This window comes from Panacibacter microcysteis (assembly GCF_015831355.1).
GTDB lineage: Bacteria > Bacteroidota > Bacteroidia > Chitinophagales > Chitinophagaceae > Panacibacter > Panacibacter microcysteis.
In genome coordinates this window covers 865,070-1,787,815 of the sequence record NZ_JADWYR010000001.1, presented here as the reverse complement: position 1 = coordinate 1,787,815, position 922,746 = coordinate 865,070, and the positions used below count along the sequence as shown (strand labels likewise).

General features: G+C 42.6%; 732 protein-coding genes and 7 tRNA genes (1 of these 739 running past the window's edge). 409 read left to right on the top strand and 330 right to left on the bottom strand.

Annotated elements, in window-relative coordinates:
• The first annotated feature begins 173 nt into the window (after positions 1-173).
• Positions 174-473 carry a Crp/Fnr family transcriptional regulator gene (locus I5907_RS07240; protein ID WP_196990043.1) on the top strand — a complete coding sequence of 100 codons (300 nt, stop codon included), beginning with the start codon at positions 174-176 and terminating at the stop codon, positions 471-473.
• Between the two features lie 378 nt (positions 474-851).
• On the top strand, positions 852-1,661 hold the full coding sequence (locus I5907_RS07235; protein WP_231401991.1) for a class I SAM-dependent methyltransferase: 810 nt from the start codon (positions 852-854) through the stop codon (positions 1,659-1,661).
• 113 nt (positions 1,662-1,774) lie between these two features.
• On the opposite strand, the gene I5907_RS07230 is transcribed toward I5907_RS07235, so the two are convergent.
• From I5907_RS07230 to I5907_RS07220, 3 genes are all read right to left on the bottom strand, one after another.
• Positions 1,775-3,547 (bottom strand): SBBP repeat-containing protein, encoded by a 1,773-nt coding sequence (locus I5907_RS07230; RefSeq protein ID WP_196990041.1) that lies wholly within the window; start codon positions 3,545-3,547, stop codon positions 1,775-1,777.
• 198 nt (positions 3,548-3,745) lie between these two features.
• Positions 3,746-4,084 (bottom strand): sigma-70 family RNA polymerase sigma factor family protein, encoded by a 339-nt coding sequence (locus I5907_RS07225; protein WP_196990040.1) that lies wholly within the window; start codon positions 4,082-4,084, stop codon positions 3,746-3,748.
• Between the two features lie 24 nt (positions 4,085-4,108).
• Complete coding sequence (locus tag I5907_RS07220) at positions 4,109-4,300, bottom strand: hypothetical protein (protein WP_196990039.1); 192 nt, start codon at positions 4,298-4,300, stop codon at positions 4,109-4,111.
• Positions 4,301-4,535: 235 nt separating this feature from the next.
• Between I5907_RS07220 and I5907_RS07215 the strand changes: the two genes are divergently transcribed.
• Both I5907_RS07215 and I5907_RS07210 read left to right on the top strand, forming a co-directional pair.
• On the top strand, positions 4,536-4,757 hold the full coding sequence (locus I5907_RS07215; RefSeq protein WP_196990038.1) for a helix-turn-helix domain-containing protein: 222 nt from the start codon (positions 4,536-4,538) through the stop codon (positions 4,755-4,757).
• Positions 4,754-6,799 carry a DNA/RNA helicase domain-containing protein gene (locus tag I5907_RS07210; protein ID WP_196990037.1) on the top strand — a complete coding sequence of 682 codons (2,046 nt, stop codon included), beginning with the start codon at positions 4,754-4,756 and terminating at the stop codon, positions 6,797-6,799. The genes I5907_RS07215 and I5907_RS07210 overlap by 4 nt, the downstream gene beginning before the upstream one ends.
• Positions 6,800-7,032: 233 nt before the next feature.
• On the opposite strand, the gene I5907_RS07200 is transcribed toward I5907_RS07210, so the two are convergent.
• Positions 7,033-7,755 carry a DUF72 domain-containing protein gene (locus I5907_RS07200; RefSeq protein WP_196990036.1) on the bottom strand — a complete coding sequence of 241 codons (723 nt, stop codon included), beginning with the start codon at positions 7,753-7,755 and terminating at the stop codon, positions 7,033-7,035.
• A 104-nt stretch (positions 7,756-7,859) separates the two neighbouring features.
• On the opposite strand from I5907_RS07200, the gene I5907_RS07195 reads away from it, so the two are divergent.
• Positions 7,860-9,449 carry a M1 family metallopeptidase gene (locus I5907_RS07195; RefSeq protein WP_196990035.1) on the top strand — a complete coding sequence of 530 codons (1,590 nt, stop codon included), beginning with the start codon at positions 7,860-7,862 and terminating at the stop codon, positions 9,447-9,449.
• Positions 9,450-9,561: 112 nt separating this feature from the next.
• Here the strand turns inward: I5907_RS07195 and I5907_RS07190 are convergent, their stop codons facing one another.
• The 4 genes from I5907_RS07190 to I5907_RS07175 form a co-directional block, all read right to left on the bottom strand.
• Positions 9,562-10,221: a dioxygenase family protein gene (locus I5907_RS07190; protein ID WP_196990034.1), complete on the bottom strand. Its 660-nt coding sequence runs from the start codon at positions 10,219-10,221 to the stop codon at positions 9,562-9,564.
• 142 nt (positions 10,222-10,363) lie between these two features.
• Entirely contained in the window at positions 10,364-13,189 is a 2,826-nt protein-coding gene (locus I5907_RS07185; protein ID WP_196990033.1) for a DUF7948 domain-containing protein, read from the bottom strand.
• Positions 13,190-13,372: 183 nt separating this feature from the next.
• Positions 13,373-16,261 carry an outer membrane beta-barrel protein gene (locus I5907_RS07180; protein ID WP_196990032.1) on the bottom strand — a complete coding sequence of 963 codons (2,889 nt, stop codon included), beginning with the start codon at positions 16,259-16,261 and terminating at the stop codon, positions 13,373-13,375.
• A 260-nt stretch (positions 16,262-16,521) separates the two neighbouring features.
• On the bottom strand, positions 16,522-17,586 hold the full coding sequence (locus I5907_RS07175; RefSeq protein WP_196990031.1) for an NADH:flavin oxidoreductase/NADH oxidase: 1,065 nt from the start codon (positions 17,584-17,586) through the stop codon (positions 16,522-16,524).
• Positions 17,587-17,636: 50 nt separating this feature from the next.
• On the opposite strand from I5907_RS07175, the gene I5907_RS07170 reads away from it, so the two are divergent.
• Together I5907_RS07170 and I5907_RS07165 are read left to right on the top strand one after the other, a co-directional pair.
• On the top strand, positions 17,637-18,383 hold the full coding sequence (locus I5907_RS07170; protein ID WP_196990030.1) for a PI-PLC domain-containing protein: 747 nt from the start codon (positions 17,637-17,639) through the stop codon (positions 18,381-18,383).
• A 217-nt stretch (positions 18,384-18,600) separates the two neighbouring features.
• Positions 18,601-19,929 carry a glycosyltransferase gene (locus I5907_RS07165; RefSeq protein WP_196990029.1) on the top strand — a complete coding sequence of 443 codons (1,329 nt, stop codon included), beginning with the start codon at positions 18,601-18,603 and terminating at the stop codon, positions 19,927-19,929.
• On the opposite strand, the gene I5907_RS07160 is transcribed toward I5907_RS07165, so the two are convergent.
• The gene (locus I5907_RS07160) at positions 19,930-21,189 is read right to left on the bottom strand and encodes a flavin monoamine oxidase family protein (RefSeq protein ID WP_196990028.1); all 1,260 of its coding nucleotides are present in this window, start codon (positions 21,187-21,189) and stop codon (positions 19,930-19,932) included. It lies immediately after the preceding gene.
• Between the two features lie 233 nt (positions 21,190-21,422).
• Between I5907_RS07160 and I5907_RS07155 the strand changes: the two genes are divergently transcribed.
• Positions 21,423-21,686, top strand: coding sequence for a YtxH domain-containing protein (locus I5907_RS07155; RefSeq protein WP_196990027.1), 264 nt, complete (start codon positions 21,423-21,425; stop codon positions 21,684-21,686).
• A 17-nt stretch (positions 21,687-21,703) separates the two neighbouring features.
• Entirely contained in the window at positions 21,704-21,904 is a 201-nt protein-coding gene (locus I5907_RS07150) for a hypothetical protein (protein WP_196990026.1), read from the top strand.
• A 162-nt stretch (positions 21,905-22,066) separates the two neighbouring features.
• On the opposite strand, the gene I5907_RS07145 is transcribed toward I5907_RS07150, so the two are convergent.
• Complete coding sequence (locus I5907_RS07145) at positions 22,067-23,062, bottom strand: beta-ketoacyl-ACP synthase III (RefSeq protein WP_196990025.1); 996 nt, start codon at positions 23,060-23,062, stop codon at positions 22,067-22,069.
• A 363-nt stretch (positions 23,063-23,425) separates the two neighbouring features.
• Here I5907_RS07145 and paaZ point away from each other — a divergent pair, with 363 nt between their 5' ends.
• Positions 23,426-25,471, top strand: a complete 2,046-nt coding sequence (gene paaZ, locus I5907_RS07140) for a phenylacetic acid degradation bifunctional protein PaaZ (protein WP_196990024.1) — start codon at positions 23,426-23,428, stop codon at positions 25,469-25,471.
• A gap of 176 nt (positions 25,472-25,647) precedes the next feature.
• Here paaZ and I5907_RS07135 read toward each other — a convergent pair whose 3' ends face one another.
• Complete coding sequence (locus I5907_RS07135; RefSeq protein WP_196990023.1) at positions 25,648-26,817, bottom strand: AIR synthase related protein; 1,170 nt, start codon at positions 26,815-26,817, stop codon at positions 25,648-25,650.
• A gap of 144 nt (positions 26,818-26,961) precedes the next feature.
• On the opposite strand from I5907_RS07135, the gene I5907_RS07130 reads away from it, so the two are divergent.
• Positions 26,962-27,852, top strand: a complete 891-nt coding sequence (locus I5907_RS07130; protein ID WP_231401989.1) for a bifunctional riboflavin kinase/FAD synthetase — start codon at positions 26,962-26,964, stop codon at positions 27,850-27,852.
• A 207-nt stretch (positions 27,853-28,059) separates the two neighbouring features.
• Here the strand turns inward: I5907_RS07130 and I5907_RS07125 are convergent, their stop codons facing one another.
• Together I5907_RS07125 and I5907_RS07120 are read right to left on the bottom strand one after the other, a co-directional pair.
• A complete protein-coding gene (locus I5907_RS07125) occupies positions 28,060-29,328 on the bottom strand; it encodes an amidohydrolase family protein (RefSeq protein ID WP_196990021.1) in 1,269 nt (422 codons plus the stop codon).
• Between the two features lie 119 nt (positions 29,329-29,447).
• Positions 29,448-32,447: an amidohydrolase family protein gene (locus I5907_RS07120; RefSeq protein WP_196990020.1), complete on the bottom strand. Its 3,000-nt coding sequence runs from the start codon at positions 32,445-32,447 to the stop codon at positions 29,448-29,450.
• Positions 32,448-32,938: 491 nt separating this feature from the next.
• On the opposite strand from I5907_RS07120, the gene I5907_RS07115 reads away from it, so the two are divergent.
• From I5907_RS07115 to I5907_RS07100, 4 genes are read left to right on the top strand one after another with little or no spacing between them, the layout of a single operon-like run.
• A complete protein-coding gene (locus I5907_RS07115; RefSeq protein ID WP_283016266.1) occupies positions 32,939-34,105 on the top strand; it encodes a cystathionine gamma-synthase in 1,167 nt (388 codons plus the stop codon).
• A gap of 24 nt (positions 34,106-34,129) precedes the next feature.
• Positions 34,130-34,906, top strand: coding sequence for a TIGR02757 family protein (locus I5907_RS07110; protein WP_196990018.1), 777 nt, complete (start codon positions 34,130-34,132; stop codon positions 34,904-34,906).
• Positions 34,907-34,915: 9 nt separating this feature from the next.
• Positions 34,916-35,395 carry a DinB family protein gene (locus I5907_RS07105; protein ID WP_196990017.1) on the top strand — a complete coding sequence of 160 codons (480 nt, stop codon included), beginning with the start codon at positions 34,916-34,918 and terminating at the stop codon, positions 35,393-35,395.
• Between the two features lie 50 nt (positions 35,396-35,445).
• On the top strand, positions 35,446-35,766 hold the full coding sequence (locus I5907_RS07100; protein WP_196990016.1) for a hypothetical protein: 321 nt from the start codon (positions 35,446-35,448) through the stop codon (positions 35,764-35,766).
• Between the two features lie 54 nt (positions 35,767-35,820).
• On the opposite strand, the gene I5907_RS07095 is transcribed toward I5907_RS07100, so the two are convergent.
• Positions 35,821-36,657 (bottom strand): dienelactone hydrolase family protein, encoded by an 837-nt coding sequence (locus I5907_RS07095; protein WP_196990015.1) that lies wholly within the window; start codon positions 36,655-36,657, stop codon positions 35,821-35,823.
• Between the two features lie 400 nt (positions 36,658-37,057).
• Here I5907_RS07095 and pyrG point away from each other — a divergent pair, with 400 nt between their 5' ends.
• From pyrG to I5907_RS07080, 3 genes are all read left to right on the top strand, one after another.
• Positions 37,058-38,707 carry a CTP synthase gene (gene pyrG / locus I5907_RS07090; protein WP_196990014.1) on the top strand — a complete coding sequence of 550 codons (1,650 nt, stop codon included), beginning with the start codon at positions 37,058-37,060 and terminating at the stop codon, positions 38,705-38,707.
• A 297-nt stretch (positions 38,708-39,004) separates the two neighbouring features.
• Complete coding sequence (locus I5907_RS07085) at positions 39,005-40,486, top strand: FAD/NAD(P)-binding protein (protein ID WP_196990013.1); 1,482 nt, start codon at positions 39,005-39,007, stop codon at positions 40,484-40,486.
• An 81-nt stretch (positions 40,487-40,567) separates the two neighbouring features.
• Complete coding sequence (locus I5907_RS07080) at positions 40,568-42,739, top strand: S9 family peptidase (RefSeq protein ID WP_196990012.1); 2,172 nt, start codon at positions 40,568-40,570, stop codon at positions 42,737-42,739.
• A gap of 363 nt (positions 42,740-43,102) precedes the next feature.
• On the opposite strand, the gene I5907_RS07075 is transcribed toward I5907_RS07080, so the two are convergent.
• The 3 genes from I5907_RS07075 to I5907_RS07065 form a co-directional block, all read right to left on the bottom strand.
• A complete protein-coding gene (locus I5907_RS07075) occupies positions 43,103-44,467 on the bottom strand; it encodes a peptidylprolyl isomerase (RefSeq protein WP_196990011.1) in 1,365 nt (454 codons plus the stop codon).
• Between the two features lie 235 nt (positions 44,468-44,702).
• Positions 44,703-46,121: an Ig-like domain-containing domain gene (locus I5907_RS07070; protein ID WP_196990010.1), complete on the bottom strand. Its 1,419-nt coding sequence runs from the start codon at positions 46,119-46,121 to the stop codon at positions 44,703-44,705.
• A gap of 146 nt (positions 46,122-46,267) precedes the next feature.
• The gene (locus I5907_RS07065) at positions 46,268-49,417 is read right to left on the bottom strand and encodes an ATP-dependent helicase (RefSeq protein WP_196990009.1); all 3,150 of its coding nucleotides are present in this window, start codon (positions 49,415-49,417) and stop codon (positions 46,268-46,270) included.
• Between the two features lie 202 nt (positions 49,418-49,619).
• On the opposite strand from I5907_RS07065, the gene I5907_RS07060 reads away from it, so the two are divergent.
• Entirely contained in the window at positions 49,620-50,117 is a 498-nt protein-coding gene (locus I5907_RS07060; protein ID WP_196990008.1) for an SRPBCC family protein, read from the top strand.
• Between the two features lie 27 nt (positions 50,118-50,144).
• On the opposite strand, the gene I5907_RS07055 is transcribed toward I5907_RS07060, so the two are convergent.
• Together I5907_RS07055 and I5907_RS07050 are read right to left on the bottom strand one after the other, a co-directional pair.
• Positions 50,145-52,073 carry a peptidylprolyl isomerase gene (locus tag I5907_RS07055; RefSeq protein WP_196990007.1) on the bottom strand — a complete coding sequence of 643 codons (1,929 nt, stop codon included), beginning with the start codon at positions 52,071-52,073 and terminating at the stop codon, positions 50,145-50,147.
• A gap of 5 nt (positions 52,074-52,078) precedes the next feature.
• Positions 52,079-53,548, bottom strand: coding sequence for a redoxin domain-containing protein (locus I5907_RS07050; RefSeq protein WP_196990006.1), 1,470 nt, complete (start codon positions 53,546-53,548; stop codon positions 52,079-52,081).
• Positions 53,549-53,960: 412 nt separating this feature from the next.
• On the opposite strand from I5907_RS07050, the gene I5907_RS07045 reads away from it, so the two are divergent.
• Complete coding sequence (locus I5907_RS07045) at positions 53,961-55,295, top strand: APC family permease (protein ID WP_196990005.1); 1,335 nt, start codon at positions 53,961-53,963, stop codon at positions 55,293-55,295.
• Between the two features lie 71 nt (positions 55,296-55,366).
• Positions 55,367-59,182: an AsmA family protein gene (locus I5907_RS07040; protein WP_196990004.1), complete on the top strand. Its 3,816-nt coding sequence runs from the start codon at positions 55,367-55,369 to the stop codon at positions 59,180-59,182.
• 130 nt (positions 59,183-59,312) lie between these two features.
• Here I5907_RS07040 and I5907_RS07035 read toward each other — a convergent pair whose 3' ends face one another.
• A complete protein-coding gene (locus I5907_RS07035) occupies positions 59,313-60,740 on the bottom strand; it encodes a hypothetical protein (protein WP_196990003.1) in 1,428 nt (475 codons plus the stop codon).
• Between the two features lie 96 nt (positions 60,741-60,836).
• Here I5907_RS07035 and I5907_RS07030 point away from each other — a divergent pair, with 96 nt between their 5' ends.
• Positions 60,837-62,276 carry a hypothetical protein gene (locus tag I5907_RS07030; RefSeq protein WP_196990002.1) on the top strand — a complete coding sequence of 480 codons (1,440 nt, stop codon included), beginning with the start codon at positions 60,837-60,839 and terminating at the stop codon, positions 62,274-62,276.
• Positions 62,277-62,398: 122 nt separating this feature from the next.
• Here I5907_RS07030 and I5907_RS07025 read toward each other — a convergent pair whose 3' ends face one another.
• The 3 genes from I5907_RS07025 to I5907_RS07015 all read right to left on the bottom strand — a co-directional run bounded on the left by I5907_RS07025 (position 62,399) and on the right by I5907_RS07015 (position 65,697).
• On the bottom strand, positions 62,399-63,682 hold the full coding sequence (locus tag I5907_RS07025) for an anthranilate synthase component I family protein (protein ID WP_231401988.1): 1,284 nt from the start codon (positions 63,680-63,682) through the stop codon (positions 62,399-62,401).
• A 9-nt stretch (positions 63,683-63,691) separates the two neighbouring features.
• Complete coding sequence (locus tag I5907_RS07020; protein ID WP_196990001.1) at positions 63,692-64,129, bottom strand: hypothetical protein; 438 nt, start codon at positions 64,127-64,129, stop codon at positions 63,692-63,694.
• 305 nt (positions 64,130-64,434) lie between these two features.
• A complete protein-coding gene (locus I5907_RS07015; RefSeq protein ID WP_196990000.1) occupies positions 64,435-65,697 on the bottom strand; it encodes an adenylosuccinate synthase in 1,263 nt (420 codons plus the stop codon).
• 269 nt (positions 65,698-65,966) lie between these two features.
• Here I5907_RS07015 and I5907_RS07010 point away from each other — a divergent pair, with 269 nt between their 5' ends.
• Positions 65,967-67,379, top strand: coding sequence for an MBL fold metallo-hydrolase (locus I5907_RS07010; protein WP_196989999.1), 1,413 nt, complete (start codon positions 65,967-65,969; stop codon positions 67,377-67,379).
• 193 nt (positions 67,380-67,572) lie between these two features.
• Here I5907_RS07010 and I5907_RS07005 read toward each other — a convergent pair whose 3' ends face one another.
• Positions 67,573-68,742: a PepSY-associated TM helix domain-containing protein gene (locus tag I5907_RS07005; RefSeq protein ID WP_196989998.1), complete on the bottom strand. Its 1,170-nt coding sequence runs from the start codon at positions 68,740-68,742 to the stop codon at positions 67,573-67,575.
• Positions 68,743-69,228: 486 nt separating this feature from the next.
• Between I5907_RS07005 and paaA the strand changes: the two genes are divergently transcribed.
• Genes paaA through paaD form a run of 4 tightly spaced genes read left to right on the top strand, consistent with a single transcriptional unit; the run spans position 69,229 to position 71,882 of the window.
• The gene (gene paaA, locus I5907_RS07000) at positions 69,229-70,185 is read left to right on the top strand and encodes a 1,2-phenylacetyl-CoA epoxidase subunit PaaA (RefSeq protein ID WP_196989997.1); all 957 of its coding nucleotides are present in this window, start codon (positions 69,229-69,231) and stop codon (positions 70,183-70,185) included.
• A 9-nt stretch (positions 70,186-70,194) separates the two neighbouring features.
• Entirely contained in the window at positions 70,195-70,584 is a 390-nt protein-coding gene (paaB, locus tag I5907_RS06995; RefSeq protein ID WP_346266771.1) for a 1,2-phenylacetyl-CoA epoxidase subunit PaaB, read from the top strand.
• An 18-nt stretch (positions 70,585-70,602) separates the two neighbouring features.
• Positions 70,603-71,358, top strand: coding sequence for a 1,2-phenylacetyl-CoA epoxidase subunit PaaC (paaC, locus tag I5907_RS06990; RefSeq protein WP_196989996.1), 756 nt, complete (start codon positions 70,603-70,605; stop codon positions 71,356-71,358).
• Positions 71,359-71,378: 20 nt separating this feature from the next.
• A complete protein-coding gene (gene paaD, locus I5907_RS06985; protein WP_196989995.1) occupies positions 71,379-71,882 on the top strand; it encodes a 1,2-phenylacetyl-CoA epoxidase subunit PaaD in 504 nt (167 codons plus the stop codon).
• Positions 71,883-71,937: 55 nt separating this feature from the next.
• Here paaD and I5907_RS06980 read toward each other — a convergent pair whose 3' ends face one another.
• Entirely contained in the window at positions 71,938-72,516 is a 579-nt protein-coding gene (locus I5907_RS06980) for an adenylate kinase (RefSeq protein ID WP_196989994.1), read from the bottom strand.
• A 163-nt stretch (positions 72,517-72,679) separates the two neighbouring features.
• Here I5907_RS06980 and msrB point away from each other — a divergent pair, with 163 nt between their 5' ends.
• Positions 72,680-73,258 (top strand): peptide-methionine (R)-S-oxide reductase MsrB, encoded by a 579-nt coding sequence (gene msrB, locus I5907_RS06975; RefSeq protein ID WP_196989993.1) that lies wholly within the window; start codon positions 72,680-72,682, stop codon positions 73,256-73,258.
• 352 nt (positions 73,259-73,610) lie between these two features.
• On the opposite strand, the gene I5907_RS06970 is transcribed toward msrB, so the two are convergent.
• The gene (locus I5907_RS06970; protein WP_196989992.1) at positions 73,611-75,386 is read right to left on the bottom strand and encodes a BamA/TamA family outer membrane protein; all 1,776 of its coding nucleotides are present in this window, start codon (positions 75,384-75,386) and stop codon (positions 73,611-73,613) included.
• 32 nt (positions 75,387-75,418) lie between these two features.
• On the opposite strand from I5907_RS06970, the gene hemW reads away from it, so the two are divergent.
• Positions 75,419-76,540: a radical SAM family heme chaperone HemW gene (hemW, locus tag I5907_RS06965; protein ID WP_196989991.1), complete on the top strand. Its 1,122-nt coding sequence runs from the start codon at positions 75,419-75,421 to the stop codon at positions 76,538-76,540.
• Between the two features lie 21 nt (positions 76,541-76,561).
• Here hemW and I5907_RS06960 read toward each other — a convergent pair whose 3' ends face one another.
• Positions 76,562-77,560: an NAD(P)H-dependent glycerol-3-phosphate dehydrogenase gene (locus I5907_RS06960; protein WP_196989990.1), complete on the bottom strand. Its 999-nt coding sequence runs from the start codon at positions 77,558-77,560 to the stop codon at positions 76,562-76,564.
• Positions 77,561-77,794: 234 nt separating this feature from the next.
• Between I5907_RS06960 and I5907_RS06955 the strand changes: the two genes are divergently transcribed.
• Both I5907_RS06955 and I5907_RS06950 read left to right on the top strand, forming a co-directional pair.
• A complete protein-coding gene (locus I5907_RS06955; protein ID WP_196989989.1) occupies positions 77,795-78,493 on the top strand; it encodes an RsmE family RNA methyltransferase in 699 nt (232 codons plus the stop codon).
• A gap of 420 nt (positions 78,494-78,913) precedes the next feature.
• A complete protein-coding gene (locus I5907_RS06950; protein ID WP_196989988.1) occupies positions 78,914-79,528 on the top strand; it encodes an L-threonylcarbamoyladenylate synthase in 615 nt (204 codons plus the stop codon).
• On the opposite strand, the gene I5907_RS06945 is transcribed toward I5907_RS06950, so the two are convergent.
• Positions 79,525-80,124, bottom strand: a complete 600-nt coding sequence (locus I5907_RS06945; protein ID WP_196989987.1) for a ribonuclease HII — start codon at positions 80,122-80,124, stop codon at positions 79,525-79,527. The genes I5907_RS06950 and I5907_RS06945 overlap by 4 nt on opposite strands.
• A 197-nt stretch (positions 80,125-80,321) precedes the next feature.
• Here I5907_RS06945 and I5907_RS06940 point away from each other — a divergent pair, with 197 nt between their 5' ends.
• From I5907_RS06940 to hemH, 6 genes are all read left to right on the top strand, one after another.
• On the top strand, positions 80,322-81,377 hold the full coding sequence (locus I5907_RS06940) for a COX15/CtaA family protein (RefSeq protein ID WP_196989986.1): 1,056 nt from the start codon (positions 80,322-80,324) through the stop codon (positions 81,375-81,377).
• A 272-nt stretch (positions 81,378-81,649) separates the two neighbouring features.
• The gene (locus I5907_RS06935; RefSeq protein WP_196989985.1) at positions 81,650-83,884 is read left to right on the top strand and encodes a hypothetical protein; all 2,235 of its coding nucleotides are present in this window, start codon (positions 81,650-81,652) and stop codon (positions 83,882-83,884) included.
• A 223-nt stretch (positions 83,885-84,107) separates the two neighbouring features.
• Positions 84,108-85,973, top strand: coding sequence for an asparagine synthase (glutamine-hydrolyzing) (asnB, locus tag I5907_RS06930; RefSeq protein WP_196989984.1), 1,866 nt, complete (start codon positions 84,108-84,110; stop codon positions 85,971-85,973).
• A gap of 98 nt (positions 85,974-86,071) precedes the next feature.
• The gene (locus I5907_RS06925) at positions 86,072-87,121 is read left to right on the top strand and encodes a DUF4271 domain-containing protein (protein ID WP_196989983.1); all 1,050 of its coding nucleotides are present in this window, start codon (positions 86,072-86,074) and stop codon (positions 87,119-87,121) included.
• Positions 87,122-87,147: 26 nt separating this feature from the next.
• Complete coding sequence (locus tag I5907_RS06920) at positions 87,148-87,942, top strand: uroporphyrinogen-III synthase (protein ID WP_196989982.1); 795 nt, start codon at positions 87,148-87,150, stop codon at positions 87,940-87,942.
• Positions 87,943-88,224: 282 nt separating this feature from the next.
• Positions 88,225-89,265, top strand: a complete 1,041-nt coding sequence (hemH, locus tag I5907_RS06915) for a ferrochelatase (RefSeq protein ID WP_196989981.1) — start codon at positions 88,225-88,227, stop codon at positions 89,263-89,265.
• Positions 89,266-89,439: 174 nt separating this feature from the next.
• Here the strand turns inward: hemH and I5907_RS06910 are convergent, their stop codons facing one another.
• The 15 genes from I5907_RS06910 to I5907_RS06840 all read right to left on the bottom strand — a co-directional run bounded on the left by I5907_RS06910 (position 89,440) and on the right by I5907_RS06840 (position 106,844).
• Positions 89,440-90,354 carry a cupin-like domain-containing protein gene (locus I5907_RS06910; RefSeq protein ID WP_196989980.1) on the bottom strand — a complete coding sequence of 305 codons (915 nt, stop codon included), beginning with the start codon at positions 90,352-90,354 and terminating at the stop codon, positions 89,440-89,442.
• 55 nt (positions 90,355-90,409) lie between these two features.
• Positions 90,410-90,994 (bottom strand): DUF420 domain-containing protein, encoded by a 585-nt coding sequence (locus tag I5907_RS06905; RefSeq protein ID WP_196989979.1) that lies wholly within the window; start codon positions 90,992-90,994, stop codon positions 90,410-90,412.
• 1 nt (position 90,995) lies between these two features.
• Positions 90,996-91,811, bottom strand: a complete 816-nt coding sequence (locus I5907_RS06900) for an SCO family protein (protein WP_196989978.1) — start codon at positions 91,809-91,811, stop codon at positions 90,996-90,998.
• Between the two features lie 80 nt (positions 91,812-91,891).
• Positions 91,892-92,353: a cytochrome C oxidase subunit IV family protein gene (locus I5907_RS06895; protein ID WP_196989977.1), complete on the bottom strand. Its 462-nt coding sequence runs from the start codon at positions 92,351-92,353 to the stop codon at positions 91,892-91,894.
• Between the two features lie 22 nt (positions 92,354-92,375).
• Positions 92,376-93,050 (bottom strand): cytochrome c oxidase subunit 3, encoded by a 675-nt coding sequence (locus I5907_RS06890; RefSeq protein ID WP_196989976.1) that lies wholly within the window; start codon positions 93,048-93,050, stop codon positions 92,376-92,378.
• Between the two features lie 237 nt (positions 93,051-93,287).
• Positions 93,288-93,863, bottom strand: coding sequence for a cytochrome c oxidase subunit 3 (locus tag I5907_RS06885; protein ID WP_196991030.1), 576 nt, complete (start codon positions 93,861-93,863; stop codon positions 93,288-93,290).
• Between the two features lie 152 nt (positions 93,864-94,015).
• On the bottom strand, positions 94,016-94,960 hold the full coding sequence (gene cyoE, locus I5907_RS06880; protein ID WP_196989975.1) for a heme o synthase: 945 nt from the start codon (positions 94,958-94,960) through the stop codon (positions 94,016-94,018).
• 118 nt (positions 94,961-95,078) lie between these two features.
• A complete protein-coding gene (locus I5907_RS06875) occupies positions 95,079-96,899 on the bottom strand; it encodes a cytochrome c oxidase subunit I (RefSeq protein WP_196989974.1) in 1,821 nt (606 codons plus the stop codon).
• 61 nt (positions 96,900-96,960) lie between these two features.
• Entirely contained in the window at positions 96,961-98,067 is a 1,107-nt protein-coding gene (locus I5907_RS06870; protein ID WP_196989973.1) for a cytochrome c oxidase subunit II, read from the bottom strand.
• Positions 98,068-98,140: 73 nt separating this feature from the next.
• Positions 98,141-99,370 (bottom strand): quinol:cytochrome C oxidoreductase, encoded by a 1,230-nt coding sequence (locus I5907_RS06865; RefSeq protein WP_196989972.1) that lies wholly within the window; start codon positions 99,368-99,370, stop codon positions 98,141-98,143.
• A 29-nt stretch (positions 99,371-99,399) separates the two neighbouring features.
• A complete protein-coding gene (locus I5907_RS06860) occupies positions 99,400-100,059 on the bottom strand; it encodes a c-type cytochrome (RefSeq protein ID WP_196989971.1) in 660 nt (219 codons plus the stop codon).
• A 26-nt stretch (positions 100,060-100,085) separates the two neighbouring features.
• Positions 100,086-100,676, bottom strand: coding sequence for a DUF3341 domain-containing protein (locus I5907_RS06855; RefSeq protein ID WP_196989970.1), 591 nt, complete (start codon positions 100,674-100,676; stop codon positions 100,086-100,088).
• A gap of 144 nt (positions 100,677-100,820) precedes the next feature.
• Positions 100,821-102,266, bottom strand: a complete 1,446-nt coding sequence (gene nrfD, locus I5907_RS06850) for an NrfD/PsrC family molybdoenzyme membrane anchor subunit (RefSeq protein ID WP_196989969.1) — start codon at positions 102,264-102,266, stop codon at positions 100,821-100,823.
• A gap of 134 nt (positions 102,267-102,400) precedes the next feature.
• Positions 102,401-105,508: a TAT-variant-translocated molybdopterin oxidoreductase gene (locus I5907_RS06845; RefSeq protein WP_196989968.1), complete on the bottom strand. Its 3,108-nt coding sequence runs from the start codon at positions 105,506-105,508 to the stop codon at positions 102,401-102,403.
• Between the two features lie 79 nt (positions 105,509-105,587).
• Entirely contained in the window at positions 105,588-106,844 is a 1,257-nt protein-coding gene (locus I5907_RS06840; RefSeq protein WP_196989967.1) for a c-type cytochrome, read from the bottom strand.
• Positions 106,845-107,078: 234 nt separating this feature from the next.
• On the opposite strand from I5907_RS06840, the gene purN reads away from it, so the two are divergent.
• Entirely contained in the window at positions 107,079-107,678 is a 600-nt protein-coding gene (purN, locus tag I5907_RS06835) for a formyltransferase family protein (protein WP_196989966.1), read from the top strand.
• A 242-nt stretch (positions 107,679-107,920) separates the two neighbouring features.
• On the opposite strand, the gene I5907_RS06830 is transcribed toward purN, so the two are convergent.
• Positions 107,921-110,119 (bottom strand): hypothetical protein, encoded by a 2,199-nt coding sequence (locus I5907_RS06830; protein ID WP_196989965.1) that lies wholly within the window; start codon positions 110,117-110,119, stop codon positions 107,921-107,923.
• Between the two features lie 144 nt (positions 110,120-110,263).
• On the opposite strand from I5907_RS06830, the gene I5907_RS06825 reads away from it, so the two are divergent.
• Together I5907_RS06825 and I5907_RS06820 are read left to right on the top strand one after the other, a co-directional pair.
• On the top strand, positions 110,264-110,932 hold the full coding sequence (locus I5907_RS06825; protein ID WP_231401987.1) for a response regulator: 669 nt from the start codon (positions 110,264-110,266) through the stop codon (positions 110,930-110,932).
• 117 nt (positions 110,933-111,049) lie between these two features.
• The gene (locus tag I5907_RS06820; protein WP_196989963.1) at positions 111,050-112,099 is read left to right on the top strand and encodes a sensor histidine kinase; all 1,050 of its coding nucleotides are present in this window, start codon (positions 111,050-111,052) and stop codon (positions 112,097-112,099) included.
• A 192-nt stretch (positions 112,100-112,291) separates the two neighbouring features.
• Here I5907_RS06820 and I5907_RS06815 read toward each other — a convergent pair whose 3' ends face one another.
• Positions 112,292-113,956: a pyruvate dehydrogenase complex dihydrolipoamide acetyltransferase gene (locus I5907_RS06815; RefSeq protein WP_196989962.1), complete on the bottom strand. Its 1,665-nt coding sequence runs from the start codon at positions 113,954-113,956 to the stop codon at positions 112,292-112,294.
• Positions 113,957-114,324: 368 nt separating this feature from the next.
• Positions 114,325-115,227 (bottom strand): serine hydrolase, encoded by a 903-nt coding sequence (locus I5907_RS06810; RefSeq protein WP_196989961.1) that lies wholly within the window; start codon positions 115,225-115,227, stop codon positions 114,325-114,327.
• 146 nt (positions 115,228-115,373) lie between these two features.
• Here I5907_RS06810 and I5907_RS06805 point away from each other — a divergent pair, with 146 nt between their 5' ends.
• Positions 115,374-117,788, top strand: a complete 2,415-nt coding sequence (locus I5907_RS06805; protein WP_196989960.1) for a hypothetical protein — start codon at positions 115,374-115,376, stop codon at positions 117,786-117,788.
• Between the two features lie 484 nt (positions 117,789-118,272).
• On the opposite strand, the gene I5907_RS06800 is transcribed toward I5907_RS06805, so the two are convergent.
• The 3 genes from I5907_RS06800 to I5907_RS06790 form a co-directional block, all read right to left on the bottom strand.
• Positions 118,273-118,356, bottom strand: a tRNA-Leu gene (locus I5907_RS06800).
• 46 nt (positions 118,357-118,402) lie between these two features.
• Positions 118,403-119,560, bottom strand: a complete 1,158-nt coding sequence (locus I5907_RS06795; RefSeq protein WP_196989959.1) for a sensor histidine kinase — start codon at positions 119,558-119,560, stop codon at positions 118,403-118,405.
• A gap of 85 nt (positions 119,561-119,645) precedes the next feature.
• Positions 119,646-120,632, bottom strand: a complete 987-nt coding sequence (locus I5907_RS06790) for a hypothetical protein (RefSeq protein WP_196989958.1) — start codon at positions 120,630-120,632, stop codon at positions 119,646-119,648.
• A 25-nt stretch (positions 120,633-120,657) separates the two neighbouring features.
• Between I5907_RS06790 and I5907_RS06785 the strand changes: the two genes are divergently transcribed.
• From I5907_RS06785 to I5907_RS06750, 8 genes are all read left to right on the top strand, one after another.
• Positions 120,658-121,395 carry a 3'-5' exonuclease gene (locus I5907_RS06785; protein WP_196989957.1) on the top strand — a complete coding sequence of 246 codons (738 nt, stop codon included), beginning with the start codon at positions 120,658-120,660 and terminating at the stop codon, positions 121,393-121,395.
• 62 nt (positions 121,396-121,457) lie between these two features.
• On the top strand, positions 121,458-123,293 hold the full coding sequence (locus tag I5907_RS06780) for a DNA polymerase III subunit gamma/tau (RefSeq protein ID WP_196989956.1): 1,836 nt from the start codon (positions 121,458-121,460) through the stop codon (positions 123,291-123,293).
• Between the two features lie 385 nt (positions 123,294-123,678).
• Positions 123,679-124,437 (top strand): undecaprenyl pyrophosphate synthase, encoded by a 759-nt coding sequence (uppS, locus tag I5907_RS06775; protein ID WP_196989955.1) that lies wholly within the window; start codon positions 123,679-123,681, stop codon positions 124,435-124,437.
• Between the two features lie 140 nt (positions 124,438-124,577).
• Entirely contained in the window at positions 124,578-127,328 is a 2,751-nt protein-coding gene (locus I5907_RS06770) for a BamA/OMP85 family outer membrane protein (RefSeq protein WP_196989954.1), read from the top strand.
• 154 nt (positions 127,329-127,482) lie between these two features.
• Positions 127,483-127,995, top strand: coding sequence for an OmpH/Skp family outer membrane protein (locus I5907_RS06765; RefSeq protein WP_196989953.1), 513 nt, complete (start codon positions 127,483-127,485; stop codon positions 127,993-127,995).
• Between the two features lie 46 nt (positions 127,996-128,041).
• Entirely contained in the window at positions 128,042-128,665 is a 624-nt protein-coding gene (locus I5907_RS06760) for an OmpH/Skp family outer membrane protein (RefSeq protein ID WP_196989952.1), read from the top strand.
• Between the two features lie 149 nt (positions 128,666-128,814).
• A complete protein-coding gene (gene murI / locus I5907_RS06755) occupies positions 128,815-129,636 on the top strand; it encodes a glutamate racemase (RefSeq protein ID WP_196989951.1) in 822 nt (273 codons plus the stop codon).
• 306 nt (positions 129,637-129,942) lie between these two features.
• On the top strand, positions 129,943-130,443 hold the full coding sequence (locus I5907_RS06750; RefSeq protein ID WP_196989950.1) for an HD domain-containing protein: 501 nt from the start codon (positions 129,943-129,945) through the stop codon (positions 130,441-130,443).
• A gap of 407 nt (positions 130,444-130,850) precedes the next feature.
• On the opposite strand, the gene I5907_RS06745 is transcribed toward I5907_RS06750, so the two are convergent.
• Positions 130,851-132,683 (bottom strand): sodium:solute symporter family protein, encoded by a 1,833-nt coding sequence (locus I5907_RS06745; protein WP_196989949.1) that lies wholly within the window; start codon positions 132,681-132,683, stop codon positions 130,851-130,853.
• 737 nt (positions 132,684-133,420) lie between these two features.
• On the opposite strand from I5907_RS06745, the gene I5907_RS06740 reads away from it, so the two are divergent.
• Positions 133,421-134,308 (top strand): AraC family transcriptional regulator, encoded by an 888-nt coding sequence (locus I5907_RS06740; RefSeq protein WP_196989948.1) that lies wholly within the window; start codon positions 133,421-133,423, stop codon positions 134,306-134,308.
• Between the two features lie 28 nt (positions 134,309-134,336).
• On the opposite strand, the gene I5907_RS06735 is transcribed toward I5907_RS06740, so the two are convergent.
• The 4 genes from I5907_RS06735 to I5907_RS06720 form a co-directional block, all read right to left on the bottom strand.
• The gene (locus I5907_RS06735) at positions 134,337-136,061 is read right to left on the bottom strand and encodes an alpha-L-arabinofuranosidase (protein ID WP_196989947.1); all 1,725 of its coding nucleotides are present in this window, start codon (positions 136,059-136,061) and stop codon (positions 134,337-134,339) included.
• Between the two features lie 349 nt (positions 136,062-136,410).
• On the bottom strand, positions 136,411-137,463 hold the full coding sequence (locus I5907_RS06730; RefSeq protein ID WP_196989946.1) for an IPT/TIG domain-containing protein: 1,053 nt from the start codon (positions 137,461-137,463) through the stop codon (positions 136,411-136,413).
• 19 nt (positions 137,464-137,482) lie between these two features.
• Complete coding sequence (locus I5907_RS06725; protein ID WP_196989945.1) at positions 137,483-139,045, bottom strand: RagB/SusD family nutrient uptake outer membrane protein; 1,563 nt, start codon at positions 139,043-139,045, stop codon at positions 137,483-137,485.
• A gap of 177 nt (positions 139,046-139,222) precedes the next feature.
• Positions 139,223-142,381 carry a SusC/RagA family TonB-linked outer membrane protein gene (locus I5907_RS06720; protein WP_196989944.1) on the bottom strand — a complete coding sequence of 1,053 codons (3,159 nt, stop codon included), beginning with the start codon at positions 142,379-142,381 and terminating at the stop codon, positions 139,223-139,225.
• Between the two features lie 433 nt (positions 142,382-142,814).
• Here I5907_RS06720 and I5907_RS06715 point away from each other — a divergent pair, with 433 nt between their 5' ends.
• The gene (locus I5907_RS06715) at positions 142,815-143,312 is read left to right on the top strand and encodes a 2'-5' RNA ligase family protein (protein ID WP_196989943.1); all 498 of its coding nucleotides are present in this window, start codon (positions 142,815-142,817) and stop codon (positions 143,310-143,312) included.
• A gap of 177 nt (positions 143,313-143,489) precedes the next feature.
• On the opposite strand, the gene I5907_RS06710 is transcribed toward I5907_RS06715, so the two are convergent.
• From I5907_RS06710 to I5907_RS06650, 13 genes are all read right to left on the bottom strand, one after another.
• Positions 143,490-147,635 carry a hybrid sensor histidine kinase/response regulator transcription factor gene (locus I5907_RS06710; protein WP_196989942.1) on the bottom strand — a complete coding sequence of 1,382 codons (4,146 nt, stop codon included), beginning with the start codon at positions 147,633-147,635 and terminating at the stop codon, positions 143,490-143,492.
• 261 nt (positions 147,636-147,896) lie between these two features.
• Positions 147,897-148,589 (bottom strand): NUDIX hydrolase, encoded by a 693-nt coding sequence (locus I5907_RS06705; protein ID WP_196989941.1) that lies wholly within the window; start codon positions 148,587-148,589, stop codon positions 147,897-147,899.
• 131 nt (positions 148,590-148,720) lie between these two features.
• Positions 148,721-150,433, bottom strand: coding sequence for a sodium:solute symporter family transporter (locus I5907_RS06700; RefSeq protein ID WP_196989940.1), 1,713 nt, complete (start codon positions 150,431-150,433; stop codon positions 148,721-148,723).
• Positions 150,434-150,643: 210 nt separating this feature from the next.
• Positions 150,644-152,179 (bottom strand): L-arabinose isomerase, encoded by a 1,536-nt coding sequence (gene araA / locus I5907_RS06695; protein WP_196989939.1) that lies wholly within the window; start codon positions 152,177-152,179, stop codon positions 150,644-150,646.
• A gap of 79 nt (positions 152,180-152,258) precedes the next feature.
• On the bottom strand, positions 152,259-154,301 hold the full coding sequence (locus I5907_RS06690) for a glycoside hydrolase family 127 protein (protein WP_196989938.1): 2,043 nt from the start codon (positions 154,299-154,301) through the stop codon (positions 152,259-152,261).
• 143 nt (positions 154,302-154,444) lie between these two features.
• Positions 154,445-155,140, bottom strand: coding sequence for an L-ribulose-5-phosphate 4-epimerase (locus I5907_RS06685; RefSeq protein WP_196989937.1), 696 nt, complete (start codon positions 155,138-155,140; stop codon positions 154,445-154,447).
• A gap of 138 nt (positions 155,141-155,278) precedes the next feature.
• Positions 155,279-156,934: a ribulokinase gene (locus I5907_RS06680; RefSeq protein ID WP_196989936.1), complete on the bottom strand. Its 1,656-nt coding sequence runs from the start codon at positions 156,932-156,934 to the stop codon at positions 155,279-155,281.
• Positions 156,935-157,004: 70 nt separating this feature from the next.
• Positions 157,005-157,667: an HAD family hydrolase gene (locus I5907_RS06675; protein ID WP_196989935.1), complete on the bottom strand. Its 663-nt coding sequence runs from the start codon at positions 157,665-157,667 to the stop codon at positions 157,005-157,007.
• Positions 157,668-157,803: 136 nt separating this feature from the next.
• Positions 157,804-158,457: a fructose-6-phosphate aldolase gene (gene fsa, locus I5907_RS06670; RefSeq protein WP_196989934.1), complete on the bottom strand. Its 654-nt coding sequence runs from the start codon at positions 158,455-158,457 to the stop codon at positions 157,804-157,806.
• Positions 158,458-158,653: 196 nt separating this feature from the next.
• A complete protein-coding gene (locus I5907_RS06665) occupies positions 158,654-159,778 on the bottom strand; it encodes an aldose epimerase family protein (protein ID WP_196989933.1) in 1,125 nt (374 codons plus the stop codon).
• Between the two features lie 81 nt (positions 159,779-159,859).
• Positions 159,860-161,209, bottom strand: a complete 1,350-nt coding sequence (locus I5907_RS06660) for a glycoside hydrolase family 27 protein (RefSeq protein ID WP_196989932.1) — start codon at positions 161,207-161,209, stop codon at positions 159,860-159,862.
• Between the two features lie 4 nt (positions 161,210-161,213).
• On the bottom strand, positions 161,214-163,202 hold the full coding sequence (locus I5907_RS06655) for an alpha-L-arabinofuranosidase C-terminal domain-containing protein (RefSeq protein ID WP_196989931.1): 1,989 nt from the start codon (positions 163,200-163,202) through the stop codon (positions 161,214-161,216).
• Positions 163,203-163,474: 272 nt separating this feature from the next.
• Complete coding sequence (locus I5907_RS06650; RefSeq protein ID WP_196989930.1) at positions 163,475-165,019, bottom strand: alpha-N-arabinofuranosidase; 1,545 nt, start codon at positions 165,017-165,019, stop codon at positions 163,475-163,477.
• Between the two features lie 187 nt (positions 165,020-165,206).
• Between I5907_RS06650 and I5907_RS06645 the strand changes: the two genes are divergently transcribed.
• From I5907_RS06645 to I5907_RS06635, 3 genes are all read left to right on the top strand, one after another.
• Entirely contained in the window at positions 165,207-166,100 is an 894-nt protein-coding gene (locus I5907_RS06645; protein WP_196989929.1) for a flavin reductase family protein, read from the top strand.
• Positions 166,101-166,295: 195 nt separating this feature from the next.
• On the top strand, positions 166,296-167,207 hold the full coding sequence (locus tag I5907_RS06640) for a carboxypeptidase-like regulatory domain-containing protein (protein ID WP_196989928.1): 912 nt from the start codon (positions 166,296-166,298) through the stop codon (positions 167,205-167,207).
• A 97-nt stretch (positions 167,208-167,304) separates the two neighbouring features.
• Positions 167,305-167,991: a 3-keto-disaccharide hydrolase gene (locus I5907_RS06635; RefSeq protein WP_196989927.1), complete on the top strand. Its 687-nt coding sequence runs from the start codon at positions 167,305-167,307 to the stop codon at positions 167,989-167,991.
• Between the two features lie 89 nt (positions 167,992-168,080).
• Here I5907_RS06635 and I5907_RS06630 read toward each other — a convergent pair whose 3' ends face one another.
• From I5907_RS06630 to I5907_RS06600, 7 genes are all read right to left on the bottom strand, one after another.
• The gene (locus I5907_RS06630; protein ID WP_196989926.1) at positions 168,081-168,521 is read right to left on the bottom strand and encodes a hypothetical protein; all 441 of its coding nucleotides are present in this window, start codon (positions 168,519-168,521) and stop codon (positions 168,081-168,083) included.
• A gap of 12 nt (positions 168,522-168,533) precedes the next feature.
• A complete protein-coding gene (locus tag I5907_RS06625) occupies positions 168,534-169,280 on the bottom strand; it encodes a hypothetical protein (RefSeq protein WP_196989925.1) in 747 nt (248 codons plus the stop codon).
• Between the two features lie 37 nt (positions 169,281-169,317).
• Entirely contained in the window at positions 169,318-169,863 is a 546-nt protein-coding gene (locus I5907_RS06620) for an RNA polymerase sigma factor (RefSeq protein ID WP_196989924.1), read from the bottom strand.
• An 88-nt stretch (positions 169,864-169,951) separates the two neighbouring features.
• Positions 169,952-170,917, bottom strand: coding sequence for a transketolase family protein (locus I5907_RS06615; RefSeq protein WP_196989923.1), 966 nt, complete (start codon positions 170,915-170,917; stop codon positions 169,952-169,954).
• A 245-nt stretch (positions 170,918-171,162) separates the two neighbouring features.
• The gene (galE, locus tag I5907_RS06610) at positions 171,163-172,218 is read right to left on the bottom strand and encodes a UDP-glucose 4-epimerase GalE (RefSeq protein WP_196989922.1); all 1,056 of its coding nucleotides are present in this window, start codon (positions 172,216-172,218) and stop codon (positions 171,163-171,165) included.
• A 49-nt stretch (positions 172,219-172,267) separates the two neighbouring features.
• Entirely contained in the window at positions 172,268-173,404 is a 1,137-nt protein-coding gene (locus tag I5907_RS06605; RefSeq protein WP_196989921.1) for an inorganic phosphate transporter, read from the bottom strand.
• A 49-nt stretch (positions 173,405-173,453) separates the two neighbouring features.
• Positions 173,454-174,098, bottom strand: coding sequence for a DUF47 domain-containing protein (locus tag I5907_RS06600; RefSeq protein ID WP_196989920.1), 645 nt, complete (start codon positions 174,096-174,098; stop codon positions 173,454-173,456).
• A 120-nt stretch (positions 174,099-174,218) separates the two neighbouring features.
• On the opposite strand from I5907_RS06600, the gene I5907_RS06595 reads away from it, so the two are divergent.
• From I5907_RS06595 to I5907_RS06580, 4 genes are all read left to right on the top strand, one after another.
• Positions 174,219-175,514, top strand: a complete 1,296-nt coding sequence (locus tag I5907_RS06595) for a porin (protein WP_231401986.1) — start codon at positions 174,219-174,221, stop codon at positions 175,512-175,514.
• A gap of 179 nt (positions 175,515-175,693) precedes the next feature.
• A complete protein-coding gene (locus I5907_RS06590) occupies positions 175,694-176,083 on the top strand; it encodes an iron chaperone (protein WP_196989919.1) in 390 nt (129 codons plus the stop codon).
• Positions 176,084-176,278: 195 nt separating this feature from the next.
• Complete coding sequence (locus I5907_RS06585) at positions 176,279-177,139, top strand: UDP-2,3-diacylglucosamine diphosphatase (protein WP_196989918.1); 861 nt, start codon at positions 176,279-176,281, stop codon at positions 177,137-177,139.
• Positions 177,136-178,200: a glycosyltransferase family protein gene (locus I5907_RS06580; RefSeq protein WP_196989917.1), complete on the top strand. Its 1,065-nt coding sequence runs from the start codon at positions 177,136-177,138 to the stop codon at positions 178,198-178,200. Before I5907_RS06585 ends, I5907_RS06580 begins: the two co-directional genes overlap by 4 nt.
• Here I5907_RS06580 and I5907_RS06575 read toward each other — a convergent pair.
• Both I5907_RS06575 and I5907_RS06570 read right to left on the bottom strand, forming a co-directional pair.
• A complete protein-coding gene (locus tag I5907_RS06575; RefSeq protein ID WP_196989916.1) occupies positions 178,189-180,987 on the bottom strand; it encodes a TolB-like translocation protein in 2,799 nt (932 codons plus the stop codon). The two genes, I5907_RS06580 and I5907_RS06575, sit on opposite strands and share 12 nt — an antisense overlap.
• Positions 180,988-181,124: 137 nt before the next feature.
• Positions 181,125-181,532 carry a hypothetical protein gene (locus I5907_RS06570; RefSeq protein WP_196989915.1) on the bottom strand — a complete coding sequence of 136 codons (408 nt, stop codon included), beginning with the start codon at positions 181,530-181,532 and terminating at the stop codon, positions 181,125-181,127.
• Between the two features lie 541 nt (positions 181,533-182,073).
• On the opposite strand from I5907_RS06570, the gene I5907_RS06565 reads away from it, so the two are divergent.
• The 4 genes from I5907_RS06565 (at position 182,074) to I5907_RS06550 (ending at position 184,689) form a co-directional block, all read left to right on the top strand.
• Positions 182,074-183,084, top strand: a complete 1,011-nt coding sequence (locus I5907_RS06565) for an aspartate-semialdehyde dehydrogenase (protein WP_196989914.1) — start codon at positions 182,074-182,076, stop codon at positions 183,082-183,084.
• A 179-nt stretch (positions 183,085-183,263) separates the two neighbouring features.
• Positions 183,264-183,614: an MmcQ/YjbR family DNA-binding protein gene (locus tag I5907_RS06560; protein WP_196989913.1), complete on the top strand. Its 351-nt coding sequence runs from the start codon at positions 183,264-183,266 to the stop codon at positions 183,612-183,614.
• Positions 183,614-184,003, top strand: coding sequence for a group III truncated hemoglobin (locus I5907_RS06555; protein ID WP_196989912.1), 390 nt, complete (start codon positions 183,614-183,616; stop codon positions 184,001-184,003). The genes I5907_RS06560 and I5907_RS06555 overlap by 1 nt, the downstream gene beginning before the upstream one ends.
• Positions 184,004-184,074: 71 nt before the next feature.
• Positions 184,075-184,689, top strand: coding sequence for a hypothetical protein (locus I5907_RS06550; RefSeq protein WP_196989911.1), 615 nt, complete (start codon positions 184,075-184,077; stop codon positions 184,687-184,689).
• Here the strand turns inward: I5907_RS06550 and I5907_RS06545 are convergent, their stop codons facing one another.
• Positions 184,690-185,361 carry a DUF2461 domain-containing protein gene (locus I5907_RS06545; protein WP_196989910.1) on the bottom strand — a complete coding sequence of 224 codons (672 nt, stop codon included), beginning with the start codon at positions 185,359-185,361 and terminating at the stop codon, positions 184,690-184,692.
• Between the two features lie 119 nt (positions 185,362-185,480).
• On the opposite strand from I5907_RS06545, the gene I5907_RS06540 reads away from it, so the two are divergent.
• From I5907_RS06540 to I5907_RS06530, 3 genes are all read left to right on the top strand, one after another.
• On the top strand, positions 185,481-186,284 hold the full coding sequence (locus I5907_RS06540; protein ID WP_196989909.1) for a M48 family metallopeptidase: 804 nt from the start codon (positions 185,481-185,483) through the stop codon (positions 186,282-186,284).
• Between the two features lie 139 nt (positions 186,285-186,423).
• Positions 186,424-186,864, top strand: a complete 441-nt coding sequence (locus tag I5907_RS06535; protein WP_196989908.1) for a hypothetical protein — start codon at positions 186,424-186,426, stop codon at positions 186,862-186,864.
• A gap of 26 nt (positions 186,865-186,890) precedes the next feature.
• Entirely contained in the window at positions 186,891-187,412 is a 522-nt protein-coding gene (locus I5907_RS06530; protein ID WP_196989907.1) for a class IV adenylate cyclase, read from the top strand.
• 244 nt (positions 187,413-187,656) lie between these two features.
• On the opposite strand, the gene I5907_RS06525 is transcribed toward I5907_RS06530, so the two are convergent.
• Positions 187,657-187,733 (bottom strand) — tRNA-Asn (locus I5907_RS06525).
• Positions 187,734-187,895: 162 nt separating this feature from the next.
• On the opposite strand from I5907_RS06525, the gene I5907_RS06520 reads away from it, so the two are divergent.
• On the top strand, positions 187,896-189,479 hold the full coding sequence (locus I5907_RS06520; protein WP_196989906.1) for a hypothetical protein: 1,584 nt from the start codon (positions 187,896-187,898) through the stop codon (positions 189,477-189,479).
• Positions 189,480-189,734: 255 nt separating this feature from the next.
• Here the strand turns inward: I5907_RS06520 and I5907_RS06515 are convergent, their stop codons facing one another.
• The 5 genes from I5907_RS06515 to I5907_RS06495 all read right to left on the bottom strand — a co-directional run bounded on the left by I5907_RS06515 (position 189,735) and on the right by I5907_RS06495 (position 193,596).
• Positions 189,735-190,448 carry a response regulator gene (locus I5907_RS06515; protein ID WP_196989905.1) on the bottom strand — a complete coding sequence of 238 codons (714 nt, stop codon included), beginning with the start codon at positions 190,446-190,448 and terminating at the stop codon, positions 189,735-189,737.
• A gap of 38 nt (positions 190,449-190,486) precedes the next feature.
• Positions 190,487-191,293 (bottom strand): sensor histidine kinase, encoded by an 807-nt coding sequence (locus I5907_RS06510; RefSeq protein ID WP_196989904.1) that lies wholly within the window; start codon positions 191,291-191,293, stop codon positions 190,487-190,489.
• Positions 191,293-191,946, bottom strand: coding sequence for a hypothetical protein (locus tag I5907_RS06505; RefSeq protein ID WP_196989903.1), 654 nt, complete (start codon positions 191,944-191,946; stop codon positions 191,293-191,295). Before I5907_RS06505 ends, I5907_RS06510 begins: the two co-directional genes overlap by 1 nt.
• A gap of 216 nt (positions 191,947-192,162) precedes the next feature.
• Positions 192,163-192,612: a hypothetical protein gene (locus tag I5907_RS06500; protein ID WP_196989902.1), complete on the bottom strand. Its 450-nt coding sequence runs from the start codon at positions 192,610-192,612 to the stop codon at positions 192,163-192,165.
• Between the two features lie 369 nt (positions 192,613-192,981).
• On the bottom strand, positions 192,982-193,596 hold the full coding sequence (locus tag I5907_RS06495) for an HAD family hydrolase (protein WP_196989901.1): 615 nt from the start codon (positions 193,594-193,596) through the stop codon (positions 192,982-192,984).
• Between the two features lie 88 nt (positions 193,597-193,684).
• On the opposite strand from I5907_RS06495, the gene I5907_RS06490 reads away from it, so the two are divergent.
• A tRNA-Ile gene (locus I5907_RS06490) sits at positions 193,685-193,758 on the top strand.
• 693 nt (positions 193,759-194,451) lie between these two features.
• Here I5907_RS06490 and I5907_RS06485 read toward each other — a convergent pair.
• From I5907_RS06485 to I5907_RS06440, 10 genes are all read right to left on the bottom strand, one after another.
• A complete protein-coding gene (locus I5907_RS06485) occupies positions 194,452-195,108 on the bottom strand; it encodes a T9SS type A sorting domain-containing protein (protein WP_196989900.1) in 657 nt (218 codons plus the stop codon).
• Between the two features lie 493 nt (positions 195,109-195,601).
• Complete coding sequence (locus tag I5907_RS06480; RefSeq protein WP_196989899.1) at positions 195,602-196,786, bottom strand: DUF3179 domain-containing (seleno)protein; 1,185 nt, start codon at positions 196,784-196,786, stop codon at positions 195,602-195,604.
• Between the two features lie 250 nt (positions 196,787-197,036).
• A complete protein-coding gene (locus I5907_RS06475; protein ID WP_196989898.1) occupies positions 197,037-198,338 on the bottom strand; it encodes a RagB/SusD family nutrient uptake outer membrane protein in 1,302 nt (433 codons plus the stop codon).
• A gap of 12 nt (positions 198,339-198,350) precedes the next feature.
• Positions 198,351-201,293 carry a SusC/RagA family TonB-linked outer membrane protein gene (locus tag I5907_RS06470; RefSeq protein ID WP_196989897.1) on the bottom strand — a complete coding sequence of 981 codons (2,943 nt, stop codon included), beginning with the start codon at positions 201,291-201,293 and terminating at the stop codon, positions 198,351-198,353.
• A gap of 151 nt (positions 201,294-201,444) precedes the next feature.
• Complete coding sequence (locus I5907_RS06465; protein WP_196989896.1) at positions 201,445-202,017, bottom strand: carboxymuconolactone decarboxylase family protein; 573 nt, start codon at positions 202,015-202,017, stop codon at positions 201,445-201,447.
• 30 nt (positions 202,018-202,047) lie between these two features.
• Positions 202,048-202,599, bottom strand: coding sequence for a carboxymuconolactone decarboxylase family protein (locus I5907_RS06460; protein WP_196989895.1), 552 nt, complete (start codon positions 202,597-202,599; stop codon positions 202,048-202,050).
• A 22-nt stretch (positions 202,600-202,621) separates the two neighbouring features.
• Positions 202,622-203,164, bottom strand: coding sequence for a carboxymuconolactone decarboxylase family protein (locus tag I5907_RS06455; protein ID WP_196989894.1), 543 nt, complete (start codon positions 203,162-203,164; stop codon positions 202,622-202,624).
• 163 nt (positions 203,165-203,327) lie between these two features.
• Positions 203,328-204,566 carry an MFS transporter gene (locus I5907_RS06450; RefSeq protein ID WP_196989893.1) on the bottom strand — a complete coding sequence of 413 codons (1,239 nt, stop codon included), beginning with the start codon at positions 204,564-204,566 and terminating at the stop codon, positions 203,328-203,330.
• A gap of 17 nt (positions 204,567-204,583) precedes the next feature.
• Complete coding sequence (locus I5907_RS06445) at positions 204,584-205,156, bottom strand: carboxymuconolactone decarboxylase family protein (protein WP_196989892.1); 573 nt, start codon at positions 205,154-205,156, stop codon at positions 204,584-204,586.
• 133 nt (positions 205,157-205,289) lie between these two features.
• On the bottom strand, positions 205,290-205,841 hold the full coding sequence (locus I5907_RS06440) for a hypothetical protein (protein ID WP_196989891.1): 552 nt from the start codon (positions 205,839-205,841) through the stop codon (positions 205,290-205,292).
• 132 nt (positions 205,842-205,973) lie between these two features.
• On the opposite strand from I5907_RS06440, the gene I5907_RS06435 reads away from it, so the two are divergent.
• The 5 genes from I5907_RS06435 to I5907_RS06415 all read left to right on the top strand — a co-directional run bounded on the left by I5907_RS06435 (position 205,974) and on the right by I5907_RS06415 (position 209,806).
• On the top strand, positions 205,974-206,558 hold the full coding sequence (locus I5907_RS06435; protein WP_231401985.1) for a peptidylprolyl isomerase: 585 nt from the start codon (positions 205,974-205,976) through the stop codon (positions 206,556-206,558).
• Between the two features lie 69 nt (positions 206,559-206,627).
• A complete protein-coding gene (locus I5907_RS06430; protein ID WP_196989889.1) occupies positions 206,628-206,984 on the top strand; it encodes a Rieske (2Fe-2S) protein in 357 nt (118 codons plus the stop codon).
• Between the two features lie 45 nt (positions 206,985-207,029).
• Positions 207,030-207,224 (top strand): hypothetical protein, encoded by a 195-nt coding sequence (locus I5907_RS06425; RefSeq protein WP_196989888.1) that lies wholly within the window; start codon positions 207,030-207,032, stop codon positions 207,222-207,224.
• 409 nt (positions 207,225-207,633) lie between these two features.
• The gene (locus I5907_RS06420; protein ID WP_196989887.1) at positions 207,634-208,812 is read left to right on the top strand and encodes an acetyl-CoA C-acyltransferase; all 1,179 of its coding nucleotides are present in this window, start codon (positions 207,634-207,636) and stop codon (positions 208,810-208,812) included.
• A gap of 163 nt (positions 208,813-208,975) precedes the next feature.
• A complete protein-coding gene (locus I5907_RS06415) occupies positions 208,976-209,806 on the top strand; it encodes a universal stress protein (protein WP_196989886.1) in 831 nt (276 codons plus the stop codon).
• 46 nt (positions 209,807-209,852) lie between these two features.
• On the opposite strand, the gene I5907_RS06410 is transcribed toward I5907_RS06415, so the two are convergent.
• Positions 209,853-210,671, bottom strand: a complete 819-nt coding sequence (locus tag I5907_RS06410; RefSeq protein WP_196989885.1) for an alpha/beta hydrolase — start codon at positions 210,669-210,671, stop codon at positions 209,853-209,855.
• 115 nt (positions 210,672-210,786) lie between these two features.
• Between I5907_RS06410 and I5907_RS06405 the strand changes: the two genes are divergently transcribed.
• The 3 genes from I5907_RS06405 (at position 210,787) to I5907_RS06395 (ending at position 213,720) form a co-directional block, all read left to right on the top strand.
• A complete protein-coding gene (locus tag I5907_RS06405) occupies positions 210,787-211,740 on the top strand; it encodes an ATP-grasp domain-containing protein (protein WP_196989884.1) in 954 nt (317 codons plus the stop codon).
• 209 nt (positions 211,741-211,949) lie between these two features.
• The gene (locus tag I5907_RS06400) at positions 211,950-213,059 is read left to right on the top strand and encodes a carboxylate-amine ligase (protein ID WP_196989883.1); all 1,110 of its coding nucleotides are present in this window, start codon (positions 211,950-211,952) and stop codon (positions 213,057-213,059) included.
• 295 nt (positions 213,060-213,354) lie between these two features.
• The gene (locus I5907_RS06395; RefSeq protein ID WP_196989882.1) at positions 213,355-213,720 is read left to right on the top strand and encodes a CoA-binding protein; all 366 of its coding nucleotides are present in this window, start codon (positions 213,355-213,357) and stop codon (positions 213,718-213,720) included.
• Between the two features lie 15 nt (positions 213,721-213,735).
• Here I5907_RS06395 and I5907_RS06390 read toward each other — a convergent pair whose 3' ends face one another.
• Positions 213,736-214,383 carry an MBL fold metallo-hydrolase gene (locus I5907_RS06390; RefSeq protein ID WP_196989881.1) on the bottom strand — a complete coding sequence of 216 codons (648 nt, stop codon included), beginning with the start codon at positions 214,381-214,383 and terminating at the stop codon, positions 213,736-213,738.
• A gap of 61 nt (positions 214,384-214,444) precedes the next feature.
• Between I5907_RS06390 and I5907_RS06385 the strand changes: the two genes are divergently transcribed.
• The 6 genes from I5907_RS06385 to ctlX all read left to right on the top strand — a co-directional run bounded on the left by I5907_RS06385 (position 214,445) and on the right by ctlX (position 223,149).
• On the top strand, positions 214,445-217,861 hold the full coding sequence (locus tag I5907_RS06385; RefSeq protein WP_231401984.1) for a hypothetical protein: 3,417 nt from the start codon (positions 214,445-214,447) through the stop codon (positions 217,859-217,861).
• Between the two features lie 248 nt (positions 217,862-218,109).
• Entirely contained in the window at positions 218,110-219,756 is a 1,647-nt protein-coding gene (locus I5907_RS06380; protein ID WP_196989880.1) for a M28 family peptidase, read from the top strand.
• Complete coding sequence (locus tag I5907_RS06375) at positions 219,753-220,196, top strand: IPExxxVDY family protein (protein WP_196989879.1); 444 nt, start codon at positions 219,753-219,755, stop codon at positions 220,194-220,196. The genes I5907_RS06380 and I5907_RS06375 overlap by 4 nt, the downstream gene beginning before the upstream one ends.
• A gap of 68 nt (positions 220,197-220,264) precedes the next feature.
• Positions 220,265-220,498: a 4a-hydroxytetrahydrobiopterin dehydratase gene (locus I5907_RS06370; RefSeq protein ID WP_196989878.1), complete on the top strand. Its 234-nt coding sequence runs from the start codon at positions 220,265-220,267 to the stop codon at positions 220,496-220,498.
• A 209-nt stretch (positions 220,499-220,707) separates the two neighbouring features.
• On the top strand, positions 220,708-222,225 hold the full coding sequence (locus I5907_RS06365) for an arginine deiminase family protein (RefSeq protein WP_196989877.1): 1,518 nt from the start codon (positions 220,708-220,710) through the stop codon (positions 222,223-222,225).
• A 3-nt stretch (positions 222,226-222,228) separates the two neighbouring features.
• Positions 222,229-223,149 carry a citrulline utilization hydrolase CtlX gene (gene ctlX, locus I5907_RS06360; protein ID WP_196989876.1) on the top strand — a complete coding sequence of 307 codons (921 nt, stop codon included), beginning with the start codon at positions 222,229-222,231 and terminating at the stop codon, positions 223,147-223,149.
• A 190-nt stretch (positions 223,150-223,339) separates the two neighbouring features.
• Here ctlX and I5907_RS06355 read toward each other — a convergent pair whose 3' ends face one another.
• A complete protein-coding gene (locus I5907_RS06355; protein WP_196989875.1) occupies positions 223,340-224,776 on the bottom strand; it encodes a glycoside hydrolase family 125 protein in 1,437 nt (478 codons plus the stop codon).
• A gap of 120 nt (positions 224,777-224,896) precedes the next feature.
• On the opposite strand from I5907_RS06355, the gene I5907_RS06350 reads away from it, so the two are divergent.
• From I5907_RS06350 to I5907_RS06335, 4 genes are all read left to right on the top strand, one after another.
• On the top strand, positions 224,897-225,622 hold the full coding sequence (locus I5907_RS06350; protein ID WP_196989874.1) for a 2-phosphosulfolactate phosphatase: 726 nt from the start codon (positions 224,897-224,899) through the stop codon (positions 225,620-225,622).
• Between the two features lie 193 nt (positions 225,623-225,815).
• A complete protein-coding gene (locus I5907_RS06345) occupies positions 225,816-227,954 on the top strand; it encodes a S9 family peptidase (protein WP_196989873.1) in 2,139 nt (712 codons plus the stop codon).
• Positions 227,955-228,042: 88 nt separating this feature from the next.
• Entirely contained in the window at positions 228,043-228,918 is an 876-nt protein-coding gene (locus tag I5907_RS06340; RefSeq protein ID WP_196989872.1) for a YicC/YloC family endoribonuclease, read from the top strand.
• 18 nt (positions 228,919-228,936) lie between these two features.
• Complete coding sequence (locus tag I5907_RS06335; protein ID WP_196989871.1) at positions 228,937-229,398, top strand: gliding motility lipoprotein GldH; 462 nt, start codon at positions 228,937-228,939, stop codon at positions 229,396-229,398.
• Between the two features lie 352 nt (positions 229,399-229,750).
• Here the strand turns inward: I5907_RS06335 and I5907_RS06330 are convergent, their stop codons facing one another.
• The 5 genes from I5907_RS06330 to I5907_RS06310 all read right to left on the bottom strand — a co-directional run bounded on the left by I5907_RS06330 (position 229,751) and on the right by I5907_RS06310 (position 237,526).
• On the bottom strand, positions 229,751-232,222 hold the full coding sequence (locus I5907_RS06330; protein ID WP_196991027.1) for a bifunctional UDP-N-acetylmuramoyl-tripeptide:D-alanyl-D-alanine ligase/alanine racemase: 2,472 nt from the start codon (positions 232,220-232,222) through the stop codon (positions 229,751-229,753).
• Between the two features lie 11 nt (positions 232,223-232,233).
• Positions 232,234-233,205, bottom strand: coding sequence for a TerC/Alx family metal homeostasis membrane protein (locus tag I5907_RS06325; RefSeq protein WP_196989870.1), 972 nt, complete (start codon positions 233,203-233,205; stop codon positions 232,234-232,236).
• A 240-nt stretch (positions 233,206-233,445) separates the two neighbouring features.
• Positions 233,446-235,191 carry a gliding motility-associated ABC transporter substrate-binding protein GldG gene (gene gldG, locus I5907_RS06320; protein WP_196989869.1) on the bottom strand — a complete coding sequence of 582 codons (1,746 nt, stop codon included), beginning with the start codon at positions 235,189-235,191 and terminating at the stop codon, positions 233,446-233,448.
• A gap of 275 nt (positions 235,192-235,466) precedes the next feature.
• A complete protein-coding gene (locus I5907_RS06315) occupies positions 235,467-236,189 on the bottom strand; it encodes an ABC transporter permease subunit (RefSeq protein ID WP_196989868.1) in 723 nt (240 codons plus the stop codon).
• Positions 236,190-236,320: 131 nt separating this feature from the next.
• Positions 236,321-237,526: an IscS subfamily cysteine desulfurase gene (locus I5907_RS06310; RefSeq protein ID WP_196989867.1), complete on the bottom strand. Its 1,206-nt coding sequence runs from the start codon at positions 237,524-237,526 to the stop codon at positions 236,321-236,323.
• A 110-nt stretch (positions 237,527-237,636) separates the two neighbouring features.
• Between I5907_RS06310 and mce the strand changes: the two genes are divergently transcribed.
• A complete protein-coding gene (gene mce / locus I5907_RS06305; RefSeq protein WP_196989866.1) occupies positions 237,637-238,038 on the top strand; it encodes a methylmalonyl-CoA epimerase in 402 nt (133 codons plus the stop codon).
• Between the two features lie 3 nt (positions 238,039-238,041).
• Here mce and I5907_RS06300 read toward each other — a convergent pair whose 3' ends face one another.
• From I5907_RS06300 to I5907_RS06275, 6 genes are all read right to left on the bottom strand, one after another.
• Positions 238,042-238,338 (bottom strand): winged helix-turn-helix domain-containing protein, encoded by a 297-nt coding sequence (locus tag I5907_RS06300; RefSeq protein ID WP_196989865.1) that lies wholly within the window; start codon positions 238,336-238,338, stop codon positions 238,042-238,044.
• Positions 238,339-238,366: 28 nt separating this feature from the next.
• Entirely contained in the window at positions 238,367-238,966 is a 600-nt protein-coding gene (locus I5907_RS06295; protein ID WP_196989864.1) for a hypothetical protein, read from the bottom strand.
• A 2-nt stretch (positions 238,967-238,968) separates the two neighbouring features.
• Positions 238,969-239,577: a hypothetical protein gene (locus I5907_RS06290; protein ID WP_196989863.1), complete on the bottom strand. Its 609-nt coding sequence runs from the start codon at positions 239,575-239,577 to the stop codon at positions 238,969-238,971.
• A gap of 63 nt (positions 239,578-239,640) precedes the next feature.
• Entirely contained in the window at positions 239,641-240,267 is a 627-nt protein-coding gene (locus I5907_RS06285; protein ID WP_196989862.1) for a hypothetical protein, read from the bottom strand.
• Positions 240,268-240,500: 233 nt separating this feature from the next.
• On the bottom strand, positions 240,501-242,747 hold the full coding sequence (locus tag I5907_RS06280; RefSeq protein WP_196989861.1) for a TonB-dependent receptor: 2,247 nt from the start codon (positions 242,745-242,747) through the stop codon (positions 240,501-240,503).
• Positions 242,748-242,886: 139 nt separating this feature from the next.
• A complete protein-coding gene (locus I5907_RS06275; protein WP_196989860.1) occupies positions 242,887-243,183 on the bottom strand; it encodes a hypothetical protein in 297 nt (98 codons plus the stop codon).
• Positions 243,184-243,368: 185 nt separating this feature from the next.
• On the opposite strand from I5907_RS06275, the gene rpoN reads away from it, so the two are divergent.
• Both rpoN and I5907_RS06265 read left to right on the top strand, forming a co-directional pair.
• Positions 243,369-244,802, top strand: coding sequence for an RNA polymerase factor sigma-54 (rpoN, locus tag I5907_RS06270; protein WP_231401983.1), 1,434 nt, complete (start codon positions 243,369-243,371; stop codon positions 244,800-244,802).
• A gap of 16 nt (positions 244,803-244,818) precedes the next feature.
• Positions 244,819-245,469: a hypothetical protein gene (locus I5907_RS06265; RefSeq protein ID WP_196989858.1), complete on the top strand. Its 651-nt coding sequence runs from the start codon at positions 244,819-244,821 to the stop codon at positions 245,467-245,469.
• Between the two features lie 116 nt (positions 245,470-245,585).
• Here the strand turns inward: I5907_RS06265 and I5907_RS06260 are convergent, their stop codons facing one another.
• The 5 genes from I5907_RS06260 to I5907_RS06240 all read right to left on the bottom strand — a co-directional run bounded on the left by I5907_RS06260 (position 245,586) and on the right by I5907_RS06240 (position 249,560).
• Positions 245,586-246,266, bottom strand: a complete 681-nt coding sequence (locus tag I5907_RS06260; RefSeq protein ID WP_196989857.1) for a pirin family protein — start codon at positions 246,264-246,266, stop codon at positions 245,586-245,588.
• On the bottom strand, positions 246,263-246,778 hold the full coding sequence (locus tag I5907_RS06255; RefSeq protein WP_196989856.1) for a hypothetical protein: 516 nt from the start codon (positions 246,776-246,778) through the stop codon (positions 246,263-246,265). Before I5907_RS06255 ends, I5907_RS06260 begins: the two co-directional genes overlap by 4 nt.
• A gap of 111 nt (positions 246,779-246,889) precedes the next feature.
• Complete coding sequence (locus I5907_RS06250; RefSeq protein ID WP_196989855.1) at positions 246,890-247,612, bottom strand: dioxygenase family protein; 723 nt, start codon at positions 247,610-247,612, stop codon at positions 246,890-246,892.
• 146 nt (positions 247,613-247,758) lie between these two features.
• Positions 247,759-248,451 (bottom strand): LytR/AlgR family response regulator transcription factor, encoded by a 693-nt coding sequence (locus I5907_RS06245; RefSeq protein ID WP_196989854.1) that lies wholly within the window; start codon positions 248,449-248,451, stop codon positions 247,759-247,761.
• Positions 248,448-249,560, bottom strand: coding sequence for a sensor histidine kinase (locus I5907_RS06240; RefSeq protein ID WP_196989853.1), 1,113 nt, complete (start codon positions 249,558-249,560; stop codon positions 248,448-248,450). The genes I5907_RS06245 and I5907_RS06240 overlap by 4 nt, the downstream gene beginning before the upstream one ends.
• A gap of 164 nt (positions 249,561-249,724) precedes the next feature.
• Between I5907_RS06240 and I5907_RS06235 the strand changes: the two genes are divergently transcribed.
• Entirely contained in the window at positions 249,725-250,213 is a 489-nt protein-coding gene (locus I5907_RS06235; RefSeq protein ID WP_196989852.1) for a DinB family protein, read from the top strand.
• Between the two features lie 286 nt (positions 250,214-250,499).
• On the opposite strand, the gene I5907_RS06230 is transcribed toward I5907_RS06235, so the two are convergent.
• The 3 genes from I5907_RS06230 to I5907_RS06220 all read right to left on the bottom strand — a co-directional run bounded on the left by I5907_RS06230 (position 250,500) and on the right by I5907_RS06220 (position 252,622).
• The gene (locus tag I5907_RS06230) at positions 250,500-250,763 is read right to left on the bottom strand and encodes a DUF4834 family protein (protein WP_196989851.1); all 264 of its coding nucleotides are present in this window, start codon (positions 250,761-250,763) and stop codon (positions 250,500-250,502) included.
• A gap of 10 nt (positions 250,764-250,773) precedes the next feature.
• Positions 250,774-251,340, bottom strand: a complete 567-nt coding sequence (frr, locus tag I5907_RS06225) for a ribosome recycling factor (RefSeq protein WP_196989850.1) — start codon at positions 251,338-251,340, stop codon at positions 250,774-250,776.
• A gap of 97 nt (positions 251,341-251,437) precedes the next feature.
• The gene (locus I5907_RS06220; RefSeq protein ID WP_196989849.1) at positions 251,438-252,622 is read right to left on the bottom strand and encodes an MraY family glycosyltransferase; all 1,185 of its coding nucleotides are present in this window, start codon (positions 252,620-252,622) and stop codon (positions 251,438-251,440) included.
• 179 nt (positions 252,623-252,801) lie between these two features.
• On the opposite strand from I5907_RS06220, the gene I5907_RS06215 reads away from it, so the two are divergent.
• From I5907_RS06215 to I5907_RS06205, 3 genes are all read left to right on the top strand, one after another.
• The gene (locus I5907_RS06215; protein WP_196989848.1) at positions 252,802-253,644 is read left to right on the top strand and encodes a transketolase; all 843 of its coding nucleotides are present in this window, start codon (positions 252,802-252,804) and stop codon (positions 253,642-253,644) included.
• Positions 253,645-253,962: 318 nt separating this feature from the next.
• Positions 253,963-255,555 carry a Na+/H+ antiporter gene (locus tag I5907_RS06210; protein WP_196989847.1) on the top strand — a complete coding sequence of 531 codons (1,593 nt, stop codon included), beginning with the start codon at positions 253,963-253,965 and terminating at the stop codon, positions 255,553-255,555.
• A 45-nt stretch (positions 255,556-255,600) separates the two neighbouring features.
• Positions 255,601-256,077: an META domain-containing protein gene (locus I5907_RS06205; protein WP_196989846.1), complete on the top strand. Its 477-nt coding sequence runs from the start codon at positions 255,601-255,603 to the stop codon at positions 256,075-256,077.
• A gap of 3 nt (positions 256,078-256,080) precedes the next feature.
• On the opposite strand, the gene I5907_RS06200 is transcribed toward I5907_RS06205, so the two are convergent.
• A complete protein-coding gene (locus tag I5907_RS06200) occupies positions 256,081-256,569 on the bottom strand; it encodes an asparaginase domain-containing protein (RefSeq protein ID WP_196989845.1) in 489 nt (162 codons plus the stop codon).
• 179 nt (positions 256,570-256,748) lie between these two features.
• Complete coding sequence (locus I5907_RS06195; RefSeq protein WP_196989844.1) at positions 256,749-257,057, bottom strand: hypothetical protein; 309 nt, start codon at positions 257,055-257,057, stop codon at positions 256,749-256,751.
• 216 nt (positions 257,058-257,273) lie between these two features.
• On the opposite strand from I5907_RS06195, the gene I5907_RS06190 reads away from it, so the two are divergent.
• Positions 257,274-257,759: a YcxB family protein gene (locus I5907_RS06190; protein WP_196989843.1), complete on the top strand. Its 486-nt coding sequence runs from the start codon at positions 257,274-257,276 to the stop codon at positions 257,757-257,759.
• Positions 257,760-257,853: 94 nt separating this feature from the next.
• On the opposite strand, the gene I5907_RS06185 is transcribed toward I5907_RS06190, so the two are convergent.
• On the bottom strand, positions 257,854-258,282 hold the full coding sequence (locus tag I5907_RS06185; protein WP_196989842.1) for a GNAT family N-acetyltransferase: 429 nt from the start codon (positions 258,280-258,282) through the stop codon (positions 257,854-257,856).
• Positions 258,283-258,438: 156 nt separating this feature from the next.
• On the opposite strand from I5907_RS06185, the gene I5907_RS06180 reads away from it, so the two are divergent.
• The 6 genes from I5907_RS06180 to I5907_RS06155 all read left to right on the top strand — a co-directional run bounded on the left by I5907_RS06180 (position 258,439) and on the right by I5907_RS06155 (position 264,163).
• Positions 258,439-258,675 (top strand): acyl carrier protein, encoded by a 237-nt coding sequence (locus I5907_RS06180; protein ID WP_147189896.1) that lies wholly within the window; start codon positions 258,439-258,441, stop codon positions 258,673-258,675.
• A 98-nt stretch (positions 258,676-258,773) separates the two neighbouring features.
• Positions 258,774-260,027 carry a beta-ketoacyl-ACP synthase II gene (gene fabF / locus I5907_RS06175; protein WP_196989841.1) on the top strand — a complete coding sequence of 418 codons (1,254 nt, stop codon included), beginning with the start codon at positions 258,774-258,776 and terminating at the stop codon, positions 260,025-260,027.
• Complete coding sequence (gene rnc, locus I5907_RS06170) at positions 260,027-260,740, top strand: ribonuclease III (RefSeq protein ID WP_196991026.1); 714 nt, start codon at positions 260,027-260,029, stop codon at positions 260,738-260,740. The genes fabF and rnc overlap by 1 nt, the downstream gene beginning before the upstream one ends.
• A gap of 187 nt (positions 260,741-260,927) precedes the next feature.
• A complete protein-coding gene (locus I5907_RS06165; protein WP_196989840.1) occupies positions 260,928-261,461 on the top strand; it encodes an AAA family ATPase in 534 nt (177 codons plus the stop codon).
• A gap of 68 nt (positions 261,462-261,529) precedes the next feature.
• A complete protein-coding gene (gatB, locus tag I5907_RS06160; RefSeq protein ID WP_196989839.1) occupies positions 261,530-262,984 on the top strand; it encodes an Asp-tRNA(Asn)/Glu-tRNA(Gln) amidotransferase subunit GatB in 1,455 nt (484 codons plus the stop codon).
• Positions 262,985-262,996: 12 nt separating this feature from the next.
• The gene (locus I5907_RS06155; protein WP_196989838.1) at positions 262,997-264,163 is read left to right on the top strand and encodes a redoxin domain-containing protein; all 1,167 of its coding nucleotides are present in this window, start codon (positions 262,997-262,999) and stop codon (positions 264,161-264,163) included.
• Positions 264,164-264,258: 95 nt separating this feature from the next.
• Here the strand turns inward: I5907_RS06155 and I5907_RS06150 are convergent, their stop codons facing one another.
• The 3 genes from I5907_RS06150 to I5907_RS06140 all read right to left on the bottom strand — a co-directional run bounded on the left by I5907_RS06150 (position 264,259) and on the right by I5907_RS06140 (position 267,318).
• The gene (locus I5907_RS06150) at positions 264,259-265,380 is read right to left on the bottom strand and encodes a family 20 glycosylhydrolase (RefSeq protein WP_196989837.1); all 1,122 of its coding nucleotides are present in this window, start codon (positions 265,378-265,380) and stop codon (positions 264,259-264,261) included.
• Between the two features lie 184 nt (positions 265,381-265,564).
• Positions 265,565-266,494 (bottom strand): DUF3078 domain-containing protein, encoded by a 930-nt coding sequence (locus tag I5907_RS06145; protein ID WP_196989836.1) that lies wholly within the window; start codon positions 266,492-266,494, stop codon positions 265,565-265,567.
• Between the two features lie 146 nt (positions 266,495-266,640).
• The gene (locus I5907_RS06140) at positions 266,641-267,318 is read right to left on the bottom strand and encodes a fibrobacter succinogenes major paralogous domain-containing protein (RefSeq protein ID WP_196989835.1); all 678 of its coding nucleotides are present in this window, start codon (positions 267,316-267,318) and stop codon (positions 266,641-266,643) included.
• A 516-nt stretch (positions 267,319-267,834) separates the two neighbouring features.
• On the opposite strand from I5907_RS06140, the gene I5907_RS06135 reads away from it, so the two are divergent.
• The 4 genes from I5907_RS06135 to I5907_RS06120 all read left to right on the top strand — a co-directional run bounded on the left by I5907_RS06135 (position 267,835) and on the right by I5907_RS06120 (position 274,833).
• On the top strand, positions 267,835-268,305 hold the full coding sequence (locus tag I5907_RS06135) for an Lrp/AsnC ligand binding domain-containing protein (RefSeq protein WP_196989834.1): 471 nt from the start codon (positions 267,835-267,837) through the stop codon (positions 268,303-268,305).
• Between the two features lie 325 nt (positions 268,306-268,630).
• Complete coding sequence (locus I5907_RS06130; protein ID WP_196989833.1) at positions 268,631-271,168, top strand: zinc-dependent metalloprotease; 2,538 nt, start codon at positions 268,631-268,633, stop codon at positions 271,166-271,168.
• A gap of 168 nt (positions 271,169-271,336) precedes the next feature.
• Positions 271,337-272,371 (top strand): twin-arginine translocation signal domain-containing protein, encoded by a 1,035-nt coding sequence (locus I5907_RS06125; RefSeq protein ID WP_196989832.1) that lies wholly within the window; start codon positions 271,337-271,339, stop codon positions 272,369-272,371.
• A gap of 326 nt (positions 272,372-272,697) precedes the next feature.
• Positions 272,698-274,833: a c-type cytochrome domain-containing protein gene (locus tag I5907_RS06120; RefSeq protein ID WP_196989831.1), complete on the top strand. Its 2,136-nt coding sequence runs from the start codon at positions 272,698-272,700 to the stop codon at positions 274,831-274,833.
• Between the two features lie 55 nt (positions 274,834-274,888).
• On the opposite strand, the gene I5907_RS06115 is transcribed toward I5907_RS06120, so the two are convergent.
• Positions 274,889-275,896 (bottom strand): fumarylacetoacetate hydrolase family protein, encoded by a 1,008-nt coding sequence (locus tag I5907_RS06115; protein WP_196989830.1) that lies wholly within the window; start codon positions 275,894-275,896, stop codon positions 274,889-274,891.
• Between the two features lie 120 nt (positions 275,897-276,016).
• On the opposite strand from I5907_RS06115, the gene I5907_RS06110 reads away from it, so the two are divergent.
• The gene (locus I5907_RS06110) at positions 276,017-277,282 is read left to right on the top strand and encodes a serine hydrolase domain-containing protein (protein WP_196989829.1); all 1,266 of its coding nucleotides are present in this window, start codon (positions 276,017-276,019) and stop codon (positions 277,280-277,282) included.
• A gap of 10 nt (positions 277,283-277,292) precedes the next feature.
• Here the strand turns inward: I5907_RS06110 and I5907_RS06105 are convergent, their stop codons facing one another.
• Positions 277,293-277,499, bottom strand: coding sequence for a YgaP family membrane protein (locus I5907_RS06105; RefSeq protein ID WP_196989828.1), 207 nt, complete (start codon positions 277,497-277,499; stop codon positions 277,293-277,295).
• Between the two features lie 122 nt (positions 277,500-277,621).
• Here I5907_RS06105 and I5907_RS06100 point away from each other — a divergent pair, with 122 nt between their 5' ends.
• Positions 277,622-278,149 (top strand): 5' nucleotidase, NT5C type, encoded by a 528-nt coding sequence (locus tag I5907_RS06100; RefSeq protein ID WP_196989827.1) that lies wholly within the window; start codon positions 277,622-277,624, stop codon positions 278,147-278,149.
• Positions 278,150-278,409: 260 nt separating this feature from the next.
• Here the strand turns inward: I5907_RS06100 and mtgA are convergent, their stop codons facing one another.
• Complete coding sequence (gene mtgA / locus I5907_RS06095) at positions 278,410-279,120, bottom strand: monofunctional biosynthetic peptidoglycan transglycosylase (RefSeq protein ID WP_196989826.1); 711 nt, start codon at positions 279,118-279,120, stop codon at positions 278,410-278,412.
• Between the two features lie 35 nt (positions 279,121-279,155).
• Positions 279,156-279,536 carry a 30S ribosome-binding factor RbfA gene (gene rbfA, locus I5907_RS06090; protein WP_196989825.1) on the bottom strand — a complete coding sequence of 127 codons (381 nt, stop codon included), beginning with the start codon at positions 279,534-279,536 and terminating at the stop codon, positions 279,156-279,158.
• A 64-nt stretch (positions 279,537-279,600) separates the two neighbouring features.
• Between rbfA and I5907_RS06085 the strand changes: the two genes are divergently transcribed.
• The 5 genes from I5907_RS06085 to I5907_RS06065 all read left to right on the top strand — a co-directional run bounded on the left by I5907_RS06085 (position 279,601) and on the right by I5907_RS06065 (position 286,872).
• Positions 279,601-281,421, top strand: a complete 1,821-nt coding sequence (locus I5907_RS06085; protein ID WP_196989824.1) for an ABC transporter ATP-binding protein — start codon at positions 279,601-279,603, stop codon at positions 281,419-281,421.
• A 292-nt stretch (positions 281,422-281,713) separates the two neighbouring features.
• Entirely contained in the window at positions 281,714-282,931 is a 1,218-nt protein-coding gene (locus tag I5907_RS06080) for a PQQ-dependent sugar dehydrogenase (protein ID WP_196989823.1), read from the top strand.
• 159 nt (positions 282,932-283,090) lie between these two features.
• Positions 283,091-284,950 carry a sensor histidine kinase gene (locus I5907_RS06075; protein WP_196989822.1) on the top strand — a complete coding sequence of 620 codons (1,860 nt, stop codon included), beginning with the start codon at positions 283,091-283,093 and terminating at the stop codon, positions 284,948-284,950.
• Positions 284,943-285,596 carry a response regulator gene (locus I5907_RS06070; RefSeq protein WP_196989821.1) on the top strand — a complete coding sequence of 218 codons (654 nt, stop codon included), beginning with the start codon at positions 284,943-284,945 and terminating at the stop codon, positions 285,594-285,596. The genes I5907_RS06075 and I5907_RS06070 overlap by 8 nt, the downstream gene beginning before the upstream one ends.
• 169 nt (positions 285,597-285,765) lie before the next feature.
• The gene (locus tag I5907_RS06065; protein ID WP_196989820.1) at positions 285,766-286,872 is read left to right on the top strand and encodes a glycosyltransferase family 4 protein; all 1,107 of its coding nucleotides are present in this window, start codon (positions 285,766-285,768) and stop codon (positions 286,870-286,872) included.
• Positions 286,873-286,946: 74 nt separating this feature from the next.
• Here the strand turns inward: I5907_RS06065 and I5907_RS06060 are convergent, their stop codons facing one another.
• A complete protein-coding gene (locus I5907_RS06060; RefSeq protein ID WP_196989819.1) occupies positions 286,947-287,603 on the bottom strand; it encodes a phosphatidylserine decarboxylase family protein in 657 nt (218 codons plus the stop codon).
• An 86-nt stretch (positions 287,604-287,689) separates the two neighbouring features.
• Between I5907_RS06060 and I5907_RS06055 the strand changes: the two genes are divergently transcribed.
• Complete coding sequence (locus tag I5907_RS06055; RefSeq protein WP_196989818.1) at positions 287,690-288,397, top strand: peptidoglycan DD-metalloendopeptidase family protein; 708 nt, start codon at positions 287,690-287,692, stop codon at positions 288,395-288,397.
• A 58-nt stretch (positions 288,398-288,455) separates the two neighbouring features.
• Positions 288,456-289,130, top strand: a complete 675-nt coding sequence (locus tag I5907_RS06050) for an OmpA family protein (RefSeq protein ID WP_196989817.1) — start codon at positions 288,456-288,458, stop codon at positions 289,128-289,130.
• Between the two features lie 230 nt (positions 289,131-289,360).
• Here the strand turns inward: I5907_RS06050 and I5907_RS06045 are convergent, their stop codons facing one another.
• Both I5907_RS06045 and I5907_RS06040 read right to left on the bottom strand, forming a co-directional pair.
• Complete coding sequence (locus tag I5907_RS06045) at positions 289,361-291,550, bottom strand: glutamine synthetase III family protein (protein WP_196989816.1); 2,190 nt, start codon at positions 291,548-291,550, stop codon at positions 289,361-289,363.
• A gap of 302 nt (positions 291,551-291,852) precedes the next feature.
• Positions 291,853-292,866, bottom strand: coding sequence for a glutamine synthetase beta-grasp domain-containing protein (locus tag I5907_RS06040; RefSeq protein WP_196989815.1), 1,014 nt, complete (start codon positions 292,864-292,866; stop codon positions 291,853-291,855).
• Between the two features lie 425 nt (positions 292,867-293,291).
• On the opposite strand from I5907_RS06040, the gene I5907_RS06035 reads away from it, so the two are divergent.
• Positions 293,292-293,783 (top strand): DUF4442 domain-containing protein, encoded by a 492-nt coding sequence (locus I5907_RS06035; RefSeq protein WP_346266770.1) that lies wholly within the window; start codon positions 293,292-293,294, stop codon positions 293,781-293,783.
• 95 nt (positions 293,784-293,878) lie between these two features.
• Here the strand turns inward: I5907_RS06035 and I5907_RS06030 are convergent, their stop codons facing one another.
• Positions 293,879-294,259 carry a DoxX family protein gene (locus I5907_RS06030; protein ID WP_196989814.1) on the bottom strand — a complete coding sequence of 127 codons (381 nt, stop codon included), beginning with the start codon at positions 294,257-294,259 and terminating at the stop codon, positions 293,879-293,881.
• 181 nt (positions 294,260-294,440) lie between these two features.
• Between I5907_RS06030 and I5907_RS06025 the strand changes: the two genes are divergently transcribed.
• Positions 294,441-295,844, top strand: coding sequence for an MBL fold metallo-hydrolase RNA specificity domain-containing protein (locus I5907_RS06025; protein WP_196989813.1), 1,404 nt, complete (start codon positions 294,441-294,443; stop codon positions 295,842-295,844).
• A 348-nt stretch (positions 295,845-296,192) separates the two neighbouring features.
• Positions 296,193-297,095: an OmpA/MotB family protein gene (locus I5907_RS06020; RefSeq protein WP_196989812.1), complete on the top strand. Its 903-nt coding sequence runs from the start codon at positions 296,193-296,195 to the stop codon at positions 297,093-297,095.
• Positions 297,096-297,182: 87 nt separating this feature from the next.
• On the opposite strand, the gene I5907_RS06015 is transcribed toward I5907_RS06020, so the two are convergent.
• Positions 297,183-298,235, bottom strand: coding sequence for a 3-oxoacyl-ACP synthase III family protein (locus I5907_RS06015; protein ID WP_196989811.1), 1,053 nt, complete (start codon positions 298,233-298,235; stop codon positions 297,183-297,185).
• Between the two features lie 219 nt (positions 298,236-298,454).
• On the opposite strand from I5907_RS06015, the gene I5907_RS06010 reads away from it, so the two are divergent.
• The 4 genes from I5907_RS06010 (at position 298,455) to I5907_RS05995 (ending at position 302,653) form a co-directional block, all read left to right on the top strand.
• On the top strand, positions 298,455-299,579 hold the full coding sequence (locus I5907_RS06010) for an acyltransferase family protein (RefSeq protein ID WP_196989810.1): 1,125 nt from the start codon (positions 298,455-298,457) through the stop codon (positions 299,577-299,579).
• 213 nt (positions 299,580-299,792) lie between these two features.
• On the top strand, positions 299,793-301,025 hold the full coding sequence (locus I5907_RS06005; protein WP_196989809.1) for a multiheme c-type cytochrome: 1,233 nt from the start codon (positions 299,793-299,795) through the stop codon (positions 301,023-301,025).
• 192 nt (positions 301,026-301,217) lie between these two features.
• Entirely contained in the window at positions 301,218-302,000 is a 783-nt protein-coding gene (locus I5907_RS06000) for an enoyl-CoA hydratase/isomerase family protein (protein WP_196989808.1), read from the top strand.
• Between the two features lie 14 nt (positions 302,001-302,014).
• Complete coding sequence (locus I5907_RS05995; protein WP_231401982.1) at positions 302,015-302,653, top strand: DNA-3-methyladenine glycosylase family protein; 639 nt, start codon at positions 302,015-302,017, stop codon at positions 302,651-302,653.
• Between the two features lie 46 nt (positions 302,654-302,699).
• Here I5907_RS05995 and I5907_RS05990 read toward each other — a convergent pair whose 3' ends face one another.
• From I5907_RS05990 to mqnC, 5 genes are all read right to left on the bottom strand, one after another.
• Positions 302,700-303,335, bottom strand: coding sequence for a carbonic anhydrase (locus I5907_RS05990; RefSeq protein ID WP_196989807.1), 636 nt, complete (start codon positions 303,333-303,335; stop codon positions 302,700-302,702).
• 73 nt (positions 303,336-303,408) lie between these two features.
• Complete coding sequence (locus I5907_RS05985; RefSeq protein ID WP_196989806.1) at positions 303,409-304,971, bottom strand: SulP family inorganic anion transporter; 1,563 nt, start codon at positions 304,969-304,971, stop codon at positions 303,409-303,411.
• 79 nt (positions 304,972-305,050) lie between these two features.
• Complete coding sequence (locus tag I5907_RS05980; RefSeq protein ID WP_196989805.1) at positions 305,051-305,350, bottom strand: hypothetical protein; 300 nt, start codon at positions 305,348-305,350, stop codon at positions 305,051-305,053.
• 131 nt (positions 305,351-305,481) lie between these two features.
• The gene (gene fabG / locus I5907_RS05975) at positions 305,482-306,237 is read right to left on the bottom strand and encodes a 3-oxoacyl-[acyl-carrier-protein] reductase (protein WP_196989804.1); all 756 of its coding nucleotides are present in this window, start codon (positions 306,235-306,237) and stop codon (positions 305,482-305,484) included.
• 135 nt (positions 306,238-306,372) lie between these two features.
• Positions 306,373-307,497, bottom strand: coding sequence for a cyclic dehypoxanthinyl futalosine synthase (gene mqnC, locus I5907_RS05970; protein WP_196989803.1), 1,125 nt, complete (start codon positions 307,495-307,497; stop codon positions 306,373-306,375).
• A gap of 167 nt (positions 307,498-307,664) precedes the next feature.
• Between mqnC and I5907_RS05965 the strand changes: the two genes are divergently transcribed.
• The 4 genes from I5907_RS05965 to I5907_RS05950 all read left to right on the top strand — a co-directional run bounded on the left by I5907_RS05965 (position 307,665) and on the right by I5907_RS05950 (position 312,058).
• Positions 307,665-308,882 (top strand): aspartyl protease family protein, encoded by a 1,218-nt coding sequence (locus I5907_RS05965; RefSeq protein WP_346266769.1) that lies wholly within the window; start codon positions 307,665-307,667, stop codon positions 308,880-308,882.
• A gap of 224 nt (positions 308,883-309,106) precedes the next feature.
• Positions 309,107-310,345 (top strand): M16 family metallopeptidase, encoded by a 1,239-nt coding sequence (locus I5907_RS05960; protein WP_196989802.1) that lies wholly within the window; start codon positions 309,107-309,109, stop codon positions 310,343-310,345.
• A gap of 80 nt (positions 310,346-310,425) precedes the next feature.
• On the top strand, positions 310,426-311,523 hold the full coding sequence (gene corA, locus I5907_RS05955) for a magnesium/cobalt transporter CorA (RefSeq protein WP_196989801.1): 1,098 nt from the start codon (positions 310,426-310,428) through the stop codon (positions 311,521-311,523).
• Positions 311,524-311,689: 166 nt separating this feature from the next.
• Positions 311,690-312,058, top strand: coding sequence for a response regulator (locus tag I5907_RS05950; RefSeq protein WP_196989800.1), 369 nt, complete (start codon positions 311,690-311,692; stop codon positions 312,056-312,058).
• 1 nt (position 312,059) lies between these two features.
• On the opposite strand, the gene I5907_RS05945 is transcribed toward I5907_RS05950, so the two are convergent.
• The 7 genes from I5907_RS05945 to I5907_RS05915 form a co-directional block, all read right to left on the bottom strand.
• Positions 312,060-312,626 carry a chemotaxis protein CheB gene (locus I5907_RS05945; RefSeq protein ID WP_196989799.1) on the bottom strand — a complete coding sequence of 189 codons (567 nt, stop codon included), beginning with the start codon at positions 312,624-312,626 and terminating at the stop codon, positions 312,060-312,062.
• Complete coding sequence (locus tag I5907_RS05940) at positions 312,623-313,444, bottom strand: CheR family methyltransferase (RefSeq protein WP_231401981.1); 822 nt, start codon at positions 313,442-313,444, stop codon at positions 312,623-312,625. Before I5907_RS05940 ends, I5907_RS05945 begins: the two co-directional genes overlap by 4 nt.
• Before the next feature lie 6 nt (positions 313,445-313,450).
• Entirely contained in the window at positions 313,451-313,816 is a 366-nt protein-coding gene (locus tag I5907_RS05935) for a response regulator (RefSeq protein WP_231401980.1), read from the bottom strand.
• Positions 313,817-314,060: 244 nt separating this feature from the next.
• Positions 314,061-317,630 carry a response regulator gene (locus I5907_RS05930; protein WP_196989798.1) on the bottom strand — a complete coding sequence of 1,190 codons (3,570 nt, stop codon included), beginning with the start codon at positions 317,628-317,630 and terminating at the stop codon, positions 314,061-314,063.
• A gap of 24 nt (positions 317,631-317,654) precedes the next feature.
• Positions 317,655-319,127, bottom strand: coding sequence for a hybrid sensor histidine kinase/response regulator (locus I5907_RS05925; protein ID WP_196989797.1), 1,473 nt, complete (start codon positions 319,125-319,127; stop codon positions 317,655-317,657).
• A gap of 287 nt (positions 319,128-319,414) precedes the next feature.
• On the bottom strand, positions 319,415-319,921 hold the full coding sequence (locus I5907_RS05920) for a DUF2480 family protein (protein WP_196989796.1): 507 nt from the start codon (positions 319,919-319,921) through the stop codon (positions 319,415-319,417).
• A gap of 121 nt (positions 319,922-320,042) precedes the next feature.
• Entirely contained in the window at positions 320,043-322,145 is a 2,103-nt protein-coding gene (locus I5907_RS05915; RefSeq protein ID WP_196989795.1) for a peptidylprolyl isomerase, read from the bottom strand.
• Between the two features lie 652 nt (positions 322,146-322,797).
• Here I5907_RS05915 and nadA point away from each other — a divergent pair.
• Entirely contained in the window at positions 322,798-323,811 is a 1,014-nt protein-coding gene (gene nadA / locus I5907_RS05910; RefSeq protein ID WP_196989794.1) for a quinolinate synthase NadA, read from the top strand.
• A 75-nt stretch (positions 323,812-323,886) separates the two neighbouring features.
• Here nadA and I5907_RS05905 read toward each other — a convergent pair whose 3' ends face one another.
• The 3 genes from I5907_RS05905 to ybeY form a co-directional block, all read right to left on the bottom strand.
• Positions 323,887-324,657, bottom strand: a complete 771-nt coding sequence (locus I5907_RS05905; protein ID WP_196989793.1) for a hypothetical protein — start codon at positions 324,655-324,657, stop codon at positions 323,887-323,889.
• 150 nt (positions 324,658-324,807) lie between these two features.
• Positions 324,808-326,652, bottom strand: coding sequence for a tRNA uridine-5-carboxymethylaminomethyl(34) synthesis enzyme MnmG (mnmG, locus tag I5907_RS05900; protein WP_346266768.1), 1,845 nt, complete (start codon positions 326,650-326,652; stop codon positions 324,808-324,810).
• A gap of 87 nt (positions 326,653-326,739) precedes the next feature.
• Positions 326,740-327,183: an rRNA maturation RNase YbeY gene (gene ybeY / locus I5907_RS05895; protein ID WP_196989791.1), complete on the bottom strand. Its 444-nt coding sequence runs from the start codon at positions 327,181-327,183 to the stop codon at positions 326,740-326,742.
• Positions 327,184-327,249: 66 nt separating this feature from the next.
• On the opposite strand from ybeY, the gene I5907_RS05890 reads away from it, so the two are divergent.
• Together I5907_RS05890 and nadD are read left to right on the top strand one after the other, a co-directional pair.
• On the top strand, positions 327,250-327,477 hold the full coding sequence (locus I5907_RS05890) for a FeoA family protein (RefSeq protein WP_196989790.1): 228 nt from the start codon (positions 327,250-327,252) through the stop codon (positions 327,475-327,477).
• A gap of 20 nt (positions 327,478-327,497) precedes the next feature.
• Positions 327,498-328,070 carry a nicotinate (nicotinamide) nucleotide adenylyltransferase gene (gene nadD, locus I5907_RS05885; protein ID WP_196989789.1) on the top strand — a complete coding sequence of 191 codons (573 nt, stop codon included), beginning with the start codon at positions 327,498-327,500 and terminating at the stop codon, positions 328,068-328,070.
• Here nadD and chrA read toward each other — a convergent pair.
• Entirely contained in the window at positions 328,058-329,329 is a 1,272-nt protein-coding gene (chrA, locus tag I5907_RS05880) for a chromate efflux transporter (RefSeq protein ID WP_231401979.1), read from the bottom strand. The two genes, nadD and chrA, sit on opposite strands and share 13 nt — an antisense overlap.
• A gap of 452 nt (positions 329,330-329,781) precedes the next feature.
• Between chrA and I5907_RS05875 the strand changes: the two genes are divergently transcribed.
• Together I5907_RS05875 and I5907_RS05870 are read left to right on the top strand one after the other, a co-directional pair.
• Positions 329,782-331,254, top strand: a complete 1,473-nt coding sequence (locus tag I5907_RS05875; protein ID WP_196989788.1) for a glycine--tRNA ligase — start codon at positions 329,782-329,784, stop codon at positions 331,252-331,254.
• Between the two features lie 135 nt (positions 331,255-331,389).
• The gene (locus I5907_RS05870; protein WP_196989787.1) at positions 331,390-331,662 is read left to right on the top strand and encodes a hypothetical protein; all 273 of its coding nucleotides are present in this window, start codon (positions 331,390-331,392) and stop codon (positions 331,660-331,662) included.
• Here I5907_RS05870 and I5907_RS05865 read toward each other — a convergent pair.
• Together I5907_RS05865 and I5907_RS05860 are read right to left on the bottom strand one after the other, a co-directional pair.
• Positions 331,659-332,381, bottom strand: a complete 723-nt coding sequence (locus I5907_RS05865) for a ferredoxin--NADP reductase (RefSeq protein ID WP_196989786.1) — start codon at positions 332,379-332,381, stop codon at positions 331,659-331,661. The genes I5907_RS05870 and I5907_RS05865 overlap by 4 nt on opposite strands.
• A gap of 239 nt (positions 332,382-332,620) precedes the next feature.
• On the bottom strand, positions 332,621-333,013 hold the full coding sequence (locus I5907_RS05860; RefSeq protein ID WP_196989785.1) for a MerC domain-containing protein: 393 nt from the start codon (positions 333,011-333,013) through the stop codon (positions 332,621-332,623).
• A gap of 119 nt (positions 333,014-333,132) precedes the next feature.
• Between I5907_RS05860 and I5907_RS05855 the strand changes: the two genes are divergently transcribed.
• Together I5907_RS05855 and I5907_RS05850 are read left to right on the top strand one after the other, a co-directional pair.
• A complete protein-coding gene (locus I5907_RS05855) occupies positions 333,133-333,795 on the top strand; it encodes an SCO family protein (protein ID WP_196989784.1) in 663 nt (220 codons plus the stop codon).
• 3 nt (positions 333,796-333,798) lie between these two features.
• Positions 333,799-334,215, top strand: coding sequence for a Fur family transcriptional regulator (locus I5907_RS05850; protein WP_196989783.1), 417 nt, complete (start codon positions 333,799-333,801; stop codon positions 334,213-334,215).
• A gap of 128 nt (positions 334,216-334,343) precedes the next feature.
• Here the strand turns inward: I5907_RS05850 and I5907_RS05845 are convergent, their stop codons facing one another.
• Together I5907_RS05845 and I5907_RS05840 are read right to left on the bottom strand one after the other, a co-directional pair.
• Entirely contained in the window at positions 334,344-335,375 is a 1,032-nt protein-coding gene (locus I5907_RS05845) for an SPASM domain-containing protein (RefSeq protein ID WP_196989782.1), read from the bottom strand.
• 329 nt (positions 335,376-335,704) lie between these two features.
• Positions 335,705-336,883 (bottom strand): acyltransferase family protein, encoded by a 1,179-nt coding sequence (locus I5907_RS05840; RefSeq protein ID WP_196989781.1) that lies wholly within the window; start codon positions 336,881-336,883, stop codon positions 335,705-335,707.
• Between the two features lie 277 nt (positions 336,884-337,160).
• Between I5907_RS05840 and I5907_RS05835 the strand changes: the two genes are divergently transcribed.
• The 21 genes from I5907_RS05835 to rfbA all read left to right on the top strand — a co-directional run bounded on the left by I5907_RS05835 (position 337,161) and on the right by rfbA (position 361,407).
• A complete protein-coding gene (locus I5907_RS05835) occupies positions 337,161-339,587 on the top strand; it encodes an SLBB domain-containing protein (RefSeq protein WP_196989780.1) in 2,427 nt (808 codons plus the stop codon).
• Positions 339,588-339,661: 74 nt separating this feature from the next.
• Complete coding sequence (locus I5907_RS05830) at positions 339,662-340,702, top strand: Wzz/FepE/Etk N-terminal domain-containing protein (protein ID WP_196989779.1); 1,041 nt, start codon at positions 339,662-339,664, stop codon at positions 340,700-340,702.
• Positions 340,703-340,721: 19 nt separating this feature from the next.
• A complete protein-coding gene (gene pseB / locus I5907_RS05825) occupies positions 340,722-341,738 on the top strand; it encodes a UDP-N-acetylglucosamine 4,6-dehydratase (inverting) (protein ID WP_196989778.1) in 1,017 nt (338 codons plus the stop codon).
• 181 nt (positions 341,739-341,919) lie between these two features.
• Positions 341,920-342,813: an SDR family oxidoreductase gene (locus I5907_RS05820; protein ID WP_196989777.1), complete on the top strand. Its 894-nt coding sequence runs from the start codon at positions 341,920-341,922 to the stop codon at positions 342,811-342,813.
• Between the two features lie 194 nt (positions 342,814-343,007).
• Positions 343,008-344,075 (top strand): N-acetylneuraminate synthase family protein, encoded by a 1,068-nt coding sequence (locus tag I5907_RS05815; RefSeq protein WP_196989776.1) that lies wholly within the window; start codon positions 343,008-343,010, stop codon positions 344,073-344,075.
• The gene (locus tag I5907_RS05810) at positions 344,072-344,602 is read left to right on the top strand and encodes a GNAT family N-acetyltransferase (RefSeq protein ID WP_196989775.1); all 531 of its coding nucleotides are present in this window, start codon (positions 344,072-344,074) and stop codon (positions 344,600-344,602) included. The genes I5907_RS05815 and I5907_RS05810 overlap by 4 nt, the downstream gene beginning before the upstream one ends.
• Entirely contained in the window at positions 344,602-345,312 is a 711-nt protein-coding gene (gene pseF, locus I5907_RS05805; protein ID WP_196989774.1) for a pseudaminic acid cytidylyltransferase, read from the top strand. The genes I5907_RS05810 and pseF overlap by 1 nt, the downstream gene beginning before the upstream one ends.
• A 22-nt stretch (positions 345,313-345,334) precedes the next feature.
• A complete protein-coding gene (locus I5907_RS05800; RefSeq protein WP_196989773.1) occupies positions 345,335-346,318 on the top strand; it encodes a hypothetical protein in 984 nt (327 codons plus the stop codon).
• A 34-nt stretch (positions 346,319-346,352) separates the two neighbouring features.
• Entirely contained in the window at positions 346,353-347,813 is a 1,461-nt protein-coding gene (locus I5907_RS22020) for an oligosaccharide flippase family protein (protein ID WP_196989772.1), read from the top strand.
• The gene (locus I5907_RS05790) at positions 347,813-348,775 is read left to right on the top strand and encodes a hypothetical protein (protein ID WP_196989771.1); all 963 of its coding nucleotides are present in this window, start codon (positions 347,813-347,815) and stop codon (positions 348,773-348,775) included. Before I5907_RS22020 ends, I5907_RS05790 begins: the two co-directional genes overlap by 1 nt.
• Positions 348,776-348,977: 202 nt before the next feature.
• The gene (locus tag I5907_RS05785) at positions 348,978-350,726 is read left to right on the top strand and encodes a DUF4091 domain-containing protein (protein WP_196989770.1); all 1,749 of its coding nucleotides are present in this window, start codon (positions 348,978-348,980) and stop codon (positions 350,724-350,726) included.
• A 132-nt stretch (positions 350,727-350,858) separates the two neighbouring features.
• On the top strand, positions 350,859-351,923 hold the full coding sequence (locus I5907_RS05780; protein ID WP_196989769.1) for a glycosyltransferase family 4 protein: 1,065 nt from the start codon (positions 350,859-350,861) through the stop codon (positions 351,921-351,923).
• A gap of 4 nt (positions 351,924-351,927) precedes the next feature.
• The gene (locus I5907_RS05775; RefSeq protein WP_196989768.1) at positions 351,928-353,100 is read left to right on the top strand and encodes a hypothetical protein; all 1,173 of its coding nucleotides are present in this window, start codon (positions 351,928-351,930) and stop codon (positions 353,098-353,100) included.
• Positions 353,100-354,167 carry a DUF1972 domain-containing protein gene (locus I5907_RS05770; protein ID WP_196989767.1) on the top strand — a complete coding sequence of 356 codons (1,068 nt, stop codon included), beginning with the start codon at positions 353,100-353,102 and terminating at the stop codon, positions 354,165-354,167. Before I5907_RS05775 ends, I5907_RS05770 begins: the two co-directional genes overlap by 1 nt.
• A 39-nt stretch (positions 354,168-354,206) precedes the next feature.
• The gene (locus I5907_RS05765; protein ID WP_196989766.1) at positions 354,207-355,019 is read left to right on the top strand and encodes a glycosyltransferase family 2 protein; all 813 of its coding nucleotides are present in this window, start codon (positions 354,207-354,209) and stop codon (positions 355,017-355,019) included.
• A gap of 107 nt (positions 355,020-355,126) precedes the next feature.
• Entirely contained in the window at positions 355,127-356,281 is a 1,155-nt protein-coding gene (locus I5907_RS05760) for a glycosyltransferase (RefSeq protein WP_196989765.1), read from the top strand.
• 132 nt (positions 356,282-356,413) lie between these two features.
• Positions 356,414-357,607 carry a glycosyltransferase gene (locus I5907_RS21890; RefSeq protein WP_346266783.1) on the top strand — a complete coding sequence of 398 codons (1,194 nt, stop codon included), beginning with the start codon at positions 356,414-356,416 and terminating at the stop codon, positions 357,605-357,607.
• Positions 357,604-358,653, top strand: coding sequence for an NAD-dependent epimerase (locus tag I5907_RS05750; RefSeq protein ID WP_196989763.1), 1,050 nt, complete (start codon positions 357,604-357,606; stop codon positions 358,651-358,653). Before I5907_RS21890 ends, I5907_RS05750 begins: the two co-directional genes overlap by 4 nt.
• A gap of 130 nt (positions 358,654-358,783) precedes the next feature.
• Positions 358,784-359,839: a dTDP-glucose 4,6-dehydratase gene (gene rfbB / locus I5907_RS05745; protein ID WP_196989762.1), complete on the top strand. Its 1,056-nt coding sequence runs from the start codon at positions 358,784-358,786 to the stop codon at positions 359,837-359,839.
• A gap of 152 nt (positions 359,840-359,991) precedes the next feature.
• Positions 359,992-360,543 carry a dTDP-4-dehydrorhamnose 3,5-epimerase gene (rfbC, locus tag I5907_RS05740; RefSeq protein WP_196989761.1) on the top strand — a complete coding sequence of 184 codons (552 nt, stop codon included), beginning with the start codon at positions 359,992-359,994 and terminating at the stop codon, positions 360,541-360,543.
• 3 nt (positions 360,544-360,546) lie between these two features.
• Positions 360,547-361,407 carry a glucose-1-phosphate thymidylyltransferase RfbA gene (gene rfbA / locus I5907_RS05735; protein ID WP_196989760.1) on the top strand — a complete coding sequence of 287 codons (861 nt, stop codon included), beginning with the start codon at positions 360,547-360,549 and terminating at the stop codon, positions 361,405-361,407.
• Between the two features lie 65 nt (positions 361,408-361,472).
• On the opposite strand, the gene I5907_RS05730 is transcribed toward rfbA, so the two are convergent.
• From I5907_RS05730 to I5907_RS05720, 3 genes are all read right to left on the bottom strand, one after another.
• On the bottom strand, positions 361,473-361,826 hold the full coding sequence (locus tag I5907_RS05730) for a darcynin family protein (protein WP_196989759.1): 354 nt from the start codon (positions 361,824-361,826) through the stop codon (positions 361,473-361,475).
• Positions 361,827-362,051: 225 nt separating this feature from the next.
• The gene (locus I5907_RS05725; protein WP_196989758.1) at positions 362,052-362,552 is read right to left on the bottom strand and encodes a flavin reductase; all 501 of its coding nucleotides are present in this window, start codon (positions 362,550-362,552) and stop codon (positions 362,052-362,054) included.
• Positions 362,549-364,051 carry a cryptochrome/photolyase family protein gene (locus I5907_RS05720; protein ID WP_196989757.1) on the bottom strand — a complete coding sequence of 501 codons (1,503 nt, stop codon included), beginning with the start codon at positions 364,049-364,051 and terminating at the stop codon, positions 362,549-362,551. Before I5907_RS05720 ends, I5907_RS05725 begins: the two co-directional genes overlap by 4 nt.
• Before the next feature lie 187 nt (positions 364,052-364,238).
• Here I5907_RS05720 and modA point away from each other — a divergent pair, with 187 nt between their 5' ends.
• The 3 genes from modA to I5907_RS05705 all read left to right on the top strand — a co-directional run bounded on the left by modA (position 364,239) and on the right by I5907_RS05705 (position 366,590).
• Entirely contained in the window at positions 364,239-365,006 is a 768-nt protein-coding gene (modA, locus tag I5907_RS05715) for a molybdate ABC transporter substrate-binding protein (protein ID WP_196989756.1), read from the top strand.
• Between the two features lie 62 nt (positions 365,007-365,068).
• Positions 365,069-365,746, top strand: a complete 678-nt coding sequence (modB, locus tag I5907_RS05710) for a molybdate ABC transporter permease subunit (RefSeq protein ID WP_196989755.1) — start codon at positions 365,069-365,071, stop codon at positions 365,744-365,746.
• Positions 365,739-366,590: an ABC transporter ATP-binding protein gene (locus I5907_RS05705; protein ID WP_196989754.1), complete on the top strand. Its 852-nt coding sequence runs from the start codon at positions 365,739-365,741 to the stop codon at positions 366,588-366,590. The genes modB and I5907_RS05705 overlap by 8 nt, the downstream gene beginning before the upstream one ends.
• A 148-nt stretch (positions 366,591-366,738) precedes the next feature.
• On the opposite strand, the gene I5907_RS05700 is transcribed toward I5907_RS05705, so the two are convergent.
• Together I5907_RS05700 and I5907_RS05695 are read right to left on the bottom strand one after the other, a co-directional pair.
• Positions 366,739-367,884, bottom strand: coding sequence for a glycosyltransferase (locus I5907_RS05700; RefSeq protein ID WP_231402064.1), 1,146 nt, complete (start codon positions 367,882-367,884; stop codon positions 366,739-366,741).
• Between the two features lie 21 nt (positions 367,885-367,905).
• Positions 367,906-368,718, bottom strand: a complete 813-nt coding sequence (locus I5907_RS05695) for an alpha/beta fold hydrolase (RefSeq protein ID WP_196989752.1) — start codon at positions 368,716-368,718, stop codon at positions 367,906-367,908.
• A gap of 99 nt (positions 368,719-368,817) precedes the next feature.
• Between I5907_RS05695 and I5907_RS05690 the strand changes: the two genes are divergently transcribed.
• From I5907_RS05690 to hflX, 4 genes are all read left to right on the top strand, one after another.
• Positions 368,818-369,270: a MarR family winged helix-turn-helix transcriptional regulator gene (locus I5907_RS05690; RefSeq protein WP_196989751.1), complete on the top strand. Its 453-nt coding sequence runs from the start codon at positions 368,818-368,820 to the stop codon at positions 369,268-369,270.
• 198 nt (positions 369,271-369,468) lie between these two features.
• The gene (locus I5907_RS05685) at positions 369,469-371,244 is read left to right on the top strand and encodes an acyl-CoA dehydrogenase family protein (protein ID WP_196989750.1); all 1,776 of its coding nucleotides are present in this window, start codon (positions 369,469-369,471) and stop codon (positions 371,242-371,244) included.
• A gap of 181 nt (positions 371,245-371,425) precedes the next feature.
• Positions 371,426-373,213, top strand: a complete 1,788-nt coding sequence (locus I5907_RS05680; protein WP_196989749.1) for an acyl-CoA dehydrogenase family protein — start codon at positions 371,426-371,428, stop codon at positions 373,211-373,213.
• 385 nt (positions 373,214-373,598) lie between these two features.
• Entirely contained in the window at positions 373,599-374,789 is a 1,191-nt protein-coding gene (gene hflX / locus I5907_RS05675) for a GTPase HflX (RefSeq protein ID WP_196989748.1), read from the top strand.
• Here the strand turns inward: hflX and I5907_RS05670 are convergent.
• Positions 374,786-375,985, bottom strand: a complete 1,200-nt coding sequence (locus I5907_RS05670; protein WP_196989747.1) for a DUF4407 domain-containing protein — start codon at positions 375,983-375,985, stop codon at positions 374,786-374,788. The two genes, hflX and I5907_RS05670, sit on opposite strands and share 4 nt — an antisense overlap.
• A 491-nt stretch (positions 375,986-376,476) precedes the next feature.
• On the opposite strand from I5907_RS05670, the gene I5907_RS05665 reads away from it, so the two are divergent.
• Complete coding sequence (locus tag I5907_RS05665) at positions 376,477-376,950, top strand: ribonuclease H-like YkuK family protein (RefSeq protein WP_196989746.1); 474 nt, start codon at positions 376,477-376,479, stop codon at positions 376,948-376,950.
• A gap of 31 nt (positions 376,951-376,981) precedes the next feature.
• Here I5907_RS05665 and I5907_RS05660 read toward each other — a convergent pair whose 3' ends face one another.
• Entirely contained in the window at positions 376,982-377,368 is a 387-nt protein-coding gene (locus I5907_RS05660) for a hypothetical protein (RefSeq protein WP_196989745.1), read from the bottom strand.
• Between the two features lie 79 nt (positions 377,369-377,447).
• Between I5907_RS05660 and I5907_RS05655 the strand changes: the two genes are divergently transcribed.
• Complete coding sequence (locus I5907_RS05655) at positions 377,448-378,629, top strand: hypothetical protein (protein ID WP_196989744.1); 1,182 nt, start codon at positions 377,448-377,450, stop codon at positions 378,627-378,629.
• Position 378,630: 1 nt separating this feature from the next.
• On the opposite strand, the gene I5907_RS05650 is transcribed toward I5907_RS05655, so the two are convergent.
• Together I5907_RS05650 and I5907_RS05645 are read right to left on the bottom strand one after the other, a co-directional pair.
• Positions 378,631-379,563 carry an NAD-dependent epimerase/dehydratase family protein gene (locus I5907_RS05650; RefSeq protein WP_196989743.1) on the bottom strand — a complete coding sequence of 311 codons (933 nt, stop codon included), beginning with the start codon at positions 379,561-379,563 and terminating at the stop codon, positions 378,631-378,633.
• A 224-nt stretch (positions 379,564-379,787) separates the two neighbouring features.
• Positions 379,788-381,197 carry a chloride channel protein gene (locus I5907_RS05645; RefSeq protein WP_196989742.1) on the bottom strand — a complete coding sequence of 470 codons (1,410 nt, stop codon included), beginning with the start codon at positions 381,195-381,197 and terminating at the stop codon, positions 379,788-379,790.
• 267 nt (positions 381,198-381,464) lie between these two features.
• Between I5907_RS05645 and mfd the strand changes: the two genes are divergently transcribed.
• The 11 genes from mfd to I5907_RS05590 all read left to right on the top strand — a co-directional run bounded on the left by mfd (position 381,465) and on the right by I5907_RS05590 (position 396,953).
• Positions 381,465-384,875 carry a transcription-repair coupling factor gene (mfd, locus tag I5907_RS05640; protein ID WP_196989741.1) on the top strand — a complete coding sequence of 1,137 codons (3,411 nt, stop codon included), beginning with the start codon at positions 381,465-381,467 and terminating at the stop codon, positions 384,873-384,875.
• Positions 384,876-384,959: 84 nt separating this feature from the next.
• Complete coding sequence (locus I5907_RS05635; RefSeq protein ID WP_196989740.1) at positions 384,960-385,460, top strand: hypothetical protein; 501 nt, start codon at positions 384,960-384,962, stop codon at positions 385,458-385,460.
• A gap of 116 nt (positions 385,461-385,576) precedes the next feature.
• The gene (locus tag I5907_RS05630) at positions 385,577-385,936 is read left to right on the top strand and encodes a DUF4870 domain-containing protein (RefSeq protein ID WP_196989739.1); all 360 of its coding nucleotides are present in this window, start codon (positions 385,577-385,579) and stop codon (positions 385,934-385,936) included.
• 188 nt (positions 385,937-386,124) lie between these two features.
• Complete coding sequence (locus I5907_RS05625) at positions 386,125-387,171, top strand: nucleoid-associated protein (protein WP_196989738.1); 1,047 nt, start codon at positions 386,125-386,127, stop codon at positions 387,169-387,171.
• Between the two features lie 396 nt (positions 387,172-387,567).
• Positions 387,568-390,084 carry a helix-turn-helix domain-containing protein gene (locus I5907_RS05620; protein WP_196989737.1) on the top strand — a complete coding sequence of 839 codons (2,517 nt, stop codon included), beginning with the start codon at positions 387,568-387,570 and terminating at the stop codon, positions 390,082-390,084.
• A gap of 163 nt (positions 390,085-390,247) precedes the next feature.
• Positions 390,248-391,381 carry an ABC transporter ATP-binding protein gene (locus I5907_RS05615; RefSeq protein ID WP_196989736.1) on the top strand — a complete coding sequence of 378 codons (1,134 nt, stop codon included), beginning with the start codon at positions 390,248-390,250 and terminating at the stop codon, positions 391,379-391,381.
• A gap of 20 nt (positions 391,382-391,401) precedes the next feature.
• Positions 391,402-392,910: a hypothetical protein gene (locus tag I5907_RS05610; protein ID WP_196989735.1), complete on the top strand. Its 1,509-nt coding sequence runs from the start codon at positions 391,402-391,404 to the stop codon at positions 392,908-392,910.
• Between the two features lie 311 nt (positions 392,911-393,221).
• Positions 393,222-394,493, top strand: coding sequence for a DUF2130 domain-containing protein (locus I5907_RS05605; RefSeq protein ID WP_196989734.1), 1,272 nt, complete (start codon positions 393,222-393,224; stop codon positions 394,491-394,493).
• Positions 394,494-394,541: 48 nt separating this feature from the next.
• Positions 394,542-395,279 (top strand): zinc-dependent peptidase, encoded by a 738-nt coding sequence (locus tag I5907_RS05600; protein ID WP_196989733.1) that lies wholly within the window; start codon positions 394,542-394,544, stop codon positions 395,277-395,279.
• Between the two features lie 27 nt (positions 395,280-395,306).
• Complete coding sequence (locus I5907_RS05595) at positions 395,307-396,398, top strand: hypothetical protein (RefSeq protein WP_196989732.1); 1,092 nt, start codon at positions 395,307-395,309, stop codon at positions 396,396-396,398.
• 186 nt (positions 396,399-396,584) lie between these two features.
• Entirely contained in the window at positions 396,585-396,953 is a 369-nt protein-coding gene (locus I5907_RS05590; RefSeq protein WP_196989731.1) for a YccF domain-containing protein, read from the top strand.
• Here I5907_RS05590 and pyrF read toward each other — a convergent pair.
• From pyrF to I5907_RS05565, 5 genes are all read right to left on the bottom strand, one after another.
• Positions 396,950-397,756: an orotidine-5'-phosphate decarboxylase gene (gene pyrF, locus I5907_RS05585; RefSeq protein WP_196989730.1), complete on the bottom strand. Its 807-nt coding sequence runs from the start codon at positions 397,754-397,756 to the stop codon at positions 396,950-396,952. The genes I5907_RS05590 and pyrF overlap by 4 nt on opposite strands.
• A 161-nt stretch (positions 397,757-397,917) precedes the next feature.
• On the bottom strand, positions 397,918-399,183 hold the full coding sequence (gene kynU, locus I5907_RS05580; protein ID WP_196989729.1) for a kynureninase: 1,266 nt from the start codon (positions 399,181-399,183) through the stop codon (positions 397,918-397,920).
• A gap of 100 nt (positions 399,184-399,283) precedes the next feature.
• Positions 399,284-400,069 carry an SDR family oxidoreductase gene (locus I5907_RS05575; protein WP_196989728.1) on the bottom strand — a complete coding sequence of 262 codons (786 nt, stop codon included), beginning with the start codon at positions 400,067-400,069 and terminating at the stop codon, positions 399,284-399,286.
• Positions 400,070-400,078: 9 nt separating this feature from the next.
• Complete coding sequence (locus I5907_RS05570; protein ID WP_231401978.1) at positions 400,079-400,981, bottom strand: glycerophosphodiester phosphodiesterase; 903 nt, start codon at positions 400,979-400,981, stop codon at positions 400,079-400,081.
• Positions 400,978-401,652: an FMN-binding negative transcriptional regulator gene (locus I5907_RS05565; protein ID WP_196989727.1), complete on the bottom strand. Its 675-nt coding sequence runs from the start codon at positions 401,650-401,652 to the stop codon at positions 400,978-400,980. Before I5907_RS05565 ends, I5907_RS05570 begins: the two co-directional genes overlap by 4 nt.
• Before the next feature lie 193 nt (positions 401,653-401,845).
• Between I5907_RS05565 and I5907_RS05560 the strand changes: the two genes are divergently transcribed.
• The 3 genes from I5907_RS05560 (at position 401,846) to I5907_RS05550 (ending at position 405,629) form a co-directional block, all read left to right on the top strand.
• Complete coding sequence (locus I5907_RS05560) at positions 401,846-403,540, top strand: DUF4836 family protein (protein ID WP_196989726.1); 1,695 nt, start codon at positions 401,846-401,848, stop codon at positions 403,538-403,540.
• A gap of 246 nt (positions 403,541-403,786) precedes the next feature.
• Positions 403,787-404,434, top strand: a complete 648-nt coding sequence (locus I5907_RS05555; RefSeq protein WP_196989725.1) for an ATP-binding cassette domain-containing protein — start codon at positions 403,787-403,789, stop codon at positions 404,432-404,434.
• A gap of 10 nt (positions 404,435-404,444) precedes the next feature.
• Complete coding sequence (locus tag I5907_RS05550; protein ID WP_196989724.1) at positions 404,445-405,629, top strand: ABC transporter permease family protein; 1,185 nt, start codon at positions 404,445-404,447, stop codon at positions 405,627-405,629.
• Between the two features lie 94 nt (positions 405,630-405,723).
• Here the strand turns inward: I5907_RS05550 and I5907_RS05545 are convergent, their stop codons facing one another.
• The gene (locus tag I5907_RS05545; RefSeq protein WP_196989723.1) at positions 405,724-406,203 is read right to left on the bottom strand and encodes a hypothetical protein; all 480 of its coding nucleotides are present in this window, start codon (positions 406,201-406,203) and stop codon (positions 405,724-405,726) included.
• 263 nt (positions 406,204-406,466) lie between these two features.
• Here I5907_RS05545 and I5907_RS05540 point away from each other — a divergent pair, with 263 nt between their 5' ends.
• From I5907_RS05540 to xth, 6 genes are all read left to right on the top strand, one after another.
• Entirely contained in the window at positions 406,467-407,120 is a 654-nt protein-coding gene (locus tag I5907_RS05540; RefSeq protein WP_231401977.1) for an acyl carrier protein phosphodiesterase, read from the top strand.
• 219 nt (positions 407,121-407,339) lie between these two features.
• A complete protein-coding gene (locus tag I5907_RS05535) occupies positions 407,340-407,900 on the top strand; it encodes a DUF2911 domain-containing protein (protein ID WP_196989722.1) in 561 nt (186 codons plus the stop codon).
• 105 nt (positions 407,901-408,005) lie between these two features.
• Complete coding sequence (locus I5907_RS05530; RefSeq protein WP_196989721.1) at positions 408,006-408,941, top strand: ABC transporter ATP-binding protein; 936 nt, start codon at positions 408,006-408,008, stop codon at positions 408,939-408,941.
• A complete protein-coding gene (locus I5907_RS05525; RefSeq protein WP_196989720.1) occupies positions 408,919-409,794 on the top strand; it encodes an ABC transporter permease in 876 nt (291 codons plus the stop codon). The genes I5907_RS05530 and I5907_RS05525 overlap by 23 nt, the downstream gene beginning before the upstream one ends.
• A gap of 12 nt (positions 409,795-409,806) precedes the next feature.
• Positions 409,807-410,496, top strand: a complete 690-nt coding sequence (locus tag I5907_RS05520; protein WP_196989719.1) for a LolA family protein — start codon at positions 409,807-409,809, stop codon at positions 410,494-410,496.
• 139 nt (positions 410,497-410,635) lie between these two features.
• Positions 410,636-411,409 carry an exodeoxyribonuclease III gene (xth, locus tag I5907_RS05515; RefSeq protein ID WP_196989718.1) on the top strand — a complete coding sequence of 258 codons (774 nt, stop codon included), beginning with the start codon at positions 410,636-410,638 and terminating at the stop codon, positions 411,407-411,409.
• A gap of 160 nt (positions 411,410-411,569) precedes the next feature.
• Here the strand turns inward: xth and I5907_RS05510 are convergent, their stop codons facing one another.
• Positions 411,570-411,809 carry an anti-sigma factor family protein gene (locus I5907_RS05510; RefSeq protein WP_196989717.1) on the bottom strand — a complete coding sequence of 80 codons (240 nt, stop codon included), beginning with the start codon at positions 411,807-411,809 and terminating at the stop codon, positions 411,570-411,572.
• Positions 411,810-411,817: 8 nt separating this feature from the next.
• The gene (locus I5907_RS05505; RefSeq protein ID WP_196989716.1) at positions 411,818-412,378 is read right to left on the bottom strand and encodes a sigma-70 family RNA polymerase sigma factor; all 561 of its coding nucleotides are present in this window, start codon (positions 412,376-412,378) and stop codon (positions 411,818-411,820) included.
• A gap of 205 nt (positions 412,379-412,583) precedes the next feature.
• Between I5907_RS05505 and gyrB the strand changes: the two genes are divergently transcribed.
• From gyrB to I5907_RS05490, 3 genes are all read left to right on the top strand, one after another.
• Positions 412,584-414,560 carry a DNA topoisomerase (ATP-hydrolyzing) subunit B gene (gene gyrB / locus I5907_RS05500; protein WP_196989715.1) on the top strand — a complete coding sequence of 659 codons (1,977 nt, stop codon included), beginning with the start codon at positions 412,584-412,586 and terminating at the stop codon, positions 414,558-414,560.
• A gap of 344 nt (positions 414,561-414,904) precedes the next feature.
• The gene (locus I5907_RS05495) at positions 414,905-415,111 is read left to right on the top strand and encodes a hypothetical protein (protein WP_196989714.1); all 207 of its coding nucleotides are present in this window, start codon (positions 414,905-414,907) and stop codon (positions 415,109-415,111) included.
• A gap of 155 nt (positions 415,112-415,266) precedes the next feature.
• A complete protein-coding gene (locus I5907_RS05490; protein WP_196989713.1) occupies positions 415,267-417,162 on the top strand; it encodes a beta-N-acetylhexosaminidase in 1,896 nt (631 codons plus the stop codon).
• A 188-nt stretch (positions 417,163-417,350) separates the two neighbouring features.
• Here the strand turns inward: I5907_RS05490 and I5907_RS05485 are convergent, their stop codons facing one another.
• The 5 genes from I5907_RS05485 to I5907_RS05465 form a co-directional block, all read right to left on the bottom strand.
• Entirely contained in the window at positions 417,351-420,440 is a 3,090-nt protein-coding gene (locus I5907_RS05485) for an efflux RND transporter permease subunit (protein WP_196989712.1), read from the bottom strand.
• A gap of 181 nt (positions 420,441-420,621) precedes the next feature.
• Positions 420,622-421,680 (bottom strand): efflux RND transporter periplasmic adaptor subunit, encoded by a 1,059-nt coding sequence (locus tag I5907_RS05480; protein WP_196989711.1) that lies wholly within the window; start codon positions 421,678-421,680, stop codon positions 420,622-420,624.
• 16 nt (positions 421,681-421,696) lie between these two features.
• The gene (locus I5907_RS05475; protein ID WP_196989710.1) at positions 421,697-423,058 is read right to left on the bottom strand and encodes a TolC family protein; all 1,362 of its coding nucleotides are present in this window, start codon (positions 423,056-423,058) and stop codon (positions 421,697-421,699) included.
• Positions 423,059-423,125: 67 nt separating this feature from the next.
• Positions 423,126-423,770 carry a TetR/AcrR family transcriptional regulator gene (locus I5907_RS05470; RefSeq protein WP_196989709.1) on the bottom strand — a complete coding sequence of 215 codons (645 nt, stop codon included), beginning with the start codon at positions 423,768-423,770 and terminating at the stop codon, positions 423,126-423,128.
• A gap of 271 nt (positions 423,771-424,041) precedes the next feature.
• Positions 424,042-426,069 (bottom strand): kojibiose hydrolase, encoded by a 2,028-nt coding sequence (locus I5907_RS05465; RefSeq protein WP_231401976.1) that lies wholly within the window; start codon positions 426,067-426,069, stop codon positions 424,042-424,044.
• 154 nt (positions 426,070-426,223) lie between these two features.
• On the opposite strand from I5907_RS05465, the gene apaG reads away from it, so the two are divergent.
• A complete protein-coding gene (gene apaG, locus I5907_RS05460) occupies positions 426,224-426,610 on the top strand; it encodes a Co2+/Mg2+ efflux protein ApaG (protein ID WP_196989708.1) in 387 nt (128 codons plus the stop codon).
• Here apaG and I5907_RS05455 read toward each other — a convergent pair.
• Positions 426,607-427,386: an NYN domain-containing protein gene (locus tag I5907_RS05455; RefSeq protein WP_196989707.1), complete on the bottom strand. Its 780-nt coding sequence runs from the start codon at positions 427,384-427,386 to the stop codon at positions 426,607-426,609. The genes apaG and I5907_RS05455 overlap by 4 nt on opposite strands.
• Before the next feature lie 309 nt (positions 427,387-427,695).
• Here I5907_RS05455 and I5907_RS05450 point away from each other — a divergent pair, with 309 nt between their 5' ends.
• Positions 427,696-430,044, top strand: coding sequence for a TonB-dependent receptor (locus I5907_RS05450; RefSeq protein ID WP_196989706.1), 2,349 nt, complete (start codon positions 427,696-427,698; stop codon positions 430,042-430,044).
• A gap of 373 nt (positions 430,045-430,417) precedes the next feature.
• Complete coding sequence (locus I5907_RS05445; protein ID WP_196989705.1) at positions 430,418-431,095, top strand: uracil-DNA glycosylase family protein; 678 nt, start codon at positions 430,418-430,420, stop codon at positions 431,093-431,095.
• Positions 431,096-431,356: 261 nt separating this feature from the next.
• Here I5907_RS05445 and I5907_RS05440 read toward each other — a convergent pair whose 3' ends face one another.
• The 8 genes from I5907_RS05440 to I5907_RS05405 form a co-directional block, all read right to left on the bottom strand.
• A complete protein-coding gene (locus I5907_RS05440; protein WP_196989704.1) occupies positions 431,357-431,707 on the bottom strand; it encodes a hypothetical protein in 351 nt (116 codons plus the stop codon).
• A gap of 106 nt (positions 431,708-431,813) precedes the next feature.
• Positions 431,814-433,220 carry a sensor histidine kinase gene (locus I5907_RS05435; RefSeq protein WP_196989703.1) on the bottom strand — a complete coding sequence of 469 codons (1,407 nt, stop codon included), beginning with the start codon at positions 433,218-433,220 and terminating at the stop codon, positions 431,814-431,816.
• Between the two features lie 111 nt (positions 433,221-433,331).
• Entirely contained in the window at positions 433,332-434,816 is a 1,485-nt protein-coding gene (locus I5907_RS05430) for an alpha-amylase (RefSeq protein ID WP_283016265.1), read from the bottom strand.
• A 201-nt stretch (positions 434,817-435,017) separates the two neighbouring features.
• On the bottom strand, positions 435,018-435,587 hold the full coding sequence (locus I5907_RS05425) for a DUF4142 domain-containing protein (RefSeq protein WP_196989701.1): 570 nt from the start codon (positions 435,585-435,587) through the stop codon (positions 435,018-435,020).
• Positions 435,588-435,687: 100 nt separating this feature from the next.
• Entirely contained in the window at positions 435,688-436,182 is a 495-nt protein-coding gene (locus I5907_RS05420) for a hypothetical protein (RefSeq protein WP_196989700.1), read from the bottom strand.
• A 60-nt stretch (positions 436,183-436,242) separates the two neighbouring features.
• Complete coding sequence (locus I5907_RS05415; RefSeq protein WP_196989699.1) at positions 436,243-436,389, bottom strand: lmo0937 family membrane protein; 147 nt, start codon at positions 436,387-436,389, stop codon at positions 436,243-436,245.
• Between the two features lie 163 nt (positions 436,390-436,552).
• Entirely contained in the window at positions 436,553-437,323 is a 771-nt protein-coding gene (locus I5907_RS05410; RefSeq protein WP_231401975.1) for a TIGR03915 family putative DNA repair protein, read from the bottom strand.
• Between the two features lie 92 nt (positions 437,324-437,415).
• Positions 437,416-438,660: a putative DNA modification/repair radical SAM protein gene (locus I5907_RS05405; protein WP_196989698.1), complete on the bottom strand. Its 1,245-nt coding sequence runs from the start codon at positions 438,658-438,660 to the stop codon at positions 437,416-437,418.
• A 113-nt stretch (positions 438,661-438,773) separates the two neighbouring features.
• Here I5907_RS05405 and I5907_RS05400 point away from each other — a divergent pair, with 113 nt between their 5' ends.
• A complete protein-coding gene (locus I5907_RS05400) occupies positions 438,774-439,583 on the top strand; it encodes a carbon-nitrogen hydrolase family protein (protein WP_196989697.1) in 810 nt (269 codons plus the stop codon).
• Here the strand turns inward: I5907_RS05400 and I5907_RS05395 are convergent.
• Complete coding sequence (locus I5907_RS05395; protein ID WP_196989696.1) at positions 439,566-439,916, bottom strand: arsenate reductase family protein; 351 nt, start codon at positions 439,914-439,916, stop codon at positions 439,566-439,568. The genes I5907_RS05400 and I5907_RS05395 overlap by 18 nt on opposite strands.
• A gap of 310 nt (positions 439,917-440,226) precedes the next feature.
• Between I5907_RS05395 and I5907_RS05390 the strand changes: the two genes are divergently transcribed.
• Entirely contained in the window at positions 440,227-440,826 is a 600-nt protein-coding gene (locus tag I5907_RS05390; protein ID WP_196989695.1) for a NifU family protein, read from the top strand.
• A gap of 218 nt (positions 440,827-441,044) precedes the next feature.
• Here I5907_RS05390 and feoB read toward each other — a convergent pair whose 3' ends face one another.
• From feoB to I5907_RS05320, 14 genes are all read right to left on the bottom strand, one after another.
• Positions 441,045-443,162, bottom strand: coding sequence for a ferrous iron transport protein B (gene feoB, locus I5907_RS05385; RefSeq protein WP_196989694.1), 2,118 nt, complete (start codon positions 443,160-443,162; stop codon positions 441,045-441,047).
• Positions 443,163-443,405: 243 nt separating this feature from the next.
• Positions 443,406-444,908, bottom strand: coding sequence for a cysteine--tRNA ligase (gene cysS, locus I5907_RS05380; RefSeq protein ID WP_196989693.1), 1,503 nt, complete (start codon positions 444,906-444,908; stop codon positions 443,406-443,408).
• A 130-nt stretch (positions 444,909-445,038) separates the two neighbouring features.
• Positions 445,039-446,163, bottom strand: a complete 1,125-nt coding sequence (locus I5907_RS05375; RefSeq protein WP_196989692.1) for an endonuclease/exonuclease/phosphatase family protein — start codon at positions 446,161-446,163, stop codon at positions 445,039-445,041.
• Between the two features lie 229 nt (positions 446,164-446,392).
• A tRNA-Arg gene (locus I5907_RS05370) sits at positions 446,393-446,464 on the bottom strand.
• A gap of 200 nt (positions 446,465-446,664) precedes the next feature.
• Positions 446,665-447,183: a YceI family protein gene (locus I5907_RS05365; RefSeq protein WP_196989691.1), complete on the bottom strand. Its 519-nt coding sequence runs from the start codon at positions 447,181-447,183 to the stop codon at positions 446,665-446,667.
• Positions 447,184-447,196: 13 nt separating this feature from the next.
• Positions 447,197-448,396 (bottom strand): lycopene cyclase family protein, encoded by a 1,200-nt coding sequence (locus I5907_RS05360; protein ID WP_196989690.1) that lies wholly within the window; start codon positions 448,394-448,396, stop codon positions 447,197-447,199.
• A gap of 14 nt (positions 448,397-448,410) precedes the next feature.
• A complete protein-coding gene (locus tag I5907_RS05355; RefSeq protein WP_196989689.1) occupies positions 448,411-448,911 on the bottom strand; it encodes a sterol desaturase family protein in 501 nt (166 codons plus the stop codon).
• A complete protein-coding gene (locus I5907_RS05350; protein WP_196989688.1) occupies positions 448,908-449,600 on the bottom strand; it encodes a carotenoid biosynthesis protein in 693 nt (230 codons plus the stop codon). Before I5907_RS05350 ends, I5907_RS05355 begins: the two co-directional genes overlap by 4 nt.
• A gap of 135 nt (positions 449,601-449,735) precedes the next feature.
• On the bottom strand, positions 449,736-451,226 hold the full coding sequence (gene crtD / locus I5907_RS05345) for a 1-hydroxycarotenoid 3,4-desaturase CrtD (protein WP_196989687.1): 1,491 nt from the start codon (positions 451,224-451,226) through the stop codon (positions 449,736-449,738).
• A 38-nt stretch (positions 451,227-451,264) separates the two neighbouring features.
• A complete protein-coding gene (idi, locus tag I5907_RS05340) occupies positions 451,265-451,789 on the bottom strand; it encodes an isopentenyl-diphosphate Delta-isomerase (RefSeq protein WP_196989686.1) in 525 nt (174 codons plus the stop codon).
• Positions 451,790-451,880: 91 nt separating this feature from the next.
• On the bottom strand, positions 451,881-452,717 hold the full coding sequence (locus I5907_RS05335) for a phytoene/squalene synthase family protein (RefSeq protein WP_196989685.1): 837 nt from the start codon (positions 452,715-452,717) through the stop codon (positions 451,881-451,883).
• A 303-nt stretch (positions 452,718-453,020) separates the two neighbouring features.
• A complete protein-coding gene (locus I5907_RS05330; RefSeq protein ID WP_196989684.1) occupies positions 453,021-454,511 on the bottom strand; it encodes a phytoene desaturase family protein in 1,491 nt (496 codons plus the stop codon).
• A gap of 35 nt (positions 454,512-454,546) precedes the next feature.
• Complete coding sequence (locus I5907_RS05325) at positions 454,547-455,047, bottom strand: RNA polymerase sigma factor (RefSeq protein WP_196989683.1); 501 nt, start codon at positions 455,045-455,047, stop codon at positions 454,547-454,549.
• Positions 455,048-455,203: 156 nt separating this feature from the next.
• Entirely contained in the window at positions 455,204-456,085 is an 882-nt protein-coding gene (locus I5907_RS05320; protein ID WP_196989682.1) for a MerR family transcriptional regulator, read from the bottom strand.
• 442 nt (positions 456,086-456,527) lie between these two features.
• Here I5907_RS05320 and I5907_RS05315 point away from each other — a divergent pair, with 442 nt between their 5' ends.
• The 7 genes from I5907_RS05315 to I5907_RS05285 all read left to right on the top strand — a co-directional run bounded on the left by I5907_RS05315 (position 456,528) and on the right by I5907_RS05285 (position 469,238).
• Positions 456,528-460,301: an SNF2-related protein gene (locus tag I5907_RS05315; protein ID WP_196989681.1), complete on the top strand. Its 3,774-nt coding sequence runs from the start codon at positions 456,528-456,530 to the stop codon at positions 460,299-460,301.
• 395 nt (positions 460,302-460,696) lie between these two features.
• The gene (locus I5907_RS05310; RefSeq protein ID WP_196989680.1) at positions 460,697-463,639 is read left to right on the top strand and encodes a serine hydrolase domain-containing protein; all 2,943 of its coding nucleotides are present in this window, start codon (positions 460,697-460,699) and stop codon (positions 463,637-463,639) included.
• Between the two features lie 119 nt (positions 463,640-463,758).
• Positions 463,759-464,274 (top strand): hypothetical protein, encoded by a 516-nt coding sequence (locus tag I5907_RS05305; protein WP_196989679.1) that lies wholly within the window; start codon positions 463,759-463,761, stop codon positions 464,272-464,274.
• Positions 464,275-464,302: 28 nt separating this feature from the next.
• Positions 464,303-464,947: a hypothetical protein gene (locus tag I5907_RS05300; RefSeq protein ID WP_196989678.1), complete on the top strand. Its 645-nt coding sequence runs from the start codon at positions 464,303-464,305 to the stop codon at positions 464,945-464,947.
• A 36-nt stretch (positions 464,948-464,983) separates the two neighbouring features.
• Positions 464,984-465,838, top strand: coding sequence for an AAA family ATPase (locus I5907_RS05295; RefSeq protein ID WP_196989677.1), 855 nt, complete (start codon positions 464,984-464,986; stop codon positions 465,836-465,838).
• A 41-nt stretch (positions 465,839-465,879) separates the two neighbouring features.
• Complete coding sequence (locus I5907_RS05290) at positions 465,880-466,611, top strand: esterase family protein (protein WP_196989676.1); 732 nt, start codon at positions 465,880-465,882, stop codon at positions 466,609-466,611.
• Between the two features lie 173 nt (positions 466,612-466,784).
• Entirely contained in the window at positions 466,785-469,238 is a 2,454-nt protein-coding gene (locus I5907_RS05285) for an AsmA family protein (RefSeq protein ID WP_196989675.1), read from the top strand.
• Positions 469,239-469,243: 5 nt separating this feature from the next.
• On the opposite strand, the gene I5907_RS05280 is transcribed toward I5907_RS05285, so the two are convergent.
• Complete coding sequence (locus I5907_RS05280; RefSeq protein WP_231401974.1) at positions 469,244-470,359, bottom strand: ABC transporter permease; 1,116 nt, start codon at positions 470,357-470,359, stop codon at positions 469,244-469,246.
• A 197-nt stretch (positions 470,360-470,556) separates the two neighbouring features.
• Between I5907_RS05280 and I5907_RS05275 the strand changes: the two genes are divergently transcribed.
• From I5907_RS05275 to infB, 3 genes are all read left to right on the top strand, one after another.
• Entirely contained in the window at positions 470,557-471,114 is a 558-nt protein-coding gene (locus tag I5907_RS05275) for an LSm family protein (RefSeq protein ID WP_231401973.1), read from the top strand.
• A 47-nt stretch (positions 471,115-471,161) separates the two neighbouring features.
• A complete protein-coding gene (nusA, locus tag I5907_RS05270; protein WP_196989674.1) occupies positions 471,162-472,412 on the top strand; it encodes a transcription termination factor NusA in 1,251 nt (416 codons plus the stop codon).
• Positions 472,413-472,652: 240 nt separating this feature from the next.
• Complete coding sequence (gene infB / locus I5907_RS05265; RefSeq protein WP_196989673.1) at positions 472,653-475,685, top strand: translation initiation factor IF-2; 3,033 nt, start codon at positions 472,653-472,655, stop codon at positions 475,683-475,685.
• 76 nt (positions 475,686-475,761) lie between these two features.
• On the opposite strand, the gene I5907_RS05260 is transcribed toward infB, so the two are convergent.
• Positions 475,762-475,926 (bottom strand): hypothetical protein, encoded by a 165-nt coding sequence (locus I5907_RS05260; protein ID WP_196989672.1) that lies wholly within the window; start codon positions 475,924-475,926, stop codon positions 475,762-475,764.
• Positions 475,927-476,080: 154 nt separating this feature from the next.
• Between I5907_RS05260 and recR the strand changes: the two genes are divergently transcribed.
• The 12 genes from recR to metH all read left to right on the top strand — a co-directional run bounded on the left by recR (position 476,081) and on the right by metH (position 490,406).
• Positions 476,081-476,698, top strand: coding sequence for a recombination mediator RecR (recR, locus tag I5907_RS05255; RefSeq protein ID WP_196989671.1), 618 nt, complete (start codon positions 476,081-476,083; stop codon positions 476,696-476,698).
• A gap of 110 nt (positions 476,699-476,808) precedes the next feature.
• Positions 476,809-477,219 carry an OB-fold protein gene (locus I5907_RS05250; protein WP_196989670.1) on the top strand — a complete coding sequence of 137 codons (411 nt, stop codon included), beginning with the start codon at positions 476,809-476,811 and terminating at the stop codon, positions 477,217-477,219.
• Positions 477,220-477,239: 20 nt separating this feature from the next.
• Positions 477,240-477,932 (top strand): c-type cytochrome domain-containing protein, encoded by a 693-nt coding sequence (locus I5907_RS05245; RefSeq protein WP_196989669.1) that lies wholly within the window; start codon positions 477,240-477,242, stop codon positions 477,930-477,932.
• A gap of 27 nt (positions 477,933-477,959) precedes the next feature.
• The gene (locus I5907_RS05240) at positions 477,960-478,346 is read left to right on the top strand and encodes a hypothetical protein (protein ID WP_196989668.1); all 387 of its coding nucleotides are present in this window, start codon (positions 477,960-477,962) and stop codon (positions 478,344-478,346) included.
• 13 nt (positions 478,347-478,359) lie between these two features.
• Positions 478,360-478,905 (top strand): YceI family protein, encoded by a 546-nt coding sequence (locus I5907_RS05235; protein WP_196989667.1) that lies wholly within the window; start codon positions 478,360-478,362, stop codon positions 478,903-478,905.
• Positions 478,906-478,925: 20 nt separating this feature from the next.
• On the top strand, positions 478,926-480,698 hold the full coding sequence (locus I5907_RS05230; RefSeq protein ID WP_196989666.1) for a DUF5777 family beta-barrel protein: 1,773 nt from the start codon (positions 478,926-478,928) through the stop codon (positions 480,696-480,698).
• A 315-nt stretch (positions 480,699-481,013) separates the two neighbouring features.
• Positions 481,014-481,583, top strand: a complete 570-nt coding sequence (locus tag I5907_RS05225; protein ID WP_231401972.1) for a YceI family protein — start codon at positions 481,014-481,016, stop codon at positions 481,581-481,583.
• A complete protein-coding gene (locus tag I5907_RS05220; RefSeq protein ID WP_196989665.1) occupies positions 481,583-484,459 on the top strand; it encodes a sensor histidine kinase in 2,877 nt (958 codons plus the stop codon). Before I5907_RS05225 ends, I5907_RS05220 begins: the two co-directional genes overlap by 1 nt.
• A complete protein-coding gene (locus I5907_RS05215; RefSeq protein ID WP_196989664.1) occupies positions 484,456-485,223 on the top strand; it encodes a LytR/AlgR family response regulator transcription factor in 768 nt (255 codons plus the stop codon). The genes I5907_RS05220 and I5907_RS05215 overlap by 4 nt, the downstream gene beginning before the upstream one ends.
• Before the next feature lie 388 nt (positions 485,224-485,611).
• The gene (locus tag I5907_RS05210) at positions 485,612-486,628 is read left to right on the top strand and encodes a homocysteine S-methyltransferase family protein (RefSeq protein WP_196989663.1); all 1,017 of its coding nucleotides are present in this window, start codon (positions 485,612-485,614) and stop codon (positions 486,626-486,628) included.
• A gap of 5 nt (positions 486,629-486,633) precedes the next feature.
• Positions 486,634-487,719 carry a PDDEXK nuclease domain-containing protein gene (locus I5907_RS05205; RefSeq protein ID WP_196989662.1) on the top strand — a complete coding sequence of 362 codons (1,086 nt, stop codon included), beginning with the start codon at positions 486,634-486,636 and terminating at the stop codon, positions 487,717-487,719.
• Positions 487,716-490,406 carry a methionine synthase gene (gene metH / locus I5907_RS05200; protein WP_196989661.1) on the top strand — a complete coding sequence of 897 codons (2,691 nt, stop codon included), beginning with the start codon at positions 487,716-487,718 and terminating at the stop codon, positions 490,404-490,406. The genes I5907_RS05205 and metH overlap by 4 nt, the downstream gene beginning before the upstream one ends.
• A 244-nt stretch (positions 490,407-490,650) precedes the next feature.
• Here metH and I5907_RS05195 read toward each other — a convergent pair whose 3' ends face one another.
• Positions 490,651-491,844 (bottom strand): family 16 glycosylhydrolase, encoded by a 1,194-nt coding sequence (locus I5907_RS05195; RefSeq protein ID WP_196989660.1) that lies wholly within the window; start codon positions 491,842-491,844, stop codon positions 490,651-490,653.
• A 326-nt stretch (positions 491,845-492,170) separates the two neighbouring features.
• Here I5907_RS05195 and I5907_RS05190 point away from each other — a divergent pair, with 326 nt between their 5' ends.
• The gene (locus I5907_RS05190) at positions 492,171-497,093 is read left to right on the top strand and encodes a T9SS type A sorting domain-containing protein (protein WP_196989659.1); all 4,923 of its coding nucleotides are present in this window, start codon (positions 492,171-492,173) and stop codon (positions 497,091-497,093) included.
• Positions 497,094-497,819: 726 nt separating this feature from the next.
• Here I5907_RS05190 and I5907_RS05185 read toward each other — a convergent pair.
• Positions 497,820-498,611 (bottom strand): DUF3108 domain-containing protein, encoded by a 792-nt coding sequence (locus tag I5907_RS05185; protein ID WP_196989658.1) that lies wholly within the window; start codon positions 498,609-498,611, stop codon positions 497,820-497,822.
• 1 nt (position 498,612) lies between these two features.
• Positions 498,613-499,569, bottom strand: a complete 957-nt coding sequence (locus I5907_RS05180; protein ID WP_346266782.1) for a lysylphosphatidylglycerol synthase domain-containing protein — start codon at positions 499,567-499,569, stop codon at positions 498,613-498,615.
• Positions 499,570-499,866: 297 nt separating this feature from the next.
• Here I5907_RS05180 and I5907_RS05175 point away from each other — a divergent pair, with 297 nt between their 5' ends.
• The 4 genes from I5907_RS05175 (at position 499,867) to I5907_RS05160 (ending at position 503,471) form a co-directional block, all read left to right on the top strand.
• Positions 499,867-500,523, top strand: coding sequence for a hypothetical protein (locus I5907_RS05175; protein WP_196989656.1), 657 nt, complete (start codon positions 499,867-499,869; stop codon positions 500,521-500,523).
• Positions 500,524-500,651: 128 nt separating this feature from the next.
• A complete protein-coding gene (locus I5907_RS05170; protein WP_196989655.1) occupies positions 500,652-501,017 on the top strand; it encodes a carboxymuconolactone decarboxylase family protein in 366 nt (121 codons plus the stop codon).
• A gap of 63 nt (positions 501,018-501,080) precedes the next feature.
• On the top strand, positions 501,081-502,115 hold the full coding sequence (locus I5907_RS05165) for a 2-oxoacid:ferredoxin oxidoreductase subunit beta (RefSeq protein ID WP_196989654.1): 1,035 nt from the start codon (positions 501,081-501,083) through the stop codon (positions 502,113-502,115).
• 210 nt (positions 502,116-502,325) lie between these two features.
• Complete coding sequence (locus I5907_RS05160; RefSeq protein WP_196989653.1) at positions 502,326-503,471, top strand: hypothetical protein; 1,146 nt, start codon at positions 502,326-502,328, stop codon at positions 503,469-503,471.
• A gap of 4 nt (positions 503,472-503,475) precedes the next feature.
• Here I5907_RS05160 and I5907_RS05155 read toward each other — a convergent pair whose 3' ends face one another.
• Positions 503,476-504,237 carry a PIG-L deacetylase family protein gene (locus tag I5907_RS05155; protein ID WP_196989652.1) on the bottom strand — a complete coding sequence of 254 codons (762 nt, stop codon included), beginning with the start codon at positions 504,235-504,237 and terminating at the stop codon, positions 503,476-503,478.
• Positions 504,238-504,468: 231 nt separating this feature from the next.
• On the opposite strand from I5907_RS05155, the gene I5907_RS05150 reads away from it, so the two are divergent.
• Positions 504,469-505,569 (top strand): amidohydrolase family protein, encoded by a 1,101-nt coding sequence (locus tag I5907_RS05150; protein ID WP_196989651.1) that lies wholly within the window; start codon positions 504,469-504,471, stop codon positions 505,567-505,569.
• Positions 505,570-505,626: 57 nt separating this feature from the next.
• Here the strand turns inward: I5907_RS05150 and I5907_RS05145 are convergent, their stop codons facing one another.
• Positions 505,627-505,806 carry a hypothetical protein gene (locus tag I5907_RS05145; RefSeq protein WP_196989650.1) on the bottom strand — a complete coding sequence of 60 codons (180 nt, stop codon included), beginning with the start codon at positions 505,804-505,806 and terminating at the stop codon, positions 505,627-505,629.
• 61 nt (positions 505,807-505,867) lie between these two features.
• Positions 505,868-506,059: a hypothetical protein gene (locus I5907_RS05140; protein ID WP_196989649.1), complete on the bottom strand. Its 192-nt coding sequence runs from the start codon at positions 506,057-506,059 to the stop codon at positions 505,868-505,870.
• Between the two features lie 304 nt (positions 506,060-506,363).
• Here I5907_RS05140 and I5907_RS05135 point away from each other — a divergent pair, with 304 nt between their 5' ends.
• The 4 genes from I5907_RS05135 to I5907_RS05120 all read left to right on the top strand — a co-directional run bounded on the left by I5907_RS05135 (position 506,364) and on the right by I5907_RS05120 (position 509,362).
• Entirely contained in the window at positions 506,364-507,641 is a 1,278-nt protein-coding gene (locus I5907_RS05135) for a UDP-N-acetylmuramoyl-tripeptide--D-alanyl-D-alanine ligase (RefSeq protein ID WP_196989648.1), read from the top strand.
• A 127-nt stretch (positions 507,642-507,768) separates the two neighbouring features.
• Complete coding sequence (locus I5907_RS05130) at positions 507,769-508,401, top strand: Crp/Fnr family transcriptional regulator (protein ID WP_196989647.1); 633 nt, start codon at positions 507,769-507,771, stop codon at positions 508,399-508,401.
• A 124-nt stretch (positions 508,402-508,525) separates the two neighbouring features.
• Positions 508,526-508,846 (top strand): thioredoxin, encoded by a 321-nt coding sequence (trxA, locus tag I5907_RS05125; protein ID WP_196989646.1) that lies wholly within the window; start codon positions 508,526-508,528, stop codon positions 508,844-508,846.
• Positions 508,847-508,900: 54 nt separating this feature from the next.
• Positions 508,901-509,362: a DUF983 domain-containing protein gene (locus I5907_RS05120; RefSeq protein ID WP_196989645.1), complete on the top strand. Its 462-nt coding sequence runs from the start codon at positions 508,901-508,903 to the stop codon at positions 509,360-509,362.
• Between the two features lie 135 nt (positions 509,363-509,497).
• Here the strand turns inward: I5907_RS05120 and gldB are convergent, their stop codons facing one another.
• Positions 509,498-510,508 carry a gliding motility lipoprotein GldB gene (gene gldB, locus I5907_RS05115; RefSeq protein ID WP_196989644.1) on the bottom strand — a complete coding sequence of 337 codons (1,011 nt, stop codon included), beginning with the start codon at positions 510,506-510,508 and terminating at the stop codon, positions 509,498-509,500.
• A gap of 113 nt (positions 510,509-510,621) precedes the next feature.
• On the opposite strand from gldB, the gene I5907_RS05110 reads away from it, so the two are divergent.
• Entirely contained in the window at positions 510,622-512,304 is a 1,683-nt protein-coding gene (locus tag I5907_RS05110; protein WP_196989643.1) for an NAD+ synthase, read from the top strand.
• Between the two features lie 223 nt (positions 512,305-512,527).
• On the opposite strand, the gene I5907_RS05105 is transcribed toward I5907_RS05110, so the two are convergent.
• From I5907_RS05105 to nadC, 4 genes are read right to left on the bottom strand one after another with little or no spacing between them, the layout of a single operon-like run.
• On the bottom strand, positions 512,528-512,980 hold the full coding sequence (locus I5907_RS05105; protein ID WP_196989642.1) for a DUF1569 domain-containing protein: 453 nt from the start codon (positions 512,978-512,980) through the stop codon (positions 512,528-512,530).
• 25 nt (positions 512,981-513,005) lie between these two features.
• The gene (locus I5907_RS05100; RefSeq protein ID WP_196989641.1) at positions 513,006-513,233 is read right to left on the bottom strand and encodes a hypothetical protein; all 228 of its coding nucleotides are present in this window, start codon (positions 513,231-513,233) and stop codon (positions 513,006-513,008) included.
• A 6-nt stretch (positions 513,234-513,239) separates the two neighbouring features.
• Positions 513,240-513,584, bottom strand: a complete 345-nt coding sequence (locus I5907_RS05095; protein ID WP_196989640.1) for a translation initiation factor — start codon at positions 513,582-513,584, stop codon at positions 513,240-513,242.
• 9 nt (positions 513,585-513,593) lie between these two features.
• Positions 513,594-514,454 carry a carboxylating nicotinate-nucleotide diphosphorylase gene (gene nadC, locus I5907_RS05090; protein WP_196989639.1) on the bottom strand — a complete coding sequence of 287 codons (861 nt, stop codon included), beginning with the start codon at positions 514,452-514,454 and terminating at the stop codon, positions 513,594-513,596.
• A gap of 163 nt (positions 514,455-514,617) precedes the next feature.
• Between nadC and I5907_RS05085 the strand changes: the two genes are divergently transcribed.
• Positions 514,618-515,130: a methylglyoxal synthase gene (locus I5907_RS05085; RefSeq protein ID WP_231401971.1), complete on the top strand. Its 513-nt coding sequence runs from the start codon at positions 514,618-514,620 to the stop codon at positions 515,128-515,130.
• Positions 515,117-515,623, top strand: coding sequence for a GNAT family N-acetyltransferase (locus tag I5907_RS05080; RefSeq protein WP_196989638.1), 507 nt, complete (start codon positions 515,117-515,119; stop codon positions 515,621-515,623). The genes I5907_RS05085 and I5907_RS05080 overlap by 14 nt, the downstream gene beginning before the upstream one ends.
• Positions 515,624-515,786: 163 nt before the next feature.
• Here I5907_RS05080 and I5907_RS05075 read toward each other — a convergent pair whose 3' ends face one another.
• From I5907_RS05075 to I5907_RS21615, 5 genes are all read right to left on the bottom strand, one after another.
• Positions 515,787-518,630 (bottom strand): TonB-dependent receptor, encoded by a 2,844-nt coding sequence (locus tag I5907_RS05075; RefSeq protein ID WP_196989637.1) that lies wholly within the window; start codon positions 518,628-518,630, stop codon positions 515,787-515,789.
• Positions 518,631-518,845: 215 nt separating this feature from the next.
• Positions 518,846-519,376, bottom strand: a complete 531-nt coding sequence (locus I5907_RS05070) for a dihydrofolate reductase family protein (protein WP_196989636.1) — start codon at positions 519,374-519,376, stop codon at positions 518,846-518,848.
• 310 nt (positions 519,377-519,686) lie between these two features.
• On the bottom strand, positions 519,687-520,514 hold the full coding sequence (purU, locus tag I5907_RS05065) for a formyltetrahydrofolate deformylase (protein ID WP_196989635.1): 828 nt from the start codon (positions 520,512-520,514) through the stop codon (positions 519,687-519,689).
• Positions 520,515-520,542: 28 nt separating this feature from the next.
• The gene (gene polA / locus I5907_RS05060; RefSeq protein ID WP_196989634.1) at positions 520,543-523,383 is read right to left on the bottom strand and encodes a DNA polymerase I; all 2,841 of its coding nucleotides are present in this window, start codon (positions 523,381-523,383) and stop codon (positions 520,543-520,545) included.
• Positions 523,384-523,851: 468 nt separating this feature from the next.
• Entirely contained in the window at positions 523,852-524,190 is a 339-nt protein-coding gene (locus I5907_RS21615; protein ID WP_231401970.1) for a hypothetical protein, read from the bottom strand.
• Between I5907_RS21615 and I5907_RS05050 the strand changes: the two genes are divergently transcribed.
• From I5907_RS05050 to I5907_RS05040, 3 genes are all read left to right on the top strand, one after another.
• The gene (locus I5907_RS05050; protein WP_196989633.1) at positions 524,164-525,459 is read left to right on the top strand and encodes an aminotransferase class V-fold PLP-dependent enzyme; all 1,296 of its coding nucleotides are present in this window, start codon (positions 524,164-524,166) and stop codon (positions 525,457-525,459) included. The genes I5907_RS21615 and I5907_RS05050 overlap by 27 nt on opposite strands.
• A gap of 154 nt (positions 525,460-525,613) precedes the next feature.
• Positions 525,614-526,438: a tetratricopeptide repeat protein gene (locus I5907_RS05045; RefSeq protein WP_196989632.1), complete on the top strand. Its 825-nt coding sequence runs from the start codon at positions 525,614-525,616 to the stop codon at positions 526,436-526,438.
• Between the two features lie 17 nt (positions 526,439-526,455).
• Positions 526,456-527,112, top strand: coding sequence for a YiaD family glycine zipper/OmpA-like lipoprotein (locus tag I5907_RS05040; protein ID WP_196989631.1), 657 nt, complete (start codon positions 526,456-526,458; stop codon positions 527,110-527,112).
• Between the two features lie 286 nt (positions 527,113-527,398).
• Here the strand turns inward: I5907_RS05040 and I5907_RS05035 are convergent, their stop codons facing one another.
• A complete protein-coding gene (locus tag I5907_RS05035) occupies positions 527,399-529,246 on the bottom strand; it encodes a 2-oxoacid:acceptor oxidoreductase subunit alpha (protein WP_196989630.1) in 1,848 nt (615 codons plus the stop codon).
• Positions 529,247-529,328: 82 nt separating this feature from the next.
• Between I5907_RS05035 and I5907_RS05030 the strand changes: the two genes are divergently transcribed.
• From I5907_RS05030 to I5907_RS05020, 3 genes are all read left to right on the top strand, one after another.
• The gene (locus I5907_RS05030) at positions 529,329-530,312 is read left to right on the top strand and encodes a polysaccharide deacetylase family protein (RefSeq protein WP_196989629.1); all 984 of its coding nucleotides are present in this window, start codon (positions 529,329-529,331) and stop codon (positions 530,310-530,312) included.
• A 47-nt stretch (positions 530,313-530,359) separates the two neighbouring features.
• Positions 530,360-531,139, top strand: coding sequence for a Bax inhibitor-1/YccA family protein (locus tag I5907_RS05025; RefSeq protein WP_196989628.1), 780 nt, complete (start codon positions 530,360-530,362; stop codon positions 531,137-531,139).
• 246 nt (positions 531,140-531,385) lie between these two features.
• Positions 531,386-531,868, top strand: a complete 483-nt coding sequence (locus I5907_RS05020; protein WP_196989627.1) for a DUF1203 domain-containing protein — start codon at positions 531,386-531,388, stop codon at positions 531,866-531,868.
• A gap of 89 nt (positions 531,869-531,957) precedes the next feature.
• On the opposite strand, the gene I5907_RS05015 is transcribed toward I5907_RS05020, so the two are convergent.
• Together I5907_RS05015 and lptB are read right to left on the bottom strand one after the other, a co-directional pair.
• On the bottom strand, positions 531,958-533,439 hold the full coding sequence (locus I5907_RS05015) for a GH3 auxin-responsive promoter family protein (RefSeq protein ID WP_231401969.1): 1,482 nt from the start codon (positions 533,437-533,439) through the stop codon (positions 531,958-531,960).
• Between the two features lie 117 nt (positions 533,440-533,556).
• Positions 533,557-534,372: an LPS export ABC transporter ATP-binding protein gene (gene lptB / locus I5907_RS05010; protein WP_196989625.1), complete on the bottom strand. Its 816-nt coding sequence runs from the start codon at positions 534,370-534,372 to the stop codon at positions 533,557-533,559.
• A 336-nt stretch (positions 534,373-534,708) separates the two neighbouring features.
• On the opposite strand from lptB, the gene I5907_RS05005 reads away from it, so the two are divergent.
• Positions 534,709-535,662, top strand: coding sequence for a methylenetetrahydrofolate reductase (locus tag I5907_RS05005; RefSeq protein WP_196989624.1), 954 nt, complete (start codon positions 534,709-534,711; stop codon positions 535,660-535,662).
• A 543-nt stretch (positions 535,663-536,205) separates the two neighbouring features.
• On the opposite strand, the gene I5907_RS05000 is transcribed toward I5907_RS05005, so the two are convergent.
• Together I5907_RS05000 and I5907_RS04995 are read right to left on the bottom strand one after the other, a co-directional pair.
• Positions 536,206-536,856: a tetratricopeptide repeat protein gene (locus I5907_RS05000; RefSeq protein WP_196989623.1), complete on the bottom strand. Its 651-nt coding sequence runs from the start codon at positions 536,854-536,856 to the stop codon at positions 536,206-536,208.
• Between the two features lie 76 nt (positions 536,857-536,932).
• Positions 536,933-537,385 (bottom strand): VOC family protein, encoded by a 453-nt coding sequence (locus I5907_RS04995; protein ID WP_196989622.1) that lies wholly within the window; start codon positions 537,383-537,385, stop codon positions 536,933-536,935.
• Positions 537,386-537,471: 86 nt separating this feature from the next.
• Between I5907_RS04995 and I5907_RS04990 the strand changes: the two genes are divergently transcribed.
• Positions 537,472-537,543, top strand: a tRNA-Arg gene (locus I5907_RS04990).
• Positions 537,544-537,781: 238 nt separating this feature from the next.
• Here the strand turns inward: I5907_RS04990 and I5907_RS04985 are convergent.
• The 7 genes from I5907_RS04985 to I5907_RS04955 form a co-directional block, all read right to left on the bottom strand.
• Positions 537,782-538,720, bottom strand: coding sequence for a glycosyl hydrolase family 17 protein (locus I5907_RS04985; protein WP_196989621.1), 939 nt, complete (start codon positions 538,718-538,720; stop codon positions 537,782-537,784).
• Between the two features lie 311 nt (positions 538,721-539,031).
• Positions 539,032-539,928, bottom strand: coding sequence for a glycoside hydrolase family 17 protein (locus I5907_RS04980; RefSeq protein WP_196989620.1), 897 nt, complete (start codon positions 539,926-539,928; stop codon positions 539,032-539,034).
• 24 nt (positions 539,929-539,952) lie between these two features.
• Positions 539,953-541,392 (bottom strand): MFS transporter, encoded by a 1,440-nt coding sequence (locus I5907_RS04975; RefSeq protein WP_196989619.1) that lies wholly within the window; start codon positions 541,390-541,392, stop codon positions 539,953-539,955.
• A 154-nt stretch (positions 541,393-541,546) separates the two neighbouring features.
• Entirely contained in the window at positions 541,547-544,996 is a 3,450-nt protein-coding gene (locus tag I5907_RS04970; RefSeq protein WP_196989618.1) for a hypothetical protein, read from the bottom strand.
• A 277-nt stretch (positions 544,997-545,273) separates the two neighbouring features.
• On the bottom strand, positions 545,274-546,116 hold the full coding sequence (locus tag I5907_RS04965) for a glycoside hydrolase family 16 protein (RefSeq protein WP_196989617.1): 843 nt from the start codon (positions 546,114-546,116) through the stop codon (positions 545,274-545,276).
• A gap of 47 nt (positions 546,117-546,163) precedes the next feature.
• Entirely contained in the window at positions 546,164-548,497 is a 2,334-nt protein-coding gene (locus tag I5907_RS04960; protein WP_196989616.1) for a carbohydrate binding domain-containing protein, read from the bottom strand.
• An 8-nt stretch (positions 548,498-548,505) separates the two neighbouring features.
• Positions 548,506-551,640, bottom strand: coding sequence for a glycoside hydrolase family 2 TIM barrel-domain containing protein (locus I5907_RS04955; protein ID WP_196989615.1), 3,135 nt, complete (start codon positions 551,638-551,640; stop codon positions 548,506-548,508).
• Positions 551,641-551,930: 290 nt separating this feature from the next.
• Here I5907_RS04955 and I5907_RS04950 point away from each other — a divergent pair, with 290 nt between their 5' ends.
• Positions 551,931-554,783: a triple tyrosine motif-containing protein gene (locus I5907_RS04950; RefSeq protein ID WP_196989614.1), complete on the top strand. Its 2,853-nt coding sequence runs from the start codon at positions 551,931-551,933 to the stop codon at positions 554,781-554,783.
• 248 nt (positions 554,784-555,031) lie between these two features.
• On the opposite strand, the gene mnmC2 is transcribed toward I5907_RS04950, so the two are convergent.
• Positions 555,032-555,700, bottom strand: coding sequence for a tRNA (5-methylaminomethyl-2-thiouridine)(34)-methyltransferase MnmC2 (gene mnmC2, locus I5907_RS04945; RefSeq protein ID WP_196989613.1), 669 nt, complete (start codon positions 555,698-555,700; stop codon positions 555,032-555,034).
• A 251-nt stretch (positions 555,701-555,951) separates the two neighbouring features.
• Here mnmC2 and I5907_RS04940 point away from each other — a divergent pair, with 251 nt between their 5' ends.
• Entirely contained in the window at positions 555,952-557,406 is a 1,455-nt protein-coding gene (locus I5907_RS04940) for an isocitrate/isopropylmalate family dehydrogenase (protein ID WP_196989612.1), read from the top strand.
• 105 nt (positions 557,407-557,511) lie between these two features.
• Here the strand turns inward: I5907_RS04940 and I5907_RS04935 are convergent, their stop codons facing one another.
• The gene (locus I5907_RS04935) at positions 557,512-557,871 is read right to left on the bottom strand and encodes a response regulator transcription factor (RefSeq protein ID WP_196989611.1); all 360 of its coding nucleotides are present in this window, start codon (positions 557,869-557,871) and stop codon (positions 557,512-557,514) included.
• Positions 557,872-558,057: 186 nt separating this feature from the next.
• Between I5907_RS04935 and I5907_RS04930 the strand changes: the two genes are divergently transcribed.
• The 3 genes from I5907_RS04930 to I5907_RS04920 all read left to right on the top strand — a co-directional run bounded on the left by I5907_RS04930 (position 558,058) and on the right by I5907_RS04920 (position 561,561).
• On the top strand, positions 558,058-558,825 hold the full coding sequence (locus tag I5907_RS04930) for an outer membrane beta-barrel protein (RefSeq protein ID WP_196989610.1): 768 nt from the start codon (positions 558,058-558,060) through the stop codon (positions 558,823-558,825).
• Between the two features lie 398 nt (positions 558,826-559,223).
• Positions 559,224-561,035, top strand: coding sequence for a PAS domain-containing sensor histidine kinase (locus I5907_RS04925; protein ID WP_196989609.1), 1,812 nt, complete (start codon positions 559,224-559,226; stop codon positions 561,033-561,035).
• Positions 561,036-561,132: 97 nt separating this feature from the next.
• Positions 561,133-561,561 (top strand): response regulator, encoded by a 429-nt coding sequence (locus I5907_RS04920; RefSeq protein WP_196989608.1) that lies wholly within the window; start codon positions 561,133-561,135, stop codon positions 561,559-561,561.
• A gap of 33 nt (positions 561,562-561,594) precedes the next feature.
• Here I5907_RS04920 and I5907_RS04915 read toward each other — a convergent pair whose 3' ends face one another.
• The 4 genes from I5907_RS04915 to I5907_RS04900 all read right to left on the bottom strand — a co-directional run bounded on the left by I5907_RS04915 (position 561,595) and on the right by I5907_RS04900 (position 565,490).
• Positions 561,595-562,947, bottom strand: coding sequence for an aminotransferase class III-fold pyridoxal phosphate-dependent enzyme (locus tag I5907_RS04915; protein WP_196989607.1), 1,353 nt, complete (start codon positions 562,945-562,947; stop codon positions 561,595-561,597).
• A gap of 168 nt (positions 562,948-563,115) precedes the next feature.
• Positions 563,116-563,670: a 2'-5' RNA ligase family protein gene (locus I5907_RS04910; protein WP_196989606.1), complete on the bottom strand. Its 555-nt coding sequence runs from the start codon at positions 563,668-563,670 to the stop codon at positions 563,116-563,118.
• 24 nt (positions 563,671-563,694) lie between these two features.
• Positions 563,695-564,804 (bottom strand): PA0069 family radical SAM protein, encoded by a 1,110-nt coding sequence (locus I5907_RS04905; protein ID WP_196989605.1) that lies wholly within the window; start codon positions 564,802-564,804, stop codon positions 563,695-563,697.
• Between the two features lie 176 nt (positions 564,805-564,980).
• Positions 564,981-565,490 (bottom strand): LexA family protein, encoded by a 510-nt coding sequence (locus I5907_RS04900; RefSeq protein WP_196989604.1) that lies wholly within the window; start codon positions 565,488-565,490, stop codon positions 564,981-564,983.
• Between the two features lie 119 nt (positions 565,491-565,609).
• Between I5907_RS04900 and I5907_RS04895 the strand changes: the two genes are divergently transcribed.
• The 4 genes from I5907_RS04895 to I5907_RS04880 all read left to right on the top strand — a co-directional run bounded on the left by I5907_RS04895 (position 565,610) and on the right by I5907_RS04880 (position 568,867).
• Positions 565,610-566,200, top strand: coding sequence for a 2'-5' RNA ligase family protein (locus I5907_RS04895; RefSeq protein WP_196989603.1), 591 nt, complete (start codon positions 565,610-565,612; stop codon positions 566,198-566,200).
• Positions 566,201-566,498: 298 nt separating this feature from the next.
• On the top strand, positions 566,499-567,158 hold the full coding sequence (locus I5907_RS04890) for a 2'-5' RNA ligase family protein (protein ID WP_196989602.1): 660 nt from the start codon (positions 566,499-566,501) through the stop codon (positions 567,156-567,158).
• Positions 567,159-567,163: 5 nt separating this feature from the next.
• Positions 567,164-568,537, top strand: coding sequence for a Y-family DNA polymerase (locus tag I5907_RS04885; protein WP_196989601.1), 1,374 nt, complete (start codon positions 567,164-567,166; stop codon positions 568,535-568,537).
• Between the two features lie 15 nt (positions 568,538-568,552).
• Positions 568,553-568,867, top strand: a complete 315-nt coding sequence (locus I5907_RS04880) for an MmcQ/YjbR family DNA-binding protein (protein ID WP_196989600.1) — start codon at positions 568,553-568,555, stop codon at positions 568,865-568,867.
• A 134-nt stretch (positions 568,868-569,001) separates the two neighbouring features.
• Here the strand turns inward: I5907_RS04880 and I5907_RS04875 are convergent, their stop codons facing one another.
• A complete protein-coding gene (locus I5907_RS04875; protein ID WP_196989599.1) occupies positions 569,002-569,988 on the bottom strand; it encodes an NAD(P)H-quinone oxidoreductase in 987 nt (328 codons plus the stop codon).
• 296 nt (positions 569,989-570,284) lie between these two features.
• Here I5907_RS04875 and recO point away from each other — a divergent pair, with 296 nt between their 5' ends.
• On the top strand, positions 570,285-571,025 hold the full coding sequence (recO, locus tag I5907_RS04870) for a DNA repair protein RecO (protein ID WP_196989598.1): 741 nt from the start codon (positions 570,285-570,287) through the stop codon (positions 571,023-571,025).
• 34 nt (positions 571,026-571,059) lie between these two features.
• On the opposite strand, the gene I5907_RS04865 is transcribed toward recO, so the two are convergent.
• The 4 genes from I5907_RS04865 to I5907_RS04850 form a co-directional block, all read right to left on the bottom strand.
• Positions 571,060-571,698 (bottom strand): hypothetical protein, encoded by a 639-nt coding sequence (locus I5907_RS04865; RefSeq protein ID WP_196989597.1) that lies wholly within the window; start codon positions 571,696-571,698, stop codon positions 571,060-571,062.
• 169 nt (positions 571,699-571,867) lie between these two features.
• Positions 571,868-573,790, bottom strand: a complete 1,923-nt coding sequence (acs, locus tag I5907_RS04860) for an acetate--CoA ligase (RefSeq protein ID WP_196989596.1) — start codon at positions 573,788-573,790, stop codon at positions 571,868-571,870.
• Between the two features lie 301 nt (positions 573,791-574,091).
• A complete protein-coding gene (locus I5907_RS04855; RefSeq protein WP_196989595.1) occupies positions 574,092-577,313 on the bottom strand; it encodes a cyclic nucleotide-binding domain-containing protein in 3,222 nt (1,073 codons plus the stop codon).
• Positions 577,314-577,322: 9 nt separating this feature from the next.
• Entirely contained in the window at positions 577,323-577,925 is a 603-nt protein-coding gene (locus tag I5907_RS04850) for an HD domain-containing protein (RefSeq protein WP_196989594.1), read from the bottom strand.
• A 300-nt stretch (positions 577,926-578,225) separates the two neighbouring features.
• On the opposite strand from I5907_RS04850, the gene I5907_RS04845 reads away from it, so the two are divergent.
• The gene (locus I5907_RS04845) at positions 578,226-578,543 is read left to right on the top strand and encodes a DUF4157 domain-containing protein (protein ID WP_231401968.1); all 318 of its coding nucleotides are present in this window, start codon (positions 578,226-578,228) and stop codon (positions 578,541-578,543) included.
• Here the strand turns inward: I5907_RS04845 and I5907_RS04840 are convergent.
• Positions 578,536-579,291 carry a biotin--[acetyl-CoA-carboxylase] ligase gene (locus I5907_RS04840; protein WP_231401967.1) on the bottom strand — a complete coding sequence of 252 codons (756 nt, stop codon included), beginning with the start codon at positions 579,289-579,291 and terminating at the stop codon, positions 578,536-578,538. The two genes, I5907_RS04845 and I5907_RS04840, sit on opposite strands and share 8 nt — an antisense overlap.
• Positions 579,292-579,525: 234 nt before the next feature.
• Between I5907_RS04840 and rsfS the strand changes: the two genes are divergently transcribed.
• The 7 genes from rsfS (at position 579,526) to I5907_RS04805 (ending at position 586,052) form a co-directional block, all read left to right on the top strand.
• On the top strand, positions 579,526-579,915 hold the full coding sequence (gene rsfS, locus I5907_RS04835) for a ribosome silencing factor (RefSeq protein WP_231401966.1): 390 nt from the start codon (positions 579,526-579,528) through the stop codon (positions 579,913-579,915).
• Between the two features lie 68 nt (positions 579,916-579,983).
• Positions 579,984-582,062, top strand: a complete 2,079-nt coding sequence (ftsH, locus tag I5907_RS04830; protein WP_196989592.1) for an ATP-dependent zinc metalloprotease FtsH — start codon at positions 579,984-579,986, stop codon at positions 582,060-582,062.
• Positions 582,063-582,305: 243 nt separating this feature from the next.
• Positions 582,306-582,938: a LutC/YkgG family protein gene (locus I5907_RS04825; RefSeq protein ID WP_196989591.1), complete on the top strand. Its 633-nt coding sequence runs from the start codon at positions 582,306-582,308 to the stop codon at positions 582,936-582,938.
• A gap of 16 nt (positions 582,939-582,954) precedes the next feature.
• Positions 582,955-583,392, top strand: a complete 438-nt coding sequence (locus I5907_RS04820; protein ID WP_196989590.1) for a gamma-glutamylcyclotransferase family protein — start codon at positions 582,955-582,957, stop codon at positions 583,390-583,392.
• 2 nt (positions 583,393-583,394) lie between these two features.
• Positions 583,395-584,153 (top strand): UDP-2,3-diacylglucosamine diphosphatase, encoded by a 759-nt coding sequence (locus I5907_RS04815; protein ID WP_196989589.1) that lies wholly within the window; start codon positions 583,395-583,397, stop codon positions 584,151-584,153.
• Complete coding sequence (locus I5907_RS04810; protein ID WP_196989588.1) at positions 584,141-584,959, top strand: hypothetical protein; 819 nt, start codon at positions 584,141-584,143, stop codon at positions 584,957-584,959. Before I5907_RS04815 ends, I5907_RS04810 begins: the two co-directional genes overlap by 13 nt.
• Position 584,960: 1 nt before the next feature.
• Positions 584,961-586,052, top strand: a complete 1,092-nt coding sequence (locus I5907_RS04805) for a mechanosensitive ion channel family protein (RefSeq protein ID WP_196989587.1) — start codon at positions 584,961-584,963, stop codon at positions 586,050-586,052.
• Positions 586,053-586,054: 2 nt separating this feature from the next.
• Here I5907_RS04805 and I5907_RS04800 read toward each other — a convergent pair whose 3' ends face one another.
• Positions 586,055-586,585 (bottom strand): thioredoxin family protein, encoded by a 531-nt coding sequence (locus I5907_RS04800; RefSeq protein WP_196989586.1) that lies wholly within the window; start codon positions 586,583-586,585, stop codon positions 586,055-586,057.
• Positions 586,582-587,181 (bottom strand): MerR family transcriptional regulator, encoded by a 600-nt coding sequence (locus I5907_RS04795; RefSeq protein WP_196989585.1) that lies wholly within the window; start codon positions 587,179-587,181, stop codon positions 586,582-586,584. The genes I5907_RS04800 and I5907_RS04795 overlap by 4 nt, the downstream gene beginning before the upstream one ends.
• 344 nt (positions 587,182-587,525) lie before the next feature.
• On the opposite strand from I5907_RS04795, the gene I5907_RS04790 reads away from it, so the two are divergent.
• Positions 587,526-588,416, top strand: a complete 891-nt coding sequence (locus tag I5907_RS04790; protein ID WP_196989584.1) for a 3-hydroxyacyl-CoA dehydrogenase family protein — start codon at positions 587,526-587,528, stop codon at positions 588,414-588,416.
• A 124-nt stretch (positions 588,417-588,540) separates the two neighbouring features.
• On the opposite strand, the gene I5907_RS04785 is transcribed toward I5907_RS04790, so the two are convergent.
• Positions 588,541-589,188 carry a DUF502 domain-containing protein gene (locus I5907_RS04785; RefSeq protein WP_196989583.1) on the bottom strand — a complete coding sequence of 216 codons (648 nt, stop codon included), beginning with the start codon at positions 589,186-589,188 and terminating at the stop codon, positions 588,541-588,543.
• A gap of 169 nt (positions 589,189-589,357) precedes the next feature.
• On the opposite strand from I5907_RS04785, the gene I5907_RS04780 reads away from it, so the two are divergent.
• The 4 genes from I5907_RS04780 to I5907_RS04765 all read left to right on the top strand — a co-directional run bounded on the left by I5907_RS04780 (position 589,358) and on the right by I5907_RS04765 (position 596,426).
• Positions 589,358-589,987: a TetR/AcrR family transcriptional regulator gene (locus I5907_RS04780; RefSeq protein ID WP_196989582.1), complete on the top strand. Its 630-nt coding sequence runs from the start codon at positions 589,358-589,360 to the stop codon at positions 589,985-589,987.
• Positions 589,984-591,336, top strand: a complete 1,353-nt coding sequence (locus I5907_RS04775) for a TolC family protein (protein ID WP_196989581.1) — start codon at positions 589,984-589,986, stop codon at positions 591,334-591,336. The genes I5907_RS04780 and I5907_RS04775 overlap by 4 nt, the downstream gene beginning before the upstream one ends.
• A gap of 24 nt (positions 591,337-591,360) precedes the next feature.
• Positions 591,361-592,530, top strand: coding sequence for an efflux RND transporter periplasmic adaptor subunit (locus I5907_RS04770; protein WP_196989580.1), 1,170 nt, complete (start codon positions 591,361-591,363; stop codon positions 592,528-592,530).
• A gap of 308 nt (positions 592,531-592,838) precedes the next feature.
• Complete coding sequence (locus tag I5907_RS04765; RefSeq protein ID WP_196989579.1) at positions 592,839-596,426, top strand: efflux RND transporter permease subunit; 3,588 nt, start codon at positions 592,839-592,841, stop codon at positions 596,424-596,426.
• 142 nt (positions 596,427-596,568) lie between these two features.
• Here the strand turns inward: I5907_RS04765 and holA are convergent, their stop codons facing one another.
• On the bottom strand, positions 596,569-597,564 hold the full coding sequence (holA, locus tag I5907_RS04760; protein WP_196989578.1) for a DNA polymerase III subunit delta: 996 nt from the start codon (positions 597,562-597,564) through the stop codon (positions 596,569-596,571).
• A gap of 138 nt (positions 597,565-597,702) precedes the next feature.
• Here holA and I5907_RS04755 point away from each other — a divergent pair, with 138 nt between their 5' ends.
• Positions 597,703-598,296, top strand: a complete 594-nt coding sequence (locus tag I5907_RS04755; RefSeq protein WP_196989577.1) for a TIGR04282 family arsenosugar biosynthesis glycosyltransferase — start codon at positions 597,703-597,705, stop codon at positions 598,294-598,296.
• 55 nt (positions 598,297-598,351) lie between these two features.
• Here I5907_RS04755 and I5907_RS04750 read toward each other — a convergent pair whose 3' ends face one another.
• The 3 genes from I5907_RS04750 to trmB are packed head-to-tail and all read right to left on the bottom strand — an operon-like array spanning position 598,352 to position 599,643.
• Positions 598,352-598,732 (bottom strand): MGMT family protein, encoded by a 381-nt coding sequence (locus tag I5907_RS04750; protein WP_196989576.1) that lies wholly within the window; start codon positions 598,730-598,732, stop codon positions 598,352-598,354.
• 25 nt (positions 598,733-598,757) lie between these two features.
• Positions 598,758-598,958 carry a DUF5522 domain-containing protein gene (locus I5907_RS04745; protein ID WP_196989575.1) on the bottom strand — a complete coding sequence of 67 codons (201 nt, stop codon included), beginning with the start codon at positions 598,956-598,958 and terminating at the stop codon, positions 598,758-598,760.
• A complete protein-coding gene (trmB, locus tag I5907_RS04740; protein WP_196989574.1) occupies positions 598,939-599,643 on the bottom strand; it encodes a tRNA (guanosine(46)-N7)-methyltransferase TrmB in 705 nt (234 codons plus the stop codon). Before trmB ends, I5907_RS04745 begins: the two co-directional genes overlap by 20 nt.
• 562 nt (positions 599,644-600,205) lie before the next feature.
• Here trmB and yidC point away from each other — a divergent pair.
• The 13 genes from yidC (at position 600,206) to I5907_RS04675 (ending at position 619,292) form a co-directional block, all read left to right on the top strand.
• Positions 600,206-602,059, top strand: coding sequence for a membrane protein insertase YidC (yidC, locus tag I5907_RS04735; protein ID WP_196989573.1), 1,854 nt, complete (start codon positions 600,206-600,208; stop codon positions 602,057-602,059).
• Between the two features lie 423 nt (positions 602,060-602,482).
• A complete protein-coding gene (locus I5907_RS04730) occupies positions 602,483-603,805 on the top strand; it encodes a hypothetical protein (protein ID WP_196989572.1) in 1,323 nt (440 codons plus the stop codon).
• 3 nt (positions 603,806-603,808) lie between these two features.
• Positions 603,809-604,948 (top strand): hypothetical protein, encoded by a 1,140-nt coding sequence (locus I5907_RS04725; protein ID WP_196989571.1) that lies wholly within the window; start codon positions 603,809-603,811, stop codon positions 604,946-604,948.
• Positions 604,949-604,951: 3 nt separating this feature from the next.
• The gene (locus tag I5907_RS04720) at positions 604,952-607,246 is read left to right on the top strand and encodes a hypothetical protein (RefSeq protein WP_196989570.1); all 2,295 of its coding nucleotides are present in this window, start codon (positions 604,952-604,954) and stop codon (positions 607,244-607,246) included.
• Between the two features lie 182 nt (positions 607,247-607,428).
• Complete coding sequence (locus I5907_RS04715) at positions 607,429-608,289, top strand: GH25 family lysozyme (protein WP_196989569.1); 861 nt, start codon at positions 607,429-607,431, stop codon at positions 608,287-608,289.
• A gap of 87 nt (positions 608,290-608,376) precedes the next feature.
• A complete protein-coding gene (locus I5907_RS04710) occupies positions 608,377-608,805 on the top strand; it encodes a CBS domain-containing protein (RefSeq protein ID WP_196989568.1) in 429 nt (142 codons plus the stop codon).
• A gap of 217 nt (positions 608,806-609,022) precedes the next feature.
• Complete coding sequence (gene rpsA, locus I5907_RS04705; RefSeq protein ID WP_196989567.1) at positions 609,023-610,936, top strand: 30S ribosomal protein S1; 1,914 nt, start codon at positions 609,023-609,025, stop codon at positions 610,934-610,936.
• A 280-nt stretch (positions 610,937-611,216) separates the two neighbouring features.
• Positions 611,217-611,999: a glycoside hydrolase family 25 protein gene (locus tag I5907_RS04700; RefSeq protein ID WP_196989566.1), complete on the top strand. Its 783-nt coding sequence runs from the start codon at positions 611,217-611,219 to the stop codon at positions 611,997-611,999.
• 125 nt (positions 612,000-612,124) lie between these two features.
• A complete protein-coding gene (locus I5907_RS04695; protein WP_231401965.1) occupies positions 612,125-613,189 on the top strand; it encodes an efflux RND transporter periplasmic adaptor subunit in 1,065 nt (354 codons plus the stop codon).
• Between the two features lie 190 nt (positions 613,190-613,379).
• Positions 613,380-616,451, top strand: a complete 3,072-nt coding sequence (locus I5907_RS04690; protein WP_196989565.1) for an efflux RND transporter permease subunit — start codon at positions 613,380-613,382, stop codon at positions 616,449-616,451.
• A 279-nt stretch (positions 616,452-616,730) separates the two neighbouring features.
• Positions 616,731-618,029, top strand: coding sequence for a TolC family protein (locus tag I5907_RS04685; RefSeq protein WP_196989564.1), 1,299 nt, complete (start codon positions 616,731-616,733; stop codon positions 618,027-618,029).
• A 36-nt stretch (positions 618,030-618,065) separates the two neighbouring features.
• Positions 618,066-618,791: a 3-deoxy-manno-octulosonate cytidylyltransferase gene (kdsB, locus tag I5907_RS04680; protein ID WP_196989563.1), complete on the top strand. Its 726-nt coding sequence runs from the start codon at positions 618,066-618,068 to the stop codon at positions 618,789-618,791.
• 54 nt (positions 618,792-618,845) lie between these two features.
• Positions 618,846-619,292, top strand: coding sequence for a (4Fe-4S)-binding protein (locus I5907_RS04675; RefSeq protein ID WP_196989562.1), 447 nt, complete (start codon positions 618,846-618,848; stop codon positions 619,290-619,292).
• 14 nt (positions 619,293-619,306) lie between these two features.
• On the opposite strand, the gene I5907_RS04670 is transcribed toward I5907_RS04675, so the two are convergent.
• The 5 genes from I5907_RS04670 to I5907_RS04650 form a co-directional block, all read right to left on the bottom strand.
• A complete protein-coding gene (locus I5907_RS04670) occupies positions 619,307-619,726 on the bottom strand; it encodes a VOC family protein (RefSeq protein ID WP_196989561.1) in 420 nt (139 codons plus the stop codon).
• A 137-nt stretch (positions 619,727-619,863) separates the two neighbouring features.
• On the bottom strand, positions 619,864-622,602 hold the full coding sequence (locus I5907_RS04665; RefSeq protein WP_196989560.1) for a family 78 glycoside hydrolase catalytic domain: 2,739 nt from the start codon (positions 622,600-622,602) through the stop codon (positions 619,864-619,866).
• Between the two features lie 199 nt (positions 622,603-622,801).
• On the bottom strand, positions 622,802-623,935 hold the full coding sequence (locus I5907_RS04660) for a methionine aminotransferase (RefSeq protein ID WP_231401964.1): 1,134 nt from the start codon (positions 623,933-623,935) through the stop codon (positions 622,802-622,804).
• A gap of 215 nt (positions 623,936-624,150) precedes the next feature.
• A complete protein-coding gene (locus tag I5907_RS04655) occupies positions 624,151-624,867 on the bottom strand; it encodes a nucleotidyltransferase family protein (RefSeq protein ID WP_196989559.1) in 717 nt (238 codons plus the stop codon).
• Between the two features lie 150 nt (positions 624,868-625,017).
• Positions 625,018-626,463 (bottom strand): RapZ C-terminal domain-containing protein, encoded by a 1,446-nt coding sequence (locus I5907_RS04650; RefSeq protein ID WP_196989558.1) that lies wholly within the window; start codon positions 626,461-626,463, stop codon positions 625,018-625,020.
• Positions 626,464-626,566: 103 nt separating this feature from the next.
• Here I5907_RS04650 and I5907_RS04645 point away from each other — a divergent pair, with 103 nt between their 5' ends.
• From I5907_RS04645 to I5907_RS04630, 4 genes are all read left to right on the top strand, one after another.
• Complete coding sequence (locus I5907_RS04645; protein WP_196989557.1) at positions 626,567-627,490, top strand: helix-turn-helix domain-containing protein; 924 nt, start codon at positions 626,567-626,569, stop codon at positions 627,488-627,490.
• 109 nt (positions 627,491-627,599) lie between these two features.
• On the top strand, positions 627,600-627,995 hold the full coding sequence (locus tag I5907_RS04640) for a hypothetical protein (protein ID WP_196991070.1): 396 nt from the start codon (positions 627,600-627,602) through the stop codon (positions 627,993-627,995).
• Between the two features lie 245 nt (positions 627,996-628,240).
• The gene (locus tag I5907_RS04635; protein ID WP_196989556.1) at positions 628,241-628,747 is read left to right on the top strand and encodes a GbsR/MarR family transcriptional regulator; all 507 of its coding nucleotides are present in this window, start codon (positions 628,241-628,243) and stop codon (positions 628,745-628,747) included.
• 67 nt (positions 628,748-628,814) lie between these two features.
• Positions 628,815-629,186: a hypothetical protein gene (locus tag I5907_RS04630; RefSeq protein WP_196989555.1), complete on the top strand. Its 372-nt coding sequence runs from the start codon at positions 628,815-628,817 to the stop codon at positions 629,184-629,186.
• A 1-nt stretch (position 629,187) separates the two neighbouring features.
• On the opposite strand, the gene I5907_RS04625 is transcribed toward I5907_RS04630, so the two are convergent.
• The 5 genes from I5907_RS04625 to I5907_RS04605 form a co-directional block, all read right to left on the bottom strand.
• The gene (locus tag I5907_RS04625; RefSeq protein WP_196989554.1) at positions 629,188-629,853 is read right to left on the bottom strand and encodes a DUF1361 domain-containing protein; all 666 of its coding nucleotides are present in this window, start codon (positions 629,851-629,853) and stop codon (positions 629,188-629,190) included.
• Positions 629,850-630,251 carry a diacylglycerol kinase family protein gene (locus tag I5907_RS04620; protein ID WP_196989553.1) on the bottom strand — a complete coding sequence of 134 codons (402 nt, stop codon included), beginning with the start codon at positions 630,249-630,251 and terminating at the stop codon, positions 629,850-629,852. Before I5907_RS04620 ends, I5907_RS04625 begins: the two co-directional genes overlap by 4 nt.
• Positions 630,252-630,627: 376 nt before the next feature.
• Positions 630,628-630,705, bottom strand: a complete 78-nt coding sequence (locus tag I5907_RS21985; protein ID WP_428842556.1) for a hypothetical protein — start codon at positions 630,703-630,705, stop codon at positions 630,628-630,630.
• Between the two features lie 131 nt (positions 630,706-630,836).
• Positions 630,837-631,136 (bottom strand): winged helix-turn-helix domain-containing protein, encoded by a 300-nt coding sequence (locus I5907_RS04610; protein ID WP_196989551.1) that lies wholly within the window; start codon positions 631,134-631,136, stop codon positions 630,837-630,839.
• A 27-nt stretch (positions 631,137-631,163) separates the two neighbouring features.
• The gene (locus I5907_RS04605) at positions 631,164-631,820 is read right to left on the bottom strand and encodes a hypothetical protein (protein ID WP_196989550.1); all 657 of its coding nucleotides are present in this window, start codon (positions 631,818-631,820) and stop codon (positions 631,164-631,166) included.
• 284 nt (positions 631,821-632,104) lie between these two features.
• Between I5907_RS04605 and I5907_RS04600 the strand changes: the two genes are divergently transcribed.
• From I5907_RS04600 to I5907_RS04570, 7 genes are all read left to right on the top strand, one after another.
• A complete protein-coding gene (locus I5907_RS04600) occupies positions 632,105-633,379 on the top strand; it encodes an MFS transporter (protein ID WP_196989549.1) in 1,275 nt (424 codons plus the stop codon).
• Positions 633,380-633,558: 179 nt separating this feature from the next.
• On the top strand, positions 633,559-635,064 hold the full coding sequence (gene treF, locus I5907_RS04595) for an alpha,alpha-trehalase TreF (protein WP_196989548.1): 1,506 nt from the start codon (positions 633,559-633,561) through the stop codon (positions 635,062-635,064).
• A 52-nt stretch (positions 635,065-635,116) separates the two neighbouring features.
• Complete coding sequence (locus I5907_RS04590; protein WP_196989547.1) at positions 635,117-636,136, top strand: DUF3089 domain-containing protein; 1,020 nt, start codon at positions 635,117-635,119, stop codon at positions 636,134-636,136.
• Positions 636,137-636,230: 94 nt separating this feature from the next.
• Complete coding sequence (locus I5907_RS04585; RefSeq protein WP_196989546.1) at positions 636,231-637,769, top strand: glycosyltransferase family 39 protein; 1,539 nt, start codon at positions 636,231-636,233, stop codon at positions 637,767-637,769.
• A gap of 155 nt (positions 637,770-637,924) precedes the next feature.
• Entirely contained in the window at positions 637,925-638,344 is a 420-nt protein-coding gene (locus I5907_RS04580) for a cobalamin B12-binding domain-containing protein (protein ID WP_196989545.1), read from the top strand.
• Positions 638,345-638,594: 250 nt separating this feature from the next.
• Positions 638,595-641,357 carry a DUF1553 domain-containing protein gene (locus I5907_RS04575; protein ID WP_196989544.1) on the top strand — a complete coding sequence of 921 codons (2,763 nt, stop codon included), beginning with the start codon at positions 638,595-638,597 and terminating at the stop codon, positions 641,355-641,357.
• A 220-nt stretch (positions 641,358-641,577) separates the two neighbouring features.
• Positions 641,578-643,086, top strand: coding sequence for a DUF1501 domain-containing protein (locus I5907_RS04570; protein WP_231401962.1), 1,509 nt, complete (start codon positions 641,578-641,580; stop codon positions 643,084-643,086).
• An 11-nt stretch (positions 643,087-643,097) separates the two neighbouring features.
• On the opposite strand, the gene I5907_RS04565 is transcribed toward I5907_RS04570, so the two are convergent.
• Positions 643,098-643,763, bottom strand: a complete 666-nt coding sequence (locus I5907_RS04565; RefSeq protein WP_196989543.1) for a response regulator transcription factor — start codon at positions 643,761-643,763, stop codon at positions 643,098-643,100.
• Positions 643,764-643,871: 108 nt separating this feature from the next.
• On the bottom strand, positions 643,872-645,827 hold the full coding sequence (locus tag I5907_RS04560) for a sensor histidine kinase (protein ID WP_196989542.1): 1,956 nt from the start codon (positions 645,825-645,827) through the stop codon (positions 643,872-643,874).
• Between the two features lie 326 nt (positions 645,828-646,153).
• Here I5907_RS04560 and I5907_RS04555 point away from each other — a divergent pair, with 326 nt between their 5' ends.
• From I5907_RS04555 to I5907_RS04480, 16 genes are all read left to right on the top strand, one after another.
• Positions 646,154-648,922, top strand: a complete 2,769-nt coding sequence (locus tag I5907_RS04555; protein WP_196989541.1) for a T9SS type A sorting domain-containing protein — start codon at positions 646,154-646,156, stop codon at positions 648,920-648,922.
• A gap of 432 nt (positions 648,923-649,354) precedes the next feature.
• Positions 649,355-650,662, top strand: coding sequence for a sugar transferase (locus I5907_RS04550; RefSeq protein WP_196989540.1), 1,308 nt, complete (start codon positions 649,355-649,357; stop codon positions 650,660-650,662).
• Between the two features lie 115 nt (positions 650,663-650,777).
• Entirely contained in the window at positions 650,778-651,665 is an 888-nt protein-coding gene (locus I5907_RS04545; protein ID WP_196989539.1) for a polysaccharide biosynthesis/export family protein, read from the top strand.
• A gap of 34 nt (positions 651,666-651,699) precedes the next feature.
• Positions 651,700-654,075 (top strand): GumC family protein, encoded by a 2,376-nt coding sequence (locus tag I5907_RS04540; protein ID WP_196989538.1) that lies wholly within the window; start codon positions 651,700-651,702, stop codon positions 654,073-654,075.
• 228 nt (positions 654,076-654,303) lie between these two features.
• The gene (gene fcl, locus I5907_RS04535; protein WP_196989537.1) at positions 654,304-655,245 is read left to right on the top strand and encodes a GDP-L-fucose synthase; all 942 of its coding nucleotides are present in this window, start codon (positions 654,304-654,306) and stop codon (positions 655,243-655,245) included.
• Positions 655,246-655,374: 129 nt separating this feature from the next.
• Entirely contained in the window at positions 655,375-656,472 is a 1,098-nt protein-coding gene (gene gmd / locus I5907_RS04530; RefSeq protein WP_196989536.1) for a GDP-mannose 4,6-dehydratase, read from the top strand.
• Between the two features lie 46 nt (positions 656,473-656,518).
• Positions 656,519-657,730, top strand: a complete 1,212-nt coding sequence (locus I5907_RS04525) for a glycosyltransferase family 4 protein (RefSeq protein WP_196989535.1) — start codon at positions 656,519-656,521, stop codon at positions 657,728-657,730.
• Between the two features lie 77 nt (positions 657,731-657,807).
• A complete protein-coding gene (locus I5907_RS04520) occupies positions 657,808-659,094 on the top strand; it encodes an oligosaccharide flippase family protein (protein ID WP_196989534.1) in 1,287 nt (428 codons plus the stop codon).
• Positions 659,072-659,656 (top strand): acyltransferase, encoded by a 585-nt coding sequence (locus I5907_RS21750; RefSeq protein WP_196989533.1) that lies wholly within the window; start codon positions 659,072-659,074, stop codon positions 659,654-659,656. The genes I5907_RS04520 and I5907_RS21750 overlap by 23 nt, the downstream gene beginning before the upstream one ends.
• Positions 659,653-660,669 (top strand): sulfotransferase family protein, encoded by a 1,017-nt coding sequence (locus tag I5907_RS04510; protein ID WP_196989532.1) that lies wholly within the window; start codon positions 659,653-659,655, stop codon positions 660,667-660,669. Before I5907_RS21750 ends, I5907_RS04510 begins: the two co-directional genes overlap by 4 nt.
• A 309-nt stretch (positions 660,670-660,978) precedes the next feature.
• Positions 660,979-662,094 (top strand): hypothetical protein, encoded by a 1,116-nt coding sequence (locus tag I5907_RS04505; protein WP_196989531.1) that lies wholly within the window; start codon positions 660,979-660,981, stop codon positions 662,092-662,094.
• A gap of 58 nt (positions 662,095-662,152) precedes the next feature.
• Positions 662,153-663,043, top strand: a complete 891-nt coding sequence (locus I5907_RS04500) for a sulfotransferase domain-containing protein (RefSeq protein WP_196989530.1) — start codon at positions 662,153-662,155, stop codon at positions 663,041-663,043.
• Position 663,044: 1 nt separating this feature from the next.
• Positions 663,045-663,821 carry a sulfotransferase domain-containing protein gene (locus I5907_RS04495; RefSeq protein ID WP_196989529.1) on the top strand — a complete coding sequence of 259 codons (777 nt, stop codon included), beginning with the start codon at positions 663,045-663,047 and terminating at the stop codon, positions 663,819-663,821.
• A gap of 2 nt (positions 663,822-663,823) precedes the next feature.
• The gene (locus I5907_RS04490) at positions 663,824-664,366 is read left to right on the top strand and encodes a serine O-acetyltransferase (RefSeq protein ID WP_196989528.1); all 543 of its coding nucleotides are present in this window, start codon (positions 663,824-663,826) and stop codon (positions 664,364-664,366) included.
• Positions 664,366-665,490: a glycosyltransferase family 4 protein gene (locus I5907_RS04485; RefSeq protein ID WP_196989527.1), complete on the top strand. Its 1,125-nt coding sequence runs from the start codon at positions 664,366-664,368 to the stop codon at positions 665,488-665,490. The genes I5907_RS04490 and I5907_RS04485 overlap by 1 nt, the downstream gene beginning before the upstream one ends.
• Before the next feature lie 2 nt (positions 665,491-665,492).
• Positions 665,493-666,359: a sulfotransferase family protein gene (locus tag I5907_RS04480; RefSeq protein ID WP_196989526.1), complete on the top strand. Its 867-nt coding sequence runs from the start codon at positions 665,493-665,495 to the stop codon at positions 666,357-666,359.
• Between the two features lie 20 nt (positions 666,360-666,379).
• Here I5907_RS04480 and I5907_RS04475 read toward each other — a convergent pair whose 3' ends face one another.
• The 4 genes from I5907_RS04475 to I5907_RS04460 all read right to left on the bottom strand — a co-directional run bounded on the left by I5907_RS04475 (position 666,380) and on the right by I5907_RS04460 (position 668,979).
• Positions 666,380-666,856 (bottom strand): GAF domain-containing protein, encoded by a 477-nt coding sequence (locus tag I5907_RS04475; protein WP_196989525.1) that lies wholly within the window; start codon positions 666,854-666,856, stop codon positions 666,380-666,382.
• A gap of 262 nt (positions 666,857-667,118) precedes the next feature.
• Entirely contained in the window at positions 667,119-667,991 is an 873-nt protein-coding gene (locus I5907_RS04470) for an AraC family transcriptional regulator (RefSeq protein WP_196989524.1), read from the bottom strand.
• Positions 667,992-668,087: 96 nt separating this feature from the next.
• Positions 668,088-668,175, bottom strand: a tRNA-Ser gene (locus I5907_RS04465).
• 36 nt (positions 668,176-668,211) lie between these two features.
• Complete coding sequence (locus tag I5907_RS04460; RefSeq protein WP_196989523.1) at positions 668,212-668,979, bottom strand: TatD family hydrolase; 768 nt, start codon at positions 668,977-668,979, stop codon at positions 668,212-668,214.
• A gap of 137 nt (positions 668,980-669,116) precedes the next feature.
• Here I5907_RS04460 and I5907_RS04455 point away from each other — a divergent pair, with 137 nt between their 5' ends.
• Positions 669,117-670,004, top strand: coding sequence for a hypothetical protein (locus I5907_RS04455; RefSeq protein ID WP_196989522.1), 888 nt, complete (start codon positions 669,117-669,119; stop codon positions 670,002-670,004).
• 390 nt (positions 670,005-670,394) lie between these two features.
• Here I5907_RS04455 and I5907_RS04450 read toward each other — a convergent pair whose 3' ends face one another.
• Both I5907_RS04450 and I5907_RS04445 read right to left on the bottom strand, forming a co-directional pair.
• Complete coding sequence (locus I5907_RS04450; RefSeq protein WP_196989521.1) at positions 670,395-671,036, bottom strand: polysaccharide deacetylase family protein; 642 nt, start codon at positions 671,034-671,036, stop codon at positions 670,395-670,397.
• Positions 671,037-671,098: 62 nt separating this feature from the next.
• A complete protein-coding gene (locus I5907_RS04445; protein ID WP_196989520.1) occupies positions 671,099-672,430 on the bottom strand; it encodes an alpha-L-fucosidase in 1,332 nt (443 codons plus the stop codon).
• Between the two features lie 252 nt (positions 672,431-672,682).
• Between I5907_RS04445 and I5907_RS04440 the strand changes: the two genes are divergently transcribed.
• Together I5907_RS04440 and I5907_RS04435 are read left to right on the top strand one after the other, a co-directional pair.
• On the top strand, positions 672,683-674,488 hold the full coding sequence (locus I5907_RS04440) for an AMP-dependent synthetase/ligase (RefSeq protein ID WP_196989519.1): 1,806 nt from the start codon (positions 672,683-672,685) through the stop codon (positions 674,486-674,488).
• Positions 674,489-674,674: 186 nt separating this feature from the next.
• Positions 674,675-674,863, top strand: a complete 189-nt coding sequence (locus I5907_RS04435; protein ID WP_196989518.1) for a hypothetical protein — start codon at positions 674,675-674,677, stop codon at positions 674,861-674,863.
• 143 nt (positions 674,864-675,006) lie between these two features.
• Here the strand turns inward: I5907_RS04435 and I5907_RS04430 are convergent, their stop codons facing one another.
• Entirely contained in the window at positions 675,007-676,692 is a 1,686-nt protein-coding gene (locus I5907_RS04430; RefSeq protein WP_196989517.1) for a T9SS type A sorting domain-containing protein, read from the bottom strand.
• 286 nt (positions 676,693-676,978) lie between these two features.
• Here I5907_RS04430 and I5907_RS04425 point away from each other — a divergent pair, with 286 nt between their 5' ends.
• The 4 genes from I5907_RS04425 to I5907_RS04410 all read left to right on the top strand — a co-directional run bounded on the left by I5907_RS04425 (position 676,979) and on the right by I5907_RS04410 (position 684,962).
• Positions 676,979-679,813, top strand: a complete 2,835-nt coding sequence (locus I5907_RS04425) for a TonB-dependent receptor (protein ID WP_196989516.1) — start codon at positions 676,979-676,981, stop codon at positions 679,811-679,813.
• Positions 679,814-680,107: 294 nt separating this feature from the next.
• A complete protein-coding gene (locus I5907_RS04420) occupies positions 680,108-681,376 on the top strand; it encodes a T9SS type A sorting domain-containing protein (RefSeq protein ID WP_196989515.1) in 1,269 nt (422 codons plus the stop codon).
• A 199-nt stretch (positions 681,377-681,575) separates the two neighbouring features.
• On the top strand, positions 681,576-683,093 hold the full coding sequence (locus I5907_RS04415; protein WP_196989514.1) for a PhoX family protein: 1,518 nt from the start codon (positions 681,576-681,578) through the stop codon (positions 683,091-683,093).
• Positions 683,094-683,171: 78 nt separating this feature from the next.
• Positions 683,172-684,962, top strand: a complete 1,791-nt coding sequence (locus tag I5907_RS04410) for a cytochrome c peroxidase (protein WP_196989513.1) — start codon at positions 683,172-683,174, stop codon at positions 684,960-684,962.
• A gap of 38 nt (positions 684,963-685,000) precedes the next feature.
• On the opposite strand, the gene I5907_RS04405 is transcribed toward I5907_RS04410, so the two are convergent.
• Together I5907_RS04405 and gltX are read right to left on the bottom strand one after the other, a co-directional pair.
• Positions 685,001-685,672 carry a winged helix-turn-helix transcriptional regulator gene (locus I5907_RS04405; RefSeq protein ID WP_196989512.1) on the bottom strand — a complete coding sequence of 224 codons (672 nt, stop codon included), beginning with the start codon at positions 685,670-685,672 and terminating at the stop codon, positions 685,001-685,003.
• 179 nt (positions 685,673-685,851) lie between these two features.
• Complete coding sequence (gltX, locus tag I5907_RS04400; RefSeq protein ID WP_196989511.1) at positions 685,852-687,387, bottom strand: glutamate--tRNA ligase; 1,536 nt, start codon at positions 687,385-687,387, stop codon at positions 685,852-685,854.
• A gap of 211 nt (positions 687,388-687,598) precedes the next feature.
• Between gltX and I5907_RS04395 the strand changes: the two genes are divergently transcribed.
• Positions 687,599-688,543: an ARPP-1 family domain-containing protein gene (locus I5907_RS04395; RefSeq protein ID WP_196989510.1), complete on the top strand. Its 945-nt coding sequence runs from the start codon at positions 687,599-687,601 to the stop codon at positions 688,541-688,543.
• A 170-nt stretch (positions 688,544-688,713) separates the two neighbouring features.
• Here I5907_RS04395 and I5907_RS04390 read toward each other — a convergent pair whose 3' ends face one another.
• Together I5907_RS04390 and dnaB are read right to left on the bottom strand one after the other, a co-directional pair.
• Positions 688,714-690,465: a discoidin domain-containing protein gene (locus I5907_RS04390; protein ID WP_196989509.1), complete on the bottom strand. Its 1,752-nt coding sequence runs from the start codon at positions 690,463-690,465 to the stop codon at positions 688,714-688,716.
• A 305-nt stretch (positions 690,466-690,770) separates the two neighbouring features.
• A complete protein-coding gene (dnaB, locus tag I5907_RS04385) occupies positions 690,771-692,351 on the bottom strand; it encodes a replicative DNA helicase (RefSeq protein WP_196989508.1) in 1,581 nt (526 codons plus the stop codon).
• A gap of 631 nt (positions 692,352-692,982) precedes the next feature.
• Between dnaB and I5907_RS04380 the strand changes: the two genes are divergently transcribed.
• Both I5907_RS04380 and I5907_RS04375 read left to right on the top strand, forming a co-directional pair.
• Positions 692,983-695,328, top strand: coding sequence for an ATP-dependent helicase (locus I5907_RS04380; protein ID WP_196989507.1), 2,346 nt, complete (start codon positions 692,983-692,985; stop codon positions 695,326-695,328).
• A gap of 337 nt (positions 695,329-695,665) precedes the next feature.
• A complete protein-coding gene (locus tag I5907_RS04375) occupies positions 695,666-695,983 on the top strand; it encodes a hypothetical protein (protein ID WP_196989506.1) in 318 nt (105 codons plus the stop codon).
• Between the two features lie 118 nt (positions 695,984-696,101).
• On the opposite strand, the gene I5907_RS04370 is transcribed toward I5907_RS04375, so the two are convergent.
• A complete protein-coding gene (locus tag I5907_RS04370; protein WP_231401961.1) occupies positions 696,102-699,437 on the bottom strand; it encodes a VCBS repeat-containing protein in 3,336 nt (1,111 codons plus the stop codon).
• Positions 699,438-699,884: 447 nt separating this feature from the next.
• On the opposite strand from I5907_RS04370, the gene I5907_RS04365 reads away from it, so the two are divergent.
• The 7 genes from I5907_RS04365 (at position 699,885) to ygiD (ending at position 708,433) form a co-directional block, all read left to right on the top strand.
• The gene (locus tag I5907_RS04365; RefSeq protein ID WP_196989505.1) at positions 699,885-702,701 is read left to right on the top strand and encodes a carboxypeptidase regulatory-like domain-containing protein; all 2,817 of its coding nucleotides are present in this window, start codon (positions 699,885-699,887) and stop codon (positions 702,699-702,701) included.
• 53 nt (positions 702,702-702,754) lie between these two features.
• Positions 702,755-704,170 (top strand): hypothetical protein, encoded by a 1,416-nt coding sequence (locus I5907_RS04360; RefSeq protein WP_196989504.1) that lies wholly within the window; start codon positions 702,755-702,757, stop codon positions 704,168-704,170.
• Between the two features lie 269 nt (positions 704,171-704,439).
• Positions 704,440-705,126 carry a class I SAM-dependent methyltransferase gene (locus tag I5907_RS04355; protein ID WP_196989503.1) on the top strand — a complete coding sequence of 229 codons (687 nt, stop codon included), beginning with the start codon at positions 704,440-704,442 and terminating at the stop codon, positions 705,124-705,126.
• Positions 705,127-705,361: 235 nt separating this feature from the next.
• Positions 705,362-705,943, top strand: coding sequence for a Crp/Fnr family transcriptional regulator (locus tag I5907_RS04350; RefSeq protein WP_196989502.1), 582 nt, complete (start codon positions 705,362-705,364; stop codon positions 705,941-705,943).
• A 93-nt stretch (positions 705,944-706,036) separates the two neighbouring features.
• Positions 706,037-706,699: an NADPH-dependent F420 reductase gene (locus I5907_RS04345; protein WP_196989501.1), complete on the top strand. Its 663-nt coding sequence runs from the start codon at positions 706,037-706,039 to the stop codon at positions 706,697-706,699.
• A 43-nt stretch (positions 706,700-706,742) separates the two neighbouring features.
• A complete protein-coding gene (locus I5907_RS04340; protein ID WP_231401960.1) occupies positions 706,743-707,327 on the top strand; it encodes a YceI family protein in 585 nt (194 codons plus the stop codon).
• A gap of 266 nt (positions 707,328-707,593) precedes the next feature.
• Complete coding sequence (ygiD, locus tag I5907_RS04335; protein WP_196989499.1) at positions 707,594-708,433, top strand: 4,5-DOPA-extradiol-dioxygenase; 840 nt, start codon at positions 707,594-707,596, stop codon at positions 708,431-708,433.
• Between the two features lie 58 nt (positions 708,434-708,491).
• Here the strand turns inward: ygiD and I5907_RS04330 are convergent, their stop codons facing one another.
• Positions 708,492-709,958, bottom strand: a complete 1,467-nt coding sequence (locus I5907_RS04330; protein WP_196989498.1) for a sigma-54-dependent transcriptional regulator — start codon at positions 709,956-709,958, stop codon at positions 708,492-708,494.
• Between the two features lie 225 nt (positions 709,959-710,183).
• Between I5907_RS04330 and I5907_RS04325 the strand changes: the two genes are divergently transcribed.
• Positions 710,184-710,567, top strand: coding sequence for a response regulator (locus tag I5907_RS04325; protein ID WP_196989497.1), 384 nt, complete (start codon positions 710,184-710,186; stop codon positions 710,565-710,567).
• 107 nt (positions 710,568-710,674) lie between these two features.
• Here the strand turns inward: I5907_RS04325 and I5907_RS04320 are convergent, their stop codons facing one another.
• The gene (locus I5907_RS04320) at positions 710,675-711,370 is read right to left on the bottom strand and encodes a YjjG family noncanonical pyrimidine nucleotidase (RefSeq protein ID WP_196989496.1); all 696 of its coding nucleotides are present in this window, start codon (positions 711,368-711,370) and stop codon (positions 710,675-710,677) included.
• Positions 711,371-711,442: 72 nt separating this feature from the next.
• On the opposite strand from I5907_RS04320, the gene I5907_RS04315 reads away from it, so the two are divergent.
• Positions 711,443-712,141, top strand: coding sequence for an SDR family oxidoreductase (locus I5907_RS04315; protein ID WP_196989495.1), 699 nt, complete (start codon positions 711,443-711,445; stop codon positions 712,139-712,141).
• A 5-nt stretch (positions 712,142-712,146) separates the two neighbouring features.
• On the opposite strand, the gene I5907_RS04310 is transcribed toward I5907_RS04315, so the two are convergent.
• Together I5907_RS04310 and I5907_RS04305 are read right to left on the bottom strand one after the other, a co-directional pair.
• The gene (locus tag I5907_RS04310; RefSeq protein ID WP_196989494.1) at positions 712,147-712,986 is read right to left on the bottom strand and encodes a maleylpyruvate isomerase N-terminal domain-containing protein; all 840 of its coding nucleotides are present in this window, start codon (positions 712,984-712,986) and stop codon (positions 712,147-712,149) included.
• Positions 712,987-713,138: 152 nt separating this feature from the next.
• Positions 713,139-713,780 (bottom strand): LON peptidase substrate-binding domain-containing protein, encoded by a 642-nt coding sequence (locus I5907_RS04305; protein WP_196989493.1) that lies wholly within the window; start codon positions 713,778-713,780, stop codon positions 713,139-713,141.
• A 110-nt stretch (positions 713,781-713,890) separates the two neighbouring features.
• Here I5907_RS04305 and I5907_RS04300 point away from each other — a divergent pair, with 110 nt between their 5' ends.
• The 4 genes from I5907_RS04300 to I5907_RS04285 all read left to right on the top strand — a co-directional run bounded on the left by I5907_RS04300 (position 713,891) and on the right by I5907_RS04285 (position 717,869).
• Positions 713,891-714,763 (top strand): glycosyltransferase family 2 protein, encoded by an 873-nt coding sequence (locus tag I5907_RS04300; protein WP_196989492.1) that lies wholly within the window; start codon positions 713,891-713,893, stop codon positions 714,761-714,763.
• 5 nt (positions 714,764-714,768) lie between these two features.
• Complete coding sequence (locus tag I5907_RS04295; protein WP_196989491.1) at positions 714,769-715,779, top strand: glycosyltransferase family 9 protein; 1,011 nt, start codon at positions 714,769-714,771, stop codon at positions 715,777-715,779.
• A 137-nt stretch (positions 715,780-715,916) separates the two neighbouring features.
• Positions 715,917-716,798: a methylmalonyl Co-A mutase-associated GTPase MeaB gene (meaB, locus tag I5907_RS04290; RefSeq protein ID WP_196989490.1), complete on the top strand. Its 882-nt coding sequence runs from the start codon at positions 715,917-715,919 to the stop codon at positions 716,796-716,798.
• Between the two features lie 3 nt (positions 716,799-716,801).
• A complete protein-coding gene (locus I5907_RS04285; RefSeq protein WP_196989489.1) occupies positions 716,802-717,869 on the top strand; it encodes a glycosyltransferase family 4 protein in 1,068 nt (355 codons plus the stop codon).
• An 80-nt stretch (positions 717,870-717,949) separates the two neighbouring features.
• On the opposite strand, the gene I5907_RS04280 is transcribed toward I5907_RS04285, so the two are convergent.
• Positions 717,950-718,864 carry a glycosyltransferase family 2 protein gene (locus tag I5907_RS04280; RefSeq protein WP_196989488.1) on the bottom strand — a complete coding sequence of 305 codons (915 nt, stop codon included), beginning with the start codon at positions 718,862-718,864 and terminating at the stop codon, positions 717,950-717,952.
• 3 nt (positions 718,865-718,867) lie between these two features.
• Positions 718,868-719,854 carry a glycosyltransferase family 9 protein gene (locus I5907_RS04275; protein ID WP_196989487.1) on the bottom strand — a complete coding sequence of 329 codons (987 nt, stop codon included), beginning with the start codon at positions 719,852-719,854 and terminating at the stop codon, positions 718,868-718,870.
• 201 nt (positions 719,855-720,055) lie between these two features.
• On the opposite strand from I5907_RS04275, the gene I5907_RS04270 reads away from it, so the two are divergent.
• Positions 720,056-720,286, top strand: a complete 231-nt coding sequence (locus I5907_RS04270; RefSeq protein WP_196989486.1) for a hypothetical protein — start codon at positions 720,056-720,058, stop codon at positions 720,284-720,286.
• Here the strand turns inward: I5907_RS04270 and I5907_RS04265 are convergent.
• From I5907_RS04265 to I5907_RS04255, 3 genes are all read right to left on the bottom strand, one after another.
• Complete coding sequence (locus tag I5907_RS04265; RefSeq protein ID WP_231401959.1) at positions 720,283-720,723, bottom strand: YybH family protein; 441 nt, start codon at positions 720,721-720,723, stop codon at positions 720,283-720,285. The two genes, I5907_RS04270 and I5907_RS04265, sit on opposite strands and share 4 nt — an antisense overlap.
• Positions 720,724-720,939: 216 nt before the next feature.
• Positions 720,940-721,701: a LytR/AlgR family response regulator transcription factor gene (locus tag I5907_RS04260; protein ID WP_196989485.1), complete on the bottom strand. Its 762-nt coding sequence runs from the start codon at positions 721,699-721,701 to the stop codon at positions 720,940-720,942.
• 1 nt (position 721,702) lies between these two features.
• A complete protein-coding gene (locus I5907_RS04255; protein ID WP_196989484.1) occupies positions 721,703-722,719 on the bottom strand; it encodes a sensor histidine kinase in 1,017 nt (338 codons plus the stop codon).
• A 1,127-nt stretch (positions 722,720-723,846) separates the two neighbouring features.
• Between I5907_RS04255 and I5907_RS04250 the strand changes: the two genes are divergently transcribed.
• Positions 723,847-724,656 carry an amidohydrolase gene (locus I5907_RS04250; RefSeq protein ID WP_196989483.1) on the top strand — a complete coding sequence of 270 codons (810 nt, stop codon included), beginning with the start codon at positions 723,847-723,849 and terminating at the stop codon, positions 724,654-724,656.
• Complete coding sequence (nagA, locus tag I5907_RS04245) at positions 724,657-725,742, top strand: N-acetylglucosamine-6-phosphate deacetylase (RefSeq protein ID WP_196989482.1); 1,086 nt, start codon at positions 724,657-724,659, stop codon at positions 725,740-725,742.
• A 362-nt stretch (positions 725,743-726,104) separates the two neighbouring features.
• Here the strand turns inward: nagA and yihA are convergent, their stop codons facing one another.
• The 3 genes from yihA to gpmI form a co-directional block, all read right to left on the bottom strand.
• A complete protein-coding gene (gene yihA / locus I5907_RS04240; RefSeq protein WP_196989481.1) occupies positions 726,105-726,698 on the bottom strand; it encodes a ribosome biogenesis GTP-binding protein YihA/YsxC in 594 nt (197 codons plus the stop codon).
• Between the two features lie 24 nt (positions 726,699-726,722).
• The gene (locus tag I5907_RS04235) at positions 726,723-727,229 is read right to left on the bottom strand and encodes a heme-binding domain-containing protein (protein ID WP_196989480.1); all 507 of its coding nucleotides are present in this window, start codon (positions 727,227-727,229) and stop codon (positions 726,723-726,725) included.
• Between the two features lie 94 nt (positions 727,230-727,323).
• The gene (gpmI, locus tag I5907_RS04230) at positions 727,324-728,850 is read right to left on the bottom strand and encodes a 2,3-bisphosphoglycerate-independent phosphoglycerate mutase (protein ID WP_196989479.1); all 1,527 of its coding nucleotides are present in this window, start codon (positions 728,848-728,850) and stop codon (positions 727,324-727,326) included.
• A 129-nt stretch (positions 728,851-728,979) separates the two neighbouring features.
• Between gpmI and I5907_RS04225 the strand changes: the two genes are divergently transcribed.
• Positions 728,980-729,360 carry a DUF4783 domain-containing protein gene (locus I5907_RS04225; RefSeq protein WP_196989478.1) on the top strand — a complete coding sequence of 127 codons (381 nt, stop codon included), beginning with the start codon at positions 728,980-728,982 and terminating at the stop codon, positions 729,358-729,360.
• A 292-nt stretch (positions 729,361-729,652) separates the two neighbouring features.
• Here the strand turns inward: I5907_RS04225 and rho are convergent, their stop codons facing one another.
• Together rho and I5907_RS04215 are read right to left on the bottom strand one after the other, a co-directional pair.
• Positions 729,653-731,323 (bottom strand): transcription termination factor Rho, encoded by a 1,671-nt coding sequence (gene rho, locus I5907_RS04220; RefSeq protein ID WP_196989477.1) that lies wholly within the window; start codon positions 731,321-731,323, stop codon positions 729,653-729,655.
• A 302-nt stretch (positions 731,324-731,625) separates the two neighbouring features.
• Positions 731,626-732,684 carry a mechanosensitive ion channel family protein gene (locus I5907_RS04215; protein WP_196989476.1) on the bottom strand — a complete coding sequence of 353 codons (1,059 nt, stop codon included), beginning with the start codon at positions 732,682-732,684 and terminating at the stop codon, positions 731,626-731,628.
• A 215-nt stretch (positions 732,685-732,899) separates the two neighbouring features.
• Here I5907_RS04215 and asnS point away from each other — a divergent pair, with 215 nt between their 5' ends.
• The 6 genes from asnS to I5907_RS04185 all read left to right on the top strand — a co-directional run bounded on the left by asnS (position 732,900) and on the right by I5907_RS04185 (position 739,846).
• Positions 732,900-734,348: an asparagine--tRNA ligase gene (gene asnS / locus I5907_RS04210; RefSeq protein ID WP_196989475.1), complete on the top strand. Its 1,449-nt coding sequence runs from the start codon at positions 732,900-732,902 to the stop codon at positions 734,346-734,348.
• A 68-nt stretch (positions 734,349-734,416) separates the two neighbouring features.
• Positions 734,417-734,489, top strand: a tRNA-Phe gene (locus I5907_RS04205).
• A 172-nt stretch (positions 734,490-734,661) separates the two neighbouring features.
• Positions 734,662-735,624 (top strand): AAA family ATPase, encoded by a 963-nt coding sequence (locus I5907_RS04200; protein ID WP_196989474.1) that lies wholly within the window; start codon positions 734,662-734,664, stop codon positions 735,622-735,624.
• Positions 735,624-738,104 (top strand): S8 family peptidase, encoded by a 2,481-nt coding sequence (locus tag I5907_RS04195; RefSeq protein WP_196989473.1) that lies wholly within the window; start codon positions 735,624-735,626, stop codon positions 738,102-738,104. Before I5907_RS04200 ends, I5907_RS04195 begins: the two co-directional genes overlap by 1 nt.
• 9 nt (positions 738,105-738,113) lie before the next feature.
• Entirely contained in the window at positions 738,114-738,383 is a 270-nt protein-coding gene (locus tag I5907_RS04190; protein ID WP_196989472.1) for a helix-turn-helix domain-containing protein, read from the top strand.
• A 242-nt stretch (positions 738,384-738,625) separates the two neighbouring features.
• Positions 738,626-739,846, top strand: a complete 1,221-nt coding sequence (locus I5907_RS04185; protein WP_196989471.1) for a multiheme c-type cytochrome — start codon at positions 738,626-738,628, stop codon at positions 739,844-739,846.
• A gap of 499 nt (positions 739,847-740,345) precedes the next feature.
• Here I5907_RS04185 and I5907_RS04180 read toward each other — a convergent pair whose 3' ends face one another.
• From I5907_RS04180 to I5907_RS04170, 3 genes are all read right to left on the bottom strand, one after another.
• Entirely contained in the window at positions 740,346-741,977 is a 1,632-nt protein-coding gene (locus tag I5907_RS04180) for an amidohydrolase (protein ID WP_196989470.1), read from the bottom strand.
• Between the two features lie 17 nt (positions 741,978-741,994).
• Entirely contained in the window at positions 741,995-742,543 is a 549-nt protein-coding gene (locus I5907_RS04175; protein ID WP_196989469.1) for a CopD family protein, read from the bottom strand.
• 80 nt (positions 742,544-742,623) lie between these two features.
• Positions 742,624-744,954, bottom strand: a complete 2,331-nt coding sequence (locus tag I5907_RS04170) for an efflux RND transporter permease subunit (RefSeq protein WP_196989468.1) — start codon at positions 744,952-744,954, stop codon at positions 742,624-742,626.
• 664 nt (positions 744,955-745,618) lie between these two features.
• Between I5907_RS04170 and I5907_RS04165 the strand changes: the two genes are divergently transcribed.
• The gene (locus I5907_RS04165) at positions 745,619-746,836 is read left to right on the top strand and encodes a DegT/DnrJ/EryC1/StrS family aminotransferase (RefSeq protein ID WP_196989467.1); all 1,218 of its coding nucleotides are present in this window, start codon (positions 745,619-745,621) and stop codon (positions 746,834-746,836) included.
• A 71-nt stretch (positions 746,837-746,907) separates the two neighbouring features.
• On the opposite strand, the gene I5907_RS04160 is transcribed toward I5907_RS04165, so the two are convergent.
• Together I5907_RS04160 and I5907_RS04155 are read right to left on the bottom strand one after the other, a co-directional pair.
• Positions 746,908-748,941 (bottom strand): N-acetylmuramoyl-L-alanine amidase, encoded by a 2,034-nt coding sequence (locus tag I5907_RS04160; RefSeq protein WP_196989466.1) that lies wholly within the window; start codon positions 748,939-748,941, stop codon positions 746,908-746,910.
• A 1-nt stretch (position 748,942) separates the two neighbouring features.
• On the bottom strand, positions 748,943-749,299 hold the full coding sequence (locus I5907_RS04155) for a BlaI/MecI/CopY family transcriptional regulator (protein ID WP_196989465.1): 357 nt from the start codon (positions 749,297-749,299) through the stop codon (positions 748,943-748,945).
• A 506-nt stretch (positions 749,300-749,805) separates the two neighbouring features.
• Here I5907_RS04155 and I5907_RS04150 point away from each other — a divergent pair.
• Positions 749,806-750,492, top strand: a complete 687-nt coding sequence (locus tag I5907_RS04150) for a cell division ATP-binding protein FtsE (RefSeq protein ID WP_196989464.1) — start codon at positions 749,806-749,808, stop codon at positions 750,490-750,492.
• A 27-nt stretch (positions 750,493-750,519) separates the two neighbouring features.
• Here the strand turns inward: I5907_RS04150 and I5907_RS04145 are convergent, their stop codons facing one another.
• Both I5907_RS04145 and I5907_RS04140 read right to left on the bottom strand, forming a co-directional pair.
• Positions 750,520-751,656 carry a glycosyltransferase gene (locus tag I5907_RS04145; RefSeq protein WP_196989463.1) on the bottom strand — a complete coding sequence of 379 codons (1,137 nt, stop codon included), beginning with the start codon at positions 751,654-751,656 and terminating at the stop codon, positions 750,520-750,522.
• A 46-nt stretch (positions 751,657-751,702) separates the two neighbouring features.
• Positions 751,703-752,785, bottom strand: coding sequence for a glycosyltransferase (locus I5907_RS04140; RefSeq protein ID WP_231401958.1), 1,083 nt, complete (start codon positions 752,783-752,785; stop codon positions 751,703-751,705).
• Positions 752,786-752,920: 135 nt separating this feature from the next.
• On the opposite strand from I5907_RS04140, the gene I5907_RS04135 reads away from it, so the two are divergent.
• The 4 genes from I5907_RS04135 (at position 752,921) to I5907_RS04120 (ending at position 758,149) form a co-directional block, all read left to right on the top strand.
• Entirely contained in the window at positions 752,921-753,862 is a 942-nt protein-coding gene (locus I5907_RS04135; protein WP_196989462.1) for a formylglycine-generating enzyme family protein, read from the top strand.
• Positions 753,863-753,987: 125 nt separating this feature from the next.
• A complete protein-coding gene (locus tag I5907_RS04130; RefSeq protein WP_196989461.1) occupies positions 753,988-755,325 on the top strand; it encodes a Gfo/Idh/MocA family protein in 1,338 nt (445 codons plus the stop codon).
• 1,211 nt (positions 755,326-756,536) lie between these two features.
• Positions 756,537-757,196, top strand: coding sequence for a phosphoadenylyl-sulfate reductase (locus I5907_RS04125; RefSeq protein ID WP_196989460.1), 660 nt, complete (start codon positions 756,537-756,539; stop codon positions 757,194-757,196).
• A 5-nt stretch (positions 757,197-757,201) separates the two neighbouring features.
• Positions 757,202-758,149, top strand: a complete 948-nt coding sequence (locus I5907_RS04120; RefSeq protein WP_196989459.1) for an NAD-dependent epimerase/dehydratase family protein — start codon at positions 757,202-757,204, stop codon at positions 758,147-758,149.
• A 136-nt stretch (positions 758,150-758,285) separates the two neighbouring features.
• Here the strand turns inward: I5907_RS04120 and I5907_RS04115 are convergent, their stop codons facing one another.
• Positions 758,286-758,519, bottom strand: coding sequence for a YodC family protein (locus I5907_RS04115; RefSeq protein WP_196989458.1), 234 nt, complete (start codon positions 758,517-758,519; stop codon positions 758,286-758,288).
• A gap of 163 nt (positions 758,520-758,682) precedes the next feature.
• On the opposite strand from I5907_RS04115, the gene I5907_RS04110 reads away from it, so the two are divergent.
• The 8 genes from I5907_RS04110 to I5907_RS04075 all read left to right on the top strand — a co-directional run bounded on the left by I5907_RS04110 (position 758,683) and on the right by I5907_RS04075 (position 768,201).
• The gene (locus tag I5907_RS04110) at positions 758,683-759,045 is read left to right on the top strand and encodes a hypothetical protein (RefSeq protein WP_196989457.1); all 363 of its coding nucleotides are present in this window, start codon (positions 758,683-758,685) and stop codon (positions 759,043-759,045) included.
• A gap of 82 nt (positions 759,046-759,127) precedes the next feature.
• Entirely contained in the window at positions 759,128-759,673 is a 546-nt protein-coding gene (locus tag I5907_RS04105) for a hypothetical protein (protein ID WP_196989456.1), read from the top strand.
• A 135-nt stretch (positions 759,674-759,808) separates the two neighbouring features.
• Positions 759,809-761,134, top strand: a complete 1,326-nt coding sequence (locus I5907_RS04100; protein WP_196989455.1) for a vanadium-dependent haloperoxidase — start codon at positions 759,809-759,811, stop codon at positions 761,132-761,134.
• 314 nt (positions 761,135-761,448) lie between these two features.
• Positions 761,449-762,552, top strand: coding sequence for a porin family protein (locus tag I5907_RS04095; protein WP_196989454.1), 1,104 nt, complete (start codon positions 761,449-761,451; stop codon positions 762,550-762,552).
• Positions 762,553-762,668: 116 nt separating this feature from the next.
• Complete coding sequence (locus tag I5907_RS04090) at positions 762,669-763,637, top strand: hypothetical protein (RefSeq protein ID WP_196989453.1); 969 nt, start codon at positions 762,669-762,671, stop codon at positions 763,635-763,637.
• A gap of 33 nt (positions 763,638-763,670) precedes the next feature.
• Positions 763,671-765,230, top strand: coding sequence for a vanadium-dependent haloperoxidase (locus I5907_RS04085; protein ID WP_196989452.1), 1,560 nt, complete (start codon positions 763,671-763,673; stop codon positions 765,228-765,230).
• Between the two features lie 322 nt (positions 765,231-765,552).
• On the top strand, positions 765,553-765,993 hold the full coding sequence (locus tag I5907_RS04080) for a hypothetical protein (RefSeq protein WP_196989451.1): 441 nt from the start codon (positions 765,553-765,555) through the stop codon (positions 765,991-765,993).
• A 36-nt stretch (positions 765,994-766,029) separates the two neighbouring features.
• Positions 766,030-768,201, top strand: coding sequence for a TonB-dependent receptor family protein (locus tag I5907_RS04075; protein WP_196989450.1), 2,172 nt, complete (start codon positions 766,030-766,032; stop codon positions 768,199-768,201).
• Positions 768,202-768,635: 434 nt separating this feature from the next.
• Here I5907_RS04075 and I5907_RS04070 read toward each other — a convergent pair whose 3' ends face one another.
• Both I5907_RS04070 and I5907_RS04065 read right to left on the bottom strand, forming a co-directional pair.
• The gene (locus I5907_RS04070; protein ID WP_196989449.1) at positions 768,636-770,039 is read right to left on the bottom strand and encodes a c-type cytochrome domain-containing protein; all 1,404 of its coding nucleotides are present in this window, start codon (positions 770,037-770,039) and stop codon (positions 768,636-768,638) included.
• An 11-nt stretch (positions 770,040-770,050) separates the two neighbouring features.
• Positions 770,051-770,965, bottom strand: coding sequence for a sugar phosphate isomerase/epimerase family protein (locus I5907_RS04065; protein ID WP_196989448.1), 915 nt, complete (start codon positions 770,963-770,965; stop codon positions 770,051-770,053).
• A 125-nt stretch (positions 770,966-771,090) separates the two neighbouring features.
• Here I5907_RS04065 and I5907_RS04060 point away from each other — a divergent pair, with 125 nt between their 5' ends.
• The 3 genes from I5907_RS04060 (at position 771,091) to I5907_RS04050 (ending at position 775,339) form a co-directional block, all read left to right on the top strand.
• Positions 771,091-772,251, top strand: a complete 1,161-nt coding sequence (locus tag I5907_RS04060; RefSeq protein ID WP_196989447.1) for an FIST signal transduction protein — start codon at positions 771,091-771,093, stop codon at positions 772,249-772,251.
• Between the two features lie 4 nt (positions 772,252-772,255).
• Entirely contained in the window at positions 772,256-773,791 is a 1,536-nt protein-coding gene (locus I5907_RS04055; RefSeq protein WP_196989446.1) for an ATP-binding protein, read from the top strand.
• A gap of 210 nt (positions 773,792-774,001) precedes the next feature.
• Positions 774,002-775,339, top strand: coding sequence for a glycosyl hydrolase family 28 protein (locus tag I5907_RS04050; protein WP_196989445.1), 1,338 nt, complete (start codon positions 774,002-774,004; stop codon positions 775,337-775,339).
• 259 nt (positions 775,340-775,598) lie between these two features.
• Here the strand turns inward: I5907_RS04050 and I5907_RS04045 are convergent, their stop codons facing one another.
• The 6 genes from I5907_RS04045 to I5907_RS04020 form a co-directional block, all read right to left on the bottom strand.
• A complete protein-coding gene (locus I5907_RS04045) occupies positions 775,599-777,092 on the bottom strand; it encodes a RagB/SusD family nutrient uptake outer membrane protein (RefSeq protein ID WP_196989444.1) in 1,494 nt (497 codons plus the stop codon).
• An 18-nt stretch (positions 777,093-777,110) separates the two neighbouring features.
• Positions 777,111-780,413: a SusC/RagA family TonB-linked outer membrane protein gene (locus I5907_RS04040; protein ID WP_196989443.1), complete on the bottom strand. Its 3,303-nt coding sequence runs from the start codon at positions 780,411-780,413 to the stop codon at positions 777,111-777,113.
• A gap of 612 nt (positions 780,414-781,025) precedes the next feature.
• On the bottom strand, positions 781,026-781,781 hold the full coding sequence (locus I5907_RS04035) for a 3-keto-disaccharide hydrolase (RefSeq protein WP_196989442.1): 756 nt from the start codon (positions 781,779-781,781) through the stop codon (positions 781,026-781,028).
• A gap of 14 nt (positions 781,782-781,795) precedes the next feature.
• Positions 781,796-782,209 (bottom strand): c-type cytochrome, encoded by a 414-nt coding sequence (locus I5907_RS04030; protein ID WP_196989441.1) that lies wholly within the window; start codon positions 782,207-782,209, stop codon positions 781,796-781,798.
• 44 nt (positions 782,210-782,253) lie between these two features.
• Positions 782,254-783,309, bottom strand: a complete 1,056-nt coding sequence (locus I5907_RS04025; protein ID WP_196989440.1) for a sugar phosphate isomerase/epimerase family protein — start codon at positions 783,307-783,309, stop codon at positions 782,254-782,256.
• Positions 783,310-783,523: 214 nt separating this feature from the next.
• Positions 783,524-784,690, bottom strand: a complete 1,167-nt coding sequence (locus I5907_RS04020; protein WP_196989439.1) for a Gfo/Idh/MocA family protein — start codon at positions 784,688-784,690, stop codon at positions 783,524-783,526.
• Between the two features lie 254 nt (positions 784,691-784,944).
• Between I5907_RS04020 and I5907_RS04015 the strand changes: the two genes are divergently transcribed.
• The 10 genes from I5907_RS04015 to I5907_RS03970 all read left to right on the top strand — a co-directional run bounded on the left by I5907_RS04015 (position 784,945) and on the right by I5907_RS03970 (position 800,245).
• On the top strand, positions 784,945-786,225 hold the full coding sequence (locus I5907_RS04015) for an MFS transporter (RefSeq protein ID WP_196989438.1): 1,281 nt from the start codon (positions 784,945-784,947) through the stop codon (positions 786,223-786,225).
• Between the two features lie 20 nt (positions 786,226-786,245).
• On the top strand, positions 786,246-787,130 hold the full coding sequence (locus tag I5907_RS04010; protein ID WP_196989437.1) for a hydroxypyruvate isomerase family protein: 885 nt from the start codon (positions 786,246-786,248) through the stop codon (positions 787,128-787,130).
• 203 nt (positions 787,131-787,333) lie between these two features.
• Positions 787,334-789,016 (top strand): GMC oxidoreductase, encoded by a 1,683-nt coding sequence (locus I5907_RS04005; protein WP_196989436.1) that lies wholly within the window; start codon positions 787,334-787,336, stop codon positions 789,014-789,016.
• A 286-nt stretch (positions 789,017-789,302) separates the two neighbouring features.
• Positions 789,303-790,994, top strand: coding sequence for a GMC oxidoreductase (locus tag I5907_RS04000; protein WP_196989435.1), 1,692 nt, complete (start codon positions 789,303-789,305; stop codon positions 790,992-790,994).
• Positions 790,995-791,076: 82 nt separating this feature from the next.
• Positions 791,077-792,804, top strand: coding sequence for a GMC oxidoreductase (locus I5907_RS03995; RefSeq protein WP_196989434.1), 1,728 nt, complete (start codon positions 791,077-791,079; stop codon positions 792,802-792,804).
• Between the two features lie 61 nt (positions 792,805-792,865).
• Positions 792,866-794,593 carry a GMC oxidoreductase gene (locus tag I5907_RS03990; protein WP_196989433.1) on the top strand — a complete coding sequence of 576 codons (1,728 nt, stop codon included), beginning with the start codon at positions 792,866-792,868 and terminating at the stop codon, positions 794,591-794,593.
• A 267-nt stretch (positions 794,594-794,860) separates the two neighbouring features.
• Positions 794,861-796,576 (top strand): GMC oxidoreductase, encoded by a 1,716-nt coding sequence (locus I5907_RS03985; protein WP_196989432.1) that lies wholly within the window; start codon positions 794,861-794,863, stop codon positions 796,574-796,576.
• A gap of 55 nt (positions 796,577-796,631) precedes the next feature.
• Positions 796,632-798,344, top strand: coding sequence for a GMC oxidoreductase (locus tag I5907_RS03980; RefSeq protein WP_196989431.1), 1,713 nt, complete (start codon positions 796,632-796,634; stop codon positions 798,342-798,344).
• Positions 798,345-798,596: 252 nt separating this feature from the next.
• A complete protein-coding gene (locus I5907_RS03975; RefSeq protein WP_196989430.1) occupies positions 798,597-799,166 on the top strand; it encodes a gluconate 2-dehydrogenase subunit 3 family protein in 570 nt (189 codons plus the stop codon).
• 218 nt (positions 799,167-799,384) lie between these two features.
• On the top strand, positions 799,385-800,245 hold the full coding sequence (locus tag I5907_RS03970; RefSeq protein WP_196989429.1) for a sugar phosphate isomerase/epimerase family protein: 861 nt from the start codon (positions 799,385-799,387) through the stop codon (positions 800,243-800,245).
• Between the two features lie 45 nt (positions 800,246-800,290).
• Here the strand turns inward: I5907_RS03970 and I5907_RS03965 are convergent, their stop codons facing one another.
• Positions 800,291-800,863 carry a DUF1579 domain-containing protein gene (locus I5907_RS03965; RefSeq protein ID WP_196989428.1) on the bottom strand — a complete coding sequence of 191 codons (573 nt, stop codon included), beginning with the start codon at positions 800,861-800,863 and terminating at the stop codon, positions 800,291-800,293.
• 87 nt (positions 800,864-800,950) lie between these two features.
• A complete protein-coding gene (locus tag I5907_RS03960; RefSeq protein WP_196989427.1) occupies positions 800,951-801,418 on the bottom strand; it encodes a nucleoside deaminase in 468 nt (155 codons plus the stop codon).
• A gap of 149 nt (positions 801,419-801,567) precedes the next feature.
• Between I5907_RS03960 and I5907_RS03955 the strand changes: the two genes are divergently transcribed.
• Entirely contained in the window at positions 801,568-802,017 is a 450-nt protein-coding gene (locus tag I5907_RS03955; RefSeq protein WP_196989426.1) for a DUF1569 domain-containing protein, read from the top strand.
• A gap of 286 nt (positions 802,018-802,303) precedes the next feature.
• On the opposite strand, the gene I5907_RS03950 is transcribed toward I5907_RS03955, so the two are convergent.
• The 3 genes from I5907_RS03950 to ku form a co-directional block, all read right to left on the bottom strand.
• A complete protein-coding gene (locus tag I5907_RS03950) occupies positions 802,304-804,181 on the bottom strand; it encodes a M1 family metallopeptidase (protein ID WP_196989425.1) in 1,878 nt (625 codons plus the stop codon).
• A gap of 132 nt (positions 804,182-804,313) precedes the next feature.
• Entirely contained in the window at positions 804,314-806,743 is a 2,430-nt protein-coding gene (gene ligD, locus I5907_RS03945; RefSeq protein ID WP_196989424.1) for a DNA ligase D, read from the bottom strand.
• Entirely contained in the window at positions 806,740-807,549 is an 810-nt protein-coding gene (ku, locus tag I5907_RS03940) for a non-homologous end joining protein Ku (RefSeq protein ID WP_231401957.1), read from the bottom strand. The genes ligD and ku overlap by 4 nt, the downstream gene beginning before the upstream one ends.
• 191 nt (positions 807,550-807,740) lie before the next feature.
• Between ku and I5907_RS03935 the strand changes: the two genes are divergently transcribed.
• A complete protein-coding gene (locus I5907_RS03935; protein WP_196989423.1) occupies positions 807,741-808,721 on the top strand; it encodes a DUF1028 domain-containing protein in 981 nt (326 codons plus the stop codon).
• 284 nt (positions 808,722-809,005) lie between these two features.
• Positions 809,006-809,530, top strand: a complete 525-nt coding sequence (locus I5907_RS03930; protein WP_196989422.1) for a L,D-transpeptidase family protein — start codon at positions 809,006-809,008, stop codon at positions 809,528-809,530.
• Here I5907_RS03930 and I5907_RS03925 read toward each other — a convergent pair whose 3' ends face one another.
• The gene (locus I5907_RS03925) at positions 809,531-810,487 is read right to left on the bottom strand and encodes an alpha/beta hydrolase (RefSeq protein ID WP_196989421.1); all 957 of its coding nucleotides are present in this window, start codon (positions 810,485-810,487) and stop codon (positions 809,531-809,533) included.
• A 574-nt stretch (positions 810,488-811,061) separates the two neighbouring features.
• Here I5907_RS03925 and I5907_RS03920 point away from each other — a divergent pair.
• On the top strand, positions 811,062-811,919 hold the full coding sequence (locus tag I5907_RS03920) for a 3-hydroxyacyl-CoA dehydrogenase family protein (protein ID WP_196989420.1): 858 nt from the start codon (positions 811,062-811,064) through the stop codon (positions 811,917-811,919).
• A 12-nt stretch (positions 811,920-811,931) separates the two neighbouring features.
• Complete coding sequence (locus I5907_RS03915) at positions 811,932-812,927, top strand: NAD-dependent epimerase/dehydratase family protein (protein WP_196989419.1); 996 nt, start codon at positions 811,932-811,934, stop codon at positions 812,925-812,927.
• Positions 812,928-813,102: 175 nt separating this feature from the next.
• On the opposite strand, the gene I5907_RS03910 is transcribed toward I5907_RS03915, so the two are convergent.
• Positions 813,103-814,047 (bottom strand): UDP-3-O-(3-hydroxymyristoyl)glucosamine N-acyltransferase, encoded by a 945-nt coding sequence (locus tag I5907_RS03910; RefSeq protein WP_196989418.1) that lies wholly within the window; start codon positions 814,045-814,047, stop codon positions 813,103-813,105.
• 530 nt (positions 814,048-814,577) lie between these two features.
• Between I5907_RS03910 and I5907_RS03905 the strand changes: the two genes are divergently transcribed.
• The 5 genes from I5907_RS03905 (at position 814,578) to I5907_RS03885 (ending at position 820,649) form a co-directional block, all read left to right on the top strand.
• Positions 814,578-815,165, top strand: coding sequence for a pseudouridine synthase (locus tag I5907_RS03905; protein ID WP_196989417.1), 588 nt, complete (start codon positions 814,578-814,580; stop codon positions 815,163-815,165).
• Positions 815,158-815,628: a GNAT family N-acetyltransferase gene (locus I5907_RS03900; protein ID WP_196989416.1), complete on the top strand. Its 471-nt coding sequence runs from the start codon at positions 815,158-815,160 to the stop codon at positions 815,626-815,628. Before I5907_RS03905 ends, I5907_RS03900 begins: the two co-directional genes overlap by 8 nt.
• A 218-nt stretch (positions 815,629-815,846) precedes the next feature.
• Positions 815,847-816,878 carry a phenylalanine--tRNA ligase subunit alpha gene (gene pheS / locus I5907_RS03895; protein WP_196989415.1) on the top strand — a complete coding sequence of 344 codons (1,032 nt, stop codon included), beginning with the start codon at positions 815,847-815,849 and terminating at the stop codon, positions 816,876-816,878.
• Positions 816,879-817,082: 204 nt separating this feature from the next.
• Positions 817,083-817,514 (top strand): hypothetical protein, encoded by a 432-nt coding sequence (locus I5907_RS03890; protein ID WP_196989414.1) that lies wholly within the window; start codon positions 817,083-817,085, stop codon positions 817,512-817,514.
• Positions 817,515-817,538: 24 nt separating this feature from the next.
• Positions 817,539-820,649 (top strand): AsmA family protein, encoded by a 3,111-nt coding sequence (locus I5907_RS03885; protein WP_196989413.1) that lies wholly within the window; start codon positions 817,539-817,541, stop codon positions 820,647-820,649.
• A 175-nt stretch (positions 820,650-820,824) separates the two neighbouring features.
• Here I5907_RS03885 and I5907_RS03880 read toward each other — a convergent pair whose 3' ends face one another.
• Entirely contained in the window at positions 820,825-821,844 is a 1,020-nt protein-coding gene (locus I5907_RS03880; RefSeq protein WP_196989412.1) for a GntR family transcriptional regulator, read from the bottom strand.
• Between the two features lie 331 nt (positions 821,845-822,175).
• Between I5907_RS03880 and I5907_RS03875 the strand changes: the two genes are divergently transcribed.
• From I5907_RS03875 to I5907_RS03840, 8 genes are all read left to right on the top strand, one after another.
• Positions 822,176-824,803 carry a GH116 family glycosyl hydrolase gene (locus tag I5907_RS03875; RefSeq protein WP_196989411.1) on the top strand — a complete coding sequence of 876 codons (2,628 nt, stop codon included), beginning with the start codon at positions 822,176-822,178 and terminating at the stop codon, positions 824,801-824,803.
• 404 nt (positions 824,804-825,207) lie between these two features.
• Positions 825,208-828,768, top strand: coding sequence for a VCBS repeat-containing protein (locus I5907_RS03870; RefSeq protein WP_346266766.1), 3,561 nt, complete (start codon positions 825,208-825,210; stop codon positions 828,766-828,768).
• Between the two features lie 410 nt (positions 828,769-829,178).
• Positions 829,179-830,261, top strand: a complete 1,083-nt coding sequence (locus tag I5907_RS03865) for an aromatic ring-hydroxylating oxygenase subunit alpha (protein WP_196989409.1) — start codon at positions 829,179-829,181, stop codon at positions 830,259-830,261.
• Between the two features lie 9 nt (positions 830,262-830,270).
• Positions 830,271-831,710 carry an APC family permease gene (locus tag I5907_RS03860; RefSeq protein WP_196989408.1) on the top strand — a complete coding sequence of 480 codons (1,440 nt, stop codon included), beginning with the start codon at positions 830,271-830,273 and terminating at the stop codon, positions 831,708-831,710.
• Positions 831,711-832,623: 913 nt separating this feature from the next.
• Positions 832,624-834,051: a 23S rRNA (uracil(1939)-C(5))-methyltransferase RlmD gene (gene rlmD / locus I5907_RS03855; protein WP_196989407.1), complete on the top strand. Its 1,428-nt coding sequence runs from the start codon at positions 832,624-832,626 to the stop codon at positions 834,049-834,051.
• 24 nt (positions 834,052-834,075) lie between these two features.
• Positions 834,076-834,834, top strand: coding sequence for a rhomboid family intramembrane serine protease (locus tag I5907_RS03850; RefSeq protein WP_196989406.1), 759 nt, complete (start codon positions 834,076-834,078; stop codon positions 834,832-834,834).
• Positions 834,835-834,869: 35 nt separating this feature from the next.
• On the top strand, positions 834,870-835,799 hold the full coding sequence (locus tag I5907_RS03845) for a rhomboid family intramembrane serine protease (protein WP_196989405.1): 930 nt from the start codon (positions 834,870-834,872) through the stop codon (positions 835,797-835,799).
• An 18-nt stretch (positions 835,800-835,817) separates the two neighbouring features.
• Complete coding sequence (locus I5907_RS03840) at positions 835,818-836,948, top strand: endonuclease/exonuclease/phosphatase family protein (RefSeq protein ID WP_196989404.1); 1,131 nt, start codon at positions 835,818-835,820, stop codon at positions 836,946-836,948.
• Positions 836,949-836,963: 15 nt separating this feature from the next.
• Here I5907_RS03840 and I5907_RS03835 read toward each other — a convergent pair whose 3' ends face one another.
• The 6 genes from I5907_RS03835 to I5907_RS03810 form a co-directional block, all read right to left on the bottom strand.
• Positions 836,964-838,190, bottom strand: a complete 1,227-nt coding sequence (locus I5907_RS03835; RefSeq protein ID WP_196989403.1) for an RNA polymerase sigma factor — start codon at positions 838,188-838,190, stop codon at positions 836,964-836,966.
• Positions 838,191-838,231: 41 nt separating this feature from the next.
• Positions 838,232-838,591: a YciI family protein gene (locus tag I5907_RS03830; RefSeq protein ID WP_196989402.1), complete on the bottom strand. Its 360-nt coding sequence runs from the start codon at positions 838,589-838,591 to the stop codon at positions 838,232-838,234.
• Positions 838,592-839,048: 457 nt separating this feature from the next.
• A complete protein-coding gene (locus I5907_RS03825) occupies positions 839,049-840,665 on the bottom strand; it encodes a hypothetical protein (protein WP_196989401.1) in 1,617 nt (538 codons plus the stop codon).
• Between the two features lie 26 nt (positions 840,666-840,691).
• Positions 840,692-842,293 carry a hypothetical protein gene (locus I5907_RS03820; protein WP_196989400.1) on the bottom strand — a complete coding sequence of 534 codons (1,602 nt, stop codon included), beginning with the start codon at positions 842,291-842,293 and terminating at the stop codon, positions 840,692-840,694.
• Between the two features lie 323 nt (positions 842,294-842,616).
• Complete coding sequence (locus I5907_RS03815) at positions 842,617-844,011, bottom strand: undecaprenyl-phosphate glucose phosphotransferase (RefSeq protein ID WP_196989399.1); 1,395 nt, start codon at positions 844,009-844,011, stop codon at positions 842,617-842,619.
• Positions 844,012-844,154: 143 nt separating this feature from the next.
• Complete coding sequence (locus I5907_RS03810; protein WP_196989398.1) at positions 844,155-845,402, bottom strand: WcaI family glycosyltransferase; 1,248 nt, start codon at positions 845,400-845,402, stop codon at positions 844,155-844,157.
• A 140-nt stretch (positions 845,403-845,542) separates the two neighbouring features.
• Here I5907_RS03810 and I5907_RS03805 point away from each other — a divergent pair, with 140 nt between their 5' ends.
• Complete coding sequence (locus I5907_RS03805; RefSeq protein WP_196989397.1) at positions 845,543-847,471, top strand: alpha-amylase family protein; 1,929 nt, start codon at positions 845,543-845,545, stop codon at positions 847,469-847,471.
• A gap of 39 nt (positions 847,472-847,510) precedes the next feature.
• Here I5907_RS03805 and carB read toward each other — a convergent pair whose 3' ends face one another.
• Entirely contained in the window at positions 847,511-849,154 is a 1,644-nt protein-coding gene (carB, locus tag I5907_RS03800) for a carbamoyl-phosphate synthase large subunit (RefSeq protein ID WP_196989396.1), read from the bottom strand.
• A 228-nt stretch (positions 849,155-849,382) separates the two neighbouring features.
• Here carB and I5907_RS03795 point away from each other — a divergent pair, with 228 nt between their 5' ends.
• The 3 genes from I5907_RS03795 to bcp all read left to right on the top strand — a co-directional run bounded on the left by I5907_RS03795 (position 849,383) and on the right by bcp (position 853,053).
• A complete protein-coding gene (locus I5907_RS03795; protein ID WP_196989395.1) occupies positions 849,383-850,381 on the top strand; it encodes a hypothetical protein in 999 nt (332 codons plus the stop codon).
• 339 nt (positions 850,382-850,720) lie between these two features.
• On the top strand, positions 850,721-852,433 hold the full coding sequence (locus I5907_RS03790; RefSeq protein WP_196989394.1) for a peptidoglycan DD-metalloendopeptidase family protein: 1,713 nt from the start codon (positions 850,721-850,723) through the stop codon (positions 852,431-852,433).
• Between the two features lie 137 nt (positions 852,434-852,570).
• Positions 852,571-853,053, top strand: coding sequence for a thioredoxin-dependent thiol peroxidase (bcp, locus tag I5907_RS03785; RefSeq protein WP_196989393.1), 483 nt, complete (start codon positions 852,571-852,573; stop codon positions 853,051-853,053).
• A 30-nt stretch (positions 853,054-853,083) separates the two neighbouring features.
• Here the strand turns inward: bcp and I5907_RS03780 are convergent, their stop codons facing one another.
• Positions 853,084-854,469, bottom strand: a complete 1,386-nt coding sequence (locus I5907_RS03780; protein WP_196989392.1) for a sulfatase-like hydrolase/transferase — start codon at positions 854,467-854,469, stop codon at positions 853,084-853,086.
• Positions 854,470-854,633: 164 nt separating this feature from the next.
• Positions 854,634-855,041 (bottom strand): DUF1801 domain-containing protein, encoded by a 408-nt coding sequence (locus tag I5907_RS03775; protein WP_196989391.1) that lies wholly within the window; start codon positions 855,039-855,041, stop codon positions 854,634-854,636.
• Positions 855,042-855,223: 182 nt separating this feature from the next.
• Between I5907_RS03775 and I5907_RS03770 the strand changes: the two genes are divergently transcribed.
• Positions 855,224-857,668, top strand: a complete 2,445-nt coding sequence (locus tag I5907_RS03770) for a TonB-dependent receptor domain-containing protein (RefSeq protein ID WP_196989390.1) — start codon at positions 855,224-855,226, stop codon at positions 857,666-857,668.
• A 393-nt stretch (positions 857,669-858,061) separates the two neighbouring features.
• Positions 858,062-858,568: a hypothetical protein gene (locus I5907_RS03765; RefSeq protein ID WP_231401956.1), complete on the top strand. Its 507-nt coding sequence runs from the start codon at positions 858,062-858,064 to the stop codon at positions 858,566-858,568.
• Positions 858,569-858,617: 49 nt separating this feature from the next.
• Here the strand turns inward: I5907_RS03765 and I5907_RS03760 are convergent, their stop codons facing one another.
• Positions 858,618-859,082, bottom strand: coding sequence for a ferritin-like domain-containing protein (locus I5907_RS03760; RefSeq protein ID WP_196989389.1), 465 nt, complete (start codon positions 859,080-859,082; stop codon positions 858,618-858,620).
• A gap of 167 nt (positions 859,083-859,249) precedes the next feature.
• Positions 859,250-860,527 (bottom strand): alpha-amylase family glycosyl hydrolase, encoded by a 1,278-nt coding sequence (locus I5907_RS03755; RefSeq protein WP_196989388.1) that lies wholly within the window; start codon positions 860,525-860,527, stop codon positions 859,250-859,252.
• A gap of 330 nt (positions 860,528-860,857) precedes the next feature.
• On the opposite strand from I5907_RS03755, the gene I5907_RS03750 reads away from it, so the two are divergent.
• Positions 860,858-862,645 carry an ABC transporter ATP-binding protein gene (locus I5907_RS03750; RefSeq protein ID WP_196989387.1) on the top strand — a complete coding sequence of 596 codons (1,788 nt, stop codon included), beginning with the start codon at positions 860,858-860,860 and terminating at the stop codon, positions 862,643-862,645.
• A gap of 176 nt (positions 862,646-862,821) precedes the next feature.
• Here I5907_RS03750 and I5907_RS03745 read toward each other — a convergent pair whose 3' ends face one another.
• Both I5907_RS03745 and alaS read right to left on the bottom strand, forming a co-directional pair.
• The gene (locus I5907_RS03745) at positions 862,822-863,529 is read right to left on the bottom strand and encodes an OmpA family protein (protein WP_196989386.1); all 708 of its coding nucleotides are present in this window, start codon (positions 863,527-863,529) and stop codon (positions 862,822-862,824) included.
• Between the two features lie 84 nt (positions 863,530-863,613).
• The gene (alaS, locus tag I5907_RS03740; protein WP_196989385.1) at positions 863,614-866,232 is read right to left on the bottom strand and encodes an alanine--tRNA ligase; all 2,619 of its coding nucleotides are present in this window, start codon (positions 866,230-866,232) and stop codon (positions 863,614-863,616) included.
• 206 nt (positions 866,233-866,438) lie between these two features.
• Here alaS and I5907_RS03735 point away from each other — a divergent pair, with 206 nt between their 5' ends.
• Genes I5907_RS03735 through I5907_RS03725 form a run of 3 tightly spaced genes read left to right on the top strand, consistent with a single transcriptional unit; the run spans position 866,439 to position 868,119 of the window.
• Entirely contained in the window at positions 866,439-867,410 is a 972-nt protein-coding gene (locus I5907_RS03735) for a peptidoglycan DD-metalloendopeptidase family protein (protein WP_196989384.1), read from the top strand.
• A 54-nt stretch (positions 867,411-867,464) separates the two neighbouring features.
• The gene (locus I5907_RS03730) at positions 867,465-867,707 is read left to right on the top strand and encodes a DUF6364 family protein (protein ID WP_196989383.1); all 243 of its coding nucleotides are present in this window, start codon (positions 867,465-867,467) and stop codon (positions 867,705-867,707) included.
• The gene (locus I5907_RS03725) at positions 867,697-868,119 is read left to right on the top strand and encodes a type II toxin-antitoxin system VapC family toxin (RefSeq protein WP_196989382.1); all 423 of its coding nucleotides are present in this window, start codon (positions 867,697-867,699) and stop codon (positions 868,117-868,119) included. Before I5907_RS03730 ends, I5907_RS03725 begins: the two co-directional genes overlap by 11 nt.
• A 308-nt stretch (positions 868,120-868,427) precedes the next feature.
• Here I5907_RS03725 and I5907_RS03720 read toward each other — a convergent pair whose 3' ends face one another.
• The 3 genes from I5907_RS03720 to ggt all read right to left on the bottom strand — a co-directional run bounded on the left by I5907_RS03720 (position 868,428) and on the right by ggt (position 876,041).
• Positions 868,428-873,350: a translocation/assembly module TamB domain-containing protein gene (locus I5907_RS03720; protein WP_196989381.1), complete on the bottom strand. Its 4,923-nt coding sequence runs from the start codon at positions 873,348-873,350 to the stop codon at positions 868,428-868,430.
• 404 nt (positions 873,351-873,754) lie between these two features.
• Complete coding sequence (locus I5907_RS03715) at positions 873,755-874,291, bottom strand: DUF1572 family protein (RefSeq protein ID WP_196989380.1); 537 nt, start codon at positions 874,289-874,291, stop codon at positions 873,755-873,757.
• 25 nt (positions 874,292-874,316) lie between these two features.
• A complete protein-coding gene (gene ggt / locus I5907_RS03710; protein ID WP_231401955.1) occupies positions 874,317-876,041 on the bottom strand; it encodes a gamma-glutamyltransferase in 1,725 nt (574 codons plus the stop codon).
• A gap of 162 nt (positions 876,042-876,203) precedes the next feature.
• On the opposite strand from ggt, the gene I5907_RS03705 reads away from it, so the two are divergent.
• Entirely contained in the window at positions 876,204-878,969 is a 2,766-nt protein-coding gene (locus I5907_RS03705; RefSeq protein ID WP_196989379.1) for a CHAT domain-containing protein, read from the top strand.
• A gap of 29 nt (positions 878,970-878,998) precedes the next feature.
• On the opposite strand, the gene I5907_RS03700 is transcribed toward I5907_RS03705, so the two are convergent.
• Positions 878,999-879,772, bottom strand: coding sequence for a tetratricopeptide repeat protein (locus I5907_RS03700; protein WP_196989378.1), 774 nt, complete (start codon positions 879,770-879,772; stop codon positions 878,999-879,001).
• Positions 879,762-880,376, bottom strand: coding sequence for an RNA polymerase sigma factor (locus tag I5907_RS03695; protein WP_196989377.1), 615 nt, complete (start codon positions 880,374-880,376; stop codon positions 879,762-879,764). Before I5907_RS03695 ends, I5907_RS03700 begins: the two co-directional genes overlap by 11 nt.
• Before the next feature lie 478 nt (positions 880,377-880,854).
• On the opposite strand from I5907_RS03695, the gene I5907_RS03690 reads away from it, so the two are divergent.
• The 20 genes from I5907_RS03690 to I5907_RS03595 all read left to right on the top strand — a co-directional run bounded on the left by I5907_RS03690 (position 880,855) and on the right by I5907_RS03595 (position 911,364).
• Positions 880,855-881,427 carry a DUF5606 family protein gene (locus I5907_RS03690; RefSeq protein WP_196989376.1) on the top strand — a complete coding sequence of 191 codons (573 nt, stop codon included), beginning with the start codon at positions 880,855-880,857 and terminating at the stop codon, positions 881,425-881,427.
• A 292-nt stretch (positions 881,428-881,719) separates the two neighbouring features.
• Positions 881,720-883,441, top strand: coding sequence for a M3 family oligoendopeptidase (locus I5907_RS03685; protein ID WP_196989375.1), 1,722 nt, complete (start codon positions 881,720-881,722; stop codon positions 883,439-883,441).
• Between the two features lie 149 nt (positions 883,442-883,590).
• Positions 883,591-884,043: a MarR family winged helix-turn-helix transcriptional regulator gene (locus I5907_RS03680; protein ID WP_196989374.1), complete on the top strand. Its 453-nt coding sequence runs from the start codon at positions 883,591-883,593 to the stop codon at positions 884,041-884,043.
• Positions 884,044-884,072: 29 nt separating this feature from the next.
• Entirely contained in the window at positions 884,073-885,623 is a 1,551-nt protein-coding gene (locus I5907_RS03675) for a glycoside hydrolase family 10-like protein (RefSeq protein WP_196989373.1), read from the top strand.
• 309 nt (positions 885,624-885,932) lie between these two features.
• Positions 885,933-886,721: an FkbM family methyltransferase gene (locus I5907_RS03670; RefSeq protein ID WP_196989372.1), complete on the top strand. Its 789-nt coding sequence runs from the start codon at positions 885,933-885,935 to the stop codon at positions 886,719-886,721.
• 311 nt (positions 886,722-887,032) lie between these two features.
• Positions 887,033-887,632 (top strand): RNA polymerase sigma-70 factor, encoded by a 600-nt coding sequence (locus I5907_RS03665; RefSeq protein ID WP_196989371.1) that lies wholly within the window; start codon positions 887,033-887,035, stop codon positions 887,630-887,632.
• 87 nt (positions 887,633-887,719) lie between these two features.
• The gene (locus I5907_RS03660; protein ID WP_196989370.1) at positions 887,720-888,802 is read left to right on the top strand and encodes a FecR family protein; all 1,083 of its coding nucleotides are present in this window, start codon (positions 887,720-887,722) and stop codon (positions 888,800-888,802) included.
• A gap of 328 nt (positions 888,803-889,130) precedes the next feature.
• Complete coding sequence (locus I5907_RS03655) at positions 889,131-892,562, top strand: TonB-dependent receptor (RefSeq protein WP_196989369.1); 3,432 nt, start codon at positions 889,131-889,133, stop codon at positions 892,560-892,562.
• A gap of 17 nt (positions 892,563-892,579) precedes the next feature.
• Entirely contained in the window at positions 892,580-894,187 is a 1,608-nt protein-coding gene (locus I5907_RS03650; protein ID WP_196989368.1) for a RagB/SusD family nutrient uptake outer membrane protein, read from the top strand.
• A 24-nt stretch (positions 894,188-894,211) separates the two neighbouring features.
• The gene (locus I5907_RS03645) at positions 894,212-895,093 is read left to right on the top strand and encodes a LamG domain-containing protein (RefSeq protein ID WP_196989367.1); all 882 of its coding nucleotides are present in this window, start codon (positions 894,212-894,214) and stop codon (positions 895,091-895,093) included.
• A gap of 222 nt (positions 895,094-895,315) precedes the next feature.
• On the top strand, positions 895,316-896,584 hold the full coding sequence (locus I5907_RS03640; RefSeq protein WP_196989366.1) for a multiheme c-type cytochrome: 1,269 nt from the start codon (positions 895,316-895,318) through the stop codon (positions 896,582-896,584).
• Positions 896,585-896,592: 8 nt separating this feature from the next.
• Positions 896,593-899,877 carry a VCBS repeat-containing protein gene (locus tag I5907_RS03635; RefSeq protein ID WP_196989365.1) on the top strand — a complete coding sequence of 1,095 codons (3,285 nt, stop codon included), beginning with the start codon at positions 896,593-896,595 and terminating at the stop codon, positions 899,875-899,877.
• A 64-nt stretch (positions 899,878-899,941) separates the two neighbouring features.
• A complete protein-coding gene (locus I5907_RS03630) occupies positions 899,942-901,627 on the top strand; it encodes a glucoamylase family protein (RefSeq protein WP_196989364.1) in 1,686 nt (561 codons plus the stop codon).
• Positions 901,628-901,887: 260 nt separating this feature from the next.
• Positions 901,888-903,261: a glucoamylase family protein gene (locus tag I5907_RS03625; RefSeq protein ID WP_196989363.1), complete on the top strand. Its 1,374-nt coding sequence runs from the start codon at positions 901,888-901,890 to the stop codon at positions 903,259-903,261.
• Between the two features lie 15 nt (positions 903,262-903,276).
• A complete protein-coding gene (locus I5907_RS03620) occupies positions 903,277-903,690 on the top strand; it encodes a DoxX family protein (protein ID WP_196989362.1) in 414 nt (137 codons plus the stop codon).
• Between the two features lie 4 nt (positions 903,691-903,694).
• Positions 903,695-904,429, top strand: coding sequence for a PIG-L deacetylase family protein (locus I5907_RS03615; RefSeq protein ID WP_196989361.1), 735 nt, complete (start codon positions 903,695-903,697; stop codon positions 904,427-904,429).
• Between the two features lie 13 nt (positions 904,430-904,442).
• The gene (locus I5907_RS03610) at positions 904,443-906,929 is read left to right on the top strand and encodes a glycoside hydrolase family 31 protein (RefSeq protein WP_196989360.1); all 2,487 of its coding nucleotides are present in this window, start codon (positions 904,443-904,445) and stop codon (positions 906,927-906,929) included.
• Between the two features lie 68 nt (positions 906,930-906,997).
• Entirely contained in the window at positions 906,998-907,657 is a 660-nt protein-coding gene (locus I5907_RS03605; protein WP_196989359.1) for a GDSL-type esterase/lipase family protein, read from the top strand.
• A 281-nt stretch (positions 907,658-907,938) separates the two neighbouring features.
• The gene (gene bglX, locus I5907_RS03600) at positions 907,939-910,209 is read left to right on the top strand and encodes a beta-glucosidase BglX (RefSeq protein WP_196989358.1); all 2,271 of its coding nucleotides are present in this window, start codon (positions 907,939-907,941) and stop codon (positions 910,207-910,209) included.
• 171 nt (positions 910,210-910,380) lie between these two features.
• Positions 910,381-911,364, top strand: a complete 984-nt coding sequence (locus I5907_RS03595; protein ID WP_196989357.1) for a nucleoside hydrolase — start codon at positions 910,381-910,383, stop codon at positions 911,362-911,364.
• Between the two features lie 7 nt (positions 911,365-911,371).
• On the opposite strand, the gene I5907_RS03590 is transcribed toward I5907_RS03595, so the two are convergent.
• The 4 genes from I5907_RS03590 to I5907_RS03575 form a co-directional block, all read right to left on the bottom strand.
• Positions 911,372-912,166: an oxygenase MpaB family protein gene (locus tag I5907_RS03590; RefSeq protein WP_196989356.1), complete on the bottom strand. Its 795-nt coding sequence runs from the start codon at positions 912,164-912,166 to the stop codon at positions 911,372-911,374.
• 167 nt (positions 912,167-912,333) lie between these two features.
• On the bottom strand, positions 912,334-913,875 hold the full coding sequence (locus I5907_RS03585) for a S41 family peptidase (RefSeq protein WP_196989355.1): 1,542 nt from the start codon (positions 913,873-913,875) through the stop codon (positions 912,334-912,336).
• 56 nt (positions 913,876-913,931) lie between these two features.
• Complete coding sequence (gene thiL / locus I5907_RS03580; protein ID WP_196989354.1) at positions 913,932-914,963, bottom strand: thiamine-phosphate kinase; 1,032 nt, start codon at positions 914,961-914,963, stop codon at positions 913,932-913,934.
• A 144-nt stretch (positions 914,964-915,107) separates the two neighbouring features.
• A complete protein-coding gene (locus I5907_RS03575; protein ID WP_196989353.1) occupies positions 915,108-915,881 on the bottom strand; it encodes an inositol monophosphatase family protein in 774 nt (257 codons plus the stop codon).
• 118 nt (positions 915,882-915,999) lie between these two features.
• Here I5907_RS03575 and I5907_RS03570 point away from each other — a divergent pair, with 118 nt between their 5' ends.
• The 5 genes from I5907_RS03570 (at position 916,000) to I5907_RS03550 (ending at position 922,420) form a co-directional block, all read left to right on the top strand.
• On the top strand, positions 916,000-917,262 hold the full coding sequence (locus tag I5907_RS03570; RefSeq protein ID WP_196989352.1) for a glycosyltransferase: 1,263 nt from the start codon (positions 916,000-916,002) through the stop codon (positions 917,260-917,262).
• A gap of 113 nt (positions 917,263-917,375) precedes the next feature.
• A complete protein-coding gene (locus I5907_RS03565) occupies positions 917,376-918,902 on the top strand; it encodes a GH3 family acyl-acid amido synthetase (protein ID WP_196989351.1) in 1,527 nt (508 codons plus the stop codon).
• Positions 918,903-919,327: 425 nt separating this feature from the next.
• Positions 919,328-920,803: a Gfo/Idh/MocA family protein gene (locus tag I5907_RS03560; RefSeq protein WP_196989350.1), complete on the top strand. Its 1,476-nt coding sequence runs from the start codon at positions 919,328-919,330 to the stop codon at positions 920,801-920,803.
• 93 nt (positions 920,804-920,896) lie between these two features.
• Positions 920,897-921,805 (top strand): gliding motility-associated ABC transporter ATP-binding subunit GldA, encoded by a 909-nt coding sequence (gene gldA, locus I5907_RS03555; RefSeq protein WP_196989349.1) that lies wholly within the window; start codon positions 920,897-920,899, stop codon positions 921,803-921,805.
• Positions 921,806-921,841: 36 nt separating this feature from the next.
• Entirely contained in the window at positions 921,842-922,420 is a 579-nt protein-coding gene (locus tag I5907_RS03550) for an HNH endonuclease (protein ID WP_196989348.1), read from the top strand.
• A 14-nt stretch (positions 922,421-922,434) separates the two neighbouring features.
• Here I5907_RS03550 and plsY read toward each other — a convergent pair whose 3' ends face one another.
• On the bottom strand, positions 922,435-922,746 hold the final stretch of the coding sequence (plsY, locus tag I5907_RS03545; RefSeq protein WP_196989347.1) for a glycerol-3-phosphate 1-O-acyltransferase PlsY. 348 nt of this gene lie beyond the right edge of the window; the window shows 312 of its 660 coding nt (coding positions 349-660); its start codon lies off the right edge, out of view; it ends in the stop codon at positions 922,435-922,437.

Here is a 922,746-nt window from a genome sequence, read left to right as displayed (position 1 = left end):
GCAACGATACCGCGTGCAAAGCTCAACTGAAAATCGAATGGTGCTTAAAGAGGTAGGGTATATAAAATGCTGCCGTACCGCCCAATTTAACCCAACACCACATATAAGCCACCTGAAGTAACCCGATACAACAGGGTCTGCGGACCGCTGTACATGCATAGCAAGGTATGCACATGCAGCAGTTAATGCTAAGCGCAGAAAAAAGCATACGCGATCTTGCGCTGATGGATGTAAAAGGCCGCGTTGCAGACACCTTGTTTATGTTGTACAAAAAATTCGGGCAGGATGATGAAGGCTATAACAACATTACCCTTACAAGACAGGATATGGCCTCTTTTGCAGGCACCATTTATGAGACCTTCTTTAAAATAACCAATGAATTGGTAAAGCAGAAAATTATACGTTATGCAGGCAAACTTGTAAAACTGCTAAAGCCAATAAAACTGCAGGAATTTGCAAAGATGACGGTCTAACGTTTGCGCATTGTTGCAATCAATAGCTACCCGCATATCGTTTACATGAACTGCGTAAACATTTCAACACGTTATTATTGTTTTGCTACGGGCTGCAGTACATGCATGAAGCTGTTGTTGTGTCACTCACTTGTACGTTCTGTACATGGTGCAGCAAACGCGAAGCTTATAGCAAAGACCGCATAACACCTGCCCATGCTGCAGCAACAGCGCCGCACCCTTGCTGAATAGTATTACCATCCGTACAAGAGTGCGACGCAACCAATGCCTTATAGCAGCAATACAGCCCGGCCACAAAAAATACCCTTTTATCTTCTACCGGCACTTGCATTAGCCATTTAATCTTTTTACCTTTTAGGTCCTAAAATGAAAAACACCATGAATCCAAACAAAGCCTTATGGGAGAAAGGCGATTTTACAAAAATTGCCGAGACCATGCGACAAAGCGGCGAAGACCTTGCCGCCAAACTACACATTACACCCGGCATGCAGGTGCTTGATCTTGGTTGCGGTGATGGCAACACGGCACTGCCCGAAGCAAAACTCGGTGCGCATGTAACTGGTATAGACATTGCAGCCAACCTGGTAGCAGCCGGTAACAAACGCATTGCCGAAGCTGGCATTACCAACTGTACCATCAGGGAAGGCGATGCAGCTAACCTTACGGGGATTGATGATAACACTTTTGACCTGGTGGTAAGCATCTTCGGGGCTATGTTTGCACCCAAACCTTTTGATGTAGCCAAAGAAATGGTACGTGTAACCAAACCCGGCGGCCGCATAGTAATGGGCAACTGGATACCGGGAGACCCAACGCTTGTGGCACAGATACTCAAAATAAGCAGCGCCTATACACCGCCACCACCGGAAGGCTTTATAAGCCCGATGCTTTGGGGCGTGGAAAGCCATGTAACGGAACGTTTTGAACAGGCAGGCATACCTGCAGCAAATATTCATTTTGAAAAAGATACTTTCACCTTCAGGGCGGCTTTTTCGCCGGAAGTATACCTGGCCCGTTTTCGCAATTATTACGGCCCTACAATGAATGCTTTTGAAGCTGCCGCAGCCAATGGCAAAGAAGCAGCATTGCAGCAGGAATTGGAAGAGCTGTTTAAAGCACACAACCAAAGCACAGACGACACAACTTTTATTACGGCCACTTACCTGCGTGTAACGGTGGTGAAATAGCATTACCGGATAAAACAAACGTTGCAGCATATGCTGCAACGTTTGTTAAGGTTATATTCATGGGCAGCAGGCAACATGCTTACCGCCGCAACATGGCTTGATGTGCCCGCCTGTTATTGAACAACCAGCTTTTTTGTAAAGTATTCGTTACCTGCTGCCAGCCGCCAGATATAGATGCCGCTCTTAAGCCTGCCAACATTTACCTGCAAGGTATACAGGCCTTTTTGTTGCATGGCATTTTTTAGTACCATTACTTCTTTACCATTCATATCAACAAGTGATAAACGCACCTGTGCAGCAGTACCCAGGTTATAAGCAACAGTGGTGTACGATTGTGCCGGGTTGGGTATATTCTGGTGCAACATTGTTTGGCCGGCATTGCTGCTGTTACCTGCCATAAGATCTGTAGCAGTTGCCGCAGCCACTGCCGCGGTTTGTAAAGATTTTCTTTTGGCCTTCAGAAAATATACATCACCATTACCTGCACTGGTTAACGTGGTAATGGCGCCATTAATGGTAAACTGCGCAGCACCGGTGTAATAACCGGTAACATAGATAAAGCCTTTCGCATCCACTGCAATAGCAGATGCCCAGTCGTTGGTAATACCGCCTTCTTTAAAAATATTGAGTAGTGCGCCCGTTGATTTGTATACCGCAATAAAGATGTCTGTACCGCCGGCACTTGTTATAGAAGTTGCGGGGCTGAATGAAGTGGTACCACTAAAATAACCTGTAGCATAAACGTTTTGCTGTGCATCCAGCGACAGTGAAAGACCAACATTAAACTGGCCGCTGTAGATATTGTTTGCCCATTCAAACAGCCCGTCTTTATTAAGTTTCAGAAGATAACCGTTATAAGCACCAATACCGCTTGACATATTGAATATGCCTGCCCCGGGATCAAAATCAATCTCGTTGATATAATACCCGGTGGCGTATACATTACCTGCTTTATCAGCGATGATGGCTGTACCGCTTTCGTCGCCATTGCCACCCACCCTGGTGGCCCATACAAACTCGCCGCTGGCAGTATACTTTGCATAAAATGCATCTTTTGCATTGGTACCTGTTAACTCAAATACACCTGCGCCGGTATTGAAATCTGCAGTGCCATAAAAATTCCCGGTAAAATAAATAGCACCGGCAGAATCCACGTAAAGATGTTGCCCGGACGACTCCCCGCTACCGGTAATCGTTTTAGCCCACATATAGGTACCATCTGCGGTGTAGCGTGCAAAAAAAGGATCAGAGAAACCACCCGCGTTAAAAGCTGCTATACCCGCGGAAGGATCAAAATCTGCGGTACCATTGAAATACCCTGCAACGGTTAGTATACCTGCATTACTTACGGATAAACTGTTGCCCTCGCCCCAGGCACCGCTGCCGATGTTTGATGCCCAGAGATAATTACCCGAAGCAGTATATTTTGCAAGGAATATATTTTTACCGCCTGCCGCCACCAGGTTGCTGATGCCGGTACCAGGATCAAAATCAGCAGTGCTTTCAAATGAACCGGTAATGTATACATTCCCTGCGTCATCTACGCCAATACCACGGCCATAATCATAACCGCTGCCGCCTACCTGCCTGGCCCAGATCAAAGCGCCGTTCCTGGAGTATTTGGCAAAGAAGATATCAGGCAGCAAAGGGTTGCTTTCATCGCAGGGGCAACTGCTTTTGAGGTATAGCGTGCCCGGCCCGGGGTCAAAATCAGCCTTCCCCCTGAAATCTCCGATGATGTAAGTATTCCCGGCTGCATCGTAGGCTAAGGCCTGCCCGTTATCAGCATCGGTGCCACCTACACTTCGTGCAAACTGCGCAAACAACGATTGCTGCATACACAGCGACAGGACCAGGAAGGTTATGAAGCGTAAACATTTTGTCATGATGGTAAGTTTTGGTTGTGCGTGGTTCATTGCCGCTGAATAGTAGTTACTATGCAATAAAATGTAACCACTGCCAAAACTTACCTGTGTTCAATCAACCCGCAGCACAGCAGCAGCCTGGTCACATTGTCGCGGACTGCAATGATGTTGCGGAATGCAGCAATCCTGCCACCACCGTCTGTTACAACGGTGATATGGTCATGCAGCATCTGTTCCGGTTGCAACATATCTCCCTTTTGTATAGCTGAAAGCTATTTTTCCACGAGCCGCAGTTCTGTTGCAGGCTTTACCTTTTGCACCCGGCTGCTTCAGTTGTGCCTTTGCGCGGCTGGGCAGCTTACGTGAATGTTCACCCGTAATATCCGGCACAGCGGCGATCTCCGCATGTTCATAAGCAAATGCTTCTTTTAAGATGAACACGGCATGCTGTTTTGCATTGCTTTGCCCCGGCAATACCATGAGCGAAGAAGAAAGCATGTCTTTGCTGTCTACCAGGTTGTCTGCATGCCCGGTGGCCACGGGTTCCTGCAGCCACACACCCGGGTAAGCGTTATGATCCTTTTACTGTTTGTGTTTCCTGTTGCTGGCAATACTGATCACGCTGTGTGCGCCGCAGGCTTTTTCATTGTCCACTGTTTTGTGTTGCTGCATACGGCCGGGGTAAGCATCCTGCGCGGCATCGCATTCATCTTCATATGAGCCGGGAATATTATAGGCATATGTGGTTGGCAACCTTTCGTATTCGTGTCTCATCGGCGTTAATACCGAAAAGGTAGCAGGAAGATTTTTATGTACCCGGCTGTGGGATGGCTATTGGGCTTTGGTTGCGTCGCACACTTGTGCTGTGGGAGGTTGGGGGGAGCAGAAGCGGGAAAGGCTTTGTCCGTTGCTTGCTATCTCTTAATACTAATTCCTCTAACTATATAATAAATATGCATGACCCTTAAAGTCCGTTGACTTATAAGCCACATTAATTGACCTTTCAAGAATGGATATTAAATTGAAAGTTGGTCAACGGGTAAGAGAACTTAGGAAGCAACGAGAACTTTCTCAGGAAGGGTTGGCGTATAAAGCAGAAGTCGATAGGACCTATGTTACAGATATAGAAAATGGTCGAAGAAATGTTTCATTAGAAATTATGGAAAGACTTATCAATGCTCTTGATGTTTCAATTACTGAATTCTTTAACACCAAAGAATTCAGAAAATGAGACAAGCATATTTCCACAGTACTATTGATTCATTTTTAAAAGCAGATATAGACGCAATAGTTGGCAAACTTAATATAGAAGCAACAACTTTTACAAGTCAATGGACTATGACGACTACTTCTTGGAAGAACAGTCTTTTTCTTTTGACACAGTCATTCTCAGAAATAGTTAAGATAGATAAGTCAATAGAAGACTGGCATATTCTGCTTGAATATGAAATTCCTAGGTTGTCAAAAAGAATTGATGTCATTGTTATTGCTGAAGACCTAATTTTTGTCATTGAGTTTAAGTATGACCGTAAAAAATTTGACCAGCAAGATATAAGACAAGCGGAAGACTATGCACTTGATTTAAGAGATTTCCATTTAAAAAGTAGAGGAAGAACAATTTTTCCAATCCTCTTTGCGCCATTAGCCGAAAATCTATTTCAACAAACGCATGCAGTAAATGAGTCAGGAGTTTGCTCATGTCTGAAAGCAAACGCAAAAAACTTTGCAAGCATAATTTATAATACATATTTAAATTATCACAATAATTCAAACAATAAAATTAATCCTTACGAATGGGAGCAAAGTGAATACGAACCAACACCAACAATTGTTCAGGCAGCGAAAGCATTATTTGCTGGACAAGGAGTTGAAGATATTTCAAGATTTGGAGCTACTAATCTTTCGAAAACAAAAGAATACTTGATTAAAACAATCAAAGAATCAAAAAACAGGAATAAAAAAGTTATTTGCTTTGTTACGGGCGTTCCAGGAGCAGGGAAAACTTTGGTAGGATTAGATCTTGTTCACGAAAAAGAAGAATTTGGTGAAGATGATCTCAATATGGCATATTTTTCGGGGAATGGTCCGTTAATAAACGTTTTGAGGGAGGCATTGTGCAGGGATCATTTCGAGAAACAAAAATTCCTGTTTGAGTCGAAGAAATTGAAAGTACGACCCAAAAAGAAAGATTCTGAAAGAGAAATACAATCTAAAATTCAAAACCTCCACGTATTTATAAAAGATGGCTTAAGAAAAACCACACCTCCAATAGAGAAAATTGTTGTTTTTGACGAAGCTCAACGTTGCTGGAATGCAAAGCATTTCAGTAATAAAGCAAAACAAAATCAGAACAGAGAAAAAAATCCTTTATTAGTCGAAGAAAAATCAGAAGCTGAATTACTATTCGAATTTATGAGTCGTCATAAAGAGTGGGCTGTAATCATCGCATTAGTTGGAGGTGGACAAGAAATCAATACTGGGGAAGGGGGTATAAGTGAATGGGGGCAGGCTATTCAAAATAAATATTGGCAATGGGAGGTTCACATCTCACCCGAACTACTCCAAGGAGGTACTTCAATGGCTGAGAAAAAACTTTTTCCAAGTATTCCAATTAATGTAAAGTATAAGACTAGTGATCATTTACATTTAACTGTTAGTCAAAGATCTTTTAAAGCCAACAATCTGAATAAATGGGTTAACGCCGTGATTGATAACAATCAAGAAGAAGCTCTGAGATTATCTGACTCAATTAAATTATATTACCCTCTTTTTGTGACTAGAAATATTGAGACTGCAAAAGATTGGTTACGTCAAAAAATTTCCGGATCAAGACGAATTGGATTAATTGCAAGTTCAGGTGGATTGAGGCTCAAACCTTACGGCATCAATGTGAGGGAAGAAATAGATGAAACTCTTTGGTTTCTTAATCCTGAAAATGATGTTAGGTCATCTTATTATTTAGAGATGGTTGCTACAGAATACAAAATGCAAGGTTTAGAGCTAGATTGGGTCGGCATATGTTGGGATGCAGATTTGCGACGAGATTATAATTCTTGGGACTTTAAGAGTTTCTCTGGAACTAATTGGAAAAAAGTCAAGAGTATTGAAGAACAACAATTTCTTGTAAACACATATAGAGTATTGCTAACTAGAGCAAGAGAAGGAATTATTATATTCGTTCCTCGCGGAGATATCAAAGATGTAACAAGATTACCCGAATTCTATGCAAATATTTTCAACTATTTACAATCTTGTGGTATGGTTGAAATTTAAAATGCACCAGCATTTCCGGCTTCGTATTGATGCCCTTTATCTGAGACATATTATAACTTCTCGTTTCCCTGCTGTGCACATCTGCCATACTACGAAATTAATGGTTGAATGTTAAACAAACCCGGTACAGTGCATCGCTCCAGCCGCCATAAAAAACTACTGTACAAGTGTGCGACGCAACAGGCGATGCCACGACTACCCATGCCGGGTTCACACCAAAAAAACACCGCACACTAGCGGGTGATGTAATCTTTGAGCATGTTTGCATTATTAATGCCGGCCATGGTAGCGGTATTGTTGAACAATACAAAAGCCTGCCTGGTGCGTTTGCTGTGCAGCAGGCCGTCTGCCATACCCTTTACCATACTGTTATCATACTCGCTAAAATACAACCCGGGCACACCATGTAAACGATAATAAGCGATGTCGTTATTAATGATGATGGGCGTGGGCAGCGTTGGATGGTTGATACCGCAGAAAATGATACCGGCTTTCCCGAGTGCTGTATATACATCGGTACGCCACCAGCTCTCATGCCTGAACTCTATAACGTTTATGTAACTGCGCTGCATACTTTGTACCAGTGTTTCAAGAAAAGCTTCGCTGTAATGTACAGCTGCGGGCAACTGGAACAATACGGGCCCAAGCTTTTCCTGCAGCCCTTTGCTGCAGACAGTATAAAAATCATCGAGCAGGCTTTTGCAGTCGTTGAACTTTTTATAATGGGTAATGAGCCGCGGCGCTTTTACGGCAAACAAAAAACCTGCGGGGCTTTTTTTGTACCACTGCTGCAGGGTTTTTACCCGTGGAAAATGATAGAACGTTACATTCAGCTCAAGCGTATTGAAATGTTCCGCATAAAAATCAAACCAGCGGATGGACGGCATGTCCTGCGGGTAAAATGTACCTTTCCATTCTTTGTAACTAAAGCCCGAACAACCTATGCGCCATTCCATGGTATTGTTTTATGGTGTAGCATCAATTAGCATGCCTGCAACCATTCACCAAAAACTTTATGCACTGTGCCATGTCAAAAGTATCTTTAAGCAAACTGTTTTTTATGAGACCATTCTTGCTCCTGTGCCTGTTGCTGGCAGGCATTACCACTGGTGCGCAAAAACTTACATCGGGCGGTAAACTAAAACCTGAACAGGCTGTGATGGATGTAAAACACTACACCATTGCACTTACCGTTGATACCGCTGCACATAGCATCAGCGGTTATACAAACATTGATATTGTCTTGCAGGAGCCCGCTGCTGTGCTGCTGTTCGACCTGATGAACGAGCTGCAGGTAAGCCGCGTATGGATCAACAATAAACCGGCAGCCTTTTCCCATACCAATGCAATGGTGCGTATAACCCCTGCACAGCAACTGGCTGCGGGTCGCGCAGCCGTTAAAATACAGTATGCCGGCAAGCCGCATATTGCCGTAAACCCGCCGTGGGATGATGGCTTTACCTGGACACAAGACTCTACCGGGCATACATGGCTGGCCATTACTGCAGAAGGCACGGGCGGCAAGATCTACTACCCATGCAAAGACCACCCTTCTGATGAGCCGGATGAAGGCGCAGACCTGCTGATCACGGTACCAAAAAACCTGGTGGTGGCAGGGCCGGGTTTGCTGCAGGGTGTAAAACAAAAGGGCGGCAGCGCTACCTACCATTGGAAAACGACATATACCATCAACAACTACAGCATACTCTTTAACGTGGGCAATTATAAAGCTGTTACAAAAACATATACCACCGTAAACGGCACCAAAGTGCCCATGCAGTTTTATGTACTGGCAGGGCATGCGCAGTATGCAGACCACCACCTTGATATGCTGGCACAGATGGCACAGGTGCAGGAAAAATATTTTGGTGAGTACCCGTGGGCCAAAGAGAAGATCGGTATTGTTGAAACACCACATCTTGGTATGGAACACCAGACAATGAATGCTTACGGCAATAAGTTCAGGTATGTAAAAGTGGGCAATACAGATTTTGACTGGCTCATGTACCACGAGTTTGGCCATGAGTGGTGGGGTAATAAAGTAACGGCCATAGACTGGGCCGATTTCTGGATACATGAAGGCATCTGCAGTTTTGGCGACGCTTTGTACATCTATGATAAAGCCGGCGAACAGGCTTATACCGATCACTTTAAAAACAGCCTGTTGGGTATAGAAAACAAACTGCCCATCGTACAAGGCAAAGACCTCGATGAAGAAACCGCCTACATAGGGGATATTTATTCGAAGGGCGCATTTTTCATGCATACGCTGCGCTACGTATTGGGTGATGATATTTTCTTCCCCGCAATTAAAAAACTGGCCACAGACAGTGCATACACTTACAGCAATTTTGTAAACACAGATAAGGTAGAGCAACTGTTCTCGCAGGCTGCCGGCACAAGTGTGAAACCGTTATTTGATTTTTACCTGCGTACTACGCAGAAGCTTGATATAACCATCCGCCATACAGGAAAGAACACATACACCGTTACCATTCCCAATGCGCCCATGCAATTGCCGTTAGAAATCACCACAGATAAGGGCGTGCAGAAAATGCTGTTGGGTAAAGAAGCTGTAACAATAAAGAGTACGGTTACACCAACAGCAGATGAAAACTGCTACTACCTGAAACGCGTAATCTTAGAGTGATGAATATGTGCCCGGGCTGCATTGCTACTGGCATCGCCTGTTGTGTCACTCACTTGTACGGCAGCAAATGTGTCGGCAGGGTGTAGCCCGCTGCATATGTTTTAACCATTACCTATGCAAGCGCTATTGTACACTTGCCGGCAAGACTGCCATTGGCCTGCTTTGTAACCTGCATCACGAGGGCATCGCGGCGGCTGGTGTCTTTATCGTCATGCAGTTCAAAATCCTGCGCCTGTGTGGTAGGGTTTATGCCTTTCGGGTACAGCGTAGTACCAAACACTTCTTCTTCTATGGCTTTTGGAAAAAAGAAATTGGTGGTTAATACATCTTTACCAGCTATGTGTACTTTGGCATGTACATGTGTAAGCCTGCCGGTATACCACCCGGGAAAGATGGAAGTAAACATGCACTCACCTTTCTCATTGGTAACCTGGTAACCCCGCAGCCATGTTTGGCCAGCCGTATGTTCCTGCTCAAAATCAGAATAATGGCCGTCCGCATCGCACTGCCATATATCTACGATGGCGCCCTGTACAGGCCTGCATGCTTTATCTTCCACTTTTATATGGTAAGTTATTGCAGTGCCCTTTTTATGCTCTGCAATGGCTGCACGGTTAAGCTTTTCATCTTTGTAATAAGGCCCTATTGGTACGGCAGGTGTTATGGGGTCGTTGCATTCGGTAAGTAGCGGCGCATTTTTCCTGCTGCCACCAAAAAACATTGCGCCCAAAAAAGACAGGCCGGTAATGGAAAGAAATTTATCGCGGTTCATAATAAAGGAGATGAGCAATTAATAATAAATGAGGATTAAGCATGAATAAACAACCTGCATCAATATGATGATTTTCATACGCGTTCACGCATAACAAAAATCGTATTACTTTTTGCAAGGTCTTTTAATGTTTTATCAGTTACTACTGCTTTATAAAGGGAATATTTTCGATTTTACCGTTGTTTTGAAATTGTATAAAATAAGAACCGGAAGATAATGATCGAATGTCTGTTTCTTTTTGCTGAGAACCCGCCGCCAATAAAACACGTGTTACAATCTCTCCTTTAGAGCTAAGAATATTTACAAAAGTCTCTTTTACTAATGGCGGATAGTTAAGGGTAATGGAGGAGTGAGCAGGATTAGGAAAAAGTGTTACAACCAAACCTTCATTACCTGCAACTACAGTCACTATATTACTGTTAACAGCAGTTTCGTCTTTATCATGCAACTTTAAGCGGTAGTAATGTAAACCGATACCCGGATTTCTGTGAGCAAAAGAATAATCCTTTACTACATTGCTGTTACCTGAAGCATTTACTTTACCAATGCTGTTGAAGTTCTGAGCATCCACGCTATGCTCAATTTCAAAATAATTGCTGTTGATTTCCTGTAACGTTTTCCATTGTAAAAGCGACTGCTCATTTTTATACACCCCGGTGAAGACGCCGATTTTCACAGGCAGCACACAAGTTTGCAGGTTCATATTAATCTTTGTCGCAGTCATGCTACATTCAGCACCTGTTGTCGCCTGGTTTGTTGTACTCCATGCACCCGCTGTGGTTGGAAATGTTCCTGTTTTTAGACAATTACCACAAATGGCAAGGTAAAGGTTCCCATTACTATCAAAGCGGCTGTTTCCACCTTCTGTGTGGTCTCCGATATCATCAAAACCATTTGCTACATAATTTCCAAAAAAGGTACCGTACAGCTGGCTGCCGGCATTTTTCTCCAGCACAAAAACATAAGCATCGCTTCCGTCTGTGTTAGACCGGATAGCATTTGAAGTTACGGCAAGTCCTGTCGTATTGGCCGAATAGTAGCCCGAAAGGTTTAAACCACCGCCCCATCCTGAGATGTAAACGTTCTGACAGTTGTCTAAACCAAATGCGGTTGGAACTATATCAGGATATGATCTGCCTGTGCCGAAATTTGTTGAATAAATGACCTGGTTTAAAGACGGGCTGAATTTCGTAATAAATTGCTTTCCATTAGCGCCGGTTTTATATCCTGCATTAATAACGGGGAACGCTTCTGTTGCAGTACCTGTAACATATGGATAGCCTGCTTTATCAAGAGCAAGGAAATACACCATATCATCTTGTCTTGAGCCGACATAACTCATATTCATAATCGTGCTGCCGTCATTCGCAATTTCGGCGATATAACCATCCGTGGTTCCACCCCTGAAACTTTTATACAATATAGGACCGGCATTATTGCCTGTCGTTAATAAATTATTACTCGTAGTTGCGCCTGCCACATAAAGATGGTTGTTTAAAGGGCTTAATGCTATGGAAAAAACAGCATCATCTCCACTACCGCCCAGAAAAGAACTGAAATAAACAGAATCCAGATTGCTGCTCAATTTTACCACTATGCCATCCTGGAAACCCGAAAGTGCTTTTTGAAAAGCATTATTGGTAACAGGAAAATTTACAGACTGGGTACTTGCACCGAAATAAATATTATCACTGTTATCAGTAATGACCTCACTTCGACAATCATCTCCATAAGCTCTATTGGTAGCTGTTGCACCAGACAATTGCTCTTTCGTTTTTATATTTACTGCGTCATCACCAGATCCCCCGATCTTTCTTGAAGCAATGAGTGTTTGACCTGCTGCATCCAATTTTGCTATAAAAATATCGCGTGCTCCTGCTGTGCCATAAGGACTTAACGTTACAGGAAAATCAGAAGAATTTGTTGACCCTGCTATAACAAGCTCGCCGCTCTTATTTACCCAAAGATTATGCGGTTCTTCATTACCGCTGCCACCAAGATATGTTGCATAAATTCTGTTTGAACCAGTAGGATCAAATTTTATAATTCCGATATCAAACCCGCTAATCCCATTATCAATAAACCCGCCTGCAAAATCATGTTGCATTGCGCCATTATTTACAGGAAATCCCGTACCGAATACAGTGCCCGCCAGGTAAAAATTTCCCTGCGCGTCATACGCCGAACTGTAACCCCAATTATCTGCTGTGCTACCTGAAAAAGTCGAAAATGTCAATACTGGATCTATTATAAGCGGCTTACTTTTATCGTAATCATTTACATTAAAATAAACCCTGCTTCCTTCCACAACAAAATCAGTTGCAACTTCTATCTCACCCCCTGGTGTTACCTGGTAGGTGTAGGGTTTTAACTCAGAAAGATTTCCAAGTGATGTTTTTATGAGCAGATCATTTCCAAATTTAGATATACCGGATGTGCCCTTAAACTCAAGCAATATTTTTGTAACATCCGCGCCGGGATTAACAATAAGATCATACTTAAATTGATGGTCATTCATAAAATACCTTACGTCTATGCCCGGATAAATATTTTTGAAAGTAACTGTACTAAATGACTTGCAATTGAATTGCCATTTGCTCTGGTCATTACCGGAAAGATAATTACTGTATGTTGCGGAAGCTTCTCCCGTTATAACTTCAGCTAAGGGATTTGCATTTACAAAATTTACCTCGTAAGCATGCGAACGTAATAATAGTTTTTTATTGTTTCTTCTTTCCTTGTCAGGTTGGTGCCTACCCAGGTGCTCAGCTATGGTTTTAAGATCGCTTGCACTATTTATAGAAACTTTGTACCCTTTAGAAAGCAGGAAAATATTACTGCTACCATTGTTTACACTGAACTTTACTTTTTCATTCCATTGACCTTTATTCTGTATAAAGTGAGCGTCCTGTGCATTGACATAGTAGGCCAGGCAAAAAAAGGATGATAGGGTTAAAAGGAATTTCATGATTGCTTTTTAAATCAAACTACGCAAAAGGCTTTGATCTCAACCAACTGAAAACGCTTTTCTTTTAGAGCAGCATTTACAGCAACGTTCGCAAACCGGAACGCTGCAGCCGCCATATAAACCGAACGCACAAGTGAGTGAAACAACAGGCGATGCCACAAAGAACAATAGCCCGCAACATGATCATACTCCCGGTGGTGGCCCCGCCGGGGCGCCACCATCAGCACCGCCGGGCGGTGTACCGGGATTATCGCCTGGCGGTGTTGCTTCACCCTGCTTTTCAGGTGGTGGTGGCATAAACATATCTTTCTGCTTTTGCTGCTGCTGTTGTTTAAACGAACGCAGGTTATACGTAAACGTTAGCAGCGCATAGCGCGTTAATGTTTTTGTCTGTACATCTTTGGCGTAGTTATCTGTAATGGTTCTTGTAATACTTACATTCTGGTTAAGCAGGTCGTTGATGGAAAACTTAAGCTCTCCGCGTTTGCCGGCAAATAATTGCTTTGCCACAGATGCATTGAGCAAGGGCACGCTGGTATTGTAGCCGGCTGCGCGACCGCTATACATGGTGTAATTGAAATTGGCAGCCACAATCCAGCCACTTTTGGTATAATATGTTGGCTCTGCAGAAAGACTCATGGAAAAGTAGTTGGCATTCTGCAAAGGTTGTATGGAATAACGCGCAATATTGTACGACGGCGATGCAGAGAAATTCATATCGAAATTCTCTTTGAGGTTGGTTGTCCACCTGATGGTTTCGCCAAAGCTGTAACTGTTGGTAATATTCTCCTGTGCATTGCGTACGGCATTGGCATCTATCGTGGTAAGCATAGATGTACTCCTGCTACCCGTAATGCGTGTAATAAAATTGAGGTTCGATTTTGGGTTTTTTAACGGGAACCCGTAGTGAAACATGGCCGACATATTGTACGCGCCATTCATGTTGATGGGCATAATTGTATCTACACCTGTTGCAAGGTTAGTGATCGTTGCATTTACAATATTGTTACTGGTAACACTGGCATTCACCGTTGCAAAAATGGTCTTTGCGTTTGCACGGTCGAACGAGCCGTACAGCATACGGAATGAATTGGTGAATGACTGTTTCAATGCAGGATTACCGGTCGTAATGTTGAGCGGGTCGCTGTTATCAACCACTGGTTGCAACTGGCTTACAGAAGGCTGCCCGGTGCGGCCACTGTAATTGAAACGGAGGTTGGTTGTCTTGTTGATCTTATAGTTCAGGTTGGCGGTGGGATAAAAATTTGTAAAGTTTTGCCTGAGGTATAAACCTTTGCTTTCATTATCGCTTGTTAAAGTACTCCATTGTACACCGCTGCCTATACTAAAGTTAAGTTTATTGTTTTTATAGCGGTAACTGACTGTTGCCCTGTTGCTGGTATAATTGTTCTGGTAAAGATTGGTAAGCAGGCTATCAGGAATGGCATAAGCTTCTTTCGCGCTATCGTAAGCAAATGTTTTAATATCTGCATTGTTTTGTTTAAAAGCATAATTGTATTCCAGTTGAAGCAAACTTTTGCTACTCAGCGGTTCAGTGTAAGAAATGCCGCCGCCAAGGTTATAGCTGTTTGTATTACTGTAATAGCGCTGGTTGATAACCGCCACAGAATCGTTTGAAAAGTATTCGGTCAAAGAATAATTTGTGCCTTCTTTTTCATGCTTTGTTGCACCAAAATTTCCTGAAAAAGAAAGTGTGCGGCCAACCTTGCTAAACTTGTGCCTGTATACCACACTTGCGTTACCGTTATAACCTTTGGAAGCAGCATTTGTATTAGCCACCGAATTACTGATGGCGCCTGTTTTGCCTCTTGTATTCGACGTGGTGGAAGATGACGTATTATCTGACTGCTGCCAGCTGAAATCCGGACGTATGGTGAGTGTATTCGCAGAATCAAACCCTGTTTCTATATTCAAATTAAAACGGTTATTGATGCGTTGTGTAACACCGCTTGCATCCTGCCTGTTCAATAACGAAGAATCGCCGGCATAAAAATTCTCCGTAAGGGATTGTTGCGCTGTATTTGTGCGCAGGTTATTGTAAAAGTAGCTGCCGGACACTTCGGTTAACTTCCCCCACTGGTCTTTGTAATTGATGCCACCTGCTATCGTTCGCGTAAGCCCGGTTGTATTGGGCGACACATCGAATGCAGCGGCACCACCGGCCATGGCGACGCCACCGCCACGATTATTACCGCCGCCTAAAATATCCCGCATGGTAAAATTTTGTACGTTGATGTTGTTGGCCTGGCCTATCAGCATGATCTGCTGATCACCCTGCATACGGCTGAGATTGACGGCACTGTTGTACAACTGTTTGTTGCCTGCGGCAGCTACAACTTTTCCAAAGTAGCCGCTGCCGGTACTTTTCTTTGTAGTAATGTTGATCGTCTTTACGCGGTTGCCGTCATCAAAACCGCTGGCTTTGCTTTCATCACTCAGGTCATCAAACACCTGAATTTTATCTATTACATCCTGTGGCAAATTTTGCGTGGCAAGTTTGGGGTCATCTCCAAAAAATCTTTTGCCATTTACCAGCACACGTTGCACCGTCTCTCCCTGCGCTGTTACGCTGCCATCTTTGGATACTTCCACACCGGGTAATTTCTTCAGTACATCTTCCGCCGTGGCGTTGGGTTTTGTATGGTACATTCCTGCTGTATACTCCGTGGTATCGCCTTTAACCCGCATGGGTGCAGCCTGCACGGTTACATTACCAAGATCGTTTGCATGTACCGTAAGGTACACCCGGGGTACTGTTGTATCCTGCACCGCAGAAGCCAATTGCAGGTTTTTATACTGCAGGTCATACCCACTGAAACTAAACCGCAGTAAGTAATGCCCGGCTGCAATGTTGCCTATGATGTATAACCCTTTCGCGTCTGTTACGGCAAATGCTACCTCGCTGGTATCTGTATTATTACAAAGGGTAACAGTGGTACCCTGCAGCGCGCTGCTGTCTTTAATGTCGGCCACCGACCCACGTACCGCAGTTTGTGCCCGTAGTGAAATACCGGTTAGCAGCAACCATGTACAGAGTAAAATATATTTCACGGTCATGTATTTTATAACACGAAACTACTTTGCATCGGTACGGCATCTGTGCCAATTGCGATGAACTTGCGTTGTTTTGCGATGAAAAATTAAAATACCATGATTGAGTAGTATCGTATAAATACAATACCCGCCATTGGCATGGCAGGTATTGTATAATTTGGTTACCGGCTGCAGTACTGCTATGAAGCAACTGTTGCGTCGCACACTTGTACTGTATAACAATTTGCAACAGCTCCGGGTGCAGCCCGTTACAAAGATTACTTTTTCGCTCTTGTGTACTGGTCGGGCCAGTTAACATCATAACCAAGTGCTTTTGCAGCATGTAGCGGAAAATATGGATCGCGCAGGAATTCCCTTGCAAGCAACACCATGTCTGCTTTGTTTGCTGCAATAATATCATTGGCTTCTGCTGGTGTGGTAATAAGGCCCACAGCGCCCGTTAAAATACCTGTCTCTTTTTTGATGCGTTCTGCAAATGGCGTTTGGTACATGGGCGCTACAGGTATTTTTTGCAGCGGGCTGTTTCCGCCGCTTGATGTATCAATAAGATCTACGCCATGTCGTTTAAGCACGCCGGCCAATTGTACCGAGTCTTCGATGGTCCAGCCGCCATCTACCCAATCTGTGGCCGAAATGCGTACAAATAAAGGAAGGTCTGCAGGCATTGCTGTACGCACAGCCTCGCATATTTCAACCAGTATGCGTATCCTGTTTTCGAAGCTGCCGCCATAATCATCGGTCCTGTTATTGCTGAGTGGCGACAAAAATTCATTCAGCAGGTAGCCGTGTGCTGCGTGAATTTCAATAACCCTGAAACCTGCAGCCAGCGCCCGTTTTGCTGCTGCTTCAAAGTCCCTGGTGAGTTGCTGAATGTCTGAGATAGACATAACCCGCGAATCGGGATCAGTGTCTTTATACTTAAGTGCAGACGGTGCCAGGGTTTGCCATGCCGTATCATCCTGCAGGGGTTTGTTGCCTTTCCACGGAGATGCATGACTGGCCTTACGGCCTGCATGCGCAAGCTGCACGCCGGGTACAGCACCATGTGCGCTGATAAATGAAGTAATCCGCTGCAGGAAAGTAATATGTTCATCTTTCCAGATGCCCATATCATCAGGGGTTATACGGCCTTCAGGAGATACTGCAGTTGCCTCCATCATTACAAGGCCTGCGCCGCCAACCGCACGGCTACCCAAATGCACGAGGTGCCAGTCGTTGGCAAAACCATCTATGCTGGAATACTGGCACATGGGGGAAACTGCTATCCTGTTGCGAAAGGTGACACTGCGTATGGTGAGTGGTTCAAATAATGTTATGCTCATAGGTTTTCTTTCAATATTACAACATTCAATGTTATTCCGATCTTAGCAGTATGAAAAACTTACTGTTGCTGCTGTTATTATTGCTGACCACTGTTGAATCATTTACGCAAAGTGTACTCATCCATTCGCACAACGATTATGCTAAACCGCAGCCATTGGTGAATGCGTTAAAATATAAAGCATACATTATTGAAGCAGACGTGTACCCCGGTAAAGATCTTTTTGTAGCGCATGATAAAAAAGATATTGACAGCACTGCCACCTTACTGCAGCTATACATTCTGCCGGTTGTACAACTGTTCAATACACACAACAACCATATCAGCGATGACACAACCTATGCGCTATTGCTAATGATCGACATCAAAGAGAACAGCTCCTTAGTGCTAAACACGCTGGTACGATTGCTGGCGCCTTACCCGGCCGTATTTAACAGGCATGTAAACAAACATGCTATACAGGTGGTGATTAGTGGTGAGCGTGGAAACAGCAATGAATGGAATACATTGCCCCCGTATATAATGTTTGATGGCAGGCCATATGAACAATATGATACAAAAACGCTGGAACGGGTTGCATTGATCAGCGACAGCTATATGAATTATATGCGGCCCGCAGATAGTCTTGACAAAAACATCAGCAACCTGGTAACAGCAACACACGAACAGCATAAACTGCTCAGGTTATGGGCCATACCTGACAGCGAACGATACTGGCTAAAGTTGCATAACATGGGTGTTGACATCATCAACACAGATAAGGTTGCCGCATGCGCTGCCTTCTTTGGCAACAGGTAAACTAAACTATGCGCTGGCACACCCGGAGCTGCCGCGTACAGCTATACTGTACAAGTGTGCGACGCAACCAAAGCTGATTAAAGATCTGCTGCTGACCCCATAATTATTTCTCCTGTAATTGACGCAACTGAGTACCCAAAAAATACAACTGGCACACTTTTACATTTTTCACCACCCATAGCGGTTGTAGCATTGCCATGCAATTAATTCAACCAACATGAAAGCTTTAAACACGCATGGCAAAAGAATTTTGTTTGCCAATTTTCCTGCAGACGGACATTTTAACCCGCTTACATCGCTGGCAGTTCACCTGGTATCTTGTGGCTACGATGTAAGATGGTACACATCCAAAAGTTATACAAAGAAGTTAAGTGAACTGAATATATTCCATTACCCGTTTAAACATGCTGTAGATGTTAGTGATAATAATTTTGACGCTGCTTTCCCTGAAAGAAAAAACAAAAAAACAACAGTAGCCAAACTCAAATTTGATATTATCAATGCTTTTATTCTTCGCGGCCCGGAATACTATGCAGACATACAGGACATTTATGAAACATTTCCTTTTGATTTGTTGATAGCTGACAATGCGTTTACCGGTATTGCATTTGTAAAAGAGCTGATGCATGTTCCTGTTATAGCAGTGGGCGTATTGCCATTGTCTGAAACATCAAAAGATCTGCCGCCCTGCGGGCTGGGCATGGAACCCTCTGATACATGGATGGGGAAAATAAAACAGGCATTGTTAAGAGCAGTATCTGATAAATTGCTTTTCAGCGGGCCCAATAAAGTAATGCATGAAATGTTCGATGCCTATCAAATTCCGCACAACAACGAAAGCATTTTTGATCTTAAAAAGAGCGATCTGCTGCTGCAAAGCGGCACGCCGGGCTTTGAATACAAGCGCAGCGACATGAGCAGTTATATTCGCTTTATCGGGCCCCTGTACCCTTACAGTAAACCAGCACAACGAACACCCTGGTTTGATGAAAGACTTAAACAATACAAAAAGATTGTACTGGTTACACAGGGCACCGTTGAAAAAGATGTTCAGAAATTGATTGTGCCAACACTGGAAGCATTCAAAGGTTCGGATGTGCTGGTAATCTGTACTACAGGTGGCTCGCAAACACAGGCTTTGCGGGCTAAGTACCACCACAACAATATAATCATCGAAGATTTTATTCCGTTTAATGATGTTATGCCCTATGCGCATGTGTACATTACCAATGGCGGGTACGGCGGGGTAATGCTGGGTATTCAAAACAACCTGCCAATGGTAGTGGCTGGCGTACACGAAGGCAAAAATGAAATATGTGCAAGGGTTGGCTATTTTAAACTTGGTATTAACCTGAAGACAGAAAAGCCTGCACCAGGTAAGATTGAAGATGCAGTAAACAAAATATTAGCAGATAGTTCTTACCATAAGCATATAGCCACGTTAAGTAAAGAGTTTGACAGTTACAACACCCTTGAAATTTTCATCATGCATGTACAAAACTTACTGAACAATACTGCACATAAGCGCCTCAACGAAGCAGCCTGATCAGGCCAGTGCATTGATAAGCGTGGCCGCCTGCAAACCTGTTCGCAGTGCGGCTTCAACTGTACCCTGCGATTCGCCGCTGTAAAACGCTTCACCGGCGAAAAAGATGGTATTGTTTACCGGCTGCTGCAATATTTGCTTTGCAGCCACCGCTTCTGTAGTTACATAACTATAACCGCCTTTTACGTAAGGTTCATTTTGCCAGGAAATGATTGTATGCGCCACCAGTTGCTCCTGCAATTCAGCAATTGTTGTATGAAAGATGCCAGAGAGTGATTGTAAAGCCGTTTGCAGCAACACATCTTCCGTGCACAACGATAATGCCGCTGCCGGCGGGCCACCCAGCCATCCTGTAAGCATCGCACTTTTTTTTGGAGCCTGTGTCCACCACGTAGGTATTGCAGCGTTACTTAAAATAAAGCCTATATCATCTGCGTAATCTTCCCAGAAGCTGCGCGTAAACTGCAGCAGCACTTTAATAACGGCACCAAAGCCCAGTTGCTGAAGCGCATTTTCATAAGTAGCCGGCAAACCATTAAACGCAATTGCCTTGCTTTGTAATACACCCAGGGATACCGTAACAACAACCTTACTGCTATTGAAAACACCGCCATTGGCCGTATGAATAATCACATCGTCACTGGTATATGTGATACTGTTTACAACCCGGTTGTAAAAAAATGTGACGCTCTTTTGTAAACAGCCTGCTTCCAGGAAACCGACCAGCGCCCCATAACCACCGTTGATGCGATAATTTGGTTCTTCCTGGTGGGTCCATTCCCTGCGCACAAAAAGCGCAGAAACCCTGGAAATATCCGCAAGGTCGAAACCCTGTGCATAGTCTTTTACCTGTTGGTGTAAAGCAGCATACTTTTCTGCGGGAAAATGTTTTGCAAGCAGCGTTGCTACCGGCACATCTTTTTCCTGCTTTACAAGCTGCCGCATAAATGCGGCCCAGTCTTTTCCATCGTCTTCCGGGTTCCATTTTCCGTCTGTTACATTGATGAATGCGCCTGCTGTTTCCGTAGCGGTTAAGCCTGCTTCGTGCAACAACCTAAAGGTTAACGGCAGGTCTCCGTGTATAAATTCAGGGCCGGCTTCTGCCGGTGTATCAAAACCGGGAACGGTCAATGTTCGTATTCTGCCACCTGCAACTGGTGCTGCCTCCAGCACAGCAACAGATTTACCAGTGCGTGCCAGTTCCCGGGCTGCCAGGAGCCCGGCGGCGCCTGCGCCAATCACAATCACATCATATTTCATGGATTTAAACTTAAGCAGGAACTGCTGTTTTACAAATGTTAGCGTACAGGCATTGTTCAAACTGTATGCCGCCGCCTGTTTTACGGGTATAAATTACGCAATATCAAAACCATCGTGGAAATAATTGGTCAGCACAACTGTACTAATAAGCTAAAACAACCTGCTGCCAATTGTGGCAGGGTTTTAATGCTTTCCTTAATGGTACACATTTTTATCATTTTAAATTTAATCGTATGCATTTAGCAACATTCATAAGAGGTATTTCTATTGGCTTTATTGTAGGCGTATTGTTTGCACCAGACAGTGGTAAGGCTACAAGAAGAAAATTGTCGGGCGTTGCCACAGATATCAAAGAAGATTTTGAAGAAACTTATGATGATATCAGCAGCAACGTAAAACAAAAAGTAGACAAGGTTAAGCACAAAGCTGCAGATGTTGCAGACAGGGCCGGTTCAACCATAGAAGATATTGGCGCTTCAGTTGCGGGTAATCCATAATATAAAAACCTAACGATATGAAAAAACATCTTGTTACAGCCCTGCTTACAGCCGTAGGTACCGGGGTTGGCATAGCCGCATATATTTTGATCAGGCAGAGAAAATCCAATGCAGATGATGATACGCCTAGTATGGCAGCACCTGCAGGGCACACGAAATTACCGCACATGTTTGCTTATGCACGTGAAAGAAACGGGCATACAAATGATGGAAGATAACAGGCATTAACAGGTTTATTTGCGTAGCTACGCTGCAGTTGCCATAAGAGTGGAACGTTGAAACGAGCGTGGCAACATGCGATGCCATGAAAATATATTGCTGAAAAACACCAAAGAAAAAGCCGGTAACGTTACCGGCTTTACTTTTATAAATAATATGTGCTAATAAGCCCACTTCAGCAATGTGGCGCCCCATGTAAAACCGCCACCAAAAGATACGAGGATGATGTTGTCTCCCTTATTTAACCGCGGCTCCCACTCCCACAAACACAGCGGTATGGTGCCGGCAATGGTATTGCCATACTTTTCAATATTGAGCATGATCTTATCCATTGGCATGCCGGTCTCTTTTGCTACCGCTTCTATAATACGCAGGTTGGCCTGGTGTGGTACAATCCATGCAATATCTGCCGCGCTAAGATTATTTTTTTTCATTACAGCAGTAATAGACTCACTCATGCAGGTAACCGCATATTTAAACACTGCTTTGCCGTCCATATATGCATAATGTTCACGTGCATCAATGGTGGCATGCGAGGCAGGCTTCAAAGAACCACCGGCCTTCTGGTGCATAAGTTGTCTTCCATAGCCGTTGGTGCCAAACTTACTGTCTATTACACCCAGCCCTTCCGTGTTTGGTTCTACCAATACGGCCGCACCACCATCGCCAAAGAGTACGCAGGTGTTCCTGTCCTGGTAGTCAACAAATGCACTCATATTATCTACGCCCACCACGATCACTTTTTTGTAACGGCCACTTTCCACGTAACTGGCGGCCGTGGTAAGCCCGTATAAAAAACCACAGCAAGCTGCGGTAAAATCGTAACCCCAGGCATTTTCAGCGCCAATCTTCCACGCAATGTATGCGGCAGTTACGGTCAGCTGCATATCGGGCGTCATCGTACAACAGATAATGCATTCAATGTCTTTGGGATCAAGTTGTTTTTTGCGCAGTACTTCGCTGATGGCTTCAATAGCAAGATCGCTGGTGGCTTTTTCCGGGTCTTTTAAAATGCGGCGTTCTTTTATTCCTGTGCGGGTAACAATCCATTCGTCGCTGGTTTCTACAATGGATTCAAGTTCCTGGTTCGTCAAACGATATTCGGGAACGTAACCACCTACAGCCGTAATAGCTGCAGTAAGCTTTTGATCGGGCATAATTGAAAAAATTTTTATTAAAACGTATTCTTTTCACTTTCATTATCTGTCCTGCGCCTGTTAACTTTTTACAGCAACATTTTACTATGAAAAATACAGGTTATGATACCGGCAGCTGTTTTTCATGGCATCACCTGTTGCGTCGCAATCCGTTCATCTGCAGTGCATGTGGCAACTGTGCGATGCCCGGTAGCCGTTAACCTTAGAGAGCAAAAAAAGAAACAGTTCTTGTTCGTTGTATCACGTTGGTGCTCATAATGTTTTCCGGGTATGAACAAAACTGCCCGTGCAAGATACAACCGAAAATGTTATTACACAGCATTCCTATCATTTGTTAGCTTTGCTACCCTAAAAATCATGGCAATGGAAAAACTGGGTAACTATATCAATGGCAGTTGGGTAACCGGAGATGGCGAGGGACAACAATTACACCATGCCGTAACAGGAGAGGCAATTGCTGCGGCATCTACCAAAGGGCTGGACTTTAAATCTGTGCTTGATTATGGCCGTACCGTAGGCTCGCCTGCGCTGCGCAAACTTACGTTTCATGAACGCGGCGCTATGTTGAAAGCTTTGGCATTGCACCTGCGCCAACACCTGGAAAAGTTTTATGCCATCAGTTATAAAACCGGTGCCACCAAAGCAGATAGTTGGGTAGATATTGAAGGCGGTATCGGTAATCTTTTTGCCAATGCTTCATTGCGGCGCAAATTCCCGGATGAAAGTTTCTGTCTTGATGGAGAAGCACACAACCTGAGTAAGCACAACACCTTTATGGGGCATCATATACTGGTACCCAAAGAAGGTGTGGCCATACATATTAATGCATTCAATTTTCCTGTATGGGGCATGCTGGAAAAAATTGCGGTTAACCTGCTGGCAGGTATGCCGGCAGTAGTAAAACCAGCCACCATCACATCTTTTCTCACAGAGGCAGTGGTAAGAGAGATCATTGCTTCGGGCATATTGCCGGAGGGCGCATTGCAACTATTGTGCGGCTCTGCCGGCGATCTGCTGGACCATGTAACCTCCCAGGATGTGGTAACCTTTACGGGCTCTGCCACCACCGGGCTAATGCTTAAAAGCAATGCTGCCATCATGCGCGAAAATGTGCCTTTTACCATGGAGGCAGATTCGCTCAATTGTATTGTATTGGGTGATGATGTTGTGCCGGGCATGCCGGAATGGGAAATTTTTATTAAAGAAGTACGTAAAGAGATGACCACCAAAGCCGGTCAAAAATGTACGGCTATCCGCCGCATTTTTGTACCCGCCAATAAACTGGAAGATGTACATATTGCATTGGGTAACGCACTCTCTCAAACAACCATTGGCAATCCGCTGAATGAAAAAGTACGCATGGGCGCACTGGCGGGGCAAAGCCAGCGCGATGAAGTAAAAACGCAGGTGCAAAAATTACTGGCCTCTTCACAACTTATTTATGGCTCATTAGACAGTGTAACTGTGGTGGATGCTGATGCAGGCAAAGGTGCATTTCTAAGCCCGCTGCTTCTGTTGAATGAGAACCCGCTTTACACACCCGGCCCGCATGAAATAGAAGCCTTCGGGCCCGTCTCAACACTTATGCCTTACAACTCCATGGATGAAGCGATTCACCTGGCTAAAATGGGAAAAGGCTCTTTGTGTTCCTCTATTGTTACAGCAAACGATGCAATTGCAAAACGATATGTACTGGGTGCCGCAACACACCATGGCAGAATACTGGTACTGAATAACGATTGCGCCAAAGAAAGCACCGGGCATGGTTCACCATTACCGTTACTGGTACACGGCGGCCCGGGCCGTGCAGGCGGTGGCGAAGAGATGGGTGGCGTTCGTGGTGTAAAACACTACATGCAGCGCGTGGCCATCCAGGGCTCGCCTACAACCATTACGGCAATTACCAATGTTTACCAGCCACATGCAAAGGGGATTATTGATAATGTTCACCCTTTTCGTAAGCACTTCGAAGAAATTAAAATCGGCGAGCAGATCATTACCGGCAAACGCACCATTACAGACGCAGATATAAAAGCTTTTGCCAACCTTAGCTGGGACCATTTTTATGCACACACAGATCATACCTCGCTTGCAGGAACATTGTTTGAAAAACCGGTGGCGCATGGCTACCTTATTATGAGCGCCGCGGCAGGTTTGTTCGTGGAGAACAGCATGAAATGTCCTGTATTACTCAATTACGGGCTGGATGAACTCCGTTTTACCAAACCGGTTTATGCAGATACAACGATCTATGTACGCTTTACCTGCAAAGAAAAAATTCCACAGGATCTGAAAGATGAAAATGATATCCCGAAAGGGATTGTAAAGTGGTATGTAGAAATGTTCGACAGCAATGATGAGCATATTGGCATTGCCACGATTCTAACGATGGTGAAGCAAAAAGAGTAGTGGGTGTGGGCGATTTATTAAGTGCCTTACACAACGCGAGGTATGACCGCTTCAGCGAAAATAAAACAGTCTGGAAGATTGCAGAGCAGCACGCCGGAGCCGCCATACAAACGGGACGTACAAGTGAGTGACACAACAGGCGATGCCATGAAAACCTGTTGCCTGCACCAAAAAAATTAATAAATGATTTCTTTACCGTTTGCGTAGAGGTGCAACGACTGTTTATCTGCCGCTTCTGTATGGCCGGTAACCCGGGCATCTATGCCGAGTGCTTTTGCAGCATCGATCATTTTTGCGGCGGCCGTTTCATTGGTAAAGATCTCGAGGCGCTGCCCCATATTGAATACCTGGTACATTTCACGTTCGTCGGCGCCGGAGTTTTCCTGTATCAGTTTAAAAACAGGTGGCGGATCAAACAGGTTATCTTTTACCACCTTCAAAGGCTGTGGCAGGTACTTCATGCATTTGGTTTGCCCGCCGCCGCTGCAATGTATGACGCCATCTATGTCGTTGAAATGTGCCTCAAGCAACACTTTCATCAATGGTGCATACGTGCGTGTGGGCGATAGCAGCAGTTTACCAATGCTGATCTGCTCACCATCAATATGAATGGTATCAGTCATTTTACTCTTACCGATGTATACTACATCGTTGCTGAGTGCGGGTTCAAATGTTTCGGGGTAAGCGCTGGCATAGTGTTTACTCAATACATCGTGTCTTGCGCTGGTAAGCCCGTTACTGCCCAGCCCGCTGTTGTACGACGTTTCATAAGCGGTTTTACCAAAACTGGCAAAGCCTACGATTACATTGCCCGGTTTTATCTTATCGTTGGTAACCAGTTTTTCTTTGGGCCAGCGCGCCGTCATGGTGCCGTTTACGGCAATGGTGCGTACCACGTCGCCCACATCTGCTGTTTCGCCGCCGAGGTAGTGAATGTTTACACCAAATTGCCTGAGTTCATCAAAAAATTCCTGTGTGCCGTTGATCACCTGTTCGAGCACTTCGCCGGGTATAATGGTCTTATTGCGGTCTATGGTAGATGAGAAGAGCAGGTTATCATATACGCCCACACAGAGCAGGTCGTCCAGGTTCATGGCCACCGCATCCTGCGCTATACCTTTCCAGACGCTTACATCGCCGGTTTCTTTCCAGTAGAGGTATGCAAGAATGCTTTTGGTACCGGCACCATCTGCATGCATAATGTTTACAAAACCGGCATCGCCGCTGATAAAATCGGGGTACATTTTGCAGAAGGCATTTTTATACAGGCCCTGGTCGAGCTTTTGAATGGCTGCATGAACTTCTTCTTTCTGGGCAGAAACGCCGCGTTTTGTATATAAAGACATTATGCCGGTTTAAATTCTCAGTAATTATTTGCGTGCAAAAGTAAGCGTTGTACCGTTAAAGGCTTTCAATTTTGCATGCCGCTTTAAAAGCCGGCAACTTATATTTGCGCCACTTTTATGCAGGTACACACCAACATAAACCAATTGCCCATTTTTCGCAATGCAGTGATTACCATTGGTACTTTTGATGGTGTGCATACCGGCCACCAGCAGATTATTGCGCAACTGAAACGTGAGGCCGACGCCATAAACGGCGAAACGGTGATCATCACCTTTCACCCGCACCCACGCAAAGTGGTGGCACACAAAGAAGTTTTCATTCTTAATACGCTGGAAGAAAAAACAGAACTGCTGCGGCAGCGTGGTATAGACCACCTGGTAGTAGTGCCTTTTGACGAATCTTTTGCGCAGCAGACTGCAACGGAATACATTGAGCACTTCCTGTGGCAGAAACTGCACCCGCATACCGTTATCATTGGTTACGACCACCGCTTTGGCAAAAACCGGCAGGGCGATTATCACCTGCTGGAAGATTATGGCAAACAACTTGGCTTTATTGTAAAGGAAATACCCGAGCATGTGCTCAACGACATTACGGTTAGTTCTACCAAAATAAGAGAGGCACTGCTGAACAGTGATGTTGCTACCGCCAATAATTACCTGGGTTATGATTATTTTTTCGAAGGCCTGGTAGTTGAAGGTAATAAACTTGGCCGAACGCTTGGTTACCCAACGGCCAACCTGCAGGTGGGGCACGCAGAGAAACTGGTTCCCGGCAATGGCGTATATGCGGTAATTGCCGTGGCCGGACAAAGCTCTTACAAGGGTATGATGAATATTGGTGTGCGCCCTACGGTAGATGGTAAGAAAAGGGTGATCGAAGTAAATATTTTCGATTTTAACCACGATATATACGGCAGCAATTTACGCGTGTACATCAAATATTACCTGCGCGGAGAAGTAAAGTTCAACGGGCTTGATGAATTGAAAAACCAGCTTGCGCTCGATAGAATGTCTGCGCTTAAAGTATTGTGATTTTCAACAGCCATGTTGAGCCAGGCTGCATTACTACTATGAAGCACCTGTTGCGTCGCACACCTGTACTGCAACAATTACTGCAGCACAGCCTGCCATGTTCCTGCTTTCAAAAATATCTTCTGCGGCAAAAAAATATTATACATCATTACAGGCCTGCATAAAAACGGCTTCTCGTTTTTGAGAAGCCGTTTCCGCTTTTGGATGTCAGTTAATGTTGTACTTATGTTTATACTTTTCGTAGAGCTGTTTCTGTTTATCATCCAGCGTTAGCTGCCTGCCCTGTATAAATGCGTAAGTAATAATACTTGTTTTCATATCCAGTATATCGCCGTTGCTTACCACAATGTTGGCATCTTTTCCTTTTTCCACAGAGCCTGTGCGGTCGTCTATACCAAGAATTTTTGCAGCGTTTAATGTAATGGCCTGTAATGCCTGTTCTTTGGTAAGACCATAGCCGGCAGCAACGCCTGCATTAAAGGGCAAGTTCCTGTAGCGGTTTTGTTCATCCTGGTCTGAGATGCAGTAGCTAACACCCGCCTGTTGCAACAGGTAAGGCAGTTTATACGGCAGGTCCACATCATCATCCTGCATATTGGGCAATGTATGCATCTGGTTAACAATTATGGCTATGTTGTTTTCTTTCAGGTAGTCGGTTATCTTCCAGCTATCTGAGCCGCCTACAATTACCGTTTTAAACCCAAACTCTTTTGCAAATTCCACAGCCACCATCATTTCTTTCACCAGTTCGCAATGCACGAAAAATGTTTGTTGTTTACTGAAGAGACCTCTTACTGCTTCAAATTTGAGGTTGGTATGTTCGTGCCTTTGTTCTGCCATATAAGCTTTTGCCCCGCGGAAGAATAGGCGTACATCGTCTATTTTTTTCATGGCATCTTTTACAGGATCGTCGTTTTCTGAAAAACGTGCCAGGTAAGGCATACGGAAATGGATACCGCCATCCATTTTGTACACAGCATCTTCCCAGTTCCACGCATCGAGCTGCATTACAGAAGATGAGCCGCTGATGATGCCGCCATTGGGTATTACGTTGGCGAACAGGATGCCATTATCTTTTAAAGTGTTGATGATCTTTGAATCTGTATTGTATGCAATAGCTGAGCGTACATTGGGGTTAATGCTACCGAGCTCATACTCGTCTCTTGTAGCACGTACCGCGCCGATCTCGTTTAAACCAAGATTGGTGGCTGCAGAAATAAGGCCCGGGTAAATGTGTTTACCTGTGCAGTCGATCACTTTTGCGTCAGCAACGGGTGCTGTTTTACGTACGTCTATGATCTTACCATTGGAGAATAGCACCATTCCATCTTCTACAATTTCACCATTGCCTTTATGTATGGTAGCATGGGTTAGTGCAATGGTGCCTTGTTGTGGTGCCGCAGGGTAAACGGTTTCCTGCGCCTGCATTGTTTGTATGATGCTCATCAAACAAATGCTTAAGAAAATTTTTTTCATTGTATAATGGTTATACTGTTTGCAATTTAAACCTGCTTCGTGCTGCCACACCCGTTACAGTACAAGAGTGCGACGCAACAAAAGCTTCATTGAAAAACTTCTGCCGGGCTCATAAAAAATTATGGGCGCCAGATAGAGTGACTGTGCTGCATATCGATCTCGCACTCATTCACTACATCGAACGTAACGGTTGCAGGTGTTGTTTTGGAACCACCTTTTTTAGCAGCGATCATTTTTTGTATAAGCCTGTTTCTTTCTGCTGCAATTTGCTGTTGCATCTGTTTGTCTTTTTCAATATCGAAATACACAATACCATCGATAATTGTTTTTTCTGCTTTTGCGTAAACACTTACCGGGCTTTCGTTCCAGAGTACAACGTCTGCGTCTTTGCCTACTTTGATGCTGCCAACCCTGTCTGCCACATGCAGCATGATTGCCGGGTTAATGGTATTCATGTTCAATGCATCCGTTTCTGTTACATTGCCGTATTTAATGCTCTTGGCAGCTTCGCGGTTAAGGTGCCTGGCCATTTCAGCATCATCACTATTGATTGCAACGATAAGCCCCACTTTTTGCATAATGGCTGCGTTGTAGGCAATGGCATCCTGCACTTCCATTTTATATGCCCACCAATCGCTGAAGGTAGATGCGGCTGCACCATGTGCTTTCATTTTATCGGCTACTTTATAGCCTTCGAGAATATGTGTAAAGGTGTTTACTTTAAAACCAAAGGTATCTGCCACATGCATCAGCATGTTGATCTCGCTTTGTACATAGGAATGACAGGTAATGAAACGCTTTTTGTTGAGTATTTCCAGGAGTATTTCCAGTTCCAGGTCTTTGCGTTTGCCGGCACCCAGTTTTTCGTAGTCGCGTGCACGGGTAAAAGCATCGATCAATACCTGTTCCACACCCATACGTGTATCAGGAAAGCGATTGTTACGCTGGCCAAAAGAACGCTTTACATTTTCGCCCAATGCAAACTTGATAAAGCCATCCCAGTTGGCAAACTTCATGTCTTCTGCATTGCGGCCCCAGCGCAGTTTTAATAACTGTGTTTGCCCGCCGATGGTATTACAACTGCCATGCAGTATGTGAGCACTGGTAACACCACCCGCCAGTTGCCGGTAGATGTTGATATCATCCGGATTGATGACATCTGCAATTCTTACCTCTGCTGTTACAGATTGTGAGCATTCATTGATACCGCCTGTTGCAGCAATATGCGAGTGCTCGTCTATTATACCTGCAGATAAATGCTTGCCGGTGCCGTCTACCACTTTTGCATTGCCTGCATTCAGGTTTTTACCGATTGCAGCAATTTTACCGCCCTTAATGAGCACGTCTGTATTCTGCAGTACACCTTCTTGCTCACTTGTCCATACTGTTGTGTTTTTTATCAGCATATCTTCCTGTTTTGGCGCTTCTGCCCAGCCAAAACCCATGAAGGGGTACATTACTTTTGCAGTAACTACTTCTTTCTTTTCTTCTTTTTTAGCAGTGTCAGGTTTTTCGGTATACGCTGATACATACTGCATGTTCCAGCTTAGCGCATTACCATTGCCGCTATAGCCGTTTCCCAGCCATACTTTATCGCTGCTTATTAAACCTGTAAGGCTTGTAAGCTTACTGCTGTCTGCTTTCAGGCTCCAGTTAAGCTTTACCATTTTACCATTTACGGCAAACTTTATATCGTGTTTGACGGTATCGCCCAAAGGCTGCAGGGTGGCAGAAAGATCATCCGGTGTACCGTTTACTGCTACTGTATATGTTTTACTCTGGTTATTTTCTTTTACAGTAAGTGTATAGTTACCGCGGTAATCGTTCCATCCATTTTCATTCAGCACAAAACTTTTACCCTGTATCCAGTTTTGATACATGACTGTTTTCTCTTCAAATATTGGCCCGCTGGTAATTATAAAATTGGCCAGTTTGCCCGCCTCTATACTGCCTACTTTATCGTACGCGCCGATCATGGAAGCAGGCGCTTTGGTAAGCGCGTCGAGGGCTTTTGCCGGCGACAGACCGTTTTCTATTGCTTTACGGATGTTGGCCAGGAAATCTCCCGGGCTCTTTAAACCTGCCGCGGTAAATGCAAAGTTGATGTTGGCTTTTTCAAACATACCGGGTTGCAGCGGTGCCATTTCCCAATGTTTCATTACGCTGAGCGCAACTACACGGGCATCATTCGGGTCTTCCACGTCTACAGCCGCCGGGAAGTTTACAGGAATAATGTAAGCTGCTTTTGCAGCTTTGATCTCCTCCATACGCTGGTACTCGTTGCCACCGCCCTTTATGATGTATTGTACCCCAAATTCATTGGCAATTTTTATGGCACGCAGGTCATTCCATTTATCATCGGCCTCGAATATCTGTGGCAGCGACTGGTTATCGATCCATGCCTGCAGGCTTAAGTTGGTACCTTCTGTTACCGGGCGGCTTTTGTACCATTGCGCATCGAGATAGGTTTGACGGAGCAGTGTTATTGCACCCATGAGCGAGCCGGGATAATCCTGCGTGGAAGTACCTGTACTGAAGGAGTAAAATGCCGCTGCTTTATCTTTGAGCATGGCAAAATTTTCGCGCTCGTCTGTAAGTGTAACAAGCGTGCCGGTACCTCTTGCAATACCATCCTGGCGGTGAGAAAGTACTACGCCAAAACCTGCACCACGCAGGTCTTCTGCCTTGCCATTATCGGCTGCAAATATTTTTGACGCATCGGTCTCCGGCCTTAACGATTCGTTCCAGCCATACGCCCCTTTTACAGGACTTTCATTGATGTAATTAAAAAAATCGCCGCCGCCTGCTGACTTGTTTGCCGCAATACCGTAATTGCTGAACAGGTCGATAAAAGAAGGATAGATATACTTACCCTTACAATCAATTACTACAGCATCTTTAGGTACGGCGATGTTGGTACCTGCCGCAATAATTTTTCCGTGTTTAATGACGAGCGTGGCATTTTGCCAGGTCGTCTGCGCATCTTTTACAATGGTTGCATTGGTAAATGCATACTGGTCTGAACGTACATCAGACACCCCGTTGACCGGAAATGTTTCCTGTGCTGCTGCAATTGTATACATACAAAAGCAGAGCAACAACAAGCTTACATACTTCATAAATCTTAATTGGAGAATTGTGTTGACTAATAGGCAATAAAACTAAGTGATTATCACTTTAGTCTTTTAAAAAATCTATTAATGGTAAAGGAGTAAAAACAATGGGTTAGCCGGCAGCAGCACAAATGGCATCGCCTGTTGTGTCACTCACTTGTACGTTCTGCACGTTGGTCGACTGCAGCGTAGCAGTGTACCGGACTTTGGGTTTATAAGGTTGCAGACCTTACCCTGCATTCCGCTCCAAAGGAGCGGTCTGTTACAAAGCAACAGTTCGAGGTGCTTTGTAAAGATGAACCAGCCTGCATCATGCACAAATGCTTGTTGCAGTTGAAGTGAGTGACACAACAGGTGCCCGATAGTAGCAATGCAGCCGGTTACCACAAAAAAAATCTTATCGCATACTACCACATTGAGAAATTTCATTACCACCCAATAGGCTACCTGCCTCTGCCTCCTCGACTCATTCCCTCTTTGCCTAAAATGTTCTTAACTTGCCTTTTTCAAAAAAAATCAAACGTATGAAACCCGCCACAAAATTTATACATGCAGGTGTTGAGCCCGATCCATCCACAGGTGCTATAATGACGCCCATCTACCAGACGTCAACCTATGTGCAGGACGGACCGGGCAATAACAAAGGATATGAATATGCACGTTCGCAAAACCCTACCAGGTTTGCATTGGAAAACGCTATGGCCGCTATTGAAAACGGGAAACATGGCCTGGCATTCAGCAGTGGCGTGGCCGCCACAGACGCTGTAATAAAACTGCTTGAACCGGGCGATGAAGTGATTGCTGCCAATGATATGTACGGCGGCACATACCGTTTATTTACAAAAGTGTTCCAGAAGTTTGGTATTGTGTTTAAGTATGTGAACATGCAGAATGTAAAGAACATAAAGCCCATGATCAATAAAAAGACAAGGCTTATATGGACCGAGACACCTACCAACCCGCTGATGAATATTACAGACATTGCTGCCGTGGCTGACATAGCTAAAGAACATCATGTGTTGCTGTGTGTGGACAATACTTTCGCCTCTCCATACCTGCAAAACCCGCTGGACCTCGGTGCCGATATTGTAATGCATTCTTCTACCAAATACCTGGGCGGGCACAGCGATGTAATACAAGGCGCTCTTGTAATGAACGATACCGCTTTGCGTGACCAGTTGTATTTTATACAAAAAAGTTGTGGTGCAGTACCCGGCCCGCAGGATTGCTTTCTTGTACTGCGGGGAATTAAGACATTGCATGTGCGCATGCAACGCCACTGCGAAAACGGAGAAAAAATTGCCAGCTTCCTGCGCAACCATAAAAAAGTAGCAAAAGTTTACTGGCCGGGTTTTAAAGATCATCCTAACCACAAGATTGCCAAAAAGCAAATGCGTGGCTATGGAGGTATGATCAGTTTTGAATTGAAAGACGACAGTAAAAAAGAAACAAAACGAATATTATCTGCCACCAGTTTATTTGCGCTGGCAGAAAGCCTTGGTGGTGTTGAATCGCTGATCAACCACCCGGCAACAATGACACACGCATCTATACCACGCGAGGAACGTATAAAAAATGGACTGAAGGATTCGCTGATAAGACTGAGTGTAGGCATTGAAGACGCAGATGACCTTATTGAAGACCTGAAAAAAGCAATTGGATAAAGGTGTTGAACGTAAATGTGATTGATGAAAGAAAAAGACCTTAAAGCATTCTTTGACAGTAAGGTGGCTTTGTATAACCAACCCGGCTTTATAAAAGATGACCCGGTTTGCATTCCTCATCTTTTTACAAAGCAGCAGGATATAGAAATAGCAGCCTTTTTTGCAGCCGTATTTGCATGGGGCAACAGAACGACGATTATCAATAAGTCCAGAGCGCTGATGGAACTGATGCATATGCAGCCGCACGCATTTGTGTTGAGCTGCAGCGATGATGAACTAAAAAGTTTGCTGCAGTTTAAGCACAGAACATTCAATACTACAGACCTCCTGTATTTTGTAGCATTCCTGAAACATCATTACACCCACAACGCATCACTGGAAAATGCTTTTTCGCAATGGTTAACGGGAGAGGATGAAAATATTGAACAGGCCCTCATCGGTTTTCACCATTATTTCTTTTCGTTGCAGGATGTGCCACCCAGAACAAAAAAACATATTGCCACACCGGAAAAAAAATCGAATTGCAAGCGATTGAATATGTTTTTGCGGTGGATGGTAAGAACCGATCTTAACGGGGTGGATTTTGGCCTCTGGAAAAACATTCAGCCGTCACAACTCATTTGCCCCGTAGACTTACATGTGGCGAGGGTTGCAAAAAGGTTTGGATTACTGCACCGCAAACAAACAGACTGGTCTGCCGCGCTGGAGCTTACAGATTACCTTAGAACACTTGACCCCGCCGACCCGGTAAAATATGATTTTGCTTTGTTTGGCTTGGGTGTGATTGAGAAATATTCTTAAACGCAGCATATGAACATTACCACATGCATTGCCCGACATATCAGCGAAGTATTTGAAGGCAATAACTGGACAGAAGTTGACATTAAACAAACACTGAGTGATGTAACCTGGGAAGAAGCTACGACCATTACGGCAGCGTCGGTAAATACGATTGCGGCACTTCTTTTCCACCTGGATTTTTACAACGGGGTAATTATGAGCAGGCTGAATGGCATAAACCCGGTGATTGATGAGCACAACGGCATGAATGTACCACCCATTGAGAACGAAAGGCAATGGAAACAGTTGCAGCAAAAGGCTTTCGACTCTACTGCAAGACTGGCTGCTATGGTAGAAGATTTCCCGGAAGAAAGGTTGCAGGAACTTACACAGCGTGGTTTGCAAACGTATTATAAAACATTGCATGGCATAGCGGAACATTCACATTACCATCTCGGGCAGATGGTATTACTGAAAAACCTCGTACGCAACATGCCAAAAGCAGGGTAATATTTATTTGCAGGTAAAGAGGCGGGTTAGATACATCTAAAGGACTGTATATGACAAACGAGCTTTGGAAAGAAGAGATTATGAAGCTTACGGGCAAAGAACTTTCGCTGGCAGATGCGGAAGTTTTCAGCACACAGCTTGCGGCCCTGATCAATGAACTGGTGAATAAGGATTTTGATAAGCTGATCTCTATCTTATACCGGCTGGATGTAAGTGAACAGAAGTTGAAAACTATGCTGGCGCAGCATACTACTGAGGATGCGGGTGTATTGATTGCTGCAGCAATTATTGAAAGGCAGCAACAGAAAGCCGCCTCAAGACAGCAATTTTCAAAACCTGCTTCAGATATACCAGATGACGAAAAATGGTAAACAATAAGGGCGGCGCGCAGCGCTGCCCTTATTGTTTATATACAGTAACACGGGCTATTTCATTCTCGCCATTACAAATTCTTTCACTTTGGCATAAGCGTCGGCAGTAGCGTCTTTATCAAAATTTGGATTACTCGGGTTGGCAAATGCATGGGTGGCATCGTACCTGTTCACCATAAGTTTTACGCCGGCCGCTTTGGCGGTTTGTTCAAACTTGTCAACCATTGCGGGGCTGGGATGTGTGTCTTTGTTGCCAAAAAAACCAATAACATCACAGTTAATGGTTTTTAAACGGGCGGCATCTTCTTCCGGCTGGCCATAATACATAATACAGCCTACGGCCTGCTTTCCGCCTTCAATAGCAGTTTGTAAACTCCAGCCGCCACCAAAACACCAGCCGATCGTAAATACTTTGGCGTTGGCACCTGCATATTCGTATGCGCCTTTTATAATGGCCATTGCTCTCGCTGTTTTTACGGTCTGCATTATTTTGGCCGCATCCTGCGGGTTAGCAGCAACCTGCTTGTCGTACAGGTCAAGGGCAATGACGTTCACACCCAGGTCATTGGCAAATTTTTCTGCCTCTTTTTTAATATAATCATTTAAGCCCCACCATTCGTGAATAACAAACATGTAATAATCGGTTTGCTTGTCTGCTTTTATCATCCACGCATGTGCATCTGTACCATCGGTGGCTTTATAGGTAATATCGCTGCCGGCACCGGCATAAGTATATGGCAGCGGGGAAAGATGCGCAGCTACAAAATCTTTGTCGCTGGCATTGAGTGCATATTTTTCTGTAGCCGAAGGCAAACAGCAACTCATGTTCATTTGCGCATGAACGGCTGTAATACACGTTAATACCAGCAGTACGGACACAATCTTTTTCATAGTAAGCATAGTTTATAATGAATGATGTAGAATCAACATACTAAAGTTAAAACAGTTTACAGCATCCTAAATTTTTAGTGCCCGCAGATGGAAATTTTTTTGAGCCGGAAAATTGGGCTATGTTTGCACGACCTCTGAGGATTATTACTTTCTCCTAATAAGGTCGGGCCATTAAGCACTAATTTTTTGAAAACTGCAAGGAACAAACACTGTTTGTTTAGTGCATTTTTTTGTTTATGGGCTTTGCAAAGGAACGATTGCGGTTATAGTAAAGGCTGACGGTATCCGTGCTCAACAGCGAACAAAGCGTTGAAGAGTGCGACGCAACGGAAGCTGGGAAAAGGCCCAAAAAGCTGGGTTCATTAATAGCTTATAAAATATAAACTAATAACCATTTTATATGGCAAAGTATATTTTTGTTACAGGCGGTGTAACAAGCAGTTTAGGAAAAGGTATCATTGCGGCTTCTCTCGCAAAGCTGCTACAGTCCAGAGGTTTCAGTGTTACCATTCAAAAATTCGACCCCTACATTAACGTAGATCCCGGTACGCTTAACCCCTACGAACACGGTGAATGTTATGTTACGGAAGATGGTGCAGAAACCGATCTCGATCTCGGGCACTACGAACGCTTCCTGAACATCTTTACCTCGCAGGCCAATAATGTAACAACCGGAAGAATTTACCAGACTGTTATTAACCGTGAAAGAAACGGTGACTTCCTGGGCAAAACCGTACAGGTTATCCCACATATTACCGACGAGATCAAACGCCGCATGCTTAAACTGGGCAAAGAAGGCAAGTTTGATATAATCATTACTGAAATTGGTGGCACCGTGGGCGACATTGAAAGCCTTCCTTTTATTGAGGCTGTGCGCCAGTTGCAGTGGGAGTTACCGGAAGAAGATGTGCTGGTAATTCATCTTACATTAATACCTTATTTGCGTGCTGCCAAGGAGCTCAAAACAAAACCTACGCAACACAGTGTAAAAATGATGAGCGAAAATGGTGTGCATCCTGATATTATTGTTTGCAGAACTGAAGAACCGCTGGGCAACGACATCAAGCGAAAAATTGCACAATTCTGCAATGTAAAACCTGAGGCTGTAATTGAAGCAATGGATGCATCGACCATTTATGAAGTGCCATTGACCATGTTGCGTGAAAAGCTGGACGTTATAGCCATGAAAAAAATGGGTATCGGTATTTTTCCCGAGCCAAACCTCAACAACTGGAAAGCATTTCTCGATAAACTGAAATACCCGAAAAGCAAAGTAACCATAGGCCTTATTGGCAAGTATGTAGAGCTGCAGGATGCCTACAAATCAATACTGGAAAGCTTTGTACACGCCGGTGCCATCAACGAAGTAAAAATACAGGTAGTAAATGTGCACAGCGAATTTATTACCGAACAGAATGTTGCCGAAAAGCTGGATGGACTTGATGGTTTGCTTGTGGCCCCGGGTTTTGGACACCGCGGCATAGAAGGCAAAATAATTGCCGTACAGTATGCACGTGAAAATGGTTTACCATTTTTCGGAATTTGTCTTGGTATGCAAATGGCGGTAATAGAGTTTGCAAGAAATGTGCTGGGTCTTAAAAAAGCGCACTCAACAGAAATGGATGCAGACACGCAGGACCCTGTTATTAACATGATGGAAGAACAGAAGCAGATTAAAATGATGGGCGGAACAATGCGTTTGGGCGCTTACCCCTGCGATATTGTGGAGGGAAGCCTTGCATACAATATTTATGGTTCAACCAAAATAAGTGAGAGACACCGCCACCGCTACGAGTTTAACAACCAGTACCTTGAGCAGTTCGAAAGCAATGGTATGATTGCCAGCGGAACCAATCCTGATACGGGTTTGGTAGAGATCATGGAAATCCCGTCTCACCCGTTTTTTATCGGTGTACAGTATCACCCCGAATTAAAAAGTACGGTTGAAAAACCTGCACCGTTGTTTGTAAGTTTTATTGCCGCTGTAAAAAAATACAATGAGCAACGCAATGCCGTAAAAAATCCTTTGCTGCAAAGTGAAATGATTTAGTATCGGATTACAGGTAGCAGGGAGCATGCAATTTTTTTAGTATTGGACTGTAGTGCTGCTATCAGGCACCTGTTGTGTCACTCACTTGTACTGTATATCTTTACGCAACAACGATACTGCATATACAAACATCGTACACAGCAAATCCTGTGAGCCGTATGGCTTATACCTATACAGTTTGGCAGTAGCAACAAGTATTTAATTTTTTATCATATAGTAGAACGTCGCCTCAAACAGGCGACGTTCCTGTTTTTATAGTCTACCAATTTTATGAAGCATACATAAACACAAAATCGCATGAAAAACACACCCACAATCGCCATAATCGGCGGCGGCTTTTGCGGTATGATGACCGCAGTGCATTTAATGAAAATGCGTTTGCCTTTTCACATTGTGATTATTAACAGCGGCTATCCTTTTGGCCAGGGCGTGGCGTACAGTGCCCATACAGAAAAGTATTTGCTCAATGTACGCGCTGTAAACATGAGCGCATTTGATGAAGAACCACAGCATTTCCTCGACTGGCTGCATACGCAACACAACTATCGCCATATTGCCCGGAATATACTGGCCAACGTATATGTGCCCCGTAAAGTATATGGTAGCTACTTAAACGCGGTATGGCAGTATGCTACTACCCACAAGCGTGCAGAAACAGTTGTACAAATCATCAACGGGAAGGCAACAGACATACAGCAACAGCAACAGGAATATACCATTACGCTGGATAACAGCGCATCGCTGGCTGCTTCGTTTGTTATACTCGCAACAGGCAACACAGCACCACGCGAACTGCATACAGCAGGCAAAGACCTTCCGTTGTGCATGGAATATTTTGGCAATCCGTGGTGTGCAGATTGCGTAGCAAACGCACATCAGCTCCGGAACATTCTTATTGCAGGAAACGGTCTTACAATGATAGATACTTTGCAGGGCCTCAGAGAAAATCATTTTACCGGTACCGTGTATACTATTTCGCCCAACGGTTTTTCGCTGCTGCCACATAAATACAACCTGCTTGTATATGACAAACTGGTAGAGGCATTACCTGCAACGCCTACACTAAAAGAAGTTTTTTCACTTGTACACCAACATGCAAAAGCGCTGGAAAAAGTAGGTATTGGTGCTCACCTGGTTATTGATTCCCTCAGGCCGCATACACAGCAGTTGTGGCAAGCTTTCTCTTTAGAAGAAAAAAGAAAATTCCTGAAACGCCTCAGTCATAAATGGACCATCTTCCGGCATCGTTTGCCGCTGCATATTTTTGAAGAAGTACAGCAACTGCGCATTACACAAAAAATGATCACGCTTACCGGCAGGCTTACAAATGTGCAGGCCAGCAACGAAAAATTACAGGTAACTTTTTTTAATAATACGAGTAAAACCGAAGAACATCTTATCGTAGACCGGATCATTAATTGCACCGGCCCCGAAGCAAACATCTGCAGGTCTGCAAATGAACTGCTCCGCAATCTTTCTGCAAAAGGTATCATCAAACCAGACCCGCTTCAACTGGGTATAGCCGCCGATCCGCAAACCGGCGCAGTTATTAATTTGCACGGTGAAACAAACCCCGGAATATTTACAATTGGCGGCAACCTTAAAGGTGTGCTTTGGGAAAGCACCGCAATTCCAGATCTGCGGGTGCAGGCGCGGCGCCTGGCACAGCACCTGGCACATATTACCCACCTCGTTGAACAAACTGAAGAGCCGGCGGTTCCATTTGGAAAAAACAGCATACATGGTTCACAGGCTGCTATGGCAGTAACAATACTGTAATGGTATTAACAGTAATAATTTATGTGTTGATTAGCATGTATTATTTAATACCAGTATTTTCACCAGGTTAAACTTTTACGCATGAACAAACATGTTACATTATTGCTTTCCTGCCTGTTGTGCTGCTGCACAAGCTTCGCACAGCCGCCCCGCGGTATTCACTGGACAAAAGATGGCTCAGGGTATTATGAAGCCGACCAGCAGGGTATAACGCTGCATACATTGCCTGCAGACAGCAAAAAGATAATTGTTGATAATGCTGCACTTACACCTGCAGGCGCGTCGGCCGCGCTAAAAGTGCGCAACTTTTTTTTCTCGGAGGATGGGAAAAAAGTACTGATCTACACCAACTCAAAACGTGTATGGCGCTATGATACGAAGGGAGATTACTGGGTGCTGGATCCCGGTACTAAGAAACTATCGCAGGTGGGCAGGAACATGCCTTCATCTTCTTTAATGTTTGCAAAATTTTCGCCTGATGCAAGCAAAGTTGCTTATGTAAGCGGGCATAACATTTATGTAGAAGATGTAGTTACCGGTAAAACAATACAGCTTACCAAAGATGGAACAGACCGTATGATCAATGGCACATTCGATTGGGCGTACGAAGAAGAATTTGGCTGCAGGGATGGTTTTCGGTGGAGCTCTGATGGTAAAAGTATTGCTTACTGGCAGATAGATGCATCCAAAATCAGGAATTTCCTGATGATTGATAATACAGACAGCATTTACTCTTTTACAATCCCGGTAGAATATCCAAAGGTTGGGGAAAGCCCCTCTGCATGCAGGATAGGCGTGGCAGATATCACTACCGGCAAAACAACCTGGATGAACGTACCGGGGGGTCAGCAACAACACTATATTCCACGCATGGAGTGGGCAGCAAATGCCGGCGAAGTCATTCTCGAACAATTGAACCGCAAACAGAACGAAGCCAAAATATTTATTTGCGAAGCAAAAACAGGTGTTGCCAGGGAGATTTACAAAGAGTCTGACAAAGCATGGATAGACATTAAAGAAAGGTGGAATGATGGAGATCCATCCGGTTGGGAATGGTTGAATAATGGCAAACAATTCCTGTGGGTAAGCGAAAAAGATGGATGGCGCCATATTTATATCCTAAGCCGCGATGGAAAGAATGAACAACTGATTACCCGGGGCAATTACGATGTTATTACCATCAAAGCAATAGACGATAAAAGCGGGTATATTTATTTTACCGCGTCTCCGGATAATGCTACACAGGAATACCTGTACCGGACCAGGCTGGATGGTAGTTCAGAGAAAGAACTGCTATCCCGCTCTGCCGAAAAAGGTGTACATGAATATAAGATCTCACCAAACGGATCGTTTGCAGAACATAAATTCTCCAATGCCAACTTCGAAGGTTTTAAAGAATGGGTAAGTCTTCCTGGCCACAAAGCACTGGATGGTAACGACAGCAAATACACTGCAGATAAAAACCAGCGTGTGTCATTTTTTTCAGTGACAACAGACGACAATGTAACCCTTGACGGCTGGGTGGTAAAACCCGCAAATTTTGACAGTACGAAAAAGTACCCGGTATTATTTTACGTGTATACAGAACCCGCCGCGCAAACAGTAACAGATTCCTGGGGTGCCGGTTATAACTTTTTGTATACCGGCGACATGTCCGCAGACGGGTATATCTACATAAGCCTTGACGGACGTGGCACACCTGCACCAAAAGGTGCAGCATGGCGCAAAGCTATTTATAGGAATATTGGCCGCGTAAACATCCGTGACCAGGCAATGGCAGCCAAAAAGATATTGCAGGCTCCATACTACGACACCAGCCGCGTTGCGGTATGGGGCTGGAGTGGCGGTGCATCTACCACACTAAACCTGCTGTTTCAATACCCGCAAATCTATAAAACAGGTATTGCTGTGGCCGCTGTTGCAAACCAGCTTACCTACGACAATATTTACCAGGAACGCTACATGGGCCTGCCACAGGAAAATAAAGAGGATTTTATTAATGGTTCTCCTGTTACGCATGCAAAGAACCTGCAGGGTCACCTGCTTTATATACATGGCACCGGCGATGATAATGTGCATTATCAAAATGCTGAAATGCTGATTGATGAACTGGTAAAGTATAATAAGCAGTTCCAGTTGATGAGCTACCCTAACCGCTCACATGGCCTGAGCGAAGGAGAAGGCACCTTCACTCACCTGGCAACGTTGTTTACCACATTCCTTCAAACATGGTGTAAGCCTGGCGCCCGGTAAAAGAGATTGGTTGAAAAAAGCCACATCTGACCAGATGTGGCTTTTTTGTTGCGTGCGTATCAGACTTATGAATCAATCTTTACGCCTGACCATTTGTAATGAAAGGTGTTGCAATAAAAAGACCCGCTGTAGATACAACAGGTCCTCTAACGATTGCTTGCCATATAAATTCGTCAATGATTTTTGTATAGAATCAGGAAAATCGTATTATTATTTATAAAATATTTGCTTTTTTCTTAACTACACTACAAATTTAAAGACATTTTATAAATAAAAAACATATAATTATTTTTATTATTTATAAAAAGTGGTAAATAAAAAGGCTGTTTCCAGCCTGTTTATTTAAAATCGTTATGCGGTTTATCATCTGCTTGCGCTTGCGACATTTAACCAGTCTGATATACTTGCACAACCGGTATATTCTTTATCTACCGTTACGTAATAATTTGGTATGTGCTCTTTGAACCATTTTTCCAGGACAGTCTGTTTCTTTAGTTCGAGGGCCCTTTGTGATATCCTGTTATAATCATCTTTCATGTTTTCCCTGTGAGGCTCGGTCCTTGACTTAAGGAATAATATACGTACCGCTTTTCTTTGTCTTTCGTCAGTGTAAGATTGAGGCCTTGATATATCGCCGGGCTTAAGGCCTTTCAGGGCTACCACGGCATCTTTATCCAGCTTATCGATGGTAAGAAATGGAGAACCGTCATTGGCCAGTAGTGCACCATTGTTAAACTTGCTGTTTTCATCATCACTCAGCTTGGTTACAGCAGCCGCGAAAGTGATGTTGCCTTTAGTGATTTCGTTCCTGATACTATCGAGTTTTGTAATGGCAATTTTTACTTCCGCATCTGTAACCGGCGGTATTTTGAGAATATGTCTTACAACCGCATCATCACCTGCACGGCTAACCATCTGAATAATATGTAAACCAAATTTTGATTTGATCACCGGGGATATCTGTCCTTCCTTCAACTTAAATGCAGCGGCAACAAACGTAGGATCCCATGATTTATCGAGCCTGTTGATGCTGTACTGACCGCCGGTTTCTTTACTGCCTGGATCGTCTGTATACATTTTGGCAAGCTGATCGAATTTTTTCTGCCCGCTTTCTACCTGCCTTTTGTAATCGAGTAATTGTGCAGATACATACTCTTCCAGGTCTTTATTTGGTTTTGGATATACTACCAACTGGTTTACTTCAAGTTCACTCTCATAAAACAGCAGGCTGTCTTTTGGAATTTTATCAAAGTAATCTTTTACCTCGTTAGGTGTAATCTTTACATTTTCCAATATTTTACCCTGCATTTTTTCAGCCATCGTCTTTTCCTTGAATGGCTGGCGCAGGTCTTCTTTAATTTCATATACCGTACGGCCTGCAATCTGCTCCAGCATATCCTGCGAACCATATTGTGAAATAAAATAACGGATCCTGTTATCGAGCAGTGCTTCCAGCTCATCGTCTTCTACAAACAATGAATCTTTCTCAGCCTGTATAACAAGCGTTTTTTGTATAAGCTGGCCCTGCAGGAATGCACACTCTGCGTTGGGTGGCAGTTGCTCTTCCATACCCTGCCTTTTATAGTCCGCAATGGCATTGGTAAGGTCTGATCTTAATACTATTTTATCGCCGATTTGTGCAATGATCTTATCTGCCACCACTTTCTGTGCAAAGGAGTTATTGGCAAAAACAAAAGCTACCAGCAGTAGTAATGAATATTTCTTCATACAATTCAAATGGCACCAAAAATAGATATTCCATACTAAGTATTGGGGGTAGTGAGGGCTTTTAACAAAAAAATGCCGTTGCGCGGCATTTTACTGAGCATTTATTGTGTATAGTGCGTTAATCGCCTTGTAAAAAAGTCGGGTATGCAGTATCGTTGCTGCCACGGGCTATACAGTACAAGAGTGCGACGCAACGGAAGTTCAATACCTGTACTGCTGCCGGGTACCCAAAAGATTACATGGCAATGTCTACCTCGTTGTCCCAGTTTGCTTTTATGGTAACGGGCCTTTTTACTTTTTCAACAATCTCGGGTTGCGTTTTGGTTTCGAAAACACCGGGATCCCAAACGCCATTTTTATTGTTATCGTAAAGTATGCGTAAATCGTACTGCCCCGGTTTTATGAGGCGCTGATACCATTCTTTGCCGGTTAATACGACCGATTGTATTACGGTCTTATTCTGCACCACCTGTAGTACCGGATTTCGGGCAAGGTCGATATTTACGAACCGCAGGCGTATGCTGCCATACTGGCCTTCCCGTTTTGTTTTGAAACTTATGGTATCTGCTTTGGAAAGACTTACGCCGGCGCTGTCTGTAAACGCTTCTTTCTGTATGGTGAGTTTGTAAAATTCGTTCTCCTTCCATGGCCGTACGAGGGCAAATCTTAGCCCGGCAGTATCGGCATGTACAATGCTATAACCCGTTATTGGTTTAAAAGCAGTATCGGTAAGTTGAAGAAGTGTGGAGTCGAATTTGGCAATGGGGCGGTTAAATGTAAACTCCAGGCTATCGAGCAAATCCTGCTCGTTGTTTTCCATATTGGTGGTGTAACGCAATCTTTTGTCTTCTTCTTTCTGGTTGCCGCTGCTTCGGTTACCGGAAGATGGTGTAGCAGGCTTTACAACCAGCTTGTGTTCTTCAAACGCATAAAGCTGGATCTTTGATGGTGCCTGCGATGCCGTTACAACACTGTCGTAAAAAGCAAACATTTTGGTACTGTCATCATACTTTTTTGAGTAATCGTTTGGCACCACGTACAGCGCAAACTTTTCATTGGGCAAATACCGGAATGTAAAATTGCCGCTACTGTCAAGCCGGGTATAATAATCACTTTTAAGTTTTTTTACAGCGGTATCGTTCAGGTTGCGGTGCAGTACCACCAGCAACTGGGAATCCACATCGCCGGTTTCGGCGAGCTTTACATTGCCGGTGATCATGCCATCATCCAGCCTGCTGCCGGTAGAAAATACATAAGTAAAGTTCCTGTACGGGTTGTTTTCGTTTACATCTTTTATGGCATTGCCAAAGTTGATGGAATAGGTGGTGTTTGGCCTCAGCGAATCTTTTAGCCTGATGCTTACCACACGCAGTTTACCTTCTATCACAGGTATTTTTTCTGGATTGGGAGATACGATCAACTGGTCGTTGAGGTTATTATCGAGTTGTATGTATTCGTCGAATTCCAGGTTAATACGGTTACCGCTAAAGTTTACTGCCGAGTCTTTGGGCACAGCGCTGATCAATACCGGTGGCAGCGAATCTTTGGGGCCGCCGGTGGGCGGAATAATATTGGCGCACCCGGTGGTAATATTGATCAATGCAAGCCATAAAAGCCCTGCCAGTACTGCAACAGATGTAAAGGTTCTTTTCATAAAAGGACTGCAAACATAGCAGCTTTGTATTATTGATTTTGCTAATGATCCTGTAAATTATCTGGCTTATGTAACCGGCTGCATTACTACTATTGAGCTTTGGTTGTGTCACTCACTTGTACGCCTGGTACATTATTGGGCACAGTTTAATCTTCTTCCGCATCTTCAGCCTGCAGCTCATGCAGGGCAATCTGCAGGTTGTTCGTTTTTACAAAATTGCACCAGTGGCAATCTTCTTTGCCACAGCCGGTATAAAAATCCCGTTGCTGAATTTTGTCCCACACCATTTTTACCTGTTGTTTTACCGTGGTAATATCTTCCGGCATAATCACCACTTTTTCTTTACGGTAATGCTTCTTTTTATCAGGCTCTATAAAATCGAACTCTGTGCTTACCACGTTCCATTGTTTCGTTTCGTAATTGTCTACAAGTATTTTATAGAAAACTGCCTGCCGCCAGTAATCGCCGCCGTTGGGGTCTTTCTCATTTGGCGGTAATAATTTGGTCCGGGCTTTGTCAACATCACCGGTTTTATAATCCACCACGTTTACAGACCTGCCATCGAATTCCAGCTTATCCAGCTTACCTTTCAGTGGCACACCATTTACCACAACGTTCCTGATATTGCGCTCTACCGCCACAATTTTATTCCACGTACCAATATACTTATCGTAGTAGTTGGCCAGTACTTCCTGTCCGTATTCCATTCTGCGGTTAAACTGCTCCAGCGTAAAGCTTTCCCTGTGGCGCATCATGTACCACTCAAAGTCTTTGATAAACTGTTGTTTTGAATGAAAGATGCCCTTATTGTCCCTGACGTTTTTGAACAACTGTTCCAGCGCATAGTGCACAGATGAACCGAATTCGGTTGCTTCGTTTTTAGGTGAAGGAATGCGGATAAGGTTTTTATAATAAAACTCCAGCGGGCATTTCAGGTAATTGTTCAACGCGGTAACGTTCATGACAAACCTGTCCAGCAGCCTGCTGATATATTCTTCTTCTATGCGTGCAATCTCTGGTGCAAGTTCTGTAAACGCAAGCGTTTGAAATGCTACAAGATCATTTTCTTTAATAGCTACCGGTACGGCTTTAAATGCAGGATATTGGTCTTGTATTTCCGCAATAAACATAGATGGTTCTATTTCCTTTCCATCTGTTTTAAACCTGCTGTAAGAAACCTGTAAATGCTTCTCTGCCCGTGTTAGCGCCACATAAAACAAACGGCGCAATTCCTCTTCTTCCAGTTGTTTTGGCTGCGAGGTAAACATAGTATCGGGAAAACTGTAGCCGCCGCCAGGCTTGCGTTTCTTTTCCCACGACGAAGCATTACAACCGGCAAAAAATACATGTTCAAACTCCAGGCCTTTTGAACCATGTGCCGTTAACAGGTTTACACCTTTATCTGTGCCGCTTACGTGTACCAGTGGAATAGGCAGGTTTTCTTTCTCCATCAGGTCTATTATACCAATGAGGTCTGCCAGTTTCATCGAAGGTCTCCGGTGTGTTTCTTCCTTGATAAAATCGAAAAAACCTGTAAGCACCTGCAGCAGCCATATTTTCTCGTCACTGCTGATGATTGCTTTTAACACGCCAGCTTCGCGGATGATCTTTTCAACCAACACCTGTAACGTATGGTTGGGTACTGCTGCAATGAGTTTTTCGGTAATGAGCCCTGCCTGTTTAAGCTGTTCATTGATGCTTTGAGAAAAGAGGTCTTTCGGCGGCGTGTTGATCTTATCATTCAACAATCTCCTGATAGAAAGTGCCGGCTCGCTAAACTTTTTTTCTGCAACCTCAATGCTCAGTTTTGCAATTTCTATCGGCGGAATATGGAACCAGTCGAAATGCAGTAATTCAAACAGCATCTCATCGCCGCCATAAGGTGTATCATGTTCCGCTGCCAGGTATCTTAATAACAGGATGAGCTTTTGTGCCAGCGGAATTTCGAGTATGTTCATACTTCTTTTGCTGTACACCGGTATACCGCGCAACTTAAAATATTTTGTAAGCTCTTCTCCGTATTTGTTTTCCTTGTAGATAATACCGATTCTGCCCGGTTGAATGTTGTTTCGCAGCAGTTGCTCTACCTGCAGTGTTATATCAATCATTTCATGCCTTGGTGTTTCATATTCTTTTATTTCCGGCATGTGATCGAGCATATTTAACTGCAGGTTGCTGGAAAGCAATTCCTTGCTAAGCCCCTGTATTTGTTTTACCAGCCGCTCATTATTCCTGTCTATAAGAGATTTGGAAATGTTTAGTATGGGTTGGGTAGAACGGTAGTTGTTGGTAAGCACTACGGTCAGCAATTCATTTTTATAGCTGTCGGCAAATGCAAGCATGTTTTCTACATTGGCCCCCTGGAAGCGGTAGATACTCTGGTCATCATCGCCAACAACAAAAACATTTGGTTTGTCCCAGTAACTGATGAGTAGTTCTACCAACCGGTTTTGTGTACCGCTTGTATCCTGGTATTCATCTACGAGTATATATAAGAACTGTTCCTGGTAGCGTGCCAGCAGCTCTTTATTTTCTTCAAATGCCTTTATTACCCAGTTGATCATATCATCAAAATCATAACGATTTTGCTGGCGCATCATTTGCTGGAAGTGATCAAACTCATTTACGGCCGCTCTTAGCTTTTCTGCCTTTTCGGTCTCTTCAGCTATTTTATCTGTTCTTACATCGCCTTTCTTAAATTCTTTGGTGGCACGTTTGGCTATGTATTCATCCCTTGCAGGCAAAGAAGCAATGTATTCGTCAATGCGTGCATTGATGAATGCAGGCGTCCAGCCTTCCCTTTTCATGGTGCTGAATAACTGCTGCAGGTTATTGATCTCGAAATACACATCTCCCCGATAGCGTTTTAAAGGGTGATTTTTCGGAAACTGGTCTATGAGCTTTTTAAACAGGTCGATACGCTCAAGATCTGAAATGGGATCTAACGCGGTTTTTTCAAACAATGAAAGGTTCTCCTGTATGATATCGTTGCAGAAAGCATGAAATGTATAAATGTTTACTTTATATGCATCAGGCCCGATAAAACCAAGCAGGCGTTTGCGCATGGCTACTACACCGGCATCTGTATAGGTAAGACACAGGATGTTTGCCGGTTGCGTGTCTGTTTCAAGCAGTATTTTACCAATACGTGCAGAAAGGATTTGTGTTTTACCGGTGCCCGGCCCTGCAATAACCATTACCGGGCCTTCAATGGTATCTACAGCAAGTTTTTGCTGTGCATTAAGACCATCGTATATATCGTTGAATTTTGCTAACTGTTGGGTTTTTCCGCTCATACAAACCAAAGATAGTATATAGGAGTGCAAAGAAAACCGTATGACCGGGCAGTATGCTGCACCCGGAACTGCTGCACAAGGATATATAGTACAAGTGTGCGACGCAACAGGTGCTTAATAGTACCACAAGTGCCGGGTACATAATTTTCTTTACGCTAAACTAATTTGCGCTATTGCTGTTTAATGAACAGAAAATGATGCAATGAGTAAGGTTTATTCTTTAAAGACGATACAACTGATTCCTGCAGATATTGATGCGACCTGGGATTTTTTCAGCAGTCCTGCAAACCTGCAGGATATTACACCCGGCAATCTTGGTTTTAAGATCATCAGTAAACATCATGGCAGTAAAATGTATGCAGGGCAGATCATAGAATATAAGGTGAGCCCGGTACTGGGTATTCCGCTTTACTGGATGACGGAAATTACACACGTGGAAGACAAAAAATATTTTGTGGATGAGCAGCGCTACGGACCATATAGTTTGTGGCATCACCAGCATCACTTCAAAGAAACTGTCAGTGGTATTGAAATGACTGACATTGTACACTATAAAATGCCATTCTGGTTTGCCGGTGATGTAGCCAACGCGCTTTTTGTAAAGGCCCAGCTGAGAAAAATTTTTGAACACCGGTATACTGCCGTGGAAAAGCGTTTTGGCAAAGTGCCGCAGCCTGACGATTCTATTGTATTTAACTAAAAAGCGGCAGAAATTCTGCCGCTTTTTTTATAACGTATTGACTATTGCGTCATTCATTTTAACCGGGTATTTCTTTTTTAGTTCCGTTATCCATTTTTGCTCCAGCACCTGCTGGTAATCGTTGATGACCATGCCACGGGCTTCATCGAAGCTGCGCTGGCCGGGGTCTTTGAACACATCGAATACATATACCAGGGTGTATGTATCTCCTGTTTCATTTTGCTCAGGTTTTGAAAGATAACCTTTCTGCATAGGTACGGGCTGTTTTAGCGGTAGCTGGCCGTCTTCGAAACGGCTGCTGTCTGCAGTAGCCATTTCGCTGTAAGGCTCTGCAATGGCGCGCCAGTCTTTGGCATTCCTGGCCATTGCACCTGCAATACCATCAATTACTTCTTTTGATGAAGATGAAAAAATTACGGCACTTACGCCCGGCTGCCATTTATACTGGTCTTTATGCTGGTTGTAGTAATTCTTCAAACCCACTGAATCTTCTGCAGCCCTGCTCCATACATGTTTGTCCATAACAGAAAAAAGCAGGTTTGCTTCATTGAACTCTTTTAGTTGCGCTGCCACAGGCGGGTGAAACTCTTCTATATGTGCACGGTAATATTTGTCTGCAGATGTTTTTACAAACTGGTTCATCAATACATCGGGGTTATGCTGGTCGTATGGTGCCATCTCCCTGATATCTTTATTGTACTGGAACCATTTGTCTGCACTGATCCTTTCTTTTGCAAAACTAAAAAGAATGGTGTTTGGCGTAATTCCTTTAAACGCAGTAAGCGCTCTTCCTTTTTTTAAGGAACTATCAATGTACGCAGCAAGATCTTTTGCATTGTAGGTTGCCGGTGTATATTTTATTTGCTTTTTCCACTTTTCAATTAATGCATCTCTTGCTATTGACAGCCTGTTGTCTTGCTCTACCCTTTCCTGCAGCCTGGCACGGGCCATTACATCGCTCTCGTCTTTGTTAACAGGCATCGTTTCGAGCAGTTTGATAATATTGTAACCATATTCGTTCTCGAACGGTTCGCTGATATCACCAACATTTTTAAGCGCAAATACTTTGTCTTCAAAATCCTGGCTATACTGGCCAACCCCTACCTCGATAATATTTGAAGGATCATAATTGTTATTCGGTGCACTGAACTCCTGTACCATTTTGTCGAATGATGCACCACTCTTTAAAAGATGATACACAGAATCTTTTAATGCGGTGATCTTTGCTTTTTCCTCCGGCGTAAAAGACGCCGGTACCGCAAGAAGTATCTGCTGTACTTTTCTTTTACCTACTGCAGGTCTCTCTCCAAGGTTTTTAAAAATATGGAAACCCGCTTTGCTCCGGTAGATGTTTGAATAGGTATTTGGCGGCAGCGAATAAACAAGGTTTTCTATAGCATAGGGCAATGTAAAGACGGTAACATAACCTATAACGCCTTTTGCAGGGTCTACGGCGGCATTGGATGAATACTCAGCGCTTACCGCGCTGAAGTCTTTCCCGGCTTTTAAGGCATTGTAAGCTTCGCTGATCCTGTTATACCCTGGCAGCGTATCGCCTTCAGGCTTTACTTCAACAAACACGTGTGCCAGTAAAATGTCTTTCTGGCTGCGAAGGAATGCTTCTTTTACCAGCCCATTGATGTCTGCCTGCTCGTTGATGTAGTTTTCTGTAAGCTGCGTTCTGAAATTATCAGCTTCAGCTTTGTAAGCCGGGTCATTACTCAGCTTTTCATCTGTAGCGGCCTGCAGCTTTAATTTAAAGTTTACATACAGGTCGAGGTATTGCTTCAGCTTTTCAGAACGATCGCCTGTGGTATCGGGGTTTTTATTGAATGCTTTGATAAACTCGTCTTTACTTACAGTTTTGGCACCATAGGTAAAAAGTGTCTGGCTATAACCTGCTGCTGAAACAGCAAGTGCAGTAAGCAGCAGCAGCGGCAACTTGTGGATGCGCATATAAACTATTGAGTTGAGGTTTTGGTTTTTATTTTAGCTTCTATTACAGCGTCGTATTGTTCGAGGCTGAGTTTTTTTGCAATGATACGTTTGTTTTCATCAAGCAGGTACATGGTCGGTGTCTGGTAAATATCATATAACTGCCTGTAGTTAGCTACACCGGCACGTTCATCTGCCAGCCTGCCATCGCGGTTCTGCCATGCGTGGTGCCAGCCCTGCAGGTGGTGCTCGCCAATAAATTTTTTCCATTCATCAAACGTGTTTTCGTTTGTGTTTACAGAAAACACCTGCACGCCTAACGCTTTCCACTTTGCTTCGTACAACGAATCGAGCTTTGGCACTTCTTCTTTACAATGGCCGCACGTAGGGTCCCAGAAGACCAGGAAAGTAAAAAGTGCCTTTACATCGTATAACGATGCAGGCTTACCAAGTGTATCGTTTAAAACCAGTTCCGGCGCAGGCTCATTCAGTTGGTTGGCCATTAAACTGTATGCACGGTCGAAGATATATTTCCGCTGGCGCTCATTCAGCCATAAAGTATCGCCCTTTGAAAAGTAGTTGTTGAACAAAAAGAGAAACACTTTATCCTGCCCCATTATTTCAGGGTTAATGTATTTATCGGTAAACCTGCCAAGCAGGTATTGATGTATATCTTTTCCGCTGCGCGACATGAGCAGCATGTAATTCACTTCCCGGATAATAGAATCAGGATCTGATGAAACATAGAATTTATAATAGTCTTCCAGTTTGGGATCGAAGAATGGCGTTCTTACGAGAAAGTTATCATAGAAATTTACACCATCCCAGAAATGATCTTTCATATAGCGCCATGCGGCTGTTGAATCTGAAGAGCCATCCGCTTTTTTGGGCCACTCTTTTAGCTCCGGTGTTTTAATTGCCTGGAACATTGCCGCAACCATTGATGCCGGTTTTGTAGTAATGATGTTTTCCCGGTAATCGTTTAGTTCTTTGGATAACCTTTTTTGCTCCTGCTGTATGGCTGCAGAGTCAGCCGCACCGGCCGCTGTTTTTAAACGTTGCTGCAAAGCATTCAGTTTGGGTGCTATGCCGGTAAGATAACGGGAGTATGCAGCAAACAATTCATTATTGGCAGAACCGGTAACTGCAATATTTTCCAGGTGGGCGCTGTCTGCATTGATCGTGAACTGCTGGTCATCATCAACCAGTATTTCAAACAACAGGCTGCGTGCCGGGGTAACAAAGAAATAAATACCGTGGGGCAGTTTTTTTGCGCCTTTGAATATACCGTGGCTGTTGGCATCAAAAGCGGCGCTGTCTACCAAAACCTTATTCTTACCATAATAGCTGGCAAGGTACATAACACAATTCCTGTAAGGTTTAATGGTGGCGTCTATACGGTAGCCTTCGGGGCTGATATTTTTTTTGGGTGTTGTTTGCGCTTGTGCGGCCGCGCAACCAAGTAAGAGTATAAAAAACAGCAAACTATTTTTCATCAATGCAAGATATTGAAAAGTAAATATATTCAAATTGCGTGTGGTGGCTGTTAAGGCCGTGTAAAGAATATGCCTGTAAACGATGTGTAAGCACATTTTAATGTGTTGTAACGTGCAAATTTTTGCAGTTGGCTTTTGTGGCAGCCGGCTGCAGTACAGGTGGCATCGCCTGTTGTGTCACTCACTTGTACGGCAGATCAATAAGCAGCAGGCTGCAAACCATGCATGGCAACACTGTATTTACCAGCAACATTGCGCAGCCGCAACGAAAAGCTGATACCCGCATTGCAGTACAAGAGTGCGACGCAACCACAGCCCGGTGTGTGCACTACTGCCCGGTACATTATAAAAAAATCGAGCATAACAGCGAGTGTGATAAAGAATACCTATTTTCATTTCTTACCGGCAAATTATGAAGCAGAAACTGTCTCTTTTTGATTTTACGATGATCGTGGTAGGTCTTGTTATTGGTATGGGTATTTTCAGAACAGCATCTACATCTGCCAAAGCAGCCAATGACCCCACGGTTTTTTTTAGTGCGTGGGTTTTAGGTGGCATTATTGCTTTATGCGGTGCGCTTACCTATGCAGAAATAGGATCGAGATACCCGGTAACAGGCGGCTACTACCGCATCTTTTCTTATGCATACCATCCTTCCATAGCTTTCTCCATTAACTGTATCATTCTTGTTTCAAATGCGGCATCGCTGAGTGGAGTGGCACTGATTGGATCGGGCTATATAAGCCAGGTTATTTTTAATGAACCTGCGTCTGACGTGGTAAAAGCGTTGATTGCCGTAAGCGCTATCGTTATTTTTTATGGCGTAAACCTGCTTGGCCTGAAGATGAGTGCTAAAACACAAAACATTCTGATGGTGATTAAAATAAGTATGATCATTATGTTGATCGCTGCTTTGTTTATGCCATCAGTTCACTATGCCGGGCCTGCTGCAACAATTGTAAAGCCACAAACTTTTATGGATTGGATAAAAGCCTTTGGTGTGGCGCTTGTAGCCGTTTCATTCACTTATGGCGGGTACCAGCAAACCATCAACTTTGGTAATGAAGTTGAGCAGCCATCCAAAAATATTCCACGTGGCATTTTTATGGGTATTGCAATCATAATTGTATTGTACCTGCTGGTAAATTATGCTTACTACACCGTACTGGGCTTTGACGGATTAAAAGAGAACAATGAGATTGCCACACTTGTGGCAGCCAAGCTTTTTGGCGAAACAGCCGGCAATGCCTTTTCTGCTTTACTGTTTTTATCTGTGCTGGCCTATGTAAATGTTTTACTGATGAGTAACCCCCGGGTAATGTTTGCCATGAGTGAGGACGGTGTTTTACCAAAGCCGTTTCAAAAAAAGAGTGCGAAAAAAGATGTGTTGGTTGTATCGCTCTCTGTGTTTGCGGCGCTTTGTATTGTGATCCTGTTTTTTGCCAAAACATTTGACGAGATATTGGGGTTTACCATTTTTCTTGATTGCTTTGGTATGGCCACTTCTGCAGGGTCAATTTTTATGCTGCGCAAACGCACCCGGCATTTGGATGGTACCGGCATTTTCGCCATGAAATTATATCCTTTGCAACCCATCATTTTTATATTGGCGTACACCTTTGTTGGCATTAGCATAGCCATTGATAACTGGAAAACTGCAGCCACCGGCATTGGCGTACTACTGTTGTTTATGCTCATCTATTTTCTTACTCACCGTAACCCGGCAAAAAAATCAACCGTTTCTTAAACAGTATACGTTCTTTTTAAAATATGATCATTTGAAGTAGTATATTTAGGTGAGTGGCACCCTTCTCGCAAATGACAACAGGAAAAAGCAGGCATAGCATATTGAAGCGTATAACCATTGGTGTTACCGTTTTCTTGTTACTGTTGGTTACGGCTGCTTACATCCTTCTGAAATACCGCATTAAGAATGTGGTGGAATATGCGGTGCAGTCTGCATCTAAAGGAGCGTATAAGCTTACAATGCAAGATGTATCCTTTTCTTTTTCAGATGCCGTTATAGAAATCAAAGATGCTACACTGAGCAATGTAATTAAAAAGGATACCGGTACGGCATACGGCGCCACGATACCTTCATTATTCATCAGGCTGAAAGGCTGGATGCCACTTGTAAGCGATAAAAAGATAGCGCTGGACAGTCTCTATCTTGATAATGCTGTGTTACAGGTTTTTGAAGGCAGGAATCAACGTGCCCGCGATACTTCCAAAAGTTTTAGCTTTTCTTCTCTTGCCGGCGACCTCGATAAAGCACTTCTTAAGCTGGAGGTTAACAAACTGGCGGTGCAAAATGCACGCATTATTTACAGATTTAAAGATGCTACCAAAAACGACTTTGTTATTGATAAAATAAACTTCGCTATCCGGAATTTTACAAAAAGTACAGACCAAAAAAAACGTTTTCTTTCATCAGATGATATCGACCTTTCCCTGGGTAAACAATCATTCAAACTTCCAAACACTACGAATGAATTTCGATTTTCAAACCTGCATTTTTCCGGCAGGCAACAATATTTCGAGATCGATTCTTTCGGCCTGAAAACATATGATGATGCAAATAACAGCCCGGTAAATTTTGAAGCAGAGAGGTTATTGTTCAGTGCAACTGATTTGACAGCCCTGTACATGAAAGACCGGCTGCTGGTTGACACGCTTGTTTGTAAACATCCTGTGTTGCATCTGAGAACTACTGAAAAACAACACACCAAAGATTCGGTCCGGCCCTTATCTGTACTAAACAAACTTTTTGACAATATTCATTTCAACTATATTGCTGTAACGGAGGGCCAGTTGTCGCTCGAAGAACATCACCCCGACAAACAGCTTATTTACACGACCGAAAAAACAAACCTGCAGCTTTTTGATCTTGATCTGGCCGCAACCAACAAAAACTTCCTGAGCCTGGGCAATATAGCACTGGAGCTGGACACCATACAATTTTATACACCAGACAGTTTATACGTTTTAAATGTAGATGGTTTCTCCATTTTAAATAATGATCTTATTTGCACCAATGCATCTTTTGTACCCGGGAAAATGACAACAGCCAGTGGTGGTATGCAACTGTCATTGCCCCGTTTTATTTTAAAAAATATCGACGTTGCCGGACTGCTGCAAAAAAAGTTAAAAGCTGACTATGCGTTGTTTAACGCGCCGGACATCTATGTGCAGGGCAGTGGAAAAAAACAATTACCTGATTCCGTAAAAAAACCAAAGGGTATAGACGGCGTATATAAATCCCTGCACGGTTTCAATAATCTTATTGATGTGGATTCTATGTTTGTAACAAATGGCAATTTGCATTTTGCCGTAAACACGCAATCGGGCGTTTCTGTTGATGCAACAAATTTCAATGCTGCCATTAAACTCAAGGAACTTTTTGAAAGTGATTCTCTTATTGACATCAAACGTTCACTGTCAAACATAAGTTTCGGTAAACTACTGTTCAGCAGCACTTCAGTAAAAGCAATGTTCGATCAAATCTCTATACAGGGCGCTTTACAGGAAAACCATGTAAAAAAGGCGGGCATTAAACTTTCATCGGGCCTCAAATTGCAGCTCGATGGTGTTATATGGAAAAAACTCGACTGGGACAAACTGTACAATAACGGCGCAATAGATGCAGGCAGTATTAGCTTTAACAGCATCAAAGCACAATACAACCAGCTACAACAAAAAGCTGCAGGTAAAAAAATATTGCCGGTAAATATTAACGGGTTGAGTATTGGTAATCTTGATGCGACAATCCGGCTGTTGAATGGCAGCAACATTACAACGAAAGGAAAAGCCATAAGGCTTGATACAGTAACTACCGGCGGCAAAGGTCTTGCCTGGCACAACATTGTTGCTGCATTATACGAAACCGGTTATTCAAAAGATGAAACCCATGTTACTGCCAAAGAAATACGATTGGATAAAAAAAATGGTTCTGTACTAAAAGATATCAATGTACACACAGCGCAGGCAGTGGTAAGTGTGCCGGAAATAAAATTGCACACAGATATGTCGGGCTCCAATCTTTCACATCTTAATTTGCAATACCTCGTAATCAATAACCCGGCTGTTGAGTATACTGCGGGAGCTACAAGTAAGAGTAAACACAGGCGTACAGGTGTTCCGGTAAATATCAGTACCGGCGTTTTACAGGTCAACAATGCATCTTTTACATACAAAAGTTCTCCGCAGGATTCAGTTATCATACACGCATTTGTAAACATTAATATAGACTCGCTTGTAACGGATAAAGAATCTGCGCGGCCTATACAATATCATACACTGAAAGCCAGTGCTACCAATACCGTGGTATCAACAAAAAAATTACGCCTGCAAATACCTGCTTTAAACGCAGCACTTTCAAATACCATTATAGAAAAACAACATGACAGTAAACTTCGTATGAACACTGCCATAGCGCTGGAATGGAACAACTCATCTGTGGATTTAAAGCGATCTGCAGGAAGCGTTTTGGCTTTTGCAAATATCAGCGGTAACCTGGCTTACGACAATCTGCAACCAGGTAAAAAGTTAAAGCGTGACGATCTTGCAGCGCTGCTTCAATCATTGGAGCTATCCGGGGGCTCTATGGAATACAATACCAACACCACCAGGCTTTCTATAAACAATGTAGCGTGGAATGGCAAGCAAAGCTCTTTTAAGATTGAAGGACTGGGCATGACACCACTTACAACAAGAGATACGTTTTTTAACCAGTTGCAGTGGCAAAAAGATTATATGAGCTTAACGTGCGACACGATCACCCTCGCCAAAATAGATGTAAAAAAATATCTGAAAGACTCTGCTGTTAATATAGATCAAATCGCTTTTACACACCCTGTATTGGTTACGTCGAGAGACAAAAACATTCCGTTTCAGCATGGCATAGAAAAACTAATGCCCACAAAACTTATTCAAAAGATCAAAACACCTTTACAGGTTAATAAGTTGGTCATTAACGATGCTGCTATCACTGCCAATGAAATTTCTGCTACTACAAAAAAGGAAGGCAGTATAACGCTGGCGGAGATCAATGCAGAGATTAATCATATCACTAACCGCCCCGTTAACAATGACAGCCTGCATATATTAGCCAATGCCAATTTGCTCAATCATTACATCAGGCATCTTCAATACAAAGAATCTTATGCAGATTCGTTGTCGGGTTTTAGAATGACCATGAAAATGTCACCAATGGATCTCACTGTATTGAATAAAATAACTTACCCGTTAGCCGCCGTCAGTATTCACAAAGGCAAATCAGATACGTTATACGAGCGTATTGCAGGCAACAAATATGCCGCGTATGGCAAGATCAAATTCTATTACAAAGACCTCAATGTACAGATGATGAACAAAAAAGATTCATCACACAAAACTTTCCTCCTGTCACTTGAAAATTTTGTTGCCAACAAATTCGTGGTAAAAACAAAAAACAGGAAAGATGCGAAAATCTTTTTTATAAGAGATCCCGAAAAATTTGTCTTCAACTATTGGATAAAATCAACCTTCAGTGGCGTTATGTCGAGCGCCGGCATTAAGCGCAGCAAAAAATATGAAAAGAAGTACAAAAGCATACAGGCAAAATATACATTGCCCGCTATCGATATAAAAGAGTAAGATTTTACCGGCAGTAGAAACGCCTGGCACCGCCTGTTGTGTCACTCACTTCAACTGTAACAACATTATGGGGCTTTGGTTCCCGGTTACAGTCTTCACTACATTTGCGCTCAGTACTCCACGCAGCCTTCTACAAGTTGTGAATATAGGAAAGCATAACGCCTGCAGAAAAATGATTCGCTTTTACCGTCTTCACACTACCCTGCAAAAAATTGCTGTCTGTCGGGTTGTCGAAGTTGGCAACCTGGTCATAGTCACCGTTAAATCCGAGCGCTAAAAACAATCCTGCTTTTATGTTCACATTTTTTCGTTTGGTATTTACACCAACCTGCATATGGTAATTGTTCCAAGAACTGGTGTATGGTATAAAACCTTCTTTGTTGGCAAACAGGCTTTTGTCTATATAAGAAAAATTAGTGCGCAAAGACAAAAAAGCAGTGTACTGAGGGTTTATGTAAAAGCTGTTTCCCACGGCCACATTCAACACCGCTTTTCGCGCATCTTTCAATCTTAACAGGGAGTATGTATAATCCCTGTAATTACCTGTATCGGGCCTTATGAAAACATCATTATCAGGCGCTATAACATCGTATTCATTTATCTGCCCGAAATATTCAGCTGCCACATACAATTGATTTTTGTTATACCGGTATAAATAACCCAGGGCAATACTCAACGGCATTTTCCATTTTGCTTTAAGCTCTACCTGGCGTGCGTTGGCAAACAGGCTTAACGGACTTAAATCAGGATCTAGTTTAGCGTTAACAAGTGTTATATCGCTGGTTATATTGCCATCTCCTTTTAGATGCAATACCGGCGTTGTTATCGTTAGTCCCAGGTGATGGTTACCGTTATCGTAACCAATACCCACTTTTGCCCTTGCACCATAATTCTTATAATTGGCTATATACGATTCCCTGTTACTCGTAATATTAAAATCTGCAATACCCGGGTTAACAATAGCTGTTGCAGAGAAATCAGAAGAGAAATACCTGCTGTACAGGTTGGCCTCAAGGGTAAGACCTGCCGTAAAATGAGGTGCTAATTTTTTGCCCGTACTTATTTGCAATTGTGTCTCAGAAGCGCGGTTCTGTTCCACATACTGCCCAAGAAAATATTCGGCTCCGGGGCTGTAAGCATCGTTCAATACAGGCAACTGCTCATCCCTGCGCTGGTTGGCAGCAAAGTTTATCAGCGGGTTATGAATGATGGCATAAGCCAGTGGAAATTTATTTTTTCCCAGCGCAATTTTACCGGCCACCATCTGTGGTACAGACGACATGTTTTTTGATATCAGCTTCCTGCCTGTTCCGGCTCCATCAGCCATACTGATTGTTTGCATTTGGTAAAGAACCGCAGTAACAGAAATGGTTGTTTTGGGTGAATTAGCCAGTAGTGCGGGGTTGGTAAAATATACGCCACTGTCACCATTGTAAGCAATGACAGAACCGGGCAGAAAAAAACCGCCTGTACCATATGGCGAATGCCAGTAATTACCGTCCTGTGCACCGGCATAGAAAAAAGCGAACAGGCATAAAAGGGGAAGAAGTGTTCTCATGTTAACAGTTTTGACGCTACATATCAAAAGATGGTATTAAATATAACCATTATAAGTTTTTCTTAAAACATTTAAATTTAAAGTATCAAAACTACCATGAAGCGCATCATTCCCCTTCTGCTTATTATCGTAATCGCCTTACATGCAAATGCACAGGATCGGTTACATAGCGCCAACAATTCAATCCAAAAAAACATACATACACTTGAAACAGGTTTCGACCTTACACCTGTACAACAGGATCTGCAAAACATTGCAGGCAAGCTCAGGTTTGCTGATGCGTACATCAACACCACAGACCGGCACTTAAGTTACAGGCTGCTAAATGTTCATGCCATATTTCTTGAACAGGTAAAAACCAAACTGGACCAAAACAACACATTATTGCTGTCAAAAAATAAAAGTCTTCACGTCATCCATAAGAATATAGAAAAATTCAAACCGGCAGATGCTGCCCCCTCAGTTCTTGCACTCTATAACAATGCGGAAAACCTATACACAGGCAAGGCTTTGCAGCTCTCGGGTTTACAACACACATTAGACAGCAATATGGTTGTACTCGCAACACTCAGAAAAAACCTACTGCAGAAAATAAAAAACTTCAATGCATCGGTTTTACGCGCCACCGATGTACCACTGCTTAAAGAATCACACGCCGGCTATTCGAAAAACTTTATAGATGTTATAAAAGATTCAGCAGATACCGGTAGTAAAATAATGCTGTACTACCTGTCGGCGCACTTGTATGCAGTATCTGTTACGGTGCTGCTATGCTTACTCTTTACAACATGGCTCATTTTTATCCGCAAAGAATACAGTAAACACATCGTCACATACGTTCGAACCAATAAAATAAAATTGAAATATTTATCTGCCAACCCGCTTTTTGGAAGCCTGCTGCTTGCATTTTCCTTTGCGCCATTCTTCTTTCCTAACCCACCCGTTATTTTTATAGAGCTTGTATGGACCATACTGGGCTTGATTCTAACCGTATTATTTTTTAAGGATAAAAATATACCGCTTACTGTAAGAATTTTATGGGCCGCATTCTTTATCGCATTTCGTATAGTGGCATTTGTCAACCTGTTCCTGTATGCCACGTACGAAGAAAGATGGTTGCTCATCTTACTAAATGCTGTTTGCATTACACTCGATATACTCATTTTACGCGTTAACAAAAAAAGACAGATTTTCCATACCCGTACAACAGCATTCATCATTTGTACGTCGGCTTTGTTACATATAGCATCAATAGTTTGTAACCTCAACGGGTTGTTCAATCTGGCCAAAATATTTACAGCTACTGCAACCTTTGCAGTGTTCACCGCAGCCGTTTTGCATGTGTTTACAGCTACAGCGCAGGAAGCGCTTACTTTTCAACTGGCCATGTTCAAAAAATATTTTGCCAACAGGTATCAAACACAAACGGTAAAGGTTTACACAATATTTAGCAGGTCAATCGAAATACTGGCAGTGGCCGGGTGGTGTTTGATATTTATTTACAACCTCAACATCCCGGCTTTGTTGAGATATTGAAGGGAATAGTTTGGCACAAGCTGCAGTACTTAACCAGGCGCCTGTTGTGTCACTCACTTGTACTGTAGAATATTACTGAGCCAGGCGTTGCAATGACGGTCTGCCTGCTTTTTTATTGATGTCTAAGCCAACACTTTTTCTATGGCTTTTGCTTTGAGCAGGCATTCATCAAATTCATCTGCTGCATTGCTGTAAAAGGTAATGCCACCACCAACCTGGTAACTAAGGTATTCCGTTGAATCATTGTACATAATGCTCCTTATTACCACGTTAAAATCAAAATCTTTTGTGGGTGTTATATAACCAACAGCGCCTGAATAAATACCACGCTTTGTATGTTCATACTGTTCAATCAGTTTCATTACACTTAGTTTTGGCGCGCCGGTCATCGATCCCATTGGAAAAGTTGCAGCAATAACATCCGCCACATCCGCATCATCTTTCAATACTCCTTTAACAGTAGAGATCATCTGGTGCAATTGCGGAAATGTATAGATGCCAAACAGCTCTTCCACTTCTACCGAACCTTCTTTACAAACCCTGCTGAGGTCGTTTCTTACAAGGTCAACCACCATTACGTTTTCGCTGCGGTCTTTGCTGCTGTTATACAGTTGCTGTTTACTTTCTTCATCCTGCGGGTCGGTTGTATTTCTTTTAATTGTTCCTTTTATGGGCTGAGAAATAATGGCAGCTCCTGTCTTCTTTAAATATCGCTCTGGGCTTGCACACAGCAGGTATTTATCATGCAGTTTGTAAAATGCTGCAAAAGGGTTGGGCGAGACCTTAATCAATTGCTCATACACCAGCAGCGGGTTAATTATGGCATCTTCTGCAAAAAATTCTATGCAGTAATTGATCTCGTAACAGTCGCCGCGTACAATATGTTGTTGCAGTTTTTCAATCGTATCAATGTACTGCCAACGTGCTGTACGTAACTGCACATTTGGTTTGGCCATAAAAACCGGTGCCTTTACTATTGTTTGTTGTATCTGCATGAAAACTGTTTCCGGTGCAACATCCAGGCAGTGAATAGTAACACTCTCATTACAGCCCTGAATAACAATTTGCGGCTGAAAGAAAAAAAGGTCCGGAAAACCAATATAATCTGTGTGGGAAGACGACAGGCTTTCAATCTCGTTTTTCAGATCGTAAGCAAAATGGCCAAACAGCCAGTCGTGGGTTTGGGCAGTAAACGTTTTGAATTGTGCCAGCTTACCTGCATATGGCATGCATTGCGATACGGCACCAGCGGCCAGCAGCCATTCATGTGTATGGTGGTTGCCGGTATATTGGTTATTGTCTAAAAAGCAACAGATGTTGAACTGGTTTGCCCAATGCAACATCTGTTGTTTAAAAACTGTTTTATCGTGTACGGGAAAAGATGCGGAGATCCTTTGCACCATCATTTGTTCCAATTAAAAGTCGTCATCTTCTTCATCGAAGCCTGAGTCGTTGAACATGTCGAATTCTTTAAAATCCTCATCAAGCCCAAGATCATCATCACCGCTGCTTTTTTTGCTGCTGCCACCACCGGTGCTTTTCTTGCCTTTTGATTTTGGAATATCGAACTCTTCAAAATCCGGATCCCAGTTATCATCTTCTTCCGGTTTCTCCCAATCATCTACTTCTTCTGGCAGGTCTTCATCTTCATCGTCATCTTCTCCGCCTTTTTTCTTTGCTGCGCCCTTGGTAGATTTTGCTGATGATTTCACATCCATATCTTCATCATCTTCATCTAAATCATCATCATCTTCTTCCATTTGCTTTTTTGGTTTTGAAGACGGTTTTTCACTTTTTTTGGGTGCTTCCGGTTTTCCACCAGGCTTCTTATTGTCTTTTGCAGATTTTGCCATATCCTTTAAAGATTATGTCGTAAAATTTCAACGAGTTTTTGATTCAACAAAAAAAAATTTTTATACCCGAAATACAAAGACTTTACACATAATTCTTTAAAAAAATGTTGTGCCTTTTCAAACGTTCACTATGTATTGCCCGTTATTACAGGCCTGCAACATTGCCTGTAACTTCTAACAACGGTGCATATGCAGTATTGCTGATGCACAGCGCTATACAGTACAAGAGTGCGACGCAAGAAAAGCTGAAAAGAACTATTGTAGCCGGGTTCAAAAAAAATACTTACTAAAAATACAAAATACTTCTACAAATGAATGATCTGCTCTCTGCCTGGTCCGTTTGAAACATACTTTACCGGAGAGCCAATGTAATTGTTGATAAAATCGATATATGTTGACATTGGTGCCGGCAATTTTGCTGCATCTTTCAGCATGGTGCTGTCGGTATTCCAGCCGGCAAATGTTTTGTATACAGGATCCAGCTTTACGCGTGTAAGCTGGAAAGGCACTTCCTGCGTTTCTTTGCCGTCTACGTTGTATGAAGTGCAAACATTCAGTTCTTCAAAAGAATCGAGTACATCTGCTTTGGTCATTACCACTTTGGTTACGCCGTTGAGCATACAGGTATATTTCAACGCTACCAGGTCTATCCATCCACAGCGGCGCGGTCTGCCGGTTGTAGCGCCAAATTCGCTGCCTATTCTTCTCAGTTCTTCACCTGTTGCATCTTCGAGCTCGGTTGGGAAAGGACCGCCACCCACACGTGTACAATATGCTTTGGTTACACCCAATACATCCCTGATCTTTTGTGGTGCTACACCAAGTCCGCTGCAAACACCTGCAGAAATAGTACTGGATGAAGTAACAAAAGGAAATGTACCAAAATCTATATCAAGCATGCTGCCCTGCGCACCTTCTGCCAACACTTTTTTGCCTTCGCTTATTTTGTTGTTGATGAAGTATTCACCATTTACAATATTCAGTGAGCGCAGGAAATCTATTGCATCAAAAAACTCTTCTTCCCATGCGGAGATATCTTCAATGAAATGAAAATTATCCAGGAGCTTCTGGTGTTTTAACCGCAGCTTTATATAGTTGGTAGTAAAGCTTTTGTCCAGCAGGTCGCCCACACGCAATGCATTGCGGCCTGTTTTATCCATATAAGCCGGGCCAATACCTTTTAATGTGGAGCCGATTTTACTATCTCCTTTCTGCATTTCAGAAGCCTTATCCAAAGCCCTGTGTGTAGGCACAATAATATTGGTACGCTGGGAAATAAACAGGTTTTTGCGCACATCTATACCGAAAGAGGAAACCGTGTCGCATTCTCTTTTCAAGGTCACCGGATCGAGCACAACGCCATTGCCAATAATGTTCACAGTGTTCTGGTGAAAAATACCTGAAGGAATCTGGTGCAGTACAACTTTTTTATCGCCTACATATAATGTGTGGCCGGCGTTTGGACCGCCCTGGAAGCGTGCAATTACATCGTATTGCGGAGCAAAGTAGTCAACGATTTTCCCCTTGCCTTCATCGCCCCATTGCAGGCCTAAAATAACATCAACCATGAATAGTGTTTGTTGTTGAGCGGCAAAAATAAGCCGCGCTATCATTTTTTCAATTATTGTTTTTAAACGGCCATTTTTTGGGAGCCCGGCAGCAGGTTAAGCATGAAGCTTCTGTTGCGTCGCACACTTGTACGTTTGGTTGTTTGTGCAGCAAAGTGAAGATCGGAGCGTAATCCTTCAATACACTGCACCAGGCTGCTGCATGCCCTTCACCCACCCTGAAACTAACATCTGTAACCCTTCCTTATCTTTGCCGAAATTTTGCGTTTATGTACATAGAACAACTATACACCGGTTGCCTTAGTGAAGCGGCTTACTATATAGAAAGCAACGGTGAAGCAGCCATTGTAGACCCGCTGCGGGATATTGAAGATTACCTGAAAATGGCCAAAGAAAGAAACAGCACCATCAAATATATTTTTGAAACACACTTTCATGCAGATTTTGTAAGCGGCCATATAGACCTGGGTAAAGCAACCGGCGCGCCTATTATTTACGGACCCGATACTGTAGCCGGCTTCGACGTAACAGTAGCAACAGACGGCCAGGTTTTTAAACTGGGCAATATTTCCATAGAAGTTTTACATACACCCGGGCATACGCTGGAAAGTACCTGTTATTTATTAAAAGATGAAGCAGGCAAAGACCACGCAATATTTACAGGCGATACACTTTTTGTAGGAGATGTAGGCAGGCCGGATCTGGCACAAAAAGGCGCCGAAATAACCATGGAAGATCTTGCAGGCAAACTGTACGACAGCCTGCAAGCGAAAATAATGCCGCTGGCAGATCATGTTATTGTTTACCCTGCACACGGCCCGGGCAGCAGTTGTGGCAAAAACCTTGGCCCGCATACGCTTAGCACTATTGGTAATGAAAAGCAAACCAATTATGCACTGCAACCGCAAACAAAAGATGCCTTTATAAAAGCCGTTACAGACGGGCTTGCTGCGCCGCCACAATATTTTCCGGTAAATGCAAAGATCAACAAAGAAGGTTATGAAAGCCTCGACGCAGTAATGGAAAAAGCACTGCAACCATTAACATCAGACGCGTTTAAAACCATTGCAGCAGATGAGGATACAATTATAATAGATACAAGGCCGGCCAATATTTTTACACAGGGTTTTGTACCCGGCAGCATATTCATTGGCCTGGAAGGCCGTTTTGCTGAATGGGCAGGAAGCCTGTTACCATTTGATAAAACACTCCTGCTTGTTACAGAGCCAGGCAAAGAAAAAGAAACCGCGGTTCGCCTGGCGCGTGTTGGATTTGAGAAATTTGCCGGTTTCCTGGAAGGCGGTTTTGAAGCATGGCAACAAAGCGGTAACAGAACAGACCTGATCATTGAAGTGGAAGCAGACGAACTGGCAATGGATCTTCCTTTTGATAATAATCTTGTAGTGGTAGATGTACGCAAAGAGCCTGAATATGCAGAAGGGCATGTTAAAGACGCCATGAGCCTGCCGCTGAATAATCTTACCGACCCCGGTACTATGGCAGATTTTGATGACATACACAATCTTTATGTTCACTGTGCCGGCGGCTACCGCAGCGTAATTGCCTGCTCCATGTTAAAACGCCAGGGCATTCACAACCTGCGCAATGTTGCCGGGGGCTGGGCCAAAATAAAAGAACAGAAAGATATAAAAACAGAAAAGGAAAAGAGTGTATTGAATTAGTTTGGGAAGGCTATATTACCAGAAACAAAAATCACCTTGCATACCCACGTTGTAAACAATGACGTGGGTATTTTTTTAAGCTGCCGAATAAAGTTTTGGTGTACAAGAGTGCGACGCAACAAAAGCTTCATGCTTAGCCTGCAGCCGGCTACACCATTATTCCCCCATAAATTGCGCGGGTAAGGCATAGAGCCTACTGTGAAGCAGGAACAAGCTGCCTTTTTACAGCCTGCGGTGCAGCAATGATTTGCTTCTTTTTCTTTCTGCCTTTCCAGATAAAAAAACCGGTTATGGGTAAACTGGCGGCGATCAGGCTGGCAAAAAAGGCCATTATTTTTCCTGTTATACCAAGTATGGCCCCGGTATGCACATCGTAGTTCATGCGTATCATTTTATCTGCCACAGAACTGCCGGGAAAACGCCCGTAACTGTGCGTTACGTCAATTTCTTTCATTGTATATTGGTCGAAGTAACGGTAATCGGCCTTCCAGTAAGTTTTATCATCAGGGTTAGCAACGGCCTCAATGGCGGCTGAATCATTGGCGGGTACATGCACTTCTATAACAGCGGCATTTGTGTGTTCCAGTTTCATCTTTTGCCATACGCGGTCTATCATAGGTGTTCCTGCAGTGCTCATTACAGCAGGCTTTTCAGATTCAGCTTCATAAAACTGCACCATTTCTTTACCGCCTGATGCAGTCCAGTATACTGATTTTGCAAACCACTGAAAGCCCCATACGAGGCCCGTTACAGCTATAAAGATGGCAACCCATGTCATATAAAAACCAAGCACATTGTGCAGGTCGTAATTTTTACGTTTAAAGGTGGCATTCCATTTTACACTAAAGCGCTGTTTGCGGGCAGCTTTATTTTTAGGCCACCATAAAATGAGGCCGCTGATAAGCATTATCAAAAATATAAGCGTAGCGGTGGCAACAATGGGCTGGCCTACTGCAGGCGGTAACCACAAATAATAGTGCCCCATTACAACTATGCGAAAAAAATCTGCATTGGCATCTTTTACCTTTAATACCTGCCCGTTATAAGGGTTTACATACACGAGGTAATAATAGGCCGGGTCTATATTGTAAAAAGAAACCTGTACTGCTTTACCGGGGTTTGCGTAGTAGGCAATACCATGCGGCAGTTTACCCGGCAGTGCCGCAGTGGCAATTTGTTTTATTTTATCCGGCGCCAGTTGTGGTGTGTGTGCCGGTGTTACATAGCGATAGGTTTCTGTAATAGCCCTTACCTCCTGCTCAAATGCAAGTATACAACCTGTAATACCAAGGAAAACGACAATAACACCGGATGCAAGCCCAAGCCATAAATGAATTTTACCGATCGCTTTCCTGAAAGTCATAAATGAATATTACTGTTATTATGGGCCGGGCTGTTGTGCCTGTGGCATCTTCGTTGCGTCGCACTCTTGTACTGCACCGCATTAATCAACACTTCCGGGTGTATCAGTCTATGTTTTACAAAACGGTTAAAAAGCAAAGTACTGATGATGCTCTGTTTTTACAAGTCTTCCTTTTTGTAAACCGAATGGCAAAAGTGTTCTTAATGTAAAGCATTGATTTGCAGAATCGGGAAAAAAGTTTTACGAAATCAGAAAACACCGTGTATACAAAGCCAAATTCAGTAACATCACCCTAACACACGTTAGCGGAAAGCATAAAATGATTATTTTTGTAGCACTACCTGCGTTGTAGTAAGAATGAATCAGCTATACAGCAGTTTTGAATATTCAGTGTCTTTCATTTATTATACAACAGAAATGTTTACCGACTTGTAGTAAATACGACTTCATTTAGTTTCAATAAAAACCCGGTAATAGTAGAACCTTATGCAAATACACGATCTGGAACAACACTTTCTTTCCAAAATAGCGGAAGAAATAAAAATTGAGCCAAGAGACTGGATGCCTGACGCCTACCGCAAAACGCTTGTGCGGCAGATCAGCCAGCATGCACACAGTGAAATTGTTGGTATGCTGCCCGAAGGCAACTGGATAACAAGAGCCCCGTCGCTAAAAAGAAAAGCTATTCTTATTGCCAAAGTACAGGATGAGGCGGGGCATGGCCTCTATCTTTATGCTGCCACCGAAACACTGGGCACATCCAGGGAAGAAACGATCAACGATCTCCATACCGGTAAAGCCAAATACTCGTCTATTTTCAATTACCCCACACTTACCTGGGCAGATATGGGTGCCATTGGCTGGCTGGTAGATGGAGCGGCCATTATGAACCAGGTTATGCTTTGCAGAACTTCTTACGGGCCATATGCAAGGGCAATGGTGCGTATTTGCAAAGAAGAAAGTTTTCACCAGCGCCAGGGTTTTGATATTCTGCTTTCGCTATCAAAAGGCAGCCCCGAACAGCGTGCTATGTGCCAGGATGCTATAAACCGCTGGTGGTGGCCTTCCTTAATGATGTTTGGGCCAAAAGACAGCGATTCTACACACTCAGACCAAAGTATGAAGTGGAAAATAAAACGCATGAGTAACGATGAGTTGCGCCAGCGTTTTATTGATATGATTGCAGAACAGGTAAAAGTACTGGGTATGACATTGCCCGATCCTGATCTTAAATGGAACAGTGAAAGAAAACACTACGACTTTGGCGAGATCAACTGGAACGAATTCTGGAATGTTGTAAAAGGCAATGGCCCCTGCAATAAACAACGTATTGCGGCCCGTAAAAAGGCATGGGATGAAGGCGCGTGGGTACGCGAGGCAGCCGCGGCATATGCAGCAAAAAGGAAACGAAATACACAATCATCTACACTCGAAGCAGCTTAATAAACGACTATGTTTACCATTACAAAATATTATTACGGAGATTTCGGTGAAAGTGGCATGGCGGCTGACAATGCACCAGGGGAACACATCAGCCCCGGGGTACACCAGGCATCAGCGGGTCATGACTGGCCGCTGTGGGAGATTTTTATACGCAGCAAACAGGGGCTTGACCATAAACATGTTGGTAGCCTGCATGCTGCGGATGCGCAGATGGCGATAGAAAATGCCCGTGATGTTTATACACGCCGCCAGGAAGGTGTAAGCATCTGGGCCGTTGAAAGCATAGATATCCATGCCAGCAACCCTGATGAAGCAGAAAGTTTGTATGAACCTTCCAACGACAAAATTTACCGCCACCCAACTTTTTACAAACTACCGGATGAAGTGAATTATATGTAGTTCAACCAGCTTATTTCAATGAACAATCAACTTTTTAACTACCTCCTCCACCTGGCAGACAATACACTTATTCTTTCGCACCGTAACAGTGAATGGTGTGGTCATGGCCCCGTGCTGGAGCAGGATATAGCAATCACCAATATCTCGCTTGACCTGCTTGGGCAGGCAAGAAATTTTTACCAGTACGCTGCCATGCTCACAGGCAACAATGCTACAGAAGATTCACTTGCTTACCTGAGAACAGAAAGAGAATTTAAAAACCTGCTGCTCGTAGAACAGCCAAATGGCGACTGGGCTGCTACCATACTGCGGCAATTTTTTTTCAGCACCTACCAGGAGCTTTTGTATAAACAGTTAATACAATGCAATGATGCGCAGGTAGCAGCCATTGCCGAAAAAGGGCTTAAAGAAGTTACTTATCATGTACGGTGGAGCAGTGAATGGGTTATACGCCTTGGTGACGGCACAGAAGAAAGCCGCGACCGTATGATGGTTGCTGCTGATGAATTGTGGCGCTTTACAGGAGAAATGTTTATACCCGCCGATTATGAAAAAGAAGCCGGTATTTCAGGGTTTGGTGTAAATGTCGAAAGCATGCAACAAGACTGGTTGAAAAAAGTAGAGGCTATTTTTGAAGAGGCCACCCTTCCTATGCCCGGGGCCGCAGGTTACATGCAGCGTGGCGGTAAAGAAGGTACACATACAGAGCACCTTGGCTATATATTGGCCGCCATGCAATACCTGCAACGCACCTACCCCGGTTGCGAGTGGTAAGCAATCTTATAAACAAGACGATGACTTCAGCTAAAGAAACGACTATAGAAGCAACCTGGAAAATACTCCAAACCGTAAATGACCCGGAAGTGCCGGTCTTGTCGGTCGTTGATCTCGGCATTATACGAAAGGTTGAAGTAGATAATGACACAATTACTGTAACAGTAACACCCACTTATTCCGGGTGCCCGGCTACTGAAGTGATTAATATGTCTATCAGGCTGGCATTAATTGAAAATGGCTTTAATCATGTTACAATAAAAACTGCTTTATCACCCGCATGGACAACAGAATGGATGAGCAGTGCCGGTAAAGAAAAACTGAGAGCCTACGGTATAGCGCCGCCCAAACCTATGCAATCAGTTTGTACACCCGGCTTATTCCAGGAAGAAGAAGCCATCCAATGCCCGCATTGCAACAGTTACCACACAAGACCGGTAAGCAGGTTTGGTTCCACTGCCTGCAAAGCACTTTACCAGTGCGAAGACTGCCAGGAACCCTTTGATTATTTTAAATGTCACTGATAAAAAAAGCCCGTTCCTTTACAGAAACGGGCATACAGTTGGTTTTGTAAAGATATTAATGCATCCTGGCATCTATTTGTGTCTTAAGGCTTGCATAAATATCATCTATGCTTCCTTCACCGGGTACATTTACTACCTTATCAAATTGTTTATAGTAATCTGCTACTGCCGTTGTTTTGGCATTGTATTCAGTAATGCGTGCACGAATTACAGCTTCATCCGTATCATCGCTGCGGCCGCTTGTTAAACCACGACCCAGTAAACGTTTTACCAGTTCCTCTTCACTTACATCCAATGCCAGGAAAACGCCAATACCACTATTCTTAAGTTTTAACAATTTATCCAGTGCCTCTGCCTGCGCAACCGTGCGGGGAAAACCATCGAACAAAAAACCTTTTGCATCTGCGTGCGCATCCAGCTGGGAGCTTATCATACCTATTACCACTTCATCGGGTACCAACTGGCCCTTGTCCATTACACTCTTCGCTTCCAGGCCCAATGCTGTTTTATTTGCAATTTCACTGCGTAGCAGGTTGCCCGTACTAAGGTGAATTAAACCGTACTCTGCTATCAGTTTTTCACTTTGGGTACCTTTACCGCTGCCCGGAGGGCCGAATAAGATGATGTGAAACATGTTGCTTGCTTAAGTTTGGATTCTGGCAAATATAAGGGCTGCAACTTGAAAATCCTTTAACAAAACCTTCAATCATTTGAAATACGTACATAGTAAGGTGCTGCTTTACTGAACGTATTTACTGTAGCATTGTTATTGATATTAAACAACTGAAAACTATTTTATGAAACAAATTGTTCTTTTGCTAACGACCATGTTTGTACTGGTTATCACACAGGGTTGTTATTCGCAAAACTCATCAGCTCAAAAAAAATCAGCTATGGATACTTCAAACAATAAAAAGAACCCGGTTTATTCCAACACAGATTCTACCAAAGTTGTAATGACCGATGAAGAATGGAAAAAGCTACTCTCACCTGAAGTTTACCATGTGGCCAGGCAGAAAGGAACTGAAAGGCCTTTTACCAGCCCATACGAAACTTCTCATGAGATAGGAACGTACTATTGCGCCGTTTGTGGCAACGCTTTATTTAAAAGCGATACAAAATTTGAAAGTGGTTGCGGATGGCCCAGTTTTTATGAGCCCATCAGCAAAGGATCTATTATTTATGCGCCCGATAACACATATGGCATGCAACGTACAGAAGTAATGTGCGGCCGTTGTAAATCGCACCTGGGGCATGTATTTGAAGATGGCCCAAAACCAACCGGTTTACGCTATTGCATTAATGGCGTGGTGCTCGATTTTAAAAAGGCGCAGGATGCTGAAAAAGCATACAATGCCAAAGAAAAAGAGGAGTAGGTTTTCAGTGTGATTTGTTTTTTTGAAAAGCCGTTAGCCATAACGGCTTTTTTATTGTGGGTAACCGGCAGCAGTGTTGCATGGCAGCTTTGGTTGTGTCACTCACTTGTACGTTCAGCTCACGCATCAGCAACGATGTGTTTTGATTATGCCATGCAAATTACCGCGTTGTTATAAACGCCCGGGCCGGCATGCATTCGAGTACCCGCACTATTCCATCTTAAAAGCGCAATTGCACCTTTGCGCATCTTGTTTTTACGCAGCAAAACTGTGCACGTGCCGAATAAAGCTATACTGTACAAGAGTGCGACGCAACGAATGCTTAATGCATATTCTGCAGCCTGGCCCATCATTAAAAAAGACTTACAAACCCGATATGAATTTTTGATTGCCGCAAATCCAGGTTGAGGTCATTTCTTTTACCCAGCGCCCAGGAAATATTGAAAATGCCCGTGTTTGTTTCGAAGGCTATACCGCCGCCAAAACCAAAGTAGCTGTGCGAATAACTTGTATTGATGCTTTTGTAAGCCGCACCCCCGATATCTGTAAAAGCGAACAGCCATGAATTTCGTGCAAGCAGGTAACGGTACTCCAGCGTTGCTATAAGGAACCGGTTGGTGTAAATGCTTTCTTCATCGAAACCGCGCAATTTTTTAAAGCCGCCAATCTGGAACAATTCATTCTGAAAATAATTGGGCGATTGCAGCCAGCCTGCCTGCAACGCAGTCTTGAAAGTGGCCTGCTTTGCAACCGGGAAATAATGCGCGGCATTCAGGTATGTTCTTAAAACATAGGTATTTTGCTTTACTGTATCATACAAAGACGCATAGTTGAATGACGGATCTTTTATAGAAAGTATAGCATTGTTTTGCCTGATGTGCCTGGCACCAAAGCCAACATTGAATTGTACTTCGTTACCGCTTCTTGGGTTGAAGCGATAATTGGTATTGTTGTAATCGTACTGAAATGATAATGTAGTTGAGGTAAGATCTGCCATATCTGGTAAGCGCCTGGTTGCTTTAACGGTAACCGTATCTGCCGTAAGCAAATTTGTTTTATATAACTGCAACGCTACGGTGACCGACTTGCGGTTAGAGATATTGTACTGCGCACCAACAGTGCCGTGAATATTGAGAAAAAAAGAATCCCGCTTATACAATTCGAAACTGACGTTTACACCCAGCGGCGAATGAAAAAGATACGGCCGGTTAAACAGCAAATTCAATCTTGGTGATTTTGCCTGGAGTTGCTGCCAGTTGATGCCGATTGTCTCACCGTTTCCAAACGGGTTTTTCAGGTTAAGATTGGCCTCACCGGTTACCAGCAATTTTCCGCCTACCTGTGGGTTAGCGGGTAAAAAGCCTATAAGCACATTTACCTGGTTGCTTTTCCGGTTTTGCAGGTAAAAATCCAGTTGCGCCCCGGTATTCAACATCGTTATTTTGTTTGGCGCTGTTTGTGACAGGAAGGGCAACTCTGCCATACGCAGATCGATATTGTTTATGAGCTGCTGGTTGTACATGTCTTTTTCTCTTACACCTGTGTAAGCCATCAGGTAGCTTTTGTCGACCCTTGCCGTACCATTAATGATAACGGTATCGATAATATAACGGGTGCCTTTATTAACGATGAGCCTGGCTGTTATCTTCTCATCGTTCAGGGAAATGCTATCCAGCGCCACAGCTGCAAACGGGTAACCATTTTCGGCGTAGTAGTTAAGAAGCTTTTCATACACCGTTTCCACTTTTTGCTGGTCGAATGGTTTATTATTGAAGGCATTCCTGTTGTAACCAAGCTGATCCAGCACCGACCAGTCTTGTTCCTGAATGACAAGCTGCTCCCAAACATATTTTTTGCCGGTAAAAAGTGTGATAAAAACAGCAGAGGAGTCTTCTTTAATTTCATCTACAGAAGCGCTTATATAACCTTTTGCAGCAAGCAGGGCAGGTAATTGCTGTACATAGCCAATACAGGCACTTTTAGATGGAAAGTTATTGGTTAACTGTACAGGTGGCGCTGCATCTGCATATTTTACCACAAGGCTGCATGGCACCTGCGCTGTTGATGAGCTGCACCAACAACAAATGATTAAGAAAAGGCAAACAAAGTATTGTAGTAATTTTGCCATTTGCGTTGCGCAAGTTTACAAAACATAAAAGTATGGCAGGTATTTATATTCATGTTCCATTTTGCAGAAAAGCCTGCCACTACTGCAATTTTCATTTTTCGACATCTGTTAAGCAAACAGCAGCCATGACAAATGCTATCTGCAAAGAAGCACACCTGCGAAAACACTACATAAACGAAAGTGTTGCCACTATTTATTTTGGCGGTGGCACTCCTTCTTTATTGCGTGCAGAAGAACTGGCGCAACTACTGCAAACATTCAAAGCTCACTTTTTGATAGATGATAATGCCGAGATAACGCTTGAAACCAATCCTGATGATATAACTGCAGTAAAACTTGGTGCATGGAAAAATCTTGGCATAAACCGGTTAAGCATAGGCATACAATCTTTTTTTGAAGAAGACCTTCAGTGGATGAACAGGGCGCACAATGCGCAACAGGCCATGAATTGCATACTACTTGCTCAGCAGGCCGGTTTTTATAATATAACCATCGACCTGATTTATGGCACTCCCACACTTACAGATGAGAAATGGAAAGCAAATGTTGATACGGCAATTGGCTTAAACATTCCACATCTTTCATGTTATGCACTTACTGTAGAACCTAAAACTGCCCTTGAAAAACTGGTTGCCACACACCAGCTTGAGAATGTAGACCCGGAAAAACAAAGCAGGCATTTTGAATTATTGATGGAATGGGCAGGCGCGGCAGGCTACGAGCATTATGAAATCTCCAACTTTGCAAAACCGGGTTTCAGAAGCAGGCATAACAGCAGTTACTGGAGTGGCAGCCACTACCTCGGGTTGGGCCCTTCGGCGCATTCGTTTAATGGAACAAGCAGGCAGTGGAACATTGCCAACAATGCGCTCTACATAAAAAATATTGACGCATCGGTTTTGCCTTTTGAGATTGAGCATTTAACCCCGGTGCAACAATTGAACGAATATATTATGACTGCACTGCGAACAAGCGAAGGCATTGACCTGGCATTTATTGCAGGAAAATGGGGCGATGACAAAAAGGAACAGCTACAAAAAAATATAGCCGCCCTGGTTGAACCTGGTTTTATAAAAAACGGCAGTGCTACAGTTAAACTTACACCTCAGGGTAAACTTTTTGCTGACGGTATTGCCGCAGCACTGTTTTTTTAACACATCTGCAGGGTACGAAGTTTATACCAATAATGTTTCTATGTGTTCAAATCCTGAAGACGCCGGCACATGCTCCCAAAGGATATTATAAATAGTTGCCGCAATGGGAATATCGATATTCATTGCTGTTGCTGCGCGGTAAATACTACGGCTCGCATTATAACCTTCTGCAACCATATTAAGTTCCAGTTGAGCTGCTTTTACGGAATAGCCCTTGCCGATCATATTACCAAACATGCGGTTACGGCTATATAACGAGTAGCAGGTAACCAAAAGATCGCCAAGGTATGCGGAGGCTGCATAATTAAGCCCCGTTCCATCTTCGTCAATACGCATTTTACGAACAAACCGTACCATTTCACTGGCAGCATTGGCTATATAAACACTTAGAAAGTTATCACCGTACTCGAGCCCATGAGCAATACCCGCACCAAGTGCATAAATATTCTTTAGTACCGACGCATATTGTACACCCATGATATCATGGTTGACGATTGTATTGAGGTATTCATTGTTGAAATGACCGGCGATAACTTTGGCGGCCGCCTCATCTACACCGGAGAAGGTGAGGTACGAAAGTTTTTCAGCCGCCACTTCTTCTGCATGACAAGGCCCAACAATAGCAAAATAATCCTCCAGCCTGGTGTTGAATTGCTGCTGAAGGTATTCATTGAACAACTGGTTGGTACCTGGCAAAAGGCCTTTGATGGCAGAGACTATTTTCCGCTGCCCGAATACGTCTGTATTAAGGGTGCTGAATACGCTGTGTATGTAGGCACTGGGCACTGCCACAACCAACACATCTGACTGCTCAATGATGTAATTGAGGTTGCTGCTTAACTGCATTTTGCTATTATCGAAACGGGCATTGTGCAGGTAATGCGGATTGTGCCGGCGCTGTTGCAAATAACTGATTGTTTCATCATTCCTGATCCACCAGTAAATATGATTGTTATTGTCTGTAAGAATCTTTGCAAGCGCCGTAGCCCAGCTTCCGCTGCCGATAATACCAAACTGCATATTGTAATTAATTTGGAAAACAAACATACAAAACACTTGAGCGTATTGGCAAGTAATTAATGGTTGCTCAAGCAACATATGTGCAATTATGCAGGGAGACAGTTACCGCAGCCTGCAGCTCAAAAAAAGTTCTGTACGCTGAAGTGAGTGACACAACAGGTGATGCCACAGGGTGCTACTGCCGGTTTCATAATTGCTTTATCTTCACGGCACTTTTTACCAACACCTGATTTCATGCCGCTTCCTTATTTTTTTGTACCACATCTTAACATTGAAGAGCAACTCGTGCTACCTGAAGAAACGAGTAAACATTGTGTACAGGTTTTAAGAATGCAGCAGGGTGAACAACTGATATTGACCGATGGAAACGGCCACTTGGCGAAGGCTACGATTTTGAAGGCTGACAGGAAACATTGTGTGGTAAAAAAAGAAAAACTGCACAGTGCTGAGCCAAAAACCCGGCATATAACGATTGCAATATCGCTGCTGAAAAATACCGGCAGGTTTGAATGGTTCCTGGAAAAGGCTACGGAGATTGGTGTATCGGAAATTATTCCGCTTATTTGTAAGCGTACAGAAAAACAATATTTCCGTAAAGACAGGATGGAACAAATTGTTTTGTCTGCTATGCTGCAAAGCCAGCAGGCATGGCTGCCACACTTACATGAGCCTGCAAATTATAGGCATGTGGTGGATACTGCAACACATTCTACCAGGCTGATTGCACATTGCGAAGAAAACAGCAAACATGAAATATCGAAGCTGCAATTTTCCGAAAACGTTGTTATACTTATTGGACCTGAAGGAGATTTTACCGCGGAAGAAATCAAACAGGCAATGGAGCAAAAATTTCTACCTGTTTCACTTGGCCATACAAGGCTTAGAACAGAGACTGCCGGCCTCTTTGCTGCATCAATTATTGCAGCTTTATAACTGACTCCACATATTAATTAAATCCTTACTACGAAAGAGTTCTAACCGCTTTTTAATTTCTATCTCTGTAAATAATATATACTTTTATGTTGTACCCAAATGAAATTGTCATGTCCCGGAAAAACTACACCCTAATCTTGCTATCATTGAATGCCATTTTGAACGCTCTTTTGATTAACTGCAAGATACTGCACCTGGTAAATATTGATTGGTTGTATGTATTTACACCAACCTGGTTTAGTATTGCTATTGTTCTTGGAGGAGTACTCAGGTTTTCTTTGAAACATAAGCAAAGTGCTACTCATTGATGCATGTTACATACTTCAGGTTCTGATGCATAAGTATGTTACTTAATACCTGCACAACTTTTTATGCAGGTACGTGATTTTATCTTGCCGTTATTTATGGGTAACTTTACGGATGTTATTACATGTACACCCGGATAATCCTAATCCGCGACATATAAAAACAATTGTAGAGTGCCTGAGAGATGGCGGTGTAATTATCTACCCAACCGATACCATTTATGGTTTAGGCTGTGATATTTTTCAACATAAGGCAATCGAACGCATCAGCGCATTGAAAAAAGTACAGCCGGAAAAAGCGCAGCTTAGTTTTGTCTGTTATGATCTCAGTGACCTGGCCCAATACACCAAGAGTATATCCACACCATTGTACAGGGTACTGAAAAGTCATTTACCCGGTGCATATACATTTATTCTCCCCGCCAGTAAAGAAGTACCAAAGATTCTGAAAAGCAAAAAAAACACGATCGGGTTGCGTGTGCCTGATAATGACATAGCACGTACGATCGTAAAAGAACTTGGTCATCCGATTCTTTCGGCCTCCTTGCCCGGTGAAATGGTAGAAGAGTACACCGATCCCGAGCTGATGCATGAAAACTTTAAAAACCTGGTTGATATAGTGGTTGATGGCGGCGCAGGCAATACTGTACCTTCTACGGTAATTGATTGTACACAGGAACCCTATGAAATATTAAGAATGGGTGCCGGCGAGTGGGCTGAAACAGACTAGAAAGCCATTTCGATTTGTGATGGTAAAATATTAAAACTTCTGCGGTGGTATTTACAAAGACCGTGTTCATCAATTGCCTTGCGGTGCTCTAATGTGCCGTATCCTTTGTTACTTTTCCAGTTATAATGCGGAAAACTTTCGTGTAGCTGCTCCATATAGCTATCCCGGTAAGTTTTGGCGAGAATACTGGCGGCAGCAATACTGGCATAAATGCCGTCACCTTTTACAATACAATGGTGCGCAGTTTTACCGTAAGAAGTAAAACGGTTACCATCAATCAGCAATAATTCGGGCCTTATGAGCAAGCTGTCCAAAGCCGCGTGCATGGCTTTAAAAGACGCTTTTAAAATATTGATGGTATCGATCTCTTCATTATCGATCATGGCCACACTGTAAGCAATCGCTTTTTCTTCAATGTATACTTTTAGCGTAGCCCTTTGCTCATATGTAAGCTGTTTACTATCATTTAATACCGGGTGGTAAAAATCTTTTGGCAAAATAACGGCAGCAGCAAATACAGGGCCTGCATAGCAGCCACGCCCCGCCTCATCACAGCCGGCTTCCACAAACACATCCTGGTAAAATGGTTTAAGCATTGCTATGCGAATATCGAAAGATCGCAGAAAGTTTGCGCAAAAAAACTTGTAAAAAAACTTATGCCAATACCTTTGCGGTCAAACTAATGGCGGGGCCACTTGTTTATATACCTGTAAAAAACAAGTCCTTAAAACCGGGCATAAAGCGTTACGTTGTATCAATACCAATGCACTGCCTATAACGATAAACAATGACAATGACAGAAGAAAGATCCCGGCGTATAATAGCAAACTGGCTGTTTATTGGTGTAGGCATGTTACTGGTGCAGGTTTTGCTTGGTGGCATTACCAGGCTTACAGGTTCTGGTTTATCTATTACACAATGGGACCCCATAATGGGTGCTGTGCCACCAACATCTGAAGCTGCCTGGCAACAGGCTTTTGACAAATACCAGCAAATAGCGCAATACAAATTCATCAACAACCACTTTACACTTGCTGATTTTAAATTCATTTTTTTCTGGGAATGGTTTCACCGTTTATGGGCAAGATTTATGGGCCTGGTTTTTCTCTTCCCTTTTATCTTTTTTCTCATTAAAGGCTGGTTTAAAAAATGGATGATTGTACCGCTCGTAATGCTTTTCGTGCTGGGTGGTTTACAGGGTTTACTGGGTTGGGTAATGGTAAAAAGCGGTCTTAACGATGAAAATGTATACGTGAACCATTTCAGGCTTGCCATACATTTTATGGCAGCCATGATACTCATCGTTTATACGCTGGTCTTTGCATTATCGCTGCGCATTCCACAAAACCAGCGCTTATACAACAAAGAACTCAAAAGTTTTGCAGGGTGGATCACCGGGTTGATAACAATTCAGTTGATCTACGGCTGCTTCATGGCAGGCTTAAAAGCAGCAAGTGCGGCACCAACATGGCCCGATATAAATGGCGCAATCTTACCAACAGGCATGTTTGAAAAAGGTTTTACCGGGAGCGTGTTGCACAACCCTATTGCTATCCATTTTATACACCGTACGATTGCTTATATCATCTTCATTTTAACCATTGCATGGTGGTTCAGGGCTTTAAAACACAACACCACAGCAACATTTATACAGGCAAGAAAATGGCCGATGGTGCTCGTTATATTACAGGTTGTGCTTGGCATTGTTACTGTTGTAAGCAGCAACAACATCGTATTGGGGCAATTTGGCACTTTCGAATGGCTGGCAGAACTGCACCAGTTAACGGGTATGTTATTACTTCTTTCCTTTGCCGCCGTATTATATATTTTAAAGCCGTTCTCGAAATAAGGGGTATTTATGTACCCGGCTTTTGCAGTGCTATGAAGCACCTGTTGCGTCGCACTCTTGTACAACAATGCATACATCAGCAGCTCCGGGTGTAGCGCCGTCATTGTTACAAACAGCCTTGCTGATATTATCGTATTTTTAAACAACAGGAAGTATGCAGTCAGATAATTCAATATTATAATAAAGCTGCAACGGATACCGTTCAAGTAATGTTGTTTATTTTTATCCTGCACGTGAGAAACATATAAGACTATCAGTTCACCAATATTAACATGAAGAAATACCTGGTTGGCTTTTTTTATTCATTGCCTGTACAAATGGTGCTCCTGCACTTTCGCAGGTATCATGTATTGCTTATTTTCTGGTACATACTGTTTGCAACAGTAAGCGGTCATTTCCTGGAAGCTTACGGAGCCAATTCTCTTTACCTGGCCCCTGAATATCTTACCAAAGTAAGCGCATTAAGCGCCGCCATACTGGGTTTTGGAATAGGTGTATTTTTTATGAGCTGGAACATTACCACGTTTATTTTGCACGCAAGGCAAATTCGCTTCCTCGCAACAACAGAACAACCATTCCTCAAGTTTTGCGTAAACAATGCAGCCATTCCTGTTGTTTTCCTGCTAGTCTATTTTTTCAACCTTGTTTCTTACAATGCAGAACAGGAACTATTAAATACCTGGGAAATACTCGCACTTATCGGTGGTTTCCTTGGCGGTCTTATACTGGCACTGGTAATTTCCTTTGCTTATTTTTTTGGTGCAGACATCAGCATTTACAAAAGATTTGGCTCTCATATTATTGCTGAAAACCAGAAGTATGAACAGGCAGCAAAAAAGAATAATATCACCAGCGTTGGTGGTAAAACAGATATTCGTGTAGACTGGTTTTTAAGTGCAAAATTCGGTTTAAGAAAACCGCGTGATGTGCAACATTACACACAGGAATTTCTGGATATGATCTTTAAAAGACATCACTTTGCTGCTGTGCTGGCCATTTTAATTTCTTTTATTTTCCTGCTTACCATTGGCTTTTTTTCAGACAATAAAGTTTTCCAGGTGCCGGCCGGTGCCAGTATAACTGTTTTCTTTGCTATTCTCATTGCGGTGGCCGGTGCCATTTCGCTTTTTTTGGGTACATGGAGCCTGCCGGTATTACTCGTCATTTATCTCTGCCTTAACTGGATGTACCAGTCGAATATTATAGACCCACGTAATAAAGCCTACGGACTCAACTATACAAACCTAGATGAAAGACCTTCTTATTCGAGAGACACGATTATGCAACTGGTACGGGAAGAAAACCTTGAACAGGACAAAAAGGTTTTCCTTGGCATGCTGGATAACTGGAAAAAGAAACAAGGCACAGAAAAACCGGTGCTCTTTGTTATCAACACCAGTGGCGGTGGAACACGCAGTGCAACCTTTACCCTCAACGTACTGCAATACCTTGATAGTATTACCAATGGCAGGCTTATGCCTCATACATTTCTTATCAATGGGGCATCGGGTGGTATGTTGGGTGCTACTTACTTCCGTGAATTATACTGGGAAAAACAAAAAGGACATATTACATCTCTGCAGGACAACGCCTATTCAAAGAATATTGCAAGAGATTTGCTTAATCCCTTGTTCTCGTCTTTTATATCAAGAGATCTTGTGGGGCCGGTAAGAAAATTTGAAATAAACGGTTATTACTACACGAGGGACAGGGGGTATGCATTTGAACAAAAATTAAATGACAACACCAAAGGAATACTGGATAAAAAGCTTGCAGATTATAAAGAAGCAGAAGAGAACGGAGAAATACCGGTAGCGTTTTTTAATTCAATGATCACCAGAGATGCAAGGGAACTTGTTATAAGTACACACCCGGCAAGGTTTTTAATGCAGCCTTTTGCAGATTCGGTTATTGATACTCACCTGATAGACCCTGACGCCGTTGATTACACTTCTTTTTTTGCCAGGCAAGACCCATTGAATCTTCGTGTGCTCTCTGCACTGCGTATGAATGCCACCTTTCCCTATGTTTTACCAAATGTTATTTTACCAACCGATCCTGTAACAGATGTTATGGATGCAGGCCTGCGGGATAATTTTGGGCAGCAAACATCGCTGCGCTTTATTAACTACTTTAAAGACTGGCTAAAAGAAAATACCGGGAAAGTTGTTCTGATACAGATCAGAGACAGGCAGTTGGGAGACTGGGAAAGGCCATATGAACCAAACAGCATATTAAGTTTTGTAACCAAGCCTTTACTCTTGCTGCAAAACAACTGGTACCGTCTGCAGGACTTTTACCAGGGAGACCAGTTGAACTATTTATCGCAATCTTTTGGAGATGGTTTTGAAAGAATTTCTTTTCAATATGACCCCATAAACACCAACGCATCTGCAGCGCTCAGTTTTCACCTGACAGCCACAGAAAAAATAGATATTGAAGCATCGTTGACCAGTAAAACAAACCAGGCATCTTTTAAACAGGTGGCGGCATTACTGAAACAATAGTTTACAACGATTAATGATGTGCCGCGAAAGACAGATATCTGGCTATGACAGATATGATGAACGCCAAAGCTGCCATAAAAACAGAACGCCGAAGTGAGTGACACAACAGGCGATGCCATGAAAACTACCGCTGACCAACAAAAATTTGAAAACACGTCTTACGCAGGGCCTTTGAAAAACCGTACAACATAATTTAATGGAATACTGATTACTTTCGTTTACTATGTGCGGTATTGCGGGTATTATTTCTCCCAACAACAATAATGTGCAACAAAGCCTGTTGCAGACAATGGCTGATGTATTAAAGCATCGTGGGCCGGATGGCGAAGGCTTTTGGATTAATAATGATCATACAATAGGTTTAGCACACAGGCGGCTTGCTGTTATTGATCTTTCTGATGCGGGTGGCCAGCCAATGCATTACCTGCATTATACCATTGTCTTCAACGGCGAGATATATAACTACCGGGAACTGAAAGACACTTTGCATAGCAAAGGCTACAGGTTTACATCGCAGACAGATACAGAAGTGATCATGGCTGCATATGATTGCTGGGGCATAGAATGCCTTGATCAGTTCGATGGGATGTTTGCGTTTGCGCTTTGGAATGAACAGGCACAGCAGCTTATTATAGCAAGGGACAGGTTTGGAGAGAAACCTTTATATTATTACGCAGGTTATGCGCAGCGCGGCACCTTTGAAAAATTTTTATTCGCCAGCGAGATGAAAGCTTTGTGGGCCGCAGGAGTACCAAAAAACCTTGATGGCACCATGATGCTGAACTATCTTTCCCTGGGGTACACGCAAAACCCTTTGAAGAAGACGGCTACTTTTTTCAGTAATATTTTATCACTCCCGGCGGGCCATTACCTGCAGGTGTTTCCAAAAGATGGCCGGGTGCAAATGAAGAAGTGGTACACGCTAAAAGCTGAAACTCTTGTTGCCGGCAACGATGCCATTGAAAGTACATTCAGACAGCTTTTTTTTGAGTCTGTTGAAAGACGTTTACGCAGCGATGTAAATATTGGTACCAGCCTTAGTGGCGGAGTAGACAGTGCTGCTATTCTTGCAGCAATTGACCATACAAAAAACAAAAACAGTAACTGGAAAAACATTGCTTTTACCGCATCGTTCCCCGGATTTGAAAAAGATGAAACGGCTTATGCCAGGATTGTTGCCGGGCATTTCGGTATTAGACAACATATTATAGAGCCGGGCGCCAAAGACTGGGCGACTTACTTTGAAAAACTGATGTACCACCAGGAAGAACCCCTGCAAAGCAGCAGTGTATTGACACAGTTTCTCATTTATAAAACAGCCAAAGAAAACAACATTACAGTTTTGCTTGACGGGCAGGGTGCGGATGAAATGTTAGCCGGTTACAAAAAGTATGTACACTGGTATCTTCAACAACTTTTTATAAAAGACACATCGCTGTATTTTAAAGAAAGAAAGCTGCTGGAACAACATGACTTCCTGGAAACATGGGGCTGGAGGAACTACGCTGCTGCTATGTTCCCGGATAAAGCAGCCGGCGCTCTGCAAAGCAAAGCAGCCAAACACCAGGAAAATAATGCATACATCAACAGGGATTTTTATTATAACTACCGCAATATTGATACATTACAAAAACCGGTAACAAAGCAACTTGAAGACATCCTGTATTACAATACTTTCACCACCGGGCTACCGGAGCTTTTGCGCTATGCAGACAGAAACAGCATGGCAAACAGTGTAGAAGTACGCCTGCCGTTCTTAAGCAATGCGCTGGCAACATTTATTTTTTCGTTACCGGCGCGGTACAAAATACGCGACGGTTTTACAAAATGGATATTGCGTAAAAGCATAGATGGCTTTCTTCCCGATGCTGTGCTGTACAGAAAAGGAAAAACAGGTTTTGAACCACCACAACAACAGTGGATGCAGGATGATCATGTACAGCAAATGATTATTGCCGCAAGAGGAACCCTTGTTTCAAAAAAAGTTTTGCAACCTGCAATATTAGCAACGCCCGTAAAGCCCGGTGCTGCACATGATGCTGACAACTATGACTGGCGTTACCTTTGTGCGTCAGCCGTTTTTGCTTAATTGCAGGATAATGTACCACAAGTTTATTTCTTTACATTCTGCAACTTTTTTGATGCTCGTTTAACATTGTAAAAGTAATTTTGTCGCAATTGTTTTATTTGAAACCAATCTTAACTATATTTTTTCTCATCTTCTTTTTTTGTGGTTTCTCGCAGGATGACAGTATGCTGCAACGCTTACTGGATAGTGCAAGAACCGCTACCAGTGCGGCACAAAAAGCATTAGCCCCAAAGCGGGATACACTAAAAGCCAGAAGGGTTGCCCGAAAAGATTCTGCAACGTTACCAGTCATTATCAACGATTCTCTACGCATGGATTCTTTGCGTCTGATCTCCGCTGACACTAATTTACTGGTACCAGACTCGGTTGCAACGGTGTCTGCAATAATTCGTTTACCAATACCCTGGCTGCAGGATACTGCTTTTCGCAGCCTTCTTAAAATTCCTTTCATTCCAAAAAAAATAAAGCCAGCCACCTATGAAGGCACTTTACGAAATGTAACACCTAAGGATTTCCTGTTTTATGCACTGGTAGGTTTAGTCTTGCTTACCGCTATTATCAAGCAACTGTTTCCAAAATATTTTTCCAGCATTTTTGGTCTTCTTTTCCAGGCATCTTTCAGGCAAAAACAAAAAAGGGAGCAACTAATGCAGGAAACTTTACCCTCCCTGCTCCTGAATATTTTATTCATACTTGGTGGCGGCTTGTTTGCTGCGCTGCTGGCCGATTATTATGATCGGCTGCCCATCGATTTTTGGTGGCTGGTGCTTTATTCGGTTACCATACTTGCACTTGTATATATGTTCAAATACGGCGTTATCCAGTTTACAGGCTGGGTGTTCAATGCAAAAGATGCTGCATCTACATACAGCTTTATTGTATTCCTTATCAACAAGATCGTTGGTGTAATCCTTATTCCTGTAGTAGCGTTGCTGGCGTTTTCCACTGGGCAAATGTGGGATGTGATATTAACGATTGCCGGCAGCGTGGTTATATTGCTGTTAATATTCCGCTACATAATATCGCTGCGCGTTATAAGAGGAACGCTTGACATCAATCCTTTACATTTTTTTATCTATCTTTGCGCCGTTGAAATAATGCCTATGTTTATTATTTACAAGGTATTGTTAACAGTCATCAGGCACTAGCAATTAATAAAACTTTGAAAGAGAGCATGCTAAAGAATGGGGCCCCAAAATCCGGCAGTTCAAAACAAGCACGGAGTATATTAATTACTCAGCCGAAACCCGAAAGCGAAAAATCACCTTATTTTGAGCTTGCCAGGAAGTACAGTATTGAACTAACTTTTCATCCGTTTATTAAGCTGGAGCCAATTCCTGCAAGGGAATTTCGTCGCCAGAAAATAGATATTGCTTCTTTTTCAGCAGTAATATTTACCAGCCGCAATGCAATTGATCATTTCTTTCGCATGTGCGAGGAAATGAAAGTAGCAATCAGCCAGGATACCAAGTATTTCTGCATTACCGAAGCGGTTGCATTATATCTTCAAAAATTTATTCTCTACCGCAAACGCAAAGTCTTCTATGGTGCAGATGGCACAAACAAGAGCATGTTTGATGTTATCAATAAACACAAAGAAAACGAGCGCTTCCTGTATGTATGTAGCGAAAACCAGCAGGATAATGATATTGTTGGCTGGCTAAAGAATAACCGCTGCGAATACCAGCTGGCATTTATGTACCGCTCCGTAAGCAACAACGTAAAAGAGGTAATGGAAACAACTGCATTCGACATGATATGTTTTTTCACACCCAGTGGTGTACGCAGTCTTTTCGATAACTACCCTTCATTTTCTCAAAACAGCACTTTGATCGGTGCATTCGGTAATAATACCATTAAAGCAATCGAAGAAGCAGGCCTGCAGGTAGAAATTAAAGCACCAGCTCCACAGGCACCAAGTATGATTGCTGCGCTGGATATGTTTCTCTCAGACAAAGGAAAAAAATAATATCATTTATTTCATATAACCCAGATCCCGTTTTACAAAGACGGGATTTTTCTTTTTTGAACCAGGCTGCAGTATAAGCATGTGGCACCTGTTGCGTCGCACTCTTGTACTTTATAACATTATGCAGCAGTTTTCGACCCCCGCTAATGCTTTTGCGGGCAACAACAATTGCCATAAGCAATGTAAAACATGCGCCCGAAAACCAGGACAGACTTTTTTTACGTTTATAGATCTTTTTCCCGCGCAAAATGTTCTTATACATTTGTACAATCAATTTGAACCATGACAAAAAAAGGCATTGTATTAGTCAACCTCGGCTCGCCAGACAGTACATCCGTTAAAGACGTTAGAAAATACCTGAATGAATTTCTGATGGACGAGCGTGTTATAGACATGCCTTACATATTACGCATGTTGCTGGTAAGGGGTATCATCGTTCCGTTCAGGGCACCAAAGAGCGCAGAAGCATACAGGTCGATCTGGTGGAAAGAAGGTTCGCCGTTGATCGTGCTTAGTAAACAACTGCAGGCTGCAGTACAGCAAAACTTTTCAGCACCTGTAGAAATTGCAATGCGTTATGGTAATCCTTCGCCTAAAGATGCTTATGACAAACTAATGCGGCAGGTGCCCGGGCTTGAAGAAGTGATCATGCTCCCTTTATATCCGCATTATGCTATGAGTAGTTACGAAACCGCTGTTGTGTATATGGAAGAAGTTCATAAGAAATTTAATTATCCTTTCAGGCTTACCACTATAGCGCCTTACTATAATAATCCCGATTACATCCACGCATTGGCTGAAAGCATTAAGCCCTACCTGCAGCAGGACTTCGATAAGCTGTTATTCAGTTATCATGGTATTCCGGAAAGGCATATTTATAAAGGTGACATTACCGGATCGCATTGTTTAAAAGTGAACGATTGCTGCCATGTAGCATCGCCTGCACACCAAAAATGTTACCGGCATCAAACATTTGTTACCACGGAACTGACTACGGCCGCACTAGGCCTTTCGCATCAAAGGGTTGAACAGTCATTTCAATCAAGACTCGGCAGAGATCCATGGCTTACGCCTTATACCGCAAAGAGACTGGAAGAACTGCCAAAGGAAGGAGTAAAAAAATTGCTGGTAGCCTGCCCCGCATTTGTAAGCGACTGCCTTGAAACACTTGAAGAGATTGCAGAAGAAGGAAAGGAAATTTTCCTGCATGCAGGGGGAGAAAGTTTTACTATGATTCCATGTCTAAATATTCATCCATTGTGGGTACAGGCGGTTACCAAATGGATTAAAGAGCCGGTAAGTACTGCCAGCGTGGCCTTGTAAATAACTTTTCATCATTGCTTTGGCGTTATAAAACAAAGACCGCACTTTATGCCTTTCTCTTTATTGTGCGCAGTTATGCCCGGAAGGGCTGCTGAATGTTATGTAGTACAAGTGTGCGACGCAACAGTTGCTTAATGCTTGTACTGCAGCCTGGTACATAACATAAAAAACCGGCTATTTCGCCGGGTTCAAAGTATAGTGGAAGCTATCTGATTTCATTGCCGCTGCTGCTGATTCGAATATCTTTTTTTCTTTCCAGTTGTACCATTTTACAGGTGCCGTTTTCTTCATGAGCGTATCAATATTCCGCATGCCTACCAGGTTCCATACACCTTTAAATTTGGTGGCCATAGAGTTGTTCAATGCGCGTAAGCTCATGGCAAAACCGCTGTCGAGGTATTCCATATGGTGCCAGTAACCGCCGGGCATAAAAAGCGTATCTCCATGCTCCAGGGTAACTTCTAAACCCTGGGCGCTTTCAAGAGCAGGAAATTTGTTGTAATCAATTTTGCTCTTTTCTGCATCGTAATAATTACTGAAATCGGCCATGCTCAATACTTCGAAGGGCTTCCTGTAGAGCTTATGCTGCTCAGTATAAGGAAACAACAATACCTTCTTTCTACCAGCAAACTGTGTGTGCAGTATGTGGCTGAGGTCAATATCAAAGTGCATATGTGTAATAGAGCCCTGGCCGCCGGTAAAAAGCATGGGCACTCTTTTTACAAAGCCTTTCATCAGGTGATCGGGCCATGTAAAGTCTTTTACAAGTTGTGGTGCATGATTAAAAATGTTGAAAAGGAATATTCGCCACTGTGCCGGCCCGTTGCTGATCATATCAACATATTCGCCAAACGTGGTGTAAGCATCTGCTTTATTAATGGGCGTATAAGCATCACTCTTTGTGTTGTTATAGATGCCTATCTTTTTATCGCCTACAATTTTTTTAAAGTATTCCCAGTTCCATTTGGTATAAGCAGGCCACGCCTTTGCAAGGTCTTTTATAACAATGGGTTTACCGGGGTTATAGTAATGTTTCTTAAAATCGTCAGCGGTAATATTAGAAACGGTGTCTACCGGGCGCAACTGCATACAAGAAATTTTACGCAAAGGTAATATGAACGAATTGTTAAGACAAAGTTGAGATTTAATAGTAATACGGGCTTATAAAGTAATATATAACCGGGCCTGTAACTGCAACATAAAACCATAATGGCCATGTATAGCGCGCCAACTTTTTATGAGCAGGAAATTCAGCGATCATAGCCCTGTAAGCGGTAAATAAAATAAAGGGCAATATAACTGCAGCGAGGAATATATGCGTGGCTAGTATGATGTAATAAATATATCGCGTACTGCCAACGGCAAGCGCCTCAGCTTCTTCGACTATGCCATTATGATTTGCGTCTCCAAATTTTGCTTCGCCGGCCAGCAGATGATGTGCTATGTATGATACCAGGAAGATGATTGATAAGATTAATGCCGCAATCATAAGATTTTTATGCTGCCTGTACTTGCGGTTTTTTACTGAAAGCAATGCTGCGAGAAGTAAAAATGCAATTGTTGCATTAATATATGCATTGACCTTTGCGAATATGTGTATATCAAAGCCTGGATCTACATTTAATTTTACATTGCTCAACAGCACTACAGCAACAAACACTACTGTTGAAAATATCCAGATCAGCTGCTTTGCCTTTTTATCGTTTTTTTCTATAGAAGCCTCTAACATATTAAACGTTATTTGTAGTTTTCTTTTTAAATATTAACCGGATAACAACTATTACTATGATCAATGCCAGCACGAAAAACACACCCATTTGTAAAGGGTCGAATGGTAATGGTTCGGGGTTAGTGGCTTTTTCAAGCATCAGCAGGCCTACATCTCTCGACAATAATGCAAGTGAGGAAGAATCCAGTCCATTATAAAAACCCCGTACATTAAAATTTTTGTCGAGTAATACAAACCGTTGTGTGTGTGCAAAGTCGGGATCAAGCGGTCCGTCAGATTCAAACTTATCTACCTTAAGCTCTTCAAATATGAAATTATAGATAGCATCTTTAGAACCGGTTAATAACCACCAGTTTTCCGGGTTGACGCCGTATTTGTCGGCATAAGCTTTCAGGCGGGGCACCGAATCTCTTTCCGGGTCAATAGTAAACGAAAGAAACTGCACCACCGAAGTATCTATCTTCTTCATGGGGTCTCCACCCCTGATAAACGACTGTTGCATTTTTGCCATATTGGTCGTGAGCTTTGGACACACATAACCGCAGGTTGTAAAAATGAAATCTGCAACAATCACCTTGTTTTGTATATCGTATAAGTTTACCGTATCACCAAACTGGTTTTGCAACCTTATGTCTGCTACTCTATGCCATACTGTGTCGGTTTGCTTTTTGCCATCTTCAATGCTGCTTACAACAGAATCGGGCAAATAATGCCTCGGCATTACAACAGCAGAATCACCTGCATTCTTAACAAGCAAATAGCTGATCAGTGGAATCAGTATTGCCACACACAATGCCATTAACGCTTTTTTGTTCATATACTGCTTTAACAAAAAACCATCGCAGGCAGCGATGGTTTAAAGATTAAAAAATATAGTTCAACTGAATATACTTACTATTAATGTAAGGATTCAGGTTTATGTTCTTCTTTAGGCTCCTCCGCATGCTCACCTTCGCTATGGCCTTCTTTCTTTTCCATTTTCGTAGCACTTTTATCGTTGTAGAACGGTGTATATGTACGTCTCATATGATTATATGAACTTCCATCGTACAGGAACGCTATGATAAACCACACAAACAGTAACAAAGGCACTACGATAGTCATGATCAGGTTCCTGATTTCATGCCTGAGGTGCATAAAGTAACCAACGATGTAAAATGCTTTTGCCATCATAAGAATGATGATAGCACCTTTAATTGCCCAACGCAACCCTCCGTCGGGCATACCAATCATCCAGAAACCTAAAACAAGCTCTACAATAGTAAGAACAGAAAGGATGATGGTTACTTTCCATATCTCTTTCGTTCCACCGCCTACATGATGTTCTTCGTGCAATACCGCAGTTGAATGATGTTCCATTTATTTTTAGTTTTCCGGTTAATTAAATCAGGTAAAAACAGGTGAAAACAAATACCCAAACCAGGTCTACAAAGTGCCAGTATAGCCCGGCCTTTTCTATCATGAGGTAATGGCCACGCTTTTCAAATTTATCGTTCAACGTCATTATTAGCATAATAACGTTGATTACCACACCCGAGAAAACGTGGAAACCATGGAAACCGGTTATTGTAAAAAAGAAGTTTGTAAAGTTGGTAGTAGAAAGCGTGCCATCTGCATTTGGAAAAGGATTTTGACCCCACCATGCGCCTTCGTGGTGTAAGTGTGTCCACTCCCAGGCCTGGCAACTTAAGAAAGCCAGGCCACCGATAATCGTCCAGACAAGGTTTTTAACCACCCCTTTCTTATCCATGTTATGTCCTGCATGTACAGCAAGTACCATTGTAACCGAGCTAATGATGAGGATGAAGGTCATCAAACTCACAAAGAGCAGCGGATACCCCGAACCCAGTCCGGGGAAAGACTGGAATACTTCATTGGGATCGGGCCAGCCGGTAGTTGCAAATCTTGTTGTGCCATAAGCAATAAGAAATGCCCCGAATGTAAAGGCATCACTCATTAAAAAATACCACATCATTAATTTACCATACTCAACATTGAAGGGACTTTTACCGCCACTCCAGTATTTCGTTGGCGCAGTTGCAGTTGTTGTAGACATGTTACTGTTTAAATTTCGTTTGCAAATTTATTGGCTACCCGTTAAACGAGTATATAAAATAATAAGTTTTTTATTGACCCACTCATATATTTTTATCGTTATGACCCCGTTTATGTACTGAACATTGTCTTACCCTTGCGAACCCTGTTGATTAGTATTGTTGCAGTTGCAGTGTGCGACGCAACAGCAGTATCATACATATTGTAAAGCCGGGCTCATATCATTATTTCCTGCATGTTAATGCGTGATGCTGAAAAAGATAAAAAGATAAATCCATAGAATATCAACAAAGTGCCAGTACGTGCTTACAATCTCGATTGGTACGGCATTGTAGCTTTTTAACCGAGCACTGAATGCCCTTATAAAAATGACCAATATGGCAATTACTCCTCCTAAAACGTGCAGCACGTGCAGCCCTGTAATAATAGCCAGGAATGATGCTGCCGGGTTACTGCCCTCACCGATAAGTTTTACACCATGCGCACCAAGGTAAGTAAAGCCCTGGAATTGTAATGCTGCAAATAGCACACCTAATATGGCAGTAACTGTTATAAACTGCCTGTAGCGTTGCATTTGCCTTGCCTTAAATGATTTAAGCGCAAGATGCATGGTTAAGCTGCTTACCAATATTACTGCTGTAGAATACCAGAACACGGCGGGCAAAGAAAATTCCAGCCAGTTGGCCTGGTTTCTTCTAACAATGTAGGCACTGGTTAAGCCGGCAAACATCATTACAATGCTGCCCATTGCCACCCATAGCGTAAACTTGTGTGGGTGTATCCTGCTTCTTTGATTACTCACTGTTGTCATCATCACGATTTATTGTTTGTTTACAAGCTGTTATACAAGCATTTAGCGCCTGTTGTGTCACTCACTTGTACTGTATGATCACTACGCAGCAACGATACTGCATAGCCTAATTGTTTTTCAAAAACGTTCGTCTCTTCATGTAAAATTCTCTACCACTAACCTGAAACAGGAATTTTATCGGCCAGTAATGCAAGAAAAACCACCGGCAAATAAATATAACTGCTAAACATTACACGTCTTGCAGCTTTTACATCCATATCTATATACAAGCGCACACACTGTGCAACTATGAATACGTTTGCCGCAATAACGATCCACATACTGACCGTACCTGTTATACCAAAATAAAAAGGTAATAACCCTAGTGGAACCATCATAACCGCGTATGCAATTGCCTGTAATGCTGTGCTTCTTGTTGGTTCATTCCCACCTGGCAGCAATTTAAACCCGGCCCTGTCGTAATCATTATGCGCAACCCACGCAATTGCCCAGAAATGGGGAAACTGCCAAAGAAATTGTATACCAAACAATGCCCACCCCGCGGCATTAGAAATGGATGTGCCTTCGACAATGGCAAAAGGACTGAAAGCATTTGTTGCAGCAACCCAGCCAATTAAACAAGGGATAGCGCCGGGGAAAGCACCAACCAATACAGAAACAGAGCTAACTTTTTTCAGCGGGGTATAGATGTATGAGTATAAAAAAAGACTGAATGCTGATAATAGGGCGGATGCCGTATTAAAATATTGGTACATCAGGAAAACACCAACTATACCAGCTATAAGAGCAAATGTATATGCTTCTCTCTGGCTCATTCTGCCATTTGCTACAGGTCTCTTACCAGTGCGTTTCATTAAAGCGTCTGTATCTTTTTCAGAAGCCTGGTTTATGGCATTAGCACTTCCTGTTACAAGCATTCCGGCTACGAACAGCAGCACAATCATCTTTAAATCAAAATCTACAATATTTGGCGCCAACAGGTAGCATATAACGCATGAAAAAACCACTGTAAAGCTTAGTGTGAATTTAATAAGCTGAAAATAATCCTTCACCTTCGAGGCTAATGAGAAAGAGGTGGAAGATTTAAGCGATTTGTTCATTATATGTGAAGAGTGGAAGCTGTCCATTCATCTTTTAGTTAACTGATAAAAATGCCCTGAAATTCAGGGCATTTTCAATTATCATTAGTAATTCATTACTGTATAAAGAGCAGAGCTATTAATGTGAACTTTCATCAGCCCCAACAGGTGTAACCTGCGATATAAAATCTTTACCATCTTTACCATAGTCGTAAGCCCAGCGGTGCACTTCAGGAATTTCACCAACCCAGTTACCGTGACCCGGATTGATTGGTGTAGTCCATTCAAGTGTTGTTGAGCCCCATGGATTAGTTGTAGTAACTTTTCTTCCCTTGAAAATTGAGTAGAAGAAATTAAACAGAAACAACAACTGTACGGCAAATACGATCATAGCTACTGTACTGATAAACCTGTTCAGTTCGGCAAACTGCTTGAAACTTTCCCATACACTGTAGTCATAGTAACGACGCGGCATACCAGCTAATCCTTCATAGTGCATAGGCCAGAAGATCAGGTAAGCACCAATCATTGTAAGCCAAAAGTGTATGTAAGCAAGGTTATTGTTCAAATAGCGGCCATACATTTTCGGGAACCAATGGTATATGCCGGCAAACATACCAAACATACTTGCCACACCCATTACAATGTGAAAGTGAGCGATCACAAAATAAGTATCGTGAAGATGTATATCCAATGCTGAATTCCCCAGCCAGATACCCGTTAAACCACCTGAAATAAACAAGCTAACAAAACCAATTGCAAATAGCATACCCGGTGTAAACCTGATATTGCCCCGCCACAATGTAGTTAGCCAGTTGAATACTTTAATGGCTGACGGTACAGCAATCAACAGTGTAAGTAGTACGAATATTGATCCTAAGAATGGATTGAGCCCCGTTACAAACATGTGGTGCGCCCATACTAGAAATGCCAGGATGGTAATGGCAAACAATGATCCCACCATCGCCATATATCCGAAGATTGGCTTTCTTGAGTTTGTTGCCAATATTTCCGAAACCATTCCCATAGCCGGCAACAAGATAATATAAACCTCGGGGTGACCAAGAAACCAGAACAAGTGCTGGTAAAGAATGGCACTGCCGCCCTCGTTTGGCAAAGCACCAACGCCGTTTATAAATATATCAGATAAATAAAAGCTTGTACCGAAATTTCTGTCGAATATCAGCAGGATAAAACCAGAAAACAAAACAGGGAATGAAAGTACCCCTAATACTGCTGTAAAAAAGAGTGCCCAGATAGTAAGAGGCAATCGCGTCATACTCATGCCTTTTGTACGCATATTCAGAATGGTGGCAATATAGTTCAGGCCCCCCAGCAATGACGAAACAACGAACAAAGCCATCGCCATTATCCACAAATCCATACCGGTCTTAGATCCCGGCGATGCATCTCCCAATGCACTCAAAGGCGGGTATGCGGTCCAGCCACCGCTAAAAGGACCTGTCTCTACAAATATCGACGATAACATTACAACACTCGCTGCAAAGAAAAACCAGTAGCTAAGCATATTCATCATAGGCGATGCCATGTCTCTTGCGCCTACCTGCAATGGTATAAGCAGGTTTGCGAATGTTCCGCTAAGTCCGGCAGTCAATACAAAAAATACAAGTACAGTACCGTGTATGGTTACCAAAGCATAATATGCTTCCGGGGTTATATGACCGCCCTTTGCCCATTTACCCAGAATATCTTCTAACCATGGAAATGTGGCATCAGGATATCCTAATTGCAAACGAAACAGCACTGACATTAAGCCACCCATCACTCCCCAAAACATGCCGGTAATCAAAAATTGTTTACCGATCATTTTATGGTCCTGGCTAAACACATATTTTGTTATAAACGTCTCATGATGATGGTGTTCATGATGATCTCCATGATGAGTATCATGGTGAGTTACCGCTCCGTGGTGAGGATCTAGAACAACTTCAGTACTCATAATCTCAGTTCTTTATTCTTATTTGTGTAACAATCGCGTTAATTGAAAACTCCCTTACCCATTAACCTTTCTTTTCAGGAATAACTGTTGAAACTTTTGCTGCTGCAGCCTTTGTGCTGTCTGCAGGTGTAGTCGCAGGCTTAATATTAGAAGGATCTTGTTCGGGGAAAGCAGCATAGAAAGCAGGCTTTTGCTTGGCCATCCATTCGTCATACTCTGCCTGGCTAACAACCTCTATCACACCTTTCATAGAATAGTGCCCGTTTCCACACATCTGGTCACAGCTGATCTCATATTGGAAATCCGGGTTACCTGTCTTCTGTTTCATCTCTTTAGTCGTGTATTTTGGGGTGAACCAAAGTGTTGTCGGCGTTCCCGGAACAGCATCCATCTTTAGACGAAACTGAGGCAGGCCAACATCATGCACCACGTCCCTGGAGCCAATAATCAATTTTACAGGCTTGTTTTTTACAACGTACATGGTCTGCTCAGTAACAATATCGTCATGCGTACTTGGATCATCTTTAACGTTGATGCCTGTACTGTCATGCCAGTTCAAACCAAGCGAGTTGGTAGCCGGATCAATCATTCGAAAATATTTTTTACCAAAAACACCGTCATCACCTTTATACCTGAAAATCCAACCAAATTGCTTTCCTGTAACTTCAACTTCCATAGCATTTTTAGGTGCATCTCCTGTAAAAGAGAACCAGTTGCGAAGACCTATCACCACAAGAACAGTTAAAGCAATAGCCGGTACAACTGTCCAGACAATTTCCATTGTATTATTGTGCGGAAAAAAGAATGATTTTCTTTTATCACTTTCCTGGTACCTGTAAGCAAACCAGAACAATACGATCTGTGTAAGTACGAATACAATACCGGTGATAATTAAGGTAACCCAAAGCATCTCATCTACCTTCTCGCCCTGAACACTTGCAGACTCCTGCACTAGTAAAGTCTTGTCTACCAATATTTCATTACACCAGTAAACTCCTATCAGGCCAGCAATAAGAAACGCGATCATAAAAAAACCGTTGATCTTATTGTTTTCTTTTCTTGCGCGATCATCTCCTTTCAGTACAGCAACATACTCACTAGCCTTAGCTATCTGAAATATAATCAGGAACACAAAAACAATAACGGCTATTACAAAAATGAATGACATAGTTATTTTATTAAATCAATCGTGTAATATGGTCTCTTCGTATCCATTGCCTCTTAAAGGCAATTGTACAATATTATGTATGGTGTATGATGCTTTCTTTAAGAAAAGGATGATATTTTGAGAGTAGTGGCTTCTTAGCCAGCTCACCAGAGACAAGTAATATCACCAGGCCAACAAAGAAAGCAGCAATTCCAAAATCTAACCAGCTTAATGAAACATGATCTTTAGACACACTTCCCATTACCATCTGGAAGAAATCTACCCAGTGACCAAATATAATTAGCACCGCCATAAAGGTAACCAATGTATAATTGCGTTTAGTAGATCGCTTCATTAATATTAACAACGGACAAACGAAATTGATTATAAGATTAAGGAAAAATATTCCTTTGTACGGCCCCTGTACCCGATGTTTAAAATATACTGTTTCCTCAGAAATGTTGCCATACCAAATTAGCATGTATTGAGAAAACCACAGGTACGTCCAAAAAATAGAAAAAGCAAACATGAATTTACCAATATCATGCAGGTGCTCCTGATTTGTATACTCAAGGTATCCCTTGTTTTTTAGAAAAATAACCCAGAGCGCAATCAAAGCCATACCGCTTACAAAAGAGCTTGCGAATGTGTACCAGCTATACATAGTAGAATACCAGTGTGCATCAAGACTCATAAGCCATAACCATGGTATTGTAGACGCTACCGTAAGCGCAAACCAAACGATGAACAGGGAGCCTGTTACTGTATTTCTCCAGATATAACTTTTACCAGTTTCCGGATCCATAGGTCCTCCGTCAGCTTCACTGCTTAGTTTTCTCATTCTTGCACCCAACAGAATCCATAAGCCAATTGCAAGGGTTGTCCATATAAGGAAGAATGTGGGATTCAGAAATCCCAGTTTTCCTTTTAAAATCGGATCAACTTTCGCACTTTCATCCAGCCAGTGATAAATATGATGATTGTGATCAATTACAACAATGTAAAACAATACGAGCCATGTAATAGATCCCAAAACGATTACGGCTTTTGATATAGCTTCAGGAACTCTGCGAAACACCATTTGCCAGCCTCCCATTGCTAGAGTAGTTGCACATATGAAAAACATACTTGCATTACAAATAAGCGTAAAAAAGATGCTGTTATACATGAGTGTAGCCCAAAAAACCGATTTCTCATGCTCATCGCTGCTAAAACCCTTGGTAACCAGACCTGCTATCAACGCCACGGCACCGATTGCAATGAGTGCAAGCGACCAGGTTCTTGTTTTTGAAGGCAGTTCGAATTGTGCTCTAAATGAAGCCATTGTATTTCCTTTTATCTCAGGTTAAACTTTTATTTTTTTGCTGATACCGTACTGTCTGCAGCCGGTTTTGCAGCCGGTGCATTTTTTGCCTGTTTTGCCTTAATATAGTGTATGATGGCCCAGCGCTGATCCCTGTTTAACTGCGAAGCATAACTTCCCATCAGGTTTTTTCCATACGTTACTGAATAAAACATTTGTCCCTCAGGCATTGCCTCATATTTAGCATCTCCTACCAACGTTGCGGGTTTTGCAGGATAAGGACCAGCACCGTCTTTATACAGCGGTCCGTTACCGTCTAATTTGGCGCCATGGCAGATACCACAGTTAATCAGGTACTGACGCTCTGCCTCTTTCATCTGTGCATCATTCAAGGCAGGCAAAGGATTAGTTACAGCTTTTGAAGCAATATAATTTGTTGTATCGCCGGCTGCATCTTTTGCCAGTGAAAAAGGTATTTCTTCTCCTCTTGCTATAGTACCAGCTACAGGCTGGTTATTATAAAATATTTTATCGTCTGTACGTTTTTCATTGGTGGAAAAAATAGCGGAATCGCGTTCAGCGTAAGTTTCGTAGGCACGGCTATATGCCATATCAGGCATGTAAATCGTACCGGGATCACGCCTTACATCACTGCAAGCCGCTAAAACTATTCCTGATGTAACAAAAACTATAACAGATATTTTTTTCATCTTCAGGTATTTCAATGCGTTTCTAATTATGCGATGCTTACTTCTTTTTCTTTAATTAGCTGCTGGTCTTTATCGTATGTACCTAACCACCAACCTGCTTCTGCATCCTGCACACTTATTTCCTGTGCGCCTGCACTTGCAAGAAAACCTTTCAGATCTTCTACGTTTGTTTTTGCGGTGCACTCAATTACCATAACAAAAGTATCATCTGTGGCTCTTGCATGAAACGTATGCTTTTTCAGGAAAGGTGCTAACTGGCAGAGATAACAAAATGTAAGCACCATTCCAACAGCAGCGAAAAGAACGGTAAGTTCAAACATAATGGGTATCCAGGCGGGCAAAGCAAAATGGGGTTTACCACCAATATTCAACGGCCAGTCTTTTGCCAGAATCCAGCTTATGCAGCCAAGCGCTGTCGAAGTACCGGTAATACCATAAATAAATCCGGCTGTATGAAGACTTGTCTCTCTTAAACCCATTGCATGATCAAGGCCATGCACCGGGAAAGGTGTATAAACATCATGAATTTTATATCCCGCAACTCTTACTTTCTTTACCGCCGGGAATAAAACATCTTCATCTTTAAAACAACCTACTACAAATTTCTTTTGTGCCATAGTGGTTTTTGCTTTATGCTGCTTGTGCCAGCATTCGTTATTGCTACCCGGATCTGATCATCAATGTGCTGAACGATGAACGGATTGCGACGCAACAGGTGCCTCATCCGTGATTCAAATGCCGGTATTTAAAGAACAAATTTTTTAATGCGCATGCGCATATGTGTGCACGAACTCTTCCAGTGGTTTCTCTTCAACCGGTGTAACTGTGTCTTTATAACTTTCCCCGGTTGTTTTAAGAATTGATTTGATCTCAGCAATTGCGATAACCGGGAAATATTTTGAGAACAGGAAAAAACAGGTAAAGAACAAACCGAATGTACCCGCATAAAACCCGATCTCCCAAATAGTAGGGCTGTAGTAAACAGACCAGCTTGAAGGCAGGTAATCACGATAAAGTGATGTTACAATGATTACAAAACGCTCAAACCACATACCGATGTTTACAATAATACTCATGAAGAATGTTACGAACAGGTTTCTTCTCATTTTACGGAACCAGAATATCTGTGGGCTGATTACGTTACATGCCATCATACCCCAGTAACTCCATCCGTAGGGACTGAACAGATTTGCACGGCTGTACCAGAATGTATAACCTTCATATTTGTTCTGGCTGTACCAACCCATAAACAATTCGGTTAAATAAGCACATCCTACTATTGAGCCGGTTAGTACAATAACCTTGTTCATAGCTTCTATGTGCCCAAGGGTAATATAATCTTCGAGTGAGTATACTTTACGCAAGATGAGCATAAGGGTCTGCACCATCGCAAAGCCCGAGAAGATTGCACCGGCAACAAAGTAAGGAGGGAAGATAGTTGTGTGCCAACCCGGTATAACCGAAGTAGCAAAGTCAAAAGATACGATCGTGTGAACCGAAAGTACCAGTGGTGTACTCAAACCTGCAAGCACCAGTGAAAGTGACTCATGACGTTGCCAGTGTTTGGTAGAACCAGTCCAGCCAAAGGCTGCTATACCATATAATTTTTTACGAAGTTTTGTTTTGGCCCTGTCGCGTACGGTAGCAAAATCCGGCAACAGACCGCTGTACCAGAAAAGTAAGGAAACAGTGAAGTAGGTCGATATCGCAAATACGTCCCACAACAACGGCGAATTAAAGTTAACCCACAACGGACCGCGGGTATTAGGATAAGGCATTACAAAGAACGCCATCCAAACACGGCCCATGTGCCATATCGGGAACTGCCCGGCGCACATAACGGCAAAGATCGTCATCGCTTCCGCAGCACGGTTCACGCCCGTTCTCCAGCCCTGTCTCCAAAGCAGAAGGATAGCCGAGATCAGCGTACCGGCGTGACCAATACCAACCCACCAAACGAAGTTGGTAATATCCCAACCCCAGCCAACAGTCTTATTAAGGTTCCACTGACCAACACCGTAGGTAACCTCGCTGTAGATTGCATAAACACCAAATAAGAGCAATGCAACAGAGATAAAGAAACCTATATACCAAAGCTTACTTGGTTTTGCTTCAATAGGCCTGCAGATATCTTCTGTAACCTGGTGATAATCTTTAGTGCCATACACCAGCGGTTCCCTTAATTGCGATTCGTACTTAAGACTCATTTGATCTGGTTATTTTATTCTTTCTCTTTTTCAGGAAGAGAATTTTATGTAATCAACTAACTATCTCTTTTCAGCTTCCGTTGTGTCACTCACTGCAACGCTTTGTCCGCTACTCAGCAAACGATGCGCTTTCATTATCCTTCGTGATGTGCAGCTGCTTCTTCAGCTTTTTTATTACGAACTTTTGCCAGGTAGTTAACATTCGGTAAAGTATGTACCTGCTCAATTACGTAGAATGTACGCTTGGAATTTTCTTTTCTTGTTTTGGCTATCATACTCACGCCACTGTTCACATTACCAAAAACAATTGCATTGGTAGGGCAGCTTTGCTGGCAGGCAGTTTTTATGTCGCTGTCTTCCAGTGGCCTGCTCGCTTTTTTAGCTTTCAGTTTACCATCCTGCAAACGTTGTACGCAGAATGAGCATTTCTCAATCACACCGCGGCTGCGTACCGTCACATCCGGGTTAAGCACCATTCTTGTAAGATCATCATTCATTACATGAACAACATCATCAAGATGACCAACAATTTTTTGATCCTGGTTATTAGGGAAACTGTCAGCGCCGGTATAATCAGCCCAGTTAAAACGGCGTACTTTATAAGGACAGTTGTTGGCGCAATACCTTGTACCAATACAACGGTTATAAGTCATCTGGTTTAGACCTTCGCTGCTATGGTTGGTTGCTGCAACCGGGCAAACATTCTCGCATGGTGCATTGTCGCAGTGCTGGCAAAGCATTGGCTGAAACACCACATTTGGGTTTTCAAGGTCTCCGCTGTAGTACCGGTCAATACGCATCCAGTGCATATCATGAAAGCGTGCAACTTCACTCTTTCCAACTACAGGTATGTTGTTTTCAGCATTACATGCTACCACGCAGGCACCGCAACCGGTACAGGAGTTAAGATCAACACTCATCCCCCATTTTACACCTGGTTTTTCGTAGTAAGGGTATATCGTACCTTCCTTTTCAAAATTTTCAACACCGCCAAATGGTTTTAACTCTGCTTCACGCTCTTCGAGTATTTCATCCGGGTGCGCTTTAAATTCAGCCAGCGTAAGTTCTTTCATTACTTCCACACGTTTACCCTGGCTGGTATCGTAAGAACCATGTGTTTGTGTCTGCGCAATTTTATAAGTGTCTCCGGTAAGCTTAAGGTCTACCGCAGCGATGGTGTAGTTAACTGTACCATTTACAAGACTTGCAAAAGGAAATACATTCTGACCAACTTTATCAGAAGTTTTGCCCATTTCCGCATTTCTTCCATAACCAATTGCAATACCTACTGTTTCAGGATGTGTGCCAGGTATAATCAAAACGGGAAGGCTTACTGACTTGCCATTCGCACTAACTGTAACAACCTTTTTTTCAGGGTGAACTTCATACGAGTCTGACTGACCGCCATTATTAAGATCAATATCCAGTAAAGTCTTTGCTTTGGCCGGTGAAATTACCAGGTAGTTATCCCAGGTAGCCCTCGTTATCGGGTCAGGCATCTCCTGTAACCATGGGTTTGTTGCACCATTTACACCGATACCCACTTTTTCATAAAGCACGAGTTCAACACCGCCGCCTTTTTTATTACCGGCAGCGCCTATAGCTGCTGCTACTGGTGTGCTATTGAATGTGCCACCTGCTATTGCAGATTGAGAAGGGTTTACTACGCCATCCTGCAAAGCTTTATCCCAGGCAGTTTCACCACCAAGTTTTGTACCCCAGTAATTTTTTACATAGCCTGCGTAATCAACTGTGTTACCACTCCATTTCAAAAGGTTATCCTGCCACTGGCGTGTTTTGAATAACGGATGAATGGTAGGTTGCATAAAGGAAAAGTAACCTGTTTTAGGTTCTGCATCTCCCCAGCTTTCCAGGAAATGATTATCAGGAATAACATATTTACAAAGCAGGGTAGTTTCGTCCTGTTTAGGATTAAAAGAAACGGCCACCTTCACTTTTGCAATACCGCTTTTAACTTTTGCTGTATCAAACCATGTGTATGCCGGGTTGGCTCCGTGAATAAGCAACGCTCCTACGGCACCCGCATTCATGTCTTCAACAAGCTTTGCGAAGTCGGCATCAATTCCCGCTTTCGAATTGTTTGTAACAGACCAGTCGATTGTTGTACCGTTTGCGCCAATTGCTTCGTTAATGGCATTCACGATGATTTGCGTGTTTACGTCATTGCTTCCGCAAACAACCAGGGCTGAGCCTTTTCCTGCTGCCAACAATTTGCCGGCTTCTTCAATACCTGCCTTAAGTTTTGGATCACTTACAGCCGTTGCACCCTGACCATTTACTGCACTTAACAAAGCGGCAGCAACGGCAGCAGTTTCAGATGGCCTGTGCAAAAATCTTTCATCAGCATTTGAACCGGTAAGGCTGGCAACTGTTTCAAAATGAATATGTTTACTCATTTCAGGGCTTTTCTCGTTCAGTTTCTTGCCCTTAACATATTGATTAGAGAACTCAATAGGTGATAACCATGTACCTAAAAAGTCTGCTCCTATACTTACAATTGTCTTCGCATTATCAAAGCGATAAGCAGGTATGGCTCTCTTACCATAAGTTGCTTCGTTGGCGAGTAACATGCCACTGTAAGAAACAGCATCATATACGACATGCCTGCTTCCCGGATATTTTGCCAGGAATTCGCTGATAACAGCAAGCGTAGACGGTGAATTAATGGTACCTGTAAGTAACACCACCGGCGCTCCGCCCAATCCACCTATAGCACCTGCTAAAGCTTTGTCTATTGCTTCAAGCGTTACTTCCTTTTTATCAATGGTTGGAAATCTTAAACGTGCTGTATCATATAAATCAAGTACAGAGGCCTGCACCCGGGCAGATGTACCGCCATTTGTTATAGGGGAGAGATCATTACCTTCTACTTTGATCGGCCTGCCGTCTCTTACCTTGGCAAGAATACTTACCGCATCACCATCCTGCACATAAGTAGTAGCATAGTAGTTTGCTACACCCGGAATAATATCTTCAGGCTTATTGGCAAAAGGAATTGCTTTCTTTACCGGTATATCACAACTTGCAGCTAATGCAGCGGCAGCGGTGCTAAACCCTAAATATTTCAGGAAATCTCTTCGCGGAGCTTCAGCATGCATAAAAGATTTGCCTTCAGCGGCTTCAAAAGGAAGCTCTTCCTTGAATTCATCCTGTCCAGCCTTTTGATATGCTTCTGAATTATTGAACTCGCCGAAACTTTGCCAATACTTGTTGTTACTCATATGCCCTAAATCCCACAGTGGGACTTTTATATGATTGAATAAAAAAGTTTAGTTATTAACCGCCTGTGCGGGTTCTCCACTAATAGTGGCATTTCTGACACTCAGTTCCTCCGATGTTTTCTACAGTCACGCTATCCATTGTGCCATTTTTGATCGCATCATGATATTTTTCGTATATACTATAGAAACCATTATCAGCAAACTGAACTTTTGTAGAACGATGACAGTTAATACACCAGCCCATGCTCAATTCAGCAAACTGTTTAACTTCATCCATTTTGGTAATTTCTCCATGACAGGTCTGACATTGAACCTTGCCCACAGAAACGTGCTGGGAGTGATTGAAATAAACATGATCAGGCAAACTGTGGATCTTTACCCATTCAACAGGTTTTGCTTTGGAAGCATCCCATGGTTTACCGGGTTCATAACCCGCATATGAATACAGTTTTTTGATTTCTTCTGTTCCGTTTATTTCTTTGCCTTCAGCCGTGTATAACGGATCTCCGGCATACTCGTTAATGGCCATATGGCAATTCATACAAACATTTACAGACGGTATATTAGCGTGCTTGCTGTCCTGCGCACCGCCATGGCAGTATAAACAGTTGATCTGGTTTACGCCTGCGTGCACTTTATGAGAGTAAAATATAGGTTGTTCGGGCTCGTAGTTTTGCTGGCGACCAAGGCCGATTGCGCCTTTTACAGTAAAGTAACCACCCACCATGAATAATACGAGCGTACCGAACATGATGTAAGTTTTGCTTCTCCAAACAGGCACCGGCTCCAGCGCAGGCAGACCTTCTTTATCGCTTGCCAGTTTCTTAAGATTAGCGTTAACCTGCAATAATACAAATGATACGATTGCAAGAATCAACGTAAGTATGCCAAACAGTAAAGTGTTATCACCTTCCTCAGCCATTGCATCATTTGGATTTGCAGACGGAGTTCCTTCTTTTTGTGGGCCCGGAACAGGTGCACTCTTTATATAACCGAGTATCGCGTCAATATCCTGGTCAGAAAGACCGGGAAAAGAGTTCATCGCAATCTTATTGAATTGATTGAAAAGGTTATTGGCATAAGGATCTCCGGTTTTCAAAAAAGCCTGGCTGTTTTTGATCCATGCATGCAAATTCTCCTTGCTGCTCCAACGATCTTCCACACCACGTAATGCAGGACCAGTTAACTGCTTGTCTATAGCATGACAAGATGCACAATTTTGCGAAAAAAGCGCCTTACCATCCTGAGCGAATAAATTATTATTACTGAAAAGCACCGAAAAACAGAGAACCGCAACAAAAGTTAGTTTCGAAATAATGCTTCTATAGTGGGTCATATTCACAATTCTGTTGTCTAGATGTGGAAAAATGTACCTGAGTGCCCGCAAAAGTATGACAGGAATTTGACAAAACCCCACTGCTATAAAATTTTTTTTAAGCTCCTTTTTCATCACTTATAATATTGTAAAGCAAAACTATCAGCGCATAAATTTTATTATCCATTTTGTATAAACTTACCTGTTAATAAACGTCCTTTACATATCTCAAAACACAAATAACATCGTTTAAAAGTGTCATCCAACAAAGTTCACCTGGCCATCTTTGCATCAGGAGCAGGCAGCAACGCAAAAAAAATCATCGGGCATTTTAACCATCACCCAGGCATAACGGTAAGTCTTATAGTTTGTAATAAACCTGGTGCCGGTGTGCTAAAAATTGCTGCAGATCATAACATCCCATTCTTAACTATAGAAAAGGAAACTTTCTTCAGGGGTAATGCTTACATTGATGAACTCAGGGCTTACAATATTAATTTTATTGTGCTTGCAGGGTTCTTATGGAAGATCCCGGAAAAGCTTATAAAAGCATACCAGGGCAATATCATCAACATACATCCGGCATTACTGCCAAAGTATGGTGGCAAAGGAATGTATGGCTCATTTGTGCACGAAGCTGTAATAAGAGATAAAGAAACGCAAAGCGGTATTACCATTCATTTTGTAGATGAACTGTATGATCATGGAGATCATATTCTGCAGGTCACCTGCCCTGTATATCCATCAGATACGCCGGCATTGCTTGCACAAAGAATTCATGCACTGGAGCACGAGTATTTTCCTGCTACGGTAGAAAAGGTTGTAATGGAAAAAAAGAATGCCGGGGCACTATAATGTAACCGGCAGCAGTACTTTGGTCATCGCCTGTTGTGTCACTCACTTGTACTTTCTGTTCGTTATGCAGCTTTGCGAAGCATTGTATACGGCGTGTTGCTCTGCGGGCAACAAGGTTGACGTAGCCTTGATCGAAAGATAAAATTTTGCTCTGGTCTCCGCGTTTGTTCAGCATTGTTACAGGCGTACAAGAGTGCGACGCAACGAAAGTTACATGCATGTTTTGCAGCCGGGCTCATCATTTATTTCATTACCTGCCCTGACTGTATTTCTTTTCTTTCCTGTAATTTTTTATACGCCATAATAAACAAGGCGCCGAGGTTTTTGTGTGGTGGCACATAATCATCAAATAAACCATTACCACCCATTTTCTTAGAAAGCGTTGACCATAGTACCGGCCAGTTAAGGTCTTTGCCCTGCCGGAGCGTTTCTAAAATAAGCGCAATCATAGGGTCGTTTACATTTAAACTTCCTGTTTGTTTGGATGCAATGATCTGTGCACCGGGGCATATGCGCAATATTTTATCGAGGTTTTGGTAGGCACCACAACTACCCAATAGTACAATTTTGGCTGACTCTGGTAATTGCTCGAGTGTTGAAGGCAACCAATAGCTGTGGCCGCGATGTATAACAATTGTTGGCGAAAGATTTTTTTGATAGAGATAATCATTTAATGCAGCCTGTGCTTTTGCATCGAGCCCTTTTGTATCATCTAACGGACGGTTTGCATAAATAACAACCGGCACTCCTTTGGTAGATGCAACCGTAACCCATTCTGCACTTGGCGTAATTTTCCAGTTGGCGTTGCTGAAGTAATTCATAAAACCGGCAAAAGAAGCCTTACCATCCTTATCGCCATAAAAGAACTGCTGCACAATGATCTTTTTGGCACTATCCTGCAAGTCTTTGTATGGCATGTAATACACAGGCGGTATATCCAACTCTTTAGATACATCGATTTTATTTGTGGAGTCCATGGAAAGAAAAAGCGTATTTAAAATACCATAGATATCTGTGCGTCTTTCATCATTTGCTTTTTTGCCTTCCTGCCAGTTCCACTGTACCTGTGTAAGAATGAGGTTGCGTACATTGGCATCATCAATACTTGCGTAAGAGTTGGCTACATCAACAGCATCTTCCAGGCTTTCTGTTTTATGCAGGTTATTTACAAATGCTTTCATTAGTACCTGCGCATTGTTGTTATCCATGCGTTTCAGAAAATCATCAAGCGTGTTGTAGTTGGAGGCAATCTTTATCCATTTTTTAAAATGGTCGAAGCGCACATTCATCAGCAGGGAATCTGATTTTGGATTTTTCATTCTCTGCCATATTCTCGGGTAAACACCTTTTACATAGCTCGATGTATATATAATTTCTTCGCCTTCTACGGCCAGGTAGTACAGGTCCTGGGGGCTAAGGGGCTCAAGTATTTTAAACCTTACCCGCTCATCGTTTACATCGTGCAAACCGTTGATCTCGTTTATAAAAGGATCTGCGGCCTTGCCCTGCATTTTTGCACGCAGGCCATCTGCTGCCATAGGCGTGTCTTTTATGCGGGCAAGATCGGCGTAATCAATAGCCGTTTGCACCAGCAACTTGTAATATTTTACATCATTATCCATCACAGCCGTTACATCGTCAAACGATAACCTGCCACGATAGATATTATCAAGAAAAGGAAACAACTGCCTGCCTGTTTTCAACTGCGCCATGCGGCTAATAACTTTTACAAGCGAATCAGGGTTTTTCCTGATGTTGGAGGCAAGCTTATTATACGCCGCTGCATAAGTATAAATGCTTTCAGGATCACGTTTGGCAATTTGAGCTACCAGACTGTCTGCAAAAGGAAGATCAGGATTTTGTGTAAGCAAGGGGAGCGCCCTGTTGCGGTACTTGTCGCAATATTTAATCAATACAATATTGTTGGCTTTTTCATAACCCATATTATTATTGAATGCAATATTGTGAAGCAATATGTTGCCTAGCTCATAAGAGTAATTGTATACTTTTCCTTCTATTGATTCACCCTCTTTTTCAAGCGGCATGCATTCTTCAAAAGCATCGATAATAGCCGGTAAAAGTGAATACTTCACTGAATCAACCCTGGCTTTGTACATGTAGCTGTTAAGTATTTCATTCAGACCACGTAGAAATTTTATCTTCCCATTATTGTCGAGTGTTGAATCTGCCTCGATTGTTTTTCTGATATTATTTACACCCGTTGTTGCGGCAGCCGTTACGTCAGTGTTTACCTTTTCATTCGGGGTAAGTGTAAAAAGACTGTCTTCCTTGCCGTCCATGGCAAGAAGCTTCTTTTGGGTGCCGTCAAGGATTTCATGAAAGTAAAGACGGGATAACGGAATTTTGGTATCGGAAGAAGGTTGGCCATTAACCAGGTAAAACAAACCAAGTAAAACCGAAAGTATAAGGTATCTTTTCATTTATAAAAGTAGTGCTTCTCAAAATCTTATCTGACCTTGCAAAGGTAGCATAGTTTTCACTTAACAATTAGATAATGCGTTTACTATGCCAGAATGAATTTGTAAAATTATTTTTGTGTAAAGGAATTGTTAATGGAAAACAAGATGAAAAAGGTTTTGATAGCTGATGATGAAAAAGATATACTGGAGATCATTAGTTACAACCTGATGAGTGAAGGTTATGAGATCTATACTGCAAAAGACGGGAATGAAGCACTGGACATGGCAAAGAAAGTTCAACCGGACCTGATCATACTTGACATTATGATGCCGTATAAAACCGGGATCGAGGTTTGCCAGGTACTCAGAAGCAACGAAGCATTTAAAGAAACGCTGATCATATTTCTTACAGCATTAAACGACGAAACATCTCATATAAAAGGACTTGAATCCGGCGGCGATGACTACGTAAGCAAACCCATTAGCCCGAAAGTGTTGGTAAGCCGTGTAAATGCACTGTTCAGAAGAATACACAAAGACACAGACGATAAAGCCCTCACAATCGGCAATCTCACAATTGATCCTGTAAAGTTTGTGGTTACACTCAAAGGCAAAGACATCGTATTGGCAAAAAAAGAGTTTGAGTTACTGTACCTGCTGGCATCCAAACCGGGAAGGGTGTTCCTGAGAAACGAAATATTAAGCCAGGTGTGGGGACAGGAAGTAATCGTTGGCGACAGAACCATCGATGTACACATTCGCAAAATCCGGCAAAAACTCGATCTTGATTGTATTACCACCGTAAAAGGTGTGGGTTACAAGTTCAACATGTAATCCCGGGCATCTTCAGCAGCTGTGCACTCCGGAAACCATTTGCATATTTCTGATAACGCCTTACTGCTTTCATAATTCTATCCATACTAAATTGCACTTAGTTTAGCTTCGCCTGCAATGTTCAAAACAAAAAATCTTTCTCCAGTAAATTTATCCCTGTTAACAGCACTGGTATTATCGGTGCCTGTGAGTATTGCTTTCTATCTTGTAAGCGATAACATTTACGCAGGTATTATTGCGCTTGCCATTACACTTATTGGCAACTACCTGCTCATAAGATTTGTATTGGAGTCTTTTATCTACCGCAAAATAAAACTGATCTATAAGTTTATTTACCAGACCAAGGCCAGCAAAAAAGAAGAAATGTATTACAAGTACATTCTTCCCAACAAAAGTATAGACGAAGTGAGGCAGGATGTGGAAGACTGGGCCAAACAACGCAAGGCTGAAATAGAAGTGCTGCGCAGCAATGAGCAGTTCCGAAAAGAATTTCTTCAGAATCTTTCACATGAATTTAAAACACCCATTTTCAGCATACAAGGGTACGTAGACACACTTTTAAATGGTGCCCTTGAAAATCCAAATGTAAACCGCCGCTTCCTGGAAAATACTTATAAGAATGTAGAACGTATGGTAAATCTTGTAAGCGACCTTGATGAAATAACCAAACTTGAAAGCGGTGAGCAACCCCTTTATAAAGAAAATTTTATTATACAGGATCTTATCCGATATGTATTTGAAACACTCACCATAAAAATGGTTGAGCGAAATATCAGAGCTTCTATAAAAAAGGGTTGTGAACAACCTGTATATGTTTTCGCAGACAAAGAGAAAATAGGACGCGTACTTACCAACCTGGTTGAAAATGCCATCAAATACGGTGTGCACGGCGGCAATATTGTTGCCAGCATTTACAATACAGACGACCAGCATGTACTCATCGAGATAAGTGATGATGGAATAGGCATAGCAGAAGAACACCTCCTGCGTATATTCGAACGTTTCTACCGCACAGACACCGGCCGCAGCCGCAATGTAGGAGGCACCGGTCTCGGGCTTTCTATCTGCAAACATATTATAGAGGCCCATAACCAGACTATACATGTACGCAGCAAGCCAGACGTAGGTACCACCATAGGTTTTACACTCGAGTCACGGAAAAGTTAGCCATATAATGTTGCCGGCTGCAGTGCTTGTGGCATCACCTGTTGCGTCGCACTCCGTTCATCGTTCCCATCATTATTCAGCACTCCTGGCTAGTCCGCGTACACAATATATTTTTTACAAAAACCTTTTATTGTAGCAATAAAAAAGCGGGCTTTTACAAGCCCGCCATTTATAACAAAACAATTTTTACTGTTAAATCATCATTCTTAAAGGCTCTTCCAGCAGGCTTTTTACAGTTTGTAAAAATGCGGCTCCTGTAGCACCGTCTACCACACGGTGGTCGCAGCTTAGTGTAACCTTCATCACATTGCCTGGTACAATGGCTCCATTCTTGACTACCGGCTCCTGGGATATGCCGCCCACAGCCAATATACATGCATCCGGCGGATTAATAATGGCGGTAAACTGGTCTATGCCAAACATACCAAGGTTAGATATGGTAAATGTGCTTCCTTCCCAGTCAGAAGGCTGCAGTTTCTTGTCTTTTGCCTTCTTTGCATAGTCTTTTACTTCTGTAGCAATCTGGCTCAGAGATTTTGCATCCGCAAACCGTACCACCGGTACCAGCAAACCTTCATCCACGGCTACTGCCACCCCAATATTTACATGGTGGTTGATCCTTATCTTATCACCCAGCCAGCTGCTGTTTACTTTAGGGTGTTGCTTCAGTGCCACTGCCACCGCTTTCAGTACAAGGTCATTGAAACTTATTTTTACACTGCTTACTTCGTTCAGTTTCGCACGTGCAGCAACACAGGCATCCATATCAATACTCATGGTAAGATAAAAATGCGGTGCTGTAAACAGGCTTTCACTCAGGCGGCGTGCAATTGTTTTACGCATCTGCGATACCGGCACTTCTTCAAAGCTTTCCTGGCCTACAGGCGCAGTGGTGGCTTTAGATGCAGGAGCCGCAGCGGGTGCAGCGCTTGCAGCCGGCGCATCAGCAGGCTTATAATTATCAATATCAGTTTTGGTAATACGACCATTATCGCCACTACCTTTTACATATTTCAGGTCTATCCCTTTTTCAGAGGCAATTTTCTTAGCCAGGGGAGATGCAAAAATTCTGCCTTCATTCACTACCTGCTGTTCAGCTACAGGTGCGGCAGCCTGCGCAGAAGCGCTGCTTTCCGCCTTTGGCGTTTCCTTTGTTTCGGCCGGCGCCGTTGCTGCACCACCACCGTTTTTCATTGCTTCCAATACTTTATTCACATCGAACCCTTCTTTGCCAATGATACAAAGCAGGTCATTCACCTGTATTTTTTCGCCTGCTTTTGCACCCTGGTATAACAGAACTCCTTCTTTATAGCTTTCCAGTTCCATGGTGGCTTTGTCAGTCTCAATATCGGCCAGTACTTCGCCTTTTTTTACTGTATCTCCAACATTTTTGTGCCAGCCTGCAATTACACCTTCGGTCATAGTATCACTTAAACGTGGCATTAACACTACCTCTTCCATTGCAGCAACATCTATGCGGCCACCGCCCGAAGGTTGTGCAGGGGCTTCTTCTTTTTTAGGCTCTTCTTTCTTAGGCGCTTCTTCTGTTGCTTTAGGCGCAGCAGCACCATTACCTCCGTTGCCATTATGCTGTGCAACAAGTGCACTCACATCTTCACCCTGCTTACCAATAATGGCCAAAAGGTCGTTTACCTGCAGTTTACCTCCCTTATCAGCACCAACATGAAGCAGCGTACCCTCCTGGTAACTTTCCAGCTCCATTGTTGCCTTATCTGTTTCAATCTCAGCTAAAAGGTCGCCTTTCTTAACCGCGTCTCCTGGTTTTTTATGCCATGCCGCAATAACACCTTCTGTCATGGTATCACTCAAACGGGGCATTAAAATCACTTCTGCCATTGGTATGTAAGATTTAAATATTCAATTTTTGTACTTAGCTGCATAGCTGCTATTGAACTGTGGTTGTGTCACTCACTTGTACGCCATCACATTATTCGGCAGCGATACCTCGTTTGCAACATGCACTATGCTACTTTTTTTTCGAGCCGTGAAATTACAGTAAAATGCAATAGATTCAAGTTAGTGCTTTGATTTTTGTGAAAGACCTTACCCGGCAGTAAAAACATGCAGGCAGGCTGTCTGTAAAGTCTGCTCGTAAACGACTGTAAAAGTATACGCAGACTGTACCCTGCGTGCTGCACAGGGTACTGCAGTACAAGTGTGCGACGCAACAGAAGCTTCATAGTAATGCAACTGCCCGGCCCACCTTATTCTTCTTTAGATACCGGCGGCGCCTGCCAGTTGCTTTTGGGGTTATAGTATTTCCACAGCAAGGCAGACAATTTGCGTGTAAGCACCCACGCTTCGTTGTTATACTGCCAACTGGTGTCTTTGTTATTTTTGGTAAAAATGCTGAATATATAAGGGTTTACGGCGCTGTTTACATATACGATCTCATCGCGGCTGGCATCTACGGCACCATTTTTATCTGCTGTAAACACACCGGGTGGAATTTGCGACAAAGCTTCTTCGTCCCAGTACTGCCGGCCCAGCAGCCGCAACATTTGACCATCTGGCGCACCCAGTAAATGTCCCATTACAATACGCTCCATCATCTGAGCTATCTCTTTGGGGGTTGTTTGGCCCCAGCCATACAGGCTCCTGTTGGTTTCCCGGCCGGGTGTTCTGCTGTTTACACGCGTGTTTGTAAAGCCAAGACTGTCGAGTATGCTGTTGATTTGGGTGCCGCCACCGGCCAGGCCCTGCAACCACAGACTCGCTGTGTTATCGCTTGTGGTTAGCATAAGCATGATGACCTTGCTAAGTTCTATGGTAGCGCTGTCTTTAAAAGATGCAAGTATATCGTCTCCTTCATTGTAAAAAAGCGAGTCGGTATATGTAAGCCGCTGGTGGTACTGCAATTCTCTTTTTTGTATCCTGTTCATGATGCCCAGCAGAATAGGCATTTTTACAATACTCGCCGTTGGAAAAACCGTATCTGCGTTTATTGCAGCAATTTTATCGTGTTTAAGATCATGCACGTATACACCTATGTTGCCATTAAAGCCCTTTACCAGGGTGGCAATTGCTGCCTGCAGTTTTGCATCTGTTTGTTGTGCATGCGCCGCAGCAGCAATGAAAACCAGTAAGAATAAAAATGTACGATGCATAACAGGTATTAAAGAAATGAAGTTAGCTAATTTTGAAAATGCATCTAAAACGAGAACAGGTTTCTGTTGCCAAACTGTTAAGATATTAGGTGTTATTGTATTCTTGAATTACTTTGAGCAATCTTACTATGACCAAAAGAATTACTATGCAAAGGCTGCTTTGTTTATTGCTGATCGTGTACTGCCCTTCGCTTGCTTTTTCGCAGCAAATAAATAAAGAAACCTTTACGGCCAATCTTGAAAACCTTGGAACCGGTTTTCCGCAGGAAAAAGTGTACATACAGTTTGATAAACCGGTATATGCGCCGGGTGAAACGATCTGGTTTAAAGCGTACATTATGTCGGCAACTACGCCATCGCTGGTAAGTGCCAATATTTATATAGACCATACTGATGCAAACGGCAATGTGTTATCGCATGCTGTATTGCCCATGATTGCATCGTCTGCAAAAGGCAGCTATGTAATACCCAAAACATATAGTGGAAACAGCATTCATGTAAGGGCTTATACAAAGTGGATGCTCAATTTTGATTCTTCCTTTCTCTATAACAAAGACATCAGGATTTTACAGCAAAAACAAACAGCCGCAAAAGCACCGGCTGTAAACAAACCTGCCATTGATTTCTTCTCGGAAAGCGGCGACTGTATTGCAGGCATAAACTGCCGTATAGCATTTAAGTCAGTTTATGATAACGGCAAGCCATGCAATGCCAAAGGTACTATAGTAAACAGCAAAGGTGAGACGGTTGCCACTTTCACTTCGGTACACGATGGTATGGGCATCTTCCCGCTGGATGCAAAAGCCAACGAGAAGTATATTGCAAAATGGAAAGATGAACAGGGCAAACCATATGAAACACCACTGCCTGCTGTGAAGCCGGGTGGCATATCCCTGGAAGTGCGCCTTACCGAAGGCAAAAGAAGTTTTATTATAAAAAGAAGTACCACTGCTGCTGAAAATCTTGAACAGGTGCAAATTGTTGCCACCATGGACCAGCACCTTGTGTATATGGCCAATGTAAATCTTAAAGAAACCCCTGCGGTTGGCGGTGCTATTCCTGTGGATCAGTTGCCAAGCGGCATTCTGCAGCTAACCGTATTCGATGCAAACTGGGTGGCCGTTGCGGAGAGAATAACTTTTATCAACAACAATGATTACGTATTTGAGCCAGAAGTTGGCTTTGCTGCTTTGGGCACATCTAAACGCGGTAAAAATACGCTGGTAATAAATGTTCCTGATACACTGGAAGCAAACCTCTCGGTAGCAGTTACTGATGCCGGCATAGGTATAGACAGCAGCGATAACATTATCTCCCGCCTGTTACTTACCGGCGATCTGAAAGGAAATGTGTACAAACCCGGATATTATTTTGCCAATAGCAGCGATTCCTTACAACAACAGCTTGATCTCGTAATGCTCACAAACGGCTGGCGCCGCATAAAATGGAACGATCTTGTAGCCGGCAAAATGCCCGTGATAAAGTATTCCAACGATACCAGTTACCTCTCTCTGGCAGGAAAAGTATTTGGCACTTCTGCAATGGATATGCGCCAGTCGGGTTTCTTATTCCTTATTCTCGACAGGAAGAGTGACAGCACCAGAAACAGCATGCAGGTTTCGCTGGAGAAGGATGGCTCTTTTAAAGACCCCAACGTTATTTTGTTCGATACCACCAGGATCTATTACCAGTTTGCCGGAGCCAAAGACATGGCTAATTCCACTGAAGTTGTATTTAATAACGGCACACTACCATCACCGGGTAAGATCAATTTTGATAAAAACATGAACCGTTATTTCCTCGATAGCGCTGCCGAAAACCGCAACCTTTACTTTGCCAGTGAGCAGGCAAGACTTGCAAAATTCCTGGAAGGCACTACGCTGGAAGGTGTAACGGTAAAGGCTAAAACAAAAAGCCGGGAACAGATACTCGATGAGCAATATGCGTCGGGCTTGTTCAGCGGTGGCAATGCCCGTTCTTTCGACCTGGAAAATGACCCGTTTGCGAGGTCTTCTCTTGATATATTTAACTACCTGCGCGGAAAAGTTGCGGGGCTAAATATAACCGGCCAAACAGGGCCCGGCAGCCAGCCATCTGTACAATGGCGCGGTGGTACGCCTTCCTTTTATATCAATGAAATGCCGGTCGACATTAGCCAGATCGGCTCTACCAACCCCAGCGATGTTGCTTATATCAAAGTTTTTCCACCACCTTTTTTTGGCGCTTTTGGCGGCGGCGCCAATGGTGCAATAGCCATATATACCAAGAAAGGCGGCGCTGCACCTGTAACCAAAGGCAAAGGCATGCCCTCGAAACTGGTAATGGGTTATGCGCCAGAAAAAGAGTTTTACTCGCCCAACTACGGCACATTTGACCAACGCAATGAACAGGAAGACCTGCGCTCTACCCTTTACTGGAACCCTATGATCTTAACCAATGCAAGAAACAAAATGGTAAAACTTACTTTCTATAACAATGATATTACCAACAGCTTCAGGGTTATTGTAGAAGGTGTAACCAAAGATGGCCGTATAACACACATAGAAAAAGTGATAGAATAATTTTATGAGCCCGGCTGTATAACATGCATGAGGCTTTACTTGCGTCGCACTCTTGTACGGCTGAAGCAATATTCAACAAAACGCGAAGATTGAAGAATGATTGTCTTTGTGTAAAGCAATGCCTGCATACCTGGACCGATACCAATCAGTTACTACCAGCCTGTAACCATGCAATGTTTTGTTATACTGTGTAAACCGGTATATGGATATTTTACGGCATTTTTGGGCCTACCAAGGCAGAAAACGCACAAATAACAAAGACAGGTATAACGCCCATGCGGTTGATTTTGGTGACAGGCATTCGGTGTATAACGCCACTATTTTTTGGTACTTATAATACGCCCGGTGTAAAATAATGTTATGGTCGTCGCACTTGTTCAGTGTAGCTTCTGCAGTACAAGAGTGCGACGCAACGGCAGCTAAATAGTAGCAATGGAGTTGGGTACATAAAATAAAAAAGCCTCTTCATAAGAAGAAGCTTTTGTGCGGAAGAGGAGATTCGAACTCCCACGCCAGTTACGGCGCTACCACCTCAAAGTAGTGCGTCTACCAATTTCGCCACCTCCGCAACTTTGGGAATGCAAATGTAAGGGGATAGCATTATTTTTCAATCGCTATTTGTGCAATTCTATTCTGAAGGTAGTACCCTTGCCAATCTCGCTGTTTTTTACATAAATAGCACCTTTATGGTACTGCTCAATAATTCTTTTGGCAAGCGTTAAACCCAGCCCCCACCCACGTTTTTTGGTAGTAAACCCTGGTTCAAAAACATTTTTGAGGTTGGCTTTAGATATGCCCTTTCCGCTGTCTTTTACATCGATCTTTATTTGTGTATCCGTTTCCCTGATACGTATTTGTATAGAACCCTTGCCTTCCATTGCGTCGAGCCCGTTCTTAAGCAGATTTTCCATTACCCAGTCAAACAGGGGCGGCGAGATCATGGCATTTACAACACCGGCACCATTGGTATCTATGGAAAAATCTACATTGCGCCCCGACCGCTTTTTAATGTACTCTACCATGGTTTCTATTTGCTCAACCAGGTTCTTTTGTTCCAGGTTTGGCTTACTGCCGATCTTCCCAAAACGGTCGGTAATCAACTCCAGCCTTACCACATCTTTTTCAATTTCGGTTACGATCTTTTCATTGCCCGGTATATCTTTTAGTACTTCTATCCAGCCTTTTAAACTGGTGACAGGAGTACCTAACTGATGTGCTGTTTCTTTTGCCATGCCGGCCCATAACTGGTTTTGCGTGCTCATGTAGGCGGTACGCTGGGCAATAACGGTAATAATGATAAACAAGCCTACGATAACCAATTGTATAATGGGATAATAACGCACCTCTTTTTGCAAGATGCTTTCGCCATAATAATATTTGTTGGCTACATATGGGCTATCGCTTAAAACAAGTGTGATAGGATCATTTTGCTTTTTAAATTCGGCAAGCTTACGGCTGAGGTATTTGGGATCGCCGGCGATGGCGTTAGAATCCAGATTTATACAGTTGCCCGGGTTTATCCGGTCGTTTTCGTCTGTTTCTATAATGGGTATGTCTTTATTTTCAAGCGATATTTTAGAAGCCAGCGTAAGGCTTTGCGGATCGTTTACGATCATCATTGTTTTTAATGCCTGCACCCATGTATCTACCCTGTTCTTTTCGTCTGCGGCAATCTTCCTCGATAAATATTGAGAATAAAAAACAGTTCCGGTAACAATACTGATTGCTATTAAAAAAATAACCGTCTTACCGTTGATCCATTGTTTAATCATGCTTCTAAAGTATAGAATCTTTGATGCCTGAAAAATAAAAAACCCCGCAAAATGCGGGGGTTGGTAATATATAGAGAAACCTGAACTATCCAAATATGCCGCCTTTCTTCAATGCCTTTGTTCCTTCACCGATCTTAAAACCATTCTGGTAAATTTCTACCTTGTAATTTCCGGTCTGGTATTTACCAGCTTCGGGTTTCCAATCGAAGCTTACAGGTGTGCGTTTTCCCTGTTCGTATTCAACATTTACTTTACTGGTAAAAGTTTTATCTCCTTCTTCTCTTGTGGTAAATGTACCGCTCGATGAAGGCATTGTAATAGGTTTGCCATCGGGCCCGGTAACAGATACATACAATTCTTTTGAACCACTTGGAGAGATCCTGTTTTCATCAAGATCAAAAGATATTCTGAACACGTCTACACGTCTTGCTGTAGTGGTAGTTTTTTCTTTACCACTGTTCTTGATATCAATAGGTGTGATATTGATATTAGAAGCGTGTAGTGTTGAACCAATATCTTCAACATGTGCTTTTTCCTGTTGTGTGGAAGCAAGATTTTGCTCTACAACAGCTTTCTGTGCAGTTACAGTATCTCTTTCTGCGGTTACACGCTGGTTTGTTTCAGTAAGCTGCGTATTTTCAAGTTTCAACCTTTCAACTTCTGCAACCAGATCATTGATCTTACCATTGAGTTCGGCGATCATTGACTTAGCTTTTGAAAGGTCTGCATTCTTCTTACCAAGCTCTGACTTGATATTTGATTTTAGTTTTTCAATTTCTTTCTGGCGGTCAGTTAATTCTGAAGTTAACTGTGTATTGCTGCCGGTAAGAGAATCCATACGGGCCAGTGCATCATTGTATTCTTCCTGTATTTCATTGCGGGCAGAATCAACGTTTGAATATTGTGTTTGTAGTTGTGTAATTGTTTCTTTAGATTTACTCTTATCATACACAACATAACCCCAGGTACCAAGTAGTGCAGCTATTAATAAACCATAGATAAGTTTACGATTGTCTTTAGGTGGCTGCTGTTGCGGTGTAGAACCGGCAGATGGATAATTTGTATAGCTCATATTAATAAGAAATTTAAGTGTTTATATGACAAATGTTTATGGTGCTGATTCTATTTATAACTTATTGGTAATTGACATTGAAACTGTGCCTCAGTACCGGGATTATGCGCAACTCCCGGAAGCCTGGAAAAGTCTCTGGAGCGACAAGATTTCCAAAACCGTGCCAGAAAATGTTTCGCCTGAAAACGCTTACCAGCAAAGGGCTGGCATACTTGCAGAGTTTGGAAAAGTGATTTGTATAAGCACCGGATTCTTTCATAATAATGAAGAAAATAAGCCATCACTACGCTTAAAAAGTATTTCAGGAGACGATGAGGGATTGCTGCTTCGGTCATTTATTGAGATAACAGATAAGTGGCATAAACATAATAAAAATTTTCAATTTGCAGGACATAATATAAGAGAGTTCGATATTCCTTATTTGTGCAGGCGTATGCTCATCAATCATATACCGCTTCCTTCATATCTCAGCTTCCAGGGTGCAAAACCATGGGAAGTGAAGATGACAGATACGCTGCAGTGGTGGAAATTTGGCGATTACAAACATTATACATCACTTCACCTGCTGGCAAATGTATTGGATGTGCCTACTTCAAAAACAGATATTGATGGCAGCCAGGTGCAACATGTTTACTACGAGGAAAAAAACCTACCGAGGATTGTTGAATATTGCCAGCGGGACGTGATTGTTGTAGCCAACCTGATACTGCGGTTCAAAAACCTTCCGCTGCTTACTGATAACGACATAACCATTGTTTCCTGATGTGCACAACTAAATCTTAAACCACAGATCGAAAACAGTGAACATTATTATCTTGCAGTGTTATGGACAAATTTATTGTTTCGGCAAGAAAATACAGGCCACAAACCTTTGACACTGTTGTTGGCCAGGCCCACATTACCACCACGCTCAAAAACGCTATCAGGAATAACCAGCTTGCGCATGCTTTTCTGTTTTGTGGTCCGCGTGGCGTAGGTAAAACAACCTGTGCACGTATACTTGCCAAAACAATCAATTGCGAGAATCTTCAGCCGGATGGTGAAGCATGCAACGAATGTCATTCATGCAAAAGTTTTAACGATGGAATTTCTTTGAACATTCATGAACTGGATGCCGCTTCGAATAATTCTGTGGATGATATAAGATCTCTTGTAGAGCAGGTGCGCTTTGCACCACAGGCAGGTAAGTACAAAGTATATATTGTAGATGAGGTACACATGCTTAGCGCAAGCGCATTCAATGCATTCCTTAAAACACTGGAAGAACCGCCACCTTATGCTATATTCATTTTAGCTACTACAGAAAAGCACAAAATACTTCCTACCATTTTATCGCGTTGCCAGATCTTCGATTTTAAACGTATTACAGGAAATGATACCGTAGAGCACCTGCAGGAAATAGCCGATAAGGAAGAAATAAAAGCAGACAAAGCTGCATTGCAGGTAATAGCACAGAAAAGCGAGGGTTGCATGCGGGATGCACTAAGCATTCTGGACAAAATCGTAAGCTTTACCAACGGCGAAGTAACATACCAGAATACGCTGGAGCATTTAAATATTCTTGATCACGACTACTATTTCCGTTTATTGGAGCACCTGCTGCAACAGGATCTTGCAGCGGCTATGTTGCTGTATGATGAGATCAATAAAAAAGGTTTTGAAGGCGACATGGTGCTAAATGGCTTTGCAGAATTTATACGAAACATACTGGTATGTAAAGATGTAAAGGCCGCAGCATTACTGGATGTGGTAGAAGGTATGCAGGAAAAATACACTTCGGTAGCGAAAGCCACCGGCCTTTCCTTTTTGGTAAGTGCTTTGAACATTTTGAACGAAGCGGAAATTAACTACAAGATGGCCCGCAACAAAAGACTGCACGTGGAAATGGCGCTGATTAAACTCAACTTTTTGCAACAGGCCATTGAACTTTCCACAGATAATGGTACCGTAATTAAAAAAAAACGGCTTGACGGCCCTGTAGCTTATAAAATTAAAAACATCAATCCTTTGCAGGTAAAGGCAGCGGCTACAGATGCCAAACCCGCCACTCAGCAGTCGTCCAGGTTATACATACAGGAAGAAGTACAGCCGGAAACAAAACCAGCAACAAAGCCAAAAGCCAATACAGCCACGGCAACCGTGGCAGCAAAACTACCTGTTAATGGTGCACAATCTGCAGCGGCCGCAACCGCCCGGCCTGCGGTTGGCAAGGTAAGCCTGCTCGAAACTTTAAGGGCCAAAATTGGCGACCAGTACAATATTGAGGAGATCAAAGAAGCAGAAGCGCTGGAACTAAACAAACTGCAGGATACCTGGAACCAATATGGCTTAAAGATGGAAGAGCAACAAAAGCATTCTTCTGCCAATACGTTTAAGCTTGCAAAGCTTAATATAGAAACAGATAATTTCTTCACCGTGGTTGTGCATGCCATTACGCAACAGCGCTTTATAGAACAGGAAAAGATGTTGCTGGCAGATTTTGTACAGCAGGCTTTCAACAACCGCAGTATTACCTTTAAAGTACTTGTAGAGCAGGGAGAAGAGGAAGAAGTACCGGCAAACCTTGTACTCAACAGCCGGCAGCGCTTTGAGAAGATGGCCGAAAGGTATCCCTTGTTAAGAGACCTGAGAGATAAATTACGGCTGGAACTGGATTACTGATTTTTATGTACCCGGCACCTGTACACATATTGAACTTCCGTTGCGTCGCACTCTTGTACGGCAGGAACTTTGCCGGGCAATGCGAAGACTGAAGCGAAGTCATGGTCATGAATGGTTCCAGCAAAAGGGAGCAGTCTTTACCAGGCGCATGCAGGTTGCTGTTCTTTTCACCTTTGTCTTAGTGCGTACAGGCCGGCTAAACAGAACGCCACAGCTGCCATAAATGAGGAACCCTGAAGGGAGTGACACAACAGGCGATGCCATAGAAAACCATAGCCCGCTACATAAAAACCCGGCTTTACATAAGGTATATGCTACTTATTTTAAAAGTGCCCGCACATAACCCATCTATTTCATTAATTTTGCCATCCTTTAATGCCTAAGTATGCAGGATTTGCTGGAAAAAATAGATAAAACACGCCTTCCGAAACACGTGGCCATTATAATGGACGGTAACGGTCGCTGGGCCAGGGAAAAAGGCCAGGACAGGTTATACGGTCATTTCCATGGCGTGGAAAGTGTACGGAATATTGTTGAAGGCGCCGGCGAAATTGGCATTCAATACCTCACTTTATACGCTTTTAGTACCGAAAACTGGGACCGGCCGGCACAGGAAGTTACCGGTTTAATGGAGCTGCTTATTGAAACCATTAAGAAAGAAGCTGCCGATCTTAAAAAAAACAACATAAAGCTCCATGTTATTGGTGACATGAGCATGTTGCCGGACAGGGCACGGAAGGAACTGCAGGAAGTACTCGATGAAACCCACGACAACACCAGCATGCACCTGATTATGGCACTTAGCTATAGCAGCCGCTGGGAGCTGGTAAACGCCGTAAAAAATATTGCTGTTGATGTAAAAAATGGCAAAATTGAACCTGAAACCATCAACCAAGATACGTTGCAGCGTTATTTAACCACCAGCGAATTCCCCGATCCTGAACTAATGATAAGAACCAGCGGTGAATACCGGATCAGCAACTTTCTTTTATACCAGTTAGCTTATGCAGAATTGTATTTTACAAATGTCAGGTGGCCTGATTTCAGGAAAGAGAACCTGTACGAAGCAATTATTGATTATCAAAACAGGGAACGCAGATTTGGTAAAACAGGAGAGCAGGTAAAGACTGAACCGGTGCATTAAATTAAAATAAGCACCGTTTGTTTTAACAAACAGTTTTGACACAATTCTGAATAATCCTTTTAATTTGCCCAACTTAAAATCTTAAGCGTCTGCAATAACCATAAAACATAACTGCAGAAGCATTTTCAAACACGAACCGGATGCAGCGATTTTATAAGTCTTTATTAGCGCTATTTGTTTTTGGTTTATCAGGTCTTGCAGTTGAAGCCCAGGTTGCCGATACATCAATTACATCTTTAGATCCAGAACTGCTTAATATTTTAAACCAGACCACCCCTCAGAAATATAAAATTGCTGATATAAAGGTTACAGGCAACAAATATTTTGACCAGGCCCTGCTTACATCGGTAGCCGGTTTAAATGTTGGTGACGAAGTAACACTGCCCGGCGGTGATAATTTTGCAAAAGCGATCAACAAACTCTGGGCGCAGAATTACTTTAGCGATGTGGCCATTTATCTTACAAAACTGGACGGCAATAATATTTCGATAGAAATCAATGTAACAGAAAGGCCCCGCTTATCTAACTATTACCTGCGCAACGTAAATAAATCTGAGCAGGATGATCTTGGCCCTAAAACAGGGTTAGTAAAAGGACGTGTGGTTACGGAAAACATGAAGCGTACCGCTATTGACGCGATTGACAAATTTTATTTTGAAAAAGGTTTCCGTAACGTAAAAGTAAACATTGAGACCATAAGGGATACAACGCTTGAAAACTCGGTGGTTTTATACCTTTATATAAATAAAGGCAGTAAAGTAAAGATCAACCAGATCAACCTTATTGGCAATGAAACAGTGAATGAGCTTAAGCTGAAAAAGCAAATGAAGGGTACAAAAGAAATGACCCGCTTAACACTGTTTCCACCCAAAGACTCTGGCGGTATTGCCAATCCTTCCCGTTATACTTTCAGCGAATACCTGCACGACAAAGGATACCTTACTTTTACCAAAACACGCCGGGTACTTGACCCCTATGTACGCCTGAAGATTTTTTCCAACGCAAAATTCGATGAGAAGAAATACGAAGAAGACAAAGAAAAAATCATTGAATACTACAACTCGCTGGGTAACCGGGATGCAGCCATTGTTCAGGATAAAGTGTATTCAAATGCCAGGGGAAATATCAATATTGATCTTAAAGTTGATGAAGGGCACAAATACTATTTTGGCAATATTACCTGGAAAGGCAATTCTAAATATTCCGATTCTTTGCTTACCGTTATTCTTGGTGTGAAGAAAGGAGATATTTACAATGCCGAGTTACTGAATAAAAAACTTGGTAAAAGTATTTCTCCTGAGGGTGGAGACATTAGCGGGTTGTATATGGATGATGGCTATCTCTTCTTCCAGGTTAACCCGATTGAGACCGCTGTTTACAATGATACCATCGATTTTGAGATCAAGATACAGGAAGGCCCACAGGCCAGATGGAAAAATGTTCGTATTGCGGGCAATGACCGTACAAAGGAATATGTGATAAGGCGCGAACTTAGAACATTACCGGGTGAGAAATTCAGCCGTAGCGATGTGATCCGTTCTCAGCGTGAGATTGCCAACCTCAGCTTCTTCGACCAGGAAAAGATTTCTCCCAATATTGTTCCAAACCCGGAAGATGGTACAGTAGATGTTACCTGGAATGTGGTTGAAAAATCCAGCGACCAGCTTGAGCTTAGCGCAGGTTTTGGTGGCGGTATTGGTCTTACTGGTACGGTAGGTGTTTCGTTCAATAACTTTTCAATAAAAAACATCTGGAACAAAAAAGCATGGGATCCGTTACCCGTTGGTGATGGCCAGAAGTTAAGCCTGCGTGTACAAAGTAATGGCCGTGCTTACCGTTCTTACAACGTATCATTTACTGAACCATGGCTGGGTGGCAAAAAAAGAAACGCGTTCACCGTAAGTTTTTACGATACAAAATTTGCCAATGCTTACGATTACACAACCGGTACCTATACCAAGGCAGCGGCCGACACTTCTTTTTTCAAAACAACAGGTGCTTCTATTGGTTTACAAAAGCAGTTGAAATGGCCTGATGACTATTTCTCTTTTGGAGCCTCATTAAGCTTTGCACGTTATAAACTGAAGAACTATCCAATTTCACAAACATTGAAATTGCCCGATGGTAGTTTATTCAGGAACGGTTTTTCCAACAACCTTAGTCTGAGGTTGAACCTTACAAGGTATTCGCTCGATCAGCAGATATTCCCCCGCACAGGTTCCAATTTCAACCTGAGCCTTGCATTAACACCGCCTTACTCTTTGTTTAACAAGAATATCGTTAATTCATCTAATCCATATAGCTGGATCGAATACCACAAATGGCGCTTTACCGGCGAGTGGTATGTACCAATTGGTAAACCGGCAGGTGAAGAAAGAAACAGGCAGTTTGTACTTAAGCTTGCTGCCAAGTTTGGTTACCTTGGCCGCTACAACAAAGACCTCGAAATTTCTCCGTTTGAAAGGTTCCAGGTGGGTGATGCAGGCCTTAGTAACACTTACGCGCTGCTTGGTTACGATATCATTGCACAAAGAGGTTACCCGGTATACGAAACGTCAGATCCTCGTGTAAACCCTGATCAGCAGGGCGCATCACAATACTTTACCATGTTCAACAAATACACGCTGGAGTTGCGCTATCCGTTCAGCACCGCAGCAAGCAGCACTATTTACGGACTTACCTTCTTCGAAGCGGCAAATGGATGGTATTCGTTTAAAGATTACAACCCGTTCCAGTTGCGTCGTTCAGTAGGTGTAGGTGTAAGGTTCTTCCTGCCAATGTTTGGTTTGCTGGGCTTTGATTATGGTATTGGCCTGGACAGAATGAAGAATGGCGGTTCGCTTAAAGACGCATCAAGGTTTACCTTTATGCTGGGCTTTGAACCGGATTGATTTGGCAGAACAGTATGTATGAGCCCGGCTGCAGCCTATGCATGAAGCTTCTGTTGCGTCGCACGCTTGTACTGTTGAAACGCTTTGGAGCATGTGCGAAGATCGGGGCGAAATCTTACCAACATTTACTTTACAGATCTCTAAAACCTGTTATATGAAAAAAATATTTATCATAGTACTTAGTTGCTTCTTTCTTACCGCAACTTCCTATGCACAGCGCTACGCCGTAATCGATACAAAATATATCCTCAATAAAATGCCTGAGTATACAGATGCAGACAAAAAACTGCAGCTTATCAGCGAACAGTGGCAAAAAGAAATCGACAGCAGGCAAGCTGAACTCGACAAAATGTACAAAGATTACGAAGCAGAACAGTTTATGCTGAGCGATGATTTAAAGAAGAAAAGAGAAGATGAACTGTTCAATAAAGAAAAGGAATTACGCGATCTCCAGAAAAGACGCTTTGGCTACCAGGGAGACCTTTTCAAAGAAAGAGAAAAACTGGTAAAACCCTTACAGGATAAAGTTTATAACGCGGTGCAAAAAATTGCAGTAGCCCGCGGGTACGACTTTATACTTGACAAAAGTGAAGGAATTACTGTTATATTTGCCGACCCCAAACTTGACAAGAGCGATGATATCTTGCGCGAATTGGGCATAAAATAAACATTCAATCATCAAAAATCAATTGTTTAAATTCAACAGCACACTCATGAAAAAAGTCTTTTTATCAATGCTCGTTCTTTCTGCTGTATTGTTCGCAGGTGGAGAGGTTAAGGCACAGCAGTTTAAGGTCGCGGTATTTGATCTTGATGCAATGGTTACATACGGCATGCCCCAATATGCGGAAGTAGATAGCCTGTTGCAGATTTACCAACAGGATTCTTTAGCAACAGAATATAACATTTATCAAACAGAATACCAGCGTTTAGACAGCACATTTAAGGCTGACTCTACCGCAGGTAAATCAAAAGCTGTTCTTGACTACACTGATGGCAAGCGCAGAGAAATGGCAATGAATCTTGTTTACTGGCAGCAGATCGCTCAAAGAAAAGTAGAGATGAAAAGAGGCCAGCTTGCACAGCCCCTCTACACACAGGTAGTAAATGCTTACAAAAAAGTACTGGAAACCAAAAAGTATAATTTGATTCTTAAACCACAGACTTATGAACTGGGTTTTCCTATCGATAACCTGTTTATCTCTGTAGCAAAGGAATTGAAACTTACATCTCTGCCACAGGAATTGCTGCAGGTGGGTGATGATCCGGATGCATCGAAAACACCTCCGGCTACCAAGCCTGCAACAGGCGGTGCCACAAAGCCAAAAACAAATTAGTCCAACAATCTTGTTATAAAAAAACCACGCTTATGCGTGGTTTTTTTATTGGCCAACTCCAGTATTTTACTATATAGAAGTGAACTTGTTACAACACTGCATAACACATTGTTTAAACCTGTACTTTAGTAAAAGAAAAACAGCATAACATGCAAGGAAGTATCGGTGTTTTTGATTCAGGCTATGGCGGTCTTACGGTGCTCAAAGAAATAGTAGCCAAACTGCCGCAGTATGATTATATATACCTTGGCGATAACTCACGTTCACCTTATGGCAACCGTTCGTTCAATACTGTATACCATTATACCTTACAGTGCGTGGAATGGTTTTTCAGGCAAGGTTGCCCGCTTGTTATTCTTGCCTGTAATACAGCATCGGCAAAAGCTTTAAGAACAATACAGCAAAATGACCTGCCGCGAATGGCGCCGGATAAACGTGTGCTGGGCGTTATAAGACCAACAACTGAAGTCGTAGGCCAATATACGAAAAGCAAGAAAGTCGGTGTTCTCGCCACCAACGGTACCGTGCAATCAAACTCTTATGTTATCGAGATCAACAAGTTTTATCCTGACGTACAGGTAATACAGGAGGCCTGCCCTATGTGGGTTCCACTGGTGGAAAATAATGAGCATGAAGGCCATGGGGCAGACTTTTTCATTAAGAAAAACATTCACCAGCTATTGAAAAAAGAACCGCTCATAGATACCATTTTGCTGGCCTGCACGCATTACCCTTTGTTGATAAAAAAGATCACAGAATATACACCTGTTGATATTACCATTTTATCCCAGGGCAAGATTGTTGCAAACAGTCTTGCAGATTACCTGAAACGTCATAATGAGATGGAAACAAGGCTGTCCAAAAATGGCCAAAAGATATTTTACACTACAGATTCAACTGCAGACTTTGACAAGCATGCCGCTGCATTTTATGGGAGACCGGTGAGTGCCATACATACAGATCTTAGCTGACAAACACGCACCACACGATGTACGCAAGGCAGCATCGTGTGCCCCGTTAACGCTCTGCAGTACAAGTGAGTGACACAACCTAAGCTTCATAGTAGCAATACAGACCACCAACATTTTTTAAATTCGTTATAAAAAGAAAAAGCACATAAGTGCTTTTTTAATTCAATATTGAGCCATGCTGCAGCACTACTATTAAGCTTTGCTTGCGTCGCACTCTTCAACATTTGAATCTTTGCTGAGCATTTGCAACGCCCCGGCTGTTATACAGCATTGTTGACAATGAAGGTTCTGAAAATAAAATACGTAATGCTTAAAGAAATTTTCATCCATCTTCTTATGGCTTATAACAGCGATGATGCGTTGTGTAAAACATACTGGAATGAAGTGGAAAGCGCATATACAGGCAGGCAGCGCCATTATCATAACCTGCTACACCTGCAGCAGATGTACACGCAGCTCGAAGCATGCAGAGATTATATCGAAGACTGGCCAACAATCCTGTTTGCATTGTTTTATCATGACCTTATATACAAAGCAAGGCGGCGGGACAATGAAGCCCAAAGTGCATTAACTGCAGCCAGGAGATTAAAGGCCATCAATTACCCGCAGGCAAAAATTGCCTTGTGCAGCCAACATATACTTGCCACCAAAAGCCACGTACACAGTAAAAGCACAGATACCAATTATTTTACAGATGCAGACCTGTCTATACTTGGCAGCGACAGCGCAACGTACAATGCGTATGCACACCATGTAAGAAATGAATACAAGTTTTACCCGGGCTTTTTATATAAACCAAGCCGCTGAAAAGTGTTGCAATATTTTCTTGCGCAGGACCACATTTATAAAACACCGCATTTTTCAGCGTTGTTTGAAGCACAGGCAAAAGAGAATATGCAGGAAGAGCTGTATACGTTATAAACAAAAAAGCCATAGCTGATCTGCCATGACTTTTCTGTTCAAAAATGCATTGAAGCAATTAAGCGTTTAACGAATTCAGGAAACTGCATTTTGCACGTTCCTTTTGCTTAGTGCACTTGAAATCCATGCATATAAACGCGTATTTATATTTTCTATTGTTTCCGTCATTCAACACCCTTGATTAAATTTCCACAACATTTAGCATAATATTACGCGCAATATTTTTTATACACATGCCAAAGATCGTGTTGCCACACTATAATAAAACTACTTCTTTGTCGTTCAAAAGCGCCTTAATCTTCCAGTTTGTTCCACCATGTTTTTTTCAGTATCAGAATGATCACCAGGAGTATTACTGAAACTATTGCTACATGTAATTTCATCCAAAGCACAATATACATGGGTAACAGGGTTAGGGCGCATTGTGCTATTATACCCAATACAACATTCAACGCATCCAGCCTGAAACGGTTACCTGTGCTGAACGTAGGGTCTTCAGACAAAACAATAGCCTCCACTGGTTTCCAGAAGCCCCATGGCTTTACGGTGCGGTAAAAAGCTGTAAGCGTGTGCATATTTGTTGCGGGAGCAGCATACGTACCGGCAATGCAACCCGCAACAGATACCAGGAAAAGCAAGGGCCAGTTATACAATGGCAAACCATCAAAAACATAAGGGAATACCAGTGCTGCGGCCACCCCGCTTAACATACCCCAAAAGAAGCCATTTGCATTGAACCTCCACCAATACCACTTAAACATGTTGGCGGCAATGTAACCTCCATAAAGCGCGCCAACGATCCATTGCAACACGCTGTTGATGTCTTTTGCAATGAAGCCGAGCAGGATACCAATTACAACCACCAGCGTACCTACTACATAATTGGTGGTAATGATCATTCGTGTAGACGCTTTCGGGTTGATGTATTTAAGGTATATATCATTTACTATGTAAGCCTGTGCGGCATTCAGCGTACCGGAAAAAGTACCCATAAAAGCACCGAGCAGCCCGGTTAGTACAAGGCCCAGTATTCCCACCGGCAAAAAGCTGTTTACCGCAGAAGGAAGTATCTTTTCGAAATCTGTACCTGCGGGTGAAGAAAGATTCAGCTGATCGTAGTAGAGAAGCGCCAATACAGTTAACCCGATGATCAATGCATATCGGATTGGTAACAATACAATAGAAACAAAGCCCGTCATTTTCGATGCTTCTTTTGGCGACCTGGTTGAGAGTATCTTCTGCATGTCGTAATTAGGTGCCGGGCCTGCAAGACTGGCAAACACCCCTTTGAACAACATCATCATAAAAAAAACGGAGAACATGGAAAACCCATCATCGCTGATCTTCCGGTTTACATCTTCAATAATGCCAGACCAGTCAAGGTCATCTAATGTGCGGCCGAAAAAAGGCGTGTACCAGCCATGCGGTACATTGAGTGTATTGTTTTCTCCGTGCAGGTGTATCATGGCTATTGCAGCAACGGCTATACATGCAATTGTCATTACAATGTATTTGATCACATCACCAATAACAATGCTATGCATGCCCCCTACAACAGAATAAAAAGTGGCGAATATTGTAAAAATAATGCCATAAACGTGCGGTACATACTGAGGTGACACATTAAATGGTATATATGGTTCTATGTACCGCCAGGGAATAAATATCTCCGTAAATTTTCCCAGGCCGATAAAACCATATGCAAGAAAACCAAAGCAACTAAGCAGCGCAAAAGCAACCATTACATTGTGAGAACCTCTGCAGCCTGTGTCATCAGATCCAAACCTGGTAACCAGCCATTCTGCACCTGTGGTAGCATTGGATCTGCGTAACCATTTGGATAGAAACATCATCAAAAAAACCTGGTTGAATACCGGCCATAGCCATGGTATCCACATGCTCTTCATGCCATACACAAAACACAACGATACCATCCACATCGTTCCGCTGATATCAAACATATCTGACGCATCACTTAGCCCCAGCATATACCAGGGCAGGGATTTACCGCCCAGTAAATAATTGTCTTTATTCTTCCGTGCTTTTTTACGAAGCAGCCAGCCAATAACCAGCATCGAGATCAGGTAGGCAAAAACAATTGCTATATCAATCCATTGTAAGCGCATGCCGGTCTGTTGTTATTGGGGGTTCAATTTCGTTTATAAAACTGATTGAACCATGCAAAAGTTTGATGAGTAATGCTGCGATTACAGTGACAAATTTTCTACTGGCTTTGCTGCCTGCTGATGATATTATCTCAAACGTTTGTTGTACCCTGGAATGGCCGGGTTAATGATTGGAACGATGAAGTGAGTGACACAACAGGCGATGCCACACGTGCTGCAGCCGGTACCAAAAAAAACACGATTTAAAAATAAAAGCCCGTTGTAGAAACAACAGGCTTATTCTTTTAAAATTACTGCTTGAGAAAAAAATACTTAATATATTAAAACCCGTATGCGATGCAAGCTGCACCTCATTTACACTTGCTGTCGTTTGTGTCCCGTTTCCAAAAAACAGCGCAGCATAAAATGATATCAACACCTGATCGCACAGCGGGTTTCTTTTGAAATACCATCTTATTGCTGCTAATGACAATATCAATCTATATATATGAAAGACGTGATGAACCTGTAGCAGCAACCGGTTTTGAGCGGTATTGAAACGTTGTTGTAAATCTAATGTTTTCCGTAAAACACACAAGTACTTTTTTATCTTAAAATTTATAGAAAGAGGCGTCCCTATAGCTTAAATAGTTCTTAAATACTGCCGCACAATCATTTTTACGGATATCTGAATTTATCTGAGCTAATATTTTTTTAGCTTTACTGTTTAAATTTCATTATTTACTTTACTGATTGCCATGCCTGCAGAACTACTGAGAGAAATCATTCCATTAACAAAAAATGACTGCTTTACACTTTTTTCACGCAACAAATCCACGTTCGATTTCCCGCTGCATTATCATGAAGAATTTGAACTGAATTTTATATTAAATGCGCATGGCGCGCAAAGAATAATCGGCGATCATATCGGCGAACTGGACGATTTTGAACTGGTATTGGTAGGCCCTAATTTGCAACATGGCTGGTTTAATCATAACTGCGCATGTAAAGACATAAAAGAAATTACCATACAGTTTCACCGCGATTTGTTTGATGAGGCATTTTTAAACAGGAACCAGCTAAGTTTTATAAGGAGCATGTTTGAAAAATCTTTGCGTGGCATCTTGTTCTCAAAAGAAACCACGCAGGCCATCAAACCGAGGCTGGTTGAACTTACCAAAAAACATGGCTTTGATTCTGTGCTGGAGCTGATGTCTATCCTGCACGACCTGTCTGTAAGCCGTAACATGAAAACATTATCTGATGTTTCTTTTGTAGCTGCTGACAATTCATTTTCTTACAACAGCCGCCGCGTAGAAAAAGTGATGCATTACCTCAACGCCAATTTTAGTAAGGATATTACGCTGGCTGAAGCAGCAAAACTTGCCTTAATGACAGATGTGGCATTCAGTCGTTTCTTTAAAGCAAGAACCGGTAAAACGTTTATTGATACGCTTAACGAAATAAGGCTTGGCCATGCATCGCGGTTACTGATTGATACAACACAGAACATTACAGAGATTGCATACAATTGCGGCTTTAACAACATGAGCAACTTTAACCGCATTTTTAAAAAGAAGAAAAACTGCACACCCAAAGAGTTCAGGGATACCTATAATGCTTCGGGTGTAAGAACGTTTATATAAAAAAAACCGGGTGAAAACCCGGCTTTTACTATTTCTTATCAACCACTACAAAAATTACTGCCCTTGCGGGTATATCTATTTTAATACCGTTACCGGCAGATGCAGCATATGGTTTTATACCGGTATAGTTATCCGGGCCGCCGGCAACTCCTGATGGTCCTTCGCCGTTTACGATAACTTTCCTGGAAAACTCACCGCCATCTGTACCACCGGTAAGCGTATACCAGTAATACCTGTTGCCTGCATTGAAATTTTTAAATTTTACCTGTGCCGTTTGTGCCGTGGCAGATTGGTTTACGATCGTTAGCCCCAGCTGCCCCGAAGAATACGTTGATGCATAAACTGACAGGTTGGTACCTCCCGCTACTGATGCATTGATCAGCCGGTCGCCCAACATTTTCTGAAAAAAATACAGGTAGTAAAATGCGGGCCTGGGATTCCACTTTGCCACACCCGGCTCATCGCCGTTACTATACAAACCATGGTCATTGCCATCTTCCCATCCGTTGGCAAGATCCCAACGCGCAGCAAAACCGTATTTGTTCTTCATTAACTCGTTTAACACCAGCACTGCATGCATACCCGCCACATGAGAAACCATTTGCCTTGAGCCTGTAGAAAATATATTGTATTCTGTAAGTGCAAGTGGTTTATTGGTTGCGCCAATGGCTGTAAGCACACCGGTCATTTTGGTAGTGGCCGAAGCTGCAGAAGCCAGCACTTCACTGGCGGGTGCATTGGTCTGGTATGCCGTGTAATAATTGTGCACAATATGATAGTCTGTTGCAGCAGCAACCTGCGGCATTACCTGCTCGTTCCACGTTTTACTCAAAGCAGGTTCCCAGCTTTCGGCAACATGATCGAGTAATTGTGTACCGATGTAAATGGTTGCACCCACCTGCTGCGCGGCATTGCGCATAGAATCTATGAAAACCTTTGCATGTCTGGCATACAAGTCACCGGTTAAAATCTCCGGCTGGCCATCTTTGTTGTTGGCGGTGTTTATCCTGTAACCAGCTTCCCAACTGCCAAAATTTTCGTTGCCCACTTCCCAGTATTTTGTTCTGCCGTTATCGTAACGCACCCATTCTGCTGCAAGGTGTGCTGCATCTGCAACAGGGTTTGGCCCTGTTCCGTAGCGTGCATACCCATAGTTTACTGTAATCATCCCTTCATTCCCTGTTTGCTGCAGCATGCTGTAATAGTTATCTACAGAGCACGTCCAGCTTTCAGTGTTTTTGCCATACCAGAAATTTGATGCAGTACTTACGCCATCTGCATTAACCAGTGTTTCAGGCGCGGTAGAAGGCTTCGCATTATTGGGTGCATTCCAGAAAAAAACATCGCTGATGCTGCCACCGGGAAAACGTAATACACCCGGGTGCTGGTTGGTAATATGATTAAGCAAAACACCATCGGTAAAATTGCCCATCCACAGGTTGGCATTATTGGCAAATAACGTAGCAGGTATTTTAGAAACAATTACAGAAGCATCTGCCGTAATGGTGGCCGTTGTGGCAGCAGGTACCGTTCCTTCATTGTAAGCAGGCGGCGTAAATGTTTTAGGCTTCCAGTCGTTTAAAAAAAAGCCTGTTGTGGCTGCAGTTTCGGGGTCTTTCGGCGTAACCACAGTACCTGTTGAATCTGTGGGCGGGGTGGTACCTCCGCCATCATCTTTGGTTACAGATTTTTTACAAGCTGTTATTGCCAAAGCGCCTGCTGATAAGAGCAGTATTATTCTTGCGGTAAACATAACCGGTGGTTGTTTTAAGATTGTAATATTTATTGTTACCAGCACTGGTGCAGGTGGCATCGCCTGTTGTGTCACTCACTTGTACTTTCTGTACAGGTAGCAGCAGCTTACAGCACAGCCAACTTTATAAACAGCAGCGACGAATTATTGCGCAGCTGCGAAAAGCTCAGTTGTGCATTGCAGTACAAGAGTGCGACGCAAGTAAAGCCTGTTTTAGTACTGCAGGTGACCACCAAATAAAACTATTGGAAAAACTGTGCCTGCAAAATTTTGCAGGCAACAGTTTGCCTTCGACTAACTGCCCTTATGAGAGAAAAAGATGAAGATCTTTCCCGTTGAGCGCTTTTGCTTATTTGGTAAACATGATATTATCAAAATACAAGGTTTTGCCTGCATCGTGTATCTGGAATAAAATAACACTTACAGAACTTACACCCGGCATAAAGCTGCTGATCTCTTTTCTAAAGTATGTCCACTTGTTGGCGGGCACTGTAATAACTTCTGAATTATCGGTAGACCAGTAATTGCCTTTTACCTGGAAGGTTACATTTTTGTCTTCGTCTGCACCTCTTACCCAGAAAGAGATATACTTTGTACCGGATGGCAGCATAAGTTCAGAACCCATGCCTATCTGCAAGCCACCCCATGCACCTGCAGGATCGTATGCGGCTTTCAGGCTTTTAGCACCGGTTATAGCAACATCTGCAGATGGTGTATACTCTCCACCCCACGACCAGCTTTGTGCGGGGTTCACAAAATCTTCGGTAAACACTTGTGTGGCATTGGCTACATTGGTAAACTCCTGCGTTGTTACAACATCTCCGCTGGTATTGGTAATACGCAAAAAACCACGGTTAACTGTTGTTGCAGGCATTTGTATAACCAGTTGCTTTTTTGTTTGCGAAACAATGGCGGCTTCCTCAGTGGTGCCTTCAATAACTACCTTCGATACATCTGCAAGGTTATTGCCGGTAAGTGTAACGGTTGTGCCTTGCTCGAAGTCTGTAGGAAAAGCGGTGGTTACATTGGGGTAAGCCAATACTTTGAAAGGTACAATCAACGCCTTGCCGGCACTGTTTGTGAAGATAATGTTCTGTGCACCGCCTGATGCTGTATCGGGCACGCGAAATACAAGTGCTGTTTCTGTATTGAGCGTTGAGTAAAAAGAGGCCGGTACGCTGTCGTTGGAGAATACAATGCTGCGGATATCGCCCAGGCCTGAGCCGGTTAGTGTAAGTACCGCGCCACCGGCTGCAGAATCGGGGGCAATAGCGTTTGCTACGGGATCGCCCGGTTTTAGCTGCGGGCTGCCATCGGTATCTTTTGTACAGGCATTGAAGGTGAACATTGCCATAAGCACCAGGCCACCTGCAAGCATTTTTATATGGAAACTCTTTTTCATTTTGACTGATCGTTTAGAATTAATAATATGAGACAGGTTCTTTTGCCAGTTCAGGATCCTGCAGGATTTCACCGGCAGGTATTGGCAGGTACATGTATTGTTCTGAGAAGGTTACATGTTGTTCAAAATCGAATGTGCCCCTGTTCTGTGCTTCTATTATTTGTTTGGCTTTTGCAAAACCCTGCCGCTGTATATCAAACCAGTAATCACCTTCAAAAGCAAACTCTACGCGGCGTTCGTGCAGTACGTCATCCATTGTAATAGATGTTTTGGGCAACAGGCCGGCTCGTGTACGCACTTTATTGAAGGCATCGAGTGCGCCAGCATCTGAAGTGGAAGCCTGTGTACCCAGCACTGCTTCTGCGTAAATAAGCAGTACATCTGCGTACCTCAGCATCATGGTATTGATGCCGGTATTCATACCAAGCACTGTTTCGCCGCCATAAGATTTTCCCGGGCCTACCACGTACTTGGCAATGTTTGCGCGGGTTGTGTTTTTCTGGCCGCCTTCGCCTACAGGCTGAATGGTGTCGTATACATAACCGTTTGCCATAAATGCATTATACACGGGGTTTGAGTTTACGGGTTTCCATTCGGGTTTTGTCCAGCCATGCTGCATCATAGAACCTTTGCGACGGAGGTCTCCTGATTCGTAAGCTGCCTGTATATCCATAGACGGGGCATAGAGCTCCCACATGCTGGCCTCTGATGTTTGCATATTGCTTGGCCCGCGGTCTGGGTTTTTCTGGTTGCCCGAACCCCAGGGGTTGCTGGTTAACTGGTGCTGAATAGAAAAGAGTGACTCTACATTATTGTTATTGGCACTTGAGTTAAACATGGCGGCATAATCAGGGAACAGGCTATAGTGGCCTGAACTGATCACCTCACCTGCTTTGATCTTTGCATTTTCGTAGTCTTTGTTGTAGAGGTACAACTTTGCCATCATACCTTTTGCTGCATACCTGGTTACGCGGCCGGGTTCATCTGTTTCGGGCAAGCCTGCTTCTGCCATCTGGAGTTCTTCGAGAGCAAAACGTAACACATCTTCTTTAAAGTAACGTGGTATATTAAAGTTGCCTGCCAATGCTACTGCACCCGGGTCTGTTACAATGGGAGCCGGACCCCAGATACGGCCAATGTAGAAATAAACTGTACCGCGCAGGAAGTGGCATTCTGCAATAGCGGGATCGATAAAGGATGCATCACCGCCTTCGGCCTTCTTTTGCTCGAGTGCCTGTATGTAAGCGCTTGTCCACCCGCCTATTTTGTAAAATACCTTCCATGCATCTGCTATGCGCACAGAGGTTGAGGCAAAGGAGAAATTAAGGAATGGCGGATCATCATTTCCCCCGGTATATTCATTGCCGGCCATTACATCTCCAATGGCATCCATTGCGCGGTTTTCGTAACCACTCCAGGGCAGGCCGTAGAGTGTGCTGGTTAAGCTTCTTACTTCTTCTTTGGTATTGTAATAATTCTGTAAAGTAGTTGCATCGAGTGCGGGTCTGTCAATAAAACTTTTTTTACAGGATGCCAGCAAAGCGGTGCTTAGTAATATGGCATATATGCTTTTATGTTTCATTGTATAACGGTTTGTTGTTTACACTAAAGTTTTTTGCCCGGTTGACGTGTGTTGCAGTGGCGCCTGCTATTGGTACGCTGGTTGCATTGTTGCATCATGCGATACAGTACAAGTGTGCGACGCAACAGAAGCTTCATGCTTATTCATCTGCCCGGTTCATAAAACTTCTTTCTTTTTTTAAAATTCAACGTTTAAGCCTGCTGTGAATGTGCGTGGATTTGGATAGTGGCCCATATCTACGTTCATAAGTTTTATACTGTTGTTAAATGCGCCAATCTCAGGATCGTAACCGCTGTAGCTGGTAAATGTTTTAAGATTTTGAACAGACACATAAAATCTTGCATTGCTGATCTTTGCTTTGCTGATCAGGTTTTTGGGCAGCCTGTAACCCAATGTAACGTTCTGTATGCGCAGGTATGAGCCATCTTCTACGTAGCGGTCTGACATATACACGTTGTTCACGTTGAGATTGGTAAAGCGTGGCAGGCTTCCACCAGTATTATCTGCGGTATAGCGATCCATTACTGCCCTTGTCTGGTTATAGAAAGCATTATCCATTTTCTCTGTTTGCCAACGCAGGAAGTTGAAGATCTTTGCGCCCTGGCTACCCTGCAGGAAAACCGACAGGTCAAATTCTTTATAGCTGAATGTGTTGGTAAACCCGTAGGTGAATTTTGGCAGCGGGCTGCCGATAAACGTAATGTCGTTTGCATCAATCTTCTTATCTCCGTTGATGTCTTTGAAACGTACATCGCCCAGCCATGTATGCTGCTCGTCTACACTGTAACCAAACTGTGGCAGGCTGTTATCCAGGTCTTCCTGTGTGCGGAACAACCCGTCTGTAACAAGGCCGAAGAAAGAACCAACTGCATAGCCGGGCTGTGTATAGGTAATGGTATAATTATCGTAGTATACTTTACCGGTTAAGCCTGCTGTAGAGGCGGCCATATTGTCGAGCCTGTTTTTAAAGGTGGAAAAGATGAAGTTTGTCTTCCACGAAAAATTTTGTTTACGGATGTTGTTGGATGTAAGGCTGATATCAACACCGGAGTTGGTCATTTGTCCAACGTTTCCTACAGGCGCTTTCAGATCATCCCACTGGTCTCCAACACCGATGAGTCTTGGGCCGGTCAGGAACAGTAACATGTCTGACGTTGTTTTCCTGTACACATCTACATTAAGATCTATGGCACCTTTGAAGAAGGACAGATCTATACCAATGTTTTTGGTAATTACGGATTCCCAGCTAAGGTTTGGATTGGTAATACCGTTGAGGTAGCTTGACGTACCAAAACCAACAGGGCCGGGCCAGAAACCGATTACAGAGGTATACGGCGGATTCGGCGCACCGCCTGGCAGATTCTGATTGCCCACGGCACCATAACCTACCCTAATCTTCATAAAGTTTACAACAGATTTAATGTTTTCTGCAAACTTCTCGTTGGTAACTGTCCAGCCGAGTGAAGCACCCGGGAAATAACCCCATTTGTTGTTAGGACCAAAATTGGAAGAACCATCTGCACGAAAGCTTACAGAAAGCGAATAACGGTTGTCATACGTATAACTGCCACGCACAAAGTAAGATTCCATGGCCCAGTTGCTCTTGCCACCACCAAGTTCCCATGTGTCTTTATCACTGTTGCCCGCATTAAGGTCAATGATGTTATTGGCGAGGTCTACTTTTTTGCCGGAGATACCTTCATAATAAGAATACTGTATTTCGTGGCCGGCAGTAGCGCTTATAGCATGTTTGCCAAAGTATTTATTGTAGTTGAGGTAGTTTCTTACGGCATAATAATAACTGTTTCCACGGGCATCAAACATCTGGCTTTGCAATTGGGTGGGCCCTATGTTTCCTGAATACTGGTAAGCAAGATTATTATTTAAACCAAGCGTATAGGCCACCTCATTGCGCAAAGAGAGATTTTTTGAAAACTGCAGCTCTGCATAAATGTTACCAAATACCTGCGAGGTGGTTGATTTGTTACCACGGTAATTACTCCTGGCTATAGGGTTATCCTGGCCATATTGAAAACCTCCTATCGTGGTACCACCGCCCCATGTACCATCAAGGTTTTTAACGGGGATCAGCGGGCTTTGTACTGCACCCCACCAGATTGTTCCTTCGGCTGCATCTGCCAGCGTAACGTTCTGGATACTTCTGGAAGCGTTCATGCTTACGCCAATCTTCAGCCAGTTTTTCAACTGGTGATCGAGATTGAAACGGGTGGAGAAACGTTTAAAATCTGAGCCGATCAAAATGCCTTCCTGGTTAAAATAATTGAGCGACAGGTAATAGGTTGTTTTGTCCTTACCGCCGGAAAAACTCAGCTGGTGGTTCTGCATGTTTGCATGACGAAACATGGCTTCCTGCCAGTCTGTGCCCTCGCCCAGTACAGAAGGGTCTTTGAATTCTTCTGAGGGTGTAAGCCCTACAATGGGTGCCACTTCATTCTGGTATTGTGCAAACTCACGCAGGTTCATCAGGTCGAGCTTTTTTGCCACCTGTGACTGGCCCACATAACCATCGTAATTAATTTTTCCTTCTCCCACTTTTCCCTTCTTGGTAGTTATAATGATCACCCCGTTTGCAGCCTGCGAACCATAGATGGCTTGTGCAGATGCATCTTTTAATACATCGATCGTTTCAATATCGTTGGGGTTCAGTGTAGACATCACACTGTTCCCGGTCTGGCCGTCTGAGCCACCAAGGCCTGCATAGCCTGAACTGGTTTTTGTGTTCGACGGAAACAATACACCGTCTATCACAATCAGCGGGTCGTTGCTGTTAATGGTGGTTATACCACGCACCCGCAGCGCAACACCGCCACCCGGCTGGCCGCTGTTGTTCGTTACCGTTACACCGGCAACCTTGCCCTGCAGCGCCTGGTCTACACCCGCGACAGGCAGGTCTTTTATATCCTTCGCACTAACAGACGAAATTGAAGACGTAATACTTGCCCTTTTGGCGGTACCATAACCAATAACGATCACATCGTTGAGGTTTTGAGAAGTGGGCTGCAGCGCAACATCTACAACGGTCGTTTTACTAATGTCGACTTCCTGTTTTGCCATGCCCACGTAGCTTATTACCAGCGTGGTTGCATTGTCCGGCACAGTTAAAGAAAACACGCCGGATGCGTTGGTTACAGCAAAAAGTTTCGATTTCTTTACTTCGACGGTAACGCCGTTTAACGGAGCGCCCTTGTCGTCTTTTACAGTGCCGGTAATTTTCCGGGTAGCATTTTGTGCAGAAGTGGTAAATGCAAGTGCAAGGCAACACCAGCAAGTCCATAGCAGCACTTTTGTTGTTCGTGCCATTTTAGCTGCTCTCATAAGCAAACAATTAGTGTTTATTAGAAATTGTTAATCAAAGACAGTCGTTAAGATTTTTTGTAATACCGGCAGCAGTATTCTATGGCATCGCCGGTTGCGTCGCAATCACTTCATCGTTCAGAAATTTGTTCAGCAGTTCCAGGTTCTGTCGTTCTTAGCAGCTTACTTAGTCGTTGCAGTTTGATCCCGAAAAAAGCAATGCAATCAGTTATAAAAAATCTATGGTTCAATACAGGTTGAAATTAGCGGCAGCAGCAGCAAAACCGGGGAGTACAATGTTTATGTTTGGGTATCAAAATGTTAACCGACCGGTATAAAATGTTTATTTAAAAGGTATCTTTTGTTAACTGCCACCGCAAAATGGCGTTTCCAACTGTATAATTTGTTTCAAATACACCGCAATGGCGGTATTGGAGTATACCAACAGAAGATGATGAAAAGACAACAACTTACACTGTTCTTACAGCCCCGGCAAGCTGCCATTATTGAGAAAATAAGGCAACATTACAACCCGCTGCAGCACGCACTGATCAAAGCGCATATAACACTTTGCCGGGAGAACGAGATAGCGCAGCCGGACAAATTGTGGCACAACATGCTTTATGGTAACTACGCCGCATTTGAATTACAGTTTGGCCCGCCCGAAAGGTTTGACGCAGGCAGAGGTTTGTGGCTGGCGGCATTGCCAGGCCAGCAATCGTTTATAGCACTACGGGAGGGTATTCTCAAAAAGATAGTGCAAATACCGCACATACCAACAGCGCACATAACGCTTATACACCCGCGCAATGGTTTTTGTACCGATGAGATTTTTAAAGAGGTGGCGCAATACAATTTACCAGGCAGTTTTTATTTTGACGAAGTAAGCCTGATTGAGCAGGAAAACGGAGGGCCATGGAAGGTTTTACGACAGGCTTATTTGCGGAGTTGAATAGCGTACGTTATGTTTTGTACCCGGTATAAGCCACTACACCCGGAAACTACAGCCGCCATAAAACAGGAACCCTGAAGGGAGTGACACAACCGGCGATGCCATGAAAAACTACTGCTGAAAAACAAATAATACAATGACGCTTGCATAACGCTGGTTAAAGGGCCGGCTGGTAACTTATGCATTGTGTTCTGTTTGCCTGCCCGGCCCGGCATTGGTTGTTGCGGCCTTTTTTGAGGCAACATATGCGGAAGGCAATACGCCGTAGTGTACTTTGAAATATTTTGAGAAATACTTGGGGTTGTTGAAACCGGTTTCGTAGGCCACTTCTGCCACTGTCATATTAGATTGCTCCAGTAATTGTGCCGCCCGCTGCAGCCTTACAGCGCGAATAAATTCAATGGGTGTTTTACCGGTTAACGCAAAGAGGCGTTTGTAAACAGCCACGCGGCTCATGAGTAAGGCGCGGCTGAGCTCTTCAACAGAAAAATCTGCATTGGAGATGTTTTTTTCGGTAATGGCCAGTGCATCCTGCACAAATTTTTCATCGGGCGAACTGAGTTTTATATCGGTGGTTTTAACTTCTACCTGTTTGGCAAAGGTTTGTTTGAGCGATTCGTTTTGGGATAACAGGTTGCGGATACGCCTGAGCAGTATTTCGAAATTAAACGGCTTGGACATGTAATCTGCAGCGCCTGTTTCGAGACCGCGCAGTTGTTGTTCTTCGCCGGCAAGTGCTGTAAGCAGCACCACGGGTATATGTTTGGTACGTGCATCCTGCTTTATTTTTTTACAAAGCTCTATGCCGTCCATTACGGGCATGCTGATATCGCTAACGATAATATCCGGGTGTATGGCAAGTGCTTTTTGCCAACCCTCTTTACCATCGGAGGCCTCGGCAATATTGTAGTGCTCATTGAGGTTATCTTTCAGGTAAAAAAGAAAATCGTCGTTGTCTTCAACAATGAGCACAGTAGCCTTTTTTACGGTGCCGGGTATTGCCTGTCTTGGTGCGGCGGTAGCCTGGTGCAATAATTCCTGCCGGTTGTTTTTTGTTTGTGCTTCGGTTATGGGCTGCAGCGGAATAGTTACCGTAAAACAGGCGCCATTGTCTTCTTCGCTTTCTACAGTTATGGTGCCGTTGTGCAGCTTTACAAATTCTTTTGTAATGGCAAGGCCAATACCACTGCCCTGGTTTACCATAGAACCGGGCACTTCGTTCTGGAAAAATCTTTCGAAGATCTTTTGTTGCTTGGCTGGTGGAATACCGATACCTGTATCTTTTATTTTTATTTCAAGCATGGTATTATCTGTGGTTTTGGTAGCGTTCAACTCCACTGCCACACTCCCGTTTTCCGGTGTAAACTTAAAAGCGTTTGATAACAGGTTAAACAGTATGCGTTCGATTTTATCGTGGTCGAACTTTGTTTGCAGCGATTCTACTTCTGACTCATACGAAAACCGGATGTTCTTTTTTTCGGCTATGTCTGTAAACGAATAAGAAATGTTCCTGATAAACCTGGCAATATCGCCTTCAGTAGCGTGTAGCTTTAGCTCCTGCACTTCCATTTTGCGAAAATCGAGCAACTGGTTTACAAGGTTGAGCAATCTTCTTGCATTCCTGTTGATGAGCTGGTACTGTTGTTTTTGCAGCGGGTCTGCGGCAGAGCGTATGAGCTTATCCACGGGTGCCAGTATAAGAGAAAGCGGTGTTCTAAACTCGTGGCTCACATTTGTAAAGAACCGGATCTTCATCATATCGAGCTCGTGCATGCGCTGTGCTTCTTTCCTTTCCTGCTCGAGTGCAAAACGCATTTTTGCCCGCCGGATGGTTATTCGTCTTGCAAAAAACAGCACAGCTACTATAGCAAGCACATATAACACATAAGCCAGTGGTGTTTGCCAGAATGGTGGCAACACAATTATTTTTACCGCTATGCCCTCTTCGTTCCATACACCATCGTTGTTAGACGCTTTTACACGAAATGTATATTCACCGGGATCGAGGTTGGTATAGGTTACTTTTCTTGAATATCCATCTGTATAAACCCAGTCGGCATTAAAGCCTTCGAGTTTGTATGCGTATTTATTTTTTAATGTGTTGATGTAGCTTAATGCTGCAAATTCCAGCGAGAAAATATTTTCATTATACCTGAGCGTGATTGTCTTTGTTTGGGGTATTGCTTCATTAATGATCACCTGTTTATTTAATTTACCGCCTGCCTCTATATTCCTGTTAAACACCTGCAGGTTTGTAAAAGCAATAGCCGGTATACTGCTGTTGCTTTTTATATCTGAAGGCTTAAAAATATTGAAGCCATTGGCGCCACCGAATACCAGTTCTCCGCGGCTTGTTTTAAGCACTGCTTTCTGGTTGAACTCTTTGCCCTGCAGGCCATCGAGCTCATCGTAGTTTTTACAGTTAATGGTAATACCCGAAGCAACATTGCCGGATACTTCAATCCTCGAGATGCCGTTTGGCGTACTAGCCCAGAGGCTGCCGGCTTCATCTTCCAGCAAACTAAGTATGGTATTGTCTGCAAGGCCATCTGTTGTTCTGAATACCTGGAACCGGCGGTTTACGGGGTTCAATACATTCAAGCCATCTCTTGTACCGGCCCAAAGCAGCCCACGGCTATCGGAGAGTATAAAGATCACATTATCGTTACTGAGTTTGTTGCCTGCATTGTTGTAGTGTACAAACTCGTTTTTTTGCCTGTCGAGCCTGTCTATACCATAAGCAGTAGCAAGCCAGAGTTGTTGTTGTTTATCTTCGATTATTTGGGTAACATACCTGGCATGTACAGAACCCTGCTGCCCTGGCCTGTAATGCACAAATACATTTTTCTCCCTGTCGTACCGGTCCAGCCCATTCTCGAAAGTGCCAATCCAAAGATTTTTGTAAGAGTCTTCAAATATGTCCCAGACCCGGTCATCTGACAATGAGTTTGTGTCTGCATCGTTATGCCTGAAATGTTTGAAGGAAGTGCCATCAAAACAATCGAGGCCGCCGAAATAAGTGCCGATCCATAATTTGTTTGTATGGTCGATCCATAGGCTTACAATAACATCGTTTGCCAGACTGCTGTTGTCTGCGGCATTATGCCTGTATTGCTTATAGGTATTTGCAGACCTGTTATAATAAACAAGCCCTTCCCCGTTAGTGCCGATCCAGATATTGCCTTTATCGTCTTCCACAAATTTGTTGATGTCATCATATGGCAGGCTGGTGATATCTGAAGGTTTATGGCGGTAAAGGTGAAATTTGAAGATGGTTTCATGATAATAGCTAACGCCCTGTTTGTAAGTACCCAGCCATATTATACCGAGATCGTCTTTGTAAATGGTGTTTAGACTGTTTTGGGCAATACTGGTATTGTCATACAACTTATTTTCCAGTGTAAAGATTGTTCCCGACTGCTTGTCTATTATGTTTACACCACCATGGTCTGTTGCTATCCACAGCAGGCCTTTGTTATCCTGCACAACACCGGTAACGATATCGTTGTTGAGCGCGACCGGTGCAGATTTGCGTGAGTATTGCCTGACAGATCCGTTTTGCGGTTTGATGTGAAATATACCGGGCACAGAACCCCGGCTGTAAACCCATAGTTCATTGTCATTATCAATGAATAGTTTATAACCGGTATATGCGTTGACTGCAAGCGGCGGCAATACAGACAGGCGTTTGGTTATTGTTCCGTTACTGTCTGCCTGTTCAATTTCGCCGTTGAGTTTTGCGATCCATATATTTCCTTTGCTGTCTGCTTTTACATCTGTGATGGCTTGCGTATTGGGGTACGTGAGCCCGATACCTGTTTTAATCACCGCAGCCAGTTTTTGCCGGTTGATGTAAAACAGGCCACTATCTGCATAAGCAAACCAATAGCCGGTGCCAGACTTTACAATACTGAACAAACCGACGGAGGGAAGCTGATGTGTTTTAAAGTAAGCGCCTGTATTGTTATCGAATTTTTCTGTTTGCTGATCGTAGATGCTGAAGCCTGTGCCAGTCTGAATCCAGCGTTTGTTACCCGGGCCTTCGAAGATGCCGCCAATGAAATCGTCGTTGAGGGAAGTAGAGTCTTCGTCTTTATGGCGGAAGACTTTGATGTTGTAACCATCATAACGGTTGAGGCCACTCATGGTACCAAACCAAACAAAACCCTTTTTGTCTTTGTACACGCAGTTAACCTGGTTGTGCGACAAGCCTTGTGTAAAATTGAGGTGTGCAAACTGGTATATATTATGTTGCTGTGCGGTTAACAGGTTCGTATACAGCACAAGACAAAGCAACACTATCGTTTTCTTATTCAGCAACATAGTAGAAAAAGCAGGGCAATTAAAGCAATTTTAGCCATTAATGATGCTAATATGTTACAAAAGAGCGGGAAGAGATAAGAAAGTATGGACAGGGGGTGATTTGTGGGAGATGGGAAACGTGAGAGATTAAACGTGTAAAGGATATGGAGCGCTGCAGCTGCCATAAAAACGGAACGCTGAAACGAGCGTGGCAACAGGCGATGCCATAAAAGCCCACTGCTGGCTTAACGACAAAAAACCGTGCATAAACAACGGGTGATGCTAAATGAACTTGACGCCTTCTGTTTCGAGCTTTTTATACCGCTTTTCATCGAAGACAAAATAGTAAGAGCCTTTGCGGGAAGAGGCTTTTTCTTTCTCGTTTAGCTTGTGAAGTATATCGAGCGAAAGAATCTTTCTTGTGAAGTTTCTTTTGTCGAGCTCATTACCGTAAATGGCCTCGTACAAATTTTGTAGCTGGCGGAGTGTAAATTTTTCGGGCAGCAATTCAAACCCAATGGGGTGGTTAGCCACTTTTTGCTGCAGCCTTTCTTTTGCAAGCAATACCATTTTTTTATGGTCGAATACCAGTTGTGGAATTTTATCGATGGTGAACCATTTGGCATTGTGCTCCTGCATCATGTTTTCTGTGTAATCAGCAATGTTGATGAGGGCAAAATAAGCTACGGATATTACACGGCCACCGGGGTCTCTGTCAACATCGCCAAAGCAACCGATCTGTTCCATATAAATATTGTCAAGACCGGTTAGTTGTTGTAACACACGTGCAGCCGCGGCTTCCACGCTTTCCTGCCGGTTTACAAAACCACCCATCAAAGACCATTTTCCAATTTCGGGCTCGAAACCACGTTTGATAAAAAGTGCCTTTAAACGTTCGCCATCAAAACCAAAAATGATACAATCTACTGCCAGCAGAAAACGGTCGTGGTGCTTATATTGTATAATGCTTGACATTATGATGCTTGATCTTTTGGCGCCGAAAGTAGTGATTGTGCGGAATATGCAGCATGATTTAAGTTATGCCGCACATGAAATGTTACTTAAAAAAGAAGAAGCCGGCCGCAGCCAGCTTCTTTCATATTTTTTTACCAGAACCGCACATATAACATGGAGATAATAAGCAGTGTTATTACGATCATTGCCAGTGTGCCCGGCGATACTTTGAACATGCCTTTGTCTATCTCAAATGATTTTGGATTGATCTTAGGACCTGCTATGCTCATTACGATCATTACCAGCATGGTAAAACCAAACGCCAGCCCCATACAAATGTGGAAAGGAATTTCATATACACCTGCATTGTTCTTATAGGCAGTGTATAAGATCGTTTCAGGGCCAAACCATGATGGTGCAAATACGTTGAATACAACGCTGAGTATAAAACCTGTTAATACACCCGCCACAGCGGCAGCGCCGGTGGTTCTTTTCCAAAACATACCGAGTATGAACATGGCGAATACGCCCGGGCTTATAAAGCCGGTATATTTCTGTATAAAAGTAAAACCACCTTCACCACCAATACCCAAAATATCATCCCACGTAAAAATGATGGAGATAACCATAGCTGCAAGAATGGTGATGCGGCCAGTCCATACCATCTTCTTTTCAGACGCTTCTTTGTTGATGTACTTTTTATAAATATCCAGCGTGTAAATAGTTGAGATACTGTTGGCTTTACCTGCCAGGGAAGCTACGATAGCAGCTGTAAGTGCAGCGAGTGATAAACCGATAAGACCATGCGGCAGATAACCCAGGATTGCTGAGTAGGCATTGTCTGCTATTACAGCGCCATCTTTGCTGCCGGTAATCATTTCCTGTTGTAAAGACCCGTTTTTGTACAATACATAGGCAGCAATACCAGGCAGCATTACTATTACAGGCATCAATAATTTTATAAAGCCTGCAAACAATATACCCTTACGCGCTGTGTTGAGGTCTGCACCCAGCGCACGTTGTGTAATGTATTGGTTACAGCCCCAGTAGTTAAGGTTAACGATCCAGATACCGGCCACATAACTCAATAAACCCGGTATGGTTAAATAATTATTGATCTCCTGCTGCGTAGAGTTTGCATCAGGCTTTTTAAAGATCATGTGAAAGTGGTCTGGTGCATCTTCCAGCAGTTTATTAAAACCAGCAACAATGTCTTTGCCCAAACCAAATTTTTCACTTACAAGTGTAAGAGCAATATAGGTTGTTGCCAAACCGCCGATGATCAGTACTGTTACCTGTATCACATCGGTAAAACCAATCACCTTCATACCACCCAGTGTAATGAGTATGGCAAAAATACTCAATGCAATAACGATCATATGAAACTGGTCAGGGCTGCCGCCAACAAGGTTATTGATAGCAACCGCACCCAGGTACAGTATAGACGTAAGGTTTACAAAAATGTACAGGAACAACCAGAAGATAGCCATAATAAGACTTACCGTTTTATTATACCGGTTCTCGAGAAACTGCGGCATGGTAAAGATCTTGTTCTTCAGGTACACCGGTATAAACCAAACTGCAACAATGATCAGCGCTACAGCAGCAATCCATTCGTAGGCAGCCACCGCAATACCAATGCTGTAGCCATTACCGCTCATGCCAATAAACTGCTCTGCAGATATGTTCGATGCAATCAGTGATGCACCGATAGCCCACCAGGTAAGTGAGCCCTCTGCAAGAAAGAAGTCGTGCGTATCGGTAACAGCTTTTTTCTTTTTGCGGTAAATGTAGTAGCCGTAGCCAGCCACAATGAGAAAGTAGATAATAAATATCAGCTTGTCTTCAAAGAAAAGTTTCTCCATAACAAATCAATCGTTGATGTTTGAGGTATATTATTATGAACCGGGCTTTATTGCTGCTATTAAGCTTCGTTGCGTCGCACACTTGTACGTTCTGTCCTTCATTCGGCAAGTGATCAACCTTCTAAACAGCTAATTTGAGCAAACGATTGCACAAAATAATGATTTCTACATTCAAAATATCAAAAGCCATACTACGGGGCAAAAAATCATTTACTGCCTGTTAAGCTGGTAATAAACATCGCTCCACCTTAATTCATTTTTCAATGCACGCAGTGTTGTTGCCTCGTCTATGATCACATACTCAATGCCAGCCATGTCAGCAAAATCTTCCAGGTGTGCACCGGTAAGGTTCTGGCTGTAAGCCGTGTGGTGTGCGCCGCCGGCATAGATCCATGCAGCACAACCGTCTGCCATGTTTGGGTGTGGTTTCCATAAAACCCTGGCTACCGGCAGCTTTGGCAATGCATGTTGTGGCGCTGCTGCTTCCACCGTATTTACAATCAACCTGAAGCGGTTGCCCATATCCACCAGCGATGCATTGAGTGCCTGGCCGCCTGCAACATCAAATACAAGTCTCACAGGATCAGCTTTTCCACCAATACCCAGTGCATGTATTTCGCATTTGGGTTTATCTTTTGCTATGCTTTCGCATATTTCCAGCATATGAGACCCCAGTACCATTTCATTGCCTGGCTCAAAATGATAAGTGTAGTCTTCCATAAAAGAGTTACCCCCTTTCAGGCCTGCGGCCATCACTTTCATGGCTCTCACCAGCGCCGGCGTTTTCCAGTCGCCTTCCCCCGCAAAACCGTAACCCTCGTTCATCAGCCTTTGTACAGGCAAACCGGGAAGTTGTATCATGCCGTGCAGGTCTTCAAAAGAATCAGTAAAGCCTTTGTAGCCACCTGCCTCAAGAAAAGTACGCAGACCTATTTCAATCTTTGCGGCTTCTCTTAAAGATCCATGCTGTGCCCCTGATTTTTTTAAACTATCCTGTACTAGATATGCTGTTTCATAAACCTCGCACAATGCATCAATGTCTTTCTCCTCTACTGCGTTAATAACTTTTACAAGGTCTCCTATACCATGCGTATTTACCGCAAATCCAAACTTCAGCTCTGCTTCTACTTTATCGCCATCGGTAACTGCCACATAGCGCATATTGTCTCCAAAACGCACAAATTTGGCACCCTGCCAGTCGTACCACCCTGCTGCTGCACGGCTCCAAACTTCTATCTGCTCATGTACTGCAGTACTCTGCCAATGCCCCACCACTACTTTTCTCCTTATGCGCATACGGCTAACCATAAAACCAAATTCCCTGTCACCATGAGCACTCTGGTTCAGGTTCATGAAATCCATGTCAATATCATTCCATGGAATATCCCTGTTGTATTGTGTATGCAGGTGCAGCATAGGTTTCTGCAAAATCTTCAATCCGTTGATCCACATTTTTGCAGGCGAGAAAGTATGCATCCATGCAATCATTCCGATGCAGTTGGCGGCGGTGTTTGCCTCCTGGCAAATGGCATATATTTCCTCCGTGGATTTTACAGTGGGTTTATACACGATTGTAACCGGTATAACTGCAGCAGCATTCAAAGCTTCCGCAATTTCCTGCGAGTGGGCAGCAACCTGTTTCAATGTTTCTTCGCCATACAAATGCTGGCTTCCTGTAAAAAACCAAACTTCCAGTTTTCCAAGTGGCTTGCTTCCATCATTGGAAGCATAATTGAATTGCTTCATAATTCAGAGCATGCGATCCTCACAGAACGCTTTTATATATTGTTTTTACAAATTGGTATGGCACTTTTCCCGGCAACTGTTATTTGTCGGGTTCTGGTATATGGGGCTCACCTGCCAACAGGTCTACGGCCGTAACTTTTTCCGGAAACCAGATCATCATTTCGCCTTTACCCCTGTTTGCCCATGCATAATAAGGAATAGCCGTTAATGTTTTTTGTTCGGTTTGAATGGTTTGATTGTTTTTCACTTCTACAACCGGCACCTGTGCCTGCAATATTTCAATGCCATTCAACATATCCGCTTTAAATGATGCGGTAAAAGCTGCCGCATCGGGTATAATGATATTTGTTGCCTTCCCATTATTGTCTGCCCACTCCGCACAATAAATAATAGGGCCACGCTGCAAAGCAACTTTATTAATGTCATCTTTTACTTTATTGTTTGCCACTACACGTTCTACATCCATTGGCAGTTTTACTTCTACCACATCGTCTTTTTTCCATGTTCTTTTGATGACCGCATACCCGTTTTGCATTTCGTATTCTACCGGCTGCCCGTTTATTGTAATGGGTACCTGCACCTGTGTACGCATGTTGTTTTTAAAAGCGTAGAGGTCAGAAGGTATAGCCACACCTTTTGCCCAGCCTGGTATACGTACCAGCATAGCAAATGCAGCAGGTTTTTTAGGATTTACAATGAATTTCAGATCTCCGCTCCAGGGGTAGTTGTTCTGCTGTTCCACAGCAACATCTTTACCCATTATTTTCATCGTTGCATTGCCGTTAATAAAGAGGTTTACATACAACTGATCATCTTTCTGTGCATATACATAACCAGGTATAGATGGCAGTAACCTTAAGTCGTTGGTAGGGCAGCAGGAGCACACAAACCAGCCGGAACGGGCTGATTCCATATCCCGGTGATCGAATGTATTTTTGATCTGCATGGCATTCGTATAAAAAAACGATTTGCCATCGAGGCCAATACCCGAAATAAAACCGTTGTACAATATCTTCTCCAGTACGTCAATATATTTTGCATCGCCATGCAACTGGAACATACGCTCATTCCAGAAAATGTTTGATATGGCGGCACATGTTTCGTTGTAAGCTGTTTCGTTGGGTAATTCATAGTTTTCTCCGTAACGCTCACCATCGCCTATGGCACCGGTGCCGCCCTGCACGTACATTTTTTTGCTTACCACATTTGCCCAGATACTGTCTATTGCTGTAAGCAACGCTTTATCACCCGTAAGGGCAGCAATATCAGCCACACCTGAATACAGGTAGCCGGCCCGTACTGCGTGGCCAACAGCTTCCCGCTGTTGTGCAACCGGTACATCATCCTGCCAGTATTTGCCATTCTTCCATTGATCTTTGCTGGTAGAATCGTAACCGTTGTAGTGGCCACGGTATTCTACAAAATCTTTTGCTGTGGCAAGGTATTCGGGCTTTCCCGTTATGCGGTACAACTTTACCAGGCCCATTTCTACAATCTCATGGCCGGGTGCCACATGCCTTTTGCCGGGACCAAAAACGCTACAAACGAGGTCTGCATTTTTCAATGCAATATCAAGCAGGTTTTTTTTGCCGGTAGCAATATAGTGCGCGGCTGCAGCTTCGTACAAATGGCCAGCGTTGTATAATTCGTGACTTAGCTCTCTTTCTTTCTCCCATCTTTCCTTACCCAGCCACGGCCCGACATTTACCGGGTCTATGGTTCTTGCGGTATACAGGTAGCCATCCGGCTCCTGTGCTTTACCTACGATTGTAATGAGTGAATCGAGGTATTTATCCAATTTGGCATCGGGAAATAAACTGAGTGAGTAAGATGCGCCTTCAATGGTTTTGTAAATATCTGTATCGTCGAAAGGATACACTGTACAAAACTTACCGCTTTTGTTGGCTGCCATTACAAAATTCTTTACACGACCAGTGCTTTCACAACGTTCAAACGAAGCCGGAATGGTAACGGTGTGGTTCATTTTGATGCGTGGCATCCAAAAATTATCTGTAAGCTTTACACTGGTAAAAGGCACTGCCTGTATGGGATAATCTTTGTGCTGACCTGTGGCAACCAGGACTGCGCTTAGCAAGGAGAAAGAAAAAATAATCCGCTTCATAATCGTCAGGATTTTTATGGTCAACTATGTATTCTTCGAGTTAGCATCTTCAGTATCAAAAGCTGCAATTGGTACAACAGTACAAGAGTGCGACGCAACGAATGTTTCATGCTTATTCAATTGTCCGGCTCCAAAAAATTTCTTTATTGCCCGTAATAACTGTCTGGCCCGTGCTTGCGTTCAAAATGTTTTTTGATCAATGCATCTTTCAGCCGTGGTGCGTTGTTATTGATCTGTTCTGTGAACAAGGCCATTTGAGCTATCTGCTCCAGCACTGCACTGTTATACACTGCTTTTGCGGCATTCTTACCCCAGGTAAAAGGGGCGTGATTGCCTACCAGCATCATTTCGGTTTCTTTATAATCAAGCCTACGCTCATTGAAACAATTAATGATCTGGAAACCGGTTTCATATTCATAATTTCCTTTGATCATTTCATCATTCATTGGTGGTGCGCAGGGAATATCGGTCGTGTTATGATCTGCATGTGTTGTACCGAATATAGGAATATCTCTTTGTGCCTGCGCCCATGCGGTGGCATAAGTGGAATGCGTATGCACAATACCGCCGATACCATTCCAGTGTTTATATAAAACTGCGTGTGTTTTTGTATCGGAGGAAGGCCGTAAAGAACCTTCTGCAATATTGCCGTCGAAATCGACGATCACCATTTTATCCGGTGAAAGATCTGCGTACGGTACGCCGCTTGGTTTTATAGCAAACACGCCTAAGTTTTTGTCTGCAGCACTTACATTACCAAAGGTAAAAAGTACCAGCCCGAGTTTTGGTAACTGCATGTTTGCTTCGTATGCTTCCTGTTGTATGTGTTCGTACTTCATTATTTATGAAACAATAAAATGAATATGAGCAATAGCATGTAATGTACCTGTTTGCGCTGCATGAACCAATGCTTTCAACATTAGCTGTTGATAAGACTGATGCATTATTCATTGTGTATTATGCACGCTGGTTGCCGGCTAACTGATGCACTTACCCAATGCTTTATACCGCTCATAACGCTTTGCGTATATCGGAGCTGTAACGGGGTTAGGTTGATACTCCATATCGAACCCCTGACCCATTGCCGCCATTGCATCTTCTACCTTGTTGTATAAACCGGCTGCCGTTGCTGCAAACATTGCTGCACCTGCCGCACAGGTTTGCTCAGACCGGTGAATACGGATGGGCATGTTCATTACATCTGCCATTACCTGCATAATGTAGGGCGCTTTTCTTGCAACGCCACCCAAACCAATAAGCCCTTTTACAGGCACACCTTCTTCCACAAAGCGATCAACGATTGCCTTGGCACCGAAGCATGTTGCTTCTACGAGGGCCTTAAAAATACGCGGCGCATCTGTACCAAGATTTAACCCGCTGATCGCGGCTTTTACAACCTGGTTTGCATCAGGCGTGCGCCGGCCATTGAGCCAGTCGACCGCAATCTCATCTGTTTCTTTTAACGGCAGTTTTGCCGCCGCCTCAGAAAGTTCTTTGATAATCTTATTGCCCAGTTCTTCCTGCAGGGCTGCCGCCGTTGCTTCATCTATTACAGCAGACGCTGACAACAACTGCAAAGGCCACCGGAGGATTTGTTTAAACCATGCATAGGTATCTCCAAAAGCAGACTGACCGGCTTCCATACCCATCATGCCCGGTATTACAGAACCGGGCACCTGGCCGCAAATACCTTTTACAAGTGTGCCTTCTACTTCTTCCACCGGTGCTACCAGCATATCGCATGTGGAAGTACCCATAACCTTACTGAGGTGGTACGGTTCAATTTGCCCGCCAACAGCACCCATGTGCGCATCAAAGGCGCCTACGCCAATTACAACATCTGCAGGCAGGCCCAGGCGGGATGCCCATTCAGGTGCAATCTTTCCAGCGGCCTGGTCGGCCGTATATGTTTCAGTAAATAATTTCTCTGTAAAGCCATCTAACAACGGATCTAGTTCCTTAAAGAATGTTGCGGGCGGCAAACCATTGAATTCAGCTGCCCACAAAGCCTTGTGCCCCGCAGAACATACGCCGCGTTTCATTTGTTTTATATCTGTGCCACCTGTCAGGAGAAACGGAATCCAGTCGCAATGCTCTACCCATGAGCAGCAGGCAGCACGTACATTTTCATCTGTGCGCAATATCCTCAGCAATTTGGCCCAGAACCATTCTGATGAATAAATACCACCTACATACTGCAAATAATTAATGGGGTATCTGGTGGCATGTGCATTGATCTCTGCTGCCTCACCTGTTGCAGTATGATCTTTCCACAATACAAACATGGCATGCGGGTTTTCTTCAAAACCTGGTGTAAGCGCCAGGGGAGTGCCTGTTTTATCAACTGCCACCGGTGTGGAGCCTGTTGTATCTACCGATATTGCCGTTACGTTTGCGGCAATGTTTTTGCCGGCTTTGGCCAAACAATCTTTGATCGTTGTTTCAAGCCCTTCTATGTAATCGAGCGGGTGCTGCCTGAACTGATTTTCTGCAGGATTGCAATACAGGCCTTTCTTCCACCTGGGATAATAAAAAACGGCGGAAGCGATCTCGGTTCCGTTGGAAGCATCTACAATAATTGAACGGACAGAATCTGAACCGTAATCAACTCCTATAACGTATGATGATGACATAATGAAACAGCAAGCTTTATTGCAGCAAGATAAAGCTTTTTTGAATAAGTGTAAATACTACATTTATTTTTTAATCAACCAGGAAATCCTGCGGTTGGGATGCGGTATAATCGCTGATAAACGCAATGATATTGCTGTATGCCGAAAACTCTTCTTTGCCATGCATGGTTGTTAATACCACGGTTTTCATACCCGCATTTTGTGCAGCTTCCACACCTTTTGGGGCATCTTCAAACACAATACACTCATGCGGCAAAACATTTAGCTGTGCGGCGCACTTCAAAAAGGTTTCCGGGTGTGGCTTGCTTATGGCCACATCATCTGCACTTACAATGGCTTTAAAATAATCGCGTATATGCAAATTATCGAGCACAAAGTCTATATTGAAAGTAATGGCTGCAGAACCTATTGCCATTTTAATATTTTCCTGTTTTGCAGACGCAAGAAAATCGTTTAGGCCTGCAATGAGTTTCAGTTCAGGCAAAAATGCAGCCTGGTAGCGCCGTTCTTTTTCTACAGACAGTTCCTGCATACGCGAAGGCAGAAAATGATCTTTTCCAAAAATGCGTACCAGCAGCTCTTCATTTTTGCCATACATCTGCTCTTTGACCTGTGCATAGCTAAGGCCAGCCTGCAGATCATTGTTTAAAATATCGCTCCATGCACGCGCATGGTATTCCATATCGTCTACCATTGTTCCGTTAAGATCAAACAGAAATGCTTTTATACTCATGAGTAAAAGAGATCGATTATGTTAGTGCATGTACGGATTTATAAAAAAGGCATCGTTGCTGCGCACAGTAATGCAGTACAAGTGTGCGACGCAACGATGCTTCATGCTTATTCAAAAGCCTGTCTCATGTAAAAAACTAGCCCATCTTTTTAGCGTCTTCCAAAAACTTTTCAAGACCTAAGTCTGTTAACGGATGTTTTAATAAACCGAGTATGGGCTCAAGTGGTGATGTGATGACATCTGCACCTGCCTCTGCGCATTGTATAATGTGGTTCGCATTGCGTATAGAAGCGGCGAGTATCTGTGTTTCGAAACCCTGCAGCGTGTAAATATTGGCAATCTGGCTGATGAGTTGCATACCATCCCAACCGCTGTCGTCTATACGGCCAATAAACGGCGAAACGTATGTTGCGCCTGCTTTTGCAGCCAGTATGGCCTGGCCTGCAGAGAACACGAGTGTGCAGTTTGTTTTAATGCCATTGTCTGTAAACCATTTAATGGCTTTTACACCATCTTTAATCATAGGCACTTTAACCACGATGTTGGGGTGCAATGCAGCAAGCACTTTACCTTCTTCCACAATGGTGTTAAAATCTGTGCCCAGTACTTCTGCGCTAATGTCTCCGTCAACAATTTCGCAGATGGTCTTATAATGGTTGTTGATTGCTTCTGTGCCTTTGATACCTTCTTTTGCCATTAATGACGGGTTGGTGGTAACACCATCCAATATTCCTAATGCATGTGCCTCTCTTATATGATCGAGGTTTGCTGTGTCAATAAAAAACTTCATGATATTATTATGTTTTATTGTTGTTATGAGCCCGGCTTTCTGTTCCTTAACCGACTGTTGTTGCGTCGCACTCTTGTACTCCTTTGCAATAATCATCAACGATACTGCGTGGCGGCCGGCTTATACATGCAGGCCCCAAATGTAAAGAAGCTTTTTTACGCGGCATAGCGCTGCAGCCGGAAAGAACCAAAAGTTGCTATTTTACCACTTTGTAAATGGTGGTTGACTGGTACGTTGTACCAGGCTGTAAAATGGTAGAAGGGAACTCCGGTTTATTTGGCGAATCGGGAAAATGCTGTGTTTCCAGGCACAGCGCTGTTCTGTATTTTACCGGTGTACCGTTTACGGTAAACTTACCATCTAAAAAATTGCCGGTATAAAACTGCAAACCGGGTTCTGTTGTATATACCTCCAGCGTTCTGCCGCTTACTGAATCTGCCAGTACAGCCACTTTTTGCAGCGAGCCATCTTTATTGTTTAGTACAAAATTATGATCGTAACCGCCCGGCACTGAATCGATGTCCTTGCCTATTGGTTTGGCGGCCGTAAAGTCGAATGGTGTGCCTTTTACTGCTTTTATTTCTCCTGTGGGTATTAATGTTGTATCAACAGGTGTGTAATGGTCTGCAGCAATCATTAATGTATGCCCGAGAATAGTATTGTTTACATCGCCGGTAAGATTAAAGTAGCTGTGGTTGGTAAGATTTACAGGCGTGGCCTTATCTGTTGTTGCGCTATATTCAATTTTCAGTTCATCATCATTGGTAAGCGTATAATGAACCATCACTTTCAGGTTTCCGGGGTAGCCTTCTTCGCCATCTTTACTCATATAGCTAAGCATTAATGTAGGAATGGTATCGTTCATTACAGTTGGTGTCCACACAACTTTATCAAAACCTTTTAAACCGCCATGCAGCGCATTTTTACCATTGTTGGCAGCAAGCTTATACTCTTTGCCATCAAGCGTAAATGTTGCATCGCCTATCCGGTTACCATACCGGCCTATAAGTGCACCAAAATATGGTGGTTTCTCCAGGTAGCCTGCAAGACTATCGAAGCCTAATACAATGTTTGATTTATTGCCGGCTTTATCTTCCGTAACAAACGAAGTTACAATACCACCGTAGTTGGTAATCTTTACGACTGTCCCTTTTGCATTGGTAAGCGTATAGAGGTAAACACTGTCATTATCCACATTGCCCCAGCTTTCTTTGGAAATGCCTGCTTTCATGGTAGTTTCCCCTTCACTTTTTGTTTGCTGACCACAACCAGACATGATTGCTGCCATTGCAGTTGAAAAAATAAATGTGCCGAATTTCATATGTGCCTTTTGAAGTTTTAAAAGTACAGTAAAAAAATTGCCCGTTATAACCCGACGTTTAGATGAATTGTTGTTGCCCGCCTACTCAGCGTGCAATTTAATAACCATTGCCCCGTGTGCATTTATTCGCTGCGTGAAGGATTTTTTGAATACGCCTGCATCCTGCTTTTTCCACAGATCTCTTACGGCAACCTTACCTTTCAGACCTAGCTGTGCAAAATCTAAAGTAACTGCATGGGCACTGTCTGCAATATTGAATAAGGCCACATACAAATCTTTACTGCCCTGTACCTGCGAATACCAGGCCATGTTTCCATCCTTCTTATAAAGCTGTTTCGGGTTTTCACCCTGCTGGTTTACAGCAATGATTTCATCATTTGTAAAGAGTGTTCGTTCTATATTCCTGTTTTCGGGTAAGTTGCCGCCCAACATCAGCGGAGAACGGAATATACACCAGAAACTCATGTGTGTGTAAAGTTCATCTTCTGTAAACCTGCTATAACGTTCGGGCCCAACCGGCCCGCGTTTGGAGAGTTTACCAATCTGTATCATATCGCAATCCGGCCAGTGCCCTGCTCCGCCTGTTCCTTCCCAAGCCCGGGCATAGTCGAACATTTTCAGCATTTGGTCCCAGCTATCCCAAAAGTCGTCTGCCATGCGCCACATATTGGCGTTCGCCTGCACATGGGTTGCCTGTGCCACAGGTGTTTCGCCCGGAGAAATACTAAGTACCATTGGCCTGCCGCATTGCGCAATCGCCTTTTTATAGCCTTCGATTTCTGCGGCGCTGTATGGCCGTGCAATATCATCTACTTTAATAAAATCTACCCCCCACGATGCATACAGGTTAAGTATAGCATTGAGGTATTCCTGTGCACCAGGTTTACGCATATTTAACCCGTACATATGGTTCATCCAGGGGCAGGTAGATGATGTATCTGCTATCATGTCTGCGGTAATACCGTTTGCACCCAATACCTTCGATTTTGCCCATACAGCCTGGCGGGGTATGCCGCGCATTACATGTATGCCAAATTGCAAGCCGAGCGAATGTACGTAGTCGCCCAGTGGTTTAAAGCCTTTGCCGCCAAATGCAGAAGGAAATTTATTGGGTGTAGGCAATAGCCTGCCATAATCATCCATCGCAAGCCAGGGCACGTAAGAACCGTCATACAACTGTTGCTGAAATGGGTTGCCGATTTTACTGCCGGCCGGGTTGTCGTACGACCATAAGAAATCCACCACCACGTAGTTCCAGCCAAACTGCTTAAGGTTGGCTGCAACATAATCAGCATTGGCTTTTACTTCATCTTCATGAACAGCAGACCCGTAACAGTTATAACTGTTCCAACCCATAGGTGGTTTACCAGCAACCTGTGCCTGTATAACTGTTGAATAAAATAATGCTGCAGATATTAGTAATTTCTTCATACTGTTATTGCATACCGATCCTAAAAATGGTGAATGAATAAGGCGCAGCCTTTACACTGATCTTTTTTCCCTTAACATTCATTACTGAGGTTTTGGGAGATATATTGGTGGGTGATGTAAAAGAGTTTACCGCAAGCAGATCATTGCTTTGCATGCTGATGACTGTTGCCTGCGCTGCTGTTTTGCCGGCACCTTCCAATATTATTGTATTTTCCTGCGGCTTTGCGGAAGCGTTTACTACTTTAATAATCACTTCCCGTTTTACTGTGTCTATTGCGGCGGTTGCATACAGGCTGTCCTGCCCGGCCACAACTTCATTGTTAAGTGTAACGGGCACTACTTTATTGCCTTTATTCAGTGTATACATTTGTTGCACATAATAATCTGGTGTGCCATAAGATTCGAGGTTATTTACCCAAATAAGATCTGGTGTCCATTGCCAGCCATCCACATGCGCAAACAACGGCGCATAAGAGGCCATATTCACCACTGCTGCATTACGCTCCAGGCCGGTCATAAAGGCAGCTTCAGAGATAGCTGAGAGCCAACAGTTTTTCTGATCGCCTTTTGTACCGTCTACATGAGATGCATATTCACCGGCAAAGATTTTTGTGTTATTCCGCGGAAAAGTATCGTAGCGTTTTACATTGGCATAAAACCATTCGGGTGACCTGTAATAATGTTCATCTATAAAGTCTGCCTGCATGTTTCGCAGTTCTATATCCAGGTAATTGAATAATGCGCCATCCGGTGCAAAACCCGAACTGTTGATAAGTTTAATAGCAGGGTATTTCTCTTTGATGGCTTTTGTAAATGCCTTTAGTCTTTCCAAATATTGCGGCCCCCAGTTTTCGTTGCCAATACCCATCATGGTAAGATTGAATGGCGCCGGGTGCCCCATTGCTGCACGAACCTTGCCCCAGGTGCTTGCCACATCGCCATTTGCAAATTCTATAAGATCAAGCGCATCCTGTATGTAAGGTTGCAGATCATCCATAGGCACCACTTCTTTGGAATTGAACTGGCATGCCATACCACAGTTGATAATTGGTAATGGAGCGGCGCCAATATCTTCGGCCAACTGGAAATATTCAAAAAAGCCCAAACCAAAGGTCTGGAAATAATCCGGTGCCGGCCTGTGTGCAAACTCTGTGTTCCACCGGTTAATGATCAGTTGCCGTTCTTCTATGGGGCCGACAGTTTTCTTCCATTGGTAGCGGTGCTCCAGGTCGTAACCTTCTACTATGCAGCCGCCCGGAAAACGAATAAAACCTGGCTTAAGATCTGCGAGTTTTTGTACCATGTCTGCACGCATACCACCCGGCCGCCCTTTCCATGTGTCTGATGGAAATAAAGAAACCATATCCAGGTCTATTGCTCCGTTGCCCTCAAACCAAATATTCATCCTGCCCCTCATCACTGTTGCATTAGCGGTAAAAGCTGCTGTGGCTTTATGCCATCCAATACCCGTTTCTGCAGGCGTGATGGTTGTACTACCCAGCTCTTTACCCGCAGAGTCTGACAGTGCTATGTGCAACTTTACGCCAGCAGTTGCCTGGTGGTACATTACAGAAAAATCATAACGTATATCTTTCTTTATGCCCATACCCCTGAAACCCTCATTGGATAAGAGAAAATCTCCTTTTACTGCATTATCAACCGTAACATGAATATATCTTGGATTAGCGGTGTGTTCTTTCCTGTTCACCACAAGCACGGGCGGGTTCATACCTGCTACCTGCGGGTCTGTTTTGTCAGACATCTTTATGCTCCAGCCCATCAGGGGATTGTTGAATTCAAATGAACGGTTCTTCACCAGTTCTGCGTAAATGCCGCCGTCTGCACCAAGGTTGATGTCTTCAAAAAAAATTCCCCACATGGTTGGTGCAATGTCTGCTATAGGTTTGTTGGCCTTTACGGTAAATGTATGCTGGGGGTAAGCAATCGTTGCAATACACAGCAATACCGCGCCAAGCCAGTGTTTTATTTTCATATAAAAGCAGGTATTAGTATTTGTTAATCAGCTATGGATTACTATGGCATCGCCTGTTGTGTCACTCACTTGTGCGTTCCCATTCTATGGCGGCTGCAGCGTTCCGGTTCTATAAATACAATTGGTTTTAGCAGTGGTTACACAACACCGTACACGCAACTACATTTTGCAAACACACATCGTGTTGCCCATCATTGATCTGCGTGTACAAGAGTGCGACGCAACAGGCGATGCCACATGCACTGGTGCCGGGCACCAAAAATCTGCTCTTTTTATTTAAGTTCCAGTACCACTACGGAGAATGGTGGCAGTTTTAACGTTAAAGCATTGCCTTTTAAAGACGCGCCGTTAAATGCAGCGGGCTTTATTTTATCCGGCTCTTCAAATGAATTATAGTTCTGTAATTTGTTTGAAGTGAGGATACGGCCCGTTACTGATGTATATTGCCCGCCTTCGATATTGATGGTTATTACCTGCGTATTTTTTGTATCGATATTGGTAAGCGAAATATGTGTTTTACCACCCGCATCTTTTGATGCAGAAGCCGTAACGGCAGGTAATTTTTCTGTACCAACCACGTAATCGCTCGTTGCCAGTTGTATGGGCAGCAGCGTAGCGTCCTGGTGCACTTTGTACATTTCCATTACATGGTAAGTAGGTGTAAGGATCATTTTTTCTTTATCGGTAAGAATAACGGCCTGCAAAACATTTACGCATTGTGCCAGGTTGGCCATGCGTACGCGGTCTGCATGGTTATTGAAGGTGTTGAGTGTTATACCTGCAATCATTGCATCGCGCATTGTATTTTGTTGGTATAAAAAACCTGGATTTGTATTGGGTTCTACATCGTACCAGCCGCCCCACTCATCTACAATCATGGCTACTTTTTTCTGGGGGTCATATTTATCCATTACAGCGGCGTGTTTTGTTACAATTTCTTCCATTTTCCATGCTTCTTTCATGGTAAGGAAATATTGTGCTTCGCTGTAATCTGTTGCCGAACTTTTCTTGTTCCAGTCTATTACCGAATAGTGGTGCACACCAACACCTGAAAGCATCCAGTGCGGAATATTTTTCATGAGTGTTTCTGTCCAGTTGTAGTCTGCACCGCTTGCGCCAGAGGCTATGCGGTACAATGGCGCTTTGGCAGAATTGGGCATGAAAGTGGCAAACTTGCGGTATTCATTGGCATAATATTCTGCAGTCATATTTCCACCACAACCCCATGCTTCATTACCAATACCCCAGAATTTTACGTTCCATGGCTGGTCCTGGCCGTTTTGTCTGCGCCAGTCGCTCATAGGGCTTTTGTTTTCGAAATTGGTGTATTGAACCCAGTCTGCAAGTTCCTGTGCCGTACCGCTGCCTACGTTACCGGAAATGTAAGGATCTGCATTCAGCAATTTGCACATATTGAGAAAGTCGTGTGTACCGAAGCTGTTATCTTCTGTAACATTGCCCCAGTTGGTATTTACAATAGAAGGTCTTTTGTCTTTAGGGCCTACGCCGTCTTTCCAGTGGTATGTATCGGCAAAGCAGCCACCCGGCCAGCGCAGGTTTGGTATCTGCAGTTTTTTCAACGCTTCCACAATATCGTTACGCACACCTGCAGTATTGGGTATTTTACTGGTATCGCCTACATAAAACCCACCATATATACAACGGCCCAGGTGCTCTGCAAAATGGCCATAAATATGTTTGCTGATGGTAGTGGCGCTGCCTGGGCTGGCATTGACCATAACAGTAGCCTGCTGTGCATTAATTGCTGAGGTAGCATACAAACACAGGAGTAAGAGGGGCAATCGTAAATGCTTCATAATAACAGTAAGTTTTACCTAAGTTAAGATTAAGGAGGTTTAAAGATAAGTGTTATTTTGACATTTATTATTTCCACTTAATTATTTTTCGGGAACGCAGCTTTTTTTTAACCGCCCGGCATTAGTGAAGTTGATATGAGGTGTTTACGCAGTTTTGTTGTGTATTTTGTGCTATAAAAAAGCATTTATGCTAACACTCGAGCTGAAAGACCTTACAGTTGCAGCGCGGCAGCACTGGCTGCAGCATGCTATTGCCCCGCGGCCAATTGCATTTGCCAGTACAATAGATAAAAACGGGCATGTTAACCTTAGCCCTTTCAGTTTTTTCAACCTGTTTTCTAGCAACCCGCCGATTGTTGTATTCTCACCTGCCCGCAGGGTAAGGGATAATTCGACCAAACATACGCTGGAGAACCTGTATGAATTGCCTGAAGTGGCAATAAGCATTTGTGATTATGACATGGTACAACAGGTAAGCCTCGCCAGCTGCGAGTTTGCCAAAGGTGTAGATGAATTTGTGAAAGCTGGTTTTACAAAGACAAACGGCAAATACATACAACCTCCGCTGGTGAAAGAAGCTAAAGTAAACCTGGAATGCGCCGTAACAGAGATAAAGCCACTGGGAACAGCAGGCGGCGCAGGCAATCTTGTAATAGCAGAAGTGCTATGTATGCATGTAGCTGACGAAATTTTGAACGAAAACAAGGATATGATTGACCAGCGAAAACTGCAACATGTGGCGAGGCTTGGCGGTAACTGGTACTGCAGGGTAAACGAGACCAACCTGTTTGAAGTTCCCAAACCGAATACCAAGCTGGGCATTGGTATAGACGCGCTTCCCAAAAGTATTTTAAACAGCAGGGTACTTACCGGCAATAACCTGGGAATGCTGGCCAATGCTGATGAAATACCTGGGGTAGACGCTACATTTGAAGACACGCGCCTTAAAAATATTTTCCAGTATTATGCATTAACACCGGAAGAAATGGAGCATGAACTTCACCTGTATGCCCGGGAATTACTTGAATCAGGAAATGTTGCAGCTGCGTGGCAGGTATTGCTATCGGGTAGTATGGAATAGCAATTGTATAAGTTGCTCCTGTAACTGTTGTTCCTGCAGAGACTGTTCCATGTAAACACCGGAAACTACGCCCGGAACAGTTGCATTATGCAATGCAGTACAAGAGTGCGACGCAACAAAAGCTTCATACCTGTACAGCTGCCGGGCCCATAAAAAATATCATAAACATTCATGTGTGCATAATAACTTCGGTACATGAAAAGGCTCTTGCTGATCTTATTGACAGGCTGTGTTTTTAGTGCTTACGGACAGGTGAATTTACCGCGTGTTGTAGACTCGCTGAATAACAAACCTCTGGCTTATGCAATTGTGCTTTATCAAAACAAACAAAAAGTTACCTACACAGATGTAAACGGTTATTTCAATGTTTCGAAAGACTCACTGCCGCAGGATGATTCGATCATTATACAATACCTGGGATATGTGAGATATGTGCTTAGGAGCCGCGACCTGGCGAATACACTTGTTATTAAAATGGCGCGTGAAGACCAGGATCTGCAACCGGTGATTGTTTCGAACTGCCCGCGGTTTGAAGAATTTACACTGAACAAAAAAACGGGCCGCATTAAACAGTACGTAGGCCCGGGCCCGGAAACAAGGCTGGTGATCATGTCGCGCTATTACAATAATACCGGCCGTAATGCTTTTTTAAAAAAGGTAAGCCTGCTGCTTGATGAAAAGTCTTCGGCTGTGCAGATACCAGTGAGGCTTAGGTGGTATGAGTGGGACAATGAAGCCCGCATGCCCGGCAAAGAGCTTACCGATACCAGTATTGTTGTGTACCCCTACAAACAAGGCTGGAACGAATTTGAAATGCCTGACAAAACCATTCCTTTTCCGAAAGACTGGATTGTATTTGGTTTTGAATTTATATACCCGCCCGAATACGCGGAGCAATATAAAACGATTAAAACCGATGATGAACGTATTAAGTGGCTGAATGATCTCAACCATCGCTGGTCTTTGAGCATGCAGTATGTTGATAATGCTGATGAGGGTGCTTTTTACATTTTGAACAACAATGAAATAGCGCAATACAGCAAAAAGTTTGAACGCTATTATATGCGGCCTGCCGCCCGGTTTACAATTCTTTTTTGTAAAGAGTGAAGCAGTAGTAACATTCGGAACAACATAGCCATGCTGAAAAAACAGGTACAAATAACAAAAGGCTCACTAACTTTAATATGCTCCTAAAACTTTCCATATGAAAAAAAGTTTCTCACTGATTATACTCGCATTTACATGCCTTGCAGCTTTGGCGCAGCATGAACATGCCAGCCACCCTTCTACTTCTGGCGCAGGGTGGACAGACCTTTTTAAAACAGATCTTTCCAATGCAATATTTCCTGCCGACGTCTGGACGGTTACGGACGGTGTGTTTACTGCCAGTGCCGACGAGGCATTGTGGAGCGAAAAAGTATACAACAATTTTGTACTGGACCTTGAATTTAAAAATGCTGATGGTACCAATAGTGGTGTAGTAGTGCATGCAACCGATATGCAGGAGTGGATACCGCATTCTGTAGAAATACAAATTGCAGATGATTATTCTGCACAGTGGAGTAAGGCAAACCCTACCTGGCAATGTGCAGCTGTATTTGGCCACCAGGCAGCCAGCAAAAGAACAGTAAAGAAACCAGGCGAATGGAACCATTATACCATAACATGCATTGGCAGAAAAATCTGGATCGTGCTGAATGGTGAACTGGTAAACGAGTTTGACATGAGTTTGTATACTTCTGCTAAAAAGAACCCGGATGGTACAGATATACCTGCATGGCTAACAAACCCACTTGCTACTTTGCCACTGGAGGGCCGTATTGGATTGCAGGGCAAACACGCCGGTGCTCCCATATTTTTTAGAAATATCAAAATTAAAGAGCTGCCATAACACAGTTGTAACGGTAAAGGCCTGCAAAAAAATAGGCCCGCCCTGGAAAGAGCTGGCCGTTGCTAACCTATGAAAAACACCTATTTAAATTAATTTACTCTTCTTTGTCTTATTACACCACGCTGTGCTTTGGCACCGGGAAATTTTTTTCTTCTTTGCCTGTCCTGCCATTCTTTTCTAAACAGATCGCGGAGATTTTTTTCAGATACGAAAACCTTGTTGACTCTTTTGTCGGAGTTGAGTACGGATCTGAATTGCCCCTGGTACTTTTTGCGTATTTGCACTTTTCGCTCTTCAAATGCAACTTCATCATTACCAAAATGACTCTTTGCTTCTCTTATTTCTTTGAAATAATTGTTGTAAACGGGCCAGAATTTTTTGGATTCATCAGGAGTCAGGTTCAGTTCCTTCGTCATGTAGGCAACCGTTACGTCTTCAGCTTTGTTCGAATTATCGTTAGATTGTGTCTGAGCGACACAAATATAATTATGGAAACATAATAAAGAAATAATAATAAAAAATTTTTTCATCTTTAAGGCTATTTAAATACCGCTGGTATTTTCATCACTGTTTTCCTGCTCTGCATCAAGGTATCGTTCGATTTCAGCATCACTTGCATGAATAAGAAGATGATTTATATCAGGGTTCTCTTCCGAAAAATTTGTAGCATTAAAATCACCTTCTCCCACGTCATTTTTAAGATACCTGAGTATCTCTTCATCTTTTAAGGTAGCCAGTCTTTGCTCTACCGTTAGTGCATGTGCGGCATGTTTCATTCTGTGGTTTACATACAGGAAAGATGTGGTGGAAATGAAGAGCATAACTGCTGCTGCGGCGGCGTAACTGATCCATCTTTTAACATTGCCTGCTGCACCCATGGCTACAACTTTAGCCTGTTGTGGAGGGGCCGGCACTTTTGCAGGCAATACATCTTCAAAATATTGTGGCGGTACATGGTAGATATTTTCTTTACTTATTTTATTCAGCAAAGGCGCTACTTCCTGTAACTCATCATAAAATTCACCGCGGGAATTATTTTGTTGCTGAATTTTTTCCATGATCAGCCCGGCCAGGTTATCGAAGTAACCTGCAGGCACCTCATGTGCAGGGCCTGCTGCGAGCACTTTTGTTTGCCTTAGTATTTCGCCTTCCATTGCATGATCCAATGCCCGATCAGCCAACTGTTCAAAATAACCTGGCGGAACAACATAGGGGTATACCCTATCCATGTTGGCAATGGACGGGGCTATTTGTCTTAATTCTTCCTGTATGTGATTTGCGATAGCCATTTTAACAAATTGTTAGACCAGCAGGGGCAATATAAGTTTAATTGTTTTTTATGTACTCTTCAATCTTACGGGCTGCGTGATGGTAGCTTGCTTTTAAAGCTCCTTCACTTGTTTCCAACACCCTGCTCATTTCTTCGTAAGGCATTTCATCATAATACCGCAGGTTGAAAACAATACGTTGCTTCTCAGGCAACTGTTGTATGGCTATTTGTAATTTCCATTCCAGTTTGTTGGCATCGAAATTTTTATCTGCCACAATTTTATTTGCGAGGCCCGTTTCCACATCACTCAGGCTTATTGATGCCCGTTTTTTTGACTGCTCAATAAAAGTAAGCGACTCATTTGTTGCAATGCGGTACAACCATGTATACAACTGGCTGTCTTCCCTGAAATTATTTAGCCCGTTCCATACCTTTATAAACATATTCTGTAATACGTCATTTGCATCATCATGATCGATCACCATTCTGCGTATATGCCAGTAAAGCTTTTCCTGGTATTTTTTTATAATCGCCGTAAATGCCCGTTCCTTCGTTTCAGCGTGCCTGAAATCATTTAAAAGTTCCTTGTCATCAGCATGCATGCAGAGTTTGCTTTAGGCTATAAAAATAAAAAACTCACCCGTACAAAAGATGAGTTTTTCTTATGAAGGTTTAATATCAAAAGCTGTTTTATCCTTTTTTTCTGGCAATGGCCTTTTCTGCAGCGGCCACGATATCCGGTGTATCCAGCCCATATTTTTTTAACAGTTCTTCCGGCTTTCCGCTTTCGCCAAATGTGTCTTTGGTGCCAACCATTTCTATTGGTACGGGTTTGTTTGCACCCGCCACTCTTGCCACGCTTTCACCAAGGCCACCCAGTATGTTGTGCTCCTCGCAGGTAACTGCGCAACCCGTTTTAGTAATAGAAGCAATGATCGCAGCTTCGTCGAGCGGCTTTATGGTATGAATGTTTACCAGGTCTACCGTGTATCCTTTTTCTTCCAGTATACGCCCTGCTTCAATTGCTTTCCAAACCAGGTGCCCACAGGCAAAAATGCTAACATCGCTACCTTCCCCCACTACCTGTGCTTTACCAATTACAAAATCGCTGCCATCTTCTTTTGTAAAATTTGGCCATTTGGGACGGCCAAAACGCAGATAAACCGGGCCCTCGTAGTCTGCAATGGCTATGGTTGCAGCTTTTGTCTGGTTAAAATCGCAGGGTACAATAACCGTCATACCCGGCAGCATTTTCATTAACCCAATATCTTCCAGTATCTGGTGTGTGGCGCCATCTTCGCCCAATGTAAGGCCGGCATGGCTTGCACAAATTTTTACATTTTTACCGCTGTATGCAATGCTCTGACGAATCTGGTCGTACACCCTGCCGGTGCTGAAATTGGCAAACGTGGTAGTATAGGGTATGTGACCACCAATCGTTAAACCTGCCGCAATGCCCATCATGTTTGCTTCTGCTATACCGCATTGTACAAACCTGTTAGGAAAGTCTTTTATAAAAGGACCAAGTTTAAGTGATCCTGCAAGGTCTGCAGTAAGTACCACTACTTTGTCGTTTTTCTTACCTGCTTCGTATATACCTTCTCCAAAACCACCACGTGTTTCCTTTTCATTTAAAACCTGAATGTCTTTGAGCATGATTATATTGATTATAAGTGTTTATGCTTTTGTACCGGGCATTGGGATGGCTCCTCAGCATCGTTGCGTCGCACTCTTGTACTGCATAACACTGGTGAGCTTTGGGCTGCGGAGCCGGTCTGCTTCTGTTGCCTGAACAGTACGCCGGATTGTGTTCCCGGGGCTGTTCATTATTGTTCCTAAAGTACAAGTGAGTGACACAACAGGCGATGCCATAAGCACCGCTGCCGGCTACCCAATTTTATTTAATTCAGACTTGCGTTCTGCTTACTGATGAGTGCTTCGTCTTCCTTTACCCTTAGTTCCCATTGCCAGGCGGTGCGCATCATATCTTCGAGGTCGTACTGAATGTTCCAGCCGAGTGATTGTACCGCGAAATCATTGTTGGCATAAATAGCCACCACATCGCCCGGTCTGCGCGGCGCAATATTATAATTGAGTTTTACACCAGATACTTTCTCGAATGCTTTTATGGCTTCCAATACGGTAACGCCATTGCCTGTACCAAGATTGAACACGTCGCAAACCGTTTTGTTCTTATTGGCCATCAGGTACTGCAATGCCAGTGTGTGGGCATGAGCTATATCGCAAACATGCACATAATCTCTCACACAGCTTCCGTCTCTTGTATCATAATCACTGCCCCATACGCTCATTTGCGGAATTTTGCCAATGGCGGTTTGTGTAATAGCAGGTACCAGGTTTTGCGGTCTGCCTACGGGTAACTCGCCAATAAGTGTGGTTGGGTGTGCACCAACCGGGTTAAAGTACCGCAGTAAAATAGATTTTGAGTTGTGTGCCCTTGCAAATTCGCGGATAATATCTTCGCCCATTTGCTTGGTGGCGCCATAAGGAGATTCTGCTTTTTTTATCGGCGATTCTTCTGTAACCGGAATTGCATCAGGATTGCCATATACCGTACAGGAAGAGGAAAAAACAAAATTGGGTATTGAAAACTCTCTTACACATTTCAATAGGTTGATAAGGGAAAAGAGGTTGTTCTCGAAATATTCCAGTGGCTTTTCTACTGACTCACCTACAGCCTTGAAGGCTGCAAAATGAATTACGCCGGTTATATCTTCATTCTCCTGGAAAACGGCAAGCGTTTCATCAAAATTTTTGAGGTCTACTTTATAGTTCTTGAGTTTTTTGCCGGTAATTTTTTCGATGCCATCCAGCAGGTAGGTTGTTGAACGGGAATTATCGTCGATTGAAATAACGTCGAAACCATTTTCTATGAGGTCTACAACTGTATGAGAACCAATAAAACCGCAGCCACCCGTAACGAGAATTTTTTGCATATGCGTATTTTGGTGCTGCAAAATAAGTAAAACTTAACTACATAACCCGCTATACAAAAAGCTTAATGAGAGAATAAATGCCGGCAGCCAGTAAGCCGCTTACCGGAATGGTAAGCACCCAGGCCCACACAAGATTAACCGTAACACCCCAGCGTACAGCACTTAAACGCTTTGTAGCCCCCACACCCACGATAGAGCCTGTGATGGTATGTGTAGTACTTACGGGTGCACCAAGATTAGCTGCAGTAAATAAGGTAATAGCACCTGCTGTTTCTGCACAAACACCTTCCAGCGGGGTAACTTTGGTAATTTTAGTACCCATGGTTTTTACAATTTTCCAACCGCCACTCATAGTACCCAGGCCTATAGCAGAATAGCAGACAAAAGGCACCCAGGCGGGTATATCTGCAATAGATGGAATGTAATGCTCTGCAACCATAGCAGCACCGATAATACCCATTACTTTTTGCGCATCGCTACCACCATGGCCAATACTAAAGCTTGCCGAAGAAACCAGCTGCAGGCTTTTGTACATACCGGCGGTCTTGTAAGCGTTTTCGCCTTTAAGGTAGTTGTAGAAGTAAGACGCCACAAATATTACACCCAGCACAAGCAATGCCCAAAACTCAAATGGCTTTTTGAATTTGATGAATATAAGACAGCTTGATACTACGGCGATAATGATGGATATTTTTAACCAGAAGTTCTTTTGAATAGTTACCAGGGTAATAAACATGGAGATGATCATACCGATTATGGGTGCAAGCAGTATGAACAGCAGTGTAAGACTTATACCGCCGTCCAGGCTCCAGTTTACACCACTGAAGCCAGCGTGTGCAACCGCTGCACCGGCAAAACCTCCAATGAGTGTATGAGAAGAGGATGAAGGTATACCATACCACCAGGTAAGCAGGTTCCAGATAATGGCTGCAATTACACCGGCCAGTACCACGTATAAGTCGTAACTGCCTTCATGTACGGTTTTGGCAACAGTGTTGGCCACGCTGTGATCGCTGAATATAAAAAATGCCAGGAAGTTAAAAAATGCTGCCCAGACAACGGCCTGGAAGGGTGTTAGTACTTTGGTTGAAACGATTGTAGCAATTGAGTTGGCTGCATCATGAAACCCATTAATAAAATCAAAGCCAATTGCCAGTATAATAATGATTACTAATAATGTAGACATAATATCAGTTAAGCTGAGGAGGTTTGTAAAAAGCCGGTTAAATGCCTGGCTAAGCGTATTTAACGATGATTGATTCAATCACATTCCCGGCGTCCTCACATTTATCTGTAGCATTTTCCATAGCCTGGTAGATCTCTCTTTTCTTGATCACCTCTTTGGCATCAGGCTCTGTTTCAAACAGGCGGTCAATGCTCATGTCGTATACATCATCAGCCTGGTTTTCAATACTGTTAACTTTTACAAGAGCATCTGTTATCTGTCTCATATTGCGCATGTTACGCAGCTCCATAACTGCGCTCTTTACATGCTCAGAACTCATTTCAATAAGGTCGGCCATTTTTTGAATACCCGGATCATTTGGGTTAACACGGTAGAATCTTATTTTTTTGGCAGCATTGTATATATAGTCTGCGATATCATCAAGTGCACTTGCCAGGTAGTGGATATCTTCCCGGTCAAATGGCGTAATAAAATTGCGGCCTAATTCAGTAAAAACTTTATGGGTAAGTTCATCATTAATGTGTTCCATGGTTTCAAGCTGGGAAACCATTGCGTTACGCTTTTCAAGGTCAGTTTCGTAAACAAGCTGTTTAAGTACCGTACCCATTTTTGCAACCGTATTTGCTATTTCTTCAAACAATGAATAAAAGACTTTATCCTTTGGAGTAAAAAGTTTGAGGAGGTTTAACGCCATAAAAAAGTTTTGGCAAAATTATATTCCTTGTGCAGGCAAACCGGCAATGTTAAGTTTGGTAACAATTTCTTAATATAGGGTTTTCCCGGCAATTTTACTTTTGCCGAATATTATCATTTTATGAATAAATTGTTAAGAACCGCAATGTTTATTTCGGTTTTTTTGATATCCTCTTTTAGTTCCAACAGCCAGTTTTTAATGGATATGGTAGATACAACAAAAGATATGGGGAAAGGGATGCTTTCCATCTTTAAAAAATATGACCGTGTAAAAATCAGCGGTTATATGCAGCCACAGTTTCAGACTATTCAAACCAAGGGCGCTAAAAGCTATGCGGGTGGAGATTTTGCCCCCAATGTAAACAACCGCTTTAGCATGCGCCGGGGTCGCCTGCGCATAGATTATGTGCATTTCAGCGACACAAAAAAACCCTCTGTTCAATTTGTTTTCCAGTTCGACGGTTCAGAAAGAGGCTTTTTTACCCGCGATTTCTGGGGCAGAATCTTGGAAAATAATACTAAACTTTTCTCTTTTACTGCCGGTCTTTTTGCCAGGCCTTTCGGGTACGAACTTAACCTCGGCTCCGGTGACAGGGAATCGCCTGAGCGTGGTCGTATGTCTCAATCATTGATGAAAGTTGAACGCGACCTTGGTGCAATGATCTCATTTGAACCCCGCGGTAAAACAAACTGGCTCAGGTATGTAAAACTTGATGCCGGTGTATTCAACGGCCCAGGTTTAAATGCCACGGCAGACTACGATTCGTACAAAGATTTCATCAGCCGTGCCTCGCTAAAACCGGTTCCGGTACAAAAAAACCTGCTCCTTTCTGCAGGTCTTTCCTATTTCAACGGCGGTCTTATACAGGCAGATAAATACCTCTATACACTCGACAAATCCGGCCATTTTACTCCGGATTCAAGCCAGGCAAACATTGGCAGGAAACTGCCTCGCAAATACTATGGTGCAGATGCACAACTAAAATGGAAACATGGTAACGACGGCGCCACAGAGATACGCGGTGAATACTGGTGGGGTACACAAACAGCATCTGCAGCTTCAAACGAAACACCTGCGGCAATCTTTACCACAGATCCATATTACACAAGAAAATTCAACGGCGCCTTTTTTTACCTACTACATTCGTTTGATACACACAACCAGTTAGGCGTTAAATACGACTGGCTCGATCCAAATACCGGGCTTTCCGGCACCGGGATAAACACCGCCGCCAATGCACATCCTGCAGACATCAGGTATAATACAATTGGCGTAGGTTACATTCATTATTTTGATGACAATCTTAAATTGGTGGCCTGGTATGATGTGGTTAAAAACGAAAATTCGGCACTGGAAGGCTATACAACCGATATAAAAGACAATGTACTAACGCTCAGGTTACAGTTCAGGTTTTAAGTGTTGGTTACCAGCTTTAGTAATACTGTTAAGCTTCCGTTGTGTCACTCACTTGTACGTTCGGTTTTTATGGCATCTGCAGGCTGCGGTTACAGTCATGCCATATTTTAAAAATAAACTGGTGATATTGCAGGCATCAGGTTTTGTTAATAACTTTCGTCATAAACAATGCAAAAGATATGCCTGCCAAACCTGCAAACATAGATGAATACATCAATAGTTTTCCTGCCGTAACAAAAGCATATCTTCAGCAGGTACGGTCACTGATCAGGAAACTTGTACCGCAGGCAGCAGAAACCATCAGCTATGGAATGGCGGCTTATAACCTGCACGATACCTATCTGATCTATTTCGCAGGTTTTAAAAACCACATTAGCATGTATCCTTTTCCTTCGGGCAATCCGGTATTTGATAAAGCATTTGCAGATTATAAAACATCAGGCAAAGGCACCGTTCAGTTCCCGCTGAATAAACCGCTGCCCGCAGACCTGGTAACCAAACTGGTACTGTACAGGGTTGAAGCTGTTGCCAAAAAAAACACGGCAAAAAAAGCTGCCGGGAAAATATAAGGTTTGGTTGAACCTGCTGCAAAAAGCACTGCAGTACAAGAGTGCGACGCAACAAAAGCATCATAGCAGCAATACTGCCCGGCTACAAAAAATTCCTTTTCATAACACAACCTTCACAAACGCATTACAATTGCTTAATGATTGCGTAATAACTGCATAACATAAAGTTGGGATTTTTATAAAACCTCAAAATCTATGGAGCGCAGATACGTAGACGTTGTTGTAATGAGTGACCTGCACCTGGGCACTTACGGCTGCCATGCCGATGAAATTGTTACTTACCTTAAAAGCATAACGCCGCGCATTCTGGTGCTCAACGGAGATATTATTGACGGCTGGCAATTCAGCAAACGCTACTTTCCCGTATCACACATGCAGGTAATAAAAGAAATCATGAGCCTGCTTGGTAACGGCACCAGGGTTATTTATATAACCGGCAACCACGATGAGATGCTGCGCCGCTACACCGATCTTGAAATGGGAAATTTTCAGCTTACTGATAAAATGGTAATGGAGATCAATGGTAAAATGACATGGATCTTTCATGGCGATGTGTTTGATGCCACCACCAGGGGCAGTGCAAAAATGCTTGCGAGGCTGGGTGGTCACGGTTATGATTTGCTGATACTGCTGAACAGTTTTATAAACTGGGGCTTAAAGCTGGTGGGCAGAGAAAAAATGAGCTTTAGTAAAAAAGTAAAGAACAGCGTAAAAAAAGCCGTATCGTGGATTGCAGATTTTGAACAAACAGCGGCAGAGCTTGCTATTGAGAAAAAGTACGACTATGTTATCTGCGGCCATATACATCAGCCACAACACCGGGTTATTGAAACCAGGGAGGGCAAAGTAACCTACCTTAACAGTGGTGACTGGATAGAAAACCTAACCGCGCTGGAATACATCAACGACGAATGGAAGATCTTTCACTATAATGCAAAAGATTTTGAAGCACAGAAAGCCATGATTGTAAAAATGGAAAAAAAGCTGCCTGAACTAAACGTGCTTACCAATGAAATAAACATGTTTATTACTTCACTTAAATTAAAAGCAGATTGAAAATACTCTATGCAGTACAGGCCACAGGTAATGGCCATATAGCAAGAGCAACCGAATTATTACCTTACCTGCAACAATATGGCACCGTTGATATTTTCCTGAGTGGCAGTAACAGCAGTTTACAGGCTGCACTGCCCGTAACGTATACCAGTAACGGCCTGAGCCTGTTTTACCATAAAAATGGCGGGCTAGCTTACAGGCGCATGCTTTCTGATTTAGACTTTAAAAATGCATACAAAGAAGCAAAAGACCTGCCGGTTGAAAAGTACGATATAGTGATCAACGATTTTGAAAGTATTACAGCGCTGGCATGCAAAATTAAAAAAGTGGCATCGGTTGGGTTTGGCCACCAGGCCAGCTTTCAAAGTATGCAGGTACCTAGGCCGCCGGTAAAGCGCTTTATTGGCGAGCTCATTCTAAAAAGATATGCGCCGGCAACCACCTATGTAGGCCTGCATTTTGAACGGTATGATGATTTCATTTTTAGCCCGGTACTTAAAAAAAATATACTGCATGCACAACCAGCAGATAATGGCCATGTAACCGTTTACCTGCCACACTATGCAGATGAGGTGATTACTGCACACCTGCGGCAAATAAAAGATATGCGGTTTCAGGTTTTTTCAAAACAGGTAACACACCCGCAGCGTGAAGGCAATATCGATATTCTACCGGTAGACAATCACAATTTTACGAAAAGCATGATCAGCAGCACCGGCGTTATTACCGGTGCCGGTTTCGAAACACCTGCTGAGGCATTATACCTTGGAAAGAAACTGATGTGCATACCTATCAAAGGACAGTATGAACAGCTTTGCAATGCTGCAGCGCTTGAAAAAAATGCCTGTGCTCAGGTAGCATCGGTCAACAGATCGTTTACTGATGTTGTTTGCGCCTGGTTGAACAATGCAACTACTCAAAAACTGGTACTATACAACAGTACCGGGGAGGTGGTGGAGCAAGTAATAGCCAGGGCGGCAGCGTTGCGGGGCCGGGAAAAACATTGCAGGCAAAATCAATATACCACTGAAGATGCCACCTTCACAGCGTTAATTAATTAATGTTACAGGCAAAACAATCTCCCACCGGTTGGGTTGTTGACCCGCGATCGTGTAATCGATGAGCCTGCTGTAGCGTATACCGAATTGTAGCGGTTGCTGGTTCCACCAACGTGTATCAAAGAAAAGCTCTGCTCCAAATGATTTTAGCTGGTAGTTGCGGTTTTCACGCAGGCTTCTGAGATTGGTATAATCATAGAAAGCATTTGCCCTTATACGCGTAAAATAAATGATGTTGCCAAAGCCCCAATCGGGGTACACAATTGGAAAATGATAATTGACACCCAGTTTATACATATGGGGATAATTAAATGCGTTGTAACCCCTTGAATATGGAAAACTGTTGGTAAAAGCATATTGCTGCATTGTATCCCGTGCCTGATAAGCTGCATTGATTACGAGGCTGTGTGTGGCACCCAACCCTGGCAGGTAGAGGTTGCCGGTTGCCAATAATTGCTGAGCGGCAACTGCTGATGCACTTGCCCTGTATACTACAGACAGATTCTGTGCCCAGTGCGGATATATTTGTTTGGCTGCTTTTTGTACCTGCGCTGTATAAGTTATACCTGCCCTTATGTAGTTAATGTCTTTCAGCAACTGCTTTGTGTCGCTTTTCCAGTTGATGTTATTCACGTTATAAGATGCCGATAAGGTGAGGCTCCTGTACTGTTTACCACCACCCAGGTTAAGCGGTAAACGCAACCCTGCTGATGCCAGTAACTCATTCCAGCGTACGGGTATTGAATCATCCACTGTGCCACGCCGGTTAAATATATTGTTTACATCGAGAAAGGGCTGTACATACCAGCCACCAAAAGCAGTGGTAAAGCCAACACGATGATACTGCTCATTGGTATTGTAGGTGTAGTACAACTGGCTTTGCAAGGTATTCAATACATTTTCGCCATAAATCGTGTAAGAATAATCAGGATCGGTAAACGACGGAATCCAGCTATGAAAATTGAAAGGCTTGTAAAATTTAGGATACTTTGCTGTAGCAAATGTTCTTGCGGGCAGGTTAGCCAATAAGTTGTTATCCTGCACATTGAAGGGTGCTGTTACATACAGGGGCGTTATTGTATCTGACTGTACACCTGCCGGCTGCCAGCCTGGTTTGAATGCACCTAACCTGTAACCATCACTTGTAAATACGGCGGTTACAAGGTTGCCGCTGTTATCTGTGGTGGCCTGGTATAAACCTGTTTTATACGAGGCCAGCCTGTAATGTTTGTGCGTGGTGGTTATATAGGCAAATATTTCATCATGGCCATTGCTGGAGCATGTATAGAGTAACGTATCCCCTTTTACTACAGGAAAGCCCAGCAGCCGGTTGGCAAAAGGAATGATGGTAGAAATGGTATTTTTTTCGCTAAGTTGTTGTAAAGCCATTTCTCCTTTTGCATTACGTTCTATAAAAAAAATCGTTTTATCATCTGCAGAAAACTTGGGATAGGATATTACATGATTAGCGGGTGCTGCAAAACTGCTCACCGCTGTACCATCTACACGCAGTAATACAAGCTTTGATTGTTGCTCCGGCGTAAACGATGCAGCAGCAACAAAGGCTCCGCTGTGCGCTATATCCGGCGAAAAATATTTTGTATGATGTGTAATCTTCGTTTCAGTACAGGAGTTAATGTCCAGAATTTTTATAACGCTGTAGTTCCTGTTGCCCCATCGCACATCGGGTTGCAAAACTGAGTAAACGATCTTATTGTTGTTATAAGAAAAGTAGCCGTCGTATGCAATATCTCTTACTGCAAGTTTCCTCTCATTTTTTGCTTTATCGATAATATAGAATGCCGGAATCCTTTCCCGGCTTGTTTTTAGCACCACCAGGTTTCCATCTTCCGTGTAATAAGGATACTGGTAGTTGAGCACGTCGTTCTTTTTGATACCGGTTAGCCACTGTGGAGCCTGGTACCCGGTATCCTTTTCCCATTGTTGCCTGTAATAACTCATGGCATTGTGTACAAACGTGCGGTAACTAACGCCTGCATATTTTTTTACAGCACCCTGCATTGGGTAAAACAGTGGTTTAAATGCCGCGGCATCATGCGTTACTTTTTGCCAGAAATCCTCGCCGTATTTTTCTTTGCCGTAGGCGGTAAGTAAATAGCCGAGTTCGTAATGGCCGGGAATATAGTGCCTCAACGAACCGTTACGCATCTGCATGAATTTATAGTCTTTACCATCTGCATCCAGGCTTTTGTAAGTATTCAAAAACAACGGCAATCGCCCACGACCCTGTATACTGAATTTGGTTTCATTATATACTGCATCGCCTTCAAAAAACCAGTCAGGTACAGCACTGGCATTGGCTATTGATTGCCCGTATTGCCCAAACAAAACAGAAAATACTTTTGATAAACCAACATTAAAATTGCTGTATTGCTGCACGTGCCGGTATTCGTGTATAGAAAGGTTGTCTGCCCATCCCTGCGCACCAAGATCAAATACATCCTGCGGCGGCATCAGGTAATACTCGCTGCGGTACGGACCAAGCTGCACAAACGCATTAGAAATGGTAACATCTTTTTGCAATACAATATTTACCTTATTGATCTTTGCCCCGATACCTGTAGTATAATTTTTTTGAAGGGTGTGTGTAACATTTGCTACCCGTTGTGCAACAGAATCGAGACCCACAGGAAAAATAACACGCAGTGTGTCTGTGTTTACCTGCTTCCATTTTACGGAAGCAGGATTGCCGCCAAATTGCTGTGCATAGGTATAACAGTTGAACACCACAAAACAGGAAAGCAGCAGCGCAATACGCTTCTTGTACATCGATTCTTTTTTGCAATGAAGATAAAGGTTTATGTGCAGCGGGCTAAGAGTTTGCGGTAAACCCCGGCTATTGTAAGCCCAAACAAAAAACCACCATGCTTACCGCATGATGGTTTCTAAAAATTATACGCTGTTTGCTACGCAACTACCTCATCTGTAAGGTGCACCTTTGTCATTTGCAGGTAATGGTTTTGCAACTGGTGAATATAATGCACGTTTGGATGGTCTCTCCGGTCTTCCCTGTACCACATTTCCACCACAGAAAAATCTCCCTCCTTTGGTATAACCAGCCTGAAAGAACCTTTTTTATATTTCACCACACCATCGGGCAGTGTTTCTTTTCTAAAGTTTAGTTTCGTGAGTGCTTCATCACTCATTGGTATTGGGTAAAGATTGTCTGTCTCATACCAGAATTCCTGCACGTCCGTTTCTACACAAACCTGTTTTTCATCGCCATTCAGGCGCACTACTTCACCTTCACGCCTGCTGCCTTCGTATTCGGCAATTACGTAATCACCAATTTTCAGTTCGCTGAATTTTATCATAGTAGAATCGTTTTTAGAAACTTAATTTACAACTCTTATGCCACGTGTAAAAAACTTTTTCAGGAAGAATGGATGTACCGGTCATTTGTATTACAATGATGCTTCCGTTGCGTCGCACTCTTGTACTGTAAAGCATATGGCAGCATCGATACTGCATAATCCTATGCCGCAGTATTCTTTGCCATAAGGAATAAAAGTATGCACTCGGTAAACCATCATGCTAATACTAACACCTGTAAAAATCTTTTTGTATAATAATCTTTCATAATTACTTTCGCATGCGCAATGAAAAATATAATGAAGCATATAAAGGTTACGAAGAAGATCTACTCAAAAGAGGAAGGTGCGTAACACTGTTGTATGCAGGTAAAAGATAAACAACAAAAGCCTTCCTCTACACAGGAAGGCTTTTTGTTTAGCGGGCATTGCTGAATAGTATTACCAGCCGTACAAGTGAGTGACACAACAGGCGATGATAGTAGTACTACAGTTGAGTACAAAAAATATAAAACCATAAAACAACAACAAAAATTCCATTACAATGAAAGTAGCAGTAGTAGGCGCAACAGGTTTGGTAGGCACAAAAATGTTGCAGGTATTGGCAGAAAGAAATTTTCCTGTAACAGAACTTGTGCCTGTGGCATCTGAAAGGTCTGTTGGTAAAGAAGTAATATTTAAAGGCAAGTCCTACAAAGTAGTAAGTATGACAGATGGTATTGCCGCAAAACCAGCCGTGGCAATATTTTCAGCCGGCGGCAGCACTTCGCTGGAATGGGCACCAAAATTTGCTGAAGCCGGAATTACTGTAATTGACAACAGCAGCGCATGGCGCATGGACCCATCGAAGAAACTGGTGGTACCCGAAATAAATGCTGATGCACTTACGGCAGCAGACAAGATTATTGCCAACCCGAACTGCTCTACCATACAAATGGTGGTGGCATTAAACCCGCTGCATAAAAAATATACCATCAAAAGAATTGTGGTAAGCACTTACCAAAGCGTTACAGGCACCGGCAAGAAAGCCGTAGACCAGTTATTTGGTGAAAGGGCTAAACTGGAAAAAGGCAGCAGCGATGAATACCCTATGGCATACAAATACCCGATTGACCTGAATGTTATTCCGCAGATCGATGTGTTCCTTGATAATGGATATACCAAAGAAGAAATGAAAATGGTAAAGGAAACCTGCAAGATCATGCGCGATGACAATATACGTGTTACCGCTACTACGGTACGCATACCCGTAATAGGCGGGCACAGCGAAAGCGTGAATGTGGAATTTGAAAACGAGTTTGACCTGGAAGAAGTAAAGCAATTACTGGGCAGCGCACCCGGTGTTGTTTTGCAGGATGATACTGCCGCGCAGCTTTACCCGATGCCAATGTGGGCACATGACAAAGATGAAGTATTTGTAGGCCGCCTTCGCAGGGATGAAACGCAGGCTAAGACACTTAACATGTGGGTGGTAAGTGATAACCTGCGCAAAGGTGCCGCCACCAATGCGGTACAGATTGCTGAATATCTTGCATCGAAAAATATGTTGGGATAAACGTTTTGTGAGTGAGCAACTGAAAATGTGTGTAATGCTCCTGCTGCAAAAGCAGGAGCATTTGTTTTTAGGCATCCTGTTTCCTTGATGTTTGTTTTTACCTGCATATTGTTTGGTGACATGATCAGGATCATTGTTGGCCGTTGATAATTGTAGTCGTCTTTGGTTAATTTTACCGTATGGATGTAGAAACTTTACGCTCCTACTGCCTGGCGAAAAAAGCGGTAACAGAAGATTTTCCTTTTGGTGAGGATACGCTTGTCTTCAGGGTAATGCATAAGATATTTTTGCTGGTATCCCTTTCTTCCAGTCCTTTACAATTCAATGCCAAGTGCGATCCTGCCAAAGCCATTGAACTAAGGGAGCAATATGATGCTGTACAGCCCGGCTATCATATGAATAAAAAACACTGGAACACCATAGTGCTCGATGGAAGTTTACCGACAAAACTGGTGAAAGAAATGATCGATGATACTTACATGCTTATTGTAAAATCGTTGCCCAAAAAAGACCGGGAGGCTTTAACCTGATGTTGCCGGATATACATGACATAGATGACATAAAACTGCTCGTTGATACATTCTACGATAAGGTGAAGGCAGACGGATTGATTGGCTACATATTCAACGATATTGCAAGAGTTGACTGGCCCGCACACCTGCCTGTAATGTATAACTTCTGGGATAGCGTAATATTCAATAAGGGGAGTTACAAAGGCAATGCTATAGCTGCGCATAATGGCATACACGCAAAAGAGCCTTTCACAAAAGCTCATTTTGAACGATGGCTTCAGTTGTTTACAAAAACGGTGGATGAATTATTTGCAGGAGAAAAGGCAGAAACAGCTAAACAAAGAGCCGCCAGCATTGCAACAATTATGCAGTTGAAACTTATTTACCATCACCCGCTTACACATTAGCTGGTGCCTCATAAAAAGACTTGCATTTGCTGTTATATTCGATTATTTTACCGTACCCAAACAATACTGCTATGCGCTACCTCTTCTTTACCCTTTGCCTGTGTACAGTTTTTAGTTCCTGCAGGAAGACCATTTCAGAAACTTCCGCTTCAGCAGGCGAGTCGCCCGCAGAAAATGAATTTCTGATGGCCAAAAAGAGTAAAACGTATGTGATCTATAAAGGCAACCAGTCGTGTACACCCAATCCATTTGTATTGACATCTGCAGCAAAAATGGCGTTTACTGCAATCTTCGACAGCACCTGTACTTACCAAACAGTAAGCCCCGGCAACCAGGAAGATATTAATAAGTTGTATGGTTTTTCCGATTGCGGCTCTCATCACCTGGACAACAGCGCACGTATTGGCTGGCGCTGGTCTGATGATTCACTGCGGTTATTTGGCTTTGTACACAATGACGGCGTTATGGTATTTCGGGAGATTACAACGGCATCAATAGGTAGTACCGTTACCTGCAGAATAAATTGCCTGGCAGAAACATATTACTTTGAAGTAAATGGCAAGTCGGTTTCGTTGCCACGGCACTGTTCGGGCAAATATTCCCGTTATAAACTCTTTCCATATTTCGGTGGGGATGAAACAGCTCCGCATGATATAAAAATTATTATACAGGAAATTCCTTACTGATCAATCCTGTGTGGCGTGGTTCAAAAAATCTATCAGCGGCTGTAAAGTATCGAACGCAGCAGTGATTTTTTTTACGAGTCCTTTTTCCGTCAGATCTGCATCTGTGAGGGGCGCCATAGTAATAAAACTTTTAAGTTTTATGTACTCAATGGCAGGGTTATCTGCCATGTAATCTTTTGGCGGTCGGCTTAGCTTCATTTCGCCGCTATGGTCAAGGTCTTTATAAATGGCTACAAATTTTTTGTTCCCGATGATCTTTTTAAAATCATTGAAATTATAGTCTATTTCCTGCCTTACTTTTTTTAATACCTGTGCCTCGGGCATGTACAGACCACCCCCCATAAAGCTGCCGCCAGGTTCAAAGTGGAAATAGTAACCGGCAGTATTCCACGCCTTTTTGCCCCCCTTGTTGATACTGGCACCCATATTTGTTTTATAAGGAGATTTGTCTTTGCTGAAACGCACATCCCTGTTGATGCGGAAAACACATTCTTTGGCTTTTAAAGAAGCGATAGAAATTTCTTTTTTACCAAACTCATCAATAACCTGTTGAACAAGACCCAGGAAATCTTCCCTGGCGTTATCGTATAGTGTGCGGTTTTTATCAAACCATTCTTTGCTGTTATTCTTTTTAAGATCCTTCAAAAATTTTAGTGTTGCAACCTGTAGCATAACGGTGTTTTGAGTGCTCAAATTTAGCAGCTTTTTTGTGCCACAGCCCACTGGAACATATATTGATTTATTTTCATTTACTTTGGTACAGATATTGAAAAACTAAATAAAACTTTCTTATGCGCAACAAATTGTTGTTTTTCGTTTGTCTCTCATTTTTATTTGCCTGTACACGTAATGCCATTACCGGAAGAAACCAGTTGTCGCTTATTCCTGAAGAACAGGTAGAAAGTATGGCTGTTACTGAGTATAAGCAGTTTCTTTCTCAAAACAAGGTGGTAAACAGTGCCGGCAGCAAGGATGCAGAGATGGTAAAAAGGGTAGGTACCAGGATCGCAAATGCTATTACAGAATATTATAAGAACAAAGGCCTTTCTAATGAACTGGCCAATTATAAATGGGAATTCAACCTTGTGGACAGTAAAGAGATCAATGCCTGGTGTATGCCCGGCGGCAAAGTAGTTGTATACACCGGTATATTGCCGGTCACACAAAATGAGGCGGCATTAGCAGTAGTATTAGGGCATGAAATTACCCACGCAGTAGCAGGACATGGCCGTGAGAGAATGAGCCAGGGCTTGCTGGCGCAGGGCATCCAGGTTGCAGGCAATGTGGCGTTAGGCAAGAACGCCCAGGCAGTAAACATTTTTAATAACGTTTACGGACCGGCGGCGCAGGTGGGTGTATTATTACCAAACTCCAGGAACCAGGAGTATGAAGCTGATCATTACGGGTTGATATTTGCCGCTATGGCGGGTTATAATCCGCAGGAAGCTGTACCATTCTGGCAGCGCATGGCTAACCTTGGTGGTCAAAAACCACCGGTATTTCTTAGCAGCCACCCCGAGGATGCTGACAGAATAAAGAAATTGCAGGAACTTATGCCTGAAGCACTTACATACTACAAACCAGTCAGCAAATAATTCTACAAAAAAGCCAATAAGCTATTAAAAGAGGCCACATTTACAAAATAAATGTGGCCTTGTCAGTTATTGTACATTATATTGGCTACCTTTGCCTTCCGTTTTTTATACACATTAACCTTAAAAATTCTCTTTAAGGATGTCAACACAAAGTTTCTTTGAAAAATTGCAGTTAAAAGATGAGAAAAACTTACTAGTACAAGGGCTTCCATCTTCGATCGAGAAACAGTTTGCAAAGTTGTCCTACGCAAAAAACGTAACACCACTTTTGAAGAGCCGGAAAATTGATTTCGCACTGGTATTTGCGGTTAACCACAACCAGTTATGCAACATCTTGCACGAAATTTTCCCCGCACTTCATGGTGACAGCAAACTGTGGATCGCGTATCCGAAATCTACCAGTAAAATTGCAAGCGATCTTAACAGGGATTGCAGTTGGCAGATTTTGAGCGACAATGAGTTTGAAAGTATTGCGGAAGTAGCTCTCGACCATGTTTGGACCGCAATGCAGTTTAAAAGATTAGAAGTTTTGCCTGTAAAAGTAAAAGCAAAACAAAAACAGAAATTGGAAATGGCTTAGTTACCGTTTACATAAACGGTTATCAGATGAAACACATTAATATCGAAATCAAAGCGAAATGCTTCCATCCCGAAAAGGTGGAAGCATTTTTAGTTTCTGCGAAAGCAATTTTTAAGGGAACAGATAACCAGAAAGACACCTATTTCCATGTACCCGGCGGACGCTTAAAACTGCGGCAGGGTAATATTGAAAACAATCTTATTTTTTACCGGCGCAACAACCAGAAAGGGCCCAAACAGTCAGATTTTCAACTCGTGCCCGTGCCAAACCCCGCAGCTATGAATAGCCTCCTGGAAGAAGCACTGGGTATAAAAGTGATAGTAGAGAAAAAACGTAAAATCTTTTTTCTTGATAATATCAAGATTCACCTCGACGAAGTGCCGGGCCTTGGCAGTTTTGTAGAAATAGAAGCGGGCAACCTGTCTAACCCTGCGCTCTCTGTTGCAGCACTTCAGCAGCAATGCGCCTCGCTGATGCAGCATTTTGAAATAGAAGAACAAGACCTCATCGACAACAGTTATTCCGATATGTTACTGGATATAGTATAAAACTGTTTTGCCTGTTTCAAACAGCGATGCACGTAGAATGCAGCAATGACTGTTACAGTAAATCTGTATAAGCATTTTTAAGCCGTTCGCGAAAAAAATGTTTGTAAATTGAAAACAGTTTAAAAGACAAAAGTTCACTTTCCGTACCCTGCCATTCCTGGTAGGGTTTTTTATCGTTTGTCGTTAATAAGCAGGCTGGCAGTAAATAAAAAAGCAGTTACAAAGTATATTGTGTAACTGCTTTTGGCTCCCGAAACTGGACTTGAACCAGTGACCCTCTGATTAACAGTCAGATGCTCTAACCAACTGAGCTATTCGGGATTGTTTTCCCTTTTGGGGTTGCAAAAATAGGTTTTTTTTATTTCCGGCAAAGAATGAAACAAAAAATATTCTGATTGTTTTTCCTGCTTACATTGGTGATTATAACATATTGAATAATAATTAATTTATTTAATACGTTTTAGCACATATTCACTGAAAACCTTGGAAAAAGCAAAAAAAAGCACCTGGTTACTGGCTAGCTTAATTATACCGGCACTTCTCACACTTTTTATACTGGTACTCAATAATGCGGGCGCCTTATCAGATGAGCTTTTTCTCGTAAATAATTCACGGGCAATTAACGGCCAGCTACAAACACTGCAGCAATATAATACAGATGCGGGTTATGCTTTTACTAAATTCCTGGATACAAAGGACCTGCGTTCACGCATACACCTTACGCGCCTGCATGGCAAAATAAAAAACCAGCAGTTACAAATACGAAAGAGAAAACAATACATCGTTGTTCCCGATGAATATTCTGTACTGGAAATACTGCTGGCTAAAATGACAGAAATAGAAAATACCAGCCTGGTAAACGCTGCAGGAACAGACAGCAGTGATATTGGCGCATTGGCGGAGGACCTGCACGTTTCTATTCATGCTTCGCTCGATACACTGCTAAAACAACAAGACTCGTTATTGCAACAGCAGCTGCAGCGTACAGATGCGCTTAGAACACAAATAATATTTATTTCCTGTGGTATGGCCGTAGTAATCGTACTGCTGGCGTACCTGCTCTGGCGCAGGATAAAAACAACGAAGCAAACAATGCTGCAGCAGGAAGCTGATGTGTTAACCACAGAAGAAACCGATCTGCTTGTAGCATCTGAAAGCTACAGGGAAATTGATGAAATATTGAGTAGCGGCAGTATGAACCCCGAAGATAAATACGAACCCATTGAAAACAACAACATGGTAACAAATCTGACAACCAATGCGGCCACAGATCTTTCAAACGATAACGCTGAACCGGAACCCGTAGTTTCTGAACACATCCCCACTGCAGATCCCGCAGCCAACTACGATGTTGAATCCAATACCGATGCACCAACACAGAACGGCAGCAATGAAACATACAGCCGGGCCCAATCAAACATTGCCGAAGAGCGTCCGCAAACAAACATTGAGGAAACACCAAATCCCAACAATGTTTTGCCGGCTGATGAAGAAACCATAAGACAAGATAATTTTACTGCTGCTACCCATGAAGACGCATCGATTCATACAAACGAGACAAAGGGGTTGCAAAAAGATTTGAGTACACCGAAAGAAGCCGAAGCACAACCAGTCATAGTTGATGAACAATCGAACATTGCAGAAAATGCTGCTGAAGAGCAAATAATTCCTGCGGCCATCCCAACCGAAATGCCTGCTGACGCTTTGCAGCCGCAAGGTGCAGTGGCAATGTATTCCCTGCAGGACCTTGCGGTAAAAGATAGTGGCGCAACGATTGCCGCATTGGAACACTTTTTAAAAGATGCACCCATATGTTTCAGGTCTATGCAGTTGTGTGTTGCAACCGGCAACATGCTGGAGCTTTTCAAAACCATTCAAAAGTTTAAAGGTAGTTTAAGTACTTTTTATATGTACCCGTTGCTCGAATGCGTCAATAACCTGGAAGGCGAGGCGGCCGTTTTAAAACGAACATATACACTAAACGGTTACATTACTGCGGCAATGGAAGTCTTTGACAATATGAAACCCTTACTGGAAGCCGAAATTGCTCTGTTACAAAACAAATAGTGTTGTAGCCGGCTTTGGTACCGTAGCTCATCGCCTGTTGTGTCACTCACTTCAGGGTTCGGAACTTTTATGGGCAATGTGCCACGCTGTTGAAGAATACCAACGTGGTGCTGTGGTAAATGCATTTCATACAGGTAAAATAAGTGCTGCAAGCAACACCCGAAGCGCTGCAGCCGCCATGAAAAAGGAACCCTGAACCGAGCGTGGCAACAGGCGATGCCATATAAGCTGCTGCCGGCTACCAAAATATTCTCTTTACATTTTATTCAGGTTTACCAAACCATTTTTTACCGCGTACAAAGCAAGGCCTACCCGTGTTTTGATGTTAAGTTTATCAAACATGGAATCTCTGTAGCCATCTATTGTGCGTGGGCTTAAATACATTTTATCGGCAATTTCTTTATAGCTGAGTTCGGTACATACATACTGCAGAAACTCAATTTCACGGTCAGACAACAACAGTGTATTCTTTGTTTTAGGATCTTCATCAAATTTATTCAGTGTGTTGATGAGATGGCCGGTTACCAGCTCTGAATGATGATAGCCTTTGTGAATGAGTGAATCGAGCGCCATTTTTAGTTCAGAAGGCTCTGCTTCTTTTAAAACATAGCCGCGTGCACCGTTCTTAAGCATACGGATGATGTAGTTTTCATTATCGTACATGCTTAGCGCAAGAATTTTTACTTCCGGGTAGTGCTGTCTTATCCAGTTTGCTGTTTCATAACCGTCTTTTCTCGGCATGTTAATGTCAAGAATTGCTACATCGGGTGCAGTTGCGGCAGACATTTTATCAATAAAATCTTGCCCGTCTACCGCCTGGAATAATACCTGGTAATCGGGAAAACTGTTGATGAGCCCTGCGAGGCCATTGCGAATAAGTACATGATCGTCTGCAAGCGCTACAGTAAATGTCCGGTGTAGGTTGTTTTCGTGCGGGAAACGTTTAAAGTGATCGTTGTTGAAGAGCATCTCTGAGGGCGTTGGTTTTAATTCTTTTGAAGAAAGCCTTACAACAGGTGTGGTAACCTGGGCAGTTGCATTATTGCTTTGGTTCCATTGCCAGGATTGCTTTGTATGTCAATTGAACCCTGTATAAGCTTCATGCGGTTTGCCATGTTTCTTAAACCCAGCCCGCTGCCGCTGTCTGGTAAATTCAATGTTTTGGTGTTGAAGCCCCTGCCGTTATCCTCCACTGTAATAACCAGCTTATCTGTAAGATACATTATTTCTACATTAATGCGACTGGCATTTGCATGTTTTACAATGTTGTTGAGCAATTCCTGTACTATACGAAAAATCACCAGCTCTCTTTGAGATACATCTTTAAAAGCATCGCCTTCTACCGAAAAGTCTATGGCAAACAGCCCGGTTTTAGATAAGATCTGTAATTGCTGCCCGATGGCTTCAGGCAAACCTATATCGCTGATGAAATCAGTATTCAGGCTTTTGGCAAGGTCGCGCAGGTCCTGGATTGTTTTGGTAAGCAACGTGCGGGATTCAGAAAGCTTATCAATTACCACTGTGGCATCGTGCGGGTCTACCGTATTCAGGTTGAGCTTTACAAAACTCAAAGCCTGGCCAATATTGTCATGTATTTCCTGGCTTATGTTGCGAAAAGTTTCTTCCTGTATTTCGAGTCTTGTTTTCAGCAGCTCCTGTTGAAAATTAGAGCGCAGTTCCTGCTTTTCTTTGAGGTGATTGTAATACCGCTTTTGATACAAAAAGAGAAAGATGATAATAAAAATTACCAGTATGGAAAGAATAAATACTCCTCCAACAATAAGTGCGGTTTGTTCTATTTGCAAATAATACATCAGGTGAGTTTAAACTCGTTTTCTTTATTTACCCAAAAGCCGTATGCTATGGTGCAGTACATCATCGTATTTAATACGCTGTGTATGTTCCATAAATAACCAAGTGTAGAACCTTGTGCTTTTATTTCTTTTACAAACACAAATAAAAAATAGGTGGTAGGTGCGTATATAATGAGCGCCAGGCAAAACCAAAAAAGCGGCCGTGTCTCCAGTTTCAAAAATGCTTCGCTTTTAAACAATTCGTATAAAATAACAACGATCCATAACACCTGTATTACGCTGGTAAAGCAAATCATTTCTTTAAACAGTGATCGCTCAATATCTTTTGTAAAAAGCAGGTAGAGCCATAGCAAAACCTGCGCAACAGGTATAATGGCTACAATTCTTTTGAGCTTTTTATTCCTGATATTCTGAAAAAACAATATGCTCCATATAAGCGGATCTGCCAGTGCGTAGCAGTTGTATAAGATACTCGTATACGTGCCATATTTTTTCTCCGTAAATACCAGTGCCGCAGATTGCGGAATTAATGCCAGCAAGATCAGTACAAACATGATCTTAGAGTTCCTGTCAAACGATCTGTAGCAAAGTATTCCAATAAACAATGGTATCAGGACTGAACATGCCGATATAGATTTAAAAAGTTCATCCATTACCCGGTACGTTTTGGTGTTGGTAAAGGTTTATACAACGATCATTGTTGTGTATACCCAACTAAAATACACCAATTTGTTTTAAAGAACCGGTAGTAAAATTGGCCGTGTATAAAAAGATTGGCCATTATTCAAAAGCCTGTGTATACCAGCTTACGCAAATGCAGCCTGCTTCATGTGCAGGCTGCATGATACTTTTTCCTTTGACTTACAGACTTACAGCGTGTCGCCAATCAAATCAAAATTTGTCTGGTTGTAACCAGACTTAGGGTTTAGCGAACGCGGATACTGCTTGGCAGCCAATGCACCGGATGCTGTATTTGATTTATTTACAGCAGCGGTAACATTGCCCGAACCATCCTGTGTAATAGTGCATGCACTGATAATAACAGTAGGCTCAGGCGTGCCGGAATCAGACGTTAAACCAAAATAGATGCGTATCGCATTCGCATCTGTGTAAGTGCTGAACAACTGGTCTACCTGGTCCTTTTTAAAAATGAAAGACAGCTTGTCTGACTGGAAGAACTGCTTCATCTTTTCCATGTTGGAGCCAGGTGTCGGAGCCGGAAGATAATCGTCCAGCAGGTCTTTTACCTTGTCATGTACCAGAAGATAATCTTTGATTTCCTGAACAGCATTGGAGTACGAGATCGTGTTGCCTGCCATAGGGAATAGGTTTTACGTGATTAATAATTGAAGGTTTGTTACTGCCAAGGTATTATTAACTGCGGCGGCACGCAAGGAGAAAATGACTGTAAATATCCGGGCTTTTAACGGGTGTACGGCTACAGCAAAACCCTGCGGGAAAGCGTAAAGAGAAATATAAGGTTTTTTTTGTTACCACCCATGCGTATAATCCACCAAACATCATGTGAAAAATCACATCAAATTTCGTGAGAAACCACCTTGCCCGGCATTTCAGATAAATACACCTTTGTACTGCAGTTATGGTTCTCTCATGTGCAATTATAACTGAATCTCATTGGGGGTTATATGCTGACACAATCAACAGCGGCTTTCTAGCCGCTGTTCTTTTTACAGCGCCAGGTCCAGTACCGTTTTCGGCGGTACCAGGTGAATGGTTTGTAAACCCACACCTTTAGCGCCTTCAATGTTTTTCCATGTATCATCTATAAAAAGCGTTTCTGATGGCTGCAACTGTTGCTCCTGCAAGATGTATTCAAATGATGCAGGGTAAGGTTTGCGCAAACCAATATCATGAGAGTAGTAAGCTTTTATAAAATAGTCGTTGAAGTTTTTATGGCCTGCCTGTTTTGCAAAAATGTCCATAAATGCATCGTAATGAATTTTGTTGGTGTTGGAGAAAAGATACACGCTGTACCTTTTGCTTATGTCATCCAGCCATTCAAGCCTTTCTGAAGGAAAATCCATCAGCAGCGCATTCCAGGCAGCGGTGATCTCATTATCAGTAAGCGTTGTTTTTGTCTCTGACCTGAATAAGTCACAAAATGTTTCCTGGCTTATTTTTCCTGTTTCCAACAGTTCAAACAGGTCAGATGCATGGTGCTGCGTAAAATAATCGTTGAAGTTGGTAATGCCAAGGCTTATAAAAGCCTGCTCCGTCTTTTTAAAATCTATATTGATAAATATGCCACCGAGATCGAATATGATGTTTTTAATTTTTTGCATAAACAAACTATTCTTACTGATTAATTCTTGGAAAGTAGGCTAATTTTTCTATTTTTGCGCTCCCAAAGCATTGCCGGTTCCGGCATGCGGGCCTATAGCTCAGCTGGTTAGAGCACCTGACTCATAATCAGGGGGTCCTTGGTTCAAGCCCGAGTGGGCCCACTTGGTAAAAGCAGTTACAGTTTGTAGCTGCTTTTTTGTTTACACAAATGTTCACAGTAAGAAAATAAATACAGGCAGTAATACCAGCTTCAGTTTTCATGGCGGCATCGTTGCGTCGCAAGCACTTCACCTGTATATCTTTTGGCGACTGTAGTATGCTGCTATAAAATCGTATTAAAGTATAAGCGATAAAACGTGACCCGGTTGTAAAATAGAAAGAGGTTACCTGTTGCCCATAAAGAGCCGAACGTACAAGTGAGTGACACAACAAAAGCTCATAGTAGCATTGTTGCCGGTAACCCAATATTCTGCTTTCTATTGGTGTCCGTTCAAGCCATGAGAGCTAAAGCCATAAAAACAATAGCCGGTTTACGATTATAACATGGATCATCAAATGTGTGATTCAAAGTACGCGTTATTCGCAGTTTGATAGATTATTCTTTAAAACTTAAGCAGGCTATTTTGCCTGCTTAAGTCTGCACTATGCACAAAACATTCATGTTAGTATTTATGAAAACATAATACAACCGTGTAAAACATATACTACCAGCTTCAGTTTTCATGGCAGCATCGTTGCGTCGCAAGCGCTTCACCTGTATATCTTTTGGCTACTGCAGTCCGCGGCTCCGCCTTACGAATTGAATACAGTGCTGTTTATTGACTTAAAATGCGCAGATGTACATTTCCATCAGGCTATTGCTTGATAAAACTGTATCTGTAATTTTCTTTGCCATCACTGATGGTAACAAAATAAACTCCGTCTTCCCAGTTAGAAATATTTATTGGTAACCTTAAATGCTCACCCGTTACCAGGTGTAGTTGTTGATACCTGATATTACCCGACATACTGCTGATGGTAACTTTTGCTTTGCTCATACTGAGATTGATGCCTTCAAGAAGAATATTATCGGCTGCAGGATTAGGAATAATCTTAACATTAATATTTTTTCTAAAAATACTTGTATCACATTTTGTCGCAAATCTTTGCCCTGTTATCCAATTAGTATACGTTGTATCTCCATGTATACAAAGATTTCTCACCCTCCACTGATATTTTGTACACGAGGTTGCAGTGTCGCACTTTACTGCATATGTGGCGCTACCGCTATAGGTAACATTAACTCTCGTCCATACGGCCGCTCCAACAGCACGATATTGCAATTGCCCCAATTTTGGCGTATCACATCCTATCGTGTCTTTTATTTTCCACTTAACACAAAAAGAAGAATCTGTTACAGAAGTTACCATCAAACTATCGGGGGAAGGACAACAGCCAGTTTGTGCATTCGTATTTAAGGAAATGATACAAAATAGTACTGCCAGGCCGGGAATGAATGATTTGAGTCGCATGATCTTTGTTTTTTAGGTTTATGATTAATTTTTCTATTGCAAGATTTATTATGGAACCGCTATATCTAATCACGACTAAGCAGGAATATGAATGAAATCGTGATCCTTAAATATTTTACATAATTATATATGTTTATTCATATTACAAAAAAAGTGCAATTAAAATAAGGCTGCCAACTATTCTAACGTTAATTAGTTTATTCAGGTAAAATGCGGTTTGCCTTACCTGTAAACCTTAGCTGGTAAAGGTTTCAGAAGATTTAGGCGGGCTAAAAGAAAGTGGTTCTGATTGGGGGGAAAGTAAGCAGTTATTCGTGAAACGTTGCACTTATTACAAAAGCACCGGCACTTATTACAAAAAATAAAGCACCATTTAAATTTTACCATCCCGGCAAGTAAACACGGCAATGAATAAATCCTATTTATCTTAAATGATTAAGATAAATTGTTCACCAGCATAGAAGAAAATTGGCCGAATATTATTCATCCTGCATTACGGATAACGTTTCGTCTGCGGATGAAATGTTTGCCAGGAATGCCAGAACTCCTGGTATGATTGAACTCTGCGTAGTTTCGCATCTTTCAATAACCCTGCAGTACAAACACCTGCAATGGTCCATACTGAATTGGTATTGGTATCCCTTAGCACATTGGCTGTGGTATCTTTTATGAACGTTAACGTATTTCCTGCAACAGTCCGGTTCAGTACATAAAAAGAAGCAGTATCATTTGCGAGTGTAATCAGCAGCGGCAAGCCCGGCAAAGAATCCTGCAACAATCCTTTTGCTGTTAATGCATTCCAGTCATAAGCTTTTGCATTCCCCCCATGTACCACACCCACTACCCACGATTTAAATTTCCAGGATGCGCTGTCTCTTTTTTCCAGGCTGCTTTTCAACGTTCCTTTGTCGTATTCAGCCAGATCATCATAATCCTTTTTGTACAACGTATCAGGCTGCATTACCAGCGAGTTCGGGTGCTCGCCAAGCCATGAAGCAAGCGTCATCTGCTCCGAAGGTATTTCAGGCAGGCGCCGCCCTTTTAGTTTCCCGGTTATGGCAACGCCTGTGGCTTGCTGCCACCAGCTTTTGGTAGTGCCATCTTCAAACATCGCATTGAAGTGATCCATACCTACCAGCCTGAAATTTTCTGGTTGGCCGTTTACTACAGGACTAAATACCCTTCCAGTTCTGCATACGGTGCAATAAGTAACCATTACAGGGGTATTACCAATCGTATCTCTTACCTGGTGGTGGTAACCGATCAACTGTACAGGGTATGCTTTTGCTTCGCCATTGATTGTAACGCCAATTACCAGTTTTGACGCATTCACAGTATTTTCAGAAGCAGGTGCCATATTTTTTACAGAAGGCTGGTAAAACATTTTATCTGCCTCAAAGCGAAAGTTGAACATGAAAAATATTACACCATAGAGCAATAGTATTGCGCCGGTTGCAATCTTCTTCCATGGCTTTGCTTTCCTGAAAATGTTTGTCACCGGCAAAGCGATCATGAGTAAAGCAACAATTCTTATCCACGTAATATTGTTTGCAATCCAGTAGGCAAGATCAATAGTATTATTATACTGGCTGCCGGGAAAAGGCATAATAAAATACACACGCAAAATTTCAGCTGCAAAAAGAATAAGCAGCCCGGTAATCAGTAAAAATGTTTTCATAACACGTTGAGCATTTTAAATATTAATGGTATGAACCCGGCTGCATTGCTACTATTAAGCATCGTTGCGTCGCACTCTTGTGCGTTTGACAAATATTTCGGCATAGTGTAACATGCACATCTATGCTCACCAGCCTGCAAATCCTGGAATACTTATGCATCGCTTTTGTTCAACAGTGTTTCATGCGTTGAAGAGTGCGACGCAACAGGAGCTTCATGCTTATGCTGCAGCCGGGTTCATAATTATTCTATTAGCCCTCGCTTACGGGTAATGGAAATTTAGTCCATATATCATCAGCAGGCCTGTCTGTTGGCAATTCATCCAGTTTGTTATACCGGCGCATATCAATCCACCTGTGGCCCTCATAAAATAAAGAGTACCGGCGCTGAAGCAGCATTTCATCAACCAATGCATCAGTTGTAAGGGCTCCTGTATAATCGTTCAGGCCATGTGCATTTCGGATAACGTTAACAGCCTTCACTGCTTCACTAAAATTACCGGTTTGAATGTTAGCTTCCGCGTAAATAAGTATCAGTTCTTCATTGCGAATAATGGGAATGTTTGCAGTAGATGAGGTGTACACCCAAACATCGCGGTTGCTGCTTAGCCCATTTAGCGAGGCAGTTGCATTACGCAAAGTTGCCTTGTTTATTCTATCGTCTCCGTCTTCGATATCTGCAGCATAAGAAGGATGTGCCAGGCGTGTTTCACCTGTTTGATTCTGCGGAATAAACGCCGGGTTAAGCTGGTCGCCTGAACCTGTACGGAAGATGTGGTTAACGCCCCCATAAAGGTCTCCGCCAAGGTCAAAAAAAGATTCATCAAGATCTGCCAGGGCCTCGCTCCATTGGCTGCGATATATAGCAACCCTGCCTGCAATGGCACGGTTTACCTTCAGTAGACCGGCAGCATCGTTAAAACCGGCAAACCCTGCCAGCGGGAAAGCTATTGCTGCACCGGTAAGATCTGTTTTGGCAGAATCGAGCAATGCGGCAATGGCATTAAGTGCATCTGCCCTGCTCACAATGGGGCCCAGCGCATCAGGATTGGCAACATCTGTTCTGATGCCATTTGAATCGGTAAGATTAAGATTGAGTAATAACTGGTACGCCTTAATGGTTCTGGCAAAGCCAATGTAGCCGCTTTTTTCTGCTGCACTTACCTGCGAAGAATTTAGCGCCGCTTCTGCAAGTATGTTACAGTTCTTTACTACGCGGTACCTGGATGCCCACGGATTGGTAATGTAAAAATTACTGTTGCTGAGGCTGCCATCATTTGCACCAAGCAGGTCTGTTATGTAGCGTGGCTCTGAACCGGAAAACCGGTAGACCTCCCTGCCTATGGTGCCTACATCATCAAGGTACAAAGCAAGATTATTGCGCATGCCCGATTCTGCACCACTTACAAGGTTATTCAATTCACTTTTAGAAGCATTGTTTAAAAACTGTTCGGCAGTTGGTGTGTTCAGGTTGCCATAATCTTTTTTACAGGATACAAGGGCGGCCAACGCTGCAAACACAATGATTATTTGAATGCGATTATTTCTTTTCATGATTTGGTAAGTTTAGAAGTCAACAGCAATATGTAAATCTGCACGTTTGGTGGCAGGGTAAGGATCTACATCTACACCCTGTGAGAAACCTGTTCCAAAATTGGATACTTCGGGATCGTAAGAATTGTATTTGGTAAAGGTGAGATAGTTATTGAGCGATACGCCTATGCGTAAGCCTTTAACAAAATCGACCGGCATGGTAGTAAAAGAGTAATAAAGACCTATTTCTCTCAAACGCAGGTAGCTCGCATCTTTCACAAATTGTTCGGCGGTTACACCAACCTGTGTAATGCGGTAAATACCATCGGGCAGCCCGGTTTTATTGGTTACATTGTCGAAGTCTGCACTGGTGCCACCAAAATCGTTTTGCAAAGAAGTAAGGTTGATATTGTCTCCACCTTTTTTCCAGTGCATCAGGAAGCGAAGACTAAGGCGGTTGCGGAATGTTATCTCGTTGTAGGTATTCATCTGGAAGCGCGGTTCCGCATCACCCAATACACCAACACCAGCACCGTTTAGCCCAACGATCTGTGTGGCAGGTTTTCCTTCTTCTATCTGGAAAGAGCCCAGTACATAACCAAATGAACCCTGTGGCACCGGTGGCAATGTATACCTGGTAACCATAGACCGGTTGAACCAGAAGTTTACAGAACTTGTCCAGGTAATTATTTTTGAGACGATAGGTTTTGCATTCATACCTACTTCAATACCGCGGTTACGCAGGTCTCCTGCATTCAGCCATTGCGTGGAAAATCCTGATGATGCAGGCAAGTTTCCAAGCATGAGAAAGTCGTTGATCTTTTTGCTGTAATACGTTACTTCAAAACCCAATCTTCCTTTCAGCATACTAAAATCGATGCCTGTTTCAAACTCTTTCTGTCTTTCTGGCCTGATAGACGGATCGCCTTTTTGTATGTTAATAAGCGAGCCGGGGTTTCCTCCGATATTGGATACTACCGCAGAAGTAAACTTGCTGCCGTATGCAGGTACATTGGTGGCCTCGCCATATGCGGCACGCAGTTTAAGGTTATTCAAAAAACTGTTTTCAGGAATACCCAGTTTTGTAAGATTCCACGATATGGCCGCTTTCGGATAAGCGTAATACTTTGCCACATCACCATTATTGCTGGAACGGTCAAAACGTACACCACCTGTTACGGTAATAGCATCAGCAATCAGTATTTCCTCCTGGGCAAACACACCGTCATTCTGGTATTTTGCCCTGAACTGTGTGGCTGTTAATGCACCTGCCTGGTCTACATTCGATTGCCCGGCAATTACCTGTGTGGCTACATTAAGGATGTTGTTATAATCGCCGCGCTCCTGCGTAACACCTGCCGAAGTGGTAAGCGAAAGCCTGTTACTTACAGTCAGTGAATTGACAAGCGAAAGAATGTAATTGGTATTCAGGTTTTTTGTAGCGCCTTGTATGGAGGTGCCTTTGTTTACGGCCTGGAACTGTAGTATACCCGGGAATAATGCCGTCGTCTGCAGGTTATAGAAATCAACGCCGCCGCGGCCTACAAAACGGGTGGTACTTTTTGTACCCTTTTGCAAGATCGCCTCTACATTTATACCTGTAATAAACCTGTTTACAGATTCATTGTTTTTCATCAGTGCTATTGTCTGCAAAGGATTAGAAGCTGCAAACTGGTTGTTCGGGTAATTGCCCGATGCATCAGGATGAAGTTGTGCAAAGGAAGGTGTGGATGATAATGCAATACCCAAAGACACGCCTGCATTGTCATTGCCAGACAGGCCGCGGTCTGCAGATGAATTGATATAGTTCGTACTCAATCCTATTTTGATATTATCACTCAACCGGTGGTCTACATTCAATCTTAAAGAAGTGTTCTTGTAGCCCGTATTTTTTACTATGCCTTCTTCATCTTTTGTAGCGGCAGAAAAGTAAAAACCGGTTCTTTCCCCACCACCACTCATACTTAATACAGTGTTCCTGGCAAAACCTTTATTGCCATAAACTTCTTTCTCGTAGTTATATATTGCACCCGCGGCTTCAGCATCAAGATACTGTTGCCTGAGTGCTGCACTGGTGGCACTGTCAGATGAAAGACTTGCTGCGCGGTCTGCATTAAACTGCCTTACGCCCAGCAGTTTGCGTGCCTGTATCTGGCCAAGATCCTGCGATACAGAGATGCTGGTCTTTCCCTGCCTGCCTTTTTTTGTAGTAATGATAATTACACCGGCAGAGGCTTTTGATCCATATATGGCCGCAGCAGAAGCGCCTTTCAGTATTTCAATGTTGTCTATGTCTTCCGGTCTTATATCTGCAATACGGCTCGACGGGTTGTCCTGGTTAGAAGTAGGGCTTCCACCGGAACCTGCGCCGGTAACAGCATTAAGCCCGCCGGAGGTTGCCGTATTATCAATGAATACGCCATCCAACACGTATAACGGCTGCGTATTGCCGTACACAGAGGTTACGCCGCGTAATTTTACAGATGTTCCACCGCCGGGCGCCCCTGTATTCGCATTGATCAGTGCGCCGGGAATTTTACCTTCCAGGGCTCCGTCAAGCGTTTGTGCAGGTGCTATACCAGCCAGCTGCTTACTGCTGATGGTTACAACAGTATTGGCAAGATTGCGTCGTTTTACGTTGGTGGTAATACCGGTTACAACCACTTCATCAAGCTTTGCCACATCTTCTTCCAGCTTTATATTAAAGCTGAGGTTGCTGCCGATATCTATCGTCTGAGACCTGAAACCGGTAGCGCTGATAATGATGGCTGTTGCCGATGGAGATACCGACAACGTAAAATTTCCTGTGGCATCGGTGAGCGTGCCTGCGGTCGATTGTTTCACCATAATACTTGCACCTGCAATAGCATGGTCTGTTGCGTCGGTAACTTTACCTGTTAATGTTTTGTTTTGTGCCTTTAACATCAAAGGTGCATACAGGCACAGTAAGCACATCAATAATTTATATTTTCTCATAAACGTTTTTGAGAGGTTGTTTCAAAATAATGTTGTGTTGGTTTTGTGTACCGGCCAATCTTTTCATGGCATCGCCTGTTGCGTCGCAAGCACTTTATCTTTCAGATCAATGTGCAGCTGCAGCGCTCCGGCCCGGTCGGCCACAACACCGTTAATGTGTTCCCGGTACCGGCTGTGTAGCTGTAAAAATGTGTTTGCCATACCCGTTTTCTGCTACCTGTTTAGCCCTTGGTGCATACGTTGATAAATCATCCGGTGTATTGGCAGCAAGGCCATCCACGTAACGGTTAAATAAACAAAAGGCAGCAGCAATCAAAACGGTATCATGTATATCGTGGTCGGTTGCACCTGCGCTTTTTGCGGCAGCAACGTCGTTACTGGTCACATACTTACCACCTTTTTGCACTTTGCCGGCAATATTCAGCAAAGCCTTCAGTTTTGCAGAAACAGCAGCCTTCGAAAAGTCCTTCCTGATCTGTTCAACAATGTTGTTATCACCATTCATATAGTAACAGGCTATGGCGCCGTGCGACTGATCGCAATAGAAGCATTCATTAAGGTGAGATACATAGGTTGCAATAAGTTCCCTTTCTGCTTTTGACAAGCCTTCATCGCTGCGAAGGAGCAACTCTGCAAGCATACCCAGCGGCTCAGCCGTTAGCGGGCTAAAGGCCAGCAGGGAACGAATGCCCGGCAGTGCTTCATTTACTGTAATGTGTGCCATCGTTAGTGTTGATTGTAATGAGTAATGAGGTTAGTTTAAAATGTTGAAATCAATATAGCCTTCGGCTGCCCTGCGTGGGGCGCGGTCTGTATAAAACTGCCTGTCTGCAGGCGCAGTGGTACCAAGTCCGTCTACATACCTGTTAAACATGCAAAACGCTGCAGCTATCAACACTGTATCGTGTATTTCCTTCTCTGTAGCACCCTGCGCCTTTGCACTGGCAATGTCTGACGCATTTACAGCCTTACCACTTTGCTGCACCTTTGCGGCAATAGCAAGTAAGGATTTCATTTTGTCCGTCACTGCCGCATGGTTATAATCTGTTTTGATCTGATCAATTGTTTCCATATCGCAATGCAGGTAATGCCCGGCCAAAGCGCCATGAACGTGCTGGCAAAAAAAGCAATCGTTCAAAGCAGAAACATATGTACCGATTAATTCACGCTCACCACGGGATAATGTATTGTCATCACTGCGGAGTAATATTTCTGCGAGTGCATTCAAAGGCTTTGCCGTTCCGGGGCTGTATTGCATTAACCCGCGAATACCGGGCAGATCGTTCTGAAGGTCTATGTGTGCCATAATAAAAAGCATTAAAGGTTTATTACTGTTTTGGTGCGGAATAACCGTGTACTGCAAGCCGCTCACCCATTTCTTTATAAGCCGGGAGGTCTGTTGGCGTATAACTGTTAAGCCCGTCTACATACCTGTTAAACATGGAGAATGTAGCCGCTATCAGCACTGTGTCATGTATCTCTTCATCAGTGGCGCCGAATACTTTTGCAGCGTTTATATGCCCCCGGGTAACAGCTTTTCCTGATACGCGTACCTTTCCTGCCAGTGAGAGTAAGGCCTTCAGCTTATTACTGACTGCAGATTCTTTCATATCCTGTAATACATCATCAACGAAGTGTTGATCCTGCCCCAATAAACAGCGCGCTGCAGCAGCGTGGCTGTTTCTGCAGAATGTACAGTCATTCAGGTGAGATACATAAGTGGCTACTAGCTCCCGCTCGGCAGGTAAGAGGCCGGATGCACTGCGCAGCAATACCTGCGCCAGCATATACAGGGGTTCTGCCGTTTGCGGACTAAATAATGCAAGGCTCCTGATACCGGGAACATCTTCCGGTACGCTGATATGTGCCATAAAACAGGGATGTTGTGTTTTAATAATTGTTGTGCCTAAACCATTAGCGGCATGCGTAATTTTTTATGCTGCTACACCCGCAACTGCTGCATGATGTGCTGCAGTACAAGAGTGCGACGCAAGGAACGATGCCATAAAATACCATTGCCGGGCTCATACATTTCTACTCTTGTAATTTTTCTGTCTTGAACAGGATGACCGCCAGCAGGCCTATAAGAAATACAAAGGAGAAAGTGAATACCGCATTTCCGTAACCACCCAGGAAACCTTCGAGCGAACCGATAAAGAATACGACGGTAGCGGTGAAAAGCCTGCCGATATTAAAGCAAAAACCTGTGGCAGATGCAACAATATGCCTGGGAAATAATTGTGGAATATACACTGACAGTGCACCCTGGCTTATACCAAAGAAGATGGCCAGCAACGCTACCTGCACATATAACCACATTGAAATGGTATGTGTGATGCGAAATAATGTAAACGACAGCAGGAAGCATGCCGCAAGACACATGATCATTGTTTTTCTTACACCCACTGCATTTACTACCCAGCCGGAAATAAAACCACCCAGCAGGCCACCGCCACCCAGCAACATCATAGACATGCCGCGTTCTTCCTGTGCATCTGCAGTATTGGAGAGGCTTTGAATCCACGATGGCATCCACGCGAAGATTGCCCACAGGCCAATTAAGGTTGCACCAAAAATAACCGAGCCCGCCACAAGGTTTCTTACCGTTGCCTTATGGAATAACGCATGCTTTTTTGCTGTGCCTGCAATTTGGCTATCGTAATTGCTGCCAATAAGAAAGAACCCTGCCAATGCAACAAATACAGGAATAAGGCCTGCAGTAAAACCATAACGCCATGAGGTGATAAGGTAATTGATGAGCCCGGCAGAAAAAATACCGATTGGTATGGAAATAGACAGGATGCCAAGTGCTATTGCCCTTCGCTTTTGGTCGTATGCCTCTGATATGAGAATAGTTGTAGTAACCAGCACGCCACCCACACCAAAACCGGTAAGAAACCGAAAGATGACCACCATTAACCAGCCTGTGGAAAAGCCTGTAAGCACGGTAAAAATGCCGTAACACAATGTTGAATAAATGAATGCTTTTCTTCTGCCGGTGCGATCGCATAAAAACCCCCAGGTAAACCCACCCGCCATCCAACCATATATAAAGATGGCATTGATAGATGCCCCAATACTTTCGAAATGGGCATTGCTTTCATCCTGTAACAGGTCTTTTACTGCCACAGGCAGGTAAACCGACATAAGGGTAGATACCGTTCCGCCCAGCGTACTGCTGATAAAACAAAGTACGAAAAGGATGGCGGCATTTTTTCGAACGGCTGTGTGCCCGCCGCTGATTGCGTTAACGCTTAGTGCTGAAGTTTCCATAATACATAATGTTTGGTTCATTTATGCATGGATTCTCCGTTTGCCATAATAGCGTGCGGTGCCCGCACATAACCAACGCTTACGAGCCTGTTTGCCAGTTTTTCAAAGTACACAGGATCTTCAGGGCAATACGTGCCCAGGCCATCTACATAGCGGTTATAAAGGCAAAACAAGGCAGCTATCAATACGGTGTCGTGAATTTCCTTATCAGTTGCGCCGGCTGCTTTTGCCCGCTCAATATCTGCGGGCTTTACTTCTTTCCCAAGTTGCTGCACTTTGCCTGCAATATTCAGCAAGGCTTTCATTTTATCGCTTACGGGTGCACTATCTGCATCGCGAAATACAGCATTTAATAACTCATCGTTACCACCTAACGCTTTTACAGTTGCGCCATGGGCAGCGGTGCAAAATCGGCAACCGTTCCTGTAAGAAACAATGGTTGCAATTAATTCACGCTCCAGTTCTGTAAGTGTGTGCGGGCCGCGTAGCAGTATCTGCGTAAGCTGCCTGATAGGCTCAGCAGTATCGGGCCGGTTTTCCAGTAAGCCTGTAATACCCGGCAGGTTGTTGTTTAATTGAATGTATGGCATAACAAGCGGTTGTAGTAGCAGCAGGTGTTATACACAATGCATATAACTGCGCATACCGCTACACGTAAATAATCATTATGCACTGGTGCATAATATTTCCAAAATCTTCCTTTAAATCTTCAGGTATTGCCTGTTATGCGGGGTCGGGTGGGTTGTATGGTACACTTACGGGTAGAGAACTTATTCTTTCACTATACTGTGCCACAGACGTTGTTACCGGCGTGATTGCCGTGAGTAGTGCGTAGTCTGCTTTTTGTTCGAATTCGCTTTGCAGCATTTTTAGCACAGAGGTGGTAGTCTGATCGCTTTTGTTACCGGTTGCTCCAAAGCCGGCAGACTGGCGCCCAAGATTCATTTTTTGTGCAATGAACTGCATTTTATCATGATCGGGAATACACAGGAGTAACATCTTGCCGTCTGTTATCTTTCGTTTTACATACTTGTAAAGCACACCATCAAAAGATATTTCACCATTCACCCGTTCAAAGTCCGCCGTGCTTACCTGGTAAGGGTTTGAGAGCGGAACTTCTACCAAAACCAGCTCACGTTCTGTATAATGCCCGGCATCGAGTACCTGCTCAGTGCGGTCATCTGCCTGATCCTGTAAAACATACAACATGAGCTTGTAGCCGCAAAAATTAAAAAGCAGCAGGCACAGCAGCAATATTGCAGTTAGTTTTTTCACAATGGTGAACTAAAATAATCTATTTGCGGTAAAACGAAAAAAAAGATGGCACTGCAATGTTTTATGGCAGCGCAGAATGTACCAGGCCCCTGATGATTATTTATCTTCACGTGTAACTAACCAATGCGTGTTATGAAAAAACTCTTGTATGTATGCTGGGTGTTATTTATTGTCGCATGTTCCGAACAGCGGACGGCGAATCCGCATGTTATTATTGATACAAAATTTGGTGGCATTGAAATTGAACTTTATCCTGAACAGGCACCTAAAACTGTTGCAGCATTTTTAGGTTATGTAGATTCGGGCTTTTATAAACGGGCAAATTTTTACCGCGTACTCAATGATGAAAACCAGCCGTCCAATGCGCCTAAAGCAGAGCTGATACAGGGCGGTATATGGAAGACCAATTACCAGAAAGCTATTGCTGTAAGAGGTGTACCACATGAGCCGACTTCGCAAACAAAACTGCTGCATAAAAACGGCATTATTTCCCTGGCACGCGCAGAACCGGGCACTGCGGGCACAGAGTTTTTCATTTGCATTGGAGACCAGCCGGGTTTTGATTATGGCGGAGACAATAACCCTGACGGGCAGGGCTATGCACCATTTGGCAAAGTTGTAAAAGGGATGGATGCTGTGCTCAATATCTATAAGTCGAAGGAGTACGATCAGAAATTAGACCCCCCGATCGTTATCTATAACATTTCAAGACGGTAACAAAAAAACTGCTGAAGACATCATTTAAAACATATATAAACAAACCAAGGAAACGCAGCATATATTTCCATGAATCAACCAACAATCAACTGGTATAAGATTGCCGAATCTGTAAAAGAATTAGACTTCAACAGCAACAACCTGTTGTCTCTTTCTGTCAACAAAAAAAAGGTAACCATTGGCATACATAAAGAAAAACTTTTTGCCTGCGGGTACACGTGCCCGCATGCAGGCGGTGTTTTTGCAGATGGCCACATAGATGCCATGGGAAACATTGTTTGCCCATTGCACCATTACAAATTCAGTATGCAAACCGGCCGTAACGTAACGGGCGAAGGCTATGCGCTAAAAACATATGAAGTAGCTGTAAAAGAAGATGGCGTGTATATTGGCATGGAAGAAAAAAAACTGTTTGGCCTCTTCTAGCTTTACAGGCCTGATAATTGCAGCACTATACACAAAGCTACAATTATGAAACACCAGGATGCAGACCTTACCAAAAACAATGAAGAAAAACCGGTAAGAGAAAACAAACCAAATTCTATAGGAGATGGTTTAAAGCCGGGGGAAAAAACAGGTTACCCGTTTCCCGGCAAAGAAGACAAACAACATGACAGCCAGCCGGAGTTTATAGAACCCGCCAATAACAATTCAGTAAACGAATAAAGTGGCCCCGCCACTTTTTCTTTTGCCTGCCATTAATGTTGCCCGTTAAATGATGTATGTACCCGGCATTTGAATATATGGCAGCTTTGGTTGCGTCGCACACTTGTACTGCAGTATATATTTCAGCAGTGCGAAGACCATAGCGAAACTTTATAAAGGAATGACGTGTTAAAAGCACTTACAGCATACAGCTTTTGCCATTACCAAAATACGCCACACCTATAGGCAACCGGTTTACAAAAGGGCCGCGCAAAACGGAGCGCTGCAGTTGCCATAATAACCGAACCCCGAACCGAGCGTGGCAACAGGCGATGCCACAAGGAACTCCTGCCCGTCCCCAAAACTTAACTTTACCATTTAGTTGCATAAACAACTTTTTTGTTACATTTGGTTCTTCAAAATTCTTACTATGCAGGAAGCATATATTGTTGCAGGTTACCGTACAGCAGTAGGCAAAAGTAAAAAAGGCGGTTTGCGCTTTTTTCGGCCTGATGACCTGGCGGTAGAAGTTATCAAAGGTCTTGTGGCGGCTGTTCCCCAACTGGATGTTGCACGCATTGATGATGTTATTGTAGGCAATGCTGTACCGGAAGCGGAGCAAGGCTTGCAATTTGGCCGCATAATAGCTGCAAAGGCGCTGGGTACAGCAGTTGCCGGCATCACTATAAACCGGTATTGCGCCAGCGGACTAGAAAGTATTGCAATGGCAACGGCCAAAATACGCTCGGGCATGGCAGAATGTATTATTGCGGGTGGTACAGAAAGCATGAGCCTTGTACCTACTGCTGGTTGGAAAACTGTTCCTTCTTATGCCATTGCCAAAGATGAACCCGACTATTATTTAAGTATGGGGCTTACCGCAGAGGCTGTTGCAAAAGAGTTTAACGTAAGCAGGGAAGACCAGGATGCTTTTGCGCTGCACTCGCACCAAAAAGCTCTGCACGCTATACAAAACGGTTACTTCAAAAATGGCATTTTACCGGTAAATGTTGATGAAACCTATATAAACGAAAAAGGTAAAAAAGCAACACGCACCTACGTGGTAGATACTGATGAAGGTGTGCGTGCCGATACGACAATTGAGGCATTGGCAAAATTGAAACCTGCTTTTGCAATGGGTGGCAGTGTTACAGCGGGCAACTCTTCGCAAACAAGTGATGGTGCTGCTTTCGTTATAGTAATGAGCGAAAGAATGATCAATGAGCTGGGGTTGAAACCGATTGGCCGGCTGGTAAACAGTGCTGTTGCCGGCGTACATCCGCGTATTATGGGCATTGGGCCTGTAGCAGCGGTGCCAAAAGTTTTAAAGCAGGCAAATATGAACCTTGGCGATATTGATCTTATAGAACTCAATGAAGCCTTTGCGTCGCAATCGCTGGCGGTAATAAGAGAACTGGGGCTCGATCCTTCAATCGTAAATATCAATGGCGGCGCCATTGCATTAGGCCATCCGTTGGGTTGTACAGGTTGTAAATTAACGGTACAATTACTTGGCGATATGAAACGGCTGAACAAGAAATACGGTATGGTTACAGCCTGTGTTGGCGGCGGCCAGGGTATTGCAGGCATTATTGAGAACATAGATTAGCTATACAATTTTTTTATACACAATGGCGGTGCTGCGCACCGCCATTATTTTTTATACTTGTTGGGCGCATTTTCTAACTTTATAACTGTCAGTAATTATGCATGACTTTTGTCAGTCTTTTAGCTATACCGCCTTTATACATTTGTGTAGAAAAACAAACACCATGAATACCATTCTTGTTCCAACCGATTTTTCTGTAGCAGCAAAAAATGCTGCGATGTATGCAATAAATTTTGCCAAACAGGTTAAAGCAAATAAGATCGTACTGTATAATGCCTACCAAATGCCAATCGTTACAGATGCAAATATGGCTATGGTAGATGCGGTTGACATCAATGACCTGGAAGAAGCCAGCAAAAAAAACCTGGAAAATTTTAAACAATCATTGCTGGCGCATGCAGGCAACATAACGCTTGAAACCCTGAGTGAATACGGTGCTGTTACGCTTGATATAAATGATGTGTGCAAAGAAACGGCGGCTGATGTGGTTGTGATGGGTGTAACTGGTGTAGGCAAAGTAGCCGAAAGCCTGATCGGTAGTTTTGCAATAGATGTAGCCAGGAAATCGAAAGTGCCGGTTATTATAGTACCACCTGATGCCGGCTTTACAGAAATAAAGGAAATCATGCTGGCCTGCGATTTTTCTAAAGTGGTAGAAACAACACCGGTAGGCCCGGTTAAGAGCATCCTGGAAGAAACAAAAGCGAAACTATTTGTGGTAAACATTGACCACAGGAACAAACACTTTACCGCAGATACGCCTTTTGAAAGCCTGATGCTTGACACCCTGCTAAACGGCTATAACCCGGAATATCATTTCCTGGATGATGAAGATTTTGTTGCGGCTACAAACAGGTTCGCATTAGAAAAGGAAGTAGACATGATCATTACTATACCAAAAAAAATGGGCTGGTTCGATGCGCTTTTCCATAAGAGCCACACAAAGGCATTGGCCTTTCATAGCCACGTGCCGCTCATGGTTGTTCATGAATAAAGAAGGTTGTTAAGCGGAGTTACTGGTATGCAACAATCGTTACACGTTATTTTCTTATACCCCATCCCCATTTCAAAAAATCGGGAAATGCAATGCCCCAGGTTGGCACATCATGCCTGCCTTCCGGCAGTTCGAGGTAATGTAACGATTCGCCAGTATAACCTTTCAAGCGCAGTTCATTTATAAGATCCAGCGTGTCGTCTATTGAATCTATAATACCATTATTGTTGCGGTCTTTTGTTTCATCCATTGCACCACACTCAAAAAAGAAGTGCAGCCAATTGCTGTATTGGCCGTTCCTTATTTGCTTATGCATTATACGGTTTATGGCATCGTCATAGCCGTCATCATAGCTCTTATCGCGCCACCAGAAAGAACCGCTAAACATGCCCGCCCTGGTAAATTCGTGCGGGTGGTTCCATACAATATCCAGTGCACTAAGTGCGCCCAAAGAAAAGCCGGCAAAAGATTTTTCCCGAAAAGACGCCACGTTATACGTGTTCCTTATAAAAGGTAAAAGTTCTTCAAAAATAAAACTGGTGTATGCCGCTGCTTTTGCCCCGCGCCCAAGATAGTCTGCTTCATGCGCTGTGCCATATTCCATTTTCCGGTCGGGACCGCAGTGTATACCTATACAAACCACCGGCCTTATTTCGTTGCCTGCAATAAGCTTATCCAGTATTTCATCAAACGGCATTTTAGGAAGGTCCTGCCCGTCGTTGATCAGCAATAAACCCATTTCCTCAGGCTGTGCCACATTATTGGGCAGGTACGCATCAATCATCACATCTCTTTCAAGAAAAGCAGACGGTATAACATTTTGTTCGGTTATGATTGTAGCAGTCAACGTTTTCTCATCAGCCATATATTCAAAAATAAGGAATGTGCAACAAAAAGAATTTTGTGTAACCAACGCCTTGAATTCAGATTAGTTTTTATATATTGGCTTTCCAACAAATTTCTAATCAAACCTGTCGAATATGAAAAAGATCGGTATTCTCCACGGCCAGGAACGCACCTTCCCGCAAGCGTTTATAGAACGGGTAAACAGTAAAAGAATTGATGACATTTATGCAGAGCCGGTGCATATAGATAAAGTAATACAGGGAGACCCAACGGAGTATGCCGTTATCATAGACCGTATCAGCCAGGATGTTCCATTCTACAGGGCTTACTTAAAAAATGCAGCCATATGCGGCGCTGCGGTTATTAATAATCCCTTCTGGTGGAGTGCAGATGAAAAATTTTTCAATAACTGTCTCGCTACAAAAATCGATGTGCCCGTACCCAAAACTGTTATTCTTCCTTCACGCGATCTGCCTGCAGACACATCTGAAAATTCTTTTGCCAATCTTGCTTACCCGCTCGACTGGGAAAATATTTTCAAATACATCGGCTTTCCCGCATACATGAAACCATTTGCAGGCGGCGGGTGGAAAAATGTTTACCGCCTCAGCAGTGTAGAAGATTTTTTCGACAAACATGCAGAAACCGGGCAGCTCGTTATGCTGTTGCAGGAAGAAATTGTTTTTGAAGAATATTATCGCTGTTATTGCATAGGCGGCAAGTATGTACGTATTATGCCATATGAACCACGCAACCCGCACCACCTGCGTTATGTGGCAAGTTTTACACCAACACCCGAGCGCTTGCAGCAGATGGAAGAAATTGTATTGCGCATCAACAAATACCTTGGTTACGATTTTAATACCGTAGAACTGGCAGTACGCGATAATGTACCCTATGCCATTGATTTCTGTAATCCTGCCCCCGATGCAGACCGCAACAGTGTGGGCGAAGAGAACTTTGCATGGGTAGTAGAAACGGCAGCCAATTATGCCATAGAAAAAGCATTGTCTCACAAGGCGGGCATAGATAATCTTACCTGGGGCGAGTATGTAAAACGCAGTGCCAACAAAGAAAATTTATTTTGAGCCCGGCTGCAGTACATGCATTAAGCATCCGTTGCGTCGCACTCTTGTACGGTTGAAGCCATGCGGAGCAAACGCGGAGATGAAAGCGAGGCTTGTACCTGCCGGCTGCATGAAAAACGTGGAAAGTTCCCGGTACCGGCAAATGATTAATAGCGCCCGGAGATTGCTGTAACTGATATATTCAAAAAACAAACTGCGAAAGTTTCCTTATGGCTAATTTAAACTATAAACATTTCACCATTGGCGTAGAAGAAGAGTACATGGTACTCGATCCGCAAACACGTGAACTAAAAAGTCATGAACAGAAAATTGTTACCGAAGGGCACAAAGTAATCAAAGACAAAGTAAAGGCAGAAATGCACCAGGCCGTGGTGGAAGTTGGTACAGATATTTGCCAGAATATTGACGAAGCTTATAAAGATGTAGCCACCCTGCGTGGCACTATTTCGCAGATAGCCGGCGAGCTTGGCCTTTGGGTAGGCGCCTCCGGCACACACCCGTTCAGCCATTGGGAGAGCCAGCTTATAACAGACCATGTTCGTTATAACCAGATCGTAAACGAGTTACAGGAAGCCGCAAGAAGCAACCTCATTTTCGGGTTGCATGTACACGTAGGTATGGAAGACCGCAAAATGGCCATACACCTTGCAAACTCGGCAAGGTATTTTCTACCACACGTGTATGCATTAAGCACCAACTCTCCTTTTTGGGAAGCCAGAAAGACAGGCTACAAATCTTTCCGCACCAAAGTATTCGATAAGTTTCCGCGTACCGGTATTCCCGATTATTTTGAGAGCATAGAAGCATATGAAAATTATGTAAACCTGCTTATCAAAACCAATTGTATAGATAATGCCAAAAAGATCTGGTGGGATCTTCGTGTGCATCCTTTCTTCAACACCGTAGAGTTTCGCATTTGTGATGTACCCATGACCGTTAACGAAACGATTGCCATTGCAGCACTGTTCCAGGCCATTTGTGCAAAGCTGTACAAACTACGCAGCCAGAATATGAATTTTATGATGTACCAGCGTGCATTGCTCAATGAAAACAAATGGCGTGCAAGCCGCTATGGTATAGATGGTACATTGATCGACTTTGGTAAAGAAAGCGAGGTAAATACAAGGGTACTCATTTATGAACTGCTCGATTTTGTGGACGACGTGGTAGATGACCTTGGCAGCCGCCATGCCATTAACTATGTTCATAAAATTCTTGAGCATGGTACCGGTGCTGACAGGCAGCTTGCGGCCTATGAACAAAACAACAGCCTTATAGATGTAGTGGATTATATACACAGCCAGTTCCTGGTGCCATAATTCTTCTGCTCGTTTATGCCAGGCTGAAAACGATATAAAAAGTACGACATGTAGTAAATGCCTGCAGGGATTTGGATAACCCGAAACGCTGCAGTTGCCATAAAATGGGAACGTTGAACCGAGCGTGGCAACAGGCGTTGCCACAAAGAACAAAAGCCGGCTACAAAAAAAATGCAAGTACATAAAGCCATTATATTAGCCTTACATAACTATTAATAGCGGGGGCGTTTCACTAACCTGGAAGCATGAATGCGCTTTTGCTTAAATCAGGTACACCATTTGTACTTTTAGTTATATGAAAAAGAAAAAAACACTGGTACTTGGTGCTTCTGAAAATCCATCGCGGTACAGTTATCTTGCCATAAATAAACTAAGGGCAAACGGGCATCCTGTTGTGGCAATCGGAAAAAAGGCAGGGAAAGTAAACGATACTACAATAACCACGCTACAAGAGCCTGAAGAAGATATCGATACAGTTACGCTGTACCTTAATGAGCAAAACCAGAAACAGTATTACGATTATATCTTGTCGCTGCATCCCAAACGCATCATATTTAACCCCGGCACTGAGAACGAGGAGCTATCGGCAATAGCTGCTGAAAACGGCATTCAACCCATGGAAGCCTGCACATTGGTACTGCTGGGCACGGGGCAATATTGAACTGGTTCAACCGGTTCAGGCAATTTCTCTCAAAAAAGGATTATTTCTCTTTTCGCTGCCGATGGTTGTTTTAGGACCATGACCTGAGTAGACGACTGTTTCATCAGGCAACGTAAACAACCGCTCTTTTATGCTTTTCAATAATTGTGCATGGTTGCCGCCCGGTAAATCTGTTCGGCCAATACTTTGGAAAAAAAGTACATCGCCGCCAATGATCAGTTTGTGCTTTTCGCTATAGAAGCAAATACTTCCGGGTGAGTGGCCTGGTGCGTGAATTACGGTCAGAATCTCATCTCCTATACTGATGGTGTCACCATCATTTACATGTTCCACCGGTCCTTCATAGTTACTAAAGGGCATTCCCCAGCTTAAACCTGAAGACGGCGCAAATGACAATTCCTTTTCCGCAACCGGGTGCATATGGGGTATAAGATTGTATTGCTTTGCCGTCCATTTTAAACCAAAAACATGATCGAGGTGGCAATGCGTATTGAGTAATTGAACCGGTGTAAGCTGGTGTTCTTCCACAAATGATTGGAGTGCTTCTTCCTCGGCGGTAAAATAGCAACCTGGGTCTATAATAATCGCTTCCTTTTTTTCGTTCCACAGCAAATACGTATTCTCCTGCAGTGGACTGAACGTAAACATCTTGAGTCGCATCATAACACTATTTTTACAATCCGTTATCCTTAAATACCTAATTTTAGTACTTCAACGAATGGATATGCAAGTTAATCGCCTAAGGTTAGTTTTTTCGTTTTTAATCATTGCTGCCGCTTTACCAATATTTACACTTGCACAGGTTAATACTGTTGACTTTGGCAAAAACAGGTTACAGTATAAGAAGTTTGACTGGAAGTTTTACCAGAGCCCAAATTTCAATGTCTATTTTAATACCGGTGGGTTAGAGTTAGCGAAGTTTGTTACACAGGTTGCCGAAGAAGAATTACCACAAATACAATCTGCGGTAGAGTATTCTATGCAGCGAAGTGCCAACATTGTTTTGTATAACAATTACGATGATTACAAAACGAGCAATATAGGTTTGGGCATAGACTGGCAAAACTCGGGTGGTGTAACAAAACTCGTCAACAATAAACTGGTTATTTATTTCGATGGTAATAAAAATACGCTGCGGCTGAACATCAGAGAAGGCATTGCAAAAATACTTACAGATAATATCCTTTTCGGTGACGATATCGGCGAGTTTGCCAGCAACCAGGCTTTGTTGGATCTGCCGCAGTGGCTGACCGATGGTTATGTGGAATACGTAGCCGAGAACTGGAGCACAGAAAGAGATGAAGCATTGAGAAATGCGATCCTCAGTGGCGAATACAATAACTTTTACCAGTTTGCTTTTGAAAAACCTACCCTCGCCGGCCACAGTTTCTGGTATTACATTGCAGAAAAATACAAACCGGAAAACGTAACATACTTTTTATACCTCGCCAGGTTATACAAGAACCTCAATTCTGCGTCTGAACGCATATGCAAAAAGAAGTTCAAAGAAGTACTTGCCGATTTTATGATCTTCCAGCAACAACGCTATGTGGAAGACATCAAACAACGCCGCAATGCACCGCGTGGCAAACTGAGTGTAATAGAAGAACTCAAAAAAGGCGAAGATTTTTATCGGTTTGCAGCTAACCCCAATGCAAAGAATAATTCATATGCAGTAGTGCAGTTCAGGAAAGGCGTTTACAGCGTAAAGTTTGTTGACAACCTGTATGAGCCACATACCATATTAAAATACGGAACAAGAACCATTGTAGGAGACATCAATCCGAACTACCCTATTCTTGCATGGGATGGTAAAGGAAGCCGCCTGCTGGTAATCTATTCAAAGGAAGGCAAAACGTTTATGTTTGTGTATGATGTTATTGCTAACATTAAAAGATTTCAGCAGGAGATCGAAGGCTTTGAACAAATTGTTGACGCCGGGTTTATGTTCGACGCCAACACGCTTATTTTTAGTGCGGTAAAAAAAGGACAGACAGACATCTTTACTTACCGGATAGATAATGGCAAAAGCAAGCAGATCACAAATGATGTGTACGACGATCTTGACCCTACACCGGTTTCTTTTCCTAATCGCAGTGGTATCATCTTTGCCTCTAACCGGCCCGGCGTTGAAACAGTGAGTTCAGACACCGTTATACCAAGCCGCAATCACTTCAATATCTTCCTGGTTGATCTTTTGAACAACAGCGACTTTAAACAAATATCCCAGCTTACCAAAGTAAAATATGGCAATGCACGCTACCCCACGCAATATAACGTTAATCACTTTACGTATGTTAATGACGAGAATGGTGTGGCAAACCGGTGGGCAGGCTTCTTTTCCACACAAAGAGATGGATTAGATACACTGTACTATGTAGGGGAAGATATTGTGCGCAACCCTATTGACAAAGTACTCGATTCAACCCTGAATGCATGGCAAAAACAGGAGCCTGACAGTGTAAGCTATCTGTCTGTGTATAAAGATTCCACCTACACCTTTCCAATAACCAATTACCAGAGCAGTTTGCTCGAAAGCCGTATAGCTGGTAATAACGGGCAGGTAAGTGAAGTAAGAAGGGAGGGGGATTTAAAATTCCTCTATAAACTGCAGGTAGATTCTGTTGCATTGCGCAAACGGAATGTAAATGCAAGACCCACAGATTATGTGAAATCTTTGCTCAGGAAAGAAAGAGTAGAAGCTGGTGCTACACAGGTACAAAAAGAAGAAACACCGGAGAACCGGCAAAATAACAACAACGGTTTCCAAAACGAATTCGAAGATGACCGTAGAGATTCATCGGGTAATATCGTTCGCAGGCAACCCTCTTTACAGCCCGCATCAGATAATGTGCTTTCAAAAACATCGCTACACAACTACCGGCTGAAATTTAATGCAGACTATATTCTTGCCGGTATTACCAACAACATACTCGTAAACCGTTACCAGCCATACCAGCAGCGGGACCCCTCGGATCAATCTCCCGTACAGCTCAATAATTCCACGAACGTAAATTTCTCTTTCCGTGTAGGTGTCAGCGATCTTATGGAAGATGTGAAGTTTATTGGTGGTATACGCTTCGGAACATCACTGTCAGATAAAGATGTATTTCTCTCTTTCCAGAATTATCGCAAAAGGCTCGACTGGGGCCTTACCTTTTATAGAAGCAACGTAACAAACTACCCATATTTCTACAATTATCAAAACCCGTTGAGTTTTTATGACAATGTGGTGGTTACAAGCCTTTACCAGGCTAATGTGGCGTTCCCGCTCAGTGAGATCAACAGCTTTCGCCTAACGGCCGGTATCCGCCGGGATAATGGCATAATCAGGCCAATATTTTTTACCGGCACACCAGATCCTGCCGCACTTGGCATAGAAGATTCTGCAGCCCACACTGCTGTATCAAGGCTAGAGTTTGTGCACGATAATTCCATCAACCCGGCAAACAATATTTGGGTTGGCAGCCGCTGGAAAATATATTTCGATTACAATGTACCTGTCGGCGGTGGCTCATCAAGAGGCCGCAATACTTTTAACCTCGGTTTCGATGCCAGGCACTATGAGAGAATCTACCGCAACTTTATCTGGGCAGTACGCGGCGCAGGCGATATGTCTTTCGGAGATGCAAAACTGCTTTATTACCTTGGTGGCGTCGATGGTTGGTTCACACCAAAGTTTACACCAAACAACCTGCCCAAAAACAACAATTACGCATTCCAGTCATTAACGCTTAATATGCGTGGCTTTAACCAAAACATTGCAAATGGTAATAATGCTTTTGTAATAAACAGTGAATTAAGGCTGCCTGTATTCAGTACTTTTATCAATAAGCCTATTAATGCAGCATTCCTGCGCAATTTCCAGCTTGTTCAATTTATAGATCTCGGCACTGCATGGGAAGGAAGCATCAAAAATATCGCCAGGCCAACAATTGTTTACAGCATACAGGATGATCCCAATAATCCCGTAACTGTTAAGCAGCGTGCGGGTGGTATCGGGCCATTGGCCGGCGGTTACGGCTTTGGTGCACGCAGCACACTACTGGGCTATTTCCTGAAAATTGATGCAGCATGGCAAATGAATGGTCTCTTCCGCGATAAGCCAAGATGGTACTTCGCCATGGGCTTCGATTTCTAAGCAGTAAAACTTTTTTTATATAAAGACCGGTTAATAGCCGGTCTTTTTTATTTGGTAGCCAGCTGTAATTTTTCATGGCATCGCCTGTTGCCACGCTCGTTTCAACGTTCCGCTTTCATGGCAGCAATGGTACGGCCTGGTGCTGTCTCACACGGTTGTGCATCAAAAATTAACGCGGTCATTTTTATGCACACTACCACTGCTCTTAAACAACAGCTTACATTTGCACATCAAGTATATATTGAAATATGAAGAAATTTTTTGTTGCTGTTATGTTGCTGCCCTTACTGGTTACGGCGCAAACAAAGAAGCAGAAAAAAGCACAGGAGAAAGCCGATAAAATAACAATAGCAAATGTTGAGGCCCATGTAAAATATCTGGCAGACGATAAACTGGAAGGCCGCCGCACCGGCACTGCAGGAGAAACCCTCGCCATGCACTACATTGCAGACCAGTTTGCAAAAAATGGTTTACAGCCTAAAGGAACCAATGGTTTTATACAGGAATTTGATATAAATGAAGGCAAACAGTTCGATGAAAAAGAAAATAGTTTTTCCATCAACGATCATCAGCTACAACTAAAAGAAGATTATTTTCCGCTGCCGTTTTCAGGCAATACCGCCATAAGTGGTATAGCTTCTCCAGGCCTCAGAGAAAAAGGAGAGCCCTGGTTTTTTGATGTAAGAGACATTGTAGCCGAAAATAAAAGCAACCCGCATTTCGACATTTACGATGCATTGCTCAAAGAAGCAAAAATAACCGCAACGAAAGGTGGCACCGCGCTGATTGTTTACAACAGTTCTGCAGAAACAGATAATATACAGTTTAACAGGAACGATAATACAGCAGCACTTTCATTGCCGGTAATTTTTATACAACATAAAGCCGCGGAAAAATACTTGGAAGATTCAACCGGTACTTATGATCTTGCTATTAAAACAAGCCTTAAGCAACAAAGCCGCAAAGCACACAATGTTGTTGGCTACCTCAATTTTAATGCACCTACCACCGTCATCATCGGTGCACATTTCGATCACCTGGGGTACGGTGAAGATGCCAATAGCCTCGACGGCCAGGGACAAATACACAATGGCGCCGATGACAACGCAAGCGGCACAGCAGCCCTGATAGAAATGACCCGCCTGCTGCAACATACAAAAGCACGTAGTAACAATTACCTGTTTATAGCCTTTTCGGGTGAAGAACTTGGTTTGTTTGGTTCAAAATATTGGTTAGAAAAACCTTCTGTGAACATTGTACCAAACTATATGCTTAACATGGATATGATAGGCCGGTACAGCCCTGATAAAAAACTGACTATTGGTGGCTATGGCACATCACCGGTGTGGGGCCAGGTGTTTAGCAATACTTCATCTGCCGATCTTGTTGTAAAATTCGACAGCAGCGGGTCCGGCCCCAGTGATCATGCTTCGTTTTACAGGAAAGATATACCGGTGCTGTTCTTTTTTACCAACAGCCATCCCGATTATCACAAGGCAACAGACGACTGGGATAAGATCAATTACAAAGGCGAAGTAGCTATCATTGATTATATCAGCAACATTATAGAAGCAACAGACACCAAAGGAAAACTTGCCTTTACCAAAACAAGAGATGCAGAAATGAAATCTGTACCGCTGCCGGTAACATTGGGTGTAATTCCGGATTATGGCTTTAGTGGCACCGGTATGCGTATAGATGGTGTTAGCAAAGGCAAAACAGGTGAGCGTATAGGCCTGCAGGCGGGCGATGTACTGTTGCAACTGGGCGAGTATAAGTTTGTAGATGTAATGACCTACATGGGTGCATTGAAGAACTTTAAAAAGGGAGATAAAACAACACTTCGCATTAAACGCGGCGATAAAGAAATGACCTTTAATGTAGAATTTCAATGAGTACAATGAAGTTAAAGCTGAACATTGATGAACTGACAGACGACTTCTTTGAAGAAACACGTTTGCTGGGCATTACGGCTACCACAAAAAGTTATCGCTTTTGCTGGACGATCAACAATATGATTGGTTTCGATTTCCGGCTTAACCCGGATATAGAAATTCATTTGCAAAAAAAAGGACGGCAGTATTTTTTTCCCGTTTACCAGTTCAATGTTCCCAGCTCTTATCTTTCGCATTATATTTATCACAACCAGTATGATGGAGAATACCTGCTGCCTGAATTTAAACACATGGATTTTCTGTGGCTGATGAAGGGCGAAATGATGGCCGATGATGATTGCCACACACTCATACAAGCCATCAGGAAAATAAATGGTGTACAACTGGTGGCAGAACTTACCAATGAACATATCAAAAACAAAGGCAATCTTGTATTCTGATATTAAGCCGCTTATACAGCTTACATACCGTGGTATTATTATTGCGCAACTTTATTAAACATCATTTTATGTGGAAGGAAGAAAAAAATACACTTTACCAGAAGTTTGAGTTTAAAGATTTTGCTGAAGCCTTTTCTTTTATGACCAGGGTTGCTTTCGCTGCTGAAAAAATGGATCATCACCCAACATGGAAGAATACATACAATACCGTAGAAATATGGCTGAGTACACACGATGCGGGTGATGTGGTTACAGATAAAGACAGAAAACTTTCTGTAAAAATTGATGCACTGGCCAAATAATATTTTGCAGCGCATTTCTTGTATGCAGTTTACTTTTTCGCTTCGGTCTTCGCACTGCTGAACAACGGTTTAAACGTACAAGAGTGCGACGCAACAGGTGCTTCATGCATGTACAGATGCCGGGCCCATCATTCTCTTACCATACCTTTTAATGTTGCAGATTTACTTATGTGCACGAAGTTTCGTTGATTTGCACATTAATGTTCTTTATGCAAACAAGTGCTATTAATGTAAGTTCTGAAATAGGAACACTGAAACGATTGCTGATACATAGCCCGGATGGTGGCATTGGAAAAGTTGTTCCGGGAAAATTTAAAGAGTGGTTATATGACGATACAGTGCATCTTGCGCAAATGCGCAGGGAGTACAACGAGTATATAAAACTGCTGTTGTATTTTCTTGATCCTGAAAAAATACCATATATACTGGAATGCGAAAAAAAACAGGCGGGACAAAAACAGGCAGATTGCTACAAGCCTGATAACCCTGCATATTTTAACAGCGATAAAGTGCTGGAAACGCAATTCCTGTTAACAGAGATACTGAAAAAAGAATCGCTGCGCCAGCGCATTATTTCTGCGGTGTGCGCATGGGAAGGGTGCAGTTTTGCCACCGAACGTTTACTGCAAACTATTACAGATGCTGCCGAGCTGGCCAAAGTTTTAATAACAGGCGTACTGCACGATAAAGACAAAAGCATTAAAGAATTTGTGTTTGCGCCGGTACCCAATTTTATTTTTACAAGAGATATTGGTATTACCATCAACGATCATTTATTATTGAGCAATGCCGCCACTGCAGCAAGGGAAAGGGAAAACCTGTTGATGAAATTCATCTCTTTCTATTACATCTTTGAAGGCAATGAAGACAAGCTGATAGAAATATCTGAATCGAGCGATTTCTTTTTGCTGGATGAAAATGAACAGAAAGATTTTAAAACATCTGTTGAAGGCGGAGATGTAATGATGATTGCGCCCAACCATTTATTAATCGGCTGCAGTGAGCGTACTACGCCATCTGCCGTTGATGAAGTGATCCACAAAATACTATTCAACAACAAAACCGGTGTGGAGAAAATTACGGTAATAAAAATACCGCGCCACCGCTCTGTGATGCACATAGATACGGTGTTTACCCACGTAAGGAAAGATACATGGGTTTTGTTTGGAAAATTTTCTGAGCGCGTAGGGCAGGAAAGAAACGATAAACAATTTGGCTATTACCGCTACTACCTGGATAAAGATTATATACCCGAACACGATAGCATAGAAATATTTCGTGTATACAAACCTTTGAACGAAACTTACCAGCCCGGCAAAGATTACACCATTGACATTAGCAATAAAGTAAAAGGCCTGGAGTCTTTATTACGCAACATCAGCATAGAAGACTTTGGCGTAAAAGAAGAAAACGTAAAAATTATTTACAGCGGCAACAATGTTTTTCCACACGATGAGCGTGAACAATGGACAGACAGCTGCAACCTGCTGGCATTGAAAGATGGCGTGGTGGTTGGCTACGACAGGAATGATGAAACCTTCAAAGCCTTTGTGGCAAACGGTTTCAGCGTTATAAAAGCAAGCGAACTGTTTAAAAAATTCGAACAAAAAGAATTAACGCCCGCAGACGTGAAAGATACTTTGATCTTACTACCTTCCGCAGAATTATCAAGAGCAAGAGGCGGTGCACATTGCATGAGTATGCCCTTGCTGAGAGAAAAAATATAATCTATGAGTTACATTGCCTCTACCATTCTTATGGTACGCCCCGCAAGCTTTGGGTTTAATGCAGAAACCGCGCAGAACAATGTGTTTCAAAAAAAATTAGACGGAACACAAAAAGACATACAACAAAAAGCTGTGGCAGAGTTTGACAAATTTGTAGCCGCACTGCGCAAAAAAGAAATTGATGTGCTTGTTTTTGATGATACCAGTAAGCCTGTAAAGCCAGATGCAATATTTCCCAACAACTGGTTCTGTACGTTGAATGATGGCACACTCGCAGTGTTCCCCATGTATGCAGCCAACAGGCGTCTTGAAAAAAATGATGAACTGCTGAAGATGCTGGTTGAAAAATACAACGTAAGAGATGTGGAAGACTGGAGTGAATATGAAGCAGAAGGCCTTTACCTGGAAGGTACCGGCAGCATGATCATAGACCAGGAACATAAAATCATTTATGCATGCATTTCGCCGCGTACCAATAAAAGCGTGCTTGAAAAATTTGCACATGCACATGGCTATAAAGCAATGCTGTTCTTTTCAAGAGACGAAAACGGAACAGACATTTACCACACCAATGTAATCATGCACCTGGGAGAAACCTATGCGGTTATCTGTCTCGAATCAATACCGGGCGAAACGGAACGCATTGCTGTTTCACAATTGCTTATTGCAACAGGGCACGAAGTTATACCCATCACGCTTAAGCAGGTGCATGCATTTGCAGGCAATATGCTACAGGTAAAAAATGCAAAAGAAGAAAAATATACCATCCTCAGCAAGTCTGCCTATAATGCGCTTACCAAAGAGCAAAAAGAGATTTTGCAAACACACAGCAATCTTCTGCCTATGGATATAACCACTATTGAAACCATTGGTGGCGGAAGTACAAGATGTATGATGGCAGAAGTGTTCCTGGACAAAAAGTAATAATTGTTTACCGGCATTTGTTTGCTATGGCATCGCCTGTTGTGTCACTCACTTGTACTTTCTGTTTGTATGGCAACAGCAGCGATCTGTTTATTCAAACAACGCAGATAAAAAAAGCAGCATCATAACAATGCTGCTTTTTCATTTCTTTCTGCTGCTGCAAACAATGCTCACCAAAAAGGTTTACCTACTATGCAATGCCCTTCAGCAACCCGTTCTTTTTATCATGCAAATGCATGATCAGTTCGCCAAATAAAGTATTGGACCATGCAAACCATTTACGCGTAAACTTAGACGGGTCATCTTTATGAAAAGATTCATGCATAAAGCCCGTACCTGCATGCGTTTTTGTAAGCCACTGCACACATTGCTTAATCTCCGCATCGTTCACGCTGGTTAAAGCACGCATGGTAATGCTCAAAGGCCAAATCATGTTCATGCCTGCGTGCGGACCACCAATGCCTTCGGCCGCAGTGCCTTTAAAGAAAAAAGGATTATAAGAGGAATGCAGTAGTTTCCTCGTACTTTGATAAACAGGGTCTGCAGTACTTACGGCGCCAAGATATGGCAACGATAAAAGGCTGGGTACATTGGCATCATCCATTAAATTATAACTGCCAAAGCCATTTACCTCGTAAGCGTAAACCTTACCCATTTGTGCATGCTGCACAACAGCATATTGCTTCAGTGCATTGCTTACTTCATTGGCCAGTTGTGTACACTCATTCGCAAATTTGTTATCGCCGCTTATTTTACTGATCATTTCTGCAGCCTGCTTTAAAGATGCCACAGCAAAGAAGTTGGCAGGCACCAGGAACGGAAATATCGTTGCATCATCGCTCGGCCTGAACATAGAACAGATAAGCCCTACCGGTTTTACCGGGTACCCATAACCGCTAAGTGGTACACCGTCTGTAGCCCATGCGGTTTTGCGCTGGAAACTATATGGACCTTCGCCGGTCTTTCGTTGTTGCTCTTTAAACGTCTTTACAATAAGTTCTACGGCCTTTATCCATTCGGTATCAAAAGGAACATCATCGCCGGTTATTTTCCAGTACTGGTAAGAAAGCCTGATAGGGTAACACAATGAATCGATCTCCCACTTTCTCTCATGAATACCGGGTTTCATGTCTGTGATGTCCGTTTCTTTCCATTCGCTTACTTTGTTTTCATCTTTATAAAATGCATTGGCATAAGGATCTTTCAGTATGCATTTGGTTTGCCGGTTTATTACGCCTGCAATCAATTGCTGTAGCTTTTCATCGTTTTTCATTAATGCCAGGTAAGGCCATACCTGCGCGCTGCTGTCGCGTAACCACATGGCATCAATATCACCTGTAATTACATAGGTGTCTGGCTTTCCATCGATCATTTCAAAATCAACAGTAGTATCCAACGTGTTTGGAAAGCAATTTTCAAACAGCCAGCCAAGTTCCTGGCCGGGTATATCTTTTTTAATACGCTGAATAGCTTCTTCCACGGCTGTGCTTGTAAATTTGCGCTCTGCCACCGGCGGCCTTTTGCTGGTAAATTCAAAACGTTTGTTTGCAAAAAGTTTATGGCTGTTTAGTAATACACCTGTACCAACAATACCTGCAGACTGAATAAAATCCCTTCTTGTTTTCATATAAAAAATATAAAAAGTATAGTTTCAAATGTAAGTACAAACTGGTTGTGGTGTTATTTAAACTTTGTGCACGTTACGCAAAATTATCTCTGGTGCCGGCTTCGTATATTTGCGCCGCATATGGCAAATCAACCAACATTACATACCATTCTCTCTCCCGGTTTATTGAATTTATACGATGTAAAAGACAGTATTGTTGTAATTATTGATGTTTTCAGGGCAACTTCAACTATTGCTACAGCATTGTATAATGGTGCAGAAAAAATAATACCTGTTGCTGCGGTAGAAGATTGTATTGCCATTGGTAAAAAGCTACAGGCAATTACTGCGGGCGAAAGGGATGGAAAAATAATTGAAGGATTACAACACGGCAATTCTCCTGCAGAATACCCTGCATCATTTATAAAAGGTAAAACGCTGGTACTTACTACAACAAATGGTACCAAGCTTTTACACATGGCGCTCGAAAGTGGCGCCGCTGAAGTGATAACGGGTTCCTTTCCTAATCTTACGGCTGTAAGCAGGCATTTGATTGCCATGAAGAAAAATGTTTTTCTTGGATGCTCTGCCTGGAAAAACAGGTTTAACCTGGAAGACACCATGTTTGCCGGTGCAGTAATCAACCGGATAAAAGACCATTTCACCATTCGCTGCGACAGCAGCCTGATGGCTGAAGACATGTACAATATGCACAAACACGACATGAACAGCTTTATACGCAAAACTACCCACTGGCACAGGCTTGCTTCCTATGGTTTGGAAAAAGATCTTGAATATTGTGTAACGCCGGATGTGGCCAATGTTTTACCACAATATAAAGATGGCGCTTTGGTTGTTGGGCAATAACTATTTGCTGAAACTGCAGCATGACTAAACCCGGAAACTGCAGCCGCCATGAAAGTGGAACCCTGAACCGAGCGTGGCAACAGGCGATGCCACAGCGCCCTGCAGCTGACTTACAAAATGCTTTTATCCATCACATTTGCAGGCGCTTAATTCGATTTTCATTTATATTGCCAACTTCATCAAAAGTTAGCACATGAGATATTGTTCTGCACGTTTAATGCTTGCCGGCTTTGTTTTGCTGGCCTCTCAAAGTTTTGCGCAGCAAAAAGAACTTACCACAGATCAGATGCTGAAAGGCAACACAAAAGGTTTGCTGAACGAATTGCCAAAAGTGGGTGGCTGGAAAGACGATGCGCATTATATTTTGTTGAAACCTTTGGGCGACAGAAAGTATGATACAGTACTGGTTGATGCAAAAACGGGAAAAGAAACGCACTATATAGCAACACCCGAAAACAAACCTGTTGTGCTGTTAAAAGAAAACGATATTGTTTTTAAAGCCGCAGATGGGGCAGAGAAAAAACTAACTGCAACAAAGGAAGAAGAAAAAAATCCAACATTATCACCAGACGGTTCTAAAATAGCGTTTACGCGCAATAACGACCTGTACGTACTGGACGTTGCAAGTGGCAAAGAAGACAGGCTTACCACAGATGGTACCGACCTTGTTTACAATGGCTGGGCAAGCTGGGTATATTATGAAGAAATCCTGGGCAGGCCAACCAGGTACAAAGCTTTCTGGTGGAACCCCGACAGTAAACGCATTGCCTATATGCGTTTTGATGATAGCCAGGTTCCTTTGTTCCCGATTGTAGGTGCTGATGGACAACATGGCTACGTGGAAAATACAAGATACCCCAAAGCTGGTGATAAAAACCCCGAAGTAAAAGTGGGTATTGTAGACATTGTCTCAAAACAGACGGTGTGGAGTGATTTTAATGCCAAAGATGATCAATATTTCGGCACACCCTTCTGGACGCCTGATGGTTCAGCGCTCTGGCTGCAATGGATGAACAGGCACCAGAATCACCTGATTGTTTATGCAATTGATCCTGCGAGTGGCAGCAAGAAACCTGTGTATGATGAACAACAGCAAACATGGGTAGACTGGCTGGAAGACATTCATTTCCTGGGTGATAATAAGGGCTATATTATACAAAGCGACAAAAGTGGCTGGATGCACCTGTACAATTACGACATGCAGGGAAACCTGTTGAAACAAATTACTGACGGCAGCTGGACGGTAAAAGACATCGTGAAAATCGATGAAGCGAAAAAGACAATCTGGTTTACGGCGCGCAAAGACAATTCTGCACGCTATGACCTTTACAAAACAAAAATGGATGGTACCGGCCTGCAACGGTTGACTTTTGGAGATTATACACACACCACTAGCCTTTCGCCCAATGGTTCTTATTTCATTACCACTTATTCGAATGTTGCTACGCCTACCAAAATGGCGCTGGTAGACATAAAAGGAAACGTAAAACAAATTGCCGACAGCAAAAATGCCGCACTGGAAGATTATAATCTTGCAAAAACAGAATTGCTGCGTGTAAGAACGTCTGATGGCAAATATGAACTGCCTGTGCTGATTACATGGCCTGCCAATATGGACAGCAGCAAAAAATATCCCGTACTCATCAGCATTTATGGCGGCCCCAATGCCGGCACTGTATTCGATGGCTGGAAAGGAATTAACCAGGCGCAGTGGTGGGCCAAAGAGGGTCTGATACAGGTAGCCATCGATCACCGGGCATCCGGCCACTTTGGAAAAACGGGGCAGAATTATATTTACAAAGACCTCGGCAACTGGGAAATAAAAGACTACAGTGATGTGGTGAAATGGCTTGATGCAAAACCCTTCATTGATAAAAACAAGATCTGCATTACCGGCTTTAGCTATGGTGGCTACACTACCTGTATGGCTTTAACAAGAGGTGCTGAATTTTTTACGCATGGTATTGCGGGCGGCAGCGTTACAGACTGGGCCTTGTACGATTCTCATTATACAGAACGATACATGGGGCTGCCATCAGAAAATGTGGAAGGTTATAAGAGCAACTCTGTTCTTACCTATGTAAAGAATTACAAAGGCAACCTTTTTATCGTGCATGGCACTATGGATGATAATGTGCACATGCAAAACAGCCTTCAGCTGATCGGCGCAATGCAGGATGCCAAAAAGGATTTCTCCATGATGTTCTACCCCGGTGGCAGGCATGGATGGGGTAACCTGAAAGAAAGATGGCAACATTTCAACAACGAAAAAACAAAATACTACTACCAGTACCTGCTGGAAAAACCGGTACCAAAAGAGATATTACAATAAATAAAAACAAACCGCAAAACGCTCATTTTGCGGTTTGTTTTTTTATCTTGGATATTTGCCGTTAATTTACCAATATCAAATATCTCTTATGTTGTATTCAATGACAGGTTATGGACGTGCAGAGCAAACAATCAATGATAAGACCTTTCTTGTAGAGATCCGTTCGCTGAATGGTAAACAATATGATATTCGTCTTACACTGCCGGGTATTATGAAAAGCTTTGAGATGGACATCCGCAGTATGTTGAATGAAGGATTGCTACGTGGCAGCATTGAATGCATTATTACCTTAAAACAAAACGGCTCTTCCAAAGCCGTTGCTATTAATACAGCGTTATTAAAAGCGTACTACGCTACCATTTCTGAAACTGCCAAAGAACTTGGCTTAGGCACCGAAAATGTACTAAGTGCACTGCTTAAACTGCCGGATGTGGTAACGCCCACTACAGAAATACTTAACGATGCAGACTGGGCGGCATTTAAAAAAGTATTGCAACAGGCCATAGACCAGTTAAACGAACACCGCAGAGATGAAGGCAAAAGCATGGAAGATGACCTGCTGGCACGCATTGCCAACATAGAATACCAGCAAAAAATAATTGCCCCGCTGGAGCCTGCAAGAAGAGAAAAAATAAAAGACGGTTTAAAGAAAGTGCTCGAAGAAAACGTGGGCAAAGAAAATTACGACCCCAACAGGCTGGAACAGGAACTGATCTATTACATAGAAAAAATAGATATCAGCGAAGAGCAGGTAAGGCTTAGCAACCACTGCGATTATTTCAGGAACGTGCTGCTCGAAAAAGAAATAAGCAAAGGCAAAAAGCTTTCATTTATTTTGCAGGAAATTGGCAGAGAGATCAATACCACCGGGTCAAAAGCATATGACGCAGACATACAAAAAAGTGTGGTGCTTATGAAAGATGAACTCGAGAAAGCAAAAGAGCAGGTACTCAATATTCTTTAATACTATTGTTTGACGACTTTGAAAAAGCTATTACTCTTCTTACTTATAGCCGTTTGCTTTTCAGCGTGCGATACGATTAACATCTACGAGAAAACAAAAGCATTTCCAAAACACGCATGGAGCAGCAAAGAAAAACTCTCGTTCAATTTTACCATTACAGATACAACAGCGCCCTATAATATTTTCGCGGTGCTGCGCCATGAAGATGCTTACCATTTTAATAACATCTGGCTCAGTGTAACAACCATTAACCCTGAAAAAAAAACAGATAATCAACGCATCGAACTTAAACTGGGTGACAATAATAAATGGTTTGGCAATGCCATGGATGATATCATTGAACAGCGCATATTGCTTACCAAATTCCCGGTTAAGCTAAAGGCCGGGGAATATACCTTTACACTACAACAGATCATGCGGGAAGACCCGCTGCCCAACATGCTTAATGCAGGCATACGCGTAGAAAAAGCTGTGCAATAATTTTTTTGATACCGGCAACGGTTTTCATGGCATCGCCTGTTGTGTCACTCACTTGTACTTTCTGTTTTTAATGGCGGCTGCAGGATTAGATTTTACCAAACGGGCGGGTTTATTACAACGCAGGAAGATATCACTTTACAATAAAAAAGAAGCAGTAGTAATACAATCACAGTTTTATGCTGTCAACGCATAATACCGGAACAAAAATTTTTTGGGGTTATGTATAAAAGCAACATATGGTTGTAATGGGTATTCAGACTGTAGCAGTACATCGATAAGTCTGGTATTATTCATCAGCACAAGAGTGCGACGCAACAGGCGATGCCATAAAAAACTACTGCCCGGCCCATCATTATTCTTCTACGTAAATTCTTTTTACACGCTGGTTAATGCCGGTGAGTATCTCGTATGGAATAGTATTGCACCATTGCGCTACCTGCTGCACCGGAATATTTTTACCAAAGATCTCCACTTCATCTCCTTCTTTTACTCCAGGTATATCGGTAACATCTATCATGGTCATATCCATAGCCACGGTACCAATTACAGGCGCTGCTTTTCCGTGTACAAAAACTTTTCCTTTCCCATAACCGAGATGTCTTCTGAAGCCGTCTGCATAACCAATGCGTATGGTAGCAATTACGGATGCACGTTCAGTTTTTCCACGGCGGTTGTAACCAATGGTATCTCCCGCAGCTACATTGCGTAGCTGTGCAATGGTTGTTTTAAGTGTGGCCACAGTTTGCAGTGATAGCTGGTGCGCATTACTGCTGTCTACACCATACAAACCAATACCAAGGCGCACCATATTATACTGCAATTCCGGCCTTCTGAAAATGGCTGCAGAATTGGAAAGGTGCATGATAAAACGATAGCCAAGTGCCTCTTTTATTAGCACGCAGCAACGTTCGTATGCCTGCGACTGTTGCGTGGTAAATGCATCATCACCCGCATCTTCGCTGGATGCAAGATGGCTAAACACTGATTGTACAACTATACGGTTGTTAGCACGCAACAAAGGCAGCAAGGCCGGCATATCTTTTTCTTCGAACCCAAGCCTGTGCATACCACTGTCGATTTTTAAATGCACAGGGTATTGCTGCAAAGCGTTCCGTTCAAGAAATTGTAAGAACAGTTGTAGTATATTGAAAGAAAATAATTCCGGTTCCAGGTTGTGTTCGGCGATTGTTTCAAAGGCAGCTTCATCTACGTTCATTACCATAATGGGTAAGTGAATACCGGCCTTTCTGAGTTCTACTCCTTCATCTGCATACGCTACTGCCAGGTAATCAATTTTATGAAATTGTAACAGGCTGGCTACTTCTGCACTGCCGCTGCCATAAGCAAAGGCTTTCACCATGCCCATAACCTTTACGCCTTTCTGTAACCTTGCTTTGTATTCATTCAGGTTATGTACCACAGCATTCAGGTTTACCTCCATCACGGTCTGGTGTACTTTTTTCTCCAGTAATGCAACGATCTTCTCAAAACCAAAAACCCTTGCGCCTTTCAGCAGCAGGGCTTCATTCCTGAAATGGTTTGCACTGAACTGACGGATGAACGAGGCTGTATCCAAGTACTGCTGTGTTACGGCCACTTTTGCTGTAAGTACATTTTTATAAGTGAGCCATTGTGTACCTATGGTAATAATTTTTTCGATATTTCTTGCATAAAGCATATCTGCAATCTCCCTGTACATGGTGTCTCCTGAAGCGCCGGGTATATCTGACATTACCACTGTCTTGCGGGCATGTTGCTGTTGCTGCAAAAGAAAATCGAGCCCAACAGAAAGTGAGGTAATATCAAAACTATAACTGTCGTTGATGACCACACAGTTGTTGATGCCGTGGAGCAACTGCAAACGCATGTCTACGGGCTGCAGCTGCAGCATACGCCGTGCTATAGTTGCTGTACTTACGCCAAGTTGAAGCAACACACAGGCGCAGGTAATCGCATTTTCGACAGAAGCATGATCGGTAAAAGGAATGGTTACCGTAAGCCTTTCCGTTTTGTAAGCAAGAATAATAACTGTATCAAACTGGTTACGCTGTACCGACGCTACAACAAAAGTGTTTGAAGCTTTATTACCCCATGTAAGCAACTTAAGCGGCGAATTAATATACTTTGCAAAGCCAACATACGCGGCCACATCTATGTCTCTGGCTATAACAACCCCGCAGTGCCTGAACAGCAATAATTTCTCCTGCAACTTTTGCGTCTCATTTTCAAAACCTTCATTGTGTGCAGCACCAAGGTTGGTAAGCACGCCGATTGTTGGCTGAATTATTTTTTCCAGCTTATCCATCTCGCCGGTTGTAGAAATCCCTGCTTCGAAAATGGCCATGTTGTGCTGCATATTCATTTGCCACACACTCAATGGCACACCTACCTGCGAGTTGTAGCTACGTGGGCTTCTTACAATATTGTAATCTGTGTTGAGTAACTGGTAGAGCCACTCTTTTACAATGGTTTTTCCGTTGCTGCCCGTAATACCAATAACCGGGTAATTGAATTGCCGGCGATGATCGGCAGCAATCGATTGTAGCGCCGCCAGGGTATCATGTACAAAAAGAAAAGAAGCACCGGCATAGTTAGTAGCGTCAAAACCATTGCGCACTACAAAACACCGTACGCCTCTTTCATAAACTTCAGGTATAAATAGATGCCCATCCCGCCGGTTGGTCTCCAGTGCAAAAAATAATGATGCAGCAGGAAAAAATATACGCCTGCTGTCAGTTACCAGATGCTCAACCACAACACCTGTATCACCGGTAACTGCCTTTGCAGAAAGTATTGCCGCAATATGATTTAAAGAATAGCGCAGGAAGAAAAGTTTTAGTAAATGTCTTTACCGCCGCCCTCATCAATCTCCTTGTTTTTGCGGTCTACAAAAATGGAGTAGAAGATAGAGCCCGATATACAAACGAGGATTACGCCCAAAGAAATAAACACCTGTATTTCTTTGCTGATCCATTCATTGATCCAGTGTTCGCCCAGCATTTTTACGCCAATAAATACAAGTACTATGGCAATACCCTGTTGCAGATAATCAAATTTATTTACAGCCCCTCTTAATAAAAAGAATAGTGAGCGCAAACCAAGCACTGCAAAAATGTTGGACGTATAAATAACCAGCTTATCTCTCGAAATGCCCATTACCGCAGGTATGGAATCGAGCGCAAAAACAAGATCGATAGATGCAAGCAATATAACCACCACGAATAATGATGTGTACATCCTTTTGCCGTTTTCAGTAATAACATATTTACCGTCTCCGTCATGGTTGGTAAGGGGCAGTATGCGTTTGAGAAAACGATAGATTTTGGTATCATGCGGGTCAAACTCTTCATCTTCATCAGCAGTAAACATTTTGTATCCTGTATACACGAGGAATGCTCCAAACAACAGCAGCACCCATTCAAACTTTTCAACAATAGCAACACCAACCGTTATAAACAATACCCTGAAGATGATCGCCATCAGAATACCGATAAGCAATACCCTGGAGTAAAATTTTTCCTTTACCTGGAAGGAGTTAAAAATAAGTATGAAAACAAAAATGTTATCAATACTAAGGCTCCACTCCATAAGGTATGCACTAATGTATTCAAGTGCTGGCTTTTGCCCTTCCTGCCACCACATAAACACAAAAAAAAGCAGCGCAAGTGCTACCCAGAAAAAGGTTTGCATAAGTGCCGCCCTTAATGTTATCTTCTGATTTTTTTTACTTAGCAGCCCAAGATCAAATACCAGGGCCAGTAATAACACTCCTCCAAAAACCAAATACACCAACTGATCTGTCGTCATGAAATATTTTTTTACAAAGGCATTTTTGTTAGCGGGCTGCATTGCTACTATTCAGCTGCGGTTGTGTCACTCACTTGTACTGTTGAATATAAGTGAGCATGGTGCAAAAGCCTGCAACTGTAATAGCCATGTTGTATGCTGACTTCTGTAAAACTTCGCTTTGCTGACTTCTGTGGCAGACGTACAAGAGTGCGACGCAACGATGTTTAATAGCCTTACTTAAGCCGGGCCCATAAAAAACTACACACTATATTTTCGCTTTCTTTGCCATGCATAAACAGCGCCAAACAAAAGTATTACAACTATTGGTACGGCAATATTTATTATCTGCCACATACTGCGCTGTTCCTGCGTTTTTTTCTTATCCAGCAGGCGCAGTGTAAAGTCTTTGTTCCGCGACTGGAAAATGCCGTTGTTACTTACGAGATAATCTATGCAGTTGAGAAAAAATTCACGGTTAGCAAAACGATAGTTTTCAAAAGGTATTTCGCCCATGGCCAGCGGACCGGTTGACTGGCTTACTGAATTTGTTACTATATCGGCATCGCTCATTACAATCTGCTTTGTGGGGCTTACAGAAGCCTTTGCAAAATTATTGCCCGCCGCCCTTGTTACAGAATCCTGTATTTCTTTTGTAAGCCTGTTTGCGTACAGGGATGTAAAGTTGCCTTCGAGCAATACGGCAACCGGTATGTGGCTTTTATTAAAAGTTTGAAAATCTGCATCGTCTTTTATACTGTTTAGCGTAACCATTGCCGGCGATGTTAACCTGCGGCTGTTGGTATCACTGGCAAGTAATACTGTTTTGGTTACACCCGGCGCATCTACCGTGTCTATACTCGAAGGAAAGATGGGCAATACCCTGTCGAGATTTTTAGATACGGGGTTATTGTTTACAGCATTTACAAAAGGGTAATAAGGCCAGGGAAAGCGCTGCATCTGCGGGCTGCCATCGGGGTTCTGGCCTACCACAATCGGTATCTTTGCGCAGTTAAGATCCTGCAGCAGGTCTCCGTTTATGCGTACGCCATATTTAAACAATATGTCGTCTATATTAAGGTTGCGATCGAAGGCAACAAAATCGCTCTGGCTGCGCATCAGGCTGTCCAGTTCTGCATATAATTTGTCCACGCACCAGATCACCTTTCCGCCATTCATTACATACTGGTCGATCTTGAGTTTGTCTTCATCTGTAAAAGGCTGTGTAGGTTTTACAATAAGCAATGCATCTATTTGTTTAGCATTTGGATAACCCTGCTTTAGATCGAAGATGGCCAGGCGGTAATCGTTCCGCAGGTTCTCGCCCAGGTCGTTAATGCGGTAATCAACCGGTTCGCCATTGCCAACAGCATACGCCACAACAGGAATATACGTGCGGGTTAGTTTATCAATGGCGTTGGCAAACTTAAATTCGAGCAACGCTTCTGCTGCATTCAGCGTTGCTTCTTTATCTTCCTGTGGCAGGTCGTTTACCACATTAAAGTTTTTAAAAACTTTGCGGCTGCTGCGCAGGTCAACTGCAAACGGCTTGCGGTTACCGTACGTAACCAAAGCGGAAGGAATAATGAGCTGGTTGGTTGCTTTATCACTTGCGGCAGAAACATGCTGCGTTTGTTCAAAAACCACCCCAAGGCGCGAAAGGCTGTCGTACAGGTATGTTTTTGCGCTGTCATCAAGACCTTCTCCGGGGCTTATATAACTTACCTGCACACGGTTGTTGCTGAGGTCGCGAAACTCATTGAGTATATCCTGCGTGGCAATATTGAGTTTTTTATAATCTGCAGGAAGGTCTCCGGTAAGGTATACCTGTATATCAATAACAGAATCGAGGTTGCTGAGCAGTTTCTTTGTGGGCTCAGTAAGGCTGAATCTTTTTTCAGCCGTAAGGTCTATACGATAGCTGAATAAAGAAGATACATAGGTAATAACCGGGAAGAGTGCCAGTATAATGATCCACCAATACCTGTGTTGTAAAATCTTGCTCATTTCTTGTTGTACGCTTTATTGACCGGCTTTTGTTCGTTGCCCGGCTTTGGTTGTGTAACTCACTTGTACGTTCGGTTCGCTATTCATCTTTGCGAAGCGTTTTTGTTTCGTTACCTGCACAAATGTGGGTGCATTGTGTAATTGTTTAACAGGCCGCCACACACAAATCTTTGCACATTGCGGCGGAACTGTATACTGAGTGTTGATACATATTCAACAGTACAAGAGTGCGACGCAACGGCAGTTACATGCTTATTCAACTGCCTGGCTCACCATTATCTTCTTGCCACATTACGCTGTGTAATGAGCAGGAAAATCAATATTACACCTGCGAAGTACAATATATCTCTTATATCTATTACCCCTTTGCTGATACTATTGTAATGAAATTTTATGCCGAGCATTTCTATAAAATAGTCTGCACCTGCTGCAAAGACAGGCAATTTGCTTACTGCCTCAAAACCTGTGAAAAGCAGAAAGCAAACAAAAGCGCCGCTTACAAACGCAACAATGGTATTATTGGTAAAACTGCTGGTGCATATGCCCACCGCGGTAAATACCGCACCCAGCATAAGCAACCCTATGTAGCTGCCAATAGTGCTGCCTGCATCTAAACCACCAACAGCGCTGAGTACCTGCAGGGAAAATGCGTAGATAACTGTTGGTACAAGTGTAAGTGCAACAATAAGCAATGCGCCAAAGAATTTGCCCCAAACAATCTGCGATGGTTTTAATGGCATTGTTTTGAGTAGCTCAAAGGTGCCGCCTTTGTATTCATCTGACAGGCTGCGCATGGTTACGGTAGGTACAAGGAAAAGTAATATCCACGGGGCAATCTCAAAAAAACCGTTGAGTGAAGCATAGCCAAAATCGAGCAGGCTGGTATCGGGAAATACGAACAACATGAGCCCGCAGAGCAACAGGAATACGATCATTGCTATATAACCTGAAAGAGAACTGAAAAACTGTCGCCATTCTTTTGTGCAGATCATCCACATGCATCAAAGCTATAAGAAATACACATTCAAAGTGTTGCTAATACCATAAAAAAGCCGGAGGTTTCATACTCCGGCAGTTTTGTATGTTCACTTACAACCCTTGCTTGTTACAGACACCTGCGGTGTCATTTTTATTCCACGGAATTAAGCCTGGCACCTTCTTTATACATTTCCCATGTGGGGCTTAATTCGCGCTGCTTATTTACAGCTGCAGTTATTTGCTCTATGGCAAACGCTACCTCTTCTGCCGTGGTAAAACGGCCCAGCCCGAAACGTAAGGATGCATGTGCTGTTTCATCTGTATTACCCAACGCCTTTAATACATAGCTGGGTTCCATAGAGGCAGAGGTGCATGCAGAACCTGTTGACAACGCCATGTATTTGCTAAAACTCATGATCAGCGCTTCGCCTTCTATATACTTAAATGAAATGTTTGACAGGTGCGGCAGACGTTGTTCTTTGTGGCCATTTAACTGCGTGGCTTCCAGGCCGAGCAATGCATCTTCCAGATTATCCCTTAATGCTTTTAAGCGTTTACTTTCTTCACCCATTTCCAGCCTGCAGAGCTCACAGGCTTTACCAAGCCCTACAATACCCGGCACGTTGAGTGTACCACTGCGCATGCCCCGCTCGTGCCCGCCGCCATCCATTTGCGCAGTAAGCCTTACACGCGGGCTCTTCCTGCGCACATATAAGGCGCCAACACCTTTGGGCCCGTAAATCTTGTGTGCGGAAAAAGCCATTATGTCTATACCATCTTCCTGCACATTTACCGGAATTTTGCCCACAGCCTGTGTGGCATCTGTAAAAAATAGTACGCCATGTTTCCTGGCAATTGCACTTATTTCCTTTACGGGTTGCAATACACCAATCTCGTTGTTGGCATACATGATTGCAATAAGGATTGTTTCAGGCCTTATGGCGGCTTCCAGTTCTGCAGGGTCAATCAGTCCATCTTCGTGTACCGGCAGGCAGGTTACGGAAGCTCCAAGTTTTTCCAGGTGGTTACAGGTATCTAATACGGCCTTGTGTTCTGTAACGCAGGTAATAATGTGATTGCCTTTGCCGGCATACATTTCAAAGACACCCTTTATTGCAAGGTTGTCTGACTCGGTAGCGCCGCTGGTAAAAATGATTTCTTTCGTTTCTGCACCCACCAGTTTTGCCACCTGTTCACGTGCGTAGTCAACTGCTTCTTCCGCTTCCCACCCAAATGCATGGTTGCGACTGGCAGCATTACCAAAATGTTGCGTAAAGTATGGCAACATGGCCTCAAGCACCCTGGGATCGACAGGTGTGGTAGCATTATAATCCAGGTATACAGGCAACTTTAGCATGCGAAGAATTTGTTTGTACGTCTTGTAACAAATTTATGCCAAATGGTTCTACTTTTAGTTCCGGCAGGGTTTTACAAAACCTATTTACGTATATCGAAAACCACTTTAACATGTTAAGAGCAGAACACATTGGCATTGCAGTAAAAGACCTTTCTATATCTATTCCGTTGTTCGAAAAGTTGTTAAATACCCCCTGTTATAAAATGGAATCTGTGGAAAGTGAAAAAGTAAACACTGCTTTCTTTCAAAAAGGGGAGACAAAAATTGAACTATTGGAAAGCCCGGATGAGAACAGCGTAATTGCGAAATTTATTGAACGAAAGGGGGAAGGGATGCACCATATAGCTTTTGAAGTGGAAAACATAGAGAAGGAAATAAAACGCCTGATGGCCGAGGGTTTCCAGGTGCTGAATGAAGTACCCAGAAAGGGCGCAGACAATAAGCTTGTTTGCTTTCTGCACCCCAAAGGCACAAATGGTGTATTAATAGAACTTTGCCAGGGTATACAGTAACGTTTATTTTTTCTGGCCCAGTTGCAGGTATTGCTGCAGCGCTTTTACATATTCTTCAAAAGCAGTAATGCCCTGCGGCGTTATTTTACACGTGGTTTTAGGATAGTTATCCTTAAATTCTTTGATGACTTCAATATAGCCTGCTTCTTTTAATTTCTGCACCTGCACACTCAGGTTACCCGCTGTTGCATTCGTCTTTTCTTTAATGAATGTAAAGTCGGCCTCCTTTACGCTGATGAGTAAACTCATAACCGCCAGTCTTAGCTGAGAATGCAATATGGGATCCAGTTCTTTAAACATCCGCTTTAATTTTCATCTGCGATTAAACCTACGCCCGGGCAACCATCTTTTGTTGTTTTCTAAACATGCTATTTAAAATAAAACCCGGAATAACCCATACCAGCAGCGCGGCACCGCCAAGCAGCAGGTAAATATTGGCGTTTTGCACAAAGAATGAAAAAGCCGCCAACAGCCACGTAATGATCGCTGCCACTATGTGATACCGGAACTTCGACAAAGCACCGGTAAGAAAGGCCGCCAGGCCTGTAAGAATAAGTACAAAGGAAATTATTGCATAGTTATAGCCCGCAAAGGCCGCTGTAAAACTGGTAAACACTGCAAGAAAATAACCCACCCATACATAATCAATAGCCTCATCGGTAAAAGTTTTTGCCTGCTTCTTTTTTTCTTCCTTTACCTGTATAAAAGACTGCACAAAAAATACTGGTATAAGCATGTAAAAAGGATGAAACGGAAAGGTGATCATTTGCGCATCTCTCAGCCATGCCAGTATGCTGCAGGCAATAATACTGAAACCATAAACCAGTGCACCAATACCACTTTCATAAAAATAACCTTTGGCTTCATGTATCATACGATTGATAAGCTGCAGGCTTTCCTGGTTACTAAGTTGTTTTTCCTGTGCCATAGTTATGCATTTTGTTTATTGTACTTCGCTTTTAGTAAATAACCGGGAATGATCCACGCAACAAGCATGGCCACCGGCAACATTAAAAACTGGTAGTCGTAGATTTCTATGAAAGTCGTTACTACAGAAAGCACCCAACAGCTTACGGCACCAACAATAAGTGGTGTAAACCGCATGATAATACCTGTAAGAAACACGGGCATGCCATACAGTGCAAGCAAAATGGGATTGATATGATAAAAATAATCGCCGCCCAGTAACCTGCCCAGCAAAAAACCCAGCAGGAAAAGCATGATGATAAAGGTGATCCATACATAGCTGATGATGTAGTCTGTATATGTGCGGACTGTTTGTGTCCTTGCTTTTTTACGCATGTACAATACATGGTATGCCAGTACCAGCCAGGAGCACATCCATACCATATAATGTTTGGGGTACTGGTAAAAATGCAGCAACACAAATTGTACAAGACTTAGTATAAACACAGCCCAGCCCCAAACCAGGTACATAAAGCCACGTTCGGCAAAATTGTCTTTTGCACGGTTGATGATACTTTCAATCAGTTGCAGACTTTGTTGCGGAGTAAACTCCTGGTCACCTTGCGCCATCATAGAAATATGTATGTGTTGAAATGAAAACAGGAGCAATTGTAACAGTATTGCCCCTGCATGGTTTTACTGGCATTGTGCCAATGCCTGCACAGCCTGCTCTTTGCCCCAATGCGGGTACAATGGTTTTGGTTGTTCTGCATTATACAGGTCTACTGCTTTTTGCAATACAGGTTTTGCTTTTGCCTTACCACCGCCAAATTGCTCAGGTGTGTTAAAAATGCTCATACCCTGCAGGTAATAAAGTCTTGGGTTATTAGGGTCTAGCTGTATACCCTTGTCAAGTGCAGCCGAAGCTTCCTGGCCGTACGTCATCCAGCGGCTTTGCGGGTCTACAATCATTTGCTGTGTGGCAGCCATATTGCGCAGCGCATATATTTCCGCATTTTTCTCTATGGCTTCGGCCTTATCGCACAGTGTCTTTATTTTGGCGGCGTTTGCATCTTTATCTGCTGTTTGATCTACCCAGCCGAGTGTGGCATAAGCCAGGCCGGCATAATAAAAAGGCAGCCACTGTGTTTTTTCTGCATCGCCAATGCGCTCAAAAGATGCAGCGGCTGTTTGAAATTCCAGCGCGGTTTTGGCGCTGTCTAAAGCTGTAATGGATTTTTTCATAGCAGCTTCGTACTTGTCGCTTTGCGCCATTACCGATGCTGAAGCCAGCAGCAAAAAAGAAAAGATCATTTTTTTCATGGTGTAATAATTATAAGATGTATGTTTTTGTTTACAAACTTTTTGTTCTTTGGGCATCGCCTGTTGTGTCACTCCCTTGTACGTTCTGTTCATTGTGCAGCATTGCGAAGCGCTGCTGCCGACCTTACACTGGCGCCGGCAGCATCTCCGTGCTGATGTGCATTCGACAGTACAAGAGTGCGACGCAACGGAAGCCTCATAGTAATACAACTGCCGGGCCCATCATTTTTCTTTTACAGGTTATTGTTGATGGCATCCTGTGTTCTGTCTACACCCCAGCTAAAAAATGCACCCACAAAAAAGAACCTTTTGGCGGGCGGTGTAATGGGAACTTTGTTGGAGCCATCCAGCGAATAATTGTACCCGTAAACCTGGTTTGCACCAAGCACATTTGTAATACTGGCCACCAATACCCAAAAGACCTTTGGTTTTGTTTTACCAATACTGGGCACATAATTCATGCTAAAACCAAGGTTGTGATAATCTTTGGTTTTACCCTGGTCTGCAATGACAAACTTATTGCCGGCCGGGTTGTACTGAAAATTATAATATGGCCTGCCGGTGGCATAACTGTACGTAAAGTTGAAACCCGTTTTCCAGTCTATCACGAATCTTTTTACCACGAGCGATGCTGTATGGTTAGCCGCAAAATCTGGTTGCAATTGCTGCGGATACCTCATGAACTGGCGCTTTGTATCCAGGTAAGAATAACTTACCCAGTAGTCGAGGTTCTTTATGGTTTTTTTGTCGCGAAAGAAAAGTTCGATGCCCTTTGCATAACCATCGCCGACATTGGTGTACATATTGAAGAAATAAGAAACCGGCTGATATTTTACGAGGTTTGCGTATTGTTTGTAAAAGCCTTCTATGCGAAAAATTCTGTCGTTGGTCGTTTTCTGGTAATTGAGAATGTAGTGCGTAGCTTTTGTGTAGCCCAGCGCCGTTGTATACACCAGCTCGTTATATTCCGGTTTTTGGTAAAAGATACCATATGCTGCAGAGAATTGCCCGCCCTTACCCACTTTGTACGCCAATGAAATACGCGGTGCAATGTTCGCTTTGTTTATAATGGAAGAATGCTCGAACCGGCCACCAACTTTTGCTGCAAGATCGTTTGTTATATAAATGTCTGTTTCTGCAAAAACTGCTGCATAATTATCATGCAGGTTGCTTACAAAAGAGTCGTTGAAATTGGTGTTGTATGTACCATACATATATTCTCCGCCAAAGCGTATGGTGCTTATTCCAAAAAGTTTTTTGTCAAATACCGCCCTTACCTGCGAAAGTTCCTGCCTGTTTTTAATAACAAAGTTTTTACCGAAAGACCAGAACTGGTCATCAATTTTTGCCGGTTTGTTTTGCTGGTCCTGCAATTCCTGGGTAAGGTCGTCTGTATTTGTGCTAAAACCAGCGCCCAGGTTCATCTTCCAGCCATTACCGAGATTTTCACGCCAGCTAAGGTTGTTATACCAGTTCAGGTTTTTTAGACCGAATGCAGCTTTGAGGGAAAGACTGTCTATATCTGGTCTCCTCAGGCCAAGATCGCTGTGTGCAAAGGTGGTATAGTATTTAACCATACCGCCACGTTTGGTTTTAAAACGAAAGTTGGCATCTGCATTATGAAATTGAGGCATTTTAAAGTAGTCGGGCGTTTGTTTAACAATCTTGAAGTAACCGACAAGGTTTACATAGTTATAGTTTACACCCCAGGACGAGGTCTTTTTGCTGTTTAGTTGCTGCAACCCGCCGCCTAAAATGATCGGAGAGATGGATAAACTGGCAGTAGATTGTTCGGGCAGGTCTATAGATTCGAGAATAAGTGCTGAAGACAATGCCTGGCCATACAATGCTGAATAACCACCTGTACTAAAAACTGTTCCCTTAAAAAGAAACGGGGAAAAACGGCCGCGGCCGGCAATATCGGGCACACTGGTATAAAAGGGGTTATTAACAAGGGTGCCGTCTATAAACTGTTTGGTTTCTGAGCCGGTGCCACCACGTACAAAAAGCCCTTCCCTTTCACCGATCTGTTGTGCACCGGGTAATGTTTTTACCGCAGCGGTAATATCTGCGTTGCCGCCGCCGACTGTTACCACATCGAGCGAGGTTAACACAGTCGCTGCTCTTTTATTATCACCGGCAGCAAAGGACCCAGCGGTTACTGTAACCGCTTTCAGTTCATTCAGTTCTTCTTTTAATACGAAATCGATGGTAAGTGCCGTGGCCGCAATTGTGACGTTTTGCTCTACAGTTTTGTAGCCTGCACATGTTACCATCAGCACAAAGTTTCCTTTCTCTGTAGTTGTAAAATGGTAAGTGCCGGCAGAGTCTGCAACGGCCCCGTCGTATGTATCCTTAAGGGAAATGCTTGCAGCCAATACAGGTCTTCCACGATTGTCTTTTATTTTACCGCTGACCATAACCTGGGCTTTGGCAGTATGAAAAAGTAATAGGGTGCACATTATAAAGAAAGGTCTCATAAATATGTTTTGATGCCACAAACATAAAGTAGTTTATTTTATAAACCAAATATTTGCAGCGAATCCATATTTGAATTGTGTCATGAAAAATGTGGAAAGAGGATAGTTGCTTTAGTTGTCACGGGGAATATACTACACACTATTGCCTGAGATAAAACCAGGAATTGCTTTTACCTTCCAGGGCATCTGTGTAATTAACGGAGCCTAACCTGAATTTGAAGGGCACTTTCAGCATTTTCTGTGCCTGAATTTCCTTTTTGCAAAAATAACCCACATTTAATGCGTAAAAATTACCCGGCAATACACGTATTGGAATGATTTTTATATCCTCTTTTGACACTTTGATAGCATGAAATATGCTATCATTGCGCCGCTGCCCTTTTGCAGTGTATGCGACGAATAGTAAGCCAAAAAATAAGAAACAAATTTGCTTCACGTTTATGTTAAGTGTATTTGTGTGTAAATTTACGGCATTACAGAGACTATAGATTTCCATTAAAATTCAATTTAGATTTAAAAGTATAACGCAGGCGAGAGCAGGAGAGTTTTTAACCTATGGCATTAAGTCAATCACTACAGCAGAAACTACTACAAAAATTGTCCCCCCAGCAAATTCAGCTTATGAAGTTGCTGCAGGTGCCTACTGCCCATTTGGAAGAGCGCATTAAAGAAGAACTGGAAGAAAATCCCGCACTGGAACAGGGCGAAGAAGAACACGATGAAGACTTTGACAGTGAATTAAACCTGGACAACGCTGATAATTATGATGAAGCAGATGAAAGCAGTGATATGGATGGCAGCGAGTCTGAATACGAAAACATCGATATCAGCGAGTATGTTTCAGACGGAGACGATGAAATAGCAGACTACCGCACCAGGGACGATAATTATCCTGAAATGGATGATCAGAAAACCCTGCCATATAAAATAGAAACATCATTCCACGAGGCATTGCTGGACCAGTTGGGTATGCTTTCCTTAGACGAAAAAAGTTTTAAGATCGCAGAACAGGTGGTAGGCAGCATTGACGACGACGGCTACCTGAGACGCGAAATTTCTTCCATTGCAGATGATCTTGCCTTCCGGCAGAATGTTGATGCAACAGAAGAGGAAATAAACGAAATTATCCGCAAGATCCAGCAATTTGACCCGCCCGGTATTTGCGCAAGGGATTTACGCGAATGTCTTTTACTACAGCTTAACCGGCACCTGCTGGAGGGCAAAGATGTAGCACTGGCTATACAGGTGCTCGACAAATACTTTGAAGAATTTACCAAAAAGCACTACGAAAAAATTCAACGTGGGCTCAACCTTACCGATGAAGATCTCAAAAACGTTATAAATTCTATCATTCGCCTGAATCCAAAACCAGGCGGAAATATGGGCGAGATCAACAAAGCGGAAAGCTACATTGTTCCCGACTTTTTCATCCTGAATAATAACGGCAAACTCGAGCTTACGCTTAACAGCCGTAATGCCCCGGATCTGCGCATCAGCGAAGGTTACAGGGATATGCTGAAAGAATACGACCGTGGCAGTAAAAAAGATAAACGGCAGAAAGAAGCTGTATTATTTATAAAGCAGAAGATCGATTCAGCGCGTTGGTTTATTGACATGATCAAGCAGCGCCAGCATACATTGCTCAGTACCATGAGTGCTATCATGAATTACCAGCATGATTTCTTTTTAACCGGCGACCAGACGAACCTGAAGCCAATGATCCTGAAAGACATTGCAGAAATTACCGGTTTGGATATTTCTACGGTAAGCCGCGTAGCCAACAGCAAATTTGTGCAGACAGAATTTGGTACATACCGCCTTAAATTCTTTTTCAGCGAGTCTCTAAGTACAGACAGTGGCGAAGAAGTAAGTACAAGAGAAGTGAAGAAAATCCTGAGCGATCTTATTGAAGGCGAAGACAAGAAAAAGCCTTTGAGCGATGAGCGCCTGACAGAACTTTTGCAGGAAAAAGGCTATAACATAGCCCGCCGTACGGTGGCAAAATACCGAGAACAACTTAACATTCCGGTAGCACGACTAAGAAAAGAATTATAAGCTTTATTTTGCAGGCATGCAAGCATTATCCGCGGATCATCAGCCGGCCTATTTACGTGTTCCGGCCAAATTATTATCGTATATTTTTCATCCGTTGTTTTTACCAACGTATGTCTTTTTTTGGGTACTGCTCCGGTTTCCATACGAGTTTGCAGGCATTACACCAATGGCGTTATTCGCCAGGAAAATTACGGTATTCTGGATGACAGCCTTCTTCCCGGCATTTTCCGTATTTCTTTTATGGCGGCTAAAGTTTATTGAAAGCATCATGCTGCGGTCACAGAAAGAGCGCATGGCACCATACATCATCACTATGATCTTCTACTGGTGGATGTGGTACCTCAGCAGAAATTTTACAGACCAGCCCGAAGTGTTACGTTTCTTTTTTCTATCTATCTTCTTTGCAACCATTGCAGGCCTCATCCTCAACAGCTTTTTTAAGATTAGCATGCACGGTATGGGCGTAGGCGGCCTCCTGGCATTCGTTATTGTAACCAATTTTTTTTACCAGGCCTATTTTGGTGCAGACCTCGCTATTGTAACAATCATTACAGGACTTGTATGCACTGCGCGTCTTGTATTGGGAGAGCATAATAATTTCGAGGTATATGCTGGTCTGCTCATAGGCATATTGTGCCAGTTACTCGCTTTTTATTTTTCTGCGTAATATTTTTGTAGCCCGGCAGAAGCATATCTATGAAGCTTCCGTTGCGTCGCACTCTTGTGCTGCAACAAGCCTGTTCGGCTGTGCGAAGACCGGAGCGAACAAAGAAATAGAAACCATCAGGAAATTTCTGCCAGAACAATTATGGCATGGTTACATAATGCTTCAAATTCAACTTCCTGTACTTTCCAAAAAGCCAGGCCATCCCCGGCATGTAACAAACGGTTTTGTACTTCAAAAGCACCTCTGAGCACAAAGGCGAAAACGTTGCCACTGCTGCCTGACGTATAAACACCTTCAGACCTTCCATTAAACAACCCGATTGACAATACCACAGATTTGTGATCGAAGATTTTGCACAGTATACCCGGTTGCTGCCGCAGGTAAAAGCCTGCCAGCTGTTGTGCGTTATTGTGCTGATCATGTTTCGCCGCCACCCATATATGCAGGTAACTCACGGTTTCTTTCACCAACGGATTTTGAAAAGTAACTGTTGTGCCTTTGTACACGCTTACCAGGCAGGCTTCGCCTGCCCTGAGCAACACTTCACCAGTGGAAGTAATACATGCTATTTTCCCCGCAAGCGGTATTACTACTACAACAGCGTTTTGCGGCACCTCTACTGAAGTTTGTTTAACTGCAGCAAGGGTATCTTCGTTAAACCCGTAAAGAGTTTCGAAAGGCGCTTTGTATTGGTTTGTATAAGCGCCGAAATTGAATGTATTGCAAGTTCTAAACCAGTCAGATTCAAAATGGCCACGTTCTTCTGATAAAAATATTTTTGCCTGCACCTGCTTCATGATGACATCGTTTTAATTGAGTAAATACTTAAAAATGGCTGCAGGCTGAATTGCTCCGTCAGCATTTCTGCCTCCATGTTGGCTGCTTCGGTAACAGGCGCAACAATTAACTGGCTGCCCACCGTTGTATACCATAAAAGCGGTTCTGAATAAAAGTTAACCGCAACCTGGTGTTTGCTTTTATCACGTGTATTGGAATTGATGATTTCAAACCTGAAATGTTTGAACGTTAAAAACGTTTTACCCGCGTTATTTAAAACATCAGGAACTTTTTCGTTTAACTGTTTAAGATAGCCGGTGACAGCAGTACTTACAAGAAAGTGAAGTTTGTCTGCTCCCGTAACCTGTTGGACAACTGTACTAAAATCTGTGTATTTATTTTGCTGGTTATATAACTGGAACTGCATTAAAAACTCGCTGTAGGAAGCATCGAACACCAGTTTATCCCACGGCTTTTGAGCTGTTGCATCAATAATTTTCCGGTAACACAACCTTATGATCGTTCTTTCCATATATCTGTGCGCTTTTATAGCCTGGAACAGTTGCCATACTAACCTTACGATGAAGTGATTGCGACGCAACAGGCGATGCCATGAAATACTGTTGCCGGTATTACAAACAAACTAACCTGCCACATAAACAGTGTGTGTAAGTGTATATCCTTCGCTGATACTTCCGGCAATTGTGGCGAGTTCCTGGTCTAAAGAATCTGAAAAAATGTTGTCAGCCGCATTGCTTGTGTCTTGTGTGCCTTTGGTGTAACCGTAAAGCTGCGCGGTGGTGTAGACGGTTTTTGTTACATCTTCAGGAAAGGCGATCTGCGTTACAAGCAATGACGTGCCTGATGTATTGTAGACATGCACGTGTATATGCGGCGCACGACCAGCATACCAGCCAGGAAATACAGACGTAAACGTTACAAGACCATCGGTACCTGTTGTTTGACGGCCGCGTAAAAAGTTCACATTGGTGTAATCTACGCTTTGCATACCTGTACCACCATATTCGGAATAATAACCATCTTTATCGCAGTGCCATATATCTACAATGGCATTCTGCAATGCCGTGCAGCTATTGTTGGTATTGAGTATTGTGATGTTTACGGAGAGCACAACACCGGTTCTGTCGTCTCTTATATCTGAGCGTACAAGAGAAGACGGTGTTTTTGTAGGGAACGGCCCCGCTGTTTCTGTAGGTGAAACAGTACAATCACCGGTTGCAGACGATCCACCTGTGTCATCATTGCCGGATGGTGAAGTAACATCTTCTTTTGAACAGGCCAGTGGTACAATGCTTACGAGGCCTAATGCGGCAAAACCGTTTCTTAAAAAATCTTTGCGTTGCATAACTGAAATTTTGATGTGATGTAAGCGTAGATGTGCTGCGATGGTCTTTGATTTTTAGTGCTGATATTTTGCACTACAAATTTTCACCAATTGAAAGGGCGGGAAAAAAATATGCGGTAAAGGATTCTATTTTTGAGGTTGTTAACTTATTTGTTAAAGGAATTAAAGAACTGCTCTTCATAGCTGTTTCCTACAGGTATTTCTTCGCCGGCAATTGTAATTATTTTGCTGCGCACATTTTCTATATGCCTGAAAGACACGATATAAGAGCGGTGTACTCGTATAAAATTGTTTGCAGGCAATTTCTCTGTCATGGCTTTCATCGTCATTCTTGCTATAACAGGCTTTTGATCTTTGATATGGATTTTCAGGTAGTCATCAAGGCCTTCAATAAACAGTATATCTGCCAGATTTATCTTAATGAGGCTGTAATCTGCGCGTATGAAAAGATACTGGTCTCTTTGCGTAGACTGCTTATTGAGGTATTGATGAAAATCACTGGCTTTGGTAACAGACTGCAAAAAACGATCGTATGTAAATGGTTTTAAAAGATAATCGACAGCATTTAGTTCAAACCCTTCCACGGCAAACTCACTGTAAGCTGTAGTAAAGATTACCATTGTTTGCTGCTTTAATGCACGGTAAAGATCGGTACCCTTCAGGGAAGGCATGTTAATGTCCAGGAACAGTAAATCAACCGGAAATCGGTTCACATATCTCAGTGCTTCCTGTGGTTTGTTAAACATTTTTTCAACGCTTACCAGCCCGCTTTTAAGGCAGAAATTTTCGATTACCCGTAAGGCTGGCGGCTCATCATCTATTGCTACCGCTTTTATCATGAAAGATGCAGTTTAAGAGAAACAGTAAATACTTTTTCGGCGTCTGTGATAAGCAGGCTATGCTTGCCGGGATACAGTAATTTAAGCCTGTTCCTGGCATTGGCAATACCTACGCCTGTCCTTTCTTCTTCCGGCAGTTGTACAAAAACCTTGTTGTTTTGCACCATAAGGTGCAGTATACCGGCATCGACTGTAATGTTGATGACTATGGTTGATGCTTCTTCAGCGTTCACACCATGCTTAAAGGCATTTTCTATAAATGGTATAAGTATTAATGGTGCAATTTGCCTGTGGGCAATGTCTCCGTTTATCGCGTAGGTAAGGGGCAGTGTATTTCCAAAACGCAACTGTTGCAGATCTACAAAGCTGGTTATATAAGCAATGTCTTTTTCCAGGGCAATCATTTCTTTACCTGCATCTGTAAGTACATAACGCATCATAGCTGAAAGTTTTACCACAGCAGTAGCTGTATTCTCTGATTGCTCCAGCGCAAGTGCATAAATACTGTTTAAGGTATTAAAAAGAAAATGGGGGTTCACCTGTAGTTTCAGGTAAGATAATTCTGTATTCAGTTTATCTTCCTCAGCCTTTTTCCAGCGGATGTTGATCTTAAGCAGTAATGAAAAGAAGAATACACCCAAAAACAAAAACAGGTGATGGCTGATGGTGCTTATTGACAGAAAACTATCTTCTCCCCTGTCAGGTGGCGGTGGCATTACCGGCTGCGATGCATGATTTCCAAAATCTCTCATGTAGAAAGAATCCGGCGGCATACCAGGCCCCGCACCAAACTGTTGAAAAGCCGGCGGCCTGTGGGCCTGTACACCCATTACAAGGTTTGGTGTAAGCGTTATAATAAAAAAACAAACAATGGTAAAGCCTGCAAAAATCGAATACCGCTGGCTGAAATAATACTTTGGTATCAGCACAAAAAAATTGAGGTAGAAATATACAATCAGCAGGCTGTAGGCAATTATCTCTTTTACGGTTGGCGGGCTTTTTAACTCTACAAAAATCCTGGAAGAAGGCGGTGCAAAAAGCAGTGGCAGTGCAAGAAACAATATGCACCCGGTAATATTGATCAGTATGACCTGCGTTTTATTTTGCATGATATGCAGACAGCCTCAAAGATCTGTAAAGGTGCTTGTACATACGCGCATTTTGCGGTTAGCAGGCATATTATTACGGCAAACAAGAAAATTTCAAAAGGTTACTGACATAGGGTTGTCAGCACAGCCGATTTACTTTGTTGTTCAAACTAAAACATTACACCATGAATCAAACAACAAATGCAGCTGTTATAACGCCCGAACAATTACTGGAGCACTGGCAGGGCCACAGAAAACTTACCCGTAAAACCATTGAAGCATTTCCTGATGATAAATTATTTACCTATTCAATCGGAGGCATGAGACCTTTCTCAGAACTTGTAATGGAATTTATTGATATGACCGGCCCCGGCATTACCGGTATTCAATCTGGTGAGTGGAAGAAGTTTGGAGAAGACAGCAGACCAAAGCCTGCAACAAAAGCAGCTCTTTTAGCCCGCTGGGATGAAGTTACCGAGCTGCTGAACAGCACATGGCCCAACATAAAACCCGAACGCTTCCAGGAACGAGAACTTGCCTTTGGCCAGTGGGATGGCACGGTCTACTGGTCCGTACTTTATTTTATCGATAACGAAATTCATCACAGGGGGCAGGGGTTTGTTTACCTGCGTTCTCTTGGTATAGAGCCGCCGCCGTTTTGGAACAGGCAATAAGAATAAGAAAATTTGTTGACCGGCTGCATTGCTGCTATCAGCTTTGGTTGTGTCACTCACTTGTACATTTGGTTTCCTGTGCGGCATTGTGTAAGGCACTTACAAAACAAGACCCCGCTAAGTTTCGAAAGCTTGGCGGGGTCGTGTTTATTATTTGTATGTAATACGAACGTGATGATCTTCACCAAAGCCGCACACGCAGTATCGTTGTTGCAGAAAGCACTGTAGTACAAGAGTGCGACGCAACCAGGGCTTAATGCATATTCAACAGCCCGGTTCATAATAACTATTTTATATCTTCAAATTCTATGTATTCCCCGTCTGTTGTAGTGGTATCTTTCCTGGTAGATACGTTTGCGGGCTGAGCTGGTTTTTGTGGCTGTTGTTGTGATTGTTGCCTGTTTTGTTGTTCTTCCTGCATACGCCGCATTTCGTTTACCTGGCTTTTAAAACGGGAAGTGGTTTTTGCAACGGGCACTACAAAATCAAATACCAGTTTATAAACGATATAAAAAACGATTAGTAAGGCTATTATTTCTCCAAATGCCATGGGCAATTATTTAAACAGCCATCATTTCTTTTTCTTTGGCTGCAAGGTGTTTATCTACAAGAACAATGTATTTATCGGTCATTAGCTGTATATCTTTTTCTGCATCTTTAACAGCATCTTCACTTAACCCGTCTTTCTGCAGTTTCTTTATATGCTCTATAGAATCTCTGCGGATATTGCGTATAGCTACTTTAGAATGTTCGCCCTCTGCACTTGCTTTTCTGAATAATTCTTTTCTGCGCTCTTCGGTTAAAGGCGGCATAAAAAGTCTTATCTGTACACCATCATTTTGCGGCGTAATACCAATGTTTGCCTGTAAAATAGCCCGCTCTATGGCTGCGAGCATGTTTTTTTCCCAGGGCTGAATGCTTATGGTGCGGGCATCGAGTACGCTTACATTTGCAACCTGGTTGAGTGGTGTGGGAGAACCATAATATTCTACATTAATTCCATCGAGCATTGCAGGAGAGGCTTTTCCGGCCCTGATCTTTGTAAGTTCACTTTCAAGATGGGCTATTGCTTTTTTCATAGAAGATTCAGCATCGTCCATAATCAGTTCCAGTTCTTCCGTAACCATAGTAATTTTTTGTGCAGCAAAGCTAATAATAGATGATGCATTCTCAAAATGCAAGCCTCATTTTAATAAATCCTTGTAATATTCTATTGCAGTGTAGTTATTCTGCTTTTGTTTTTGGAGCAGTTAAGGCTATATTTTCTACAGCAGCCTTTTTTGAATTGAGCTTGTTGTTTTCTGCCTCGTCTGCATACAGGTTAAGCACTTTGGCATCGGAAGGATTTTTCTTTTCGTCCGCTACATGCAAAGGATTAAACCTGGTGAAAAATTTAACTACAAAAACACCAAGGAAAAATAGTGCGGTAAGAATTATTGCTGCCAGGTTTACATTAAGTGCATTTAAAAAATACCCGGCAAATGCAAGGAAAATACTTGCAAGCAGCATGGTAATAGTTACCTGCATATGGTTAAAACCTTTACTGAGCAGTAAATGATGAATATGATTTCTATCCGGGGTAAAAGGAGAAGAGCCTTTTGTAAGTCTTACAATAAAAACGCGCAAAACGTCTAATACAGGAATGATAACGATAGCGAATGCCAGCGCCAGCGGAGAACTGATGTTTAAACCACCGGATGTTGTGCTGCCTTGTTCTATAACTTTTACAACAAAAATTGCATTCACCAGGCCTATCAGCATAGAGCCGGAATCGCCCATAAATATTCTCGCCGGTGGAAAATTGAAAACAAGAAAAGCCATCAATGTTCCGGCCATTGCAAAACCAAGAATCGCGTAACCCATATCACCCTTGAGGTAAAACAGTAAGCCAAAAAACACAGACGATACCAATCCTAAAGAACCTGCGAGGCCATCTACGCCATCAATCAGGTTAAAGGAATTGATGATGAGTAATATGGCAAAGAAAGTAATGAGGTAGCTTGCTGTAGCATTAAGTTCATAAAATCCGCCCAGCCCCTGCAGGTTTGTAATGAGTAAATGAGCTTTTGTAGTTACAATCAAAGAAACAAGCAACTGGCCTGCAAGTTTTTTCAGCGGGTGAAGAATAAACAAATCATCAATCACTCCCAGCATGAAAATGATAAAAAAGGAAGCAAGGTAATATTGGAAAACAGAATCACCAATGCTGAAATCACTTACCAGCAGTACGCTGATCGACAGACCGGCAATCATACCGACACCACCAAGAGAAGAAATGGAATGTGTATGTGTTTTTCTTTCGTCAGGCTTGTCGTAAAGCTTATTTATTCTGGCAACTCTTATTATAAAAGGCATCAATAAGAAGGTAACAATATAAGCAATGAACATCCCTACAGCAACTAAAATCATTTAGGGCAATTTTTTAGTGATCAACTGATTTTTCACTCATATAGCAATACAGCAGCGATCAAAACAGTGCGAAAATAGAGCTTAATTTTTAAAAAAGCTTAAAATAGCTGTCCAAATTCGGCACACGGGGCATTACTCTTTTAGTTTATCCTTTAGATTTGCAATCCTAAAACCAAAGCATGAAATCTACAACGGAGCTAAAAGATATTGCCAGTCAAATACGAAGAGATATTGTAAGAATGGTGCACGCTGTACAAAGCGGCCATCCGGGCGGTTCTCTTGGTTGCACAGATTTTTTTACAGCCTTGTACTTTAGTATTATGGAGCACAACCCTTCATTTAATATGGATGCTGTAAATGAAGATGTTTTCTTTCTGTCCAATGGCCACATATCCCCGGTATTTTATTCGGCGCTTGCCCGTTCAGGATATTTCGATGTAAAAGAGCTGTCTACTTTTCGCAAACTCGGTACACGCCTGCAGGGCCACCCGGCCACGCACGAACACCTGCCTGGTATTCGTGTTGCAAGCGGTTCTCTTGGCCAGGGATTGAGCGTAGCAATTGGTGCCGCGCTCAGCAAAAAATTAAACGGCGATAAGCATCTTGTTTTTTCACTGCATGGTGATGGTGAACTTGACGAAGGACAGATATGGGAAGCAGTTTTAAGCGCACCACACTTAAAAGTAGATAACCTGATAACAACCGTTGACTGGAATGGCCAGCAGATTGACGGCCCTACAGACAAAGTAATGAACCTGGGCGACCTGCGTTTGAAATTCGAAGCATTTGGCTGGCTGGTTCTTGAAATGGACGGCAACGATATGGACGATGTAATTGCCACCATCAATAAAGCAAAAGGCATGACAGGTAATGGCAAACCCGTTTGCATACTCATGAAAACCGTAATGGGCAAAGGTGTAGATTTTATGGAGGGGCATCATGAATGGCACGGCATAGCGCCAAATAATGACCAGCTTGCAAAAGCACTTGCTCAATTACCCGAAACACTGGGCGACTATTAATGCTCCCTGGCAAATAATATTTAAAAAGCAGCTTTTATAAAGCTGCTTTTTGGTTTTGGTAGCCGGCTGCATGTCTGTGGGCATCGCCTGTTGCGTCGCACTCTTCAACATTATATCATTATGCATCACTTCGGGTACAGTCATGCATACACGTTACAACCTGTTTTTTTGGCAGCGGTTAGAATACCTGCTGCATTATAAAAACCGGAACGCTGCAGCCGCCACAAAGGAGGAACCATGAAGTGAGTGACACAACACCAGATGCCATGTAATACAAAAGCCGGTATCATAATAAATCAAATGTTTTAAATTGGCAGCATGATACACGATCAACTACTGCTTATCATTGGTTTATTGCTATGTGTAGCCATGCTCTCTATGCTCAGCGATAAACTGCGTATTCCCTACCCGATCTTCCTGGTAATAGCAGGCTTGCTCATTAGCCTTATACCCGGTGTACCGCCTGTTAAACTTCATCCTGATCTTGTTTTCCTTATTTTTCTGCCGCCGCTTTTGTATGCAGCCGCCTGGAATACGTCCTGGCACGACTTCTGGGCTGCCAAAAGACCAATCACCCTGCTCGCATTCGGGCTGGTTATTTTTACGGCCAGCCTCGTGGCCATTGTATCCAACGCTATCATCCCCGATTTTTCGCTTGCATTGGGGTTCCTGCTTGGTGGCATAGTATCGCCACCTGATGCCATTGCCGCTACCAGTGTGATACAGAAGATGAATGTACCTAAGCGTATTGTTACCATACTGGAAGGTGAAAGCCTGGTAAATGATGCGTCGAGCCTGATCGTATTCCGTTTTGCGCTTGCTGCAGTAAGTACGGGGCAGTTTGTGTTCTGGACAGCAGCAGGTGATTTTGCAAAAGTGGTATTGATGGGCATTGTAGTGGGCCTGGCTATTGCACATATTATCTATGCCATACATAAGTTTTTGCCAACTACGCCAAGTATAGATACGGCTATTACTCTTATAACACCATATCTCATGTACATTACAGCGGAGCATTTTCATTTTTCTGGTGTACTGGCTGTGGTAAGCGGTGGTCTTTTCCTGACTTTTCGTTCTGGAGATATTTTCTCATATGAAACAAGGTTACAGGCTGTTAGTGTTTGGCAAACCCTTGTTTTTCTCCTCAACGGTATTGTCTTTATTATGATTGGCTTGCAGCTACCAGAAATTACAGGTGGTCTTGGCGAATATTCGATAGGTGAAGTTATTTTTTATGCTGTTGTCATTAGCATAGTTACGATCATCATCCGTTTAATCTGGATTTACCCCGGGGCTTACCTGCCCAGGTTTCTTTTCAGGAGTATCAGGGAAAATGAGCCAAACCCGGGTTGGCGACTCGTTTTTATAACCGGGTGGAGTGGTATGCGCGGCGTGGTTTCACTGGCCTCTGCTCTCGCTGTTCCTTTAACGCTCGATACCGGAGGCGCATTTCCACATCGCAACCTCATTCTTTTCATCACATTCATTGTAATTCTTTGCACATTGGTACTACAGGGTTTAAGCCTGCCATGGATCATCAAAAAACTAAACATTGCATCCGGCGATTCTCATGAAAAACAGGAAATGGAAATCCGCTACAAACTGGCAACCGCGGTACTGGACCATATTACAACCAACTATGCATCTGAAACTGCAAACATTGATGCCTATAAGCGGGTAAAAGAACGGTATGAGCGCATGGTTCAGATAACAAGCAATAAACTAAACAATGAAGAAGCAAAAGAAGAAGCTCCTTCTTTTCTGCCTGCGTACTATAAAATGCTATACGAAATGATTGAAGTACGACGCAAAGAAATTAAAGAAATGCGGCGGGAAAAATCATTCAACGAAGAAATATTAAGAGAGAAAGAAAGAGAGCTGGACCTGGAAGAAGCACGGATAAGGAAGTAGACAACTCTGGCAGGGAAATTGAAATTTTACTGCTAAAAGTTATTTATGAAACGCTATATGATATGCCTGTTGTTTTTTGCTGCCTGTAATAGTGCAACAGATAAAAACAATCTTTCCAGCGACACGGTTAGTATGCAGGTGCCTCAACAACAAGTAATGACTGATACTGTAAAAACTACCCTGGAGGGATCATGGCAATTACAACCTGTGCTTGCGTCTGATACTGCTGCCGGCAAAATACCCATGCTGGTTTTTGACCTGAAGTCAAAAAAATTCCAGGGCAATACCGGTTGTAACAATATGAGTGGCAGCTTTATTACAAGCGGAGACAGCCTTTCTTTTAACGAACAGATCCTGATGACAAAAATGGCATGTGCAGGTTATAATGAAGCAGGCTTTATTCAAAGTCTTACAAAAGTCAATCATTTTAAAATTGAACAGGGGGTGCTCCAGTTGTTGCAGGACCAAACCATTTTATCAAAATGGATCAGGAAAGATGCTACTGTGCAGAAGAAAATATAGGTGTTACTTCAACTCTTCAAATGCGCCTGTTTGTCGGTTTTTTCTTACGTTGTCCCAATTGAAATAACGGCCGTTCATGGCTACATATACACCGTGTGGCAGGCTTTGCACAAAAGCCAATGCACTGCCCATGTTAAACAAGCCGTCGGAGCTACCAAATTTATACGGTATCATGGCGCCTGTAAGCACAATTGTTTTCTGCATATTTTTAGTGGCAAGCAGCCGGGCCGTATCGGCCATTGTATCGGTACCGTGGGTGATGATGATTTTATCTTCCGACGCCTTCGAACAATTTTCAGCAATCAGGTTTCGGTCTGCCTCTGTCATTTCCAGGCTGTCGATCATCATCAGGGTGCGAATCTCTACATCAACACGGCTGCGCCCCAGTTTAAGCAGCTCAGACATATGTGTGTCCTTAAAAAAAAGCTGTCCGGTTATCTCGTTGTATTCCTTATCGAAAGTGCCGCCTGTAATAAAAATGCGAATAGACATAAGCTCAATTATGCGGTGAAAATACCATGCTTTGCAAATAACCGGCGCATATGCGTACAAAATTTTATGAAGCCGGCTGCAAAACTTTACGCATCGTCCCTTGCGTCGCACACTTGTACTGTATAATTAAAAGGAGCTGCAGCGATCTGTCTGTTAAAAATTGCTTTTTATTAAACTGATCAATTATTAATATGCGCAGACAAAAACAGGTATGGGTCCAGTGAGAACTCCCTGTCGATTACCAAGGGCTCTTCGCAAAGCTCCAGCTGAATGTAAGCCTCACCCTGCCTTATAAGCCACAGGTATAATTGGCGGCTCTTATCAAGGTCATTCAATACTTCGGGTAAAATTTCAGGAAGCCTGCCGTTCCAGCATGCATCTTCCAGCATTTGCTGGTGAGAACTTTCATCTGCATTTGTTCTAGCAGCCTGACTGCACTCCTTTTTTACAAAGCTGGTTCCGGTTAGCAGCAAAATCTCCTTTTGCATGTTTCGTGTTTTCATGTATCTGGCATTTGCTATTATAAGATACAAACGAAATACCGTAATTCATAGCTTTTATAAGATGGCTTTGTTTCAATGCTTTAATAAAAATCATATGAATAAAAATTTACTCACGCTGTAGAAAAGCGAAACGAAAACAATTGACAATGGGAAAATTTATGCTTGCTATATTTAGCTATTTTTACCCGGAAATAAACAGGCATGCAAATAAATTTCAGTTACGATAAAAAGAAGGTTTTACAAGCCCTGCGTTATCATTTTATCTGGCAACCGGAAATAAGGATTTTACTGATACTGGTAATTGTGTTTGATATAGTGGCAGCAGTACTTTATATGATTGGCAAGGTAAGACCAGAGCCTTTTTTGCTGGGATCATTTATATGGCTGATGTTTATTGTTTCTTTCTGGTTTATTCTGCCCGGCAACATTTACAAAAAGTCTGAAACGTTCAGAGATAAGTTCCTGATTGATTTTGAAAACAATGCTGTAACACTGCAAAACGAAAAAGGAATGATGCAATGGCAGTGGGGCCAGTTTGTAAAGTACTTCGAGAGCCCGCATTTTTTTCATTTATATCTTTCTGCAAAATCTTTTTTCCTGGTGCCCAAAGACAATATGGATGAGGATTTCAGGCATAACCTGCGTGGCATGCTGCGGGATAAGATTAAAACTGCCGCAAAAAGGTAGGCGGATCGCCCTTGCTGCCTGTTGCTTATACAGTACAAGAGTGCGACGCAACAAAAGCTTCATAGTTATTCTTTGCCTGGTACAAAAAACTCTTTCAAAGCATTTTTTCCATTGCGAAGTGTGGTATAGTTACTTCGAGAAATTCATCGCCCGCTACTCTGTAACCGGATTTTTCGTAAAACCCTACCGCGGTTTTACGGGCATGCATCATTATCCGCTTATACCCCAGGTCCCTGGAAATATTTTCGGCAAATTGCATTAATACCTTCCCAATACCTTTACCTTGCAGGCCGGATATTACTGCCATTTGCCTGAGTTGCACGAGGCTTTTATCCAGCGGAACGAGCATACAGCAACCTTCCAGTTTATCATCGTCAAAACAACCTATGTGTATGTTATTTTTTTCCTGTTCCAGTTCTTCCTGTGTAAAAGATAAGCCAAGGGGTCGTCTTAGTATCTGGTAGCGCAGGTCTACCATTTGCTTATACTCTTTGGTTCCGTAGTCGATAATTTTTACTGCCATAACCTGATGATTTGCCAAATTAATATTTTTTAAGCAAAATCTGTTAAGAATCAAAAGCAATTACCGACCTTAATGGCTCTTTAAAACAAAAAAGGCCCAACTTATTGCTAATTGTCCAAAAATTATATTTTTGCACCCATAACAAAACATAAAACAATGTCAGACATCGCTACAAGAGTTAAAAAAATCATTGTTGACAAATTAGGAGTTGACGAAGCAGAAGTTACCACAGAGGCTTCTTTCACCAATGATTTAGGCGCCGATTCTCTGGATACAGTAGAACTAATTATGGAATTTGAAAAAGAATTCAATATTTCTATTCCTGACGAGCAGGCAGAAACAATTACTACTGTTGGCCAGGCAGTAACCTACCTCGAAGAACATGCTAAATAGCAGATAATTCCGGTTAAAATATTTAAGTTTATTGATCCGCCATGCACATGCGTTTGCACTGCGCATGGCGGATTTTCTCTCAAATTAAGGCAAGTCATATGGAGTTAAACAGAGTTGTGGTTACTGGAATGGGCATTATTTCTCCGATTGGTAACAATCTGAACGACTATTGGAACAATCTCGTAAACGGTGTTTCAGGAGCCGGTCCCATTACTCTTTATGACGCCTCCAAATTCAAAACCCGCATTGCATGCGAGGTTAAAAATTTTAACCCGGAAAATCATCTTGAACGTAAAGAAGTAAGAAAACTCGACAGGTTTACCCAGTTTGGTCTTGTAGCAAGCGACATGGCAATGGCCGATGCCGGCCTTTCCAAAGAAAATATAAACCCCGATCGTGTAGGTGTAATTTTTGGCAGCGGCATTGGTGGTGTACTCACTTTTCAGCAGGAAGTTTCTGACTTTGCAAAAGGCGATGGCACACCACGCTACAGCCCTTTCTTCATACCAAAAATGATCCTCGATATAGCTTCTGGCCAGATTTCTATGCGGCACAACCTGCGCGGACCCAACTTTGCCGTAGTAAGTGCCTGCGCTACCAGTACCAATTGCATCATGGAAGCTTTCAACCTGCTGCGCCTGAATAAAGCAGATATTATTCTTGCAGGTGGCAGCGAAGCTGCTGTTGTAGAAGCCGGTATGGGTGGCTTTGTTTCCATGAAGGCCTTAAGCGAAAGAAATGACGACCCTAAAACTGCCAGCAGACCTTACGATAAGGACCGCGATGGTTTTGTAATGGGCGAAGCAGGCGGAATACTGGTAATGGAAACCTTAAAAAGTGCACTTGCCAGGGGTGCAAAAATTTACTGCGAAGTGGCAGGCGCCGGCGCAACAGCAGATGCTTACCATATTACTGCCCCGCACCCTGAAGGCCTTGGTGCCCGTAACGTAATGAAAGCTGCTCTCGAAGATGCAGAAATGACCCCTCAGGATATCGACTATATTAATACACACGGCACATCAACACCACTTGGTGATGGCGCTGAGGTAAAAGCCATCCTTGATGTTTTTGGTGATCATGCCTATAATCTCAACATCAGCTCCACAAAATCCATGACGGGCCATTGTCTTGGTGCCGCAGGTGTAATTGAAGCTATTGCAGCTATCATGAGCGTGGCCACTGATGTTGTACCTCCTACTATTAACCATTTCACAGACGACCCTGAAATTGACTCCAGGCTAAACTTTACATTCAACCAGGCCCAGCACAGGCCCGTTCGTGCGGCGCTAAGCAACACTTTTGGTTTTGGCGGTCACAATGCATGCGTTATTGTAAAAAAATACGTAGCTTGATGCCTGTGAATTTCCTTCGTAAAATTTTAAAGTCTTCTTCTAACCCATCATTTGCCAAGCAATTAGAAAATGTACTGGGAATAAAACCCGGTAATTTTACGCTTTACCAGACTGCCTTAAGTCACCGTTCTGTTAAAGAAGGTGCTGACGAAAACAACGAAAGGCTCGAATACCTGGGAGATGCCGTGCTAAGCGGAATTATTGCAGACTATCTCTTTAAACGCTACCCGTACAAAGGCGAAGGTTTTTTAACTGAAATGCGCAGCAAAATGGTAAACCGCCAGCAGTTAAACGATGTGGCGTTGAAAATGGGCCTCAAGAAGCTTACCATGTATAATAAATTTGATAACGCGCTTAAGTCCAGCCAGATATTCGGCAATACGCTGGAAGCAGTAGTAGGCGCCGTTTACCTCGATAAAGGGTACAGAAAAACGCAGCAATGGGTGCTTAAACGAATAGTAATACCCCACCTGTTTGTGGAAGATCTTGAACTAATCGACATAAACCTCAAAAATAAACTGATCGGCTGGGCAAGCAAAAACGGGAAAACGCTCGACTTTCAAACCATTCATGAAAAACTCGAAAATGGCCGGCGCATTTTTACTATCGCCGCTGTGCTGGACGGTGAAACCCTTTCTGAAGGCAAAGGTTACAATAAAAAAGACGCAAGCCAGGTAGCCGCACAACTGGCCATCGAAAAATTAGGTTTATAAACTTGTCCAAACAATAGTTCATTGTGGCATCGCCTGTTGTGTCACTCCCTTCAGGGTTCCTCTTTTATGGCGGCTGCAGCGTTCCGGTATATACTTCAAAATCTTTTCATTTTACCCTTGTTATTAAAAGCTTTGTCAATACCGCGCCAGGTATGATCTTTATGTATTCAATGAAACACAATCGCCCATGCTAAAAAAGGTTGTTATCATAGGCCCGGAAAGCACCGGCAAAAGCACACTTAGCCAGCAGCTGGCGCAACATTACAATACAAGCTGGTGCCAGGAATACGCCAGGGAGTTCCTGCTCAATCACGGTACCAGTTATACTTTTGAAGATCTCGAAATAATCGCGAAAGGACAGTTAACGCTGGAAGAAGCAGCCATTAATAACGCTGCTATCAATAGCAAACCGGTAGTTTTCATAGATACAGATATGTATGTTATGAAAGTTTGGTGCGAGTATGTATTTGGAAAATGTCACCAGCTTATTTTAGATCAGATCGTAGAGAGAAAATACGATCTCTACCTGCTTTGCAATATCGATCTTCCCTGGGTTGCAGACGAATTAAGGGAATACCCGGATGAGCAGCCCCGCATAGAACTATATAATATCTACAAAGACATCATGATCAACCAACCCACTACGTGGGCAGACATCAGCGGTAATTATGCAGAGCGGCTTTCCAAAGCAATAGAAGCTGTTGATGCGCTGCTGCATTAACCGATACAAACATCCTCAAAAAATATAACTTCCATAACAGGCGCCGGCTGTACTTTTGCAGCAATTTTATGAGCATTCCTTTTGATAAATATGAAGCAGTTATTGGCCTTGAAGTACACGCGCAGCTAGCCACACAAAGCAAACTTTTTTGTGGCGACAGTGTTGCTTTTGGCGCCGAACCCAACACGCATGTAAGTCCAATTACGCTCGGCCACCCGGGCACGCTGCCCAAAACAAACAGGAAAGCAGTGGAATACGCCATAAAAATGGGGCTTGCCTGCCATTGCGAAATTGAGCGGTATAACTATTTTGCCCGCAAAAATTATTTCTACCCCGATTTACCGAAGGGCTACCAGGTATCTCAGCATACTACGCCCATTTGCAAAGGTGGCTATGTAACCATAAAAACCGAAAGCGGCCAGCGCGACGTACAGTTAAACAGGATACACATGGAAGAGGATGCCGGTAAAAGCATCCACGATATTGACGAAGCGTACACCTGCGTAGATTATAACCGCGCCGGAACACCGTTGATTGAAATAGTTACAGAACCTGATATACATTCTGCCGAAGAAGCATACCAGTACGTGACCGAAGTAAGAAGGCTCGTGCGCTGGATAAATATTTGCGATGGAAATATGGAGGAAGGAAGCCTCCGGTGCGATGCCAACGTTTCCATACGCCTGAAAGGTGAAACGAAACTGGGCACCAAAGTAGAAGTGAAAAACCTCAATTCTATCAGGAACGTAAAACGCGCCATTGAAATAGAGATTGAAAGAATGATAACACTTGTCGAAGGTGGCGGTACTGTTACGCAGCAAACACGCAGCTTCGACGCAAATAACGATACAACTTTTGCCATAAGAGACAAAGAAGAAGCAAACGACTACCGTTATTTCGCAGAACCCGATCTTGCGCCTTTCGTGTTGGAAGAAACGCTTATCGATTCTATCCGACTTAACCTCCCTGCTTTACCAAATGCACTCGTGGAAAAATACAGGCTTGGTCTCGGTTTAAGCGAGTATGATGCTATGCAGTTGTGTTTGGATAAAGACGTGGCTGATTATTACGAGTCAGTTATCGAAAAAACGTCTAACTATAAAGCAGCGGCCAACTGGATAAACGGACCGGTGAAACAGTTTATCAACGAGCAAAATACAACACTGGCAAACTTCAGGCTAAAACCTGCACAGCTTGCAGATCTTATAAAACTTGTAGAAGAAGGAAAGGTTAGTTTCTCTGTTGCGTCTACCAAAATTTTTCATGCCATGATGGAGCAGCAGGATAAATCAGCGCTGGATCTTGCTACATCACTAAATCTCCTACAGGTAAGTGATAGTAACGAGCTTGAAAGCTGGATAAATACAGCACTTGCAAAAATGCCTGATAAAGTAACCGAATACAGGAAAGGCAAAAAAGGGCTTATCGGCCTGTTTATTGGCGAAGTAAAAAAATTAAGTAAAGGCAAGGCTGACCCTAAAAAAGTAACCGACCTGCTTGAACAAAAACTAAATAATAATTAATAATACAGTCTGATGAAAAAAAATGTTGTGTTTGTGCTATTGGCTTTGGCAGCATTCTCCGCATGCAGCAATAGCGGTGGCGATGGAAAAAATTTTACCGTAAGTGGTAAGATCGAAAATGGAAAAGCAAAAAATATCTTCCTCGAGCAAATACCTTTCGACAACACAGAACCCAAAGTGGTCGATTCCATTGCTTTGCCGGCAGACGGAAATTATACCTTGAAAGCTGTTGCCAAAGAACAGAATCTTTATGTTATCACACTCGACCACCAACCGGCACTCTTCTTCATCAATGACAATAACGACATAAAGATCAGCGCCAATCTCGATGCAAGCTTCAGAACACCTTACATTTCCAACAGCGATGCCACAAAAAGTGTTTACGCTTTTCTCAACGATTTTCGGGCAAAAGATTCAGCAGTTGGTATCGTGTTTACCGAAATGAGCAACAAATACCAGGCAAATCCTGCAGACAGTTCGCTTACACTCTTACAGGCCGAAGGGGCAAAACTTGCAGCCGATGTAAAAGAATATGTAAAGAAATTTATTATGAGTACAAAGAGCCCGGCTGCCGCATACTATGCACTTACCGTTGCCGGCTCCAGGAATGTGTTGGATATTTCAGAAATAGATTCACTTACACGCACCACGTCAGACAAGTTTAAAGAACACGCCGGGCTTGCAATATTCAAAAGCCTGCTGGCGCAGGAGCTCGCACAAAGCGCAACACCACCCGATGCCGCGGCAAACGCAACATACTCTTTGCTTAACCAGCAGGCGCCCAACCTCACCATGAACGATCCTGCCGGAAAGCCTGTCAGCATCAACAGTTTCAAAGGCAAATATGTATTGGTAGATTTCTGGGCAAGCTGGTGCGGACCATGCAGAATGGAAAATCCAAACGTAGTAGCAGCATATAACAAGTACAAAGACAAAAACTTCACCATTCTGGGCGTATCGCTCGACAAAGAAAAAAGCCTGTGGTTAGAAGCCATCAAAAAAGATAGCTTAACATGGACACACATGAGTGATCTTAAATATTGGGAAAGTGCTGCTGTACCTGCTTATAAAATTGAAGGTATTCCGTTTAATGTTTTGCTCGATCCTTCAGGAAAAATCATCGCATCTTCTTTGCGCGCAGACGCGCTGGATAAGAAGCTGGCAGAAGTATTACAGTAAGATTTTTTTGTAGCCGGCTGCAATACTACTATTAAACTTCTGTTGCGTCGCACTCTTGTACGGTTAATATATAACTCAGCAAGTGTGCGGCGTTTTTATTTTTCTTCACCGTTGATCCTGCTGTAAAGTGCTTTAAAGCAATCCCACGCAGTTCCTGTACCTTCTTTATTATCTTTCTTCAGTCCGTAAAAACCATCCATAAAATCGTCAGCATCACTCCAGACGGTTTGCATCATACCTTTAAAATGTTCCTGCATTTCTTTGGTCGATTCTTTTCTAAAATGGATCATGTCATTCATTTGTACAACTGCCAATGCCGGTTCGCGCCACGGGCAGGTAATCACATCAATGCCTTTCATGGCAAAGTAAACGGGTGTTTTATCGGCGCGTTCGTAATGCCAGTCGCAAACAACCACGTCTTTGGGTATCATATCTATTGCACGGTATGTATCGTTATAGCTTGCTTCCCACATACCAAGGCCGGTGGTTTTACCATCAATCAGCCTGTCGCCCCATATCCATAGTTCCCGGTTTTGCAGTGCCAGGTGGTTGCGTATAGTGCTAACCTCGCCGGCAAATAGTTCAGCCTTGTCTTTACCGCTGCAGCGGGGGCATCTATCTTCCCCCAGGTAAAACACTTCATCCATACCTGCATGAAAAGCATCTGTTTCAAATACGTTACATATTTCATCTACCAGCTCAAACACTACTTTATGTACGCCGGGGTGCAGCGGGCAATAGCTTTTGCAATAAAGACTATCAGCATTGGGCCATACATATTTCTCCGGCAGTTTTACATACGGTGTTTCATCAAACGCAGGATACACTTCCAGCAGTTTGCCGTTTGTGCCTGCCCATGACTGGTGCCCCAAAAGATTTACCTGTGGTATAAGGCGGATGTTGTTTTTCCGGCATGTGTTTACCAACTGTTGCACATCGCTTTTGGTTAGCGGGTGCCGGCTGCTTAGTTCCGGGTGAGAAGTGTATGCATAATTATAATCTACGCGCAGTATAAGTGTATTTACTTTTCTTGGTGCCAGTTCCTCGTTGAGAAACTTAATAAAACGTGGCACCTGGTCTGGTGCTGGTGCCGCAATACAAAAACCACGTACGGGCAGTATACTGTCTAATACGGGTTTTGCGATTGCGCCTTGTGCATTGGCAACTATATGCAGCAAAAGCAAAAAGCAAACAAAAAGACAGGTGCTGATCTTCATAACAGTGTTTTACCTGTTGAAGATAGTAAAGAACAAAAAGCTTTAAGTATGTAATTGGGGGAGGTGCATGAAACAGCACCACCTGTTGCCATGCCAACCTACAGTACAAGTGTGCGACGCAACAGGTGATGCCATGTAATACAGGAGATGATTACCCTAAAAAAAGGATCGCCTTATCAACGGGTTATAATTTAACCAGCAGGCCTACACCAAAGAGCGATTGTAACTGCAGGCGCGGTGCGTTTTTATTAGGGCCAAACTGCCTTACATCATCATCGTAAATAAGTGCCAGGCTGTACGTGGCAGACAATACTTTCGAAAGTTTTGCAGCAAACTGGTTGGTCATGTACAGGTCTATATTGCCAGGGTTTTGCCTGTAATTAGAGAAGAGGTCCAGCCTTCCTTTATATGTTACTACTTTGCCAAGGTTGGCCGCGTAGTTAATGGAAGCATACGCGCCAAACTCGAACCTTGCTTTTTTACCGGCTTCTAAACCAAATAAAGTTGACAGTGCGGTGTCTCTTACAATGACCCACCTTGCTGTAGCAGGTGAAAAAAAGATGGACAGATTTTTTACAGGCTTATAATCAAGGCCGGGGCTGAGCAATACATACGCCGGCGCGAAAATATTGGAAGAATACACTTTTGTATCTGAATCCGGATAAGTGTAGCCTTTGAAAAATTGCGTTCTTAAATTGCCAAGCAAGCTAAGGTTGAGTTTGGAATTGAGTGCATAACCATATTTGGACAGGATGTCTATACGGTCATCTACTTTACGTGTACCGAGACTGGTGGTTTTTACATAACCGAGATAAAAATCGAGGTTATTATCCCAGCTATGTTTGTCTTTTTTGTAAAAAGCATAGCCATTGATAAAGGTATTGGCAGACAGAGAGAATTCATCTCCACCGGCTGCCCAGTTACTGAGAGAGCCCTGTGCCAGGCTAAAGCTGAAGGTACCGCCTGTTTTCCAGGTTTTCTGTAATGTGTCGTTCGGGTCTTTTTTGATGGACTTCCCACTTTCTGCCTGCAGGTTTTTAATGGTTTCGTCCTGTGCTTTAGAGCCAAAAAAAATGAGGTTAGCCAGTGTGAAGAGGAATAGTGCTTTGTTCATAATGTTTGATTTGGTAAGGAGTGCTGCAAAAATAAATGTTAAAGGGCAGAAAGGAAAACGTGGTAAAAACGTGACTTGTTCCATATAAGCGCATAAAAGAATAAGCCTGTTGTAGCAGGCTTACGCTCTTACAATATGACTTGTTTTTAGTCTTTTATGCACCGCACAGAAAAACCATTTGTTTTGTAATCTGTAGTGCCTGAGATGGCACCGTAGAAATAAGTGAGGTACCTGTAGAAGGCAGCGTTGCTGTCTGCTTGTGTTGAACTCCACCAATAACCATAACCGCCGGCATCAAAAAACTGGCCGAGATAATATCTGGAACCCCCGGGCAATGCGGTAAATCCGCTGCTGTTCGTTGCAGCAGCGTTTGGTGCAAGCCAGTGTGTTGTACCGGTTTCCTTCATTTTGCCACCGGCTATTTCGAAACCGCCGAGATAAACGGTTAACGCCGTCCACTCTGCATCACCTGGTACGTGCCAACCTTCAGGTGCCAGGCCACGGGGGTCGGCTACTGCATACCAGTTGTACAGTTTTCCATAGCGCGGGTCGTTGTTATACCAGCACCATGCACCCGTGGTAAGACTGGCCCACTTGGCTGGGTCTTTTACCTGTGGTATACGGTCTCCATTTCTGTAATTACTTACGGTGAGGTCTTTTTTCATCCATATTTGCGTGCCTATTTTTACCTGGTTTGTATTTACAGCAAGTTCGTTTTGATTTGCGCTTTGCAAAGATGTTTTTTCTTTTATGCTTTCCTTACGGCACGAAGCAACCAGCAGGATGGCTGATAAAGCAATACCCGCTTTAAATATTGTTTTCATATTTTGTTAGTTTATGAATTAAAGTTAAACGGGGCCATCTTTTAAAAAACAGATATCGATCATTGGTAATACTGTTGTTGATGCAATTATACCTGTAATAAATTTTGTATATTATTGAGGGTTTATTGAAGGGATACAAATAGAAATAAGCAAGGAAAAAAAATCCCGGTAATGATTATTACCGGGATTGCTGAGCTGTAGGGGTAGGATTCGAACCTACACGGGGAAGTTAGCCAAAGTGCAAAGATTAGTGGTCAACCCTGGTCGGCCTTACCAATAGTCGGTCGGCTCTACACTTCGTTTATTCTTTTATCCCCACCCCCGAGACGAGAGGGCATGTCTGCCAAAGAGTTTCATCACCCCACAATTTTCAACGCTTTACCGCGTTTTCAGAATGCAATATTAAAGCTTTATTTCTTTTTGTTACGAATATTTCAAGAAAAAATTTGAAAATATAGAAAACATCTAATAAATTGCAGTATCTATTCGAAAACATCAAAAAAGACCTGCCTAAAAATGAATCACAAACTAAATTTAGACAAGCTTGATTACCAGATTATCCAGGAAATGATGGCCAATGCAGAAATATCCTATGCAGACCTTGGTAAAAAACTGTTTGTATCAGGCGGTACAATTCATGTACGTATAAAAAAACTGGAAGAAGTTGGTATTGTAAAAGGCACACGGCTAAGCGTAGATCTTAAAGCACTGGGTTATGATGTAATTGCATTTATTGGCATCTACCTCGAAAAAAGTTCACTTTACGATACTGTTGCCAAAGATCTTAGAAAGATTCCTGAAATCGTGCGCCTGAACTATACTACCGGTAACTACAGCATGTTCGCCGAAATTGTATGTAAAGATATACAGCAACTACGTTATGTACTGCACGATGAACTGCAAAAAATAAAAGGCATTGAACGCACAGAAACGTTTATCTCGCTCGATGAAAGTTTTGCAAGAAACGTTGTAGTTACAGGAGAATAATGTGGAGACAGGCTGTGGTACGCTGTGGCATCGCCTGTTGCCACGCTCGGTTTATCGTTCCGTTGTTATTGCAGCAGCAGCGATCATGCTTTTCGCAACCGCAGCAAGGCCCTGGTACGTAAGCTGTCTTACGCAATAAATTTAATGCGCACGTATATCACTGCGCGTTTGTTCAGAAAAGCTTACACAGTTGAAGTGAGTGACACAACAGGCGATGCCACATGCACTGTAGCCGGCACAATAATATCTTTCCCCGTTACACAATTAAAACAGCACATTGTGTGTTATTCACGTAATTTCACACGCTAATTACAAACCATTTTCTATGAAAAAGTCGATGACGACGGCTCTTGCGTTGCTTGCGTGGAGTTGCTTTTCAGTTAATGCACAAACAGGTAAATACTGGAAAAAGATCAATGAGGACCAGGCAGGCAAAACGCAGGAAGACCCCTGGCAAAATAAATTTAAACCCTCCTCTTATACACTTTTCAGCCTCGATGAGCAATCTTTGAAACAGGAGTTAAACGCTTCGGTTCAATCCGGCAAAAGTACTGTAACAGTTACTGTTCCGGATGCAGAAGGCAAACTCCATGATTACTCCCTGAAAGAAATTTCAATAATGGAGCCGCGGCTTGCAGCAAAATATGCGCAGATAAAAACTTATGTTGGTTCCGGTATAGATGATGCCGCTGCCGTAATTCATTTCAGTATTACCTCATCTGGTATCAGCGCAGTTGTTACCCGCACAGGCAAACCTACTTTTTATATAGATGCACTTAACAGCGAAACACAACTGTATGCTGCAAGCGCCAGAAGCCAGGACGATCTGGTAAAAAAATTTTCCTGCAGTCTTGATGCAACAATTGCCGGCAATCCATCTACTGCCAAAGCATCCAAACTTACCGGCAACGCAGATGATGGAACATTGAGGCAATACCGGCTGGCGCTGTGCGTAAACGGTGAATTTTCGCAATCATTCCTAAGCGGCACAGAAGCAGACACCGCTGCAATGAAAACCAAAGTGATGAATGCCCTGGTAACCTGTTTGCAGAAAGCTAATGCGGTGTATGAGCGCGATTTTGGTGTGAGAATGATTTTTGCCAACAACGAAGACACCCTTATTTTTCTTAACCCCGCAACAGACCCATGGCAGCCAACGACCTCTACCTTCTGGAATACCAAGACACAAAAAACCATTGACAACTTAGTTGGCAAAGCCAATTACGACATTGGTCATCTGCTTGGCAAAGTTCCTTCTGAGCAATACAATGATGGTAATGCTTATTGTATAGGCTGTGTTTGCGACAATACGCAAAAAGGCAGCGGCTATACAGGTTACTATGATCCTTCTCTCACCAATTACATGGTGATAGATTACTGGACACACGAGATGGGCCACCAGTTTGGTGCCAACCACACCTTTACTTACTCTAATGAAGGTTCAGGTGCCAATATAGAACCAGGCAGTGGTTCTACAATTATGGGCTATGCAGGCATTACAGGCTCTACAGATGTACAGCAGCACAGTGATGATCTTTTTTCAATAGTTAGTATTGCGCAGAATACTACTTACATTAAAAGTAACGCAGGTGGCTGCGCTGTAAAAACAAACACTGGCAATACAGCACCGGTTGCAAATGCGGGCAGTGATTATGTAATACCAAAATCTACTCCTTTTGTATTGACAGGAACAGCATCAGATGTTAATACCGGGGATAATTTAGCTTATGTATGGGAGCAGGTAGATATTTTTCAAAATGGTTCCAATACAATACCGAAAGTAAAGTCTGCCACAGGGCCACTTTTCAGAACCTATAATTATACGGGTAGTACAAAGAGATATTTTCCGGACATGCAATACATACTGGATGGCAGCCTTGGCTGGAAGTGGGAAAGACTATCTGCTACACAAAGAGAATTGAACTTCAGGTTTACCGTAAGAGATAACCATACAGGTGGCGGTAATAATAAGAGTGACGATGTTTTATTGATCGTTGATTCTGCATCAGGACCATTTGCCGTTACCACGCAGAGTGGCACAAAAGAAACGTGGCATGGTAATGAGACGAAGACCATAAGCTGGCGCGTAAACAATACCGATAAATCTCCTGTAAACTGCAAGAAAGTAAATATTCTTTTATCTACAGATGGCGGTGTAACCTTCTCCACTGTTCTCGCATCCAACACAACAAACGATGGCAATGAAGATGTAATTATTCCTGCAATAAGCACGCAAAAAGCGCGTTTAAAAATAGAAGCAGCAGACAACATATTCTTTACGGTTAACAATATCGATTTTGCCATTGAAACAGTTTTACCGGTAACCTGGCTTTCTGTAAATGCACAAAAAACGGTTAACAACGCGGTGGTTATAAGCTGGAGCATTGCCAATGAGCACAACAACAAGTATTACACCATAGAAAGAAGTGCTGATAACATACACTTTACCGGCATCGGTGAAATAAGTGCACTTAATAAAATTACGGCTGTACAGGGTTACAATTTCACTGATAGCAGGGCATTGCCCGGCGTAACCTATTACAGGATAAAACAAACCGATGCAGACGGAAAAGTGTCTTATTCTGCCGTTGCTAAAATTATATCCGCTTTTACAGGTAATACATGGAGTATACAACCCAACCCTGCCAGGTCCGCTACCATTTTATTTGTGAACAATAATCTGTCGGGTGTTTCTATAAGCCTGTACAATGCCGCAGGAAAACAATTAATGAATAAGTTTTATAACAATATTGCAGCCGGTACACAGATCACTGTTCCCGTGGCGCAGTATGCAAAAGGCGTTTATTTTATACAATTAAAGAGCGCAGAAGAAACAAAAACAGAAAAGCTCATCGTAGAATAAATTGTATATTCATACTGACGTAAAAGAAGCCGGCAGCATGCCGGCTTCTTTTATTATCATAACACACTTCATTAAAATTGATGAATAATGGTAAATAATAAGCATGGATTTAACCGTGTAATGTGTGTAGCATAAAATGCCTTAATTTCAGATTCAAAACTTTACGATTTGCAACGCCGAAATTTTTTAAAACAGTCAGCACTCGCTGCGTCAGCACTTGGCATCAGCAGTACATTGCATGCACGCAAAAATGAAGAGATCATTCTTGGCCATCACAACAAACGTTATAAGCTGGATACCGAATGGGGTAAACTTGATTTTTCCCGCTACCCGGTAAAAGACTGTCATGAAATGGTGCAGGATAGCAAAGGCCGTATACTGTTGCTCACCAATGACACACACAACAATGTAATTATCTACGACAAAAAAGGCAAGCTCATTACCACGTGGGGCAAAGAATATCCCGGGGCACATGGGTTAACACTGTTCAACGAGAACGGCACCGAGGTCTTGTTTATATGCGACAACAACCGCCACCAGGTTATTAAAACAACGCTCGATGGCCGCGTACTCATGACACTCGATTATCCCAAAGAAACCGGCCAGTACACAAAGCCGGAAGAATATGTACCCACAGAAACAGCCATTGCCGCCAATGGCGATATTTATGTGGCCGATGGCTACGGCAAAGACTTCGTGATACAATACGACAGCAAAGGAAAATACATCCGCCATTTTTGCGGACGAGGAGATACAGATGCCCATGTAAAAAATGCCCATGGAGTTTGTATTGACACACGCGATAAAAACAATCCCACGCTTATCGTTACATCGAGAGAGCAAAACGCATTCAAGCGTTATACTACCGATGGCAAATACCTAAACACTATTGCATTGCCCGGCGCATGGGTTTGCAGACCAGTTATAAACGGAGATCATTTGTACGCAGCAGTACTGCAAAGCAATGCAAAGCAGTGGAAAGAATCAGGCTTTATAACTATACTAGACAAAGACTTTAAGGTTGTGTCTAATCTTGCAGGTACCGAACCGGTTTACAACAATGGTGCATTGGCAGAAATGCAGCAATCGAGCCCGGTATTCAAATACCCGCATGATGTATGTATAGATGATGAGCAAAACATTTACGTAGCGCAGTGGAACAGCGGCAACGTTTATCCATACAAGCTAAAGCCTGTAGTATAATTTTTATGTAGCCGGCTGCAGTACTACTATGTGGCGCCTGTTGTGTCACTCACTTGTACTGTAAAAGCATTATGCAGCTTTTCGATCACTGACACAGGTGTGGTACATGAGTGAACGTTGGCAAAAAAAATGTTTATGCACGATCATCTGTTTTGTCGCTGTTGCACAGCTAAATGATCTGCCGCAGGCTTTACAAACACAGCGCTACAGTCGCCATAAAAGTGGAACGTTAAACCGAGCGTGGCAACAGGCGATGCCATGAAATACCATAGCTGGTAACCTGACACCATAACAAAACTTTTAACGAAGCAAATTTGTAAGCCATAATGCAACGTGCAAGGAATATTCTTTTTAACAGTACACTGTTTTTAAACAGTCTTTTATTATTCCTCCTGGTATTTTACAGCCGCATAACAGTGCCCGCCTGGGTGCAGGTGCTGGGGCGCATGCACCCGCTGGTATTGCATTTCCCTGTTGTATTATTGTTGCTGTACATTGTATGGCAGTTATGGTTATCAAAAAAACCGGTAAGTGTTGAGTCGAAGAACATTGCATCGTTATTGCTGGTAACAGCGGCGTTTGCTGCGGCTGCAACGGCTTTGTTTGGCTTATTGCTTTCGAGAGAAGAAGGCTATGATGCAGATGCACTGGCATGGCACAAATACACAGGCGTAGCACTGTCTTTCCTTGCTTTTGCATGGGCAATGTTTGATGAAAAGATCACCGTTAAAAAACCAGTAGCTGTTATCATGGCTGTATGTGCGTTTGTGCTGGTATTGGTAACCGGGGATCTCGGTGCAGGTATTACACACGGTGAAAATTATTTGCTTGCGCCTGTTATGCCCAAAGAAACAAAACCCGTGGTGGCATTGGAAGATGCAGTAGTGTACACACACATGGTACAACCCATTTTCGATGCTAAGTGTATTGGTTGCCACAACAGCAAAAAAGCAAAAGGTGAGCTGATTATGGAAACCACCGCACAGCTTTTGAAAGGTGGTAAAGATGGCGCACTGTGGGATTCAGCAAATGTTGATGCCAGCTTATTGCTAAAGCGCATTCATTTACCGGAAGAAGATGAAAAGCACATGCCACCCCAAGGCAAACCACAGTTAACACAGGAAGAAACCAATATTCTATATTACTGGCTTAAAAGCGGTGCCAACTTTACCGCCAAAGTTACCGACCTGCAGGAAACAGATTCTTTGCGTATGCTTGCCCTTGCGTTGTTCAAACCATCTGTTGAAGAAGTGTATGATTTTGCAGCCGCTGATGAAGCTGCAATAAAGGAATTGTCCAATAATAACCGTGTTATTGTGCCATTGGCTATTGGCTCTCCGGCACTGGCTGTTGATTTTTATAACAGCCAGAACTACACATCGCAGGCATTGAAAGACCTGTTGAAACTGAAAGAGCAACTGGTGTCTGTTAACCTGGCAAATATGCCCGTAACCGATGATGACATGGGTATACTTGCTCAGTTTATAAACCTGCGTAAACTTAACCTCAATTTTAGTAAAATAAGCGGTAAACAACTCGATAAGCTTTCCACATTACAACATTTAAAAGAACTGTCGTTATCAGGTACTGCTGTTACATTGGAAGATCTGCAGCCCCTCGCATCTGTCAAAAGCCTGAGAAATGTATTTGCCTGGAATACTGCTATAACAGGGGCAAAGGCAAAGCAGGTAAAAACGACTTATACTTTACAAACAGGTTTTTTCAGCGATACGGTGGTAATGAAACTTACGCCACCGTCATTACAAAATGAAGTGCAGGTTATAACTGCTGCAACACCAATACAACTGAAACATTATATCAATGGTGTTACTATACGTTATACCCTTGACGGCAGTGAACCGGACAGCCTTAATTCTCCGGTATACGACAAAACATCTGTTGTAAATACAACCGCATTGGTAAAAGCAAAAGCTTATAAGCCCGGCTGGATAAGCAGTGACGTAATGCAGGCCTGGTTTTATAAGTCTGCTTATACGCCTGATTCTGTAACACTGTTTACACAGGGAGATGCTTTGTATAAAGGAGATGGTGGCAAAACCCTGGCAGACCATGTAAAAGGAGACCTGAACTTTAAAACCAATATGTGGCTGGGCTTTAACGGGAAGCCAATGGAAGCGATGCTGATCTTCAAACAACCTGTAAAAGCAAAGAGTGTTACAGTAAGCAGTTTGCTGGATGCAGGAGCTTACATTATGCCACCGCAGGCTATTGAAGTATGGGGTGGCAATGATCCCGGTAAACTTACACTGCTGGGTACGGTTATACCAAAGCAACCAACAAAAGGAGAACCGGGCGCACTTACAGGCTATAACTGCAGTTTTCCGGAGACAGAGTTGCAGTATGTGCGCGTAAAGGTTAAACCGTTGCCGGCATTACCCGCCTGGCACCCTGGCAAAGGAAGCAAGGCATGGTTCTTTACAGATGAAATATTTGTAAATTAATTCTTAAATGGCCGAGCCCCAGCGCAAGCGGCATAGAGGCTGCTTTTGCGTGTGTTTAAATATTCTTTTTTAAAGAAAGAATAGAGAAATCCTCTTCTTCCCGCACAATTGTATTGCTTAGTTTACCAAGCCCGTCTACTTCCAGCTCAACTACATCACCTTCCTGTAGCCATTGTTCCTGGTAACCGGCATCTTGCAGTTTTCCCGTGCCGTTTAGTTCGAGGAAACAGCCGGTACCAACGGTGCCGCTGCCAATAATATCGCCGGGGTAGAGTGTTACGCCGTAAGAGCAACGCTCGATAATTTCTGCAAAGGTCCAGTTCATGTCTGCCAGGTTTCCATCACTCACCTGTTTACCGTTTACAAAACACTTCATGCCCAATTGCCAGTTTTTGCCTGTATGATTTTCAGGAGCCGCCGTTTCGTATTGTTCCAGTTCATCCAGCGTTACAAGACATGGGCCGGTAACGGTAGCAAAATCCTTTCCTTTGGCAGGGCCAAGGTTCAGTAGCATTTCTTCCATCTGTAACCTTCTTGCGCTCATGTCATTCATGATCATTAAACCGGCAATGTATTCATCTGCGTCAGCGGCTTTGATATTCCTGCCGGCCTTGCTGATTACAATAGCCACTTCCAGTTCAAAATCGAGTTTTTCAAAATGATCGGGCATACATTTTACTGCTCCCGGGCCTTGTATACTATGGTGGTTGGTAAAATAAAAGATCGGGTACTGATCAAACTCCGGTATCATCTGCGCACCCCGGTTTCTGCGGGCAGTTTCCACATGCTGGCGAAATGCATAGCCATCCCTGCAACTGGAGGGAAAAGGAACCGGTGCAAGTAATTCAACCGCATCAACTGGTATGGCATGTTGCGCGAACCTGCCATCTTTGATGGCTCTATCTACCAGCTGCGCAGCAGCAAAACTATCTTCCCAGTAATTCAACAACATATTCATTGAAGAAGGCAGGTCCGGGTGTACCATATCTGCATTATACAAATTACCGTTTACAAGAAATGCAAGCTGGTCGTGGCCTTCGTTTAGGTAAGATACTAAGCGCATAAAAAACAGGTGTGTGTTTAGCAATATAAAGGCCGTAAATGTAGGCGTTTTTTATACTAAGAAGTTTGTGGCTTAACAGTGCAAACAAATTATATTATCTTTCTGCTGAAAACCTGTTATATGAAAAGAAATCTCCTTCTTCTGCCTGCAGTAATCTTTTTTGGCCTCCGGGTTACTGCCCAGGTTATTGATAAAAGCGGTAAACAAAATGCTTCTGTAGACTATAAAAGACTTGCACTTGTAGACAGTGTTATCAACGATTATGTAAAAAAGGATTGGGTAAAAGGTGTTGTAACAATCGTAATAAAAGACAATCAGCTGGTTCAGTATAAAGGCTATGGCGTACAGGACATCGATACCAAAAAGCCGATGCCAAATGATGCTATTTTTCGCATTATGAGCCAGACAAAAGCCATTGCAAGCATAGGACTAATGATGTTATGGGAAAAAGGAAAATTTCAGCTGGATGAACCGATAGCAGATTTTATCCCGGAATTTAAAAATCCTGTTGTACTTGATAAATTCAACGCGGCAGACACAACGTACACCACAGTACCTGCAAAACGCGATATTACTTTCAGAGACCTTTTAACACATACTTCAGGTATAGACTATGCGGCTATAGGCAGCGATGAAATGCGCGCCATTTACGCAAAAGCAGGTATTCCATCCGGTCTTGGTAAAATGAATATGAGCCTGCTCGATGCCATCAAACTGCTGGCAAAACAACCCTTGAAATTTAGCCCGGGCGAACAATGGCAATATGGTTTAAATACAGATGTGGTTGGCTGCCTGGCAGAAGTTATAAGTGGTACAAACCTGGAAGATTACTTAAGAGAAAATCTCTTTGAGCCGCTTGGCATGAATGATACATATTTTAACCTGCCACAAGCAAAAGGTAGCAGGCTGGCGCAGGTATACACAGAAGATGATAACCACCAGATCATTAAATGGAGTCACACTTTTCGTGGTATAGATCCTGATTACCCGTTAATGCAAAAAACGTTTTTTAGCGGTGGCGCAGGGCTGTCATCTACAGCATACGATTATGCTGTATTTCTGCAAATGCTGCTGAATAAAGGCAAATACAATGGCAAACAAATACTCGCCCCTCGCACGGTAGAAATAATCTTAAGCGGGCAGTTAAAAGACGGCATGTTTGGCGATAACAATTTTGGTCTTGGCTTCCAGATAACCTCACAAAAGAGTGCAGCGAAAGAACCGGTTAACGAAGGTTCTTTTGCATGGGGTGGTTATTACGGAACTACTTACTGGGCAGATCCAAAAGCCAATCTTGTTTGCCTGTTAATGACACAACATACACCCAACAGCCACGGAGACCTGGCCGATAAGTTTAAAACACTGGTCTATGCAAGTCTGAAGTAATGCAACGTACCTATTGTTTCACCTTGCAGGTGTTTATACCCAGTATGGTATATAACGGGCAAAAACTTATAAAGGAAGTAAGCAGGAAGACCCCGCCAACCACAAGCATAACGATGCCCAATGTGCCTGTAACGGTACCGGTAAAATACAATACAGCAAAAACTGCTGCTAATAATACGCGGATCATTTTGTCTGCGCTGCCCATATTCTTTTTCATATAATTTGTTTTGGTAAGCCAAGGTAAAACATGTTGGTATGTTATAATATGACATTTGTCACATTGGCTTACTGATTGTATGCTTTGGCTATTTGTACTATTTTCGTTGCAAAGCAATCGTTATGAGAATTTTGATAGACATGGATGAAGTAATGGCCGATGCCATAGAGCGTTTCCTGGAATGGTACGAAAGAGATTTTGGCATCCGCTATACAAAAGACGATCTGAATGGTACAAAGCTGCACCTGCTTGTACCCGAAGAACATCGCCACACCGTAAAGCAATACGCACACCACGAAGATTTTTTTAAAGACCTGCCACTTATACCGCATGCACAGGAAATGATTAAAGAACTGAATGACCGGTTCGATGTGTACATTGCTTCCGCAGCCATGGAGTTTCCACATTCTTTAAAACATAAATACGATTGGCTCGATCAGCATTTTCCTTTTATACACTGGAAACGCCGTATACTCTGTGGCGATAAGAGCGTGTTACGTGGAGATGTTTTGATTGACGACCATGATTTCAATCTTTCCGTTTTTACCGGCCGCGCCATCATGTTTACCGCCACGCACAATATAAACGAAACAAAATATGAACGCATGAATAGCTGGCTGGATGCCGAGAAGTTATTCGACCTGAAATAAGGATGTAGCAGGCAGCAGTTCGTTGTGGCATCGCCTGTTGTGTCACTCACTTGTGCGTTCCGTTTTTTATGGCGGCTGCAGCGTTCTGTTTTACACGAAGCTGCACTGCACGATAGTGTGGTTACTTACGTTAATCTGCAAAGCTGCTATTTTTGTTTATATAGCGGCTGGGTATGCCGGGTCGCTTCAGCTCATTATTATTCTACTGTACAAGAGTGCGACGCAACGAAAGCTTCATGCTTATTGCAATGCCTGGTACATCATTTTTGCTTTTCCTGTTTTGCAGGCTGTGCAATTAATGCCCGCACACCAGCATCATCCTGTATGTTGTACATCTGCTTCATGATCTTTCTCGATCGGCCTGCAACGTACTTACTCAAAGGCTTTACTGCATATTCTTTCGGGTTGGGAAAGCAGGCAACAATCTGTGCTGCTTCTGCTCGTGTAAGGTCTTTGGCATGTTTGCCGAAATAAGCCTGTGCTGCGGCTTCTATACCAAAAATGCCTTTGCCCATTTCAATGGTATTCAGGTACACTTCCAGTATGCGCTCTTTACCCCATATCCATTCTACCAGTTGTGTAAAATAAAACTCGGGGCCTTTGCGCAGGTATTTCATAAAGGTACTTTCGCCCTGCCACAGGAACACATTTTTGGCTGTTTGCTGGCTTATCGTACTTGCCGCTGTTCCGCCCCGGTCTGAGTCTAAACTTTTTTTGAGCGCATTCCAGTCGAAACCATTGTGTACAGGAAAAAGCTGGTCTTCTGCCGCAATAGCTGCAAGCTTTACATTGGGCGATATTTCATTCCAGCTTACATAATCCCGTTTAAGACCATACCCTTCGGCAAAAGAAACAAGTTGTGTAATGGTGATGGGCGGCATAACCCATTTGCAAAGCAGCAAATAAAGAAAGGAGGAAACAAAACCTATAATGAAAATGCGCTTTGTCCAGCGCCATATATGCTTTAACATGCCAGTTAATTAACGGTCTTTAAGGGTACATGTTGTTATGCGTCACCCGATTCTTTTTTGTTCTTTTCTTCGTTTAGCTGTTTAAAAATTTCTTCCATTTTAAATACATGGTCGAGTGTATCGTCTTTAAAGTAGTGCAGTACCGGTATTCTGCGTAACTGGTGTTTTACACGGTCGGCCAGTTCTTTCTTTATCTCCCACGCACGGTCTTCTATTTTCTTCATAGCAGCTTCGGGATCTTCTATCTTGAACAGACTGAGATATATTCTTGCTTCCAGTAAATCGGGCGTAACTTTTACACTTGAAATAGATACCATTCCGCCATTGATCATGTTCAGATTCAGTCGCCTGAAAATGTCATTCATTTCCTCCTGTATTACACCTGCCACCTGCCGTTGACGTTTTCCTTCTGTCATTGTATTAACGTATTAATCACCGCAAAAGTAGTTACTTTGCTGCTTTTAAGCGAGTATAATCAGCATGAAGAAATACGGAAGGATATTAGGTTATCTTAAAGCATACAGGTCAAAAACAGTTTTATATTTTATCTGCATATTGTTTTCAATTGTATTTTCTGTTGTGTCGGTAGGTATGCTGATGCCTTTTATGGACCTTATTTTTAAAGGCGATAACGGAACAACCGGGCTTACTGAAAACACAGACAACCCTATTGTAAAATTTGTAAGAGAAACGTTGATTGACATTATACGCTCCGGCGGCGAAAATGGAAAAACAAAAGCGCTGGCTGTCATCTGTATAATGATTATGCTTTCTATTTTCTTTAAAAACCTGTTTGTTTATTTATCCTTCTATATACTCAACCCTATAAAAAATGCTATTGTAAACACACTGCGGCTCGATATATATGATAAAATTTTAAGCCTGCCCATCGGCTACTTTACGGAAAAAAGAAAGGGCGATCTTATGAGCCGTACCACCAATGATCTTGGCGAGGTGGAAAGCTCTGTGGTAGGTGTGCTGGAAGGCTGGGTTACCTACCCGCTCACCATCATCGTAAACCTTGTAATATTGTTTGTACTGAGCCCCCGGTTAACTTTTTTTGTGTTGCTGTTTATACCTGTAATGGGCTTTATTATTGGCCGTATAAGCCGCTCACTAAAGAAGCAATCGCAACAGGTTGCTGAAAAATATGGCGAGTCTGTTTCAATACTCGATGAAACGCTGGGCGGGCTCAGGGTTATTAAAGCGTTCAACGTAGAAAATATACTCAGAAGTAAATTTTACCACATCAATAATGTACTACTGAAGGCCAGGAACCACATCAGTTACCGGAGAGATATGGCCTCTCCCATGTCAGAGTTTCTTGGCGTTACCATGTTTTGCGGCATATTGTACTTTGGCGGCAGCCTTGTGCTCAACGATAATATTATGGAAGGCTCTGCATTTCTTACCTATCTCGCCTTATTCTATAATATTATCAATCCTGCAAAATCATTGTCTACTTCCTTCTCCAATGTACAGAAGGGCAGCGCCGCTATGGCAAGAATAGATGAAGTACTAAATGCGCCGGTTACAGTTGATGACAACCCCAATGGCAGGAAGATAACCGCTTTCAATAATGCCATCGAGTTTCGTAATGTTTCGTTCTCTTATGAAGATTATAGTATTCTCAAGAATATCAATCTTACTATAAAAAAAGGGCAAACGGTGGCGCTGGTAGGCAGCAGCGGCGCAGGTAAATCCACCCTGGCAGACCTGGTGCCGCGCTTTCACGATGTTACATCGGGCGAGTTGCTCATAGATGGTGTTAATATCAAAGACTATGCACTTAAAGATCTGCGGCAGTTAATGGGTATTGTAACACAGGAACCAATTTTGTTCAATGATACCATCGCTGCCAATATTGCACTTGGTAAAGAAAATGCCGCACAGCAGGATGTAATCCACGCTGCTAAAATTGCCAATGCGCACAATTTTATCGAATTCAAAGAGCAGGGCTACGAAACCAATATCGGAGACCGTGGCACAAAACTAAGCGGCGGAGAAAGGCAACGCTTAACCATTGCCCGTGCTGTACTCAAAAACCCGCCGATCCTTATTTTAGACGAGGCAACTTCTTCACTCGATACAGAAAGCGAAAGACTGGTGCAGGATGCTATCAACCATCTTATGCAGGATAGAACATCAATCGTTATTGCACACCGGCTTAGTACCGTGCGTCATGCAGACGAAATCATTGTTTTGCAAAAAGGAGCAATTGCAGAACGTGGCACCCACGACGAGCTGATTGCCAGGGGTGGCATTTATTACCGCCTGGTAGATATGCAGGAAGTGAAATAATGCTGTGTTACCGGCAATGGTTTTTCATGGCATCGCCTGTTGTGTCACTCACTTGTACTTTCCGTTTCTATGGCGGCTGAGGCGTTTCGTTTTTCCCACTTACTACCATTACAGTTTGTCATTCTCTACATGATTATGTAGTTGTATTTTTCATTCTCCTGTAAACAGGGAATGTTATTACAATTAACAGACATTCAAACGGTTATTTAATAACACCCCTTTTAAATTTTAACTATCTTGCTCCAACGTTTTCCAGGCCCTTTCTAAATTTTCCGGGAACAAATTAATTCGTATGAGAAAACAACACCTGCTCCCAATGAAGCTTATCAATGCCTTGTGCATTGCACTGTTGATTGGTTGCACCACGAAAATCTTTGCGCAACCAAAACTTGTATTCACGCCGCTTATTACAAATCTCAATAAACCTATTGCCATACGCCATGCAGCAGATGCATCCGGCAGAATGTTTATCTGCGAACAAGGTGGCCTGATAAAGATCTATAAAAACGGGGCCTTGCAAAGCAGGCCTTTCCTGGACCTGCGCAGTGTAGTAGAAAGCGGACAGGAATACCCGGGTTTGTATTCAATTGCATTTGCACCCGATTATGCCACCAGCCGCTATTTTTTTGTGTACTATGTAACCAAAGACAACTTTACTGTTATAGCAAGGTACCGCACCAGTAAAAGAGATCCGGATTCTGCAGTGCTTGCTTCTGGTGTTACCTTATTATCGATCAATGGCCGGGGTACGGGTGGCGCCCATACGGGTGATATGCATTTTGGTAAAGACGGCTATTTATACATCTCTTTCAATGATGGTAGCTTTTATGCCAACTCAACAAAATTTGCACAGGATGGTCAGTCTCTTCTTGGAAAAATACTGCGGCTCAATGTAACACTTGAAACAGCACCTTATTACACTGTTCCTCCAGACAATCCTTATGTAAATAATCCTGCTGTTAAAAGTGAAATATGGGCCTTTGGTATACGCAATGCGTGGCGCTGGAGTTTTGACCGCGTGAATAATTTTATGTGGATTGCTGATGTAGGTGCAGACAAATGGGAAGAAGTAAATGTAAGAACGGCAGGGCAGCAACCTGCCGGGCCAAACTTTGGCTGGCCCTGTTACGAAGGCAACGCCAGGTTCGATACTTCCGGCTGCAGGACAAAAAAGAATTATGTATTTCCTGTCTTTCAATATAAGCATGAAACGGCAACAAGTGCCGAAGTAATAACCGGTGGCTATGTATACAGGGGCACAGCTTTCCCGGACTTGTATGGCTATTATGTTTGCGCTGATTATACAACAGGGAATGGCTGGAGTGTTTTCAGGGATGAAAGTGGTACGATTACCAATTACAGGCAAAAAGGTTTACCAACAGGAATTGTAGATTTTGGTGAAGACGAAAGCGGCGAACTTTATGCCTGTTCCTTATCTGACGGCACCGTATACCGTATAAGCACAAAAACACCGGCCATAATTGCCGCTGCAGGAAAACCATCACAATAAAGCATTACAGCGATAGTTGCATGCGGTTGTTGTATTGATGCATTTTTTACTTGAGCATCGAAAAGCTGCATACCTTGTTGCAGTACAAGTGAGTGACACAAGGGACGATGCCCAAAGTACCATAGCTGGCTTTATAATCTTCTTCTTTGTTGTAGATCTATGATGAAATATGCTGTTTACATATTGTTTTGTACGCTTGCTGCCTGTTGCTTTTACCTGCAGCCGGCGGCGCAAACAAATAACCAAGCACTGTATGTAAACAAATTTCCGGCAGAAGGCCTGGTACTTGACAGTGGTTGGAAATTGATGAAAGGAGATAACAAAAAATGGTCGGCCACAGACTATAATGACACAGCATGGAAAGCAATTAATCCTGCATTGGATGTTACTGAATACAGGCAACTCATTGGCAATGACATTTGCTGGCTGCGCTTTCATATTTCTTTAGACAGCAGCTTTGGTAACCAGCCTGTGTATTTGCATATTGTACAAAACGCTGCTACAGAAATTTATCTTGATGGCAAACCATTTATTCAGTATGGAAAGGTATCTGCCAACAGGCAGCAGGTTAAGGCTTACAACCCCATCAACCAGTCTGTACCGCTTGTGTTTGACTTTAGCGGGCAGCATGTAATTGCAGTAAGGTTATGTTTACCAAATTATATAACAGACTACGCGTATCCTTCGCTAAACAATGCGTTGTTTAAAATGCGTATTGGTTTGTGGTCTCAACAGCAGCAACGTGTGGATTCTTTTCACAACAGTTTTGGTATGACGGTTTCAAAGGCAGCCATTTTTATTATTGTTTTATTGCTGCATTTTGCTTTTTATTTTGTGTACCGCAAAGAAAAAGTAAACCTGTGGCTGGGTGTATTCGATCTTTTCAACGCAGCCGGTTATGTGTTGTACGCTTTGCTGGTTTACAAAATACATGATGTGGACCTGAGTAATATGTTACGTATTCCCGGTTCATTATTTTTCACCATCGGAAGCTGGTTCCTGTTGCTGGCAACTTATAGCGGTTTTTACCTGAAGCGTGGTTTTTGGTGGTGGTTCTTTTTTATTTTTATGGTTGCTACTATTGCGCTTTATTTTACACCGTTTAATGATGTTATCAGCCAGTATGTAAACCCGCAAATTTTTATATACCCGTTCCTTGCAAGCCTGGAAAGCATCAGGCTGTCTTACTTATCGCTGCGCAAGAAAAACGGTAAGATCAACCCGCTGGCCCAGGTAATGATCTTCTGCGTGCTTTCCTGCGCTGCAGCGGTTGTGGCACTGCAGGTAAAAGATTTTGGATCAGAAGATCTTAACTCCTTCTTTAGTGGTTTAATAAGTGTAGCTTTATTAGGCCTCCCGATTTCTTTCTTTATGTATGTAGCCATAGAGTTTCGTTATTTCTATAACAAGCTGGTAAGGGCACAGGAGCTCAAGACAAAAATTTCACTCGATCTGCATGATGATCTTGGTACAAAACTGTCTACGGCAAGAATGTTTTTACGAAGCATTAAAGGCAGCCAGACACCAAAAAATACAACGCTGCTCGGAAATGCAATCTCGCTCATTGATAATTCTATTATGGACCTGCGGCTGGTGATGAACGATCTCGAATCTCCAACGCTGATTGATAAAGGATACATGGCTGCAACAGAAGAACTGGTAAACCGGATAAACGATCTGCAGGAAATCAACTTCACGCTTTCTGCAAACGTTGTTGGCAAGAGAATGGATCAGAAAGCCGAATACAACCTTTTTAGAATTACGCAGGAGCTTATAAACAACACCCTCAAATATGCACATGCAAAAAATGTAAGTATTGAGCTTGTTAACCGTGATGATAAAATTATTTTTATGTACGAAGATGACGGCAAAGGTTTTGATCTTACCACGCCTGCAAAAGGTTATGGTTTATCAAACATCACCACACGTTCCCAGGCGCTGAATGCCGAGCTGGAATTTGATTCAAAACCAGGAGCCGGTTTTCGTACAATCATTGAATTCCCTTTAGTTTATGCCTGAACAAAAACTTAAACTGCTGGTAGCAGACGATCATCGTCTTTTTATAGAAGGTCTGCAGTTTGTATTAAAACAAGACCTTAAAATTGAGGTTGCCGGCTTTGCCATCAATGGTAAAGAAGCCGTAGAAAAGTGCAACAGCAAAGATTACGATGCGGTATTAATGGATGTACACATGCCCATTATAGATGGCATACAAGCCACTATTGCAATTAAACAGATCTACCCAAATATGAAGATCATTATGCTAAGCACAGCCAATGATCTTGTAACGGTTACCAATGCATTAAAAGCCGGTGCAAACGCTTACGTGCTAAAAGACGCAGGCAGCGCAGAACTGATAAGGGCACTGCATGCGGTTAACCGCGGAGAGATTTATTTTTCTGCTTCCATTGCGCATTTTTTCTCAAAGAATGGTGCGCCAAAAACCACCAAAGAATATATACACTTTTCCGAAAACCTTATCACCACACGCGAACAATCTGTACTGCGGCTGATAGCTGAAGGTTTTACCAACCAGGAAATTGCAGATACATTGTTTATTTCGGTAAAGACCGCAGACACGCATAGAAAAAATCTTATTGCCAAGCTCAAGGTGTCCAATACGGCCTCGCTGGTAAAGTTTGCAGTGCAGAATAAACTGATCTGATTTTTTTGTACCCGGCTTCGCCCTTTGTGGCATCGGCTGTTGCGTCGCACACTTGTGCTACAACTCATTATTCATCGGCTTCGGGTGTAACACCGTGCACCAATAAAGCCTTCATTGTTACCAATGGTAATTTGCAGCAAAAGGTTTATTCATTTATTTTTATTGGCGCATGCCCACACCAGTTACTACAACATTCAATATTGTACAGGTAATAGACCGCTTACACATTGGCGGTGCAGAAAGAGTGTTGGTTACACTCAGCAATCTCTTGTATGAGCATGGGCATCATGTAACCGTTCTTACCACTGTTACACCTGGGCCACTGGCTGAATCTTTACATAAAAATATCCCGCTTGTTAATCTTAACCGTCGTAGTAAATGGAACCCGTTTACCATGCTGCGGTTAATAAAAACAGTAAGAAAATTTGATATTGTACATGTACATTCCCGCCATAACCTGCGCTACCTGTGGCTGGCTAAAAAAATATTTGGTTTAAAGACACCGGTATTTTATCATGAACATCATGGATACCGTATACACACCAGTGCAACCGCACTGGAAAAGAAAATGTTTGCCGGTGTTGTTTTCATAGCCGTATCTGAACAACTGAAAGCCTGGGCCATTCAAAAAGCGTGTACAAAAGAATCGCAAACATTTACGCTTGCCAATACTGTTATACGCTATGTGCATGATAAAGCCTTAACCGCCAGGAAAGAAAGCGCTTTCACAGAACTTGTAATGACAGGCAATTTTGTACCGGTAAAAAACATGGCCTTTGCCATACAACTACTCGCTTACCTGAATGCCGCCGAAACCCGCTATAAGCTTACCATTATTGGCTCGGTTGCCGATAAAAACTATTACGAAAGTATTGTTGCATTGGTAAGCAGTGAAGGACAGGAGAAATATGTGCGTTACATTACAGATTGCAAAAACATACAGCCGATACTGCACCAGTTCGATCTGGCTATACATACAGCTACATCAGAATCTGGCCCGCTGGTGTTGGTTGAATATATTGCCCAGGGCTTACCGTTTGTTACGTATGAAACCGGTGAGGTTACCGCACAGGTAAAAGAAGCATTGCCAGCAAGCGTGATCAATAACTTTAATGTTGAAGATTGGGCTGGCCGCATAAGATTGATACAACAACAGGATAAACTAAAAACAGGAGCACAACTGGCGGCTATTTTTGAAGCATATTATAGTGCCGCAGCGTATTATCAAAAATGTATGAATATATATGATGAAGGCTTGCAACACACGAACCAATAGCTGAAGTATTTGTTGCCGTACAAGTGAGTGACACAACAAAAGCTCAATAGCAGCAATGCAGCCGGCTACAACAATTAAAAACTTGCCAGTACAGTAACGCCGCCTTTTACTACTTCATTCATTTGCACATTTACTTTTGCATGTAGTGGCAACAATACATCTACACGGCTGCCAAATTTTATGAAGCCAAGCTCTGTGCCTTGTTTAACTTCATCTCCTACAGAAAGATAGTTACAGATCCTTTTTGCCAGTGCACCGGCTATCTGCTTTACAAGTATAGAGCCACTGTTATTTTCTATTACCACGCTGTGCCTTTCGTTTTCTTCGGAAGATTTGGGGTGCCATGCCACCAGGTATTTTCCTTTGTGGTATTTGCTGTAGGTAACCCTGCCACTCATGGGGTTGCGGTTCACATGCACGTTGGCCGGGCTCATAAAAATGCTCACCTGTATGCGCCTGTCGTTGTAAAATTCTTTATCGGTAATTTCTTCTATAACTACTACTTTACCATCTGCAGGGCAAATAACCTGGTTATTGCTAATGGTAAGTGTACGTTTTGGAATACGAAAAAAGGAAACAATAAAAAGAAAGAGAAAAAGCGTAACGATGAAAATAAGTGTTGTAACCAGGGGAGCTGTCTCACTCAAAAAGCTGAAAGAAATAATATTAATAAGCCCGAATAATAAGGCTGCAATGGCAATAGATTTATAACCTTCCCGGTGAATTGTCATGAATAGGAATTGAGCGGCAAAGATAATAGTTAACCTTATACATGGCAGAGTGTAAACTTCTTTATATTTAAACGACTAATGCTTGTATGATAGCCAATTTACTCAGGAAATACAGCAGCACTTTTCACCCGGTTGTGCCGTTTAAAGCGGAGCACGACAGGTTGTTGTTAATGGATTTTACTGATGCCAATACAAAACTTACACCACCCATTCTTACTGATACATTGTTGTTTTCAGCATATGTACATACCGAATTACAAAACACCGGGGCATTGTATGGAATTGGTGGTTATGCTGAAAACAGAACCATTTACAGCCGTAGCCCGCATTTTCATACTGCTGCTCATGAAGAGCCGCGGCGCCTTCACCTCGGTGTAGACATATGGGGCAGTGCAGGTACTCCTGTGTTTGCACCGCTGGGTGGCATGGTGCATAGCTTTGCATTCAATAACGCGTATGGTGATTACGGTGCAACAATTGTACTGCTGCACCAACTGGATGGTATGGCCTTCTACACACTATACGGGCATTTATCATTACCGGATATCGCCGTTTTGAAAGAAGGTCATTACATAAATCGTGGCCAGCTGTTTGCACATTTCGGTACACCTGAAGAGAACGGCTACTGGCCACCACATTTGCATTTGCAGGTAATAGAAAACATGGAATTAAAAGAAGGTGATTATCCCGGGGTTTGTAAACTTAGTGAACGTGAAAAATACCTCACCAACTGCCCGGACCCGGACATACTCCTTGGGATGATGCAATACGCATCAGCAAGACACAGCCATTAATTTCATTTTTAAAATATTACAATTAGTTTTTACTTTAGCGCAGCATAAAATTAAACGTATGAGTAAAGTACACTTCGACGAGCACAGCATTAGAAAATATGTATTGACGATCTTTCTTGGCTTTGCGGCTGTTTTCTGTTTCCTGGTGTTGATGATGCAATGGCACGGAGATTTTGTTCCGGGCGGCACACACCATGAAGCTGCAGAAGGTGCTGCAACAGCGCACCACGAAGAGCATGCTGCCGCGGCAACAACAGAAGAGCATAAAGCACCTTCCATGAAAGTTACTTTACCCGGCGGCGTAGAAATTGAGGCATTCAAAGGTGGTATAGAAGATCAGCTTGTTACTTTCCTCAACGATTCAACAAGTAAAGCAGGCAAAGATGTATGGTTCGATTTTGATAACCTCAATTTTAAAACCGGTAGTGCAGAAATTACAGAAGAAAGCAACGTACAGGTTCAAAACATAGCAGCCATACTCAAAGCATATCCAAAGCTGAAAGTGAAAATTGGTGGTTACACAGACAAAACGGGCGATAGCGCAGCCAACATGAAGCTATCGCAGGAGCGTGGAGATGCAGTGTTGAGTGCTATAAAATCCAAACAGGCCAATGAAGCGCAATTGCTCGGCGCTGAAGGCTATGGCTCGCAGTACGCAAAAGCTGCTGCAGATGCGCCTGATGTGGAAAAACAGAAAGACCGCAGGATCTCGCTTGGTGTAAGAGAAAAATAAAGATTTCGAAATATACCAACCCCGCTAAATGGCGGGGTTTTTTTTATATGTACCAGGCTGTTGTGCTGCCATTAAGCTCCTGTTGCGTCGCACACTTGTACGGCAAAACATTATTCAGCAACCCCGGAAACGGTCAGCGTAATCAGTAAACACCTTATTAAAGATAGCTGCCCTACAAAGAAACCCCCGCACGTGGCGGGGGTTTCTTTTAACTTTTTCAGGCAGAGTTTTTATCTCAGCAAAAGCATTTCCCGGTATTTGGGAAGTGTCCATAATTCATCGTTTACCAATGCTTCCAGCTTATCCACATTATAGCGTATCTCATCAAAAAACGGCTCTTTGATTTGCGTACAGTAAGCAATGGCTTTGGTACGCGTATCTTCCATATTATTTACGATCTTTCTCTTCTCTACCATCGCATGCACTTTACTGTAAATGGTTTGAACGCGTTCTGTCATTTGCTTCAGTATCTCAAACTGGCTTGCGTAAGCGGTATCTGGTAAGCCGGTTGCTTTTATACTGTTGATGTTGGCCGTAACCTTGTTCATATACTCAATAGCAGAAGGTATAATGTGGTTAAGTGCCAGGTCACCCATTACCCTCGCTTCAATCTGCACCTTCTTAATGTACTTTTCCAATTCTATTTCATGACGGGCTTCCAGCTCCAGGTGGTTGTACACGTTGTTGCTTTCAAAAAGCTGTTTTGTTCTTTCAGAGATCATTGCATCCAGCGCAAGCGGCGTGGTTGGTACATTTGCCAGGCCGCGGCGTTCTGCCTCGTGGTGCCATTCGTCGCTGTAGCCATCGCCTTCAAACAAAACTTTCTTGCTTTCAACAATGTATTTCTGAATAATGTGCATGATGGCGATCTCTTTCTTTTCGCCTTTTTCAATCAATCCGTCCACATCCTGTTTAAACGTGCGCAATGTCTCAGCCATAATCGTATTGAGCGCTATCATCGCATTGGCACAGTTGGCAGCAGAGCCTACCGCACGAAACTCAAATTTATTGCCTGTAAATGCAAAAGGCGATGTGCGGTTCCGGTCCGTATTATCAAGCATGAGTTCGGGTATACTGCGATGCAGGTCCAGTTTTAAGATTGCTTCATCCTGTTCATCAAATTTATCACCTACCCGTGTTTCGATATCATACAAAACTTTTGTAAGGTACTCACCTATAAAAACCGAGATGATTGCCGGCGGTGCTTCATTGGCGCCTAACCTGTGGTCGTTACCAGCTGATGCAATAGAAGCCCGCAACACATCAGCGTAATCATGCACTGCTTTGATGGAGTTCACAAAGAATGTAAGGAACATCAGGTTTGTCTTTGGAGTTTTACCCGGTGCAAGCAGGTTTACGCCTGTGTCAGTTGCCAGGCTCCAGTTGTTGTGCTTACCGCTGCCATTGATGCCGGCAAACGGTTTCTCGTGAAAAAGCACTTTTAGCTTGTGTCTCCTGGCCACGCGTTCCATAATATCCATCAGCAGGATGTTGTGGTCAACAGCAAGGTTTACTTCTTCAAAAATAGGTGCACACTCAAACTGGGCTGGTGCCACTTCGTTGTGGCGGGTGCGCAATGGAATGCCTAATTTATAGGCTTCCTGCTCAAAATCGCGCATAAATGCATACACTCTTTCCGGTATAGATCCAAAGTAATGATCTTCCAGTTGCTGGCCTTTAGCCGGAGATGCGCCAAATACAGTTCTGCCACATTGAATAAGGTCTGGCCTGGCATTGGCAAGACCTTCATCAATTACAAAATATTCCTGCTCCCAGCCAAGCGTGGGTGTTACTTTGGCTATGTTTTTATCGAAGTAGTTGCACACATCTACAGAAGCTTTATTAACTGCTTCAATAGCTTTTAGTAACGGCGCTTTATAGTCGAGCGATTCGCCGGTGTAAGAAACGAAGATGGTAGGTATGCAAAGGGTTTTACCATTGCCTATTTCCATGATAAACACCGGCGAGGAGGGGTCCCATGCTGTATATCCGCGTGCTTCAAAAGTTGCGCGCAGGCCACCGCTGGGGAACGACGAAGCATCAGGCTCCTGTTGGGTAAGGGCAGCGCCGTCAAACTCTTCCAGCGGGCTGCCGTCGCTTTTTATGGTAAAAAAGGAATCGTGTTTTTCTGCAGTGGTGCCTGTAAGTGGCTGAAACCAGTGCGTAAAGTGAGTTACGCCTTTCTTTTCTGCCCACGCCCTTAATCCATTTGCTATCTGGTGCGCCATGGCGCGATCAATTCTTTTGCCCCCTTTAATGCTTGTTGACAGGCTTTTAAATGCTTCGTCACTAAGGTATTCCCTTGCTGTTTTAATGGTAAAAACGTTTTCGCCAAATATATCGGTAACACGGTCTGGACTTTCCACTTTTACATCCGGTACACTCAACAGGTTATGCAGCGCTTTAAATCGTAGTGACATATAATTCATTTATTTAAGGTTAACAAAGAAAATAATTTTTAGGCGGAAGTGCAATTTATTCTAATCTAAGATGAACATTAGTTTTTATTATAATATTATGTTGGTTTTACACAGTTTAAAAGCCACAAGGATTGGGTAGCAGCGTGTTAGATGTATGGTAGTGTGGCTGCACCATGCTGAGTGCTGAACAGAACGCACAAGTGAGTGACACAACAAAAGCAGCTAGTAGCAATGGGCCGGCACCCAAAAAAAACAGGGTTGCCAAAAGACAACCCTGCATTTTATAAATAAGTCAGCCGAAGTTATGCTTCAACTGATTTTACTGTTTTGATAATGCGGGCAGCCACTTTATAAGGATCTGCAGCAGAGTTTGGACGGCGATCTTCCAGGTAACCTCTCCAACCTTTGGCAGGAACCATTACAGGTATACGGATAGAAGCACCGCGGTCTGATACACCATAGCTGAAGTCATGTATGCTGGCGGTTTCGTGCTTACCTGTAAGACGTTTGTCATTATCTGCACCATAAACGTCTATGTGCTCTTTAACAACAGGACGGAAGGCTTCGCAAACTTTGTCGAAGATCTCTTTACTGCCGGCGTCTCTGAGTAATGAGTTAGAGAAATTGGCGTGCATACCAGAGCCGTTCCAATCCAGCGCTCCCAGTGGTTTACAATGCCAGTTTACAGCTACACCGTATTTTTCACCGATTCTTTCCAGCAGGTAACGTGCAACCCAGATCTGGTCGCCGGCTTCTTTTGCGCCTTTAGAGAAAATCTGGAACTCCCACTGGCCTGCAGCAACTTCTGCATTTATACCTTCTACGTTGAGACCGGCTTCAATAATTGCATCCAGGTGCTCCTCTACTATTTCGCGGCCAAACGCGTTGTTTGCGCCAACTGAGCAGTAGTAAGGGCCTTGCGGTGCAGGGTAACCGCCGGAAGGGAAACCAAGTGGTTTATTGGTAGCAGGATCCCACAGAAAATACTCCTGCTCAAAACCAAACCAGAAATCGTTATCATCATCGTCTATTGTAGCACGACCATTTGATGGGTGTGGAGTACCGTCAGCATTTAAAACTTCGCACATAACCAGGAAGGCATTTTTGCGCTGCGGATCTTTAACTACAAAAACGGGTTTCAGCAAGCAGTCAGAAGAACCACCCGGCGCCTGTTCTGTAGAAGAACCGTCGAAAGACCACATTGGTAAGTCTTCCAGTTTTCCGCTGAAATCTTTTTCAATCTTGGTTTTGCTGCGCAGACTTTGGGTCGGTTTGTAACCATCGAGCCAGATGTACTCCAGTTTAACTAATGACATGTTGTAAGTTGTTTATGTAATTAACGAAGATGTTCAATGAATTTTGAGAAAAATCACTTTTTGCGCCACGAATTTACAATGAAACAGAGAAAAAAATAAAACTTTTTTATTTTTTTGGCATGTAAACCCACAAAATAAACATATATAATTATTATTAATACTTTAGGGTTGTTTTGGTGGCCTGAATATATTAAATCAATTATTTGTAGCCGGCCTGTATTGCTACTATTAAGCTACGCTTGCGTCGCACTCTTGTACATCGGGAATACTATTGGGCATTTGCGGCGTGGGTGCATCATACAACCAGTCGTTATACCGCAGCGGCTATATCAATAAACCGGCGTATAACTTATCTGCATATTTTGCTGCAACTGGTTTCTATAAGCTTTAAGTATCTTGCTGTATTAAACACCCAAACACATACCGTGAATCCAAATTTTGAGCAGTTTAAAGCGCTGGTACAAAGCCCGCTGAAATTTAAAATGTTTATGCTGCGTAGCCTGCCGGCGGCATATTTCGCAGGCCTGCGTATAGAAGCATTTGACGAAACAACAGCGGTAATATCTGTAAAACAAAAGTGGTTTAACAAAAACCCGTTTGGTTCCATCTATTTTGCAGTGTTAACGATGGCTGCAGAAATGAGTACCGGGGTCTTAAGCATGGCCAACGTCTTTAAACGTAAACCATCTGTAAGCATGCTGGTGGTTTCAACAGATGCATCTTTTTATAAAAAAGCAACCGGAAAAATATTATTTACCTGCAACGATGGCGCTGCCATTGCAGGAATCATAGAAGAGGCAATAAAGACCGGAGAAGGCAAAACGATTACCTGCACTTCCACAGGCAGAAATGAAATGGGCGAAGTTGTAGCAGCAATACAATGCACCTGGAGCTTTAAAGCAAAAACAAAAGCCTGATGCGGTGTTGAGTATGCCGGTTGGCACAAAAGTTTTTAGCCAAACCACAAAGTGCTTCGGAAAATTGAAGGTTGTTTTCACTAACGAAATTTTGATCAGATCTTTCTTGCGTTGCTGGCAATATACATGGCAAAAGCAGCAATAGCAGAATCTTTCAGCACATTAACCAAAGAGATCTGCTTCATTTCCAGATCGCCGGAATTGAGAAAGTTTGGCAGGTGAATCGTAAGCACGAAAAGAAACAATAACACTGCCAGCAAATAGCCTGCAAGCTTTACCTGTTTATGCAGAAACAATGCAAGAGCGACAAGTATAAATGCCACACCTACAAAGTACACCCAGATAATTCCGCCCGGTAAAAACTCAGGCACATACACCAACATGTTTTTTGGATAAATGAAGTGATAGACTCCAAAGATGGCAAGCACGATTGCAAGTATAACTACTGCAATACGCGAAATAGTCTCTTCTTTCATAGTGCAAGCTTTTAGTCTATTAAGTTACCGAATTGTTTTGTACGCCTGTAAATTATTTCTGCATAGTATGTTGCAAAAAAAGCAGGCGTAGCGGTATAAACAGCGTGTACAGTAAAACAAATATCACTGATGATTAATTACCGCTTACCAGTTATCTTTAAGCATCAACAAAGCACATTCTATGAAGCTTGCTTTTCATGGTGCAGCACAAACCGTTACCGGTTCTAAACACCTGCTTACACTTAATAATGGCAAAAAGATTTTGTTTGACTGCGGCATGTTTCAGGGCATGGGCAGCCAGACGGATGTTTTAAATGCCAGCCTGGGTTTTGAGGCAACTGAAGTAAACTATTTACTATTATCTCATGCACATATTGATCACTCGGGTCTTGTTCCTAAACTGGTAAAGGAAGGCTTTAACGGCAAAATATTCTGTACACCTGCCACAAAAGATCTAGCCTCTATCTTACTGGAAGACTCTGCAGAAATACAAAGGGATGATACAAAGTTTATCAATAAGAAGAGAGCAAAGAAAGGCTTGCCACCTTATGAGCCTTTATACACACCCGCAGATGTAACTGCAGTAATCCCTTTACTCAATGAAGTTGCTTACGGGTCATGGTTTACTATTGAACCAGGTGTAGAAGTATTGTATACAGATGCAGGCCATATTATAGGCAGCGCCGCTGTGCATGTAAGAATTACGGAAAACGGGAAACAAACGCAAATGACTTTTAGCGGTGATGTTGGAAGATACAGGGATGTTATTTTGCGCTCGCCAGACACTTTTCCTCAGGCAGATTACATTATCATTGAAAGTACCTATGGCAACAGCCTGCACGAAAATATCTTTAACTCTACTGATAAATTGCATGAGTGGATTGAGAAAACCTGTGTGCAAAAAAAGGGCAAACTTATTATTCCGTCTTTCAGTGTAGGAAGAACGCAGGAGTTACTGTATTTCTTGAACCAATTGAGTAATGAAAAAAGGTTGCCAGCTATAAAAGTATATGTGGACAGCCCTTTAAGTAAAGAAGCAACCGACGTTGTAAAAAGTCACCCTGAAAATTATAACAGCCGCTTAAGAAAGCTCTTGCAAACCGACTATGACCCTTTTGGTTTTGATGAGCTGGTGTTTATTAAAACAGTTGATGAAAGCAAACAACTCAACAGTTTTACAGAGCCCTGCATTATTATATCTGCAAGCGGTATGGCAGATGCGGGCCGCATAAAACACCATATAGCAAACAATATACATGATGGTAAAAACACCATTTTAATGGTGGGCTACTGCGAACCAAATTCGCTGGGTGGCCGCTTAATGAATGGTGCCAAAGAAGTAAAAATATTCAGTGAATATTATAAAGTGCAGGCAGAAATTGGCAGTATGCGCAGCATGAGTGCACACGGTGATTACGATGACCTGAGCCAGTTCCTGGCATGCCAGGATGAGACAGCAGTGAAACAAATTTTTATTGTACATGGTGAGTACGATGTACAGCAGGACTTTAAACGTAAGCTGCTGAAAAAAGGATTTAAAGACGTAAACATTCCTGCATTACATGAATCTTTTACACTTGTTTAATGTATTTATTACAATTGTGCCAGTGAATAATTGCTGATGAAGATGGTGGCTGTTGTTGAATATTGTTCCCGGGTACAAGAGTGCGACGCAACAGGCGATGCCACATGTAATGACGCCGGGTACAAAAAAATTCTCCGTAAAATGATACAACCGATTGATAAATAATCATTCGATTGACATGCTGTTCTTAGTCATTCGATGCGCGTACACTGGCATACTTTTTTCGATGGCCTTAAAGCATATGATTAACAAATGTTATCGACTTACAAACGGTTTAGCGGCTACATTTGCGCCTCTGATACCAGCATATACCTTTAATTATTATTCACCTTTAAAACATGTTTCATCATGCAATTAAAAAAAGGAGTATTGATTGGTCTGTTACCAATTGCTTTATTTTCATGCGTCAGCCCCAAAAAACTAAGGGAGGCTGAAGCAAAATTTACGCAACTAAATGGTGCTTACGCAGAACTACAGGGTAAACTTCGCGACTGTGAAGGCAACCTGAATAACGCGAACAACGACATTAGCAGAAAGAAAAGTGAAATAGATGCGTTGAACAGCCAGATGGAAATGCTGAAGCAAAATAATAATGTGGCTTTAAAACAGTTACAGGATCTTTCTGTGATCTCCAGCTCCCAGGCTGAGAGCATTAAGAAATCGCTCGATAATATTGGTGCAAAAGATCTGTACATAAAAGACCTGCAGAGTGAGATGAAGCGTAAGGACTCGCTGAATATGGTGCTTGTGATGAACCTGAAAGGTGCTGTTGGCGACCTGAATGATAAAGACATAAACATAAAAGTGGACAAAGGCGTAGTGTTTATCGATATTTCTGATAAGCTGCTGTTTAAAAGCGGGTCTTTCGATCTTACAGAAGATGCAAAAGTGGTACTTGGCAAAGTGGCCAAAGTATTGCTGAACCAGCCCAACATTGAATTTATGGTGGAGGGCCATACAGATAATGCGCCTTATAAAAAGAATGCTTACCTGATAGACAACTGGGACCTTAGTGTTAAACGTGCAACCTCTGTTGTAAGAGTGCTTCAAAACGATTATGGTATTCCGCCGGCACGTATGGCCGCTGCAGGAAGGGGAGAATATTTACCTGTTGCTGCCAACGACACTCCTGAAGGCAAAGCTGCCAACCGCAGAACCAGGATTGTTATTCTGCCACAGCTAGACCAGTTCTTTAAATTGCTTGAACCTGGTGGTGACAAAGGTGTAGCACCTGCCGGCCAGCAACAATAACTGGTTACAGAATACATGTAAAAGACCCGGCCTATGTGCCGGGTCTTTTTAATACATTATCCTGAAGGTTCTACTAATGCTGTAATTTTAGTACCTGATTAAGGCGCTGCCCCATGTAAAACCGCTTCCATAAGCAGCAAGACACAGTAAATCTCCGCGTTTTACCTTGCCTTCCATTGTTGCTTCGTGCAATGCAATAGGTATAGAGGCTGCGGTTGTATTACCATAGCGGTAAATGTTGATGTAGATCTCATCGTCACTTAAACCAAGTTTCTGCTGCACAAATTCTGCAATACGCGCATTGGATTGGTTTAAGATTACCATGTTCAGGTCATCTATCGTATAGTTATTGGTAGTAAGTGCCTCATTGATTACGTCGGGCAGAAAGCTGATGGCTCGTTTCATAACTGCGTTGCCATCCATGTGCGGGTAGATCTGGGCTTTGTCGATCATTGCGTGTGTTACAAACTGGTCTCCAAAGAAATCATTTTCACCATAATCTGCAATTTCATCCTTTACCCAGTGATTGGAGTGTGTGCCGGGGCTATAACAAGCCAGCGCTTCTGCACCATTACCATCGCAATGTAAATGTGTACTTAAAATTCCTTCCCCCTCCTGGTCTGTTGGCTGCAGTACAACAGCGCCGGCCCCATCGCCAAACATTACGCTTACTGTTCTGCCCCTGGTAGAGAAATCGAGGCCAAAGGAATGTTTTTCTGCGCCCACCACCAGTATGTTTTTATACATACCCGTTTTAATAAACTGGTCGGCCACACTTAACGCATACACAAAACCACTGCATTGGTTACGCACATCCAATGCGCCAATTGTTTTAAGCCCCATTGCTCTTTGCAGCAATACGCCGCAACCTGGGAAATAATAATCCGGCGAAAGCGTTGCAAAAACGATAAAGTCAATATCATCTTTCGTTATACCCGCATTTTCTATCGCCATCTTCGCAGCTTCAGCTCCCATGGTGGTAGTGGTTTCGCCATTCCTGTCTGCGTATCTTCTTTCCTTAATTCCTGTCCTTTGCTGAATCCATTCATCGGTGGTGTCCATGACTTTCATAAGATCAGCATTGGTAACAACATTTTTGGGTACGTACATGCCAGTACCGGCAATTCGAGTTTTTAGCATAAGATGTTTTTAAGTTGGTGTCTTAGGAATTTTGGTGGCGCGAAAGTAACGAAAATATACGCCCCTTTTGCCTTTGAAGTGATTTGAAACCAAGTTTTATATGTATGGTTAATAATCTTTTAATATCAAAACAGGGTTGTATGATTAAAAAAATTCATATGACAATATTTTTAATTTTTGCTGCTTTAAATAATTACTTTCGGTTGAGAACGTCATTTTATGTCTGCAGCAACCAACCAAAGATTCACTGCGCTCGATGTATTCCGGGGCATGACCATTTGCCTGATGATTATTGTAAACACTTCCGGTAACGGCAGTACCACTTATGCACCGCTTGAGCATGCACGCTGGCATGGCTTTACGCCTACCGATCTTGTTTTTCCTTCTTTTATGTTTGCAGTGGGTAATGCCATGAGCTTTGTAATGAGCAAGTGGCACAACCTTGCCACCGGCCAGGTCTTGTCTAAAATTTTCAGGCGCACGATCATTATTTTTTTGCTGGGGTTTTTAATGTACTGGTTTCCCTTTTTTACCAATGAATCTGGTAGCTGGGCACTGTCTCCGTTTGCGAATACAAGGGTGTTTGGTGTTCTGCAGCGTATTGCACTGGCGTATTGTGCTGCCAGCCTGTTGGTGTACTTCCTGAAGCCGCGTACCGTAATCGCCATTGCCGTAGCAATCCTGGTGTTGTACTGGCCTGTCATGTTGTTTTATGGCGATGCACCTGACCCGCTGGACATTCACCTGAATGCTGCACTTAAACTTGACCAATGGCTGCTGGGCGAACAGCATCTGTACCACGGTGAAGGGTTCGCATTTGACCCCGAAGGGTTACTCAGTACATTTCCATCTGTTGTAAACGTTATAGCCGGCTATTTTGCGGGCGTGTACATTCAGAAGCGCGGCAATACATTTGAAGGGCTTGCAAAGCTTCTGATGGCAGGCTTTGGTCTTTTTATTATTGCGTACTGGTGGAACTTTGGTTTCCCTATCAACAAAAAATTATGGACCAGCACATTTGTATTAAATACGGTAGGGCTGGATTGTATGATACTGGCATGCATTATTTATTTTGTAGACTTTCTGGGAAAGAAAAACGGCGTGTATTTTTTCCAGGTATTTGGCCGCAATCCATTGTTTATTTACCTGTTGTCTGAAATAGCGGCCATTATTTTATGGACGATTCCTGTTGGTGAGCTCAAACTATACCAGTGGATATACCAACACATCTTTGCACAGGCAGGTGCTTATTTCGGCGCTTTCCTGTTTGCCGTTTCTTTTATGTTTTTCTGCTGGTTCATTGGCTATATCCTGGACAAAAAGAAGATCTACATACGCGTATAAAAATTATGAACCCGGCTGTATATCTTGTGGCATCGCCTGTTGCGTCGCACTCTTGTGCAGCATACCTGCACTCATCAAAAGCGAAGGGTACTATAAAAAAGGTATTTGGTAAGCAGTATTTCCAGGATAAAATAATAACCTTCATTCTTCAATCGCAATAGTTTTTATTTTAATTTTCAAGCGGTTACATAAGAAAGTCCTTCAAGCAAAACCATGATCAACTCCATTCGCAGTAAACGGATCCTGATATTCAGCATAGTGATGTTGGCTATCCTTGCTGCCGCAATTTTTGTTATACGTCAACAATCTTCCCGGGTGGTTATAAGGGACACACAGGGGAGAGCTTATGCCGGTACAGAAGCATGTAAGAGCTGTCATCTTTCTGTGTATGATTCTTTCATCACCACACCCCATATGCTTACGTCTGCTGCTGCAACAAAAAAAACCGTTTTAGGAAGTTTTGCAGGCAAAGACAAAACAATCATATATAATGAACACGAAAAAATTCTTGTAACCGACTCGGCAGGTAAACTATGGCAGTGTGCTTTCCTGGATAACGAACAAAAACTTGCCCATAGTTTTGATATCAGTATTGGACGGGGATTTCTTGGGCAGAGCTACCTGTACTGGCAGGAAAAGAAGTTATTTCAATTACCGGTATCGTATATCGGCCCCGCAAAACAATGGGGCAACAGCCCGGGGTTTCCTGATAAAATTTTGTTTACCAGGACCATTACTCCAAGGTGTCTTGAATGCCATACAACGTATGCCAGAACCCTCTCTACACCGGATCTCGGTTATGCATTCGATGAAGACGCGATCATCTTCGGCGTTACGTGCGAACGCTGCCACGGCCCTGCCGCTGATCATGTAACTTTTCATACCAGGCATCCGGAAATAAAGCAGGCAAAATATATTATCAATGCTGCAAGACTTGGCATACAAAAACAACTTGATGCCTGTGCGTTTTGCCACTCGGGCCAGCGGGAAGCTTTGCAACCGGCGTTTACATTTACCACCGGCGATAATCTATCAAACTTTTATGCGCCGACTTATAATAAAACCGCAGCAGAAAATACTGATGTGCATGGCAATAAATATGAGCTGATTACCTCCAGCAGATGCTTTATTAAAAGCAGGCAAATGACCTGCAGCAGTTGTCATAATACACACAATAATGAAACGGATAACCTGCAGCTATTTTCCCGGCGATGTATGGCGTGTCATGAGCCAGGAACTGACGCTTTTTGCAAAGCACCACACGATAATGCCATGTTGCAGGCAAATTGTATTGACTGCCATATGCCCGGCCAGGAATCTAAAGCAATAAGCCTGGGTCTTTCTGACAATACAAAAATGAATTCGTCACCTGCTATTGTAAGAACACACCTGATAAAGGTTTATCCTGAAGCATATAAGCGTTTTATGAAAACCCATGCCCGGTAGCATTGGGTATGTAAACTGTAACCTGCGCTGTACAACACTTATTCAACAGTACAAGAGTGCGACGCAACGGAAGATCAATAGTATTACTATTGCCGGTTTACAAAAAAATTTATACTTGCCTTATCAACCCGTTACACATAATTTAGTTAACTTAATATGTATAAATAACAGCAAACATTTAATGCACACACCATGATACAGGAAATTAAAGAAGGCTATGTAAAAATTGAGAGAGAGCACGGCATTTCTACTATAGAATTTTATCATCCACAAAGCAATGCTCTGCCGGGAAAAATTCTCGAAACACTTGCACACGATATACACAGTGAAGGACTTGACACCAACATAAAAGTTATTGTTTTACGCTCGGCCGGCGAAAAAACATTTTGTGCCGGTGCATCTTTCGATGAGCTGGCTGCCATTAATACACAGGAAGAAGGCATTCGTTTTTTTAGTGGTTTTGCGGCCGTAATCAACGCCATGCGTAAATGCCCCAAACTGATAATTGCACGCATACATGGCAAATGCGTGGGTGGTGGTGTTGGCCTTGCGGCTGCCGCTGATTATGCCATAGCCGCTGAAGGGGCCGACATTAAGCTGAGTGAGCTGTCTGTAGGTATAGGACCATTTGTTGTAGGGCCTGCTGTAGAACGTAAAATGGGTACTTCTGCATTTTCGCAGATTGCTATTGATGCTACCATGTGGAGACCGGCAGACTGGGCAAGGCGTAAAGGTTTGTATGCAGAACTGCATGGTGACGTTTCGGGTATGGATGACAGTATTGCACGGTTATCTTCTTCGCTCTCTCATTATAGTACCGAAGCAATTAAGGAGCTGAAAAAAATATTGTGGCGTGGCACAGAGCACTGGGACGACCTCCTGAAAGAACGTGCCGCAATAAGTGGCAAACTGATATTGAGCGAATACGCAAAAGAGTTTATCAGGAAATTTAAAAACAAGGAAAAAGTTGCATAGAGGTAAATACTACATTGAATAACATACGGAATTTCAGCAGTGCTGATTTTACAGCACTATGCGACAGGCTTGCTGAAAAAGACAAGGACTTACACAAAGTCATTCTACAATTCGGCTACCCGCCATTATGGGGCAGAAGCGCTTCTTTTGCTACTTTGATCCATATTATACTTGAGCAACAGGTGTCGCTTGCATCTGCAAAAGCAGCCTTTCTGAAGCTGGAAGCCTTCGTTGGAGCAATAACACCGGAAAATGTGCTTGCAATGACAGATGAGCAAATGAAAGCCTGTTATTTCAGCCGGCAGAAAATGGTGTATGCAAGACACCTTGCCGCTGCCATTATGCAAGGTGAATTTAATTTAGAAAGCCTGGCTGAGTTAGAAGACGACGACTTGCGTACCACGATGAAAAAGCTGAAAGGTATTGGTGACTGGACGACCGATGTTTTTATGATGATGGTTTTACACAGGTGCGATTGTTTTCCAACAGGCGATATTGCGCTGGTGAAAAGCACTAAAGAAGTAAAAAACCTTCCTGCTGATACAGGCAAAGCAGCAATACTTGCTATAGCAGATGATTGGCGCCCTTACAGAACTATTGCAGCTTTTATTTTATGGCATGCATACATAAAAAAACGAAACATCATATTCTGATAATAAAGAAGCCCTCAGTTGAGGGCTTCTTTTGCAACAGGATCTTCTACAGATCATCATATTCATAAATTCCATCAATATGCGTTCCTGCTTCCATTTCAAAAACAGGATTAATAATGCCATCTTTCAAACCATATACCCAGCCATGCAGGTGTGGTCTTTGCTCATGTTTCCATGCACGCTGAATAATAGATGTTTTGGCAAGGTTCATAACCTGTTCCTTTACGTTTAGCTCGCAAAGCCTGTCTGCCCTTGCATCAATATTTTCAATGGTATCCAGCTCCTGGCGGTGTAAACGGTAAACATCCTTTATGTTACGCAGCCACATATTCAACACATGATTAAAGTCATGACTGGTCATTGAAGCCTTTACACCACCGCAGCCATAATGGCCACAAACAATTACATGTTTTACTTTCAGGTGCACTACAGCATATTCCAGCACTGCCAACAGGTTTGTATCGGTGTTTACAACCATATTGGCAATATTCCTGTGTACGAATATTTCACCCGGTTGTGTATTGGTAATTTCATTGGCAGGAACACGGCTGTCACTACAACCGATCCATAGGAAATCCGGGCGCTGAATATCTGCCAGCCGGCTAAAATATTTTGGATCGTCCTGAACTTTCTCTTCGGCCCATGCCTTATTCTCTAATAATAATTTGTGGTATGATTCCATGTTTTAAAATTTTATGCAGGTTTTACTGCAGTGAGAAAATGTTTATTCTTTAGTTAGCAACATATTTTTTTGATCACCAGGAAATTTTACTGTCATCTATCAGTAAGTGATCTTTCTTGGATGGATTCTTTTTAATTTCTACCCTGATCCCTTTCAGGTGAGCGTGAATCAGAAAATCATTCACTACCTCGATCACATCTTTATCTATAAAATCTGCTCTCGACACATCGATGATCGCGAACGCATTTTCAGGTATTTTTTCAAGCTTTGATTTCAGGATAGGCTTGTTTAAAAAAGAAACATCTTTCCTGAACCTGAAAAGATACTTGTTGTCATCATTTACTATTAACAATGCTGTTTTAAAATTACTGCGCAATATAAAAAACAGCCCGACAACTATCCCTATCAATACACCTTTTAAGAGATCCGTTGCAAGAATGGCGATAATTGTTATGACCAAAGGTAAAAACTGATCCCAACCCTTTTGATAATACGTTTTAAAAAGGGATGGTTTTGCCAGTTTATAACCGGTAAAAATCAAGATAGCAGCAAGCGCAGACTTCGGAATCAGGTTTAGCACCGAAGGAATAAATGCCACGCACAACAGGAGCAATGTACCGTGATAAATCGTAGACATTTTTGTTCTGGCCCCTGCGTTTACATTGGCTGATGAACGAACAATTACACTGGTTACAGGCAATCCGCCAACCAGGCCGGATAAAAGGTTGCCAATTCCCTGCGCTTTAAGTTCCCTGTTGGTAGGGGTTACTCGCTGGTAAGGATCGAGGTCATCGATCGCTTCTATACTCAATAAACTTTCCAGTGTAGCAACAAGCGCTATGGTAACAGCAGTAATCCATACATCTTTATTGGAAATGGTGGCCCAGTCTGGTGCCGTAAAAAAGGAAAAAAACTCCCGGGACGAACCTGCGACAGGTATTTTTACCAGGTGCTGGCCCACCAATGGGTCTGCAAAAGCAGCATTTTTGAAAAGTTCATTCAATGCCACACCCAGTAAAACCACTAATAATGGTGTGGGAATGAATTTGATAAAACCCGATTTTTTAGATACAAATTTTTCCCATCCTATATAAAACAGCAATGACCCCCCGCCAACGATAAAAGCACTGGTATTGATGTTGGTAAAAGCCATGATAAACGTGTAAAATATATTGCCGCTTTTTTCATGTTGCCCGCCTTCATCGGTTTCAAAATGTGAATCATCGCCCAAAAGGTGCGGAAACTGGTTTAAAATAAGTATAAGCCCGATTGCTGCAAGCATACCTTTTATTACACTGCCCGGTACATAATCTCCTATTACGCCTGCCCTTGCAAAACCGAGCACGATCTGTAAACAACCGGCTATTACTACCGCTACCAAAAAAGCCTCATAAGACGGCAATACTACCAGCGAGGCGGCCACAATAGCTGTTAAACCAGCCGCGGGCCCGCTTACGCTTAAATGAGATTTGCTTACTGCACCAACCACAATACCGCCTACAATCCCTGCAATAATACCGCTAAATAACGGGGCATTGGAAGCCAGGGCTACACCTAAACACAAGGGAAGGGCCACCAGGAATACAACAATAGATGAAGGCACATCTGCCCCCATGTTCTTTATAATTTTTTTCATACTTACGTAGATAGTTAGACGGGAAAGAGCACAAAGCCGCGATACACAGCATTGCATGAATTAGAAACAAAAATGCCTGCTAAGCGCAGTTGGGCGGTGGGGTAGGAATTTCTGCAGCATGGTTATGGGGCAGAAGGCTGGTAAAATGTACATACTCTCCAATACTGCCCGACAGAAAATCATTGTCGCTAATCTGGTGTAAAAATGAATCTCCTTTGAGAAGCAGTTTGCAGGGCACATCCTTGCCTATATCCAATGAATGGGGTATTTCTTCATTCAGCTGGTTACCAAAAAGTACAGCACCTATTTCTTTAACCGGCAGCATCTGGCTGGCCAGCATCAGTAAACAAAACAACGCTATTACTTTTTTTAGTTTCATTTTGGTCTGCAAATAAACAATTAATATCAGAAATTAGAGACAGATAAGAGATGTTTAACAAAAACGGGCAGCAGATACATAAAAAAAGGCAGCAATGCTGCTGCCGTAGTAATATTTGCTGGTGCAAAAAATCAAATGTTGAGACCGCCGCACACACTCAATACCTGGCCGGTAACATAAGAGCCCATATCACTTGCGAGAAACAATGTTGTATTGGCAATTTCTTCAGATGTACCAAACCTGCCCAATGGTATTCTTTTCAAAAAGTCATCCCCGGCAGCACCATCTTTCAGGTAATGTGTCATATCCGTCTCTATAAAACCCGGCGCAATTGCGTTGCAACGTATATTCCGGCTGCCCAGTTCATGTGCTATGGATCTTGTAAACCCAATTATACCCGCTTTACTGGCCGCATAGCTGCTTTGCCCTGCGTTGCCACGCATACCAATCATGGAGCTCATGTTTACAATGCTCCCTTTTTTTGCTTTCATCATCGGGCGCATTACATGTTTTGTCATGTTGTAAACACTCTTAAGGTTAATATCCATTACATCATCCCATTCTTTTTCCGTTACACGCAGCAGCAGGTTGTCTTTGCTTATACCTGCATTGTTTATACAAATATCTATGGCCCCAAATTCCTTCAGCACATCATTTACAAAGGCCTCGCACTGGCCAAAATCTGCAGCATTGCTTTTATATGCTTTTGCTTTTACACCCAACGATTGTAACTGGTTTTCAAGCGTTGCCGCTTTTTCTTCACTGCTGTCGCTTACATAAGTAAAAGCAATATTAGCACCATGCTCGGCAAATTTTATAGCAATACCGGCCCCGATTCCACGGGCAGCACCGGTAACAATGGCAACTTTTCCTTCTAATAGCTTCATAAAGTTTGGTTTGGTCTGAGACAAAAATAAGGATATGATTTTTTTGTTATTAGCTTTTGTGCATGTGGCATCTTCGTTGTGTCACTCCCTTGTACTGCAAAACTGTATGCAACAACGATGCGCAACGTGCTGCTGTTAATAATTCACTACCTGTTCTTCAATTGTTTCGGGAATAGCCCTCCACTCATACTGCTGGTTTCTAAGCTGTGGTTCAAAGCCAGCTTCTTTTATAGCTTGTTGTATAGATTTATAGGTAAAACGGTGTGGTGCGCCGGCGGCACTTACCACATTTTCTTCAATCATAATGCTGCCAAAATCGTTGGCACCGGAATGAAGGCAGATAGATGCAGTTTGCCTGCCTACTGTAAGCCAGCTGGCCTGTATGTTTTTCACATTGGGCAGCATTATGCGGCTTAGTGCTATCATACGTATATATTCATCCGGCGTAGTAAGGTTGTGCACGCCTCTTATTCTTGTGAGCAATGTATCCACATCCTGGAACGTCCACGGAATAAATGCAAGAAAACCTTTTGCATCTGCAGGCTTCATTGCCTGCACTTCCCTTATCCTGCTTAGATGAATAAACCTTTCCTCAATCGTTTCCACGTGGCCAAACATCATAGTGGCACTGGTAGTTATATTCAGTTTATGCGCTTCGTGCATAATAGCCAGCCATTCATCAGCACCACACTTTCCCTTGCTGATGAGCCGTCTTACGCGATCAATCAAAATCTCCGCACCTGCACCCGGCAAAGAATCCAGGCCGGCCTCTTTCAACGCTGTAAGTACATCCTTATGGCTCATTTTTTCCAGCTTGCTTATGTGGGCTATTTCCGGCGGCCCCAGCGCATGCAACTTAAGCGTTGGGAACTCCTGTTTAAGCTGGCGAAAGGTTTTGGTATAAAAATCAAGACCCAGTTGCGGATGATGACCACCCTGCAGTAATAACTGGTCTCCGCCGTATTTAAAGGTCTCCCTGATCTTTTTACGGTAGGTGTCCATATCTGTTATGTAAGCTTCAGCATGGCCCGGTATGCGGTAAAAGTTGCAGAACTTACAATTGGCTATACAAACGTTGGTAGTGTTTACATTCCTGTCTATCTGCCATGTAACCTTTCCATGTGGCACCTGTATTTTTCTCAGCTCGTCTGCTACAAACATCAGTTCTGTCAAAGGCGCATTGTGAAACAAATGAACGCCCTCTTCAACGCTGAGAAACTCAAAATCAAGTGCTTTCTGATACAATCTTGCTAAATCCATACACGCTCTTTTTTATCGGCAGCAAAATTACAGTATGTAATAGCAGAAAAATCGTTTGTTGTACTTTGGCAATTAATATTATCAAAGGTTTTGTTCTGTGTGCAGCAGCATGTAACTTCAACGTGTCTGGATCAATTACTGGCGATTGTAAAACCAAAAGTACAAGAGTGCGACGCAACCAAAGCTTCATCAGGGCTCCCAAAGCCTGGTACATAATTGTCTTTTGCTGTATGCTTTTCAGCAATGCACGTGCACAGGAGGAATTTGTTTCTCCCGCTGCAAAACACATAACCTATGTGCCTTTCAGCATGCTTACCGGCGGCATTATTATTTTACGGGCTACCCTCGATGACAACAAAGACTCGCTGAACTTTGTGCTGGATACCGGCAGTGGCGGCATATCGCTCGACTCTGCTACCGCATCATACCTGGGCGTAAAAAAAGTACTTACTGATAAAACAGTACGCGGTATAGCAGGTGTAAAAAATGTAGAATTCTCTTACAACCATACGCTGCACATGCAGGGCATCTCGGTTGCCAATCTTGATTTCCACATCAATAACTACGACATTCTTACGAGTGCCTACGGCCTGCGGATAGATGGTATTGTGGGCTATAGTTTTTTGCGCAGGTATATTGTTGCAATAGATTATGAACAAATGGTGTTCGAGGTGCTTACGCCGGGCAGTTACAAATATCCACGTGGCGGTTACCTGATGAAACCACAATTTACCACGCTGCCCATGCAGGGCGCATTTGTAAAAGATGCAAAAGAGATATTCAGCAAATTTTACCTGGATACCGGCGCAGGCTTATGCATGTTGCTGAATGAAGACCTGGTACACGACAGTGCTCTGCTTAAATCGAAAAGAAAATTATACCCGACAGAAGCCGAGGGTTTGGGCGGAAAAAAATCGATGAGTCTTACCGTTGTAAAGGAAGTAAAGGTGGGGCCGTATAAATTTCGCAATGTACCTGTATATGTGTTTGATGATGAGTTCAACATAACACAATACCCTGTACTGGGCGGCCTTTTGGGCAACGATATTATGAGAAGATTCAATGTTGTGATCAACTATCCTGAACAGCAGATATTCATTAAACCCAACAAACGTTTTTCTGATTCTTTTGATTATTCATACTCCGGTCTTGGTATGTACCTGATAGATGGCGCTATTACGGTTACAGACATTATGAAGAAATCTCCGGCAGAAGATGCAGGCTTTATTCCGGGAGATATTGTGCTGGGTGTTGACAATGATCTATCTGGCAATATACAGGCATACAAAACGCACCTGCAGAGTGCCGGCAACAAGGTTAAAGTACTTATAAACCGTGGTGGCGAACTAATTGTGTTAACCATGAAGATCCGAAGTATACTCTGATGCTCAAATAACGTTATGCAGCCGGGTGTTTTTTTATGAGCCCGGCATTGGAATGGTTGTTCAGCTTCCGTTGCGTCGCACTCTTGTACTGTATCACAGTATGCAGCTGCTCCGGGTGTAACAAACGTTTTACATATTGTGTTGCCTGTGTTACTATGTTACCTGCCCGGCATAACAGTTCATACTTATTGTTTTACTAAATTGCAGGTTTCCAATTTTATATTATGATTCATTATAACAGGTTTGTGCTTGACAATGGTTTGCGTGTTTTGGTGCATGAAGACAACTCCACGCCTATGGCAGTGGTAAATATTATGTACGATGTTGGCGCCAGAGACGAAGATCCGTCCAAAACCGGGTTTGCACATCTTTTCGAACACCTGATGTTTGGTGGCAGTGTAAACATTAAAGATTACGATGAGCCGCTGCAAAGGGCCGGTGGTGAAAACAATGCATACACAACCAATGACCTAACCAATTATTATTGCCAGTTACCGGCCCAGAATATTGAAACCGCTTTCTGGCTGGAAAGCGACCGCCTGTTGAGCCTTGCCTTCGGCAAAAAAAGCCTCGAGGTGCAACGCAAGGTAGTAGTGGAAGAGTTTAAAGAGCATTACATTAATCAACCCTACGGCAATGCCTGGCACAATATGCGGGAACTGGCATATACCACACATCCTTATCGCTGGATGACGATCGGCAAAGAACTGAGTCATATTGAAAATGCACAACTGGATGATGTAAAACATTTCTTTTTTAAACATTACCGGCCGGTTAATGCCATCCTTGTTGTTGCAGGTAATATAAAAACAGCAGACATTAAAAAGCTGGCAGAAAAGTGGTTTGGCGATATACCAATGGGAGAGAAGTATAACAGGGCGCTACCACAGGAGCCTTTGCAAAAAGAGGCCAGGAAACTGGAACTTGAAGGTGATGTACCACTTGATGCTTTTTATAAAACATGGCACATGGCTGACCGCCTTGATAAGGGTTATTATGTTGCCGAACTGATTACGGAAATACTGGGTGGCGGTGCATCTTCGAGATTATACCAGAAACTGGTAAAAGAGAAAAAGCTCTTCAGTAATATTGAATGTTACCAGTTTGGGAGCACAGATGCCGGCTTGCTTACCATAGAAGGCAAATTGATCAAAGGCATACAGCTGGAAGATGCGGAAAAAGCGGTGGAAGAGGAGGTTGCTGGTCTGCGCAATGAACTGGTAGCAGAAACCGAACTGGAAAAAGTAAAGAATAAAACAGAAAGCATGATCACTTTTGAAGACATGAGTGTGATGAGCCGCGCAAACAGTCTTGCATACTATGAATTGCTGGGCGATGCCGAATTAATGAATACCGAGATGGGCAAATATTCAGCCATTAGCGTAGATGATGTTTTGGCGCACAGCAAAGAAATTTTTGCCGAAGAAAATGGCAGCACACTATACTACCACAGTAAAAATTAACTGATTTCATTTATCTCAAAAAGCCGCCTTGGTGCGGCTTTTTTATTTTTTGGTTTTGTGCTTTTGAATAATTTCATTCAATGATTTCGGAAACAAAGAAATACCTGCAGTTTATCTTTCCTTTTTTTAATACCAAGCGTACCAAGGAAATATTTCGTGTAAACCCCACTGTATTGCCTGTAAGGGAGGAAGCCACAGAGGTGGAGATATACGTGTATGATTATAACGCTGAGGAAGTGAAGGAATATGAACTGGACAAAGTAGAAGAAACGTTTACATGCAGGGATAATAATAAGATCAGCTGGATAAATATAGACGGACTTCGTAAAACAGACGTTGAAAATATAAGCAAACATTTCGGTGTGCACCTTTTGCTGATGGAAGATATATTGAGCATAGGACAGCGCCCTAAAATGGACGAAATCGACAACGTGTTGTTTTGCCTTTTAAATATGCTCTACTTCAATGATCTGAATGGAGCCGTAGAATCTGAACAGATAAGTATTGTGCTGGGTAAAAATTTTGTAATCAGTTTCCAGGAAGATAAAAGTCGTGATGTATTTAACCAGATAAGGGACAAACTGCGCATTGCCAATTCAAAACTACGGATCAGCGGTGCCGACTACCTGTGCTATGCAATGATTGATCTTGTTGTAGACCATTACTATATAGTAATGGAGAAACTGGGCGAAAGAATTGAACAACTGGAAGAAGAAATTATTCGTTATGGAAACTCCCGTTCGCTGGCCCGCATCAATAACCTTCGAAAAGAGCTGATCGTTTTAAAAAGAAATATGGCCCCTGTAAGAGATATGGTAAATGGTTTTTTACGCAGTGAAAGTGACCTGTTGCAGGACCGTACCACCAAATATTTTAAAGACGTTTACGACCATATTGTACAGGCGAATGATCTCGTGGAAAACTATCGCGACATGATTATGACGCTGCAGGATCTTTACATGAATAAAGTAAACCTGCGTTTGAATGAAGTAATGAAAGTGATGGCAATTGTTACCTGCTTGCTGGCACCTGCTGCCGTTATTGGCGGGGTGTTTGGGATGAACTTTGAAGTAATACCACTCACACACCAGCAAGACGGATTTTTTATTGCTGTTGGTTTAATGTTTATTATTCCGTTATGGATGGTCTGGATCTTTAAAAAACGTGGCTGGTTTTAGTCATTTACATAATATGTTTTCGTTTTTACCCTTGTTTTCTAATGCTATACTTATCTGAATAATAATTTTGTAGAAAAGATAGGCTGCAATGAACCATATCTTCTAAACATTGTTTTGCTTGATTGTATATTTGCCCCGTAAAAAAAAGCAATAAGGAAAATTCTCTATGAGTAGTAGTGTGATGATTTTTGATGACGACGTGGACATCCTTGAAATTTGTACCATCATTCTTAGAGGTAAAGGTTTCAGGGTTATTACAGAAACCTCCTGCGAAAATGTAATTGACAAAGTCGAAACACATAAGCCCCAGGTTATCCTGATGGACAACAAAATTCCTGAAACAGGCGGTATTGCGGCTACGCAACTGATTAAACATACCGAGCACCTGAGAAATATTCCTGTGGTCTTTTTCAGCGCCAATACCAATGTGGCGCAACTAAGCAAAGAAGCAAAAGCCGAGTATTATCTACAGAAGCCTTTTGACATTGCCGAACTTGAGCAACTGATTGAACAGATCACTTCGACACACGCATAATTTATACAAGACTATTTACGAAGGGCGCCATGTCTTTTGCCTTTAAAACGAGATCAGGTGTTAACAACAGCAACGCCTGTTGCGGCATATACGGTACATCTGCATCTGCCGGCTCCTGTACAACAATGAGGGCGCCACGTGCCTGTGCGTATTTAAGGCCTTCCGCCCCATCTGCATTTGCGCCAGATAACAGTATACACAGAAGGCCACGTCCAAACACATCTGCAGCAGACATAAATACCACGTCTATACTTGGCCGGCTATAATTTATTTTTTCTGAATAATCGAGTGAAAAAGTAAAATCGTCCTCTATCAGCACATGGTAATCTGCAGGGCATACATATACAAAGCCCGGCATAACCGGTTCTTTTTCCTCTACCTCTTTTACCGTAAGATTTGTTCTGAAGCCCAGCAGTTCTTCCAGCGAAGAATCGAAATTGTTGTTGCGGTGCAATACCAGCATGAATGAAACGGGAAAATCGTGCTTCAGGTGTTTGAAAAATTTTAGAATTACCTGTAAGCTCCCTGCCGAACCACCTATTACAATGAGTTTAAATGTACGCGTCATCGCACCTTCCTCCAGATCTTCTCTTTACCTTCTATGGGTTTAAATTTTTCTGCTATAGAAGTAAAACGCAGCGTTTCTTTAGAGCCCAGTGCCAGGAAGCCAAGCATGTCCAGGCTTTTATCAAAAAGCTCAAGTACTTTGCCCTGCAGGTTTTTATCAAAATAGATAAGCACATTCCTGCAAAGAATTAGCTGGAACGAATTAAACGAAGAATCGGAAACCAGGTTGTGCGTAGAAAAAATCATCTTTTGGTGAAAGATATCGTTGAATTTTGCAAGGTTGTAGTTGGCTATATAGTAAGATGAAAAATCGTTGAGACCGCCCGACGACACATAGTTTTTAGAAAACTGCTGCATCTGGCTGATAGGAAAAATTCCTTTCCTTGCTTTTTCCAACACCAGCGGGTTAATATCTGTGCCGTACAACAACGACCTGTCCAGCAGGTTGGCTTCTTTTAATATGATGGCCAGAGAATACACCTCTTCACCTGTAGCACAGCCTGCATGCCATATACGTATAAACGGGTGCGTGGCCAATACTGGAATTACTGTTTCTCTTATTGCCCTGTAAAAAGAAGGATCTCTGAACATTTCTGTTACATTCACGGTAATTTCTGTAACAGCGTGGTTGAAATAATCTTTATCTGTTTGTATGCGGTAGCGCAATGCCGCAAAGGAAGAAAACTTACCGTTGATGAATATGCGTTGTATCCTTCTTTTCAGAGAAGCTTTTGAGTACTCTGTAAAATCGTAGCCGTATAGTTCCAGCATATCGGCCAGCAACAGTTCCACATCATTATCTGTAACTAATGTTTCCAAAGGTTTCTATTTTGTAAGTTCCTGCAACAGCCCTACAAGCATATCCACATCTACCGGTTTAGATATATAACCATTGGCACCCGCAGCCAGGCATTTTTCCCTGTCGCCTTTCATTGCCTGGGCCGTAACAGCTATAACCGGTAATGTTTTGTGGTCTTCTGTATTGCGCAATACATGTATGGCTTCATAACCATCCATTTCAGGCATCATCATATCCATAAGAACCACGTCTACGGCACCATCATCGTCTATTAGTTTAAGGCCGTCTTCTGCGCTGGTTGCCGCAAGTGTTTTATAACCCTTGGACCTTAGTGTTGCAGACAGTGCAAAAATATTTTTGTTATCGTCATCTATAATCAACACCTTTTTCATGCTGTTGTTTATGGGGTTTTTATTTTTTGAGCATTTGTGGTACTATTAAGCTTCTGTTGTGTCACTCACTTGTACTGTATAACTATATGCAGCAAACGATGCTGCATCAGCAGCCTGCTTAGTAAACAGGTTTTGCTACCTGCAGCAAGGCTGTAACACGTGCTTACCAAAGAGCTAAGCGCCGAAGAGTGCGACGCAACGAAAGCTTAATAGCAGTAATGCTGCCTGGTTCAAAAAAAATTTTCTATGCATTTTCGTACAGCCATATTCTCATAAGAGAAACAAGCTGGTCGGTATCTACCGGTTTTGATATATAATCTGAAGCGCCGGCCTGTATGCATTTCTCACGGTCTCCCGTCATTGCTTTTGCTGTTACCGCTATTACCGGCAGGTTTCTCCAGTGCGGGTTTTCCCTTATTCGTTTGATGGATTCGTAGCCATCCATTTCAGGCATCATCATATCCATCAACACAATATTGATCTCTTTGTTATCTTTCAGTGCCTGCAACGCTTCTTTACCGTCTATGGCAGAAACGATGTTCATTTTATGTTTCTCCAATGCCCGTGAAAGAGAGAAAATATTTCTTACATCATCGTCTGCAATAAGTACTGTTTTGTTTTTCAACACTTCATCTACAGAGCCCAGTTTGCGGGCCGTAAAGCCGGCGCCTTTCTCGTGTGTGCTTTCTTCTACCAGGTGCAGGAACAAAGAAACTTCATCGAGTATACGCTGAAACGAATGTGCCGTTTTTACAACAATAGAATCTGCATATTGCTTGATGCGTTGTTCTTCGGCCCTTGATAAACTTTTGCCTGTAAAAATAATGATGGGCACGTTTTCAAGCTCCTGATTTTTACGTACCGTCTCCAGTGTATCGTAAGCCTTCATATCAGGCACGGCCATATCGAGTATTACACAGTTTACTTCTTTCTGCTGCAGCGAATCAACGGTCTCATCAATATTGCCGGATATAGCGGCATTGATCTTATTGGTTGATAAAAAGTACGAAAGCGCTTTTGCATGTTTCGAATTATCTTCTACGATAAGCACTTTTTTATGATCATTTTTGATGACATGCTCGATACGTTTAAAGACATCATCCATTTGTTCGTAGGCAAAAGGTTTATTGATGAAATTGATTGCACCTTTGGAAAGGCTTTCGCGTTTTACTTCGAAAGAAGACATCATGTGAACAGGGATATGTCTTGTTTGCGGATCACGTTTCAACTCATCAATTACCTGCATACCATCTTTAACCGGCAGTTGTATATCGAGCAATATGCCTTCGGGTTTATAATTGCGTGCCAGCTCTACACCATGATCTCCGCGTACGGCTACAATGCCTTTGTAACCTTTTTTCCTTGCAAAATCGAGCAGCGCTTTGGCAAAAGGTGTGTCATCTTCCACAATCAGGATTACTTTATCATTTGCTGTAATGCTGTTCCTGTCATCGGGCACATCCTGGGGTATCTGTGTTGCAATAAACTGAGAGGCCAGTGTTTCTACGGGTTTGGGGGCAATAATTTCCGGCGTTTCCACCTTACTTTCCGTGGTGGCAGATTTGTCAACCGGTATGGTAAGTGTAAACTGGCTTCCTTCGCCAGGCGTACTTGTAAGGGTGATATCTCCATTCAACAACCTGGCCAGCTGGCGGCTTATGGAAAGGCCCAGTCCTGTACCACCATATTTTCTTTTGGTAGAACCATCTGCCTGTTGAAAAGCTTCGAATACCAGTTCCTGTTTTTCCTGCGGTATACCAATGCCTGTATCTTTTACGGCAAATGATAACTGGTTGTCGTGGTATTTAACAAGCAGTGTTATTGAGCCTCTTGTTGTAAATTTAAGTGCGTTGGAAACGAGGTTTCTTAAGATCTGTTCTACCCTCAGTTTATCGGTGTCTATTGTATCTGGAACATTTTTATCTCTTACGATCTCGAATGCAACATTTTTCTCTTTGGCGAGTGGCTCAAAAAGCAGGCGCATATCTGCGAGTATGGTATCTACCGCTACCTGGTTGTACTCGAGTTGCATTTTGCCTGATTCTATTTTAGACAGGTCAAGAATTTCATCAATAAGTTGGAGCAGGCTGTTCCCGGAACTCCTGATAACGGTTGCATATTCTACTTCTTCCGGGGTAAGGGTATCATTGTTGTTTTCGGACAACAATCGTGACAACAGCAGGATTGAATTAAGCGGTGTTCTTAATTCATGAGACATGTTTGCCAGGAACTCAGATTTATATCTTGTGCTAAGTGCAAGTTCTTCTGCCTTTTTTTGTATCTCAAGGTTTCTTACAACAACCAGGTGATTTTTTTCTTCGAGCAACCGGGAGCGTTCTTCGAGCTCCTGGTTTGTTTCCATAAGTTCTTCCTGCTGCACCTTTAATTCCTCTTCTGATATCTGGAGTTTTTCTGCCTGTGCTTCCAGCTCGGCATTCAGGTTTTCCAGCTCTGTATGCTGCGTTTGCAGTTCTTCTGCCTGTGCCTGTGTTTCTTCCAGCAGCTCCTGCAGCCTGGCCCTGTTATAGGCCATATTTAAAGTTATACCAATCTTTCGTTCTGTACTTTTTAACAGGTCAAGTTCAACCTCGCCATATTCGGTAACGCTGGCTATTTCAAGTACACCCATCAGCTTCCGATCTATTTTAACGGGATAAGTGATAACATTTTTTGGCTTTATCTCTCCAAAACTGGTACCCAGGTATAAATCTTCATCGATATTCCTGAGCAACTTTTCTTTCCCGCTTTTATACGCCTGGCCAATAATGCCTTCACCAGGCTGTATCTCTTTTTTAATACCGGAAGTAATGCCGTAACTGCCGGTAAGCTTTAGTGTGCCGTTAGGCTGGGCAAGGTATAATGCACCCATCTGGCTGTTTGTATACTCTGCCAGGAACTCTATTACTTCTGATGCCACTGCCGCCACGGTTTTTTCACCGGCCATTTTTTCGCCAAGCTGAACGGTGCCTGTTTGCACCCATTCGTTATCAGACAATTCTTTAAATGCCTTATCGAGCGCAGAAGCCATTTTATTCAGCGACTCAGATAAACTTCCCAGGCCATCACTTTCATGATCATCCAGCCTGAGCTGGTAATTTCCTTCTGATACCTGTGCGGCAATTTTTTGAATAATCGTAATACGGTTAACGATTTCTTTTTCTTTAATCATCAGCGCGTCGCTGAGTGTGGCTTTTTCATTGTAGTCATCTGTTACGCGTTTAAAGAAGACGATTGTAATAACCAGTGATAATATAGTTGTAACGACAATAAGTGCAGGTGTGTAGGATGCGTATTTTCTAAGATCTTCTACTCTTTTTGAAAGCAGGGTTTTTTCGGTACTTTGTATGTTAACGATTACCAGTCTTGCTTTATCCATTTCTGCTTTACCCTGGGCGAGCAGGAAATTATCCACAGCAAAATTTTGTTTTGCCTGGTCAATTCCTTTTTGCAGAATGTTAAACCGTTTATTAACCAGCATGGCAAGAGAATCGCAATTCTTTTGCTGTTCGGTGTTATCAGCAGTAAGTTCTCTCAGCTTTTCTACAGCAGTTTTAGTTTTGGCCAGGGAACCATTGAATGGTTCAAGGAAGTCGACATCATTGGTTAGCAGGAAGCCCCGCTGACCAGTTTCGGCGTCTTTCATGTACGAGATAATGCTTTCTGCCTGCTGCAATACTTCGTTGGTGTGGTTTACTTCGTCAGAACTTTTGATAAGATTAGTGATACTGTTGTAGGATGCAACAGAACTAACAATCAGCAAAAGCATAGACAACCCAAATCCAATCTGTAGATTTCTTTTAAAGGTCGTTTGCATGATGGGGTGGTTTATATTATCCTTTTATTCGTTCGTAACGGTCTTCTCTTTTGGAACTAAAAAATAAAACAAAGAACCTTTTCCCGGTTCGCTGTCTACTCCATATTCGAAATTGTGTCGTTTGAGTATTTCCGCACAGATATATAAGCCTATTCCAAGACCCTGTACGCTGTTACCGGATGTTTCTGTACGGTAATATTTCTGGAAGATATTCTCCTGGTCTTTTTTTGAAATTCCGATTCCATGGTCGCGTACGCCAATAAAGATCTTTCCATTGTGGTCTGCCCTCGTTTCCACTTCCACGTTTTTCGATTGGGGTGAATATTTTATAGAGTTGGAAAGAAAGTTTATAAGCACCTGCTCGAGCCTGACAGGATCTCCATAAATGGTTTCCGCCTGTTTTCCTACCCTTGATATTTTATAATCCGGGTATGTTTGACTGATGATATCAACCGTATTAGCAACCATTGAATCAAGATCGAAAGGTTGCATGTTAAATTTTAGTTTTCCACTTTCTATTTTAGAGATGTCAAGCAGATCAGCAATCAGGCTGTCCAGCTTTCGTATCTGTACAAGCGTTCTGTCGATATAAACGCCGGAAGATTTATCTGTACTTGTTCTTTCGAGCAGTTGTACGTAGCCTTTAATACTGGTAAGCGGGGTTTTCAATTCGTGGCTGGCAATACTGATAAACTCATCTTTCCTTTTTACAGCCTGTTTCTGGTCGTCGATATCAGTAAAAGTACCAACCCATTTTACAATAGCATTGTTTTCTTTTACAGGTAATACGCGTAATAAATGGTAGCGGTAATCTGGCTGCTCATGCTTTTTTACACGTACTTCCATTTCTACCGGTTTACCTTTTTCCATGCGTTTCTTTAATTCTTCTTCTATGCAGCCATCGTCGGGATGTGTAACAGGGAAATTTCTTTCAGAATCGGCATACAACATCCACTGGCTGTTTTTGTATTCCAGTGTTCCGTCAGGCTTGGTGGTAAATGCAATCTGTGGTATTGATTCCAGCACAAATTTTAGTTCCAGCGCTTTTTCGTTGATCTCCTGTTGTGCTTTTTTTCTGAACTCTATTTCTGAACGCAGGTTGTCCTGCATTTCATTCAACTGTCTTGTTTGCTCGTACAGCCTGTAAAATGTTTTTACTTTAAGCAGGAGGATTTCAGGGTCGATGGGTTTTGTAATGTAATCGATACCACCGGAGCCATAACCTCTTGTAATGAATCTTTTATCTGTGTTTACCGCCGAAAGAAAAATGATGGGCACGTCTTTGGTTTTGCTATAACCCGAGATGGCTTCCGCTACTTCGAACCCGTCCATACCAGGCATTTGTACATCGAGGATAATTAGCGCGTAATTATTTTTCAGCACTTTCTTCAATGCCTCTTCCCCGCTGGTTGCTGTGTCTGTCGGAAAGGAATGAAGTGTTAACACCGACTTCAGTGATAGAATATTCTCCGGTTTATCGTCAACGATAAGTATCATGTTATTGCCAGCTCCAAATTATTTGTTCATGTAAAGGGGACGTTTAGACAATGCAAACAGCACATGCTGCAATGCACGTGTGGTTGATGGGAGCAAAAATTATGCTTTATTAACAACTTTCTCCACAGTGGATATTAATAATACAAGATGTGAGGAAAAGGCAAAATATTCCACAATTATGGGTAAATAATTGCCCGTATAAATATTGGAATGATGCTTTATGTTCTGTAGATGAAGTGATTGCGACGCAAGGGACGATGCCACCTGTTCGCCTGCCGGTATCTATATTATTTCTTTTTATATACCGGAACTGTACTGCATGGTTCGCCGTACATGATACTTTTTGCAACCGGTTTTAATCTGAAAGTAATTGCGGCATAGGCGCTTTCAGGAATATGTATGTCTCCACAGCCTTTGATAACAATACGTTTGTCTGTAAACGTTGTGGTATCTACCTGGCTGATGTTTTGCAGCAGGATATTCTCGGCAAGTAAACCGGGTGTTCCTACCATAATATTATTGGCAAAAGGCCCGAGATATGTGGCGACGAGCATATACGCCCAAACAGGTATAATAGCATCTGAAGTGCAGGTAATAGCTACATTTTTTTGCTGGTAAACAGACCAGTCGATAGTTATAAGGGCAGCCCTGAATTCTTTTTCTTTTAATAACAAACCCCGAAACAGGTGATCTTTTAGATCGAATACCAGTATCTCGTCTTTTGGATAAAAATCTTCGAGGTTAATGGTTACTATACCACTTTCTGCAACCCTGTTTACGATCGTTTCTTGCATGTGCAGCTTTTTTTACAAAATTAATACCTCGCGGCCTGTTGTTGTTTTCGGAATGAAGAACATCTTAATAACAAAAAAGCCCGGCGTATGCCGGGCTGTTATAATAATTTTCTGATAAACACTAATAAAACTTAGCACGGTTATCTTCTATTTTAGCTGCATCTCTTAAAGCAGACATAGAACGATAGGCGATCTGCGATTTCATCTGGTTTTCCATTTGTGCACGCAGCATATCAGCATTTATTCCGAGCGATGCTGCAGCATAAATACTTTCACCCTTAATAGCGAAGACACCAGACATACCAGCTATTGGTGTGCTTGCCTTGCCCTGTAAACCCTTATTGAATGCAGCACCTACAATTTTTGGTTCGTTGCCTATACCGCTGATAATGTAAGACTGGTATGCAATACTGTCAGCAAACTGGATAGCACCACCGGTTGATTGTGCAAACTGCTCCAGCGTTGTGCCTTTGAATTTTGATGCTATAATTTGTTCTGCTTTTTTCTCATTTCTAAGTAATGGCTCTACCATTGGTCTTGCCTGGTTTACAGATTGGAGACCGGGTTTGCTTATACCCAGTATTACGGCCACTACATATTTATCATTTATTTCGAATGGCTCTGAGATATCACCGGGATCGTTTTCTGCGATCCATTTGACCATTTGCCTGTTTTCTCCAACGCCCATGATATTGAAATCGTTCGGTTTAATATCGCCGGCTGTTTGTGGTGTAATCCCTAACTTTTTCGCATTTGCGTCAAAGTCTGCCCTGGTGCGGCTCGATGATGCGAACTGCGTAGCAGCCGCACTGGCATTATTGATCGTTTCAGCGCTTGCCAATACCGGTTTTGACAAATAGGCAAATTTATAACCTGTCTCCGCACCTTTTTGACCGAGCACTTCTATATAGTGGTAACCGTAAGCGGTTTTAACCACATCCTTGGCACCCACAGGATGTGTAAAGGCGAAGTCATTGAATTCTTCCATCATTCTGCCCGATGTAAAGTAGTCATATACGCCACCTTTGTCTTTACTACCCGGATCATCAGAATATTGTACACAAACAGAATCGAAATTGCTGCCGGCGTTCAACAATGCTATTGCACTGTCTAATCTTTTTCTTGCACTGCTGTCATCTCTTACACGTGTAAGCTGGCCCTGTTGTGTTTGTTGCGCCGTTGCTACCAATATGTGACGCACTTTTACAGAATCAGGCACCTGTCTTTCTGCTACAAGTTTTGCCAGCACATAGTTATTATTATCAGCATAGGGTCCGTAAACGGCACCAACAGACAACGCAAAAATTGAATCGTTTACGGCCTGCTTTATTTCCTTTTTGTTTAGGAAACTATTGTAATAAGGTAATTCGCTGCTGTTTCTTGCTAGGAAAGCTTTTTCATCAGTTGTTGCGGCAAATTCTGATTTCAGCTGTTGCAGCTGGTCAATTACGGCAACTGAATCTTCCCTGCTTGGTTTTGCATCGAAGGATACATATGAAATTTGTCTTGCCTCTTCTTTTTGCTCAAACTGTTTCGGATGCGCCTTAATATATGCAGATACGTCATCGTCAGAAACTTTTACGGTGCTGTCACTAATGGAGGCATAAGGCACAGAAACATAAGCAATTTTAGCAAGAGAGTTGTTATCGGCATTTGTTTTTTCTGCCATCCATTTTGGTACATATACAGCACCGGTTATCAAAGACTGGTATTTTTCTCTTTCTGTCTGTAAAATGGTGGGCTCAAGATATCCTTCGTAAAGCTGTGCATTTCGTGCATCATCTGCATTCTTTTTTATTTCAGCAAACTGCTGTTTTGCAAGATTTGCGTCATACACACCCGTTTGCGGGTTGGTAAATGCCTGTTGCATCCACTGTGGCGGGTTATCTCCAAATAACACATCACTTAATTCATCGGCACCTACTTTTATACCCAGTTTCTCATATTCCTGCTCCATCAGGGTCTGCTCAACCATATAATCCCAAACACTTCCCATGAGCTGGCTTCTTGGCGTGCCATTTGCCTGCTCATAAAAATCGAGTTTGTGTTCGTAAGTTTCCCTGTCGATGTCAATACCGTTTACCTCGCCGAGGGTTGATTCACTTGAAAAAACACTACCACGCCTTGAAAAGGCATCCTGCAGAATAAAGGCGATAAGAGACAAAGCAATCGCACCGAAAACAAACCACGCAGCCTTATCGCGTATCCGTTGAATAACTGACATAATATTATTATATGGTTTTTAGAGGATGGCAAAAATAGGGTAATAAAACATTTGAACAAATTGTGAATAACTTGGGGGCCAGGTATAAGGCATTTTTAAACACAGTGAAAGTTATGGGCCCGGCTAAAAGCCCTGTGGCATCACCTGTTGCGTCGCACTCTTGTACTGTTGTTTTTTACTGCAGCTTCGGTTTGCGGTGCAGGTTTCCCCGCCATAAATCAATCATTCAAATGAAACAAGTATCCGGTATTTTTTATTTCTTAACAGCGTATTGTTGAAAAGCGTTTATGTATGTTGATAAAGCCGTTTTTTTTTATTGCTGTTGGGGAAACGCAAAGAATAACTAAGCGGGTTTTGTAGCTTTCGGGGTTTTTGAAAATTTTGCTGACATTTTTCGTTGTCTTCGTTAACAGTGGAAATGGTGTGAATTGACGTTTGTGAAAAAACACGGAAGCTGTTATCAACTTTTGTTAAAAACTTACTCAAAGGCTTTACCTGCTTACAAACAACCATGTGGATTTGTTGTTTATTCCTGTTAGTAAATCAAGTGTAATTAACTTTGTACTCTGGGGATAAGTAAGTTATCCCGAAATTAACACCCGTAATAGTAGTAGGTGTTTATAATAATAATGTATTAATATATCTTATTACAATGGAAATTAACATTGCAGCAGCACGAAAAAAAATTAATGAAAAAGGATTTCTCGACGTAAACATAGATCCGTCGCTGGACCTGTTTCATGAGATTGAAAGATTGAAGAAAGAAAAGAACGCAGTGTTGCTGGCCCACTACTACCAGGAGCCGGATATACAGGATGTTGCCGATTACATTGGTGATAGCCTGGGGCTGGCGCAACACGCGGCAAAGACCAATGCTGATATAATCGTTTTTGCCGGCGTACATTTTATGGCTGAAACAGCAAAAATTCTAAACCCGCATAAAAAGGTTTTGTTGCCAGACCTGAAAGCAGGTTGTTCACTTGCAGATAGTGCACCCGCAGATCTGTTCAGCGCGTTTAAGGCAAAACACCCTGATCATATTGTTATATCGTATATAAACTGCAGTGCTGATATAAAAGCTTTGAGTGATATTATTTGTACAAGCAGCAATGCACAAAAGATCATTGAAAGTGTACCTGCAGATCAGCCAATCATTTTTGCACCTGATAAAAACCTCGGTGCTTATCTCAACAAGCAGATAGGACGCAATATGCTGCTCTGGAATGGCGCCTGCATGGTGCATGAGATATTCAGCCTGGAAAAGATAACAAGGCTGAAAATGAGGCACCCTGAGGCCAAACTGATAGCTCATCCTGAGTGTGAGGATAGCATATTGAAAATTGCTGATTTTATTGGAAGTACAACACAACTATTGAAATACGCTGTTGCGGATAATGCCAATACGTTTATTGTGGCAACGGAAACAGGTATTTTGCACCAGATGCAAAAAGATGCACCGGAGAAAACTTTTATTCCTGCACCACCAGATAATGCATGTGCATGTAATGATTGCCCGCATATGAAACTGAACACGCTGGAGAAACTTTATTTGTGTATGGAGTACGAAGAGCCGGAAATACTGATGGATGAAAACCTGCGTGTGGCAGCTCTTAAACCCATTCAACGTATGCTTGATATTAGTAAGGCTGCAGGTTTAGGGGGCTAAATGCTGCCATATAATCCAACCGATGAAGTGATTGCGACGCAACAGGTGATGCCATGAAAAACTGCTGCCGGTATCTTAATTTTCTTCCGGTTTCAACATATCCTGTATGCGGCCGCCGTTTTTGTAGAGTGTGTATATCTGTTGAATATAATAACCCAGTTCAAGATCATTCATGTAAAGAAGCAGATCGTAAGAGGGTTTACTGAGATTTATAAATGAATCCAGCTCATGATCTTTCAGTTGCGTTAATTTGCCGACAAGGTATTTTGTATAGCGGTGGTTTACATACTTTTCTTTTTCCTGTTCTTCCAGTCTTTGTTGCATAGACAGTAATTGCCTGTTCCTCCTGAAACGAAACATGTTGATGAATTCGTTTATATCGAGTCCTGCCGTAACAGAACCGGGCGTATAGCTATTTGGCGACGGCGATGTTATTCTTACAGTTGGTTTCCTGAAATTGAAAACCTTTGCGTATTCCTGGCGGTTGGCAATTGAATCCTGTTTATAATTTTTATTGCGGATTTTTATCTCAGGAAGCCAGGCAGCATCTACATAAAGAGCTATTTCAAAATTCAGCAGGTTCCTGATAGTATCTATAGGATACTTCATGGTATTTTTTGAGAGATAGGAAAACCATACAGAATCTTTTTTGGAAACGGGTATAGTAAATTTTCCGGTAGAATCAGAAATGGCATACCTGCCGGAAGAGCTCTGGATGGTTACTGCATCAAGCGGTCTTTTTGAAAAGTAATCATACACGGTACCATGTAATGTAAGCTGGCCAAAACTACATGTGGCAAGTAATGTAAACGCCAGTAAAAAAGAAAAGTGTAGTAATCTTTTCAACAAAGTTTATTTGCGTGTAATATTAAGATTAATAAGAGGATACCAAATAATGTGTAAACCTATTTAACCCGAATTTAGTTTTTAGACAGGTTGTTTACCAGGCCTGTCAATTTTTGTATTATTGTATTGAATGAAAGTCGCATGCTAGTATTACCTGCCCATGTAGACCATTAATATCTGCACATCGCTTGGGTTTACACCACTTATTCTGCCGGCTTGTCCTAACGTTCTCGGCTTTATCTTTTTAAACTTTTGCAACGCTTCGTTACTAAGCGCAGAAACTTTATCATAGTTGAAAGAATCTGGAATTATTTGTTCTTCCATTGTTGACATACGAAGCACAAGATCTTGTTCTTTTTCAATATAGCGTTCATACTTTATTTGTATTTCAGACTGTTCAAGAGATTCTGCGGAATACTTTTCTTTTAAGAAACTTAATTTGGGTACTCCATCGATTAGTGCGTTAATGTCTACATCTGGGCGTAAGAGAATTTTGGATGCCTTTTGTTTCTCAGTCAACAGTGCAGAATTAATACCCGCCAGGTAATTATTCGCTTCTGCGGTATCAACGTATATATTTTTCAGGTAATCGTGTATTGCCCTAACAGATGCCTGCTTATCATTTACTCTTTCCATGCGATCTTGCGATGCAAGGCCAAGACGGTAACTTTTTTCGGTAAGCCTTAGATCTGCGTTATCTTGTCTTAACAAGGTTCTGTATTCTGCCCTGCTGGTAAACATACGGTAAGGCTCTTCTGTTCCTTTACTAATAAGGTCGTCTATCAAAACGCCAATATAAGCTTCACTGCGCTTCAGGATAAATGGTTCAAGATTGTTAATTTTTTGATGGGCGTTTATACCTGCCATAAATCCCTGGCAGGCGGCTTCTTCGTATCCGGTTGTTCCGTTTACCTGTCCAGCAAAAAATAAGTTTTGAACCAACTTTGTTTCAAGCGAATGAGTGAGCTGTGTAGGTGGAAAGTAGTCGTATTCGATTGCATAACCCGGTCTGAAAATCTTTGCAGTTTCAAAACCTTCAATATTACGAAGTGCTTCGTATTGAACTTCTTCGGGTAATGATGTAGAAAATCCGTTAACATAGATTTCAACCGTATTGAAGCCTTCCGGCTCTACAAAAAGCTGATGCCGGTCCCGCTCCGCAAAGCGGTTAATTTTGTCTTCAATGCTTGGGCAGTAGCGAGGGCCTACGCCGTCAATTCTACCAGCGAACATAGGGCTACGGTCAAACCCCGTCTTTAATATATCATGCACTTTTTGGCTGGTGTAAGTTATATAACAGCTTCGTTGTTTTGATGGGTGAAGTTTTTCAGTATTCAGGTACGAGAAACCAATGATTTCATCATCGCCCCGTTGTTCTTCCATTTTAGAATAATCAAGCGATCTTCCATCTACCCTCGGCGGGGTTCCGGTTTTCAGGCGATCGCTTTCGAACCCATATGCAATTAATTGTTCAGTTATTCCTGTTGCCGCTTTTTCAGCAACCCTTCCCCCGCCAAACTGTTTTTCACCTATATGGATAATACCGTTTAAAAAAGTTCCGCTGGTAACTACGACTGCTTTGGATAAGATTGTGTGACCTAATCCAGTTATCACACCACATGCCATTCCACCTTTCAAAACAATTGATTTCACCATGTCCTGGTAAAAATCAACATTGGGTGTTTGTTCTAGCATTTCCCTCCAGGCTCCGGCAAACATCATCCTGTCGCTCTGTGCTCTAGGGCTCCACATTGCAGGGCCTTTGCTTTTATTGAGCATGCGAAACTGCAACATACTTTTATCTGTAACAATACCGCTGTAACCACCCATCGCATCGATTTCTCTGACGATTTGGCCTTTTGCTATTCCACCCATCGCAGGGTTGCAACTCATCTGGGCAATGGTTTGCATATTCATGGTAATGAGTAAGACTTTACTGCCGAGGTTTGCAGCTGAGGCTGCGGCTTCACACCCAGCATGACCTGCACCAACCACTATCACATCATAATCCTGGAACATATAATAATTTGAAGGGCAAAGATATTATAGATCAACAATACAGCTTGTTCCACGTGAAACTTGTTAAAGGTTCAATTTTTCGCGTTCCACGTGGAACTTATTAATATAGTAATCTTCCCGGGCACGCATTAATTTTTGTTCTGGGGTCTTTTTGTCTTTGTATCCGCATAAATGAAGTGCTCCGTGGAAAATAACACGGAGCACTTCATCTAGAAAGCTGGTTCTATGCACTACTGCATTTTCTTTTACTCTATCCACACTTATATATACTTCACCTGTTATACCGGGTGTGTCTGAAAGGTCAAAAGTGATGATATCAGTGAAATAATCGTGTTGCAGGAAATCCCTGTTGATCTGCAGTAAAAACTGGTCTGAACAGAATATATAATCAATACGATTTAAAACCATCATTTCTTCTTCAAAAATATTGTTGGCGGCTCTCTTTATACCTGTCTTGCTGTTGACAGTAAGTTTCCTGTCGGCTGAATGAAAATAGACTTTACCCAATCGTGTATTATTTAGACTTCCAAAATTCGTAATAAAAGACTTATAAGCTCATCTACCTTTGTGCAGATGAAACGATTATCTGAAATAGGGATTGGAAAAAAGGCTATTATTAAGTCTTTTGAAAAAGATGAAATATTTATAAAATTGATGGAAATGGGCTGTATTCCAGGCGAGATAATAGGGGTAGAACAAGTGGCACCATTAGGTGATCCCATATCAGTAAGTGTAGCAGGTTACAACCTGAGCTTAAGATTGAACGAGGCAGATCAAATTTTTGTAGAAGAAGTTGACTAATAGCTTTTTATATTTTGCTTATGAAAATCGGCTTGTACTTTGGGTCTTTTAATCCCATTCATATTGGTCACCTTATTATTGCCAGTCACGTAATGAATAATACCGATCTTAAGAAAATCTGGTTTATTGTTTCTCCACAAAACCCCCTAAAACAAAGTCATTCGCTGCTAAACGAATACGACAGGCTACACCTGGTAAGAATTGCGACCGAAGAAAACCTTGCATTTACCAGTTCAGATGTGGAATTCAGGCTACCACGCCCCTCTTACACAATCGATACGATGGCTTATCTTAGAGAAAAAAATCGGTCCGACGAATTTTCGGTAATTATGGGTTCAGATAGTTTTCAGAATATACATAAATGGAAAAATGCGGATAAACTGCTCTCACAAAATAACCTGGTTGTTTATACAAGGCCAGGGTTCGAGGTAGAATCAGCAGCACCAAACATCACGGTGCTGGCAGACGCGCCATTACTTCAGATTTCGTCTACTATGATCAGAAATTATATAAGGCAAGGAAAATCAATCAAATACCTGGTTCCGGATGTAGTAGAAAAAGAAATCATTCACTCCGGTTATTACAGGAAGTAATTGTTGAGCCAGCCAATCAACAGGCAGGTAAATACAATAAAAGGTGCCCGTATTTTGGTATAGCTAAGCAGGCAAAAGGTTCCGATCATAATGGCAACATTGATAAAAGGAAGCAGGGAACCATCCGCAATATCAAGAGACACACTTTTCATTAATACCATTGTGGCGGCAATCATAATACCAACAACTGCAGCGTTAATTCCTTCCAATGATCTGAAAATCACAGCATAACGTTTGAGATTATGCCAAACCGGGAAGAAAAATAATACCATAAGCGCACTGGGTAAGAAAATTGCTACCGTTCCAATTACGCACCCAAGGATTTGCATGGATGGTTGTGGCGATTTGTCTTTTAAAGCCGTTCCGCCCATGTATGCACCCACTGAAAATACGGGCCCGGGAATAGCTCTAACTATGCCAGACCCTGTCAGGAATTCTTCTTTCGTCATGCGTAGCACATTCGGATTTTGAGACTCTATTCTATCCACGCCGGGTCTTATCACATATTGTTGATACATCATCGGCATCAATACGTCTCCACCACCAAAAACCAGGCTGCCAAACCGGTAAAAATTTTCAAACAGGTTATAGGCGCCCCTATTCTTCCATTCTTCTTTTCTCGCCGTTTCACTTAGATAACCCGCCACAATAAACAGCCCCAAAAATATCACCATGTTTCCCCAGTTGACTTTTTTGGGAGGAATACCTTTCTGGGGAATTCTCCTATCGCTGAAATTAGTAGCTACACCGGCAAGCAAAATCACTACCGGAAAAATATATGGGGTATCAAACAGCAAAAAGGTGCCTAAAGCTGCAACAACCATTATTACCCTCGTAATGGGGTTATTGATTGATATCCTGGACATCCGGAAAGCAGAAAACGCAATAAAACCTACCGCCATCGGTTGAATGAACTTAAATATTTCCGTGTTTGTATACCGGCTGTCCATATACTGCAATAAAAATGAAAGGCCTCCCATAATAAAAGAAGCCGGCAGAATCCATATGATCAACGTAAGAATCGCTAACGGCAACCCACCTCTTTTATAACCAATCAATGTCAGGGTTTGTGTAGAAGAGGCACCCGGCAGCATTTGGCAAAAGGCATTATAGTCCAGTAATTCCTGTTCTGTTATATCCTTACGGTCGTGAACAAATGTTTTCAGCATCATACCAAAATGTCCTTGCGGACCACCAAATGCAGTTACACTGTGTAACAACACAGATTTGAGAAACTGTAAATGCCTGATCAGTATCAAATGCAGAAATTTAGTTTGAGTAATAAATAAAAATAGATTTTTTATGTTTATGATGTTGCTATGTGTAGTACCTTATATAGACTCTGCAAATGTTTGTGTTACCGGTTACATACTATAAAACTGTAATTAAATTGAGTCAGCAGCAATATTTCATGGCATCACCTGTTGCCACGCTCGGTTCAGGGTTCCACTTTTATGGCGGCTGAAGCGACCCGGAATAGCCGGCAGCAGTGAATACTATCTAAATAGGCAAAAAAGAAAGGACACAAACATAAAATTAAACGTTCGTTTAAATATACTATTTCCATGTCATATGCTTTAATCACAATAACAGCGCTACAAATCAGGAAATAAGCCTTCAATAATTCGTAATGTGTCCATCGCTGCCTTCCTAAACAAGCCTAAACAAAATCATATTGTAAAAAAGCAAAGTCTTTTATCTTTGCCGGCCTATGAGTATGCAACAGGATAACAGGTTTCAGGCAATTATAGCACATGCAAAAGAATATGGGTTTGTATTTCCAAGCAGTGAAATATACGATGGATTAAGCGCCGTATACGATTATGGTCCGTGGGGTAGTGAACTTAAAAAGAATATACGCGATTATTGGTGGAAAAGCATGACCCAACTGCATGAAAACATTGTCGGTGTAGATGCTGCTATATTTATGCACCCTACAACCTGGAAAGCCAGCGGGCACGTAGATAACTTTAGTGATCCTATGATTGATAATAAGGACAGCAACAAGCGTTATCGTGTTGATCACCTTATTGAAGCGCATGCTGAAAAGCTTGCCCTGGAAGGAAAAAAAGAAGAGGAATATGCCTTGCTTAAGGCAATGGATGAGTTAATTGCCAAAGACGATTTCACAGGCCTTAAGCAGTTGATTGATGATCATAAAATTGTGTGTACCGTAAGCGGTACGAGCAACTGGACAGATATCCGTCAGTTTAACCTGATGTTCAAAACTGAGTTCGGCGCTATTGCTTCAGACAGTCCAGATGACAATATCGTTTACCTGCGACCCGAAACAGCCCAGGGAATTTTTGTAAACTTCCTGAATGTACAAAAGACAGCAAGAATGAAAATTCCGTTTGGTATAGCCCAAACCGGAAAAGCTTTCAGGAACGAGATCGTTGCACGCCAGTTCATCTTTCGTATGCGCGAATTTGAGCAGATGGAAATGCAGTTTTTTGTACGTCCCGGTACGGAGGGCGATTGGTATAAGTACTGGAAGCAGGCCAGGCTGGACTGGCATTTAAGTCTTGGAATACCGGCAGACAAGTACCGTTATCACGATCATGTAAAGCTTGCGCACTACGCTAAAGAAGCCTGCGATATCGAGTTCGAATTTCCAATCGGCTTTAAAGAAGTGGAAGGCATACATAGCCGTAGTGATTTTGATCTTACACAGCACCAGTTGTACAGCAGAAAAAAGCAGCAGTATTTTGATAATGAGATAGACCACGCAACCGGAAAACCTTATGGAAATTATGTACCATATGTAATTGAAACCTCAATAGGTTTAGACAGGATGTTCCTGCTGATCCTTAGCCACGCGTACGATGAGGAAACAATAACCAAGGAAGACGGTTCTTCAGATAGCAGGGTGGTACTAAAAATACCACCGAAACTGGCCCCGGTAAAACTGGCAATCTTGCCTTTGCTTAAAAAAGATGGATTGCCCGAGCTGGCCAGGCAATTGATGGATGACTGTAAACAGGATTTCCGATGTTTTTACGAGGAAAAAGATGCTATAGGTAAACGCTATCGCAGGCAGGATGCGATTGGTACACCTTTTTGTGTAACCATTGACCACCAGACCAAAGAAGATGGCACTGTAACTATAAGAGAAAGAGACAGTATGCAACAAAGACGTATAAAGTTGACTGACGTTAGACAGGAAATCAACAGGTTTATGTAATAAACCAGACGATTTATTCGTATTAGGAATGATTCTGATTTGTACCTACAGGTAAACCATATAATTCATTATTTCGTATTTATAGTTGTGCGTACCTTATGCATCATTCCTTCCAATAATTGACAATAACAGAAAATGGATATACTAAATATCTTTACCCCTTCAGCCACCAACATTTTTTTTGTGTCAGCTGTCACAGGAATAGCAGGCTTTGCCGCAGGATTTCTTATTAAGGCTGCAGCAATTGCCAAACATAAAAAAAGAGTAATTGGTCTTGAAGACGAGATGCTTACCAATCATTCCCGTATTCTTGAATTGGAAAAGCAACTGGCCGAATTGAAAGATGCAAATGCGAAGCTTAGCGGAAACAAAGCGCCACTGTCAAAAGTTGAATTGAAAGCGTCTTAACCATAAATTTCAAGGTGAATAGCGTGCTTATCGTACCCCAATGCGATAATATTCTGCTTTGCCTCATTGATCATATTCTTCCACCCACACAAAAAGAATACAGCATCTTTCCTTGTTGAAAGTAGTTGTTCATATACAGCGTGTACATAGCCGGTATGAATGCCTTTTGCGTTTTGTTCTCTTGAAAAAACAGGCAGGTATTTAAAAGAAGCAAACTGTTGCTGAAGCTGATTAAATTCCTGGCTATATAAAGCATCTCCGAACTTGCGGCAGCCAAAAACGAGGTACAGGTTTTTATGAGGGATATTGTTTTTAAAGATGTATTGAATCATCGAACGAAAAGGCGCAACACCAGTACCTGTACAAATAAAGAAAACTTCTTTATCAAGGTTTTCGGGCAAAATAAACACGCCCTGTGGGCCGCGTAATAATACTTCTGCCCCAGCCTGCACATCATTAAAAAGATAAGATGTGCCTTTACCATCATCGGCTTTTACAATGACCAGCTCGAAAATATTAGTGCCATCAGGTGCCGAAGCAATAGAGTAACTACGCCAGCGCCTGTTCTTTTTTTCATCAATAGGCAGATCCAGCGTAACAAACTGGCCGGGTTTAAAATCGAAATTTACAAGTTCAGGTATTTCGATCCAGAATCTCTTGGTAGTGGAAGTTTCATCTTCAATTCTTACAATACGTCCTTTACGCCACGGCTCCAGCATATGTGCAAATTTTCATCAAGATACAAATTCGCGCAGTAACAGGTATTTGCCCGCTAATCGTCTGTAGTGGAAAGCTGTAAATGTTAGTTAGCGACGCCGCAAAAGCTGAATATATTTCCGAAAGTACAAGTGAGTGACACAACCGGCGATGCCATGAAATACTTTTGCTGGCTCAATAATTATTTGGATGCAGAAACTAAAAACTGTGCATACAAACCGCTAAAGCCTGCATCAAAATGCTAATGATCGCAATCATCTGAATGTGCGTGATTGTGTACCCTGCAGGATCTGTAATTGGTAAAATGTGCCACCACGATAAGAATTACCGCGGGAATGAGAAACCAAACCTGGTATTCATGCCAAACCTGTTTGGCAAACAATAAACCTATTCCTGCAAGAAATAAAAGAAAAGGAACGATGCTGTGGTGATGCTTTTTAAAACCATGATAAAAAGAATATGAGCCTATGGCCATGGCTACAATAATCATAAAGATCTCAAACGAAAAATTGTCTATAATTTCTACACCAAATAAGGGCAAAGACGTTAGAAATAATGGCAACAACGCACAATGGATGGCGCAAGCCACTGAAGCGGTTATTCCTAATGCATCCCAGTTTATCTTCATATTCATCGAACATCGTGATTAGTTTGCAAAAATAAAGCTTTGCAACTTTGTTGCAAAACAAAAGTTAACCTTATTTATCAAACCCTTCACGTCTTTAACTTTGTGTTGTAAAACTGGTGGGCAAAATGAATAAAAAGAAGTTGATTGGTTACGGAATTTTCTTTGTGGTACTGGCAGGTTTGTTTTTGTTGTTTTCGTTTTGGGGCACTGATAACTGGAAGTCAAAATCCCCCACCATCAGTACCGTAAAACCTTTCAGGTTTGTAACACAGGACGGGCAGGATTTTACTGACGCAGACTTACAGGGCAAAGTTGTTTTGATAAATTTTTTCTTTACAAGTTGTAAAGGCATCTGCCCAAAAATGAACAACAACATGCACAATATCTACGATGCTTTTAAAGACGAGCCCGGTTTTATGATTGTGTCTCATACATGCGACCCCGAAACGGATTCTGTGCCGGTTATTAAACGTTATGCAGACTCACTTCATATAAATGAAAAGCAGTGGGTATTTCTTACAGGGAGAAAAGACAGTTTATACCAGCAGGCCAGGAACAGCTACCTGCTCGATGATCCAAAGAATAACATGGTCAATATCAATGACCAGTTTCTGCATACACAGTTTTTTGCATTGGTAGATAAAAACGGAAATGTGCGTGGCCAGGTATACGATGGTTTAAAACAGGATGAACTGGCGAAATTAAAAGAAGACATACAAACCTTACTGAAAGAAAAAGCCGGCCCCGGAAATAATTTTTCAAACAATTTATTTGGCAGCAACCCATAATGTATGAAGAACGAAGTAGCGGAAATTCTAAAACGCAACCAGCTAAGCGTTACAGAGAGCAGGAGAAAAATTCTCGAATTGTTCAGGGCCAGCAATGGTGCACTGGCACATGCAGATATTGAAACAAAAACAGGCGAACACTTTGATCGTGTTACGGTGTACCGCACCTTGCAGACATTTGTAGATAAAGGCATCATTCACACCATTCCAACAGCAGATAATTCTGTGCGTTACGCCTTGTGTAAAGATGCCTGCTCAGAAGGCCACCACCATGATAATCATGTACATTTTATTTGTGATGATTGTGGTACAACTTATTGCCTTGAAAATATTATAACCCCCGAAGTAAGGCTGCCACAAGGTTTTAAGCAATCGCAGACAGATGTGGTAGTGAGTGGTGTATGTGATAAATGTTCTTAATGATGAGCCCGGATGCAGAAAAAGCATGAGGCACCGGTTGCGTCGCACACTTGTACTTATTAAACATTACTCAGCAAAGCGAAGATTGTAGCCATGCCGGCGATAGCAACACATCTGCACATCCCCGGTTAATCCTCCCAAACCTTCAGGCCTTCGCTGCAATTGGCACAGATATCAATATTTTTCCTGCTCGTCATTAGCTCACGCCTGAATTGCTGGTAATTATCGTTGTGCCATACTTCTTTAAAAGATTGTGTTTTAAGATTGCCAAGGCGGTGCATTGCATCCTTATCAAAGCAGCACGGTACCACAAGCCCGTCCCACGTTATTACATTGGCGTGCCACAACTTCCAGCAATGGTTGTTGAGGCCGCTTTTGATCTTCATCCGGCCGTCTTTTCCTTTTTTATACCTGCTGTATTTTTCCAGCGAGGGAATAAGCTGGTTTGGATCAGTTTCATAGTCGTATACCTGCGCGGTTTTAAACCTCACCTGGTCAACCCCTACTTCTTTCGCAAGTTTTTTAATGTCTTCTATCTGGTGTTCATTCGGTTTTACAACCAGGAACTGGAAGAAGACAAAAGGAGTTTTACTTTTTAATTCCTTTTTCCATTTTACAATATTCCTCGCCCCTTCCAGTACTTTGTCTAGCTTTCCGCCTACGCGGTATTGCTGGTACACATCCTGCGTGGTACCATCTATAGATATAATCAAACGGTCTAAGCCGCTTTCCACCGTTTTACGGGCTTTCTCGTCTGTAAGGTAATGCGCATTGGTAGACGTGGCGGTGTATATGCCTTTGTCGTGCGCATATTTAACCATATCCAGGAAATCGGGATTCAGGAAGGGCTCGCCCTGGAAATAGAATATCAGGTAAAGCAGGTCTTTGTATATATCATCTATTGTTTCCCTGAAGAAGTCTTTTTTTAACATGCCGGTAGGCCTTGAAAATTCTCTCAGTCCGCTTGGGCATTCCGGGCAACGAAGATTGCACGAAGTTGTAGGTTCAAAAGAAATGGATAATGGAAAACCCCACTGTACAGGTTTGCCGGTTAGCTTGCTAAGCTGGAAACTGCCCATAACTTTTGCAGCATTCCATGCCCTGCGAAAGCTCAGCTTACCCAGCAGATTGATCGTATCGTTCCAGTTGAAATAAGGCATAAAGGCTGTAAAATTAAGCCGATAATTATAAATGGGTTTACGAATGGAGATATAGTTTCAGATTCACGTTCGATCCCCAAAGTTGCAGCAGTTGAAGAGTGCGACGCAACGATGCTTAATAGATATTCAACTGCCTGGTACCAAATTTTTTAAATATTGTTTTTTACGCGTACAGGAAACTAAAAAAGACCGTAAGCAAAAAGGCAGTTTGTTTGTTAACAGGCAACAGAACAGGTAGCATCGCCTGTTGTGTCACTCACTTGTGCGTTCGGTTATTTATGCAACTGAAGTCTCCGTCTCGGGCCTGCAGCATAAAGCACAACATCTTCTTAAACCCTGATATAGATTTTTCGCTTATTGAGCATGTAAGCTACAAGCCAATAAAAAGCGATCATACTAAATGCATAAACAAGAGACCCAACACGCAGGTCTGCAGCAATGTTTTTACAAATGTGTTCATAAAACCAGCCAAATGGTGAGGTATAAAGTGTTTTTCCATTGGCAGATAATCCATTGGGTATTCTTATAAGGCCAAGTAAACGGGGAAGAAAGCCACTCAGCACAAAGATGAAAAGCGGGTTTTTTCCAAAAGCGTCAAAAAAACTGCTCCACCACCCTTTCACATGTTTAAACTCAACAATATAAATCAGTATGCCCAATACAAGTATTGCAACACCTGTTGTGTAAACTGTAAAGCTGCTTGTCCAGATCTTTTTATTTAAAGGAAAAGAAAGGCTCCAGAACAAGCCGATAAAAGTTAACACCAGGCCGGCAATCAGCAGGCCCGAAAGCATTTCGTATGTTTTGCCTTTTTGCTGAATGTAGTGGCTAACGAGGTACCCAAAAATAACCTGCACAGCAGGAGTAATGGTGCTTATGATACCTTCAGGATCAAAAGGAATACCCTCTCCATGATACATATGAAGTTCACCGAGAATACTTTGGTCGATCGCTGTTCCAAAAAAACCTGTAATACTGTAAGGATCGCCGCTGCTTCCAAAAGCGAAGCAAAGTCCCCAATACACCAATAACAAGGCCGTACCAAAAATATAAGCACCTCTTGGTTTAAAGTAAAAGACTATGAAAGAGGCAATGCAATAGGCAATCGCAATACGTTGCAATACACCCAATATTCTTATGCCGTGCGGTATGCCGTTTGCGTCTGTCCATTCCCAGCTTTTTACAACCAGTTGGTTCTGCTGCCACATAAAAAACGGGCTCCAGTTTAGAAAAAGCCCTATCAGGAAAATTAATAAGGTTCGCCTTACTACTTTACGAATAAAATAAGCATTCCCCTGCACCTGCAAACGAGGCATTACAAAAGCCATAGCATTGCCTACCGCAAACAGAAAAAATGGAAAAACAAGATCGGTAGGTGTACAGCCATGCCAGGCCGCATGCTCCAGTGGTGCATATATATGGTCCCAGGAACCTGGGTTATTTACCATGATCATAAAAGCCACGGTAGCACCTCTGAAAATATCCAGTGAGTAATAACGCTCGTTCATGTAGCTAAAGATAAGTTCGTTTGCATAATACAGCCATTGGTTTTTAGCCCTCAGCGTCAATTGTTAAACCGTAGGAAGGGATAGTAAAATTCCTATCTTTGCCCCCATCATTTTGAACAATGGGTTTCCATATTGCTAACAGTTGAGTATCGGTCGAAAAGAGGCTGGTACTTTTTTGTATATGGGACTCAGGTGGCGGAGCTGTGTCTCTGTAAAAATGTATTTAAATTGTGTATGTATTGCTTTCCTGCATCATCTTTCTTCTTATAAAGACAATATGAAAAAGATCCTTTTAGTACTCGGGTTATTAGTGTTTTGTACTGTTATAGTAAATGCGCAAGGTTTATTAAACCAGGATCTCCGGCAGATTCGCATAGATCAACTCAGTGATGCAGACATATTAATGTATTACAATAAGGTACAGCAGGCAGGCATACCTATAGAACAGGCATACCAGATGGCTGCAGCCAAAGGCATGCCGGCACCGGAAATACAAAAACTGAAGCAAAGAATTCAGTTGCTAAATCCGGGTAATAAAATGAATAGCGGCAGAAATGGCTATAATAATACAGACACTATACCGCGCAGAGATTCCAGTCTTTACATGTACGATTCAATGCGCATTCCCAAACCTTTAATAGACCCCAGAATTTTTGGCTCTGAACTGTTTAATAACCAAACGTTGAATTTTGAACCAAACATCAGGCTAGCAACACCTATCAATTATACAGTGGGCCCGGATGATGTATTGGAACTCTCCGTATATGGTATGCAGGAAACAAATTTCTCTTTAACAGTAAATGCAGAAGGCTCTGTATCTATACCCAATGTAGGACAGATAAAGGTTTCCGGCTTGTCACTGGAAGAAGCCACACAACGCATAAAAATTGCCATGCAAAGAACTGTATATAGTTCGTTGCAAAGTGGCCGCTCCAAACTGTCTGTTACAATTGGTAATATCAGGAGCATTCGCGTTACAATTATAGGAAGCAATAAGCCAGGCAATTATACATTGTCGTCTTTAACAACAGCATTTAATGCATTGTTTATATGTGGGGGCCCTAAAGAAACTGGAAGCTTCAGGGAAATAGAATTAATAAGAAACAATAAAGTATTTAAAAAGATTGACCTGTACCGTTTCCTTGTAAACGGAGACCAGTCTGACAATGTTACTTTAAAAGACAATGATGTTATCAGAATTCCGTCTTACAAGTCAAGGGTAGATCTGCAGGGTTATGTAAAGCGACCGGGAATTTTTGAGTTGTTACCGGGAGAAACATTTAGCAATTTACTTGAGTTCGCTTCCGGCTTTGCAGACAGCGCGTATCGTTCTTCAGTGAAAGTAACACAGTTTACGGATAAAGAGTTTACAGTAAAAGATGTAAGCACTGACGCGTATAGTTCTTACACGCCACAATCCGGTGATAAAATTGAAGTATCAAAAATCCTTGACCGTTATTCCAACAGGATCAAACTTAGCGGCGCGGTTTTCAGGGAGGGTACATATGAGCTTGTAAAAGGCATGACTGTTGGAGACCTTATTAAAAAAGCAGATGGATTAAGAGAAGACGCTTACACAAGCCGCGGACAAATATTCAGGCTGAAAGATGATCTTTCAAAAGAACTCGTTTCATTTAATCCGCTGACCAATACAAACATATTGCTTAAGCGGGAAGATTCAGTTGTAATAAAATCGATCCTTGAATTAAGGGAGGATTACTATATCTCTGTCCAGGGAGAAGTTAGGTTACCCGGTTTTTACGAATACAATGATAGCCTTACACTAAAAGATCTCATAGTGCAATCAGGTGGTTTAACTGATGCAGCTTACCCCCAAAAAATAGAGATAGCAAGACTGATTCAGCGGGATACGCTGACATTTGCCGATGTAAGGGCAAGCGACATTATCGAAATTACCGGGATGGCCGATTTAGCCAGCGCTGAAAAAAATGTACTGCTAAAACCAAATGATGTTGTAACGATCAGGAGAAAACCCGGATTTCTAAAACTGGAGTCAGTAATGGTTTCAGGAGAGTTACAATATCCCGGGCCTTATGTACTGCAAAAAAGAGAAGAACGCGTAAGTGACCTTATTAAAAGAGCCGGTGGATTTACACCCGAAGCCTACCCGGCAGGTGCTTTTATTAAAAGATATAATCTTGATGATACAATTAGACTCATGCGTAAGCAAACGGTGCAAAACATTCAGCAGCAGCTAAGCCTTACCGATACATCATCAAGTATTGTAACAGAAAATTACGAGAGAGAATATGACCAGATTCCATTGAACCTGGCAAGAATATTATTAAAGCCGGGCTCACCCGAAGATGTGGTGTTGAAAGCAAGAGATCAGTTAATTATACCCAGATACACAGCGCAGGTTAAGATAAGCGGAAGCGTGCTGTTTCCTACACAGATTGCTTACAATGAAGAATACAATTTTAGAGATTATTTGTCGGCAGCGGGCGGCGTGTCAGATGTAGGCAGAAAGAAACGCATTTATGTTATTGCTGCAAACGGAAGAGCAAAATCAACCCGGTCGTTCCTTTTCTTTAAGAATTATCCTAAAGTAGAGCCCGGTTCGGAAATTATTGTACCACCCAAACAGGAACGTATGAGCAGGCTGTCAACCGGTGAAGTGATTGGTATAGCCAGCGCGCTTGCTTCGCTGGCTGGTGTTGTTATTGCAATATTGCGGTTGTAAAGTTTGAGAGCTTATTATATACACTGTGTTTGCACTGGAAAACGAATAATAATCCTCTAAAAAATACATATCAGATGTCGTCTGCGTCACAGGAAATCACATTAAAGGACTTTATTTACCAAACGCGTAGCTGGTTCAGGTACATTTTATCAAAGTGGCTGATTATAGTAATAATAGCAGCATGTGTAGCAGGCCTGGGTATTTTATATGCAGTCAAATCAGATCCTGAGTATACAGCTTCTGTAACATTTGTATTGTCCACCAATTCAGGATCATCTAACAGTCTTTTAGGGCTGGCTAGTCAATTCGGTCTTGATCTTCGCAGCGGTACTGAAGATGTTTTTGCGGGTGATAATATAATTGCGCTTATGAAATCGCGGAGAATGGTGCAGGAAACATTAATGAAAAAGCCAGCAGACGGCAAAACAACACTTTTGAATATTTTGGTTAAGGAAATGGAAATGGACGAAGCATGGTCTAATGATGACAGGCTAAAAAATGCCTTTCCTTTTCCGGATACGCGTAACCACATGACCCTGGTACAGGATAGTCTTTTTAGAGAAGTTTATTATATGGTCGTTGATAATATGCTTGACATATCAAAACCTGAAAAAAGCCAGAGTATTTACGCAGCAACGACAATTAGTACCAATGAAACTTTTTCATTCTATTTTACCAGGAATCTTGTAGATGCAACATCCGCCTTTTATATTAAGACCAAAACAAGTACAGCAAGGCAAAATCTTGATATGTTGCAGCGTGAGGCAGACAGTTTACGCAATATTTTGGGTAACGCAATCACAACAATAGGTGCAGAAACAGATAAAACATTCAATCTTAATCCTGCCTTCCAGGTGCAACGCTCAGGAATACAGCAGAATCAGGTGCGTGCTTCAGCACTGGGAACTGCCTATGGTGAAGTTTTAAAGAACCTGGAAATAGCAAAAATTTCTTTGCAAAAAGAAACACCTCTGTACCAGGTTATTGATGAACCGGTGTTGCCTTTAAAAATGTCGAGGGCATCGGTAATCATATTTTTTATTATTGGCGGAATGATTGGAGGGTTTATGATGGTTCTTTATTTAACAGTCAAAAGATTTTTCAAGAATATTTAAAACACTTTAAAAGACCGAGATGTTAGACTTAAATAACAAAAGCATTCTTATTACCGGGGGAACAGGTTCGTTTGGAAAAGCGTTTGTGCAAACAGTACTCGAAAGATGGCCCGGGGTAAAACGGCTGGTGGTTTATTCAAGAGATGAGCAAAAGCAATTTCAAATGGCGCAACAATATCCGCCGACAAAGTACCCGCAACTGCGCTTTTTTATAGGAGACGTAAGAGATTTTGATCGCTTAAAAAGAGCATTGCGCGGGGTAGATTATGTTATACATGCTGCAGCTATGAAGCACGTACCAATTGCGGAATACAACCCAATGGAATGTGTAAAGACAAACATACTAGGTGCCGAAAACATTATCAATGCCTGTCTCGAAACAGAAGTAGAAAAGGTAGTTGCTTTATCTACAGATAAAGCTGCTGCACCCATCAATCTCTATGGCGCTACAAAACTTGCGTCTGATAAACTTTTTATCGCAGCTAATAATATCAGGGGTTCTAATTCCATAAGCTTTTCTGTAGTGCGGTACGGCAATGTAATGGGTTCAAATGGTTCCGTAATCCCATTTTTTCTCAACAAGAAAAAAGAAGGCGTGCTGCCTATTACAGACCCTTCAATGACTCGTTTCAATATCTCTCTCGAAGAAGGTGTTGAAATGGTGCTACACGCACTCGAAACTGCATGGGGTGGAGAATTGTTTGTGCCAAAAATTCCATCATATAAGATCATGGATGTTGCACAGGCAATCGGCCCGGATTGTAAACACGAGATTGTTGGTATAAGACCAGGAGAAAAAATACACGAAGAAATGATCACTTCCTCAGATTCTTTTTCAACCTACGATCTGGGAAAATACTATGCTATTCTTCCGCAATTGCACAGGTGGTCCCTGGAAGATTTTATAACAACTTTTAATGCAAAAAAAGTAAAAGAAGGGTTTAATTACAGTTCTGGTCAAAACACAGAATGGTTAACAGTAGAAGAAATAAGATCACTTATAAAACAGCATATAGACCCTGATTTTATGCCCTGATTGATTCCTTCATTTAGTTAACAAAGCAAAGAGAAAAGTTGTAAGTAAGACATTTTTTTGGTGTGCTGCATTACTACTATCAACTCCTGTTGTGTCACTCACTTGTACAGCAGCAAATATTTCAACATGGTGCAACAGGTTTTTGTTTCAGCCTAAATTCAGGTGATCTAAGTTTTAACAAATGGGAAAAAAGGTATTAATAACCGGTGCAAGTGGGATGTTGGGTTTTACCATTGCCAGGGCATTTTTTGAAGATCATTACGACGTTTTAGGGATAGGGCGAAAAAAAATACCATCACCGTTTCCTTATACCCAGGCAGACCTGCTTAATGAAAATCAAATTACAGACACGCTTACAACATTTTCTCCAGACATCATTGTACACTGTGCTGCCAATGTAGACCTTCGAGATTGTGAGGAAAACAGGCCGTACACATATGCATTACATGTGAACAGTACAAGGAAGCTCGCTTCGTTCAGGCCCGGAAAGACCAGGTTTATTTACATTTCCACCGATTCAGTTTTTGATGGCCTGACAGGAAATTATAATGAAAAGGAAAAAACATCGCCGCTTAATTATTACGCTTCTACAAAACTGGAAGGAGAAACAGCTGCAACGCAATCCAATGCAGCCGCCATTATTATAAGAACCAATATATATGGTTTTCATACTAATCCGGAAATGGGCAACTCGTTGTTTGAATGGCTTTACAAAACCTTATCCCAAAATGCATCTTTACATGGGTTTACAGACGTTTGTTTTAACCCGCTTTATGTAAGCCAGGTTTTCGAAGTAATTAAAGATTGCCTTGCTGTAGAATTTAAAGGTATAATACATGCAGGCTGTAAAGATTTTATAAGCAAATACACTTTTGCCATACGTGTGGCAGCGCTATTTGGTTTTGACATAAGCCTGGTACAACCTGCGTCGTCGGCCATATTTCAATCTGTTATTCAAAGACCGGCCAATACTACTTTGAATGTTTCTTACCTGGAGTCGCTAACAGGTAAAGCATACAGTCTGGGCAGTGGTCTTGTTGCTTTGAAGGAGGATTTTTTACAAAGTGCCACGTAGGGCAATATGACAAGGTTCAGCTTTTTCAATTGTACAAAATTGTGTTATCAGTAGTTTGTTAGCCGGTGCCGAATTATTTGTTACAGTACAAGTGAGTGACACAACAGGCGATGATAGTAGCAATGTTGTTAAGTTCAAAAGATTAATAAAAATAAGATGGGTAGAACAACCGTAAAGACAATAAAAAATTAAACATGGAAAGTATACAAATCGGTAAAGAGCGTTTTACTAAAAATGGACCGCTATACTTTATAGCAGATATTGGCGCAAACCATGATGGAAGCTTAGAACAGGCATTTAAACTTATTGAACTGGCGAAAGAATCCGGGGCACATGCGGCAAAGTTTCAGAATTTTAGTGCTGAAAAGATTGTAAGTAAAAAGGGGTTTGAAGATATTGGACAATTATCTCACCAGGCGTCGTGGAAGAAGCCGGTTGTAGAAGTTTATAAAGATGCCAGCATACCGCACGAATGGACAATTGCATTAAAACAAAAATGTGAGGAAGTAGGCATCGATTATTTTACAAGTGCTTACGATTTTGAAGCGGTAGATTTTGTGGACCCGTATGTGGATATTTATAAAATTGGTTCAGGCGACATTACATGGGTACAGATACTTGAACACATTGCCACCAAGAATAAGCCGGTTATTATTGCAAGTGGTGCCTCGGAACTGTCAGATGTGGAGCGGGCAATGGCAGCATTGACAAAAAAAACTGATAAAATAGTATTGATGCAATGCAATACAAACTATACCGGCAGCGATGAAAATTTTAAATATATAAACCTGAACGTATTAAAAAAGTTTCGGGAAATGTACCCCGATGTTATATTGGGGCTTTCTGACCATACCCCGGGACATGCTACTGTATTGGGTGCAATAGCTTTGGGCGCAACCTTTATTGAAAAGCATTTTACTGATGACAATAACAAAATTGGCCCCGACCATAAATTTGCCATGAATCCAACAACCTGGAAAGAGATGGTACAAAGGTCTGCGGAGGTTTTCCTGGCACTGGGTGATGGTGAAAAGAGAATTGAAGCAAATGAAACAAAAACGGTTATGGTACAAAGAAGGGCGCTAAGGTATACAGCACCGTTACAAAAGGGCCATACACTAACTGCAGACGACGTGTTTCCGTTAAGGCCATATGCTGTACATGGGTTACACCCTTACGAGATAGGCAAACTTATTGGGAAACGCCTGGTAAAAGATGTAGACAAAGATCAGTTGACCACATTAAATGATTTTGAACAATGATAAAAGGAAAACTTACCGGATTAAGGGCTATTGAGCAAGAAGATTTAAACCAGTTGAAGGACTGGCGAAATCTTCCCCAATTTCGAAGAAACTTCAGAGAAGTACGTGAACTAGGAAGTCAAAGCCAATTAGCCTGGTTTAACTCTTTGCAAACAAACAGCAACAGGGATTTCATGTTTTCTATAGTTGAGTTAGAATCCGGTAAACTGATTGGCGCCTGTGGTCTGTTATATATAAACTGGATCATAAGATCTGCAGACTTTTCTTTTTATATAGGCAAGGATGAATTGTATATTGATGATGAAGGAATGGCATTAGATGCCGCCACCATACTAATAAACTATGGTTTCGAAAATTTGAATTTGCATAAAATCTGGATGGAACTATATGAATTTGATGAAAAGAAAATAAAGTTTTTCCAGCAAAATTTTAATTTTAAAACTGACGGCGTATTAAGGGATAACTGTTATGAAGATGGCCGATATTATAATTCATTAATTATTTCTTTACTTGCAACTGACAAATAATGGCGGAACAAACCAGGAACCTTGCAATTATACCCGCAAGAGGTGGAAGTAAAAGAATACCACGGAAAAACATAAAACTTTTTTTAGAGAAACCCATTATTGCCTATTCAATAGACGTGGCTGCTAAAAGTGGTTTATTTGATACGATAATGGTTTCAACAGATGATAATGAGATTGCCGGTATAGCTAAAAATTATGGAGCATCCGTTCCTTTTTTACGTAGTGCAGAAACCTCAAATGACCAGGCAACCACCATTGCTGTTTTGAAAGAGGTGATTATGCTTTATGCAAAACATGATACAACATTTGACAATATATGTTGTATTTATCCATGTGCACCTTTTATTACAAGAAAAGCTCTTGAAGAGACGTTTTCTCTGTTAAAACAGGGGCAGGCTGATACAATATTTCCGGTGGTGCGTTATGGTCATCCGATTCAACGGGCACTAAAAAAACAAGGAAATTATGTTTCGATGATTGATGAACAAAACATGACTGTAAGAACGCAAGACCTGGAAGCGAGGTATCATGATGCTGGTCAGTTTTATTGGCTTACGTCAGATGCCTTACATATGAAAGGCAGTTTGATTACCGATAAAAGTATTGGTTTTGAAATTGATGAGAATGAGACACAGGATATTGATAACGATACTGATTGGCGACTTGCTGAAATGAAATACACCTTATTGCATACCAACATTAAAAATTAAAATACTATTCAACTAAATTTTTGTGAAGCAGTCAATATTAACCCTCATCATCTGTATAATAGTGCTGGCATCCTGTAAAAAGGATGTTTCTTATAAATGGAATGAAGCACCGCACAATGCTTTTACAGATCTTATTTATTTTGACAACTTATACTATTGTACTTTTCGTGAAGCTTCGGGCCATGATAGCTATGACGGAAAGATCAGGGTAATCACATCGGAAGATGGTGTAGAGTGGAAAGATTTTGCATCTTTTGGAATCCGTAATAAAGACAGCAGAGACCCCCATTTTTTTTTAGATGATAATAACATTCTAACCATATCTACTAATGTAAGATCCAGGAACAACGACAAGCAAAATGTTTTATATAAGTTAACGGATGGAGGTTTCAGAGAATACAGCCCGGTGTATGTCGATAATGATTATTGGCTCTGGAGCTTTACAAAATTTCATAATAAACTTTATTCGATCGGTTATAACACGAAACAGTTTTGTTGCAGCAATGAAAACAGTAAAAAAGATAAGGTTCTTTTTTACCAGAATATAAATGCAGACTGCACAAATTTTAATCCGAATAAAATTGATGATGTAAGTAGCGGGTTTAATTGTACAACCGAAGCGTCCATCATATTTACCAAAGACTCAACGCTTATCTCGATTTTAAGGGATGAGAATGATGACTGGGGGTCACATATCGGCACTTCAAAATATCCTTTCACAACATGGAAATGGCAAAAATTTCCATATTATGTGAGAGGTCCAAAATTGTCATTGTTGCCGGACGGGAAAATTTTTCTTTGTGCTGCCTCAATGATAGAGTATCACAAAACATACTATGCAACAATTGACCCCAACAATTTCAAGGTTTTAAAAATTAATGAATTGCCATCCGGAGGTGATACAGGTTATCCGGGCGTTGTTGTAGAAGATACGACCGCGCTGATATCTTACTACTCATCTCATGAAGGCACCACCAAAATATATACTCAACGAGTGAAATTTTAGTAGCTCATTCGTAAGCGCTGTCTGATATAAAATCATGGTTGATTCTGCAGGTAAGATTTCCAAAGGGCTAATCAGTAATAAAAACATCAGGTTTATATCTTTCCGCTATTTGATTTATGCGGTACAGTTTGTAAACTCGATTTTTATTGCAAAATACCTCGGTCCATATCTTTTTGGAATCTGGGGATTTATATTGTTGGTTGTACAATACCTGACTCAAATAAATTTGGGTATTCCACACGCTTTAAATGTAAAACTTGCAACATTCGAGGGAAAGGACGGAACACAGCAGGTAAACAATTTTTCAAATGCGTTACTGCTTATGTTGCTGCATTCGCTGTTTATTTTTTTATTGATCTGCGCTTTATCTTTTACGCAGATTTCTATCCTCGTCAAATACAATTTTTATCAGTTCCTTTTTTTTGCAGGAATAATTGCAATACTTCAAAACCTCGGACTCGTTTTCGTCTGCATCTACCGAATAAAAAATTTATTACAACCAATAACGTTATACCAGGCTTGTGTGCCACTACTGTCTTTATTGGTATGTTTTTTTTGGGAGGGAGAAAAGCTTCTTTATGCACTGCTATATTCACAACTTTTAGCGTATATTTTTTGCCTCTTCGTTTTCGTTAAGCAGTCTCCTATTCAGATAAAGTTAAAGTATCAAAAGGATGTGCTTTTGTCATTGTTGAAAAGTGGGCTTGCCCTGCTGTTGTACTCAGCCAGCTTTTATTTCATCATGATTATCACCCGCACTTTTGTAAGCTATTATTACAGGGTTGAAGATCTTGGTTTTTTCTCTTTCGCTTTAAGTCTTGCACAAGCTGTTTTCCTCGCATTAGATACAATTTCTTTCCTAATATTCCCCAAACTTATCAACCGCTTTAAATACCAACAGGGAGCGCAACTTTATTCCCAGGTAGAAGTTGTAAGAAAAAATTACACGATAGCTGCTTACTTGTTAATTTTTGGCTTTATGCTTGGATTTCCTGTTGTAATGCTGTTTCTTCCTGAATATGCATCATCTTATAAATCTTTTGCATTACTTGCAATAAGTATGGCAATGCTTTCCAGCAGTTTTGGTATATCCACACTGCTTATTGCATTTAACAGGGAACTCCTACTGGGTAAAATAGCGTTTGCTGCACTGGCAATCAACTTTTTAATTGCGTGGATACTTGCAAAATTTTCTGTGTCTTTCTTTATGATAGGATTTGCCCCGCTGATAGCATATTTTGTTTACAGCCTTATGCTGGAATATTTTTATAATGCGATTTTTATTGAAAAAAAAAGAAACTTTTCTTTCAAGAGAGTTTTTAATTTCAGATTGTTAGTTCCTGCGCTTTTACTGCTTGCCGGGATACTTCTTGATATAGTGATGTTACAGCCATTAGCCTATGCACTACTACTTATATTGAATTATAGGGATATACTAGGCCTAAAAGAGCTGGCCATTACGCTCATAAAAAACCCATCTGTTTTTAAGATCTGATGAAAAAGAAAGTTAATGTATTTGTCTGCTCTAAACCGCTGCAGTATTTCAATGCCTGCAATATTACACCTGATAACAATTATAAAAACGTTCTTATAATAGAAAACCGTTTTAAAGACGCTTCAGCATTTTATCAATGTGTAAAAGAATATGATACCAGGTGGGAAGAGGTGTTGTTTAAAAATAATTACCAGGAAGTATTGTTTGTTGGTCTGTTTAAATTCAACATCATTAATCTTTACTTCTATCTCGACTGGCTTTTAATACCGGCGTTGATGTTGAAGATAATACCCTGTAAAAATCTATACGTGTATGAAGAGGGTATTGGAAGTTACAGGTCAGACATCTTTTCTGCCACGCCAAACTACCGGAAAAAAATAAGGAGTGCTGTTGGTGTCTCCGAGTATCCGGGTTTTCACAGTAAAGTGCGTGGTATGTATGTGTATTGTGGTAAATATTACAGCCAGAAGTTTCTTGCTTATTCAAAAAACAGAACATTGAATGTACTGGATTTTGATAAAAACTTTAATGAGATGATTGGTGATAATCTCAACGCGGCCCTCAAACTGTTTCAATTAGATTCAGCGTCTTTCGATTATTGCTGTAACAAGACAATTGCCCTATACATTTCTTCCTGGCCTTTTGATTATGCTTTTTTTGATACACTCAATTTAGATACCTACGATTATTGTCTTGTAAAGCCACATCCACATATAACAGACCTACAGCTGGGTGATAGAAGTGACAAAAAAATTAAGGTTGTTGATTCGGGAATTTTAGCAGAGTTCCTGGTACAATTAATAATCGACAGGGCAGCAGCTGTAGATATTTATCATTATAACTCCACCTCTCTGATCTATCAAAAGCAACATTCCAAATTGAGAAAAATTATTAACCTCGCAACAAACACCGCAGATTACGATATAATAAGCAGCAATTTGAAAAGCTGTTGCGGTTTGTGATTACCGGAGCATGTTGGAATCAATTTTGCATAATAATTTTTACAATGCTTTTCAGTCTGGCATTTATAATTTATCAAGCTGTTATGCCCCGGGGTTTGCTGAGCAGAGATCTCAATGTACAAGAGTGCGACGCAACGGAAGCCCAATAAGGCACAGCAGCCGGCTCCAAAAGTTTATTCATTACTTATTTAACCTGTAAGCGATGTTACTAAAAGTTCGTTACATATTTACTGTATTATTCTTCTTTACTATACAAGTTTGTAAGGGACAACATGGGTATAAAGAATATGAACGTTTTGGCGATCTTGATACGGTTGCAAAACCTGACATGACGAAATGGGCTTTGCAACAGGACGAAATCATAATATCGGCGGTAAATTTAAACGAAAGAGTACCATACAAGAAACAACCAGCACAGGGAAAAGATGCAGCTATATTGGCAAGTGCATGGAAAGGGGAAAACGTTAGTTACGAATTGGTAGTTAGCACCAAACGAAAAATTAACAGGCTAAATGTTTCCATAACGGATTTTAAAAGTATAGACAACAAGGTAAAGGTAATTGATAGGGAGATGTGCAGTGTTGGGTATGTTCATTTTGTTTTGGCAGACAATTCCAGGGGCGTATGCAAAAAGAAAGAGTTCGATTATGAAAAAGTAATTCTTCCGGACATTATTGATTTTAATTCATCTGCTACCAGTGCTGAAGCTTTTAGTAACAGCCCAATTTGGGTTAAACTTCGTGTACCGGCAAACACTGCCGCCGGAAGATATAAAGCAACGATTACTGTTTCATGTGATGGTCAGATCTTTAAGAAGAATCTTTCACTAGTCGTTCTTAACGGAAAAATGCCGGCACTTTCCAATAGGAAATTTTTTCTGGATCTCTGGCAATACCCGCTGGCAGAAGCAGATTATTACAAGGTTAAACCCTGGTCGGATGAGCATTTTGAATTACTTGGGCAGGAAATAAAACAGTTGTCTGAAGCAGGTCAGAGGGTGATTACTACAAGTTTTTTCTGGGATGTTTTCAATCCGGCGGTGCGGCCAGCAGATGAAATGATGATTAAAGTAGTTAAAACAAAAGAGGCAAAATGGGAATACCATTTTGAGAATTTTGACCGTTGGGTAACATTCATGATGACACATGGTATAAAAAAGCAAATCACCTGTTTTGGAATTGCTCCGCTTAATTACAGGTATTATTATTTTGACGAGTCAAAATCGGAGGTCACATATTTCTCGCAGGCAGTGAATGGAACAGATTATAAGAATTTCTGGACCAATTACCTGCGGGCATTTGAACAACATTTAAAAAGCAGGGGTTGGTTTGAAATTACCACTTTAGGTATAGATGAAAAGGAATTAAGTGTTTTAAACAGCTTAATTGATTTTATAAAGTCCGTAAATCCTGAATGGAAGATATCCCTTACCGGAAAGTATTTTCCTGAAATTGAGGATAAAGTATATAATTACTCCGTCATATCAAATCAACAGGTACCATTAGAGGTTTTAAACAGCCGTAAAACAAAAGGATTTATTACTACATACTATACCAGTTGTTGGGAAATATTTCCTAATACGTTTGTAATGTCTGACCCGGCAGATGCCACCTGGCTTAGCTGGAATGCGGCAAACAGGAATATGGACGGATACCTGAGATATGCTTATGATTATTGGGGTAAAAATGTTTTAACAGACACCAGGAGCAACTTTGCAAGTGGGGATAACTTCCTGGTATACCCGTACGGCAATAGTTCTATCCGTTTCGAAATGCTTATAGATGGAATAGAAGACTACGAAAAAATTGAAAAGAAACTACAAAACAACAAGACTGCAAAAGGACAACAGCGATTGGAGCAGCGCCTTGCCGAATTTGACTTTAAAAAAGTAAATGCTCAAAAATCGCGATACGAACAGGTGATACAGGCGAGGGAAACTTTATTAAAATAGTTCGGGGCTTATAAACCGGAATATCAGATTAAGCTGATGAATATACTGATAGTTAATGGAAGCGCAGATATGTATGGGGCAAACAGAATTCTGCTGCAATGCATACGACTTTTTTATCCCAGGAAAATATTTTTGATAGTACCTGCCCAGGGTTTGCTAACTGAAGCTATTGAGAAACAACCTACCGATTACCGACACGTTGAAGTGATTGTCTTCAATGATATGCCATTACTGTATAGGGGAATGGGGCTGCAGGGAGGATTAAGCTTAATGCAAAAATTTATACGCTTTAAAAAATTCATAAGGCGACTGAAGGTTGATAAACAAATACAATGGGCTTATATCAATACATTGTCTTGCCTGGTGCCGCTGAAGGCTGTGAAAATGTGCGGCGTTAAATCACTGGTTCATATTCACGAAATTCTGGAAAATGATAGGTTATTAACAAGAGGCATTAACCGGTACGGGCTCAAATGGTCAGATAAAATAATTGCCGTCTCTAAACCTGTAAATGAAAACCTTTCTGAAGTTGCTACGAAAGCTGAAAAAAAGAAAGTAGTAACGGTGCTTAATGGAATCAGTGACATGTATTTGCCACAAACAGAACACCGTTCCCAAGAGCAAAGCAAAATTGTTGTAACTCTTTTTGGTAGAATTAAACCGGAAAAAGGAATATGGTTTTTTCTGGATGCTGTTAATGAGCTCTCTCCTGCATTTGTTGAACGGTGCGCTTTTCATATTATAGGAAGTGCTGCACCCGGCGGTGAACAAATGGTAACAAAACTGAAAGAGGATATAAAAGGTCACAGATATGCATCACACATCAGTTTTCAAACCTTTATTCCGGATATAAGGGAGAAGCTAAACCAAACTGATATAGTGGTAGTGCCATCCCTGATGCGTGATCCATTTCCTACAACTATACTTGAGGCGTTGAGTGCTGCAAAACCAGTTATTGCTACCAAAACCGGGGGAGCTGTTCAGTCTGTGCAAGACCAGGTCACCGGTTTTTTAATTGATGCCGGAAATACTGCTGCGTTTTCAGGCGCAATGCAAAAGCTCATTGAATCAAAAAATTTACGCACAACGATGGGTGACGCGGCAAGAAAAGCATTTCAGCAGAAATTTACAAACGCCATTTTCGCGCAAAACTTCATGGCGGAAATAGAATCTTTTGAATTGGCATTGCAAGCCTGAATTTATGCTCTCACTATCAGCAGAAAAATATAAACAGTACAAAGAATTTGTATTCAGGAGGGTGATAAATATCTCACTTGTAATCCTGTTTTTTCTTATTTCTTCAAACAGGCTTTTTCCTATTCCTATTGACAAGGTCACGCTTCCTTTTTTTATTGCAGCTGTTTTACTAGTGGCAGGAGGCACCTTCAGTCTTTTAAAAACCGAATTCTTATCCCTGATCATTTTTATGATCTCTTGCATGCTGAGTATAGCCGCAAATATTACCTCATTTTCCCCAATCATAGTTTTTCCCGCACTTGGCCTGTTATTCAGTTTTGTAGTGTCTAAGAATGTAAGGACATTATTATTGCTTTATCAGAGTCTCTTGATTCATATCATATTGGGAATAGTATTGTGGGTGGCATCTTATATTCAGGGTATGAATGACTACGTATCTTCTATGGGTGCAAAGGGGTTACCATTTTTACATGAAGCAAAAGGCTTTACAGCAACTGTTCAAACATTTGGCACGCTCTGTATAAGCTGGCTGCTTTTATACGAGTTAAAGAAAAAGGAAACTGGTATCGGAAGATGGGACAAATTCTTCTACAATATAGTAACCATTGCCATATTAATAACGTTTAACCGGGCTACATACCTTGCCTATTTCGCGTACCTGTTTTTTACACACAAAAAGCTCTTGATTTTTTATTGCCTGCTACTTTCTGTTTTTGTGATATATTTTATTGATAGTATAATGCTTTTATTTTTAAACGTAACAAGTTTAGATGCCCGAAGTGACTTACTTGAAGGTTTTGAAAAGTCGTACCTGGACAGTCACTCAATACTTATCTGGCTTTTTGGCCGTGGAAACAATTCCATACCTGCTAATATTTTGCAAAACGTTACGATTTATTATCGAAGTGATATTGAAAACGGTCATGCAATGTTGCTGCATACCTACGGGCTGTTTGGTTACGTACTTTATATAACAGGAAGCTTGTATTTCACTATATCTACTTTTTTAAAACGAAGGGACTATTTCTTTACCTGTTTTTGTATACTCTATCTTGTTTTGCTACCTTACATAACCCAGGAGTACATGTCTACAACCTTATATATATTTCTCTGCGTTATTTTTTTTCGTGGTAAGCAACTAAAATCCCGTTATTCCATAAAAGATTCTTTAAACTAATGGTAAAGGTTGCAATTATTGGTACTGTTGGAATTCCGGCTAAATATGGTGGCTTTGAAACGCTTGCCCAACAACTGGTTGAAAATCTGAACAAAGATGATATTAAGTATACTGTTTATTGCAGCGGAACGGCATATAAAAAAAGTAACCGCTTAAAGAATTACAAAAATGCCAGCCTGATTTATTTACCTGTAGATGCAAATGGTGCGTGGAGTATATTATATGATCTCATCGCTATCCTGCACGCATTGCGTAAGAACAATACTTTACTAGTACTGGGTGTATCAGGTCTTATATTTCTGCCGGCGATAAAACTGTTATGGAAAAAGAAAAATTTTGTTGTTCATATTGACGGACTGGAATGGAAGCGGGAGAAGTGGAATAAATTGGCGAAAGCCTTTCTTAAGTTTTCTGAAAAGATTGCAGTCAATTACGCAGATATTACAATTGCAGATAATCTGGCAATCCGGGAATACATTACAAAAGAATACAAAAAAGATTCTGCACTAATTGAATATGGAGCCGATCATGTGAATACACCTCACACTGTTGTAAAAGAAAACTATGCTTTTGGAGTTTGCAGAATTGAACCGGAAAACAATGTACACATTGTCTTGGAAGCCTTCAGCCAAATGCCAGACAAACGCCTTATTATGGTAGGAAACTGGAACAACAGTCAATATGGTTTAGCACTCAGGCAGCGCTTTGACGGTTATAGTAATATAACAATGCTGGATCCCATTTATGAGCAGGAAAAGCTTGATGTACTAAGAAACAGCTGTATGCTTTATATGCATGGTCATTCGGCAGGCGGAACCAATCCTTCATTAGTGGAAGCAATGTACATGGGGCTGCCAGTAGCAGCTTACGATGTGGTGTATAACAGGTACACTATGGAAAATAAAGGCTTTTATTTTTCAGGGCCTGAAGAATTAAGAAGTGTTGTAATTACAATCACACCCCACACCCTTCAACAGAATGCCCTGGACATGAAATGCATTGCCCATAAAAGGTATAGGTGGGCGGTGATTGCAAAAAAATATGAGCAGCTGTTTACCACAAAATAATCAATACACCCCTGCTAGCCGCATATAACGCTTCCTGTCATGGAATTTGATTTAACAATATCAATTGTATTGTATAAAAACCCGGTTGAAGAAATAACCAATTTGCTCAATTGTATAACTACAACAGCTTTAAAACATAAGATTATCATTGTAGATAATTCTCCGGTAAACACCTATACGGATATAGTTAATCGTTTAGATACCGAATATTATTTTTCTAACAAAAACCTTGGTCCCGGAAGAGCGCAAAACTTTGCTATTCAAAAGATCCTGGGAAAAAGCAAGTACCATCTTATCACCAATCCGGATATTCTTTTTGAGCATGGTACACTCGAGAATATATATAACTTCTTAGAAAATAATCCAGACATAGGCCAGGTGATGCCCAAGGTATTTTACAGCGATGGAAACATACAGCGGTTATGTAAATTGCTCCCCCATCCACTAGACCTCATAAGCAGGCGGTTTTTTAATTATACGCATTGGGCAAAACAGCGAAACAGTGAATATGAATTAAAAACCTTCAATTATGATAAAATATTAGATACCCCTAACCTGTCTGGTTGTTTTATGTTTTTAAGAACGTCTTGTTTAGAAGAGGTTGGAGGTTTTGATACAAGATTCTTTATGTATCTCGAAGACTTCGATTTTACTAGAAGATTAAACAAAATAACGAGAACAGTTTTTTATCCCGGCGCCACGGTATTTCATGCACATAAAAAAGGATCTTATAAAAATATCAGGCTCTTGTATCACCATAGCATTTCGGCTATTAAATATTTTAATAAGTGGGGTTGGTTATATGACAAAGAACGCGGCATCCTGAATAAAAAAGTGTTATCGCAACTGTAAGCATTATAATACAGGCTGCATTTTTTCATGGCATCATCGTTGCGTCGCAATCACTTCAACTGCAGTACAAATGGCGACAGTAAGCAGCAGCCTTAAATTTACCAGTTTTGAAAAGTAAAAAGCCTGTAATGCTTATTTCCGGCGTTAACCTTACAGAAGGAGGGCCATTGAGTATAATGGTTGATGCGGTGAAAATATTTGTACAACATTATTTGCAACAGTACAGGCTTGTACTCCTCGTACATAATAAAAGCCTGTTTCCTGCCTTGCATAGTAACCCTGCTGTTGAAATAGTTGAATATGCTTACCCTAAAAAATCATGGTTACTAAAACTTTGGTTTGAGTATATACACTGCAGGTTTATTGCTAAAAAAATAAAGCCGGATGTATGGTTTTCCATTCATGATGTTACACCCTCAGTTCAAGCAAAAATACGAGTGGTATATTGCCACAATCCGGCGCCATTTTATAAGCTTACACGAAAAGAAATATGGAACGAAAAAACCTTGTTCTTCTTCCATTTCTTTTACTCTTTTATCTATCGTATCAATATTCGTAAAAATGATTTTGTAATCGTTCAGCAACAATGGATGCGCGAAGAATTTATGAAGCGGTACAAAGTCGCAAACGTTGTGGTGGCTTACCCGGATATACGGCTGCCCGAAATAGCACATGCCATGCATCCACAAACACCGCAAGGTGTTTTCAGGTTTTGCTATCCCGCCTTACCAAGGTCTTTCAAAAACTTTGAGGTAATATTAAAGGCAAGCGATTTTTTATACCAGTCAAATAAACGGTTTGAAGTTGTGCTTACAATTGATGGTACAGAAAATAACTATTCAGCCGCATTACTGGAAAAGTACAGGCATCTTGGGTGTATAAAATTCATTGGCCGGCAAACGCGTGAAAACACAATGAAACTTTATACAGAAAGTGATTGCCTTATTTTTCCTTCCAAAATGGAAACTTGGGGCTTACCTATAACGGAGGCAAAATTTTACAGCCAGCCAATGTTGGTTGCCGATGAAAGATATGCGCATGAAACAGTAGGTAAATATGACAAAGTATGTTTTTTCGAAACAGGCAATCATCAGCAACTTGCCGGGTTGATGGAACAGGCAATAACCGGCAACCTGCAATATCATCAAACAACCTATACCCAACCTGCCCGGCCTTTTGCCAGGTCCTGGAATGAATTGTTCGGGATAATTCTTGCTGACTATGATGACGCGAAAAGCAAGGACGAAACGAAGGTTGCGTAAAAAGGCTCTTGTCAGTATAGCATCGTTAAACCTTCGCGCCTGCTCATTATTGTTGCTGTAGTACAAGAGTGCGACGCAACAGCAGCTTAATGCATGTACTGCAGCTGACTACATCACTATTTTAACCCCTGTATTATTAAACCAACAGTTGTAATAATAACGAACCGCCTTGTAATCGGTGGTATCACCAATGATGTAATATCACTTGCGCATGAGCTTAAGACTGCTTACAACATAGTGGTCGTTTACGGAGAAAAAGAACCTGATGAAAAAGAGGCCCTGCACCTCATCAGGAATGAAACGGGTATAACCTTTAAAAAAGTAAAAGCACTTAAAAAAAGCATCAACGTGTTGGCAGATATTGCTGCATACCGGCAACTTTCAGCAATCATTAAACAGCAGCAATGTGCGGTGGTACACACACATGGTTCAAAATCGGGCTTGCTTGGTCGCCTGGCTGCTTACAGCAATAGCGTGCCCTGTATCATCCATACATTTCACGGTCATGTATTTCATTCGTATTACAACAGGTTTGTATCGTCGTGCATTATACGTTTCGAAAGATTAATGGCGCGTATTACCACAAGTATTATTGCCATAAGTGCAGAACAGCACAACGAGCTGCTAAACATATATAAGATAGCGGGCAAAGCAAAGATCAAAACGATCCCTGTTGGTATAAACAACAACCCCGAAATGCACAGCGACGAAAAGGCGGTAATGCTTTTGGCAAGCCTTCCTGACAATACAACAAAAATTGGTTTTATCGGGCGGCTGGCACCCATAAAAAATCCTGATTTTTTTACTGCGGTCATCAGTGCATTTACCAGTGCATCAAAATGGCCGGCAACATTTTTTATCATTGGTGATGGGGAAGAGAAAAGCCGTTTTCAAAACCTGCTTACGCAAAGAAATATCTCCTGGTGCAATGCGTCTGCGTATAACCCGGCAGCAGTGGTTGTTTTTACATCGTGGATACTGAACATCACCGAAGCTTTAAAGAAGCTCGATATTGTAATGCTTACATCGAAAAATGAAGGCACACCCTTATCGCTGATAGAAGCGCAATTTTACGGCAAGCCTGTTATCAGCACCGATGCAGGTGGGGCCAAAGACACTTTTATACATAATGAAACAGGTTTTCTTGTTCCGCAAAATGATGTAGAAACATATGTAGAAAAATTAGTTTTGCTTGCAGAAGATACAGAACTTAGAAAACGGATGGGTGCAAAGGCAAGCGCTTTTGCAGAAGCAAATTTTTCCAAAAAAGCGGAAGTTGAAAATATCAGGCAGCTTTATCATACGTGCATAAACAATAGCAAATGACGATTCTTGTTACAGGTACCGCAGGTTTTATAGGCTATCATGTAGCCAACCGGTTATTGAAAGATGGCCACCAGGTTATCGGTATAGATTGCCTGAACACTTACTACGATGTTACACTAAAGCACAGCAGGCTTGCCCAGGCAGGTATTGACTCGTCTATGGTGCAATACAATGATGCATGCAACGGCGTAGATGGTTACATATTTTACCAGATACAACTGGAAGATAAAAATACGCTGGCACATATCTTCAACAGGCACAAGCCCGATGTGGTAATACACCTTGCTGCACAGGCAGGCGTACGTTATAGTCTTATTAACCCGGATGCCTATATCAGCAGCAATATTGTAGCATTTACAAACATCCTGGAATGTTGCAGGCACAACAATGTACAACACCTTGTATATGCAAGCAGCTCCAGCGTGTATGGGCTAAACGATGAAAACCCCTTCTCTACCAACCAGAATGTAGACCACCCTATTTCATTGTATGCCGCCACTAAAAAAAGTAATGAGTTAATGGCGCATACCTATAGCTACCTTTTTGGTTTGCCCACAACCGGCCTTAGGTTTTTTACGGTTTACGGGCCGTGGGGCCGGCCGGATATGGCGTTGTTTATTTTTACCAAGGCCATTCTGGAAAACAGGCCGATCAAAGTGTTTAACCATGGCAATATGCAGCGCGATTTTACTTATGTAGATGATATTACAGAAGGCATTGTGCGCGTAATGCACCACGCACCAAAACAAAATGAATCATGGGTACAAAGCACATCAGATGTTTCTGCATCCAGCGCGCCCTATAAAATTTATAACATTGGTAACAACGCACCGGTAAAGCTCATCGATTTTATAGAGGCCATCGAAGCAGAACTGGGTAAAAAAGCTATCAAGGAATTTTTACCTATACAGCCCGGCGATGTGCCGGCTACCTATGCAGATGTAAGCGACCTCGTACGCGATGTAGGTTACCGCCCAAATACTTCAGTAAAAGAAGGCGTGCGCAATTTTATCAACTGGTATAAAAATTATTATCATATAAGTTAGTAGCCAGGCAATATTGCTACTATGAAGCGCCTGTTGCGTCGCACTCTTGTACATTTTATTCACTGTTCGGCAATATGCTACCTCGTTTAAACGTATTTACATCGTTCATTTTCAAAAGTAAATAAGCAGGATGCAGAAAAATATACTCATTACCGGTGGAGCAGGATTTATCGGTAGCCATGTGGTAAGACTGTTCGTTACAAAATACCCGGATTATAAGATTATCAACCTCGATGCACTTACCTACGCAGGCAATCTGGAAAACCTCAAAGACATAGAGCATAGCAGCAACTATGTTTTTGAAAAGGCAAACATTCTCGAGGCAGAAAAACTGAAAGAGATTTTCAGCAAGCACCATATTACAGATGTTATACACCTGGCAGCAGAATCTCATGTAGACCGCTCCATACTATCGCCAATGGATTTTATCTATACCAATATCATTGGTACGGTAAACCTTTTGCAAACAGCAAAAGACTTTTGGAAAGCAGACCTTGCTGCACACCGTTTTCATCATGTATCTACAGATGAAGTATATGGAACGCTGGGCGATGAAGGCTTCTTTACAGAAACAACGGCCTATTCACCAAATTCGCCATACTCAGCAAGCAAGGCATCATCTGATCATTTTGTAAGGGCGTATGGCGAAACATACGGCATACCTTACGTGGTTACCAACTGCAGCAATAACTACGGTCCCAATCACTTCCCGGAAAAACTTATTCCGCTCTTCATCAATAATATTATTACCAATAAGCCTTTGCCCGTGTATGGTAAAGGAGAAAACACCAGGGACTGGTTGTATGTAATAGACCATGCAAGGGCTATTGACACAGTTTTTCACCACGCAGCAAACCACGCTACCTACAATGTGGGTGGTTTTAACGAGTGGAAAAATATTGACCTTGTAAAACTGCTTATAAAGCTGATGGACGAAAAGCTGGGCAGACCAGCAGGTACAAGCGAAGCACTGATAACGTATGTAAAAGACAGACCCGGTCATGATCTGCGATATGCAATAGATGCAACCAGGATCAATAAAGAGTTAGGCTGGTCTCCTTCGGTTACATTTGAAGAAGGCCTTAGCGCAACCATTGACTGGTATTTGTCTAACACAGAATGGTTACAACATGTAACCAGCGGTAATTACCAGAAATATTACGAAGAGCAGTATGCAGGCAGGTAGAAAGCCTGTTTAATTTATAGCTATGCCACATGTATAGCTTTTGCTGCGGTCTTCGCGTTTGCCCAATATAGTTTCTACAGTACAAGAGTGCGACGCAACAGGCGCTTAATAGCAGTACAACAGTTTGGCTCAAAAGAAATTTTACTACATACATGAGAATCGAAGACACACCGCTGAAAGATTGTTACATTATTCACGACACAGTTTTTGAAGACAGCCGCGGTTATTTTTTTGAAAGTTTCAACCAGCAAAAATTTGCTTCGCTTACGGGTATAGACCGCCCTTTTGTGCAGGACAACCAGTCTGCATCTGTACGCGGCGTATTGCGTGGGCTGCACTTTCAAAGGGGTGAACATGCGCAGGCAAAGATGGTGCGTGTACTGCAGGGTTCGGTATTGGATGTAGCGGTTGACATCAGGAAAGATTCGCCTACATTCGGTAAGCATTTTACGCTGGAGTTAACCGATAAGTCCAGGACACAGTTGTACATACCGCGTGGTTTTGCGCACGGTTTTGTAGTACTGAGCGAAACAGCCGTGTTCTTTTACAAGTGCGATAACTTATACAATAAACAGGCAGAGGGTGGCCTTATGTACAATGATCCGTCTTTGAACATAGACTGGCAAATAAAAGAGGCAGATCTTATACTCAGCGATAAGGATAAAGTAAACCCACTGTTACAGGACATTATTGAAACACTATAATCTATGAAAGGAATTATTCTTGCCGGCGGCTCCGGTACGCGTCTTTACCCCATTACAAAAGGTATTAGCAAGCAGATTATGCCTATTTACGATAAGCCGATGATCTATTATCCTTTATCGGTTCTGATGCTGGCTGGTATTAAAGATATCCTCATCATTACCACGCCTGAAGATTCTGCACAGTTTCAAAAGCTGCTTGGTGATGGCAGTGCAGTTGGCTGCAATTTTACGTATGCCGTACAGGCAGTGCCCAATGGCCTTGCACAGGCCTTTGTTATTGGCGAGGAATTTATTGGCAAAGACAAAGTTGCCCTGATTCTTGGCGATAATATTTTTTACGGTTCAGGCTTTAGCAAGCTGGTGCAGTCTTTCAACAACGTAGATGGCGCCGCTATTTTTGCTTACGAAGTAAATGACCCGGAGAGATATGGTGTAGTTGAATTCGACAAAGATTTCAAAGCCCTGTCAATAGAAGAAAAGCCGAAGCAGCCGAAATCAAACTACGCAGTGCCTGGTCTTTATTTTTACGACAACGATGTGGTGGAAATTGCTAAAAACATTCAGCCTTCGCCACGTGGCGAGTATGAGATAACAGATGTAAACAGGGTTTACCTGGAGCGCAAAAGGTTGCATGTAGGTGTAATGAACCGCGGCGTTGCCTGGCTGGATACCGGTACATTCGATTCACTGGCTGATGCAAGTGAGTTTGTGCGGGTAATAGAGAAAAGACAAAGCCAGAAAATCGGCTGCATAGAAGAAGTGGCCTATCGCATGGGTTTTATAGACCATACACAGTTGCTTGGTCTTGCAAAATTGTACGAAAAAAGCGGTTATGGAGAATACCTCCGCCGTGTAAAGCGATAAACAAATAAAAGGCGATCTACAAAAAAAGCCCCGCATTTGCGGGGCTTTTTCATGTTACGCACATATCAATTCATCACAAACTTCTTATCTGTTTTAGCATCTTCATTAAACTTTCTAAAACCGTTTTCCATGCCAACTATCACATCATGTAGTTCAAAGTATTCTTCACTAAAGATCTTTGAACTTTTCAACTGTTGCAAAAACCGATAATACTCTTCTATATTTTCTGTCTCAATATTAATCACATCAGACACTGATGCATGAAACGCTTCTGTACTAAAAACTTTTATCTGCAGCACCTGCGTGTAATTGAGTAGCAGCGGGTAAACTACGTCTGTAAAAACCTTATCTCTGTATGCTTTTGAAAGTCCCATCCATTTTGGTGTAGCCCTTAATAAAAGCAGAACCTGGTACTTCATAACTTTGTTTTATTGATAATCTATAACAGGCAATGGTTTCTTTTGTTCGTAGAAAGCGTATAAAATATCCGGCCGGCACAGGTGTTTAAGTTTTTTATGTTTTTGTTGGCAGACTATATAACAATGCTCAGCTTCGTTGTGTCACTCACTTGTACGCCTTGTTCTTTATTCGGCAACGATGCGCTTTTGCCAACTTCATTCAAATTATGTGCTGCAAAGCATTACTTACATCCTTACAATTTTATGATGGCGCAAAACATCGAGAGTTAAAGCATTACCGGCATGTAGGTTTTTGTAGGCAAGCATATCGCAAATAAATAGTTGGTGGTCTGGCTGGGCTGTAGCGGTTATGTCAACCGGGTGCGCTGCAAGATGCATTACTGCCAGCGCATCTTTAAGTATATAAAATCCGTTCCACCATGTAAGTAAATCTCTCTTCTCCAGGTAAGCGATCTTATTATAGTTGTTGCCGGATTTTTTACCTAAAACATTTACCAGTTTGTACTGTGTTTCAGCCAGCAACTGCAAAACAAAATATTTGTGCCGGTGCACCAATGAAAGTGTTTTGGTTCCATTGTAAATGCCACAAACAAACTGTTTTGGCTGCATACTTATAGCAGTTGCATAGGTTATGATATGCATATTATGGTTTCCGTTTCCATCCGTACTGCTGATAGAATACACAGGAAGGTTAACCCTGTTCCATGGTTTTTTGTGCTGGTTCATGCAGTGGTATCAAGTTGGTGTAAAAAATCTTCTGCAGTGTCAATGTAGCTGTTACGTTTTGCGGCGGGCATTTTATCAAAAGTTTTTAAAAGCATCCCCAGCCTTGCATTACGGGCAAAAAAATCCCTGTGCACATGCATAAACCGCCAGAATAAAGCATCCCATATTTTTTGCCAGTCACCTTTTTGCCAGTTACCCATTTTTAGCAGGTAATTGCTACCGCTTATATACGGCTTTGTTGTCATCAGCCCGCCGTCTGCAAACTGTGTCATCCCGTAAACGTTAGGAACCATTACCCAATCGTAGGCATCTACATACATTTCCATAAACCATTTGTAAACTTCATCAGGGTTAAACTCACACAACAACATAAAGTTGCCTATTATCATCAGTCTTTCTATATGATGGCTATACCCGCTCTGCAGCACTTTTTGTATAACAATATCAACCGGTACAATACCGGTATTGCCGGTCCAGAAGGTTTTAGGAATTTTCCTGTTAAATTGCCAGTAATTTTTGGTGCGTTGTTTTCTGCCTTCACGTTCGTAAACAATACGAATAAATTCCCGCCAGCCGGTAACCTGCCTTATAAAACCTTCCACGGAATTAAGTGGCACCTTATTGTGTTTTGCTATATTGATTGTTTCAGTTACAACCTGTGCAGGTGTAAGCAAGCCTATATTCAATGCCGGCGTAAGCACACTGTGGTAAAGCACATGCTCGGCAGCAACCATTGCATCTTCGTAAATGCCAAATTTCTCAAACCTGTTTTGCAGGAAATCCCTCAACCATTTTTCTGCATCCTCGTGTGTTACGGGATAGGCGGTATCTTTTTTTGAAGGAAAAGGTGATAGAGCGTTTCCATAATTATCTGCAAAATGCTGCTCAATATATCTTCTCGCTTCTTTAGTATATTCCCCTGCTTCAGGCAGCGCTAATTTGGGTACGGTCTCTCCTTTAGGAAATTTCAAACGGTTTTCGGCATCATATGTCCATTTACCGCCCAGCGGTTTATCGTGTTCATCCAATAAAAGTTTTCGTTTTTTCCGCTCTGCTATATAAAAATCTGTCTGGAAATACGTAGACTTTTCTTTGAAGTAGTCGTCTGCTTCCTCCAATGTATTTAAGAAACCTGGTGTACGGTAAATAATACATCGGATCTTATACTTTTTGCAGGCGGTAACCAGCCGGCGTTTCAGCCAGTCATCTGTTAATTCTGCTACATGAATTGCGGTTGTCTTTTTTGTATGCAGGTGTTTTACCAGTTTCCTTGTATCGCAGATATCTTCTGTGGCATTTACGTATGTTACTGTTTTGCCGGTTTGTTGCAGCAATGCCTCATATTGTTTCATGCTCGCACGGTGCAATACAAGCTTCTGTTTATGAAAATTAAACTGCTTAAAGAACAGCCATTCTTCAACAAGGTACACTGCGCGGTCAGTTGCGATTGCCGGGTGTTGCTTAAAAAGCTGGTGAGGAAAGATAATTGTAACATCCATGCGTTTTCTTACAACAAATCTTGTGCATAAAAGTTTTTCCTGCTTCCATGGCAAAAAGAAAACATGGATGTTTCTGTGTAACCGGTTGAGTGTTTAATGATAGAATTGTTACCCGGTAACTACCTTGGAAACGTTTATGTTTGACGATCAAGTGCCTTATCGAAAACACTGTCTAAATTAGCAATCAATGAAAAAAATAAGCAGAAGTGTTATTGCAACCATATGCATGGTGCTCACTACGGGAATTTTATGTGCACAGCAAAAGGTTACAATTGCCGTTGCAGCAAACATGCAATACCCTATGAATACACTAAAGGCAAAGTTTGAAGCACAGACAAACATCAAACTGGAAATAATTCTCAGTTCTTCAGGCAAGCTTACGCAGCAGATACAGGAGGGCGCACCATATGATATTTTTATTTCCGCTGACACGAGCTACCCGCTTGCACTCTACCGTAAAGGCTTTTCCACTGCCCCTCCTAAAGTCTATGCGAAAGGATTATTGGTATTGTGGTCTGCAAAACAAGGTTTGAAACCTGCAGGAGACATGAAAATATTACTTGGCCAGGGCATAAAAAAAATAGCTGTTGCCAACCCTAAGACGGCCCCATACGGTGTTGCTGCAGAGCAGGTATTGAAATATTACCGCTTGTATGACGCCGTGAAAGATAAACTGGTTTTTGGTGAAAGCATTACGCAAACCAACCAGTTTATTACATCTCAGTCTGCTGATATTGGGTTTACCGCTAAATCTGTGGTCCTCTCACCGGAAATGAAAAACAGAGGCAGTTGGGCCGATGTGGATCTTAAAGCCTATGCCCCCATTGAACAGGCGGCAGTTATGCTAAAGCATGGTGAACAAACGAATAAACCGGCAGTGCAAAAATTTTACGAGTATCTTTATTCAAAAACAGCAAAAGACATATTGCAGTCATTTGGGTACCTGGTAAAGTAGTGAAAACTGCGCTGTTTAAACCTCGACTGCTGTCTGACGGGAACCGGTATAACCTGTAATCTATGGTAGAATTTGAGCCGTTTTGGTTAACTGTAAAACTTGCATTTGTAACGACAATCATCCTGCTACTGTGTGCTATACCACTGGCATGGTGGCTGGCGTACAAAAAAGATAATTTCAAGACCATCATCGAGGCGGTGGTTAGTCTGCCACTTGTTTTACCACCGTCTGTTATTGGGTTTTACTTATTGCTTGCTTTTAGTCCCTCCAATGCTTTTGGAAAAATGCTTGAACAATATTTTGATGTTCGTCTGGCCTTTTCCTTTCCCGGGTTGGTGATTGCATCCGTTATTTACAGTTTGCCTTTTATGATTCATCCCGTACATGCAGGGTTTACGGCATTATCTCAAAGTTTGAGGGAAGCCTCTTACTCCCTTGGTAAGTCCAAATGGCAAACACTATGGCACGTATTACTACCAAATATTAAACCTGCGCTGCTTTCTGGCATCGTGTTAACCTTTGCGCATACAATTGGAGAGTTTGGTGTGGTGTTGATGATTGGTGGTAATATTCCCGGGCAAACAAAAGTGGCCTCAATTGCTATATATGATGAAGTTGAAACCATGAACTACGCGGCTGCAAATGCCTATGCACTTATATTGTTTGTTGCTGCCTTTATCATTTTGCTTGCATTGTATCTTATAAACAGGCGATTCGACAAGATAAAATTTTATGATTGAATTTTCTTTGCAGAAAAAATTACATGCCGCCAATGGCAATATGCATCTTGACGTACACTACAAACTGCGTGAAGGCGCTTTTATTGGTGTGTATGGGCCGTCTGGCTCTGGTAAAACATCGCTGCTGAGAATGCTTGCAGGTTTTTTAACGCCGGATGCAGGGTACATAAAAGTGGGGAATGACTACTGGTTTCAACATGCAACCGGCAGCAGCATGCCGCCACAGAAACGAAGTATTGGTTTTGTGTTCCAGGATTATGCTTTATTTCCGAACATGACTGTAAAGGAAAACCTTTATTATGCGTTAGATAAACAAACTCAACCTGCAATTGCCGATGAGTTGCTGGCATTGGTAGAGCTGGAGCAGTTTGCCCACCGTAAAATACAAACACTTTCAGGCGGGCAAAAACAACGGGTTGCCCTGGCAAGGGCTTTGGTGCGTAAACCGCAACTGCTGCTCTTAGACGAACCGTTGTCTGCACTCGATACAGATTTACGCGAAAGACTGCAATCCCTCATTTACAGCCTGCATAAGCAATTCAATCTTACAACCATTCTTGTAAGTCATGATATTGGAGAAATAGCCCGGATGGCCGATGAAATTCTTTTTATAAAAGAAGGCAAAATAGCACGGCATGGGAAAACAGCCGATGTTTTTTCTGCAACAAATACCGGTAATAAAATTGCTGCAACAGTTATCCATACAACGCCCGAAACACTGCAGATACTTATTGGTAAAGATATTATCACAATACCGGTAACGTTAGCACAGGGTGCCTTACCAGAAAAGGGAAGTACTGTTTATCTCGATTTTGAAAGCCTGCATATTTCTCCTGAAAAGTAAATAACCGATGCAGCTTTGAAACACTGATGTAACCTAAATAATTTATAGCCGGCTTGTAAAGCAGATCGCTGCAGTTGCCATAAAAAACGAACGCACAAGTGAGTGACACAACAGGTGATGCCATGAAAGATGATGCCGGCATCATTATTTACTTTACACTTCTGCCTTTCCATTCGTACTTTCCAAATCTGCCAAGCCAGCCCGAAATAACGGTGTAGAGAATATGCAAGGGTTGCATAAAAGGGAACCAGGCCAGCAGTTTTGCCTGGCGAAAAAATTTTGCAGCAGGTAACATAAAGATCATTTCTGCAAGTGTTTTTGCACCAAGCAGTATAAGCCATAAATAAAAAAAAGGCGTGTAAAAAATAGCGCATAGCGGTAAGAGCAGCAATACGAGGTTAACAAAGTAAACCAGTAACAAGACTGCAAAAATTCGTTTGTCGCTATAGCTGGTGGCTTTACTTGCCCAGCGTATACGCTGGTTAATGAAGCTTTTTACATCAGGCATTGGCGGTGTTGAAACAATTACCTGCCGGCTGAAAAGATAACCCTGCCTGCCCGGAAAATGCTGGCGGATTTTGTGCATTAAAAGCATATCGTCTCCGCTGGCAATATTGTCAACGCCTCTGAAACCGTCTACAGCAAAAAAAGCATCTTTTTTGTAGGCCAGGTTTGCGCCGTTGCACATGCTTAGCATACCGGCATTAACGGCTGCTGCGGTAATGCCCTGCAGACTTATAAAATCGAGACATTGAAAAACGGAAATTAAACGATTGTTATTGGTAAACCTGACAGGGGCCGCAACAAAAACATTTCCTGTAGTGCTGATGTATGCATCAAAAGTCTGTAGCCATGTTTCCGGAACAAAGCAATCAGCATCTGTGGTAATGATCCATTGATGTGTGGCATGATTTACGGCAAGTTCTATTGCCTTCTTTTTGTATGAGTTTTGCTTACTGTCAATAAAATCTTTCAGTTGCAATAACCTTACATTGCTGTTTTGCTGTTGTAGTCGTTGTACGATTGCTGCCGTGCTGTCTGTAGAAAAGTCATCAATAACAATTACTTCAAACATATCGCCAGGGTAGTTATTTGCAAGTACAGATTGCACGCAGGCGGCAATATTTGCCGCTTCGTTTCTTGCAGGAATTATGATGGAGAAACTATTTAAAGGCGAAGCATGCTGCTGTGGTACAAATAATTTTAAGGTCGTAAATAAAACGGTGTAAAGTAATATAAGCAGGCAGTATAAAACCACCAGTATAATCGCCACATATGTAACAATGGTCCACATAGGATGCAAAGAAATAAATTATCAGCAGAATGCCGCTGCTATATTCTTAATATGTTGCTCCTTTAGCAATGAGTGGCCGGTTGGTAAGATGGTTTGCTTTACCATTGGTAAACCTGTTGCAAACGGGTGTGCACGTTTGCTGAGTATGATCCTGTCGTGCGCCCCGAAAATGAAATGTACATGGATGGTATGCGCTGAAACGGCTTCCCGGAACCTTTTTTTTGAGGGGTTAAACTTTCGTAAAGTTGTCCACCGCTTATATAACAATGCCCTTACTGCCTTATCATCGAGATAATAGTGCACAAATTTCACAATGCTCTTATTAAGCAGGCCCATGGCTTTCCCAATATTTACCAGGGCAAAAAACCATGCAGGGTTTTGCATGGTTACTTTAAACAACCAGTTGCCAGGTGCGGTTTGTGTTGCCATAAAATACCAGAAATTAGTATGCAGGCCATCAGGTGCAATCAATACAGCCTGGTTTATCTTTTCCGGGTTGCTTTGCAACAGGCCCAGTGCAATTCTGCCACCCATGCTGTACCCACATAATGTGATGCCTGCGGTAGTGGTAATGCCCCCTTCAGCAAGTGCCAGGTCAATAATGGCAAACAAATCCTGCGGTGTAAAAGTTAAACCCCCGTTCCATACTGTGCATGCATGGTATGGCAGGTTGATACACAAAAAAGTGTAAGTATCTCCAATAAAATGTTGAAGCGGTTCAAACGTTGCGGCATCTTCCCCAAACCCATGAAAGCAAACGGCCACACGGCTTCCCGTGCCGTAGATGTGAAAGCAGATCTCGGAATTTTTATAACTGATAAACCGCGTAAGCAATGAAAACGGTATTAAGAATTTTTAAGAAAATTAAATACTTTATTCTTTGGTGGTCTGGTAAAGATAGTAGAAATTTGAATTAGTTGCATAACGAACTGTATGCCAAACAACCATTTTAAAAGCGAGGAATTATATAGTGTTATTAATGGTATTGCCAGCAGTGCCATAGCGCGTCGTTTGCAAAAGCATTTTCGCGAAGCTGTGCTCGACATCACTATAGAGCAATGGAGCATATTGTACCACCTGTGGCAGGAAGATTGCATCAGCCAGCAGGATCTTTGCAAACGCACCTACCGCGATAAGCCCAGCATGACCAGGCTTATCGATAATCTGGAAAAACAAAAGCTGGTAAAACGCATGGCATCAAAAGAAGACCGCAGGAAAAACCTGATCTGTCTTACACCTGCGGCCAGGGATCTGCAAACACTTACCATCGACCTGGCTAATCAAACAATGGACGAAGCGCTCAGTGGCCTTTCGAAGACTGAAATAGAAACAGCAAAAAAAGTACTGTACCGCGTGTACGATAACCTGAAACATAAGAAAGAATAAAAGAAATTTTGGGCCCGGCATTGGAATATGCATCAGGCTTTGGTTGCGTCGCACACTTGTACAACAGCTCATTATTCGGCAGCTCCGGGCATTACCACGTAAGCGTTATCGGGCAGTACTGTTCATCAATCGAAGAAGTTAACCATAACAAAGCCTTAATTATAAATCGCATTTTCTTCCCTCCAAATCAAAAAGTATATGCAAACCACAACAAAAGCTTTAAACGGCGCCGAATGGCTTATCAAAGACACAGATCCTGCAGATGTGTTTACCATAGAAGATTTTTCTGAAGAGCAGAAGATGATCGAAGACATGTCTCACCAGTTTATAGAAACAGAGGTGTACCCCATTATAAACCGCCTGGAAAAAATGGAACCAGGTCTTATGCCCGGCCTGCTCGAGAAATCCGGTGAGCTTGGCTTGATAGGCGCAGGCGTACCTGAGCAATACGGCGGTTTGGGAAAAGACCTGATAACCTCTACAATAATCAACTCCAGCTTTGGACGCGGGTATTCTTTCTGCGTGGCATTTACAGCCCATACCGGCATCGGGTCTATGCCCATTCTTTATTTTGGTACAGATGCACAAAAAGAACAGTACATGCCCAAACTTACCAGTGCAGAATGGAAAGGGGCGTACGGGCTAACAGAGCCAAACAGCGGCAGCGATGCATTAGGTGCAAAAACAACAGCAAGATTAAGCGAAGATGGCAAGCATTATATACTAAACGGTCAAAAATGCTGGATCACCAACGGAGGTTTTGCTGATGTTTACACAGTCTTTGCAAAGATTGATGGAGATAAGTTTACAGCATTCATTGTAGAAAGGGGCTTCGAAGGTTTTACACAAGGTCCGGAAGAACACAAAATGGGTATCAAAGGATCATCTACCGTACAATTGTACTTCCAGGATTGTAAAGTTCCGGTAGAAAATGTACTGGGTGAAATTGGCCGCGGGCACGTAATCGCTTTCAATATTCTCAATACCGGCCGCTACAAACTTGGTGCGGCCACACTGGGCGGCGCAAAAGAAGCCTTGAACGTATCACTAAAGTATGCGATAGAAAGGGAACAGTTTAAAACGTCTATATCAAATTTTGGCGCCATTAAATATAAACTTGCAGAGATGGCCATTCTATGCTGGATCGGCGACAGTGCATTGTACAGAACAGGCAAAAACATTGTTGACCGCGAAGAAGAACTGGCAGCCACAGGTTTATCTTTTGAAAAAGCCTACCTCGGCGCTGCGGAAGAATATGCCATAGAATGTGCCATGATCAAAGTATATGGCAGTGAAGTGTTGGATTACTGTGTAGACGAAGGTGTACAGATACACGGCGGAAACGGGTTCAGCGACGAATACGAAATAAGCCGCGCTTACAGGGATAGCCGCATAAACCGCATTTACGAAGGCACAAACGAGATCAACCGCCTCCTTACTGTGGACATGGTATTAAAACGGGCATTAAAAGGTAAGCTCGACCTCATGGGTCCTGCTATGAATGTGGCCAAAGAGCTGATGAGCATTCCTTCTTTTGAGGAAGAAGAAGGTGCCTTTGCAAAAGAAAAAAAATATGTCACAAACTTTAAAAAAGCCATTTTACTCGTTGCAGGAGCGGCGGTTCAAAAGCTCATGATGAACCTGGATAAAGAACAGGAGGTTTTAATGAATATTGCTGATATGGCAATAGACGCTTACAATGCAGAAAGCGCATTGCTGCGTGTGATGAAGATGGCTGATAAAGGAGACAATGCAGCATTGCAAACAGATATAATGAACGTTTATATGTATGATGCTGCAGACCGTATCAGCAAGAATGGAAAAGACGCGTTAAATGCATTTGCAGAAGGTGATGAACTGCGTATGATGCATATCGGTCTGAAAAGATTTACAAAAGTGGAACCGTTTAATACTAAAGCCGCAAGAAGGCGTATTGCCGATAAACTAATTGCAGAAAGAAAATACTGCTTTTAACGTGCGTGGCAGTGTGGCATGACAATTGAATAATGCGCAGTACAGTAATCCATAGCAACAGAATACTTAAAGCATCTATCCCTTTATAAAGCCGTTTATCAAATAGCAACAGTTATTTAATAAACGGTTTTAAACTTCGCTGCTTTTATTCCTGTCTTTGGATTTCCAAAACCGCGATTCTATGAATAATATCCCTACGCAAGTGTCAACGCTAAATGGTGGTGAATGGCTTATTAAAGAAAGTTCACCGGTAGATGTTTTCGTTCCTGAACAGTTTACAGAAGAACAGAAAATGGTGGAAGAAATGTGTTACCAGTTTATGGAAACAGAAATTCTGCCGTTACATACAAAAATCGATAAAGAGCCTGCCCTTAGTGCGCAGCTCCTGAAAAAAGCAGGAGAACAGGGCTTACTCGCAGCGCATATCCCGGAAGCCTATGGCGGCATGGGAAAAGACTTTGTTACAGCCAGCATTTTAATGGAAGGCCTCGGAAGGGGTTACTCTTTCTCCGTTTCTTACCTGGCGCATACAGGCATTGGTACAATGCCTATTCTGTATTTTGGTACCGAGGCGCAACGGGAAAAGTACGTTCCCAAACTTACATCGGGGGAATACATCGGAGCTTACGGGCTTACAGAACCCGGCAGCGGCAGCGATGCCCTGGGCGCAAAAACAACGGCCGTTTTAAGCCAAGATGGTAAGCATTACATTTTAAACGGTCAGAAGTGCTGGATAACAAATGGTGGCTTTGCTGATATTTTTACCGTATTTGCTAAAATAGATGGAGACAAGTTTACCGCATTCATTGTTGAAAAAGGATTTGAAGGTTTTACTATTGGTGCAGAAGAGCAAAAAATGGGCATCAAAGGTTCCTCAACAGTGCAATTGTATTTCCAGGATTGTAAAGTACCTGTAGAAAATGTGCTCGGCGAAATTGGCCGCGGCCACATCATTGCGTTTAATATCTTAAACATTGGCCGGTATAAATTATGCGCCGCCACGGTGGGTGCCGGCAAAGCCGTAACGCAACTTTCTCTTCAATACGCTATTAACAGGGAGCAATTCAAACAGCCTATTGCAAATTTTGGTGCCATCAAACATAAGCTGTCAGAAATGGCCATACGCACATGGGTAGCAGAAAGTTCTACCTACCGTATAAGCCAGATGATCGACGATAAAGAAAAAGAGCTGCTCAGCGATGGCAAACCATTTAACCTGGCATTTTTGGGCGCCGCAGAAGAATACGCTATTGAATGCGCCATGCTGAAAGTTTTTGGTAGCGAGCTGCTTGATTATTGTGTGGATGAAGGCGTACAGATACATGGTGGAAACGGTTTTAGTGACGAGTATGAAATAAGCAAGGCATACAGGGACAGTCGCATCAACCGTATTTACGAAGGTACAAACGAGATCAACCGGCTGTTAACGGTAGACATGATGCTGAAGCGGGCAATGAAAGGCAAACTGGACCTGATGGGCCCTGCAATGGCTATCTCGAAAGAACTGATGAGCATTCCTTCTTTCGACATAGATGACGAGCCGTTTGCAAAAGAAAGAAAATACATAGCCAGCTTTAAAAAAGCCATTCTCCTGGTAGCCGGCGCCGCCGTTCAGAAACTGATGATGAACCTCGATAAAGAACAGGAAGTGTTGATGAACATAGCAGATATGGCTATAAAAACTTTTACTGCAGAAAGCGCCTTACTGCGCGTAATGAAACTTGCCGACCTGTATGGAGATGCGGCTGTTGCATTGCAAAAAGACATTGTAAATACTTACATCTACGATGCTGCAGACGAGATCAACAAATTTGGTAAAGATGCACTGAACGCTTTTGCCGATGGCGATGAACTCCGCATGATGCACATTGGTTTGAAACGCTATACAAAAGTAGAGCCTTGCAACAGCAAAGCAGCACGCCGCCGCATTGCAGAAAAAATGATGGAAGAAGGCAAATACTGTTTCTAGGCATTCCTACATAAAATTGCAAACCTGCAGGTATATACCTGCAGGTTTTTTTATGTTACCGGCTGTACTGCTACTATTGGGCTTTGGTTGTGTCACTCACTTGTACGGCAACACGCTTTGCAGCAATGTGCAGGTGGCTGCATGCTTATAACCTTGCTGCAGGCGCTTACATTTTAAATGGGGAATGATCATGTTTAGAAAATACCTTGTTGCAATAATACTCCTGCATCATCTCCGCGTTTGCTCACCACAGTTTTTACAGTTGAAGTGAGTGACACAACAGGCGATGCCACCTGCACTGCAGCCGGTAACACAAAGAATTCCTCCGCTTCAAATTTCAGGCACGTTTTTTCTAATGAGTTACCTTTACCAAAAAAAGAAAGGTTTGATAGAAAAAAAACAGAAAATAGATGCCGAAGATAAGGCAGTGCTGGTGGGGCTTGTGCAGGGTGAACAAACATACCAGCAGGTAGAAGAATATCTGGATGAACTGGCTTTTTTAGCGGAGACTGCAGGCGCAACAGCGGTAAAACGCTTTATGCAAAAAATGAAACACGCAGAGAGTAAAACGTTTGTAGGCAAGGGAAAGCTGGAAGAAATTAAACAATACGTACAAAGCAAAGATATTACGCTGGTGATCTTTGATGATGAACTTACGGGCTCGCAGATACAGAATATTGAAAAGGAACTGGGCGTTGTTACAATCGACCGCAGCGATCTTATTCTCGACATTTTTGCCCGCCGCGCAAGAACCGCACAGGCCAAGGTACAGGTAGAGCTTGCACAATATCAATACCTGCTTCCGCGGTTGAAAGGCATGTGGAAACACCTGGAAAGGCAAGGTGGTGGTATTGGTACACGCGGCCCCGGAGAAACAGAAATTGAAACAGACCGCCGTATTGTAAAAGATAAGATATCGTTGCTTAGAAAGCGGCTTTCAGAAATAGACAAGCAATCTTTTACACAGCGCAAAGACCGCGGCGAGTTTATCCGTGTGGCACTGGTGGGCTACACCAACGTAGGCAAAAGCACCTTAATGAACCTGCTAAGTAAGAGTGACGTGTTTTCAGAAAATAAACTGTTTGCTACACTCGATACCACTACACGTAAAGTAGTATTTGAAAACACGCCGTTCCTGCTGAGTGATACCGTTGGTTTTATCCGCAAACTGCCGCACCACCTGGTAGAAAGTTTTAAAAGTACGCTCGATGAAGTAAGGGAAGCCGACCTGTTACTGCATGTGGTAGATGTTTCGCACCCGCAATACGAGGAACAGATTGGTGTGGTAAATAAAACGTTGCAGGAACTAAAAGCATTTGATAAACCAATTGTTATTGTATTTAATAAAATGGACCTCTACGAGGAAAAAAATATAGATGAATGGATAGAAGATGAAGTGCGCCACGAGATACTGCGCGAACTGCGGGAACGCTGGGAAAATGAAACCAATGGCAACTGCATTTTTATCTCAGCCACGGAAAGACTTAACCTCGATGAACTGCGCAGTACCATTCTCTCCAAAGTGCGAGACCTGTATAAAATCCGCTACCCGTACAAAACAGCATTCTTTTATTAGTTTTCCTGCTTGGTAAGAAAATCTTTTTTAAGGCTTAGCCAGAGCGAATCGAAAGACTTGTCTTCGCGGTTCTTCCACTGGCTGAGCTTCTCCAGCATTTTTTCTTTTCGTTCGTGTTTTGCCTGTTCGAGGAATTGTTTTATAAATTCGCTGTCCTGCTCAAAAGCAAGCTGGTTGTATAGTTCCTTTAAATCTGTTTCCTTTTTGGTATTGCGGTAGGCAATTTCTTTTTCCATTTCTTCCCGCAGCCTTACTTTTTCATCATATGCGCCAGATGGTAAAATGGTTTTGGCTATTACAGGCATCAGCTCAATAAGCACCAGCAGTATTACCAGCAGGTAGTAGCGGAAAGCCATAGCACTGTTGTTTTCTATCAGGTGCTGCAGCGCTTCAATGCGCACCAGGAAACCATCATTCAGCAATGCTTCAAACTTTTTTTGTTCTGCCTGTTTGCCTGTTTCAATGGCAGCAAGCGAGCTGTCTATTGCATGCATACGCGGTTGCATTGCAGTATTCAACTGGTTGTACGCTTCATCCAGCCTGGTGTACTCATTTTGCTTTGCTCTGGCAATGTCTCTCAAACCAACTTTGCCTGTGCCGCCCGTTCCATCTGTTTCTGCAATAAATGCATCTCTCGATTTGCTTACTTCCGCATATTTATTATCCAGTTGCAGCCCGATGGCTTTTTGCTCAGTCAGCAGCCCGGTTTTTTGCGCAGCATATAAACTATCGAGTTGTTGCAGTTTTGTTCTTTTCTTCTGCTCATTATCCAGAGAAATCTGCATATGTATTTCTTTATCGAAGAGGTATAACAATGCAGGCTGGGCCATAAAAGTACCAATGGTTATTGCAAGCGCACCGCGAAAGAGAAAGGGAATTGTTTTGTTTTTGTTGGCAGCAGTAATGCCTTTTATAAGTGCGCGGTCTATACCCAGTATAATGCCACCCATAAAAACGCCCAGTGCCAGTGCAAGCCAGAAACCAGTAACAATGGTAGAGAAAAAATACGTCCATGCAAGTGTGGCAAACAGCCAGGTACCAAGCACAGCCATGCCTGTTATGGCATAACGGTTTCGGTCTACCGCGCAGTCAACCAGTATTTCTTTTTCGGCTGTACTTAACCACCATAGCAATTTTGTGAACGACGAAGGCTCATATTCCGCTCTTTGCGAGAGCGACTGTACGCTTTGCTGCATAGCAATATTTTAAAAGTAAATATTAGTGGTTAAGGCAGGAACAACATTACAGATAACGCTGTAAAAGTATCAGCAATTTTATAGCGGCGGGTATTTTTGTTTATTTTAACGCCAACATTTTTCCGGCACATGAAAAGCGGTAGAAAAATATGTGTTGGCCGGCAGTATTTTTTCATGGCATCGCCGGTTGTGTCACTCCCTTGTACGTTCCGTTTGCATGGCTGCTGCAGCGTTCCTGTTTGCGCAGTGCGTTATTAAGTAAGGTCGTGGCATTAACCTTCGCGTTTGCTCATCAAACTTCCTGCAGTTAAAGTGTGCGACGCAACAACAGCCTCATTGTTAAACATTAGCCGGGTACATAAAACCATTCTAACATAAATCCGTAAATTACAGTTGTAGCACCGGCTTTATCCACGTCTGTTAATAAGAAGATAACGATGATCTTGTTTTATTGAAACAATAGATACGTAACTTGAATAAACTTCACTTATATGCGTTGGAGAAAATTTAATGGCGAATCAATTAACCTGCCTATCAAAGACGCCGTAGAAGAGGCTATCAAAAAAGAATCGGAAAAAGGTAACCATCTTAAAGTTTGTATTGGCACAGACAGCCAGGTTAAAGGCGCAGAAACAGAATTTGCAACCGTTATCGTTTTTTTGCGTGAGCACAATGGCGGCTTCATGTACATTCACAACGAAAAAACCCGGCACAAGTACAACATCAAAGAAAGGATGCTCGTAGAAGTTGCAAAGAGTATTGAAATTGCCTACGAACTATGTAACCTGTTTATCCGTTACGACGTGGATATGGAAGTACATGCTGACATAAACACAAACCCGCAGTTTAAAAGCAATGATGCCTTGCGGGAAGCAATGGGTTACATACTGGGTATGGGTTTTGCCTTTAAAGCCAAGCCAGAAGCATTTGCCAGCAGCTGTTGTGCAGATAAAGTTTGCAACTGAAAAAAAGATATTGCAAAAACCATAGCAGCCGCTATGGTTTTTTGTTGTGCTGTGTACCCAGCTGTCGCCGCTTAAATACAATTAGTAACAGTACCAGCAGTACAGCAAAAGATCCGGCAATAAGATAAAATCTTTTCTCAGCCCCGGCCTGTTGTTGCTGCAGCTCTCTTAGTGCCAGCTCCCGTAGACCTTTAATAACTTCTGCGCTGTCAGGTGCTGGTCCTATGCGGTGTGTATTGCCAATATCATTTTTAAGTATGCTGTCTGTTTCCCTTCTTATACGGTTAGCGTCTTTTAGCTGTTGCTGGTATTCAATACTGTCCTGCCGTAATACTTCATGCATACTGTCGTAGTTCACCTGCTGCGCAGCGGCATGCCAGGCCGGAAATAAAATAAAAAAGATTAGTAATAAGCGCATAAGACCGGCGGTAAAGAATGACTGCAAATTCGGCAAAATAAATATCTTGTGCCCCTCATATTTTCTAAAAAGGATTTGTATGCAACTGACAGAAGTGAACAGCGCGGCCACCGCAGCAGATTTTATAAAGGTGAATGTGCTCATGAACAAAAACAACCCTAATTATATACGGCCCATAGACAATGAAGTGCATGACACTTTCAATAAAGAAAAGAACAAACAGTATAAATACGGCGAAACCAAACGCTGGATTTTAAAAGACGATCATGGTAAACTTATCGGCCGCATTGCAGCCTTTACACATACAAAATATGTAAACAAGGGTACCGACTTTGCTACGGGCTGCGTAGGTTTTTTTGATTGCATCAACGACCATCGTGCGGCCAACACATTATTTGATGCAGCCAAAGCATGGTTACAAAGCAAAGGTATGGAAGCCATGGATGGCCCTGTAAATTTTGGCGACCGTGACAAATGGTGGGGCCTTATGGTAGAAGGTTTTGATCAGCCGCCTATGTATGGTATGTCTTATAACCCGCCATACTACGAACAACTGATGGAAGGCTATGGTTTTAAAAATTACTACAACCAGTACTATTATGCCATGAGCATAGATGCGCCTTTGCCGCCACGCTTCCCGGAGCGTTACGCAAAGTTCTCTGCCAAACCCGGCTACTCTGCCAGGCATATTGATATTAAAAACCTCGATAAACACGCGGCCGAGTTTGCCACCGTGTACAATGCGGCATGGGCACAGCATGGCGAAGCAAAAGAAATGAGTGTGGAACAGGTTAAAAAGCTCTTCTATAAAATGAAACCTATTCTCGATGAAAGAATTGTGTGGTTTGCATACTATAAAAACGAGCCCATAGCAATGTGGATCAACATACCCGACCTGAATGAATTTTATAAACACTTCAATGGTAAGTTTGGCCTGCTGCAAAAACTGCAGCTTTTATGGCTGAAGAAACGGGGCGCCTGTAAAAAGTTTACCGGTATCGCTTTTGGTATTGTACCGAAATTCCAGGCACTGGGCATTGATTCTTACATGATCTATGCCGGAGCGCTCTTTATACAGGGCAAGCGGTTTTACGATATGTACGAAATGGGCTGGGCCGCAGACTGGAACCCGAAAATGCTCAACATCTACAAAACGCTGGGCGGCAATCAAAGCAGGCGCATGGTTACTTACCGGTATATTTTCGATACCGGTAAACATTTTTTTGAACGCCACCCGGTAATGGATTATGCAGCGCAATAAATTAAGATTGCAGTGCCCATGCTGCTGTAGCTTTAATACCTTCTTTGTATGGCGTGGGCGTAAACCCATAAGCGTTATCGAATTTTGCTGAATCAAAGATGTATGGCCATTCATTCTGGTAGAGCATTTCCACAGATTCCTTCAGTGGCCTGTTAAACAGCCCGATCAGTTGCATCATCCATTTTGAAATAACGGTGTATTTAGCAGAAGCATTCATCGCTTCCGCTGCGGCTGCAATAAAAGCTTCGCCGGTAAGCGGGCCTGGTGCAGTAGGCAGATGCCAGGTTTGTCCAAACGCATGATCGTCTTTTGCCAGTATGTACAGCGCTTTTGCTGCATCTGGTACGTATGTAAAAGAGTGCGGTACTTTTGCATTCATCAGCCACTGTGCACGTTTCTTCTTCTGCATGTTTTGAAAGACCAGCAAGTTGGCCACGCTTGTTGCAAAACCAATTGGACCGTAAAAGTCAGCTGCCCTTGCTATGGTAGCCTGTATGTTACCTGCCTTCATTTCATCCAGCAAAAAGGTTGCAATACGGGCACGCACTTCTCCCTTCCGGCTACAGGGGTTAAATGGTGTTGTCTCGGTCATTGTCCCGTCTACCCTTCCGTACATATACACGTTGTCAAAGAAGACCAGCTTTGCGTTGTATTGCTTACACGCTTCTACAACGTGCTGCATAATCTTCGGCCACTGTTCGCTCCACACACGTATATCATATTGCAGGCCTGCCAGCAGGTAAACAACCGATGAGCCTTTAACAGCTTCCGCCGTTTGTATTTTGTTTGTAAGGTCTGCCGCAAAAGCAGCAGCGCCATTTACAGGTTTGGCTTTGCGCGAAACAAGTCTGACGTTTTCGTTATTGCTGATGAGTACAGGAGCCAGTTGGTTGCTTACGGCACCGCCGGCACCAAGAATGGTATGCATTGTCATAGTCTTTGGTTATTATTTTTTGGTGCAGGCAGCATTGCTACTATTGAACACCTGTTGTGTCACTCACTTGTGCTGCAGGTTGGTATGTCGGCAGGTGCTAAATGGTAGCGCAACAAAAGTATTACTTATATGACCAGTTACCGGGTGTTGTGCCATACTTCATGTTTCTAAACGCAGCATTCGCGGTTGATACAGGTGATGGTTTTACTGTAAACAACCGGTTATTACGTATTTTTTGTAATCGTGTTGTTGTCATTTGCGGCATCAGCCGCCCTGGCTGGTGCAGTATTTTCTTCCCCGCGTAACTCCTGTATATACTGGTGTTTCAGGTGGTCATAAAAAGAATGTTTATCTACGATCATAGATACAAGGCCTGCTACCATTCCGGCCAGCATCAGGTAAAAGATAACACTGTGGCGGTCGGTCATTTCAAGTACCAGTATGGCAGATGTGAAAGGTGTTCTTGTAACCCCTGTTAAAAAAGCCACCATTCCGCAAAGCATCATCAGGTTGGCTTCTGCCGGTAATACATGAAACCAGCCTGATATGGCAGAGCCGATAGAGGCGCCGCTTGCAAGCGCCGGTGCAAAAACACCGCCTGCAACGCCTGTGGTAAAAGTTATAACAGGGCCTGCGGTTCTAAGCAAAGGTTCGTACCAGGTGGCACCTTTTTCTGCCGTAAACAATTTGGTGGTCATTATCTCTTTGCCCGATCCCGTGGCGGTGCTGCCAAGGAAGTAACCAAAGGCCGCAATAATAAGTGCACATACAACGGCATACAGGATGTACTGGTAATTGTTTTTAAAAGAGCGCTTCCACCTGAAAACAACAAGTATCAGTTTAGACATCAGGCTGCCGGAAAGGCCTGCAATTACTGCCACAACAATTACCGGTAAAAAGATCCAGGTTGAGAGGTCGCTTACATTAGGGTAGCCGAGGTACAGGTAAGGGCCCAGCAATGCCTGGGCAGTTAAGCCGGCAATAATGACAGCGGTAAATAACGCGGTTTTAAAATAGCTGATATGTGTTTTGGTTAGTTCTTCTACTGCAAATACCACACCGCCCAGTGGTGTATTGAATGCGGCAGCAAGACCGGCTGCTGCGCCGGTCATAATCATATTCTGGCGGGATATCTTTGGCCACCACGCCGGTAGCCACTGGTTGATTTTTCTGAAAACAGAACCGGCAATTTGAATGGTGGGCCCCTCGCGGCCAATAACACCGCCACCAAACACTACCAGCAACGACGAAAATATCTTCACCACAATAATCCTGATACTAAGCAATTTGTCTACCTTATGATTGTCCCTGGGATTGGCCAGTTCAATGGCAGCGATCACCTGCGGAATGCCGCTGCCACGGGAATAAGGTGCATATTTTTTAACGAGCCACCAGCCAATTACAAAACATACCGGCGTAATCATGAAAAAAGACCAGGCTGCATGTTTAAAAATATATGCGCTGCCTTCTTCTGCATAAGCAAAAAGCCGTGCATACAATACAGCCACCAGCCCGGTAATACAGGAGCCAAGCCAGAACGGGATAGCCTGCAGCAGGTTTTGTTTTACCCGCTCGTTGTGAATGTTGTCAAATGCATTTTTTATTTTTTTGCGTATGCCGGTGAAGATGCTCATGTAAAGAAGTTTGTAGAGAATTAGTGAACGGTTAGCCTGACGCAGAAGTTTCAAAGATAAAATGCAAAAAATAAATGGCCTGTATAATCTTCGGTTATAAAAGCGCAACAGGGGCGGGAAGAAAACCCTGATTAAAAGAATGCTGCACATGCAGTATCGTTGCTGAATAAAGCGCTATAGTACAAGTGAGTGACACAACGGAAGGTTAATAGTAGTACTGCAGCCTGCTACAAAAAATAAAAGCAGCTATCTTTGCAGCCGCAGATTATGAATTTAAGTGTGTTGCTTGACAGCTATCAACAATCTCCCCGTCTTTTTCAGTTGACGGACAGGCTTCTTTTTGCCGATGCGCAAAAAATCTTCTTAAAAAATTTACAGGGCAGCAGTGCCGAATTTGTAGTAAGCAGTGTGTTTATGCACCAGCAAACACAGGGGCTAAACCACCTGGTTGTGTTGAATGATGCTGAGGAAGCTGCTTATTTTCATAACACGCTGGAGAACCTGACAAGTGCTCTCGACCTGTTTTATTTTCCTTCGTCATTCAAAAACAGGAAGAATTTTAAATTACTCAACTCCTCGCATGTAATGCTTCGTACAGAAGCACTGACACGGCTTGCGGCAGGCGGTAACAAGAAGATTATTGTTACGCATCCTGAAGCACTGTTTGAAAAAGTAGTATTGCCCAACACGCTTAGCAGCAACATCATCAGCATAAAAACAAACGATACCATTAATCTCGACAGCCTGCTGGAGCTGTTTGTGATGTACGGGTTTGTAAGAACAGATTTTGTATATGAGCCCGGCCAGTTTGCACTGCGTGGTGGCATACTCGATATTTATTCTTTTGGTAACGAAAAGCCATACCGTGTTGAGCTGTTTGGCAATGATGTTGACAGCATCAGGATTTTTGATCCTGAAACGCAGTTGAGTGAGCGAAAGCTGCTGCAGGTAAGCATTATACCGAATATAGAAACACAGTTTGACAGCGGTGAAAAAGTTTCATTGCTGGAGTTTCTGCCTGACAACACCATCATCTGGCTTAAAGACTGGGATGTAATAAAAGAAAAGATAGGTATACAGGAAGAGGATCTTGAAGGTTTTCTTTCTATGCTGGAAGATGGTTATGCCATGCAACAAACAGAAGAGGATGACGACACACGTGTAGTAAAGGAAGTAAGATGGAATGACTTTGTGAAGCATGACATTATAGAACAACAACTGGCCGCCCGACACATTGTTGAGTTTGGTTTTAAACCGCAACTGGCAGATTATGAAATAGAATTTGCCACCAAACCGCAACCCGCTTTTAACAGGCAGTTCGATCTGCTGATTAAAGACCTGAAAGCACATGAAGCTGCCAAATACAGCATTTTCATTTTTGCCGAACAGGTAAAGCAGCTCGAAAGACTCAACAGTATTTTTAATGACCTGAATACAGAGATCCAGTTTATACCTGTTGCCACATCTATACACGAAGGTTTTATAGATGATGACCTGAAAGTTGTTTGTTATACAGACCACCAGATCTTCCAGCGCTACCACAAATACCGTGTAAAACAGGCATACAATAAGAACAAGGCACTTACGCTAAAAACATTGCGCGATCTGCAGCCCGGGGATTTTGTAACACATATAGACCATGGTGTAGGCACATACAGTGGCCTGCAAAAGATAGAAGTAAACGGTAAAACGCAGGAGGCGGTGCGCATCATTTACAAAGACAGTGATATACTGTATGTCAACATCAACTCGCTGCACAAGATTTCGAAATATACGGGTAAAGAAGGAACCATACCTAAAGTAAATAAGCTGGGCAGCGATGTATGGAACCGCCTGAAAGAAAAGACCAAAGCGAAGGTTAAAGAAATTGCTTTCGATCTTATAAAATTATATGCACAAAGAAAGGCACAGCAAGGCTTTGCGCATACACCCGATACGTACATGCAAACGGAGCTGGAAGCCTCGTTTATTTATGAAGACACCCCTGACCAAAGCAAGGCTACGGCAGATGTAAAAAAAGATATGGAGAGCCCATCGCCCATGGACCGGCTTGTGTGTGGCGATGTTGGCTTTGGCAAAACTGAAGTGGCTGTACGTGCCGCCTTTAAAACATGTATAGATGGCAAACAGGCTGCAGTGTTGGTGCCTACTACCATTTTGGCATTCCAGCATTTTAAAACATTTAGCGACAGGCTGAAAGATTTTCCGGTAACCGTAGATTACATAAACCGGTTTAAATCTTCGAAAGAAAAGAAGGAAACACTCAAAAAGCTGGAAGAAGGAAAGATTGACATTATTGTGGGCACACACGGGCTGCTCGGTAAAGAGGTAAAGTTTAAAGACCTTGGTGTAATGATCATTGACGAGGAGCAAAAGTTTGGCGTGGCACACAAAGAAAAACTGAAGACACTTAAAACGAATGTTGACTGTTTGACATTAACCGCAACGCCCATACCACGCACATTACAGTTTAGCCTGATGGGCGCCAGGGATCTCAGTATCATCAACACACCGCCGCCTAACCGCCAGCCAATACAGACAGAAGTGCAGGTGTTTAACCAGGATTTTATCCGCGATTCCATTTACTTTGAAACAGAACGCGGAGGCCAGGTATTTTTTATACACAACCGTGTACAGGGTCTTGGCGAGATGAGCGGGCTTATACAAAGCCTCTGTCCCGATCTGAGCATTGGTTACGCACACGGACAATTGGAGGGCCACGAACTTGAAGAAAGAATTTTAGACTTTATAGACAAAAAATATGATGTGCTGGTTTGTACCAACATTGTGGAAAGCGGCGTAGATATACCAAATGTAAATACCATTATTGTCAATAATGCGCACCAGTTTGGGCTAAGTGATCTGCACCAGCTTCGTGGCCGTGTAGGCCGCAGTAACCGAAAGGCGTTTTGCTACCTGCTGGCTCCACCAATGAGTACACTACCCACAGATTCAAGAAAACGTTTACAAACACTCGAGCAGTTCAGCGATCTTGGCAGCGGTTTCCAGATTGCTATGCGGGACCTCGATATACGTGGTGCAGGCAATATGCTGGGTGGCGAACAAAGTGGCTTTATGGCCGAGATAGGTTTTGAGATGTACCAGAAAATCCTGGATGAAGCCATCCGCGAACTCAAGCGCACCTCGTTCAAAGAATTGTTTAAAGACGAGATAAGCCGCCAGGACGATTTTGTAAGTGATTGCACCATCGATACCGATCTCGAAATTCTTATACCAGACGACTACGTGGAAAGTATAACCGAAAGACTTTCCCTATACACGCGGCTCGATAACTGCGAAAACGAAGAAGAGCTGCAGGCATTCCATACAGAAATGACAGATCGTTTCGGGCCTGTACCCAAGGCCGTGGAAGACCTCTTTACCACCGTTCGCTGCAGGTGGCTGGCAGTAGACCTTGGCTTTGAAAAAATGAGCCTGAAAGATGAAACCATGCGCTGCTATTTCATCAACAAAAACGATTCTCCTTACTTTGAGTCAGATATATTCAAAAACATATTATCGTACCTGCAAACAGGCACCAATAAAGCAAGGCTGAAGCAGGTTGCCAAAAACTTTTTACTTGTTGTAGATGATGTAAAAGGCATGGAAGCTATGCACCGGTTTTTACTGCTTATGCACAAAGGTGTTTTTCCTGCAACAAAAAGACAAGTAGTTTAATTGGCATTTAAGGCACTAAACTTTTATACAATTATACGCGGCAATATCTTCGCAGCTTCAACTAATATTTAAAACTAAACTCTCATGAAAAAACTGTTATTATCAGCAATGCTGGTAACCCTCTCATTCGCCGTATTTGCCCAGTATGATGACGAAAAACCTTTCCATTTTGCAGTTGGCGGCGAAGTTTCATTACCAATGAGCGATCTTAAAGCTTCTGCTGTGTATGGTGTTGGTGTAAATGTGCGTGCCTCTTATAAATTCACAGATTTTATAGAGGGCTTTGTACAAACCGGCGTACACGTTTTTAAAGGTGATGAAGCATATTACTACGGCGACGCTGCAAACATTCTGCACCTGCCGGTTATGGCTGGCGCCAGAATAAATGCCGGTGGTTTTGTTGCCGGTGCAGGTATTGGTTATGGTATGTATGCAGTAAGCGGTTCATCATCCGGTGGCTTCCTGTATAGCCCACATGTAGGTTACGACTTTGGTTCTTTCGAGGCACAGGTAAGTTATACAGGCGTGTCCGTTTCAGGTGGATCATTGCCATACCTGGGTGTCAGGGCGTTTTACAAATTCTAAGATCAAACATCAGGCAGTATAAAAAGGCATCTTTAAGATGCCTTTTTGTTTGCATGTAAAAACTTAAGTTTTGAAAGCTTTACGGGATTTTTTACCTTACTGTCAAATCCCTAATTATGTCAGAAAGTTCTTTTCTAGGATCAGACTCCATTCCGCCGTACACACCAACAAGCGATGAGAAAACATTGGCCCTGGTTTCGCATATCATTACCATTGTTTCTTCTTTCATTGCACCACTGATCATTTACCTCGTGAAGAAAGATGAGTCGCCGTTTGTAGCTGCACATGCAAAAGAATCGCTCAACTTCCAGATTACGGCATTTATAGCAATTATACTTTGTGTCATTTCTATTGTAGGGTTGTTACTGTTATGGGCAGTCGGGCTGCTTATTTTTATACTTGTTATTGTAGCAACCATTCGTGCCAGTGAAGGAAAGCTTTACCGGTATCCGTTTACCATAAGATTTATAAAATAATTTTTGGGTAGTCACCTGCAGCACCGGTGGCAACACCTGTTGCGTCGCACTCTTGTGCTGTATATCTTTATTCAGCAATGCGAAGATTAGAGCGGGTAACTTCAATATAATAGTTGCTGCACCAGCATTGTGAACAAATTCCATATTTCTTACAGGCCTGCTTTTGGTGCCCACTATATATTTGCAGCATGACCAATATAGAGCATGTACAGTTGCAGCAGGTAATCGTGCATAAAGTAGGCAACCCTACACGTGGAGAACAATTAAAGCTTTCTGTAAACCCGCTTACACTAAATGATGAGCTGGTTAAAAGCATGCTTACAAAATATTTCCTTAGCCCGTTCAACGAAAACGAACATTACCATTTTACCCATTTAAGTGATGTTGGTTTAAATGAAGTTTACAATTATGTAAAGGCAATTTTCGACAACAGTAAAAGCTTTACACAGCAGTCTGCACTGGTCGCAAATTTTTTATACAATAAAAGCACACACGTAAAAGTAAAAGAAGGTGAACTATATGTTGCGCACTTTGCAGACGTTCCTTTCGGCAACGATTTTATCAACGCCGTAGGGCTGTTTAAAAGTGAAACAAAAGAAACCTTTCTAAAAGTTTTTGAACATGGCGAAAGCTGGGAAGTAGTGGGCGAAGAAGGTATCAACATCAATAAGCTGGATAAAGGCTGCCTTATATTCAACGCCGGCCAGGAAGAAGGTTATGTTGTATGCGTGGTAGACGCAACCAATAAAAACCAGGATGCACAATATTGGGTAAATGATTTTTTACAGGTTACGCCATATGCAGACAGCTACCATAATACCCACAAATACATGGATATGTGCCGGCTGTTTATAACCAACGATTACGCAGATAAATTTGAGGTAACAAAGACAGACCAGATAGACCTGCTAAACCGCTCTGCAGATTATTTTAAAACCAAAGAGCAGTTTAGCCTGGATGAATTTACACAGGAAGTAATGCACCACCCCGAAGTAGTAGACTCTTTTGTGCAGTTTAAAAAAAATTATGAAGTAGCCAAACAGTTTGATCTTGACAATGAATTTGACATTGACCTGGCAGCAGTAAAAAAACAGGCAAAGGTTTTTAAAACCGTACTAAAGCTGGATAAAAATTTTCACATCTACATTCATGGCAGAAGAGACCTTATTGAAAAAGGTTATGATGAAGCCAGCGGCAAAAAATTCTATAAGTTGTTTTTTGAAGAGGAGAGCTAACCTTTTTATTTACCGGCCTGGCATATGCAGTATCGTTGCTGCCAGCTGCGTTACAGTACAAGTGAGTGACACAACAGGCGATGCCATGAAAAACTACATTTGGTACAATAATTAAATTCAGTTTTCACGCCAGTAAATGCTACCGCTGAAACAACAATATATAAAGCATTCAGTGCAACTAAAAACTACATTTGGTACAATAATTAAATTCAGTGTTCACGCCAGTAAATGCTACCTCTGAAACAATAATATATAAAGCATTCAGTGCAACTAAAAACTACATTTGGTACAATAATTAAATTCAGTTTTCACGCCAGTAAATACCGCTGCCGGTTACTGCATTGCGTCACTTTATTTTTCATTTTCTTTTCTCTATGCTATTGTTAGCTTTGTTACATGTTGCACGATGATCAGAACAGTTTGTTTACCATAGCTGCCAATTTTATTCAATACACCAGCCGGCCCGTATTTTTAACGGGGCGGGCAGGCACCGGTAAAACAACTTTCCTTAAATACATACAGGCCAATACACATAAACAGGTGGCCGTAATTGCACCAACAGGTGTTGCAGCCATTAATGCGGGCGGCGCCACCATTCATTCATTTTTTCAATTGCCTTTTACCCCGTATATACCGGAAAGCAAAGGCTTTCAGCAAACTGCCGGTATTGACCGGCATCACCTGCTGGGCAGAATTAAAATGAATGGCGACAGGCGAAAGGTGTTGCAACAACTCGAACTGTTGATCATCGATGAGATAAGTATGGTAAGGTGTGATGTGCTTGATGCCATTGATGTGGTGTTAAGGCATTTTCGCAACAGGTACAGCGAACCTTTTGGCGGTGTACAATTGCTTTTTATAGGCGATATGTTTCAGCTGCCACCGGTAGTACAGGAAGATGAATGGCGCATACTTGCACCACATTACCGCAGCCCTTTCTTTTTTGATAGCCATGTATTGATGAATGAAGAACCGGTTCACATAGAACTGAACAAAATTTACCGGCAAAATGAGCAACAGTTTATAGACCTGCTGAACAAGGTGCGCAACAATGAAATGGATGAAGAAGGATTTCATTTGCTGAACAGCAGGTTTAATGCCGATTTTCAACCATCGAAAGATGCAGGTTACATAACCCTTACCACGCATAATTACAAAGCAGACGCTATTAACGCAGACCAGCTGAACAAGCTGTCTTCAGCCGTGGTAAACTATAAAGCGGTAATCACCGGCGAGTTTTACGAAAAAAGTTATCCCGCCGATGAACTGTTGCAGCTAAAAGAAGGCGCACAGGTAATGATGATAAAGAATGACCCCGAGAAGAAATACTTTAATGGTAAAATTGGGGTGGTTACCAGGCTTGAAACAGAAAGCGTTTTTGTGCAATGCAAAGATGACCCCGCTGCCATTGAGCTCAGGAAAGAAAAATGGGAGAATATACGTTACACACTCAATGCTTCTACGCAGCGTGTAGAAGAAGAAGTAATTGGTTCATTTGAGCAGTTTCCCTTAAGGCTTGCCTGGGCCATTACCATACACAAAAGCCAGGGGCTTACTTTTGAGAAAGCGATCATAGATGCCGGTGCTGCTTTTGCCAGCGGGCAGGTATATGTGGCGCTAAGCCGTTGTACAACGTTAGGCGGAATTGTGTTAAAGAGCCGCATAACAGGCAATGGTATGCGCAATGATGAAAGAATTGTACAGTTCTCGCGGCAGAAAGAAGCCGCAGCGCAACTGAATTACGCCCTCAACGAATCAAAAAGGGTGTACCAGTCATCTGTACTTACATCAGTGTTTGATATTGATGCGATCTTTAAAGCCGTAAGCGTATTTGAAAAATTTGTAACAGAAGAAATAAAATATTTCAACGAAGAAGTACTTACATGGCTGGCTACACTGCAGGAGCGGCTGGATCATATTGCAGGCGTACTCGATAAGTTTAAACCGCAACTGCAGGCACTGCTCAATGAGCCTTATATTCCCGAACAACATGAAGCACTGCAGGGCAGGTTAATGGCTGCATCTAAATATTTTGCAGAGCAACTGCAGGTAGCAGACCGCTACCTCGCAGGTTCGGTTGCTGTTACTGACAGCAAGCAAAAAGCCATGGTGTACAATTTGCTGCTGCACGATGTACATGTGGCACTCTCACAGGCTGTGCACACAACAAAAGGCCTGGAAGAGGGTTTCAATGCCGCATCGTTCGCCATGCACAGGAAAGGGTTTCGTGTTACTCAACTACGGGTAAATGCCTATGCTGTGGCCAACAATAAAACGCAGCAAAAAACGGAAACGCCACACCCGGCGTTATTCCAGCAACTCAGGCTGTTAAGAGATAAGATAGTCTCTCAAAAAAATGTACCGGTGTACCTTGTTGCATCCGGAGACACCCTGCACGAACTTTCCACCTACCTGCCACAAACCCTGGAAGAACTGGCGCAGATAACAGGTTTTGGAAAAGCAAAGATCGAAAGTTACGGCCAGCAGTTTATAGAGTTGATAAATGCCTACGCAGCGGAACGCAACCTGACATCGTGCATACACGAAAAACCCGTTGTAAAAAAAGAAAAAAAGGAAACAAAACCTGCCGGTGAAAAAACTGATACCAAACTGGAATCTTACAAACTGTACAAAGCAGGCAAATCAATAGCAGAAATAGCGCAGGAAAGAAACCTTGCGGCAGGTACTATAGAAACACACCTTGCATACTATATAGAGCAGGGAGAGTTGTCTGTTAATGAACTGGTAAGTACAGAAAAAATTGTATTGATAGAGCCGGTTGTAAGGAATATGGAAAACAATGCTTCGGCGCCGGTTAAACAACAGTTGGGAGACCAGGTAACGTATGGAGAGATTAAGTTTGTTATAGCCTCGCTCAATCATTTAAAGAACAAAGAAAAGCAGCAATTGTAAGCCGGCTTCTGTAGTACTATTAAGCTTTGGTTGTGTCACTCACTTGTACGTTTCTGTTCATTATTGGGCTGTTGCGCCGGATTATAGGCTTCTTAAAATTTTGTAGTTTGAAAAAATGAGATGTATTAGTCTTAGTACTATATTTCATTTTTAAACAACCACTATGGCCCTAACCACCGATTCAATCAAGTCATTTATTCAGTATGGAGACATATCACTCGCAGTAAGAAGAACCCTTGACGCTGCTCTTGATACGCAGGATGATGACCTCGTTACAGAAGCAATTTCCTGGAGTAAACAATATCATCGTTTGCAAAACAATGATGAAAATCCGGGACAGGATTTTTTTAATAAGGCAGATGACTTGATTACGCGTATAAGTTCATTTCCCAGCGGAAGATTTGCCGCTATGCCTTTATTGAATGTTGACCAAATTGGAAAAAGTTATTCAAAGGGAAACTTCACTTTGCACCCGATAAGTTTTGAAATAAGAACAGGTGATATACTTGGCGTTGTAGGCGAAAACGGGAATGGAAAAACAACACTCCTTTCCTGCTTGTCAGGAGATCTTGCTATAGACCGTGGAAACATTATTTACCATAATCTTCGCAAAGCGGATTACTATACAATCAAAGGCCACGTTGCCTTTATTCCGCAGCGGATTCCGGTTTGGTATGGAATGCTTAAAGACAATCTGCACTTTTCCGCTGCATTGAGTGGCGTTAAAGGAAAAGCAAACGAACTAATGGTTGATTTTATGCTGGAACGGCTTAATCTCAGCTCATATGCACATCTTACATGGAAGCAAATAAGCAGTGGGTACAGAACGCGCTTTGAAATTGCAAGAGTACTACTTCAGAAACCTTCATTACTTATTTTAGATGAGCCTTTGGCAAATCTTGATATTAATGCGCAGCAAACGCTGCTCACAGATTTAAGAAACCTTGCCAAATCGGTTCGTCATCCACTCGGTATTGTTTTAAGCTCTCAGCAATTGCATGAAGTAGAAAAAGTGGCAGATAATGTTTTGCTTATTAAAAAAGGTAAATGTATTTATACAACCAACACGCAAAATGAATCTGCTGCAAGTAATGCAATCGAAATAGAAAGCAATGCTGAAAGGGAACTGATTGGTAATGTGCTTGGCGCTGAAGCAACTGTTCAATACAATGGTGGTTTTTATACAATAGTAGCAGAAACTATTTCAGCAAAACAACTGCTACAAAAACTTGTAAATGCCGGTATTGAAATACAGTATTACAGGGATATTACCAATTCAACCAAACGCTATTTCTAAAACCCATTTAAAAAAAATTCATGATACGTCCTTTTATTCCTGCTTTTCTAAAAAGATTTGATGATAAGTTTTTAAAGAATAACCCTGAATTATGGAGTACAAGAGCACACCTTGTAATATATTATTGTATTGTAATAAACATCGTGCTGGCGCTTACTTGTTATATCATTCCTGCACATGCACTTGCTGATACAACGGCAATAACCTGGGCCGGCTTTCTTTCTATAATAAGCTTACTCGGCATTATTATCTGGATCATTTATTTGTTGCGGTTTAACGTATTTAAAAGATTCGGACAGATAAGCCCAATGCGTACAACAATCGTATACCTGCTTTATTTTATTTCTACCGCTGCAATATGCTCTTTTGCTTACATACCCGCTCTTGTTGAAACGATTAAAGCCAACCGGGATTATTCAAAATCAAAAGTTATTACAGACATCAATAAAATGAACGTATATATTAACCAACTGGAATATTCATATTACAATAAGCCCTGGAATGTAGATACTGTAGTTGTTATGGACACATTGCCCGAAAACTTAAAGCGTCAGTATATTGATGTTGAAACAGTAGATACATACGAAGAAGATTATGCCGATACTACTGTTGCTTTTATACATGGCTATTACAAGATAATTGATACGGTAGAATTAAGATCTAAAGTGGCAACTGCTGACAGCATGGTAAAAATCAATGATACACTTTATGCTTTTTTTGAGTGCCCCGATTATGTTTTTGTAGGAGAATCTTATTGGCGTAGATCATCTTCCCATAAAACCATGTCATCAAAAGAAATTTATGATTCGGTTTTGGCGCATTATGTGGCACCGAATAAGAAACTAGTAAAAAATTCCTTGGATAAATTGTTAAACAAGTATTACCTGAAAGAAAATGAACCAAAATATGCAACCAGCTATGATCCCCAAAAGCCGAAAGAAACAATAGATGCCAGGTATCGGCTTACCACTATTAACAATGGCATCAACAACTATAATTCAAAAGCGTACAGATGGACAGGATTTTTAGGGCTGGCATTACTGAGAATCATCTTTTATACGTCCCTTATCTTTTCTATAATTCTTTTTGTTTTCAGGCATTCAAGTATTAAAACCTTCTTCATTACATTACTATGCCTTGTTGTTCTTTTTATAATAAGTGGCATATTCATAGGTCTTTTTCATTCCTCTCAGGCTGCGGTTTATGGTTGGTATTTATTCTATTTTATTATTTTTTCTGTACTATCAATATTAGCTTTTACAAATAAAAAGCGGAATATAATCACAGGCATTGCGATAAACAGCGTTACATTGATGCTGGCCTTTTTACCTTTAGTGGTAATAGCACTTACTGAAGCAATACAGCGTAATTACTATTACGAGCATATGGAAACCAAAACCTATGATCCCGCTTCGTTAGATATGCTTTTTAAAATTGCCGAAGTAGCTGGCCCTGTTATATTTATACTTTCCATATTTATTTTTATGCACAGCTTGTATAGAAAGTGGTATTCACTTCCGCAGGATTAGGCAGTTACTTAATAAAGGTTTAAAAAAAGCAAACCGCCTTGCCGAAATTTATGGGTTTTTTGCAACGTTCTAACGCCGCTAGACACCTGACCGTTATCAGCGTATTCTAGCTTAGGAGCGAGTTTAGTGCAACCTGCCATAAAATGTGTTGGAATTACTTACCAACATTATAGCTAATCGCTGTAGTCGCCATGAAAAAGGGACCCTGAAGTGAGTGACACAACAGGTGATGCCATACAATACTGTAGCCGGTTACCAAATCTTTCTGCTTTTTTATCGTTCCACTAATTAATTTGTGAAAAATTAAGGTAATGGCTACAATGATAAAATGCCCGAGTTGTGGATTTGAGTTTCCGCTGGAAGAAGCATTGAATGATGAACTGAAAGAATCTATTGAAAAAGAAAAACAGCAGTTGCGCCAGCAAATGCTTGATTATAAAAAAACCAAAGAAGAAGAACTGCGCCGGAAAGAAGATGAATTCAGCCGGCAGAAACAGCAACAGGAAGAAAGCTTTCAAAAAAAGCTGGATGAAGAGCTGAAGAAGAAAAACCAGCAGATGGAAGAAGCCATTCGCAAGTCGTTATCTGCCGACTATGAAAACCAGTTGCGCATATTGAAGGAATCTGCCACAGACAGCGAAGAAAAATTAAAGCAGGCCCGCAGGAAAGAACTGGAGTTTTTGCAAAGAGAAAAGCAACTGAAAGAAAAGCAGGAGGAAATGGAACTGCAGTTGCAACGGCAGTTACTAAGTGAGCGTGCCAAAATGAAGGAACAATTACTGAAAGAAGAGCATGAACGCATGGGTTTGAAAGAGCAGGAATACCAGATGAAAATGCGTGAAATGGAAAAGCAGATAGAAGACCAGAAGAAACTGGTAGATGAAATGAAACGAAAGGCAGAACAGGGCAGCATGCAGTTGCAGGGCGAAGTACAGGAACTGATGCTTGAAGAAATATTACAGGCCACTTTCCCTTTCGATAAAATACAGGAAGTGGGCAAAGGCGTGCGTGGCGCAGATTGTATACAAATTGTACGCAACCAGTTTGGCAGTGAGGCCGGTAAGATCATTTATGAAAGCAAACGCACCAAAGATTTTGGCGGAGACTGGATAGAAAAGCTGAAGCATGATATGCGTACGCTGGGGGCTGATGTTGCCGTTATTGTTACACAGGCTTATCCAAAAGATATGGACAGGTTTGGCGAAAAAGACGGTGTGTACATTTGCTCTTTTACAGAAGTAAGAAGTGTATCATTATTGCTGCGCAATGCCATTTTAAAAATTGCAGATACCAAAAAGAGCCAGGAAAACAAAGGTGATAAAATGGTGATGTTGTATGATTACCTCATCGGTAACGAATTCAGCGAACAATGGAAGGCCATAAGAGAAGGTTTTATGAGTATGAAACTGAGTATTCAGAAAGAACGCGATGCGATGGAAAAACTCTGGAAAGCAAGAGAAAAGCAATTGGAAAAAGTGCTGCTGAATGCAGCACATATTAAAGGTTCTATCGAAGGCATAGCGGGCGCAGATGCGGTAAACCTGAATTTACTGGAAGACAATGAAGGCGGATTGCCGGACTAACTTTCCCGTAAAAGACAACGGACAAAAATCGAAGCAATTATCATTGTAATGACAAACGAACATAATAAAGATTATGTGTATGACGGCCGGCGCATTAAGCTGCATAAAGCAGAACTGACCGCTATTCTCCTAAAGAGATTCCCTTACTATGCGCACCTGCTGCCGCAATTGAAACACGTTTTCGAAAATCGTGTGCAGCGCTTTATCGCGGTAAAATCCTTTATCATTCCGGGCAGCCAGGCATATAAAGAGGTGCCGGTGTTATTGTCTGCCGCAGCAGTTCAACTTACCTTCGGCCTGCAGGAATTTGAGCTGCCGTGGTTCAGGTATATACGCGTACATGCCGAAGAATATTTTGCAGATGATCCACACGCGTTGCGTGTGCTGGCCGGCCATGTGGAAGAGAATGTGATCACTGTTGCGTGGAACCATTTTTTAAAAGGTATTGCAGACGACAGGGATGGCGCCAATGTGGGCTTGCATGAAATGGCACATGCCCTGTACTACCAGCATGTAATTGCACACAATGGTAAACGAAAAGGGTTTATAAAAGAGCTGTCTGATGTGATGGAGGAAAGCGAAGAGATCTATACACTGAGGCATAACTACAACGTATTGTACTCAGATTATGCATACAAAAACCTGCAGGAGTTCTGGGCCGAAAGTATTGAACTCTTTTTCGAAAAACCCGAAGCCTTACAGGAACATTACCCGGAACTGTTTGATAATTTAAAAGAATTACTGAACCAGGATCCGCTAAATAAAACCAATCCATTATTGCCCTGAGAAGAACGGATGTTGTAATTTTCATGCATGTTTGAAGCCGCAAAAGAAGATAATATCAGGCCTTCCAAAAAGAAGCCCATCTTTCACCTGAATAATACTTTGCGCAGTTATTTAAAAAAGCATGGCAGGGAAGTAAAATTACCCGCTTCTTACAAAGACCTGCAACGCTTCACCTATTCCATACCGTTAAAAGACAAAACCGGCAAACCTACTTTGTGGGAGACCGTTACTTATGATATGCGTGAGTGGGAGTTCCTGCGCGAAAGCCTGGTACAGATATACGCCATTTTAAAAACAGAAGGCGACCTTAGTTTCACCAGCCACCTTGATGTTGCACGCATCGATTTCTGCAGCTTTGGCAACAGCCAGCCTTTTCGCATACGCATCGTAAACAAGTTTAACGACAACCACGATCATTACTACATCAAACAGGCAGATGCAAGCCGTGTGTATGGGCTCGAGCTTGAGCACCTGCTCTCTCCCAACCGCATTACTTTTTTAACGCATCTCGATACACTCGTGGAAGAACACATACCCGGTATTCCCGGAGATGTGTTTGCAGAGCGACAACTCTTCGAAAGTACCACCAACATTATCCGCTTTGCAAAAGAATTCGTAAAATTCAACGAACGTTGCTTTGTACGACTGCTGGGCGATATGCGCAGTTATAATTTTGTCATAAATGTATTGCCCGATATTGATGATGATTACCAGTACCGCATACGCGCCATAGATTTTGATCAGCAAAGCTATGAGGGCAAAAAAAATCTTTACCTGCCACAGTTCTTCAAAGAAAACAGGCCGTTTGTAGATATGGTATTAAAACACCTCGACCGCGAGTCTATTGCGCAATACCAGGCAGAGGAGCGAACGATGATGACCTTCCGGCTGGTTTCATCGCGCTACCGCGTAATGGAATTGCTGGATATCATGAACAATGCAGATATCTCGAGCTTGGAAAAAATAAACCAGTTAAGGGTAGAGCTTGCCGATCACTTTCATGAACTGTCTTTTCTGCGTTGTAAAACCATGGGCCAGCTTGTAAAAACGCAACTTAAACACACACTCAGGAAAAGCCTTGCACACATACCACGTACCAAAAACCGTTTTGATGATTGATTACCCGCTAAGACGCATGCACTTATTATGGGCCAAGCTGTAGTACATGCATTAAGCTTCCGTTGCGTCGCACTCTTGTACAGTATAGCTTTATGCAGCAGCTCCGGTGCAACAAACGTTTAAGTCACTTTGCCGCTTATAACAATCGTGGCCTGTGAATAAAACCCTTACTGTTATTTTTATACCATGAACTTTATAGGCAATCTTATCTGGCTCATATTCGGCGGTTTTGCCGCGGCACTCGGTTATGTCTTCGGCGGTTTTATTTTATGCCTTACGGTTGTAGGCATACCCTTTGGCATGCAGTGTTTTAAAATAGCAGGATTAGTGCTGTGGCCATTTGGTAAGAAAATAGTAAGCAACAGTAACAGCGGGGGTTGTCTTTCCCTGCTTTTCAATATCATCTGGCTGTTTACAGGCGGCCTTTATACGGCAGCGGTACACATCGTTTTTGGTTTGCTTTTGTTTATTACCATTATCGGTATCCCGTTTGCAAAACAACACTTCAAACTGGCAGAAATATCTTTAACGCCTTTTGGCAAGTCTGTTGTTTAGAAACGCAGGTAACCGCTCATCTCCTGCTGGTAATCTTTTGCTACGTTGCCGGCAGCTTCCGCAAAATCTTCACCTGCTGATGCATAAATAATGGCCCTGCTTGCATTTACCAGCAGGCCGCAATCTTTGTTCATGCCAACAGTACTTACTTCCTGCAGGCTGCCACCTTGTGCACCAACACCGGGTACCAGTAAAAAATGGTCCGGTATCATGTTACGAATGTTGGCCAGCTCACTGGTTTGTGTTGCACCAACAACAAACATCAGGTTTGCAGGTGTACCCCACATAGCAACAGTTGAAATTACTTTCTCATATAAAAAACTGTCACCCATCTTTTGCAGTTCAAAATCCCGTGCACCCTTGTTAGAGGTTAATCCAAGTACAATTACAAACTTGTTGTCGTATTCCATAAAAGGGCGAATACTGTCTTCGCCCATATAAGGTGCCACGGTAACCGCATCAAATTTCAGTGTTTCAAAAAAGGCTTTTGCATACTGTGTTGATGTGTTGCCAATATCACCGCGTTTGGCATCTGCAATGGTAAAATGCGTGGCCGGAATATAGTCAACGGTTTGCTCCATTGCTTCCCATCCTTTCAGCCCGAGAGCTTCGTAAAAAGCCGTATTTATTTTGTAGGATACACAGTAATCTTTGGTAGCATCAATAATGGCTTTGTTAAATGCAAACAGCGCACCGGGCTGCTTTTGCAAATGCATGGGCAGTTTGGTAATGTCTGTATCAAGGCCCACGCAAAGAAAGGAGCGTTTGGCTTTAATCTGCTCCACAAGTTGTTGACGGTTCATAGCTGCGAAGGTAAAAGAGAAAAAGAAATCAGGATCTTTTGAAATACTGTTTGAATTGACTAAAACATTTTAAACACACCAGCAATGTTTCATTCGCTTTGCCCAATTAGTAACAGAAAGATGAACGGATTGCGACGCAACCGGCGATGCCATGAAAAGCCTTAGCTGGTACCCAACACATCACCTATAATTTTTACGCATTTATATACATCTTCAAACGAGCAATAGAGTGGAGCAGGCGCTATTCTTATAACACCAGGCTCGCGGTAATCCACAATAATACCATTTTGCATAAGCTGTTCATGAATTGCTTTACCTTTTTCTTTAAAGTAAAGACATAGCTGTGCGCCGCGCCTGTGTTCGTTTGACGGTGTAATAATCTCGAAAGCACCTGTATGTAATTGCAGTAACAGGTATTCAAGATAGCCTGTAAGCGCAATGCTTTTTGCACGTAAATTTTGCATGCCGGCTTTGTCAAACAACTCCAGTGATGCCTTTAGTGCAACCATATTAAACACCTGCGACGTGCTGAGGTTCCAGCCGCTTGCATCCTGTTTGGGAACAAAACCTTTTTCCATTTTAAACCGGCTCTTTTCATCGTTACCCCACCAGCCTGCAAGTCTCGATGTATCTGCATTTGAATGCTTCTCGTGTACAAAGACACCGCCTGCGGCACCGGGGCCGCTGTTAAGATATTTGTAGCTGCACCATACAGCAAAGTCCACATTCCAGTCGTGCAGTTGTGTGGGCACATTACCGGTAACGTGCGCAAGGTCCCACCCCGCTACTGCCCCGGCTTGTTGCGCAGCAGCAGTGATCAGCGGAATATTGTACAACTGCCCGGTATAATAATTGATGCCGCCAAAAATGGTGAGTGCAAGCGAATCTTTGTGGGCTTCAATTGCTTCAATAATATCTTCTTCGTGCAAAATCTTTTCACCGCTGCGGGGGGCAATCTCTATGATCACATCAGCAGGATCGAACCCGTAATGCCTTGCCTGTGTTTCCACTGCGTACTGGTCAGATGGAAAGGCACCTGCCTCCATCATTATTTTATAGCGCTGCGTGGTGGGTTTATAAAAGCTCAGCATCATAAAATGCAGGTTTACCGTAAGCGCGTTCATTACAGTAACTTCTGTTGGTTTGGCACCCACAATTTTTGCAAGCGACCCGCGAAGGTATTCGTGGTAACATAACCACGGATGGGTACCCTTAAAATAACCTTCTACCGCCAGCTGGCGCCAGGTATGCAACTCGGTTTGTATGGCTGCCTCTACATTTTTTGGCTGTAACCCTAACGAATTGCCGCAGAAATAGATGGCATCACTTTCGTTATGCTGTGGAAAGTAAAATGCATTGCGAAAATCTTTTAGATCATCATTGTTATCTGCCTCCTGTGCAAAGGCCAAAGTATTTTCAAATGTCATAAGTGTTGAAGTAATTTTTTGTACCCGGCTATAGAATAAATATTGAACTGTTGTTGCGTCGCACTCTTGTACTGTATAACAATATGCACCACTTCAAATACTAAATGCTTCCTGTTCTTCCACCATCAACAGGAATACTTGTTCCATTAATATAAGATGCAGCGGGCGATGCAAGGAACGCTGCAAGATTTGCCAGTTCTGAAGCCTCGCCAAAACGCTTCATTGGTATTTCATTGAGCATATTTTCTGTAACCTTTTCTACTGTAATATTTTTTGTGGCAGCAGTATGTTGTATCAGGCTGTCAAGCCTTGCTGTTTGGGTCATTCCCGGTAAAATATTGTTTACTGTAATATTGAAGGCACCCAGTTCATTGGCCATTGTTTTGGCCCATGAAGCAACTGCACCCCTGATGGTATTGGAAACACCGAGATTGTTCAACGGTATTTTTACAGAAGTAGAAATGATGTTGATAATACGGCCATAACCCGCTTCTTTCATACCAGGTATAACGGCTTTTGCAATAAGCTGGTTGCACACTACATGTTGGTTGAAAGCAATGCGAAAACTATCTTCATCTGCGTCTGTTATTGGTCCGGCTTTTGGCCCGCCGGTATTGTTTACCACGATGTGCAACGTTCCCTGTTTTGCAAAATTTTCTATTACTTCTTTTACCTCATGAGGCTGGCTAAAATCTGCAACGAAATAGCTGTGTTGCTGACCATTGGAGGTACTGAGTTCTTGTACAACTTCTTTCAACGCATTTTCATTCCTGGCCATCAAAATGCAGGTGGCGCCGTTACTGGCGAACTCTTTTGCAATGGCCAAACCAATACCCTGTGTACTGCCGCAAACGAGTGCGTATTTGTTTTGGAGCGATATATTCATAGCTGGCTTTTACAATTCAAAATACAGGTTTGGGTAGTCTGAGATCAGGCCGTCTGCCCCAAGTACTTTTAGTTTGCGCATGGCTTCTTTGTCATTTACCGTCCAGGGTATTAATTGTATACCTGCATCATGACATTGCTTTACAAGCAATGGTGTTACAAGTGTATAATCAGGACTGTAAACCGTGGGTATAAAACCCAGTTCCTTTAAATGCTGCGCAAACGGTTTTTTATCTTCTACCAGTAAAGATGTTTTTATACCAGGGTAATGTTCATGCAGGTATTGCAGTGTGCGAATGTCGAAAGATTGAATCGTAGTTCTGTCGTCAATACCTTTTTCTTTTACTACAGCAACCAGCAGTTCAACAAATTCGGCGGGTTTGGGGTGATAGATACCATCTCCTTCCGGGGAGCATTTTGTTTCGATATTAAAGTTTACAGGCGGCCGTTTCATGGTCATCATGTGTTGTACAATGCTGTCAAGCACGTCTGCCAGCAGTGGTTTATGCGTTTTTATTTTCTGCTGCTGCGGAAACCGCGGATGTGGCTTTAAACCCACGTCGTAAGTTTTAACTTCATCGTAGGTCATTTGGTAAATGTTCAGCCCTTTCTCTTCGGCTTCGGTTACAGTATCGCCGTTTGGCCTGGTGGTAAACTCGTGGGAAAAATAATTGTCGTGCGATACAACCACCTTGTTGTCTTTTGTAATCACCACATCCATTTCAAGTGTTGGCAGCATCATGTCTACTCCTGCCAGGAAAGCCGTAACAGTGTTTTCCGGGTATAAACCCCGGCAGCCGCGGTGCCCCTGCAGGTCGAACCTGCCGGCACCCTGTAGCGGGGCATAAGAAGGATTTACCTTAGGTGAGCAACTCATTGTAATAAGTGATGCGAATGCAATGATTTTTTTCATGAAGGAAAAATTGTAGATTTTCTGCTTTGCATGGTTGCAGCAATACTTTGTGCATCTGCATCTTTTGTACCAAGTGTTTCAATTATGTTGTTATAACTTTTTTCATCGCGGTTTTGGCTGAGTTTAAACACATGCTGAACATCGGTTAGCTCAATTTCGAAAGCTGCAATCGCTTTCATATTATGCTGCATGTATTGCTCATCCATTTTTTCTACCAGCGAGGGTGAATCGGCATGTTGCTCAAAATTTGCGGTAAGTTTTTTCAATACATTATATAAACCGGCATCATCAAGAAATTGTAAAATTCCCCGGGCATGTACGGCCTGGTAATTCCATGTACTGGCTACCTGTTTGTTTTCATACCAGCTCGCACTTACATAGCTATGCGCCCCGGAAAATATTGCCAGCACGTTTGGGTTGGCTTCGAATGCCTTGGTGTGCTCCTGTTTGCGCATAACGTGTGCCAGCAGGAAAAGTTTGTCATTACGCTCTTCGATAAGCACCGGTATATGCGTAGCTACCGGCTGGCTATGCTCATTTATACCGCAGAGTGTTATAAACGGATGCGCATGCATAAATGCCACCACATCTGCATGAGCGCTGGTTTTAAAATGTGGAACGTTGTACATAAACCGAAGGTAAGCAGAGATATTCTTTAAACCGCCTGCCATGGAACGGGCAGTTTATCCGGGATCGCTTCAGCCGCTATAAAAACCTACAGTACAAGAGTGCGACGCAACAGGCGATGCCATAAATACCCGCTGCCGGGTACATAAATCTATTACCGCTTATTGCATTTTTGCCGTTATATAATGGCTAAAACATACATTCGCAATTACAACAAAAAAAAAATAATTGCACATTATGAAACAAGCGCTTCGCCTTGCCCTGCTGTTTGCAATCGTGGTGATGATTGCAACATCCTGTAAAAAAGCGGTTCCCGAACAAACCAAATATATTCCCAAAGATGCCCTGATGGTATTTGATGTAAACTGGAAAAGTTTAAGTGACAAAGCAGCCAAAGGCAACATTCAATGGGATTCTTTATTTAACTCCATTGCCGATAAAGAAGCAGACTCAATTGTGGCAGATGGAAAGAAAAAGGTACAGGATTTCATCCGCTCCGGTGTAGATACTACAAAAGACATTTTCTTTTTTATAAAAAACGGTGGCTCTATTATGAGTGGCCAGCAAACGGCTTTCGGTGTTGTTGGTGCTATGCGTGATGCATCTTCTTTTGAAGCATATATTAAAAAGCAACCACGGGTGGGCGACATTCAGAAAGGCAAAGATTATAGTTATGCAAAAGTGGAAAACAGCTTCTTCGTAGGTTGGAACAAAGAGGTGGTTATTGTAGCTGGTGTTCAAAACACACCATCTTATACAAAAGATGGCGATGTAATGCCGCAGCAGGGTGGCGGCGATGTACAAATGCTTGCCACATTGTTTGCGCTAAAAGAAGAAGAATCAGTGTCCGCTATTCCTGAATTCAGAGACCTGATGAATGAAAAAGGCGATATGCTGTTCTGGAGCAATTCCAGTGCTGCATTTAATTCTATACCAATGCTGGGCATGACAAAGATCTCTGACCTCTTTAAAGATTCTTATGGCGCCGGCGTAATCAATTTTGAAGATGGTAAAGTGGCAGGCAATTTCAAATCTTACAGTGGCAAAGACCTTGCAGCCATTTGGGACAAATACAAAGGCCCGCAGGTTGATATGAGCATGGTAAACCAGTTTCCTGTTGCCGCAGACGGTTACGCTGTATTTTCTTTTAACCCGCAGATTATACAGGAGATCATTAAATACGGCGGCTTCGAAAGCACGGTAAGAGACTTTATGACAAAAACGGGCTTTACCATGGACGAAGTACTCAGGATCTTCAAAGGAGATTTTGCCATCGTTTTTGGAGAAATGGGTATGAAAGATGTAAGCTATACAATAGGGGAAGAAACAATTACCAATAAAATGCCTGTTGTAAAACTTGTTTTCAATGCTACTATTGGCGACAAAGCCGCATACGAAAAAGTAATGGCCAAACTTGCAGAAGCGGGCGAAGCCGAAAATATAAACGGGCAATATGTTCCGAAAGGATTAGGTGGCATGGCCTGGATGATGAATGGCAAAAATCTTATTGTTGCCACAGACAGCACAGTAATGCAGCAATACCTTGCTGGCAAAGGCAATGCAGGCCTGCCTGCAGATGTTGCAGACCGCTCTAAAGGAAAATCAATGGCTTTTTATGCAGACCTGAACAGGATAATCGGTGGCTTTGCAGCAGCAGACACCAGCGCACAGGAAATGAGCAAAATGGCGCAGGCAACATTTAAAAATGCATTCGCCGCCAGCGATAACTTTAATGGCAAATATATTTCGAGCGATATGGAGCTGAAGATGATGAATGAAAAAGAAAACAGCCTTGTATCTCTGGTAAAATTCTTTGCCACAGCAGCACAACAGGCAGCAAAAATGCAGGCCAGGTTTAATGAAGGTGGTATGACAGATATGGACGAGTATACAGAGCCGGTAGAACCGCCAGCTGTGGACAGTGCAGAGTAAAGCTGAACATCGTTTAAAGAGGCTGCGAAAGCAGCCTTTTTTGTTAGGAAAAAATGATGGGCCCGGCAGTATTACTACTATAATGCATCGTTGCGTCGCACTCTTGTACTGTACCGCACCCTTCAGCAACGGCTAACCACGCTGCTTGTTAATATGGCGTGCCACGTGTGCAGTTTGCAAGATTCCTGTTTGTGCGTGTTGTTGCTTGTATCCGGCATTTTTTATTTTGTATTCTGAATATCATTTATGCAATTAGCCTTACAACAAATTGTGCCTATACCGCTGAAAGAAAAATTTACAAAACGCGGGTCAGACATCTGGAACAAAGACCTTCAGTTTGCCCCGGGCGAATGGGTAAAAATAAAAGCACCAAGTGGTACCGGTAAAACTACCTTCATACACATTATTTATAAACTGCGCCACGATTATGAAGGCAAAGTATGGTGGAACGGGCAGGAGTTGCGCCAGGTAAAAGACAATGAACTGGCACAAATGCGCCAGCAAAATGTAAGTGTCATTTTCCAGGATCTGCGTTTGTTTCCAAACCTTTCTGCCAGGGAAAACATTGAACTAAAGCGTGTATTGCAAACGCCTTTTTACGAGGCAGGTATGATTGACAGCCTTGCAGAAAGACTTGGCGTAACACATATTCTTAAACAGCGGGCAGGTCTGTGCAGCTATGGAGAGCAACAGCGTATTGCCATCATCCGTGCGCTCATTCAACCTTTTGAATGGCTTATAATGGATGAACCCTTTAGCCACCTCGACCAGGAAAACATTGCAAAAGCGGCAGAACTTATAGCCGAAGAATGCACCAAACGCAAAGCCGGGTTCTTACTCACAGATCTTGATGCTGACGAACATTTTGCTTATACCAAAGTGCTGAATTTATAACACAACTATCATGTTAAACGGCCTTCTAAAAAAACTGATTAAAGCAAGCAGCGGCCGCACAAAATTTGTGCTGGCAATAATCGGGCTATCGGTGGCATTGCTGCTTATTCTTTCCGCGGTACAGTTGCAGGCAAACTACAACGATCTGCTGCACAGCAAAACAAACCAGGACAGTATTGCCAATTTTTTAGTGATCAATAAAAAACTTACCGATAAAACTGTAGGCGCCACCAACCTTACACCTGCTGAGATTGAGGATTTAAAAAAACAGCCTTTCACAGATGCTATCGGCATACTTACACCCAGCCGTTTTAAAGTAGGCGCACAAAGTGTAAGTGACAATATTCCCTTTTATTCAGATATTTTCTTCGAAAGCGTACCCGATGAATTTATAGACGTGCAGAGCGCAGACTGGAAGTGGGATGCCAACAGCAATTTTATCCCCATGATTGTGCCCAACATGTTTTTAGACATGTACAATTTTGGTTTTGCCACCTCGCAGGATATGCCGCAATTAACGCAGGAACTGGTAAAAAGCCTGCCCATAGAAATACGCATTAAAACACCGCTTGGCAGGCAGGTATATTATGGCAAAGTGGTAGGTTTCAGCGATCGTATTTCTTCTGTTCTTGTACCGCAACCTTTTATGGAATGGGCCAATAAACAATTTGGCGACAATGAGAATACAGCACCATCAAGAGTGGTGATAAGAACAAAAGATCCCGGCAACCCGCAACTGGTAAATTACCTCAGCACTCATGGGCTAACAACAGATGCCGATAAAACAAGATTCAGTAAATACAGGCAGATAGTTGACCTGGTGGTAAATATTTCATGGATAACCGGTGCTACCATGCTACTGTTTGCACTGCTTATTTTTGTACTGTTTATACAACTTACCGTAGCCTCATGCAAAGAAGAGATTACACTGCTCGTAACCCTTGGTGCAGCACCAAAACAATTGCAACGTTTTTTGATGAAACAGTTCTTTCCTCCCAATATTGTTATTGTAGCCGTGGTATTAATCGTGCTGGCGGTGTTGCAATTTTTCCTGCGCAAATTTCTTTCAGGGCAAAGTATTTATATCAGCCCCTTTATTTCATTGGCAACGCTCCTGGCTGGAACACTTATCTTATTCGTGTTGTGGCTGGTGAACAGGTACAGCATTAAACATTACATCGACCTTACCAAATAACATTCATTTGTAAAAACCTGGCGTGTCGTGCGCTGGTGATATACAACATAAAAAGGCCGCATTTGCGGCCTTTTTATGTTGTAAGTACACACGGCTATTTTCTGTACACGCTCACATCTCCCTGCGTAGTAATCTGCAGCAGGATTTTGGTATTGTCTTTTACCAGCGATGTATAAAAGTAATGATCACCCTCTATACCATCGTATTCTACTGTTTCATCAGACCTGTAGCCCGGATATTTTTTGGTAATGGTCTGTTGTGCATCCAGCGGCAGGCTTGTGGGCTCAATATGGCGGGATTTGGCAATCATCTCTCCTTCGTAGTTGTAAAAAACCTCCAGTTGCTGGTTGTTCCAGTTGAAACTTGCCTTCAAATAATTTTCAGTAACCTTCCATTGTACATCTTTTGCTGATGCAAATTCTTCTCTCAGGTTTTTGATCGCTTTTTCTTTATTGTCCTCCACCCCTGCGAAAGCACTGCTGGTTACCAGCGTGGCGGCGAGTAATACAACGATTCCTTTTCTGCTTAAAAGTCTTTTTACTTTATCAGCAAGCAAATTGATTTGTGGTTTCATGGTCATTCATTTTTTGATTTAATAGTATCCAGGTGTTTTGTTTTTATTGATAGATCAAATCTCGTTGCTTAAAGCACACAGTACAAGCAGATTGTGATAAATAAGAAGCTTTTCGTAGTTGATTGCTACAAGCGGTAAAAGCCGTGTAGTTAAAATGGCAGGCTATTTCTTTGAAACGCTTGCTGCGGCTGCATTTGATGATTACTCTTAAGAAAATGGTAAAGTTTGTAAATACACAGTTAAAATACATGCTGTTACACGAAATGCATTTATTTTCAAAACAACAGGCAAAAACAAACGGGCTTGCGCAATTTATTTCGATGAACTACCTGGCACATGCATACCTTTCTTTCGGGCAAACCGACATTTTGATCGGCAATATGATAAGCGACTACGTGAAGGGGAAAAGAAAATTTGAATACCCGCCTGCTGTACAAACCGGCATTATGCTGCACAGGAATATTGACACGTTTACTGATGCGCACCCGGCAACAAAACAGGCGGCTGCGCTTTTGAAGCCGGTAGTGGGTGCTTATGCCGGTGCTTTTGCGGATGTTGTGTATGATCATTTTCTGGCTACCGATGTACAAAGGTTTACAGATGAGAGCCTCAATGCATTTGCGCACCGCACCTACGAAGCGCTTTACGCTGCTTATGATCTGCTGCCCGAAAGGTTCAGGGGTATGCTGCCATACATGAAACAACAGAACTGGTTGTACAATTACCGCACGTTAAGCGGTATAGAGAGCAGTTTTGGCGGGGTCTTTCGCCGGGCAAAATATCTTGAACACACACCTGCTGTATACAACGTTTTTGAAAAACAATATGAAGCTTTCAGAGAGTGTTATAACGATTTCTTTCCCGCAGTGTATGCGTATACAGCGGCACAACTGGAATTACTGAAAAAAGACAGCTGATGCAATATCTCTTTGCTGCGGTCTCCGCGTTTGCTGAGTATAGCCTAAGGCGTACAAGTGAGTGACACAACAGAAGCTTCATAGCAGCACAGGTGCTCATTCCATAAAATTTTGACTAAAACCCGTAAGCCGTTTGAAAATAAATTTCGTGTTCGATATTTGCGGCCATTAAACTTTACTGAATAAAACAGGTTAAACTGTATGCATAAAAAACTCAGCATGAAAAATACCCTGGTTGCCTTTTTTGTATTGATTGCCTGTTGCGGAACTGCCCAGGTGCAGCCTACTGATATGGACAAAAGCCCGATGGACATGAACTACTCGCCACAGAACTACCCGATTTTAAAAATGAATGGCAAGGTTACAACACAGCAACCCAACTGCCGTGTGCTGTACAGCCGGCCACAAAAAGCAGGCAGGGACATTTTTGGTGGCATCATTACCTATGGCGCTGTATGGAGACTGGGTGCCAATGAGGCTACCGAGGTGGAGTTTTTCAAAAATGTAACCATAAACGGTAAAACCATTGCTAAGGGAAAGTATAGCCTGTATGCCATTTGCAATGAAAAAAGCTGGACCATTATACTCAACAATGAAAAAGATGTATGGGGCCTGTATTATAATCCTAAAAAGGATGTGGTAAGGGTAAATGTACCGGTTGAAGACACCAGTAAGGTTATTGAAGCCTTTACCATGTACTTTGAAGATGCAAAAGCAGGCACCAACCTTGTTATTATGTGGGATACTGTAAAAGTGGTACTGCCAATAAAGTTTGCCTGATACAAAGCTGCGCATTCAATTTTTTGATAATCTTCTGAATTAAGAGCCGGTTAAATCTTACAAGCAACTAAACATAGCGGCTAACTTTGTGTTATATAACGCATAATGCAGGAGATCGTAAAAGTAACTTCACTTACAAAGCATTTTAGAAATTTAACCGCCGTTAGTGATCTTTCATTCACTGTACACGAAGGTGATGTGTATGGTTTTCTGGGGCAGAACGGTGCCGGTAAGTCTACCACCATCCGTATGCTGCTTACACTTATTACGCCTACCGCCGGCAACATAGAAATGTTTGGATATAACCTGCAGCACGACAGGAACAAAATTTTAAAGCAGGTGGGCGCAGTGATAGAAAAGCCCGACCTGTATAAATATTTGTCAGCCTACGAGAACCTGAAACTGTTTGCCAAACTGAGCGGTATAAAATATACATACAACAGCCTGATGCGGCAACTGGAAATGGTGGGTCTTGCAGAACGGGCACATGATAAGGTGAAAACTTTTTCTCAGGGTATGAAGCAACGGCTGGGTATTGGTGTAGCGCTGGTACACGACCCCAGACTTATTATTCTCGACGAACCTACCAATGGGCTTGACCCCCAGGGTATTGCAGACATACGCAACCTTATTTTGCACCTCAGCCGCGAAATGAAAAAAACTGTATTGGTATCGTCTCACCTGCTGAGCGAAATTGAACAGGTGGCAACTAGATTACTCATTATAGATAAAGGAAAAAAACTGGTGGAAGGTGCAGCGGCAGATTTGTTTGATCCTTCGCAGCTTATTGTGGAACTGGATACGATGGATAATGAAGCAGCTTTACACCAGTTACAGGAAAGTGGCTGGGCAGCGGCACTACAACCACGTCGTAGCCATACATTGTTGCTTAAAACACAAAAGGCACAACTGCCGGAACTGCATCGCTGGCTGGTGACCCGCAATATTGATGTGCTCTCTCTGCAGCCAAGGCATACACTCGAAGATTTCTTTTTACAGGTAACATCAGGAAAACAATATGTGGCAGCTTTTACAGATTGAACTTTATAAAATATTCAGACGGCCGAGAACGTATATCTCTTTTGCTGCCATTACAGCTTTAATAGGTATTATACAGCTTGGCCTCAAAATGGATGGTGAAGCCTACGTTGATTTTGTAATGAGCGGGCTGAAAGACACTTTTGAGTTCGACGGCAAAATACTCAATGGTTACCTTGTTTGTTATGTCATTTTGCAGTTATTGCTGGTGCATGTGCCGTTATTAATAGCCCTGGTTGCGGCAGACATGATCTCCGGCGAAGCAAATATGGGAACGTTACGGCTGTTGCTGACGAAGCCCATAAGCAAGAGCAATTTTATGCTGGCAAAATTTTTTGCTTCTGCCATTTACACGCTCATTCTGTTGTTGTGGATAGCCTTCCTGGCACTGGGTGTAAGTACATGGTTGTTTGGTACAGATGATCTGCTCATTCAAAAAACATCGTATGTGGTTCAGATATCAGAAGACGATGTGTTCTGGCGCTACGCTTATGCATTTTGTTTTGCCTTTCTTGCCATGCTTACCGTAACTGCGCTGGGTTTCCTGCTGTCCATTTTTGCGGAAAACTCTATCGGCCCTATTATTACAACCATGAGCATTATTGTGGTATTTACCATATTAAGTACCATGAGTATTCCGCTCTTTCAAAAGATACAACCGTACCTTTTTACAACACATATGGTAAACTGGAAAGAGTTGTTTGATGAGCAGGTAAACGACCAGAACGAGGTAATAAAAGGAAGCCTGCAAAATCCGCAGCGCATTACAGGATCGGTTGCCATGCTTATTGGCCATGTCGTGTTGTTTGTTGGCGCCGCCATTGTCATTTTCAGGAAAAAAGATGTGCTTAGTTAAACGAAAGATCTTATGAAAAAAACACTGTTGTTCTTCTCTTTCATTATATGCGCTGCTGCTGCAGGCGCGCAGGATATGACGGCCCTTATCAATAAAGTAAAGGCAAAGCTTGACCAGGTAAATAATTACACCGCAGAAGGTGTTTTAAAAACAGACGTAACATTTATAAAAGCACCTGCCGGTAAGGTAAAAGTATATTACAAAAAGCCCGATAAATTTAAACTAAAGAAAGAAGGCGGTATCTCCATTTTGCCTAAAGGCGGCGTAAGTGTAAATACCGGCAGCATGATTGCCATCAACAACTTCGTGGCACTCGCTGCAGGTGAGTCGGTGGTAGACGGCATTAAAACAAAAGTGGTAAAACTATTGCCATCAGATGAAAGCAGCGATATCGTACTTTCCACCTTGTACATAGACGAAGCAAACCTGCTCGTGCGCAAAGCAGTAACCACCACAAAAGACAACGGTACATACGAGATTACGTTAACTTATGGCAAATACAGCACTTACGGTTTGCCCGATAAGGTTGTGTTCAGCTTCAATACCAAAGATTACAAACTGCCCAAAGGTGTAACGCTGGAGTTTGATGAAGGTGAAAAAAGCAATACGCCCGATAAACTGAAAAACAAAAAAGGCAGGGTAGAAATAACCTACAGTTCATACACCATCAACAAAGGTGTAGATGACAGTGTGTTCCAATAATGATTGTTGAACCGGCTTTTGTACGCTGTGGCATCGCCTGTTGTGTCACTCACTTCAGGGTTCGGAAACATATTGGCCAAAAGCGAAGATTGAAGCGAAGCAAGCCTTACCTTTATTTGCATCTTAAACGATTTTGCAGATGAAAATTGCTACCTACAACGTAAACGGCATCAATGGCAGGTTGCCGGTGCTCTTACGCTGGCTCAACGAAACACAGCCCGATGTGGCCTGCTTGCAGGAGCTGAAAGCACCGCAGGAAAAATTTCCGGAAGAAGCCATAACAGCAGCCGGCTACAACGCGTTGTGGCACGGTCAGAAAAGCTGGAACGGTGTAGCCATACTTACACGCAATACCATTGCAACAGAAATAACAAGGGTACTGCCCGGCGATCCCGAAGACCTGCACAGCCGCTACATAGAGGCACAGGTAAATGAGCTTACCATCGGGTGTTTGTACTTACCAAACGGCAACCCTGCACCGGGGCCAAAATTCGATTATAAACTAAGCTGGTTCGAAAGATTTATCAAACATGCAGGTGAGCTGTATGCATCCGGCAAGCCTGTTGTTTTAACCGGCGATTACAACGTAATGCCCACCGAAATGGACGTATACAAACCCGAGCGCTGGGTAGATGATGCATTGTTCAGGCCCGAAACCAGGGCCGCGTTTCAAAAGCTGCTCGACCAGGGCTGGACAGACGCCATACGGACACTTTACCCGAAAGACGTCATTTATACTTTCTGGGATTATTTCCGCGATGCATATGGCCGGAATGCCGGTTTGCGCATAGACCACTTTCTCTTAAGTAAAAAGCTTACAAACAAACTGGTAGCAGCAGGCGTAGATAAGCATGTACGTGGCTGGGAAAAAACCAGCGATCATGCTCCTGTATGGATAGAACTGAAAGACTAATTGTTTTGGTGTTTGTATTATTTGTACCGGAAAAGCTCTTACACCAGCCTGGGGAATTGTTGAAAAAAAGGAATGCTGTGCGTTGCCGTATAAAGTGCTGCAGTACAAGAGTGCGACGCAACGATGTATAATAGTAGCAATGCAGCCCGGTTCATAACGCTTACTCACCGGTTATTCTCTGCACCATAGTTGCTTTTTCCTGCGGGGTAAGCTCGGCATCTTCGGCTTCCATTGACGCAGCTTCGCGGGCCAGCAGGCCACTTTGCTTTTGAAAAAGCCTGCATAAAGAACAGATCCAGAGGTGTTGGTACAGCTGTATGCGTTGCAGCAAAGACAGTCGCCCTTCTTCTTTTTTGGAAATTAATATGGTTGCCTGTTTACAGGTTATCTTCCACTTCATCTTTCAAACTATTTGGTAAACCAGTTTTTTTCGAGACACGCCCTGAGCTGCAATTTAGCCCGGTGCATGAGCACCCAATAGTTAGACGCAGTTAAATTAAGCGCCTTACAAATTTCTTCACTATCCATCCCCTCCATGTATTTCATGGTAAACACCATATCCTGTATTTTTTTCAGCTTCTGCTTGCAGCTTTGCAGCACTTTATAAAAATCTTTGCGGTTTATACCGGTATCGCTGCTGTTTTGCCATTCCCTTGGCGATGCGGCGTCGGTCCAATGCTGCACGTCATCGAAAAAGCCATCTTCACCCGCGGTAGAAGGCAGGCTTTCCGTTAATCTTACAGATGCTTTGCGAAAGTGGTCAATGATCTTGTTTTTTAAAATGGCATACAACCAGTTTTTTTCAGAGATTTCACCTTTGAAATTGTCGTAGTTGCGCCATGCTGCCAGGAACGTGTCCTGCACCAGGTCTTTTGCTGTATCCGCGTCATTTACACGAGGTAATGCATAGCGATAAAGCATATCTCCGTATTCATCTATCCATTTTGTTGCGTTTAGCTGAGCTGACATGTTTCAAAAATAAGGAATCAATCGGTGTAATTAACTACTTAAACACCGGGCCGGTTTGCGCTGGTATCTTTACCACGCAAGCAGTAGAAAAACCTTATGCACATGCACCCGAAATTGTGGGAAAATTGGCATGTTTCACTGCTGTAAAACCCCTGTTTATGCTTAACTTCGCCCACTTGCCAAAAGCGCAAGAATAATCATATTTATGAGTGAAGAATTAAAGCCTGTTCCTCCGCAGCAAAACGGATACGGTGCAGACAGTATCCAGGTACTCGAAGGTCTCGAAGCCGTAAGAAAAAGACCGGCCATGTATATTGGTGATGTAGGTGTAAAAGGGTTACATCACCTCGTATACGAAGTAGTAGATAACTCCATCGATGAAGCCCTTGCCGGTTACTGCAAAAACATATTTGTTACCATTCATGAAGACAACTCCATCAGCGTGAGCGATGATGGTCGTGGTATACCCACAGGCATACATGCCAAAGAAGGTGTAAGTGCCCTGCAGGTAGTAATGACCGTGCTGCATGCGGGTGGTAAATTCGATAAGAATACCTATAAAGTTTCCGGCGGTTTGCACGGTGTGGGTGTAAGTTGTGTAAACGCATTAAGTACCACATTGCTCGTTACCGTACAGCGCGAAGGTAAAGTGTTTGAACAGGAATACCACACAGGTATACCTGCTTATGCAGTACGCGAAACAGGCACTACCGATAAAACAGGTACCACCGTGCATTTCTGGCCAGATGCAACCATTTTCCAGGTTACTACTTACAACAAAGATATTCTCGAAGGCCGTTTGAGAGAGTTGTCTTTTCTGAATAAAAAGATCAGCATTACACTTACCGATCTTCGCGAAAAAGATGAAGAAGGCAAAGCATACAGCCAGAACTTTTACAGTGAGGGTGGTATTGTAGAGTTTGTTGAGCTGCTTGACAGAAGTGCAAAAAGAACGCCGCTGCTTCCCTCCACACTTTATGTAGAAGGGCACGATGAAGCTACCAACGTGGCCGTAGATGTGGCACTTACCTATAATGACGATTTTAAAGAGCACATCTTCAGCTATGTAAACAATATCAACACCATAGAAGGCGGTACGCACGTTACGGGTTTCCGCCAGGCACTTACGAGGGTGTTTAAAACCTATGGAGATAAACAGGGTTTGTTTGAAAAAGCCAAAGTAGAGGTAGAAGGCGACGATTTCCGTGAAGGTCTTACAGCCATCGTCTCTGTAAAAGTGCCGGAGCCGCAGTTTGAAGGACAGACGAAAACAAAACTGGGAAACAGCGAGGTTAGCGGTATTGTACAAACCACCGTTGGCCGTGCACTGGAAAATTACCTGGAAGAAAACCCGAAAGAGGCTAAGAACATCATCAGTAAAGTGGTGCTTGCCGCGCAGGCACGTGTGGCTGCCAAAAAAGCCAGGGAAATGGTGCAGCGTAAGAACGTACTAAGCGGCAGCGGCCTGCCGGGTAAACTGGCAGACTGCAGCGAACGCGACCCGGAAAAATGCGAGCTGTTCCTTGTTGAGGGTGACAGTGCCGGCGGTACGGCTAAATCTGGCCGGGACAGAAGCTACCAGGCAATTCTGCCGCTGCGTGGTAAAATATTGAACGTAGAAAAAGCCATGGAGCACAAGATCTACGAGAACGAGGAAATCCGCAATATGTTTACCGCCATGGGTGTAAGCGTAGGCACAGCAGAAGACCCAAAAGCTTTAAATCTTGCCAAACTGCGTTACCATAAGCTCATTATTATGACCGATGCTGACGTAGATGGCTCTCACATTGCAACACTGATATTAACCTTCATCTTCCGGTATATGAAAGAACTGGTAGAACAGGGCTATGTATACATTGCACAACCACCGCTATACCTCGTAAAGAAGGGCAAGGAGCAGGAGTATGCATACAACGAAGAGCAGCGCAAAGGGCTCATAACAAAACTGGGTGGTGGAAAAGATGAAAGCGTAAACACACAGCGTTACAAAGGCCTGGGTGAAATGAATGCAGAGCAGTTGTGGGAAACCACGCTCGACCCCAACCGCAGAACGTTGAAACAGGTAACCATAGAAAGTGCGGCAGAAGCAGATCGCATCTTCAGTATGTTAATGGGAGATGAAGTGGCACCACGCAGGGAGTTCATAGAATCTCATGCAAAATACGCCAGGATTGATGTGTAAATAAACACCATAATTTTTATACTAGCCCCGCAGCAATGCGGGGTTTTTTATGGTGTTAACCCGGCAAAAGATTACTATGGCATCACCTGTTGCGTCGCACTCTTGTACTGCATAACTGTTGGCAGCAACGATACTGCATTTCCGGCCTGTGTAAATGAATAAGCATTCTCAACGTGGTTATTTCGGTCATGGCCATAGAAAAATGCCACTTATTGGCAGGATAGTTGCGAAAAAGCAGATATAGCTTACTTTTTAAGCACTGCAATGCCGATTTACAGAAAAAATTTTTAGATTGTGCTGCTTAAGAGGTAAAACTTATTAACTAATCAATTAAATAATCGACAATGGACACTTCGAAAATGATCAAAGCATATTGTTTAAAAACAAAAGAGAAAAACGTTCCTATGCAGGATGCTGTTATTTCAAAAACTGCAAAAGGAGGTTACATGGCTTCCGGTCATGACGGCAAAGGCAACAAAATGGCTGCTATTCTCAGCGAAGCAAAAGCTATGCAGGCAATTGCCGACGGTGTGGCCACCAAAGGTTTTTAGTATACATTTTTTGTAAACACAAAGGCACTGAAGCATCTTCAGCGCCTTTTTTATTGCCCCGTTTGAATCCTTCCGCCCTCCTGTATTCAGCAGGCCGCTAACCGCACAGTTGCATAAGCATTCTTCCTTATCTTTTCGTTCCAAAACAATCCATTATGTACAGGAAGAAAATGCTGCTTGCATACATGCTTTTAACTGCCGTTGTGCTACAGGCACAAAACGGCAACACTTTAAAAAATCTCGTTCCGGTCCCGGTAGCTGTAGTTGAAAAGCAGGGAACCTTTACTTTTAAAAGTACCATTACCATAACTGTATCAGCAGATGATGCCATGCCTGTTGCAAAGCAACTGGCCGATGCTTTGGCAGTACCAACAGGTTATGCCACCAGCGTTAAAAAAGGCAACGGCGGACAGGTACACATGGTATTACTGACCGCTACAGACAACAGCATTGGTAATGAAGGGTACAAAATGTCTGTATCTGGCAAAGGCGTTACCGTTACAGCCAATACACCGGCTGGCCTGTTTTATGGTATGCAAACACTTCTGCAGCTTTTACCCACGGCTATTGAAAGCAAAAGCGTGGTAAACAATATTAACTGGAGCATCCCCTTTACAAACATTACCGACCAGCCAGCATTTAAATGGCGTGGGCTGATGTTTGATGTAAGCCGCCACTTTTTTACCAAGGCAGAAGTAAAGCGTTTTATAGATGACATGGTAAAGTATAAATACAACATGCTACACTGGCATCTTACCGATGATGAAGGCTGGCGCATAGAAATAAAAAGTCTGCCCGAATTAACAAAAGTTGGCGCATGGCGCGTAAACAGGGAGGGCAAGTGGGCAAATACCGGCAACCCTTTTCCTAATGAGCCAAAGACTTATGGCGGTTTTTATACGCAGGACGATATAAAGGAAGTGGTACAATATGCCAAAGAACGCTTTGTTACCATATTGCCGGAAATAGATGTTCCCGGGCATAGCCTGGCTGCACTTGCCGCTTACCCGGAGTTGTCATGCAATCCGGGTCCTTACGAGGTTAGTGCAGGCGGTGCTTTTATGAAATGGTTTCCCGGTGGCCATGAAGGTGTAATTGACAATACATTGTGCCCCGCCAATGAAAAGGTGTACGCATTTCTTGATAAAGTTTTTACCGAGGTGGCGCAGCTCTTTCCTTTTGAATACATACATATGGGTGGTGATGAAACCGCCCGTAATTTCTGGGCCAAGAGCGAGCAGGTAAAAACACTGATGCAAAAAGAAAACCTGGAGGATCTAAATGAAGTGCAGGCATATTTTGTAAGGCGTGTGGAGCAGATCGTAAACGCGAAAGGCAAAAAGCTGATCGGGTGGGATGAGATACTGGATGGTGGCCTGGCACAGTCTGCAGCCGTAATGAGCTGGCGCGGTATGACCGGTGGTATAGCTGCTGCAAAACAGGGGCATAAAGTTGTAATGACGCCATACAATTTTGTTTACCTCGATTTTGTACAGGGCGAGCCATCAATAGAAGCACCGGTATACGCTAACCTGCGCATGCAACAGGCTTATAAATTTGAACCCGTACCCGATGGCGTTGATGCAAACCTTGTAATGGGCGGACAAGGTAATCTATGGACAGAGCAGTTACAGCGTTTCCGCAATGTGCAATATATGCTGTGGCCAAGGGCCATGGCACTGGCAGAATGTTTATGGAGCCCTAAAGAAAAGAAAGACTGGAACAGTTTTATCAGGCGCGCTGAGGCGCAGTTTCCCAGGCTGGAAGCGGCTGCAACACGGTATTCCAGGGCCATTTACGATCCTGTTGTTTCTGTAAAAGATTATAAAGGCAGCCCGCAGGTAACCATTGAAACCGAAGCACCGGGTCTTGAAATTTATTACACCATAGACGAAACTCTGCCGGATAATTATGACAGGAAATATACACAACCGATCATTGTGCCGGAGGATGCCATGCACCTTAAGTTGCTTGCGTACAAAGATGGTAAACCTGTTGGCCATCTTATAAGCCTGAGCATGGACGAATTAAAAAAGCGTGCAAATAACTAAAGACTGAAACAATACAAAAGGGGTCTTGCGAAAGCAAGACCCCTTTTGTATAGCGTTTTTATTTTACTGGTACGATGACTTTTGTTTTAGCTGTTCATAGCAGTTTTTTTACATTAAGAAAACCATACACGAAGCTTCGCAAAGATGCGCTGTGAACAGGAAGTACAAGTGTGCGACGCAACGAAGCATCATGCATATTCTACAGCCGGGCTCAACACTTTTTTCTTTTCTTCCGGCTTATCAGGTGTCACTTTTGGCGCAAGCAATTTATACAATACCGGCGTTACTACCCTTGTCAACAATGTTGAACTGATTAGCCCGCCTATTATTACCAAGGCCAGTGGTGAATACAAGGGGTTGCCTTCAAGTACAAGCGGGATGAGGCCGCCTATTGCAGTAAGTGTTGTAAGAATGATGGGTATAAAACGTGTTTCACCTGCTTCTTCAATTGCCTCATTGATGCTTTTGCCATCTTTACGCAACTGGTCTGTGTAATCAACAAGCAGTATAGAATTTTTTACTTCTATACCAATGAGCGCAATAAGCCCGATGACTGCTACAAAGGAAAATGTGTTTCCTGAAAGAAGTAGGGCTGCTACTGCGCCGATAATGCCTAAAGGTATTACAGACAGGACGATGAGTGTGCCTTTGAACGTTTTGAATTCTAAAATTAAAATGCCGAGTAAACCAAAGATGGTGATGAGTATGATGGTGCCTAAACCGCCAAAGCTTTCCTGGCTTGCTTCTATATCGCCGGCGGCAACATAATGTGCATCTTTTGGAAACTGCATGGCATCCAGCTTTTGCAGCACATCATCGGTAACCTTTGCGGTATTGTAACCGCTTTGTACAAATGCAGTAACGGTTGTGTAGCGGTCTTTATCGTAGTGTTTGATGTTGGTAGGCGATGTTTGAAACTGAATATCTGCCACCTGGTTCAATGGTACCAGAACACCATTGTACGAGGCTACATAGATCTTTTTAAAAACATCAAAAGTTTGTTTGTTATCCCTTGGCAGGGTAATGTTCATATTGTAATCGTCGCCATCGTCTTCCCGGTATTTGCCGATGGTAAGACCTGTTACGGCCATGCGTATTGTTTTATCAATCTCTCCGATGGCAATACCCAGCATGCCTGCTTTGTCTTTGTTTACTTTTACTTTTATATCTGTCTTTAACGTAGTAAGATCGTTGTTTACGTACATAGTGCCTTCCGTCTTTTTGAGGATGTCTTCCACACGAAAAGACAATGCACGCAATGTATCGAGGTCTTCACTAAACAAACGAATGGCAACCGGCGCTTCTACCGGCGGGCCCTGTTCGAAATCCTTTACTTCAATTTTTGCATTGGGAAAATCTTTGAACCTGTTGCGCAGCGTATCGATCAGTTGTCGTTTTTCTCCAGGTAGTGTGTCGTTCAACTGCACAAAGATCTGCGCTTTGTTATCTGCATTGCCCACGGGTATAACGTTATAGTATATGCGTGGGTTACCATGGCCTACATTGGTTGCATAGTTTTTAAGGCCCGGCATGTTTTTGATCCTGCTTTCAACATAGCGCGTAACCGAATCTGTTGTCGAAAGGTTTGTTCCCAGTGGCGTTTCGATGTTGATCATAAACATCGGTTTTTCCGATGCAGGAAAAACGCTGAAACCCACAACAGGAACCAATGCAACGGCACTTATAAAAATAGCCAGTGCAACGGCCAGGGTTATGTATGGCCTTGCCAATGCACGGTGCAGTAATCTCCTGTAAGAGCCGCTGATCAGTCTTTTTAACCCACGTAAAAAGAAATTGCCTTCGGGGTTTTCGTGGTTGCCCAGTATTCTGCTGGACAAAAAAGGGATGATCGTTAATGATACAAACAAGGATGCGAGCACTGTTGCAACAACGGCTGCCGGTAAGCTCCTGATAAAATCTCCTGCCCCTTCCGGCAGGAACAGCAATGGAAGGAATGCAAAGATCAACGTGGCAGTACAGCCTAATACGGCCAGCCCAATTTGCCTGGTAGCAGCCATAGCGGCTGCTCGCTTCGAATAGCCCATACGCATGTAGCGTTCTATGTTTTCAACCACCACAATACTGTCGTCTACCAATAAGCCAAGTGCTACCACAAAGCCGACAATACTCAGTTGGTTAATGGTAAAGCCAAATGAGTCCAGCACGAACAAACCTATAGCCAGCGATAGAGGAATAGAGATCATTACCACGAGGCTGGCCCGGAAACCAAGTGGCAGTAATGTGAGTAATACAAGCAACACTGCTATAATAAAATCGTTGCTGAAATGATTAAGCCTTGTGTGCACACTTGCGGCATTGTCAAAACTTTGCTCGTACTTAATACTTTTTGGCAACTCTTTTTGAAACTGCTCCAGTATCGGTTTCATCTCTTCATCAACAGCAAAAATGTTTGTACCCATCTTACGGCTTGCTGTTATAAAAACGCCGCGATGACCGTTTAGCCTGGCGAGATAATTCTGTTCTTCATAATCAAAACCAACACCGGCAATATCTTTTACGTAAACAGATTTTCCGTTTACACTTGTAACGATTGTATTTTTTATCTCATCAAGGCTTTTGTAGTCTCCGCTTGTTTTAATGTTGTATTTCCTGGTGCCCATATCAATACTGCCACCTGGTATATTAGTGTTTCCGCTTTGTATGGCGCCGGTTACTTTGTTGAGTGGAATCTGTTGCTGTGCCATTTTATCGAGGTTCAGTGATATGCGTACCTGCTGCTGCGGAAATGCCCAGTTATCAACGTTTTTCAGCGATTTTATTTTTTCCAGTCGTTCTTTCAGTTTCTTGCTCCAGTCTTCCAGGTCTTTATAGGGTGCTGTTTCACTCATCAATGCAACCTGTATAATGTTTACATCACTCGGGCTGAATTTCATTACATCAATATCAAAAACATCAGCAGGCAGTTCTGGTCTTATGGCATCCATCTCACGTACCACGTCCTGGTATTTTTTATCAGGGTCCGTTTCGTATTTAAATTCCACGCTGATTACGGCAAGGCCATCATTCATCTGCGATCGTATGCGTTTGATATCATCCAGTTCATTTATTTTTTTCTCAATAGGGTCTACCACCAGTTGCTCCATATCCTGCGGGCTGGTACCGGGGTAAACCACCACTACATTAAACTGCGGCGCCTGGAAATCCGGGTCTTCACCACGCGGCATATTGAGAAAAGAGTTAAGGCCAATGGCTGCCAGCATTACAAATACAATAAGTGTAAACTGGTAGTTCTTTACGGCGAAGTCTGTTATTTTCATAACAAGGTTTTAGAATGTTTTTGAATTGCTCATGTTATGGCCAGGCGCTGAAGAGTGCGACGCAACAAAGCTCAATAGCAGTACAGCCTCCTGGTTCATGATATATTTTATGGAACGGGCAACAGGAATGCTATGACACATCGTTGTGTCACTCACTTGTACGTCCGGTACATTATTCAGCTTAGTTGGTGGCTGGTTTTACAATCGTGTTTTCTGTAAGATAACTGGTGCCATCTGTTATCACTGCCTCAACATTTTCAAGACCACTTTTTATGGCAACCTTGTCGTTTTCTATAAAAGCGATCTGCACTTTTTTCCTGGTAACCGTTTTATTATCTGCATTCAGCGTATAAACAAAACCTGTTTTGGCATCCGCTTCGGCAAGTGCCTCAATCGGGATCATACTTAATTTTTGTTGTGTGGCAGTATTAAGCTGAATGTTGGCAAAAAAGCCCGCAGCGAATTTTTTACCATTTGGTAAAACCTTTACCTCAAGTTCGTACGTGCCGCTTTGCGGGTCTGCTGCTTCTGCCATTTTATTGATGATGCCTCTGAATATGTCATCAGGGTATGCATCAAGTGTAATGTTTGCTGCATCACCTTTCCGGAGGTTTGCCCAATCTTTATCGCTTACGCCAAAGCGTACAACCCAGTCGTTGTTTGATGTACCGTTCATTATTAATACCGGTGCACCGGCAGAAACAAGCTCTCCTTCATTCATTATTTTTTTTATGATGGTGCCTTCTTCCGTTGCCCTTATTTGTGCGTATTGCTGGTTAAATTTTGCAATGCGCAAACCTTCATTGGCAACGCTTAGCTGTGTTTGTACATTCTGCAGTTGTTCTAATGTGGCAGCAGTATCGTTGAACAGATTTTTTACGCGGTTTTCATCACGTGTTGCTTTTTCGGCAGACAGTGCGGCCTGCTGTACCTGCGCATTGATCTCTGTAAGATCCAGCGTTGCCAGTAATTGCCCCCGGCTTACATGGTCTCCCTCCTGTACATATACTTTTGAAATAACACCGCCTATTTTGAATGAAAGTTTTGTTTCACTTGCAGAGGCTAATGCGCCTGAATATTCGAGTGTTGTTGTATAACCGGTAAAACTTACCGGTTGGGTTTTTACCACTACCGCATCTTCTGTAACGGGCGTTTGTGCTTTGTTTTGGCTGCAGGATGCAAGCAGCAGTGCAGATGCAGCAATGATAACCGCTGCAGGAATTGAGCATAACTTATTCATAAAACAGTTTTATAGATTAATCAAGTTTGTAAGTGGCCATTACCCTTTCAAGTTCTGCGGCTTTGTTAAGTACAGCAAGTTGTGCAAGGGAGTGTTTTATTTCGGCATTTGTCATAGCAGTCCGTGCATCTATCAGTTCTATTAGCAACGCACTGCCCTGTATGTAGCGGCTTTGCATAAGGCGGTAAACTTCTTTAGTGCTTGTTACTTCATCGGCGGAGCTGCGTAATGCTTTTAGCGAAGCCTGGTAGTTGTTGTAAGTTGTTGTCAACTGCAGCAGCATTTTTTTCTCTGCGTCGTTGTATTGGTTTTGTATGGCGTCGCGGTCTAACTGCGCCTGTTTTGTTTTCAGTTTATTGTCGTAACCGCTAAAAAGATTCCATCTAAGTTGCAGGCCGCCCAACTGGTAGAATTGTTCATTATTGAACTTATAACCAAACCCCTGGTATCCTATGTTATAAAAACCACTGAGTGTTGGCAGCTTGTAGGTGTCGGTTAGTTTAAGGGTTGTTTCAATTACTTTCGCTGTGCTTTTTAGTTGCTGCAGTTCTTCACGGTTTTCAGGTACATCCAGCGAAACCGGCACCTCCTGCTGCAGGGCGTTTATGATGGATGAATCGATATCTATGGCTGCCTGCAATGGTTTATTCAATAAAAAATTGAAATAGGCTGCGGCATTGGAACTGTTTTGGGTGGCTTCAGTTAAAGATGTTTCCACTTTGCTTACTTCGGCTTTTGCTTTCAGTACCACCTCTTTTGTGGCGGCGTTGTTCTTTACCAGCTTTTCATTCAGGCGAAGATTTTCCTGCACTGTGGCAAGTGCATTGTTGTAAACAGCAACAGCTTTTAGTGACTGCAAATATTGAAAATATGCCTGCCTGATGTTGAATACAAGTTCGCGTTTGTACTGACTTAATGCCAGTTGGTTTGTGTTGATCAGTTCTTCTTTGATCTTCCTGTTGTAGCCAAGCGATGGATTATACAATGGCACACTTAATTCCACTTTTGTGTCATGGAAATTGTTAGGCAGGAATTGTATGCTTTGGTTTTGAACCTGCGGAAATTTTGTAGAAGATGTAATGTCGTTTAGAGAGCTGTAAACATTATTGAGCAGGTCGCCGAGTGGCACGTCAATCTTTCTGCCGCCATTTGCCAAAGTATATTGCGCATTAATGCCAACCTGTGGAAGAAATAACGCTTTTGCCCTGCCGAGATCGAGTTTTGCTTTTTCAAGATCAAAACTTTGCTGGCGTATTGCAAGGTTGCTGTCGAGCCCTTGTTTAATGTAATGGTCGAGTATGCCCTGCGAAAATGATTGTTTTGCAAAGCATGCCAGCATGAGCAACAGTAACAGTGTTGGTTGCATCTTTTTGGTCATAAGTTTAGTTTTTAAATATTGTTATTATAGTTAACATTGTTAAGTGAGATGCAAAAAAAATAGCCTTTCAGCTTTTCTGGTCTATTGAGTTTACCAGCCAGTTCAAAGACTCATGCATCATATCTTTTATTTCGGCGCCGTTGTATTCATCGCGGCCTTCAGGACATAATTTGTCAAAACGTTGCCTTATTGCCAGCGAAACCAGCCCATGCACCATACCCCAGATACCCATAGATACCACATCAGCATTGCCTTTTTTAATGTAACCTTTCTCCATACAATCCTGTATGGTCGTGCGCAAAAAATTCATTGCTGTTTCGCCATGCTTCCAGTCGCAGTTGTCCATTTTTTCCAGCACCTGCATGGGCGCACGCTGGATAAACATCACATCGTAATACTCCGGGTTTGCAAGGCCAAAGTCTATATAATGTTCACCCATTTTATGTAAGCGCAGTAAAGGGTTTTCTATGCCGGCAATAGACTGGCTGGAGATAGCCATTTTCTGAAAGCCAAGCTCGTGCAACTGGTAAAATATTTCGTTCTTGTCTTTAAAATAGAGGTAAACGGTGGTTGGGCTATACTCTATAAGATCCGCAATTTTGCGAATGGTTACCTGGTCAAAACCTTCTTCCACAAACAGTTTCATAGAAGCATCAAGAATCATTTTCCTGATCTCCAGTTTCTGTTTTTCCTTACGCTCTGCTATACCCATGTTTTGATAATTACGGTGTAAAAATACTTAACAGTGTTAATTTTCCAAACTTTTTAAGATTATTTTTTTACCGGCTGCAAATCCTGTGGCATCGCCTGTTGTGTCACTCACTTGTACGTACCGCACAATATTGAGCAAGGTGCAACCATCATCTGTGGTTAAAACCTGCTGCAGGATCGGTCGTGCGCAAGGCGTAGCTCAGGCATGCATTGCCGTACAAGTGTGCGACGCAAGGGACGATGCCATGTAAAACCAATTGCCCGGCCCCCACCTATTTTAGGGTATATGTTTTTCTATCTACACCGATGCCTTTCAGGGTGACTGACTTCCAGCCTTTGGGCAATGTTGTTTTAACCTGCACAATGCCTTTGGGTGTAATATCAAGCCCGCCAAAACCCATCATTACAGCCTGCAAAATACCGCCTGCGCCGGTGGAAAAGTAAGGGTTTGTACCGCCTTTCGTTTCAGCAATTACCCGGAACGGCGGGTTTAAATTGGGCACATACGAATCCCTGAAAAAATGTGCTGCTTTCTCTGCATCGCCAATGCGTGCATACAGCAGCGCAAAAATGGCCTGCGTCATAGCCGGTGTGCCCTCATTTGGCACACGCACGGCGTAATAATCAAGATCCTTTTTTATTTGGGCAGGGTCTGTAATTTCTTTCAGCGGGTAAGCCAGCAGGTTTACGTCGCCCTGTTTAATGCCTTCGCCCTGGTACGTTGCATGTTCCTGTGTAACGCCATCGCTCATTTTTAAGACGGGTATATTGTCTGCCACCAGTTTCCAGTCTGCATTTGGGGTAATGCCCAGCAGCCGGGCTGCGTCTGTTGCAGCCATAAGATTGGCCTTTGCCGCGGCATTGGTAAAGGCATTGTTGTCTACATTCTCTGCCCATTCATCTGCTGCTACAACATTTTTGATGTCGTAATGGCCTGGACCGTTTCTTTCCACACGGCTTGCCCAAAAGTCTGCCGTGCTTTGCAGCAAGGGCCAGCCTTTTTCTTTAAGCCAGGTTTTGTCTTGCGTAACGCAGTAGTAATTCCAGGCGGCCATTGCAACATCTGCGGTAATGTGGTGTTCAAACGGGCCGCTGAGCGCCCAAACGGGTGTTTCTTCAACGCCGGTTTCGGCGCTCTCCCATGGAAACATGGCGCCTTTATAACCGTGGGAAAAAGCATTGCGCCTGGCAGCCTCCAGCCTTTGAAAGCGGTACTCAATAAGGCTTTTTGCCATTTCAGGATGTAGAACCAATATTGAGGGGAACATCCATAATTCGGTATCCCAGAAAACGTGGCCATTGTAGCCCAAACCGCTTAAACCCATAGGTGACAGCGAGTAGGCCGTGCCTTCACGTGTAAAAGAATACAGGTGGTACATCATGCTGTGTACATCCTGCTGCGCCTGTGCATCGCCGTCTATGATGATATCACTTGTCCAAAGACTGTCCCACGCTTTGTTATGAAAATTGATCAGCCGCTCACGGCCTTCGAGTTTTGCAAAGATGGTCATACGCTCCGCTTCATTCAGCGGGTCTTCATGCTGCGCAGAAGTAATGGAAGAACCTGCAATTGAATAGCGGTAGGTTTCGCCGGCTTTGAGTTTTTTACTAAATTTTACGAGGTGCATGTTATTGTCCCACATTTCATGAATAACCCGTGGCTCCTGGCCATGCGGTTCATTAAAAAGGAAGGTATTGGACGCACACATAAGCAGTTTGCCGGTTGGGCTTTTGGCAGCAGAGGTAAGCAGGCTTAGTACAACATGCGGCCGGTCTATTTCATTATAATAATTCTGCACATCGCGCAGGGCATCGGGGGCTTCCATTACGCTGGCGCCAGTAATGGGTATATCTTTTGTTGCGGTTATTTCCACATCCATAAGCACGGTGAATGGTAAGTGGCGCAGGGCATAGTAGGTATATTTTACCATGGCTTTATCGCCGTAATTGAAGGATGTTGTAAATGATGCGTGGCGCATATCCAGCTCCTGTACAAAATTGTTTACGCCTTTGGCGTCTACCCTTCTGCCGTCAATTTCCAGGTAGCTGTTGAGTAAATTAAAGCTACGCAGGAAGTTGCTTACGCGGCCGCGGCCATACTGGTCATACGCACCGGCGAGCACCACATCTTTTACTTTAAATGGTTCGGGTGAAGAGACGATACCGACCATTCCATTGGCAACCGTAATACCGTAATAATTATTGGGGTCAATTGCAGCGGCCCTGAGCACCCATGGGTCCTGCGCAGACAATGTTGACACAATACAGAGTATGGCAGCAAGCAATACAGTTTTTTTCATACAGGCAATTTTTTTGAACGTTTGCTAATATACACCAGTAACACGTGGGACGGGTGTTGTCTAAGGTTAATTTCCCGGTATTTTGCAGCTCCGGAAGACGTAGTTATGCTATGGTTCTTCTTCCTATCTTTACAAAAGGCAAACGAATCAGCAAATGGTATCCAAAATATCCGAAGGCGTTGAGATAAGCGTGGAAACATTCTACCAGCCGGATTACAGTAACCCGGTGAACAATGAATTTATGTTTGCCTACAGAATTACAATTGAGAACCATAACCAGTTTACAATAAAATTGCTCGAACGTCACTGGTTTATTTTTGACAGCAACGGTCAGCAGCGCGAAGTAGAGGGTGAAGGTGTTGTTGGTGTACAACCTGTGCTGGACCAGGGTAAACAATTTCAATATGTAAGCGGTTGTAACCTGCGTACAGAAATGGGCCGTATGTATGGCACATACCTCATGGAAAACCAACATACCAAAAGTACCTTTACAGTAAAAATTCCACCTTTTGAAATGGTGGCGCCATTCAAAAACAACTAGCTGATTCTTCTTACAAATACATGCCGTGTGTTGCCTTTGCCGGTTTCCCGGTGATCAATTTCAAAAACATCCATGCTTTTCATTAGTTGCACCAGTTTACTGAAGCCATAATTGCGGCTGTCGAAATTGGGCTGCTTTTTTATAAGTATGTTTCCCAGGTCGCCCAGGAATGCCCATCCGTTTTCATCGGCAATGTCTTCAATTGTATCGGTAATAAGTTTGATGAGTTTTTTATCAGTTTTTAGTATGGGTTGTTTCTGCAGTCTCTTTGCAGCTTGTTTTTCAGGTTTTGTAGCGGGTAGTTTGCCTGTTTCCTGTTCTTCGGTTTCCTGCTCATCGGCCAGTATTTCTATATAAATAAATTTATCGCATGCGGCAATAAACGGTTTTGGTGTTTTCTTTTCTCCAAAGCCAAATACTTTCATACCTGCTTCTCTTAGCCTGGTGGCAAGTTTTGTAAAATCACTATCGCTGCTAACAATACAAAAGCCATCAACCTTGCCGGAGTAAAGAATATCCATTGCATCTATGATCATGGCAGAGTCAGTAGCATTCTTGCCTTGTGTATAGCTGTACTGTTGTATGGGCGTTATAGCGTTTTCGAGTAAAACTCCTTTCCAGCCGGAGACGGTAGGTTTTGTCCAGTCGGCATAAATTCTTTTGAAAGTAGGAGTACCATATTTGGCCATTTCTTCGAACATCTCTTTTACACTTGCGTATGGAACATTGTCAGCATCTATGAGCACCGCCAGCCTGAGATCGTTGGTATTATTCATTGTGATAATATTAATCGTATGCAGATAAAGATAGTCAGAATAAAAATCATGGTAAAGTTGCTGACCTTTGTGTTTGTTTGACAGATAGCTTTGCAGCGTTTTGACGTGTTTGGTTTTTGTGATTGCTCATTTGGTTATTATACTCAGCCATTAAACGAAATATGCAATGTGCCGGCAGGTTGTGCGCACTGCTGCCAAAGGTTTTACAGTACAGGAGTGCGACGCAACAGTTGATGCCATAAAAAACAACAGCCGGGTTCATTATTAAAAATAACGGTGTAAGAAATTCTATTTTAAAAAAAGAGAAGCATGTTTAAAAAATTTTTGCCTGCATTTGCATTGATGGGAATAAGCAACGTGGTAAGTGCGCAGGCTGCGGTTTCGGGAAAAATAGCCGATGCCAAAGGCAATGCCATACAGGGTGCTACGGTGCATGTACTTAATTCGAATGTTATTGCTATTACTGATGCGCAAGGTAATTTTAGCATCAGCAATATTGCCAGGGGTTCGTACACCATTGCGGTGGAAGCAGTAGGCTACGCTGCAAAAACAGTGTTGATCAATGCAAACCAGTCTCTGAATATTATTCTTACAGAAGATATCAACCAACTGGATGATATTACGGTAAGTGCAGAAAAAAAAGAAACCGCTTTACAGCAAACGCCGGTAAGCATTACATCGCTTTCTGCCAGGCAGGTGCAGCAATACCGGCTTTGGAACAGCAAAGAGTTGACTGCAATTGTACCCAATTTGTTTAGCAACAATTCAGGTGACGACCGAAATGTTACATCCATTCGTGGTATTACCACCACATCTTACGACCCCGCTGTTACCACTTACGTAGATGGCGTAAACCAGTTTAGCCTTGATACATACATTCCCCAATTGCAGGACGTTGAGAGAATAGAGATATTGCGTGGCCCGCAGGGTACATTGTATGGCCGTAATGCTATGGGTGGTGTAATCAATATTATTACCAAACAACCCGGGAATACGCTCAACGGTTTTGCCGAAGTAAATATTGGCAATCATGGCCAGCAACGCTACAACGCAGGCATAAGAACACCGCTTATAAAAGACAAATTATTCTTTGGTGCTGCTGCCATGTTTAATAAAAGAGATGGTTTTTATACGAATGAATTTAATAATACACCATACGATAAGCAACAGGGCATTGCTGGTAATTACTACCTGAAGTTTTTGCCCAATCAACGCTGGGCCATAACGCTGAATGCCAAACACCAGGATAACCGTAATAACGGCGCCTTTCCGCTGGTGATGGGTGTGGAAGATGCATTGAGCAACCCTTTCAAACTTTCCCAGAATGCACTGGCAAAGATGATTGATAACACCTTCAACGCATCGCTTGTGATTAACCACAGCGGCAACCGCATCAATTTTAGTTCGCAGACTGCATGGCAGCAAAACCACCGCTACTACAATGCCCCGCTCGACGGTGATTTTTCTCCGCTCGATATCATCAGTGTCATCAACGATTACGGAAAATCATGGAACAACGTTAAAGCCTTTACGCAGGAGATACGTTTCAGTTCGCCTGCCAATAATGCCGCAGCTTTAAAATGGACCGCCGGCGCTTATTTCTTTCAACAGCGTGTGCCTAACAGGCAGGCAACCTACTATGGTGCAGATGCAGGTATATATGGCATTCCCGATACAGAGTTTACAAACATTAACACCAGCACCGGCAAAAATACCGGGATAGCTGTGTTTGGACAATTGAACTATGCGGTAACCAGGAAGTTTGAAATAATAGCAGGTGTACGTTACGACCATGAAAGCAAGAAACTCTCGGTAATGGGCGAGTATGAAAAAGAAGGCGTGGGCAGCTTTGTTACACTGGCCGATACATCTGCCAAAGCTAACTTCAATGCACTCTCGCCAAAGTTTGGCTTTAATGTTCATCCGTCTGACAACAACACCATCTTTGCTACCTACAGCCGTGGCTACAGAACAGGCGGTTTAACGCAGTTGTCTTCAGACCCTTCTTTTCCGCCATTGTATGCTTACAAACCCGAGTACAGTAACAACATAGAAGCAGGTATAAAAAATAATTTGTTCAACGGCCGTTTGCGTGTAAACATTACTGCGTTCCTCACTTATGTTACCGATGCACAGGTGCCAACACTTATCTTGCCCGATGCTATTACCGTTACAAGAAACACAGGCAGGCTGCAAAGCAAAGGTGTAGAGCTGGAAACATCTGCCACACCGGTAAAAGGTCTGCAGCTCGATTATAATGTTGGTTATACCAATGCAAAATATAAATCGCTCAAGGTTTCCGGCAATGGAGCTGTCATTGATCTTAATGGCAACAAACAGATCTTTACGCCCGATGTTACATCCATGCTTGCCGCGCAATACAGCGTGGTGCTCAATCAAAAGCAGCAACTGAAAATAGTGGCACGGGCAGAATGGTTTTACATAGGCGCAACTTACTTCGATCTTTCCAACACAATACGCCAGAACCCTTACCAGTTGCTGAACACACGTGTTGGCATAAGCAGCAAACATGCAGATATTTTTTTCTGGGGCAGAAATATGACCGACAAAAAATACATTGCTTATGCATATGATTTTGGCGCGGTACACCTGGCCGATCCACGCACGTATGGTGTAACACTTACAGCCAGGTTTTAAACATTATCACAAAATTGTTTTTTTCTAAAAAGGCTTTAACCAGAGCCTTTTTTTATGCATGTAACGGGCTGCATTACTACTATTAAGCGGTTGTTGTGTCACTCACTTGTACGGCTGTAGCTTTATTCAGCATAGCAGACCATACGCAGTTGCAACAGCCGGCACCGTGTGCAGGGTGCAAAAAAAGGCAGCAAAGAATTGCCGCCCGTCTTCAATTGCTTATGTATGCTTTTCTGTAAGTTTCTAACGGTGTAAAAATGCAATATATAATCGAAGCTTTTTTATTGTATTGGTATGAAACAACCCATTTGCCGCATGAGTTGTATATAAATGAAAATAAACCGCGAACATACCGGTAAGTTATTTTTGTTGTATGAAAACGTTTGCCGAGAATATCACAGACTTCCTGTTCAATCTTCAGTTGCCATTTGAGTTACCCAATAATATAGCTGTGCTGGATGCACATACAAACGAAGCTGTAAGAGCTGCCTGTACGGCTTTTTATACAAAATTTTACAGCGATCACCATCAACGCTACTTGTTAATTGGTATAAACCCCGGGCGTTTTGGCGGCGGTGTTACAGGATTGCCTTTTACTGATCCTATAAGGTTGCAGCAGGATTGTGGTATTGAGAACAGCTTTCAGAAAAAGCAGGAACTCTCTTCTGTTTTTATTTATAACGTGATTGCAGCCTACGGCGGCGCAGCAGCTTTCTACAGCAGGTTTTATATTTCAGCAGTTAGCCCGCTTGGCTTTGTAAAGCATGGTAAAAACCTCAATTATTACGATGATAAAGTTTTACAGCAACGCATAGAGCCATTTGTGGTAACATGCATGAACAGGCAGCTTGCATTTGGTTTAAGCAGATCAGTTTGTTTTTGTATTGGCGAAGGCGAAAACCTGACATACCTTCAAAAACTCAATGCCATACATCAATGGTTTGATCATATACAACCGCTTTCTCACCCACGCTTTGTAATGCAATACCGGCTGAAAACAAAAGACGTATACATACAACAATACCTGGATGCACTCCGGCAATTAACATAAGCTTCTGCTACAGTGCCGGTACAACTTTTATATGCTTACATTGTTTTCCTGCGCGGCCCTCTTACAGGGTATTGAGCTATATATTGGCCAATATGCAATAGTGATAATACTAAAAGATATACGACGGTGGCACATGCTGCATAATGGTATGCCGTACAAGTGTGCGACGCAACAACAGCTTAATAGCAGCATTGCTGCCTAGTATATAAAAAAAATCCCTTTGCTATTGCAAAGGGATTTTCCAATAATGCAGGACTGCTATTATAATTCGAAAGAAAGTTGCTCATCGCGGTTCTCAACTTTTACCTGGCGTAAAAAGTTATCGTAACCTGCCTCATCATCGTGGCTGCTGTACATGCCATAGGCATCAAGACTGTAACCCATAAGGCCGTCGTTTGCTTCCATCAGGTATAATATGGATGATTCTGAAGGATCTGAATCTCCTTCGAAACGGTAAGTTTTTATGATCGTTAATTCTTCGGGTGTATAAGTTTTGCCTTTGTTTGCTGTAAAACCTTTTTCTGTCCACCTGAATTCATTATCGAGCTTCTTTAACCGCAGCTTTTCCATAACGCTGCTGAGGGTGGTCATTTGATTAAGTGATGTGTTCATAAGTTTACATTTCGAGGTGAAATAATCAGTATTTGTGGTATGTAGTGTTTGCCACTGTTATTAGTATAACATTAGAAAAAATGCTGCCAGATTTTATTTACAGTCATTAGCAATCCTGCGAGAAGTCAAGTGTAATAATAAATGTGGAACCTTTTCCCTCTTCGCTCTCTACATCAATAGAACCCTTGTGATTGAGTATAATGTTTTGTGTGGCGGTAAGACCAAGACCTGTACCTTTTGGTTTTCCTGTAAAGTAAGGTTCGAACAATTTACCAAGTGAATCTTTGCTGATGCCCGAGCCATTGTCTTTGATTGTAATGCAGCATTTACCATTAAGCTCTGCGGTGCCTATTGTTAAAACGCCTTTGCCTTCTTCCATTGCTTCTATGGCATTTACGATGATATTGAGCAGCGCAATTTTCATTCGCTCTTTATCTACCGAAACACGGCAAATACCCGGTTGATACTCTTTCACCAGCTTAATTGTTTTAAGTTCCAGCCGATCGTTTGCATCCTGCAGTACTTCATCTATCAAATCACTTATAGCCATGTTCTCTACCTGCAACTGGGCAAATTTGGTGGAGTTAAGCAGGTCTGATACGAGCTGGTTGATGCGTTTGGCATTACGGTCTATCATGTCGAAAAAGATGGTAAGGTCTTCTTTATCTGTAAGCTCGCTTCTCAGCTGCTCTGATGCAAGGCCAATATTGGTAAGCGGATTTCTTATTTCGTGTGCCATTTGCCTGGCTATGCGCCCGCTTGCCGCAAATTTTTCAATGCTCTTCAATTCTTTCAGCTCTTTATTTGCTGCATTCAGCTCATCAACACGTTTTTCCAGTTCGCGCCGGTATTCATCTGCTTTTGCATCTGCTTCCATTTTTAGATTGTTTTCTCGTACATAGATAAGAAAAGAGTAAATGACCAATACTACCGCAATAATAATAGACGTAAGGATGATTATATTGAGTGCTTTCTGCAACCGCTGCATATCATCTGTACGTTGGGTCAACTGGTCGTTTTGCACCTTCTCCATTACTTTTACCAGGCTCCTGATGGTATCCATCACTTCTTTACCATGGTATGCCATTGACCTTAGTGTGTCAGTCATTTGCATACCATTTGCGCTAAACAAAGTAACCGCACCATTCAGCAGCCTGTATTTTTCCCCTATCCTTTCATGCAGGATCTCTGCCCTCGATTGCTGCAATTTATTGTCCTTTAGTAAATCGCGTAATTGCCTGAATTCTTCTTCATAACCGGCAAGACTGGCCTTATAAATGTCAAGAAAATGATCGTCTTTAACTGCCACGTAGCCACGCACACCGGTTTCAGCATCTTTTACAGAAGAAAAAAGCAGCTCGAGCTTGTTGATGATACGGTTGGTCTCTTCTATTGCACGCGACTTCTCATCTAATTTCTCTGTGGCGATAAAGAACGAAACATATGAAAGCGCCATTAAAATAAACACAATAACATAACCCGCCTTGATGCGATTTTCAATATGCAGTTTCATGAATTTTGATTATAGATATAGGATTTCAAACTGGTAATCCACTGAAAAATATTAATAAAAATAAAATGTATTTCCGGCTGACATTTTTAAATTTATAAATAATTCGTGATACTATTCAGGTTTTTCTATCCATACACATACCGAGCCGGCATTTGTATAGAACTCTCCCCATCCATCTTCATTTATTGTAACCTCCGCAGCGTGTTTCCCAAGCATATCAATAAAAGTCTTACCCGCGTAGCGCTTCCCTATCTCCATACTTTTAAAACCTTCATCGCCGTTTGATAATACCACTGCACAACCACCGTGTTCTTCGTCTCCTTCCCTTGTCCAGCCCACACAATTGCCATGATCAAAATAATCCCGCTGTTCGCCATAGGCATAGTTTGCACGGGCTTTCAGTAAATTTTCCAGGTCATCGCATTTGGGTAAAAAAATCTCATGGTCATTGCCATCGTTGCCTTTATCAACATAAGATGCTCCATACAGGTCTGTATAAAAAATGCATGGGTAACCATCTTTTCTTAATAATATTATTGCGTAAGCTATTGGCTTAAACCATGGCTCTACAGGTGCTTCAAGAGCCTGCAGCGGTTGTGTATCGTGGTTTTCTACAATAGTTACTGCCAGTCCCGGGTTTTTTGCTACCAGCGTTTCATCAAAAATAGTACGCAGGTCAAAATCTTTTCCTTCTTTCGAAGCGGTATGCAGGTTCCTGTGCAGTGGGGCATCAAACAAACTCATTCTTCCTTCGGTGGCATCTATATATCGCTCCAGCAAATGCAGGTAACCAGGCGCCCAGTATTCTCCAACAGCAAAAAGATCTTCTTTTACTTCTGCCCGCATATAATCAAGCCATTCGTTGTAAAACTGCGGTGCTATGTGTTTTACGGCATCCAGTCTTACACCATCGAAATGTAATGTATCAAAATACCACTTACCCCATTTTTTCAATTCTTCTCTTACTGCCTCATTCCTGAACTCTACATCCGTAAACATCAGGTAATCATAATTACCTTTTTCGTCGTCTACTACTTCTTCCCAGCCTTCGCCATATTCATTCTGTATAGAAAAGATGCCGGTTTCATCAAGATCGCTGGCATAATCAGTGCCTGTAAAGCATTGATGATCCCACACAAAATTTGAGTATTTGCCTTTCCTGTTAGGGTAAGTAAATTTCGTATATGCGTTAATCTCAAACGGTTCGCTGGTAAATTCATTCCTGTTGTCAGGGTTTACGCGCCTTACCGTAATGCGTTCTTCTTCATCAGCACCGCCGAGGTGGTTTACAACAATGTCAGCGTATACCTTTATGCCTGCTTCATGTACCGCATTTACTGCGTTTACCAGCTCGTCTTTGGAGCCATATTTTGTTTTTACCGTTCCTTTCTGGTCAAACTCTCCCAGGTCATACAAATCATACACATCGTAACCCACAGAATAACCGCCGGTGGTTCCCTTCGAGGCCGGTGGTATCCATATTGCTGTTATACCTAATTCAGATAGACTTTTTGCTTCTTCTTTTAGTTTATTCCACAGGCTTCCGTCTTCCGGGTAATACCAGTGAAAAAACTGTAACATCGTACCGTTTTGCATAATCGTAAATTTTTCGAAAGAATAATTATGAGGTCAGCTTTACCGCTCCTGTCGGCTTTGGTTGCGTCGCACACTTCAGCAACAGTAGAGGGATTGGGCAAAACAAATGCCACTAAATTTTCATACGTTTAGCCTGTTTGCATGGGCATTAAAAAGCCGGTCTGTACAACCGGCTGCTTGTTTTGTATATTTTTTTCTACATCATTTGCTAAGTACGTCCCTGCTTTTTATTGCCATGTCAAGGTTTGCGTGTAGTTCGGGCAATGTGGCCGTAAAAAACGATTTTATATCGCTATCTGTAGCATCAGCCGCAGACTTTTCATAAAGTTTTATCGCATCCTCCTGTTCTCTTACCATTGCATTTGCAAATTCCTTATCGAGGTCTTTTGCTTTTTTGTTTTCGATGTCTCCAAGCTTTCTTTTCTGTTGGTCTGAAATATCTGCAGGCAATGTGATTTGTTTGGCCGCCGCCATTTTTGCAATCCGGTCATTGATTTTCATATACGTATCGGTAATCATACCAGCCAATCTTTTACCATCATCGGTTGTCACAAACTTTCGTGCAGTGTCTGCCATGCGCATAACATAATTGCCATTCAGCCAGGCGTCTACGAGTAATTGAGCATTTTTCTGGTCGGGCTTTTCAAATTTCTGATCATTTACCCGCTCTGCTTCTTTAACCGGGTTTTCTTTTGTACCTGTATTTGTACACGAAACCAACACTCCGGCAAACAATAAAAATGAAAGTATTCCGGTTTTAAAATTCTTCATCGTCTAAAAGTTTGTTTTATGATTGCAAAAAAAAAATGCGCCTGGCTTTGCGTTATAGGCAAGCAGGCGCAAAATATGCTGTGCTGGAGCGCTGTAGATTTTAGAAAAGGTTTGACTCAGCTCTTAACTCTTTAACCGAAAAGGAGCTTAACATCCGAATTTTAAGAAATGAATAAAGAACCTCATTCAGTAATGACTTCATTAATTCTCTTATCTCCCTTATCACTTTGTAATCGTTAATTGTAACACGAAAATGTTTGACGATCTTTTTCTCGTATGTCTTCGCACAATCAAACGGGCAATCAAATAAAGGCCCCATTAACTGTCTCGCCGAAAGCGGTTTTACTTCTTCTACAGGAAATACGTGCAAAAGCGAAGTAATATAACTATTGATCTGCTCTTCACACGCACCTGTTTCAGATACAAAATTCAGCAGGCTTCCACGCATTCCTTTATCATTGGTATGCGAGGCGATCTTGTTCATTTCCTGTCTAACGTCTGATAATAAATTCTTCAATGGCTCCAGGTGCGCAATAGTGCTCCTGATGTTTATCAGCTCCTGGGCTGATGTCTGGTTGTAAATCATGGCAAGCATTTCCTTAACTCCCGCAATTTATATGCCTCGTAATAAATCTCCGTTATAATGTCTTCGTATTCAGGCCTTTTGTATTACCCCAAGTAGTAAAGATATTACCGCCAATACCAGCAAAATATGTATCAAACCGGTGGTACTATATACAAAAAACCCTAAAAGCCATCCAATAACAAGGATTACCGCGATTATATACAATAAACTTCTCATAGTATTCTAATTTTTTAGTGATAATAAAACAGGAGGAAAATTTTATGCCACTAAAAAAATTGACGAAGTATTATACAAAGTGTTGGCCAGCAGTTAAATGGTTGAGCAAAAAAATCCTCAAAAGCTTATAACGTTAGGCGGTGGTGTGTAGTTTTTTGGTGCATTAACCTGGCTGTTTTTCAACAAGATACCGCCAGTAACGTTTAGGCATATGCTGAATATGCAGCTTCGTATTTTTCCGGGCCTTTATATTGACACTGTCAAAATAAGCTCTCCATAAAGATTGATAAATATCTTCTTTTTCGTCATAGATCGTACTAAGCGCACACGGGCTTTGCAACTGATCATTAAATGCAATATTTACTTCTTCCACGTTCTTCAGATCGTAATACAAACCATACTTTCTCCGCGTATCATAAATTAGCCAGCGTTGATCTGCATATCGTTTTTCAAAATGGCTGCTTATAAGCGGCAATACATTGAAATCTGGTTGTACAATGGCATAATATAACTCGTCTTTGGTTTTTTGAAAGCGTATAAAAGCTTTCATACGATGTTTTTCCCTGTCGGTCTTATGCGCGGTTTGCTGAATCATCAAAACATCAGGATTGGCAAAATTCTTTTCAACCGAATCTTTGCTGCTGATAACATATTTTATATAACGGAACAATACATTTTCAATTCCCGGTAATTCCGAAAGATAAGCACGGTAAAAATTTCCAAAAGCCGCTACCGTTATTTTGTCCTGCAAGGCTTTCATAACCCTTAAGGCTTTTGCTTTATCTGGTATACTTATGTGAGGTGTTGAAAAAAGACTGATGTTAGCGCTACCCTCTGTTTGAATATCGGGTTCAACAATTTTGTATTCGTAGATCTCGAATACAGCGGCAAAAAAGCCGGGGAAGCTTCCGTCGTATAGTACAGTTTGTATCATTTGTAAGAAGATTGTTGCAAAAGGGTTATCAATCAGCACAACAACAGTTGGCCCCGCCTTTGCCGCACCGGATATGTTGTGCTAAGCCGGTATCAAAAGACAGATAATTGTGTTGAAAAGTTAGCCTTGTACTTGCTGCGTCCTTCCTGTAAAATCAGTTGTTTTATTTTTTCCGGCTGCAGGTCTTTACACGAATTTTCAGATTGAATGAAGTGCTTTGCTTTATTAAGGCTGATACCGATTTTTTTGAGGTGTTCAATATTTAAGCGGGTAAACTTTCTTGCTTCGCAAATCTTTTGTGCGGAACGTAAGCCTATTCCGGGTACACGCATAATCAACATGTAGTCAGCACGGTTAATATCAACCGGGAATAAATGCATGTTCCGCAACGCCCACGAGAGCTTTGGATCAACCTCTGTATCAAGTAGCGGGTTAGCTGCATCAACAATCTCATCTACTTTAAAATGGTAGAAACGCATCAGCCAATCGGCCTGGTACAAACGGTTTTCGCGAATCATGGGTACGGGTGTACCAATTGCCGGCAGCCTGTTATCGTTGCTAATAGGCACATAACCGGAATAATATACCCGACGCAGGTGAAACTTTTTGTAAAAGAAATGAGAAAGATAGAGTACTTGGAAATCTGTTTCAGGTGTGGCACCTATTACCATTTGCGTACTTTGGCCCGCCGGTGCATACAACGGTGTTTTTTTGAAAATTTTCTTCTCTTCCCGGTTTTGAATAATGGCCTTGTCAATAAAGCGCATCGGCTTTATCATGGCTTCGCGGTTTTTATCAGGTGCAAGTAATTGTAGACTTTCCTTGGTGGGCATTTCTACGTTTACACTCAACCGGTCTGCATACAATGCAGCTTCGTGCATCAATTCATCACTTGCGCCGGGAATGGTTTTCAGATGTATATACCCGTTGAATTTATGTTCGGTACGTAGCTTCTTTGCTACGAGTACCAGCCGCTCCATGGTATAATCCGGATTTTTAAAAATGCCCGAACTAAGAAAAAGGCCTTCTATATAATTACGACGGTAAAAATTAATGGTAAGGTCAACTACTTCCTGCACAGTAAACGCGGCTCTTTGTATGTCGTTGCTTTTCCTGCTTACACAATAGGCACAATCGTAAATGCAAAAGTTGGTCAGGAGTATTTTTAGCAGGCTTACGCACCTGCCGTCTTCTGTATAGGCATGACAAATACCATTACCGGTGTTACCCAAACCCTTATTATCATTTTTACGATTGCTCCCGCTGCTGGCACAGCTTACATCATATTTGGCGGCATCTGCAAGAATCTCTAGCTTCTCCCTAATTCTGTCACTCATAGCTGGCTCAAATTTGTAGTATAAAAATACTAAATAAATTAGTGTATGCTGCTGTTGTTTAACTTTTTAGGATAATTTTCTACAAGTAAGTATTTTGAGTTTCAATTTATAACATGAAAATCGCATTGGCTTCCCCGCTATACCCTGCATCAATTGCAAATGCTGTTGAACAGGCAGATGCACTGGCAAAATCGGCCGCGGAACAACAGGCAACCATCGTCTGTTTTCCGGAAACTTTTATTCCCGGTTATCCCTTACCGGAGTTTGTGCCGGAAACTTCAACACCCGAAAATATGCGGGCTGCGTTGAATAGTATTTGTTCAATAGCCGCAAAGCATGCCATTGCTATGATTGTTCCAATGGACTGGTATAGCAATGAAGGCGTTTTGAACGTGGCTTTTGTCGTTGACGAACAGGGGAAGGTGCAAGGCTACCAGGCCAAAAACCAGCTTGATCCGTCAGAAGATGCGATGTGGGTAGCGGGTACAGAAAGAATATTGTTTGAAGTGCAGGGTTTGAAATTTGGCATCACCATATGCCATGAAGGTTTCCGTTACCCGGAGTCTGTAAGGTGGGCTGCAGCCAATGGTGCCGCAGTGGTTTTTCACCCTCACTTTACAGGCAGTAATACGACAGGTGCAAAGCTTACAGAATGGGGCGCAAAAGCAAACCCATATTATGAGAAAGCCATGATGATGCGCGCACTTGAAAATACGGTCTACTTTGCAAGCGTTAACTATGCCACTGCTTTCCAGGAGTCGGCCAGTTCTGTTATTGCGCCGGATGGCAATTGTATTGCATACCAGCCCTACGGCGAAACAGGTGTAGTGGTAGCCACAGTAGACCCCGCTTTGGCCACCGGTAAACTGGCCAAAAGGTTTAAGCCTGCTCTGTACCAATACGGATCACAAAGCAGACTTTAAAGCAGCGACAACTGCCTTTGTGTTGCCGATGAATATCTGGTCATTTACAATAGCTACAGGTCTTTTAAGAAAAGTATATTCTTCAAGAATAAGTTTGCGGTAATCTTTTTCAGCAAGCTCTTTTTCGTGCAGGCCCATTGCACGATACTTAAGTGCACGGCGGCTAAACAACGCTTCATAGCTACCCGCCAGTTTTTTCATTTCATCCAGTTGTGCAGGGGTAATTTTCTCTGTTTTGATATCCTGCAGGTCAGCACCCTTTTTTACAGCATCTACTTCTTTCAGAATGTTCTGTGTAGTATCGCAGGTGCTGAGGTGGTATATCTTCTTCATCCTGGTTTTTTTTGCAAAACAACAAACATTGGTGTTAAAAAGTTGGCCCGGTAAATAAAACCTTTCCTTCTTTTCCGCATTCGTAAATTTATAAGCCGGTCATTTTACTACTTTTGCAGTTAGTTCTTTGTACGTTACTGTGCGCTTTTAACCACTGGCATTACAACGCAGTGGTAACTACACGGCAAAACTGTGGCCGCACAGCTGCATAATGTTATGCAGTACAAGAGTGCGACGCAAGGAACGATGCCACCTGCACTGCAGACCGGCTCATACATTTTCTTTAAGGAACAACAAAATATTGTGTGTTATGATTAAAACAGGCAACCCGGTTATCAGCATTTATACAGAAATGACGCCTAACCCGGAAACAATGAAATTTGTGGCCAATAAGCTGCTATACCCCGGCAAGAGCATCGATTTTCCGGATGAAACAACTGCTGCGCCATCGCCGCTTGCGAAAGAGTTATTTAGTTTTCCTTTTATAAAAAGCGTGTTTATTGCCAGCAATTTTGTTACGCTTACGAAAACCTCTGAAACAGATGAGTGGCAGGATGTAATACCTACCGTGAAACAGTTTTTGAAAGAATACCTTGAAAACGGCGGTCCTGTAGTTAACGAAGACGAAGTGGCCAAAGTAAAGCAGGAAGCGAGCAATACCGTAACTGCAGACGATGACGATGTTGTAAAACGCATCAAAGAACTGCTCGATAATTATGTACGCCCTGCTGTGGAAATGGATGGCGGCGCCATACAGTTTAAAAGTTACGACGCAGGTATTGTAAACCTTATGCTGCAGGGTAGCTGCAGTGGTTGCCCGTCTTCTATGATTACACTAAAGGCAGGTATAGAAGGAATGATGAAACGTATGATACCGGAAGTAAAAGAAGTAGTGGCCGAAGCAGAATAATTGCACCTCGTTCGTATAAATGGCCCCGCAGTGTTGCGGGGCTTTTTTGTGGGTATTTACCAGCCAATCTTTTCATGGCATCGCCTGTTGCCACGCTCGGTTCGGGGTTCCCTTATTATGGCGGCTGCAGCGCGCTGGTTCACCGTACAAGTACAAAACACAATATCACCTGTGTAATCACAGGCTCTTATCTATGCCAGTAACGGTGCATAAATTTCTTAGAAAATGTTGAATACAACCCAACTCATAAAGTAGGCAAGGGCTGTCATGTAAATAAGCTGTACAACGGGCCATTTCCATGTGCGGGTTTCACGCTTTACAACGGCCAGGGTGCTCATGCATTGCATGGCAAGCAGGTAAAACACCATCAGGGACAAAGCCGTACCAAGCGTATATACTTTGCTGCCATCTTCGCGTTTGGCGCTTTCCATTTTTTGTTTCAGCGTACTGTCGTCATCTTCTTCCACGCTGTAAAGTGTAGCCATGGTGCCAACAAAAACTTCCCTGGCAGCAAATGAAGTGATCAACGCAATGCCGATTTTCCAATCGTAGCCCAGGGGTTTAATGGCAGGCTCAATTGATTTGCCGAGTATACCCGCATAAGAGTTCTGCAGTTTTTCAGCGCTATATTGTTTTTCCAGTTCGGCTTTGCCTTCTTCCGTGGTTTGCGAGGCCTGCAGTGCGGCATATTTCTGCTCCACTACATCCATCCGCGATGAAGGGCCATAACTGCTGAGGAACCAAAGCAATAAACTGATAACGATAATGATCTTGCCGGCATCGGTTATAAAAATGCGTGCTTTTTCCACCATTGTTATGCCTACATTTTTCCATCGTGGGGCACGGTAAACCGGCAGCTCGAGTATGAAGAAACTTTTCTCCTGCAGCTTTATAAAGAATTTCAACACGCTGCTTACAATAAGCGCCATTACGGTGCCCAGCAGGTAAAGTGCCATCATTACCAAACCCTGTAAACTAAGAAAGCCCAGATAGTAAGTATTGGGAACGACGAGTGCAATAAGAATGGTAAACACCGGTAGCCTTGCACTGCAACTCATGAGAGGTGTAACAAGAATGGTGAGCAGCCGTTCTTTCCTGTTCTCAATATTGCGTGCGCTCATAATGGCAGGTACGGCGCAGGCAAACCCGCTGATCATGGGCATCACGCTTTTGCCGTTCAGGCCAACCTTGCGCATGAGTTTATCGCTTAAAAAACTGATGCGCGCCATATAGCCGGTATCTTCTAAAATGGTAATGAGCCCAAACAATATCATGATCTGTGGTACAAACACAAGTATGCCATTGAGGCCCGCCAGCAAACCATTGGTAAGCAGGTCTCCCCACCATGCATCCGGTAAAATATTGTTGAACCAGCCCGTAATTTTTGAAAAGCCCCAGTCAATTGCGTCCATAGGAAACTGTGCCAGCCAGAAAATACTTTGAAAGAGCAGGAACAATACCGCAAGCAGGATAACATAACCCCAAAACCTGTGCAGCAATAAATTATCTAATTGTTCGGTAAACAGTTTTTTCTGCAAGGGGTCTGGCTCTACCACAGCCTGCTGCATGATCTGCTTTATACGCCCATACCGTTGCATGATTTCTTCTGCCTGCGTTTTGGTAGCATTAAACCTGGTATTTACCTCTATTTGCTCAATAGTTTCCTGCATGGCATTTGCCAGCGGAAAATTTTCATGGTTAATGAGGTAATGTATAGACGCGTAATCGCTTAATTGCGGGTATAGCTGCTGCACACCGGCAATAGCTTCCGGCGCCAGTTCTTTGTTGCCAATAAAATCGTATTTGTTGGCGATGAAAGCATCTTTCGATGTTTGCAGTAAAGCTTTTTTTAGCTGGGCAATGCCTTTATTCTTTCGTGGGTTTACAGGAATTACCGGAACACCCAGTTCTCTTTCCAGCCCCTGCACATCTATCTCAATGCCTTTTTTGCGTGCAATATCCATCATAGATAGTGCTACCACCACAGGATATTTGAGATCGATGATCTGGCTGCAGAACAGCAGGTTGCGTTTTAAATTACTGGCATCGGCCACCAGCAAAATCATGTCGGGCTTAATGTCTTCGTCTGCATCCATGAGTACTTTGTAAGCCACCCATTCATCTGCACGCCTGGGGTAAAGACTGTATGTGCCGGGAAGGTCAATAACTGCCGCTGATGTTTTATTCTCGAAACTGGTATAACCGGTTTTTTTGTCAACTGTTACACCGGGAAAATTGCCTACTTTCTGGTTAAGACCCGTAAGTACATTGAACAACGAGGTTTTACCACTATTGGGGTTTCCAACTAACGCGATATGTAAACCTGGATCTGGCAATAAAAGAATTTAGCCCGCAAATGTAGATGCAGTTTAAGGCATTACATTACGATATCGGGAGTTTGTATTTGTTAAAGCAGCCCTGCAAAAGGCAAACCGGCAATGGGCTTAACCAGAATGGAAACCCACTGCCGTTATTGTTATTTATTCTTTGTTAAGAATGCTCATTCATTTACTGTAGTACAAGAGTGCGACGCAACAGGCGCTGAATAGCAGTACTACTGCCGGGTACCAAAATAAATGCTATGCTATTGAATAACTCATGCTTCCATCTTTTTCATCTTTGAGCATAACACCCAGTTGTGCCAGTTCGTTTCTTATTTTATCACTGGTAACATAATCTTTGCGTGTCTTTGCTTCTTTGCGTAAAGTCATCAATATCTGCAACACGCCGTCCAGCTTTCCGTCGTCTGCAATAGTTTCATCTTTAAGACCAAATATATCTTCGATGTATACTTTCATTTTTTGCTGCAACTGTGCCCACACAGCGGCGCTCAGTGCATCTGAAGGAATATGTTTGTCTTTTATGCCGTTGATAACCGGTACGAGTTCAAACATATTGGCCAGCACTTTTGCAGTGTTGAAGTCATCGTTCATAAATTCATCAAATTCTTCCAGCAGTTTGAGCACTTTTGCTTCCAGCTCTTTATTGGCAGATACAGCATTGCCCGGTTGCAGTGCCTGCAGGTTTTCGTAAGATTCCCACAAACGTTTTAACCCTTTTTCTGCGGCCTGTAAAGCTTCATTACCAAAATCGAGCGTGGAGCGGTAATGTGTTTGCAGGATAAAAAAGCGAATGGTCATGGGTTGGTAACCCTGCTCCAGCATGGGATGATCGCCCGAGAAAAGCTGCGTAAACGTAATAACGTTATTGTAGCTTTTACCCATTTTTCTGCCGTTGATGGTGATCATGTTATTGTGCATCCAGAAACGGGCAGGTGTTTTATGGTTGCAAACGGTACTTTGTGCAATCTCGCATTCATGGTGCGGAAACTGCAGGTCCATACCACCGCCATGGAGATCAAATTCTTCGCCCAGGTATTTGGTGCTCATGGCAGAGCACTCAATGTGCCAGCCGGGGAAACCCTCGCCCCACGGACTTACCCAGCGCATAATATGCTCCGGCGGCGCATTTTTCCACAATGCAAAGTCTGCCTTGTTTTTTTTCTCTTCCTGGTTGTCAAGCTCACGGGTTGTTTCGAGCATGTCTTCGAGAATTCTGCCGCTCAGCATGCCATATGGTAATCCTTTCCTGGAATAATCGGTATTGTACTTTTCTACATCGAAATACACGGAACCGTTGGCAACATAGGCATAACCATCTGCAATGATCTTTTCGATCATCACAATTTGTTCTACAATATGGCCGGTTGCCGTAGGTTCTATACTGGGCTCCAGATTATTGAAAGCGCGCATGGCTTTATGAAACAGGCTGGTGTATTTGTGTACCAGTTCCATAGGCTCCAGTCGTTCCAACGCTGCTTTCTTGCTTATTTTGTCTTCCGCCTCGCGGCCCTCTTCTTCAAAGTGGCCGGCATCGGTGATGTTTCTTACATATCTTACTTTATAACCAAGGTGCAAAAAGTAACGGAACACCACATCAAACGTTATGTATGGCCTGGCATGGCCAAGATGGCTTTCGCCGCTTACGGTTGGTCCGCACACATACATGCCCACGTGGCCTTCTGTAATAGGTGTAAATACTTCTTTTTGCCGGGTTAATGAATTGTATATTTTAAGTGACATGCGTTTTAATTGAGATGGTCTTTATTGTTGCGTGTTGTATATGTGTTTATGGAAAGCAGGAACTATTGCTTTTAGCAACAGCAACAACAGCAATATTTGGAGGAGAGGATCATACTGTTGCGAAGATATTTTATTTTTTTAAACTTAAATCAGCCATTAAAAGATGATGATCGCTGAGGCCTTCGTCTACCAGTTCAAACTGCTTTACTTCAAAATTGTTATCCGGCAAAATGTAATCGATGCGCAATGTTGGCGCCAGGGCATTGAATGTTCTGCCAATGCCAAAAGAAGATTTTAGAAAAGCATCCTGTCTTTCTCCGCGTATATGAAAATAGGTATATGAGTTTGGTACGTCATTAAAATCGCCACATATAACAGATGGATGTGTACTGCCGGCAATGGTGTTTTTTACCGTTTGCGCCTGGTCTGCCCGGTTATAAAAGGCACCTTTCATTTTAGTGTAAATGTTTTCTGATGCTTCCAGCACTTCATCATCTGTCTGCTTTATTTTTTCGATATTCCTGTAATCTTCCTTGCTAAATGCAAAAGATTGAAGATGGGTAGTAAAAACAGTAATGGTATCATTGCCTGCCAGCAGATCTGCACGAATAAGGCTTTCCGGGTTTTTGCCCTTGTATGCTATACGTTCTTCATTTAGTATTTTATACCTTGAGAAGATAATAACGCCGGAATAATAAGTTCCCTGGTCATTCTTAAAATCTTTGGAGAAATAGTAATAAGGGTATGTTTTTGTAAACAGGCCAATGTTGTTGTAATTGGGGTCTTCCTTTGCAAAAATATTATTAAACTCCTGCAGGCAAACCACGTCTGCACCTGATTTATTGATCAGGTCTGCAATCTCTTTCCTGTTGCGTTGTTGTGTATAAAAGTTGGTACTTATGCCATACAGGCCACGCACATTCCACGACACAATACGGATGGATGTTGGTGCTTTTACTTCTTTAAAACCGGCAGCCGGGTGCCATGCGGCTATAACCACTACCTGTTTCCAGCCGATAGCCAATACAACTGCCGAAATAATGGCCATTTTAGGCTTGGCTATAAGCCAGAAAATGATATAAAAAAATAATATAATAACAAGATAGGGTACTGTAAGTGCAAGAAAACCTACCGGTGCCCATTCTGCCGGGCTTATGTATAAGGACAAACACGAAAGTAAAAACAGCAGGCAGCACAGTATGTTCAGTGAAAGAAACACCCATTTAGTAATCTTCCTGATAATACTTATTGCCATGCACCGAAGTTATAAGATGTTTTTTTGAAGTGTCAATTTACAGCAATGCAGAGAAGTAAATGCCGTGGGTATGGTTAAATATTTTTGCGGGCAACAGATCAATGGGCATCGCCTGTTGTGTCACTCACTTGTACGTTCGGTTTTTTATGGCGGCTGCAGCGATCTGCTCTATCACACAGCATTGCGGTATGGCCGGTTATTATTGTATAAATGCAGGCGGCTAAGGAGGTGGTCCCGCCAGGAATCGAACCTGGATCTGGAGCTTCGGAAACTCTTATACTATCCATTGTACTACGAGACCGCTAAATTGCTGCAAATGTAACTGTTCATTTTTATAATAACGAAAAGGGATGGGCGTTATCGCCCATCCCTTTTAAATTACTTTATTATAGAAAACTGTGCTGTTGTGCGAAGATGGTTTACTGCGTGCTGCAATATGTTTTACAGTACAGGAGTGCGACGCAACAGGCGATGCCACAACGCACCGCTGCCGGGTACCCACTATTTAGCCTGTACTTTAAGCGACACACTTAAATTATTACTTAATGAAACACTGCCGCCTCCAACTCCAAAATCTCTGCGGTTGATATCAAAAGATCCTTCAAACAAATAACCGCCGTTTGACGGCTTTACCGTAAAGGGAAAACTGATCTCTTTGGTAACACCTTTAATGGTCAGGTTACCCTTTATAGTATTACCCGTAACAGATGTGCTGGCAAAACTGATAAGCGGGTATTTTTCTACATTGAGGTATTCTTCTTTGCGCAAATGGTTATCGCGCATTTCAATACCGGTATTGACGGTTTTTGCATCTGCCGTAACGTTAAATACCGATGCCGCAGGGTTTGCAGCATCCCACTTAATAGTTCCCTTTAACCCTTTGATCTCTCCCCTGGTATTGATACCAAAATTTTTGATGGTAAATGTAACTGCCTCGGCGGTATCTACCGGCTTAAGTTCTGCAGATACAAATGCCATTGATGCAATGGCAATAGCTATGGTAGTAAAAATGGTACGCATATATTTTAAAAAATTAACGGAACAATTCCTGTACCGCTGCAGGCAAAAATACTTTAGTGGGCACACTGCTTACAAGTTTTAACTCTTCAACAGGATTTGTCTCATTATCAAGGAAGCGAAAAACGCGCTGAACCGGGTTTTTGCGAAACATATCTGCAAACACACGGTCTCCGCCCAGCTTGTTATTGCTTAAGACGTTTAAGAGCGTACTATCATACAACCCGAATCTTTTTTGCATAATATTTTGTAACACCTGCGGATGTTTTTGCTGCACCAGCTTTTCTATTACCGCATCAGAATGTTTTTGTATAAAACGGAAGGTATAACCGCTGCTGGCCTTCGTATTGCCGCCCGCAGTACCCAGGTTGATGACATTGCCACTGCCTTTACTAAAATGAAAATTGGTCATGGGAATAATGCCAAATTCGGTTTCGGTAACTATATAATCTTTAAGCTTTAAAAAATTGCTGATGTAGTGTTGCAAACCTTCGTCATATGCATGTTGCGGAAGCAGCGATTTGGTAAACAAAGTATACTCCACCAATGCCTTGTTTGCCGCGAGTGGCAGCACATAAACAAACGTGGTACCATATTGCTGGCTAACGCGGAAATCCATAAAAGTGGCAACACGTTCATCAAAAGCATTGGCGGGTGTTTCGATAAGCCAACCTTTAAAATGTTGCTGCAGATGGTAAAGTTTGCCTGCTGTTGCCGGTGGTGTATTTTCTTTAAAAAGTATGCTGTTGAAAACATACCGTGCAGTAAAAATTTCACCATCAATAACTACCGACGCGCCGTCATTGTTGCACGATACAGCTGCTACGCTGCCGTAGACGATCGTAACATTTTTATTTGCCGCAGCTTTCGATAGCACAAACCGGTAAAAATCGATGCCCCTGATCATTTTGTAGGTATAAGGTTCAATATCGAACCTGGCAGAAAAATGACCGGAGTAAAAATCTACCTGTTTCCATTTGTGGTGCACAACGTCTTCGAACATGCCGGGCTTTGTTTCCCAGAAGCACCAGGTACGGTCGTTGTGGTTCTTTTCAGCTTTGTCTGCTACAAGAATTTTCTTATTGCTAAAAAAAGGGTGCTGCATCATCCTGTATAACAAAGAAAGACCTGCGCAACCTGCACCAGTGATAATATAATCGTAATGTGTTTCCAGTAAAAAATATAAATGTGGAAGAAAAAAGAAGTGTAATGCCAATGTAAACAGGCTGCTTATACAGCCTTGCTCATCATGTTCTTCTTTTGTAAAGCTTCATCACGCTTTACTTTTTCCCAATATTGCTTTGCTACAAAGAGCAACCCGAAGCTTTCACCATCTTCTTTGCCAGTATGTTTGTGGTGCATTTTATGAGCCCAGCGTATGGTTTTTACATAGCGGTTATTGCTCCTCGTAAACCATTTAAAACGCTGGTGAATGATTACATCATGCACCAGGAAATAAGCAGCGCCATACATTGTTATGCCCGCACCAATACTTACAACCCACCATACTTCATACATCCATCCAAACATAATACAGAGCCATGCCGGTACGGCAAAGATCAGGAAGAAGGCATCGTTTTTTTCAAACGTATGCTTATGCACGGGGTTATGGTGGTCTTCATGCAAATACCACAAAAAGCCATGCATCACAAATTTATGCGTGCACCATGTTATGCCCTCCATCAGAAGAAACATACCAAGTGCTATTAACGGATAAATAATCCAGCTCATAAAAATGTTTGTAAAACGAGAAAAAACAATAACTGAATAATCAACAAATGTACCGCGAAAAGGTTGTCTTTCCTGAACTTCATCAGGCGGAAAACTGTTAACAAACCGGCACTTATTGCTAACCAGCAAATGTAGTTGAACAGCGGAATTTCACCTGCCGGCACCCATTGCCAGAATTGCAGTTCAATGGCCACAGGCTCCATCACCCAGTCAAACAACGTAGCGAGTAATGCAGCATCTGTAACAAACGAAAAAAATTGTACCGCTTTCGATGGTTGTGGCGCGCCGGCCATTTTTTGCATCACCCAAATACTTATGCTGTGCATAATGATGCCTGCACAAAAAATGGTCGTAAACCAGGTAATGCCAATAAGCAATGGCACATTATATACTTTCATGCCCATCACGTTGCCATAGGCGTAATCACCAAAAAGATAACCCGTATTAACACCAATTATTTCTACCGTTATACCCGTAATAAAGCACAATACAGCAAACAACCAGAACGAGGTGTTTTTACCGTCTTGTGTGTAAACAAGTAATGCAGCCATCAGTACAAGGTTCAGCGGCGTGTTATCAATAAACCATTGCCTGTATGGCGTAAAAAGCATACCAATGGCGCCACTTATATGAAAAAGTAATGCGAGAAATAAAGCGATGCGTTGTTTATTGTTATTCGCTAAAGTCAAGTAGTTTGTTTTTATTGGCCCAACTGTATTGCTACTATTATACATTGTTGCGTCGCACACTTGTACGGCTGTTTCATTATTCAGCATGGTCCGGCCAGGCTGTAGTTGTCGTACACGTTTTGCGTGTAACGTACATCAGGCAAACCTATAATCCTGTTGCACCATATCGCACATAATCTTTGCACTTTTAAGACACAGCGGTATACCTCCGCCGGGGTGTACGCTGCCACCTGCAAAGTACAGGCCTTTGATCTTCTTACTAAAATTTGGGTGCCGCAAAAAAGCCGCCATCCTGCTGTTTGAACTGGTACCGTATAAAGAGCCCATGTAAGATGCAGTTTTTTCCTCAATCAAAACAGGGTCCAATATTTCTTCTGCTTCAATAAGGGGTTCAACGTTTGTGTGTAATAACCTGTTTAGTTTTTGTATAATGGCAGCTCGGTACAATGCCCTGTACTTGCCCCAATCCTGTCCCACATTGGCAGGCGCATTTACCATCACAAACCAGTTTTCCTTATTTACCGGTGCCTGTATGCCGGGTTCACACTTGCTGGTAATATTTATGTAAACGGTAGGGTCTTCATAAACCCGTTTGTGTATAAACAGGTGATCAAATTCTTCTTTATAATTTTTGCTGAAGAATATATTGTGTAATTCCAGTTGTGGAAACGATGTTTTGATGCCCCAATAAAACACCAGTGCGCTGCTGCTTCTTTCCTGTTTTAATATTTGTGCCGCTTTTTGCTCCTGCTGCAACAGGTATTTATAAGTACCATATACATCCATATTACTTACAACAAGTGGTGCCTGGTAGGTTTCCCGGTCTGTCTCTACACCGGTAGCACGATTATTGTGTAGCGTAATTTTTTTTACCGGGGCGTCAAATACAAATGTTACATGCAGTTTTTTAGCCAGCTTATACAAAGCGTTGGTAATGCTGATCATTCCGCCTTTTGGATAGAAAACACCCTGGTTGTATTCAAGATGTGGAATAAGTGATAGCATACCCGGTGCCTGGTAGGGATTGCTGCCGTTATAAGTAGCATACCGGTTAAATAGCTGCACCGTACGTTCATCTTTAAAAGCTGTTTTATTTACTTTATGGAGCGTAGAAAAAAGATGTTTGCTTTTGACAGAAGTAAGTGCAGCCAGTACGGGCGCTTTGGTAAGAGTGTCTTTCCTGTGTAGTGAGTAATTTAAAAAAATAGTACCCACATTTTCATACAGGGTTTTTGATTGCTGTAAATATGTTTCTACGTTACTTATTTGCTCACCAAAAGCCTCGTGCAGTGTAATAGCTAATTTTTTTGCATCAGCCGCTGCGGTTAGCACAGTGCCATCTTCATAAAAGTATTTACAGGCATTCTGCATGGCACTGTACTGAAAATACGCTTCCATCGGCTCTCCTGCAAGATCAAAGAGTTCTTTAATATTTTCAGGTTGCGTAAATAGACTGGGTCCCGCATCAAAATGATAACCTGCCGATGAAAAACTGCTCAGTTTGCCGCCGGGGTAACCATTTTTTTCTAATACAGTTACTTCGAAACCTGAAAGGCTAAGTCTTATGGCACTGGCCAAACCGGCCACGCCACTGCCTATTACAATTGCCTTTACAGATACAGCCATTTAAGTGATTTGATGAAAATGTTTGTTTGTGTGGTATATCAGGCGGCATATTTTAATTTCCACCAATCCATAATACGGGGAAATGCTATGCCAAACCAAACAGTATATTTATGCGGGTAGTTTTGCAATGATACAGCAATCTCGTCCATAGACATGTAACAATAATCAAGCACCTCAGCCGGGTTAGGCTTTATGTCGCCTTCATAAAAACCGGTAAAAACGTGGTCATATTCATATTCAGTAAGCCCGTTATCAAAAGGTGCATTGTATATAAATTCAAAGGTCTTTTCCAGCTCTGTGTGAAAGCCCAGTTCTTCTCTTAACCTGCGTTGTGCTGCTTTTTCTGTAGGTTCTCCCGGCCGGGGGTGGCTACAGCAGGCATTGGTCCACAATTTTGGGCTGTGGTATTTTTTTGCGGCTCTTTGCTGTAACAGCATCTGTCCGTCTTCGTTGAAAATAAAAACACTGAATGCACGATGCAGCAATGCCTTTTGGTGTACCTCCATTTTTTCCATTACACCAACCTGCTCATCATTGTCATTTACCAGTATTACATTTTCCATTTAATAAAAATAGTTAGAAGCTTTCAGGCTGAAAAAAGTTTAGCATCTTGTTAAAGAAATGCCGCAGCGTTTTGTATAACATGCATGATAATTACAAAAGATTGAACTGGCTTCTAAGGCCGGCTTTTGCAACGATCATTGCTTTACCATAATTTGGAATTCTTACACGCTGCTCAAGAATGGTTTGCGGTTGCAGTTTCTTTATTTTACGAAACAGCGACAGGTAGTATTTATACGCGACATACACACCAAAACGCGCTTTCATAGGTAGTTTTAAAATGCCCGTAAAGGCATTGTCAAAATCCTGCTGAATATCTTTTTCTATGGCAAGTTTATCTGCTGTGGTAAAATTCCTGAAATCGCATTGTGGAAAATAAGTGCGGTCGAGGCTTTCGAAATCATTCTTTATATCCCGCAGAAAGTTTACTTTCTGAAAAGCTGCTCCTAAACTTCTTGCGTAGGGTTTTAGCTGATCGTACAATTGCTGGTTTCCTTCGCAAAAAACGTAGAGGCACATCAGGCCGACTACTTCTGCACTACCGTAAATATATTTGTCATACCCCGCTTTGTCGTACCGGCGTTTGTTGAGATCCAGCTCCATACTGCAGAAAAAAGCATCTACCAGTGCAAGATCAATATTGTAATAATTTACTGTTTCCTGGAAGCTGTGCAGGATAGGATTTAAGCTGATTTGTCTTTCAATGGCCAGATAAGTATCTTTCTTAAATTCTTCAAGCAATGTTGCTTTGTCCTGGTCATGAAATGTATCCACAATCTCATCTGCAAAGCGAACGAGACCATAAATATTATAGATATGTGGCCGCAACCCTTTATGCAACAGATTGATGGCTGATGAAAAGGAAGTGCTGTAACGCATTGTTGTTACACGGCTACATTCACGACTTGTTTCATGAAAAAGATGCATCATACATTGTTGGTTTCGCTGGTAAATATGTTACAAAGCATTTAATACCGTTTTTGACTGCCCCATTACAAGATCAACAATTACACGGCTTTTGCAAAAAGCCTTCGCTTTGATCTCCGCTGCTGCTCACACATGTTCCCGCAGTTGAAGAGTGCGACGCAACGAAAGCTTAATAGCAGCATTGACGCCGGGTACATAAAATGCTGTTTACAATAACTTGTACAATATCCCGATAATAACCATCAAGTGCATGAAAAGTTCAACACTTGTAAGTATAATATTCAACAAAAGGCAGATGAATTTTTATCAGCGGTCTTTAAAACTTTTGAGCACTTGTTTGGCTACAACCTCGCCACTGATTAAACTTGGTGGCACACCGGGACCGGGAACAGTTAGCTGGCCTGTATAAAAAAGATTTTTCACTTTCCTGCTTCTGCAGGCGGGTTTTAGGATGGCTGTTTGCATAAGTGTATTAGCCAAACCATAAGCGTTACCCTTAAAGGCATTGTATTCTTCTATAAAGTTGCTGTGGGCAAAAGTTCTTTTGTATATAATATGTGGCCTTATAGACTGCCCTGTGCGTTGCTCCATCCTTGTTACCACCTTATTGAAATAGTGGTCCCGTAATGCTTCATCATCATTTTCGAGGCCTGCAGCAACCGGTATAAGAAAGAAAAGGTTTTCGCAGCCATGTGGTGCAACGTTGTGATCGGTAACAGAGGTTGCAGAAACGTAAAACAGCGGGTCGGAAGGCCATTCTTTGGTTACATAGATTTCGCGGCCGTGTTTCTCAAAAGATGCATCGAAAAAAAGGCTGTGGTGCAATATTCCGTTCAGCCGTTTATTAAGACCTATATAGTAAATAAGGCACCCGGGCGCCATAACCCTGTTGTTCCAGTAAGTTTCAGAATATGACCTGTATTCGCCGGGCAACAAAGCACTTTCTATGTGATGATAATCGGCACCGCCTATAACCGCATCAGCAGTATATACAAGCGGTTTACCGTCATATTCTGCAATAACTTTCTTTGCTGCGCTGCTTTCGATGATTATTTCCTTTACCGAGTGATTAAAATGAAATCGTACTCCTAACTCCAATGCAAGCTGATACATAGCATTTACAATACTATACATACCACCTTCCGGGTACCATGTACCACCTTTTATGTCGGCATAATTCATCAGGCTGTAAAGAGCGGGTGTTTTCTCGGGCAATGCGCCAAGAAATAATACAGGAAATTCCATCAGCTGCCTGATGGAGGGATGTGTAAAGTATTTTGCAACGTGACTTTTTACAGAATTGAAAACATCGAGCCGGAAAATGCCTGTGAGCAGATCCCAATCGAGAAATTCGTTCAGTGATCTGCCAGGTTTATGTACAAGTTTGTTGATGCCCACCTGGTATTTGTAGGCAGCTTCATCCAGAAATTTGTCAAGCCTTGCACCGCTGCCCGGTTCCAGTTGTTCAAAAAGGTCTTTTAGTGCCTGGTAACCAGCAGGAATATCAAGCGTGCGTTCCTGCTCATAAATACGATAGGAAGGGTCGAGCCTGTGAAGTGTGTAATAATCGCTGACTTTTTTACCAAAGGCGTTGAAAAAATGCTCGAAGACATCGGGCATCCAGTACCAGCTGGGACCCATATCAAAAGTGAAGCCGTCTGCTTTTAACTGTCTTGCCCTGCCACCGGGAGTCGGTTGTTTTTCTAAAACTGTAACGTCACAGCCAGCTTTAGCCATGAAACATGCAGCCGAAAGGCCTGCAAAACCGCTGCCTATAACGATTATTTTTTTTTTCAAACCGGAGTAATAAGTAGGAAATTAGGTAAAGTTTATCAGAATCGTTCAATATGTGTTTTGAGCAATTTTCTTGCAAAGTGAATACGACTTTTGATGGTACCGAGGGGTTCGTTCAATATTTCTGCGATTTCATGGTATTTGAACCCATCATAATACAGCAGGAATGGGTTCTTGAAAATTTCAGGAAGATTAAATATCGCCTCCTGCACTTCTTTCATATTGATGTTGGCAATGGCTTCATTTTTAACTGCACCCTGGTTAAGGTTGAGTAAAAAATCATTCGGCGTATTGTCGAACACTACAGATTGTTTAGACCTGCGGCGGTAATTATTGATAAATATATTCCGCATGATCGTATATAACCAGGCTTTGATGTTGGTGCCAACATTGTATTTGTCCCTGTTAGCAAGCGCCCTGTATAATGTTTCCTGGAATAAGTCTTTAGCAGCTTCATTATCACGGGTAAGTGTGGCAGCGAATGGCTTGAGGAATTCGGCGTTGTTCAGTAGCATCTGGTTAAACTCTATAGTCGACATAGCTAAAGTGTTTAATTTATTATACAATAAAATTAAACAAAAATAACAACGCCAGCAAAACTTTTGTTTAAATACTGATGTTAAAATGTTAAACAAAATAAAATTGAAAAATAATGCTTGAAAATGGGTTGCTATATTAGAATGGCATTAGAAAAATCAGGCGATTGAGGCGATATATTCCATTACATCTGTAAGGGAACGTTTAAGAAAGATGTTGGAAGGAACTTTCTTTTTGTATTGTTGTACCAGCTGGCCTGAAACAATCACAGGCTGATCTGGTATGCGGGCATGAAGTTTAGTAAGATACTTTTCGAAATTGAAGTTGATAGCTACGGAGGTAAGATGCATGTAGAGGTAATCGGGCTTTTTCAATTTGCTTACAAACTCAACATCTGTAAGAGGAACATTTGCGCCAACATACAGCACTTTTACACCGCGGCTCTTAAGCATATAATGCATAAATAGTAAACCCAGTTCATGGTGCTCGCCTTCAGGAAGGTATAGCATGACTGTTTTGTTTACATGCAGGTGCGTATTTGTATTCTCAATACCGGTGATTAACTTTTGCCGTATGATATTGCTTACCAGGTGCTCTTGGGCAGGGTTTATGTGATTTGTAACCCACAAAATGCCTATGCGCTCAAGAAATGGAAATATGATAAAAGTGATGGCTTTTTCCACACCGCGGGCCAGTATAAAGTTGTCGAGCACAACTTCAAAAGACTCCATATCCAGGTCTACCATAAATTGAATCAGTTCATTCACGATACGTTCCTGTTGTGCCTGCGCATTGGATAATGAAAGAATTTTTTCTTTCATTTCCACTTCTGACATGCGGTCTATATGAGAAATCTTATAGCCATACTTATTAAGCAGCGATATATTCAATACCGTTTTAAGTTCATTGGTAGTATAGTAGCGAATATTAGTATCTGTACGCTGCGGCTTAAGAAACGAATAGCGCTGCTCCCATATACGTATGGTGTGTGCCTTGATACCAGACAGGTTTTCCAGATCTTTTATGGTAAACGCATTCATAACTAATATTACAAATATGCAGTAAAATTGTTTAATTCTATTTATGTTTAACCTAAACAGAATTATTCCCGTGAGGCGCTGGACAAAATAGGCGATAAGATTGTGCAGGGCACCTCGTACTGCAGTCCTTTGACGGTTGCAGTAAACAGCCTGCAGCCATTACCCAGGTTAAAACCAGGGACTGGCAGCAACTGATCTTTGTAAGATTGTGGACGGGGAAATGCTGCACAGATATTCTGCTGTACAAGAGTGCGACGCAACAAAAGCTTAATGCGTGCACAAAAGCCGGGTACACCCTCTTTCTTAACAAACCTTTCAGCGGTTAATATTTAATTGATTTCGCCTTCTGCCAATAATTCCTTTACTTTTGCAAATTGCCCTTTTCTGAACGATGCACGTTCGGCACTTAATCAGACTTAGAAAGAAAATTTTAAACGGATAGATGGCTTTACCTCACTTAGTTAAGTACATATACAATAACGGCACAGATGAAGTTATACGCCGGGGAAAAAAGATACACGCAACCGGTAATGTAGAACTGGTGGAACATGATGACCTGCTCAGTGCAATCACTTTCCGGGTAAAAGATGATGCTTACGCTACGTATTACAAGGTTTACATCAACAAATTCAAAGATGCCAAAACACTTTCTATACGTTGCGGATGCCCTTATAACCTGGGTGAAATCTGCCGGCATGAAGCGGCTGCACTGTTTCAGCTACAGGAATTGCTCGACAAAAACCTGCTGGGTGAAAAAGAGCCGGAATATAACCAGCGCCACACAGTAATAAAGATGAAGCAGCTTGAACTTAAGCTGCTGAAGTTGCTTACATCTGCCGAATCTTATACCGAAGCGGAAGCATACCTGCGTAGTAATAAAGCCAATATTATTGAGGCTGCCAACGAGCGGGTGGTGGCAGAAATAGATTTTTATGGCATTACGTACAGGATTGTTATTCAAAAAAACGAGGAACGAAATTTTGACACGAGCTGCTCATGCAATGAGAATTCTTCTCACCCGTTATGCGTGCACAAGACAATTGTATTGTTACAGTTGCTGAATGCGTTTGGCCCGAATTATTTTGATACGATCAGGAATCTTGACAAAGAGAAAAACAAATTGCTGGCGCTTTACGGCTACACGCTCGAAGATGACATAAAAGGCAAATTTGAGTTTACGCTTAAAGATGGTAAACCATTTCTGCGGGTACTCGATACCAGCATCAAACGGGTGGTAGCGCCACCTCAGCCGCTGCGGCCAAAACCTGTAGAGCAGCCTGTTGTTGCGGCTGTATCTGCAGAAGCGACGGTGGAAACACCTGTTGCGGAGAAGCCCAAGGTAAAACTGGGCATTGTATTCAGCTATAATGCGCACCAATATCCCTATGTACAGGTAGATGCTGTGCAGGGAGAGCCGGATGACGATCTCTCTTCCTATGCTGGAAAAGTGGAAAAGCTTGACCTTACAAAATTCATCAATACAGAAATTTTTGATGAAAACGATAAGGTGCTTGTACAGCAACTGAGAAAACTGTTGCCTGGTGAAGTAAGCAGGTATTTAAACAGGAATTCGCCATTCAGCGGCATATGGGAAAACATTATACAACAACATGATGATGAACTGCCGGAAGAAACACGGCATTTGATAGGTGAATATCTGCATCCTAAATTCAAGAAACTTTTTGCCGACCTGGCAGATAACCAGTTTGTTTATTTTTTACCGCCGCGAAAAGCTTTCCAGGCTGCAAACCTGGAGAAAATCTCCTGTTTACCGGTGTTTCTTTCACCCGATTTTTCGGTAAAACAGGCAGACGCAAATTATGAAGTAACGGCTATGGTAAAACTGCCGGAGGGCCCGTACAGTGTGGCCGATAATGAATTGTCTTCTTCTTTTGCGTTTAAGTTTCATGATAGCCTGTATGTATGGCAAAAGCAGGAAGACCCAGTTTTGGTAGAGAAATTTTTGCCATCAGGCAAACTGCTGATAAGCAACGAGAACTGGAACAAACAACTGGTTGAATTCTTATTGCCGCTTTCCAGGGATTACAATGTGCAGTTTAGCAACGTGCAACGGGAGGAAATCAAAGATGAAAAACCGGAAGTTAAAATATTACTGAAAGAGCGTGGCGATTACCTGCTGTTTCAACCCATCTTCAATTACCGCGGTTACGATGTAAAACCAGGCGATAAAGAAAAGATCATTCTGCCGCTTACAGACAGGTTGTTGGTTATTCACCGCAATACGGTTGCAGAAAGTGAATTTATAGACAAGATCGAAAACCTGCATTCTTCATTCATAAGGCCGGAAGAGGGCAATACACTTGCGCTCAGGGGGTCTGATGTGCTGAAGAACAACTGGTTTTTTCTTTTTTCTGATGCTGTTAAGGATCTCGACATACCGGTATATGGGTACGATGCATTGAAGAATTTCCGGTTCAATACAGCCAGGCCTTCCACGAAAATTTATATCAGCAGTAATACCGACTGGTTTGATGCCAAGATCGATATTCATTTTGGTGAGCAGAAAGTAACCGTGGCAGATGTAAAGAAAGCGCTTGCCAACAAACAACAATATGTACAGCTCGAAGATGGTACACTTGGTATTTTACCCGAAGAATGGATAAAAAAGTATTCGCTGCTTTTCCGTGTTGGCGAAGGCAAGGCTTCGAATATGAAGCTGAGTAAATACCACTTCAGCATTATAGAAGAGTTGTATAACCAGCGCGATGAAGAAGAACTGTTTGTAAAACTCGAGGAAAAATACGATCGCCTGCGCTACAATCACTCCATAGAACCTGTGGAGCCGCCTGCGCATCTAAAACCTATTTTAAGACCATACCAGTCTTCCGGGTTTCAATGGCTGAATTATTTAAGCGAGGTAAACTGGGGTGGCATTCTTGCAGATGATATGGGTCTTGGTAAAACCATACAGGCATTGTCGTTCCTTTTTCACCTCAAAGAAAAACGTGGAAAGTTAAAAGCACTTGTTGTATGCCCCACCACACTTATGTACAACTGGGAAAATGAGATCAAAAAATTTACGCCAAACCTCAGCTATTACATTCACCATGGGGGCACAAGAACACACGAAACTTTGCTCGATAAAAGTATTGATGTAATTATCACCACCTACGGCACACTGCGCAGCGATATTAAACAGTTTGTGGACGTTGAGCTTGATTATGTTATTCTCGATGAAAGCCAGGCCATCAAAAATCCATCGAGCAAAGTAGCCAAAGCAGCCACACTGCTCAATGCAAAAAACAAGCTTTGTTTAAGTGGTACGCCTTTGCAGAACAATACGTTTGATATTTATGCGCAGATGAATTTTTTAAACCCCGGTATGCTGGGTAGCATGGAATTCTTCAAGCACGAATTTTCAGTACCAATAGACAAGTTTGGCGAGAAAGAACAAAAAGAACATTTGCGCAAACTGTTATACCCGTTCATTTTACGCAGAACCAAAGAGCAGGTGGCAAAAGACCTGCCGGAGAAAACAGAGATGATCCTGTTTTGCGAAATGGCCAAAGAGCAACGCGATATTTATGATGCATTCCGCAACGATTACCGCGATAAAATTCTTGGTGTGGTAGAAGAACAGGGCGTACAAAAATCACAGCTTACCATATTGCAGGGTTTAATGAAGCTGCGGCAGATCTGCGATAGCCCGGCCATCATGAAAGATGAAGAAAAGTTTCCCAACGTGTCTGTAAAGCTCGAAGAAATAGGAAGGGAAATAACTGAAAACATCAGCGATCATAAAGCGCTTGTATTCTCGCAGTTCCTGGGCATGCTTGCACTCATAAAAGAAAAGCTCAACGAGCTTGGCGTGGCTTACGAATATTTCGATGGCAGCACTTCTGCAACAGACCGCCAGAAAGCCATTGAACGTTTTCAAAACGATCCCGAATGCAGGGTGTTTCTTATTTCGCTAAAGGCCGGTGGCGTGGGTCTTAACTTAACCGCGGCAGACTATGTATATATTGTTGACCCATGGTGGAACCCCGCAGTAGAGCAACAGGCCATAGACCGTACACACCGCATAGGACAAACAAAAAATATTTTTGCCTACCGTATGATTTGTAAAGACACTGTAGAAGATAAAATTCTTTCGTTGCAGGAGCGCAAACGCCTGCTGGCAGCAGATCTTATAACAGATGATACAGGTTTTGTAAAAAGCCTTACAAGAGAAGATATCGAATACCTGTTCAGTTAAACGTCATTTATTCAGCATACATCCGGCAGCATTTTGTTGCCGGATTTTTTTTGTTACCGGCAGTAGCCCATGTGGCATCGCCTGTTGTGTCACTCACTTGTACGTTCCCGCTGTTGTGGCGGCTGCAGCGTTCCGGTTTTATTTCCGTTTGTTGTGCACACCATACTCCATGCTTATATTCCGGAGCCAAAACAAAGCGTTGCACAATATATTGCCGTTGTTTGTACAGGTGCGAACAGCTGCCATGAAAATAAAAAGCCGAAGAGTGCGACGCAACAGGCGATGCCATGCAATACCACTGCCGGCTACATCATTGTATGTAAAACTTTAGCGTGTGGCTACATAACATTTCTCTTACACATTAATCCATAAATTGTGCTTTAAAATTGTTGCAGATGAAAGGCTTTCTTATTGGTATGTTGTCCCTGCTTTGTATAACAACGGTGCATGCACAAAAATCGTTTTATGCAGAAACACCCGAAGCAAAACATTGGGTAGATAGTGTGTACAAATCATTGTCAAAAGAGCAACGCATAGCGCAGCTTATGGTAGTGCGCCTAAGCAGCCGCAACCCTGATGGCAGCGCCAAGTTTTACGATGAGAAAGTTACAGAGCAGATAAAAAAATACAATGTAGGTGCGGTGTGCTTGTTCCAGGGCAATCCTGTGGCGCAGGCTACGCTGGTAAACAAATACCAGCGAATGGCCAGAACACCTGTAATGATCTGCATAGACGGCGAAACAGGTGTGGGTATGCGCATGTACGACAGTGTAATGAAGTTTCCTGACCAGCTTACCATTGGTGCTGTAAATGATGCGGCGATCGTCTATAATGTTGGCAGGGCCATGGCCCTGCAATGTAAAAGAGCAGGCATACAGGTAGATTATGCACCTGTGGTAGATATAAACAACAATCCTGATAATCCTGTTATTGGTTTTCGCTCCTTTGGGGAAGACAAATACAAAGTGGCGCTGTATGGTACAAAGATTATGCAGGGCCTGCAGGATGAAGGTGTGATGGCAACTGCCAAACATTTTCCGGGTCATGGTGATGTAAGTGTAGACTCGCATTTTGATATGCCCGTAATCAACAAAAGCAAAGCACAGTTAGACTCGCTTGAGTTATATACTTTCCGGCAGTTGTTTGAAGCAGGTATAGGCAGTGTAATGATTGCACATTTAAGTATTCCTGCTATTGATACAACAGCGCACCTTCCTACATCACTCTCAAAAAATAACGTAACCAGTCTTCTGAGAAATGAAATGGGTTTTAAAGGCATTTCATTTACCGATGCACTGGAAATGCAGGGTGTGGCAAAATACTATCCCGCCGGCGAGGCGGGTTTTCGCTCTATACTGGCCGGTAATGATATGTTGTGTTTACCGGGAGATGTGCCCGGTACCATCAGGCGAATTCTTGCAGCCATTAAAAAAGGAGAACTTGACAAAGCAGACATGGAAGCAAGGGTAAAGAAAGTGCTGCTTGCCAAATATCACCTGGGTTTAAACCAGGTAAATACCATACCGCTTGACGGGCTTACAAACGACCTGAACAAAGATGTACCTGCACTCAGAAAGACGGTGGCAGAAAATGCACTGACTTATGTACATGCCACACAACCGGGATTGTTACCACTTGCAGGTAACACAAAGGTTGCATATGTGGCAGTTGGCGCCTACAAGCAAAACAAACTTGCTGCATTGTTAAAAGAAAACTTCAACGCCGATCTGTTTTATTTTGACTATACAAAAGACGACAACGATGCAGCAATGCTGGTAAAGGCACTGAGAGCAAAATATGATAAGGTCATTATTGGCGTGCATGGTTTGTCCAAATACCCGGCAAAACAATTTGGCATAAGCAACAGCGCAGTAAAGTTGGTAAGCGACCTTCAAACAGCTACTTCTGCGGTTACCTTATTGTTTGGCAACCCATACGCCGTTAAATACCTGTGTAATGCAACAGACCTTGCGGTATGCTACGAGGACGATGTAATATTTCAGCAGGCGGCATTTGACTGGCTTACGGGTAAGTTTACAGCAAAAGGAACATTGCCTGTAAGTGTTTGCCAGTACAAATATGGCACAGGTAGTCTTGTGGTTGAAGACCGGGCGTTGCCATTTACCACGCCAGCGGCGCTGAATATAAAAGACAGCCTTTTATACAAAGTAGATTCTATTGCCAATGCGGGTATTTTTAACCGTGCTTTTCCCGGCTGTGTGGTGCTTGCAGCCAGGGATGGCAAAGTCTTTTTGAATAAGGCTTATGGTTTTATGGCATACGATAGCCTGGAACCAATGAAAACTTCTACCATCTTCGATCTTGCTTCGGTTACAAAAATTTCCGCCACCAACGTCAGTATAATGAAGTTGTACGAAGAGGGCAGGATCGACCTGTTTAAAACACTTGGCGATTATCTTCCATGGGTGGCAACAACAGATAAGGCAAACCTGCAGCTTGCAGATATTTTGCTGCACCAGGCGGGGTTAAAAGCCTTTATTCCATTTTATGCCGAAATAACAGATTCGCTTACAGGTATTCCCAAGCCCGGCTTTTTTAAAGCAATGCCTGATGATACGTTTAATATCCAGGTGGCAGATACCATGTATATGCGCCACGACTGGCAGGATACTATGTTTGCCCGCATACTGCAAAGCCCACTCGGTACAAAAGGCAATTACATTTACAGCGACAATGATTTTATTTTTCTTGGAAAAATTGTAGAACAGGTAACCGGAAAACCGCTTAACGTGTACGTGCAGGAAACTTTCTACAAGCCCATGAATATGCAAACGACCGGGTTTTTGCCGGCCAACACTTTTGCCCTCAGCGGTATTGCACCTACAGAAAAAGAAAAGACTTTCCGGTTACAACAATTGCGCGGCAGTGTACACGACCCCGGTGCAGCTATGTTTGGCGGTGTGGCCGGGCATGCGGGCTTGTTTAGCGATGCGTATGACCTTGCGAAATTGTACCAGATGCTGCTAAATGGCGGCAGTTTTAATAATGTTCAATACCTGAAAAGGGAAACCATTGATTACTTTACAGCATACCATAGTGACAACAGCCGCCGTGGTTACGGCTTTGACAAGCCTGAAAAAGACAACGATAAGCGCAGGGAGCCTTACCCCAGTAAACTTGCAACCCCGCTCACCTATGGCCATACAGGTTATACAGGTACCTGTGTTTGGGTAGATCCGGCGTATAACCTGGTGTACATTTTTCTCTCAAATCGTGTTTTCCCTGATGGGGGCGTTAATACCCGCATCAGCCAGTTGAACATCCGTGGCGCTATACAGGATGTATTGTATCAAGCCATTGGTAAAAATGACCTGTAGTATGTGCGGCCTGCAACACAATTGTTGATGCCGGAGGTTGTATTGTGCTCATGCACTGTAGCTGCCCGTTGCTGACCATTCTCACATTTCATTAGTATAATACTCGTTACCTTTCAATAATGAATATTTATCATCCTTACGATGTACTGGCAGATACAGATGATTGTCTTCATATAAAAGAAAGTGCAGTGCGGGAAAGATCCCAATTTTTATCTGCAAGAGCATTGCCTGTTTTGCTCATTTTGTGCGTATGGTTTCTTTTACAGCAGGTAGGCGCATCTATACCCATGGGTTGGATATACGTGCTTGTTTTTTCTACACTTTTGGTTGCGGCATTATTGCTTTTCCGCTCTTACACAACAGAATTAAAGATCATACCCGGCAATGAGATTTTTTTTGTACAGCAATCTGTATTTGGTACAAAAGAGAAAAGAATACCCGCTGTTTCTGTGGTATCGGTAAAACTCCGGCGAAAAAAAGGGTTTTCAAAGGGTGCTTTTTTCAGTATTCATGTTAAACCGGGTAAAGAACATATACTCCTTCATATTCCTGCATCTTATATTGACGAACACCACCTGAGATTAATTACTGAACGATTGCAGGAATTGCTGCGTGTGCCTGTTTCGGCAGCATAGTTGCAGTAAGGGTAACTAAATCATTTGCATGACCTTTTTACAACATTCTCCGAAAGCTTTTTTGCTGGCAGTTTGTGTGGTGGCGTTGTTGTTTTCCTGTAATAATTCTGCAGAAGAACAGCAGGAGCAAAATGTAGCAGCTGCAGATTCTATAACGACCAATGAAAGCATAACACAGGAAGACAGTGTACTTTTTTTTGAAAACAAGGCCGATGCGTGGCTCGATCTCTCACTGAAAAACAGCGGCCAGGCATGGAACCGGTTTAAGCTGGATGAATTCTGGTACGAAGACAGCATTGCTGCAACGCCTTTTAAACCGGCGGCTGATTTTTATAAAAACTATGCACCATTGCTTAAATGGTCGCCAGACAGTGCCTACGTTCTTGACATTGGCAGCTATGGAAAAGTGCTGGTGAAAGATAAAACCGGGCAAATAAAAATTGAAGACGGCGAGGTTGACTCCAAAGCTTCCCTGATTGATGCCAAAGCCAATACTACGCAACAATTACTGTTCCTGGGTGCCGGCGGTACCATAATAGACGGCAAGTGGCTCAATGCAAACCAGTTTTCTTTATTAAGCGCATTTGATGAAAACAACGACCAGAAGCCGGATACGGTGCTATGGGTGGTTGATGTGAAAGAAAATTTTTACAGGAAGTACCGGCTTCAATAATGATCACTATCGCCCCATATTTATACTGCAGTTGCAGTGTGCGACGCAACAGGTGATGCCATACCCGCCACTGCCGGCCACATAAAAAATGCTGTTCTGCAAAAGATTGCTGCACAGCCTGTAACAGGAATAAATCTTTTGTATATTTATTTTATGGTATCTATAGCATTGTATAATTTAAAAGGAGGTGTGGGCAAAACAGCCGCCGCCGTAAACCTTGCTTATCTTGCTGCTGCAGATGGGTTGAAAACACTGTTATGGGATCTTGACCCGCAAGGTTCATCATCATTTTACTTTAATGTTGCGGCAGATGTAAAAAACGAAAGCCGTAAACTGCTTACGGGCGAATTGCCGGCCAAAGACGCCGTAAAAGATTCTGCATTCGAAAATCTCTGGATCATTCCATCAGACCTTTCTGCCAGAGACGTAGACATTGCACTCGATGACCTGAAGCAAAGCCGGAAGAAACTGAAGAGCGTTTTAAATACGCTGAAACAGTTTGATCTCGTTGTACTCGATTCGCCACCCGGTATATCTCTTTTGCACGATAATGTTTTTAACGCAGCAGACTGGATTTTGATGCCCAACATACCCACTACGTTATCTATACGTTCGTTTGAAACAGTTATGCAGTACTTCAAAGACCATGACCTGGATGCAGGCATTATAAAATGTTTTTTCAGCATGGTAGACCACCGTAAAAACCTGCACCATGAAGTAATGCAGGAGTTTTATAAAGACAAATTGTTTTTTAAAAATTACATTCCTTATTTAAGTGATGTGGAAAAAATGGGTACGCACCAGGCGCCTGTATTTGAATTTGCCAACAGCAGTTATGCCGCACAGTGCTACCGCGATCTCTGGAACGAAATAAAAAAGACCTGTCTCTGAAAGATTGAAACAACACCAAAAATTACGCATAAAAAAATTCTATGAACAGACATATTACATCGTGGTATAGCCCTGCCCTTGATAAAGAAATGCCCATTGCTTCTTACGGGCATTTTGGTTTTGCACTATTGCTCATACCAACCGCAGCAGCAGATTACCTGGAGTATGAGCGATTTCAGTTGATAGATGCTCTGCAACCACTCATAGATTCAGGCAAGCTCAAGGTTTTTAGTATAGACAGCATGAACAAAGAAAGCTGGATGAATAACAACATGCTGCCGGAACACAAAGCCATCAGGCAAAACCAGTTTAATGAATATGTGTTCAATGAAGTGATCCCGTTTATACGCAACAACACCAGTCCTGATACCTTTATCTACACATGCGGCGCATCTTTCGGGGCATTACATGCCATGAACCTGTTTTTAAAAAAACCAGATCTCATTAATGGTGTCATCAGTATGAGCGGCGTGTATGACCTTACAGAATATACCAAAGGGTATTGGGACGACCAGGTATATTTCAACAGCCCCATACATTACATACCAAATCTGAACGATCAGTGGTACCTCAATAAAATAAAAGCATCGCATCACATACATATTTATACAGGTAGCGGAGAGTTTGAAGACCCCGAAGCCAACAGAAGGTTTTCGCAGGTATTGTGGGATAAAGGTATATGGCACGATCTCGATATATGGGGCGCAGATATTAAACACGACTGGCCAACCTGGCGCGCCATGCTGCCCTACATCATCGATACAAAGTTTTAATAATAGCATAACCGCCGGCAATGCGGTAGTAATAATGATGTACTCAGCTGCATTGCTACTATTAAACACCTGTTGCGTCGCACTCTTGTACTGTATAACCCTGCTCTGCACTGTTGAACACCATTCACACGCATTTACAACTTCGGGTGTAAGTTTATATTTGAAACAAACCAATGATATTTTCTTCCATACAAAATAAAGCGCTTAGAATAACCGCACGTGTATTCGCAACAGCTATAGTGGTTCTGTTTGTTTTGCTCAGCGCAGTCAGCATATATATCAATGCCAATAAAAAAACTATTCTGGAAAAAGTTCATGCAGTAATCAGGCAAAACATTGCGGGCAGGTTAGAGTTAAAAGACATAGATGTAAGCACCATCAGCACTTTTCCCTATATAGCCATAGATCTCGAAGAAGTGCAATTGCTGGATGCTGTTTATAACAAAGCACTCTTGTCCTGCAAAACCATTTCCTGCCGTATCAATATTTTTAAGATTGGTGATATACAACACCAGCTTTCGAAAGTGGTAATGAAAAACGGGCTGGTTTCACTTTTTACTGATACTACCGGCTACACCAACTCAAGCATTCTATTCCGCCAACAGGCAAAAAAAACGCAGACACGCGGAGGGTTTGTGATAAAAACAGTGGCGCTTGAAAACATCGATTTTGGCATCAGCAACGAACAAAAAAAGAAAACATTCTCTTTTCATATTGAAGACCTCGATGCAGATCTTTCGCAAAAAGATTCCGGGCTATACATAAAAACACGGTTAGACCTTCTTGTAAAAAAAATGATCTTCAACCAGGCAAAAGGCAGCTACCTCGAAAACAATCCTGTAGAAGGAAAACTCGATGTTTTTTATAACAATGTTGCTAAAACGCTCACCTGCAGGGAAGGCAGGCTCGATATAAATGAACAGCCCTATAAAGTGAAAGCCTCTTTCAATTTCGGCAACGCACCCGCATTTAATATTGATATTACCAGCGATAAATTACTATACGAAAAAGGCATTGAAGCGCTTACGCCCAAACTGCGCAACCGTTTAAAGGCAATTACACTGGAAGAACCGCTTTCGCTGCATGTAACCCTTGGCGGCTTGCTAACACCAGGCAATATACCTGTGGCTTTGGCCGAGTGGGAAACAAAAAAGAACCGGTTTGGCAGCGGTGCAGTAATGTTTGATGACTGCAGCTTTAAAGGAAAGTTTACCAATAATATTTCAGATACATTACCGCACACAGACATGTATTCTATGGTTATGTTTGATACTTTTTTCGGTAAATGGCGCGGACTGGCATTAACAGGTAACAATATAAAGGTGAGCAATCTTGTAGACCCGCAGGTAACGTTCAGCCTCTCTTCGTCTGCTACGTTGCAGGAAATCGATAATGCCATTGGCTCAGAAACGGTAACCTTTCTCGAAGGTTCTGCAGGTATCAATCTTTCTTATGATGGTCCGCTTGTTGCAGACCCGGCCCAGCTCAGCAACCTTAATGCGGCCTTGCAGATAAAAGACGGTAAAATGCTTTATGAGCCCAAAAATGTAATGCTCGAGAAATGTACCGGGCTTATGGTAATACAGGAAAACGGGCTGATTTTTAAAGATTTCCAGTTCGATTTTAAACGAAACCATTTTACACTGAATGTAAAGGGAGATGAAATGGCCAATCTCTCAAAGAAGGTTAATCAAAAAGCCAACCTCGACTTCGATATACGGTCACCATATATTCATTTCGATGAAATATTTCAGGTAATTGCCCCTACACAAAAAAAGGCAGTAAAGAAACGTAAACCCCATTTTGCAGCCACTGCCAACAATGTAGACAACCTGCTCAATACGAGTAACTGGCATGTAAATTTTTATGCAGATAAAATCTCAAAAGGTAATTTCTATGCAGAAAAATTACAGGCAAATATCCTATTGCAGGAAGATAACTGGCAGATCAGTCATGTTTCTTTGTACCATGCAGGCGGCGCTATAACAGCAAAAGGGCAACTGTTGCAACGGTCAAACAAAAGCTCGCAGATCAATGCAGATGTAGCTTTGCAAAACCTCAATATTCAGCAACTCTTTTTCGGGTTTGGAAATTTTGGCCAGAACAGCTTAACCTCGGCCAACCTGCGTGGTGTATTGAATGCAGATGCCCGTATCAACGCTTCGGTGAACAATGCCGGTGCCATCATTCCCCGCTCCACATCAGGTTACATCAACTTTTCACTGAAAAACGGTGCCATTATTAATCATAAAGGGCTTGAAGAAATGAAATTGCTGTTTTTAAAAAACAGGGACATGAGCAACGTTCGTTTTGCGGAACTGAAAGACCGTATAGATATAAAACCGGAATACCTGTACATCAACAAAATGGAAATACAATCATCTGCTGTAAGTATGTACCTGGAAGGACAGTTTGATATTTACGCAAAAAATACAGATCTCATGATACAGGTTCCATTCAGCAATTTTGGCAAGCGTGACGAAAGTGAACCTATAAAAAATAAAGGCCTTGATGCTAAAACAGGTTTAAGTATCTGGATAAACGCAAAGAACAATGATTACGGAGAAATAAAATTCACACCTCGTTTTTCACGTAAAAAATTTAAGAAAGAAAAGAAAGAGCAGTAGGCTGTCTACAGTTCTCTTACATTAAGTGCATCCCTGAGCCCATTGCCAACAAGGTTAAAAGCCAGTACCAGCAACATAATAGCAATGCCGGGTTCCAGCGCCAGCATTGGATTGTTGGTAATAATAAAATTATAGTTTTCTTTGATCATAAGACCCCAGCTCGGCTGGGGCGGTTGTACGCCTACGCCTAAAAAACTAAGACCGGCTTCTATTACAATGGCAGACGCAAAATTACTTGCTGCAATAACCAGCACCGGCCCCATAATGTTAGGCAAAATATGCAGTACAATAATCCGCATGTGGGAAAAACCCAGTGCCTTTGCTGCTTCTACATACTCCAGTTCGCGTACCGCCAACACCTGGCCGCGTACCAGTCTTGCTACATTTACCCACATCGTTAGCCCAACAGCAATAAATACCTGCCAGAAACCTTTGCCCAATAATAGTGTAACAGCAAACACAAGTAATAATGTGGGAATACTCCAGACAACATTTATAAACCACATGATCACGTTATCTGTCATGCCTTTGAAATAGCCGGCCAGCGCGCCCATCACGAGACCTATGGTAAGCGATATTGCAACGGCTATAAAACCTACACTTAAACTAACTCTTGTACCTACAATAAGCCGGCTGGCAATGTCTCTGCCAAACTTGTCTGTGCCAAGAAGGAATTTTTGCTGCACTACCGGTGAGGGCGCCAGCGCGGTTAGTGGCAGGCTGAATTTTTCGGTAATACCATCATCAATAAATTTTCTGGCAATGATGCTGTCGGCAGTTTGTTTAAATGTAGTTACCGGAATAAAGCTGTATATATCACGCTGCCCGTTTATAAGTTTCTCAAAAAAATTTACCTGGTCATTTCCCGGTAAGTCTTTTTTTACCTGTACCAGGTGTATGGTAAAGCCGGCCTCCCTGTTGGCTATTTCAGGAATGATGCGGTTGGCATAAGGCGAATTATCCGGTGCTATAAAATAGGCAAATACAGCCATAAAAAAAGCAGTGATAATAATAAGCATTCCAAAAAGCGCCCCTTTATTACTGAGCAACCTGCTGGTAAATGCATTGGTGGATATGGCCGGTTTAAACATCAGGCGATAAATATACAGTAGTATAAACAATACGGGATTTTGGCACACACCATTATAGGATGATGCAATTGGTTTTTTGACATTGCACCCGGTTGGTTAACAGAGCGTGGTGTGCACATTGCTGCCACATGTACGGCAGATGAACGGAATGCGACGCAAGGGACGATGCCATGAAAAACGACAGCCCGTAACCAAAACCATAGCACAACAGGGGCGAAACATAAAATTTGGAAGCTAATTATTATTTATACTACATTTGCATTGGAAATAACACGGAAGAAGGGAACGAGATCGTTCCCTTCTCTTTTTATCATATGGCAACAGAGACTATAATACAGGAAATTGAACAATTAACGGATGCTGTGATTGCCGCAGAGCCGGAATTCTTCAGGGTGCATGTGCGAATTAAACCTACCAACAATATCAAAGTATTTATTGATGGCGATAATGGTGTATCCATTGAAAAATGTGTGCACTTTAACAGGAAACTTTATAAGCTGATTGAAGAAAAGGGCTTTTTCCCTTCGGGCGATTTTTCGCTGGAGGTTTCTTCTCCCGGTGTTGATGAGCCGTTAAAACTGCACCGCCAGTACAATAAGAACATCGGCCGGTTTGTAGAGGTAATGTTTTTGGATGGCACAAAAAAAGAAGGCAAACTGGTACAGGTTGCCGAGTCAGATATTATTCTTGAATTTATAACGGGTAAAGGCAAAAAAGCTGAAACACAGCAATTGGTAATACCATTTAATAATATAAAAACAACAACAGTTCAAATCAAATTCTAATTCCTACGAATTTCGCAAAACGAAGTTGGTAGTTAAACTCCCGAGCTATGGCTAGTATAAACCTGATTGACGCGTTCCAGGAATTTAAAGATGCGGAAAATATTGACCGCCCAACATTGATGAAAGTGGTGGAAGACGTGTTCAAAACATTACTCCGAAAAAAATTCGGCAGCGATGAAAATTTCGACGTTATCGTAAATGCTGAGAAAGGTGACCTTGAAATCATCCGCCGGCGTATGATTGTGGAAGACGGAGAAGTAATGGATCCGCTGGCAGAAATCGGTTATACAGATGCTACGAAAATAGAACCTGACTTTGAAGTAGGGGAAGAACTCTATGAAGAAATGGATATAATGGACTTCGGCCGCCGTGCTATTCTTGCCGCCAAGCAAACACTCGCAAGCCGTATTGGCGACCTGAAGAAAAATGTATTGCTTAAAAAGTACAGCGACAGGATTGGAGAAATTATAACCGCTGAAGTTTACCAGGTATGGAAGAAGGAAGTGCTGTTGCTCGACGAAGAAAGCAATGAGCTTATTCTGCCAAAGTCTGAACAGATACCGCAGGATTATTTTAAGAAAGGAGAAAATATTCGTGCCGTGGTAAGCCGCGTAGATATGAAGAATAATTCACCCGTAATTATTCTAAGCCGCACCAGTCCTGATTTTCTCGCTAAATTGCTTGAAATTGAAGTGCCGGAAATATTCGATGGCCTCATTTCCATTCGCAAAATTGTTCGCGAACCTGGTGAAAGAGCAAAGGTTGCAGTGGAAAGTTTTGATGACAGGATTGACCCTGTAGGAGCCTGCGTAGGTATGAAAGGCAGCCGTATACATGGTATAGTGCGTGAGCTTAAAAATGAAAACATAGACGTAATCAACTTCACATCAAACATACAGTTGCTGATACAGCGTTCGTTAACGCCGGCAAAAATCAGCTATATGGATCTTAATAACGACAGGAAACATGCTGATGTTTACCTGAAGGCAGACCAGGTTTCACTTGCAATCGGTCGCCGTGGTGTAAACATTAAGCTTGCCTGCGAACTAACAGGGTACGATATTGATGTTTACCGCGAAAATGAAACCGGTGAAGAAGAAGAATTTGATGTGGATCTTGAAGAATTTTCTGATGAAATAGAACCTTGGATCATAGACGAATTAAACCGCATAGGTTGCGATACAGCACGCAGTGTACTTAAACTTACAACAGAGGAACTCGAAAGAAGATCAGACCTGGAAAAAGAAACGATTATGGAAGTAAGGAGAATATTACAGGAAGAATTTGAGAAGGAGTAAGAAGCATTTATTGGCCAGGCTGTAGTACGCTATTCAACTTTTCTTGCGTCGCACTCTTGTACGGTTCGATCTTTGTTCAGCAATAAGATAACACAGTCATTGCTCTTTTGGTACATTTACACAATAAAAGACAATGCTGCATTACAAATATTCACAACATGCTGCAAACAGGGTTACTATTTGCAGCAACAAAGAATTAAGCATTTGAAGCCTCAAAAGGCAAAACATTAATAATACTGAATGTCTGAACTGAAATTACCCAGGTTATTGGCCGCCGCCAAAGAATTTAATGTTGGTCAGGATACGCTTGTAGACTTCCTGGCCAATAAGGGATTTAATCGTGATGAACTTAAGCCAACTGCAAAGCTTACAGAAGAAATGTACCTGTCTTTGCAGCGCGAATTTCAGGGCGATAAGGTGGCAAAAACAAAAGCTGACCAGATTGAAATACCTAAAGGGGCCGGTGGAGAGCGAAGGAAAAAAGAAGAGGAAGAACCGGTATTTAAAAAAGAAGAGCCGAAGGTTGAAAAACAGCCTGAGGTAGTAGCGCAGCAGCCAGCACCACCGCCTGCGCCAGTTGCAGATATACCTGCACCCGCACCTGCCCCGGTTGTAGCTCCGCCACCTGCACCTGTTGCAGAGCCCGAAATAAAACAGCCGGTTGTTGCAGAAATTACAAAGATTGAAGCACCGGAACTGGAAGGGCCTAAAACCTTAGGCAAAATAGATCTTGCAGCAATTGACTCCTCTACAAGGCCTAAAAAGATTGCTAAAAAGCCACAGGAAGAACCAGCGCAGCCACCGGTTGTTGAAGAAACGCCTGAAGTTGCTGAAATAGCAGAGGAAAAAGTTCAACAGCCCCAGCAGGTAGTGGCAGAAAAGATTGAAGAAGAAGCACCCGTTGCAGAAGCACAAGAAATAGATGAACCAGAAGACGAGCCTGCAGAAACTACAAGTGTAATCGAAAATATAAAGGCAGAAAAATTGGAAGGCCCTAAAATTCTCGGTAAAATAGAATTACCGGTAGATAACGATACAAGGCCTAAGCCTTCATTTCGTGGTAACGACGAAAAACGTAAGCGTAAACGAATTCCGATAGATAAAAAGAGCCCTCATCCAGGTGGTGGGGAAGGCGCAGGCGCTGGTGACCGTAACAGGGGTGCAGGCGCTGGCGCTGGTACCGGAGACCGCAACAGGCGCCCTGAAGGTGCGCCCAACCGCGAAAATCGTCCCGCACTGCAAATACAAAAAGTCGGAGATAGCCGTGGCGGTGCGCATCCGCAGCACGGAAGAGGTGGCGGTAACCGTAATGACAGGAGAGCCGGCGGAGGCAGAGATCACAGGCGCGAAGACAAAGAGATAGACCAGAAAGAAATACAGGAAAAAATAAGGGAAACACAGGCAAAACTGGCAGGTTCAGGTGGCCGTGGTAAGAGCCTCAAAGCCAAACATCGTCGTGAGAAACGCCAGGAAATGGCAGACGCCCAGGGCGATATGATGGACGACAACAAACTGCAGGTTACAGAATTTGTTACTGTAAGTGAGCTGGCAGGTTTGATGGATGTAAGCTTTACAGAAGTCATCAGTAAGTGTATGAGCCTTGGCATAATGGTTTCTATCAACCAGCGTCTTGATGCAGAGGTGATAGAACTGGTGGCCAGTGAATTTGGATACGAAGTGGAATTCACCAGTGTAGACGAAGTGGAAGAAGATGAAGAAGAAGATATCGACAGCCCGGAAGAACTGGTGCCACGTCCGCCGGTTGTAACAATCATGGGTCACGTAGACCATGGTAAAACTTCTTTGCTTGATTATATCAGAAGTGCAAACGTGGTTGCCGGTGAGGCTGGTGGTATCACACAGCACATTGGCGCCTACCAGGTTCAGATTGGTGAAGGTAAAAAGATCACCTTCCTCGATACACCGGGTCACGAAGCGTTTACCGCAATGCGTGCACGTGGTGCCAAAGCTGCAGACGTTGCAGTAATTGTTGTTGCAGCAGACGATGCAGTAATGCCGCAAACAAAAGAAGCCATAAGCCACGCCCAGGCTGCAGGTTTGCCCATGATTTTTGCCATCAACAAAATTGACAAAGACGGCGCAAACCCAACAAAGATTTACGAGCAGCTTTCGCAGATGAATATATTGGTGGAAGAGTGGGGCGGTAAATTTCAAAGCCAGGAATTATCTGCCAAGAAGGGTTTAAATGTTGATTTGTTACTGGAGAAGATATTGCTCGAAGCAGAACTGCTCGATCTTAAAGCCAATCCTGAAAAAGAAGGAGTAGGAACGATCATCGAAGCATCGCTGGATAAAGGCCGTGGTTATGTAGCCACTGTACTTGTACAAAATGGCACACTTAACCAGGGAGATATTATGGTGAGCGGCCAGTATTACGGTCGCGTAAAGGCAATGTTCAATGAAAGAAACCAGCGTTCAGAAGCTGCGCCGCCATCTTCACCGGTACAAATACTTGGCCTTAACGGTGCACCACAGGCCGGTGAAAAATTCAAAGTGTATGTTGATGAAAGCGAGGCAAAAGATGTAGCAATAAAACGTGCACAAATAAGCCGCGAACAAGGCTTGCGTGCAAGAAAACATATCACGCTCGATGAAATTGGCCGTCGTCTTGCATTGGGTAATTTCAAACAACTCAACCTGATCATTAAAGGTGATGTGGACGGTTCAGTTGAAGCATTGAGCGATTCTTTACAAAAGCTTTCTACTGAAGAAATCGTTGTGCAGGTTATTCTTAAAGGTGTAGGCCAGATCTCTGAAAGCGATGTTGTATTGGCAACCGCATCAGACGCAATTATTGTGGCATTTAATGTACGCCCGTCTTTGCAGGCTGCAAGACTTGCAGAAAACGAAGGTGTACAGATCAAGGCATACTCTATCATCTACAATGCTATCGAAGAGATCAAGAGCGCCATGGAAGGTATGCTTGAGCCTAAGATACAGGAGAAAATTGTTGCCAATGTGGAAATACGCGAAGTATACAAATTCGATAAAGCTACCGTTGCAGGTTGTTTTGTACTCGATGGCCGCATAAACCGTACAAACAAAGTACGTATAATCAGGGATGGTATTGTGGTATACCCTACAGGCGAAGGTGCAAGCGCAGAATTGGCTTCACTGAAGCGTTATAAAGATGATGTAAAAGATGTACTGGTTGGTATGGAGTGTGGTTTAACAATTAAGAACTACAACGACATAAAAGTAGGCGATATAGTAGAAGCATACGAAGAAGAAGAAGTAAAACGTACATTGTAAAATATACAGACCATACTTACATCAGCATGCATACCAATGCATGCTGATTTTTTTGTGCCAGCTTCACGGGAGTACGTTATTGAAATGTGTGACCGGCTGCAGTTTTCATGGCATCGCCTGTTGTGTCACTCACTTGTGCGGCTGGTTTTTTATGGCGGCTGCAGCGTTCAGGTAAGCTAACATTTCTCCATTGCAGGTCATATTTATTAATGGCAAAAATCTGGCTTGTAAATGTTGCCATACAGCTCTGATTATTTTGTAAAACGTGATTGCTTCGGTCTTCGCACTTGTTCAATTATATTTCCACAGTACAAGAGTGCGACGCAACAGGCGATGCCACAAAGAACTATGGCCCGGCTCATAATATACATTCTTCGTCTTACTATCTTTGCCCTATGCAGTTACCATCTACTTTATTAGAAAATGCGGTGAATGAATTTGCAAAGCTTCCGGGTATTGGTAAAAAAACGGCACTGCGCATGGTGCTGCATTTATTAAAGCAAAATGCAAATGAAGTAGAACTCTTTAGCGAAACGATTGCAAAAATGCGACGGGAAATAAAGTTTTGCCAGCGGTGCTTTAACATCAGTGACAGCGATATTTGCGCTATATGTGCCAACAGGCAGCGAAAGCAGGAAATGATATGCGTGGTAGAAAACATAAGAGATGTAATAGCTATCGAAAGCACACAACAATTCAATGGCACCTATCATGTACTGGGTGGCGTAATTTCGCCGCTGGATGGTATTGGACCTGATCAGTTAAATATCGCATCTCTTGTACACAGGATCGGGGAAGAAAAAACAGCAGAAATCATATTTGCACTTAGCCCGAATATACAGGGCGACACTACTATTTACTACATACAGAAGAAGATACAGCATTTACCCTGTACCGTTACAACAATAGCACGCGGTATTGCCTTTGGTGGCGAGCTGGAGTACGCAGATGAGATGACACTTGCACGCAGTATGGCCAACAGGCTGCCTGTACAACAGTATGTAAAATCATAACCCTTTAGAATTCATTAATAAACCTGTTCAGGTACTTGTTTTTCCTGCTCGGTATTAGCCGGTTGTACGTTACCACGCTATCCGCTTATTTTGAGTAAGATTTAAGCAAAATGAAGAGAGGACGTAAAATACTCGTGGTTATTTCATTGTTGTTTCTTGCAGGTGTTACTTACGCTTTATATGTATGGAACAAACCCCACCGAGATGTAAGCGGTGAACAGGCCATCAGCACTACGGCTACAGCCATCTTCGATTCTTTTGCTGTTAACACCAATAAAGCCAATGAGCTGTACCTGAATAAAGCTATAGAGGTTACCGGGGAAGTGTCAGAATTTAAGATCAACCAGGCAGGTCAGGCCGTTGTTTACCTAAAAACCAGCGATCCCATATTTGGAGTGAATTGTACTTTTAAAGAAAACCCTGGCTCATTATCAAAAGGAACAACAATTACATTCAAAGGAATTTGTACCGGCTTCCTGGAAGACGTAATCATTAACCAGGGAATAATTGTTAAAAAGTAGCCCGTTTTAAACTTCATCTTATGAAAAGAATTTCTTTGCTGCTCATTGTAGCCGCCGGTTTATTTTTTGCCTGTAAGCACCAGGTTATTAATCCTGATGGCGGAGGTGATGGTAATGGATCTGACACTACCGGTAACAACGGCGGAAATGGTGATACGTTAGTATGTTTTGAAGCAGACGTGTTACCGATTTTTCAGACAAGTTGTGCAAAAAGTGGCTGCCATGATGCAGCTACACATGAAGAAGGTTACGTATTGGACTCTTACGCCAATATTGTAAAAAAAGGCATTGATCCGGGAAGGCCGAATGACAGTAAAATATTCGAAGAAATTGTGGACGGAGACATGCCGCCCAATGGTGAGCCAAACCTTACCAATGAACAAATTGCCACTATCCGGCAGTGGATACTCGAAGGGGCTAAAAACACTAATAATTGCAGCAGTTGCGACGCTGCTGTTTTCACGTACAGTGCAGCAATAGCGCCAATCATGACTACAAACTGTGTGGCTTGTCATTCAGCCACATTGCAAAACGGCGGTGTAAATCTTTCAACGTACGAAGGCGTAAAATCTGCCGCAAACAGTGGCGCCCTGATTGGAACTGTTACGCATGCTGCAGGCTTTTCACCCATGCCGCAGGGCGGTAATAAATTAAGCGATTGCAATATTGCCCAGATTCAGCAGTGGATTGATGATGGTATGAAAAATAATTAAACTACACCGACTATAATCAACAGAGATATGAAGATAAAGTTTTTGCTATACTGCTCATTGTTGTTCGCCGGAGCAGCATTATACACGGGTTGCTATTACGATAAAGCTTCGCTGGTGTACCCCAATGGCAGTGATTGTGATACAACCGGTATTCAGTTAAGCACCGACTTAAACAGTATTATGCAGACCAGTTGTTTTAGCTGCCACAGTGCTGCCAATGCATCCTCTTTTGGTGGCGGGTACAACCTGGAGAATTATAACACAGTAAAAAGTCTTGCAACAAGCGGTACGCTTATGTCCGCCATAACCCAGGATGGTAATGCATCTCCTATGCCGCAGGGGGGTTCAAAACTTTCAGATTGTAATATTAATAAGTTCAGTGCCTGGATAAATAGTGGCACACCTAACAATTAAAAATACTGACACTATGAAAAAGCTTTTTGTATTTATTGGTATCGTTTTTTGTTTGAATGTGCAGGCACAGGATTACCTTACCAGGAATGGCAGTGTAAACTTTTATTCTCATACAGCTATTGAAGACATTAAGGCCAGTAATAATGAAGTGGTAAGTTTACTGAACAGCACTACCGGTGCAATGGACTTTAAAATTGCCATCAAGAGTTTTCATTTTCCCAAACAGTCGATGGAAGATCATTTTAATAATGAAAACTACATGTCGAGTGATAAGTACCCGCGGGCATCATTTTCGGGTAAGATTACCAATTTAAGTGATGTAAATTTTGCAAAAGATGGCACTTATAACGTTACTGTTGAAGGCAATCTTACCATAAAAGACATAACAAAGCCAGTTAAAGCCAAAGGTACTATTACAGTAAGCAACGGGAAAGTAACAGCCCAGTCTACGTTTAATGTAAAACGGCTCGACTATAACATTGTAGGGGAGTCATTTGTACAAAAGAAACTGGCTGATGAAATTCAGATTACTGTAAACTGCCAGTACGATAAAAGATAGAACGCCTAAAGAAACTGTTTATGTTCCAATTAAGAAGTATCATTTTATTATTGTGTGTGTTGGCGGGCGTAAGCGTTACAGCGCAGGATGTAAATCTTGATTCATTGCTCGATGCCGAGATGGACAAGAAAAACAAAAGCGAGATTCAATATACAGATGCCACGTTTAAAACAAGCCGCGTTGTAAACGGTCATTCTGTAGAAACCACGCAGCCCGGTGTTTTTGATTTTAAAATCTCTCACCGCTTTGGAACATTGAACCAGGGGCCATACGAGTTGTTTGGTTTGGATGTTGCCAGTGTACGCATTGGCGGCGAGTACGGTGTTACAAAAAGATTGTCTGTTGGTGGCGGCAGAAGTTCTTTCGAGAAGCAATATGATGCGTTTTTAAAATACAGGCTTTTATGGCAGTCAACAGGCAAGCGCAATATGCCGGTATCACTCACCCTGCTGGCATCATCAATGCTCAAAACAATAAAAGACGCGTCAGATACAGTAAAACGTCAATCGTCAGACCGGTATACTTATGCATTTCAGGCGCTGATTGCCCGCAAATTCAGCAGTAATTTTTCTATGCAGTTAATGCCAACCATGGTGCACTACAATATTGTACCAACTGCCGATATTCCAAACGACCTGTTTTCCATTGGCGCTGCGGCAAGGTTAAAGCTTACTCAGCGTACAAGTATAACCGCCGAGTATTATTACCAGTTGCCAAACAGTAAATTGCCCGGCACTTATAACTCTTTTTCTATCGGGTACGAGGTAGAAACCGGTGGGCACGTATTTCAGCTGCACCTCAGCAACTCTACGGGCATGACGGAACGAACCTTTATTAATGAAACAAAGGGCCGCTGGAGCAAGGGAGATATTCATTTTGGCTTTAATGTTTCGCGTGTTTTCAATGTTAACACACACAGGAGAAAGCTGCCCGATTTTAATGCTGCGCCTGCTAACGATACCGCAACAGCAAAAAGTGGAAGCTTGGATTCTGCCAAAAAACATTATGTAGAAAATACTTTTTCGGGCATTCGTGTTATAAACGGCCAGAGTGTGGAAACAACACAGAAAGGTGTACTCAACTTTACCATTCTGCATCGCTTTGGTACACTCAATTCAGGTTTTTACAATGCATTTGGTTTAGATGCAGCGTCTATGCGCATCGGTTTCGATTATGGTATTACAAATCGTCTTTCAATAGGTATCGGCAGAAGTACTTTCGAAAAACAGTACGATGGTATACTTAAATACCGGGCACTTTGGCAATCAGAAGGTAAAAATACCATGCCGGTGTCGCTCACACTTGCGTCTTCTATGGTTATGAAAACAGTAAGATATCCATCAACCGATACTGTAAAAAGGTATAATACAGACCGGTATTCGTACTCTTTCCAGGCAATAGTGGCAAGAAAATTTGGCAATGCATTTTCGCTGCAGTTAATGCCAACTTTAATACATTATAACGTTGTACCAGCCGCAGATATACCAAATGACATATATGCCCTTGGCGCTGCAGCAAGAGTACGTGTTACACCATCCTCCTGTTTAACTTTTGAATATTATTACCAACTGCCTGGCAGAAAATTACCGGGCACCTACAATTCTTTTTCAATAGGTTACGAAATAGAAACTGCGGGCCACGTATTCCAGTTGCATGCAACAAATTCTACGGGCATGACAGACAGAACATTTATAGCAGAAACCACCGGCCGCTGGAGTAAAGGTGATATTCGCTTTGGATTCAATATATCGAGGGTTTTCGTGGTTAAAAAAGCAAGAAGTATAAACGAGTAACCTGCAGTCGCCATAAGTTATATAGTTGAAGTGATTGCGACGCAAGGGACGATGCCATGAAAAGCCATTGCTGGTATTTAAAAGAAAATAATGATGGGCCGGGCTTATGTGCTACTATCATGCTTTGGTTGCGTCGCACTCTTCAACGGCCGGATCTCTATTGGGCATATGCGCAGTGGGCCAGAGACAAAAGGCAGGCACAGGTTAAAGCTGCCCGTTAGCAAAGATTAAGCAAACGCAAAACAATCTCCTGGCTTTAATAGCGTTTTCATTATGCAATAATCCGTTTAACGGAAAATATATGTATAATGCATTATGATGCCAGGAGTAACGAAGCAATGCCTTGCTGTATGTGTAGGAATTTTTTTGGTGTTATGCCCGTTTGTATCAGGCGCACAATCCATTTATCAAACAGTAAACGGTAAGATTTCCTTTAGCTCAGAAGCACCGCTGGAACTGATCAAAGCATCATCCGGCGGTTTAATAGGGCTGCTCGATAATGACAAAAGAACTTTTTCTTTTAAAATAAGTATCCGCTCGTTCGATGGGTTCAACAGCCCGCTGCAGAAAGAGCATTTCAATGAAAACTACATGGAAAGTGATAAATTTCCGGAAGCTTCATTTAAGGGGAAGATTATAGAAGAAACAGACCTTGGCGCAGATGGCACATACGAGATAAGGGCAAAAGGTTCGCTTACCATTCATGGTGTTGTACAGGAAAGAATTATTAAAACGACTGTAACAGTAAAAGATAAAAAGATCATTGTTTCGGGCAGCTTTACCGTTTTATTAAGCGACCACAGTATTCCTGTTCCGATCGTAGTGTACAAGAAACTTGCTAATGAGATTAAAGTAGAAGTAAACGCAGTACTTGAACCCCGCTAATGTCGCATTTTGTAAAATATATTTTCTCCTTATTGTTTTTCCTGCCGGCATTTATTTCACCAGCGCAAAATGCGGGAAAAAGAATTTTTACTATAACAGGTACGGAAGGCGATGAACCAAAAATTCTGTCGCTTTACCAGAACAAGCAGGGCTATATCCTGGCCGGTACCACAAAAGGGCTCTACCGTTTTGACGGGCTTGAATTTTACCGCTACAAGCCTTTTTCCGATTCAATCCTAGCCATTACGGCCATTGGTGAAGGACTCAATAACCAGCTATGGGTAGGCTTTGAAAGCGGTGCTTTGGCTTATGTAGAAAATAACAAGCTAAAACCACTCAGTTTTGAAGAGGGCTTTCCTAAAGTGCCGATTAAAACAATTGCAAAAGATAATGCCGGTACAGTATGGATTGCTACTGCCGGGGAAGGTGTGTATTATCTTAAGGATAAACACATGTACAATATCAACGAGGATGACGGTTTGAGTGATGGTTACCTCTACGATCTTGCCATTGCAGACGACGGAACTGTAAATGTTACCACCGACCGCGGGCTGAACATCATTCATATTGCAGGCAATAAAAAGAGCATAGACGTATTTTCCGCCAGGGATGGATTGCCCGATAATATTCTGCGGAGTATACAACGTGCAGGAAATTTTTACTGGCTGGGCATGCAGGATGCCGGTGTTGCCTGCATAGACAAAAAGCAACATTTGTTGTCTTCTTTCAAACAATGGGACTACGGACAGGTAAACAATGTAATTGGCACATCTACGCAGGTATTTGTAGCTACAGAAGATAAAGGGCTGGTAGTGTATGATCATGATGAAAAAAACAACATCACAACCCTTTCTTATAAAGATGAACATTTAAAAAAGATTACATGTCTTTTGAGAGACCGGGAAAGCAATATATGGGCAGCAGGTGATCACTACCTGATGCGAACCGCCGGGTCTACGATCGAAGTTTTATATCCTTTGCAAAAAAAGACCGCTGAAACAGTGCATGCCATACTTGCTGCGGCAGATAAAAGTATTTGGTTTAATAACGGTAAAATACTCAGTTGTATAGATCGCAAAGCAGGTGACTGGAAGCAAAAAGATCTTTACCTGAAGGGTATTGACAAATCAGACATCAGTTGTTTGTTCCAGGATGGCAGGGGAACCATTTGGGTGGGCACCTTAGGCAGCGGCATTGTTTTGGTTGACCCGGAAAGCGGCACACAAAAGCTGCTTACAGAAGACAGCCTGCTGTTAAACGCTAATATTATTTCAATTTCTGGCAGAAACAATGAGGTTTGGATTTCGGCTTTTGAAGGTATTGTCTGCGCCAAAACGGTTAACGGTAAAACAAATTTTATTAATTATACAGGTATTGAACAGGTAGGCAGCAGTTATACCAATTTTATATTGCCAGACAGCAGGAACCGTGTTTGGTTTGCAACAGACGGCAAAGGACTTACATTACTGGAGCAAAACAGGTTTACCAATCTTCAGCAGCAAGCAGAAAAATTTGGGAATGTAATCTATAGAATAGCAGAAGATAACCTCAACAATATATGGTATTCGACCTATAAAAATGGTATTGTGAAGTATGATGGCAAAGCTTTTAAAAGTTATGCAAATGAAGAGGGTTTGAGTGATATCAATATTACAGGTCTTGCAAATATCCGGGACAACATAGTTGTTTTACACAAAGACAAATTGGATATTCTGAATGTAAAAAATGGCTCCGTTTCTTATATAGATGATGAGCAGGGAATAGGTAATATTAATACGGATTTCAATGCCTATACAACTGATCAGGAGGGAAACCTGTATTTCGTTTCTGATACAAGTATTTTGCGGTATCATGCTTCGTACTACACTTCGTTGCAACCCACAGTACTTATAGATAATGTGCAACTTTTCCTGGAAGATGTGGAAGTGCGCAACGGGCATGTTTTTAGCTATGACGAAAACAATATCAGTTTTCAATACGCAGGGTTATACTATTCGCAACCAGACAAGGTTACCTACCAGTATAAGCTTGATGGGTACGATAAAACGTGGGTTTCTACCAAAGATAAAACCCGAAATTTTCCACAATTACCGCCAGGTAACTATGTTTTTAGGGTAAAAGCATCGCTCAACAGTAATTTTTCAATTGCACCCGAAGCAAGGTTTATCTTCACCATAGAACAACCGTTCTGGATGAATACATGGTTTATTATCTTTAGTATAGGTGCAGCTATAGCAGTTGTTTTTGTCATCATAAAAAGCAGGGAAAAAACAATCAATAAATATAACAGGCTCGAAAGAGAAAAAATAAAGTCACAACTCGATACATTGCGCAGCCAGATTAACCCACATTTTCTTTTCAATAGTTTTAATACTTTAATCTCCGAAATCGAAGAAGATCCTGCTACAGCTGTAACATATGTAGAAAAGCTTTCAGACTTTTACAGAAGCATTGTAATGAACAGGGAAAAAGACCTGATACTGCTGCAGGAAGAAATGAGTATTATGCAGGATTATGCTTTTATACAAAGAAAACGTTATGGCAAAGCCATACAGGTAAAAAATAGTATTACACCTGTTCAGGAAAAGCAATATTACATAACCCCGTTAGCGTTACAATTACTTGTTGAGAATGCGATTAAACACAACGTGGTTTCACTGGAAACGCCTTTAAACATTGAGTTATATATAAATGAAGAAGAATACCTTGTGGTAAAGAATGCTATAAATAAAAAACTGCAGGACGATAAAGGCAGCCGTATGGGTCTGCAAAACATTCAAAAACGTTATGAACTGCTTTCTCGCAAAGCAGTAGTTATAGAAAATGATCAGCATTATTTCACAGTTAAAATTCCACTTTTAAAATCTCCCATATGAGTAAGGTATTAATCATCGAAGACGAAATGGCAGCATCCAAAAGATTACAGAAATTACTGGCCGAGCAAATGCCGGAGGCTGTAGTAGCTGATGTGCTGGTAAGTATAGCCTCGTCAGTAGAATGGTTGAACAACAATGCACAGCCCGATCTCATTTTTGCAGATATACATCTTGCAGATGGGTCAAGCTTTGAGATTTTTAAACAGGTAAAGGTTGATTGCCCCATAATTTTTATAACAGCTTACGATCAATACGCACTGGAAGCTTTTAAACACAACAGTATACATTATCTCTTAAAGCCAATTAAAAAAGAAGAACTGGCAGAAGCTATTGAGCGTTTCAGAAGAATGAGTTCTAATAAAGCAAACAATGCACTTGATTTTGCAAAAATGCTGTCTGCCTTCAGGCAGCCCGCACAATCATATAAAGAGCGTTTCATTATACGTTTTGGCGAGCATATTAAAACAATTGAAACAAGCGATGTTGCATATTTCTATACAGAAAATAAGGCAAACTACGCTGTTATGAAAGATGGCAAGCGCTACCCTGTAGATCACAACCTTGACGAACTCGAGGAACTCATTAATCCCAGGAACTTTTTCCGTATAAACAGGCAGTTTATAATAGGCTACAATTCCATTACCGAAATGGTCAGTTATTCCAAGTCGCGTGTGCTCATCAAGCTAACCCCCCCTTCCAAGCTGGAAACCATTGTAAGCACAGAACGATCAGCAGCGTTTAAGTCCTGGCTGGCTGGCGAATAGAATTTGTATAACATCTGCAACAGCATTAACTTTGCAGCCACTCAGGCAGATTTGTTTATTGTTCGGCCTGCAAAAATCTGAACTAATAAACGCAAGGAATATACTCACTCACACAAAGTTTTCCCTACGTTTTTTAGATTGATTATGTAGCCGGCTGCAGCACCTGTGGCAACGCCTGTTGTGTCACTCACTTGTACTGTAAGATCAATGAGCAGCACAACCAGCGTGCGGTAAACAATTATCGTATGCTGTTACAGTCTGCACAGGTTTAAATATGCAATACGCAGTTACAACCGGAACAGTTGAATAATGTTATACAGTACAAGAGTGCGACGCAACAGCAGCTGATTAAACATACAACCGCCGGGTACATAAAAAAACAGGAAGTATGAAAACGATCAAAGATTGTTTAAAAGAACGAATACTTATTATAGATGGTGCAATGGGTACCATGATACAGCGTTACAAACTTACCGAAGCAGACTACCGCGGAGAAAGATTTAAAGACTGGAAGAGTGATGTGAAAGGCAACAATGATTTGCTCTGTATTACAAAGCCTGCAGTAATAAAAGCTATTCACAAGCAATATTTAGAAGCCGGTGCAGACATTATTGAGACCAATACATTCAGCAGTACATCCATTGCACAGGCAGATTACCACATGGAAGATCTGGCGTATGAATTAAATGTTGCGGCTGCGCAGTGTGCAAAAGAAGCTGCAGATGAGTACACGCAAAAAGACCCTCATAAACCAAGATTTGTAGCAGGTGCTATTGGCCCATTGAATAAAACGCTCAGCCTTTCGCCAGATGTAAACAATCCTGGTTTCAGGGCCGTAACGTTTGATGAAGTGGTAGCGGCATACTATACGCAAATAAAGGGGCTTGTAGACGGCGGTGCAGATGTACTATTGGTAGAAACTATTTTTGATACACTGAATGCAAAAGCTGCCATTTACGCTATAAAAAAATATTTTAGAGAAACCGGCAAGCCGGAATTGCCGGTAATGATAAGCGGCACCATTACAGACGCAAGTGGCAGAACGCTGAGCGGCCAAACACTTGAGGCATTTTATAATTCTGTGGCGCATGCACGGCCTTTAAGCGTTGGGCTAAATTGTGCGCTGGGCGCAAAAGAAATGCGTGGTCATATAGAAGAGCTGTCACAAATTGCGTCATGTTACGTTTCTGCATATCCTAATGCCGGCCTGCCCAATGCAATGGGTGAGTATGATGAACAGCCAGCACAAACCGCACATTTCCTGGAAGAGTGGGCGGCAGAAGGTTTTGTAAATATTGTTGGCGGTTGCTGTGGTACAACGCCGGATCATATAAAACATATTGCTGACCATGTAAAAAATATTACACCAAGAGTACTACCAGTTGTTGAAAACGAACTTGCCTGATTTGTATGCTTACAAAAGCTCCGGTATCACTTTTTAAAAATATAAGGACGCTTGTTGAGCGCTCCAGGAATGATATTGTCAAAACCATTAATACAAAAATGGTAGAGACCTACTTCGAAATAGGTAGAATGATTGTTGATTATGAACAGAGCGGTAAACAGCGGGCACAGTATGCAGCCAATACTTTAAAAGATCTTTCACTCAAACTTACAAAGGAGTTTGGCAAAGGGTTTTCAGTAGATAACCTGGAGAACATGCGAAAGTTTTACAGTACCTATAAGATTTCCGAGACACCGTCTCGGAAATCTGTTGCTTCAAAAAAGAATATCAAAAAATCCGAGACACTGTCTCGGAAATTGAAACCTCTGAACACATTTAAGTTAAGCTGGTCTCATTATGTACTGTTGCTAAGAATAGAGAATAGTAATGAAAGAAGTTTTTATGAGAAAGAAGCAATAAGTGAAGGCTGGAGTGTTCGTGAGCTAAAAAGACAATTTGATAGTGCTTTATTTGAAAGATTAAGTTTAAGCAGAAATAAAAAGAAAGTAAAAGAACTGAGCAATAAAGGTCAGGTAATTGCCTCAGCAGCAGATATTGTAAAAGATCCATACATTCTCGAATTCCTGATGTTGAAAGAACATGAATCGTATTCTGAAAATGATCTTGAAAACGCAATTATAACCAAGCTCGAAGAATTTTTAAGAGAATTAGGTAAAGGCTTCTTATTCGTAGGCAGGCAATACCGTATAACTTTTGATGAAGATCATTATTTTATAGACCTGGTATTTTATCATCGTATACTTCGTTGTTTTATTTTAATAGATTTAAAGATAGGTGAACTAAAGCACCAGGACATTGGCCAAATGCAGATGTATGTAAACTACTTTGATGAAGAAATGAAAGAAGACACAGAAAGTAAAACAATTGGCATAATACTATGTAAAAACAAAAAGGAAAGCATTGTAAAATATACATTGCCAAAAGGCAGTCAGATCTTTGCTAGTAAATACAAAACATATCTTCCCGATAAATCAGAACTAAAACTATTGATGGAACCTGAAGTGGTATATTCAGTAAACGAAAAATCATGAGTAACACGATCTATATAAAACCATATTTGCGTTTAAGTGGCCTGGAGCCTTTAACCATCAGACCCGAAACAAATTTTGTAAATGTAGGAGAGCGTACAAACGTAACCGGCTCTAAAAAATTTGCCAGGCTTATAAGGGAAAACAAATATGAAGAAGCATTGAGCGTTGCCCGGCAACAGGTGGAAAACGGTGCTCAGATACTTGATGTAAACATGGATGATGCTTTGCTTGATGGCATAAAGGCTATGACCACTTTTCTTAACCTGTTGCAAAGTGAGCCGGATATTGCAAAGATCCCCGTAATGATCGATTCTTCAAAGTTTGAAATAATTGAAGCCGGTTTAAAATGCGTACAGGGCAAGTGTATTGTAAACTCAATTTCATTAAAAGAAGGGGAAGAAAAATTTATACAACAGGCATATATATGCCAGGCTTTTGGTGCCGCTGTAATCGTTATGGCTTTTGATGAAGTGGGGCAGGCTGATACCAAAGAACGCAAAGTGCAAATTTGTAAACGTGCTTACGATATCCTTGTTGAGCAAGTAGGATTCAACCCGCAGGATATTATTTTTGATCCAAACATATTTGCAGTTGCTACCGGCATAGAAGAACATAATAACTATGCTGTAGATTTTATAGAAGCCACACGTGAAATTAAAGCACTTATGCCGCTTACAAAAGTGAGTGGCGGCGTAAGCAATGTCTCCTTTTCTTTTCGTGGTAACGATCATGTAAGAGAAGCTATACACAGCGTGTTTTTATACCATGCAATAAAAGCAGGTATGGATATGGGTATTGTAAATGCCGGACAGCTGGTTGTTTACGATGAGATAGAACCACGCCTGCGCGAACTATGCGAAGATGTTTTGCTAAATCGAAATAATGAAAACAATGAAGCAACAGAACAATTGATCATATTTGCCGAAACGGTAAAAGCAAAAGGGAAAGAAACAGTAAAGGATGAAGCCTGGCGCAACGCTGATGTGGAAGATCGTTTAAAGCATGCGCTTATAAACGGCATAACAGAATATATAGATGCAGATACCGAAGAAGCCAGGTTGAAGTACAATAAACCACTAGAAGTAATTGAAGGGCCGTTAATGGCAGGTATGAACGTGGTAGGGGATCTTTTTGGTGCAGGTAAAATGTTTTTGCCGCAGGTTGTAAAGAGTGCCCGGGTAATGAAAAAGAGCGTTGCATGGCTAACACCTTTTATAGAAGAAGAAAAGAGAGCAAACCCCGCCGCCCAAAGTGGCAACGTGCCTACCATTCTTTTGGCTACAGTAAAAGGAGATGTACATGATATTGGAAAAAACATTGTAGGAGTAGTATTAGGCTGCAATGGTTACAATATCAAAGACATGGGTGTAATGGTGCCTGCAGATAAGATTCTCGACGAAGCAGAAAAAATAAACGCAGACATAATAGGCCTTAGCGGTTTAATTACACCCTCTCTTGATGAAATGGTACATATTGCGCACGAAATGAAACGGCGCAATATGAAGCAACCTTTACTCATTGGTGGAGCTACAACTTCACGTATGCATACGGCCGTAAAGATTGCACCACAATATGGTAATGGTGTTGTGCATGTATTAGATGCATCCCGCAGTGTTACAGTAGCAGGTTCATTATTAAGCAAAGAACAAAAGCCTGCTTTTCTAAACAACATAACAGAAGAGTATAAAAAGCTAAAAGATAATTTCGAAAATAAAAAGCCCGTAAAGCAATACCTGTCTTACGCAGAAGCTGCTGCCAACCATGTAAAAACAGACTGGGAAAACTATGTTGCACCGCAACCAACTTTTACAGGTACAAAACAATTAGATAATTTCTCCCTTGCAGAATTACGTAGCTATATAGACTGGAAGCCGTTCTTTATAGCATGGGAAATGCATGGAAATTTCCCTGATATTCTTACTGATAAAGTGGTTGGCAAAGAAGCTACCAAATTATACAATGATGCCAATGCCCTGCTTGATCGAATTGTCAATGAAAGCTGGCTTACTGCTTCCGGGGTAGTTGGTTTCTGGCCGGCCATACGTGTTGGCAGTGATACTATTGCTGTTGAAGACAATGGCGGGGAAGTAAAACTTGAGTCACTACGGCAACAGGTAAAAAAGGCTGAAGGCCAGCCAAACCTCTCGCTGGCAGATTTTATTTCTCCTTTACAAACAACCAAAGATCATATTGGCGCATTTGCTGTAACCATCAAGGGAATTGAACAACACATAAAAAACTTTGAGGCACAGCACGACGATTACAATAAAATTATGCTGCAGGCATTGTGCGACAGGCTGGCTGAAGCTTTTGCCGAGTGTCTGCATGAAAAGGTGCGTAAAGAATACTGGGGTTATGCAAACGATGAAACTTTATCAAACGAAGAGCTGATCAAAGAAAAATACACAGGCATCAGGCCCGCGCCCGGCTACCCTGCATGCCCGGACCATACAGAAAAATATAAACTTTTCGGCTTGCTGCAGGCAACTGAAAAAACCGGTATTTCATTAACAGAGTCATTGGCAATGTACCCCGCTGCAAGTGTTTGCGGCTGGTATTTCAGTCACCCGCAAAGCCAGTATTTCGGAGTAGGTAAAATAAGCCGCGACCAGTTAGAAGATTATGCAACGCGTAAAAATATGACGCTTGAAGAAGCGGAACGCTGGCTAAGGCCAATTTTAGATTAAGATATTTGGTAGCCGGCAACAGTGCATGTGGCATCGCCTGTTGTGTCACTCACTTGTACTGAAGATCAGTATGCAGCACAAGGCCGCTAATACTTCGAAAAGGCAAAAGCGTTACAAACTTTGTATTGCCAGCTTAAAACAAGCAGTAACCAAACTGTGCCCGGCGAGCTGAATAGCGTACCAGCCGCACAAGTGAGTGACACAACAAAAGCTCAATGCTTATACTACAGCTTATGCCATACTATTATTGAAATACCCGAATATAATCTACTACCATTCGTTGTGGAAACACGGTTGTATCATCCGGACTTCCGGGCCAGTTACCACCTACCGCAATATTGAAAATAAAAAAGAAGCTTTTATCGAACGGGTAGTTGCCGGTAGATATTTCTGTGCGGCTGATTTTAAAAACCTCAATATTGTTATCAAGATAAATCTTCAAACTGTCTGCTGTCCAGATAAGGCTATACACATGAAAAGCTTCGTCAAAAGAGCCTGCGCCTAAGGTATAGCCAGCACCCTTTGAATCGTGCACCGCTGCTGAAGTTCCCCAATGCAAAGTGCCGTACACTTTATTAGGTTCGTGCCCCACGAGCTCCATAATGTCAATTTCACCGCACGCAGGCCAGCTTACGCTGCTAATGTTGCTGCCCAGCATCCACAATGCGGGCCAGATTCCTTTACCTTTTGGCAATTTTGCTCTTATATCTACACGGCCGTAGGTAAATTCTTTATTGCCTTTTGTAATCATCCTTGCAGACGTATAATTGCTGGTTTGAAAACTTTCTTTTCTTGCTTCTATAATAAGATTGCCCTGCGAAACAAAAGCATTTTGAGACCGGTTGGTATAGTATTCCAGTTCATTGTTTCCCCAGCCATTATTGTTGCCCGCTTCAAATTGCCAGTTTGCATCACTTATAAGGGTACCATCAAACTCATCGCTCCATACAAGTGAATAACCTGCATAGCTGGCGGGAGATGTATACCCGCTGTTATCTACCGGGAAGTAGAGGCCATTTGCATTGATAATATTTCCTGAGCCTTTGGCTTTACTGCCAAGCACACAATTCTTGGGGTTTTCGAGTTGTACATAAAAAAATTCGTCTTCTTTTCTCAGGCTGTCGCCTGTAACCTGTACTTCGAAATTTGCCTGGGACTGGCCTTTTGCTATTGTTATCGTTCCGGACACGGCTTCGTAATCTTCATCTTCTGTTGCGGTGGCCGCAATGGTTTTGTAGTTAACAGTAGCATCGGCGGTAGCAGCCTTATCCAGCGATACAGTAAACCTGAATGTTGAATTAGTAAGCGTACGTTCCTGGGAAACACTGTTTACAGAAACCGCCGGCAGTGTGCCGGAGCTGTTATTATCACTTTTGCTACAAGATATGAAGCAGGTACAATAGCAACATAAAAGAATCGTCGGTGACAAGCGGAGCATATAAAATTATTTATGGTTGTATGAGCCCTTAAATTATGTGATTAATTGCTTGCTTGTATTTTTTGTGAAATTTTCCTTTATCAAATAGAAAAAAAAATTATATATCGGTTAATGTTGATAAGAAATTGGGTTAAACGTTGTTTAAAAGGCAATTTATCAGGCGATGAAGCGTATTAAGCTTTGTGAGTTGACATGTTGTAGTTAAACAGAGGGTCGTTAAGCACATTTTAATGTTTACACCCGCAATTAACTAAATGTACGTTTTAACTTGCACTACCTGTTTCGGCAGGCTTACATCCAATATCTAATATCCAAATTCCAGGTTTATGAAAAACCGCCTGATTTGCCTTTGTGCAATCATCTACTCATTCATGTCGGTAACTGCATTTGCACAGGTTACTGATGTTACTCCAACCAGTTACGGAATATGGCAATCCTTTGGTGACCCGGTATCGGCTACCGTAAATCCGGAGATAAAAGGCAGACTTTGCAACTTTAAATGGGCAGATATTCAGCCGTCAGAGAATACTTGGGATTGGACAAGTTTTGATAAAGAGCTTGCCGCACGGGCTGATGATGAATTGCCTGTTATATTCATGGTTTATACAGAAGAGGATGCTCCTACATGGTTGTACAGTAAGGGTGTTCCTAAAGTAATTCAAAAAGACAGGAAAGGAAATATAATAGCGGAATCACCTTATTTTAAAGACGCACTTTATAAATCATATTTCAAAGACATGATTCATAAAGTGAGAGAGCATGTGGAATCATTGCCTGCTTACATACGTAACCAGGTTGTGGCAGTACAGGCATGTTTGGGTAGTACCGGTGATTATATAAGTTATAAAGGAGATGTCGACTATCAGTACCGTATTGGCAACGGAGAGTTTTATGCATTATTCCAGGAATTCAGCCAGGTGTTTTATGATGAATATAAAAACACGAACCCCAAGATATATGTATTGCATAATCCTAAGAACAACGGGCCAGAGCAGGCATCCTGGATTTTCCAGAACTGCCCCGGCGGTTGGATAAAAATTGGCTCTATTGGCAAAGGTTTTCAATTAAATGACGAAAAAACAAAAGCGGGATGGTTATATCCTTTACTCAATAAAAAGATTTTAAACGGTGAGTATGTAAGATCGCGTTCTGAAATAATTGGTGGAAGTACCAAAGCTCCATGGTGGACAAAGGCCCCGGCAAAAAATATGTTTGCCTTAATGTGTTATGGTATTTACTGGGGGCTTGATTGGAGTAACCAGGGTTATGACCAGATAGGCGACAATATTTACGATTCAGCATTCGGATTTTATAACCGGTATGCCGGCAAAAAAGATCCAACACAAAGTGTGTATGCTATGTGTGCCTTGAAAGATGTATTGGATGCCGCTGATAAGGTTCGGTTTCCCGAAAATAAATATGGCAACGCGGTGCGCGGTAATGATAACAGGTATGTAAAAATTGCCAGTGAATACGCGTCTAACGGCGCAAAGCTCGAAGATACTTACATCGCAATGGGTGATGAATTAGGAAATCTTTCAGCAAAAGGTACAAACGATGTTGGCTGGGATCTTTTTTCAGGCAATTACGACCGATACATCAAACAGGTAAAATCAAACGAAACCAGTGTTGGCTACTGGAACATAGAATCTGCTGACAAGAACAGTATGTATGGTAAATATGGCCGCGGCTTCGATCTTGCTAAAGGAAAAGATGCACTTTACTTTAATATTGAAGACACGTTCTTTAACAATGTGCCATTAACTGGCAGCCACCCGGTTGTTCTCGAAGTAGTATACTTAGACAACAACTCAGGCAGTTGGAATTTAATGTACGATGGTGTTGATAATGCAGATAAAATAGCACTGACAGTGAGCGGCACAAAAAGTATGTTATGGAAAAAAGCTTCTGTAACATTAACAGACGCCTATTTCGGCAATCGTGGTAAAAACGGCGCCGATTTTTACATCGCGAATACGGGTACAGAAAATGTAATATTCTCCATAGTAGAATTAAGAAGACCTGTTGCAGGTGAAAAACCCGGGCTTACTGCTACTGAACTTAAACCATTTTCTACGGCATGCGCTCAGGGGCCAACTTTCCAGGTGTTGTATGTTGGTGGTGCATTTATGCCAGATGGCAATGCAATCGTAGGACCATTAAAAGGATTTAGTTTTTCCATCGATAGTGGCAGAACTTACCCCGATTCCGTGATCATTAAAAATCATGGTGCACAATTCAACCAAAAGATATTTGTAAAATATAATCCGGCAGCGGAAGGTGTCTTCAATGGCGCAATACCTGTGCGTGCTGATAATGTTGAGCCTATTTCAGTTAATGTTACAGCCTCTTCTGTAAACAGCAGTCCGCAGCTTTCGCAAACCGTAAAGAACGTAAGCTGCTTCGGGGCCAATGATGGTTCAATTGATCTTACCTGTAAAGGCGGCATTGGACCCTTCACCTATAGCTGGGCCGGCGTATCAAATTTTAAGGCAAGTTCCGAAGATATCAGCAACCTTGCACCTGGCAATTATATTGTAACAGTTACGTCACCCGGTGGTTGCACAGCCAAAACCACTATAGAGATAAAAAGCCCGAAAGCACTGTTAATTAATGCCAATGCACCGCAAATTCCGGCAAACGAGTTCTCAACAAATGTAAATGTTACAGCAACAGGCGGCGTTGCTCCATATACAGGTACAGGCAATTTCGTTGTAACGCCAGGTACGTACACTTACAAAATAACAGATGCCAACGGATGTTCTGCTTCTGCAGATGTAACGGTAACAAAATCTGCCGGTGCACTTTCTGCATTCGCTTCATCAAAAAATATAAGCTGCCATGGTGGTTTTACAACCATTACGGTAAATGCGCAAGGCGGTAAAACACCGTATAAAGGCACGGGAGATTTTATCGTATCTGCTGGTACATACACTTATGTTGTAAAAGATGCAAATGGGGTAGAAAGTTCTGTAACCGTTACTGTAACTGAGCCTCCTGTGTTAAATGCGCTTACAGAACAGGAAGCAATACTTTGCAATGGAGATACAGCAACAATAACCGTAAGTGCAACAGGCGGCGTTACACCCTACACAGGTGTTGGTAATTTTAGTGTGCGTGCAGGCGTATACAGTTACACAGTTGTAGATGCCAACGGCTGCAGGGCTGTGAAAACAATAAACGTTCCGCAGCCAACAAAATTAAAAGCGTCTGTTGCAGCAAATGAGATTTTATGTAATGGAAACACAACAGATGTAGTTGTTAGTGCTTCAGGCGGTGTAGCACCATATACAGGAACAGGCAATTTCGCCGTAACTGCGGGTACGCACGAGTTTGCTGTAAAAGACAACAATGGCTGCGAAGCGCTGAAATCAGTTGAAATTGTAGAACCTCAGCCGTTGCAGGTAAATGCAAGCGCGGCACCGCTTGTTGAAAATAAGGCAACTACAACTGTCAATATCGCAGCAACAGGCGGCGTGGCACCATATAGTGGTGTTGGCAATTTTGAAGCAGCTCCCGGAACATATAGCTACGTTATTACTGATGCCAATGGTTGCAAAGCAAATACCTCTGTTACAGTGTCTAACTCAGAGGTTAAACCACTGGTAATAAATGTAACAGCAAAAGATATTTTATGTGCAGGTGGTACTACCAATGTAAACGTGGTTGCAAGAGGTGGAATTGAACCATATGCAGGCACAGGTACTTTTTCAGTAACTGCAGGAACATATACTTATACTGTTACAGATGCCAATGGCAGTACAGCACAATCAACTATTTCAATCACAGAACCGCAGCCTCTCGCTGTATCATTCAACGATATGGCAGATATAGCTGCATGCCAGGGAGCTTCGGTTGCTATTGCAGTAGATGTTACAGGCGGAACAGCACCTTACCAGTATAACCTGAATGCAGGTGCTTACCAATCCAGCAAAGAGTTTAAAAATCTTGCCGATGGTGCTTATACAATCATTGTAAAAGATGATAATGGTTGCCTGGCATCTACCTCTGCAGTGGTAAACAAAGTACCAGCAATGCGTGCATGGCTAACCGAAGTCCTCGATGTAAGCCAGTGCGGTTTTGCCGATGGTTCTGTTACTGTGGCCAACCAGGGCGGTATAGGGCCTTTCTTATACAGTATCGATGGTGACACATACCAGGCTTCCAATATATTCGCTAACCTGCCTGAGAACGATTACACAATCTCTGTAAAAGACGGCCGTGGTTGTGGAACAACGGCTCTTACAACTGTTGCAAGAGAAGGTGAACTTAAGCTTTCCGTTACCAACAATATACCTGTTAGTGCCTGCAGCAATAATGATGGTGAACTTACTGTAAGTGCTTCCGGTGGCAGCGGCTCATACCAGTACTGTGTAAACGGCCAGCCATTCAAAAAGAATAATGTGTTTGGTTCGCTGGCTGCAGGAGATTACACGGTTACTGTACAGGACTGGAGAGGTTGCTCAAAATCAATAACTGTAACTGTAAATAAAATTGCGCCATTGGCTGCAAAAATTCAAAGTGTAATCAATGCAGGTTCATGTTCAAATGATGGCTCATTAACCATGAGTGTTAGCGGTGGTACAGCTCCATATACCTACAGCGTAAACGGCGGTGCCGCCCAAAACAGCAATGTCTTCAACCAGCTTGCTGCAGGTATTTACAAAGTAAATGTGGCAGATGCCAGGGGCTGTATGTCAACTGTAATGGCAACTATAAGCAAGCATGCGCAACCGGAGCTTTCTTTAACCGCTACAGATGCCAGTTGTGTAAGTGCTGCAGATGGTACAATTACAGCCAATATATCCGGCGGTATAGCGCCGTACAGGTTTAGCATAGATGGTAAGCCGTTTGCAAACAGCAATGTGTTTGCAAACCTCAGGGCAGGTAAACATATCGTGAGTATCGAAGACAGCAAAGGCTGCTCAGCAACAGCCGGTATAACTGTAATGGAAGGCACAGGAAACTGTGGGCCTTCATTACCTAACGGCCTTGATGTAAACAATGACAGGCTGCAGGTAGCCATACTAAATAATCCTTCTCCAACAAACTTTACACTTGTTACAAACAGTTTAAACAACGACAAGTTAGATGTTTACGTGATTGATGTAACCGGGAAGGTTATTTATAAAACTACTGGTTCATCAAACCAGCGCTATGTATTCGGCAGCGACTTTGCTTCAGGCATGTACATCGTAAGAGTAATAAAAGGTGTGCAGGTTGCAGATACTAAAATAATAAAACAATAAACCACTAACCCACATAAAAACAAAACACACAAAGCCATCTTATTTTTATAAGATGGCTTTTTTATTTGTGGCCCGGCTGCATTGCTGCTATGTAGCGTCCGTTGCGTCGCACTCTTGTACTGTTAATACATTACTCAGCACATGCAACCTTCTTTCGCCTTCAGAGGCTTTATTCAATGCGCGGTTTGTTGATGTTAAATGAATCGGTAAGAGTTACCGGCAGGTCCAAACGTTTTCAATACGGCTGGCTTCGGCTATAAAGTCGTCTGCTGTATAACCAGTATGCATATAAAACTGGTTGCCTTCAGCATCATAATAAAAGGTAACGCAATTACAATTCGGGCCGTTGCAACTGTAGAGGTATACTATTTTGTGTCGCCACGTGTATTTGTCAACAAAGGGCCCGCATGTACAATCATCCTGTTGCATCAAAAGCTTTACAGAAGCCGGAACGGGAAGGGTTTTGTCATCTTTTTTACAGCCAGCAAATAACAATGGTATCAGTAATATTGAAAGGGCAATCGCAAGTCTTTTGCTGTAAAAAATCATGGCTGGTGTGTTTTACTTGCTGACACACCAATACTGCACAGCGTTGCATATGCAGCCGGAACATATTTACATGATTTAATTTTTACGCGCTTCGTGTTGAATAATGAACCGAACGTACAAGTGAGTGACACAACTGCAGCTTAATAGTAGTACTGCAGCTTGAGCAATAATTACATGTTACCTGAAGCTAACCATGGATGTAACAGGGTAACGGTTGTTGCGGTAGCCCATCATATCTACTTTCACACTGCCCACAGCAATGGGGCTTTCTATACGTACGGGAAAGTGGTTGGGATCATCTGTTACCCAAACGGTCATTTTTTCGCCGCCTTCGAAAATGGTGCCTTTTACAAGAAGTGGTTTAAACTTAATGGCGCGGAATTTTCCATATTTAGTTTTGACAGTTTCTTTACCCATATAGCGTATGTAAAGGTTGTACACTTCATTGTCGAGAAACATACTAAATGGAATTCTGTCGCCTACTTTGTATTTGTTGAAGTCTATATTGCGTGCGTAGTAAATGGAACTCAGCACATCTTGTACGCAATTTGGCAGTTTAAACACGCCATCGTTTGTTACGGCTGTATTGGTGTGCTGGTTAAACGTTACATTCTCTGTTTTTTTGTAACCACCTTCATCTACACTGCGTATAAATTTCAATGGCTGAAGGTTTGTTGTATCAAAATAACTTTCATAGCGGTCCCGTACTTTAAATATCCAGTCGTAGCCGGAATTTGTGCGGCCTTCACCCACTACATGGTAGCAGGGCACGTTGTTCATACGCTCCTGTGTAAGGCTGAATGTAGCTGTACCTGCATTAACATAAATGCCGGCTACAGCATAAAACACGTTGTAAGTAATCATTTCGCCTGCCTTGAAAGCTTTGTTACCTAAGCCGCAAAATTCATCGCCTGCAGAAAGGTTAAGCCAACTTACGATAGATATAATGCCGATGATAATTTTCTTCACGTTACCTGTTTCTGAATAATTTGATGCCTAATATGAACAAACTTCCTGCCACAGCAGGCAGAATAAGGTTTATCAGCCATATACCTGCCGTTGTGGCAATTATGCCAAGCTTATTTAAACTCAACAGACCAAACAGTTGCAACCCGGCCTCTCCGCGCATTCCAAGATCTGCTACCGGTATGGTTGGCAAAATTGCCAGTACAAGAAATAACACCGCTATGGTTGCTATTGCATCTGCTGTACCAAGCTGCACGCTAAAAATATGCAACATAGCTATATACTGAACGATAAAAATGCAATACCTGCCGGCAGAGAGCGACAAAATTCTTGTTAAATCTTTACGGCTTATAGTTTCGAGGTATTCTACCATAAAGCGGTATTTGTGTACAAAAGGTATTTTCTCAAACATGATCGTAAGCCAGTTAAGCTTAAAAAAGATAACCAGTAAAAGCAGCGAGCCCGCGGCTATCATAAAGATGATGCCATTTACAAGAAAGACCGATAAGCCTTTGAACTGTTCAAGGTTTGCCCAACTGCCATTTTTTAAATAAAGCAGGCCTGCAAGGCCGGCAGACAGCGTAACAATCAGTTGTGCCATACTGCCAACAAGTGTAAGGGTAATCGATTTAAGCCTGTTACCCTCATTCATATATACCAGCCTGCCCGCATAATCACCAATACCGTTTGGTACAAACAGTGACAGTGAAACGCCTGACAATACCGCTTTGTATGCTGTAAAATAGTTAACGGGCTGTATTCTTTTTACCAGCACATGCCATTTGCGGGCTTCAATACCCCAATTAATAGCAACCAATGTTAACAGTAATATTATTACCGGAATATTATCATTTGATAAGGCGCCGCTCAACAGATCTTTGGCTTCCTGCAGGCTGGCCTGGTTGCGTACTTTGTAGTAAATGGAAAAAGCCAGTACAACAAACAACAAAGGACCCAACACGTAATTCAACCATATTTTGTATTGCTTCTTCAGTTGTTTATTTTTTTCAAACCTACGCCAAAACACCGATATGCGCCCGTGGCATTACACAGCCAGCCGTGATTGCTGTTTTTGCTTCAGGTAAGAGAAAAACTATTTTCAAAAATTATTAGTCTATAATTTTGGTAGACTAATAATATTGCCTATCATTGCATTCATAATGCGAACAGTGAAATATACACGAATGCGATGTTGTTGTTAGGTACATGCACCCTTTGCTGCCATACAAATTATTATTAAATAACAACATTTCATTTTATGACAAACGCATATATTTTCTCGCACAATCGTATTGCTACTGAATTATCGTTAAGTGCCCGTGCCAGGCATTATGAACACTATCCACTCGTTAAAGGAAACGTGGCACCCCAGGTTCTTTTGAAAAGCAGTAACAGGCTGCATAAAAAGAGTCAGCAGCCTGCGCCTGCCGGTTACAGTCTGTTATCGTTGGATGAGCTGCTTCTCTCAGGAAAACCTGTAGTGCTGGTCTTTTATTCGCCTGTTGTGCATAAGGCAGATCACCTGCATTTTTTCAAGGTTTTGCAAGATCGCCTTGGTCAGCATGCAACGTTGATAATACTGGCAGATCCTGGAAATTCATCTATAAGACAGTCGGCTGATCTGCTGGGTAAACTCAACATGTATGTTGACAGGCATAATATAATTTCTGAGGCTTTTGGTTTGCACAATGAACAGAACCCACTCTGGAACTGGGTACCCGGTGTAGAGTCTGACACGGCATTTATCAATGCGTTTTATGTAATATCCCCGGGCAAGGAAATCGTATTCCACCATATTGATTACGGCTTTACATTTTTTTCCCAGGCACAGGAACAGCGTGAAAGTTTTATCCGGGATGTGTTGCAAAAAGTTCAGACAGGGACATCCGCGCCATTGGCATTCGCTACATCTTAACTACCTATATTATTTTTCGGGGGTAATGCTCTATGTCAAAGTTTTTTGCATAGAGCATTTTTGTATATAGCCATTCCGCATCTCAACAATATACCACACGCTACACGTATTACCTTTGTAAAAAAAGTATGTCATCATTAGTACAGGAATTTAATACCTACAGGGAAAAGATGAATGAGGTAATACTCAGCAAAAACAACCTGGTAATGAAGCGTCTCTGGAATCTTGATACAAACACTTACGAAGACGGCGCACTGGACCGTAAAACAAAAGAAATGCTCGGGCTCGTAGCCAGTATGGTATTGCGTTGCGACGATTGCATTAAATACCACCTCGGTAAAAGCTTTGAAGAGGGTGTAACAACAGATGAGATGTATGAAATTTTCGCCGTTGCGAATATTGTTGGCGGCACCATCGTTATACCACATACAAGACGCGCCGCGGAGTATTGGGAAGAATTGAATACCGCCGAAGCACCCGGGCATGTTCTGTAACCGTAATTTTGATGTATACGGTAAAGACAGTACAACTAACTTTGCAAAAGAATATCCAAAAACATGAGTACAGTTACTAACGGTGCTATCACTTTAACCGCAAAAGATTTTGCAACAGACCAGGAAGTGCGCTGGTGCCCTGGTTGCGGAGACTATTCCATTCTTGCGCAGGTGCAAAAGATAATGCCCGGTTTAGGCGTACCAAGAGAAAATATTGTCATTATAAGCGGTATAGGCTGCAGCAGCCGGTTCCCTTATTACATGAATACGTATGGCATGCATTCCATACACGGCAGGGCCACGGCTATTGCCACAGGTCTAAAAGCGTCCCGGCCAGAGCTTAGCGTGTGGATTGTTACCGGCGATGGGGACAGCCTTAGCATCGGCGGCAATCATACCATCCATTTATTACGCAGAAATCTCGATGTAAATATTCTGTTGTTCAACAACCAGATTTATGGCTTAACAAAAGGCCAGTATTCCCCCACTTCCGAAGAAAAAAAGATCACGAAATCAACACCGTTTGGCAGTATAGATCATCCGTTCAATCCACTGGCCCTTGCCATGGGTGCCGATGCTACATTTATTGCCAGGAGCATGGACCGCGACCCCAAACACCTGCAGGCAATGCTTACCCGCAGCCACCAACATAAAGGCGCCTCATTTCTCGAAATATACCAGAACTGCAACATCTTTAACGATGGTGCATTTGAAATATTCACCGAAAAATCTACCAAGGCAGATGAAGCCCTTTTTCTCGAACAGGGCAAACCTCTTGTATTCGGCGCCGACAACAGTAAAGGTATTAAGCTCGATGGCCTTAAACCCATTGTGGTCACACTGGGTGAAGATGCAGGTACAGACGATCTCTGGGTACACGACGAACAGGATTTTTACAAGGCACAACTACTCATACGTATGTTCGATGACCCAAGGGTACAGGGACATTTTCCCCGGCCATTTGGTGTTTTTTACCAAAGCCAGCGGGCATGTTACGAAGATGTAATGGCCATGCAAATTGAAGAAGCCATCGCACTCAAAGGAAATGGAAACCTGGACAAATTGTTACGTGGCAACGAAGTATGGGAAATTGTTTAAAAAATTAACCTGGCAATATTGTAGCCCCACTATTGTGGGGTTTATTTTTTGTATCAGCTGCGTTGCTACTATCATCACCTGTTGTGTCACTCACTTGTACTGTAGCAAATATGTGGGCACTGTGTAAATCGTTTTGTCATTACCACTAACCTGCGTGACCAATTTATTCATCTGTAAAATGGTTATCTTTCTGCATCAAACCAGACTGTCATGATGCATCGTGTGTTGCATACAATATTCCTCTTCGCGCTGGTCGCTTATTACGGTTGCGGAATCAGCAGTGCTGTAAAGCAAAACTATACATTCGAAGACAGGCAGGTCTTCGATCTCGTAGAGCGGCTTAAGAAAAACCCGAACGATGCAGCAGCACAGGCGTTACTGCCCGACGCTTACAGGGCCGCGCTGCAAAAGAGAGACAGCCTTACAGAAGCAAAATACTACAACCTCGGCGGCGGCGAAAGACATATTGCACTGGCAAATGAATGGCTGGTTATGCAACAGATGTACGAGGCCATTCTTTCTAATCCTGCCGCAAAAATAGCCATGCCAAACCCGTGGGATCCCGCTTTTAAAATTCAACAGGAATACAACCTTGCTGCAGATGAATTTTACCGGCAGGGCGTGGGCTACCTCAACTACAATACAAGAGAAGGCGCACAAAAGGCGTATGATTACCTTGTTAAAGCAAACAAGGCTGTGCCTGGGTACAAAGATGTAAGGGAACTAATGAGCGAGGCACTCGACAGGTCATACATTAAGGTAGTTGTAAGCCCTGTAAACTACTACAACAACGCTTTTAGCTACTGGGGTTTTCAAAATGACTGGCTGCAGCAGCAAATGGTTCGCGATCTCAATTTCCGCTCTTATAAAAATGTAAAGTTTTTTACTGATTGGGACGCCCGCTCTCAAAACATACGGCCCGATAAAATAGTGGAACTGAACTACACAAGAATTTACATAAGCCAGCTATTTACACAACAGTACTCAATAAACCGGAAAGCAGAGATTAAAACGGGTGAAACAAAAACCATTCCGCCAAAGCCAGTCTACGAAACGGTAACTGCCACGGTGTACGTAACTAAAAGATACATGCAAAGCAATGCTACGCTGCAATGCCGTATTTATGATGCGTACAGCAATCGCAACAGTTTTTACGACAACTTTTCCAATAACTACAACTGGAATATTGAAACGGCCAATTACCGTGGAGATAGCCGTGCCCTTACCGCTGAAGACCGGCGGCTTGTAAACAACAGGTTTACAAACGAGCCAGGCCGCGCTGAAATAGCAGACAAGTTGCTGCGGGATAGCTACAATACCCTGCTGAGCCGTATAAACAACAGGGTAAGCTTTTAGCTATTTACAGCAAAAGATTTCCCTGCATACTGCCATTCATACGTACAAAAGCTTCGGCAGCTTTAACGCCAAGTTCTCTGCCGCGAAAATCTTCCATAGCGGCATGGCCGCAAGCATAAATGCCCGGCGGGTCCTGGCTTACATGGCAGTACAATGCTTTTCTTTTTTGCTCCTGTGTGCCTGTTATATCAACATAATCCGTGGGGTGAAAGATCATCGTTTGCTCTCCTGTACACACTTCGAAAAAGTACAAAGGAAATTTTTGTGTTGCACGCATCCAAACCTGTATAGTAAGTAAGGCAGCACACTGGTGGTCTTTATGCGAATCTACCGGCCAGTGCGTAAACACCATGTCCGGCGCTTCTGTAATTATTAATTGTTGCAGTTTTTGTAACCATTCATTGTTTACAATACTGTCTCCGTCTGTTTGCCCGGCAAACACCGGTTTGGCATTTAGTATAGTGCAGGCATTTACGGCTTCCTGTTTTCTGATTGCGGCAGCGGCTGCATGTGTTGCACCTTCTATGCCTGCCTCTCCTGTGGTTAAATAGATAATGGTAACTGCATGCCCGAGCGCAGCAAACTTGGCCAGTGTACCGCCACAGCCGCTTTCAGGATCATCAGGGTGTGCGCCTACGCAAACAATTTTCTTCCGGTCTTTTTTGCTGGTTACCTGCGCCTGTAATAAAGCAGGTAAAGTAAGCAAACCTAATGTGGCTGTTGACTGATGCAGGAATTTTCTGCGGCTGTTTGTATATGAAGTCATGGCAATTAGTTGGCTATAAACCTAAACAAAAAACCAGTATAAAAAGCCGGCGCGGCGTTGAATATTGCCCGGTCATTTGTTGCAGTACAAGTGTGCGACGCAACAACAGCCGGGCTTTAGACAAAGTTGGGTACAAAAACATTTCCTGCGGCTTCATAAAAAATCCTGTTAACATTGCTGAGCGGTTTCGCTTTATTTTATTACACCAATACTTTCATGCAAACATTTGCCATGTATAAACCATTTTTACAAACACTGTTATTTGTTTCGGTCATCAGCCAGTCTGTGCAATGCCAGTCTACAGAGAAAATGAGTTTCGAAGCTTATGAGCCCGCCTCAACACTTGTAGTGCCGGAGCATCGGTTAACACATGCAAAATTTCCGTTTATTGATGTACACAACCATCAATGGGGTATGAGCAATGGCAGCCTCGATGGTTTGGTGGCAGACATGGATAAACTGAATATGAAAGTAATGGTAAACCTTAGCGGCGGTAATGGCAACAGCCTGCAAAAAATGAGTAACAATGTGCAGCAACAATACCCGGGCAGGTTTATCATTTTTGCAAATGTTGACTTTAATGATGTGGGTGCTGCTGACTGGACGGAGAAAGCAGTGCAACAACTGGAGCAGGATGTACGCAACGGTGCCAACGGCCTGAAAGTTTTTAAAAATCTTGGATTCTCTGTAAAAGATATTAACGGTAAAAGAGTAACGGTAGATGACCCGCGGCTGGATGCGATATGGGAAAAATGTGGTGCGTTGAAAATTCCTGTACTTATACATACTGCAGACCCCGAACCATTCTGGGATCCGCTGGATGAACACAATGAACGCTGGCTGGAGCTTGAAACGCACCCTGACAGAAAGCGCGGAGACAATAACCCTGCGCCATGGGAAACGCTGATTGAAGAGCAACACCGCATGTTTAAAAAACACCCGCAAACCACATTTATTGCAGCGCATTTTGGCTGGTACGCTAACAACCTGGCCAAACTGGATTCTTTACTTACCGATATGCCAAATGTAGTAGTAGAATTTGGTGCCGTAATAGCAGAACTGGGCAGGCAACCAAAAGCAGCCAAAGCATTTTTTACCAAATACCAGGATAGGATTTTGTTTGGCAAAGACAGTTGGGTGCCCGGTGAATATGCTACTTATTTCAGGGTGCTCGAGACTGAAGACGAATACTTTCCTTACCACAAAAAATACCACGCTTTCTGGCGTATGTATGGTATGGGCCTGCCAGATGATATTCTGAAAAAAGTGTATTACAAAAATACGTTGCGTATTATACCAAATATTGACAGATCACTGTTTCCCTCAGACTAAAAAATATAAAGCCACACGTATTGTGTGGCTTTATCGTTAGAAGACCGTTGCGGCAGGTTAATCTTTTTCTCCCCAGTTGTCCTGCATTTTCTTGTACGATTTTTTTGAAACCGTAGACTTTTTCCTGCTGCGCGATACTCCTTTTTTCTTACGTGCATTGATGTTGTTTACAAGCGAATTTTTAACGCCAAGCTTGTTCTTCTTTTTAGTGCCTTTCTTTTTTACTGCTTTTGCCATACTTCACTGTTTGTAAATAGACCAATGTATATATAGATCCAGGGCTTACGGGCCCGGGAGATTACGCCGCCATCCTGTTGTTCAATACGCCCGATCCCAATAACCTGGCAATTGAAAAACCTGCTTCTTTAAATAGTCTTTGAAATTCTTCTACCGAAAGGTTGTACTTGTTTGCCCAGTAAGCAATTTCTTTTGATTGATTAAAATTCTGCTGCACGTTATCGCTCAGTTTTTCTTTTTTATTGCGTGTCATAATTATTCGTTTTTAAATCGTTTGTACAGTAAATAATTCAAACGCTGTGCCTGAGCCAAAAACTATCTAAAACCTGTGGAAGTGCAGCTTTGCAGCGTAATAAATTCCACTGCTTATTATGTTTGTGTGGAAGAAATAAGAAAATTATGTTACCGGCTGTAGAATAAACCGGCAACTGCTGTTGCGTCGCACACTTGTACAGCAACAATACTATGCAGCAGCTCCGCGTTTTTCACTTACGCACGGCAAAACAGCTCGCTGTATTCTACCATTGGTTGCGTAAATTGCCACAAATTTTACAAGGGTGAACATAGCTGCGCTATACGATATATTCAGGCAACATCCGTCTGTACAAACAGATACAAGAAAACTTAAGGCAGGCGATCTTTTCTTTGCATTAAAAGGCCCCAATTTTAACGCCAACCAGTTTGCATTTAAGGCACTTGAAATGGGGGCAGCTTATGCAGTGGTTGATGAGGCGGTGGAAGGAGCAGACGAGAGAATAATTCAAACTGCAGATGTACTTGCTACATTGCAGGAACTTGCAAAGTACCACCGGCAACAGTTTACCATACCTTTTATAGCTATCACAGGCAGCAATGGTAAAACCACAACCAAAGAACTGGTACATGCAGTATTGTCTGCACACTATACAACCTATACAACAGAAGGCAACCTTAATAACCACATTGGCATACCGCTTACATTGTTGCGTGTAAAGCCCGATGCTGCAATGGCTGTAATAGAAATGGGTGCCAACCACCAGCAGGAAATAGCAGGTTATTGTGTATACACGCAACCTACACATGGTATTATTACCAATTGCGGTAAAGCACACCTGGAGGGGTTTGGGGGCATAGAAGGCGTAAGAAAAGGAAAGGGCGAATTATACGATTACATCAGGGCACACAACGGAACTGTACTGGCTTTTGATGATTATGATTACCTCCACAACATGAGTAAGGGCATTGCGCATATAGATTGGTATGGTACAAAAAACGGAACTGTAACAGGCCATGTAAAGCAGGGCGAACCATTTCTGAAAGTAGGTTTTACCCAAGGCACAGCGTTTAAAAATATTACCACACAACTTGTGGGAGATTATAACCTGCCCAATGTGCTTTGCGCAGTTGCAACGGGCAGGCATTTTAATGTGCCGGATGAAAAAATAAAGGCCGCTATTGAAGCCTATACACCTTCCAACAGCAGGTCTCAGTTAATAAAAAAGGGCAGTAATAAAATAATCCTGGATGCATACAACGCCAACCCAAGCAGTATGAAGCTGGCCATAGAAAACTTTGCCCGGTTGCATGCCGGCAGTAAAGTACTCATGCTTGGCGGCATGATGGAACTTGGTGAAGAAAGTTTGGAGGAACACCAACATATTATAGCGCTTATAGACAATTATACTTGGACACATGTGGTGCTGGTGGGTGGTGATTTTGGTAAGGTAAATCACCGCTATCAATATTTTAATACTTCGGCTGAAGCTGCAGGCTGGCTGAAAGCGCAGCAACTGCAAAATGCTTACCTGCTTATAAAAGGATCGAGAAGTATGGCAATGGAAAAAGTGCTGGGGTAAGAGACCTCAGGATTTTACGAACTTCGTATAAACAACGCCCTGCAGTAGCCATAAGAACGGAACGTACAAGTGAGTGACACAACAGGCGATGCCACAAAGACTACAGCCGGTAAACAAAAAATAAACGATGGACCTCCGCAAGAAATTTCCCCAACTGGAACAACCCCTGCTAGATGAGATTGAACGGGAAGGCATGATCAAAGAATTTGCTGCCGGTGAAGTGCTGATGCGTACCGGCCAGTATATAAAAAGCACCGTGCTTATACTGGATGGCATTGTAAAAATCTTTCGCAAAGATGAAGAAGGTGCTGAATTCCTGATGTATTACCTGCAACCCGGCGAGGCATGTGCTATTTCAATTATATGTGCCTCTAAAGCTGAAACCAGCCAGGTAAGTGCCGTGGCAATGGAAGATACTACCGCACTTATGGTGCCTATTAAATTCATGGATGAATGGATGAGCAAATACCGTAGCTGGTATTATTTTGTGCTCGAAACATACCGCACCAGGTTTGAGGAACTGCTCGTGGTGATCGACAATGTTGCATTTCGCAATATGGATGAACGTCTTTTCTTCTACCTCAAACGTTTTGCAGAAACAAATCATTCCAGCATTATTACACTCTCTCACCAGCAAATTGCCGATGAACTGAATTCCTCCCGTGAAGTCATCAGCCGCCTGCTCAAAAAAATGGAACAACGTGGGCTTGTTGCACTTAACAGGAATGCCATAGAACTAAAAGCAGGCGCTACTTTGTAACTAATGTCACCAGCTTTTATACCAGGTACCGGTTACATTTGTAGCCGCAACAGGGCACAAGCGCAGAATGTCAGCTATTGTATAACTGGCAATAAGTTTGATGCTTCATCTTAAACTATTTGTTATGGCTACTACAGCTAAAGAAACCTACGGAGACATCATCAATGGTACAAAACCTGTGCTGGTAGATTTTTCAGCAGAGTGGTGCGGCCCGTGTAAGATGATGGCGCCTGTTCTGAAAGAGTTGCACAACATGGCCGGCGATGCTATACGCATTATAAAAATTGATGTAGACAAAAACCCGCAACTGGCGGCCCGGCACAACATCAGCGGTGTACCTACCTTAATGCTTTTTCAACAGGGAAAAATATTGTGGCGCCAGTCAGGCGTAATACCTGCACAACAGCTAATGAACATCATCAGGCAGCATGCAGTACTTGCATAGAAATTGTTACTGTAAAAAATTAAAACACGACCTTTGCAAGCGAAACTTCACACTATGAGTGAGCCAAAAGGAAAGCCTTCTTATGTGCTAAGCGTTTTGGGCAATAAATGTCCGCGTTGCAGGGAGGGTTATATTTTCGAGTCGAAAAATGCTTACGCCCTAAAGCACAGCGTGTATATAAAAATGCCTGATAAATGCCCTGTTTGTGGCCAGCCTACCGAAATTGAAGTAGGTTTTTATTACGGCACCAGCTATGTAAGCTATGCGCTTACTGTAGCTTTTTCGGTATCCACTTTTGTTGCCTGGTGGGTATTGATCGGGTTTTCCATAGATGACAACAGGATCTTCTACTGGCTTACTTTAAATGCAGTTTTACTCGTGGTACTGCAGCCCGTATTTATGCGGCTATCGAGAAGTTTGTGGTTTAGCTGGTTTGTAAAGTACGACCCGGACTGGAAAGATCACCCCGTTGGTAACCATGAGCGCGTAGTAGAAGAACACATGGGTAACTGGTAAGCGTTATGTATTTATGTACCCGGCAGCAGTGCTGCTATCAGGCTGCCGTTGCGTCGCACACTTGTACGTTCAACACTTTATTCAGCAACGATACTGCATGTGCCAGGTGGTTGGCGCAACCACTTGCAGTAAATGCTACTTCGGTTTATATTTCGCCTCTTCAAATACCTGCTTCGCCGGCGTTTTCAGCAACAGGGGCAGTGTACGTTGATCATCCTGCGCCATCCACTTCTTCACAATCTGCCAGCCAACAAACTGTCCGATAAAACCGGGCGATGAATCGCCAAGCACTTCAGTACGCGGCCCATCGTTTACATATTCTCTTGTTTGCGCAGCATCTGTCAGGTACAGCATATTATTTTGCAAAAAGAAATTCCAGATGCCCGCTTCATTGGCATAACAGCCATCAAGTTGCTGTTGCGTGTAGCCCGTTTTAAGTGTGTCTGCAGTTTCCGGTAAAAACATATCAAGCATATACAAACGTTTTCCTGCTTCAACCATCTGGTACACCAGCGGCTGATCCGGCGCAGGTGCAGGATACAGGTCATCCATGATATTTTTCATGCAGTTTACCGGTATATATGCGGGCTCAAAACGCCGCGACTGGTATTCTGCATATACTTGCCTTACATAGCCTGTCTGGTACATAGGGTAGTCCTGGCCCAGGTATAATTGCAGGCCAATCGCAAGACCATCATTGGTAAGCACATTGGCATAACCTTCAACAGGCCCCGTAAATGTGATCAGGTGTTTGGGTAGCTTATACTCCGGGAAATAATATTTTACAAACTGAAATCCCCTGCTTACATCTTTTTGTATTTTTTCAACAGCCGGAAATTTTTCTGCTACTGCTTTCGCAATAGGTTGGTAATCGTAAATAAACCGTGGTACCTTTTTGTTTACGCTGTCTGGCAGCGGTTCAATTCCTAGGATATTGTACAGGTAGTCATATAAAAAACCGGGATATTTTTCATGCAGCCTGGTAAGCGCTGCAGGCACATTTGATGTGTCAAGCGTAAAAAAATCTTTATCAAATCTTTTTACGTCAAGCTCAACTTTTATAGCAGAAACATCAGGTATATGTTTTTCATCTTTACAGGAAAGGGTATAAAATGCAACCAGTAAAACAACCGCTATCTTTTTCATACTGCTAATTAACGATAAACCATTTAAATCATTTGCTCATTCAATAATTTTCGCAAAAACTGTAACAGTTAAGTGACCGCAAATCGTGAAATTTGCACACTAATCTTAGTGTTATGAAGATAGCATTGGCACAGCAAAATTATCACATCGGCAATTTCGAAAGCAATATAAACAAGATTATACAAGGCATAGAAGAAGCAAAGCAACAGGGTGCAGACATTGTTGTATTCAGCGAGTTGAGCATATGCGGCTACCCGCCAAGAGATTTCCTGGAGTTTAATGACTTTATCAATAAATGCTACGACGGTATTGAACGTATAAAACAACATGCTGATACAATTGCCGTAATTGTCGGTTCTCCGGCAAGAAACCCAATCAGGGAAGGCAAAGATCTTTTCAATGCGGCTTTCTTTTTAAACGGGCAGCAGGTAAAAGCAGAAATCCACAAAACCTGCTTGCCCACCTACGATGTGTTTGACGAGAACCGCTATTTTGAACCGGCATATGAATGGCAAACAATCGAGTTTAAAGGCAAACGCATTGCGCTAACTGTGTGCGAAGATATCTGGAACCTCGGCGACAATCCCATATACCGTATTTGCCCCATGGATATACTCATGGCGCAGCAGCCCGATGTAATGATCAACATCAGCGCCTCACCGTTCGATTATACACACGATGAAGACCGCAAAGCAATTGTAAAGGCCAACGTGCAGAAATACAAAATACCCATGTTCTATTGCAACGCCGTTGGCAGCCAGACAGAAATTGTATTCGATGGCGCCTCACTGGTGTTTGACAAAGATGCCAATCTCTGTGCAAAACTTCCCATGTTTAAAGAAGCAGTAGAAACGATCACGCTCAATGACAACGGAACAATAGATGCACCAATAATAGAAACAGCAGACCGCATAGCCGACCATGAATTGAACCCGCCGGCACTCGATGAGTTTTTAAACATTGCCCAGATTCATGATGCATTGGTAACAGGCATCAGGGATTACTTTAAAAAGATGGGTTTTACAAAAGCCATCCTTGGCTCATCAGGCGGTATAGACAGCGCTGTTACATTAGCGCTGGCATGCGAGGCATTGGGCAACGGTAATGTACGTGCTGTTTTAATGCCTTCTCCGTATTCTACAGATCATTCAGTAAACGATGCCGTACAACTAAGCAACAATCTCAACAATCCTTACGATATTATTCGCATCAATGAGATTTATGAAACATTCCTGGCCACGCTTAAACCCATCTTTGGAGATCTTCCTTTTTCACTTGCAGAAGAAAACACACAGAGCCGCACACGCGGCAACCTGTTAATGGCTATCTCCAATAAATTCGGTTATATCCTGCTCAATACTTCTAATAAAAGTGAACTTGCTACAGGCTACGGCACCTTATACGGAGACATGGCCGGCGGCCTTGGTGTATTGGGCGATTGCTATAAACTGCAGGTGTATACACTGGCGCAGTACATTAACCGGCATAAAGAAATAATACCGGAAAACATTATTTATAAAGCACCAAGCGCAGAGTTAAGACCAAACCAGAAAGACAGCGACAGCCTGCCCGATTATAGTGTGCTCGATAAAATATTGTATCAATACATTGAGCGGCGCATGGGCCCGGTAGAAATAAAAGCAATGGGTTTCGATGCTGCGGTGGTAGACCGTACGCTGAAGCTGGTAAACACCAATGAATACAAACGCAACCAGTTTTGTCCCATCATTCGTGTATCACCAAAAGCATTTGGTGTAGGAAGAAGAGTACCTATAGTAGGTAAGTACTTGAGTTAATTTTTTTGGTCAGCTTTGGTTTTTAGTTGCACTGTATACTTTGTCTATTATTGTTTCAGCGGAAGCATTTACTGGCGTGAAAACTGAATTTAATGATGTTATCAAATGTAGTTTTTCACGGCATCGCCTGTTGTGTCACTCACTTATGCGTACCGTTTATATGGCGTCTGCAGTGTTCCTGTTTGTTATGCGCAACAATATAAAACAGGGTTATATTACAACATTACACCAAACCAAATTGCCCCATGTGGTGCTTAAAATGTTTGTTGTGTACCATTAACCATTCTTCATAATTCAAAACACCCAAAGCCGGGTTTATAGCAGTGGTATTTGTTTCGAAGAATTTATCGAATGCAATTAAGGCCAGCTTCAGTTCCTCTATAGCAGCAGGTATATCTGCATACTTTAGTGGCGGCGGTGTATCACCAAGCATAGGCGTTTTAATGCCTTTTGGGTACGGCTTTACTGTATGCATCAGTAGTGGCCGCAGCTTCAGCGCCATGTCATCGGTAACAATCTGCTGCTGGGGAAAAACACCATTGGAAAAAGTAACGCCCCATACCAGGTGCTCTATCATGTGTTGTGGTGTCATTAAACCAAAAAGCGGCTGCTGATCACGCTGTAGTGTGGCAAGTTTATCAAATGCCTGTTGCCGGTTATTTTTAAGATCTATCATGTATAAAACAGTTGTTCAAAGAATTTTATTCGAGCGGCAGTTTACCCGTTTCAAAAAAGCTTACAATGCCAATACATAGCAAAGCAATGGTGGCAAATAACAATACGAACTTTGCTTTGCGCATCAGGTTTGGGTTACGGGTTGCCCATGCCACATATGCCATACGCACGCCGGCAAAAAAAGCAATCAATGCCAATGCAAACAGCAATACATAAAAATAAAACACTGCATTTAACGCATCTAATAACTGCATGCCTGCTTAAGCTTTTTTAGCATTAGTGTACCCGTTTTTCAACAACCATTGTAAAACCTTTTCCCGCTGATCGCCCTGTATAATTATTTCGCTGTCCTTTGCACTGCCACCGGTTCCGCAAAAGTTTTTCAATGTTTTGCCTAATTGTTCAAGATCTTCAGCCGTGCCAATAAAACCCGTTATCAAAGTAACTGTTTTACCGCCGCGGTGTTTTGTTTCCAGTCTTATACGTAATTTTTGTTGTGCAGGCACAAGTGTTTCCTGCGCCTCCTTATCTTCCGGTTCAAATCCGAAATTGGGGTCGGTACTATAAACAAAACCGCGTGCATCCGGTTTATTTTTTTTGCTCATACCATCATTTTAAATGATCACTGCTTTTAAACTAAGATCAAGGCTTTTGGCCTGGTGTATTAAACCACCTACACTTACATAATCCACGCCCGTGTCAGCATAAGCTGTAATATTATCCAGGTTTATACCGCCGCTTGCTTCTGTTTCAAAATCTTTATTAATGTATGTAAGCGCTTCTGCTACCTGCACCGGTGTAAAATTATCCAGCATAATGCGGAACACTTTGTTCTTTCCTATACGGCAAACAGTTTGCACATCTGCTATACTCCTTGTTTCCACTTCTACTTTTAAACCTGGCTTTGTTTGCAATACGTAATCATGTGCTTTATTAATTGCCGCTTCAAGGCCGCCGGCATAGTCAATGTGGTTGTCTTTAAGCATGATCATATCAAACAAACCAAAACGGTGGTTAATACCGCCGCCGATCTTTACCGCTTCTTTTTCCAGCAGCCGGAAATTAGGTGTCGTTTTTCTTGTATCGAGGATCTTTGTGCTATAGCCTTTCAGCTTTTGAACGTATGTATGTGTAAGCGTGGCAATGCCGCTCATACGTTGCATACAATTTAATACCAGCCTTTCGCACTTTAGAATGGTGTGTATAGATGCTTCCACTTCAAAAGCCTTTTCGCCATACACCATGTTATCACCATCCTGTTTCAGTTGCCCGAAGATTGCTGCAGGTTCAACCATCTCAAAGATCTTTTTTGCTACAGTTACACCGGCCAGTATGCCATCCTGCTTAATCTTCAAAACCGCTTTACCGCTCTTATCCGCAGGTATACAACTCAGGGTTGAGTGATCGCCATCACCTACATCTTCCTGCAATGCTTCTTTAACAAGATGCGCCAGTTGTTCATCAAAAGATTTCATGAAACAAAAGTAGGTAATCAGTAAAAGAAAACAGCATATGCACTTAGGGTTGAAAATGTAGTGCATAACCGTACACGCAGTGCTGAATAATGTTCCGGGCGTACAAGTGAGTGACACAACAAAAGCTTAATAGTACCACTGCAGCCGGTACACAAATAATTTTATGGTATTGAAAAAAATGGGTAGCTATGCAGCTACAAGCATAACCATGGTTACAACCAAGATATTAAAGAAAAGCAAACGTATTGCGCTGGTTGCGCACGACCATAAAAAGGCAGACCTTGTTGACTGGGTAAAATTCAACGAAGCAAAACTGATTACACACGATTTATATGCCACGGGTACTACCGGAAAACTGATTGAAGAAACGCTTGGTGTGCCTGTAAAAAGATTGCTGAGCGGGCCGCTTGGCGGAGACCAGCAAATAGGCTCTATGATTGCAGAAGGCGATATTGATGTAATGATCTTTTTCTGGGACCCCATGCATGCGCAGCCGCACGACAGTGATGTAAAAGCCCTGCTGCGTGTAGGTGTGGCATGGAACATACCCATGGCATGCGACAGGGCCACGGCTGATTTTATTATGACTTCTCCATACATGGACAGCGAGTACGAAACGATTATACCAGACTATAGCGAATACCTTACAAGACCTATAGAAGATGAGCCTGCATAATATTTCTTTAAGACCATGGCAGCGCGAAGATGCACAGGCACTTGCAGCTATTGCCAATGACAGGAACATCTTTAATAACCTGCGCGATCATTTACCACACCCCTACACGGTAATGAATGCGCTGCAATGGATAGCGTATTGCAAAGAACAAAACCCGGTATTGAATTTTGCAATTGTATACAATGGAAAGGTGGCAGGCAGTATTGGCTGCATGCCTAAAACAGACGTGTACCGCAAAACCATGGAGATTGGCTACTTTGTTGGTGAGCAGTTTAAAGGCAGGGGTGTAGCTACAGAAGCCGTGCGTATTCTGCTGGAATACATTCAGCACCGTTTTGAAGTGGTGCGCCTGTTTGCAGAAGTGTTTGCCCACAATAAAGCATCTATGCGGGTGTTGCAGAAAAATGGTTTTTACCTCGAAGGCATACGAAAAAAATCAGTCATAAAAAACAATGTAATCATGGATGATTATGTATGGGTAAAACTAATGTAGCCGGCAGTTGTACCGCTATGCAGCTTTTGTTGTGTCACTCACTTGTACTGTACAGCCATACTCAACACTGCTATGCGAACTTGCTATTGCAATACTGGCATACACAAAAAAAGGAGCGTTTGATCAAAAACGCTCCTTTTTGTTTTTTTATTGAGATTGACTTTTATAATGTAAGTACAAGTCTTGTAAACAACCTGCGGCCGTTAAAACCCATCTGCACAGAATCCCATGGGCCACCAGATTCATTATCACCATACCACCACTTGGCTTTAGGGTTTACACCAAGATCAGGATGCACATTCAGAATATTATCTGCGCCCACAAACAACGTAAGTTTCCTGCCTATTTTATAAGACACAGAAGCATCTGTTGTTATCTTATGATTGTAGTTGAATACTTCGGGCACATAACCACTGCCATCATCTGCAGGCACCTGTGGGTTTATACCGGAATAATTTGGGTTGTCACCACTGGGAGATTCTCCATCGCCAAAGCCCATCAATGCTATTTTACCAAAAGAAGTAAGCTGTACCCTGAAAGCCAAAGGACCGGTAGCATAATCGAACCCGAGCGATAATTTACTGCCCGGTGCAGAAGCTTTTAAAAATGCCTCTTCACGATCGCTGTAAAATGTTTTGCGGTTAAGTTGTGTACCACTTAAAGCAGATGGCACATTTACCTGATCTATGCTAAGATGCTGAAAGTTACCGGCCAGTAAAACCCTGAATGAGTTGGTCCGCCATTTATGGGTATAATCCAGCACCACATCTACACCATAATTGGTAGTGTTAACTGCATTAGCAAAAAACTGCGCGGTGCTTACATCGTCTGGAAACTGGGAAGTAAATTCTGTGGGTAATGTAGGATCATCTTTGCTGAACAAGCCTGACAATACCACGCGGTCTTTCATCTTAACCAGATAACCATCTACCGTAATGGTAAACTTGGGTGCCGGCTTTACAGTAAAACCAAAACTCCCGTTTATAGATTTTTCCTGTTTCAGGTTTGGTATGCCCGCAGCCCTTGCAATACCGCTTGTATTGGGCGCTATTAAAGACTGCACCAATGCGCCGTTGGAAAATGATGTAAGTGTGTTGCTGAAATGTATTTGCGCAAGAGACGGTGCACGAAAACCTGTGCTGAACGAACCACGGATGTTAAACTTATCAGTTATCTTAACCCGGGTGGCAAGTTTTCCTGTAAGTACAGATCCAAAATCAGAGTAGTTCTCAAAACGCACCGCACCGTCTATCAGCCATTGCTTGGTAACGTTTAATTCAGCATCTGCATATGCACCAATATTGCTGCGGTTTGCCTTTACAGCATCAGTATTGCTAAAGCCGGGAAAACCCTGTGCGCCGCTGGCAGGCGCTTTTTCTTCGTCTACGTTGGGGTAGTAGATGGTGCCCGGGCTGTAGTTGCGGTAAGACCTTTCCTCGCCTGCAAAAATGGTGTAGTTCTCATAGCGAAACTCTGCACCTAAACCAAGGTTGAGGCCCTGTGCAACAGTTTTGAATGACTTACTAAAATCGAGGTTGGTGGTGTTTTGCAGGAAGCTGAAACCACCATCATCAAAATGAGTCTGGGATGCATCACCAATGATAGAGGCATTAAACGTTTTATCTCCGTAATAATGAAATTTGTTGTAGCCGGTATTATTGCTCAGGTCCCAGGTCCATCCACTGCTCATATTCCCTTTTACACCGGCAGCAAAAGACGCATCTGAGATCTGTGTTTGTATATGTGGGTTGTAGTAAATAAAACCATCTTTGGTAGAGCGTATAATTTCCGGCACATTAATCAGTGTGCCGTCTTCATTCACCGGGAAACGTTCTGGCCTGCTGTTCCATGATCTTGTATAGGCAAAAGCATCAGATGATTTGTAGTTGTAACCTGCAAAAGAATAGAAGCTGGTTTTCTTTGCAGCGCTGGTTGGTATTTCCATATTGTACATAATGCCTGCTGTTGTAAGCGAGCCATCGCCAAAAGCTCTTCTGCCATAGTTTACATCAGGCAGCGCAAATTTATCATTAGCAAAATCTTCTGAAACAGGTGCAGCACGGTACGTTTTGCCCTGCGTGCGAAGCGCTCCTGAGTAATTGATAAACCCACCATTTTTGCCAATACCCACACCATGATTTAATGACAATGAAAACGTGTTGCCATCAATGGCGCCGGCACTGTAGTAGTCGTTGTTACTGTTGTATTTCCTGGAATTATTTTTTGTATCCCAATAGCCGCTCCAGCCGGCATCTACCGTAAGCTTGTTTATGTCTCTTTTCAAAACAATGTTTATAACACCCGCAATAGCATCAGATCCATATTGGGCAGATGCGCCATCACGCAGTATTTCGAGCCTGTCCACTTCCGCCTGCGGAAAACCGTTCATATCTACGCCGGAGCCTGCACGGCCCCTTGTTCCAAACAGTCCCACAAAAGCAGTGGAGTGCCTTCTTTTGCCATTAATGAGTACAAGTGTATGGTCTGCACCCAGACCACGCAACGTGCCTATGTCAATATGGTCTGCGCCGTCTGCGCCACTTTGCTTATTGTAGTTGAATGATGGGGCGGCAATGTTTAGTATGGAGGTAAGATCCATCTTAGCAGTAGGGTACGCTGCCTGGTTGATGTTAATAATATCAACCGGCACGGGAGATTCCGTTTTTATACGGCCGCCACTGCGTGTACCTACGGTTACTACCTGGCCAAGGTCTGTAATGGCAGACACGAGTTTTACCATAATGTTCGATTGGTTGCCTACAGTTATTTCCTGCGGCTCATAACCAATGTAGCTAAATACCAGCATATCACTTGCCGATGCTTTTAAACTAAAATCTCCTTGCTTATTGGTTAGTGTTCCTGTATTGTAAGCTTTAATTTTTACGGTTACACCTTCCAGCGGTATACCTGTTGTTGCATCTGTTACCTTACCGGTAACTATTTGTGCAAACGAAGATTGTAAACATAAGGATAACGATAACGCAAGCAGCATTTTAATTACTCTCATAAATATTAGTTTGGTTACGCCTAAATATACTAATAAATATTACTACAGGCTGTTAGTAATTACGCACCGCAATCCTTTGCAGTGTTGAAGTTGAATGATGTAGCGGGCTGTGGTATAATCATGTAGCTTCCGTTGTGTCACTCACTTGTACGGTTGGTTCTTTATTGGGCAAACGCGAAGATCAAAGCGTATAAGAGAGGCAACAATAGCCGGCACTATTGCTGTGTGTGCAACACATTATATTGTAGCTGTACAAGGCCGCTGCCGAAGGTAACCGCATTGGTCAGTTGCAGAGAAGTTCTTTTGATGAGCGCTTCAAATAAAGGCTTGCCACTGCCGAGTAACACCGGATGTACTGACAACATCAATTCATCTACCAGTTGGTGCTGCATGCAAAACTTTGTAAGGTTTGCGCCACCAAAGAGCCATATGTTTTTGCCAGGTTGTTCTTTAAGCGATTGTATAAAAGACAAGGAGTTGCTGTTTACAAGTATTGCATCAGCACCGTCATTTAAATGTTGCAGTGTATTGGAAAAGACATACTGATGATAACCTTTATAATGTGCAGCGTAATTTTCTTTTATTACAAGCTCATAGCTTTTGCGGCCAAAAAGAATGGTATCAATACTGTTCATAAAGTTTGTCATACCATAGTCCTGGTCTGTGAAGCACCAGTCATAAGCACCGCTGGCATCTTCAATAAAAGCGTCTAAACTAATGGCTACATTTAAAATAATCTTTCGCATGGCGGGTGATGTTTTTAACAGGTACGCAAAGATAAAGCGCTTGGAAAACGATGACTTATTGTAGCGTTCAATTTATATAAGTGGTTAAGGGCCACAAAAAAATACGTGTTTAAAATGTTTCGGCGCAGTACGCTGTTTGTAAAAGCAGATCGCTGCAGATGCCATGAAAACGGAACGCACAAGTGAGTGACACAACAGGTGATGCCATAAAAAACCACTGCTGGTAACATGCGTTAAAAACTTTTATTAGAGCAAGACCGGGAAGGCAACCTCAGCATGCGTGTGTTTATTTCTTACAATGCACGTATGATTATTCGAAGACCACCGTTTTATTTTTGTACACAAAAACGCGGTCGTCAAATACCAGTTGCAGGGCTTTTGCCAATACCGCGGTTTCAATGTCTTTGCCTGCTTTCATCATGCCGTTGGCGGTAAAAGAGTGGTTAACTGGAATAATTTGCTGGGCAATTATCGGGCCTTCATCGAGGTCGTTGGTTACAAAATGTGCAGTAGCGCCAATGAGCTTTACACCACGCTCAAACGCTTTCCGGTATGGGTTTGCACCAATAAAGGCAGGCAGGAAAGAATGATGAATGTTTATGATCTGCGTAGGGAAATGCTCTACAAAATCCGGCGAAAGAATACGCATGAATTTGGCCAGCACAATGTAGTCAAAGCTGTAGTTGTTAATGGTGTTGCGTAGCTCTTCTTCAAACGCGTGTTTATCTTTTGCTTCGTGCGAAATACAATGAAACGCAATACCGAAACGGTTACAGATATTTTCCAGTGTATCATGGTTGCCAATTACACATTGGACAGCCGCACCAAGGGTTTGAAAATGATTGCGTAAAAGAATATCGCCCAGGCAATGGTATTCTTTTGTAACCAGTATAACGATCTTTTTTTCGGGCGTAGGGTCTGCTTTTATAAACGCATCTGGCGGTAAAACCTTTTGCAACATAGCTTCCAGTGCTGTAGCGTTGTTGTGAGATTCTATTTCAACACGCATAAAGAAGCGGTTCTCTACTTTATCAACATGCTCCCGCATAGAAATAATGTTGATCTTTTGCTCTGCCAGTACACCAGATATAGCAGCTACCAGGCCTACCTGGTCTTTACACTGAATAACAATGATCATGCTGTTGTGGTTTGTGCCGTTTATTGTCTTAATGTGCCTCGAGCCAGTTTACACCAAAACCAACTTCTGCTTCTACCGGTACATCGTTTGGCAGTGGCAATGCTGCTTTCATATTTTCAAGTATCAGAGGTTTCAGTGTGTCCATCTCTTCTTTCAGCGCATCAAACACAAGTTCATCATGCACCTGTAAAAGCATTTTGCTTTTCAGCTTTTCTTTCTTCATGGCAGCATGAATTTTGATCATCGCCAGCTTAATCATGTCTGCGGCTGTTCCCTGTATGGGCGAGTTAATAGCGTTGCGTTCTGCAAAACCACGCACGGTAAAGTTGGATGAATTGATATCTCTCAGCCAGCGCTTGCGCCCCATCAGTGTTTGTACATAACCATGCTCCCTGGCAAAGTTTATGGTATCATCCATATATTTGGTAATACCATTGAATTCTTTTTTGTAATTATCAATGATCTCTTTTGCTTCTGCTCTGCTTATGCCAAGATTATCGGCCAGGCCAAAGGCCCCCTGGCCATAGATAATACCAAAGTTTACACTCTTTGCTTTGTAGCGCATTTCTTTGGTTACTTCCCCGGTTGCAATGTTGTATACTTTTGCAGCCGTTGCTGTATGAATATCTGTGCCGCTCCTGAAAGCTTCACACATATTCGGGTCTCCGCTAATGGCAGCTACGATACGCAATTCAATTTGAGAATAGTCGGCGCTCATCAATATATGTTGCTCATCTCTTGGTATAAACGCTTTGCGTATTTCCCTGCCGCGGTCTGTACGTATGGGTATATTCTGCAGGTTGGGGTTATTGCTGCTCAGCCTGCCCGTAACAGCCACCGCCTGTGCATATGAGGTATGCACCCGCCCTGTTTTTCTGTTAACCAGCAAAGGCAGTGCATCCACGTAAGTAGATTTAAGTTTGGTAAGTTCGCGGTAAACAAGAATATCTGCTACAATCGGGTTGGTATGCGATAGTTTCAGCAACACATCTTCGCCGGTTGCATACTGCCCTGTTTTTGTTTTCTTCGCTTTGGGGTCGAGTTTCAGTTTTTCAAACAGCACCTCGCCTAACTGTTTAGGAGAAGACAAGTTAAACTTTACACCTGCGCCGGCATACACATTCTCTTCGGCAAGTCTTGCATCATGCTCCAGTTGCCTGGAATAATCTGCGAGAAATGCCTGGTCAATCCTTATACCTTCAAACTCCATATCTGTCAGCACTTTTACCAGCGGGTTTTCTACTTCATAAAATACACGTTCTACCGCTTTTTCCTGGAGGCCGGGGTGTAATGCATGTTTTAGTTGCAAGGTAATGTCAGCATCTTCTGCAGCGTAATCTTTTATCTTTTCAATTGCCACATCGCGCATATTGCCCTGGTTTTTACCTTTTTTTCCTATCAGCTCTTCTATGTGTACAGGTTCGTAGCCGAGGTATTGTGCGCTTAGCAAATCCATGCTGCGCCTGCCTTCGGGCTCAATTACATAGTGTGCCAGCATGGTATCGTAAATGCCGCCTTTTATTTCAATACCGTACCATTTAAGTATAAGCATGTCGTACTTCACATTCTGCCCAATCCAGGTAATATTTTCAGCATCAAACAAAGGCGCGAAAAGCGACAATATTTTTTTTGTGGCCTGCCCGTCTGCAGGGCAAGGCACATAATACGCTTCAAAAGGTTTGTAAGCAAAACTCAGCCCCACGAGTTCTGCATCGTTTGCATCTATACCGGTTGTTTCTGTATCAAAACAAATTTCCTGTTGTGCAGCTAATTCTTTTACCAGTGCAGTGATCTTCTCTTCTGTGTCTGCAAGTATGTAAGTGTGTGGTGTGTTGTGAATGTTTTTGTCAGCCCCAAAGCCCGAAGGTTCTTCTGTGGCAGCCGTGGCTTCTTCTTTCGGTGTCTTTGCTTTCGCCTTGTCATTCTGTGACTGTTCCACCACGTTACCAAACAGGTCAGTTTGTACTCCTTGCGGTGCAGTCTGAAAGACATTGAATTCTTCACCCAGAATTCGCTTGCCCAGTGTTTTAAATTCAAGCTCAGTAAACACTTCAATCAGTGCCGGTTTGTTCCATTCTTTTAAACAGAATTGTTCTTCATGAAATTCAACCGGCGCACTTGTAATAATCCTCGCCAGCTTTTTACTGAGTATGGCACTGTCTTTTCCGTTACGCACTTTTTCACCCAATGCACCTTTTATCTTATCGGCGTTTTCCAATATTGTCTCTACATTGCCATATTCTTTCAGCAGTTTGGCTGCTGTTTTTTCGCCCACTCCTGCAATGCCGGGAATATTGTCTACCGCATCACCCATTAAACCAAGAATGTCCACTACCTGCTCAACTCTTTCAATATCCCATTTTGCGCACACTTCTTTCGGGCCCATTATTTCCACATCACCGCCCTGGTAGCCGGGCTTGTAAATAAAAATGCCGTCTCTTACCAACTGCCCGTAATCTTTATCTGGTGTTACCATATACACATCATAACCTGCATCATGCGCCTGCCACGCCAGTGTGCCAATCACATCATCTGCTTCATAACCTGCCACACCAATTACGGGAATATTAAAACCTTCAATAATTTTTTTGATAAAAGGAATTGCTGCTGTAAGGTCTTCGGGTGTTTCCTGCCTGTTGGCTTTATAGTCAGCAAAATCAGTATGTCTTTCGGTTACACCTTCCACATCAAAACACACGGCCATGTGCGATGGCTTTTCTTTATTGATCAGGTCAAACAATGTATTGGTAAAACCAAATTGTGCATTGGTGTTTATTCCTTTCGAGGTAATGCGCGGGTTACGGATGAGTGCATAATATGCACGGAAGATGAGTGCATATGCATCCAGTAAAAAGAGTTTTTTAGCCATGCAGCTAAGGTAGGGAATTCACACCTTGAACAAAAGCGCAGAATGTTTTTGTTAGCCGGCGGTAGTGCTGCTATCATCGCCTGTTGTGTCACTCACTTGTACGTTCTGTTCTTTATGCAGCAAGGGTGCGGCCTTGCTACAATTCAGTAAATTGTTTTTGTGCGTACAGTAAATGCGCTTCGTTGCAGACCGTGATTTGTTTTTCCAGGTAGTTACAGTTCTTTTGTCCTGATGAAGCTTTGTGCTTCTGTGGCTTCAGCCTGGTGGTTGCACCAGCCTGTTGCATAATAGCAGTTTGGTCATTTGAATAAAAATCATTTCGCGGTTTTCGTTTCATGTCTCACCATTCATAATTCACCATTCACAAGCGCCGTAAAGTGATCGCCAGAGCTGCATACGGTTATGCAGTACAAGTGTGCGACGCAACAGCAGCATCATTGAAAAACAACTGCCGGGTACCAAAAAAAATTATTGATTGTCCTGTGCTGTAACAAGCTTCTCTCTTTGCCACCAGCGGTAGCCAATAAAGCCTGCAATGGCGAGTGGGGTAAACATTAAATAAACAATGCCTGCATTTAAACCTTTGGCAGGTTTTTCACCTAACTGTGAGGCAGTCTTGGTGCAGATAGAACATTGTGCCTGTAACTGCATGCCGGCAAATAATCCAACAAACAGCACAAAAATAAATATTGCAAACCTCTTTTTCATCTTCGTCAAATTACTGTGCAAAGATACAGGCATAACGACTAAATAGATTATCTTAACTCTTAAAAAAAGCAAGTGGCAAACCGCAGAAATTTTATTCAACAGGTGGCTTTTACAGCCGGTGCATTTTCAGCATCCAGCCTGTTTAACCAGGTGCTGGCGAAAGGCTTTAACAGGCTCAACACATCGGTTGCAGGTGTGCCTGCTGGTGAACTGGTACAGGATGAAGATTACTGGTCTTTCATCCGGCAGTCATTTACCGTTAACCCGAATATCATTAACCTGAACAATGGTGGTGTTAGCCCTTCTCCGCGTATTGTACAGGAGGCTGTTGAACGTTACAATAAACTCAGCAATGAAGGACCATCATATTTTATGTGGCGTATACTGGACATGGGGCGGGAACCATTGCGACAAAAGCTGGCAGAGCTTGGCGGGTGCGATGCGGAGGAAATTGCCATTAACAGGAATGCAACGGAAGCGTTGAACACGGTTATTTTTGGCCTGGACCTGAAAGCCGGCGACGAGGTAATTGGCTGTAAGTTCGACTATCCCAATATGATAAATGCCTGGAAACAACGGGCTGCGAGGGAAGGGATCATATACAAACAACTGAATTTTAGCTTTCCCATAGAAAATGACGAGGAAATTGTTACTGCTTACGAACAGGCCATAACCACTAAAACAAAAATCATTCATATAACGCATGTTATAAACTGGGTTGGGCAGATAATGCCTGTAAAAAAAATTGCCCGTATGGCGCATGCACATGGTATTGAGGTAATCTGCGATAGTGCGCACGGCTTTGGATTACTTGATTATAAGATACCCGATCTCGAATGCGATTACTTCGGTACAAGCCTGCATAAATTTTTAAGTGCGCCCATAGGCAGCGGCATGCTTTGGATAAAAAAACAACATATTGAAAAGATATGGCCGCTGGTGTGTAACGACAAGCCACGAAGCAACGATATACGAAAGTTTGAAACGCTGGGTACAAGAAGCTTTCCTATTGAGCAGGGCATTGGCGAAGCGATCAATTTTCACAATGCGATTGGCGCAAGGCGCAAAGAAGAGCGCATCAGGTACCTGAAAAACTACTGGGCAGAAAAAGTAAAAGATATACCAGGGGTTATATTACACACGTCGCTTAAACCAGCCTATTCCTGTGCTATATGCGGTTTAGGTATTAAAGGCATGAATGCAATAGCAGTTGATAAAAGGCTGTTTGAAGAATATAAGATTCATACTGTACCGATTATTTGGGAGCAGCTTGATTGTATACGGGTAACACCACATATTTACACCACTACAAAAGAGCTGGATATACTGGTAACAGCTATAAGCAAGCTTGCAGGGCAGGCAAAATAGGCGTGGGAAGCGCGCTGTGCATTAAAACAATACTTCAGTGAATAAAATGGCAATAAAATTGCCTGTAGATGCTACGGAAACCTGGAAACATATATAATTAAAACTGCATTTGAATAATCGATATATATACTTTTGCAACCTAATTTTTAGACACATGAAAAACTATCGGATTTTGTTATTGGCTTTTATGATCTCTTCTGCAGCACCATCGTGCAGAAGTGGATTGGTAACTATGACAAACGGGTGTTACAATGCAATAGAAGCCGGGCAGCGGGCTAACAAGGCTGGGGAGTACAGCAAAGCCTTGGATCAGTTTAACCAGGTACTTGACCAATGCAAAGCCTATGACGCAAAAGAGAAAGGTTATGCAGGTAAAGCTGCGGCGTTAAATGGAATGCAGCAATATACACAGGCACTCGAAGCTGCAAACCAGGGCCTTGCTATTAATAAAGCCAGCATCGATAATTATTTTGAAAAGGCAAATGCAGAACTGGGTTTAAAGAAATCTGCTGATGCAAAAGCAAGTTTTGCTGCTATTATTGACCTTACACAAAAAAATCAAAATGTAAAGGACCGGGCTACCATTTATGCAAAGATTGCAGAGATAGACCTGAAGCAAAACATGTACACGGATGCAGTGAACAATATAGAGCAAGCCATAAAACTCGATGAAAGCAATGTTGGTTTTTACATGTTGCGGGGAGATATAAAAACTGCACAAAAAGATTTTAAGGGTGCGATTGCTGATTATGATTTTGCTATTGCGAAAGGAAAAGATGACTACGAAGCATGGAAGGCAAAGGCCTTTACTTATATTAAATCTTACCAGGAAAAATATGCCACTGCTGATACCAAAGAGCTTGCACGCAGGTTGTCTCAGCCGGACAAGCAAATCTTATGCGGCGAGATTGCCAAAGCAAAGGCAAAAGGTGTGAAAGATGTAAACATGGATCTACTGGAACTTTCTCTTTGTAAATAATACTTAATACCATTATCATGAAAAAAATAACAATACTGTTTGCTGCTACTGCCATGATGCTGTCATCATGTAAAAGTTTGAATAACTCGCAAAAAGGTACCGGTATAGGTGCCGTGGCCGGCGGCGTGGCCGGTGGCCTGATATTTAAGAATACTGCCGCAGGTGCTATTATTGGTGCAGCAGTTGGCGGTGCGGCCGGTTATGCGATTGGCAGGCATATGGATAAGCAGGCAGAAGCTATTAAAAAAGCGATTCCTGATGCAGAAGTAACACGTGTAGGAGAGGGCATTGAAATGACTTTTAATTCTGCACTGTTGTTTAAAATTAATTCTGCGGAATTAAGTACAGATGCCAGGGCAGATCTTGATAAACTTTCCGGCGTCTTTCTTGAATATCCTGAAACTAATATTCTTGTAGAAGGACATACAGATGATACAGGTTCTGATGAATTCAACATGTCGCTTTCTGAGAAAAGAGCGAAAGCAGTAAGCAGCTATCTTACGGCCAAAGGTATTAATGCAGGCAGGTTTTCTGTAAAATGGTATGGAGAAACACAGCCCAAATATCCTAACGACAGCGATAGTAACCGCGTAAAAAACCGCCGTGTGGAGTTGGCTATTTTTGCCAATGACCAACTGAAAAAAGATGCATCTGACGGGCAGGTTGGACAATAATAATTAATGACAAACATGGTTTGGAAAGCGGGCTTAAGAAGCCCGCTTTTTTTATTAGCTTATCCTGCATACAAGAAGAAACTAATGAAAATATAAAAGACTTCATAACAAAAAGTTTCTTAAGCACAGCTTGTATTATTTCCACAGAACAGCACCGGAGCTGCTCCGCAGCGATATGCAGTTGAAGTGTGCGACGCAACAAAAGCATCATTGAAAAACAAATGCCGGGTACATAAAAAAATCCCGTACTGGCATGAACGGGATTTTTTTTATGAAGTGATGGTCTTTATAAGAATTTTTTGAGAAAATCTACCAGCTCTGTTTTTGTGATAGGTATGCCCATTATTTTATTGTATGGTTTTGCATCTACAAAGAATTGATCACGAATGATCTTTACCAACTGCCCGTTATTGATCTCGGGTATAATTACGTGTTCGAAATTTTTGAGTATTTCGCCAAGGTTTTTCGGGAAAGGCCTGATATAACGGAGGTGTGCGTGGCTTACTTCATACCCTTCTATCTGCAACTGCATAACAGCGCTCTTTATAGCGCCATAAGTACTACCCCAACCAAGTACCAACACTTTCCCTTTTTCTTTACCGCTGTCTAAGTGCTGATCCGGCAGGTACTGCGCAATCCTGTCTACTTTGGCCTGCCTGGTAAACACCATATGCTGGTGATTTTCGGGCTCATAGTTTACGTTACCTGTTACATCCTGTTTTTCCAGTCCGCCGATGCGGTGTTCCAGGCCTGCCACACCTGGTATAGCCCATGGGCGAACAAGTTTTTCGTCTCGTTTATAAGGCAGGAATTTTTCTTCTCCTTCATCGAGCCCTTTTTTGAAGGTAGCTTTAATTTCGGGCAGGTCCGCCGCCTGTGGAAAGCGCCAGGGTTCTGCACCATTTGCAATGTAACCATCGCTCAATATGATAACAGGCGTCATGTGCTGTACAGAAATTCTTACCGCTTCAAATGCAACCTCAAAACAATCGCTGGGCGTGCTGGAAGCAATTACCGGCATGGGGCATTCTCCGTTGCGGCCATAATAGGCTTGTAACAAATCGCTTTGTTCTGTTTTGGTAGGCAAACCGGTAGAAGGCCCACCGCGCTGAACATCAACAATGATCAAAGGAATTTCGAGCATAACAGCCAGACCCATGGCCTCTGCTTTTAGTGCCATGCCAGGCCCGGAAGTGGTAGTTAGACCAATGCTGCCACCGTACGCAGCACCAATGGCCGATGCGATGGCTGCAATTTCATCTTCTGCCTGGAAAGTTCGTACACCAAATGTCTTATACTTACTTAGCTCGTGTAAAATATCTGATGCAGGTGTAATTGGGTAAGAACCTAAAAACAGTGGAAGGTTACTTTTTTGTGATGCGGCCACGAGCCCATAAGCAAGTGCCTGGTTGCCCATGATACTACGATAAGTACCGGATGGCAGTTTCGCTTTTTCTACTACATATCTCGTACTAAATGTTTCTGTAGTATCGCCAAAATTATAGCCCGCCTGCAGTGCCTTTATATTACTCTGAAGAATGGTTTCTTTCTTCTTAAACTTGTCTGTAAGAAAGTTAATGGTAGTATCAAGAGAGCGGTTATACATCCAGTACAAAAAGCCCAGCACAAACATATTTTTTGCGCGGTCTTTTTCTTTAATGCCAAGGTCGCCGAATTCTTTCAGTGCTTCCCTCGTCATTTTGGTTACGTCCATCCTTATTGTTTCGAAGCTGTCAAGGCTGCCGTCTTCCAGGGGGTTTACACCATCAGGGTAATTGGCAAGGCGAAGATTTTTTGCATCGAAACCATCTGTATTGATAATGATCTTACCACCTGGCTTAAGTGCCTTGATATTTACTTTCAGTGCTGCGGCGTTCATTGCCACGAGCACATCGCAAAGATCGCCGGGTGTGTATACCTGCTCACTGGAAAACCGTAACTGAAAACCACTAACACCAGGAACGGTACCAATCGGCGCACGGATCTCCGCCGGAAAATCCGGGAACGTTGCAAGGTCGATGCCAAGCAAAGCTGTGCTATTGGTAAACTGAGCACCCGTTAGCTGCATGCCATCTCCGCTGTCACCTGCAAATTTTATCACTACATCACTAAGTAGTACCTGTTGTTTGTCCATTGAATCAGAATTTTAGAAGAATCGTTAGAGTGGTGTGTTGCAAAGTTAATGGTTGTAAGTAAAAAAAGGTTGCCGGTTGTGAATGGTTACGTTTATCGAAAAGGATTGTTTCAATCACTGCAGAATTAATATAGAATTAAGCATTGCCGGTATTATTCTTCCATATACCTCCATCTATATTTGTGTAAGAATTATTTCAATACTTATGGACGATGGCACCGGCAGGTGTAGCAGGATTTTGATAGCAACCTTCTACTTCTCTTTTATCAGCCTGGTTACAGGCTGCACCAACAAAAAACTATCGCAACCTTTTAACCAGGACAGCAGTTATTCAAGGAAAGATTCTTTGCTAACATCAAAAGAAACGCCCGATAATTCCATTAGCTACGATACCGGTAAGCGTTATATCTACATTACGCTCGATGATGGTCCCCAGCATGGCACCATGAAGTGCTACCATATACTCAGGAGCCTCGGTGTAAAAGCAAGTTTTTTTATGATCGGCATACAGGGCATGGAAAAAAGGGCCCGGCTGAATGTTGATACAATAAGAAATGCTTATCCCCAGTTCCTGCTGTGTAACCATACGTATACACATGCATACCACAATAAGTATAAGCTTTTTTACGGAAAGCCGGATTCTGCTTTAGCAGACCTTGCTGCAGCACAGGACAGCCTGCGGGTACCGCTGAAAATTTTTAGAACGCCCGCCAATAACTCATGGGCTATCGGCGGCAAATACCGCAGCCCGCAACTTACCAGGGCATTTTGCCAGGCTGCAGACTCCGTTGGGTACAAAGCAATCGGGTGGGATGTGGTATGGAACTTTAAAAACGGTGCAACACCCATACAAAGCACGACAGAAATGGTCAGGGAAGTGAATTTGGCTTTTGACCACCATGAAGCATTTACACGTAACCATGTTGTAGTGCTTGCGCACGACAGGATGTTTGAAAAACCTCAGTACGCAGATTCGCTGTATAAATTTATTGCCTTGCTCAGGCAGGATCCGCGCAACGTTTTTGAAACAATCGACCATTACCCCGGCGTTGCATTTAACAAATAGCACATTTAGTTTTGCATAAATTTGTATCTTCAAAAAAATTACACATTATGGCTCTTTTCGAATCGGGCAACCCCACGCTGTCTGAGAAAATTTTCAGAAAATCATCTGCGGAGCTTTCTACAGAAACCATGACAGTACGCGGCTCCATTAATAAATTCGGATTCTTATTACTCATGGTGCTAGGCGGCGCTGCTTTTACCTGGAACAGGTATTACGACCAGGTGTTGATTGAAACAGCTTCGCAATCTGTAATGCCTTTTCTTTTAATTGGTATGTTTGGTGGCCTTGCATGCGTTATTGCTATCATGATCAAGCCAAACTGGTCGCCATATGTGGCACCGGCATACGCGTTGCTCGAAGGCCTCTTCATTGGTGGTCTGTCGGCTATTGTGAACGATGCCTTCCAGGAAAGATATCCCGGCCTGGTAATGCAGGCGGTAGGGTTAACATTTGGTGTGGCCATCGCAATGTTCCTCCTATACAACTTCCGAATTATAAAAGCAACCGAGAAATTTAAGTCTGTTATCATTTCAGCAACCATGGGTATAGCGGTATTTTACCTCATTTCCATGGTGCTCAGGTGGGTGGGCGTTAACATGCCTTTTATGTACGATTCAAGTGCATTGGGCATTGGCATTTCTTTGTTTGTAATTGCCATAGCGGCCCTCAATCTTATCCTGGATTTTGATATGATCGAAAAAGGTGCAGAAACCGGCGCACCAAAATTTATGGAATGGTATGGCGCCTTTGGGTTGCTGGTAACCATGGTGTGGTTATACCTTGAAATACTCAAATTGCTCATGCGCTTTGCAGGAAGAAGAGATTAAACATACTTGCAAGTAAATCTTTTAGAGCCAAACATAACTGTTTGGCTTTTTTGTTGGCTACCGGCTGTAGTACTACAGGCAGCACCTGTTGTGTCACTCACTTGTACGTTTGGTTCTTTATTCAGCAACGAAGCTGAGCAAACAACAGGCTGCGGTTAAAACTTTTATTACAAAGACTTTTCAGCAAGAAGCGGGTTGGCATACACCGCGTTTAGTGCCAGTTTTGGCTGCTGAAAATAAATACATATGAACAATTTTAAAATCATTCCGCTGTCAGCCGCATATGCACAGCAAATACGCAACAGCCGCAAAGACCAATATGGCCACAACGTTATAGAAAAGGTGGCAACAGGTTTAGGCCCATGCAGGGTATCGCTTAAGCCGTTTGAAAGAAATGTAGACAATCGCCTGCTTTTTACCCATAGCCCGTTTGAGGCTGACAATGTTTATAACCAGCCGGGGCCGGTTTTTATTCATGCAAAAGAGGTAGAGGCATACAACGATATCTACCGTTTTCCGGCTGAGATAAAAGCAAACAAAAAGAGTTTCCCGCTTACACTGGTTGGCTACGATGATGCACAGATGATGGTATTAACCAAACTTGTTGGCGATGATGATGTGGAAGTACTGATCAATAACGTATTCGATAGCCGGCCGGATGTTGCCTTTCTTCATGCACGCAATGCGCAGGCATGCTGCTTTATCTGCAAAATTGAAAGAAGACAGTAACCGGGGCCATAGCTGCGCAATGAACAGAACGTACAAGTGAGTGACACAACCGCAGCTTAATAGTACCACAAAAAGCCCGGCAAATAATCTTACTTGTTGTGGATGGCTATAATCTCGTCAATAAATTTACGGTCGTTGGAAAGGCGCGGAACTTTATGCTGGCCACCGAGTTTGCCCTTACAACGCAGCCATTCGTTGAAAGTGCCCTGTTTAAGCGCATGCACAAGGGGCATACGTAAAGCAATGTCTTTATGGCGTTTTGCCTCATAATCGCTGTTGAGCGATTTTAAGGCACAGTCAAGCTCGTATGTAAAGTGGGCAAGATTTTCAGGGTTTTGTTCAAACTCGATCAGCCATTCGTGTGCGCCATTGCTGTTGTCACTAAAATAAACAGGCGCCGCGGTGTAGTCTGAAACAATGCTGTTTGTTTTTTGGGTGGCCACTGCAATAGCTTTGTCTGTATTGTCTACAATGACTTCTTCGCCAAAAGCATTGATATAGTGTTTAAGCCTTCCGCTTACTTTAATGCGGTAGGGAATCAGGGAGGTAAATTGTATGGTATCGCCCAGGAGGTAACGCCACAGGCCACCATTGGTGCTTATTACGGGTGCATAGTTTTTGCCGATGGTGACATCTTTTAAACCGACTGTTTGTGGGTTTTGGCTGCCATATTCTTCCACCGGCATAAACTCGTAAAAAATTCCGTGGTTAAGATATAACAGCATGCCATCTTCATGCGGGTTGTCCTGTGCAGCAAAAAAACCTTCGCTGGCGTTGTACATTTCAAGATAGTTAATGTCTGCACCCATCAGCTTTTGAAATTGTTCGCGGTATGGCGTAAAAGAAACACCTCCGTGAATGTATAGCTCAAAATTTGGCCACACTTCTTTTAATGTGCTTACGCCTTTCATTTGCAGCAGGCGCTTGATAAGTACCAGCGTCCATGTGGGTACGCCGGAGATAGAAGTAACGTTTTCGTTTATGGTAGATTCTGCAAGGCTTTCGATTTTTGACTCCCACTCATCCATTAAGGCAATCGACAGCTCCGGTGTGCGTATCCATGTGCTCCAGAACGGTGTGTTCTGCAATAAAACTGCGCTAAGGTCTCCATAGTGCGAGTCTTCATTAATGGCATTGATCTGGTGGCTGCCGCCAATAACAAGACCTTTGCCCGTAAGCAAATCACTCTCCGGGTGGCTTTGATAGTATAACGTAAGCACATCTTTGGCACCCTGGTAATGCGTGTTTTCCAGGCTTTCTTCTGTAACGGGAATAAACTTACTTTTCTCACTGGTTGTGCCGCTGCTTTTGGCAAACCAGTAAACAGGTGTATCCCATAACAGGTTTTGTTCGCCATTCATCAGCCTTTCTATATAGGGCTTAAGGTCATCGTATTCATGAATGGGTACGCGCTTTTTAAAATCGCATACACGAAAAATTTCATGAAAGCCGTACCTGCGGCCTATTTCTGTGTGCTGTGCATGTGTAATAAGATCCTGTAGTACTTCGCGCTGTGCTGCAATAGGATCAGTGATCCACTGATCGATCTTCCAGTAACGGAGGCGAGCCAATCGTGATATTGCGGGAGATAAGATTTTCATTGCCGACTAAGGCAAAGTAAAGAATATTGGTTAAATAACGAACTATTTGCGACGTGTTTTGAAATTACTGAGCTGTGTGCCTGTTATTTACTCCTTTCCAGGCATGTTTTCAATAACATCTGTAGAAGTAATGCCCTCTTTACCTTTCCTGGCCATGTCAATAATCCAGTCTTTACGTTTCAGCTCAAAGTTGGTGCCCAGGTAAAGACGGCGCACCTGTGCGTCGTCTGCCAGTTGCTCGGCGGTACCATGCTTAAATATTTTTCCGTCTATCAGCAGGTAAGCACGATCGCAGATTGAGAGCGTTTCATTTACATTATGGTCCGTAATAAGAATGCCAATGTTCCTGTATTTTAGTTTGGCCACTACGCTTTGAATGTCTTCTACCGCAATGGGGTCCACACCGGCAAAAGGCTCATCGAGCAAAATAAATTTTGGATCAACTGCCAGCGCCCTGGCTATTTCTGTTCTCCTTCTTTCACCACCGCTCAGGCTATCGCCATTGTTTTTGCGTACATGGTGCAGGTTAAATTCATCCAGCAAAGCCTCCAGCTTACTGTTTCGTTCCTGCCTGCTCAGCTTTGTCATTTCCAGCACGGCCATAATATTGTCTTCTACACTCAGCTTGCGAAAAACGCTGGCTTCCTGCGGCAGGTAGCCAATACCCATTTGCGCTCTTTTGTACATGGGCAGACTGGTTATTTCTTCCTGGTTAAGATACACCGAGCCTTCGTCTGGTTTTATAAGCCCCACCACCATGTAAAACGTTGTGGTTTTGCCTGCACCGTTTGGGCCAAGCAAACCAACGATCTCACCTTGTTTTACTTCTATTGAAACATGGTCTACAACCGTGCGGCTGCGGTAACTTTTAATCAGGTCTTTGGTAGTAATAACAAGGCTCACGTTTGTACTATTTGGGCAAAAATATGGTAACTAAGAGAACAGCGCTTTACTAATCTGCATCTTAACACTTGTTTTTTGCATTACTTTGCACGGCGATTTTTTTGGGTAACGGGCTTTTGCACTGGTGGCATCGCCTGTTGTGTCACTCACTTGTGCGTTCGGTTCGTTGGTCAGCTGTTCCGGTCGCCCGGAATGGTTACCGGGAAAGTTGTTTTCAGCAACGCCTTGCTGAGTTATATTCAACAGTACAAGAGTGCGACGCAACAACAGTTAAATGCCTGTTCCAATGCCGGGCTCATCAATAAAAAAGGTAAGGGTTTAAAGCGCATTATACACATGAAAGTAACCGATCACATTCTGCAGGCGAAAGATACTTTGCTTTCTTTCGAAATACTTCCACCGCTAAAGGGCAAGAGCATACAATCGATTTACGACCACCTCGATCCGCTCATGGAATTTAAACCATCGTGGATAAATGTTACTTACCACCGCAGTGAAACTGCTTTTAAGAAACGCGCAGACGGTTCTTTTGAAAAAGTAGAAGTACGCAAAAGACCCGGCACCGTTGGTATTTGCGCCGCAATTATGAACCATTACCAGGTAGATGCCGTACCCCATATAATATGTGGCGGTTTTACCAAGCGGGAAACCGAAGATGCGCTCATAGACCTTAATTTTCTGGGTATAGACAATGTGCTTGCACTACGCGGCGATGCAGCCAAAAATGAAGCATCTTTTGAACCTGAACCCGATGGTCATAAATATGCCATCGATCTTTTAAAACAGGTAAGCAATCTTAACAATGGCATTTACATAGACGATGATATACGTGATGGTGGTAAGACAAAATTTTGCATTGGTGTAGCGGGCTATCCCGAAAAACATTTTGAAGCACCTAACCTGGAAATTGATATGCGCAGGTTGAAAGAAAAAGTGGATGCAGGTGCCGAATATATAATGACGCAAATGTTTTTTGACAACCAGAAGTTTTTTGCGTTTGCAGAGGCGTGTAAAACAAGTGGTATAAATGTGCCGGTAATACCGGGTTTAAAACCAATTACCACGAAAAAACAGCTTTCTGTTTTACCCAGGATTTTTCATGTAGATATACCAACCGATCTTTCTACAGAAATCATGAAATGTAAAACCGATGCAGAATGCGAACAGGTAGGAACCGAATGGCTCATTAACCAAAGCAGGGAACTAAAGAAGTTTGGCGTACCTGTATTACATTACTATACGCTGGGTAAGCCCCGGCTGATAAGGGATGTAGTAAAGGAAATAATATAATGCAAAGAAAAAAGCTCCCGGTGGGGAGCTTTTTTGATCAGGTAGTGACTTTTTAGTTTTTCGGTTTTTCTAATTGGATATTGGAGGTTGGATCTGGATATTGGACTTTGGATATTTTGATGACATAAAATTAGCAACTTAATGCACAGCGCCAAATATTATTGAAATATTTATATGTCCCAATTAGACACAAATTGTCTCTTTTGGATATAAAACAGGTTAAAAATATTAAGTAAGACTGAAAGAAAAGCCGCGATGGAAACCGGCGCCAACACAGACAGCAGTGCTCAATTGAAAGGATTTTCCCAAAGCATAAACAGTTTGTTTAATAAAAAACCACTCTTGGTGAAAGTTATCTAACAGATGCGTTTGGAAGCTTTACAACATGAAATAAAAAACACATTATAAATTTTTAATATCGGCTGGTTTATGATTATGGCATTTGGTGAATAAGTTTTACTTTGAACAATATGGAAACAAAAAAGCTGAATGCACCCATTCAGCTTTTTTATTGTTAAACCGGAAAGCGGATGAAGCCATCTATTAACCGGGCATTCTTGATATGTATTTTTCAATTTCTTTTATCTGGTCTACTACCTGCTTTGTGGTTGGTTTACAGGCTTTTGCCTTCCTGAAAAAGTCTTTCGCTGCACGAAATTCTCTTTTGTTCATAAAAATCTGGCACATGCTCAGGTAAGCAACCGCCTCGCTTTCCTTGTCAGGAATACCGGCACGTATTGCAGCACGTATATAAGATTCACCATTTCTGAAATCACCTTTTTGCAGGGCCATCATGCCAAGCTGTAATTTATTGGCGCCTTCAGCTTCAGGCATAGGAGCGCCAAGCTGCGTACTTTTCTTCAAATGCTTTTCAGCTTCATCAAAATCCTGGCGCATCATAGCCAGATTACCCTTTACCGTATAGTAAGTAGAACGGATGGGTTTATAAAGCAAATCGGGATACCATATAGAGTTAAGGATTTTCTCCACCGCCTCTACATTGCCGGATTCCATAGGCTCCTGTATAAGCCTTAGCGGGCCGATAAAGAAATGACTCAGCAAACCAATAACGGCAATAAAGTATAAGATGAAGGAAGGCCAGAAACTTGTATAAACATTTACCACAATAGCCAGCGCCAGCGCCAGTAAGCTAAGCGGAAACCTATATTTAATAAGCAGGTTATAAAACTTCATATACGCTTTTTAGGAGCGCAAAGATAGGAGAATGTAACATGTACACATTGCTGATTGGTGCAAACGGTGGAGGTTATTAATCTTTGGCATCGTTGATTTCCAGCCAATAGCCGTCAGGATCCTGCAACCAGATTTGTTTTACCCCGTCTGGCCTTTTGCTGTAAACATTCTTATTGCCGCTTACATCTTCAAAAGGGATAGCATTTTTTTTAAGTACTTCAATAAAGGCATCTACAGTAGCAACGCTGAAGCAGGTATGGTCATTTTTGAAATATTCCTTGTGCGCCCGGGCTCCCTGGATAATATGCATGGCCGCCCCGGGACCAATGCGCAACCATATGTGGGCGCCATCGTGGAAGGGTTCAGGAATGGTGTCGAGACCAATAATGTTTTTATAAAAATCGCCTGATTTTTGAATATCGGTAACATAAATTGCCACATGGTTTATGACTGCACGTGGCTGTGCAAATGATATGGAGGTACTAAAACTCAACACGACAATCAATAACACCAGCAAACTTTTATTCATATTCAGCATTTAAGAGAGGAAAGTTAGTAATCTCATTTTTAAAAATGCACTGAAAATCATGGAAACTATTATTTTTGCTGCCCACTGGCCCTGTAGTTCAATGGATAGAATAGAAGTTTCCTAAACTTTAGATACAAGTTCGATTCTTGTCGGGGCTACTAAAAAGGGTATGCAGGTTGCTACTGCTACCCTTTTTTTTCTGCACTTTACAATAGCAGGTGTTACAAGGCTGCCGAGCTAAATTTGCAATGGCAAATGCAGGCAAACTATTAAAATGTAAAACCTAACACAGCGTTACCTGGCCCTTGCCGGGGAAAATATAAAAGACAGGCTCTGATACCTGTCTTTTTCTGTGCCAAAACGAAAGCAACCATAACCCCGGGCTTGCAGCAGGGCTTATAGTTGAAAAGAAATTGCGTCTTGCATCACCAGTTTCGGTGTTCGGTCCGTTCTAAAAAGCCCCCAGTGTTTTTCGGGTTCCAGCGGGTGTGCCGAGCCTTTCCATTTTTCATCAAACGCTTCAAAAAAGAAAACCGGTATTTGTTTTTTGGCAGACCATTCCATCAGGTCTTTGTAATATGCCTGCTGGTTTTGTTCGTTTACATGCCCGGGATCAATGCCCCTGCCATTTGAATTAGTGGCCCAGCCGGCCTCTGTAACGGCTATGGCTTTGTGTGGGTACAGTTTTGCTACGGCATTGTAATTATCGTTTGTGTATTCAATGGCTTCATGTATATGTTTATACTCCCATACAGGATAGGTGTGTATGGAGATAAAATCAACTACTTCGGCAAGTGGTTCTAATTTATTCAGCCACGGTACGTAGTTTTCACAAAAAGTAACAGGTTGCGTGGCATGCTGTTTTACACGCATGGCAAAATCTACCACACGGCTTACAGGAACGTAATGATCTGTCCAGTCAACACACGCTTCGTTACCTACAGATAGCGAAAAAATGATATGAGGAAAATCGTTTGCCCAATCGATCAGCCGCTGAATTTTTGCATCATTCTTTTGCCGGTTTAGTGTAAGCTGCGCTTCATCATAAATACCGCCGCCCCAGGGGCAGCCAAAATTATTCATTTCGGCTTCTATATATGCACCAAGCATGATCTTGAAACCGAGTTTTTCCTTTGCAATTACTTCCAGCACTGTTTGTGCATGTGCGTCACAATCATACAGCCGTAAATACGTCCAGTGCGGCTGTAGTAAAAGCAGATCTTCTTTTACTTCGGCGTAAGATGGTATAACGCCACCGGGTTGCTGTCCATCCCTGAAACCGGAATAGCAAACAGCTTTTGCAAAGGGTAAATTGAACTGTTCAAAAAAATTCATTGTATAAACTTGATGATTGAGTGTGATGATACCGGCATTGAGTTTATTTCGCAACCAGTTGTTTTATGTTGGCCCCGATAAGTAATACATTTTATGCTGTTACGGGCTGTTGTATTTCATGGCAGCATCGTTGCGTCGCAATCACTTTAGCTGCATATTTTTATGGCAGCAACACGAAGCGGGTTACACCATGCCCCACAAAGAACAGGAAGTACAAGAGTGCGACGCAACAGGTGCTACATAGTAGTAATACAGCCCGGTACATACATTAACTTTTTTGTATTTTCCTGCGGTCTGTTATGCAACGCACATCAGAATTTCAATTGCTCATTTTTATCCCAAATACCCCAATAGGCGCCTACAGTACCTTCTGCGCCTACCTTCCATGACTCATCGAAAGAAGAAAAATAAAAAACAGGAATATTGTCGTTAGCAGACCACAATTGTGTATTAATGAAATAGTCTCTTGCGCTTTTGGCTGAAGGATACGCGCCACGAAGGTTCTCGCCCTGGCTGGGCCAGCCTGTTTCTGTAATAATTACCTCTTTGCCATTGCCCGCAGCTTTTGCCTGGTAGTACATCTGCTTCATATAATCCAGCGCGTTTTCAAAAGGGCAGGCCTCCCAGAAAGGATAGCAATTACACAGTATTACATCACACACAGCGGTTATTTGCGGGCGGTGCGAAAACTCGTAATATGCATCTACATAGCCAACAGGTATGCCATGGATTTCATTCTTTACCTTGCTGATGAAACCAACCAGTTCCTCTTCGCCGAGGTCTTTGCGGTACATTACTTCATTGCCTACAGCAGCAATATCCACATACCCGTTTTTTGCCAGTTCAATGAGCCCTGCAATTTCCCGTTGGTTGATCTCATCATCTTTACCCAGCCATGCACCAACCAGCGTTTTTAAACCCATTTCCTTTGCTATTTTCGGAATAAATTCATTGCCTTCTGTACAGGAAAATGAGCGTATCCATTTGGTATAGGGTTGTAATATTTCCATTCTTCTTCTTACCTGCGTTTCAGAAATAACATCACCGGGTTTCTGGCCATCTTCATAAAGACTAAAACAAAAACCATGTACGCCGGTTTTAAGAATTTCTGCAAACAGGTCTGTCAGTGCTTCTTCTGTTTCGCCCTGCAGATAGTTGCTGCCTGTGTCTGGTTTCAAAGACAGTATATGCTCTTTTCTGAATGACATAAATACTTTTTTTAAAATGGTGGTTTATATATCGCCTCTTCTTTTAATAAGTTCTTCTCTTATTTCCATTGCCCGTTTTTCTGAAATATTGTAACCCCACATTATAGCGATGGCAAACACACCGGCCAGTGATGGCACAATGATATCTGCCAGCCGCAGTGCGGTAATAGCTGACTCCGATTGCGCTTTTGCATTCTGATCGAACCCTACACTGCTTAGTACAACACCGCTGATAAATAAAGCGAGTGAGGTGCCGAGTTTAACCATCCACCAGTATACTGCGCCAAACAATGCTTCTTTGCGTGGCATGCCATTTTTCAGTTCATCGTAGTCGCACACATCGGCTGTCATACTCATCATCAATGTAAAAAGTCCGCCAATACCAAACGACATTAATGGTATAGGAAGAAACATCAGCCACGGGTTGCCGGGATGAAACCCCCACCATTTTAATGCGTAGCCGGCAATGGAAATGACGGTGGATACAATAAAGGCATTACGCTTGCCAATTTTGGTAGACATATACGTAATCACAGGAATAACAAAAAATGCGGTAGCCATTGCGCTTACCGTTCCAAACCATGCGGGCCACTGCCCTGCAGCCTGCTGGTCTCCGTTGTATAAATAGAAAATGATAATGAAAAAAGCAAACTGGGCTACAATCTGGAACCCGTTAAACACAAAAAAAGTAGCACCACATAAACGCAGGAAAGGCTTATTGGTAACTGTCTTTTTAATATCGCTAAAAAAATGTTTCATGTTGCTTACCAGGTCGCGCCATGATAATTTTGTTTGCCCCTGTAAATTAGACTGGTCAATTTCTTTGCAAAACAAAGCCGGCATAATGCCCATGATCAAACATAGCAGCCCTACCCAGACAGAAAGTTGTCTTACACCTGCAGGTGCACCGGGAAATAATTCCGGTCTTGAGATCAGGAACCAGAACCATGGTGCAATCATCCAGGCAACCTGCCCCATTATCTGGGACATGGCCATTAATCTTGTACGCTCATTGTAATCTGGTGTCATTTCATAACCAAGGCCAATCAGCGGGGCTGCAAAAACAGTATAGCCGAGATAGAAAATAACAGACATTACCAGGAAATAAATAAAGTTGTAGGTTTCATGGTTATCCCCTGCTTCCGGTACCTTCAGTTGCCACATAAGTATAAATGCAAGGCCAACCACTATAGCACCGCCGAATATGTAAGGTTTTCTTCTTCCCCATTTAGAGCGTGTGTTATCTGATATATAACCCATGATGGGATCGAGTATGGCATCTATAAATCTTGGAATAGCAGCAAGTATGCCTGCTTTATAAGGGCTCATACCGAAACCTACCACGAGGAAAAACATAAATACACCCAATGCTGCCGGCAGCAACTGGTTGGTTAGATTACCTGCGCCGAATGCAACTTTCTGCCCAAATGGTACCACATCTTTTGGGTCTGTTTTATTGATCATGTTGTGTTGTTTTGGTTATGAATAATTTTTTGAATTGTTTTTACCTGTATACTGGCCGGCTGCCGTTCAAAATCTGACGCTTGTTCTCTATACTGCCTGTGCTCTTCACTTAAAAGGTGATGGTAGTGAATAAAAAAGCTTCTTTAAGTACACGCTAGTATAAAATCAATGACGATTCTTTGATGAAGACTTTTAGTTGTTTTATTGCGCCGTCTCTCTTCCATACAGATGTAGTATCGTTACTGCTCAACTGCAGGTTGTCATGCCTGTCAACTGAGCCATCTGCACGCGTAACTTCCACGTATTCGGTTTTACTTAGCTTATAAATAACGGGTACCTGGCAACAGGTAAACAGGAGCGTATCTTTTTCAAGACTGATTTTTTGTTTCCGGCCTGATAAGTCAATTATTACTGCTTCTTTTTCATCTGGTAAAAATTCATTTCTGCGGAGTATAACAGGTGCAAAACATAAGCGGCCATCCTTTTGGCTCAATCCCAGTTCACCTATCCGGCAAAGAATATCTTCCTTTACCTGTCCTGTCATGCCTGGCTGTTGTGCGCCTTTGTTAAACGGTGTGTGGGAGTAAGGCGTTATCGAAAATGCACCAAAGACCGCAGGGGCTTTGTGTATGCCAATACCGTTATTGATCTGGTAGTAATGTGTAACCAGCCGCTTTACAATGTCTGAATCATCTTCCCGGCGTATGGCCATCAAACAGGTTTCCTGCACTGCCAGCAACAGTTTGGAAACCATATGCCAGTAGATTGATCCTAAACCTTCATAACCATAAAATGTACCCGATCTGCCGGTAAATGCTTTATGATTAAAAACTGTTTCGAAGATTTGCAGCAACACTGATTTTTCTGCCTCTGTGGCTGCATAATTCGTCATGCCGGGTTCATCGAGTGCTAAAGCAACGTCAGCAGCATTTTTGAAGTTGCCATTAAAATGAAAATTGCCACGTAAATCTTTCTCGGCAACAGAAGTGTTACCATCACCCGCCATGCGCATGAGTAGGGACGATGTCTCAAACAGGTTTTTAGGAATATGATTTTTAGTCATGAAGCCCGGCAGTTGTTTATTGGGATAGAGCATATAACTATCCTGGTCTTCACGATAAAGAGAGCTTTGTCTCAACGCATCCAACAGTTGCAAACTTTCGCCGGCAGAAAGCATTCCCGAGCTCAATACTGCTACCTGTCCTTCCAGCATTTCACTTAAATGGGAAATATGGATACCTTCTTCTGTATAAGTAAGCAGGTTGTAAGCGTGATACAGGTTATCGGCTCTTCTGTTGGCTTTAATTGCATGTTCCACGAACCTGGTTGACACCGACACAAATGCCAGCAAACCGCCGGCAGAGATCGACTTGTGCCCACCTGAAAAACCGCGGGTATAAACCTGTTCGCGGTAATTGCTTCCGGCAGTGCCCAATGCATCTGTAATTTTCTTCCGTAAGCTGTCATCTACAGGTGCAGCAAGTGCATTGATGTATAAGGTAAATACTTCAGCTACCTTAACAAAGAATGTGTACAGTTCTTCAGATACTTCAAAGTTGTTTTTATCAGCTGCTTGCAGCACTGAATAAAAAAAGCGCAGAAATCTTCTCAGGTAACAGAGGGTAACCATTGAAACGCCATTACCCACCAAAGCATTATTCGCATCATTCCATTCAGGTCTTTGGGTGTTCATCCAAATGCCCGCTTCAGGAATAAAGTTAGATAGCTTGCAAAGCACTGTTGCCAGTATCTTCTCCAGGAAATTTACATGGTATATGTCACCCTTACTACCGGTAACCAATGCGCCGTCAGCACCGAGCATCCTCATTCTTTCGCGAATATGTTTTTCACTGGCGCTATCGAAGTCTATGGTTTCCTTTGCGTTGCTTATAATGTCGCTGTAGCTTTTAATTCTGTAAGGCACATTTGCATATACGAAGACGTTACGGGGTAGCCATTCATTTACTACACCAGGTCGGTGCTGCTCTGCAAATTCCAGGAATTTCAACAGGTAAATGATCTGGTGATCGCCCCAGTAACCAATATAAGACCAGGGGTTATCGGGTTCAATTGTTTCCCAGTCAAACCCGTCTTTGGTTATGCGATAAGGGTTGTAACCATCAAATGTGGATGCGTTCAGAAATTTAAAAATCATTCCCTCAATAAACTCCGGGTATGCATGTACCATGGCCTCCCAGTTTTGAAAAATGTCCCGCCAATTCCCTTCATAGTCTAAAATTTTAGAACCATCTTCATGTTTTGTGTTGATGGAAAACTGGTTCCATGGCCTGCTCGGGTCCCCATGGCGCCGGCTGAATTTTAACGGCAGATATTCAGTGGCTAAACGAATAAGATCTGCATTGCCTGACTGGTTTGCCACCTGTCTTAATTCAAATACAGAAAATGTATCTGCCAGGCTTTGCATGTAACTGGTTGCCGCATCATACACCAGCCTGTTTGCTCTTTTCAGGTAGCTGATAAAATCCCATTTTTCAACCCGGTAATGATCATCGAAAATACCCCCACGCATAATGTTGAACAATACATTCGAGCAATGCCTGGTGTCTTTAAGATCATCAGCCGTGTATTGAAGTCCGTCCGCTGATGCATTAAGTTGTTGCAGCCGTTCACTGCCAAGCGCAATATCTCCGAGCACATTTTCGTAGAGAGCAGTATCGTTTGTGATAGCTTCCTCCAATCGTACTATAGCAGCCTGGGTTTGATTAACATTGGCAGCAATAAACCAGTGTTTTTCTGTGCCGCCTCCAAGCATAAAAGTACATGCGACATAGTAGGCACCCTTCTCCCCTTTTATGTCAGTTTCCTGTACAAGCGGTTTGCCGTTTCTAAAGTTTTGCAATTGCAGATCAGAAAGCAGGTAAACCGGTTTCTCAAGACCTTTGCTCCACACAATATTTGCTTTCAATGCTTCGCTGGGTTCCGCTTTATCTACTATAATGGCACTTAGAGCAAATATGCCGAGGCCGCATGCTTCTGTCAATTCAGATCTTTTGTAGGCATCGGCCAGATTGCTCGTCTTAGTTTGCAGGTCACTGGGTATGCCATATGGCAATACATTATGCACACCATCTAAAAGTGCTATTGTTATGTTGGTATCAGAATAGTTCTGTAATCTTGCGTGTCTTACAAAACCATATACATCACTTGTGTTCCATTCATATTGAAAGCTTAGCTCCAGCTCATGATTAAACTCTTCGAAAATGATCTTGTTACCAAACTTGTTTTGATAAAGATTACGGCTTATAGTAAAGTGCCCTTCGCTTCTTACAGAAAACGGTTCCCACACAATGGTCTTACCATTTTTATTAAAACGCACAATCGTTTTACTCCCGGTTACTTCTGCTGTATCAATTATCTTATCGTCGGTGTAGTAAGGAAATAAGGCAAGACCGACATTCTTTCTGCCTGCACTAATACCACCGTTACTCGCTACAAACAGCCAATGATCAGAGTCGCTCACAATGCTCATAAAAAAAGGGCGCATGGTATGCACATCCGGCATTTTATAAAAGGTCTCGCCGTTTATTTCAACTTTGCCAAGCGTCTTCTTTTGGGCAAAAGATTTTTCTTCTACTGTATTCACGGTAATAAGATTTTATTGTCGTGTCTTATTTTTTATAAAGCGTTGTATGTTGAATCAGGTAATTTGTATGTCCTTAACTGCATTACTACTATCAACACCTGTTGTGTCACTCACTTGTACGCCAACAAATATTTCAGCAGGGTGCAACCCGCTTCCGGTGCGCAACCAACGTATATCCATACATCGTAGACAGGGCAAAGCACGCCCGGTCACTATCCTCAGGCTTTATCTCGCATGCCCGTAATAGTGAAAAATTAATTGTGCAGGTATTAAATGCTTAAAGCTGCTTGTACACCTTTACATAGTCTATATACATCGATTGAGGAAACGGTGTGCCTGTTGTAGGGAAGCCAACATAGTTGCCACCAACAGCCACATTCAGCAGTATAAAAAAAGGCTGGTCAAATACCCATTCGCCTGTTACTGTCTCCGGCGTAATACGCTGGTAAAGAAAATTGTCAACAAAGTAATCTATGTATTCTTCGCCCCATTCTATTGCGTAAATGTGGTAATCTGTGTCAAATCTTCCGTCAGTCAGGCCATATGCTTTTGTAATAGAGCCGCCGCCTGAGTAGCCCGGTCCATGAACACTGCCATTTGTAATATAAGGTTCCTGTCCACGTTGTTCCATAATGTCTATTTCGCCACACTGCGGCCACGGCTTTGCATCTATGTTAGCCCCAAGCATCCAGAAAGCCGGCCAGATGCCTGGCCCGTGTGGAGTTTTAATACTGGCCTCAAAGCGGCCGTAAGCCTGGGCAAACAAGTCTTTCGTTTTAATTCTTGCTGATGTAAAGCCTGCTCCGCCAAATGTCTCACTCCTGGCAGTAATAACCAGTTTGCCATCTCCATCCAAAGAAGCATTGTTGGTACTATTCGTATAGTATTGCAATTCACTATTACCCCATCCTCCGGCGCCTATGTCAAATACCCATTTGGTTGCATCGGGTAGTGTTCCTGCAGCACCATCAAATTCATCACTCCATTCCAGTTGCCACGTTCTTTCCGGCAATGTTTGAACAGCATCTTTTTTACAACCGGTAAGTAAAATCGTAAGCGTTATGAATATAATGGCTGCAAAATGTGCAAGGCCATTCTTTTTAAAATATGCAAAAACCATATAATCAGTTTTTTTGAGATTATGAATTTCTTTCTTCTTTTATTATATTACCGGAACAAAATATTATCAAGGTATATATCACCGTTCCCTTCAAATTTCATCTGGAATACATTGTTCAGTGCTACAGGTGCAAAGGCAGATAACGGTATATCTGCACTGTTCCAGCCCGATGCCGTAGGCACAGTCAGCGTGTAAGGTGTCTCCACAGGTCCGGGGCTTATAAGGAACACTTTAAAACTGGTAGAGTTGGCAGAATAATAGTCTATGTGCAGATAAGTTTTGCCTGATACGTCCTGGTTGCTTCCGAGTTGCAGACCCTGGTAATTAAGACCTGCATATAATAAAGTATTGTTGCCCCCCACTGGTGTTTGCGTCACTACAGTAGCCTGGCCCCAGTTTGGGTTCAGATCAGAGCCAGCCACATTGGTATAGGCATCACTGAAAACAGATATCACACCATCTGCAGCGTAGCTGGGTGTAGGTGCAGCCGTGGTTGGCGTTGGCGGTATCTTCCAGAAGTAAATGTTATCAAGGTAAATATCACTTCCTGCAGTTCCATCAAATTTAAACTGTATCAGGTTGTTTAATGCAACGGGAGAAAATGCAGAAAGTGGAATGTCAACGCTGTTCCAGCCGGCTGTAGGTACCGTTAGTACATAAGGCGTTTCAACTGGCCCCGGGCTTATCAGGTAAATATTTAACTGTGTAGCATTAGAAGAATAATAATCCATGTGCAGGTATCCATACGAAGAAACATCCTGGCTGCTTCCAAGCTGAATTCCCTGGTAGTTCAGGTTTGCATAATACAACGTGTTATTACCTGCTACTGGTGTTTGTGTTACCACAGTTGATTGTCCCCAGTTAGGGTTGAAGTCTGTACCCGCAACATTGGTGTAAGCATCACTGAAAATTGAGAGTACATTTTCTGCCTCAATTGATGGATCGGGTGCAGCAACCGGTGGGTTGGTCGGGTTTTTATAGAAATAGACATTGTCAACATAAACATTCGGTAAAGAGCCCGAAAGTACAAGTTGTGCCAGGTGACCTCTTGTAGTGAGATTCGCAAACGTGCTGAGCGGAACATCGATGCTTACCCAGTTATTTGAAGCAAGTGTAGGACTTGTTATTGTGATTTCGTCCTGTTTATCATCTCCGCCCCCAAACACGCCATCTGCACCAAAATCAACAAGTAAAATCTTAAAATTATTAGGCGATGTGGTAGGGTCAGGTGTCCATATATCCATATGGAAATATTGCATCGCACTTGCATTAATTGTTGGGTTTGTAAATTCAATGCCAACAAAATTCAGACTACGATAACGGATCACATCATCACCCTGTACCTGTACAAAAAAGTTTTCAGCAGTTGAAAACTGCCAGCGGGTATTCCAGGTATTAACCGGCACATTGGTGTAAGCGTTGCTATATAGCGAGATAACATTTGCGGCATCTTTTACAGGTACCGGTGCTGCAATCCCTGGCATTACCGGATCTCCTGTTGAGGTAATATTCAATGAACCTTTTGCAGGCTGTCCCCCCAATATCGCGCTGATAATAGCATCACCCGCATCAACAACAGATATCTCACCATTGGCTGACACGCCGGCAACACCAGGTTCAGAAGAAACAAACTCGAAGTAATTTGGCGATAGACTGATTAATTGGTTTACGCCTTCTGGCAAATTTGCACTTGCCTGTAAACCGTCAATCATTATCTTGTCTCCGGTTTCTGCGTTAGCAATTGTTCTCGTTTCGCCATTTAAAATCGACCCGGTAACATCTCCCAGGTTAGAAATTTTTTCAAATTTTACTTCATCTATCCAAAATGTGTAACCACGGCCATTTTCAGGACCTGTTGAATAGTACATCAACCCCTTCTCCGTTTTTAGTTTTGCGGCATCAGGAATTGGGATAATCACTTTTTTCCAGTTACTGTTTACCGGCAAGCCGCTTATTGATACGAGATATTTGCTCTCTCCAAGGTCGTTGCCAAAACCGATCACACCAATGTTGGCGGGTTGAGTCGATTTGATATAAAAACTCAAAGCGTTATAACCTGATAAATCGCGGCCCGTTTTGCTGTAGAATACCCCTCCGGCATAAGATCCCTGCGGACTGTTCGCATCAGGCACTTCAAACCGCATCGACTGTTTTGTACTACCATAGGTTACCTGGTTATCCACCTGGAATGCCTTCACGTTCGAACCTCCAAATGCTGAGTAGGCAAGGTCACCCGTAAAGTCGTCTATAAATACTTCACCGGTAGTAGGAAACGCTGCTTCTTTTAAATCCACTAACTCTCTTTTCTGGCAACCCCATATGAACAGCAGGCTAATGATGCTTACGCAGGTTGGTAATTTGATTAAAAATATTTTTTTCATATAGCTTCTTATTTTCCGATGTTAATTTGAATGTATGTTCTAATTTCCCACTCATTGCCGTCAGGAAAACCAATAGCATTAGGGTCTGGTACCCAGTTTCCCGAGGGGTCAATTATTTTAACCGGCGAATATCTCGGTGAGTATTTATCAAGTGTTCTATAGGTTCCCCTGATCCCGATTTTGGTAGATGGAAGTATGAACCAATCGGGCTTTCCAACTTCTGTAGAAATATCAGCCATAAGCTGTAGCGGGAAGGTCAGGTTAAAATCGCGGTGATAATCAAAGGGCCCCCAATCGTTGAATTTAGCTACTGTAGTAAGTTTTACTTTCTTGTAAATTGTTCTTATGTCAACACCTGTTCTGTTAATGGTTCGTTTATCATTACCGTTGGCCTGGCCATTACCAACGTAGAAATTAGCAATCATTCCAAAATTGGAGCTCATCTTAGAAACAATACGGGTATTTACCTCCCATAAATCCTGGGCAGGTGCTGATCCTGGGAATGCAAAAAAAGTTCTGCCGTTTGCAAGAATACCAATCGCAGCGTCCTGTATGGTTGGCAAATGGCGATAAACAAAATCCGCACTTATGGCAAACTTTGCATCTTCCGCCCGGTCATTATCCCATTCGTACATCCAGCTTGCAGGAGTAGGATCATAAGTTATCAACAACTCTCCCCCTACTGTTTCCCTGTTAGAACGTACAGCAAAAGGATCATCTAAAATGTTTCTTGGGCGCGCAGGGGCTATCAATCCGTTTGGAACAGGTCCTTCAATGGGTTTTTGATATAGGAAATTCGGAGCCAGTTGTATTTTACCTATGGTGTACGTGAATCCACTCAATACATTGTATTGGTTGCCACTGCCACCATCCTTCAATCGCCACCCCGTGAATGTTCTGGTAAAATCCGGTCCTCCGTTGGCTACCAACCCCATGTAAGCTGCCTGCCCATACCAGTTAAATTGTCCGCCGGCATAAGTCAGTTTTAGTTTACCACCAAAATTATCTTCCGGTTTAATGACGTCTTCAAAAGCTTTGTCTGTGCCATCCACATTCCTTACCAGTTGAAAAGTACGCCCGTTCAAAGGTTGCCCGGCCCATAATCCGCCAACATCAAACCCAAACTTTCCAAGCTTTCTTTCAATACTTAATGCGCCTTTCCTGGTTTTGGGTTGTGGAATGGCAATGGAACTTTGAATACCGCTTCTTTGGGTAATATCTTCATGGAACATCGCGGTAACATTGAAGTGTGCCATTTTAAAATTGTATTTGGCCAGTACTGCAGGGTTTGCTCCCCACCAAAGCTCCGGTCCAAAAGCAATCTTTAGTCCTTTCAACGCTTTCTTCCCCTGTATTTCAAAACCAAAGGGCGCTTCGCCATTATAGATGTCTATATTGGGTCCATAATTGGCTTCCTGGTAAAGTCCGAAAAAGTCGCCTTCGTAACCCCAGTGGTAATGACCGGTGCGGTAAAATGCATTCAGCTTAAAATATTTTGCATCCCAGTTAATACTGCTCCTGTAAAGCTGTATGCGGTTGTTTGATGTTATCTGTTGTGTACCGGTAGGGGTAACAACAGTAATTTTCCTGCCCCTGTTTTCATAAAATACCTCATCTATCGGGTTTTCAGCTACATTGCCCAACACATTGAACTGCACATTTGCGGTTATATTGGAAGAAGGCTTCGCGGTTACACCAATAAACATAGATTGCATATGGTCAAAGCCGAGCCGTGTGGGGTAATTAGTCTGTGGCGGATCAGTTGACTTTGGTGTTGAAATCAAACTGCCACCGGTATTATACGTTGTAAGATTGATGCCAAGGTTGCTTACATAAATTGCGCTCTTACTACCGCTCTCCAACGCGGCTTTATCGATATTAGCCCGCAACACCGCATCTGCGATTGAAATATCACCTATATAAGCCTGTGCAGATATAGCCTTGTTGTTATATGGGTCAAATTTGTGTACTTCCTTTAAAGCATAATATGCTGCTCGTGGGAATAAATCATAACCGCCATCTTCTTTCGTGGGTCCTTTGGCACAAATCCCAAACCATTCTTCGTTCATATTATTGTCGTCCGGCTGGTAATCGTTGAGGTAACCACCATTGGACCAGGACGCTGTGGCATCATGGTCTTCAAGGTTGGTAGTTTGACCTGTCTTCCACCATCCGTCACTGAACTGGAAAGTAAAACCACCAAGGCAATTGCCGTTTCCACCCATCCCGGCAGCGTTTGTATAGATCTCCTTCCAGTTTTCGGTAAGATATTTTGCCTGTGATTCCTGGTCTTCTTCCTGCGTTTTTGCATTAAAAGCATCAGCACCAAACTCAGTAAACATAAGAGGCTTACCATTTTCGTTTTTAACCCGGTTGAATAAATCTGTAAAAGAGGCTCCGCGATAACTGTTAATACCAAGTATGTCAACATCCTTGCATTCCTGAGTAATGATATCAAGAAAAAGAAGATCTCCGTTACAGATCGCTACCGGGTGGCCCTGGTCAACAGTCTTCATGGCCAATACTGCATCGTTAAATAACCTGTATAAATACTGAGCGTCTTTTGTAGATTGCCTTTGCCCAACCGGTATGTTTTCTGTTTCTGCCCCACGCCAGAATAAGCCATAGTTGTTTTCATTGCCGAGCAGGAACATTAACAGACCAGGTGTATTCTTATATTCCTGTGTCATGTCTTTAACCTCCTTGAGCAGCAGATCTTTAACAAGCGGGTTCGAATAGTCTGTATTTGCCACCCATGCCCCCTTTAGCGTCAAACCATAACGGCCAAATGAATGATTCAAAACCGTATAGATACCGTATTGCTCGTATATATAGCTAATCCATTTTGCGGGAATGCCTACATATTGGCGGATAGTATTAACGCCCATATTTTTCAATAAGGGCATTTCATAATCCAGCGCGGCTTTAATAATATTGTCCGGCTGAGACCACAGGCTATAAGAGTAGTTAGTGCCTACGGGGAAATAGTCCCAGTTCATTCCGTTGATAAACATATCCTTTCCGCCAACACTTAACTTAAAACCATTTTCTGTCTTTCTGACGGATACGTTGCCAGACTGCGCAAACGTATTGGAAAAGAAAAATAGCAGTAGCAATAGAAGTAATACATTACTTTTTCTCATACGACAAGTTTTTTGATTGTCCTGTGGTTGCAGGCAGTTAGTAAACAAATGACGTTTTGGTGCTGAAAACTGAATAACAGTAAATACGCTTTTTGTTCACTGTAAAAATATCCTTACCTGTATCATATTATAAAAAAAATGACTACTTCACTACTACTACTGTTTTCATAAAACCCTAATTTTAAATAACAAATACTACATCAATACTACTTCAGGCTTGCCATAGCATATTTTTTAGCTTTTTTTCCCGGAAGCATTTTTGCCTTATCTGGGTATTATTTTGTTATACCTTGTATGCACATGCACAGAGTCGCATCAGTAAAACAGAGGTGTATAGTTTCTCCCGCATACACTATAAGGCAGGTACACAAAACTGGGGGATGGCGCTTGATGCCAACAGGCGGTTGTATGTGGCTAACAATGAGGGTCTTTTAATTTATAACGGGACAAATTGGCAATTATATCCTCTGCCAAACAAAACAATCCTACGCTGTATTGCTTTCGGAAATGATGGTAAACTGTATGCAGGTGCACAGGATGAATTTGGCTATTTCGCGCCTGACTATTCCGGTCGGTTATTGTATACCTCTTTAAAAAAATTATTGCCTCTTTCGCAAAACACACTGGCTGATATATGGGATATTGAAATAGCGGAAGATGCAGTTTTTTTTCGCGCAACAGACCGGATAATAAGGTTAGCAAACGGCAAGGTAGAAATTTACAACCCATCTGAAAGCTGGCTCTCATTATCCGTCTTCGGTCAAAAAATTATCGCCCAGGATGGGCGTAACGGTATTTTTATGTTTAGAAAAGGGCAATGGGAGCCGTTTATTGCATCAACGGCTTTACCGGCAGAATTCCTGGTTAGCGATATAATTACATTGAACAAAGACACTGGTATTGTTAGCACCACTTCAAATGGCCTGTTTTTCCTGGTGCAGAACAGTTTGAAGCCACTGGAATTAAAGAACAGCAACGCTGAAAAGCACTTCATTTCCCTCGCTAAACTCGACAAACAAAACTTCCTGGCAGGCTCCTATGCAAACGGTATTTATAAAATAACCAACGATGGCCGTGTAACAGAAATAATTGCAGATGAAAATGGGCTTCAAAACAAAACAATCCGTTGTATAAATACCGATACTTCAGAAAATGTATGGATAGGGCTCGATAATGGTATTGCATTCATGAATTGCAACAATGCAATACGGCATATTAATCCCAAAAGCTTTAACAACGGAAGTGGCTATAGCGCACAGGTGGTACAAAATGAATTATTCTTCGCGCTTTCTACAGGCTTGCAATATTTACCTCTGTCTGCAACAGAAGACCTGAGTGCGCTCACCGGCGAACCGGTCACCATGCTAAATGGTCTCACGTGGAATTTATCATTCATTAATAACACTTTCTTATGTGGCCGCGATGACGGGGCATGGATGATTTCCAATCACCAGCCGCAACAGGTCTCTTCTACCCCCGGCTATTGGACCTTTCAACCAATCAAAACCGCTTCAGCGGCAACAATTGTTGCAGGTAATTACAATGGTATTCGTTTATTCAGTGAAAACAATACGCAACTGCTCAGTAAGGGCGACATTCAAAACTTTCAGGAATCTAGCCGGTATGTAGAAACCGACGATAGCATCATATGGGTGTCACATCCATACAGGGGTGTTTTCAGGATCAACGCAAACAATAGTGCTGTAACAAAATTTTCTACCTCAGACGGGCTGCCTGCAGATCTGGACAACCACGTTTTCAGGCTAAAAAACAAAATTGTATTTGCCACACCCAAAGGAATATATGAGTATAATGCCGCCACAAAAAAAATGGTTCCATCAGCTGTCTACAGCAACGTTTTCGGGCAAATGCCGCTGCGATATTTGAAAGAAGATGAAAAAGGCAACATATGGTTTGTGCAGGATAAAATGATCGGTGTGGCCGATTTAACAGCAAAGAAACCTGTTATCAACTTTATTCCGGAATTAAAGAATAAAATCTTAAGCGGTTTCGAAAACATCTATCCGTATAACTCCTCCAATATACTTGTTGGTTCAGAGAGTGGTTTTTACCACATCAACTATGAGCAATACCGCAAACAGATACACCCCCCTGAAACTTATCTTACAACCGTTCAAACAATTGGCAATGGAGACAGCACTATTTATGGCGGTTTCGGTATTGGACAAACAGAGCAAAACCCCGCATCGCTGCCCTATAAATTCAATGCACTGCACTTTTCTTTTGCTGCCTCTTTTACCGGTATTGAATCACCGGCCGAGTTCAGTTTTTACCTCGAAGGCTTCGATAAAGAATGGAGCAGTTGGACCACACAATATGAAAAAGAGTATACCAATCTTTATGAAGGCGATTATATTTTCCATGTAAAATCCAGGAACAGGCCTTTCCTCGAGTCCGCAGCATTTACATATGCATTTACCATTCACGCGCCATGGTACCGTACATCCTGGGCATATATACTTTACACCATCATCTTTGTATGCCTGCTTTACCTGCTGTACCGGGTGCAGGAGAGAAATTACCAGAGAAAACAACAGGCTGTCAGGCAGGCCAGCCAGCAAAAATTTGAGGAGGAACAACGCCGGTTAACTTACCAGCACCAGCTGGAAATTGAACAAACAGAAAAAGAACTGATAAGACTAAAGAACGAAAATCTTGAAGCCGAAATAGAACATAAAAATGCAGAACTCGCAAGCACAGCAATGACGCTGGTGCAGAAAAAAGAATTTCTTTTAAAGCTTACCAATGAACTAAACAAACTTTATAAACCCGGTGCAGACACGATTAATGCGGCAGAACTAAAAAAAATAATACGCAGCCTGGGCTCAGAAGAAAAGCTTGATGAAGAGTGGAAACAGTTCTCCATACATTTCAATAATGTGCACAGCAACTTTTTAATTACCCTCAAACAAAAATTTCCTAACCTCAATGCACACGAACTAAAACTCTGTGCTTATTTGAGAATGAATTTGTCCAGCAAAGAAATGGCACAACTCATGAGCATTACCGTAAGAGGTGTTGAAATAAGCCGTTACCGGCTGCGCAAAAAACTGCAACTGCAACCAAAGGAAGACCTATTTCGTTTTTTACTAAACATCGAATCGCAGGATCAGAACGTTTAAGCTTTGCATATCGTTTAAGCTCCTGCAAAGCAACACTACTAACAAACGCATTCTTATATAAGCCTCACGTACTGCTTTACCCGTTAGCAGGTGTTGTTTGCCGGCTGTGGTAATGCTATTAGGCACCTGTTGCGTCGCACACTTGTGCAGTATAACTTTTTTCGGCAGTTCCGGTGCATACAGCGCACGCCATGGCGTAAGGCAGAAGATTTTTACAGGAGGCCTTGTGGCTAAATGCATTCGCCGCGTTATATTTTAAAGGCACGCAACATCTCTCTTTTGCCGGGCGCTCCGGGAATTTTTTCAACCCTAAAACCTGCTGCCTGCATATTCCTTCGCACAGTTCCCTTTGCGGAGTAAGTTGTAAGTATACCATTTACATGCATTGCCAGGTAAAGCTTTTCAAAGATTTGCTGGGTCCATAATTCTGGCTGTATGGCCGGGTCAAAAGCATCGAAATAAACAATGTCAAACTGCTTTGTAAAAGTGTACGCCTGCAACGAACATAAAACCTTTTGCAAAACAAATACTTCATTAATGGGCGAGGCCTTGTTCCAGGCACACCGGTGTAAAAGCTGCAGCGTTTTATACGCATCGAACTCCGTAAAAAAAGGGGTATAGTCAAGCTGCGTGTAAAGATCTTCCGGTAAAGGAAATAGTTCTGCTGCTTCGTAATAAATATGTTTGCCGTTTTTAATTGCGCTGTGTAAAGTAAGCAACGCATTAAGACCGGTACCAAAGCCCATTTCAAAAACATGGAGAGTCTTTTTATCAGGCAGCAGTGGCTCCAGCGCAGCCTGTATAAAAACATGTTTGCTTTCCTGCAACGCACCGTATATGCTATGAAAGGTTAGGTTCAAACCATGTACCGCAATAGTTGGTGAGCCATCTTTTGTTTGCACGATAATGCGTTGCATAACATTCCATCTGTATGGTTAAGTTAAGTCAAAGTTTGCTTTGCTGCATACCTGCCCGGCGGCAGCCTGAATATTGTTGCGCTGTACGCGGACAGCCGCGCAATGTGCCGAACGGTGCAGTGAGTGACACAACCGGCGATGCCACCTGTACTGCTGCTGATTAACAAAAAATACTTCTTTCAAATTAGGGGCAACGCTATGTGTAACCGTACATTTGCAACACATTTAATCTTCATATAAACTTATAGGGTATGACAAAAATTGCTGTAGCCAAAGGCGATGGTATTGGACCGGAAATTATGGATGCTGTATTAAAGATTTTTGATGCCGCAAAAGTTCCGCTGGAGTACGAATTTGTAGATATGGGCAAGTGGGTTTTTGACAAAGGTTACAGCAATGGTATGACGCCCGATGCACAACGCAGCATAGAAACACTGGGCATTTTGTTTAAAGGCCCGATGGAAACACCGAAAGGGAAAGGTGTAAAAAGCGTAAACGTAACAGCGCGTAAAACATGGAATACCTACGCCAATAAAAGAACATTTCAAACACTGCATGGTGTAGATACGGTTTTTAGCAAGGCTGGTATACCGATTGATATTACAGTTGTGCGCGAAAATATTGAAGATACTTATGGTGGTATAGAGCATATGCTTACGCACGATGTGGCACTTAGCCGCAGGTTTATAACACGGCCCGGCAGTTTACAGGTTATTAAATATGCATTTGAAATGGCCAAGAAAAAACAGGCCAGGCGAATTACCTGTGGTCATAAGGCAAACATCATGAAAATAACCGATGGTTTATTTCTCGAAGTGTTTTATGAAGTGGCCAAAGAATATCCCGAACTAAAGGCCGATGATGTGATTGTAGATGATTTATGTATGAAGCTTGTAACAAGGCCAGATACATTCGATACAGTTGTACTTACCAACCTGCAGGGAGATATTGTGAGCGATCTTTGTGCCGGCCTCGTAGGCGGCCTGGGTTTTGCACCCTCTGCAAACATCGGCGACCATATCTGTATTTTCGAAGCTGTACATGGTACAGCACCCGATATTGCCGGTAAGAACATTGCCAACCCAACAGCATTGTTACTAAGCGGTTTTGGCATGCTGCGCCACCTGGGTTTAATGCAAGGCGCAGCCATGATAGAAAACGCATTGCTGTATACTTTGGAGCAGGGCACACATACAGGAGATTTTGGTAATAAGTCTATTCCATCTTTAAATACCACCCAGTTTGCAGAAGCCATTATTGGCAACTTTGGCAAAACACCGGAGCAAGGCAGTAAGCCAATGCTCAAAGACATGCCTACCACGCAAACACATTTCAAACTCGAGAATAACCCCATGCTGGAATCGAAAGAACTGGCAGATGAAAAAATTGTTGGCGTAGATTTCTTTATAGAAAGCAATGAGCAGCCAATAGTTATTGCCAACAAATGCATGCGTCATGCAGGCGTTAAGTTTAAACTCGTAAACATCAGCAACCGCGGTACACAGGTATGGCCAACAGGCTCTGTATATACAAACCTGGTAAACCAATACAACGTACGTTTCGAAAGCATAGACGATTTCCCGCTTAATCAGCAGGATGTACTTGGCCTATACGTAAGCATGAGCGGCAACTTCAAAATATGCTCCTCTGAATTGCTGTTAATGTGGGGAGATAAAAAGGCTTACAGTCTTGCACAGGGTCAGTGATTAAAAAAATTCAGGTGGCGGGCTGCAGTATTTCATGGCATCGTCCCTTGCGTCGCACTACGTTCATCTGTAAAACATATGGCAGCAGGCATTGCGAAGTGCCTGCTATTTTATTTTCAGCAACTTCTTTACCCGCATGGAAAGTTCCGCAGGTTTAAAAGGCTTGGAAATAAAGTCGTTTGCCCCGAGTGATAACGCTTCGAGCACTGTAGCTTCCTGGTCCATTGCAGACAATACCAGTATAGGCGCTTTACTGCCAGACGAGCGCACAACACTGATAAGCTCAAGCCCCGATGTAAAGGGCATCAGTATATCCGTAATAATCAGGTCTGGTTTAAAAGACTCGAGGTTTTCTAATGCTGAGCGGCCATCAGTATGTACACCGAGTGTATATTCCTCACTGCTCAATTGATTTTTTATAAGCAACATCATAAGCGGATCATCTTCCGCGATAAGAATCTTCATTGGTGTACCTGGTTTTAAAGGATATTATTACACTGCCACTCGCTGTCTTATAAGTGGCTGGAATAACTTTTATTTACCCTGTTTTGTGTTTTGACTTTATTTTAACCGAATTGGTGGCTTCAATTCTACTATTTTTGTCGCCATTGGTTAAAATTGCCAACAAATTTAATTATCAAAAGCTGCATAATGAAGAAAATATTACTGGCAGTGTTTAGTGCGGGTATGTTCACCGTTGCAAATGCGCAGATTAAGGATACGCTTGCAATAGAAAAACCGAAGGAAACGAAAGTAAAGACAGACTGGAAAAAAATTGATCTCAGCAACAGGGCAAATGACCATTTTATGATTCAGTTCGGTTACGACGGCTGGACAAACGCACCGGATTCAGCCAATCCGGGCGGCTTTTCAAGGCACTTCAATTTCTATTTTATGCTTGATAAGCCTTTTAAAAGTAATCCAAGATATAGCGTAGGTTTAGGTCTTGGTTTTGCAAGCAGCAATATCTTCTTTAAAGACACATACATAGATATTAAATCAACTACCGCTACAACGTTGCCATTTAAAAATGTAGCATCTGCAGATCACTTCAAACGGTATAAGCTCACCACTACCTGGGTAGAAGCGCCATTGGAGTTCCGTTATGCCTCTAACCCTGTTACACCAGATAAGGGATGGAAAGCTGCCATTGGTTTCAAATTTGGTCTTATGCTTAAAGCGTACACAAAGGGTAAAGATCTGTTGAATTCAACCGGTAGTTCAATTTATGGCAAAGGGTATACACTAAAAGAGTACGATAAAAAATTCTTCAATACAAGTCGTGTAGCGGCCACAGCAAGGGTTGGTGTTGGTAATTTTTCAATAGATGGTTCTTATAGTCTGACCGGTTTAGTTAAGTCAGCGTCCGGTTCAACCGTTAATCCATACTCGATCGGGTTAACGATAAGTGGATTATAAAAAAATGTAATATAATTTCGGGGGGCATCTTTTGAGATGCCCTTTTTTATTTCTATATTCCGATAAGATTGCAAAGCAACCAAATGCCGGAATAGCCTGATTGTTTCAGAAACAGATCCATAGAAGGAAAGGGCTGGGGAAATACGATCCGGTGGAAACTTTATCAGCGTGCTACATATGTAAAGTTTTACCCTACTAATTGAATGTGAATTAAATACTTATTGTATGTTGGCATTATCAGGGCCTGTGAATTTTTATTTTGAAAAAAATCCTTTTTCAGCAACAGAGAAAGTCTTAGATTGCAGACAGATAACCTGCGCCAGGGTTATCTTTTTTTTTAAACCGTACCAAAATATCCTGCTAAACACCCTTACGGAATTAGCAGCAATGAAAACGCAATGACCCTCATTCAAGAACAAGAACTCATCGGGTTTTGGGATTGGGATATCAGTTCCCGCAAAAAATATCTCAGCCCTGTAATCAAGCAAATGCTTGGCTACGATGAACATGAGCTATCCAGCGACCCGGACTCATGGATCAAACTGATCATCAAAGAAGATCAGGCCGCAGTAATCAATTCTTACCAGAAGCATGTTTCCTCCAAAGGTTCTTACCCGTATGAAGTAAGGGCACGTTTCAGGCATAAGAACGGCAGTATAGTACATGTACTTTCAAAAGGTAAAATCACAGAATGGGATTATATGGGCAACCCGGTGCGAATGATCGGGTATGATACAGATGTAACCGGCATCGTAAAGGAATACACCGTAATGGAAGAACGGCATGAGCAACTTAAAACCGTTATTGATATAATGGATGCCGGTATCTGGTGTTACGACGTTTACAAGGGTAAGCAGTATTGGTCAGATAACTTTTATAACGCCATTGGTTATAATGCCACCGAAATTGCACCTACATATTTTAACCTGTTGCATGTACTTGCACACCCCGAAGACAATGGAAAACTGGTAAAGGCAATTGACGACCAGGTAAAACATAAAATACCATATTCCGTAGATGTCAGGTTGCAAAATAAAAGCGGGGTATACAACTGGTTCGAAACATCCGGGCAGGTAGCATATAATGAAGAAAACCAGCCGTCCAGGATCACCGGTTACATAGTTAAAAGAAAAGAAAATGTAGAACCGGCCAATGTGGTTGTTGAGCAATTCAAATATCCTTCGGGCGAATTTGAATATGACCTTAACCGGGCAAGGTTCAACTTTTCAAAAGAGCTGTATCACATCCTTGAGCTCGATGAAAACGCAAACACGAAGTTTGAGCCTGTCAACAATATGTTTACCGAAGCCAGCCAGGAAATCTTTCATGAAGGATTCAACAAGGCTGTTTATGCAAGAGAGCAATACGAGATCATACTTACCTGCATAACACCTGCTGGCAACGTAAAGACACTGCGGGAAAAAGGAAGACCCGTTGTTGATGACACAGGGAAGGTGGTGTCTTTAAAAGGAACGATCGAAGAACTGGAAGCCCGTAAAGCAACCGACTTCGAACTTTCCGGTGGCATATCACGCCAGGTTTCAGATCAAAATAAGCGGCTTCTGAACTTTGCGCATATTGCTTCTCACAATTTGCGAAGCCATGCCAGCAACCTGCAAATGATACTGCAGGTACTCAACACCACACAAAATGAGGATGAACGCAAGTTTTGTTTAGACTCGCTGGAGAAAATTGCTTCGTCTCTTTCCAAAAGTATTAATAACCTGAATGACCTTATGGCAATTGAGACAGAGTTAAATGTCTCCAGAATACCCATAACTTTCAAAGATGTGTTCAATAATATTACCGGCACACTCTCTCAACAGATCAATGATACAAAGGCTGAAATAACAGCAGATTTTTCAAAAAGCCCCATTATTGATTATGTTCCGGCTTACCTCGAAAGCATCATGCTCAATCTTGTATCCAATGCTATAAAATACCGTAGCCAGCAAAGAACACCACACATTGAACTGCGTACTGTTATTGAAAACGGAAGAACTGTATTGACGGTAAAAGACAATGGTATGGGTATAGATCTGAATAAACATAAAGACAAATTGTTCAGGATGCACCAGACGTTCCATAATCACCCGGATTCAAGGGGAATAGGGTTACTTATTACTAAAAATCAGGTTGAAGCAATGGGCGGTACTATAAGCGTAGAGAGCGAACCAGGTACAGGTACCACTTTTACAATCAGGTTCTGATTTCATACAGAAGAGCAGGCAAAGTGAAGTTGTTGTTGCTTATACAAAAGCACTATTAAAGCGTATTTTCAAAAAGAAAAAACCATACGGTATTACCATGACAACCACAGGTAACCGGCAGATAAAGTCCTGCCTGATAGACGATGATTTTATTCACTTGTTCGGAATGAAAAGAATGATACAACGTTATGAAACTTCCGTTGGTATTATCGAGTTTACAAATGGATTAGATGCCATTAATTTTTTCCGCTCACCGCACGATACAGCGGAAATACCGGAAATAGTTTTCCTCGATATCAACATGCCGCTTATGAACGGTTGGGAATTTATGGATGAATTTGTAAAAATCAGGCACAACATCCAAAAGAAAATAGACATCTATATACTTAGTTCTTCCACAGACAGTATGGATATTCAAAAGGCAAAATCAAACCCCGAAATAACGGATTACATTGTAAAACCGCTTACTCCGGATCTACTTAAAAAAATCTTTCTTCCCGAAGTGGCAAAAGAAGAAATTCATTAACAGGAAGGGCATTTCGAATGCCCTTTTTCAATATCAGCTAACATAAGCATCAGCAATGCTAATCGCTTCACTGATAATCGCAAGGCCTTCATCAACAGCTTCTCTCGTAATGCAAAGTGGCGGAGCTATAAAAATATAGTTCCATCTTACAAAAGTGTACATGCCCAGCTCTTTGATCTTTGCGGCTACCTTATTCATAACCACCATTTGCTCCGGCACGGCATTAAAAGGTGCCATTGGTTCTTTTGTCGCCCTGTTTTTTACCAGTTCAATACAACCAAGCAACCCTGTGTTTCTAAAATCGCCGATGCTGGGGTGTACGGTCATCAATTCCTGTACACGCAGCTCAATGTAATTGCCCATTTCTCGGGCATTGGTAATAAGTTCATCTGTTTCATATATATTCAAAACTTCCAGTGCGGCAGCACAACCTACAGGGTGTGCTGAGTAAGTAAGCCCGAGCCATAACACGTTGTCATCGAAATGTTTTGCAATTGTATCACTCACTATCAGCGCACCAAACGGAAGATAGCCTGCTGTCAGGCCTTTGGCAGTTGCAATCATATCCGGCACAACCTGGTGCACGTCAACCCCAAACCATTGGCCCGTTCTGCCAAATCCGCTCATTACCTCATCTGCAATCAACAGTATGCCATACCTGTCACACAACGCTCTTATTTTTTGCAGGTAATCAGGGGGGTATTTTATACAGCCAGACGAACCGCTTTCGCCTTCCATCAATATGGCGGCAATATTTCCCGGTCCTTCAAATTCAATAACACGCTCAATGTGGCTTACACATTCTCTTGCGCAGTTGCTTATATCTTTATCCCACGGGCAACGATAGCAATAAGGGTCTTCCACATGTATCACATTTGGCATTTGCTGCGCATCAGCAGCAAGTTTCCTCGGGTCGCCGCCTGCCGTCATTGCACCGTAGCTGGCACCATGAAATGCCCTGTAGCGTGCAATAATTTTATGACGTCCCGTATACAACCTCGCCAGTTTTATAGCATTCTCAACAGCCGTTGCACCACATACAGTAAACAGTGTTTTAGTAAGATTACCCGGTGCTATAGCAGCCAGTTTTTTTCCCAGGTCACCACGCGCTTTCGTTACACAGGCCGGTGTTACATAACTTACCTCCTGCATTTGTTTTACAACTGCATCCGTTACCCGCTGGTCGCCATGGCCAATGTTTACATTCATTAAGCCTGATGAAAAATCGAGGTAGCGTTTGTCATCATAATCATACAGGTACACACCTTTAGCATACTTAACAGCAATGGGAGCAATACCTTTTTGCCTGCTCCACGAAAACAATGTATAGTCAAGATTGTCCTGTATAACTGCTGTTGTTTGCGAAACAGTAAATCCTTCGTTCATAAATACATCATTAAAATGAGTAATAAATGTAGAAGAAATTTTTATGAACCCGGCAGTTGAATAAGCATTAAACTTCTGTTGCGTCGCACTCTTGTACTCTATAACAATACGCATCAGTTAAGAACACAGTGCCGTTAAAACGCTCAGCAGCGGTAAGAAATGCAAATGCTATAAAAGGTTTTGGGTAGCAATGATGTTCCATTGTTTTGTATCATGCTGCAGCAGGTAAAAAGCACTCACATCAAATGTTTCATTGAACTTTTTTTGTTTGTATTCACTCCACGCCAGCTCAAACATTGAAGCATCAAGATCACGGTATGCAACTGTAATGTGTGGATGAAAATTGATATCAACAGCATGCACATCTCCGGGAAATAAACTGCTAAAACTTGCGGTAAGTTCCTTTTGCAGGTATTTTACCCCATCATTTGCTAAAGGGTTTATAAAAATGACCGGGCTTTTTTTATGGGCAAATGCGCCATAATCTTTTAATGTAATGGTAAAAGCTTTTTGATTTATACGCAAGCCGTTAAACCAGTTCACCAATTCTGTATGTGCACTTCCTTTGCATTTAAAAGGCGCTTTTATCGTTATGTGCGGGTATACCCGAAGTGCGGTCTTGCTTTTAAAACGCGCAGCAAAATCGTGCTTAACAGCAGAAATCTTTTCCCGCAGTTTTCTTCCAGGTATAAGCGCAATAAAATAGAGATTCTCTTTTTTCATTTTTGTACACTAAAGCTTTTCTTCTCAAAACAACCTGCCCTGTTCTCCCGGGCGCTTAAACAAACTTCTGTCCAGGCTCCAGTCTTCTGCATTCATGCCATAAAGCTTTCCGTATTTACGGTACTGTTGTGCTACAAGCTGTGCAATAGGCCCTTCGCCACGCATGCGTACACCCCATCTTGTATCATTTACTTTACCATCGTGGCTGTTTTCTATCAGGTGCCATACTTTATCTGCGCGGTCAGGAAAGTTTTTATACAACCAGTCATGGAACAGGAACTTAATTGCACCATTTAAGCGTATAAAGGTATAAGCAGTAAACGTTGCACCATTATCCCTTGCAGCTTTCATGATGCGCTGCATTTCATGCTCGTTGAGGCCGGGTATCATCGGCCCCATCATAATGCCCATGCGCACACCGGCACTGCTAAGCTCGTTGATCACTTTCAGTTTTTGTTTGGCAGTGGTGGTTCGTGGCTCCATTACCCTGCGCAGGTCTTCATTAAACGAAGTAATAGAAACCATTGCAGAGACGATTTGTTTTTTGCCCATTTCCTGCAGCACATCTTTGTCTTTTAGTATCCACGAGTTTTTGGTAAGTATGCCAACAGGCTGGTTAAACTCATTACACGTTTCAAGCAGGCTGCGCGTAAGGCGGTACTTCTGTTCTGCAGGCTGGTAGCAATCTGTATTACCGCTAAGCATTATTGGCGTAGCATCCCATTTCGGGTGCATTAGAAACTTACGTAGCAGTTGCGGCGCGTTCTTTTTTACAATCACTTTTTGTTCAAAATCTATTCCTGCGCTATAGCCCCAGTACTCGTGCACGTTGCGTGCATAGCAATAGATACAGCCATGCTCGCATCCTGCATAAGGGTTCATGCTGTAGCTCATGCCCACATCAGGGCTGTCGACCTTATTTACGATTGTCTTTACTTCTTCTTCGATGTATTGCGTGGGCAGTGTTGTTTCTTCCCAGTCGTCAATTGCTTCAATGTGTTCCTTTGTTACTTCATTTACCAGGAACCTGTTTTTGGTATTGATCTGTGCGCCACGCCCATGGTGGTAAAAAGCGCCACCTTCTCCCGCTGCGGGAGAAGGTTTGGCGTTTGGGTTTTTCGATATGTTTTTCATTGGTAAGCCTGTTTTGCCGAGATGGCAGTTTATTAAATATGCCGTTACGTTTGTAGTACAGTGTTGCCCGCCAATACATGTTTACCATTGTGCTGAACGTTGAAGTGAGTGACACAACAGGTGATGATAGTAGTAACGCTGCCCACTACATAAAATAAATTAAAAATATATAAGCGCTAATACAATATGCGATAGTCTTCTGTATTGCTTTTTTGTTTTTGTTTGGTGGTGCCGCTGTGGTTTAAAAGGCGGCTTTCAAAAATGTGTATTACACAGGTAACAACGCCCCAGATATTAAGGTCTGCAAATTCAGTAATTTCTATATTGGCGTATCTCGCATTTTCAGACTGCAGTGTAAGTCCGTTAAAATGTTGCTGAATGCGGCGCACCATGAGATCTCCGTTAATGGCCACAACGGCAATTTTACCATTGGTAGCTTTAATACTTTTATCAACGATCAGCACATCACCACTGTTGATGCCTGCGCCGGTCATAGCATCTCCGTTCATCCTGAAGAAAAAAGTAGCCGGCTTGTTAAGAATAAGTTGTTCGTTAAGATCTATGCCGCGCTCTGCGTAGTCATCTGCTGCTGCGGCAAAACCGTTGGCATTCGCTGTTTTTACATGGTGTTGTGTGTAATTTTTCGATCCACTGTAAGAGGCGTTGTACATCTGGTCCCGTTCCATATTGTAAAAATTTTATTGACTAAATTATTTAGTAAATTTAAACTAAAATATTTATCTTTATCGTGGAAACGGGTAATAATTTTTTTTTAGTCAGTAAGTAATCACTAAACAAAATGTATATGGAAAAGGGGTTTGCAGGAACAGCTGCTGCCATGTCTTATGCATTGCAGCATTTTTACGAATATTTATTAGTGGTGCATCCATCTGCCGATGCCTGTGCACAGCTCATGGAGGAGAAGCAGTATTTTTTTGAAACCTATAATGAACGGGTGGCTATAAAAAGTCAGCCGCATATAACTGTGGCTAATTTCTTTGCAAAAGAAGAGATGGAAGATACCATTATAAGATATATGCACCGGATCATGGGCATGCAGCAAGCCTTTAACGTTACCATTAATAATTTTAGCGGTTTCCCGCCACATACCGTATATGCAAGGGTGCAGGATTATGCTTCTTTCAGGCAACTGGCCGCGGCACTGCTGCCGGTAGATCATTACGTAAAAGGCAATGGTTGCCCACCGGCAAAGTTTATTACACACCCGCATGTAACCATTGCAAGAAGGCTGAGCGCTGAAGTGTATAACAAGGCCATGTTCGAATTTTCGCAACGCACATTTTTTGCATCATTCAAAGTGCAGGAGCTGGTATTGCTAAAGCGGCGCAACCAGTTCGACAAATGCACACAGCTAACAGTATTTAAGTTGTTGTAAAGACGGGTGGCCGGCAGCGAATATTATGGCATCGCCTGTTGCCACGCCCGGTTCGGCGTTCCTCTTTTATGGCAACTGTAGCGTTCCGGTTTCGCGATGCAGTAACGAGACCGGGCCCCGTTAGTACGGCACCATTTGGTAATGCAGTTTACTTTATTTCATACGGCATATACAGCGAAGATGAATGGATCAACATCAATAGCAGGGAATGTTTAAAGCACAATATTTGTCCACAGGCGATCGTACCACTTCGCTGTAGCTGTATGAAGATTTTTATGAACCGGCAAACAATAAGACCATGGCAATATTTACAAGGAAATACCAGCGTAAAAACTATTATGTAGAGCAGGGATTGCTGTCGGCAAATGGGTATGCCGTATATGAATATGCTATTGTACTGGAGCCCCATGCAGATTTGGCAGAAACAATAGCAGCGGAAAAAAAATACTACGCAACCACATACCAGTGCCCTGAAGCATTGCATATAAAGCCGCGTATTACACTGGTGCGGTTCAAGCAACACGAGCTGATGGAAGTGCATATTATCCGCCAGCTAACGAATATAGCCACGGCAGTAAACACGTTCAAGGTAGAACTGAAGAATTATGGCAGTTATCCATCGCATACAATTTTTATACAGGTGGTAAGCAAGGTAGAGATAATGGATATTGTAAAATCATTAAAGGCATCTCAGAAGCTGATGAAATTTGATGATGAACATAAACCTCATTTTTTAACGGCTCCACATATAAGCATCGCCGGAAAATTATTACCATGGCAGTATGAAAAAAGCTGGGCCGAGTACCAGCATAAACATTTTCATGGAAGGTTTATTGCAGAGCATGTGCTGCTGCTAAAACGAAAGGAAAATACCAAAATGTGGCAGCCTGTAAACACCTTCAGTTTTAAAAACATGCACACGCAGCCGGTGCAGGCAGCATTGTTCCCTTCAAAGTAGTGATTATGCAAACAGCAGAAAATATTTCAAAGAAATACATAGACTATAATGGCGCAAAAGAAAATCACCAGCTTTCTTTTACTGCTGTTGTTGATTGTAATAGTTTTTATTGTTCTGCAGAAAGGGTGTTCAGGCCAGACCTGCAAAACCGGCCTGTAGTGGTATTGAGCAATAATGATGGATGCATCGTAAGCCGCAGCGACGAAGCAAAAGCAGCAGGTGTAGGCATGGCCGATCCCTACTTTAAATCAAAAGAGATCATTGAAAAAAATAATATAGCCGTTTTCTCTTCTAACTACAATTTATATGGAGACATGAGCTGGCGTGTGATGGAAACCCTGCGTATGCTGATGGGTGAAGATAAAGTGGAAGTGTATTCTGTGGATGAAGCCTTTATAAACATGGATGCCATACCATTCAATAAACTGGCAGATGCAGCCCGCCAGTTGAAAGAAGTAGTAGAGCAATGGACCGGCGTGGCGGTTTCTGTTGGCGTTGCACCAACAAAAACTTTGAGCAAGATTGCCAACCACATGGCCAAGGCTAATAAGCCCGTTACAAACTGTGTTACCGTATTAGACACTGTTGAATGTGTAAACGAGGCATTGGCAAAAACACCGGTAAAAGAAATATGGGGTGTGGGTACACAGTATGCCGAAAAGTTAGAAAGTTTTGGTGTGTACGATGCATACCAATTAAGCAAAATGCCCGAAGAATGGGTAAGAAAAAATCTAGGTGGCGTTGTTGGCGTAAGGCTTTTAAAAGATCTCAAATGCCAGCCTGCTATAGGCCTGGATGAAGAACTTACAGAAAAAAAGATGATTGCAACCACACGCATGTTCGGCGCGCCGGTATCAAAACTCAGCGATATTAAAGAAGCCGTTGCTACCTATACTTCAAGAGCTGCAGAAAAGCTGCGCCGCCAGAGCGGCGCAGCTTCCGTGATCAGCGTATTTGTTGTTCTCAAAGAAAAAAGAAATCCTGCAGAGCGCTTCAGGCATGGTTCTACGGTAAGCAGGGCCATGTCACTGCCACATGCCACCTGCGTTACCAGTGAGCTGATCAAACCGGCTTTGCAACTCGCAGAGCAGGCTTATTATAAGGCAGTAAATGATCACCAGGCCAACCTTTTTCAAAAGGCTGGCGTAATGCTTAGCGGTATTGTGCCTGACAGCACTCTGCAGGGAAACCTTTTTGTACCCGCCGCTCAAAACAATGGGCGTATGCTGATGGACATGATGGATAACATTAACTTTAGTATGCGCAACGATATGCTCAAATTTGCCGCCAGTGGCACCGAGCGTAACTGGAAAATGCGGCAGGAGCTGCGCAGCCCCCGCTATACGAGCCGCTGGAGCGAACTGCGGGAAGTTAAATGATTCAATTGATCTATAATGGTAAAACCTGCAATAGCAAAAGCAATAGCCCTTTCCCTGCCTGGTGCGGGTGAAAAGGCGCATTTTAACCGCATAGCCTTCACAGTAAAGAAAAAGATCTTTGCCACCCTTTCAGTTGATGATGACACACTAAACCTGATGTTTACGCCCGAAGTGCAGTTTATATTTTGCCCGCCCGCCAGCGATATTATTTTTCCTGTGCCAAATGCGTGGGGCAGGCAGGGCTGGACAACCATAAACCTGCAGAAGGCAACAAAAAACCTTGTGACAGAAGCATTGAAAGAAGCGCACCGCATAAGAGCAGAAAAATAATGATGAGCCTGGCATCTGTGCAGGTGGCATCGCCTGTTGCGTCGCACTCTTCAACTGTAGAAGCTTTATTGAGCCGGTGCGAAGATCAGGGCAAAGCATACATGATTATTTCCTTATGTTAACACAACCATCACCTATGCATTTTCAACATGGTCAGTTACCAGTATGATCTTTCCTATATGTTCGCTGCTTTCCATTAATGTATGTGCCGCCGCAGCATCTGCAAGCGCAAAGGTTTTATGAATTACCGGTGTAAACTTCCCTGCTTCTATTACCGGCCATACGTGTTGCCGCACATCTGCAATTAGCGCGGTTTTGAATTCATTATCCCGGTTGCGCAGTGTGCTGCCGGTAATAGTCAACCTGCGCCGCATGATATCGACCGCATCAAAAGATGCTGCGCCACCCTTCATGGCATTGATAAATACAAGCCTTCCATCTGTATTGAGTAAACGGATATTTTTTTCTGTATAGTCACCACCAATCATGTCAAGTATCACATCTATGCCCTGGTCTTTAAGTACAACTTCAAAGTCTGCTGCTTTGTAGTTAATACAGTTTTCCGCGCCAAGTGCTATGCATGCATCGCACTTCTCCCTGCTGCCGGCTGTGGCAAATACAATTGCGCCAAAGGCCCTGGCCAGTTGAATGGCTGTAATGCCTATACCGCTGCTTCCACCATGCACCAGGAATTTTTCTCCACGTTCCAGTCTTCCGCGTTGAAATACATTGTGCCATACGGTCAATACCGTTTCCGGTAAAGAAGCTGCCTGTATAAAATTCATGTTATGCGGTACTGGCAGGCAATGGGCAGCGTGTACAGTAACATAAGTGGCATAGCCCCCGCCGCCAACCAACGCGCAAACAGCATGACCTGGTTGTATATCTTTTACTGCAGACCCGCAGGACGCTACAATACCGGCTATTTCCAACCCGGGAATATCTGCTGGTACACCCGGTGGTGGCGGGTATTTCCCTTTGCGCTGGATAACATCTGGCCTGTTTACGCCTGCTGCTTTTACCTGTATGAGTACCTCATTTTCTTTAGGTACAGGTTTCGCTCTTTCCTGCAACTGCAATACTTCCGGTGCGCCTGGTGTGGTAATAATAATTGCTTTCATAAGTTTTAATACTGCTGAATAACTAAGCTACAACCATTGTGCTGATAAGTTTGTACCACGCGGAAAATAATGGTTTTGTTGCGAACATTGCATATGTGTAAACCTGGCTATGCAGTTTCGTTGCTGCATAGCGATATACAGTACAAGGGAGTGACACAACAAAAGCCTGGTCAGTATTACAGCTGCCGGTTACTTCATCTGCCCGTTTAAAATTTTTCACCTGTAGCAGCAAACAATCTGGTGTATTTGTATTTCATGCATTCTTTGAACATGCGGCTCGTTATTTTTGCAGTTGCATGATAACGCATAAAACAAAGGGCATAGTGGTACGCACGGTGAAGTATGGCGAAACAAGCGTTATTGCTACCATTTATACAGAGTTATTTGGTATACAGAGTTATATAGTAAAGGGCGTAAGGCAAACATCCAAAAAAGGTGCATCAAAAGCCGGATATTTCCAGGCGGCGGCTATGCTGGAAATGGAAGTATACCACAACGAGTTTAAGAACCTGCAGTTTATAAAAGAATACCAGTGGAGTTATTTGTATAATGATGTTTTTTTCGATGTGGTAAAGAACGCTGCGGCAATGTACATGATTGAATTATTGCAGCATGTATTAAAGCAACCGGAAGCTAACCCTGAATTATTTTACCTGATAGAAGATAGTTTGAAACAACTTGACAGGGGTAATGAAACGCTTACCGCTAACCTGCCTTTGTATTTTACTTTACACCTGGCTACAGAGCTTGGGTTTCAGCTACAGGGTGAGTATAACAGCCGTACACCAATCCTGGATTTGCAGGAAGGCAATTTTGTGCAGGTGGTTCCTGAACACAACCATTATGCAGTTGATGAAATTGCAAAGACCACCTCAGCCATTAATAATATTCACTTTTACAATGACCTGGAAAACTTTCATTTAAACAGGCATATAAGAAGACAATTGCTTGATACGTATGCGCAATACCTGGCTTTGCATATTGAGGGCTTTGGAGAATTGAGAAGCCTGAAAGTATTGCAGGAAGTTTTGAGTTAAGCACCTGCAAAATTTTGCAGGTGCTTAAGATTTATTATCTGCCAAAGAATACCTTAACGCCTACGTTTAAGGCAGTTAAATTAGTCAGTGTATTGGCACCGGCATAAAAAATGTCTTGTTTACCGGAAACATCCCCGGTTGATAATTTATCAGTTGTTTTACTGGTTTGGTAGCCTGCTGATATGAGGTCATTCAAAAACAATAATTCGAACTGAACCTTTCTACTGAAGTCATAAGCTACACCAGGATTTATTGTAATACCAGCTGATAATGTTTTAGTATCCTGAATATATAATTCGCCGTTATATTGTTGGCGTTTTTCACGATCAAAATTGATGTTTAATGATTCCCTGATAAACATGTAAAAATTCTTTCCGAGTGGTTTATACTGAGCCAGGTAAAAGCCACCGCCAAAAGAATGCGTGTTTAAACTCTTATCTACCGAAGCGCTCCTGTAAGCATATCTCAGGCTAATACCTGCTACTTTGTTATCACTGTAAACTTTACCGAAATTGGGAGAAACTGCCAGGTAGTTTGTATTACTTCCGGAACTGCTCGTGTGGTTAAACGAGACGTTTCCTCCAAGAATTGCAGAACCTTTTGAAATCTGGGCTTTAGAAGCAGTTGCAAAGGCGAGAGTTGTCGCAAGGACAAGGGTAAATTTTGGGTGCATAAAATTAATTTAAAGCCGAAACAAAGAAATCAAATGCAAAAGATGTGTTATAGCAATAGCTTTAACAACAGTTTATGTTACGACAAATACGTAACGGTTAGGAGTTAGTGTTTGTAAGTAAAAAATCCCGCGGTGTAAACCTGCGGGATTTTTTTATTTTATATGGTGGTTATATTTTTCCGTTTTTTATCTCGTCCACTACATTCGGGTCCAGCAGTGTTGAAGTATCGCCAAGGTTCTGTGTTTCTCCTTCTGCAATTTTTCTAAGAATGCGGCGCATGATTTTACCGCTTCTTGTTTTGGGCAGGCCCGACACAAATTGTATTTTATCTGGTTTTGCAATAGGGCCAATGATGCGCGTTACTGTTTGCAGAATATCTTTCCTGGTAAGAGATTCATTGCCGTGCGAGCCCTGGTATATAACGTAGGCATAGATGCCCTGGCCTTTAATGTCGTGCGGGTAGCCAACTACTGCACTTTCTACCACACCTGCATGCATATTAATGGCATTTTCCACTTCGGCCGTACCTATCCTGTGGCCGCTTACATTTAGTACATCGTCTACACGGCCTGTTATGCGGTAGTTGCCTTCTTTATCTTTTAATGCGCCATCACCGGTAAAGTAAAGGTTTTCATAGGTGCTAAAGTAGTTTTTTCTGCAACGTTCATGATCACCATATGTTGTGCGGATGATAGAAGGCCATGGGGCTTTAATGCACAGGTTTCCTTTATACAGGCCATCTTCGGTGTCTGTAACCTCTTTACCATTTTCATCTACCAGTATTGGTTGCACACCCGGCATAGGTAGTGTTGCCCAGCTTGGTTTGGCATCGGTAACGCCGGCGAGGTTCGAGATCAATATTCCGCCGGTTTCTGTCTGCCACCAGGTATCTACAATTGGGCACTTCTTCCTGCCCACATATTCATCATACCAATGCCATGCTTCTTCGTTAATTGGTTCTCCAACGGTGCCCAGTATTTTTAAAGAAGAAAGATCTTTGCCCTGTAATGGCCCGAGGCCAAAACCCATTAAACTTCTTATGGCAGTAGGTGCTGTATAAAGAATATTTACTTTAAACTTATCAATGATCTGCCAGAACCTGCCTGCATCGGGCCAGGTAGGTACGCCTTCAAACATTAACGTTGTACCGCCTGCACTCAACGGGCCGTACACAATATAACTGTGCCCTGTAATCCAGCCAATATCTGCTGTGCAGAAGTGCACATCTCCGCGCTGGTATTGAAATACATTTACAAAAGTATAGTTGGTGTACACCATGTACCCTGCACATGCATGTACCACACCTTTCGGCTTGCCGGTTGAGCCGGACGTATATAAAATAAACAGCGGGTCTTCTGCATCCATTTCTTCTGCCGGGCACTCATTAAGGCCGAGTGTTTCAATTTTCTTTACTTCATCTTCCCACCATACATCACGCCCTTTGATCATCGATACCGGCGTCCTGGTGCGGGTACACACAATAACCCGTTTAATGGTCCTGTTGCCTATAAGTGCATCATCTATTACATTCTTTAGCGGAATATCCTTTGCGCCCCGGTATGCCCCATCACAGGTTACAATATATTCCGCCTGTGCATCGTACAAGCGGTCTGCAATACTTTGTGCGCTAAAGCCGCCAAAAATTACCGAATGCACTGCGCCAATTCTGGCACAGGCCAGTACTGCAATAGCCAGTTCAGGAATCATGCCCATATAAATACAAACACGATCACCCTTTTGCACGCCATTATTTTTAAGAACGTTGGCAAACTGGCACACTTTAATATAGAGATCCTTATAGGTAAGTATCCTGTGGTGTTCATCAGGATCGTTTGGCTCCCAGATAATGGCCGGCGTATTGGCCAGCGTTTTTAAATGCCTGTCGAGGCAGTTTTCGGTAATGTTAAGCTTTGCGCCTTTAAACCATTCTACGTTTGGCTCTGTAAAATTCCAGTCAAGCACTTTCTCCCATCTGCGTTTCCATTGAAAATAGCCACCGATATTGCCCCAAAAAGTTTCCGGGTTTTCTATACTTTGATTATACGCTTCTCTGTACTGGTCTAAAGATTTAATTTGATAAGGATATGACATGCCAATCAATTATTTTGAGGGCTAAATGTACAACCAAACTTTTTTTGTCGATCATTGATGATAGAACAATCATATCATTTTTTTGTATACAAACATTTGTTCTTCGTGGCATCGCCTGTTGTGTCACTCACTTGTACTGTGGGAACAGTGAGCAGCAGGCGAAAAGGCAGTAAGGTAACAAGGTGGGTGATAGTTTGCGTAGTTGAATAACTGTTGTTTTCATTGTTCAGTCATATGCTGCAGTACAAGAGTGCGACGCAACGAAAGCTTCATGCATTTTCAACTGCCGGGTACAAAAAAATTACTTACCTGTATTTTGCAGCAATACAGTTCTTTCATTTTGTGCACGCAATCTTTTGCACAACATCTTTACAGCGCCTTTGATGATCTCCGGTCTTGTTTCAAGTAACTCATAGAATGGAAGCTGATCAATCTTGAACAAATAACAATCTGTAAAGGCAGTGGCACTGGCCGATCTTTTTTCTGCATCGAATAAAGAAAGTTCCCCAAAAATATCATTCTCTTTATCAAATATAATCAGCGTTGTTTCGCCTTTGTGTATGCGCACGCTGCCCTGGTAAATGATATACATACTATCGCCAATAGCATTTTCTTCAAAGATGCGTTCACCTTCCTTGTATTCCACTTCCTGCATAAGCGGGGCAAGGTCTGCAAGAATATGCTCAGGCGTTTCAGAAAAAATGCTTGTGCTTTTTAGTACCAATACTTTTTCCAGCAGCAGTAATTTGTTTGTCATAACATTATTAAGCGTAAAGTGGACGGTTTCTTTAAGAAGGATGTTTTCTGCAAACAGGTATTTTTTCAACAGGGCGGCATCATAATTCATTTGCGCTTTGTGTAATGTGTATGCTGCGCATGCTTTAGACCAGTCGAAAAATGGAGTGTGTGTACTACTTAAAATGTGTGCAGGTATATCATCCTGAGTTTGTATAGAAAGCGCTTGTTTATGATTGAGCTGGGAGATGCGGTGTTCAATGTCTCCTTTCTCGTAAATGATGATAAAATCGTGAGACAGCTTACGCGGTACAGCCATTTCAAGCATTTCAAAAGCATTGGCATTTTGCTCTTTATTATCCACCGATAATGAGCGGCGAATCTTGTCTATTTCCTGGTCTTTGAAAAGTATGGCGAACAGGTACAGGACATTGTCTCGTATCTCCTGCAATTCAATAGCGAGCGAGTTTGAAATAAGCGGCAAACCAGTGGTATGTTCTGCTGCCTTTTTTTGCAGTTGTAAAATGGTGGCAGCGTTTGCGATTGCATTTTCGGCTACTGTTTGCAGCTGCAGGTGGCTGCCGGTGCCGGCTTTTTGACGGCCGTGGTAAATTGCTTTTGTAATAGTATTGGTATGTTCAGGTAATGTATGGTAAAGTTCTGCCAGGTTATTAATACCTGCATGGCCGCCAATAATGCCGCAAATGCGAATAAGCTGACGTCGTTCCTCAAAGCCGGCTTCTTTACTGCGCAGGTAACCTGTTATAACCGGCACAGCAAGCTCACCGTTTTGGAGTAATGCTTTGTAAACCGCTTTATCATGTTGTTTCAACCGGCTGAGCAATGTTTCTACGATCTGAACGTCTGGCCATTTGCCTGCTTCACTGATTGCAGCAACAGCAACGGTTTCATCTGTATCATTTACCAGGGTTATCAACTGATCCCTGAATAATGGTTGTTTAGCCTTTGCTATCGCAGCCGCCGCAATAATGCGTTCTTTGCTGTTTGCAGCCGTGCATTTTTCGATAACAATTTTCGCTACCTCATGATAGTATTTGCCATTGGCATTCGAAAGCAAAGTGCCCAGTGCTTCAGACCCGATAAAAGCATCTGCATTGTTGATGTTTGCAAATACAAAATCATCCTCGTTACCCTTTTTGCAAATGGCTGCAAAGGCGCTGTGTTTAACTGCAGCACGAATATTTTTATGGAGAAGAATTTCTTTGATGGCCGCTGTGTTGATTTCAATCAGGCCTTCCTGGAATAACACCAGCAGTTCATCTTTAACGTTATCTGACGGATGTTTTAATAAATGGCTAAGCAGTTGTTCATCCAGCACGCCAATATTCCTGAAACGTATTAGCCGTAATATGTGAATTACTTCAGGCTCGTTGGCATCTAATAACTTCTTCCTGATAAGCGATAATGTTTCCGGTTCATCCAGCGAAAGATCTGCACTGGTATAAAATTTACTGGTAATAGCTTTTAGTACGGTGTTATAATATTCGCGGTCTAAAAAGAATATGCTTATAATCCATAGAACGGCAAAACCCAAAAGAAAATAAGCAAGGGCAATAATATCTATACCATGCTGTATCTGTATCAGTTCAAACAGCAACACACCAGAGAAGAGGTAAGCAAACGGGTCCATTATGCCTTTAACTATATTATGAGACCGCAGCCGGTCATGTGTACCCAATGGCTGCATTACACTAAGAAACACCGGAGAGTTAATGGCGGTCTTTAACACATCAAGTACGATGCAGGTAGCGCCAAACATGTACAGTACGGCATTGCCCTCGCCCAGGCTGTAGCGAAATGCGATGACCATTACAATGCAGGCAGCAAAGATGATTGGGGTAAAAAGCAACGACTTTTTTACGCCAATGGTTGTTAAAAGTTTGCCGGTAAATAACAGCTTTACAATAAGTGCACAAATACGAATAACGGCCAGGAAGGCGCCAATGAATACAGCAAAATCAATATCATCATGATAAGCTTCCTTGATTTTACTGTAAAAAGAAAAGTTTGCCACCACGATGCATACAGACATGATAAATGCCAGTATAGCCAGCCAGAAGATCAGCCTATTGGAGGTGAAACGTTTAATGAAGCCAACTGCCAGGCTTTCTTTATGCGCATGTTCATGAGCATCATTGTGCGTATGGTGTTCTTCATGTACATGCAAGGTTCCTGCCCGTATAATCTTGTTCAGAAAAGGCAACGAAGCAAGCATACAAAGAAAAGCAGGTATAAGCAGGTTTGCTGTGCCCACATACGATACTGTTAAAGAAGCCAGTGTGTAACCAATAAATTTTGCCGGAATATCGCCTGCGCTTATAATGCTAAACAATCTCTTGCTTTGTCTTACTTCAAAAACAAGTGCAGCAATACCCCAGAATTCAAGATTGCTCAGCAGGTATAAAACGTTGAACCAAATCAGCACAAAGTAATCAAAACGCGGTATTGGCAAAGTGTATCCAAAAAGACGTATAAGCAGTATACTGCCCGCCATAAAATAAATAATGTATTTACTAAGATTGGCTATACTGTATCGGTGTTCCAGCTTGCTGTAGATATAGCCGGTTAGCCAAAGAGCAAGAGATGTACATATATAAACAAACGTAAGGTCAGATACTTCGTGCCTGCTCAGGAAAGTTGCATAGGCAGACGTAAAGAAAAATGCAGTGCCGGCCCCCTGGAAAAACTGCATCCAGAACAATTTAGCAACCAGCCATCTTTCCTCTTTGCGCACATTTAGTAAACGTGCAATTGCTTCTAATGTCATGTCGGTTCGTTATTGGCCATATTGCAAGCTAAAAGCAACTTTCAGTTCCTGCAGGTGCTTTTGTTTCAAACTATTTCGTCTTTCGTTAGATGTAGTGGTAAAATAATGATGCGTTTCAAAAAATCCTATTTGCATCTGTTGCCATTCGCGGTCATCCGCTGCAATTTTGTACGACAGGAACTCCTTTCTCAATGCATCACTTATTGGTTCAAAATCATTTCGCCCAAGGTAATCCAGGTCGGCATCGCAAATAATTCTTTCAGTATGCGTCGCAGGGTTTTGTGGAATTTTTGTCGCCATTATCATTCCACATATGGCGTCAAGTGCCTGCGCTGCCAATACACTATCAAGCTCTTCCCTTACCAGTTTGCAACTCTCAGCTTCGTGGCCACGGTATACACTGCAAAAGCCTGTGTCATGGTAAAGTGCTGCAACCTTCAGCAAATGCAGGTCATTCTCGGCAATACCTTCTGCTTGTGCAATGATCTCAGCCTGCTCAAGCACATCTTTGGTATGTGCTGCATTATGATAGGTAAGCTGCTCAGGTAACTGCTCTGTTAACCGCAGCAATACATGTGCTTTCAATATTTCGAAGGCTTCAGCAGATATCATACGTTCAGTTAAACCTCATAAATATAGAGATTTATCGTTAACACAAATAAACACGTGGCATATCAATACCCGTATGAATTTTCAGCATCACCCGTTAATGATTTAAACGTTTTTTCATGTACCCGGCAATAGTGCTGCTATTGGGCTGCTGTTGCGTCGCACTCTTCAACTGTTGAATGTTTTCCGGGCAATTAAAAACAGGTCGGCTAAAAGTGGTACAGTTAATTTTATGGTCCACTGGTTTACGCCCACCTTTTGGTATAAATTATGCGTATGTTAAGCTCTTAAAATAAGGTCATAGTGAGAATACAGATAAGGGAGCAATCATTTATAGCAAGAATTGCCTGCATAGTGTTGAAACAGAAAAAGGTAGCGGTAGTTACAGGAAATATTATCCATCTATACAATACCGGTAAAGAAGAATTCCTGTCAAATAAAAGGTGGCTACAGCACGAGCTGGTGCACGTACTGCAATACCGTGAGCATGGCCACCTGAAATTTATTTCACTTTACCTGTGGGAGTCTTTAAAAAAAGGTTATCACCAGAATAGGTTTGAAAAAGAGGCAAGATTGTATGAGGATGAGCCCGCATTGTCAGCAAACGTGCAGGTTATCTGATCCATTCTATTTCACCTACTTCAAAAGACTGTTCCATTGCGGCAGTTACTTTCAACCTGCCGTGCTCGTCAACACTGTTTATTGTGCAATCAAATAAAACATTGCCTTTTTTTAAGGTCACCGTGGTGTTTTTTTTATATAGTATCGAGTTATACCTGTCTTTAATTGATGCAGGGTTAACACATAAAGTGTTGTAACTTTTATCGAGATATGCGCACAGTTGTTTTGCAAGCATCAGCGGGTCATGATTTTTTCCGGTTATTTGCTTCAGGCTTACAGGATTTTGAATAACATCGGCGAACCTTGTCTGGTTAATATTAATGCCTATGCCTACGATGCTCCACTGCCAATCCATGCCTCTCAATACATTTTCTATTAAGATGCCTCCTGCCTTTCTGTCACGCCAGTAAAGATCATTTGGCCATTTAACAGAATTTTCATCAACACAATGCGCGCCAAAAAAATCATGAACGGCTACTGCCATCGCCATACTTAGAAGAAACTTAGGTTGTGTGGCAATCTGCCGGGCATCAATAATTACCGATAATAAGATGTTTTCACCTTTCGTCGTTATCCAGCTTTTGCCACGCTGCCCTTTCCCTGCTGTCTGCTCGTGTGCAAATACTGCAGTTCCATGAGCCGCTGTGCCATTATTAATCATTTCCATGGCATAGTTGTTGGTGCTGCCAGTACTGTCAATTTCCAGCAGTGGCGTTCCGAGGGGATTATTTGTAGATGAAGCAGTCAAAGAATTACTATTTTTGTCCAAATCTACGTGAGTAAGTTTGTAATGCCAGCCAGCTTTAAACTAGCAAAATAAAAGCCGGATTATTGCATCTGCGTTACTGCAGCAGATTGGTAAACAGAACCCTGCAATCTGTAGTTCGGCCCACAACGGGCATGCAACAACAAATAACCTGGTTCAAAAAAAGCATATAATATTATTTATCAAATTTTTTGATTATTGGAAACTTTATCTCTTTTGAGCAATCGTAAAAAGCAAACTGTAACGAAGCTTACCAGGAACTCAAAACTCTTCAAGTCCATCATCAGCGCAATCCAGCAAAAAAAAGGAGAACAGATTGTTTCCCTCGACCTGCGTAAAATACCGGAGGCCGTTGCGGATTTCTTCATCATTTGCCAGGCTACCACCAATACACAGGTAAAAGCGATTGCCGATAGTGTGGAGGATTTAGTAAGAAAAAATTGTGGCGAAACCCCTTACAAGCACGAGGGTCAACAGGCAGCACAGTGGATATTGATCGACTATGTAAATGTTGTTGTGCATGTAATGCAACCGGAAACCCGAAAATTCTATAAGCTGGAAGAAATGTGGAGCGATGCAGCTTTAACAGAGCATGATGAAGGATAAGAATTATTTTGCACTACGCAACTTTTCTACCGAAAAAACATTAATACATACAGAGAAGCAATCATAACATGGCACAGGAAGATAATAAACAAAAGCCCTTGTTTTCAGGAAGGGGAAGCGATGACAGAGGATCTAAAAAGCCTCCACGTTTTAGTATTTATTGGGTATATGCACTTATAGCAGTAATTCTTCTGGGTTACCAGCTTTTACAAACAAATTCCACATCATCTGCAGATATTTCGCTCCAGGTTTTTAAAGATTCAATGCTTGCGCAAAATGATGTAAAAAAAATAGACCTGGTAAAAAACAAAGAAATTGTAAGGGTTTATATCAAACAGGAAAGTCTAAGCAAACCTTACTATAAGAACAAACTGAAGAAAGAACTGCCTGCTAATTACAGTAGTCCGCTCTTCGAATTCCAGGTTACAGATTGGGAAAGCTTCAATAAAACACTCGATGATTTTTATAAAACACACCCGGAAGTTCCCGAAGTTCCTGCTCCTGCTATTACAGAAGGTGAGTGGCTTGGGCCGATTGCACAAACAATACTTACGGTACTGTTCTTTGTAGGCCTGTGGGTGTTGCTGATGCGTAAAGTAGGTGGCCCCGCCGGTGGTGGCGGCGCAGGTGGCATATTCAGCATCGGTAAATCGAAAGCTCAGCTTTTTGATAAAGGAACTAAGGTAAACATCACTTTTGCTGATGTTGCAGGTTTGGATGAGGCCAAAGTAGAAGTAATGGAAATCGTGGACTTTCTGAAAAGCCCCAAAAAATACACATCACTTGGCGGTAAAATACCAAAAGGTGCGTTATTGATCGGCCCCCCCGGTACAGGTAAAACATTGCTTGCAAAAGCAATGGCTGGTGAAGCACAAGTACCGTTTTTTAGCCTTAGCGGTAGCGATTTCGTGGAAATGTTTGTGGGTGTGGGTGCCAGCCGTGTAAGAGATCTTTTTAAACAGGCAAGAGAAAAAGCACCATGTATCATCTTTATAGATGAGATTGATGCTATTGGCCGTGCACGTGGCCGTAATGCCATCATGAGTAATGATGAGCGTGAGAATACATTGAACCAGTTATTGGTGGAAATGGATGGTTTTGCAGGCGATGCAGGAATCATCATTCTTGCCGCTACCAACAGGCCCGATGTGTTGGATAGTGCATTGCTTCGCCCGGGCCGTTTCGACAGGCAGATATCTATCGATAAACCAGATGTAAAAGGGCGAGAAGCAATCTTTAAGGTGCATCTGAAACCTATCAAAATTTCGCAGACACTCGATATTCATAAACTTGCTGAGCAAACCCCGGGTTTTGCAGGCGCAGATATAGCCAACGTTTGTAACGAGGCTGCACTAATTGCCGCAAGAAAGGGGAAAGATGCGGTAGATATGAGCGATTTCCAGGATGCTATTGACCGCGTAATCGGTGGGCTGGAAAAGAAAAATAAGATCATTCTCCCCGAGGAAAAGGAAATTATTGCTTACCACGAGGCTGGCCACGCGATATGTGGTTGGTTCCTGGAGCATGCTTATCCCTTGCTGAAAGTAACAATCGTACCGCGTGGTACAGCAGCGCTTGGGTATGCCCAATACACACCGAAAGAGCAATACCTGTACAACACAGACCAGCTCATCGACCAGATTTGTATGACGCTCGGCGGCCGTGCAAGCGAAGAAATTTTCTTTGGTAAAATATCAACCGGTGCATCAAACGATCTGCAGCAGATTACACGCATGGCTTATTCAATGATCACCGTATATGGCATGAACGACAAGGTTGGTAACATCAGTTTCTACGATCCTTCACAGGAAAATTCGTTTACCAAACCTTACAGCGAAGAAACGGGCAAACTGATAGATGAAGAAGTGAGAAAGCTGATTGATGCAGCATACGAAAGAACAAAAGCACTGCTAACCGAAAGAAGGGTTGAAGTAGAAAAACTGGCACAGCAACTATTGAAAAAAGAAGTGTTGTTCCAGAGTGATGTGGAAGCGCTGATCGGGAAACGCCCGTTTGGCGATAAGAAGTTGCTCGATGTAGATGAGGATGGTAAAGATGAACACCACACAGGTTCTGGTGCCGTAAGCGAAGGTGTACCACCGTATGACAGTGGTTTATCTGTACCTCCAATGAAAGCAGAAGGCTAATTATTATTATACCGGCTTTTAGTTCTTTGGTCATCGCCTGTTGTGTCACTCACTTGTACAGTTAAAGCTTTATGCAACAATTCCAGGTTACCGGCCTGTTAAAAGGTATGAAGTACAGAGTAGCGCAGCAAAAAGCTGCTGATAGCACTACAGTACAAGAGTGCGACGCAACGGAAGATCAATAGCAGTACTGCAGCCGGGCTCATTATAAAATATATGGTCTTTTAAGCAGAAACAAATACAATGAAAGTATCCGCTTCAAAAGAAAAAATACTGAAGAAAATAAGACAGGCATTGGCAACACCAGTGCCTGTTCCATTTCCACAAAGTGAAGGAAATGAAAGTCTTTTTACACCCGCTGTACAAGAGCCGGAAGTGGAGTTTGCAGAAAATTTTTCAAAACTGCAGGGCCGGTTTTCTTACTGCCAGAACGAAACAGAATTAGCAGCCCAGCTTGCGCAGTTGCTGCAACACCGTAACTGGAAAAACATTTACTGCAACGAGAGCGCACTAAAATCTTTACTGCTACAAAATGCCTTTGCTATCGACTATACCGCTGATCTTGCCGGTTGCGATGCGGCTATAACAGACTGCGAGTACCTGGTGGCAAGAACCGGCAGTATTTTACTGAGCAGTGCTCAGCAGAGTGGCAGAACAGTAAGTGTGTATGCGCCGGTGCACATTTGTATTGCTTATACAGATCAGCTTGTGTACGATATTAAAGACGCCATTACCGGCATAAAAGAAAAACAGGAACAACTGCCATCTCTTATAACTTTGGCAACGGGACCAAGCAGAACTGCCGACATAGAAAAAACACTGGTGGTTGGTGTGCACGGGCCAAAAGAGGTGTTTTGTTTTTTGCTTGAACGATAAGCTTATACACGCTTTTATGAAACAAGATCAACATCATTTATTCGTATACGGATCGCTGCGCAAAGGTTTTCACCATGCTGCGCATGAATACATCAGTAAATATTTTTCGTTTGTGAGTACCGGGAAGATACGCGGCACGCTGAGCGATATGGGAGATTACCCGGCTGCAACGCCATGCGATGAAGAACATTATATTATAGGTGAGTTATATGTAATACAGCATGAAGAAGAATTTACGTGGGCCATGGAACAGCTCGATGAATACGAAGGTTTATTTCCTGAAGAAGACGAAGGTGAAGAAATCCTTTTCAGGAGGGAGATGACCACTATTTTTACTGACAACGGAGACATCAAAAACGCATGGGTTTACTGGTACAACGGCGATGTAAGTGGCAGGCCTGTTATTGCTTCCGGTGATGTAATGCAATACGTACAGGAGAAACTCAAACAATAGCAATGAATCTTCCGGAAGGTAAAAAGATATATTTTCTCTCAGATTTCCATCTTGGGATACCTGACTATGCGGGTAGCCTGGTACGCGAAAAAAAAATCGTTGCCTTTCTTGAAGCTGCACGTAAAGATGCCGCTGTAATTTTTTTGCTGGGAGATATGTTTGATTTTTGGTACGAATACAAAACGGTTGTACCAAAAGGTTATGTAAGAATTTTGGGGAAGCTTGCAGAGATCACAGACAGTGGTATTCCGGTGCATTTTTTTGTAGGTAACCATGACATGTGGATGGCAGGCTATTTTGAGCAGGAGCTGAACATTCCGGTCTATTATGAGCCCAAGATTTTTGAATGGAACGGAAAGCGTTTCTACCTTGGCCACGGCGATGGCCTTGGTCCCGGTGATCATAAGTACAAAATGCTGAAAAAAGTTTTCCGTAGCCGTTTTTGCCAGTGGCTATTTGGCCAGTTACATCCCACCTGGGGCATTGGGCTGGCAAATTATTTTAGCGGTAAAAGCAGGGTGAAAACCATGCAGAGTGATAAGATTTTTCTTGGTGAAGCAAAAGAATGGCTTATTATCTTTTGCCGGCAGATCCTGTCAAAAGAACATTTTGATTATTTTATTTTCGGGCACCGTCACTTTCCCCTGGACTTTCCTTTGAATGCGCACAGCAGGTACATTAACCTGGGCGACTGGATCAGGGATTTTACGTACGCCTGTTTCGACGGCACCGAACTACACCTGAAAAAATGGGAAGATTAGTATGCTTATTTGTAACTTGTTTCATCGCATTATCTGTACACGCAACGGGTAATGATACAGCATTGCAACTGGTAAAAGAAAAGCACCTGCCTGGCAACTATAAAGATTTTTACGCTGATAATTTTGGCAATGTGTTTCTTGTATCTCTCAACAACCAGGTAAAAAAACTAAACCAGCAGTTCGACTCCGCAGGGGTTTTTAACGACATTCGCCGGTATGGGGATATCTATAAACTAGATGTAACGAATCCATTAAAAATATTGGTTTACTACAGGGATTTTACAACCATTGTAATCCTGGATCGGTTCTTAAACGTGCGCAATACCATTGATCTTCGCAATGCCGGTATAATGCAGGCCAAAGCGGTTGCACAGAGTTACGATAATAATTATTGGGTGTTTGATGAGTTGAACGGTAAAATCAAAAAGGTTGATGACAATGGTACGGTACTGCTGGAATCGCCGGACCTGAGAATACTTTTTGCTTACGAGTACAACCCCCAATACATAACAGATACCGATGGTGCGCTGTATTTATACGACACAAAAAAAGGCTGGACTATTTTTGACTACTATGGTGCATTTAAAAAACGTGTTGATGTTACCGGATGGAAAGATGTAAGTGTAAACCGTAATGTGCTTCGTGGATTAGACAGCTGTTGCCTTCAAAATTATAATGTGGCTACCTTTGCGCAACAGCAAGTGCCTGCCGGCGCAGCATTATTGAATGCCGTAAAGATACAACAACAACTCAACAGGTTTTTTGTATTAAACAACCAGGGTCTATTTCTTTATAGTACGAAATAACATGAAGGAAATTCTTCAGCTACAATTTCTTGACAATACCTTACAACTATATATTGAGGTATTCGGCGCTATATTGCTCGCACTTATCAGCAAGCGTATTTTGTCGCGCTACCTGGCAGCATTAATGTTCAGGCTTTTTACAAAGAGGGAAAAAAATTCGCGCAAAAAATCTTTCGTCGAACTCATTGTGGCACCGCTCGATGCTTTTATCATAACTTTTTTCATCGTTATTGCGCTCGATAAACTAACGTTGCCCACAGCACTTCAGTTTAAGGTTTATAAAGTAACAACAAGAGATCTGTTAGATGGTATTGCCAGTCTTGCCATTATTGTAACCTTTATACGTTTGTGCATCCGCGTTGTCAAATATTCTGCGCTCATACTGGAAGAAAAGGCTAACCTCACAGCAGACCAAAGCGATAATCAACTCGTTGTTTTTTTCAGGGATTTTTTCCGCGTGGTATTGTACATTATGGGCGTGCTGCTCATTTTACGGTTTACTTTTCATTACGATATTGGCAAACTGGTTACCGGCCTTAGCATTGTGGGCGCTGCAGTGGCACTTGCAACAAAAGAAAGTCTCGAAAACCTGATTGCATCTTTCATTATTTTTTTTGATAAACCTTTTACTACAGGAGATCTTGTAAAAGTACAAGGCTTTACCGGGAATGTCGAAAGAATCGGTTTACGTAGCACACGCATACGGACAGACCATAAAACATATATCACCGTTCCCAATAAACAAATGGTAGATACAATCCTCGATAATATTACACTTCGATCACAAAGGCGCGTAGAGATCAAACTGGAGATTGGTTTATCTGCAGAAAGCAGCCGGTTGAAAGCAGCGATAGCTGCAGTAAAAGCTTTATTGCAAAACAACAGTATAGAAAGCAGCACCGTATTCCTGAGCGATACCGGTAAAAATGCGCATGTTATTACAATTGAGTTTTTCACCACAATGGCGCAAACCATTACAGAATTCAATGCACTAAGAGAAGAAATAAATTTTGCTATTATTGATTTGCTTGCCAGCCACAACATAGAACTGGCTGCGGCAAATACAGATGTAGTTGTTACACAAAAGCAATAGCACTATTGTGTAGCAGCAACAATTTCGCCTAACTCCTTATCAACCTGTCCCAGTTTTCCATACTCCTCTACCCGGCCAATTTCCTTTCCTTGATGCATAACAATAAATGTAGGTGCCTTTGTAACGTTAAAGACCTTGTGAAGATTATATAAAGTTGTTTTGCGCCGGTCAAGACCAATGAGGGTAATGGAGCTGTCAGGAAAACCACTTTTGTCTACCAGGCGGTAAAATACGGGCAACAGGTTTTGGCTGTCTTCGCACCAGGTGCCGCCAAATACAACAAGCTGTATATCCTGCGCATGTTTCTTAAAAGCAGCCACAGCGGCGGCATCAGCCTGCCCGTACTTCATGTTATCGTTAAACCACTTAAAAGCTGTATCGTTTTGAATGTCATTTCTCGAAATAATACCTTTTAAAACTTTCGTATTGTTTTCAGCGTCTGTACTTACTTCGTAATTACGTACCTGTGCATTTGTAGAAAGCACGGTTATAAGGCCAAGCATGATTAAAACGGTAACAGCAATTTTTCTCATACGCCTAAATTAGCTTTCCATTCCAAAAGAAATGCCCTGAATTTTGTTAAAGATTGGATCAGTTGCATCTGTGCATCGGCCTTTTTGCGGTTGTCTTTCATGTATTGTCTCGCCCCTTCAATCGAAAATTTGCGTTGGCGCAGCAGGTAATAGATCAGTTGAAGGTTTTTTACATCCTCTGGTCTGAACAGGCGGTCCCCTTTACGGGTTTTGCGCGGCTTTAAAACAGTAAACTCAGCTTCCCAGTACCGCAGCAGCGATGGGTTTACGTGAAACCATTTAGCAACTTCGCTTATGGCATAATATTGTTTTTGAAAAAGCACTTCGTCAGCCGGTACATCCACCATTACAATGTCAGCATCCATTTCTTTGAAAGATTTTCTGCCCCGTTTGCCAGCTGCGGTCCGTGGCGTGTCTGCAACAGTTTCCTGCGCTGTAGCCACCGGTTCTTCGCTTTCAACAAACACCATGGCCGTTTCAGCATCTGCGTGCTGTTCCGCTTTTATATCTTCCACCACAGCTTCCACAGCTTTTTTTTCAGCGCTTTTTGTTTCTTCAGGCGCAGCAACCGCTGCAAAAAGGTCTAACTGTAGCATATTGTAAAATTAATGATCATAACTGCAGCGACCGAAAGGGTGCGCAAACATTGTGCAAAACTTGTGGAGTGGCCGGTTTATTTATGTGATGAGCCAGGCAGCACCCCTTGTAGCATCGCCTGTTGCGTCGCACTCTTGTACCATATAACATTTGGCAACAACGATACTGTAATAGCAGTCAAACACAATTGCTTAACGGCAGTCCTCATGAAAGCCGCGAATGATAATGCAATCAATCGTTAGTTTTTATTTCTAAGCGTTCATGTACATGTTGCTAAAACTGTTATTTTGCAGCGCTTTACAAATAAGCCTTGCAACAACAATTTCAATAAAAATGCCTGTATATGAAAAATGTATCTGTAATCGGCGCCGGCACAATGGGTAATGGTATTGCGCATGTTTTTGCACAAAGCGGTTTTGCAGTAACGCTGGTAGATGTAAATACCGCACAGCTGGAGAAGGCGTTGCAGACCATAACAAAAAATTTAGACCGCCAGGTTAGCAAAGGCACCGTTACAGAAGCGCAAAAGGCAGATGCACTACAGCATATCAAAACCTGCGATGACTTAGCCGGGGGTGTAAAGGATGCCGATCTGGTAGTAGAAGCTGCCACAGAAAATACAGAGCTGAAGCTGAAAATTTTCAGGCAGTTGGATGAAGCTGCACCTGCAGGTGCTATACTGGCTTCCAATACTTCATCAATTTCTATTACAAAGATTGCAGCGGTAACCAAACGACCCGGAAAGGTAATTGGTATGCACTTTATGAACCCTGTACCGGTAATGAAGCTGGTAGAAATTATTAATGGCTATGCCACGGATAATTCTGTTACAGATACTATTGTTGAATTGAGCAGGCAATTAGGCAAAGTGCCCTGCGTAGTAAATGATTACCCGGGCTTTATAGCCAATAAGATACTGATGCCAATGATTAATGAAGCTATATGCAGTTTGTACGAAGGCATTGCCGGTGTAGCATCAATAGATACCATTATGAAGCTGGGAATGGCACACCCGATGGGTCCTTTGCAACTGGCAGATTTTATAGGCCTGGACGTGTGCCTGAGTATTTTAAATGTTTTATATGAAGGATTTGGTAATCCTAAATATGCGCCATGCCCTTTGCTGGTTAATATGGTAATGGCCGGTAAACTTGGTGTAAAAAGCGGCGAAGGTTTTTATACTTATACACCTGGCAGTAAAGACCTGGTAGTAAGCAGCAGATTCAGGTATTAGGGCCTATGGTTATGAGCTGCTTTGTTTATTGGTTTTAAAACAGTGCCCAAAGTGCTGCCTGGTGTGATGCAGTACAAGAGTGCGACGCAACAGGCGATGCCACAACGTACCAATGCCGGGCTCATTATTGTCCTTCCACTTCTGATACGCCACCAGACACTGCAAATTTCATGGCCTCTGCAGAGCTAAGGTGGGTGAGTAACCTGATCTTGCTTTTGGGAACCAGGTAGGTGACACCGGTTATGGCATAAGATAAGGGAATATAAACCACTACATGATCTGAAAGTTCGAAATTGACACTGCTTTCCTGCGTAATAAAGCCAACACGCCAGATATCGGGGCCGTCTACATTTGCCAATACAGGCTTGTCAAATTTTCTTTTGTTTCCGGTAAAAGCTTCCAGAAAATCCTTTACTGATTTGTAGATAAATTTTATTCCCGGCGTTCTTTCCAGCATGCCATCGAGCAGGTCTACCAGTTTGCTCATAAAAAAAGAAGAGGAAACGCGGCCTACAAATAATACGATCAACACCGCCACTATAAAGCCGAGGCCGGGAATCCTGCGCAATTCTCCTTCGCCATCAGGCGGTAAAAGCTTTGGGAAAATGCCATGAATTATATTGGGTAAAATGTTATCTACTGTATAAAACAGCCACCACACGGCATAGATCGTTATACCTAACGGAGCAAGGATTACAAGGCCCTGGAAAAAATATTGCAAGAGGTTTTTCCAGTGAAAAGACTCATAAAAGCGGTGTTTCCAATCAGACATATAATATGTTTAAAAAGATAAAGTAAAGCATAATTCAACAGAGCACACAGTGTTTTCCATTAATCCGTTTACGCATCCATTTATACAGGGAAACAAAAAAAGTCACCCCGGAAACGCTGATTACAAAAAAAGTTTCCATAGTTTTGTGCCGCTTTTTTATATCGTGATTATGGAAATGAAAGAAAGAATACAGCAAAAGGCCAGGGAACTTTTTATGCGTTACGGGTTTCGTTCTGTTACAATGGACGAAATAGCGGGGCAATTGGGCATCAGTAAAAAGACAGTGTACCAGTTTTTTGAAGATAAAGACAGCCTGGTAGAAGCGGTGATGCAGAAGGAAATGGATTATATGCACAACGAGTGCGTAAGACAAATGCATGAATCTCAAAATGCTATTGAGGAACTTTTCCTGGATATGGAATGCATGGAAGAAGTGGTGGAAAGTCTTAACCCGCAGATACTCTTTGACCTTGAAAAGTTTTACCCCAGCACATTCGAAAAATTTAAAAAACACAAGAACAGTTTTCTGCTGGATATTGTTAGAAAAAATATACAGCGCGGTATACAGGAAGAACTGTACAGGAGCGATTTTGATATCGACATCGTATCGAGGTTTCGTCTTGAAAGTTCGTTCCTTGCTTTTAGCCAGGAAACTTACCCTTTTGGTAAATACAACCCGCTGCAGGTTTCCAATGAAATTTATTTTCTCTACCTCCATGGAATTACAACACCAAAAGGCAAAAAACTGATCGAAAAATACATTCAGCAAAGACAAAAAAATAAATCACTAGCAGTATGAACCTAAGAATAGGATGTATAATAAGCCTGTTGATGATTGCCGGCATAGCAAATGCGCAACCAAACAAGGATACAATAATATCTACCTATGCATTTAGTGTAAAACAATGTGTAGAGTTTGCGTCTAAAAATAATCTGCAGGTAAAAAATGCTATCACAGATCTTAAACAGCAGGAGCAAACCAACAGGGGTGTAACCTCTGCTGCATTGCCGAAGCTTAATGTAAGCGGCAATATAACAGACTACCTGAAACTGCCGGTAAGCTTATTACCCGGCGAGATCATTGGTCAGCCGGCGGGTACATTTGTTCCGGTAACATTTGGTACCAAGTACAATGCTAATGCAGCTGTGGCTCTTCAGCAGGTTGTTTTCGACGGCCAGGTATTTGTAGGCCTGCAGGCAAGAAAGGCAGCCATCGATTTTTATGAGAAAAATATAGACGTGGTATTGGAAAATGTAAAATCGAATATTTACAAAGTATATTACCAGCTTGTGGCAAGTAAAACACAGATTGCGCAGATCGATGCGAACATTGACAGACTTACCAGGCTTGAGCACGATGCCAATGAACTTTTTAAAAACGGTTTTGCAGAAAAGCTGGATGTCGACAAAGCTTCTGTACAACTGGCTAACCTTATTACAGAAAAGCAATCGGCAGAAAACCAGGTGGCAAACGGTTATCTCGGCCTTAAACTGCTGATCGGTATGCCTCCCCAGGATTCTCTGGTGCTGACAGACAGCGTAACCGATGAAGAAATAAAAGATGGTTTACTAACCGAGGATGGTTACAACTACGCCAGCCGCGTAGAATTTCAGTATGCAGAAATCGGTAAGCGCCTGAACGAATACAATATCAAACGGTATAAACTGGCAGCATTACCTACGCTCAGCTTAAACGGCAGCTTCAGCAAGCAGGCACAAAGAACAAAGTTTGACATATTTGGTAAGGGCGATTGGTTCACCACGTCTTATGTTGGCATCAATCTCAACTTTTCATTGTTTGATGGGTTTCAGCGCCGGTCTGATCTTGAAAAGGCAAGACTTGATCTGCAGCGGTCAAATGACCAGATGGATTACCTGAAAATATCCATCGATAAAGAAGTAGCAGAAGCGACCAACAACTACCGCAATGCCATCAACACACTCGATTTTCAGAAAAAGAATATAGCACTGGCAGAAAAAGTATATGAGCAGGCAAAGAAAAAGTTTGAAGTGGGTACAGGAAGCACAACCGAAATAACCAATGCACAAACCGACCTGAGGGTAGCGCAAAATAATTATATCAACGCACTGTACAATGCCATTATAGCAAAAGTGGATTATCAGAAAGCAACAGGTAAACTAAACTAATCAAGAATTCTTAAAGACAACTATATGCGAAAGATTGTAAACATCTGCTCATTAAGCGCCTTTCTTTTCCTGGCTTCATGCGGGGCAAAAAGTGATTCCGGCAAAGGTGGAGATGTGGCAGCCAAAAAAGCAAAGCTGGAAGAACTAAAAAAAGAACAACAGAAAATTACTGACGAGATAACTGCACTCGAGGCAGAAATCGTTAAAATTGACCCATCCGCAAAACCAGAGAAAACAAAGCTGGTAACGGTATCAGATGTTAAGGCAGAAAATTTTATTCACTATATAGATCTGCAGGGTACAGTAACATCAGACGATATATCTTATGTGGCACCACGCAACGGCCAGGGTGGCCTGGTAAAAGCAGTATATGTAAAGCAAGGCGATAACGTTAAAAAAGGCCAGTTGCTGTTAAAGCTTGATGATGCCATTTACCAGAAAAATTTACAGCAGGCACAAACACAGTTGAAATATGCCGAAGACCTGTTGCGCCGCCAGAAAAACCTTTGGAATCAGCAGATTGGTACAGAACTGCAGTTGGTACAGGCACAACAAAATGTTGACCAGGTAAATGATCAGATTGCAACATTGAAAGAGCAAATGAGTATGGCCAATGTAATTGCAGATGTATCAGGCGTGGCAGATGTGGTGAACATTCGGGTGGGTGAATTCTTTAGCGGCAACGCCATGAACCCGCAGATAAGGATTGTAAACAATAGCCGCCTAAAGGTTACCACTCAGGTTCCCGAGAATTATGTAGAAAATGTAAACAATGGCAGCAATGTAATAGTAAACCTTCCTGATATCAACAAAACATTCAACAGCAAGATATCGGTTTCGGGCAAGGTGATTGACCCCAACAGCCGCTCTTTTTATGTAGATGCAAAACTGCCTGCAGATAACAATTTAAGGCCTAACCAGGTAGCACTTGTTAAGATACAGGACTACGCAGCAAGCAATGCCATTACCGCACCTGTAAACACGTTGCAGACAGATGAAAAAGGAAAATTTGTAATGGTTGCGGTGAATGAAGGCGGCAAACTTGTGGCTAAAAAAAGACCTGTTGAAATCGGCCAGCTGTACGGAGATAAAATAGAGATAAAGTCAGGGTTGCAGGCCGGTGAGCAACTGATCACTTATGGTTACCAGGGTGTGTACGACGGGCAGTTGTTAACAACTGCAGCACAGCAATAAGTAAGCATGTACCCGTCTGCATTACTACTATTCAGCTTTGGTTGCGTCGCACTCTTGTACTGCAGAATGGTACTCGCCACAGGCAACCGGCGTGGTAGTGCTGCAACCAGGTTTAACGTCAGGTATTTTGACATTTGTTGTTGTGGTATAAACCTGACTGCGTCAATACTGTAGCGCTATACCAGGTATTTGATGAAGCATGCATACGCAGTATCGTTGCTGCATAAAGTGATACCGTACAAGTGAGTGACACAACCGGTGCCAAATAAAGAGATACAGACGACCAAATAATATTCAAAAGCAATGCTATGAGCGCATTAGAAAATTTTACAGGGAAGTTCAAACAGTTTAAGCCCACCTCGTGGAGTATCAATAATAAAACGTCTATCTACCTCATGATGATCTTCGTGAGTCTGGCGGGCATTTATCAATTCTTAACGCTTCCCAAAGAGCAGTATCCTGATATTGTTATACCTACTATTTATGTACAAACAATTTATGTAGGTAACTCTCCAAAAGATATCGAGAACCTTGTTACAAGGCCCATAGAAAAACAGATCAAAGGCATAACCGGTGCCAAGATCAATAAAGAAACAAGTACCTCTCAGCAGGATTTTTCTGCCATCGTTGTAGAGTTTAGTACAGATGTAAAAACAGACGTTGCACTGCAGAAAGTGAAAGATGCGGTAGACAAAGCAAAAGCAGATCTGCCGACAGATCTTACGCAGGAACCAAATGTGCTCGAGGTGAGTTTTTCTGAGCAACCCATCATGTATGTAAATATCAGCGGAGACTATGATAAAATAAGGCTGAAAAAATTTGCCGATGATGCAAAAGATAAACTGGAAGAACTGCCACAGTTAAACCGTGTAGATATTGTAGGTGCGCCGGAGAGAGAGTTCCAGGTAAACGTTGATAATTACAGGATGCAGGCAGCTGGTGTAACTTTCGATGATATTGCCAATGCAATAGCGAGAGAAAACGTTGACATATCGGGAGGTCTTTTAGATGTTGGCACCATGAAACGCAACATGCAGTTAAAAGGCCAGCTTAAAACATCTTTTGATATTGAAAAGATACTGGTGCGCAACTTTACCGGCGGCCCGGTTTACCTGAAAGATATAGCTACTATAAAAGATACCGTAAAAGAGAATGAAAGTTATGCGCGGCTGGATGGTAAAAATGTAATTACCCTCAACATTATTAAACGCTCAGGCGAAAACCTGATAGAAACCACAGACGATGTAAAAAAGGTGGTGGATGCGCTGAAGGAAGAATTTCCGAAAAACCTGGATCTTGTTATAACAGGCGATACCAGTATAGCAACGCAAACATCTTTTAACGACCTGGTAAACTCTATCGTTATCGGGTTTGTGCTGGTGCTGATCATTCTTATGTTTTTTATGGGCGTGGTAAACGCATTCTTTGTGGCACTCTCTGTACCGCTGAGTATGTTTGTGGCGTTTCTCTTTTTGCCTGCTGCAGACCTTATTGTGGGCTCTCATGTAACGCTCAACTTCATTGTACTTTTTGCATTGTTGTTTGGCCTGGGTATAATTGTAGATGACGCTATTGTGGTAATTGAGAACACACACCGCATTTTTATGGAAGGCAAGGGAAAGATCTCGTCTGCTATTTCAGCTAAAATGGCCGCAGGTGAGGTGTTTATACCGGTACTTGCCGGTACACTTACCACACTGGCCCCTTTCTTTCCATTGTTGTTCTGGCCGGGTTTGATTGGTAAGTTTATGATCTACCTGCCTACCATGCTCATCTTTACGCTTACCGCGTCTCTTATTGTAGCGTTTATTATGAACCCGGTATTCGCGGTAGATTTTATGAACCATGAAGAGGGAGACAAAAGAGAACCTAAATCTGCCATCTTTAAGAAACCGGGTTTATGGGCTGCGCTTATACTTGGTATTTTGTTTGATGTGATTGGCGCACCATTCTGGGGTAACCTGCTCATCTTTATCACCCTGCTTGTTTTATTAAACAGGTTTGTATTGGATGGTTTGATTCACCGTTTCCAAAACAAAGCGTTGCCGTGGATCATGGGTCACTATGAAAGCCTTTTGCGGTGGGCATTAAAAGGCTGGAGACCGGTGTGGTTATTGGTGGGTACAGTAGCATTGCTCATTGTTTCTGTAATGAGTATCAGTGCATCTGTATCCAGTGGCAGAACACAGATTGAATTTTTCCCGTCCGGCGCGCCTAACCAGATATTCGTTTACCTAAAACTGCCGGTGGGCACTTCTGTTGACTATACAGATTCTGTAACCAAGATGCTGGAAGGCCGTGTAAACCAGGTTTTGGGTATACAAAACGGTAAAAAGAACCCGGTTGTCGAAAGCGTGATCACCAATATTGCAGTAGGTGCCAGTGACCCGATGAGCGGAGACAGAAGCACGCATCCTGAGCTGGGCCGCATACAGGTGTCATTTGTAGAATATGCAAAACGCAACGGCGTATCTACAGAGCCATACCTGGATTCTATCAGGCAGGTGCTGAAAGGTATTCCCGGTGCAGAAATTTCTGTTAGCCAGGAGCAAAACGGTCCGCCTACAGATCCGCCAATCAATATAGAAGTGGTAAGTGATGACTTTGATGATCTTATAAAAACATCTGTTGCGCTTAAAGATTACCTCGATTCTATCCAGGTGCCCGGTGTGGAAGAGCTCAAAATAGATGTAGACCTTACCAATCCCGAAATAACACTTACCGTCGACAGGGAAAGAGCATTGCGGGAAGGCGTTTCTACCTACCAGATTGGTATGGAAATACGAACAGCATTGTTTGGCCGTGAAGTTTCCAAGATCAAAGATGAAGATGATGAATACAAAATACAGCTGAGGAACGAAAAGATGCAGCGTAAGAGCCTTACCGAATTGCTCAATATGAATATTGCCTTCAGGGATATGGCCAGTGGCGGCGCAGTAAAAAGTATACCGATCAGTTCACTTGTAAAAGTAGATTATACAAGCACGCTGGGCAGCGTTAAAAGAAAAAATGAAAAGCGAACCATCACCATCAGGTCGAATGTGTTAAATGGCTATACACCAACAGGGGTTAACCAGGTAATCGGGCAGCACATAGCCAGGTTTAAACAGAAACCCGAAAGCGTTACAATAGCGCAAACAGGTGAAAGCGAGCAACAGGCAGAAACGGTAGCTTTCCTGGGTAAGGCTTTGCTTATTGCATTAATGCTTATCCTTTTTATACTGGTATTACAGTTCAATTCGGTTAGTAAGTCTGTGATCATTCTTACAGAAATTGTTTTCAGTATCATTGGTGTATTGTTTGGCTTTGTGTTTACAGGTATGACGATCTCTTCTGTAATGGTTGGTATGGGCATTGTAGGCCTGGCCGGTATCGTGGTTAAGAATGGTATCCTGGTAATAGAATTTACAGATGAGTTGCGCAGTCGTGGCCTCAAAACACGCGAGGCTGCTATACAGGCTGGTAAAACCCGTATCATTCCTGTATTGCTTACAGCACTTGCTGCCATCCTCGCACTTATACCACTGGCTGTAGGGTTTAACATTGATTTTATATCCATGTTTGAAAACCTTGATCCCAAAATCTTCTTCGGTGGCGACAATGCCGTATTCTGGAAACCACTGGCATGGACAATTATTTTTGGTCTTGCGTTTGCATTCTTTATGACCCTGATTATTGTTCCAAGTATGTATCTTATAGCCGAGCGTTTGCGCCGTCCAATGCGCCGCATGTATGGTGGTAAATGGATAAGCTTTATGGGTATACCGCCGCTTACAGTACTGTTTATACCAATGATTATTGTTACTTCTATCCGGCATAGGATGGCAAGAAAAAGAAGAGAAAGAAAACTACGCGATCAAAATCTTGACAAGCGTTTTACCGGAAGCTGGTTTTAAAATATAACGTTCACTTTATGTAACTAAAAACGCCCTCTTTTGCAGGGCGTTTTTTTATGTAGCCGGCAATAGGTTATTATGGCATCACCTGTTGTGTCACTCACTTGTACTTCCTGTTGTTATGGCGGCTTAAGCGATCTGGTTAGTGCATCATCTTAACAACCATTTCTTTCATAAGGTCCGCATCATCTGTGCCACCATCGTTTATACCAATGCTTCTAAGGTTGTATTGGTGCAACAGCAATATTATTCTCTCTACACCTTCGTACCCATAGTTGCTCATGGCAAGCTGCGCCGCCTTTACTGCAAAATTGTTCCTGAAAAGGCTGAATAATGATTGCTCGCTTTTATTGTCCATTCCATAAATTGTATAGATCTTGCTAAAGTAGCTATACAAGGTTGGTAATAGTAATTGTATAGGTCCCGCTTTGGGGTTGGCGGCAAAGTATTGTATAATACGAATAGCTTTTGCCAGGTTCTTTTGTGCAATAGCATCCTGCAACTCAAATACGTTAAACTCTTTACTTATGCCAATATAGGTTTCAATATCTTCTTCAGTAATATTTTTGCGCGTTGCAAGATTTACTGAAAGTTTCTCAACCTCGTTCTGCAGCCTGTTCAGGTCATTGCCGATATGGTCAACCAAAAGTGTAAGCGCTTTGGCACTTATTGTTAGCCCATGAGAGCTGATCATCTGGCTTGTCCACTCCGGCAACTGGTTATCATATAATTTTTTGGTAGTAAACAGTTCGCCCTTTTCTTTGATCACTTTATTAAACTTCGTTCTTCCATCAAGTTTTTTGTCTTTGTAGGCAATTACAAAAATGGTGGAAGAAAGAGGCTTGCTCACGTAGCCTTCCAGTTTGTCGATATCTTTCATATGTTGCGCCTCTTTTAGTAGCACAACCTGTTTTTCAGCAAACATCGGGTAGCGCATACAGGCATTTACCACAGAAGGCCAGTCTGCATCCCTGCCGTAAAAAATGGTAAGATTAAAACCAGCTTCGCTTTCTGTAAGAATATGGTGTTCGGCAAAATTAACCACCATATCTATGTAATAAGGTTCATCACCTTCCAGCCAGTAAACCGGTTTAAAGTTTTTTTTCTTCCAGTCTCCTATGATTTTTTCTGCAGACATGCGGCAAATATAAATTACCCGGCCAATGGCCTGAAGAATTATTACACACAGTTGGCCCGGCTTAAAAATGATAAAATCAGCAGCCGGTAAAAATTTTCATGCAGCGAAATGCCGGCTTATTTAATCTATAACAGAACTATGAAGGCTGCCTTAATTATATTGGTGCATGATCCAATCATCTGCCGGGTTAAAACGGGCAGTATAGATATGATCACTAACCAGGAAAATTCGCTTATACGCAGGCAGTTGCTGCAGCATACCCGGCGTATAACAAGTGAACTGAATGCAGATAAGTTTTTGTTTTTAAAAGCCAACGCAGACAATGATGATGTTTGGCTAAAGGGCAACTATATTAAAAGACTGCAAAGAGGCCGGGGTAGAGGAGAAATTATTACCAACGCTTTTGAAACTGTTTTTAGCATGGGGTATACACGGGTGGTAATGATTGGAAGCGACAGCATTGAATCAGAAACCATACATATCATACAGGCGTTTAATAACCTCAATACTTATGATGTTGTAGTAAGCCCGGTAGAAGACAAAGCCTATTATTTGCTGGGGTTAAAGAAATTTCAGCCACAGCTATTCAAAAATAAAATGTGGAACACTTCTTTGCTGCTGCAACAAACATTACATACTATAGATGAACTAAAGCTTACCTACCACCTGCAGCAGGTAATCAATGATGTAGAAGAGGAAAAAGAACAGTACCTGTTACAGCACAGGCAATAGCTGCAGTTTAGGATAAAAAAGGCCGCTCAACCATATTAATACTGCCTGAGAACGACTACAACCCTAACTCTTTTAAAGGATCCCAGAACAATTCCCGGAAACCTGTTACTTTATCATTTTCAACCCTAACCCCTTCTTTTTCCAGCAACTCCTGCATGCGGGAAGGTGTTTCAAAATGCATTTTTCCTGAAAGCATGCCGTTACGGTTTACCACCCGCTGTGCCGGTACTTTTGGTTTTGCTTTAGCGGCGCCATTCATGGCCCAGCCAACCATTCTTGCAGAAAGTTTGGTGCCAAGATAGTTGGCTATGGCCCCGTATGTTGTTACTCTTCCCTTTGGCACTTTCCGCACCACGGCCCATACATCTTCGAAAAAACTGTATTCTTTCGTGGTTATTTGTTTTGCGGAAACCTTTCCGGTAGTGGCTTTTTTCATTACCAAAAATTTTTACATGCAGTCGTTATTGAGCAGTACCACGGTTTTTTTTCTCTTTTATCAGTTGGGTTCTGCGGGGTTCGGCAACAGACATATAATTATATGGGCAATTCATACAGCCGTTACCGCAACAATTACCACGCTCCAGGTGGTATTGCCTGGTAAAAACCATTAACCCGTCGTCACTAAAATAATAGTGTACACCTTCAATCAGTTTTTTCTCCACAGATCATTTGTTTTAAGATGTTATCTTTTTCTTTATCAAGCGGTGTATCAAGCCTGAATTTTAAATAATGTACACGATTGCTTTGAGCAATATCCAACCCTTCGTAATGGGTTTTTATTTGCAGTTCTGCGTTTATTTGCTGTTGTGTGTATACATTATCATAGTCTTCTAACAACTCAAGCCCGTAAAGTGTTATAACTGTTTTCGTAAAGTTGTAAAGATCCGGGCTATCGGTTTTCAGGTTAATGACGCCACCAGGTTGTAAAAACTGCTGGTATAACCGTAAAAACCGGGGATGCGTAAGCCGTTTTTTCATCCTCGAGAGGCGCAGTTGAGGGTCTGGGAAAGTGATCCATATTTCTGCCACTTCGTCTTTGTTGAAATACTGGTCTACCCGGTCTATCTGCGTACGCAAAAAAGCAACATTGGTCAGTCCTTCTTCCATCGCGGTTTTGGCGCCTTTCCAGATGCGGTTTCCTTTTATATCTATACCAATAAAGTTCCTCTTGGGGTACAACCGGCCCAGGCCAACCGCATATTCACCCTTGCCGCAGGCCAGCTCCAGTGTAACCGGATTATTGTTTTTGAAAAATATGGCCCAGTTGCCGCCGGCATTTTCCGGCAGTTCTAATACGTTAGGAAAATGCTTGATTTCTGCAAACCTGATAAGCTTTTTTTGTCCCATAGGCTGCAAATGTAAGTGCTCAAACGCCATGAATATTTACGGCAAATACAACACATTTAAACAATGCAGATATTTAATTGGGTTTGCTCAATCGTTTGCGTATATTTATAAAGAGTAATCAATGTAAATTTATCTGTACCCGCTTTTGGAGTTGAAGAAGTTTAAAAAAAGTGATCTAATTATAAAAAGCGTCGTTTTCGCTAACAAGCAGTTAGTTATGGTTAAGCGGTTGTGATCTCACAATCGCTTTTTATATGGCGGGGAATGAATATAATAGTACAAATATTTTTAATATTACCTTTCTTAGCGATAGGACAGTGTACATAAAGTTTATACTAAGACAAGGCTAACTAAAAGCAGGTTTTGCCGCAGGAAAAAGATTCTTGTTGCTACGCTGGTAGTGCTGCGTGGCGAACAGGAAGTACAAGAGTGCGACGCAACAGGTGCTTCATGCATGTTCAAATGCCGGGCTCATCATTCTTCTTAAATTTTCACTTTTCATAAAAGCAAAAATGGCAATCCCGCTGCAATCCCTACCTTTGCCGCTCAATTTTTGAGAAATATGAACATGGACAGAAATACCGTAATAGGTATGATTTTGCTGGGTGTTTTGTTTTTTACTTTCTTCTGGTATACAAACAGGCAACAGCAGGCACTGGCGGTAGAAAAGAAAAGGATTGCAGACAGTACCGCCAAAGCAGACGCCGCTAAAATAACCCCCGACCAAAGAGCAGCCGCCTATAAAGATTCCGTTGCAAGAGATTCCGCTTCCAGAATAAGTGCGGCAGGAAATTTTCAAAATGCTGCTGCCGGTGTTGAAAAACTAACCGTAATTGAGAATGAAGTTATAAAAGCAACTTTCTCCAATAAAGGGGGTGTGGTTAAAAGTGTTGAACTTAAAAACTACAAATCGCTCGATAGTACCCACAACGTTATTATTGCCGGCGGCAAAAACGACAAACTCGGTTATACCATTAATACGGCCGCCGGACAGAGTGCCGAAACATCTTCCCTGTTTTTTACAGACGGCCAGGTAAGTAAAACCAACGACGGTGCGCAGGTGATCAGTTATACGCTGAACGATGCTGCAGGTAAAAGCATTGTGCACCAGTTTGTAATAAGGCCAAACGACTACATGATCGACTGGAACATAACGCTCAATGGCGCAGACAGGCTGTTGCAGCAAAACCAGCTTAATCTTAACTGGAACATTCAAATGCACCAGGAACAGATTTCGAACACGTACGAGAAAGAGCAGTCACGCCTTGTATTTCATGATGAAGATGGATACGATTTTGAAAGAGCCACAACAGGCATAAATAATACATTTGAGCGTTCTGTAAACTGGGTTGGGTTCAAACAGCAGTTCTTCAACAGTACCATTATTGCAAAAAGTAAATTTACTTCGGGCAATGCGCAAATGACCGTGCAGCCCGATACCCTGAAAGAATTATTTAATGCAGGCGCTGCTATGAAATTGCAGGCTGCCGGCGCACAGGCTACCATACCGCTACAGGTTTACTACGGCCCCAACGATTACAATGTACTCAACAAGTACAATAATGGTATGGAAGAGATTGTTGATCTCGGCAGCGGTATTTTCTCCTTTGTCAAGTATATCAACAAGTGGATAATAATGCCGGTATTCAACTTTATTGTTGGTTTTATCGGCCACTACGGCTGGGCCATTGCTTTGCTTACGTTGTTTATCAGGCTCGTTACATCTCCGCTTACATATAAAAGTTACGTAAGTGGCGCGAAGATGAAAGCGCTGCGCCCGGAAATAGACGAGTTAAAGAAAAAATACGGCAGCGATCAGCAGGGTTTTGGTATGGAGCAGATGAAACTCTTTCGCGAAGCCGGCGTAAACCCATTGGGTGGCTGTATGCCTGCACTGCTGCAAATACCAATATTCTTTTCCCTCTACAGTTTCTTTAGCAGCAATATAGAATTACGTGGAGAAAGCTTCCTGTGGTCACCGGATCTTTCTTCGTACGATGTTATTGCAAAGCTGCCTTTTACTATTCCGGCATTTGGAGACCACATCAGCCTGTTTACACTTACCGCTGTACTAACCAGCTTCCTCATCTCCATATACAACATGGCCATGACGCCGCAGCAGGATAACCCTGCCATGAAGTACATGCCATATATTTTCCCTTTCATATTATTGTTTGTGTTTAACAGGTTGCCATCGGCGTTAACATGGTACTACACGGTGTCTAACCTCATCACGCTCGGTATACAATACGTCATTCAGCACTACATTATCGATCACGACAAGATTCTTGCAGACATTCAGCAAAAACGCAAAGAACCTAAGAAGAAAAGCAAATTCCAGGAACGCTTTGAGCAAATGCAGGAATCGCAAAAAAAGCTGCAGGATCTCAAAGGCAAAAACCAGGGAAAGAAATAACAGCAGTATTTCAATAGTAGATTTTATACAAGCCCGTTAGCAATAACGGGTTTTTTATTTGGGTACCAGCAGCAGATTTTTATGGCATCACCTGTTGCCACGCTCGGTTCATCGTTCCGTTTTTATGGCAACTGTGGCGTAGCGGTTTACCAGCTCCGTTTAAGAGCCGTGTTTTTTGGGTTGGTTGCAACCATCAGTCCGGCATACCAAAATCCTTACGTTTTTTGTAGTAATAAGTGTATCACCTTTTTTATGTCTTCCTGTTCTAAGAAACTCTTTATAACTTAACTGTACAGCAGCATTGCTGACAGCGGTGTGAAAAATCACATAGCATAACCGGGAAAACACCATAGCAAATACAGTTCTTTATCGGTTGACAACAACTGAAGGCTGCACTATATTTAACCTGTAAAATCAACCAACATGTTCAATAATGTGGTATTAGATGTAGTAATAGGGCTGGTATTTGTTTTTTTGCTCTATAGCCTGCTCATGACGATCATACAGGAGATCATCTCAAGGTGGTTTAACCTGCGCGCCAACACATTGTTCAGGGCAATGGAAAGAATGCTCAAAGATGATCCCGGTTTTAAAGGCAATAAAATACAGGCATTCTTTCATGAACGGGTAGAAGAGCTCAGTAAACTGTTCAAAGGCAAAAAACCGGCAGGGTTGCTCAAAAAATTTTACGATCACCCCTCCGTAAAATACCTGGCAGAAAACGATGTTGCAAGTAAGCCATCTTACCTCAACCCGCAAACATTTTCACAAACAATGCTGCAGTTATTGCGCGGCCACACTTATGATGGCAGTACAGCAAATGAAGCGCTGCTTGTAAAAAATGCGCTCGAAAATAACTTGCTCAACCTGCAACCGGAAACTCTGTCACAGTTTCAAAACCTTTTTGCAGATGCACGGCAGGATGTGTATGTATTCAGGGCAAAGCTGGAGAATTGGTTCAATGAAACCATGCAGCGTGCCAATGGCTGGTACAAAAAACAGATACAGACTTTACTGGTAATACTTGGTTTTATAATGGCCGCGGCGTTTAATATTGATGCTATAGCAATTTCCCGGATTTTAATGAACGATAAAGATGCACGAGAGCAAATGGTGCAAATGGCCATAGCCAGTGCAGATGCTTACGGTAAAATGATCCAGGAACAAAAGCAGGCAAAAGCACAAACAGATTCATTGAATGTGAATGTAAACATCCATATACAAAAAGATTCAGCAACACAAAATGATACGGTTGTAATCAATAGCCTGCAGTTGCAGCTTAATGCATCTTACGATTCATTGTTGCTGGCACAATACAAAACCCTGTTGTCAGATGCAGAGAAAGTGCAAAACATCATGGGGCTTGGCTGGGGTTGCAGCAAAGCAGATTCTTTAGATACTACATGTAAGATTGTACAGGCAAAAATTGATACACACATCGCCGGTGCAAAAGACAGCCTTGAAAAATTAAAATGGCAAAAGCTAAGAGATGATTGTCTTAAAAACTGCTATGTATGCGGTAAAAATCCGTACCAGGGCCCGTGGTATGAAATGTTGTTTGGTTGGCTCATAACTGCGCTTGCCATTTCGCTGGGTGCGCCGTTCTGGTTCGATCTGCTCAATAAATTTATAAAGCTTCGGGAAACAGGAACAAAACCGCCAACATCCGGAAGTAGTAATGCTGCCGTAACAAATCCGCCATCTGTACCCGGCACAACGACTGACGGGCAAATCATAAGAGGGTAACCAATGAAACTGATTGCCACATATCCATTGTATAAAAGAACAGATGCTTCCAATAATGCGCTTCCTGTTGGGTTTATTAACGGTGGCGATGCGGTAGAAGTTATTGACGTATTGTTTGGTAAATACCTGGACGGTATCAATACCTGGTACAAAGCTGAAGATGGTTATTATTACTGGAGTGGTGGCTTTGCAGTAAATGGGTTCGTACTGCCAGGCAGGAATTATTTTAGCCTCAATGCAGACGAACAGAACGAATTGGTGTCTGAAGCCATACTGCACTGTTATACATCATTCAAAGCAAAGGGAATTGATTTTAATGGTATAAGTGCTACTGTAAAACGAAAAGATAATGTAACACTTGGCTATTATACCATTACGGTGTATGTTGCCGCTAAGAATGACAAGTCATTGGTACAGGTGCCTGCTGAAGTAGTGTATAAAGGCTTTTCCATTCCAACAGATGTACTGCAGGTACAAAAATCCGAAGCTTGCGGTTTAAGTAATTCTATCTCAAGAAAAGGTGTGAATGTTTTTGGCACTGCGGGCATTGTGTTAAAGAAAAAGAATACCGAATATCTCCTTACCAATTATCACGTAGCCTGTGATGATCTGCTGGCATCAGGCATTTATGCTGTTGATGAAACTTCTGTACCGGCAAACAACAACATTGTACAACCCGCAACAATTTTCAATGGAAATGCAGTCATTGGAGCATTGTCAGAAGCAAGACTGGATTTTTTTATTGATGCCGCTTTGATTGAATTAAATGTCAATATACAAAACAATATTCATGGCATATCCATCACGGGTGTGTTTGATACCGGCGATAATAAAGTAAGAAACGATTTACGCAACAGGCGCATCAGATTATGGGGTGCTAAAACAAACAGTTTACTTACCGGCAAACTGGAAGACCTGAACGTTATTGTTGATATCGGTTACAACTATGGTATAACAAAAACCTTATTTGGCATGTTCAGGGCCACTCTTGTCTCGCCGGCAGAAGAAGGAGATTCCGGCGCGGCAGTAATCGATGATAACGGAATGTTTATCGGGCTGCTGGTTTCAAAAGGCTTTGGCGATAACAATATTTATATCATCCCATCTCACACCATTTTAAAAACGTTTGCATTAAATTTCTAAGCAATGAAAACACCAAAACTTATCCTGCTTTTTACAATAGCTGTTTGCTGTTGCGTAACAAGCAATGCCCAAAACGCAGACACGGTTAAATTCGATTATTCAAAATTGAATGCTGGCCTAAATGCATTAACTGCAACGTTCAGTGGTTCGTCATTCATATTAATAGTGGAGCGAATTCCAACTGGTAAAACGGTTAGCCTGCAGAGCAGTGATGCGCCGGGCGTCAGTATTGGCATAAGTTTAAGCTCGGCCCAAAATACAGCAGATATTACACAACTCCTGTCAAGTGCTACAGCAGATACTGTTAAACTAGTTTTCTTCAAAGACGGTATTAAAGGCCGCGAACTTACCATTACGAAAAGCGCAAATGCAGAGAATGGTCTAATTAATAACAAGCCTGTGATCAAAGAGGCAGCGGTGGGTATCTCTTTTATACATGATGCTATATTAAGTTCCAAAAAATACAATCCACAGGCAAGCTTCACCCTGCTAAATGAAATCGCAAAAGCCCATACAGGCAAAACTTTTGAAGAACTCAAAAGCGAACCTTTTTGGAACAACATCAAAGGTTCTGCACTTGCTGTTTCAGGTGGTGGTGCTGGTAAACAAAATATATCATCCGGCATCCTCTCATCCATCGGTGGTCTTGATGTAACCAATATCGCTGATGGCATCGCGAAGTTTTTAGTCAAACGAACAAAGCAGGAACTGACAACCGCCTTCTTCGAAAGGTTTCAGCAATTGCTGGATTCACCGGAATACAAAGATCTTCAGATTGTCTTTCCGCAAACAACCAAAACATTCGCTGCAATAGGTACAGAAATATACAATTACCAGGGCTATCTTACCATGATGCGCGAAGCATTTGAAAAAGATCTCCGTACGCTGCAAGCCAATATTCCGTTGTGGTTCGATGTAGGGTACTGGCCAAACAAATTAGATACCGCATTAAAAGCCAAACTCGGCTTTATACTTGGTAGCGCAGGGTTTATCTACCAATCGCTTTCCAATAACGTACATCCCGGCAATATGATAGAAGATTTCGATCTTAATGCATCGGCAATAAACAGCGATATGCAGGCAGCACTTCAAACCATGCAACTTATATCCTACAGCCTTAAAGGAAGCAATAACGATCATTACTGGAGTTCGCTCGATTCTTTTAAAATGGTACTTGCAGACTCTACTGCTTTCAACGTTTTCATGGGTTTAATGTATGAGCGTGCAAAAACACAAAACATACAATTTGGCACAACAGCATTAATAGCAATTTTAGAGGGTTTTAAAAATAAAAGCAACGATTTCTTTGTACGCATCCAGGCTGTACTGCAACAGGCCCGGTTGGTAGAAATAAAACTGGCAGCCTGTAAAGCATTAACAGAAGACAATGCTGTCAAATACGAAACATGGTTCGATTATTTTGCTTCGGTAGTAAAACTTCTAAAAGAAGGCAAAGAGGTACTTATAAAAACCCCGATCAAAAATGTACTCACAATTGATGACGCAAACGTCAACCGCTTCTTTAGTGTTACCGAAAACAGTTTTGAACTCGGGCTTGATATCAGCCGCCGCAATTTTAGCTCAGCAATCATCAATGTAAGAGAGATTTACGACACCCTTTTTTACCGTGCTGTAAATGATACGATACCCGCAACCGATAAACATAAATTCCAGGATCTGCTGGACAAAATGCTGAAATATGGTGCTGTTGCAGCGTCAGTCGCAGAAGCAAAAAATTCAGATGAAGTAGCCGCCGCCATAGAAGCAGCCGCACTGCCTGCCGGCAGTTCGAGGATAAAAAGAGAAAGTCATTTCAATGTTGCGCTCAATGCCTTTGTAGGTATCAATGCCGGTCATGAATACATTACGCAGGATGGCAGCGAGATCGGAAAAAGATCATTCTTCAATACGGTGGGTGTATCTGCACCAATCGGTGTTGCACTAAGCTGGGGGCAGTTAGGCAAAGGTTTCAATGAGGGTAAAGGCGGCTCATCATTCACATTGTTTGCTTCGCTTATAGACCTTGGCGCCGTAACATCTTTCCGTTTTACAAACGATTCCATTGCCAAATTACCCACTATACAATTAAAAGATATTCTGGCGCCGGGGCTTTTCGTATCGTATGGTTTGCGGCGTTCGCCCATCAACTTTTCCGGCGGTTACCAGTTTGGCCCGTTATTAAGAAAAGTAGGCGAAGAAACAAACGAAACACTCAGCAATGCTTATACAAGATGGGTTATCGCCGCGCATGTAGACATTCCCTTTTTCAATTTTGTAAACAGGCAGTATCGCAGGTAAAAGTTGGGTAACCGACATCAGTGCAGGTGGCATCACCTGTTGTGTCACTCACTTGTACTGTATCATGTTAAGCAGCAACGATACTGCATATTCAAAGTGCTCAGTGGAAATATTTTCATTTCACGATTCACGTCTCACTTTTCACGATTCACTATTGACCATTCACCATTAAAACCACTATAATGAAAACACTCAAAAAAGGCAGTAAAAATGCAGATGTAAAATTCCTGCAGCAAAGCCTCGCAAAACTTGGCTACGTCATTTCTGTCGATGGCATTTTCGGCAACGATACAGAACGCACCGTTATACGGTTTCAAAACGATAACGATCTAAGCCCCGATGGCGTTGTCGGTTCCAATACCTGGGCCGTACTTACAGATCTTACAAGTGTACGGCCGGCGCCCGTTTTTGGTATAGATGTATCGCATCATAATGGTGCCATCAACTGGAACAATATCAACCAGTCGCAGGTGAATTTTGTTTATTGCAAGGCAACGCAGGGCCGTTGGTTCAGAGACCCCATGCTGCATAGTAATATGAATGAATTAAAGCGGTTAAATTTCATTCGTGGGGTTTATCATTTTTTCACCTTCAAAGATGTTACGGCGGCCGAGCAGGTCAATAACCTGCTCGGCACAGGTATAGATTTTTCTCAACCCGGAACGCTGCCACCGGTGCTCGATGTTGAATGGCAGCAAAGCAACAGCCTTAACCAATACATCAAAGACAACCAGGCATTATGCGCCCAAAAAGTACAAGCCTGGCTGGCAGGTATAGAAGCGGCCACAGGCAGAAAGCCACTTATTTATACAAACAGGTTTTTCTGGCAGGATTATATGGGCAATCCCCCCGGTTTCGATAGCTATCTTTTGTGGGTTGCCTCTTACCGCAACGATGAACCCCGGCTGCCAGAAGGCTGGAACGATTATGCCATATGGCAGTTTACAGAAAGTGCGTCTGTACAAGGCATACCGGGCAATGTAGATAAAAATGTCTTCAATGGCAGTGTAGCAGATCTGCGAAAGCTGGCATTGCTGGGTTAGCACCTTAAAATATTGATCTTTTGGTTGTACACAGCGTAGCGGTAATGTTTTTTTTGTATCTTACTTCTCCAACAAAATTGCTTCCAAATGAGAAAAGTTGCAGACATTCTACGCCGCAAAGGAAACCATGTTACTACCGTTTCTCCATCCATTCCTGTGATTGATGCTTTACACCTGATGGCTGAGCAGAACATTGGTTCTGTTGTAGTTGAAGAAAATGGCGCCTTTAAAGGAATTATGACCGAGAGAGACTATTCCCGTAAGGTAATACTAAAGGGAAGAAACTCAAATGATACAACCGTAGGAGATATTATGACCACAGAATTTCCGTCTGTTAATTCGTATGACACGGTAGAACATTGTATGGAACTGATGTCCGGGTTAAACATCCGATACCTTCCTGTTATGTCCGGTAAAGAGCTTGCGGGCATAATTTCAATCAATGATGTGGTTAAAGAAACCATTTTAACCCAGCAGGAAACAATCTCTCATTTAAAAGATTATATTAATTCCTAATACGTTATAAAAATAGATTGCCCCGCTCGTAAAAGCGGGGCAATTTTTGTTTGTTGCAGGTTGCAGTTTTTTCGTTCAGTAACAAGATTAAACGTCCCGCGGCTTGTTTGTATTTTTATACGACGCTGCCCACCTAAAAAAATCCACCGGGAATCCACATTTTGCCACGGTTTTATTACCTTTGCCGCCCCGAACAAAAACATCGGGCTTTTATATCATGAGTGAAAACAATATTGTTAACGAAAACGCTGGTGCACAAGAGAATGCCCCTGTAGCTGAAACTGTAGCTACTGAAGCATCTGCAGCGACAACAAGTATACCTGTGCAGGAGCCGGTTGAAGAAACTGTAGCGGCTCACGACGATTTTGACTGGAGCATTGATAAACGTAACGTTTCTCATTATTCCCAGGAAGAAAAAGAAAAATACGACAAGGTTTACGACAGCACTTTTGTTCAGATTGAAGATGGTGAAATTGTAACCGGTAGTATTGTTGCTTTAACAAAGACAGATGTTGTAATCAATATCGGTTTTAAAAGTGACGGTCTTGTTTCTTTAAACGAGTTCCGCGATATGCCCAATATGAAAGTTGGCGATCTGGCGGAAGTTATGGTTGTAGAAAAAGAAGACAAAAATGGTCATCTCTTCCTTAGCCGCAAATCTGCCCGCATCTTCCGTGCATGGGAAAGAATTGTGGAAGTACACAAAACAGGCGAGGTAGTTACGGGTACTGTCACCAGCAAAACTAAAGGCGGTCTTATCGTGGATGTATTTGGTATGGAAACATTCCTGCCAGGTAGCCAGATAGATGTTAAACCTGTAACTGATTACGATCAGTTTGTTGGTAAAACAATGGAATTCAAAGTTGTTAAGATCAATGAAGCTATCAAGAACGCTGTTGTATCTCACAAAGCACTTATTGAAAGCGATATCGAAGCACAGCGTGCAGAGATCATGAGCAAACTTGAGAAAGGCCAGGTATTGGAAGGTACAGTGAAGAACATAACAGACTTCGGTGCTTTCATGGATCTTGGTGGTTTAGACGGTTTGTTGTACATCACCGATATTTCATGGGGCCGTATATCTCACCCAAGCGAGGTGTTGAAAATGGACCAGAAACTGAACGTGGTTGTATTAGACTTCGACGACGACAAGAAACGTATCAGCCTTGGCTTGAAACAATTAACTCCTCACCCATGGGATGTGCTGCCTGAGTGGATCCACGAAGGTGCTACTGTAAAAGGTAAAGTAGTTAATATTGAAGATTATGGTGCTTTCTTAGAAATACTTCCTGGCGTGGAAGGCCTTGTACACGTAAGTGAAATTACCTGGGCAAATACACCTATCAACGCTAAAGAATACTTCAAGCTTGGAGACGAGCATGAAGCTAAAGTTGTAACGCTGGATAAAGACACACGCAAAATGAGTCTTTCTATCAAACAGCTTACAGAAGATCCATGGAGCAGCATCGAAACCAAATATCCTGAAGGCAGCAAACACAAAGGACTGGTTAAAAACATTACCAACTATGGCGTGTTTGTAGAACTGGAACCAGGTATTGGTGGTATGATCCACATCAGTGATCTTAGCTGGTTAAAACGCTTTAACCATCCTTCAGAATACACTAAAGTTGGTGAACACATTGATGTGGTTATTCTGGGTGTAGACAAAGAAAACAGGAAACTGCAGCTCGGTCACAAACAACTGGAAGAAGATCCGTGGAATGCACTGCAGGATACTTTCGCAGTGGGTACTGTACACGAAGCAACTGTTGTTCGCAAAGACGACAAGGGTGCCATCGTTCAGTTGCCTTACGGCCTTGAAGGTTTTGCTCCTGCACGCCACCTCTCAAAAGAAGATGGTAAAACGGTAACTGCAGACGAAACATTACCATTCCAGGTAATTGAATTCGACCGCAACGAAAAACGCATCCTCCTAAGCCATAGCCGCATTTGGGAACAGGCTAAACAGGAAGAAGTGGAAGCCGCGAAGAAAGAAGCAAAAGTGGAAGCTGATAAAACTAAAAAGGCAGTTAAGAACATACAGGGTAAAGTTGAAAAAGCAACCCTTGGAGATCTTGGTGCTCTTGCAGAAATCAAAGCCAAACTTAAAGAAGAAGAAGATAACAAATAACCAGGAGAGGAATGATACAGAGACCCTGCAGCAATGCAGGGTCTTTTTTTTGCACCCATACCATGCCTGTGTCAGGCAACCAATACCAGTGCTGGTTAAAAGGAAAACAATGTAAAATGTGCGGCGACTGTACACTCTGTTGCCATATGTTGTGCAGTACAAGAGTGCGACGCAACGAAGCTGCCCATAGCTTCCAAAGCCGGGATACAAATAATCTTTGCAATTACTTATAACGCGGTTGCCTTAATGCAAGGATTTTTGTAATAAACTTGTGCCGCTTATGGCAAGAGTAAAAGCAAAAAGTAAAAAAAGCAGGTGGCGGTACATACCGTTTATTATAGCCGGCGCATTGTGTATTTATATTATTGCTGTTTACCTGCTTCGTTTGTATGCCGGGCATAGCGCAAAGTTTACCATGTACCCCGGTTTTGGCATTGAACTGCCTTCAGACTATGCTATTCATGGCATAGATATCAGCACATTTCAGCAAACCGTCTACTGGCCTGCCGTAACCAGCATGCAGGTAAAAGACGTAAAAGTTGGTTTTGTATTCATTAAAGCAACGGAAGGTTTACTGAATACCGACCGCCAGTTTAAACGAAACTGGCAAAAAGCCGGGGAGCAGCATATAACCCGGGGTGCATATCATTTTTTTCTTGCCACCAAAGATGGAAAAGCCCAGGCCAGCAACTTTATAAAGCGGGTAAAACTAGAGCCCGGAGATCTGCCACCGGTGCTGGATATAGAACAGTTGTACGGGGTGGCTCCGGCAGTTATGCGCCAGCGCATAAAAGTGTGGCTGCAAACGGTAGAAGCTGCTTATAAAGTAAAACCGATCATTTATTCATCAGCAGATTTTTATAACCGTTACCTTGGCAAAGAGTTCGATCAATACCCCCTTTGGGTAGCACACTATTTTGAGCAAAAGCAACCACGCGTAAACCGGGACTGGCAATTCTGGCAGCACAGCAGCATTGGCCATGTAAACGGTATAAAGGCCAGTGTAGACTTTAATGTTTTCAACGGAGACTCTGCCGATTTGCAGGAAATGCTTATACGTTAGCAAAAAACTAACGCGGCAATAAAGCACCATTCATAAATTTTTGCAAATAGCAATCAACCACTTTTGCCTTTTACTGTTTATTCTGCTATATCTTTAGTTTTTAATCACCTGGGAAAAATTTTATCATGCACATAATGCAACGGTTTCTTGCATTGCCATCATTTGCCTTCCTGCTTCTTTGTGCCTGTAAAAGCAAAAAGGAATCGCCAAAGGCACCGGCAACACAGCCGCCCACCCAGGTAGATGTAATCATTGCTGCCAATGCGGCTATTACTAACACGGTAGAGGTAAATGGTACTGTTGTAGCCAATGAATCGGCTGAACTGCGCCCCGAGATCAGCGGCCGCCTTACTTTTCTTGATGTGCCGGAAGGAAAAACCGTACAAAAAGGAACTGTACTGGCAAAGATCAACAGTGCAGACCTGCAGGCGCAGATCAATAAAAGCAAGGTTCAGCTCCAACTGGCACAACAAACACAGGAAAGATTACAGAAGCTGCTCGATATACGCGGCGTAAACCAGGCAGATTACGACGCTGCGGTAAATAATGTAAACAATATTAAAGCAGATATCGCTTACAACGAAGCGCTGGTAGACAAAACAGTAATCCGTGCGCCTTTTACAGGTGTAATTGGTTTACGGCAGGTAAGCCCGGGTGCATATGTTACACCTACAAACATCATTGCCACCATTCAGCAGGTAAGCAAACTAAAGATCGACTTTACGCTGCCCGAAGCTTATGCCAATTATGTAAAGCGCGGTGCGTATGTAGAAGTGGCGCTTGATGAAAACAGTGACGAAAAGGAAAAAGCATTGATCATTGCCACAGAGCCACAGGTAGATCTCAATACCCGCAATCTTAAAGTGCGTGCCGTACTGGAATCGGCTACGGCAAATCCTGGTTCATTTGTAAAAGTATACCTTGTTACAGGCGCCTCCCGCAATAGCGTAATGGTACCCACCAATGCCATTATTCCAGATGCAATGAATAAAAAAATCGTTACGGTAAAAGATGGCAAAGCCAGCTTTGTAAATATAGAAACAGGTGTGCGGCAGGAAGGAACAATAGAAGTAACAAAAGGCCTGCAACCCGGCGATAGTATCGTGGTGAGCGGTGTTTTGTTTGCAAGGCCCAATGCCCCGCTCAAAGTAAGGTCAGTAAAGAAAATAACAGACGTAGTAGAACAATAGATATTTGGTAACCGGCAGTTGTTCTTTTGGCATCGCCTGTTGTGTCACTAACTTCAGGGTTCCGTTTTCATGGCAGCAGCAGCGATCAGTAAAGTTTACATAGTACAGATCAACCGCCTGCTGCACAGCGCATATAAACAGTCCGGGTTGTATATTATTTTTTACACTTACCAGCATATAGCAGCAGTACATGAATATCTCAGAACTTTCCTTGAAAAGACCAGTGCTTGCAACTGTAATGAACATTGCCATCATTTTGTTTGGCGTAGTGGGTTACACGTTTCTGGCACTACGCGATTACCCGGCCATAGACCCGCCAATCGTAAACATACGTACAAGCTATGTAGGGGCCAATGCAGATATTATTGAAAGCCAGATTACCGAACCCATAGAGAAAGAAGTAAATGGTATTCCGGGTATTCGCAGTATCAGTTCTTCCAGCCAGGTTGGTGCCAGCAATATTACGGTTGAATTCAACCTCGATGTAGATCTTGAAACCGCTGCCAATGATGTGCGCGACAAAGTAAGCCAGGCACAACGCAATCTTCCGCAGGATATTGATGCCCCGCCTGTTGTAAGCAAGGCCGATGCAAACAGCGATTTTATTCTGCTGCTCGCCCTGCAAAGCCCTTCCAAAGGGTTACTTGAACTAAGTGACTACGCAGAAAATGTTATCCAGCAAAGACTGCAAACGATCAACAATGTAAGCGCCATCAACATATTCGGGCAAAAAAGGTATGCCATGCGTATCTGGCTTTTGTCAGATAAAATGAATGCCTTCAACATTTCCTATACCGACATCAATGATGCATTAAACAAAGAGAATGTAGAAATACCCGCGGGAAAAGTGTATGGCAACAATACAGAACTCACCATAAGAACATTGGGCCGTCTTACAACAGAAGACCAGTTCAATAAGATAGTGCTGAGAGAAGATGCCACCGGCATTGTTCGCCTGGGTGATGTTGCCAAAGTAGAACTGGGCCCTGAAAACCTCGAACAGTCATGGAAATACAATGGGGTAAATGCCGTAGGCCTCGCCGTAATACCACAGCCGGGGGCCAATTACGTAGATATAGCAGATGAATTCTATAAGCGCCTCGAAGAAATACAACGCAGCAGCAAAAGTGATATTACATTTAATGTGCTGGTAGATAATACAAGGCTGGTGCGGCAATCAATCGAAGAAGTGGAGGAAACCCTTCTTATTGCATTCAGCCTGGTTGTGCTGGTTATCCTTTTCTTCTTCAGGAATATATTGATCGCCATACGCCCGCTGATCGATATTCCCATATCGCTGGTGGCAACTTTCTTTATCATGTACGTGGCAGGCTTCTCTATAAACATTTTAACCTTATTAGGCATCGTGCTGGCAACAGGCCTTGTGGTAGACGATGGTATTGTTGTTACAGAAAATATTTTCCGTAAGCTGGAGAACGGGTTCCCGATCCGCAAGGCGGCGCTGGAAGGCAGTAAAGAAATATTTTTCGCGGTTGTTTCTACATCCATCACGCTTGCGGTTGTGTTTTTACCGGTCATCTTCCTGCAGGGCTTTGTGGGCAGCCTGTTCCGGGAATTTGGTATCGTGGTGGCAGCGGCCGTATTGATCTCCGCTTTTGTATCGCTTACTATAACACCTGTACTAAATGTTTATCTCAACCGTAAAAACGCACAGCACGGATGGGTTTACCGTAAAACAGAGCCGTTCTTTACCGGTATGGAAAGCGGTTACAGGCGTATGCTGGAAGGATTTATGCGGGTAAGGTGGGTAGCCTGGATCGTGGTGGTTGTGTGCGGATTGATCATCTGGCTCGTGGGTTCGCAACTGCAAAGCGAACTGGCACCAATGGAAGACCGCAACAGTGTGCGCTTCCAGATGACGGCACCGGAAGGTACCAGCTACGATAAAATGCAGTCTATCTCAGACGAAGTAGTAAGTTTCCTGTACGATTCTGTGCCGGAACGAAGTTTCGTTTTTGCAGCCACCCCCGGTTTTGGGGGCAGCGGCTCAAACAGTGGTTTCGGGCGTGTGGGGCTGGTACCTGCAGACGAACGTGTACGAAGCCAGAATGAAATTGCACAGGACCTTACCAAAAAGCTTTCCCGCTTTAATGATGCAAGAATATTTGCCGTGCAGGAACAAACGATTTCTGTAGGTATAGGTTCGCGTGGTGCATTACCGGTGCAATTCATTTTGCAAAACCTCGATTTTCAGAAACTGCAGGATATTATTCCCAAATTTCTCGAGGCAGCACGGCAGGATCCTGTTTTTGAAAACATTGATGTAAACCTCAAATTCAATAAGCCCGAACTGCAGCTTACCATCGACCGGGTAAAAGCAAAAGACCTGGGTCTTTCCACTACAGATGTGGCCGGCGCGGTGCAGGCAGCATTCAGCGGCAGAAGGCTGGCATACTTTATCATGAACGGAAAGCAATACCAGGTAATAGGCCAGGTAGAGCGGCCAGACCGCAACAAGCCAACAGATATTGAAAAACTATACGTGCGCAACAGCCGCGGAGAAAATATTCCGTTGAGTGCTGTAGTAAACCTAACCGAAAGCAGCAGCCCGCCAACGTTATACCATTACAACCGTTTTAAAAGTGCTACAATCTCTGCATCGCTGGCAGAGGGCAAAACTATTGGCGATGGTGTAAAATCCATGCGGGCCATTGCAGGTAAATTGCTCGATGAAAGTTTCCAGACCTCGTTAAGCGGCCCTTCGAGAGATTATGAAGAAAGCTCATCAAATACAACATTTGCATTCGGGCTTGCGCTCATGCTCATTTACCTGGTGCTGGCAGGGCAGTTTGAAAGTTTTCTCGATCCCTTTACAATCATGCTTACGGTGCCGCTGGCATTGGCTGGTGCATTGCTTAGCCTGTACATCTTCGGGCAAACAATCAATATATTCTCGCAGATAGGTATGATTATGCTGATTGGTCTTGTAACGAAAAATGGAATTTTGATTGTAGAATTTGCCAACCAGAAAAGGGAAAATGGCATGCCGCGCATAGAAGCGGTAATCGAAGCCGCCACGCAGCGTCTGAGACCTATTTTAATGACAAGCCTTGCAACGTCATTTGGTGCATTGCCCATTGCGCTTAGTCTGGGCGCGTCTTCCACAAGCCGCGTACCATTGGGTATTGTAATTGTGGGCGGTATTATGTTTTCGCTTATACTTACATTGTTTGTAATTCCTGCTGTGTATACCTTTATCTCGGGTGTTCACAAAACAAAAAAGCTCGAGGTTACAGAGTAGTTTTTTCAGGAGCCAGGCAGTTGTTTTTCATGGCATCGCCTGTTGCGTCGCACTCTTGTACTGTGGGCAAGGAAGCGACAAGGCAGGGAGGCAAAGAAACAAAGAGTAAACAGGTATACTTGTGTTAAAAGGTAAGCAGCAGACTTTGGTTTAAAGAACGTTGCAAGGTGCTTCGTTTGCTGCCCGTAGTACCGGACGTACAAGTGAGTGACACAACAAAAGCTCAATGCTTGTGCTGTTGCCGGTAAACAAAAAAATATTTGAGTTCAATAACGTGTAATGAAAAAAATTATCGCTGTATTGTTGTTGTTTACTTTTAAGGCGCATGCGCAAAAGCTTACGCTTGAAGAAGCCATCAACATTGCATTAAAAAACAGTTTCGATATTCAGCTTGCAAAAAATAACGTTGCGGTAAATGATGCGCTCAACAGTTATGGCGTAGCCGGCGGGCTGCCTGTGGTAACAGGTACAGCATCTGATCTTGAACAACTCTCCAGCCTTAACCAGCGTTTCGTGGGTGGCGATACTGCACGTACTGTAAAAGCAAATGCAGCACCAAGCAATTCATTGAACGTGGGCGTTAATGCCAACTTTGTTCTGTACAACGGTATGCGCATTGTAAGCACTAAAAAAAGACTGGAACAACTGGAATCTCAAAGCGAACAATTACTGAATGCCCAGGTACAGATTGCCATTGCAAATGTGATGTCGAAATACTACGACATTGTGCGCCAGCAGGAGTATTCGCAAACGATAGATTCATCTATTGCCATCTCCAAACTGCGCCTGGAAATATTGCAGACAAGAATGGATGTTGGCCTGGCAAACAACGCAGATGTTTTCCAGGCGCAGATAGATCTCAACACGCTGTTGCAGGCAAAAGAATCGCAGGAGCTTACTGTAAGTATTGCCAAAACGGAATTGTTGCGCGTGCTTACACTGAAAGCTGACTCAACCATTAATGTAGACGATTCTATAAAGGTTGGTGAACTCATGAAGCTGGAAGCAATATTGGACAACCTTTCCACCAATCCTGACATCATTGCAGCCAACCAGCAGATAGAAATAAATGAGCTGATTGAAAGAGAAACGGCAGCACTGCGCTACCCAACGCTTAGTGTGAATGCGGGTTATACATATGGCAGAACACAAAATGCTGCGGGGCAGTTATTGCTGAACCAGCGTTATGGGCCACAGGCAGGTATTAACCTTTCTATACCTATCTACAATGGCAATGCATTTAAAAGGCAGCAGCGCGTGGCAGAGATCAATACCCAAAGCGCAACTGTGCAAAAAGATGCACTGGTAAATGATTATGTAAACAGCGCAGTAAAACAATACCAGACCTACATAACCACGCTGCAGCAACTGGAGAAAGAAGAAGAAAACTATCGTATTACACAGGCTTTGATCGATCTTGTTTTAAAAAGATTCGAACTGCGTGTGGCCACCATTCTGGAACTGAGAGAAGCGCAGCAAAGCTTTGAAGAAACATCCTACCGTTTAACCAACCTGCGCTTTGCAGCAAAGTCTGCAGAAATAGAACTCAAAAGGCTCAGCAACAAGCTTAGCTTTTAAGCCTGTTAATCCGCATCTTTGCAGTAAAGTTTTTACATGAAGAAAGTTGCGCTTATTCCCGCACGTTATGCGGCTACAAGATTTCCTGCAAAGCTTATGCAACAGCTCGGCAATAAACCGGTAATAAGACACACTTATGATAATACCCTGGCTACCGGCTTATTTGATGAAGTGATCGTGGCCACAGACAGCGATATTATTTATAACGAGATTACACAACATGGTGGTAAAGCAGTCATGAGTAAGAAGCAACACGAAAGCGGCAGCGATCGTATTGCAGAAGCAGTTGCCGATATGGATGTTGACATAGTGGTAAATGTACAGGGCGATGAACCTTTTGTAAAAGCGGCACCACTAAAGCAATTGCTGGATGTTTTTGAAGGCGATAAAGGAGCAGGTGTGCAGGTGGCCAGTTTGATGCAGGTATTGACCATGCAGCAGTATATTGAAGACCCCAACTATGTAAAAGTTGCGATAGATAAAAACAACAACGCTATTTTCTTCAGCCGGTCAGTAATACCTTACCCGCGCAACAAAGAAATACCCATTACTTACTACGAACATATAGGCGTCTACGCCTTCAGGAAGCAGGCACTGATCGATTTTACGCATTGGCCGATGACACCACTGGAGGCGGCTGAAAAAATTGAATGTCTTCGTTATCTTGAACATGGAGTGCCGTTAAAAATGGTTGTAGTGGATTACATGGGTGTTGAAATAGACACACCGGAAGACCTTGAAAGAGCGGCGAAATTCCTGTAACTGTTTTAGCCGTAAATTGCCGCTTAGTATTTACCCCTGATATAAATAATTGTTATGCCCGTAAAGACACACAAATACACCAATAATGATGTAACCGTAATATGGCAACCAGAAATGTGCATGCATTCTACGATTTGTTTCAAAGGGTTGATAGAGGTTTTTGATCCTAAGAAAAGACCGTGGGTAAATATGGAAGGTGCTACAACTGAACGAATTATTGAGCAGGTGCGTAAATGCCCGAGCGGCGCACTCAGCTATGTAATGAATAATGAACAGGCACCGGAAGAAAATAACAGTGCTGTACTTTCAGAAGCTGCAAACGTCATCAACATACAGGTGCTGCCCAATGGGCCACTGCTGATACAAACCGACTGCGTGATTACGTATGCAGACGGCAGGCAGGAAACAAAAAAAGGCAATACTGCATTGTGCCGCTGTGGCGCATCTGCCAATAAACCATTTTGCGATGGTTCTCACCGCAAAACTGGTTTTGTTGGGTAGAACGTGCAGTGTTATCAAAGCTTTAAATTGTCCTCTTTATCAAGTTCCCAGAAAGGATTAAAGGCAATTTCTACCAGGTGACCATCCGGGTCTTTAAAATAGCCGCTATAGCCGCCCCAGAATACTTTCTGTGCAGGTTTAACGATCGTAGCGCCCTTGCTCTGCACTTCATGCAGTACACTATCTACTTCTTCCTCAGATTTGGTGTTAAGAGAAAATGTTACGCCCGCAAAACCTGTAGCATCATCACTTATTGCAGCATCTTCTGCAAGCAAATGTCTGGGGTATAGCGCCATGGTTATGCCACCCAAAGGAAATAATACGAGGTCTCCTGTGCTATGCTCCGATCTTTTCCAGCCAAGCGATTCATAAAAGCGGGCTGTTGTTTCAACATCGCTTACGCCCAGCGTAATCAGGTTAAGTTTTTGTCTCATCGTCGTCTTCTTTTGTCCGTGTCATTGTATTACAGTGTCAAAAAATCTCCCAAAGATACACTGCTTACAAAAGTGCATTTTAACCGGCACTCCAATGAAAGCTATTTCAAAGACAATTCATGCACGCCTGTTAAACACTATTGTGTAGTATAGGTATAGGTACCCGATCCCGCTTCTATTACAGCATATCCGTCTTCGTAACGCAATATGTTTACCTGTATACCGCTTTCCTTAACCGCTGCATTTTGCTTTGCGGGCACATATACAAGTGCGGTAGTATTGGCAGGAATAGTAACGTTTAAAGTAAAGGCATCAGCGGTTTTTTTCCATTCGCTTGTAATAGTACCCCTTATGGATTGATAACTGCCTTTAGCCCATCTAAGATCACCAGCAGGCTGAGGTTTTATAATGATCGTTTTAAAGCCCGGAGATGCAGGATTGATACCAAGCAGTGAGCGATAAAACCATTCGTCAACAGAGCCAAACATCGGGTGGTTTTGAGACGGGCTGCTTTCGGGGTAGGCCCATGTTTCCCACAAGGTGGTAGCACCATTGTTTATCATGTTCAGCCAGCCCGGGTAGCCCCGCTGGTCAGTAATGGTATACGCGATATCGTTCCTGTTGTATGTTCTCAGCACATCAAACATCATTTTAGTGGAGAAGATACCGGTGCTTACATGCATGTGGTGTCTTTCAAACTCTTTCATCAATACATCGAATGCGGCTTTTTTGTCTGGCGCAAGATCATACCACAGAGCAAGTATTTGTGCGCTCTGTGTTGCATTGTCGAATCTGCCGGTGTTGCGAACATTGTATTTGTATACGATTGCCTCTTTAATATCTTCAGCCAGCCCGCCGTATTGAATGCTGTCTGTTGTTTTGCCGAGTATGCCCGCAAATTCGGCTGCAAGCTTTGCATGGTTGTAATAAAAGCAGGAAGCGCTGAATGCATCCGGTTTTGTATCCAGTGCTTCATGGTCTCCAATATCCCAATAGAAAAGATTTTCAAAAGATTGCTTTTGTAAGAAAAGCATTTGCCTGGTAAAGGCATTGTAATGTTGCGCAATGATTCTTTTATCCCCATAAAAATCATAGAGCTGTTTTTGCAGGAATGCAAACCCGAGTTGCCAGCCCATTGGCCCGGACTCATCGCCATAGCCTCTGTCTGCAATACCTGTAAATGGCGCAATCTCTGTAATGCCACCACCTGGCCGTTGTTCGTTGGCAAAATCTGTAACCGCTTTGGTATAAAACTGCGCCATATTGTAGTTATAGATAAAGGCATTTGAGCTTACAACCATATCTGCACCATAACCCATTTTTTCACGTGCAGGGCAATCTGACTGCACACTGAATATGTTGCTAAGAAATGTCCATTGTATTACTTCGTGCAACGTGTTGAACTGTTCATTCGAACAACTGAATGTTCCGTTTACATTCACTGCACTGTTCATGCGTAAACCTTCGAAGTTTTCTATGGTTGGTGTACCGGGCCAGCCTGTTACTTCCACGTAACGAAAGCCGTGAAAAGTAAAGTGCGGGTTCCATGATTCTGTCGCTCCTCCCTTCAGTATATAGCCGTCTTCCTGCCACGCTGTTTCAGGGGCACCAGGTGGGGCCTTGATAGCGCCTTTTTTTATTTGTGTCATTACAGATGTCATGTAATTCAGTGAACCATTCGTGTATACATCCTCACCAAAGCGCATGGTAATTTTGTCTCCCTCGTTACCGGTTACATGTATTCTTACAACACCAGCAAAATTTTGCCCCATATCTACTATAAAAGTGTCTTTGCCCTGTTCATATATTTTTACCGGCTTAATCGTTTTTGTTACCTGTATTGCAGGCTGCATTTGCGCTTTTAATGTGCCATCAGGGCCATTCACCTGCACAGCCTGCTTCCATGCTGTTTTATCAGCCTGTAAAGTGTTCCAGCCGGGCTGCTCCAGGCGGGCGTCATATTTTTCACCGAGGTAAACATTGTTGTGCGTTACAGGCCCGGGAGCTGTAAGCCACGATTCATCAGTAACGATTTTATCAACGGAACCGTCTTTGTAAGTAATATGTACTTCTGCTTTTACGCAGGGCCTGCCTGTCTGCTGGTAATCACGCAGGTCCCAGCGGCCGAAGAATTTTATTGGTAAAGGGTTCCACCATCCTGCACCGAGCGCGATTGCTGCAACGTTTATGCCTTGCTGTACCATAGGGGTCACATCATATACCGCATACAGTACCTCTTTTTTATAAGTGGTAAAGCCAGGGTCGAGCACATGGTTCCCCACTTTACGGCCGTTTAAATATGCTTCATAATAACCCAGCCCGCTTATGTATAATTTTGCTGCAATTATTTTTTTACTGCCTTTAAATGTTTTCCTAAACAGTGGCATCCGATCTTCCTTAAAGCGGTCTTCGTCACGTGCAGGATTCCTGGAGCCATCACTGATCCATTTTGCCGTCCAGTCTGCTGGTGAAAGCATGGCCGTTTCAAAGATGTTTACAGCACTCCATGCTGATGCTGTACCGTTTTGATCGTACACCCTTACACGCCAGTAATATTTTGTAAAAGACGTAAGAGGGGCACCTGCATATTCAATTTGTATATTGTCAGATGAAGCGATCTTTCCTGTAGACCACTCTGTGGCTTTACCGTGCTCAACGTCTGCAGGTGTTTTACTTACAATAATTTCATAAGCCGTTTGCAGCGCATTTCTTTCCGTGCTGTTGAATGTCCATGCAAAACGTGGGTTCGCAATATCTATACACAGCGGGTTCTCAATATATTCACAGGTAAGATTTACAGGCTGTAAGGCCACATAGGCATGCGCCCGGAACACACAGGTTAGAGCCAGCAAAAGAAGCAAAGCGTTTTTTTTCACGGCAACATATTTTAGACGTGTAAATTAAACCAGTTTAGCTTCTAAAGCTAAAGCATAGTGCAGCATAGCAGATTGAAGCATTCTGATATAGTTGTATGAAATGTTTGGCCACGGGATTATTTGCTGATCGCCAAAGCTGCCATAAAAGAGGAACGCAGAAGTGAGTGACACAACAGGCGATGCCACGAAGTGCAGCTGCTTAGTGCATCAGTTTTTCAACGGCTGTTTTCAATGTTTCAGCTTTTTTTGCAAAACAGAAACGCACCACCTTATTGTCTGTAGCCTCTTTGTAGAAAGCACTCAGCGGAATGGCCACCACGCCTTTTTCTTTTGTTAGGCGCATCACAAAATCTTTATCGCTTTCATTACTTATGGCCGCGTAGCTGTAGCATTCAAAATAACTTCCGTGAGAGGGTATCAGTTCAAAAGGTGTAGCCGCCATCAACGTTCTGAGATAGTCTCGTTTTTGCTGCATTTGCGAACCGAGTTGCAAGTATGCATCTTCGTTTAACAGGTACTCCGCCAATGCATATTGTACCGGTGCATTGCAGGAGAAACAATTAAACTGGTGTACTTTTCTAAACTCTTTCATCAGTGCCGGGGCGCTTACGCAATAACCGATCTTCCAGCCGGTGCAATGGTATGTTTTGCCAAACGAAAAGCATACAAATGCCCGCTGCAGCAATGCAGGATAGCGTAGTATGCTTTGGTGTTCTATGCCATCAAACACAAGGTGCTCATATACTTCATCGCTTATAATGTAGAGATCATGCGCTTCGGCAATTGCCTGTAGCTCCTGCATGTCAGCAGCAGTAAGTACGGCACCGGTAGGGTTGTGTGGCGAGTTAATAATGATCGCTTTTGTGCGTGGAGAAACCTGTTGCCTTACTTCATGCCACGGAATGTTGTAAGCAGGAAACTGTAATGATATTCTTATGGCTTTGGCACCATTGATCTCTATGTTGGGAATATAACTGTCGTAAGCCGGCTCAAATACAATCACTTCATCGCCTGCATGCAGTATGGTTGTAAGAGCCGTGTAAATTGCATACGTACCGCCGGGTGTAACTGTAACCTGGCTTGCAGCATCTACAGCGGTGTGGTACAGTTTCTCAATTTTAGCGGCAATACGCTGCGTAAGCAATGGCAGTCCATTCATGTGTACATACTGGTTGTGCCCGTCCTGCATGGCTTTGTTTACAAGATTGGTAAGCTCGCTGCTCATGGGAAAATCGGGAAAACCCTGCCCGAGATTGATTGCCTGGTGCTCCAGCGCAAGCTGGCTCATAACAGTAAAAATGGTTGTACCAACATCCGGAAGTTTTGATAGCATGTACACAAAAGATTTGATCAAATGTACAGGCAAAGGCGCTTTGCTGCAAGCACTAACTGATAATTATCGCCTGCTGTTTATTTAAAGCAGCAGTATTTGTGGGTAAGCTGTGGTTTTGCATGGCATCACCTGTTGTGTCACTCACTTGTGCGTTCCACTTTTATGGCGGCTGCTGCGTTGCGTGTCAGCGGCGTGGCTGCAAGTTTGTAGCGGCATTATAAAAACAGTGCTTCGGCCTGCTGAATGCTTTCGGGCTTACCAACGTCTATAAACTTACTGTCTGAATGATCGAAAGCCTGTATTCTTTCTGATGCTGCAAGAGAAAGATATACATCCACCATAGAGAATTTGCCTTGTTGCTGCATAACATCGAAAATGCGGTTGCTTAGCACATGAATACCGCTAAACGCTTTTTGGTGCAATACTTCTGCGGGTCTTGCAATTCTTTCTTCACCGGTGTTAACGTTGCGCCAGCCACATAGCCTTTTATGATCGTCAAATAAAAAATAGCGGGAGGTTTTACGCCGTGTAACTGCCAGTGTAGCCAGCGGCTGCTGAGCGTTGTGCAGGCTGATCATTGCTGAAAGGTCGAGATCTGTAAGTACATCGCAGTTTAGCAGTACAAATGTTTGCGCATCCTGTAAAAAGGGTCTTGCTTTTTTTAAACCGCCGCCTGTTTCCAGTACAGCGTCTGTTTCGTCGCTTATTACAACATTGCTGCCCCAGCCCTGGTGTTGCGCTATTATGCCGGTTAGCTGGTCTGCAAAGTGGTGTACGTTTACAACAACATCGTAAATGTTGTGTTGCTGCAGGTACATAATATTACGTTGCAGGAGTGTTTTATTATTTATAACAGCCAGTGCCTTGGGGTGTTTATCTGTAAATGGTTTAAGCCTTGTGCCGAGGCCTGCTGCCAATATCATTCCTTTCATTATTTAAAATTATTTGCGGGGTATTTGTATTGCCAGCCAGCCATTACGTATGCTGATGGCGCCGGAGCTGCTGAATAATGTTTTATTGTACAAGTGTGCGACGCAAGGAACGATTCCACCCGTTATGCTGCCGGGTACATCATTTCATCACTACTGCGGGCGTACCCAGTTTTGTTCATTACAATGTTCCAGCTCTATCTTAACCTTGTATTTGTTCTTAAGATGCCTGGCTGTTTGTTCTGCCGCATACACGCTTCTATGCTGGCCGCCGGTACAACCAAAATTTACAGACAAGCTCTCAAAGTTGCGTGTGATATAATCTTCAACCGAGATATCTACAAGATCGAAAACACTGTTTAGAAAAGTGGTCATCCGGGTTTTTTGTTCCAGGAAATCCATTACCCGTTTGTCTTTACCTGATAACGTTTTGTACTCAGCAAAACGGCCGGGATTGAGCAATCCGCGACAATCGAATACAAAGCCGCCACCGTTGCCGCTGTTGTCTTCCGGTATTCCTTTCTTGTACGAGAAACTTTTGATCTTTACAACAAGCGGTGTTTGTTCAGTTGCCTGCACCGTTTTAAAGCGGGCTGCAATGTCGTCTGCCACAATAATGTGTAGTATGCGGTCAAACTCAGGCAATGCAATGCCGGTTTGCCGGTGCGCCATAAAATACCGGAGGTTTTTTAATGCCAGGGGAATACTGGCAAGGAAGTGCGCCTTTCTTTCAAACAAGCCACGAAAGCCGTATGCGCCCAATACCTGTAAAAGCCTGATAAGCACGTAACCATTATACTGGCTGGTGAAGATGAGCCTGTTTACAGGTTTGTCAAGCAACGCATCGATCCTGTCCATGTAATAACTGAGCAGGCTGTCTTTCCACTCGTTGCTCAGTTCTGCTTTGGCCTGCCAGAGCAGGCTTGCAACATCGTATTGCAATGCACCCTGCATGCCGCCCTGGTAATCGATAAAGAAAACCTCATCGTTGTTTACGATAATATTACGGCTTTGAAAATCGCGGAACATAAAATATTTATACTCCGTTTTTGTAAGGTAGCTGCCAAGGGCTTCAAAATCATCGAGCATAGCCTGTTTGTCGTAAGGAAGCTGCAATGTATCCAGGAAATAATATTTAAAGTATAGCAGGTCGCTCATGATAGCCTGCCTGCCAAACTCTTTGGCAGTGAGACAACGGCCATAATCCAGCGCTTCGTGCCCTTTGATCTGTATGCGGGCAAGCTTATCAAGGCTTTTGCAAAACAGGCCATACACTTGGTCGTTGTGGCCATGTTGTTCCAGTTTATTCAGCAGGGAGTTTGTTCCCAGGTCTTCCTGTATGTAAATTGTTTTTGCTTCATTTACCGCGTATATGTGCGGTACAGGGAGGTCTTTGCTTTCGAAGTGCCGGCTGAAGTAAATGAACGTATCGTTCTCTTTTATATTGAGGCCATAGGTGGCAATGTATGTGTTGTTTTCATCATATACACGGAAATAGGTTCTGTCGCTGCCGCTTTGGGGCAGTTTGGTAATTGCAGTGCAGGGCTTGTTAAAGTGTTGTTCAAACAGGTTGGTAACCTCGTTTACAATTGCATCCATTAAGTAAAAAGTTTGGGGGTAAAAATAGAGGTTTATTTGTTTTACAAGGGCATGACAAACCTTAACACCGGAATTAAATGTAGATACATTAATTTTGCCGTTGATGTTACAGGCATTAGATATATTAAAAGTGGCCCACCGCAATACAATTGACCCGGGAATGAATTTATTGCACATGAAAGAGCAGTTCATTCCAGGTTCTATTCAATATGTTATTCGCCGGTATTACCCGCAGGACCAGTGGAAGAGTGACGATACGGGTATGATGGTATATCATTACAATGCCAAAAGGCCGGAAGATAATTTCCTGGAGTTACGGTTTTGCATCAGCGGCAATAAATACTGTTTTGAAAAGAGCTGTGCCAATTGTAATGAAACGCCTACCAATAACTGTAGCGGTAAACACGATAGTATAGATGTTTTTTCGTTTCACTTTTCTTCTACTTTCCTGTACCAGTTTGTACATAATGTAAAGCTGAGTAACCGTAAAGATGAAGTGCTTGCGTTTAAACATCCCAATTCCTTTACAAAGATTTTCCCGGTATGTAACCGTAAAAGAATGAGCCTGGATGGCTTGCTGAACCATAGCTACAGCGGCAGCCTCGAAAATATTTTCGTCAATGCCAAGGTGCATGAGTTACTGCTTTATAGCCTGGAATGCCTGGTTGATGAGAAAGAAGATGGCTTTACTTGTAAGTTCCTGGCAGATGAAGCTGGCAGGGACAGGATTTACCAGGCAAGGGAAATACTGCTGCAACACATCGGTGATCCGATTACCATAAAGGAACTGAGCCGTAAAGTAGCCATGAATGAATGTTACCTGAAGAAGGGTTTCAAGGAAATTTTTGGTACAACGATTTTCGATTTTTACCAGCAGCAACGTATGGAACATGCCAAATACCTGTTGTATGAAAAAGGATTGAGTGTTACAGATGTTTCTGCCCTGCTTGGTTACTCTTCTATCTCTCACTTTTCAGCAGCTTTTAAAAAGCACACCGGTTTAAAGCCTTGTGATTTGTTACGATAAACATTAGCACCATATAGCTACCAAATAAAAAGCCGCAGTATGTGATTACTGCGGCTTTTTATATAGAGAAAAAGTTTAAGATGGCATTGCTTCTCCACCCTCTTCAGAAGTGCTGGTAGATTCTGCCGGCATTTCAACTACTTCTGGTGCAGGTGCCGGCGCTGGTGGCGGTGTTACTTTTTTAGCAGCCGCTTTTTTTGCTGCTTTCTTTGGAGCCGCCTTTTTTGCTGCCTTTTTAGGAGCTGCTTTTTTAGGCGCTGCTTTGGCAGCCTTTTTAGGAGCGGCCTTCTTTACTGCTTTTTTGGGAGCAGCTTTTTTAGGCGCTGCCTTCTTTGCTGCTTTTTTAGGTGCTGCCTTTTTTGCTGCTTTCTTTGGAGCTGCTTTTTTAGGAGCAACTTTTTTAGGAGCAGCTTTCTTCGCAGCTTTTTTAGGGGCTGCTTTCTTGGCGGCTTTCTTTTTATTTGCTTTTGCCATGGGAGAGGAATTTTTTAAAAATTATATATAAGTTGTTAAGTTAAAAATGTTTTCGTAATAATAACATGAACCAAAGAAAATTTTTTAAAACAACATAGTTTATTAACTGTAACATGTTTGTATCTGTGCATGATTGTTGGCTCAATATGCATTCACTATGGTGGCACAAATCTTCAGCACTGAAACAATAATAGCAAAGCGGTAAACCCGCGGAACAGTAATGCATAATCTTTCAATAATTTTTGAAAATTCAGAAAACCTGTTTAGCTTTACATCATGAAGCTTGCAGAAGCAAAACAACAATTCATTCAAAGCTGGGGCGTACTTGCCACGCAATGGGGCATCAACAGAACAATGGCGCAGGTACATTCACTGTTGCTGGTAGCCAGCAAACCGCTGAGCACGGATGATATCATGGAAGAGCTGAGCATCAGCCGTGGTAATGCCAATATGAACATACGCGACCTGATACAATGGGGGCTGGTAGAAAAAGTAATTGTACCGGGAGACAGGAAGGAATACTTCTCTGCAGAAAAAGACATCTGGAAAGTAGCCACGAAAATTATGTACCAGCGAAAGAAGCGCGAACTGGACCCCATGGTCAAAGTGCTTAACCAGCTAAGCGACATAGAAGGAGACAAGCGTAACCCCGAGGTAAAAGCATTTTCCGAAACCGTTGATAACCTCAAAAAATTTGCCGGCCAGGCAGAGAAATCAATGGACGTGCTTATAAAAGCCGAAGAGAACTGGTTCTGGAGCAACTTTATAAAGCTCCTTAAATAAAGGCAAAGCCGGGTTTACCAGTCTTGCATAAGATTTTAAATCAATTCCTGAAAGTATAATACGGTATATGAAGTTGATAAAACAGGTGGACTTTTTTTTGCAGCTGTTGTTGATGGTAACGTTCCTCTTTTTTGTTGCTGCCAGTAAAGATGGCTTTGAACTCAACCTGCTGGCGGCATTGTTTATTACCGGTTTTTATCACCTGGTAAGCATGGTTGCACATGAAGTGTCCGGCTACTTTATAAAACGCGGCTCCGTAAGAAGGTGGTATCATAACATAAGCTACATAATAGCAGGGCTTAGTCTTTTTTTCAATTCAGCACCAGGCGTAATATACATTGTTGAATATGTAACTCCCTTCATGGCTTTTTTCTATACATGGTTATGTTACAAAGAGACTTTTGTATACCTGAAAAGGCCACTTTCTATCTTAAAGTAACTCAGCTTTTCTCCACACGCACCAGGCCTGGTATTTTCTTTACCGTAAAATACATGAGCGCAAGCAGCATGGCAAACGATACGGTAAACATCCACGCCTGTATATGCTCTACCGGCTCAGCTACATGGCTTAGCATGGTGTGTGCAATATCCCCAGGGTTGGTAATGATGTTCCAGCTATTGTAACGCTTGTAGCGTCCCAGATAAATACCATAACTACATAGCGTAATAAGCAATATCGTCAGCGGCAGGTGAAACATCGGCCTTATATGTTTTACAAGAAACCGCTCTACCTGCAGTAATGAAGTAATACAAAGTGCAATACCATTCCACGCACCGGAAATAACAATCAGCAGATCGAACCAGAAAGGAATGAGCGGCCTTTCCTCAAAGTGAAAAATATCTGTAATAATATAGGGTGCATTGGGTAAAAACAACAGCCAGCAGCCCAGCATCATACACGCTTTGAAATTAAACCTTTTAAACTTTGTAAGCCGCCTGCTGAATAACAGTGGCACAGTTGCCAGGAAAAGATTCCACGGATAAAAGAAATACAGCCTCTCACCAGTGTAAGCATAGCGCAAGCCAACCATACTTACCGTAAAACACATCGAAACAAAAATCATCTGCTCGAAGCCTGAAAACTTATTGATTAATCTGCGTATCATAACAATATTATTATTTTAGGAAAGAAAATAAAAGTACCCACCAGCAAACTGATAATTGAAACCCAGAGCACTGCACCCGCACTCATGTCTTTGATTATTTTTATGGCAGGATGAAATTCTCTGTGTACCACATCGCATAGCTTTTCAATGGCTGCATTGATCATCTCAAACGCAATTACCAGCCCTGTGCACAGCAAAATGATCAGCCACTCGGTATTACTGATGTTGAGTGCAAAGCCACCAAGAACCGCAGCCAGCGCTGCTCCCAAATGAAACCTTCCATTTCTGTCATACATAAAAAAATGAACAATACCATTAAACGCATATACAAATGCTTTTAAAAATGTGTTTCGTTTTCCGGTTATTACAAACCGTACATGAATGCCGTCTTTGATCATGTTGTTTTTATTAACTGTTTAAAAATGTGAAGTGATAATTATGAGCCCGGCAGTACAGCACTCTTCACCGTTCCTTGCGTCGCACTCTTGTACAGCATATTTTTATGGCAGCATGGTGCAAACAACGTGCTTTTATATACCATGCAAAAGGGTTGAAGCCGTACAAGGCCATACTGCCGGTTGCTCATAATCTTTGATTCTCCCCAAAGTCAACGTTCTCCAGGTAGTTTAGCGGGTTAAAACTTATTTTTAACTTGTTAGTACATGTTGCGTTACTATGCAGATCTGCGCACCTGCTCACCAATGCTTCAGCAGTACAAGAGTGCGACGCAACGGATGCTTCATACCTGTTCTGCAGCCTGGCTACAAAAAAGCCTTACACCATTTCCTGCGGTATTGCATCACTGCCATACCAGTTTACTTTACGGCTTGCATACATTACTATGGCCAGCACAATAAACAATGCCACGCTGCCTACCACCAAAGCACAAAGAAGTAAATAACCATATTCTTGCTATAAGTGAGATGACAGCATAGGTGTATTTTAAAAGCACTTTGAAATTCAAAGTTTATATGTAAAAAAAATTATTTGGTAGCTCTTATCATTTGCTCAAGTGCATCGAGGTGCTGCTTAAATGCCTTCTCGCCGGATTTTGTTGCGGTATAAGTGGTGTTGGTTTTGCGGCCTATAAAGCCTTTGTTCACCTTTATGTAACCTGCTTCTTCCAAAGCTTTCAGATGACTTGCCAGGTTACCATCTGTTACCTGTATCAATTCTTTCAACTGGTTAAAGTTTACTTCAGCATTTACCATAACAGCACTCATTATGCCGAGGCGCACACGGCTATCAAAAGCTTTGTTCAGATTTTCGATCGGATTTTTCATTTACTCTACCGTTATTTGTGCCTTTATTTATGCGCTGCTTCTTTCATACTTCCACCACATGATTGCACCGTAAATGATATGCAATACGCCAAAGCCCATTGCCCAAAAATAAATACCATATCCTACATACCACAGATTAATTATACCCAACAGGAGTAAGCCGAATGAAAGATACCGGAGTTCAGGAAGTGTGTATTTACTGGCATTGAGCACCGCCAGGCCATAAAAAATTAAACAGCCCGGCGCTATATACCCGTAGGCTTCATTTTCAATCAGTTTCAACAGGTATATACCACCAACAATCATTGGTATGGCTACATTGATCATTACCCGCCTTGCTGTAGAGCCCCATATGGGTGTATTGGTTTTCCTGCTGCGCAGGTATGTAAATGCAAAAGCCAGTACCAAGGCTGCAAGAAAAGTAAGTGCTGCTATCTGCATTAATGGGTTGCCCATATAAGCCGCCAGCGATATGGTGCTGTCATCGTTATGATGAATGGTTTTAAGATTGGCAATACTGCTGCGGTTATTGTCTATAATGCCATGCGCAAACCATGCACCAATAAGCGCACATATGCCGGCAGCTATACCGCTTAAACCACTAAGGCTTATAAAACGGCTGCTGCGTTCCATCATTTGCTTAATATCCTGCAGCGTATTTAAATGATGATTTTGATCACTCATAAAAGCACTTTGTAATTCAAAGTAATAAAGCAAAATCCACCTGTCAAAATTTTTTTTGTTGTTTGATGGTTCTTTAACAATTGCAGCAACTGCCAACGCGGCCAATAAACGGGTTTTATGGTCAGGCACTGTGTAAACCGCAACGCTGCAGCCGCCATAAAAACGGAACCCTGAACCGAGCGTGGCAACAGGCGATGCCACAAGGCCTGCAGCCGGTTACCTATTCCCAACATATTGCTTTAATAACTATCTTGTAAACTCTTTGTATACCACAAACGATTGCTATGCATAACTGGAAAATTAAACTCTCTCTTTTCCTTAATTATTTTGTGTTTGCAATTTTACTAAATAGCGTGGGCACCGTAATACTGCTCGTACAGTCAAGCTATCAAATTTCTAAATCGCAGGCCGCAGTGCTGGAACCTTTTAAAGACCTCAGCATTGCTTTTGTGTCTTTTGTAGTTACTTCTTACATTACCAAAATTGGTTATAAAAAAGCTATGCTCATTGCTTTGGCTGCAGTAACACTGCTGTGTTTTATTATGCCGTTTACCAAAGGCATTTTTATGATAGAGTTGTTGTTTGCAACCATCGGTTCAAGCTTTGCTCTTATTAAAATGTCTGTGTATGGCTCTATTGGTCTTATTACTAAAAGTGAGAAAGAACACCTGAGCATTATGAACTTTGTAGAATCATTTTTTGGTGTAGGTGTGGTTGCCAGTTATTTTATCTTTCCGTTGTTTATTAATAAAGCAAACCCTGCTTCCACAGAGTGGCTCAACGTTTACTACCTGCTGGGTGGTATATCGCTGCTTGCACTGTTGTTGTTACTCGCATCCCCGCTCGATGAATCTGCCGCGCATGAAAAGAATAAAACAACGGCTAACAACTTCGCCGGAATGTTCCGCTTACTGTTTACGCCTATTGTGCTTGTTTTTATTCTATGTGCATTTATGTATGTACTGCTTGAGCAAAGCATTATGAGCTGGCTGCCCACATTCAATAAAGAGGTATTACAGTTAAACGATGTACTGAGCATTCAAATGGCCAGTATTCTGGCAGGTTCCATAGCATTTGGCAGGTTTGTAACGGGTATTATACTTAAAAAAATCGGCTGGGTTGCATGGCTGATAACCTGTCTTGTTGCCGCGGCTTGTCTGGTATTGTATGCTATGCCGGCTATTCAAACGTTTATCAGCACGTTTAAAGGAACAAAAATAACGGCGCTGCGCGATGTGCCTTCGATTGCATTCATTTTCCCGTTGATCGGCTTTGTACTTGCCCCAATATATCCTGTTATTAATTCCATTGTTCTCAGCTCGCTCGAAAAACCAAAGCATGGTATCATGGCCGGCCTTATCATTTTGTTTTCTGCGCTGGGCGGCTCCTCCGGTTCGCTGATAACCGGCAACATTTTTGAACATTTTGGTGGGCAAACAGCTTTTTATTTTTCACTTGTTCCCATTGTGATATTAATAGCCGGCATCATCATTTTCAACAGGCTGCATAAAAAGAACGCAGCCTCAGCAGATTTTAAAAATATGGGTGGCGGGCATTGATTTTTTTATGGGTGGCGGGCTGCGGTTTTTTATGGCATCGTCCCTTGTGTCACTCACTTGTACTGTACAACTTTTGGCAACAACGATACTGCAGCACAAGATTTGCCAACCGCAGGCCTGCGCAGTATAGCGTACAGACAGCCTTTGAGAAACATGTTTAACCAGTAAAGCAAACATGTATGAAACAGAAAGAACTTTACCAGTACCACGAACTTTTTGATGCAGTACAAATGCAGCAAATATTCCCGGACGGAAAAACATTTACCGACTGCACCACGCAGCAACCACTCGAGGCAATCAACATAAAATACCAGTTGCATAAAAATGATCCCGGTTTCGATCTCGGTGCTTTTATAAAAAGCAACTTTTCCATACCAACACCGCCACAACAACATTATACAAAACGGGAAGAAAGCGTAACGGCACATATCAATAACCTTTGGAGCGTACTTACAAGAAGCGCAGATGATCAAACCAGCCACGCATATAGTTCCTTAATACCGTTACCCTTTCCATACATTGTACCTGGCGGTCGTTTTGGAGAAATCTATTACTGGGATAGTTATTTTACCATGCTGGGTTTGCAGGCTGCCGGCAGAACGGGTCTTATTAAAAATATGGCAGATAATTTTTCTTTTCTTATAGATCATATCGGTTACATACCCAACGGCAACAGGACCTACTTTCTAGGCAGATCGCAACCGCCATTTTACTCCTTTATGATCAAACTGCTGGCTGAAACCGAGGGTGACAGCGTGTTTCTGAAGTACCTGCCGCAGATGGAGAAAGAATATGCTTTCTGGATGCGCGGTGCAGACATGCCTGCCAACCAGCAGGCTTCGCACCATGTTGTAAAAATGCCCGGCGGGGAACTACTCAACCGCTATTGGGACGAGCACCACACACCACGCCCGGAGTCTTACCGGGAAGATGTGGAACTGGTACATACAGCTACAGATAAACCCGCAGCTTACCGCCATTTAAGGGCTGGTGCAGCAAGCGGCTGGGATTTTAGCTGCCGCTGGTTTAAAGATGTACACGACTTTGCAAGTATACACACCACAGATATTATTCCTGTAGATCTCAACTGCCTGCTCTTACACCTCGAAGAAACCATGCAGCAGGCGTATACCGCGGCAGGCAATACTGCGCAGGCAAATAGCTTTACCGAAAAGGCAGGCCAGCGGAAAAGCGCTATACAGCGTTATTGCTGGAATGATGCACTGCAATTTTATGTTGATGTTGATTTCATGGAAGGTGTACAGAAAAAATTATCAACGATCGCTGCAGCTTTTCCTTTGTATGTAAATGTTGCAACAAAAGAACAGGCTACCGCCGTTGCCGCGAAAATTGAAAAGTTTTTTCTGCAACCGGGCGGTGTGGCCACAACACTGGAAATGTCCGGCCAGCAATGGGATGCACCCAATGGCTGGGCTCCGCTGCAATGGGTAACAATAACAGGATTAAAGAACTATGGTTTCCGGGAACTGGCGGCGCAAATAGCACAACGGTGGATCGCTTTAAATAAAAGGGTCTACCGCCGCACCGGTAAGCTGATGGAGAAATACAATGTGTACAATGTTGAGCTCGATGCAGGTGGTGGCGAATACCCGTCGCAGGATGGCTTTGGCTGGACAAACGGTGTATTGCTCAAACTTATAAAAGAGTATGGAGAGCCTTTATAAATACTAACAGTTTTTTAGAAAACTTTGCTGCAATAAGTTTTATGTTTGGCTCATGCAAAAGCTTCTCTTCCTGTGTGCAGGTATTCTGTTGTATGCCTGTAATGCGGGCAGTAAAATTTCCTATACAGATTATCACTTCAAAGCTGTTGATGGCACACCCGATTACAGTAACCTCGATTACTGGGCAGCCCATCCCTGGAAGAAAGACCCGTCAGACAGTTTACCAAAAGCCCTGCGTAAAAATTATCATCCCGATTCTACTGTAGACGTTTTCTTTTTACACCCTACCAGTTACACCCAGCGGTCAAAACCTTTTGGTATGAATGCACCGGTAGATGATTCTGCTCTCAATCATAAAACAGATTATAGTTCCATACTTTACCAGGCCAGTATTTTTAACGAAGCAGGTCGTTTGTTTGCACCACGTTACAGGCAGGCAAATTACTTCGCTTATTTTCCCGGAGATTCTGCTGCATCTATAGCAGCATTTGATAAAGCCTACCAGGATATCAAAACGGCTTTTGAATACTACCTTTCGCATTACAACAATGAGAGGCCGTTTATAATTGCGGCACACAGCCAGGGTACCACACATGCAAAACGACTGATCAAAGAATGCATTGAAGGCAAACCTTTGCAGAACCGTATGGTGGTTGCCTATCTTGTAGGTATGCCCGTTGAGCCCGGTTATTTTGCTTCCATCCTTCCATGCACAAGCCCGCAACAAACCGGTTGTATCTGTAGCTGGCGCACTTTTAAAGAAGGGCACACAGATTCCTTTATCAATAAAGAGCCATACACCGCTATTGTTACTAACCCGCTTACATGGGATTCTTCGCAGGTAAGCGCCCCGCGTGAAAAAAATCCCGGTTCCGTATTATTGAAGTTCGACAGGCTACAATCAAAAGTTGCCGGGGCATCGGTTCACAATGGCGTGCTCTGGACAGAACCGCATTTCTTAGGTGCGTCGTTTATTAAAAACCCCAACTATCATATCGCCGATTATAATTTCTATTACCTCAGTGTAAGAAATAATGTACGCCAGCGCATCGATGCATTCCGCAAAAGATAATGTGTGGCAACCGCTCATATCAAAAACACCTGTGCAGGCATCTTTTACAAAAAGAAGTTGCGTATGCTGTTGTACCTTCCTGCAAACAAATTGCATGAAGCTCAGCAGGCTTTTATATTTACTGGCGTTCATTAAACTTGTTGCGCCCTTTTTTCTTCAACACGCTTCGTACCAGCCACACAGAGATGAATTCCTCTACCTGGCAGAAGGTAACCACATGGCATGGGGGTATATGGAAATACCGCCAATGCTCAGTGTATTCGCATGGTTAACGAATCTTTTAGGCGGTGGTATGTTCTGGATAAAAATCTGGCCGGCACTGTTCAGCGCATTTACCTTCCTGCTTGTTGGCAGGATCATACTTTCTCTGGGTGGCAGGGGGTTCGCCTTATTGCTTGGCTGGTTCCCGTTTATGTTAGATGGCTACATGCGTTTATTTTTCCTGTTTCAACCCAATTTCCTGGAGGTGTTTTTTTGGACTGCCACTGCATTTTGTATTATACGCTATATACAATTAAAAGAGAATAAATGGTTGTATATGTTCGGTGTATGTGTGGGTCTTGGCATGATGAGTAAATACACCGTAGCCTTCTACACGCTTAGCCTGTTGGGTGGTTTATTGGTTACACGCCAACGCGCAATTTTTCTAAACAGGCATTTATACATAGCAGCATTCATTGCCTTACTCATTTTCCTTCCCAATTTCTGGTGGCAATACGACCACAATTTTCCGGTTGTTGCACACATGCAGGAGCTTAAGGAAGAGCAACTGAAATACATCAATCCCGCAGACTTCATCATCAGCCAGTTTATGATGAACCTGCCATGTGTTTACATATGGGTGGCAGGTTTATTTTTTGTTATGTTGTCGCAACAAGGCAAACCTTACCGCCTGTTTGCATGGGCCTATGTGTTTATTATTGTACTGTTGTTGTACCTGAGCGGTAAAGATTATTATGCGCTGGGCGCATACCCCGTTTTGTTTGCGTTTGGTGGTTATTACCTCGAGCAGCTTACTGCAACAAGGTTTACCTGGGTACGCTACCCAATGGTTGCTTTCGCTTTATTGCTGGGTGCTTTTGCAATGCCGCTGGTGATGCCCTTGGCCAAGCCACAGCAACTTGCTGCTTATTATCACTACACGGGGCTCGATCAAACAGGTTCGTTCAAGTGGGAAGACCAGCAAATGCATCCACTGCCGCAGGATTTTGCAGACATGCTTGGCTGGAAACAGATGGCGCAAAAAGCTGCAGCCGTGTACCATGCTTTACCAAAAGAAGAGCAGGGTAAAACGTTTATTTACTGCCGGGGTTATTTCTCAGCCGGGGCACTCAACTATTATGCAAAAGAAGTTGGCCTGCCGCAGGTGTATAGCGATGATGCATCTTTCCTGTGGTGGATGCCCGAGACATACCCCTACAAAAACCTTTTGCTCGTTGCACATAATATGCCCGAAAAAGATGACATCGTTTTTCAGCAGTTTGAAAAAGTTACTGTAAAAGACACGCTTACGGTTCCATATTTCAGGGAGAATGGTATGCGCTACATATTATTCGAACATGCAAACGATTCGCTCAATGCTATTACAACGCGTGGCGTGGCAGCGTTAAAAAGCAAATTTATACGCAGGTAAGTAAGGTTACGGGCAGTAGTATGTTATGGCATCGTCCCTTGCGTCGCATTACGTTCATCTGCAACACTATGGGCAGCTGCAGTTTGCGGGTACGGTCACCACAAGTAATAGCAAGCAAAATTCTGCTACATTTGGGCCTTATCAAAAGCGGTTGCATGACTACAATATTAAATCGCCCTGTAAGAGTACTGGTTGCCAAAGTTGGCCTCGACGGGCACGACCGCGGTGCAAAAATTATTGCCACTGCATTGAGAGATGCCGGTATGGAAGTAATTTATACAGGGTTGCGCCAAACCCCTGAAATGGTTGTTAACGCAGCATTGCAGGAAGATGTGGATGCTATTGGCGTAAGCATTCTCAGTGGTGCGCACATGACGGTATTCCCAAAAATTCTGCAACTGATGAAAGAGAAAGACATGAACGATGTATTGCTTACCGGCGGCGGCATTATTCCTGATGATGATATGAAAACACTGAACGAACTGGGCGTAGGCAAACTCTTTGCACCCGGTGCCGCAACCACAGATATTGCCGGTTACATTAAAACCTGGGTAGCAGAACACCGCGACTTTTAATGCGTCACAGTTTGCTTCGCAGGGGGCCTGCAAAGTTTCCGCTTCTATCTTCGCGTTTGTTGAGTAAAGTTTCAACAGTACAAGAGTGCGACGCAACAGGCGCCCAACCAATGCGGTAAAGCACGGCTCATCATTGGCTGTTTATTCTTGATACGCATGTGCAGTTTTTTAATAAGTTAAAAAAGTACCACAACAGGCCAATACAGAAACAGGTGGCGCTGAGAGTTTATGTAACTTTAAACGTCACATTATGCTTAAGCCATTGAATAAACGATTAGCCGGCGTTATAGCCGCACTTGCTGTACTTATTTTGGTAAGTGCATGGATCATCAGCGGTAATAACCACACCGTTGATTTTAGTACAGAAGTAAAGCCCATCATTAATAAGCATTGCATTACATGCCATGGTGGTGTAAAAGCGAAAGGTGGTTTTAGTTTATTGTTTCGCGAAGAAGCGCTGGCAAAGACAGCATCGGGTAAACCAGCCATTATTCCCGGAGACGCTGCCGCCAGTGATATGATTCGCCGCCTTACGCTCGATGATCCTGAAGAGCGGATGCCATACCAGCATGAGCCATTATCAAAGCAAGACATTGAAATATTGCGCAACTGGGTTAACCAGGGTGCAAACTGGGGCGAACATTGGGCTTACACACCATTGAAGCCGGTTGAAGTACCGCAACAGAAACGTTTTTTTGGGTTACTTACATCAAAAAGTGCGTGGGCTCAAAATGACATAGATTATTTCATAGAGCGCAGATTCCGGGAAGCAGATCTTCAACCTTCACCACAGGCAGATAAGGCAACGTTGCTCAGGCGGGTAAGTCTTGACATTATTGGCATGCAGCCTTCAGATGCACTTGCGCAGCAATTTTTAAACAGCAACGACCCCAAAGCTTATGATGCATTGGTAGATTCTTTGCTTGCATCTCAACATTTTGGTGAAAAGTGGGCCAGTATGTGGCTGGATCTTGCGCGGTATGCTGATACAAAAGGCTACGAGCGCGACGACAGCAGGAGCATCTGGCGGTACCGAGACTGGCTTATCAACGCATTTAATAATGACATGCCGTATGATTCTTTCCTGATCAGGCAAATAGCCGGCGACCTTTTAAAAAACCCTACTGATAACGATTATATTGCCACAGCCTTTCACCGCAATACCATGACCAATGATGAAGGTGGAACCGACAATGAAGAATTCAGAACGGCGGCAGTACTCGATCGTGTAAATACAACCTGGGATGCATTAATGGGCACTACGTTCAGTTGTGTGCAATGCCACAGCCATCCGTACGATCCTTTTAAACATGAAGAGTATTATAAGTTCATGGCTTTCTTCAACGACACGAGAGATGAAGATACGAATGCAGATTACCCGCTGTTACGTATGTATGATAACGATACTTTACAACAGGAACTTTCAGTTGTTGTAAACTGGGTAAAGCAAAATGTTTCTGCAGAAAAAGCAAACGAGGTGTATACCTTTTTAAAAACATGGCAGCCATCTTACAATTCGCTTACCTGCGATAGTTTTACCAACAGTGAATTAAACGATACCAAGTGGGCCTCATTCCGCAACAATGCTGTATGCCGGCTAAAAAATGTTGATCTTACCAATACTGACCGGCTGGTATTCCGCTACCAGGGTTGGGTACCCGGTGGTGTTTGGCAAATACATCTCGACAGTGCAAACGGCCCCGTAGTAGCCCATACAACCCTTGCTAAAACCAACGACTGGCAGATTACAGAAATACCGCTGAAACCTGCTGTTGGTGTGCACAACCTGATATTTACTTATGTAAACAATAACCTGCATAAGCCTGCAGATGCGGGTGTTTTATTAGACTGGCTTTATTTTACACAGGAGTTTCCCGGGAAGGAACGGCAAGGGTATAACGATACAAAGAAATTATACTGGAAGCTGCTTAAAACAAATGTGCCCACCATCCCCGTCATGATGGATGACCCTGCGTTTATGCACAGGGCCACTTATGTTTTTGAACGTGGTAACTGGCTTGTAAAAGGCAACAAAGTAAAACCCGCTGTACCAGCATCGTTAAACGCGTTGCCCAAAGATGCACCGCAAAACCGCCTGGGGCTTGCATTGTGGCTTACAGCAAAAGACAACCCGCTTACAGCCAGGACAATGGTAAACCGTGTGTGGGAGCAACTGTTTGGTACCGGTCTTGCAGAAACGCTGGAAGACCTCGGCACACAGGGTGTTGCGCCAACACATATGGAATTATTAAACTACCTCTCTTACAGGTTTATGCACGACAGCAGGTGGAGCATGAAGCAGCTCGTAAGAGCAATGGTTACCAGCGCCACATACAGGCAATCTTCAAAAGTTACACCGCAGCTGCAGGCAAAAGACCCGGAAAACAAATACTATGCAAGAGCACCAAGAGTGCGGCTTACTGCAGAGCAGGTAAGAGACCAGTCACTTTGCATCAGTGGTTTGCTGAGTAAAAAAATGTATGGCCCCGGTGTTATGCCATACCAGCCCAAAGGCATCTGGCTTTCGCCATGGAATGGTGCAGAGTGGGTGCAAAGCACAGGCGAAGACCAGTACCGCAGGGCCGTTTATACATATTGGAAACGTTCGGCTGCTTACCCTTCCATGTTAACTTTCGATGGTGTGTCCAGAGAAGTTTGTACAGCACGCCGCATACGCACCAACACACCTTTGCAGGCATTAACAACGCTCAACGACTCTGCATATATAGATGCTGCAAGAAATTTTGCCTATCGGATGCAGTCAGCAGCAGGCGACGTTACAACACAGATCAGCAAAGGGTTTGAGATGGCTACATACCAGCACATCAATGAACGCAGTTTAGCTGCGTTGACAGGTTTATACAATAAAGCTTTGGCGCAATTCAATAAGAACCCTGAGAAGATTTGTGAGATGACAGGCGGTATGGGCAGGCATACAAATGCGGCAACGGCCGCATTGATTGTTGTTGCAAATGCGATGCTGAACCTGGATGAAGTGGTGACAAAAAATTAGTGGCAAATATGTTGTAGCAGGCTGCAGTGCAGGTGGCATCGCCTGTTGTGTCACTCACTTGTACTGTGGGATCAACAGGCAACAGGTGCCGCACTTTATTACAGGTGAATAAAGCAAGGTTTGTAATCCGCATCGAAGCGCTGAAACTTATTGTACAGTACAAGAGTGCGACGCAACGGAAGCTTCATGCTTTTTCTACAGCCGGGTTCATAAATATTACATGATGACAAAAAAGGAACTACATAACCAGCGTTTGTTACGTGAAGCAGAGAAGAGCGTGATGCAAATGCATACACGGCGTCATTTTTTAAGGGAAAGTGCCATGGGTTTGGGTGGCCTTGCAATGGCTGCGTTGTTTGGCTGCGGCGATAAAACAAAACAGGGAGCGCAGGTGGCTTTTGACCCTGCACACCCTATGGCGCCAAAGCTGCCCCAGTTTCCTGGCAAAGCAAAAAGCGTGATATACCTGCATATGGCAGGCGCGCCATCGCAGCTTGAGTTATTTGACTATAAGCCGGAACTGGCAAAAATGGATGGGCAACTTTGCCCACAATCATTACTGGAGGGCAAGCGTTTTGCATTTATACGCGGTGTGCCTAAAATGCTGGGCCCGCAGGCCACATTTGCGCAACATGGAGAAAGTGGTTTATGGGTAAGTGAAAACATGCCGCACCTTGCATCTGTTGTGGATGAAATAAGTTTTCTGAAAGCTGTTACCACAGACCAGTTTAACCATGCACCCGCACAGCTACTTGTACATACAGGTTCTGCGCGACTGGGAAGACCAAGCATTGGTAGCTGGGTTACTTATGGCCTGGGATCTGAAAATGAGAACCTGCCGGGTTTCGTGGTGCTTACAAGCGGCGGCAGAAATCCTGATGCGGGCAAAAGTGTGTGGGGCAGCGGTTTTCTGCCAAGCGTTTACCAGGGCGTACAATGCAGGAGTGAAGGTGACCCCGTGTTGTTTTTAAATGACCCGGGTGGTATGAGCAGGGACCTGCGCAAAGCCAGTATTGATGCCATAAACGAAGTAAATGCAGAGGAGTATAAAGCGTATAATGACCCGGAGATATTGTCGCGCATATCGCAGTATGAGATGGCTTACAAGATGCAGATATCTGTGCCGGAAGTAATGAACATTAATGATGAGCCGCAATACATTCATGAAATGTATGGTACAAAACCTGGAGAAGCATGCTTTGCCAATAATGTATTGCTTGCAAGAAAGCTGGTGGAAAAAGGTGTGCGTTTTGTGCAGTTGTTTGACTGGGGGTGGGATAGTCATGGTACGGATTCTAACTTGGCCATTGATCTTGGGTTTATTAATAAATGCAGGCAGGTAGATAAATGTATAACGGCACTGATCCTTGATCTGAAGCAACGTGGTTTACTGGAAGAAACGCTTGTTGTTTGGGGCGGTGAATTTGGCAGAACGCCGATGATGGAGAACCGGGAAGGCAAACAAAACCCGTTTAAGGGAAGAGATCACCACACGGAAGCTTTTACTATATGGATGGCCGGGGCAGGTATAAAAAAAGGCTTCAGCCATGGCGAGACAGATGAAATAGGTTATAGTGCCATTAGCGGTAAGGTAGAGACATTTGATGTGCAGGCAACCATATTGCAGCAGCTCGGCTTTAATCATGAGGAACTTACTTACCAGTTCCAGGGCAGGCCTTTCAGGCTAACCGATACAAAAGGAAAGGTGATCAACGAAATAATAGCCTGATGGGCGCAGGGTTAAATTAATCCTTTGGTATAAGCAATGCGTAACGCCTGGGCTTTGCTGTTTACATGCAGTTTGTTGTAGATGTTAATGCTGTGTTTCTTTACGGTGTTTGGACTGATGAAGATCCTGGCGGCAATCTCTTTGTACTCCAGCCCTTCGCTGAGTAACTGCAAGATTTCTTTTTCACGTTCACTAAGCAGGAAAATATCTGGTGTATTTGTTTTATCTTCTTTAATCTGCAACGGGTGTTGCACCATCTGTAATATTTTATAAGCAATACTGGGAGAGATAGGCCCGGCGCCGCTTTCCCACAGGTTCATGAGCATGCCTGTAATTACCTGGCCGCTCTCTTCTTTAAGCAGGTAACCACATGCGCCTGCTTTTATGGCACGGAAAATTTTATCATCATCATCAAAAATAGTGAGTACCACGAATTTTACAGAAGGGTAAAGAGACGATGCGGTACCGATTGCTGTAACACCGTCAACGTGTGGCATTTCAAGATCCATTAAAACGATATGCGGCAGTTGTTCTTCCCGGAAAGATTTGATTTGCTGAAGAAAGTCTTCGCCATCTGTTGCTTCAAGCACAATATTAAAAAGCGGGTTGCGGCGTAGCTTATCTTTCAGCACACTGCGGTTACTTGCTTTATCATCTACCACTGCTATGCGAACCATACATGCAATTTATTACAAATTTGAAGAACCTGTAACAGGTAAAGCATAATCCATTTGGATAGTTTTAATGAGGCAGAGCTCAATGGTGGAAATAAGATTTACAGCGCATTAACTGTTGTCTATGGCCAGTTCTATTATTGTGCCTGTATCTGTATGGGTTTGTATGGTTAAAATAATGCCTGCTGCAACTGCTCGTTCCTGCATATTTTTAAGGCCATGGCCATCTGGTTTTTCCATTGCGGCATTTTGATTAAAGCCGCTGCCATTATCTGCTATTGAAACACACCACTCGGTCGGTGTTACAATTGAAGATATAATCACATTATTGGCATTACTGTGTTTTACTGCATTTTGTACTGCTTCCTGGATGATCATTACTGTATGCAGTGCCTTTGCTGAAGACAATATCAAAGCTGGTGGCGGTGTGCCCTGTGTGGTGAAGTGTATGGATGTATAGTGCCTTGCCATTTGTTTGCTGAAATTGATGATGCGGATCCATAGTTCCGGCGCAGCGATATCAGCGGTTTTCATAGCCCACAAGGTTTCCCGCAGGTTGAGCAGCATTTGTTTGGCGGTATCATGAAGGTCGCCGATCAACAATTCGTTGACACCTGTTTCTTCTTTGAGTAATGCGGTATTATGTAAAATGGCATTTGCCTGTACCCCAAGATTATCGTGGAGGTCTGCTGCAATGCGTTTTCGTTCATTTTCTTCTGCTTCTTTAACGGCAACTTGTTTTACCATATGCTCACGCTCCATTGCAAGTGCCATTTTTATTCGTTGTTTCCTGCGGTATTCCCTGAAAAGCAGGTAAAATATAAAGCCTGCAAGCATGGAGAGCACCAGCGAGCCGTAGATGATGACATTCTTTTTTGTAAGGTCATACTCCTGCTGCAGTATTGTTTTCTCTTTTTGTTCGGTTTCGTATTTGGTCTGTACTTCTGCAAGTGCCATTGCGCTGCTGTAGGTATTAAGCGAGTCTTTTGCAGCAATAATATCTTCCAGTGTGGTGGCGTATTGTTTATCCATGCCGGCCTGCCTGTAATAGCCCGCCAGCGCCTCGTAGTAGCCCAGCTTAACGCTGAGGTGATTGGTAAATGCCACAGTGTCTCTGGTATTATAAATGTTGCCCTCTTTTATATGCCGGCGGCAGACTTCAATGGCTTTTTCTACTCTGCCGGTACTTGCGTAAAAGTTGGCAACCTGTATAATTTCGTCTGCAATATTTGAACTGCTGCTTAGCTTGTTGCGTATTGCAATCATTTCGCGGAGATCGGTTTCTGCAATGTCGTATTGCCTGGCTGCGGTGTAAAGGTTGCTTCTTATGCGTAAAGCAGTTGCCAGTGTATTCAGGTTTTCTGAAACACGCGCTAATGGTATAGCGGCATTGATGTACCAGGTAGCGGAATCATTGTTGCCTGTATTCATGTAAGCATACGCTGCATTTGCGAGTATGGCAGCCCTGGTGCTGTTAAATCTTGCATCTTTGGTGTCGTAGTTGAGTGCACGCGTTATCCACCTGATTGCATCCCGTGGTTTTGATATGTTGATGTTTACAGAACCAATGGTATTGCAGGTATAGGCAATAGTAACGGAGTCTTTAAATTGTTGTGCTTCTGTCAGCAGCCGGTATAGGATATCCAGGGCTTCCGGTATGCGTTGCACACCTCCGTAACAAATGGCTTTTTGCCTGAGCAGTTTGAAATAAATATCTCTTATGGTTGCATCTGCAGCGTTGTATTTTTTTAAAGCGCTGTCGCACACAGCATTTGCACTGTCTACCCAACCCCACAGATAATAAGCATTGGCGAAAGCCAGTTCCGCCCTTGCTGTGTTTCGTTTGTCTTTTGTTTTTTCGGCCAGGCCAAGCGCCAGTAATGCGTAGTTGTAAGCAGTGTCTATGTTCAGGCTTTGGTATTGATCGCAGTAATCCAGTATTGCCGAGAGTTTCTGCTGAGGTGTACGGGCATTGAAAATTTGTATTCTGATACTGTCTGCCAGTTTTGTTTGTGCGTTTGCAACAATGCCAGCTATTGTAAAAAATAGTACCGATATTGTTCTCATGAAGGAGGTTTAAGTGTTGGTGGTTGATTATCCTGCTTTCTTTGCCAATTTATGGCTACATACCGCCGGATTGTATCCGGTTTTTTTCGTCGATGAATATTAGTAGCTGCAATGTGCCGTACCGGTTGTTAAATGCCTCGCTTCAATCTTCGCGTTTGCCCAATAAAGTTTCTGCTGTACAAGAGTGCGACGCAACAGCAGTTGCATAGATATACAAAAGTTGGGTTCATAACTGCCTTTATGCCTTTTTTAATTGAAAACTATCCAAATGGATTATTGATAAGCCTCCTGCGAATGGTTCAATTTGTATCTCCAAAATTACCTTTATGAGATACAAAATTCTACCCCTTGTAAGCTTTATAATGATTGTATGCATGCAGAATGTGCTTGCAGCGGAATCTGAACCTAATAATACCCGTGCTGCGGCCAATACGCTTGCCCTGAATGGCAGCAACAGCGGATCTATTGGCACTGCCGGAGATGAAGACTGGTGGAGCGTAACCACCAATGCCGATGGCAAACTGAGTGTTGATATAACCGTTTCCAATGCACTGTTTATGTGGTGCCAGATAATAGATAACAACGGTACAACCGTACTGAAAGAAGCTTATACATCTACCTCTACAAGTATTATTGCAGATGGTCTTGCAGCCGGTACATATTACCTGCGGCTGTTTCCTTATTATGCCGGTCACTTACCCATCTATACCATATCAAATACATTAACGGTTCCTGTACAGGCTAATGATGCAGAGCCAAACAATACGAGGGCGCTGGCAAAAGTGCTAAACCCTAACAGCAGTAAGACAGGCCATATAAACTATTACTATAACAATGTAAAAGATACATTCGACTGGTATAAAATTACCCCGGCTGCGGATGGCCGCATAAGGCTGACGATGACCTCTGCCAATGGCCAGAACGTGTGGGCTTATTTGTATGACAATGATGGTACCACGGTGCTTGCAAGCGGTTACACCTCCGGATCAGCAGTGGTGGTAGATAAAGATGGCCTTGCTGCAGGAACATACTATATAAGAGTAAATACCTACTATAGCAGCGAATGGGCGCCATATACTTTGGCCGACAGCGTGTTTGCTGCCACACCTGCAAATGATACCGAACCAAATGGTACAAGGGCCCAGGCGCTGGTACTTCCTGTGAACACCACGGTAACCGGTCATGTAAATTATTATTACAATAAAGTAAAAGATTCAGCAGACTGGTATAAGATTACCACCAATGCAGATGGCCGGCTGCGCCTTACCATGAAATCTGGCAATGGGCAAAATGTATGGGCATACCTATATGATGCCGATGGCTCTACGGTTGTGGCCAGTGGCTACACATCAGGTTCTGCGTTTGTAGTAGATAAAGATGGTCTTGCTGCGGGCACCTACTACGTACGGGTAAATACGTACTACACAAGTGAATGGGCACCTTATACTCTTACTGACAGCCTGTTTGTACCAACGCAGGCCAATGATACGGAGCCGAACAATAATAAAACATCAGCTACCGGTATTACATTAAACAGCAGCGTTACCGGCCATGTAAACTATTACTATAACCTTGTAAAAGACACGGCAGACTGGTATAAAATAACCATTCCGCAGGATGGTATGATCAACCTTACCATCAGCTCGAACAATGGGCAGAATGTGTGGGTATACCTGTTTGATAAAGATGGTACCACACAGGTTAACGCGGTGTATAGTTCTGCATCAACATCAATAAAAACAGATGGTCTTGCGGCAGGTACATATTACCTTAGGATCAATACCTATTACACAAGTGAATGGGCGCCTTATACTTTAACCAATGCATTTACTGCCTACACCTTTGCCAATGACAGCGAACCAAACGATTACTTTGGCCAGGCAAAAACAATACCTTCTAACGGTACCGTTACGGGTCATGTAAACTTTTACTACGATGGTGTAAAAAATGCAGAAGACCGATGGAAGATCAACTACACCGGCAATGCTGGAACGATGACGATCAACTTCAACCAGGAAGCTCATAAGTCTGACGGATCTCTACGGTGTACATGGCTGCAGGTGTATAAGGATACCACACTTGCACCTATTTATAGCAATTATTTCTGCGGTACACCCAATGCAATAAATCTTACAGGGTTAACAAAGGGATACTATTACCTCAAGGTATTTACCTACTATGCGAGTGATTTTACTGCATATAGTATATCGCCTGTATTTACACAGACTAAAGCAACTGTAACCCTGGTGGCAACCAGTACATCAGCTACGTGCGACAGCACCAATAGCATTACAATTAAATGTGGAGGCAGCAAGGCACCTTATACTGCCCAGTTGTATCGCTACAATCTTCCGTATGGCACTGTAAAAACAATCAATAACACGCAGAATTACGTGTTTGCCAACCTGCCAAAAGGTAATTACACTGTAAGAGTATACGGAGATGGCGCTACAGGCACTGCTTATGCAACATTCCCCGCAGTTGAGCTGATGCCAAAACCTGTAAATGCACGCACTACCGCAATCCAGGCTGCACAGGCAAGGCTAAACTGGAACGCCCTGAATTGCGCCAACTATTTTACTATTCAATACCGCCAGGAGTCGGCTGCAACATGGACAACGGTAAAAACAAACGGCAATACCACTTTCTATATCCTCAGGAATCTTAGCGCATCAACCAAATATTACTGGCGCGTAGCAGCAACAGACAGTGCCAATGGTGTTACAGGCTTTAGTGCGTACACAGATAGTGTGGCCTTTACTACGAGTGCAGCGGTGTTTGCGGCGGCCGGCCAGCCAGCAAACGTGCAGGCAGATAAGGTATTGAACCGCGGCGATGTAGAGCTTTTGGTGTATCCAAACCCTGCCAGTTCTTTTATAAAGATCCGGGTAAATAAAATGCAGGATGTAACTGTGTCAGCAACGCTTCGGGATATCAATGGAAGGGTTGTTTGGGCAGATAATACAAAAAGTCTTGCAGCGCTCTCTGCAACTAATATTGATGTAAGCAAATTAGCCGCCGGCATCTACATGCTGCATATGCAGGATCTTTATGGCAATACTATTGCATTAACAAAGGTCATCATAAAAAGGTAGCCTATTCAAAACACAAACCCGCTACGTATGTAGCGGGTTTTTTATACTTGTAAAAATATAAGAAAGTAGTACGTCATCTTCCGGTACCCGCGCTTGTTAGCAATCAATTTGTATAGATGATTGTTTCAGCAGTGGTGTTCCATGGCATCGCCTGTTGTGTCACTCACTGCATCGTTCGGAACATTGATGAACAATGCGAAGATTGAAGCGGGCAGGCAGAACCCAAATGTGTTACAATGCCCCAATATGATAAAAACCTTAAAAAAATTTTAATCAGTTGATTACCAATATATTAAATTCTGTATGATATTAATAATGATAAGTTAATGTCTTGTTAGGATATAAGATTGTATATTTACTGCGTTTAATTACGCAAAGTTTACAGAATTTAGGGAATCATGTTTTCCAACAGTTAAATCCAAAATCTATCTTATGAATTTGAAAAGACAATTGTTTTTACATTTTTTTGAAAGTGGTAGAAACAATGCAATGATTAACCTGCTATTGTCTGTTCTTATTTTTACCTGCATAGATCAAAAGACAGGAGATACACTTCTAAACAGCTTATTGCTGTTCAATACGCTATGGCTGGCAGCATTCGTTTGCTGCGCCGTTCTTGAAAGCGCGCACTCACAGGGCATATCCCGCCGCGGATGGGAGTTGTTGTTTCAGCTGGCGGCATTCTATATTTTATCGGTTCTTTCATGGCTGCCAGGTGCAAACAGGAAGCTTGGTGTAATTGCTATCCTTGCTGTCTTTGCAGTTCTGCTTAGCATATATATGTGCAGGAGATCTGTCAAGACTCTTCTCCTTAATATTTTAGAGTATAGTGGCCGTACGCCAGTTGCTCATATAACGGGATGGCTGAAAAGCTATCTGCACAGCGGTATACACGAAGACTGGTATCAGTATGCATCACCCATGGCTTTGGCCGGTCAGCAAAAGCGGGTAATGCAAAGGTCTCGGGAAATAATGGTAACCCAAGCAGAAAAGGTACTCTTTACAAGCTCGTTGCAGACAGCTAATATCAGCCTGGAAAATGCAGAATATAGGTTTGACAAATTGCAGATCGGAGACACCATTGCTGATTGGCTGGTGCCTGCTTATGGCAAATTATCTCCTCCCGCCATAGCATTCCATAAATCCCATAACCAGCTTTTTAAACGTTTATTCGATATCCTGGTAAGCCTTTTCATCATTGTGTTTTTTCTTTCCTGGATGATTCCGGTTATAGGTCTGTTAATCAGGTTAGAAAGCAGGGGGCCGGTTTTCTTTCGCCAGTTAAGGTCAGGCAGAAATAATGTCCCTTTTTGGTGCTTTAAATTCAGAAGTATGTATGTAAATGAAGAGTCTGATGAGCTCCAGGCAAGCAAAGGCGATGCAAGAATAACCCGTATTGGTGCTTTTCTTCGTAAGACAAGCCTTGATGAATTTCCCCAGTTTTTCAATGTATTAAAAGGAGACATGAGTATTGTAGGCCCAAGACCACACATGTTGTTGCATACAGCGTTTTATGCGTCCAAAGTAAATGGCTATATGAAACGCCTTGAAATGAAACAAGGTCTTACGGGCTGGGCACAGGTAAAAGGGCACCGTGGCGAAACGAAAGACATCAGGTTTATGCAAAACCGTGTCGATCACGATATCTGGTATCTATATAACTGGACCTTCTGGCTGGATGTGAAAATTGTTCTATTAACATTTATAAACATTTTCAGACGCGAGGAGAATGCATTTTGATGCAGAAAGAAAATGAAAAAACACCTACTCACCTTAAAAGACATTATTTTCGCGCAGTACCTCATACTTGATAAAATCGGGTATTGCACACTCATACGGTTATAATCAGTTGAATGTGAATGCCGGACAAAGTATGAGTGCTCCGTCATCTAATTTTTTATTTATTCAATCAAAAATGCAATCAAGAAAAATCGCTTTTTCTGTTACTGGTTTCTGCATTCTTTCAATGTTTTTATTTCAGTCCTGTATAACATATAAAAACGCTGCTTATTTTCAGGACTTTTCAGATACCGCAAAGCCTCAGATTGCTAAAACAATACCATTCGCAACGCCTGTGATACAAGTTGATGATATTCTTACCATCACGATCCAAACAATTGATAATGATATTTCAGGCTTATTAAACTCTAGTAATAGTATTAATGGAAGTAACACCAGTTTACCTGTGTCCGGTAGTGCAACTGCTGCAGGCACACCTACACAGCAATTGGTCAACGGTTATTTGGTTGACAAAGACGGGATAGTAGAATTGCCATTTATCGGAAAAGTAAAACTCGCAGGCTTAACTACTTCAGAAGCCAAGGAAAAAATAAGGAAAGAAGCAGAGAAGCAATTTAATAATCCATTGATCAATGTGCGTTTCGCAAATTTTAAAATAACTGTTTTGGGTGAGGTAAACAGGCCGGCATCTTATATATCGCCGAACGAGAAAGTGAATGTTTTTGATGCATTGGGTATGGCAGGAGATGTTACCATTTTCGGAAAAAAAGAGAACATTTTGTTATTAAGAGACACTTTGGGGGATAAAAAAATGATCAGGTTGAATTTAAATTCAAAAGAGATTGTTACCTCTCCATATTTTTATCTTCAGCCAAATGATATTGTTTATGTAGAGCCAAATAAATACAAAATTGCAAGCGTAGATGCAGTAAGAAATAGAAATATAACTATTGCTGTTTCTGCAATGTCTCTCCTTATTGTTATCTTATCTCGTTTTAGATAGATATTATGTTATCATAAACACTGCTTAAGCAAAAATGAACAAAAATAACAATACAGCTCAAAAGGAGAGTTTGTTGAGAAAAGACGATGATGTAGACTTAAAGAAAATCGTCGGTCAATTTGCTACTTATTGGAAGCTGTACGTATTGTGCATACTCGTATGTTTACTTTTGGGTTTTATGTATATTAGGTATTCTACCCCGTTATATAAGGTAAATGCCCAGGTTTTAATACAAGATGAACAGGGTTCTGGTGCATCATCTCTACCTTCTTCTGATTTGCTGGGAGACTTTGGGGGCCTATTTAATGTACAAAACAATGTATATAATCAACTAGCCATCCTCCAAACGAAAGATCTGCTTGAAAAGGTTGTCAAAGAAATGCAACTGAATATTGTATGCTATAATAAAGGTGACATAAGAGATGTAGAAGTTTATCAAAGGCTGCCTTTTACAGCCAGATTTGAACCCTTATCAGATACAATTGTCCCAGCCACAATTCAAGTAGTATTTAAAGATAATTTAAAGGCGGAAAACAAGTTTCAGGTATCAATTGGTGATACAACCTACGAAGCAAAGTTTGGAGCAGCTATTAACATATCTAAAGGCAGACTAACACTTTTACCGTCTGGTTTACCTATCCAAAGCAACACATACCTTCTCTCATTGAACTCGGTTGATGCTGTAATTGGCGGTATACAAAGTAATCTTAACATTGATATAAAAGATCAGGAGACTACTGTAATAAGTCTATCCTATAACACAAATGTGCCAAAAAAAGGCGAAGACATATTACAAAATCTAATAGAATCGTATATAAACCGCAACCTTACGGAGAAGAATCAGATATCAGACAGTACCATCGCTTTCGTTAACAGCAGAATAGGCATTGTTTCAAAAGAGTTAGGTGCAATTGAAACAGATATTCAGCATTTTAAACAAGCAAATAAACTTGCTGATATAACTGAACAATCCAAAGCGCTTATAGATAACAGCAGCACGTATTACGCAAGGCTAAATGAGTTAGAAGTGCAGTTAAGTGTGGTTAAAACCATGCTTAATTATGTGATCAAAGAAGAAAATTTCGAAAGACCGGTACCTTCATTACTTACCAATGAACCAACTTTCCTAAGTCTTGTGCAGCAGTATAACAGTCTACTTTTGCAAAAAAGTCGTATAGCTCTATCTGTTAAAGAAGGAAATCCTATTGCACAGAATTTAAATAATCAAATAACCACTTTAAGAAGCGATATAATTAAAAATCTTCAGAATCAGCAAAAGTCGATTGAAATCTCACGGGATAGAGTAGTAAAAGAAAATGACATTTTAGGAGGGAAAGTGTATGATGTTCCTGTTCAGGAAAAGCAATACGTAAATCTTTCAAGAGAAAGAGATGTTAAGCAGGCTTTATACTTGTATCTCTTACAGAAAAAAGAAGAAACTGCCATCAGCAGAGCATCTAATATGTCCAGTGCTACAGTTATATCCAGACCCCGGGCAGATTTTCAACCCTACTTTCCCAACAAGACTGTTATTTTGGCTATTAGTCTTATCTTCTCTCTGGTTATTCCAACCGGGTATGTTATTTTCAAAAAGTTATTCAATGTACGGGTTTTGTCAAAAGATGATATTACCCAATCGACCATCGTTCCCATTCTTGCAGAAATTGGGCACAGCGAAAAACAGGGAATGCTCTCACTGGATTCAGAAGGACGGTCAGTTATTGCTGAGCAATTCAGAATTTTCAGAACTAATATGGATTTCCTGGTTGGTTCAAGAAAATCAGCTCATATTCTTATAACGTCATCCATGACTGGAGAAGGAAAATCTTTTATAGCATCAAATATTGGAATGTTATATGCATATAGCGGCAAAAAGGTATTGTTAATGGAACTGGACCTTCGGAAACCAAAATTATCGGCAATGCTAAACATTCCAAATGTTACAGGATTTTCCAACTATATTATTTCAAATAAGCATCACCAGGAGTTTATCAAACCAATTCCCCAAAATAAAAACCTTTTTTTGATGGGTTCAGGGCCTATACCGCCAAACCCCGCAGAATTACTCATGTCATCCAAAATGGATCAACTAATGGAGGAACTTGATAAAGAGTTCGACATAATTATTATGGATACCCCCCCGATCGGTGCAGTTACAGACGCACAAATCTTATCAAAACATAGCCATATCAATCTTTACGTAGTCAGGCAGTCTTATACATTAAAATATAACCTCGAAATCATCAATGAGCTACTTGAAAATGACCGTTTGTCTAACCTTTATCTTATAGTAAATGATGTAAAAAAAGGTTCATCTTATAGATATGGTTACGGATATGGCTACGGTTATGGCTATGGTTATGCCGAAACAGACAAACCTAAGAAAAAATGGTTTGGTTTAAAAAGCTAGGCTCACTTTTGCAGTAATAGATTTTTTTTTGAGCCCGGCAGTTGAACATACATTAAGCATCCGTTGCGTCGCACTCTTGTACTGAAGAATATGAATGAGCAAAGACACAACCACGTTCCGGAACAGCACGTATTAACTTAACATACGTTTACATCATTATCTGCCCCTAACGATTATATTGCCAGCCCTTGAAAACTAAAAGTATTTAGTTATAAATGTTTATACATTATGCAAAAAGGCGATAAAATTTACATAGCAGGACACAGGGGAATGGTTGGTGGCGCCATTAAGCGCAATCTTGAAAAAGAAGGATACACAAATATTGTTACCAGAACATCAGGCGAACTCGATTTACGCAGCCAGGCAGCGGTGCAGCTTTTCTTTGAAGCAGAAAAGCCGGCATACGTTTTTCTTGCCGCCGCAAAAGTGGGTGGTATAATGGCCAACAATACCTATCGTGCAGAGTTTTTGTACGATAACCTGATGATTGAAACAAACATCATTCATGCAGCATATACAAACGGCGTAAAAAAACTGATGTTTCTCGGCAGTTCGTGCATCTATCCAAAACTTGCACCACAGCCGCTGAAGGAAGATTACCTGCTAACCGGCACGCTGGAGTATACCAATGAACCATACGCTATAGCAAAAATTGCAGGCATCAAATTATGTGAGGCATACAGGGACCAGTACGGCTGTAACTTCATCAGTGCCATGCCAACAAATTTGTATGGTGTAGGAGATAATTATCACCCGCAAAATTCGCATGTTCTGCCTGCATTGATCAGGAAGTTTCATGAGGCCAGGGAGAACAGCGCTCCTGCTGTTACAGTGTGGGGCTCCGGTAAACCTATGCGTGAATTTTTATATGCAGACGACCTGGCTGAAGCGTGTATATACCTGATGCAGCATTACAGCGAAAAGCAACTCGTTAATATTGGAACAGGAGAAGACCTTACAATTAAAGATCTTGCAGAGTTGGTAAAAAAAGTAGTAGGGTATACTGGTGAAATTGTTTTTGATGCATCCAAGCCGGATGGTACACCACGCAAACTGATGGATGTTTCCAAATTAAACGGGTTGGGCTGGAAACACCATACAACATTGGAAGAAGGCATTAAACTTGCATACGGCGATTTTCTTGCGAAACATGTAACAGCAGCGGTTTAAACGAAAGTGCATCGTTGCTGCCCATAGCTATGCTGTACAAGAGTGCGACGCAACGAAAGGTGAATAGCTTTACAAAAGCCTGGCTCATAAATAAAAAACATCAAACCACTTTTAAATTACAATTATTCAATGAAGACTGCATTAATTACTGGTGTGAACGGACAAGACGGCGCTTATCTTTCTGAGCTTTTGCTTGAAAAAGGTTATATGGTACACGGCATTAAACGCCGTGCATCTTTGATAAATACAGATCGTATAGATCACCTGTACCAGGACCCGCATGAGAAGGATGTGCGCTTTCGTTTGCATTATGGTGATATGACTGACAGTACAAACCTTATTCGTATTATACAGGAGGTGCAGCCGGATGAAATTTACAATCTTGCTGCCATGAGCCATGTGAAGGTAAGTTTTGATACACCGGAATACACTGCGAATGCAGATGCAATAGGTACGCTGCGTATACTTGAAGCTGTACGTATACTCGGCCTTGAAAAGAAAACGCGTATTTACCAGGCAAGTACTTCGGAACTGTATGGCCTTGTACAGGAAGTACCGCAAAAGGAAACTACGCCTTTTTACCCGCGCAGCCCTTACGCAGTTGCGAAGTTGTATGCATACTGGATAACGGTGAACTATCGCGAGGCGTATAATATGTTTGCCTGCAATGGTATACTGTTTAACCACGAGAGTCCCTTACGCGGAGAAACATTTGTAACCAGGAAAATAACCAGGGCTGTAGCTGCGATTGCGCTTGGCTTGCAGAAAACGCTGTTTCTCGGAAACCTGGATGCGCGCAGAGACTGGGGACATGCACGCGATTACGTGAAAGCGATGTGGCTGATATTGCAGCAGGAGCAGGCGGAGGATTTTGTGATAGCGACCGGTATTACTACTCCTGTAAGAGAGTTTGTTAAGATGGCTTTTGGTGAAGTGGGCGTTACACTTGAATTTAAAGGCAGCGGTGTTGAGGAAAAGGGATATGTAGCGGCAAGTACCAATGCTGACTTTAAACTTGAGATTGGTACCTGTGTAGTGGCGGTTGATCCTGCTTACTTCAGGCCTACAGAGGTTGAATTATTAATAGGCGACCCCACAAAATCTAAAGAAAAACTTGGATGGGTACCGGAGTGTACACTGGATCAACTGGTAAAAGAAATGGTGACCGCAGATCTCGAAGTTTTCAGGCAAAAAAACAAAACACAGTTTGAACATTTGATCGGGTAGCGCTGGGTAAAAATGTTGTCTAAAAGCTTCGATAAAATTATTCCTGATGAAAGTTTTGATTGTTACAGATGCATTGCCCTTTCCCGCGTTGAACGGAAAACAGTTACCTATAGCGGGATTGTTTGAATGTATAAGTAAAACCCATATAACCCACCTGTTAGTGCTTGCTGAAGCAGGTATAGAAATAAAGGATCATACGGCACTTCCTAAATCCATCATTTATAAAGGTTCAGTCCCGGTAAAAAAGATCAACAGCAAGAAAAAGTTGATTTCATCGGCACTTACTTTTAAGCATTCCATTTCGTTATACAAATATGATAAATCTTCATTGGGGAATGTTATCGGATCTGAGCATTACGATTTTATTTGGGTAAGTCCTGCACATTATTATAGTTTTATAAGTTTTTGCAACAACAATAATTTGCGTTTTTTCAAAAAAGTGGCAATAGGCTTAAACGACTGTAAGACCTTCCAGTTCCGTGACTCAATAAATGAATTAATGTACAGCCGGATATTTAAGTTGAGGTATGTAACAGAATGGTTGAGAAGTTTTCCGCTGGAAAGGGAGGAAAGAAATTTTCTTGCATTAGCAGATATTGTGCATGTACAGACGCTAAATGAAGCCGAAAAAGTGAGAAAAGTCGTGAGGAACAGGCTCAAGCCATTGATTGTCGCAGCTCCAAACGGTATAAAGGAGGAGCTATTTGCTTGCAGTTATAACGGGGTTAACAGTAACGTAATATTGTTTATGACGCATTTGCATGGTCACAGACTTAAAGAATCCGAATGGTTTATTACGAAAGTTTGGCCTGTTATAAAAAAGAAGTTACCGGAGGCAAAGCTCTCCTTGGTGGGAACACCGCCAAAAACGAAAATAGACTATATAGATACGGATTCGTCCATATTAATAAACGGTTATGCTGATGACATCCATGAGCTGTATAACACCGTAAGATTAGCAGTTGTGCCAACATTTCACGGAACCGGGTTAATAAATAGAATACTGGATGCTATAACCGCAGGCGTACCTGTAGTTTCTACACCGCAGGCTATAGCAACGTTTCCAGGATTAATCTCTGGCAAGGAAATTTTATCTGCATCAGGTGCAAAGCAGTTTGCAGATGCGGTAATAAAATTATATACAGATATCAACTTCCGATGTAAGATGGCTGCTGATGGCAGATTATATGCAAAAACGCAGAATACATGGCCCCAATCAGCCCTCGTTGTGCAAGAGGCGATGGAATCTTTAGTGTAAAATGTGCTAAAATGTTTACTGGTTTATAGTGTAAGGAATAACAATAGGGAGGTTACGAAATTGTATTATTTAAATTTATGCAGGAAAGATCGGCATCAACGTTTAAAAAATATCTGAGCGTAAAATATATTTTATCGTTTAGTCTTTTAAACTATTTACAATCTGCGATTTCGCTAATTGTATCAGTTCTTTTAGCGAAAGAACTTGGGAGGGAAGAATATGGATACTTTGCATACGGGATGGTTTATGCAAATACACTTTTTATTATTATGCAATTTGGTACGGATAAAACGTTGGTGAGAGATCTTGTGCAAAGAGATCAGCCTGAAATTACCATTTCATCAGCCGGGTGGTTATGGTTTATGCTTGGTATTGTCATTGTAGGTATGATTTCTGTATGGGCGTTTGGATTTGCAGGGTTTTCTTCCAAAACTGCCATAGTGGTGCTTATCTGCTCCGCTTTAGGATTTATGCGTGGTATGAGCCCAATGCCGTGGTTTGATTATAAAGGAAAAGCAAATTATCATTCTTCTATACTTTTGATTGATAGACTCATTTTTGTAGCCGCAACATTATTAATTGTTTTTTTTTACAAAAATGAGCAAGCCATTATAAGTATAGCATTAGCGCAATTTCTAGCGAGAGCCATTACAATTTTCTTAGAATGGAAGTATGTTGCCTCTACAGCCAAATTAACTTTGAAACCAGTTTATACTGAGATTAAAACAATTGCCAGGGATAATGTATGGGTTTGGTTGGGCGCTATGGGTAACCTGCTTATGACACAGGTTAACCAGTTAATGATAGATGGAAAATTCGGCGTTAAGGAATTGGCATTATACGGTTTTGCATTCCAGGTGATTATGGTTATCAGACTATTGCAACAACAAATTCTCAGACTAATAACACCAACCATAGCAGTGATCACTCATAATATACAAACACATGCTAAGCAAGCAAGAAAAAAGCTATTGCAATTCTGTAGCCTCAATATTTTACTAAGTTCCTGTATAGTTTTACCTGCTTATTTTATTATGCCATACTTTATTGAAATCGTCAATAAAGACTTTTTAGGTGCCTTACCCGTCTTAAATGTTTTATATGTTTGGATATTGTTATTCGGTGTAGCTATCATAATCAATCAATTTTTAATCGGTTTAAGATTACAAAAATTTTTCTTTATCAGTACAACAGTTTTTGGATTATTGTCTTTAGGCTTAGCAGAAATTTTCATAGAAGAATATGGATCAATCGGCGCGGCAATGTCTTTATTGATTGCTCACTCCTGCTCAGTACTTTTTCAACTTTTTATAGTTTTAAGAAAGATTAAAAAAGAAGCAAATGTTGCACACATTAATGAATAAACTGTATGTGGTTTACCAAAGAAAAAAACAGAAGCTTAAACTTCTTAACCTGGAGAAGCCATTATATATACATACAACTGCTACATTTAACTTTCACCGAAACATTAAGATAAGTAAATACTGCAGAATTGGAATGGATTGTCATATTGATGGGGAAGGAAAAATTGAAATAGGTCGCGGGACTATTTTGGCGCCGAAAGTTGTTATACTGTCCAGTTCTCACGAGTACAGAAACGCATCAACTTTACCATATGGAATAGAAGATAAAAAGCTGCCGGTTGTGATTGGAAACGGGTGTTGGATTGGTTGGGGCGCATTGATTAGACCTGGAGTAACGATTGGAGATGGTGCGGTGATTGCTATGGGGGCTGTTGTAACAAAAAACGTTGGTGCGGGAGAAGTTGTTGGCGGTAATCCTGCAAGAACAATCGGCATGAGAGAATCGGTTTCAGAGATTAGCCATTTGGTTAAAGAAGATAAATATTTTATAAAAGATATTCTTGAGAATAATCGCATAAGACAAGGGCGGAAAACGAACCTCAACAACAATCTAATTAAATGAAAAAAAGCGGGTTTTTCATCATCGGATCGAAGCGGGGAGGAACTACTCTATTAAGATTAATGCTTAACAAACACACTCAGCTTATAATACCGCCTGAGTCTCATTTTATACTGCCATTAGTAAAAACGTTTCCATATCTGGATCGCTCGTTGTCTTTTTCACAATTGGAAGAAATCAAATCAATTATAATTAACCATCCAAGATTCGATACATGGAAGATGGACGCGGAAGAAGTAGATTCGGTCATTAATAGCTTAGATGAGCCGCGCATTTTGGCCGCAGTCATTGAAGGATTGTTTCTGCGCAAAATCAGAGATTCCGGAAAGACAACCTGGGGAGAGAAGACACCTGAATACATTGACATTATACCCCAACTGAATAGTCTTTTTCCTGAAAGTAAATTCATAGCTCTTGTTAGGGATGGGCGAGACGTCGCGATTTCATTAAAAGACAGGGGTTGGGAAGGGTGGTCTATATATCAGCGCGCCATATATTGGAAGAGATGCATACGAAACATCGAATTTTTAAATAAGTTGGGTAATAGAACCCTGATGGTAAAATATGAGCGTCTTGTGACGAATGTAGAGGAAGTTTTGTCAGAAATTACGGAGTTTTTAGATGTAGCTTTTGAAGATAAAATGTTACAATTTAATCAGGACTATGCGAAAAACATAACCGAAACCGAGATAAAGAGCGGCGTGCATAAGAAATTAAACAGGATGCCTGATCCCAAGGCAGATATTGGGAGATGGACATTACAAATGAGTAATAGCGAGGTGTGGAGATTTGAATCAATTTGCCATAAAGAATTAAGACTTATGGATTATGACGTAGCTTATTATAATCAGAACAATTTTTTGCATAGACTTGGAAGTTTTCTTTATAGAATTATCGGGAAAATCATTGTATTGTTACACGTGATATATCACTTCCTGTTTTCCAGAAATGTGAAACAAAAATTGAGAAAAAATCGTCAGTATAATAAGCTTAGATCTCTAATAGTCAAGTCGTAGAAATAGGTTCGGGATATTATCTCTTTTTGAAACGGTTATCGGAATGTTTGTTAACTAAATATCTTATCCGCTTTTTGGTGTATGCTTATAATCTCATTCATTATATGGTTTGTCACTATACGGTATGCCCGAAAAAAATTTGACGTTTATCTATTTATGCCTGGCCTTATTTTTTCCTCTATTCTTTTAGTAAGTCAGTGCGTTTACTATTATTTTACCTTACATCCTGAAATCACCAAGTATTTTCGGATCGGCACGTTTAAAAAATTTAGTTACGATTACAGGGTATATTTGATTCACTACATTTACATGATTACTTGCTTTTTTACAATGTTCCGGTTAAATGAAAAGAAAAACTATCAGGTTGTCTCAAACAAATCAAATTTTACCCAAAAATTTACAGATGTACTGAATAGGAAATATTTTCCTTTAAACGATAAGACTATAAGGTTATTTTATGTTGTTTTTCTCGCATTGTTTGCACTGACGTTGTATCATTTTAGTCAATTAGATGTTGCTATTTTATGGAAAAACGATAGTTACCTTCTACTAGGCAACCCGGACCGATTACATCTTCCTGCCCTGGCAAGTATTATTCATTTCGCTTCTGGAATAATTGCAATTCTTATATTGATCGTTATAATACTAATGTTTAAAAGCGGGAGGCATTTAATGGCTATTTTGCTGGTTCCGTTTTTCCTTTATTATCTAACGTTAAAAGTCGCGGGTAATTCAAGATGGGCACCACTTATAACGGCATCGGCATTACCATTTTTATTTAAACCCAAAAGTATCAGATCTTTAATAGCGGTAACATGTACAGTTATTATCACAATGCTCCTTTATTTTGGTGTTTTATTTGGCCGAAACCGTGGAAATTATTTTTCACAAGGCGTAGCAGCTATCCCATCAAATATTGAAAATGGAGTAAAGAGTATTGCCATATTGTCACCAAAACTTTTAGCCACGGCGTTTTCCAGTGGATGGAATCTTAGCTTGTCATTAAAAAAATACGGTGACAAGGAGATTACATTCGATACTAAATATAAAATACTTGTTTTTTCACCTTTAATCTCAAGTATAGATGGATATAATGATGCTTTGGAGGATAGAAACAAACTGAAATTAAGTTCGTACGCACCGGTAGGGTTTATCGGGGAAAGCTACTTTCTTGGATATGGCTTTTTTCTGTTTGCAATCATGTTTTTATATTTTGCAATACGATACTGTAATAAAATTGTTGCGCGTTATAGCTTGATTGGGATGTTGCTTGTTTCACCTGCCTTCTTGTTTTTCTTTAAAATGCAAGGCTACCCAATACGCAACTGTTTTCGTTACCTTCTCATAGGAATTGTTTCTGGATTTATCTTGGATTGGTTACAAAAAAGAAAATCAAGGAGAATAGCCGGGAATGAAGTTAGCTAAAAATCAGAACACAATAGATAAGTGTTGATCAACATACATAAAAAAAATAATTAAAACTTTGAGTAACAAATTGGATTTTCTAGTAATCGGAGCTCAAAAATGTGCAACAACATGGTTGTATGAATGTTTGAAAGAACATCCTCAAATTTGTTTGCCTGCAGATAAAAAAGAGGTGGAATATTTGGGAGGGAAAATCTATCTGGAAAGAGGCGCTGACTGGTATTTTTCATTAGTTAATGAAGCACAACAAGGGCAATTAAGGGGAGATGTTTCCGTAGAATACATGTGGGATCCTAAATCACCTGCCGTTGTAAAAGAATTTTTACCCAATGTAAAAATGATAGCGTCACTAAGAAATCCGGCGGAAAGAGCAATATCGGCTTACTACTGGTATCTTCGTAAAGGCCTTCTGCCCGCTAACCATTCTATAAAGCAGACATTTGAGCAATTACGCACTTCCTATCTGGAAGGACAATTAAGCGAGCCTGGGATAGACATAATTTTGCGCGGTTTTTATGATGTGCAGTTGTCCAGATATTTACAAATCTTTTCTCCGTCGCAACTTTTAGTTTTTCTTTATGAGGACATTAAGGAACACCCAATAGAAGTTCTCAGGCAAATATTTCGTTTCATTGGAATTTCCGAAGAGTTTATACCCGATTCATTAAATGAAAGACCAAAACAAAACAGTCAGTCCAAGCTAATAATGAGGTTTGAACGCATGGCTCCTAAATCAAAAATTATTGCTGCTATTTCAAATAAGCTAAATCAATTCTTATCCGGTCTAGGAAAGGAAAAAATCAGATCCAAAGAAGAACTGGATGCAATTGAAATATTAATCCCGCTGTTTGAGACTTCTGTTAATGGAACATTTGAACTTATAAAATCTTTGCCTGCTGAGAATCAACCTCTGCAAAAAAATATTCTTTCAGTCTGGAATAAAAAATAGTATGATCAATAAGTTAGGTAAAATTAAACGATACACAACTAACCTGATTTCCGTAAAACCTTCAGATGTATATATTGTATCATTCCCTAAATCAGGGAATACTTGGGTTAGATTTTATCTCTGCAACCTTCTAAATAATTTGCCGTCATCTCATTTTACGAACGATGTAATTAGCTTTAAGATATTAGATCAGACAATGCCTGAGTTGGGGCTAAGTGATCTGAGAAAGCCCTGGCCTCATGAAAATTTTCCAAGGATAATTAAGACTCATCTAAAATACAATGTTGTTATGGGAAACCATAAAAACATCCTGGTATTAAGAGACCCCAAAGATGTTATGATCTCATATTTCAACTTTGAAAAAACAAAAGTGTCTTCTAAATTCAAAGGAAATACGCTTAGTAATTTTATCAGAGACCCCAAACTCGGAATCAATGCATGGTGCAGGCACTATTTGTCATGGAAAGAACAAGACGGAATAATTATAAAATACGAAGAGCTCAAAGAAAAAGATGTAGATATATTTCTCAAACTGAATGAATATTTAGGGATATCGTGCGCAGAGGATATATTCTTAAAATCCGTCATGCAATCCCGTTTTGAAAGTATTAAAAAATTAGAAGCAGAAAAAGGATTGGCTGACCCTTCCAAAGTAGGCGATGGTTTTAAATTTGCCCGCTCAGGGAAAACTGGTCAATGGAAAGATTTGTTTTCAGAAAATGATCTCGAATATGTTGCAGAAACGCTTGAAAAATATCAAATAAGACTGTATATATAATTATGGATTCAGCTTTTGATCTTAACAAAACAATCAGGCAAGAACTTCTGCTTAATGCAGAAGGCTGGAAAAGAAAATTGGCAATTAAAGCTTACAGGTATAAGTCGTATTATTATAATGACAAGAGGAATTCTATATTACTAAAGTTTTATAAAGCCTATAGTTTTATAATTGGATTTTTGATAAGATCAAATATTCCGACGGAAAAAGTCGTGATCGGTGCGGGTTTAAAAATTCCCCACGCTTTTGACAATGTGGTTATTACACATTTTGCGAAGATTGGAAAAAATGTTACGATCTATCATGACGTGACAATTGGTATTATTGATGGAGAACATTATCAATTTGGAGATATTGAAATAGGAGATGATGTTTTCATAGGCACTGGTGTAAAAATCCTAGGTAAATGTAAAATAGGCGATGGATCTAAAATTGGGGCCAACTCATTGATTGTTTCACAAGATGTGCCTCCGTTTTCTCTTGTAGTGGCACCGCGTGCAGTAATACTACCCGGTAAGCTTTCAAAAAATCGAGGAGAACAATAATGAAAAAATTGAGTATACTTTTTTTTTGTAGTTTTCCGCCCCCCAATACAGGACAAACAATAGCTACAAAACTCTTGTATCATGTTTTGAACGAGGAGCATCAGATCGATGTTATTAATATCGCTGATAAAAACCGTTTTAAAAGAAAATCGGGAAATTTTAGCCTTAGTATAGTTATTGTCTTAATAAAAAAAATTTTTGAACTCAAAAAAAAATTGCGGCGCAATAAATACGATATCGTATATGTTGTATATGCCCCATATTTATTCTCTCTTTTAAGAGACGTAGCGTATGCTAGAATCATTAAATACAATGCTTCATCTAAAATTATCGCACACATACATTGTGGAAATTATGGAGACAATTTCAAAAGCGGTTTAAAGAAAAAGCTTTTCGCTTATTTATGTAATGTAACAGATAAGATAATATTTTTAAGTCCTTCTCTTAGGCACTTTGATTTACCGGAAGAAAAGATATTTTTTTTAACTAACATGATTTCGGATGATGTAATTTGTAGCGATGCTGAAATTCAGACAAAACTTGAAATCAAAAAATCAGAAAGCCACTTTAAAATATTTTTCATCAGTAATATGATTCCTGAAAAGGGTTATGCTGATGTTTTGCTGGCTGCCGAAATTCTCAGGAATAAAGGTGTCGATAATTTTTCAGTTCACTTTATTGGAGGGTGGCCCTCGGTAGAAAACAAAAATATTTTTTTGCAGCAAATTAAATCACTGAACTTAACGAAAGAGATAAAAGTCTACGATGCCATTAATGATCGAAATATTATCAAAGCGTATTTTCTAGATGCGGATGTTTTTGTTTTGCCCACATACTATCCTGTTGAAGCGCAGCCGCTTTCAATTATCGAGGCATTCAACGCTGCTACCCCGGTAATTTCAACATGGCACGCGAGTATACCAGATATGATTAATCAAGAAGAAAATGGCTTCCTTATAGATAAACAAAATCCCCGGGCAATCGCTGATAAAATAACTATTTTACTGGATAAGGATAAATGGCATGCAATGGCATTGAACAGCCGGAGGAGCTATCTTCTAACTTATCAAAAAAGTATTATAGCTCCTAAATTGAAAAATATATTTAGTGCTGATAACTCATAAAAATGTCAAAACCAATACTAATAATCGGCATGGCTCGTTCGGGCACAACACTTGTCTCACATATATTGGGAAGTTTACCTGGCGTACATATTGAAGTAGAACCGCATGCATTATGGAAATCGGGTAATTTCAAATACTTGTCAGACGAAGAGTACGATGCCGACGATCAGGTAGCTGCTCAAATAAGGAAAAAATTTTTATTAAACCTTGGTGCAAAAAGACTCGTTGAAAAATCTCCCATCAATTCCCTGCGCCCATACCTTGTGCATAAAGTATTTCCGGAAGCACAGATCATTTATATCGAAAGAAACGCTGTAAGATGCATTTATTCAAACTATAGTCGTTCATTGAAAAAAGACTCTTTCAAACTTTCCATAATTCTTAAAAAATATTTCCTTTATACCGGTTCTAAAGATCTGCAAGGAGCAATAAGTGAACGTGGCTTGTTGAAGCAGATTTCAATAAATGATCTGCCCAGGTTTGTGCGCTATACTGCACGGATGCTTTATCTCAGGCAGGTTGCCAAAGCATTGCCATTCGGCCCTAAGATCAGGAACTTTGCTCAGGTTGTTCAACAAAAAGGATTACTTTATTATCATGTGGCAGTCTTTAAAGCGGCTCAAAAATACAAAGCGATTTATGAAAATCTCTATGGAGAAAATATGCAGGTGTTTCGCATGGAAGATATTATGACCGACCAAAATGAAATTAAACGTATGCTGGACTTTGCAGGACTTTCATACACAGATAAATGGCTGAGCGATATACAGGCGAGTTTTGACAATGAGCGCGTCAAAGAATCTTCTGCGCCAAAAAAGATAGATGCAGAAATAAACGATCTTCTGAATAGTTTTGACCTCGTAAAATAATTTATTCCAACATCTTCTGGCTATATAAAACTAACCGAAGCAACCACCCGCTCCAGATACAACTTATCTGTTTCATCAAAAGAATCATACACATCGCTGTCAACATCCAGTACTGCTATAACTTCATTATTGCGTATAATGGGAACGACAATTTCAGATTTTGATAAACTGCTGCACGCAATGTGGCCCGGAAATTTTTCTACGTCGGGTACAATCAGCGTTTGTGCCTTCTCCCAGCTTGCGCCACATACGCCACGGCCTTTGCGTATACGTGTACAGGCCACCGGCCCCTGGAATGGCCCCAGTACAAGCTCGTTATCTTTTACCAGGTAAAAGCCTACCCAAAACCATCCAAACTGCTCTTTAAGCGCTGCCACTGTATTCGCCAGGTTGGCAATAAGATCTGGTTCGCCTTCGGTTAATGCCGCAATCTGTGGTATAAGATGTTCGTACTGTTCTTTTTTATTACCTGTTGCAATGGTAAGATCTTCTGCCATGTATTGTAAATGTTTAACAGCAAAGGTAAGGCAAGAAAATATTGGTGGCCGGCAATGGTATTTCATGGCATCGCCGCTTGCCACGCTCGGTTCATGGTTCCCCTTTTATGGCGGCTGCAGCGCTCTGGTTATGCATATACGTTTTACTACAAAGGGTACTGTCTACGCGCCGGTCTTCGCTTTGCTGCATATAGCTTCTGCAGCACAAGAGTGCGACGCAACAAAAGCTTCATGCATGTGCTGCAGCCTGGTACCATATAATCTACCTGTGGTGCAAGTATGTTTTACTGTATTGCAGCGGCGTCATACCCATCATGTTTTTAAAATGACGGTTAAAGTTGGAAAGATTGTTGAAACCACATTCGTAACATATGCCGGCCACGCTCAGTTTATCTGCTATTAAAAGCTTGCAGGCATAGCCAATACGTACCTCCAGCAAAAACTGCCAGTATGTTTTGAGCGTGCGTGTTTTAAAATAGCGGCAAAAAGAATTGGGGCTAAGGTTAACCGCTGCGGCAATAGATTTAATGCTTATCTCCTGCTGAAAATTATTGAAAGTAAAATTGTAGATCTCGTTTATGCGCTCGGTATTGGCATGGTCGTACGATTTGGTGAAACCAGCGCTGGATAAGTATTTTACATCTTTCGACGCAGCAATGATATGCAGCATATCCAGCAGCGTAATAACACGTTTGGCATCTTTTGCGTGCAACATATCTTCCATCAGCGGTAGCAGTTGCTGTTTGGTTTTGCCTGTAATGCGCATGCCTTTTTTTGCATCCTGCAACAGTTTTTTTAGCGGGACAAATTCGGGCATTTCCAAAAAATCTTTGCCCCAGCAATCTTCTTTAAAATGAACAGCGATGGCTTCTATATGCATGTCCTGCAGCTCTTTGAAGTAGATCGCATCGCTTCGCCAGTAATGTGGCAGGTTTGCGCCGAGCAGTATAAGGTCGTTGTTTTCAAATTGTTCAACGCTATCGCCCACCAGCCGTATACCTGTTCCTTTTTTTATTAGTGTAAGTTCAACTTCCGGGTGGTAATGCCAGTGGTTATACAGGTAAGGCAGAATATCTTCTCTTACGCTAAAAGAATAATTATGTCCGGTATCAACTTTCCTTAAGATTGGTTTCATAAAACAGGCAATGCAGGTAAGCCAAAAGCGGAAAATAAGCGAAAGAAAAATACAAACAATGCTGGTACAGTAAAATCTACCACTAAGGTTTTGGTGCGGAGAGTGAGGGATTCGAACCCTCGATACCCTTTAGAGGTATACACACTTTCCAGGCGTGCTCCTTCAACCACTCGGACAACTCTCCATTTTTTTCAGGGCTGCAAAAATAATTGTTTGCTTATCAGCAGCCGAATATTTTTTCTGCATTGGCGCTGGTAATGGCCGCCACTTCCAGTACCGGCATATTTTTTATCGTGGCAATCTTTTCGGCAACATATAAAAGATAGCTGCTTTCATTGCGCTTTCCGCGGTAGGGTACAGGTGTAAGGTAAGGAGCGTCAGTTTCCAGAACAATGTGCGACAGGTCTAATTTTTCAATCACCTGTTGCAAACCTGCATTTTTGTACGTTACCACTCCGCCTATACCCAGCAAAAAGCCCATACCGGTAATTGCCGCGGCATCTTCAAAACTACCGCCAAAACAATGGAAAATACCGGTCAATCCTTTTTTTGCAAACGGCTGTACCGCCTCAATCGTTTCCTGCATGGCATTGCGAGTATGAATTACTATAGGCAGGTGCCTGTCCAGCGCCCATTGCATCTGCATCTCAAAGGCTTTATACTGCTCTTGCGTATACGTTTTATCCCAGTAAAAATCCAGCCCTGCTTCTCCTACCGCAACAAATTTTCTTTTGTCAAGCCATGCCTCTGCAATGCTGAGTTCCTGCCGGTAATCTGCGTTTACAGAACAAGGGTGTAAACCCATCATCGAAAAAACTTTGCCCGGGTATGCTGTTTCAAGCGCCATCATTGCGGTGTGCGTACTGCTGTCAATTGCGGGCAAAAAAAATTTTTCAACGCCCTGCGCCTCGGCACGCTCTACCACTGCTTTTATGTCGCCTTTAAATTCTTCACTGTAAAGGTGTGTATGCGAATCAATCAGTTTCATTGCTGGTATTATTTCCCCGGTTGCAAACTTAAGCCATCGTTTGCAACATACATATATGGTATAATTTAACTATTTGTTTATGTTAGTTAAACCTCTTTCTACGTTTAACCGTCCATAACCAAATTAAACTTCCTATTATGCAAAAACTGGCCATCGCCCCTGCCTGCATGGTTGCTGCTTTTATGTCCATTTTATCGCTGGGTTCGTGCTCAAAGTCTGACAATGCCACACCAGGTGCCACCGGTGAAGCTGCCGTGACGGCAACGGCTGCCGCAGATAACCAGGCAGACGCGGTTTACAATGATGTTGCTGATAATGTATTGGGTGTAAATACCGAATTTGGTATAGGCACCGGCATTGGGGTGTTTGTACCCGGTGCAAATAATGTAGCGCCTTGGCAAACCGGGTGGGAGCATTGCTTTACTGCTACCATCAGCCCTGAAACTGTGGGCGTATTCCCCAAAACAGTTACTCTCGACTTTGGAGAAGGTTGTACGGGCCGCGACGGGCATGTGAGAAAAGGTAAGATGTCAACAGTATATACAGGTCCGCTGTTTGTAGCAGGCAACACTGCCACAACCACATTCGAGGGTTTTTATTTTGATTCATTACAGGTAGAGGGTAAACACACTTTAGCTAACAACAGCACGGCAGACGGTCATTCATTTACGTCGGTTATTGAAAACGGAAAGATTACCGCCCCATCCGGTACATACACCACATGGAACAGAACGCGTAGCTGGGCGCAAACCGAAGGAATGAATACGCCGTATTTCCCGGTAGATGATGTGTACAACATCACCGGTAACTCTAACGGAACAATTGTAAGTGGTACAAATGCTTACCAATGGACCGGTACTGTAACTGAGCCACTTGTGCGCAAACTTATTTGTCCATGGACGGTTGCGGGAAAAATAGAGATCAACAGTCAAAACCTTAAAAGTGTTTTGGATTTTGGTAATGGCACCTGCGACCGTAAAGCAACACTGACCATTAACGGAAAAATTTTTGAAATTAATTGGTAATTCTTTTGGTTATTAACATGAAAGATTTACCTTTGTATAGTTTTCATAGGGTACGGATTAAAAACGGGCTGAGGTGTCTACCTTAGCTCTCTTTTTTTTATGTATGCCCTATACTTTGTACCCATCTGCATTACTACTATCAGCTTTAGTTGCGTCGCACTCTTGTACTGCAAACCACTTTTCAGCATCGTGCGATCTTACTTCTGGTTACCGTTTTATTAATGTTCCAACCTTGATTTGAAAGTATATTACCTGTCTTGTTTTCACAATTAGGATTAGGCTGTTGTGGCGAAATGCAGTATCGTTGTTGCACAGCGTTATGGCGTACAAGAGTGCGACGCAACAATTGTTACATAGATGAGTGAAAGCCGGGTGCCAAAAAATCTGCATTCATGTTTCCAGCGCACTGAAACGATAACCTGCTTTACAAAAATGTTCGAGTACAAGAGGTAATGCATAGCTCATTCTTTCCCACGCCTTGGTACTATCGTGGAAAACAATAATGCTGCCGGGCCTGGTATGTAGGATAACATTACTCAGGCATTTTTGTGGTGAAAGTTTTACATCGAAATCTCCGCTTAGAACGCTCCACATAATAATATGAAAAGCATTGTTCCTGTTTTCGCTATTTTCTTTTTGCAGCAGTTTTACCTGGAACTTATTAATGCGGCCATACGGCGGGCGAAACAAACTACTGTCAATATATTTTGCTGCCTCGAAGATGTCGTTGAAATATTGTTCGTTACTTGTTTTCCAGCCATTGAGATGGTTAAAGGTATGGTTACCTACTCCATGCCCTTCCGCGATAATGCGTTTGTAAATATCCATGTGTGCTGCCACATTTTTACCTATGCAAAAAAACGTAGCTTTTGCGTTGAATGAAGCAAGCGTATCAAGTACAAAAGGTGTTGCTGCAGGGTGCGGTCCATCATCAAAAGTGAGGTATATCGTTTTTTGATCAGCAGGTTTTTCCCATGTTAATGTAGGATACATTTTTCTTACCAGCCACGGCATTGTAATGGTGTAAAACATAGATCAAAAATAACAAGACAAAATTAAAAGGGGTGATATTGAAATCACCCCTTTTTGTATTACTAATTCTTTACTTCAAGCACAATTACTTCGTCCGGTTCATCAATATTGTCGGGCAAAAAAAGCTGCGCCATATCATTTTTCAGTTGTGTTTTTACCGCGGTTTTGTCTTTTAACAGATATGCTTTTTTTATCTTTTTGAAAGGGAATTGTTCCAGTATTACAGATGCACGTTTATTGTCAAAAACATGCACGTAAATTTTATCTGTTTTTTGTGTAAGGCAACCCCATGCCTGCGGCTTCAGGTAGCCGGCATTGGTGTTGTAAATGCTTTCCCCATAGGTACGCAGCCAGTCACCCATCCAGTGTAAGCGGTCTTTAAATTCTGGCTGAATTTCTCCGTTTGGCATAGGGCCGATATTCAACAGGAAGTTTACGCCAAGGCCTGATGCTTTTACAAGATAGTGGAGCAGTTGCTCATTGGATTTATAGGTAGTATCAGTAATATTAAAGCCCCACGAATTGTTGATGGTTTCACAGGTTTCAACAGGTAGTTTATCAGATGCTTCCTGGTAGCTTAAGCCAGATTTGTTTTCACCCGGCAAATCTTTCTCAAACATCTGGAAATCTTCACCCGGGAAGGGTGTCATATGGTGGTTATTACCAATTAAACATGCAGGCTGCAGTTTGTGTATAAGGCCATATATTTCGTCGTAATGCCAATCTATTTTGGCACTTCTGTCGGCAGCCCCTTCCGGTGCGGTCTGGTCCCAATGTCCGTCGAACCAGATACCGCCTATTTCACCATAATTGGTCAATAGTTCCGTTAACTGATTTTTCATAAAAGAGAGGTAGTCATTCCAGTTGCCCTGCACTGTGCGCCCGGTTCCTTTACCGGTTCTGCCGGTAGACCATGAATAATCATCGCGTCTCCAGTCGAGCAGCGAATAGTACAGGTAAAGTTTGATGCCCTGTTTATGGCATTCATCTGCCATGAGCTTTACAATATCTTTTTTATACGGCGTATTCATGATATTGAAATCTGAATATTTTGTATTCCACATGCTAAACCCGTCATGGTGCCGGGTAATAAGTGTTATGTATTTCATACCCGCATCCTTTGCCATGCCCACCCATTTTGCAGCATCAAACTGAATGGGGTTGAAAAAATCCATCAGGCGGGAATAATTTTTTACTGTTATGTTCCTGTTATTCATTACCCATTCGCCATCACCAGGAATGCTGAAAGGCCCCCAATGGATAAACAAGCCGAACCGGGCGTCAGCAAACCATTGCCGTGCCTGCAGGTTCTCGGGTGCAGGAGTGTAATTTTTCTGTGCAAACACAAAACACGAAATGCACAGGCAGTAGAAGAAGAGGAAAAATTTTTTCATGCGGCATCTGTTTGCATTAAAGGTAAGTATAGCCGCTGAATAGCTGTTCCGCAATACTTATAAAAATGAAGGCAGGCAAAATATTACAATAAGCTGTAAGTATAGAAACAGTTTCAGTAAATGATCATTCAAATTAAACATATAAAGACGCCTGCGGAAAAGCTATCGGTCAACTGCCACTCTTTTTTTAATTGGTTCAATTTTTATACCTTACATTGACGAATATTTGTATAACTAATACGATTGCAAAAGATGGATAAACCAAAGCGGTTATTTGATTGCATAGCGTTACAACTACACAAGCATCCGAAAGAAGATATGCTTGCGGCAAAGATCAACGGTTCATGGAGAAAATACAGTTCGAGTGAAGTGGGTGATATTGTAGATCGTTTTGCAGCAGGCTTACTGGAGCTCGGTGTAAGCGGTAATGATATGACAGACGAGGGCAGTGACAAAATCGCCATTATCAGCAACAACAGGCCCGAGTGGCTTTTCACAGATATGGCGGTGCAGCAGACAGGTGCAATCCTGGTGCCCATTTATCCCACCACAAATCCCAATGAACTGCAGTTTATTTTAAACGATGCTGCCGTTAAATACATTTTTGTAAGCAGCCAGGATTTGTTTGATAAAGTAAAAAGTATAAGCGCTTATGTACCCACGCTGAAGCACATTTATTGCTTCGATACAATTGAAGGTGTCGACCACTGGACGATGGTGTTGAATATGGCTTCTGCTGATGCCATTAAAAAAGTGCAGGATCTCAAAGCATCTATTCCCGACTCTCACCTGGCAACCATAATTTACACTTCTGGTACAACAGGTACACCCAAAGGCGTTATGCTTACACATAAAAATATTGTAAGCTGCGGACTATACGGTATAGAAAGCTTTCCTTTTCCGGATAACCCGGCCTATAAAGTACTCAGCTTTCTTCCGCTCAATCACATATTTGAGAAATGTACTTCTTATATCTACATGTTCAACTGCATCGGTGTGTACTTTGCTGAGAGCCTGGAAACAATCGCAGACAACCTGCGTGAGTTAAAACCAGACGGTTTCGATACAGTACCACGGCTGCTTGAAAAAGTGTTTGAAAAAATAATGAGCAAGGGTAACGAGCTCACAGGCATTAAAAGAAAGCTTTTTTTCTGGGCCGTGGAGTTGGGTGAAAAGTATGATAACAACATCAGTGGCGGCCCATGGTACAATATGCAGCTCGCCATTGCAAACAAGCTCATCTTCAGCAAATGGCGCGAGGCATTGGGCAATAATATCAAATTCATAATAACCGGTGGTGCTGCATGCCAGGAAAAACTGCTCCGCATTTTTAACGCTGCCAGGATACCTGTTTACGAAGGCTATGGACCAACAGAAAACAGCCCGGTAATAAGCGTAAACAGGCAGGGCAAAGGGCTTACAAAATTTGGTACTGTTGGCCCTGTTATAAACGGCATTGAAGTAAAACTGGCAGAAGATGGCGAAATATTGGTAAAAGGCAGCACCGTAATGAAAGGCTATTATAAACGTCCCGATCTTACTGCAGAAACAGTTATCGATGGCTGGTTGCATACGGGAGATATCGGAACTTGGGTAGAGAACAGGAAACACCCTGCTTTTCGCTTCCTGAAAATAACAGACCGTAAAAAAGAACTTTTCAAAACCAGTGGTGGCAAGTATGTTGCACCACAACCAATCGAAAATTTGCTCAAAAGCAGCCCGTATGTAGAGCAGGTAATGGTGGTAGGTTCAGAACGAAAGTTTGTAGGCGCATTAATTGTTCCTTCCTTTCTCATGTTAAAATCATGGATGCAACAGCAAGGCATAACGTTTACAACAAATGAAGAGGTGGTTAAGCATCCTAAAGTGCTGGAGTTGTATAAAAATGCGGTAGAGGAAATCAACCCTAACTTCAATCATGTAGAGCAGATAAAGAAGTTTGAATTGCTGCCACGCGAGTGGAGTATAGAAACAGGCGAAATGACGCCGAAAATGAGTTTAAAGCGAAAGATCGTACTGGAAAAATACAGAGACGCTATCGAAAGAATTTACGCATAAAATTTTGTTAACCGGCAGTTGTACTTCGTGGCATCGCCTGTTGTGTCACTCACTTCAAAGTTCCGCTTTCATGGCATCTCCTGCGATCATGACTGAACAACCTAATGTCTGCGGTCAGTTAAGCGCACAGACAGCCCGAAGTCAGCATCACGTATACTTTATCATCGAACAAAAAAATAATAAGCTATGGCAAAATCTAATTCAAAAAGAACAAAAGCAAAAGCCCCGAAAAAAACTGCCACATCAGGTCTTGTTGCTAAAAGCAGCGGCGGCGGCAGTCATGCAAAAGGATCCTCATTCATTGTGAGTAAAAGTATATCTTCAGCAAAAAAAGGCAATAGTGTTTCCGCACCGCGAAAGGCGGGTGGTTCATAAATATTCAAAACCCCAACTGTTGTTGGGGTTTTTTTTACCATTATGTTTGGACATGTGGCAACCGGGTTTTCGCAGAAAAGCAAAAAAAAAGCACCTGTTAAAAAACAGGTGCGGTGTCTAACATTGAATTAACACATGCTAATTTACTGTATGATATTTATTTTCTGCGTAGTGCTTTGCTTACCGTTTGTAACTGTTACAAAGTATAAGCCGGCAGTTGCATTAGTAAGATTTACATCAACAAACGAAGCTTTAGCTACAACATTTACAGATTTGTTGTATACCACTGCGCCAGTCATGTTTGTAACACGAACTGTTACATTACCATTCAGGCCATTGATGTTAACTTTAAAATTTCCCCTGGAAGGATTTGGTGTTACAGCCACAGAAGGTGCAGAAGCTTCTACCCTTATTTCATCTGTTACCGCCACTGCAGCAGCCCTTGCTGTTGCACAATTTGCATTTACAGATTTGTAATCTGTCTGTGCAGGATTCCAGTTAACCCATGTAGTGGCCCAATTATCAGATGCCTTAGGTCCCATGGATCCAACAAAATTAACTTTTGTAAAAAAAACATCCGTTAGCCCGATGTGGTTAAAGTTAGCACCGGTTCTCGCCGGAGACTGATTTGCCGGTCTAAAGTTAGGATTGTTCAAATTATATGGATTTGAAAGTCTTACTCCCGACGCATTATTTGTATAAAAGCGATTTCCAGCGTTATTCAACAAAAGCGATGTTGCGGCTGTATTGCCTGTATTCGACGTTACCCATTTGGAGGATTGTGTGGCTGATATTATATTGTTTTGCACCATTGTGTCTGTCTGCACGTTTGCATTTGTAGCCGTACCGTCAAGTAACAGACCTGTAGGATATCCCATCAATACCGAATTGTAAATGTAAAGATGGCTATTTCGGCGAATTTGAGCACCATTCCTGAACAATGCATTCGTAGCGCTGTCAGCGCCTGCACTAAGCGTCACGTTAGAAAAAACTGCTCTTGTTTGTGGTAGATTTGATGATCCTGCAGCATCATTGTCTGATTCAAATCCATTAGAACCAGAAACGTCAGCTACAGACGGACTTCTAAGACCTATTGCGAACTGCACCTTACCACTATAGCCAAAATCTGTGTCGAAATCATCATCAAGGCCTTGATTTGCGATCAGGTGTTTACAGTTTACAGTACCGCCAAACCATTCAAAAGAATCATCATTAGCAAAAGTTACCTGTATAAAGTCAACGGTAGTTCCGCGGCCAACACCGCCAAAAGTAATACCGTTGATTTCATTGTTTGGCGCAAGTGCAACACCTGCATATTCTACACGTACATAACGAAGAATGCCCGAGTTGTCATTGTCGTTGGGCGTAGCGCCGCCTCCATAGGTTGTAAGCGCAGACGCAGGTAAACCTTCTATATTGGCGGTACCGGTAGGTGTGTTTACGGTAGCATTACCAAGAATAACAAGTCCGCCCCAGTCGCCACGTCTTCTTTTACCAACACCTTTTGAAGATGTAAATACAATCGGGCACAATGGTGTACCGTCAGCAATAATCTTTGCACCTCTTGTAATCAGAAGAGTGCCCTTGGTTATAGTGTCGCCAACGATTACTGTACCAGGCTGAATAGTTAATGTTGCCCCATTTGTTACATACACTTTACCACCTAAGAAATAGGTTGTATCTGCATCCCAGGTGCGGTTAGCAGCAATCAGTGTGTCTGCACCACTAATAATCTTAACGGGCTTCGTCTGTGCCTCAACTGTTGTAAAAGCAGCAGAAGCAAGCGCAGCAATTGCAATTGTTTTCAATGGTAAAATTTGAAATTTCATAAAGAATAATTTTCGGTAAAATTATATACCGTATGCCCGGGGACAATCCTGCAACACATTATCTAAATTTTACCAAATCGTTAAGCCATGATCTGCTGTAACTCAATGCCAGCTATAATTACAGGAGAATCTATTGCGTAACAATTTTCTAACAATCACGTAATAATGAGGTTGGAAAATTATTCGTTTATTTCAGCTGATGATAATGTAAACAGGTAACAATTTGATAACCGATACAGCTTCTTAAAGGCTTATCACCCCTGCTACATTTGCCTGTAAAAAAAGGATGTGCCCAAAACGTAAGCTGCTGCTTCTTGCATTTCTTATATGCACTTATGCAGCTTTCTCCCAAACTGCTGTTATCTCCGGAAAGGTGCTTGATGAATCAAATAACCAAGCACTTGTTGGTGCCACTGTAACGATCAATAACAAAACAATCAAACCTGTTAACTCGCAGTCTGATGGTACTTTTATTTTTTTAAATCTGTTACCCGGTAAATATGCTTTGCTGGTATCATATGTAGGCTACGAATCCAAGAACATTGCAGATATAGAAGTTTTCAAAGGGCAGGTAACCACACTTAATATTACATTGTTACCTGCTAAAAATACCAGTCTTACTGCAGTAGTGGTTACAGCCACCAGTGCAAAAAAAGAAAACCTCAATGCCTTACTTGTAACTCGCAGAAATGCATCTGTTGTTTCAGATGGCATCAGCGCAGATCTCATACGTAAGTCGCCCGACAGAAATACCGGCGACGTACTTAAACGCATCAGCGGCACCTCTGTGCAGGATGGAAAATACGTGGTGGTACGTGGTATGAATGACCGCTACAACGAAGCAATGCTCAATGGTATTATTCTGCCAAGTTCCGAGTCAGACAGGAAGACTTTTGCCTTTGATATCTTTCCTTCAGAAGTTGTAGACAACATAACCATCTATAAAAGTGCACAGCCCGATATGCCCGGAAGCTTTGCCGGCGGCCTGGTCCACGTAAATACGAAAGATGTGCCCGAGAAAAAATTCTTGTCACTTAAAACAAGTCTCGGGTTTAACAGTATCACTGTCAATAAAGATTTTTACACTTACCCCGGCAGTAAAACAGACTGGCTTGGCTTTGATAATGGAACGAGAAAACTGCCCGATGTTGTGGCTGTTATACCCACACAGGAGTTTAATAATATCCGTTTTAATGATCCTGATCGTAAACAAAACATTGACCGTTCATTTGCTAATACCTGGGGTGTTTATCCAAAAGCTTCCGCAGCATTAAATAATGCGTTTCAGTTATCCGGCGGCTTCAACGCCGCATTAAGTAAAAGTCAATACCCAAGGTTGGGTGGCATATTTGGCATTACCTACAATTCATCACAAATCTTTGCAGAGCAAAAGCGGCAATACGTGCTGCAACCAACACAAAGCGATTTTCCCGAATTTAAATTCAACGACTCAGATTATACACATAATATACTTACCAGCGCACTGGCAAACTTTGCCCTTAGGCTTGATGCAAACAATAAATTATTTGTCAATAATATTCTATCGGTCAATTCCAATGACCAGTTGATTCTGCGTAGCGGAAGCAATTTTGCTACAGGCCAGCCGGATATTAAATCTTACTCTTACCGCTTTGTAAGCAATCGCATATACAATACACAGGTAGGCGGCGAGCATGTTTTAAGTACAGCAAAAATCAAGGTCAACTGGTTTGCCTATTACACAAATCTCAAAAGAGATGAACCCGATAACCGGTTTATGAACTATTTCAGGTTCGACAGCACATCACCATATATTGCTGAACTTGCCGTAGGCGGCACCCTGGCAACAGTATCCTCCGGTCTTCGTTTTTTCAATACCATACAAGACAACAGTAAAGGCTATAACGTTGATGTACTCTTTCCATTTAATCTCTTTGGACAAAAACAAAATTTTAAAGTTGGCAACAGCTATTACTATAATTCAAGGAATACCAGCCTGCGCTATTTTAATACCAACTTCACTGAGTTTGTAAGTGATCAATCTATACAACTGCAGCCAATAGGAGAAATTTTTAGACCTGTAAACTTTAATGCACAGGATGGCCTGTTTTATGCAGAGCCTGCATTCGAGTTTCTTACATATAATGGTAACATAAAAAACCTGGCAACATATGCTATGTTCGATAACAGGTTTACAAAGCAGCTACGTATAGTGTGGGGCATGCGCTTGGAACAATATCGTAACGAACTCAATGGTCTCGATCAAACATTTAAGCCAACACCGCTTACCAATATAAAGAAAGACGACTGGCTGCCATCTGCAAACCTTATATACGCTGTATTGCCAAAGGCAAACCTGCGTTTAAGTTATGGCCGCACGGTTACAAGGCCTGTTTACCGGGAGCTTTCGCCAAACATTTTTTACGATTTCGTACTCAACGCCATATTCAATGGTAAGCCATCTTTGGTGCCAACTTATATAGACAACTACGAGTTCAGGTGGGAACATTTTTTTGCAAATTCGCAATATTACTCTGTAAGCCTGTTTTATAAAAAACTCAAAGATGCCATAGAGCCGGTTGCTAGCATTGGTACAGGCACGCTTACCGTAGATTATGCAAACATCAGCAATACACGCAATGAAGGTATAGAACTGGAGCTGCGCAAAGATTTCAGCTTTATCAGCAAAAGACTTGAAAGCATGGTGTTTTACGCCAATGCTTCTTTTATAAAATCCAAAGTAGATACTGTTGGCCTTTACGAAAGCAAAAAAAGTACAAGGCCATTATTTGGGCAATCGCCATACATCATCAATGCTTCGCTGCAGTATACAGAACCTAAAACCAACATTGGGCTCTCTGTTTTATTCAATAAAGCAGGGGCAAGAATCTGGTTGCTCGATCAATATTATTCAAGAATCATTTTTGAAGAGCCACGCCCGATCCTTGATGTTAAACTCAGTAAAGGATTATTTAACAACAAAGGCCTCGTAGAATTTTCATGGGCAGATGTATTGCATAAGAGCAGCGTTTTTTTTAATGATGTAGATGGCAATGGTAAGTATAACAAGGGTACAGACCTGGTGGCTATAGAAAGGAAGTTTGGCTATACCATGTCGTTATCGTTGTCATACCGGTTTTAACAGGAGACAGGCAAAGTGCTGCTATCAGCTTTGGTTGTGTCACTCACTTGTACGCCGGAAGCTTTATTGAGCTATGCGATCCGGGAATAAACTGCGGTCTGTCATTTACACTACATGCATTAGCCTGCTTGTGCAAAACGCAACGCTGCAGTTGCCATAAAAAACGGAACGATAAAACGAGCGTGGCAACAGCCGATGCCATGAAATACCAAAGCTGGCTACATACAATAAAATGCCTGCAACAAAAGCATATTTCGTATCTGTAAAAGCATACAAAACATAAAAATTAACATCATGCAATCAATGAACAAATTTTACTTTCTTATTTTACTCGGCTGCTGCTACATGTTCAACGCAGCAGCGCAAAGCTGTGATACAACCAGGTTTGAGGAAGCAATAACCAGTAACTGGTCAGTTAATACATATTATGCGCCCAGTGCGTTTGGGCCATCTTACCCTGCTGGTTACATTACCGGTTCAAACGCACAGGATTATATAAGAAAAGCCAACTTCTTTGATGTTTCCGCTACTTCTTACACATATATACAGGGAGCCATCATTAAATTTCTGAAAGCAAATTGTAAAACGCCTGCAAACCTTTCCAAACCTGTATTTTTTAAAGTGTATGATGATGCTGCAGGTAAGCCCGGCAATCTGTTGGCCACCACACAAAAAACGATCAGCGAAATAAAAGCAGATGTGGACGCCGGTATAAATACGAACATCAATTTTGGCAGTGCAGTGGCAATACCATCTTCAAAGAAATTTTATATATCTGTTGGGTTGGATAGCCTGGTATGGCAAACCGGTGGTGTAAATAATGACTCTTTATGTATTGCTTCTACAGCAGATGATGAAGTGCTTCCGGAGACCGCGTGGGAGTGGAACGTATCTGATAGTGTATGGACAAGAATCAGCGAAGATTATAACCGGCCAAACCAGCCGAATAATGATCTTAATATCAATCTCTGGATATTTCCCTACGTAAGTACTACAGCAGCCGGTTGCGGTTTGTTGCCGGTAAACCTTGTATCTTTTAACGCACAACGTGTAAGCAATGACGTGCAGTTGAGATGGGAAGTAAGCAACGAGATAAACATGAAGGGCTACGCTGTGGAACGTGCAGATAATAACAGTGCATTTAAACAAGTAGCATTTGTTAATGCTATGAATACAATAAAGAGTGAACGTTATTATTATACCGATAAAAATATACTCAGTACTGTTGCAGGCGTGCAGTACCGTATTAAACAGGTTGATGCCGACGGAAGTATAAAATATTCGCGAATCATCAGCCTCAGTAATAATCTTTCTCTTACAGACGCGGTTTACAAAAACCCCTTTAACGGTAATTTCACCATGCAGCTAACACTTGCTGCAAGTGAAAGGGTTGCAATAGAAATATATGATTTACATGGGCGACTGATTGTTGCAAAACAGCAACAGCTAACGGCAGGCACGAATACTGTTGCTTTAGCAACAGCCGGTTTTTCAGCAGGAACATATATTGTAAGATTAACTGCAGGAGCAACGGTTCAGTCATATAAAATAGTAAAGCAATAATTGAACTTGTCATACATCGATTTCTAAACAGGCATCAGTGCCTGTTTTTTATTTACGAAAAATTGAAACATGTTCATATTATGTTTTTCAGTGAATAGAAAAAGTAATACTGAGGTAACAATTTCTTTAATATCTCTTCATCGTGATTATTCTTTATTGAGCTTGTGATTGCAGAATTTGCTGCAAAATAAAAACAGCAATGAACACCAATTTTAACACCGTATCAAAGCTTCTGCTGGCAGGTAGCTTTATGGCAACAGTGGCATGCCAGAAGGTATCGGAAAAGAAAGAACTGGAACAGGCACTTTCTGCAACTGCAAGTTCAGATGCCTTTACGCCAACCAATTACTCTGTAACACCACCGCTTGTAAAAAAGCTTGCCGGCTTTGAAGCACTCGAAGTGTATAGCTTGATCGGCAGTGATGACACGCTGTCGTACTCGCCATCATTTATTTTTGGCGGTTCTGCAGATGGTGCAGGACTACTAAAATTACCTGCAGGAGGGTTTGCAGGAATACCAAATGCGAAGTATGCTTACATCGTAAATCATGAAGACAACTTTGCTGTATCAAGAATATTACTGGACGGCCGTTTAAGACCTTTGAAAGGGGAATATATACTTAACTCAAATGGTGGTACATGGCGCCTGTGTTCTGCCACCATGGCCACGCCTCAGGAAAACGGATTCGGACCAACATATCTCACATGCGGTGAGAGTGGAGAAGAATCAAGAACACATGCTATAAGCCCGCTTGAAATTGCATATTCACCATCTATGAGTAAAGAAGTGCCGGGCCTTGGCAGGTGGAGTGCTGAAAATGCGTTGCCACTTTCGCAAAAAGCTTATGCCGGTAAAACCATCATTATGGTAACGGATGATGACTCAGGTAACGAGGGCGGACAGGTAAATCTTTATATGAATGATGTAGTAGGTGATTTAAATAATGGATCACTTTATACACTCAGGAGAACAAATCTCGATACAAGGGAAAGAAGTATGACAACCGGAAGTACATATGATGTTGAGTTTGTACAAATTGAAGATGCAGCAACATTGACAGGGCGCCAGATGAATGTAAAAACAACAGAGTTATCGGCGATAAAATTTGGACGCGTAGAAGATATTGATTACCGCAAGGGCGGCGGCGATAAAAACCGCGAGTTGTTTTTTACAGTAACAGGTCAGCCTTTCAGTGGTGTAAATGCAGATTCATCCAGAACAAAATATGGCCGCATTTACCGTTTAAAGCTTGATAAGAATAACCCGCTGAAAGGTAAAATAGAAGTAGTGCTGGATGGTGATGTAAGACCGGGTATCGCGGACCAGTTCCAGGATCCTGACAACATATGTGTTACAGAGAATTATGTATATGTACAGGAAGATCCAAACAGCTATGGTGACGAAACACACGATGCGTACCTGTATCAATATAACCTGCTGACAAAAGAATTAAAAAAGGTATTTGAGATCGATCACCGCAGAGATGCTGCTGATGCCGTAAAGTATAACCCCACAGGCCCATCATCTAAAGGTTCATGGGAATATGGCTCTATGATCGATATTTCCAACACAGTCAATGTACCAGGAACATTTTTACTTTGTGTACAGCCGCATACATGGAGAGGTGCAAAGTATGCAGGTGTAGATGGCGGCACACTGCGTGCCACCGAAAACCAGGCGAGCCAGGTATTAATTGTAAGAGGTTTGGAAAGATAATTTTCCTTAGCATAAACGTAAACCTTGTGTATCCACACAGGGTTTTGTTTTTATTATTCAGTAACATTTATTTCAGCAATGATGAGTCGCTTAAACTTTGTTGTGATCGCCGGTGTAATGTACTGCCTGGGTTGTACTACTGCCACGGAAAGCACAAGTGAACAGGTGAAATCAATCTACACAAATTATCTCCGGGTTTTCATAAACAGCGTAGACAGTTTACAGCAAAAAATATCCGGCAACGATACGGCCGTTTTTAACGCCTGTTTTTTAGCCGCAAGAAAATCCTATAAAGCTGTAGAGCCTTTTGCCGAGTACTATAATCCTTCTACGGCCAAAGCCATTAACGGGCCCGCATTGCCTGAGGTTGAACCAGATAACCCTGATTACCCTTCACCGCCAACGGGATTCCAGGTAATAGAAGAATTATTGTTCCCGGTTTATGATAAAGCAAATTACCCTTTGCTGTTAAAGGAAATAGCAGCGCTAAAGGCCGCAAGCACAAGACTTGAAATGGTGAATGAAAACCTGGTATTTACAGATGCGCACATCTTTGATGCCATAAGACTCGGGTGCTTCAGGATTGAAACGCTGGGTATTACTGGTTTTGATACACCCGTATCTTTTAGTGCCCTTACAGAAATACCTCCCACACTCGAGGCGATCAAAAATTATCTTGGCGTTTATCGTAGCAAAACATCAGAAGCAGCATTTGCCCGTTTAAGCGATTTATTGATGTTCGCTATTGAGTACACAAATGAACACCCCGGTTTTGATCAGTTTAACCGGGCCGTTTTCCTGAGAGCATATATAAACCCGCTTACACGGCAGTTGAATGAGTTGCAGCAAGCAGCGTCAATACCTTTTTTCAAAGAGCCCAGGCCGCTTGCAGCAAATGCGCCCACACTTTTTGAACCGGGAATTTTTAATGCCGTTTTTTATACAGGCAGTCATACAGACTCGGGCAGCGAATCGCTGGTAACGCTTGGAAAGCTTTTGTTCAATGAGCAAAGATTATCCGTTGCCAATACAAGGAGTTGCAGCAGTTGTCATGATGAATCCAAAGCATTTTCTGATGGATTGGCAAAGAATAAAACCTTTGATGGTAAAAGAACAATCTTACGTAATACGCCGACCATTCTTTACGCTGGTTTGCAGCCTGCGCTTTTTGCAGACAGCAGGGTAGCATTCCTGGAGGACCAGGCAAAACAGGTAGTAGAAAATCCCGATGAAATGCATGGCAACCTGGTGAATGCAGCAATTGAGTTAAGCAAAGACGCCGGCTATAAAAATGCTTTTCACAATGCACTTGGCGATACGATCATTACGCCTGCAGGTATACAGAAAGCACTGGCAGTTTATATAAGATCCAAAAGCAGTTTTTCTTCCAGGTTTGATGAGTACATGAGGGGAGACCTGTCTAAACTGGATAGTAATGAAACAGCAGGTTTCAATTTGTTCATGGGAAAAGCTAAATGCGGTACCTGTCATTTTATGCCGTTGTTTAATGGAAATGTTCCACCCTTATTCAATAAAATTGAATCGGAAGTACTGGGCGTTCCCCGGGAAAATAATAAACCTTATGTCATTGACGCGGATTCAGGTAAGTATCGGATGATAAGGTCAGCGCCATACCTGTATGCTTTTAAAACCGTTACAGTACGCAATAGTGCGTTAACCGCTCCTTATATGCATAATGGTGTTTTTCGTTCACTGGAAGAAGTAATAGAATTTTATAATGATGGCGGAGGCGCCGGCCGTGGCATAAAACTGGACAACCAGACATTACCTGCAGATCGGTTAAACCTGACCGCGAAAGAAAAACAGCAACTGGTCGCGTTTATCCGTACTTTGAACGATGAACAATAAGTTTTAAATGGCGCCTGGCTACGGCTATTAAAAAGTCGTCAATCGATGTTTGTAAACCTGTAACCAACAGACTTGATTGTCTGTATACAGTTCATGTTGATCTTTTGCCTGATCTTCCTGACATGTACATCAATCGTCCGGTTGCCCACAACAATATTCTTCTCCCATACACTCTCCATAATTTCATCTCTCGAGAAAATTTTGCCCGGGCTTGATGCAAGCAGGTAAAGCAAAAGAAATTCCTTTTTCGGCAACAGGTATTCTGCTTCCCGAACTCTTACGGTATAACGGTCTGGCTGAATGGTAAGCCCTTTAAAATCGAGGTCTTTTTTCGAGGTAAGTGCAGGCTGTTGCATCAGTTGTTGTACGGCGCTGTTAACAGCATTTGCAGATACTGGCAGGAAGATGATGTCATCGTCATTTTTTTTCAAAATATCTGCATACAACAATGGTTCATTTTTTTCTGCAATCACCAGTATCTTAATTGTGCCAAACAATGCCGCGATACGAATTTTTTCAACTATTGAATGAATCGGCGAAACATTTGAGTCATCATGCAGAATAATAAGTTGCGGGCTTGTTTTGGTTAGTTTGTATAAACAGTCGTCAGCATCTGATGTAAAAAACAACACTGTTTGTTTTTTTAATGCAAATGCAATAAGCCTTCTTAAGTCAGCATTACACGTATAAAGTAATACCCGGACACTCATATAGTTTTGGTAATATCTTTGAGAAGATGGCCACCAAAGTACACACATCAGCGCACTAAAAACAGTGCTGCGAAACAGATAATAAATATTTAATACGAGTGCTTTATTTGCTCTTAAGTATGGTAAAAAACAAGCCGGTCGTTAAAGACCGGCCTGTGGTATATATTGCAGGATGGTGGTTAACTGTTTAGTTGCTGCAACAACGCTTTTATTCTTGCAATCGTTGCTGCTTTACCAATGATGCCTGCTATTTCAAAAACACCGGGGCCAAACTTACCGCCCACCAGCATTATACGAAAAGGCAACATCAGTTCTCCCGGCTTTAACTGGTTGGCAGCAGCAATTTCTTTAAACTGTTTTTCCAGCTCTTCGTGTTCCCATAACAGATCTGTTTCAAAAGCGCGGATCAGTTCGAGAAAGAACAAATTTTTCTTATCGTCCCATTTGGGTTTTACTGCATTGATATCTACTGTTGCAGGTGCAGTAAAGAAGAATGATGCCTGCGTTATAAAATCATTTAGAAATGTGCAGCGGTCTTTTACCAGCGATAGAACTTTTTCGAAGACAACATCATTGGTTATGTTGATGTTGTGTTGTGCAAAGAGCGCTTTCACCTGGTCTTTGTATGTGCTTACATCATTCCGTTTTATCCATTCATGGTTAAACCACCTGGCTTTTTCATAATCGAATTTTGCACCGCCTTTGTGTACACGGTCGAGAGAGAATTTTTCAACCAGTTCATCCATAGAAAACACTTCCTGTTCGGTACCATCATTCCAGCCAAGCATGGCAAGCATGTTTACAAAAGCTTCCGGTAAAAAACCTCTTTCCCTGAAACCCTGTGTAAGTTCATTTGTTTTAGGGTCTGTCCAGTTCATGGCAAACACCGGGAAGCCAAGCCGGTCACCATCGCGTTTGCTTAGTTTACCGTTACCGTCAGGTTTAAGTATCAATGGCAGATGTGCCCACTGAGGCATATTTTCAAGCCCAAACAAATATTTCCAGAGCATGATATGCACCGGTGCACTTGGCAGCCATTCTTCACCGCGAAATGCGTGGGTAATCTTCATCAGGTAATCATCTACCACAACGGCAAGGTGGTACGTGGGCATACCATCTGCTTTCAGCAGTACTTTATCATCAGACCGGGAAGATTCAAATGAAACTTCTCCACGTATCATATCTGTAAACGTAATCGTTTCCTGCACCGGCATCTTAATGCGGATCACGTACGGCGCTTCTTCACCCAGCAGGCGTGTTACTGCTTCTTCGCCAAGTGTAAGCGAATTGCGCATTTCGTTGCGCAGTACATGGTTGTATTGCGGCGCCGGATTTTCTGCTGTCTTAAACCTGGTGCGCATTTCTTCCAGTTCTTCCGGTGTATCAAATGCATAATAAGCATAGCCTTTTTTTACCAGCTCTTCTGCATATTGCCTGTAGATGGGTTTGCGTTCGCTTTGCCGGTAAGGTGCATAAGGCCCGCCGTGCAGCGGGCTTTCATCAGGCTGTAAACCGCACCACTGCAAACATTCAAAAATGTATGCTTCGGCGCCGGGCACAAAACGTGTCTGGTCTGTGTCTTCTATACGCAGGATAAATTCACCTTTGTTGTGCCTGGCAAAAAGGTAGTTAAACAACACCGTTCTTACACCACCCAGATGCAGGCCGCCTGTAGGCGATGGTGCAAAACGCACTCTTACTTTATTTTCAGCCATAGTTCTGTTTTAAAGGCACTAAAATATTTTCGTGGGCTGCAAAGATAAACACGCGCAACCGTGCCACCCAATTCCTGCAGTACAACATATATAGAAATAGTGGCGTAGTTTCGCCCCGGGGCTGCTCCATCATTGTACCGGAAGATGAACGGATTGCGACGCAACAGTCGATGCCATGAAATGCTGTAGCCGGTATCTAAAAAAACAACACATGAACCACTTTAAAATTTTGTGTTTGTTATGGCTGTTACTCTTTACGGCCGGTGTTGCCAATGCCCAGCTTATTTATACAACGCTTGATGTGCAATACGATTCGGCCTGGGTATGTAATAACCTTAAACTGATACCGGTAAGATTTAAAGACACAGGCATGGCGCAGTTGCCGCAGGCAGAAAGGAACATTATCTCTTTTGAAGAAGCGTTGCGGGAAGGCAAGATAACGGTGAAGGAAATGGCCACAACCGGCGGCGCAGACGTGGGGATGCTTACCATAAAAAATCATTCAAAAAAAGATATTCTTATAGAAAGCGGCGAGATGGTGGCCGGTGGTAAGCAGGACCGCGTATTTGCATCTACCACGCTGATTCCGCCAGATGAGAAAGAAGTTTTTTTGCCGGTGTTTTGTGTGGAAAAAGGCAGGTGGGATACACGCATACGATCTTTTCGCTATGCAGGCCCTGCCAACAATGCCTTAAAGCGGCAGGTGAATATTGCCAGGAAACAAAACAAGGTTTGGAAAGAGATAGACAGGCAACTGGGCGAAAGCGATAAGGTAAATAAAACCAATGCTTATCTTGAAATTTATCGCGATACAATTATCCGGGATTCTGCATGCATTGCTTACTTCAACAGCAGGATGAGCGCAAGCGACAGCCTGTTTGCGGGCTTTGTGGCCATAACAGGCGATAAGATCATCAATTGCGAATTGTTTGGCAGTACAGCTATGTTTATGGCGGCATACCCAACGCTGCTCAAAAGTTACCTGCGCAGTGTAAACAATCATGCCGGTAATCCAACTATAGCCAATGCAACGGTAAAAAACTTTCTCGATAAGTTTTTACAAACAGCAACACAACAGGCAAAATACTTACAGGATCATGGTGCGCTGTATCTGTTCGATAAAAAGGTTATTCACCTCGTTGCTTATACAGATTAACACGTTTATAAACGGGCGGAAGCATTTTTGTGAGCCGGCATTTGTAATGCTGCTCATCGCCTGTTGTGTCACTCACTTGTACGTTCGGTTGGTATGGCAGCTACAGCGATCCGCACACAACCAATCTTTCATATCTCCCATCTCACGTCTCACGTTTCACGTCTCACCACCTACTCCGCTTTCATAACCGCTGTACGTTTAGAAATGCCGTTTTCATTAAATGCTTCTATTTGAAAATAGTAGGCTTTATCTTTTTCCAGTGCGCTCAAATAATATTCGTTGGCATTATACACCATCACATTGTTGTAAAGTTTACCAGGCGCTTCGCCAAAGTAAATATTGTAACCGGTGGCATTGTCGTTGGTCTGCCATTTAAACCAAACGTTCCTGCGTTCACTATCGCCACGCAGCGCAATGAAGCTTTTAACGGTATCAGGCGCGCTGCCATGGCCATTTCCAAAAACACGCAGGCCGCTGATGGCAAATTTACCTGTTGGCATGTGTATGTTTTCAAGCTTTATGTAGCGGGCTTCTACAGGTTTGCTTAGCTCAACATAATCGTGTGGTACATCTTTTTTGTTGTTGCTTTTATCAACCAGCACTTTCCATGTTTTACCATCATTCGAAGTATATAAAATATACTGGTGGTAAATACCATTGATCTTGCCCAGGAAGCTGCTGTCTGCATCCTGGTCTGCGTAATTTACCTGTATTGCTTTAATAGTGCTTACAGCGCCAAGGTCTGTTTGCAGCCACTCGCCTTTATTGCCGGTTTTGGCACTCCAGTAGGTTTTAATGCTTTCATCAACCGCATTATTGGCACTGTAGCCACCCAGCGTTGAAGATACCGCCACAGGCTTGTTATAGTTCAGCAACATCCAGCCCGTAAATACTGCATGCACCCGTGTAGTATCCTGTTTTTTCGTGGGCAGGTAATAAGGGTAATCGCCAAAAACGGTGTTGCAGTATAAAATGCCGTCTTTATCAAACCCGGCAGGCCAAATACCATTGCGGCGCTCAAAATTGTTTTTTACGCAAACCCCAATGGTGCTTATGTGCCACCAGTTGCCAAATTTATCCTGGTAGGTGGCACCATGTCCTGCACCACGGGCATAACCACCGGCTTTATACGAGAAAGGATTGTGGCTTTGGTAAGTAAAAGGCCCGAGTGGTTTATCGCTTACATACACGCCATCTCCATAACCGCTGAATTCCGTACCCGGCGCACCATACTGCAGGTAATATTTGCCATTGTATTTATTCATCCACGAGCCTTCAATAAAAGGCTTCAGGAATGTATTGTCGTGGTACTCTCCAAAACGCTCCCAGCCATGAATACTGTCATTCAAACGCAGTAAAGAAATGCGCGGACCAATAGTGTCAAACGTTTTGCGGTTTATTTCCTGGCCATATGTAGGAAAGGTGTTGCTGGAACCAAAATATGCATACAGCTTACCATCATCATCTGCAAGGAACGCAGGATCCCATGCGCCTGTTTTAAATGAATCTACCGCTTCTTTCCAGTTGTCTGTTGTGGGGTCTGTGCTCATCCATATGGGAAAGTCCTGCGTGTAGGTAGATCCTATTACAAACAACGTATCGTTTTGTGCCCATGCTGCAGGAGCACACAATTCATCGTATACGTGGTGGTAGGGTTTTAAAAACCTGCGGGATACGAATTTCCAGTTCAGCATATCGCTGCTGTACCAATAACCCCACTGGTTGGTGGAGAACAGGTAGTAATTGTCTTTGAACAAAACGATTACGGGGTCTGCCGTGGCCCTGTGCCTGCCCTGCTCAGAAAAATTGGGTATGGGCGTATAACCATAATCGATGTTGATCGGGTTGCAGAAGGTTTTCTGCTGGGCGCGGATATTATTTACAGCAAGGATCGGCAGCAATGCAAGAAGCAGATATTTCATGTTGCAGGTTTGTATGCGTACAGACAGTGATTTGATTATTAGCTACTAAATGTAGGGAGAAAGATTTTGTGCGGTGGCCGGGTTATTTGTTGTTGCGGTCTGGCGGCTGGTGCCGGCCGCGTACGGGGGACCGGTCTGACGGGCCTCCGTCTGACCGCCGGTGTCGGGCGCAATGTTGCGGCCCTGGCAAAAGCAGATCGCTGCAGTTGCCCTAACAACCGAACGTACAAGTGAGTGACACAACCGGCGATGCCATGAAAAACAAAAGCCGGTAACATCATAATCACCGGCTTTTGCAGCTATGTTTAAAACGGCGGCTGTTCATCAAAACCTTCATCGAAACCGCCACTGTTCATTTTGCTGCCCTGTATAAAGAAACGGCCACCGCCACCCTGCTCGCCGCTATCTGGTGTTGGTGCCGGGCCTATGGGCCTGAAATTGCCACCCGGCGGCGTAAAGCCCGGGCCGCCATCATCCCACTCATCGAACTTCTGTATGTGCAGTGATGCACGAAGTTTTACCACGTCCAGCTCACCATTACGGTGCTTGGCTATTTTGATATGCGTTTCGCCACGTGTGCTCTCGCCATTTTCATTGGCAAAGTTCTCATAATATTCAGGCCTGTAAATAAACATTACCATATCGGCGTCCTGCTCAATGGCACCCGATTCACGCAAATCGCTCAACTGCGGCATCTTGCTTTCTTTACGCGTTTCTACCGCACGGCTCAACTGGCTAAGTGCTATAATGGGCACACTCAGTTCTTTGGCAAGGCCTTTCAGGCTTCGGGATATGGTGCTGATCTCCTGCTCACGGTTGCCATTTTTGTTATCGCTGCTGCCGCTCATCAATTGCAGGTAGTCTATGATGATAAAGCCAACTTTGTGTTTGTTTACCAGGCGCCGTGCCTTGGCGCGAAACTCGAAAATGTTGAGTGCCGCAGTATCGTCTATATAAATGGGTGCTTTTTCAAGCCTTGCAATACCACGTTTGTGCAGTTGCTGGTATTCGTATTCTTCGAGTTTGCCACGTGCTATCTTTTCCATGGGTATTTCACTCTCGGCAGAGAGAATACGCTGCACCAATTGTGCAGCACTCATTTCAAGCGAGAAAAAGCCTACGGGCACCGGCTTGGTAGGGTGCATGGCCGCATTGCGGGCAAGGTTTAAGGCAAAGGCCGTTTTACCAACCGCAGGTCTTGCAGCAAGTATAATAAGATCGGTAGGCTGCCACCCAAAGGTGATCTTATCAAGGCTTCTGAAGCCACTGGGTACGCCTGATATTTCGTCTGTTTTCTTTCTCAGCTCATCTATACGGTTAATGGTTTGTGCCAGCGCACTGCTCATTTCCTTGTAGTCTGTTTTGAGAAAGTTGTTGGTAATCTGGAAGATCTTGTCTTCCGCATCGTCCATCAGGTCAAATACATCGGTGCTGTCTTCGTATGCATCGCCGATTATTTCGCCGCTGATGCGGATAAGCTCCCGCTGAACAAATTTTTGTAAGATGATTCTTGAGTGTGCTTCTATATTGGCAACAGACACAACCGCGTTGGTCATTTTTGTCACATAGTAAGGGCCGCCTACCATGTCCAGCTCTTCGGTCGTTTTCAGTTGCTCTACAACGGTAAGAATATCGATGGGTAAACTCTTTTGCGCCAGGTTTTGAAATGCACGAAAAATGCGCTGGTTGGCATCTACATAAAAACATTCCGGTTTCAATATTTCTATTACCGTATCGAATGCACTTTTATCGAGCATTATGGCACCTAAAACAGCCTCTTCCAGGTCTCTGGCCTGTGGCGGAACCTTGCCATATACCATCGTACTTAAGTCGATGGACGGCTTTCTTCCTTTCTTGCGATCCTTGTTAAAATTCTTGATTTCCATGCGGCAGTAAAACTTGATACGGTTAGTAAAGTTTCATACACCAATGCTCACAGGGGGTTGTAATTTTCTTTGACAGATTTACTACATTACTTGCTCAAAAAAAGTCTCCTGCTGAGTAAGGGGGAACGAATATAGTCTGCTACAAACTCCCGTAAAAAGTTTCCCGGACATATTTTTTATTCATATTCACCCTCACATAAAGTTCACATTTAAATATGGGTTATCAACATAATATTATCCCAATTAACCAAACAAGAATATTTATACAGATTTTGAAAAAGTTTTGCGCCAGACGGCCTGCCTTATGCACATGGCTTTGTGCAGAAAGAAATAATAAAATAATTTGGAGTGTAAGCAGTTTTTTGATTAACTGCTTGCAAAATTTTACACACTTTTTAAAACTTTTTGTAGCCCGGCTTTTGTGCATGCATTGGGCTGCTGTTGCATCGCACTCTTGTACAACATAACCATTTGCAGCAGCTCAAACTATTCCCATCGCGTGGCAATAAAACAGGGGGCCATTTGCTGAAACCTGCCATGCAACCCGCATCAATCGTCAAAAACAATTAAATCATGTTTCAACTTTTAAACCACGCTTCTTTTACAAGTACACACAGCTTAACTTCGCCGCATGATGGAGTATCTGAATGGTTTGAATGAGCCGCAGCGGCAGGCTGTTTTGCATACAGAAGGCCCGCTGATGATTGTGGCAGGCGCCGGTAGCGGCAAAACAAAAGTATTGACCACACGTATTGCCCACCTGATGGCAAACGGCGTAGATTCTTTTCGTATACTGGCATTGACATTTACCAATAAGGCAGCCAAAGAAATGCGGGAACGTATTGAGCATATTCTTGGCAACAGTGAGGCACGCAATTTATACATCGGCACATTCCACAGCGTATTCGCAAGAATATTGCACGGCGAGGCACACAGGCTTGGCTATCCAAACAGCTTTACGATCTATGATACTGACGATGCGAAAAGCGTGGTAAAGACAGTCATCAACGAGTTGAACCTTGATGATAAGCACTATAAACCCAATACCGTTTACAACAGGATCTCTGCTGCAAAAAATGCATTGGTTGGCCCGGCAGATTATAAGAACGACTATTATATTCAGCAGGAAGATATGCGTAGCAACCGACCATTGATTGCGCAGATATACGATGCCTACAACAAACGCTGCTTTAAAAATGGCGCCATGGATTTTGATGACCTGTTGTTTAACATGTACCGGTTATTGAAAGAATTTCCCGAAGCGCTGATCAAATACCAGAGCAAGTTCAGGTATATTCTTATAGACGAGTACCAGGATACAAACCCTGCACAGTACGAGATCATCAAACTGCTGGCCGCACAGCACGAAAATATTTGCGTGGTAGGCGATGATGCCCAAAGTATTTACAGCTTTCGGGGCGCCACCATTCAGAACATATTGCAGTTCCAGAAAGATTACGATGATGTGTCTGTAATAATGCTGGAACAGAACTACCGCAGTACACAAAACATTCTTAAAGTTGCCAATGAGGTAATTGGTAACAATAAAGGCCAGATACCCAAAGCCCTGTGGACAGAAAATACCGCCGGTGAAAAGATTAAACTGGTGCGTACCATGACGGATAACGATGAAGGAAAATTTGTTTCCGATGCCATACAGGAGCAGAAACTCCGCAACCATTTTCTCAACAAAGATTTTTGCATACTCTACCGCACCAATGCACAAAGCCGCGCATTTGAAGAAAGCCTGCGGCGTATGGGCATTCCATACATTATTTATGGCGGCATCAGTTTCTACCAGCGTAAAGAAATTAAAGATTACATAGCTTACCTGCGTGTGGTGGTTAACCCGCAGGATGAAGAGGCATTAAAACGCATAATCAACTACCCGGTGCGTGGTATTGGTAAAACCAGTATAGACAGGGCTGTATTGTATGCAAATGAACAAAACATCAGCATGTGGCAGGTGCTGGAGCGTGCAAAAGAATTTGGTTACAAAGCCGGTACGCTGGAGGCCATCGAAAATTTGGTGCTTATGATACGCAGCACGCAAAGTATGATGGCCAAACACAATGCGTATGAAATTGCCTTCCATATTGGTAAACAAACAAACTTTGTAAAAGAACTTTTCAACGATAAAAGTGCAGAAGGTGTAGCCCGTTACGAAAACATACAGGAGCTACTCAACTCCATTAAAGAATGGATAGAAACACCACTCAATGAGGAAGATGGCGAGGTAGGCGATAAAAGCCTTGGTGCATACCTGCAGCAGATTACCCTGCTTACAGACGCTGACCAGAAAGATCCTAATGCAGATGTGGTAAGACTCATGACGGTACATGCTGCCAAGGGGCTCGAATTTCAGTGTGTATTTGTGGCCGGCCTCGAGGAAACACTATTCCCCAGCGGGCTCAGCATCAACAGCCGCGAAGAACTCGAAGAAGAGCGCAGGTTGTTTTATGTGGCTATTACAAGAGCCAAACAGCGCTTATGGTTAACTTATGCCAATACACGTTACCGGTTTGGCAACCTCGTGCAAAATGAACCCAGCCGTTTCCTGGAAGAAATTCCGGAACCTTTTGTAGACAGAACATTTGCCGGTGGTGGTCCCCGCAACCAGACAAGTGGCTTTGGCGGCAGCTCTGCCTTCGACCGTATGCATGGTGGCTTTGGTGCCGCAGCACAGGCAGAAAAAACCTATGGCCCGCCACCTGCGCGTAAAAAAGAAACGCCTTCTTACCTGCCGGCAAAACCGCAGGCGCCTAAGGTAGTGGAGCATACACCCAGCGAAAATTTTGTACCCAGCGATACGGCCAACCTGCAGGAAGGCCAGAAAGTAGAGCACCAGAAATTTGGCTTTGGTATAGTAAGCAAAATGGAAGGCAGCGCACACAACCCTATTGCAACCGTACAGTTCGAGCTGAATGGCGAAAAAAAGATCATGCTCAACTATGCAAAACTTCGTATTGTGGAATAAAAAGGAACTCATTTTATAGCCGGCATTTGTGCATGTGGCATCGCCTGTTGTGTCACTCACTTCAACGGTTGGATTATTAACCCGGCAACGGGGTGCTGCAACACGGCCAGCTTCAAAAGCCAGGGTAATAGCTGTCGCGCCATCACATCAGCGTATTTATTATATGAACTAACCCTGCTTTTAAATGCACGCATAATCAGCACTTTGGCACTTTCTTTGGTTATCTGTTGTCGAACATGATACTGCATCAGCAAGTGCGTTTCAGGTTGCTTTTATTCATACTACATACTACACACATACCCCATACAGCAATTGATATTCATTTGTAATAACCGTTATGTTAACCGGGCAAACCATACATATAAATTTTGATTATGCACTTTCAGAAACAATTACAGTTAAACTGAGGGGAGACATTTCATGCAACTATGTAAAACCTGCTTATATCATAAGCAGTCTGCAGGTTACAAAAGATGGTGTCGTCAATAATTTTCCGAATGAATTAACGATTATTCCGTTGGTGGTGGAGCATGACGCTATCGAATGGGTGCATGCAGATTCTATGCGTAAAAGTATTTTAAGCGAAGCATTGGGTAAGGCTATAGAATCTACGGGTGAAGTAAGTTTTCTGCGTAAAAGAGAAAAAGCAGCCTGATCACTTTATATCGTGCAGGTTATGCGGGCATGCAGTATCGTTGCTGCTATTGGTTATACAGTACAAGAGTGCGACGCAACAGGTGCCGGGAAGCGTTACCAAGGCCGGGTACACCATGCTAATAACGTATAATTATTGCGCTGTCGTTATTTCTTGCAAGTATGTAAGCTTCTTTGTTTGCAATATTCATTTGCCTGATGTGGCGCACCTGGCCTTTTATGGCAATGCCATTGAGTGGTTCTGCTGTAAAATTTCCTTTTCCTTTATTGATGAGCATTGTTCCGTAATCAGCATCGTACGGGCCTAACTGTGTGTTGTTTTCAAAATAATTTCCTGTAAGCAGGATGTCTGGCAAGTTATCATTATTGGCGTTTGTTATTACCGCGTCTTTGTACGTTGATAACTGTGCCTGCCATGGCAATGCCTGCACGGTATAATGCTGGTTGCCATCATTGATGAGCACTGCATTGCTAAAATAATCTGCAGATAATTTAATAGCGCTTTCGAGTTTCTGCTTTCCAAATATGTCGGCTAAAGAAGCTTTCGCAAAATCTTCTGCATACAGGAATTGTTTCTTCAACACCGGCATTTTCTTTTCAAGTTCATCTTTGGTAGCAAAGGGTATTTGCCTGCCCTGTAAATAAAAAGTAAGTACCTGCTCTTTTACACCGTTATTATCAAAATCGTTGAAGTAAAGTTGCACGGGCTCTTTATCTGAAGCCTGTAGCCTGCTGTTTAAGCCAAGGTTGCCGGCAATGATGTCTATATCACCGTCATTGTCCACATCGCAGGGCAAAGAAAAATTCCACCAGCCTTTTTTGTTGGTAAGGTATTGTTTTGTAAATGTGCCTTTATCATTAATGAATGCGCATATACCATCCCACTCAAGCGACAGCAGCAGGTCTGTATCTCCATCTTTATCAAGATCGAACCACTTTGCATTGGTTACAAGACCAACCTGTGAAAGATTTTTTGCTGCCTGTAATGTTACATTTTTATAGTGCCCGGTGCCATCATTCTGTAACAGGAAAGATGGCGGTATATTGCCATACTGCCATGGGGTAGTTCTTGCACCAAAGAAAAGATCAACAAAGCCATCCCCATTAAAATCTGCTGCCGCCACGCAGGAAGCTGTAAGGAAGACGTCATTAAAAGCGCCGGGTAGTTTTTGCAGGTTGCCTTTGCCATCGTTCAGGTAAATGCGCGGCGCCTGGTGAATGTCTTTGTGCTGGTATTCGTTGCCACCGCTGGCAACAATAAGATCAGGTGTTTTATCATTGTTTACGTCTGCCCAACAGGCATCAACGTCTTCATACATACTGTCAAGTACCAGTGCCGGTTGTTGTGTAAGTGCAAAAGTGCCGTTGGTTTGCTGCGTGTACACAACAGCCCTGTTTCTTTTGGAAGAACCGATAAACACATCATCGAGCCCGTCTCCGTTGATATCAGCCACTGCCAGTGCCGGACCTTCGGTAGAAAGCATATGCGGTATCAATGGTTCGCGGTTAAATTCCTGGAAGTCAGATTCAATATGCCTGTACAGCAACTGCGTTTGACCGGTGACATTGTAAAGCTTGTTGGTATGCAGTGTATCGAATCTTGCAAGACTGTTATAATCGAAGGCAGGCAGCCCAGGCCGGTATGTTTTGGTTACAATTTTATTGGTATCTGCCCGCCAGTTTAACTGCTCATAAGTATTATCAGGCCATACGAGGCAAACAGAATCAATCCTGCTGCTGTTTACTGAAAAATGCAGCGGGGTTTCTATACTGGACAGAAAACCATGAACCGGGTTTTTCTGGTATGTTCTTACACTATCATCACAAAACACAAGCACCTTAGCACCGGTTGCATTGACGTTTTGTGCATTGCCTTGTAAGCGCAGTGCAATATAGTTGCCCGCTGCAGCAGTACTGGTCAGATTTTCGTACAGCAAAGCAGGCTCATCAATATTATTTACTACAATATCCAGGTCGCCGTCGTTATCAAGATCTGCATACAATGCTCCGTTGGAGTAGTTGCCTTTGTCATTATCTATGGCACCCGCCATGTCGGTAAACTTAAGGGCGCCATCATTCCGGTAAAATTTATTGGGCACTTTTATTTCAGGAAATTTTTCTATCAGTGCCATATCCTTTTCCCCAACATTGTTCATCCGTATTTTAACCTGCACCTCATCATTAGATACATAGTTAATGTAGTCAATATCGTTCAGGCGTTTGGGAATGCCGTTGGCAATAAAAATATCTTTCCGGCCATCATTATCAAAATCGAAGATGAGCGAAGACCACGACCAGTCTGTAGCAGCCATGCCGGAATACAAACCCGTCTCGCTGTAAAAACCATTGCCCCGGTTAAACTGCAGGCTGTTGCGGGTTTCCTGTTTAGCATAGCCATATTGTTGTTTAATATGCTGTACATCGTATTGGTCAGACCCTTCAGAGCGTTTTAAAATATAAGGGTCATAAGCAAGCATATCAGATGTTACGATCTCCGGTAACCCATCGTTGGTAAGATCGGCTGCATCTACCCCCATGGTGTACTGGCTGGTATGCGTTAATGCATCTTCCCGGGTGTCTTTAAAAGTACCATTGCGCTGGTTGATGTACAGGTAATCGTTTTCATGAAAATCGTTGCCAATATAAACATCCGGGTAGCCATCCATATTTATGTCGGCCACCACAATGCCCAGGCCATAACCAATTACAGAGCTGTGAATACCGGTTGAATCTGTGATATCTGTAAAATGACCGTTGTCATTCTTGTAAAAGCGGTCGCCGGATGTTGCGTTTTTTTTACCCAGCAGAATCTGGCGTGGGCCGTAAGTACCGTTTTGGTGTAAGGAGTGGTTCAGCAGGTACATGTCAAGATCGCCGTCCAGGTCATAATCCAGGAACGCAGCCTGCGTGCTAAAGCCGACAAAATCGAGCTTCATGGCCGGGGCTTCATCTGCATAAAACGGAATACCGTTTTTGTCAATGCCCTTGCAGATAAGAAACTGGTTTTTGCTGTTGAGTATTTCATATTTACCTACACGGCATACATAAATATCCAGCAGGCCATCATTGTTTATGTCAACCACAGAAACGCCGGTGCTCCAGCCGCCATCCTGCGGAATGCGGGTTTGTTTGGTAATGTCTTTAAAATGAAGTTGGCCTTCGTTCAGGAACATTTTGTTTTCTCCCTGGTTGGCAGCAAAGAAAAGATCGGCCAGGCCATCATTATTAAAATCACCGGCACAAACACCTGCGCCGTTGTAGTAATACATGTAGTGAAAAACATTGAACTTATCTGTGGGAGAAAGTGTGTTGGTAAATGCAAGGCCTGTTTCGCTGCTTTCTTTTACCGCAAATAATGCAGGCTGGTTTTTGTTGGTGCCACATGCCAGCAATAACATACTTATGGTAAAATACATCCAGGCATTATACATCAGCAGCCCCCGTTTCTTACCCATAAAATTTTTCATAATGCCTGTGCGTAAATCAAAAGCGAAAACTAATTCAAATTTCGCTGCCGGCAAATTCTGCGTAAGTGTTTTTGGTGCCCGGCATTTGTTTTTCAATGAAACTACTGTTGCGTCGCACTCTTGTACTGCAGTGCATGCTTCGGCAGCCCGGGCACGGTTTTGCTGCCATCAATTGCACCGGTGCACTACACGCATGCCTGCATGCCGGGTCGCTTCAGTTGCCATAAAAGCCAAATGTACAAGTGAGTGACACAACAGGCGATGCCACATGGTGCAAAAGCTGGCAACATACATATAAAAAAATTATAGGTAACCTCTTAGCAAACAGGCCGATAGTCGCTGTTAACATTGCGGTAATATTGCGGTAATGATTGCTTAACATTGGCGTAACATGGCCATAACATTGTATGTGTTCTTTTGCGCAAAATTTAACACATGCAGTTGAATAAATGGCTCAGCCGTTTGGTGATTTTTGGAATGATGATTTTTATATCGCAGGTTGTGATTGCACAGACCGGCAAAGTATCTGGAACTGTAGCTGATGAAAACAATAAACCCGTAATTGGCGCATCTGTAAAAGTGCTTTCTACCAATACCGGAGTGGCAACAGATGTAGATGGCCACTTTGAACTTACCTTACCTGCAGGTAAAAAATATGAAATAGAAATTTCTGCACTAGGTTTTGGTACCAAAACATTGACAGATGTAGAGATAACAGCAGGACAGGTAAATAACCTGAACATTACACTTGCTGTAAAAACAGCAGACCTTGATAATGTAACCGTAAAGACTTCTGCAAGAAAAGAAAGTACCAACGCACTTATCACTTTTCAGAAAAATACCAATGCTGTGGCGCAGGTAATATCTGCAGAAGCTATACGCCGCTCACCCGATAAAAATACCGGTGAAGCATTGAAACGTGTAACAGGCCTTTCTATACAGGAAGGAAGGTATATTGTGGTACGTGGTTTAAGCGACCGTTATAACCAGGCTATGTTAAACGGTGTGTTGCTTTCGAGCACAGAGCCGGACAGGAAAACCTTTTCATTCGACATTTTTCCTGCAGCGATTGTAGAAAACATTATCGTAAACAAAACTTTTATACCCGAATATTCAGGAGAGTGGGCCGGCGGTTTGATACAGGTTAACACCAGGGATATTCCCGCAAAGAATTTTTTAAACGTTCAGGTTGGTTCAAACTTTAATACCAATACCGTTGGTAAAGATATATACACCTACAAAGGCGGTAAACTTGACTGGCTGGGTATGGATGATGGTGCAAGGGCATTGCCGGATAACTTTCCTACAAAAAACCAGTTTGCGGTATTGAGCAATGCAGAGAAAACACAGCTCGGTTTAGACCTTGCAGCCAAAACATGGGCACCTACACAGAAAACAAGTTTGCTGAATACACTTGGGCAGTCGTTCCAGATGAATGGCGGGTTTACCACGAAACTGTTTAAAAAAGACCTGGGCGGTGTTGTTACACTTACCTATAACAGGAGCGTAAGAAACCTGGATTATGAAAACAGGTTTTTCAACATCAATGAAAGCAAAGCGGAAGCTTCATTCGATTATCATAACAACAAGTACACGCAGGATGTGTTATGGGGTGCGCTGGCAAACTTTTCATTGCGTTTGAATACCAATAACAAGATCAGTTTTAAAAACCTGATCAACATCAACACATCTGATTATACCACGCTGAGGACAGGAAAGGATTTCGAATTCAATTCGCAGTTGGGTGAGAATATAAAAGCGTACGAATACGGCTTCAGGAACAATACTTTTTTCAATACGCAACTTAATGGCGAACATAATATACCGTCATTAAAATCAAAATTCAACTGGTTTGGCAGTTTCAGCATCCTGGATCAATACATTCCCCAGCAGCGCCGTATACAGTACAACCAGGATCCTACCGATCCCAATGCACCATACCTCGCGTTGTTGTCCAATACACTTTCCCAAAAAACAGGCAGCGTTTATTACAGCAACCTGAACGATTACATTTACAACTTTGGCGGAGATGTTACCACCAACTACAACCTGGGTGGTAAAAAGCAATCTGTAAAAGCCGGTTATAATTTCCAGGTGAAGGACAGGTTGTTCAATGCAAGACCTTTCTCAATCTCATTACCATCAGATAATCCAACGCTAAGGGCGCTGGATCCGTCACAGATATTTGCTGCGCAAAATTTTGGTACAGCAGATAACCAGTTTCATTTTGATGAATTATCGGGTATATATTTCCGCTACCTGGCAAACACCATACTCAATGCCGGTTACATACAGTTCGATAACAATTTTACAGACTGGTTGAGAGTTGTATGGGGTGTGCGTTATGAAAACTACGATCAGCTGGTGGGCAGCACAAGAAAGTCTGACCCCCGCTACAGTTACAGCAAGGTGGGCGATTTTCTGCCTGCAATAAATGCAACCATTAAAACAAATGCGAGGTCTAATTTACGTTTTGCAGTATCGCAAACAGTGGTAAGACCCGAATTCAGGGAGCTTACGGGCACAGCTTTCTACGATTTTGAAGTTGGTGCAACAATCATAGGTAACCCAAACCTGCAGCGTACAAAAGTTTCCAATATAGACCTGAGATACGAGATATACCAGCGTCCCGGGGAACTGATTACCATGGGCGTATTCTACAAGTATTTCGATAAACCAATTGAATTGGCATTTAACCAGACCGGGGCAGGTTCTTCCAGCACTTTTAACTACCTCGACAACGGCAAAACCAGTGCGCAAACCTATGGCGCAGAAATAGAGTTTAGAAAGAAGCTCGATTTTATGCAGGCTTTCAAAAGGTTTACAGTAGGCGGTAATTTCTCTTACATCTACAACCGTGTAAAATTCGATCAGCAGGTATTGAACAGACCTATGCAGGGCCAGTCGCCATACCTCATCAATGCTTCTCTGCAATATGATATTGAAGAGAAAGGATTTTATGCAACTGTACTTTTCAACCAGGTAGGCCGCAGAATCCTGTATGTAGGCAACGAACAGTTACCACCGGTATGGGAAGCGCCAAGACCTTTGCTCGACCTGCAGATAGCTAAGAAGATTATAGATAAAAAAGGTGAGATCAAACTAAATATTTCAGACCTCATCAACCAGCGTGCAAGATTTTACCATGATCTTGATGGTAACAAAAAATATGGCAGCGGGCTTGATGCACTGGCGCTTTCAAGAAGATACGGTACCAGTGTAAGCTTAACCTTCTCTTACAACTTCAGATAATAATAAAACAATACTTCATTCGTCATTCAACTTTTTTAAATCAATAACACTTTATGAACAAGTTTCTGAGTCTTTTAGTTGCTGCGATTGTGCTGATGACATCCTGCCGCAAAATTGAAGAAGATGTAACCATTATTGGCGGGAATAACGGCGGTACAGATTCAACTGCTGAAAATACCATACTGGAAGGAAAAATATCTGCAGACAGAACATTAAAGGCTAATTACACCTATAAGATACGTGGTATTGTATATGTGGTAAATGGTGCAAAACTGACTATCGAAGCAGGTACAACAATACAAGGCGAAAAGGGTGCTTCTTCAAGAGGTACACTGGTTATAACAAGAGGTTGCCAGATCATTGCAGATGGTACCAAAGACAAACCTATTTTGTTTACTTCAGACCAGCCAACACCATCACGTGGCGATTGGGGCGGTATCGTTATCCTCGGCAATGCAAAAACCAATGCTTCTTTCAATGGTGTTACCGGTATCGGTTCCGTTGAAGGTGGTGTTAACAATGCTGAAGGCCTGGGTGTATACGGCGGTACAAACGATGCTGATAATTCAGGTACCCTTCGTTATGTGCGCATTGAATATGCCGGCTACGCATACCTTCCGGATAATGAGTTGAATGGTTTAACACTTGCCGGTGTTGGTAACGCAACAACCGTTGACTTCGTAGAAATATTCAAAGCAAATGATGATGCCATTGAATGTTTTGGCGGCAGCGTAAACCTGAAACATACTATTTTCATCAGTACACTTGATGATGATTTTGATACAGACAATGGCTGGAGCGGTAAAGTTCAATTCGGTATCATCGTGAGAGATTCTGCTATCGCAGATATTTCAAAATCTGAATCATTTGAAAGTGACAACGACGCAAACGGAAGTACATTGGCCCCACAAACAGCTGGTGTATATAGCAATATTACCGTTGTTGGACCTCGCGCTACAACCTCAAATATTGGTAACAGCCTTTACCTTGCCGGCGCACAGATCAGGAGAAATTCATCGATCTCTATCTTCAACTCCGTTATCATGGGCTTCCCTACAGGTTTATTGATAGATGCAAGCAAAGGAACACCTACAGACCTCAATATTGCTGCCGGTACTTTGTTTGTTCAGAACACGATTATCGCAGGTTGTGCAACGCCGGTTAGTTACTCCGCAAGCGCTACATCTCCTACATCATGGAAACCAGAGTCTGCACTTGAATGGTTCAATACAGCAACTTTTGGTAACAGCGTGGTGGCATCTAATGATGAGTTGAAACTGGCAGCAGCATTTAATTATAGTGCTCCCGATGTAACACCGCAGGAAGGTTCTCCATTATTGAGCGGGGCAGATTTCAGCAATGCAAAACTTTCAGGCTTAACACCCGTTACATACCGTGGTGCAGTTGGTCCTGCAGGTTCTGCAGATGCAGACTGGTGGAAGGGATGGTCAAAAATGGGCCTGAATTAATAGCAGGCTTAACAATTTATTCTTCTGCCGTTTACAGTATAGTAAAGACAAAAGCTGAATTTCGTTCATAGCAGAGCATACAAGCAAGCAGATTATTCTCATGGCGGTCCCGGTTTATACCGGGACTTTTTTTATGCGCCGTCGCCAGCCAGTTCATGGGGCGGATTATACAGTTCATGCAGGTGAGGGAAACCCGGCAAAGTATTATTCTTCAATTTTACAAACCGTTTATACAATTCCATTGAAGAACAGCAGCATAAAAAACTCACATGACAACGCTTTTAAATAAACCGGTAAGTTTTGTAGATGACCAGGTATGGACCGTATTGCCCGATTCGTTTTCCGCGCCGTATGATGGTAAGGCAAGGCTTTATGAGTGGCTGGTGCAGCGCCATTGGTACAACAGGATTTTCTGGGGTACATCGCCTGCTGATTACCGACAGTTTGCAGCCCGTGCCATTTTGCAGGGTAAAGGTAATTTGCTCGATATCGGTTGCGGCGGCCTCGTACACACAGCCGCTATATACAGTAAAACAAGACGCAACACTTTCCTGCTCGATAACTCAACAGAAATGCTAAGAATAGGCTGCGGCCGCGTAACAAGAGGCAAGATCAATAACAATTTATTCTTTTTGCAGGCTAACGCTTTCGACATGCCGTTCAATAACAATAGCTTCGATTCCGTGGTAAGTTTTGGTATCATTCATTTGTTTGACGACAAAGAAACATTTGTAAGCGAAGCATTACGTGTACTGAAGCCCGGCGGAGATTTTCATTTCTCTGCGTTGATCAAAGAAAGACCTTTCAGTATAAAATATCTCAATGCACTTCACAAACGAAAAGAGATCGGCAAACCATATACGGCAGAAGAAACACTGGCCATGTTTAACGGTAAAGTAAATGCCATAAACGCTGTGGTAAAAGGAAGCATGCTGTTTATCCGGGGGGTTAAATAGTTATTTGGAGCCCGGCTTTGGAATACGATGGCATCGCCTGTTGCGTCGCACTCTTGTACGCCTGTAAAGGTGTGCGGCAAGTGCGTAGATCAAAGCGAAGTAACGGGCAGAATAATGCCATTAGCAGCCAACTGCAAATTGAACCATAACATTTTTCAATAGCAGATTATACCTTGTCAGCTATCACAGTTTTATTGTAATCAACATTTATGTAATATTTGCAGAAAGCACATGAATGTTTGAGCAGTTGTTCCATAGTATTAACCAGAAAATTTCTTTACCGGCACAGGAACTTGAGCGGATCAAGCCATTCTTTATTCCAAAAAAACTGCGCAAACGCCAGTACCTGCTGCAGGAAGGTGATGTTTGCAAATACACCACCTTTGTTGAAAAGGGTGCGCTTCGTTCTTACAGCCTGCACGAAAAAGGAAATGAGCATGTAATCCAGTTTGCCCTCGAAGGTTGGTGGGTAGGTGATATGTACAGTTTTTTAACGGGCGAACCATCTATGTATAATATAGATGCCCTGGAAGATGCAGAACTACTGCTCTTAACGCCTGCGGCAAATGAAGCCATGCTGGCCGCTGTACCCGCTATGGAAAAATATTTCAGGCTGCTCTTACAGAATAATATGATTGCGATGCAGCGCAGGCTTGTGGCTTCCCTCAGCCTTAGCGCAGAAGAGAAATACACGAGGCTTGTAAACAGTTATCCGGATATTATTCAACGCGTACCACAACACATGATTGCCTCTTACCTTGGCATTACACCCGAAACCCTTAGCCGCATACGCAAGCAAATGAGCACCACCCGTTAGTATTTTTATTGATCTACATCAACGTTATTTCTTGTTTTACCTCAATGGTGCATTGCGCAAAGTGCAGGTAGTTTTGCACCGTAATCACAATAAATGGCGGTACAAAAAACGATAGCGATAATAGGAGCAACGGGAAGTATGGGCAAGGCTATTGCTAAGTCTCTTGCCGGAAGCAGTTACCGTCTTCTATTGATTGCTTCGGCTACGGATAAGCTTACATTACTGCACCAGGAAATATTACAGGCACACACACAGGCAAATGTTGAGTGCATGCAATGTGCATTTGATGCTTGCTGGGAGGCAGATATTATTATTCCCGCTGTGCCATATGCAGCGGAAAAATTTGTAGCAGAGAAAATCAGGCAGGTGGCTACGGGTAAAATTGTTATCAGCATCTCCAACCCGTTTACAGAAAGTTTTACTGCTCTTAAAACAATAACCGGGAAAAGTGCCGGGGAAGAGTTGCAGGAGCTTTTACCTTATGCACACGTTGTAAAAGCATTCAATACTGTTAATGCAACAGATTTTATGTTGCCGGCTATAAATGAGCAGGTATTTGATGTATTGGTGGCAGGGAACAATGACGATGCGGTAAAGACAGTATCATCGCTTGTTGACCAGGCAGGTTTCAATCCTGTAATAGCCGGAGACATTTCAGTGAGCGCATCTATGGAAAACATGCAGCTTATGCTTATGCAGCTTAGTATGCGCAACAATTATTCAACACATGCGGGCTGGAAAGTACTGCATGATTAAAGCAAGTTTACATTTTCACCACATATTAAAAAGAAACACAATCATGAAAAAACTGTTTTTAGCAGCAGCAATCACGCTTTTTAGCACGGCATTATTTGCGCAAACCACCTGGAATGTTGACAATGCGCACTCAAATGTAAAATTTACGGTAACGCACCTGGTAATTTCAGAAGTAGAAGGCTATTTCAAAAATTTTAAAGGAAGCATTACTTCAAATAATGCAGACTTTAATGATGCTTCTGTTGATTTTAGCGTAGACATCAACAGCATTAATACAGACAATGAAAACCGGGATAAGCACCTGAAGAGCGATGATTTCTTTAATGCGGAGCAATACCCAAACATGACTTTTAAAAGTACTTCTTTTAAAAAAGTATCAGGCAACAAATACAAACTTACCGGTAACCTTACCATACGTAATATTACCAAGACGGTAACTTTCGATGTTACTTACGGCGGTACAGTAAAAGACCCATGGGGCAATATAAAAGTCGGTTTTAAAGCCACTACTGTAATCAACCGTTTTGATTACAACCTTAAATGGAACACCGTAACAGAGGCTGGCGGTGCAGTTGTAGGTAAAGATGTAACGATCGATCTTAAACTGGAGTTTGCGCAGGCAAAATAACTTGATGTCTTTTACAGCCGGGAGGTTTGTGCCTATTGTTGATGCGGTATTGTTCCCGGCTGTATAATTTTTCTATGGTTAAGTATGGCTTGTAAAAAGCTTTTGTTTGTAAACAACGTTGCACCCTTGCTGAAGTATGACCAACAGTACAAGTGAGTGACACAACAGGCGATGATAGTAGTAATGCAGCCTGTAACCAACAAATTAACTACGGCGCATTGAAACGAATTCATTTTTTGCGGACAGTAATTACAGGAATAACGGGAATGTCTACATTATCTTCATTTAAACAATTTACAGCAACACTCTCTGAGGAAGAATCATTGATGCCGGTGTTGTTCGTTGGCCACGGCTCACCTATGAACGGTATTGAAGACAATGAGTTTTCAAAACGCTGGGCACAAATGGCCCTGGAAATTCCGGTACCTAAGGCAGTATTGGTAATATCTGCACATTGGCTTACACGCGGTACCCATATAACTGGCATGGATTTTCCGCAAACGATCCATGATTTTGGCGGGTTTCCGCAAGCTCTTTTTGATGTGCAATACCCTGCACCGGGAGATCCTTTGCTGGCAAAAGAGACTGCTTCTATCATACACACAACAGCGGTGGGTCTTTCGCACGATTGGGGTTTGGACCACGGTGCCTGGACGATCATCAAACACATGTACCCCGCCGCCGATATACCGGTATTGCAGTTGAGTATTGATTATACGAAGCCTCCACAATACCACTATGACCTGGCAAAAGAACTGTACGCCCTGCGAAAGAAAGGCGTGCTGGTAGTAGGTAGTGGCAACATGGTGCACAACCTTCGAATGGTTTCCTGGCAGCACATAGATAAGCCCGGTTTTGGATTTGACTGGGCATTGAAAATGAATGATACGTTCAAGGAACTCATCAGTAACGGAAGCCATGATAAACTGATAAAGTATGAAAGCCTCGGCAGGGAGGCATTGCTTGCTATACCAACGCCGGATCATTACCTTCCTTTGATGTACACACTTGGCCTGCAGGGTGGCCGGGATAAGATCTCTTTCTTCAATGATACAGCCGTTGCAGGGGCCCTTACGATGACATCAGTAAAAATCAGTCATACATAAAAAAGTCTGTTCATTACTGAACAGACTTTTTACAATCAAAGGGAAGAAACTGGTTCAATTAATTGAGCTTCTCCGTCAGTTGTTCATAATTCCGGATCTTATTGTATAATGTTTTCCTGTCGATATTTAAGATTTCTGCTGCCTTTTTCTTATTGTAATTAACCTGCTTCAACAGGTTCATAATGGTTTCGTATTCTGCCTTTACCGCGGTGCTTTTCAGATCCAGTTCCCTTACCGGTGGAACGGCCGTAGGGTTGCTGCTGTTCATGACTACAGCGTTTTGCAGGTAGCCAGCTTCATTTACAGGTGGTGCTGCTGTATCGAGCGCGCTATTACCGGTAATTTCCCATGGCAATGTATCTGCCTTTATAGTGGTGCCGCCAGGTGTAAGCAATACTGAGCGTCTGACAACATTCCTGAACTCTCTCAGGTTGCCCGGCCAGCTGTAACTAAGGAACATGCTTATTACCCTGTCTTCAAACCCTACTACTTCTTTATTCAATTCCTGGTTGGTTTTGGCAAGAAAGAAATTTGCAAAAGAAATGATGTCATCTTTACGGTTGCGAAGTGGTGGCAGGTTAATCGAAAACTCGTTAAAGCGGTGGTAAAGATCTTCCCTGAATTTGCCCCTGCGGTAGGCATCCTGCAGGTTTTCATTGGAAGCCACGATAATACGTACATCTACATCCATTTCTTTGGTGCCACCTACGCGTTTGAATTTTCTTTCCTGTATTACACGCAGCAAAGATGCCTGTACATCGGGCGACAGGTTGGCAACTTCATCGAGGAAAAGCGTGCCGCCATTAGCTGTCTCAAAATGCCCGTCTTTATCATTCAGCGCGCCGGTAAATGCGCCTTTTACGTGACCAAACAATTCACTGCCGCTTAATTCTTTTGATAGTGTACCACAATCAACTGCAACAAAAGGCTTTCCCTTTCTGTCACTGTAATCGTGGATGGTCCTGGCTACCACTTCTTTACCTGTGCCACTTTCACCATAAAGGATAATACTGTAACCCGTTGGGGCTACGATCTCAATTTGCCTGTATAATTCTTTGGTAGCTGCAGCATTGCCGATCATAAAATCCACACTTGTGGTATTTGATCTTTTTACAGCCGGTTTCGCAACGGACGAAACAGGTATGGTTAGGCTGCCGGTTTCTGACTGGTTGAATGCAGCAGAAAGTACATTTAAAACCTCATCAGGTATAAGTGGCTTGGTAATATAATCGTAAGCACCGGCTTTAATGATCTCTACCGCGGTTTTAATATCAGAATACCCTGTAATAACAATGACGATGGCTTTGGGGTCTGTTGCTTTCAATTGAGCAAGTACATCCTTACCATCTTTATCACCCAAACGGTAATCGCACAGTACCGCATCGTAATTACCCTGCGAGAACATGCTGATGCCTTTTACCCCGCTGTATGCAGTGTCGGCTTCGTAACCCTTGCGTGCTAAAAATTTACTTAGAAGGAGGCAGATATCGGTGTCGTCGTCAATTATTAATATTTTCTTTTTCATGTCTTTGTAACGTCAACTTTAAATGAGGATTTGCAATGGTACCAGTGTGAAATAGTGTAGAATTTCATGCCAGTTTTTGCTGATTATGAAGTTACCATATTTGAAAACAGTATACTTTGATCTTTTTTTGCGTCTTGTTTAGCGAATAACCGCATGTAACCATAATTAGTGGCACATTTTTTAACCCTTTGATACTTATTCAATTCACTGTTAAATAAGTAGAACGTGGAAACCAGTAGTGTGAGAGATAAAATTTTAAAAGCATTGATTGTTGATGATGAGGTGGATATATGTTACCTGCTGGACGGTATTTTAAAGAAAAAAAGTCTTCGGTCAACCTATGTAAATACATTATCAGATGCACAGCGAATGCTGAAAAAAGAAACTCCGTCAATTTTATTCTTAGATAACCACCTTCCCGATGGTTTGGGTGTTGATTTTATAGATTATGTAAAAAGAAATCATCCTTTTACACGTATTGTGGTGGTAACGGCAATAGATTCATCCGCAGACCGTCTCAAAGCCTATGAAAAAGGTGCTGATTATTTTATTGCCAAACCATTTAACCGGGATATCATTTTCAATGTTGTCGACAGGCTAAATAAATGAGGAGCAGCTTGCCCGTTGTGGGCATTATTTTCTACACTTTTACGAGTTAATCTTTCTGCCAGAAATGCCAAATATTCCTGAAAATTTCCATATAAACTTAGACGATTTTAAAATATATCTTCCAGTTCTTTCAGGTGTGTAATAACATAGGTCGCTTGTATATGCGGGTCGATCTTTAAATGGTTCACAAAAATAGTATCCAGCCCTGCATTAATTCCTCCCTGTATATCCGCATCCAGATTGTCTCCTATCATAACGCTTTCATGCGCCAACGCGCCACTTTTGCTTAGCGCATACTCAAAAATTTCTTTATTTGGTTTTAGGCTGTTAGATCCTTCTGAAGTTATTATTTCCCTGAAATAGTTGCGCAGGTTACTGTTTTGCAGTTTGCTGAACTGCACATTCTCAAAACCGTTTGTTACGAGGTGAAGAATGTAGCCCTTTTTATTGAGGTATTCAAGTATTTCAATCGTATATGGGAAAAGATTTGTTTTAAGCGGCAGGCGTTCAAGAAATTCAGCAGACATGCGTTTAGCCATTGCTTCATCTGCAACTTTAAAATCCAGCATGGCAAGCCACATCCTTTTCCAGCGTAGTTCCTCCTGCTTTATGTAGCCTTTTGTGTAGCGGTCCCAAAGCCGCTCGTTATGATAGCTGTACCTGTTAAAAAATTCATCGAAGTTGTCAATACCAAGAAGATGTAAGCTGTTAAGATCATACACTTCCCGGATGGTTTCTTTGGCGTTTGTCTCAAAATCCCACAACGTATGATCAAGATCGAAGAAAAGATGCCGGTATTTCATGCCGCAAAATACAACTTAAGCTTGTTGAGTTTATCAATTTGCTGTTAACTTGCCGGAGCTAAATCAATTGTTATGCATGTAATAATTACGGGAGCGTCAAAAGGATTGGGGAAAGCGATGGCAACACAGTTCGCAGCGGCTGGTAATACGCTGTTATTATGTGCCCGTAATGAATACAATCTTTACGAACTGGTAAATGAACTCCAAACAAATTATCCGCAATCTGCCGTACACGCAAAAGCGGCAGACATGAGCGTGACTGAACATGTAACGGCTTTTGCTAACTGGTGCCTGTCGTTCGGCACACCCGGCATCATTATCAATAATGCCGGCCAGTTTATCCCTGGCAGCGTACACAACGAGCCCGACGGCGCATTGGAACAAATGATTGAAACAAACCTGTACAGCGCATACCACCTTACCAGGCTGCTGCTACCTGCTATGATGCAGGTAAAAGAAGGTCATATCTTCAATATCTGTTCTATCGCTTCTATACAGGCGTATAATAATGGTGGTGCTTACAGCATCAGCAAGTTCGCACTACTGGGGTTTAGCAAAAACCTGCGCGAGGAGATGAAACCCTATAATATAAAAGTAACGGCTGTTATACCCGGCGCTGCTTATACCGATTCCTGGTCGGCAAGCGGTATAGATGCAAAACGCATGATGGAGGCAAATGATGTTGCCGGGATGGTATTTGCGGTTGCCAGATTGTCTGCACAGGCCTGCGTAGAAGAGATTGTTATGCGGCCTCAATTAGGCGATCTGTAAACTGATCATGCCATTACCGAAATCATGTTCAAAGCATGCAACGCCAGCGTTTCATCGCCCGTAACATGTATACTGTTTGTAATATCAGCCGGGCGCATGCTTTTCGAAAACAACTTCCAGGCAATAGCTGCAGGAAGCGAGATACGTGCGGTTACATTCCTTTCATATTCTTTGCTCAGTAACCAGCCGCTGCCTGTTTTTGTAAGCAACCACGAGCCGCCTCCGTCACCCTCGATGTGTAGTTCAATCGTTGTACCTGTTGCTGCATCAATGTTTTTATATGTGTAAGGCAGCGCGTACATACATGTATCCATAAAAGGATAAAAAAATGTACTGGTCATTATGCCCGGTTTATGCACGGCGTCTCTTATCTGCTGCTGGTGTAGCCATTTCTCCGTGTACTCCCGTGCAATATGCAACCAGTTTAAACTTTCTTCTTCACCCGCCCACGATACTGCAAATACAGCTTTGTCATACAGGTTGAGCGACTTATAATAAGCGCTGGTTTCCTTTCGCGTTGCTTCATGCAGCAGTATTAATACGGCAGGACTCATTCTCTTTGCAGCCGCAACCCAGTCAGCGTTCAGTTTATTCAGCCAGTCTACAAGTTCATTGTACGTGTTTATTGCAGGCGGCGTTTCACCAAAATAGCGGTCTTTCTGCAAAGAGAGCGTCCGTATGTTACCATCCAGTAAGTGAGCCGCCACGTCTTTTACTTTCCATAAGCGTGCAACGGTTGACTTTTCCCAATCAGCCGGCGTTAACGCGTACAAAAGTTCCATTAAACTATCATCGAGCGGTTCAAACAGGTGCTGAACCTGTATTGGTGCTGGTTGTGTTTGCATAAGTTTTTTTATGTGCCCAGCTGCATTGCTGCTATGCGGCTTTGGTTGCGTCGCACACTTGTACTGCAGCATATGTGTCAGCAAGGGTGCTGCCGGCGTCAGTTAATATAAAATCGTCACGGGTGTTGTGTTTTTCCAGGTCATTTATGCTGTCAAAAGTCAAAATTGAAACCCTTCAATTCCCTGAAATGGCCATTCAGCTGAATTTTTTCTTTCAGTAATTCTATGCCATTGATCATTGGAATAACTTTGTTTAAATGGCGTTTCAGGTACTCCAGTCGCTGATCTTCGCGCAACAGCCCAAGCAGCTCATATTCTTCTTCTAACGTTAGCCCGGCATGGTGCGCAACATCATAGCTCAGCAGTTCATCGTCAGGCTTTTTAATGTCTTTTGTAATCTTCAGCAGCTTATGCAGCTCACGTATGCTGGTCAGTATTTGCTGCATCATGGCACGCACCAGGTTCATTTCATTGGCCGGGTATTCCACAATGGCACCACTGTATAATTTATCCGGCACTTTCTTAATCACCTCCAGTACGCGAAAAACACTCAGGCCTTCGGTTCTTATGTCCATTTTGCCATCATCATATACTTTCACTATTTCCTTCACTTTTACAAGCGTGCCAAGGTCGGTAACATTATTATTTACTACAGAAGGAATGCCGAAAGGTTTTTGTAAACTGTAGCACTCATTTACCAGTTGTTTGTATCGGTCCTCGAAGATGTGCAGGTTTAGTTGCTCACCGGGGTAAACAACGATACTCAAAGGAAATATGGGAATAAAATTGATCATAGCTTAAAAACGTAAATTGCAATTTAGCGCTTAAATGTAAATTGCATAGTAGTAATAAAGTAAAAATTACGTCTTATAATTTCCGTTCTTTGCAGCCATACACGGGCAACATGAAGATATCTGGTTTTACCATTATAAGAAATGCAATAATCAACGATTACCCGATCGTGGAAGCCATCAGATCAATACTGCCTGTTGTAGATGAAATGGTTGTTTTGATTGGTGATTCTGAAGACGATACAACAGGCCTCATAAAGGCTATCAACGATCCTAAAATAAAGATTCATTATTCAACATGGGATCTCAGTCTCCGCAAAGGAGGCAGGGTTTTGGCCGTTGAAACAGACAAGGCTTTTCAACTCATCGATCCTGCAAGTGACTGGGCGTTTTACATACAGGGCGATGAAGTTATTCATGAGCAGTATTTGCCGGCAATCAAAACAGCGTGCGAAAAGTATAAGACCGATACAAATGTGGAAGGTTTGTTATTCAGGTATCTTCATTTTTATGGCACGTACGATTATGTAGGCGACAGCAGACGTTGGTACCACCGCGAGGTTAGAATAATAAGAAACGATAAACGTATTGCTGCATACAGAGATGCACAGGGTTTTCGTATCGGGCAAACCAAGCTTAAAGTAAAGCTAATCGATGCCTGTGTATATCATTACGGCTGGGTAAAGAGTCCAAAGCAAATGAAGCAAAAGCAGCAGCATGTCAGCCGCTTCTGGAACGAAGATTCAGAAGAATGGCGACAGTATGTGCAACAGGAAGATGCATTCAACTTCGACGATTTTGATTCTCTGCAGAAATTCACGGGCAGTCATCCTGCAGTAATGAAAGACCGCATTGAAAAGAAAAACTGGAATATTGATATTGATCTTTCCAAAAAACATTTTTCACTTAAAGATGCCCTGCTGTACAGGTTTGAAAAGCTCACGAGTATCAGGCCATTCGATTTTAAAAATTACCGCATTATATAGCTTGCATGCAACAACCTGCGAATATCATTATCAGCAGAACCGACAGCATTGGTGATGTAGTGTTGACATTGCCTGTGGCAGCAGTTTTAAAAAAACATTTCCCCGCTATAAAAGTTGCATGGCTAGGTAAGGCGTATACCAAACCTGTTATCAACGCATGTAAATATGTGGATGAGTTTATAGACGTAGAAGATTTTTATAGCAAACCGGTAGATGTATGTGGTGAAGCACCGCAGGTGATATTACACGTTTTTCCACTGGCCTCCATCGCAAAGCGGGCCAAAGAGATTGGTATACCATTACGCATTGGCACCACTAACAGGCTTTATCACTGGACTACCTGTAATAAACTGGTAAGGCTCAGCCGTAAAAAGTCTGACCTGCACGAGGCACAACTGAACCTGAAGTTGCTGGAAGCATTAGGTATTTACGAAAACCTGCAAATAGAAAACCTGGTGCCGCTTTTTGGGTTACAACAATTGCAGGAACTGAAAAGCGAATTCAGGGCATTGATTGACGAACATAAATTCAATGTAATACTGCACCCAAAATCACAGGGCAGCGCAAGAGAATGGGGCCTGGAAAACTTCGTAAAGCTGGTGCATTTACTTGATCAAAACAGGTACAATATTTTTATCTCCGGCACGCCGAAAGAAAGAGGAAGCCTGCAACCCTTGTTTGATGCAGTTGGCAACCTGGTGCACGATATAACAGGCAAAATGGATCTCGATCAGTTCATGGCTTTTATCAATAAGTGTGATGCACTGGTGGCCAATAGTACCGGACCTTTACACATTGCAGCAGCGCTTGGTAAACATGCAATGGGCATATACCCGCCTATGCGGCCGATACATCCCGGCAGGTGGGCGCCTGTTGGTAAGTATACAACAGTGTTTGTGGAAGATAAAACATGTACTGATTGTAGCAGGAATACTGCGGGCTGCCATTGTATGGCAGCAATACAACCAATGAGTATACAACTTGCGCTTGATAAAGCAGCACGAAAGTTAGCATAAAGCTGAACGAAACAATATATTGCGTTGTTGAAAAATGATATACAGTACAAGTGTGCGACGCAACAGGTGATGCCATGAAAAAATACTGCCGGTAACATTATTCAGCATATAAAAATCTTTACGGGTAATAACTTCTGATGCAGTTAAACATTAAACAAATAGCAAGAAATATTTCACTGATTGAAAACAGGGTTGCCGGTTTTGAGTCATTGCTGCTGCAAAATGGACAGCGTAAAGCCGGTATCGTTGGTTTAACGGGGGCGCCCGGCGCCGGTAAAAGCACACTGGCCGATGCGCTGATTGCTGAAATGCTTGCTGATGGAAAACGTGTTGCCGTATTATGCATTGATCCGTCATCTCCCTTTAATATGGGTGCATTACTGGGAGACAGGGTGCGTATGAGTAAATGGTACAATAATGACAGGGTTTATATACGCTCTATGGCATCCAGGAATGCATTGGGTGGTTTAAGCCCGATGATCATTGAAGTAACAGAGTACCTGAAAGCTGCAGGTTTTGATTTTATATTGGTGGAAACTGTTGGTGTAGGACAAAACGAGATTGATATAGCAGGGCTTGCCGATGTTACAGTTGTGGTCATGGTGCCGGAAGGAGGTGATGAAATTCAAACCATGAAATCGGGTATCATGGAAATAGGCGATGTGTTTGTGGTAAACAAATGCGACCGGCCTGATGCAGACCGGTTTGTGAGGTACCTGAAAGCTATGCTGGCACCGGTTTTTCAACGTGTTCATAAAGAGATTCCGGTTATTAAAACAATAGCTGCAACGCATGCGGGTATAGCAGAATTATACCATGCAGTAATTGCGCAGTTTCATAACCTTTTTTCTACCGACAGAAAGTATTGGTTACTTGCAGAAAGGGCATACCAGCTTATACAGGAAAGAAAAATGAAAGATGTAAGTAAGCTGCAATTGTTCAATGACATAAAGCAATATTTTGAAACAAATGAGCAGTTTAATCTGTACAATTTTGTAGCACAGCAAACCGTAAAGTGATACATGAACAATATTCTTTTTGATTGTGAGCGCATGCGGTATCAGCACACCGGGTTGTATCATTTTTGCCTGCAGTTAGGCAGGGCCCTGGTAAGAAATGTTGATGCACACAAAGAACGGCTAACGATGTATGTACCGCCATCTGCATTGAATATCTTTGGTAATTCAACAGCATACCTCCATCAGAAAAGCCTACACAAGTTTGTGTTTCCTTCTGCAAAAAAGTATGATGTATGGCACGGAACTTACCAAAGCTCTAATTACTCGCCTGCTTCAAAAAAGTTGAAAAAAGTATTAACGATTCACGATCTCAACTTCCTGTACGAGCACACACCCGATGAAAGCCGCATTAAAAAATCTTTGCAGAAGATACAGGCACACATTAACAATGCAGATCATATCTGTACAATATCTGAGTATGTAAAGCAGGATGTTTTAAAACATCTTACAATTGCAGGCAAACCGCTTAGTGTTGTGTATAATGGTTGTAATATAGACAGGCTGCAGGAAGTGATTGCTCCTGCTGCAATACCCGCCGCACCATTTATTTTTACCATTGGTACCATTATGGAGAAGAAGAACTTTCATGTGCTGCCTGCCTTGCTTAAGGATAATAATTACCAGCTTGTGATTGCGGGTGTTGTACAGGATGAGCAATATCTTAAGAAGATCAAACAATGTGCAGCAGACCTTGGTGTAGCAGAGCGGTTGGTATTTGCGGGAACCGTGTCAGAAAGCGATAAGCAATGGTACCTGCACCATTGTGCGGCATTTGTATTTCCTTCTATAGCAGAGGGTTTTGGACTGCCCGTAATTGAGGCAATGGCTTTTGGGAAGCCGGTTTTTATTGCTCACGCTACCAGCTTGCCTGAGATAGGCGGGGATGCTGCATATTATTTTACCTCGTTTGAAGCACAAGACATGCAGCAGGCTTTTTTACATGGCCTGCAACACTACCATTCTGTTCATCCTCAGGAAGCAATCATGCAGCGTGCTGCATTATTTAGCTGGGATGAAGCCGCCAGGAAATACATCACCATTTATCAAAATCTCGCTGCTACTGCAAAGTAAATATGCAGGTAGTCAGCTACACATCATTTTTCAGCGCCTGTTGCGTCGCACTCTTGTACTGCAGCAATGTGGCGACAGTTTTATGCAACATGCAAACGCATTTTGAAAAACATTTTCAGGCAAAAAAGAATTTTACGGAACTCACTTTTCTTCTTCATGCCAAGCAAATATTTTTTGTGAGTGAAAAACAGGCGCATGCGCAGGAAATTATTCGATAAGGAATAGCCTTCATAGCTTTTCATCAATTTTTTCAATACTGTTTTTTCTGTCAAAAATTGCGGGGGACACGTTTCGTAAAAGAGTGCAATGCGTTTTCTTGTTTCCGCAAGTTTTTCTGCATCGGTTTTTGATGATGTAGTGATATTGTGCCCGTGCTGGCGCCACTTTACCAACGGCTGATCAACATACTGTATACCACTATAAAAACAGGCATTGAATGCGCACCAAAGATCGTGTGGCATTATGGGAGGAAACGGCAACATTTTTTGCAGTGCTTCTTTTTTAATGATCATATTATGCCCGCCAACACAATTGTCTGTAGCAAAGTACAGGCAATTATCAAACGAAGAAAGATTTTTGAGATCAGAGTGCTTCCTGTTTAAACTTTGCAATTTTTCATTTACCAGAAAGTCATCACAATATACCAGTGTGGCATTGCCTAATGCCTGCATCAATATGGTGGTCTTGTCAAGGTCCCAGACATCATCCTGGTCGCAAAACGAGACGTATGCAGCTTTGGCAATTGAACACCCTTTTTCAAAATTTTTGATGTAGCCGAGGTTGGTATCATTAAAAATGAGTTGTATGTTTTTGTACAGGCTTGCATATCGTTGTAATATCTGCCTTGTATTGTCTGTACTGCCATCATCAAGAATAATGATCTCGGTGTTTGTATACGTTTGATGAACGATCGAGTCAAGTTGTGCTTCAATAAATTTTTCGCCATTGTAGGTGGCCATAATTATTGAAACGAGTGCCTGTTGCTGCATGTCCATTTATCAGAGAATTATATTGAGCAATTGATCATCATTTATTTCTACGGCGCATTTAAAGTGCCCCTTCGGACAAGCTTTGTGACCGTGTAAACCGCATGGCCGGCAGCTAAGCGGTACCGCTATCTCAACCACATGTTTATCATCGCTCAGCGGGCCATAACCAAATGCTGGAATGGTAGAGCAATATACGGCAGTAACAGGCGCATTAACCGCAGAGCAAAAATGCATAGGCGCAGAATCGTTTACATAATTCATTACAGCACCCTGCATAAGAGCAGCAGACTGAAGAAAATTAAGCTGGCCCGCAAGGTTCTCAACAAAGGGATACAATGATATTTTTTTTATGGAGGTACACAGCTCTTTATCACCCGGGGCGCCGAGCAGGTACACATTGTATTTAGGTGGAAGCTGGTTAAGGAAACTGATCCATTTTTCTTTTGGGTATTGTTTGGTAAACCAGACAGACGAAGGGGCAATGCATAAGTAAGGCCTGGTTTTATAACTGCTTACTGCTGCATAATCTTTCGCTGAAGGGTAAAGCCGCGGTTTAGCGGCAACCTCATCTGTAAACGAGCTGATGAGGGCATGATTTCTTTCCATTTCATGCGTGTTTGCCGCAAATACATGTTTTATACTTTTTGAAAAAAGAAAGCTGAATGGGTTTTTATTAAAGCCAATTGTTTCTTTGGCTTTTGAGAAAGCAGTTAGCCATCCGGTAGTGGCATAGCGTTGCACATTAACTACTTTATCATACCGTGTACGCTTTATATGCTTTAACAATCTTAGCAGGTCTTTGTATTTGCCATTTTTTTTATCCCACACCAATACTTCATGCAAAAACGGGTGATTTTTCAGCAGGCCTTCATTACCCTTTCTCACAAGGTAATCGATACTTGCTTCGGGGTAATGTTGATGCAACTTCTCGAGGATGCCGGTTGCAAGCACAACATCACCAATAAAAGCTGTTTGTATTACCAGGAATTTTTGCATGGCGGCAAAGCTATTGAATTAGCAGGCAACAATTAACCCGCGTTGATGATAATGTTTTTCGCACAACGGGCATCGTTGCCGAACAGGGCGAAAGCGTACAAGTGAGTGACACAACAGGCGCTTAATAGCAGCACTACCGCTGGTTACAAAAGAAAAACAATAACCGTCAACCTTTTGTAATTTTACTTGTAATTATACACCATGGAACCTGAAGTAAGAGAATTTTTGAAACGTGTTTCAATGTCTTTGGGCATCGGACTTTTCTGGATGATCCTGAATTCTACTTTTGGTATTATGTTTGACTTCGCTTTTATACACGATAGCGTTACTGTTGGTAACATTGTTTTTTATATATGGTTTATTGCAAGCTTTGCGTTCCTGTTATGGTTTATTGTACGGCTTTGGAAGAAGCCAATTAATACAGGTGGTTAGCTTGTATGATCAACAACGATATACCACTGCCCGTTTATTTTATGGAACAACAGCGTGTAGTAGCCGCCGACATCTCCTACAGACCTTGTGAGGTGCCATTTGCCAAGTATAAAGGCATGATTGTTTGAAAGGATCTTTGTTTCCAGGATCGTAAAAACCAGCTTGCCCATAGTGGCTGTATCAGGGTAGCGTTTCTTATAGTTTTCCAGTGTTGACTGCCAACCGTAGTTGGGTCCTTTTGAACCTACAAATAACAGGCTGTCACTGTTCCAATAGCCTTTCATAAATGAATCAATGTCTCCCTTGTTCCAGGCCTGCACCTGCTCATTTAATACTTTGTGAATGGCAATGCTGTCACTGTTTTGTGCTTGTACACCAATGGAGGATACAAACGCAATGAAAAGAAGACAAAATTTTTTTATCATCATGTGTTTCATAACGGAGATATTAGCTGACCTGTTTTATGCAGGTTGAATATACAAATAAAAAAAGGGGCCGCTATAAAAATAGCGACCCGACATGCTATAATGCACATGAGAAAATGTTTTTTAAAACCTATGCAGCAAAGTTACCTGAAGACATCGCAGGCATCTGTATATTTTAACCGTAACATGAATTATACTTACCAGGGCAGGGGTTTATAAACATCAACTTCATTCCCCGCTTAGCCACTTGCGAAAGTCCGGTGCTGTTTCCTGGCTTATTATTACCTGGTGATGAATATCTGCAATGGAAAAGTCGACCTGTAGTTTTACCTTTTCAAATGCACGGTAAGATTTTATATAATTGATGTTAACAATATATTTCCTGTTAGCCCGGAAGAAAACGCCGGGATCAAGCGCTGCTTCTGAAATGCTGAGGTTCTTGTCATATATATATTTGCAGCGGTTTCTATCAATAAGATACACCACTTTGTTTTCGGTATACAGAAGCACAATGTCTTCCATTCTGACTGCAATATGTTCTAATCCTTTTTTTACGATCAGCCGTGTTTTTTTAGGTGTTCCCAGGTATTCCATCAGGTTATTCAGCCGTTGTGCATGCTGGCTGAAGTGTTGCTGCAGCAGCCTGTATTTTTGAATGGCTTTCAACACTTCGGTACTGTTGAGCGGCTTTAATAAATAGTCTATGCTGTTGTAATCAAAGGCGGTCATTAAAAATTCATCGAACGCGGTGGTAAATATAATGGGCGAGTCAACTTTAAAATTGTTGAATATTTCAAAAGACAAGCCATCTGTAAGGTGGATATCACAGAAAATAATATCCTGCCTGGGCATAGTGGAGAAATAGGTAATGCCATCTTTAACTGAACTGATAACGGCTGATATATTAATATCAGGTACAAGTTCTGTAAGAATATTACGAAGTCTTTCTATACCAGATGTCTCATCTTCAATAATTACAGCATTAAGCATGTCAGGCGCTTTTTAGCATGGGTAAGCTTACCATAAAATAATCGTTATGCAATTCAACGGTAACAGGTTTGTTGCATACCAGCTGGTATCGTTCTCTCAAATTGCTCAAACCAACTTTCGTAGAATATAAAGATGGTTTAAAAGGTTTGCGTTTATTGATCACGTATATGTAATCATTGTTAGAAGTAATCTTAATAGTAAGTGGCTCAGTGGCAGAAAACGCATTGTGCTTTATGGCGTTTTCTACCAGTAACTGCAAGGCACAGGGCAATATTGTTATAGCGTCAAGATTGTGTCTTCCCAGGTCGATGGTTAGTTTTATTTTGCTTTCGTACCGTACCTGCAGTAAAGCAAAATACCGCTTTATAAAGTCTACTTCTTCCGCCAGTGTTACATGATCTTTGTTTTTGTTGAGGAGAATATACCTGTAAACCTCAGAAAGCTTTGTTATAAAATCTTCCGCTCTTTGGCTGTCTTTTTGAATAAGCCATGATAAAGAATTAAGCGCATTGTACATAAAATGAGGGTCTAGCTCTGATTTCAAAACCTGTAGTTGTGCTTTTGTAAGTGCATGATCAAGTTGCTGGTACCTGACCTGCTCATTTTCTTTTTCATTTGCCAGGAACATCAGTTCATATACCAGTGTAAATACAACCACCGCCACACATACTGCCACAGTATTTCTCATTAACAAAGACCAATCAATATGATGATGAGCTTCAGTAAAAAAAAGCCAGATGCCACTTAGTAATGTGGCCACAAGTGCACCGTATAAAACGGTAAGAAAGCAAAGTGTAACTATCTTGATAAGTACATTATAAGAAAGCAAAAAGCGGTAGCGGCCAATGATCCAGGCGCCACCCTGCCACACGCAAAAGGAAATCAGTATAGCGTAACAATTAGCCACAATGATTTCTGCGGCAGAAATATTACCGTAATGATAAAAGCCTGAAATAAGTGGTATGGTTATACCGAGAATTGGTATCAGAAAAGCTTTTATGTGTTTGTCGTTGATCATGGAAGCAGTGTGGTATAAGTTATTCGTGATACATCTATGAAATTATTCGTATTTCAGGAAAACAATCTGTTAATAAGTGTTGAATGAATGCTTTTTACATAAGTGGAAATTTAGAATGAATGGAGTCCGTAAGATTACAGTGTCAGGCTAACGTGTTCGCCATACAAATTTGCTTGATGTTTTAAAAAAACAACAACCATTACTGTAAATTTTTAGTCATTTTGATGAACGGCCTGGCTGCTGGATCAAACAGCTTTTTGTTTTGTTAAGCTGATGTTGTGAATAAGAGTCAGGGCACCTGTAATGCACGTTTCAGGCTATAAATTTCATGTTTCAGTAAAAAGACAAACGAGCATATCATTTTGCTGAAAAACAACTTACTGGGATGAGCGGTGTGAAAAAGTATTTCATATAATAATCTAAAATACTATGTACCCAAGGAGCGTTGTAACTAAAAATTTATTAAGCATTATTTAAGTGGAATTATCTGTACAGTTAAGCTTTGTTTTCAATTTTCTTCCTACTTTCAATTATTCAATATCCAAACTAATATTTTATGAAATCTCCAGCTTTATTGCAATCTGTCGATGCACTAGATTTTCATCTTCTACACAAGAATTCAATCGTTAAGAAAACAAAAACAAGCCGCCGGGCAAGCAGGAAAAACCTCATGATATTTACAATGCTATACGGAATGGCCGTTGTTTGGGCTTTCTACGCGATGGTTTCCTAATCTTTTATTGGTTACATGCATGCTTTTGCCCTGCATACAAGGGAAGGGAAAATTATTGTCCCGGCAGTAGAATAATAATGTGGCTTTGGTTGCGTCGCACTCTTCAGCGCTTTGTTATCTATTGAGCAAACAGACACTTACTCGTTTTGTGTGAATATAACAACGAACCAGCCCGCCGGCTGGTTTTTTGCTTTTCAAACAGCAAATTACACGCATCTTTTTTCAACAATTTAGCTGCAGTCTTCGCACTGCCCCATATAGTTGGTGCTGCACAAGAGTGCGACGCAACAACAGCTACATAGATTTGCTGTAGCCCGGTACATTACTATTTTCTTTATACCAGTACCCTGTAAAGTATTAATCTTGTAGATTGCATGCAAGCAATTGGTACAACATGTCTTCTTTAACTATTACATTGATTCAAACAAAACTTTTCTGGGAAGACAGGCAGGCAAATTTGTCTATGCTTTCGGAAAAAATTGACAGTATTAAGGAACAAACAGAACTGGTGGTATTGCCTGAAATGTTTACCACAGGCTTTAGTATGAGACCGCATGCATTGGCTGAAACAATGGATGGTGATGCAGTTGCATGGATGAAAGAAACAGCGCGTAATAAACGGGTTATTTTAACGGGCAGCCTTATTATTAAAGAACATGACCGATATTTCAACCGTCTTATATGGATGCTGCCAAACGGAACTTATGGCTTTTACGACAAAAGGCACCTTTTTGCATTTGCCGGTGAAGATAAATTTTACCAGCCGGGCTCCAGGCGTTTGATTGCTTCCGTGAAAGGGTGGCGCGTAAACCTGCAGGTGTGTTACGATCTTCGTTTCCCGGTTTGGGCACGCCAGCAGCAAATGCTGGTAGAAGAAGCTGATAAGTGTGAGTATGACCTGTTGCTGTATGTAGCAAACTGGCCGGAAAGAAGGAAAAATGCATGGATAACCTTGTTACAGGCCCGGGCTATAGAAAACCAATGTTTTGTTGCAGGGGTTAACCGGGTAGGTGAGGATGGTAATGATATATACCACAGTGGTAACAGTATGGTTGTTTCACCACTAGGTGAAGTGCTGTATACAAAGGAGCACCAGGAAGATATTTTCACCGTCACCCTTCAAAAAAATGTTTTGGATGAAACACGCAGTCGGTTTCCTTTCTGGAAAGACGCAGATTATTTTACCATTCTCAACGATAAATAGATGATCTATAAAGCTGCAGCCATCTTCACAGGCTTTGAGTTACTACACAATTACGCTGTAAAAGTATCAGGTGGTATTATCGAGGCATTGATCTCTGCTAACGATGTAAACGCCGACGATCTGGAAGATCTTGGTGATGTAATATTAGCACCGGCATTTATTGATATTCAGTTATATGGTGCTTATGGGCGCCTGTTGTCTGTCTATCCTGATGCATTTACCGTTTCAGAAATCGTGCGTTATTCCAAAAGCGGCGGTGCTGCATGGTGTTTGCCAACTGTTGCAACCAACACCTACGAAAATATCTTTAAGTGTATTGATGCTGTACGCAGTTACCTGGCAAATGGCGGAGATGGTGTGCTGGGTTTACACGTGGAGGGTCCATGGCTGAATGCAGAAAAGCGCGGCGCCCACAAAGAAGAATGGATATTTTCACCCTCTTTGCAGCAGGTAAAAGAGTTACTGGATTACGGGGAAGGCGTAATTAAACTTATAACCCTTGCGCCGGAAAAGGTGGCGGGAGATGTTATTGCTTATATCCAGTCAAGGGGTATCGTAGTATCGGCAGGTCATAGCAATGCAACCTATGAACAGGCTATGAGAGCCTTTGAGCAAAACAATATAGATCTGTGTACACATTTATTCAATGCCATGAGTGCATTGCAGCACCGGGCACCGGGTCTTGTGGGAGCAATTTTTAATGCGAATGTGATGAGTAGCATAGTACCGGATGGATACCATGTTCATTTTGCTGCTGTGCAAATAGCAAAAAAGATCATGGGAGAGCGGTTGTTTGCGATTACAGACGCTGTAACCGAAACAACGGAAGGTTATTATCAGCATACACGGGAAGGGGAGAAATATGTTTCAAACGGCATCTTAAGCGGTTCTGCATTAACAATGTACAAGGCCTTTAGAAACTTTGTGGAACATTGTGATATAGAACCATGTGAGGCCTTAAGAATGTGCGGCTATTACCCTGCCAAAGCCATGAACATTACGGACTCTTTAGGCACTGTAGCAAAGGGGAAAAAAGCTGTATTTATCTTACTAACAACAGATTACCGGTTAAAAGGCATGTTGTAAGCGCATTAAAAAAAAGAAACCTCCGGGTTACCAGAGGTTAGATAATTTTTTAGTCAAGTGAGAAAGTTAAGGGTTTCAGAGGGACGGTACTAAAAACGGACTGTTAATAGAAGTTCAAAGCAAGTGCCAGAAAATTAAATTATCATAACCTATTGTAAATCAATGTATATTAAGTGTAACTCTTGTTCGATATTCCCAATAATGGAATAATCATTCTCTAAATTGGAAAACCCTATTAAAATTGTTTGAAAATGAGCATAATCTTAAGGTCAATTACTTTTTCTTAGATAAAATATTAAAATAAAAAATAATACATCTTAAGTGTGGTTAAAAGAAGCCTTTTGGCGTTATCAATTGCTACATTAGTTTTTAATCAATCCCTGTATAAGCGCAAGTATATCATCTTTACCCTGCTTTTTTGTGGCACTCGTAACAAAGTGTTGCGGCAGGAATTGCCAGGTTTCCCGCATGGCATTGAGGAAAGCTTTTATATGGCGGTCAACAACACCGGGTTTTTCTTTGTCTGATTTTGTAAAAACAAGTGTAAAGGGAATTTGCCATTCGCCCAACTGGTTTACAAACTGCAGGTCAATCTTTTGAGGTAAATGCCTGCTATCGATTAAAACAAAGACATTCAGAAGGTTTTCACGTTTTCTCAGGTAATCTTCAATCATTTTCTCCCATTTTTTTCTTTCGCTTTGTGAAATTTTTGCATAGCCATAGCCGGGGAGATCTACAAGATACCACTCACTATTTACAATAAAGTGATTGATCAGTTTCGTCTTACCCGGTGAAGAGGATGTTTTGGCCAGGTTTTCTCTGCCGCAAAGCATATTGATAAGCGAGGATTTGCCCACATTACTCCTTCCAATGAAGGCAAATTCTGGTTTATCGGGTTTGGGTGTCTTATCAACAGAAGGACTGGAGATAACATAGCTGGCATCTTTAATTTTCATGGTGCAAATTAACTAACACTCTTCTTATTGTGTTGGCGGTTTTGGCCCTCTTTTCATAACCAGGCTATCTGCAGGGTATTTATTTTTCATTTGACTGCGTATGTCTTCAGACCACTGAACCAGTTTTTCTTTCTCTGCACCGGTTAATTTTGCGTCTGTATGAATAATTGTATAAGACTGTAATGGCATCTCATCTTCGTCAAGCATTTCTTTTACTTCTTCAAGTTTGTGAAACTGCTTAGCTGGTCTGTAAGCTCCAAATTCGCTAAAATTCAATTCTTCTTTGCCTTCCTGGATATGGTTATCCAGCCACCATGCTACCGGTTGAATGTTTGCATACCATGGATAATTTGTATTGTTGCTGTGGCAGTCAAAGCAGGCTTTTGTAAGTATCGTGTTAACATCTTCAGGCACTGCATATGCATTGGAAATGTCTGCGGGGCTTTTAGCAGCACTGGTATTACGCGCTGGCCTGAAAAACTGGATAAGCACCAGTAAAACAAGTAAGACTATAAAGATTTTCTTTTTCATGACTATTATTTAAAAAGGTGCAACACCCGTTGCACCTGTAATGTAATGTAAAATAAAATATCGTTTGCTGAACAACCTACAATGTTGCTACTAACTAACCGATTAATATATCACCGGTCATTTCCTTAGGAACCGGTAATTCCATGACGGACAGAATAGTAGGTGCAAGATCGCCCAGTTTGCCGGGTTTTACTATGCCATGCCAGTCCTGATCGATCACAAACAGTGGTACAAGGTTGAGCGTGTGTGCAGTATTCGGTGAACCATCTTCATTAATCATATAATCGGCATTACCATGGTCTGCTGTCAGAAAAACCATGTATCCATGGGCTAATGCGGCTGTTACCACACGTTCTACACATTTATCAACTGTTTCAACAGCTTTTACAACAGCGCTCCATACCCCCGTATGCCCTACCATGTCTGCGTTCGCGTAATTGAGGCAGATAAAATCAGCGCTCTCATTTTCTATTTCAGGTATCAATTTGTCTGTTAATTCTACAGCGCTCATTTCGGGTTGTAAATCGTAGGTTGCCACCTTGGGAGACGAAGCCAGTATCCTGCTTTCTCCTTCGTAAGGGGCTTCGCGGCCACCACTGAAGAAAAAGGTTACATGCGGGTATTTTTCAGTTTCTGCAATGCGAATCTGCTTTTTACCATTTGCGGAGAGTACTTCACCAAGCGTATTATTCAGGTTGTCATTTTCAAAAATCACGTGTACATTCCTGAATGTCCTGTCATACTCTGTCATGGTGGTATAATCGAGCTGCAATGCATGCATATTGAAGTCTGGAAAATCTTTTTGCGTAAGTACTTCTGTTATTTCACGGCATCTGTCTGTTCTGAAGTTGAAACAAAGCACCACATCTCCATCTTTGATTGTAGCCAGTGGCTGTTGGTCTTCTGCCGCTATTATTGTAGGCTTGATAAACTCATCAGTAACCTGGCCGGCATACGATTGCTCAACGGCTGCAATGGCATCTGTAGCTTTTGGTCCTTCTCCTATAACCAACGCATCATATGCAAGTTTTACTCTTTCCCATCTTTTGTCTCTGTCCATTGCATAATAACGACCACTTACGGTTGCAATTTTTCCAACAGAACCATTCAGGTGCTGCTGTAACCGGGTAATATAACCAAGCCCGCTTTTAGGGTCTGTATCGCGACCGTCTGTAAATGCATGTATGTAAACCTCTGATAAGCCATGTGCTTTGCATATGTCACACAAAGCCATGAGGTGTTGAATATGGCTATGTACGCCACCGTCGCTCACCAGGCCGAGCAGGTGGAAAGGTTTATTATTTGTCTTTGCATGTTGTATAGCTCTTTGCAGTTGTTCACTTTTGGCAAGCAGGCCATCTCTTACAGCTACATTAATGCGTTGTAATTCCTGGTAAACAATTCTGCCAGCGCCAAGATTTAAATGTCCTACCTCGCTGTTGCCCATCTGGCCGTCGGGTAAGCCCACTGCTTCTCCGCAGGTAACCAGGGTTGTATTGGGATATTTACTGTATAATGAACTTACGAAAGGAACATTTGCGTTTTGAATTGCATCAGAAGACTTTACTTTACCAAGGCCCCAGCCATCCATTATGACCAATATTGTTTTTTTATTTTTCATGTTGCTGCTTTTGACAAAGGGTAAAACTACATTAAGATTTGCTAATTTACTGACTGGCTGTTTTAGCAAAAGGTAAAATTCAGCAATTTGGCATACTTTTAGCCTAACCGCAACTGAAAAAAATAAGTTATGAAAAGAATGATGGCAATAATAGGAGTAGCTTTTGCAATGAGCGCTTTTATTGTTGTGGGAGATATTGATAAAATTATAAACGCACTTAGTGCTGGTAATGCAGCGCAATTCAGCAGTTTTTATGATGATTTCCTGGATATAAAACTTCCGGAAAAAGATGAGATAAAGAATGTTGGAAAAAACCAGGCTTCAATTACTGTAAAATCCTTTTTTGATAACAACGGTATCAAAGGTTTTGAGAAGACCTCTCAAAGAGAAATGGGTGGTACCATGTACCTTACAGGCAGGTTGAAAGGGGAGAATAAAAATTTCAACATTACACTATTAATGAAAGACCGGGGCGATAAATTATCGATCATTTCGATAAGAGTCAATTAACTTAAACCCGCCGGAAGGCGGGTTTTTTTATGCGATCGACCAGCCTTTTTTTGTGGGGTTAGTGGTTCCGGAAACCGGAGATGCCATGAAAACCAAACGTACAAGTGAGTGACACAACCGGCGATGCCATAAAATACTACAGTTGACATGCAACATTCATTCGATTGAAGTGCATGAAGTACTGTTGCCCGAAACAAAGGTTTATACTCAGCTAAACCAGGCAGGTAGTGCAATAAAAAAACCATCCTTTTGCCGGATGGTTTTTTTATTGCAGGCAATATGAAATATGATTTTATCCGTTCATGCTGGCCAGGAATTCTTCATTGCTTTTTGTACCACGCATACGTTTCAGCAATTCACTCATTGCTTCTTCTGTATTCATGTCGTTGATGTATAAACGCAAAATATTCATTCTTTGCAAAACTTCCCTGTCAAGCAGCAGATCGTCTCTGCGGGTTGATGATGCCACAAGATCAATAGCAGGGTAAATACGTTTATTGGCAAGGCGGCGATCCAGTTGCAGCTCCATGTTGCCGGTACCTTTGAATTCTTCAAAGATAACCTCATCCATTTTACTACCTGTTTCAATCAAAGCTGTTGCCAGTATAGTCAATGATCCACCGTTTTCTATTTTACGGGCGGCACCAAAGAACTGCTTGGGTTTTTGCATGGCATTGGCTTCTACACCACCGCTAAGTACTTTACCGCTGGCAGGGGCCACTGTATTGTGCGCACGTGCAAGACGTGTAATGGAATCCAGCAAAATCACTACATCGTGGCCGCATTCTACCAGCCTTTTGGCTTTTTGCAATGCAACGGTAGAAACTTTTACGTGTTTCTCTGCCGGCTCATCAAAGGTTGAAGCAATAACTTCTGCCCTTACGCTGCGCTCCATGTCAGTAACTTCTTCAGGGCGCTCATCTATCAATACTACCATCAGGTAACATTCAGGGTGGTTTGCGGCAATGGCATTTGCCACTTCTTTCAGCAGCATTGTTTTACCAACTTTTGGCTGGGCAACAATTAAACCACGCTGGCCTTTACCGATAGGTGTAAAGATGTCCATGATACGTGTGCTGTAATTGGACGGCTGGGTAAAGAGGTTGAGCTTTTCAAAAGGAAAAAGCGGTGTAAGATAGTCGAACGGTACGCGGTCTCTTACATCTTCAGGGCTTTTGCCGTTGATGCTTTCCACTTTAAGTAATGCAAAGTATTTCTCACCTTCTTTTGGAGGGCGAACCGCTCCAAAAACAGTATCACCGGTTTTTAAACCAAAAAGTTTTATCTGTGAAGGAGAAACATATATATCGTCCGGAGAGGATAAATAATTATAATCAGAAGAACGGAGAAAGCCATAGCCATCAGGCATCATTTCCAGCACACCTTCAGCTTGTATTATACCATCGAATTCTATATTGAAAGCAGCATCTTTTTTACCGGGCATTTTCGGTGCCACTACTTCTTCTGCTTCATCTTCCATTTCAGCAGGCTCATCGTCGAGCATCAATGGTTCATCATCGCCCAGCATGCTTATTAAACGGCTGCCCATTTCAAGATCAGGAAGGTCGAGTTCTACAGGCCCCGTTCTTTCCGCCTTAGCCAATTTTTCGTTTTCGGCCTCAGTTATTTCAGCGGGTTCTGATTCTTCTTCTTTCTCTTTTGGTTTGCGGCCTCGTTTCTTTTCAGGAGCCGGTGCATCGGCCACAGCTTTAGCGGTCTTTGCTGGTTCAACGGCTGTTTCTGTTTCATCAGAAGTTGAAGCCGATTTAATAATTCGTTTGCGCTTTGGTTTTTCAGTTCCGTTCTTAGCTGTTGCTTCGCCGGCGTTTAAAGCCTGTTTATCCAGGATCTTGTAGATAAGTTCCTGCTTATCGGCTTTTTTAGCATTGGGAATGCTCAGTTGATCAGCGATGTCGAGTAGCTCAGGCACCAGCATGTCGTTCAATTGCAGAATGTCGTACATAAATGTTGAAAAAAAGAATGATTGATTTTAAAAACCTTTACCCGTCTTAAAAAATTGAAGATTTATGATCGGTTGATTGAGAAAACGAGTGAGCTGAGAGGGCATGACACAGACTATTCAGCTTGTTTCCGGTGCAATTATACAGCAAAATGTTCAATTGCAAAGATTTTTTTTATGAGCCAGGCACTTGTATTTCATGGAATCTCCGTTGCGTCGCACTCTTCAACGCAAGGATCTTTGTGCAGCACGGTGCATACTGGCTTTGGCTATAGAAGATGCTGTGTGGCAAAGAAAAGTTAAGATCATTCAGCATCGGCTTTTTGAAAAAATAATGTCCTTGTCGGGTAAGCAAATTCAATATGATGTTCTGCAAAAAGCTGCACCAGTTCCAGGCAAATTTGCTGGTATATATCCATTGAAAGGTTGAAGTCTGCGCTTGTTACAAAATATACCGTTTCAAATTCAATAGCCGAATCAGCAAAACCGCTAAGATGGCTGCGCTGGAATTCAACCTCCGCATGTTTTTGAACGGTCTGTGCTATCAGCGATGGAATCATAGCCAGCTTATCAGCCGGGGTTTGATAGGTAACGCCGATTTTAAAGAGTTTCCTGCGTTTTTCAAGTCGCTTGTAATTGCGGATGGTTCTTTTAACCATTTCCGCATTGGGAATAATCATCTGCTCGCCGGAAACACTTCTAACATGAGAGGTTTTAATGCCTATACGTTCTACACTGCCCACTTCAGGACCAAGATCAATGAAATCGCCCACTTCGAAAGGTTTATCAAAGAATATTACAAAATAGCTGAAAAGATCGCCGAGAATATTTTGCGCCGCCAGTGCAATGGCAATACCGCCCACACCAAGCCCTGCAACTATAGCCGTTACATCATAACCAAGATTGTCGATCATCATCAGTAAACCAATGATCCAGATTACGGCTTTAATGATAAGCAGTAAGCCCTTCCACTGTTTTAGTCTTTCTTCCGGTTCGCCTTTTAATTTAAGGTAGGCTTGTAACAGACCCTCAATGGTTTTGGTAATAAATTTTACAATGAAGTATACCGAAACGATAAGAATGGCCACATCCAGTATACGATGCACTTTGTCTGACAGGCTTAGTTGCTGCAGAATTGAGTAGTTGATGAGCAGGTAGAAGTAAGGAATGAGGTATTTGCCGCCGGTTGTTACAATTACTTCATCAAAATCATGGTCTGTGCGGCTGGCCCATTTTAGCAGCAAACGTATAATTACTTTTTTAAAAAGCTTTAACACCAGCCATGCAAGTATGATAAAGCCAATTGCAATAAGATAACTCCGGATGGTATTCCCATACCATACCTGTTGTAAAAAATCATTCATAGTATAGCAATTCGTTCAAAGATAAGGAATGGATTTTTGCATGCTGCTGTTACAGCCTGCGCCTTATCTTTGCTGCCCCAATGCTGGCTGTATAATGCTTTTGAAGGTTGTGCCCTGCTGAGTAAGGAACAAGGCGTACAAGTGAGTGACACAACGATGCACAATAGTAGCCATACAGCCGGTGCACAAAAATCATTTTCGCAAAACAAGGAGTTATGTTTAACAAACGAATCAAGATTAAGGCATTGCTGCAAACCGAACAAACCGGTGAAGAAGTTACTGTAATGGGTTGGGTACGTACTTTTCGTAACAACCAGTTTATAGCTTTAAACGACGGCAGTACGAATAATAATCTGCAGGTAGTTGTTGAACTTGGCTTGCTGGATGAAGCAACACTCAAACGTATTACTACCAGTGCTTCTTTAAAAGTTACCGGCGAAGTTGTGGCCAGCGTAGGCAAAGGCCAGAAAGTGGAACTGAAGGCGAAAGCAGTGGAAATACTCGGTGATTGCGATGCGGAGAAATACCCGTTACAGCCCAAGAAACACAGCCTTGAATTTTTAAGGGAGATTGCGCACCTGCGTTTTCGTACCAATACTTTTGGCGCTGTCTTCAGGATAAGACATTCGCTGGCTTTTGCAGTACATAAATTTTTTAACGATAAGGGTTTTGTTTACCTGCACACGCCAATTATTACAGCGAGTGATGCAGAAGGTGCAGGTGAAATGTTCAGGGTAAGCACACTGCCTTTTGACAATCCGCCACGCACTGAGGCAGGTGCTATTGATTTTACGGAAGATTTTTTTGGTAAAAGCACCAACCTTACTGTAAGCGGGCAACTGGAAGGAGAACTTGGTGCCACAGCATTCAGTGAGATATACACTTTCGGCCCAACATTCAGGGCAGAGAATTCGAATACCACGCGCCACCTGGCAGAGTTCTGGATGATTGAACCTGAAATGGCATTTTGTGATATTGAAGACAACATGAACCTGGCAGAGGAATTTATTCAATACCTCATCAGCTATGCTATGGAGCATAACGCAGATGATCTTGCGTTCCTCGATCAGCGCCTGGCAGAAGAGGAGAAACAAAAGCCGCAGGCAGAGCGCAGCGAATTTGGCTTGCTGGAAAAACTGCGTTTTGTAACAGGAAACAAATTTGAAAGGATTACTTACACAGAGGCCATACAGATATTGCTCGACTCACCTGCTTATAAAAAGAAGAAGTTTAAGTATGAAGTTGGCTGGGGCATAGATATGCAAAGCGAGCATGAACGCTACCTGGTGGAAAAGCATTTTAAAAAGCCTGTGATTGTTACCAATTACCCGGCGGCCATCAAAGCCTTTTATATGCGTTTGAATGATGGCTGCGAGCCCGGCCGTGAAACGGTAGCTGCGATGGATATTCTTGCCCCGGGTATTGGCGAGATTGTGGGTGGCAGCCAGCGTGAAGAGCGCCTGCAGAAACTGGAAGACCGCATGAAAGCCATGCACATTCCGGTAGAAGAGATGAGTTGGTATTTAGACACACGCCGTTTTGGTACGGTACCGCATGCAGGTTTTGGTTTGGGTTTTGAAAGAATGGTGCAGTTTGTAACGGGTATGACCAACATACGCGACGTGATTCCATTTGCCAGGACGCCTAAAAATTGTGAGTTTTAATAAATCATGAAATTGTTTTTGCAATTGCACATTTGCGCCTATATTTGCAGCCCCGAAAGGGAAAGGCTGGTGCGGTAGCTCAGTCGGTAGAGCAAAGGACTGAAAATCCTTGTGTCGCCGGTTCGATCCCGGCCCACACCACAGCTTTAAATCAAGCAGTTATGAATGAAAATTTGTAGCTGCTTTTTTATTTGGTACAACAATGGTCAAGCATTCGTCTTATTAATAACTGACTTATATTTATCCACTCTGCATCAATAACCCAGTAATAGTTTTGCTTTTTTATTCAATTATAATAAATTAGATTATAAATATGGCTACCGGAGATCAAATTAGAACGCTGATAAAATCGCACTTTGAGGACGATCATGTTCGTTTCTCAACTGTTGCTTTGCAAATAGCTGCTCATGAAGCTAGGCAAGGTCATCTGTCAGTTGCCGATGAGATAAAAAAACTGGTTGATACCTCAAAAGCAAAGGTTGTAAAACTTAGGCCATTCAATGATGATCTAAATGGGTTGATTTTAGAGATTTCACCTAAGGTGAAACTCCCGCAGCTAATAGCTTCGCCCCAAATTCTAAGTAAGATTCAGAGAATTCTTTTAGAATTCAAGCAAAAAGACAAGTTATCAAAACACGGCCTTGATAATAGGAGAAAGATTTTGCTTTCTGGCTCACCGGGAACAGGTAAAACAATGACTGCCGCAATATTCGCTAACGAGCTTCAGCTTCCTTTATATGTCATACTTATGGATAAACTTGTAACCAAGTTTATGGGTGAAACTAGCGCAAAGCTCAGGCATCTTTTCGATAGTATTCAGGAAAGGCAAGGCGTTTATCTCTTTGATGAGTTTGATGCCATAGGCGGCGAAAGGGGAATGACAAATGATGTAGGTGAAATGCGCAGAATACTTAATTCGTTTCTTCAAATGATAGAGCAGGATACTTCGAAGAGCGTTATAATTGCTGCAACCAACAACATTGACCTGCTTGACCAAGCACTTTTCAGAAGATTTGACGATGTTATACGTTATAACCTGCCTTTAAAAAGTGAGGCCATTAAGCTAATTGAAAATAAATTAGGAAAATATAAAGGACGTTATAAACTTGATACTTTAAAAACGGATAAGCTCAGTCATGCGGAGATTACTCAAGCCTGCTTAGACGCCATAAAACATGCAATACTAAACGATAAGAAGCAGGTTGATCTAGTTCTAATAAAGCAAATGCTAAATGAGAGAATTACAGCCTATAAATCAAAACCCAAAACAAAATAATGAGCGAAAACTACCCTATACTCTTCTTACCTTCAGTTGCCGTTCCAACAGAATATAAAATAAAAGGATACGGATCAAAACTTAATTTGCCTGAGCGTGACAGGCAATCTCATAGTGATAGACTTATTAACTCGTTTGATAGAATCTTGGCTACAGCCGATAGAATTAGAAGCGAAAGAACTGCAGTATCCTTGCCAGTAAAAACCGGGTCGTACATAGAATTTCGAAGCAGTACAGGCTGTGATCTTGCAACCAAGAGCCTTGAAGATATCAGGGTCGGCGTAAAATTGCTGAATGTACGGGAAAAGGTGCAAGACGGTGTTAAGCAAACATTTGCAACAGTTTATATTCCTCAGGGCCAAGAAAATTTTTTCATACGGAAAATTAGAAAATTCAAAAATGAAGTAGACAAGAGAAGCAAATTGCCAAAGAATTTTCCTCTGGTTACAAGCATCGATGATGTTAGATTAGCTATACTTGAATCTTTTTGGACTGATCCACCAGCCCTGATTCCAGGGGATGATGATGTCTACGTTGAATTATGGCTAAAAGCCATTGTTGGTGAAGAGCGCGGTGTAATTACAGAAACAGCAGAAATATGTCAAACTCTATCGATTGAATTTTTCGAAAACAAAATTATTTATTTTCCTGAGCGTATTGTCTCCCTAATAAGGGCCGACCGGTCAAAACTTTTGAATTTGATTGAGTCTTGTAGACACGTAGCCGAAATAAGGAAAGCAAAAGAAGCGGCGTCATTTTGGATAAATGAACCCAATGTTTCCCAAGCCGAATGGGTCGAAGAGTTAATTCAAAGAATAGAAGTTAAAGCGTCCAACACAAAGGTTTGTATTCTTGATACTGGAGTGAATAATGGCCATCCACTTTTGGCTCCTATATTGAATGATAATGATTGTAACGCTTACAATCGTGATTGGGGTGTTGCCGATGATAGCGGTCATGGAACACTCATGGGTGGAGTATCTGGATACGGAGATCTTGAGCAAGCCTTGCAGACAGATCAACCAATATTATTGACCCACAAATTAAGTTCTGTAAAAATTTTGCCTCCGGTTGGTAATAATGATCCCGATTTGTATGGCGCAATTACACAACAAGCAATAAGCAGGTCTGAAATCAGTTCACCAAATGATAAACAAATATATTGTTGTGCGATCACTTCTGATGAAATTGATCATAAAGGTCGACCAACTTCGTGGTCAGCTGCTATAGACTCTATTACTTCGGGGCAAGTTGATGATGAGCGACGATTATTCATTGTTTCTGCGGGAAACGTGAAGTCTTTAGGCGAGTGGAATGCTTATCCAGCATCAAACTTGCTCTGTTCAATTCAAGATCCTGCTCAGTCATGGAACTCATTAACTGTTGGAGCCTACACAGAAAAGACCGCTATTTTAGACACGAGTTTTAATGGTCATAGTGCTCTCGCCCCTTTGCGTGGTCTTTCCCCGTTCAGCACTTGCTCGAGTCTCTGGGAAAGCCGTTGGCCCATCAAGCCTGAAATTGTTCTGGAAGGTGGAAATATCAGAAAAGCACCCGACGGCGGACTCTACGAAAATTTCCCGGATTTCAGTGTTTTGTCAACATCATTTGATATTCAGAATAATCAGTTTGATACAATCTTTGCAACCTCAGCTGCTTCCGCTAAAGCTGCATGGATGGCGGCAAAAATTCAAACGGAATATCCAAACTGTTGGCCAGAAACGGTTAAGGCGTTGATGGTTCATTCGGCAGAATGGCCGGATACAATAATTAGCCAGTTTGGTTTTGATGTACAACAAAAAAAGGGTGTACATGATTTAATGAGAGTGTGTGGGTTTGGTGTGCCCGACTTAAACAAAGCACTTTATTGCGGTAGGTCTACTTTAACACTAGTGGCACAAGAATATATTCAGCCATTTAAATTTAATGACGACAATAGACCAGTTTCAAACGATATGCATCTCTACGATTTACCCTGGCCTAAAGATGAATTACTGGGTTTAGGAGCAACGCAAGTGAAAATGAAGATCACACTATGTTATTTTGTAGAACCAGGTCCGGGCGAAGTTGGATGGAAAGATCGATACAGATATGCATCTCACGGACTCAGATTTGATGTCAGCAACATCAACGATACAACTGAACAGTTTGTTAAAAGAATAAGCGTAGCCTCTGAAAGAGACGAATTCGAGTTTATCGGAGATGCCGGTTCGGAGAGATGGCTTATTGGTGCAAATAACAGAGTTTTGGGAGCTGTTCATTCAGATGTGTGGGAAGGTAATGCAGCAGATATTGCAACATGTAATAAAATTGCAGTCTACCCCGTTTTGGGATGGTGGAGAGAACGAAAGCATTTGGGAAATGTTGAGAAAAATGCAAGATATTCTCTAATTGTTTCCTTGATTACCCCAGCACAGGAAGTTGATATATACACGCCAGTTGAGGCAAAAATCAACGTTCCTGTTTCAATCACAATGTAAACCTCACAAATGCAAGTAATCTGCCTTCAGGATGAAGCCTTCTATGCCCTGATAGATCAGGTCGTCGCCCGCATCCGCGAAAAGCAGGATATTCCCTTGCGCAAATGGGTGACAGGTGAAGAAGCAATGAATCTGCTTGGCATAGCAAGCAAAACCACCCTGCAGAAATTCAGGGATGAAGGCAAAATCAGGTTCTCACAGCCGGAGAAAAAGATCATCCTCTACGATATCGATTCCATACAGGAATTCCTGGAAAAACACACTAAAGAAACATTCTGATGGATACAAAAGAACAATATGCGAAAGCCTTCAATAATGGCTATGTGCTTTATTTTTAATGGCCCCATTAGTTTTACAACCTCAGGAACAGTCTGCGCTAACCCATATCTGAAAAATACTGATATCTCGCAAATACCGTTGTTGGTAGCAGAAAAACACTCATACGTCTTATTTCATGCACATCACCACAGTTGTCGGTTATATTGTATATGATAAGGTGACCTTATCATAACTGGCTGCCTATGAATTTGTTGTTCAAGAAGCTACCCCTTCTTATCTGTTGTATTGTACTAACGCTTGCGTTACTGACCAAATGCATCAGTAAGCCTGCTATCGAAATAAAGGATAATTACGGTAAGGCTTTTGCCGGGTCTGAACAATGCCGCAAGTGTCATGAACAGGTTTATGAAACTTTCACTCATACCAGTCACGCCAATACCTCAAATGTTGCAGAAGAAAATACGATTGCCGGCAGCTTTGCAAACGGGCAGAATACCTATGCTTATTCGTTTTACGATGTGGTGGCCATGCTGCAAACCGATAGCGGTTTTTACCAGGCATGGTATAAAAACGGCAAAGAAGAAAGGCGCAGCAAAATGGATGCTGTTATTGGGTCTGGCAGGCGGGGGCAATCTTACATCAGCTGGCAGCAGGATCATTTTGTACAATTGCCGGTTTCTTACTTTCGCTCAAGCGGTACATGGGTAAACAGCCCGGGTTTTTCAACCTTCCGGCCTGCATTCAACCGCCCCATTACTACCCGTTGCCTCGAGTGTCATGCTACCTATGCGAAAGATACAGGTCACACAGTTTCTGCCGATCGCATAGACCCTAACCAGGTGATCTTTGGTGTGCAGTGTGAACGGTGCCATGGGCCGGCACTGGAGCATGTACAATTTCATGAAGAGCACCCCGAAGAAAAAAAGCCACAACACATCATGCGGCTGGCCACCATGCAGCGGCAGCAACAGGTAGATCTTTGCGCCTATTGCCATGGCGGTATGCGGCAGGATGATCATCCGGCATTTGGATACCGGCCGGGCGATACGATGGCCCACACTGCTGCCGAAAATGCGCTGGTGGCCAACCAGCAGTTAGATGTTCATCTTAACCAGTATGGGTTGCTGGCATCGAGTAAATGTTATATAATGACACAGGATCTGCAATGTGGTTCCTGCCATAATACACATACAGAACAGCGTAACCAGCCGGCAGTATTCTCGGCCAAATGCCTTACCTGTCACGCGGAGAACAGCCAGCATTTTTGCAGCATGAAGCAACTGAGTGCGGCCACACTAAAAGCAAATTGCATAGATTGTCACATGCCCGTTAAGCAATCAGATTTTCTTACCGTGGAAGAAGAAGGAAAAGCAGGTGCAACGCCCGCCGTTATAAGATCTCACCGCATAGCTATTTATGCAGACGAGGCAAAGAAGTACACAACATTATTAAAAAGTAAATAGACTGCTGTAAGCAATAAGGTGCAGGCATAAAAAAGCCCCGATAAGACTAACGGGGCAATTTTTTCAACCCTAAACCCTTAAAAAACTTACTAAAAATAAAACAAAAACCACACCAAAAAGACAATGGCTGGTAAATTTTTTTCAAAAAAAACTGCTTTTTTTACTTTTTCTCAAAAAACCGGCGCTGATATGGCAATAAATGATATATAACCACCAGTATATGAAGTTATTATGGAACGGGCTGTAGTAATACTATTGAGCTGTGGTTGTGTCACTCACTTGTACGGCTGGTAATGCTGTTCGGCAGTTCCGGGTACAATTATGCGGCTATTTTACCAACAGCTTCATAAAACTGCGCCTCCCATCGGGCTAACACTATATGAAAAAAAATTCTTTACGAAGCCGGCATACCGGAACGCTGGTGCCGCCATAAAAACGGAACGCACAAGTGAGTGACACAACAGGCGATGCCACCTGCCCAAATGCCCGTTACAAAAAATTATTTACCAAAAACTTTTTTACCTGCGGCATATGTTGCCACTACTTTTGTTTGCAGCACTTCCTGCTCATTTACTTTCATGAGGTCTTTATCGAGAATAATGAAGTCTGCTACTTTACCTGCTTCAATACTGCCGGTTTCCTGTTCGAGGAAATCGGCCTTAGCTGCCCAAATGGTCATGCCGCGGATGGCTTCTTGCCTGGTAAGCGCATTATCCATCTGGAAGCCGCCGGCAGGAAAGCTTTTGGCATCTTTTCTGAACACTGCAGCCAGAAAGGTTTTAAACGGGCTGATGTCTTCTACCGGGAAATCTGTGCCCAGTGGCAGCCAGCCATTTTGCTGTAATAACTGTTTGAGGGCATAACCGCCCTTTAATCTTTCTGTGCCCGTTCTTTCTGCGGCCCAATACATATCGCTGGTGGCATGTGTTGGCTGTACCGAAGGGATAACCGAAGCGCTGCCAAACAGGTTGAAATCATTTTGATTTACGATCTGCGCATGTTCGATACGCCAGCGTTTATCATTCTTTCCTTTTAAGTATTTGTTGTAGATGTTGAGTATGGCACGGTTGGCGCTATCGCCTATGGCGTGCGTGCACATCTGGAAATCTGTGTTTGCCAGCATGGCGGCAACAGAATCGTAATGTGCCGGTGTATTTAGCAAAAAGCCATACCAGCCCGGCTTGTCAGTATATGGTTGCAACATGCATGCGCCGCGACTGCCGAGCGCGCCATCTGCATACACTTTAAAACCTCTTATGTAAAGTTTGTCTGTTTTATATGGGCCTTTGGCCAGGTACTGTGCATAGTTTGCAGGATCATCGCTTAGCATAATGTACAAACGCATATCCAGTTTGCCGGCTTTTTGTAAAGTGTCAATTATTTCAGCGGCACGGTAGCTAAGACCGCAGTCGGTAATAGTTGTAAGGCCCTGCTCAAAGCAATTTTTTTGCGCAGCCGTTAGCCAGCTTTCAAACTGCGCCTGCGATGGGTAAGGCACTTTTGAAGCAACGGCTTCTACGGCGTTGTCTATTAATATACCTGTTAGTTTTCCATTCTTTGTTTCAAATGTTCCGCCCGTAACTGTTTGCCCCGGCCTTACGCCGGCAAGCTCTAACGCCTTTGCATTGGCGATAGAGGCATGGCCATCTATACGCTCCAGCAATACCGGTTTATCTGGGAAGTATTTGTTTAATGAATCATTTGAAGGGAAGGCCTTGCCGGGAAATTTATTCTGGTCCCAGCCACGGCCACGGATCCACGGTACACCCGGGTTGTCTGCTGCAAATTTTTTTACCCGGGCTATTACTTCATCAAAACTGCGTGCATCGTAAAGGTTTACTGAAAACAAAGATTCTCCGTAACCCACAAAATGTGCGTGTGCATCTATAAAGCCGGGATAAACAGCTTTGCCACCGGCATCAACTATGTTGGGTGATGAATATTTGTCCAGTATTGCCTTTTCAGATCCTGTTGCCACGATCTTGCCATCTTTAACGGCAAATGCGGCCGCCGTTGAGAAGGTGCTATCAACGGTATATACAACAGCATTGTGCACCACAAGATCAACAGTTGTCTTAGAAGAGCAGGAGACCACCAATACCGCCAGTATAATTACCAGTATTTTATACATACAATAATGTGTTTTATTTATTTTTTTGAACGGATGATCTTGTAGATCCTGATGGCACTCATCAATACTATGATAAAACCCGTTAAACCACCAAGCGACCAAAGAAAACTGTCTGACTGCTTTACTACAGCGAGCGTTACAATGGCAACAAGGAATATGGTGGCAACCTCATTCCATATACGAAGCTGCTGCGAAGTATATTTATAAATACCCCGTATTTCCTGTTTAAAAATAGCATGCAGGGAGAAATGGTAAGCATAGAGAAAGACTACAAAGACCAGCTTGATAAGCAGCCATTTTCCTTCCGGTTGCAGTAAAATATTTTGCCAGCCGTTGTAAAACATCACTGTTGGTCCAAAAACCAAAGTGAGTATGGCAGATGGCCATGTAATGCCATACCAGAGGCGCTTCATCATAACAGCAAACTGGCTACGCAGTATGTTACATTCCGCCGGCGGTTTTTCCCCGGCTTCTGTTGCGTAAATAAAAAGACGTGGTATATAAAACATTCCTGCAAACCAGGTTACCACAAAAATGATGTGTAATGCCTTCAGGTATTCATACATAAAACAAATGTACTTGTTTGAGCGAAACCAGTATACTACTGTAAAACAGTGGCTTTAAAAAGACTTTTTATTGTTAGCTGCTACCTGGGCTTTTTTGTTTTAACAAGTGAGTGGATCAACACGGGCAGCAATACCAGGTTGGTTATTGTGCCTGCGAGCAGCGTTAAAGATGTTAACCAGCCCAATGCTTTTGTGCCGCCAAACTCACTGATGCAAAAAATAATAAAACCGGCTATCAGCACGAGTGATGTGTAAATGATACTGATACCGGTATGGCGAATAGTTTGGATCAATGTTTCTTTTACATTGTAGTTGTAGTGTAGCAGTTCCTGTTTGTAGTTTACAAGAAACCGTATGGTTACGTCTATTACAATGCCAAGGGCTACGCTGAATATTAATACGGTAGAAGGTTTTAGCGCAATACCCGTCCAGCCCATTACACCCGCAGTAATTACCAGCGGTACCAGGTTAGGTATTAACGAACAAAGCAAAATTCTTGCAGACCTGAAAAGGTAAAGCATACACAATGCAATAAGCAGGAAGGCCCACATAATACTTTCTTTTAAGCCATTGATGATAAAGCTTGTGCCCTCGAGAAATGTAACACTGGTACCTGTAAATGTTACTTTGTATTTTGAGGTATCAAACGTTGCCTTGGCAACAGAGTCAAATTCTTTTAATAACACCGGCAGCCTTGCACTGCCAATATCTTTCATGTTTACACTTATACGGGCGGTTTGTTTATTACTGTCAATAAAACTGCGCAGCATATTATTCATGCCACCTTTAGCTGTGGCAGTATCTTTCTTGTCCTGCTTCAGGTATTTGCCCATTAGCGGCATATCAAACTCTGTAGGCGTGGTGTAGTTTACACTGTCACCGTCATAATAAGCCTGCTTGGCAAATTTTAGTCCTTCCACAAAAGATAAAGGTCTTGATGTCTCGGGCCTGTCTGCAATGTATTGCGAAAATTCGTTGATCTTTTCTATCGGCTCCAGTGATCTCAGTAAGCCATTCTTCTTGTTGGCCTCCACGGTAATTTCTAATGGCATAATACCATCAAAGTTTTGCTCAAACCATTTAAGGTCTGTATAAACCGCATCATTCTTAGGCAGGTCATCAACTATAAAGCCTTCGCTTTTTAGTTTGGTTATACCAATAACAGAAAATACCAGCACAACACCTGTTACGGCATAAATGGCCTTTGCATGGTTAAATGTCCAGTGCTCAATTTTTACCAGTATTTTTTCGAGTACTTTATTGTCGAGGTATTTTACATGCTTGGCTTTTGGTGCCGGTAAAAAGCTTAACACAGCGGGAATAAAAATGAGTGAGATAATGAACAACATCATAATGTTGATGCCTGATACAATACCAAATTCCTTCAGCAGCGCACTTTCTGTTAAAGCAAATACGGCAAAGCCAATGGCAGCGGCAATGTTACAAAACAATGTAACCACACCCATTCTCCCTACCATCGTTACCAGCGCTTTTTCTTTGTCGTTGGTATCTTTGTAAGAAGTATGGTATTTGTTTAGAAAGTAAATACAATTGGGTACGCCAATTACAACGATCAATGGTGGAATCAAAGCTGTTAGTAATGTAATCTTAAAATCAAACAGCACCATTGTGCCCATGCTCCACACAACACCCATAATTACCACAAACAAACTCATCAGCATAGCACTGAATGAGCGGAAGAAGATGAGCAGCGTAATAGCAGACAATACCAGCGAGCCAATCAAAAACCAATACATTTCTTTTTGAATTCTGTCTGCAACATTGGTTCTTATAAAAGGCAGGCCACTTAAATGCACGGTAAGTTTGGTAGCGCTTTCAAACTTTTTTACCTGCGTGGTGATGTTGTTGATCAGCCTTGTTCTTGATTTACTGTTGGCCGTATCCTTATTTAGCCGTACCGCCATAAGCGACGCATTCGTGCTGCCGTTGTACAGCTTACCATTGTAGAAAGGGTAATTTAAAAACACATTTTTGTCGCTGTCAAGTAATGGCTGGTTACTGTATGGCGCATGAAATATTTTTTTGAAAGACAGCTTCTCGGTGGAGTCTTCTTTTACAAGCGTGGCAATATCCGGTATGCCCATTATGTCTTCTACGCCGGCAACAGTCTTCAGGTCCTGCTGCAGCTGGTGTAGTGCATTAAACACAGCAGGTGTGTACAGTTCATCGGTTTCCATTCCCAGCACCATTGTATTGCCATCATCGCCAAACTTTTGTTTAAAAGCCATGTAATCCTTGTACTTCGGGTTATCTACAGGTATGGCTTTTGCAAAATCGTAACCCATTTGTATGTGGCTTGCCTGGTAACCCATATACACGGTAGCGGCAAGCAAAATAACCAGTAATAACAATCTGTACTTCAGAATAAACTGCCCGAGTTTGTACCACATGCGCAATAAATATTGTTAAACGGTTGCAAAGAAACAGATTAATGCCTGTAATCAACTTATTTAATTGGTTAAGATTTTTGGTGTGCCGGCTGTAAAACCAATGGCATCGCCTGTTGTGTCACTCACTTGTACGTTCCGTTTTTTATGGCAGCTACAGCGATCCGTTTGTGTGGCATCATGTACCAATAAACAACGCTTGCCTGTCATTTGCAGCACACGTTTTACAGTGTAATTTCCGGCAACACAAATGCATAAAGGTTTATTCAACACAAAATGGAGATGTGCATTACGGAACATGATTTTTAGGCGTGCACATGTAAACTTCATTCGTTGCTGTCTGAGACCTGTAAGAACACGGCGGTGGCTATCAACTGACAGCGCAGTAACAACCTCATAATATAGAAAAGACCGCAGGAAATGCAGTTGCAGAAAAACATTGCAACTTCGAACCGTGCTGCATAAAGATATACTGCACAAGAGTGCGACGCAACGGACGATGCCAAAAGTACCGCTGCCGGAAAACAACTGTTCAAACACATTGAGCAGCGCTCAATGTAAATGGCTTATATAAAAAGATGCCGCTGCTTACACATAGCAACGCATTAACAAACAGTTTTTCTACCTTCGCAGGAGTAAACACAAACAATCACTCTAAATTTTTTATATGCCAGGTTTTGAATTTTTTGGCGATGAAGAAAGAAAAGAATTGAATGATGTACTGGAAACAGGCATTCTTATGCGCTACGGATTTGACGGGCCCCGCAAAGGCCACTGGAAAGCAAAAGAGCTTGAAACCGCCATTACAGAAACATTTGGTTGTGCGCATGCACAGTTGTTAAGCAGCGGAACCGCGGCGCTTACAACCGCTATGACTGCTTTGGGTGTAGGGTATGGAGACGAAGTGATTATGCCATCGTTTACGTTTGTGGCAAGTTTTGAGGCTGTACTGAGCGTAGGCGCCGTGCCTGTACTGGTGGATGTTGATGAAACACTTACACTTAACCCGGCGGCAGTAAGAAAAGCTATTACTGCCAGCACAAAATGCATTATGCCGGTACATATGTGCGGCAGTATGGCAGACCTTGATGCATTGCAGGAAATATGTAAAGAACACCAGCTTATTCTGCTCGAAGATGCCTGCCAGAGTATTGGTGGCACATACAAAGGAAAAGCGCTGGGCACCATTGGCGACGCCGGTACTTTCTCTTTCGACTTCGTAAAGACTATTACCTGTGGAGAAGGCGGCGTTGTGATGACCAACAACAAAGACGTTTATACAAAATGCGATGGCTATACAGATCATGGTCACGACCATCTGGGTGCAGACCGTGGTGCAGACCTGCACCCGTTTATCGGTTACAATTACCGCATCAGTGAATTACATGCTGCGGTCGGTCTGGCACAAATAAGAAAGCTGCCAAAGTTTTTAGAAATTCAGCAACGCAACCACGGGGTATTAAAAGCTGCGTTACAAACAATTCCGGAAATATCTTTTCGTATAGTGCCGGATGAAAGCGGCGACAGCCGCACTTTCTTAAGCTGGTTTTTGCCAACAGAAGAACTAACCAGGGCTGCCGTTGCAGAAATGAAAGCGCAGGGTATACTGGCAGGTAATTTTTACTGGTTCGACAATAACTGGCATTACATACGCAAATGGGATCACCTGAAAAATGCTGCAGCGTTGAATAAGCTTAACCCATTGCAGGAAGCAGCATTGCTAAAACTGCAAACGCAGGATTTCTCAGCCAGCGATGCTGTAATGAGCCGCTGCGTTTCTACTGCAATCAGTCTTACCTGGACGGAAGAGCAGCTACAGGAAAAAGCAACGAAGATGGCCACAGCTATAAAGAAAGCTTTGAGCAATGCTGCCGTTGGTGTGTAACAATAAACGGCCTTCAGGGCAATAAAAAATGGCCGGCGAACCCGCCGGCCATTTTTTAATTGTATGTTTTGCTATTGGGCAGAATCTTTTGTTATTACAGGTGGTGCAAAGAAGGTAGCTTTTCCTTCTCCGTCTTTGTCGTCTTTGTTTTTACTGGTTACTTCTATGGCGCCGTTTTTTCCCTTATCACCATATTTTTTTATGGCAGCTTCACCCTTTAAAACGTTTAATGAAAGAATGTCGTTGCGTTCAATGGCCACCTGCAGCTCGGCAGATTCAACAATCTTGCCGTCGATAATATAAACAGGAGCGTCTTTGCCAGGTGTGTTTATAAATACAGATGAGTTTTCGTCGTCTGCCCTGGTAGTAACCACCACGGCGCCGGATTTACCCTTTACGTAGTATTTGCTGTTTTCCCATGTTGCTCCCTTCAGCACGTTTACCGATTTAATTTCTGTAAGCTTACCAACCGTTTCTTTAGTACTTTTTTTGCCGTCTACAATGTACACAACGTTGGCAGGCACGTTTACAATTGTAACCTTCTCCACTTTTGGCTTGTTTGTATCTGCAACTGCCGCGCTTGTTTGCATTTGCACATCTGCGGGTGAAATGTGTTGCTCTTCATTGTTGGCATAAGCGGCAATACCTTCCAGTATTTTACGTGCAAGGGTTTCTACCTGTGCATCATCTTTTAAAATGCCAAGGTCTTTTTTATCGGTAAGGTAACCGCATTCTATTAATGCTGCGGGCACGTTGGTTGCCTGTAGTACCCATATACCTACCGGGCGCTGTAACAATGTTTGCGGCGCTGTAAAGTTACCGGCCAGTTGCTGCAACAGCGCAGAGCCCAGTATTTTACTTTTATCCAGTTGTCGGTTATCATTATTTTTTGCTACGATTACCTCTACACCCGAACGGGCAGGTTGTTCTTTTGTAGCCGCATTTGCATGAATGGAGATGAACGCCCCCGCATGCTGGCTGTTTGCAAAATCGGCCTTTTGTTTTGGTGTCATATATACGTCTGCCGTTCTCGTCATTATTACTTCTATACCATACGCTGCGGCTAGTGTTTGTATTTTTTTAGCAACGGTAAGGTTAATATCTTTTTCTTTTGTGCCATCTGTAGCCAGTGCGCCATTGTCTTCCCCGCCGTGGCCAGCGTCTATTACCACCTTAAAATTTTCTTTATTGTCTACTTTAATGACCGGTGTTTCATCATTGTCTTTATGCAGCCTGAATGCAAATAAAAGCACGGTGCACGCCAGCAGTGGCAATACCATAATGCGGCGCAGGTAGCTGAATCCTGGTTCTTTCGAGGTGGTAAGCATAAGTAATCTTCTTTTTATTGGTGAGTAGAAAAAAGGTTGTGCAGGATCAAAATTGAACTTACCATAATGCGCATGCAGCAACATTTCTGCAAAAGCGGCTGCATCACTGTCTGTAACAGATTTGTCATCTGCAATAAACTCGTGTACGAGGTATAACTCTTTCTGGTAAAGCCTGTACAGCGGGTTGGCCCATAGCACTGCCGCCACTATTTGCAGGAAAATCCTGTCGAGCGTATGTTTCTCTTTAATATGGGTAAGTTCGTGTTGCAGTATCAGCCGGCCTGTATTTTCTTCGAGCGAAATATCATTTCTCCAGAAAACATTTTTCAAAAAAGAGAATGGCGCCTGCCGCAGATCGGTATTTACAAAATCAAACTCCTGCATGTTTGTTACAGGATATTTTTGCTTGGTTTTATATATGGCTACTATTCTTGCTGCAAGCATCAGCAGCAAAACGCCGGTTACAGCAAAAGTTATCATCAGCAGTACCTGCTGCCAGTTAATGGCAGCGCCGGAAGATGTAGCAATTGCTGATTCTCCGCCGGCGGCATACATTACATCAAACACTTTTATAGCTCTATCACTGTTACTGGAAACGGTAAAAAGAGCAAGGTTGATGAACGGCAGCGTAATACTCAGCAGCACCGATGCAAGCAGGTAAAACCGGTTATAATAATGCAGCTTTTTGTTGCGCAATGCAAGCCAGTAATAAAGCAGCAGCAATGCGGAGATAATAATTGTTTTAAGCAGGTAAACAGCCAGTGTTTGCAATAGCATATTACTTCTTTTTTAATTGTTGTAACAATAGTTCCAGGTCTTCCACACTTAATTTGTTTTCTTCTACCAGGAATGAAACAGCTTTCGTAAACGAGCCACCGAAGTAGCCTTTTACAACCGTGCTCAGCGAGTTTTTTGAGTACGCGTCTTTAGAGATAAGTGGCTCGTACTGGTTCATTCGTCCATAGATCTCGGTATCTACAAATTTTTTCTCAATCAGAATTTTGAGCAGTGTGGCTACTGTATTGGAATGCGGTTTAGGATTAGGCATTGCTTCTACAATGTCTTTTAAAAATCCTTTTTCAATTTTCCATAAGGCCTGCATTACCTGTTCTTCTGCCCTTGTTAATGTTTTCATGTTGTAAATATTTTATGACCCGGCTGTTGTACCTGTATTGAGCTTTTGTTGCGTCGCACTCTTGTACTGCAGTAGTGCATGCAACACTTCCGGGTGCACCTTCCTGCAATTTCTTTGCGCCGGGTTTACCGGTGAATGTAATCTAAAAATCTTTCAACTAAATTCTTAGTCAAACATAAAACTAAAAATTTAGTTGTACAACTATTTCTTTAGTTAAACATATGTAAATAAGTTTTGGCCTTTTAAAAAAAGCTGAGTCAAAGCAGTTCTTTTGCAATGCTGACTATATTTGTAACAACCGGCAGGCTTAAAACATACAGGCCAAATAATAAATGCTGTTGCTTTTTGGTTTTAAATGCTGCGCCGGTAGTATAAAAGTGCCCACCAGCGGTTTACAGTTGAAGAGTGCGACGCAACGGCAGTTTAATAGCAGCAATGCAGCAGGGCTCCAAAAAAATTGTATTGCTTGGCAGCGATCTGTAATTTTACAAAAGAAAGTTTTTATTATGTCTGATGCAGTAGTAAGCGTAAGAAATGTAAATATTTACCAGGGCAGTAACCTGATTTTGCAGGATGTGAATTTTAGTGTGAACAGGGGCGAGTTTGTTTACCTTGTTGGAAAAACAGGCACAGGAAAGAGCAGTCTTTTAAAAACTTTGTACGGGGAACTTACACTGAAAGAAGGTGAGGCAACAGTTGCGGGTTTTAACCTGAAGGATATGACGTGGAAGAAAGTGCCTTTTCTGCGCAGGAACCTTGGCGTGGTGTTCCAGGATTTCCAGTTGCTTACAGACAGGAATGTACATGAGAACCTTCGCTTTGTGTTGAAAGCTACCGGCTGGAAAGACGAAAAGCTGATCGAAGAAAAAATAAATGATGTGCTGGATAAGGTGGGGCTGAAGAGTAAAGGATTTAAAATGCCTTTTGAAATGAGTGGTGGAGAACAGCAGCGTGTAGACATTGCCAGGGCATTGCTCAATTCTCCCAAACTAATACTTGCCGATGAACCTACCGGCAACCTCGACCCTGAAACCAGCGATGAAATTATGCAATTGCTTATTGCGATAAGCAGGGATTACGGTACAGCCGTTATTATGGCAACGCACGATTTCATTGTGATCAGTAAATATCCGTCCCGCATTTTAAAAACCGAACGCGGCCAGGTATTTGACAGTGCCGTAACAGAAGTTTAAGGCCGGGAAATTGCAGCTGTCTGCTGCTTATGCATATACCTCCCAGATCCATTTTACCATTTGCCTGGCAGAAGCTTCGTTGTTGAAATGATCATGCAAAAATATTTTTCGCGTGGCAATTTCTTCTTGTGTAAAAGGCTCATGAAATAATTGCTCTATACGTTCCCGAAAAACTTCAGGCGTTTCTGTTACGTGGCACAAACTGCCCAGTGTTGTACCGCTAACCATTGCACTGTTTACAAGGCAGTGGCGGCCGTTATATAATGCATTGAGCAATTTTATTTTTATGCCCGTATCATTAAAACATGGCAGCACATGAATGTGCGCTTTGGCAATCATATCCTGCATTTCTTTTTCAGATGGATTTGCAACAATACATGCATTTTCATTTTCATGAACGAGGTCTTCCAGGGCTTTTGAAGGGTTTTTGCCGGTAATAACAATCGGCAGATCACTGTTTGCAAAAATCTTTTCAACCAGCCACCGGGCTGCATAATCATTGGCAGCAACACTCAGGTCTCCATGATACAAACAATATGCACCCATACCTTGTTGCGTGTGCACCTGCCACGGTGGTAAAAAGAGTGGCAGGTAATCCATCGTTTTGCAATGGAGCTGGTTACGATAATATTCTGCATCTTTTTCTGTAACAGACCAAAAAGCCGTGGCATGATCTACAAGTGTCTGCTCGTAATTTTTCAGCAGGCGGCTTTCCCACAGGTAGTAAAACTTCCTGAAAGGTTGTGTGCTGCATTTATACAGTTGATTATAGTAGTCATGTTCCACATTATGGATGCGTACAAATTTTCTGCGCTTATCAAAACGCCTGTCCAAAGTAAGCGCGGTACAATGTACTCCTTCCATAAAAATGGGGTGGTTGTCTTTCAGCAGCCGTTCAAAAAGGTGTTCATTTTTTCTGCCTGCCACTATATAGGGTAGGTTTACAGCAAACCCTTTATGCCCGGTGTTGCGTTTGTAATAAAAGACTTCCTCGCAATACCGGTTTAGCTCCTCCTGCTCGGGTCTTCCATTGGTAAAACAATGCAGGTGAATTTTTACGCCCTGTGCCTGCAACGCAGGCAGTTTGTAAAAAAGATCGTACACGCCGCCATAGTTTGCAGGATATGGAACATCGAGACTTATAATATGTAAGTGCTTATCCAATTTAGTGCTTGTTTTTTACCAGCCGGGTTGCCATGATCACCTGTGGCTAAAGTTGTTTATAAAAAGAAAGCAGTTTTTTTTCTTCCTGCTGCCAGTTGAGTTGTTCTCTTGCTATAACACAATTTTTCTTTAACTGTTCATACAGGGATGAATCATCCAGCAATTTGTTCAAGGCTGCCGCAATGGTACGTTCATCTGTATCATCAATCATCAGGGCAACCTGGTAAATGTCGTTGATGGCCTTGTATTCGGGATAATTTACACACACCTGTGGCACGCCCGCCATTATGTAATCGAAGAAACGATTGCTTAAGGAATAATATTGGTTAAGGCCTGTTTTTTCAAACAAGGTTAACCCTGCAAAGGCGCGTTGTGTAATATTTTTTAGTGCGGAAGGCAGGATAAAACCGGCCAGCTCAATTTTATTGGCGAGGCCGTATGTGTCAATCAGCTGTTTCGTTTGTTCAAAGAAGTTGCCTTTGCCGCAAATTTTTAGCGGGGCATTTACCCGTTGCATGGCGGGTATCAATGTCTCAAAACTTCTGCCTTCATTTACTGCACCCTGGTAGAGTATAAATTTTTCGTCACCCGCCTGATGTTGCAAAGTGTATAATGCGGGCAGGTTCCTGATAATGCCGTAGTCAACATTATAACGCCGCTTTAGTTCTTCTTTTATAAAAATGTTGACGGTATAACCATTCCTGAACTTTGGAACAGCAAATTGCTCAATGAATAACCAGCAGCGGTGTATGAAAGGCCTGGTAACAATTTCCTTTTGCTCGGTAAACAGTTCATGGGCATCATACACGCGGCTTTTGCCTTTCAAAACAGCGGCAAAATAGTTAGGCAGAATAGTATCAAGGTCTACTGCGTAGTAGATATCTGCGCTTTTGAACAGGAGGTAAAAGAAAAGCCGCACATTATAAATAAAGTAAAATGCAATACCTGTTTGGAACAAAGGATTAAGGCGTTTCTGTTTAAAGGGTTGTAATGCCAATTTCGGCGAACCTGCCATGGTTCTGCCAACAAGGGTTACATCATAGCCGTTTTGCACCAGCGAAGTGCAGATTCTTTGCATTCGCTGATCGTAGCTGAGGTCATTGGTAACGGTGCAGATGATCTTTTTCAATGAAAAATATTGCGGCAAAATAACGAGAGTTATACAACAATCCGGCAGAAATGCAGGGATGGTAGAATATTAGCAGATCGTATCTTTTTAAAACCCTGCTGAATTTTTAAAACAATTTCTTTGTATGTTCGGTACATGAAACGTATTGCGTTGTTTTTATGTTCATTACCTCTTTTTGTGCAATCGTATGCACAGGATGATTTTAAAGCCTACACGACCACCATTCCAAATTCTGCTGTTACATTCAAAATGCTCCCCATACCGGCAGGCACATTCCTGATGGGCAGCAGCGAAAAGGAAAGACACCACCAGCCAAACGAAGGTCCGCAGCAAAAAATAACCATTGGTGCGTTCTGGATGGGCGAACATGAAGTGACTTATGATGAATTCCTCCTGTTTTTCAATGACGCAAATACCAGTGTAAATAATATGGTTGATGCCGTAACAAGACCAACGCCACAATACATAGATCTTAGCTGGGGTATGGGAAAAGCAGGCGGGTTCCCCGTAAACAGTATGCAGCAGAAAACAGCCATGATGTACTGCAGATGGTTGTATAAACAAACAGGCCAGTTTTACAGGTTGCCAACAGAAGCCGAGTGGGAATATGCCTGCAGGGCTGGTACCAGCACCGAATTCTATTGGGGAGATGACAGCACCAGGATAGATGAATATGCCTGGTACGATGGTAACAGCCCATACAAGTATCAGCCGGTTATGCAGAAAAAGCCCAATGCGTGGGGCTTGTACGATATGCTGGGCAATGTAAGTGAGTGGGTACTCGATCAGTATGATGAAAATTATTACGCTACTGTTTCGGCAAAACCGAATGATCCCGTAATACCTCCGGCAACAACCTACCCTAAAACGGTAAGGGGCGGCGGGTATAACGACCCTTTGTCAATGATCCGCTGCGCATCGAGGAACAAGTCTGACGTAAGCTGGAACAGGAAAGACCCGCAGGTGCCAAAAAGTAAATGGTGGCTTACAGATGCAAAATCAGTCGGTTTCAGAATTGTGCGCCCGGTAAAACAGCCAACCCCCGAAGAGGCAGAGGCATTTTACAAACAGTATTGATCAGATGCTTAACCACGTTAAAAGACCGTATTCGTGTGAGTAGTATGGCAAACTTATCTATCATCATAAACAACCATTCTCAACATGCCCCGAGCCATCTAGCAAAGGGTACAAATTCTAACGATATGAGCAAAAGAAACAGCGCCAGCAGGCGCAACTTTGTAAAACAAACGTCGCTTATTGCAGGCGGGTTAATTACTGCGCCGATACTGTCAAGAGCCAATTTCTTTTCCGGCTCTGCAGATGTTATTAAAGTGGCACTCATAGGCTGTGGCGGTCGCGGCACAGGTGCGGCCATGCAGGCTATGCTTAGCAAGCAAAATGTAAAGCTGGTGGCTATGGCAGATGCTTTTCGCGACAGGCTCGATGATTGTTACAAAACACTTACAGCAGACGATCTTTCAGATATGACGGGTACCGCAGGCAATATCAAAAACAAGATCGATGTGCCTGAAGAAAGAAAGTTTACAGGCTTTGATGCTTACCAGAAAGCTATTCCACTGGCAGATGTGGTAATACTTACCACACCTCCGGGTTTTCGCCCCATACATTTTGAAGAAGCGGTGAAACAAAACAAACACATCTTCATGGAAAAACCGGTAGCTACCACGCCGGAAGGCATACGCAAAGTGCTGGAAAATGCTGCCATTGCCAAACAAAAGAAACTGAATGTGGTAGTTGGCCTGCAGCGCCATTATCAAAACTCATACAGGGAAATGTTTAGCCGCAAAGACATGATCGGCGATATAACCTCCGCGCAGGCATGGTGGAACAACGACGGCGTATGGGTGAAGCAACGCCAGCCCAACCAAACCGAAATGGAATACCAGATGCGCAACTGGTACTACTTTGTATGGCTTTGCGGAGACCATATCTGCGAGCAGCATATACACAACATCGATGTGATCAACTGGTTCAAAGGTGGCTATCCTGTAAAAGCCCAGGGCATGGGTGGCAGACAGGTAAGAAAAGGTAAAGAATATGGCGAAATCTTCGACCACCATTATGTGGAATATACGTATGCCGATGGCTCTGTGCTCAACAGCCAGTGCCGGCATATTCCGGGTACCATGAGTAAGGTAGATGAATACCTGGTAGGTACCAAAGGCAGCATCAAGTGCGGCGCCGGCACCATACTCGATCATAAGGGCAAGGCCATTTACCAGTACGATATGGAAAAGGAAAACAATCCATACCAGTCTGAGCACGATGAGCTTTTTGCTGCCATTGCCAAAGGCGAGTATAAATTTGCAGATGCTGAAAACGGTGCCAAAAGCACCATGACTGCCATACTGGGCAGAATGGCAACCTACAGTGGCCAGGTGGTAGAGTGGGATAAAGCAATGAACGTAAACATGAACCTGCATCCCGATACCTATACATGGGATTCGCTGCCTAAGGCAGTACCAGGCCCTGACGGTTTTTACGCCATTGCCACGCCCGGTGTTACCAAATACGTATAATGTGTTAGTTCGTAATAAAGCCCGCAATTTTTTGCGGGTTTTTTGTTTTTATACCTGTCGTTATGCGTAGGCTGCTAATGATGACGCCGGCAGCATTGCTACTATCAGCACCTGTTGTGTCACTCACTTGTACGGCTGGTTCTTCAGTCAGCAAGAGTGCGGTTTTGCTGTGTTTCAATAAATAGTTTTTGTGTGCGCTACAAACATCGTTTATTTCATGCAGTGATTGGTTTCTGCGAAGTTGTTTTACTGTTCTTTTTCTTTTGAAAGACAAAGAACAATAAAGTTCAATCAAGAAAAGATATACAGCCCTTTTCTTGCGTTCGCATTGATTAGGCTTTTGTACCACTGTGGCTTCAGCAATAGTAGTTGCATCAGCACGATGATGAATAGCAGTTACCTTAATTGAAATTTTTCTCTGACATCTCTCGTCTCACGATTCACCATTCACCATTCACGATTCACCATTCACGATTCACCATTCACGATTACGCTGCAGTTGCAGATAGGTTCATTTAATAATAGTTGTTTCCTGTTCTTTTGTCTTGACACAAAAGAACCAAAAAGTCAAGCAAGAAAAGATATACAGCCCTTTTCTTGCGTTCGCATTGATTAGGCTTTTGTACTACTGTGGCTTCAGCAATGGTAGTTGCATCAGCACGATGATGAATAGCAGTTACCTTAATTGAAATTGTTCTTTGACATCTCTCGTCTCACGTCTCACGATTCACCATTCACCATTCACGATTACGCTGCAGTTGCAGATAGGTTCATTTAATCATAGTTGTTTCCTGTTCTTTTGTCTTGACACAAAAGAACCAAAAAGTCAAGCAAGAAAAGATATACAGCCCTTTTCTTGCGTTCGCATTGATTAGGCTTTTGTACCACTGTGGCTTCAGCAATGGTAGTTGTATCAGCACGATGATGAATAGCAGTTACCTTAATTGAAATTTTTCTTTGACATCTCTCGTCTCACGTCTCACGATTCACCATTCACCATTCACCATTCACCATTCACCATTCACCATTCACCATTCACGTCTACAACCCGGAGCAGCCGCTTGATGCAATACAGTACAAGAGTGCGACGCAACAGCAGCCAAATGCATATTCAACAGCCAGGCCCAAAAAATTTTCGTAAAAGGAAATAAAATCAATTCCCCACAATTTTGGTAGACTATTAACTGTTGCCACCTTATCTTTGCCTTCTTATGAAATTTGAAGAGATCAAAGAGCGGCTGGAAAGTTACAAGGAACAAGGGCTGAAAATTTTTACCACGTCTTCGTTTCAAACACACAGTATGGTGCTGCTGCACATGATCAGCCGCATCGATAAAAGCATACCGGTCTATTTTATTCATACCGGCTACCACTTTCCGGAAACATTGCAGTACAGGGACCAGATTACAGAACAGTTTGGGCTAAACCTGAAAAATGTTTTTTCAACAACAGCAAAGATCAACCAGCGTGATGTGAGTGGCAAACTCCTTTTTGCAAGTGACCCCGACTATTGTTGCTACCTGAACAAAGTTGCCCCGCTGGAACCCATACTCGCCGAGCATGACATATGGATAAATGGTGTGCGGGCAGACCAGAGCGATACGCGTAAAAGTTTTGCGGTGGAGCAAAAGGCCAAATTTGGTGTTACGCGCTTTCACCCCATGCTCGACTGGAATGGTAAAATGATCTACCAATACATCAATGAATACAATATTCCACGTAACCCGCTGGAAGAAAAAGGCTATTTCAGTATAGGGTGCGAACCCTGTACACGCAAATTTGACCTTGATGCAGCAGATGGCCGCGGCGGCCGCTGGTTTGGCCTCAAAAAAACCGAATGTGGATTGAATACTGAACTTGTTACAAAATAATTTTCATGCGCATCTTAATTACTGGTGGTGCCGGTTATATAGGCACAGAACTCGTATACGCACTTGCAAAGAACAACGCTATAGAGAGTATTACAGTTTATGATAATCTTAGCCGTGGCAACTTTAACCTGTTCCTCGGTAAGCCCGTTAACAGTGAAAAAGTTAAGTTTGTAAACGGCGAATTGCTGGACAGCCGCAACATAAGAAAGGTACTGAAAGACATTGATGTGGTATACCATCTTGCTGCTAAAGTAACCACACCTTTTGCAAATCTTGACGGGCATATATTTGAGCAGGTTAACCATTGGGGCACCGCAGAACTTATTTACGCGCTGGAAGAGTTTCCGGTAAAACAATTTGTTTTTGTAAGCTCTACGGCTGTATACGGCAGTACTACCGCACCTGCAACAGAACTTACCGAACCAAGGCCAGACAGTTTTTATTCTATTTCCAAGCACCGGGCAGAGCAGCACGTACAACGCCTGTATAACAAGATGAATACACATATCATTCGTCTTGGCAACGTGTATGGCTACAGTAAATCGATGCGGTTCGATGCTGCTATTAACCGTATTATGTTTGATGCGCATTATAGCGGGAGAATAACCATTAATGGTACCGGCAATCAACACCGGTCTTTTATTCATATTGATAAGGTGACAAGCGTACTGGCACAGTTGCTGGAGGTATCTATACCAAGCGGCCTGTACAACCTTACCGATAAGACGCTGAGTATACTGGACATAAGTGAAGCATTGCAAACGATTTACCCTGACCTGGAATCGTTTTTCATTAATCAGAATTATGCCGGGCATGATCTGCAGGTAGAGCGTAATTCAAACCTGCTTCCATACATTCAGCTTACGGAAAGCAGCCTGGAAAATGAGCTGCGTGCTTTTAAGGAGCAGTTCTCATTTAATATTGGTGGTGCCGGAGACGTGTACGTAATTTAACAGCCTGCAACCAACTGGAGTATTATAGGTTACGGCGGGCTTTTGATGCAGCAATGATTATAGAACAACATAGCTGGTAAAACAACGGGTAGCAAATTTGCTACCCGTTGTTTATTCAATATTCAAACAGTTATTATTATTCGTAATTCGCAAAATGCAATACATCATAATGGGGTGCAAGCAGTTCCAGGAATTCTTTTGAGAAAATGGCTTTTTGCAGGCGCCTGTTATCAAACCATACACATTCGTATCTTTCTTTTTGCGCTATTTCTGCATGTTCAGAAGGAAGAGAAGCCATGCCTTTGATCATCATGGTAAGGTTGCTCAGTTTAAGCTTAACGGCATCGCCGGGTTTAAAAAAGTAGTTCATAGCATTTTGGTTTTTCTGATTGGATAATAGTTATCTAACGCAATTATTTTTTTGTAAGTATGATTAAACCTTAGAAAATACTTATAAAAAAAACTTTAATACTTACCACTGCTGGTTTTATTTTCAACGGAGAATTATTACCTTTCTTCAAAACCCTTTTCTTATGCCTAAAGCCCTTTTTATTATATGCTGCTTGTTCCTGGGTGCTCATACCTATGCACAACAAAAAATTGACATTACAGAGATCAGTCAACACACCGGCGATAGCGTTACAGTTTGCGCAAAAGTGTTTGGTGGCATATTCCTATCAGCTGCAAAAAATCAACCCACATTTCTTAATGTCGGGGCTGCCTACCCACATCAACCATTAACTGTAGTAATCTGGAACAATACAAGAAAGCTCTTCAGCTATAAGCCGGAGGAACAATTTAAAGGCAAAACAGTTTGCGTTACCGGTAAGGTTGAACTGTTTAATAATAAACCACAGATCGTGGTGCAAAAGCCGGAACAGCTGGAAGCGCAATAAACGTTAACCGCTCGTATTACAACCTGCTTAAAATCAGCGGAAAAAAATGCGCATTTTTGAAAAAAACGTATATTGTGCCACTTTGAAAAAGCTGGCTGCCATACTACTTCTTGCAATATTTGCATTCAACACTGTTGGTTACAGGCTGTTTTTCAATATGCTGGAATCTACTACAGATGCAGCTTTTACCGCTCAGCTCGATCATGGGAACTACGATAGCAAAGACCTTGTAGAGGTTAAAGTACCTATCAATATGCCATACCAGGTAGCTACCCCTGCCTTCGAACGGGTAGATGGTGAAATAAACGTGAACGGCCAGGTATATAAATATGTAATGCGCAAAGTGCAGGCTGATACCATGACCTTACTCTGTTTGCCGCACTACGAAAAAACGGCCTTACAAAACAAGGCAACTGAATTTGCCGGCAAAGTGAATGATCTGCCGACAAACGATACCAACAAAAAAGCTGAAGCATTCAAAATGCTTACAGCAGATTTCGATATTACAGAAAACCTGTCCCTGGCAGGTCTTCAAACCTCACAAGCAGTTTCTAACCTATACAGAAACGCCGGATTGTCCCGCACATTTATTCCTGAAAATGGTCAGCCACCGGAAGTGTTTTGCTAAATAAATTTCATCCGGTTGGTTTAAACAGTTGTGAACTATTAATATAGTACCGGTAATGGAGTGCAGCGCTATCATACTGCACGTTTAATAAAGGAAAATCAGCAGCCACAACTGTAATGTTCTATTTTTTTAGTAATGAAAGGATTTTTGTTCGCTGCTCTTGCAGCTTTGCTTCTACTATGCTCATGTGGCGATGATAACGCTTACATCAAAGAAATGCACGACCCGCTTTTGTACAATAAGACTGTAAAAAAGCTAAACGACATTGTGCTGGAAAACAACTTCCCGCCAATGATTGCAGCCCGCAATTATGCTTATGCCAACATTGCGGCCTATGAGGTTATTGCAGCCGGTGACAGTAATTATGTTTCCCTCAGCGGGCAGATTAAACACCTGCCACCAATGCCGCAACCTTCAAAAGAAGCAAAGATCGACTTTGAATTTGCTGCATTACTTGCATTTTGCAAGGTGGGCAATGCCGTTACTTTTCCGGAAGGAAGTATGGACGAATATGTGAGTGATCTTAAGAAAAAAGCAGATGATGCGGGAATGCCTTCAGCTATTTTTGATTCCAGCGTGGCCTATGGCAACAAGGTTGCAGACAGCATTTTAAGCTGGAGCAAAAAAGACAAGTATGCACAAACGCGCTCTGCCACCAAGTTTACTGTAACAACTGAAGACGGCCGTTGGGTACCTACACCACCCATGTATGCACAGGCTGTAGAACCTCATTGGATGGAGATCAGAACACTGGTTATGGATTCTGCTTCGCAGTTCATGCCCGTTCGCCCTCCCAAATACGAGCCAATGAATAAATCGAGCGTGTTCTATGGCGCGGTAATGCATGTAAAAAATACAGTTGACAGTTTAACAGATGAGCAAAGACACATAGCAGATTTCTGGGACGATAATCCTTTCAAACTAAATGTAAGCGGCCACGTAATGTACGGCACTAAAAAATTCTCTCCTGCCGGCCACTGGATGAATATTGTTGGCATTCTCGCCAGCAAAAAGAAAGCAGATTTTGATGAAACAGTTTGTGCGTATACCAGGGCATCCATTGCACTGTTCGAAGGTTTTATAAGCTGCTGGGACGAAAAGTACCGCAGTAATTATATACGCCCCGAGACCGTAATAAACAAGTATTACGATCCTGAGTGGAGGCCCTATATACAAACACCGCCTTTCCCCGAGTACACAAGTGGCCACGCAGTAATTTCTGCAGCCGCAGCGGAAACAATGACAGACATGTTTGGAGACAACCTTTCCTATACAGATACATCAGAAACAGAGTTTGGTATACCCCCACGCTCATTTCCTTCCGTTCGCAAAGCTGCTGAAGAAGCAGGCCAGTCAAGGGTTTTTGGCGGCATACACTACAAGTATTCGTGCGATGTTGGCAATGCTGAAGGTAAACTTATCGGCCAGCTCGTTATACAACGGCTGCGTATGAAAAAATAACTTCAGTAACAGCAGGCGGTTTCACTTACAGGCAAACGTCCCAACGCCGCATGTATTTGATACAACCCGCTGCGGTTTATTACTGTGCCATTTTTGTAACCAGCAGCGGTCTTTCATGGCATCGCCTGTTGTGTCACTCACTTGTACTGTAAAGCATATGGCAACAGTGAAACAGCCACCTGCGCACAACGCATCATCTCATCAACGCTTTTCTTTTATATGAAAAAGCAATTTATCTGCACGTATCAAAGCATTGACTAAAGCAAACACCAATTTTTTTTGATCCAAAAGGAGCAAACAACCAAACTAAAAGTATGAAACAGCTTATATATTCCCTGTCTGTTATAGTGTGTCTCTTTGTAGTATCTCAAAATGCCAGGGCACAGGGTTGCGTTGCCATCAGAGGCAATGGCGCCACCTGTGCTTTACAACATCCTGATTCAATACCAACATCCAAGTGGACATTTGGTACAAACTACCGTTACTTTAAATCATTCAGGCACTACAAAGGAAAAGATGAGCAATACGAGCGCCTGGAGCAGCATACAGAAGTAATTAATTACAGCACAGCCGTAGATCTCACACTCGTACGCAATCTCAGCAGCAGGTGGTCTGTAATGGTAGATGTACCTATACTTTCCAATGCACGCTCTTCTTTGTACGAGCATGGGCTGGTAAATGGTGCATACATCAAAAAGGAAAGACATACCATGCATTCTTACGGCCTGGGAGACATTCGTGTAGCAGCATACCGCTGGATGCTCGACCCGGCTAAAAGTAAAAAATTCAATTTCCAGCTGGGTTTGGGAATTAAGTTTGCGTCAGGCCAATACGATTACGAGGACTATTGGTACAACGTAGGCCCGGACACAACAAAACAGCTACGCACCGTAGACCAGTCAATACAACTGGGCGATGGCGGCACAGGCATAACGTTCGAACTAAACACCTTCTATAATATTGCAAAGAACCTGAACGTTTACGGCAACTTTTATTATTTGTCAAACCCAAGAGAGCACAATGGTGTAAGAACATACCGCGAAACGCTTTCACCTTCTTTGTACAACGAAGACATCATGAGTGTTCCCGACCAGTACATGGCGAGATTTGGTTTCAACTACATGCTTAAAGGCCTGCAGGTTGGCGCCGGTTTACGCTGGGAAGGTATACCCGTAAATGACCTTATTGGCGGCAGCGGCTACTTTCGCAGACCCGGTTACGTTATGTCTGTAGACCCGGCAGTAAGCTACAGTTTTAAAAAAGTAAATGTATATGCTGCAGTGCCGGTAGCACTGGTGCGCAACAGAACACAAAGTGTAACAGACAAAGAGTATTCAGAAAAGTTTGGCACATTTAAACAGGGCGATGCAGCCTTCGCTGATTACACGATCAATGTAGGTGTGGCGTTTAAATTCTGATCGCTATCGCCCAATAAGGATATGAACGCACAAGAGTGCGACGCAACAAAAGCCCCATGCCTGGCAAATGCCGGGCCCAAAATAAAAACTATAACCATCTACTAAAACGACGCTTTATGAGAATCTCAAAACTTGCAAAACAATACCTTACAGGAGTGTTATTGTTTATGCTTTTACAATCACAAACAGCAACGGCACAAACAGATGCCGATGCAATCATGATGGCTAAAAACAACCTGTGTATTGGCCCCATGTACATGCACAGCAGTTGGAAAAATTACTGGGAAGGAACATTTAAAAGAGATAACCAGAACCTGGGAACGGTGTCTACGCAAATGTTTAGTGTAATGGGTAATTACGGTATTAGTAACAAGCTTAATTTTTTGTTTAATGTACCTTATGTAAAAACGAAAGCAACGTTGGGCACACTGCGCGGCGCAGAAGGTATACAAGACCTCTCGCTTTGGTTAAAATGGATGCCGCTGGAGAAAAAAGTTGGTAAAAATACCACGTATGCAGTCTATGGAATTGGTGGTTTCAGCACACCGCTGTCTAACTACCAGGGCGATTACCTGCCGCTTGCATTGGGATTGAGCAGCACCAATTTTACCGGCAGATTACTGGCAGATATACAGCATGGCGATTTCTTTGCTACTGCATCAGGGTCTTATATAAAAAGAAGTAACATTACCATTAACAGGGATGCCTATTATACAACCACCATGCATTATACCAATAAGGTTGATATGCCGGATGTGGTGGCTGCACAATTCCGCACAGGTTACAGAACAGAACGCTGGATTGCAGAAGCGTTGTTTGATTACAACAACACGCTGGGTGGCTTTGATATAAGAAAGAACGATATGCCTTTTCCAAGTAATAATATGGATATGATTGCTGCAGGCCTCAATTTTAAATACACTTTTAAAAATGTTCGCGGCTTATCGCTTACGGGCGGTGGTACGTATGTTTTGCATGGCAGAAATGTAGGCCAGAGCACCATGTTTAACGGTGGTGTATTTTATATTTTACGTACGGGCAAAACAACCGGCGCAGTGCATACCTGTAAACTGTGTGGTAAATAATTACAGTAACCCCTTATTATAAAATTGATCATGATGAAAAAGATAATATTCCCACTTGCTGCAATAATCTCCGTTTCATTAATATACCTCGGTTGTTCAAAAGATATACATGAACGTACGGCAGATCTGCCGGCGTTAAACCCCGCTAACATAGACCTTGATGCAGGTGCGTGGAAGCTGGTGCTTTTATCGCGCCCCGACTCTTTTGCAGTGGCGGCACCTGCTGCCACAAACCTGCCCGGTTACATTGGTGAATTGAACGAGATAAAAGGCCTGCAGGCAAACCTTACTGATGACCAGCGTGCGAAAATAAAATTCTGGGCAGCCGGTGCTGTGTTGAGAATGAATGAACTGATGCGTGAGCTGGTAGCAAAGCATAATCTTCCACCATACCAGAATGAAGATGACACTTACCCGATCCCTAATTCAGCAAACCCGTTTGCCTACCCGCAGTTCCCGTTTTCAAACCCGCCGTATGCAGCACGTGCATATGGGTATGTAAGTGCTGCGCAGTATGATGCATTGGTTGCCTGCTGGTACTATAAGAAGTTGTATAACAGGGCTGCACCATACAAGGTAGATTCAGTTATTAATGCCAATGCAATGGCTGCTAAAACAGATCTGCCGTCTTACCCGTCTGAGCAGGCGGTTTTGGCCGGCGTTACAGCAGAAATGATGAAAATGTTGTTCCCTACAGAAATAGCATATGTGAACGCAAAGGTGGAAGAGCTGCAACTGGCTACCATGGCTTCCGGTGCATGCGTACGAAGCGACTGGGCTGCGGGTGAAGCACTCGGCCGCCAGATAGCATCTGTATTTGCAGCGCGTGGCCGCAGTGATAATACTTCCAAAGCCGTTGGTACCCCTGCACAGTGGGATAGCCTGGCACAGGCATGTATAGACAGGGGCGAAACACCGTGGATCAGCCTTGAGACGCCAAAAAGACCACCTATGTTGCCTTTCTTTGGCAATGTGCGTCCCTTTTTATTCGATTCTTTAACGGTAAAGAATGTTTTGCGCCCCGGCCCGCCACCTTCTACCAGCAGTGCGCAAATGAAACAGGAAACAGAAGAGGTAAAAAGCTATGTGGTTAACCCCAGTGCAGAAAACCTGAAGATCGTACAGTTTTGGGCAGATGGCGCGGGAACAGCCACACCTCCCGGTCACTGGAATGCCATAGCATCTGAAGATTTTATTGACAAGCATTTTAGCGAAGTAAGATGGGCAAGAAATCTTGCACTCTTAAACATGGCAGAGATGGATGCAGCTATTGTATGCTGGGATACGAAATATCATTACTTCAATCCACGCCCTAGCCAGATGGATCCGTCTATTAAAACATTGACAGGCATTCCAAATTTTCCTTCTTACATATCTGGCCATTCAACATTCAGCGGAGCCGCAGCAACCATACTTGGGCACATTAATCCTGAAAGAGCCGACGATTACATGAAGATGGCAGAGGAAGCTGCAAAATCAAGATTGCTCGGTGGCATACATTATAATGCAAGCGATTGTAAAGTGGGTATGGATGTAGGAAAGAAAGTTGGCAATTATGCTGTACAACGCGCATTAACAGATGGAGCAGAATAAGATTTTTTTGTCTGATAATAAGCAATAGTTATAGAAGTACCCTCCTTGTTTCCACAGGGAGGACATTCTATACAACAAAAATGAAAAGAACTTTTTCTCATATAGATTTTAAAGCAGTTATAGTTGAACACTTCCTGTGTCTACAGGAAGTGTTTCTTTCATTTATTGAAAGTCAGAAATCAACATACAGATATTGTCAAAAATTGAATGTTTTGTAAAGATTTCAGCAGACTGACGTTTACCAGCAGGCATGTAATCATGACCAACATCAGTTCAAACACCTGTCGGCAATTTTATTTTTGAAACAACTAAAACAAAACTTATGCAAACCAATGTGCTGGTAAACGAAAGAAAAACCTTTACTTATTACCTGTCTGTACTAAGAATAAGCCTTGGCATTGTTTACCTGTGGTTTGGTGCTTTGAAGTTCTTCCAGGGCATCAGCCCTGCTGAGCAACTGGCCATGCAAACCATTCATAAACTAACATTCGGGCTTATAGACGATCATACAAATATTCTCATGCTTGCATTATGGGAATGTGCAATAGGCATTATGTTTATTACAGGCAGGTTGCTTAAAACAGCGCTGATCCTGATGCTGGCACATATGGTGTGTACTTTTACACCGTTTATATTTTTTCCCCATGAAACATTCCGGTATATGCCTTATGGTCTTACGCTCGTGGGCCAGTACATTGTTAAGAATATTGTATTTATAGCTGCAGGGCTCGTATTGTGGAAAGCAGAGAAACAAAAAGATTAAAACCGATTTCCCGCGTAAATATCAAATACTAAGCAAATGAAGAAACTGGTAGTATTGGCAACTGTATGTTTGATCAGTGCAAAAATGTATGCGCAGACTGATACGCTAAAAACAAATGTATTGCAGGAAGTAAAGGTAAAAACACAGGTAAATACAGTAGACCGCTTACCTGCTGTTGTGGGAACAAGAATCTGGAGTGGCAAAAAATCTGAAGTGCTGAATGTATCAGGGATGGATGCAAACATTGCTGAAAAAACACCCCGGCAGATTTTTGCAAAAGTGCCCGGCGTTTTTGTGTACGACATGGATGGCAGCGGCAACCAGGTAAACATCGCTGTACGTGGCCTCGATCCCCACCGCGGCTGGGAGTTCAACATTCGTAAGAACGGCATAATCACCAATTCAGATATGTATGGTTATCCTGCCAGTCATTACAGTATGCCTATGGAGGCTGTGGAAAGAATTGAACTGGTACGTGGCACAGGTTCATTACAATATGGCGCACAGTTTGGCGGCATGCTAAACTATGTTACCAAACAGGCAGACACTACAAAACAGCTCAGCTTCGAAAGCATCAATACTGCAGGTTCTTTTGGTTTGCTGAGTACCTACAATGCAGTGAGCGGCAGAATAGGCAAACTGGACTATTACGCTTATTACAGCAAACGCCTATCCGATGGGTACCGTGCTAACAGCAGCACGAAATATGAAGCGCAGGCATTTATGCTGCAATACAACATATCAGGAAAATTAAGACTGAAGGGAGAACTTGCAAGATCGAATTATGTGTATAACATTCCGGGCCCGCTAACGGATAGTATGTTTAATGCAGACCCGCGGCAATCTTCCCGTTCAAGAAATTATTTTAACCCAGATATTTATGTGCCATCTGTCAACCTTGAGTGGAACATTACATACAAAACGAAATTATCCATAACAGCATCTGCGGTTCTCGGGGCCAGAAACAGTGTACAATTCGATAAACCGGCCGATGTGAAAGACAGCATAAATACGCAAACGTTACAATACGCTAACCGCCAGGTAGATATAGATCATTTCAACAGCTATACATTCGATGCAAATATTTTACACCAGTACAGCTTTTTAAACCGGCAGCATACAGTAACGGCAGGGGTGCAGGTTTTTAACAATGACCTCCACAGGCAGCAACAGGGTAAAGGCACAACAGGTGCAGACTTTGATCTTACACTTGTGGATGGTAAATGGGGGCGCGACCTTCATTTTAAAACAAAGAACATTGCTGTATATGCCGAAAACAATTTCAGGATGTCAGATAAACTAACTGTAAGTCCCGGTATACGATGGGAGCATGGCCAGTCTGACATGAGCGGTTATATAAGCTATTACAGCGGGCAAAACCTGCCCAATACCATTAAGCACGATTTTGTATTGCTTGGTTTAAATGCACAGTATGAAGCAACTAAAAGCAGCAACTTTTATGCAGGCTTTGCACAGTCTTACAGGCCGGTAATTTTCAAAGACATTATACCGGCATCTGTGTACGAAGTGGCAGATAAAAATCTAAAAGATGCATATGGTTACACGGTGGAAGCAGGCTACCGTGGTAATGCAAACGGTTTTAAGTGGGATGTTAGTGTGTTTCACCTCGGGTACAACAACAGGTTGGGTTCATTGAGTATGCTGAATGATACCGGTGCATACATTCTTTACAGAACCAATATTGGCAACTCCAGGACGAATGGCGTAGAACTTTTTGCAGAGTATGGCACCAACATCGGTCATAAATTTTATTGCAGCGTTTTCACTTCTTCTGCGTGGATGGATGCACGTTATAAAAATGCATCAGTAAAATCCGGCAGCGCCAATGTAAGTGTAGACGGCAATAGCGTAGAAAGTACACCACAGTTTATTTCGCGCAATGGTGTGAGCGCAAAATTTCTTAAGGCCAGCATATCGGTGCTCTATAGTTATACTGCAAAATCGTATGCAGATGCTTTGAATACCGTGCAGCCTTCTGCCAATGGCGCGGTTGGCCTCGTGCCCTCTTATGGGTTGTTTGACATAAACACGTCTTACCGTTTTAACGACCGGTGGATGCTGCGGTTCAATATTAATAATGTGTTCAACAAACAATACTTTACCAAGCGCCCTACCTTCTATCCCGGTCCGGGAGTGTGGTCTTCAGATGGCAGAAGTGTAAACTTAAGCGTAGGTATAAAAATCTGATTTTTTTTTGGGGGCTTTATACATTTAAACACCGTGTGTCTACGCGGTGTTTTTTTTGTGGAGATTAGCTGTGTAGCTACTATCACCGCCTGTTGTGTCACTCACTTGTACGGCAGATCTTTATTCGGCATGGTGTAAGTCGCTTTCTTTTTTTGTAACAGCCTTTAGCGCTGCGTGGTGTTTATGTGAGGTATGTTGTTAACGGTGCAACGGCCTGTTGCCGCGTGACCAGGTTTTTGCACGCTGTATACATTTGTTTTGTGATGATGCTTTGCGTAATTGTTTTTGTGATAAAATGAGTATTGCTGTAAACCTGCTTTATATAATGTACGGGCCGGTATAAACAGATCGCTGAAGCTGCCATAACAAACGGAACGTACAAGTGAGTGACACAACAGGCGATGCCATGTTGATCCAATGCCGGCCAACCAAACTTAATAGGCTTGTTTCTGTGTAACCAGTGTGGTGTCTGACGTTAAAGTCGGTACAATATAACCGCCGGTATCTATACGCGTGTTGGGAAAAGTTTGTTGAAGCAACGGAAAGTTCCTACCGGTAATATTTGTTTGGTATATATACAATGCAGCAAGGTTTTTAAGCGGCTTTAGTTGTGTAATACCCGCTGCTGTAATTTTTGTGTTTACGAGATTGAGATAAAAAAGTTTGTCGAGCGGCAACAAAGCTTTGAGACCATTATCAGTAATAGCAGTACCATCCAGATAAAGTTTTCCAAGAGTAGTGCATTGTGCAATGTTTGCTAATGCCGCATCGGTTATATTGCTGTTGCTGAGTTTAAGCGAAAAAAGTTGTTTATGAAGTTGTGTAAGCAATTGCAGGTCTTTGGTATCAACTATTGTATCGTTCATGAAATTTACCGACAGATAATTACTGTTTAGAGCAAGTGGTAAAACAACCGCACCCTGCTCTTTCAACTGTTTAATAATATTGGCATCGGCGGGTTCTACCGGCGCAGCTGGCAGGTTGTCTGCAGCTTTTAGTTCAGTACTTACATTTTGCAGCGCAAGCAGCAGGGGTTTTATTTTACCATCCTGCGGAAGTTCTTTTACTGTTTTGTTGAAAGCGGCGCCATTGTTGATCCACCAATGCAATAATGCAACCTGGCTTTCGCTCAACTGTGACTTTTCTTTTGGTGGCATATGGTCATCATTGTCCATGGGCAGCAATAATCTTTTGATCATTTCACTTTCTGCTGCATTGCCGCTGGTTATGATGGCCCCGTCTTCTCCACCTTTCATAAGCGATTCCGGGTTATCCATACGCAGTTTGCCTTTCTGTTTGTTGGCGCCATGGCAGGAATAGCATTTTGTTGCAAGTATCGGCTCCACCACATCTGCATATACCTGCGCCTGCTGTACGTCGGCAATGGGCTTTATGTTGCTTACGGCAGTATCATCACCGGTAATATTTTCAAGCGGTTTGGAGAGATAGTCTGACCCATGTGTAAGTGAACCACCTAAATGGCCCGTTACCATTATAAGTACCAGCAACGTAAGCGAGAGCAGTGTTTTGTTCACTTTAAATGCATCGTTCTTTTCTTTTGCGTAGAGTATGAGTGCTGTAAGCGTAGTGGCAATGCCCATCCACATGTGCCAGCTTACAAGATCTTTGTCATAATCATCACTGATAGAAAGCAGGTAACCTGTTACCGAAGCAAACAGCCCTGATATTGCACCTGCAAGCAGTGTAACAGGAATAGCGTGTTGCAGGGCATAATATTTTTTCTTCCGCGACAATACCTGTAACAACAATGCCAGTAATAAAATGCCTATTGGCAGGTGCACCAGTAAAGGATGGAGGTGGCCGATAAATTCAATCATAAAAAAAAATCTTAACTGTATCTCTTCCTGAACGTTTGCATCATAAACACATTGATTGCCCATTGATCTGCCAGTGGCTGCATAGTATATGGAACAGTTGGCAGGTAAGTTGGCGGGCCAAACTCTGTAAGCACCGTAAGTATTTCACCCTTCTGTTTTTTTATCTTCACAATTTTATCCCACCATGCAAAATGTGCGTCTACGGCATCTTTCCATTCCGGTGCACGCGGGTCGTTTACCTGCGGCCCTTCCTGGTGGCCAATCCTGGCATGTATATGATCAGTACGCTCAAGGGCCATAGCCATTGTACCCGGCTGATCCTGCAATAAGCTTTCGCTTACATTACACCAGTGCGAAACATCGAGCGTAATACGCAGACCAGGAATCTTTTCAAAAAAATGTTTTGCAACCGGCGCAGCAAACAACATGCGGGAACGATGTGTTTCATGACAGATCTTTATGCCCGTATCTTTTGACAAAGCAAGCGTATAATCAACAAGTGCTTTGTTCTCTTCAAAAGAAAAAAAGTCTTTGCCGGAATGGCAGTTAATATACAGCGGCCGCTGTATATTGTTTGTTGCAGCGGCATTGATCATTTTTTTAAAGCTGTCTGCGTGCTGCTGATAATCACTTTCATGACCAGCCGTAAGAAACCCCACAGCGAGATCATATTTTTTCAGTGTGGCAAAGAGTTCCTCCTGGTCTTTCTTTTCTGTTGGCCACCATATCTCAATTCCGTCATAGCCTTCTTTTTTTACTTTTTCACAATAGGTGTCAAGCGTTCCTTCAAAGCCCCAGTTGGTAGCAAGCATTTTTAGCTGGAAATCATTTTTCATATTATCTGTATTTGAAGCAAATCCATACCGGGCCACAGATGCCATCAACATTGCATATGCACCGGACTGGAGAAATTCTTTTCGTTTCATTGTTGTTTTACAGGTATCAGTCCATACTCAAAGCATATCGCAGCTTAAGCATTAAACAGTGCTGAAAATTAATATATGTTCACAAATAAGGCGGCAATTAAAATACGAAGCAGCAAAATTCGTTTATGAAGCAAATTCAATATTTTATGCTCATCGAACAAAAGTTATTTTATAATAACGATTGGAAGACAGTATCAAAACCGCTGTTAGAAAGCGAAGCCTGCCAGCTTGTGTTTGCTTTTGGTCATTCAGACTTACTCAACAACAACGATATTTATGCAACGATCTCGCAGGCATACCCCGCTGCATCGGTTGTATATTGTTCTACAGCAGGCGAAATATGTTGTGGTAAATGTTTTGATCATACACTCACGCTAACAGCCATAAAATTTGAACGAACAACCATTCAAACAATTTCTACCAATATCAGTGATCACCGGAATAGTTACGATTGCGGCCTTTATTTAAGAAATGCTTTTGAAAACAACGGGTTGAGATGTGTGTTTGTAATTTCAGATGGCACATTGATCAACGGCAGCGATCTTGTAGACGGCCTGAACCATGCCAATACTACCGGCACACTTATTACCGGTGGCCTCGCCGGCGATGGTGCAAGGTTTGAAAAAACGTATACTTCATTAAATAGCAGACCTGCGCCGGGCAATATCATTGCCATTGGTTTTTATGGCACACACATTCATTTTGGTCATGGCTCGCTGGGTGGATGGGATGAATTTGGCCCGCAGAAAAAAGTTACTGCTGCTGCAAAAAATATATTACATGAAATTGACAACCGCTCTGCGCTTGACTTATACAAAGAATATTTAGGGCCATTCAAAGAAGAATTGCCTGGTTCCGCCTTGCTGTTCCCTATTTCTCTTACCGAGCCGGATAATGACCGCAAAGTAGTACGCACCATTCTCAATATAGACGAGCAGCGCAAGAGCATGACCTTCGCCGGCAATATGCCCGTAGGCAGTAAGGTGCGTTTAATGAAAGCAAACTTCGACAAACTGATCGATGCATCTGCAACGGCCGCTGCTGCAACATTAGCACCGGGAGATGATCAGCCGGATCTTGCAATACTCATCAGTTGCATTGGCCGGAAACTCGTTTTACAGGATCGCGTGTCTGAAGAAATAGCCGCCGCAAAAGATAAATTTGGCGCAGCCACAGCAATTACCGGCTTTTATTCTTACGGAGAAATCGCTCCCTTGCAGCATACCAGCGAAAGATGTGAACTGCACAACCAGACAATGACCATTACCACAATCAAAGAATCGTAAACAGATGGCTGCACAACAAAACGGCAAGCATTATCACAAAATATTAGACAGGCAACTCAAAGATTTTGTTGAGAAAGGCGGTGAAATAACACCAGCCTTCGAGTCATTCATTGAGCAGGTATCAAAAACATACCAGTTGTATGAACGCGACAAAATGTTGGCAGATCATGCTTTTGCCGTAAGTGAAAAAGAATACCAGGATGTGTTGCAGAATCTCAGTGAACAAAATGTGATCATCAGCCAGTCTGTTTTTAAACTCAATAAAGCCATTGCCGAGCTCGATCCTGATAATCTTTTTACCAACAGCACATCCGGCACTGAAATAATTGATGTAATTGATTTTTTAGAACAGCAAATTCTGAAGCAAAAAAAGCTGGAGAACGAACTCATCAGTGCAAAAGAGATTGCAGAAAAAGCATCTAGGGCTAAGAGTGAATTTCTATCGGTCATGAGCCACGAAATAAGAACGCCGCTCAATGCCATTATCGGGTTGTCTTATATCATTATGGCAGCAAATGATCTTAACCCAACACAGCAGCACAATATAAAAACGCTGCATATATCCGCACAGAACCTGCTTGTTCTCATCAATGATATCCTCGATTTCAACAGGATTGAAGAAGGCAGGATCACATTGTCTGAAACCAATGTGGACCTCTGCAGTCTTATTAAAAACATCAGGGCCGCACACAACCAGTCTGCACAGGAAAGAGGGAATAAGATCAGGCTCATGATAGACCAGGATGTACCAGCGCTCGTAGTGAGCGATGAGGTAAGATTAAACCAGGTATTTACCAATCTGTTGTCCAATGCTATCAAGTTTACACAAAACGGCCAGGTAACGTTTGAGGCATCCGTTGTAAGCCAGACTGTCAACACCGTAGCCATCATGTTCTCTGTACAGGATACAGGTATCGGCATTGCAGGTGATAAGCTGGAAATGATCTTCGATAAATTTACACAGGCCGATGCTGAGATCACCCGCAGTTTTGGCGGTTCCGGTCTCGGGCTTTCCATTGTAAGAAAGTTGTTGAAACTGTTTCATTCAGATGTGTCTCTCGAAAGTGAAATAGGCAAAGGCTCCAGGTTTTACTTCACCATAGAGTTTGAAAAAGCACAGCCTGGCAATAATGATTATGCCAAAAAAGATTACACAGAACCGTTGACAGACTTTACCGGCAAGCGCATACTGCTGGTAGAAGATGTAGAGTTCAATATTCTTTTTGCAGAACAGATTTTAAAAACCTGGGGTGTAGAGTTAGATATAGCCGTCAATGGCCGCGAGGCACTGCTCAAAGCCTCAAGCACCAGCTACGATCTTATACTCATGGATCTTCGCATGCCGCTGATGGATGGTTTTACAGCAACAAAAGAGATCAGGCGTTTTAACACACAAATTCCCATTATAGCATTAACAGCCTCTGCCAGCGCAGAATTGCTCGATAGAATAGTGGAAGATGGTTTCAACGACCATGTACTAAAACCTTTTGCACCAAAAGACCTTAACAGGGCCATTGGTAAAGCCTTGTCTTTAAATTAATACTCGTCCACAGGCAGGAATTTTCTTTTTTATGAGCCCGGCTTATGTGCATGCATCAGGCTTTGCTTGCGTCGCACTCTTGTGCGCCAATGCATTGCTCAGCAGCTCCGGCACAATTTTCTTACCGTGTAAACAATTTTGCATAAAGCATAGTGCAGTATGGCACACTGCCACGATAATCTTATTTTGTATACAAATAATTGTTGCGGTATGAAAACGCTTATGCTGTTATGTACACTGGTTCTTACAATCACCTGCCATAGCCAGGATGTATTCATCAATTATCCTGCTCCCGAAGGCATACAGCCTGCACCCGATTACCAGCTCGAAATAAATGGCCAAAAGGTTTTTGTGTACAACACCAGAAGTGCAGCTTATGCATACTGTTCATTCAGTGGGCAGCTACATGTAACTGTTACGCCATCTGCAAAAGTGTACTATTACACAATACGTCCCTTAAGCCGTAATATCAGTGCCTCGGCAAACAATAACCAGGTTTCTTTCATACTTACAAAACCGGCACACTTAAGTATTGAAATAAACGGAAACAAACGAAGGCCACTATTTCTTTTTGCAGATTCTTTGGAACAACATATACCAGACAGCACACAGAAGAATGTGACGTACTACGGGCCGGGTATACACAAGGTTGGTAATGTACCTGTAAAAAGCAACCAGCTTGTGTACATAGCCGGCGGTGCTGTGGTGGAAGGAGCGTTCGATATTTCCAACGCGCAGAACGTGCAGGTAAAAGGAAGGGGCATATTAGATAACAGCAGCTACAAAAAAGGAGAAGCCAGGCCGGTGGCCATTACCAATAGTCAGCATGTAAACATTGAAGGCATCATCATTGCAGAAAGCAGGCACTGGACCTGTGGCTCTTACAGCAACAACAATGTTCACTACAACAATCTCAAAGTTGTAAGTGATAATGACTGGGACGATGGTATTGACATCGTCGCTTCAGCATACATTACCATCAGCAATTGTTTTATCAGGACAAAAGATGATTGTATCGCCATAAAGTCCGGCGTGGATTATTTTGGCAAAGCAAACCACCGCACAACTGCAAACATCAATGTAAGCAATTGTATTTTCTGGAACGGTGCATGGGGCAATGCGCTGGAAATAGGTTTTGAAACAAGTACCGATACCATACAAGACATACGTTTCTCCGATTGTGATATTATACATGCAGAAGGCCCTGAAGGAACACTGACCATACACAATGGCGACAGGGCTTTTATAAAAAATATTTACTACAACAACATCAGAATAGAAGAAGTGGAAGGATACCTGGTCGACTTTAAAATTTTGTTTTCTCAATATAGTACAGATAAGCAAAGAGGCTTTATCAGCAATATTTTCCTGGATAATATTACAGTGAACAGTCAGCGGTTTCCAACATCTTTATTGCTTGGTTTTAATGATACCAATAACATCAGCAACATTCACATCAGGGATCTTCGTATAAATGGTAAACATATCAACAGTGCTTTTGATGGTATGATGACTGCAATGCATTGTAAGGATTTGGTATTTGAATGATGGGTTCATGGTAAACGGTGAAGAACGGGTACAATGAGCCGTAAGCCTACAGTTGCCACAAAGACGGAACGTACAAGTGAGTGACACAACAGGCGATGCCATAAAAAACTGCAGCCGGCAAAACACAAAGCTTAACGTATTCAGTAAGATAGTAAGCCATTTATTGCGGTTGAATATTTTTCTTGGAAACAAAAGCCCTTCAAATAATTGAAGGGCCTGAAACTACCTGCTTGTTAACTACGGAGAGAAAGTTTACATATTAATAACCGGGATTCTGTATAACGTTTGGATTCTTGTCTGTTTCACTAAGTGGTACCGGGAAATACAAATGTGTTGATGCATCAAAGCCCATGGCTTCAGGATTGGCGGCACTGAATGTTGCATTGGTTAATGTGATGACGCCCTGCTGGTGCCATCTTTTGAGATCAAACCAGCGCTGACCTTCACCTGCAAGTTCTATAAGTCTTTCATGCATGATCCAGTCCATAACGGTGGAGGTGTTTGTTTCTGTGGTTGTATAACTGGCCGGCACTGTGCCGCCGCTTACCATGTTTCTTGCCCTTGTTCTTACTTCGTTGATGAGCGCAATTGCCTCTGATGCGTTGCCGCCAGATTGCAGGATTGCCTCTGCTTTCAGCAATAATACATCTGCATAACGCAGTATGCGTGGATTATTTGCAGAAGCAACACCCGATTGTGTGAGCTGGTCTCGTGTTACGTATTTTGATATGCTGAGTGTGGCTGCATCTAAGGTTAATGGCAGCCGTGGATCGCCTTCATCAAAGGCATTCAATAATTTGGCGGTGGCAATATGTGGCGCGGCACCAAATAAAGCCCAGCTATTACTGTAAAAGCCCCAGAATGCAGAGGTGGAACCAATGGCGTCATTAAAGTCATTGTCGAGCCAAACATTATCCCCACCATAAGGTTGTGTAGCCTGGAACTCGAACAGAGACTCGCTGTTATTTTCAGCATCTGCCGCGGTGTTTGCACCAAAATCTGCAACAAGAGATACACCGGTAATTTTATTGAAGGCGGTGATTGCAGCTACATAATCCTGCTGGTTTTTTGTAGCACTTGCACGAAAAACCAGCGACTTGCCAAGCATGCCATTTGCTGCATTTTGCGTAGCGCGGCCGCGCTGAGATTCCTCCCACACGATTGGCAAAAGCGCTGCTGCGTCGGTAAAATCTGCAATGGCCTGGTCGAGCAGTTGTGTGCCTGCAGAGCTTGCTGCGTTGAACTGGTCTGTACTGGTTACCCTTTCCAGCACAACCGGTGCGGTACCAAATACGTTCCAGAGGTTATAAAAAGCAAGGCCGCGTAAAAATAAAGCTTCTCCTTTATGGTTGTCTTTAAGACCGGCTGTAGTGTACACACCATTTTCTGCTGCAATTTTTTCGAGTAAAATGTTTGCGCGTGAAATGATCTGGTAAGTGTGGGTGTAATAGTAATCAATTCTTCCACTGCTTGGCTGTAAGGAGCCGAAGTCTTCAAATTCATCCTGGCCTGTAATGGTAATATCGTCGCCGGGCAGGTAAGTAAGCGGTATTACAGAGTTGCCGGCATTGTACCAATACAGATCGCTCAGTTTTGCGTATACACCATATACTGCTTTTGTAAACTGTTGCTCAGTGGCAAAATACGCATCTTCTGTAACGTTGAGCGGGGAGAGATTAATGTCGTTTTTGTTACAGGCCAAACCTGCAATAAAGCACAGTGAAAGCACGGTGAGTTTTTTATATAAGTTCATAGTCTATTCTTTAACAGGTTAAAATGATGCGTTTAAACCAAACAGGAACTGCTTTGCCGGCGGGTTAAAATCGTTCTCCGGGTCTATGCCACTCCAATTCGTAAGCGTTAGAAGATTTACGGTGCTGACGTATAATCTTAGTCCTTCAATAAAGCCCGATTTGCGCAGCATTGGCTTAGGCAGGGAATAGCCGAGCTGGATATTTTGTAAGCGCAGGAAACCTGCATTTTCTACAAACCTGTCAGAGGTTCGGGTGTTGCCGTTCGGGTCTCCGTATACAGCTCTTGGCATGGTCAATGAAGGATTTTCAGGCGTCCAGCGATTAAGTGTGGTAGCCCATTGGTTGGCACCGTTTGTACTCATCGTTTCACCGGTTGCGCGCATTACATTGTATTTCTGTACATCACCAATGCCGTAGAAATAGGCGGAGAGATCCAGTCCTTTCCATGACCCACTACAGTTGAAACCATAGAAATAGCCGGGAATGGTTTTACCGAGATAAGTGCGATCATTTGAATTGATTACACCGTCGGGCGTTGCATTAAATGCGCTTGGTGTTTTTGGGTCAGGGCTGCCCTGTACATCTACGAAATAGGCGTCTCCCGGTTTTGGCCTGATGGATGTATAGGCATCTGAATTACGCTGCAGCCATTGGTCTATTTCTGCCTCTGATTGGAAGATGCCCCCCATTTTGTAACCATAGATAAAGCCAAGATCATAGCCTTCCCTGATATTGTCTGCAACAGGCACACCATTATTCAGTTTGATAACCTTGTTGCTTTGCGTTGTGAAGTTGCCCGAAAAGTTAAAGTCTGCCGCGCCGATTTTGGTACTATAACCAACCTGTACTTCCACACCGCGGTTACGCACAGAGCCAATGTTGATGTCTGTGGTGTACTCTATTCCTGTACTTGGTGGCGGTGCCACATTTTGTATAATGTCGCGGTTGATCTTACTGTAGTACTCAACACTGAGGTTTACTTTATTGTTAAACAAAACAGCATCGAAGCCGGCACCTGATGTAGTGAGCGTCTCCCAGCTTAAGCTCGTATTGGCAAAATTGGGAAAGAATGCGCCACCAACCTGTGTACCAAAAGGATTGCCGTTGCCTGAGCCTACCGAATAATCGGGCGACGTGATGCCGGGATTTAGCAATGAAAGATATGCCCATCCTCTTGTGCCCTGGTCATTACCGAGCTGTCCCCAGTTGGCCCGTAATTTCACATCGTTTAGCCACAGGGGTTTTTTCTCCATAAACTTTTCCGAGGTTATGCGCCATGCAACGGCCACAGCAGGAAATGTGCCCCAGCGATGCCCGGGCGCGAACCTTGATGAGCCATCTCTTCTTACTGTTCCCGTAATATAATATTTGTCGGAAAATTTGTAGTCTATTCTGCCGATGTAGCCCAGCAGTGAACGTTTTTCCAATAGTTTTAAACCGCCCTGGCTAAGCACCTGTTGCTCCGGTGTATTCCATAAGTTGGGATCAAGATAATAAAGCGCTCCGCCACCTGTAAGCACATCCCAGAACCATTTTTGTTCTGTTGCACCAACAGTGATATCGATGTTATGATTATTAAAGAATGTAGCTGTATAGTTGGCTGTTAATTCTTTGGTGATGCTTTTGTTGACCGCATTTCGCACGGAAATGTTTCCGACAGTATTGGAATCTCTGCCGGCATAAGTTGCATAAGGGTTACCGGGTGTTTCATTAAAAACATAGGATTTAAAATTGTTGAGGTTTTCATTTCTGCCAATCATATAATCACCTCCAAGCAGTCCTTTAATCTTTAAACCTTTTACCGGCGTTACCTGCAGGTATGCATTGCCCAGTGCCCGTATGTCCCTGAAACGGTTTTCATTCAGTGCCATGGTGCCAAACACGTTGCCGTTTGTTTGCCCACCCCATAATTGTTTTGGGTAGCCATCTGCAAAATTGTATACCGGGCCTGCATCTACTTTTGTAGGGTCGAATGCAGGGTTGGGAACAAACATGTATGCAAATGGCTGCGCAAACCCTGCGGGGCCATTACCAAAAATTGGCTGCCATGGCGGAGATGTTTGTGCAAGCCCAAGGTCTGCGTAGTTTTCATTTAACCTGTTTTCATACACCAGTCTTGACGTAAGGCCTACTTCGATCAGTTTGCCGATCCTGCTGCTCAGGTTACTTGCGAGTGAATACCTGTTGAGCCCGCTGCCAACCAATGTACCTTCTGTTTTATAATAACCCGTAGATATATAATAATTCAATGCTTCAGTAGCGCCCGATATTTTTACATTCAGGTTTCGTATTGGCGCATTTTTATTCAGCATTTGCTCCTGCCAGTCGTATGTGCTGCTGTTACCAAGATATTGCGAACCTGCAGGATCGTACAATGGGCCAAACGGGCTTGTTGCATCTCCAATGGGTATGGGCGTGCCATCGCTTACATTAGGATTGTTCGCATAAGCTTCCTGGTACAGCGCAGCATACTGTTGCGTATTCAGCAGCGTTATTTTTTTGCCGGTAATGTTTTGTATGCCCATGTAACCGTCAACCGTTACTTTCGATTTTCCACGCCCACGTTTTGTAGTGATCAGTACTACACCATTAGAAGCTCTTACGCCATATATCGCGGCAGCAGATGCATCTTTCAAAACACTGATAGATTCTATATCACTTGGGTCTATCAGGCTCCAGATATTGTTTGGTGTTGCAAGATCCTGCAATACTGCTTCGCCTGAGCCATAGCCGCCTTCTGTTACCGCTACTCCGTCTATTACATACAGCGGATCATTTGGTCCGTTGAAGGTATTTACACCTCTTACACGAATAGAAACCCTGTCATTGGGGTTGCCACTCGCAGAAGGTACATACACGCCGCTCATCCTGCCCTGCAGTGCAAGCTGCGAAGTAGGTGCGGTTGTCTTTTCGATGTCTTTGGAAGTGATGCTTGCAACAGCACCGGTAATGTCTTTCTTTTGCCTGGTACCATAACCGATAACCACCACATCATTCAATACAGAAGCTTTCGATGCAAGAGTAACATTGATTACAAGATCTTTGCCAACGGTTACCTCCTGCGGTTCATAGTTGAGTGAGCTTATTACCAGCACAGCACCGTTTTGCACGGTAAGTTTAAATGAACCGTTTACATCTGTAACAGCGCCTTTAGTATTGCTTCCTTTAACAGAAACACTTGCATTTGCAATGGCAGCACTTGTGGCAGAGTCGGTAACGCGGCCTGTTACTGTAACGTTTTGCGCATTTGCTGTAGTCACAAAAAATAACAGGCATCCAATAAATACAATGTGTAAAACAACCTGAGGGATTAAACGCATAGCAATCAATTTAGGTGAGCAGTTTTAATGGTAATCATGCACAAATTACCATGTGCGCATGCATGCGCTGTACTGTGCTATGCTGTGGCATTATTGTACTTGCCAGGAAAACTGGAGGGTAATGGTGAATGGGAAGACGTGAGACGGCAAACGTGGGACGTGAAACGGTAACGTGAGATATTCTTATGCAATCAACAAACTGCTATCCCACATCGTGTAGATGCATCGAACATTGCTGAAGCTACGGTAGTACAAAAGCTCAATCAGGGAGAAAGCAGGAAAAGGGTTGAAATGGGCGAAGGAGATTAGCGAAGACCTCAACTACTAAAATGCACTGAGCAATTTTTTTCTTGCCTGGCTTTTTGATCGCTGTGTGTCAGTACAACAGAGCGGCAAACAACTTTGTAGAAATAAATTAATTTATGAAACGAAACGTGTTTATTGCACGCACAAAAACTATTTGCTGAAATGCAGCAGGGCCGCACCCTTGCTGCCTGAAGAACCAGCCGTACAAGTGAGTGACACAACCAAAGCTTAATAGTAGCAACGCAGCTAAGCACATAAAAAAAACCGCTGCATGATGCAGCGGTTTGTATAAAATGATGGGAGTAACTACAATTTTTTGATCATGATGTTTTTGAACCAAACATCATTCCCGTGATCCTGCAAAGCGATGTGGCCTTTTTTGAAAGTGCCCCAATCTGCTTTGTCTTTAAACTTGCTGCCTGCTACCAGTTTCTTCCAGTTATCATCCCACAAGGTGGTAGATACAACTTTTGTTCCGTTGAGGTAAAGATCAAGCTGGCCATTGTTTGAAATGATCTCGGCCTGGTTCCATTCGCCCGGTGCTTTTACGTTCTCGGGGCTGGCGGCAATGAGATCGTACAGGTTGGCTGCGCGGTGTTTTGGAATTTTGCCATCGCTGTGGCCATCATTATCGAGCACCTGCATTTCCAGGCCGGTGTGCCAGGTCTCTTTGTATTTGGCAGTGTCTTCGTGCACATAGAAAATGATACCGCTGTTGCCGTTCCTGGATATCTTCCAGTCGAGTTTAAGATCGAAATTTTCAAACTCATCACTTGTTACAAGATCGCCACCACCTTCTGTCTGGTAATCTTTTTTAGCAGATGCATTTAAAAAGATAGCGCCACTGTCAACCGACCAGGCTTTACCGGGCGCCGATTTGCCATATGTGTGCCAGCCATTTAGTGTGCTGCCATCAAAAAGCGATATCCATCCGGTGTCTGTATTGGTGCTCATGGCTGTTGTATCTGTTTGCGTAGTGTCTGTAGCATCGGCTTTATCTTCGCCGGTACCACACGCTGTAAGACCGAGTGCAACCATTGCGCCCAAGGCTAGTAATTTCATATGGTTTTTGTGTTTTATTGAGCGTCTTTAAGTAATAATACGTATTTCACCATCTGCTCTGCGTCTGCCTGAGATATTTGTGGATGTGCAGTCATTGGTACAGAACCCCAAACACCTGATCCGCCTTCAATCACTTTCTTTGAAAGGTAGGCTACCGCAGTATCCACCCCTGCATATTTCTGTGCTACTTCTTTATAAGCAGGCCCGATCAGTTTTTCTGTTGCTTTATGGCAGGTAAGGCAATCTGATTTGCCTATCAGTGCAAGACCAGCCTTGTAATCAGGATTCTCAGTCACATCACCGCTTGTTGCTGCAGGTTCTGTTGTAGAAGCAGATGCAGAAGAATCACCTGCAGCGGTATCTGAATTACCACCACCGCATGCTGCAACCAAAACTACCAGCGCAGCGCTTACAAAATACTTTTTCAAAGTCGTATGTTTTTATGTTAATAAAAATAGAGTGCACTAAGATATTAACGAATGCCCAAAACGCTGCGATTAAAATTTTCATCGCTGCCTGTATTGGCAAAATCGTCAAACGCTTTTTCGGTTACACGTATAATATGGTCTTTAATAAATACAGCCCCTTCTTTCGCGCCATCTTCCGGATGTTTGATGGCACATTCCCATTCCATTACTGCCCAGCCCTTATAATCGTATGCAGCCAGTTTGCTAAAGATAGATTTGAAGTCAACCTGCCCGTCACCCAAAGATCGGAAGCGGCCTGCCCTGTCTACCCAGCCCTGGTAACCACCATATACGCCCTGTTTACCGGTGGGGTTAAACTCAGCATCTTTTACATGGAACATTTTTATGCGTTCATGGTAAAAATCGATATAGTCAAGATAGTTCAGGCATTGTAAAACAAAGTGCGACGGATCATATAACAAACAAGCTCTTGCATGGTTGTTTACATGTTTCAAAAACATTTCATAAGAGATACCGTCATGCAGATCTTCACCCGGGTGAATTTCATAACAAAGGTCTACACCAGATTCATCGAAGGTGTTCAGAATGGGCAACCAGCGGCTGGCCAGTTCTTTAAAACCTGTTTCTACCAATCCTGCAGGGCGCTGAGGCCAGGGGTACACGGTATGCCACAATAAAGCGCCGCTAAATGTAGCATGCGCATTAAGGCCAAGGTTTTCAGAAGCTTTGGCGGCATATTTCAATTGTTGTATCGCCCATTCTGTCCTGGCTTTACTGTTGCCATGTACTTCTTTTGGTGCAAAGCCATCAAACATTACATCGTATGCAGGGTGTACTGCTACAAGCTGTCCCTGTAAGTGTGTAGAGAGTTCTGTTATCTCCAGTCCTGCAGCATTTACAATGCCTTTTATTTCGTCTGCATATGTTTTGCTTTCTGCTGCTTTTTGAAGGTCTATACAGCGTGGGTCCCACGTAGGTATCTGCACGCCCGCAAAGCCTATACTTTTTGCCCACTCACATATAGCCTGCAGACTGTTAAACGGCGCATTATCACCCATGAATTGTGCAAGGAAAATTCCGGGTCCTTTAAGTGTTGTCATAAAATGCAAGGATTTTTTTGGTTACAAGCTTTCGGTTATAATGGCATCGCCTGTTGTGTCACTCACTTGTGCGTCCGGAACGTGTATGAGCTGTGTGCTACAGGCTGTAAGCCTGGCATACAGGCCACAGGCGTTGGTGCCCGGCTGCATCAACATATTAGTGCAAGATGCAGGAAAAGCCCGGCGCTTATGTTGCAGCCGGGCTTTTAAAAATTTATACGGTGTGCGGTGTCCACTTTTCTGTAGACTGTCCTGATAGTACCACGTTGTCTATAAAAGCCATACCTCTTATACCATCTTCCACGCCGGGAAAATCGAGCATTTCTTTTGTAGGTTCAGTACCATCAATTTTTGCAGAAAGTGTTAAGGCAAAATTGCGGTAGATATTACCAAATGCCTCAAGGTAACCTTCAGGGTGACCGCCGGGTGTTCTGCAGTTGTGCGTGGCAAAACTTGACAAACGGTCGCCGTAGTTGCCACCTGCCCTTAATATTTGTGCAGGTGCGTCAAGCCACTTAACAAGCAATGTATTTGGCTCATGCTGGTACCACTCAAGTCCGCCTTTTTCTCCATATACACGTATACGTATCCCATTCTCTTCGCCTGCTGCCACCTGGCTGGCCATCAGTACGCCTGTGGCACCATTTTCTAATTTCAATAATACATTACCGTCATCATCCAGTGCACGACCTTCCACCAAAGCATTTAGGTCTGCACACATATGTGTAATCTTTAAACCTGTTACATATTCTGCAAGGTGTGCAGCATGGGTACCAATATCTCCCATACAACCACTCTTGCCGCTTTTCTTGGGGTCTGTTCTCCAGGCAGCCTGTGCATTGCCTTCTCTTTCGCTTAGTTTGCTAAGCCAGCCCTGCGGGTATTCAACCCACACTTTTCTTATTTTACCAAATGTATTGGCAGCAACCATTGCCTTGGCCTGCTTCACCATCGGGTAGCCGGAGTAGGTATGTGTAAGGCACAGCGTTAAACCTGTTTCAGCAACTTTTTGTTTCAGTTGCAAGGCTTCATCAAGTGTAAATGCAATAGGCTTCTCAATCACCACATGAAAGCCATTGTCCAGTGCCATCATTGCAGGTGCAAAGTGTGCGAAGTTTGGTGTAACGATGGTTACAAAATCCATTCGTTTGTCTGCAGGTAGTGCGGCTTCTTTCTTAATCATCTCTTCATAATTCAGGTATGTTCTGTCTTCAGGAAGAAACAACATTTTACCAGACTCAACTGCAACTTCAGGATTTATACTGAGTGCACCACAACAAAGTTCTATAAGGCCATCCATGTTGGCAGCAATACGGTGAATGGCACCAATGAAAGCATCCTTGCCTCCACCTACCATTCCCATTCTTAGTTTTCTGTTCATTTGGAAAATAATTTTAGACGAGAAAGTGGATTTAAAAGTAAAAAAATTATATTTACCCGTAGCAAATTAATGATTGATTATTATAAGGATTACAATGTTTTTGCAACTAACAAATGTTATAGCCTTCTTTTGTTAAAAAAAATTTTTTCATTGCGTTTTAATGACGCATTGTCTGTACATTTAGGGCGATCAAGTTTTATAAGTGTATTTCGAACATATATAGTTTATATAACCTCTAATCAACAATCTAACGTATGTCAGCCATTAACCGGAACCAACTTTTTGTAGCCAGTTGCCTGGCGTTGCTTGTTACATCTTTATCTTTTGGTATAAGGGCAGGTATCCTCGGTCGTTTAGGCGTAGAATTTCAGTTAAGTGCAGAACAACTTGGCACCATTGCGGCAACAGCATTCTGGGGTTTTCCGCTGGCAATTATTATTGGTGGTATGGTGGTAGATGTAATTGGTATGAAGAAGTTGCTTGTTGGTGCAGGCATCTTTCACCTTGCAGGCATTTTATTGACTGTATTTGCCACAGGTTACTGGTCGTTGTTTTTATCTACACTGCTTATAGGTATGGGAAATGGTACGGTAGAAGCCGCATGCAATCCGCTTGTTGCCACCATTTATTCAGACAATAAAACAACAAAACTCAACCACTTCCATTTATGGTTTCCCGGTGGTATTGTAATAGGCACATTACTGGTATTTCTGTTTGATAAAATAGGTCTTGGCTGGCAGGTGCAGGTTGGTGTAATGCTGATCCCTACGCTACTATACCTTTACCTGTTTAGCAAGCTGGAGTTTCCCGTTACAGAACGTGTGGCAAGTGGTGTTTCAACATCTGAAATGTATGGTTCATTGTTGAACCCGTTGTTTATTGCAATGATCATTCTCATGTTTGGTACAGCAATAACAGAGTTGTTCACTGGTCAGTGGATTGATGTATTGCTCAAGAATGTAACAGAAAATGCTATCCTGCTGTTAACAATCGAAACGGGTATAATGGTTATTGGCCGTGCCTTTGCTGGGCCTGTTGTACACCGTTTATCGCCTTCGGGGGTGTTGTTATTCTCTGCAATATTTGCTTCACTCGGTTTATACCTGTTAGGGCACTCTACGGGAAATATGTTATTTGTAGGCGCTATTGTGTTTGGTATCGGTGTATGTTATTTCTGGCCTACCATGATTGGCTTCGTGGCAGAAAACCTTCCCAGGACAGGTGCTGTTGGTTTAAACTTTATGGGTGGTGCAGGTATGTTTGCTGTTTCTGTTTACATGATCTTCATGGGTGGTTACTACGACAGGTTATTAGCCGCCAAGTTGCCTGCAGGTTCAGACCTGGCCACTTATACAGGTTCTTCCGCAACACCGGAGATGACGGCTGCATTAAATGAAGCCAAAAAGGCAGCAGGCCCTGAAATTATTAATGCCACACTCATTATCCCCATCATCCTTACAGTGGCATTCCTCATACTTTTTATTTATATGAGAGGCAAAAGGAAACCAGGGTTACAACCGGCAGGCGCTCATTAACAGCAATAGAACTATAACACATGTCAAAGCATCAAGATCGTCGTTCCGCACTTAAAAATATCGTAGCCGGTTCTGCAGCCGTTGCCGCAGCACCGTTGCTTTCCTCTTTCAGCAGTGATAACAAAAATGAAAATACCTTGAAAGGAAATATCAATCATTCCGTATGTCAGTGGACATACGGTTTTCTGTCTGTAGAAGAACTTTGTAAAGTAGCCAAAGACATTGGCCTGAAGGCCATCGACCTGATGGGCCCTAAAGACTGGCCAACACTGCAGAAATATGGCTTGTACAGCTCTATGTGTTACGTAGGCGCAGGCTCTAGCCTTACAGAAGGCTGGAACAACAAAGCCAACCACGCAAAGCTTATTAAAGACTACGAAGAAACTTTTCCGCTAATGGTTAAAGCAGGCTACAAACAGGTGATCTGTTTTAGCGGTAACCGTAATGGAATGGATGATGAAACAGGTTTAAAGAATTGTGCTGAAGGCTTACAAAAAATTCTGCCCGCAGCAGAAAAGGCAGGTATTACAGTGGTGATGGAATTGCTCAACAGCAAAGTGGATCATAAAGACTATATGTGCGATAAAACCCATTGGGGCGTGGAACTGTGTAAAGCTACAGGATCTGAAAACTTTAAACTGCTCTACGATATTTACCACATGCAGATTGATGAAGGTGACGTAATCAGAACCATCAAAGACAATCATCAATACATTTCCCACTACCACACAGGTGGCGTGCCCGGCAGGCACGAGATTGATGATACCCAGGAATTGTATTACCCCGCTATCATGAAAGCAATCCTGGATACAGGCTTTAAAGGTTATGTAGCACAGGAGTTTATGCCTGCAGGGCCCGATAAAATTGCTTCACTGCGCAAGGCAGTTCAGATCTGCGATGTTTAATAAGATATCTGTAAACCTGCAGCATCGCATGCCGCGGGTTTTTGTTTTACTAACCTGGAAGAATGTAACATACGATAGCCAGGCTGATTGTACAAAACCCGGGAGCCCGGGCATTGCTGATTGAAAAGCTGCAGTACAAGTGAGTGACACAACCACAGTTGAGAAAAGATATATTGCTTGTAACATAAAAAAATTTACCCCTTATGGCAGATAACGTATTTGATGCCATTGTAATCGGTTCAGGAATCAGTGGCGGATGGGCTGCAAAAGAATTGTGCGAAAAAGGTCTTAAGACCATTATGCTTGAACGTGGCCGCGATATTAAGCACATTGCAGATTATAAAGAAGCCAATAAAGAAGCGTGGGATTACCCGCACCATGGCCAGAAAACACAGGCCATGATCAAAGACTATCCTGTACTTACCAGGGATTACCCGTTGAATGAACGTAACCTTGACTACTGGGTGAATGAAAAAGAATCTCCTTACACAGAAATAAAACGGTTCGACTGGTTTCGCGGCTATCACGTAGGTGGCCGGTCGCTTATGTGGGGGCGCCAAAGCTACCGCCTAAGCGATTTTGATTTTGAGGCAAATGCCAAAGAAGGCATAGGCATAGACTGGCCCGTACGCTACAAAGAAATTGCGCCCTGGTACGATTATGTGGAGCGTTTTGCAGGCATCAGCGGCAGCGTGGAAAACCTGCCAAACCTGCCCGATGGCCAGTTTCTGCCACCCATGGAAATGAACTGTGTGGAGAAAGACCTGGCACCGCGATTAAAAGAATTTTATAAAGGCCAGCGCCATATGATCATTGGCCGTGTTGCCAACATTACACAGCCTTTGCAGGACAGGCAGGCATGCCAGTTCAGGAACAAATGCTGGTACGGTTGCCCGTTTGGTGGTTATTTCAGCACCCAGTCTTCCACCTTGCCCGCTGCCATGAAAACAGGCAACCTTACACTAAGGCCATGGAGCATTGTTACAAAAATTCTGTACGATAAAGACACGAAAAAAGCAACCGGCGTAGAAGTGCTGGATGCAGAAACAAATAAAACATACGAGTACAAAGCAAAAGTGATCTTCCTCAACGCTTCGGCATTAAACAGCGCATGGGTGTTGATGAATTCCGCTACTGATGTATGGCCCGATGGCCTTGGCAGCAGCAGCGGAGAACTAGGCCACAATGTAATGGACCATCACCTTGGTGTAGGTGCATCTGGCATGGTAGAGGGTTACGAAGACAAATATTATTATGGCCGGCGTGCAAACGGTGTTTACATTCCGCGTTACCGCAATCTTTTTGGCGATAAAAGAGATTACCTGCGCGGCTTCGGCTACCAGGGTGGTGCAAGCAGGCAGGGCTATAACCGCTCACTCGAAGAGCAGTCGCTCATGGGTACAGAATTGAAAGAACTGCTAACAGAGCCCGGCGCCTGGATGATGAATATCGGCGGCTTTGGCGAAACGCTGCCTTACCACGAAAACAAGGTTACGCTCGATAAAACAAAGAAAGATAAATGGGGCCTCAATGTACTCGCAATGGATATTGAGTACAAAGACAATGAGGTTAAAATGCGTAAAGATATGGTGGCCGATGCGGTGGAAATGCTCGAATCCGTTGGTGTAAAAAATGTGAAACCACGCAACGGAGATGGTACCTTAGGCCGTGGCATTCACGAGATGGGTACCGCACGCATGGGTAAAGACCCCAAAACATCTGTGTTAAACAAATGGAACCAGGTTTGGGATGCGCAGAACGTATTTGTAACAGACGGAGCGTTTATGACATCTGCTGCGTGCCATAACCCCTCATTAGGCTATATGGCGTTTACCGCACGTGCTGCTGATTATGCGGTAAATGAATTAAAGAAAGGAAATATATAAGCGTTACATGTTTTCAAAAGATTGCTGAAACATGTAAGAGATTTATTGGTGAACCCGGCTGCTGAATAAGTATTGAACACCTGTTGCGTCGCACTCTTGTACTGTAGATTACAATTCAACATTGCGCAGCATGCAATGAACATACAGCATTACACTTGCCTGTTAAATCATTGTTGTGTTGCCACCCGTTTACCACGTACACGTTAAAGCGACAGTGTGCAGTAAGACACAACAGGTAATAACGCTATAAAAAATCTTCTGCTCGTAACATAAAAATTTAAAACTCATGGCTGAAAATGTGTATGATGCCATCGTCATCGGATCAGGCATCAGTGGCGGTTGGGCCGCTAAAGAACTTTGCGAAAAAGGTCTGAAAACAATTATGCTGGAACGTGGAAAGGATATTAAGCATATCACCGACTACACCGAAGCCAGCAAAGAAGAATGGAACTACCCGCATCGCGGAGACCGCACGCAGCAAATGATCAAAGATTACCCCGTTTTAAAAAGAGATTATCCCCTGAATGAAAGAAACCTCGACTGGTGGGCCAGTGATATTGATTCTCCTTACACCGAGGTAAAACGCTTCGACTGGTTTCGCGGTTATCATGTAGGTGGCCGCTCACTCATGTGGGGCCGCCAAAGCTATCGCTGGAGCGACCTGTATTTTGAAGAAAATGCCAAACAGGGTGTTGCTATAGACTGGCCGGTACGCTATAAAGATATAGCTCCCTGGTACGATTACGTAGAAACTTTCGCAGGTATCAGCGGTGGCGATGAAGACCTGCCTGAATTACCACGTGGTAAGTTTATGCCACCCATGGAAATGAACTGCGTAGAAAAAGACCTCGCCGGCCGCATCAAAGGTTTGTACAGCGGCAACCGCAAAATGATCATGGGCCGCACTGCACACATCACCAACCTGCAGCAGCACCAGAAAGATCTCGGCAGAAACAATTGCCAGTTCCGCGATAAGTGCTGGTATGGCTGTCCTTTCGGTGGCTACTTCAGCACACAGTCTGCAACATTGCCTGCTGCTATGAAAACGGGTAATCTTACACTCCGTCCGTGGGCCATCGTAACCAAGATCCTGTACGATAAAGACACAAAACGCGCAACAGGTGTTGAGATACTTGATGCAGAAACGAACAAGACATACGAATACAAAGCAAAAATTGTTTTCCTGAATGCATCTGCACTAAACAGTGCTTGGGTGCTGATGAACTCTGCTACAGATGTATGGCCCGATGGTTTGGGCAGCAGCAGCGGCGAACTTGGCCACAATGTAATGGATCACCACCTGAATGTATACGCTGGTGGCCTCATTGAAGGTTATGATGATAAATACTATTATGGCCGCCGTGCAAATGGTGTTTATATTCCACGCTACCGCAACTTCTTTGGTGATAAACGTGATTACCTGCGCGGCTTTGGTTACCAGGGTGGCGCAAGCCGCGGACGTGGTGCTGATATTGCCGAGTACAGCATTGGTGCAGAGTTAAAAGAAGCAATGACAGAACCAGGTGTATGGAGCTTTGGTATGGGTGGTTTCGGAGAAACATTGCCATACCACGAAAACAAGGTTACGTTGGATAAGAGCAGGAAAGATAAATGGGGTCTCAATGTATTATCGTTCGATTGTGAATTAAAAGACAATGAGCTGAAAATGCGTAAAGACATGCTGGAAGACGCAAAAGAAATGCTTACGGCACTGGGCGTAAAGAATGTACAGGGCGGAGATTCCAATCCTTACCTCGGTCGTGGCATTCATGAAATGGGTACGGCGCGTATGGGGCACGATCCTAAAACATCGGTGCTCAATAAATGGAATCAGGTATGGGATGCACCCAATGTGTTTGTAACCGATGGTTCATTCATGACAAGTGCTGCCTGCCAGAATCCTTCCCTAACATACATGGCATTTACAGCACGTGCTGCTGATTATGCAGTGCAGGAACTGAAAAAAGGAAATATTTAATACTGTTTGAGAATCTGGAGATGGGCATACAAATGCATCAGGCATTACTCATCTCCGGATTCTCAGCTTTCAAATGATCGCTATGCCAGGAGATTCTTCCAAAGTAAACATTAACGCCGGCGGTATTGAAAAAAATACCTTCGATGCTATTGTTATTGGCTCGGGCATCAGCGGTGGCTGGGCCGCCAAAGAACTGTGTGAGAAAGGGCTGAAGACACTCGTGCTGGAGCGTGGAAGGGAGGTAAGGCATCTCAAAGATTATCCTACCGCCACCATGAACCCGTGGGATTTTAAACACAGAACCGAACTGCCGGTATCACAATTAAAGAATGATCCTGTTGTAGCCAGGTGCTACGCATACAATGAAACATCAGCGCATTTTTTTGTAAAAGATCACGAGCATCCTTACATACAGGAAAAACCGTTCGACTGGATACGTGGCTACCAGGTGGGTGGCAAGTCTTTGCTTTGGGCAAGGGCCACACAACGCTGGAGTAAATACGATTTTGAGGGGCCGGCAAGGGATGGGTTTGCGGTTCCCTGGCCCATCAGTTACGATGAGCTTGCACCATGGTATAGCCATGTGGAGCGCTTTGCGGGCATCAGCGGAAACAAAGACGGCCTGGATACTTTGCCGGATGGCGAGTTCCTGCCACCCTGGGAACTGAATTGCGTAGAGAAAGATATGCAGGCAAAACTAAATGCGGCGTACAAAGACCGTAATGTGATCATTGGCCGTTGTGCACATCTTACAAAGCCCAACCAAATACACCTCGATCAGGGCCGCATGCAATGCCAGGCAAGAACCTTGTGCGAAAGAGGCTGCCCGTTTGGCGGTTACTTCAGCTCTAACGCTTCCACCTTGCCGTGGGCTGAAAAAACAGGCAATCTTACCTTACGGCCGGATTCGGTTGTTCACTCCATCATTTACGATGAACAAAAAGGGAAGGCCACCGGTGTACGGGTTATAGATGCCCATACCAAAAAGGCAACCGAGTATTATGCAAAGATCATTTTTGTAAATGCAGCCTGTTTAAATTCCAATCTTGTACTGCTCAATTCTACCTCGGCCCGTTTTCCCAACGGTCTTGGAAATGACAATGGCTTACTTGGTAAGTATGTAGCATTTCACAATTACCGTGGTACGCTGTATGCGTCTATGCCGGGTTATGAAGACAACTATTATTACACCCGCAAGCCTACAGGTGCCATGCTCCCTAATTTTCGCAACGTTTATAAACAGGAGATGGACTTTCTTCGTGGTTATTCTGTGCATTTTAGTGCAGGCCGTTCACGCGGCGTTGAAACACAAGAGCAGATTGGCGCAGCTTATAAAGAAGGCTTAACGGAAGCAGGCAAATGGGTGGTATTTATGATGATGCAGGGCGAAACCATTCCAAAAGAAACAAACCATGTGCGGTTGAGTAAAGATAAAACAGACGAATGGGGTGTTCCACTGTTGGTTACGTCTGTTGATTATGATGATAACGACGAAAAAATACTGAAAGATTTTTTGGAACAGGGGCAGGAGATGCTTACAAAAGCGGGTTGTACAGATATTACTCCCAACGACAGCAAACAGGCTCCCGGCCTTGATATACATGAAATGGGCGGTGTACGTATGGGCGCTGATCGTAAAACATCTTTACTCGATAAATGGAACGCGTTCCATAATTGTAAAAATGTTTTTGTAACAGATGGTGCATGCATGGTCTCGGTTAGTACGCAAAATCCATCCCTTACGTTTATGGCACTTACGGCACGAGCAGCAAACCATGCAGTGGAAGAACTGAAAAAAGGAAATATATAGCATTGAGTATGATGGCTGGAACAATTGTTCAAATAAGCAGGCATCTTTAAATCACAATTAAATGCCCGGAGATTCATTACATATTAACTCAGGCGGGGTAGCAGCGCACACTTATGACGCTATTGTCATTGGCAGTGGCATCAGTGGTGGCTGGGCCGCAAAGGAACTGTGTGAGCTGGGGTTAAAAACACTGGTACTGGAACGTGGCAGAGATGTAAAGCATATAAAAGATTATCCTACTGCCACAAAATTACCATGGGAGCTTCCTCACCGTGGCGCCATTACAGCAGAACAACGAAACAAAAATCCGCTTATTACAAAAGCTGCGGGCTATGGTGAAGACAACCAGTTCTTTTTTGTGGAAGATAAAGACCATCCATACATACAGGAAAAGCCTTTCGACTGGATTCGTGGTTACCAGGTTGGCGGCAAGAGTCTTACATGGGGGCGTTGCACGCAACGCTGGAGCGATTTTGAATTTACCGGCCCGCAACGTTTTAACTACGGCTGGGATTGGCCCATCCGTTATGCCGATGTAGCCCCATGGTACAGCCACGTCGAAAAATTCATTGGCGTATGTGGCAATAAAGATGGCCTCGAGTCAATGCCCGACGGCGAATTCCTGCCACCGTTCGAACTCAATTGTGTAGAGCGCCATCTGAAAGACAGCTTTATAAAAAATTACGGTAACCGCCACCTTGTACATGCCCGCTGGGCGCATTTAACCAAAGCCAGCCAGGTACACTTAGACCAGGGGCGCGGCCAGTGCCAGGCAAGAAACCTGTGTATGCGCGGTTGTCCTTTTGGCGGGTATTTCAGTTCTAACGCTTCCACATTGCCGTGGGCTGCAAAAACAGGCAATCTCACACTACGGCCCTTTTCTGTTGTGCACTCTGTTATTTACGACGAGCAAAAGCAAAAAGCAACAGGTGTAAGAGTAATAGATGCAGAAACCAAACAGGCTACAGAGTTCTTTGCAAAAATCATTTTCGTAAATGGCTCGGCGCTCAACAGCAACCTGGTATTACTCAATTCTACTTCCAACCGTTTTCCAAACGGGCTCGGTAACGATAGTGGCATACTGGGCAAATACATATGCTTCCACAATTACCGCGGGTGGATGAATGGAGAAATAGAAGGTTTTGAAGATGGTTATGTATATGGCAGAAATCCTACAGATGCCATCGTGGCCAATTACAGGAATCTTCATACGATCGATACAGATTTTACAGGCGGTTACACCACCTATATGGGCGCATACCGTTCAAGAAGCGATGGGGAAGCAGGCGCAGAACAAATAGGCGCCGCCTTCAAAGAATCTTTAACCGTGCCGGGTAAGTGGCATGTATATGCATACCTGCAGGGTGAAACAATTCCCAAAGAAAGCAACCATGTACGGTTGAGTAAAGACGAAAAAGATCAATGGGGTATTCCATTACTCATTACCTCTGTGGGGTATGATGATAATGATGAACGCCTGCTGAAAGATTTTTTTGTACAAACGGAGGAGATGCTTACAAAAGCCGGTGTGAAGAATATAACGCACAATGACAGTAAGCAGGCTCCCGGGCTCGATATACACGAAATGGGCGGCTGCAGAATGGGCAACGATCCCAAAAATTCAATGCTCGATAAATGGAATGCACTGCATCATTGTAAAAATGTTTTTGTTACCGATGGCGCTTGCATGACAAGCACCGGCAATCAAAGTCCGAGCATCCTGTACATGACCTTAACGGCAAGAGCAGCCAATCATGCAGCAGACGAATTGAAAAAAGGGAATCTTTAAAAGATACGGGCTGTACAAACGTGGAATAAAACAATGCGGTTTCGTTTTACGCATTACAGAGATTAAACCGGGTGAAGAAAAAATTTTTTTGGGCCCGGCTGTTGAATAAGCATGTAGCATCGTTGCGTCGCACTCTTCAGCGTTCAGCGCTTTGCTGAGCAGGAAACAGCCGCTGCGCAATGTGCACTTTGCGCACCATGCCACGCAAAACACCGGTTTGTATCTGTGTAAGTGATCTATCATAAATCAACTATAAAGTAGAAAATAATGCCAGGCGATTCTTTAAACGTAAACAATAAAGCGGTTGCACAAAACACGTACGATGCTATTGTTGTAGGCTCAGGCATCAGCGGTGGCTGGGCTGCAAAAGAACTTACCGAGAAAGGGCTTAAAGTATTAATGCTCGAACGCGGCCGAAACTTTGAGCATATCAAAGATTATAAATCAGCATCGCTCGATCCCTGGCAGTTCCCTCACCGTGGGCAGGCCACGCAGGAGCAGTTAAAAGTAAGACCCGTTATTGCACGTACCTGGGGAAAGAACGAAGGCATTATGGACTACTGGGTAAAAGATATTGATGCACCATATACAGAAATAAAACCTTTTAAATGGTGGCGTGCTTACCAGTTGGGCGGCCGCTCTGTTTTATGGGGCAGGCAGAGTTACAGGCTTAGTGATTTTGATTTTGAAGCCAATGCAAAAGATGGATGGGCCATCGACTGGCCGGTACGTTATAACGAGATTGCCCCCTGGTACGATCATGCAGAGAAATTTGCCGGCGTAAGCGGCAGTATCGAAAATATTCCGCAGTTGCCAGACGGGCAGTTTTTGCCACCAATGGAACTCAACTGCGTAGAGAAAGATGTTTCAGCACGCATAAAAGAATATTATAAAGGACAGCGCCATTTGATCATCGGCCGCGCTGCACATATTACAGCACCGCATCCCGGCAGGCAGCAATGCCAGTTCCGGAACCGCTGCTGGGAAGGCTGCATGTTTGGTGGCTATTTCAGTACACAGTCTGCTACATTACCTGCTGCAATGAAAACAGGTAACCTTACAGTAAGGCCATGGAGCATTGTAACAAAAGTGCTTTACGATAAAAACACAAAGAAAGCAAAAGGTGTAGAAGTACTGGATGCAGAAACAAACAAAACTTACGAGTTCTTCTCAAAAATTGTTTTCCTGAATGCCTCTGCATTAAACAGTACATGGGTACTAATGAATTCTGCAACAGATGTGTGGCCTGATGGTTTGGGCAGCAGCAGCGGAGAACTGGGGCATAACGTAATGGACCATCACTACAACCTTGGCATAAGCGGGGACGTTGATGGTTTTGATGATAAATATTACTACGGCCGCCGCGCAAACGGCTTTTACATTACGCGCTTCACCAACCTTTTTGGTGATAAAAGAGATTACCTGCGCGGTTTTGGTTACCAGGGTTCTGCAACACGTGGCTCATGGAGCAGGGATATTGCAGAATATTCCGTGGGCGCAGAGTTTAAAGAGGCACTCACCGAACCCGGCGGCTGGCGCATAGGGATGGGTGGTTTTGGCGAATTGCTGCCTTACCATGAAAACAAAATAATGCTTGACAAAGAGAAGAAAGATAAATGGGGTTTGCCAATACTTGCAATGGATGCTGAGCTGAGAGACAATGAGAAAAAAATGCGTGCAGATATTCTGAAAGAAGGCCAGGCAATGCTGGAGGCCGCAGGTGTTAAAAATGTAGTAACACGTGATGGTGGCCACGAAATTGGTGATGGTATTCATGAAATGGGCACTGCACGCATGGGCCACGATCCGAACACTTCAGTAGTGAACAAGTGGAACCAGGTATGGGATGCGCAGAATGTGTTTGTAACAGACGGTGCATTTATGACGTCTTCTGCCTGCCAGAACCCATCGCTTACTTATATGGCCTTTACCGCACGTGCAGCCAGCCATGCAGTAGAAGAACTAAAGAAAGGCAATATCTAACGCTATCTGCAATGGATCTGTTCCAAAAAATATGCAAACCAAAAATCAGCAATAAATGCCGGGAGATTCACTCAATATCAACAACAGGGCAATAGCGCAAAACACGTATGATGCTATTGTGGTGGGGAGTGGAATTAGTGGTGGCTGGGCAGCCAAAGAACTTTGCGAAAAAGGGCTTAAAACGCTTGTGCTCGAAAGAGGCAGAAACGTTGAGCATATCAAAGACTATACAGACACAACCAAAGACCCTTGGGAACTGGTACACCATGGCAGCAACGACAATACGGACAAAGAAAACAGTCCTATACAAAGCAAGTGCTATGCTTATAATGAAGTATCGGGTAAGTTTTTTGTAAACGATAAAGAGCACCCTTATAACCAGGTAAAACCGTTTGACTGGATACGTGGTTACCATGTAGGTGGCAGGAGCATTATGTGGGGCAGGCAATGCTACCGCTGGAGCGACATAGATTTTGAAGCCAATGCCAAAGACGGGTTTGGTGTAGACTGGCCCATACGCTATAAAGACCTGGAACCTTGGTATACATACGTAGAGCCATTTGTGGGCATCAGCGGCTCGGTAGAAAATTTGCCGCAATTGCCGGATGGTAAGTTTCTTCCCCCGATGGAAATGAATTGTATTGAAAAGCATGTGGCGGAACGCATTAAAAAATCTTTTGCAGATGGCAGAACAATGATCATTGGCAGAACGGCCAACCATACAGCAAAAGTAGGCGACCGCGGGCCCTGCCAGTTCAGGAACAAATGCCATGAAGGCTGCCCTTTCAGTGGTTATTTTAGCAGCAACGCTGCTACGCTGCCCGCCGCCGCTAAAACAGGCAACCTTACATTACGGCCTTTCTCAATTGTACAGGAAGTTATATACGATAAGCAAACAGGCAAGGCGAAAGGTGTACGCATTATCGACGCAGAAACAATGAAGACAGAAGAGTATTTTGCAAAGATCGTTTTCCTGAATGCATCAACCCTTGGTACTGCACACATACTGCTCAACTCTGTTTCCGATGCATTTCCGGATGGGTTGGGCAACAGCAGCGGCCAGGTAGGGCATAACCTGATGGACCATCATTACGGTGTAGGTGCTTATGGCGATTCTGATGATTTTGCAGACCAGTATTTTTATGGGCGCCGTGCCAACGGTATTTATATTCCACGCTTCCGTAACATAAGTGACAGCACAAAAATGAAGGAATATGTACGTGGCTTTGGCTACCAGGGTGGTGGAAGCCGCGGCAGGATAAACATTGATGAAGGTATTGGTGCCACATACAAAGAATCATTGACTGAGCCCGGCAAATGGACCTTTGGTATTGGTAGCTGGGGAGAGCACCTGCCTTATTTTGAAAATAAAGTAACGCTGAACAAAGATAAAAAAGACAAATGGGGCTTACCAACGCTGGATATAGATTGCGAGTTTAAAGACAATGAGATGGCCATGCGTAAGGATATGATGAACAGTGCAGCGGAAATGCTTGAAAAAGCAGGCCTGAAAAACGTAGGCACTTACGATAATATGCCGGCGCCAGGTTTTTGCATACACGAAATGGGTACCGCCAGGATGGGTAAAGATCCTAAAACATCTGTACTCAACGGCTTTAACCAGATGCATGAAGTAAAAAATGTGTTTATAACAGATGGGGCCTGTATGGCAAGCAGTGCTTGCCAGAACCCCTCGGTTACCTACATGGCGCTTACAGCACGTGCGGCAGATTATGCAGTGGCAGCGTTGAAGAAAGGCAATATTTAGAATGGCTGATGTATGATGTTGAATGTATGATGCCTGAAATCTCCCATCAGACACGAACAAATAAGGCATCAGCAATTTGGAACCCGGTGGCACATTGCCGAATTACTTGTTGCAGTACAAGTGAGTGACACAACAAAAGCATCATAGCAGTAATGCTGCCCGTTACAAGAAACAACAACAAAATAATAAGCGTGTTGCCAACAACACGTAAACTTTTAAACTACATTTGATAACTATAAACCATTGTTTGTTATGAACAGGAGAGATGCCTTATCGAGAGTAGCGCTGATCATGGGCGGTACTATTATTGGGGCAGAAGCTTTTTTGAGTGGCTGTAAAACGGCTACCAAATATGGCGAAAGCCTCAACTTCACCCCGGATGATGTTGCCTATCTTAACGAGATAGCAGAAACCATTATTCCTGCAACATCTACACCCGGCGCTAAAGACGCAAAAGTTGGTGAATTCATGACTGTTATTGTTAAGGATTGTTACGAAGAGAAAGACCAGAAAGCATTCCTTGAAGGCATGAGCAAGCTCGACGAAGCCAGCCAGAAAAAGAACAAAAAATCTTTTATGGAAAGCACACCCGAAGAGCGCAAAGCTTTGCTGATCGACCTTGACAAAGAAGCAAAAGAATTCAACAAAAGCAAGAAAGCCGAAGATGCCAACCACTACTTTACGGCGCTTAAGCAACTGACCTTGTGGGGTTACTTTACGTCAGAGCCCGGTGCCACAAAAGCACTGCGCTACGTTGCTGTACCCGGCCGCTACGAAGGTTGTATTCCTTACAAAAAAGGAGACAAAGCCTGGGCTACCTAGCCGCTTATTGTTTGTAGTTAATAGTATTATGAGCCCGGCTGTAAAACCTGGCTCATCTTCGTTGCGTCGCACTCTTGTACTGCAGCAACTTTATTCAGCAAACGCGAAGATCTAAGCGGTTATTTTGGGTAAAGCAACGTACAAAAGAACCATGTACTTCAGGTGCCGGAACGTAGGTATTGCGTAAAGATTAACGGTAACAATAAAAATAAAATGCCATGAGCTACTCAAGAAGAAAATTTCTTCAGACAAGCGGTTTATTAACAGCAGGCGCCATGCTTGCTTCCAACAACATCTTTGCTGCCAAAGACCCATTGAATGCCTATGGCATACAGCTTTGGACCGTAAAAGAAGATATGATGAAAGATGCCAAAGGCACATTAAAAGCACTTGCATCTTACGGTTATAAACAAATAGAAGGTTTTGAAGGAAAGAATGGAATGTTCTGGGGTATGACGGTGGGTGAAATGAAATCTTATCTCGCCGATCTTGGAATGACAATGATATCGAGCCACTGCAACATCAACGATAAGTTTGAGATAAAAGCAGCCAATGCAGCCAATATGGGAATGAAATACCTGATATGCCCATACCTTGGCCCGCAGAAAACCATTGATGATTACAAACGTGCGGCAGATAATTTTAATGCCAAAGCGGAGATCTGTAAGAAGAACGGGCTTCGCTTTGCTTACCACAACCACGGCTACTCGTTCCAGATGACAGACGGGCAGATGCCGCAGGATGTAATGATGAACAATACCAATCCTGACCTCGTAGATTTTGAAATGGATATGTACTGGGTAATTACCGGTGGTGCCAACATTGATGACTACCTGAAAAAATTCAAGGGCCGCTGGAAGCTGTGCCACGTGAAAGACAGGGATAAAGCTGCAGACCCCAAAGAAGCAGATGCTTCTGTAATACTGGGTACGGGCAGTATTGATTACCCGTCTATACTTACGAAAGCTAAAAAAGCAGGCGTAGAATATTTCATTGTAGAGCAGGAAAAGTTTACCGGGTCTACACCACTTGCCAGCGCAGAAGCTGACGCAAAATATATGGCTACTTTAAAAGTATAAGTGCTTATATAATAAAAAACGGGTCTGATGTTCAGACCCGTTTTTTTATGATTGTCTTGTAAGTTTTATTTGCATCATTTTCACTTCTTTGCCGTCTGCAATTTTATACATCGTCATTACCTGCGTATTCTCATCAACAAACTGCATGGTCTCTTTAACCTCTATTTCCCTGCCCTCTGAGGGTTCTACCATTTTTCCTGCAAATGTTACCGTTTTGGTAGCTTCATCGTAAGGGCCCTCGAAATATGTAATGCCGGAACCCATATTGTCTACCCATGTAGACTGGAATATTTTCCTGATATTGTCATAGCCTACAACATTACGGCCTTCGAAAGGCATGCCGCCAAAGTTGCCCGAAGACACCGCTTCGAGGTACATACCGTTCAGGATCATCTTCATTTCACAGGTGATTTCCATCTTCATCGGTTCTACACCGGGTGCCGTCCACATGGTCATTTCTTCTTTCCATTTGCCGGTGCTCCCGGCAAGCATTTTATGCATGTCGCCCGGTTTCATGTAATCCATCATTTTCTGCATGTCTTCCTGCGACTGCGCAAATGTTTGTGTGGTGGTTGCAGACAGTAACAGGACTGTCGTAAGAGCAAGTATTTTTTTCATAAGCGGAGAGTTTAGCTGATAAGATACAAAGAAAAAATGCCTTTTGCAAGCAGGTAATTGCAGCTATCATAAATTAGCCGGTTAAGGCTATCTTTTCCTGCGGAAGAACTCTTTTATAAGACCGGCACATTCATCCTGCAGTACGCCGGTAATGATTGTTGTTTTTGGATGAAAGGGAGATGCGGGTGCAGGATAATTTATGCCTGTTTCTACGTATTTACGGTAGCCGTTTTTTGCATCGGCTGCGCCGTAGATTACCCGGCCTACTTTGCTCCAGTATAGTGCGCCGCAACACATAAGACAAGGTTCTATGGTAACGTATAAGCTGGCATCCGGCAGGTATTTTGCACCAAGGTGGTTGCATGCTGCGGTAATGGCGAGTATTTCTGCATGCGCCGTGGGATCGTTCAATAATTCGACCTGGTTGTGTGCTCTTGCCACAATCTTGTTGTTGATAACAATGACAGCACCGATGGGTACTTCATCAGCTTCGAATGCCTTGCCCGCCTCTTTTAAAGCCTGCTGCATAAAATGTTCATCACTGTATGGTAGCATATGCGGCTAAGTTAGTAAACTTAAAAAAAGCTTTAGCTGTTTATGTTTCAGCGTTTTAATTATGCAGGCATCAAATATGTTTTCCGTGTGTCAAATCGGTTATGCGGATTAATGTAATTTGCTTACTTTGTTTTAATTAATCCGTTATAATGCAAAACCTTTTTCAACCAGAATCCGCCACGGGCATTGTAATACGTATTGCCCGCCTAAAACCCACAGCTATTGCCGCCTGGGGTAAAATGAACGCCTCTCAGATGCTGGCACATTGTAAAGCCCCGCTTGAAGTAGCACTGGGTGACAGGCATTTGAAACCTGGTATTATCGCGCTGCTTTTTGGTAAAATAGCCAAAAGGCAATTGCTGAAAAAAAAGCCTTTCCCGCAAAACCTGCCAACAGCAAAAACCTTCGCGGTAAAAGATGAGCGTATTTTTTCTGATGAGCAGGACCAGCTGCTTACCCTGATAAGAAGATTTTCTGAGGAAGACCCATACAAAATTGCAGCACGTGTACATCCTTTTTTTGGCAAAATGAGCATAGAGGAATGGGGCCTTTTGCAATGGAAACACCTTGACCATCATTTACGGCAATTTGGTGTATAAGATAACACGTACGGTAAAAGGCTGGTTGGATAGCTGGTATCTTAATTGCAGGTAGCGTTGCTGCTGAATAACATTGCTACCTGCTGAAGGAAGAAACATGGCAAAAAGATTTTGACCGCTGTTGCTAAAAATTGCAAAACATTGGCAAGGTTGCACATTGCTGAATAGTGTACCTGCAGTACAAGTGAGTGACACAACAAAAGCTACATAGTAGCAATACAGCCTGCCACATAAAAAAACCACCCAACAAGGTTGAGTGGTTTTAATGCTTCACATCGTTTATAATTTATTGAACCGCCGTTTGATTGTTGCTGTCATCAGCATCCATAAAAATGCCACTATCTATGGCAACAGTTTTTATTCTCTTTTTGGTGGTTATACTAATGGCAGCTTTTTTTATATCAGTCTTCCACAAAGATGGCGACTGGTGCAATTTTTCGGTTGAATTATCATCGTAAGTAACCACGAGGTCGAACGGTGCAGGAAAGCCACCAACGTTAGCAACAGCAACGCTGTAACCTGCTTTGTTTTTATTTACTGCAGTTACAGAAAAATCTATGTAGCCATTTGTAAAATACCACGCATGCCAGAACCAGTTTAGATCCTGGGCTGCAATGTTGTTGAAGGTATTGAAGAAGTCCCATGGAATAGGATGTTTGCCATTCCACCTGTTCATGTACGCATGCAGGCAGGCTTTGAAGAGCTGATCGCCCAGCAAATCTTTCATAGCAAGATAACCGAGTGACGCTTTTCCGTATTGGTTATTACCAAGTGCGGGCCCGGTTATAGCATCGCCGGGAGTAATGATGGGAATATCTTCGGCAGAAGAAGCATCACCAATCCAGCCGGCAACCCGAAATTGTTTATAGAGGTCTTCTGCATTCTCAGTTCCCAGGTCTGCGCGGCCAATAAGTAATTCAAACGTGGTTGCCCAGCCTTCATCCATAAAACCGTAGCGCGTTTCATTGATGCCCATATAAAAAGGCATATAAGTATGCGCAATTTCGTGCTCTGCCACAAAGCGTGAAAAGTCAGGGTTATCATACGTTTCGTCGTTGGCCATCATTGGGTATTCCATACCGGCATAACCCTGGAAGATGGTTGTTTTTTCGTAAGGGTATGGTATGCCCGGCCAGTTGTGCGAAAACCAGTCTAGTGCATGCTTACCAAACTCTACCATTTTATGGTAATCGGCAGCGGTATCGTTGTATGCGGCCTGTACGCTTGCCCTTCTTTTTGTTGCATCGTCAACAACCACGCTTCCCGCATCCCACACGAAATGATCACTTATACCAAACGCCATGTCGGGAATGTTTGTGGCCGTAAATTTCCAGCTATTCATTTCGTCCTGCGCAGTAACTTTTTTTGCTGCGAGGTCTTCTTTCGTTGCTATTCTTATTGTTTCATCAGAAGTTAATGAGGCGTAGTATTTCTTTAGAAAATCCGGCTGTAACAGTCGTTCCGGGTTATTGAGTGTGCCTGTACCCCATGCTATATAATTTTTAGGAATGTTGAGCGTAACTGTATAATCATTGAAATCGCTGTAAAATTCATGAGAGTCCATAAAGGCCATCCTGTCCCATCCGTTTATGTCGTCAAAAACCGCTACACGTGGATAGAAATAAGCTAAAAAGTAAGTGGTGGAATCAATCATGCCCTCCCGGTTGCTGAGCAATGATATTTCGAAGTGCCAATCGAAAGAAAGTGTTACAGAATCATGCGGTGCCAGTGGTTGCGGCAGTTTAAGTGGTTGAACGGTGGTGGGCGCATTACTCTGGCGCCAGTTATAAGCAGCGCCATTTACCTTCACTGCATCTACCTGTACACCACTTGTGAGGTAGTCTTCTGTGGCCGGGTAATTACGCGGGGCACCTGGCTTATGAATATTCAGGAAAAGCTTTATTACAGGATTTTTTATTGTATCAGGGCTGTTGTTTACATATACAATTGTTTCGCTGCCTTTTATATTCCTGTCGGGTGGCATGGCAGTAAGTGTGATGGTATACTGCGCCCGGTTTTGCCAGTAGTTTTTGCCCGGCTTGCCATCAGCAGAGCGTGTACCGTTTTTAAATGCCTGTTTTACATCTCTTGGCATATAAAGTTCCTGCGCGTGTAAAGCACTGGCGCAAATAAACAAAGAGCAAAAAAAAATGATTCTTTTCATACGTGAAGTTTATGCAGCAGGAAAGATAAGATACAATTGTAATGTGTAGCCGTTATGTTTTGACAGGAGGTTTAGTGCAATGATGATCAATACACATAACTGTTATACGATGCGGTACACAATCGCTCTTTCTTACACATTGAGCAGCTTTATAGCCTTTTCAATATTGTTGCCTGTGGTAAGCATTTTATTAAAGAGATCATGTTTCTTCTCCAGCCTTTGTGGTAGCGTCTGGATATTGAATTGTGACGGATGAAGGCTATGGTTTACCTCTTCCCACTCCAGTGCAGTGGAAGCACTGGCGCCTTCAACCGGGCGAAGGCTGTATACAGCAGCCAGCGTTTGGCCGCTGCGGTTTTGCAGGTAATCCATATAAATGTTTGGTCCGCGTTTACTGAGTGAACGTTCCAGCGAGGTAAATTCCGGCAATTGTTCATTCACAAGTGTAGCGATTATATGGGCAAAATCTTTAACCGTATTATAGTCGTATTTGTTTTTCAAAGGTGCATATACATGTAAGCCAGATGCACCTGATGTTTTGCAAAAGCAGGTAATCTTTGCCTTGTCCAGGATTTCCTTCGTCATTAAAGCTACATCTACCACCTGTTTAAAATCATTTTTGTCGGAAGGGTCAATGTCTATCACCATCCATGTGGGATGATCAGGTTTCCCAACAGTGCTATTCCACGGATTGATCTCAATACAACCAAGGTTGGCGAGGTAAAGTAAGGTAGCTTTATTATTGCAAACTATATAATCAACTGTTTTATTACTGCTTTCACTGTGTACCGGAAAAACTGATGCATAAGACGGTGCATTTTCACCGGCATCCTTGTGGAAAAATCCTGCGTCCCTTATACCATTGGGGTTTCGTTTTAAAGATAACGGCCTGTTCTTTAAGTGGGGTAAAATATATTTTGCCACGCTGTCATAATAGTTTACCACATCGCCTTTGGTGTATCCTTCATCCGGCCAGAAAATCTTATGCTGGTTGGTAATGAGCACTTCATCCCTGCCGATCTTTATTGTCCTGTTCTTTTCCACGGGATCGATTGCTTTCTCAGATTCATCATTCATTGCTGAAATTTTCTTTTCGTCTCTTAATCGTAAAAATACAGGGTGTCTGAATATCCCGTCTCTCGTAATTTCTGTGTAGGCAATGTCGGCAACAAGTGTTGGCTTTAGCCAGGTTGTTTTGCCATTCACCGGTACTTTTTCCATAAAGGGAGATGAGTCGGTTTCCAGCGGCCCCATCAGCTTTTTCAGAGAAGCAAGCAGGTCGTCGTTAAAACCTGTGCCGACATGGCCGCGGTATTGCCAGCTTTTGCCTTTTTTGTTGGCAAGAATCAGTGAGCCAAAATGGTGCCTGCCACCTTTGGGTGCAGTGTACCCCACAATAACAGACTCTGTACTCTGTATGTTTTTGATCTTAACCCATTCTTTGCTGCGAACGCCTTTTGCATATGTGCTGTCTTTTTTCTTTGCAATGATACCTTCCAGCCCCTGCGCTTTAGCCGTAGCAAAAAAAGAAATGCCATCTTCCTCCACGTGGTCACAATAGCGGACGACTTTGTTGTTTTTCAATAATTTTTTTACCAGTGCTTTCCTGTCTGTAAGTGCTAATGAAGTAGTAGCCTTACCATCCAACTCAAGTATATCAAACACGTAGTAAAGCAGCGGGTAATTCAGGTGGTTTTCGTAATGCTGCAGCTTTTGAAAATCCGGAAGGTTTTTGTCATTCATCAATACAATTTCACCGTCCAGCACTACATCATGTTTTATTTTCGATAACTCCTTTACCAAAGCAGGAAAACGTGCCGAAAAGTCAATGCCATTACGCGAGTAAAAACTGATCTTGCCTTTTTTTATTTCGGTTACAGCTCGGTAGCCATCCCACTTTACTTCAAAGATCCAGTCCTTATCATCAAAAGCGGTCTTTGCAATGGAGGCCAGCATTGGCTTTATAAACTTTGTCAATTTTTTTGCCTTGCCGTGTCTTATCGAGGCCACTGTTTTCTTTGGTATTACACCATCTTTTTCATCCTCGGCATCATACAGTTTATGTACTGCATGATCGTCTTTGTGTTTAATAAGCAGCCAGTTTTTGTCATCATCCTTTAAGCGTACCAGCACAAATTCCCCCTGTAATTTTTTGCCTTTCAAAGCAAATTTTATCTCTCCATTTCTAATGGCGGCAAGCGCCTTCTTTTCAGTAATTGGTGCGTGTTTTGCATCTACCGGCACAAAAGTTCCTTTATCCCAGATTGCTACTTTACCTGCCCCGTAATTTCCTTCCGGTATGGTGCCTTTAAAACCAATGTAATCAACCGGGTGATCTTCTACCATTACCGCCAGCCGTTTTTGAGATGGGTTTAACGAAGGGCCCTTGGGAACTGCCCAGCTTTTCAATACACCGCCAAGTTCCAGCCTGAAATCGTAATGCAAACGCGTTGCTTCGTGTCTTTGCACTACAAACCGCAATTGTTTTGCTGTATCAACGGTGCCTTTCGGTTCTTTGGTTTGCTTAAAGTCCCGTTTTTTGTTGTAGGCGGTTAAACTCATGATGCTTTCTTTTTAGAAGAGCCCGACAGGCTGGCTTTTAGTTGTTCCATCAGGTCTTTGGTATTGCTGTGTACCACTTTCATTGGTTTGTAAGCCACTGCTTTGCCCTTTGCTTTGGCACGAATTACTTTCAGCAGTTTGTCTGTGTATTCATCTTTAAACTGAGACGGATCAAAAGTTTGCGTAAGCTGGTCTATCAGCGAAACTGCCATTTTTATTTCTGCAGGTTTACTTTTCGTAGCTGGTATTTTAAGATCATCTGTTTTACGTATTTCCTGCGGAAACCTGATGCGGTTGAGCACCATAACATCGCCAATTGTTTTAATGATACAAACATGCTCGCGGTTGCGCATTACAAAACTGCCTACACCTGCTTTTGTTGTCTTCTTTAGCGCGTCGCGCAGCAATGCATATGCCCTCGTGCCCGTTTTTTGCGGTTCCAGGTAATATGGCGCTTCAAAATAAGTGCTGTCAATTTCCTTTTCATCTACAAATTGTATGATCTCAATGTGATCACTCTTTTCCGGCGCAGCCTTTTCAAAATCTTTATCATCAAGAATTACATATTTGTCATTCAGCATATATCCTTTCACAATATTTTCCCATGCCACTTCCTTTCCTGTGTTTTCATTTACACGTTTGAATTTGATGTTTGCATGCCCGTTTTTATCAAGCATATCAAGATCAAGTGTACTTTCTTCCACAGCGCTGTACATTTTTACAGGAATATTTACCAGCCCAAAACCAATTGAGCCTGTCCAGATAGCTTTCATGTAATTCGTTTCTATAAAAGGTAATAAAAACATGCCAAATGAAATTTTTTATGTACCCGGCTGTAAAACAGGTATGAGGCTTTTGTTGCGTCGCACTCTTGTGAGCCTTGTTCTTTGTGCAGCACGGTTACAGTCTGGCTGCCATAAAAAATATTTCATGCTGTATGCAGCCGTAGTTTTTACTGCTTTTAGCTTTCATGTATATTCACCTAAAACTAATTTGCATGAGAGTGTTGCTGTTATTAACTGCCTGTTCAGGCATTACTGCTTTACAGGCGCAGGTTTACAAATCATCGGGGCCGCTTGTTCATACTTTTTCTATTGTGGCAAGAGACAGTGCAACCGGCGAAATGGCTGTGGGTGTACAAAGCCACTGGTTTAGTGTAGGTACTTCTGTAGCGTGGGGCGAATCAGGCACCGGGGTAGTGGCCACGCAATCTTTTATCGATAAATCTTATGGGCCCAAAGGACTGGCATTAATGAAAAGCGGTCTTACTGCCCAACAGGCGCTTGATAGCCTGCTGAAAGCTGACGAAGCAAGAGAAGTGAGACAGGTTGCTTTTATTGACAACAAAGGCAATGTGGCCGCACATACCGGTAAAAACTGTATTCAGTATGCTTCAGACATCAAAGGCGCCAACTTTAGCGTACAAAGCAATATGATGCTGGGTAAAACGGTTTGTGAAAGTATGGCCGCCGCTTTTAAGGCATCTCACACAAAACCACTTGCAGAACGAGTGCTGGCTGCGCTTGATGCTGCGCAAACTGCAGGTGGCGACATCCGCGGTATGCAATCAGCAGCATTGATTGTTGTGAATGGTACCGCTGCAGATGCATGGAACGATAAGCTCATTGATGTAAGGGTAGATGACAATCCACAACCGCTGAAAGAACTGAGAAGGTTGTATAATTTATACGTGGCTTACCAGCACATGAATAACGGCGATCTTGCAACGGAGAAAAACGACATGGAAAAGGCAATGAACGAATACAATGCCGCCATGAAAATGTTTCCCGAAAACCTGGAAATGCAATATTGGACGGCAATTACACTGGCCAATAATAAACGGCTGGAAGAAGCATTACCAATGCTAAAGAAAATATTTGCTGCAGATAAAAACTGGAAAGAACTTACCAAAAGATTGCCGGCTGTAAAACTGCTTACCGTTACCGGTGATGCACTAAAGCAAATACTTGCCCAGTAAACTTTTACTTTTTACGCGCAGTATTCTGGCAATTTGTGTATAAAACTGCTTTGCAATCTTCGCGTTTGCCCGGCAAAGTACAGTATGTACAAGAGTGCGACGCAACAGGCGATGCCACCTGTACAGGTGCCGGGCCCACCATTGTTGTTTGTGTATAAAAATCTCTTAACTAAATTTTTATTAACCCTTCGAAATGAGGGAACAGATTTTGCGTTATAACGAAAACATCCTGTTGCATTAAACTTTACATGCTCACATTACTATTACCAGAATTTACTAATGCAATGAAACGTTTTGCGCTGATCTTAACTACGCTTTCTGCAATACTGCTTTGTACTTCTTTTCACGACACGCACATTCTTGCGAAAGGAACATACCTGATCGTGGTAGAAAAAAGTAAATATGAACTTAGCCTGTACGATGATGAAGGCTGGTACGCGACATACCCCGTAGTGTTTGGCAGTAAAGACCTGGGAGATAAAATGAAAGAGGGCGACCGTAAAACACCGGAAGGAAATTTTACCATCATCAGCAAACGTGTACATGAAAAGTGGGATCGTTTCCTGATGCTTGATTACCCGACAAAAGAAAGTGTTGAAAAATTCAATGCCCGCAAACAAAGAGGCGTTATTCCTAAAAATGCATCTATTGGCGGCGGTATAGGAATACACGGCACATGGCCGAGAGAAGATTATGCCATTGACCGCTACGATAACTGGACGCAAGGCTGTATAAGCATGAAAAACCCCGACGTAGAAGAACTGTATAGCCTGATACCGGTTGGTACCAAAGTGGTCATAAAACGTTGATCAGTTATTCAGAAAAGCAGTTACATTTTCCATCCATTTCGCTGTTTCTTTCTTACAAAGGCTCTCATGGCCTGATTGTTCATAAACAACCATTTTCTTGTGTGTTGCCGAAATGTGGTTGTAAATAGTTTCTGTCTCGCTTCTTTTTACGCGAAAGTCTTTCGCGCCCCACTGCAATAGTGTTGGGCAGGTAATATCCCTGGCATATTCAGCAGGTTTGTTTGAAAATGCCCATATACCGCCCAGGTTGATGCCGCCCCATAATGTAAGAAAAACGCCCAGCGGTTCGCCCGGCAAATTCATTACCCGTACAAAACCTTCTGATGCTTCGCGCATAGATGCAAAAGGCATCTCGAGAATTAGTTTTGACGCATGCATATCCGGGTAATCGTAAATGGCTTTGGTAATGGTGGCAGCGCCCATAGAAGCCCCAAACAGCACAATATTTCGAACGCCTTTTTTGATGGCATAATCATATGCAGCCTTTACATCTTGGGCTTCGTTGATACCCACGCTGCAGGTTGTTCCTTCACTTTGCCCGTGGTTCCTGAAATCAACAGCAATAATGTTCCAGCCGAGGTTATAAAAGGCAGTGGCTTCCCGTATTAAACCACTGCGGCAACTGCCATGGCCATGGAATAAAATGACCGTACCTTTTTTGGTAAGTGCATCTTTGTTGTCCAGCGTGGTCCATGCTGCAAGCAGCAGCCCGTCTGATGTTTTTATTTTTGTAGCCTGGTGTGGAATGTTCAAAGAATCGACGACTGTGCTTTTTGGTACAGGTAGCCCAAACAACGTTGCATTGGCTTTTTCTATAAAACCCATTTGCTGGTAGTTGGGCCGCGTTGCCTGATCAACAAATCTTGTAAAATGATAGGCCTGTACGGCGCAAATGACGTTGAAGAACAAGAAGAGGCATAGTATAAAATAAAGTAGTTTTTTAATGAGCTTTCTCATGCAAGGAGTTTGGGTTTAAAGATAAAAAGGAAAGAAAAGACAGTGAAGTTTTTATTAGGGGTCAGCAATTATGATCCGGGGAGCTGCGTGTTGTAATGAACATATTTTGCACCGGGGCAAAAAACCGCTTTGTTTCCACGATGTTTGCTTCTTATATTTCTCTTGAACAAAAGAAAACAAAAAGTAGGGCCCGAAAAAATTGCTCAGTGCATTTTAGCAGTTGAGGTCTTCGCTAATCTCCTTTGTCGATTGCAGCCCTTTTCTTGCTTTCGCCCTGATTAGGCTTTGTGCTACATTGGCTTCAGCAATAGTAGTTGCATCAGTACCATGCGGAATAGCAATCAAATTGATTAAACAAAAATCATCTTACGTTTGCCATTTACGTTTCACATCTCACCATTCGCCATTCACATTCACGACCCCCGTTCACTGATCGCTGCAGCTGCATACTGTTATGCTGCACAAGAGTGCGACGCAACAACAGCTGCTAACTGTACAACTGCAGGGCTCATAAAAATGCCGCTTCAACCGGTAACGGCGCAATAGTCAGCCATACATTGTTTATGTTTGCAAAATGCCGGAAACAATAAACATCAAAACCATTTGTGTATGTGGTGCAGGTACCATGGGCAGCGGCATTGCCCAGGTGGCGGCACAGGCGGGCTTCAACACCATTCAGTTCGACCTGAATACAGCCATGCTGGAAAAAAGCAGGCAGCAGATCCTCGCATCGCTTAATAAGCTTGCAGAAAAAGGCAAATTAACTGAAGCTGCAAAAACGGCTGCACTGGCAAACATACATTTTACAGCATCTGTTGAGGCGTGTATTGCAGATGTGATAATTGAAGCCATTGTTGAAGATGAAGCTGCCAAAACAACGCTGTTTAAAAAACTTGCTGCCATAAACAGCCCTGCAACAATTTTTGCTACCAATACATCTTCTATTTCTGTTTCAACGCTCGCCACTGCCACGGCTATTGATGCGCAATTTGCCGGTATGCATTTTTTTAATCCTGCGCAACTGATGAAGCTGGTGGAAGTGGTGTATACATCCAGTACCGCACCAGCAGTTACTGACACACTTGTTGCGCTGGCAAAACAAATGGGGAAAGTACCGGTAGTATGTAAAGATGCGCCCGGCTTTATTGTAAACCGGGTGGCAAGACATTACTACCTGGAAGCGATGTTGCTGGTGGAAAAAGGGCTTGCAGATATTGAAACCATAGATACCATTATGGAGGCAACGGGCTTTAAGATGGGCCCCTTTAAACTGATGGATCTTATTGGAATGGATGTAAATTATGCTGTAAGCAATATTGTATGGAATGCACTGGACAAGCCGGAAAGACTGCAACCGTCTGCATTGCAAAAAGAAAAGGTAGAGAAAGGAGAACTCGGTAAAAAATCCGGCAAAGGATTTTATCATTATTGATTTAAAAGCTGCATGAATAATTCCCTGCAACATATTCTGGTTACCGGTGCAAGCGGGCTGCTTGGTTCGTATGTGGTAAAGCAACTGGTAGCGCAAAACAAAACAGTAAAAGCTTTATACAGGAGCCATATACCGGCATTCGACGGTGCAGATAAAGTGCAGTGGGTGAAAGGAGATATACTGGATATTGTTGCTCTTGAAGAAGCCATGACCGGTGTACAGGAAGTTTACCACTGCGCTGCTATTGTATCATTCGACCCCAAAGAAAAACAACAACTGCATATTACCAATGTAGAAGGCACTGCCAACGTGGTAAATGCCTGCCTAAACACGGGTGTTCAAAAATTACTGCATGTAAGTTCTGTGGCTGCGCTTGGCCGTATAAGAGTAAATGAGCCTGTTACCGAGAAAATGAAATGGACACCCGAAACCAGCAACAGTGAGTATGGCAAATCCAAATACCTGGCCGAGATGGAAGTGTGGCGCGGTGTGGGTGAAGGCCTGCGCGCTGTGGTGGTGAACCCTACCATTATCCTGGGTGTGGCAGATTGGAACAACAGTTCATCGGCTATTTTTAAAAGTGTATACAACGAGTTTCCTTGGTACACAGATGGTGTTACAGGGTTTGTAGATGCCGCAGATGTTGCGAAAGCAATGATCATGCTCATGGAGAGCGATATAAGTGGCGAACGTTTTATTGTAAGTGGTGAGAATACAACCTATCAACACCTCTTTAACCTGATAGCAAATGCATTTGGTAAAAAGCAACCGCATAAAAAAGTTACCCCATTTATTGCAGCGGTGGTATGGCGGCTCGAAAAATTCAAATCGTTCTTTACCGGCAGTAAACCACTTGTAACAAAAGAAACCGCCGTAACTGCACAGGCCAAAGTGTATTTCGATAACAGCAAACTGCTCAGGTTTCTCCCTGCCTTTCAATACACCGGCCTGCCGGACACAGTAACAGCTATTTGTAAAGGATTCAGGAAAATGTATAACCTTCCTTAGTGCACGGCAGTATCATATCTTTATAGCAACACCAAACAGCCACAATACATTTTATGAACCCGGCATTATAGCGCTGTTCAACATCGTTGCGTCGCACTCTTGTACTGTTAGTTTTCTATGCAACTGCAGGCTGCGGGTGTAAGTACGCAGGAATGTTTTACAAAGGCTGATTATGCTACTCCATTATTTTCTTCCATAATTCGGGTATGCGTTTGATCCATACAATTTCTTTCTTCTTTAGCATTGCATCTTCGGCGGGTGTACCAAAATAAATTTTATTGCCGGCCACAGTAGATGGTATACCACTTTGTGCAAGCACGGTAGCATTGGCACCAATGGTTAATGTTTTGCTTACACCAACCTGGCCCCAGAGCGTAACACCGTCTTCTATTACACATGCGCCTGCTATGCCCACCTGCGCAGCAAACAAACAGTTCCTGCCAATACTGGTGTCGTGGCCTATATGCACCATGTTATCTATTTTGGTGCCTGCACCAATACGTGTAGATGCAGTTACACCACGGTCTATTGTGCAGCCGGCGCCTATCTCCACATCGTCTTCTATTATAACGTTGCCACAGCTTTGCATGCGCCTGTACCATACATCCCTGTTCTTTTTGGTGTTGTAATAAAAAGCGTCACTGCCTATAACAGTTCCTGCCTGTATCACTACATTATTACCAATCTCTGTATAGTCCATGATTGATACGTTGGGATGAATAATACAGTTATTACCAATCTTCACATCTTTCCCGATAAATACATTGGGCATAATAACGGTATTGGTTCCTGTTACTGCAGTATCGCTCACAGGCTTTGTGGCAGGTGTGAATGGCCTGAAATGATTAACGATCGTTAAGTATGCTTCAAAAGGTTCTGCAACCACCAGCAATGTTTTGCCGTGTGGTACGTTTACTTCTTTTGTGTTGATGATGATATGTGTTGCAGCACTGCTCAGGCATTTGTCATAATACTTGGGGTGATCGACAAAGCAAAGATCACCTGCTTCTACTTTATGTATTTCGTTGATGCCATAAACAGGTAATGATGTATCTCCAATTGTTTCAGCATGTATCAGTTCGGCTATCCATGCTACGGTAACTGCTCCCGGAAATTTCATAACACTAAAGTTTGTGCAAATGTAAAAGTGATTTGCTTTACATAATGTGTTAATCATGCATGCAGGCAATGTGCAATACCTGTACAACAATGTTGCTGTGCAACGCAGTTTATAGTGTGTTGGTTAGTAACGGTTGTTGTAAGAACGCGTTTATGCTGAAATAATTTTGTGTACCACAACAAATGGAGATAACATGTGCATAACCACGAAATCAAAATGAAAATGCAGCGTGTGAAGATGTGTGTGATCAGTAGCATCTGTTGAAACGCTTTATTCATCAGTGTTTCAGCAGATGCATTATTTATACATGCCATTACATAGCAGTAATAGTTGCAGCAAACAATTAACCTTTCTTTGTTTTATCGCTTCGCAATTCACACTGCAAGAAAAAATGTTAATAAAATTGTTTGAAAAATTTTTTGCGTTAGAAAAAACAATTTATAATATTGTGTTGGGAATTTGATTTCCCATTACTTACTAACCCATCCATATACAGAATCCCGCCTCGGCGGGATTTTTGTTTTACTGAAATGCATCGTTACTTTATCATATACAAACCTTACCTCGTTCTGTCGCAGTTCACTTCTCAGTTGGGCAAGCAAACACTTGCCGATTACTTCAACGTACCCAAAAATGTATACCCTGTTGGCAGGTTAGATGAAGACAGTGAAGGCATGCTGATACTTACCAACGATGTGCAACTCAATCATCGTTTGCTTGATCCTTCGTTTGCGCATGAACGCACTTACCTGGTGCAGGTAGACGGCGCCATTACAACACAGGCCATTCAACAACTGCAGCAAGGTGTGGAGATTAATGTAAATGGTAAGCTGTATAAAACAAAACCATGCAAAGCATCTTTGCTGATGCATGTACCGGATGTTCCGCCAAGAAACCCACCGGTACGTTTCAGGAAAGCAATTCCTGCACCATGGATAAAGATCACGCTTACAGAAGGAAAGAACAGGCAGGTAAGACGCATGACTGCCAAAGTTGGCTTTCCTACATTGCGATTAATAAGAGAAAGCATTGAAGGGATAACGCTTGGCAATCTTGAGCCCGGTAAAATGATCGAACTACCTCAAAAGACCATTTATAAAAAGTTGTTTCATGAATGAGCATTACGAAGTAACAAAAGATGATTACTGTATTAGTACAGACCAGTCGAAACTGGATATTGACACAGTGTACAATTACATAGCTTACGAATCTTACTGGGCACAGGGCATTACAAAAGACGTTGTTGAAAAGTCTGTTGCCAATTCTTTGTGCTTTGGTTTATACAAAGGTGCGGCACAGATTGGTTTTGCAAGGCTGGTTACAGATAAAGCAACCTTTGCTTACCTGGCAGATGTGTTTGTGCTGGAAGCTTACCGCGGCAAAGGACTAAGCAAATGGTTAATGCAGGTTATTCACGCACACCCCGGGCTGCAAACGCTGAGAAGATGGCTGCTTGGTACAAGAGATGCGCATGGTTTGTATGAGCAGTTTGGCTGGACAAGATTTACACCTGAAATAGCGGAGCGCTTTATGCAAAAACACAACCCTGGTGTTTATACAAAGCAGGCAACAAACGTATGATGCCGTATTCTGTAAATCATTATGCTGTTACTTGCTGCTGCACCCGGAAAAGTTATGTTTATCCGTAAGGTGCTCGGGCCGGGAATGCTGATGCATATTCCAGCCGTACAAGTGAGTGACACAACCAAAGCTTAATAGCAGCACTGCAGCCACGTACACAAACTTTCCTTCTTAAACTACCGGGTTACAAACTTCAAACTCTTCTTTATCTTCGCACCATGGAAGCATTGTTGCAACAGATCGAAAATTATAAAAAAGAAATAACCGTTTACGAAGCTGCAGATGCAGAAGCTACTGAAGCATTTCGCATAAAATATCTCGGCACAAAAGGCATTGTAAAAGCTATAATGGGTGAAATGAAAAATGTGCCCAACGATCAGAAAAAACAGTTTGGCCAGCTGCTGAATGATTTCAAGCTTTTTACAGAAGAGAAATACGAAGCCCTCAAACTGTCAACAACAGGTGGTGCACAGACCGCAGCAAAAGAGATCGACTGGTCATTACCCGGCGATTCGTTTCCCGTAGGTACAAGACACCCGCTAACCATTGTGCGCAACGAGATCGTTTCTATTTTTAAACGGCTTGGTTTTGCAGTGGCAGAAGGCCCCGAAATTGAAGATGACTGGCACAACTTTGGCGCCATGAACCTGCCCGAAGACCACCCTGCACGGGATATGCAGGATACATTTTATATCAACCAAAACCCTGCGTGGCTGTTGCGTACACATACAAGCAGCGTGCAGGCACGGGTAATGGAAAAACAAAAACCACCAATACGTGTTATCTGCCCGGGCCGCGTATATCGCAACGAAACAATCAGCGCAAGGGCACATTGTTTCTTTCACCAGGTAGAAGGTTTGTATATAGACGAAAATGTAAGCTTTGCAGATTTAAAACAAACCCTGTATTTCTTTGTGCAGGAGATGTTTGGCAAAGATGTAAAAGTGCGTTTTCGCCCTTCGTATTTTCCTTTTACCGAGCCAAGTGCAGAAATGGACATCAGCTGTTTGATTTGTGGCGGCGATGGTTGCAATGTATGCAAACATACCGGTTGGGTAGAAATATTGGGCAGTGGCATGGTGCATCCTAAAGTGCTCGAAAACTTTAATATTGATGCTAATAAATATACCGGCTTTGCTTTTGGTATGGGCGTAGAACGCATTTGCCAGTTGAAGTACCGGGTAAATGATCTGCGTTTATATTCCCAGAACGACGTACGTTTTTTAAAGCAGTTTACCAGTGCAGTATAAAAGGCAGTAATGAGCCCGGCATTGGTATTTCATGGCATCACCGCTTGCGTCGCACTCTTGTACTAACAACACATTGTGCATCACGCCCGGTTACAATCAGCATCCAAATCTTCAGGCAACAGTTTAACGGCTGTTGCTTTTTTATGTTTATTTAAAAATGATGATAGTGTAATTGCCCTAATTTTATTTGAAACAAAAACGAACATGGAACCCAATCAAAACCCCGAACAACCAACAGAACAACTGCAGGATGATTACGACCCCAACTCAATGGAAGGCTATGATAAACCGGTAAGAAATGCAAAGATCATTCTCTTTCTTATAGCCGGTTTGCAGTTACTGCCTTTGTTTATGCCTGGCGATATGCAAGAGCCGGTAAGAACCATTACCATTGCCAGTACACTGGCAGTTGCATTTGTGTTTGCCTTTTTTGCCTGGTGGACAAGCTATAAACCATATTGGTCTATTCTTGCCGCATTAATTTTTTACATATTGCTTCTTACTGCATCGGCCATAATGCAACCCGCTACAATTATCCAGGGCGTTATTGCAAAGGTGATTGCCATTACACTGCTTATTTATGCACTTGGCAATGCAAAAGAAGTACAACGCTGGAAAGATTCTCAGAGAAAATAGTTTGGATTAAGCATAATGTAGTACATGAAAATTGTAAAGAAAGCCTTCAGAATAACCGGTATTACTATTGCCGGAATATTGTTGCTGTTGTTTTTATTGCCTTTACTGTTTCCCGGTTTTGTGGCAGATAAAATAAAGCAATGGACCAATAATGCCATTACAACAGAGCTGAATTTTTCTAAAGCACGGCTTTCATTCTTTAACCATTTTCCTTCATTAACACTCACCCTGCACGATGTATCATTAATGGGCTCCGCGCCTTATGCAAAAGACACGTTGTTAAAATCCCGGGAACTGGCTTTCGGCATCGATCTCTCCACCTTGTTTTCAGATAAAATAAGTATAGACGAGATCTATCTTACCCAGGCAAATATCTTTATCAAAGTTGACGAGCATGGCGCAGCCAACTACAACATTTACAAAACAGATAGTGCTGCCAATACCGCTGCAGATAGCTCCGGTACTTCTTTAAAGATTGAGCGCATACAGGTTGATAACAGTAACCTTGCCTATGATGATCTCTCCATACCCATGCTTATCACCGCGCAAGATCTTAACTATGTAGGCAAAGGAGATTTAAGTAAGGCAATATTCGACCTTTCATCGAAGCTTGAAATAAAAGTATTTGACTTCGATTACAATTTTGGTCATTACATCAATTCAAAATCTCTCAGGGCAGATCTGGTTACAAAGATCAATACCAACTCACTGGCTTTTGAGTTTACCAAAAACGACCTCCTGCTCAATGCACTGCCCGTAGATTTTATAGGAAAATTTGAATTCCTGCAGCAGGGCTACAACATGAACTTTGAACTGCATTCTAGGAAAGGTAACCTGCACGATGTATTTTCCGCATTGCCACCTGCATACATGGGTTGGCTCGATCAGACAAAAGCTGATGGACAAACAAACATCGAAGCATACCTCACCGGCCAATATATAGCTGAACAAAACATCATGCCCGGCCTGGGTTTTAAAATGACCATCAGGGATGGTTTTATCAGCCATCAAAATGTAGCTTCTCCTGTAAGCAACCTGTTCCTCAATTTTGATTCGAAACTTCCATCTTTAAACCCCGACAGCCTTTACGTTAATATAGATTCCATTTTTTTCAATATTGATAAAGACTATCTGAGTGCTGTTATAAAACTCAACAACCTTTATAAGCCTACTGTACACGCCAAAATAAATGCAGCACTCGACCTGGAAAAACTGGACAAAGCTTTTGGCCTGCAACCGTTCGATATAAAAGGAACATACAATCTCAGCTTTACTGCAGATGGCAGCTACCAGTCAAAAACCATACAAGCGGGTGTAAGAAAACAGCAAACGGTTATCACCGGCATACCTTCTTTCACATTACAATCATCATTAAAGGATGGCTACTTTAAACATGCTGCGCTACCCGAAGCAATCAAAAACATCAGTTTCAGCCTCAATGCAAATTGCAGCGATGAAGACTACCATCATATTAATCTCTCGCTGGAACAGCTCAATGCTGCCATGCTTAGTGATTATGTAAAAGGGTATTTTAAACTCAATAGTCTTACACATATCGATACCGATCTGAAAGCACTCCTGCATTTACAGAACGTCCGTCAATACTACCCGCTTGACAGTATGGATCTCCGCGGCAATCTGTATGCAGACATCGTATCAAAAGGTATATACGATCCGTCCAAAAAATCTTTTCCTGTTACCAGCGCAAGTATTAAACTGCAGGATGGGTTGCTCAAAACAAAGTATTATCCAAATGCTATTGAGCAAATAAACGTAGTGGCAGATGCTGTGAATAGAGCAGGCACACTGGCCGATATGCAATTTACCATTCAGCCTGTCGCGTTCCTGTTCGAAGGCCAGCCTTTCACATTAAAAGCCGATCTCAGTAACCTTGATGATCTCCGTTACAACATTGCGTCAAAAGGCACGCTTGATGTTGGAAAGATCTACCGTGTATTTGCACAGGATGGCCTGGCGGTAACAGGGCTACTGACAACAGATTTCGTATTACAGGGTTTACAAAGTGATGCAGCAAATGGCCGTTACAATAAACTGCACAATACCGGCACGGCGGCAGTAAAAGACATTCGCCTGCAATCAGATTATTTTCCCCAACCTTTTATCATCAATAACGGCAGGTTTCATTTTAACCAGGATAAAATATTGTTCGACCAGTTCAACGCAAATTATGGCAGCACCAATGTGGAGTTAAACGGCTACCTCTCAAACTATATCAATTACGCATTGCAAAACAATGCCCCGCTTACAGGCAATTTCAGTCTGTTCACAGATCACTTCCTGGTAAATGAATTTATGGCCTATGCTGCGCCTGCAGGTAAAGATTCAACTGCACCGGCAACCGACAGCACAGGCGTTGTAATGATTCCCAAAGAGCTGGACATTACAGTCAATGCAAATGCCCGGCAGATCAGTTACGACAGCCTTTCGATCAATAATTTCAAAGGTGGTGTATCACTTCATCAGGGCACACTCACGCTCAATAAAACCACGTTCAATATCATCGGCACATCAGTCGAAATGAATGCTGCTTACGAAAGTATTACACCACGCAAAGCGGGCTTCAATTATCATATTAAGGCAGATAGCTTCGATGTAAAACGTGCGTACAAAGAAGTAAAACTCTTTCGCGATCTTGCTTCATCCGCTGCAAATACGCAGGGCATTATTTCTCTTGATTATACATTAAGTGGCAAACTAAATGCTGATATGAAACCCATTTATCCTTCACTTAAGGGCAGTGGTGTTCTATCGCTGGAAAATGTAAAAGTCAATGGCCTCAGGCTTTTCAGTGCGGTAAGTAAGGCAACAGGCCGGGACAGTGTCAATAATCCCAACCTCAAAAAAGTGCAGATCAAAACTACCATCAATAATAACATCATCACGTTGCAACGCACAAGAATGAAAGTGTTCGGTTTCCGTCCGCGGTTCGAAGGGCAGGTAAGTTTCAATGGCCAACTCAATCTTACCGGTCGCCTTGGCCTGCCGCCTTTTGGCATTTTCGGTATTCCGTTCACGGTAGTTGGTACGCAGGAAAATCCACAGGTAAAGTTGCGCCGGGCAAAGGAATCAGATACGATAGCCGAGACCACGGAAGAGGCAGACACAGAAGAATAATAAGCTTTCGCGTTGTGCTATTACCCGTTAATTATTTTACCCGTTAATAGCTGGGTAACCGGCAGTGGTATTTCATGGCATCGCCTGTTGCCACGCTCGGTTCAGCGTTCCATTTACATGGCAACTGTAGCGTTCCGTTTTAAGGGTACACGCCAGGGTTCGAACTTCAACTGCTTTACAACGAATTACGCCTGATGAGGTGAAAAGGATTTTTGATTTTGTTGATGCTGCGGTTCAAAATTAACCTCGCAGCAGTTTCACCCATTTTTGCATGATCAGTAGAAATCACTGTTATGCCATCTGCAAGTATAGCCTTTAAGGGCGTTTCATTATAAGATACCAGCCCAACATCACGCCCTGTTTCAAAACCCTGCGTTTTACATATCTTAATGGCATTTACAAGATCTGTTTCTTCTATTACTACAAATGCTTCACCTTTTTCAATGGGCGTATGTTCAGTTACCTCGTGTATAATTTTGTACGCAAAATTATATTGCATACAAAATGTTCTGAACCCTACTACAATTTCATAAGGGTAAGGAACTGTTTTAGGATAAACAAGGTATAATTTTCTATACTTGCTAAAGAGGTCGAGCCCGCTTTCCAGTGCATCTTCAATATCGTGTTGAAAATCCTGGAACACCGCCATGTACTTTTCTCTTGATGCACACAAGTCTTTATCCAGCACCAGCAACTGGTCTTTTGGAATCATGGCGATGGTCTTATATGCGTCCGCCTCCTGCTCATAAAAATGTGGCATTATTACATAGTAATCATATTCACCCAGGTTTTCCTCAATCAGCTCTTTAAAGATCTTCGTATTGCAGTGGAAAATTTTAAGATCAATAATGGCATTACTGCCCAGCGCAGAAACAAATGCATTATAAATTTGCTTTTTATAATTGCTGATTTTGTTAAACACCAGCAGTATCCTGTACTGGTTGGTCACATCTGTCCTGTTGATATAAAACCCTTTTCCACGTATAGGTAATATTATACCTTTTTCTTCCAGTGCGTCATAAGCCTTCTGCACTGTATCTCTCGAAAGGAAGAACTCGTTGCTTAGCTCATTGATCGATAAAATTTTATCGCCCTTTTTCAGCTTTCCCAGCTTTATCGAATTATTTACTGAGTTAATAATTTGCAGGTACTTGGGGACTTTTCTGGCACAATCGATATCAAAAATTTGTTGCATGGCTTTGCTTGTTTTATATACATGCCGTCAGCATGAATAAATTTCTGGTACTGGCAATCTCAATGCAAAATACCATTGTATATCGTGTATTCGCACACACTAATTAGCGCATTCTGATATTATATTGGCATCTCAATTTTGATATGATTTTTTGTTGCATACGTACTATTTTGTCAACAACACAGCATATACCAGCATAGTATACTCACCAGGAAAAATATATTTGACCAGCACAAACGCGCACATCATCATCATAAATGCTGAAACATGTTTGTAGTTATTTTCTGACTAACTTAGAAATGCAATACATGCACTTATAACAGCCTGCTCTATGAGTAAAAATTCAAACCGCCGCTCTTTCCTGAAGCATGTCGGCATCGGTTCAATCGGTACAGCCATTGTGCCGGGGGTTACAGGCGCAGCCACCCTGCCGGCAAATGATAAAACATCGGGTATAAAAACCGGTAAAGTAAGCCGTGCATACAATGCTGCCTACACCGGCGAACATTTAAACCGGGTAGCATTTCCCATTGGCGGTTTGGGTGCGGGCATGTTTTGTATGGAAGGCACAGGTGCTATTTCACATATGTCTGTAAAAAATGCACCGGATGTGTTTAATACGCCCCCCTTATTTGCTGCAATAGCAGTAAAGCAACTTTCCAATGGTGCCAAAGTATTGGAAGGGCCTGTGCCCGGCTGGAAAAAATTCGGGCAGAAAGATGCAGGAAACGGCGCAACAGGCGCCACTACCGGTCTGCCAAGGTTTCGCCACGCGACATTCTTACCAAGGTTTCCTTTTGCAACACTCGATCTCCTGGATGATGATCTGCCTTTACAGGTCTCGGTGACCGGCTGGAGCCCTTTTATTCCGGGTGATGAAGACAATTCCGGTATGCAGGTTGGTGGTATGGAATATACGTTCCAGAATACCGGCGCGGCAAAGCTGGATGCGGTGTTTTCTTTCAATGCCGCCAATTTTTTGCGCGAAGAACAAAGCAATAATTCTATCAGTGCTTTGCAAAATGGTTTTATCCTCACCGGCGAAACTGGTAAAGACAAAACGCTAAAAACCGATTTCGCCATATTCACCAATGATGATGCAACAGTAATCAATCACTGCTGGTTTCGGGGTGGCTGGTGGGATCCGCTGACCATGGCATGGAATGCTGTAAAAAATGCTGAAACACCATCTGTGTCGCCTGTTGAAAAAGATGCGCCCGGTGCATCTTTATACGTACCATTTTCTTTGGCGCAGGGTGAAAAGAAAACCATTAAAGTAATGTTTGCCTGGTATACGCCCGACTCACTATTGACATTTGGTACGCCGGGCAAAAAAAAGGAGCCATGCGATGCCGCTGCAGGGTGCTGCAATTCGCCGGCAGATATCGGGCTGGATAAATACGATAAAGATTTTGATGCAAAATATTATAAGCCCTGGTACAGCAGCAGGTTTAAAAATATCCGGGATGTATGCGCATACTGGAAAGAACATTACGATGCATTGCGCGGCAGATCTGTTTTATTCAAAAATGCTTTCTTCAATAGCACACTTCCACCCGAAGTATTGGAAGCTGTAGCAGCAAACCTTACTATTCTTAAATCGCCCACTGTTATGCGGCAGTATGATGGCCGGCTCTGGAACTGGGAAGGGTGTGGCGATAGTTTTGGCTGCTGCCATGGTTCGTGTACACATGTATGGAATTATGCACAGGCAACTGCACATCTTTTTCCCGCATTGGAGAGAAGTCTTCGTGCCACAGAGTTTTGCGAAAGCCAGGATGCGCAGGGCCACCAGAATTTCAGGGCTGTGTTGCCCATACAGCCTGCATCACATGATTTTCATGCTGCTGCCGATGGGCAACTTGGCGGCATTATGAAAGTGTACAGGGAATGGCGCATCAGCGGAGACAACGAATGGTTGAAGAAAATATATCCCATGGTTAAAAAGAGTATGGATTACTGCATCCGTACCTGGGATCCGAAAGGGAAAGGTATTATTGAAGAACCGCACCACAATACCTATGATATAGAGTTCTGGGGCCCGGATGGTATGCATTGCAGCTTTTATCTGGGCGCGCTGGAAGCATTCATTGCTATGTCGGATTATCTTGGCCGGGACGCATCAGCATACAAAGCGCTTGCGGCCAAAGGAAAATCTTTTCTTGAAACTGCATTGTACGATGGTGAGTATTTTATTCAAAAAATCCAGTACACAGGTTTGCAGGCCGAAAACCCTGCTACTGCAAAATCTTTCGGTGGCGAATATTCCAAAGAAGCGCAGGAACTGCTGAAAAAGGAAGGTCCAAAATACCAGTATGGTACGGGCTGCTTGTCAGACGGTATATTGGGTGCGTGGGTAGCACGCATGTGTTTTTTAAATGACCCGGTTGATAGTGCTAAAATAAAGAGCCACCTAAAGGCTGTACACAAATACAACCTCAAAGAAAACCTCAGCGATCATGCCAACCCGCAACGGCCGGCGTTTGCACTGGGAGAAGAAGGCGGCCTGCTATTGTGTTCATGGCCAAAAGGCGGCAAACTTTCTTTGCCGTTTGTTTACAGCGATGAAGTATGGACAGGCATTGAACACCAGGCGGCCTCTCACCTTATGCTTATGGGCAGTGTAACAGAAGGCCTGGAGATATTAAGGGCCAGCCGAAACCGCTACGATGGCACCGTGCGCAATCCGTTTAATGAGTATGAGTGTGGGCATTGGTATGCCAGGGCGCTGTCCAGTTATGGTTACCTGCAGGCACTTACCGGTTTGCGCTACGATGCAGTAGAACAAACACTTTACATCGATTCGAAAGTGGGTAATTTTACCGCCTTCCTTTCTGCCGCAACTGGTTTTGGAAACGTTACCTATAAAGCCGGCAAAGTGTTGGTGAATGTTGTCTCGGGCACAATCGATATTCGTTTTTTAAACATCAATGGCCGGAAAACCCCTTATAACGCTTAAGCGGTTGTGCCATGAAAATCTGTTAGGCACGGCTGATGATAAAACCTTCGCTCAGTTCTTCGCACCTGCTCAATAAAGTTGCTGCCGTACAAGTGTGCGACGCAACAGGTGCTTCATGCCTGCACAAGTGCCTGGTACAAAAAAATAACCGGCAGCACAGCTACGGGCAAAAAACAAGCTGCGCCTTGTAACAAAAAATTGCGACATCAAAAGTTTCAGGAAATTTTAATACCGGCAGTGGTATTTCATGGCATCGTCCCTTGCGTCGCAATCCGTTAATCTGTATAACTTTTGGCAGCTATGCGAGCATGGCAAGGCTCCTGAAAAAAATATCAGCAGAGAAGAGAACAATTACTTAGTTTTCATGCAAAATTTTTCTACAGATGTTTACCAGGTGTTTGCCAGTGTCAAAATTATTAACCCTCTTCATTGTTGCAGGTTCGTTGGTTGCCTGCAACCAGCATAGCGATACATTGTTTGTAAAGCTATCGCCCAACGTTACCAAAATAGACTTTGTAAATACCATTAAAGAAAATGATTCCATTAACCCCATCGATATGGAATTTCTTTACAATGGCGGCGGTGTGGCGGTGGGCGATTTTAACAAAGACAGCCTGCCCGACCTGTATTTTACAGCCAGCACTACCTCCAACAAGCTATACCTCAACCAGGGCGATCTTTCTTTTAAAGATGTAACCGAAGAAGCAAAAGTTACCGGCGAACACAGGTGGGCTAATGCAGCGTCTGTAATTGATATCAACAATGACGGGCTGGATGATATTTATGTTACCAATACCATCCGGACAAACCCTGACGAGCGTAAGAACCTGCTCTACATCAACCAGGGATTGAATAAAAACAACGTTCCCGTATTTAAAGAAATGGCGGCAGAATATGGTATTGCAGACACCGGCTTATCTGTGCATGCTGCATTCTTTGATTATGACAATGATGGCGATCTCGACATGTACCTGCTTACCACGAAACTTGCTAAAAGAGATGCGTCGAAATTTAGCGACGAAAGAAAAAAAGACTCTTCTGATGCAGATAAACTCTTCCGTAACGATTGGAGTGAAACACTGAAGCACCCTGTATTTACAGATGTTTCCAAAGAAGCAGGCATCAAAGAAAGTGGTTATGGCCTTGGTATAGCCATCACAGATATAAACCAGGATGGCTGGAAAGATATTTATATTACGAATGATTTTTTTACGAGCGATTACCTTTTCATCAACAACAAAAACGGTACATTCTCCAATAAAATAAAGCAGGTATTCAAGCATACATCACAAAACGCTATGGGTAACGATGTTGGCGATATTAATAATGACGGCCTGCAGGATATTATTGCGGTAGACATGAACCCGGAAGATAACTACCGCAAGAAAAAGAACATGAGCGGTAACAATTATTTTATTTACCAGAACATGTATTATGGCCCGGTGATGTTACAATATGTAAGGAACACGTTGCAACTGAATATGGGGCCCACAGTAAATGCCAACGATTCTGTTGGCGAACCGGTTTTTGGCGATATCAGCTTTCTTGCGGGCGTAGCAGAAACTGACTGGAGCTGGAATCCATCCATTGCAGATTTTGACAATGACGGCAATAAAGACATCATTATCACCAATGGCTACCCGAGAGATGTTACCGACCACGATTTTGCTGCATTCCGTGCAAAAGCTGCAAACATTGCCAGTAAAGAAATGTTGATGGCAGAAATACCACAGATCAAAATTCCCAACTATGGGTTTAAAAATTTTGGCAACCTGAAGTTTGAAAACTATTCCGCACAATGGGGCCTCGATGAACCTTCTTTCTCCAACGGGGCTGTATATGCAGATCTCGACAGGGACGGAGATCTTGATTATGTGATCAATAACATTAATGAGGTTGCCAGTGTTTACATCAACACTACCAATACAGATAAAACTACCAGGGCAAATTTTCTCGAAATCAATTTTAAAGGTGATGCAAAGAACGTACACGGCATTGGCGCATGGGTTGAGGTATACGCCGGTGGAATAAAGCAGGTGTATGAAAACAATCCATACAGGGGCTACCTGTCGTCTGTAGATACAAAGGCCTTCTTTGGTATGGATACACTAGATGTTGCTGATTCCGTTATTATACGCTGGCCCAATAATACAAAGCAGGTTATGCAACGTGTGAATACCAACCAGCGTATCAATGCAGATATCAAAAACGCCAATATTGCAGATAACTGGTATGTGCCCGCTACCACCAGCAGCAGCGCCTTTACAGACATCACCGTTTCATCAGGCGTTAATTACATGCACAAAGAAATGGATGTAATTGATTTTAATAAAGAGCGTTTGCTGCCCCACAAACTATCGCAGTACGGCCCTGGTCTTGCCGCCGCCGATGTAGATGGCAATTGGCTCGATGATATTTTTACAGGCGGCACGGGCGATAACCCGGGCATGTTTTTCCTGCAGCAAAAAGATGGCAGGTTCACTTCCAAAGAACTGCCGTTGCTTACATGGAAAGGTTCCAGGAGACCCGAAAACATGGGTTTACTGTTGTTTGATGCAGACAACGACGGCGATGTTGATCTCTACTGCGCCAATGGAAGCAACGAGTTTGAGGCAAATTCTAAAAATTACCAGGACCGCCTGTACATCAATAATGGCGGCGGCAACTTTGCTATAGATACGTTGGCATTGCCGGAAAACTACACCAGCAAAAGCTGTGTAAGGGCGCTGGACTATGATAACGATGGAGATCTTGATCTGTTTGTGGGCGGCAGGGTATTACCTGGTCAATATCCGAAACCGGTAAGCTCTGTGCTGCTTAGAAACGATTCCAAACCAGGCGCTGTAAAGTTTACAGATGTAACGGCACAGGTTGCAAAAGGCCTCGAAAATATCGGTCTTGTCTGCGATGCACTCTTTACCGATTTTGACAATGATGGTTTTACAGATCTTGTACTTGCAGGCGAGTTTATGCCAGTTACCTTTTTTAAAAACAACAGCGGCAAATTCGAAAACGTTACAAAGCAAAGTGGTATTGCAGATGAAATTGGCTGGTGGACAAGCATTACAGCTGGCGATTTCGACAACGATGGTGATGTCGATTATATAACCGGTAACCTTGGTAAAAATTCTTTCTACCGCGCCAGCCACGATCACCCTGTAAGAGTGTATGGTAAAGACTTTGACAAGAACGGTATCTTCGATGCCATACCTACCGTTTACCTCAAGGACCAGAACGGCAAACCCGGTGAATTCACCGCGCAAAACCGGGATGATATTGTTGATGCACTACCATCCCTCAAGAAAAAATTCCTTTCGTACAAGTCTTTTGGAGAGGCGGACTTTTCCAGAATATTTTCTCCCGATACATTAAAAGATGCATCAATCTTCGAAGCCAACAATTTCAGCAGCAGCTATATCGAAAACAAGGGAGGCGGCAGGTTTACGCTAACGGCACTGCCTTTAATAGCACAGGTTGCACCACTCAATGCCATGGTAGCAGAAGATATTAATAACGACGGCAATCTAGATATTATCGCAGCAACCAACGACTATGGCACAGAAGTAACCAATGGCCGGTACGATGCCCTGGATGGCCTTGTGTTACTGGGTGATGGTAAAGGAAATTTTTTACCGCAGTCTATACTGCATAGTGGTTTTTACCTGCCCGGAGATGGTAAAGCGCTTATAAAACTACGTGCAGCACACAATACGTATTTGCTGGCTGCCTCGCAAAACAGGGATGTAATGAAAGTCTTCCAAAAACGTGATACTTCCGTCATCATCACGCCGCAAAAAGATGATGCTTATTTTATCCTCACGCTGCAGACAGGCAAAAAAAGAAAGCAGGAAATTTATTACGGCTCTTCTTTTTTATCACAGTCATCAAATTTTATGGTAGTAAATAAACAGGTGCAAAAAGTAGAAGCAGTAAATAAAAAAGGCGAAAAACGAGTAATACAATAACTGAAGTAAACGCTTATTTTTTTTCAGGGCCGGTTGTTAATCAACCGGTTTTTTTTAAGTGGCCAACGGCATTGCTACTATCATCGCCTGTTGTGTCACTCACTTATACGGTTGGTTCTGTATGCAGCAAGGGTGCGGCCTTGTTGCGTTTCAGTAAATAGTTTTGTGAGGGCAGTAAATATGCTTCCATTCATAGAGTGATCTGTTTCTTCAAAATTGTTTCTCTTTCTTTTGGCCTGGCAAAAAAGAACCAAATTGCCAGTTGCATCAGCACGATGCGGGATAACGGTTGTGTTGCCTAAACAAAAATAATCTCACGTTTCACCTCTCACGTCTCACGTTTCACGTCTATTATCTCTTCATGCAATAAGACTCAAAAACGATAACTTTAAAAAAATTGCTTTTTGCTTATGACTTCTTTTTTTATTGACCCCAATATTGCCAAAGCCAAAACGATTCATACAGACTTTTACACAAGCAGCAAATACTTTGTCGATGCAAAGGAAAAGATATTTGCACCATCATGGCAGTTCATAGGAGATACCGGGCTGGTGAATGAAAATGGATCAGCATACCCATTTACCTTATTAGAACAGTACCTTGATGAACCTTTGTTACTCGTAAAAGACAAAGAGGGTGCATTGCATTGTATGAGTAATGTATGTACGCATCGGGGTAACCTCGTTGTTTACGAAGCATGTAAACTAAACCAGTTACGTTGCAAATATCATGGGCGCCTGTTCTCGCTGGATGGAAAATTTATATCCATGCCTGAGTTTAAAGAAGTAGAAGATTTCCCGGGCCAGGCCGACAACCTGCACAACCTTTCCCTGTTTCAATGGGGCAGCCTTTTGTTTACATCCCTTCAGCCGGTTGCGCCAGCAGCAATATTTTTCAAAGAAATGGTTGATCGTGTTGGCTGGCTGCCGATGGACCGGCTGGTTTATCGTGCAGACCTTTCAAAAGATTACCACGTAAAGGCTAACTGGGCTTTGTATTGCGAGAACTACCTGGAAGGTTTTCATATTCCTTTTGTACACGCCGGCTTAAACGCAGTACTTGATTTCGGGGAATACACGACAGAAGTTTTCAGGTATTGCAATCTACAGTTGGGTATTGGCAAAAAAGGCGATGTATGTTTTAACCTTCCTGTTGATTCACCAGATTATGGTAAAGATGTTGCAGCATATTATTTTTGGACATTCCCGAATATGATGTTTAATTTTTATCCCTGGGGTTTGTCACTGAATATTGTACAGCCATTGGGTATAAATGAAACGAAAGTCTCTTTTCTTACTTACGTATTCGATGAAAGTAAACTTAATACAGGAGCCGGTTCCGGGTTGGATACAGTTGAACTGGAAGATGAGGAAGTAGTGGAAAATGTACAAAAAGGTATTCGCTCAAGGTTCTATACGCATGGCAGGTATTCACCCAACAGGGAGCAGGGCACACACCATTTTCACTCGCTTATCGCAACGTTTATTCAATAATAAAGCACGATGAGTGACAAACATTCTTTTAACCGTACCATAGGCTTTACTACTGCTATCTCTATTGTAATAAGCGGCGTAATAGGATCGGGCATATTCATGCGGCCCGCTGAAATGGCCGGCCTGCTGGGATCGCCGCTGCTGGTACTGGTTACATGGGTTATTGCAGGGGTGTTTTCCATCTTTGCCATTATGGTTATTGCAGAAGTTGGTGCAATGATGCCCGCTACCGGCGGACAGTACGTTTTTATGAAAACGATGTACAACGATTTCTGGGCTTACCTGTATGGCTGGGCAAATTTCGCGGTGATCAATACAGCATCTGGTGCGGGAATAACCTTTATCTGTGCACAGTACGTGCAGTATTTTTTTAAGTTGCCGCGTTTTTCTACAGAAACAGAACAGTCGGTTGCCATACATATTCCATTGATCGGAGACATATTGCCACTCGAAGATGCGGGTGTTAAAACATTTACCATCCTATTACTCATCATCGGTTCCTTTATAGCTTACAGAAGCACAAAATTGAGTGGTGCTGTTCAGGTTATTTTTACGGTTGCCAAAGTACTCGCCATAATACTCCTGGTCGGTGGCCTATGCTTTTCAGGGAAGGGCAGTGTAGACAATTTGATTACCGCTACACCAGCATTGATGCCGGCCGGCTTTGCATTGGTAGTTGCCATGGTGGCAGCATGTAATGGCGCTTTACAGGCTTATGACGGTGCATATATGATCGTATACATGGCAGGTGAAGTAAAGAATCCTGGTAAAACGCTTCCGGGAAGTTTGATATTGGGTCTTTTTGTTTGTATGATAATATACATGCTGATCACCGCAGCCATGATGTATATTTTACCTGTGGGCGATATGGCATCTTCTCAAATGGTAGCCTCTGATGCAGCACGCAAAGCGTTTGGCGCAATTGGCGGTGGTATTATAGCATTGCTGATCTGCTTATCGGTACTTGGCCCAACTAATACGACTATACTTAGTGCTCCCAGGTTAACATTCGCTATGGCAAACAACCACGCCTTTTTTACCTGGGCGGGAATAATTCATCCACGTTTTAAAACACCCGGCAACGCAATAATGCTGCATCTTGCCTGGATGATTTGTATGGTGATCAGCGGCAGCTTTAATATCCTGGCTGATATGTACATATTTATAGTATGGGTATTTAACCTGATGCTTATTGCGGGTTTATTTATTTTACGAAAAAAAATGCCGGCCGCAGAACGGCCTTACAAAGTTTGGCTGTATCCATGGATGCCATTACTGGTATTGCTGTTCAATGCTTTCTACCTGGTGATGATTTTGTATAATGACATCAGCAATTATACTTCCGGTAAAACACACATCATGAATTCGGTATTTGGCCTTGTACTCACTGCCAGTGGTATTCCGCTTTACTGGTATTTTAAAAAGAAGCAGCAAAAATTACCTGGATAATTTTGTCACAAAGATTAGTCGAGACTCTGCAGTTTCGCAGAAACAAGCCTTTGTCTTCACCAGCAGCGTATTTACTTTTTTGCCTCGAATTGAAAAAGGATCAATGATTGTCGTGAGACGTGAAACGGCAAACGTGAGATAATTTGTTTCAAGCAACAAAGCTGTTATTCCGCATGATGCTGGTGCAACTGACTAGTCGGTTCTTTTGTGTCGGGACAAAAGAATCGGTAACAGCTTCGTAAAAAAAACCTTTGTCTTCACCAGCAGCGTATTTACTTTTTTGCCTTGATGCAAACAGGTAACAAAAAAGATCAAGGCTGCGGAAAAACCGGCTAAAATTTACTGCATTACGCTACAGCGAAGAAGTCATACATGTGGCTGTAGAATAAATATTCACCGAAGACTTGTGAATTACAGTATAACATTACGCATCATCTTCGCTGCTTAACGCTGCATTACGTAAATTTCTTCACGCCATTTTTCCGAGGCCGGGTTAACCCGCAACGAGTCCGGGTTTTACTTTTTTTTAGTACGAGAGACGGCAAACGTGAATGGTGAATGGTGAATCGTGAATGGTGAATCGTGAATGGTGAAGATTCCTTTTTTAATCGATATAGCTGCTATCCCGCATGGTGCTGGTGTAACTGACTAGTCGGTTCTTTTGTGTCAGGATAAAAGAATCGGGAACAACTTCATAGAAACAAATCATTGTATGAAACAAAGCATGATTACTATTAGTGCAAAAGCTATTTGTTGAAACGCTGCATAACCGCACCCTTGCTGCATAAAGAATCCAACTGTACAAGTGAGTGACACAACAGGCGATGACACGAAGTACTACAGCCGGTAACATAAAAATCTTAAACTTTATTTGCGGTTTATATTTCAGGTCAATCATGGTTACATTTGCGGCGTGAGAAAAAAACAGCCTGTAATACTGGAAAATGTTTTGGTGGAAGATTATGCTGCCGAAGGTAAATCGCTTGCAAAAGTGAATGGTAAAGTGATCTTTATTGAGCGTACTGTACCTGGCGATGTAGTGGATGTAATGGTGATTAAAAGTAAAAAAGACTGGGCGGAGGGCTGGCCCCTGCGGTTTAAAGAAGTGGCAACACAGCGTGTAACGCCATTTTGTGAACATTTTGGTACATGTGGCGGCTGCCAGTGGCAAATGCTGCCATATGAACGACAACTTTTTTACAAGCAAAAGCAGGTAGCTGATAATTTGCAGCGGATAGGGAAAGTGCCGCTGCCGGTGATAATGCCAATTATAGGCTGCGATGCAACACGGGAATACCGCAACAAACTGGAATATACTTTTGCTACCAAAAAATTTATACCTGACGATGCTTTTGCGCAGTTGAAAGCTACAGGTGTGGATGTGAAAGCGGCCATGGACCAGGAGGTGGGCGGTTTTCATGCCAAAGGTATGTTTGACAGGGTGGTGGAAATTAACAAATGCCACCTGCAGCAGGAGCCTACCAATGGTTTACGCAATGCCGCAGCCGCATTTGTACAGGAACTGGATATGCCTTTTTACGACATTAAACTGCATAAAGGCTGGCTGCGAAATATGCAGGTGCGCATTGCTGCGACAGGTGAAATAATGGTGAACGTGATATTGGGTTACGAAAAGGAAACTGCCAGGAAAGCGCTGCTTGATCATTTGCTGAAAACATTTCCATCTGTTACTACACTGCTGTATACGATCAACGCTAAGTTTAACGATAGTCTCACAGATTTGGAGCCGGTAATCTACTATGGCAAGGGTTATATTACAGACACGCTGGAAGATTTTCGTTTTAAGGTAAGCCCTAAGTCTTTTTTCCAGACAAATACAAAACAAGCGGAAAGGCTTTACCAGGTTACAAGAGACTTTGCCGAATTAAATGGCACACAAACCGTATACGATCTTTATTGTGGTACGGGAAGCATTGGTATTTTTGTAAGCAGGCAGGCTAAAAAAATTATTGGCGTGGAAGTGGTGGAAGATGCAATTAAAGACGCAAAGGAAAATGCAGCCATTAATAATATTGCGCATGCTGATTTTTACTGTGGTGACGTTATAAAAATATGCGACGATGACTTTTTTGCCGCTCATGGAAAACCAGATGTAATTATTACAGACCCGCCAAGAGCCGGCATGCATGAAAAACTGGTGAGTAAACTATTGGAAATGGCAGCGCCGTTGATCGTATATGTAAGCTGTAACCCTGCAACACAGGCAAGAGACCTTGCCCTTTTAGGAGAAAAATATTCCGTAGAAAAGATACAACCGGTTGATATGTTTCCACACACGCATCATATTGAAAACGTGGTGCAGCTAAAATTGAAAAACTGATTGTTGAATATTTAAATACGCAAGATGACAGAATTCAGGCCCGGGAGATTTGAGATACTGCCAACAATTATTAAGAACCTTATTATTATCAATGTACTTGTTTTTATTGCGCAAAATGTAATTCCTGCAGACCAGTTCAGTATGGAAGATGCATTTGCCTTGCACACCTGGCAAAGCCCGCTGTTTAAACCATGGCAGTTTGTAACATACCTGTTTTTACATGGCGGAATCGATCATATTTTCTTTAATATGTTTGCCTTGTGGATGTTTGGATCGATACTGGAAAATGTTTGGGGGCCGAAAAGGTTTCTTACATTTTACCTTGTTTCTGGTTTGGGTGCGGCATTGTGTCATATGATCGTATTGTATTTCCAGAATGCTGCCATGATCAATGAATTTAATTCGATTGGTAATTCTGTAGAGCGCCTGGCGATGTTTATACAGAAATACAATATTTCCAATATGAATGATTTATCGGTTGGTTTTGCAGAGGCGCTGGTAAATCTTAACCTGAGCATTCCGACTATTGGCGCGTCAGGGGCTGTATTCGGGTGCCTGGCAGCATTCGGATATCTTTTTCCAAACACGTACATCTACCTGTACTTCTTCTTACCGGTTAAAGCCAAATGGTTTGTGCTGTTTTATGCCGGTTTTGAATTATATGCAACATTTCAAAACAGTGCCGGAGATACAGTGGCCCACATAGCGCACCTGGGTGGGGCTTTGGTTGGTTTTTTGATGGTGTATTTCTGGAACAAAACCAACAAAAAAACGTTTTACTAATTCAAGATCTCTTTAAGTGATAATTTTAATATACAATGAGTGTAATGCAGCAAAATAAGAAGAGTCCGATATTGCTGGGGCAGGATAATAATGCGCTTACATGGCTGCTTATCATCAACATCGTTATTTTTATCATCCTGGGTTTTATCAATATTGTTTACAGGCTGGGCTACGATTCCAAGATGGAGGCAGCACAAAATTTCCACCTGCAGATCACGGATTGGATTTTTTTGCCTGCGAAAGCAGCTACTCTTGCTGAAAGACCCTGGACGATACTGACCTACATGTTTTCGCATGCTGAAGTAATGGGTATGATTGGTACGGTGCTATGGTTATGGGGCTTTGGCTATATTCTGCAAGACCTTACCGGCAATACAAAATTATTCCCTGTTTATATATATGGCGGCCTTGCGGGTGCGGCCGGATTTGTACTGGCGGCAAATTTTATACCCGGCGCCAGTGTGGAAGCCGCTCCTATGATGGGGGGGGGCGCTGCTGTAATGGCTATTGCAGTAGCTGTTACTACGCTATCGCCAAAGTATAAGCTCTTCCCTATGATTAATGGCGGCATACCGGTATGGGTGCTTACGCTTGTTTATGTGGCCATCGATTATTTCGCATTTGTAAAAAATGACAATGTAGAAGCCGTAGCACACCTGGCGGGTGCGCTAATGGGTTTCCTTTTTATGATACAGCTGAGGCGCGGTTATGACATGGGTGCGTGGATGAACACGGCCTTTAATAAAGCGGGTGACCTGTTTAACCCGGAAAAGAAATATAGCGGTAAGCAGTTTCGCCAGCAGCGCTTCTATAAAGTGTCGCGCAAACCTTTTGAAAAAACGCCACGTCTTACACAGCAAAAAGTAGATGAACTGCTCGATAAAATCAACCAGGAGGGCTATGCAGCGCTTTCAGAAGAAGAAAAAGAAATGTTGAAGAAAGCAAGCCAGGAAGGTCTCAACTAACCAGCTTCACACAATTACATGAAAAAAATTTTACGGTTTCTCTGGGGAGCATTGTGTATCGTTATTACTGCATGCTTTCTGCTGGCCTCGCTCAGCACTTTTATTCCTCCTTCATATTTCTCTTATCCCGCTTTATTTGGCCTTGGTTTCCCTTACATTTTTGTGGTGTACGTTTTATGTTGCCTTATAGGTTTGTTTATAAACCGTAAGTATGCCATTATAAGAATATGCCTTTTACCCATCAGCTATTTTAATTTTACCAACACATTTGCATTGCGCCCGGAGCAGCCGTGGATCATGGAGAAAGATGCTGCTGCATTGCGGGTAATGACATGGAATGTGCAGGGCTTTGCAAACAACCTGCGCAAAGAATCGCTGAATGAATACAGGGATTCCAGGGAAGGTATCATCAGGAATATCAATAACTATAGCCCTGATATTATATGCATACAGGAATACCGCAACATTGAGAATGCAAAGCGCCGTTACCCGATTAGGAAGGAACTGGACTCTATCGGCTACAAATATTATTACTGTTCAAACGACCGGGTTACAAGACTGCTTAAAAATGCTGACGCAACACTTACAGAAGGCGTTGCCATTTACAGCAAACTGCCGTTAATAGACAGTGGCCGCATTAATATTAATCACGAGGATAAAAATGAAAACCTTATTTATGCTGATGTTATGTTTGATAACAGGCGTATCAGGGTTTTTACTGCACACTTACAATCTTTGTATATCTATACCGATACGGCCGGCAAGTTCCAGGATGAGAATATTTACGAAATTACCTACAAGAAAAAAAGGCATGCTGAATATCGTATAAGGGAAACAGAGATAAAGCATGAACAGGAGGTTGACATCATCCGTAAGGCTATTGACAAAAGCAACTACCCCGTTATTTACTGCGGAGATATGAATACAACGCCCGGCTCTTACAATTACAGGCTCCTGAAAGATGATAATCTGCAGGACGCATTTCTTGCAAAAGGCTCAGGGCTGGGAAATACATTTTACAAGATTGGCCCCACATTGCGTATCGACTTTTGTTTGCCTGATACTTCCATGCATGTTATACAATGCAAAAGAGAAAAGATCAGGCTTTCCGATCACTACCCCGTGATAGCAGACATGAAATGGAAGTAAATTGTTTCATGCACTTCAAAGTCGTTGAATCCTGCGCATAATAGCAGACTTATCGGCAGAAGTTTTGGCGAGTGCCAAAGCCTGTTCAAAATACCGCCTGGCCTTTTCCTCATCAACGCCGGTATAAAGCTCACCCAGCAGTACAAAATAAAAATGATGCTGATGCAGGTTTAATTGCAGCGCTTCTTTTATAGCAGCGGCTTTGCCATTGGCTTTTGCCAGCGCATAGGTCCTGTTCAATGCGGCAACCGGGGAATAAGCTATTTGCAGCAGGCGGTTATACAGTTGCAGAATGGTTTCCCATTTTTCCGGGGTATCTTCTTTTTGCGTATGCCAGTAAGCAATAGTGGCTTCTATATGGTAGGTTGATATCTGTTTGCCTGTAGCTGCACGATGCAGGTACCACGTGCCTTTCGCTACCAGATCAGTATTCCATAAGCTGGTATCCTGTTCATCATACAGGATCATCTCGCCGTTGGTGCCCACCCTTGCATCAAACCTCGATGCATGGAAACACATTAAAGCGAGCAATGCATTTACCGGTGCAGTATTGGTGTGTTCATTTGCTGTAAGCAGGCTGCATAGCCGCATAGCTTCGAGGCAAAGGTCTTTACGCACTGTTGCAGCCGTACTTTCCGAATAATAGCCTTCACTAAAAAGCAGGTAGATGGTCGTTAATACATTGGCAAGCCTGGCATCTGCAGCCGCCGCAGCAGGAAATTGCAGTGTTACATTTTGTTGCCGCAGCTTTTCTTTTGCTCTCGATAATCTCTTATTAATCGTTTCTGTATTGGTAAGAAACGCGTCTGCAATTTCATTAATGCCAAAGCCGCACAATATGCGAAGCGCCAGGCCAATCTGTGCTTCTGCGGGAATACAGGGGTCGCAAACCGCAAACATCATCTGCAACTGGCTGTCGCTGATGTTTTGTGGAGAAAGATCAATACCCGTTTCTTCAGAAAAGCCTGGTGCATTTTTTAGTGCTGGTGCTATCTTTTGCTGAAACAGGTGTTGCCTTTTCAGGAAGTTTTTTGCTTTGTTACCGGCTACATTGTATAGCCATGCTACGGGGTTTGCAGGCACACCATTAATAACCCATGTTTGTGCCGCAGTAAGAAAAGTATCGCTGGCAATATCTTCTGCAGCTTCTATGTGCTCAAAGCCGAAACGTTTACACAACACCGCTGTAATCTTTGTGTATTCATTCCTGAAAAGGTGTGGTATCAGTTCCTGTTGTTCCATATAAAGTAAGCCCCCGGCAAAATACAGGGGCCTGTGTTTTATCAATGAACGCCATCTGTGCCGCCGCGTACAATTTTTCTTACTTCCACACTGTTGCCATCGCCCTGCAAAACGGGGCAGCCTTTGGCAAATTCCACGGCTTCATCTACAGAGTCTGCCTTTACCATAATGTAGCCACCAATCGTTTCTTTGATCTCGCCAAACGGACCATTTGTTACCACGTTGTTGTGCCATACAACCTTTGCATCTTCAAATGGCAGGCCGTTACCACCGCTGAATTTGTTTTGCGCAGCTATACCGCCAATCCAGTCCATTGTTTGTTTCATCCAAACCTGTATTTGTTCGGGAGAAGCTATTTTTTGCCCGTCTTCGTGACGGAAGATCAGCATAAACTCATCCATAGTTTTTTTTGATTTACTGTTATTAAATATTGTGTTTACACTAATAACAATCCAACGTGGTTGTATTGGACAATGTAAGTAAAATTTTTTTTGGAACCGGGCTGCAGTATCTGTATTTGGCTGCTGTTGCGTCGCACTCTTGTACTGCAACAAATAATTCAGCACGGGTGCAAGCCCCTGCTTTTTATGTAACAGGTTTTATGGCGGCGTAAAGCACGCAACCTTTGGTTGCCGTTATGATGCCTGTAGTGGTTTGCCGGCTGTTACATAACCAGTAATACATATACCAAAGCGTTATTGTTACCGGCCGCAAGCTGGCGTAAACAGATCGCTTTAGTTGCCATCATAACCACGCGTACAAGTGAGTGACACAACAGGTGATGCCATAAAAAACTGCTGCCGGCAACCATCATTAACAAACAGTACCGGCAGCAGTGCAGGAAAAATGAACGGACAGTTAAAAATCGTGGTATAGATTGAACAGCCTGGTGTGTATGCCAAGCATAAAGAACATGGTAGAGTTGGTAAACGATGGCGCACTGTGGCGGCGATATACAATATCTGCCTGTATAGAAAGCCTGTTGCGCGGGTTGAGCAGGTAACCTGCGCTTAACTGGTTATACAGGTATTTGTGTTTTGTACCCTGCAGCGTTTTGCTGCCAAACGTTGGTACACCTGTTTCTCCGCCCCACAAATCTTCCCCGTTATTATAAGGTAGACCCGGGTTTTCGCCACGTATGGTAAAGAGGTTTTCGAGTGTGCCATACCAGCGGTCGTTATGGTATTGGAATATGGAAATAAACTCATGGAAGTTGGCATTGAAAGGGTTGGCCAAAGATTGGTTGTTGTGTGTATAATTCAAACCAATCTTTCCAAAACCGTGGCCGTACATGTATGGCCTTACGCCATTCCATTCAAGGCGCCAGGAGAGGTTTTTTAAACCAAAAACGTCTTTGTTCCAAATACCAAACTGCAACGCGTATTTATTGCCGTAATGCTGTGCATCGTTCCTGAGCGAGGATGAAAGGTTGAGATCATCGAGGCCCAGCTGGCCGTAGATGTAACCGTTTTTGTAGAGCTTGTATTTGGCAGTAATACCAACAAATGCATTATCAGGTGAGCCAAAAGTGAATTCGATGGGCCTGATAAATATGAGCGGGTTTACATACTGCACATCGAACCCACGCTGGCTGGTGGAATCGTCTTTGAGCCAGATAACATTATCGTAAAGGCCAACCTGTAATCTTTTGGATAGGTTTACACCAAGGTAGTGCGTGGTGCTGTATTTAACCTGCGTTTTGCCAAAGGTTTGAAAACGCGGATTCTCGTAGCGCGTATACAGTACATTGTAAGTGAGCTTCCAGAGTTTTGCCTGCAGCCTGATGTATGGTGCATTTGGTGCATTGTCTGATAAAAGAAGGCTGCGGTAGCCATCTCCTATAAAGTTTTTGCCATAGCCTGCTGCTGCTGTAAAATGCTTTCCGCCAACATAGGTAATGTTTGCGTTGAATTGTGTGGAAGTAAATCCGTCGTTCTGCATGGTGCTTTTACCAAGACCGGGCTGATAGTATTGGTTAGAAGTGATGGCATTGCGCAGGTAGGAAGGGTATTGCCTGAAGCCTGTAACCACACCAAAACTATAAGACAACTTATCATTGTATATGCCCTGTAGCTGCACACCACCGGCAGCCTGTAAGAGGCCTCCGTCACCATTGTTGGCAAAACCACCTGCAAGTGTGATAAAAGGATCGGCCACGAAAACACCTTTATCGCCTGAGGTCTTCATCCAGTTGTCTGTGCCGATGTTTTTAAAGGCGTAACCATTATCGGTATAAGAAATGCCAAATGTGCTATCCATAATCTCAGTACCACGGTTGGTGAGATATGGTTTTAACTCCAGCCAGTTCAGTGCGCGAAAACCGGTGAATATATTGGTATCTGCAGATAATGTAAGTTCATTGAAACGGTTTTGTACCGCGGCATCAAGCGGTATCTGTTGCGCCCTGCCTGCAACCATCACCGATGCAAAGAAGGTGATAAAGACTGTTTTTTTGATGGCGTATATAGATTGCATAATTTCTCTTTTTACGGGTAGTTGCCTTAGAAGTCGTAACTGATTTTTCTGAATGACATGCGGATACCGATGTATATCATCCTGTCCTGGTAATTGAAGAGGTCGCTTTTGTTATTGCGGTAAGTAAAACCTGTTTCAATGCGCATGTTTGTTACCGGGTTAAGTATATAAGCAAGTTTAAGGTCTGCAAAGAAAATGCTGGCATCTACACCCTGGCCTGTTTTAACGTTATCAGAAACAGATCTTGTTGCAGTAGATTTAAAGATGTCGCTGCCAAAATTAGAGGTGGCTGATGAGTCTGCACCGTATTTGGTAACAAAGGTTTCAAAACGCACGTACAGCTTTTTATAAGTATAGTCCAGGAGCAGCAGGCCTTCTTTAAAGTTGGCGCCGGTTGGGTGTGCAAAAGATTGTTTTAAATGCGCATAGTTTGTATTGAGCAGGTTGGTGGCATACATGTATGGTCTTGCCGTATTAAATTCCAGCAGGCCATTTAGGTTTTTGACATTGAACATATCGCCGGAGCGTATGCCGGCCTGTATGGCATACTTTGTTTGCCAGGAAGAAATTTCTCCCAGGTGGTCTGCTGCAAACTGGGCGTATACATGTGTTTTGTTCAACAACTGGTATTTAAGGTTTGTGCCTATAACCACATTGTTGTGTACGCCGGAAGGGGATTTGCTGCCGTGTACAAACATGATCGGGCTTGCGATCCATGGGCTGCGGTCTGCACGGCGTGCAGAATCCTGGTCGGGCCATATTACTTTTTCAAATAAACCAATGGATAATTTTTTGGTGGCTTTCCAGTCTAACAGGAATGTTTGGGACCATTTCCTGAATTGCTCATCTATGTTGTTCAATGCCGGGTTACGATCGCTGATATGCTGAGACCACATGAAGCTGTATTGTACCTTGCCCAGATTTACAGACGTTTTGAGATAAGGATAATTATACGCCCAGTCAGATAAGAGCATGGACCTGTACCCATCGCCTATAAAGTTTTTGCCATACCCAAGATCAAACGTAAAGGTTTTGGAAGGAACATAAATGAGGCGTGCATCTGAATTGCTGAAATCAAACCCAAGACCATCACCAATATTTTTATAAGCGCTTTGGCCGGGTATAACGCGAACTGTTCTGATAAAGCTGTCGAGATAACCGCCAAACCTGCCCTGGTTTTCGTAGAATGACGTCTGGAAATAAAACTTATTGGAGATGTTGCCCGACAGTTCGTAACCGCGGGTGTTCATCATAATTGCTTTCGATTCCTTTTCTGAATTGAACGGGTGTGTTGGTCTTTTGGATGCACCAATATACTCATCGAAGATGATGTCGAAATTGAGGTTGAAATCTTTTTGCCTTACTGCTACAAGGTGCTCATTAAAAAATTTACGGTGAAACCAGGAGCCCTGCGGTACATAGGTGGAAGTATCTGTGTAAAGCAATGGCCGCCATGCTGTATGTAAAAAGGTGTCGTTGTTATAAACAACCTGTTGCTCGTTAAAACTATTGGACAATCTTAATACCGGAGCCTGTGCCTGTACAACATTGGAGTGCAATGAGAATAATAATAACGGCAGGCAGGGTGAAACGGTTCTTAGCAGCCTGTTCTTTATAGGTATATGCATGAAGCAATATTTATTACTGTTGCAAATAGAAGACAATTAGTTTAAAAAATAAAGCACTATAGCAAATAATGTGCAGCAGGCAGACAGGTAATGGGATGTACAGGGTAAAAGTGGCAGGCGCGTTTAGCGTAAAACATTGCAGTGCCGGGCAATACTATAATGTGTGCTGCAATTGTGTAAGATAGAACAGACACATCGTAAAAGCTGAAAAATGGTTTACGGTACAAGTGTGCGACGCAAGAGGTGATGCCATGAAAAACAGCTGCCGGTAACCTGATCATTCTAAACTGTAGAAAGCGGCGGGTGATGAAAAAGGCATGAATTTAATAAGCGTTTTTTTCGCCTTTGAACATGTTGATGATAGTAAGAAAAACAATTCTTACATCGAGCATTAGTGACCAGTTCTCCATGTACCAAAGATCGTGTTCTACACGCTTTTTCATTAGTTCCGGATCTTCTGTTTCTCCGCGGTAGCCGCTAACCTGTGCCCAGCCTGTAATACCGGGTTTTAATAAGTGACGTACCATGAATTTATCTATCTGGCTGCTATATTGCAAAGTATGGGCGAGCATGTGAGGGCGTGGGCCTACAACACTCATATCTCCCATAAATACGTTGAAGAACTGTGGAATTTCATCGAGACTTGTTTTGCGTAAGAAGGCGCCGACCCTGGTGATGCGTGGATCCCCTTTGGTGGCTTGTTTTGACTCTTCATTGTTTACACGCATGCTGCGAAATTTGAGACACCAGAATTCTATGTTGTCTCTGCCTGATCGCTTTTGGCTGTAAAAAACAGGACCTTTGCTTTCCAGTTTGATGAGCAGGGCAAGTATTGGTGTAAGCCATGAAAGGATAAGCACGATAACAAGTGAACTAAAAACGACATCGAACAGGCGTTTTTTAAAGCGGTTGTCGATCTGGTCGAGTGGCTCTTTTCTTAAGGTGATGATGGGGAAATCTTCAACAAAAGAAATGAAGAAGCGATCGTCTAACTGGCGTGAAAAATCTGGTACGAACTTTACGCGTACACATTTCTGCTCTGCCGCAATGAGTAATTGTTCAACCTGCAAATTCTGGTTGGGGAGGATGGTAGAATATATTTCTTCCACTCTGTTCTCTGCAACATAATCAAAGCAGTTTTGTAAATCGCCAAGTATATTAAGAGGACCTCTTGTATTTGTCCGGGCAATTTCATCGTCGAAAAAACCCTCGAAAATAAAATCACCTTTTCGTTTCTGGAAATAAGCTGCAAGTTTTTCGGCAGTGGAGTTGTAACCGAGAATGGCTATTTTTTTACCGCGTTTTGTTCTTTTCTGCAGATAGTCCATCAGGTATACAATAACAAAACGGCTTGCCAGAAAAAGCACCGCCATCAGGGCAAAACTGGTAAGGAATACACTTTGAAGAATATTGCTTTTGGTGAAGAACAGGAATGCCATGAACAGCACAAAGTGCATTAGAGCCGTACGGTATGTTTTACGAAAAAAGTTTTCCAGCACATTAAAAGATGATTGCTGGTACAACCTCATGATGAGGGAGGAAAACATCCAGATAAAATTAAATGCCACCGCACCGACGAGATATCTGTTATTCCATGTCAAATCAGGGTGGTATACAGTGCTGACGAGGTAATAACTAAAGAGGTAAGAAAAATTTATGAATAGCAGGTCTGCAATAAAACAGGTTATTCTAAGATATATAGAAAACAAGGATGCCATAAGCTGATTATCTTTTCTTGATTCAAAAATCATCTATGGAAAGCGCCCGACAGCTACTCAAAAGTACTGTAAAATACGAGCGGTTAACATAATTGTAACATCATTAATAAAATGTAATACCGTATATAATGATTGTCAAGGTCTTATTTTGCAGGTGCCAGCAATTGTTTTGAATATCGCTGCATTACCATATCTATCGCGAGGTTGGCCTCTGCAAAACGTCTTGCATTATCTCTGTATACACCGGCGCTTTCGCCCATTGCCTGTAAAATTCCTTTTTCAAGGGCGTCCTGGTTTTCAGCATCTGCAAGAATGCCCATCTGGTGATCATTAACCAGTTCATATAAACTGGTACCAGGATTTGCTGTTACAAGAGCCAGGCCACCTACAGCAAGAATGTTTGTAAGTTTGGAAGGCATAACCAGGTCTCCTGCATTTACTTTTTGAATAACTAGGTGTATATCGGCCATATTAAGAAAACGGTTAAACATTTCCAGCGGTTGCAAAGGCATGAAAAAAAGATTATGCAGTTGCATTGCTTTTGCCGTTCCTTCAAGTTTTTCCCTGTATGGCCCGCTGCCACAAATAACAAATTTCAGGCCCGAAACGTTTTGCAACTTGCTGGCTGCGTGCAATATGGCTTCCAATCCCTGCTTTTCGCCGATGGCCCCGGAATACAACGCAATGATATCTGATGGCTGAAAACCAAAATCAGCCTTCAATGAAACTTTATCGTTGATGGGGTAAAAAAATGAAGTGTCTGACCAGTTAGGAAAAAAAACAATATCCTTATTCACCTTGGATTTTATTTTTTTGATCATACCCGGTGAAATGCTGCTTACATAATCAGCCTGTTTTAAAATCAGTCGTTCTATGCCGAAAAGTACGTTTATGAGGCGTTTTGATTTGATCATCTCCAAATCATTTGCTGCATCTACCTGCAGGTCCTGGATATGATAAACAAACTTTGCCCCCCTGAGTTTTTTATACATTATTGCAATTAAGCCAGGTATGAGCGGAGGCGATACATTGATCACCACATCGTACTTCCTGGAAAACAACAATGCGAAAACCTTGAAAAAGGCAGCGATAGCAAACGACAGATCGTGCAGCACCCGTGTTTTACCGGTTGGGTTTGCGGGGATGTAATGCGGGCACCTGTAAACGGTTAAAGTACCTGATCCTTTAACACTGACATTTTCTTTTTTATACCAGTTATGGCTTTTATAGGGTTCTCTTAATCTCCATTGGGGGTAATAAGGGTAAGTTGTTACCACCGCACATTCATTTCCGTTGTTTGCCAGCCATTGCATCATTTCTCCGTTGTATTTGCCTATTCCTGTTGGCTCAGGAGAAAAGTTGCCGCCTATCAGGAGAATTCTATGCGCCATTGATTGATATTTATATTAATCCAAATATGAATACGGACAAATATATTTGTAATGTGGCCATATTATTTAAGAATGTTGGTATAAAATTGGCTTCTTCATCATAAATAAATAATTGAAAAACATACTAACTATAAAGACAAATGCACAATAACCTTTTATACATAATGCTGGTTTACCTTTATTCTTCCTGTTCTTCAGCTTCTGTCCAAACCGATCAAGCAGTAAGTAGCCATACATCGATAAAAGATTCAATTGCTCACGAGGAATTTAACAACAATAGTAGAAATGACTCCTCTAACATGCTTTTTAAGTTATCAGGCACGGGGGCTAACATCTTAAAGGGGGACTATTATAACACAATTCCGGATTGGTATATGTCAAATCGTGTTCAGGTTCACACAAGACTAACATTGGATGACATCAACAAACCCGACTTTTTTGACTTCCCGAAAAAGTTAGCAAAATATAATGTTACCGTACTCACAAGGCAGATTAAATCTGGCGATGAAAAGCCATGGTGGAACTCCAAAGTTGGTAAATTAAATGAAAAGACAGCGGCTTACAATTCCGGCGGACAAAATCTTGCGAAAAGAATAATAGATCAGATGCATTCATTAAACATGAAAGCGATAATATACTACAGACACCTTGAAGACGAAGAAATGTACAAAGAACATCCAGATTGGGCATGCAGAGATGTCGATGGAAAAGTTTTAAAAAATCCCCGTGGTGTAACAATGTCATTTGCGTCTCCTTACCGGGAAGTAGTTATTGAACGATTAAAAGAGCTGGCGTCTTATGGTGCAGACGGATTTTATTTTGATGAGGTGCATATACCTTTCAGAGGAGATTTTTCGTCCTTTTCACAAAAGGCTTATAAGGAAAAATATGGTACAGATATGATTGCCGATTTTAAAAAAGGCAATAAGCTAAAATATTATGAGTTTAGAAATTATATAATAAAAAGCTTTTTTGAAGATGTAAGAAATGCATTAGGAGATACCAAGGGCGACCCGATTATGCTGGTTAGTGGAAATGATTGGCCTACTTTAACAGACTTACATATGAACAGCCAGATTTATAAAGACTTTATTTTAAAGTCAGAGTCTAATATGCCTATAAAAATGACAACTACCAGGTCTGCTTTTAAAATGCCTGAAGGTTTAAAATCCGAAACATCTGTGTTCGGCCTTAACGCATTCGTATACTCATATATGCGTGATAATTCTGCAGGCCCGCCGCATATTTGGTGTCCCCGCCTTCGTACTGAAGATGATGTAATAGCAACATCTTCTGCATTGATTGCATTGGGGTGCATAGCAAATCTGGATATAGACGTAAAAGGAAGTTCTACGGATAATTTCAGGCAACCGTTGAAGTGGAATGCTGAGTATGGGCGATTTTTCAAAAATCTTAAACCTTTTGGTTTCGTCGGGGTTTACGTATCGGAAAAGGAAAGAAATATGTATTTTAAGGAGCCAAATTCGGCTTGGACAAATGTCTTAATGCCAGCTTATAATTCGTTTCAAAAATTATATAATGCGGGCATTCCAGTCAGGTTGATCTCAGATGCATACTTCGCTGAAAATATTATATCCCCCTTAGCCAAAATTTATTGCAACCGCAGTATAACAAAAGTGTCATCTGAAATGGATGAAAGCAAATTTGTCGATTTTAAAGACATGCCAAAGGGCAATGAAATGCAGATTGCTAACGCTTTAAATGCACCAGTGTTTGTACAAAAACAAAACAAAGAAACGCATATCAATTTTTTTACAAATGACCATGATGATTATTTATACGTTCTCTCATCTAAAGATCTGGCGCCGCAAGTAAAAACAGATAATGAGAAAATAGTGATACCCGTGCCATCTATGCAATCAATTAAAGCAGCCGGGTCTGGTTACAAGTTATATATCAAAGAAGAAAATATAATTGGAGATGAATTAGAAGACATCGGTAATAAAACTTTAATTAGGTCATCTGGTGTTGAAAACGGATATAAGGTTTTTAGTATTAATAATCAAGATGGCCATCCCCTTCATATGTTGCGATTTAAATACAAATAAAATAAAAGGCTGTTCTCTTTAGGGAGACAGCCTTTTTGCTTATTCAAACGAACTATAGAAATAAGGTGTTTTCGCCTCAAATTCAGCACTACAGGTATCAACCATTTTAAATACCCTGGTTATACCAAGTGCTTTTCTTTTGTTATACACTTCTTCTTCGGTTGTATTGCTATGAATTATACGGGCAATCTGCTCATCACTAAAGCCATGTTGTTTGGCCTCTTTCAACAGATCATATCCAAGGGATTCCAGCGAATGTTTTGCCAGTTCTTTTTCTATACGGCAGATCTCCAGGATCTGGTAAATGAACCATCGATCTATACCGGTTGCTTTCACGATGCTTTTTACGGTAACGCCCTGCATCAATGCATCTTTAATTCTAAATATCCTGTCCCATTTTGGCACCTTTATATACTCCAGCAAATCTTCGCTTTTCATCAGGCTCTTACCATAATATCCCAAGCCTACTGCTTCGTTCTCAAGGCTCTGACAAGCTTTTTGAATAGCTTCGGTAAAGCTTCTTCCTATGGCCATTACCTCGCCAACACTTTTCATTTGCAGGCCGAGTGTATCATTGGCTCCCTTGAATTTATCAAAGTTCCACCGTGGTACTTTTACAATAACATAATCCAGTGCGGGCTCAAAATAAGCGGAGGTTGTTCTGGTAATCTGGTTTTTTAGTTCATCCAGCGAGTAACCTATGGCCAGTTTGGCAGCAATTTTTGCAATGGGGTAGCCCGTCGCTTTACTTGCCAGTGCTGATGACCGGCTAACCCGCGGATTTATTTCAACCGCTATAATATCTTCCGTTTCGGGATTTAAGGCAAACTGTACATTACAGCCACCGGCAAAATTGCCGAGAGAGCGCATCATCAGCATAGCCTGGTTACGCATTTCCTGGAAAGCTGTATCACTAAGCGTCATTGCAGGCGCTACTGTAATAGAGTCCCCGGTATGTATGCCCATCGGGTCAACATTTTCAACGGTACAAATGATCACCACGTTGTCTTTCTGGTCTCTCAATAATTCCAGCTCATATTCTTTCCAGCCAAGCACAGCTCTTTCTACCAACACTTCATGTATGGGAGACGCCTGCAGGCCGCGTTGCAGCGCTTCATCCAGTTCGCTCTTATCATGCACAAAACCACCACCTGTACCGCCCAGTGTAAAAGATGGCCGTATTACCAGCGGAAAACCAATTTCCTGCGCAAATTCTTTTCCTTCAAGGAAACTGTTTGCCACCCGGCTTGGGGCTACCTTAATGCCAATCTTCAGCATCAGTTGTCTGAATTTCTCACGGTCTTCTGCAGTATCTATGGCCGCAACATCTACACCTATCAGGCGTACATTGTACTGCTTCCAGATACCAAGCTCATCAGCTTCTTTACAAAGATTCAACGCAGTTTGCCCGCCCATGGTAGGTAGTACGGCGTCTATATCATTTTCCTGCAGTATCTGCTCAATGCTTTCAACTGTAAGCGGTAACAGGTAAACCCGGTCTGCCATCATGGGGTCAGTCATAATGGTGGCAGGATTGCTGTTGATAAGAATTACTTTGATACCTTCTTCACGCAGGCTTCTTGCAGCCTGGGAACCGGAGTAATCAAACTCGCAGGCCTGGCCAATGATGATCGGGCCGGAACCAATGATCAGTACGCTTTTTATGGAATTGTCTTTTGGCATGGTATAGATAAATTGCGCAAATGTAAGGCAGGCGAAAGTTTTTCCCGGACTTTAATTTTAAAAAACGCTTGTTAGTACATCATGGAGGTTGCAAACATTACATGTTTTTACTTGCATTTATAAAATATAGATTTTATCTTTAATAAGCTCGCTTACTACATGCCAATATCCCACTCAAATTCCATCGCCAATCTCTTCCTTGTATTTTCCTAAACCAAAAATATACATATGAAGCCTTTATTTTTATCAGCCACAGCAACCATGCTGTTGCTCACCGCCTGCGAAAAGGAAATGAAGCCTCAAACCTCTGTTGCAGCTACCGCCACTGTAAGCAACCTTGAGTTTACTGACACGGTGAAAGTTCCCCTTACAGACCTCGCAACAGGAACGTACTACGGTTTTACAGGTGGTCTTTACCCGGATGGTGAGAATACGCCATCCGGGCAGTATGCTACAGATCTCGATAGTGTGTCTGCATCTGTTGTACCGCTGGATGCAAATGGCAACTACTCACCCTCAGGTAAAATTGGCTTTATTTCCATCGGTGCAAGCACGTGTTCTATTATGATGAATAACCTGAGAAAGAAAACAAAGGCAAGCCCGCTTACAAACCCATTACTGCTTACGGCAAACTGCACGGGTGGAGGAGAAAGTATACAGGAAATAAACGACACCATTACAAATGCATACTGGAACGTTGCTTTTTCCAAACTGGCCAAAAATAATCTTACGGCTCCACAGGTTCAGGTAGTGTATCTAGAAACTGATGATTCAATAAGCGTCATGTCGTTTCCTGAGCGGCCACTTAATACCCGGCAGGTTTATACAACCACCCTGCAAATCTTGCTTACCAAGTTTCCCAACCTTAAGGTAGTGTACCTGCTAGGCAGAACAACCACGTTTTTAGGTACCGGTAAAAAGCAACAAAACCGCGAACCCGGCCCATACTACAATGGCTGGGGCTGTAAGTTTTTAATAGCAGGACAAATTAACAACGAGCCCGAACTGCAATATAAGGGCGTGGAAAGAAAAGTGCCAATGGTTACATGGGGGTGGTACCAATGGTCTGTAGGTTATCAGCCAAGAAACGATGGGTTTTTGTGGACAAAAGAACTAACACGGGATGGCCTGCATGCCAACGACCAGGGTGCAAATATTCTGTCTGCAAATTTTATGAACTTCCTGCTGAATGACCCGTATGCAAGTAAATGGTATGCGAAGCATTAAAGAAATGATGAGCCAGGCAATTGTACTGCTATTAGGCTTTCGTTGCGTCGCACTCTTGTACGGTAAAAGCAATATTCACCAGCAGCGAAGACCTGTGCGGATCGCCTTTGTAGAAGTGTATAAAAAAAAGTCATCGCAAATGCCAAAGCGTTATATAATCGGTTGGTAACACACGATGTTTGATGAGCCGGAACGCTGCAGCCGCCATAAAAAGGGAACGCACAAGTGAGTGACACAACCGGCGATGCCATGAAAGCCGGTGCTGAGTAACAAATCATTCATTGCAAATGTGCAAAATGTTTAACGACCTTTTTTGTGCGTGGTTGCTATTTTTGAGGCATGAGACAAATTGTAAGTGCAGTGTTGCTGGCACTGTGTTTAAGTAATGCTGATGTGTATGCGCAAATAGAAAGTATCTATCCACAAAATTATTTTCGCAGCCCGCTGGGTATTCCGCTTGATCTTTCTGCAAATTTTGGCGACCTGCGCAGCAATCACTTTCACATGGGCCTTGACATACGGACACAAGCCCGGGAAAACCTGGAAGTATACGCTGCTGCGGAAGGGTATGTAAGCAGGATTAAAATAGAAAAATGGGGTTATGGCAAAGCAATCTACATCACGCATCCTAATGGCTACACCACTTTGTATGCGCACCTGAATGCTTTTTATAAACCACTGCAGGATTTTCTGGTTGCAAAACAATATGCAGATGAACAATGGGAGCAGGATGTTTACCTGCAGCCTGACCAGTTCCCGGTAACAAAAGGGCAGTTTATTGCACTGAGTGGAAACACCGGCGGCTCTGCCGGTCCGCACCTGCACTTCGAAATTCGTGACAGCAAAACGGAAAACAATATCAATCCCGAGTTGTGTGGGTTAAATATTCCTGACAATGTAAGGCCTGCCGTAAATGGCCTGTATTGGTATGACAGAAGGTACAGCACATACCTTGCGGCGCCACAGCCTGTTGCATTAAAAGCTACTGGTGCAGCATATACAAGTTTGCAGCCGGTGGTGCAGGTTGGTTCGCCGCTTATAAGCCTTGGGGTAAAAACACTTGACCGTCGTAATAATTCTTCCTTTCGTTTTGGCATTTACCAGGCAGAGTTGTGGATGGATGATTCACTGATCAACGCGTTTCAGCTAAATGATTTTTCATATCCTGCATCCAGGTATATCAATGCCTGTACAGATTATACCGTCTACGCCAGGACAAACAGTTTTATACAACACCTGGCAAAGTTGCCGGGCAATGATATCAGCATATTTTCAGATGCCGGTGCAACGGGTGTTATAATTCTGCACGATACAATGATTCATAAAATTAAAGTTGCACTGAAGGATGTACATAACAATGCCAGCTATATTGAGTTCAACGTACAACACAGCAAAAAAGCGGCAAAAAATTATACCTATCCGGTTAATGCCAGACCGCTGATGCCCGGCATTGCAGACAGTATTACAGGAAAAAATGTAAAAGCGTATTTCAGTAAAAAGACTTTTTATGATGTGGTGCCCTTTCAGTTGAGTGAGGCAGTTTCTTTACAAAGAAACGCTGTATCTCCAATGGTTTCTTTGCATAATTATACAGTGCCCTTACACGATAGCATTGTTGTAAAGCTAAAGCCTGTGCAAATGCTTTCTGCGGCTGAAAAAGACAGGGTGGTAATTCAACTTATAAGTAACAGGCATAAAGAAGTGGCAAAAGGGGAATGGAAAGATGGCTGGATGAGCGTAAAGTTTAACCGGCTTGGGCTGGTGCAAATGCTGCTCGATACAGTGCCCCCGCTAATAACGCCTGTGGGCTGGGGTAATGGCAGTAAATTCTCAGCAAGGCAAAGCATTCGTTTGCGTTGTACAGATGAGTATGACGAGGTAGAAAGTTTTACTGCAACTTTAGATGGTCAGTGGTTGCTCTTCGCCAAAAAGAATGATGACTTTATATACAGCGTTGATGATTATTTTACAACCGGAAAACATACGCTGAAAGTTGTGGTAACTGACAAGGCCGGGAATGTTAACACGAAAGAATATACGCTTGTAAGATGATGGAAGCTTAACTGATTTATTGTTGTACTTCGCTACATAAAAGTTTACTGGAATGATGTTTATTTTTATATAGCGTTGCTGATCGTGTATCAATGAGACATCGCAATAACTTTGCACTTTATTAAAATGATCAATGTATGCATCTGCCAAAAGAAGGAGATAAAGCACCCGCATTTAATGGTATAGATCAGAATGGCCATAAGGTTTGTTTGTCTGACTACAAGGGCAAAAAGCTGGTGCTTTATTTCTATCCTGAAGATGATACGCCAACCTGCACCATACAGGCATGTAACCTTCGGGATAATTATGGATTATTGACGCAACAAGGTTTTGAAGTGATAGGCATCAGCCCCGATGAAGTTGAGAAGCATAAAAAATTTGAAACAAAGTTCAACCTGCCATTTACCCTGGTGGCAGATCCTTCGCAAAAGATCATTAAACGATATGGACTATGGGCAGAGAAGCAGATGTTTGGACATAAATATATGGGCGTATTACGAACCACTTTCCTGATTGATGAGAAGGGAAGAATCCGTAAAATTTTTCTAAGGCCAAAAAATAAAAGCCATGCAGCGGAGATCATTGCTGCATGGGCTGATATTGAAAAGAACATAAAGTAAAATATATATCCCCCATACTTAGCGGGGCATTTACGGGCCCATGGTGGTTAGTATACTTTTGAAATTATTGTAAATCGTTTTTTCTCCCGGTGTCATATTTCTCTTTTTAATGGCCGCTAATTCGTTAGGGTCATTTTTTATATTGTAGAACCTGTAGTTATTGTTTACTGTAATGTATAGCTTATAGGTGGAATCCTGCACCCATTCCCGCAGTTTGTTATTACCCGAATTGGTGTGCGGGTTGTAATAATTGTAGCTCCAGGGTCTTGGTGTGTAGGCGGCACCTGTCAGTTGGTTGTAAAAGCTTATCCCGTCAAGTGTTCCAAAGCCGGAAACATCAGCTTCTGCTATGTCTGCGCAGGTTGCCATAATATCAGGAAAGTCGATAAGGTTGTTGTTAATTGTTCCGGGGCTTGTAATACCGTTTGGCCAGGAAACTACGAGCGGAACATGAATGCCTGCTTCCAGCGTAGATCCTTTGCCGCCCTCCACTGCCGTAGAATCTACAACACTGAAAATATGGTGTGGTGTGCCATTGTCTCCGCTAAAGAGTATAACGGTGTTTTCGTATAACCCAAGTTCCTGCAATTTGGTAATGATCTCTCCTATTTTTTTGTCCATATAACGCACCATTGAAGAAAAATATGCTGTATCATTCAGCCTGTCTGCCGGGTTCCAGGTAGCAAAAGCCGGATCGTCAGGTGTCGGCGAGTAGGGTGCATGGCAAAGACAGGTTGCATAGTAGATAAAGAAATTGTTGGCCTGGTTTACTTCAATAAAGTTTTTGACATAGTCAGTAAAAATATCATCGCTGTATTTTCCAAGGTTTGAAGTGTCAGGCTCATAGGCACCGTTCTGGTAAACTTTCGGATCTTTATAATTCGAGCCCTGGCTGCCACTGGATGCAATTTCATACGGGTTCCATACACTGTAATCATCGAAGCCCAGTGCATGTATAGATGCGTCGCCACCATCAAACTGCCATTTACCGGCAGCAAGGGTAGTGTATCCTGCACTTTTAAAAAGGGTCGCAAGCGTTTGCTCATTTTGTCCCATTACGCCCCATGTGGTGTAATTCCTGAAATTATACTTTCCCGTCATTAACGCAAATCTCGATGGCGAACACAAAGGGGATGCCCTGCACTGCGTAAAGCGCATGCCGGTATTTGCTATCTGGTCAATGTTTGGTGTCTGGTAACTGATACCGCCGTTTACAGCAGGTACTTCGTAGCCTATATCATCTGCCAGAATCACAATAACATTTGGCTTTGTTGGCCCGGCTAATAAAGCTTTGTTGTGTGCTGCAAGCGATTCAGAAGCAGGGCTTAGCGTTTCTATTCTTTTGCAGGATGCGGCCATGGCAATAGCTATAATACCAAAAAGGTAAATAAGCGAACGGCGGGTGGGAGGTTTCATAAAGTAAATGGGGTTAGGAAAATATTCGGTTATGAAAGAACTTTTGATAACATAAAAATAATACGCCCATTAATGAAATGCAAGCATTTAAACTTAAAAAAATTTTTAGCGTGAAAGAAATTGGAGATGGCCGGTATTTATTGTTTTTATCGTTAGCGTACGCCTTACTTCAGCCGTTCCAGTACGCCTTTACGTTTTACAATGTTTTTATAATCCCACTGAATATCGGCAGCCTTTCTCAGCCACCGTTGCAGATCCTCTGTATTTACCTGTTCTGCTGCAGTAAAAAAAATTTCAGCAGCTTTAAAACTGCCTTCGGGCTGCAAGGCCGGCTCATCAAACGATTGGCCACTCCAGAACATTAAACTGATACCATTTTTCCTTTTGCTGTAACCAACAACCGGGTTGCCTTCTAAAAACCATACGGGATGGCTGTGCCAAACACGCGCTTCTGCATTTTTCAAATACATGTTTATCCGGGCATATAAAACATCGCAGATGTTTTTTTCATCTTCAGCCAGTGTAAGATGGTAAGCGGGTATATCAATTAGCTTTTTAGCGGCTTTTGCCATGGCATATTTTATTGTACGTTAAATGTACAACACACATTGATGGAAAACAATAATTAGGCAACCCGGTTCATACCCTGCACGCAACCATTCATAACAGCGTTTGTACCGTTGATACATAAACAGCTTAGTGCCGCTGTAATGTTGAAACAACTTTGCGCACCAATAAAGCAAACCTTATTGTTATGAGTAAAATTTTTTCACTGTTTACAGCATTTATAATATTGTCTGCAACAGCCATGGCGCAAACAGTAGCTGGTGTTGTAAAAGATGCGGAAGGGAAAGCCGTTGCTAATGCTACAGTAACCTTACATAATGCAAAAGATACAACTGTTGTGAAGCTGGGTGTATCAGATAAAGAAGGAGGCTACAAATTTCAGAATGTTACCAATGGTGCATACATCATCAGCGCTTCTTTTATAGGCTTTGCTGCAAAATACTCACCGGTTATAAATATTGCCGGAGATGCAACTGCACCCACACTGGTACTAGAAAAAGCGGCAACAGAACTAAAAGGCGTAACTGTTGTAGCAAAAAAGCCAATGATAGAAGTTAAAGCAGACAAGACCATTGTGAATGTAGAGAACAGTATTAACGCCGTAGGTAATGATGGGCTGGAACTCTTGCGTAAATCACCTGGCGTTACAATTGATAAAGATGACAACATCAGCCTGAGTGGTAAAAATGGCGTGCAGGTGTATATAGACGGAAAGCCATCTCCGCTGAGCGGCAGCGACCTGAGCAACTTTTTAAAATCAATGCAGTCTACACAAATAGAAGCAATAGAAATCATTACCAATCCTTCTGCAAAATATGAAGCCGCTGGTAATGCAGGCATCATCAACATCCGGTTAAAGAAAAACAAATCTTACGGTACTAACGGTACGGTGAATGCAGGCTACAATATTGGCACTTATCCAAAATACAACGCAGGCATAACATTGAACAATCGTAACAAACGCCTGAATCTTTTTGGTAGTTACAACTACAATAAAAGCCGTAACGAAAGTTACATGAATCTTTACCGTGTACAGCTCGATACTTTGTTCGATCAGCGCGCTGTGATGACCTTCCGTAACAACAGCCACAATTTTAAAGCAGGCGCAGATTATTACATCAATAGCAAAAACACGGTTGGTGTTATGGTAAACGGAAATATTACAGACTTTACATTATACAACGACAGCCGTACAGATATTTCTTATGCACCTACAAAATTTGCAGACCGCCTGCTGCTGGCAAATAACAAAACAAGCAGCGGCAGAGACAATATAAATGGTAATGTCAACTATCGCTTTGCAGACACATCTGGCCATGAACTGAATGTGGATGCGGATTACAGCCGTTACCGCCTGACGAGTGATCAGTACCAGCCCAACAATACGTATGATGCCGCAACAGGTAACCTGTTGCAGAGTGAAACATACAACATGATTGCGCCAACGAATATCGATATCTATTCCGGTAAGGCTGATTACGAACAAAACTTCAAAAAAGGACGTTTGGGTTTTGGTGGAAAAGTATCTTACGTAAAAAGCGATAACAACTTTGATCGTTTCATTATAGACGAAGCAGACAAAACAAGAGACCGCAATAATAACTTCCTGTACAAAGAAAACATCAATGCGCTGTACGTTAATTACAACAGGCAGTTCAAAGGCTTTATGATACAGGCTGGGTTGCGTATGGAAAATACCAATATCACAGGTGCTTCAAAGGGAGTGTCGTTGATTGATGGCAGCAACATACAGTTCGATTCTACCTTCGAAAGAAACTATACCAACTTCTTTCCAAGTGCCGCGGTAACGCTTAACAAAAACCCTATGAACCAATGGAGTGTAAGCTATAGCAGAAGAATAGACAGGCCTGCTTACCAGGATCTCAATCCTTTTGAATTCAGGCTCGATAAATACACTTTCCAGCAGGGTAATACACAGCTCAGGCCGCAGTACACCAACAGCTTTTCGCTTACCAATACATTCAGGTATCGTTTAACAACAACACTTAGTTACAGCCATGTAAGCGATGTGTTTTCGCAGATTGTTGATACGGCAGACCTTACCAAAGCTTTTATAACCAAAAAGAATCTTGCTACGCAGGATATTGTAAGCCTTAATATAAGCCTGCCATTCCAGTATAAGTTTTACAGCATGTTTACAAACATCAACACTTATTACTCCAAATACAAGGCAGACTTTGGTGAAGGCCGTGGCGTAAACCTCGATGTGTTTGCAGCCAACCTATACATGCAAAACACTTTTAAAGTAGCAAAGAAAACAACGCTTGAATTATCCGGTTTTTATACTTCGCCTTCCATATGGCAGGGTACTTTTAAAAGCAAGGCTATGGGTGGTGTAGATGTAGGCATACAGCAAACTGTGCTGAAAAGTAAGGGCACATTAAAAGCAACTGTAACAGACGTGTTTCACACCATGCAGTGGGGCGGCACCAGCGATTTTGCAGGCCAGTATTTAAAGACAACAGGTGGGTGGGAAAGCCGCCAGTTTCGCCTGAACTTTACTTACCGTTTTGGTAATGCACAGGTTAAAGCCGCACGCCAGCGCAAGACTGCAACAGAAGACGAAAACAAGCGTGTGGGCAGCCAGGGTGGCGGCATTGGTGGTAATTAATTTTTTTTAGTTGGTTTTGGTGAAGAATACGGCCCGGAAATTTTTTTCCGGGCCCTTTTTTATTGTGTACCCGGCAACAGCATAAGCATGAAGCTCCTGTTGCGTCGCACACTTGTACTGCATTGCATCTTGCGGCTGCGCAGGCTCTGTTGGCGCATGTTTCCTCAAACTGCCTGTAGCAACCGGCGGCCTGCGGATGTTGTACTATGTATGGCGCCTGCGAAGACTGTAACCGGCGCTGTTGCCCAAAGAACCGAACGATGAACGTAGTGCGACGCAACAGAAGCTACATTGAAAAACCAGGCCCCTGCCACCGCTGTCTTTTTCTAATGCCAATGGCAGCATAAATTTTTTGGCAGATTTAAGTTTGGAAATGATGGTAAAAAGTTAACGTTGCAAAAATTATTTTCCTCAAAACATAATTCTTTTGCAACAATGAACAATGCGCCTGCAAATGTTTCTGTGGAAACAGAAGAACCTCCTTCAGTGTTACTCGAAACCGCTCCGCATGAGCAGTCTTACAGCATTCCGCTGCGTTACCGTAAAATGGAGAACCTGCACATTGTTTTCTGGCTTATTAAAGATATAAGCTGGTGTTTGCTCTGGAAGCCGCTCGGTATTGTGATGATCTTTCCAACGCTTATTATTTCGATCATTATATCCTGGCGTACGCGGCAATACGTTTCAGAACTGTGTCACAACCTCGCCATAACAGTATGGATCAGCGCTAACTCTTATTGGATGATTACTGAGTTTTTAGGTTTTGATGAAGAGACTGCTTTTGGAACGGTAGACTACAAGCACCTGGCGGTAATTCCGTTTTCTATTGGCGTACTTATTCTCGCTTACTATTATCTATACTTCAAGCCCAAACATAAAGGACAGGCTGAAACCATGTAATAAAAAAGGTGCTGAAACCAGCACCTTTTTTTATAAAACCTGTATTAGCTTAAGATATTGCTTTTTGCATATCACGCATTGCTTTTATCTCATCGTGAGATTTACGCAACGCTCTTTTTTGCTCGGCAATAAAATCTCTTATATCAACCGGTAAACCATCAGTATCCAGTGCTTCCTGGTATGCCTTTTGTGCAGCATCTTCACCAAATTCACATGCTTCCAGCAATGCTTTCCGGTCTTTGCCGGTAAAGGTTGCTTTTATGTCCATCCATACACGGTATACCTTTCCTGAAACCGTTGTTCCATCAGCAGGCTCGCCACCAAGTTGTAATATCCTGTTGTGTAATTCTGCAGTGTATTTAATACTTTCGCTTTTCATTTTACTGAAAATTGTCTGCAGGTCCACATCTACTGTTTTTGCATCTTCAATTGCTTTTTCATAACCTTCAATACGATCGTTGTTAATCTGGATCAGATCATTTAAAACTTCAATAATTTCATTAGATGATTTCATAAGTTAAATTTTTTTGTGCTAAAAAAGGCAAGCTTACCTCGCCATCCACACCATCAATTTTATCAAACAACATGCCTTTTAAATTTATTATCTGTTTGTGTTACAGCCTTTTCCGCCAGCGCAGTTTTTTGAGGAATTAACTACCCAATCATGGCATTAATTGCTTACTACACCGCTGCTTCACCGGTTATATGTAACACGGAAAATTCACCCGCATCAAAAGAGAATTGTTTACTCCTTTTAAAATCAACCTGTGTTCCTTTAAACAGATCATGATAGCTGCCGGCGAGTGCAGGATGGTCAATACTAAACGTTGCTTTTTCTTTACCAAGATTCAGGAGTGCCAGTACCTTATCTTTTTGCCTACTGCATAAGTATGCCAGCACATCTGTGTGCGTGGTTTTAAACATTAATACCGACGCGCTTTCCTGCAGTGCTTTATTCTTTTTACGCAGCGTAAGTAAGGTTTTATAAAAGTCGTGCAGCTCAACATCTCCGCTCCAGTCGATAAAATCTTTTTCGAAAAACTCCAGCCTTTTATAGTTCGGTTTTTCCTGGCCCGAGTATATCAGCGGAATGCCGGGCCAGGTGCAGGTAAATGCGGCCATTGCCCTGGCTGCCACGCCGTATTTTTCATACTCGGTGCCGTGGTAAGTGTTCTCATCATGGTTAGAAGTAAAGAGCAATTTCCTGGAACCGATAGGATAGTTGGCATATTGTACCAGAATTTTTTTAATATCATCAAGCGGCAGTTCCCCTTTCATGTATTTATCGAGCGCCCTCATTGCTTCCCAGCCATAGGTTAGGTCGAAGGCCTCGTGGTATTCTATTATTTCGCATTCGGCCAGCCAGAACAAAGGTTTCAGTTCATCACATTCTGCACGGGCTTCAATCCAGAAATCTATTGGCACTGTGCGTGCCATGTCGCAGCGAAAGCCGTCTATGTCAAACATTTCAACCCAATGTTTCATGGCGCTGATCATGCCCCTGCGCAATTCGGGCACCTCGTAGTTAAGGTCGATCACATCTATCCAGCCATATAGTTCGGTAAAATTCCCCGCTTCATCTTTACGATACCATTCCGGGTATTCTTTGGTCCACACATGGTCGTAACCGGTATGGTTGGCCACCCAGTCAATGATCACTTTCATTTCATAATAATGTGCTGTTTTTATCAGCTCCCTGAAATCGTCTGCCGTGCCATAAGAAGGATCAATGATGGTATAAGATGCGGCTGCATAATAGCTGCCAAAGGTGCCCTGCCGCTTCTCCATGCTGATAGGCGTTACAGGCATCAGCCATAAAATGTCTATGCCCATACTGTGCAGCCGCGGAATATGTTCTATAAAGGCTTTCAGCGTTCCTTCATGCGTGTATTGCCTGATGTTTACCTCGTAAATATTGGTGCCGTTGCCCCACGATACAATAGGGAAAGCTGTACTCATATTGTCTTTTAGCAGTTAAAAAATCAACTACTGTACCAATCAGTTTTTTTTGTTCACAGGCAGTGGTGCAGGTGGCATCGCCTGTTGTGTCACTCACTTGTGCGTTCCGCACTTTGCTGAACAAACGCGAAGACCGGTGAGAAGAGCCGCACAGGAGTAAGCAAGTGTATACAACCGGCATAGCGCTGCTACATAAGTTTGCTGCGGGTAACCTTACAGTTGTTTGCTGACAGAACGTCCTGCTCTTTTCGGTGGTTCGTTATTTGATAATAGTCTAAATTCCATTTAATTTCATTGTCCTTACCACCACTTGCAAATAATAATGAATGTATGAAGATATTGTTGCGGTATTTAAAACCATATAAATGGTTAGTAGTGCTGGCGTTATTGCTGGCAGCCATCAACCAGACTTTCTCGCTTTTCGATCCACTGATATTTGGTAAGCTGATTGATAAGTTTGCCAACCATCCAAAAACGTTTGATGACGGTACCCCCCGCAATGAGAACGAATACATATGGGGTGCGCTCAGCTTACTCGGCCTGCTTATAGGCACAGCCATGGTAAGCCGTATTGCCAAAGCCTTCCAGGATTATTTTGTAAATGTCATCATCCAGAAGTTTGGTGCAAAGATTTTTACAGATGGGTTAAAGCATTCTATGCGCCTGCCTTACCAGGATTTCGAAGACCAGCGCAGCGGAGAAACATTATCCATTTTAACCAAAGTAAGAAGCGATACGGAAAAATTCATCAGCAACTTCATCAACATTCTTTTTGGCGTGCTCATAGCTGTGATCTTTGTTTGCATCTATTCATTACGGCTGCACTGGAGCATTATACCAATTTATTTCGGCGGTACAATCATTATCGGTGTGGTTACCAACCTGCTTAGTAAAAGAATAAAGCTGATACAGAAAAACATTGTGAAAGAAACCAATGCACTGGCTGGCTCTACCACAGAATCTTTGCGGAATATAGAGCTTGTAAAAAGTCTTGGCCTTACAGAGCAGGAAGTAAACAGGCTCAATGTAAATACCTATAAAATTCTCGGGCTGGAGCTGAGAAAAGTAAAGAGCATACGGGCATTGAGTTTTATACAGGGTACCATGGTAAACTTCCTGCGCCAGGTGCTCACCTTTACCTTCATCTGGTTAATTTTTAAAGATGTAATTACAACCGGCCAAATGATCACGCTGCAGTTTTACAGCTTCTTTATATTTGGTCCACTGCAGGAAATAGGAACCATCATTATATCTTACCGCGAAGCAGAAGCATCGCTGAATAATTTCGATAACCTGATGAAGCGTGCAGTAGAGCCGTTTCCTCACACGCCCAGGCATATTGGCACCATAGAGCAACTAACCTTTAAAAATGTTTCCTTTAAACACCAGACTGCACAATATAAAGCACTCGATAATATAAGTTTCGAGGTAAAGAAGGGTGAGACAATTGCTTTTGTGGGCCCTTCGGGCTCGGGTAAGAGTACATTGGTAAAATTGCTGGTAGGTTTGTACAGAACGAAAGAAGGCAAGGTGCTTTACAATGGCATAGATGGTAATGAGATAAGTTTTGATGAACTGCGTACACAAATAGGTTTTGTAACACAGGATACACAATTGTTTGCAGGTACCATTAAAGAAAACCTGGTGTTTGTAAACCCGTCTGCAACTGATGAAGATCTTGTAGATGCTTTGCACAAAGCAAGTTGCCAGAACCTGCTTTCCCGGGCAGAGAAAGGCATTGAAACCGTTATTGGCGAAGGTGGTCTTAAGCTTAGCGGTGGAGAAAAACAACGTTTAAGTATTGCCCGCTCATTGCTGCGCCATCCGCACCTGCTGATATTTGATGAAGCTACTTCTGCGCTGGATTCCATTACCGAAGAAGAAATTACCGGCACCATTAAAAATATTTCGAAAGAGAAAGAACAGATTACCGTATTGATTGCACACAGGCTGAGTACCATTATGCATGCAGACAGGATTTATGTACTCGAAAAAGGGCAGGTGGTAGAAACCGGCAGCCACAGTGAGCTGTTGCATGAAAAGGGATTGTATTATGCCATGTGGCGGCAACAGATTGGCGAAAGAAAATATGCTGCAACACCTGTACCGGTTGCGTAAGAAAATAAAAGTAGCAAGGCTGCCGGCATTTGCCGGCAGCCTTGCTTTATAGCCTGATGTATGAAAAAGTGAAGATGACCGGAAATAGTGTGCTGCGCAAAGATGTACAGTACAAGTGTGCGACGCAACAGGCGATGCCATGAAAAGCTGCAGCCGGGCCCATAAAAACATTCAGGTTATTTGGCCCTAACGTTTATGGATATACGGCGGTCTTTTTGCTTTTCTTCATCAGCGGCACCTGCGGCAGCCTTTGCATATTGTGAGCCGTAACCTTCTGCCCCGGTTAATTGTGCCGCATTTACACCTGCATCTTTTAACGCTGTTATAACCGCTTCTGCACGCTCCCGGGAAAGTTGCATGTTAGCAGCTTCATTGCCTGTTTTATCTGTATAGCCGCCGATCTTAATTTTAACTGCCGGGTAAGCTTTAAGAATGGCTGCTATATTCTTAATCTGGCGCATGCTGGAGTCTGTAATGGCAGCACTGCCGGTTTCAAAATTCAGGTCGTCAAAATCGAACCACCTGTTTTTGCTGATGCTGTCTGCTGCTTCTTTTGAGGTAATGAATAAAACAAGCTGGTTTTCAATGCCGTTTTTATAAGCGGTAATTTGCGTACTGTCTGCCAGTCTTATAGACAATGTTTTTCTGGCCGTGCCATTAGCGGGAACAACGGCTGTTTTCACCGTATCGGCCATCATTTCTTCCTGAAGACCGGGAATGGAAGCATCGTTACAACCCCTCATGAAAAACAATACCAGGCCGCCTGTTAATACTATAAGCAGCAATGGCAGCAGCCATCCCATGCTGTAGTTTACTTCGTGATAGGTAAGACTTTCTGATGGTTCACGTGAAGGCTGGTTGTTAAAGTTGTTTTCAGCGGACATAAAATGTTACGTTGAGTTTTCAGTTCAATGACGGGTATTTGATTTGACGTAACAAGTTTACTTTGTTTTTGTTGGTTTACAAAACTATAGCAATGATTTTACCTGCTCAATCACTTTGCTGAGGTTGCTTGCGTCCTGTCCGCCTGCTGTTGCCAGTGTTTTTTGCCCACCGCCACCACCTTTAATTAATGGCGCCACATGTTCTTTAATGATCTTTGGTGCTTCCAGTTTTTTGTCGTTTACCACAGTCTCATCCAGTGATACGGCTACTGCAGCTTTACCATCAATATTTGAAACCAGAACGGCAACATAGTTACTGAGCGAAGATTTTATATCAAATGATAATTTTTTCAAAGCGTCTGCATTGCTTACATCAACCAGTGCACCGATAAAATTAATACCGTGTATCAACTGCACTTTTTGCAATAACTCCTCCTTCAGAATATTGAGTTGCCTGGCTTCGAGGCTTTCAATTCTTTTTTTCAGCTCTGTATTGTCGGCAACGAGATGCTCTACTGCTTTTGAAATATCTTTTGGGTTTTTGAGCATTTCTTTTACTGCAGCCAATGTGGCCATATGTTCATCTACAAACGACGCAGCAGCTGCGCCGCTTACGGCTTCTATTCTTCTTACACCTGCAGCAACAGCACTTTCATGTTTAATTTTAAAAAGACCAAGCTCACCGGTATTGCCAACGTGCGTACCGCCACATAGTTCGATTGAATACGTGGGGTCTATGATGACCACACGCACGGTGTCTCCATACTTTTCTCCAAACAATGCCATTGCACCCATTGCCACGGCATCTTCTTTAGACATTTCTTTTATTATTACCGGCGCATTTTCACGGATCTTGCGGTTAACGATTGTTTCTATACGGGCAATCTCTTCATCTGTAACTTTTGCAAAATGTGAAAAATCGAAACGAAGATGCTCACTGTTTACAAGGCTTCCTTTTTGTGCCACGTGGGTGCCCAGCACTTTACGTAGTGCTGCGTGCAGCAGGTGTGTTGCACTGTGGTGTACTTCGGTTGCCTTTCTTTTCCCGAGATCTACTTTTGCAAAAACAGGCCCGTTTAAATGAGCAGGTATTGTATCTGCAAAATGTATAATAAGATTGTTTTCCTTTTTGGTATCTGTAATAACTATCGTTTCGTCATTTATTTCCAATGTGCCGGTATCGCCCACCTGTCCACCGCTTTCTGCGTAAAACGGGGTTGCTTCGAGTACCAGTTGGAAGGCCTCTTTGCCTTTTGCTTTTACTTTCCGGTACTTGGTAACCTTTGTTTGTATTTCGAGGGAATCGTAACCGACAAATTCATTTAATGCAAATTCATCAAGTACCACCCAGTCTTCTGTGTCTATTGCGGTTGCTGCACGGGAACGGTCTTTCTGTTGTTGCATTTCAGCTTTAAAACCTTCTTCATCTATATCCATTTGCTGCTCTGCGGCAATCAATCTTGTAAGGTCTGCAGGAAAACCATATGTATCAAAAAGTTCAAATGCGGCTCTGCCGTTTATCGTTTTATTTACAGATTGTGCTATAATATCATCAATTCTTTTCAAGCCTTTATCCAATGTTTTCAGGAAGGCGTCTTCTTCTTCTTTTACTACTTTGCTTACAAAGTCGAGTTGCTTTTCCAGCTCAGGAAAAACGTGTTCGAACTGTTTGCCAATAACAGGCAGTAAGCGGAATAATAATGGCTGCTTGTAATCGAGGTAAGAAAAATAATAACGAACAGCCCTGCGCAATATTCTTCTTATAACGTAGCCAGCACCTGTATTGGATGGCAGTTGCCCGTCTGCAATGGTAAATGCAATGGCACGTATATGGTCGGCAATTACCCGAAATGCGACGGCTTCTTTACTATCGCTGTAGTCGTATTTTTTACCGGTGATAGCTTCTGTTGCTGCAATAGTGCCGGTAAAAACATCTGTATCGTAATTACTTTTTTTGTTCTGAATAACGCGAACCAGTCGTTCGAAGCCCATGCCTGTATCAACATGTCTGGAAGGCAGCGGTTCCAGGGAACCATCTTTTTTTCTGTTGTATTGAATGAATACGTTATTCCATATTTCAATTACCTGCGGGTGGTCTTTGTTTACGAGTTCTTTGCCGGGTATTAGTGCCCTTTCTTCATCGCTTCTCATGTCTACATGTATCTCGCTGCAGGGGCCACAGGGCCCGGTATCGCCCATTTCCCAAAAGTTATCTTTTTTATTGCCAAAAAGAATGTGTTCTTCGGCAACAATTTTTTTCCAGGCATCAAGGGCAATTTTTGATGGCGGCAGGTTTTCTTTTGCATCACCTTCAAAAACGGTTACATACAGGCGGCTTTTATCGAGTTTATATACCTCTGTAAGCAATTCCCAGCTCCAGGCAATGGCTTCTGCTTTAAAGTAGTCGCCAAAGCTCCAGTTGCCCAGCATTTCAAACATGGTGTGGTGGTAAGTGTCAACACCAACTTCTTCGAGGTCGTTGTGTTTGCCGCTTACACGCAAACATTTTTGTGTATCTGCAACTCTTGTATAGGGTGGTTTCTTATTGCCCAGGAAATAATCTTTAAACTGGTTCATACCTGCATTGGTAAAAAGCAGTGTAGGATCATTTTTTACAACGATGGGTGCAGAAGGAACGATCTCATGGCCTTTTGATCTGAAAAAATCGAGGAACTGTTGTCTTATTTCGGCACTTGTAAGCATAACGGGCAATCAAAATTTAGAATAGTATTAAGTTCGTAAGCGTTTATCTTTGTTTGCTTACGGGGTGCAAAGGTAAGATTAAGACGAGACAAGAGAAAAGAAACAGGTGTGCACTTTGCCGCGCAGCGATAGGAACGCACAAGTGTGCGACGCAACCACAGTTCAATAGCAGTAAAGGAGCCGGGCCCAATAATATTGTTTAGTTAATGAAGAAGGTTAAGTACTATTACAATACGCATACCCTCAGGTACGAGAAGCTGGAAACGCCTTTGCGTGTGCGGCTGTTGCGGGTATTCGGCTTTATAGCAGGCTCACTGGTTTTTGCCGCAATAATTGTTGCCATTGCCTTTCAGTATGTAGACTCTCCCAAAGAAATTTTACTGCAGCAGGAAAATGAAACCTTACGCGAGAATTATTCCCTTCTAAAAAACCGCACAGACCAGTTGCAGCAGCAAATGGCCGAGCTGGAGAACCGTGATAACGATGTTTACCGTGCAATCTTCGAAGCTACACCGGTGCCGGATAGTGCAAGGCTTAAGGCAATGGCCAAATCCAAAGAAGTGCAGCTTGTGCAAAGTATGGGCGAGCATGAACTGGTACAAAGTATTACGGGCCAGTTAAACACGCTAACGTTACGCGCCGCTTACCAGCAAAAGTCTTTTGATGATATTGATGTAATGATCAAAAACAAAGAGAAGCTGCTGGCTGCCATACCTGCCATACAGCCGGTGAGTGACAAAGACCTGCGCCACATTGCATCAGGGTTTGGTTACCGTATAGATCCTGTATATAAGATTACAAAGTTTCATGCGGGGCTCGATTTTGCTGCTACGCAGGGTACCCCAATCTATGCAACGGCAGATGGCACTGTAAAAGAAGCATCTTACGATGCAGGCGGTTATGGCAACCATGTTGTAATAAACCATGGCTATGGCTACGAAACACTGTATGGGCACATGGTGCGTATAAAAGCACGTGGCGGGCAAAAAATAAAGCGTGGCGAAGTAATAGGCTGGGTAGGCAGCACGGGCAAAAGTACCGGCCCGCACTGCCATTACGAGGTACATAAAAGCGGTCAGCCAGTAGACCCTGTTTATTTCTTCTACAACGATCTTACACCCGAACAATACGACCAGGTATTGAAACTTTCAAAAGCGGCCAACCAGAGTTTTGATTAATATAAATTCTTTTTAGCTATGCGCATAAAATATAAATATGCGTATTTTTGAAAAATGAAGACAAGATTGAATCTTACCATAGATGAAGCGCTGCTCGAAAACATCAAAGTTTACGCATCCAAAAAGAATACGAGTGTTTCAGAATTAGTAGAAACCTATTTTAAGAGTATTACCAGGCCTGTCAAAAAGAAGAACATCATTGATCTTGTTGAAAAACTGGATAAACCTGCAATAAGCCAGCAATCAGATTTAAAAGAATTGTATTACCAGGACCAATCGAAAAAATATGGCTTTTAGGGTTTTTCTTGATGCAAATATTTTGCTCGATTTTACACTGAAACGGGAGGGGTACGAGCCATCCAAAAAAATACTCGAAGCTGCAATTAAAGGCCGCTTGAAAGCTTTTATAACGCCTTCTATTCTTCATATTGTGGGTTATTGGTTGACGAAAGCTTATGGCAATGCAAAGGCGAAAGAATTATTACTAGCGCTGCTTGCGGATGTAACCGTAATAGATATTACGCACATTATTACATTAAACGCACTGCATTCGAAGATAAAAGATATTGAAGACGCCCTGCAATATTATACAGCAATAGACCATAAACTTGATTACTTTATAACACAAGATAAAGAGCTGCAAAAGGAATCAATACCGGCACTACCCGTATACAGTCCTGAAGAATTCCTAAAAGAATTTGAGTCGTAACCAAAAACTTCTCCTATCTCTTGTCGCAAGCTTTGAGCGCACAAGAAAATTCATAATTATGAGCCCGGCAATTGAATATGCATGAAGTATTTGTTGCGTCGCACTCTTGTACTTTGGTAGTGTACTCAGCAACTCCGGGTGTATCAGCACATAGTTCTGCAACAAACTGTTGGTTTATTTTGTCATAATTTTTTCCTGCTTTTGTTAATGGCGAATGACTGTAATTTGGAACAGTTGCCATAAAAAATGGAAAGTACAAGTGTGCGACGCAACAGGCGATGCCAACAGTTATACTGCCTGGTACATGATTATTTTCCTTTCTTTTCTGCGTTTAAAATGGTACTGTCTTCGGGCTTTACGGCACTGCTGTCTGCCGATGGCTGAAGATCTACAGGGATGGGTGTTTTGTCTTTTGGAAAATCGAAAGTGTAAGAGATAGAAATACCCTGGCGTATACGGCGGCCTATAATGCCAATGCTGTTGCCAACATCAAGACTGCTTTTGTTGAACACAATGGCTCTTAGTTTACGGTCGTTCGATAACACAAACTCAATTGAAATATCAGGCAAAAACTGGAAGTTGCCGGTTTGTACCGCAGAGCCGCCCAGGTTAAAATCGAGCCCTGTACCAAGGCTGATGATTACCTTATCGTTTAAAATGCTTTGATTGATCTTTAGGTTTACCACCTGCCTGTCTAGCCTGTTTTGGGTGGCAGCATTGCCATAAAAGCTGGAGCTGCTGTACGTAGAGGTATTAATGTCGAACTGCAAACTCTTATCGCCGGTTATTTTGGTAAGCAGGTTAGACACAAGTTTATTCAGCTCATTGGTAATTTGCTGTGATATTGTATTGATTCCAGCGGTTTGTGCAATGCTGCCGCCATTGCCCAACTGGCCATAAGGCGCAAAGGAGCCGAATACAATCAAAAATGTAACCTGCTTAATCATTTCATTATCATCATTCTCTACTTTGGCCAGGAAAAGCCGCAGGTTATTGTCATTTTCAATGGCTGAGCCACCGGGAAAATCAAAAGAGAATTTAATATCAGGATTACTGAGATCGCCGGTTAAGTGTGCTATAACGTACACATCTCCGCGGTAGCCGCTAACGGTGCCGCCAAGGCGCACGCCGGTATTGGTAAGCAAGCCATTGATCGATACATTGGTAGCGGTGTATTGCGCATCTACCTTCATGCGTGCTTTGTAGGGGTCGCCTGTCCATTCTATATAGTTGCCGGAGTTGGGTCTTAAAATAAATGGTTTGCGTAAGAAAGACTGGAAATTGAAATTGTACTTCCCGCTTTCAATATTGTAGCGGCCATTCATTGTCATTTCACCGTTGGCGGGAACATTGATGCGCATTCTGCCTTCGCCGGTAGCGCTGATCACATCACCCGTTAGCTGATCAAGAATTACATCGATCTGCGCTTTGTTGTTGGCAGTAAGATCGAGTGCAATATTTAGCTTGGTATCTGACTGTGTTACAGCTTCAACGATTTCTGTACCATATTTTTTGAATACAATAAAATCTGCATCAGCACTTTCTTTGCCTGCAGCGGTAACAATGGAAATATGCGTTGTATCTACAGGTTCGCCGGTAATGGTCATACGCATATTTTCCTGTGGCCCTTTTATGCTCAGCATAGCCTTGCCTATAGCTTTACCGTAGAATTGCTGGTTATCTTTTCCTTTGGTATCCAGCAGCAACAGTTTATCTGTGGCCATATCAAAATCGTACCGCATGTTTTTAAAGCCATCTTCGTAAAGAATACCTCTTACAGAACCTTTGTTATTGTATTTGTCTTTGATGGAAAACCGGCCGAAATCTATAGAACCTTTGTTGAACGTAAATACAGCGGAGTCGATTGTATAATGCACTTTGGTATAATCAACCGTAAGCCCTCCGTTACGCAACGAAACCTGGCCCAGCAAATCGGGAGAATTGGGGTTTCCTTTGATGGTAAGATCGCCTGTGGCAAGGCCTTCTATATCTGAAAAAATATCTTCCAGGAAAGTATTTACAAAAGTGATTTTTGTGCCATTCATGTGAATGGTGGTATTGAGCGGCGTATTGGTTGAATCTTTGATGTTGTAAAAACCGTCCAGGTCAAATTTATAATTCTCGTTGTCTGCATTGCCTTTGAAAGATATTTTACCTGTTGCACTGTTGTAATCTGCATTTAGCTTTACTATACCCACTGAATCGTCATCCAGGCGAAACTGCTCCAGCACGAGGTCTGTTTTGGCATTGAATCTTGAATAGAAATCTCTCAGGTAAACAATACCGTTGGCAAGACCTTCCAACCTTGGGCTGGTTGTAACAAGCGAAGTAAAGTCGCCCATGTTCACATTCTTTAGTCGCACAACAAGGTTACTGGAACTGGTGCCCTCTTCTTCTTCCGTTTCAATGGTTATCTGCTGAAAACCCTGTGAAAACTTTACATTTCTTGCCGAGGCAAAGTTTTTACGTACAACGATCTCTCCTTCTTTTTCCAGTTCCCATTTTTTGGTGTTTACCACAAAAGATGAAGGCATAAAGTTTACCCGTACACCATCTTCCAGCGTATGCACTTCTGCATTCAGGTCTGCATTGTTCAATGTTTCACTTGCACTGGTAGAAATGTGTACCAATGACCGGTCTTTGGCAGAAGATATGTTGAGGTAAGTATTTGGAAAAAATAAACTGTCGCCGATATATATGCGCTCCACATCTCCGTTAACGTTAAGCGTATCAAGGTTGCCAATGCCTTTTATATTGGCGTTCTCTATTTTGTATTTGTCAAACTTTGCGTAGGGTATTTCGGCACGTACGTAAAAGCCGGAATCCTGCCGGGTGGTATTTACACCACCAACCAGCCTTGCATAGTCCAAACCAGATAAGCGTGGGTCTATTACAGTAGCATATTTGTCGAAATCCTTCGTGTTGATCTCAACAAAAAAACGCTGGTCTTTCGGTGTATTCTTTGGCGGGTTTATGAGCGAGGGGTAATAGCGGTGCAGAAAAGACTGAAAACTGTTGGGTAAATCAAGAATATTGTACTGCCCGGAAACCTTTACATCAAATTGGTTACTCTCTGCACTCAGTACTTTCCTGTTGGCGGAGTCAATAAATGCATTTACCGAAAGTGAATCAAAGTCAAGGCGTGTACTGTCGTGCAGCAATGTGGCGTTCAGAATTTTCGCTGTACCCAAAAAGTCATCGATGTTACGGCCGGTAAAGTTTAAGTCAAAGAGACCGGTTAATTTGAAATCCTTATTTGTAAAATTCAGTTTTTGAAAATTGGCTTCTGCAAGGTCGCCAAGAATGTTAAAGGATGGTTGCCTGCCTGAAAGATCAAGTTGAATACTGCTCAGGAAGTCAAAGTTTGGGTCATCCGCTTTAAAATCTCCGTTTAGTTTTTCTTTGGCAATAGAACCGCTGAATGTAAGGTTGCGGTAGGTATAGCCATTGAACTGCAGCGAATCGAAATTACCATCCAGTGTTGTACGTGCTTTATCAAGTTCGAAACTGGTGCCTTCAACCTTGCCTTTAAAACTCATGCGCCCCAGCGAGCTTACTTTTACAAATTTTCCCAGGTTGAACTGTTTTGTTTGCAGGTTGCCTTTATAAGATGGTTCACCCTTTTGCGGAAGGTTCATGCTAATGTCTGCATAAATGCCGCCCAGCATACTGCTTAGTGTGCCTTTGGTACTAAACTTACTGATCGTGCCCCTGAAGTCTCCACGGTAAAGCACATTACCCAGCGCAGCCATGTCAGGCGTGCCCATTTTGGCCATACCGGGGTAAAGAAAATCTATCTCCCGGTTATTGGTCTGTACCGTGCCGTTGGTAAACGTAATATATGTTTTATCAATGTCGGGCAAGCCTTTCATGGCAAGATCACCGGTTGCGTAAGTATTGGGCCCGGTACGTAAAAACAGGTTGTCAACTTTAAAATCTTCTACCGTGCCAAGAAACTTACCGCTTATGGACGCTTTCTGTTTCCAACTGGTCAGTTCCGGTGCAAAAAAAGCAATGTCGTCGCTGCTAACATTGGAGTTCCTAAAACGGGCGTCCATTACTACACGCGTTATGTAGTCAGACATATCTTCATTAAAATCCCGGTAACGCATGGCATAATAATCACCCAGTCTGCTCGATGGTGTACGAATGTCAAGTTTTGCAAACTCCATTACCTGTGGGGTAAGTTTAAAGTCTGCCCTAAGACGGGTGAGTTTAAAACCGCTTCTTTCCACGGCAGTTAAATTTACCTTTGCCCGTATCGTGTCTTTTATAAAAGAGATATTTTCAATATTGCCGTTTATTTTACTCGCCCTGATATTAGTGCCGTCAAAAACACCTTTGTCAGACACCTCACCCCGTTTCATACTAATGAATACACCATCGGTCATCTTTATCGAAGCAACTTTCAACAGCAGGTCACCTGCATTAAAGTACATCCCGGTATCTGTGTTTTTACGCTTCAGGCTATCAGGCCTGTAACCATCAAAATCTTCCAGGGAAAAGTAGGGTTTGTCCAGGTCTACACTGGTTACATCCACTACGTTTTTGCTAAAGTCTGTTTTGCCAATATCAGCCAGCATGCTGCCAACTTTAAAAGTCATGGTCTGGCCAACCCACTCATCGTGCTGTACAAAGCGCACTTTCTTCAGGTCAATTTTTTGAAGATTGATTGTAATGCTCTTGCCGCTACGCGTTTTTTTTGCCGTATCGGCAGATGCAAAGTGATCAGCAATGAACTGGTAATTCCATACAGAGTCTTTCCTGTTAAGGTCTATCAGCGCATTCTCCAGGCCAATGTATTTAAGGTCTATCTTGTCTTTCAGAAAAAACCAGTCGGTAACCCTTATTTTCATAGTACCGGCATAGAGCAGCGTATCCTTTTTATCATCACGTATCAGTGTGCCGTCCAGGTCAAGCTTATCAAAAAAGGAAAAACTGATGTGCTTTATGCTTACTTCCGTATTAAGGTCTTTAGACAGGCGGCCGGTAACCTGGCCGATGATGATATTCTGTACGTAATCTGTCTGCAGCAGCAGCACAACCAGCAATAGAAAGCCAAAAATGCCCAGTACAACTTTTCTGCCGATCTTATTTATAACCAGGAAAACAAAAAGAATGATTACTGCAGGCAGCAGCGTATGAAGATAATCCAGCACAAAAGCAAGAAGGCTCAACGCAAGCGAAGACAATAAAACAATATTTGTGACCTTCAGAATTTTCTTGCCCAAATGATGCGGATTTTAATTCGGTAAAAATAAAGATAAAGGCTGAAGGCGAAAAGCAACAACCATTTAGAACAGCCTTTACATAAAATTGCGTGAATATTTATGAGCCAGGCAGTTGAATAAGCATGAGGCTTCCGTTGCGTCGCACTCTTGTGCTGCAAAGCAATACTGAACTGTGGGTTGCGGTTTTCGGCACCAGGGTTGTTTTGTACCTGCTGCGGGTTACTGTTATACATAATATGTACCATATTCAATTCGGAATTGGCGTTTAAAGATTTTCGATGCAACAGAACGCTGCAGCCGCCATAAAAACAGAAAGTACAAGTGTGCGACGCAACAGGCGATGCCATTTGACCTGTTGCCGGGTACCAAAAAAGATTAAAGCTTAAAGAAGTCTGCTATGCGCATTATTGTTTTCGAGGCCCAGCCATTTGATCGTTGAACGTATTGCTGCCGCCGCGGGGTATGCTTAGTGTTTGCCAGGAAGCGCCCTTGCGCATTTTGCCGATGTAAAGAATCTGGCCAATATGGTGTGGGTAATGTGCCAGTTGCCGGAGTACCGCGTCGTACACCAGGAGCGGCTCTGTGCGTATGTAAATGGTTTTGGTAAGATCTGCCGGCTGTAATTGTTCGAGCGCATGAAAAACACATGCCCAGCCTTTTTGCCACAAATTAAGCATGTCATCTTTTGTGGTAAGTGCAACTTCAAATTCCTGGTCTCGGTTGCGCCAGGCTTTTTCACCGTCTTCTGTAAGAAAGCCGGTAAAGCGGCTGAGCATGTTGCCCGCCATATGCTGTACAATTACTGCAATACTGTTGCTTTCTTCATTGGCATGGTAAAAAAGATCCTCGTCGCTAAGCTGGTCAAAGGTTTTGTCTGCAAGCTCTTTGTAATAGCTTAGCCGTTTGATACAATCTTTGATAAAGCCATTCTCCAGGCTCATAGCTGTTGATTTCTTTTGATTAAAATCAGTAACCGGCCACACTATCATCGCCCCGGCTGTCTGCGGCAGTTTCCCGCGAGCCATCGGGCAGAATTTTAATGAGTTCAGTTCTGCCAATGCCGCCAATAGGAACAATTGTGTAACCCATTTTTTCCAGTGCCGTTTTTGTGGCAGCAGCAAAATTATTTTCAACCATCACATTATCGGGCAGCCACTGATGATGGAACTTGGGTTTGTTTACTGCATCTGCGGCATTCATATTAAAGTCTATAACATTTACAATACTCTGGAATACAGATGTGGGAATGGTGGTACCACCGGGGGTGCCAACAACCATAAAAGGTTTGTTGTCTTTGATGACCAAGGTGGGCGTCATAGAACTGAGCATTCTTTTACCTGCTGCAATAGCATTGGCCTCGCCGCCTACTGCGCCATACATATTGGGCACACCCGGCTTTATACTAAAATCATCCATTTCATCATTAAGTATAAAGCCAGCGCCGCCTACAACTGTTTTGCTGCCGTAGCTATCGTTCAGTGTTGTTGTAACGGCTACCATGTTGCCTGCTTCATCTACAATGCTGATATGTGTTGTCTGGGGGCTTTCATGAATTTGACCAGCCTGTATATTGCTGCTGGAAGATGCTTTTGCAGAATCATAATCTTTCATTCGCTCTGCCAGGTATGCTTCGCTTAATAAAGTTTGTTGCGGCACTTTCCAGAAATCAGGGTCGCCCATGTGTTGGGCTCTGTCTGCGTACGCCCTGCGTTCTGCTTCTACCATAAGCTGCACACTGCGTGGCGTTTGAAAACCGTAGTTGGTTACCGGGAATTTTTCTATTATTTTCAACATCTGCGCCAGCAACAGACCGCCACTGCTGGGTGGTGGAAAACTGATAACGTTATAACCCCGGTAGCTGAATTCAACCGGTGGTCGTTCGATAGCTTTGTAGTTCCTGAGATCGTCATAGCTGATCATGCCCTTGCCGTATTGCATTTCCTGCACGATCATTGTAGCGGTTTGACCTTCGTAAAAACCTTTGGCCCCGTTATCCCTGATGCGTTTGAGTGTAGCGGCAAGATCAGGTTGTATCAATGTATCGCCCGCTTTCCATGGGGCGTTTTTTACAAAAGCCCCGGGATTGGCACTATATTGTATAAAGGCTGCCCTTGCATTGTTTAAACCGGAAGCTTCGTGTGCGGTGATCACAAATCCGAATTCAGCCAGATTAATAGCTGGTTGTATCAATTCTTTAAAGGAAAGTTTTGCATAGGAAAGGGTTGCAAACAAACCGGCTACTGTACCGGGTACGCCTGCTGATAAATGACCGCTTTCAGACAATCCACTTACAGGATTACCGTTTTTATCAAGGTACATATCCCTTGAAGCTTTGCCGGGCGCCATTTCACGATAGTCCAAAGCAATAAGGTGGCCATTTGTTTGGCGGGCCATTAAGAAACCGCCCCCGCCTATGTTGCCGGCGCCGGGGTATACTACCGCCAATGCAAGCTGTGTGGCAATCATTGCGTCGAACGCGTTGCCACCTTTTTGCATAATTGCCACGCCTACCTGGCTTGCCAGCGGGTGAGCGCTGGCTACTGCTGCTTTAGAATAGGTAACGGCTTTTGTTGAACTATAATGGTATGGGTCTACCGTTTTGCCGGCGCCAATAACAGGACTGTTTTTTTTGGTGCCCGAGCATGCAGCAAGGACCATGATACAGGGCAATAAAAACCACTTGTTTTTCATATGCCAAATGTAAGTGAGAAATGTTACGATGCAAGCTGCCTGCAACGGCCGCACTTGTGTACAGGTATTAATAAGCATGGTGCAACGGTTTATAATGTCTGTTCAATCAAAGAGCCAATGCGCAAAGCATAATATTTACTTACTTTGAAGCATCGGTTATTTATGCGGCATAAACTATTCTTTTTACCGGTTGCGCTCCTATTGCTTGTCTTCTCCGTTCTGCAAAGCCAGGATGAGAGAGATGAGCAATCTCTCTACGTCCTTTTTGACAAGGCAGAAACGTTATTTAATGGTGTTGCTACTGCTGAAACAGACTCAGTTGCGTTACAGTACTATCGCACAATTACCCAAAAGTTACAACCCTCGGTAAAAACTGCTCCGTTACTATACGATGCGCATGAAAGAGCCGGCATACTTATGCAGGGTCTTGGTTATAACTCCACAAATGTTTTACAGGAATACTACGCTGCGTTGGAGGTACTCAACCGGTTTAAGCTGACTGATTCCATTGCATTCAGGCTCTACCTTTCAGCGGGCAATATGTATTATACTGAAGGTTCATTCGATTCCTCACTGTATTACCTCCGGAACGCTGAGGATGTTATCACCCGGTACCCTGACGCAGGTCTTGCCGGCGACTTATACAACTCGCTCGGGGCATTGTATAGTGAGTCAGGAGACTATATGCAAAGCGGCTATTATTTCAAAAAAGCGCTGGAGGTAACGGAACAAACAAGACCCGATCTTAAAGAAGCAATCTTCGCCATGTCAGCAAATATTGCAGCCGCTGTAAGGTTTTCAGGCAACCTTGATTCTGCCATACATTTGTATACAGCATTAATAGATCCCACCGGGCCTTCCTTGCCGGTACTTAACAATCTGGGCGGCATTTATCTCACCAGGCATATGCCGGACAGTGCTTTGTACTACCTCTCTAAAGCCAGGAATATAGATGGCAATTACGCGATCAACTTTTATAATTCTCTTGCGAGGGCATACCTGCAAAAACGAAGTACAGACTCAGCGATGTTTTATTTAAATAAAGCGTCAGAAACATACAGGCAAAAGCCGGCTGGCCAGAAAAACAACTATTACGGGGCCACATGCAAATATTTTGGAGACATGTATGTGCAGCAGCAAAATTATACAGCAGCTTTAAAGTACTACCAGCAATCGTTGATCCAGCATAGCTTTAAGTTTAACGACACTAATGTGTATGCCAATCCCGGAAATTTTATTGGAGACTTTGCCAGTTATGATCTGTTCGATGCATTGACAGCAAAAGCAATATGTTTTACACGCTTATATACACAAAACAAAACCGGGCAGTTCTTTGATGCGGCCAGGAGTACTTTTGATTCGGCGTTTGCACTGGCAGATTATATTAAAAAATCGATAGATAACGACGAAGCACGCCTGTTTATAGCAGATAAAGTTGTTGACGCATACCGGGCAGCCGTAGATTTCATTATTGCAGCCAATACAAAAAATGATTCGCGGCTGGTAAAACATGCCCTTGAGTGGATCAGCGAAAGCAGGGCTACCTCGCTGGCCATCGGCCTGAAAGAGAACAGGATCAAAAGTTATGCAGGATTGCCGGATTCGTTGTTGCAAAGAGAAAAGAACTTAAAAATAGGGTTATCGAGAATGCAGTTGCAGCTACAGCAAACAACTGACAGCAGCAGCCAGAATGAGTTGCTGTCTGCAATCAACACGAGTGCGTTGCAACTTCAATCCCTGCAAAATGAATACAAAAAATTCCCGGCTTATTATCAGCAAAAGTTTGCGGCAGACAATGTAAACATCGATCTTATTCAACAAAACGTACTCAATGCCAACTCTGCCGCAATTTGTTATTACAGCGGGTCAAACACCCTGAAGGCTTTTCTGGTAAAACATGACGCGATTATCGAAGAGGATCTTTCCAAAGATTCACTGTTATTTGCGGCTATTGAAAATTACATCAATGAGCTGACAGGAGTAACACCTGGTAAGCTGTATAACAATGCCAATGCCAGGTATTTGTATGCTCAGCTTATTAAACCACTGGCAGATCATCTTGCAGGTATAGACCATATCATTATAATACCGGATAAGGAACTGATCAATATTCCTTTTGAAGCTTTTGAAGATGTTGATGGCAAATATTTGCTTGAGCGTTTTAGCATTACTTACCAATATGCGCTTCCGTTTTTACACAACTCCGTGGAAAGCTTTGATAAAAATAACAGCATTGCTTTTGCGCCTTTTGCAAGTGCCGGCAGCCACGGCCTGCAGGTGCTTCCTTCTTCCAAAGAAGAAATTAATGATTTTCCGGCTGGTAATCGTTTTGTAGATACAGCAGCAACGAAGGAGCATTTTCTTACCAGGGCACCAGGGGCACACGCTATCCACCTTGCCACGCATGCCGCCGTTAATTACAATGAACCTTCGCAATCGTTTATTGCTTTTTTTAACAACAATACAAAAGATACCGGGTATAAAGTCTTCGCGCATGAATTGTACAACATGCAGTTGACAAAAACAGACCTTGTTTTTCTTAGTGCATGCGAAACAGGCAGTGGTAAGATATCTCAGAGTGAAGGCGCGCTCAGTTTATCAAGGGCGTTTGCATTTGCCGGGTGTCCCAATATCATCACTTCATTATGGAAAGCAGAAGATAAAACTACCGCATACATCAGCAACAGGTTTTATGGTTACACCGCAAAAGGTTATACTTACGCAGCAGCATTGCGGCAGGCTAAAGTAGATTTGTTGCAGGATGAGTCCATGAGCCAGTATCATTCACCGCAATATTGGAGCAACCTTATTTTTATCGGCGATGTGCAGCAACAATCGCCGGCATACTGGCTGTGGGTTGTTGTAGTATTGGTTGCTGTTATTGTCCTGCTTGCCTTTCAGAAATCAAGGAGAAAAGCTGCAGCATAAGCGTTGATGAAAATCATTGTGCACTTTGTTTATTGCTTCCACTTCAGAATGGTGAGGGTTGTATTGCTGATTGACTTTGCTTTGCTGTAAAACAAATGTTTCGGATTCGAAGAGATCTTTGCCAATTGCTTTTCGGCATTCGTAATGTCATTCATTTTTATATAAGCAAGTGCCAGGTAATAATCTGTTTCCTGTACAAAATATTGGTCTGTGGCACTACTGTTTAATTGCTCTACATTTTTAAAAGCTGTGATAGCCCCGGCAGGGTTACCGGTAAGCAGGTAAGCCTGTGCCGCCAGAAAATATGCCTGCCGTGTTTTAATCTGTGTTTTGTTCACCGCATCAATTACTGCTTCGTATGCACCGCCGGCGTATAAAGAGTCTATGTTTGTAAACTGGCCTGCACCCCTGTTTACCGGCAACTGGTAACCTGTAAAATTTTCTTCAAAAACATTTTCATTGTTTGTGGTGCTGTATGTGTACACGCCCATGCCTGCCACAACCAATATAAGCACAGCGGCTATGCGCATCATCATTTTTATACCAAACGAAGGCTTTACTATTTTGGCCACTTCCGGTTGTGCAATTTCATTGGCATATGCAAGATGTATTGCGTGTACTCTTTCTTTCAGCCCTTTAGACCTGATGGCCCTTTTTGCGGCAAGCAGGTTTTCGTAACGTTCTTTTACTTCAGCATCATTGTTGATCATAGATGTTGTTGCAGCTTTTTCCGCCTCATCCATCTCATCATCCACGTACCGGGTAAGCGTTTCAATAATGTCGTATGTAGAATTATCCTGCATTTTTCAAAGCATTTTTAAATTGTGTTTTTAACTGATCGTTGTCCTGTATCATTTGTTCCAGTTGCTTCATGCACTTGTATTTTTTGTTGCGAAGCACCTGTTCATTCTGGTAATCCGGCATTTTTTCAACAATATCTCTCATCGAGAGATCTTCATAATACACCAGCATCAGCAGTTGTTTACATTTATCTCCCAGTTTTTCAAAAAGCGCCTGTATGGCATTGTAATATTCCTTTTTGATCAGGTGTTGAACGGCTTCCTGCTCCGTGGTATCTTTTGCTTTTTCAAAAACTTTGTTACGGTTGTCAGCGCTGTTTTTACGCCTCAGTTCGGTAAGCCAGAGGTTTCGGGTTATAGAATAGAGGAAAGATTTTACACTCGATTCTCCCCTGAACCTGTTCTCCTCCACTATTTCAATAAAAGCAACAATAGTTTCCTGTATTATATCTGCTGCGTCGTCTTTGGAACCATTGTTATTAACAATATAATTCTCCAGCAAACCATAATAATTGCGGTAAATAAAGCGTATCGCCGCATTCATTTCCCTGTCATTTTTTAAAGCACTGATAAGTTCCGGGTCAGTGTAACTTTGAGCAATCTCCATGCGGTGAACATTTATATGTATGGGCAGAAAGTGTACTTGTAACCGGAAATTTAGAAAAATTTGAAGTTGAGCAGGAAAAGTTTTTTGTTGAGCAGGTATTTTAGCAACTTAAGAGGTAGCCGGGCACAAGTTAGTTTTATGAGCCCGGCTGTTGTATTTTATGGCATCGCCTGTTGCGTCGCACTCTTGTACAGCATAGCTTTTTTCAACAGCTCCGGGCGCATCTCCGCTACAGCACACACAGGCTTTTGGTGCAGTAGTTCATAATCATCACTTTACCCTTTGCATAAAATGATATACTTGGTAAAACAACTGTATAAGTTATATGCATTATACCGGGAAGGCAACAGGCAGCCGGGATTTTTTTAAAGGGTACATGCATCATTTTTTTATATGATGGCCGGTGTTTCAAATACTCTTTGCCGCAGGCAAACCTTTTTTCCTTTATTTTGCATCCTCGTTTTTAAAAAAGAGATCAATGGAATATAGTAAATTAATTAGTGTAACAGGCCTTGGTGGTTTGTTCGAATTGCTGACCAGTAAAGCAGATGGCGCTATCGTAAGATCGCTAGATGATAAAAGCACAAAATTTGTTTCCTCCCGCCAGCATAGCTTTTCGCACCTGGAAAGTATAGAAGTGTACACCATCAGGGAAAATGTAAACCTGGTAGATGTTTTTAATGCCATGGAAGCAAGTACGGAGGCTTTGCCATCGGAAAAAGATGCGGCAGCCATAAAGGCTTATTTTGGCAAGGTTTACCCTGATCTTGATTTTGACAGGGTGTATGCCAGCGATATGAAGAAAATGGTAAAGTGGTTTGCCATTCTAAAGAAAAACGATGTAGAAATAAAGCTGCGGGAGTTTGAAGCTGAAGATGAAACTACCGAAGAGGAAACTGCGCCGGTAGAAGCAACTGCACCGGAAGCAGAAAAGGAAAAGCCAGCCAAAAAAGCTGCCAAAAAGAAAGAAGCTGTGGCAGAAGACGCCGCTGCAGCGGAAGAAGCACCAAAGAAAAAAGCCACACCGAAGAAAAAGAAAACAGAAGAATAACCATTATATGTAAATGAGCAGAACCTTTATTCTGCTCATTTATTGTTTTATTGTACATAGCTGCTGCAAAAACGACATTCCAGGGGAAACACACCATCACCAGTAATCAATGGCTCATACACCACCAACGCAGCATTTTAATGTACAACGCTAACAAACGAAGATGCACCCGGAGCCGCTGCCATACCATATGCAGCACAAGTGTGCGACGCAACAGCAGCTCAATCGTTATTCAAAAGCCAGGTACATAAATATTCAATATTATTTCCATTAAGAAGAGGAGGATTTAATTATGCAACTGAGTGCCGATATACAGAAAACCGAAAGACATTTTCTGCCTGCAGATTTTAAAGTTACCACATGGGATGCGCTGGAGCCTTATTTTAAACAGTTGCTCGACCGCCCGCTAAACAATGCGCAGGAACTGGAACAATGGCTTAAAGATATGAGTGAAGCAGAAGCCGCTGTAAGCGAAGATGCATGCTGGCGCCAGATTCGAATGACCTGCGATACAACAGATAAAAACCTGGAAGAAGCATTTACCTATTTCTGCATGGAGATTCAGCCTAAACTGCAACCTTATGCAGACCAGCTTAATAAAAAACTGGTCAACAACACTTTTACAAAAGAGCTGGACAGGGACAAATATTTTACGTACCTGCGCAACGTAAAGAAAAGCATTGATCTTTTCAGGGAAGAAAATATTCCGCTACAGGCAGAATTAAGTGTAATGCAGCAGCAGTTTGGCGTTATTGCGGGTAAAATGACTGTGGAGGTAGATGGCCAGGAATATACACTGCAACAGGCTGCTAAGTTTTTGGAAAACCATGACCGCACACTGCGCGAAACAGTATATTTTAAAATCCAAAACAGGCGGTTACAGGATAAAGAGGCATTACATGAGCTTTTCTCTCAACTAGTAGAGCGCAGGGATAAAGTAGCTGTGAATGCCGGGTTTGAAAATTACCGCGATTATAAGTTCGCAGAGCTTGGGAGGTTTGATTATACCAAAGAAGATTGTTATCGTTTTCATGAAGCGGTAAAACTGCATGTATTACCAATTGTTGAAAAAATATACGAAAAGAAAAAGCAAAAGCTTGGCCTTGATAGTTTGCGCCCGTGGGATATTGAAGCCCAGCCTGAAGGCGTGGAGCCACTGCATCCTTTTAAAACAGGTGAAGAACTGCTTGCAAAAACCGAGGCCTGTTTTACGCAAATGCATCCATTTTTTGCAGACTGCCTGCGCAAGATGGACAGCATGAAGCACTTTGACCTGGAAAGCCGTAAAGGCAAAGCACCGGGCGGTTACAACTGCCCGCTTGCAGAAAGTGGCGCCCCGTTTATTTTTATGAACGCCGCCGGACAGATGGATGATGTAACGACCATGGTACACGAAGGTGGTCATGCTATCCATTCCTTCCTTGCGCACCCGCTGGAACTTAGTGCCTTTAAGGAATATCCTATGGAAATTGCTGAAGTAGCCAGTATGGCCATGGAGCTGTTTAGTATGAACCACTGGAATACTTTCTTTGATAAAGCGGAAGACCTTCAGCGTGCAAAAGAACACCAGCTCGAAAGAGTGATAACAGTATTTCCATGGATAGCCACTATCGATAAATTTCAGCATTGGGTGTACGAAAACCCACGTCATACTGTGGAAGAAAGAACGGCAAAATGGTTTGAAATAATGAGTGAGTTTACACCTGCATCGCTTGACACAACAGGCCTGGAAGCATTCAGGAAAATTGGCTGGCAACGTCAGTTACATCTTTTTGAAGTACCTTTTTATTATATAGAATATGGTATAGCGCAACTGGGCGCCATCGGCCTTTGGATGCAGTATCAGCAAAGTCCTGAACTGGCACTTCAAAACTATATAAATGCGCTCAGCCTTGGTGGTACCAAAACGTTGCCACAATTGTATGAAGCTGCGGGTTTAAAATTTGACCTCTCGCCGGAGCACATCAAATCTTTGATGGAATTTGTAAACAAAGAAATTGAAGCATTAGGCTAGCAATGTAAATGTGTGGGTAAACAGTACCCACACATTTATCAACCCCTTTCTCTTATTAACGGCCACCCGCGAAACCTGTCTGCAACCTCCACTCTGTAAAGACTTTTTTGACCATGTTATTAACCTGAATCAGCGAATTATAACTGCTTATGAGACTCGAGGACGCAATTCAACAACGACGTTTCCGTAATGAGCACCTTAAGGTGATGGTTAACCTGCTTTACTCTCACAGTTGGCTGGAAGAGAAGATAAAATGCTTTTTGAAAAAGCAGGATGTAACCATGCAGCAGTACAACATACTACGTATTTTGCGCGGTGCAAAGCACCCGTTAAGTACCATGCAGATAAGGGAACGCATGCTTGACCGCATGAGCGATACAAGCCGCATTATAGACCGTATGATTACGAAAGGCATTGTAGAAAAAAAACTCAACGATGCAGATAAAAGACTTGTCGATATTACCATCACTCAAAAAGGCCTGGCTATTCTTTCCGCACTGGACGAACTAAACACTGAACTGGATAATATTGTAGGCAACAATATTTCCTGCGACGAAGCAAAAATGTTAAATGATCTGCTCGATAAAATGCGTGGGGATTAACACAATACACATTCTTTTATCTTCGCTGCATGAAGCATTTGAAAGGCTTGTTTGTTTGTTGCCTGTTTTGTGTGATTGCCAATGTATCATTCACCCAACCCAAATACGAATTCAGGGCAGCATGGATAGCCACCGTAAACAATATAGACTGGCCTTCTAAAAAAGGATTGCCTGTAGTCATCCAGAAGCTGGAGTTTATAAGGCTGCTGGATGGGCTGCAGCGTGCCGGTCTGAATGCCGTAATTGTGCAGGTGCGGCCTGCAACAGATGCTTTCTATCAATCCAGCTTCGAACCCTGGAGCGAGTTCCTTAGTGGTGTGCAGGGGCTTGCACCGTTTCCCTTTTATGATCCGTTGGAGTTTATGGTGGAAGAAGCGCATAAACGCAATATGGAGTTTCATGCATGGCTCAATCCTTATCGTGCAGTTTTTGATATCAATAATTCTTCTGTAGCAGCCACGCATGTTACGCGTGTGCACAAAGAGTGGTTTGTAACCTATGGCAACAAAAAATATTTCAACCCTGGTTTGCCTGAGGTAATGACCTATGTAAGCAATGTGGTAAAAGATATTCTAACGCGGTATGATGTAGACGCCATACATATGGATGACTATTTTTATCCTTATAGAATTCCTGGTAAAGATTTTCCTGATGATGCAGCCTTTCGCAAATATGGAAAAGGATTATCGAAAGATGACTGGCGCCGCAGCAATTGCGATAGCATCATCAGGCTGATCCACGAAACGATGATCGATACAAAGCCAATGGTGAAATTTGGTATCAGCCCCTTTGGTGTATGGCGCAATAAAGACAAAGACCCGGAAGGCAGCGATACAAAAGCCGGGCAAACAAACTACGACGATCTGTATGCAGACATCCTGCTGTGGTTAAAAGAGGGCTGGATAGATTATGTGGCGCCACAATTATACTGGGAGATTGGCCACCCCTTATGCGATTACGATGTGTTGCTCGACTGGTGGGCAAAACACAGTTTTGGCAAGCACGTGTATATTGGCCATGGCGTGTACCGCGTTTATGAAAAGCCAACAGCCGCATGGCGCAGCACCTACGAAATTCCCCAGGAGATTAAAGAATTGCGCACTTACGAAACCGTGCAGGGCAGCATCTATTACAGTGCAAAAAACCTCATGGCAAACCCACATGGGTGGGCAGACAGCCTGCGAAATAATTATTATCGTTTCCCTGCGCTGGTACCACCCATGCCATGGATAGATAATATTGCACCGCAATCGCCACTTATCACCAACTATACAGAAAACAGGAAGAACAACTCCTTTTCTGTTTATGCAAAAGCAGAAGAAACAAATGAGTCAGAAAAGATCAAACAATATGTGCTCTATATTTCCGACGATTTTGGTTTGCTTGGCAATCTTCCGCTGGCGATTGTAACTGCAACATCAACAACTTTTGATTATGCCTTAAGCGTTGCACAAATACCTGCAGAATGGAACCAATGTTATATAGCTGTAAGCGCGGTAGATAAAGAAAATAACGAAAGTAAAATCAGCAACCCCGTACAGCTTATTAAAACAAACAAAGGCTGGGCAATTCCAAAATAAAAAGTAAGGTTTGGGGCCCGGCACCAGCCTAAGCATGAGGCTTTTGTTGCGTCGCACTCTTCAACTGCAACAACTATACGGGGCAATGCGAAGACCGGGACAAACATACCTGACTATAAGGTTATGGTAATGATATGTGCTGAGGTAAACGACATGATTAATAGATTGAAGACACCTCTACAGGCAGCGTAATACTGCGCAACAAATTACCCACTTTATATTTTCGTTGCTAATGCCGATAAACTCCGCTATTTTCGAAAAACAGTTCCTCCCCTTTACCCCCATCTTTGACGAAAACAAAATAGTATAATGACAGATAAGCTTAAAGCATGGCTTTATAAAACATTAGGATTGGCGGGTTACTTAAAAATGTTGCAAACCGTTTTTATTACCGGTTATAAAAGTGGTGCACTCAAATTAAATGAGACATATAAGTGGCACTATTTTGTAAAAAAGATTGTGGCACCAACTGATACGGTTATAGATATAGGCGCGAACCTTGGTTATTTCAGTTATGTTTTTAGCAGCATTATAAACACGAATGGCAACTTGTATAGTGTAGAGCCTGTAAAACCATACAGGGAGTTGTTGCAGAAATTGTTACCTAAAAAACCAAATGTTACCATTTTTCCTTTTGCGCTCGGCAATATGAACGGCGGCCCGGTAAAACTTGGTATGCCGCCTTTCCTGCAAAAATTGCAATACCTGCGGCATGGTACGGTTACCATTTTAAAAGACGAAAGCATTAGTGTAAACCAGCTCATTTTTGAAAGTGATATACGCAAAGGAAGCGAGGTGTTTGGTGGCCTGTCAAAGATCGATTATATAAAATGCGATATAGAAGGGTATGAAACGGTCGTTTTCCCGGAACTGAGACCAGTGCTGGAAAAGCACAAGCCGCTGGTACAACTGGAAACCTGGGGAGAGCAATTACCCATCATGCTTGCGTATTTCAGGGACCTGGGGTACAAGGCTTATAACCTGCAGCATAATAAGCTGGTAAGTTGCGATATACTACCTGCAGAGCAGATTGCTTCTTCTGATATTTTATTCGTACCTGCAGAAAGAATGAAACGTGTGCAGCAATTTTTGAGCTGATTGAAGAGGCTGTAGCCCTTGTAGCCCTAGTTCTGCTTACTTCTTACACCCGGAAGGTGATAATCTTTTTGTGCGTTGTTGCACCCGGCGTAGCTGCATATAGCATTACAGTACAAGAGTGCGACGCAACAGGAGCTGCATAGCGTACTGCTGCCGGGTACATAATTTTCTTTTGGCTTTAAAGATTTTTTTGCTAAAAAAATATAAGTTTGCGCTAATATCTGGTTGTAAGACACATAAGGCGAATAAGATTTTTACTAATATGTAAAGTGTTTTATTCAACTTTGCTACATCTTTTACTGCTTGCTTAAATGATTACTGATCTATTGCACATACAACAGGGCATTGCACAAGGCAATGAGCAAATGCTGGCCGGGTTGTATAAATGCTTTCACAAAAGACTTTTACATTTTTCACGCCTGCTTACCCGCAGCAACGAGATTGCTGAAGAGGTGGTGGATGACGTATTTGTAAAACTGTGGAGCCGCAGAGAGAAGGTAAAAGATATTGACAACATAACGGTGTATCTCTATATTGCGGTAAAGAATCAGTCGCTCAACGCTTTATCGCGTAAAGCACAGCAGCTCGTTGCTGAATCTTTTGATTACCTGGATATAGATATGGGCGAAGCGGTAGGAGACCCTGCCGCGCTGATGATAACCGGCGAAATGATGCAGCAGATGCAAAAAGCCGTCGATGAGCTTCCGCCACGTTGTAAAATGATCTTTAAGCTGGTACGCGAGGACGGTTTAAAGTACAAAGAAGTTTCCCAGATACTCAATATTTCTGTAAATACTATCGATGTTCAAATGGCGATTGCGGTAAAAAGAATTTGCACTGCACTTGAACTTGAAAAACCCAGGCGCAATTACCCTTCTTCCGCCGCAGAAAAAAAAGCCGGAAATTTTTAACCTTCCTTTAGTAGAACGTTGGCTTTTCCATGTCTTTATGGATACTGAATGCAAGACCAACCAACTCATAACAGCTTATGGTTTCTCATGGCCCGCTCCCTTAGTGGCGAAGCCACAGCAGAAGAGCAGGAACAACTCATGCAGATCCTGGCGCAGGATTTTGCATTGCAGCAGCAATATGATCTTATGAAACGTATGTGGCACCCCGGCGAAACAAAGGAGGAGCCTAACAGCATAGAAGAAGATACCCGCCATATTTCCCGTATTCTTCAGCTTGCCAAAACAGAAACAATTCCCGGTGAAGATATTCCCGTTATACAAATAAGATCCCGCAGAAAATATTTTTATGCTCTTAGCGGCGTGGCAGCCGTATTGGTAATATTTATAATGGCCTGGATGTTTACAGGTACCCAACGCACCAGTACACCGCCTGAAAAAGAAGCCAAACAAAACCTGGTGGCAGAAAATGGCAGCCGTACAAGAACTATTTTGCCTGACGGCTCCACTGTTTGGCTCAATGCAGGCTCTCATGTAACATACGATAAAGATTTTACGGGCAAAACAAGAGAGGTAACCCTCGATGGGGAGGCGTATTTTGATGTGGTGAAACTGCCAGACCGCCCATTTGTGGTGCATGTATCAGGCTATGATATACGCGTATTGGGCACCGCTTTCAACGTAAAATCTTACGTTACAGACAAAACTGTTGAAACAACCCTTATACGCGGCCTTGTACAGGTAACAAGGCATGGTGCAAAAGTTCAAAAACCTATACTGTTGCATCCCAATCAAAAACTAATTGTGGGGAAGCTTGCAGCAGAAAGCACAACAATATTGCCTGATGATAGAGAAGCACCACAAACAAAGATTGCTGACGACTACCACATAACACAACTTACCACACCAGTACATGAAGATGAAAGAATAGAGACCGCCTGGGTTTATAACAGGCTGTTGTTTCGCGGAGAAAGTTTTGCAGAACTGGCCAGTAAGATGGAAAGATGGTATAACGTAAAAATTGTGTTTGATGATGATGCAGTAAAACAGTTGAATTTTACAGGTTCTTTCGAAACGGAGACTGTTGCAGAAGCGTTTTACGCGCTGAAAGCTGCACAGGATTTCGATTTCGGCATAACAGGAAAAGAAATTCACGTACAGTCAGTAAAATAAAACATAACCCGTTACAGGTTATAGCTTTCTAAGATTGTTGGCCAGGCTGAAAACAAAAATGAGGCTTCCGTTGCGTCGCACACTTCAGCACCAGGTCATATATCAGCGGGAGCGATCAGAAAATAGGTTACGCTGCCGGTAAAATCACCCATTCTTTTTAAAGTAAAAAAGTAAAATGCCAATGAGACTACTGATGTTTTATGAGAACGCACTACACCCCAAATAAAAAATAAGCGGAGAATGTTGGCGCATTCCCCGCTAAGCCAGGTTTAACGTGTGTGTATTACCCAGCCTTGCGGCTGGATTGTTTAACCTTTAATTCTAAAGTATGAAATCTTTTAAGACGGCTGAAAAAAAACCGTTGTTCCAAAAACTATTGCTGATTATGAAACTAATGGTTGTAATGGTTTTCATATGCAGTCTGCAGGCATCCGCCGATGGATTTGGCCAGCAGAAGATTAGTTTGAAGCTAAAGAAAACGCAGATTACAGATGTACTTGTTAGTATTGAAAAACAAACCAACTACAGGTTCCTGTATAACAATGATCTGCTCGATTTAAAACAAAAGGTATCGCTCAATGTACAGGATGCCGAACTAAAGCAGGTGTTGGATCGCCTTTTTGCAGAAACGGCTCTTTCTTATGAGCTGATGCAAAATAACCTGATTGTTATTAAGGAAACTGCTGATGGTACAAATGAAGTAAAGGCAGTGATTAAAGGAAAGATCACCGGTGAAAATAATGCACCACTTTCCGGTGTATCTGTTATGGTAAAAGGCACCAACAGGGGTACCACAACAGATGCGCAGGGTAATTTTTCCATTACGGTAGAATCAACAGATGTGTTGGTCATCAGTTATGTTGGTTACGAAAGCCAGGAAATAGCGGTGGCCGACAAAGTAGAGATCAATGTGGTGCTGAAAGGGCTTAACCAAACACTTACAGACGTGGTAGTTATCGGTTATGGTACGGCAAGCAAAAGAGATCTTACGGGGTCTATTGTAAAAGTTGATGGTAAGGTTGTGGCAGATAAACCGAACACGAATCCTGTAGCATCTCTGCAAGGTCGCGTAGCAGGTTTGTCTGTTGTAAACAATGGCACACCCGGAAGAGCTCCCGATATCAGGATACGTGGTACAGTAAGCATTGGCCAGGTTAGTCCTTTGTATGTTGTGGACGGAATTTTCAATGATAACATCGATTACCTGAACCCTAATGATATTGAATCTATTGAGGTATTGAAAGACCCTTCATCTCTTGCAATATTTGGTGTAAAAGGTGCAACGGGTGTTATCGCAATTACTACAAAGAAAGGTAAGGCAGGGCAGGTTAGTATCAATTTCAATACAACATATGGCATAAAGAAACTCACAGACAAAATACAATTTGTAGATGGGGAGGGTTTCAAGACATTGTTTGCAGAAGAACGTGCAAATGATGGTGTTACAGACCCTTTTGATTATACAGGCCTCAACGCAAATACCGATTGGATCGATGCAGTTTCCCAGACAGGTAATTTCAACACCAATAATTTAAGTCTTTCCGTAAGTTCTGACAAAAACCGCTTCAATTTAGGGGTTGGGTATATCAAAGACGAAGGAATAGTAAGACACGAAGAATTACAGCGTTGGGTTATTTCATTGAGCGATGAAGTAAAGCTTACGAAGAATATAAAGGTTGGCGTAATTTTCAATGGCACGAGGCAGAATAATCCATACGATGCAACTTCAGTATTAGATGATGCAAGAAAAGTAATTCCGCTGGTTTCTGCAGATACCAAACCGTTCCTGGTAAAAAATCCGTACGGAACTGACAGTATACTTACAGACATCTATTCAGGGCTGGATGTAGGGCTGCAGTCGTCTGGTGTTGTAAATCCTTTGTTGCGCGTAGAGAATGAGTGGAATACTGTAAGAAATATTGAGTACAGAACTGTAGGAAGTATATATGCAGAGGTGACTTTTTTGAGGAAATTTACTTTCAGGTCCACCTTATACGGAGATATCAGTAATATAGATAAACGCCAATATACACCACTTTACTATGCGTATAATCCAAGGAATGATCAGCCTTATCTTTATAGCCAGCTTACCAAAATTCAGCAGAATAATGACTCTTACAGGAAATGGCAACAGGACCATGTGCTGAACTATAAAACAAATTTTGGCGATCATAATCTTACACTTACCGGAGGGTTTACAACTTATTATTTTGGCTATTTTGGAAGACAGGGTAATTCAGGACAAAATGGTGTTGACGGAACACCTATTCCTAACGATCCAAGGTTCTGGTATATCACAAGCGGCTTCGAAAATTCAGCCGGAACATCTTCCAGGTCTTCCCAAAGTGAGTATTCAACCGTTTCTTATCTGGGTCGGGCATTGTATAATTACAAGGGCAAATATTATCTGAATGCTTCGTTCAGAAATGACGCGTCTTCAAGACTTCCTGCCAATAACCGCGATCAACAATTTTGGGCTGTGGGTGCTGCCTGGGAATTATCTAAAGAAGCATTCATGGCTAATCAAAAAATATTTGATTACATCAAACTGAAAGGCTCCGTTGGCGTACTGGGAAATCAGACTGCTTCAAGATTAGACGGAACACCTTTAAACTATCCTTTTTATCCGAACCTGCTGACCGGTACAAATGCCGTGTTTGGAACAAATGTTTACTCTGCTGCAAGACAGGAATATCTGCCAAATCCCGACTTAAAATGGGAAACTGTTTCAGCATGGGAAGCGGGTGTTGAATTAAATGCTTTTGATAACCGCCTGCATTTTGAAGCGAATTATTTTAACAGAACTACCAATGATCTTATGACGTTTGTTGATCGTTCAACGCTTGGCTTACCTAACAAGCTTGTAAACGGTGGTAGTTTGAGAAACTGGGGTGAAGAGTTTACCGCCAGTTGGAATCAGCAGTTCTCAAAAGATTTGACATTAAATGTTTCAGGAAACATAACATTCCTGAAGAACAAAGTTCTTAAACTTAGCGATGACTTACCTAATGGTTTTCTTTCCAGGGCATTTCAAAACAATGGTAGCGCAGAGAGCAGAACAGTACCTGGTCAACCCATTGGCTCATTCTATGGGTATATAGTAGAAGGTATTTACCAGAGTGTTACGGAAATTTCAAAGTCTCCTGATGCTTCAAGCGTAGGTGGAGGTCTTGGTCCTAACGGTTCCCCGGTTCCGGGTGATTTTAAATTTAAAGATGTAAACGGGGATGGAATTATTTCGGCGTTAGACAGAACCTTTATAGGTAATCCTACACCTGATTTCACGTATGGCGCTTCAATCAATCTCACCTACAAAGGGTTTAATCTTGGTATAGACGTTGTTGGCGTTTACGGCAATGAAATTTTCAGAACATGGGGCTCTTTGGAATCTCCATTTCAACGTGTTAACTATTCTGCCGAAAAACTTGACAGGTGGAACGGTCCTGGTACATCAAACTGGGTTCCAATCATTGCGCAAAGCCATAGAAATAATTACAATGGTTCTACTTACAATATTGAAGACGGCAGTTACTTCCGCATCAGAAACCTGCAATTGGGTTACAATTTTGATCAGAGAATGCTGTCGAAAATAAAAGTGAAGAACCTGAGAATCTTCGCCAACGTGCAGAACCTGAAAACATTTAAAAACAATCTTGGTTACACAACGGAATATGGAGGCGATGCTACAGCTTTTGGATATGATAATGCTGGAGGAGCAATTCCGGTTGTAAGCACAGTTGGTTTGAATGTTACTTTCTAATTTAAAATTTTCAAAGAATGAAAAAGAATAAGATATTAATCTACAACAGGGTTTTACTCTTTGTAGTACCCATTTTACTTATTAGTGCAGGTTGCCAGAAATTCCTTGATAGAAAGCCACTAACAGCAACATTAGATGATTTAAACCAGGGCTCTCTTGAGGCTCAGTCTCTAGGCATGTATAACGTTCTGCGCTCGTATGCAGGTTTTTCTACCCTGCCGTGGATAGATTTTCATAGCATAAGGGATGACGATGCTCAAAAGGGAAGTGATGCAAGTGATGGCAAAGAAATCATCACAGAATTTGAAACATTTGTCTATAGTAAGGATGACTGGGCTCCCAACACATATTGGAACGATCACTACACAATGATTAATGCTGCTAATGATGCGCTATATATCGCGGATTCATTGAAAGTTGAGGATGACGCTTCTAAAAGAAATATTGGGGAGGCATGTTTCTTCCGGGCATACTCTTATTTTGAGTTGGTGAAAACTTATGGGGAAGTGCCGTTATTGAAAGCAAAAATTCAAGATCCACTGGATGGTATAAAACCGAAAGAGACTGTAGAGAATTTGTATGCATTTATCGATTCTAATTTACAGGTTGCTGCAGATTATCTGCCACTAAACGAAGAAGGGTGGGGCAGTGGATTTAAAGGGCGTCTCACAAAGGGCGCAGCTAATACGCTTTGGGCGCAGACTTACCTTTTTAGAAGTAATTGGGCAAAAGTGGCCGAAAAATGTAATCTCGTAATAAGCTCGGGCCAATACAGCCTGCTCGATGAATTTTCTGACGTGTGGAGGGATGGAGTAAACGGCAATGGCAAAAACAGTGCAGAATCTATATGGGAAATGAATGCTGCGATTGGCGAAAATGCTGCCAGTAATAGTTCGCTTGACAATGGTTCCGGATGGGGTACCTGTCAACAAATAAGGCAGAATGGAGCAAGCCAGGAGTGGAATCTTGGTTGGGGATGGAATACACCCACTGATAAATTGGTAAATGCCTGGGACAATAATGACCCTAGGAAAGGGAAAACAGTTCTTTACTCCGGTCAGTCAGATGGCGGGCCTACTATGGGCGGTTTTGGAGCGGTTATTCCTGCTTACACGAATCCGGACGGTGTTGGCGGCCTGGCACAAAAATATTGGAACAAAAAATTGTATACCGGTAATGATCCTGCTATGCGTCAATATACAGGGTTTATCAATGCCGGAAATGCGGGTTGGATCAATCATCGCATATTGAGGTATGCCGATGTAATTCTTATGCTTGCCGAGGCATCGAATGAACTGGGTGATGGCGCAAAGGCAGAGGAGATGCTTGAGATGATAAGGAATAGGGCCAGCGGAAATCTTGGAGCTGGCAGAACTGTGGTTCCTTTCATTGCATTTGCCAGCCAAACACAAATGAGGCAGGCAATAAAAGATGAGCGCAGGTGGGAATTTGCTATGGAAGGGTATAGATTTTACGACTTGGTAAGGTGGGGGGACGCCATTAAGGAGCTTGGACCGTTGGGTTATACTAACCGATGCAGGTATTACCCGATACCTCAGCAGGCAATTAACCTTTCAAAGGTAAATGGGGTAGAGATTCTTAAACAAAATCCCGAGTGGGAATAGTTAATCATCACAAAAACTATTTTTATGAAAATCAATATAAAAAATAGCACTGGCATCTTACTGGCAGCGGGAGTGTTTGTATTGTCTGCCTGCCAGAAGATGGAAAGACCAGAACTGAAAGAACTTATTTTAGATCCTGATCCTCCTGCATATAATGAACTTAAAAGTTTTTGGTCATTTGAGAATAATCTTGAAGACCAGGGTGAGAATAAACTTACACCTGAATCTAACGCCGTTACATATGTTGCCGGAGTAAAAGGGCAGGGATTGCAAATTGGAGACGGAGGTTATGTACTTCTGAAAGCGAGCACAGATGAAAATGTATATGATAACGGTTACATTGGTAAACCAGGCGATACACTTGCTGCGCTTGGTAGTTTTACCTTATCGTTTTGGATGAATGGTGTTGGCCCTGTACAGGGAGGTGCCCAGGGATTATTTTCTATATCAAACAGTGCTGAATTTTGGGGTAACCTTGACTTGTTTCTTGAAAACTACGATGGCGGCTCTGAAGCTTTTTTAAAAATTCATATGTTTAATGCAGGTGTTGCCAGTGGTAATGGTGAAGAGTGGAGTGAAGTCAAGATTCCCAATGCGCTTAATAAATGGACGCATATAGCTGTTGTTTATGATGCATCTACATCTAAGCTTACTGTATATGCGGACGGGGCTGCAACAGGCATTAACGGTAAAGTTTTGGGAGGTGGAAACTATGGAAAGATTAAATACAACAACTTTAATGGAATGGTTTTAGGAACACACCAGTTTCAGACTAATCCGAGTTTAACTAACCATGGACCTGAAGGCTGGGCGAAATCGTTTAATGGTGCGCTAGACCAGTTCAGGCTTTATAACAAAGCTCTGGCCGCATCGGAAATCACTAACCTTTTTACCACAAAGGAGTAATTGGGCCTAGATATAAATGAAAAGGATTGCAGTTATGCAATCCTTTTTAGATTTATATGGAACGCTTTGCGCCAGGTTTTTTTAGTCGTGATTTATCATCGTGTTGACTGAAAAGTATGGTTGATCAATGGTTCAAAAAAAAACCGAACGATGAAGTGAGTGACACAACAGGCGATGCCACATATTCAACAGCCGGCTACAATAACTTTTTTTATTTAACAAGTGCAGCTTTTAAAAAAAATACAAAAAAGTTTCTGGGTAAGCATTTTCGTGTTTGCCGGTACTTTGTTTTTTGCAAAGTGTATAGAGCAACAGGATAAAAGTATTGGCGGCGATAGGTTGAAACCACCAGAAGATTTTAAAGGCAAAGCTTTTGCAGGCTCAGTTGTGTGTGGCGAATGCCATAAAGACATTTATGAAAAACATCTCCAGACTGCTCACTACCTTACGTCTCAGCCTGCAACGGGCAATAGCATACATGGAAACTTTGATAGTGGGAAAAACGTTTTTCCATATTCAGATTCGATTAAGGTTGTGATGCAACATGAAGGCAATGATTATTTCCAGATTGAATATGTGAACGGGCTTGTAAAGCGCAAAGAGCGATTTGACATAACGGTGGGATCAGGTAAAAAGGGGCAAACATTTTTATATTGGAATGCTGCAAAGATTTTGCAACTGCCGGTGTTTTATTATACAGACTATGCAGAATGGGCTAACAGCCCTGGTTACCCTGGCCGGGTAATTTACAATCGTCCGATAACATCCCGTTGTCTTGAATGTCATACTACGTTTGCTAAAAAAATATCTGATGAACAGGCGGAGCCCGAAGATTTTGAGAAGGGCAAAATAGTTTTTGGCGTTGATTGTGAAAGGTGCCACGGCGCCGGGGCCGACCATGTATCGTTTCAGCGTACGCACAAGGATAAGGGAGAAGCCCGGTTTATTACAAACCCCGCGAAGTTATCAAGACTACAGCAGCTTGATCTTTGCGCACTGTGTCACGGCGGGAAGCTAAGCAAAACAAAGCCTTCTTTTAGTTTTCAGGTTGGCGATTCATTAAAAGACTTTTTTGCCGCAGATACCAGTGCGCAAAATGTTGCAGACATAGATGTGCACGGAAATCAGTTGGGCTTGTTGTCTGCCAGCAAATGTTTCAGGATGACAGAGATGACATGTAGTTCGTGTCATAACACCCATGAAAATGAAACAGGTAAAATTGAAATGTTTTCGAAAAAGTGTATGGCTTGCCATAGTACAGGGCATAATAATTTTTGCGGGCTGATGAAAACGTATGGCGCTGTAATAGAAGCAAATTGCATAGATTGCCATATGCCGGTACAGGCCTCCAAGGCTATTTTGTTTTTGCGGGCGGGCAGTAACGAGCCATCAACTGCTTTTATGCGATCGCATTATATTAAGGTGTATCCTTTTGAAACGAAAAAGGTAATGCAGCTTATACATGCAAATAAAAAGAAGGATAAAAAATAATTATAGTCATGCCTGTTTCCTGTAAGAATATCTGTGCGCTGTTATTGGTTTATTGTTTTACGGGGTGTAACAATAAAGAAGCTACGCTTTTCGAATCATTATCTTCCCCGCAGACCAACATTACATTTGAAAACAGGCTTGAAAAAAAACATCTTTTCAGCATATTGTACTACCTGTATTATTACAATGGTGGCGGTGTAGCGATAGGCGATATCAATAATGATAACTTACCAGATATTTATTTTACGGCAAACAGTTTGGGAAACAATAAATTGTATATCAATAAGGGAAATTTTCAGTTTGAGGATATAACGGAAAAAGCTGGCGTGAAAGGTGTTTCCGATTGGTGTTCCGGGGCAACGATGGCCGATGTAAATGGGGATGGTCTTCTTGATATTTACGTATCTACGGTAAGTGGTAAATACAATTTAAGAGGGCATAATGAATTGTACATTAACAATGGTAATGCAACGTTTACAGAACGCTCTGCTGAGTATGGACTAAGTACAGCCTGCTTTACTTCGCAATCTGTTTTTTTTGATTACGATCATGATGGAGACCTGGATTGCTATATCCTAAACCAGTCTCATCATCCTCATGCAAATATTACAGATACATCGAAGCGAAACACCTATGATAGTCTTTCAGGCGACAGACTGTACAGGAATGACCTGAACAAAGCAGATAAAAGATTTACAGAAGTAAGCATTGTTGCCGGCATATCTCAAAGTAACCTGGGATATGGGCTTGGTATATCGGTTGCAGATATTAATAACGATGGATGGGAAGACATTTACATCGGAAATGATTTTCATGAAAATGATTACTACTACGTAAATCAACGAAACGGAACTTTTAGAGAAGAAGGGGCTGATCATTTTGCGCATTACAGCAGGTTTAGTATGGGAAATGACATTGCTGATTACAATAACGACGGGCAACTGGATGTTGTAACAGTTGATATGCTTCCCCCGCAGGAAAAACACCTTAAAACATACGGTAGCGACGAGAACGCGGATATATACAAAGCAAAACTAACCGCAAATGGATACCAGCAGCAATATTCACGTAATTGTCTTCAACTGAATAATGGCAATGGTATAAGTTTTAGTGATGTTGCCCTTATTGCGAATATTCCGGCAACCGACTGGAGCTGGTGCCCGTTGTTTGCTGATTTTGACAATGATGGTAATAAAGATCTTTTTATTTCAAGCGGCATCGTAAAACGGCCGGTTGATCTGGACTATGTAAAATTTGCATCCGATCTTAAGAATAAGGGCATGGACCAAACAGATAAGTTTGATGAAGATGCTATTGATGCCATGCCAGACGGAGCATCACATCCATTTTTCTTTAAGGGTGATGGCAAACTTGCATTCAGTGATGTAAGCAAAAATTGGGGAACAGGAGATATGCATGGCTATTATAACGGTGCTGCTTATGCTGATCTTGATAATGACGGAGACCTGGATATGGTGATCAATGCGATCAATGCGCCAGCTGTAATACTCAAAAATACATCGGTCAAAAAAAATTACTTATCAATTTCTTTTGAAGGGGATAGCGCCAATAAATTTGGTATTGGGGCAAAAGCTTATCTTTTTACAGCTGACGGACTGCAATACCAGCAACTTATGCTTACAAGAGGCTTTCAATCGTCTTGCGATACCAGATTGCATTTTGGATTAAATGATGCAGACAAAATTGATAGTGCGCTGATTGTTTGGCCTGATCAACGATACGAAATAATAAGAGATGTTAAGACGAACACCGGGCTAAAAATTCTTCAGAAAAACGCAAGGGATAGTTTTGATTTCAATTTTTCTTTCCCGCCAAAGCAGAACATCACTATTCAAAATATCAGTAATAAAATTGACCTTAAATGGCAACACAGGGAAAATGATTTTTTCGATTTCAATGTGCAATATCTTATTCCGCATGCTCAAAGTACCCGGGGGCCGAAAGTAGCAGTAGGAGACGTGAATAATGACGGTTTGCAGGATTTTTATGTTTGTGGAGCCAGGGATCAAACTGGTACATTACAAATTCAAAAAGGTGATGGCCGGTTTTATAATCATGACACAGTATTATTCAGCAGGTATGCAATGTGCGAAGATGTAGATGCAGCTTTCTTTGATGCAAATGGTGATGGATTTACAGACCTGTGGGTGGTAAGCGGTGGCAATGAACCGTCTACCAATAGTATGGCGTATGCTGACAGGTTGTTTATAAATGATGGTAAAGGAAATTTTAGTTTATCTGGAAATGCGATATCTCCGGTATACACCAATAAGTCATGCATTAGCGTAGCCGATATTGATAAAGATGGAGATAAGGATGTTTTTGTTGGCGTGCTGTCAAATATTACACAATACGGAATGCCGCAAACATCATACATGTTCATGAATGATGGCACAGGAAAATTTACCGTGGCAAAGTCTGGCATTAACCTCTCTAATATCGGTATGGTTACAGCAGCATCTTTCACGGATGTAAATAACGACACGTGGCCGGACATAATCATTACAGGCGAATGGATGCCTCTCAAAGTGTTTATCAATGCACACGGAACATTCAAAGAAACCAGTATTGAAACTTCAACAGGCTTATGGCAAACAGTTTTTACAACTGATGTAAATGGTGACGGTTTTACAGATGTACTGGCCGGTAACTGGGGCCACAATACCAAATTATGGTCAGGCAAAAACGGCCCGGTAAAATTATACGTTAAGGATTTTGATAAAAATGGATCTGTAGACCAGGTATTATGTTATACGATTGACGGAAAGCAATATACCTTTCTTGCCAAAGATGAATTGGAAAGAGCGATGCCCGTGCTTAAAAAAGCGTACCTCAAATACGATGAAGTAGCTGGTAAAGATGTGCAGTATATGTTTTTCGATCTTTTCAAGGACTATACAGAACTTACAGCAGAAACATTAAGTTCATCCTGTTTTATAAACGATGGTAACGGAAATTTTAAAAGAACTGATCTGCCGGATGGCTTACAACTTGCACCTGTTATGGCATTTAATAAAACGAAGAATGGCTTCATAGCTGCAGGCAATTTTTATGGAACTATTCCTTATGAAGGCAGGTACGATGCATTGTTTCCAACCTTTTTTTCTTATAATAAACCGGGCGGAAACTTTAAAATAGATGAAACTATCTCTGAATTGCGTATAGAAGCCCGAGATTTAAAATGGATCAGGCTGGGGGTGAAAGATTCTGTAAAAACGCTGATAATTGCGGGAAACAATGAACCCATGCAGTTTATAAAAATCAATCAATAAATCATAGCGGCAATAAGTTCCAGGCACACTGTTTCAATATTGCTTCCATATAATAAATCAATAAATGACAGCATCCGGCAAATTAGCATACGTTCTCGTTATTACTTTTATTACCGCCATCAGTTGCAGTAAATCAACATCGCCAGATCCTGAACCTCCGTTACCAGATCCACCGTCTGCTTTTTTGCTTAAGAGTACAATGATTAATGAAACAGGCGTTGCGTCTGGCACTCTATATACAATACCAATAAATCCCCGCATCCGATTTACTTTTGGTAAACCCGTAGATAAAAACTCTGTCGCAGGCGCTATTGCGGTTAACTCAATTTCCGGCACAACAGTTACGTATAATACTGCTTATGAAAACAGTGACAGCGTTGTAATAATAACACCTTCTCAGCCTCTTGATTTCATTACCAGATACCAGGCTACTGTAGGCGTTACACTAAAAGCAAAAGACGGAGGAACATTAAAATCTGCCGGAGTGGCTAGTTTTATAACCACAATAGATTCCACTGATAAGTATACACGGATAACAGACGATGCATTGCTTGAAGCTGTTCAAAAACAAACCTTCAAATATTTCTGGGATTTTGGTCATCCGGTAAGCGGTCTTTCAAGAGAGCGTAATAGTTCCGGAGATGTATGTACAACAGGTGGTACAGGCTTTGGAATAATGAGCATGCTGGTAGCTGTAGAACACAATTTTATATCACGTGCAGATGCACTACAGCGTATTCATAAAATTGTAAGTTTTTATAAAAATAACTGTATTGCTTATCATGGCGCTTTTGCACATTGGGTAAATGGATCAACCGGTGCAACTGTACCCTTTAGTCCAAAAGACAATGGCGCAGACCTTGTTGAGACAGCTTATCTAATGCAGGGTTTGTTGTGTGCAAGGCAATATTTTGCTTTGGGCAGTAGTGAAGAAACATCGTTGCGCGCAGATATAAACATCCTGTGGAATGCAGTGGAATGGCAATGGTTTCAGCAAAATAACCAGGATGTGTTGTACTGGCATTGGAGCCCGGACTACAACTGGGATATGAACATGAAGATCACCGGCTGGAATGAAGCACTCATCGTGTATGCACTCGCCGCCGCTTCAAATACTTCACCAATTTCAAAAGCAGTATATGACAACGGATGGGCTGCAAATGGTGGAATAAAAAACGGTAATAATTATTACGGCATCCAGCTCCCTTTGGGTCCTGCTATGGGTGGCCCCTTATTCTTTGCACATTATTCTTTTTTAGGTATCAATCCCAATAGTTTATCAGATGCCTATGCCAGCTACTGGGCTCAGCAGGTGGCGCATACAAAAATCAACTACAGCTATTGCGTAACCAATCCAGCGCGGCATAACGGTTACGGAACTGCTTGTTGGGGTCTTACTGCAAGCGATGAAAAAAATGGCTACAATGCCCATGCACCAGGTAATGATAATGGAACAATTTCTCCAACTGCAGCTGTATCGTCGCTGCCTTACGCACCAGCAGAAGCTATGAATGCGTTGAGGTTTTTTTACTATACAATGGGTGATAAACTTTGGGGTGAATATGGCTTTATAGACGCGTTTAATTTAAGTGAGCCTTGGTTTGCAGATTCATACCTTGCTATAGACCAGGGCCCAATGATCATCATGATTGAAAATTACAAAACAGGTTTGCTATGGAATTTATTGATGAGTTGTGCCGAGATAAAGACAGGTATGAAAAAACTGGGTTTTCAAAGTCCCTATCTATAACTCTAAGGGTCAATAATAAGCGCGTGCTTTAAAAATTGTAGTATGCCGTAATAGATGTTTTCCAGCAACAGTCTTTCATGGCATCGCCTGTTGTGTCACTCACTTGTACGTTCGGTTTTTTATGGCAACTGTGGCAGTGCGTAATTGCCGAGCAATTTGTTACAGTACAAGAGTGCGACGCAACAGAAGTTTAATAGCAGTTCTGTAGCCGGGTTCATAATAAAAAATATACAATTCTATTGCTGACTAAAATAAATGAAATGAAAATATCACCCGTCTTTGTAGCTCTTGTGCTTGCGCCGCTTACTGCATGTGCACAAAAAACATCCCGGCAAACAGCCTCTTACGTTGCCGGGTTGCCTGCAAACCTCAGCGACAGTGCCTTGCTGGATAGCATAGAACAACGCTCATTTCAATTCTTTTGGGATGGGGCAGAACCCGCCAGCGGCCTGGCACCGGAGCGCATACATATGGATGGAGATTACCCTGATAAAGATCCGCGTATTGTGGCAACAGGCGGTAGTGGCTTTGGTGTAATGGCCCTGCTTGCAGGTATAGAACGTGGTTATATAACCCGGCAGGCTGGGGTAAAAAGATTTGAGCAAATACTCAACTTTCTCGAAAAGGCAGATCGCTTTCATGGCGCATTTCCGCATTGGATAAACGGAGAGGACGGGCACGTAAAACCTTTTGGCCAAAAAGACAATGGTGGTGACCTGGTGGAAACTTCTTTCCTTTTCCAGGGTTTGCTTTGTGTGCGCCAGTATTTTAAAGATGGCACTGAGGCAGAGCAGAAAATTGCTGCAAGAATAGATAAGCTGTGGAAAGAGGTTGAATTTGACTGGTACCGCAACGGCGATAAAAATGTATTGTTCTGGCACTGGAGCCCCAACTATGCATGGCAAATGAATTTCCCGGTGCGTGGATTTAATGAGTGCATGATCATGTATGTACTTGCTGCATCATCGCCCACGCATACAATACCTGCAGCAGTATACCACGAAGGCTGGGCAGAGCATGGTGCTATCAACAAAACAACATTTTATAAAAACGACACACTGCACCTGCGCTACCAGGGCAATCCGCCACATGGAGGACCGTTGTTTTGGGCGCATTATTCTTTTGTTGGGCTCAACCCGAATGGCTTAAAGGACCGCTACGCAGACTATGGTAAAGAACTTAACAGTCTTGCAAGAATCAACTACCAGTGGTGTGTAGATAATCCAAAACACTTCAAAGGTTACAGCGATAGCAGTTGGGGTTTAACCGCCAGTTATTCTGTAAATTTTTATGCAGCCCACGCACCAAATATGGAAAACGACCTGGGCGTTATTTCACCTACTGCCGCAATATCGTCGTTTCCTTATACACCAAAAGAATCTATGGCTGCATTAAAGCATTGGTATACGAACGACAGCCTGCGCAAAGTGATTCTTGGAAAGTACGGTTATTACGATGCTTTCAGCGAAGACAAAAAATGGTGTAAGCCCTGGTATTTGTCAATAGACAAAGGACCGGAAGTTGTGATGATAGAAAATTACCGCAGCGGCCTGTTGTGGAAGCTGTTTATGAGTTGTCCCGAAGTGCAGGCCGGCTTAAAAAAGCTGGGGTTCGAAAGCCCTTATATACAATAATTCAATTCACGTTTTATGGCCAATATATTATTATCACCAAAACCACTGTGGCAGGAAAATGGACTCGCATTCCTGCGTATCATTACCGGGCTGCTTATGGCATATCATGGCCTGGAGGTTTTCGACCGCGCTAAAATGTTGCCTTATATGGAGTGGGATATTATAAAATCTTTGCCTGCCCCGGAAACCATGATGTACATCGGCAAAGGAATGGAGTTTGTAACAGGTGTATGCCTGGCCCTGGGTTTATTTACACGCATTGCTGCTTTGTTTATGGCAGTGGTAATGCTGTTTATCTGCTTTAAAATTGGCGCCGGAAAATTTTATTATGAAGACCAGCATCCCTTTTTGTTTGCACTGCTGGCTTTGGTTTTCTTTTTTACCGGTCCGGTAAAATGGAGTATTGATAAAAGAATTTTTAAAAAGTAAACACATGATTAAATCTATGCTGTACGCATTGCTGCTATTTGCATTTTGCACGGCAAATGCACAGAGAAAAATATTGGTTATAACGCCTCACCCTGATGATGCGGAAGCATCGTGTGGTGGACTAATGGCAAACGCAATAGCAGCGGGCGACAGCGTGATCATTCTTACAATGACCGGCGGTGAATTTGGTGTGGCTGATAAAACAACAGCGGCGGCAAAAGCATTGCGGATGGAAGAAGCAAAAAAGGCTGCTGCTGTCTTACATACACGGGTAGAATTTTTTGGTGGCCACGATGCATGGCTGGCGGTAGATACAAATACAACTGCAAAGCTTACCGCCTTTATTAAGGCCCTGCAGCCCGCTGTTGTATTGGCTCCGTGGCCAATGGATGTGCATCCGGATCACCAGGCCACCGGCCTGCTGGCATGGCGGGTATTTCAACATAAAGCGTTTTCTTTCAATCTTTATTTTTTTGAAACCATCAATGAACCGCATACTAAAACTTTCAGTTTTGTTCCAACAGATTATGTAGATATAACCAATGTTGCGGCATTGAAAAAACAGGCTCTTATGCAACATGCTTCCCAAAAACCGGAGCAGTGGTATCATATGTATGAAACACTTGCAACAGTAAGAGGATATGAAGCAGATGCACCCCTTGCAGAAGCCTATGTAGAAGCAAAAAATGCTTCTGGCATGGGTGGCCGAAGCAATAAAGTTGATAAAGTTTTGAAATAATAACCAGTGTTCAATGAAAAGTTACCTGCGACAAGCCATTTCTATCGTTTTACTTTTTCTTGCAGTTGAAACAAGTGCGCAAATATTCCAGGCGGGCGCAATAACTGCTTTTAAAAAATCTCCCGGAAGTATATCCGGTAAAACAACCAATGCAATATTCGATGTACATGTATATAACAACAACATTGTACGTGTACGGGTGTCAAAAGAAAAATCGTTTCGCAACTTCTCTTATGCGCTTGTAACAAACGAAATACCGGTTTACACAAATGTGGTGGTTACTGAAAAAGGAAACAGTATCATTTTGTCAACTGCAGTTATAGAACTGGAGATAAAGAAAACACCCGGGCTGGCTTTTGTATTCAGAAACAAAAACGGTAAAATCATCAATGAAGATGAAGCGCAAAATGGTGCAGTAAGTTTCAGTGGCAATAAAGTAACCGCATTCAAAAAACTTATCAGTGATGAACGTTTTATAGGCCTGGGCGAAGCATTGGGGAATATAGACAGGCGTGGTACAGGCGTTACACTCAACAATACAGACAACTACAAATATGCAGATCCGCGTGTGCCGATGTACAGCAGTATTCCTTTTTACATGGGTATTCATCAAAAAGAAGTGTATGGCTTGTTTTTCAACAACAGCCATAAGGCATTTTTTAATTTTGGCTCATCTACGCCATACACCTCTGTAACTTTCGATGGTGGTGAAATGGATTATTTCTTTTTGTACGATACGTCTGTGGCAAGGGTAGTAGAACATTACACGTCTCTTACCGGCCGCATGCAAATGCCGCCTTTGTGGAGCCTGGGTTACCAGCAAAGCCGCTGTACATATTATCCCCAGGACCAGGTAATGTGGATAGCAGAAACATTCAGGCGCAGGCAAATACCGCTCGATGGCATCGTGCTGGATGCAGATTACCAATTGGGTTATGAACCCTTTCGTACCAATACAGAACGCTTTCCTGATATGCCGGGCCTTGCGGCGCAGCTTGCCAAAATGCATATAGAACTTACTGCATCAGTGTATCCCGGGGTGCATATAGACAGCACCTACGATTCTTATACAGATGGCATCCGGCAAAACATCTTTATCAAAACCACGGATGGCCTGCCTTTTCAAACAGAGATCGCGCCTTTAAAAGTTCACCTGCCGGATTATACAGATCCAAAAGCGCGGCAATGGTGGATCAGCAAAATGCAATGGATGAAGACCAATGGTATTAAAGGTTACTGGAACGATATGAATGAGCCGGCCACCGCCAACAGCTATTTGCCGGAGGATCTCGTTTTCGATTTCGATGGTCATAAAGCAACTACAGCCGAAGCAAAAAATGTATACGGTTTTCAGATGGCCAGGAGCAGTTATGAAGCTGCAGTAAATAATCTCGGCAATCAACGTCCTTTCATATTAACGCGTTCCGGTTTTGCAGGTGTGCAGCGTTATTCCGCGTTGTGGAGCGGTGATAACCTTGCTACAGATGAAGGCCTGCTGAACAGCATATTGCTCAATAACCAGCTTGGTTTATCTGGGCTGCCTTTTGTAGGTTACGATGTGGGCGGATATATTGGAGATGGTTCAAAAAACCTCTACATACGCTGGATAGAAGCGGGCGTTTTTTCTCCTTACTGCCGCAATCACCGCGAGTTTTTTGGCACTGCCAATGAGCCATGGGCTTATGGGGAGGAAGCAGAAGCCATTTCTAAAACCTATATTAATTTCCGCTACCGGCTAATGCCGTACATATACAGTGCCATGTACACTGCATCAAAGAATGGAATACCGCTTCACCGGAGCCTCGCCATCAATTATCCTTTCGATGCCAATATTTACCAGAACAGCTATCAATACCAGTTTTTATTTGGACAGGATATGTTGGTGGCACCGCTTACAAGCAACGAAAAATCCAAACAGGTGTACCTGCCACAGGGCGATTGGTATGATCTGTTTACAGATAACAAAATTGCCGGTGCACAGGTAGTAAATACAGATTGCCCAGGCTATAAATTGCCGCTGTTTATAAAGGCTTCAGCTATTATACCTGTACAGGGCATTGTGCAGTCAACAAAAGATAAACCTACCGATACGCTATTTCTGCATGTATATAATGGCCAGGTCGATAACACCTATACTTATTATGAAGATGACGGTACTTCGCTTGATTACAAAAAGGAAATGTATTACCAGAGAGATATCTCTTTTCATCCTGCTGCACGGCAGATAACCATTGCAGCAAAGCGCGGCGCGTATAAAAGTCACTTTAATTACATTCAGTTACTGCTGCATGGTTTTGATGACAACCTGCAAAGCCTTACTGTCAATGGTTCTCAGCAAAGCGTGCTAAATAATGGCCATGCATTACTGGACCCGCTTGATAATCTTGGCGACATATACGACAAAGGTTACTACAAAAGCCTGCAGGAGGCAGTGAATAAAAAAACGATCAGGACTGTTACGATACAGCATACCGGCAACAACATAAATATTCTGTGGTAATGAACAGGTACACGGAAAAAAAACGGCTAACTTTATTGCGTCTTGCCGACACATATAAAAAGATTGCCATGCCAGTACGTTTTATCCTCTTTATTTGTTTACTTTTTACCGGCTGTTTTTCGTACGCGCAGGCTTTGCCATTTGCTGATGAAATAAACAAGTTCAGGCATACAGACAGCATACAGCCGCCGGCACAAAACGAAATACTTTTTGTGGGTAGCTCATCCTTTACAAAATGGACCGATATACAGCAATATTTTCCTGCACACAAGATCATTAACAGGGGTTTTGGTGGTTCACGGTTATTGGATGTTATCATGTATGCCGATGATGTCATCTTTCCATATCACCCAAAACAAATTGTTATCTATTGTGGGGAAAATGATATTGCATATGTAGACACGGTTTCTGCACAAACAGTTGCCAACCGTTTTATAACCTTGTTTGAAATAGTGAGAAGCGTGTGGGACACAGTGCCCATTGCATTTGTATCCATCAAGCCAAGCCCAAGCCGCGATAAATTCAGGCCTGTAGTGGTAGACGCAAACAACCTCATCAAAAATTTTCTTGGCGCTAAAAAAGCTGCGGCTTTTATAGACGTGTATTCAAAAATGCTTGCGGCAGACGGAAACCCGATGCCTGATATTTTTATAGAAGACAGGCTGCACATGAACGCGAAGGGCTATGCAATATGGCAGCAGGCAATTGAACCATATCTTGTGAAGTAAGTGAACACTGAAAATGATGATGGTACCAGCAGTGGTTTTTCATGGCATCGCCTGTTGTGTCACTCACTTGTACTGTATAGCAGCAGGCAACAGCTCCGGGTGCATCAGCGCAGCAAAAGCCAACTGGTAATGGTATTATGTGCAAACGTATAGACTGTACAATACAAACGCTGCTTGTGTTTTGGAACTGCTGCACAGCGAACAGAACGATGCAGTGAGTGACACAACAACAGCCCAATAGTAATGCAACTGCTTAAACAATAACAACCAAAACGAATACAATGAAAAGGTTGATCGCTGCTTTATTTACACTAGTTACTTTTTACTCATATGCACAGCAGGATGCAAAGATGAACACGTTCATCAACAACCTGATGAGCAGGATGACCATTGAAGAAAAGATTGGTCAGCTAAACCTGGTTACACCCGGCGGTGCTGTTACCGGTTCTGTTGTAAGCAAGGGCGTAGATGAAAATATCCGCAAAGGATATGTGGGTGGATTGTTTGGTATTACCGGGCCTGAGAAGGTGAGACAGGCGCAGGAGATTGCTGTAAAAAACTCAAGGCTTAAGATCCCGCTTTTCTTTGGCCTTGATGTAATACATGGCCATAAAACAGTGTTCCCTATTCCGCTTGGTTTATCCTGCAGTTGGGATATTGCATTGATAGAACGCAGTGCACGTATTGCAGCAACAGAAGCTACGGCAGACGGCCTTTGCTGGGCATTTAGCCCAATGGTAGATATAGCGCGGGACCCACGCTGGGGAAGGATTTCTGAAGGCTCAGGAGAGGACCAATACCTTGGCGGAGAAATAGCAAAAGCAATGGTACGGGGTTACCAGGGCAAAGACTACACTTCTGCAGACAGGCTGATGGCTTGTGTAAAACATTTTGCACTCTATGGTGCTGCAGAAGCCGGCAGGGATTACAACAGTGTAGATATGAGTAAGATAAAAATGTATGAATATTACCTGCCCCCATACAAAGCCGCTGTGGATGCCGGCGTGGGCAGTGTAATGAGTTCTTTTAATGATATTGATGCAGTACCGGCAACAGGCAATAAATGGCTGCTTACAGATTTACTGCGTAAACAATGGGGTTTTAAAGGCTTGGTGGTAAGTGATTACACATCTGTAAGTGAAATGAGCAACCATGGCCTGGGAGATCTGAAAACAGTATCTGCACTGGCACTTAATGCCGGGCTTGATATGGACATGGTTGCAGAAGGCTTTTTAACAACACTGAAGCAATCGTTGAAAGAGGGCAAGGTTACACAAAAGCAAATTGATGATGCATGCAGAAGAATTCTCGAAGCAAAATATAAGCTGGGCCTGTTTGATGATCCTTACCGTTTTATGGACGATACAAGACCTGCAAAAGAAATTCTTACTGCAGAAACAAGAAAGGCTGCACGGGAAATAGCCGCGCATTCATTTGTACTGCTGAAGAACAACGCCCAGGTTTTACCACTAAAAAAATCCGGGACTATTGCCGTTGTAGGGCCACTGGCAGACAGCCGGAGAAATATGTTGGGCACCTGGAGTGTGGCCGGCGACTTTACCAAAGCCGTAACCGTTATAGAGGGAATAAAAAATGTGGCGCCGGATGCAGCCATTATATACGCAAAAGGTGCAAATATTTCAGATGACCCGATGCTGGTAAAACGTACCAACGTTTTTCCGCCTGACGAGATTGAAACAGATAAGCGTTCTCCTGAAGTAATGATCAAAGAGGCGGTTGAGGCTGCAAACAATGCAGATGTAGTGGTAGCAGTAGTGGGTGAAGCCGCCGACATGACCGGCGAAGCAAGCAGCCGCAGCGATATAGGTTTGCCCGAAAGCCAGCTTAACCTGTTGAAAGCCTTGGCTACAACAGGCAAACCGGTTGTAATGGTACTTTTCAACGGCAGGCCAATGACGCTTACATGGGAAACCCAACATATAAACGCTATACTCGATGTATGGTTTGGTGGCACCGAGGGTGGTAATGCTATTGCAGATGTACTGTTCGGAAATTATAATCCTTCGGGAAAGCTTACCACAACTTTTCCGCAGCATGTAGGGCAAATACCCTTGTATTATAATCACAAGCATACGGGCAGGCCTTACAACAACGAAGACTTTGCTAAATTCAAATCCAATTATCTTGATATTAGTAATGATCCTTTATTTCCTTTTGGTTATGGACTAAGCTATACAACATTTGCTTACAGTGAGGTAAAAGTAAGCAAGGAAAAACTGAAGGGCAGTGAATCATTAAAAGCTTCGGTAACACTTACCAATACCGGGAAATATGCAGGTGAAGAAGTAGTACAGTTGTACATAACAGACGTGGTTGCATCTGTAACACGGGCGGTAAAAGATTTAAAAGGCTTTCAGAAAATATTATTGCAGCCAGGGGAAAGCAGGGAAGTTGACTTTACCATAACGCCGGAGCAGTTAAAGTTCTACAACAATAACCTGAAGTATGATTGGGAGAGTGGCGATTTTGTTATCCATATCGGTACAAACTCCAGTGATCTTAAAAGTGCAAAGATCAACTGGGTTAAATAGCTGGATTATTCTCATAAATCAGCAGTTAGTTTGGTAAGGGCAGGCAACAGTTGTTGCCTGCTTTTTATTGATGGTTGTACGGCCGCTCCTGGCGGTACAGTCTTTTGCGTTTAATTACTTAACTTTCTTGGCGGTAAAAAAGCATTCAACGTTTGCCAAAAATATTGCTGTATGAAAAAAACTTTTACCTGTTTGTGTTTGCTGCTAATGACCATTGTTGCCAATGCGCAAAAACCAGTAGCAGTAATTTTTGATTCGGATATTGCACCGGACTACGACGATGTTGGTGCAATGGCTATGCTGCATGCATTTGCTGATAAAGGGGAAGCCACTATACTTGCCACTGTTTCGTGTAATACATTCAAAACAACGGTTCCAACATTGAGTGTGCTGAATACTTATTTCAACAGGCCCGACATTCCCATTGGCGTTACCAAAGGAAATTTCCCGGATAAGGATTGCTCACAGCAGTGGGCAGAAGCGATCAATGCAAAATACCCGCATAATGTAAAAAGCAATGAAGCGGCAGAAGATGCGGTTAAGCTTTACCGCCGGTTGCTGGCCAAACAACCCGATAAAAGTGTTACGGTTGTTACCGTTGGATTTTTTACAAATCTTGCCGCGTTGTTAAAGTCCGGCCCGGATGAGTTTTCAGCCCTGAATGGCAAAGAGCTTATTATACAGAAAGTAAAGCAGCTTGTTTCTATGGCAGCGAGATTGGATGATACAAAACACAATGGGTATGAGTTTAACGTAGAAGTGGATACAAAAGCATCGCAGGTTGTATTTGCAGAATGGCCCACGCCGTGGATTATGAGCGGCTTTGAGATAGGAGAGAAAATTCTTACCGGTATAACACTGATCAATAACAACAATATTCAGAACAGCCCGGTAAAAGATGCTTTCAGGGTGGCGCTTACGAAAGATAATAATACACTTGGCCGAAACAGTTGGGATGAAACAGCAGTACTTGTGGCTGTGCGAGGTATAGCGCCATACTTTGGCAGTAAGCAACTAAACTTTGCCGTACAGGATGATGGTAAAAATATACTGGTACCTGGCGAAAGGATCACCTACCTCACTTTCCGGGAAAAGCCTGAAGTAATAGCAAAAGTTATAGAAGAGCTGATGATGCACCAGCCGGTAAAGAAGTAATGCGTAGCTATTTTGTATAATCAAGTTCTTTTACCTGCTGTTTATATTGCCCGGGCAATAAAATAGATTTGAGGAACCAATCCATTTTAAGATGCCTGCTGAATTTATACATAGCCAGTACAGGGTAAATGATCTGCAGGTTACCAAAACGCAATAATGTTTTTACACGTTCCGGAACAATCATTTTTTGTACTTCAATAAGAATAAAATAACGCAAAGCGCCGAGGTGTTTGCGGTATTGCTTAAACAGGTCTTTTGTGTAGTGGCCATTTACGAGGTTTTGATCGAGATGCTGCACACGCATGGTAAGCCATACATTGAATGTTGGCGGCAATCCTTTTAAACCCATTCTGTCTCCAATGCGATAAAATACTGCAAACACTTCTTCTTTTTCCTGTTGTGTAAGTTTTCTTTCCAGTATTTCGAAAGAGCGGATAGAGTAATCGATGAGCATGAACAATACATCCCTGTATGCCCAGTCAGGAATTTGTGCGCCCCTGGCGTTTTCAACAGCACTGTGTATGCCGGTTATTTTATCGATGGCTTTTAGTGCATCATTGTTTTTTGCAAATACAATGGCCCTGGCATAAGAAACGGTAGAAAATAATCTGCCCAGTGGGTCAGCGGGCAGTTTGCCGGTAAAGTATAACCAGTCTACCGCTTTATTAAGGGCAAACTCTGCTGCTGAGCCTGCAAAAATAAACAGCACCGTATCTGCCTTGCCCCATATAGTTCTTACAATGGAATGTTCGTTAACGAAGTAAGTGGTTCCTGCATCCTCCTGTATTGCTGCACTCGTCATAATGTTTGGGTTGTATTTGCATAAAGGTATAATGAATTGCAGTAAAGAAAAACTATGGAAATGTTATTGTACCCATAGCGGGTTGCACCCGGAACAGCTGAATAATGCACTGCAGTACAAGAGTGCGACGCAACCAAAGTTGCATGGTTATACTGCCGCCGGGTACATTATTGTTTTCTTCTTTCTTCAATGAGTTCTTTTACTTTTTTCAGCTTGGGGTCAACACCGTTTTTTATATCTTCAGAGGAAGGTGGAACATATACATCCGGCTGTATGCCTTTGCCATTTTTTGTTTGTGTGGTATCGAATACCAGGCGATACAGTGGTAATACAACACGAACCTTGCTGTTGGGCAAAACGATGTCTGGCAAATGCACAGCACTCGTGCCATAATTTCCCCCACCGGTTTCTTCACCAAGCACCGTTACGTTTTGCTGGCCCTTTAACTGTAATACAAACATGGCTGCCGCAGAAAATGTATAGCCGCCCTGGACAATATAAACCGGATGATCGTAATGGTGCCTGGTAAATGGCTTGTAGGCATGTTTTTCAAGCTGCCCAAAATGATACCTGCCATCGGTTTTTTTTGCCGTTGCAAAACGCATGGCAATATTATAAGGCAATGCCGGGTGAATGTATTTTGTATAACTGAAAGGCCTGTTAACTGCGATGGCAGTATCTGCAGTATGAAAAGGTTGCTGCTTCAGATATCTTGTAAGCAGCATGCTCAGGTTTATGTTACCGCCGCTGTTTTCGCGCAGGTCTATTACAAGGTTCTGAATATTGTTGGCTGCAAGGTCTTTGAAACTTTGCCGGAAGAAACTGCGCAGCCTGCCACCGCTAAAGGTGTTTAGCCGCATATATGCCAGGTTGCTCACCGTATCGAAGATCATGCTTCGCTTCGAAAGCAGGATCATTTGTTTTATTTGCCTGCGGTTTGGCCGTGGCGCTGCATCTTTGGCCGGTTTCTTTTGGCCTGCAGTATCAATCACCGGTTTATTGAGTTTAACGTATGCGCTTTGCTGTATGCCCGAATCAACATAGGTAATGGCAAAAGAATCTTTCAGCGGAAATGCAAAACTGTAGTACAATGGAAAATTAAAACTGATAGCCTGGCTTTTAAAATTATCGCCATCACCATCGGTACTTATGTAATGAAACATGGAATCAAGCAACAACTTTGCAGGCAGGTTCTCGATAGATGTAATTACGGTGCCACGGTCGAGCAGTGTATCCTGCCTGTTAAGGCTGCCTATATACACAAGACTGTCATTCCACGTTTTGATGAGTAATGGAAATCTTGCCGGCTTATGTACTGTATAGTAATCACTGTATGCCTGTGATGGGCGAACAGACGTATGCCCGCATTTAAGCTTCGAAATAAACCACGCCACTTTGTTACGGAACCGGAATTCCGTCATTGAATCTCTGATGCTTTCGTAAGCTTCATTGAAATAGTGGTCTACACTGTCTTTTGGTGTGTACCAGTAAAGACTCGGGTGGTTTGCTTCAAGTATTTTTTTCAATAGCGAAAAATCTTCTTTCAGTTTTGCTGCTGCAATTTTATCAGAAGGTTTATAAGCGGCTCGTTTAGAGGCAGCGCAGCCGGTAAAGAGTAATACAACGCAGGCAATGCAACAACAATAAAAGATATTGGTTACGGGCTGTAGCTTTTCATGGCATCGCCTGTTGCGTCGCATTCCGTTCATCTGCAGATCATTTGGCATCAAAAACGCTGGCTGGTTATGGTTTGTTGTATCTTGTTCTATGCGTTGAAGGCATTCCAGCCTTGTGCAGCAATATCAAACGTGTTACCACCCTTGGTATGAAATTTACAGCCTTCTTCGAGGTCTGTCATATAACCAATAACGGATATTTCTTCATTAAGGGTTATCTTATCGTAGTCATCCTGTTTCAGGGTAAAGATCAGTTCATAATCTTCACCGCCGTTCAGTGCGCAAACGGTGGGGTCCAGGCCAAACTTAAAAGCCGCACTCTTTGAGGCTTCTGCAACAGGTAACTTTTCTTCGTACAGGTTGCACCCGAGATTGCTTTGTTTGCACAGGTGCAACACTTCGCTGCTTATGCCGTCGCTTACATCCATCATAGCAGTGGGTACAATATTATTTTTTTCGAAAAAGTCAATGATATCCCTTCTTGCTTCCGGTTTTAATAAACGCCCCACGATGTAATCTTCATTTTCAAGATCTGGCTGAATCTGTGGATTTTCAAGATAGATCTTCTTTTCGCGTTCGAGTAACGTTAAGCCGAGAAATGCACCACCAAGATCACCGCTTACACAAATAAGGTCGCCCTTAGCAGCGGTACTGCGTTTTACAAATCGGTTGGGTGTAACTTCGCCAATAGCAGTAACGGAAATCACAAAACCTTTTTGCGAAGCAGAGGTATCCCCACCTATAAGATCAATATTGTATTTATTACAGGCAGCATACACGCCCTCATAAAACTCGTTTAATGCTTCTACGCTAAAACGGTTGCTTATACCAATGCTCATGGTAATATGTGTAGGCGTTGCATTCATTGCATATACATCGCTCAGGTTAACAACCACGCTTTTGTAGCCCAGGTGTTTTAGTGGTGTGTACATCAGATCAAAATGTACGCCCTCCAGTAGCAGGTCTGTAGTTATTACAGTTTGTTTACCAAAATGGTCAATTACGGCGGCATCATCACCCACACTTACAATCGTAGATGCCTGTTGTGTCTCAAAATTTTTTGTGAGGTGATCGATAAGCCCAAACTCTCCAAGGCTCGCTATTTCTGTTCTTTCAGTCATTTTGAAATAAAGATTTTATATACCTGGTGTACAATCTTTTGTTTTCGGGAAGCACCTGTATTGGCATTGTTATGCGGTGCAATTTCATCAGAGGCTGAAATACCTGGCAGTATGTTTCGTTACTGCTTCATGCCCCCGCATCGTTTACATGCTTCCTTCGATCCACCTGATCAGTTCTTCATGAATGTTGCCATTGGTAGCAACAATGCCGGGCTGGTAAGGATTATAATAATTCCCTTTCAGGTCGGTAACCTTGCCACCTGCTTCTTCCACGATCAGGAATCCTGCAGCACTATCCCATGCCTGTAATTTATGCTCATAAAAGCCATCAAATCTTCCTGCGGCAACCCAGCAAAGATCTATTGCAGCGCTGCCTAACCTGCGTACCGGAATGCCGGCGCGTATCAGCCGGTCAAATACCTGCAACGGGCCATTTGGCTGATCTAGGTAAGTGTAAGGAAAGCCGGTAACCAGGCAACTGGTACCAACATTGTCTTTGTCGCTTACATGAATGGCTTTATCATTCAGTGTGGCGCCCAGACCGCGCTCAGCAAAGAAAAACTCATGCATAAAAGGGTTATAGACCGCTCCCATTATCATTTTGCCGTCCTGCTCAATGCCAATAGATACACAGCAGATCGGTATGCCGTTCGCAAAGTTGATGGTTCCGTCAATCGGGTCAATGATCCATTTCACATTAGAGTCCTGCACCAGTTCGCCTGTCTCTTCACTAAGAATATAATGTTGGGGGAAGTTGCTTTTGATAACCTCAAAAATGGCTTTTTCCGAAGCGTGGTCTGCTTCCGTAACAAGGTTATTGATACCGTCCTTGTGAGAAATGGTAAATGTACCATTGAAATATTCCTGTAAAACTTTTGCGCCTGCTTCAGTGGCTTTGAGTAATGTTTGTTTGAGCATGCGCAAAGATAAGTGAGATAGGGAAATGCTTTTACCTGTTGAACGATGGGCAGACCGTTTGTAATCTGCCGTAATGAAACTGTAAATGATTACCTTGCCATATCATTAGCTGTTTTAAGTGAAGCTTTCCATCATCATAGTAAGTTATAATGTAAAGTATTTTCTTGAGCAATGTCTTTCTTCCATCGAAGCCGCAATGCAACATATTGCCACTGAGGTCTGGGTTGTTGACAATTGTTCCGGGGATGATACTGTAAACTACCTGAAAGAAAAATTTCCGTGGGTAATGTTCATGGAGAACCAGGTTAACGATGGTTTTGCAAAAGCAAACAATAAAGCACTTGCCAGATGCAGCGGAGAATATGTATTGTTTTTAAATCCGGATACTATTCTTTCAGAAAATATTTTAACCGGTTGTATAACGTTTCTCGATGCAACAAAAGATGCCGGTGCTGTTGGTGTGCAGATGCTGGATGGCACAGGCAGGTTTTTGCCGGAAAGTAAAAGAGCCTTTCCATCGCCCCTCGTATCTTTCTATAAAACCAGCGGCCTTGCCACTGCCTTTGCGGGCTCCGGCCATTTTAACAAATATGCTTTAGGCAGTCTCGACAAAGAAGCCATACATCAGGTAGATATTTTGAGCGGTGCATTTTTAATGGGCCGCAGAAACCTTTTGCAACATCTGGGTGGCTTTGATGAATCTTTTTTTATGTATGGGGAAGATATTGATTTGTCTTACCGCATATTGCAGGAGGGGTTCAAAAACTATTACCTCGGTACGCTTAAGATGATACATTTTAAAGGAGAAAGTGCAACAGACAGGAAAAAACACAATAAGGTTTTTTATAATGCAATGCATGTTTTTGTGCGGAAGCATTACAAAGGAATTAATAGCGTGGCGCTAAAGCTTTTCCTGCGCTCAGGAATTTTTTTGAAAGCCATACTTGGTACCGTTGCAGCGCCGTTTATAACGCTTGCAGGTGAAGTGGCAAAGGGTTCTCCGCAGGTAAAACGCAATATTTACCTTGTGGGCGATCATGCTGCAACTGCAGAAGCGGAAAAGATCATGCTAAAGCACAAACTGCAGAAATCATTCAAAGGGTCAGTGATGATCGAAAAACTGGAAGATTTTCATCCTGTGTCCGGCGCAGAAGTTATCTTTTGTATAGGAGCGTTTTCTTATACATTGTCTGTTGAAGCAATAAAACAAGCTGCCGGAAAAAACAGGTATATGTGGCACGGCAAACATACAGGCAGTATTGTTGGCAGTCCCGGCAAAAAATCCACTGGTATAGTGTACAGTCCGGTGGCACAGCAGAAGCTTACATTATCATCACAGATAAGTTACGATGCCGGCAATCAGTCACTGCAAAAAATGTAATAACAAAGGTTGCAATGATCGCCGTGGGTAATTAACTTTTACCGCATAAAATAAATCACTTAAATTTAATACGTGCTTTAACGTAGTTTCGCCAATTAAATTTTTCCAAACGCATGGCGTTATTTGATATTCAGTTACCAATAAGCATCGCAAGAGCGCTCCGCTTGCCACAAAATGACCCCCGAAGGCAGCAGTTGCGTGTGTTGAAGAGATTATTGCGCAAGGCAAAATTTACTGAGTTCGGTCAGAAATATCGTTTCGATGAAATCCTCATGAGCCGGCATCTTGGTAAAAAATTCCAGGAACTTGTTCCCATTTACAATTACAGTAGTATTTACGATGAGTGGTGGCATCGCACGCTCGAAGGTGTGCCCGATGTCTGCTGGCCTGGTAAAATAAAATACTATGCGCTCAGCAGTGGTACCAGCGAAGCTTCCAGTAAATATATTCCCATTACCAACGACCTGCTTTCCGGTAACCGCGTTGTAATGATCAAACAATTGCTTTCGCTTAGAAATTATTCAGATATACCTGTAAGATCAATTGGTAAAGGGTGGCTTATGATTGGCGGCAGCACAGCATTGCAAAAAAATGCCGGTTATTATGCCGGCGACCTCAGCGGCATCACCGCCAAAAAAGTGCCTTTCTGGTTTCAGCCGTTCTATAAGCCCGGCAGAAAAATAGCCAGGGAAAAAGACTGGAACAAAAAGATCGAAGAAATAGTAGAAAAGGCCCCGGAGTGGGATATTGGTTTTGTTGTAGGTGTACCTGCCTGGATACAAATGTGTATGGAAAAGATCATCGAACGCTATGATCTTAATACCATTCACGACATATGGCCGCACCTCGGCTTTTTTGTACACGGTGGTGTAAGCTTCGAGCCCTATAAGAAAGGTTTTGAAAAACTATTGGGTAAACCGATTACTTATATAGAAACATACCTTGCCAGCGAAGGCTTTATCGCATACCAGGATCGCCAGCATTCCAAAGGCATGCGGCTGGTTACAAACGAACATATATTTATGGAGTTTGTGCCTTTCGACTATAAAAATTTTGATGATAACGGAGACCTGGTCGAAAATCCTGAAACATTCATGATACATGAAGTAGAAGAAGGAAAAGACTATGCATTGCTTATAAGCACCAGCGCCGGCACCTGGCGCTATCTTATTGGAGATACCATAAAGTTTACCGATAAAAAACGTTGCGAGATCGTTATAACCGGTCGTACAAAGCATTTCCTCAGCCTTGTTGGTGAGCACCTGAGTGTAGATAACATGAACAAAGCCATACAGAGCGTTAGTGAAGAATTGAATATCTCTATCCCGGAATATACGGTAGTAGGAAAACCGCACGGCAGTTTCTTTGCTCATCACTGGTATATTGCAAGTGACGATAATGTTAATTCCGAAGAACTTCGCCTCCGCGTAGACGCCAAACTAAAAGAACTAAACGACGACTATGCCGTTGAAAGAAAGAGCGCCCTTAAAGAAATTTTTCTTGATGTTTTGCACGAAGAACGCTTTATGGAATTCATGCGGTTAAAAGGCAAAATTGGTGGCCAGCATAAATTCCCCAGGGTGCTGAAAGGCCGTATGCTCGAAGACTGGAACAAATTCCTGAAAGGAGAACTGGTATAATTTTTTTTGAGCCCGGCTGCAGTTTTTTATGGCATCACCTGTTGCGTCGCACTCTTCAGCTAACGCAGCATTGCTGAGCTAACGCGAAGGTTACGCGAACCTTTCCCGCCACACGGCCTGTGCGCCCCTGTACAGATACCCGCATCGCTAAACTGTGTATGTAAAGGCCTGAAGGCAGCCCACGACTGTTACAATAAAACTGTTATTAAATTAAGTGCTGCGTATAGTGGTAAAAGTATAAGTGAGTGACACAACCGGTGATGATAGTAGTACAACAGTTCGCACAAAAATCCATGCAACGTTTAATAATACCATTAAGTGCAATTTTTTTTCCAAAAACACTAATTAATTTTTTCAACCAGTCTGTTTGCTATAAATTCAGTGCTTCATATCACCTATTTAAATTATAACCTAACGATTTTTTCATGAAAAGCAATCAATCAGGCAACAACAGTGAAAGCTCTCGTAGAAAATTTATTCGTAATGCAACTGCGGCCGCTGCAGGTTTTTACATCGTTCCCAGGCATGTAATGGGCCGGGGCTTTATTGCGCCAAGTGATAAGCTTAACCTGGCAGGTATTGGTGTTGGTGGTAAAGGTTCATCAGATATTGCCAATGCATGGAACAATGGTGCAGAGAACGTAGTAGCACTTTGCGATGTGGATTGGGGCTATGCCAAGAATACGGCCAATAAATTTCCGCAGGCTAAAAAGTACAATGATTACCGGAAGATGTTTGATGAAATGGGTAAAAGTATAGATGCTGTTACCGTTTCCACCCCGGATCATATGCATGCTCCCATTGCCATGGCAGCTATGCAGCTGGGCAAACACGTATATGTACAAAAACCATTGACACACAGTATTTACGAAGCACGTATGCTTACAGAAGCAGCACGTAAATATAAAGTGGTATCACAAATGGGCAACCAGGGCGCATCCAGCGATGGTTCTTCCCAGCTTGTAGAGTGGTTTGACAAAGGTTTAATAGGTAAAGTAGATACAGCTTACATCTGGACGAACAGACCGGTGTGGCCTCAGGGTATACCTTTCCCTACAGATAAACCGGCTTTGCCATCTACCATGACCAAGGAAGATTGGGAACTTTGGATTGGTGGTGCAAAATATATGGATTATCACCCGCTGCTTCATCCGTTTAAATGGAGAGGCTGGTGGGCTTTTGGTACTGGCGCGTTGGGAGATATGGGTTGTCACCTGATAGATCCTGCATTCCGTGTGCTGGGTCTCGGCTATCCTACTGAAGTGGAATGCAGTGTAGGGCAGGTGTTTGTGAGAGACTGGCAGCCTGAATATATTCCGGAAGGTTGCCCTCCTTCTTCTCATGTGGAAATCAAGTTTCCTGCATCTGCCAAAAACGCTTCGCCGCTGAAAATGGTTTGGTCGGATGGCGGTATTCGTCCTTTCCACCCCGATCTGATACCCGCAGACGACTTTATTGGAGAGCCAGGCAGTGCAAACGGAGGTATGCTGATCGGTGAAAAAGGTATCATGACTTTTGGTACCTATGGTATGGCACCGCAGATATACCTGAAAGATGGTACAAAAATGCAGAAGACAAGACCTGCGTCAGATATTCAGAAGATGCCTGAGAGTGGTCACCAGTTTTCATGGACAAAAGCCTGTAAAGCCGGTTTCGGCAGTGCAGAGCATAAAGCACTTACTTCATCATTTGATTATTCCGGCCCGCTTACAGAAACAGTGTTGATGGGTAACCTTGCAATACGTAGCTACGAATTGCGCACGAAGAAAGGCAATGGTTACGAAAACATGGGACGCAAAAAACTGTTATGGGATGGTAAAAGCATGAAGATTACAAACTTTGACGAAGCCAACCAGTTTGTAAAGGAAAATTACAGGGACGGTTTCGGTCTCGGAGCATAATTTTTTTCTGTAAAATAAAAAACCAGCATATCAATTTAAGATATGCTGGTTTTTTTATAACTGTATACCAACGTAATATTTTATATTTGACGCATGTCTATTGTTGTACAGAACCTCGTTAAGACTTACGGTACGCAAAAAGCTGTAAACAATATTTCATTCACAATAAACAGAGGTGAGATTGTTGGCTTTCTTGGTCCAAACGGTGCAGGAAAAAGTACAACCATGAAGATCATTACCGGCTACCTGGCGCAGGATGGAGGAGCGGCAACTGTTTGTGACCTCGATGTAACGCGCCAGCCGCTGGAGGCAAAAAGGAAAGTAGGTTACCTGCCTGAATCAAACCCTTTGTATTATGATATGTATGTGAAAGAATATCTTTCTTTCGTAGCAGGTGTCTACAACGTGAGGAATACCAAAGAAGCAGTTGGCAAGGTTGTAGAGCTGGTAGGACTGGTTCCTGAAAAACATAAGAAAATCGGCCAGCTTTCCAAAGGATATAAACAGCGGGTAGGCCTTGCTGCAGCACTGATACATGACCCCGAGGTATTGATACTGGATGAGCCCACCACGGGCCTCGACCCCAACCAGATAGTCGAAATAAGAAATGTAATAAAGACCCAGGGCATCAACAAAACAGTACTCTTTTCGTCTCACATTATGCAGGAGGTGCAGGCCATCTGTGACAGGGTGATCATTATTAATAAAGGAGAACTGGTTGCTGATGATAAACTTTCTGCTCTTCAACAAAACAGGGATACAAACGTTGTAAGAGTTAGTTTTAAAGAATCGCTGGAGGCAGCATGGTTGCTTCGTTTGCCGGCTGTTATAAAAGCAACCAAAGACAATAACCAGTTTTGGATATTACAAACCAATAACACGGCTGATGCACGTAAACAATTACTTGAACTGGCGTTAAAAGAAAATCTTAATATTGTTTCATTAACCACAGACGAAAATAATCTCGAAGAAGTCTTCCGATCCCTTACAAAAACTGCTTGATCCTGGATCTTTTTTTTAAAGATTAAAACAACAGCTATGATTAAATCTTTGCCTGGCGAAAGGTGGAAGCAGCTTACTTTCAAAAACTGGAAATCGTTACAAAAAAAGTACGCTATCAGCACACAAGGCCGTATTGCATCTTACATTGATGACATTAAAAAAGACGGAAACATTATCAGCGGTTCTACCGTAGAAGCCTATAGAATACTTAGGCTAAAAGTAAAAGGAAAACATGTAGCTTTTCTTTTCCACAGGCTGGTTGCCGAAAACTTTTTGACCAAACCCTCTGCTGCGCACGACTACGTTATTCACCTGAACCATGACAAGATTGATAACCGCAAGCAAAACCTTAAATGGGCAACTATTGAACAGGTTGGTGCGCATAACAGGAACAACCCTCGTGTACTGGAAGCACAGGAAAAAAGGACACAGGATCCCGAAAAGTATGCTCGCTTCCGTAAATTAAGTCTTAAACAGGTTATAGCTATCAAGAAATTGCTGGCAGATCCAAAACGAAAAATGAGCTACAGGCAGATTGCCGAAAAATACGATATCAGCCAGATGGCATTAACAAGAATGAAAAGAGGAGAGAACTGGGGATATGTAAAAATATAAACAGGTAAAATTTTTTACCTGTTTCTTCTTTTTTGTCTTCTGCGGTCCCTGTGTTTGAGTATGGGCACTTTGCTCTCTGTGCCGTTGATAATACGGTTGATATTTTTCTGGTGCGTAAGAATCACCAGGCCGGCCACAGCTACCGAGAAAATACGGTAAAGTGGAACATCATCATTAAAGATGAAGAGGATAAATATTGCAAAAGAAACGCCTGCAAGTATTGAACTCAGCGAAACAAAACGGGTAAGGTAGAGCACTAATAAAAACACGCCTACGCAACATACAGCCACCAATGGCTGGATGGCTACGATCATTCCAAAAAGCGT

Bases quoted from the DNA above. Each gene is read 5' to 3' on its own strand.
- I5907_RS07240 (WP_196990043.1), top strand. From the start codon at position 174: ATGCAGCAGTTAATGCTAAGCGCAGAAAAAAGCATACGCGATCTTGCG.
- I5907_RS07235 (WP_231401991.1), top strand. From the start codon at position 852: ATGAATCCAAACAAAGCCTTATGGGAGAAAGGCGATTTTACAAAAATT.
- I5907_RS07230 (WP_196990041.1), bottom strand. From the start codon at position 3,547: ATGACAAAATGTTTACGCTTCATAACCTTCCTGGTCCTGTCGCTGTGT.
- I5907_RS07220 (WP_196990039.1), bottom strand. From the start codon at position 4,300: ATGAGACACGAATACGAAAGGTTGCCAACCACATATGCCTATAATATT.
- I5907_RS07215 (WP_196990038.1), top strand. From the start codon at position 4,536: ATGGATATTAAATTGAAAGTTGGTCAACGGGTAAGAGAACTTAGGAAG.
- I5907_RS07210 (WP_196990037.1), top strand. From the start codon at position 4,754: ATGAGACAAGCATATTTCCACAGTACTATTGATTCATTTTTAAAAGCA.
- I5907_RS07200 (WP_196990036.1), bottom strand. From the start codon at position 7,755: ATGGAATGGCGCATAGGTTGTTCGGGCTTTAGTTACAAAGAATGGAAA.
- I5907_RS07195 (WP_196990035.1), top strand. From the start codon at position 7,860: ATGAGACCATTCTTGCTCCTGTGCCTGTTGCTGGCAGGCATTACCACT.
- I5907_RS07190 (WP_196990034.1), bottom strand. From the start codon at position 10,221: ATGAACCGCGATAAATTTCTTTCCATTACCGGCCTGTCTTTTTTGGGC.
- I5907_RS07185 (WP_196990033.1), bottom strand. From the start codon at position 13,189: ATGAAATTCCTTTTAACCCTATCATCCTTTTTTTGCCTGGCCTACTAT.
- I5907_RS07175 (WP_196990031.1), bottom strand. From the start codon at position 17,586: ATGAGCATAACATTATTTGAACCACTCACCATACGCAGTGTCACCTTT.
- I5907_RS07170 (WP_196990030.1), top strand. From the start codon at position 17,637: ATGAAAAACTTACTGTTGCTGCTGTTATTATTGCTGACCACTGTTGAA.
- I5907_RS07165 (WP_196990029.1), top strand. From the start codon at position 18,601: ATGAAAGCTTTAAACACGCATGGCAAAAGAATTTTGTTTGCCAATTTT.
- I5907_RS07160 (WP_196990028.1), bottom strand. From the start codon at position 21,189: ATGAAATATGATGTGATTGTGATTGGCGCAGGCGCCGCCGGGCTCCTG.
- I5907_RS07155 (WP_196990027.1), top strand. From the start codon at position 21,423: ATGCATTTAGCAACATTCATAAGAGGTATTTCTATTGGCTTTATTGTA.
- I5907_RS07150 (WP_196990026.1), top strand. From the start codon at position 21,704: ATGAAAAAACATCTTGTTACAGCCCTGCTTACAGCCGTAGGTACCGGG.
- I5907_RS07145 (WP_196990025.1), bottom strand. From the start codon at position 23,062: ATGCCCGATCAAAAGCTTACTGCAGCTATTACGGCTGTAGGTGGTTAC.
- paaZ (WP_196990024.1), top strand. From the start codon at position 23,426: ATGGAAAAACTGGGTAACTATATCAATGGCAGTTGGGTAACCGGAGAT.
- I5907_RS07135 (WP_196990023.1), bottom strand. From the start codon at position 26,817: ATGTCTTTATATACAAAACGCGGCGTTTCTGCCCAGAAAGAAGAAGTT.
- I5907_RS07125 (WP_196990021.1), bottom strand. From the start codon at position 29,328: ATGAAAAAAATTTTCTTAAGCATTTGTTTGATGAGCATCATACAAACA.
- I5907_RS07120 (WP_196990020.1), bottom strand. From the start codon at position 32,447: ATGAAGTATGTAAGCTTGTTGTTGCTCTGCTTTTGTATGTATACAATT.
- I5907_RS07110 (WP_196990018.1), top strand. From the start codon at position 34,130: ATGAAAGAAAAAGACCTTAAAGCATTCTTTGACAGTAAGGTGGCTTTG.
- I5907_RS07105 (WP_196990017.1), top strand. From the start codon at position 34,916: ATGAACATTACCACATGCATTGCCCGACATATCAGCGAAGTATTTGAA.
- I5907_RS07100 (WP_196990016.1), top strand. From the start codon at position 35,446: ATGACAAACGAGCTTTGGAAAGAAGAGATTATGAAGCTTACGGGCAAA.
- I5907_RS07095 (WP_196990015.1), bottom strand. From the start codon at position 36,657: ATGAAAAAGATTGTGTCCGTACTGCTGGTATTAACGTGTATTACAGCC.
- pyrG (WP_196990014.1), top strand. From the start codon at position 37,058: ATGGCAAAGTATATTTTTGTTACAGGCGGTGTAACAAGCAGTTTAGGA.
- I5907_RS07085 (WP_196990013.1), top strand. From the start codon at position 39,005: ATGAAAAACACACCCACAATCGCCATAATCGGCGGCGGCTTTTGCGGT.
- I5907_RS07080 (WP_196990012.1), top strand. From the start codon at position 40,568: ATGAACAAACATGTTACATTATTGCTTTCCTGCCTGTTGTGCTGCTGC.
- I5907_RS07075 (WP_196990011.1), bottom strand. From the start codon at position 44,467: ATGAAGAAATATTCATTACTACTGCTGGTAGCTTTTGTTTTTGCCAAT.
- I5907_RS07070 (WP_196990010.1), bottom strand. From the start codon at position 46,121: ATGAAAAGAACCTTTACATCTGTTGCAGTACTGGCAGGGCTTTTATGG.
- I5907_RS07065 (WP_196990009.1), bottom strand. From the start codon at position 49,417: ATGAGCGGAAAAACCCAACAGTTAGCAAAATTCAACGATATATACGAT.
- I5907_RS07060 (WP_196990008.1), top strand. From the start codon at position 49,620: ATGAGTAAGGTTTATTCTTTAAAGACGATACAACTGATTCCTGCAGAT.
- I5907_RS07055 (WP_196990007.1), bottom strand. From the start codon at position 52,073: ATGCGCATCCACAAGTTGCCGCTGCTGCTGCTTACTGCACTTGCTGTT.
- I5907_RS07050 (WP_196990006.1), bottom strand. From the start codon at position 53,548: ATGAAAAATAGTTTGCTGTTTTTTATACTCTTACTTGGTTGCGCGGCC.
- I5907_RS07045 (WP_196990005.1), top strand. From the start codon at position 53,961: ATGAAGCAGAAACTGTCTCTTTTTGATTTTACGATGATCGTGGTAGGT.
- I5907_RS07040 (WP_196990004.1), top strand. From the start codon at position 55,367: ATGACAACAGGAAAAAGCAGGCATAGCATATTGAAGCGTATAACCATT.
- I5907_RS07035 (WP_196990003.1), bottom strand. From the start codon at position 60,740: ATGAGAACACTTCTTCCCCTTTTATGCCTGTTCGCTTTTTTCTATGCC.
- I5907_RS07030 (WP_196990002.1), top strand. From the start codon at position 60,837: ATGAAGCGCATCATTCCCCTTCTGCTTATTATCGTAATCGCCTTACAT.
- I5907_RS07025 (WP_231401988.1), bottom strand. From the start codon at position 63,682: ATGATGGTGCAAAGGATCTCCGCATCTTTTCCCGTACACGATAAAACA.
- I5907_RS07020 (WP_196990001.1), bottom strand. From the start codon at position 64,129: ATGGCAAAATCTGCAAAAGACAATAAGAAGCCTGGTGGAAAACCGGAA.
- I5907_RS07015 (WP_196990000.1), bottom strand. From the start codon at position 65,697: ATGGTTGATGTTATTTTAGGCCTGCAATGGGGCGATGAAGGCAAGGGG.
- I5907_RS07010 (WP_196989999.1), top strand. From the start codon at position 65,967: ATGTACATAGAACAACTATACACCGGTTGCCTTAGTGAAGCGGCTTAC.
- I5907_RS07005 (WP_196989998.1), bottom strand. From the start codon at position 68,742: ATGACTTTCAGGAAAGCGATCGGTAAAATTCATTTATGGCTTGGGCTT.
- paaA (WP_196989997.1), top strand. From the start codon at position 69,229: ATGCAAATACACGATCTGGAACAACACTTTCTTTCCAAAATAGCGGAA.
- paaB (WP_346266771.1), top strand. From the start codon at position 70,195: ATGTTTACCATTACAAAATATTATTACGGAGATTTCGGTGAAAGTGGC.
- paaC (WP_196989996.1), top strand. From the start codon at position 70,603: ATGAACAATCAACTTTTTAACTACCTCCTCCACCTGGCAGACAATACA.
- paaD (WP_196989995.1), top strand. From the start codon at position 71,379: ATGACTTCAGCTAAAGAAACGACTATAGAAGCAACCTGGAAAATACTC.
- I5907_RS06980 (WP_196989994.1), bottom strand. From the start codon at position 72,516: ATGTTTCACATCATCTTATTCGGCCCTCCGGGCAGCGGTAAAGGTACC.
- msrB (WP_196989993.1), top strand. From the start codon at position 72,680: ATGAAACAAATTGTTCTTTTGCTAACGACCATGTTTGTACTGGTTATC.
- I5907_RS06970 (WP_196989992.1), bottom strand. From the start codon at position 75,386: ATGGCAAAATTACTACAATACTTTGTTTGCCTTTTCTTAATCATTTGT.
- hemW (WP_196989991.1), top strand. From the start codon at position 75,419: ATGGCAGGTATTTATATTCATGTTCCATTTTGCAGAAAAGCCTGCCAC.
- I5907_RS06960 (WP_196989990.1), bottom strand. From the start codon at position 77,560: ATGCAGTTTGGTATTATCGGCAGCGGAAGCTGGGCTACGGCGCTTGCA.
- I5907_RS06955 (WP_196989989.1), top strand. From the start codon at position 77,795: ATGCCGCTTCCTTATTTTTTTGTACCACATCTTAACATTGAAGAGCAA.
- I5907_RS06950 (WP_196989988.1), top strand. From the start codon at position 78,914: ATGTTATTACATGTACACCCGGATAATCCTAATCCGCGACATATAAAA.
- I5907_RS06945 (WP_196989987.1), bottom strand. From the start codon at position 80,124: ATGCTTAAACCATTTTACCAGGATGTGTTTGTGGAAGCCGGCTGTGAT.
- I5907_RS06940 (WP_196989986.1), top strand. From the start codon at position 80,322: ATGACAGAAGAAAGATCCCGGCGTATAATAGCAAACTGGCTGTTTATT.
- I5907_RS06935 (WP_196989985.1), top strand. From the start codon at position 81,650: ATGAAGAAATACCTGGTTGGCTTTTTTTATTCATTGCCTGTACAAATG.
- asnB (WP_196989984.1), top strand. From the start codon at position 84,108: ATGTGCGGTATTGCGGGTATTATTTCTCCCAACAACAATAATGTGCAA.
- I5907_RS06920 (WP_196989982.1), top strand. From the start codon at position 87,148: ATGCTAAAGAATGGGGCCCCAAAATCCGGCAGTTCAAAACAAGCACGG.
- hemH (WP_196989981.1), top strand. From the start codon at position 88,225: ATGACAAAAAAAGGCATTGTATTAGTCAACCTCGGCTCGCCAGACAGT.
- I5907_RS06910 (WP_196989980.1), bottom strand. From the start codon at position 90,354: ATGCAGTTGCGCCCGGTAGACACCGTTTCTAATATTACCGCTGACGAT.
- I5907_RS06905 (WP_196989979.1), bottom strand. From the start codon at position 90,994: ATGTTAGAGGCTTCTATAGAAAAAAACGATAAAAAGGCAAAGCAGCTG.
- I5907_RS06900 (WP_196989978.1), bottom strand. From the start codon at position 91,811: ATGAACAAAAAAGCGTTAATGGCATTGTGTGTGGCAATACTGATTCCA.
- I5907_RS06895 (WP_196989977.1), bottom strand. From the start codon at position 92,353: ATGGAACATCATTCAACTGCGGTATTGCACGAAGAACATCATGTAGGC.
- I5907_RS06890 (WP_196989976.1), bottom strand. From the start codon at position 93,050: ATGTCTACAACAACTGCAACTGCGCCAACGAAATACTGGAGTGGCGGT.
- I5907_RS06885 (WP_196991030.1), bottom strand. From the start codon at position 93,863: ATGATGACAACAGTGAGTAATCAAAGAAGCAGGATACACCCACACAAG.
- cyoE (WP_196989975.1), bottom strand. From the start codon at position 94,960: ATGAACAAATCGCTTAAATCTTCCACCTCTTTCTCATTAGCCTCGAAG.
- I5907_RS06875 (WP_196989974.1), bottom strand. From the start codon at position 96,899: ATGAGTACTGAAGTTGTTCTAGATCCTCACCACGGAGCGGTAACTCAC.
- I5907_RS06870 (WP_196989973.1), bottom strand. From the start codon at position 98,067: ATGTCATTCATTTTTGTAATAGCCGTTATTGTTTTTGTGTTCCTGATT.
- I5907_RS06865 (WP_196989972.1), bottom strand. From the start codon at position 99,370: ATGGCTTCATTTAGAGCACAATTCGAACTGCCTTCAAAAACAAGAACC.
- I5907_RS06860 (WP_196989971.1), bottom strand. From the start codon at position 100,059: ATGAAAAAAATATCTGTTATAGTTTTTGTTACATCAGGAATAGTTTTA.
- I5907_RS06855 (WP_196989970.1), bottom strand. From the start codon at position 100,676: ATGGCACAAAAGAAATTTGTAGTAGGTTGTTTTAAAGATGAAGATGTT.
- nrfD (WP_196989969.1), bottom strand. From the start codon at position 102,266: ATGAGTCTTAAGTACGAATCGCAATTAAGGGAACCGCTGGTGTATGGC.
- I5907_RS06845 (WP_196989968.1), bottom strand. From the start codon at position 105,508: ATGAGTAACAACAAGTATTGGCAAAGTTTCGGCGAGTTCAATAATTCA.
- I5907_RS06840 (WP_196989967.1), bottom strand. From the start codon at position 106,844: ATGACCCACTATAGAAGCATTATTTCGAAACTAACTTTTGTTGCGGTT.
- I5907_RS06830 (WP_196989965.1), bottom strand. From the start codon at position 110,119: ATGAAAAGATACCTTATACTTTCGGTTTTACTTGGTTTGTTTTACCTG.
- I5907_RS06825 (WP_231401987.1), top strand. From the start codon at position 110,264: ATGAAAAAGGTTTTGATAGCTGATGATGAAAAAGATATACTGGAGATC.
- I5907_RS06820 (WP_196989963.1), top strand. From the start codon at position 111,050: ATGTTCAAAACAAAAAATCTTTCTCCAGTAAATTTATCCCTGTTAACA.
- I5907_RS06815 (WP_196989962.1), bottom strand. From the start codon at position 113,956: ATGGCAGAAGTGATTTTAATGCCCCGTTTGAGTGATACCATGACAGAA.
- I5907_RS06810 (WP_196989961.1), bottom strand. From the start codon at position 115,227: ATGCATCGTACATTTTTATTCTTACTGGTTTTCATTGCTGCTGCGGCG.
- I5907_RS06805 (WP_196989960.1), top strand. From the start codon at position 115,374: ATGCAAAGGCTGCTTTGTTTATTGCTGATCGTGTACTGCCCTTCGCTT.
- I5907_RS06795 (WP_196989959.1), bottom strand. From the start codon at position 119,560: ATGATTAAACAATGGATCAACGGTAAGACGGTTATTTTTTTAATAGCA.
- I5907_RS06790 (WP_196989958.1), bottom strand. From the start codon at position 120,632: ATGAGCTATACAAATTATCCATCTGCCGGTTCTACACCGCAACAGCAG.
- I5907_RS06785 (WP_196989957.1), top strand. From the start codon at position 120,658: ATGACAAATGTTTATGGTGCTGATTCTATTTATAACTTATTGGTAATT.
- I5907_RS06780 (WP_196989956.1), top strand. From the start codon at position 121,458: ATGGACAAATTTATTGTTTCGGCAAGAAAATACAGGCCACAAACCTTT.
- uppS (WP_196989955.1), top strand. From the start codon at position 123,679: ATGCAGGATTTGCTGGAAAAAATAGATAAAACACGCCTTCCGAAACAC.
- I5907_RS06770 (WP_196989954.1), top strand. From the start codon at position 124,578: ATGCAGCGATTTTATAAGTCTTTATTAGCGCTATTTGTTTTTGGTTTA.
- I5907_RS06765 (WP_196989953.1), top strand. From the start codon at position 127,483: ATGAAAAAAATATTTATCATAGTACTTAGTTGCTTCTTTCTTACCGCA.
- I5907_RS06760 (WP_196989952.1), top strand. From the start codon at position 128,042: ATGAAAAAAGTCTTTTTATCAATGCTCGTTCTTTCTGCTGTATTGTTC.
- murI (WP_196989951.1), top strand. From the start codon at position 128,815: ATGCAAGGAAGTATCGGTGTTTTTGATTCAGGCTATGGCGGTCTTACG.
- I5907_RS06750 (WP_196989950.1), top strand. From the start codon at position 129,943: ATGCTTAAAGAAATTTTCATCCATCTTCTTATGGCTTATAACAGCGAT.
- I5907_RS06745 (WP_196989949.1), bottom strand. From the start codon at position 132,683: ATGCGCTTACAATGGATTGATATAGCAATTGTTTTTGCCTACCTGATC.
- I5907_RS06740 (WP_196989948.1), top strand. From the start codon at position 133,421: ATGCCTGCAGAACTACTGAGAGAAATCATTCCATTAACAAAAAATGAC.
- I5907_RS06735 (WP_196989947.1), bottom strand. From the start codon at position 136,061: ATGTTTACCGCAAGAATAATACTGCTCTTATCAGCAGGCGCTTTGGCA.
- I5907_RS06730 (WP_196989946.1), bottom strand. From the start codon at position 137,463: ATGAAAAAGAGTTTCCATATAAAAATGCTTGCAGGTGGCCTGGTGCTT.
- I5907_RS06725 (WP_196989945.1), bottom strand. From the start codon at position 139,045: ATGAAACATAAAAGCATATATGCCATATTACTAAGCACCGCTTTGCTG.
- I5907_RS06720 (WP_196989944.1), bottom strand. From the start codon at position 142,381: ATGAGAGCAGCTAAAATGGCACGAACAACAAAAGTGCTGCTATGGACT.
- I5907_RS06715 (WP_196989943.1), top strand. From the start codon at position 142,815: ATGAAAAGACAACAACTTACACTGTTCTTACAGCCCCGGCAAGCTGCC.
- I5907_RS06710 (WP_196989942.1), bottom strand. From the start codon at position 147,635: ATGTTGCTGAATAAGAAAACGATAGTGTTGCTTTGTCTTGTGCTGTAT.
- I5907_RS06705 (WP_196989941.1), bottom strand. From the start codon at position 148,589: ATGTCAAGCATTATACAATATAAGCACCACGACCGTTTTCTGCTGGCA.
- I5907_RS06700 (WP_196989940.1), bottom strand. From the start codon at position 150,433: ATGGAGAAACTTTTCTTTGAAGACAAGCTGATATTTATTATCTACTTT.
- araA (WP_196989939.1), bottom strand. From the start codon at position 152,179: ATGAAGCAATTCAATTATGCTTCCAATGATGGAAGCAAGCCACTTGGA.
- I5907_RS06690 (WP_196989938.1), bottom strand. From the start codon at position 154,301: ATGAAGCGGATTATTTTTTCTTTCTCCTTGCTAAGCGCAGTCCTGGTT.
- I5907_RS06685 (WP_196989937.1), bottom strand. From the start codon at position 155,140: ATGAAGTACGAACACATACAACAGGAAGCATACGAAGCAAACATGCAG.
- I5907_RS06680 (WP_196989936.1), bottom strand. From the start codon at position 156,934: ATGTCATCATCATACGTTATAGGAGTTGATTACGGTTCAGATTCTGTC.
- I5907_RS06675 (WP_196989935.1), bottom strand. From the start codon at position 157,667: ATGAGTATAAAAGCATTTCTGTTTGATCTTAACGGAACAATGGTAGAC.
- fsa (WP_196989934.1), bottom strand. From the start codon at position 158,457: ATGAAGTTTTTTATTGACACAGCAAACCTCGATCATATAAGAGAGGCA.
- I5907_RS06665 (WP_196989933.1), bottom strand. From the start codon at position 159,778: ATGAAATTCGGCACATTTATTTTTTCAACTGCAATGGCAGCAATCATG.
- I5907_RS06660 (WP_196989932.1), bottom strand. From the start codon at position 161,209: ATGAAGAAATTACTAATATCTGCAGCATTATTTTATTCAACAGTTATA.
- I5907_RS06655 (WP_196989931.1), bottom strand. From the start codon at position 163,202: ATGAAAATAAAACACTGGCTTGGCGCGGTATTGCTGTGTATTGCAACG.
- I5907_RS06650 (WP_196989930.1), bottom strand. From the start codon at position 165,019: ATGAAGCATTTACGATTGCCCCTCTTACTCCTGTGTTTGTATGCTACC.
- I5907_RS06645 (WP_196989929.1), top strand. From the start codon at position 165,207: ATGCTAACACTCGAGCTGAAAGACCTTACAGTTGCAGCGCGGCAGCAC.
- I5907_RS06640 (WP_196989928.1), top strand. From the start codon at position 166,296: ATGAAAAGGCTCTTGCTGATCTTATTGACAGGCTGTGTTTTTAGTGCT.
- I5907_RS06635 (WP_196989927.1), top strand. From the start codon at position 167,305: ATGAAAAAAAGTTTCTCACTGATTATACTCGCATTTACATGCCTTGCA.
- I5907_RS06630 (WP_196989926.1), bottom strand. From the start codon at position 168,521: ATGAAAAAATTTTTTATTATTATTTCTTTATTATGTTTCCATAATTAT.
- I5907_RS06625 (WP_196989925.1), bottom strand. From the start codon at position 169,280: ATGGCTATCGCAAATCACATACAGGAAGAATTAAGACAAATAGCCCCG.
- I5907_RS06620 (WP_196989924.1), bottom strand. From the start codon at position 169,863: ATGCATGCTGATGACAAGGAACTTTTAAATGATTTCAGGCACGCTGAA.
- I5907_RS06615 (WP_196989923.1), bottom strand. From the start codon at position 170,917: ATGCTCAAAGACATTCAGGTTTTAAATGAAAAGGAAACACGTGGTGGT.
- galE (WP_196989922.1), bottom strand. From the start codon at position 172,218: ATGCAAAAAATTCTCGTTACGGGTGGCTGCGGTTTTATTGGTTCTCAT.
- I5907_RS06605 (WP_196989921.1), bottom strand. From the start codon at position 173,404: ATGTCTACATTATTAGTAATCATTATTATACTGGCAATTGGCTTTGAT.
- I5907_RS06600 (WP_196989920.1), bottom strand. From the start codon at position 174,098: ATGGCGTTAAACCTCCTCAAACTTTTTACTCCAAAGGATAAAGTCTTT.
- I5907_RS06595 (WP_231401986.1), top strand. From the start codon at position 174,219: ATGAATAAATTGTTAAGAACCGCAATGTTTATTTCGGTTTTTTTGATA.
- I5907_RS06590 (WP_196989919.1), top strand. From the start codon at position 175,694: ATGCCTGCCAAACCTGCAAACATAGATGAATACATCAATAGTTTTCCT.
- I5907_RS06585 (WP_196989918.1), top strand. From the start codon at position 176,279: ATGGAGCGCAGATACGTAGACGTTGTTGTAATGAGTGACCTGCACCTG.
- I5907_RS06575 (WP_196989916.1), bottom strand. From the start codon at position 180,987: ATGTACAAGAAGCGTATTGCGCTGCTGCTTTCCTGTTTTGTGGTGTTC.
- I5907_RS06570 (WP_196989915.1), bottom strand. From the start codon at position 181,532: ATGATAAAATTCAGCGAACTGAAAATTGGTGATTACGTAATTGCCGAA.
- I5907_RS06565 (WP_196989914.1), top strand. From the start codon at position 182,074: ATGAAAGTAGCAGTAGTAGGCGCAACAGGTTTGGTAGGCACAAAAATG.
- I5907_RS06560 (WP_196989913.1), top strand. From the start codon at position 183,264: ATGGATGTAGAAACTTTACGCTCCTACTGCCTGGCGAAAAAAGCGGTA.
- I5907_RS06555 (WP_196989912.1), top strand. From the start codon at position 183,614: ATGTTGCCGGATATACATGACATAGATGACATAAAACTGCTCGTTGAT.
- I5907_RS06550 (WP_196989911.1), top strand. From the start codon at position 184,075: ATGCGCTACCTCTTCTTTACCCTTTGCCTGTGTACAGTTTTTAGTTCC.
- I5907_RS06545 (WP_196989910.1), bottom strand. From the start codon at position 185,361: ATGCTACAGGTTGCAACACTAAAATTTTTGAAGGATCTTAAAAAGAAT.
- I5907_RS06540 (WP_196989909.1), top strand. From the start codon at position 185,481: ATGCGCAACAAATTGTTGTTTTTCGTTTGTCTCTCATTTTTATTTGCC.
- I5907_RS06535 (WP_196989908.1), top strand. From the start codon at position 186,424: ATGTCAACACAAAGTTTCTTTGAAAAATTGCAGTTAAAAGATGAGAAA.
- I5907_RS06530 (WP_196989907.1), top strand. From the start codon at position 186,891: ATGAAACACATTAATATCGAAATCAAAGCGAAATGCTTCCATCCCGAA.
- I5907_RS06515 (WP_196989905.1), bottom strand. From the start codon at position 190,448: ATGCTCTTCAACAACGATCACTTTAAACGTTTCCCGCACGAAAACAAC.
- I5907_RS06510 (WP_196989904.1), bottom strand. From the start codon at position 191,293: ATGTATTATTTGCAAATAGAACAAACCGCACTTATTGTTGGAGGAGTA.
- I5907_RS06505 (WP_196989903.1), bottom strand. From the start codon at position 191,946: ATGGATGAACTTTTTAAATCTATATCGGCATGTTCAGTCCTGATACCA.
- I5907_RS06500 (WP_196989902.1), bottom strand. From the start codon at position 192,612: ATGGCAGGCAACACGATCTCGTACTCCAATGCTGTTCAGGAAATCAAA.
- I5907_RS06495 (WP_196989901.1), bottom strand. From the start codon at position 193,596: ATGCAAAAAATTAAAAACATCATATTCGATCTCGGTGGCATATTTATC.
- I5907_RS06485 (WP_196989900.1), bottom strand. From the start codon at position 195,108: ATGCGACTCAAATCATTCATTCCCGGCCTGGCAGTACTATTTTGTATC.
- I5907_RS06480 (WP_196989899.1), bottom strand. From the start codon at position 196,786: ATGAAAACATTTTTACTGATTACCGGGCTGCTTATTCTTTTTGCAGCT.
- I5907_RS06475 (WP_196989898.1), bottom strand. From the start codon at position 198,338: ATGAAAAGAAATAATCGCATTCAAATAATCATTGTGTTTGCAGCGTTG.
- I5907_RS06470 (WP_196989897.1), bottom strand. From the start codon at position 201,293: ATGAGAAAATATAAATTATTGATGTGCTTACTGTGCCTGTATGCACCT.
- I5907_RS06465 (WP_196989896.1), bottom strand. From the start codon at position 202,017: ATGGCACACATTACAGTAAATGAAGCACTGCCGGGCATTCGTTCCCTG.
- I5907_RS06460 (WP_196989895.1), bottom strand. From the start codon at position 202,599: ATGGCACACATAGACCTTCAGAACGATCTGCCCGGTATTCGCGGGTTA.
- I5907_RS06455 (WP_196989894.1), bottom strand. From the start codon at position 203,164: ATGGCACATATCAGCGTACCGGAAGATGTTCCCGGTATCAGGAGCCTT.
- I5907_RS06450 (WP_196989893.1), bottom strand. From the start codon at position 204,566: ATGGAAACTTCAGCACTAAGCGTTAACGCAATCAGCGGCGGGCACACA.
- I5907_RS06445 (WP_196989892.1), bottom strand. From the start codon at position 205,156: ATGCCATACATTCAATTAAACAACAACCTGCCGGGTATTACAGGCTTA.
- I5907_RS06435 (WP_231401985.1), top strand. From the start codon at position 205,974: ATGAAAAAACTCTTGTATGTATGCTGGGTGTTATTTATTGTCGCATGT.
- I5907_RS06430 (WP_196989889.1), top strand. From the start codon at position 206,628: ATGAATCAACCAACAATCAACTGGTATAAGATTGCCGAATCTGTAAAA.
- I5907_RS06425 (WP_196989888.1), top strand. From the start codon at position 207,030: ATGAAACACCAGGATGCAGACCTTACCAAAAACAATGAAGAAAAACCG.
- I5907_RS06420 (WP_196989887.1), top strand. From the start codon at position 207,634: ATGCAGGAAGCATATATTGTTGCAGGTTACCGTACAGCAGTAGGCAAA.
- I5907_RS06415 (WP_196989886.1), top strand. From the start codon at position 208,976: ATGAATACCATTCTTGTTCCAACCGATTTTTCTGTAGCAGCAAAAAAT.
- I5907_RS06410 (WP_196989885.1), bottom strand. From the start codon at position 210,671: ATGGCTGATGAGAAAACGTTGACTGCTACAATCATAACCGAACAAAAT.
- I5907_RS06405 (WP_196989884.1), top strand. From the start codon at position 210,787: ATGAAAAAGATCGGTATTCTCCACGGCCAGGAACGCACCTTCCCGCAA.
- I5907_RS06400 (WP_196989883.1), top strand. From the start codon at position 211,950: ATGGCTAATTTAAACTATAAACATTTCACCATTGGCGTAGAAGAAGAG.
- I5907_RS06395 (WP_196989882.1), top strand. From the start codon at position 213,355: ATGAAAAAGAAAAAAACACTGGTACTTGGTGCTTCTGAAAATCCATCG.
- I5907_RS06390 (WP_196989881.1), bottom strand. From the start codon at position 214,383: ATGATGCGACTCAAGATGTTTACGTTCAGTCCACTGCAGGAGAATACG.
- I5907_RS06385 (WP_231401984.1), top strand. From the start codon at position 214,445: ATGCAAGTTAATCGCCTAAGGTTAGTTTTTTCGTTTTTAATCATTGCT.
- I5907_RS06380 (WP_196989880.1), top strand. From the start codon at position 218,110: ATGAAGAAATTTTTTGTTGCTGTTATGTTGCTGCCCTTACTGGTTACG.
- I5907_RS06375 (WP_196989879.1), top strand. From the start codon at position 219,753: ATGAGTACAATGAAGTTAAAGCTGAACATTGATGAACTGACAGACGAC.
- I5907_RS06370 (WP_196989878.1), top strand. From the start codon at position 220,265: ATGTGGAAGGAAGAAAAAAATACACTTTACCAGAAGTTTGAGTTTAAA.
- I5907_RS06365 (WP_196989877.1), top strand. From the start codon at position 220,708: ATGCAAACAAGTGCTATTAATGTAAGTTCTGAAATAGGAACACTGAAA.
- ctlX (WP_196989876.1), top strand. From the start codon at position 222,229: ATGAGTTACATTGCCTCTACCATTCTTATGGTACGCCCCGCAAGCTTT.
- I5907_RS06355 (WP_196989875.1), bottom strand. From the start codon at position 224,776: ATGAAAACAAGAAGGGATTTTATTCAGTCTGCAGGTATTGTTGGTACA.
- I5907_RS06350 (WP_196989874.1), top strand. From the start codon at position 224,897: ATGGCAAATCAACCAACATTACATACCATTCTCTCTCCCGGTTTATTG.
- I5907_RS06345 (WP_196989873.1), top strand. From the start codon at position 225,816: ATGAGATATTGTTCTGCACGTTTAATGCTTGCCGGCTTTGTTTTGCTG.
- I5907_RS06340 (WP_196989872.1), top strand. From the start codon at position 228,043: ATGTTGTATTCAATGACAGGTTATGGACGTGCAGAGCAAACAATCAAT.
- I5907_RS06325 (WP_196989870.1), bottom strand. From the start codon at position 233,205: ATGACGACAGATCAGTTGGTGTATTTGGTTTTTGGAGGAGTGTTATTA.
- gldG (WP_196989869.1), bottom strand. From the start codon at position 235,191: ATGAGCAAGATTTTACAACACAGGTATTGGTGGATCATTATACTGGCA.
- I5907_RS06315 (WP_196989868.1), bottom strand. From the start codon at position 236,189: ATGTGGATGATCTGCACAAAAGAATGGCGACAGTTTTTCAGTTCTCTT.
- I5907_RS06310 (WP_196989867.1), bottom strand. From the start codon at position 237,526: ATGCTAAAGTTGCCTGTATACCTGGATTATAATGCTACCACACCTGTC.
- mce (WP_196989866.1), top strand. From the start codon at position 237,637: ATGTTAAGAGCAGAACACATTGGCATTGCAGTAAAAGACCTTTCTATA.
- I5907_RS06300 (WP_196989865.1), bottom strand. From the start codon at position 238,338: ATGTTTAAAGAACTGGATCCCATATTGCATTCTCAGCTAAGACTGGCG.
- I5907_RS06295 (WP_196989864.1), bottom strand. From the start codon at position 238,966: ATGGCACAGGAAAAACAACTTAGTAACCAGGAAAGCCTGCAGCTTATC.
- I5907_RS06290 (WP_196989863.1), bottom strand. From the start codon at position 239,577: ATGATGGCGCAAGGTGACCAGGAGTTTACTCCGCAACAAAGTCTGCAA.
- I5907_RS06285 (WP_196989862.1), bottom strand. From the start codon at position 240,267: ATGAAAAAAATGATCTTTTCTTTTTTGCTGCTGGCTTCAGCATCGGTA.
- I5907_RS06280 (WP_196989861.1), bottom strand. From the start codon at position 242,747: ATGAGACCTTTCTTTATAATGTGCACCCTATTACTTTTTCATACTGCC.
- rpoN (WP_231401983.1), top strand. From the start codon at position 243,369: ATGAAGTTGCTGCAGGTGCCTACTGCCCATTTGGAAGAGCGCATTAAA.
- I5907_RS06265 (WP_196989858.1), top strand. From the start codon at position 244,819: ATGCAAGCATTATCCGCGGATCATCAGCCGGCCTATTTACGTGTTCCG.
- I5907_RS06260 (WP_196989857.1), bottom strand. From the start codon at position 246,266: ATGAAGCAGGTGCAGGCAAAAATATTTTTATCAGAAGAACGTGGCCAT.
- I5907_RS06255 (WP_196989856.1), bottom strand. From the start codon at position 246,778: ATGGAAAGAACGATCATAAGGTTGTGTTACCGGAAAATTATTGATGCA.
- I5907_RS06250 (WP_196989855.1), bottom strand. From the start codon at position 247,612: ATGCAACGCAAAGATTTTTTAAGAAACGGTTTTGCCGCATTAGGCCTC.
- I5907_RS06245 (WP_196989854.1), bottom strand. From the start codon at position 248,451: ATGATAAAAGCGGTAGCAATAGATGATGAGCCGCCAGCCTTACGGGTA.
- I5907_RS06240 (WP_196989853.1), bottom strand. From the start codon at position 249,560: ATGCAAAATAAAACGCAGGTCATACTGATCAATATTACCGGGTGCATA.
- I5907_RS06235 (WP_196989852.1), top strand. From the start codon at position 249,725: ATGAATCAAACAACAAATGCAGCTGTTATAACGCCCGAACAATTACTG.
- I5907_RS06230 (WP_196989851.1), bottom strand. From the start codon at position 250,763: ATGGCATTTGGAGAAATAATAGCCTTACTAATCGTTTTTTATATCGTT.
- frr (WP_196989850.1), bottom strand. From the start codon at position 251,340: ATGGTTACGGAAGAACTGGAACTGATTATGGACGATGCTGAATCTTCT.
- I5907_RS06220 (WP_196989849.1), bottom strand. From the start codon at position 252,622: ATGATTTTAGTTGCTGTAGGGATGTTCATTGCTTATATTGTTACCTTC.
- I5907_RS06215 (WP_196989848.1), top strand. From the start codon at position 252,802: ATGAAATCTACAACGGAGCTAAAAGATATTGCCAGTCAAATACGAAGA.
- I5907_RS06210 (WP_196989847.1), top strand. From the start codon at position 253,963: ATGATACACGATCAACTACTGCTTATCATTGGTTTATTGCTATGTGTA.
- I5907_RS06205 (WP_196989846.1), top strand. From the start codon at position 255,601: ATGAAACGCTATATGATATGCCTGTTGTTTTTTGCTGCCTGTAATAGT.
- I5907_RS06200 (WP_196989845.1), bottom strand. From the start codon at position 256,569: ATGTCTATTCGCATTTTTATTACAGGCGGCACTTTCGATAAGGAATAC.
- I5907_RS06195 (WP_196989844.1), bottom strand. From the start codon at position 257,057: ATGCAAAAGGAGATTTTGCTGCTAACCGGAACCAGCTTTGTAAAAAAG.
- I5907_RS06190 (WP_196989843.1), top strand. From the start codon at position 257,274: ATGCAAATAAATTTCAGTTACGATAAAAAGAAGGTTTTACAAGCCCTG.
- I5907_RS06185 (WP_196989842.1), bottom strand. From the start codon at position 258,282: ATGGCAGTAAAAATTATCGACTACGGAACCAAAGAGTATAAGCAAATG.
- I5907_RS06180 (WP_147189896.1), top strand. From the start codon at position 258,439: ATGTCAGACATCGCTACAAGAGTTAAAAAAATCATTGTTGACAAATTA.
- fabF (WP_196989841.1), top strand. From the start codon at position 258,774: ATGGAGTTAAACAGAGTTGTGGTTACTGGAATGGGCATTATTTCTCCG.
- rnc (WP_196991026.1), top strand. From the start codon at position 260,027: ATGCCTGTGAATTTCCTTCGTAAAATTTTAAAGTCTTCTTCTAACCCA.
- I5907_RS06165 (WP_196989840.1), top strand. From the start codon at position 260,928: ATGCTAAAAAAGGTTGTTATCATAGGCCCGGAAAGCACCGGCAAAAGC.
- gatB (WP_196989839.1), top strand. From the start codon at position 261,530: ATGAGCATTCCTTTTGATAAATATGAAGCAGTTATTGGCCTTGAAGTA.
- I5907_RS06155 (WP_196989838.1), top strand. From the start codon at position 262,997: ATGAAAAAAAATGTTGTGTTTGTGCTATTGGCTTTGGCAGCATTCTCC.
- I5907_RS06150 (WP_196989837.1), bottom strand. From the start codon at position 265,380: ATGAAGATCAGCACCTGTCTTTTTGTTTGCTTTTTGCTTTTGCTGCAT.
- I5907_RS06145 (WP_196989836.1), bottom strand. From the start codon at position 266,494: ATGAACAAAGCACTATTCCTCTTCACACTGGCTAACCTCATTTTTTTT.
- I5907_RS06140 (WP_196989835.1), bottom strand. From the start codon at position 267,318: ATGAAAACAATATTTAAAGCGGGTATTGCTTTATCAGCCATCCTGCTG.
- I5907_RS06135 (WP_196989834.1), top strand. From the start codon at position 267,835: ATGAATCACAAACTAAATTTAGACAAGCTTGATTACCAGATTATCCAG.
- I5907_RS06130 (WP_196989833.1), top strand. From the start codon at position 268,631: ATGAAAAAGTCGATGACGACGGCTCTTGCGTTGCTTGCGTGGAGTTGC.
- I5907_RS06120 (WP_196989831.1), top strand. From the start codon at position 272,698: ATGCAACGTGCAAGGAATATTCTTTTTAACAGTACACTGTTTTTAAAC.
- I5907_RS06115 (WP_196989830.1), bottom strand. From the start codon at position 275,896: ATGCGCTTAGTATCTTACCTAAACGAAGGCCACGACCAGCTTGCATTT.
- I5907_RS06110 (WP_196989829.1), top strand. From the start codon at position 276,017: ATGAAAAGAAATCTCCTTCTTCTGCCTGCAGTAATCTTTTTTGGCCTC.
- I5907_RS06105 (WP_196989828.1), bottom strand. From the start codon at position 277,499: ATGAAAAAGAATATGGGCAGCGCAGACAAAATGATCCGCGTATTATTA.
- I5907_RS06100 (WP_196989827.1), top strand. From the start codon at position 277,622: ATGAGAATTTTGATAGACATGGATGAAGTAATGGCCGATGCCATAGAG.
- mtgA (WP_196989826.1), bottom strand. From the start codon at position 279,120: ATGTTAAAGCATATATGGCGCTGGACAAAGCGCATTTTCATTATAGGT.
- rbfA (WP_196989825.1), bottom strand. From the start codon at position 279,536: ATGACAGAAGGAAAACGTCAACGGCAGGTGGCAGGTGTAATACAGGAG.
- I5907_RS06085 (WP_196989824.1), top strand. From the start codon at position 279,601: ATGAAGAAATACGGAAGGATATTAGGTTATCTTAAAGCATACAGGTCA.
- I5907_RS06080 (WP_196989823.1), top strand. From the start codon at position 281,714: ATGAGAAAACAACACCTGCTCCCAATGAAGCTTATCAATGCCTTGTGC.
- I5907_RS06075 (WP_196989822.1), top strand. From the start codon at position 283,091: ATGATGAAATATGCTGTTTACATATTGTTTTGTACGCTTGCTGCCTGT.
- I5907_RS06070 (WP_196989821.1), top strand. From the start codon at position 284,943: ATGCCTGAACAAAAACTTAAACTGCTGGTAGCAGACGATCATCGTCTT.
- I5907_RS06065 (WP_196989820.1), top strand. From the start codon at position 285,766: ATGCCCACACCAGTTACTACAACATTCAATATTGTACAGGTAATAGAC.
- I5907_RS06060 (WP_196989819.1), bottom strand. From the start codon at position 287,603: ATGACAATTCACCGGGAAGGTTATAAATCTATTGCCATTGCAGCCTTA.
- I5907_RS06055 (WP_196989818.1), top strand. From the start codon at position 287,690: ATGATAGCCAATTTACTCAGGAAATACAGCAGCACTTTTCACCCGGTT.
- I5907_RS06050 (WP_196989817.1), top strand. From the start codon at position 288,456: ATGAGTAAAGTACACTTCGACGAGCACAGCATTAGAAAATATGTATTG.
- I5907_RS06045 (WP_196989816.1), bottom strand. From the start codon at position 291,550: ATGTCACTACGATTTAAAGCGCTGCATAACCTGTTGAGTGTACCGGAT.
- I5907_RS06040 (WP_196989815.1), bottom strand. From the start codon at position 292,866: ATGTCATTAGTTAAACTGGAGTACATCTGGCTCGATGGTTACAAACCG.
- I5907_RS06030 (WP_196989814.1), bottom strand. From the start codon at position 294,259: ATGAAAGAAGAGACTATTTCGCGTATTGCAGTAGTTATACTTGCAATC.
- I5907_RS06025 (WP_196989813.1), top strand. From the start codon at position 294,441: ATGAAGCTTGCTTTTCATGGTGCAGCACAAACCGTTACCGGTTCTAAA.
- I5907_RS06020 (WP_196989812.1), top strand. From the start codon at position 296,193: ATGCAATTAAAAAAAGGAGTATTGATTGGTCTGTTACCAATTGCTTTA.
- I5907_RS06015 (WP_196989811.1), bottom strand. From the start codon at position 298,235: ATGCTAAAAACTCGAATTGCCGGTACTGGCATGTACGTACCCAAAAAT.
- I5907_RS06010 (WP_196989810.1), top strand. From the start codon at position 298,455: ATGTCTGCAGCAACCAACCAAAGATTCACTGCGCTCGATGTATTCCGG.
- I5907_RS06005 (WP_196989809.1), top strand. From the start codon at position 299,793: ATGATCAACTCCATTCGCAGTAAACGGATCCTGATATTCAGCATAGTG.
- I5907_RS06000 (WP_196989808.1), top strand. From the start codon at position 301,218: ATGATACAGGAAATTAAAGAAGGCTATGTAAAAATTGAGAGAGAGCAC.
- I5907_RS05990 (WP_196989807.1), bottom strand. From the start codon at position 303,335: ATGGAATCATACCACAAATTATTATTAGAGAATAAGGCATGGGCCGAA.
- I5907_RS05985 (WP_196989806.1), bottom strand. From the start codon at position 304,971: ATGAAAAAAATTATAAAGAACATGGGGGCAGATGTGCCTTCATCTATT.
- I5907_RS05980 (WP_196989805.1), bottom strand. From the start codon at position 305,350: ATGAAACTAAAAAAAGTAATAGCGTTGTTTTGTTTACTGATGCTGGCC.
- fabG (WP_196989804.1), bottom strand. From the start codon at position 306,237: ATGAAGCTATTAGAAGGAAAAGTTGCCATTGTTACCGGTGCTGCCCGT.
- mqnC (WP_196989803.1), bottom strand. From the start codon at position 307,497: ATGGATTTAGCAAGATTGTATCAGAAAGCACTTGATTTTGAGTTTCTC.
- I5907_RS05960 (WP_196989802.1), top strand. From the start codon at position 309,107: ATGATTCATTATAACAGGTTTGTGCTTGACAATGGTTTGCGTGTTTTG.
- corA (WP_196989801.1), top strand. From the start codon at position 310,426: ATGATTTCGGAAACAAAGAAATACCTGCAGTTTATCTTTCCTTTTTTT.
- I5907_RS05950 (WP_196989800.1), top strand. From the start codon at position 311,690: ATGAGTAGTAGTGTGATGATTTTTGATGACGACGTGGACATCCTTGAA.
- I5907_RS05945 (WP_196989799.1), bottom strand. From the start codon at position 312,626: ATGACGCGTACATTTAAACTCATTGTAATAGGTGGTTCGGCAGGGAGC.
- I5907_RS05935 (WP_231401980.1), bottom strand. From the start codon at position 313,816: ATGAAAAAGGTGTTGATTATAGATGACGATAACAAAAATATTTTTGCA.
- I5907_RS05930 (WP_196989798.1), bottom strand. From the start codon at position 317,630: ATGCAAACGACCTTTAAAAGAAATCTACAGATTGGATTTGGGTTGTCT.
- I5907_RS05925 (WP_196989797.1), bottom strand. From the start codon at position 319,127: ATGATACTTATCGTTGACGATAAACCGGAGAATATTCTATCACTGAAG.
- I5907_RS05920 (WP_196989796.1), bottom strand. From the start codon at position 319,921: ATGCAAGAAACGATCGTAAACAGGGTTGCAGAAAGTGGTATAGTAACC.
- I5907_RS05915 (WP_196989795.1), bottom strand. From the start codon at position 322,145: ATGTCAGTTATTCAACGGATACGCGATAAGGCTGCGTGGTTTGTTTTC.
- nadA (WP_196989794.1), top strand. From the start codon at position 322,798: ATGGAAATTAACATTGCAGCAGCACGAAAAAAAATTAATGAAAAAGGA.
- I5907_RS05890 (WP_196989790.1), top strand. From the start codon at position 327,250: ATGAAACGATTATCTGAAATAGGGATTGGAAAAAAGGCTATTATTAAG.
- nadD (WP_196989789.1), top strand. From the start codon at position 327,498: ATGAAAATCGGCTTGTACTTTGGGTCTTTTAATCCCATTCATATTGGT.
- I5907_RS05875 (WP_196989788.1), top strand. From the start codon at position 329,782: ATGAGTATGCAACAGGATAACAGGTTTCAGGCAATTATAGCACATGCA.
- I5907_RS05870 (WP_196989787.1), top strand. From the start codon at position 331,390: ATGGATATACTAAATATCTTTACCCCTTCAGCCACCAACATTTTTTTT.
- I5907_RS05865 (WP_196989786.1), bottom strand. From the start codon at position 332,381: ATGCTGGAGCCGTGGCGTAAAGGACGTATTGTAAGAATTGAAGATGAA.
- I5907_RS05860 (WP_196989785.1), bottom strand. From the start codon at position 333,013: ATGAATATGAAGATAAACTGGGATGCATTAGGAATAACCGCTTCAGTG.
- I5907_RS05855 (WP_196989784.1), top strand. From the start codon at position 333,133: ATGAATAAAAAGAAGTTGATTGGTTACGGAATTTTCTTTGTGGTACTG.
- I5907_RS05850 (WP_196989783.1), top strand. From the start codon at position 333,799: ATGAAGAACGAAGTAGCGGAAATTCTAAAACGCAACCAGCTAAGCGTT.
- I5907_RS05845 (WP_196989782.1), bottom strand. From the start codon at position 335,375: ATGCCTTATTTCAACTGGAACGATACGATCAATCTGCTGGGTAAGCTG.
- I5907_RS05840 (WP_196989781.1), bottom strand. From the start codon at position 336,883: ATGAACGAGCGTTATTACTCACTGGATATTTTCAGAGGTGCTACCGTG.
- I5907_RS05835 (WP_196989780.1), top strand. From the start codon at position 337,161: ATGAAAAAGATCCTTTTAGTACTCGGGTTATTAGTGTTTTGTACTGTT.
- I5907_RS05830 (WP_196989779.1), top strand. From the start codon at position 339,662: ATGTCGTCTGCGTCACAGGAAATCACATTAAAGGACTTTATTTACCAA.
- pseB (WP_196989778.1), top strand. From the start codon at position 340,722: ATGTTAGACTTAAATAACAAAAGCATTCTTATTACCGGGGGAACAGGT.
- I5907_RS05820 (WP_196989777.1), top strand. From the start codon at position 341,920: ATGGGAAAAAAGGTATTAATAACCGGTGCAAGTGGGATGTTGGGTTTT.
- I5907_RS05815 (WP_196989776.1), top strand. From the start codon at position 343,008: ATGGAAAGTATACAAATCGGTAAAGAGCGTTTTACTAAAAATGGACCG.
- I5907_RS05810 (WP_196989775.1), top strand. From the start codon at position 344,072: ATGATAAAAGGAAAACTTACCGGATTAAGGGCTATTGAGCAAGAAGAT.
- pseF (WP_196989774.1), top strand. From the start codon at position 344,602: ATGGCGGAACAAACCAGGAACCTTGCAATTATACCCGCAAGAGGTGGA.
- I5907_RS22020 (WP_196989772.1), top strand. From the start codon at position 346,353: ATGGTTGATTCTGCAGGTAAGATTTCCAAAGGGCTAATCAGTAATAAA.
- I5907_RS05790 (WP_196989771.1), top strand. From the start codon at position 347,813: ATGAAAAAGAAAGTTAATGTATTTGTCTGCTCTAAACCGCTGCAGTAT.
- I5907_RS05785 (WP_196989770.1), top strand. From the start codon at position 348,978: ATGTTACTAAAAGTTCGTTACATATTTACTGTATTATTCTTCTTTACT.
- I5907_RS05775 (WP_196989768.1), top strand. From the start codon at position 351,928: ATGCTCTCACTATCAGCAGAAAAATATAAACAGTACAAAGAATTTGTA.
- I5907_RS05770 (WP_196989767.1), top strand. From the start codon at position 353,100: ATGGTAAAGGTTGCAATTATTGGTACTGTTGGAATTCCGGCTAAATAT.
- I5907_RS05765 (WP_196989766.1), top strand. From the start codon at position 354,207: ATGGAATTTGATTTAACAATATCAATTGTATTGTATAAAAACCCGGTT.
- I5907_RS05750 (WP_196989763.1), top strand. From the start codon at position 357,604: ATGACGATTCTTGTTACAGGTACCGCAGGTTTTATAGGCTATCATGTA.
- rfbB (WP_196989762.1), top strand. From the start codon at position 358,784: ATGCAGAAAAATATACTCATTACCGGTGGAGCAGGATTTATCGGTAGC.
- rfbC (WP_196989761.1), top strand. From the start codon at position 359,992: ATGAGAATCGAAGACACACCGCTGAAAGATTGTTACATTATTCACGAC.
- rfbA (WP_196989760.1), top strand. From the start codon at position 360,547: ATGAAAGGAATTATTCTTGCCGGCGGCTCCGGTACGCGTCTTTACCCC.
- I5907_RS05730 (WP_196989759.1), bottom strand. From the start codon at position 361,826: ATGAAGTACCAGGTTCTGCTTTTATTAAGGGCTACACCAAAATGGATG.
- I5907_RS05725 (WP_196989758.1), bottom strand. From the start codon at position 362,552: ATGAACCAGCACAAAAAACCATGGAACAGGGTTAACCTTCCTGTGTAT.
- I5907_RS05720 (WP_196989757.1), bottom strand. From the start codon at position 364,051: ATGGATGTTACAATTATCTTTCCTCACCAGCTTTTTAAGCAACACCCG.
- modA (WP_196989756.1), top strand. From the start codon at position 364,239: ATGAAAAAAATAAGCAGAAGTGTTATTGCAACCATATGCATGGTGCTC.
- modB (WP_196989755.1), top strand. From the start codon at position 365,069: ATGGTAGAATTTGAGCCGTTTTGGTTAACTGTAAAACTTGCATTTGTA.
- I5907_RS05705 (WP_196989754.1), top strand. From the start codon at position 365,739: ATGATTGAATTTTCTTTGCAGAAAAAATTACATGCCGCCAATGGCAAT.
- I5907_RS05700 (WP_231402064.1), bottom strand. From the start codon at position 367,884: ATGTGGACCATTGTTACATATGTGGCGATTATACTGGTGGTTTTATAC.
- I5907_RS05690 (WP_196989751.1), top strand. From the start codon at position 368,818: ATGCCAAACAACCATTTTAAAAGCGAGGAATTATATAGTGTTATTAAT.
- I5907_RS05685 (WP_196989750.1), top strand. From the start codon at position 369,469: ATGCAAACCACAACAAAAGCTTTAAACGGCGCCGAATGGCTTATCAAA.
- I5907_RS05680 (WP_196989749.1), top strand. From the start codon at position 371,426: ATGAATAATATCCCTACGCAAGTGTCAACGCTAAATGGTGGTGAATGG.
- I5907_RS05670 (WP_196989747.1), bottom strand. From the start codon at position 375,985: ATGCAGCAAAGCGTACAGTCGCTCTCGCAAAGAGCGGAATATGAGCCT.
- I5907_RS05665 (WP_196989746.1), top strand. From the start codon at position 376,477: ATGCGTTGGAGAAAATTTAATGGCGAATCAATTAACCTGCCTATCAAA.
- I5907_RS05660 (WP_196989745.1), bottom strand. From the start codon at position 377,368: ATGCGCTTATTACTAATCTTTTTTATTTTATTTCCGGCCTGGCATGCC.
- I5907_RS05655 (WP_196989744.1), top strand. From the start codon at position 377,448: ATGCAACTGACAGAAGTGAACAGCGCGGCCACCGCAGCAGATTTTATA.
- I5907_RS05650 (WP_196989743.1), bottom strand. From the start codon at position 379,563: ATGACAATGCATACCATTCTTGGTGCCGGCGGTGCCGTAAGCAACCAA.
- I5907_RS05645 (WP_196989742.1), bottom strand. From the start codon at position 381,197: ATGAGCATCTTCACCGGCATACGCAAAAAAATAAAAAATGCATTTGAC.
- mfd (WP_196989741.1), top strand. From the start codon at position 381,465: ATGAATTTAAGTGTGTTGCTTGACAGCTATCAACAATCTCCCCGTCTT.
- I5907_RS05635 (WP_196989740.1), top strand. From the start codon at position 384,960: ATGAAAAAACTGTTATTATCAGCAATGCTGGTAACCCTCTCATTCGCC.
- I5907_RS05630 (WP_196989739.1), top strand. From the start codon at position 385,577: ATGTCAGAAAGTTCTTTTCTAGGATCAGACTCCATTCCGCCGTACACA.
- I5907_RS05625 (WP_196989738.1), top strand. From the start codon at position 386,125: ATGACCAATATAGAGCATGTACAGTTGCAGCAGGTAATCGTGCATAAA.
- I5907_RS05620 (WP_196989737.1), top strand. From the start codon at position 387,568: ATGTTGCACGATGATCAGAACAGTTTGTTTACCATAGCTGCCAATTTT.
- I5907_RS05615 (WP_196989736.1), top strand. From the start codon at position 390,248: ATGGCCCTAACCACCGATTCAATCAAGTCATTTATTCAGTATGGAGAC.
- I5907_RS05610 (WP_196989735.1), top strand. From the start codon at position 391,402: ATGATACGTCCTTTTATTCCTGCTTTTCTAAAAAGATTTGATGATAAG.
- I5907_RS05605 (WP_196989734.1), top strand. From the start codon at position 393,222: ATGGCTACAATGATAAAATGCCCGAGTTGTGGATTTGAGTTTCCGCTG.
- I5907_RS05600 (WP_196989733.1), top strand. From the start codon at position 394,542: ATGACAAACGAACATAATAAAGATTATGTGTATGACGGCCGGCGCATT.
- I5907_RS05595 (WP_196989732.1), top strand. From the start codon at position 395,307: ATGTTTGAAGCCGCAAAAGAAGATAATATCAGGCCTTCCAAAAAGAAG.
- I5907_RS05590 (WP_196989731.1), top strand. From the start codon at position 396,585: ATGAACTTTATAGGCAATCTTATCTGGCTCATATTCGGCGGTTTTGCC.
- pyrF (WP_196989730.1), bottom strand. From the start codon at position 397,756: ATGAACCGTCAACAACTTGTGGAGCAGATTAAAGCCAAACGCTCCTTT.
- kynU (WP_196989729.1), bottom strand. From the start codon at position 399,183: ATGACATTTGAAAATACTTTGGCCTTTGCACAGGAGGCAGATAACAAT.
- I5907_RS05575 (WP_196989728.1), bottom strand. From the start codon at position 400,069: ATGAATATATCGCTCCAAAACAAATACGCACTCGTTTGCGGCAGTACA.
- I5907_RS05570 (WP_231401978.1), bottom strand. From the start codon at position 400,981: ATGAAAAAAATCATTGCATTCGCATCACTTATTACAATGAGTTGCTCA.
- I5907_RS05565 (WP_196989727.1), bottom strand. From the start codon at position 401,652: ATGGCAGGCGGTTTAAAGAATATCTCTGCTTACCTTCGGTTTATGTAC.
- I5907_RS05560 (WP_196989726.1), top strand. From the start codon at position 401,846: ATGAAACAAGCGCTTCGCCTTGCCCTGCTGTTTGCAATCGTGGTGATG.
- I5907_RS05555 (WP_196989725.1), top strand. From the start codon at position 403,787: ATGCAATTAGCCTTACAACAAATTGTGCCTATACCGCTGAAAGAAAAA.
- I5907_RS05550 (WP_196989724.1), top strand. From the start codon at position 404,445: ATGTTAAACGGCCTTCTAAAAAAACTGATTAAAGCAAGCAGCGGCCGC.
- I5907_RS05545 (WP_196989723.1), bottom strand. From the start codon at position 406,203: ATGAAACCACAAATCAATTTGCTTGCTGATAAAGTAAAAAGACTTTTA.
- I5907_RS05540 (WP_231401977.1), top strand. From the start codon at position 406,467: ATGCATTTATTTTCAAAACAACAGGCAAAAACAAACGGGCTTGCGCAA.
- I5907_RS05535 (WP_196989722.1), top strand. From the start codon at position 407,340: ATGAAAAATACCCTGGTTGCCTTTTTTGTATTGATTGCCTGTTGCGGA.
- I5907_RS05530 (WP_196989721.1), top strand. From the start codon at position 408,006: ATGCAGGAGATCGTAAAAGTAACTTCACTTACAAAGCATTTTAGAAAT.
- I5907_RS05525 (WP_196989720.1), top strand. From the start codon at position 408,919: ATGTGGCAGCTTTTACAGATTGAACTTTATAAAATATTCAGACGGCCG.
- I5907_RS05520 (WP_196989719.1), top strand. From the start codon at position 409,807: ATGAAAAAAACACTGTTGTTCTTCTCTTTCATTATATGCGCTGCTGCT.
- xth (WP_196989718.1), top strand. From the start codon at position 410,636: ATGAAAATTGCTACCTACAACGTAAACGGCATCAATGGCAGGTTGCCG.
- I5907_RS05510 (WP_196989717.1), bottom strand. From the start codon at position 411,809: ATGAAGTGGAAGATAACCTGTAAACAGGCAACCATATTAATTTCCAAA.
- I5907_RS05505 (WP_196989716.1), bottom strand. From the start codon at position 412,378: ATGTCAGCTCAGCTAAACGCAACAAAATGGATAGATGAATACGGAGAT.
- gyrB (WP_196989715.1), top strand. From the start codon at position 412,584: ATGAGTGAAGAATTAAAGCCTGTTCCTCCGCAGCAAAACGGATACGGT.
- I5907_RS05495 (WP_196989714.1), top strand. From the start codon at position 414,905: ATGGACACTTCGAAAATGATCAAAGCATATTGTTTAAAAACAAAAGAG.
- I5907_RS05490 (WP_196989713.1), top strand. From the start codon at position 415,267: ATGTACAGGAAGAAAATGCTGCTTGCATACATGCTTTTAACTGCCGTT.
- I5907_RS05485 (WP_196989712.1), bottom strand. From the start codon at position 420,440: ATGAAAATAACAGACTTCGCCGTAAAGAACTACCAGTTTACACTTATT.
- I5907_RS05480 (WP_196989711.1), bottom strand. From the start codon at position 421,680: ATGAATAAGTTATGCTCAATTCCTGCAGCGGTTATCATTGCTGCATCT.
- I5907_RS05475 (WP_196989710.1), bottom strand. From the start codon at position 423,058: ATGACCAAAAAGATGCAACCAACACTGTTACTGTTGCTCATGCTGGCA.
- I5907_RS05470 (WP_196989709.1), bottom strand. From the start codon at position 423,770: ATGGGTATAGCAGAGCGTAAGGAAAAACAGAAACTGGAGATCAGGAAA.
- I5907_RS05465 (WP_231401976.1), bottom strand. From the start codon at position 426,069: ATGAAAAAAACTGTATTGCTTGCTGCCATACTCTGTATTGTGTCAACA.
- apaG (WP_196989708.1), top strand. From the start codon at position 426,224: ATGGTATCCAAAATATCCGAAGGCGTTGAGATAAGCGTGGAAACATTC.
- I5907_RS05455 (WP_196989707.1), bottom strand. From the start codon at position 427,386: ATGAATAATACCAACGATCTCAGGCTGGCGGTGCTCATAGATGCTGAC.
- I5907_RS05450 (WP_196989706.1), top strand. From the start codon at position 427,696: ATGTTTAAAAAATTTTTGCCTGCATTTGCATTGATGGGAATAAGCAAC.
- I5907_RS05445 (WP_196989705.1), top strand. From the start codon at position 430,418: ATGAAAACGTTTGCCGAGAATATCACAGACTTCCTGTTCAATCTTCAG.
- I5907_RS05440 (WP_196989704.1), bottom strand. From the start codon at position 431,707: ATGAACACATCACTTAATCAAATGACCACCCTCAGCAGCGTTATGGAA.
- I5907_RS05435 (WP_196989703.1), bottom strand. From the start codon at position 433,220: ATGAAACTGCATATTGAAAATCGCATCAAGGCGGGTTATGTTATTGTG.
- I5907_RS05430 (WP_283016265.1), bottom strand. From the start codon at position 434,816: ATGCAAAACGGTACGATGTTACAGTTTTTTCACTGGTATTACCCGGAA.
- I5907_RS05425 (WP_196989701.1), bottom strand. From the start codon at position 435,587: ATGAAGAATTTTAAAACCGGAATACTTTCATTTTTATTGTTTGCCGGA.
- I5907_RS05420 (WP_196989700.1), bottom strand. From the start codon at position 436,182: ATGCTTGCCATGATTTACAACCAGACATCAGCCCAGGAGCTGATAAAC.
- I5907_RS05415 (WP_196989699.1), bottom strand. From the start codon at position 436,389: ATGAGAAGTTTATTGTATATAATCGCGGTAATCCTTGTTATTGGATGG.
- I5907_RS05410 (WP_231401975.1), bottom strand. From the start codon at position 437,323: ATGATACAAACTGTACTATACGACGGAAGCTTCCCCGGCTTTTTTGCC.
- I5907_RS05405 (WP_196989698.1), bottom strand. From the start codon at position 438,660: ATGAGTGACAGAATTAGGGAGAAGCTAGAGATTCTTGCAGATGCCGCC.
- I5907_RS05400 (WP_196989697.1), top strand. From the start codon at position 438,774: ATGAAAATCGCATTGGCTTCCCCGCTATACCCTGCATCAATTGCAAAT.
- I5907_RS05395 (WP_196989696.1), bottom strand. From the start codon at position 439,916: ATGAAGAAGATATACCACCTCAGCACCTGCGATACTACACAGAACATT.
- I5907_RS05390 (WP_196989695.1), top strand. From the start codon at position 440,227: ATGATTAAAACAGGCAACCCGGTTATCAGCATTTATACAGAAATGACG.
- cysS (WP_196989693.1), bottom strand. From the start codon at position 444,908: ATGTCACTTAAAATATACAATTCATTAACCCGGCAAAAAGAAGTATTT.
- I5907_RS05375 (WP_196989692.1), bottom strand. From the start codon at position 446,163: ATGGCAATAAGTATTATCAGGAAGATTACTAAATGGGTGTTTCTTTCA.
- I5907_RS05365 (WP_196989691.1), bottom strand. From the start codon at position 447,183: ATGCGTACCATTTTTACTACCATAGCTATTGCCATTGCATCAATGGCA.
- I5907_RS05355 (WP_196989689.1), bottom strand. From the start codon at position 448,911: ATGAGCTGGATTATTTATCCGTTAATAGCACTTGGTATGTTTCTTCTG.
- crtD (WP_196989687.1), bottom strand. From the start codon at position 451,226: ATGGCTGTATCTGTAAAGGCAATTGTAATAGGCAGTGGCGTGGCCGGT.
- idi (WP_196989686.1), bottom strand. From the start codon at position 451,789: ATGGAAAATGTAATACTGGTAAATGACAATGATGAGCAGGTTGGTGTA.
- I5907_RS05335 (WP_196989685.1), bottom strand. From the start codon at position 452,717: ATGATGCATCTTTTTCATGAAACAAGTCGTGAATGTAGCCGTGTAACA.
- I5907_RS05325 (WP_196989683.1), bottom strand. From the start codon at position 455,047: ATGTCGACTATAGAGTTTAACCAGATGCTACTGAACAACGCCGAATTC.
- I5907_RS05320 (WP_196989682.1), bottom strand. From the start codon at position 456,085: ATGAATGCGTTTACCATAAAAGATCTGGAAAACCTGTCTGGTATCAAG.
- I5907_RS05315 (WP_196989681.1), top strand. From the start codon at position 456,528: ATGGCTTTACCTCACTTAGTTAAGTACATATACAATAACGGCACAGAT.
- I5907_RS05310 (WP_196989680.1), top strand. From the start codon at position 460,697: ATGAAAGGCTTTCTTATTGGTATGTTGTCCCTGCTTTGTATAACAACG.
- I5907_RS05305 (WP_196989679.1), top strand. From the start codon at position 463,759: ATGAATATTTATCATCCTTACGATGTACTGGCAGATACAGATGATTGT.
- I5907_RS05300 (WP_196989678.1), top strand. From the start codon at position 464,303: ATGACCTTTTTACAACATTCTCCGAAAGCTTTTTTGCTGGCAGTTTGT.
- I5907_RS05290 (WP_196989676.1), top strand. From the start codon at position 465,880: ATGAACAGACATATTACATCGTGGTATAGCCCTGCCCTTGATAAAGAA.
- I5907_RS05285 (WP_196989675.1), top strand. From the start codon at position 466,785: ATGATATTTTCTTCCATACAAAATAAAGCGCTTAGAATAACCGCACGT.
- nusA (WP_196989674.1), top strand. From the start codon at position 471,162: ATGGCTAGTATAAACCTGATTGACGCGTTCCAGGAATTTAAAGATGCG.
- infB (WP_196989673.1), top strand. From the start codon at position 472,653: ATGTCTGAACTGAAATTACCCAGGTTATTGGCCGCCGCCAAAGAATTT.
- I5907_RS05260 (WP_196989672.1), bottom strand. From the start codon at position 475,926: ATGGCAACATTTACAAGCCAGATTTTTGCCATTAATAAATATGACCTG.
- recR (WP_196989671.1), top strand. From the start codon at position 476,081: ATGCAGTTACCATCTACTTTATTAGAAAATGCGGTGAATGAATTTGCA.
- I5907_RS05250 (WP_196989670.1), top strand. From the start codon at position 476,809: ATGAAGAGAGGACGTAAAATACTCGTGGTTATTTCATTGTTGTTTCTT.
- I5907_RS05245 (WP_196989669.1), top strand. From the start codon at position 477,240: ATGAAAAGAATTTCTTTGCTGCTCATTGTAGCCGCCGGTTTATTTTTT.
- I5907_RS05240 (WP_196989668.1), top strand. From the start codon at position 477,960: ATGAAGATAAAGTTTTTGCTATACTGCTCATTGTTGTTCGCCGGAGCA.
- I5907_RS05235 (WP_196989667.1), top strand. From the start codon at position 478,360: ATGAAAAAGCTTTTTGTATTTATTGGTATCGTTTTTTGTTTGAATGTG.
- I5907_RS05230 (WP_196989666.1), top strand. From the start codon at position 478,926: ATGTTCCAATTAAGAAGTATCATTTTATTATTGTGTGTGTTGGCGGGC.
- I5907_RS05225 (WP_231401972.1), top strand. From the start codon at position 481,014: ATGATGCCAGGAGTAACGAAGCAATGCCTTGCTGTATGTGTAGGAATT.
- I5907_RS05220 (WP_196989665.1), top strand. From the start codon at position 481,583: ATGTCGCATTTTGTAAAATATATTTTCTCCTTATTGTTTTTCCTGCCG.
- I5907_RS05215 (WP_196989664.1), top strand. From the start codon at position 484,456: ATGAGTAAGGTATTAATCATCGAAGACGAAATGGCAGCATCCAAAAGA.
- I5907_RS05210 (WP_196989663.1), top strand. From the start codon at position 485,612: ATGAAAACGATCAAAGATTGTTTAAAAGAACGAATACTTATTATAGAT.
- I5907_RS05205 (WP_196989662.1), top strand. From the start codon at position 486,634: ATGCTTACAAAAGCTCCGGTATCACTTTTTAAAAATATAAGGACGCTT.
- metH (WP_196989661.1), top strand. From the start codon at position 487,716: ATGAGTAACACGATCTATATAAAACCATATTTGCGTTTAAGTGGCCTG.
- I5907_RS05195 (WP_196989660.1), bottom strand. From the start codon at position 491,844: ATGCTCCGCTTGTCACCGACGATTCTTTTATGTTGCTATTGTACCTGC.
- I5907_RS05190 (WP_196989659.1), top strand. From the start codon at position 492,171: ATGAAAAACCGCCTGATTTGCCTTTGTGCAATCATCTACTCATTCATG.
- I5907_RS05175 (WP_196989656.1), top strand. From the start codon at position 499,867: ATGACAAACGCATATATTTTCTCGCACAATCGTATTGCTACTGAATTA.
- I5907_RS05170 (WP_196989655.1), top strand. From the start codon at position 500,652: ATGTCATCATTAGTACAGGAATTTAATACCTACAGGGAAAAGATGAAT.
- I5907_RS05165 (WP_196989654.1), top strand. From the start codon at position 501,081: ATGAGTACAGTTACTAACGGTGCTATCACTTTAACCGCAAAAGATTTT.
- I5907_RS05160 (WP_196989653.1), top strand. From the start codon at position 502,326: ATGATGCATCGTGTGTTGCATACAATATTCCTCTTCGCGCTGGTCGCT.
- I5907_RS05155 (WP_196989652.1), bottom strand. From the start codon at position 504,237: ATGACTTCATATACAAACAGCCGCAGAAAATTCCTGCATCAGTCAACA.
- I5907_RS05150 (WP_196989651.1), top strand. From the start codon at position 504,469: ATGTATAAACCATTTTTACAAACACTGTTATTTGTTTCGGTCATCAGC.
- I5907_RS05145 (WP_196989650.1), bottom strand. From the start codon at position 505,806: ATGGCAAAAGCAGTAAAAAAGAAAGGCACTAAAAAGAAGAACAAGCTT.
- I5907_RS05140 (WP_196989649.1), bottom strand. From the start codon at position 506,059: ATGACACGCAATAAAAAAGAAAAACTGAGCGATAACGTGCAGCAGAAT.
- I5907_RS05130 (WP_196989647.1), top strand. From the start codon at position 507,769: ATGGACCTCCGCAAGAAATTTCCCCAACTGGAACAACCCCTGCTAGAT.
- trxA (WP_196989646.1), top strand. From the start codon at position 508,526: ATGGCTACTACAGCTAAAGAAACCTACGGAGACATCATCAATGGTACA.
- I5907_RS05120 (WP_196989645.1), top strand. From the start codon at position 508,901: ATGAGTGAGCCAAAAGGAAAGCCTTCTTATGTGCTAAGCGTTTTGGGC.
- gldB (WP_196989644.1), bottom strand. From the start codon at position 510,508: ATGAAAAAGATAGCGGTTGTTTTACTGGTTGCATTTTATACCCTTTCC.
- I5907_RS05110 (WP_196989643.1), top strand. From the start codon at position 510,622: ATGAAGATAGCATTGGCACAGCAAAATTATCACATCGGCAATTTCGAA.
- I5907_RS05105 (WP_196989642.1), bottom strand. From the start codon at position 512,980: ATGATAGATCTTAAAAATAACCGGCAACAGGCATTTGATAAACTTGCC.
- I5907_RS05100 (WP_196989641.1), bottom strand. From the start codon at position 513,233: ATGCAGTTATTAGATGCGTTAAATGCAGTGTTTTATTTTTATGTATTG.
- I5907_RS05095 (WP_196989640.1), bottom strand. From the start codon at position 513,584: ATGAGCAAAAAAAATAAACCGGATGCACGCGGTTTTGTTTATAGTACC.
- nadC (WP_196989639.1), bottom strand. From the start codon at position 514,454: ATGAAATCTTTTGATGAACAACTGGCGCATCTTGTTAAAGAAGCATTG.
- I5907_RS05085 (WP_231401971.1), top strand. From the start codon at position 514,618: ATGGTATTGAAAAAAATGGGTAGCTATGCAGCTACAAGCATAACCATG.
- I5907_RS05080 (WP_196989638.1), top strand. From the start codon at position 515,117: ATGAGCCTGCATAATATTTCTTTAAGACCATGGCAGCGCGAAGATGCA.
- I5907_RS05075 (WP_196989637.1), bottom strand. From the start codon at position 518,630: ATGAGAGTAATTAAAATGCTGCTTGCGTTATCGTTATCCTTATGTTTA.
- I5907_RS05070 (WP_196989636.1), bottom strand. From the start codon at position 519,376: ATGCGAAAGATTATTTTAAATGTAGCCATTAGTTTAGACGCTTTTATT.
- purU (WP_196989635.1), bottom strand. From the start codon at position 520,514: ATGATCATTGTTATTCAGTGTAAAGACCAGGTAGGCCTGGTAGCTGCT.
- polA (WP_196989634.1), bottom strand. From the start codon at position 523,383: ATGGCTAAAAAACTCTTTTTACTGGATGCATATGCACTCATCTTCCGT.
- I5907_RS05045 (WP_196989632.1), top strand. From the start codon at position 525,614: ATGAAAAACTATCGGATTTTGTTATTGGCTTTTATGATCTCTTCTGCA.
- I5907_RS05040 (WP_196989631.1), top strand. From the start codon at position 526,456: ATGAAAAAAATAACAATACTGTTTGCTGCTACTGCCATGATGCTGTCA.
- I5907_RS05035 (WP_196989630.1), bottom strand. From the start codon at position 529,246: ATGGACAAACAACAGGTACTACTTAGTGATGTAGTGATAAAATTTGCA.
- I5907_RS05030 (WP_196989629.1), top strand. From the start codon at position 529,329: ATGGTTACGTTTATCGAAAAGGATTGTTTCAATCACTGCAGAATTAAT.
- I5907_RS05025 (WP_196989628.1), top strand. From the start codon at position 530,360: ATGGCTCTTTTCGAATCGGGCAACCCCACGCTGTCTGAGAAAATTTTC.
- I5907_RS05020 (WP_196989627.1), top strand. From the start codon at position 531,386: ATGAACAATTTTAAAATCATTCCGCTGTCAGCCGCATATGCACAGCAA.
- I5907_RS05005 (WP_196989624.1), top strand. From the start codon at position 534,709: ATGAAAGTAACCGATCACATTCTGCAGGCGAAAGATACTTTGCTTTCT.
- I5907_RS05000 (WP_196989623.1), bottom strand. From the start codon at position 536,856: ATGAAGTTTTATAACCTGCTTATTAAATATAGGTTTCCGCTTAGCTTA.
- I5907_RS04995 (WP_196989622.1), bottom strand. From the start codon at position 537,385: ATGAATAAAAGTTTGCTGGTGTTATTGATTGTCGTGTTGAGTTTTAGT.
- I5907_RS04985 (WP_196989621.1), bottom strand. From the start codon at position 538,720: ATGAATTTTTTTGAACAGTTCAATTTACCCTTTGCAAAAGCTGTTTGC.
- I5907_RS04980 (WP_196989620.1), bottom strand. From the start codon at position 539,928: ATGTCATTCAGAAAAGAGCATATACTGTCTTTGAAACCAGACACAGGC.
- I5907_RS04975 (WP_196989619.1), bottom strand. From the start codon at position 541,392: ATGATCAATAAAACAGACCCAAAAGATGTGGTACCATTTGGGCAGAAA.
- I5907_RS04965 (WP_196989617.1), bottom strand. From the start codon at position 546,116: ATGGTTTTTGCATATTTTAAAAAGAATGGCCTTGCACATTTTGCAGCC.
- I5907_RS04960 (WP_196989616.1), bottom strand. From the start codon at position 548,497: ATGAAAAAAATATTTTTAATCAAATTACCAACCTGCGTAAGCATCATT.
- I5907_RS04955 (WP_196989615.1), bottom strand. From the start codon at position 551,640: ATGAGAAAAAGTAATGTATTACTTCTATTGCTACTGCTATTTTTCTTT.
- mnmC2 (WP_196989613.1), bottom strand. From the start codon at position 555,700: ATGCAACGCATTATCGTGCAAACAAAAGATGGCTCACCAACTATTGCG.
- I5907_RS04940 (WP_196989612.1), top strand. From the start codon at position 555,952: ATGACAAAAATTGCTGTAGCCAAAGGCGATGGTATTGGACCGGAAATT.
- I5907_RS04935 (WP_196989611.1), bottom strand. From the start codon at position 557,871: ATGAAGATTCTTATCGCGGAAGATGATCCGCTTATGATGTTGCTTATA.
- I5907_RS04930 (WP_196989610.1), top strand. From the start codon at position 558,058: ATGAAGAAAATATTACTGGCAGTGTTTAGTGCGGGTATGTTCACCGTT.
- I5907_RS04925 (WP_196989609.1), top strand. From the start codon at position 559,224: ATGACCCTCATTCAAGAACAAGAACTCATCGGGTTTTGGGATTGGGAT.
- I5907_RS04920 (WP_196989608.1), top strand. From the start codon at position 561,133: ATGACAACCACAGGTAACCGGCAGATAAAGTCCTGCCTGATAGACGAT.
- I5907_RS04915 (WP_196989607.1), bottom strand. From the start codon at position 562,947: ATGAACGAAGGATTTACTGTTTCGCAAACAACAGCAGTTATACAGGAC.
- I5907_RS04910 (WP_196989606.1), bottom strand. From the start codon at position 563,670: ATGAAAAAAGAGAATCTCTATTTTATTGCGCTTATACCTGGAAGAAAA.
- I5907_RS04905 (WP_196989605.1), bottom strand. From the start codon at position 564,804: ATGAAAAACATATCGAAAAACCCAAACGCCAAACCTTCTCCCGCAGCG.
- I5907_RS04900 (WP_196989604.1), bottom strand. From the start codon at position 565,490: ATGGAACGGGACCAGATGTACAACGCCTCTTACAGTGGATCGAAAAAT.
- I5907_RS04895 (WP_196989603.1), top strand. From the start codon at position 565,610: ATGGAAAAGGGGTTTGCAGGAACAGCTGCTGCCATGTCTTATGCATTG.
- I5907_RS04890 (WP_196989602.1), top strand. From the start codon at position 566,499: ATGGCAATATTTACAAGGAAATACCAGCGTAAAAACTATTATGTAGAG.
- I5907_RS04885 (WP_196989601.1), top strand. From the start codon at position 567,164: ATGCAAACAGCAGAAAATATTTCAAAGAAATACATAGACTATAATGGC.
- I5907_RS04880 (WP_196989600.1), top strand. From the start codon at position 568,553: ATGGTAAAACCTGCAATAGCAAAAGCAATAGCCCTTTCCCTGCCTGGT.
- I5907_RS04875 (WP_196989599.1), bottom strand. From the start codon at position 569,988: ATGAAAGCAATTATTATTACCACACCAGGCGCACCGGAAGTATTGCAG.
- recO (WP_196989598.1), top strand. From the start codon at position 570,285: ATGATAACGCATAAAACAAAGGGCATAGTGGTACGCACGGTGAAGTAT.
- I5907_RS04865 (WP_196989597.1), bottom strand. From the start codon at position 571,698: ATGCACCCAAAATTTACCCTTGTCCTTGCGACAACTCTCGCCTTTGCA.
- acs (WP_196989596.1), bottom strand. From the start codon at position 573,790: ATGTCATATCCTTATCAAATTAAATCTTTAGACCAGTACAGAGAAGCG.
- I5907_RS04855 (WP_196989595.1), bottom strand. From the start codon at position 577,313: ATGACATTAGAAGCAATTGCACGTTTACTAAATGTGCGCAAAGAGGAA.
- I5907_RS04850 (WP_196989594.1), bottom strand. From the start codon at position 577,925: ATGATATCTGCTGAAGCCTTCGAAATATTGAAAGCACATGTATTGCTG.
- ftsH (WP_196989592.1), top strand. From the start codon at position 579,984: ATGGCACAGGAAGATAATAAACAAAAGCCCTTGTTTTCAGGAAGGGGA.
- I5907_RS04825 (WP_196989591.1), top strand. From the start codon at position 582,306: ATGAAAGTATCCGCTTCAAAAGAAAAAATACTGAAGAAAATAAGACAG.
- I5907_RS04820 (WP_196989590.1), top strand. From the start codon at position 582,955: ATGAAACAAGATCAACATCATTTATTCGTATACGGATCGCTGCGCAAA.
- I5907_RS04815 (WP_196989589.1), top strand. From the start codon at position 583,395: ATGAATCTTCCGGAAGGTAAAAAGATATATTTTCTCTCAGATTTCCAT.
- I5907_RS04810 (WP_196989588.1), top strand. From the start codon at position 584,141: ATGGGAAGATTAGTATGCTTATTTGTAACTTGTTTCATCGCATTATCT.
- I5907_RS04805 (WP_196989587.1), top strand. From the start codon at position 584,961: ATGAAGGAAATTCTTCAGCTACAATTTCTTGACAATACCTTACAACTA.
- I5907_RS04800 (WP_196989586.1), bottom strand. From the start codon at position 586,585: ATGAGAAAAATTGCTGTTACCGTTTTAATCATGCTTGGCCTTATAACC.
- I5907_RS04795 (WP_196989585.1), bottom strand. From the start codon at position 587,181: ATGCTACAGTTAGACCTTTTTGCAGCGGTTGCTGCGCCTGAAGAAACA.
- I5907_RS04790 (WP_196989584.1), top strand. From the start codon at position 587,526: ATGAAAAATGTATCTGTAATCGGCGCCGGCACAATGGGTAATGGTATT.
- I5907_RS04785 (WP_196989583.1), bottom strand. From the start codon at position 589,188: ATGTCTGATTGGAAACACCGCTTTTATGAGTCTTTTCACTGGAAAAAC.
- I5907_RS04780 (WP_196989582.1), top strand. From the start codon at position 589,358: ATGGAAATGAAAGAAAGAATACAGCAAAAGGCCAGGGAACTTTTTATG.
- I5907_RS04775 (WP_196989581.1), top strand. From the start codon at position 589,984: ATGAACCTAAGAATAGGATGTATAATAAGCCTGTTGATGATTGCCGGC.
- I5907_RS04770 (WP_196989580.1), top strand. From the start codon at position 591,361: ATGCGAAAGATTGTAAACATCTGCTCATTAAGCGCCTTTCTTTTCCTG.
- I5907_RS04765 (WP_196989579.1), top strand. From the start codon at position 592,839: ATGAGCGCATTAGAAAATTTTACAGGGAAGTTCAAACAGTTTAAGCCC.
- holA (WP_196989578.1), bottom strand. From the start codon at position 597,564: ATGTCTGCAGAAAAAATCATAGGAGACTGGAAGAAAAAAAACTTTAAA.
- I5907_RS04755 (WP_196989577.1), top strand. From the start codon at position 597,703: ATGAAGGCTGCCTTAATTATATTGGTGCATGATCCAATCATCTGCCGG.
- I5907_RS04750 (WP_196989576.1), bottom strand. From the start codon at position 598,732: ATGAAAAAAGCCACTACCGGAAAGGTTTCCGCAAAACAAATAACCACG.
- trmB (WP_196989574.1), bottom strand. From the start codon at position 599,643: ATGGGACAAAAAAAGCTTATCAGGTTTGCAGAAATCAAGCATTTTCCT.
- yidC (WP_196989573.1), top strand. From the start codon at position 600,206: ATGAACATGGACAGAAATACCGTAATAGGTATGATTTTGCTGGGTGTT.
- I5907_RS04730 (WP_196989572.1), top strand. From the start codon at position 602,483: ATGTTCAATAATGTGGTATTAGATGTAGTAATAGGGCTGGTATTTGTT.
- I5907_RS04725 (WP_196989571.1), top strand. From the start codon at position 603,809: ATGAAACTGATTGCCACATATCCATTGTATAAAAGAACAGATGCTTCC.
- I5907_RS04720 (WP_196989570.1), top strand. From the start codon at position 604,952: ATGAAAACACCAAAACTTATCCTGCTTTTTACAATAGCTGTTTGCTGT.
- I5907_RS04715 (WP_196989569.1), top strand. From the start codon at position 607,429: ATGAAAACACTCAAAAAAGGCAGTAAAAATGCAGATGTAAAATTCCTG.
- I5907_RS04710 (WP_196989568.1), top strand. From the start codon at position 608,377: ATGAGAAAAGTTGCAGACATTCTACGCCGCAAAGGAAACCATGTTACT.
- rpsA (WP_196989567.1), top strand. From the start codon at position 609,023: ATGAGTGAAAACAATATTGTTAACGAAAACGCTGGTGCACAAGAGAAT.
- I5907_RS04700 (WP_196989566.1), top strand. From the start codon at position 611,217: ATGGCAAGAGTAAAAGCAAAAAGTAAAAAAAGCAGGTGGCGGTACATA.
- I5907_RS04695 (WP_231401965.1), top strand. From the start codon at position 612,125: ATGCACATAATGCAACGGTTTCTTGCATTGCCATCATTTGCCTTCCTG.
- I5907_RS04690 (WP_196989565.1), top strand. From the start codon at position 613,380: ATGAATATCTCAGAACTTTCCTTGAAAAGACCAGTGCTTGCAACTGTA.
- I5907_RS04685 (WP_196989564.1), top strand. From the start codon at position 616,731: ATGAAAAAAATTATCGCTGTATTGTTGTTGTTTACTTTTAAGGCGCAT.
- kdsB (WP_196989563.1), top strand. From the start codon at position 618,066: ATGAAGAAAGTTGCGCTTATTCCCGCACGTTATGCGGCTACAAGATTT.
- I5907_RS04675 (WP_196989562.1), top strand. From the start codon at position 618,846: ATGCCCGTAAAGACACACAAATACACCAATAATGATGTAACCGTAATA.
- I5907_RS04670 (WP_196989561.1), bottom strand. From the start codon at position 619,726: ATGAGACAAAAACTTAACCTGATTACGCTGGGCGTAAGCGATGTTGAA.
- I5907_RS04660 (WP_231401964.1), bottom strand. From the start codon at position 623,935: ATGCTATCAAAACTTCCGGATGTTGGTACAACCATTTTTACTGTTATG.
- I5907_RS04655 (WP_196989559.1), bottom strand. From the start codon at position 624,867: ATGAAAGGAATGATATTGGCAGCAGGCCTCGGCACAAGGCTTAAACCA.
- I5907_RS04650 (WP_196989558.1), bottom strand. From the start codon at position 626,463: ATGGATGCAATTGTAAACGAGGTTACCAACCTGTTTGAACAACACTTT.
- I5907_RS04645 (WP_196989557.1), top strand. From the start codon at position 626,567: ATGTTACAGGCATTAGATATATTAAAAGTGGCCCACCGCAATACAATT.
- I5907_RS04635 (WP_196989556.1), top strand. From the start codon at position 628,241: ATGAAGCTTGCAGAAGCAAAACAACAATTCATTCAAAGCTGGGGCGTA.
- I5907_RS04630 (WP_196989555.1), top strand. From the start codon at position 628,815: ATGAAGTTGATAAAACAGGTGGACTTTTTTTTGCAGCTGTTGTTGATG.
- I5907_RS04625 (WP_196989554.1), bottom strand. From the start codon at position 629,853: ATGATACGCAGATTAATCAATAAGTTTTCAGGCTTCGAGCAGATGATT.
- I5907_RS04620 (WP_196989553.1), bottom strand. From the start codon at position 630,251: ATGATCAAAGACGGCATTCATGTACGGTTTGTAATAACCGGAAAACGA.
- I5907_RS04610 (WP_196989551.1), bottom strand. From the start codon at position 631,136: ATGAAAAATCCGATCGAAAATCTGAACAAAGCTTTTGATAGCCGTGTG.
- I5907_RS04605 (WP_196989550.1), bottom strand. From the start codon at position 631,820: ATGAGTGATCAAAATCATCATTTAAATACGCTGCAGGATATTAAGCAA.
- I5907_RS04600 (WP_196989549.1), top strand. From the start codon at position 632,105: ATGCATAACTGGAAAATTAAACTCTCTCTTTTCCTTAATTATTTTGTG.
- treF (WP_196989548.1), top strand. From the start codon at position 633,559: ATGAAACAGAAAGAACTTTACCAGTACCACGAACTTTTTGATGCAGTA.
- I5907_RS04590 (WP_196989547.1), top strand. From the start codon at position 635,117: ATGCAAAAGCTTCTCTTCCTGTGTGCAGGTATTCTGTTGTATGCCTGT.
- I5907_RS04585 (WP_196989546.1), top strand. From the start codon at position 636,231: ATGAAGCTCAGCAGGCTTTTATATTTACTGGCGTTCATTAAACTTGTT.
- I5907_RS04580 (WP_196989545.1), top strand. From the start codon at position 637,925: ATGACTACAATATTAAATCGCCCTGTAAGAGTACTGGTTGCCAAAGTT.
- I5907_RS04575 (WP_196989544.1), top strand. From the start codon at position 638,595: ATGCTTAAGCCATTGAATAAACGATTAGCCGGCGTTATAGCCGCACTT.
- I5907_RS04570 (WP_231401962.1), top strand. From the start codon at position 641,578: ATGATGACAAAAAAGGAACTACATAACCAGCGTTTGTTACGTGAAGCA.
- I5907_RS04565 (WP_196989543.1), bottom strand. From the start codon at position 643,763: ATGGTTCGCATAGCAGTGGTAGATGATAAAGCAAGTAACCGCAGTGTG.
- I5907_RS04560 (WP_196989542.1), bottom strand. From the start codon at position 645,827: ATGAGAACAATATCGGTACTATTTTTTACAATAGCTGGCATTGTTGCA.
- I5907_RS04555 (WP_196989541.1), top strand. From the start codon at position 646,154: ATGAGATACAAAATTCTACCCCTTGTAAGCTTTATAATGATTGTATGC.
- I5907_RS04550 (WP_196989540.1), top strand. From the start codon at position 649,355: ATGAATTTGAAAAGACAATTGTTTTTACATTTTTTTGAAAGTGGTAGA.
- I5907_RS04540 (WP_196989538.1), top strand. From the start codon at position 651,700: ATGAACAAAAATAACAATACAGCTCAAAAGGAGAGTTTGTTGAGAAAA.
- fcl (WP_196989537.1), top strand. From the start codon at position 654,304: ATGCAAAAAGGCGATAAAATTTACATAGCAGGACACAGGGGAATGGTT.
- gmd (WP_196989536.1), top strand. From the start codon at position 655,375: ATGAAGACTGCATTAATTACTGGTGTGAACGGACAAGACGGCGCTTAT.
- I5907_RS04525 (WP_196989535.1), top strand. From the start codon at position 656,519: ATGAAAGTTTTGATTGTTACAGATGCATTGCCCTTTCCCGCGTTGAAC.
- I5907_RS04520 (WP_196989534.1), top strand. From the start codon at position 657,808: ATGCAGGAAAGATCGGCATCAACGTTTAAAAAATATCTGAGCGTAAAA.
- I5907_RS21750 (WP_196989533.1), top strand. From the start codon at position 659,072: ATGTTGCACACATTAATGAATAAACTGTATGTGGTTTACCAAAGAAAA.
- I5907_RS04510 (WP_196989532.1), top strand. From the start codon at position 659,653: ATGAAAAAAAGCGGGTTTTTCATCATCGGATCGAAGCGGGGAGGAACT.
- I5907_RS04505 (WP_196989531.1), top strand. From the start codon at position 660,979: ATGATTACTTGCTTTTTTACAATGTTCCGGTTAAATGAAAAGAAAAAC.
- I5907_RS04495 (WP_196989529.1), top strand. From the start codon at position 663,045: ATGATCAATAAGTTAGGTAAAATTAAACGATACACAACTAACCTGATT.
- I5907_RS04490 (WP_196989528.1), top strand. From the start codon at position 663,824: ATGGATTCAGCTTTTGATCTTAACAAAACAATCAGGCAAGAACTTCTG.
- I5907_RS04485 (WP_196989527.1), top strand. From the start codon at position 664,366: ATGAAAAAATTGAGTATACTTTTTTTTTGTAGTTTTCCGCCCCCCAAT.
- I5907_RS04480 (WP_196989526.1), top strand. From the start codon at position 665,493: ATGTCAAAACCAATACTAATAATCGGCATGGCTCGTTCGGGCACAACA.
- I5907_RS04475 (WP_196989525.1), bottom strand. From the start codon at position 666,856: ATGGCAGAAGATCTTACCATTGCAACAGGTAATAAAAAAGAACAGTAC.
- I5907_RS04470 (WP_196989524.1), bottom strand. From the start codon at position 667,991: ATGAAACCAATCTTAAGGAAAGTTGATACCGGACATAATTATTCTTTT.
- I5907_RS04460 (WP_196989523.1), bottom strand. From the start codon at position 668,979: ATGAAACTGATTGATTCGCATACACACCTTTACAGTGAAGAATTTAAA.
- I5907_RS04455 (WP_196989522.1), top strand. From the start codon at position 669,117: ATGCAAAAACTGGCCATCGCCCCTGCCTGCATGGTTGCTGCTTTTATG.
- I5907_RS04450 (WP_196989521.1), bottom strand. From the start codon at position 671,036: ATGTTTTACACCATTACAATGCCGTGGCTGGTAAGAAAAATGTATCCT.
- I5907_RS04445 (WP_196989520.1), bottom strand. From the start codon at position 672,430: ATGAAAAAATTTTTCCTCTTCTTCTACTGCCTGTGCATTTCGTGTTTT.
- I5907_RS04440 (WP_196989519.1), top strand. From the start codon at position 672,683: ATGGATAAACCAAAGCGGTTATTTGATTGCATAGCGTTACAACTACAC.
- I5907_RS04435 (WP_196989518.1), top strand. From the start codon at position 674,675: ATGGCAAAATCTAATTCAAAAAGAACAAAAGCAAAAGCCCCGAAAAAA.
- I5907_RS04430 (WP_196989517.1), bottom strand. From the start codon at position 676,692: ATGAAATTTCAAATTTTACCATTGAAAACAATTGCAATTGCTGCGCTT.
- I5907_RS04425 (WP_196989516.1), top strand. From the start codon at position 676,979: ATGTGCCCAAAACGTAAGCTGCTGCTTCTTGCATTTCTTATATGCACT.
- I5907_RS04420 (WP_196989515.1), top strand. From the start codon at position 680,108: ATGCAATCAATGAACAAATTTTACTTTCTTATTTTACTCGGCTGCTGC.
- I5907_RS04415 (WP_196989514.1), top strand. From the start codon at position 681,576: ATGAACACCAATTTTAACACCGTATCAAAGCTTCTGCTGGCAGGTAGC.
- I5907_RS04410 (WP_196989513.1), top strand. From the start codon at position 683,172: ATGATGAGTCGCTTAAACTTTGTTGTGATCGCCGGTGTAATGTACTGC.
- I5907_RS04405 (WP_196989512.1), bottom strand. From the start codon at position 685,672: ATGAGTGTCCGGGTATTACTTTATACGTGTAATGCTGACTTAAGAAGG.
- gltX (WP_196989511.1), bottom strand. From the start codon at position 687,387: ATGGCTGAAAATAAAGTAAGAGTGCGTTTTGCACCATCGCCTACAGGC.
- I5907_RS04395 (WP_196989510.1), top strand. From the start codon at position 687,599: ATGAACCACTTTAAAATTTTGTGTTTGTTATGGCTGTTACTCTTTACG.
- I5907_RS04390 (WP_196989509.1), bottom strand. From the start codon at position 690,465: ATGAAATATCTGCTTCTTGCATTGCTGCCGATCCTTGCTGTAAATAAT.
- dnaB (WP_196989508.1), bottom strand. From the start codon at position 692,351: ATGGAAATCAAGAATTTTAACAAGGATCGCAAGAAAGGAAGAAAGCCG.
- I5907_RS04380 (WP_196989507.1), top strand. From the start codon at position 692,983: ATGATGGAGTATCTGAATGGTTTGAATGAGCCGCAGCGGCAGGCTGTT.
- I5907_RS04375 (WP_196989506.1), top strand. From the start codon at position 695,666: ATGTTAACCGGGCAAACCATACATATAAATTTTGATTATGCACTTTCA.
- I5907_RS04370 (WP_231401961.1), bottom strand. From the start codon at position 699,437: ATGGGTAAGAAACGGGGGCTGCTGATGTATAATGCCTGGATGTATTTT.
- I5907_RS04365 (WP_196989505.1), top strand. From the start codon at position 699,885: ATGCAGTTGAATAAATGGCTCAGCCGTTTGGTGATTTTTGGAATGATG.
- I5907_RS04360 (WP_196989504.1), top strand. From the start codon at position 702,755: ATGAACAAGTTTCTGAGTCTTTTAGTTGCTGCGATTGTGCTGATGACA.
- I5907_RS04355 (WP_196989503.1), top strand. From the start codon at position 704,440: ATGACAACGCTTTTAAATAAACCGGTAAGTTTTGTAGATGACCAGGTA.
- I5907_RS04350 (WP_196989502.1), top strand. From the start codon at position 705,362: ATGTTTGAGCAGTTGTTCCATAGTATTAACCAGAAAATTTCTTTACCG.
- I5907_RS04345 (WP_196989501.1), top strand. From the start codon at position 706,037: ATGGCGGTACAAAAAACGATAGCGATAATAGGAGCAACGGGAAGTATG.
- I5907_RS04340 (WP_231401960.1), top strand. From the start codon at position 706,743: ATGAAAAAACTGTTTTTAGCAGCAGCAATCACGCTTTTTAGCACGGCA.
- ygiD (WP_196989499.1), top strand. From the start codon at position 707,594: ATGTCTACATTATCTTCATTTAAACAATTTACAGCAACACTCTCTGAG.
- I5907_RS04330 (WP_196989498.1), bottom strand. From the start codon at position 709,958: ATGAAAAAGAAAATATTAATAATTGACGACGACACCGATATCTGCCTC.
- I5907_RS04320 (WP_196989496.1), bottom strand. From the start codon at position 711,370: ATGAAATACCGGCATCTTTTCTTCGATCTTGATCATACGTTGTGGGAT.
- I5907_RS04315 (WP_196989495.1), top strand. From the start codon at position 711,443: ATGCATGTAATAATTACGGGAGCGTCAAAAGGATTGGGGAAAGCGATG.
- I5907_RS04310 (WP_196989494.1), bottom strand. From the start codon at position 712,986: ATGCAAACACAACCAGCACCAATACAGGTTCAGCACCTGTTTGAACCG.
- I5907_RS04305 (WP_196989493.1), bottom strand. From the start codon at position 713,780: ATGATCAATTTTATTCCCATATTTCCTTTGAGTATCGTTGTTTACCCC.
- I5907_RS04300 (WP_196989492.1), top strand. From the start codon at position 713,891: ATGAAGATATCTGGTTTTACCATTATAAGAAATGCAATAATCAACGAT.
- I5907_RS04295 (WP_196989491.1), top strand. From the start codon at position 714,769: ATGCAACAACCTGCGAATATCATTATCAGCAGAACCGACAGCATTGGT.
- meaB (WP_196989490.1), top strand. From the start codon at position 715,917: ATGCAGTTAAACATTAAACAAATAGCAAGAAATATTTCACTGATTGAA.
- I5907_RS04285 (WP_196989489.1), top strand. From the start codon at position 716,802: ATGAACAATATTCTTTTTGATTGTGAGCGCATGCGGTATCAGCACACC.
- I5907_RS04280 (WP_196989488.1), bottom strand. From the start codon at position 718,864: ATGGACATGCAGCAACAGGCACTCGTTTCAATAATTATGGCCACCTAC.
- I5907_RS04275 (WP_196989487.1), bottom strand. From the start codon at position 719,854: ATGCAAAAATTCCTGGTAATACAAACAGCTTTTATTGGTGATGTTGTG.
- I5907_RS04270 (WP_196989486.1), top strand. From the start codon at position 720,056: ATGGAACCTGAAGTAAGAGAATTTTTGAAACGTGTTTCAATGTCTTTG.
- I5907_RS04265 (WP_231401959.1), bottom strand. From the start codon at position 720,723: ATGAAACACATGATGATAAAAAAATTTTGTCTTCTTTTCATTGCGTTT.
- I5907_RS04260 (WP_196989485.1), bottom strand. From the start codon at position 721,701: ATGCTTAATGCTGTAATTATTGAAGATGAGACATCTGGTATAGAAAGA.
- I5907_RS04255 (WP_196989484.1), bottom strand. From the start codon at position 722,719: ATGATCAACGACAAACACATAAAAGCTTTTCTGATACCAATTCTCGGT.
- I5907_RS04250 (WP_196989483.1), top strand. From the start codon at position 723,847: ATGTCTTCTTTAACTATTACATTGATTCAAACAAAACTTTTCTGGGAA.
- nagA (WP_196989482.1), top strand. From the start codon at position 724,657: ATGATCTATAAAGCTGCAGCCATCTTCACAGGCTTTGAGTTACTACAC.
- yihA (WP_196989481.1), bottom strand. From the start codon at position 726,698: ATGAAAATTAAAGATGCCAGCTATGTTATCTCCAGTCCTTCTGTTGAT.
- I5907_RS04235 (WP_196989480.1), bottom strand. From the start codon at position 727,229: ATGAAAAAGAAAATCTTTATAGTCTTACTTGTTTTACTGGTGCTTATC.
- gpmI (WP_196989479.1), bottom strand. From the start codon at position 728,850: ATGAAAAATAAAAAAACAATATTGGTCATAATGGATGGCTGGGGCCTT.
- I5907_RS04225 (WP_196989478.1), top strand. From the start codon at position 728,980: ATGAAAAGAATGATGGCAATAATAGGAGTAGCTTTTGCAATGAGCGCT.
- rho (WP_196989477.1), bottom strand. From the start codon at position 731,323: ATGTACGACATTCTGCAATTGAACGACATGCTGGTGCCTGAGCTACTC.
- I5907_RS04215 (WP_196989476.1), bottom strand. From the start codon at position 732,684: ATGAATGATTTTTTACAACAGGTATGGTATGGGAATACCATCCGGAGT.
- asnS (WP_196989475.1), top strand. From the start codon at position 732,900: ATGTTTAACAAACGAATCAAGATTAAGGCATTGCTGCAAACCGAACAA.
- I5907_RS04200 (WP_196989474.1), top strand. From the start codon at position 734,662: ATGGCTACCGGAGATCAAATTAGAACGCTGATAAAATCGCACTTTGAG.
- I5907_RS04195 (WP_196989473.1), top strand. From the start codon at position 735,624: ATGAGCGAAAACTACCCTATACTCTTCTTACCTTCAGTTGCCGTTCCA.
- I5907_RS04190 (WP_196989472.1), top strand. From the start codon at position 738,114: ATGCAAGTAATCTGCCTTCAGGATGAAGCCTTCTATGCCCTGATAGAT.
- I5907_RS04185 (WP_196989471.1), top strand. From the start codon at position 738,626: ATGAATTTGTTGTTCAAGAAGCTACCCCTTCTTATCTGTTGTATTGTA.
- I5907_RS04180 (WP_196989470.1), bottom strand. From the start codon at position 741,977: ATGTATAAAATACTGGTAATTATACTGGCGGTATTGGTGGTCTCCTGC.
- I5907_RS04175 (WP_196989469.1), bottom strand. From the start codon at position 742,543: ATGTATGAATACCTGAAGGCATTACACATCATTTTTGTGGTAACCTGG.
- I5907_RS04170 (WP_196989468.1), bottom strand. From the start codon at position 744,954: ATGTGGTACAAACTCGGGCAGTTTATTCTGAAGTACAGATTGTTATTA.
- I5907_RS04165 (WP_196989467.1), top strand. From the start codon at position 745,619: ATGCCAGGTTTTGAATTTTTTGGCGATGAAGAAAGAAAAGAATTGAAT.
- I5907_RS04160 (WP_196989466.1), bottom strand. From the start codon at position 748,941: ATGCTATTGCAAACACTGGCTGTTTACCTGCTTAAAACAATTATTATC.
- I5907_RS04155 (WP_196989465.1), bottom strand. From the start codon at position 749,299: ATGAAAACATTAACAAGGGCAGAAGAACAGGTAATGCAGGCCTTATGG.
- I5907_RS04150 (WP_196989464.1), top strand. From the start codon at position 749,806: ATGTCTGATGCAGTAGTAAGCGTAAGAAATGTAAATATTTACCAGGGC.
- I5907_RS04135 (WP_196989462.1), top strand. From the start codon at position 752,921: ATGAAACGTATTGCGTTGTTTTTATGTTCATTACCTCTTTTTGTGCAA.
- I5907_RS04130 (WP_196989461.1), top strand. From the start codon at position 753,988: ATGAGCAAAAGAAACAGCGCCAGCAGGCGCAACTTTGTAAAACAAACG.
- I5907_RS04125 (WP_196989460.1), top strand. From the start codon at position 756,537: ATGAAATTTGAAGAGATCAAAGAGCGGCTGGAAAGTTACAAGGAACAA.
- I5907_RS04120 (WP_196989459.1), top strand. From the start codon at position 757,202: ATGCGCATCTTAATTACTGGTGGTGCCGGTTATATAGGCACAGAACTC.
- I5907_RS04115 (WP_196989458.1), bottom strand. From the start codon at position 758,519: ATGAACTACTTTTTTAAACCCGGCGATGCCGTTAAGCTTAAACTGAGC.
- I5907_RS04110 (WP_196989457.1), top strand. From the start codon at position 758,683: ATGCCTAAAGCCCTTTTTATTATATGCTGCTTGTTCCTGGGTGCTCAT.
- I5907_RS04100 (WP_196989455.1), top strand. From the start codon at position 759,809: ATGAAAGGATTTTTGTTCGCTGCTCTTGCAGCTTTGCTTCTACTATGC.
- I5907_RS04095 (WP_196989454.1), top strand. From the start codon at position 761,449: ATGAAACAGCTTATATATTCCCTGTCTGTTATAGTGTGTCTCTTTGTA.
- I5907_RS04090 (WP_196989453.1), top strand. From the start codon at position 762,669: ATGAGAATCTCAAAACTTGCAAAACAATACCTTACAGGAGTGTTATTG.
- I5907_RS04085 (WP_196989452.1), top strand. From the start codon at position 763,671: ATGAAAAAGATAATATTCCCACTTGCTGCAATAATCTCCGTTTCATTA.
- I5907_RS04080 (WP_196989451.1), top strand. From the start codon at position 765,553: ATGCAAACCAATGTGCTGGTAAACGAAAGAAAAACCTTTACTTATTAC.
- I5907_RS04075 (WP_196989450.1), top strand. From the start codon at position 766,030: ATGAAGAAACTGGTAGTATTGGCAACTGTATGTTTGATCAGTGCAAAA.
- I5907_RS04070 (WP_196989449.1), bottom strand. From the start codon at position 770,039: ATGATTGAATTTATCGGCCACCTCCATCCTTTACTGGTGCACCTGCCA.
- I5907_RS04065 (WP_196989448.1), bottom strand. From the start codon at position 770,965: ATGAAACGAAAAGAATTTCTCCAGTCCGGTGCATATGCAATGTTGATG.
- I5907_RS04060 (WP_196989447.1), top strand. From the start codon at position 771,091: ATGAAGCAAATTCAATATTTTATGCTCATCGAACAAAAGTTATTTTAT.
- I5907_RS04055 (WP_196989446.1), top strand. From the start codon at position 772,256: ATGGCTGCACAACAAAACGGCAAGCATTATCACAAAATATTAGACAGG.
- I5907_RS04050 (WP_196989445.1), top strand. From the start codon at position 774,002: ATGAAAACGCTTATGCTGTTATGTACACTGGTTCTTACAATCACCTGC.
- I5907_RS04045 (WP_196989444.1), bottom strand. From the start codon at position 777,092: ATGAACTTATATAAAAAACTCACCGTGCTTTCACTGTGCTTTATTGCA.
- I5907_RS04040 (WP_196989443.1), bottom strand. From the start codon at position 780,413: ATGCGTTTAATCCCTCAGGTTGTTTTACACATTGTATTTATTGGATGC.
- I5907_RS04035 (WP_196989442.1), bottom strand. From the start codon at position 781,781: ATGAAATTACTAGCCTTGGGCGCAATGGTTGCACTCGGTCTTACAGCG.
- I5907_RS04025 (WP_196989440.1), bottom strand. From the start codon at position 783,309: ATGACAACACTTAAAGGACCCGGAATTTTCCTTGCACAATTCATGGGT.
- I5907_RS04020 (WP_196989439.1), bottom strand. From the start codon at position 784,690: ATGAACAGAAAACTAAGAATGGGAATGGTAGGTGGAGGCAAGGATGCT.
- I5907_RS04015 (WP_196989438.1), top strand. From the start codon at position 784,945: ATGTCAGCCATTAACCGGAACCAACTTTTTGTAGCCAGTTGCCTGGCG.
- I5907_RS04010 (WP_196989437.1), top strand. From the start codon at position 786,246: ATGTCAAAGCATCAAGATCGTCGTTCCGCACTTAAAAATATCGTAGCC.
- I5907_RS04005 (WP_196989436.1), top strand. From the start codon at position 787,334: ATGGCAGATAACGTATTTGATGCCATTGTAATCGGTTCAGGAATCAGT.
- I5907_RS04000 (WP_196989435.1), top strand. From the start codon at position 789,303: ATGGCTGAAAATGTGTATGATGCCATCGTCATCGGATCAGGCATCAGT.
- I5907_RS03995 (WP_196989434.1), top strand. From the start codon at position 791,077: ATGCCAGGAGATTCTTCCAAAGTAAACATTAACGCCGGCGGTATTGAA.
- I5907_RS03990 (WP_196989433.1), top strand. From the start codon at position 792,866: ATGCCCGGAGATTCATTACATATTAACTCAGGCGGGGTAGCAGCGCAC.
- I5907_RS03985 (WP_196989432.1), top strand. From the start codon at position 794,861: ATGCCAGGCGATTCTTTAAACGTAAACAATAAAGCGGTTGCACAAAAC.
- I5907_RS03980 (WP_196989431.1), top strand. From the start codon at position 796,632: ATGCCGGGAGATTCACTCAATATCAACAACAGGGCAATAGCGCAAAAC.
- I5907_RS03975 (WP_196989430.1), top strand. From the start codon at position 798,597: ATGAACAGGAGAGATGCCTTATCGAGAGTAGCGCTGATCATGGGCGGT.
- I5907_RS03970 (WP_196989429.1), top strand. From the start codon at position 799,385: ATGAGCTACTCAAGAAGAAAATTTCTTCAGACAAGCGGTTTATTAACA.
- I5907_RS03965 (WP_196989428.1), bottom strand. From the start codon at position 800,863: ATGAAAAAAATACTTGCTCTTACGACAGTCCTGTTACTGTCTGCAACC.
- I5907_RS03960 (WP_196989427.1), bottom strand. From the start codon at position 801,418: ATGCTACCATACAGTGATGAACATTTTATGCAGCAGGCTTTAAAAGAG.
- I5907_RS03955 (WP_196989426.1), top strand. From the start codon at position 801,568: ATGCAAAACCTTTTTCAACCAGAATCCGCCACGGGCATTGTAATACGT.
- I5907_RS03950 (WP_196989425.1), bottom strand. From the start codon at position 804,181: ATGAAAAGAATCATTTTTTTTTGCTCTTTGTTTATTTGCGCCAGTGCT.
- ligD (WP_196989424.1), bottom strand. From the start codon at position 806,743: ATGAGTTTAACCGCCTACAACAAAAAACGGGACTTTAAGCAAACCAAA.
- ku (WP_231401957.1), bottom strand. From the start codon at position 807,549: ATGTTTTTATTACCTTTTATAGAAACGAATTACATGAAAGCTATCTGG.
- I5907_RS03935 (WP_196989423.1), top strand. From the start codon at position 807,741: ATGAGAGTGTTGCTGTTATTAACTGCCTGTTCAGGCATTACTGCTTTA.
- I5907_RS03930 (WP_196989422.1), top strand. From the start codon at position 809,006: ATGAAACGTTTTGCGCTGATCTTAACTACGCTTTCTGCAATACTGCTT.
- I5907_RS03925 (WP_196989421.1), bottom strand. From the start codon at position 810,487: ATGAGAAAGCTCATTAAAAAACTACTTTATTTTATACTATGCCTCTTC.
- I5907_RS03920 (WP_196989420.1), top strand. From the start codon at position 811,062: ATGCCGGAAACAATAAACATCAAAACCATTTGTGTATGTGGTGCAGGT.
- I5907_RS03915 (WP_196989419.1), top strand. From the start codon at position 811,932: ATGAATAATTCCCTGCAACATATTCTGGTTACCGGTGCAAGCGGGCTG.
- I5907_RS03910 (WP_196989418.1), bottom strand. From the start codon at position 814,047: ATGAAATTTCCGGGAGCAGTTACCGTAGCATGGATAGCCGAACTGATA.
- I5907_RS03905 (WP_196989417.1), top strand. From the start codon at position 814,578: ATGCATCGTTACTTTATCATATACAAACCTTACCTCGTTCTGTCGCAG.
- I5907_RS03900 (WP_196989416.1), top strand. From the start codon at position 815,158: ATGAATGAGCATTACGAAGTAACAAAAGATGATTACTGTATTAGTACA.
- pheS (WP_196989415.1), top strand. From the start codon at position 815,847: ATGGAAGCATTGTTGCAACAGATCGAAAATTATAAAAAAGAAATAACC.
- I5907_RS03890 (WP_196989414.1), top strand. From the start codon at position 817,083: ATGGAACCCAATCAAAACCCCGAACAACCAACAGAACAACTGCAGGAT.
- I5907_RS03885 (WP_196989413.1), top strand. From the start codon at position 817,539: ATGAAAATTGTAAAGAAAGCCTTCAGAATAACCGGTATTACTATTGCC.
- I5907_RS03880 (WP_196989412.1), bottom strand. From the start codon at position 821,844: ATGCAACAAATTTTTGATATCGATTGTGCCAGAAAAGTCCCCAAGTAC.
- I5907_RS03875 (WP_196989411.1), top strand. From the start codon at position 822,176: ATGAGTAAAAATTCAAACCGCCGCTCTTTCCTGAAGCATGTCGGCATC.
- I5907_RS03865 (WP_196989409.1), top strand. From the start codon at position 829,179: ATGACTTCTTTTTTTATTGACCCCAATATTGCCAAAGCCAAAACGATT.
- I5907_RS03860 (WP_196989408.1), top strand. From the start codon at position 830,271: ATGAGTGACAAACATTCTTTTAACCGTACCATAGGCTTTACTACTGCT.
- I5907_RS03850 (WP_196989406.1), top strand. From the start codon at position 834,076: ATGACAGAATTCAGGCCCGGGAGATTTGAGATACTGCCAACAATTATT.
- I5907_RS03845 (WP_196989405.1), top strand. From the start codon at position 834,870: ATGAGTGTAATGCAGCAAAATAAGAAGAGTCCGATATTGCTGGGGCAG.
- I5907_RS03840 (WP_196989404.1), top strand. From the start codon at position 835,818: ATGAAAAAAATTTTACGGTTTCTCTGGGGAGCATTGTGTATCGTTATT.
- I5907_RS03835 (WP_196989403.1), bottom strand. From the start codon at position 838,190: ATGGAACAACAGGAACTGATACCACACCTTTTCAGGAATGAATACACA.
- I5907_RS03830 (WP_196989402.1), bottom strand. From the start codon at position 838,591: ATGGATGAGTTTATGCTGATCTTCCGTCACGAAGACGGGCAAAAAATA.
- I5907_RS03825 (WP_196989401.1), bottom strand. From the start codon at position 840,665: ATGCAATCTATATACGCCATCAAAAAAACAGTCTTTATCACCTTCTTT.
- I5907_RS03820 (WP_196989400.1), bottom strand. From the start codon at position 842,293: ATGCATATACCTATAAAGAACAGGCTGCTAAGAACCGTTTCACCCTGC.
- I5907_RS03815 (WP_196989399.1), bottom strand. From the start codon at position 844,011: ATGGCATCCTTGTTTTCTATATATCTTAGAATAACCTGTTTTATTGCA.
- I5907_RS03810 (WP_196989398.1), bottom strand. From the start codon at position 845,402: ATGGCGCATAGAATTCTCCTGATAGGCGGCAACTTTTCTCCTGAGCCA.
- I5907_RS03805 (WP_196989397.1), top strand. From the start codon at position 845,543: ATGCACAATAACCTTTTATACATAATGCTGGTTTACCTTTATTCTTCC.
- carB (WP_196989396.1), bottom strand. From the start codon at position 849,154: ATGCCAAAAGACAATTCCATAAAAAGCGTACTGATCATTGGTTCCGGC.
- I5907_RS03795 (WP_196989395.1), top strand. From the start codon at position 849,383: ATGAAGCCTTTATTTTTATCAGCCACAGCAACCATGCTGTTGCTCACC.
- I5907_RS03790 (WP_196989394.1), top strand. From the start codon at position 850,721: ATGAGACAAATTGTAAGTGCAGTGTTGCTGGCACTGTGTTTAAGTAAT.
- bcp (WP_196989393.1), top strand. From the start codon at position 852,571: ATGCATCTGCCAAAAGAAGGAGATAAAGCACCCGCATTTAATGGTATA.
- I5907_RS03780 (WP_196989392.1), bottom strand. From the start codon at position 854,469: ATGAAACCTCCCACCCGCCGTTCGCTTATTTACCTTTTTGGTATTATA.
- I5907_RS03775 (WP_196989391.1), bottom strand. From the start codon at position 855,041: ATGGCAAAAGCCGCTAAAAAGCTAATTGATATACCCGCTTACCATCTT.
- I5907_RS03770 (WP_196989390.1), top strand. From the start codon at position 855,224: ATGAGTAAAATTTTTTCACTGTTTACAGCATTTATAATATTGTCTGCA.
- I5907_RS03760 (WP_196989389.1), bottom strand. From the start codon at position 859,082: ATGAAATCATCTAATGAAATTATTGAAGTTTTAAATGATCTGATCCAG.
- I5907_RS03755 (WP_196989388.1), bottom strand. From the start codon at position 860,527: ATGAGTACAGCTTTCCCTATTGTATCGTGGGGCAACGGCACCAATATT.
- I5907_RS03750 (WP_196989387.1), top strand. From the start codon at position 860,858: ATGAAGATATTGTTGCGGTATTTAAAACCATATAAATGGTTAGTAGTG.
- I5907_RS03745 (WP_196989386.1), bottom strand. From the start codon at position 863,529: ATGTCCGCTGAAAACAACTTTAACAACCAGCCTTCACGTGAACCATCA.
- alaS (WP_196989385.1), bottom strand. From the start codon at position 866,232: ATGCTTACAAGTGCCGAAATAAGACAACAGTTCCTCGATTTTTTCAGA.
- I5907_RS03735 (WP_196989384.1), top strand. From the start codon at position 866,439: ATGAAGAAGGTTAAGTACTATTACAATACGCATACCCTCAGGTACGAG.
- I5907_RS03730 (WP_196989383.1), top strand. From the start codon at position 867,465: ATGAAGACAAGATTGAATCTTACCATAGATGAAGCGCTGCTCGAAAAC.
- I5907_RS03725 (WP_196989382.1), top strand. From the start codon at position 867,697: ATGGCTTTTAGGGTTTTTCTTGATGCAAATATTTTGCTCGATTTTACA.
- I5907_RS03715 (WP_196989380.1), bottom strand. From the start codon at position 874,291: ATGAGCCTGGAGAATGGCTTTATCAAAGATTGTATCAAACGGCTAAGC.
- ggt (WP_231401955.1), bottom strand. From the start codon at position 876,041: ATGAAAAACAAGTGGTTTTTATTGCCCTGTATCATGGTCCTTGCTGCA.
- I5907_RS03705 (WP_196989379.1), top strand. From the start codon at position 876,204: ATGCGGCATAAACTATTCTTTTTACCGGTTGCGCTCCTATTGCTTGTC.
- I5907_RS03700 (WP_196989378.1), bottom strand. From the start codon at position 879,772: ATGCAGGATAATTCTACATACGACATTATTGAAACGCTTACCCGGTAC.
- I5907_RS03695 (WP_196989377.1), bottom strand. From the start codon at position 880,376: ATGGAGATTGCTCAAAGTTACACTGACCCGGAACTTATCAGTGCTTTA.
- I5907_RS03690 (WP_196989376.1), top strand. From the start codon at position 880,855: ATGGAATATAGTAAATTAATTAGTGTAACAGGCCTTGGTGGTTTGTTC.
- I5907_RS03685 (WP_196989375.1), top strand. From the start codon at position 881,720: ATGCAACTGAGTGCCGATATACAGAAAACCGAAAGACATTTTCTGCCT.
- I5907_RS03680 (WP_196989374.1), top strand. From the start codon at position 883,591: ATGAGACTCGAGGACGCAATTCAACAACGACGTTTCCGTAATGAGCAC.
- I5907_RS03675 (WP_196989373.1), top strand. From the start codon at position 884,073: ATGAAGCATTTGAAAGGCTTGTTTGTTTGTTGCCTGTTTTGTGTGATT.
- I5907_RS03670 (WP_196989372.1), top strand. From the start codon at position 885,933: ATGACAGATAAGCTTAAAGCATGGCTTTATAAAACATTAGGATTGGCG.
- I5907_RS03665 (WP_196989371.1), top strand. From the start codon at position 887,033: ATGATTACTGATCTATTGCACATACAACAGGGCATTGCACAAGGCAAT.
- I5907_RS03660 (WP_196989370.1), top strand. From the start codon at position 887,720: ATGGCCCGCTCCCTTAGTGGCGAAGCCACAGCAGAAGAGCAGGAACAA.
- I5907_RS03655 (WP_196989369.1), top strand. From the start codon at position 889,131: ATGAAATCTTTTAAGACGGCTGAAAAAAAACCGTTGTTCCAAAAACTA.
- I5907_RS03650 (WP_196989368.1), top strand. From the start codon at position 892,580: ATGAAAAAGAATAAGATATTAATCTACAACAGGGTTTTACTCTTTGTA.
- I5907_RS03645 (WP_196989367.1), top strand. From the start codon at position 894,212: ATGAAAATCAATATAAAAAATAGCACTGGCATCTTACTGGCAGCGGGA.
- I5907_RS03635 (WP_196989365.1), top strand. From the start codon at position 896,593: ATGCCTGTTTCCTGTAAGAATATCTGTGCGCTGTTATTGGTTTATTGT.
- I5907_RS03630 (WP_196989364.1), top strand. From the start codon at position 899,942: ATGACAGCATCCGGCAAATTAGCATACGTTCTCGTTATTACTTTTATT.
- I5907_RS03625 (WP_196989363.1), top strand. From the start codon at position 901,888: ATGAAAATATCACCCGTCTTTGTAGCTCTTGTGCTTGCGCCGCTTACT.
- I5907_RS03620 (WP_196989362.1), top strand. From the start codon at position 903,277: ATGGCCAATATATTATTATCACCAAAACCACTGTGGCAGGAAAATGGA.
- I5907_RS03615 (WP_196989361.1), top strand. From the start codon at position 903,695: ATGATTAAATCTATGCTGTACGCATTGCTGCTATTTGCATTTTGCACG.
- I5907_RS03610 (WP_196989360.1), top strand. From the start codon at position 904,443: ATGAAAAGTTACCTGCGACAAGCCATTTCTATCGTTTTACTTTTTCTT.
- I5907_RS03605 (WP_196989359.1), top strand. From the start codon at position 906,998: ATGCCAGTACGTTTTATCCTCTTTATTTGTTTACTTTTTACCGGCTGT.
- bglX (WP_196989358.1), top strand. From the start codon at position 907,939: ATGAAAAGGTTGATCGCTGCTTTATTTACACTAGTTACTTTTTACTCA.
- I5907_RS03595 (WP_196989357.1), top strand. From the start codon at position 910,381: ATGAAAAAAACTTTTACCTGTTTGTGTTTGCTGCTAATGACCATTGTT.
- I5907_RS03590 (WP_196989356.1), bottom strand. From the start codon at position 912,166: ATGACGAGTGCAGCAATACAGGAGGATGCAGGAACCACTTACTTCGTT.
- I5907_RS03585 (WP_196989355.1), bottom strand. From the start codon at position 913,875: ATGAACGGAATGCGACGCAACAGGCGATGCCATGAAAAGCTACAGCCC.
- thiL (WP_196989354.1), bottom strand. From the start codon at position 914,963: ATGACTGAAAGAACAGAAATAGCGAGCCTTGGAGAGTTTGGGCTTATC.
- I5907_RS03575 (WP_196989353.1), bottom strand. From the start codon at position 915,881: ATGCTCAAACAAACATTACTCAAAGCCACTGAAGCAGGCGCAAAAGTT.
- I5907_RS03565 (WP_196989351.1), top strand. From the start codon at position 917,376: ATGGCGTTATTTGATATTCAGTTACCAATAAGCATCGCAAGAGCGCTC.
- I5907_RS03560 (WP_196989350.1), top strand. From the start codon at position 919,328: ATGAAAAGCAATCAATCAGGCAACAACAGTGAAAGCTCTCGTAGAAAA.
- gldA (WP_196989349.1), top strand. From the start codon at position 920,897: ATGTCTATTGTTGTACAGAACCTCGTTAAGACTTACGGTACGCAAAAA.
- I5907_RS03550 (WP_196989348.1), top strand. From the start codon at position 921,842: ATGATTAAATCTTTGCCTGGCGAAAGGTGGAAGCAGCTTACTTTCAAA.